The sequence below is a fragment of the Candidatus Pseudomonas phytovorans genome (assembly GCA_029202525.1).
Taxonomy (GTDB): Bacteria; Pseudomonadota; Gammaproteobacteria; order Pseudomonadales; family Pseudomonadaceae; genus Aquipseudomonas; species Aquipseudomonas phytovorans.
The window spans coordinates 5,184,149-6,102,258 of sequence record CP119325.1 but is presented as its reverse complement, the minus strand read 5'-3'; the positions used below and the strand labels follow the sequence as shown (position 1 = coordinate 6,102,258).

The 918,110-nt window shown below is 62.4% G+C and carries 818 protein-coding genes, 21 tRNA genes, 3 rRNA genes, 4 pseudogenes and 2 riboswitches (2 of these 848 running past the window's edge); of the genes and pseudogenes, 499 read left to right on the top strand and 347 right to left on the bottom strand.

Features of this window, described 5'->3' with window-relative positions:
* The 6 genes from accC to P0Y58_26995 all read right to left on the bottom strand — a co-directional run.
* On the bottom strand, positions 1–1,107 hold the 5' portion of the coding sequence (gene accC, locus P0Y58_27020) for an acetyl-CoA carboxylase biotin carboxylase subunit (GenBank protein WEK30491.1). It extends 249 nt beyond the left edge of the window; the window shows 1,107 of its 1,356 coding nt (coding positions 1–1,107); the start codon lies at positions 1,105–1,107; the stop codon falls past the left edge of the window.
* Between the two features lie 17 nt (positions 1,108–1,124).
* Entirely contained in the window at positions 1,125–1,580 is a 456-nt protein-coding gene (gene accB / locus P0Y58_27015; GenBank protein WEK30490.1) for an acetyl-CoA carboxylase biotin carboxyl carrier protein, read from the bottom strand.
* Positions 1,581–1,679: 99 nt separating this feature from the next.
* Positions 1,680–2,135 carry a type II 3-dehydroquinate dehydratase gene (aroQ, locus tag P0Y58_27010; GenBank protein WEK30489.1) on the bottom strand — a complete coding sequence of 152 codons (456 nt, stop codon included), beginning with the start codon at positions 2,133–2,135 and terminating at the stop codon, positions 1,680–1,682.
* Between the two features lie 179 nt (positions 2,136–2,314).
* Positions 2,315–4,087, bottom strand: coding sequence for a protein-disulfide reductase DsbD (locus tag P0Y58_27005; GenBank protein ID WEK30488.1), 1,773 nt, complete (start codon positions 4,085–4,087; stop codon positions 2,315–2,317).
* Between the two features lie 163 nt (positions 4,088–4,250).
* Entirely contained in the window at positions 4,251–6,212 is a 1,962-nt protein-coding gene (locus P0Y58_27000; GenBank protein ID WEK30487.1) for a methyl-accepting chemotaxis protein, read from the bottom strand.
* 130 nt (positions 6,213–6,342) lie between these two features.
* On the bottom strand, positions 6,343–7,701 hold the full coding sequence (locus P0Y58_26995) for a diguanylate cyclase (protein WEK30486.1): 1,359 nt from the start codon (positions 7,699–7,701) through the stop codon (positions 6,343–6,345).
* Between the two features lie 248 nt (positions 7,702–7,949).
* On the opposite strand from P0Y58_26995, the gene P0Y58_26990 reads away from it, so the two are divergent.
* The 4 genes from P0Y58_26990 to speA all read left to right on the top strand — a co-directional run bounded on the left by P0Y58_26990 (position 7,950) and on the right by speA (position 12,220).
* Positions 7,950–9,017 (top strand): DUF2333 family protein, encoded by a 1,068-nt coding sequence (locus P0Y58_26990; GenBank protein ID WEK30485.1) that lies wholly within the window; start codon positions 7,950–7,952, stop codon positions 9,015–9,017.
* Positions 9,018–9,019: 2 nt separating this feature from the next.
* The gene (locus P0Y58_26985; GenBank protein ID WEK30484.1) at positions 9,020–9,556 is read left to right on the top strand and encodes an NUDIX hydrolase; all 537 of its coding nucleotides are present in this window, start codon (positions 9,020–9,022) and stop codon (positions 9,554–9,556) included.
* Positions 9,557–9,783: 227 nt separating this feature from the next.
* Positions 9,784–10,155 (top strand): translation initiation factor Sui1, encoded by a 372-nt coding sequence (locus P0Y58_26980; GenBank protein ID WEK30483.1) that lies wholly within the window; start codon positions 9,784–9,786, stop codon positions 10,153–10,155.
* Positions 10,156–10,306: 151 nt separating this feature from the next.
* Positions 10,307–12,220: an arginine decarboxylase gene (gene speA / locus P0Y58_26975; GenBank protein WEK30482.1), complete on the top strand. Its 1,914-nt coding sequence runs from the start codon at positions 10,307–10,309 to the stop codon at positions 12,218–12,220.
* Between the two features lie 57 nt (positions 12,221–12,277).
* On the opposite strand, the gene P0Y58_26970 is transcribed toward speA, so the two are convergent.
* A complete protein-coding gene (locus P0Y58_26970) occupies positions 12,278–13,615 on the bottom strand; it encodes an MATE family efflux transporter (GenBank protein WEK30481.1) in 1,338 nt (445 codons plus the stop codon).
* A 245-nt stretch (positions 13,616–13,860) separates the two neighbouring features.
* Between P0Y58_26970 and P0Y58_26965 the strand changes: the two genes are divergently transcribed.
* Complete coding sequence (locus tag P0Y58_26965; protein WEK30480.1) at positions 13,861–18,762, top strand: alpha-2-macroglobulin; 4,902 nt, start codon at positions 13,861–13,863, stop codon at positions 18,760–18,762.
* Between the two features lie 159 nt (positions 18,763–18,921).
* Here P0Y58_26965 and P0Y58_26960 read toward each other — a convergent pair whose 3' ends face one another.
* Complete coding sequence (locus P0Y58_26960; protein ID WEK30479.1) at positions 18,922–19,215, bottom strand: hypothetical protein; 294 nt, start codon at positions 19,213–19,215, stop codon at positions 18,922–18,924.
* Positions 19,216–19,292: 77 nt separating this feature from the next.
* Here P0Y58_26960 and pbpC point away from each other — a divergent pair, with 77 nt between their 5' ends.
* Both pbpC and P0Y58_26950 read left to right on the top strand, forming a co-directional pair.
* Positions 19,293–21,635 (top strand): peptidoglycan glycosyltransferase PbpC, encoded by a 2,343-nt coding sequence (gene pbpC / locus P0Y58_26955; protein ID WEK30478.1) that lies wholly within the window; start codon positions 19,293–19,295, stop codon positions 21,633–21,635.
* 92 nt (positions 21,636–21,727) lie between these two features.
* Positions 21,728–23,392 carry a POTRA domain-containing protein gene (locus tag P0Y58_26950; protein ID WEK30477.1) on the top strand — a complete coding sequence of 555 codons (1,665 nt, stop codon included), beginning with the start codon at positions 21,728–21,730 and terminating at the stop codon, positions 23,390–23,392.
* Between the two features lie 40 nt (positions 23,393–23,432).
* Here the strand turns inward: P0Y58_26950 and P0Y58_26945 are convergent, their stop codons facing one another.
* From P0Y58_26945 to P0Y58_26910, 8 genes are all read right to left on the bottom strand, one after another.
* A complete protein-coding gene (locus P0Y58_26945) occupies positions 23,433–24,206 on the bottom strand; it encodes a response regulator transcription factor (GenBank protein WEK30476.1) in 774 nt (257 codons plus the stop codon).
* A 119-nt stretch (positions 24,207–24,325) separates the two neighbouring features.
* Positions 24,326–24,796 (bottom strand): A24 family peptidase, encoded by a 471-nt coding sequence (locus P0Y58_26940; GenBank protein ID WEK30475.1) that lies wholly within the window; start codon positions 24,794–24,796, stop codon positions 24,326–24,328.
* 328 nt (positions 24,797–25,124) lie between these two features.
* Positions 25,125–25,694 carry a DUF4136 domain-containing protein gene (locus tag P0Y58_26935; protein ID WEK30474.1) on the bottom strand — a complete coding sequence of 190 codons (570 nt, stop codon included), beginning with the start codon at positions 25,692–25,694 and terminating at the stop codon, positions 25,125–25,127.
* A gap of 19 nt (positions 25,695–25,713) precedes the next feature.
* Positions 25,714–26,343, bottom strand: coding sequence for a DUF4136 domain-containing protein (locus tag P0Y58_26930; protein WEK30473.1), 630 nt, complete (start codon positions 26,341–26,343; stop codon positions 25,714–25,716).
* A 21-nt stretch (positions 26,344–26,364) separates the two neighbouring features.
* Positions 26,365–27,114 carry a methyltransferase domain-containing protein gene (locus P0Y58_26925; GenBank protein ID WEK30472.1) on the bottom strand — a complete coding sequence of 250 codons (750 nt, stop codon included), beginning with the start codon at positions 27,112–27,114 and terminating at the stop codon, positions 26,365–26,367.
* Positions 27,111–27,416 (bottom strand): MazG-like family protein, encoded by a 306-nt coding sequence (locus P0Y58_26920; protein ID WEK30471.1) that lies wholly within the window; start codon positions 27,414–27,416, stop codon positions 27,111–27,113. The genes P0Y58_26925 and P0Y58_26920 overlap by 4 nt, the downstream gene beginning before the upstream one ends.
* 64 nt (positions 27,417–27,480) lie before the next feature.
* Positions 27,481–28,332 carry a MaoC/PaaZ C-terminal domain-containing protein gene (locus P0Y58_26915; GenBank protein WEK30470.1) on the bottom strand — a complete coding sequence of 284 codons (852 nt, stop codon included), beginning with the start codon at positions 28,330–28,332 and terminating at the stop codon, positions 27,481–27,483.
* A 2-nt stretch (positions 28,333–28,334) separates the two neighbouring features.
* Positions 28,335–29,687, bottom strand: coding sequence for a 3-oxoacyl-ACP reductase (locus P0Y58_26910; GenBank protein WEK30469.1), 1,353 nt, complete (start codon positions 29,685–29,687; stop codon positions 28,335–28,337).
* Between the two features lie 119 nt (positions 29,688–29,806).
* Here P0Y58_26910 and P0Y58_26905 point away from each other — a divergent pair, with 119 nt between their 5' ends.
* Positions 29,807–31,084: an acetyl-CoA C-acetyltransferase gene (locus P0Y58_26905; protein WEK30468.1), complete on the top strand. Its 1,278-nt coding sequence runs from the start codon at positions 29,807–29,809 to the stop codon at positions 31,082–31,084.
* 83 nt (positions 31,085–31,167) lie between these two features.
* Positions 31,168–31,947 (top strand): helix-turn-helix transcriptional regulator, encoded by a 780-nt coding sequence (locus P0Y58_26900; protein WEK30467.1) that lies wholly within the window; start codon positions 31,168–31,170, stop codon positions 31,945–31,947.
* A gap of 157 nt (positions 31,948–32,104) precedes the next feature.
* Here P0Y58_26900 and P0Y58_26895 read toward each other — a convergent pair whose 3' ends face one another.
* From P0Y58_26895 to P0Y58_26880, 4 genes are all read right to left on the bottom strand, one after another.
* The gene (locus P0Y58_26895) at positions 32,105–34,048 is read right to left on the bottom strand and encodes a methyl-accepting chemotaxis protein (protein ID WEK30466.1); all 1,944 of its coding nucleotides are present in this window, start codon (positions 34,046–34,048) and stop codon (positions 32,105–32,107) included.
* A 166-nt stretch (positions 34,049–34,214) separates the two neighbouring features.
* On the bottom strand, positions 34,215–34,625 hold the full coding sequence (gene cueR / locus P0Y58_26890; GenBank protein WEK30465.1) for a Cu(I)-responsive transcriptional regulator: 411 nt from the start codon (positions 34,623–34,625) through the stop codon (positions 34,215–34,217).
* Entirely contained in the window at positions 34,622–37,021 is a 2,400-nt protein-coding gene (locus P0Y58_26885; protein ID WEK30464.1) for a heavy metal translocating P-type ATPase, read from the bottom strand. Before P0Y58_26885 ends, cueR begins: the two co-directional genes overlap by 4 nt.
* Before the next feature lie 52 nt (positions 37,022–37,073).
* Positions 37,074–37,460, bottom strand: coding sequence for a hypothetical protein (locus P0Y58_26880; protein WEK30463.1), 387 nt, complete (start codon positions 37,458–37,460; stop codon positions 37,074–37,076).
* Between the two features lie 145 nt (positions 37,461–37,605).
* Between P0Y58_26880 and P0Y58_26875 the strand changes: the two genes are divergently transcribed.
* Entirely contained in the window at positions 37,606–37,803 is a 198-nt protein-coding gene (locus P0Y58_26875) for a cation transporter (GenBank protein WEK30462.1), read from the top strand.
* Between the two features lie 218 nt (positions 37,804–38,021).
* Positions 38,022–39,203, top strand: coding sequence for a multidrug effflux MFS transporter (locus P0Y58_26870; GenBank protein WEK30461.1), 1,182 nt, complete (start codon positions 38,022–38,024; stop codon positions 39,201–39,203).
* On the opposite strand, the gene P0Y58_26865 is transcribed toward P0Y58_26870, so the two are convergent.
* Positions 39,154–39,351 (bottom strand): hypothetical protein, encoded by a 198-nt coding sequence (locus tag P0Y58_26865; GenBank protein WEK30460.1) that lies wholly within the window; start codon positions 39,349–39,351, stop codon positions 39,154–39,156. The genes P0Y58_26870 and P0Y58_26865 overlap by 50 nt on opposite strands.
* A gap of 488 nt (positions 39,352–39,839) precedes the next feature.
* On the opposite strand from P0Y58_26865, the gene P0Y58_26860 reads away from it, so the two are divergent.
* The gene (locus P0Y58_26860; GenBank protein WEK30459.1) at positions 39,840–40,553 is read left to right on the top strand and encodes a helix-turn-helix transcriptional regulator; all 714 of its coding nucleotides are present in this window, start codon (positions 39,840–39,842) and stop codon (positions 40,551–40,553) included.
* 19 nt (positions 40,554–40,572) lie between these two features.
* On the opposite strand, the gene P0Y58_26855 is transcribed toward P0Y58_26860, so the two are convergent.
* The 5 genes from P0Y58_26855 to P0Y58_26835 form a co-directional block, all read right to left on the bottom strand.
* Entirely contained in the window at positions 40,573–41,520 is a 948-nt protein-coding gene (locus P0Y58_26855; GenBank protein WEK30458.1) for an adenosine deaminase, read from the bottom strand.
* An 85-nt stretch (positions 41,521–41,605) separates the two neighbouring features.
* Positions 41,606–42,292 carry an SDR family oxidoreductase gene (locus P0Y58_26850; protein WEK30457.1) on the bottom strand — a complete coding sequence of 229 codons (687 nt, stop codon included), beginning with the start codon at positions 42,290–42,292 and terminating at the stop codon, positions 41,606–41,608.
* Positions 42,293–42,681: 389 nt separating this feature from the next.
* Positions 42,682–43,266 carry an IMPACT family protein gene (locus P0Y58_26845; GenBank protein WEK30456.1) on the bottom strand — a complete coding sequence of 195 codons (585 nt, stop codon included), beginning with the start codon at positions 43,264–43,266 and terminating at the stop codon, positions 42,682–42,684.
* Between the two features lie 9 nt (positions 43,267–43,275).
* On the bottom strand, positions 43,276–43,938 hold the full coding sequence (locus P0Y58_26840) for a TetR/AcrR family transcriptional regulator (GenBank protein ID WEK30455.1): 663 nt from the start codon (positions 43,936–43,938) through the stop codon (positions 43,276–43,278).
* 90 nt (positions 43,939–44,028) lie between these two features.
* Positions 44,029–44,949, bottom strand: a complete 921-nt coding sequence (locus P0Y58_26835; GenBank protein ID WEK33402.1) for a LysR family transcriptional regulator — start codon at positions 44,947–44,949, stop codon at positions 44,029–44,031.
* Positions 44,950–45,064: 115 nt separating this feature from the next.
* Between P0Y58_26835 and P0Y58_26830 the strand changes: the two genes are divergently transcribed.
* The 10 genes from P0Y58_26830 to P0Y58_26785 all read left to right on the top strand — a co-directional run bounded on the left by P0Y58_26830 (position 45,065) and on the right by P0Y58_26785 (position 57,444).
* Entirely contained in the window at positions 45,065–46,411 is a 1,347-nt protein-coding gene (locus P0Y58_26830) for an aspartate aminotransferase family protein (protein WEK30454.1), read from the top strand.
* 73 nt (positions 46,412–46,484) lie between these two features.
* Positions 46,485–47,978: a CoA-acylating methylmalonate-semialdehyde dehydrogenase gene (locus P0Y58_26825; GenBank protein WEK30453.1), complete on the top strand. Its 1,494-nt coding sequence runs from the start codon at positions 46,485–46,487 to the stop codon at positions 47,976–47,978.
* 561 nt (positions 47,979–48,539) lie between these two features.
* A 16S ribosomal RNA gene (locus P0Y58_26820) occupies positions 48,540–50,076 on the top strand.
* 79 nt (positions 50,077–50,155) lie between these two features.
* Positions 50,156–50,232 (top strand) — tRNA-Ile (locus P0Y58_26815).
* 6 nt (positions 50,233–50,238) lie between these two features.
* Positions 50,239–50,314: transfer RNA gene (locus tag P0Y58_26810), tRNA-Ala, on the top strand.
* A gap of 246 nt (positions 50,315–50,560) precedes the next feature.
* Positions 50,561–53,453 (top strand): 23S ribosomal RNA (locus tag P0Y58_26805).
* A 151-nt stretch (positions 53,454–53,604) separates the two neighbouring features.
* Positions 53,605–53,720, top strand: a 5S ribosomal RNA gene (gene rrf, locus P0Y58_26800).
* The 16S, 23S and 5S rRNA genes sit together here with 2 tRNA genes alongside, the layout of an rRNA operon.
* A gap of 161 nt (positions 53,721–53,881) precedes the next feature.
* Positions 53,882–54,541 carry a paraquat-inducible protein A gene (locus P0Y58_26795; protein ID WEK30452.1) on the top strand — a complete coding sequence of 220 codons (660 nt, stop codon included), beginning with the start codon at positions 53,882–53,884 and terminating at the stop codon, positions 54,539–54,541.
* On the top strand, positions 54,528–55,151 hold the full coding sequence (locus tag P0Y58_26790; GenBank protein WEK30451.1) for a paraquat-inducible protein A: 624 nt from the start codon (positions 54,528–54,530) through the stop codon (positions 55,149–55,151). Before P0Y58_26795 ends, P0Y58_26790 begins: the two co-directional genes overlap by 14 nt.
* The gene (locus tag P0Y58_26785; GenBank protein WEK30450.1) at positions 55,144–57,444 is read left to right on the top strand and encodes an MlaD family protein; all 2,301 of its coding nucleotides are present in this window, start codon (positions 55,144–55,146) and stop codon (positions 57,442–57,444) included. The genes P0Y58_26790 and P0Y58_26785 overlap by 8 nt, the downstream gene beginning before the upstream one ends.
* Positions 57,445–57,594: 150 nt before the next feature.
* Here the strand turns inward: P0Y58_26785 and rpsT are convergent, their stop codons facing one another.
* Positions 57,595–57,873 carry a 30S ribosomal protein S20 gene (rpsT, locus tag P0Y58_26780; protein ID WEK30449.1) on the bottom strand — a complete coding sequence of 93 codons (279 nt, stop codon included), beginning with the start codon at positions 57,871–57,873 and terminating at the stop codon, positions 57,595–57,597.
* Between the two features lie 250 nt (positions 57,874–58,123).
* Between rpsT and murJ the strand changes: the two genes are divergently transcribed.
* From murJ to ispH, 6 genes are all read left to right on the top strand, one after another.
* Positions 58,124–59,662: a murein biosynthesis integral membrane protein MurJ gene (gene murJ, locus P0Y58_26775; protein ID WEK30448.1), complete on the top strand. Its 1,539-nt coding sequence runs from the start codon at positions 58,124–58,126 to the stop codon at positions 59,660–59,662.
* A 118-nt stretch (positions 59,663–59,780) separates the two neighbouring features.
* On the top strand, positions 59,781–60,731 hold the full coding sequence (gene ribF, locus P0Y58_26770; GenBank protein WEK30447.1) for a bifunctional riboflavin kinase/FAD synthetase: 951 nt from the start codon (positions 59,781–59,783) through the stop codon (positions 60,729–60,731).
* Positions 60,728–63,559, top strand: coding sequence for an isoleucine--tRNA ligase (gene ileS / locus P0Y58_26765; protein WEK30446.1), 2,832 nt, complete (start codon positions 60,728–60,730; stop codon positions 63,557–63,559). Before ribF ends, ileS begins: the two co-directional genes overlap by 4 nt.
* Positions 63,552–64,067: a signal peptidase II gene (gene lspA, locus P0Y58_26760; GenBank protein WEK30445.1), complete on the top strand. Its 516-nt coding sequence runs from the start codon at positions 63,552–63,554 to the stop codon at positions 64,065–64,067. The genes ileS and lspA overlap by 8 nt, the downstream gene beginning before the upstream one ends.
* Complete coding sequence (gene fkpB, locus P0Y58_26755; protein ID WEK30444.1) at positions 64,060–64,497, top strand: FKBP-type peptidyl-prolyl cis-trans isomerase; 438 nt, start codon at positions 64,060–64,062, stop codon at positions 64,495–64,497. Before lspA ends, fkpB begins: the two co-directional genes overlap by 8 nt.
* Positions 64,498–64,511: 14 nt before the next feature.
* Entirely contained in the window at positions 64,512–65,459 is a 948-nt protein-coding gene (gene ispH, locus P0Y58_26750) for a 4-hydroxy-3-methylbut-2-enyl diphosphate reductase (protein ID WEK30443.1), read from the top strand.
* On the opposite strand, the gene P0Y58_26745 is transcribed toward ispH, so the two are convergent.
* Positions 65,460–65,954, bottom strand: coding sequence for a GspH/FimT family pseudopilin (locus tag P0Y58_26745; protein WEK30442.1), 495 nt, complete (start codon positions 65,952–65,954; stop codon positions 65,460–65,462). It abuts the gene before it with no gap.
* Positions 65,955–66,063: 109 nt separating this feature from the next.
* On the opposite strand from P0Y58_26745, the gene P0Y58_26740 reads away from it, so the two are divergent.
* From P0Y58_26740 to thiO, 5 genes are read left to right on the top strand one after another with little or no spacing between them, the layout of a single operon-like run.
* Positions 66,064–66,246 carry a prepilin-type N-terminal cleavage/methylation domain-containing protein gene (locus P0Y58_26740; protein ID WEK30441.1) on the top strand — a complete coding sequence of 61 codons (183 nt, stop codon included), beginning with the start codon at positions 66,064–66,066 and terminating at the stop codon, positions 66,244–66,246.
* Entirely contained in the window at positions 66,243–66,884 is a 642-nt protein-coding gene (locus tag P0Y58_26735) for a prepilin-type N-terminal cleavage/methylation domain-containing protein (GenBank protein WEK30440.1), read from the top strand. Before P0Y58_26740 ends, P0Y58_26735 begins: the two co-directional genes overlap by 4 nt.
* Positions 66,881–67,324, top strand: a complete 444-nt coding sequence (locus P0Y58_26730) for a hypothetical protein (GenBank protein ID WEK30439.1) — start codon at positions 66,881–66,883, stop codon at positions 67,322–67,324. Before P0Y58_26735 ends, P0Y58_26730 begins: the two co-directional genes overlap by 4 nt.
* A 1-nt stretch (position 67,325) precedes the next feature.
* Positions 67,326–67,715, top strand: coding sequence for a type IV pilin protein (locus tag P0Y58_26725; GenBank protein WEK30438.1), 390 nt, complete (start codon positions 67,326–67,328; stop codon positions 67,713–67,715).
* A 54-nt stretch (positions 67,716–67,769) separates the two neighbouring features.
* Complete coding sequence (gene thiO / locus P0Y58_26720; protein ID WEK30437.1) at positions 67,770–68,867, top strand: glycine oxidase ThiO; 1,098 nt, start codon at positions 67,770–67,772, stop codon at positions 68,865–68,867.
* 133 nt (positions 68,868–69,000) lie between these two features.
* Here the strand turns inward: thiO and P0Y58_26715 are convergent, their stop codons facing one another.
* From P0Y58_26715 to P0Y58_26670, 10 genes are all read right to left on the bottom strand, one after another.
* On the bottom strand, positions 69,001–70,410 hold the full coding sequence (locus tag P0Y58_26715) for an amidase (protein WEK30436.1): 1,410 nt from the start codon (positions 70,408–70,410) through the stop codon (positions 69,001–69,003).
* Between the two features lies 1 nt (position 70,411).
* Positions 70,412–71,659: a Zn-dependent hydrolase gene (locus P0Y58_26710; GenBank protein WEK33401.1), complete on the bottom strand. Its 1,248-nt coding sequence runs from the start codon at positions 71,657–71,659 to the stop codon at positions 70,412–70,414.
* Between the two features lie 183 nt (positions 71,660–71,842).
* On the bottom strand, positions 71,843–72,538 hold the full coding sequence (locus tag P0Y58_26705; GenBank protein ID WEK30435.1) for an ABC transporter ATP-binding protein: 696 nt from the start codon (positions 72,536–72,538) through the stop codon (positions 71,843–71,845).
* Positions 72,538–73,290 (bottom strand): ABC transporter ATP-binding protein, encoded by a 753-nt coding sequence (locus P0Y58_26700; protein ID WEK30434.1) that lies wholly within the window; start codon positions 73,288–73,290, stop codon positions 72,538–72,540. The genes P0Y58_26705 and P0Y58_26700 overlap by 1 nt, the downstream gene beginning before the upstream one ends.
* Positions 73,290–74,309 (bottom strand): branched-chain amino acid ABC transporter permease, encoded by a 1,020-nt coding sequence (locus P0Y58_26695; GenBank protein ID WEK30433.1) that lies wholly within the window; start codon positions 74,307–74,309, stop codon positions 73,290–73,292. The genes P0Y58_26700 and P0Y58_26695 overlap by 1 nt, the downstream gene beginning before the upstream one ends.
* A gap of 1 nt (position 74,310) precedes the next feature.
* Positions 74,311–75,171, bottom strand: coding sequence for a branched-chain amino acid ABC transporter permease (locus P0Y58_26690; GenBank protein ID WEK30432.1), 861 nt, complete (start codon positions 75,169–75,171; stop codon positions 74,311–74,313).
* A 65-nt stretch (positions 75,172–75,236) separates the two neighbouring features.
* Positions 75,237–76,439, bottom strand: coding sequence for an ABC transporter substrate-binding protein (locus P0Y58_26685; GenBank protein WEK30431.1), 1,203 nt, complete (start codon positions 76,437–76,439; stop codon positions 75,237–75,239).
* Positions 76,440–76,529: 90 nt separating this feature from the next.
* Entirely contained in the window at positions 76,530–77,294 is a 765-nt protein-coding gene (locus P0Y58_26680) for an FCD domain-containing protein (protein WEK30430.1), read from the bottom strand.
* A 288-nt stretch (positions 77,295–77,582) separates the two neighbouring features.
* A complete protein-coding gene (locus P0Y58_26675; protein ID WEK30429.1) occupies positions 77,583–77,813 on the bottom strand; it encodes a PP0621 family protein in 231 nt (76 codons plus the stop codon).
* Positions 77,814–77,907: 94 nt separating this feature from the next.
* Positions 77,908–78,927 carry an outer membrane protein assembly factor BamD gene (locus P0Y58_26670; GenBank protein WEK30428.1) on the bottom strand — a complete coding sequence of 340 codons (1,020 nt, stop codon included), beginning with the start codon at positions 78,925–78,927 and terminating at the stop codon, positions 77,908–77,910.
* A 147-nt stretch (positions 78,928–79,074) separates the two neighbouring features.
* Here P0Y58_26670 and rluD point away from each other — a divergent pair, with 147 nt between their 5' ends.
* From rluD to P0Y58_26630, 8 genes are all read left to right on the top strand, one after another.
* Positions 79,075–80,037, top strand: a complete 963-nt coding sequence (gene rluD, locus P0Y58_26665; protein ID WEK30427.1) for a 23S rRNA pseudouridine(1911/1915/1917) synthase RluD — start codon at positions 79,075–79,077, stop codon at positions 80,035–80,037.
* Positions 80,034–80,774 carry a peptidoglycan editing factor PgeF gene (pgeF, locus tag P0Y58_26660; GenBank protein WEK30426.1) on the top strand — a complete coding sequence of 247 codons (741 nt, stop codon included), beginning with the start codon at positions 80,034–80,036 and terminating at the stop codon, positions 80,772–80,774. Before rluD ends, pgeF begins: the two co-directional genes overlap by 4 nt.
* Before the next feature lie 249 nt (positions 80,775–81,023).
* Complete coding sequence (clpB, locus tag P0Y58_26655) at positions 81,024–83,588, top strand: ATP-dependent chaperone ClpB (GenBank protein WEK30425.1); 2,565 nt, start codon at positions 81,024–81,026, stop codon at positions 83,586–83,588.
* 372 nt (positions 83,589–83,960) lie between these two features.
* Positions 83,961–84,036: transfer RNA gene (locus tag P0Y58_26650), tRNA-Asn, on the top strand.
* A 3-nt stretch (positions 84,037–84,039) separates the two neighbouring features.
* Positions 84,040–84,116: transfer RNA gene (locus tag P0Y58_26645), tRNA-Pro, on the top strand.
* A 6-nt stretch (positions 84,117–84,122) separates the two neighbouring features.
* Positions 84,123–84,198, top strand: a tRNA-Lys gene (locus tag P0Y58_26640).
* A gap of 48 nt (positions 84,199–84,246) precedes the next feature.
* A tRNA-Pro gene (locus tag P0Y58_26635) sits at positions 84,247–84,323 on the top strand.
* Between the two features lie 5 nt (positions 84,324–84,328).
* Positions 84,329–84,404, top strand: a tRNA-Lys gene (locus P0Y58_26630).
* Between the two features lie 195 nt (positions 84,405–84,599).
* Here the strand turns inward: P0Y58_26630 and P0Y58_26625 are convergent.
* The 4 genes from P0Y58_26625 to P0Y58_26610 form a co-directional block, all read right to left on the bottom strand.
* The gene (locus tag P0Y58_26625) at positions 84,600–85,895 is read right to left on the bottom strand and encodes an NAD(P)/FAD-dependent oxidoreductase (GenBank protein ID WEK30424.1); all 1,296 of its coding nucleotides are present in this window, start codon (positions 85,893–85,895) and stop codon (positions 84,600–84,602) included.
* Positions 85,896–85,979: 84 nt separating this feature from the next.
* Positions 85,980–86,153, bottom strand: coding sequence for a DUF3094 domain-containing protein (locus P0Y58_26620; GenBank protein WEK30423.1), 174 nt, complete (start codon positions 86,151–86,153; stop codon positions 85,980–85,982).
* Between the two features lie 132 nt (positions 86,154–86,285).
* The gene (locus P0Y58_26615; GenBank protein ID WEK30422.1) at positions 86,286–86,915 is read right to left on the bottom strand and encodes a DUF1780 domain-containing protein; all 630 of its coding nucleotides are present in this window, start codon (positions 86,913–86,915) and stop codon (positions 86,286–86,288) included.
* 55 nt (positions 86,916–86,970) lie between these two features.
* A complete protein-coding gene (locus tag P0Y58_26610; protein ID WEK30421.1) occupies positions 86,971–87,402 on the bottom strand; it encodes a hypothetical protein in 432 nt (143 codons plus the stop codon).
* 109 nt (positions 87,403–87,511) lie between these two features.
* On the opposite strand from P0Y58_26610, the gene P0Y58_26605 reads away from it, so the two are divergent.
* Positions 87,512–88,195 carry an energy-coupling factor ABC transporter permease gene (locus tag P0Y58_26605; protein ID WEK30420.1) on the top strand — a complete coding sequence of 228 codons (684 nt, stop codon included), beginning with the start codon at positions 87,512–87,514 and terminating at the stop codon, positions 88,193–88,195.
* A gap of 74 nt (positions 88,196–88,269) precedes the next feature.
* On the opposite strand, the gene yacG is transcribed toward P0Y58_26605, so the two are convergent.
* Genes yacG through P0Y58_26585 form a run of 4 tightly spaced genes read right to left on the bottom strand, consistent with a single transcriptional unit; the run spans position 88,270 to position 91,167 of the window.
* Positions 88,270–88,470, bottom strand: coding sequence for a DNA gyrase inhibitor YacG (gene yacG / locus P0Y58_26600; protein WEK30419.1), 201 nt, complete (start codon positions 88,468–88,470; stop codon positions 88,270–88,272).
* Positions 88,467–89,090, bottom strand: coding sequence for a dephospho-CoA kinase (gene coaE, locus P0Y58_26595; protein WEK30418.1), 624 nt, complete (start codon positions 89,088–89,090; stop codon positions 88,467–88,469). Before coaE ends, yacG begins: the two co-directional genes overlap by 4 nt.
* A complete protein-coding gene (locus P0Y58_26590; protein ID WEK30417.1) occupies positions 89,090–89,956 on the bottom strand; it encodes an A24 family peptidase in 867 nt (288 codons plus the stop codon). The genes coaE and P0Y58_26590 overlap by 1 nt, the downstream gene beginning before the upstream one ends.
* A gap of 2 nt (positions 89,957–89,958) precedes the next feature.
* Positions 89,959–91,167: a type II secretion system F family protein gene (locus tag P0Y58_26585; GenBank protein WEK30416.1), complete on the bottom strand. Its 1,209-nt coding sequence runs from the start codon at positions 91,165–91,167 to the stop codon at positions 89,959–89,961.
* A 215-nt stretch (positions 91,168–91,382) separates the two neighbouring features.
* Here P0Y58_26585 and P0Y58_26580 point away from each other — a divergent pair, with 215 nt between their 5' ends.
* Entirely contained in the window at positions 91,383–91,793 is a 411-nt protein-coding gene (locus tag P0Y58_26580) for a pilin (GenBank protein ID WEK30415.1), read from the top strand.
* A gap of 71 nt (positions 91,794–91,864) precedes the next feature.
* Positions 91,865–91,940 (top strand) — tRNA-Thr (locus tag P0Y58_26575).
* A gap of 288 nt (positions 91,941–92,228) precedes the next feature.
* On the opposite strand, the gene P0Y58_26570 is transcribed toward P0Y58_26575, so the two are convergent.
* From P0Y58_26570 to P0Y58_26560, 3 genes are all read right to left on the bottom strand, one after another.
* A complete protein-coding gene (locus P0Y58_26570) occupies positions 92,229–92,468 on the bottom strand; it encodes a hypothetical protein (protein ID WEK30414.1) in 240 nt (79 codons plus the stop codon).
* A 46-nt stretch (positions 92,469–92,514) separates the two neighbouring features.
* Positions 92,515–92,775 (bottom strand): hypothetical protein, encoded by a 261-nt coding sequence (locus tag P0Y58_26565; GenBank protein WEK30413.1) that lies wholly within the window; start codon positions 92,773–92,775, stop codon positions 92,515–92,517.
* A gap of 268 nt (positions 92,776–93,043) precedes the next feature.
* Entirely contained in the window at positions 93,044–93,310 is a 267-nt protein-coding gene (locus tag P0Y58_26560; GenBank protein WEK30412.1) for a hypothetical protein, read from the bottom strand.
* Positions 93,311–93,610: 300 nt separating this feature from the next.
* On the opposite strand from P0Y58_26560, the gene P0Y58_26555 reads away from it, so the two are divergent.
* The 4 genes from P0Y58_26555 to P0Y58_26540 all read left to right on the top strand — a co-directional run bounded on the left by P0Y58_26555 (position 93,611) and on the right by P0Y58_26540 (position 96,076).
* Positions 93,611–94,435, top strand: a complete 825-nt coding sequence (locus P0Y58_26555; GenBank protein ID WEK30411.1) for a hypothetical protein — start codon at positions 93,611–93,613, stop codon at positions 94,433–94,435.
* Positions 94,436–94,694: 259 nt separating this feature from the next.
* Positions 94,695–94,937, top strand: a complete 243-nt coding sequence (locus P0Y58_26550; GenBank protein ID WEK30410.1) for a hypothetical protein — start codon at positions 94,695–94,697, stop codon at positions 94,935–94,937.
* 54 nt (positions 94,938–94,991) lie between these two features.
* A complete protein-coding gene (locus P0Y58_26545) occupies positions 94,992–95,375 on the top strand; it encodes a hypothetical protein (protein ID WEK30409.1) in 384 nt (127 codons plus the stop codon).
* A 473-nt stretch (positions 95,376–95,848) separates the two neighbouring features.
* Positions 95,849–96,076, top strand: a complete 228-nt coding sequence (locus P0Y58_26540) for a hypothetical protein (GenBank protein ID WEK30408.1) — start codon at positions 95,849–95,851, stop codon at positions 96,074–96,076.
* A gap of 504 nt (positions 96,077–96,580) precedes the next feature.
* Here P0Y58_26540 and P0Y58_26535 read toward each other — a convergent pair.
* The 4 genes from P0Y58_26535 to P0Y58_26520 all read right to left on the bottom strand — a co-directional run bounded on the left by P0Y58_26535 (position 96,581) and on the right by P0Y58_26520 (position 101,768).
* On the bottom strand, positions 96,581–99,025 hold the full coding sequence (locus P0Y58_26535; protein WEK30407.1) for a TonB-dependent siderophore receptor: 2,445 nt from the start codon (positions 99,023–99,025) through the stop codon (positions 96,581–96,583).
* 125 nt (positions 99,026–99,150) lie between these two features.
* A complete protein-coding gene (locus P0Y58_26530; GenBank protein ID WEK30406.1) occupies positions 99,151–100,107 on the bottom strand; it encodes a FecR domain-containing protein in 957 nt (318 codons plus the stop codon).
* Complete coding sequence (locus P0Y58_26525; GenBank protein ID WEK30405.1) at positions 100,104–100,610, bottom strand: sigma-70 family RNA polymerase sigma factor; 507 nt, start codon at positions 100,608–100,610, stop codon at positions 100,104–100,106. Before P0Y58_26525 ends, P0Y58_26530 begins: the two co-directional genes overlap by 4 nt.
* 81 nt (positions 100,611–100,691) lie before the next feature.
* The gene (locus tag P0Y58_26520) at positions 100,692–101,768 is read right to left on the bottom strand and encodes a WYL domain-containing protein (GenBank protein ID WEK30404.1); all 1,077 of its coding nucleotides are present in this window, start codon (positions 101,766–101,768) and stop codon (positions 100,692–100,694) included.
* Positions 101,769–101,897: 129 nt separating this feature from the next.
* Between P0Y58_26520 and P0Y58_26515 the strand changes: the two genes are divergently transcribed.
* The 9 genes from P0Y58_26515 to P0Y58_26475 all read left to right on the top strand — a co-directional run bounded on the left by P0Y58_26515 (position 101,898) and on the right by P0Y58_26475 (position 112,475).
* Positions 101,898–102,266: a hypothetical protein gene (locus P0Y58_26515; GenBank protein WEK30403.1), complete on the top strand. Its 369-nt coding sequence runs from the start codon at positions 101,898–101,900 to the stop codon at positions 102,264–102,266.
* Positions 102,267–102,313: 47 nt separating this feature from the next.
* A complete protein-coding gene (locus tag P0Y58_26510) occupies positions 102,314–102,862 on the top strand; it encodes a hypothetical protein (protein WEK30402.1) in 549 nt (182 codons plus the stop codon).
* Between the two features lie 144 nt (positions 102,863–103,006).
* Entirely contained in the window at positions 103,007–103,936 is a 930-nt protein-coding gene (locus tag P0Y58_26505; protein WEK30401.1) for a malate dehydrogenase, read from the top strand.
* Between the two features lie 423 nt (positions 103,937–104,359).
* On the top strand, positions 104,360–104,896 hold the full coding sequence (locus P0Y58_26500; protein ID WEK30400.1) for a sigma-70 family RNA polymerase sigma factor: 537 nt from the start codon (positions 104,360–104,362) through the stop codon (positions 104,894–104,896).
* Complete coding sequence (locus P0Y58_26495) at positions 104,893–105,858, top strand: FecR domain-containing protein (protein WEK30399.1); 966 nt, start codon at positions 104,893–104,895, stop codon at positions 105,856–105,858. The genes P0Y58_26500 and P0Y58_26495 overlap by 4 nt, the downstream gene beginning before the upstream one ends.
* Before the next feature lie 90 nt (positions 105,859–105,948).
* Complete coding sequence (locus tag P0Y58_26490) at positions 105,949–108,366, top strand: TonB-dependent siderophore receptor (GenBank protein ID WEK30398.1); 2,418 nt, start codon at positions 105,949–105,951, stop codon at positions 108,364–108,366.
* A gap of 152 nt (positions 108,367–108,518) precedes the next feature.
* The gene (locus P0Y58_26485; protein WEK30397.1) at positions 108,519–109,040 is read left to right on the top strand and encodes an RNA polymerase sigma factor; all 522 of its coding nucleotides are present in this window, start codon (positions 108,519–108,521) and stop codon (positions 109,038–109,040) included.
* Positions 109,037–109,960: a FecR domain-containing protein gene (locus P0Y58_26480; protein WEK30396.1), complete on the top strand. Its 924-nt coding sequence runs from the start codon at positions 109,037–109,039 to the stop codon at positions 109,958–109,960. The genes P0Y58_26485 and P0Y58_26480 overlap by 4 nt, the downstream gene beginning before the upstream one ends.
* Before the next feature lie 91 nt (positions 109,961–110,051).
* Positions 110,052–112,475, top strand: coding sequence for a TonB-dependent siderophore receptor (locus P0Y58_26475; protein WEK30395.1), 2,424 nt, complete (start codon positions 110,052–110,054; stop codon positions 112,473–112,475).
* A 69-nt stretch (positions 112,476–112,544) separates the two neighbouring features.
* Here P0Y58_26475 and P0Y58_26470 read toward each other — a convergent pair whose 3' ends face one another.
* Positions 112,545–113,366, bottom strand: a complete 822-nt coding sequence (locus tag P0Y58_26470; GenBank protein ID WEK30394.1) for an amino acid ABC transporter permease — start codon at positions 113,364–113,366, stop codon at positions 112,545–112,547.
* Positions 113,363–114,184 (bottom strand): ABC transporter substrate-binding protein, encoded by an 822-nt coding sequence (locus tag P0Y58_26465; protein ID WEK30393.1) that lies wholly within the window; start codon positions 114,182–114,184, stop codon positions 113,363–113,365. The genes P0Y58_26470 and P0Y58_26465 overlap by 4 nt, the downstream gene beginning before the upstream one ends.
* 118 nt (positions 114,185–114,302) lie before the next feature.
* Here P0Y58_26465 and P0Y58_26460 point away from each other — a divergent pair, with 118 nt between their 5' ends.
* From P0Y58_26460 to P0Y58_26425, 8 genes are all read left to right on the top strand, one after another.
* On the top strand, positions 114,303–115,187 hold the full coding sequence (locus tag P0Y58_26460) for a homocysteine S-methyltransferase family protein (protein ID WEK30392.1): 885 nt from the start codon (positions 114,303–114,305) through the stop codon (positions 115,185–115,187).
* A 169-nt stretch (positions 115,188–115,356) separates the two neighbouring features.
* A complete protein-coding gene (locus P0Y58_26455) occupies positions 115,357–116,628 on the top strand; it encodes a cystathionine gamma-synthase family protein (GenBank protein ID WEK30391.1) in 1,272 nt (423 codons plus the stop codon).
* A 200-nt stretch (positions 116,629–116,828) separates the two neighbouring features.
* Positions 116,829–118,211: an amino acid permease gene (locus tag P0Y58_26450; GenBank protein ID WEK30390.1), complete on the top strand. Its 1,383-nt coding sequence runs from the start codon at positions 116,829–116,831 to the stop codon at positions 118,209–118,211.
* 45 nt (positions 118,212–118,256) lie between these two features.
* A complete protein-coding gene (locus P0Y58_26445; GenBank protein ID WEK30389.1) occupies positions 118,257–119,141 on the top strand; it encodes a LysR substrate-binding domain-containing protein in 885 nt (294 codons plus the stop codon).
* A gap of 24 nt (positions 119,142–119,165) precedes the next feature.
* Positions 119,166–120,554: a threonine synthase gene (locus P0Y58_26440; GenBank protein WEK30388.1), complete on the top strand. Its 1,389-nt coding sequence runs from the start codon at positions 119,166–119,168 to the stop codon at positions 120,552–120,554.
* On the top strand, positions 120,551–120,988 hold the full coding sequence (locus P0Y58_26435) for an Lrp/AsnC family transcriptional regulator (protein ID WEK30387.1): 438 nt from the start codon (positions 120,551–120,553) through the stop codon (positions 120,986–120,988). The genes P0Y58_26440 and P0Y58_26435 overlap by 4 nt, the downstream gene beginning before the upstream one ends.
* Before the next feature lie 199 nt (positions 120,989–121,187).
* Positions 121,188–122,231, top strand: coding sequence for a homoserine dehydrogenase (locus P0Y58_26430; GenBank protein ID WEK30386.1), 1,044 nt, complete (start codon positions 121,188–121,190; stop codon positions 122,229–122,231).
* A gap of 12 nt (positions 122,232–122,243) precedes the next feature.
* Positions 122,244–123,662: an aldehyde dehydrogenase family protein gene (locus P0Y58_26425; protein ID WEK30385.1), complete on the top strand. Its 1,419-nt coding sequence runs from the start codon at positions 122,244–122,246 to the stop codon at positions 123,660–123,662.
* Between the two features lie 48 nt (positions 123,663–123,710).
* Here the strand turns inward: P0Y58_26425 and P0Y58_26420 are convergent, their stop codons facing one another.
* The 3 genes from P0Y58_26420 to P0Y58_26410 form a co-directional block, all read right to left on the bottom strand.
* The gene (locus tag P0Y58_26420) at positions 123,711–124,664 is read right to left on the bottom strand and encodes a bile acid:sodium symporter (protein ID WEK30384.1); all 954 of its coding nucleotides are present in this window, start codon (positions 124,662–124,664) and stop codon (positions 123,711–123,713) included.
* A 78-nt stretch (positions 124,665–124,742) separates the two neighbouring features.
* Positions 124,743–125,996: a serine hydroxymethyltransferase gene (locus P0Y58_26415; GenBank protein WEK30383.1), complete on the bottom strand. Its 1,254-nt coding sequence runs from the start codon at positions 125,994–125,996 to the stop codon at positions 124,743–124,745.
* A gap of 182 nt (positions 125,997–126,178) precedes the next feature.
* Positions 126,179–130,009, bottom strand: coding sequence for an EAL domain-containing protein (locus P0Y58_26410; GenBank protein ID WEK30382.1), 3,831 nt, complete (start codon positions 130,007–130,009; stop codon positions 126,179–126,181).
* 247 nt (positions 130,010–130,256) lie between these two features.
* Here P0Y58_26410 and P0Y58_26405 point away from each other — a divergent pair, with 247 nt between their 5' ends.
* From P0Y58_26405 to gdhA, 3 genes are all read left to right on the top strand, one after another.
* A complete protein-coding gene (locus tag P0Y58_26405) occupies positions 130,257–130,652 on the top strand; it encodes a hypothetical protein (GenBank protein ID WEK30381.1) in 396 nt (131 codons plus the stop codon).
* 304 nt (positions 130,653–130,956) lie between these two features.
* On the top strand, positions 130,957–132,624 hold the full coding sequence (ettA, locus tag P0Y58_26400) for an energy-dependent translational throttle protein EttA (GenBank protein WEK30380.1): 1,668 nt from the start codon (positions 130,957–130,959) through the stop codon (positions 132,622–132,624).
* A gap of 220 nt (positions 132,625–132,844) precedes the next feature.
* Complete coding sequence (gdhA, locus tag P0Y58_26395) at positions 132,845–134,185, top strand: NADP-specific glutamate dehydrogenase (protein WEK30379.1); 1,341 nt, start codon at positions 132,845–132,847, stop codon at positions 134,183–134,185.
* Positions 134,186–134,216: 31 nt separating this feature from the next.
* Here the strand turns inward: gdhA and P0Y58_26390 are convergent, their stop codons facing one another.
* The 4 genes from P0Y58_26390 to P0Y58_26375 all read right to left on the bottom strand — a co-directional run bounded on the left by P0Y58_26390 (position 134,217) and on the right by P0Y58_26375 (position 137,707).
* Positions 134,217–134,714 (bottom strand): GreA/GreB family elongation factor, encoded by a 498-nt coding sequence (locus P0Y58_26390; GenBank protein WEK30378.1) that lies wholly within the window; start codon positions 134,712–134,714, stop codon positions 134,217–134,219.
* A gap of 67 nt (positions 134,715–134,781) precedes the next feature.
* Positions 134,782–135,138 (bottom strand): hypothetical protein, encoded by a 357-nt coding sequence (locus P0Y58_26385; protein WEK30377.1) that lies wholly within the window; start codon positions 135,136–135,138, stop codon positions 134,782–134,784.
* A gap of 153 nt (positions 135,139–135,291) precedes the next feature.
* Positions 135,292–137,145: a DUF4105 domain-containing protein gene (locus P0Y58_26380; GenBank protein ID WEK30376.1), complete on the bottom strand. Its 1,854-nt coding sequence runs from the start codon at positions 137,143–137,145 to the stop codon at positions 135,292–135,294.
* 73 nt (positions 137,146–137,218) lie between these two features.
* Positions 137,219–137,707 (bottom strand): DUF3015 domain-containing protein, encoded by a 489-nt coding sequence (locus P0Y58_26375; protein WEK30375.1) that lies wholly within the window; start codon positions 137,705–137,707, stop codon positions 137,219–137,221.
* Between the two features lie 260 nt (positions 137,708–137,967).
* On the opposite strand from P0Y58_26375, the gene P0Y58_26370 reads away from it, so the two are divergent.
* The 5 genes from P0Y58_26370 (at position 137,968) to P0Y58_26350 (ending at position 142,631) form a co-directional block, all read left to right on the top strand.
* A complete protein-coding gene (locus tag P0Y58_26370; GenBank protein WEK30374.1) occupies positions 137,968–140,406 on the top strand; it encodes an AAA family ATPase in 2,439 nt (812 codons plus the stop codon).
* 161 nt (positions 140,407–140,567) lie between these two features.
* Positions 140,568–140,906, top strand: coding sequence for a hypothetical protein (locus P0Y58_26365; protein ID WEK30373.1), 339 nt, complete (start codon positions 140,568–140,570; stop codon positions 140,904–140,906).
* Positions 140,907–141,006: 100 nt separating this feature from the next.
* Positions 141,007–141,495 carry a TIGR00645 family protein gene (locus tag P0Y58_26360; GenBank protein ID WEK30372.1) on the top strand — a complete coding sequence of 163 codons (489 nt, stop codon included), beginning with the start codon at positions 141,007–141,009 and terminating at the stop codon, positions 141,493–141,495.
* A gap of 127 nt (positions 141,496–141,622) precedes the next feature.
* Positions 141,623–141,928, top strand: coding sequence for a DUF6482 family protein (locus P0Y58_26355; protein WEK30371.1), 306 nt, complete (start codon positions 141,623–141,625; stop codon positions 141,926–141,928).
* 85 nt (positions 141,929–142,013) lie between these two features.
* Positions 142,014–142,631, top strand: coding sequence for an FKBP-type peptidyl-prolyl cis-trans isomerase (locus tag P0Y58_26350; protein ID WEK30370.1), 618 nt, complete (start codon positions 142,014–142,016; stop codon positions 142,629–142,631).
* Positions 142,632–142,758: 127 nt separating this feature from the next.
* Here P0Y58_26350 and P0Y58_26345 read toward each other — a convergent pair whose 3' ends face one another.
* From P0Y58_26345 to P0Y58_26335, 3 genes are all read right to left on the bottom strand, one after another.
* Complete coding sequence (locus tag P0Y58_26345; protein WEK30369.1) at positions 142,759–143,004, bottom strand: hypothetical protein; 246 nt, start codon at positions 143,002–143,004, stop codon at positions 142,759–142,761.
* Between the two features lie 84 nt (positions 143,005–143,088).
* Positions 143,089–143,430 carry a zinc ribbon domain-containing protein YjdM gene (locus P0Y58_26340; GenBank protein ID WEK30368.1) on the bottom strand — a complete coding sequence of 114 codons (342 nt, stop codon included), beginning with the start codon at positions 143,428–143,430 and terminating at the stop codon, positions 143,089–143,091.
* 187 nt (positions 143,431–143,617) lie between these two features.
* Positions 143,618–144,586 carry a polyprenyl synthetase family protein gene (locus P0Y58_26335; protein ID WEK30367.1) on the bottom strand — a complete coding sequence of 323 codons (969 nt, stop codon included), beginning with the start codon at positions 144,584–144,586 and terminating at the stop codon, positions 143,618–143,620.
* 244 nt (positions 144,587–144,830) lie between these two features.
* Between P0Y58_26335 and rplU the strand changes: the two genes are divergently transcribed.
* From rplU to P0Y58_26310, 5 genes are all read left to right on the top strand, one after another.
* Positions 144,831–145,145 (top strand): 50S ribosomal protein L21, encoded by a 315-nt coding sequence (gene rplU / locus P0Y58_26330; GenBank protein ID WEK30366.1) that lies wholly within the window; start codon positions 144,831–144,833, stop codon positions 145,143–145,145.
* A gap of 38 nt (positions 145,146–145,183) precedes the next feature.
* Positions 145,184–145,441 carry a 50S ribosomal protein L27 gene (gene rpmA / locus P0Y58_26325; protein WEK30365.1) on the top strand — a complete coding sequence of 86 codons (258 nt, stop codon included), beginning with the start codon at positions 145,184–145,186 and terminating at the stop codon, positions 145,439–145,441.
* 188 nt (positions 145,442–145,629) lie between these two features.
* Complete coding sequence (gene cgtA, locus P0Y58_26320; protein WEK30364.1) at positions 145,630–146,856, top strand: Obg family GTPase CgtA; 1,227 nt, start codon at positions 145,630–145,632, stop codon at positions 146,854–146,856.
* A gap of 85 nt (positions 146,857–146,941) precedes the next feature.
* Positions 146,942–148,060, top strand: a complete 1,119-nt coding sequence (proB, locus tag P0Y58_26315) for a glutamate 5-kinase (protein ID WEK30363.1) — start codon at positions 146,942–146,944, stop codon at positions 148,058–148,060.
* Complete coding sequence (locus P0Y58_26310) at positions 148,057–148,518, top strand: CreA family protein (GenBank protein WEK30362.1); 462 nt, start codon at positions 148,057–148,059, stop codon at positions 148,516–148,518. The genes proB and P0Y58_26310 overlap by 4 nt, the downstream gene beginning before the upstream one ends.
* Positions 148,519–148,670: 152 nt before the next feature.
* Here the strand turns inward: P0Y58_26310 and mksF are convergent, their stop codons facing one another.
* The 3 genes from mksF to mksB are packed head-to-tail and all read right to left on the bottom strand — an operon-like array spanning position 148,671 to position 153,485.
* The gene (gene mksF / locus P0Y58_26305) at positions 148,671–151,502 is read right to left on the bottom strand and encodes an Mks condensin complex protein MksF (protein ID WEK30361.1); all 2,832 of its coding nucleotides are present in this window, start codon (positions 151,500–151,502) and stop codon (positions 148,671–148,673) included.
* Complete coding sequence (gene mksE / locus P0Y58_26300; protein ID WEK30360.1) at positions 151,499–152,206, bottom strand: Mks condensin complex protein MksE; 708 nt, start codon at positions 152,204–152,206, stop codon at positions 151,499–151,501. The genes mksF and mksE overlap by 4 nt, the downstream gene beginning before the upstream one ends.
* The gene (mksB, locus tag P0Y58_26295; GenBank protein ID WEK30359.1) at positions 152,196–153,485 is read right to left on the bottom strand and encodes an Mks condensin complex protein MksB; all 1,290 of its coding nucleotides are present in this window, start codon (positions 153,483–153,485) and stop codon (positions 152,196–152,198) included. Before mksB ends, mksE begins: the two co-directional genes overlap by 11 nt.
* Positions 153,486–153,786: 301 nt before the next feature.
* On the opposite strand from mksB, the gene P0Y58_26290 reads away from it, so the two are divergent.
* Together P0Y58_26290 and rimI are read left to right on the top strand one after the other, a co-directional pair.
* Positions 153,787–154,572, top strand: coding sequence for an energy transducer TonB (locus P0Y58_26290; GenBank protein WEK30358.1), 786 nt, complete (start codon positions 153,787–153,789; stop codon positions 154,570–154,572).
* A complete protein-coding gene (gene rimI, locus P0Y58_26285) occupies positions 154,569–155,024 on the top strand; it encodes a ribosomal protein S18-alanine N-acetyltransferase (GenBank protein WEK30357.1) in 456 nt (151 codons plus the stop codon). Before P0Y58_26290 ends, rimI begins: the two co-directional genes overlap by 4 nt.
* A gap of 35 nt (positions 155,025–155,059) precedes the next feature.
* On the opposite strand, the gene P0Y58_26280 is transcribed toward rimI, so the two are convergent.
* A complete protein-coding gene (locus P0Y58_26280; protein WEK30356.1) occupies positions 155,060–155,749 on the bottom strand; it encodes an NYN domain-containing protein in 690 nt (229 codons plus the stop codon).
* 281 nt (positions 155,750–156,030) lie between these two features.
* Between P0Y58_26280 and P0Y58_26275 the strand changes: the two genes are divergently transcribed.
* Positions 156,031–156,615: a D-Ala-D-Ala carboxypeptidase family metallohydrolase gene (locus tag P0Y58_26275; protein ID WEK30355.1), complete on the top strand. Its 585-nt coding sequence runs from the start codon at positions 156,031–156,033 to the stop codon at positions 156,613–156,615.
* Here the strand turns inward: P0Y58_26275 and P0Y58_26270 are convergent.
* Positions 156,555–157,472, bottom strand: a complete 918-nt coding sequence (locus tag P0Y58_26270; protein WEK30354.1) for a LysR substrate-binding domain-containing protein — start codon at positions 157,470–157,472, stop codon at positions 156,555–156,557. The genes P0Y58_26275 and P0Y58_26270 overlap by 61 nt on opposite strands.
* 246 nt (positions 157,473–157,718) lie before the next feature.
* Here P0Y58_26270 and P0Y58_26265 point away from each other — a divergent pair, with 246 nt between their 5' ends.
* The 4 genes from P0Y58_26265 to P0Y58_26250 all read left to right on the top strand — a co-directional run bounded on the left by P0Y58_26265 (position 157,719) and on the right by P0Y58_26250 (position 162,454).
* Positions 157,719–158,333 carry a LysE family transporter gene (locus P0Y58_26265; protein WEK30353.1) on the top strand — a complete coding sequence of 205 codons (615 nt, stop codon included), beginning with the start codon at positions 157,719–157,721 and terminating at the stop codon, positions 158,331–158,333.
* Positions 158,334–158,400: 67 nt separating this feature from the next.
* Positions 158,401–158,922: a sigma-70 family RNA polymerase sigma factor gene (locus P0Y58_26260; GenBank protein ID WEK30352.1), complete on the top strand. Its 522-nt coding sequence runs from the start codon at positions 158,401–158,403 to the stop codon at positions 158,920–158,922.
* The gene (locus tag P0Y58_26255; protein WEK30351.1) at positions 158,892–159,869 is read left to right on the top strand and encodes a FecR domain-containing protein; all 978 of its coding nucleotides are present in this window, start codon (positions 158,892–158,894) and stop codon (positions 159,867–159,869) included. The genes P0Y58_26260 and P0Y58_26255 overlap by 31 nt, the downstream gene beginning before the upstream one ends.
* Before the next feature lie 77 nt (positions 159,870–159,946).
* Complete coding sequence (locus tag P0Y58_26250) at positions 159,947–162,454, top strand: TonB-dependent siderophore receptor (GenBank protein ID WEK30350.1); 2,508 nt, start codon at positions 159,947–159,949, stop codon at positions 162,452–162,454.
* 104 nt (positions 162,455–162,558) lie between these two features.
* Here the strand turns inward: P0Y58_26250 and P0Y58_26245 are convergent.
* Together P0Y58_26245 and P0Y58_26240 are read right to left on the bottom strand one after the other, a co-directional pair.
* Positions 162,559–162,635 (bottom strand) — tRNA-Met (locus P0Y58_26245).
* 95 nt (positions 162,636–162,730) lie between these two features.
* Positions 162,731–163,654 carry a FecR domain-containing protein gene (locus tag P0Y58_26240; GenBank protein ID WEK33400.1) on the bottom strand — a complete coding sequence of 308 codons (924 nt, stop codon included), beginning with the start codon at positions 163,652–163,654 and terminating at the stop codon, positions 162,731–162,733.
* Positions 163,655–163,845: 191 nt separating this feature from the next.
* Between P0Y58_26240 and P0Y58_26235 the strand changes: the two genes are divergently transcribed.
* The 3 genes from P0Y58_26235 (at position 163,846) to P0Y58_26225 (ending at position 166,539) form a co-directional block, all read left to right on the top strand.
* A complete protein-coding gene (locus tag P0Y58_26235; GenBank protein WEK30349.1) occupies positions 163,846–165,060 on the top strand; it encodes an MFS transporter in 1,215 nt (404 codons plus the stop codon).
* A gap of 100 nt (positions 165,061–165,160) precedes the next feature.
* Positions 165,161–165,298: a hypothetical protein gene (locus P0Y58_26230; GenBank protein WEK30348.1), complete on the top strand. Its 138-nt coding sequence runs from the start codon at positions 165,161–165,163 to the stop codon at positions 165,296–165,298.
* Positions 165,299–165,381: 83 nt separating this feature from the next.
* A complete protein-coding gene (locus P0Y58_26225; protein WEK30347.1) occupies positions 165,382–166,539 on the top strand; it encodes an MFS transporter in 1,158 nt (385 codons plus the stop codon).
* An 8-nt stretch (positions 166,540–166,547) separates the two neighbouring features.
* Here the strand turns inward: P0Y58_26225 and P0Y58_26220 are convergent, their stop codons facing one another.
* Together P0Y58_26220 and P0Y58_26215 are read right to left on the bottom strand one after the other, a co-directional pair.
* The gene (locus tag P0Y58_26220; GenBank protein ID WEK30346.1) at positions 166,548–167,504 is read right to left on the bottom strand and encodes a FecR domain-containing protein; all 957 of its coding nucleotides are present in this window, start codon (positions 167,502–167,504) and stop codon (positions 166,548–166,550) included.
* Positions 167,491–168,006 carry a sigma-70 family RNA polymerase sigma factor gene (locus P0Y58_26215; protein WEK30345.1) on the bottom strand — a complete coding sequence of 172 codons (516 nt, stop codon included), beginning with the start codon at positions 168,004–168,006 and terminating at the stop codon, positions 167,491–167,493. Before P0Y58_26215 ends, P0Y58_26220 begins: the two co-directional genes overlap by 14 nt.
* Before the next feature lie 171 nt (positions 168,007–168,177).
* On the opposite strand from P0Y58_26215, the gene P0Y58_26210 reads away from it, so the two are divergent.
* The 3 genes from P0Y58_26210 (at position 168,178) to P0Y58_26200 (ending at position 172,527) form a co-directional block, all read left to right on the top strand.
* Complete coding sequence (locus P0Y58_26210; GenBank protein ID WEK30344.1) at positions 168,178–168,804, top strand: DNA-3-methyladenine glycosylase; 627 nt, start codon at positions 168,178–168,180, stop codon at positions 168,802–168,804.
* 202 nt (positions 168,805–169,006) lie between these two features.
* On the top strand, positions 169,007–170,059 hold the full coding sequence (ada, locus tag P0Y58_26205) for a bifunctional DNA-binding transcriptional regulator/O6-methylguanine-DNA methyltransferase Ada (protein WEK30343.1): 1,053 nt from the start codon (positions 169,007–169,009) through the stop codon (positions 170,057–170,059).
* 56 nt (positions 170,060–170,115) lie between these two features.
* Positions 170,116–172,527: a DUF3772 domain-containing protein gene (locus P0Y58_26200; protein ID WEK30342.1), complete on the top strand. Its 2,412-nt coding sequence runs from the start codon at positions 170,116–170,118 to the stop codon at positions 172,525–172,527.
* Between the two features lie 28 nt (positions 172,528–172,555).
* Here P0Y58_26200 and P0Y58_26195 read toward each other — a convergent pair whose 3' ends face one another.
* The 4 genes from P0Y58_26195 to P0Y58_26180 form a co-directional block, all read right to left on the bottom strand.
* A complete protein-coding gene (locus P0Y58_26195) occupies positions 172,556–173,773 on the bottom strand; it encodes a DUF3422 domain-containing protein (protein ID WEK30341.1) in 1,218 nt (405 codons plus the stop codon).
* A 217-nt stretch (positions 173,774–173,990) separates the two neighbouring features.
* Positions 173,991–175,421 (bottom strand): aldehyde dehydrogenase family protein, encoded by a 1,431-nt coding sequence (locus P0Y58_26190; GenBank protein WEK30340.1) that lies wholly within the window; start codon positions 175,419–175,421, stop codon positions 173,991–173,993.
* Between the two features lie 13 nt (positions 175,422–175,434).
* Positions 175,435–176,934 (bottom strand): cytosine permease, encoded by a 1,500-nt coding sequence (locus tag P0Y58_26185; protein WEK30339.1) that lies wholly within the window; start codon positions 176,932–176,934, stop codon positions 175,435–175,437.
* A 93-nt stretch (positions 176,935–177,027) separates the two neighbouring features.
* Positions 177,028–177,417, bottom strand: coding sequence for a nuclear transport factor 2 family protein (locus P0Y58_26180; GenBank protein WEK30338.1), 390 nt, complete (start codon positions 177,415–177,417; stop codon positions 177,028–177,030).
* A 300-nt stretch (positions 177,418–177,717) separates the two neighbouring features.
* Here P0Y58_26180 and P0Y58_26175 point away from each other — a divergent pair, with 300 nt between their 5' ends.
* The 3 genes from P0Y58_26175 (at position 177,718) to ppk2 (ending at position 180,498) form a co-directional block, all read left to right on the top strand.
* Complete coding sequence (locus P0Y58_26175) at positions 177,718–178,737, top strand: transporter (GenBank protein WEK30337.1); 1,020 nt, start codon at positions 177,718–177,720, stop codon at positions 178,735–178,737.
* Between the two features lie 215 nt (positions 178,738–178,952).
* Positions 178,953–179,573 carry an isochorismate family cysteine hydrolase YcaC gene (ycaC, locus tag P0Y58_26170; GenBank protein WEK30336.1) on the top strand — a complete coding sequence of 207 codons (621 nt, stop codon included), beginning with the start codon at positions 178,953–178,955 and terminating at the stop codon, positions 179,571–179,573.
* Between the two features lie 106 nt (positions 179,574–179,679).
* A complete protein-coding gene (gene ppk2 / locus P0Y58_26165; protein ID WEK30335.1) occupies positions 179,680–180,498 on the top strand; it encodes a polyphosphate kinase 2 in 819 nt (272 codons plus the stop codon).
* Positions 180,499–180,682: 184 nt separating this feature from the next.
* On the opposite strand, the gene ychF is transcribed toward ppk2, so the two are convergent.
* The 8 genes from ychF to P0Y58_26125 all read right to left on the bottom strand — a co-directional run bounded on the left by ychF (position 180,683) and on the right by P0Y58_26125 (position 187,476).
* On the bottom strand, positions 180,683–181,783 hold the full coding sequence (gene ychF / locus P0Y58_26160; protein ID WEK30334.1) for a redox-regulated ATPase YchF: 1,101 nt from the start codon (positions 181,781–181,783) through the stop codon (positions 180,683–180,685).
* Between the two features lie 24 nt (positions 181,784–181,807).
* A complete protein-coding gene (pth, locus tag P0Y58_26155; protein WEK30333.1) occupies positions 181,808–182,392 on the bottom strand; it encodes an aminoacyl-tRNA hydrolase in 585 nt (194 codons plus the stop codon).
* A gap of 79 nt (positions 182,393–182,471) precedes the next feature.
* Positions 182,472–183,065, bottom strand: coding sequence for a 50S ribosomal protein L25/general stress protein Ctc (locus tag P0Y58_26150; GenBank protein ID WEK30332.1), 594 nt, complete (start codon positions 183,063–183,065; stop codon positions 182,472–182,474).
* A gap of 118 nt (positions 183,066–183,183) precedes the next feature.
* Positions 183,184–184,125, bottom strand: a complete 942-nt coding sequence (locus tag P0Y58_26145; GenBank protein WEK30331.1) for a ribose-phosphate pyrophosphokinase — start codon at positions 184,123–184,125, stop codon at positions 183,184–183,186.
* A gap of 47 nt (positions 184,126–184,172) precedes the next feature.
* A tRNA-Gln gene (locus P0Y58_26140) sits at positions 184,173–184,247 on the bottom strand.
* A gap of 20 nt (positions 184,248–184,267) precedes the next feature.
* The gene (gene ispE / locus P0Y58_26135) at positions 184,268–185,128 is read right to left on the bottom strand and encodes a 4-(cytidine 5'-diphospho)-2-C-methyl-D-erythritol kinase (GenBank protein ID WEK30330.1); all 861 of its coding nucleotides are present in this window, start codon (positions 185,126–185,128) and stop codon (positions 184,268–184,270) included.
* 4 nt (positions 185,129–185,132) lie between these two features.
* Positions 185,133–185,750, bottom strand: coding sequence for a lipoprotein insertase outer membrane protein LolB (gene lolB, locus P0Y58_26130; protein ID WEK30329.1), 618 nt, complete (start codon positions 185,748–185,750; stop codon positions 185,133–185,135).
* 4 nt (positions 185,751–185,754) lie between these two features.
* Complete coding sequence (locus P0Y58_26125; GenBank protein ID WEK30328.1) at positions 185,755–187,476, bottom strand: tetratricopeptide repeat protein; 1,722 nt, start codon at positions 187,474–187,476, stop codon at positions 185,755–185,757.
* Between the two features lie 267 nt (positions 187,477–187,743).
* Here P0Y58_26125 and hemA point away from each other — a divergent pair, with 267 nt between their 5' ends.
* The 6 genes from hemA (at position 187,744) to P0Y58_26095 (ending at position 193,094) form a co-directional block, all read left to right on the top strand.
* Entirely contained in the window at positions 187,744–189,021 is a 1,278-nt protein-coding gene (hemA, locus tag P0Y58_26120; GenBank protein ID WEK30327.1) for a glutamyl-tRNA reductase, read from the top strand.
* The gene (gene prfA / locus P0Y58_26115; GenBank protein WEK30326.1) at positions 189,018–190,100 is read left to right on the top strand and encodes a peptide chain release factor 1; all 1,083 of its coding nucleotides are present in this window, start codon (positions 189,018–189,020) and stop codon (positions 190,098–190,100) included. The genes hemA and prfA overlap by 4 nt, the downstream gene beginning before the upstream one ends.
* A complete protein-coding gene (gene prmC, locus P0Y58_26110) occupies positions 190,100–190,930 on the top strand; it encodes a peptide chain release factor N(5)-glutamine methyltransferase (GenBank protein ID WEK30325.1) in 831 nt (276 codons plus the stop codon). Before prfA ends, prmC begins: the two co-directional genes overlap by 1 nt.
* Positions 190,924–191,679 (top strand): molybdopterin-synthase adenylyltransferase MoeB, encoded by a 756-nt coding sequence (locus P0Y58_26105; protein WEK30324.1) that lies wholly within the window; start codon positions 190,924–190,926, stop codon positions 191,677–191,679. Before prmC ends, P0Y58_26105 begins: the two co-directional genes overlap by 7 nt.
* A complete protein-coding gene (gene murI, locus P0Y58_26100; GenBank protein WEK30323.1) occupies positions 191,672–192,469 on the top strand; it encodes a glutamate racemase in 798 nt (265 codons plus the stop codon). Before P0Y58_26105 ends, murI begins: the two co-directional genes overlap by 8 nt.
* Positions 192,470–192,575: 106 nt before the next feature.
* On the top strand, positions 192,576–193,094 hold the full coding sequence (locus P0Y58_26095; protein ID WEK30322.1) for an acyloxyacyl hydrolase: 519 nt from the start codon (positions 192,576–192,578) through the stop codon (positions 193,092–193,094).
* A 63-nt stretch (positions 193,095–193,157) separates the two neighbouring features.
* On the opposite strand, the gene P0Y58_26090 is transcribed toward P0Y58_26095, so the two are convergent.
* The 5 genes from P0Y58_26090 to P0Y58_26070 all read right to left on the bottom strand — a co-directional run bounded on the left by P0Y58_26090 (position 193,158) and on the right by P0Y58_26070 (position 198,230).
* Positions 193,158–193,856 (bottom strand): SDR family NAD(P)-dependent oxidoreductase, encoded by a 699-nt coding sequence (locus P0Y58_26090; protein ID WEK30321.1) that lies wholly within the window; start codon positions 193,854–193,856, stop codon positions 193,158–193,160.
* Positions 193,853–195,295 carry a deoxyribodipyrimidine photo-lyase gene (gene phrB, locus P0Y58_26085; protein ID WEK30320.1) on the bottom strand — a complete coding sequence of 481 codons (1,443 nt, stop codon included), beginning with the start codon at positions 195,293–195,295 and terminating at the stop codon, positions 193,853–193,855. Before phrB ends, P0Y58_26090 begins: the two co-directional genes overlap by 4 nt.
* Complete coding sequence (locus P0Y58_26080; protein ID WEK30319.1) at positions 195,286–196,185, bottom strand: MerR family transcriptional regulator; 900 nt, start codon at positions 196,183–196,185, stop codon at positions 195,286–195,288. The genes phrB and P0Y58_26080 overlap by 10 nt, the downstream gene beginning before the upstream one ends.
* Positions 196,175–197,143, bottom strand: a complete 969-nt coding sequence (locus P0Y58_26075) for a DUF523 and DUF1722 domain-containing protein (GenBank protein WEK30318.1) — start codon at positions 197,141–197,143, stop codon at positions 196,175–196,177. The genes P0Y58_26080 and P0Y58_26075 overlap by 11 nt, the downstream gene beginning before the upstream one ends.
* 100 nt (positions 197,144–197,243) lie before the next feature.
* Positions 197,244–198,230 (bottom strand): NAD(P)/FAD-dependent oxidoreductase, encoded by a 987-nt coding sequence (locus tag P0Y58_26070; GenBank protein ID WEK30317.1) that lies wholly within the window; start codon positions 198,228–198,230, stop codon positions 197,244–197,246.
* Between the two features lie 187 nt (positions 198,231–198,417).
* On the opposite strand from P0Y58_26070, the gene P0Y58_26065 reads away from it, so the two are divergent.
* Entirely contained in the window at positions 198,418–199,323 is a 906-nt protein-coding gene (locus tag P0Y58_26065; GenBank protein ID WEK30316.1) for a TIGR01777 family oxidoreductase, read from the top strand.
* 13 nt (positions 199,324–199,336) lie between these two features.
* The gene (hemH, locus tag P0Y58_26060; protein ID WEK30315.1) at positions 199,337–200,353 is read left to right on the top strand and encodes a ferrochelatase; all 1,017 of its coding nucleotides are present in this window, start codon (positions 199,337–199,339) and stop codon (positions 200,351–200,353) included.
* A 131-nt stretch (positions 200,354–200,484) separates the two neighbouring features.
* Here hemH and P0Y58_26055 read toward each other — a convergent pair whose 3' ends face one another.
* Complete coding sequence (locus P0Y58_26055; GenBank protein ID WEK30314.1) at positions 200,485–201,759, bottom strand: uracil-xanthine permease family protein; 1,275 nt, start codon at positions 201,757–201,759, stop codon at positions 200,485–200,487.
* Positions 201,760–201,761: 2 nt separating this feature from the next.
* On the bottom strand, positions 201,762–202,400 hold the full coding sequence (upp, locus tag P0Y58_26050; GenBank protein WEK30313.1) for a uracil phosphoribosyltransferase: 639 nt from the start codon (positions 202,398–202,400) through the stop codon (positions 201,762–201,764).
* A 160-nt stretch (positions 202,401–202,560) separates the two neighbouring features.
* Between upp and P0Y58_26045 the strand changes: the two genes are divergently transcribed.
* From P0Y58_26045 to P0Y58_26030, 4 genes are all read left to right on the top strand, one after another.
* A complete protein-coding gene (locus P0Y58_26045; GenBank protein WEK30312.1) occupies positions 202,561–203,118 on the top strand; it encodes a hypoxanthine-guanine phosphoribosyltransferase in 558 nt (185 codons plus the stop codon).
* Between the two features lie 2 nt (positions 203,119–203,120).
* Positions 203,121–203,594, top strand: coding sequence for a WbuC family cupin fold metalloprotein (locus P0Y58_26040; protein ID WEK30311.1), 474 nt, complete (start codon positions 203,121–203,123; stop codon positions 203,592–203,594).
* A gap of 51 nt (positions 203,595–203,645) precedes the next feature.
* Positions 203,646–204,116, top strand: a complete 471-nt coding sequence (locus P0Y58_26035; protein WEK30310.1) for a hypothetical protein — start codon at positions 203,646–203,648, stop codon at positions 204,114–204,116.
* A 68-nt stretch (positions 204,117–204,184) separates the two neighbouring features.
* Positions 204,185–204,475 (top strand): PA4642 family protein, encoded by a 291-nt coding sequence (locus P0Y58_26030; protein WEK30309.1) that lies wholly within the window; start codon positions 204,185–204,187, stop codon positions 204,473–204,475.
* A 115-nt stretch (positions 204,476–204,590) separates the two neighbouring features.
* Here P0Y58_26030 and mqo read toward each other — a convergent pair whose 3' ends face one another.
* Positions 204,591–206,099 carry a malate dehydrogenase (quinone) gene (gene mqo / locus P0Y58_26025; GenBank protein WEK30308.1) on the bottom strand — a complete coding sequence of 503 codons (1,509 nt, stop codon included), beginning with the start codon at positions 206,097–206,099 and terminating at the stop codon, positions 204,591–204,593.
* Positions 206,100–206,699: 600 nt separating this feature from the next.
* Complete coding sequence (locus P0Y58_26020) at positions 206,700–206,933, bottom strand: hypothetical protein (GenBank protein ID WEK30307.1); 234 nt, start codon at positions 206,931–206,933, stop codon at positions 206,700–206,702.
* A 145-nt stretch (positions 206,934–207,078) separates the two neighbouring features.
* On the opposite strand from P0Y58_26020, the gene P0Y58_26015 reads away from it, so the two are divergent.
* Positions 207,079–207,663: a YajG family lipoprotein gene (locus P0Y58_26015; GenBank protein WEK30306.1), complete on the top strand. Its 585-nt coding sequence runs from the start codon at positions 207,079–207,081 to the stop codon at positions 207,661–207,663.
* A 111-nt stretch (positions 207,664–207,774) separates the two neighbouring features.
* On the opposite strand, the gene P0Y58_26010 is transcribed toward P0Y58_26015, so the two are convergent.
* The gene (locus tag P0Y58_26010; GenBank protein ID WEK30305.1) at positions 207,775–207,981 is read right to left on the bottom strand and encodes a hypothetical protein; all 207 of its coding nucleotides are present in this window, start codon (positions 207,979–207,981) and stop codon (positions 207,775–207,777) included.
* 159 nt (positions 207,982–208,140) lie between these two features.
* Between P0Y58_26010 and P0Y58_26005 the strand changes: the two genes are divergently transcribed.
* On the top strand, positions 208,141–208,401 hold the full coding sequence (locus tag P0Y58_26005) for a hypothetical protein (GenBank protein ID WEK30304.1): 261 nt from the start codon (positions 208,141–208,143) through the stop codon (positions 208,399–208,401).
* Positions 208,402–208,438: 37 nt separating this feature from the next.
* On the opposite strand, the gene P0Y58_26000 is transcribed toward P0Y58_26005, so the two are convergent.
* Positions 208,439–209,605 (bottom strand): 1-acyl-sn-glycerol-3-phosphate acyltransferase, encoded by a 1,167-nt coding sequence (locus P0Y58_26000; GenBank protein WEK30303.1) that lies wholly within the window; start codon positions 209,603–209,605, stop codon positions 208,439–208,441.
* Between the two features lie 125 nt (positions 209,606–209,730).
* On the opposite strand from P0Y58_26000, the gene P0Y58_25995 reads away from it, so the two are divergent.
* From P0Y58_25995 to P0Y58_25980, 4 genes are all read left to right on the top strand, one after another.
* A complete protein-coding gene (locus tag P0Y58_25995) occupies positions 209,731–209,913 on the top strand; it encodes a CPXCG motif-containing cysteine-rich protein (GenBank protein ID WEK30302.1) in 183 nt (60 codons plus the stop codon).
* Positions 209,913–210,173, top strand: coding sequence for a DUF2007 domain-containing protein (locus P0Y58_25990; GenBank protein ID WEK30301.1), 261 nt, complete (start codon positions 209,913–209,915; stop codon positions 210,171–210,173). Before P0Y58_25995 ends, P0Y58_25990 begins: the two co-directional genes overlap by 1 nt.
* Before the next feature lie 15 nt (positions 210,174–210,188).
* Positions 210,189–210,809 carry an SOS response-associated peptidase gene (locus P0Y58_25985; GenBank protein WEK30300.1) on the top strand — a complete coding sequence of 207 codons (621 nt, stop codon included), beginning with the start codon at positions 210,189–210,191 and terminating at the stop codon, positions 210,807–210,809.
* Between the two features lie 98 nt (positions 210,810–210,907).
* Complete coding sequence (locus P0Y58_25980; GenBank protein WEK30299.1) at positions 210,908–211,726, top strand: M48 family metallopeptidase; 819 nt, start codon at positions 210,908–210,910, stop codon at positions 211,724–211,726.
* Between the two features lie 36 nt (positions 211,727–211,762).
* Here the strand turns inward: P0Y58_25980 and P0Y58_25975 are convergent, their stop codons facing one another.
* The 3 genes from P0Y58_25975 to P0Y58_25965 form a co-directional block, all read right to left on the bottom strand.
* The gene (locus P0Y58_25975; GenBank protein ID WEK33399.1) at positions 211,763–212,344 is read right to left on the bottom strand and encodes a TMEM165/GDT1 family protein; all 582 of its coding nucleotides are present in this window, start codon (positions 212,342–212,344) and stop codon (positions 211,763–211,765) included.
* A 91-nt stretch (positions 212,345–212,435) separates the two neighbouring features.
* Positions 212,436–212,575, bottom strand: a riboswitch (yybP-ykoY riboswitch).
* Positions 212,576–212,614: 39 nt separating this feature from the next.
* Entirely contained in the window at positions 212,615–213,613 is a 999-nt protein-coding gene (locus P0Y58_25970) for a class I SAM-dependent methyltransferase (GenBank protein ID WEK30298.1), read from the bottom strand.
* 52 nt (positions 213,614–213,665) lie between these two features.
* Positions 213,666–214,631 carry a 2-hydroxyacid dehydrogenase gene (locus tag P0Y58_25965; GenBank protein ID WEK30297.1) on the bottom strand — a complete coding sequence of 322 codons (966 nt, stop codon included), beginning with the start codon at positions 214,629–214,631 and terminating at the stop codon, positions 213,666–213,668.
* 161 nt (positions 214,632–214,792) lie between these two features.
* Here P0Y58_25965 and P0Y58_25960 point away from each other — a divergent pair, with 161 nt between their 5' ends.
* The 10 genes from P0Y58_25960 (at position 214,793) to P0Y58_25915 (ending at position 227,898) form a co-directional block, all read left to right on the top strand.
* Positions 214,793–216,475: a fatty acid--CoA ligase gene (locus tag P0Y58_25960; protein ID WEK30296.1), complete on the top strand. Its 1,683-nt coding sequence runs from the start codon at positions 214,793–214,795 to the stop codon at positions 216,473–216,475.
* A 331-nt stretch (positions 216,476–216,806) separates the two neighbouring features.
* Positions 216,807–218,693, top strand: coding sequence for a DUF1302 domain-containing protein (locus P0Y58_25955; GenBank protein WEK30295.1), 1,887 nt, complete (start codon positions 216,807–216,809; stop codon positions 218,691–218,693).
* Positions 218,694–218,718: 25 nt separating this feature from the next.
* Positions 218,719–220,083, top strand: coding sequence for a DUF1329 domain-containing protein (locus P0Y58_25950; protein WEK30294.1), 1,365 nt, complete (start codon positions 218,719–218,721; stop codon positions 220,081–220,083).
* A 354-nt stretch (positions 220,084–220,437) separates the two neighbouring features.
* Positions 220,438–223,155, top strand: a complete 2,718-nt coding sequence (locus tag P0Y58_25945; protein WEK30293.1) for a LuxR C-terminal-related transcriptional regulator — start codon at positions 220,438–220,440, stop codon at positions 223,153–223,155.
* 159 nt (positions 223,156–223,314) lie between these two features.
* On the top strand, positions 223,315–224,922 hold the full coding sequence (locus P0Y58_25940) for a response regulator (protein WEK30292.1): 1,608 nt from the start codon (positions 223,315–223,317) through the stop codon (positions 224,920–224,922).
* Positions 224,919–225,611, top strand: coding sequence for a HAMP domain-containing sensor histidine kinase (locus P0Y58_25935; GenBank protein WEK30291.1), 693 nt, complete (start codon positions 224,919–224,921; stop codon positions 225,609–225,611). The genes P0Y58_25940 and P0Y58_25935 overlap by 4 nt, the downstream gene beginning before the upstream one ends.
* A 169-nt stretch (positions 225,612–225,780) precedes the next feature.
* Positions 225,781–226,059: an AbrB/MazE/SpoVT family DNA-binding domain-containing protein gene (locus P0Y58_25930; protein WEK30290.1), complete on the top strand. Its 279-nt coding sequence runs from the start codon at positions 225,781–225,783 to the stop codon at positions 226,057–226,059.
* Positions 226,056–226,403, top strand: a complete 348-nt coding sequence (locus P0Y58_25925) for a type II toxin-antitoxin system ChpB family toxin (GenBank protein ID WEK30289.1) — start codon at positions 226,056–226,058, stop codon at positions 226,401–226,403. The genes P0Y58_25930 and P0Y58_25925 overlap by 4 nt, the downstream gene beginning before the upstream one ends.
* 18 nt (positions 226,404–226,421) lie before the next feature.
* The gene (locus tag P0Y58_25920; protein ID WEK30288.1) at positions 226,422–227,066 is read left to right on the top strand and encodes an MBL fold metallo-hydrolase; all 645 of its coding nucleotides are present in this window, start codon (positions 226,422–226,424) and stop codon (positions 227,064–227,066) included.
* Between the two features lie 109 nt (positions 227,067–227,175).
* Positions 227,176–227,898, top strand: a complete 723-nt coding sequence (locus tag P0Y58_25915; protein ID WEK30287.1) for an OmpA family protein — start codon at positions 227,176–227,178, stop codon at positions 227,896–227,898.
* 131 nt (positions 227,899–228,029) lie between these two features.
* Here the strand turns inward: P0Y58_25915 and pta are convergent, their stop codons facing one another.
* On the bottom strand, positions 228,030–230,117 hold the full coding sequence (pta, locus tag P0Y58_25910; protein ID WEK30286.1) for a phosphate acetyltransferase: 2,088 nt from the start codon (positions 230,115–230,117) through the stop codon (positions 228,030–228,032).
* A 31-nt stretch (positions 230,118–230,148) separates the two neighbouring features.
* Entirely contained in the window at positions 230,149–230,451 is a 303-nt protein-coding gene (locus P0Y58_25905; GenBank protein ID WEK30285.1) for a DUF3565 domain-containing protein, read from the bottom strand.
* On the opposite strand from P0Y58_25905, the gene P0Y58_25900 reads away from it, so the two are divergent.
* Positions 230,450–230,935 (top strand): peptidylprolyl isomerase, encoded by a 486-nt coding sequence (locus P0Y58_25900; protein ID WEK30284.1) that lies wholly within the window; start codon positions 230,450–230,452, stop codon positions 230,933–230,935. The genes P0Y58_25905 and P0Y58_25900 overlap by 2 nt on opposite strands.
* A gap of 145 nt (positions 230,936–231,080) precedes the next feature.
* Positions 231,081–231,563: a glutathione peroxidase gene (locus P0Y58_25895; GenBank protein ID WEK30283.1), complete on the top strand. Its 483-nt coding sequence runs from the start codon at positions 231,081–231,083 to the stop codon at positions 231,561–231,563.
* A 153-nt stretch (positions 231,564–231,716) separates the two neighbouring features.
* On the opposite strand, the gene P0Y58_25890 is transcribed toward P0Y58_25895, so the two are convergent.
* Positions 231,717–232,913, bottom strand: coding sequence for a glycosyltransferase family 1 protein (locus P0Y58_25890; protein WEK30282.1), 1,197 nt, complete (start codon positions 232,911–232,913; stop codon positions 231,717–231,719).
* 178 nt (positions 232,914–233,091) lie between these two features.
* Between P0Y58_25890 and P0Y58_25885 the strand changes: the two genes are divergently transcribed.
* Entirely contained in the window at positions 233,092–234,408 is a 1,317-nt protein-coding gene (locus tag P0Y58_25885; GenBank protein ID WEK30281.1) for a PAS domain-containing methyl-accepting chemotaxis protein, read from the top strand.
* 38 nt (positions 234,409–234,446) lie between these two features.
* Here the strand turns inward: P0Y58_25885 and cysZ are convergent, their stop codons facing one another.
* Positions 234,447–235,175 (bottom strand): sulfate transporter CysZ, encoded by a 729-nt coding sequence (gene cysZ, locus P0Y58_25880; GenBank protein WEK30280.1) that lies wholly within the window; start codon positions 235,173–235,175, stop codon positions 234,447–234,449.
* Positions 235,176–235,506: 331 nt separating this feature from the next.
* Between cysZ and trxB the strand changes: the two genes are divergently transcribed.
* The gene (gene trxB / locus P0Y58_25875) at positions 235,507–236,469 is read left to right on the top strand and encodes a thioredoxin-disulfide reductase (protein WEK30279.1); all 963 of its coding nucleotides are present in this window, start codon (positions 235,507–235,509) and stop codon (positions 236,467–236,469) included.
* Between the two features lie 56 nt (positions 236,470–236,525).
* Here the strand turns inward: trxB and nadC are convergent, their stop codons facing one another.
* Positions 236,526–237,374 carry a carboxylating nicotinate-nucleotide diphosphorylase gene (gene nadC, locus P0Y58_25870; protein WEK30278.1) on the bottom strand — a complete coding sequence of 283 codons (849 nt, stop codon included), beginning with the start codon at positions 237,372–237,374 and terminating at the stop codon, positions 236,526–236,528.
* Between the two features lie 242 nt (positions 237,375–237,616).
* Here nadC and P0Y58_25865 point away from each other — a divergent pair, with 242 nt between their 5' ends.
* From P0Y58_25865 to ampE, 3 genes are all read left to right on the top strand, one after another.
* On the top strand, positions 237,617–239,773 hold the full coding sequence (locus tag P0Y58_25865; protein WEK30277.1) for a DUF1631 domain-containing protein: 2,157 nt from the start codon (positions 237,617–237,619) through the stop codon (positions 239,771–239,773).
* Between the two features lie 88 nt (positions 239,774–239,861).
* Positions 239,862–240,434, top strand: a complete 573-nt coding sequence (gene ampD / locus P0Y58_25860) for a 1,6-anhydro-N-acetylmuramyl-L-alanine amidase AmpD (protein ID WEK30276.1) — start codon at positions 239,862–239,864, stop codon at positions 240,432–240,434.
* Complete coding sequence (gene ampE, locus P0Y58_25855; GenBank protein WEK30275.1) at positions 240,431–241,261, top strand: regulatory signaling modulator protein AmpE; 831 nt, start codon at positions 240,431–240,433, stop codon at positions 241,259–241,261. The genes ampD and ampE overlap by 4 nt, the downstream gene beginning before the upstream one ends.
* A 128-nt stretch (positions 241,262–241,389) precedes the next feature.
* Here the strand turns inward: ampE and P0Y58_25850 are convergent, their stop codons facing one another.
* Together P0Y58_25850 and cra are read right to left on the bottom strand one after the other, a co-directional pair.
* Positions 241,390–242,166 (bottom strand): TatD family hydrolase, encoded by a 777-nt coding sequence (locus tag P0Y58_25850; protein ID WEK30274.1) that lies wholly within the window; start codon positions 242,164–242,166, stop codon positions 241,390–241,392.
* A 2-nt stretch (positions 242,167–242,168) separates the two neighbouring features.
* Positions 242,169–243,164 (bottom strand): catabolite repressor/activator, encoded by a 996-nt coding sequence (gene cra, locus P0Y58_25845; GenBank protein WEK30273.1) that lies wholly within the window; start codon positions 243,162–243,164, stop codon positions 242,169–242,171.
* Positions 243,165–243,448: 284 nt separating this feature from the next.
* Between cra and ptsP the strand changes: the two genes are divergently transcribed.
* The 3 genes from ptsP to P0Y58_25830 are packed head-to-tail and all read left to right on the top strand — an operon-like array spanning position 243,449 to position 248,985.
* Positions 243,449–246,301 carry a phosphoenolpyruvate--protein phosphotransferase gene (ptsP, locus tag P0Y58_25840; protein WEK30272.1) on the top strand — a complete coding sequence of 951 codons (2,853 nt, stop codon included), beginning with the start codon at positions 243,449–243,451 and terminating at the stop codon, positions 246,299–246,301.
* Positions 246,302–247,249: a 1-phosphofructokinase gene (pfkB, locus tag P0Y58_25835; protein ID WEK30271.1), complete on the top strand. Its 948-nt coding sequence runs from the start codon at positions 246,302–246,304 to the stop codon at positions 247,247–247,249.
* A complete protein-coding gene (locus P0Y58_25830; GenBank protein ID WEK30270.1) occupies positions 247,246–248,985 on the top strand; it encodes a PTS fructose-like transporter subunit IIB in 1,740 nt (579 codons plus the stop codon). The genes pfkB and P0Y58_25830 overlap by 4 nt, the downstream gene beginning before the upstream one ends.
* Positions 248,986–249,106: 121 nt before the next feature.
* On the opposite strand, the gene P0Y58_25825 is transcribed toward P0Y58_25830, so the two are convergent.
* Entirely contained in the window at positions 249,107–249,328 is a 222-nt protein-coding gene (locus P0Y58_25825; protein WEK30269.1) for a DUF3820 family protein, read from the bottom strand.
* 198 nt (positions 249,329–249,526) lie between these two features.
* Here P0Y58_25825 and P0Y58_25820 point away from each other — a divergent pair, with 198 nt between their 5' ends.
* Complete coding sequence (locus tag P0Y58_25820) at positions 249,527–250,003, top strand: PA2169 family four-helix-bundle protein (protein WEK30268.1); 477 nt, start codon at positions 249,527–249,529, stop codon at positions 250,001–250,003.
* Here the strand turns inward: P0Y58_25820 and P0Y58_25815 are convergent.
* The 15 genes from P0Y58_25815 to norR all read right to left on the bottom strand — a co-directional run bounded on the left by P0Y58_25815 (position 250,000) and on the right by norR (position 289,094).
* Positions 250,000–251,490, bottom strand: a complete 1,491-nt coding sequence (locus P0Y58_25815; GenBank protein ID WEK30267.1) for a sensor domain-containing diguanylate cyclase — start codon at positions 251,488–251,490, stop codon at positions 250,000–250,002. The two genes, P0Y58_25820 and P0Y58_25815, sit on opposite strands and share 4 nt — an antisense overlap.
* A 234-nt stretch (positions 251,491–251,724) precedes the next feature.
* Complete coding sequence (locus tag P0Y58_25810) at positions 251,725–253,059, bottom strand: OprD family porin (GenBank protein WEK30266.1); 1,335 nt, start codon at positions 253,057–253,059, stop codon at positions 251,725–251,727.
* A gap of 204 nt (positions 253,060–253,263) precedes the next feature.
* Complete coding sequence (locus tag P0Y58_25805) at positions 253,264–253,488, bottom strand: hypothetical protein (protein WEK30265.1); 225 nt, start codon at positions 253,486–253,488, stop codon at positions 253,264–253,266.
* A gap of 293 nt (positions 253,489–253,781) precedes the next feature.
* Complete coding sequence (locus tag P0Y58_25800; GenBank protein ID WEK30264.1) at positions 253,782–255,170, bottom strand: heavy metal sensor histidine kinase; 1,389 nt, start codon at positions 255,168–255,170, stop codon at positions 253,782–253,784.
* Entirely contained in the window at positions 255,145–255,819 is a 675-nt protein-coding gene (locus tag P0Y58_25795; GenBank protein WEK30263.1) for a heavy metal response regulator transcription factor, read from the bottom strand. Before P0Y58_25795 ends, P0Y58_25800 begins: the two co-directional genes overlap by 26 nt.
* A 9-nt stretch (positions 255,820–255,828) precedes the next feature.
* On the bottom strand, positions 255,829–258,921 hold the full coding sequence (locus P0Y58_25790) for a multidrug efflux RND transporter permease subunit (protein WEK30262.1): 3,093 nt from the start codon (positions 258,919–258,921) through the stop codon (positions 255,829–255,831).
* Positions 258,918–260,081: an efflux RND transporter periplasmic adaptor subunit gene (locus P0Y58_25785; GenBank protein ID WEK30261.1), complete on the bottom strand. Its 1,164-nt coding sequence runs from the start codon at positions 260,079–260,081 to the stop codon at positions 258,918–258,920. The genes P0Y58_25790 and P0Y58_25785 overlap by 4 nt, the downstream gene beginning before the upstream one ends.
* A gap of 436 nt (positions 260,082–260,517) precedes the next feature.
* The gene (locus tag P0Y58_25780; protein ID WEK30260.1) at positions 260,518–261,252 is read right to left on the bottom strand and encodes a YkgJ family cysteine cluster protein; all 735 of its coding nucleotides are present in this window, start codon (positions 261,250–261,252) and stop codon (positions 260,518–260,520) included.
* Positions 261,249–261,560: a hypothetical protein gene (locus P0Y58_25775; GenBank protein ID WEK30259.1), complete on the bottom strand. Its 312-nt coding sequence runs from the start codon at positions 261,558–261,560 to the stop codon at positions 261,249–261,251. Before P0Y58_25775 ends, P0Y58_25780 begins: the two co-directional genes overlap by 4 nt.
* An 88-nt stretch (positions 261,561–261,648) precedes the next feature.
* On the bottom strand, positions 261,649–262,548 hold the full coding sequence (locus tag P0Y58_25770; protein WEK30258.1) for a chemotaxis protein: 900 nt from the start codon (positions 262,546–262,548) through the stop codon (positions 261,649–261,651).
* 247 nt (positions 262,549–262,795) lie between these two features.
* Complete coding sequence (locus tag P0Y58_25765) at positions 262,796–263,980, bottom strand: HlyD family type I secretion periplasmic adaptor subunit (protein WEK30257.1); 1,185 nt, start codon at positions 263,978–263,980, stop codon at positions 262,796–262,798.
* Entirely contained in the window at positions 263,977–266,145 is a 2,169-nt protein-coding gene (locus P0Y58_25760; GenBank protein ID WEK30256.1) for a type I secretion system permease/ATPase, read from the bottom strand. The genes P0Y58_25765 and P0Y58_25760 overlap by 4 nt, the downstream gene beginning before the upstream one ends.
* The gene (locus tag P0Y58_25755) at positions 266,142–267,578 is read right to left on the bottom strand and encodes a TolC family outer membrane protein (GenBank protein ID WEK30255.1); all 1,437 of its coding nucleotides are present in this window, start codon (positions 267,576–267,578) and stop codon (positions 266,142–266,144) included. Before P0Y58_25755 ends, P0Y58_25760 begins: the two co-directional genes overlap by 4 nt.
* Positions 267,579–267,641: 63 nt before the next feature.
* Positions 267,642–287,348, bottom strand: coding sequence for an Ig-like domain-containing protein (locus tag P0Y58_25750; protein ID WEK30254.1), 19,707 nt, complete (start codon positions 287,346–287,348; stop codon positions 267,642–267,644).
* 189 nt (positions 287,349–287,537) lie between these two features.
* Entirely contained in the window at positions 287,538–289,094 is a 1,557-nt protein-coding gene (norR, locus tag P0Y58_25745) for a nitric oxide reductase transcriptional regulator NorR (protein ID WEK30253.1), read from the bottom strand.
* Between the two features lie 154 nt (positions 289,095–289,248).
* Here norR and hmpA point away from each other — a divergent pair, with 154 nt between their 5' ends.
* From hmpA to P0Y58_25680, 13 genes are all read left to right on the top strand, one after another.
* The gene (hmpA, locus tag P0Y58_25740; GenBank protein WEK30252.1) at positions 289,249–290,427 is read left to right on the top strand and encodes an NO-inducible flavohemoprotein; all 1,179 of its coding nucleotides are present in this window, start codon (positions 289,249–289,251) and stop codon (positions 290,425–290,427) included.
* Positions 290,428–290,847: 420 nt separating this feature from the next.
* Complete coding sequence (locus P0Y58_25735; protein ID WEK30251.1) at positions 290,848–291,354, top strand: disulfide bond formation protein B; 507 nt, start codon at positions 290,848–290,850, stop codon at positions 291,352–291,354.
* 559 nt (positions 291,355–291,913) lie between these two features.
* Positions 291,914–292,858, top strand: a complete 945-nt coding sequence (gene cyoA / locus P0Y58_25730) for a ubiquinol oxidase subunit II (GenBank protein ID WEK30250.1) — start codon at positions 291,914–291,916, stop codon at positions 292,856–292,858.
* Positions 292,859–292,861: 3 nt separating this feature from the next.
* Positions 292,862–294,880, top strand: a complete 2,019-nt coding sequence (gene cyoB / locus P0Y58_25725) for a cytochrome o ubiquinol oxidase subunit I (protein ID WEK30249.1) — start codon at positions 292,862–292,864, stop codon at positions 294,878–294,880.
* A gap of 3 nt (positions 294,881–294,883) precedes the next feature.
* Positions 294,884–295,507, top strand: coding sequence for a cytochrome o ubiquinol oxidase subunit III (gene cyoC, locus P0Y58_25720; GenBank protein WEK30248.1), 624 nt, complete (start codon positions 294,884–294,886; stop codon positions 295,505–295,507).
* On the top strand, positions 295,507–295,839 hold the full coding sequence (gene cyoD / locus P0Y58_25715) for a cytochrome o ubiquinol oxidase subunit IV (protein ID WEK30247.1): 333 nt from the start codon (positions 295,507–295,509) through the stop codon (positions 295,837–295,839). The genes cyoC and cyoD overlap by 1 nt, the downstream gene beginning before the upstream one ends.
* Before the next feature lie 11 nt (positions 295,840–295,850).
* Positions 295,851–296,738 (top strand): heme o synthase, encoded by an 888-nt coding sequence (gene cyoE, locus P0Y58_25710; protein ID WEK30246.1) that lies wholly within the window; start codon positions 295,851–295,853, stop codon positions 296,736–296,738.
* Positions 296,739–297,074: 336 nt separating this feature from the next.
* The gene (alaC, locus tag P0Y58_25705) at positions 297,075–298,283 is read left to right on the top strand and encodes an alanine transaminase (GenBank protein WEK30245.1); all 1,209 of its coding nucleotides are present in this window, start codon (positions 297,075–297,077) and stop codon (positions 298,281–298,283) included.
* Positions 298,284–298,397: 114 nt separating this feature from the next.
* Positions 298,398–299,525, top strand: coding sequence for a hypothetical protein (locus P0Y58_25700; GenBank protein WEK30244.1), 1,128 nt, complete (start codon positions 298,398–298,400; stop codon positions 299,523–299,525).
* 127 nt (positions 299,526–299,652) lie between these two features.
* Complete coding sequence (locus P0Y58_25695) at positions 299,653–300,036, top strand: YkgJ family cysteine cluster protein (protein ID WEK30243.1); 384 nt, start codon at positions 299,653–299,655, stop codon at positions 300,034–300,036.
* A gap of 194 nt (positions 300,037–300,230) precedes the next feature.
* Positions 300,231–300,794: a GNAT family N-acetyltransferase gene (locus P0Y58_25690; GenBank protein ID WEK30242.1), complete on the top strand. Its 564-nt coding sequence runs from the start codon at positions 300,231–300,233 to the stop codon at positions 300,792–300,794.
* Between the two features lie 85 nt (positions 300,795–300,879).
* Positions 300,880–301,419: a hypothetical protein gene (locus tag P0Y58_25685; protein WEK30241.1), complete on the top strand. Its 540-nt coding sequence runs from the start codon at positions 300,880–300,882 to the stop codon at positions 301,417–301,419.
* A 20-nt stretch (positions 301,420–301,439) separates the two neighbouring features.
* Positions 301,440–301,826 (top strand): lysozyme inhibitor LprI family protein, encoded by a 387-nt coding sequence (locus P0Y58_25680; GenBank protein WEK30240.1) that lies wholly within the window; start codon positions 301,440–301,442, stop codon positions 301,824–301,826.
* A 186-nt stretch (positions 301,827–302,012) separates the two neighbouring features.
* Here the strand turns inward: P0Y58_25680 and mnmH are convergent, their stop codons facing one another.
* On the bottom strand, positions 302,013–303,125 hold the full coding sequence (mnmH, locus tag P0Y58_25675) for a tRNA 2-selenouridine(34) synthase MnmH (protein ID WEK30239.1): 1,113 nt from the start codon (positions 303,123–303,125) through the stop codon (positions 302,013–302,015).
* Positions 303,125–304,159, bottom strand: coding sequence for a selenide, water dikinase SelD (gene selD, locus P0Y58_25670; protein WEK30238.1), 1,035 nt, complete (start codon positions 304,157–304,159; stop codon positions 303,125–303,127). The genes mnmH and selD overlap by 1 nt, the downstream gene beginning before the upstream one ends.
* A 126-nt stretch (positions 304,160–304,285) precedes the next feature.
* On the opposite strand from selD, the gene P0Y58_25665 reads away from it, so the two are divergent.
* From P0Y58_25665 to phnE, 4 genes are read left to right on the top strand one after another with little or no spacing between them, the layout of a single operon-like run.
* Positions 304,286–305,140: a putative selenate ABC transporter substrate-binding protein gene (locus P0Y58_25665; protein ID WEK30237.1), complete on the top strand. Its 855-nt coding sequence runs from the start codon at positions 304,286–304,288 to the stop codon at positions 305,138–305,140.
* Positions 305,137–305,946, top strand: a complete 810-nt coding sequence (locus P0Y58_25660) for an ATP-binding cassette domain-containing protein (protein ID WEK30236.1) — start codon at positions 305,137–305,139, stop codon at positions 305,944–305,946. Before P0Y58_25665 ends, P0Y58_25660 begins: the two co-directional genes overlap by 4 nt.
* Positions 305,940–306,767, top strand: coding sequence for an ABC transporter permease (locus P0Y58_25655; protein ID WEK30235.1), 828 nt, complete (start codon positions 305,940–305,942; stop codon positions 306,765–306,767). The genes P0Y58_25660 and P0Y58_25655 overlap by 7 nt, the downstream gene beginning before the upstream one ends.
* Positions 306,764–307,531, top strand: coding sequence for a phosphonate ABC transporter, permease protein PhnE (gene phnE, locus P0Y58_25650; protein ID WEK30234.1), 768 nt, complete (start codon positions 306,764–306,766; stop codon positions 307,529–307,531). Before P0Y58_25655 ends, phnE begins: the two co-directional genes overlap by 4 nt.
* Positions 307,532–307,567: 36 nt before the next feature.
* On the opposite strand, the gene P0Y58_25645 is transcribed toward phnE, so the two are convergent.
* Positions 307,568–308,461 (bottom strand): bestrophin family ion channel, encoded by an 894-nt coding sequence (locus P0Y58_25645; GenBank protein ID WEK30233.1) that lies wholly within the window; start codon positions 308,459–308,461, stop codon positions 307,568–307,570.
* A gap of 239 nt (positions 308,462–308,700) precedes the next feature.
* On the opposite strand from P0Y58_25645, the gene P0Y58_25640 reads away from it, so the two are divergent.
* Positions 308,701–308,997, top strand: a complete 297-nt coding sequence (locus P0Y58_25640) for a putative addiction module antidote protein (GenBank protein WEK30232.1) — start codon at positions 308,701–308,703, stop codon at positions 308,995–308,997.
* On the opposite strand, the gene P0Y58_25635 is transcribed toward P0Y58_25640, so the two are convergent.
* The 3 genes from P0Y58_25635 to P0Y58_25625 all read right to left on the bottom strand — a co-directional run bounded on the left by P0Y58_25635 (position 308,979) and on the right by P0Y58_25625 (position 310,796).
* On the bottom strand, positions 308,979–309,473 hold the full coding sequence (locus P0Y58_25635) for a GNAT family N-acetyltransferase (GenBank protein WEK30231.1): 495 nt from the start codon (positions 309,471–309,473) through the stop codon (positions 308,979–308,981). The genes P0Y58_25640 and P0Y58_25635 overlap by 19 nt on opposite strands.
* Positions 309,474–309,648: 175 nt before the next feature.
* The gene (locus P0Y58_25630) at positions 309,649–310,296 is read right to left on the bottom strand and encodes a serine protease (protein ID WEK33398.1); all 648 of its coding nucleotides are present in this window, start codon (positions 310,294–310,296) and stop codon (positions 309,649–309,651) included.
* 415 nt (positions 310,297–310,711) lie between these two features.
* Positions 310,712–310,796: transfer RNA gene (locus P0Y58_25625), tRNA-Leu, on the bottom strand.
* Between the two features lie 106 nt (positions 310,797–310,902).
* Here P0Y58_25625 and queA point away from each other — a divergent pair.
* The 6 genes from queA to P0Y58_25595 all read left to right on the top strand — a co-directional run bounded on the left by queA (position 310,903) and on the right by P0Y58_25595 (position 316,969).
* Positions 310,903–311,952, top strand: coding sequence for a tRNA preQ1(34) S-adenosylmethionine ribosyltransferase-isomerase QueA (queA, locus tag P0Y58_25620; GenBank protein ID WEK30230.1), 1,050 nt, complete (start codon positions 310,903–310,905; stop codon positions 311,950–311,952).
* A gap of 14 nt (positions 311,953–311,966) precedes the next feature.
* Positions 311,967–313,082 carry a tRNA guanosine(34) transglycosylase Tgt gene (gene tgt / locus P0Y58_25615; GenBank protein ID WEK33397.1) on the top strand — a complete coding sequence of 372 codons (1,116 nt, stop codon included), beginning with the start codon at positions 311,967–311,969 and terminating at the stop codon, positions 313,080–313,082.
* A gap of 42 nt (positions 313,083–313,124) precedes the next feature.
* Entirely contained in the window at positions 313,125–313,460 is a 336-nt protein-coding gene (gene yajC, locus P0Y58_25610) for a preprotein translocase subunit YajC (protein ID WEK30229.1), read from the top strand.
* 63 nt (positions 313,461–313,523) lie between these two features.
* Entirely contained in the window at positions 313,524–315,386 is a 1,863-nt protein-coding gene (gene secD / locus P0Y58_25605) for a protein translocase subunit SecD (GenBank protein ID WEK30228.1), read from the top strand.
* A gap of 10 nt (positions 315,387–315,396) precedes the next feature.
* Positions 315,397–316,305, top strand: a complete 909-nt coding sequence (gene secF / locus P0Y58_25600) for a protein translocase subunit SecF (GenBank protein ID WEK30227.1) — start codon at positions 315,397–315,399, stop codon at positions 316,303–316,305.
* 121 nt (positions 316,306–316,426) lie between these two features.
* Entirely contained in the window at positions 316,427–316,969 is a 543-nt protein-coding gene (locus P0Y58_25595) for a glycine zipper 2TM domain-containing protein (GenBank protein WEK30226.1), read from the top strand.
* Between the two features lie 184 nt (positions 316,970–317,153).
* Here the strand turns inward: P0Y58_25595 and suhB are convergent, their stop codons facing one another.
* Positions 317,154–317,972, bottom strand: coding sequence for an inositol-phosphate phosphatase (gene suhB / locus P0Y58_25590; protein WEK30225.1), 819 nt, complete (start codon positions 317,970–317,972; stop codon positions 317,154–317,156).
* Between the two features lie 151 nt (positions 317,973–318,123).
* Between suhB and trmJ the strand changes: the two genes are divergently transcribed.
* From trmJ to P0Y58_25485, 21 genes are all read left to right on the top strand, one after another.
* On the top strand, positions 318,124–318,879 hold the full coding sequence (gene trmJ / locus P0Y58_25585) for a tRNA (cytosine(32)/uridine(32)-2'-O)-methyltransferase TrmJ (GenBank protein WEK30224.1): 756 nt from the start codon (positions 318,124–318,126) through the stop codon (positions 318,877–318,879).
* A 3-nt stretch (positions 318,880–318,882) separates the two neighbouring features.
* A complete protein-coding gene (cysE, locus tag P0Y58_25580) occupies positions 318,883–319,668 on the top strand; it encodes a serine O-acetyltransferase (GenBank protein ID WEK30223.1) in 786 nt (261 codons plus the stop codon).
* A gap of 179 nt (positions 319,669–319,847) precedes the next feature.
* Positions 319,848–320,339 (top strand): Fe-S cluster assembly transcriptional regulator IscR, encoded by a 492-nt coding sequence (iscR, locus tag P0Y58_25575; GenBank protein ID WEK30222.1) that lies wholly within the window; start codon positions 319,848–319,850, stop codon positions 320,337–320,339.
* Positions 320,340–320,385: 46 nt separating this feature from the next.
* A complete protein-coding gene (locus P0Y58_25570) occupies positions 320,386–321,600 on the top strand; it encodes an IscS subfamily cysteine desulfurase (GenBank protein ID WEK30221.1) in 1,215 nt (404 codons plus the stop codon).
* A gap of 46 nt (positions 321,601–321,646) precedes the next feature.
* On the top strand, positions 321,647–322,033 hold the full coding sequence (gene iscU / locus P0Y58_25565) for a Fe-S cluster assembly scaffold IscU (GenBank protein WEK30220.1): 387 nt from the start codon (positions 321,647–321,649) through the stop codon (positions 322,031–322,033).
* A gap of 28 nt (positions 322,034–322,061) precedes the next feature.
* A complete protein-coding gene (gene iscA / locus P0Y58_25560; protein WEK30219.1) occupies positions 322,062–322,385 on the top strand; it encodes an iron-sulfur cluster assembly protein IscA in 324 nt (107 codons plus the stop codon).
* Between the two features lie 8 nt (positions 322,386–322,393).
* Positions 322,394–322,915, top strand: coding sequence for a co-chaperone HscB (hscB, locus tag P0Y58_25555; GenBank protein WEK30218.1), 522 nt, complete (start codon positions 322,394–322,396; stop codon positions 322,913–322,915).
* A gap of 42 nt (positions 322,916–322,957) precedes the next feature.
* Positions 322,958–324,820 carry a Fe-S protein assembly chaperone HscA gene (gene hscA / locus P0Y58_25550; GenBank protein WEK30217.1) on the top strand — a complete coding sequence of 621 codons (1,863 nt, stop codon included), beginning with the start codon at positions 322,958–322,960 and terminating at the stop codon, positions 324,818–324,820.
* A 3-nt stretch (positions 324,821–324,823) separates the two neighbouring features.
* On the top strand, positions 324,824–325,165 hold the full coding sequence (gene fdx, locus P0Y58_25545; GenBank protein ID WEK30216.1) for an ISC system 2Fe-2S type ferredoxin: 342 nt from the start codon (positions 324,824–324,826) through the stop codon (positions 325,163–325,165).
* 10 nt (positions 325,166–325,175) lie between these two features.
* Positions 325,176–325,376, top strand: a complete 201-nt coding sequence (gene iscX, locus P0Y58_25540) for a Fe-S cluster assembly protein IscX (protein ID WEK30215.1) — start codon at positions 325,176–325,178, stop codon at positions 325,374–325,376.
* An 89-nt stretch (positions 325,377–325,465) separates the two neighbouring features.
* On the top strand, positions 325,466–325,891 hold the full coding sequence (ndk, locus tag P0Y58_25535; protein WEK30214.1) for a nucleoside-diphosphate kinase: 426 nt from the start codon (positions 325,466–325,468) through the stop codon (positions 325,889–325,891).
* 28 nt (positions 325,892–325,919) lie between these two features.
* Positions 325,920–327,065 (top strand): 23S rRNA (adenine(2503)-C(2))-methyltransferase RlmN, encoded by a 1,146-nt coding sequence (gene rlmN, locus P0Y58_25530; protein ID WEK30213.1) that lies wholly within the window; start codon positions 325,920–325,922, stop codon positions 327,063–327,065.
* Between the two features lie 14 nt (positions 327,066–327,079).
* On the top strand, positions 327,080–327,841 hold the full coding sequence (gene pilW / locus P0Y58_25525) for a type IV pilus biogenesis/stability protein PilW (GenBank protein WEK30212.1): 762 nt from the start codon (positions 327,080–327,082) through the stop codon (positions 327,839–327,841).
* Positions 327,838–328,860: a DUF4115 domain-containing protein gene (locus tag P0Y58_25520; GenBank protein ID WEK30211.1), complete on the top strand. Its 1,023-nt coding sequence runs from the start codon at positions 327,838–327,840 to the stop codon at positions 328,858–328,860. Before pilW ends, P0Y58_25520 begins: the two co-directional genes overlap by 4 nt.
* 3 nt (positions 328,861–328,863) lie before the next feature.
* Positions 328,864–329,973, top strand: a complete 1,110-nt coding sequence (ispG, locus tag P0Y58_25515) for a flavodoxin-dependent (E)-4-hydroxy-3-methylbut-2-enyl-diphosphate synthase (GenBank protein WEK30210.1) — start codon at positions 328,864–328,866, stop codon at positions 329,971–329,973.
* 25 nt (positions 329,974–329,998) lie between these two features.
* Positions 329,999–331,288 carry a histidine--tRNA ligase gene (hisS, locus tag P0Y58_25510; protein WEK30209.1) on the top strand — a complete coding sequence of 430 codons (1,290 nt, stop codon included), beginning with the start codon at positions 329,999–330,001 and terminating at the stop codon, positions 331,286–331,288.
* A gap of 39 nt (positions 331,289–331,327) precedes the next feature.
* Positions 331,328–331,969 carry a tetratricopeptide repeat protein gene (locus P0Y58_25505; protein WEK30208.1) on the top strand — a complete coding sequence of 214 codons (642 nt, stop codon included), beginning with the start codon at positions 331,328–331,330 and terminating at the stop codon, positions 331,967–331,969.
* Complete coding sequence (bamB, locus tag P0Y58_25500) at positions 331,970–333,112, top strand: outer membrane protein assembly factor BamB (GenBank protein ID WEK30207.1); 1,143 nt, start codon at positions 331,970–331,972, stop codon at positions 333,110–333,112.
* A 116-nt stretch (positions 333,113–333,228) separates the two neighbouring features.
* On the top strand, positions 333,229–334,692 hold the full coding sequence (gene der / locus P0Y58_25495) for a ribosome biogenesis GTPase Der (GenBank protein ID WEK30206.1): 1,464 nt from the start codon (positions 333,229–333,231) through the stop codon (positions 334,690–334,692).
* 226 nt (positions 334,693–334,918) lie between these two features.
* Positions 334,919–336,067 (top strand): pyridoxal phosphate-dependent aminotransferase, encoded by a 1,149-nt coding sequence (locus P0Y58_25490; GenBank protein WEK30205.1) that lies wholly within the window; start codon positions 334,919–334,921, stop codon positions 336,065–336,067.
* Positions 336,055–336,846, top strand: a complete 792-nt coding sequence (locus P0Y58_25485) for an amidohydrolase (protein ID WEK30204.1) — start codon at positions 336,055–336,057, stop codon at positions 336,844–336,846. Before P0Y58_25490 ends, P0Y58_25485 begins: the two co-directional genes overlap by 13 nt.
* Positions 336,847–337,007: 161 nt before the next feature.
* On the opposite strand, the gene P0Y58_25480 is transcribed toward P0Y58_25485, so the two are convergent.
* Together P0Y58_25480 and P0Y58_25475 are read right to left on the bottom strand one after the other, a co-directional pair.
* Positions 337,008–339,563 (bottom strand): sulfite reductase flavoprotein subunit alpha, encoded by a 2,556-nt coding sequence (locus tag P0Y58_25480; GenBank protein WEK30203.1) that lies wholly within the window; start codon positions 339,561–339,563, stop codon positions 337,008–337,010.
* A gap of 102 nt (positions 339,564–339,665) precedes the next feature.
* Positions 339,666–341,957 carry a TonB-dependent siderophore receptor gene (locus tag P0Y58_25475; protein ID WEK30202.1) on the bottom strand — a complete coding sequence of 764 codons (2,292 nt, stop codon included), beginning with the start codon at positions 341,955–341,957 and terminating at the stop codon, positions 339,666–339,668.
* Positions 341,958–342,178: 221 nt separating this feature from the next.
* On the opposite strand from P0Y58_25475, the gene P0Y58_25470 reads away from it, so the two are divergent.
* The 3 genes from P0Y58_25470 to P0Y58_25460 all read left to right on the top strand — a co-directional run bounded on the left by P0Y58_25470 (position 342,179) and on the right by P0Y58_25460 (position 344,330).
* Entirely contained in the window at positions 342,179–342,859 is a 681-nt protein-coding gene (locus tag P0Y58_25470) for a Fe2+-dependent dioxygenase (GenBank protein ID WEK30201.1), read from the top strand.
* 3 nt (positions 342,860–342,862) lie between these two features.
* Positions 342,863–343,612, top strand: a complete 750-nt coding sequence (locus tag P0Y58_25465) for a tetratricopeptide repeat protein (GenBank protein ID WEK30200.1) — start codon at positions 342,863–342,865, stop codon at positions 343,610–343,612.
* Between the two features lie 154 nt (positions 343,613–343,766).
* Positions 343,767–344,330 carry a hypothetical protein gene (locus P0Y58_25460; GenBank protein ID WEK30199.1) on the top strand — a complete coding sequence of 188 codons (564 nt, stop codon included), beginning with the start codon at positions 343,767–343,769 and terminating at the stop codon, positions 344,328–344,330.
* Positions 344,331–344,357: 27 nt separating this feature from the next.
* Here P0Y58_25460 and P0Y58_25455 read toward each other — a convergent pair whose 3' ends face one another.
* On the bottom strand, positions 344,358–345,521 hold the full coding sequence (locus P0Y58_25455; GenBank protein ID WEK30198.1) for a type III PLP-dependent enzyme: 1,164 nt from the start codon (positions 345,519–345,521) through the stop codon (positions 344,358–344,360).
* 493 nt (positions 345,522–346,014) lie between these two features.
* On the opposite strand from P0Y58_25455, the gene P0Y58_25450 reads away from it, so the two are divergent.
* The 3 genes from P0Y58_25450 to P0Y58_25440 all read left to right on the top strand — a co-directional run bounded on the left by P0Y58_25450 (position 346,015) and on the right by P0Y58_25440 (position 350,032).
* Complete coding sequence (locus P0Y58_25450; GenBank protein ID WEK30197.1) at positions 346,015–346,512, top strand: sigma-70 family RNA polymerase sigma factor; 498 nt, start codon at positions 346,015–346,017, stop codon at positions 346,510–346,512.
* 20 nt (positions 346,513–346,532) lie between these two features.
* Positions 346,533–347,495, top strand: coding sequence for a FecR family protein (locus P0Y58_25445; protein ID WEK30196.1), 963 nt, complete (start codon positions 346,533–346,535; stop codon positions 347,493–347,495).
* A gap of 107 nt (positions 347,496–347,602) precedes the next feature.
* On the top strand, positions 347,603–350,032 hold the full coding sequence (locus tag P0Y58_25440; GenBank protein ID WEK30195.1) for a TonB-dependent siderophore receptor: 2,430 nt from the start codon (positions 347,603–347,605) through the stop codon (positions 350,030–350,032).
* Between the two features lie 140 nt (positions 350,033–350,172).
* Here P0Y58_25440 and P0Y58_25435 read toward each other — a convergent pair whose 3' ends face one another.
* The 4 genes from P0Y58_25435 to P0Y58_25420 are packed head-to-tail and all read right to left on the bottom strand — an operon-like array spanning position 350,173 to position 353,618.
* Positions 350,173–351,330: an ABC transporter ATP-binding protein gene (locus P0Y58_25435; protein ID WEK30194.1), complete on the bottom strand. Its 1,158-nt coding sequence runs from the start codon at positions 351,328–351,330 to the stop codon at positions 350,173–350,175.
* Positions 351,327–351,980, bottom strand: coding sequence for an ABC transporter permease (locus P0Y58_25430; GenBank protein WEK30193.1), 654 nt, complete (start codon positions 351,978–351,980; stop codon positions 351,327–351,329). The genes P0Y58_25435 and P0Y58_25430 overlap by 4 nt, the downstream gene beginning before the upstream one ends.
* A complete protein-coding gene (locus tag P0Y58_25425) occupies positions 351,977–352,891 on the bottom strand; it encodes a glycine betaine ABC transporter substrate-binding protein (protein ID WEK30192.1) in 915 nt (304 codons plus the stop codon). Before P0Y58_25425 ends, P0Y58_25430 begins: the two co-directional genes overlap by 4 nt.
* A gap of 13 nt (positions 352,892–352,904) precedes the next feature.
* A complete protein-coding gene (locus P0Y58_25420; protein ID WEK30191.1) occupies positions 352,905–353,618 on the bottom strand; it encodes an ABC transporter permease in 714 nt (237 codons plus the stop codon).
* Positions 353,619–354,015: 397 nt separating this feature from the next.
* Here P0Y58_25420 and P0Y58_25415 point away from each other — a divergent pair, with 397 nt between their 5' ends.
* Together P0Y58_25415 and P0Y58_25410 are read left to right on the top strand one after the other, a co-directional pair.
* Positions 354,016–354,222 (top strand): hypothetical protein, encoded by a 207-nt coding sequence (locus P0Y58_25415; protein ID WEK30190.1) that lies wholly within the window; start codon positions 354,016–354,018, stop codon positions 354,220–354,222.
* Positions 354,223–354,579: 357 nt separating this feature from the next.
* Positions 354,580–356,163, top strand: a complete 1,584-nt coding sequence (locus tag P0Y58_25410) for a peptide chain release factor 3 (protein WEK30189.1) — start codon at positions 354,580–354,582, stop codon at positions 356,161–356,163.
* A 130-nt stretch (positions 356,164–356,293) separates the two neighbouring features.
* Here P0Y58_25410 and P0Y58_25405 read toward each other — a convergent pair whose 3' ends face one another.
* From P0Y58_25405 to P0Y58_25390, 4 genes are all read right to left on the bottom strand, one after another.
* Positions 356,294–357,373 (bottom strand): polyamine ABC transporter substrate-binding protein, encoded by a 1,080-nt coding sequence (locus P0Y58_25405; GenBank protein ID WEK30188.1) that lies wholly within the window; start codon positions 357,371–357,373, stop codon positions 356,294–356,296.
* A 51-nt stretch (positions 357,374–357,424) separates the two neighbouring features.
* Complete coding sequence (locus tag P0Y58_25400) at positions 357,425–357,766, bottom strand: cupin domain-containing protein (protein WEK30187.1); 342 nt, start codon at positions 357,764–357,766, stop codon at positions 357,425–357,427.
* A 32-nt stretch (positions 357,767–357,798) separates the two neighbouring features.
* Positions 357,799–359,205 (bottom strand): FAD-binding oxidoreductase, encoded by a 1,407-nt coding sequence (locus tag P0Y58_25395; protein ID WEK30186.1) that lies wholly within the window; start codon positions 359,203–359,205, stop codon positions 357,799–357,801.
* 64 nt (positions 359,206–359,269) lie between these two features.
* Positions 359,270–360,070, bottom strand: a complete 801-nt coding sequence (locus tag P0Y58_25390) for a nuclear transport factor 2 family protein (GenBank protein WEK30185.1) — start codon at positions 360,068–360,070, stop codon at positions 359,270–359,272.
* 214 nt (positions 360,071–360,284) lie between these two features.
* Between P0Y58_25390 and P0Y58_25385 the strand changes: the two genes are divergently transcribed.
* A complete protein-coding gene (locus P0Y58_25385) occupies positions 360,285–361,184 on the top strand; it encodes a hypothetical protein (GenBank protein WEK30184.1) in 900 nt (299 codons plus the stop codon).
* Positions 361,185–361,317: 133 nt separating this feature from the next.
* On the opposite strand, the gene P0Y58_25380 is transcribed toward P0Y58_25385, so the two are convergent.
* The 9 genes from P0Y58_25380 to P0Y58_25340 all read right to left on the bottom strand — a co-directional run bounded on the left by P0Y58_25380 (position 361,318) and on the right by P0Y58_25340 (position 373,093).
* The gene (locus P0Y58_25380) at positions 361,318–362,286 is read right to left on the bottom strand and encodes an ABC transporter ATP-binding protein (protein ID WEK30183.1); all 969 of its coding nucleotides are present in this window, start codon (positions 362,284–362,286) and stop codon (positions 361,318–361,320) included.
* Positions 362,286–363,254 carry an ABC transporter ATP-binding protein gene (locus tag P0Y58_25375; protein WEK30182.1) on the bottom strand — a complete coding sequence of 323 codons (969 nt, stop codon included), beginning with the start codon at positions 363,252–363,254 and terminating at the stop codon, positions 362,286–362,288. Before P0Y58_25375 ends, P0Y58_25380 begins: the two co-directional genes overlap by 1 nt.
* Positions 363,255–363,264: 10 nt before the next feature.
* Positions 363,265–364,191, bottom strand: coding sequence for an ABC transporter permease subunit (locus P0Y58_25370; GenBank protein WEK30181.1), 927 nt, complete (start codon positions 364,189–364,191; stop codon positions 363,265–363,267).
* Positions 364,192–364,201: 10 nt separating this feature from the next.
* On the bottom strand, positions 364,202–365,212 hold the full coding sequence (locus tag P0Y58_25365) for an ABC transporter permease subunit (GenBank protein ID WEK30180.1): 1,011 nt from the start codon (positions 365,210–365,212) through the stop codon (positions 364,202–364,204).
* Positions 365,213–365,303: 91 nt separating this feature from the next.
* On the bottom strand, positions 365,304–366,914 hold the full coding sequence (locus P0Y58_25360; protein ID WEK30179.1) for an ABC transporter substrate-binding protein: 1,611 nt from the start codon (positions 366,912–366,914) through the stop codon (positions 365,304–365,306).
* 81 nt (positions 366,915–366,995) lie between these two features.
* Positions 366,996–368,375, bottom strand: a complete 1,380-nt coding sequence (locus P0Y58_25355; protein WEK30178.1) for an OprD family porin — start codon at positions 368,373–368,375, stop codon at positions 366,996–366,998.
* A gap of 244 nt (positions 368,376–368,619) precedes the next feature.
* Positions 368,620–370,212, bottom strand: a complete 1,593-nt coding sequence (locus P0Y58_25350; protein ID WEK30177.1) for an ABC transporter substrate-binding protein — start codon at positions 370,210–370,212, stop codon at positions 368,620–368,622.
* A 146-nt stretch (positions 370,213–370,358) separates the two neighbouring features.
* Positions 370,359–371,984, bottom strand: coding sequence for an ABC transporter substrate-binding protein (locus tag P0Y58_25345; GenBank protein ID WEK30176.1), 1,626 nt, complete (start codon positions 371,982–371,984; stop codon positions 370,359–370,361).
* A gap of 392 nt (positions 371,985–372,376) precedes the next feature.
* On the bottom strand, positions 372,377–373,093 hold the full coding sequence (locus P0Y58_25340) for an SIMPL domain-containing protein (GenBank protein WEK30175.1): 717 nt from the start codon (positions 373,091–373,093) through the stop codon (positions 372,377–372,379).
* Between the two features lie 200 nt (positions 373,094–373,293).
* Between P0Y58_25340 and P0Y58_25335 the strand changes: the two genes are divergently transcribed.
* From P0Y58_25335 to P0Y58_25320, 4 genes are all read left to right on the top strand, one after another.
* Complete coding sequence (locus tag P0Y58_25335; GenBank protein WEK30174.1) at positions 373,294–374,550, top strand: ATP-binding protein; 1,257 nt, start codon at positions 373,294–373,296, stop codon at positions 374,548–374,550.
* Entirely contained in the window at positions 374,550–375,110 is a 561-nt protein-coding gene (locus P0Y58_25330) for a response regulator transcription factor (protein ID WEK30173.1), read from the top strand. Before P0Y58_25335 ends, P0Y58_25330 begins: the two co-directional genes overlap by 1 nt.
* A gap of 221 nt (positions 375,111–375,331) precedes the next feature.
* Positions 375,332–376,273, top strand: coding sequence for an AEC family transporter (locus P0Y58_25325; protein ID WEK30172.1), 942 nt, complete (start codon positions 375,332–375,334; stop codon positions 376,271–376,273).
* Positions 376,274–376,327: 54 nt separating this feature from the next.
* Positions 376,328–377,683: an amino acid permease gene (locus P0Y58_25320; GenBank protein ID WEK30171.1), complete on the top strand. Its 1,356-nt coding sequence runs from the start codon at positions 376,328–376,330 to the stop codon at positions 377,681–377,683.
* 22 nt (positions 377,684–377,705) lie between these two features.
* On the opposite strand, the gene P0Y58_25315 is transcribed toward P0Y58_25320, so the two are convergent.
* The 5 genes from P0Y58_25315 to gatC form a co-directional block, all read right to left on the bottom strand.
* Entirely contained in the window at positions 377,706–378,749 is a 1,044-nt protein-coding gene (locus tag P0Y58_25315) for a calcium/sodium antiporter (protein WEK33396.1), read from the bottom strand.
* 60 nt (positions 378,750–378,809) lie between these two features.
* Positions 378,810–379,184: a septal ring lytic transglycosylase RlpA family protein gene (locus tag P0Y58_25310; protein WEK30170.1), complete on the bottom strand. Its 375-nt coding sequence runs from the start codon at positions 379,182–379,184 to the stop codon at positions 378,810–378,812.
* A gap of 153 nt (positions 379,185–379,337) precedes the next feature.
* A complete protein-coding gene (gene gatB / locus P0Y58_25305) occupies positions 379,338–380,783 on the bottom strand; it encodes an Asp-tRNA(Asn)/Glu-tRNA(Gln) amidotransferase subunit GatB (protein ID WEK30169.1) in 1,446 nt (481 codons plus the stop codon).
* 11 nt (positions 380,784–380,794) lie between these two features.
* Positions 380,795–382,246 (bottom strand): Asp-tRNA(Asn)/Glu-tRNA(Gln) amidotransferase subunit GatA, encoded by a 1,452-nt coding sequence (gene gatA / locus P0Y58_25300; protein WEK30168.1) that lies wholly within the window; start codon positions 382,244–382,246, stop codon positions 380,795–380,797.
* A gap of 15 nt (positions 382,247–382,261) precedes the next feature.
* Positions 382,262–382,549: an Asp-tRNA(Asn)/Glu-tRNA(Gln) amidotransferase subunit GatC gene (gatC, locus tag P0Y58_25295; GenBank protein ID WEK30167.1), complete on the bottom strand. Its 288-nt coding sequence runs from the start codon at positions 382,547–382,549 to the stop codon at positions 382,262–382,264.
* A 205-nt stretch (positions 382,550–382,754) separates the two neighbouring features.
* Here gatC and mreB point away from each other — a divergent pair, with 205 nt between their 5' ends.
* The 8 genes from mreB (at position 382,755) to tldD (ending at position 393,955) form a co-directional block, all read left to right on the top strand.
* A complete protein-coding gene (gene mreB, locus P0Y58_25290; GenBank protein WEK30166.1) occupies positions 382,755–383,792 on the top strand; it encodes a rod shape-determining protein MreB in 1,038 nt (345 codons plus the stop codon).
* 166 nt (positions 383,793–383,958) lie between these two features.
* Entirely contained in the window at positions 383,959–385,014 is a 1,056-nt protein-coding gene (gene mreC / locus P0Y58_25285; GenBank protein WEK33395.1) for a rod shape-determining protein MreC, read from the top strand.
* Complete coding sequence (gene mreD / locus P0Y58_25280) at positions 385,014–385,502, top strand: rod shape-determining protein MreD (GenBank protein WEK30165.1); 489 nt, start codon at positions 385,014–385,016, stop codon at positions 385,500–385,502. The genes mreC and mreD overlap by 1 nt, the downstream gene beginning before the upstream one ends.
* Before the next feature lie 33 nt (positions 385,503–385,535).
* Positions 385,536–386,234 (top strand): Maf family protein, encoded by a 699-nt coding sequence (locus P0Y58_25275; GenBank protein WEK30164.1) that lies wholly within the window; start codon positions 385,536–385,538, stop codon positions 386,232–386,234.
* Between the two features lie 57 nt (positions 386,235–386,291).
* Positions 386,292–387,749, top strand: a complete 1,458-nt coding sequence (rng, locus tag P0Y58_25270; protein ID WEK30163.1) for a ribonuclease G — start codon at positions 386,292–386,294, stop codon at positions 387,747–387,749.
* An 82-nt stretch (positions 387,750–387,831) separates the two neighbouring features.
* Entirely contained in the window at positions 387,832–391,653 is a 3,822-nt protein-coding gene (locus P0Y58_25265) for a YhdP family protein (GenBank protein ID WEK30162.1), read from the top strand.
* An 8-nt stretch (positions 391,654–391,661) separates the two neighbouring features.
* Positions 391,662–392,513, top strand: a complete 852-nt coding sequence (locus P0Y58_25260; GenBank protein ID WEK30161.1) for a carbon-nitrogen hydrolase family protein — start codon at positions 391,662–391,664, stop codon at positions 392,511–392,513.
* A 2-nt stretch (positions 392,514–392,515) separates the two neighbouring features.
* The gene (gene tldD, locus P0Y58_25255) at positions 392,516–393,955 is read left to right on the top strand and encodes a metalloprotease TldD (GenBank protein WEK30160.1); all 1,440 of its coding nucleotides are present in this window, start codon (positions 392,516–392,518) and stop codon (positions 393,953–393,955) included.
* A gap of 114 nt (positions 393,956–394,069) precedes the next feature.
* Here the strand turns inward: tldD and yjgA are convergent, their stop codons facing one another.
* Positions 394,070–394,588, bottom strand: a complete 519-nt coding sequence (gene yjgA, locus P0Y58_25250) for a ribosome biogenesis factor YjgA (protein WEK30159.1) — start codon at positions 394,586–394,588, stop codon at positions 394,070–394,072.
* A 108-nt stretch (positions 394,589–394,696) separates the two neighbouring features.
* On the opposite strand from yjgA, the gene pmbA reads away from it, so the two are divergent.
* From pmbA to P0Y58_25220, 6 genes are all read left to right on the top strand, one after another.
* Complete coding sequence (gene pmbA / locus P0Y58_25245) at positions 394,697–396,043, top strand: metalloprotease PmbA (protein WEK30158.1); 1,347 nt, start codon at positions 394,697–394,699, stop codon at positions 396,041–396,043.
* A 129-nt stretch (positions 396,044–396,172) separates the two neighbouring features.
* Positions 396,173–396,565, top strand: a complete 393-nt coding sequence (locus tag P0Y58_25240) for a FagA protein (GenBank protein WEK30157.1) — start codon at positions 396,173–396,175, stop codon at positions 396,563–396,565.
* Positions 396,558–397,934, top strand: coding sequence for a class II fumarate hydratase (locus tag P0Y58_25235; GenBank protein WEK30156.1), 1,377 nt, complete (start codon positions 396,558–396,560; stop codon positions 397,932–397,934). Before P0Y58_25240 ends, P0Y58_25235 begins: the two co-directional genes overlap by 8 nt.
* A gap of 28 nt (positions 397,935–397,962) precedes the next feature.
* Positions 397,963–398,424, top strand: coding sequence for a hypothetical protein (locus P0Y58_25230; GenBank protein WEK30155.1), 462 nt, complete (start codon positions 397,963–397,965; stop codon positions 398,422–398,424).
* 1 nt (position 398,425) lies between these two features.
* Positions 398,426–399,037 carry a superoxide dismutase gene (locus P0Y58_25225; protein ID WEK30154.1) on the top strand — a complete coding sequence of 204 codons (612 nt, stop codon included), beginning with the start codon at positions 398,426–398,428 and terminating at the stop codon, positions 399,035–399,037.
* An 11-nt stretch (positions 399,038–399,048) separates the two neighbouring features.
* Positions 399,049–399,942 carry a ZIP family metal transporter gene (locus P0Y58_25220; protein ID WEK30153.1) on the top strand — a complete coding sequence of 298 codons (894 nt, stop codon included), beginning with the start codon at positions 399,049–399,051 and terminating at the stop codon, positions 399,940–399,942.
* A gap of 25 nt (positions 399,943–399,967) precedes the next feature.
* Here the strand turns inward: P0Y58_25220 and P0Y58_25215 are convergent, their stop codons facing one another.
* The 11 genes from P0Y58_25215 to P0Y58_25165 all read right to left on the bottom strand — a co-directional run bounded on the left by P0Y58_25215 (position 399,968) and on the right by P0Y58_25165 (position 407,426).
* Positions 399,968–400,288: a helix-turn-helix transcriptional regulator gene (locus tag P0Y58_25215; protein WEK30152.1), complete on the bottom strand. Its 321-nt coding sequence runs from the start codon at positions 400,286–400,288 to the stop codon at positions 399,968–399,970.
* A gap of 126 nt (positions 400,289–400,414) precedes the next feature.
* Positions 400,415–400,687: an HPr family phosphocarrier protein gene (locus tag P0Y58_25210; protein WEK30151.1), complete on the bottom strand. Its 273-nt coding sequence runs from the start codon at positions 400,685–400,687 to the stop codon at positions 400,415–400,417.
* A gap of 19 nt (positions 400,688–400,706) precedes the next feature.
* The gene (rapZ, locus tag P0Y58_25205) at positions 400,707–401,561 is read right to left on the bottom strand and encodes an RNase adapter RapZ (GenBank protein ID WEK30150.1); all 855 of its coding nucleotides are present in this window, start codon (positions 401,559–401,561) and stop codon (positions 400,707–400,709) included.
* Between the two features lie 2 nt (positions 401,562–401,563).
* A complete protein-coding gene (gene ptsN, locus P0Y58_25200) occupies positions 401,564–402,028 on the bottom strand; it encodes a PTS IIA-like nitrogen regulatory protein PtsN (GenBank protein WEK30149.1) in 465 nt (154 codons plus the stop codon).
* Between the two features lie 12 nt (positions 402,029–402,040).
* A complete protein-coding gene (raiA, locus tag P0Y58_25195; protein ID WEK30148.1) occupies positions 402,041–402,349 on the bottom strand; it encodes a ribosome-associated translation inhibitor RaiA in 309 nt (102 codons plus the stop codon).
* Positions 402,350–402,428: 79 nt separating this feature from the next.
* Positions 402,429–403,922, bottom strand: a complete 1,494-nt coding sequence (locus P0Y58_25190) for an RNA polymerase factor sigma-54 (GenBank protein WEK30147.1) — start codon at positions 403,920–403,922, stop codon at positions 402,429–402,431.
* Positions 403,923–404,097: 175 nt separating this feature from the next.
* Positions 404,098–404,823 (bottom strand): LPS export ABC transporter ATP-binding protein, encoded by a 726-nt coding sequence (gene lptB, locus P0Y58_25185; protein WEK30146.1) that lies wholly within the window; start codon positions 404,821–404,823, stop codon positions 404,098–404,100.
* Entirely contained in the window at positions 404,824–405,348 is a 525-nt protein-coding gene (gene lptA, locus P0Y58_25180; protein WEK30145.1) for a lipopolysaccharide transport periplasmic protein LptA, read from the bottom strand.
* Positions 405,335–405,907, bottom strand: coding sequence for an LPS export ABC transporter periplasmic protein LptC (gene lptC, locus P0Y58_25175; protein ID WEK30144.1), 573 nt, complete (start codon positions 405,905–405,907; stop codon positions 405,335–405,337). Before lptC ends, lptA begins: the two co-directional genes overlap by 14 nt.
* Positions 405,908–405,915: 8 nt before the next feature.
* Positions 405,916–406,440: an HAD family hydrolase gene (locus P0Y58_25170; protein WEK30143.1), complete on the bottom strand. Its 525-nt coding sequence runs from the start codon at positions 406,438–406,440 to the stop codon at positions 405,916–405,918.
* Positions 406,441–406,451: 11 nt separating this feature from the next.
* Positions 406,452–407,426 (bottom strand): KpsF/GutQ family sugar-phosphate isomerase, encoded by a 975-nt coding sequence (locus P0Y58_25165; protein ID WEK30142.1) that lies wholly within the window; start codon positions 407,424–407,426, stop codon positions 406,452–406,454.
* Between the two features lie 248 nt (positions 407,427–407,674).
* On the opposite strand from P0Y58_25165, the gene P0Y58_25160 reads away from it, so the two are divergent.
* The 10 genes from P0Y58_25160 to hisC all read left to right on the top strand — a co-directional run bounded on the left by P0Y58_25160 (position 407,675) and on the right by hisC (position 415,596).
* Positions 407,675–408,484: an ATP-binding cassette domain-containing protein gene (locus P0Y58_25160; GenBank protein ID WEK30141.1), complete on the top strand. Its 810-nt coding sequence runs from the start codon at positions 407,675–407,677 to the stop codon at positions 408,482–408,484.
* Positions 408,484–409,281, top strand: a complete 798-nt coding sequence (gene mlaE, locus P0Y58_25155; protein WEK30140.1) for a lipid asymmetry maintenance ABC transporter permease subunit MlaE — start codon at positions 408,484–408,486, stop codon at positions 409,279–409,281. Before P0Y58_25160 ends, mlaE begins: the two co-directional genes overlap by 1 nt.
* A complete protein-coding gene (gene mlaD / locus P0Y58_25150; GenBank protein ID WEK30139.1) occupies positions 409,281–409,766 on the top strand; it encodes an outer membrane lipid asymmetry maintenance protein MlaD in 486 nt (161 codons plus the stop codon). The genes mlaE and mlaD overlap by 1 nt, the downstream gene beginning before the upstream one ends.
* Before the next feature lie 9 nt (positions 409,767–409,775).
* On the top strand, positions 409,776–410,423 hold the full coding sequence (locus tag P0Y58_25145) for an ABC transporter substrate-binding protein (GenBank protein ID WEK30138.1): 648 nt from the start codon (positions 409,776–409,778) through the stop codon (positions 410,421–410,423).
* Positions 410,420–410,722: an STAS domain-containing protein gene (locus P0Y58_25140; protein WEK30137.1), complete on the top strand. Its 303-nt coding sequence runs from the start codon at positions 410,420–410,422 to the stop codon at positions 410,720–410,722. Before P0Y58_25145 ends, P0Y58_25140 begins: the two co-directional genes overlap by 4 nt.
* A 117-nt stretch (positions 410,723–410,839) precedes the next feature.
* A complete protein-coding gene (locus tag P0Y58_25135) occupies positions 410,840–411,079 on the top strand; it encodes a BolA family transcriptional regulator (protein WEK30136.1) in 240 nt (79 codons plus the stop codon).
* A 23-nt stretch (positions 411,080–411,102) separates the two neighbouring features.
* Positions 411,103–412,368: a UDP-N-acetylglucosamine 1-carboxyvinyltransferase gene (gene murA / locus P0Y58_25130; protein WEK30135.1), complete on the top strand. Its 1,266-nt coding sequence runs from the start codon at positions 411,103–411,105 to the stop codon at positions 412,366–412,368.
* A 91-nt stretch (positions 412,369–412,459) separates the two neighbouring features.
* Positions 412,460–413,095, top strand: a complete 636-nt coding sequence (gene hisG / locus P0Y58_25125) for an ATP phosphoribosyltransferase (GenBank protein ID WEK30134.1) — start codon at positions 412,460–412,462, stop codon at positions 413,093–413,095.
* Positions 413,096–413,221: 126 nt separating this feature from the next.
* The gene (hisD, locus tag P0Y58_25120; protein WEK30133.1) at positions 413,222–414,547 is read left to right on the top strand and encodes a histidinol dehydrogenase; all 1,326 of its coding nucleotides are present in this window, start codon (positions 413,222–413,224) and stop codon (positions 414,545–414,547) included.
* 2 nt (positions 414,548–414,549) lie between these two features.
* Positions 414,550–415,596, top strand: coding sequence for a histidinol-phosphate transaminase (hisC, locus tag P0Y58_25115; GenBank protein WEK30132.1), 1,047 nt, complete (start codon positions 414,550–414,552; stop codon positions 415,594–415,596).
* Between the two features lie 39 nt (positions 415,597–415,635).
* Here hisC and P0Y58_25110 read toward each other — a convergent pair whose 3' ends face one another.
* The gene (locus tag P0Y58_25110) at positions 415,636–416,820 is read right to left on the bottom strand and encodes an alkaline phosphatase family protein (GenBank protein ID WEK30131.1); all 1,185 of its coding nucleotides are present in this window, start codon (positions 416,818–416,820) and stop codon (positions 415,636–415,638) included.
* 139 nt (positions 416,821–416,959) lie between these two features.
* On the opposite strand from P0Y58_25110, the gene P0Y58_25105 reads away from it, so the two are divergent.
* From P0Y58_25105 to P0Y58_25090, 4 genes are all read left to right on the top strand, one after another.
* Positions 416,960–417,610 carry a FadR/GntR family transcriptional regulator gene (locus tag P0Y58_25105; protein WEK30130.1) on the top strand — a complete coding sequence of 217 codons (651 nt, stop codon included), beginning with the start codon at positions 416,960–416,962 and terminating at the stop codon, positions 417,608–417,610.
* Positions 417,611–417,623: 13 nt separating this feature from the next.
* A complete protein-coding gene (locus P0Y58_25100; protein WEK30129.1) occupies positions 417,624–418,904 on the top strand; it encodes a CynX/NimT family MFS transporter in 1,281 nt (426 codons plus the stop codon).
* Between the two features lie 177 nt (positions 418,905–419,081).
* Positions 419,082–419,558, top strand: coding sequence for a nuclear transport factor 2 family protein (locus P0Y58_25095; protein WEK30128.1), 477 nt, complete (start codon positions 419,082–419,084; stop codon positions 419,556–419,558).
* On the top strand, positions 419,551–419,880 hold the full coding sequence (locus tag P0Y58_25090) for a GIY-YIG nuclease family protein (GenBank protein ID WEK30127.1): 330 nt from the start codon (positions 419,551–419,553) through the stop codon (positions 419,878–419,880). The genes P0Y58_25095 and P0Y58_25090 overlap by 8 nt, the downstream gene beginning before the upstream one ends.
* Here the strand turns inward: P0Y58_25090 and yejK are convergent.
* Positions 419,840–420,847 carry a nucleoid-associated protein YejK gene (gene yejK / locus P0Y58_25085; protein WEK30126.1) on the bottom strand — a complete coding sequence of 336 codons (1,008 nt, stop codon included), beginning with the start codon at positions 420,845–420,847 and terminating at the stop codon, positions 419,840–419,842. The genes P0Y58_25090 and yejK overlap by 41 nt on opposite strands.
* A gap of 370 nt (positions 420,848–421,217) precedes the next feature.
* Between yejK and P0Y58_25080 the strand changes: the two genes are divergently transcribed.
* Positions 421,218–421,499, top strand: a complete 282-nt coding sequence (locus P0Y58_25080) for an HU family DNA-binding protein (GenBank protein WEK30125.1) — start codon at positions 421,218–421,220, stop codon at positions 421,497–421,499.
* Between the two features lie 50 nt (positions 421,500–421,549).
* On the opposite strand, the gene rlmF is transcribed toward P0Y58_25080, so the two are convergent.
* The 5 genes from rlmF to P0Y58_25055 form a co-directional block, all read right to left on the bottom strand.
* Entirely contained in the window at positions 421,550–422,500 is a 951-nt protein-coding gene (gene rlmF / locus P0Y58_25075; protein ID WEK30124.1) for a 23S rRNA (adenine(1618)-N(6))-methyltransferase RlmF, read from the bottom strand.
* 117 nt (positions 422,501–422,617) lie between these two features.
* Entirely contained in the window at positions 422,618–425,464 is a 2,847-nt protein-coding gene (locus P0Y58_25070; GenBank protein ID WEK30123.1) for a valine--tRNA ligase, read from the bottom strand.
* Between the two features lie 210 nt (positions 425,465–425,674).
* The gene (locus P0Y58_25065; protein ID WEK30122.1) at positions 425,675–426,025 is read right to left on the bottom strand and encodes a DNA polymerase III subunit chi; all 351 of its coding nucleotides are present in this window, start codon (positions 426,023–426,025) and stop codon (positions 425,675–425,677) included.
* Between the two features lie 5 nt (positions 426,026–426,030).
* A complete protein-coding gene (locus P0Y58_25060; protein WEK30121.1) occupies positions 426,031–426,459 on the bottom strand; it encodes a DNA polymerase III subunit chi in 429 nt (142 codons plus the stop codon).
* A 50-nt stretch (positions 426,460–426,509) separates the two neighbouring features.
* Positions 426,510–428,003 (bottom strand): leucyl aminopeptidase, encoded by a 1,494-nt coding sequence (locus P0Y58_25055; GenBank protein WEK30120.1) that lies wholly within the window; start codon positions 428,001–428,003, stop codon positions 426,510–426,512.
* A 301-nt stretch (positions 428,004–428,304) separates the two neighbouring features.
* On the opposite strand from P0Y58_25055, the gene lptF reads away from it, so the two are divergent.
* Together lptF and lptG are read left to right on the top strand one after the other, a co-directional pair.
* Positions 428,305–429,420, top strand: coding sequence for an LPS export ABC transporter permease LptF (gene lptF / locus P0Y58_25050; protein ID WEK30119.1), 1,116 nt, complete (start codon positions 428,305–428,307; stop codon positions 429,418–429,420).
* Positions 429,413–430,474, top strand: coding sequence for an LPS export ABC transporter permease LptG (lptG, locus tag P0Y58_25045; protein ID WEK30118.1), 1,062 nt, complete (start codon positions 429,413–429,415; stop codon positions 430,472–430,474). Before lptF ends, lptG begins: the two co-directional genes overlap by 8 nt.
* Before the next feature lie 70 nt (positions 430,475–430,544).
* On the opposite strand, the gene P0Y58_25040 is transcribed toward lptG, so the two are convergent.
* The 6 genes from P0Y58_25040 to gcvH all read right to left on the bottom strand — a co-directional run bounded on the left by P0Y58_25040 (position 430,545) and on the right by gcvH (position 437,627).
* Positions 430,545–431,033 (bottom strand): RDD family protein, encoded by a 489-nt coding sequence (locus P0Y58_25040; protein ID WEK30117.1) that lies wholly within the window; start codon positions 431,031–431,033, stop codon positions 430,545–430,547.
* Positions 431,034–431,125: 92 nt separating this feature from the next.
* Positions 431,126–431,338, bottom strand: coding sequence for a cold-shock protein (locus P0Y58_25035; protein WEK30116.1), 213 nt, complete (start codon positions 431,336–431,338; stop codon positions 431,126–431,128).
* 359 nt (positions 431,339–431,697) lie between these two features.
* Complete coding sequence (gene gcvT, locus P0Y58_25030; protein WEK30115.1) at positions 431,698–432,819, bottom strand: glycine cleavage system aminomethyltransferase GcvT; 1,122 nt, start codon at positions 432,817–432,819, stop codon at positions 431,698–431,700.
* 27 nt (positions 432,820–432,846) lie between these two features.
* On the bottom strand, positions 432,847–434,223 hold the full coding sequence (locus P0Y58_25025) for an L-serine ammonia-lyase (GenBank protein ID WEK30114.1): 1,377 nt from the start codon (positions 434,221–434,223) through the stop codon (positions 432,847–432,849).
* Positions 434,224–434,376: 153 nt separating this feature from the next.
* Positions 434,377–437,232 (bottom strand): aminomethyl-transferring glycine dehydrogenase, encoded by a 2,856-nt coding sequence (gene gcvP, locus P0Y58_25020; GenBank protein WEK30113.1) that lies wholly within the window; start codon positions 437,230–437,232, stop codon positions 434,377–434,379.
* An 11-nt stretch (positions 437,233–437,243) separates the two neighbouring features.
* Positions 437,244–437,627 (bottom strand): glycine cleavage system protein GcvH, encoded by a 384-nt coding sequence (gene gcvH, locus P0Y58_25015; protein WEK30112.1) that lies wholly within the window; start codon positions 437,625–437,627, stop codon positions 437,244–437,246.
* 654 nt (positions 437,628–438,281) lie between these two features.
* Here gcvH and P0Y58_25010 point away from each other — a divergent pair.
* Positions 438,282–439,697 carry an FAD-binding oxidoreductase gene (locus P0Y58_25010; protein ID WEK30111.1) on the top strand — a complete coding sequence of 472 codons (1,416 nt, stop codon included), beginning with the start codon at positions 438,282–438,284 and terminating at the stop codon, positions 439,695–439,697.
* 78 nt (positions 439,698–439,775) lie between these two features.
* Positions 439,776–440,267, top strand: coding sequence for a RidA family protein (locus tag P0Y58_25005; GenBank protein ID WEK30110.1), 492 nt, complete (start codon positions 439,776–439,778; stop codon positions 440,265–440,267).
* Positions 440,268–440,329: 62 nt separating this feature from the next.
* Here the strand turns inward: P0Y58_25005 and gltS are convergent, their stop codons facing one another.
* From gltS to arcD (P0Y58_24970), 7 genes are all read right to left on the bottom strand, one after another.
* Positions 440,330–441,535, bottom strand: coding sequence for a sodium/glutamate symporter (gene gltS, locus P0Y58_25000; protein ID WEK30109.1), 1,206 nt, complete (start codon positions 441,533–441,535; stop codon positions 440,330–440,332).
* A gap of 166 nt (positions 441,536–441,701) precedes the next feature.
* Positions 441,702–443,210: a sigma-54-dependent transcriptional regulator gene (locus P0Y58_24995; protein ID WEK30108.1), complete on the bottom strand. Its 1,509-nt coding sequence runs from the start codon at positions 443,208–443,210 to the stop codon at positions 441,702–441,704.
* Between the two features lie 173 nt (positions 443,211–443,383).
* A complete protein-coding gene (locus P0Y58_24990; protein WEK30107.1) occupies positions 443,384–443,752 on the bottom strand; it encodes a DUF5064 family protein in 369 nt (122 codons plus the stop codon).
* A 56-nt stretch (positions 443,753–443,808) separates the two neighbouring features.
* Entirely contained in the window at positions 443,809–444,738 is a 930-nt protein-coding gene (gene arcC / locus P0Y58_24985) for a carbamate kinase (GenBank protein WEK30106.1), read from the bottom strand.
* A 180-nt stretch (positions 444,739–444,918) separates the two neighbouring features.
* Positions 444,919–445,929 (bottom strand): ornithine carbamoyltransferase, encoded by a 1,011-nt coding sequence (locus P0Y58_24980; GenBank protein ID WEK30105.1) that lies wholly within the window; start codon positions 445,927–445,929, stop codon positions 444,919–444,921.
* 69 nt (positions 445,930–445,998) lie between these two features.
* Entirely contained in the window at positions 445,999–447,261 is a 1,263-nt protein-coding gene (gene arcA / locus P0Y58_24975; protein ID WEK30104.1) for an arginine deiminase, read from the bottom strand.
* Positions 447,262–447,294: 33 nt separating this feature from the next.
* Positions 447,295–448,722 carry an arginine-ornithine antiporter gene (gene arcD / locus P0Y58_24970; GenBank protein ID WEK30103.1) on the bottom strand — a complete coding sequence of 476 codons (1,428 nt, stop codon included), beginning with the start codon at positions 448,720–448,722 and terminating at the stop codon, positions 447,295–447,297.
* 434 nt (positions 448,723–449,156) lie between these two features.
* Between arcD (P0Y58_24970) and arcD (P0Y58_24965) the strand changes: the two genes are divergently transcribed.
* A complete protein-coding gene (arcD, locus tag P0Y58_24965; GenBank protein WEK30102.1) occupies positions 449,157–450,584 on the top strand; it encodes an arginine-ornithine antiporter in 1,428 nt (475 codons plus the stop codon).
* On the opposite strand, the gene P0Y58_24960 is transcribed toward arcD (P0Y58_24965), so the two are convergent.
* The 6 genes from P0Y58_24960 to gap form a co-directional block, all read right to left on the bottom strand.
* Positions 450,564–450,977 carry a YbaN family protein gene (locus tag P0Y58_24960; protein ID WEK30101.1) on the bottom strand — a complete coding sequence of 138 codons (414 nt, stop codon included), beginning with the start codon at positions 450,975–450,977 and terminating at the stop codon, positions 450,564–450,566. The two genes, arcD (P0Y58_24965) and P0Y58_24960, sit on opposite strands and share 21 nt — an antisense overlap.
* Positions 450,978–451,031: 54 nt before the next feature.
* Positions 451,032–451,625, bottom strand: a complete 594-nt coding sequence (locus tag P0Y58_24955) for a biliverdin-producing heme oxygenase (protein WEK30100.1) — start codon at positions 451,623–451,625, stop codon at positions 451,032–451,034.
* A gap of 391 nt (positions 451,626–452,016) precedes the next feature.
* Positions 452,017–454,602: a TonB-dependent receptor gene (locus tag P0Y58_24950; protein ID WEK30099.1), complete on the bottom strand. Its 2,586-nt coding sequence runs from the start codon at positions 454,600–454,602 to the stop codon at positions 452,017–452,019.
* A gap of 125 nt (positions 454,603–454,727) precedes the next feature.
* A complete protein-coding gene (locus tag P0Y58_24945) occupies positions 454,728–455,690 on the bottom strand; it encodes a FecR domain-containing protein (GenBank protein ID WEK30098.1) in 963 nt (320 codons plus the stop codon).
* A gap of 87 nt (positions 455,691–455,777) precedes the next feature.
* A complete protein-coding gene (locus tag P0Y58_24940) occupies positions 455,778–456,290 on the bottom strand; it encodes a sigma-70 family RNA polymerase sigma factor (protein ID WEK30097.1) in 513 nt (170 codons plus the stop codon).
* A gap of 241 nt (positions 456,291–456,531) precedes the next feature.
* On the bottom strand, positions 456,532–457,533 hold the full coding sequence (gene gap, locus P0Y58_24935; GenBank protein ID WEK30096.1) for a type I glyceraldehyde-3-phosphate dehydrogenase: 1,002 nt from the start codon (positions 457,531–457,533) through the stop codon (positions 456,532–456,534).
* A gap of 264 nt (positions 457,534–457,797) precedes the next feature.
* Between gap and edd the strand changes: the two genes are divergently transcribed.
* The 10 genes from edd to P0Y58_24885 all read left to right on the top strand — a co-directional run bounded on the left by edd (position 457,798) and on the right by P0Y58_24885 (position 469,719).
* The gene (gene edd, locus P0Y58_24930) at positions 457,798–459,624 is read left to right on the top strand and encodes a phosphogluconate dehydratase (protein WEK30095.1); all 1,827 of its coding nucleotides are present in this window, start codon (positions 457,798–457,800) and stop codon (positions 459,622–459,624) included.
* Positions 459,621–460,583, top strand: coding sequence for a glucokinase (locus P0Y58_24925; protein WEK30094.1), 963 nt, complete (start codon positions 459,621–459,623; stop codon positions 460,581–460,583). The genes edd and P0Y58_24925 overlap by 4 nt, the downstream gene beginning before the upstream one ends.
* A gap of 86 nt (positions 460,584–460,669) precedes the next feature.
* Complete coding sequence (gene gltR / locus P0Y58_24920; protein WEK30093.1) at positions 460,670–461,395, top strand: two-component system response regulator GltR; 726 nt, start codon at positions 460,670–460,672, stop codon at positions 461,393–461,395.
* A complete protein-coding gene (locus P0Y58_24915) occupies positions 461,376–462,830 on the top strand; it encodes an ATP-binding protein (protein ID WEK30092.1) in 1,455 nt (484 codons plus the stop codon). The genes gltR and P0Y58_24915 overlap by 20 nt, the downstream gene beginning before the upstream one ends.
* A gap of 145 nt (positions 462,831–462,975) precedes the next feature.
* Entirely contained in the window at positions 462,976–464,262 is a 1,287-nt protein-coding gene (locus tag P0Y58_24910) for an ABC transporter substrate-binding protein (protein ID WEK30091.1), read from the top strand.
* Between the two features lie 195 nt (positions 464,263–464,457).
* On the top strand, positions 464,458–465,366 hold the full coding sequence (locus P0Y58_24905; protein ID WEK30090.1) for a sugar ABC transporter permease: 909 nt from the start codon (positions 464,458–464,460) through the stop codon (positions 465,364–465,366).
* Positions 465,359–466,204 (top strand): carbohydrate ABC transporter permease, encoded by an 846-nt coding sequence (locus P0Y58_24900; protein WEK30089.1) that lies wholly within the window; start codon positions 465,359–465,361, stop codon positions 466,202–466,204. Before P0Y58_24905 ends, P0Y58_24900 begins: the two co-directional genes overlap by 8 nt.
* Before the next feature lie 3 nt (positions 466,205–466,207).
* Positions 466,208–467,362: a sn-glycerol-3-phosphate ABC transporter ATP-binding protein UgpC gene (gene ugpC, locus P0Y58_24895; GenBank protein WEK30088.1), complete on the top strand. Its 1,155-nt coding sequence runs from the start codon at positions 466,208–466,210 to the stop codon at positions 467,360–467,362.
* A 41-nt stretch (positions 467,363–467,403) separates the two neighbouring features.
* Entirely contained in the window at positions 467,404–468,747 is a 1,344-nt protein-coding gene (locus P0Y58_24890; GenBank protein WEK30087.1) for a carbohydrate porin, read from the top strand.
* A 117-nt stretch (positions 468,748–468,864) separates the two neighbouring features.
* Positions 468,865–469,719 carry a D-hexose-6-phosphate mutarotase gene (locus P0Y58_24885; protein WEK30086.1) on the top strand — a complete coding sequence of 285 codons (855 nt, stop codon included), beginning with the start codon at positions 468,865–468,867 and terminating at the stop codon, positions 469,717–469,719.
* Here P0Y58_24885 and hexR read toward each other — a convergent pair.
* Complete coding sequence (hexR, locus tag P0Y58_24880; protein ID WEK33394.1) at positions 469,712–470,575, bottom strand: DNA-binding transcriptional regulator HexR; 864 nt, start codon at positions 470,573–470,575, stop codon at positions 469,712–469,714. The two genes, P0Y58_24885 and hexR, sit on opposite strands and share 8 nt — an antisense overlap.
* Before the next feature lie 211 nt (positions 470,576–470,786).
* Here hexR and zwf point away from each other — a divergent pair, with 211 nt between their 5' ends.
* The 4 genes from zwf (at position 470,787) to P0Y58_24860 (ending at position 474,657) form a co-directional block, all read left to right on the top strand.
* Positions 470,787–472,256, top strand: coding sequence for a glucose-6-phosphate dehydrogenase (gene zwf / locus P0Y58_24875; GenBank protein ID WEK30085.1), 1,470 nt, complete (start codon positions 470,787–470,789; stop codon positions 472,254–472,256).
* Positions 472,243–472,956: a 6-phosphogluconolactonase gene (gene pgl, locus P0Y58_24870; GenBank protein WEK30084.1), complete on the top strand. Its 714-nt coding sequence runs from the start codon at positions 472,243–472,245 to the stop codon at positions 472,954–472,956. The genes zwf and pgl overlap by 14 nt, the downstream gene beginning before the upstream one ends.
* 17 nt (positions 472,957–472,973) lie before the next feature.
* Complete coding sequence (locus P0Y58_24865; protein ID WEK30083.1) at positions 472,974–473,654, top strand: bifunctional 4-hydroxy-2-oxoglutarate aldolase/2-dehydro-3-deoxy-phosphogluconate aldolase; 681 nt, start codon at positions 472,974–472,976, stop codon at positions 473,652–473,654.
* A gap of 259 nt (positions 473,655–473,913) precedes the next feature.
* Positions 473,914–474,657, top strand: a complete 744-nt coding sequence (locus P0Y58_24860) for a monalysin family beta-barrel pore-forming toxin (protein WEK30082.1) — start codon at positions 473,914–473,916, stop codon at positions 474,655–474,657.
* Positions 474,658–474,712: 55 nt separating this feature from the next.
* Here P0Y58_24860 and leuA read toward each other — a convergent pair whose 3' ends face one another.
* The 3 genes from leuA to xseA all read right to left on the bottom strand — a co-directional run bounded on the left by leuA (position 474,713) and on the right by xseA (position 478,967).
* Complete coding sequence (leuA, locus tag P0Y58_24855) at positions 474,713–476,386, bottom strand: 2-isopropylmalate synthase (GenBank protein WEK30081.1); 1,674 nt, start codon at positions 476,384–476,386, stop codon at positions 474,713–474,715.
* Between the two features lie 370 nt (positions 476,387–476,756).
* Entirely contained in the window at positions 476,757–477,584 is an 828-nt protein-coding gene (locus P0Y58_24850) for a peptidoglycan DD-metalloendopeptidase family protein (protein WEK30080.1), read from the bottom strand.
* A 3-nt stretch (positions 477,585–477,587) separates the two neighbouring features.
* Positions 477,588–478,967: an exodeoxyribonuclease VII large subunit gene (xseA, locus tag P0Y58_24845; protein WEK30079.1), complete on the bottom strand. Its 1,380-nt coding sequence runs from the start codon at positions 478,965–478,967 to the stop codon at positions 477,588–477,590.
* Positions 478,968–479,106: 139 nt separating this feature from the next.
* Here xseA and P0Y58_24840 point away from each other — a divergent pair, with 139 nt between their 5' ends.
* The 6 genes from P0Y58_24840 to tadA all read left to right on the top strand — a co-directional run bounded on the left by P0Y58_24840 (position 479,107) and on the right by tadA (position 485,806).
* The gene (locus P0Y58_24840; GenBank protein ID WEK30078.1) at positions 479,107–479,862 is read left to right on the top strand and encodes a sulfite exporter TauE/SafE family protein; all 756 of its coding nucleotides are present in this window, start codon (positions 479,107–479,109) and stop codon (positions 479,860–479,862) included.
* Positions 479,863–479,909: 47 nt separating this feature from the next.
* Entirely contained in the window at positions 479,910–480,467 is a 558-nt protein-coding gene (locus P0Y58_24835) for a sugar ABC transporter ATPase (GenBank protein ID WEK30077.1), read from the top strand.
* Positions 480,468–480,553: 86 nt separating this feature from the next.
* Positions 480,554–482,023, top strand: coding sequence for an IMP dehydrogenase (guaB, locus tag P0Y58_24830; protein WEK30076.1), 1,470 nt, complete (start codon positions 480,554–480,556; stop codon positions 482,021–482,023).
* A 78-nt stretch (positions 482,024–482,101) separates the two neighbouring features.
* A complete protein-coding gene (guaA, locus tag P0Y58_24825) occupies positions 482,102–483,679 on the top strand; it encodes a glutamine-hydrolyzing GMP synthase (GenBank protein WEK30075.1) in 1,578 nt (525 codons plus the stop codon).
* Positions 483,680–483,944: 265 nt separating this feature from the next.
* On the top strand, positions 483,945–485,327 hold the full coding sequence (locus tag P0Y58_24820; protein ID WEK30074.1) for a multicopper oxidase family protein: 1,383 nt from the start codon (positions 483,945–483,947) through the stop codon (positions 485,325–485,327).
* Complete coding sequence (gene tadA / locus P0Y58_24815; GenBank protein ID WEK30073.1) at positions 485,327–485,806, top strand: tRNA adenosine(34) deaminase TadA; 480 nt, start codon at positions 485,327–485,329, stop codon at positions 485,804–485,806. The genes P0Y58_24820 and tadA overlap by 1 nt, the downstream gene beginning before the upstream one ends.
* Before the next feature lie 49 nt (positions 485,807–485,855).
* Here the strand turns inward: tadA and mltF are convergent, their stop codons facing one another.
* Complete coding sequence (gene mltF, locus P0Y58_24810) at positions 485,856–487,313, bottom strand: membrane-bound lytic murein transglycosylase MltF (protein ID WEK30072.1); 1,458 nt, start codon at positions 487,311–487,313, stop codon at positions 485,856–485,858.
* A 241-nt stretch (positions 487,314–487,554) separates the two neighbouring features.
* On the opposite strand from mltF, the gene purL reads away from it, so the two are divergent.
* Complete coding sequence (gene purL, locus P0Y58_24805; GenBank protein ID WEK30071.1) at positions 487,555–491,454, top strand: phosphoribosylformylglycinamidine synthase; 3,900 nt, start codon at positions 487,555–487,557, stop codon at positions 491,452–491,454.
* A 3-nt stretch (positions 491,455–491,457) separates the two neighbouring features.
* A complete protein-coding gene (locus P0Y58_24800; protein ID WEK30070.1) occupies positions 491,458–491,769 on the top strand; it encodes an NGG1p interacting factor NIF3 in 312 nt (103 codons plus the stop codon).
* A gap of 105 nt (positions 491,770–491,874) precedes the next feature.
* Here P0Y58_24800 and tatC read toward each other — a convergent pair whose 3' ends face one another.
* From tatC to tatA, 3 genes are read right to left on the bottom strand one after another with little or no spacing between them, the layout of a single operon-like run.
* Positions 491,875–492,636, bottom strand: coding sequence for a twin-arginine translocase subunit TatC (gene tatC / locus P0Y58_24795; GenBank protein WEK30069.1), 762 nt, complete (start codon positions 492,634–492,636; stop codon positions 491,875–491,877).
* The gene (tatB, locus tag P0Y58_24790; protein ID WEK30068.1) at positions 492,633–492,923 is read right to left on the bottom strand and encodes a Sec-independent protein translocase protein TatB; all 291 of its coding nucleotides are present in this window, start codon (positions 492,921–492,923) and stop codon (positions 492,633–492,635) included. Before tatB ends, tatC begins: the two co-directional genes overlap by 4 nt.
* Positions 492,923–493,156, bottom strand: coding sequence for a twin-arginine translocase TatA/TatE family subunit (gene tatA / locus P0Y58_24785; GenBank protein WEK30067.1), 234 nt, complete (start codon positions 493,154–493,156; stop codon positions 492,923–492,925). The genes tatB and tatA overlap by 1 nt, the downstream gene beginning before the upstream one ends.
* A 145-nt stretch (positions 493,157–493,301) precedes the next feature.
* On the opposite strand from tatA, the gene gspK reads away from it, so the two are divergent.
* Positions 493,302–494,267: a type II secretion system minor pseudopilin GspK gene (gene gspK / locus P0Y58_24780; GenBank protein WEK30066.1), complete on the top strand. Its 966-nt coding sequence runs from the start codon at positions 493,302–493,304 to the stop codon at positions 494,265–494,267.
* 147 nt (positions 494,268–494,414) lie between these two features.
* On the opposite strand, the gene P0Y58_24775 is transcribed toward gspK, so the two are convergent.
* Entirely contained in the window at positions 494,415–496,490 is a 2,076-nt protein-coding gene (locus P0Y58_24775) for a PhoX family phosphatase (protein WEK30065.1), read from the bottom strand.
* Positions 496,491–496,714: 224 nt separating this feature from the next.
* On the opposite strand from P0Y58_24775, the gene P0Y58_24770 reads away from it, so the two are divergent.
* From P0Y58_24770 to P0Y58_24715, 12 genes are all read left to right on the top strand, one after another.
* The gene (locus P0Y58_24770; GenBank protein WEK30064.1) at positions 496,715–498,355 is read left to right on the top strand and encodes a lipoprotein UxpA; all 1,641 of its coding nucleotides are present in this window, start codon (positions 496,715–496,717) and stop codon (positions 498,353–498,355) included.
* Positions 498,352–498,777, top strand: a complete 426-nt coding sequence (locus P0Y58_24765; GenBank protein ID WEK30063.1) for a pilus assembly protein PilZ — start codon at positions 498,352–498,354, stop codon at positions 498,775–498,777. Before P0Y58_24770 ends, P0Y58_24765 begins: the two co-directional genes overlap by 4 nt.
* A gap of 21 nt (positions 498,778–498,798) precedes the next feature.
* Positions 498,799–500,547, top strand: coding sequence for a type II secretion system secretin GspD (gspD, locus tag P0Y58_24760; GenBank protein WEK33393.1), 1,749 nt, complete (start codon positions 498,799–498,801; stop codon positions 500,545–500,547).
* Positions 500,547–501,995 (top strand): ATPase, T2SS/T4P/T4SS family, encoded by a 1,449-nt coding sequence (locus P0Y58_24755; protein ID WEK33392.1) that lies wholly within the window; start codon positions 500,547–500,549, stop codon positions 501,993–501,995. Before gspD ends, P0Y58_24755 begins: the two co-directional genes overlap by 1 nt.
* A gap of 3 nt (positions 501,996–501,998) precedes the next feature.
* Positions 501,999–503,201 carry a type II secretion system inner membrane protein GspF gene (gspF, locus tag P0Y58_24750; GenBank protein WEK30062.1) on the top strand — a complete coding sequence of 401 codons (1,203 nt, stop codon included), beginning with the start codon at positions 501,999–502,001 and terminating at the stop codon, positions 503,199–503,201.
* A gap of 17 nt (positions 503,202–503,218) precedes the next feature.
* Positions 503,219–503,653 (top strand): type II secretion system major pseudopilin GspG, encoded by a 435-nt coding sequence (gene gspG, locus P0Y58_24745; GenBank protein WEK30061.1) that lies wholly within the window; start codon positions 503,219–503,221, stop codon positions 503,651–503,653.
* A gap of 2 nt (positions 503,654–503,655) precedes the next feature.
* Positions 503,656–504,093 (top strand): type II secretion system minor pseudopilin GspH, encoded by a 438-nt coding sequence (gspH, locus tag P0Y58_24740; protein WEK30060.1) that lies wholly within the window; start codon positions 503,656–503,658, stop codon positions 504,091–504,093.
* Entirely contained in the window at positions 504,090–504,458 is a 369-nt protein-coding gene (locus tag P0Y58_24735) for a type II secretion system protein GspI (GenBank protein WEK30059.1), read from the top strand. Before gspH ends, P0Y58_24735 begins: the two co-directional genes overlap by 4 nt.
* A gap of 166 nt (positions 504,459–504,624) precedes the next feature.
* A complete protein-coding gene (locus tag P0Y58_24730) occupies positions 504,625–505,215 on the top strand; it encodes a prepilin-type N-terminal cleavage/methylation domain-containing protein (protein ID WEK30058.1) in 591 nt (196 codons plus the stop codon).
* The gene (gene gspL / locus P0Y58_24725) at positions 505,212–506,288 is read left to right on the top strand and encodes a type II secretion system protein GspL (protein ID WEK30057.1); all 1,077 of its coding nucleotides are present in this window, start codon (positions 505,212–505,214) and stop codon (positions 506,286–506,288) included. The genes P0Y58_24730 and gspL overlap by 4 nt, the downstream gene beginning before the upstream one ends.
* Positions 506,285–506,671 carry a type II secretion system protein GspM gene (gspM, locus tag P0Y58_24720; GenBank protein ID WEK30056.1) on the top strand — a complete coding sequence of 129 codons (387 nt, stop codon included), beginning with the start codon at positions 506,285–506,287 and terminating at the stop codon, positions 506,669–506,671. The genes gspL and gspM overlap by 4 nt, the downstream gene beginning before the upstream one ends.
* On the top strand, positions 506,668–507,327 hold the full coding sequence (locus P0Y58_24715) for a general secretion pathway protein GspN (protein WEK30055.1): 660 nt from the start codon (positions 506,668–506,670) through the stop codon (positions 507,325–507,327). Before gspM ends, P0Y58_24715 begins: the two co-directional genes overlap by 4 nt.
* A 312-nt stretch (positions 507,328–507,639) precedes the next feature.
* On the opposite strand, the gene P0Y58_24710 is transcribed toward P0Y58_24715, so the two are convergent.
* Positions 507,640–508,194: a L,D-transpeptidase family protein gene (locus tag P0Y58_24710; protein ID WEK30054.1), complete on the bottom strand. Its 555-nt coding sequence runs from the start codon at positions 508,192–508,194 to the stop codon at positions 507,640–507,642.
* Positions 508,195–508,219: 25 nt separating this feature from the next.
* Positions 508,220–508,777, bottom strand: coding sequence for an NUDIX hydrolase (locus P0Y58_24705; protein ID WEK30053.1), 558 nt, complete (start codon positions 508,775–508,777; stop codon positions 508,220–508,222).
* Positions 508,778–508,900: 123 nt separating this feature from the next.
* Between P0Y58_24705 and P0Y58_24700 the strand changes: the two genes are divergently transcribed.
* From P0Y58_24700 to purT, 5 genes are all read left to right on the top strand, one after another.
* Positions 508,901–509,500 carry a CoA pyrophosphatase gene (locus P0Y58_24700; protein ID WEK30052.1) on the top strand — a complete coding sequence of 200 codons (600 nt, stop codon included), beginning with the start codon at positions 508,901–508,903 and terminating at the stop codon, positions 509,498–509,500.
* 44 nt (positions 509,501–509,544) lie between these two features.
* Complete coding sequence (locus P0Y58_24695; GenBank protein WEK30051.1) at positions 509,545–510,069, top strand: gamma carbonic anhydrase family protein; 525 nt, start codon at positions 509,545–509,547, stop codon at positions 510,067–510,069.
* Entirely contained in the window at positions 510,059–510,262 is a 204-nt protein-coding gene (locus P0Y58_24690) for a DUF1289 domain-containing protein (GenBank protein ID WEK30050.1), read from the top strand. The genes P0Y58_24695 and P0Y58_24690 overlap by 11 nt, the downstream gene beginning before the upstream one ends.
* Before the next feature lie 211 nt (positions 510,263–510,473).
* A complete protein-coding gene (locus P0Y58_24685) occupies positions 510,474–510,941 on the top strand; it encodes a VUT family protein (protein ID WEK30049.1) in 468 nt (155 codons plus the stop codon).
* Positions 510,942–511,017: 76 nt separating this feature from the next.
* Positions 511,018–512,199: a formate-dependent phosphoribosylglycinamide formyltransferase gene (gene purT, locus P0Y58_24680; protein ID WEK30048.1), complete on the top strand. Its 1,182-nt coding sequence runs from the start codon at positions 511,018–511,020 to the stop codon at positions 512,197–512,199.
* A 143-nt stretch (positions 512,200–512,342) separates the two neighbouring features.
* Here purT and P0Y58_24675 read toward each other — a convergent pair whose 3' ends face one another.
* From P0Y58_24675 to P0Y58_24665, 3 genes are all read right to left on the bottom strand, one after another.
* The gene (locus P0Y58_24675) at positions 512,343–513,644 is read right to left on the bottom strand and encodes an MFS transporter (GenBank protein WEK30047.1); all 1,302 of its coding nucleotides are present in this window, start codon (positions 513,642–513,644) and stop codon (positions 512,343–512,345) included.
* Between the two features lie 416 nt (positions 513,645–514,060).
* On the bottom strand, positions 514,061–515,266 hold the full coding sequence (locus P0Y58_24670) for a transporter associated domain-containing protein (protein WEK30046.1): 1,206 nt from the start codon (positions 515,264–515,266) through the stop codon (positions 514,061–514,063).
* Positions 515,267–515,275: 9 nt separating this feature from the next.
* Positions 515,276–516,085 carry an inner membrane protein YpjD gene (locus tag P0Y58_24665; protein ID WEK30045.1) on the bottom strand — a complete coding sequence of 270 codons (810 nt, stop codon included), beginning with the start codon at positions 516,083–516,085 and terminating at the stop codon, positions 515,276–515,278.
* A gap of 324 nt (positions 516,086–516,409) precedes the next feature.
* Here P0Y58_24665 and ffh point away from each other — a divergent pair, with 324 nt between their 5' ends.
* The 12 genes from ffh (at position 516,410) to P0Y58_24605 (ending at position 526,203) form a co-directional block, all read left to right on the top strand.
* Positions 516,410–517,786: a signal recognition particle protein gene (gene ffh / locus P0Y58_24660; GenBank protein WEK30044.1), complete on the top strand. Its 1,377-nt coding sequence runs from the start codon at positions 516,410–516,412 to the stop codon at positions 517,784–517,786.
* Between the two features lie 232 nt (positions 517,787–518,018).
* On the top strand, positions 518,019–518,270 hold the full coding sequence (gene rpsP / locus P0Y58_24655) for a 30S ribosomal protein S16 (GenBank protein WEK30043.1): 252 nt from the start codon (positions 518,019–518,021) through the stop codon (positions 518,268–518,270).
* A gap of 5 nt (positions 518,271–518,275) precedes the next feature.
* Positions 518,276–518,812 carry a ribosome maturation factor RimM gene (rimM, locus tag P0Y58_24650; GenBank protein WEK30042.1) on the top strand — a complete coding sequence of 179 codons (537 nt, stop codon included), beginning with the start codon at positions 518,276–518,278 and terminating at the stop codon, positions 518,810–518,812.
* A 3-nt stretch (positions 518,813–518,815) separates the two neighbouring features.
* Positions 518,816–519,568 carry a tRNA (guanosine(37)-N1)-methyltransferase TrmD gene (gene trmD, locus P0Y58_24645; protein ID WEK30041.1) on the top strand — a complete coding sequence of 251 codons (753 nt, stop codon included), beginning with the start codon at positions 518,816–518,818 and terminating at the stop codon, positions 519,566–519,568.
* A 43-nt stretch (positions 519,569–519,611) separates the two neighbouring features.
* Positions 519,612–519,962 (top strand): 50S ribosomal protein L19, encoded by a 351-nt coding sequence (gene rplS, locus P0Y58_24640; GenBank protein ID WEK30040.1) that lies wholly within the window; start codon positions 519,612–519,614, stop codon positions 519,960–519,962.
* Positions 519,963–520,057: 95 nt separating this feature from the next.
* On the top strand, positions 520,058–520,465 hold the full coding sequence (locus tag P0Y58_24635; GenBank protein ID WEK30039.1) for an acyl-CoA thioesterase: 408 nt from the start codon (positions 520,058–520,060) through the stop codon (positions 520,463–520,465).
* A 172-nt stretch (positions 520,466–520,637) separates the two neighbouring features.
* Complete coding sequence (gene xerD, locus P0Y58_24630; GenBank protein WEK30038.1) at positions 520,638–521,534, top strand: site-specific tyrosine recombinase XerD; 897 nt, start codon at positions 520,638–520,640, stop codon at positions 521,532–521,534.
* A 153-nt stretch (positions 521,535–521,687) separates the two neighbouring features.
* Positions 521,688–522,431: a thioredoxin fold domain-containing protein gene (locus P0Y58_24625; GenBank protein ID WEK30037.1), complete on the top strand. Its 744-nt coding sequence runs from the start codon at positions 521,688–521,690 to the stop codon at positions 522,429–522,431.
* 83 nt (positions 522,432–522,514) lie between these two features.
* A complete protein-coding gene (locus tag P0Y58_24620; protein ID WEK30036.1) occupies positions 522,515–523,819 on the top strand; it encodes a homoserine dehydrogenase in 1,305 nt (434 codons plus the stop codon).
* Positions 523,820–523,880: 61 nt separating this feature from the next.
* A complete protein-coding gene (gene thrC, locus P0Y58_24615; protein ID WEK30035.1) occupies positions 523,881–525,290 on the top strand; it encodes a threonine synthase in 1,410 nt (469 codons plus the stop codon).
* A gap of 132 nt (positions 525,291–525,422) precedes the next feature.
* Entirely contained in the window at positions 525,423–525,842 is a 420-nt protein-coding gene (locus tag P0Y58_24610; protein WEK30034.1) for a histidine kinase, read from the top strand.
* A gap of 79 nt (positions 525,843–525,921) precedes the next feature.
* Positions 525,922–526,203 (top strand): DUF3509 domain-containing protein, encoded by a 282-nt coding sequence (locus P0Y58_24605; GenBank protein ID WEK30033.1) that lies wholly within the window; start codon positions 525,922–525,924, stop codon positions 526,201–526,203.
* Positions 526,204–526,367: 164 nt separating this feature from the next.
* Here the strand turns inward: P0Y58_24605 and P0Y58_24600 are convergent, their stop codons facing one another.
* Entirely contained in the window at positions 526,368–527,243 is an 876-nt protein-coding gene (locus tag P0Y58_24600) for a TIGR02285 family protein (protein ID WEK30032.1), read from the bottom strand.
* 20 nt (positions 527,244–527,263) lie between these two features.
* A complete protein-coding gene (locus P0Y58_24595; protein WEK30031.1) occupies positions 527,264–528,463 on the bottom strand; it encodes a CaiB/BaiF CoA-transferase family protein in 1,200 nt (399 codons plus the stop codon).
* 131 nt (positions 528,464–528,594) lie between these two features.
* On the opposite strand from P0Y58_24595, the gene P0Y58_24590 reads away from it, so the two are divergent.
* From P0Y58_24590 to P0Y58_24580, 3 genes are all read left to right on the top strand, one after another.
* Positions 528,595–529,137, top strand: coding sequence for a YaeQ family protein (locus P0Y58_24590; protein WEK30030.1), 543 nt, complete (start codon positions 528,595–528,597; stop codon positions 529,135–529,137).
* A gap of 8 nt (positions 529,138–529,145) precedes the next feature.
* Positions 529,146–530,855, top strand: a complete 1,710-nt coding sequence (gene recJ, locus P0Y58_24585) for a single-stranded-DNA-specific exonuclease RecJ (protein ID WEK30029.1) — start codon at positions 529,146–529,148, stop codon at positions 530,853–530,855.
* A gap of 465 nt (positions 530,856–531,320) precedes the next feature.
* Positions 531,321–532,427 (top strand): NADH:flavin oxidoreductase/NADH oxidase, encoded by a 1,107-nt coding sequence (locus tag P0Y58_24580; GenBank protein WEK30028.1) that lies wholly within the window; start codon positions 531,321–531,323, stop codon positions 532,425–532,427.
* Between the two features lie 82 nt (positions 532,428–532,509).
* On the opposite strand, the gene P0Y58_24575 is transcribed toward P0Y58_24580, so the two are convergent.
* The 5 genes from P0Y58_24575 to P0Y58_24555 all read right to left on the bottom strand — a co-directional run bounded on the left by P0Y58_24575 (position 532,510) and on the right by P0Y58_24555 (position 537,993).
* Complete coding sequence (locus P0Y58_24575) at positions 532,510–533,934, bottom strand: gamma-aminobutyraldehyde dehydrogenase (protein WEK30027.1); 1,425 nt, start codon at positions 533,932–533,934, stop codon at positions 532,510–532,512.
* Between the two features lie 17 nt (positions 533,935–533,951).
* A complete protein-coding gene (locus P0Y58_24570) occupies positions 533,952–534,758 on the bottom strand; it encodes an ABC transporter permease (protein ID WEK30026.1) in 807 nt (268 codons plus the stop codon).
* Entirely contained in the window at positions 534,748–535,659 is a 912-nt protein-coding gene (locus P0Y58_24565; GenBank protein WEK30025.1) for an ABC transporter permease, read from the bottom strand. The genes P0Y58_24570 and P0Y58_24565 overlap by 11 nt, the downstream gene beginning before the upstream one ends.
* Position 535,660: 1 nt before the next feature.
* The gene (locus P0Y58_24560) at positions 535,661–536,692 is read right to left on the bottom strand and encodes an ABC transporter ATP-binding protein (GenBank protein WEK30024.1); all 1,032 of its coding nucleotides are present in this window, start codon (positions 536,690–536,692) and stop codon (positions 535,661–535,663) included.
* A gap of 149 nt (positions 536,693–536,841) precedes the next feature.
* Positions 536,842–537,993, bottom strand: coding sequence for an ABC transporter substrate-binding protein (locus P0Y58_24555; protein ID WEK30023.1), 1,152 nt, complete (start codon positions 537,991–537,993; stop codon positions 536,842–536,844).
* Between the two features lie 156 nt (positions 537,994–538,149).
* Here P0Y58_24555 and P0Y58_24550 point away from each other — a divergent pair, with 156 nt between their 5' ends.
* From P0Y58_24550 to P0Y58_24480, 15 genes are all read left to right on the top strand, one after another.
* Positions 538,150–538,830 (top strand): tellurite resistance TerB family protein, encoded by a 681-nt coding sequence (locus P0Y58_24550; GenBank protein WEK30022.1) that lies wholly within the window; start codon positions 538,150–538,152, stop codon positions 538,828–538,830.
* 428 nt (positions 538,831–539,258) lie between these two features.
* Complete coding sequence (locus P0Y58_24545) at positions 539,259–540,881, top strand: methyl-accepting chemotaxis protein (protein WEK30021.1); 1,623 nt, start codon at positions 539,259–539,261, stop codon at positions 540,879–540,881.
* Between the two features lie 5 nt (positions 540,882–540,886).
* The gene (locus tag P0Y58_24540; GenBank protein WEK30020.1) at positions 540,887–541,393 is read left to right on the top strand and encodes a chemotaxis protein CheW; all 507 of its coding nucleotides are present in this window, start codon (positions 540,887–540,889) and stop codon (positions 541,391–541,393) included.
* The gene (locus P0Y58_24535) at positions 541,390–542,664 is read left to right on the top strand and encodes a tetratricopeptide repeat protein (protein ID WEK30019.1); all 1,275 of its coding nucleotides are present in this window, start codon (positions 541,390–541,392) and stop codon (positions 542,662–542,664) included. The genes P0Y58_24540 and P0Y58_24535 overlap by 4 nt, the downstream gene beginning before the upstream one ends.
* Entirely contained in the window at positions 542,661–543,326 is a 666-nt protein-coding gene (locus P0Y58_24530) for a chemotaxis protein CheW (GenBank protein ID WEK30018.1), read from the top strand. Before P0Y58_24535 ends, P0Y58_24530 begins: the two co-directional genes overlap by 4 nt.
* The gene (locus tag P0Y58_24525) at positions 543,323–545,620 is read left to right on the top strand and encodes a hybrid sensor histidine kinase/response regulator (protein ID WEK30017.1); all 2,298 of its coding nucleotides are present in this window, start codon (positions 543,323–543,325) and stop codon (positions 545,618–545,620) included. Before P0Y58_24530 ends, P0Y58_24525 begins: the two co-directional genes overlap by 4 nt.
* A complete protein-coding gene (gene wspF / locus P0Y58_24520) occupies positions 545,617–546,630 on the top strand; it encodes a Wsp signal transduction system protein-glutamate methylesterase WspF (protein ID WEK30016.1) in 1,014 nt (337 codons plus the stop codon). The genes P0Y58_24525 and wspF overlap by 4 nt, the downstream gene beginning before the upstream one ends.
* 51 nt (positions 546,631–546,681) lie before the next feature.
* Complete coding sequence (wspR, locus tag P0Y58_24515) at positions 546,682–547,686, top strand: Wsp signal transduction system regulator diguanylate cyclase WspR (protein ID WEK30015.1); 1,005 nt, start codon at positions 546,682–546,684, stop codon at positions 547,684–547,686.
* A gap of 101 nt (positions 547,687–547,787) precedes the next feature.
* Positions 547,788–548,883 (top strand): peptide chain release factor 2 gene (gene prfB, locus P0Y58_24510; GenBank protein ID WEK30014.1). Its coding sequence is split into 2 segments (ribosomal slippage): positions 547,788–547,859 and positions 547,861–548,883, totalling 1,095 coding nucleotides; the frame shifts between segments, so codons are not numbered across the junction.
* 93 nt (positions 548,884–548,976) lie between these two features.
* Complete coding sequence (lysS, locus tag P0Y58_24505) at positions 548,977–550,479, top strand: lysine--tRNA ligase (protein WEK30013.1); 1,503 nt, start codon at positions 548,977–548,979, stop codon at positions 550,477–550,479.
* Between the two features lie 206 nt (positions 550,480–550,685).
* A complete protein-coding gene (locus P0Y58_24500; protein ID WEK30012.1) occupies positions 550,686–551,390 on the top strand; it encodes a TetR family transcriptional regulator in 705 nt (234 codons plus the stop codon).
* Between the two features lie 29 nt (positions 551,391–551,419).
* On the top strand, positions 551,420–551,968 hold the full coding sequence (locus P0Y58_24495; GenBank protein WEK30011.1) for a hypothetical protein: 549 nt from the start codon (positions 551,420–551,422) through the stop codon (positions 551,966–551,968).
* Positions 551,969–552,123: 155 nt separating this feature from the next.
* The gene (locus P0Y58_24490; protein WEK30010.1) at positions 552,124–553,401 is read left to right on the top strand and encodes a flavohemoglobin expression-modulating QEGLA motif protein; all 1,278 of its coding nucleotides are present in this window, start codon (positions 552,124–552,126) and stop codon (positions 553,399–553,401) included.
* The gene (locus P0Y58_24485) at positions 553,373–554,302 is read left to right on the top strand and encodes an alpha/beta hydrolase (protein ID WEK30009.1); all 930 of its coding nucleotides are present in this window, start codon (positions 553,373–553,375) and stop codon (positions 554,300–554,302) included. The genes P0Y58_24490 and P0Y58_24485 overlap by 29 nt, the downstream gene beginning before the upstream one ends.
* Positions 554,299–554,625, top strand: a complete 327-nt coding sequence (locus P0Y58_24480; GenBank protein ID WEK30008.1) for a hypothetical protein — start codon at positions 554,299–554,301, stop codon at positions 554,623–554,625. The genes P0Y58_24485 and P0Y58_24480 overlap by 4 nt, the downstream gene beginning before the upstream one ends.
* A gap of 144 nt (positions 554,626–554,769) precedes the next feature.
* Here the strand turns inward: P0Y58_24480 and P0Y58_24475 are convergent, their stop codons facing one another.
* The 5 genes from P0Y58_24475 to P0Y58_24455 all read right to left on the bottom strand — a co-directional run bounded on the left by P0Y58_24475 (position 554,770) and on the right by P0Y58_24455 (position 557,367).
* Positions 554,770–555,087: a type II toxin-antitoxin system mRNA interferase toxin, RelE/StbE family gene (locus P0Y58_24475; protein WEK30007.1), complete on the bottom strand. Its 318-nt coding sequence runs from the start codon at positions 555,085–555,087 to the stop codon at positions 554,770–554,772.
* Complete coding sequence (locus tag P0Y58_24470; GenBank protein ID WEK30006.1) at positions 555,041–555,325, bottom strand: type II toxin-antitoxin system Phd/YefM family antitoxin; 285 nt, start codon at positions 555,323–555,325, stop codon at positions 555,041–555,043. The genes P0Y58_24475 and P0Y58_24470 overlap by 47 nt, the downstream gene beginning before the upstream one ends.
* Before the next feature lie 165 nt (positions 555,326–555,490).
* Positions 555,491–556,282 (bottom strand): OmpA family protein, encoded by a 792-nt coding sequence (locus P0Y58_24465; protein ID WEK30005.1) that lies wholly within the window; start codon positions 556,280–556,282, stop codon positions 555,491–555,493.
* 50 nt (positions 556,283–556,332) lie between these two features.
* Entirely contained in the window at positions 556,333–556,746 is a 414-nt protein-coding gene (locus P0Y58_24460; protein WEK30004.1) for a DUF4398 domain-containing protein, read from the bottom strand.
* 276 nt (positions 556,747–557,022) lie between these two features.
* On the bottom strand, positions 557,023–557,367 hold the full coding sequence (locus tag P0Y58_24455; GenBank protein ID WEK30003.1) for a pilin assembly protein: 345 nt from the start codon (positions 557,365–557,367) through the stop codon (positions 557,023–557,025).
* 165 nt (positions 557,368–557,532) lie between these two features.
* Here P0Y58_24455 and ppc point away from each other — a divergent pair, with 165 nt between their 5' ends.
* The 7 genes from ppc (at position 557,533) to P0Y58_24420 (ending at position 564,873) form a co-directional block, all read left to right on the top strand.
* Positions 557,533–560,160 (top strand): phosphoenolpyruvate carboxylase, encoded by a 2,628-nt coding sequence (gene ppc / locus P0Y58_24450; GenBank protein WEK30002.1) that lies wholly within the window; start codon positions 557,533–557,535, stop codon positions 560,158–560,160.
* A 257-nt stretch (positions 560,161–560,417) separates the two neighbouring features.
* On the top strand, positions 560,418–561,068 hold the full coding sequence (gene adk / locus P0Y58_24445) for an adenylate kinase (protein ID WEK30001.1): 651 nt from the start codon (positions 560,418–560,420) through the stop codon (positions 561,066–561,068).
* Positions 561,069–561,355: 287 nt separating this feature from the next.
* Entirely contained in the window at positions 561,356–562,030 is a 675-nt protein-coding gene (gene tsaB / locus P0Y58_24440; protein WEK30000.1) for a tRNA (adenosine(37)-N6)-threonylcarbamoyltransferase complex dimerization subunit type 1 TsaB, read from the top strand.
* A gap of 131 nt (positions 562,031–562,161) precedes the next feature.
* Complete coding sequence (locus tag P0Y58_24435; GenBank protein ID WEK29999.1) at positions 562,162–562,452, top strand: hypothetical protein; 291 nt, start codon at positions 562,162–562,164, stop codon at positions 562,450–562,452.
* A 3-nt stretch (positions 562,453–562,455) separates the two neighbouring features.
* Complete coding sequence (locus tag P0Y58_24430; protein ID WEK29998.1) at positions 562,456–563,325, top strand: DUF72 domain-containing protein; 870 nt, start codon at positions 562,456–562,458, stop codon at positions 563,323–563,325.
* A gap of 28 nt (positions 563,326–563,353) precedes the next feature.
* Positions 563,354–564,184, top strand: a complete 831-nt coding sequence (locus tag P0Y58_24425; GenBank protein ID WEK29997.1) for an isocitrate lyase/phosphoenolpyruvate mutase family protein — start codon at positions 563,354–563,356, stop codon at positions 564,182–564,184.
* The gene (locus P0Y58_24420; GenBank protein WEK29996.1) at positions 564,184–564,873 is read left to right on the top strand and encodes an extensin family protein; all 690 of its coding nucleotides are present in this window, start codon (positions 564,184–564,186) and stop codon (positions 564,871–564,873) included. The genes P0Y58_24425 and P0Y58_24420 overlap by 1 nt, the downstream gene beginning before the upstream one ends.
* A gap of 2 nt (positions 564,874–564,875) precedes the next feature.
* Here P0Y58_24420 and P0Y58_24415 read toward each other — a convergent pair whose 3' ends face one another.
* A complete protein-coding gene (locus P0Y58_24415) occupies positions 564,876–565,496 on the bottom strand; it encodes an energy transducer TonB (protein WEK29995.1) in 621 nt (206 codons plus the stop codon).
* Positions 565,497–565,599: 103 nt separating this feature from the next.
* Between P0Y58_24415 and P0Y58_24410 the strand changes: the two genes are divergently transcribed.
* Positions 565,600–566,376 (top strand): class I SAM-dependent methyltransferase, encoded by a 777-nt coding sequence (locus P0Y58_24410; GenBank protein ID WEK29994.1) that lies wholly within the window; start codon positions 565,600–565,602, stop codon positions 566,374–566,376.
* A gap of 5 nt (positions 566,377–566,381) precedes the next feature.
* Here the strand turns inward: P0Y58_24410 and P0Y58_24405 are convergent, their stop codons facing one another.
* Both P0Y58_24405 and P0Y58_24400 read right to left on the bottom strand, forming a co-directional pair.
* Positions 566,382–567,320 (bottom strand): RHS repeat-associated core domain-containing protein, encoded by a 939-nt coding sequence (locus tag P0Y58_24405; protein ID WEK29993.1) that lies wholly within the window; start codon positions 567,318–567,320, stop codon positions 566,382–566,384.
* Positions 567,321–567,471: 151 nt separating this feature from the next.
* On the bottom strand, positions 567,472–568,113 hold the full coding sequence (locus P0Y58_24400) for a TetR/AcrR family transcriptional regulator (GenBank protein ID WEK29992.1): 642 nt from the start codon (positions 568,111–568,113) through the stop codon (positions 567,472–567,474).
* Positions 568,114–568,353: 240 nt separating this feature from the next.
* On the opposite strand from P0Y58_24400, the gene P0Y58_24395 reads away from it, so the two are divergent.
* From P0Y58_24395 to P0Y58_24345, 11 genes are all read left to right on the top strand, one after another.
* Positions 568,354–569,757 carry an LLM class flavin-dependent oxidoreductase gene (locus P0Y58_24395; GenBank protein WEK29991.1) on the top strand — a complete coding sequence of 468 codons (1,404 nt, stop codon included), beginning with the start codon at positions 568,354–568,356 and terminating at the stop codon, positions 569,755–569,757.
* A gap of 19 nt (positions 569,758–569,776) precedes the next feature.
* On the top strand, positions 569,777–570,739 hold the full coding sequence (locus tag P0Y58_24390) for an AMP-binding protein (protein ID WEK29990.1): 963 nt from the start codon (positions 569,777–569,779) through the stop codon (positions 570,737–570,739).
* A complete protein-coding gene (locus P0Y58_24385; GenBank protein WEK29989.1) occupies positions 570,736–571,503 on the top strand; it encodes an ABC transporter ATP-binding protein in 768 nt (255 codons plus the stop codon). Before P0Y58_24390 ends, P0Y58_24385 begins: the two co-directional genes overlap by 4 nt.
* Positions 571,503–572,384 (top strand): branched-chain amino acid ABC transporter permease, encoded by an 882-nt coding sequence (locus tag P0Y58_24380; protein WEK29988.1) that lies wholly within the window; start codon positions 571,503–571,505, stop codon positions 572,382–572,384. Before P0Y58_24385 ends, P0Y58_24380 begins: the two co-directional genes overlap by 1 nt.
* 4 nt (positions 572,385–572,388) lie before the next feature.
* Entirely contained in the window at positions 572,389–573,453 is a 1,065-nt protein-coding gene (locus P0Y58_24375; GenBank protein ID WEK29987.1) for a branched-chain amino acid ABC transporter permease, read from the top strand.
* A gap of 81 nt (positions 573,454–573,534) precedes the next feature.
* Positions 573,535–574,875 carry an ABC transporter substrate-binding protein gene (locus tag P0Y58_24370; protein WEK29986.1) on the top strand — a complete coding sequence of 447 codons (1,341 nt, stop codon included), beginning with the start codon at positions 573,535–573,537 and terminating at the stop codon, positions 574,873–574,875.
* A 29-nt stretch (positions 574,876–574,904) separates the two neighbouring features.
* Positions 574,905–576,254 carry an ABC transporter substrate-binding protein gene (locus P0Y58_24365; GenBank protein ID WEK29985.1) on the top strand — a complete coding sequence of 450 codons (1,350 nt, stop codon included), beginning with the start codon at positions 574,905–574,907 and terminating at the stop codon, positions 576,252–576,254.
* Positions 576,251–577,027, top strand: coding sequence for an ABC transporter ATP-binding protein (locus P0Y58_24360; GenBank protein ID WEK29984.1), 777 nt, complete (start codon positions 576,251–576,253; stop codon positions 577,025–577,027). The genes P0Y58_24365 and P0Y58_24360 overlap by 4 nt, the downstream gene beginning before the upstream one ends.
* A 295-nt stretch (positions 577,028–577,322) precedes the next feature.
* Positions 577,323–578,666 (top strand): OprD family porin, encoded by a 1,344-nt coding sequence (locus P0Y58_24355; protein ID WEK29983.1) that lies wholly within the window; start codon positions 577,323–577,325, stop codon positions 578,664–578,666.
* Positions 578,667–578,833: 167 nt separating this feature from the next.
* Positions 578,834–580,069 (top strand): SfnB family sulfur acquisition oxidoreductase, encoded by a 1,236-nt coding sequence (locus P0Y58_24350; protein ID WEK29982.1) that lies wholly within the window; start codon positions 578,834–578,836, stop codon positions 580,067–580,069.
* 10 nt (positions 580,070–580,079) lie between these two features.
* The gene (locus P0Y58_24345) at positions 580,080–580,457 is read left to right on the top strand and encodes a hypothetical protein (GenBank protein ID WEK29981.1); all 378 of its coding nucleotides are present in this window, start codon (positions 580,080–580,082) and stop codon (positions 580,455–580,457) included.
* Positions 580,458–580,600: 143 nt separating this feature from the next.
* On the opposite strand, the gene P0Y58_24340 is transcribed toward P0Y58_24345, so the two are convergent.
* On the bottom strand, positions 580,601–581,842 hold the full coding sequence (locus tag P0Y58_24340; GenBank protein WEK29980.1) for an acyl-CoA dehydrogenase family protein: 1,242 nt from the start codon (positions 581,840–581,842) through the stop codon (positions 580,601–580,603).
* A gap of 348 nt (positions 581,843–582,190) precedes the next feature.
* Between P0Y58_24340 and P0Y58_24335 the strand changes: the two genes are divergently transcribed.
* Positions 582,191–583,291: an efflux RND transporter periplasmic adaptor subunit gene (locus tag P0Y58_24335; GenBank protein ID WEK29979.1), complete on the top strand. Its 1,101-nt coding sequence runs from the start codon at positions 582,191–582,193 to the stop codon at positions 583,289–583,291.
* 6 nt (positions 583,292–583,297) lie between these two features.
* A complete protein-coding gene (locus tag P0Y58_24330; protein ID WEK29978.1) occupies positions 583,298–586,363 on the top strand; it encodes an efflux RND transporter permease subunit in 3,066 nt (1,021 codons plus the stop codon).
* Between the two features lie 138 nt (positions 586,364–586,501).
* On the opposite strand, the gene P0Y58_24325 is transcribed toward P0Y58_24330, so the two are convergent.
* The 3 genes from P0Y58_24325 to plsB all read right to left on the bottom strand — a co-directional run bounded on the left by P0Y58_24325 (position 586,502) and on the right by plsB (position 590,186).
* Positions 586,502–587,191 (bottom strand): DUF4197 domain-containing protein, encoded by a 690-nt coding sequence (locus P0Y58_24325; GenBank protein WEK29977.1) that lies wholly within the window; start codon positions 587,189–587,191, stop codon positions 586,502–586,504.
* 33 nt (positions 587,192–587,224) lie between these two features.
* Positions 587,225–587,623, bottom strand: a complete 399-nt coding sequence (locus tag P0Y58_24320) for a YbaY family lipoprotein (GenBank protein ID WEK29976.1) — start codon at positions 587,621–587,623, stop codon at positions 587,225–587,227.
* A 76-nt stretch (positions 587,624–587,699) separates the two neighbouring features.
* A complete protein-coding gene (gene plsB, locus P0Y58_24315) occupies positions 587,700–590,186 on the bottom strand; it encodes a glycerol-3-phosphate 1-O-acyltransferase PlsB (protein ID WEK29975.1) in 2,487 nt (828 codons plus the stop codon).
* Between the two features lie 232 nt (positions 590,187–590,418).
* Between plsB and P0Y58_24310 the strand changes: the two genes are divergently transcribed.
* Positions 590,419–590,628, top strand: coding sequence for a cold-shock protein (locus P0Y58_24310; protein WEK29974.1), 210 nt, complete (start codon positions 590,419–590,421; stop codon positions 590,626–590,628).
* Positions 590,629–590,692: 64 nt separating this feature from the next.
* Here P0Y58_24310 and P0Y58_24305 read toward each other — a convergent pair whose 3' ends face one another.
* The 4 genes from P0Y58_24305 to P0Y58_24290 all read right to left on the bottom strand — a co-directional run bounded on the left by P0Y58_24305 (position 590,693) and on the right by P0Y58_24290 (position 595,865).
* Positions 590,693–591,070 carry a hypothetical protein gene (locus P0Y58_24305; protein ID WEK29973.1) on the bottom strand — a complete coding sequence of 126 codons (378 nt, stop codon included), beginning with the start codon at positions 591,068–591,070 and terminating at the stop codon, positions 590,693–590,695.
* Between the two features lie 17 nt (positions 591,071–591,087).
* Positions 591,088–591,900 (bottom strand): methyltransferase domain-containing protein, encoded by an 813-nt coding sequence (locus P0Y58_24300; GenBank protein ID WEK29972.1) that lies wholly within the window; start codon positions 591,898–591,900, stop codon positions 591,088–591,090.
* Positions 591,900–593,051, bottom strand: a complete 1,152-nt coding sequence (gene dapE, locus P0Y58_24295) for a succinyl-diaminopimelate desuccinylase (protein ID WEK29971.1) — start codon at positions 593,049–593,051, stop codon at positions 591,900–591,902. The genes P0Y58_24300 and dapE overlap by 1 nt, the downstream gene beginning before the upstream one ends.
* 222 nt (positions 593,052–593,273) lie before the next feature.
* Positions 593,274–595,865, bottom strand: a complete 2,592-nt coding sequence (locus P0Y58_24290) for a glycosyltransferase (GenBank protein WEK29970.1) — start codon at positions 595,863–595,865, stop codon at positions 593,274–593,276.
* 119 nt (positions 595,866–595,984) lie between these two features.
* Here P0Y58_24290 and tcdA point away from each other — a divergent pair, with 119 nt between their 5' ends.
* Complete coding sequence (tcdA, locus tag P0Y58_24285) at positions 595,985–596,794, top strand: tRNA cyclic N6-threonylcarbamoyladenosine(37) synthase TcdA (GenBank protein WEK29969.1); 810 nt, start codon at positions 595,985–595,987, stop codon at positions 596,792–596,794.
* Between the two features lie 106 nt (positions 596,795–596,900).
* Here tcdA and P0Y58_24280 read toward each other — a convergent pair whose 3' ends face one another.
* From P0Y58_24280 to P0Y58_24265, 4 genes are all read right to left on the bottom strand, one after another.
* A complete protein-coding gene (locus P0Y58_24280; protein ID WEK29968.1) occupies positions 596,901–597,311 on the bottom strand; it encodes a SufE family protein in 411 nt (136 codons plus the stop codon).
* On the bottom strand, positions 597,308–598,513 hold the full coding sequence (locus P0Y58_24275) for a cysteine desulfurase (GenBank protein WEK29967.1): 1,206 nt from the start codon (positions 598,511–598,513) through the stop codon (positions 597,308–597,310). Before P0Y58_24275 ends, P0Y58_24280 begins: the two co-directional genes overlap by 4 nt.
* An 81-nt stretch (positions 598,514–598,594) precedes the next feature.
* Positions 598,595–599,629: a 2,3,4,5-tetrahydropyridine-2,6-dicarboxylate N-succinyltransferase gene (gene dapD, locus P0Y58_24270; GenBank protein ID WEK29966.1), complete on the bottom strand. Its 1,035-nt coding sequence runs from the start codon at positions 599,627–599,629 to the stop codon at positions 598,595–598,597.
* Between the two features lie 31 nt (positions 599,630–599,660).
* Positions 599,661–600,008: an ArsC family reductase gene (locus P0Y58_24265; protein WEK33391.1), complete on the bottom strand. Its 348-nt coding sequence runs from the start codon at positions 600,006–600,008 to the stop codon at positions 599,661–599,663.
* A gap of 562 nt (positions 600,009–600,570) precedes the next feature.
* On the opposite strand from P0Y58_24265, the gene P0Y58_24260 reads away from it, so the two are divergent.
* Positions 600,571–602,217: a Na+/H+ antiporter gene (locus tag P0Y58_24260; protein WEK29965.1), complete on the top strand. Its 1,647-nt coding sequence runs from the start codon at positions 600,571–600,573 to the stop codon at positions 602,215–602,217.
* Between the two features lie 43 nt (positions 602,218–602,260).
* Here the strand turns inward: P0Y58_24260 and dapC are convergent, their stop codons facing one another.
* From dapC to map (P0Y58_24245), 3 genes are read right to left on the bottom strand one after another with little or no spacing between them, the layout of a single operon-like run.
* Positions 602,261–603,457: a succinyldiaminopimelate transaminase gene (dapC, locus tag P0Y58_24255; protein ID WEK29964.1), complete on the bottom strand. Its 1,197-nt coding sequence runs from the start codon at positions 603,455–603,457 to the stop codon at positions 602,261–602,263.
* A gap of 30 nt (positions 603,458–603,487) precedes the next feature.
* Entirely contained in the window at positions 603,488–606,190 is a 2,703-nt protein-coding gene (locus tag P0Y58_24250; protein ID WEK29963.1) for a [protein-PII] uridylyltransferase, read from the bottom strand.
* A 42-nt stretch (positions 606,191–606,232) separates the two neighbouring features.
* Positions 606,233–607,015 carry a type I methionyl aminopeptidase gene (map, locus tag P0Y58_24245; protein ID WEK29962.1) on the bottom strand — a complete coding sequence of 261 codons (783 nt, stop codon included), beginning with the start codon at positions 607,013–607,015 and terminating at the stop codon, positions 606,233–606,235.
* 345 nt (positions 607,016–607,360) lie between these two features.
* Between map (P0Y58_24245) and rpsB the strand changes: the two genes are divergently transcribed.
* The 23 genes from rpsB (at position 607,361) to ispD (ending at position 633,469) form a co-directional block, all read left to right on the top strand.
* Complete coding sequence (gene rpsB, locus P0Y58_24240; GenBank protein WEK29961.1) at positions 607,361–608,098, top strand: 30S ribosomal protein S2; 738 nt, start codon at positions 607,361–607,363, stop codon at positions 608,096–608,098.
* 185 nt (positions 608,099–608,283) lie between these two features.
* Positions 608,284–609,147, top strand: a complete 864-nt coding sequence (gene tsf, locus P0Y58_24235) for a translation elongation factor Ts (GenBank protein WEK29960.1) — start codon at positions 608,284–608,286, stop codon at positions 609,145–609,147.
* Positions 609,148–609,324: 177 nt separating this feature from the next.
* The gene (pyrH, locus tag P0Y58_24230) at positions 609,325–610,068 is read left to right on the top strand and encodes a UMP kinase (protein ID WEK29959.1); all 744 of its coding nucleotides are present in this window, start codon (positions 609,325–609,327) and stop codon (positions 610,066–610,068) included.
* Positions 610,065–610,622, top strand: a complete 558-nt coding sequence (gene frr, locus P0Y58_24225) for a ribosome recycling factor (protein ID WEK29958.1) — start codon at positions 610,065–610,067, stop codon at positions 610,620–610,622. The genes pyrH and frr overlap by 4 nt, the downstream gene beginning before the upstream one ends.
* Positions 610,623–610,637: 15 nt before the next feature.
* Entirely contained in the window at positions 610,638–611,393 is a 756-nt protein-coding gene (gene uppS / locus P0Y58_24220; GenBank protein ID WEK29957.1) for a polyprenyl diphosphate synthase, read from the top strand.
* Positions 611,393–612,208 (top strand): phosphatidate cytidylyltransferase, encoded by an 816-nt coding sequence (locus P0Y58_24215; protein WEK29956.1) that lies wholly within the window; start codon positions 611,393–611,395, stop codon positions 612,206–612,208. Before uppS ends, P0Y58_24215 begins: the two co-directional genes overlap by 1 nt.
* Positions 612,205–613,395: a 1-deoxy-D-xylulose-5-phosphate reductoisomerase gene (gene ispC, locus P0Y58_24210; GenBank protein ID WEK29955.1), complete on the top strand. Its 1,191-nt coding sequence runs from the start codon at positions 612,205–612,207 to the stop codon at positions 613,393–613,395. Before P0Y58_24215 ends, ispC begins: the two co-directional genes overlap by 4 nt.
* 70 nt (positions 613,396–613,465) lie before the next feature.
* Positions 613,466–614,818 carry an RIP metalloprotease RseP gene (gene rseP, locus P0Y58_24205; protein WEK29954.1) on the top strand — a complete coding sequence of 451 codons (1,353 nt, stop codon included), beginning with the start codon at positions 613,466–613,468 and terminating at the stop codon, positions 614,816–614,818.
* Positions 614,819–614,891: 73 nt separating this feature from the next.
* On the top strand, positions 614,892–617,240 hold the full coding sequence (gene bamA, locus P0Y58_24200; GenBank protein ID WEK29953.1) for an outer membrane protein assembly factor BamA: 2,349 nt from the start codon (positions 614,892–614,894) through the stop codon (positions 617,238–617,240).
* 44 nt (positions 617,241–617,284) lie between these two features.
* A complete protein-coding gene (locus P0Y58_24195; protein ID WEK29952.1) occupies positions 617,285–617,788 on the top strand; it encodes an OmpH family outer membrane protein in 504 nt (167 codons plus the stop codon).
* Between the two features lies 1 nt (position 617,789).
* Positions 617,790–618,845, top strand: a complete 1,056-nt coding sequence (lpxD, locus tag P0Y58_24190) for a UDP-3-O-(3-hydroxymyristoyl)glucosamine N-acyltransferase (GenBank protein WEK29951.1) — start codon at positions 617,790–617,792, stop codon at positions 618,843–618,845.
* Between the two features lie 114 nt (positions 618,846–618,959).
* Positions 618,960–619,400 (top strand): 3-hydroxyacyl-ACP dehydratase FabZ, encoded by a 441-nt coding sequence (gene fabZ, locus P0Y58_24185; protein WEK29950.1) that lies wholly within the window; start codon positions 618,960–618,962, stop codon positions 619,398–619,400.
* Positions 619,397–620,173, top strand: a complete 777-nt coding sequence (gene lpxA / locus P0Y58_24180) for an acyl-ACP--UDP-N-acetylglucosamine O-acyltransferase (protein WEK29949.1) — start codon at positions 619,397–619,399, stop codon at positions 620,171–620,173. Before fabZ ends, lpxA begins: the two co-directional genes overlap by 4 nt.
* Before the next feature lies 1 nt (position 620,174).
* Positions 620,175–621,302 (top strand): lipid-A-disaccharide synthase, encoded by a 1,128-nt coding sequence (gene lpxB / locus P0Y58_24175; GenBank protein ID WEK29948.1) that lies wholly within the window; start codon positions 620,175–620,177, stop codon positions 621,300–621,302.
* Between the two features lies 1 nt (position 621,303).
* The gene (rnhB, locus tag P0Y58_24170; GenBank protein WEK29947.1) at positions 621,304–621,927 is read left to right on the top strand and encodes a ribonuclease HII; all 624 of its coding nucleotides are present in this window, start codon (positions 621,304–621,306) and stop codon (positions 621,925–621,927) included.
* A 185-nt stretch (positions 621,928–622,112) separates the two neighbouring features.
* Positions 622,113–625,637 carry a DNA polymerase III subunit alpha gene (gene dnaE / locus P0Y58_24165; protein ID WEK29946.1) on the top strand — a complete coding sequence of 1,175 codons (3,525 nt, stop codon included), beginning with the start codon at positions 622,113–622,115 and terminating at the stop codon, positions 625,635–625,637.
* A 107-nt stretch (positions 625,638–625,744) separates the two neighbouring features.
* On the top strand, positions 625,745–626,692 hold the full coding sequence (locus P0Y58_24160) for an acetyl-CoA carboxylase carboxyltransferase subunit alpha (protein ID WEK29945.1): 948 nt from the start codon (positions 625,745–625,747) through the stop codon (positions 626,690–626,692).
* A 149-nt stretch (positions 626,693–626,841) separates the two neighbouring features.
* Positions 626,842–628,125, top strand: a complete 1,284-nt coding sequence (gene tilS, locus P0Y58_24155) for a tRNA lysidine(34) synthetase TilS (GenBank protein ID WEK29944.1) — start codon at positions 626,842–626,844, stop codon at positions 628,123–628,125.
* A 269-nt stretch (positions 628,126–628,394) separates the two neighbouring features.
* Positions 628,395–630,023 (top strand): CTP synthase, encoded by a 1,629-nt coding sequence (locus P0Y58_24150; GenBank protein ID WEK29943.1) that lies wholly within the window; start codon positions 628,395–628,397, stop codon positions 630,021–630,023.
* 3 nt (positions 630,024–630,026) lie between these two features.
* On the top strand, positions 630,027–630,872 hold the full coding sequence (gene kdsA / locus P0Y58_24145; GenBank protein ID WEK29942.1) for a 3-deoxy-8-phosphooctulonate synthase: 846 nt from the start codon (positions 630,027–630,029) through the stop codon (positions 630,870–630,872).
* A 153-nt stretch (positions 630,873–631,025) separates the two neighbouring features.
* Positions 631,026–632,315 carry a phosphopyruvate hydratase gene (gene eno / locus P0Y58_24140; GenBank protein ID WEK29941.1) on the top strand — a complete coding sequence of 430 codons (1,290 nt, stop codon included), beginning with the start codon at positions 631,026–631,028 and terminating at the stop codon, positions 632,313–632,315.
* Between the two features lie 168 nt (positions 632,316–632,483).
* Positions 632,484–632,765, top strand: coding sequence for a cell division protein FtsB (gene ftsB, locus P0Y58_24135; protein ID WEK29940.1), 282 nt, complete (start codon positions 632,484–632,486; stop codon positions 632,763–632,765).
* Entirely contained in the window at positions 632,762–633,469 is a 708-nt protein-coding gene (gene ispD / locus P0Y58_24130) for a 2-C-methyl-D-erythritol 4-phosphate cytidylyltransferase (protein WEK29939.1), read from the top strand. The genes ftsB and ispD overlap by 4 nt, the downstream gene beginning before the upstream one ends.
* Before the next feature lie 258 nt (positions 633,470–633,727).
* Here the strand turns inward: ispD and P0Y58_24125 are convergent, their stop codons facing one another.
* Positions 633,728–634,624, bottom strand: coding sequence for a LysR substrate-binding domain-containing protein (locus tag P0Y58_24125; GenBank protein ID WEK29938.1), 897 nt, complete (start codon positions 634,622–634,624; stop codon positions 633,728–633,730).
* A 107-nt stretch (positions 634,625–634,731) separates the two neighbouring features.
* Here P0Y58_24125 and P0Y58_24120 point away from each other — a divergent pair, with 107 nt between their 5' ends.
* From P0Y58_24120 to rpoS, 8 genes are all read left to right on the top strand, one after another.
* Positions 634,732–635,844: an S-(hydroxymethyl)glutathione dehydrogenase/class III alcohol dehydrogenase gene (locus tag P0Y58_24120; GenBank protein WEK29937.1), complete on the top strand. Its 1,113-nt coding sequence runs from the start codon at positions 634,732–634,734 to the stop codon at positions 635,842–635,844.
* 8 nt (positions 635,845–635,852) lie between these two features.
* Positions 635,853–636,707 carry an S-formylglutathione hydrolase gene (gene fghA / locus P0Y58_24115; protein WEK29936.1) on the top strand — a complete coding sequence of 285 codons (855 nt, stop codon included), beginning with the start codon at positions 635,853–635,855 and terminating at the stop codon, positions 636,705–636,707.
* Positions 636,708–636,783: 76 nt separating this feature from the next.
* Positions 636,784–637,257: a 2-C-methyl-D-erythritol 2,4-cyclodiphosphate synthase gene (ispF, locus tag P0Y58_24110; protein WEK29935.1), complete on the top strand. Its 474-nt coding sequence runs from the start codon at positions 636,784–636,786 to the stop codon at positions 637,255–637,257.
* Complete coding sequence (gene truD, locus P0Y58_24105) at positions 637,254–638,312, top strand: tRNA pseudouridine(13) synthase TruD (protein ID WEK29934.1); 1,059 nt, start codon at positions 637,254–637,256, stop codon at positions 638,310–638,312. The genes ispF and truD overlap by 4 nt, the downstream gene beginning before the upstream one ends.
* Positions 638,300–639,049 carry a 5'/3'-nucleotidase SurE gene (gene surE / locus P0Y58_24100; GenBank protein ID WEK29933.1) on the top strand — a complete coding sequence of 250 codons (750 nt, stop codon included), beginning with the start codon at positions 638,300–638,302 and terminating at the stop codon, positions 639,047–639,049. The genes truD and surE overlap by 13 nt, the downstream gene beginning before the upstream one ends.
* A 35-nt stretch (positions 639,050–639,084) precedes the next feature.
* On the top strand, positions 639,085–639,723 hold the full coding sequence (locus P0Y58_24095) for a protein-L-isoaspartate(D-aspartate) O-methyltransferase (protein WEK33390.1): 639 nt from the start codon (positions 639,085–639,087) through the stop codon (positions 639,721–639,723).
* Between the two features lie 231 nt (positions 639,724–639,954).
* Positions 639,955–640,812, top strand: coding sequence for a peptidoglycan DD-metalloendopeptidase family protein (locus tag P0Y58_24090; GenBank protein ID WEK29932.1), 858 nt, complete (start codon positions 639,955–639,957; stop codon positions 640,810–640,812).
* Positions 640,813–640,920: 108 nt separating this feature from the next.
* A complete protein-coding gene (gene rpoS / locus P0Y58_24085; GenBank protein WEK29931.1) occupies positions 640,921–641,928 on the top strand; it encodes an RNA polymerase sigma factor RpoS in 1,008 nt (335 codons plus the stop codon).
* 614 nt (positions 641,929–642,542) lie between these two features.
* Here the strand turns inward: rpoS and P0Y58_24080 are convergent.
* Positions 642,543–642,866, bottom strand: coding sequence for a ferredoxin family protein (locus P0Y58_24080; protein ID WEK29930.1), 324 nt, complete (start codon positions 642,864–642,866; stop codon positions 642,543–642,545).
* 140 nt (positions 642,867–643,006) lie between these two features.
* A complete protein-coding gene (gene mutS / locus P0Y58_24075; protein WEK29929.1) occupies positions 643,007–645,580 on the bottom strand; it encodes a DNA mismatch repair protein MutS in 2,574 nt (857 codons plus the stop codon).
* Between the two features lie 187 nt (positions 645,581–645,767).
* On the opposite strand from mutS, the gene P0Y58_24070 reads away from it, so the two are divergent.
* The 4 genes from P0Y58_24070 to recX all read left to right on the top strand — a co-directional run bounded on the left by P0Y58_24070 (position 645,768) and on the right by recX (position 649,034).
* On the top strand, positions 645,768–646,835 hold the full coding sequence (locus tag P0Y58_24070) for a hypothetical protein (protein ID WEK29928.1): 1,068 nt from the start codon (positions 645,768–645,770) through the stop codon (positions 646,833–646,835).
* A gap of 54 nt (positions 646,836–646,889) precedes the next feature.
* Entirely contained in the window at positions 646,890–647,372 is a 483-nt protein-coding gene (locus P0Y58_24065; protein WEK29927.1) for a CinA family protein, read from the top strand.
* A gap of 103 nt (positions 647,373–647,475) precedes the next feature.
* Positions 647,476–648,543, top strand: coding sequence for a recombinase RecA (gene recA, locus P0Y58_24060; GenBank protein WEK29926.1), 1,068 nt, complete (start codon positions 647,476–647,478; stop codon positions 648,541–648,543).
* Between the two features lie 20 nt (positions 648,544–648,563).
* Entirely contained in the window at positions 648,564–649,034 is a 471-nt protein-coding gene (gene recX / locus P0Y58_24055) for a recombination regulator RecX (GenBank protein ID WEK29925.1), read from the top strand.
* Positions 649,035–649,250: 216 nt separating this feature from the next.
* On the opposite strand, the gene P0Y58_24050 is transcribed toward recX, so the two are convergent.
* Positions 649,251–650,369 (bottom strand): LOG family protein, encoded by a 1,119-nt coding sequence (locus P0Y58_24050; GenBank protein WEK29924.1) that lies wholly within the window; start codon positions 650,367–650,369, stop codon positions 649,251–649,253.
* A 160-nt stretch (positions 650,370–650,529) separates the two neighbouring features.
* Here P0Y58_24050 and P0Y58_24045 point away from each other — a divergent pair, with 160 nt between their 5' ends.
* Entirely contained in the window at positions 650,530–650,739 is a 210-nt protein-coding gene (locus P0Y58_24045) for a hypothetical protein (protein WEK29923.1), read from the top strand.
* A 15-nt stretch (positions 650,740–650,754) separates the two neighbouring features.
* Here the strand turns inward: P0Y58_24045 and P0Y58_24040 are convergent, their stop codons facing one another.
* On the bottom strand, positions 650,755–651,174 hold the full coding sequence (locus tag P0Y58_24040; GenBank protein ID WEK29922.1) for a quorum-sensing-regulated virulence factor family protein: 420 nt from the start codon (positions 651,172–651,174) through the stop codon (positions 650,755–650,757).
* A gap of 218 nt (positions 651,175–651,392) precedes the next feature.
* Here P0Y58_24040 and P0Y58_24035 point away from each other — a divergent pair, with 218 nt between their 5' ends.
* The 3 genes from P0Y58_24035 (at position 651,393) to P0Y58_24025 (ending at position 653,374) form a co-directional block, all read left to right on the top strand.
* Positions 651,393–652,103 (top strand): DTW domain-containing protein, encoded by a 711-nt coding sequence (locus P0Y58_24035; GenBank protein WEK29921.1) that lies wholly within the window; start codon positions 651,393–651,395, stop codon positions 652,101–652,103.
* Between the two features lie 181 nt (positions 652,104–652,284).
* On the top strand, positions 652,285–652,935 hold the full coding sequence (locus P0Y58_24030) for a response regulator transcription factor (GenBank protein ID WEK29920.1): 651 nt from the start codon (positions 652,285–652,287) through the stop codon (positions 652,933–652,935).
* A gap of 73 nt (positions 652,936–653,008) precedes the next feature.
* Entirely contained in the window at positions 653,009–653,374 is a 366-nt protein-coding gene (locus P0Y58_24025; GenBank protein WEK29919.1) for a diacylglycerol kinase, read from the top strand.
* Here P0Y58_24025 and finR read toward each other — a convergent pair.
* Complete coding sequence (gene finR, locus P0Y58_24020; GenBank protein ID WEK29918.1) at positions 653,371–654,297, bottom strand: LysR family transcriptional regulator FinR; 927 nt, start codon at positions 654,295–654,297, stop codon at positions 653,371–653,373. The genes P0Y58_24025 and finR overlap by 4 nt on opposite strands.
* Positions 654,298–654,416: 119 nt before the next feature.
* Between finR and fpr the strand changes: the two genes are divergently transcribed.
* Positions 654,417–655,196 (top strand): ferredoxin-NADP reductase, encoded by a 780-nt coding sequence (gene fpr / locus P0Y58_24015; protein ID WEK29917.1) that lies wholly within the window; start codon positions 654,417–654,419, stop codon positions 655,194–655,196.
* Positions 655,197–655,383: 187 nt separating this feature from the next.
* Here fpr and P0Y58_24010 read toward each other — a convergent pair whose 3' ends face one another.
* Together P0Y58_24010 and P0Y58_24005 are read right to left on the bottom strand one after the other, a co-directional pair.
* Positions 655,384–655,878 (bottom strand): SprT family zinc-dependent metalloprotease, encoded by a 495-nt coding sequence (locus P0Y58_24010; protein WEK29916.1) that lies wholly within the window; start codon positions 655,876–655,878, stop codon positions 655,384–655,386.
* Between the two features lie 131 nt (positions 655,879–656,009).
* Positions 656,010–656,609 carry a Yip1 family protein gene (locus P0Y58_24005; GenBank protein ID WEK29915.1) on the bottom strand — a complete coding sequence of 200 codons (600 nt, stop codon included), beginning with the start codon at positions 656,607–656,609 and terminating at the stop codon, positions 656,010–656,012.
* Positions 656,610–656,870: 261 nt separating this feature from the next.
* Between P0Y58_24005 and ttcA the strand changes: the two genes are divergently transcribed.
* Both ttcA and P0Y58_23995 read left to right on the top strand, forming a co-directional pair.
* Positions 656,871–657,695: a tRNA 2-thiocytidine(32) synthetase TtcA gene (gene ttcA / locus P0Y58_24000; GenBank protein ID WEK29914.1), complete on the top strand. Its 825-nt coding sequence runs from the start codon at positions 656,871–656,873 to the stop codon at positions 657,693–657,695.
* A gap of 4 nt (positions 657,696–657,699) precedes the next feature.
* Entirely contained in the window at positions 657,700–658,371 is a 672-nt protein-coding gene (locus tag P0Y58_23995; GenBank protein ID WEK29913.1) for a DNA-3-methyladenine glycosylase I, read from the top strand.
* Between the two features lie 123 nt (positions 658,372–658,494).
* Here P0Y58_23995 and P0Y58_23990 read toward each other — a convergent pair whose 3' ends face one another.
* From P0Y58_23990 to arsC, 3 genes are read right to left on the bottom strand one after another with little or no spacing between them, the layout of a single operon-like run.
* Entirely contained in the window at positions 658,495–658,908 is a 414-nt protein-coding gene (locus tag P0Y58_23990; protein ID WEK29912.1) for a DUF2069 domain-containing protein, read from the bottom strand.
* A complete protein-coding gene (gene wrbA, locus P0Y58_23985) occupies positions 658,901–659,506 on the bottom strand; it encodes an NAD(P)H:quinone oxidoreductase (protein ID WEK29911.1) in 606 nt (201 codons plus the stop codon). Before wrbA ends, P0Y58_23990 begins: the two co-directional genes overlap by 8 nt.
* Positions 659,503–659,856 carry an arsenate reductase (glutaredoxin) gene (gene arsC, locus P0Y58_23980; GenBank protein ID WEK29910.1) on the bottom strand — a complete coding sequence of 118 codons (354 nt, stop codon included), beginning with the start codon at positions 659,854–659,856 and terminating at the stop codon, positions 659,503–659,505. The genes wrbA and arsC overlap by 4 nt, the downstream gene beginning before the upstream one ends.
* A gap of 85 nt (positions 659,857–659,941) precedes the next feature.
* Here arsC and P0Y58_23975 point away from each other — a divergent pair, with 85 nt between their 5' ends.
* Positions 659,942–660,406, top strand: coding sequence for a TlpA disulfide reductase family protein (locus P0Y58_23975; GenBank protein ID WEK29909.1), 465 nt, complete (start codon positions 659,942–659,944; stop codon positions 660,404–660,406).
* Positions 660,407–660,569: 163 nt separating this feature from the next.
* Here the strand turns inward: P0Y58_23975 and P0Y58_23970 are convergent, their stop codons facing one another.
* From P0Y58_23970 to P0Y58_23955, 4 genes are read right to left on the bottom strand one after another with little or no spacing between them, the layout of a single operon-like run.
* Positions 660,570–660,974, bottom strand: a complete 405-nt coding sequence (locus tag P0Y58_23970; GenBank protein ID WEK29908.1) for an META domain-containing protein — start codon at positions 660,972–660,974, stop codon at positions 660,570–660,572.
* Positions 660,971–661,408, bottom strand: a complete 438-nt coding sequence (locus P0Y58_23965; protein ID WEK29907.1) for a hypothetical protein — start codon at positions 661,406–661,408, stop codon at positions 660,971–660,973. The genes P0Y58_23970 and P0Y58_23965 overlap by 4 nt, the downstream gene beginning before the upstream one ends.
* A gap of 31 nt (positions 661,409–661,439) precedes the next feature.
* Entirely contained in the window at positions 661,440–662,429 is a 990-nt protein-coding gene (locus P0Y58_23960; GenBank protein ID WEK29906.1) for a 2-hydroxyacid dehydrogenase, read from the bottom strand.
* 13 nt (positions 662,430–662,442) lie between these two features.
* Complete coding sequence (locus P0Y58_23955) at positions 662,443–665,226, bottom strand: response regulator (protein WEK29905.1); 2,784 nt, start codon at positions 665,224–665,226, stop codon at positions 662,443–662,445.
* Between the two features lie 193 nt (positions 665,227–665,419).
* On the opposite strand from P0Y58_23955, the gene P0Y58_23950 reads away from it, so the two are divergent.
* From P0Y58_23950 to P0Y58_23920, 7 genes are all read left to right on the top strand, one after another.
* Positions 665,420–666,139 carry a response regulator transcription factor gene (locus P0Y58_23950; protein WEK29904.1) on the top strand — a complete coding sequence of 240 codons (720 nt, stop codon included), beginning with the start codon at positions 665,420–665,422 and terminating at the stop codon, positions 666,137–666,139.
* A gap of 3 nt (positions 666,140–666,142) precedes the next feature.
* Positions 666,143–667,534 carry a sensor histidine kinase gene (locus P0Y58_23945; protein WEK29903.1) on the top strand — a complete coding sequence of 464 codons (1,392 nt, stop codon included), beginning with the start codon at positions 666,143–666,145 and terminating at the stop codon, positions 667,532–667,534.
* A gap of 161 nt (positions 667,535–667,695) precedes the next feature.
* Complete coding sequence (gene cysM / locus P0Y58_23940) at positions 667,696–668,595, top strand: cysteine synthase CysM (GenBank protein ID WEK29902.1); 900 nt, start codon at positions 667,696–667,698, stop codon at positions 668,593–668,595.
* Positions 668,596–669,954, top strand: coding sequence for a 23S rRNA (uracil(1939)-C(5))-methyltransferase RlmD (gene rlmD, locus P0Y58_23935; GenBank protein WEK29901.1), 1,359 nt, complete (start codon positions 668,596–668,598; stop codon positions 669,952–669,954).
* A 96-nt stretch (positions 669,955–670,050) separates the two neighbouring features.
* On the top strand, positions 670,051–672,291 hold the full coding sequence (gene relA, locus P0Y58_23930) for a GTP diphosphokinase (GenBank protein ID WEK29900.1): 2,241 nt from the start codon (positions 670,051–670,053) through the stop codon (positions 672,289–672,291).
* Between the two features lie 145 nt (positions 672,292–672,436).
* A complete protein-coding gene (gene mazG, locus P0Y58_23925; GenBank protein WEK29899.1) occupies positions 672,437–673,270 on the top strand; it encodes a nucleoside triphosphate pyrophosphohydrolase in 834 nt (277 codons plus the stop codon).
* A gap of 26 nt (positions 673,271–673,296) precedes the next feature.
* On the top strand, positions 673,297–673,836 hold the full coding sequence (locus tag P0Y58_23920) for a DUF2058 domain-containing protein (GenBank protein WEK29898.1): 540 nt from the start codon (positions 673,297–673,299) through the stop codon (positions 673,834–673,836).
* A gap of 45 nt (positions 673,837–673,881) precedes the next feature.
* On the opposite strand, the gene P0Y58_23915 is transcribed toward P0Y58_23920, so the two are convergent.
* The 4 genes from P0Y58_23915 to purM form a co-directional block, all read right to left on the bottom strand.
* A complete protein-coding gene (locus tag P0Y58_23915; protein WEK29897.1) occupies positions 673,882–674,064 on the bottom strand; it encodes a hypothetical protein in 183 nt (60 codons plus the stop codon).
* 232 nt (positions 674,065–674,296) lie between these two features.
* Complete coding sequence (locus P0Y58_23910; GenBank protein ID WEK29896.1) at positions 674,297–675,007, bottom strand: DUF3108 domain-containing protein; 711 nt, start codon at positions 675,005–675,007, stop codon at positions 674,297–674,299.
* Positions 675,008–675,015: 8 nt separating this feature from the next.
* The gene (purN, locus tag P0Y58_23905) at positions 675,016–675,669 is read right to left on the bottom strand and encodes a phosphoribosylglycinamide formyltransferase (GenBank protein ID WEK29895.1); all 654 of its coding nucleotides are present in this window, start codon (positions 675,667–675,669) and stop codon (positions 675,016–675,018) included.
* Positions 675,669–676,727 carry a phosphoribosylformylglycinamidine cyclo-ligase gene (gene purM / locus P0Y58_23900; protein WEK29894.1) on the bottom strand — a complete coding sequence of 353 codons (1,059 nt, stop codon included), beginning with the start codon at positions 676,725–676,727 and terminating at the stop codon, positions 675,669–675,671. The genes purN and purM overlap by 1 nt, the downstream gene beginning before the upstream one ends.
* A gap of 607 nt (positions 676,728–677,334) precedes the next feature.
* Here purM and P0Y58_23895 point away from each other — a divergent pair.
* The 5 genes from P0Y58_23895 (at position 677,335) to P0Y58_23875 (ending at position 681,788) form a co-directional block, all read left to right on the top strand.
* Complete coding sequence (locus tag P0Y58_23895; GenBank protein WEK29893.1) at positions 677,335–678,396, top strand: DUF2066 domain-containing protein; 1,062 nt, start codon at positions 677,335–677,337, stop codon at positions 678,394–678,396.
* Positions 678,397–678,408: 12 nt separating this feature from the next.
* Positions 678,409–679,482, top strand: coding sequence for an AI-2E family transporter (locus P0Y58_23890; protein WEK29892.1), 1,074 nt, complete (start codon positions 678,409–678,411; stop codon positions 679,480–679,482).
* Between the two features lie 144 nt (positions 679,483–679,626).
* Complete coding sequence (gene hda / locus P0Y58_23885) at positions 679,627–680,334, top strand: DnaA regulatory inactivator Hda (GenBank protein ID WEK29891.1); 708 nt, start codon at positions 679,627–679,629, stop codon at positions 680,332–680,334.
* A 127-nt stretch (positions 680,335–680,461) separates the two neighbouring features.
* Entirely contained in the window at positions 680,462–681,115 is a 654-nt protein-coding gene (locus P0Y58_23880; GenBank protein WEK29890.1) for an NlpC/P60 family protein, read from the top strand.
* A gap of 139 nt (positions 681,116–681,254) precedes the next feature.
* The gene (locus P0Y58_23875) at positions 681,255–681,788 is read left to right on the top strand and encodes a C40 family peptidase (GenBank protein ID WEK29889.1); all 534 of its coding nucleotides are present in this window, start codon (positions 681,255–681,257) and stop codon (positions 681,786–681,788) included.
* An 18-nt stretch (positions 681,789–681,806) separates the two neighbouring features.
* Here the strand turns inward: P0Y58_23875 and P0Y58_23870 are convergent, their stop codons facing one another.
* Positions 681,807–684,356: a hypothetical protein gene (locus P0Y58_23870; GenBank protein ID WEK29888.1), complete on the bottom strand. Its 2,550-nt coding sequence runs from the start codon at positions 684,354–684,356 to the stop codon at positions 681,807–681,809.
* Positions 684,357–684,472: 116 nt separating this feature from the next.
* On the bottom strand, positions 684,473–685,792 hold the full coding sequence (locus tag P0Y58_23865; protein ID WEK29887.1) for a sorbosone dehydrogenase family protein: 1,320 nt from the start codon (positions 685,790–685,792) through the stop codon (positions 684,473–684,475).
* A gap of 159 nt (positions 685,793–685,951) precedes the next feature.
* A riboswitch (cobalamin riboswitch) is annotated at positions 685,952–686,172 on the top strand.
* 119 nt (positions 686,173–686,291) lie between these two features.
* Between P0Y58_23865 and cobO the strand changes: the two genes are divergently transcribed.
* From cobO to P0Y58_23790, 15 genes are all read left to right on the top strand, one after another.
* Positions 686,292–686,903, top strand: a complete 612-nt coding sequence (cobO, locus tag P0Y58_23860) for a cob(I)yrinic acid a,c-diamide adenosyltransferase (GenBank protein WEK29886.1) — start codon at positions 686,292–686,294, stop codon at positions 686,901–686,903.
* Positions 686,900–688,195, top strand: a complete 1,296-nt coding sequence (locus P0Y58_23855; protein ID WEK29885.1) for a cobyrinate a,c-diamide synthase — start codon at positions 686,900–686,902, stop codon at positions 688,193–688,195. Before cobO ends, P0Y58_23855 begins: the two co-directional genes overlap by 4 nt.
* Positions 688,192–688,842, top strand: a complete 651-nt coding sequence (gene bluB, locus P0Y58_23850; protein WEK29884.1) for a 5,6-dimethylbenzimidazole synthase — start codon at positions 688,192–688,194, stop codon at positions 688,840–688,842. Before P0Y58_23855 ends, bluB begins: the two co-directional genes overlap by 4 nt.
* Complete coding sequence (gene cbiB, locus P0Y58_23845; protein ID WEK29883.1) at positions 688,839–689,747, top strand: adenosylcobinamide-phosphate synthase CbiB; 909 nt, start codon at positions 688,839–688,841, stop codon at positions 689,745–689,747. Before bluB ends, cbiB begins: the two co-directional genes overlap by 4 nt.
* Positions 689,740–690,732: a threonine-phosphate decarboxylase CobD gene (gene cobD / locus P0Y58_23840; protein ID WEK29882.1), complete on the top strand. Its 993-nt coding sequence runs from the start codon at positions 689,740–689,742 to the stop codon at positions 690,730–690,732. The genes cbiB and cobD overlap by 8 nt, the downstream gene beginning before the upstream one ends.
* The gene (locus P0Y58_23835) at positions 690,729–692,183 is read left to right on the top strand and encodes a cobyric acid synthase (protein ID WEK29881.1); all 1,455 of its coding nucleotides are present in this window, start codon (positions 690,729–690,731) and stop codon (positions 692,181–692,183) included. Before cobD ends, P0Y58_23835 begins: the two co-directional genes overlap by 4 nt.
* 1 nt (position 692,184) lies before the next feature.
* The gene (gene cobU, locus P0Y58_23830) at positions 692,185–692,706 is read left to right on the top strand and encodes a bifunctional adenosylcobinamide kinase/adenosylcobinamide-phosphate guanylyltransferase (protein ID WEK29880.1); all 522 of its coding nucleotides are present in this window, start codon (positions 692,185–692,187) and stop codon (positions 692,704–692,706) included.
* Complete coding sequence (cobT, locus tag P0Y58_23825) at positions 692,703–693,758, top strand: nicotinate-nucleotide--dimethylbenzimidazole phosphoribosyltransferase (protein WEK29879.1); 1,056 nt, start codon at positions 692,703–692,705, stop codon at positions 693,756–693,758. The genes cobU and cobT overlap by 4 nt, the downstream gene beginning before the upstream one ends.
* Entirely contained in the window at positions 693,755–694,321 is a 567-nt protein-coding gene (locus P0Y58_23820; protein ID WEK29878.1) for an alpha-ribazole phosphatase family protein, read from the top strand. The genes cobT and P0Y58_23820 overlap by 4 nt, the downstream gene beginning before the upstream one ends.
* A 1-nt stretch (position 694,322) precedes the next feature.
* A complete protein-coding gene (locus P0Y58_23815) occupies positions 694,323–695,045 on the top strand; it encodes an adenosylcobinamide-GDP ribazoletransferase (protein ID WEK29877.1) in 723 nt (240 codons plus the stop codon).
* A 91-nt stretch (positions 695,046–695,136) separates the two neighbouring features.
* A complete protein-coding gene (locus P0Y58_23810; protein WEK29876.1) occupies positions 695,137–695,541 on the top strand; it encodes a MarR family winged helix-turn-helix transcriptional regulator in 405 nt (134 codons plus the stop codon).
* A gap of 73 nt (positions 695,542–695,614) precedes the next feature.
* On the top strand, positions 695,615–696,808 hold the full coding sequence (locus tag P0Y58_23805) for an MFS transporter (protein ID WEK33389.1): 1,194 nt from the start codon (positions 695,615–695,617) through the stop codon (positions 696,806–696,808).
* Positions 696,805–696,927, top strand: a complete 123-nt coding sequence (locus P0Y58_23800; protein WEK29875.1) for a hypothetical protein — start codon at positions 696,805–696,807, stop codon at positions 696,925–696,927. Before P0Y58_23805 ends, P0Y58_23800 begins: the two co-directional genes overlap by 4 nt.
* Before the next feature lie 46 nt (positions 696,928–696,973).
* On the top strand, positions 696,974–697,525 hold the full coding sequence (locus P0Y58_23795) for a glutathione peroxidase (GenBank protein ID WEK29874.1): 552 nt from the start codon (positions 696,974–696,976) through the stop codon (positions 697,523–697,525).
* 249 nt (positions 697,526–697,774) lie between these two features.
* Positions 697,775–697,933 (top strand): hypothetical protein, encoded by a 159-nt coding sequence (locus P0Y58_23790; protein WEK29873.1) that lies wholly within the window; start codon positions 697,775–697,777, stop codon positions 697,931–697,933.
* A 1-nt stretch (position 697,934) separates the two neighbouring features.
* On the opposite strand, the gene P0Y58_23785 is transcribed toward P0Y58_23790, so the two are convergent.
* Positions 697,935–698,195, bottom strand: a complete 261-nt coding sequence (locus P0Y58_23785) for a DUF2798 domain-containing protein (protein WEK29872.1) — start codon at positions 698,193–698,195, stop codon at positions 697,935–697,937.
* 114 nt (positions 698,196–698,309) lie between these two features.
* Between P0Y58_23785 and P0Y58_23780 the strand changes: the two genes are divergently transcribed.
* Positions 698,310–699,239, top strand: a complete 930-nt coding sequence (locus tag P0Y58_23780) for a LysR family transcriptional regulator (GenBank protein ID WEK29871.1) — start codon at positions 698,310–698,312, stop codon at positions 699,237–699,239.
* A 41-nt stretch (positions 699,240–699,280) separates the two neighbouring features.
* Here the strand turns inward: P0Y58_23780 and P0Y58_23775 are convergent, their stop codons facing one another.
* From P0Y58_23775 to P0Y58_23765, 3 genes are all read right to left on the bottom strand, one after another.
* A complete protein-coding gene (locus tag P0Y58_23775) occupies positions 699,281–700,546 on the bottom strand; it encodes an outer membrane protein transport protein (GenBank protein ID WEK29870.1) in 1,266 nt (421 codons plus the stop codon).
* Between the two features lie 147 nt (positions 700,547–700,693).
* Positions 700,694–701,176, bottom strand: coding sequence for a hypothetical protein (locus P0Y58_23770; GenBank protein WEK29869.1), 483 nt, complete (start codon positions 701,174–701,176; stop codon positions 700,694–700,696).
* A gap of 249 nt (positions 701,177–701,425) precedes the next feature.
* The gene (locus tag P0Y58_23765; protein WEK29868.1) at positions 701,426–701,650 is read right to left on the bottom strand and encodes a hypothetical protein; all 225 of its coding nucleotides are present in this window, start codon (positions 701,648–701,650) and stop codon (positions 701,426–701,428) included.
* Positions 701,651–702,596: 946 nt separating this feature from the next.
* Between P0Y58_23765 and P0Y58_23760 the strand changes: the two genes are divergently transcribed.
* Positions 702,597–703,010: a sel1 repeat family protein gene (locus tag P0Y58_23760; protein WEK29867.1), complete on the top strand. Its 414-nt coding sequence runs from the start codon at positions 702,597–702,599 to the stop codon at positions 703,008–703,010.
* Positions 703,011–703,303: 293 nt separating this feature from the next.
* The gene (rmuC, locus tag P0Y58_23755) at positions 703,304–704,674 is read left to right on the top strand and encodes a DNA recombination protein RmuC (protein WEK33388.1); all 1,371 of its coding nucleotides are present in this window, start codon (positions 703,304–703,306) and stop codon (positions 704,672–704,674) included.
* On the opposite strand, the gene P0Y58_23750 is transcribed toward rmuC, so the two are convergent.
* The 3 genes from P0Y58_23750 to bglX form a co-directional block, all read right to left on the bottom strand.
* Entirely contained in the window at positions 704,646–708,125 is a 3,480-nt protein-coding gene (locus tag P0Y58_23750; GenBank protein WEK29866.1) for a PAS-domain containing protein, read from the bottom strand. The two genes, rmuC and P0Y58_23750, sit on opposite strands and share 29 nt — an antisense overlap.
* Before the next feature lie 114 nt (positions 708,126–708,239).
* Positions 708,240–709,418: an MFS transporter gene (locus P0Y58_23745; GenBank protein ID WEK33387.1), complete on the bottom strand. Its 1,179-nt coding sequence runs from the start codon at positions 709,416–709,418 to the stop codon at positions 708,240–708,242.
* Positions 709,419–709,544: 126 nt separating this feature from the next.
* Positions 709,545–711,839, bottom strand: a complete 2,295-nt coding sequence (gene bglX, locus P0Y58_23740) for a beta-glucosidase BglX (protein ID WEK29865.1) — start codon at positions 711,837–711,839, stop codon at positions 709,545–709,547.
* A 161-nt stretch (positions 711,840–712,000) separates the two neighbouring features.
* On the opposite strand from bglX, the gene P0Y58_23735 reads away from it, so the two are divergent.
* Positions 712,001–713,878, top strand: a complete 1,878-nt coding sequence (locus P0Y58_23735; protein WEK29864.1) for an MFS transporter — start codon at positions 712,001–712,003, stop codon at positions 713,876–713,878.
* A gap of 10 nt (positions 713,879–713,888) precedes the next feature.
* Here the strand turns inward: P0Y58_23735 and sugE are convergent, their stop codons facing one another.
* From sugE to rdgC, 3 genes are all read right to left on the bottom strand, one after another.
* Positions 713,889–714,206 (bottom strand): quaternary ammonium compound efflux SMR transporter SugE, encoded by a 318-nt coding sequence (gene sugE / locus P0Y58_23730; protein WEK29863.1) that lies wholly within the window; start codon positions 714,204–714,206, stop codon positions 713,889–713,891.
* Positions 714,207–714,435: 229 nt separating this feature from the next.
* Positions 714,436–715,401, bottom strand: coding sequence for a bile acid:sodium symporter family protein (locus tag P0Y58_23725; protein WEK29862.1), 966 nt, complete (start codon positions 715,399–715,401; stop codon positions 714,436–714,438).
* 187 nt (positions 715,402–715,588) lie between these two features.
* On the bottom strand, positions 715,589–716,509 hold the full coding sequence (gene rdgC / locus P0Y58_23720) for a recombination-associated protein RdgC (GenBank protein ID WEK29861.1): 921 nt from the start codon (positions 716,507–716,509) through the stop codon (positions 715,589–715,591).
* Between the two features lie 215 nt (positions 716,510–716,724).
* Between rdgC and P0Y58_23715 the strand changes: the two genes are divergently transcribed.
* The 4 genes from P0Y58_23715 to P0Y58_23700 all read left to right on the top strand — a co-directional run bounded on the left by P0Y58_23715 (position 716,725) and on the right by P0Y58_23700 (position 717,226).
* Positions 716,725–716,800 (top strand) — tRNA-Val (locus tag P0Y58_23715).
* A gap of 13 nt (positions 716,801–716,813) precedes the next feature.
* Positions 716,814–716,890: transfer RNA gene (locus P0Y58_23710), tRNA-Asp, on the top strand.
* Positions 716,891–717,060: 170 nt separating this feature from the next.
* Positions 717,061–717,136, top strand: a tRNA-Val gene (locus P0Y58_23705).
* A 13-nt stretch (positions 717,137–717,149) separates the two neighbouring features.
* Positions 717,150–717,226: transfer RNA gene (locus P0Y58_23700), tRNA-Asp, on the top strand.
* Between the two features lie 87 nt (positions 717,227–717,313).
* Here the strand turns inward: P0Y58_23700 and map (P0Y58_23695) are convergent.
* A complete protein-coding gene (gene map, locus P0Y58_23695; GenBank protein WEK29860.1) occupies positions 717,314–718,156 on the bottom strand; it encodes a type I methionyl aminopeptidase in 843 nt (280 codons plus the stop codon).
* A 266-nt stretch (positions 718,157–718,422) separates the two neighbouring features.
* On the opposite strand from map (P0Y58_23695), the gene P0Y58_23690 reads away from it, so the two are divergent.
* From P0Y58_23690 to P0Y58_23655, 8 genes are all read left to right on the top strand, one after another.
* Positions 718,423–722,439 carry a bifunctional nitrate reductase/sulfite reductase flavoprotein subunit alpha gene (locus P0Y58_23690; GenBank protein WEK29859.1) on the top strand — a complete coding sequence of 1,339 codons (4,017 nt, stop codon included), beginning with the start codon at positions 718,423–718,425 and terminating at the stop codon, positions 722,437–722,439.
* A gap of 304 nt (positions 722,440–722,743) precedes the next feature.
* On the top strand, positions 722,744–725,296 hold the full coding sequence (gene nirB, locus P0Y58_23685; GenBank protein WEK29858.1) for a nitrite reductase large subunit NirB: 2,553 nt from the start codon (positions 722,744–722,746) through the stop codon (positions 725,294–725,296).
* Positions 725,296–725,658: a nitrite reductase small subunit NirD gene (nirD, locus tag P0Y58_23680; GenBank protein WEK29857.1), complete on the top strand. Its 363-nt coding sequence runs from the start codon at positions 725,296–725,298 to the stop codon at positions 725,656–725,658. The genes nirB and nirD overlap by 1 nt, the downstream gene beginning before the upstream one ends.
* A gap of 166 nt (positions 725,659–725,824) precedes the next feature.
* Positions 725,825–726,757: a pca operon transcription factor PcaQ gene (pcaQ, locus tag P0Y58_23675; GenBank protein WEK29856.1), complete on the top strand. Its 933-nt coding sequence runs from the start codon at positions 725,825–725,827 to the stop codon at positions 726,755–726,757.
* A gap of 229 nt (positions 726,758–726,986) precedes the next feature.
* Positions 726,987–727,751 carry an FKBP-type peptidyl-prolyl cis-trans isomerase gene (locus tag P0Y58_23670; protein WEK29855.1) on the top strand — a complete coding sequence of 255 codons (765 nt, stop codon included), beginning with the start codon at positions 726,987–726,989 and terminating at the stop codon, positions 727,749–727,751.
* A gap of 288 nt (positions 727,752–728,039) precedes the next feature.
* Positions 728,040–728,480, top strand: coding sequence for a YkvA family protein (locus P0Y58_23665; protein ID WEK29854.1), 441 nt, complete (start codon positions 728,040–728,042; stop codon positions 728,478–728,480).
* A gap of 110 nt (positions 728,481–728,590) precedes the next feature.
* Positions 728,591–728,929 (top strand): helix-turn-helix transcriptional regulator, encoded by a 339-nt coding sequence (locus P0Y58_23660; GenBank protein ID WEK29853.1) that lies wholly within the window; start codon positions 728,591–728,593, stop codon positions 728,927–728,929.
* A complete protein-coding gene (locus tag P0Y58_23655) occupies positions 728,926–729,294 on the top strand; it encodes a hypothetical protein (GenBank protein WEK29852.1) in 369 nt (122 codons plus the stop codon). Before P0Y58_23660 ends, P0Y58_23655 begins: the two co-directional genes overlap by 4 nt.
* A 106-nt stretch (positions 729,295–729,400) precedes the next feature.
* On the opposite strand, the gene P0Y58_23650 is transcribed toward P0Y58_23655, so the two are convergent.
* Entirely contained in the window at positions 729,401–731,482 is a 2,082-nt protein-coding gene (locus P0Y58_23650) for a carboxy terminal-processing peptidase (GenBank protein WEK29851.1), read from the bottom strand.
* 140 nt (positions 731,483–731,622) lie between these two features.
* Here P0Y58_23650 and P0Y58_23645 point away from each other — a divergent pair, with 140 nt between their 5' ends.
* The gene (locus tag P0Y58_23645; GenBank protein WEK29850.1) at positions 731,623–732,585 is read left to right on the top strand and encodes an NAD(P)H-quinone oxidoreductase; all 963 of its coding nucleotides are present in this window, start codon (positions 731,623–731,625) and stop codon (positions 732,583–732,585) included.
* A 113-nt stretch (positions 732,586–732,698) separates the two neighbouring features.
* Here P0Y58_23645 and P0Y58_23640 read toward each other — a convergent pair whose 3' ends face one another.
* From P0Y58_23640 to P0Y58_23615, 6 genes are all read right to left on the bottom strand, one after another.
* Positions 732,699–733,352, bottom strand: coding sequence for an HAD-IB family hydrolase (locus P0Y58_23640; protein WEK29849.1), 654 nt, complete (start codon positions 733,350–733,352; stop codon positions 732,699–732,701).
* 14 nt (positions 733,353–733,366) lie between these two features.
* On the bottom strand, positions 733,367–734,356 hold the full coding sequence (locus P0Y58_23635; GenBank protein ID WEK29848.1) for an ABC transporter ATP-binding protein: 990 nt from the start codon (positions 734,354–734,356) through the stop codon (positions 733,367–733,369).
* Between the two features lies 1 nt (position 734,357).
* Positions 734,358–735,152, bottom strand: coding sequence for an ABC transporter permease (locus tag P0Y58_23630; GenBank protein ID WEK29847.1), 795 nt, complete (start codon positions 735,150–735,152; stop codon positions 734,358–734,360).
* The gene (locus tag P0Y58_23625) at positions 735,142–735,972 is read right to left on the bottom strand and encodes an ABC transporter permease subunit (protein ID WEK29846.1); all 831 of its coding nucleotides are present in this window, start codon (positions 735,970–735,972) and stop codon (positions 735,142–735,144) included. Before P0Y58_23625 ends, P0Y58_23630 begins: the two co-directional genes overlap by 11 nt.
* A complete protein-coding gene (locus P0Y58_23620; protein WEK29845.1) occupies positions 735,969–736,775 on the bottom strand; it encodes an alkaline phosphatase family protein in 807 nt (268 codons plus the stop codon). Before P0Y58_23620 ends, P0Y58_23625 begins: the two co-directional genes overlap by 4 nt.
* A 157-nt stretch (positions 736,776–736,932) precedes the next feature.
* Complete coding sequence (locus tag P0Y58_23615; GenBank protein WEK29844.1) at positions 736,933–737,991, bottom strand: extracellular solute-binding protein; 1,059 nt, start codon at positions 737,989–737,991, stop codon at positions 736,933–736,935.
* A gap of 294 nt (positions 737,992–738,285) precedes the next feature.
* Here P0Y58_23615 and P0Y58_23610 point away from each other — a divergent pair, with 294 nt between their 5' ends.
* Complete coding sequence (locus tag P0Y58_23610) at positions 738,286–738,999, top strand: UTRA domain-containing protein (protein WEK29843.1); 714 nt, start codon at positions 738,286–738,288, stop codon at positions 738,997–738,999.
* Positions 739,000–739,099: 100 nt separating this feature from the next.
* Here P0Y58_23610 and P0Y58_23605 read toward each other — a convergent pair whose 3' ends face one another.
* From P0Y58_23605 to minC, 7 genes are all read right to left on the bottom strand, one after another.
* Entirely contained in the window at positions 739,100–741,253 is a 2,154-nt protein-coding gene (locus P0Y58_23605; protein WEK29842.1) for a mechanosensitive ion channel family protein, read from the bottom strand.
* A gap of 44 nt (positions 741,254–741,297) precedes the next feature.
* On the bottom strand, positions 741,298–741,465 hold the full coding sequence (locus tag P0Y58_23600; protein ID WEK29841.1) for a hypothetical protein: 168 nt from the start codon (positions 741,463–741,465) through the stop codon (positions 741,298–741,300).
* A 198-nt stretch (positions 741,466–741,663) separates the two neighbouring features.
* Positions 741,664–742,953: a M18 family aminopeptidase gene (locus tag P0Y58_23595; protein ID WEK29840.1), complete on the bottom strand. Its 1,290-nt coding sequence runs from the start codon at positions 742,951–742,953 to the stop codon at positions 741,664–741,666.
* A 169-nt stretch (positions 742,954–743,122) separates the two neighbouring features.
* Entirely contained in the window at positions 743,123–743,758 is a 636-nt protein-coding gene (locus P0Y58_23590; GenBank protein WEK29839.1) for an RluA family pseudouridine synthase, read from the bottom strand.
* A 156-nt stretch (positions 743,759–743,914) separates the two neighbouring features.
* Positions 743,915–744,169 carry a cell division topological specificity factor MinE gene (gene minE / locus P0Y58_23585; protein WEK29838.1) on the bottom strand — a complete coding sequence of 85 codons (255 nt, stop codon included), beginning with the start codon at positions 744,167–744,169 and terminating at the stop codon, positions 743,915–743,917.
* 3 nt (positions 744,170–744,172) lie between these two features.
* Positions 744,173–744,985, bottom strand: a complete 813-nt coding sequence (gene minD / locus P0Y58_23580; protein WEK29837.1) for a septum site-determining protein MinD — start codon at positions 744,983–744,985, stop codon at positions 744,173–744,175.
* A 101-nt stretch (positions 744,986–745,086) separates the two neighbouring features.
* The gene (minC, locus tag P0Y58_23575) at positions 745,087–745,845 is read right to left on the bottom strand and encodes a septum site-determining protein MinC (GenBank protein WEK29836.1); all 759 of its coding nucleotides are present in this window, start codon (positions 745,843–745,845) and stop codon (positions 745,087–745,089) included.
* A 111-nt stretch (positions 745,846–745,956) separates the two neighbouring features.
* Here minC and P0Y58_23570 point away from each other — a divergent pair, with 111 nt between their 5' ends.
* Both P0Y58_23570 and P0Y58_23565 read left to right on the top strand, forming a co-directional pair.
* The gene (locus P0Y58_23570; GenBank protein ID WEK29835.1) at positions 745,957–746,892 is read left to right on the top strand and encodes a lipid A biosynthesis lauroyl acyltransferase; all 936 of its coding nucleotides are present in this window, start codon (positions 745,957–745,959) and stop codon (positions 746,890–746,892) included.
* Between the two features lie 146 nt (positions 746,893–747,038).
* Positions 747,039–748,187, top strand: coding sequence for a patatin-like phospholipase family protein (locus P0Y58_23565; protein WEK29834.1), 1,149 nt, complete (start codon positions 747,039–747,041; stop codon positions 748,185–748,187).
* A 115-nt stretch (positions 748,188–748,302) separates the two neighbouring features.
* Here P0Y58_23565 and P0Y58_23560 read toward each other — a convergent pair whose 3' ends face one another.
* Together P0Y58_23560 and P0Y58_23555 are read right to left on the bottom strand one after the other, a co-directional pair.
* On the bottom strand, positions 748,303–749,127 hold the full coding sequence (locus tag P0Y58_23560) for a VacJ family lipoprotein (GenBank protein ID WEK29833.1): 825 nt from the start codon (positions 749,125–749,127) through the stop codon (positions 748,303–748,305).
* Positions 749,120–750,418, bottom strand: a complete 1,299-nt coding sequence (locus tag P0Y58_23555) for a serine/threonine protein kinase (GenBank protein WEK29832.1) — start codon at positions 750,416–750,418, stop codon at positions 749,120–749,122. The genes P0Y58_23560 and P0Y58_23555 overlap by 8 nt, the downstream gene beginning before the upstream one ends.
* 190 nt (positions 750,419–750,608) lie before the next feature.
* On the opposite strand from P0Y58_23555, the gene P0Y58_23550 reads away from it, so the two are divergent.
* Positions 750,609–750,962 (top strand): hypothetical protein, encoded by a 354-nt coding sequence (locus P0Y58_23550; GenBank protein ID WEK29831.1) that lies wholly within the window; start codon positions 750,609–750,611, stop codon positions 750,960–750,962.
* A gap of 42 nt (positions 750,963–751,004) precedes the next feature.
* Here P0Y58_23550 and P0Y58_23545 read toward each other — a convergent pair whose 3' ends face one another.
* Positions 751,005–752,570 (bottom strand): beta (1-6) glucans synthase, encoded by a 1,566-nt coding sequence (locus P0Y58_23545; protein ID WEK29830.1) that lies wholly within the window; start codon positions 752,568–752,570, stop codon positions 751,005–751,007.
* Positions 752,571–752,767: 197 nt separating this feature from the next.
* Here P0Y58_23545 and P0Y58_23540 point away from each other — a divergent pair, with 197 nt between their 5' ends.
* The 9 genes from P0Y58_23540 to P0Y58_23500 all read left to right on the top strand — a co-directional run bounded on the left by P0Y58_23540 (position 752,768) and on the right by P0Y58_23500 (position 765,139).
* Entirely contained in the window at positions 752,768–753,628 is an 861-nt protein-coding gene (locus P0Y58_23540) for a glycine betaine ABC transporter substrate-binding protein (protein WEK29829.1), read from the top strand.
* 242 nt (positions 753,629–753,870) lie between these two features.
* On the top strand, positions 753,871–754,182 hold the full coding sequence (locus P0Y58_23535; protein WEK29828.1) for a DUF485 domain-containing protein: 312 nt from the start codon (positions 753,871–753,873) through the stop codon (positions 754,180–754,182).
* On the top strand, positions 754,179–755,843 hold the full coding sequence (locus P0Y58_23530) for a cation acetate symporter (protein ID WEK29827.1): 1,665 nt from the start codon (positions 754,179–754,181) through the stop codon (positions 755,841–755,843). The genes P0Y58_23535 and P0Y58_23530 overlap by 4 nt, the downstream gene beginning before the upstream one ends.
* Positions 755,844–756,064: 221 nt before the next feature.
* Positions 756,065–756,544: a CS1 type fimbrial major subunit gene (locus P0Y58_23525; GenBank protein ID WEK29826.1), complete on the top strand. Its 480-nt coding sequence runs from the start codon at positions 756,065–756,067 to the stop codon at positions 756,542–756,544.
* An 87-nt stretch (positions 756,545–756,631) separates the two neighbouring features.
* Positions 756,632–759,142, top strand: coding sequence for a CS1-pili formation C-terminal domain-containing protein (locus tag P0Y58_23520; GenBank protein ID WEK29825.1), 2,511 nt, complete (start codon positions 756,632–756,634; stop codon positions 759,140–759,142).
* A gap of 116 nt (positions 759,143–759,258) precedes the next feature.
* The gene (locus tag P0Y58_23515; GenBank protein WEK29824.1) at positions 759,259–759,993 is read left to right on the top strand and encodes a molecular chaperone; all 735 of its coding nucleotides are present in this window, start codon (positions 759,259–759,261) and stop codon (positions 759,991–759,993) included.
* The gene (locus P0Y58_23510; protein WEK29823.1) at positions 759,990–761,180 is read left to right on the top strand and encodes a hypothetical protein; all 1,191 of its coding nucleotides are present in this window, start codon (positions 759,990–759,992) and stop codon (positions 761,178–761,180) included. Before P0Y58_23515 ends, P0Y58_23510 begins: the two co-directional genes overlap by 4 nt.
* Positions 761,181–761,209: 29 nt before the next feature.
* Positions 761,210–761,836 carry a response regulator transcription factor gene (locus P0Y58_23505; protein ID WEK29822.1) on the top strand — a complete coding sequence of 209 codons (627 nt, stop codon included), beginning with the start codon at positions 761,210–761,212 and terminating at the stop codon, positions 761,834–761,836.
* A 9-nt stretch (positions 761,837–761,845) separates the two neighbouring features.
* On the top strand, positions 761,846–765,139 hold the full coding sequence (locus tag P0Y58_23500) for a transporter substrate-binding domain-containing protein (protein WEK29821.1): 3,294 nt from the start codon (positions 761,846–761,848) through the stop codon (positions 765,137–765,139).
* Here P0Y58_23500 and P0Y58_23495 read toward each other — a convergent pair.
* Complete coding sequence (locus P0Y58_23495) at positions 765,067–765,219, bottom strand: DUF3309 family protein (protein ID WEK29820.1); 153 nt, start codon at positions 765,217–765,219, stop codon at positions 765,067–765,069. The genes P0Y58_23500 and P0Y58_23495 overlap by 73 nt on opposite strands.
* Positions 765,220–765,447: 228 nt before the next feature.
* Here P0Y58_23495 and P0Y58_23490 point away from each other — a divergent pair, with 228 nt between their 5' ends.
* Together P0Y58_23490 and csrA are read left to right on the top strand one after the other, a co-directional pair.
* Positions 765,448–766,251 carry an SDR family oxidoreductase gene (locus tag P0Y58_23490; GenBank protein ID WEK29819.1) on the top strand — a complete coding sequence of 268 codons (804 nt, stop codon included), beginning with the start codon at positions 765,448–765,450 and terminating at the stop codon, positions 766,249–766,251.
* Positions 766,252–766,377: 126 nt separating this feature from the next.
* Positions 766,378–766,557 (top strand): carbon storage regulator CsrA, encoded by a 180-nt coding sequence (gene csrA / locus P0Y58_23485; GenBank protein ID WEK29818.1) that lies wholly within the window; start codon positions 766,378–766,380, stop codon positions 766,555–766,557.
* A 4-nt stretch (positions 766,558–766,561) separates the two neighbouring features.
* On the opposite strand, the gene P0Y58_23480 is transcribed toward csrA, so the two are convergent.
* The 5 genes from P0Y58_23480 to mnmC all read right to left on the bottom strand — a co-directional run bounded on the left by P0Y58_23480 (position 766,562) and on the right by mnmC (position 774,010).
* A complete protein-coding gene (locus tag P0Y58_23480; protein WEK29817.1) occupies positions 766,562–766,789 on the bottom strand; it encodes a YheU family protein in 228 nt (75 codons plus the stop codon).
* Between the two features lie 182 nt (positions 766,790–766,971).
* On the bottom strand, positions 766,972–768,156 hold the full coding sequence (locus P0Y58_23475) for an osmoprotectant NAGGN system M42 family peptidase (GenBank protein ID WEK29816.1): 1,185 nt from the start codon (positions 768,154–768,156) through the stop codon (positions 766,972–766,974).
* Between the two features lie 125 nt (positions 768,157–768,281).
* Positions 768,282–770,027 carry an N-acetylglutaminylglutamine synthetase gene (gene ngg, locus P0Y58_23470; protein WEK29815.1) on the bottom strand — a complete coding sequence of 582 codons (1,746 nt, stop codon included), beginning with the start codon at positions 770,025–770,027 and terminating at the stop codon, positions 768,282–768,284.
* A gap of 3 nt (positions 770,028–770,030) precedes the next feature.
* On the bottom strand, positions 770,031–771,818 hold the full coding sequence (locus tag P0Y58_23465) for an N-acetylglutaminylglutamine amidotransferase (GenBank protein WEK29814.1): 1,788 nt from the start codon (positions 771,816–771,818) through the stop codon (positions 770,031–770,033).
* Positions 771,819–772,045: 227 nt separating this feature from the next.
* Positions 772,046–774,010, bottom strand: a complete 1,965-nt coding sequence (gene mnmC / locus P0Y58_23460) for a bifunctional tRNA (5-methylaminomethyl-2-thiouridine)(34)-methyltransferase MnmD/FAD-dependent 5-carboxymethylaminomethyl-2-thiouridine(34) oxidoreductase MnmC (GenBank protein ID WEK29813.1) — start codon at positions 774,008–774,010, stop codon at positions 772,046–772,048.
* Between the two features lie 136 nt (positions 774,011–774,146).
* Here mnmC and pap point away from each other — a divergent pair, with 136 nt between their 5' ends.
* Together pap and P0Y58_23450 are read left to right on the top strand one after the other, a co-directional pair.
* Entirely contained in the window at positions 774,147–775,640 is a 1,494-nt protein-coding gene (pap, locus tag P0Y58_23455; GenBank protein ID WEK29812.1) for a polyphosphate:AMP phosphotransferase, read from the top strand.
* 191 nt (positions 775,641–775,831) lie between these two features.
* Complete coding sequence (locus P0Y58_23450) at positions 775,832–776,794, top strand: DMT family transporter (protein ID WEK29811.1); 963 nt, start codon at positions 775,832–775,834, stop codon at positions 776,792–776,794.
* Between the two features lie 123 nt (positions 776,795–776,917).
* Here P0Y58_23450 and P0Y58_23445 read toward each other — a convergent pair whose 3' ends face one another.
* Entirely contained in the window at positions 776,918–778,312 is a 1,395-nt protein-coding gene (locus P0Y58_23445; protein WEK29810.1) for a class II fumarate hydratase, read from the bottom strand.
* Positions 778,313–778,466: 154 nt separating this feature from the next.
* Here P0Y58_23445 and P0Y58_23440 point away from each other — a divergent pair, with 154 nt between their 5' ends.
* From P0Y58_23440 to P0Y58_23410, 7 genes are all read left to right on the top strand, one after another.
* On the top strand, positions 778,467–778,991 hold the full coding sequence (locus tag P0Y58_23440; GenBank protein ID WEK29809.1) for a DUF2059 domain-containing protein: 525 nt from the start codon (positions 778,467–778,469) through the stop codon (positions 778,989–778,991).
* 10 nt (positions 778,992–779,001) lie between these two features.
* The gene (locus tag P0Y58_23435; GenBank protein ID WEK29808.1) at positions 779,002–779,298 is read left to right on the top strand and encodes a BolA family transcriptional regulator; all 297 of its coding nucleotides are present in this window, start codon (positions 779,002–779,004) and stop codon (positions 779,296–779,298) included.
* Between the two features lie 109 nt (positions 779,299–779,407).
* Entirely contained in the window at positions 779,408–780,340 is a 933-nt protein-coding gene (locus P0Y58_23430; protein WEK29807.1) for a rhodanese-related sulfurtransferase, read from the top strand.
* Between the two features lie 3 nt (positions 780,341–780,343).
* A complete protein-coding gene (locus P0Y58_23425; protein WEK29806.1) occupies positions 780,344–780,976 on the top strand; it encodes a DsbA family protein in 633 nt (210 codons plus the stop codon).
* Positions 780,969–782,801 carry an ABC transporter ATP-binding protein gene (locus P0Y58_23420; protein WEK29805.1) on the top strand — a complete coding sequence of 611 codons (1,833 nt, stop codon included), beginning with the start codon at positions 780,969–780,971 and terminating at the stop codon, positions 782,799–782,801. Before P0Y58_23425 ends, P0Y58_23420 begins: the two co-directional genes overlap by 8 nt.
* 124 nt (positions 782,802–782,925) lie before the next feature.
* Positions 782,926–785,382 (top strand): EAL domain-containing protein, encoded by a 2,457-nt coding sequence (locus tag P0Y58_23415; protein ID WEK29804.1) that lies wholly within the window; start codon positions 782,926–782,928, stop codon positions 785,380–785,382.
* A gap of 30 nt (positions 785,383–785,412) precedes the next feature.
* A complete protein-coding gene (locus P0Y58_23410; protein ID WEK29803.1) occupies positions 785,413–786,198 on the top strand; it encodes an iron-containing redox enzyme family protein in 786 nt (261 codons plus the stop codon).
* Between the two features lie 39 nt (positions 786,199–786,237).
* Here the strand turns inward: P0Y58_23410 and P0Y58_23405 are convergent, their stop codons facing one another.
* The 3 genes from P0Y58_23405 to ubiG form a co-directional block, all read right to left on the bottom strand.
* Positions 786,238–786,978 carry a YciK family oxidoreductase gene (locus P0Y58_23405; protein ID WEK29802.1) on the bottom strand — a complete coding sequence of 247 codons (741 nt, stop codon included), beginning with the start codon at positions 786,976–786,978 and terminating at the stop codon, positions 786,238–786,240.
* A gap of 146 nt (positions 786,979–787,124) precedes the next feature.
* A complete protein-coding gene (gene mupP, locus P0Y58_23400; GenBank protein ID WEK29801.1) occupies positions 787,125–787,796 on the bottom strand; it encodes an N-acetylmuramic acid 6-phosphate phosphatase MupP in 672 nt (223 codons plus the stop codon).
* A 2-nt stretch (positions 787,797–787,798) separates the two neighbouring features.
* On the bottom strand, positions 787,799–788,497 hold the full coding sequence (gene ubiG, locus P0Y58_23395) for a bifunctional 2-polyprenyl-6-hydroxyphenol methylase/3-demethylubiquinol 3-O-methyltransferase UbiG (protein ID WEK29800.1): 699 nt from the start codon (positions 788,495–788,497) through the stop codon (positions 787,799–787,801).
* 110 nt (positions 788,498–788,607) lie between these two features.
* On the opposite strand from ubiG, the gene mtnA reads away from it, so the two are divergent.
* The 29 genes and pseudogenes from mtnA (at position 788,608) to rfbA (ending at position 822,239) form a co-directional block, all read left to right on the top strand.
* Positions 788,608–789,684: an S-methyl-5-thioribose-1-phosphate isomerase gene (mtnA, locus tag P0Y58_23390; protein ID WEK29799.1), complete on the top strand. Its 1,077-nt coding sequence runs from the start codon at positions 788,608–788,610 to the stop codon at positions 789,682–789,684.
* Between the two features lie 368 nt (positions 789,685–790,052).
* A complete protein-coding gene (gene gyrA, locus P0Y58_23385) occupies positions 790,053–792,818 on the top strand; it encodes a DNA gyrase subunit A (protein ID WEK29798.1) in 2,766 nt (921 codons plus the stop codon).
* Positions 792,819–793,073: 255 nt separating this feature from the next.
* Positions 793,074–794,159: a 3-phosphoserine/phosphohydroxythreonine transaminase gene (serC, locus tag P0Y58_23380; protein WEK29797.1), complete on the top strand. Its 1,086-nt coding sequence runs from the start codon at positions 793,074–793,076 to the stop codon at positions 794,157–794,159.
* Positions 794,159–795,253 carry a prephenate dehydratase gene (gene pheA, locus P0Y58_23375; protein ID WEK29796.1) on the top strand — a complete coding sequence of 365 codons (1,095 nt, stop codon included), beginning with the start codon at positions 794,159–794,161 and terminating at the stop codon, positions 795,251–795,253. The genes serC and pheA overlap by 1 nt, the downstream gene beginning before the upstream one ends.
* Before the next feature lie 193 nt (positions 795,254–795,446).
* Entirely contained in the window at positions 795,447–797,654 is a 2,208-nt protein-coding gene (locus P0Y58_23370; protein ID WEK33386.1) for a bifunctional prephenate dehydrogenase/3-phosphoshikimate 1-carboxyvinyltransferase, read from the top strand.
* Positions 797,651–798,337 (top strand): (d)CMP kinase, encoded by a 687-nt coding sequence (gene cmk, locus P0Y58_23365; protein ID WEK29795.1) that lies wholly within the window; start codon positions 797,651–797,653, stop codon positions 798,335–798,337. The genes P0Y58_23370 and cmk overlap by 4 nt, the downstream gene beginning before the upstream one ends.
* Before the next feature lie 124 nt (positions 798,338–798,461).
* A complete protein-coding gene (gene rpsA, locus P0Y58_23360) occupies positions 798,462–800,138 on the top strand; it encodes a 30S ribosomal protein S1 (protein WEK29794.1) in 1,677 nt (558 codons plus the stop codon).
* A gap of 86 nt (positions 800,139–800,224) precedes the next feature.
* Positions 800,225–801,289, top strand: coding sequence for an acyltransferase (locus P0Y58_23355; GenBank protein WEK29793.1), 1,065 nt, complete (start codon positions 800,225–800,227; stop codon positions 801,287–801,289).
* Between the two features lie 256 nt (positions 801,290–801,545).
* Positions 801,546–801,842, top strand: a complete 297-nt coding sequence (ihfB, locus tag P0Y58_23350; GenBank protein WEK29792.1) for an integration host factor subunit beta — start codon at positions 801,546–801,548, stop codon at positions 801,840–801,842.
* Between the two features lie 19 nt (positions 801,843–801,861).
* On the top strand, positions 801,862–802,125 hold the full coding sequence (locus P0Y58_23345) for a lipopolysaccharide assembly protein LapA domain-containing protein (protein ID WEK29791.1): 264 nt from the start codon (positions 801,862–801,864) through the stop codon (positions 802,123–802,125).
* A 102-nt stretch (positions 802,126–802,227) separates the two neighbouring features.
* A complete protein-coding gene (locus P0Y58_23340) occupies positions 802,228–803,661 on the top strand; it encodes an MBL fold metallo-hydrolase (GenBank protein ID WEK29790.1) in 1,434 nt (477 codons plus the stop codon).
* Positions 803,662–803,898: 237 nt separating this feature from the next.
* Complete coding sequence (locus tag P0Y58_23335; protein WEK29789.1) at positions 803,899–804,960, top strand: Wzz/FepE/Etk N-terminal domain-containing protein; 1,062 nt, start codon at positions 803,899–803,901, stop codon at positions 804,958–804,960.
* Positions 804,961–805,036: 76 nt separating this feature from the next.
* Positions 805,037–805,576 (top strand): annotated as a pseudogene (gene rfbC, locus P0Y58_23330) (dTDP-4-dehydrorhamnose 3,5-epimerase).
* A gap of 51 nt (positions 805,577–805,627) precedes the next feature.
* Positions 805,628–806,011, top strand: a complete 384-nt coding sequence (locus P0Y58_23325) for an FdtA/QdtA family cupin domain-containing protein (GenBank protein WEK33385.1) — start codon at positions 805,628–805,630, stop codon at positions 806,009–806,011.
* Positions 806,004–806,471, top strand: coding sequence for an acyltransferase (locus tag P0Y58_23320; GenBank protein ID WEK29788.1), 468 nt, complete (start codon positions 806,004–806,006; stop codon positions 806,469–806,471). The genes P0Y58_23325 and P0Y58_23320 overlap by 8 nt, the downstream gene beginning before the upstream one ends.
* On the top strand, positions 806,464–807,576 hold the full coding sequence (locus P0Y58_23315) for a DegT/DnrJ/EryC1/StrS family aminotransferase (GenBank protein ID WEK29787.1): 1,113 nt from the start codon (positions 806,464–806,466) through the stop codon (positions 807,574–807,576). Before P0Y58_23320 ends, P0Y58_23315 begins: the two co-directional genes overlap by 8 nt.
* 3 nt (positions 807,577–807,579) lie before the next feature.
* Positions 807,580–808,851 carry an O-antigen translocase gene (locus P0Y58_23310; protein ID WEK29786.1) on the top strand — a complete coding sequence of 424 codons (1,272 nt, stop codon included), beginning with the start codon at positions 807,580–807,582 and terminating at the stop codon, positions 808,849–808,851.
* 3 nt (positions 808,852–808,854) lie between these two features.
* Positions 808,855–810,291: a hypothetical protein gene (locus tag P0Y58_23305; protein ID WEK29785.1), complete on the top strand. Its 1,437-nt coding sequence runs from the start codon at positions 808,855–808,857 to the stop codon at positions 810,289–810,291.
* 2 nt (positions 810,292–810,293) lie between these two features.
* Positions 810,294–811,559 carry a hypothetical protein gene (locus P0Y58_23300; GenBank protein WEK29784.1) on the top strand — a complete coding sequence of 422 codons (1,266 nt, stop codon included), beginning with the start codon at positions 810,294–810,296 and terminating at the stop codon, positions 811,557–811,559.
* Positions 811,519–812,367, top strand: coding sequence for a hypothetical protein (locus tag P0Y58_23295; protein ID WEK29783.1), 849 nt, complete (start codon positions 811,519–811,521; stop codon positions 812,365–812,367). The genes P0Y58_23300 and P0Y58_23295 overlap by 41 nt, the downstream gene beginning before the upstream one ends.
* The gene (locus tag P0Y58_23290; GenBank protein WEK29782.1) at positions 812,364–813,071 is read left to right on the top strand and encodes an acyltransferase; all 708 of its coding nucleotides are present in this window, start codon (positions 812,364–812,366) and stop codon (positions 813,069–813,071) included. The genes P0Y58_23295 and P0Y58_23290 overlap by 4 nt, the downstream gene beginning before the upstream one ends.
* Entirely contained in the window at positions 813,068–814,159 is a 1,092-nt protein-coding gene (locus P0Y58_23285; GenBank protein ID WEK29781.1) for a glycosyltransferase family 4 protein, read from the top strand. Before P0Y58_23290 ends, P0Y58_23285 begins: the two co-directional genes overlap by 4 nt.
* A complete protein-coding gene (locus P0Y58_23280; protein ID WEK29780.1) occupies positions 814,149–815,249 on the top strand; it encodes a DUF1972 domain-containing protein in 1,101 nt (366 codons plus the stop codon). Before P0Y58_23285 ends, P0Y58_23280 begins: the two co-directional genes overlap by 11 nt.
* Positions 815,249–816,220, top strand: coding sequence for an SDR family oxidoreductase (locus P0Y58_23275; protein ID WEK29779.1), 972 nt, complete (start codon positions 815,249–815,251; stop codon positions 816,218–816,220). Before P0Y58_23280 ends, P0Y58_23275 begins: the two co-directional genes overlap by 1 nt.
* The gene (locus P0Y58_23270) at positions 816,217–817,230 is read left to right on the top strand and encodes a glycosyltransferase family 4 protein (GenBank protein ID WEK29778.1); all 1,014 of its coding nucleotides are present in this window, start codon (positions 816,217–816,219) and stop codon (positions 817,228–817,230) included. Before P0Y58_23275 ends, P0Y58_23270 begins: the two co-directional genes overlap by 4 nt.
* A 58-nt stretch (positions 817,231–817,288) precedes the next feature.
* Positions 817,289–819,286: a nucleoside-diphosphate sugar epimerase/dehydratase gene (locus P0Y58_23265; GenBank protein WEK29777.1), complete on the top strand. Its 1,998-nt coding sequence runs from the start codon at positions 817,289–817,291 to the stop codon at positions 819,284–819,286.
* A gap of 102 nt (positions 819,287–819,388) precedes the next feature.
* Positions 819,389–820,459 carry a dTDP-glucose 4,6-dehydratase gene (gene rfbB, locus P0Y58_23260; protein ID WEK29776.1) on the top strand — a complete coding sequence of 357 codons (1,071 nt, stop codon included), beginning with the start codon at positions 819,389–819,391 and terminating at the stop codon, positions 820,457–820,459.
* On the top strand, positions 820,456–821,352 hold the full coding sequence (rfbD, locus tag P0Y58_23255; GenBank protein WEK29775.1) for a dTDP-4-dehydrorhamnose reductase: 897 nt from the start codon (positions 820,456–820,458) through the stop codon (positions 821,350–821,352). Before rfbB ends, rfbD begins: the two co-directional genes overlap by 4 nt.
* Positions 821,353–821,357: 5 nt before the next feature.
* A complete protein-coding gene (gene rfbA, locus P0Y58_23250; GenBank protein ID WEK33384.1) occupies positions 821,358–822,239 on the top strand; it encodes a glucose-1-phosphate thymidylyltransferase RfbA in 882 nt (293 codons plus the stop codon).
* Between the two features lie 202 nt (positions 822,240–822,441).
* On the opposite strand, the gene P0Y58_23245 is transcribed toward rfbA, so the two are convergent.
* Complete coding sequence (locus P0Y58_23245; protein ID WEK29774.1) at positions 822,442–823,533, bottom strand: DUF6270 domain-containing protein; 1,092 nt, start codon at positions 823,531–823,533, stop codon at positions 822,442–822,444.
* Between the two features lie 606 nt (positions 823,534–824,139).
* Here P0Y58_23245 and P0Y58_23240 point away from each other — a divergent pair.
* Positions 824,140–825,372, top strand: coding sequence for a hypothetical protein (locus P0Y58_23240; protein WEK29773.1), 1,233 nt, complete (start codon positions 824,140–824,142; stop codon positions 825,370–825,372).
* A gap of 223 nt (positions 825,373–825,595) precedes the next feature.
* Here P0Y58_23240 and P0Y58_23235 read toward each other — a convergent pair.
* The 10 genes and pseudogenes from P0Y58_23235 to wecB form a co-directional block, all read right to left on the bottom strand.
* Positions 825,596–825,754 (bottom strand): annotated as a pseudogene (locus tag P0Y58_23235) (antibiotic acetyltransferase).
* A 51-nt stretch (positions 825,755–825,805) separates the two neighbouring features.
* Positions 825,806–826,153 carry a hypothetical protein gene (locus P0Y58_23230; protein ID WEK29772.1) on the bottom strand — a complete coding sequence of 116 codons (348 nt, stop codon included), beginning with the start codon at positions 826,151–826,153 and terminating at the stop codon, positions 825,806–825,808.
* 64 nt (positions 826,154–826,217) lie between these two features.
* Positions 826,218–827,453: a glycosyltransferase family 4 protein gene (locus P0Y58_23225; protein ID WEK29771.1), complete on the bottom strand. Its 1,236-nt coding sequence runs from the start codon at positions 827,451–827,453 to the stop codon at positions 826,218–826,220.
* Entirely contained in the window at positions 827,426–828,646 is a 1,221-nt protein-coding gene (locus P0Y58_23220) for a glycosyltransferase family 4 protein (protein WEK29770.1), read from the bottom strand. The genes P0Y58_23225 and P0Y58_23220 overlap by 28 nt, the downstream gene beginning before the upstream one ends.
* The gene (locus P0Y58_23215) at positions 828,643–830,394 is read right to left on the bottom strand and encodes a hypothetical protein (GenBank protein WEK29769.1); all 1,752 of its coding nucleotides are present in this window, start codon (positions 830,392–830,394) and stop codon (positions 828,643–828,645) included. Before P0Y58_23215 ends, P0Y58_23220 begins: the two co-directional genes overlap by 4 nt.
* 57 nt (positions 830,395–830,451) lie before the next feature.
* The gene (locus P0Y58_23210) at positions 830,452–830,838 is read right to left on the bottom strand and encodes a hypothetical protein (protein WEK29768.1); all 387 of its coding nucleotides are present in this window, start codon (positions 830,836–830,838) and stop codon (positions 830,452–830,454) included.
* A gap of 16 nt (positions 830,839–830,854) precedes the next feature.
* Positions 830,855–833,065, bottom strand: coding sequence for a heparinase II/III family protein (locus P0Y58_23205; GenBank protein ID WEK29767.1), 2,211 nt, complete (start codon positions 833,063–833,065; stop codon positions 830,855–830,857).
* A 155-nt stretch (positions 833,066–833,220) separates the two neighbouring features.
* The gene (locus tag P0Y58_23200) at positions 833,221–839,676 is read right to left on the bottom strand and encodes a glycosyltransferase (GenBank protein WEK29766.1); all 6,456 of its coding nucleotides are present in this window, start codon (positions 839,674–839,676) and stop codon (positions 833,221–833,223) included.
* Between the two features lie 13 nt (positions 839,677–839,689).
* On the bottom strand, positions 839,690–840,952 hold the full coding sequence (wecC, locus tag P0Y58_23195) for a UDP-N-acetyl-D-mannosamine dehydrogenase (protein WEK29765.1): 1,263 nt from the start codon (positions 840,950–840,952) through the stop codon (positions 839,690–839,692).
* Complete coding sequence (wecB, locus tag P0Y58_23190; protein WEK29764.1) at positions 840,949–842,091, bottom strand: UDP-N-acetylglucosamine 2-epimerase (non-hydrolyzing); 1,143 nt, start codon at positions 842,089–842,091, stop codon at positions 840,949–840,951. Before wecB ends, wecC begins: the two co-directional genes overlap by 4 nt.
* Positions 842,092–842,776: 685 nt before the next feature.
* On the opposite strand from wecB, the gene P0Y58_23185 reads away from it, so the two are divergent.
* Complete coding sequence (locus P0Y58_23185; protein ID WEK29763.1) at positions 842,777–843,112, top strand: helix-hairpin-helix domain-containing protein; 336 nt, start codon at positions 842,777–842,779, stop codon at positions 843,110–843,112.
* A gap of 197 nt (positions 843,113–843,309) precedes the next feature.
* Here P0Y58_23185 and P0Y58_23180 read toward each other — a convergent pair whose 3' ends face one another.
* The gene (locus P0Y58_23180; GenBank protein ID WEK29762.1) at positions 843,310–843,477 is read right to left on the bottom strand and encodes a DUF2897 family protein; all 168 of its coding nucleotides are present in this window, start codon (positions 843,475–843,477) and stop codon (positions 843,310–843,312) included.
* A 181-nt stretch (positions 843,478–843,658) separates the two neighbouring features.
* Here P0Y58_23180 and pyrF point away from each other — a divergent pair, with 181 nt between their 5' ends.
* The gene (gene pyrF / locus P0Y58_23175; protein WEK29761.1) at positions 843,659–844,360 is read left to right on the top strand and encodes an orotidine-5'-phosphate decarboxylase; all 702 of its coding nucleotides are present in this window, start codon (positions 843,659–843,661) and stop codon (positions 844,358–844,360) included.
* 116 nt (positions 844,361–844,476) lie between these two features.
* Here the strand turns inward: pyrF and P0Y58_23170 are convergent, their stop codons facing one another.
* Together P0Y58_23170 and P0Y58_23165 are read right to left on the bottom strand one after the other, a co-directional pair.
* A complete protein-coding gene (locus P0Y58_23170) occupies positions 844,477–845,502 on the bottom strand; it encodes an acyltransferase family protein (protein WEK29760.1) in 1,026 nt (341 codons plus the stop codon).
* A 162-nt stretch (positions 845,503–845,664) separates the two neighbouring features.
* Entirely contained in the window at positions 845,665–846,666 is a 1,002-nt protein-coding gene (locus P0Y58_23165; protein WEK29759.1) for an NADP-dependent oxidoreductase, read from the bottom strand.
* A gap of 173 nt (positions 846,667–846,839) precedes the next feature.
* Here P0Y58_23165 and P0Y58_23160 point away from each other — a divergent pair, with 173 nt between their 5' ends.
* Together P0Y58_23160 and P0Y58_23155 are read left to right on the top strand one after the other, a co-directional pair.
* Positions 846,840–847,601 (top strand): SDR family oxidoreductase, encoded by a 762-nt coding sequence (locus tag P0Y58_23160; protein ID WEK29758.1) that lies wholly within the window; start codon positions 846,840–846,842, stop codon positions 847,599–847,601.
* 468 nt (positions 847,602–848,069) lie between these two features.
* Complete coding sequence (locus P0Y58_23155) at positions 848,070–850,010, top strand: methyl-accepting chemotaxis protein (GenBank protein WEK29757.1); 1,941 nt, start codon at positions 848,070–848,072, stop codon at positions 850,008–850,010.
* Positions 850,011–850,316: 306 nt separating this feature from the next.
* On the opposite strand, the gene P0Y58_23150 is transcribed toward P0Y58_23155, so the two are convergent.
* Complete coding sequence (locus P0Y58_23150) at positions 850,317–851,507, bottom strand: benzoate/H(+) symporter BenE family transporter (protein ID WEK29756.1); 1,191 nt, start codon at positions 851,505–851,507, stop codon at positions 850,317–850,319.
* A 145-nt stretch (positions 851,508–851,652) separates the two neighbouring features.
* On the opposite strand from P0Y58_23150, the gene P0Y58_23145 reads away from it, so the two are divergent.
* Positions 851,653–852,255: a glutathione S-transferase family protein gene (locus tag P0Y58_23145; protein ID WEK29755.1), complete on the top strand. Its 603-nt coding sequence runs from the start codon at positions 851,653–851,655 to the stop codon at positions 852,253–852,255.
* Between the two features lie 130 nt (positions 852,256–852,385).
* On the opposite strand, the gene P0Y58_23140 is transcribed toward P0Y58_23145, so the two are convergent.
* From P0Y58_23140 to P0Y58_23120, 5 genes are all read right to left on the bottom strand, one after another.
* Positions 852,386–852,757, bottom strand: a complete 372-nt coding sequence (locus P0Y58_23140) for a glutaredoxin (GenBank protein ID WEK29754.1) — start codon at positions 852,755–852,757, stop codon at positions 852,386–852,388.
* Positions 852,758–852,818: 61 nt separating this feature from the next.
* Positions 852,819–853,364: a GTP cyclohydrolase I FolE gene (gene folE / locus P0Y58_23135; protein WEK29753.1), complete on the bottom strand. Its 546-nt coding sequence runs from the start codon at positions 853,362–853,364 to the stop codon at positions 852,819–852,821.
* A 70-nt stretch (positions 853,365–853,434) separates the two neighbouring features.
* A complete protein-coding gene (locus P0Y58_23130) occupies positions 853,435–853,995 on the bottom strand; it encodes a Smr/MutS family protein (GenBank protein WEK29752.1) in 561 nt (186 codons plus the stop codon).
* Positions 853,996–854,169: 174 nt separating this feature from the next.
* The gene (locus tag P0Y58_23125; GenBank protein ID WEK29751.1) at positions 854,170–854,490 is read right to left on the bottom strand and encodes a hypothetical protein; all 321 of its coding nucleotides are present in this window, start codon (positions 854,488–854,490) and stop codon (positions 854,170–854,172) included.
* An 85-nt stretch (positions 854,491–854,575) separates the two neighbouring features.
* A complete protein-coding gene (locus tag P0Y58_23120; GenBank protein WEK29750.1) occupies positions 854,576–855,166 on the bottom strand; it encodes a cysteine hydrolase family protein in 591 nt (196 codons plus the stop codon).
* Positions 855,167–855,345: 179 nt separating this feature from the next.
* On the opposite strand from P0Y58_23120, the gene prmB reads away from it, so the two are divergent.
* Positions 855,346–856,254 (top strand): 50S ribosomal protein L3 N(5)-glutamine methyltransferase, encoded by a 909-nt coding sequence (gene prmB / locus P0Y58_23115; protein ID WEK29749.1) that lies wholly within the window; start codon positions 855,346–855,348, stop codon positions 856,252–856,254.
* A 109-nt stretch (positions 856,255–856,363) separates the two neighbouring features.
* Here prmB and P0Y58_23110 read toward each other — a convergent pair whose 3' ends face one another.
* Together P0Y58_23110 and P0Y58_23105 are read right to left on the bottom strand one after the other, a co-directional pair.
* Positions 856,364–857,146 (bottom strand): hypothetical protein, encoded by a 783-nt coding sequence (locus P0Y58_23110; protein ID WEK29748.1) that lies wholly within the window; start codon positions 857,144–857,146, stop codon positions 856,364–856,366.
* A gap of 64 nt (positions 857,147–857,210) precedes the next feature.
* Positions 857,211–858,173 carry an alpha/beta fold hydrolase gene (locus P0Y58_23105; protein WEK33383.1) on the bottom strand — a complete coding sequence of 321 codons (963 nt, stop codon included), beginning with the start codon at positions 858,171–858,173 and terminating at the stop codon, positions 857,211–857,213.
* 236 nt (positions 858,174–858,409) lie between these two features.
* Between P0Y58_23105 and aroC the strand changes: the two genes are divergently transcribed.
* The 3 genes from aroC (at position 858,410) to P0Y58_23090 (ending at position 861,323) form a co-directional block, all read left to right on the top strand.
* A complete protein-coding gene (gene aroC / locus P0Y58_23100) occupies positions 858,410–859,501 on the top strand; it encodes a chorismate synthase (protein ID WEK29747.1) in 1,092 nt (363 codons plus the stop codon).
* A 131-nt stretch (positions 859,502–859,632) separates the two neighbouring features.
* A complete protein-coding gene (locus P0Y58_23095) occupies positions 859,633–860,787 on the top strand; it encodes an MFS transporter (GenBank protein ID WEK29746.1) in 1,155 nt (384 codons plus the stop codon).
* A complete protein-coding gene (locus P0Y58_23090) occupies positions 860,787–861,323 on the top strand; it encodes an oxidase (protein WEK29745.1) in 537 nt (178 codons plus the stop codon). The genes P0Y58_23095 and P0Y58_23090 overlap by 1 nt, the downstream gene beginning before the upstream one ends.
* A 106-nt stretch (positions 861,324–861,429) precedes the next feature.
* Here the strand turns inward: P0Y58_23090 and P0Y58_23085 are convergent, their stop codons facing one another.
* The gene (locus P0Y58_23085) at positions 861,430–861,702 is read right to left on the bottom strand and encodes a DUF3509 domain-containing protein (GenBank protein WEK29744.1); all 273 of its coding nucleotides are present in this window, start codon (positions 861,700–861,702) and stop codon (positions 861,430–861,432) included.
* Positions 861,703–861,968: 266 nt separating this feature from the next.
* Here P0Y58_23085 and P0Y58_23080 point away from each other — a divergent pair, with 266 nt between their 5' ends.
* Together P0Y58_23080 and P0Y58_23075 are read left to right on the top strand one after the other, a co-directional pair.
* Complete coding sequence (locus P0Y58_23080; protein WEK29743.1) at positions 861,969–862,493, top strand: ankyrin repeat domain-containing protein; 525 nt, start codon at positions 861,969–861,971, stop codon at positions 862,491–862,493.
* 60 nt (positions 862,494–862,553) lie between these two features.
* Positions 862,554–863,084 (top strand): hypothetical protein, encoded by a 531-nt coding sequence (locus tag P0Y58_23075; protein ID WEK29742.1) that lies wholly within the window; start codon positions 862,554–862,556, stop codon positions 863,082–863,084.
* A gap of 124 nt (positions 863,085–863,208) precedes the next feature.
* Here the strand turns inward: P0Y58_23075 and P0Y58_23070 are convergent, their stop codons facing one another.
* Complete coding sequence (locus P0Y58_23070) at positions 863,209–864,147, bottom strand: ZIP family metal transporter (protein ID WEK29741.1); 939 nt, start codon at positions 864,145–864,147, stop codon at positions 863,209–863,211.
* 126 nt (positions 864,148–864,273) lie between these two features.
* Between P0Y58_23070 and P0Y58_23065 the strand changes: the two genes are divergently transcribed.
* From P0Y58_23065 to P0Y58_23050, 4 genes are all read left to right on the top strand, one after another.
* Positions 864,274–864,465, top strand: a complete 192-nt coding sequence (locus tag P0Y58_23065) for a PLD nuclease N-terminal domain-containing protein (GenBank protein WEK29740.1) — start codon at positions 864,274–864,276, stop codon at positions 864,463–864,465.
* A 240-nt stretch (positions 864,466–864,705) separates the two neighbouring features.
* Positions 864,706–866,763 (top strand): LTA synthase family protein, encoded by a 2,058-nt coding sequence (locus P0Y58_23060; protein WEK29739.1) that lies wholly within the window; start codon positions 864,706–864,708, stop codon positions 866,761–866,763.
* 121 nt (positions 866,764–866,884) lie between these two features.
* A complete protein-coding gene (locus tag P0Y58_23055; protein WEK29738.1) occupies positions 866,885–867,121 on the top strand; it encodes a hypothetical protein in 237 nt (78 codons plus the stop codon).
* 180 nt (positions 867,122–867,301) lie between these two features.
* Positions 867,302–867,634: a ribonuclease E inhibitor RraB gene (locus tag P0Y58_23050; GenBank protein WEK29737.1), complete on the top strand. Its 333-nt coding sequence runs from the start codon at positions 867,302–867,304 to the stop codon at positions 867,632–867,634.
* A 68-nt stretch (positions 867,635–867,702) separates the two neighbouring features.
* Here the strand turns inward: P0Y58_23050 and P0Y58_23045 are convergent, their stop codons facing one another.
* Positions 867,703–868,503: a cytochrome c gene (locus P0Y58_23045; GenBank protein WEK29736.1), complete on the bottom strand. Its 801-nt coding sequence runs from the start codon at positions 868,501–868,503 to the stop codon at positions 867,703–867,705.
* Positions 868,504–869,031: 528 nt separating this feature from the next.
* On the opposite strand from P0Y58_23045, the gene P0Y58_23040 reads away from it, so the two are divergent.
* Positions 869,032–869,745: an amidotransferase gene (locus tag P0Y58_23040; protein WEK29735.1), complete on the top strand. Its 714-nt coding sequence runs from the start codon at positions 869,032–869,034 to the stop codon at positions 869,743–869,745.
* Between the two features lie 160 nt (positions 869,746–869,905).
* On the opposite strand, the gene P0Y58_23035 is transcribed toward P0Y58_23040, so the two are convergent.
* From P0Y58_23035 to P0Y58_23025, 3 genes are all read right to left on the bottom strand, one after another.
* The gene (locus P0Y58_23035) at positions 869,906–870,877 is read right to left on the bottom strand and encodes a magnesium and cobalt transport protein CorA (GenBank protein WEK29734.1); all 972 of its coding nucleotides are present in this window, start codon (positions 870,875–870,877) and stop codon (positions 869,906–869,908) included.
* 69 nt (positions 870,878–870,946) lie between these two features.
* The gene (locus tag P0Y58_23030; protein WEK29733.1) at positions 870,947–871,660 is read right to left on the bottom strand and encodes a lysophospholipid acyltransferase family protein; all 714 of its coding nucleotides are present in this window, start codon (positions 871,658–871,660) and stop codon (positions 870,947–870,949) included.
* A 56-nt stretch (positions 871,661–871,716) separates the two neighbouring features.
* Entirely contained in the window at positions 871,717–872,406 is a 690-nt protein-coding gene (locus P0Y58_23025) for a crotonase/enoyl-CoA hydratase family protein (GenBank protein ID WEK29732.1), read from the bottom strand.
* A gap of 198 nt (positions 872,407–872,604) precedes the next feature.
* Here P0Y58_23025 and P0Y58_23020 point away from each other — a divergent pair.
* Positions 872,605–872,694, top strand: a tRNA-Ser gene (locus tag P0Y58_23020).
* Positions 872,695–872,895: 201 nt separating this feature from the next.
* Here the strand turns inward: P0Y58_23020 and P0Y58_23015 are convergent.
* The 3 genes from P0Y58_23015 to P0Y58_23005 form a co-directional block, all read right to left on the bottom strand.
* A complete protein-coding gene (locus tag P0Y58_23015; GenBank protein ID WEK29731.1) occupies positions 872,896–875,028 on the bottom strand; it encodes a TonB-dependent siderophore receptor in 2,133 nt (710 codons plus the stop codon).
* Between the two features lie 91 nt (positions 875,029–875,119).
* Positions 875,120–875,500, bottom strand: coding sequence for a hypothetical protein (locus P0Y58_23010; protein ID WEK29730.1), 381 nt, complete (start codon positions 875,498–875,500; stop codon positions 875,120–875,122).
* 100 nt (positions 875,501–875,600) lie between these two features.
* The gene (locus P0Y58_23005) at positions 875,601–876,785 is read right to left on the bottom strand and encodes an MFS transporter (GenBank protein ID WEK29729.1); all 1,185 of its coding nucleotides are present in this window, start codon (positions 876,783–876,785) and stop codon (positions 875,601–875,603) included.
* A gap of 106 nt (positions 876,786–876,891) precedes the next feature.
* On the opposite strand from P0Y58_23005, the gene P0Y58_23000 reads away from it, so the two are divergent.
* On the top strand, positions 876,892–877,776 hold the full coding sequence (locus tag P0Y58_23000; protein WEK29728.1) for a LysR family transcriptional regulator: 885 nt from the start codon (positions 876,892–876,894) through the stop codon (positions 877,774–877,776).
* Positions 877,777–877,899: 123 nt separating this feature from the next.
* Here P0Y58_23000 and P0Y58_22995 read toward each other — a convergent pair whose 3' ends face one another.
* Positions 877,900–878,649: a 3-oxoacyl-ACP reductase FabG gene (locus P0Y58_22995; GenBank protein ID WEK29727.1), complete on the bottom strand. Its 750-nt coding sequence runs from the start codon at positions 878,647–878,649 to the stop codon at positions 877,900–877,902.
* A gap of 118 nt (positions 878,650–878,767) precedes the next feature.
* Between P0Y58_22995 and P0Y58_22990 the strand changes: the two genes are divergently transcribed.
* Positions 878,768–879,706, top strand: a complete 939-nt coding sequence (locus P0Y58_22990) for a LysR family transcriptional regulator (GenBank protein ID WEK29726.1) — start codon at positions 878,768–878,770, stop codon at positions 879,704–879,706.
* A gap of 115 nt (positions 879,707–879,821) precedes the next feature.
* Here the strand turns inward: P0Y58_22990 and P0Y58_22985 are convergent, their stop codons facing one another.
* A complete protein-coding gene (locus P0Y58_22985; protein WEK29725.1) occupies positions 879,822–880,292 on the bottom strand; it encodes a transcription elongation factor GreAB in 471 nt (156 codons plus the stop codon).
* Between the two features lie 2 nt (positions 880,293–880,294).
* The gene (locus P0Y58_22980) at positions 880,295–880,693 is read right to left on the bottom strand and encodes a hypothetical protein (GenBank protein WEK29724.1); all 399 of its coding nucleotides are present in this window, start codon (positions 880,691–880,693) and stop codon (positions 880,295–880,297) included.
* 131 nt (positions 880,694–880,824) lie between these two features.
* On the opposite strand from P0Y58_22980, the gene earP reads away from it, so the two are divergent.
* Both earP and P0Y58_22970 read left to right on the top strand, forming a co-directional pair.
* The gene (earP, locus tag P0Y58_22975) at positions 880,825–881,958 is read left to right on the top strand and encodes an elongation factor P maturation arginine rhamnosyltransferase EarP (GenBank protein WEK29723.1); all 1,134 of its coding nucleotides are present in this window, start codon (positions 880,825–880,827) and stop codon (positions 881,956–881,958) included.
* Positions 881,959–882,006: 48 nt separating this feature from the next.
* Complete coding sequence (locus P0Y58_22970; protein ID WEK29722.1) at positions 882,007–882,579, top strand: elongation factor P; 573 nt, start codon at positions 882,007–882,009, stop codon at positions 882,577–882,579.
* Positions 882,580–882,636: 57 nt separating this feature from the next.
* On the opposite strand, the gene P0Y58_22965 is transcribed toward P0Y58_22970, so the two are convergent.
* The 3 genes from P0Y58_22965 to P0Y58_22955 form a co-directional block, all read right to left on the bottom strand.
* On the bottom strand, positions 882,637–883,065 hold the full coding sequence (locus P0Y58_22965) for an organic hydroperoxide resistance protein (GenBank protein ID WEK29721.1): 429 nt from the start codon (positions 883,063–883,065) through the stop codon (positions 882,637–882,639).
* Between the two features lie 140 nt (positions 883,066–883,205).
* Entirely contained in the window at positions 883,206–883,661 is a 456-nt protein-coding gene (locus P0Y58_22960) for a MarR family transcriptional regulator (protein WEK29720.1), read from the bottom strand.
* A gap of 58 nt (positions 883,662–883,719) precedes the next feature.
* Positions 883,720–884,673, bottom strand: a complete 954-nt coding sequence (locus P0Y58_22955) for a LysR family transcriptional regulator (GenBank protein WEK29719.1) — start codon at positions 884,671–884,673, stop codon at positions 883,720–883,722.
* 113 nt (positions 884,674–884,786) lie between these two features.
* On the opposite strand from P0Y58_22955, the gene P0Y58_22950 reads away from it, so the two are divergent.
* Positions 884,787–885,536 (top strand): sulfite exporter TauE/SafE family protein, encoded by a 750-nt coding sequence (locus P0Y58_22950; GenBank protein ID WEK33382.1) that lies wholly within the window; start codon positions 884,787–884,789, stop codon positions 885,534–885,536.
* A gap of 1 nt (position 885,537) precedes the next feature.
* Here the strand turns inward: P0Y58_22950 and P0Y58_22945 are convergent, their stop codons facing one another.
* Positions 885,538–886,389 carry a LysR family transcriptional regulator gene (locus P0Y58_22945; GenBank protein WEK29718.1) on the bottom strand — a complete coding sequence of 284 codons (852 nt, stop codon included), beginning with the start codon at positions 886,387–886,389 and terminating at the stop codon, positions 885,538–885,540.
* A gap of 97 nt (positions 886,390–886,486) precedes the next feature.
* Between P0Y58_22945 and P0Y58_22940 the strand changes: the two genes are divergently transcribed.
* Positions 886,487–886,705, top strand: coding sequence for a DUF1127 domain-containing protein (locus tag P0Y58_22940; protein ID WEK29717.1), 219 nt, complete (start codon positions 886,487–886,489; stop codon positions 886,703–886,705).
* A gap of 54 nt (positions 886,706–886,759) precedes the next feature.
* On the opposite strand, the gene P0Y58_22935 is transcribed toward P0Y58_22940, so the two are convergent.
* Positions 886,760–888,106, bottom strand: a complete 1,347-nt coding sequence (locus P0Y58_22935; GenBank protein ID WEK29716.1) for a 3-deoxy-7-phosphoheptulonate synthase class II — start codon at positions 888,104–888,106, stop codon at positions 886,760–886,762.
* Between the two features lie 116 nt (positions 888,107–888,222).
* Here P0Y58_22935 and P0Y58_22930 point away from each other — a divergent pair, with 116 nt between their 5' ends.
* Both P0Y58_22930 and P0Y58_22925 read left to right on the top strand, forming a co-directional pair.
* Positions 888,223–888,978, top strand: coding sequence for a spermidine synthase (locus P0Y58_22930; protein ID WEK29715.1), 756 nt, complete (start codon positions 888,223–888,225; stop codon positions 888,976–888,978).
* Between the two features lie 441 nt (positions 888,979–889,419).
* A pseudogene (locus P0Y58_22925) lies at positions 889,420–891,136 on the top strand (DEAD/DEAH box helicase).
* Positions 891,137–891,287: 151 nt separating this feature from the next.
* On the opposite strand, the gene P0Y58_22920 reads toward P0Y58_22925, so the two are convergent.
* On the bottom strand, positions 891,288–892,055 hold the full coding sequence (locus tag P0Y58_22920; GenBank protein ID WEK29714.1) for a class III extradiol ring-cleavage dioxygenase: 768 nt from the start codon (positions 892,053–892,055) through the stop codon (positions 891,288–891,290).
* 110 nt (positions 892,056–892,165) lie between these two features.
* Between P0Y58_22920 and P0Y58_22915 the strand changes: the two genes are divergently transcribed.
* Positions 892,166–892,816 (top strand): thiopurine S-methyltransferase, encoded by a 651-nt coding sequence (locus P0Y58_22915; protein WEK29713.1) that lies wholly within the window; start codon positions 892,166–892,168, stop codon positions 892,814–892,816.
* Between the two features lie 59 nt (positions 892,817–892,875).
* Here P0Y58_22915 and htpX read toward each other — a convergent pair whose 3' ends face one another.
* Both htpX and P0Y58_22905 read right to left on the bottom strand, forming a co-directional pair.
* On the bottom strand, positions 892,876–893,763 hold the full coding sequence (htpX, locus tag P0Y58_22910; protein ID WEK29712.1) for a protease HtpX: 888 nt from the start codon (positions 893,761–893,763) through the stop codon (positions 892,876–892,878).
* A gap of 477 nt (positions 893,764–894,240) precedes the next feature.
* Positions 894,241–895,452 carry a pyridoxal phosphate-dependent aminotransferase gene (locus P0Y58_22905; GenBank protein ID WEK29711.1) on the bottom strand — a complete coding sequence of 404 codons (1,212 nt, stop codon included), beginning with the start codon at positions 895,450–895,452 and terminating at the stop codon, positions 894,241–894,243.
* 166 nt (positions 895,453–895,618) lie between these two features.
* Between P0Y58_22905 and msrB the strand changes: the two genes are divergently transcribed.
* Both msrB and P0Y58_22895 read left to right on the top strand, forming a co-directional pair.
* Complete coding sequence (gene msrB, locus P0Y58_22900) at positions 895,619–896,014, top strand: peptide-methionine (R)-S-oxide reductase MsrB (GenBank protein ID WEK29710.1); 396 nt, start codon at positions 895,619–895,621, stop codon at positions 896,012–896,014.
* 13 nt (positions 896,015–896,027) lie between these two features.
* Positions 896,028–896,516 carry a glutathione peroxidase gene (locus tag P0Y58_22895; GenBank protein ID WEK29709.1) on the top strand — a complete coding sequence of 163 codons (489 nt, stop codon included), beginning with the start codon at positions 896,028–896,030 and terminating at the stop codon, positions 896,514–896,516.
* Here P0Y58_22895 and P0Y58_22890 read toward each other — a convergent pair.
* A complete protein-coding gene (locus tag P0Y58_22890) occupies positions 896,506–898,863 on the bottom strand; it encodes a response regulator (GenBank protein WEK29708.1) in 2,358 nt (785 codons plus the stop codon). The two genes, P0Y58_22895 and P0Y58_22890, sit on opposite strands and share 11 nt — an antisense overlap.
* Before the next feature lie 203 nt (positions 898,864–899,066).
* On the opposite strand from P0Y58_22890, the gene P0Y58_22885 reads away from it, so the two are divergent.
* Complete coding sequence (locus tag P0Y58_22885) at positions 899,067–899,954, top strand: ATP-binding protein (protein ID WEK29707.1); 888 nt, start codon at positions 899,067–899,069, stop codon at positions 899,952–899,954.
* On the top strand, positions 899,955–900,437 hold the full coding sequence (locus P0Y58_22880; GenBank protein ID WEK29706.1) for a GAF domain-containing protein: 483 nt from the start codon (positions 899,955–899,957) through the stop codon (positions 900,435–900,437).
* Between the two features lie 137 nt (positions 900,438–900,574).
* Here the strand turns inward: P0Y58_22880 and P0Y58_22875 are convergent, their stop codons facing one another.
* Positions 900,575–901,342: a hypothetical protein gene (locus P0Y58_22875; protein ID WEK29705.1), complete on the bottom strand. Its 768-nt coding sequence runs from the start codon at positions 901,340–901,342 to the stop codon at positions 900,575–900,577.
* A 266-nt stretch (positions 901,343–901,608) separates the two neighbouring features.
* Between P0Y58_22875 and P0Y58_22870 the strand changes: the two genes are divergently transcribed.
* The 5 genes from P0Y58_22870 (at position 901,609) to P0Y58_22850 (ending at position 902,173) form a co-directional block, all read left to right on the top strand.
* Positions 901,609–901,684: transfer RNA gene (locus P0Y58_22870), tRNA-Glu, on the top strand.
* A 4-nt stretch (positions 901,685–901,688) separates the two neighbouring features.
* Positions 901,689–901,764: transfer RNA gene (locus P0Y58_22865), tRNA-Gly, on the top strand.
* Between the two features lie 92 nt (positions 901,765–901,856).
* A tRNA-Glu gene (locus P0Y58_22860) sits at positions 901,857–901,932 on the top strand.
* A gap of 3 nt (positions 901,933–901,935) precedes the next feature.
* Positions 901,936–902,011 (top strand) — tRNA-Gly (locus P0Y58_22855).
* An 86-nt stretch (positions 902,012–902,097) separates the two neighbouring features.
* A tRNA-Gly gene (locus P0Y58_22850) sits at positions 902,098–902,173 on the top strand.
* A gap of 91 nt (positions 902,174–902,264) precedes the next feature.
* Here the strand turns inward: P0Y58_22850 and P0Y58_22845 are convergent.
* Together P0Y58_22845 and P0Y58_22840 are read right to left on the bottom strand one after the other, a co-directional pair.
* Positions 902,265–903,350: a fimbrial protein gene (locus tag P0Y58_22845; protein ID WEK29704.1), complete on the bottom strand. Its 1,086-nt coding sequence runs from the start codon at positions 903,348–903,350 to the stop codon at positions 902,265–902,267.
* A gap of 13 nt (positions 903,351–903,363) precedes the next feature.
* Positions 903,364–905,457, bottom strand: a pseudogene (locus P0Y58_22840) (fimbrial biogenesis outer membrane usher protein).
* Between the two features lie 31 nt (positions 905,458–905,488).
* On the opposite strand from P0Y58_22840, the gene P0Y58_22835 reads away from it, so the two are divergent.
* Both P0Y58_22835 and P0Y58_22830 read left to right on the top strand, forming a co-directional pair.
* Positions 905,489–906,661: a hypothetical protein gene (locus tag P0Y58_22835; protein WEK29703.1), complete on the top strand. Its 1,173-nt coding sequence runs from the start codon at positions 905,489–905,491 to the stop codon at positions 906,659–906,661.
* Positions 906,662–906,721: 60 nt separating this feature from the next.
* On the top strand, positions 906,722–910,630 hold the full coding sequence (locus P0Y58_22830; protein WEK29702.1) for a sugar-binding protein: 3,909 nt from the start codon (positions 906,722–906,724) through the stop codon (positions 910,628–910,630).
* Positions 910,631–910,791: 161 nt separating this feature from the next.
* On the opposite strand, the gene P0Y58_22825 is transcribed toward P0Y58_22830, so the two are convergent.
* From P0Y58_22825 to P0Y58_22815, 3 genes are all read right to left on the bottom strand, one after another.
* Positions 910,792–911,340, bottom strand: a complete 549-nt coding sequence (locus tag P0Y58_22825; protein WEK29701.1) for a type 1 fimbrial protein — start codon at positions 911,338–911,340, stop codon at positions 910,792–910,794.
* A gap of 133 nt (positions 911,341–911,473) precedes the next feature.
* Positions 911,474–912,199, bottom strand: a complete 726-nt coding sequence (locus P0Y58_22820) for a molecular chaperone (GenBank protein WEK29700.1) — start codon at positions 912,197–912,199, stop codon at positions 911,474–911,476.
* 64 nt (positions 912,200–912,263) lie between these two features.
* Positions 912,264–912,824 (bottom strand): fimbrial protein, encoded by a 561-nt coding sequence (locus P0Y58_22815; GenBank protein ID WEK29699.1) that lies wholly within the window; start codon positions 912,822–912,824, stop codon positions 912,264–912,266.
* A 307-nt stretch (positions 912,825–913,131) separates the two neighbouring features.
* Between P0Y58_22815 and P0Y58_22810 the strand changes: the two genes are divergently transcribed.
* On the top strand, positions 913,132–914,640 hold the full coding sequence (locus P0Y58_22810; GenBank protein WEK29698.1) for a hypothetical protein: 1,509 nt from the start codon (positions 913,132–913,134) through the stop codon (positions 914,638–914,640).
* Positions 914,641–914,683: 43 nt separating this feature from the next.
* Here P0Y58_22810 and P0Y58_22805 read toward each other — a convergent pair whose 3' ends face one another.
* Together P0Y58_22805 and P0Y58_22800 are read right to left on the bottom strand one after the other, a co-directional pair.
* Complete coding sequence (locus P0Y58_22805; protein ID WEK29697.1) at positions 914,684–915,094, bottom strand: PA2817 family protein; 411 nt, start codon at positions 915,092–915,094, stop codon at positions 914,684–914,686.
* A 79-nt stretch (positions 915,095–915,173) separates the two neighbouring features.
* Positions 915,174–917,621, bottom strand: coding sequence for an acyl-CoA dehydrogenase (locus tag P0Y58_22800; GenBank protein WEK29696.1), 2,448 nt, complete (start codon positions 917,619–917,621; stop codon positions 915,174–915,176).
* A 282-nt stretch (positions 917,622–917,903) separates the two neighbouring features.
* On the opposite strand from P0Y58_22800, the gene P0Y58_22795 reads away from it, so the two are divergent.
* Positions 917,904–918,110 carry the start of a glutathione S-transferase gene (locus P0Y58_22795; protein ID WEK29695.1) on the top strand. Its footprint extends 417 nt past the window's final position, so 207 of the gene's 624 nt are visible here — the first part of the coding sequence; the start codon lies at positions 917,904–917,906; its stop codon lies off the right edge, out of view.

The window sequence follows — 918,110 nt, the reverse complement described above, 5'->3', positions numbered from 1 at the left end:
GCGCACGCCGTTGCCACCCGGGGCGTGGAAGTGCTTCACCTTGCCTGGGCTCGGGATGAACTTCTTCGGGTCTTCGGCGTTGATCCGGCACTCCAGCGAGTGACCACGGATCACCACGTCTTCCTGACGGTACGACAGCTTGTTGCCAGCGGCGATGCTGAGCATCTCCTTGACGATGTCGATGCCAGTGACCATTTCCGACACCGGATGCTCAACCTGTACGCGGGTGTTCATCTCGATGAAGTAGAAGCTGCCGTTTTCGTACAGGAACTCGAAGGTGCCTGCACCCCGGTAGCCGATTTCGATGCAGGCATCGACGCAACGCTTGAAGACTTGCTGACGGGCCTTCTCGTCGATGCCCGGGGCCGGCGCTTCTTCCAGCACCTTCTGGTGACGGCGCTGCAGCGAGCAGTCACGGTCGCCCAGGTGAATGGCATTGCCCTGGCCATCAGACAGTACCTGCACTTCCACGTGACGTGGGTTGGTCAGGAACTTCTCGAGGTACACCATCGGGTTGCCGAACGCAGCACCGGCTTCGGTACGGGTGAGCTTGGCCGAGGCGATCAGGTCCTCTTCCTTGTGCACCACGCGCATGCCGCGACCACCACCGCCACCGGCGGCCTTGATGATCACCGGGTAGCCGACGTCACGGGCAATCGCCAGCGCGACTTCTTCGTCTTCCGGCAGCGGGCCTTCACAGCCCGGTACGGTCGGTACGCCCGATTTGATCATTGCGGCCTTGGCCGAAACCTTGTCGCCCATCAGGCGAATGGTGTCAGCTTTAGGGCCGATGAAGGCAAAACCGGATTTTTCGACCTGCTCGGCAAAGTCGGCGTTTTCAGCCAGGAAGCCGTAGCCCGGGTGGATCGCGGTGGCGCCGGTTACTTCGGCGGCAGCGATGATTGCCGGGATATGCAGGTAGGAGTTCTTGGATGGCGCGGGGCCGATGCAGACCGACTCGTCTGCCAGGCCCAGGTGCATCAGTTCGCGGTCAGCCGTGGAGTGCACGGCGACGGTCTTGATGCCCAGCTCTTTGCAGGCACGCAGGATCCGCAGGGCAATTTCCCCGCGGTTGGCGATCAGGACTTTTTCGAGCTTCGCAGACATCGTGGGCTCTCCGCGATTCAAACGATGGTGAACAGCGGCTGGTCGAATTCAACCGGCTGGCCGTCTTCTACCAGGATGGCGTCGATCACACCGCCGAAATCAGATTCGATGTGGTTCATCATCTTCATGGCTTCGACGATGCACAGGGTGTCGCCTTTTTTCACCGACTGGCCAACTTCAGCGAAGTTTGGCGAGGTTGGCGATGGCTTGCGGTAGAAGGTACCGACCATCGGCGAGCGAACCACGGTGCCTTTCAAGGCCGGGGCAGCTGGAGCAGCTTCGGCGACAGGCGCGGCAGCAACCGGAGCAGCTACTGGAGCAGCCATCGGGGCTGGTGCGTAGAACTGCTGGGCAGCTGGGGTCTTGCTGTTACGGCTGATACGGACCGACTCTTCGCCTTCCTTGATCTCCAGCTCGTCGATGCCAGACTCTTCCAGCAGCTCGATCAGTTTCTTGACTTTACGGATATCCATTAATCATCAACTCCCAAAGGTTCGGTCAGGGGGCGAAATACAAAAAAACGTATCGATACGTTTCTATCGAACCCTGGCCCACTGAGGCCAGGGTTTTCATCATTTGGGCTGTGCGTTGGCAGCCAGTTGTTCCAGTGCAGACTCCAGTGCCAGGCGGTAACCGCTGGCGCCCAGGCCGCAGATCACCCCTACGGCAACATCGGAAAAGTAGGAGTGGTGACGGAACGGTTCGCGTTTGTGCACGTTGGACAAATGCACTTCGATGAATGGGATGCTCACCGCAAGCAATGCGTCACGTAATGCGACGCTTGTGTGGGTGAAAGCAGCCGGATTGATCAGGATGAAGTCCACACCCTCGTTGCGTGCGGCGTGAATGCGGTCGATCAGTTCGTATTCGGCATTGCTCTGCAGGTATTGCAGATGGTGGCCTGCGGCGCGGGCACGTTGCTCCAGGTCCTGGTTGATCTGGGCCAGGGTCACGGCGCCGTAATGGCCAGGCTCGCGGGTACCGAGCAGGTTGAGGTTGGGGCCGTGGAGCACCAGTAGCGTTGCCATCTGCGGATTCCTTGGATTTGTAGGGCAATTCGACACAGCGCGGCGAGTGTGCCGTAAAGCGACGGCAAGTGTCCAGTTCCCGGCAATAGCCAGCACGATGTCCGAGATTCGCGCGAAGTATGTGACCAAATAATTAAATCTGGTCACCTATTTCAGGATTTTTCCCGGCACGCGGGAAGTTATAGACCGACTTTGCCACGCACGCGTGTCAGATTTTGCGCAAATTCACCGGCGTTTATCTCGCCAATCACCCGATCAGCGGTAATTTCGCCGCCGTTCGCTGCAAAAAACAGCAGGGCTGGCGGGCCGAACAGCTGGTAGCGGTCGAGCAGTTTGCGCTGCTCGGCATTGCTCTCGGTGATGTCGAACCGCAGCAGCTTGAAGCCGGCCAGCTGGGCCTGCACCTGCGGGGTGTTGAGCACGTCGTGCTCGATCACCTTGCAGCTGATGCACCAGTCGGCGTACCAGTCCAGCAGCACCGGCTGGCCGGCCGCCTTGGCCTGGTCCAGTGCGGCGTCCAGTGCCGTGGGGGTGGTGATGGTCTGCCAGGCATCGGCCTTTGCCGCCAGGCTGTTGCCGGTGGCCGCAACTGTTGCAACGGGCAGCGGGCGAAGCGGGTCGCCCTGGCCGCTGAGGGCGCCGTACCAGCAGGCCAGCGCGTACACCAGCAAGGCCAGGCCGAGCAGTTGCGCCAGGCGCTGGCGTGCGGTTTTGACCACCAACTCCAGCGCGCCGAGGAACAGCGCCACGCCAGCGGCGAGGAAACCCACCAGCAGCAAGGTTACAGGGCCCGGCAGCACGCGGCTGAGCAAGCCGATGGCCAGCCCCAGCAGCAGTACGCCGATGGCGTTTTTCACCGTGTTCATCCACGGGCCGCTTTTCGGCAGCCAGGCCGCGCCACCGGTGGCCACCAGCAACAAGGGTGCACCCATGCCCAGGCCCAGGGCGAACAGCTTGAGTGCGCCGCCCAAGGCATCGCCACTGGCACTGATATACAGCAGGGCGCCAGCCAGAGGGGCTGACACACAAGGCGAAACCAGCAGGCTGGAGAGCACACCCAGCACCGCCGCGCCTAGCAACGAGCCGCCCCGCGTATGGTTGGCGACGTTGTTCAGGCGGTTGCTCAGGGCCTGTGGCAGCTTCAGCTCGAACAGGCCGAACATGGCCAGGGCGAATACCACGAAGAACAGGGCGAAGGGCACCAGCACCCAGGCCGATTGCAGGCGCGCCTGCAGGTTCAGGCCAGCGCCGAACAGGCCCATCAGCGCGCCGAGCGCGGCGAAGCTGGCCGCCATCGGCAGCACGTACGCCAGCGACAGCGCCAGCCCGCGCAGGCCGCCAACCTGGCCGCGCAGCACGACGCCAGACAGGATCGGCAGCATCGGCAGTACGCACGGGGTGAAGGTCAGGCCGACCCCGGCAAGGAAGAACAACAGCAGCGATTTCCAGCTCCAGCCGTGTTCGGCAGTTGCCGGGGCGTTGGCATCGCCTTCGCCGTCGATACTCAGGCGTGCGGTTTCCGGTGGGTAGCACAGGCCTTTGTCGGCGCAGCCCTGGTAGCCCACCAGCAGGGTGAAGGCACGCGGGTCGGTGCGCGGCAGCTCGATGTCGAGCACGCCGTGGTACACCTCGACGTCGCCGAAAAATTCATCGTGCTTGGCCTCGCCCTTGGGGATGTTTGGCGTGCCCAGGGCGATGTCTGCCGGCTCGGTGTGGAACTGGAATCGATGGCGGTAGAGGTAGTAGCCCTCGGTGGCAACGAAACGCAATTTGAGGGTTTGTGCATCGGCCTGGACCAGGCTGAGCTTGAAGGCCTCGTGCACGGGCAGGAAGTCGGCATTGTTGGCCAGTGAAGCGGCGCCGAGGGTGGCGCTGGGGCGGTTGTCGAGCAGGCCTGTGGCGAAGGCAGGGCTGGCCAGCAGCAGGAACAGCAGGAAAAACAGGCGGCGCATGGCGGACTCGCGAGGTGGAACGTGCCGGGCATGATAGCGGAGTTGGTGGGGGGTTGGGCCAGCAGTGCTTGCCATGACATCTTTATTGCCTAGGAGATCGAGCGCCGCCCGCGCGGCGCTCGATCTTCCAGGCGCTGAACCTGTCATGGCGAACACCTGCGGATCAAACCCTGAATGCCCGCACCGCCCGGTTCAGCTCATCGCCCAGGCTCAGCAACTGCTCCCCTTGCTCACGCCCCTCGCCAATGCGCTGCAGGTTGTCTTCGCCCAGCTCGTGAATCCGCTCACTGTGGTCACGAATTTCACTCACCGCGCCACTCTGCTGCGCGGTGACATCGGCAATGCGCACCGCTGTGTCGGAAATGGTCCGTATGGCAAAGACAATCTCATCCAGCGCCCCATCTGCCGCCTGGGCCTGGTTGGCCGTGGCCTCGGCATGCTCAAGCTGCGCACGCATCCCCGCCACCGAACCTTTCGCCGCTTGCTGCAGGCGGTCGATCAGTGCCTGGATCTCGCCGGTAGCCCCCGTGGTGCGCTGCGCCAGCGATCGCACTTCATCGGCCACCACGGCAAACCCCCGGCCCATCTCACCCGCACGGGCCGCTTCGATCGCGGCGTTCAGCGCCAGCAGGTTGGTCTGCTCGGCAATCGAGCGGATCACCGTCAACACGCCGCCAATGGTCGCCGACTCTTCCGCCAATTGCTCGATCATGCGGGCATTGCCTTGCACTTCATCGACCAGCTCGCGCAAGCCTGACAGGCTCTGGCCAATCACTGCCTGGCCTTGCTCCACTGCGCGCCCGGCGTTGCGGCTGGCATCGGCGGCGGCGCTGGCATCCCCCGCCACTTGCTGAATGGTCGCTTCCAGTTCGCCCAAGGCATCACGTATCTGCCCGGTGTCGCCCGCCTGGCGCTCGGCGCCGTCGTGCAGGGCGGCGCTCATGCCGGCCAGGGCGTTACTGCTGCCAGCTACCTGCTCGGCGTTGTGGCGGATGGTACCTACCAGCTCTACCAGGTACTGGCGCAGGCGGTTGAGCGATTCCTGGATATCGTGCAGTTCGCGGTTGGTCTTGCCCAGGGCGATGGCCTGGGCGAAGTCGCCCTCGGCCCAGCGCGACAGGGCCGGGGCCAGGCCGGTCAGGGTGCGTGCCAGGCGCCGTTGCAGGGTATCGATCAGCAGGGCGATCAGCAGGATCAGGGCGATCATCAGGCCCTGGATGATACGCACCTCGGCGGCAATTTTCGCATGCTGGCTACGTACTTCGGGCTCCAACGCTGCGATGGCTAGCTGCACGGCTTCCAGGCGTTGATTGGTGCTGGCGGCCAAGGCGGCGCGGCGTTCGATCTGTTCGCGGGTGCGTTGCAGTTCGGCCGGGTAGCGGCCGAGCAGGCTCTGCAATTCACGTTTCAGGCCCACGGCAATGTCTTCCTGCTGGGCGCTGGCCTGGGTTTCCAGGCCCATCATGGCGGCGAAGTCGTCGGCACCGGATTCGGCTGCACGGGTCACGCCCAGCAACGGCAGGCTGTCGATGGCTTGCGCCTGGGTGCGGATCAGTTGCAGTTCACGCTCTACTTCATCGGCCAGCTCCGGGCGGCCGCTGCTGACCAGCTTGTCCCGAGCCAGCGAAAGGCGGCTCAGGTGCACAGTGGCGTCGAGCAATGGCAACAGGTAGCCGTTGGCATCGGCGCTGCCGCTGTCACGGGCGTAGGCGGCCAGTTGTTCGAAGTTGGCCCCCAGTTCCCGCTCGGCCTGCAGCAGCAGGGCTTGCGGATCACCGGCCAGTTTACCGGCGGCCAGCAGCTCGTTGGCGGTGAAGGCCTGCAGGCTGTCGAGGCTGGGGCGCAGTTTGCCGGCCAGTTCGGTGGGCCACTCGGTCAGGGAGGCCTGCAGCTGCTGGTTGGCCTCCATGGCGGCGGCATGGCGCAGGGCATCGCCGCTGCCCAGGTAGGCCTGAATGTTACGTGCTGCCTGGTTCTGGAACTGCTGGGACAGGCCCAGGTAACGTTCCATCATCTGGTAGGGGCGCTCCAGGGCACGCTGCGACCACCACAGGGTGGCGCCCAGGGCGAGGCACACCGTCACCAGCAACAGGGTGTTGAAATTGGTCAGCCACTTCAGGCGCATAGCTGCGAACTTCCTGCGCAGGGGAGAGGCGGCTGAAGTTATTGCGATTTTGTGACGTGGTGATGACGACAGGGGCTTGGCGTCAGAAAAAAGTGGCACAGTGCCTGTATCGGTTTTGCCTGTGCCAGCCTTAAGGCTCTACGCGTACTACGCAGTTCCGCCCGGCATGCTTGGCCCGGTACAGCGCCTCGTCCGCCGCACTGGCCATGGTCAGTGCATCCAGCACCTCATCCAGTTGCACCACGCCGGCACTGAAGGTGCACTGCAAATCCCGTGGTTGTGCGGGGTAGAGGATCTCGGCAAAGCGCCGACGTATCTCGTCCAGCACCTTGTGTGCAGCGTCCAGCGCAGTATTGGGCATGACAATGGCGAACTCTTCACCGCCATAACGGCCAATGAAATCGGTCTTGCGCAAGCGCTGCTTGAGGAACAGCGCCAGGCTCTTGATCACACGGTCGCCCATGGGGTGGCCGTGGCGGTCGTTGATCTTCTTGAAATGGTCGATGTCGAGCATGGCAAAGCTCAACGGCTGCTGCTCGCGGCGGGCGCGGAAGCTGCAGTCTTCCAGCAGTTGCAGGATGTGGGTGTGGTTGTACAGCCCGGTCAGGCTGTCGCGCACCATGCGCGCCTTCAGGTGCCGGGCCCGGGCGGCACGGTTGCGCACGGTGGTGATCAGGTGGCGTGAGCGAAACGGCTTGGTCAGAAAATCATCACCCCCTTCGCTCATGGCATCCAGCTGCTTGTCCAGGTCGTCCTCGGCAGACAGGTAGATGATCGGCACGCTTACATAGCGGTCGCTGTGGCGGATCACTTTGGCCAGTTCCGGGCCGGTGCAGGCAGGCATGTACAGGTCGAGGATGATCAGGTCGGGCTGAAAGTCGGCAAGCTCGGCCATGGTGCGGATCGGGTCGGTCAGGCAACGGGTGACCATGCCGGCGCTGGCCAGCACGCGTTCGGTGTGCAGGGCCTGGGTGCGCGAGTCGTCGATGATCAGCACGCGCAGGGGGTCATGCGGGGTAGCGTTGGTCAGCAGTTCGACCTTTTCCAGCAGGCTGGAAGCCTCCAGGCTGCCGGTGAGAAAGTCCTGGCCACCGGCGCGCACCGCAGCAAGGCGGGTCGGGGTGTCGGCTTCGTGGTGGCTGAAGAACAGCAGCGGAATCGATTGCGCCAGCCCCTGCTGCACCTGGGCAGCCAACAGCAGGCCTTGGCCGGCACCGGTGAAGTCGACATCCATGATGATGGCCGAGGGCGGGTATTCGCTGATCGAGGCGAGAAACGCCGCAGCACCGGGCAGTGCTTGCACCACCAGGCCAAAGAACTCCAGTTGCTGGGCCAGGCGCTGGGCACGCTCATGATCCTGCAGCAGGATGTACACCGGCTTGCGCAGGGGTGGCAGCAGCAGCTGGTTGAGCGGGTCGTCCTTGCGCAGGCCGGTACGCGTCAGCTGTTGGGCGGGGCACTGCGGGCGCGGCTCGACTGCTTGGCTCATGTCCTGGCTACTTATAGGTTGGGATATGCAGGGGCAATGATGGCTCTATGCTAGCAGCTCTTTTCAAATACGTGACTGCCCTGTATCAACAAAGCCTGCAGAACGAATATTCAGTTACTGACTGATTGGTCGCTTATGCGTACGGTGGTGTCTGCTTTATAGTGCTGCCACGCGGGCTTGCCGTGGCACCCTGGCGCAGGCCTGTGGTCAAAGCCCCTGAACCGTCGTGACTGATTAAGGACAAAGCCATGCTGGACTGGAAAAACCGCGAGGCCAAAGCCGAGCCCCGTGAGCGTGTCGACGGCCGCGGCGCTGCCGCCCGTAGCTACCTTGGCGGCCTTTGGAGCCGTGCCCTGGGGACCCTGATCGGGTTGTACCTGCTGGTGTGCATCGGCCTGGGCTGGTACTGGAGCCAGGAGCCGGAGCTGTTCCCGGTGCAGCAGAATGCCCAGGCTGCCGCTGAGCGCGGTGGCCAGCAGATGGTGGTGGGCTACACCACCATCGAAACCCTCAAGACCGTGGCCGGCACCTTGCTGAACAAGCCAGGCGGCTACATCTCCAACGACCGCTTCCCGCCAGGCCTGTGGATGGACAACATGCCGAGCTGGGAATACGGCGTGCTGGTCCAGGTACGCGACCTGTCCCGCGCCTTGCGCAAGGACTTCGCGCGTTCGCAGTCGCAGTCCACTGAGGACGCCGACCTGGCCAAGGCCGAACCGCGCTTCAACTTCGACAACAAGAGCTGGATCTTGCCATCGAGCGAATCGGAGTTCGAAGAGGGCATCAAGTCGCTGAACCGCTACCAGACCCGCCTGGCAGCCGGCGACAAGGGCGCGATCTTCTATACCCGTGCCGACAACCTGAACAACTGGTTGGGTGACGTCGCCACGCGTCTCGGCTCGCTGTCGCAGCGCTTGTCGGCCAGCGTTGGCCGGGTCAAGCTCAACAGCACCCTGAAGACCGAGTCGGTGGTCGCCGGCCAGGCGCCGCAGCTGGACGAAGAGCTGGTCGAAACGCCATGGCTGCAGATCGACAACGTGTTCTACGAAGCCCGTGGCCAGGCCTGGGCGCTGTCGCACCTGCTGCGCGCCATCGAGGTGGACTTTGCCGATGTGCTGGCGAAGAAGAATGCCACCGTCAGCGTGCGCCAGATCATCCGTGAGCTGGAAGCCTCGCAAGAGCCGCTGTGGAGCCCGATGGTACTCAACGGCAGTGGCTTCGGCATGTGGGCCAACCACTCGCTGGTCATGGCCAACTACATTTCCCGGGCCAACGCCGCGGTGATCGACCTGCGTCAGCTGCTGTCGCAGGGTTGATAATGGCCATCAGCCCAAACGAGGCCGCCCACCGGGCGGCTTCCGACCGCGAACTGGTCAGCTGGGTGGACGAGGCCGACCAGGTGTTGGGGGCATTGCCCCGTGCCGAGTTGCGTGAGCGCGGCTTGATCGGCCGTTGCACATTCATTCTGCTGTTCAACAGTGCCGGTGAGTTGTGTGTGCATCGGCGGACCCTGAGCAAGGCGCTTTACCCAGGGTACTGGGATGTTGCAGCGGGGGGCATGGTGACGGCCGGCGAGGGGTATGCCGAATCGGCGGCGCGTGAACTGGCCGAGGAGCTGGGGATCGAAGGGGCTGAGTTACGCTTTCATGAGCGGTTCTATTTTGACCAGCCGAACAACCGGTTGTGGTGTGCGGTGTATTCGGCGGTGTCGGATGCGCCGCTGCGGTTGCAGCCAGAAGAGGTGATTGAGGCTCGGTTCATTGGTCTGGAGCAGGCTGAGCAGGAAAGTCTGAGCAAGCCTTACTGCCCGGACTCGTTGGCGGCATTGCAGCGCTACAAGGCTAGCCTGGGATGACGCTGGGGACCGCAAAGCGGTCCCAGTTCCCGGATAGTCGCAAAACATTCGCAAAATGCCGCAATCCTGTACTTAGCAACAGCCGGATTTATCGTTACACTGCGCGCCCTTTTCGGGCTGTCGCAAGATCTTGCGGCAGTAGCGCCGCCCCTGCCAGAGTGGGGCTTCGCGGTCGGCCTCAACCCCAAGGCACGACCAGTTTTTGTCCTCAGCACAGAGGAACAAAAGTGGCCAAGAAAGCTTCTTCCTTTTCCGCCCTTGGCGGTCTCGTTTACTCCACCGACGCCGGTCGGCACTGCCCCGACTGTGGCCAGCCGGCGGATGCCTGCATCTGCAAGCAGCAAATCATCCCCGAAGGCGACGGCATTGCCCGCGTGCGCCGTGAGAGCAAGGGCCGTGGCGGCAAGACTGTGACCACCGTCACCGGTGTGCCGCTGCCGCCCGACCAGCTCAAAGAGCTAGCGACCACGCTCAAGCGCCGCTGCGGTACCGGCGGTGCCCTGAAGGACGGGGTTATCGAGATCCAGGGCGACCATGTCGAGCTGTTGATCGGCGAGCTGAGCAAACAGGGTTTCAAGGCGAAAAAGTCCGGCGGCTGAGGCCACCGCGCGATTTTTTGCCCAGCGCTTTCTAAACTCGTTCCAGTGGTCAGGGTCTATGCCTGAGCACGGATGAATCGTCACTTTCAGCTTTTACACTCGTTCCGCTGCCTGCGGGGCAGTGTCTTCGACTTATCTATAGGGGACTTGAATGTCCGTACGACGCACACGCAAAGACGATGGTAGCCAATGGACCGTGGCCGACAGCCGCAGTGTTTATGGCATCCGCCATTGGGGCGCTGGTTATTTCGCCATCAATGAAGCCGGGCGCGTCGAAGTGCGCCCCAACGGCCCCGACAGCGCGCCGATCGACCTGTACGAACAGGTTGACGAACTGCGCCAGAGCGGCCTGTCGCTGCCCTTGCTGGTGCGCTTCCCCGACATTCTGCAGGACCGCGTACGCCAGCTGACCGGCGCGTTCGATGCCAACATCGCGCGCCTGGAGTACCAGAGCCAGTACACCGCGCTGTACCCGATCAAGGTCAACCAGCAGGAAGCGGTGGTGGAAAACATCATCGCCACGCAAAACGTTTCCATCGGCCTGGAGGCCGGCTCCAAACCCGAGCTGCTGGCAGTGCTGGCGCTGGCGCCGAAGGGCGGTACCATCGTCTGCAACGGCTACAAAGACCGTGAGTTCATTCGCCTGGCGCTGATGGGCCAGAAGCTTGGCCACAACGTGTTCATCGTCATCGAGAAAGAGTCGGAAGTGGCTCTGGTGATCGACGAGGCCGCCGAGCTCAAGGTGAAACCGCAGGTCGGCCTGCGCGTGCGTCTGTCGTCGCTGGCCTCCAGCAAGTGGGCCGATACCGGTGGCGAGAAGTCCAAGTTCGGGTTGTCTGCTGCCCAGTTGATCTCGGTGGTGCAGCGCTTCCGCGATGCCGGCCTGGATCAGGGCATCCGCCTGCTGCACTTCCACATGGGCTCGCAGATCGCCAACCTGGCCGACTACCAGCACGGTTTCAAAGAAGCCATCCGTTACTACGGCGAACTGCGTGCGCTGGGCCTGCCGGTCGACCATATCGACGTTGGCGGTGGCCTGGGCGTGGACTACGACGGCACCCACTCGCGCAATGCCAGCTCGATCAACTACGACATGGACGACTATGCCGGCGTGGTGGTGGGCATGCTCAAGGAGTTCTGCGACGCGCAGGGCCTGCCGCACCCGCACATCTTCTCCGAGAGTGGCCGCTCGCTGACCGCGCACCACGCCATGCTGGTGATCCAGGTCACCGACGTCGAGAAGCACAACGACGACGTACCGACCATCGAGAACAAGGAAGCCCTGCCCCAGACCGTACAGTGGCTGGCCGACCTGCTTGGCCCGACCGACATCGAGATGGTGACCGAGACCTACTGGCGCGCCACCCACTACATGGGTGACGTGGCCGCGCAGTACGCCGATGGCAAGATCAGCCTGAGCGAAAAGGCCTTGGCCGAACAGTGCTACTTTGCCGTGTGCCGCCGCCTGCACAACTCGCTGAAAGCCCGTCAGCGCTCGCACCGCCAGGTGCTAGACGAGCTGAACGACAAGCTGGCCGACAAGTACATCTGTAACTTCTCGGTGTTCCAGAGCCTGCCGGACACCTGGGCCATTGGCCAGGTGCTGCCGATCATTCCGCTGCACCGCCTGGACGAAGAGCCGCTGCGCCGCGCGGTACTGCAGGACCTGACCTGCGACTCCGACGGTAAGATCAACCAGTACGTCGACGAGCAGAGCATCGAGACCAGCATGCCGGTGCATGCGCTGAAGGACGGCGAGGACTACCTGCTGGGCGTGTTCCTGGTCGGTGCCTACCAGGAAATTCTGGGCGACATGCACAACCTGTTCGGTGACACCGACTCGGTGAACATCTACCAGAATGCCGATGGCAGCGTGTACCACGCCGGTATCGAGACCCACGACACCATCGAAGACATGCTGCGCTACGTGCACCTGTCGCCGGAGGAGTTGATGACCCACTACCGCGACAAGGTGGCCAGCGCCAAGATCACAGCGCGTGAGCGCACCCAGTACCTGGATGCCTTGCGCCTTGGGCTGACCCGGTCTTCGTACCTCTCGTCGTAATCGACGGGGCCGCTCCTGCAAAAGGCTTGGCAGCCTTGTGTGGGAGCGGCCCCCGCGTCACTGAAGCCAAAGCCCTTTTTGCTGCAACCGCCACCCCACCCACCCCAGCGTCACCGCCCGCAACCCCATGAACCCGAGAAACGCCAACCACAACCCATGGTTGCCGAGCCCGCTCATGCCCACCGCCACCGGAAGTGCAATCAGCACTGACACCAGCATCGCATTGCGCATCTCCCGCGCTCGCGTCGCACCGATGAACAACCCATCCAGCAAGTAGCTCCACACCGCAATCAACGGCAGCAACGCCAGGTACGGCAGATACGGGTAGGCCGCCGCTCGCACACTGTCGATGTCGGTCTGCAAGTCGATAAACAGATGCCCACCGAGCAGGAACAACCCGGCAAAACCCACGCTGGTGATCAGCGACCAGCCACAGGCCACCACCAGCGAGCGGCGCAGGGTTTCGCGGTCGCGGGCACCAATGGCGTGGCCGCACAGGGCCTCCACCGCATGCGCCAGTCCATCCAGCGCATAGGCTGTCAGCAGCAGGCCATTGAGCAGCAGGGCGTTGGCCGCCACAGTGGCTTCACCCAGGCGTGCGCCTTGCACGGTGATCAGCAGGAAGACCAATTGCAGCGCCAGGCTGCGCAGGAAAATATCGCGGTTAACCGCCAGCAGCGGCCGCCAGGCCTGCCAACGCTTGAGCGCAGCCCACACGACCTGCCCCGGGTAGACACGCAGGGCTGGGCGGGTGAGGGCCAGGCCTAGCAGGGCGGCACTCCATTCGGCAATCACCGACGCCCGTGCCGAACCCAGCACCCCCCAATCCAGTCCCAGGACGAACCACAGGTTCAATACGATGTTCAGCAGGTTGGTGGTCAGCAGGATCGCCAGTGGCGCCCGGGCGTTTTGTGTGCCGAGGAACCAGCCGACCAGCGCGTAACTGGCCAATGCCGCAGGCAGCCCGAGCAGGCGGGTATGGAAGAAGTCTTCGGTGGATTGCTGCAGAGCGGCACTGGGGTGCATCGCGTCCAGCGCCAGTTGGCTGAGCGGAATGGCCAGCAGGCCGATGAGCAAGGCGAAGCCAACTGCCAGCAGCAGTCCTTGCACCAGCACCTGGCGCAATGCCGCGCCATCGCCACGGCCGGCAGCCTGAGCGGCGAAGCCAGTGGAGCCCATGCGCAGAAAGCCCATCAGGCCGACCATGAAGGTGAACAGCGTGGCGCCCACGGCCACGGCACCCAACTGGTGGGCGTGGGGGAGGTGGCCGATGACCGTGCTGTCGACCAGGGCCACCAGGGGAACGGAGATATTGGACAGGATCATCGGCGCGGCCAGCGCCCAGACCTTGTGATGGGTGGGGCGGTGGCGCCAGTCGGTGGAGAGTTGGGACATTTGCATTCCATGGGACCCTGGGGCCGCTTCGCGCCCCTTCGCGGGCTTGCCCGCTCCCACAGGAGAATGTTGCTCTTTCGGCCGTCGCCGAACCTGTGGGAGCGGGCAAGCCCGCGAAGGGGCGCGAAGCGGCCCCTTTAACGAATGGCACAGTGTAACGGCCAGGCAACCAAATCGCGCGAACATGGTCTCAGCCAGCTATAGTTGCTGCCCTCAAGTACCCGCTGCCGAAGAGTTCCTACTCCATGTTCAACAAAGGATTGTTGCTGGCCTGCGCGCTGGCTTTGCTCAGTGCCTGTGACTCTTCCACGCCGGACAACCCGGCGCCGGCCGAGAAACCCGTGGCCACCGCGCCCGCCGAAGCCCCCGCGCCCAAGCGCGAAGACCCGACTGTGCTCGCCAAGCGCTACGAGGGCCGCGAGCTGACGGTGCTGGATGTTTCGGAGGTGCAACTCGATGGCGCGGCAACGCTGTCGATCAGCTTCTCGGCACCGCTGGATGCCAAGCAGGACTTCGCCACCAAGGTGCACCTGGTCGACACCGTAAAGGGTAAGCTCGACGGCGCCTGGGAACTCTCCGACAACCAGATGGAGCTGCGCCTGCGCCACCTGGAGCCGCAGCGCAAGCTGGTGCTGACCGTCGACAAAGGCCTGCTCGCGGTCAACGGCAAGCAACTGGACAGCGAGTCGATCACCCGCCTTGAAACCCGCGACATGCAGCCGACCATCGGCTTTGCCAGCCGCGGTTCGTTGCTGCCCACGCGCCTGGCCGAAGGCCTGCCGGTGATTGCCCTGAACGTCGACAAAGTCGATGTCGAATTCTTCCGCGTCAAGCCGGACATGCTCTCAAGCTTCCTGGCCAGCTGGGGGCGTAACAGCAGCTTGTACTATTACCAGTCCAAGGAAACGCTGGACATGGCCGAGCTGGTCTACAGTGGCCGCTTCGACCTCAACCCCGCCCGCAACACCCGCGAAACCGTGCTGCTGCCCATCGCCGGCATCAAGCCGCTGCAAGACCCGGGCGTGTACCTGGCGGTGATGCGCGCCTCAGGCACCTACGACTACTCGCAGCCTGCGACCCTGTTCACCCTCAGCGACATCGGTGTGTCGGCGCACCGTTACCGTGACCGCCTTGACGTGTTCGCGCAGGCGCTTGAAGGCGGCAAGGCGCTGAACGGCGTCAACCTCGAAATCCATGACGAGAAGGGCAAGCTGCTGGCCCAGGCCAGCACCGATGGCAAGGGCCACGCTCAGCTGCCGATCACGCCCAAGGCCGATACCCTGATCGCCACCCAAGGTGTGCACACCACCCTGCTGCGCCTGAACACCGCCGCCCTGGACCTGGCTGAATTCGACATCACCGGGCCCCAGGCCAACCCGCTGCAGTTTTTCATCTTCGGCCCGCGTGACCTGTACCGCCCGGGCGAAACCGTGTTGCTCAACGGGCTGCTGCGCGACCAGGACGGCAAGCCCGTCAAAGCCCAGCCGGTGAGCGTGGAAGTGCGTCGCCCGGATGAACAGGTGAGCCGCAAGTTCGTCTGGGAAGCCGATAGCAATGGCCTGTACCAGTACCAATTGCAGCTGGCCACCGAAGCCCCGACTGGCCGTTGGCAACTGCTGCTTGACCTGGGCGGCGGGCGCAAGCAGGTCTATGAATTCCTGGTTGAAGACTTCCTGCCCGAGCGCCTGGCGCTGGAGCTGAAGGGCAGCAGCACGCCGCTGTCGCCCGATGAGAATGCGCGCATCCAGGTCAATGGCCGTTACCTCTATGGCGCCCCGGCTGCCGGTAATCGTCTCAGTGGCCAGGCCTATGTGCGCCCCCTTCGCGAGGCGGTGCCTTCGCTGCCTGGCTACCAGTTCGGCTCGGTCACCGAAACCGAGTTGAACCAGGACCTGGAGCTGGACGAAGTTACCCTCGATCAGGCCGGCAAGGCGGTGGTCGACATCGAAAGCCGCTGGGCCGAAGCCCGCTCGCCGCTGCAACTGACCGTACAGGCTAGCCTGCAGGAATCCGGTGGCCGACCGATTACCCGGCGTCTGGAGCAACCGATCTGGCCAGCCGAGCGCCTGCCGGGCCTGCGTGGCCTGTTCGAGGGTGAGGAAACCGATAGCGATGGGCCGGTGGAATTCGAATTCCTGGTAGCCGACCGCGAGGGCACCAAGCTGGCGGCCAACGACCTCAAGGTGCGGTTGATTCGCGAGCGCCGCGACTACTACTGGAACTACTCGCAGAGCGACGGCTGGAGCTACGCCTACAACGAGAAATTCCTGACCCAGAGCGAAGAGACAATCAGCGTCAAGGCGGGCTCCACCGCCAAGCTGAGCTTCCAGGTTGAATGGGGCCCGTACCGCGTCGAGGTGGAAGACCCGCAAACCGGCCTGGTGTCCAGCGAGCGCTTCTGGGCTGGCTACCGCGCTCAGGACAACGCCGAAGGCGGTGCGGTGCGCCCGGACCAGGTCAAGCTGGCACTGGACAAACCTTCCTACGCCGACGGCGCCACGGCCAAGGTCACCGTTACCCCACCTGCCGCTGGCAGTGGCTACCTGATGATCGAGTCCAGCGATGGCCCGTTGTGGTGGCAGGAAATCGAGGTGCCCGCCGAGGGCAAGACCTTCGATGTGCAACTGGACAAAGCCTGGGCACGTCACGACCTGTACATCAGCGCCCTGGTGATCCGCCCGGGTGAGCGCAAGGCCAACGCCACGCCCAAGCGTTCAGTCGGCGTGCTGCACCTGCCGCTGGACCGCGCTGAGCGCAAGTTGGCGGTAAGCCTGCAGGCACCGGACAAGATGCGCCCGAAACAGCCGCTGACCGTGAAGGTGAAGGCCGCCAATGCGGATGGCAGCGTGCCCAAGCAGGTGCATGTGCTGTTGTCGGCAGTTGACGTGGGCATCCTCAACATCACCGATTTCAAAACCCCCGACCCGTTCGCCAGCCTGTTCGGGCGCAAGGCCTATGGTGCCGACCAACTGGACATCTACGGCCAGTTGATCGAAGCCGGGCAGGGCCGCCTGGCCAGCCTGGCGTTCGGTGGTGACGCGGCCATGGCCAAGGGTGGCAAACGCCCCAATACCACGGTCACCATCGTCGCCCAGCAGAGCCTGCCAGTGACCCTGGACGACAAGGGTGAGGGCCAGGCCACGGTCGATATCCCGGACTTCAACGGCGAGCTGCGGCTGATGGCCCAAGCCTGGACCGAAGAGCACTTCGGCATGGCCGAAGGTAAGACTGTGGTCGCCGCACCGCTGATTGCCGAGCTGTCGGCACCGCGTTTCCTGGCCGGCGGCGACCGCACCAGCCTGGCGCTGGACCTGGCCAACCTGTCGGGCCGCGCCCAGCAATTGAACGTTGAAATCACCACCGAAGGGCAGTTGAGCCTGGCGGCCAGCGCCGTGCAGAGCGTTGCCCTGGCTGAAGGCCAGCGCTCGACGCTGATGATCCCGGTGCAGGCCCAGGGTGGCCTGGGGCAGGGCAAGGTGAAGGTGCGTGTCACCGGCCTGGCGTTGCCGAACGAGCCAACCACCGCGTTCGAACGTGAGTGGACGCTGGGCGTGCGACCGGCCTACCCGGCAATGCTCAAGCATTACCGTGTGGCCTTGAAGGATCAGCCATGGACACTCCCTGAGGCAGACCTGGCCGCCTTCGAGCCCGCTGGCCTGGAGGCCAGCCTGGCCCTGTCGAGTCGGCCACCGTTGAACCTGGCCGAGCAGATCCGTGCGCTGGAGGCATACCCCTACGGTTGCCTGGAGCAGACCACCAGCGGTTTGTATCCGTCGCTGTACGCCGATGCCGACAGCCTCAAGCGCTTGGGCATCAAGGGCGAGCCGGCGGATGTGCGCAAGCGCAAGATCGAAATGGGTATCGAGCACCTGCTGGGCATGCAGCGCTACAACGGCAGCTTTGGCCTGTGGAGTTCGGACAGCGAAGAAGAATACTGGCTGACGGCTTACGTCACCGACTTCCTCCTGCGTGCCCGCGACCAAGGTTATGGCGTGCCGGCCGAAGCGCTGAAGAAGGCCAGCGAGCGCCTGTTGCGCTACCTGCAGGAGCGCAACCTGATCGAGGTCGACTACAGCGAAAACGCCGACCACACCCGCTTTGCCGTGCAGGCCTACGCGGCGTTGGTGCTGTCGCGCAGCCAGCAGGCGCCCTTGGGTGCGCTGCGTGGGCTGTTCGAGCGCCGTGCCGATGCCCGCTCCGGTTTGCCGTTGGTACAACTGGCAGTGGCGTTGGACAAGATGGGCGACAAGCCACGTGGCGAACAGGCCTTGCAGGCGGGCCTGGGCATCAGCCGCGGTAAAGGCTGGATGGCAGACTATGGCAGCGCCCTGCGTGACCAGGCGCTGATATTGGCGCTGCTGCAGGAGAGCAACCTGGCCAGCAGCCAGGTAGACCAGCGCCTTTTTGCCTTGTCGGATGAGCTGGCGGCCAACCGCTGGTTGTCGACTCAGGAGCGCAATGCGTTGTTCTTGGCCGGCCGTGGCTTGTTGGGTAAACCGGAAGCCAAGTGGCAGGCACGCCTGGACAGTGCTGGCGAGGTGCGCGAGTTCAACAATGCCGAGGCTGGCATGAAGCTGGAAGGTCCGCTACTGGCCTCGCCGCTGAGTGTGCAGAACGAAGGCAGCGAGACGCTGTACCAGCAACTGACCTTGTCGGGTTACCCACGCCAGGCACCTGCGGCCGGCGGTAACGGTATGCAGATTCGTCGTGAGTACCTGGGCATGAATGGCCAGCCGCTGGACCTGCACAACCTGCGCAGTGGCGACCTGGTGTTGGTGCACCTGGCGCTCAAGGCTGAAGACCGTGTGCCGGATGCGCTGGTAGTGGACCTGCTGCCGGCAGGCCTGGAACTGGAAAACCAGAACCTGGCCCAAAGCGCCGCCAGCCTGGACAACGCCAGCAGCGCAGTGAAGGAGTGGCGCGAATCGATGCAGAACGCCAGCGTGGTGCACCAGGAGTACCGTGATGACCGTTACGTTGCCGCGCTCAAACTCGACGGTTACGGCACCACGCACCTGTTGTACCTGGCACGGGCAGTGACCCCGGGCACCTACCGCGTGCCGCCGCCGCAGGTCGAGTCGATGTACCGGCCGAACCTGCAGGCAGTGGGTGATGGGCAAGGTGAAATGACCGTAAAAGCCCGCTAAAGCGGCGCGGTCTAATGTAGGAGCGGCCTTGTGTCGCGATCGGGCCGCGCAGCGGCCCCAGGTTTTCAGCTCCGCCGCTCGAATTGCTGGGGCCGCTGCGCGGCCCGATCGCGACACAAGGCCGCTCCTACAACAGACCGCGCAAAGCTGCTCCAGAATTCAGTGAATAACCCAGCTCATCACCCACAACCCCAGCACCAGCCAGATGATCCCGAGGATGATCGAGGCGCGCATGAACGCGCGGATTGCCGAGTACAGCAGCATCAGGCCGATAATCAAGGCCAGGATGCTGATCAGCGAGGTGTCCGTGCCCAGGGTGCGCGCCAGGCCGTCGATGAAATTGCCACCGGCATTGGCCAGCAGGTTGAACAGCCCGCTCAATGCGTCGACGATGAAGCGGATCACCGACCCCAGTGCCTGGCCCAGCCACTCGAAAAAACCTTCTACATGCATAGTTGCTTCCTGATGAACGAATTGGCGAGGTTGCCGTTTCCAAGCCTTTGGCCATCACCTGGCCAGGTCGGTTCCCGATGCCAAGCTTAGCGCGTGCGGGCCGGCTGTTGCGCGCCACGCTGATTGGCCTGCTGGTACTGTGCGGCTTGTTTTGGCTGGCCGACCGCCTGTGGCCGCTGCCGCTGCCGGGCGACGACCTGGCCAGGGTCGTGCTGGCCGAAGATGGCACGCCCTTGTGGCGCTTTGCCGATGCCGAGGGTGTGTGGCGCTACCCGGTCAGCCCGGACGAAGTGTCGCCGTTGTACCTGCAAGCCTTGCTGACCTACGAGGACCGCTGGTTCTACCGCCATCCCGGGGTCAACCCGTTGGCCCTGGCGCGCGCGGCCTGGCTGAACCTGCGGGGCGGGCGCGTGGTGTCGGGCGGCAGCACGCTGTCGATGCAGGTGGCACGGCTGCTAGACCCGCATGACCGCACCCTGGCTGGCAAACTGCGCCAGTTGTGGCGCACGGCGCAGCTGGAGTGGCACCTCTCCAAACGCGAGATCCTGCAAATCTATCTGAACCGCGCGCCCTTCGGCGGCACCTTGCAAGGCGTGGCTGCAGCCAGCTGGGCGTACCTGGGCAAGTCGCCCATGCACCTGACCCCGGCCGAGGCCGCGCTGCTGGCGGTGTTGCCCCAGGCACCCAGCCGGCTACGCCCGGATCGCCACCCGCAGCGTGCTCAGCGCGCACGCGACAAGGTGCTGCAGCGCCTGGCCGAATACCAGGTGTGGCCGGCACAGGAAATACGCGAGGCCGCCGAAGAGCCGCTGGTGCTGGCGCCACGCCAGGAGCCCGCCTTGGCGCCCTTGCTCGCCCGGCGCCTGAACAGCGCCGACAGCCCGCCACTGATCCGCACCACGCTCGATGCAGCGTTGCAGCGGCGCCTTGAAGACTTGCTGCTGGGTTGGCGCGCGCGGCTGCCAGAGCGCACCTCTGCCGCCATCCTCGTGGTCGAGGCGCAGACCATGGCGGTGCGTGCCTATCTGGGTTCGATCGAGCTGGCTGACGAGCGCCGCTTCGGGCATGTCGACATGGTGCGCTCGCTTCGCTCGCCCGGCTCCACCCTCAAGCCCTTCCTGTACGGCATGGCGCTGGACGATGGCCTGATCCATTCCGAATCGTTGTTGCAGGATGTGCCACGCCGTTATGGCGACTACCGCCCCGGCAACTTCTCCATGGGCTTCAGTGGGCCGGTGTCGGCCAGCGCGGCGCTGGCCCTGTCACTCAACCTGCCGGCAGTGCAGTTACTGGAGGCCTATGGCCCGAAACGCTTTGCCGCGCAACTGCGCATGGCGGGCATGCCGCTGGCATTGCCGCCCTTGGCCGAGCCCAACCTGTCGCTGATCCTGGGCGGTGCCGGCAGCCGCCTGGAAGACCTGGTGGGTGGCTACGCGGCGCTGGCGCGGGGTGGCAACAGTGCGCGGGTGCGCTTGCAGCCACAGGACCCGTTGCTGGAACGCCGGCTGCTGTCGCCGGGGGCGGCGTGGATCATCCGGCGCATCCTCAGCGGCCAGGCGCGCCCCGACCGGGACCCGCATGCCGAGCTGGTACAGCGCCCGCAACTGGCCTGGAAGACAGGCACCAGCTATGGCTTTCGCGATGCCTGGTCGATTGGCGTGGGCCCGCGTTACCTGATCGGCGTGTGGATCGGCCGCCCCGATGGCACCCCTGTGCCCGGGCAGTTCGGCCTGGCCTCGGCGGCGCCGTTGATGCTGCAGGTGCACGACCTGCTGAGCAACCGCGACAGCCAGCGCGGCATCAGCGTACCGGTTGAGCGGGTGCCGGCGAATGTCGGTGTGGCGGCGATCTGTTGGCCGCTGGGCCAACCGATGAGCAAACAGGACCCCAACTGCCGGCGCCAGCGTTTTGCCTGGACCCTGGACGGCACCACGCCACCGACGCTGCAAGCCGCCGATCAGCCGCTGGGCCTGGGCTTGCGCGAAAGCGTTTGGGTCAACGACCAAGGGCTGCGTGTAGATGGCAGTTGCCCAGGTGCCAAAGCCCGCGACATTGCCTTGTGGCCGGCCCCGTTGGAGCCTTGGCTACCCCGCGTCGAGCGGCGCGCGGCGCGGCTGCCGGCCATCGACCCGGCCTGCCCACCGCAGGTGCCGGCCAGCGCGCCGCCGCTGTCGATCGTCGGCGTGCGCCCGGGTGACAACCTGCGTCGACCGGCTACCAGCAGCGAACCGTTGCAGCTGTATGTGTCGGCCTTGGGCGGTGGCGGGCGGCGCTGGTGGTTCCTCAATGGCCAGCCATTGGGCGAAACCCAGGGGCAGGACAGCCTGCTGGTGCGCTTGCCGCAGGCCGGGCACGCCGAACTCAGCGCGCTGGATGAAAGCGGCGAGACGGCGCGGGTGGCGTTTCAGGTCAGCGAGTAGGTGTTCGACGCCAGCCCGGCCAGCACCTACGCTTGCAAGTGACGGGTGTGACCGGCTGGTGCCCCGCAACCCATGGGAACATGGAGCGCCCTATGCGTCCTCTGGCCGTGCCCCTGTTGTTGCTGCCTTGGGCGTTCGCGGCCCAGGCGGAGTCGTTGCCAGGGTTTCTCGACAGCCATGAGTACGAACGGCGCCTGCCCGACACTCACCTGCCGGTGGATACCTATCGGCCCCTCATCCCCAACCTGCGAATGCCCCGACCGGGCGCCGATAGCCCGGCCTGGGCGCCTGCGGATTTGCCAATGGTGTTGCACAAGGTGCGTTTCGAGGGCGGAACGGTGCTCCCCTTGAGCGACTTGCGCGAGCACTATCAGCCGCTGATCGGGCGCCACATCACGCTAGGCGAGTTGCAGCAGTACACCGAGCGCCTGACCAGGCGCTACCGGCAGGAGGGTTACCTGCTTTCCTATGCTTACCTGCCACCCCAGGATGTGGCCGATGGCCGGGTCAATGTGGTGCTGGTCGAAGGCTACATTCGGGATTATCGCGTGGAGGGCGATATCGGCCCGGCCAGTGACTATCTGCAGCAATTGCTGGTGCAGCTGAAAGCCGAGCGCCCGTTGACCCGGGAAACACTGGAGCGTTACCTGGGGCTCGCCAACCGCCTTCCGGGTGTTTCGATAGAGGCTGATTTGGCCGAGACGCAAAACGCTGACGGAGCAACCCGCTTGACGGTGCATGCGCGGCGCAAACCCTTCAGCGCCGCGGTTACCGTGGCGGATTCCAATCGCGACGATGTGCAGGCGCTGCTGACGGCAACCAGCAATGCCCAGACTCGTTTTGCCGAACAGTTCAAGGCCAGCCTGCTGGTGCCTGCGGGGGATGACCAGGTGCATTACCAGCGGCTGGACTACAGCCAATACCTGGACGCTGCGGGCAGCCAACTGCTGGTGTCGGCTTCGCGCTACCGCAGTGATCCGGGCACGCGTATTCGCCTGGACGATGGCCGTGACATTACCCGCGAGCGCGACAGTGAACGTTATGCGGTGGGCCTTCGCCAGCCAGTGGTTGTCAGGCCGAACGAATGGATGGCCGTGCAGGGGCATTTGTATGCGGTCAGCGAGCATATCGAAGACCAACCAGGCGGGCAGGCTTCACTACGCGATTATGACACCTCCGTGCGTGCGCTTTCCTTCGAGGGAGACTGGCGCAAGGTGGAAGGCAGCCGCCTGCGTATTGTCAGTGCCGGGGTCTATCAGGGGCTGGATTACCTGGGTGCACGCAGCGACGCCGACTACGACATGGACTTTCTGCGGTTCAGGTTGTCGGGGCTGCAAAGTAACCCGCTGTCAGCGCGTTTGCAGGGCGTAGTGTCGGGCGCGCTGTACTGGAGTGATGACCGGCTACCCGACAGCGAACGGGCGGGTTTTGGCGGGCAGAGCTTTGGGCGTGGCTATCCGCGAGACCAAGCGGATGGGGACAAGGGCTGGGGTGTGGCTTACGAGCTGAACTACAGCATGCGAGGCTACGGGCTGGCGCTGGTGCAGCCCTATGCTGCAGTGGATATGGCGCAGGCCTGGCATAACCGGGGGCCGGTGGACGATGCCCATCTGGCTTCGGCGGCACTGGGTGTACGGTTGGGGGATGGGCGTTTCTTCAACGTTGCGCTGGAGCTGGCGAAGCCTTTGGCGGATGTGGCTTTGGATAGCCTGGACCGTGGCGCCCGGCTGACCCTGAGTTTGGGTTTTCAACTGTAGGGGGCTGCGAAGCAGCCCCCGGCAATCTCGAAGCCACCCCTCAATGGGTAGTAAACCTCAGGTGCACCGGCGATGAGCTGGGCGTCAGCGCCAGTGCCAGCTGGGTGCGGTTGTGCATGTGGGTCAGGCGCAGCACCTGCGATACATACAACTTGACGGTGTTTTCGGTGATGCCCAGTTCACAGGCGATCTGGTAATTGGTCTTGCCCTTGCTCACCAGCCGCGCCACTTCCATTTGGCGTGGCGACAGCTTCTCGAAGGCCGCCGGCAGCTCGCTTTCGCTCTCTTCCACATCGCTTGCACGCCGGTGGGTCCCTTGGCCACGGGCTTTTTCCAGGTCCTGGTACAGCTCGTCCACCGAGTCGGCCAGCTCCTGTAAACGCTGGTTCAACCCGCCCAGGTCACGGAAGTTGCGCTGGCGCTCTTGCAGGGCCTGTTCCTGGCGGCGCACACCCTCCAGCAGTTCATCGAGGTTCATGGGCTTCTGGTAATAGTCTGCAAACCCTTCGCGCAGGGCCCGGATTACGTCCTGCTTATCGGCACGCCCGGTCAGCATGATGGCTTCGAACATACGTTTCCCGCCAATTTCCTTGAGCGCGCGGACCAGCTCGATGCCATCACGCTCAGGCATGTGCAGGTCGCAGATGATCAAGCCAATGGCCTCGTCGGCCAGGTAGCGCTGGATGGCCTCGTCGGTGGAATGGGCTGGCAGGCAGTGGTAGCCCTGGCCTTCGAGAAACTCACACAACTGTTCGACGATGACTGGTTGGTCATCGACCACCAATAGTTTCACTTCACTGAATGGTCTGGACACAAGCAACTCCCTGTTCGTATGCGGCCCTGCTCCCGGGCCAGACGCTCTGGCAGCTTAAAAATAGACGTACTTTGCGGATATGTACAAGTCATGTACAAGGTATGGGACCACTGGGGTGATTATTGGATCCATACCGCAGTTAGAAGAAAACCTGCTAACACATAGGGTACAAATGCCTGTTTGTCGCCCATTTCCTCGGTCAGCGCCTGCAATCGTTTCTTTACCTTGGGGTTGAGCAGGGTCCACAGGCGTCGCCGCGTGAGCAGCCAGACCACCACGCTGACACCGGCGCCAATGAACGTGCCGAGCACGTATTGCGGGCTGGTGGCCAGCGCCAGGGCGCCCATCAGCTTGACGTCGTCGGCACCGAAGCGGCCGAGCATGTAGCCGGGCAGGGTCAGCAGCATGACGATGGCCAGCGCCCATCCGGCATCGCTGGCATCGGCGCCGATCCAGCTGTGTCCGGTGGCGAACAGCCAGAGCAGGGCGCCGGCAGCGACGCCCAGGGTCAGCAGGTTGGATATCTGGCGTTGACGCACATCCTGTTCGGAGCACAAGGCAAGCCACAGCAGGAGAACAATGCTTTGCATTGGCAGGTCGCCTTTCCCAAATGTTGAACACATCTACCCGGTCAGTCAGGTTTCCTTAAGTGAAGATAGACGGGAACCGGCGGACGAGTGGTCGGGAAGGGGAAAAAGGCGTGGTCGAAATGGATTTTGTCGTTCCTGACACCCTTCAGTACAGATCTGCTGTGGGAGCAACTGTCTTGCGCAAAATTTAAAAAGCGTGCGCGATCCCTGTGGGAGCGGGCGTGCCCGCGAACACCGGCGCAGCCGGTGCCATGCACCGCGTTGGATTCTTCGCGGGCACGGCCGCTCCCACAGGGACCGCGGCACTGATGGAAAACCGCTTTAAAATTTACTTCTTGCTACCCGGCGGATAGTTGGCCAGCACCTTGGTCACGGTGTTTTGAATGGCGCTGTTGCGTTCCTCCGGGCTTGGCGGGTAGTTGTTCATGATCTGTTCGGCGCTGCCGCGCCACACCAGCTTGCCGTCACGCCCGTCGAACATGTCGACCTGAATGGTGGCGACCTTGTAGTCGACACTGCGGGTTTCGTTGTACATCGGGCCACCCCAGTAACCGCCCCAGTAACCACCCCAGCCACCGCCGTAGTTGGTGGTGATCTGTTGCTGGCGCTGCTCGACAATCAGGTATGCGCGCACGCCCAGGTCAGGCCGTGTGCCGGCCTGGGCAGGGCGTAGGCCGCGCTGGTCGAGCTGGTCCGCGACGGCTTGGCGGATGCGTTGTTCGGTGAGGTCGCTTTTGATGCGCGGGTCGTCCGGGCGGTACTGCAGGCCCGGCTCCTGCCACGCCCAGCTGCGATAGGCGGCAAAATCGCGGCTGGCATCGAAATCCTGCTGAACGTTATTGCTGGAGCAGGCGGCGAGCAATAACGCGAATGACAGTAGAACGAGACGGCGCAACATGATGATTCTCCGTTAAACGTTAACTGGGAGGATAGCCGCTCAGCGCCTTGTGCACAGAATCGCGCAGGGCGCTTTCGCGTTCACGCGGCGAGTCCTTGTCGCTGCCGCTTTCGGCGCTGGCGCTCCACACCGGCTGGCCGCTGCGGGCGTCGAACAGGTCGATGCGCACCACCATCACCTCCACCTCATAGGTGCGCACGATGGGCACGCTGGCATAGCCCCCGTACCCATTACGATAGCCGCCATAGCCAACACCACCGTAGGGGCCGTAGTAAGGGTCGTAGGTGTCGTAGTCACGCACCTGACGCAAGCGTTTTTCCAGGCGCATGTCGGCGCTGACCAGCAAATCGCCGGAAGCCCCTCGGGCAGGGCGCAGGCCATGCTGGTCGAGTGCGCCACTGACGGCATCGGCCAGTTGCGCCGGGTCGGCACTGGCCGAGCCGCTGGGCAGTTGGCCGTTGCGCCAGCTCCAGCTGCGGTAGCGCCCGTAATCCCGGGCCGGCGCCGGGTAGGCACTGGCGTCGAAGGTGGTCGCCGCCTGGGCAGGGGCCGGGGGCAGCGGGCGGCTGCTGGCCACATACGGGTTGCTGCCCTGGCAGGCAGCCAAGGCAAGCGGCAGCAGGGCCAGGCACAACAGACGGTACGGCATGTATTCCTCCCGGCGGGCGGGTTAACGGGGCCGGCAGACCCAGTGCAGATAGCGGCCAAGCCCGGCGAAGCCGGGGTGGCGGCGGTAGGCCAGTTCCATTTCCAGCAGGTCGAGCAGCTCGGCCTTGCCCTGGAACTCTTTGGGCATGTAATCGTGGAACACCCGCACGCCGCTCTCGCTTTCAACCTGCCACATAGGATCAAGTTGCGCCTTGAGCTCGCGTGGATCAAGCGGTTTCTGTGGGGTCAAACTCTGCTTTTCACCTTCTAGCCGGTTGCTGCGCAACTTGCGGAAGTGGCCTTTCAGAAGGTTGCGATAGACCAGCGCGTCGCGGTTGTAGAAAGCCAGTGACAGCCACCCGGAAGGGGCCGTGAGTTGGTGCAGCACGGGCAGGATGCTTTCGGGTTCTGCCAGCCATTCGAGCACGGCATGGCATAGCACCAGGTCATAGGGCTCGGTCAGCTGGCCGAGCAGGTCTTGCCAGGGCGCCTGGATGAACGTGGCGGTCTGGCCTGCCTCGGCAAAGCGCGCGCGGGCGCCGTCGAGCATGGGCGCGGCGGGTTCGGCCAGGGTCAGGTGATGGCCACGCTGGGCCAGCCACAAGGCCATGTGGCCCAAACCGGCGCCGATGTCGAGGATGCGCAGCGGGCGATCGGGCAGCGCCTCGGCCAGGTCGGCCTGCAGCACGGCCAGGCGGATTGCGCCCTTGGCGCCGCCGTAGATCTTCTCGGCAAAGCGGGTGGCCAGTTCATCGAAGTGACGGTCGTTCATCGGGCGAAGCGCCTCTCGCTGTCGGCCAGCTTGGCCCGTACCACCTGGTCCATGTCCAGGCCCAGCTCGCTGCACAGCAGCAACAGGTAGAGCACCACATCACCGACTTCCTGGCCGGCGTGGGCCAGTTTGTCGGCAGGCAGCTGGCGCGATTGGTCTTCGCTCAGCCACTGGAAGATTTCCACCAGCTCGGCCATTTCGACGCTGGCGGCCATGGCCAGGTTTTTCGGGCTGTGGAAGCCGCGCCAGTCGTTGTTGTCGCGGATCTGGTGCAGGCGTTGGGTGAGTTCTTGCAGGTTCATCGGGGGTCTCCTAATGCTGCATAGCTTCTGCCCAGGCCCGATGCAAAGCAAGCGTATACCGCTGCTACACGGGAGCCCAACGACCGACCATATGCAGCACCCCCCCATGCCCATCCAGTCGCAACGCACCTTCGGGCCCTGTATCACTGGCACTGAGTACCACCTCCGACGGCAATCGCACCGGCTTGCGGAACTCCACCTCGAAGGCATAGCCGCTGTGTGGCAAGTGCCCACGCAGCGCCGCCAGGGCCATGGCCTTGCTCCACATGCCGTGGGCAATGGCTGTGGGGAAGCCGAACAGCCGCGCACTGGCGGCACTGAGGTGGATAGGGTTGTAGTCCCCGCACACCTTGGCATAACGCCGGCCGATATCGCTGTCGGCGTACCAGCGGGTGGCCTCGGGCAATGGTTCCGGTTCAGCGTCGGCAGGCTCGCCTGCTTCGCTCTCCAGCTTCAGGCCGCGCACCAGCATGCGGCTGGTTTCGCGCCAGAGCAGGCCAATGCCGTCTTCTGCCTCGGTAACCAGGTCTAAGGTACCGCCTTTGGCATGCGGCTGCAGGTTGTGTGCGTACACCGCAAAGCGTAACCCTTCGATACCGCCAAGCGGGCGCAGCACCTCGATGCGGTTGTACAAGTGCACCAGGCCTAAAAGGGGAAAAGGGAAGCCTGGGGCGGTCATCAACTGCAACTGCAGCGTGAATGCCATGACGTGGGGGTAAGTGCCCGGCAGGCGGCCATCTTCGGTGAAATGGCAAAGCCGTCGATAGGCTGCCAGGTTGCCCGCCTGAACCGGGATGAAGCAGCGCAGGCCATCATCTGGCAAGCGGTCGCCGCTGATCGTGCGCTTGCTGGCTGCACGCAGGTACAGGCTTGCGCGGGTAGCCGGGCTTTGCAGGTCGTGCCAGTGTCGGCTCATGTTCAGGCTCCCATCAAGGCCTGGCCGCACACGCGCAGCACCTGGCCGTTGACTGCCCCGGAGCCAGGCTGGCTGAGCCAGGCGATGGCCTCGGCAACGTCCTGCGGGCGGCCGCCCTGGCCCAGCGAGCTCAAGCGCCGCCCGGCTTCGCGCAGGCCCATGGGCATGGCTGCGGTCATGTGGGTTTCGATGAAACCGGGGGCTACAGCGTTGATACTGCCGCCGTGCTCGGCGAGCCGGGGCGCCCAGGCTTGGGCCAGGCCGATCAGCCCGGCTTTGCTCGCGGCATAGTTGGCCTGCCCGCGGTTGCCGGCGATGCCACTGACCGAGGCCAGCAGGGTAATGCGCGCGTTTTCGCCCAGTGCGCCGTTGTCATACAGCGCCTGGGTCAGTAGTTGCGGTGCCTTGAGGTTGACCGCCATGACCGCGTCCCAGTATTCGGGGGTCATGTTGGCCAAGGTCTTGTCGCGGGTGATGCCGGCGTTGTGCACCACGATGTCGATGCCGTCGGGCAGGGCCGCGAGCAGTTGCGTTGCCGCGTCGCTGGCGCAAATATCCAGTGGCAGGGCCTTGCCTCCCAGGCGTGCAGCGAGGGCGTCGAGGTCCTGGCTGGCCTGCGGCACATCGAGCAGCAGCACATCGGCGCCGTCCCGCGCCAGGGTTTCGGCAATGGCGGCGCCGATGCCGCGTGCCGCACCTGTGACCAAGGCGCGGCGGCCACCCAGCGGGCGGGTCCAGTCGCTCACCTGGCTGGTGCAGGCTTCAAGGCGCAGTCCCTGGCCGGAAATGAAGGCACTCTTGGGCGAGAGAAAGAAGCGCAAGGCGCCTTCCAGCTGATCTTCGGCGCCGGGCGCGACATATAGCAGCTGGGCGGTCGCACCATTGCGCAGCTCCTTGGCCAGTGAGCGGGTGAAGCCTTCGAGGGCCCGTTGGGCAACGCTGGCCAACGGGTTGTCGAGGCTTTCTGGTGCGCGCCCCAGCACCACGACGTGGGCGCACGGGGCCAGGCTACGCAGCAGTGGCTGGAAAAATTCGCGCAACTGCTTCAGCGCATCGCTGTCGGACAGATGACTGGCATCGAATACCACCGCTTTGATTTTCGGCCCCAGGCCGGCCACCCAGGCTTCGGCCTGCAGGTTGTCGGCGTTGAAGCTGTAAAGCGCGTCGGTCAGGCGCGGGGCGATGGCTTCGACCTGACCTGCCAGTGGCCCACCACCCAGTACCAGGGCCCCTTCCACCGGGCGCAGGCGGCCGGCCTGCCAGCGCTCCAGCGGCGCCGGGCTTGGCAGGCCGAGGGCATCCACGAGGCGGCGGCCGAGGTTGGAGTTGGCAAAACCGAGGTAGCGATCGCTCATGAGTGGGTCTCCGCAAAAGGCAAGCTTGAAAGTGTGGACCAACTTTGTGGCAAGGTCGTTCGAATGCGGTAAAAACACCTAGGCTGTACCGTTCAAATTGTTTCAGGAGGAACAAGCACATGCGTTCACTTCGCCGGGTCGCGATCCTGGGCAGCAACCGAATTCCCTTTGCCCGTTCCAATGGCAGTTATGCCACGGCCAGTAACCAGGCGATGCTCACCGTCGCCCTTGAAGGCTTGATCGAGCGATATCGCCTGCATGGGTTGCGGTTGGGGGAGGTGGTGGCTGGTGCTGTGCTCAAGCATTCCCGGGACATGAACCTGACCCGTGAGTGTGTGTTGGGTTCGCGCCTGTCGCCGCAGACCCCGGCGTATGACATCCAGCAAGCCTGCGGCACCGGGCTTGAGGCTGCGCTGCTGGTGGCCAACAAGATTGCCCTGGGGCAGATCGACTGCGGTATTGCCGGCGGGGTGGATACCACTTCCGATGCACCGATTGCCGTCAACGAAGGCCTGCGCCACATCCTGCTGCAGGCCAATCGAGGCAAAAGCCTGGGCGAGCGGCTCAAGCCGTTCCTCAAGCTGCGGCCTCACCACCTTAAACCCGAACTGCCACGCAATGGCGAACCCCGCACGGGGTTGTCGATGGGCGAGCATTGCGAGCGCATGGCCCAGGCCTGGCGCATTGGTCGCGCAGAGCAGGACGAGCTGGCGCTGCTCAGCCACCAGAAGCTGGCCGCCGCGTATGCCGAGGGTTGGCACGATGACCTGCTGACGCCGTTTCTGTCGCTGACACGGGATAACAACCTGCGCCCGGACCTGACCCTTGAGCAGTTGGCCAGGCTAAAGCCCGCTTTCGACCGCAGTGGCCAAGGCACGCTGACGGCGGGTAATTCCACGCCGCTGACTGACGGGGCTTCGGTGGTATTGCTGGGTACTGAGCAATGGGCTGCGCAGCAGGGGCTTCAGGTGCTGGCTTACCTGGTCGATGGCGAAACCGCTGCCGTGGATTTCGTCACGGGTAGGGAAGGGCTGTTGATGGCGCCGGTGTATGCCGTGCCACGCTTGCTGGCGCGTAATGGCCTGACCCTTCAGGACTTCGACTACTACGAGATTCACGAAGCGTTTGCCGCCCAGGTGCTGTGCACGCTCAAAGCCTGGGAAGATGCCGACTATTGCCGCGAGCGGTTGGGGCTGGAGGCGCCGCTCGGGGCAATTGACCGCAGCAAGCTCAACGTCAAAGGCAGCTCGCTGGCGGCCGGGCACCCGTTTGCGGCTACCGGCGGGCGGATATTGGCCAACCTGGCGAAGCTGCTGGCCACGGCGGGGAAGGGGCGTGGGCTGATTTCGATCTGCGCGGCTGGGGGGCAAGGGGTGACTGTAATCGTTGAACGATAACGCCGCACCCACACCGGACCTGCGCCTGACTTGAACATAAGTCAGCTGTTAGGCTTGTCTGCTCAGAACTACAAGAAACCGCCATGCCGATCATCGGACATCCCCGCGCCATTCCGGCGCTGGACCACTTGCCCAGGCCCCTCTATGCCCGCGCCGAAAGCCTCGGGGCCGGCTCGTGGACCACCCGCCACCAGCACGACTGGGTGCAGTTTTCCTACGCCATCAGCGGTGTGCTTGGCGTGTACACGCGCGACGGCAGTTACTTTGCTCCGCCCCAGTGGGGTGTGTGGATCCCTGCCGATGCCGAGCACGAAGTGGTCACCTCGATGCGGGCCGAAATGCGCAGCCTGTATGTGCGCCGCGACGCCTGCCCGTGGGCGCCGACGCAATGCCGGGTGCTGGAAGTGACGCCACTGGCGCGTGAGCTGATCAAGCAGTTCTGCCTGTTGCCGGCGGATTACCCGGAGGGCGACAGCGCCGAGGCGCGCCTGGTGGCCGTGCTGCTCGACCAGTTGCGCACCTTGCCCGAAGTCGGCTTTTCGCTGCCGCTCCCACGCCACCCAGGGTTGCTGGCGCTGTGCAACGGTTTGATCGCCGCACCGGACCAACCACAGACTTTGCAGCAGTGGGCGCGGGAACTGGGGTGTTCGGAGAAGACGCTGATGCGGTTGTTCCAGCGCGAGACGGGGTTGAGCTTTCGTAACTGGCGACAGCGCATGCGATTGCTGTCGTCACTGGCGTTGCTGGAAGCTGGGGAGAATGTGACAGAAGCGGCGTTGGGGTGTGGGTATGACTCAACTTCCGCCTACATTGCGGCGTTCAAGCAGTTGTTTGGGGCTACTCCGGGGGAGCTGAAGTTTTAGTGGTGGGTTGCCTGTTCCGGCCTCTTCGCGGCGGTTCGACGCCTCGATGAATCCGCTCCCACAGGTACAGCGCAATTTTCAAGGGCAGCGCTGCACCTGTGGGAGCGGGTTCATCGAGGCGTCGAACCGCCGCGAAGAGGCCGGGACAGGCAGCACATCAGGTACGGAACCTGCGCACCAGCGAATCCAGTTCATTGGACAGCCCGGCCAGGCTCTCGGAGTCCTGGCGCGCCGCCTGGGCCAGCTCGGCCACCAGCTGCGCATCCCCATGAATCTGGCTGATGTGCCGGTTGATGTCCTCGGCAACCTGGTGCTGTTCCTCGGCCGCTGTGGCGATCTGGGTGTTCATGTCGCGGATCACATCCACCGACTCACGGATTTGCCCGAAGCTGTCGCGGGCCAGGCCGATACGGCTCACCGACTGCTGCGACACTTCCAGGCTGGCATGCATTTGCTCGGCCACTTCGGCCGTGCGGCTGGCGAGGTTGCCCAGCAGGCCGTCGATTTCGGCAGTGGAGTCGGCGGTGCGCTTGGCCAGGGCTCGCACTTCGTCGGCGACCACGGCAAAGCCACGGCCCTGCTCACCGGCTCGCGCTGCTTCGATGGCCGCGTTCAGGGCCAGCAGGTTGGTCTGTTCGGCAATCGAACGGATGGTGCCGAGGATTGACTGAATGGCGTTGCTGTCACGCTCCAGCTGCTGGATCGACTGTGCCGATTGTTCGATTTCCTGGCTCAGGCGGTCGACGCTTTGCACGGCGGCATCAATCTGCTGCTGGCCTTCGCGGGCTTGCTGCTGGCCGCTGTCGGCCGACTGCGCCGCCTGGCTGCAGGAGCGGGCCACTTCGTTGGCGGTGGCGACCATTTCGTGGAAGGCGGTAGAAACCATGTCCACTGCTTCGCGCTGGCGGCCTGCCGCCTCGGCCATGTCGCCGGAAACCCGGGTCGAGCTGCTGGAGGTGCTGAGGATCTTGCCGGCCGCGGCGCCGATGTGCTGGATCAGGCTGCGAATGGCGCCGAGGAACTGGTTGAACCAGCTGGCCAGTTGCGCGGTTTCGTCGCGGCCACGGACTTCCAGGTTGCGGGTCAGGTCTCCCTCGCCCTGGGCAATGTCTTCCAGGCCGCTGGTGACGCTGTTGATCGGGCGCACGATCAGCTTGGCGAAGGCTGCACCGACCACGGCGAACAACGCGGCCAGCACCGCAGCGATGACGCCGATCAACCAAGTCAGGCGGGTGGTGTTCTGCATCACTTCGCTTTGCTCGATCAGGCCGATGAAGGTCCAGCCCAGTTGCTCGTCGGGGTAGACGTTGGCCATGTAGCGCACGCCATTGAGCTCGACCTCGACCAGGCCTTTGCCGGCCTTGGCCAGCGCGGCATAGCCGTCGCCAAAACTGGCCAGCTGCTTGAAGTTGTGTGCGGCGTCGCGCGGGTCGACCATGACGTTACCGTTGCTTTCAACCAGCATCAGGTAGCCGCTTTCACCCAGCTTGATCTGTTTGACGATCTCGGTCAGGCCTTTGAGCGACACATCGATGTTGACCACGCCACCAGGGTTGCCCAGCTGGTTGGCCACGGCCCGCACGGTGCTGACCAGCACCGCGTCATCGGCGGCCCAGTAGTAGGCGCCGGTACGCACGGTCTTGCCCGGGTTGGCCATGGCCAGTTGGTACCAGGGGCGGGTGCGTGGGTCGTAATTGACGAACTTCTGCCCGGCCGGCCAGCCGGTGTAGCCGCCGTCGTTCACCCCGTACGACAGGTAGGCATAGGCGGGATGCGAGTTGGCCAGGCGGGTCATGAAATCGAGCAACTGGTTGGCCTGCTCGCCCAGTTCGTAGGACGGTGCGGCGCTCATGTACTTGTTCAGCTCGCTGCCCGTGGCGGCGACCATTGGCTGCGAAGCCATGTACTCGACGTTCTGGTTGATACCTTGGAAGAAGATGTTCATCGCGTTGCTGACCTGGCGGATTTCCCGGCTGCTGCCGTCAAGGAATCCGTCGCGGGCTTCGCCACGCAGGTTGAGGACCACCAGGGTGGCCACGAGGACGATGGGCAAGCCGGCGATGACCGCGAATGCCCAGGTCAGTTTCTGTTTGATGCTCATCGACGCTCCCGGAATTTATTGTTGTCGACACACGAGGCAGGTAGCAGTGCATCGGCAGCGTCCGGGATTTATGTAGGAAAACGCCTGTATTTATTGGACAAAGTCGCAGCTGGTGACTATTCGGTCGCGTTTGGACGCTTTTGGCATACCAAACGCTGGTGACCGATCAGTGACAGCAGCTGTTGGCTGCACCGTTGGCCAGGTCCTTGAGGATCGGGCAGTCCGGGCGGTCGTCCCCCTGGCAATGCGAAACCAGTTCGCCAAGTGTATCGCGCAGGCTTACCAGCTCTTCGATACGCCGGTTCAGCTCATCGATGTGCTGCATGGCCAGCGCCTTCACATCGGCGCTGGCGCGCTGGCGGTCCTGCCACAGGGTCAGCAGCTTGCCGACCTCTTCCAGGGAAAAGCCCAGGTCGCGCGAGCGCTTGATGAACGCCAGGCTGTGCAAGTCTTCGTCCCGGTACAGGCGGTAGCCGCTGTCGCTGCGCATGGCCGGCTTGAGCAGGCCGATGGATTCGTAATAACGGATCATCTTGGTGCTAAGCCCGCTGCGGCGGGCGGCCTGGCCGATGTTCATGGCGCCTCCTTGTTGATGCTGGTGGGTTTCCACGCCTTGAGCCACAGCGCGTTGCTGACCACACTGACGCTGGACAGGGCCATGGCGGCGCCGGCCAGTACCGGGTTGAGGTAGCCCAGCGCGGCCAGCGGTATGCCGATCAGGTTATAGATGAACGCCCAGAACAGGTTCTGGCGGATCTTGGCGTAAGTCTTGCGGCTGATCTCCAGGGCGGCTGGCACCAGGCGCGGGTCGCCTCGCATCAGGGTGATGCCGGCAGCCTGCATGGCTACGTCGGTACCGCCACCCATGGCAATGCCGATATCGGCGGCCGCCAGGGCCGGAGCGTCGTTGATGCCATCGCCGACCATGGCGACCACGCCGTTTTGCTTGAGCGCGGCCACGGTGGCCGCTTTGTCGGCAGGCAGCACTTCGGCATACACATCGTCGATGCCCAGGGCGTCGGCCACCACTTTGGCGCTGCCGCGGTTGTCGCCGGTCAGCAAGTGGCTGCTGATGTGCTGAGCGTGCAGGGTGTTGATAGCCTGCGCGGCGCCGGGTTTGAGGCTATCGCCAAAGGCGAACAGGCCCAGCACACGCGGTTGCGTGCCACGTTCGATCAGCCATGACAGGGTGCGCCCCTCGGCTTCCCAGGCCTGCGCCTTGGCGGCAAGGTCACCGGGCTGCAATGCGCTTTCGTCGAGCAGGCGGCGGTTACCCAGCGCCAGCTCGCGGCCCTCCACGCGCCCGGCAATGCCACGCCCGGTCAACGACTGGCTGTCGGCAACGCTGGGCACGTCCAACCCCTGTTCGGCGCAGGCGTCCAGCACCGCCTTGGCCAGTGGGTGCTCGCTGCCACGCTGCAGGGCGCCGGCCAGGCGGTGCAGGTCGGCGCTGCTGGCTGCTTGCGCCTGGCTGTGGACTACCCGCGGGCTGCCAGAAGTAAGGGTGCCGGTCTTGTCGAAGACCACGCGGTTGACCGCATGCGCACGCTCCAGGGCCTCGGCGTCCTTGATCAGGATGCCGTGACGTGCGGCGACCCCGGTGCCGGCCATGATTGCCGCAGGCGTTGCCAGGCCGAGGGCGCAGGGGCAGGCGATGACCAGCACCGCGACGGCGTTGATCAACGCGGTTTCCAGCGGCGCGCCGGCCAGCCACCAGCCGATCAGGGTAATCAGGGCCAGTACCAGCACGGCCGGGACGAATACCTGGCTGACCCGGTCGACCAGCTTCTGGATCGGCGCCTTGGCTGCCTGGGCGTCTTCGACCAGGCGAATGATACGGGCCAGCACGGTTTCGGTACCCAGCGCCTGGGTGCGCACCAGCAACCGGCCTTCGCCATTGATGGCACCACCGGTGACGCTGTCGCCGGGTTGCTTGGGCACCGGCAGGCTCTCGCCGCTGATCAGGGCCTCATCGGCATGGCTGCTGCCGTCTTCGACCACACCATCGACCGGGAAGCGCTCGCCGGGTTTGACCAGCACCAGGTTGCCCAGGCTCAGTTCGGCGATGGCCACATCCTGCTCCTGGCCGTCGACCACACGCACGGCGCGTTCCGGGCGCAGTGCCTCAAGGGCACGAATGGCGCTGGCGGTCTGGCGCTTGGCACGGCTTTCCAGGTACTTGCCCAGTAACACCAGGGCAATCACCACGGCCGAGGCTTCAAAGTACAGGTGTGGGGCCATGCCGGCGGGGGCTTGCGCCCACTGGTACAGGCTCAAGCCGTAGCCAGCACTGGTGCCCAGGGCCACAAGCAGGTCCATGTTGCCGGCACCGGCGCGTACGGCCTTCCAGGCGGCTATGTAAAAGCGGGCACCGAGAATGAACTGTACGGGCGTGGCCAGCAGGAACTGCGCCCATGCAGGCAACATCCAGTGCAGGCCAAACGGCTGCACCAGCATTGGCAGTACCAGCGGCAGGGCCAACAGCAAGGCTGCGCCGACCGCCAGGCGCTCATTGCGCAGGCGGCGCTGGGCAGCGCTTTGGTCGTCCTTGGCCGTTTGCGGCTGGCTGGCGCTGTAGCCGGCCTTGTGCACGGCGTCGATCAGCAGGTTGTCGTCGAGGGCCGCCAGCACCTCAAGGTGTGCGCGTTCGCTGGCGAGGTTGACGCTGACCTGCTCGACCCCGGGCAGCTTGCCCAAGGCACGCTCTACGCGGCCGACGCAACTGGCGCAGGTCATGCCGCCAATCTGTAGTTCGACGCTACGGGTGGGCACGCCGTAGCCGGCTTCGCGCACAGCGTCGACCAGGGCGGGCAGGCTGTTGGCCGGGGCCTGGACCCGGGCCTGTTCGGTGGCGAGGTTGACGCTGACCTGTTCAGCGCCGGTGACCTTGCGCAGGGCGCGCTCGACCCGGCCGGCACAGCTGGCGCAGGTCATGCCGGAGATCGGCAGGTCATAAGTGGTGGATGCGGGCATGGCTCTCCTCCTTGGACAGGCCTCCAGCATCAACCTTGCCATGCAGGTAAGGTCAATAGCCCAGGCCGGCTCGCTTCAACTCCAGCCCATATTGCCCCATCGCGATGCGGTATTTGTTGATCTGGCCCGTCTGCAGGTTCAAACGTGTGCTGCGTTGGTCTTCGATGCCCGGCGCGCAGCCTGGCATCTGCCCTGGCAGCAGGCGCAGGCGCACATCCACCGGGCCGGGTGGCAGGTTGAACGAGGTGGATTGCTCCTGAAACACACGCCCGGAAAGCTGATCGTTGAGGTAGACGCCGATTTCGCAGTTGGTGGCCACTTCCAGGCGCTCGCGGGAAATGATCAGCACGCTATAGTCCGAATTGCCCTCGGCGCTGGCCGGTGGCACCGCAGCCAGCGCGCTCAACAGCCCTACGACGCCCAATGCTGCCCTGAACATGAAGAATCTCCTGCTTGCCTGATCGTCAAACGCGAAGCTTGGCCGACGCGGGCGCAGATTTCCACCCCATGTGTTGCTGGCGGCGCTTGACCTTGCCCCGATGGCAAGCTTGAGACTCGTTGAAAACCTGAAGGAGGCAACCCCTATGCAAGTGTTCAATGTACAAGGCATGACCTGCGGCCATTGCGTGAAAGCCGTGACCCGGGCGGTGCAGGAGCAGGATGCTGCGGCCAAGGTCGAGATCGACCTGGCGGCCAAACAGGTGCGGGTGCAGAGCGAACTGGGGCAGGAGCAGATCCTTACCGCCATCCGCGATGAAGGTTATCAGGCCGAACTGGCCTGAAGACTTACCTGTGGGAGCGGGCGTGCCCGCGAACACCGGCATAGCCGGTGCCATCCACCGCGTTGCCTGATTCGCGGGCACGCCCGCTCCCACAGGGAACACGCCAGTTTTGGAGTTTTGAGCGAGACCAAGACCCAGGTTTGTTGCAAATGTTTTCATACCGATAGTGTCCACAGCAGGTAGAATCACTGACTTGCTTAGCCTGCTATGGATTCCTGATGAACCTGCGAATGGTGCTCATCCTGGGCGCACTCAGTGCGTTCGGGCCCTTGGCGATCGACTTCTACCTGCCCGCCTTCCCGGCCATGGCGCAGGCGTTCGCCACCGATGAAAAACACATCCAGGCCACCTTGGCCGCCTACTTCCTCGGCCTGTCCATCGGCCAGTTGGCCTATGGCCCGGTAGCCGACCGCTTTGGCCGGCGCCTACCGCTGATGTTCGGTGTGACCCTGTTTACCCTGGCGTCGCTGGCCTGTGCGTATGCCCCCAACCTCGATGCCTTGGTGCTGGCGCGCTTTGTCCAGGCACTGGGCGGTTGTGCCGGCATGGTGCTGTCGCGGGCCATCGTCAGCGACAAGTGCGACCCGGTGGCTTCAGCCAAGGTGTTTTCGCAACTGATGCTGGTCATGGGCCTGGCGCCGATTCTGGCACCGATGCTGGGCGGGGTGCTGGTGAATGTGGCGGGCTGGCAGTCGATCTTCCTGGTCTTGAGCCTGTTCAGTGCCGGCTGCCTGCTGGCGGTCAGCCTTGGCCTGCCGGAAAGCCTGCCTGCGCACATGCCGCGTCAGCCGCTGTCTGGTGCTTTGCGCCAGTACCTGCGCTTGCTCGCTGACCGTGTGTTCCTTGGCCATGCCTTGACCGGCGGTATCGCCATTGCCGGCATGTTTGCCTACATCGCCGGTTCGCCTTTCGTGTTCATCAAGCTCTATGACGTGCCGCCCGAACACTACGGTTGGCTTTTCGGCACCAATGCCGCCGGCTTTATCCTGGTGGCGCAGGTGAATGCGCGTTTGTTGGCCAAGCGTGGGCCGGCGTTCTTGCTGGCACGCGGGGTGTGGGTGTACCTGGCTGCAGGCTTGGTGCTGTCGGGCGTGGCAGCATTGCAGCCGACACAGTTGTGGCCGCTGCTGGTACCGCTGTTCATCTGCATCGCCAGCCTGGGCTGCATCATCCCCAACGCCTCTGCATGTGCCATGAGCGGGCAGGGTGCAAGGGCCGGCAGCGCCTCGGCACTGATGGGCTGCCTGCAGTTCAGCGTCGCCGCAGGGGCGGCGGCACTGGTCGGCCTGCTGCATGATGGCAGTGCGGTACCGATGGCGATGGTGATCAGCTTGTGCGGTGCATTGGCGGTCAGTGTCGCGCTGTTGACCCAACGCTTGCAGGCCAAGCGTCCCGCATAAGCGGGTGAGGTGCCTGCAGGCGGGTCTCCAGCGTGGCGACAAAGGCCCGCGCCTCGGCCTCGCTACGGAAACTGACCACGTGTTGATCGAGCTGGACCTGCCAAGGGCAGGCAGGGTTTCGGCTCGATGCACTGACGACAATTTTCATCGCGGCATACCTCCAGAAGGGGGGAGCCGCTCAAGTGTAGCGCTGCCCCTGGTGCCTGCCACAGCCTGTATCAGTGTTCTGACTGACGGTCGACAGGCGCATTTCTCTCGCGCTTCTCCCTGCGTTGGGCGCAATGCCCGTAAACCGGCAGAACCTTCGCTTCGTTTCGCGCTATTTGTGGAAAATGGTTGTGGGCCGTATCTGAAATTGCAGCACGTCTTTTTTCATCAAGATATTTCTGTGCCGCTGTAGGCGTATATCGAAGCTTTGGCTGATCGGGTTCCGGGCAGTTTGCCGAGGCCGCTTAACTGGTTGCCAAGGGTAGGTATACCCACTGGTTTTCCGACGCAGGTACTCGGCGCGTGCTCGCCTGAACGGCGTTTTCTGCGGCTTATACTGGCGAATCAGGCCAGTGACAGCGAGAGGTACTTCCCTGCCAGGGTTGGCCATCGCATCCACACAGTGAACTTGCAGGGAGTTACAGGGACATGAACGCAGCCAGCAGTATCAGCCAGATTGCCAGCCTGATGGCCGACCCCAAGCGCAGTGCCATGTTGTGGGCATTGATCGATGGCACACCCCGGCTTGCGAATGAGCTCGCGATAATGACTGGCCTGACGTCGTCGTCGGCTTGCGCGCACCTTTCCTTGCTGTCGTCGGCCGGTTTGCTCAGGCATGAAGCTCGGGGCCGTAAGCGCTATTTCCGCTTGGCAACACCGCAGGTGGGGGCCGCGGTGGAGGCGCTTGCCAGTGTTCAGCTGGAGAGCGCCAGGGGGGAGCGGGCGAAGGCGCCGGTATCACGGCTGCCCATGTCGATGCGCCGGGCACGCCGTTGTGGCGATCACCTGGGTGGAGAGCTGGCCAGTGAGCTGTATCACCGCCTGGTGGTGGCTGGCTGGCTGGAAGGCAGCGGTCGACAGTTGGTGGTAACTGACGAGGGGCGTGCGCAGTTGGCGTCGGTCGGGGTCTATATCGATGCCCTGGCGCCACACCAGCAGCGTGGTTGTGTGATCTGCCGTTGCACCGAGTGGAACGACCAGGCCCCGCACCTGGGCGGTGTTCTGGGCCAGGCCTTGTTCAGGCTGTTCCTGCAATCTGGCTGGATGCGAGAGGCCGAGGACACGCGGGCGTTGCATATCTCGGCGCTGGGTATCCAGCAGATCAATCGCATAGCCCGCGTGGAGACGCTGCAGGTCGGTTGAGCGCTACGCCGTCGCTCAGTCAGACCAGCCGGGCGTCCAGGCTGTTCTGTGCGAGGCGACGGGCCTGGTCTTCGGTCATGCCCAGATGGGTGTGCAGGGCGTGGAAGTTTTCGGTCACGTAGCCGCCGAAGTAGGCCGGGTCGTCCGAGTTGACCGTGACCTTCACGCCGCGTTCGAGCATGTCCAGAATGTTGTGCTGGCTCATGTGATCGAACACGCAAAGCTTGGTGTTGGACAGCGGGCACACCGTGAGCGGAATCTGCTCATCGATGATGCGTTGCATCAGGCGCTCGTCTTCGATGGCGCGTACGCCGTGGTCGATACGCTTGATTTGCAGCAGGTCCAGCGCTTCCCAGATGTACTCGGGCGGGCCTTCTTCGCCGGCATGAGCGACGGCAACAAAGCCTTCGCTGCGGGCGCGGTCGAACACACGCTGGAACTTGCTCGGCGGGTGGCCCATTTCCGAGCTGTCCAGGCCAACGGCGATGAATGCCTCGCGGAACGGCAGGGCTTGGTCGAGGGTTTTTTGCGCTTCCTCTTCACTGAGGTGGCGCAGGAAGCTGAGGATCAGGCCGCTACTGATGCCCAGTTGCTTGCGGCCATCCTTCAGCGCCTGGTCGATGCCATTGAGCACCACTTCGAAGGGGATGCCGCGGTCGGTGTGAGTTTGCGGGTCGAAGAACGGTTCGGTGTGGATCACATTCTGGGCTTTGCATCGTTGCAGGTAGGCCCAGGTCAGGTCGTAAAAGTCCTGCTCGGTACGCAGCACATCCGCGCCCTGATAATACAGGTCGAGAAACTCCTGCAGGTTGTTGAAAGCATAGGCACCGCGCAAGGTCTCCACATCGGCCCAAGGCAGGGCGATCTTGTTGCGCTCGGCCAGGGCGAACAGCAGCTCGGGCTCCAGCGAGCCTTCCAGGTGCAGGTGCAGTTCGGCCTTTGGCAGGGCGTTCAACCAGTCATACATAGTGGTTCATCTCAATCAGGTACGGTTGCCGCCATTCTACAGGGGCCGGCCGGGCAATGCGCCCGGCCGGCTGCGACCTGGTGAATCACCAGATCAAGGGTTCGCCCTTGTAGTTGATAAAGCGCAGGCCGCCGTTGCCGCTTTGGGCCTTGATCTGTTCGATCATGCCGCGGGTGCTGGTGAGCACGTCGATTTCAGCGTTTTCGCCACCCATGTCGGTTTTCACCCAGCCGGGGTGCATGGCCAGCACGCACAGGTCCGGGCGCTGCTGCTCGACAACAAAGCTGTTGATCATCGAGTTCAGTGCAGCCTTGCTGGCTTTGTAAAGGCAGACTTCACCGCCGTCGGGAATGGTCACACTGCCCAGGATCGAGCTCATGAACGCCAGCACGCCGCTGTTTTCGCGTACTTGGCTGACCAAGCGACGGGCCACGCGAATCGGCGCCACGGCATTGGTCATGAACAGGTCGCCGATGTCGTTGTTCTGCACCGTCTCCAGGTCTTGCGGCAGCGGACCCATAACGCCGGCGTTGACGAACACCAGGTCGAACACCTGGCCGTGCAGGCGTTGCTTCAGGCCATCGAGCTGGGCGGTGTCGTTCATTTCCAGTTGCTCGATGTGCACGCCGGGGACGTCCGCCAGCGCGCCTGGTTGCTGCGGGTTGCGCACGGTGGCGGTGATGTTCCAGCCGTCTTCGTGCAGGCGTTGTACCAGGCCCAGGCCAAGCCCGCGCGAGGCGCCGATGATGAGGGCGGTTTTTGAATTAGCCATAGGAACATTCCTTTATCGATGTAGGAAAAAGGAATTGAGCATAGTGCAACTGTGAGTCGCAAAGCAGCCCAGGCACTCTCAAGGCTTACCCGCCGACTGGCTAAAAAACGATCAGTAGGGCCACGCCCTTGCGTGGCCGGGCGCTTCGCCCGTTAGCGCACGGCTTATCCACAGGCTGGTCCACAGTTATTGTGTGCAAGCCTACGGCGAGGCAGTCAGACCCGCCTGGACGCTTGTTGGGGATAACTCGCGAGCTTTCAGCAGTTTGCGGCTGTCATCAAACAGTGATCAAAATATGATCAAAGCTCTGTGAGCCTTGAAAACAGTAGCGTGCAAGCGACTGCCCCAAGGTTATCCACAGGCGGGCCCACAGTTGTTGTGGGCAATGTTCAGCGCGCTTCGAGCATAATGCGCCCGCGGCTCAGATCGGCCAGTTGCTGCTGCAGAGGCGCCAGGTGGGCGTCACCGAGCGCAATCAACAGGTCCACGCCATTGGCGGTGAACTGTTCATCCAGTACCAGGCCGTCAACCTCCGCCAGGCGCAGCTTCACCAGTGCCAGTTCGCTGAAACTGCAACTGCAGGCGAATTCGCTGCGGTGCACCAGCAGCCGCTTGGGCGCCTGTTGCAGGCACTTGTTGGCGCCGCCCCCATAGGCCCTGGCCAGGCCACCGGTACCCAGCTGGATGCCGCCGTACCAGCGGATCACCAGCACCACGACCTGGTCGCAGTCCTGCGCTTCGATGGCGGCCAGGATCGGCCGGCCTGCGGTGCCACCGGGTTCGCCGTCATCGTTGCTACGGTACTGCGCGCCGAGTTTCCAGGCCCAGCAGTTGTGGGTGGCGGCCAGGTCGCTGTGGCGCTCGATGAAACTCATCGCTTCGGCGGCACTGCTGATCGGCCCGGCGAGAGTGATGAAGCGGCTTTTGCGGATGTCCTCGCGATATTCGCAGAGGTCGAGCAGGGTAGAAGGCATAAATGACGGTTACACAGCCGGCTTGATGCCGCAGCCCTTCAAAATGATGTGGATAAGGTTATTGCTCGCGTCTTCCATGTCCTGCTTGGTCAAGCGGCTGCGGCCGGTGACCTGGCAGATCTGGGTGGCGAAGTCGGCGTAATGCTGGGTGCTGCCCCAGAGCAGGAAAATCAGGTGCACCGGGTCGACCGGGTCCATCTTGCCGGCTTCGATCCAGGCCTGGAACACGGCAGCCCGGCCACGAAACCACTCGCGGTAGTCGGCACTGAAGTACTCGGTCAGGCAGGTGCCGCCGCTGATCACTTCCATGGCGAAAATCCGCGAGGCCTGTGGGTTGCGGCGCGAGAACTCCATCTTTGTGCGGATGTACTGGCTCAGGGCTTCACCCGGGTCGTCCTCGACGCTCAAGGCGTTGAAGGTGCTGTCCCACAACTCGATGATGTTGCTGAGCACGGCAATGTACAGGCCCAGCTTGTTGGTGAAGTAGTAATGCAGGTTGGCCTTGGGCAACTGCGCCTTGAGGGCAATGGTGTTCATGCTGGTGCCCTTGAAACCATGGCGGGCGAACTCGTCCTCGGCGGCCTGGATAATGGCCTGTTCGTTTTTCTGGCGGATGCGGCCCGCGGGCTTGCCCGAGGTGGAGAGGCGGTGCGCAGGGACTTCTAGGGTCATGGACGATTCCGTACGGGTCAGTGGCTGCGGCTGTCGGACAAGATTACCTGCCTGCGCCGAACTGACAAGCATTTGCGGCAAGGACTGGCATCAACGTGTCGCAGCCAGGCTGTCGAGGAAGCTTTCCAGCACCAGATTCGGTCGCCGGCCCTTGCGCGTGACCCAGCTCAGGCTCAGGTCATAGAAGCGCTGTTGCGGCTTGAGGGCGCGCAAGCGGCCTTGCTGCACCCAGAACGTGGCGTAGTGGTCGGGCAGGTAGCCGATGTAGCGCCCGGTGAGGATGAGAAACGCCATGCCTTCGCGGTCCGAAGCACTGGCCGTGCAGTTCAGCGCCTGGTAATGGGCCTGGATGTCGGCGGGCAGGCGGAAGGTGGGGGTAATGGCTTCCTGGCTGTTGAGGCGTTCGTCGTCGATCTGCTGGTCATCGGCATAGAACAGTGGATGGCCAACCGCGCAGTACAGTAGCGAGCGTTCGCTGTACAACGGCTGATATTCAAGGCCCGACAGCGGGCTGGTCTGGGGTACCACGCCGACATGCAGGCTGCCGTCGAGCACACCGTGCTCCACCTGGCTGGGGGCGACCATGCGGATCTGGATACGCACATCGGGCCCGCGGTCCTTCAGTTCGGCCAAGGCATGGGTGATGCGCATGTGCGGCAGGGTTACCAGATTGTCGGTCAGGCCAATGTTCAATTCGCCACGCAAGTGCTGGTGCAGGCCGTTCACCTCGGTGCGGAAGCTTTCCAGGGCGCTGAGCAGTTGCAGTGCCGAATGGTAGACCTCACGGCCTTCCTCGGTCAGCGAGAAACCGGCGCGTCCTCGTTGGCAAAGGCGCAGGCCGAGGCGCTGCTCAAGGTCGTTCATTTGCTGGCTGATGGCCGAGCGGCCGATGCCCAGCACGTTCTCGGCGGCCGAGAAGCCACCGCACTCGACGACGCTGCGGTAGATTTTCAGCAGGCGGATGTCGAAATCGCTGACTTGGGCGAGTGGATCGGGGCGTCGGCTCATCAGTTTAGTCACGGCCTGTCTGAAGATTAGAAATGTTGGCTTTTTCAGACTTTATCGCCGTGCCAATTTAGCTGCAACAAGATCCATCGCTGCCTAATCGTCTTCCGAGGAACCGCCGATGAACATGCCCGAAACCGCTACCGCCGGTATCGCCAGCCAGCTCAAGCTGGATGCCCACTGGATGCCTTACACCGCCAACCGTAACTTCCACCGCGACCCACGGTTGATCGTGGCGGCCGAAGGCAACTACCTGGTCGATGACCAGGGGCGCAAGATTTTCGACGCGCTGTCTGGCCTGTGGACCTGTGGCGCCGGGCACACCCGCAAGGAAATCACCGACGCGGTGACCCGCCAGCTGGGCACCCTGGACTACTCCCCGGCGTTCCAGTTCGGCCACCCGCTGTCCTTCCAGTTGGCGGAAAAGATTGCGGATCTGGTGCCTGGCGATCTGAACCACGTCTTCTACACCAACTCCGGGTCCGAGTGCGCCGATACCGCGCTGAAAATGGTGCGTGCCTACTGGCGCCTGAAAGGCCAGGCGACCAAGACCAAGATGATCGGCCGTGCCCGTGGCTACCATGGCGTGAACATCGCCGGTACCAGCCTGGGTGGCGTCAACGGTAACCGCAAGATGTTCGGCCAGTTGCTGGATGTCGACCACCTGCCTCACACCGTGCTGCCGGTGAACGCCTTCTCCAAGGGCATGCCGGAGGAGGGCGGTATTGCCCTCGCTGACGAAATGCTCAAGCTGATCGAGCTGCACGATGCCTCCAACATCGCTGCGGTGATCGTCGAGCCGCTGGCGGGTTCGGCCGGTGTACTGCCGCCGCCGAAGGGTTACCTGAAGCGCCTGCGTGAAATCTGCACCCAGCACAACATCCTGCTGATCTTCGACGAAGTCATCACCGGCTTCGGGCGCATGGGCGCGATGACCGGCGCTGAAGCCTTTGGCGTTACCCCGGACCTGATGTGCATTGCCAAGCAGGTAACCAACGGCGCCATTCCAATGGGCGCGGTGATTGCCAGCAGCGAGATCTACCAGACCTTCATGAACCAGCCGACGCCGGAATACGCTGTGGAGTTCCCGCACGGCTACACGTACTCGGCCCACCCTGTTGCCTGTGCCGCCGGTATCGCCGCGCTGGACTTGCTGCAGAAAGAAAACCTGGTGCAGTCTGCCGCCGAACTGGCGCCGCACTTCGAGAAGCTGCTGCACGGCGTGAAGGGCACCAAGAACGTCGTCGATATCCGTAACTACGGCCTGGCAGGCGCCATCCAGATCGCCGCCCGTGACGGTGATGCCATCGTCCGCCCGTACGAAGTGGCGATGAAACTGTGGAAGGCAGGCTTCTATGTACGCTTCGGCGGCGACACTCTGCAGTTCGGCCCAACGTTCAACACTACGCCGCAGGAGCTGGACCGCCTGTTCGACGCAGTCGGCGAAAACCTGAACCTGATCGACTGATCTTTCCGATTTTGATACCAGGTGCGTGCACGTATCGCGCGCCTGGCTCTTCCTTCTTTATCTGGAGTTTTGCATGAGCATTGTTCAGCACCTGATCCATGGCGAGCTGGTTTCCAAAGGTGAGCGCACCGCCGATGTCTTCAATCCGTCCACTGGCCAGGCGGTACGCAAGGTCGAGCTGGCCAGTCGGGCTACCGTGCAGGAAGCGATCGACTCCGCCAAGGCGGCCTTCCCGGCCTGGCGCAACACCCCGCCGGCCAAGCGCGCCCAGGTGATGTTCCGCTTCAAGCAACTGCTGGAGCAGAACGAAGCCAAGATCTCGCAGATGATCAGCGAAGAGCATGGCAAGACCGTTGAAGACGCGGCCGGCGAACTGAAGCGCGGCATCGAGAACGTCGAGTTCGCCTGCGCAGCGCCAGAAGTGCTGAAGGGCGAGTACAGCCGTAACGTAGGCCCGAACATTGATGCCTGGTCCGACTTCCAGCCATTGGGCGTTGTTGCCGGTATCACTCCGTTCAACTTCCCGGCCATGGTGCCGCTGTGGATGTACCCGCTGGCCATCGCCTGCGGCAACGCTTTCATCCTCAAACCTTCCGAGCGTGACCCGAGCTCGACCCTTTACATTGCCCAGCTGCTGCTGGAAGCCGGCCTGCCGAAGGGCATCCTGAACGTAGTGCACGGTGACAAGGAAGCGGTGGATGCGCTGATCGAAGCGCCAGAAGTCAAAGCGCTGAGCTTCGTCGGTTCAACGCCGATCGCCGAGTACATCTATGCCGAAGGCACCAAGCGCGGCAAGCGCGTGCAAGCCCTGGGTGGCGCGAAGAACCACGCGGTGCTGATGCCCGATGCCGACCTGGACAACGCCGTCAGCGCGCTGATGGGCGCGGCCTATGGTTCGTGCGGCGAGCGTTGCATGGCGATTTCGGTGGCGGTATGCGTGGGCGACCAGGTTGCCGATGCATTGATTGCCAAGCTGGAACCGCAGATCAAGGCACTGAAGATTGGTGCCGGCACCTCGTGCGGCCTGGACATGGGCCCGCTGGTGACCGCCGCTGCGCGTGACAAGGTAGTGGGCTATATAGATGACGGTGTGGCTTCGGGTGCCAGGTTGGTGGTGGACGGCCGTGGGTTCCGGGTAGCCGGCAATGAAGATGGCTACTTCGTGGGCGGCACGCTGTTCGACAAAGTGACCCCCGAGATGCGTATCTATAAAGAAGAGATCTTTGGGCCGGTCCTGTGCATTGTGCGGGTGAATAGCCTGGAACAGGCCATGCAACTGATCAACGATCACGAATATGGCAACGGTACCTGCATTTTCACCCGTGACGGTGAAGCGGCGCGCCTGTTCTGTGACGAGATCGAAGTGGGCATGGTGGGTGTGAACGTGCCGCTGCCGGTACCGGTGGCTTACCACAGCTTTGGCGGCTGGAAGCGTTCGCTGTTTGGTGACCTGCATGCCTATGGGCCGGACGGGGTGCGCTTCTATACCCGTCGCAAGGCAATTACCCAGCGCTGGCCGCAGCGGGCTAGCCATGAAGCGTCGCAGTTTGCATTCCCTAGCCTCTAAAGGCAGGTAGCTAAAGCGGGGAGGCCGATAGGCCTCCCCGCTTTGTTTTTCAGCGATATTGAAGTTTGTTGAAATTAAAGGTTGACGGGGTTTCGAATCCCCTTATAATGCGCCCCACTTCCAGCGACAACGGAACGACAAACTCCTTGAGATTCAATGAGTTAGACGATTCGAAAGGCGCTGTAAGGGCTTCGATCGAAAGATCGGCAGCGGTGATAAAGGCAGTTGACAGCGGATTTAAACGCTGTATTATTCGCCTCCCGCTACGAGAGATCGCAGCGAGCCAAGTGTTTGAAGTTGAACGAGATTCTCGCAAAAAACTTCAAAATAAACGCTTGACAGGCTCTGAGGAAAGCGTAGAATGCGCGCCTCGGTTGAGACGAAAAGCTCTTAACCAAACGCTCTTTAACAAATTGAATCAAGCAATTCGTGTGGGTGCTTGTGAGTATGGACTGATAGTCAAAAAGATTATCAGCATCACAAGTGACCATGCGAGAAATCACATAGTCATTTGAGATTGCTGAGCCAAGTTTAGGGTTTCTTAAAAACCCAAGCAGTATTGAACTGAAGAGTTTGATCATGGCTCAGATTGAACGCTGGCGGCAGGCCTAACACATGCAAGTCGAGCGGATGAGAAGAGCTTGCTCTTCGATTCAGCGGCGGACGGGTGAGTAATGCCTAGGAATCTGCCTGATAGTGGGGGACAACGTTTCGAAAGGAACGCTAATACCGCATACGTCCTACGGGAGAAAGCAGGGGACCTTCGGGCCTTGCGCTATCAGATGAGCCTAGGTCGGATTAGCTAGTTGGTGAGGTAATGGCTCACCAAGGCGACGATCCGTAACTGGTCTGAGAGGATGATCAGTCACACTGGAACTGAGACACGGTCCAGACTCCTACGGGAGGCAGCAGTGGGGAATATTGGACAATGGGCGAAAGCCTGATCCAGCCATGCCGCGTGTGTGAAGAAGGTCTTCGGATTGTAAAGCACTTTAAGTTGGGAGGAAGGGCATTAACCTAATACGTTAGTGTTTTGACGTTACCGACAGAATAAGCACCGGCTAACTCTGTGCCAGCAGCCGCGGTAATACAGAGGGTGCAAGCGTTAATCGGAATTACTGGGCGTAAAGCGCGCGTAGGTGGTTTGTTAAGTTGAATGTGAAAGCCCCGGGCTCAACCTGGGAACTGCATCCAAAACTGGCAAGCTAGAGTACGGTAGAGGGTGGTGGAATTTCCTGTGTAGCGGTGAAATGCGTAGATATAGGAAGGAACACCAGTGGCGAAGGCGACCACCTGGACTGATACTGACACTGAGGTGCGAAAGCGTGGGGAGCAAACAGGATTAGATACCCTGGTAGTCCACGCCGTAAACGATGTCAACTAGCCGTTGGAATCCTTGAGATTTTAGTGGCGCAGCTAACGCATTAAGTTGACCGCCTGGGGAGTACGGCCGCAAGGTTAAAACTCAAATGAATTGACGGGGGCCCGCACAAGCGGTGGAGCATGTGGTTTAATTCGAAGCAACGCGAAGAACCTTACCAGGCCTTGACATGCAGAGAACTTTCCAGAGATGGATTGGTGCCTTCGGGAACTCTGACACAGGTGCTGCATGGCTGTCGTCAGCTCGTGTCGTGAGATGTTGGGTTAAGTCCCGTAACGAGCGCAACCCTTGTCCTTAGTTACCAGCACGTTATGGTGGGCACTCTAAGGAGACTGCCGGTGACAAACCGGAGGAAGGTGGGGATGACGTCAAGTCATCATGGCCCTTACGGCCTGGGCTACACACGTGCTACAATGGTCGGTACAGAGGGTTGCCAAGCCGCGAGGTGGAGCTAATCTCACAAAACCGATCGTAGTCCGGATCGCAGTCTGCAACTCGACTGCGTGAAGTCGGAATCGCTAGTAATCGCGAATCAGAATGTCGCGGTGAATACGTTCCCGGGCCTTGTACACACCGCCCGTCACACCATGGGAGTGGGTTGCACCAGAAGTAGCTAGTCTAACCTTCGGGAGGACGGTTACCACGGTGTGATTCATGACTGGGGTGAAGTCGTAACAAGGTAGCCGTAGGGGAACCTGCGGCTGGATCACCTCCTTAATCGACGACATCAGCCTGCTGATGAGCACCCACACGAATTGCTTGATTCAAGAAGTTGAAGACGATCAAGACCCTATATAGGTCTGTAGCTCAGTTGGTTAGAGCGCACCCCTGATAAGGGTGAGGTCGGCAGTTCAAATCTGCCCAGACCTACCAATATGCGGGGCCATAGCTCAGCTGGGAGAGCGCCTGCCTTGCACGCAGGAGGTCAGCGGTTCGATCCCGCTTGGCTCCACCACTTTCTGCGGTAACACGTTTAGCTTGATCAAACTCAGAAATGAGCATTCGCTTCGAATGTTGATTTCTGACTTTTGTCAGATCGTTCTTTAAAAATTCGGATATGTGATAGAAATAGACTGACATGCACTTTCACTGGTGTGTGATCAGGCTAAGGTAAAATTTGTGAGTTCTGCTCGAAAGAGCAACGTGCGAATTTTCGGCGAATGTCGTCTTCACAGTATAACCAGATTGCTTGGGGTTATATGGTCAAGTGAAGAAGCGCATACGGTGGATGCCTTGGCAGTCAGAGGCGATGAAAGACGTGGTAGCCTGCGATAAGCTTTGGGGAGTCGGCAAACAGACTGTGATCCAGAGATCTCTGAATGGGGGAACCCAGCCAGCATAAGCTGGTTATCTTGTACTGAATACATAGGTGCAAGAGGCGAACCAGGGGAACTGAAACATCTAAGTACCCTGAGGAAAAGAAATCAACCGAGATTCCCTTAGTAGTGGCGAGCGAACGGGGACCAGCCCTTAAGTTGGTTTGAGATTAGTGGAAGGCTCTGGAAAGTGCCGCCATAGTGGGTGATAGCCCCGTACACGAAAATCTCTTGTCAATGAAATCGAGTAGGACGGAGCACGAGAAACTTTGTCTGAATATGGGGGGACCATCCTCCAAGGCTAAATACTACTGACTGACCGATAGTGAACTAGTACCGTGAGGGAAAGGCGAAAAGAACCCCGGAGAGGGGAGTGAAATAGATCCTGAAACCGTATGCGTACAAGCAGTGGGAGCCTACTTTGTTAGGTGACTGCGTACCTTTTGTATAATGGGTCAGCGACTTATATTCAGTGGCGAGCTTAACCGAATAGGGGAGGCGTAGCGAAAGCGAGTGTTAATAGCGCGTTTAGTCGCTGGGTATAGACCCGAAACCGGGCGATCTATCCATGGGCAGGTTGAAGGTTGGGTAACACTAACTGGAGGACCGAACCGACTACCGTTGAAAAGTTAGCGGATGACCTGTGGATCGGAGTGAAAGGCTAATCAAGCTCGGAGATAGCTGGTTCTCCTCGAAAGCTATTTAGGTAGCGCCTCATGTATCACTGTAGGGGGTAGAGCACTGTTTCGGCTAGGGGGTCATCCCGACTTACCAAACCGATGCAAACTCCGAATACCTACAAGTGCCGAGCATGGGAGACACACGGCGGGTGCTAACGTCCGTCGTGAAAAGGGAAACAACCCAGACCGTCAGCTAAGGTCCCAAAGTCATGGTTAAGTGGGAAACGATGTGGGAAGGCTTAGACAGCTAGGAGGTTGGCTTAGAAGCAGCCACCCTTTAAAGAAAGCGTAATAGCTCACTAGTCGAGTCGGCCTGCGCGGAAGATGTAACGGGGCTCAAACCATGCACCGAAGCTACGGGTATCATCTTATGATGATGCGGTAGAGGAGCGTTCTGTAAGCCTGTGAAGGTGAGTTGAGAAGCTTGCTGGAGGTATCAGAAGTGCGAATGCTGACATGAGTAACGACAATGGGAGTGAAAAACTCCCACGCCGAAAGACCAAGGTTTCCTGCGCAACGTTAATCGACGCAGGGTTAGTCGGTCCCTAAGGCGAGGCTGAAAAGCGTAGTCGATGGAAAACAGGTTAATATTCCTGTACTTCCAGTTATTGCGATGGAGGGACGGAGAAGGTTAGGCCAGCCTGGCGTTGGTTGTCCAGGTTTAAGGTGGTAGGCTGGAATCTTAGGCAAATCCGGGATTTCAAGGCCGAGAGCTGATGACGAGTTGCCATTAGGCGACGAAGTGGTTGATACCATGCTTCCAAGAAAAGCTCCTAAGCTTCAGATAACTGGGAACCGTACCCCAAACCGACACAGGTGGTTAGGTAGAGAATACCAAGGCGCTTGAGAGAACTCGGGTGAAGGAACTAGGCAAAATGGCACCGTAACTTCGGGAGAAGGTGCGCCGGCGAAGGTGAAGGACTTGCTCCGTAAGCTTATGCCGGTCGAAGATACCAGGCCGCTGCGACTGTTTATTAAAAACACAGCACTCTGCAAACACGAAAGTGGACGTATAGGGTGTGACGCCTGCCCGGTGCCGGAAGGTTAATTGATGGGGTTAGCGCAAGCGAAGCTCTTGATCGAAGCCCCGGTAAACGGCGGCCGTAACTATAACGGTCCTAAGGTAGCGAAATTCCTTGTCGGGTAAGTTCCGACCTGCACGAATGGCGTAACGATGGCGGCGCTGTCTCCACCCGAGACTCAGTGAAATTGAAATCGCTGTGAAGATGCAGTGTATCCGCGGCTAGACGGAAAGACCCCGTGAACCTTTACTATAGCTTTGCACTGGACTTTGAATTTGCTTGTGTAGGATAGGTGGGAGGCTTTGAAGTGGGGACGCCAGTTCTCATGGAGCCATCCTTGAAATACCACCCTGGCAACTTTGAGGTTCTAACTCAGGTCCGTTATCCGGATCGAGGACAGTGTATGGTGGGTAGTTTGACTGGGGCGGTCTCCTCCCAAAGAGTAACGGAGGAGTACGAAGGTGCGCTCAGACCGGTCGGAAATCGGTCGTAGAGTATAAAGGCAAAAGCGCGCTTGACTGCGAGACACACACGTCGAGCAGGTACGAAAGTAGGTCTTAGTGATCCGGTGGTTCTGTATGGAAGGGCCATCGCTCAACGGATAAAAGGTACTCCGGGGATAACAGGCTGATACCGCCCAAGAGTTCATATCGACGGCGGTGTTTGGCACCTCGATGTCGGCTCATCACATCCTGGGGCTGAAGCCGGTCCCAAGGGTATGGCTGTTCGCCATTTAAAGTGGTACGCGAGCTGGGTTTAGAACGTCGTGAGACAGTTCGGTCCCTATCTGCCGTGGACGTTTGAGATTTGAGAGGGGCTGCTCCTAGTACGAGAGGACCGGAGTGGACGAACCTCTGGTGTTCCGGTTGTCACGCCAGTGGCATTGCCGGGTAGCTATGTTCGGAAGAGATAACCGCTGAAAGCATCTAAGCGGGAAACTTGCCTCAAGATGAGATCTCACTGGGATCTAGAATCCCCTGAAGGGCCGTCGAAGACTACGACGTTGATAGGTTGGGTGTGTAAGCGCTGTGAGGCGTTGAGCTAACCAATACTAATTGCCCGTGAGGCTTGACCATATAACACCCAAGCAATTTGTGCAGGCCTCTGAACAAGAAGCGCCAAATTGTGGTGGTGAAGACGAAAGAACCGAAAGTTCGAACGTACCCACAAATATCACATATCCGGATTCGCTGGGCTGTCCATCTGGACATTCTGGCTACAGAATTTCTTGACGACCATAGAGCATTGGAACCACCTGATCCCATCCCGAACTCAGTAGTGAAACGATGCATCGCCGATGGTAGTGTGGGGTTTCCCCATGTGAGAGTAGGTCATCGTCAAGATTCATTTCGCAAAACCCCTATCTGCGCATGCAGGTAGGGGTTTTGTCTTTGCGCGCCCGCTCCCACAGCGGAGGCTCCCGGAAGTTTCCGTGGCATTGTCGCCTCCCACAATCCGAGCCAGAACACTAGAATAGCCCCACGCACCTATTCAGAAGCGCTATATGCCCAACTCTGTCGAACCCGAAGCCCTGGCCCATTTGCCGTTGGACGAGCTTGTCGCCTGTCACGAATGCGACTTGCTGCTGCGCAAGCCGGTGCTCAAGCACGATGAAAAAGCCCAATGCCCACGCTGCGGCTACGAGCTCTATGCCCACCGGCACAATGTGGTTAACCGCAGCCTGGCCTTGGTACTGACCGCGCTGTTGTTGTTTGTACCTGCCAATTTTCTGCCGATCATGCAGCTGCACCTGCTTGGCCAGACTTCGGACGATACTGTCTGGAGCGGGGTACTGGGCCTGTACAATTCGCAGATGCGAGGTGTGGCGGTAGTCGTGTTCCTGTGCAGCATGGCTATACCCTTGGCAAAACTGCTCTGCCAGCTGGCGGTCTTGCTGAGTATTCGCTTCAACGTGGGGCGTAGCTTCGGCCTGCTGTTCTACCGCATCTATCACCACTTACGTGACTGGGGCATGCTCGAGGTCTATTTCATGGGGGTGCTGGTGGCCATCGTCAAACTGGTGGATCTGGCCGACCTGACCGTGGGCCTTGGGTTGTTCTGCTTCATCAGCCTTTTGTTGATCCAGGTATGGCTTGAAGTGGTGATGTCACCGCACCAGATCTGGAGTGCGCTATCGGGGGAGGATCTGCATGCGGGCGATTGATGCTGGCATTGTTGTCTGCAATGAATGTCACGAGTTGAACCGGCAGGATCCAGGCGGCACCTCACAAAACTGCACCCGTTGTGGCGCCATCGTGCATGCTCGCCGGCCCAACAGCATCGTGCGTACCTGGGCGCTGCTGATTGCTGCGTCGATCCTGTACATCCCGGCCAACCTGCTGCCGATCATGACCGTGAGCACACTCGGCCAAGGTAGCCCCGATACGATCATGTCTGGCGTCATCACCCTGCTCAAGCACGGCATGGTGCCCATTGCCGCCGTGGTGTTCATTGCCAGTATTCTGGTGCCCACGTTCAAGTTGGTGGGCATTGGCTTGCTGCTGTATTCCGTTCAGCGTCACCAGCCGCTTTCGGCGCGGCAACGGATATTGATGTACCGCTTCATCGAATTCATTGGGCGCTGGTCCATGCTTGATATCTTCGTCATCGCCATCCTGGTGGCGGTGGTGAATTTCGGCCGAATAGCCAGTGTCGAAGCCAATCTGGGCGCTGTCGCCTTCGCAACTGTGGTGATCCTTACAATGCTTGCCGCTTTAACTTTCGATCCCCGACTGATTTGGGATAACACGGAGTCGGATGACGACCATGAGTGACCTGCCAACGGCTAAAACCCGCCCAGCCTCGAACTGGTCGGCCATCTGGATCTTGCCCCTGATCGCCCTGATGATCGGTGGCTGGCTCGCGTGGCAGGCCTACAGCGCGGCCGGCGTGGAAATTGAAGTCCGCTTCGAGTCGGGTGAAGGCATCGTCGCCAACAAGACCGAAGTCATCTACAAGGGCATGCCGGTAGGCAAAGTGAAGAGCCTGGTGCTCGACGCCGAGGGCGATAAGCAAGGGGTGATCGCCACCATCGAAATGAACAAGGCCGCCGAGCCTCACCTGACCAAGGGCACGCGCTTCTGGCTGGTGAAGCCGAGTGTCAGCCTGGCGGGTATTACCGGCCTTGAAACCCTGGTGTCGGGTAACTATATCGCCGTCAGCCCTGGGGAAGGGGAGCGCACCAAGCGCTTCACCGCGTTGAAGGTGGCGCCACCGCTCTCGGATTCGGAGCCTGGCCTGCATTTGACCCTCAAGGCCGACAGGCTAGGTTCGCTCAACCGTGACAGCCCGATCTTCTACAAGCAGATCCAGGTTGGTCGGGTGAAAAGCTATCGCCTGTCCGAGGACCAGAGCACTGTCGAGATCAAGGTTTTCATCGAGCCGGCCTACGCCAGCCTGGTGCGCAAGCACACGCGTTTCTGGAACGCCAGCGGCGTCAGCATCGATGCTTCGCTGTCAGGTGTGAAAGTGCGCAGCGAGTCGCTGTCGAGCATCGTGGCCGGTGGTATCGCCTTCGCCACGCCGGAATACCGCAAGGACAGCCCGCCCACAGATCCGAGCTTGCCGTTTCGCCTGTATGAAGACTTCGACGCTGCCCAGGCTGGTATCCGGGTGAAGGTGAAGCTGAGCGACTACGAGGGCCTGCAGGCAGGCCGTACGCCGGTCATGTACAAGGGCATCCAGGTAGGCTCGCTGAAAACCCTGAAGATGGATGACAACCTGGCCAGTGCATCGGCCGAGCTGACCCTGGATCCGCTGACTGAGGACTATCTGGTCGAGGGCACGCAGTTCTGGGTGGTCAAACCGTCCATTTCACTGGCAGGTATCACCGGCCTGGAAGCGTTGGTCAAAGGCAACTACATCGCCATTCGCCCGGGTGAGAAGGGCGAGCGGCCCGAGCGTGAGTTCGAGGCCCGGGCCAAGGCGCCGCCGCTTGACCTCAAGGCCCCGGGCCTGCACATGGTTTTGTTTGCCGATACCCTGGGTTCGCTGGAAATCGGCAGCCCGGTCATGTACCGCCAGGTCAAGGTGGGTAGCGTGCAGAGCTACCAGTTTGCCCGTAACAGCAACCGCATCCTGATCGGTGTGCATATCGAGAAGGAATACGAGAAGCTGGTCAACGGTTCATCACGCTTCTGGAACGTCAGTGGCATTACCCTGACGGGCGGCCTGTCGGGCATCAAGATCAAGAGTGAGTCGCTGCAAACGCTGATGGCTGGCGGTATTGCCTTCGACACGCCACGGCCTGATGTGGCGCTGAAACGCCACATTCCGCGCTTCCGCTTGCATGACAGCCAGGAAGCGGTCAACCGCGCAGGTACGTTGATCACCGTCCGAGTAGAGCGTGCAGATGGCCTCAAGCCAGGCACGGCGATCCGCTTCCGTGGCCTGGATGTGGGCAGTATCGAAAGCGTCGACCTGACCGATGACTTGCAGGCTGTGCTGCTGCGGGCGCGCATCACCGAGGCGGCAGACCGCATTGCCCGCGCCGGTACGCAGTTCTGGGTGGTCAAGCCAGCCTTGGGCCTGGTGCGCACCGAGAACCTCGACACCCTGATTGGCGGGCAGTACCTGGAGGTGCAGCCGGCAGCCAAGGACCGTGGCCCGCAGCGCGACTTCACCGCCTTGGCCGATGCCCCGCAGGTGGCAGGGCCGGAGGTTGGCTTGCCATTGACGCTCAGTGCCCCGCGCCGCGGTTCGATAAAGCCGGGTGTGCCGGTGACTTACCGTGAGGTGGCGGTCGGCAAGGTGACAGGCTTCGAGTTGGGTCAGAGCGCTGACCGCGTGTTGATCCATATCCTCATCGAGCCGCGCTATGCGGCCTTGGTGCGCAGTGGCAGCCGCTTCTGGAACAGCAGTGGCTTCGGCTTCGACTGGGGGCTGTTCAAGGGGGCTACGGTGCGTACCGAGTCGGTGGAGACCCTGATCGATGGCGGTATCGCTTTTGCTACGCCGGACGGCGAGCAGATGGGCAACCCGGCACGGCCGCAGCAGACCTTTGCCCTGTTCGACAAGGCCGAGGATGAATGGCTGCAGTGGGCGCCGAAGATCCAGATCGCCAGGTAGGATGTCTGCAGGAGCGGGTTGACCCGCTCCTGCAGGTGTCAATTGATATGAATTGTGTCAATTAATCATAAATATTGGATCGAACGATTCCAATAAATTGCAGACAACAAAAAACCGACCCTAGGGTCGGTTTTTCGAATAGCGCGTCGCTTAGGCAGCTGCAGCTTCTTTCAGCGCCTTGATGTGGCCATTCAGACGGCCTTTGTGACGAGCAGCTTTGTTCTTGTGGATGATACCCTTGTCGGCCATACGGTCGATTACAGGTACAGCCAGAACGTAAGCAGCTTGTGCTTTTTCAGCGTCTTTTGCGTCAATGGCTTTAACTACATTCTTGATGTAGGTGCGGACCATGGAACGCAGGCTGGCGTTGTGGCTGCGACGCTTCTCAGCCTGTTTTGCACGTTTCTTGGCGGAAGGTGTGTTGGCCACCGTCGAGCTCCTCGAAAGACTTTAGGTAAATAGCAAACAAAATAGGCCGCGAATCATGCCGATCAGTAGACCGGTTGTCAAGGCCACCTGCAAGGTTCCGCCGAGCGGTGCGCCAACAAGAGGGAAAGATTCCTTTCTGCTGCGCGACCTGTACACTCGGGAATTTTTGGCTCCCCTGCGAAGGCGCGGGAGTATCGCACATTCGGACGCTGTCTGGCAGCGTCCTCTGCCCTTGGCGTGAATCTTTTCGATGAACCTGCTCAAATCCCTGGCTGCAGTAAGCTCGATCACCATGATTTCCCGGGTGCTGGGCTTCGTGCGTGACACCATCCTGGCTCGCATCTTTGGTGCCGGCGTTGCCACCGACGCCTTCTTCATTGCGTTCAAACTGCCCAACCTGCTGCGGCGCATTTTCGCCGAGGGTGCGTTTTCCCAGGCGTTTGTTCCGATTCTGGCTGAATACAAGACCCAGCAGGGTGAAGAGGCGACCCGTACCTTCATCGCTTATGTCAGCGGCCTGTTGACCCTGGTGCTTGCCGTGGTGACTGCCATCGGGATCCTGGCGGCGCCGTGGGTGGTGTGGGCAACGGCCCCGGGTTTTGTCGACAACGCGGAAAAGTACGAGCTCACCACTGCCCTGTTGCGGGTGACCTTTCCTTATATATTGCTGATCTCGCTGTCGTCCCTGGCCGGTGCGATCCTCAATACCTGGAACCGTTTCTCGGTACCGGCCTTCACGCCGACCCTGCTGAACGTGGCGATGATCGCCTTCGCCGTGTTGCTGACGCCGTACTTCAACCCGCCAATCATGGCCCTGGCCTGGGGCGTGCTGGCAGGTGGCCTGGCGCAGTTGCTGTACCAACTGCCAGCGTTGAAGAAAATCGGCATGCTTGTGCTACCGCGTCTGAATCTCAAGGACGCGGGGGTGTGGCGGGTACTCAAGCAGATGCTGCCGGCGATTCTCGGTGTGTCGGTGAGCCAGATTTCGCTGATCATCAACACCATCTTTGCCTCCTTCCTGGTGGCCGGCTCGGTGTCGTGGATGTACTACGCCGACCGCCTTATGGAGTTGCCCTCGGGCGTGCTGGGCGTGGCGCTGGGCACCATCCTGCTACCAACCTTGGCCAAGACCTACGCCAACAAGGACCGCGAGGAGTACTCGCGGATCCTCGACTGGGGCCTGCGCCTGTGCTTCCTGCTGGTATTGCCGTGCACCCTGGCGTTGGCCATTCTTGCCGAGCCGCTGACCGTTGCGCTCTTTCAATATGGCAAGTTCAGTGCGTTTGATGCGGCCATGACCCAGCGGGCGCTGATGGCCTATTCCGTAGGCTTGTTGGCGATCATTCTGGTCAAGGTGCTGGCACCCGGCTTCTATGCGCAGCAGAATATCCGTACGCCGGTGAAGATCGCGATTTTCACCCTGGCCTGTACCCAGCTGTTCAACCTTGCCCTGGTCGGCCCGCTTGCGCATGCCGGCCTGGCATTGGCGATCAGCCTCGGCGCCTGCCTGAATGCCGGCTTGCTGTTCTGGAAGCTGCGCAGCCAGCAGTTGTTCGAGCCGCAGCCAGGCTGGACAATGTTCCTGCTCAAGCTTGTCTTGGCAGTGGTACTGATGTCGGCCGTGCTGTTGGCGGGCATGCACTATATGCCGGCCTGGGAGCAGGGCGTCATGCTTGAGCGCTTCCTGCGGCTTGGCGCACTGATCCTGGCAGGCGTCGTGACATATTTCGGCTGCCTGTACCTGTGCGGCTTCCGGCCCCGGCACTTCGCCCGCAAGGCCCTGCACTGAGGCTTCGGGCGGGTCAGGCGTCGGTTTTTCGCATTCCACGCCGCCCTTGGGCGCTGCTGCCTGTCACCGGCGCCCGGGTGTGGTTATAATCGGCCACTTTATGAGCAAGAAGCGCGTTATGCAGCTGGTTCGAGGTCTTCACAACCTGCGCCCCGAGCACCGGGGCTGTGTCGCCACCATTGGCAACTTCGACGGGGTTCACCGCGGCCACCAGGCAATCCTGGCGCGCCTGCGCGAGCGCGGCCAGGCCTTGGGCCTGCCGACGTGCGTGGTGATCTTCGAACCGCAGCCACGCGAGTACTTCGCCCCCGAGACTGCGCCTGCGCGCCTGGCCCGCCTGCGCGACAAGGTCGAGCTGCTGGCTGCCGAGGGCATCGACCGGGTGTTGTGCCTGGCGTTCAATCAGCGCCTGAGCAAGCTCAGCGCCGATGCCTTCGTCGAGGCCATCCTGGTCGACGGCCTGGGCGTGCGCCACCTTGAAGTGGGCGATGACTTCCGCTTTGGCTGCGACCGCGCTGGCGACTTTGCCTTCCTGGTCGAGGCCGGCAAGCAGTATGGCTTCACTGTCGAGGCCGCCAACACGGTGATCCAGGACGGCTTGCGGGTCAGCAGCACAGAAGTGCGCAAGGCCCTGTCCGAAGGTGACTTCGAGCTGGCCGAGCATCTGCTGGGCCGCCCGTACAGCATCACTGGCCGCGTGCTGCATGGCCAGAAGCTGGCCCGCCAGCTGGGTACACCTACCGCCAACATCCAGCTCAAGCGCCGCCGCGTGCCGCTGTCCGGGGTTTACCTGGCCAGCATCGAGATCGACGGCAAGGCCTGGCCGGGTGTGGGCAATATAGGCGTGCGCCCCACCGTTGCCGGTGATGGGCGCCCGCACCTGGAGATTCATCTTCTGGATTTTGCCGGCGATCTGTATGGCCGGCGCCTGACGGTGGAATTCCACCACAAGCTGCGTGAAGAGCAGCGATTCGCCTCCCTGGAGGCGCTGAAGTCGGCGATCGATGCGGATATCGCCGCCGCACGTGCACATTGGCACGCTCAACCGCTAACCAAGAGCCTGAAATGACCGACTACAAAGCCACGCTTAACCTTCCGGACACCGCCTTCCCCATGAAGGCCGGCCTGCCTCAGCGCGAACCGCAGATCCTGCAGCGCTGGGACAGCATTGGCCTGTACCAGAAGCTGCGCGAAATTGGCAAGGATCGTCCCAAGTTCGTCCTGCACGACGGCCCGCCCTATGCCAACGGCAAGATTCACATCGGTCATGCGCTGAACAAGATTCTCAAGGACATGATCGTCCGTTCCAAGACCCTGTCCGGCTTCGACGCGCCGTATGTGCCGGGCTGGGATTGTCATGGCCTGCCGATCGAACACAAGGTCGAGGTTACCCACGGCAAGCACCTGTCGGCCGACCGTACCCGCGAGCTGTGCCGCGAATACGCCGCCGAGCAGATCGAAGGGCAGAAGACCGAGTTCATCCGCCTGGGCGTGCTGGGTGAGTGGGACAACCCGTACAAGACCATGAACTTCGCCAACGAGGCCGGTGAAATCCGCGCCCTGGCCGAGATGGTCAAGCAAGGCTTCGTGTTCAAGGGCCTCAAGCCTGTGAACTGGTGCTTCGATTGCGGTTCGGCCCTGGCTGAAGCGGAAGTCGAGTACGCCGACAAGAAGTCGCAGACCATCGATGTGGCCTTCCCGGTTGCCGACGAGGCCAAGCTGGCCGCAGCCTTCGGCCTGGATGCGCTGGCCAAACCGGCCGCCATCGTGATCTGGACAACCACCGCGTGGACCATCCCGGCCAACCAGGCGCTGAACATCCACCCCGAATTCAAGTACGCCCTGGTCGATACCGGTGAGCGTCTGCTGGTGCTGGCTGAAGAGCTGGTTGAGGCCTGCCTCAAGCGCTGGAACCTGGAAGGCTCGGTGATCGCCACCGCCCAGGGTTCGGCCCTGGAGCTGATCAACTTCCGCCACCCGTTCTACGACCGCCTGTCGCCGGTATACCTGGCCGACTACGTCGAACTCGGTGCCGGTACCGGTGTGGTTCACTCCGCCCCAGCCTACGGTGAAGACGACTTCGTCACGTGCAAACGCTACGGCATGGTCAACGACGACATCCTCACCCCGGTGCAGAGCAACGGCGTGTATGTCGAGTCGCTGGAGTTCTTCGGCGGCCAGTTCATCTGGAAGGCCAACCCGGCCATCGTCGAGAAGCTGAGCGAAGTCGGTGCGCTGATGCACACCGAAACCATCAGCCACAGCTACATGCACTGCTGGCGCCACAAGACCCCGCTCATCTACCGCGCTACCGCGCAGTGGTTCGTGGGTATGGACAAGCAGCCAAGCACTGGCGAGCCGCTGCGTGAGCGCGCTCTCAAAGCCATCGAAGAGACCAAGTTCGTGCCAGCCTGGGGCCAGGCGCGCCTGCATTCGATGATCGCCAACCGCCCTGACTGGTGCATCTCGCGTCAGCGTAACTGGGGTGTGCCGATCCCGTTCTTCCTGAACAAGCAGACTGGCGAGCTGCACCCCCGTACCGTCGAGCTGATGGAAGCGGTGGCCAAGCGCGTCGAACAAGAAGGTATCGAGGCCTGGTTCAAGCTGGATGCCGTCGAACTGCTGGGTGATGAAGCGGGCCAGTACGACAAGATTACCGACACCCTGGACGTGTGGTTCGACTCTGGCACCACCCACTGGCATGTGCTGCGCGGCTCGCACGACATCGGCCACGCCACCGGCCCGGTCGCCGACCTGTACCTGGAAGGCTCTGACCAGCACCGCGGCTGGTTCCACTCGTCGCTGCTCACCGGTTGCGCCATCGACAACCACGCGCCGTACCGCGAGCTGCTGACCCACGGCTTCACCGTGGACGAAAACGGCCGCAAGATGTCCAAGTCGCTGGGTAACACCATCGAGCCGGAAAAGGTCAACAACACCCTGGGTGCCGACATCCTGCGTCTGTGGGTTTCGGCCACTGACTATTCCGGTGAAATGGCGGTTTCCGAGCAGATCCTGCAGCGTAGCGCCGACGCCTACCGGCGTATCCGCAATACCGCGCGCTTCCTGCTGTCCAACCTGTCCGGCTTCGACCCGGCCCGCGACCTGCTGGCCCCGGAAGACATGCTGGCACTGGACCGCTGGGCCGTGGACCGTACCCTGCTGCTGCAACGCGAGCTGGAAGAGCACTACAGCGAGTACCGCTTCTGGAACGTCTACTCCAAGGTGCACAACTTCTGCGTGCAGGAGCTGGGCGGCTTCTACCTCGACATCATCAAGGACCGCCAGTACACCACCGGCGCCAACAGTGTCGCCCGCCGTTCCTGCCAGACCGCGCTGTACCACATCAGCGAAGCGCTGGTGCGCTGGATCGCACCGATCCTGGCGTTCACCGCTGACGAAATCTGGCAGTACCTGCCGGGCGAGCGCAACGAGTCGGTGATGCTGAACGGCTGGTATCAGGGCCTGAGCGAGCTGCCGGAAGGCACCGAGCTGGACCGCGCCTACTGGGACCGCGTGATGGCCGTGAAGGCATCGGTCAACAAAGAGCTGGAAAACCAGCGTACCGCCAAGGTCATCGGCGGCAACCTGCAGGCCGAAGTCACCCTGTACGCCGACGAAGGCCTGAGCGCCGACCTGGGCAAGCTGGGCGATGAGCTGCGCTTCGTGCTGATCACCTCGGCCGCCAGCGTGGTGCCGTTCGTACAGGCGCCGGCTGACGCCGTGGCCACCGAAGTCGAAGGCCTCAAGCTGAAAGTGGTCAAGTCCGGCCACGCCAAGTGCGGCCGTTGCTGGCACTTCCGCGCAGACGTTGGCAGCCACCCGGAGCACCCGGAAATCTGCAACCGTTGCGTCGACAACCTGACCGGCTCGGGCGAGGTGCGTCACTATGCCTAACCCGGCAGTGGGGCGCTTCGGGCGCCTTGCATGGCTTTGGCTGAGCTTGCTGGTACTGGTCCTCGACCAGGCCACCAAGCTGTATTTCAACAACGCCCTGACCATGTACCAGCAGATTGTGGTCATTCCTGACTACTTCAGCTGGACCCTGGCCTACAACACCGGCGCCGCGTTCAGCTTCCTTGCGGATGGCGCTGGCTGGCAGCGCTGGCTGTTCGCCCTGATCGCCGTGGTGGTCAGTGCCGTGCTGGTGGTGTGGCTCAAGCGCCTGGGGCGCAACGAGACCTGGCTGGCCGTGGCGCTGGCACTGGTGCTGGGTGGAGCGATTGGCAACCTGTACGATCGCATCGTGCTGGGCCATGTGGTCGACTTCATCCTGGTGCACTGGCAGAACCGCCATTACTTCCCGGCCTTCAACGTGGCCGATAGCGCCATCACCGTTGGTGCGGTGATGCTGGCGCTGGATATGTTCAAGAGCAAGAAGTCCGAGGATCCGGTCCATGACTGACACCCGTATCGGCCAGAACACCGAAGTCACCCTGCACTTCGCGCTGCACCTGGAAAACGGCGACACCGTCGACAGCACGTTCGACAAGGCCCCGGCCACCTTCAAGGTGGGCGATGGCAACTTGTTGCCGGGTTTCGAAAGTGCGCTGTTCGGCTTCAAGGCCGGTGACAAGCGCACTGTGGTAGTGGCCCCGGAGAACGCCTTCGGCCAGCCCAACCCGCAAAACGTACAAGTCATGCCGCGGTCCAACTTCGAGGGCATGGAGCTGTCCGACGGCCTGCTGATCATCTTCAACGATGCCGCCAACACCGAGCTGCCAGGTGTGGTCAAAGCGTTCGATGACGACCAGGTGACCATCGACTTCAATCACCCACTGGCTGGCAAGACCCTGACCTTCGAGGTGGAGATCCTCGAGGTGAAGGCCCTGTAAGCCTGGAGCCGAGCATGCAAATCAAACTCGCCAACCCTCGCGGCTTCTGCGCGGGGGTCGACCGGGCGATCGAGATCGTCAACCGTGCGCTGGAAGTCTTCGGCCCGCCGATCTATGTGCGCCACGAAGTGGTGCACAACAAGTTCGTGGTGGAAGACCTGCGCAACCGTGGCGCCATCTTCGTCGAAGAGCTGGACCAGGTGCCGGACGATGTCATCGTCATCTTCAGTGCCCACGGCGTTTCCCAGGCCGTGCGCCAGGAAGCCGCTGGCCGTGGCCTGAAAGTGTTCGACGCCACCTGCCCGCTGGTGACCAAGGTGCACATCGAGGTGGCCAAGTACAGCCGCGACGGCCGTGAGTGCATCCTCATCGGCCACGAAGGGCACCCGGAAGTCGAAGGCACCATGGGCCAGTACGACGCCAGCAATGGAGGCGCCATCTACCTCGTCGAAGACGAAGAAGACGTAGCCAAGATGCAGGTGCGCGACCCGGACCACCTGGCCTTCGTCACCCAGACCACGCTGTCGATGGATGACACAAGCCGCGTCATCGACGCCCTGCGTGCGCGCTTCCCGAACATCGGTGGCCCGCGCAAGGACGACATCTGCTACGCCACCCAGAACCGCCAGGACGCCGTCAAGCAACTGGCCGGTGAGTGCGACGTGGTGTTGGTGGTTGGCAGCCCGAACAGCTCCAACTCCAACCGCCTGCGCGAACTGGCCGAGCGCATGGGCACCCCGGCGTACCTGATCGACGGTGCCGAGGACCTGCAACAGGGCTGGTTTGAACAGTCGGCGCGGATTGGCATCACCGCTGGCGCTTCGGCCCCCGAAGTACTGGTGCGTGGCGTGATCGAGCAGCTCAAGGCCTGGGGCGCCACTGGCGCTGAAGAGCTGGATGGGCGTGAAGAGAACATCACCTTCTCGATGCCCAAAGAGCTGCGGGTTCGCTCGCTGATCTGATCAGAGGCCTGCGCACAGCGACTGGTTGTCCGGTTCGCCTGTGCGCAGGCTGATTCTCCCGCTACTGGCCATCACCACCCGATGCAGGCTGGTAGCAGCGGTTCTCTCACAAAGTTCCAGCCGCCCAAACAGCATTCCGTTGTACCTGCCAAGCGGCACCCCCAATGCACTGAACTTAACTTGATCGCCTGTATTGGCCATGATCCTCATCGGCTTTGAGAGGCGTTGCTCGCGCAGCACCTGCTGATTGTGCTCCAGCAGCACACGCCATCCTTTCCCCCAATCACTGTCCAACGGCTGCACCAGCACGTTCTGGCCCTGCAACAGTGCATGGCTACGCGCACTGCGCAGCGCCTGCGCCAGGTCACGGGCTGCTGCTGCCCTGTGCAGGTCGTCGCTCATCCTGGCGTAGGCCGGCACGCCGAGCTGTGTCAGCAAGACCGCCACGGCCAAGGCCGACAACATTTGTATCAGTGTTACGCCGCGTTGCTTCACCGTGCATTCCTCCCTGGAAGTGCTTGGCTATAGCTTCACGTTGGCTGGCCAGACGGTCTAGTCGGCCACATTCAAGGCAATTGCGGGAAAAGTCGCAGGAGGTGCAAGGATGCACGCGAGGCAACGGGGCATGACGCTGCTGGAGGTTTTATTGGCTGTAGTGGTTGTGGCTGCGGGTATGTTTGCAGCGGCGGGGCTGCAACTACAGGCATTGCAGGCCACGGACAGTGCCCGCCGCGATGGGCAGGCGGCAATGGCGGCGCACAGCGAGCATGAGCGGAGGCGGCGATGAGGCGCTGCCAGGGTGGGTTCGGCTTGCTCGAGATGGTGATGGCGCTGACCATTGGGTTGATGCTGCTGGCGGCGGCCGGTCAGCTTTTTGCTTCGGCACACCAGACCTGGCGCCTGCAAAGTACGGCAGTGCGCATGCAGGATGAGGCGCGGCTTGCACTGCTGCGCATGGCGCAGGATATCCGCATGGCGGGGATGTTTGGTTGCCTGCAGATAAAACCTGGCGACTTCGAGGACCCGGCCGCGCGGCAAGCTTTCGCCCGCCCCCTGGAGATTGAGGCCACTACCCTCAGCCTGGTTGTGTCGGAGTTGCCCGGACAGGCTGGCAAGAGTGACTGGGTTTTGCAGACGGACTGCATCGAAAAAGTGCGCGTGGATGAAAAGCCAGTAGAGGGTTACCCGCTAACGTTCCCCATTAGCCAGTACGTCTATCAGTTCCATGACAATAAGCTGAGATTCAAGCGAAAAGGCAACTTCCAACCGCTGGTCGAGAATGTGCGAGAGGCGCGCTTCGAACGTGTGCAAACGCCGCAGGGCGAGAGGGTAGACATCACCCTGACGTTGTACGAGCCCACGCTCAAACTCGAACAGCGCCATGAGCTAAGTGTGGCGCTGCGCAACCCGGTGCCGCGGCCATGAAGTGTCAACGCGGTGTCGTGCTGCTGTCGGCATTGGTACTGAGCCTGCTGCTCGGTTTGCTGGCGACCTCAGCCCTGAGCAATGCGTTGATGGAAACACGAATGACCGGCTACATGCGCGATGGTCTGCTGGCGCTCGAAGAAGCTGAGGCTGCGTTGCAAGCAGGGGAGAGCGAGCTCAAGCGTGCAACTCCTGATCTGTGTACCGCGTGCATGCCACCTGCCCGGTCGCACGATCTGGCAGGGCAGTGGCAGGGCACGCAAGATGGCTATTTCCACCTGCAGAATCTTGGCCCGAGCAAGCGCGCCCAGGCCACCCTGTTCCGGGTAACCGCTGTCAGCAAGCAAACCCAGTCACGGCATGTACTGGAAGCCGTCTACGCCGTGGCCGACGGTACAACCCGGCGCGTTAGCTGGCGACAAATACTGAGAGGAGACTGACATGCAGCAAGGCTTGAGCCTGATCGAGTTGTTGATTGTGCTGGCTGTGACCGGCATTCTGGCAGCCATTGCCTACCCCAGTTACAGCGACCAGCTTCGGCGAGCCGCACGCAGCGAAGTGGTTGGCCTGCTGCATGATGCCGCACTGCGCCTGGAGCGACACCGCGTGCGCACCGGCCAATACGCCGAGGGCGACCCGGCCTTGCCCGACGGTACCCGCTATTACAGCCTGCAGGCCCTACGCGACAGCGACACCTTCACGCTGCGCGCCCGGCGGCTGCCACATGGGCTGATGGCACAGGACCGCTGTGGCGATTTCCAGCTCGACCAGGCCGGCGTGCAGCGCAATCCGGGTGCCTTTGGTGGCAGCGAGCATTGCTGGGGAAGCTGAAGGTTGAATGATGCCCGGTGCATCGCGGTTTTACTTCAGGTGTTGGATCGACAGATGAGCAAGCAAGTAGTGGTGATCGGTGGCGGGGTGATTGGCCTGCTGACGGCGTTCAACCTGGCGGCGAAGGTCGGGCAGGTGGTGGTGTGTGACCAGAGCGAGGTCGGCCGTGAGTCGTCGTGGGCCGGTGGTGGCATTGTTTCGCCGCTCTACCCGTGGCGCTACAGCCCGGCGGTGACCGCCCTGGCGCACTGGTCGCAGGATTTTTATCCACAGCTGGGCGAGCGCTTGTCCGCCAGCACCGGCGTCGACCCCGAAGTGCACACCACGGGCCTGTACTGGCTTGACCTGGATGACGAAGCCGAGGCGCTGGCCTGGGCCGAGCGTGAGCAGCGGCCACTGAGTGCCGTGGATATCTCGGCGGCCTACGACGCGGTGCCGGTGCTGGGTGCGGGCTTCAAGCGGGCCATCTACATGGCCGGCGTGGCCAATGTGCGCAACCCGCGCCTGGTGAAGTCGCTGAAGGCGGCGCTGCTGGCATTGCCAAACGTGAGCTTGCGCGAACACTGCCAGATCACCGGCTTCGTTCAGCAGGGCGGGCGGGTGACCGGTGTACAGATGGACGATGGCGTGCTGGCGGCGGATGAGGTGGTGCTCAGTGCGGGGGCCTGGAGTGGCGACCTGCTGAAAACCCTTGGTCTTGAGCTGCCGGTTGAGCCGGTCAAGGGCCAGATGATCCTGTTCAAGTGTGCTGAAGACTTTTTGCCGAGCATGGTCCTGGCCAAGGGGCGCTATGCCATCCCGCGCCGTGATGGGCACATTCTGGTGGGCAGTACGCTGGAGCATGCCGGCTATGACAAGACCCCGACCCTTGACGCGCTGGAAAGCCTGAAGGCGTCTGCGGTCGAGTTGCTGCCTGAGCTCGAAGGGGCCACGGTGGTGGCGCATTGGGCCGGGCTGCGGCCTGGGTCGCCGGAGGGCATCCCATACATCGGGCGGGTGCCTGGGCATGAAGGGCTTTGGTTGAACTGCGGGCACTACCGCAACGGTTTGGTGCTGGCGCCAGCTTCGTGCCAGCTGTTTACTGATTTGCTGACCGGGGCCGAGCCAATCATCGACCCGGCGCCCTATGCCCCAGTTGGGCGTTTGGGCTGAGAATGCCGGGGCCGCTGTGCGGCCCAATCGCCGGCAAGCCAGCTCCCACAGGTACAGCACAGGTCCTGAGGCTGTAGGTGCCCTTGTGGGAGCTGGCTTGCCGGCGATGAGGCCGGTGAAGCCAGTAGAGATATCAGCCGATAATCGGCGCCTGTAAATGCCGACTCGGATAATGCTGCTCATACACCTTGCACACCCGCAGCACCTGCTGATCGGCAAAGCGCCCGGCCACCACTTGCAGCCCCACCGGTAACCCTTCGCGGGTAAACCCGCATGGCACCGAAGCTGCCGGCTGCTGGGTGAGATTGAAGGGGTAACTGAACGGCGTCCATTCCATCCACTGTGCCATCCCGGACTCAGGCGGCACATTGTGGCCCGCCTCGAACGCCACCAACGGCATCATCGGGGACAGCAGCACGTCATAGCGCTGATGGAAGGCATTCATCTTCGCGATCAGATCCGCCCGTGCCTCCAGCGCCTGGGTGTATTCGCTCAGGCTGATCTGTGCGCCCTGCTCCGCAATCCAGCGCAACCCCGGGTCGAGCACTGCCCGCTGTTCACTGCTGAGTGCACTGGCCAGCCGCGCCGCGCCGGCAAACCACAGGGTATTGAAGGTTTCCAGCGGGTCGCCGAAGCCGGGGTCGACTTCCTCAACCTGAGCGCCCAGCCGTGCCAGGCGCTGCACTGCCTGGGCCACCAGCGCCTGGACCTGCGGGTCGACCTGCACGTAACCGAAGTTGGCGCTGTAGGCGATCCGCAGGCCGCTCAGGTCTGGCTCCTGGCCCAGCCACGGCGCTTGCCGTGGCGCGCCGGCCAGGCCGTCTCGTGCGTCGGGCCGGGCAACACAGTCAAGCATCAGCACCGAGTCGTCCACGGTGCGCGTCATCGGCCCCAGGTGCGACAACACCGTCATGGCGCTGGCTGGCCATTGCGGCACGTAGCCGAAGGTCGGCTTTATGCCGAAGGTGCCGGTAAACGCGCACGGAATGCGAATCGAGCCACCCGCATCGCTGCCCTGGTGCAGCACGCCCAGGTTCAGTGCTGCGGCTGCTGCGGCGCCACCCGACGAGCCGCCGGCGGTCAGACGGGTATCCCAGGGGTTGCGGGTAATGCCATACAGCGGGTTGTCGGTCACCCCTTTCCAGCCGAACTCCGGCGTGGTGGTCTTGCCCACCAGCACCGCGCCGGCTTCGCGCATGAAGGCGCTAAAGGGCGCATCGATGTCCCAAGGGCCTGCACCCGAAGTGGTGCGCGAACCTTTGCGTGTGGGCATGCCGCGGGTCAGGGTCAGGTCCTTGATCGAGGCGGGTACGCCATCCAGCCGACCACAGGGCTCGCCACGCTGCCAGCGCTGTTCGCTGGCGCGGGCGGCGGCGCGGGCACCTTCGCCGTCGACATGGCAGTAGGCATTCACCGCCGGGTTGTGCAGGTCGATGCGCGCCAAGACATCGTCTACCACTTCTACCGGTGACAATTGGCGCTGCTGGTAGAGGTCGAGCAGTTCGACGGCAGTGAACTCGCCAATTGCGGTTTTCAGGGGCATCTCAACGGGCTCCCGGGTTGGCGGCCTGGACCAGGGCGCGCAGCAGCACGTCGCAGCCATCTGCCAGGTCCTGTGGCGCTGCATTTTCGATTTCGTTGTGGCTGATGCCACCCTCGCACGGCACGAATATCATCCCGGCCGGGCCCAGTTCGGCAAGGAAGATAGCGTCGTGGCCGGCGCCGCTGACAATGTCCATGTGGCTCAGGCCCAGTTCGCTCGCGCCCTGACGCACGGCGTCCACGCACTGCTCGGCAAAATACAGGGGTGGGAAGTCGGCAGTCGGTGTCAGCTCAAAACTCAGCCCGTGCTTTATCGTGCTGGCCTCGATGGCTGCGCGCACTTCGCTGACCATGGCGGCGAGGTGCCCGGGGTCGAGGTGGCGCAGGTCGATGGTCATGTGTACCTGGCCGGGGATGACGTTGCGCGAGCCCGGGTGCAGCGCCAGGCAGCCGACCGTGCCGCAAGCGTGCGGCTGGTGGGCGTGGGCCACGCGGTTGATGGCTACCACTACCTCGGCCGCGCCAACCAGGGCGTCTTTGCGCAGGTGCATCGGAGTAGGGCCGGCGTGCGCCTCGACACCGGTCAGCACCAGGTCGAACCATTTCTGCCCAAGGCAGCCTTGCACCACGCCGATGGTGGTGCGTTGGTCCTCCAGTACCGGGCCCTGCTCGATATGCGCTTCAAAGTAGGCACCCACCGTATGCCCGGTGGGGACGCGTGGGCCGGCGTAACCGATGCGCTGCAACTCTGTGCCTACCGACAGGCCTTGGTCGTCGACCTTTTCCAGCGTTTCCTGCAGGCCGAACTTACCGGCGAACACGCCCGATCCCATCATGCAGGGGGGGAAGCGCGAGCCTTCTTCGTTGGTCCACACCACCACTTCCAGCGGGGCCTCTGTGGTCAGCTTGAGGTCGTTGAGGGTGCGGATCACCTCCAGGCCGGCCATGACGCCGTAACAGCCATCGAACTTGCCACCGGTGGGTTGGGTGTCGATGTGGCTGCCGGTCATTACCGGTGGCAGGGCAGGGTTGCGGCCGGGGCGGCGGGCGAAGATGTTGCCGATGGCGTCGATGCTGACTGTGCAGCCGGCTTCTTCGCACCAGCGCACAAACAGGTCGCGGGCCTGGCGGTCGAGGTCGGTCAGGGCCAGGCGGCATACGCCGCCCTTGGCGGTGGCACCGAGCCGGGCCAAGTCCATCAGTGATTGCCACAGGCGTTCGCGGCTGACCAGTGAGCCTTGGCCGAGCATGTGCTGCGATGGATCGATGCGGGTGTTCATGGTTCATCTCTCCTGAAATTACTGGGTTGCTTGTGCCGGCCTTTTCGCGGGCTTGCCCGCTCCCACAGGTACTGCGCAGCCCTGCGGGAAGTGTTGCCCCTGTGGGAGCGGGCGAGCCCGCGAAGAGGCCGGCACAGGTAAACAAGGTCGCTATCAGGCGCTAAGGGCCAGGTAACGGTTCTTGATGCTCGGGTCCTCACGGAACTGCGCCGCGCTGCCCTGATAGGCAACCCGACCCTGCTCCAGCACGTAATGGCGGTCAGCAAGGGCATCGCAGACCATCAGGTTCTGCTCCACCAGCAAGATCGACAGCCCTTCCTCCTTGATCCGCCGCAAAATCTTCACCAGTTCATCCACAATGACCGGTGCCAGGCCTTCGGTGGGTTCGTCGAGAATCAACAGCTTGGGGTCATTGAGCAGCGCGCGGGCGATGGCCAGCATCTGCTGCTCGCCGCCGGACAACGCGAAGCCACCGTTGCTGCGCCTTTCCTGAAGCCGTGGAAACATGGCGTACACATCCCGCAGCTGCCAGCGGCTGCCCTTGCGCAGGGCAATCTTCAGGTTCTCCTCCACGCTGAGCTGGCGGAAGATGCCGCGGTGCTCCGGCACCAAGGCAATGCCCAGCCGGGCGATATCGAAAATTTCGCGGCCGACCAGCTGCTGGCCGTTGAAGCTGATTTGCCCCTGGCGAGGGCGGACGATGCCGAGGATGCTGCGCAGGGTGGTGGTCTTGCCGGCACCGTTGCGTCCCAGCAGGGTCACCAGCTCGCCGCTTTCAACCTTGAGAGACACACCTTCGAGCACGTGGCTTTTGTCGTAGTAGGAGTGGATCGAGTCGATGTTGAGCATCAGGCGGCCTCTCCAAGGTAGGCGGTGCGCACCCGCTCGTCGTTACGCACCTGGTCCGGGGTGCCCTCGACCAGGATCTGGCCGTGGCTCATGACGGTGATGCGCTGGCTGATCGACATGACGATGCTCATGTTGTGCTCGATCAGCAGCACGGTGTGGTCGCGGCCCAGGTCGCTGATCAAGTCAGTCATCACCGGGATATCGTCGATGCCCATACCCGAGGTGGGCTCGTCGAGCATCAACAAGGTGGGTTGCGCACATATCGACATGCCCACCTCCAGCACCCGTTGCTGGCCGTGCGACAGCTCGCCAGCCAGGGTGTCGGCACGGGGGGTGAGCTTGAGGCGCTCCAGTACCTGGTCGGCGGTGTTCCAGTGGCTGCGCTTGTGCTCCACGCTGCGCCAGAAGTTCAGCGCGCCAAGGCCATCGCGGCCCTGGGCGGCCAGGCGCAGGTTCTCGCGCACCGACAGGTTCTGGAACAGGCTGGTCAGCTGAAACGACCGCGCCATGCCCAGCGCCACTCGCCCGTGTGAAGGTTTGCGAATGATGTCCTTGCCGTTGAACAGGATCTTGCCGCCAGTGGCCTGGCGCTCGCCGGTCAGGCAGTGGAACAGGCTGGTCTTGCCGGCACCATTCGGGCCGATGACCGTGTGGATGGTGCCGGCGCGTACTTTCAGGTCCACACCTGCAACCGCCTTGAACGGCCCGTAGGCCAGTTCCAGCTGGCGGGTTTCCAGGAGGTAGTCGCTCATCACAGGGTCTCCTTGGTCTTGGCCTGGGGTTTGTCGTTGGTATTGCGCATTGCCAGCAGGCGCTTGCCCAGGTCAGCCAGGCCGCCCCACAGGCCACCACGCATGAACACCACCACCAGGATCAGAATCACCCCCAGCAGCATCAGCCAGCGCGGCCACAGCTCAGACAGCACATCGCCGAGCATCACGATGGCACCGGCCCCCAGCAGCGAGCCGAACAGCGAGCCAGTACCGCCGACAATGGTCATGATCAGGATGTTTTCACTCATCATCAGGTCGATGTTCGACAGCGGCGCGAAGTGCAGCAGCATGGCGTACAGCGCCCCGGCGATACCGGTGATGGCCCCCGACAGCATGAACACCAGGATCTTGAAGTGACGGGTGTCGTAGCCGATGGCGGCAGCGCGGGTTTCGTTTTCACGGATGGCCAACAGCGTGCTGCCGAAAGGCGAACGGATCACCCGCAGGGCACCGGCGAAAATCACCAGGAACAGCACGGCGACGAACACGTAGAAATGCCGCGGGTCTGCCAGGTCGACCAGTACATGCCCGGCAATTTCGATATTGGGCCGGGGCACGTCGAGCAGGCCGTTGTCACCGCCGGTCCAGCCGCTGAGCGTGTAAGCCAGAAAGTAGGCCATCTGGCTGAAGGCCAAGGTCAGCATCACGAAGTAGATGCCCTTGCGGCGAATGGCCAGGGCGCCCACCAATAGCGCCAGAACCGCGCCGAAGGCTGCCGCACCGACCAGGGCACCGAACACCCCCCACTGCAGATGGATCATCAACAGCGCAGCGCCATAGGCACCCGCACCGAAGAAGATCCCTTGGCCGAACGACAACAGGCCGGTGTAGCCGAGCAGCAGGTTGCAGGCCAGCGCGGCCAGGGCAAAGATCAGGATCTCGGTGGCCAGGGTGGCCGACGGCAGTACCAGCGGCAGCGCCACCAGGCTGGCGACAACCAGCAACAGCAGGGCAGGGGCGCGGCCCTTGGCAACGGGCAATGGGTTTTTATCGCTCATCTCAAGCTCTCCCGAACAGGCCATAGGGGCGGACCAGGATCACCGCAGCCATGGCGCCGTAGATCATCAGGCTGGCGCCTTGCGGCCAGAGGCTGGTCATCATGCTTTGCACCACACCCACCAGAAGCCCGCCGACCAGCGCGCCGCCGAACGAGCCCATGCCGCCGATCACCACCACCACGAAAGCGATGCCGAGAATTTCCGGGCCGACGAAGGGCTGAGCGCCCCGCAGCGGCGCAAACAGCACACCCGCCACGCCCGCCAGGCCAACGCCCAGGGCAAACGTGAGCGAGAACAGGCGGAAGATATTGGTGCCCAGCAGCGATACGGTTTCGGTGCTCTCGCTGCCGGCCCGCACCAGGGCGCCGAAGCGGGTGCGCTCCAGCAACAGCCACAGGCCAAGGCCGATCAACGCGGCGAAACCGATCAGGAACAGGCGGTAGTAGGGGTAGATAAAGTCACCAAGAATCAGCACCCCGCGCAGCTCAGGCGGTACGGCGATGCTCTTGCCCACCGGCCCCCAGATCAGCACTGAGGCTTCCTGAATGATCAGCGCGATGCCGAGGGTGACCAGAATCTGGAAGGTGTGCGGCAGGTGGTAGATGCGCTTGATCAACAGGCGCTCTACCACCCACGCCAGCGCGGCCACCACCAGGGGTGCGATCAGCAGTGCCAGCCAGAAGTTACCGGTGATGGCCACGGCGGTGTAGCACAGGTAGGCGCCCAGCAAAAAGAACGCGCCGTGGGCAAAATTGACGAAGTTGAGCAGGCCGAAAATGATCGTCAGGCCCACGGCGATGAGGAAGTAGATCATCCCCAGGCCCAGGCCGTTGAGCAGTTGGAACAGGTACAAATCGAGCATGAGCGTGCCCTCGACAGCGCGCGGGGCGGCTGCCTGTACGAGTGTGTGTGACTAACGCCGCGGCTTCAGGCCAGGGCGCAACCGGTGTGGTCGACCTCGACGAACGAGCGGCCCGAGCTGATGACTTCGGCCAGGTCGTCCTCGTCGCGCATCTGCCCTTGGGGCTTGCCGCGCAGCAGGTAGTAGTCCTTGAGCACCTGGTGGTCGCCCGGGCGGATCACCTCTTCGCCGGTCGGGCCCTGAAAGCGCATGCCCTGCAACGCCGCAGAAACGGCGGCGCCATCAAGGCTGCCGGCCTTGACGATGGCCTCAAGCATGACCTTGGTGCTGATGTAGTCGGCGGCCAGCGGGTAGTTGGGGTTGATGCCGTAGGCTTTGCGGGTGGCTGCAACGAGTTGCTTGTTCAGCGGGGTATCGACCTGGTGCCAGTACTGCGCGCCCAGGTACACGCCTTCGAGCACGTCACTGCCCAGCTCCTGGAACTGGTCGAGGCCGGCTGACCATACCATCAGCACTTTCATACGGTCCTTGATGCCGAAGTTGACCGCCTGGCGCAGGGCGTTGGAGGCCTGGCTGCCGAAGTTGAGCAGCACCAGCACGTCAGGTTTGGCGGCGATGGCGTTGGTCAGGTAGCCGGAAAACTCCTGCTCCTGCAGCGAGTGGTAGCTGTTGCCGATGTGTTCCACGCCCAGCTCGGCGAACACCTTGCGCGCGTTGTCCAGCAGGGCATCGCCGAACACATATTGCGGGGTAATGGTGTACCAGCGCTTGGCCTGGGGCAGTTGGCGGATCATCGGCACCAGCGTTTCGCGGATGGCGCCGTAAGTGGGCACCGACCAGCGGAAGGTTGAGGCGTTGCAGTCCTTGCCGGTGATTTCGTCAGCGCCGACCGGGGTCATGAACACGCCACCGGCCTTGTGGATTTCCTTCGACACCGCCAGTGCCGAGGACGACAAAGTGCAGCCCTGGAAGAAGCGTGCGCCATCCTGGCCGATGGCTTCCTGCACCTTGCGCACAGCCTTGCCGGCGTTGCCTTCGGTGTCGATGACTTTGTACTTGAGCGGCTGGCCGAGCAACTGTGGGTACTCGGCAATGGCCAGGCGCGAGCCCATGTCGGCGTACTTGCCATAGCTGGCGAAGGCACCCGACATGGACTTGAGGCCATAGAAGGTCAACGGTTGGTCGGCGAATGCCCGGTGCGCCCCCAAGGGGAGGCTACCTAAGGCACCCAGGGCAAGGCCTGCCTTGAGCAGGGTACGTCTTTGCATGAGTAACTCCTTGGTTGTGGTTATTAGGCAGGAGTGGCAATGACAAAGCGGGTACGGCAGGGCCTGTGTGCAGGCCTCTTTCCAGGCGTATCAGTGGTGGTGGTCGAACTCCAGCAGGAAGTTGCGGGCAACCTCGCCTTCCAGCGCGGTCATGTGGTGCTCGGCGTCGCACATGTGTTCGTGCATCAGGCGGCGCACAGAGGGTTCGTCGCTGGCGCGCAAGGCAGTCAGCAATTGCTTGTGATACTCGATGTTGGCGGCCGCGAATTGCTGGCGCTTGGGCAGGTAGGCCTTTTTCAGCACCACCAGATCGCGCAACAGGTCGTTGAGGAAAACCGCCATGAAACGCAGCAACGGGTTGCTGCAACGGTCGGCCAGCAAGGTGTGGAACTCCAACTCGGCCAGGCGTTGCTCACGTTGGCCTTCTTCGCTGTCTTCCGGCGCGCTGCAGAAGTCGATGTTGGCCTGCAGCGCGGCGTAGTCGGCCTCGCTCAACTTGCCCATCACCGACACGGCCAGCTCTACCTCGATGACTTTGCGCAGTTGGTACACCTGCTCGCCATCAAGGTGCTGGAAGTGCAGGTAGTTGCGCAGGGCGCGGCTGGCCGGCTCGGTGCCTACTTCGTTGAGGTATGCACCGCCGGTCGGGCCGGTACGGGTGCTGACCAGGCCTTCGACCTCCAGCGCCTTGAGCGCTTCGCGAGCGGTGCCCTTGGAGCATTCGAAGTGCTCCATCAGTTCACGCTCGGTGGGCAGGCGGTCGCCCGGGTGCAGCGCTTCGGTGACGATCGAGCGCTTGACCGATTCGACGATCACATCCGACAGCTTCTGCCGCTTGCGTTTGGGTTTGAGCATTTCGCTATTTTTCATATTTATGCGGATAAATAGGATTTAGCGAGTTTTGGTGGGGTGGGTCAATGCTTGCGGTGCGGGAGGGGTCGTATTTGGTGTGAAAGGGTCGGGGAGGGATAAGTAGGCGGGTACATCTGTGGGAGCAGCTGTCTTAGTCAAAAATCTTCAAGCTCGCGCAATCTCTGTGGGAGCGGGCGCGCCCGCGAACACCGGCAAAGCCGGTGCCATCCACTGCGTTGCCTGTTTCGCGGGCGCGCCCGCTCCCACAGAGACCGTGTCGCTCTTACAAGTTCAGTTTTGGCGGCCCGGGCCTTGCTGCAAATGTGCCTGGCTGCAATACCACTCATTACCCTGCTGCAGCGCCCGGTCGTTGGGCAGGTGCACGCCGCAATGGGCGCAGCGCACCATCTGCAGTGGCGCATCCAGTTTCGCCTCGGGGTGCGACTGTTGGCTGACTTTGAACTTGCGCCACAGCCAGAACGCGGCGGCGATCAGGGCGATCCAGAAAAGTAGGCGAACCATGGTGTCCAGCTTGTCGGTTGAAGAAGCTGACAGTCTAGGACGCGGCCAATAAAAAAGGGAGGCCCAAGGCCTCCCTTTCATTTGGCATCGTAGATCAGTCGAACATGCCAAAGGTCATGTAGCTGAACCAGGAGCGATCTTTTTCGGCTTCTTTAGGGCCTTCCGGAACGATCGGATCGCCATTTTCGTCTTTCGGCAGCAGCTCTTGCGGCATCTCGTCACGCGCGTCCTGGAACTGCTTGACCACGTCCTGGTTGGCGCGGGTTTCGCCCGGCGGCAGCGGGGTCTCGGTTTCGATCAGGCCCAGCGTGGCCTTGGACAGCCAGCCACGCCCGTCAGACTCGGTCTGCTTGGGCTGGAACTCACCGTCGGCCAGGCTCGGGTGGTCCGGGTAGTTGAGCTTGAGGGTTTCCAGGCTGCTGGCGGCCAGTTCGTCCAGGTGCATCTTCTGGTACGACTCGACCATCACCGCCAGGCCGTCGCTGACCGATGGGGTTTCCTGGAAGTTTTCTACCACGTAGCGGCCACGGTTGGCGGCGGCGACATAAGCCTGGCGGCTCAGGTAGTAGTCGGCCACGTGAATTTCATACGAGGCCAGCAGGTTGCGCAGGTAGATCATGCGCTGCTTGGCGTCGGGCGAATAGCGGCTGGTAGGGAAGCGGCTGGTCAGCTGGGCGAACTCGTTGTACGAGTCGCGGGCAGCGCCCGGGTCACGCTTGGTCATGTCCAGCGGCAGGAAGCGCGCCAGCAGGCCGCGGTCCTGGTCGAACGAGGTCAGGCCTTTGAGGTAGTAGGCGTAGTCGACGTTCGGGTGCTGCGGGTGCAGGCGGATGAAGCGCTCGGCGGCCGACTTGGCAGCTTCGGGCTCGGAGTTCTTGTAGTTGGCGTAGATCAGCTCGAGCTGAGCCTGGTCGGCATAGCGGCCGAACGGGTAGCGCGATTCCAGGGCCTTGAGCTTGTTCACGGCGCTGGTGTAGCTGGAGTTGTCCAGGTCAGCTTGCGCCTGCTGGTACAGCTCGGCTTCGCTGAGGTTCTCGTCAATGACCTCTTTATTGGAGGAACAGGCCGCGGTAAGCCCGAGGATGGCGATCAGCAGCAGGTGTTTCACTTGCATGGCGGCTTGCGTCCCTTTGACGGCCGCTGTCTTGGGCGGTGCCGTCCTGTTATGATGAGCGCCCCGGCCAACCCCGGGACAAAAGAAGTCGTATTTAACCACAAGCTCGCAGCCGAAACCAAAGGCTGTGCGCCCGCCGAATCGAGCATGTCCGAGATCATTCAACTTAGCGCAGAGGTACCGTCCGATCTGGGCGGTCAACGCCTCGACCAGGTCGCCGCCCAATTGTTCGCTGAGTACTCGCGTTCGCGGCTTACTACGTGGATCAAAGAGGGCCGCCTGACGGTCGATGGCGCCGTTGTGCGCCCTCGAGACACCGTCTATGGTGGCTCGCTGCTAGCACTGCAGGCCGAACAAGAGGCCCAGGGCGAGTGGATCGCAGAAGATATCGCACTGGATATCGTCTACGAAGACGACCACATCATGGTGATCAACAAGCCTGCCGGGCTGGTTGTGCACCCGGCCGCCGGTCATGCCAGCGGTACGCTGCTCAATGCGTTGCTGCACCACGTGCCAGACATCGTCAACGTACCGCGCGCCGGTATCGTTCATCGTCTGGATAAAGACACCACCGGCCTTATGGTGGTGGCCAAGACCCTGCAAGCGCAGACCAGGCTGGTCGAGCAGATGCAAAGCCGCAAGGTCAGCCGCATCTATGAGTGCATCGTGATTGGCGTTGTGACCGCCGGTGGCAAGATCGACGCACCGATCGGCCGCCACGGTGGCATGCGTCAACGCATGGCGGTGACCGACGGCGGCAAGCCCGCAGTCAGCCACTACCGCGTCTTGAAACGCTTCCGCTCGCACACTCACGTGCGGGTAAAGCTTGAGACCGGGCGTACTCACCAGATCCGCGTGCACATGGCCCATGTCGGCTTCCCGCTGGTCGGCGACCAGACCTACGGCGGGCGCTTCCGCATTCCGCCGGCTGCCAGCCCAACCATGGTCGAAGCGGTCAAGACCTTCCCGCGTCAGGCGCTGCATGCGCGTTTCCTGGCGCTGGCCCACCCGATCACCGGTGAGATCATGAAGTGGGAGTCGCCTTTGCCGGATGACTTCCTCTGGTTGCTTTCGCTGCTAAACGAAGACCGCGAGAGCTTTATCGGATGAGTGGCCTGACGCAGTCGCTGCTATTTCCCGACTGGCCTGCCCCGGCCTCGGTTCGCGCCTGTGTCACCACCCGTCAGGGCGGCGTCAGCCTGCCGCCCTACGCAACCTTCAACCTTGGCGACCACGTAGCGGATGACCCTGCTGCCGTTGCCGAGAACCGCCGTCGCCTGAGCGACGCGTTCGCCATCCAGCCGGCCTGGCTCAAGCAGGTGCATGGGCTGGAAGTAGCGGATGCCGACCCGGGCGTGGTAGCCGAGGCCGACGCCAGCTGGACCGACCAGCCTGGCATTGCCTGTACCGTGATGACTGCCGATTGCCTGCCTGTGCTGTTCTGTGACCGGGCCGGTACTCGCGTGGCGGCGGCGCATGCCGGCTGGCGCGGGCTGGCTGGCGGTGTGCTGGAAGCCACGCTGGACCGCCTGGCGCTGGCGCCGGAAGAGGTGCTGGTGTGGCTGGGGCCGGCCATTGGTCCGCAGGCGTTCGAGGTTGGGCTGGAAGTGCGTGATGCCTTTACTGCTGTGCACCCTGAAGCGGCGCGGGCTTTTGTTGACGGCGAACGGCCGGGCAAACTGATGGCTGACATCTATGAGCTGGCGCGTATTCGCCTGGCTGCCCGTGGGGTGACCGCTGTTTATGGCGGTGGCTTGTGCACGGTCAGCGATGAGCGGTTCTTCTCCTATCGCCGTACCCCGCAGGGTGGGCGGTTTGCTTCCCTGGTCTGGCTGGACCCTCGCTAGCCTGTACCGGCCTCTTCGCGGGCTCGCCCGCTCCCACAGGGAATTCGCAACCTTCGAAGCCGGTGGTGTACCTGTGGGAGCAGGCATGCCCGCGAATGGTCCCCCGCTAATCCAACAGGTTGACCTCGGTCAACCCCGCTACGCTTGAATCTTCCAGAATCAGCCTTATCTATAAGGCATCTCAGGCAGGTTTCCTCATAAACAGGCGCTGTCCATCGCTCCGACCTGCCCTTTAAAGGAAGGTACACCATGCGAATAGACCGTTTGACCAGCAAGCTGCAACTAGCAATATCCGATGCTCAATCCCTGGCCGTTGGCATGGACCACCCCGCCATCGAGCCCGTGCACCTGGTACAGGCACTGCTCGAACAGCAGGGCGGTTCGATCAAGCCGCTGCTGATGCAGGTTGGCTTCGACATTAACAGCCTGCGCCAGGCGCTGGTGAAAGAACTCGACCAGTTGCCAAAAATCCAGAACCCTACCGGCGACGTGAACATGTCGCAGGACTTGGCGCGCCTGCTTAACCAGGCCGACCGCCTGGCCCAGCAGAAGGGCGACCAGTTCATTTCCAGCGAACTGGTGGTGCTGGCCGCCATGGACGAGAACAGCAAGCTCGGCAAGTTGTTGCTGAGCCAGGGCGTGACCAAGAAGGCCCTGGAGAACGCCATCAACAACCTGCGCGGCGGTGCGGCAGTGAATGACGCCAACGCCGAAGAGTCGCGCCAGGCGCTGGACAAGTACACCGTCGACCTGACCAAGCGTGCCGAAGAAGGCAAGCTGGACCCGGTGATCGGCCGTGACGACGAAATCCGCCGTACCGTCCAGGTGCTGCAACGCCGTACCAAGAACAACCCCGTGCTGATCGGTGAGCCTGGCGTGGGTAAAACCGCCATCGCCGAAGGCCTGGCCCAGCGCATCATCAATGGTGAAGTGCCTGACGGCCTCAAGGGCAAACGCCTGCTGGCGCTGGACATGGGGGCGCTGATTGCCGGTGCCAAGTACCGTGGCGAGTTTGAAGAACGCCTCAAATCGCTGCTGAACGAGCTGTCCAAGCAGGAAGGCCAGATCATCCTGTTCATTGATGAGCTGCACACCATGGTCGGCGCCGGTAAAGGCGAGGGCGCCATGGACGCCGGCAACATGCTCAAACCGGCCTTGGCCCGTGGCGAGCTGCACTGCGTAGGCGCCACCACGCTGAACGAGTACCGCCAGTACATCGAGAAGGACGCCGCCCTGGAGCGCCGCTTCCAGAAGGTGCTGGTGGAAGAGCCGAGCGAGGAAGACACCATCGCCATCCTGCGTGGCCTGAAAGAGCGTTATGAAGTGCACCACAAGGTGGCCATCACCGACGGTGCCATTATCGCAGCGGCCAAGCTCAGCCACCGCTACATCACCGACCGTCAGCTGCCGGACAAGGCGATTGATCTGATCGACGAAGCGGCCAGCCGCATCCGCATGGAGATCGACTCCAAGCCGGAAGTGCTCGACCGCCTTGATCGCCGCCTGATCCAGCTGAAGGTGGAATCGCAGGCGCTGAAGAAAGAAGAAGACGACGCGGCAAAAAAACGCCTGGAGAAGCTGACCGAGGAAATCGAGCGGCTGGAGCGTGAATATTCCGACCTGGAAGAAATCTGGGCCGCAGAGAAAGCTGAAGTGCAGGGTTCGGCGCAGATCCAGCAAAAGATCGAGCAAGCCCGCCAGGAGCTGGAAAGCGCCCGTCGCAAGGGCGACCTGAGCCGCATGGCCGAGCTGCAGTACGGGGTGATCCCCGACCTGGAGCGCAGCCTGCAGATGGTTGACCAGCACGGCAAGACCGAGAACCAGTTGCTGCGCAACAAGGTGACCGAGGAAGAAATTGCCGAGGTGGTGTCGAAGTGGACCGGTATACCGGTGTCCAAGATGCTTGAAGGCGAGCGCGAGAAGCTGCTGAAAATGGAAGCGTTGCTGCACCAGCGCGTAATAGGCCAGAACGAAGCGGTAACCGCAGTGGCCAACGCGGTGCGCCGCTCGCGTGCCGGGCTTTCCGACCCGAGCCGGCCAAGTGGTTCGTTCCTGTTCCTTGGCCCTACCGGTGTGGGCAAGACCGAGCTGTGCAAGGCGCTGGCCGAGTTCCTGTTCGATACCGAAGAGGCGATGGTGCGCATCGACATGTCCGAGTTCATGGAGAAACACTCCGTGGCTCGCCTGATCGGTGCACCACCAGGGTATGTAGGGTATGAAGAAGGCGGTTACCTGACCGAGGCCGTACGGCGCAAGCCATACTCGGTGGTGCTGCTGGACGAGGTGGAAAAAGCCCACCCGGATGTGTTCAACGTGCTGCTGCAGGTGCTGGAAGACGGCCGCCTGACTGACAGCCACGGGCGCACCGTGGACTTCCGCAACACCGTGATCGTGATGACCTCCAACCTGGGCTCGGCGCAGATCCAGGAACTGGTAGGCGACCGCGAGGCGCAGCGTGCGGCGGTAATGGATGCAGTGGGTGCGCACTTCCGTCCGGAGTTCATCAACCGCATCGACGAAGTGGTGGTGTTCGAGCCACTGGGCCGTGAGCAGATTGCCGGTATTGCCGAAATCCAGCTGGGCCGCCTGCGCAGCCGTCTGCAGGAGCGCGAACTGTCGCTGAGCCTGAGCCCGGAGGCGTTGGACAAGCTGATTGCCGTGGGTTACGACCCGGTGTACGGCGCACGGCCGCTGAAACGGGCGATTCAGCGCTGGATCGAAAACCCGCTGGCGCAGCTGATCCTGGCAGGGCAGTTTGTGCCGGGTACGGCGATCGATGCCAAGGTGGACGGCGACGAGATCGTCTTTGCCTGATTGGCTTCACCATGAGCCCCGCATTTGCGGGGCTTTTTTTTGCGCGGTTGCCGGCACAGCCCAGCAAATCCGGGGCTTCCCGCCCTTGGTGGATAACCTGCTGAAAATTTTGAAATTTTTGCTTGCATGAAAATTCGAGTGACCCTAATATACGCCGCGTTGTCAGCCACTAAGCGAATCACCAGCAACAACGGTGACCGCAAAACAACTTACAAATCAGTAAGTTGAATGAAAAAAAGAGGTTGACAAGCAAAACGAAGAATGTAGAATAGCCGGCCTCAGCAGCGACAAAGCGAAAGCAGCGAAGCTAAAGAGTCCGAAGCGAACACAGTCTTCGGAGTAGTAAATCGGAAAGTAGTACCGAAGTTCAGTTCCGCGATAGCTCAGTCGGTAGAGCAAATGACTGTTAATCATTGGGTCCCTGGTTCGAGTCCAGGTCGCGGAGCCATCTCGGGGTGTAGCGCAGTCCGGTAGCGCGCCTGCTTTGGGAGCAGGATGTCAGGAGTTCGAATCCCCTCACCCCGACCATTTTCCGGGTCGTTAGCTCAGTTGGTAGAGCAGTTGGCTTTTAACCAATTGGTCGTAGGTTCGAATCCTACACGACCCACCATGTAGAGAAGGGCATCTCCAGTTGAGATGCCCTTTTTTTTGAAAGACCCGGGGTGTAGCGCAGTCCGGTAGCGCGCCTGCTTTGGGAGCAGGATGTCAGGAGTTCGAATCCCCTCACCCCGACCATTTTTGGGTCGTTAGCTCAGTTGGTAGAGCAGTTGGCTTTTAACCAATTGGTCGTAGGTTCGAATCCTACACGACCCACCATGAACAAAGGGCATCTCGCATGAGATGCCCTTTTTCTTTTGCCTTGGGAAAGATGGCCCAGGTTTCTCGCATTAGGCTACCCACAATACCCTGTGGGAGCGGGCAAGCCCGCGAAGAAGGCCACGCAGTGCCTGGCACGGGCTTCGCCCGTGTTCGCGGGCACGCCCGCTCCCACAGGTGAAGCCTTCTTGCCTGTCAGTGCAACTTCAGGCGTGGCTCAGTACCCCGGCCAATCTTGCTACCCAGCATCATCAACGCCGTGCGGAAGAAGCCGTAAAGCGCCATCTGGTGCATACGGTACAGCGACACATAAAACATCCGCGCGAGCCAGCCTTCCAGCTTCACGCTGCCCATCAGGTTACCCATCAGGTTGCCCACCGCCGAGAAGCGCGACAGTGACACCAGCGAGCCGTAGTCCTTGTATTCATAAGTCGGCAACGGCTTGTTCTCCAGCCGCGCCTTCAGGCTCTGTGCCAGCATCGAAGCCTGCTGGTGCGCCGCCTGGGCGCGTGGCGGCACGTTGCGGTCGCTGCCGGGTTGAGGGCACGCGGCGCAGTCGCCGAAGGCGAAGATGTTGTCATCGCGGGTAGTTTGCAGGGTAGGGCGCACGACCAGCTGGTTGATGCGGTTGGTTTCCAGGCCATCGATGTCCTTCAGGAAGCCCGGCGCACGGATACCGGCTGCCCACACCTTCAGGCTGGCCTGGATCACTTCGCCGTCCTTGGTTTTCAGGCCATCTTCGGTCACTTCACTGACGGCGGCGTTGGTCAGCACCTTCACGCCAAGTTTTTCCAAGGTCTTGTGCACCGGTACGCTGATGCGCTCCGGCAGCGCCGGCAGCACGCGCGGGCCTGCCTCGATGATGGTGATGTGCATGTCCTTGGGCTGGATGCGGTCCAGGCCATAGGCCGCCAGTTCGTGTGCGGCGTGGTGCAGTTCGGCCGCCAGTTCCACACCGGTGGCACCGGCACCGACAATGGCTACGCTGATCTGCTCGCTGGCCACGTCGCCGGCGTGGGCGCGCAGGTAGTGGTTGAGCAGCTGCTGGTGGAACCGCTCGGCCTGCTTGCGGGTATCCAGGAACAGGCAATGCTGCGCCGCGCCCAGGGTGCCGAAGTCGTTGGTATTGGAACCCACGGCAATGACCAGGGTGTCGTAGCCCAACGTACGCGCAGGCAGCAGCTCGCGGCCCTCGTCATCAAGGGTGGCGGCCAGTTGAATCCGCTTGCCCTCACGGTCCAGGCCGCTCATGCGCCCCAGTTGGAAGTTGAAGTGGTTCCACTTGGCCTGGGCCACGTAGTTCAGTTCGTCTTCCGAGGAGTTCAGCGAGCCGGCGGCCACTTCGTGCAGCAGTGGCTTCCAGATGTGCGTGAGGTTGGCGTCGACCAGGGTGATCTCGGCTTGCTTGCGCTTGCCCAGGCCTTTACCCAGGCGGGTCGCCAGTTCCAGGCCGCCGGCGCCGCCGCCGACAATCACGATGCGATGAGTCATGGGGATATCTCATAAGGTTTACGGAATTCCTGGCCCTGGGGGCCGGCCGCAAACTGCACGAGGAGAGGGCGAGCGCGAAGCAGCTCATAGCACCAGTCCACTCAGCAGGCGGCTGATGAGACCCAACCCGATGGTCACGGCCAACACCAGTACAAGGAGCAGCCACGGCCGGAAGGGCCTGCGCTCTACTTGGTGCTGGGGGGCTCGCAAATACTCATCGACACGACGCTGATCTTCCGGATTCAGGCGGCTGGTCATGGTGGGCCTCGTCAGGTAGACGTTAGAGACTGCGCAAACGCCACAGCGTTCGGGCAAGCGCTTGAAACAAATGATAATGCTTTCTATCTCTGGCGCCGAGTGTACGCCATCGCAAACATTCGGTGCAGTGGATCAAAGACTGATGCCCACATCGAAGACGATGCTGCGGCCCAGGTTGCCGCGTAAAAAGTCTGGCGCGTCGGGGTGGGCGAACAGCACCCGGGCAAATGTCGGCCCCACCAGCGACAACGAGCGCCAGCCCTGGCGCAGGTATTCAGTGGGCGGCGGGAAGTGGGTGTTGAGGTCGAGCACTTCGCGCTTGAGGCTGGCGAAGGCGATGATGTCCAGCTCGTTGAGCTCAAGCCCGCGTTCCCGGTAGTTGTGCGCCTTCTTGCGCAAGGTCGGCGCCAGGCGCCCCAGCAGCTCGGTGGCACTGATGCGCCGTGGGCGCGCTTCGCGGCGCACCAGTTGCGCCAGGGAAAACGCACTGCGCCGGCGCTGCAGTTCTTCGCGCCACTCATCGTTCAGCCTGCGGCCTTCGTCGAGCACAAAAAACACCTCGAAGGCCGCGTCGCGGAACAGAACATCTGGCGGTTCTTGCCCGGCCGGGGTGAAGTCTTCGCTGCGGTAGGGGATGTTCAACCCCTGCAACAGTCGCTGGCACACCCACCGCTCCCGTTCCCACTTGCGGGCGTTGGAGAGAAAGGCATTGGCTTGTTCGGCCTGGATGGTAAGCAGGCGCAGGTAGTCTGAGTCATCCATGCAGACAAGCTTAGCCGCTAATCGATGACGGTAAGATGCTGTTTAAGCGCGGGAATCAGCCCAGTACTGGCCACTGCTGCACCAGCCCGACCAGGTGCACCAGGCCGAAGCCCAGGCAGATCAGCGAACTGACCACGATAAAACGCTGCGAACGCCCGGTGCCCGCGAGCAATCTGGGCCCTAACAGGCCGCGCGCCAGGTACACCAAGGTGATCAGGCACATGGCCGGCAGCAGCAGTGGCAACCGCCCGATTGCCCCCGCCGCCGACAGCGCGTAGGCCGACCAGCTCAGCAACACGCAGGCAATGGCGGCGGTGATCAAGCCCGGGTACCAGCGGCCTTTTTCAGCAGCCACGGCCATGCCTTCGCCGGCCCCGAACAACCGGTACCAGCGCGCCCCGACGGCGATAATAGCCAGGTGCAATACGCCGATGATGGCGTTGAGGGCTGCTGCCAGCAGCAGGGTGGGGTTGATTCCTTCCGGCATGACCAATGCTTCCTGCATCGAATGAGGGCGCCAGCCTACCGCAGCCGAAAGAAATGGAGAATGGGTGTAGACTCGATTTATCCACAGGGCAGCAAGGGATATTGTTCAGGTGATCAGCGCGCAGGTATTGTCCGGCACCACACTTACCTTGGGCTGGCTGGGTTTTGTGCCGTTGCTGATCTGGGCGGTCAGCCGGGTTCGCTGGCTAGAACTGTTCACCGACCGGCGCCGCCAGCATTTGCTGTTTGGCACAGTGTTCTGCCTGTTTGCGCTGTGGCTGGTAAGGCGCGATTTTGATACCGGGGTGTCGTACCACTTTATCGGCATGACGGCGGTCACCCTCTTGCTGGACTGGCCGCTGGCGGTGTTGGGTGGGTTCATGGCCCAGATCGGCTTGCTGGCGCTGGGGCGCCAGGACCTGGCGGCGCTCGGGGTGAATGGCTTGTTGCTGGTGGGTTTGCCGGTGCTGATTACCGAGGTGTGCGCGATAGCGGTCGAGCGCGCCCAGCCGCGAAACCTGTTCGTTTATATCTTCTGTTCGGGTTTTTTTCCTGCCGCGCTGACAGTGCTGATTTGCGTGCCCGCGGCGTTGGGCTTGTTGTGGCTGGACGGGCGTTTCGCCCTGCCGGAGTGGCTCAGCGACTTTGTGGGTTACCTGTGGCTGATGATGTTCCCCGAAGCGTTCATCAACGGCATGGTGATCAGTGCGCTGGTGGTGTTTTACCCTGAGTGGCTGGAAACCTTCAACCGCACGCGGTATTTGCAGGCGCCGTGGAAGGGGGATGAGCGCTGATTCTTTGGTGGCTGTGCCAGCCTCTTCGCGGGTGAACCCGCGAAAGGGCCGGTACAGCCACCTCAACCATCAGCTCAATGCCGCGGTTCTAGGTCCCCCGAATACAGCTCATCCTCAGACTCTTGCGCCCCAGGAATCTTGTGATCCTCGGCCGCCCAGGCCCCCAGGTCGATCAGCTTGCAGCGGTCCGAACAAAATGGCCGGAACGCGCTTTTCTCGTTCCATTCCACAGGTGCGCCACAGGTCGGACAGTCGACGGTTAATGGCTGGCTCATGGCTGGCCTCCTTTCAAAGTCAGGTAAAAGTGGTGCAGGCGGTCAATCTGCTCATGCAGTGCGGCCAGGTCGCCGTCATTGACCACCACGTCATCGGCATGGCGCAGGCGATCTTCACGGGCCAGTTGGGCCTGCAGAATAGCCTGCACCTGCTCGGCACTGGTGTTGTCTCGCGCCAGGGTACGCGCCACTTGCAGCTCTTGCGGCGCATCGATTACCAGCACCCGTTGGGTCTTATGGTATTGCCCCGACTCGATCAGCAGCGGCGACACATACACCGCATACGGCGACTGCGCCTTGGCCAGGTAGCTGAAAATCTCTTGCCCGATCAGCGGGTGCAGCAGTTGCTCCAGCCATTTTCGCTGTGTTGGGTCCGCAAAGATCAGCTGGCGCAGGGCCGCGCGATCAAGCTGGCCGTCAGCCTGCAGCACACCCGGGCCGAAGCGCTCGACAATGCTGGCCAGGGCCGGGCGCCCAGGTTCGACAACCCAGCGCGCTGCCTGGTCGGCATCGACCAAGTGCACGCCAAGCTCGACGAAACGCTCGGCAGCGGCGCTCTTGCCGCTTCCAATGCCGCCGGTCAGGCCGAGAATCCAGGGGGTAAAGGCTGCAGTGGCCATCAGTATCCAAGCAGTTGCATGTAGGAGGCGTATATTTCATCACCCCAGAGCACAGCAATCCACCCCGCAATTGCCAGATAAGGGCCAAACGGCATGGCCGTGCCCATGGCAGCCCGGCGCAAGCGCAGCAAAAACAGGCCAACCAGCGCCCCCACCACAGATGACAGCAGCAGCGTCAACGGCAGCACCTGCCAGCCACCCCAGGCCCCGATCAGCGCCATCAGCTTGAAATCGCCGTAGCCCATGCCTTCCTTGCCGGTCACCAGCTTGAACACCCAGTACACCGACCACAGGCTGAGGTACCCGGCCACTGCGCCCCACAGCGCATCGCTTAGCGGCGCATAGACACCAAAGGCATTGACGATCAGGCCTAGCCAAAGCATCGGCAGCACCAGCACATCCGGCAACAATTGGTGCTCGGCATCAATCAGGCTCAGGGCCAGCAGGCACCAGGTCAGCGGCAATGCCAGCAACGCCTCGGCCGAAGCGCCAAAGCGCCAGGCCACCACCAGTGACAGCAGCGCGCTGGCTACTTCAACCAGCGGATAGCGCGGACTGATACGGGCTTTGCAGGATGAACAACGCCCGCGCAACGCCAGGTAACTGATGACTGGAATATTCTCCCACGCGCGAATCTGATGCGCGCAATGCGGGCAGCGCGATGCCGGCAGGCACAGGTCGAACCGTTCGTGTTGCGCGACCGGCAGCCCCAGCACCTCTTGGGCTTCACGCTGCCATTGCCGATCCAGCATGATCGGCAGGCGATACACCAGCACGTTGAGAAAACTGCCCACCAGCAGGCCGAGCACGCAGGCCAGGGTGAGGAAGTACGCCGGCTGCTCAGCCAGCAAAGTCCATAGAGTCATGTTCAGATCAAGCTACCCAACTGGAAGATCGGCAAGTACATCGCCACCACCAGGCCGCCCACCAGCAGGCCCAGGATCAGCACGATGGCCGGCTCCAGCAGGCTGGTCAACTGGTCCAGCGCCTGGCTGACCTGTTCCTCGTAATGGCTGGCGGCTTTCTCCAGCATCTGGTCCAGCGTGCCGCTGGACTCACCGATGGCCGTCAGTTGCACCAGCAACGGCGGAAACAGCGGCTCGCCCGCCATCGCCTGGTTCAACCCTTGCCCATTGGCCATGCCCTGGCGCAGCCGCAACACCGCCTGCTCATGCAGATCGCCCCCGGTCACCTTGGCCACCGTACCCAGCGCATCCAGCAACGGCACTCCAGCGCCGTACGACGTTGCCAGGCTGCGCGCAAACCGCGCCATCGCTGCCTGCCCCAACAACCTGCCGAACACCGGCAGGCCCAGCACCCGCCAAGATATCCACAGGCGCGCTGGCGCGTGCTGCCGGTAAAGCTGGCGCACGGCAAAACCCAGCACCACGCCCATCACCAGCAACAGCGGGGCAAACCGGCTCAGCCCTGTGGACAAGTCGATCACCCATTGGGTAAATGCCGGTAATTGCGCGCCCAAGCCCGAGAACATGCTTTCGAATTTCGGGATCACCTCCAGCAACAAGATCGCCGACACCCCCAGCCCGGTCAGCAAGAGCAGCAGCGGGTAGACCATCGCCTTGCGCACCTTCTTGTGCAGCACCCGGCGTTGTTCCAGCATGCCCGCCAGATGCTCCAGCTGCCGGTCGAGCGTGCCAGACTGCTCACCCACCCGCACCAGGTTGCAGTACAGCCCATCGAACCACCCCGGATGGCGCTGCAACGCATCCGCCAGCCCAAGGCCCGAGGCCACATCCTGTTTCAATCTATCCAGCATCGCCGCCTGCGCCGCATCGCAACCACTGCGCCCCATCACCTCGAACGCCTGCAACAGCGGCACCCCGGCCTTGAGCAGCGTCGCCAACTGCCGGCTGAACCCCGCCGGGTCCGCCTTCGCCCGCCGCTTCGGCAAGCTGAACGTCGGCCCGCTGGCCGGCCGTAAACTGGCCACGTTGATGCCCTGGCGAATCAGCCCGGCGCGCACATACGCCGGGCTGCGCCCGGAAGCCTGGCCGCTGACCGGCGCGCCATTGGCGTCGGTGCCGTGCCAGCTGTAGAGCAGGGGAGGTGTGTTCATGCAAAGGTCCTTTTATTGCCCTGCGACAAGCCTGGAAACAGCTTGCCGCGTCCATGCCAGGGCGCGCGTCCATGATGCTCACTAGAGTAGTTCAGCGAAGATGACGCCCAAGCGGGCAGGGGTGACAAAAGGTGTCTGTTCAGGCCTACTGCGCCGCTGTCGCGTGGGGCGGAACCGACCTCAACGCGTAAGTGAATTCAAAAGGAACTACGTTCATGAAAGGGCAACGCGGTATCACCCTGATCGAACTGATGATCGTCATCGCGATCATCGGCATTCTGACGACCATCGCCTTACCGATGTACACCAACCACCAGTCAAGGGCCAAGGCTGCGGCCGGGTTGCTGGAAATCAGCGCGCTGAAGACGGCGATGGATATGCGGTTGAATGACGGGAAAGATGTGGCGGGCGTGGCCGAACTGGGTGGCCAGCCGGCGACAGCGAACTGCGCGATTACCGCTAGCGGCAAGGCGGCGGATGGCAGCGGCAGCATTGTGTGCACGCTGGTGGATGCGCCGGCCAATGCGCTGGGCAAGGCATTGACGCTGACGCGCTCGGCTACCGGGTGGGCGTGTACGACCGACATCGAGGAAGACCTGGCGCCGAAAGGGTGCAAGGGGGCTTGAGGGTAGGGCAATAAACCAGCGGAAACAGGGGTTTGCGTTGCGGGTGTGAGCAGTGGTACGTTGCGCTACACGCCGGTGTAGCTCAGTCGGTAGAGCAGCGCACTCGTAACGCGAAGGTCGCAGGTTCGATTCCTGTCTCCGGCACCAGTTCAGCAAGATTGATGTAGCTTTGGTTGCATACTGCCCTCCCTAAAAATGCCCGCAGCGTGCGGGCATTTTTGTTGCTGTTTCATTTGCGGCTGCGCCACCCATCCAATCTCTTTGATTACAGGGTGTTTTTCAGAAAATTTAGAGATGGTGCGTTTGCCGATTAGAGATAATTTTTACATGGCCACGTTTTCTCATCACGATCTCCGGCTGCTGAGTCCGGGTAATCAACTAAAACGCCTGGTGTAAACACCAAGCGTTTTCCTGCAGGGTGCAGCCTGCCTGGTTTCAGCTATTTTTCTGGTGAGAGAGTGCTTTTTTCGCCTGATCGGCGCACTTCTTGAAGTCGCCGTCGGCGTGTGCCTGCTTGGCCTGCTGGTGTTCGTGGTGCCCGGTGCCGGTGAAGTCCGCTGCCTGGGCCGACTTCAGCTTGTCCAGCGCCGCCTCGCATTCGTGATGGTCATCCTTGGCGAGCGCGAAGCCCGGCAGCAGCATAGAGCAGCAGGCGAGCATGATGATTTTTTTCATGCAAGTTCCCTCTTGTCGAAGACCTGTCGGGCGGACGGCTGATTCTTCAAAGGTGCTTCTTGGCCTCTTTGTCGAGGTGCTTGTCTTCCTTGTGGCGCTCCTTGTCCAGGTGTTTGGCGCCTTTGTCGATCTCCTTGTCGTCATGCTTGATGCCTTTATCGACTTCTTTGGCATCGTGGTCTACGCCTTTATCCACTTCGCGTACGTCATGCCGTACACCGTCAGCGATGTCCCCTTCAGCATGCACTGCTGGCAAGGTCAGTAGTGTGGTGAGCGCGAAGGCGCCGGCTACCCATAGCTTCCTCATGGTCGATCTCCCTGATGTTCAAATAGAGTGGGCTTGTCGCGTTTAATACTCTAGTTGAAGATCAAGGGATCGCATGACTGGATTGCGTTCCTCGAATTAAGGACGATGGTGTCCACGTATTTTGATCTGACCCCGAAATGGTGGACAACATCGCCCTTAATCCGGGAATTCTGAAGGTGTGTTCAGCAGACGCTTACAGTGCTCAGGCGGGACCATGCTGCCGACATGTACCCAACACCCTGTGAGCGGGTTGCCAGCGATGAGGCCATCAGCGCTGCCGGCTCTCCTGGCCGCCGAGCAACTGGCGGACCCGCGCAGCCAGGTGCTCACAACCCGAAGGGATCAGCACGCAGATCCCCAGGTAATGCTGCAGGTGCAAGGTGATGATCTGTGTTTCGACCTGCAGGTCCCAGTAGCGCTCATCCAGCCCGTCCAGGCGCTGCGTCCAGCGCCCGCCCAGCCCGGTTTCCAGGGTGCACGCCAATTGCTCGAAAAGGCGCTGGTCGGCGTCGGTCGATACTTCGATTTCCAGCATTGATCCCTCGCGGTGCCGGCTGTCAGATGCACCGCGAGCCTAGCACACGGCCCCTCCCCGATTTTTCAGGCGTTGCTGGAACTAGCGAGGCAATTGTCCGTCTAGGGAAAGGGCTGCGTTGTCTGCCCGCAACGACGGCTCGGCGCACTGCCATTGAGCTCCATCCAAAGAGCTGGAATGATCGGGCGCTGCCTCGCAGTGGATACCAGTGGCAGCAAACGGCACAAGCGTTGCTGCGCTGAAACGCTGCGCTCGGCTTCACCTTGAAAAGCCAGGGAAGATTCGACTTGAACGAATGGAATGACCATCACTGTGAATACTGACAAACCGCTGTACCTCAAAGCCAGCAGCGCTGTGCTGGCCAGCCTGTGCGGGCTGGTGTTGCTCTATCCAGGCGTCTCGTCTGCCCAGGGGCAGCCGGACAAGCAAAACCCCTTCAGCATCATCTGCGAAAAAGAAAATAACTGTACCTACCAGATCAAGGGGGCTCGGCCCGGCACGACCAGCTGGGTGTACGAACTGGCCGGGCTCAAGCTGGCCATCCCTGATGATTTCGTGCCCGAGTTCGTGTCGGGGCCCGCGCCGGCGCCGGGGGGAAGGGTGTTTGCTGTGTGGTTCCCGGACTTCACCCCGGCAACGTCTGAGCAAAGGAAGCAGGGCCTTCTGAGTGATGATCAGAAAGGGCGTGATATCGTCCTCTTCGAGTTCTACCAGAACGATCCGAACGTTCGCCCGGTCCGTGTCGAAGAGCTCGAGCAAGACATGGTCAGCCGCAGAAGCGCCCCGCAGCCGGTATCCGCCATCCCCTCCCTGCAGGAGTATGCAGTACCCGGCAAACCGAGCTTTTTTCGCTCGACGGATCTGGGCATCCGCTACCCCGATGGCCTGCCGGTGTACTTTGGGTGCCTGGGTGACCCGATTGCATTCGGCTACGACCCGGTCGTGAACGCGAAAAACAAAAAATGCATCATGCAGATGACCTGGCCTAACGGTTTCATATTGAAGCTGCACTTTGACCAGAGCCAGCTCCCGCAGTGGCGAACCATCCTCGAGAAAGGCACCGAGTACTTTAAAACCCTTGAGGCGAATCATCGCCTGCCTTCGGGCACACTTGCGCTGGACTGACGCGGTGATGGCCGCCGTCGGGCTTCTGCGTAGCGGGTCAACGGCAAGCCGTTAAGCAGGCATCGCGGTGGATGGCACGGGCTTCGCCCGTGTTCGCGGGCTCGCCCGCTCCCACAGGGATGGCGATGGCTTTCAAAGTTGCGCAAGGCAGGTGCTCCGACACCGATCGTATCGACCTCAAGCCTTGTGCATTACCTCTGGGATGGGGTACCCAGAGGCGGACGAATTTACCCGCCCCATTTATGAAAAGGAAATCACCATGTCCAGTCACCACTGGAATGACTGGGCCGACGGAGTGGCGATAGTCCTTCAGGCAATCGTTTATATCCCGCTGCTCTACATCATCCTGATGCCATGGCTTTGCCTGGCGCTGGTCAAGCTCGGAAGGGTTCCATTCTTCCCAGGCTTCTTCCAGGCAATGGCCTCGACTGGGTGGCTGGTTGCTTCTGGGCTAATGGGCCTGGTAGTAGTGTTTGTTGTGGTTCGTGGCTTGGTCCGCTGATTTACCTGCAGGCAGCTGAACTCCATATCCATCTAACATCGAGGAAACACCGCTATGGAAAGCACATTCGCCCAAGTCAAAGACCGGCTGCACAATCGTCGTTTCGCAGTCGCCAACAATTCCCAGGGCCTGTCGGGCACTGGCACGGTTTTCTATTACCAGGTCGAAGGTGTTGCTATCACCAGCACTTACCAAGGCGGCCGGATTCGCACCGGTCACCAGGTGGGCCGAGTCACGGGGCCCGATACCATCGAGCTGCTTTACCACTGCATCACTAACGACGGCGAAATGCTTGCCGGTTGGTCACGTGGCAGGGTAGGGGTCGATGATGCAGGGCGTACCACGCTGCATTTCGTATGGGGTTGGTTGTCGGGGGCTGAGGGTGGTGGGGAGTCCAGCTACGTCGAAGTCCAAGAGACGGGCGCTCTGGCCGATTAGATACTTGGCGATGCTGATACCAGATCGTGTCGGCTGACTTTTCCTACGATATCCAGCGGCCATTCGCATAGACCCGAACCTTGCATTGGAGCCCCCGCAGCGATACCGTACTCCAGTCGCGGCCACTTCCGCGACCGGGTTTGGCGACCCGAACGAAAAGGCGCATCGGCGCCCCCGACCACGATTGCAGGCGCTTTTTTTGCGTTTGCAGTTTCGTGTAATGGCGGCTGTGCGTGGGAGACCTTCGGGTCTGCCGAGTTCCTTTTCCTCGGTTCGCCAACCTGCGTACAGCTGCCACCCTAACCGTTTGGCGACGGTCAGTGTGGTGCTTCAATCGAAAAGGACCGCATGCATGTCTATCGTAAGTCAACGCAGGATCCTCGCATCCGTTCTCCTCCGTCGTTCCTCGACGGTCCCCAGCTATTCCTCCCCCAGCAAACCCCGCTTCGCCTCCGTCCAGTCGGAGGTGCGCCATGACTGACCAAGAACGCCTGTCCACCCTCCAAAGCTACGCCTGGACCCTCGAACTGCTCGGCGAGGCCTTGGTCCAGCATGACGAAATGCTGGAATGTGAACACAACCCTCGACTGAGTTTTCGCAACACGGCCGGTATCCATCAGGCGATCCGGATCATCAGCCGGTTGGCCAGTGAGCAGTGTGGGAAGGTGATGGAGCGAAGCGGGCAGGAATTGGAAAGTTAAGGCAGATGTTTCTGATTTAGGCCAAGTGTCACCCATGCTGCATGTCGTTAGCTGACTGCCTCCTCGATATGGGCTGGGGTTTTGGGGCTGCTGCGCAGCCCATCGCAGGCAAGCCAGCTCCTACAGGGATCGCATCAGGGCTGCCAGGTGCACGCCACAGCATCTTCAGCGCGTGTGAGATCGAGCGCCGCCCGCGCGGCGCATCGCGAGCTGGCGCTCGCTCCCACGCTTGTTTCGGGCCAGTCATGCCTGTGACAGGTGCGCGCGACCGCCTTGTTGGTACGACGCGATATCGCGCCATGCACCAAAGCGTTCGCGCGCAAACGCGACAGGAATAATTGGCCCGAAACAAGCGTGGGAGCGAGCGCCAGCTCGCGATGCGCCGCGCGGGCGGCGCTCGATCTCACACGCGCTGAAGATGCTGTGGCGTGCACCTGGGAACCGCCCCACAAGCCCTAAGGGCCTGGAAAAACTGCGCCGCGATTTTCCAGGCCGGCGCTAGCCTCAGAAGTCCCAGCGAGTAGTAACCATCACGTTCCGTGGCTCGCCGTAGATGGCCGAGTTATAGAACCCAACGTTGGTGTAGTAGTACTTGTCGAAGATGTTGTTCAGGTTGACCGTAGCCGACAGGTTCGGGGTGATCTGGTAGCGGGTCATCAGGTCCACCACCCAGTAGGAGTCCTGGACAACGTCCTCGTTTCTTCCCTTGGGGCTGTTCCAGATTTGCTGCCAGGCTTTGTTCTGCCAACGCGCACCGCCGCCGATGGAGACCTTGTCCAGGTCGCCGGTGAGCTTGTAGATGGTGTAGAAGCTCAGCTGGTCTTCGGGCTCAAAGGTGGACAGCTTCACGTCGTTGCCGTCGCGCACCACCTTGTGGGTGTAGCCGCCCTGCACCTGCCAACCCGGGGCCAGCTCGCCGGACACTTCCAGCTCGTAGCCCTTGGTGGTGGCCTTGCTGCCCTTGAACGCATAGTTGGGCGGGGTAGGGGTCTGGTTGTTGAAGGCGTCGTCGGGCACCGAGCGGTTGCTTTCCTTGACCTCGAAGTAGGCCAGGCTGGCGTTCAGGCGGCCCTCGAAAAACTCACCCTTGATGCCGACTTCGTAGTTCTCGCCTTCATCCGGCTCGATCAGCTTGTTGTCGCGGTCGCGGTTGTAGTTTTCCTGGGGCATGAACACGTCGGTGTAGCTGGCGTAGACCGAGAAGTTTTCGTTCAGGTCGTAGATGGCGCCGGCATAGGGAATGAAGCGCCCGGACTCGGTGTAGGTCGGGGTCAGGCCGGTCAGGCTGTAGTTGACCACCCGGCCGCCCAGCAGCACTTTCAGGTCGTCGGTGACGTTCAGGCGGGTGGTGAGGTACACGCCGGTCTGGCGGATGACGTCGTCGGTGTACTGCGACACCGGCCCCCAGTCGGGCTTGGGCAGGTTGCCGTGCCAGTTGTTGTAGTCGACGCGGTTCGGTACCGAGAAGGTTTCGTCCCAGTAACCCTTGCCCTTCCAGTGGGCGTTGCTGATCGAGCCGCCCAGCACCAGGTCGTGCTCACGGCCCAGCATGCTGAACGGGCCGCTCACGTACAGGTCGGCCGAGTCGCTGGTGGTGTCGCCCTTGTAGCGTTGCGCATTGATCTCGGCACTGCCGTCAGTCTGCGGCTGGTCGAACTGAATGGCGCCCATCTGCGCGTCGTAGCCGTTGTATTTGTGGTCCAGTTGCAGCTTGGTCACCCAGCCGTCGCCCAGGTCGTGTTCCAGGGTGGCGAACACGGTGCGGGTGTACTGCTGCCAACTGCTCCAGTCGGTCGAGTTGCTGAACGAGCGCTTGGCGTCGTTGCGCTCGCCCTTGGAATTGAGCAGCGGGAAGCTGCCGGACCAGGTGGAACCCTTGGGGTCGTTGTCCTGGTAGTCGGCGCCCACGGTCAGCAAGGTGTCGGGTGACAGGTCGAACTCCAGGATGCCGTAGAACACCGAGTTCTGGCTGGAGTAGCGGTCGATGAACGAGTGCTTGTCCTGATAGGCGGCCACGGCCCGGCCGCGGACGTTGCCGGTTTCGGTCAGCGGGCCGCTGACGTCCAGTTCGCTGCGGTAGTTGTCCCAGGAGCCCGCACCCAGGGTGACGTGGCCGTGGAAGTCGGCTGTAGGCTTTTTGCGCACCAGGTTGATGGTGCCGCCCAGCGAGCCGGCGCCGCTGAGCAGGCCGGATGCGCCCTTGAGCACTTCGATGCGGTCGTAGATTGCCATGTCGCTCAGGGTGTTGCCCGCCGAGTAGGCGACGTTGCGCACGGCGGAGGGAATGCCGTCGTACTGGAAGTTGTTGATCGAGAAACCGCGGGAATAGTAGTTGGTGCGGTCGGTGTCGTAGGACGACACGGTGATGCCCGGCGTGTGGCGCATTACGGCGTCGACACTGTTCAGCGCAAAGTCATCCATGTGCTGGCGGGTGACCACGCTGATCGATTGCGGGGTTTCCCTGGGTTTCAGTACCAGGCGGGTGGCCGTGGCGATGGTGCCAGGCGTGTAAGAGCCAGTGCCTTCGGTGACGGTACCCAGCTGGTTGCTGGTGATGTTGGTTGCACTCAACTCCAGGGCACCACCGCTATCAGCAGCGGCCTGCAGCGTATAGTTGCCACCGCTGTTGCGTGCCTGAAGGCCGGTACCGGACAGTAGCAGGGTCAGGCCATCTTCAACGGCGTAGCTGCCGTTGAGCCCATTGCTATGCTTGCCGGCGGTAAGCTGGGCATCGGCAGAAAGCAGGATGCCGGCCTCGCTCGCGAAGCGGTTCATCGCCTGATCCAGGCCGCCAGCCGGGATGGCGTAATTGCGCGATTGCTCGCTGGCGCCAGCCGGTGTTGCGGGCAGCGCAAGCAGCAGCGGGCCGCTGCACAACAAGCTGGCAAACAGGGCGTGACGAACCGCAAGGCTCAATCGAAAACGGGAGGGTGTAGGCAGATACGGCATTCTGAATGTTCCTCTTGAGAATGCTTCTTGGTTGAATTCAAGAGGTATCCCGAACGAGTCGGCAAAACCGACAATAGGCAGCAGCATTTTTTTTCATCCAGCGCGGCTGGTGCGTGTAACGATTGTTACGCGGGGCTGATGGTGGCCCAGAAGCGAGTCAGCCGGTGCACTTTTACCGGCAGCGACTGTTCGAGTGCCCTAAGCACGCGGTCGGTGTCTGCCAGTGGGAAAACGCCTGTTAGCGGCAGGGCGGCGATGGCCGGGTCGCAGCGCAGCATGCCAGGGCGATGGCGTGCCAGTTGTGCGACGAACTGCCCTAAAGGCATGCGCTCGGCGATCAGCCGGCCATCGTGCCAGGCAATGGCGTTGAGGTTTGCCGGGGCGATGTCACCGAACCGGGTGGCAGAGAACAAGCAGCCTTGCCCGGCTTGCAGGCGTGCGGCGCGGGCCTGCAGCGGGCGCAGTTCCAGTTCGCCCTCGAACAGATCGACCTGAATGCCATCGTCACGTTCATACACGCAAAAGCGCGTGCCCAGCGCCTGGATTTCCCCGGCTGCGGTGTCCACGATCAAAGGGCGTTGCGCGGGGTCATGGCCGCTGTCGAGCAGCAACTCCCCAGCCAGCAGGCGAATGCGCCGCTCGCTGGCGCTGAACAGGATATCCACCGCGCTGGCGCTGTTCAGGCTAAGCCGGCTGCCATCGGCCAACGTGCGCTGCAGGCGTTCGCCGGTGCCGCTGCGCAGGTCTGCCATGGCTTCGCGCCAGGGCAGTTGCGATTGCGCAAGATAGCTGCCGCCGCCTGCCAACAGCAGCGCGCCGAGCAGTTTGAGCGTTTGGCGGCGGCGCGCATCGGGTTGCTCACGTAGCACGGCCAGCGCGGTATCCGCCGGCACACCGCTCAGGGTACTTTGCAAGCGCTCCAGGCGTTGCCACGCACGGTCATGTTCCGGGTCCGCAGTGCGCCATTCGGCAAAGCGGCGCAGTTGTTCGTTGTCCAGTTCTCCGCTCCACTGCAGCATCAGCCAATGGCTGGCCTGCTCGACGATGGCGGCGGCGATGGGCGTTTCGCTGGTGGTTTTCATTCGGCGTACAGCACCTGATAGCAGGCGGTGATGGCACGCAGCATGTACTTTTGCACCGAGCTGACGCTGACTTCAAGGCGTTCAGCGATCTCGGTATAGGTCAGCCCTTCGAACTGCGATAGCAAGAACGCTTCGCGCACCTTCGCCGGCATGCTGTCGAGCATGGCGTCGATCTGCATCAGGGTTTCAATCACGATGGCGCGGGTTTCCAGTGACGGGCTTTCAGGCTCGGGCAGGGCGGCGAGGCTCTCCAGATAAGCCTGTTTGATACGTTGGCGGCGCCACTGGTCTATGACCAGGTTGCGGGCGATCTGGGCCAGGAACCGGCGCCCATCGTTCTGCTCTGGCAGGCGCCGTGTTATCAGCAGGCGCAGGAAAGTGTCCTGGGCAATGTCCGCCGCCCGCTCACGGTCACCCAGGCGCAGACGCAGCCAGCCTTGCAACCAGCCATGGTGGTCGCGATAAAGGCTATCGAGAGGTTGCAACGGGGCGTCAGGGGGCACTTTCCTTTTCCCATGAATTAGATGTAGATAGGAATCAGTTGCAATTGTAGGGCGAGGAAGGTGCTTTTGGAACCGTGTTGTTCACTGTTCGTACGTCTTTAACGCGAGGGCGAGCATTTCATGGATGTGTGCCCTCAGGGCAAGAGGCTCCAGCACCTCGATATCGGCAGCATTGGCCATCAGAAACAACCGTAGCCCCTGGGTATCGCGAACCTTGCAGGTCAGCAGCCATTTGTCGCCTTCCTGCAGCAGCTTCTGGTTTTTATCCAGCGGGTTTTCAGAAAGCCGGTTGTACAGGTTCTGGCTAAGCCGAAGGCGTGTTTTTTGCGCAGCGGAGTGGATGGTCACCAGGTCTTTCTGGGCTTCGTCCGCGTGAATATCGTAACCCTCCGGGTCATCGATAATCCGCTTGCCCGGCTCTACCTTGGTAATTCGGTGCAGCATCAGCGCGCACAGTCTATTGGGCCCGTTGCTGCTGTACTTGCCGCGCGGCACTGCGGGGTCCGGTGCTTTACCCAGCCACTGCTCTTCGGCGACATAGGCAGAAAGGTAAATATTGGAGTCCTGATGGGACAAGCCCAGTGGTTTGAGCTGGTACACACACTCCACATCGTCGGCATTGCGCGGGCGATACCAGACTTCCAAAGGTTCGTTCTGGAGGATAGCCGTCTGTAGGCGCTTGAGGTGCTGGGCTCTGTACTTGCCCGGTTGTAGCTGGGTAAACCGCGTTCCCGAAGTAATACGTTTACTGAAGTTCAGCTTGCGCACAGAGCCGTCCTGCATCACCCGTTCTGCATAGTCGCGCAGGCCTTTCAACTCCTCTGTGGCGGACTGCAGGCCGAAGCGCTCGGCGTGCTGGAAAATCGCCGAGAGTGACATGGCATCAGCAGGTGAAAGTACAAGCGAATGGCTGCGGCCCACCGCAGACCACAGCAACTTTCGTTTGTCTTCCGGGTCCGTTTGCGACTGAGCGTAGTCCAGCTCCTCCAGCACCTTCAAATCCCTGATGGTGGTTTTGTCGTGGTGGTCGTCCGCGTCATCCCCATGGCGGCGAACCCAGCCAACCAGCAGCGCGTGCACGGCTGCGGTGGAAACAGGCTCACCCGCTGCATGAAGAATTTGGCGCAAGTAGTCACGGCGATGGGCACGATTGATCATTTTTTGAATCCGGACAGAAAGTGTCCCTATTGGAGTTCAAGATGTTCCTCGCTGGCAAGGCAACGACCTTGATCACGGTATTCCCGCTCCCTGCATCGAGGGTGCAGCACAGAAAAAGAGGGCATTGCGATGAGCGACATCGAGAAGGTGAAAGCACTGGTTGTTCAACACGCTGCCGACGGCATCAGTGCATCTGAACTGTTCCTGCGGCTAATGCCAGAGGGCGCCCATCTGGCGGGAATTGAAATTCAGATGATGCTCTTCGCACTGCAGGAAGAGGGCCGTCTTTACGGTGAGGAGTTAGAGGGCCAATGGTGGTACACGAGCATCGATCAGAACGGTGCTGCCTGCGCAGCGCTGGAATACAGCCCGCAATTTGCAGAACACATCATTGCTGCGTCTTGCGGGGCGTTTCAAGAGATCGACGCAGACAGTTTGATCAAAGAGCTTGATGAAATGATCGCTCAAGCGAGACGGGGTCAAACCGATACCCAGTAAGCGCCTGTCACCGGGCAACTGTCAGCGAACCAAGGAATGTAAACACTATGCTAAGCACTGATGTGACGTCTGCCATTATCAACGCCAAGCCTGGCATCCAGAAATACCTCGCCCTGATGGAGCAGGTGGAAACGGTGGACGTCTCGACCGACGCATTGTTTCAGCGCCTGTACAACGGGTTCTATCGCGTCCAGCGGCGTGAGCGGTCCTGGTATGGCGCCTACTACCAGTTGATGCAGCAGTTGAAAGGGTCGCAGCCTACGTTTGCCGACGTGCTCGATCATATGTACCAAGCCACTGGGCGTTACGAACCGTCGTTCTCCAGCAAGCTGGTTGCGACGTTGAACCCGGGCAAACCGGTCTGGGATATTCACGTGCTGCGCAACATCAACCAGAAGGCGCCGGCCTACTATTCGCGTAAAAAAATAGAAGACGCCAAGGGCTGCTACGCAAAAATGGAAGACTGGTACCAGGCCTTCCTCGCGTCCAGCGAGGGCGCCTGCTGGATTGAACAGTTCAACCAACTGACCCCAGAGCACAACAAACTGACCGACCTGAAAAAAGTGGATTTCATTCTCTGGCAGATGCGCGGTTAATGGACCGCTGATCCCCGGGCAAGGCAGCCCAGCCCCATTCAGCTGCCAGCCATCGGTCTTTGAGTGGCCTTTCGCCTTGGCGGGTAATACTTCTCTGTATACGCAGGCGTGTTCCTGGTGGCGCGCGCCGCTGGGAGGTGTCTGGTGAACAAACTGACAATCGTGGGTGCTGGCCTGGTCGGCGAGGCAGCGGCGCAGATCATCGCCCGGGGCGAGTTGTGCCGTGAGCTGGTGCTGATGGATGTGCAGGGTGAGCTGGCGCAGGGCAAGGCGCTGGATGTGTGGCAGGCCGCAGTGGAGTCCGGCTCTGATACCCGGGTTTACGGCGGGGCCAAGGCCGAAATGCTGGACGGCTCCGAGCTGGTGGTGATTACAGCGGGTGTGCCGCGCAAACCCGGTCAGTCGCGTCAGGATGTGCTGAGTACCAACCTGCCCATCCTCGACGGGATCATGGCCGATATCAGGCAGCACGCCCCCTCGGCGACGGTGCTGGTGGTGTCCAACCCGGTGGATGTGCTGACCTATCGGGCCTGGAGCGTGAGCGGGCTGGGGCGCGACAAGGTGTTCGGGCAGGCGGGGGTGCTGGATACCGCCCGCATGAAGTGTTTCATTGCCGAGCAAACCGGGTTTTCTGCCCGGGATATCACGGCGCTGGTGCTGGGCGGGCATGGCGACAGCATGGTGCCGCTGATGCGCTACTGCCAGATCGGCTCCGTGCCGTTGTCCCACTTCTTGTCCGATGAGCAGATCGGGCAGATTGTCGAGCGTACGCGCAAAGGTGGCGGCGAAATTCTGGGCTTGAAGAAGATGGGCAGTGCCTGTGATGCACCGGGCGTGGCGATTGCGCAGATGGTGGATGCCATTGCCAATGGACGTAACCGCATTTTGCCGGCGGTGGCGATTTTGCAGGGTGAATACGGTCGAGAAGACATCGCCATGGGCGTGCCTTGTGTACTGGCAGAGCAGGGGCTGACGCGGGTCATCGAGTTGCCGCTGGATGCGAATGAGCAGGCGATGTTTGACCACTCTGCGGATCAGGTGGCGCGGGATATTGCCGAGATGAAGGCGTTGTGAGCCAGGGCGTATGGTTAGTTCCAGTCAGTTAAGCAATGTGCGTCTGATAGGTGCTTGGCATAGCATCTTCAGTGCCTGAGAGATCGAGCGCCGCCCGCGCGGCGCTTCGCGGGGCAAGCCCGCTCCCACATTTGTTTCGGGCCAGTCTGTCCTGTGCCTACAGCGCGCGCCCTTTGGCGTTCACCTCGATATCGAGCCATGCGCCAAGGGGCCGAGTGCCTAGGCCACAGAAATAACTGGCCCGAAACAGATGTGGGAGCGGGCTTGCCCCGCGAAGCGCCGCGCGGGCGGCGCTCGATCTCTCAGGCAATACAAATGCCCCGGTGAACCCATGCCGGCCAGCGTTAACCCCCCCCCAATTGCCCGGCGCCATTCATCCAAGCTACCATTGCTAATAATTCCTATTAGCATAGTGGCGCCCCCATGAATGCCCCTCCCGGCACCCCAGCCCCTGGTTTCGAACTGGAAGAACTCTACCGTTCCCACCACGGATGGATCCGGCAGTGGCTGCAGCGCAAGCTCGGCAACGCGCACGATGCGGCAGAGCTGGCGCAGGATGTGTTCGTGCGGCTGCTGACCAAACCCAAGGCCTTCAATGACCACGAGCATGCCCGCGCGTACCTGGGGCGTATGTCGCGCAATGCGTGTGTGGATTTCTGGCGACGGCGACGGGTAGAGCAGGCGTATCTGGAAGTGCTGGCCACCCAGCCCGAGCAACTGGCCCCTTCGCTGGAGCATCAGGCGGTCATTCTCGAAACACTGGAACAACTGCAGGCCATGTTCGAACGCATGCCCAAGCGGGTGGCGGAGGCGTTTTCCATGGCGCAGTTGCAAGGCATGAAACAACGCGAAATCGCCGAGCAGCTGGGTGTGAGCGAGCGCAGCGTGAACAGTTACCTGGCTCAGGCGATGTACCAGTGCCTGCTGCTCGAAGCCGAACTGGACGATTCGCTGACATGAGCCGGGTACCACTCGACCATGCCGTGCTGCAAGCGGCGGCGGGATGGTTCGCGCGGCTGCATGCGGCGCAGAACGACACCGCAACCCAAGCGCAATGGCATGCCTGGCTGAACGAGGATGCGCGGCATCGCCTGGCCTGGTCCTACGTAGAAAACATCAACCAGCGCTTCGGCAACCTCGACGGCCAGGCAGAGCAGGCGCGGCAGGTGTTCGACAGCGTTCGCGGTGGCCAGCAGTCGCGCCGGGCCGTGCTGGGCAGCTTTTGCGTGGCGGGTGCCGCAGGGCTGTTGGGGTGGGGCGGCTGGCAGCGCGGTTGGGTGGACTCGCCACGGGCCTGGTTTGCCACTTACCGCACAGGCCTGGATGAGGTGCGCCCGCTCACCTTGGCCGATGGCAGCCGCTTATGGCTGAACGGTGGGACGGCGCTGGATGTGCAGTTCGATGAAGGCCTACGGCAATTGCGCCTGTATCGCGGGGAAATCCTGATTGAAACCGGCACAGACCCTCGGCCTTTTGCAGTCGTGACGCGGGCCGGGCGCATGCAACCGCTTGGTACACGCTTCAGTGTTCGGGAGCAGGGGCTGGCAACTACCTTGAGTGTGTTTGAAGGCGCTGTGCAGGCAACCTGTTCCGGCAGTGGCGTGCAAACCACGCTGGGCGCGGGGCAAATGATGGTGTTCGACGCACAACAGGCGAGCGCGTCAACTACCGCACAAGCGCTGCGCCAGGACTGGAGCCGCGGTGTGCTGGTGGCGGAAGACATGCCATTGGGCCAAGTCATCGACGTGCTGCGCGACTACCGCCACGGTCACCTGGGCATGGACCCTGCGCTGGGCAACTTGCGTGCGGTGGGTACTTTCCCGTTGCTGGAAACGGACCGCACCTTGGCCATGCTTGAGCGTGCGTTACCCATTCGGGTGGTGCGCACCTTGCCTTGGTGGGTCTCTATCGAGGCCCGTTGAAAATTTTTCAAAATTCTTTTTCCGGTTTTGCGACGCTCATGCGCTTGGTGGGATGACGCTACTTCATCCTGCTTACGGAAGGACCCCTTCATGCTGCTTCGCGACACTGCTTTCTCGCGCCGTCACCCGCTGGCCCTGGCCATCCTTCTTGCCCTTGGTAGCCACGCTGCCACCGCCCAGGCCGACGCCCGCGGCGCCGCGGTGCACAGTGGAGTGTTCGACATCCCGGCCGGGCCGCTAGCACGGCAACTGAACCTGCTGGCCAGCCAGGCCGGGCTGTTGATCGGCGGTGATGCCACGCTCACGGCCAACAAGCAGAGCCAGGCAGTTAACGCCACCAGTGTGGAGCAGGCACTGACGCAGATGCTGGCTGGCAGTGGTGTGGCGGCAGTGCGCACGGGCGAGCGGGAATTCCAGCTGGTGCGTCAGGCTGAGGGCGCAGCCGGTTCCGTCACCCTGGGCAGCACGACCATTTCCGGGCAAGGCCTGGGGGATGTGACGGAGGGTACTGGTACCTATACGACGGGCCGCGCATCCACGGCCACCAAGTTGCCGATGTCACTGCGTGAAACGCCGCAGTCGGTCACCGTGGTCACCCGCCAACGCATGGATGACCAGAACCTGCAAAAACTCGAAGACATCGCTACGTATACCCCAGGCCTGACCTTGCGCAAGACTGGCGGCGAACGCCCCGAGTTCTACTCCCGTGGTGCGGCGATCGACAACATCATGATCGACGGCCTGCCCGTGGCCTACGACAGCGATACCCTCGGCACCTCGACGCTGGCCATGTACGACCACGTGGAAGTGGTACGTGGCGCCTCGGGGTTGATGGTCGGCGCAGGCAACCCATCTGGCACGCTCAACCTGGTGCGCAAGCGCCCGACTCTGGCGCCACAATTGTCCCTGACCGGTAGCGCAGGGCGTTGGGACGACTATAGAGGGGAAGTCGACGCCAGTGGCAAACTCAACGACAGCGGCAGCCTGCGCGGCCGCTTTGTTGGCGCCTACCAGGACCGAAACAGTTTTGTCGACGCCTATGGCAACACGCGGCAGTTGTTCTATGGCATTACCGAGTACGACCTGGACCCTGCCACTACCCTTACGCTGGGTGCCTGGTACAACCGCGAAGACAACCCGGGTGCGGACTGGAACGGCCTGCCTACCCGCCCCGACGGCAGCTTTTTTGACTTGCCGCGTTCGGCACGCACGGCGCCCGAGTGGACCTACTGGAACAAGAAAAACCGCAGCGTGTTCGCCGAGGCGGAACACCGCTTCGACAATGACTGGAAACTGCGCCTGAACACCACCTGGTTGCGCGGCGACATGGACATGCTCGGCGGCAGCGTATACACCGACGAGAACAGCGCTTATCACCTTAATATTGGCCGCTACACCTACCAGCATACCCAGAAGAGCGTCGACACTTATGCCTCTGGCCCATTCAGCCTGTTTGGCGCCACCCACGAGCTGGTTGTCGGCGCCAGTTGGCGTCGTGACGAGACCAACGATGGCCCAGGCGGCCCGGGCATTGGTTCGGACGTAATCATCGACCCGCAGCAGTTCGACCCAAAGGCTTACCCCAAGCCGGCCATTGATAACAATTGGTCACGTGACGGGCATGAGGAACAATCGAGTACCTACGCCACGGTGCGTTTCAACCTGCGCGACGATCTGCGGCTGATCCTGGGCGGGCGGCTGGACTGGTACGAGTACGCGCAGCTTACCCATTCTGGTGAATACAGCTTCGGTGACGATTACAAGGCTACCCGGGAATTCACCCCCTATGCCGGCGTGATCTACGACTTGAACGATACCTACTCGGTGTACGCCAGTTGGACCCGCATCTTCAAACCCCAGGCAGCGCAAGGTGCCAGCGGCAGCTTGTTGGACCCGGTCACCGGCACCAATTATGAAGCCGGTATCAAAGGTGAATACTTCGGTGGCGCGCTCAATGCCAGCGCAGCGGTGTTCCAGCTGGTGCAGGAAAACCTGGCCAAGTCATTGCCGTCGGCCCTGTGTTCTCCAGGCGTCAGCGCCTGCTATGAGGCCAGTGGCGAGGTGCGCACACGTGGCGTGGAACTGGAGCTGGGCGGTGAGCTCGCGCCGGGCTGGCAGATGTCGGCTGGCTATACCTATGCGGGTGCGGAATACACCAAGTCCACCGGCTCGGCAGAGAAGGGCGAGCGGTTCGACAGCGATACACCTTATAACCTGCTCAAGGTCTTCACCACCTATCGCCTGCCGGGTGAGCTGGAGCGCTGGACAGTCGGTGGTGGCTGGCGCACCCAAAGCAGTGCATACACAAGCTTTGGGGTGAAGCAGGGCGGCTACAGCGTCAGCGACTTGATGGTCGCCTACAGGCCGTCCGCACAGTGGCAGGTGCAGGCCAACCTGAACAACGCCTTCGACAAACGTTATTACCAGAACATCAGCAACAGCTGGGGCGCCAACAGCTTTGGCGACCCGCGCAACCTGATGTTGACGGTGCGCTATAGCCCTGAGTAGTAAGAGGAGCGGGCGATCATCCGGCGAAGTTTCCCAATTATGTCCAAGCTTGCCGGGCATTTGAGGCGCAAACGACTGATCCATTACTTGCGATCAATTCTCAACAACGCTAGCATCGCCCGCTCCACCCCAACCCCAGCACGCGCCAGCCCATGTCCGACGAGCAGGAAGCCCGCAGCCTGTCGCTGCTCTACCAACGTCACCGCAACGAATTGCTGGCCTTTCTCACCCGCAAGGTGCGCTGCCGCGAAACCGCCCGTGACTTGTTGCAGGATGCCTTCGTGCGCCTGCTGCACAGCGAGCACGGCCAGGTCGGCAACCTGCGCGCGTTCCTCTACCGTATTGCCACCAACCTGAGCATCGACCACGCCCGCCGTACCCAGGTGCGCGGGGTGAACGACGAGCAGGCGCTGGACCAGTTGCTGACCGAGGCCACGCCCGAGCGTAGCGCGGTGGCGGGCAACACGCTGGCCCATCTGGAGCGCCTGATCGACGGCCTGCCATCGCCCACCCGCGAGGTGTTTCTGCTGGCCCGGGTAGAGCAAATGGGCTACAAGGACATCGCCAAGCAGCTTGGCATCAATGAGCGCGCCGTCGAACGGCACTTGAACAAAGCCCTCAGCCACTGCGCCGCCGCCGCCCTGGATGCACGCATCAAGACCGAATCGCCATGACCGCCTCTCCCGACCACGACCCCATCGCGCACCAGCAGGCCCTGGACTGGTTCACCCGGCTGCGCGCCGAAAATCTTGGCACTGACGAGTGGGCGGCCTTCGAGGCCTGGCGGCTGCAACCACAAAACGCGCGGGCCTATGCCGAAGTGGAGCAGTTGTGGCAAACCCTCGAATTGCCCGCGCGCCGGGTACGCAAGGCCGACCGTGGCAAAGCAAAGCGCTGGCCGCGTTATGCCGCTGCTGCCTGCCTGCTACTGGCAGCTGGTGCGGCCTGGCTGTCGGTGCCGGTTTTGCAGGGGCTGGGCAGCGATTACGCGACGGTGGCAGGCGAACGTCGGGAGGTGCTGCTGAACGATGGCTCCCGCTTGTGGCTGGACAGCGCCAGCAGCGTGGATGTGGATGTGCAGGGCGCCACGCGCACCGTGCGGTTGCTTCAGGGGCGGGTGTTTGCAGAGGTGGTGCACGACGGCCGGCCATTCGTGGTGCACGTCGACGAGGCCAAGGTCGAGGTGCTGGGCACACGCTTTTCGGTCAGCCGCGAAGCGCAAGGGGATGAGGTGCTGTTGCTCAGTGGCCGGGTTCAGGTCAGCACGCCGGCGCACCGGCAATTGCTTGCCCCGGGGCAGCGGCTGTTGGTGCATGGCGAGCAGGTGGAAGCCCCGGAACCGGTAGACGCCGAGCGCCTGCTGGCCTGGCGTACCGGGCAGTTGCGGGTGCGTGAGGTGCCGCTGCAGCAGGTGCTGCAACAGCTGGCCGGTTACCAGGGCAAGCGCCTGGTGTTGTTGAACGAGCAAGCCGGGCAGCGGCGGGTAAGCGGCAGCTTCAACCTGGACAACGCCGACAGCGCCCTAGATGCGTTGGTCAGCAGCCAACAGCTGCAAGCACATGATCTGTTGGGGCACTGGCTGATCATTCGATAATTTTTTGCCCTCGCGCGGGGATTGGGATTTCTGCTGCGTCACACCCCACACATAAGAAATATTTGCATTCGCATTTTTCCGGGGAGTACACATGCAGCACCCACGCGATTTCGTTTTCAAACGCCGCCCGCTGGCCAGCGCCATGCTGGCGGCCAGTCTGTTTTCAGCGCTGCCTTCGCTGCCATTGCAGGCGGCCGAGGCGGGTGGTGCGCAGGCGCAGAGCCAGCGCTTCGACTTCAACATTCCGGCCCAGCCGCTGGCCGATGCGCTCGATGCCTTCAGCGCGCAGAGTGGCTACCAGGTGATCTACAACACCCGCGAGGTCGGCGGCCAGTCGTCCTCGGCCGTGCAGGGCCAGTTCAGCGCCGGCGATGCCATCCGCACTTTGGTAGCCGGCAGCAATGCGCACCTGAGCCAACCAAATGCCAGCAGCTTTGTCATCACCCTGCCCGTGAGCGTGGGCAACAGTGTGCAGCTGGACACCTTGAGCATTTCCGGCAAGGCGCCGGGCTCGACCACCGAAGGCACCGGGCTCTACAGCACCTATTCCTCCAGCAGTTCCACGCGCCTTAACCTGACGCCGAAAGAAACCCCGCAGTCGCTGACGGTAATGACCCGCCAGCGCCTGGATGACCAGAAGCTCACCACCCTCAACGAGGTGCTGGAGCAGACGCCGGGCATCACCGCATCGCATACCAGCATCGGTGCCGAGAACAACACTTACTGGTCGCGTGGCTTTCAGATCAACAACTTCGAAGTCGACGGCGTGCCGACCTCATCGCGCATCGACAACTCCACCCAGTACACCGCCATGTATGACCGGGTCGAGATCGTGCGCGGTGCCACCGGGCTGATCAGCGGCACCGGTACGCCTTCGGCGACCATCAACCTTATCCGCAAGCGGCCCACCTTCGCGCCGCAGGTCAGCGTCACTGCCGAGGCCGGTAGCTGGGACCGCTATGGCGTTGGCTTCGACGCCTCGGGGCCATTGACCGAATCAGGCAATGTGCGTGGGCGCCTGGTGGTGGACTACAAAGACCAGAAGTACTGGGTCGACCGCATGTCGTCGGATGCAGCGCTGGTCTATGGCATTACCGAGTTCGACCTAACCGAAGCCACCTTGCTCACCCTGGGCTTCAGCTACGCCAACACCCACACCAACTCGCCGCTGCGGGCGGGCTTTCCGGTGTATTTCAGCAACGGCCAGAAAACTGACTTTCCGCGCTCGACCAACAGTTCCCCGGATTGGGCCTATTACGATCGCAAGGTGACCAACCTGTTTGGCTCCATCGAGCACACGTTCGACAATGGCTGGAGTGCCAAGGTCGAGCTCAGCCATACGCAGAACTCCTTCGACCAGCTGACCAACTACCTGAACGGCGACATCGACCAGCAGACCGGCGCTGGCGCCTACATGTACCCCAACCGCTGGAGCGGCACACCGCGCCAGGACACGCTCGACGCCTATGTCACCGGCCCGTTCAGCCTGTTTGGCCGCGAGCATGAGCTGATCGTCGGCACCACGCTGTCGCGCTACCGCGAGCACACCCCGGAGCGGGGCGGCTGGTACGGGCCATGGACCGGCTATGACGGTACCATCGACAACTTTTTCAGATGGGATGGCAGCGGCCCGCGGCCCGATACCACCCCGGTGGGCAAAAGCCTGATCGACGAAAACCAGTACGCGGCGTACCTGACTACGCGTTTTCATATCACCGACAACACCCACCTGATCCTCGGCAGCCGGGTTACCGACTGGAAGCGCGAAAACGAGAACATCAGCTACAGCGGCGGCAGCACCAAGGACAGCCAGAACCGGCACGGCATCTTCTTGCCCTACGCCGGCCTGGTCTACGACCTGAACGACACCTGGTCGCTTTACGGCAGCTACACCAAAATCTTCAACCCACAGCAATACGGCATGAAGGACATCAACAACAAGGCGCTCGACCCGCAGGAGGGCGTGGGCTACGAAGTGGGGGTGAAGGGCAGCTTCAACGACGACAAGCTCAACGCCAGCCTGGCATTGTTCAAGATCGAGCAGGACAACCTGGCCGTGTACCTGCGTGACCCGGATATCTACACCCTCGAACAGGGCACCACCACCGAAGGTGTCGAACTGTCGCTGGATGGCGAGTTGGCCGAAGGCTGGCAGGCCATGGCCGGTTATGCCTACAGCGTCAGCACCGACGAGGACGATCAACGCATCGTGACCAATATTCCGCGTCACAGCGTGAAGACCTTCACCACCTACCGCCTGCCGGGCGCGCTCAACCAGGTGACCGTGGGCGGCGGGGTAAACTGGCAGAGCAAGTATGGCCAGGACTTGCACACCTTCACCCAAGGCAGTTTCGCGGTGGTCAACCTGATGACCCGCTATGACGTAACCCGCGACCTCAGCGTCAAGCTCAACCTCAACAACGTGTTCGACAAGAAGTATTACGGCTATGCCGACAGTTGGGTGGTGTATGGCGAGCCGCGCAACTTCATGACCAGCATGGAGTATCGTTTCTGATTGGCAGTGGTGAGTCTGGGGCGAGCGCGTCATGCGTGCGCCCCGTCGCAAATTAAAAAACCTTGGCTTCTAGCGCTGATAAGCCTTGCCGAAGTGCCGTTCCAGCCGTGCTTGAATCAGCTCCAGCAGAATCGACAGCACCCAGTAAATCACTGCTGCTGTCGTCAGCATCTCCAGGTAGCGGTAGCTGGAGCGGCCGTAGGATTGCGCAAGGAACATCACCTCCCACACCCCCATTACCGAAATCAGCGAGGAGTCCTTGAGCATTGAAATGAACTGATTGGCCGTGGGGGGGATGATCACCCGCATGGCCTGGGGCAGGATGACGTGGCAGAAGATCTGCGGCGTGCGCATGCCCAAGGCCAGGGCCGCTTCACGTTGACCGCGAGCGACCCCGAGGATACCGGCACGGAAGATCTCGCTCAGGTAGGCCCCATAGTTCAGCGACAACGCAATGATCCCGGCGCTGATGGCGCCCGGTACCAGGCCCACCTGCGGCAGCCCCAGGTAGATCAGCAGAATCTGGATCAGCAGCGGTGTGCCACGGAAGAACGACGTGTAGAAGCTGGCCACACCCACCAGCACCGCGCTGTTCGACAACCGCGCCAGTGCAGCGGCAAAGCCCAGCAGCACGGATACCACCATCGAGCACAGGCACAGGAACAGCGTCAGCGCGGCGCCTTGCAGAAAGCCGTTGGGCCCCAGCTTGAAACCGGCGAGGTTGGGAAACTTCTCCAGAATGATGGCGAACTTCAGATCAAAGCTGAGGAAGAAGGCGACAAACAGCCCGAACAGCGCCAGCCAGGTCAGCAGTAACCGGGTGCGAAAGCCGAAAAGTTCTGTACCCGCAGGTTTGGCCACGGGCTTGGGTGATGGGGGAAAAGTGCTCATTTGCTGATGTCGGCGCCAATCCATTTCTGCGACAGCTTGGCCAGCGTGCCATCAGCCTTCAGCTCGGCAAACACCTGGCGCACCTTGGCATCCCACTCGGGGTCGCCCTTTTCGATGGCTACCGCGTTGGGCTCTTCATACAGCGGGGCGCCGGCCAGCTTGAAGCGCTTGTCCTGCTGCAGGCGCGGCTGCGTGGTCACCAGGTTGGTAATGATGGCGTCCAGGCGCACACCGGCGCCCAGGCCCAAGTCCTGGAAGGCAACGTTCTCGGTGTCGTAAGGCGCAGCCTGCACGAAGTCGAACGGGTAGTCGATCTTCTGGTCTTCCTTGCCTTCGATGACCAGATTCTTGTTCAGGTAGCTCTCGTAGCTCGATGCGCTGATCGAACCCACCTTGCGGCCTTCCAGGTCCTTGGCGCCATGAATGCGCTCATCTGCGGCATTGACCACGATCACGGCAGGCGATGCGTAGTACTCCACGGGGAAGTCGAACACTTCAGCGCGGGCCTTGCTCGGGGTCATCGAGCAGATGCAGATGTCATAGCGGCCGCTCCAGCGGCCAGCGGCGATCACGTCCCAGGACGGCGTTTCCAGGCGCAGCTTGACGCCGAGCTTGTCTGCCACAGCCTTGGCCACATCCACGTCATAACCGTCGAGCTGGTTCTGGTCGTTGAGGAAAGAAAACGGCGGGTAGCTTTCCATCAGCACGTTGACCAGTTCCTTGCGCGATTCAACCCGCTCCAGCGTGGCGCCAGCAAAGGCCTGGGAAGCAGTGGCGAGCAGCACAAGGCCCGCACCGAGCACGGTAGAAAATCGCATGTACATACCTGATATGTTGGGCAAAGGAGTGATAGGGTATTTAATAGTTATAAACGTTCACGAACTAATGAATTTTATTCATAAGAACCTGCAGAGTAGTTATATGAAAGAGCGAGCGATGGTCATTCTTGACGGCGGCATGGGCCGTGAACTGCAGCGCAGTGGGGCGCCCTTCCGGCAGCCGGAATGGTCGGCGCTGGCGCTGAGCGAGGCGCCGGAGGCGGTGGTTGGCGTGCACGCAGCGTTTATCGCGGCCGGGGCACAGGTCATCACCAGCAACAGTTACGCGGTGGTGCCGTTCCACATCGGCGAGGAGCGCTTTGCCAAGGAAGGGCAGCAACTGGCCACTATCGCCGGCCAGCTCGCGCGGCATGCCGCCGATACCGGCGCCCACCCGGTGTTGGTAGCGGGTTCGCTGCCGCCGCTGTTCGGCTCCTATCGCCCGGACCTGTTCCAGCCCGAGCGTGTTGCTCACGTGCTGTCACCCCTGCTGCGGGGCCTGGCTCCCCATGTCGACCTGTGGCTGGCCGAAACCCAGAGCTCGGTAGCCGAGGTGCGTGCCATCCACGCCCACTTGCCGGCAGATGGCAAGCCGTTCTGGGTCTCGTTCACCTTGCAGGACGAAGACATCGACGAAGTTCCGCGCCTGCGCTCCGGCGAGCCGGTGGCCGAGGCCATCGCAGCCGTGGTTGGCCTGGGTGCTGCCGTAGTGCTGTTCAACTGCAGCCAGCCCGAAGTCATTGGCGCAGCGGTCGATGTGGCGCGCTCGGTAATCGAGCAACACAACGCCGACATCGCGATCGGTGCCTATGCCAATGCCTTCCCGCCGCAGCCGAAGGAAGCCACCGCCAACGACGGCCTGGATGAGCTGCGCGAAGACCTGGACCCGCCGGGCTACCTGGCATGGGCCCAGGACTGGCGCAAGCGCGGTGCCAGCATGATCGGTGGCTGCTGTGGTATCGGCCCGGAGCACATCGCCGAGCTGAAGCGTCACTTGCCGTAAAGCCCGAAGGTGGCTGGGCGGCTGTTGCAAGCGCCCGGCCGCCAGCCATTAAAAAAAACGCCACTCAGACCCGGATTCCATCGTTTTTCAGGTTCCCGCCGTGTCCCTATAGTCCGCTGAAGGCCGATCCTGAATCGGTGTACACAACTCAGCCGTGCGGGAACCGGATATGAACAACAACGAGAAAATCGAGGGCAATGCAGCGGCCGGTGTCGGTACGCGAGTGGTGTGGAGCGGGGAGCAGGTACAGCACCCATACAATGCCACCCAGACCCCGATCGTGGTCAGCGCCGCCTACGGCTACAACGATATCGACGTGTGGTATGACGTGGCCCAGGGCAAATTGCCGGGCTACATCTACAGCCGTATGAGCAACCCCACGGTTGCCACCCTGGAGTCGAAGCTGTGCGAGCTGGAGCAGGCCGAGTCGGCAGTGGCGTTCAGCAGCGGCATGGCGGCCATCAGTGCGGTGCTGCATACCTTCCTTTCCAGCGGTAAGCGCGTGGTGTCGACCCGCGACAGCTACGGCGGCACCAACAAGATTTTTGAAGAGTTCCTGCCGCGTATGGGTGTTCAGGTGTGCCTGTGCGATACCCTCGATACCGAGGCGCTGGAGCGCGAAATCGCGGCTGGCTGTGACCTGCTGTACCTCGAAACCCCTACCAACCCCACCTTGAAAGTGCTGGATATCCAGCGCTTGGGCGCTGCTGCCCGGCAAGTGGGGGCTGTGGTGGTGGCCGACAACACGTTCGCCACCCCGCTGAATCAGAACCCGCTGGCCCTGGGCGTGGATGTGGTGGTGCACAGCGCCACCAAGTTCCTGTCCGGTCACGGTGACGTGTTGGGCGGGGTGGTGTGCGGCGCAGAGCCGTTGATGGCACAGGTACGTCACTACCGCGAGATCAACGGTGCTGCGCTGGACCCGTTTTCCGCCTACCTGATCATCCGCGGCATCAAGACCCTGGCGGTACGGCTGCGTCAGCAGCAGGCCAGTGCACAGGTGTTGGCGCAGTACCTGAGCAGCGAACCCCTGGTCGAGGCAGTCAACTACCCCGGCTTGCCTCAGCACCCGGGCCATGCGATTGCCAAGGCGCAGATGCGCGGCTTCGGCGCCATTGTCAGCTTCGTGCTCAAGGGCGGCATGCCCACTGTGGCGCAGTTGCTGCCGCGCCTGAAGTACGCCCACCGGGCGGGCAACCTGGGCGCGGTAGAGACTATCTATGGCCCGGCGCGTACCACCAGCCATGTGGAAAACACCCTCGAAGAACGGCTGGCCCTGGGGATCAGCGAAGGGTTGGTGCGCATTTCGGTGGGCATCGAGGACACCGAGGACTTGCTGGCAGACCTGGCACAGGCGTGTGCAGCGGTGCGCCAGGAGTTGGCCGCAGCAAAGGACTTGCACGGTGACGTGTATGCCAGCCTGGGCCAGGTACAGGCCTGATGCTGGCGCGTAGCACTCACCCGGTGCGGTGAGTGCCACTTCATGAAGTCGAACAAAAACAATATGCAAGGCAATTCGCTTCGCTCTGCCAAGACGGGGTCGTTGCGACGTCCTTGCCCGCCAACTTTCATGAGTAACCCACAATGTCCGTGCAGACAACCACAACTGGAAATCCCCCGGCGCATACCTTCAAGCAAGACATGCAAACCCGCCATATCGTCATGCTGGCACTGGGCGGTGTGATTGGTACCGGCCTGTTTCTCACGTCGGGCTACACCGTTAACCAAGCCGGCCCGTTGGGCGCGGTAATCGCTTACATCCTCGGCGCAATCATGGTTTACCTGGTGATGATGTGCTTGGGCGAACTGGCGGTACACATGCCGGAAGTCGGCTCGTTCAGCAGTTATGCCACACGCTACATCGGCCCGGGCACCGGTTACATGGTGGCCTGGATGTACTGGCTGACCTGGACGGTGGCCATCGGCTCCGAATTCACCGCCGCGGGTATCCTGATGGTGCGCTGGTTCCCCGACACACCGGTATGGATGTGGAGTGCGCTGTTTGGCGCAACGGTGTTCATCAGCAATATCATTTCGGTGCGATCGTTCGCCGAAACCGAATTCTGGTTGTCCTTGGTCAAGGTATTGGCCGTCATCGCCTTTCTGGTGGTGGGCGGTGGGGCCATTCTGGGTGGCTTCGAGATCCAGCAGGCGCACAGTGCAGGGCTGGGCAACTTCACCCGTGAAGGGTTGTTCCCCACCGGTTTCTGGTCAATTGCCATGACCCTGCTGGCAGTGGCCTTTGCCTTCTCCGGTACCGAGCTGATCGGCATCGCCGCTGGCGAAACCAAAGACCCGGAAAAGAACGTCCCCAAGGCTATTCGTACCACTGTGCTGCGCCTGGCGCTGTTCTTCATCGGCACCATCTTTGTATTGGCCACCTTGCTGCCGCGTGAACAGGCCGGGGTTATCGAAAGCCCGTTTGTGATGGTCTTTGCGATGATTGGTATCCCGTACGCGGCCGACATCATGAACTTCGTCATCATCACCGCGCTGCTGTCTGCTGCAAACTCTGGCCTCTACGCCGCTTCGCGCATGCTCTGGACCCTCAGCGACCAAGGCAACATGCCCCGCCGTTACGCCACGCTGTCGCGCCGCGGCACACCCGTCAATGCGATTGTGCTGAGCATGGCTGGCGGGATGGCTTCGCTGTTGAGCGGTGTGTTTGCCCCCGACACCATCTACCTGGCGCTGGTGTCCATTTCAGGTTTGGCAGTGGTGGTGGTGTGGATCAGCATTGCCGCCAGCCAGATTGCATTCCGCCGTCATTACATTGCCAGCGGCGGCAAGCTCGAGGACCTCAAGTTTCGGGTGCGTGGCTACCCGTTCGTACCCTTGGGGGCCATTTTAGGCTGCGTACTGGCCTGCGTTGGCATTGCCTTCGACCCTGCCCAGCGGGTTGCCTTGTACTTCGGTTTGCCCTTCATTGCCTGGTGCTACCTGGCCTATTGGCTGACGTGCAAGTACCGCAGCCGCCGTACAGGCGCGCTGGAAAGCGTCGCCCCAAGTTCCGAGGCCGCCTGAGCAGGTAATACTAGGCCACCGGAACCTAGCCACGAGAAGCCGCCGATGACCCAGAAAACCCTGCCCCCCCTGAATTGGCTGAGAGCCTTCGAAGTGTCGGCGCGTTACTTGAACTTCACCCATGCCGCAGAAGAACTGCACCTTACCCAGGGGGCTGTGAGCCAGCAGATTCGTCACCTGGAAAGCCAGTTGGGGGTCGCGCTGTTCAAGCGTCTGCCTCGGGGGCTGGGGCTGACCGAAGAAGGGCAGTCCTACCTGCCGGTGGTGCAGGACGCGATAAGCCGCCTGGCCGTAGGCACCAACGAGATCTTCGGGCAACGCCAGCGTCGGCCCCTGAAGGTGCGTGGCAGCCTGTCGTTCCTGCACTTCTGGCTAGCCCCTCGGCTGGCCGATTTCCGGCGTTCGCACTCGCAGGTGGACATCCGCTACATCAGCAACCTGTGGGTCAAGGAGTTGGATGCCGAGGATGATCTGGAAATCCGCTGGGGCAGCGGGCAGTGGGCCGGTGTAGAGGCGCAGCGCCTGACTCGCGACGTGCTGGTGCCGGTGTGCGCCCCCGCGCTGCTGGTCGACTGCCCGCTGCACGACCCCCGCGACCTGGCCCGCGTGCCGTTGTTGCATGTGCTGGGCTACGAGGAGGGCTGGGGCTACTGGCTGGAGCGGGTAGGCGCCGATCAGGTCGATTCTTCCAGCGGCCTGCAGTTCGATACGTTGGTGTCGACCATGCGCATGGCAGAACTGGGGCTGGGTGTGGCGCTGGCGCGCTCCTCGCTGGTAGAGGACCTGCTGCAGGAAGGGCGGCTGGTCGCTCCGTTTGCCCAGCGCATCGAGGCAAGCGAGTCGTTCTACCTGGTACGCGGCCTGGGTGAAGCGTTGTCACCGGATGCCCAGGCGTTCAGCCATTGGCTGGTGGCCATGGCGCATCGTTAACTTACGTAGCTATCTGGAGCACCGATGCAGTACACATCCACGCGCGGCAACGAGACACGAGTCGATTTTCGCACGGCGTTGCTTTCCGGCCTGGCCGACGATGGCGGGCTTTACGTACCGACTTCGGTGCCAGTGTTCAGCCCGCAGGAAATTGCCAGCTGGTCGTGGTTGCCTTTCGACGAACTGGCCTGGCGGGTAATGGCACCGTTTGTCGGCGATACTCTCGACGAACCTACTCTCAGAGCACTGGTTAGCGACAGCTATCGCGGGTTCCGCCATCGAGGCATTGCGCCGTTGCAGCAGCTTGGCCATAACGAATGGATCTTGCAGCTGTTCCATGGGCCCACCCGGTCCTCCAAAGACTTTGCCGCGCAGTTGCAGGCGCGCCTTGTGCGGCACTTTTTAGGGGCTGAATGCGAACAGGTCATTCTGGTCGGCGCCAGCAACGGCGATACCGCGGTTGCGGCCATCGAAGCGTTGCGCCATTGCCCTGCGGCAGGCTTGCTGGCGCTGTACCCCAACGCGGGCACGCCCGCCGACCGCGCAGCAGTGATGCGCAGTGCCGTGTCCGACAGCGTGAGCTGCGTGGCCGTGAATGGCAGCTTTGACGACTGCCAGTCGCTGGTGTCGGCGCTGCTGCGTGACTGGCCATGCCCCGGGCTGATTCCGGTCAGCTTCAACTCGACCAACTGGGTCGGCGTGCTGGCGCAGATCGTGTTCTATTTCCATGCTGCGCTACAGCTGGGTGGAGGGGTACGGCCGGTAGGTTTCAGCATCCCCACGGCCAGTTTTGCCGAGATTTATGCAGGGTTCATTGCCCAGAAAATGGGCCTGCCGATCAACCAGATCATCGTTTCCACCAACCGCAACGATGCCCTTCACCGCTTCATCCACTGCAACCGCTACAGCCGTGGCGCTACCAGCCAGACGTTGTCGCCGGTCATGGATTTTTCGCTGTTCTCCAACCTGGAGCGCTTCGTCTGGGAGCTGTACGAGCGCGATGGGGGGGCGACGCGGGCGCTGATGCAGCACTTCGAGGCATGTGGCGAACTGAGCATCGGCAACCGCCAGTGGTTGCATGCGCGCATGCTGTTCGACTCCTATGCCGTGGACGATGCCCTGATTCGCGAAGAAATTGTCACGCTGTTCCACGAAACCGGCAGCGCAGTAGACCCTCATGCCGCGACAGGGGTGTTTGCCGGGCGCCTGCACCGTCGCAACATCGGCGCACCCATCGTCACGCTGGGGCAGTTCGCCCCCGAAAAGTCCGCTGGGCTTCTGGCGGAGCTGGGGGCCTGGCACGGTGAGGTGCCGGCAAGCGTGGTGGATGCAGCAGGTGACGGGTCGCTGCTGGAGCCCGAGAACCTGGCAGGGGTTCATGAGTTGCTGGCCCGGTTGCAGGCCGGGCGATGAAGCGCATCCTCGACCCCCTGGACGAGCGCATTCTCGCCGAGCTCACCGCCAACGCGCGTATCGCCCACGCCGAGCTGGGGTTGAAGGTGAACCTGTCGCGCAATGCGGTACGCCAGCGCATCGAGCGCCTGGAGCGTGATGGGGCCATTCAGGGCTATACCCTGCGCATCGGAGAGGGGCGACGGCCCGCGTCGCTGATCAACGCGGTGATCTTTGTCTACCGCTATGACCGCATGCGCGGTGAGGCGGTGCTGGATGCGCTGCGCCAGATCCCCGAGGTGATCCACTGCGAAGTGCTCAGTGGCGAGTTCGACCTGATGCTGCGCGTCGAGGCCTCAAGCCCGGAGCGGGTGCATCATGTGTGGAAGGAAATCGCCGCCATGCCCGGGGTGGAGAACACAGTGACTTCGTTCGTGTTGGCCGCAGTGGTCTGAACCGCTTCTTTGCACCGGCTACCATCACGCCGCCCGGGTTTGCGCCCTGGCGGCGTTTTGCGTTTTTGCCCTGGCGCAGGCATGCGCTTTCTACTGGCCAGTTTGGCCAATAAATACAGCGGATTGCCATATTCAACTGGCATCGCACGGTGCTTACGCTTGTCCTCATCGACCCACCGCCTGGAAAGGACAGCAAACCATGACCGAATACAAAATTGCACTCGTTGGCTTTGGTGGCGTGAACCGCGCCCTGGCCCAACTGATCGCCGAACGCAACGCACGCTGGCAGCAAGAACTGGGCTTTGGCCTGAAGATCGTAGGCGTCACCGACCTGTTCCTGGGGTCGGTGATCGACCGCGACGGCCTGGATGCCGCCGTGCTGGCCGCACTGCCGGCCCAGAAGGGCGCGCTGGCGCAAATCCCTCAAGGTTCGGCTGAGGCGTTCAATGAATCGGTGATCAAGCAGTCGGGCGCCGACATCATCGCCGAGGCCACATTCACCAACCCCAAAGACGGTGAGCCGGCGGCTACCTTCTGCCGTTGGGCGCTGGAAGCTGGCAAGCATGTGGTCACTACCAACAAGGGGCCGATTGCCTTGCATGCCGAGGCGCTCAAGGCCTTGGCCAAGGCAAACAATGTGTCGTTCGAATACGAAGGCGCCGTGATGAGCGGCACCCCGGTGCTGCGCATGGCCCGCCAGACGCTGGCGGGTGCGGGCCTGGTGGGCTTCGAGGGCATTCTCAACGGTACCTCGAACTATGTACTCACGCGCATGGAAGAGGGGCTTGGTTTTGACGAAGCAGTGGCCCAGGCACAAGCGCTTGGTTTTGCCGAGGCTGACCCGACCGCCGATGTGGAAGGCCATGACGTGCGCCTGAAGGTGGTGATCCTTGCCAACGAATTGCTCGGTGCCTGCCTGCAGGTGGGTGACGTTGCCTGCAGCGGTATCAGTGCCATCGACAGCGCGGCTATCCAGCGGGCACAGGCAGCGGGCGAGCGCTGGAAACTGATCGGCAGCGCCAGCCGTGAACAAGATGGTTCGGTGCGCGCCAGCGTTCAAGCGAAGTTGTTGCCTGGCCATCACCCCCTGGCGGGTATTTCCGGCGCCACCAATGCACTGGCGTTCGACACCGAGTTGCTGGGGGCTGTAACCGTGTCCGGCCCGGGGGCGGGGCGTATCGAAACGGCTTTTGCCCTGCTGTCGGACATCGTCGCCATTCACACGGCCGGTCATTGGGCCTGAGGAGCAACGTTCATGAGCCTGACTTCGGTATCGCGGGTACTTGTGCAGCAACCCGACTTGATCGATGTGTACAACCCCTTCGACGGCAGCCTGGTTGGCAGCGTCGACAACCTCGGGGCAGAGGCGGTGCCCGCCTTGCTCGCCCGTGCCCGTCAGGGTGTGCGTGAAAGCGCGGCGCTGCCCCGGCACCGCCGGGCCCGTATTCTGGAACACGCCGCCCAGCTCATTGAGCGGGATGCGGCAGACTTTGCCGGCCTGATTGTCGATGAAGCGGGCAAGACCCTGCGCCAGGCCGAAAAGGAGGTCAAACGCTGCATCAACACGCTCAAGCTGTCTGCAGAAGAGGCGCGACGCAACGCCGGTGAAGTGGTGCCTTTTGATGCCTACGAAGGCTCCGAGTCGCGCCAGGGCTGGTTCACCCGCGAGCCACTGGGATTGATTCTGGCCATTACCCCGTACAACGACCCGCTTAATCTGGTCGCGCACAAGCTGGGGCCAGCGCTTGCAGGGGGCAACGCGGTGATTCTGAAACCTTCGGAGCTGGCCCCACTTTCTGCCCTGAAACTGGTGCAGTACCTGATTGAAGCAGGGCTGCCGGAGGCAGTCGTCACGGTAGCCACAGGGGGCGCCGAGCTGGGCAAAGCACTGGTGGCCGTGCGTGAAGTGCGCATGGTTTCCTTTACAGGCGGCTTCGCGACAGGTGAACAGATTGCGCAGGGGGCCGGCCTGAAAAAGCTTGCCATGGACCTGGGCGGCAATGCCCCGGTGTTGGTGCTCAAGGATTGTGACTTTGAAGCCACCGTCGAGTCGTGCGTGTCGGGCGCGTTCTGGGCAGCCGGGCAGAACTGCATTGGCACCCAGCGCATCCTCATAGATGCCTCGATCTATGAGGCGTTCCGTGCACGCTTCGTGGCATTGACCCAGGCGATGGTATGGGGCGATCCGGGCCGACGCGAAACCGACATGGGGCCGATGATCACCGAAGCGGCGGCACGGCAGATCGAAGAACGCGTCAACCAGGCGCTGCAAGGCGGTGCCCGCCTGCTCTGCGGCCACCAGCGGCAAGGCGCGGTGTATGCGCCAACAGTGCTGGAAAGCGTTGATCAGGCCAGCCGGCTGTGGCTTGAAGAGGCCTTTGCACCGGTGGTGATACTGGCGCCCTTCGAGGCTATCGAGCAGGCGATAGCACTGGCCAACGCCCCGGAGTACAGCTTGCATGCCGGTGTGTTCACCCGTGACCTGTCGTTGGCGTTAAGCCTGGCCCGGCGGATCGAGGCTGGTGGTGTAATGATCAACGATTCCTCTGACTACCGCTTCGATGCCATGCCATTTGGTGGCGCCAAGTATGGAAGCCTTGGGCGTGAGGGGGTGCGGTTCGCCTACGAGGACATGACCCAACCCAAAGTCGTCTGCCTTAACCAGATGGGTTGAGGGGAGGCAACCGGTCCGGGCCTGCTTCGCTTTGACGGGTACCACGGGTCAACGCACAAACCGTGGTATTGCCCGTACGTAGATCAGTTCGCTCACCAGCTCTACCAAGGTTTGCGTGATCACGGCTGCCGCCGCCAACCCGCGTATTTCCTCAGGCAGCGCCAGTGCCAGCGGCAGTACTACCAGTGAGTTTCGCGTGGCGGCGCTGAAGGTCACCGAGCGTGCCTCGGTGGCCGGCAGGCGCAGCAGCCGCGCCGAGATGAACCCCAGCGCTGGCGCCAGCAGCATGAAGCCGATGTACACCGGAATCACCGGCAGCAAACGGTCGAAATCACGCAGCACCACTGCAATCTGCGAAGCAATCACCACCACCAGCACCAAGGCCATCGCAGGCACCGGCAGCCATGCCCAGGCATCGTTCCAGGCCGAAACTGCACGCGAGCGCCGGGCGCCTGCGCTGGTGAGTACGGCGAGTGCCATCGGCAACACGATCAGCAACACGAAGGCTTCCACGAACGGCGTGATGGAGATGGCCACATCGTTGTTGTCACCGAGCATCAGCGCCAGATAGATCGGCAGCATTACCAGCTGCAGCAACAGCAGCACGGGGGTTGCTGCAAGTGTCAGGCGCGCGTCGCCTTTGCCGAGGTGGGTAAACACCACCACGTAATCGATGCAAGGCGTAAGCAGCACCAGCAAGGCACCGACGAGAATCGCCGGGTGCTCCACCAACCCACGGGTGATGGCCCAGACCAGCACTGGCACGAGAATGAAGTTGGCCAGTAGCAGGGCGCTGACGAAGCGGCGGTTACCCAAGCCTTGGCGCAGGTCCAGGAAAGGGATTTGCAGAAACATCGCATACATCAGTACGGCGATGGCGGGGGTGACCAACGCTTCAAGTTGGCGCGCAGTGCCGCTGGCCAGCAGGCCGAAGGCAACGGCGGCGAGTACTGCGGCGAAATAGAGGGGAATCTGGCGGGTTTCCAGCTGTTCTCTGGTCAAGGTGCATCCTGCGCGTTAGGGGCTTTCAATAAAAAGCCCGGCGCTAGGCCGGGCTTTTTCACTTCAGGCAGTCGCCAATCAGTTGCCGTACACCGGCAGCTTCTTGCAGATGGCCTTGACCTTCTCACGCACGGCGTCGATCACCGCTTCGTTGTTCAGGTCAGCCAGGATGTCGCAGATCCAGCCGGCCAGCTCTTTGCACTCAGCTTCTTTGAAACCACGGGTGGTGACGGCTGGGGTGCCGAAACGCAGGCCCGAGGTGACGAACGGGGAACGTGGGTCGTTCGGTACCGAGTTCTTGTTGACGGTGATGAAGGCTTTGCCCAAGGCGGCGTCAGCGTCCTTACCGGAGATTTCCTGCTTGATCAGCGACAGCAGGAACAGGTGGTTCTGGGTGCCACCGGACACCACGTCGAAGCCACGCTCGATGAACACGCTGGCCATGGCCTGGGCGTTTTTCACGACTTGCTGCTGGTAGGTCTTGAACTCAGGCTGCAGGGCTTCTTTGAAGCAGATGGCCTTGGCAGCGATGACGTGCTCCAGCGGGCCGCCCTGGGCGCCTGGGAACACAGCCGAGTTCAGCTTCTTCTCGATGTCGGCGTTGGCACGGGCCAGGATCAGGCCGCCACGTGGACCGCGCAGGGTCTTGTGGGTGGTGGTGGTGACAACGTCGGCGAACGGAACAGGGTTCGGGTACACGCCAGCGGCAACCAGGCCGGCAACGTGGGCCATGTCGACGAACAGGTAGGCACCGACTTTGTCGGCGATTTCGCGGAAGCGGGCGAAGTCCAGCACCTGCGAGTAGGCCGAGAAGCCGGCAACGATCATTTTTGGCTTGTGCTCGACAGCCAGGCGCTCGACTTCGTCGTAGTCGATCAGGCCGTTGCCGTCGATGCCGTACTGGATGGCGTTGTACAGCTTGCCCGACGAGCTCACCGAAGCACCGTGGGTCAGGTGGCCACCGTGGGCCAGGCTCATGCCCAGGATGGTGTCACCGGCCGACAGCAGGGCCAGGTAGACAGCGGCGTTGGCCTGGGAGCCGGCGTGCGGCTGGACGTTGGCGTAATCGGCGCCGAACAGTTCCTTGGCACGGTCGATGGCCAGTTGCTCGACGATGTCGACGTACTCGCAACCACCGTAGTAACGCTTGCCTGGGTAGCCTTCGGCGTACTTGTTGGTCAGGACCGAGCCCTGAGCGTCCATGACTGCCGGGCTGGTGTAGTTTTCCGAAGCGATCAGCTCGATATGCTCTTCCTGGCGCAGGGCTTCTTGCTGCATGGCTTCGAAGAGCTCGGCGTCGTACTTGGCAATGGTCAAATCACGGCTGAACATGGCGGTCCTCAAGGATCGGGGTAGTTTGGGGGGGCATTCTAACCGATTGATTCGCGGCTGGCATATGAAGTGGCATCAAGTCGCGGACCAATGGGGCTCATGTTGCATCCCGCGCCGTGTCTGGGCTGGGCGGGCATTCGAGTTGACTTTTAAGTCCGGTTTTTGGGCCGGTGCATGCAGCATCAATGGAACATGAACAATGTCTCGTTGGCGAACTGCGCCTCGAACTGATGCGCTGGCATCGGCCGGCCGAACAGGTAGCCCTGCACTTCGTCGCAGCCATGCTCGCGCAAAAACTCCAGCTGCTCGTGGGTTTCCACGCCCTCGGCGATTACCGCCAGGTTGAGGCTGTGGGCCATGGCAATGATTGCCCGGGCAATCTGCGCGTCCTGCTCGCCTTCGGGCAGGCCATCAACGAAGGTGCGGTCGATCTTCAGCACGTCGATAGGGAACTGCTTGAGGTAGTTGAGCGATGAGTAGCCGGTGCCGAAGTCGTCCACCGCAATGCTCAGGCCGAGGTTTTTCAGGCTGGCAAGAATCTGTAGCGCCTCGCTCACTTCGCGCATCAGGATACTTTCGGTCAGCTCCAGCTCCAGGCACGCCGGTGGCAGGCCGCTTTCTTCAAGAATGTTGGCAATCCGCGTGCCCAACTGGCCGTCGGAGAACTGCCGCGCCGAAATGTTCACCGACACCTTCGGCACCCGCACCTTGGCCTTGTGCCAAGCCTTGAGCTGGCGGCTGGCCTCGCGCAGCACCCAGTCGCCCACGTCTACCACCAGGCCCAGTTCCTCGATCACCGGGATGAAGTCGCCCGGCGGCACCAGGCCACGGGTCGGGTGGCGCCAGCGCAGCAGCGCTTCGGCGCCGGTCAGGCGCTTGCCGTCGCCGCTGAACTGCGGCTGGTAGTAGAGGATGAACTCGTTCTGCTCCATGGCGTGGCGCAGGTCGCTTTCCAGCTCCAGGCGCTCCAGGGCGCTGGCGTTCATTTCGGCCTGGTAGAACTGGAAGTTGTTCTTGCCGCGTTCCTTGGCGTGGTACATGGCGGTGTCGGCGTTTTTCATCAGCTGGCTCAGTTCGCTGCCATCTTGCGGGCTGAGGGCAATGCCGATGCTGGCCGTGACGAAGAACTCGCGGTTTTCCAGCACGAACGGCCGCACCAGGCTGCCGAGGATGTTCTCGGCCACGTGGATGGCGCGGTTGAGCGCCAGTTCGCGGCTGGGGCGCGGTTGCAGCAACAAGGTGAACTCGTCGCCGCCCATGCGCGCCACGGTGTCGTCGTCATCCACGCAGGCCAGCAGGCGCAGGGCCATGTCCTTGAGCATGCGGTCGCCGGCGGCATGGCCGAGGGAATCGTTGATCGGCTTGAAACGGTCGAGGTCGAGGAACATCAGCACCACCCAGGCCTTTTGCCGTTCGGCCTGCTGCAGGGCGTTGTACAAGCGGTCCTGGAACAGGGTGCGGTTGGGCAGGTGGGTGAGGGCGTCGTAGTAGGCCAGGCGGTGGATGCGCTGTTCGCTGGCTTTGCGCTCGCTGATATCGGTGAAGAAGCACACGTAGCTGGCCAGGTCGCCTTCGTCGTCCAGCACCGCGGTAATGCCGACCCAGGCGGGGTAGTGGTCGCCGTCACGGCGCTTGAGCCACACCTCGCCCTCCCAGCTGCCGCGCTGGTACAGTTGCTTGACCACATAGCGCAGGTGGCCTTCCTGCTGTTCGTCCACGGTGAGCATGCCCGGCAATTGGTCGAGCACTTCACTGACGGCATAACCACTGACGCGGCTGAACGCCTCGTTGGCCTGAACGATGTAGCCGGCCGGGTCGGTGATGAGAATGGCTGAAGTGGAATGCTCGAATACCGTCGCGGCCATGCGCAGGTCTTTTTCGGCACGGCGCTGCTGGCTGATGTCACGGCCCACCCCAAGCACGCCTTCAAAGCGCTGGTCATCGTCCCACACCAGCACCAGGCGCAGTTCGATGGGGATCTTGCGGCCATCGCCGCGCAGGCAGTCGAACACGAACAGCTGCGTCGGCAACTGGCTGCGCAGCTGGGCCAGTTGAACCGGGTCGTCCATCGCCTTGCTGACGCGCTCCATCAGGCTGTAGATGCCGGTGAGCTGGGCCGGGTTGGCGATGATCGACTGCCAGCCGTTGGCGAAAATCCAGTCAGCCTGATAGCCCAGCACGCTCTGCACCGAAGGGCTGACGTAGTTGAGTTTGAGCAGGCTGTCGGTGGAGAAGATCACGTCGCTGATGCTTTCGGCCAGCATGCGGTAGCGCTGTTCGCTGTCACGCAGCGACTGGCTGGCCTCGATCTGCACGGTCACGTCCTTACCCACGCCGATGATGCGCGTTACCAAGCCTTCAGCGTCACGGGTCAACACCTGCTCGCGAATCTCATAGCAGCGCCAGCCGCCATCACGGTGGCGGAAGCGCAACTGGCAGTGCAGCGGTTGGTCATGGCCGTTGTCGCGCTGTTGCTGGCGCAGGGCCTGATAGTGCGCGGCGTCTTCGGGGTGCAGCAGCAGTTCCCAGAAGCGGTCGCCCATCTGTGCAAGCTCGGTGCGGTCGTAACCCAGGGTCTGGCCAAGATGGCGATTGCTGAAGATCATCCGCTGGCTGAGCACGTCCTGCACGTACAGCTGGTCGGGGACTGTGCGCACCACATCCGACCAGAAGCTTTCGCGCTCCAGCAGCGACAGTTCCACCTGCTTGCGGCTGGTGATGTCGCTGATGCTGAGAATGACTGCCTGATAGTCGCGGCGCTGTTGCGGCAGGCGTGCCATCAGCCACAGGTGCAGCTCGCCGCCCAGCGGCGCCGGCAGGCGTACTTCAAGCTCCAGCAGCGGGCGTTGTTCGATCAGCGCGTCGATCAGTTGCATGCCGATGCTGTCGCGGCCATCGCCAGTGCCGTCGATCAGCCGTTGCCAGGCACCTTCGTGGCACTCGATATTCAGCAACTGGCGAGCGACCTGGTTGACCTCGGTGATTTTCAGCTCCAGCAGCAGCGAGCGGCGCAGGTTCGGGTCCAGGGCCAGGCTGTGCTTGAGCGCGGCGCGGTTGCGCAGGTGATAGCGGTCGAGCTGGCCGGGCAGGCTGGACAGGTCGAGCACACACAAGGCCACGCCGGTGCCTTCGAAAATTTCCTGGTAGCGCCGGCGGTCTTCCTGCAGCGCGCGCTGGCGGCGGCGCATGTTGATCAGGGCCAGCACCGGCAGCAGGGCGCAGAACAGCACCAGCAGGCATTTTCCGATCAGCGCAGGCAGCAGTTTCTGCTGGGTCAGTTGGGCATCGAACAGGCCGCGCAGCTGCCAGGTGCTGTTGTCGATAAAGGCCAGCATCACGCTCTGTAGCGGCTCGCTGCTGGTGTCGGTCGGCGCGTGGCGCTGCAATACCTCGCCGCTGCGGCTGTTTTCCAGCAACCACAGGGGGTGGCCGGCGCCATCGAGGTGTACGGTAAGGGTGCGGTAGTAGTCGGGCGACAGGCGCAGCAGCCAGTAGCCACGGTCCTGCTCAGGGGACTGACGCAGCAGCAGGTAGAGGGTGCGGTTGTCGGCTGAATTGGTGAAGAAGTAGGGGCGGCCCTGGTTCAGCGTGAGCAACTCGTCAAGCAACTGGCGGTCGGGGCTGCCGGCCAGGCTGTCGGTGCGCAGTTGCCCTGCGCTGTCCAGCCAGGCCACGCTTTGCAGGGCAGGCAGGCGCTGGCGCAGGGTATCGACCAGGCTCGGCAGGGCGGCGGGCGTCGGCGGATTGACGTAGGGCTGCACCACATTGACTGCCTGCTGCGCCTTGAACGCCATGTTCAGGCTCAGGTGGTCGGCCAGCTCCGCAGTGGCGTCCAGGCTTTGTTTGCGCAGGTCGGCCTGGGTGTGGTTGAACTGGGCGAAAAGCTGCCACAGCAGCAGGCCCAGCAGGATCAGGGCCAGCATCGCCAACGCACCCTTGACCGACCCGCGCAGGGTGCTGGCAGGTGCCTGTGGCGCGGTCCGCAATGACGACGAATGAGTAAGGTTGGTCAAGCGTTGATCCTGCGATTGGGCTGGCGATGGCAGGGAAGGATCATGCACGGTGTGTGCCGGTGTCTGGTTGGCGCACCACGGTGGCGCACTATAAGGCCGGACACCCGAAACCGGCTAGCATGCCTAGAATTATGGCAAAGTGCCAGCCGTGTTGGCCATGGTGCCGGTCCGGTGGTTCGGCAAGCCCCTGCGACCTGTGCGAGAATAACCCCCGCTTTACATGACAACGCATCGGAGATGTTCGGTTTTGGTTACTCACTTTTCCTCCAATGGCCTCGATTCCGCCTGTGGGCGCAGCAGTCAGACCCTTGTCAGCACTGCCGTGACCGAGGACGTATCCTGCAAGACCTGCCAGCGCTCGCTGGTAAAACCTGACGCTGCCGCCAGCGCCAAGGGCAAGGCCCCATCGCTGGCTGAGCTGCGCAAGACCGCCAAGGCGGCAGCAGCGCCAACGCCAGTAGAGGCTACGGCCAAGGTGGTCAGCACTGCGCCTGCGGCTGTCAAACCGGCCAATAATGTGGCCGAGCAGCAACCCGCCCGTAGCGGTGGCTTTAGCGTGAAGTCTTCCTGGGCTGCGCGCCTGGCCGAGCAGGGCGACCGTTGCCGGTTGCCGCGGGGCAAGGGCAAGCAGCGTAAAGTCTGATCCACTTTCGGCTGCTGTGCCGGCCTCTTCGCGGGGCAAGCCCGCTCCCACAGGGATCTTTGATTGCTTCGGCCCTGTGGTGAACCTGTGGGAGCGGGCTTGTCCCGCGAAGAGGCCGGCAGAGGCAGCAAATTCCTCCCAGAGATCACACCGATCCCTGCCCACCATCGACCCCTCCTATGCAACGCCGCGCGTTGGCGTAGAATGGTCGTCTTTGTTCAATGACTTCCAAACACACATCCCCTGGCCATGCTGCCCGGGCGATCGTCGATGTCTTTACCTATCTGAATTAGAGGGCTTGGTTTTGGCTCAATACGTCTACACCATGCATCGGCTGAGCAAGGTCGTGCCGCCGAAGCGGGAAATTCTCAAGAACATTTCCCTGTCGTTCTTCCCGGGTGCCAAGATTGGCGTGCTCGGCCTGAACGGTGCCGGTAAATCGACCCTGCTGCGGATCATGGCGGGCGTCGACAAGGAATTCGACGGCGAAGCCCGTCCGATGCCCGACATCAACGTTGGTTACCTGCCACAGGAACCCCAACTGGACCCGACCAAGACCGTGCGCGAAGTGGTCGAGGAAGCGGTCAGCGTGATCAAGGACGCCCAGGCACGCCTGGACGAGGTCTACGCCGCCTACGCCGACCCGGATGCCGACTTCGACAAGCTGGCCGCCGAGCAGGCCAAGCTGGAAGCCATCCTGCAGGCCGCCGATGGCCACAACCTGGAGCGCCAGCTGGACGTCGCCGCCGATGCCCTGCGCCTGCCGGCCTGGGACGCAAAAATCGAGCACCTGTCTGGTGGTGAGAAGCGCCGTGTGGCCCTGTGCCGCCTGCTGCTGTCGGCCCCCGACATGCTGCTGCTCGACGAACCGACCAACCACCTGGATGCCGATTCGGTGGCGTGGCTTGAGCGCTTCCTGCACGACTTCCCGGGCACCGTGGTAGCCATTACCCACGACCGTTACTTCCTCGACAACGTCGCTGGCTGGATCCTGGAACTGGACCGCGGCGCCGGCATCCCGTACGAAGGCAACTACTCGGGCTGGCTGGAAGCCAAGTCGGATCGCCTGGCGCAGGAATCCAAGCAGCAGAGCGCTCACGAAAAGGCCATGAAAGAGGAACTGGAGTGGGTGCGTAAAGGCGCCAAGGCTCGCCAGTCCAAATCCAAGGCCCGTCTGCAACGCTTCGAAGAAATGCAGTCGCAGGAATTCCAGAAGCGCAGCGAAACCAACGAGATCTACATCCCGGCTGGCCCGCGCTTGGGCGACAAGGTCATCGAGTTCAAGAACGTCTCCAAAGGCTACGGCGACCGCGTGCTGATCGACAACCTGTCGTTCGCCATGCCTAAAGGCGCCATCGTCGGTGTGATCGGTGGTAACGGTGCCGGTAAGTCGACCCTGTTCCGCATGCTGATGGGCAAGGAACAACCGGACTCGGGCAGCATCGAAGTCGGTGAAACCGTGCAGCTGGCCTGTGTGGACCAGAGCCGCGAGGACCTGGACGGCGGCAAGACCGTGTTCCAGCAGGTTTCCGACGGCTCCGACATGATCAAGATCGGCAGCTACGAGATCCCGTCGCGCACCTACGTTGGCCGCTTCAACTTCAAGGGTGGCGACCAGCAGAAGTTCGTCAAGGACCTGTCCGGTGGTGAGCGTGGCCGCCTGCACCTGGCCCTGACCCTGAAGGAGGGCGGTAACGTCCTGCTGCTCGACGAACCGTCCAACGACCTCGACGTCGAAACCCTGCGTTCGCTGGAAGAAGCCCTGCTGGACTTCCCGGGCGCCGCGATTGTGATTTCCCACGACCGTTGGTTCCTGGACCGTGTGGCCACTCACATCCTGGCGTACGAAGACGACTCGAACGTGATGTTCTTCGAAGGTAACTACACCGAGTACGAAGCCGACCGCAAGAAGCGCCTTGGCGATGCTGCTGCCCAGCCGCACCGTGTACGGCACAAGAAGCTGGCCCAGTAAGCCGGTTTTTTGATGCACAAGAATGGGGCCTTCAAGGGCCCCATTTTTGTGCCTGGCCTACACCTGAAGACACCGTTTCTGGCGCCTATTTTGTATACATTTATATAAACGCACCAAATAATTTCAAAAAAACGACATTTCGCCCTATTCCAGTGCGATTGCTTCTTGGTACATTCGAAAAAAAACCAATAAGTCCAATCCCTTTGGTGAGATGTCTACCATGATCGAATCTGTCGACAATTTCCTTGCGCGCCTGCAGCAGCGTGACCCCGGCCAGCCGGAGTTCCACCAGGCGGTGGAAGAGGTACTGCGCACCCTCTGGCCGTTCCTCGAAGCCAACCCTCACTACCTGCAATCCGGCATTCTCGAGCGCATCGTCGAGCCCGAGCGCGCGGTGCTGTTCCGCGTGTCGTGGGTGGATGACCAAGGCAAGGTCCAGGTCAACCGGGGCTACCGCATCCAGATGAACAGCGCCATCGGCCCGTACAAGGGCGGCCTGCGCTTCCACCCGTCGGTGACCCTGAGCGTGCTCAAGTTCCTGGCCTTCGAGCAGACCTTCAAGAACTCCCTCACCTCGTTGCCCATGGGCGGCGGCAAGGGCGGCTCGGACTTCGACCCGAAAGGCAAGAGCGACGCCGAAGTGATGCGCTTCTGCCAGGCGTTCATGAGCGAGCTGTACCGCCACATTGGCGCTGACTGCGACGTACCGGCCGGTGACATCGGTGTGGGTGCCCGCGAAATCGGCTTCATGTTTGGCCAGTACAAGCGCCTGGCCAACCAGTTCACATCGGTACTGACCGGTAAAGGCATGACTTACGGCGGCAGCCTGATTCGCCCAGAGGCCACCGGCTATGGCTGTGTGTACTTTGCCGAGGAAATGCTCAAGCGCCAGGACAAACGTATCGACGGCCGCCGCGTAGCGGTTTCCGGGTCGGGCAACGTGGCCCAGTATGCGGCGCGCAAAGTGATGGACCTGGGCGGCAAGGTAATTTCGCTGTCCGATTCCGAAGGCACCCTGTACGCCGAAGCCGGCCTGACCGACGCCCAGTGGGACGCGGTCATGGAACTGAAGAACGTCAAGCGTGGCCGCCTCAGCGAACTGGCCGCTCAGTTTGGCCTGGAGTTCCGCAAGGGCCAGACGCCGTGGAGCCTGCCGTGCGACATCGCCCTGCCGTGCGCCACGCAGAACGAACTGGGCGCCGAAGATGCCCGCACCCTGCTGCGCAATGGCTGCATTTGCGTGGCCGAAGGCGCCAACATGCCGACCACCCTGGAAGCTGTGGATATCTTCCTGGACGCCGGCATTCTGTATGCCCCGGGCAAAGCCTCCAACGCCGGTGGCGTGGCCGTGTCGGGCCTGGAGATGTCGCAGAACGCCATGCGTCTGTTGTGGACTGCCGGTGAAGTGGACAGCAAGCTGCACAACATCATGCAGTCGATTCACCATGCTTGCGTGCACTACGGTGAAGAGGCCGATGGCCGTATCAACTACGTCAAAGGTGCGAACATCGCCGGCTTCGTGAAAGTGGCTGATGCGATGCTGGCTCAGGGCGTGGTCTGATCCGAAGCCTTTGGGGCCGCACAGCGGCCCCTTAGGACTCAGCTTCGATATCGATAATCTCGATCACCTGATCCCCCACCGGCCGCCGCCAAACCACTTCATCCCCAGGTCCCGCGCCCAGCAAGGCCTGCCCCAACGGCGACCCCCAGTTGATCAGCCCTCGCCCAGCATCTGCTTCATCCTCACCTACCAGCTGTACCACCTGCTCCTGGTCCTGGGCATCCACAAACCGCACCCGGCTACCAATCTGCACCTTGTTCCGCGAGGTCACCGCCGGTACCACCTGGGCACTCTGCACCCGCGCGCTGAAGTAACGCAGGTCCCGTTCGGTATCGGCCAGCCGTTGCTTGTCGCCACGTTCGCCCTGCGCCTGCAATTCGCTGCGCAAGGCATTCAGGTCGGCCACGCGTGCCTGCAGTTGGCGCAGGCCGTTGGCGGTGACGTAATTGGGTTGGTCGCTGACGCGTCTCTCTACAGGCTGGTCGGCCTGGGCGGCAGCCTGGTCTTCGTTGACGAATGCTCGGCTCATGCAGGGCCTCCTTGTGCAGGAGACCATCATGGCAGGCCACCGGTTTCAAGGGATGTCCGTTTGCGACTCAGTTATGGCGATAAGCCTTGGCGGCACCGCGGTCCTTTTCCTGTTCCCACTCGCGGTCGCGCTGGTCCCAGAAGCGCTCGTGGTATTCACGCTGCTCCTCACTGTTCTGCATGGCATGGCACTGGCGGAAGCCATCGTCCCAGCCGGTCTCGTACTGGCGCTCGTGCAGGTAGCGCGGCACGTTTTTGCTGAAGCCGCCCACCATCAACCCGGCCGCCTGGCGGCCACTGCTGCAGCCGTCCTGGAAACCATCGGCATAGGCGGGGGGATAGCCGTGATTGAGCATCTGCTCGTGGGTGGTTTCGCAACCTGACAGCAACAACGCAATGCACACGCCGAACCAGTACCGCGACATAACCACCAGACCCTCTCGTTGATAGTGGAGAGTCTAGGTGGCGATTTGTCGGGGACCTGTCAAAACAGTGTCAAAGAGTCGGTTGGGTCACACTGCGTTGCTGGCCACACTGGCCCATTCGCGGGCACGCCCGCGAAAGGCCGCAAAGCGGCCTCAGTAGTGATACCACTTCAGCTCCAGCATCACCTCGTTCTGCGCCGTGGCCAGGTGGCTGAACTCGCGCGAAGCACTCAAGCGCAACCCCAGGTTCTGGCTGATTTCCCACTGCTGGTTCAGGCTCACACTGCGCCGCACTTCGCCATTGGTGAAGTAGTCGCCTTTGGCCTCCAGCGTCATGTTGCCCAAGCCGTTGCGCCACAGCACGCCGCCATTGAACCCCGCCGCCGGGGCGATGAACTGGGCGAAGTCGTTGTGATGCTCGACCCGCACCGTGCCCAGGGCAAACCCCAGCAGCCCGTCGGCCAGTTGCCAGGTGCCACCGGCGCCGCCGTTCACGTGGCTTACCAGCACCTCGTCATCATGCTTGCCCGGCACCCGCTCCAGGCCGCCGGCCACTTGCCACGACCAGGGTTTGAGCAGCTCGTTACGGGGTGTCAGCGAGCGAATGGTGGCCAGGTCCAGGCGCTGAACCTGCCAGTCGTTGCCTTCGTATTGGCGGACCTTGAGCTGCAGGATCTCGATCTGCGCACCCAGCGGGAAGCCGTAGGCATTGTCGTTCAGGTCGTGGTAGGCCATGCGCAGGCCGTACTCGGCGTAAGCACGGTCTTCACGGGTGCCTGCGCCGAGCTGCCAGGTGCGCGAGTCGTGGCCGTCTTCGGGCAGGCCGGGGCGCTCGATCTGCAAGGGGGGCGGGGGGTTGCTGTTGATCGCCCGCAGCAGCTCGAAGCTGCGTTTCGCTTGCCCGGGGTCGCGTTCCTGGCCATTGGCCCGGTAGCGCTCCAGGCGGTACGCGGCGTCCTGCACCAACGCCTGGCGTTCACGGGGCAGGGCCTTGAATTCGGGGCTCTGCAACTGTGCAGTGTTGGCACTCATGGCCAGCACCTGCTGCTTTTCGGCGTGGTCGAGTGGCTCTGCCCGGGCCAGCAACTCACGTTCACGGGAGGGGCGGTAGGTCTCGCTGGCGACCATGCCGGACTGCTTCACGGCCTTCACCGTATCGGTCGGGATGGCGGTCAGCGGGAACTGCGAGGTCAGGTCCAGGCTCGGCCGGGCCACCTGCAGCAATTCCAGCAGCCGGTACGAGCAGTTTTCGTCGAAGAAAAAGTAGTCGAACTGGATCTGCTTCAGTTCCCACACATGCTCGACCATGCGCCCGGTTTCTTCGGGGGTGAGGTCCAGCTGGTATTCCCACAGGTCGCGGTTTTCCAGGCTGCGGTATTCGGACAGCTTTTCCTGGTAGGGCATCATCGCGAACAGCCCGGGGTAACCGCCCATCAGGCCCTTCCAGGCGTACAGGATGCTGTTGTCGCTGCCTTCGATGTAGGCGCCGAAGTTGATCGCGTAGCTCAGCAGCGTGGTGTCGTCGTTGCGGGTGCTGGACTGGTCGATGCGCAGCAGGGTGTGGCCGAACATCGACGACGGGCTGTTCAGGTAGGCCGCCGGGAAGATCAGCGCGGCGCTGTGCGGGTCGATCGATGCGTACCAGGTCTTGAATTCCTGGCAGTCCGGTTGCGGCAAACCTTTCAGGTCGAGCTGTTCGCGCAGCCAGCGGGTACGCGCGGGGAACACGCATTGGGCGTGCTTGTCGCCGAGGCTGGCCGGGGCATACAGCGCTTCGACCGTGGCTTGCAGCTCTTGGTCGGGGTGATGCGCACCGTCCTTGGCAAGGAAGAAGGCGTCATCGTCCACATAGCTACGCCAGCCGCCGAGCTTGGCGGTTTCGTAGTGACCAATGGCGAGCCAGTAAGGGGTATTGGCCAGTTGCTGGAGGCGGCCTTGGTCCAGCACGGGCGCAGCATGAACAGGGGCGCAAGCAAACAGCGCCAGGCAAGCGAGGCGTTTGAGCATATCGGGCAACTACTTCTAAACGATGCCGAAAAAGGCGAAACCCGCCCCGGGGGTGGGGCGGGAGCAGCTGCGCTTAGGCCTCGGTAGCGTACTTGGCCAGGCGTGGGTCGCTCTTCAGAACGGCCAGGGTGTTGCTGTGGACAGCTTCAGCAGTGACGTCTGCGCTGGTGAAGATCTGGTTGAAGTGCTGGTGGGCGACCGACTCGAAGTAGCCACGGTCTTCCGGGGCCACACCGAGGACCACGGCATAGGTGGTCAGTGCTTCGCCCTGGCCCATGGCCATGTCTTCGGAAAGCTCGTTCATCATGCCGTTCATGGCAAACCAGGACTTGCCGCCGTAGGTCAGCGAAGCCTTGGTGGAGCAGCCGTTGGTGCCAGAGGTCATGCCGAAGGTGGCGTTGCCGGAGGTGCCGTTGGTGGTAGAAGCCAGGAAGTGTGCCGGAGTGCCGCGCTGGCCTTCGAACAGCATGTTGCCCCAACCGCAGTTCGGGCCGCCAGGCGCTTCGGCCATGGCGTTGAGCGAGACCACGGTGAACAGAGTACCCAGAAGAATCCGTTTCATAGCATTTGTTCTCTTTGTCTTAACCAAGGGTCAGGGTTTCTGGCAACTCGGTTGCCAGGTCGGGAAAGCTTTTCACCCACCCGCGCAGCTTGGAGTTTAGGCACGATCTAAAGGTTGCGTTGTTGATTGCGAAAAATTTGCTGTTACATGACCTGCACTGGCTGCGACCTGGCGCGATATAAAGTCCCGTAGAGCCTTGCAAGGCGCGCTGAGGCAGCGCCAGAATGCTGCTCATCTGCCCGCCGAAGTAAGGAAACCCAATGCCCGATCCTGTCGCTGCGCGCCTGCGTCTCGCGCCTGAAGCCCTGACCCGGCGTTTCTCCCCCGAGCAGTTTGCCTTTACCAATACCGACGATCTGGAGCCGTTTCGCGGAGTCCTGGGCCAGGAGCGTGCTGTCGAGGCCCTGCAGTTCGGCGTGGCCATGCCACGCCCCGGTTACAACGTATACGTGATGGGCGAGCCCGGCACCGGGCGCTTCTCGTTCGTCAAGCGCTACCTCAAGGCCGAGGGCAAACGCCAGCACACCCCGGCCGACTGGGTCTACGTCAACCACTTCGACGACACCCGGGAGCCCCGTGCGTTGGAGCTGCCGTCTGGAAGCGCTGCTGAGTTCATCACCGACATGGGCGGGCTGATCGACAACCTGCTGTCGACCTTCCCGGCAGTGTTTGAGCACCCGTCGTACCAGCAGAAGAAAGGCGCCATCGACCGCGCCTTCAACCAGCGTTACGACCGCGCCCTGGATGTGATCGAGCGGGCCTCGCTGGAAAAGGACGTGGCGCTGTACCGCGATGCCAGTAACGTCGCCTTCACGCCGATGGCTGAGGGCAAGGCGCTGGACGAAGCCGAGTTCGCCCAGTTGCCGGAAGCGGTGCGCGAGCAGTTCCACGAAGACATTGCCTTGCTCGAGGAACAGCTGAACGAAGAGCTGGCCAGCCTGCCGCAATGGAAACGCGAGTCGAACAACCAGCTGCGCCAACTCAACGAAGAAACCATCACCTTGGCCTTGCAGCCGTTGCTGGCGCCGCTGTCGGAAAAGTACGCCGAGAACGCCGCGGTGTGCGCCTACCTGCAGTCGGTGCAGCTGAACCTGCTGCGCACGGTGGTCGAGCAGCTGGTCGACGACAGCAAGACTGACGCCGTCGCGCGCAAGCTGCTTGAAGAGCAGTACGCCCCAAGCCTGGTGGTCGGACACCATGTCGCCGGTGGTGCGCCGGTGGTGTTCGAGCCGCACCCGACTTACGACAACCTGTTCGGCCGTATCGAATACAGCACCGACCAGGGGGCGTTGTACACCTCCTACCGCCAGCTGCGCCCAGGCGCGTTGCACCGTGCCAACGGCGGCTTCCTGATCCTTGAAGCTGAGAAAATGCTGGGCGAACCGTTCGTATGGGATGCGCTCAAGCGTGCCTTGCAGTCGCGCAAGCTGAAGATGGAGTCACCGATCGGTGAGCTGGGCCGTGTTGCCGCCGTCAGCCTTCAGCCGCAGATGATTCCGCTCAACGTGAAGCTGGTGATTATCGGCTCGCGCCAGCTGTACTACGCACTGCAGGACCACGACTCGGACTTCCAGGAGATGTTCCGCGTGCTGGTGGACTTCGACGAAGACATGCCCATGGTCGACGAGAACCTGGAGCAGTTCGCCCAGTTGTTGCGTACGCGCACCAACGAGGAGGGCATGGCGCCGTTGACCAGTGACGCGGTAGCGCGCCTTGCCACCTACAGCGCCCGCCTGGCAGAGAACCAGTCACGCCTGTCGGCGCGTATCGGTGACCTGTTCCAGCTGGTCAGCGAGGCCGATTTCATCCGTCAGCTGGCCAGTGACGAAATGACCGACGCCGGGCACATCGAGCGTGCGCTCAAAGCCAAGGCCACCCGCACCGGGCGGGTTTCGCAGCGGGTGCTGGACGACATGCTGGCCGGCATCATCCTGATCGACACCGAGGGTGCGGCCATTGGCAAGTGCAATGGCCTGACGGTACTGGAGGTGGGCGACTCAGCGTTCGGGATGCCGGCGCGTATCTCTGCCACCGTGTACCCGGGTGGTAGCGGCATCGTCGACATCGAACGCGAGGTCAACCTTGGCCAGCCGATCCACTCCAAGGGTGTAATGATCCTCACCGGTTACCTGGGCAGCCGCTATGCCCAGGAGTTCCCGCTGGCGATTTCCGCGAGCATCGCCCTGGAGCAGTCCTATGGTTATGTGGACGGTGACAGCGCCTCGCTGGGCGAAGCCTGTACGTTGATCTCGGCCTTGTCGCGCACGCCGCTCAAGCAGTGCTTCGCCATCACAGGTTCCATCAACCAGTTTGGTGAAGTGCAGGCGGTAGGTGGGGTCAACGAGAAGATCGAGGGCTTCTTCCGCCTGTGTGAGGCCCGCGGGCTGACGGGTGAACAAGGCGTGATCATTCCCCGTGCCAACGTTGCCACGCTGATGCTTGATGAGCGTGTGCTGCAAGCGGTGGAAAATGGCCAGTTCCACGTCTATGCAGTCAGCCAGGCTGACGAGGCGTTGAGCTTGCTGGTAGGCGAAGAGGCCGGAGAAATTGGCGAAAATGGGCTGTTCACCGAGGGCAGCGTCAATGCCAGGGTGGTGGAACGCCTGCGGGAAATCGCCGAGATGATCAGCGAAGAAGACATCGAGAAGGCAGAAAAGGAACACCTGGAAGAGGTGATTGCTCAGGCCAAGCCGGCCTGAGTCAATAAACCGGCGCTGGCGGCGATGTGCTACCGTTCAGCGCCGGTTTTCCATCTTTCTGTACTGTTCTTCTATGCTGGAACTTAAGGACAGCATCAGCGTTCAGGATGGAAACAGCCTGTTGTTCAGGCTGAACAAGGCTTATTGGAGGGGACGCCGCCATGCGCAACCTCAGCCTCACACGCCAGTGCCTGGGCCTGGTGACCCGCATCGAATGCAGCATTCGCCCATTGGCCGGGGATAACGGCATGTGGACGTTGCTGTTTGCCGCCGGCATGGCCGGTGAGCAACCTTCCGCAATCAAGGCTCAGGGGCCTTTTCATGGGCCGATGGTGGCGGAGTCGGTGCTCAATGCCATTGTCGATAGCCTGACATTGCACGGGTACCAGGTGTCCGAAGACCCGCAGATCTGGTGCCTGCACCTGCAGGCGCAGCTGCGAAAGATCAATGGCGAGCGGTGTCGGAACCTGGGGGATTACCAGTTTCATCCTGAGACCTGAAAGATTGCCGGGGCCGCAAAGCGGCCCCGGGCTTTTGCTGTAACAGGTGGCTGGCTATACTCGCCGTCGTTTTTTAGTCACCTGATGAGTCCTGAACTTCATGGAACGTATTCTCGAAAACGCGATGTATGCCTCGCGCTGGCTGCTCGCACCCATCTACTTCGGCTTGTCCCTTGGCCTGCTGGCGCTGGCGCTGAAATTCTTCCAGGAAGTGGTTCACGTCCTGCCCAACGTGTTCGCCTTGAGCGAAGCCGACCTGATCCTGGTAATCCTGTCGCTGATCGACATGTCGCTGGTGGGCGGCCTGCTGGTGATGGTGATGATCTCCGGCTACGAGAACTTCGTCTCGCAACTGGATATCGACGACAGCAAGGAAAAGCTCAGCTGGCTGGGCAAGATGGACTCTTCGTCGCTGAAGATGAAGGTTGCTGCGTCGATTGTGGCGATTTCGTCCATCCACCTGCTGCGGGTGTTCATGGATGCCCAGAACATCTCCACTGACTACCTGATGTGGTATGTGATCATCCACATGACCTTTGTGGTCTCGGCGTTCTGCATGGGCTACCTGGACAAGCTGACCAAGCACTGAGTCCGGTTCTTGCCCGCTCCGCCCGTCTGTTGCAAAACGGACGGGCGGTGTCGTTTCTGGCTTGTGCTTTCGGCCGGCCTGTACAAAAAATGAGCTTTATGCGTGGTTCTCATTGCGAGGTACTTACATGAACCTGCAAGAGCTTAACGTTGAGGCCAGGGCTGGCCATGTCGACGAAGTGAACCTGATCGCCATCGAAGGCGGCGATTATCTTATTGAAGCCCGGCTCAAAGGCCGCGCCCACCCGCTGTCAGACATCCGTGGCGAGCGCTTGCGCGTGCACTCGGTGGAGGACGCCCGCAAGTTGCTGCAAACCATCCCCATGGTCTCGATGAACCTGGTGCACTGGTCGGTGCAAGACGAGATGTGCGGCATGGGTTCGCACCCGGAAGAAGACCTCAAGGTGCCGATCTCCCCGCGTTCGGCCTGGTAGCTGCTCGCAGCTTTCCAGTGTGCTAGGCTGCTCGCCCTTTTCATCAAGGGCGCGGCTTCACTGCGCCCTGCAGTGGAGCACGACAATGTCCGAACTCAATCTGTCTACCGACGAAACGCGCGTCAGCTACGGTATCGGCCGTCAGCTGGGCGGCCAGCTGCGCGACAACCCGCCACCGGGCGTTAGCCTGGAAGCCATCCTGGCCGGCCTGACCGATGCCTTCAACGGCGTCGACAGCCGCGTCAGCGAAGCCGACCTGTCGGCCAGCTTCAAGGTGATCCGCGACATCATGCAAGCCGAAGCTGCTGCCAAGGCCGAAGCCGCCGCAGGTGCTGGCCTGGAGTTCCTGGCAGAAAACGCCAAGCGCGAAGGCATCACCACCCTGGCTTCGGGCCTGCAGTTTGAAGTACTGACCGCCGGTGAAGGCGCCAAGCCTACCCGTGAAGACAACGTGCGTACGCACTATCACGGCACCCTGATCGACGGCACTGTGTTCGACAGCTCCTACGAGCGTGGCCAGCCGGCTGAGTTCCCGGTCGGTGGCGTGATTGCTGGCTGGACCGAAGCCCTGCAGCTGATGAATGCCGGCAGCAAATGGCGCCTGTACGTGCCGAGCGAGCTGGCTTACGGCGCCCAAGGCGTTGGCAGCATCCCGCCGCACAGCGTGCTGGTGTTCGACGTCGAGCTGCTCGACGTTCTGTAATACTGCCGGGGCCGCTTTGCGGCCCATTCGCCGGCAAGCCAGCTCCCACAGGGACCCCATAGCTTTCGAGCTTTGTGTTGTACTTGTGGGAGCTGGCATGCCGGCGAAGAGGCCGGCCCTGCTGGCCTCAATTCCAGCCTGTTCCCATCGGGCGCAATGCCCGCGCATAGCAGAACAGAAACAGGTTTCGCACCAGCTCCTTGAGCACTCCCGGTTCACTCGAATTCAGCCCGCTCATGTCCAGGTCGCCCTGGTCACGCAGTTCGTCGAGGGCTTCTTCTTCAAGCACCGCGCACACTTCGCCGGTTTCGCGATGAAGAATGCGCAGGTAGGGGTGAGGGCGGTCAAGCCAGGCGTCAATCAGATAAGTCATGGCTATTCTCCTTGGATACCAGTTCCAATGAGAATAATTCTTATTATCAAAATAGCAAGCGCCAGTTGGCAATTTTTTGTGTAATCAGACTTTGCGAACGAACTCGGACTTCAGTTTCATGGCGCCGATGCCATCGATCTTGCAGTCGATATCGTGGTCGCCATCGCACAGGCGGATGTTCTTGACCTTGGTGCCGACCTTGACCACCAGGGACGAACCTTTGACCTTGAGGTCCTTGATCACGGTGACGGTGTCGCCGTCCTGCAGGATGTTGCCGACCGAGTCTTTCTTCACTGCCTCGTCGCTGGCCGCTTCGGCGTCGCCACTGGTCGACCACTCGTGGGCGCATTCAGGGCAAATCAGCTGAGTGCCATCCTCATAGGTGTATTCGGAGGTGCATTTCGGGCAGGGTGGCAGAGTGCTCACTTCGGTTCCTCAAACAATCAGACAGGCGGTTGAAAGCCTGCATTGTAAGAGGTATTTCTGCAGAAGGGATTATGTCCGGACAAAAGCTTCGCGGGTAAACCCGCTCCCACAGGGATAGCGCAGGCTTCTGGGCCTATGTTGTACCTGTGGGAGCGGGTTTACCCGCGAATGAATGCGACTCGGTCTATCAGTGAGTCCGGGCTACAGCAAACTCGCTCAGCTCAACCAGTGCATCCCGGTACTCGCTGGCAGGCAGCACTTCCAGGCAGGCAATGGCACGCTTCACGTAATCACGCGCCAGCTCGGCGGTGTACTGCAGCGCGCCGGACTCTTCGACTGCCACGCGAATCTGCTCCAGGTCTTCCAGGCCACCCTTCTGGATTGCCTTACGTACCAGCGCAGCCTGCTCGGCAGTACCTTCGCGCATGGTGTAGATCAGCGGCAGGGTAGGCTTGCCTTCGGCCAGGTCGTCACCGACGTTCTTGCCCAGGGTCTGCGAGTCGCCCTTGTAGTCCAGCAGGTCGTCGACCAGCTGGAAGGCCACGCCCAGGTGGTCACCAAAGGTGCGCAGGGCTTCGCGCTGCACATCGGTGGCTTCGGCCAGTGCGGCGGCGCTGTGGGTCGAGGCCTCGAACAGCATCGCGGTCTTGCCGCGGATGACCTCCATGTAGATTTCCTCGGTGGTGCTGGCATCGCGTACCCGCGACAACTGCAGCACTTCACCCTCGGCAATCACGCGGGTGGCCTTGGACAGGATCTGCATGACCGGCATCGAGCCCAGTTCGACCATCATTTCGAACGAGCGCGAATAAAGGAAGTCGCCCACCAGCACACTCGGCGCGTTGCCCCACAGGGCATTGGCGGTGGAGCGGCCACGGCGCATGCCGGACATGTCGACCACGTCGTCGTGCAGCAGGGTGGCGGTGTGCAGGAATTCGATGGTGGCGGCCAGCAGACGCAGGTCGTCGCCTTCGCGGCCCAGGGCCTTGCCACACAGCAGTACCAGCAGGGGGCGCAGGCGCTTGCCACCGGCGGACGTGATATAGTCGCCGATCTTCGATACCAGCGGCACGCGCGAGGTCAGCTGCTTCTTGATGATCTCGTCGACGGCGCTGAAATCATCAGCCACCGCGCGGTAGAAGGTTTGGGGTTGCATCGGCTGCTCCAGTGAGGTTGCGCGGCATGCTAGGTCGCAGGTCCCGGTGTGTCAAGGCGCGGTGCCCGCAGGCCGGGGGCGGTACTTGCAAGCCAAACCGCGGTTGCGTACAATCGCGCACCCTAACTTCCTGGGCAGCACCTGCCTTACGCAATTGCGCTGGGCCGTTCCAGCCCTGTGCAGCCATGCCAGCCAATACTCATCATATAAAGCGCTGGGTGAGCAGGATTATCGGAGAAATACCATGTCTTACGCAGTAATCGTTACCGGCGGCAAGCAGTACAAAGTCGCCGAAGGTGAATTCCTCAAGATCGAAAAACTGGAAGTCGCCACTGGCGAATCCGTGACCTTCGATCGCGTTCTGCTGGTCGCCAACGGTGAAGAAGTCACCATCGGTGCTCCAGTTGTTGCTGGCGCTAAAGTAGTGGCCGAAGTCGTTTCGCAAGGCCGCCACGACAAGGTTCGCATCATCAAGTTCCGTCGTCGTAAGCACCACATGAAGCGTATGGGCCACCGCCAGTGGTTCACCGAGATCAAAATCACCGGCATCCAGGCTTAATCCCCTAGATCCCCTGAATTTATTTGGAGAATTGAACCATGGCTCACAAGAAGGCTGGTGGTAGTACTCGTAACGGTCGCGACTCAGAATCTAAACGCCTTGGCGTGAAGATGTATGGCGGCCAGGTTATCAAACCAGGCAACATCATCGTCCGTCAGCGCGGCACCGAATTCCACGCTGGCTACGGCGTTGGCATGGGCAAGGATCACACCTTGTTCGCCAAGATCGAAGGCGTGATCAAGTTCGAGAAGAAAGGCGAGTTCATGCGCCGTTACGTGAGCATCGTCGCCGCTTAATCGCGACGTCGCTCCAGAAGCCCCGTCATGCGACGGGGCTTTTTCGTTTGTGGTGAGCCTCTTGCAAAGCTGTTTGTCTGGGTTGCCGGCGTTGGTTTCTACGGTCGTACGGGGCCGCCGCGCTCATTTTTGCAAGAGCCTCATGTTTTTGAGTCATTCAACTCGTCTACTGGCGAGAGGCGGTTTTAATGAAGTTTGTTGACGAAGTATCGATTCGGGTCAAGGCCGGTGACGGCGGCAACGGTTGCATGAGCTTCCGTCGCGAGAAGTTCATCGAGAACGGCGGCCCTAACGGCGGTGATGGTGGTGACGGCGGCTCGGTGTACATGGTTGCCGACGAAAACCTGAACACCCTGGTCGACTACCGCTACACCCGTCACCACGAAGCCCAGCGCGGCTCCAATGGTGGCAGCACCGACTGCACCGGCAAGAAGGGTGAAGACCTGTTCCTGCGCGTGCCGGTCGGCACCACCGTGATCGATGCTTCCACCCAGGAAGTGATCGGTGACCTGGTCACCCCAGGCCAGAAGCTGATGGTCGCCCAAGGCGGCTGGCACGGCCTGGGCAACACCCGTTTCAAGTCCAGCACCAACCGTGCACCGCGCCAGACCACGCCAGGCAAGCTGGGTGACCAGCGCGACCTGAAGATGGAAATGAAGGTGTTGGCCGACGTTGGCCTGCTGGGCCTGCCGAACGCCGGCAAAAGTACCTTCATCCGCTCGGTCTCGGCCGCCAAGCCGAAAGTGGCCGACTACCCGTTCACCACCCTGGTGCCAAACCTGGGTGTGGTCAGCGTCGACCGCTGGAAGAGCTTCGTCATTGCCGACATCCCCGGCCTGATCGAAGGCGCTTCCGACGGTGCCGGCCTGGGTATCCGCTTCCTCAAGCACCTGGCGCGCACCCGTGTGCTGCTGCACCTTGTCGACATCGCGCCGCTGGACGAAAGCAGCCCGGCCGATGCTGCCGAAGTGATCGTCAACGAACTGACCCGCTTCAGCCCGTCGCTGGCCGAGCGTGAGCGTTGGCTTGTACTGAACAAGTCGGACATGGTCATGGACGACGAGCGCGATGAGCGTGTTCAGGAGGTGATTGATCGCCTGGAGTGGGAAGGCCCGGTCTACGTGATCTCGGCTATTTCCAAGCAGGGTACCGACAAGCTCAGCCACGACCTGATGCGCTACCTCGAAGACCGCGCTGACCGCCTGGCCAACGACCCAGCCTTCGCCGCAGAGCTGGCCGACCTCGACCAGCGCATCGAAGACGAAGCCCGTGCGCAGCTGCAGGCCCTGGACGACGCGCGTACCCTGCGCCGTACTGGCGTCAAGAGCGTGCACGACATCGGTGACGATGACGGTTGGGATGATGATTTCGAGGACGACGAAGACGGCCCGGAAATCATTTACGTGCGCGACTGACCGGTTGCAGTACACTAAACGCCGCTCTCTGGAGCGGCGTTTTTGTATCCACGGTATCTACAGATTCGACATAGGTTGGAAGAAGATGCGAAGCAAGGTGACGGGCGCCAAGCGCTGGGTCGTGAAGATTGGCAGTGCTCTGCTGACCGCCGATGGCAAGGGCCTCGACCGCGGTGCCATGGCCGTTTGGGTCGAGCAGATGGTCGCGCTGCGTGAGGCGGGCGTTGAGTTGGTACTGGTCTCCTCCGGGGCCGTGGCGGCCGGCATGAGCCAGCTGGGCTGGACCACGCGACCGAGCGCGATGAACGAGCTGCAGGCGGCTGCCGCGCTCGGCCAGATGCGCCTTGTGCAGGCCTGGGAGTCGAGCTTCGGCGAGCACGGCAAGCACACCGCGCAAATCCTGCTTACCCATGACGACCTGTCTGACCGCAAGCGTTACCTGAACGCCCGCAGCACCTTGCGCACCTTGGTCGACCTGGGCGTGGTGCCGGTGATCAACGAAAACGACACCGTGGTCACCGACGAAATCCGCTTCGGCGACAACGACACCCTGGCGGCGCTGGTGGCCAACCTGGTCGAGGCCGACCTGCTGGTAATCCTCACCGACCGCGATGGCATGTTCGACGCCGACCCGCGCAACAACCCCGAAGCCCAGCTGATCTACGAAGCCCGTGCCGACGACCCGACGCTGGATGCCGTGGCCGGCGGTACCGGTGGTGCCCTGGGCCGTGGCGGCATGCAGACCAAGTTGCGCGCTGCGCGCCTCGCCGCCCGTTCCGGTGCCCACACCATCATCATCGGTGGCCGTATCGAGCGTGTGCTGGACCGCCTCAAGGCGGGCGAGCGCCTGGGGACCTTGCTGTCGCCCGAGCGCGGCATGCTCGCAGCGCGCAAGCAGTGGCTGGCTGGCCACCTGCAGACCCGTGGCACCCTGGTGCTGGATGCCGGTGCCGTGCAGGCACTGCGCCAGGCCAACAAGAGCCTGTTGCCGGTGGGTGTGAAGACCGTGCAGGGCAGCTTCCGCCGTGGCGAAATGGTGGTGTGCGTTGGCCCGGACGGTGTTGAAGTGGCCCGCGGGCTGGCCAACTACAGCGCCCTGGAGGCGCAGAAAATCATGGGGCAGTCGTCTGATACCATCGAGTCGATTCTCGGTTACAGCGCTGAGCCTGAGCTGGTACACCGCGACAATCTGGTGCTGGTATGAAGCTGCTGAAGAGGGCGCTTGCCCTGGCGTTATTCGCGCTGCCGATGGTGGCCGGGGCTGAGGAAATCGGCCAGGTGTCCACCGTGTTCAAGTTCCTTGGGCCGAACGACCGCATCGTTGTAGAGGCGTTTGACGATCCCAAGGTAGAGGGTGTGACCTGCTACCTGTCACGCGCCAAGACGGGCGGCATGAAGGGTGGCCTGGGGTTGGCGGAAGACCGTGCAGAGGCGTCGATTGCCTGCCGCCAGGTCGGGCCGATCAACTTCAAGGGCGAGCTGAAGGATGGCGAGGAAGTGTTCAAGGAACGCACCTCGCTGGTGTTCAAGACCATGCAGGTGGTGAGGTTCCTCGACAAGAAGCGCAATACGCTGGTGTATCTGGTGTACAGCGACCGTATTGTCGAGGGCAGCCCGCAGAATGCGGTGACCGCGATTCCGATCTTGCCTTGGGCTCACTGATAGCCTGGTAGATCGCGGGGGAGGCCTTCGGCCTCCATTCGCGGGACAAGCCCGCTCCCACAGGTACTACACAGGCCTCAAGGTCTGCGAGGAGCCTGTGGGAGCGGGCTTGTCCCGCGAATGGGCCGCAAAGCGGCCCCAGTACACCGATATCAGGCTAACTCTTCAGCCTGATCCTCACGCACAACCGCCTTCACCTCATCCAGCCGGCTAATGAACTTCCAGTCCGCCTCGTCGATGTAGATGCCATTCGGCCCGCTGCCACCTTCCAGGTCGATCGCCACGTGCGCCGATACCTGTGGCTTCACACTCGCCAGAATCGGCACAAAGCCCAGCTGCAAGCTGGTTTCCAGCAACGCGGCCTGGTTGCGTTCGTCGATGTCCGCTGCTTCGTCCAGGTAATACGGCAGGCGGATGCGCCCGGCCAGGTCGCGGTCCATCAGGTGCAGCAACAAGTACATGTTGGTCAGCGCCTTGATGGTCATGGTGGTGCCGTTGGATGCCGCGCCGTCGATGTCGGCGTGGATGATCGGCTGGCCGTTTACCTTGGTGATCTCGAACGCGAGCTCGAACAGGTCTTTCAGGCCCAGCTGGTTGTGGTTGGCCGCCACCAGCCTTGCCAGGTACTCCTTGGCCTCTTCGTTCTTGTTGTCCTGCTCGGCGCTCTGGGTCAGGTCGAACACCGAAAGGGTTTCGCCTTCTTCGTACTGGCCGGCGCTGTGGATGATCTGGTCGATGTGTTTGAGCGCTTCCTTGTTCGGCGCCAGTACCACGCGGAAGCTCTCCAGGTTGGAGACCTGGCGCTTGTTGATCTCGCGGTTGAACAGGGCCAGCTGGTGTTCGAGGCTGTCGTAGTCGCTGCGGATGTTGCGCAGGGTCCGGGCGATGTCGGTGACTGCGGCGCGGCGTGCCTTGGCCAGGGTCAGGGCTTCTTCGGTACGGTGCGCATAGGCGTTCACCAGCAGTTGCAGGCGGCGCTCCATGTCGTCTTCGCTGTCGAACTTGGCCACGCCTTTCAGGCGCACCTGGGCGTACAGCGCCTCGATCTGGTTGTCTACCCGCTGCAGGCCCTGCCAGCTGTCCTGGTAGTCGTTGAGCAGGGGCAACAGGTTGTCCATCGAGTCGTCGATGGCTTCCATGAAGGGCGTGCCGTAGGGCAGGTCGGCCGGCAGCAGCTGGCGACGGCGCAGGGCGTCTTCCAGGGTGCGCTGTTTGGACTCGAGGTCGCCGATCTGGCGGCCGACCAGCTGCAGCTTGGCCGACAGCTGCTGGACGCGTTCGGTGAAAGCATCACTGGAGCGCTTGAGTTCGTCCTGGGCGGCTTCCAGTTGTGACAGCTGCTCCAGCTTCTCGGGCTCTTCGGCGGCCAGGGTTTCGCTGCGGCGGAAGTCTTCCAGCGCTTTTTGCGCGTCCAGCACTTGCTGGTATAGGGTTTCGGTCTGCGCCTTGGAGGCAGAGCGGTCGGCGGTCACAGCCTGCTGGGTCTTGAGCTGTTTCAGCTCTTTGTCCAGGCGCTCTTTCTGGTCGCGCAGGGCGGCGCGGTCTGCCAGGGCTTGTAGTGCAGGCGGGTCGATGTGGGTGAGGTCGATAGACAGGCCAGGGGCTTCGAAGCGCTCGCCCTTGAAGCCGTCGAGCACCGCTTCCAGCGATTTTACCCACAGGGCGCTGTCGTCCAGCTCGATGCCACGCTCGCCCAGCGGCAGGCTGAACAGTGCGCCGTTGAACAGGCGCATCAGGCGGTCGACGTCCTGTTGCGAGAACTCTTCGCGCAGGCGGGCATAGCTGTTGTTGTCAGCGTGGTCCAGTTGCTGCTTGACCTGCTTCAGGCGTTTTTCCAGGTCGCGTACGCGTTCGTCCAGGTCTTCGGCGCTGAACTGCCGTGACTGGGCCAGGGCGCCGGCCAGTTCGTCGTGGGCATCCTTGGCCGCCAGCAGTTGCTGCTCCAGTACCTTGACGTCATCAACCAGGGCAAAGCGGTGCTTGAGCACCGACAGCTCGCCCAGCCAGCGCTGGCTACCGGTGATTTCCCGCTCCAGGCGCATCAGCTCCTGGGTGCCACCGCGCTGGTCGTTCTGCAGGCGGTCTTGCTCGCCACGGTAGTGCTCGGACTGGATGACCAGCTCTTCCTTGCGCGCCATGGCGTATTCCTGCCAGGTGCCCAGCAGGGTATCGAGCACCGGCGAAATGCGGTGCAGCTTGCCGCGCAGGATGTCGCGCTGGGCTACGCCACCGGCCAGGGCTTCGACCAGCGGGCCGGCCGCGACCAGGGCGTTGTAGTCCTGCTCCATGCGGCGCACGTCGCGGAAGGCTTCCTCGCACGCGGCAATGTAGTCGACGCTGCCCGAACGCAGGCTGTGTTCGAAGGCGTCAAGAAACAGTTGCTTGAGCTTGGCCGCGGTGATTTCGCGCATGTGCAGCAGGTTGATGAACAGCGCGCGGAAGGTTTTCAGGCTTTGCTCGCTGGTGGAGCGCAGCGGGATCATGGTCAGGTCCAGCGGCACCGAGGTGTGGCCGCCAACCAGCAGGCGGCGCAGTTCGTCCGGCTTCAGCTCGTAGGCCTTGATGCCCAGCCGCTCCAGGTTGGTGAACAGCTCTTTCTGGCGCAGGCAGGTGTCGTTCTTCTGGTAGTGGGCCAGGTCCAGTTCGCCTTTGTAGGCGAAGAACTGGTGGCCGAAACCGCCACCCGGGCCGCGGCCGACCACGCCGATCACGTGCGGGCCGTGGGGCAGGCTCAGTTCGCAGAGAATGTACGAGGTGTCGCTGGCGAAGTAGAAGCGGCGCGACTGCTCAAGGCTGTACTTGCCGAAACTCATGTCCGACATGCGCGCCAGGATCGGGAACTGCAGGGCGTTGATCGACGCCGATTTACCCAGGTTGTTGGCACCGTATACCGACAGCGGGTGTTCCAGCGGGAACAGGCCAAGGCTGTAGCCGGCGGTGTTGAGCAATGCGAAGCGGCGGATGCCGTAGCGTTCCTGGCTCATGCGTCAATCTCCTGTTGCTCTTCGCGGATGGCCCGGGCCAGGGCGTCCTCTTCGCTTCCCTCGCCCTCGAAGGGCGTGAGGTCGAGCGGGTCGTCGGTGCGGTTGAGGTCTTCGGGGCTTTCTTCCTCGACCAGCACCGGGGTCGGCAGCGGCAGGACGCTGTGCAGGGTGGCGGCCAGGTCGCGGTCCTGCTGGACCGACAGGCACACATCGAGGAAACGGTGCATTGGCGGCAGGAAGCGGTAGATGCCGCCTTCTTCATGGGCGAAGCCGAGCTGGGTCATGCGGCGCAGGATTTTTTCTTCCAGCTCTTCCACGGTCTGCACTTCGGCCTGCAGGAACAGGTCGCGGTACTTGTCCAGCAGCGAGGGCAGTTCGTCGCGGCCGATGCTGCCGCCGTCAAGCACGGCCATCGGGTCACGGCCCTGGTCGGCCAGGTGCTCGACCAGAATGAAGGTGAACAGCGACAGGCGCTGCGCGGTCTTGTTGACTTGCGCTGCGGTCATGTCCGGCACGAAGTAATAGAAGCCGCGGGTGTCGCACACCAGCTCGAAGCCCAGGGCCTTGAACAGGGTGCGATACTGGTCCTGGAAGTTCGACAGCTGGGCGTACAGCTCGGGGTCGCGGCGGCTGACGTGGAAGCCTTTGAACAGCTCGCGGAAGATCGGTGCGAGCTGGGACAGTTCGGAGAGATCAAGATGCATTGGCTGGGCTCGCGTTGGATTCGGTAGGCGTGCTGGCGGCGGTTTCGCGGCTGGAAGTCAGGCCGAACGAGCGCAGGCTGACCAGGTGTTCCTGGGTGGTGTATTCGCGGCGGTCGAGGCGTTCGCGCTTGAAGCGCTTTTCCCGCGACAGGCGCGAGAACCAGTACAGCAGCTCGTCGGTAGCGCCATCGGGTTCCTGCTCCAGCAGCCAGACCATCAGGTCGGGCAGCGGCAACGCCTGTTCGCAGCGCTCAATCATTTCTTTGACTGTACGCGGTGCGCGCGGTGCTTCACCCCCTTGCGGCTTGTGCGCCTTGGGGAAGCGGGCGGGCTTGGGTTCGAATCGCGCCAGGGCGTACACATAGGCCTCGACCTGGCTGGCACTGCCGAGGAAGGTGCTTTGCGGGCGGGTGAACATCGGCATGGCCGCCTGCGGCACAGCGTCGATGCCCTTGCGCCGGATCACCGACAGGGCCAGCGCGGCGCCACGGGTCACGGCATTGTGCCGGCGGGCTTCTTCACGCAGCGGCAGCAGCAGTTCACGGGCGTGGCGCAGGGTCAGCTGGGCGCTGGTCTGCATTTCCAGAATGCGTGCGTGGGTGCGCAGCAGCATGTCGTCATCGACCAGGTGGCCAAGCCGTGCCTGTTCGCCCAGCAGCTTCAGCAGCACGGTCTCGACCTTGCGCACGCCTTGTTCGAAGGCGCCGTCGGCGTTCACCAGCTGGATCATCGGCTCGACGTATTCGTCCCAGGTGGCCAGTACTTCGGCGTAACGTTGGCGCAGCGGGATCTGGCGGTTGCTGGTCTTGGCCCGTTCGGCCACGGCTACCAGTGCCTGTTCGTCGTTATCGAGCTTTTTCAGCACATCGCGCACGCGCATGTCGAGCAAGCGCAGCTGGCGCGCCAGATCGTCGCTGTCGCGGTTGTCGAAGGCGTCCTGGATATGGCCGGCAAGGCGTTCCAGGTGGCGCAGGTAGGCTTCGATCTCCAGGCACAGGCCCAGCCGGTGTTCGCGGCGCAGGTACGCAAGGAAGTCGTGGATCTGCGCGTTGAGTTCGAAACGGTTCGGGCTCTTGGCCACCGGGACCAGGATGTCCAGGCGGATCCACACGTCGAGTAGCTGGGTGATGTCCTGCGGGGTGCTTTCGAGCTGCTGGCGGACCACATGCTGGCGCAACTCGACCAGGCTCAGGGTGCCCTGGTCGAAACGCTCGCACAGCGGCTCGATCAGGGCCCAGTGTTCAGCTAGGGCGCGCAGGACGCGCTTGGGTTCGATCATTGGCTTCGACTCGTTGCCAAGAAAAAGGGGGCGATTGTACTGCATCCGGGGGGGAGGTTTTCACCCCTTGGTCTGTAATGGCGGATAACCTTTGCTTCTGTATGGGATTCACTGGCCTCTTCGCGGGCACGCCCGCTCCCACAGGTACCGCACACACCTCAGGCTTTGTGCAGTACGTGTGGGAGCGGGCGTGCCCGCGAAGAGGCCGGAACTGGCAACAAAAAACGCCGACCAGTTGCGGCACTCGAATGCCAACAGCGTTAGAATGCGCAATTGCCTCCACCCCTCGGAACCCCGCACCTTGCTCACCGAACCCCGTCGCCGCGCCTTCCTTTCCGCCATGCAAGTGGTGCACTGGCTGCCGCGCGCCGAACTGCCGTTCGCCGCACCGTCGCGGCCCGAGTTGCTGTTACCGGTGGCACCGGTCGATGACATCGATTTCGAGGTCAAGCCGGCGCAGGCTACAAACGACGCGCCTGTTACGCCCCAGGCCCGCTCCGTTGAAAGGCCGAAAATCGAAATCCCGCGCCCGGGCAGTGCGCCCAAGCCAGCCGCCAAAACCGTCGAGGCCGAGGCGCAACCCGCACCACCACGCCCGGCCCCCGTGCCGCCGCCACGTTTCGCGCTGCAGTTGCTGCGTGCCGGCAGCTGCCTGCTGCTCGTGGAGCTTGCCACCGGCCAGCCGTTCCAGAGCCGCGACCCGTCCTACCTGCTGCTCAAGGACATGCTGCGCGCCGCCGGCCTGCCTGACGCCCCGCAGATCATCGGTGAGCCGGTGCGCTGGCCGTTGCTGGTGCGCGGCAACATGGACCAGGGCCCGGAAGCCGCGCGCGATTTCGTCCGGGGCTTTGTCCAGGCGCGCCTGGAAGATGCTCCGTGCACCTGCCTGTGGCTGATCGGCTTGCCGGCACTGCGCTTCGCCGCCAATTCCGATGCCGACGCCTGGTACCAAACCCTGAAGCTGGACGGCCTGGGCGACGCCTGGGCGCTGCCGGGCCTAGAACTGTTGATGGACGAGCCGCAGCGCAAGGCGGACGTCTGGAAAGCCATGCGCCAGCTGATGGCGCGCTGGAAGAGCGTTGAATGAGTGAATCGATCAGTTTCCGCCCGATGAACGAGGCGGATCTGGAAGCCGTACTGAAGATCGAATACGCCGCGTTCAGCCACCCCTGGACCCGCGGTATCTTTCAGGATGCGCTGAAGTCGTACGAAGTCTGGCTGATGTTCGATGGCCAGCAGCAAGTTGGCCATGGGGTGATCAACGTGATCATCGACGAGGCTCACCTGCTCAACATCACCGTCAAACCGGAAAACCAGGGCTGTGGGCTAGGCTTGCGCCTGCTTGAGCACCTGATGGCCCGCGCCTACCAGCTCAATGGCCGCGAGTGCTTCCTGGAAGTGCGCGCCAGCAACCAGTCGGCCTATCGTTTGTACGAGCGCTACGGTTTCAACGAAATCGGCCGCCGGCGCGACTATTATCCAGTTGCCGGGGGCCGTGAAGACGCACTGGTGATGGCCTGTACCTTGCTCGAAGACTGAACTTGCTGGTGCTGATTCATGAGGGGGCTTGCCCGTCACCAGTACGCTGGCTTCAAGGCCGGTCTTTTCCGGGTGGGGACCCGGTCGGGAAACTGATTGGCAGCAAGTTCGCTTTCGGTTACCACTTGACGCATCCAATGAGCGTTGTTTCTCAGCGATCCTGGCGGCGTTCTCTGCATGCCCTCGCGATGTGGAAGGATCACGCCTAGCCGCAGGTCTGGGAAGTCTTCCCGAATAGCTTTCAATGCGGGTGTCAGGTCGGTATCAGCAGAAACCAGGATCAGTTGCTGGATCCGCTCATCCGCCGGAAGCCGAACTTGTCGAGCGGCGAGCCGATACATGCTGATGGCGATGTGTACATCCGTTTCTTTTTCTTCCAGCTTCCAGATACCCACCTGGTCGAGCCTGGAGGGTGGTGTTTGCTTGTTCACGAAGCGAGGTGCATTGCGAGGTTCAAGTTGATGCCTACCGTAATGCACATCTACACCTTGCGCAATCAAGGCGCGCAGATAGGCGTCTTGGGCCTCTTTTGAGAGGTTTCCGCGGCTGGCAAGAGATGGCTTTACGCCCGAGGTGAAAAAACTGATGGCTTTCAGCTCGCAGTCGGGTTGCTCGACGCGGAGTATATGCTTCAGTAAGGCAGGTAGATCGAGCCACTTGTATCTCGTGCCTGCCACCAGGCCATAAAACACGTTGTAGCCGTCTACAAAGCAGGCTGTACGCAAGCGCTTCTTTCCCTGGAAACGAAAAGACCGGCGCTAGGCCGGTCTTTTCACCCCAACAGCCGACAAATCTAATCATCGCGTACGAGGCTGAGTAGTGATTGGGATTATGCCACCGTGGCTGAGTCAGTCAACGAGTAGCACGATCCGGCGAGCAGTTACTGAGCAATGATGGCTGATAATGGCCGTTCATAGGTGATCAATACTGCGTATTTGTATTTCTCGGCGTTGCCTGTGAAATGGCATGAAACATCAGTGTCGACCACGTTGGTAGGGGAGCTGATATGAGCAATGCAAGGAAGTGGGTGGTGATACTGAGTTTGATGCTGGGTAGTGTGGCCCACGCCGACCAACGCGACCTGTGGATGTTCGCCCAGTGGGCCGGTGACCATCAAACCCGTCCTTTCCGTGAAATGCTGGTGGACGCCCGTGTTTACGGGGTAGTGCCTATCCACCAACTGCTGCGTTCGGCCTCGGACTGGAAGCTGTGTCATGCCTCGCCCTTCGCCGTGCCGCCTGCCAGCAACTGGCCGGCTGTGCGCTCGACCCTTTCGCTGATCAAGCTGCTCGACGACCAAGGCATCCTGCGCCAGTTCGAGGTGGTTTCGGCTTACCGTGAGCCGCGCCTGAACACCTGCGCAGGCGGTGCTGCCAACAGTGCCCATACCCGCGCCTTCGCCGTCGATATCCTGCTGCCGGCCTGGGCCGACCCCAACCCGCTGTGCCGTTTCTGGCAGCAGCATGGCCAGGCGTGGAACATGGGCCTGGGGCGCTACCCGTCCGGGCGCATCCACCTGGATACCGCTGGCTATCGCACCTGGGGGGGCGATGGCAGCGCGGGGTCATCGTTCTGTAGCAAACCCAAGTGAGCCAGGCAGCGCTGGCATTCGCCCATTACCCACTCGGTGAAGCGCTGGCGCTTGCCGTTGTCGTTCAGGGGCTGTGGGCTAAGCAGGTGGTAGGCCGAGCCATCGCGCACAAAACCGAACGGCGCCTGCAATTGCCCGCTGTCGAGTTCGTCGCGCACCATCAGGGCTGAGGCCATGGCCAGGCCCAGGCCGGCGCTGGCAGCCTGGATCGACAGGTAGAAGTGTTCGTAGTCGCTGCGTTCGTTGTGCTGCGCCTGCTGGCCGCTGAGGCGCAGCCAGGTGGGCCAGGCGCCAGGGCGGGTGGTGCTGTGCAGCAGGCGCTGGCCGCTCAGTTGTGGGGAGGCGGTAGGGTGGCATACCGGGCCGATCCACTCGTCACAGATTTTCCGGTTGTAAAGCTGGTTGCCCCAGTGGAAGTCGTCGCGGCGGATTGCCAGGTCGACACCGCTGCGGGCGAAGTCCAGTGGCCCGCCGGCAGCCACCAGGTGTAACTGCAGGTCGGGGTGATCGGCATGAAAGCGGGGCAGGCGCGGGATTAGCCAGCGCATGGCGATGGTCGGCTCGCAGGACAGCACCAGCACATTGTCGCGGGCTTGCTGTTGCAAGCGCTGCACGGCGCCTTCGAGCTGTTCGAAAATCGCCTGGGTGGTGCCTTGCAGGGCACGGCCGGCAGGGGTGAGGAAGATGGCCCGGTTACGGCGCTCGAACAGTTCCACGCCAAGGCTTTCTTCAAGCAGGCGGATTTGACGACTGACCGCGCCATGGGTGACGTGCAAGTGCTCGGCGGCGCGCACAAAGCTCTCGGTCTGGGCGGCGATGTCGAAGTAGCGGAAGGCGTTGAGTGGCGGCAGTTTCATGACATCCTTTTTAACCTGTGCCGGCCTCTTCGCGGGCACGCCCGCTCCCACAGACAGTGCGCTTTTCTCAGGTTTGGTGAGGTCCCTGTGGGAGCGGGCGTGCCCGCGAAGAGGCCAGCAGAGGCGCTATACCTCTGTGAGAAAAACTATCAGATATGCCTCACTATAAATCGATTTTTCCCTATCCATAAGCGCTCGATAATCCCCAGGTCTGTGCATTTCCATCGCCTATCGAGAGCCATCAGCATGACCGAACTCATCGCCGTCGCCCTGTTCACCTTGCTCGCCGTCATCAGCCCAGGTGCCGACTTCGCCATGGTTACCCGCAGCAGTTATGCACAGGGCCGCAAGGCCGGGCTGGCCGCCGCGTTGGGTATCGCGTTGGGGGTGCAGGTGCACGTGCTGTACACGGTGCTGGGGATTGCCGTAATCATCAGCAAGAGCCCGGCGCTGTTCCTCTCAATGAAAGTGTTGGGTGCGGGTTACCTGATCTACCTGGGCTACAAGTCATTGACCAACACCCGGCGCATTAGCCTTGAAGGGATTGGCCCGTCCACTGCCGGCCTGCTGCAAGCCCTGCGTACCGGTTTTCTGACCAATGCCCTCAACCCCAAGACCATGCTGTTTGTCATCAGCGCGTTCACCCAGGTGGTGCAGCCGGGTAGCCCGCTGGGGCTGGACTTCGCCTACGGCGCGTTCATGTCCCTTGCCCATTGGGCGTGGTTCAGCCTGGTGGCGGTGTTTTTCTCCAGCACTGCGTTGCGCAAGGCGATGATCGACCGGCAAGCGCTGGTGGACCGAGCCATTGGGCTGGCGCTGATCGGCCTTGGTCTGGCAGTGGCGGTGACCGGAATACGTTGAAGGGGCGATTGCATGTTGGGGTGGTGGCCATTTAGAATAGAATCATTCCCATTTGCGAAGCCTCGCGATGAAACCTACCCCAACCGCCGCCGCCGACAGTCTGGATGCCTTGTACAAGGGCTATCACAGTTGGTTGCTGGTGTGGTTGCGTCAGCGCCTGAACTGCCCTCAGCATGCGGCCGACATGGCCCAGGATACCTTTGTCCGTTTGCTCACTGCCGGCAGTTATGTTGCCCCCCGTGAGCCACGGGCTCTGCTGGCAACTGTGGCGCGGCGCCTGCTGATCGACCGTGGCCGTCGGCACAAGCTGGAGCAGGCCTATCGGGAGGCGTTGGCACTGCATGCAGAGCAAATGGAGCAAGCGCCTTCACCCGAGCAGATTCACGCTGCAATACAAGCGCTGGAACAGATCGACCGGGCCCTGTCGCGCATGCAACCGCGAGTACGCCAGGCGTTTGTGCTACGCCATCTTGAAGGCCTGAGCCATAGCGAAATCGCCGAGCGCCTGCAGGTGTCCACCAAGAGTGTGCAAGGTTACCTGGTGCAGGCGCTTCTGGCATGCCACGCGGCAGCAGAGGCCTGCCTGTGAGCCCGGAAATTCTTCACGAAGCTGCCGAATGGCTGGTGCGCCTGGACGATCAGCCCAGCGGCCGCGACCGTGAGGCCTTCCGCGTCTGGTTGGCTCTGGACAGCGAACACCTCGAAGCCTTCCAGCGCATGCAGGAAACCCTTGCCCCCTTGCAGGTGCTAAAGCAGGCGCCAGCGCGCAGTGCACTGCTGGCGTTCAAGCAGCAGCGGCGTTCGGCCCAGGGCCTGAAAGCGCTCGCTTTGGCCGCAGTGCTGGCCTTGCCGCTAGGGCTGTTCGTGCAGCAGGGGCCGGGTTACTTGTTGGCCGACATCCGTACCGGCAGCGGTGAATGGGCTACGCGGCAGCTGCCGGATGGCAGCCTGCTCAGGCTGGAAGGCGGCTCTGCCGTGAATCTGGACTTCGATGGCCGCACGCGCACGGTGCATCTGCTGCGCGGGGAAATCCTGGTGGATGTGGCCAAAGATGCCACGCGCCCATTCAAGGTGGTGACCGAGCATGGCAGCGTGCGGGCGCTGGGTACGCGTTTTGTGGTGGAGCAGCTGGGCGACGGCTCGCGCCTGGCGATGATCGAGTCCAGTACCGAGGTCGATAGCCATGGCCAGCGCCGGGTGGTAACGGCAGGTCACCAACTGCATTTCGATGCCAGCGGGCCGGGCGAAGAGCAAGCCATCGACGGCAGGGGGGTGGAGCAGGCTTGGGCGCAGCGCCAGTTGGTAGTGCGTGAGCGCCCGCTGATCGAAGTGCTTGAGCAATTGAGCCGCAACCATCCGGGCTATCTGCTGTTCGATCGCAAAGCCTTGGCAAACATCCGCGTGACCGCGGTATTGCCAGCCGACGACAGCGAGCGCGCATTGCGCCTGCTGGCGCGCAGCCTTGCGCTGGAAATCGACCACTACACGCCCTGGATCACGCGGGTGCGCTCCCTGTCGGCGCCCGAAACCAGATAAAAAATATTCCCACCTGCTTCCAGTTCTCGATTTCCGTGCGTCCTTGTCGTAAGCCAACATAACGGAGTATCGGGAACATGCTTTCGAACTTGCGCGCGCGCATCCCTTTCACGCCTCGCAATGCGCTGGCATTGGGTATTCACCTGGGGCTGGGCAGCCTGCCACTGCTGCTGGCTCCGGTTGCGGTCGCCCAGCAGCAGGTGCAACGCTATGACATCCCGGCGGGCACGTTGGGTGATGTACTCAGCAGCTTTGCCCGTCAGGCCGGCGTGGCGATTTCGTTCGATGCCAGCCAGGTAGATGGGCGGCGAAGCGCGGGGGTGCAGGGTAGCTACGGCGTGCAGGAAGGGTTTGCCGTGCTGCTAGGCGGGCAGGCGCTGCAAGCGCAGGGGAGTGCCGATGGTTTTGTACTGGTCAACGTGCCAGCCAATGAGCAGGCGCTGGAGTTAGGGGCGACCACCATCAACAGCCAGATGCCGGGCAGCATTACCGAAGGCAGCGGCTCCTACACCACCGGTATCAGCAACGCCGCCACCAAGCTCAACCTGAGCCTGCGCGAGACGCCGCAGTCAGTCAGCGTAATGACCCGCCAGCGGATGGAGGATCAGAACTTGCGTAGCATCGGACAGGTGCTCGAACAAACGCCCGGGATCAATGTGCAGAGCCCGGGCAGTGATCGCCTGTACGTGTTCTCCCGGGGGCTGGCGATCGACAACTACCAGTACGACGGCATGCCCACCACCACGTTCGCGTTCAGCCAGGCGCTGCCCCAGGCGCTTTCGGACATGGCCATCTACGACCGGGTCGAAGTGGTGCGGGGCGCTACCGGTTTGTTGACGGGGGCGGGCGACCCGTCCGGCACGGTAAACCTTGTGCGCAAGAAGCCCACGGAGCATTTCCAGGGCTACATCAGTGGCGGGCTCGGTTCATGGGACCTGTACCGCACCGAAGTGGATGTTTCCGGCCCACTGACCGACAACGGTGCGGTGCGCGGTCGTGCGGTGGCGGCGTACCAGCAGGGCAACAGCTTCACCGACCACCTGCAGCAGCAAAAAACCATCGTGTATGGCGTCAGCGAGATGGACTTGTCCCCGGATACCCTGTTCACCCTGGGCGTGGAGTATCTGGACAGCGACCCGCGTGGTTTTTCCACCACAGGCCTTCCGGCGGTGGCCACCGATGGCTCGGGGCGCGGTTTCCAATACCGTATGCCGCGCTCATACAACGGTGCCAGCCGCGATAGCAGCAACCATCAAGAGTCGGTCAATACATTCGCCTCGCTTGAGCATCGCCTGGGCGAGGGCTGGGCACTCAAGCTCTCTGCCAATTACCTGTATGGCACTCGCGACTACGATTCGGTGATTGTTGGCACCACCACTGGCGTGGTCAACCCGGCTACAGGTGAGGGTTTGCGTTATACCGCCACCAAGGGTGACAACACCCAGAAGCAGCGCGGTATCGATGTGATGCTCAGTGGCCCGTTCCAGTTGCTGGGGCGTGAGCACGAGCTGCTGATGGGCTTCAATTACCAGAGCTATGAGAACCGTCGTAACGGCTTTGGCAACCTGCTGGCCAATGGCAGCAGCAACAATGGTGTCAGCGGCGTGCCGGTGAACATCTGGGCCTGGGACAACCACGGCCCGACGCCGTCCTATAACTTCAACCGTGAAGACGATGACATCGATCAGCGCCAGACCGGGGCTTACCTGGCGACGCGTCTCAAACCGACGGATGACCTGTCGGTGATCCTGGGTGCGCGGGTCAGCAATTACCAGTACGACGCCCTGTTCCATTATCACGTTGCCAGCCTGCAGCCTTACGACACCGACGACTCAGTCAAGGTCACCGGTGAAGTGACACCTTATGCTGGCGTGGTCTACGACCTGAACGACGTGCACTCGGTCTATGCCAGCTACACCAGCATCTTCAAGCCGCAGCCCTATCGAAATCAGGCAGGCAAGCTGCTTGAGCCGCGCGAAGGGGACAACTACGAGATCGGCCTGAAGAGCGAATACTTCGGCGGCCGCCTGAATACCGCTGTCGCGGTGTACGAGGTCAAGCTGGACAACGATGCCGTGGCCGATGGCACCGTGGCGGGCAGTGATGGGCTGATCACGGCCTATCGCGCGGAAAAGACCACCACCCGTGGTATCGACATGGAGGTGAGCGGAGAACTGGCGACGGGCTGGAACCTGGCAGCCAGTTATACCCACTCCAGGGTCAAGGACAACGACGGCGAGCGGGTCAAGACCACTATCCCTATGGACATGTTCAAGCTCTGGACTACGTATCAGCTGACGGGTGAACTGGAGCGGCTGACCGTAGGCGGTGGTGTGAACTGGCAGAGCGGCATGCATTTTACCGCGACTCCCTGGCAGGTCAGTAACCCGGTGAAGATCAAGCAGGGGGACTATGCCACTGCTGGCCTGATGGCCCGCTACCAGTTCACTCGGCAGTGGTCGGCGACCGTGACCGTGAACAACCTGTTCGATGAAAAGTACTTCAGCTCGTTCGACGACAACTTCAACAGTGCCTCTTATGGCGAGCCGCGTAACTTCATGCTGAGTTCCAAGCTGGAATTCTGAAGTCCTGGGTTTCACTCGGTCCTTGTGGGGGCTGAGTGAAACGTCTGAGGTTTTTCGCAGGCAAAGAAAAAGGGCTTACCTTGCGGTAAGCCCTTCGTCTTGTTTGGTGGCTACACAGGGACTTGAACCCCGGACCCCAGCATTATGAATGCTATGCTCTAACCAACTGAGCTATGTAGCCAATGGCGCGCATTATTCTCTTGAACGGACCCTCTGTCAACACTCATTTCAAAAAAAATTTGCACGCTTTCAAAAACTTAGCCGCCGGGCGTGGTTTCAGCGCACCACAAGCCAGTGCCCGAGTACGCCCTGAAGCTGCAGATGCTGGGCCGCCGCCAGGGATTGCAGGCTTTCGCCAGGCTGGTCGAGGTTGAAATCACCGCTGACGCGCCGATGAGCCATTTGTTCGTCCATCATCCACACCCGCTGCCCCTGGTAGCCGGCAAGGCGCTGCAGCACCTGCCCCAATGGCATGTCGGTGGCTTTCAGGCGGCCGTTGCGCCAGCTGTCGGCGGTTTTCAGGTCAGCCTTCTGTACCGGGTCGATGCGTGTGTCATCGAAGGTGACCCGCTCACCGGCCGAGACCATACGCTGCTCGCCACCTTGGGTGACCATGGCCTTGCCACTGAGTACCACGAGTTCATCATGATCGGCATGGCGAGCTACCTGCAGGCGGGTGCCGAAGACCTGGATACGTGCGCTGCCGACGTCCACTTCCATGGCCCGCCCGTCGAGCACGACTTCCAGGTACACCTGGCCCTGCACCAGGTGCAACTGGCGAGTGCGGCCGCGCAGGTCGACGTTCATTGCGCTGGCGCTGTCCAGGTTCAGGGTCGTGCCATCCGCCAAGCGTGTGCTGCGGCGTTCCCCCACGTCGGTGTGCAACTCGCTGGCCAGGCGCTGCATCAGCGGCCAGTACAGGAAGGCTGCGGCGGCCAACCCGAACAGAAACACCAGCGCCAACCATTTGCCCAGGTGGCTGCGGCGCACCGTTACATGCCGCGGGCGGGGGCGGGCGGGCGGTGGTTGCAGCTGTTGCCAGAACGTCTCCAGCTCGGCGTAGGCGTGGGCGTTCTCTGTTACCTGGCACCAGGCTGCAAATGCCTGGCGCTGGGATTCATCGCAACCGGGCTGGCGCATCAGCGAAAACCACTCCAGCGCTTCTTGCTGTGGGTCGGGCTGCAGCTGCTTGGCGGGCATCGGGCTCATGGGGTCAGTCTGCTCACGATAGGGGCCGTTTCGCCCAACGATGACAGGGATATAGGCAGAGGATGCTAATTATATTGAGAACCATTTTCAAGTACGTTGCGACAGAGGGATAAAAAAGGTAGCTATGTATCTATTTGTTTCTTGATAATCGGATCCCAAACTGCGGACGGAGATTCAGGCACATGGCCACCAGTAGCGCCTCCACGGCGTCCACCAGCGCAGCGGCGAGCCAAGCGACGCCGCTGGTAATGCGTATCATCGGTTTCTGCGCCCTGGCGCACCTGATCAACGACCTGATCCAGTCGGTGCTACCGGCGATCTACCCGATGCTCAAGGCCAATTACGACCTGAGCTTTGCCCAGATCGGCCTGATTACCCTGACGTTCCAGATCACTGCTTCGCTGCTGCAACCCTGGGTCGGCTTTTTTACTGACCGCCGACCAACGCCAAACCTGTTGCCGATGGGCACCTTGTGCACGTTGGTGGGCATCGTGATGCTGGCCTTCGTCGGCAGCTTCCCGATGATTCTGCTGGCCTCGGCGCTGGTAGGGATTGGCTCGTCGACGTTCCACCCGGAAACCTCGCGTATTGCGCGCCTGGCTTCTGGCGGGCGCTTCGGCCTGGCCCAGTCGACCTTCCAGGTTGGCGGCAACACCGGCTCCGCATTGGGCCCGCTGCTGGCCGCAGCCATCGTCATTCCGTTCGGCCAGACCCACGTGGCCTGGTTCGGCCTGGCCGCACTGTTCTTCCTCGGTGTAACCCTGATGCTGCGCGGCTGGTACAAGGAACACCTGACTCAGGCCAAGGCGCGCAAGGCGGTGCAGGCCACCCATGGCATTTCCCGCAATCGGGTGATTGCGGCGCTGATCGTGCTGGGCCTGCTGGTGTTCTCCAAGTACTTCTACATGGCCAGCTTCACCAGCTACTTCACCTTCTACCTGATCGAGAAGTTCGATGTGTCGGTGGCCAGTTCGCAGTTGCACCTGTTCCTGTTCCTGGGCGCGGTGGCGGCGGGCACGTTCTTTGGCGGCCCGATCGGTGACCGCATCGGGCGTAAAGCCGTGATCTGGTTCTCGATCCTGGGTGTCACGCCATTCACCTTGGCGCTGCCGTATGCCGACCTGTTCTGGACCAGCGTGCTGAGCGTGGTGATCGGTTTTATCCTGGCTTCGGCGTTTTCCGCCATCGTGGTGTATGCCCAAGAGCTGGTGCCGGGTAGCGTGGGCATGATCGCCGGGATCTTCTTCGGGCTGATGTTCGGCTTTGGCGGCATTGGTGCGGCGCTGCTGGGGTATGTGGCCGACCTGCGCGGTATCGAGTATGTGTATGGGCTGTGCTCGTTCCTGCCGCTGTTCGGGTTGTTGGCGGTGTTCTTGCCGAGTACCGGTAAGCGCTGATAAAGCCGGGGCTGCCTTGCAGCCCCGACAATTGACGACCTGATCACCGTTGGCCTAGAGTGCCGCCTCTTTTTCAACCACCCACAAAGTAGCCAACGCAATGCGCCGTACCCAGTCCCTGCCCAATGCCCGCCAGCCTGCCCTCCAGGCCATGCGTCGTGCCTGGCCGAGCGACACGGTGCTCAAGCGTCGCCGCAGCGTGCTGTTCGCCTTCACCTTTTCACCACACCTCGCCTGAACTGATCTGCGCTTTTGCGTCGCTCGCCGCCCCGGCGTGCGCGCCTGTGTCTGCACGTCTTTTCGGTTTGCAAGGAGTGGTACATGAACATGCGTTTGCTGGCGGGCTTGTTGTTCGCCGTTTCGGTCGTGGGCTTCAGCCTGGGGGCCAGCCTGCCGCTGGTGTCGTTGCGGCTGCATGAAGCCGGGGCCAGTACCCTGGAAATCGGCATTATCTCGGCCATCCCCGCTGCGGGCATGATGCTTTCGGCATTTCTGGTCGATGCCTGCTGCCGCCACCTCACCCGGCGCACCATCTATCTGCTGAGTTTTAGCCTTTGCACGGTCAGCATCGCACTGCTCGAATCGGCTTTCGGCTCGTTGTGGTTGCTGGCGCTGCTGCGCCTGGGGCTGGGGCTGGGTATGGGCATCGCCATCATCCTCGGCGAGTCGTGGGTCAACGAGCTGTGCCCTGAGCATAACCGCGGCAAGATCATGGCCCTCTATGCCACCAGCTTTACCGGCTTCCAGGTGCTGGGCCCGGCCATGCTCGCGGTGCTGGGCGCGAACAGCCCGTGGATCACCGGTGTGGTCACTGCGTGCTATGGCCTGGCGTTGCTGTGCATCGTGCTGACTGTACCCAATGACCATGTCGAGCATGAAGAGGGCGACAAGAGCTTTGGCCTGGCCGGGTTCTTCCGCGTGGCACCGGCGTTGTGCGTGGCGGTGCTGTTCTTCTCGTTCTTCGATGCGGTGGTGCTGTCGCTGTTGCCGGTGTACGCCACCAGCCATGGCTTTGCCGTGGGTGTGGCGGCGTTGATGGTGACCATGGTGTTTGCCGGCGACATGCTGTTCCAGCTGCCGCTGGGCTGGTTGGCCGACCGGGTCGAGCGTACCGGGCTGCACCTGGTCTGCGGGCTGGTGGCGATGTCGATTGGCATCGGCCTGCCGTGGCTGCTGAACATGACCTGGCTGCTGTGGCCGCTGCTGGTGGTACTGGGAGCGGTTGCCGGGGGCATCTATACCCTGGCGCTGGTGCTGATCGGGCAACGTTTCAAAGGCCAGGACCTGGTCACTGCCAATGCCAGCGTGGGTTTGCTGTGGGGGGTGGGTAGCCTGATCGGGCCGCTGGTCAGTGGCGCGGCGATGGATGTGGCCCCGCATGGCTTGCCCATGGCGCTGGCGCTGATGGCTGGCTTGTTCGTATGTTTTGCCCGGCAGTCGTACCGACGCGCGGGCCGGCTGCGCTCCGTGGCGCAGTGATGTACTTTTCAGGCTGCGTCGATGCTCACCCAATAGCGCGTTCTGTAGTCGACACGCACCGGCAAGCTGCGGGTGAGCAACTGCAGAATCTGACCGGTGTCGGCCAACTGGTAGGTGCCTGACACCTTCAGGTTCGCCACCTCAGGCGCGCAACGCAACAGGCCCGGGCGGTAGCGGGCGAGCTCTGCGGCAAACTCGGCCAGTGGCATCTGCTGCACGCTGAGCACGCCGTCGGTCCAGCCCCAGGGGTCGCTGTGCAGCGTTACCGCCTGGATACTGCCGTTGGCACCCACCTGCAAGGTTTCGCCCGGCTGCACTTGCCGGGGTGAGGCTGAAGTGGGGAACAGGGTAACTTCACCACGGCGCACCGCCAGCAGCAGGCCCTGGTCGTTTTCGCGCAGCAGCAGTTGGCCGTTGAGGGTAGCCAGGGATCCGACGCGGGTGTCGATGTGGAACGGGCGGGTATCATTGGGGTTACTGTCCAGGCTGACTTCGCCACGTACCAGTTCCAGCTGGCGTTGCTCGGCGCTGTAATGCAGGTCGATGGCGCTGGCAGTGTTGAGCTGGACATGGCTGCCATCGCTGACTTGCCACTGGCGCCGCTCACCCGTGGCGGTGCTGCTGTCGGCCAGCAGTTCTGGCAGGCCCAACGGTTCGCGCGCGGCCCAGCCGAGGCTGCCGCCTACGGCCAACACCGCCAGTAGCTTGAGGTGGTCACGGCGGCTGCTGCGCTGTCGCTGGCTGCCGTCCAGGGTACGCCGGCTCAGGTCTTTGGGCAGCCCGGCCAGTTCGTCGCCAAGGTGGCTGACCCGTTGCCAGGCCAGCGGGTTATGCGGGTGACTGGCCAGCCAGTGCTGGAATTGCTGCTCGGTACGCGGGCTGGGGCGGTCGAAGCGCAGCTTCACCAGCCAGTCGATGGCCTGGTCGACCTGCGCCTGCGCTGGCGCGCTGTCATGCATCGGCATAGCGTAACCGGTAGCAGGCGCCCAAGGCTTTGGCCAAATCGCGCTCGATGGTGGCCCGGGACACTTCCAGCTGTTGGGCAATCTGCACGATGCTCAAACCGTCCAGTTGCGCCAGCAGAAATGCCTGGCGAACACGCGGCTTCAGCTGGTGCAGGGCACGGTCGAGGCGGTCCAGGGCATCGAGAATGACCAGCCGGTGCTCTTCGCTGGGGACCTCGGCTTCGGGCAGGTGGGCCAGGCTTTGCTGGTAGGCGTTTTCCAGTGCGCGACGGCGAAACTGGTCGATCATCAAGCCCCGGGCGATGCTGCTGAGGTAGGCGCGGGGCTCTTTCAGCGGCGACACCTGACGGGCCCGCAACAGCCGCACGAAGGTATCCTGGGCCAGGTCGGCGGCATGCTCGCTGCAACCTACCCGGTTGCGCAACCAACCGCGAAGCCAGCTATGGTGGGCCTGGTAGAGCAGAGCGACCTCGGTCGGCTTGAGCGTGTCGGTGATCTGCATCGTAGCGAAGGCTCGGTCCTGTGAACTGTGCGATTGTGAATAGTTCTCAATTCTATGCGGGGAGAGCGGCGCAGGGCAATGGTATGCCAGGAATTCGCTGCGCAAGAACCGGCGTTTAGCCGATGAACGGTTGGGCTAAGCTCGACCTGCATTTAATCTGTTGGAGGCGCCATGATTCTGGCCGACCTTTCGCCCCAAGCCTACTGCGAGGCCACTGAGTACCTGGCAGCACTCGACCCGGACTGGTCGCGGCACATCGCTGCAACCGGGCCTTGCCTGCACCAGGCCACGCCGGGGCGTGAGCCCTACGAGGCGTTGGTACGTGCCATTGCCTACCAGCAGCTGCATGCCCGTGCTGCTGAAGCGATCCTTGGCCGGTTACTGGCGTTGTTCCCGCAGGTTGCGTTCCCGACGCCTCAGCAGCTGTTGGCCACCAGCCCGGAAACCCTGCGCGCCTGTGGGTTCTCGGCAAGCAAGATGACCACGGTGCAAGGCATTGCCCAAGCCCGGCTGGAGGGCCTGGTGCCGACGCGGGAAGAGGCATTGGCCATGGCTGACGAAGCACTGATCGAACGCTTGGTGGCCTTGCGCGGGGTAGGGCGATGGACGGTGGAGATGCTGCTGATCTATAGCCTGGAGCGTTCGGACATTCTGCCAGTCGACGATTTTGGCGTGCGCGAGGGGTATCGGCGGCTCAAGGGGCTGGAGAAGGCGCCGACCCCGGCGCAGATGCGCTCCCTGGGCGGCGGCTGGCGGCCGTTTCGAACCGTGGCGGCCTGGTACCTGTGGCGGGCCTGAGGCTTTTGCATCGCCTGTGCTGGCCTCTTCGCGGGCATGCCCGCTCCCACAGGTCCTCTGCAGGGCTCGAGCTTTGTGCGGTCCCTGTGGGAGCGGGTCCCACATGGCCTGCACGATGCTTGAACCCTGCAGAGGACTTGTGGGAGCGGGTTTACCCGCGAAGAGGCCGGTACAGGCGACAACTTAACTGGATGCTAAACCCATGACTCCGTACCTCACCCCCGACCAACGCTGGCAAGCTGTCGAGTCCCGCGACGCCACGGCCTCAGGCCACTTCGTCTACGCCGTACGCACCACTGGCGTCTACTGCCACCCCAGCTGCAAGTCACGCCTGGCCAAGCGCACAAACGTCGAGTTCTACGACACCCCCGCTGCTGCCGAAGCCGCGGGCTACCGTGCCTGTAAACGTTGTATCAGCAAGGCCAGCACCACCCGCCACAGCCAACTGGTCACCCGCGCCTGCCGCCTGATCGAAACCAGCGATCCTGCGCCCAGCCTCGACCAGCTCAGCGCGCAACTGGCCGTCAGCCCCTTCCACCTGCACCGGCTGTTCAAGGCCGAAACCGGGGTCACCCCCAAGGCTTACGCCACCGCCTTCCGTGCCCGGCGCCTGCGTGAACACCTGGAAGATGGCCAGCGCTCCGTCACCGACGCCATCTACGACGCTGGCTACAACTCCAACAGCCGCTTTTACGAAAGCGCCGACCAGCGCCTGGGCATGCGCCCCCGGCAGTACCGTGCAGGCGGCGCAGGTGCCACCATCCACTTCGCCCTCGGCCAGTGTTCGCTGGGCGCGATCCTGGTGGCCCAGAGCGAGAAGGGCATCTGCGCGATTTTGCTGGGCGACGACCCCGAGGGCCTGTTGCACGACCTGCAGGACCAGTTCCCCAAGGCCCGCCTGATCGGTGGTAACAGCGCGTACGAACAGTTGGTTGCCGAAGTGGTGGGCTTTGTCGAGGCCCCGGCGCTGGGCCTGGCGTTGCCGCTGGATGTTCAAGGTACGGCGTTTCAGGAGCGGGTGTGGCAGGCGCTGCGCGAGGTGCCGGCAGGCAGCCGGGTCAGCTACACCGACATTGCCGAGCGCATCGGTGCGCCCAAAGCCGTGCGCGCGGTGGCCATGGCCTGTGCAGCCAACCACATCGCCGTGGCCATTCCCTGCCATCGGGTGGTGCGCCGGGACGGCGACATCAGTGGTTACCGTTGGGGAGTCGAGCGCAAACAGCAACTGCTCAAGCGAGAGACGGCACTCTCCTGATTGCCAGAAGCCGCGTAGAATCCCCCGCCAAATCGAGTTGTAAAGAGGAAACATCGATGAGGCGTGTCAGCCTTGCCCGTTATTGCCCAGGCCTGATGGTTCTGCTGGCCCTGATGCTGGCCATTGCCAGCCCGGCCTGGTCGGCCCCGACCACGGCATTGTCCAACCTGGCAGCTGCCGAAGCGCCGGCGCTGGATGAAAACGCCAGCATTGAACAACTGAGTGACCGGCTGGACCTGATCCGCCAGGGCGTCACCAGCGAGGCCAACGACGACCTGCTGTCGCAGTTACGCCTGGCCGCGATGCAGGTTCAGCGCCAGGCGGATGCATTGAGTGCACAGCGCACCGCCGACGTAGGCAAGCTCGACGACAAGCTGAAGGTCATCGGCCCGGTCCAGCCGGAAGAAGCCGCCACCCTGACCCAGCAGCGCAAAGCCCTGGAGGCCGAGAAAAAGGCGCTGGTGGCCCAGCAGGACCAGGCCACCAAGCTGACCCAGTCGGCCCGAGACCTGTCCACGCAAATCGTCAACCTGCGCCGCAGCCAGTTCAACTCGCAAATCACCAGCCGCGCGGCTTCGCCACTGACCCCGGCGTTCTGGCAAAGCATCATCCGCCCCACCCAGGACGACGTGGCGCGCCTGCGTGACCTGCGCGGCGAAGCTACCGATGCCATCGGCAGTGCCTTCAGCGCCGAGAACCGCTGGCTGTTCATCACCAGCCTGGTGGCGGCGATTCTGGTCTGGACCTTGGTGCGGCGCGTGCTCGAGCGGTTGCTGGCCAGTGCCATGGTCGGCTGGTTGCCCGAGGGCCGCCTGCGCCGCAGCGCCTTGGCCTTGGGCGTCAGCCTGGCAACCCTGGGCACCATTGCCGGTTCTGTATCGCTGCTGCGCTGGGGGCTGGAGAGCAGTGCAGAGCTGGGCTCCGATATCGCCAGCCTCACCAACCACATTCTCACCCTGGTCGTATTCAGCGCCTTCATTACCGGCCTTGGCCGCGCGATGCTGATGCTGCAGCGCCCATCCTGGCGGCTGCCGGCGATCCATGACGAAGTCGCCAGCGCGTTGGGCTGGTTCCCCAAAGTGCTGGCATTGGCGCTGATGGGCATGATGACCATGGAGCGCATCAACAGCGTGATCGGCGCCAGCCTGGCGCTGACCGTGGCAGTCAATGGCCTGACTGCGTTGGTGGTGGCGTTGATCTTCGCCGGTGCGCTGCTGCGTTACCGCCGTACCCTGCGTAAGCATGAGCTGGAACGCCCCACCGGCCTTGCCGGGTTGATTCCGTTCGTGATGGTCATATGGCTGGCGCTGATCTTACTGGCGCTGCTGACCGGCTACCTGACACTGGCCTACTTCCTTACGGCCAAGCTGCTGTGGGTCAGCCTGGTGGTCACCTGTGCCTACCTGTTGACCACCTTCTTCGGCGACCTGTGCGAAACCCTGCTGTCGCCACGCCAGCCCGGCGGCCTGGCGCTGGCCTCGACCCTGGGCCTGGCGCCACGCCACCAGGCTCAGGCCAGTACCATCCTGGCCGGTATCGGCCGCACCGTGGTGCTGTTCCTGGCACTGTTGCTGGCGCTGATGCCGTCGGGCACCAGCCCTAGCGAACTGCTGCTGAGCCTGGGCGATTGGGATGGGACCGGTGGCAAGCTGCTTGGCAACCTGAACATCGTGCCGCAGGACATCCTGCTGGCGCTGGGGATTTTCTTCGGTGGCTTGTTCGCCATTCGCGTGGTCAAGCGCTGGCTGAGCGATCGTTTGCTGCCGGAAACCGACATGGACGCCGGCATGCGGGCCTCGCTGGTGACGCTGGTGGGTTACCTGGGCTTCCTGTTCCTGGCCATGCTGGTGATGTCGACCCTGCGCATCAACCTTACCAGCCTGACCTGGGTGGTCAGTGCCCTGTCGGTAGGTATCGGTTTTGGCTTGCAGCAGATCGTGCAGAACTTCATCTCTGGCCTGATTCTGCTTACCGAGCGCCCGGTGAAGGTGGGCGACTGGGTCAGTCTGGCGGGCGTGGAGGGTGATATCCGTCGCATCAATGTGCGCGCCACCGAGATCCAGATGTCTGACCGCTCGACGGTGATCGTGCCCAATTCGCAGTTCATTTCGCAGAACGTGCGTAACGTGACCATGGGCAATGCGCTGGGTGTGGTCGGCATTACCCTGACCCTGCCGCTGGAGACCGATGCCAACCGGGTACGCGAGCTGTTGTTGGCGGCGTACCACGAGCATGAGGCGATTCTGGATGCGCCAGCGACTTCGGTATCGTTCAAGGACCTGACTGCCAGTGGCATGGTGATTGGCGTCAGTGGTTACGTGGCGGGGCCGCGGCAGGTATCGGGCACCCGCAGCGACCTGCTGTTTACCATTCTTGGGCGCCTGCGTGATGAGGGTATTCCCCTGTCCTCGCCGCAGAGCATGGTGCTGGTGCAAGAGGGCACGCGGCCGGCTGACGAGGCGGTGTAAAGCCTGGGGGGCGCAACGCGCCCCCCATTCAATGCTGCTTGGCCTGCTTGATCCGCAGCAGAATCACCAACAACACCAGCAGCACTGGCGGCGCCATGGCCATCAGTCCATCCCGCGCCGTCAGCCCCAACCCCAGCACATTCAGCCCGCCATACAGCAGCTTGAACAAATTCAGCAGGTAGTAGGTGATGGCAATGATCGATAGCCCCTCTACTGCCCGCTGGATCTTCACCTGGGCATCGGCCCGGGCATTGAGGCTGCGCAGGATTTCGGCGTTCTGTTCTTCCATCTCCACCTGAACCCGCGCCTGCAACAGGTCGCCCAGGTTCGCCACGTTCTTCGCCAATTGCTCAAGCCGCTGCTCGGTAGCCGCGCAATAGCGCACAGTCGGCTTGAACCGACGTTCGATGAACACCCCCAGGCGCTGGCAGTCGCCCACATGGCTCTCCCGCAGCTCGCCCAGGCGTTCGAACACCAGTTGCGCATAGGCTTGTGTGGCGCCGAAGCGGTGGCGGGTTTTTACCGTGTGGCTGACCACTTGGCGTGACAAGTGGGCAATGGCCTCCAGCAGCCTTTTGGAGTCATGGCCGTCGACCCCGGCACTGCGCTCCGAGAGGCTGACCAGCGTCTTGTCGAAGGCATCCAGTTCCTGGCTCAAGGCCTTGGCCGTGGTCAGGGTCAGCGAGGCCATCATGCGGTACGTCTCGATCTCCAGCAGGCGGCGGATCATGCGGCCCTGGCGATAGGCATTGAGCCGGCGGTTGATAAACAGGAAACGGCTGGTGCCATCTTCGGTCAGGCGGAAGTCGCTCCACACCACTGCATCGCCACCGCCAACGCAGGAGCCACACGGGTCCTTGAAGCCGTAATGCGCCAGGTTCAGGTCCTGTTCGTCACGTACCAGCACCTGCACGGCATTGATTACCTGCGCCGCTTGCGGGGCAATCGCCTCGGCCAGCACAGGCGGCAGGGTTTGCCATCCAGTGTCGCTGGCAGCGCAGGGCACCACCAGTGTCAGGGTAAAGAACTCGGTGTGCCGTTCCCACTTGAACGGGTGGCCGTCCAGGCGGGTGATGCCTTGGGCCGCTGCACTGTCCAGAGCATCCGGGCAGCAGCGTTGCAGCAGTGCAGCGCACGCGGCATCACCGCCGAGCAGGGCCAGGTGGAAGACATGCGCCGGGCCGTCGAAGTACAGCGACGGGCGGGCGTGCAGTTCGTTGTGCAAGGCGGTGCGTTGAGGATGCATGGGCGGTCCGGCCTGGTGTTGTGATTATGGGGGTACCAGGGAGTGGGACTTTGCGGGGGAAGGAGAAAGTCACGCGGGGCGGAGTTTTGTTCTACCTGTACCGGCCTCTTCGCGGGCACGCCCGCTCCCACAGGTACGTCGCTGTCCTTGAAGATTGCGCCTTACCTGTGGGAGCGGGCGTGCCCGCGAATGGGCCGCGACGCGGCCCCTTGCGATATCAGCCGAGGCACCGGGTAACATGCTTGACCGATTGGTAGGCCGACAACCCCCAAGGCCCCAGCTCGCGGCCGATCCCGCTGCCTTTGGTACCGCCCCACGAGGTTTCGACGAACACCGCCTGTATCGAGTTGATCCACACATGGCCAACCTCCAGTGCGTCGGCGACGCGCTCGGCGCGCTCCAGGTCGGCAGAGCACACGGTTGCAACCAGCCCGAAGCGGCTGTCGTTGGCCTCGGCAATCGCCTGTTCTTCACTGGCAAACCGGCGTGCGCACAGCACTGGGCCAAAGATTTCCTCGGTCCACAGGCGGCTGTGTTTCGGCACATCGGTATACAGCGTCGGGCTGACGAACCAGCCGTCACGGTCGAGCGCCTTGCCACCGGCCAGGCACTGCAAACCTTCTTCACGTGCGGTGGCAAAGTAGCTGGCCACCTTCAGCCACTGCGCCTGGCTGGTCAGCGGGCCCATGTCGACCTCTTCGGTCAACGGGTTGCCCACCCGCAGGTTTTCCAGCGCCGCCTGCAAGCGTGGCAGCAGCGCATCGGCAATACCGTCCTGTACCAGCAGCCGCGAAGTGGCCGAGCACATCTGCCCGGCGTTCCAGCTGATGCCGGCGACAATCCACTCTACTGCCTGATCGACATCGCAATCGTCAAACACCACAATCGCCGACTTGCCACCCAGCTCCAGCGTCACCGGCCGGCACTGTGCCGACGCGCTGCGCATTACCTGGCTGCCGACGCTGTTGCTGCCGGTGAACGACAGTTTGTCCAGGCCGTTGTGACTGCTCAGCGCGGCACCGGTCTCGGCCTTGCCGTTGACGATGTTCAGCACGCCTGCTGGCAGGCCCAGGATGTCGGCGATCTGGCCGTAGGCCTGCTCGATCAGCGGGGTGACCTCTGACGGCTTGAGTACCACAGTGCAGCCGGCCGCCAAGGCTGGGGCGAGTTTCCAGGCGCTGGTCACCAGCGGGAAGTTCCACGGTACGATCAGGCCGACCACACCTACCGGCTCCAGGCGGGTACGTGCGGTAAAACCTGGGGCGGCCAGCGGCACATCGCGATTCTTCGTAGGCAACTGGTCTGCCAGCTCGGCGTAGTAGCCGAAGGTGGCGATGGCGTCGTCCAGGTCGATCTCGGCTTCGTGACGTGGCTTGCCGTTATTGCGCATCTGCAAGGTGATCAGCGCTTCACGGCGTTGCCCGAGCTGTTCGGCAAAACCACGCAGGAAGGCGGCACGCTCGCTGGCGCTGGTGCTTTTCCAGGCGGGCAGGGCGCTGCGCGCTGCGGCTACGGCCTGGTCGACCTGGGCCACGCTGGCAGCCATCAGTTCGGCAAACGGTTGCCCGATAGCAGGGTCGCTGACGCTGATGCAGTCGCTGCCTTGGCCTTCGACCCAGCGGCCGGCGATGTAGTGGGAATTGGTCATGGTCGGTTTCCAGTCAGGCCATTTCGGCAGAGGTTACAGGCGTGTGCGCGGTGCTTTTGCAACGCACCCAACGCGGGCCGCGAGGGCCATACACGCCAGCAGGTTCAGGGAACAGGTTGAGCAGCAGCAGGTACAGCACGCCCGCCAGCCCCAGGGTGACCGGCAGGCTCAGGTCGATGCCGCCAGCCAGGTCACCGAGCGGGCCGACGAACTGCCCCGGCAGGTTGACGAAGCACAGGCCCACTGCCGCGCTGGGCAGCCATGCCCCCATGCCGCGCCAGTTCCAGCCATGCAGGAACCAGTAGTGGCCACCACGCTGGCCGCGGGTGAATACCTGCAGGTCATCGGCGTGGTAGAAGCCGCGGCGGGTAATCAGGCCGAGGATCATGATCACCATCCACGGACTGGTGCAGGTGATGATGAGTACCGCAAAGGTCGAAACGCTCTGCACCAGGTTGAAGGTGAAGCGGCCAACGAAGATGAAGCCGATCGCCAGCACGCCGATCAGCAGCGTGGCGCCTGCGCGGCTGAGCAGGCGCGGGAACACGCTGGACATGTCCAGGCCGGTGCCATACAGCGCAGTGGTGCCGGTAGACATGCCGCCGATCACCGCAATCAGGCACACCGGCAGGAAGAACCAGCTTGGCGCCACCGCCAGCAGGCCACCCACGTAGTTGTTTGCGGCGATGTAGTCCGGTGCCTGGGTCGCCACCAACGTGGCGGTGCACAGGCCGAACAGGAACGGAATCAGCGTTGCGCCCTGGGCCGCAACCACCGCCAGCATGATGCGCGCCTTGGGTGTTTCACGCGGGATATAGCGCGACCAGTCGCCCAGGAAGGCGCCGAACGACACCGGGTTGCTCATGGCCAGGATTGCTGCGCCGACGAACGCCGCCCAGAAGCCCGCCTGGCCGTGGTTGACGCTACCGGCGTAGCCGGCGTCGAACGGCCCGGCAAAGGCAGCGATGCCCAGCAGGAACAGCAGGCTCGAAGCCCACACGGCAATCTTGTTGACCCACAGCATGAAGCGGAAGCCGAAGATGCACACCACCAATACCAGCACCGCGAACAGCCCGTAGGCCAGGCCCAGGGTGAGGTCGGTTTCCGGCAGGCCGGCCAGGCGTTTGGCGCCGCCGATCAGGGCATCACCTGAGCTCCACACCGACAGCGAAAAGAACGCCACCGCCGTGAGCAGCGACAGGAACGAGCCGACGATACGCCCATGCACGCCAAAGTGAGCGCCCGACGAAACGGCGTTGTTGGTGCCATTGAGTGCACCGAACAAGCCCATCGGCGCAAGAATCAGCGCGCCGACGCCAACGCCGAGCAGAATGGCCCACACGCCCGCCTGGAACGACAGCCCGAACAGCACGGGGAAGCTGCCCAGCACAGCGGTGGCGAAGGTATTGGCACCGCCGAAGATCAGGCGGAACAGGTCCAGCGGGGAGGCGTCGCGTTGATCGGCGGGGATCTGTTCGACGCCGTTGGTCTCGATACCGGTCGAGTGGCTCATGGTGATGCTCCAGCGCGGTTGTTGTAGCCTGCGCAGGGCGCGGGCCTTCTTGTGGGTGCGATGGCAGGGCGGCAGGGCCGCGTAAAAAGGTAATCAGGCCGGCGAAACGACCGACAGGTGCTCGTGGCAGGCCAGCCACTGCTCACCCTGGCGGCGGAAGACGATGGTCTCGCGCTCGTTCAACTGGTGTTCTTCACCGGCGATGCGGATATGTGTGGCCACATCGTGCATGAAGATCGCCACGTCACCTTGCAGGCTTACCTGGGCATTGCCCGACTCGCAGGCGAGCACGGCAAAGCCCTCGGCCTGCCACTGGGCCCAGAGGTCTTCGTAGGCACGGCGCGACAGCAGCGGTTGCGGCACGGTGTGGAAAAGGAAGGTGGCGTCTTCGCTGAAGCAGGCGAAGTAGCGGGCGGTGTCGTTGCTGGCAAAGGCGGCAACGAGGTCGGCGGCGGCTTGCCGTACCTGGAGTGTCTGGTCCACGGGAGTGGCCTCACGGTTTTTGTGATTATGGTGAAGCGATTCTGGTGGCGGTTGGCGAGGGAACAAATCGCTGAAGGCAAATAATCAGTTCAGGAATTTGTGAAGTGATGCTCACGCTTCCTTTACCCTCGCGCGATCTGTGGTTCAAGGTGTGTTGATCGAAGTCGAAGAGAGCGACCAAGTAACCGACTAAGTAACCGACCAAGTAGGGAGCCTCTGCCGAGAAATTTGCTGTCATCTGACTGCAACGAATATTCAGCAACATTTCTGCCATCTCCCCGTGCCTCATTGCGAGTTCGAATGGGCCATCCCGCGCTGCACCTGCCACAGGATCACGACCTGTTCGGCCTGCTCTACGCTTTCGCCTTTCGCCCCGGCCAGCCCGGGCGCGAGATCGACTCGGCGCAATTGCTGCACAAGCTCGGCCAGCCGCTGGAGCCCGGCGAGTTCCTGTGGGTGCACCTGAACCTGGCCCATGCCGCTTGCGAACGCTGGTTGCGCACCCACCTGCAGTTGCCCGACGCCTTCTTTGAAACCCTGCGGGAGGGCTCCCGCTCGACCCGCATCGAGCACGCTGACTCGGCACTGCTGGCAGTGGTCAACGACGTGGTATTCAACTTTGGCCTGGTGTCGTCGGACATTTCCACGCTGTGGGCCTGTGCCAGCAGCCAGTTGCTGGTAAGCGCGCGATTACAGCCGTTGCACTCGGTGGACAAGCTGCGCTCGTCGGTCAAGCATGGTGAGCGCTTTCATTCGTCCATCGAACTGCTGGTCCACCTGCTGCGCGACCAGGGCGATGTACTGACCCAGATCGTGCGTGAAACCACCACCAGCGTCGACCGCATCGAAGACCAATTATTATCCCAGCGCCTCAGCGACAACCGTGCCGAACTGGGCAGCATGCGAAGGGTGCTGGTGCGCTTGCAGCGCCTGCTGGCACTGGAACCGGGGGCCTTGCTGCGCCTGCTCAACCGGCCGCCCGAGTGGTTGCAGGAACAGGACATACGCCAATTGCGCGCGGCCACCGAGGAATTCACTCTGGTCATCAGCGACCTCACCGCCCTGGGCGAGCGGATCAAGCTGCTGCAGGAAGAAATCGCCGCCAAGGTCAACGAACAGACCAACCGCACCCTGTTCACCCTCACCGTGGTCACCGTGCTGGCGCTGCCCATCAACATCATCGCCGGCTTCTTCGGCATGAACGTCGGCGGCGTGCCCCTGTCGGAAAACCCCCATGGCTTCTGGGTGCTGGTGGCACTGGTGGCGACTTTCACGGTGCTGGTGGGGCGCTGGGCATTTCGCAAACGGCGAGAGTACTGACGTCATTCCTGTGATGGCTGTACTGGCCTCATCGCCGGCAAGCCAGCTCCCACAGGTACTGCGCAAGCCTTTGGCCTGTGGTGAACCTGTGGGAGCTGGCTTGCCGGCGATGAGGCCAGTACAGCCAACTACAACCAAACCGACTGGCGGTCCCGTGCGCCTCACATCCTTGCCTACGCTGATACTCCCAACCCGCTGAAGCAAGGAGATCCACCGTGACCTTCCAATACAAGCGTCTGGACAAGAACAACGCCGCCGTGTTGCTGGTCGACCACCAGACCGGCCTGCTCTCGCTGGTAAGGGATATCGACCCCGACCGCTTCAAGAACAACGTGCTGGCCCTGGCCGACCTGGCCAAATACTTCAAGCTGCCGACCATCCTCACTACCAGCTTCGAGACCGGCCCTAACGGCCCGCTGGTGCCGGAGCTGAAAGAACAGTTCCCTGACGCCCCCTACATTGCACGCCCCGGCAACATCAACGCCTGGGACAACGAAGACTTTGTCAAAGCAGTAAAAGCCACCGGCAAGAAGCAGCTGCTGATCGCTGGCGTTGTCACTGAAGTGTGCGTGGCCTTCCCGGCGCTGTCTGCGCTGGAGGAGGGCTTTGAGGTGTTCGTCGTCACCGACGCCTCCGGCACCTTCAACGAACTGACCCGTGATTCGGCCTGGCGGCGCATGGAGGCGGCCGGGGCGCAACTGATGACCTGGTTCGGCGTGGCCTGCGAGCTGCACCGTGACTGGCGCAACGACATTGAAGGGCTGGGGACGCTGTTCTCCAACCATATCCCGGACTACCGCAACCTGATGACCAGTTACAGCAAGCTGGCCAAATAGCGCTTTGCGGGGGCTGCAACGGCAACCCCCGCATCAACCTGCAGGCGCAGCGGCAAACTGTCATGAATCGACCATACTGACTCTTCATTCGCCTCGGGAGAGTGTCATGTCGAAGCCGTCCAGGAAGAAACCCACCCAGGAACAGCCAGAAAAACTGGGCGGCAAGGCCTACGATAAAGCCCTCAAGCACCTGCATGTGGAACTGGTGAAATTGCAGGAGTGGGTGGTAGCTAAAGGCCTTAAGGTCTGTATCGTTTTCGAAGGCCGCGATGGCGCCGGCAAGGGCGGCACCATCAAGGCCATTACCGAGCGCGTCAGCCCGCGGGTGTTTCGCGTGGTGGCGCTGCCGGCACCGACAGAGCGGGAAAAAACCCAGATGTACCTGCAGCGCTATCTGGGGCATTTACCCGCAGCGGGCGAGGTGGTGATCTTCGATCGCAGTTGGTACAACCGGGCGGGGGTGGAGCGGGTAATGGGCTTTTGCTCCGGTGAACTCGTCGACAAGTTCCTCACCGGAGTACCGGTGTTCGAAAAGGTGATGGTCGAGTCGGGCATCATCCTCATCAAGTACTGGCTTGAGGTCAGCGCCGAAGAGCAGACTCACCGCCTGCAGGATCGCATCAACGATGGCCGCAAGCTGTGGAAGCTTTCGCCCATGGACCTCAAGTCGTACACCCGCTGGGATGACTACACCCAGGCGCGCGACGACATGTTCGCCGCGTCGGATACCGCCTGGGCACCGTGGTTCATGGCCCACTCCAACGATAAGCGCCGCGCCCGCCTGAACATCATCAGCCATCTGCTCAGCCGTATTCCGTACAAGGACATCACCCGCGACCAGGTGGTGAAGCTGCCCAAGCGCGGCAAGATCGGCAAGTACAAGGCCGTGGCCTACCCGTTCAAGGTTGTCGAAGCACGTTTCTGACTGTTGGGGGGCGGCGGCGCAGTCCCACCGTTACCTTAATATCTGTGCTGAGAACCGGGGCTGTGTTGCATGCCTTCGCGACACAACGCCGCTACAGCTCGGATGCATGCCTTGAAAGTGGTGAAAAAACAAAACCCCTTGAGGCGAGCGCTTCAAGGGGTTTGTGGTTACAGCAGGCTACCGCTTAGACGTTGAAGCGGAAGTGCATCACGTCGCCATCTTTGACGATGTAATCCTTGCCTTCCAGGCGCCATTTACCGGCTTCCTTGGCACCGCTTTCACCCTTGAACTGGATGAAGTCGTCATAGGCCACCACTTCAGCACGGATGAAGCCTTTTTCGAAGTCGGTGTGGATAACCCCGGCCGCTTGCGGTGCGGTGGCACCGACGCGAACGGTCCAGGCACGTACTTCCTGCACGCCAGCGGTGAAGTAGGTTTGCAGGTGCAGCAGCTCGTAACCGGCGCGGATCACGCGGTTCAGGCCAGGCTCTTCCAGGCCCAGGGCCTCAAGGAACATGTCCTTCTCTTCACCGTCGTCCAGCTCGGCGATTTCTGCTTCGATCTTGTTGCACACCGGCACCACGACCGCGCCTTCTTCCTCGGCGATGGCCTTGACCACGTCCAGGTGCGGGTTGTTTTCGAAGCCGTCTTCGGCCACGTTGGCGATGTACATCACCGGCTTGCTGGTCAGCAGATGGAAGCCACGGATGACGGCTTTTTCGTCGTCAGCCATGTTCTTCATCAGGCTGCGCGCAGGCTTGCCTTCGGTGAAGTGCGGGATCAGTTTTTCGAGGATGGCCTTCTGCGCCAGGGCTTCCTTGTCGCCGCCCTTGGCGTTGCGGGTCACTTTCTGCAGTTGCTTTTCGCAGCTGTCGAGGTCGGCGAAGATCAGTTCGAGGTCGATGATCTCGATGTCACGCTTGGGGTCGACGCTGTTGGAAACGTGGATCACGTTCTCGTCTTCGAAGCAGCGCACCACGTGGGCAATGGCGTCGGTCTCGCGGATGTTGGCGAGGAACTTGTTGCCCAGGCCTTCGCCTTTCGAGGCGCCAGCCACCAGGCCGGCGATGTCGACGAATTCCATCGTGGTCGGCAGGATGCGGTTTGGCTTGACGATTTCAGCCAGCGCAGCCAAACGGGCATCGGGCATCGGCACGATGCCGCTGTTCGGCTCGATGGTGCAGAAAGGGAAGTTCTCCGCCGCGATACCAGACTTGGTAAGGGCGTTGAACAGGGTGGACTTGCCGACGTTGGGCAGGCCGACGATGCCGCAGTTGAAACCCATGGGTATTCCCCTCTCTAAAGGAAATCAGGCCTTCTGGCTGTGCAGCTCGCGCATTGCCTTGGCAAAGTCGCCGGCAAGCACGTCCGGCAGCACGCCGAGGGCAAAATCGATGCTGGCGTCGAGCTTCTCCTGCTCGGCGCGCGGCGCGCGGCCCAGGACGAAGTTGGAGACCAGTTTGGCGTCGCCCGGGTGGCCAATGCCAAGCCGCAGGCGGTGGAAGTCGTTCTGGTTGCCGAGCTGCGCGATGATGTCGCGCAGGCCGTTGTGCCCACCATGGCCGCCGCCGCGCTTGAGCTTGGCAACGCCCGGAGGCAGGTCGAGTTCGTCGTGCGCCACCAGGATCGCTTCCGGCTTGATGCGGAAGAAATTGGCCAAGGCCGCGACGGACTGGCCGCTACGGTTCATGTAGGTGGTGGGGATCAACAAACGAACGTCGTTGCCCTGATGGCTGAATTTAGCCGTCAGGCCGAAATACTTTTTGTCAGCGGCGAGCGAAACACGCTGTGCGCTGGCAATGCGTTCAACGAAAAGAGCCCCTGCGTTATGCCGGGTCTGTTCGTATTCGGGGCCGGGGTTACCCAGGCCAACGATCAACTGGATGGCGGTCACGTCAGGGGCTCTTCCTTGGAGTTGGTGGGTCACAGTGCGCGCGGCACTGTAACCCGATCAACGCCGGCGTGCGAGTGGATTACTCGGCAGCGCCTTCTGCTTCTGGAGCAACGCGTGGAGCGTGAACGTTGGCAACAGCTTTGTCATCACCGTGGGCCAGAGCTACGAACTCTACGCCTTTCGGAGCTTTCAGGTCCGACAGGTGGATGATGGTGCCGACTTCGGCGTTGGCCAGGTCAACTTCGATGAACTCAGGCAGGTCTTTGGCTTCGCAGGAAACTTCGATCTCGGCAACAACGTGGGAGATCTCGCCGCCTTTCTTGACCGGTGCTTCTTCGTTGATGAAGTGCACTGGAACAACAGCGGTCAGTTTCTGGCCAGCAACGACGCGAACGAAGTCGGCGTGCATGATGAACTGCTTGGCTGGGTGACGCTGCATGGCCTTGATGATGACGTTCTGCTTAACACCGTCAACATTCAGTTCGATAACGTGGCTGAAGGCAGCTTCGTTTTCGAACAGCTTGGTGATTTCCTTGGCCAGGATGGTCAGGGATTGAGCTTCTTTGTCACCACCGTAGACAACGGCAGGGATGCTCAGCGCATGACGCAGGCGGCGGCTCGCACCTTTCCCCAGGTCAGTACGCGCTTGGGCGTTCAGGATAAAATCAGTCATTTTGTTTCTCCAAAATAGCCCCCCGAGGGCGTTTGCGACCAGCGCCAACGGGGATGGCAAAAAAGCCCCGCCCCAACACGTGTTGGGGCGGGGCGCTTCACATCAACACGCGTTCCGCTTAGCGGAACATCGCGCTGATCGATTCTTCATTGCTGATGCGGCGCACCGCTTCAGCGACAACCGGTGCGATATCCAGCTGGCGGATACGGCTACAGGCTTGAGCAGCGGCGGACAGCGGAACGGTGTTGGTCACCACCAGCTCGTCCAGAACCGACTTCTCGATGTTCTCGATCGCGCGGCCCGACAGGACAGGGTGCGTGCAATAGGCGTAAACCTTGGCAGCGCCGTGCTCTTTCAGGGCTTTGGCCGCGTGGCACAGGGTGCCGGCGGTGTCGACCATGTCGTCTACCAGGATGCAGGTGCGCCCTTCGACGTCGCCGATGATGTGCATAACCTCGGAGTGGTTAGCCTTTTCGCGGCGTTTGTCGATGATACCCAGATCGACACCCAGGGACTTGGCAACGGCACGTGCGCGCACGACACCACCAATGTCCGGGGAGACGATCATCAGGTTCTCGAAACGCTGGTCTTCGATGTCGTCAACCAGTACGGGCGAGCCGTAGATGTTGTCGACGGGGATATCGAAGAAGCCTTGGATCTGGTCAGCGTGCAGGTCGACGGTGAGAACACGGTCGATACCCACGACAGTGAGCATGTCAGCGACAACTTTGGCGCTGATGGCTACACGTGCCGAACGCGGACGGCGGTCCTGGCGGGCATATCCGAAGTAAGGAATCACGGCGGTGATTCGGGATGCTGAGGAGCGGCGGAAGGCGTCGGCCATCACTACCAGTTCCATCAGGTTATCGTTGGTCGGGGCACAAGTCGGCTGAATAATGAAGACGTCTTTACCGCGGACATTTTCATTGATCTCAGTACTGATCTCGCCGTCGGAGAATTTACCGACAGAGACGTCACCGAGAGGGATATGCAGCTGACGTACGACACGCCGAGCCAGATCGGGGTTAGCGTTCCCCGTAAAGACCATCATCTTGGACACGCGCAGTACCTGAAGGCTGAGGGTATACCTGGATGAGTATAGGAAAATGGCAGGGGCGGCTGGATTCGAACCAACGCATGGCAGGATCAAAACCTGCTGCCTTACCGCTTGGCGACGCCCCTGTATCTGTTGCTGCGAACGCTTATGCGCTCGACTTCTTGACCAGACTTTGCAGCTTGCGATGCAACATCGAAATATTGCTTCCTTTCGCCACAAACCCTGTTTGGGTCGCTGAAAGAAGGGCCAGAACTTTATCAGCTTCGGCTTTGCTTGGGAAGGCCCCAAACACACAACTTCCAGTGCCGGTTAGTCGAGCCTCAGTGAATTTATCCAGTGAATTCAACGCATTGCGAACTTCCGGGTAATTCTGCTCTACCACCGGTTGGCAGTCATTTCGACTGTTTCCCTTGGGAACGGGGCGCATCTTAAGGGGGAGTGAATCACGTGTCAACTGCGGATGTGAAAAAATTTCTACTGTGCTGACAGACACTTGCGGCACCAGCACGACATACCAAGGCTCTTCGGGGTCGACCGGGGTCAGCTTTTCGCCCACCCCTTGGGCGAACGCCGCATGGCCGCGCACGAACACCGGGACGTCCGCGCCCAGGCTCAGGCCCAGTGCGGCCAGGCGGTCTTCGTCCCAGTCCAGTTGCCACAGGTGGGCGAGGGCCAGCAGGGTAGTGGCGGCATCCGAGCTGCCACCGCCGATACCGCCACCCATGGGCAGCACCTTGGTCAGCCAGATGTCGGCGCCCAACGGGCTGCCGGACTGTTCCTGCAACTTGCGCGCGGCCCGCACGATCAGGTTGCTGTCATGCGGTACCGCCTCGATCTCGGTGTGCAGGCGGATCACGCCATCGTCACGTACGGCGAAACGCAGTTCGTCGCCATGGTCGAGGAACTGGAATACGGTTTCCAGCTCGTGATAGCCATCCGCGCGGCGGCCAATGATATGCAGCCACAGGTTGAGCTTGGCCGGGGCGGGCAGGGTAAGCGTGTGCATGAAATCAGTGCCCCAGCTGGCGTGGCTGCCAGTCCTTGACCACCAGGGTCACGTCCAGATCCTTGCCGTGCAGTTTCAGGCGTTCGGGCAACCAGTAGCCATTCTGCTCGGTGTAGCTCAGGTACTGCACTTGCCAGCCGTCCTGTTCGAGGCTGGCCAGGCGGCTGTCGCCGTCCAGGGTCAGCTTGCTCTTGCTGTCGGGGGCGGGCAGGCCACGGACCCACCAGACCAGGTGCGACACCGGCAGTTTCCAGCCAAGCTGCTCTTCTAGCAGGGCTTCCGGGCTGGCGGCCTCGAAGCGGCCCTGGTTGGCGACTTCCAGCACCACGCCGCCGGGGCGGCCGGTGAGGCGTGCGGCGCCGCGGCCGAGCGGGCCTGCCAGGCGAATGTCGTAGTAGTCCTGGCGCTGCAGCCAGAACAGCGTGCCACTGCCGGAGTCGCGCGGGGCGCGGATGCCGACTTTGCCGTTGATCTGCCAGCCATCAAGGCTGCTCAACTGCGCTTTATGGGCCCGCCACTGTTGCGGGTCGCCGTGACCTTGCAGGGCCTCGCGGCTGCCGAAGCCGGTACAGCCGGCCAGCAGGGCGATCAGGGTAAAGGTAATGCAATGGCGCAGGAACATGGCGTTAAAGGGTCTCGGATCCGGTCAGGCGCAGGATGGTCTTGCGCAGGATGGGGCTGTCGGCCTGGGCTTCGAAGCCCTTGGCCCATACCTGGCGGGCTTCGCGGCGCTTGCCGTTGGCCCACAGCACTTCGCCCAGGTGGGCGGCCACTTCGTGATCGGGGAAGTTGGCAAAGGCCTGGCGCAGGTAGGTTTCAGCCTCGTCGAGGTTGCCCAGGCGATAGTTGACCCACCCCAGGCTGTCGAGTACCGCCGGGTCGTCCGGCGTCAGCTGGTGGGCCTTGTCGATCAGCGCCTTGGCTTCGCTGTAGCGGGTGGTGCGGTCGGCCAGGGTGTAGCCCAGGGCGTTCAGCGCCATGGCATTTTCCGGTTCGCGGGCGATGATGGCGCGCAGGTCCTTTTCCAGCTGCACAAGATCGTCACGCTTTTCAGCCAGCATCGCGCGGGTGTACAGCAGGTTGAGGTCGTCCGGGTAACGCTGGATGGCTTGCTGCAGGACCTGGCTGGCCTGGGCGTCCTTGTTGTTGTTGCTGTAGCTTTCCGATTCGATCAGGAACAGCTGGATGGCGTAGTCCGGCTGGGCTTCGCGGGCCTCGGCGAGCAGGCGCGAGGCCTCGGTGCCGCGGCCGTTGGCAATCAGGATGTCGGCCTGGCGCAACTGCGCCGGCAGGTAGTCGGGGCCTGGGCCGACCAGGGCGTACTCGCGCAACGCGCCAGCGGGGTCGTGGCGTTCCTCGCGGATGCGGCCCAGGTTCAGGTGTGCTGCGTCGACATTGCTGTCGCGCTCGATCAGCTCCTGCAGGTAGCCTTCGGCCTCATCCCAGTCCTTGTTCTCCAGGCACACAAGGGCCAGTGAGTAACGCAGTTCGTCATCGTCGGGGTATTGCTGGACCAGGCTGAGGAACTCGCCTTTGGCATCGGCGATTTTGTCCTGTTCGACCAGGGTGCGGGCGTAAGTCAGGCGCAGGCGTTTGTCATCCGGGTTGTCGCGGATGGCGCCGCGCAGCAGTGGCAGTGCCTCGGGGCCGCGGTCCAGGGCCTGCAGCAAACGGGCGCGCAGCAGGATCGGGGCAATTTCGCCGTTTTGAGTCGGGTGCGATTCCAGCAGCTCCAGCGCCTCTTCGGCCTTGCCGTCCTGGTTCAGCAGAAGGGCTTTGCCGAACACCAGCTGGCCGTTGTCCGGGTACTTCACCAGCAGGCGTTCGAAGCTTTGCAGCAGGCCGTCGCGGGTGCTCTGGTCGGTTTCGGCGGCAGACAGGGCGAGGAAGTCGAAGTGGGTGTCGCCTTGGCCCTGCAGCACCTTTTCCATATAGGCCATGGAGTCGTCATAGCGGCCGGCGCGGGCCAGCTGGATGGCGGCGGCGCGCTGGGCGTCGAGGTTTTGCGGGTCGTTGCGGGCCCAGACCAGCGCGTTGTCCAGCGCCGGTTCGTCGGCGCCGAGGTATTCGGCAATACGGTAGGCGCGCTCGGAAACCGCCGGGTCCTGGGTTTTGGCTGCCTGGTCGGTGTAGTTGGCCAGGGCGATGTCGAAGCGGTTGCGCTGGCCGGCCAGCTCCGCGACCAGCAGGCTATACAGCGTGTCCTGTTTGAACGAGCCATACACCACGGGCTTCTCTGCCTCGCCCTTGCCGGCTTCGGCGACGGGAGGCTCGGCCTTTTGCGGGGCCAGGCTCTGGCAGCCCTGGAGCAGGGCGAAGGCAAGCAGCAATGCGTATGGTTTGTTCATAGAAGGCTTTTGGGGGACTCACCGGCGGTCGGAGCATGATGACACAAGCGCGGGGGCAAACCCACCTGTGCTGATTCTGGTTAACTGCGACCTTTGAGGGGGTGGAGGGTTCCGTAACGGAGGCGGTGCTGGGTGTCCGCCACAACATCGTTGTCGCCTGTGAAATCGGCATACCCTACTGCTATCACGACAATAGCGAACGGTGGTTGTTCTAAAACCTGCGAAAGAGGACAATTATCGGCTTCCCGTCACAACCAGCGACCTTGCATGGCCTTTCTTGCACTTGGTATCAACCATAAGACTGCCTCGGTAGACGTACGCGAGCGCGTGGCGTTTACCCCAGAGCAGCTGGTAGACGCCCTGCAACAGCTCTGCCGACTGACTTCCAGCCGCGAGGCGGCGATCCTGTCGACCTGCAACCGCAGCGAGCTCTATATAGAGCAGGACCACCTGTCTGCCGACGCCGTGCTGCAATGGCTGGCCGACTATCACCGCCTCAGCCTGGACGAGCTGCGCGCCAGTGCCTATGTGCATGAAGAGCACGATGCCGTGAAGCACATGATGCGCGTGGCTTCGGGGCTGGACTCCCTGGTGCTGGGCGAGCCGCAGATTCTTGGCCAGATGAAGTCCGCCTACGCCGTTGCGCGCGAGGCCGGCACCGTCGGCCCGTTGCTTGGGCGCCTGTTCCAGGCCACCTTCAGCGCTGCCAAGCAGGTGCGCACCGACACCGCCATCGGTGAAAACCCGGTCTCGGTGGCGTTTGCCGCGGTCAGCCTGGCCAAGCAGATCTTCAGCGACCTTGCCCGAAGCCAGGCCTTGTTGATCGGTGCCGGCGAAACCATCACCCTGGTCGCCCGCCACCTGCATGAGCAGGGCGTGCGTCGTATCGTCGTGGCCAACCGCACCCTGGAGCGGGCCAGCATCCTGGCCGAGCAGTTCGGCGCGCATGCCGTACTGCTGGCCGACATCCCCCAAGAGCTGGCCAACAGCGACATCGTCATCAGCTCCACCGCCAGCCAGCTGCCGATCCTGGGCAAGGGCGCGGTCGAGAGTGCGCTGAAACAGCGCCGGCACAAGCCGATCTTCATGGTCGACATTGCCGTGCCGCGCGACATCGAACCTGAAGTCGGCGAGCTGGACGACGTCTACCTGTACACGGTCGATGACCTGCACGACGTGGTGGCAGAAAACCTCAAGAGCCGCCAGGGCGCAGCCCAGGCGGCCGAAGAACTGGTGTCGGTGGGCGCCGAAGACTTCATGCTGCGCCTGCGTGAACTGGCTGCGGTGGACGTGCTCAAGGCCTATCGCCAACAAAGCGAGCGCCTGCGCGACGAAGAACTGCAAAAGGCCCAGCGCCTGCTGGCCAACGGCGGCAACCCCGAAGAGGTAATGGCCCAATTGGCCCGGGGGCTGACCAACAAACTCCTGCATGCGCCCAGCGTGCAGTTGAAAAAGCTCTCGGCCGAGGGCCGCCTTGATGCGCTGGCCATGGCCCAGGAACTCTTTGCCCTCAACGAGGGCTCCACGGACAAATCCCCGCAATGAAAGCGTCGCTGCTGAATAAACTGGATATTCTCCAGGACCGTTTCGAAGAGCTCACCGCCCTGCTCGGTGATGCCGAGGTCATTTCCGACCAGACGCGCTTTCGCGCGTATTCCCGTGAATACTCCGAGGTCGAGCCGGTCTACGCTGCTTATAAAGAGTGGTGCAAAGTCCAGGGCGACCTTGAAGGTGCCCAGGCGCTGCTCAAGGACAGCGATCCGGACCTGCGCGAAATGGCCGTGGAAGAAGTGCGTGAAGCCAAGGAACAGTTGCTGACGCTGGAGGCGAAGCTGCAACGCATGCTGCTGCCCAAAGACCCCAACGATGGCCGCAACGTGTTCCTCGAAATCCGCGCCGGCACCGGTGGCGACGAGGCGGCGATCTTCTCCGGCGATTTGTTCCGCATGTATTCGCGCTATGCCGAAAAACGCGGCTGGCGCCTGGAGATCCTGTCCGAGAACGAAGGCGAGCACGGCGGCTACAAGGAAATCATCGCCCGTGTCGAGGGTGAGCACGTCTACGGCAAGCTCAAGTTCGAATCTGGCGCTCACCGTGTCCAGCGCGTGCCCGAAACCGAATCCCAAGGCCGTGTGCACACCTCCGCGTGTACGGTGGCGGTGCTGCCCGAGCCGGATGAACAGGCAGCCATCGAAATCAACCCGGCCGACCTGCGCGTAGACACCTATCGTGCATCCGGTGCAGGCGGCCAGCACGTCAACAAGACCGACTCTGCAATCCGCATCACTCACTTGCCCACCGGTATCGTGGTGGAGTGCCAGGAAGAGCGTTCGCAGCACAAGAACCGTGCCCGTGCCATGTCCTGGCTGTCGGCCAAGCTGAACGACATGCAGACCAGCGCCGCGCAGAACGCGATTGCCAGCGAGCGCAAGCTGCTGGTGGGCTCCGGAGACCGTTCCGAGCGCATCCGCACCTACAATTATCCACAGGGCCGTGTGACCGATCACCGTATCAACCTGACCTTGTACTCGCTGGATGACATCCTCAGCGGTGGCGTGGACGCAGTGATCGAACCGCTACTGGCCGAATACCAGGCCGATCAACTGGCTGCCCTGGGGGACTGATGACTATCATCGCCAGCTTGTTGCGCAACGCGCAGCTGCCCGAATCGCCCACCGAGCGGCTGGATGCCGAATTGCTGCTGGCGGCGGCCATCGGCAAGTCGCGCAGCTACCTGCACACATGGCCCGAGCGGATCGTCAGCAGCGAAGATGCCGAGACCTACGCCGGTTACCTGCAGCGCCGCCGTGGCGGTGAGCCGGTCGCCTACATTCTCGGGCAGCAGGGTTTCTGGAAGATCGACCTGGAAGTGGCGCCGCATACCCTGATCCCGCGGCCGGATACCGAACTACTGGTCGAGACCGCCCTCGAACTGCAAGCCGCCTCGCCAGCCAAGGTCCTCGACCTGGGCACCGGTACCGGTGCGATTGCCCTGGCCCTGGCCAGCGATCGCCCGGCCTGGCAGGTCACAGCGGTTGACCGGGTGGAAGAGGCCGCTGCCCTGGCCGAGCGTAACCGCCAGCGCCTGGGCCTGGCCAACGCCCAGGTCCGGGTAAGCCACTGGTTCGACAGCCTGGCCGGCGAGCGTTTTGACTTGATCGTCAGCAACCCGCCCTACATCGCCGCCGCAGACCCGCATCTGGTAGCGGGTGACGTGCGCTTTGAGCCCAGCAGTGCGCTGGTGGCCGGCGCCGATGGCCTGGACGATTTGCGCGTGATCGCCGCCCAAGCCCCTGCGCACCTGTTGCCGGGTGGCTGGCTGTTGCTGGAGCATGGTTACGACCAGGCAGCGGCGGTACGTGCATTGCTGACTGAGCAGGGCTTTGACGAGGTCGCCAGCCGAACGGATCTGGGCGGCCATGAACGCATTACCCTGGGGCGCCTGCCATGCTGAGTGATGAGGAATTGCTGCGTTACAGCCGGCAGGTATTGCTGGCCCAGATCGATATCGACGGCCAACTGCGGCTCAAGCAGAGCAAGGCTCTGATCGTCGGCCTCGGCGGCCTGGGCTCTCCGGTCGCACTGTACCTGGCTGCGGCCGGGGTAGGTGAACTGCACCTCGCCGACTTCGACACCGTCGACCTGACCAACCTGCAACGCCAGGTGATTCACGACAGTGCCAGCGTCGGCATGAGCAAGGTCGATTCGGCCTTGCAGCGCTTGCACGCGATCAACCCGGAGATCGACCTGGTTGCCCATCGCCAGGCCCTGGATGAAGACACGTTGGCCGCTGCTGTGGCGGCGGTCGACCTTGTGCTGGACTGCTCCGACAATTTTGCTACCCGTGAAGCGGTCAACGCTGCCTGTGTGGCGGCTGGCAAACCGCTGGTGAGCGGCGCGGCGATCCGCCTGGAAGGGCAGTTGTCGGTGTTCGACCCTCGGCGCGACTACAGCCCCTGCTACCACTGTTTGTATGGGCATGGCAGTGAAGATGAACTGACCTGCAGCGAAGCTGGGGTTATCGGGCCGCTGGTGGGCCTGGTGGGCAGCCTGCAAGCGCTGGAGGCGATGAAGCTGCTGGCCGGGTTCGGCGAGCCGCTGGTCGGCCGTCTGTTGTTGATCGATGCTCTTGGCACCCGTATCCGCGAGCTGCGCGTCAAGCGCGACCCGGCTTGCGCAGTCTGCGGCAAGCGCGATGGCTGAGCGTTCGGCGCCGGTCGGCGTGATGGACTCGGGGGTCGGCGGTTTGTCGGTGCTCGCCGAGATCCAGCGCTTGCTGCCCAACGAGACGCTGCTGTATGTGGCCGACTGCGGCCACGTGCCTTATGGTGAGAAGTCGCCGGACTACATCCGTGAACGCTGCCGGCGCATCGCCGCGTTCTTCCAGGAGCAAGGGGCCAAGGCCATGGTCCTGGCGTGCAATACCGCCACGGTGGCGGCGGTGGCCGACTTGCGCGAGTTGTACCCGACCTGGCCGCTGGTGGGCATGGAGCCTGCCGTGAAGCCCGCAGCGGCGGCGACCCGCTCGGGCGTGGTCGGTGTGCTGGCCACTACCGGGACCCTGCAGAGCGCCAAGTTCGCCGCCTTGCTCGACCGCTTTGCCAACGACGTGCAGGTCATCACTCAGCCTTGCCCGGGGCTGGTCGAACTGATCGAGACTGGCGACCTCGCCAGCCTGGCGCTGCGCCAGATGTTGCTTGGCTATGTGCAGCCGTTGCTGGCCGCCGGCTGCGACACGCTGATCCTCGGTTGCACTCATTACCCCTTCTTGCGCCCGTTACTGGCCGACCTGGTACCAGCGGATGTGGCGATCATCGACACGGGCGCGGCCGTGGCGCGTCAGTTGCAGCGGCTGCTGGGTGCCAATGACCTGCTGGCCGAAGGCCCGGCCGGCGAGGCCCGTTTCTGGACCAGCGCTGCCCCACAAACCCTGAGAAAAATCCTACCTGTGCTGTGGCATGAGTCCGGCGATGTGCAAAGCTTCGCGTTGTGAAAAAAACGTGAAATACAGCTGAACTATCGTTCCACTTCTGCTTTCTACCGCTTCGCCTGGCATGAGGCGGACACTAATAACAGCATCAGGAAGAAGGATGTTTCTCATGAAGAAACTGCTCGGCTTGGCGGCGGCTGCCGCCTTTACCTTGGGGCAAGCGATGTCGGCGCAGGCTGCCGACGTTTCGTTTTCAGTGGGGCAGACCGGTGACTCGACGATGGTGTATCGGCTGGGGCTGCAATCGAACTGGGACGTGAGCTGGTGGCAGACCAGCGTCGGTCGGCTGACCGGCTACTGGGATGGGGCCTACACCTATTGGGATGGCGACAAGACGGCCAGCAACCATAGCCTGTCTTTTGCGCCGGTATTCGTCTATGAATTTGCCGGGCAGTCGGTAAAGCCCTACATCGAAGCGGGAATCGGTGTGGCGGCATTCTCCAGCACCGAGCTGGAAAGCAACGAACTCGGCTCGGCGTTTCAGTTTGAGGACCGCATCGGCTTTGGCTTGCGCTTCGCCGGCGGGCATGAGATCGGGGTACGGGCGATTCACTATTCCAACGCCGGCATCAAGCAGCCAAATGATGGCGTGGAGAGCTATAGCCTGCATTACCGCATGGCGCTCTGATCTCACCTGCACCGACTTCCTCGCGCCAAACCTGGGCGAAGAAGTCAGTACAGCTCTCAAATCTTAGCGCGCCAAGGGCCACAGGCCGCTAAGGTCCAAGGTTTCCAGTACCAGCTCTGGTTCACCCTGGGGCCAACGCTGCAGCAACGTTTGTGCCGCACTCTGCGGTGTCCATTCCTCAGGTATCGCCAGCGTGGACGTCAACGGCGTCTTCGGCGATTGCGGCGCCACCACTGTCAGTTCAACCCCTTGGGCCTTCAGTGCCTTGCGTTGCTCGCGCATCCACTGTGGCGTGTTGTTCCAGCCTGCCGTCACCTGCGTCGGTGCGTACAGCTGCAACGCTGAATAGCGATTGAAAACCGCCATCACCTGAGGCGAATCTCCCTTCTCCAGCAAGGGCAATGCATGGGCCAGGCAATGCTCTGCGGCCAGCTGGTTGCTGGTGACGATGGCCTCGATCAGCTCGCTGTCGGGTACATCATCAGCCAGGTAGTCACTGGTGCCCGCATTGATGATCAGACCATCCAGCGAGCACCAGGCATGGCATATTTGCTGGCAGGCAGCCGCTGCCTGTTGTTCGTCATGCAGCTGCCAAGGCAAGCGCAACAGTTGGCTGCCATAGCGCGTGCTCAAGGCATCGAGCCCTTCATCATCCCTACCACTTGTTGCGACGCGATGCCCCTGTTCCAGCATCCGTTCCACCAAAGCCAAGCCAAGTCCATTGCTTGCGCCTGTAACCCAAAACCTGCGTGAGTTAATCAAGACGTTGCCCCCTGATGCTGCTGGCGCGGCAGGCTTTTGAAAGCTTCCAATGCACGCAAGCGACTACTACTGAGTTCTACTATTGGACTTTGATACAAACTATTAGCAAAAAGATCCGCTGATTTCATCGGTTGATGGATGGTTTTTTCATCGAGCCCCTCCAGTTCAGGTAACCATTGGCGAATGAAGCGCCCTTGCGGGTCAAAGCGCTGCGACTGCGAAATCGGGTTGAATATACGGAAATACGGCACGGCGTCGGTGCCGGTGGACGCGCTCCACTGCCAGCCGCCATTGTTGGCGGCCAGGTCGCCGTCTATCAGGTGGCGCATGAAGTGCCGCTCGCCCTTGCGCCAGTCGATCAGCAGGTTCTTGCTGAGAAACATGGCCACGACCATGCGCAGGCGGTTATGCATCCACCCGGTGTGCAGCAACTGGCGCATGGCGGCGTCGATAATCGGGAAGCCCGTGCGGCCCTGCTCCCAGGCTTCGAGGTCGGCCGGTGCATCGCGCCAGGGCAGGGCTTCGGTGTGCGCGCGAAAGGCGCGGTGGCGCGAGACTCGTGGATAACCGCTCAGGATGTGTTTGTAGAATTCCCGCCACAGCAGTTCGTTGATCCAGGTCTGCACGCCTGCACTGCCACTGTCGAACTCGCCGCGGTTGCTGGCCAGGGCACCGTGCAGGCACTGGCGGGGCGAGATCACGCCAGCGGCGAGGTAGGCAGAAAGCTGACTGGTGCCGGGCTTGGCTGGCAGGTCACGCAGTAGCTGGTAGTCATCGATGGTTTCGTCCAGAAAGCGGGACAGCCGCCCCTGCGCCTCGGCTTCCCCTGCTGGCCAATATTCACGCAAGGCCTGCGCGGGTGTTTCAAAGCCGTCCACCTGCTGCGGGATCGGGTCACTGTGGATCTGCAGCGGTGCCTGAGGCTTAACCCGGTGGGCCAAGGCAGGCAGGCTACGGTGCAAGTGTTCCAGGCAGTTTTTCTTGAACTGGCTGAACACCTGGAAGTAGTCACCACTGCGGGTGAGGATGGTGCCTGGGCGGAAAAGCAGTTGGTCGAGGTGGCTGCAAGCCTGGATGGACGCCTTTTCCAGCAGGGTGCGGGCGGCATCGTCGCGCTGCTGTTCGTTGATGCCGTACTCTTCGTTCCAGTGCACGCTTTGCACCTGGTGTTGGCGGCATACGTCGAGCACTGCCTGGGGGGCCTGGTCCCAAGTGTCGACGGTACGGATCAGCAGGGGGATATTCAGGCTTTCCAGCGACTGGCGCAGGTCGCGCAGGTTGCGCAGCCAGAAATCGACTTTGCAGGCGGCGTCATCATGGGCCTGCCATTGTCCGGGGCTGACCAGCCATAGCGCGATGGTCGGGCCGCGCTCCGTAGCGGCGCTGAGTGCGGTGTTGTCATTGATGCGCAGGTCGCTGCGCAGCCAGGTCAGGTGCATGGGGCATTCATCTCTACAGGCGGGCGGTCATGGGCTTGAAGCAAGCGCAATGCCGCCTGCGGGGTTTCGAACAGGGCGAGGTTGGGTAGCTTGAGGCCATGCAGCTGCGCTTCATGCAACACCAGCGTCGGGCCGCCGGCCAAGGTTGTCATGGGCAGGTTGTGCAGGGTGCGTTGCAGTGCTTTGGCATCGATGCGTGGGCCCAGGTGCAGGAGCACGGCGCGAGGGTTGAGCGTGGTGATGGCGCGTTGCAGGTGCGGACCGGCAACCGGGTGCTCAAGCACCTCGACCGGAAAGCCGTTGCTGGTGAAGAGCCAGGCGCATAGCCACAAGCCGGGGCTGAAGGCACGTTCACTGTCTTCCACCAGCAACACCGCAGGGCCCTGCAGCAACTGGTTGTCATGGTAGACGCGGGCACCAAGCTTGCTGCGAAGCCAACTGTGGAAAAACGCCTGTTCCAGCTGTGCATTGAAGTAGTTGCGCCAGCGCAGGTCGAGGAGGTCGAGCAGCGGCAGCAGCAGTTGTTCGCACAGGGTAACGGCCGGGTACAGGGCCATGGCCTGGTTGAGCTGCTGGTCAAGGGCGCGCTGTGACAGGTTGGCAATGGCCTCGATCAGTTGAAATTGCCGGGCCTGCCAGTCGCTTTTGGGCGGCGTGCTGGAAGGTTTGTCGAGCAGCTCGCGAACCTGGCCGACCGATGCCCCACGCTGCAACCAGCCAAGAATTGCCTCGACCCGCTCAACCTGTTCCAGCGGGTACAGGCGATGCCCTTTGGCGGTTCGCTGGGGCTTGAGCAGGCCGTATCGGCGTTCCCAGGCGCGCAGGGTGACCGGGTTGACGCCGGTGCGGCGGGCCAGTTCGCCGATGGGCAGCAATTGCTCAGACCGCATTGCGCAAACCCAGGCTCTCGGGGTGCGGCTGCAGGTAGGCTTGCTGCTGCAGGTAGGGGTCGGGGTGCTTGCGCAAATGGTGCTTGAGCAGGGTCAGCGGCACCACCAGCGGCACAACGCCTTGCTGGTACTGACTGATGATTGTCTGCAACTCGGCTTTGTCCTGTTGGGTCAGGCTGTCCTTGAAATAGCCGCTGAGGTGCTGCAACACATTGCAGTGAGTGCCGCGGTTGGCACAGCGGCTCAAGGCCTGCATCAGCTGACTGAAATAGCGTGGGCCGATGCTGTGAGGGTCGTCATCCTTGCTCATGCTGCCGAGCAGGCGGCCCAAGGTGCGGTAGGCCTGGGGATTGGTGGCCATCACCAGGTATTTGTAACGCGAGTGAAAACGTACCAGGGCCCCACGGCTAAGGCCTTCGGCCAGCAGGCGCTGCCAATCGGCGTAGGCGTACACGCGGGTGATGAAGTTCTCGCGCAATACCGGGTCATGCAGGCGACCCTCTTCTTCGACTGGCAGGTCGGGGCGTTGCGCGCAGAAGGCCTGGGCATACACGCCGCGCCCACCCTGAAAGGCCGGGTGGCCGTTGTCCTGGTACACCTTGACCCGCTCCAGGCCACAGGAGGGGGATTTTTGCATGAAGATATAGCCACAGATGGTGTCGAGTTCGGCGGCCATCTGCTCGCCATAGCTGCGTAGCGGGCCGGTCAGGTCCATGTCAGGGTTACGGGTGCCGAGCACTTCCGGTCGTTCGGGATTGCCGACCAGGCGGATAGGGTCACGCGGTACGCCCAGGCCGATGGCAACTTCCGGGCACACCGGCAGCCATTCGAAATGGGCATCCAGTTGCGTGCGGCACAGGTCTGAGGCTTTGTGGCCGCCGTTGTAACGCACGCTGTGCCCGGTCAGGCAGGCGCTGATGGCGATACGCGGCTTGCTGTGGGCTGATGGGTCGTGCATGGCTGCCTCCGGTAAACCTGTACGAAGCAAATATCTTGTACAAGTTTATTCCAGCACAGCCCGGAAGTTATGCAAACTAGAATTTGTGTATAGCGCTACATCACTCCAAGTGTTCCAGCAGTCGTCGCGCTGCTTCCTGGCCGCTGAGCCAGGCGCCTTCTACCCGCCCGGACAGGCACCAGTCGCCGCAGGCGTACAAGCCTTGATCAGCGTCGGCCAGTGCGCCCCACTCATGATTGCTGCCTGGGCGCGCATAGAGCCAGCGGTGGGCCAGGGCGAAGGTGGGTGCCGGCACCACGCAACCGACCAGCTCGGCGAATTCGCCCCACAGCTGTTCGATCACTTCTTCCTTGGACAGGTCGATGTGCTGCCGGCTCCAGTCAGAGGTGGCGTGCAACACCCAGGTATCGAGTTGCTCGTCGCGGCCGGGCTTGCTGCGGTTTCGAGCCAGCCAGTCAAGCGCGTTGTCCTGCACGAAACAGCCTTGCATCGGGGTGTCCAGCGGTGCCTGGAAGCCTAGGGCGACAGCCCACACAGGCTCCATTTGCACGCCCGCAGCCACGGCGGCCAGTTTCGGTGTGGAGGCCAGAAGCGGCGTGGCCTGGGGGGCTGGCACGGCGATCACCACGCGGCTGTAGGGGCCATGGCTGCAGCCTTCGGTGTCTTGCAGGTGCCAGTACTGCTTGCCGCGGAATACCTCGGCGATGCGGCAGCCGAAGTTTACTGTCACATCCTTGAGCAGGCCGCGGGTGATGGCGCTCATGCGTGGCACGCCTACCCAGCGCGTCTGCTCGTCAGGGGAGGGGGTGAGCTCGCCATCGCGGTAGTTGTACAGCTGGGGCTTCCACTGCTCGGCCCAGCCAGCGGTTACCCACTCTTGCACCTGCTCGACGAAGCGCCGGTCCCGTGCAGTGAAGTACTGGGCGCCGAGGTCCAGCGCACCGGCCTCGCTGCGTTTGCTGGCCATGCGCCCGCCACTGCCGTGGCCTTTATCGAACAGATGCACGGATTGCCCGGCCTTTTGCAAGGCCTGGGCCGCTGACAAGCCGGCGATACCGGCCCCGATGATGGCAATAGGTACTGTCATGATGGCCTCTTCAAACCTTGCTGTGAGCAGACTACGCTGTCAGGCAAACCTGTACAATCCAGAAAATCTGTATAAGGTTATTCCGCTTTGACGGGCAGGTTGGCCTATGTTTATCCGAGAGCGTCGGGTCAAAAAAGTGCCTTGATGTTAAAAATAGACCACCGCTGCATTCTGCGAGGACACAGCCATGCATATATTGCTGACAGGTGGCACCGGATTGATTGGCAAACACCTGTGCAAGTACTGGCTTGGCCAGGGGCACCGGCTCACAGTCTGGAGTCGGCGACCTGAACAGGTGGCGAAAATTTGTGGCACTGGCGTACGTGGCATCGCCCGTCTGGAGCAACTGGAGGCGGACGATCACCTTGATGCGGTGGTTAACCTGGCCGGTGCGCCGATTGCCGATCGCCCTTGGACGGCCGCTCGGCGCAACCTGCTGTGGGCCAGCCGGGTCACCCTGACCGAGCAGTTGCTGACCTGGTTGGGCACTCGCGAGCAACGCCCCAACGTGCTGATCTCCGGCTCTGCGGTGGGCTGGTACGGTGACGGTGGCGAACGCGAACTGACCGAGGCTTCGCCACCGGTGCGCGAAGATTTTGCCAGCCAGCTGTGCATTGCCTGGGAAGAGACGGCCCAGCGCTCCCAGGCACAAGGTATCCGTGTGGTGCTGGTGCGCACCGGGCTGGTGCTGGCCAGCGATGGCGGCTTTTTGTCGCGCCTGCGGGTGCCCTTCAAGCTGGGGCTGGGCGGGCCTTTGGGCGATGGGCGGCAGTGGATGCCGTGGGTCCATATAGACGACCAGGTCGCCCTGATTGATTTTCTCTTGCAGCACAAGGATGCCAGCGGTCCTTATAATGCCTGCGCCCCGGAGCCGGTGCGTAATCGCGAGTTCGCCACGCGCCTGGGCCGGGCCTTGCACCGGCCGGCGCTGCTGCCGGTGCCGGGATTGTTGCTCAAGGCTGGCCTGGGCGAGATGTCGACCTTGCTGCTGGGCGGCCAGCGGGCACGGCCGGTACGCTTGCTGGCGGCTGGCTTTACCTTCCGCTTCAACGATCTGCAATCGGCCCTGGACAACCTGTCCAGCCGCCTCTGACATAGGACGCTGCATGACCGATCACGCCCTGCTGCTGGTCAACCTGGGTTCCCCGGCCTCCACCTCGGTGGCTGATGTGCGCCGCTACCTCAACCAGTTCCTCATGGACCCGTATGTGATCGACCTGCCATGGCCGGTGCGGCGCCTGCTGGTGTCGCTGATTCTGGTCAAGCGCCCGGAGCAGTCGGCGCATGCCTATGGCTCGATCTGGTGGGAGGAGGGTTCACCGCTGGTGGTGCTGACCCGTCGTCTGCAGGCCGCAATGGTCGAGCACTGGCCCCATGGCCCGGTGGAGATTGCCATGCGCTATGGTCAGCCAGCCTTGCCCGACGTGCTGGAGCGCTTGGCGGCGCAAGGTGTGCGCAAGGTGACCTTGGCACCGCTTTATCCACAGTTCGCCGACAGCACGGTGACCACGGTGATCGAGCTGGCCAAACAGACGGTCAGCGAGCGCCAGTTGCCGCTGCAGATGCGCGTGCTGCAGCCGTTTTACGAGCACCCGGACTATATCGAGGCACTGGTTGCCAGCGCCCGGCCGTACCTGGAGCAGGAGCATGACCATGTGCTGCTGAGCTTCCACGGCCTGCCAGAGCGACATCTGAAGAAGCTGTTTCCCAAGGGCACCAGGCACGACCTGCGGGCTGCCGATTGTTGCAATGGCGCATCGGCCGAAGTGCGTGAGGTTTGTTACCGCGGGCAATGCCTGGCCACGGCCAAGGCGTTTGCGCAACGAATGGGCATACCGGAGGGTAAGTGGTCGGTATCGTTCCAGTCGCGGCTGGGCAAGGACAAATGGATCGAGCCTTATACCGAGGCGCGGTTGGACGAGCTAGGCAAGGCAGGGGTGAAGAAGCTGCTGGTGATGTGCCCGGCGTTTGTGGCGGATTGCATCGAGACGCTGGAAGAGATCGGCATGCGCGGCAGCGAGCAGTTTATCGAGGCGGGCGGGCGGGAGCTGGTGCTGGTGCCGTGCCTGAATGATCACCCGGAGTGGGTGAGGGTGCTGGCCGGGATGTGTGAAAAGGCCTGATTTTTCATGTTGCCTGTACCGGCCTCTTCGCGGGTGAACCCGCTCCCACAGATATAGCGTTAACCTGGGGAAGCGGGAAACCTGTGGGAGCGGATTTACCCGCGAAGAGGCCAGATCAGGCTAACGCCGGATCAAGGCAACTGATCATCCAGCTTCTTGTGCTTCCAGCCATCGTTGCCCGGCAGGATCAGGTTCAGGGCAATCGCCACGATGGCGCACAGGGCAATACCCTTGAGGCCCCAGTCATCCGGGCCGTCACCGCTGCCGATCAGCACGCCGCCGATACCGAACACCAACGTTACCGAGACGATCACCAGGTTGCGTGCCTCGGAAAGGTCGATCTTGTGGCGGATCATGGTATTCATGCCCACCGCCGCAATCGAACCGAACAGCAGGCACAAAATGCCGCCCATCACGGGTACCGGGATGCTCTGCAGCAGCGCGCCGAACTTGCCGATGAATGCCAGGGTGATGGCGAACACTGCCGCCCAGGTCATGATCTTCGGGTTGTAGTTCTTGGTCAGCATCACCGCGCCAGTCACTTCGGCGTAGGTGGTGTTGGGCGGGCCGCCAAACAGGCCAGCGGCAGTGGTGGCCAGGCCGTCACCCAGCAAGGTGCGGTGCAGACCAGGCTTTTTCAGGTAGTCACGGCCGGTCACGCTACCGACTGCAATCACCCCGCCGATGTGCTCGATCGCCGGCGCCAGGGCGACCGGGACGATGAACAGAATGGCCTGCCAGTTGAACGCTGGCGCGGTGAAGTTGGGGATCTCCAGCCAAGGTGCAGCGGCGATCTTGGCGGTGTCGACCACCCCGAAGGCGAATGCCATGGCAAAGCCCACCAGCACGCCGGAGAGGATCGGTACCAGACGGAAGATCCCTTTGCCGAACACCGCGACGATCAAGGTCGTCAGCAGCGCTGGCATGGAGATCAGCATGGCGGTCTTGTAGGGCATCAGCGCCGCGCCGTCCCCACCTTTGCCCATCGCCATGTTGGCAGCAATCGGTGCCATGGCCAGGCCGATGGAAATGATCACCGGGCCGATCACCACAGGCGGCAGCATGCGGTCGATGAAGCCGGTGCCTTTGATTTTCACCATCAGGCCCATGAAGGTGTACACGAAACCTGCGGCCATCACGCCGCCCATGGTCTCGGCCAGGCCGAACTGGCCCTTGGCAAGGATGATCGGTGTAATGAAGGCAAAGCTGGAGGCCAGGAAAACCGGTACCTGGCGGCCGGTAACCAGCTGGAACAGCAGCGTGCCGATGCCGGCGGTGAACAGCGCGACGTTCGGGTCGAGGCCGGTGATCAGTGGCATCAGCACCAACGCGCCGAATGCCACGAAGAGCATCTGCGCGCCCGAAACGACCTGGCGCCAGAGCGGGTCGTTGAAGCCGTCCTGCATGGTCAGGCGTCCTTTTGCTTGGTGCCGAAAATTTTGTCACCGGCATCGCCCAGGCCCGGCACGATGTAGCCGTGTTCGTTCAGGCGCTGGTCGATCGAGGCGGTGTAGATCTGCACGTCCGGGTGGGCTTTCTCCACCGCTGCGATGCCTTCTGGCGCGGCGACCAGCACCATGGCGCGGATCTCTTTGCAGCCAGCCTTTTTCAGCAGGTCGATGGTGGCGACCATCGAAGCGCCGGTGGCCAGCATTGGGTCGATGATCAAGGCCAGGCGCTGGTTGATGTCCGGTGCGAGCTTTTCCAGGTAGGTATGGGCTTCGAGGGTTTCCTCGTTGCGGGCAACGCCCACGGCGCTGACCTTGGCACCCGGGATCAGGCTGAGCACGCCGTCGAGCATGCCGATGCCGGCGCGCAGGATCGGGACTACGGTAATCTTCTTGCCGGCGATTTTTTCAACTTGCACCTTGCCACACCAGCCGTCGATCTCGTAGGTTTCGAGTGGCAGGTCCTGGGTGGCCTCATAGGTCAGGAGCGCGCCGACTTCCTGGGCGAGTTCGCGAAAATTCTTGGTGCTGATATCAGCACGGCGCATGAGGCCGAGCTTGTGGCGGATCAGCGGGTGGCGGATCTCACGAGTGGGCATAGGGGGGCTCCGAAAGGCGGGCAAAAAAACCGCGCTAGATTAATCTATTCAGCCTGTGCTGTCGTCTGGTCATTCTGGACGTTAGTCCATAAATGCTTGATCTGGGACGAGCGGATGCGTACCTTTGCCCGCTTTTCCAAAATGCCCCCCGGAGCGCGCCATGTCCGCCGATCTCGAGCACATCCGCCAAGTCATGCGTGAAGCTGACTGCCTGTACACCGAAGCTGAGGTCGAAGCGGCCATCGCCAAAGTCGGCGAGCAGATCTGCAAAGACCTGCACGATAAAAACCCCGTCGTCTTCTGCGTGATGAACGGTGGCCTGATCTTCTCCGGCAAGCTGCTGACCCACCTGCAGTTCCCGCTGGAAGCCTCGTACCTGCACGCCACCCGCTACCGCAACCAGACCAGCGGCGGTGAGCTGTTCTGGAAGGCCAAGCCGGAAGTGTCGTTCATCGACCGTGATGTGCTGATCGTCGACGACATCCTCGACGAAGGCCACACCCTCAGCGCCATCATCGAATTCTGCAAACATGCCGGCGCGCGTTCGGTGCACACCGCCGTCCTGATCGACAAGGACCACGACCGCAAGGCCAGCCCGGACCTCAAGGCCAACTACGTGGGCCTGCCGTGTATCGACCGCTACATCTTCGGTTATGGCATGGACTACAAAGGCTACTGGCGCAATGCCAACGGCATTTTCGCCGTCAAGGGGCTGTGACCATGCGCCAGCCAGCGTTCATCGACCAGTCGCTGTTCGCCGGGCTGGCCGAAAAGGCTGCCGCCAATCCGCGTGGGCGGCAGCATCACAACTTCCATGAGATGGAAGAGCCTTGCCACCGCATGGCAGTGGGGCTGCAGCCAACCACCTACATTCCGCCGCACCGCCACTTGAGCGACGACAAGGCCGAAGCGCTGATCGTGCTGAAGGGCCGCCTGGGGCTGCTGATTTTCGATGAGCAGGGCGTGGTGACCGACAAGCGGGTGTTGCAGGCGGGCGGAGACTGCCTGGGTGTGGACCTGGCGCCCGGTACCTACCATGGCTTGGTAGTGCTGGAACCGGACAGCATCTTGTTCGAGTGCAAGGCCGGGCCATACCGGCCTGTGGGAGAGGGCGAGCATGCGCACTGGGCGCCGCGCGAGGGTGAGGTGGGCGTAGCCGAGTACCAGGCCTGGATGCTCGCGCAGTTCGATTGATAGAGCCTGCACACGGCATGCTAGAGTGCTCCTTCATACAAGGAGCCTCACATGCGTGCGATTCTTCCCCTCCTGCTGGCAGTCAGCCTGCCACTCGCCGCCGCACCCCTGCACAGCCAGTTTCTGCCGCCAGACGACCAGTCCCTGCGCCAGGAAGCGCCGACCGGCCAGCAACTGCTGCAAGTGACCGACTACTCGGTGGTGGTGGGGGCCCAGCGCCAGTCCGACCAACAGCCGATCCCGATCACCTCGTCGCTGCAGGTGCGCCTGAAGGGCAAGCCGTTGAGCAAGGGCGCGACCATCGCCCAGGTGCTGTTGACCTTCGACGGGGAAGCGGCCAAGAGCCTGAAGAAACCCGTGTATGACGAGAAAAGCCGCACCTTGAGCCTGAATTACCCGGTCAGTGACTACCGGGTAATCATGGACCTGCTGCGTAACGAGACCCTGTACGTGCAGTTTCTCACTTATGCCAACGGCCATATCTGGGCCGACCTGCACACCGGTACTGTACGTACGCGTTGAGGCACGCAGCCTGCGAGGGGTAAACTGCCGGCCTTCGAAATCCCGTGATGGTCCAGTTGGAGTCGGCAATGCGTAAAGACAAGAAACAGATAATCGGCGACGAAATCAGCGACGACTACATCAAGTCGTACCTCCTGTTCGAGCCAGCCGATAGCGTGACCTCGCCGTCTCTGCACAAGCTGGTCAAGGCCTACCGTGGCCTGCGCGTCGACGACTTCGAGCGCTTTGTCGGCTTCTTCGTCGAAGCGGGCCTGGACCTGGATGGCAAGGACGAACACGGCCAGACCTTCGTCGAGCAGATCGCCGACCAGCGCAATGCCCCCGAGTACATCGAGATTATCGACAACGCCCGTGGCTGATCTTCAACCTGTGCCGGCCCTTTCGCGGGCAAGCCCGCGAAGAGGCCGGCACAGGCTGATAGAAATCCAGGCATAAAAAAACGCCCCGAGGGGCGTTTTTTCGTTACCGGCCGGTTCAGGCGTAATGCTTGGCCGCCGGGCTGTTTTCTGCAAGATCCAGCGCCACGTCGTTGTCGGCACTGATCTTCTGGTACAGGGCAGCATCGGTCGCCAAGGTCTTCTCGCGTGCCGGGAAGATTTCCTTGAGCTTGGCAGCCCAGGCACCTTTGGCCTGCTCGGGGAAGCAGCGTTCAATCAGTTCCAGCATGATCGAAACGGTCACCGACGCGCCCGGCGAGGCGCCGAGCAGTGCAGCCAGGCTGCCGTCCTGGGCCGAGACCAGCTCGGTACCGAACTGCAGTACACCGCCTTTTTTCGGGTCTTTCTTGATGATCTGCACGCGCTGACCAGCCACTTCCAGGCGCCAGTCTTCGGCCTTGGCCTGCGGGTAGAAGCGACGCAGGGCTTCCAGACGCTGCTCCATCGACTGCATCACTTCGCTGACCAGGTACTTGGTCAGGTCCATGTTGTCACGGGCCACGGCCAGCATCGGGCCGATGTTGCCCATGCGCACCGACAGCGGCAGGTCCATCAGCGAACCGTGCTTGAGGAACTTGGTGGTGAAACCGGCGTATGGGCCGAACAGCAGCGAAGTCTTGCCGTCCACAACGCGGGTGTCCAGGTGCGGTACCGACATCGGCGGGGCACCCACGGCAGCCTGGCTGTAGACCTTGGCCTGGTGCTGCTTGACGATTTCCGGGTTGTCGCAACGCAGCCACTGGCCGCTGACCGGGAAGCCGCCGAAGCCTTTGCTTTCCGGGATGCCAGACACCTGCAGCAGGGGCAGTGCTGCGCCGCCAGCGCCGAGGAACACGAAACGGGCGTCCACATCACGGCTGCTGCCGCTGTTGACGTCCTTGATGCTCACGGTCCAGCCGCTGCCATTACGACGCAGGCCGACAACCTTCTTGCTGTACTTCACCTGCGCGTCTGGTGAGTCGCCCAGCAGTTTGAGCAGCTTGTTGGTCAGCGCGCCGAAGTTGACGTCGGTGCCTTTGGCTACACGGGTAGCTGCAATGTGCTGATCGGCCGGGCGGCCTGGCATCATCAGCGGCATCCAGTCGTTCATCACGGCCTTGTCTTCGGTGTATTCCATCTCGCTGAAGGCGTGATGCTGCTTGAGCATCTCGAAGCGCTTCTTGAGGAAGGAAACACCCTTCTCACCTTCGACGTAGCTCAGGTGTGGGACAGGGTTGATGAAAGCACGCGCCGAGCCGAAGTTGCCCTTCTTGCTCAGGTAGGCCCAGAACTGGCGCGAAACCTCGAACTGGGTGTTGATGTGCACGGCCTTCTTGATGTCGATGCTGCCATCGGCGGCCTGAGGCGTGTAGTTAAGCTCGCACAGGCCAGCGTGGCCGGTGCCTGCGTTGTTCCAGGGGTTGGAGCTTTCCGCGGCTCCGGAGTCCATCGCCTCGACGACCTCAAGCTTCAGGGTCGGGTCAAGCTCCTTGAGCAGTACGGCCAGGGTGGCACTCATGATGCCCGCGCCTACCAGTACTACATCAACCGATTCGTTCTGCGCCATTTAACGCGTCTCCACAATCTACAGCTACCTAATTGACAGCATAGGACCTGGGGTAGCCAGGGTCGCCATGTCCGACTTTTCGCAGTTCTTGCAACTTCCGCGGACACCGCCAATCAGTCTTCGGGTTCAGCTATTGAACGCCGTTTGCCACGGGTGCGGCAATTCGACTTATGGTCAAGGTGTCGTGCGTGCGTTATGGAACGGTTCAGACACTCATACGGGATGAGCGTATTTGCCGCCTGTTCAGGGCTGTTCGGGACACATCTGCCGCTTTTGCACATGCCAGACTGTTCATTTGCTCGCCACACTCTTGTGAAGTTGTGAAAACCGTTTTTTCACGCTCTTTTGGAGACGTGAACCTCAAAAGGGGACTGCGCGATGGCAACCCGCAGGTTCATGCAGTGTGAAGGGCCGGAAAAGCAGGCACGACAGCCGATGCAAGACCTGAGTGGAAGGCTCTCTGTGGGCTAGGCGATGGAGTTGCCGGGGTCAATCGGCGAATGCGGGGCCCGATCAGGAGACGTCCTTATAATCGGGGGGAGATTATAGCGATGTCGCGGGCAGAAATGTCGCCATTCGTGGATTTTATTGCAGCGTTTTTCAGGCTGCGAGGATGCGCTGGTGCCAGCGGCGGCTTGCGCGGGCGCAAACCCGGGCATCGGCGGGCAGCTCGCGGCCCAGCCAGGCCAACTGTATTTCACCGACCTGCACCCAGCCGCTGCCGCTTGGTACCTGGCTGCATTGCTTGAAGGCCAGGCATTTGCCTTGGGCATCAAGGCGGGCGTAGGCGTTGTGGCGCGGGCGTTGGAAGAGCAGAGTCCAGAGCGAGGCCATGGCGGTGAGTCCTTTGCGTTAGGGCTTGGCGCAAGGATAAGGGCATGGCCATGAAACGATTGTGACAAGCGGGGCGGGCCGATGACTGGTCTGTGCCTGGCTAGGTATACTGTGCGCCTTTGCCGCATTTTCTGGAGAAACGCGCATGTTGCAACGTCTGTTGTTCGGTTTGATTGCCGTGGCCAGCCTCAGCCTGGTCGGTTGTGCCCACAGCCCGCAACAACTCAACCCGCAGCCCACGCTCAAGGCCCAGTTGGCCCCGGTAGGCCACGGCCAGCCGGTCGTGGTGCGAGTGGTTGACGGTCGCCCTTCGCCGTCGCTGGGCACCCGTGGTGGCATGTACCCCGAAACCAGCACCATCAGCGTCAGCGGTAACGACGTGGTGCCGAAGCTGCAGGCCCAGGCCGAAGCTGCTGTGCGCCTGCTGGGTTTCACCCCATCGCCGAACGCCTCTAATGCACCACAGCTGACCGTGACCCTGGCCGAGCTGAAGTATCAGTCGCCCAAAGACAACCTGTACGTGACCGAGGCCACCATCGGTGCCACCTTCCGTGCCGATGTGCGCAATGGCGGCCGCAGCTACAGCGGCCGTTACGGTGCTTCGCTGGACCAGCGCTTCGGCATGGCGCCGAACCAGGATACCAACACCCAGTTGGTGGGTGATGTGCTGAGCGATGCCCTGACCCGCCTGTTCAAGGACCCGACCATCGGGCAGGTGCTGGGGCAGTAAGCTTCAGGCTGTATGAAAAAAACCCGCCGCCTGTGTGACAGGCAGCGGGTTTTTTGTTGCCTGTGCGGGCCTCTTCGCGGCTAAAGCCGCTCCCACAGGGACCGCACAGGTTCAGGCAGCTTCTATGTGGAAATCCAGCAAGCTGAAGCCGGTCCCGGCATCCACCTCTGGCAAATCCTCATGCACATGCCCGCCCAGCGCACAGTACACCAGCCACTGGCGGTCCTGCACATTGATGGCAAAACCATCGATCAACGCCTGTTGTTCATCGCTCTGTGCAACGAGGTAGAGGCGGTCCTGGTTTTCGGCATGCAGCATGAACAAGCTCCGGGTCATGAATGGCCGACAGGGTGGCCTGTTCAGATGACGAGCGAATGACAGATGAAATTTAATGACACTTTGTCGCCCATGTCGGGCGCTGGAGAAGGACTTGGGTAGAATGCGGGCCTTTGCCGCTGCTCACACCGAGGTTGCGTGATGTCCTTGCAAGTGCTCTGGGGGTTCCTGGCCGCCCATCCTACCAAGCTGATCAACCTGCTGGCACTGCTGCTGACCTGCCCTGGCGGGCTGCTGCTGCACAGTGCGCGGCGGCGCGCGGCTGAGACCCGTGAATACATGGCTGTGGAGGAGGGGGTGGTGGACGCGTTTGACCTGCGGGTGCCCAAGTACTTCTACATTCTTGGCTTTGCATGCCTGGCGATGGCGCTGCTGTTGTCCTGGTTCAGTACCTGGGTTTGAGAACCACTGGGGCTGCTAAGCAGCCCCCTACAATCTGTCAGGCTACAGGTGCCTGCTGCTTGACCTGGTACTGGTTACGCACTGGCGTCGCATACTGCAACACCAGGTAAGGCCGCTGCTCTTCAGGGCAGGCATCCAGGCGGCGCTGCCATTCTTCCCTGGCCTTGGCCAGTTCGTCTGCCGGGAATACGTTCTCGGCACTCGGCACCTGCAGGGCCTCATCCTTGCTGTCCCACATCGCATACGCTAGGTAATGCACCGGGAACAGCCGGTAGCTACCCAGGATCTGTCGGTCGATCTCAACAGCCAGCTGCTTGGTGTCCTCGTGGTACGCGGTCACCGGCGGGGTGAAGTTGATGTGCACCCGCCCCTTGTAGCCGGTAATGCCCTTGGCGATGCTGTTGTCATCTTCGCCGGGCGCCTTCTTGTAGGTACCGGTGGTGGCGCGGATGTACAGCTCGCGGGCCTTGGCCTGGTCGCACGGGTCGTATTCGTAGCTGATCGACACCGGTGTCAGGTTCAGGCTCTGGATCACCGCACCGAACGGCTCGTCCTTGCGGCTCATGTGGAACATCTTGAGGATCGCAGAGTCGGTGCGGTCATCACCGTCCTTGGCCCGTCCTTCGGCCTGGGCGATCCAGATCGACGTGACATCGTTGCGGATCGAGTGGCTGATATAGGCCGAAAGCAGCTGGTAAGCGGCCAGCTTCTCGCGGCGCCCGCTGATCGAGCGGTGCACGATGAAACTCTTGTTCAGGCGCATCATGTCGCTGACAAAGGGCTTTTGCAGCAGGTTGTCACCAATGGCGATGCGTGGCGTCGGCAAGCCTGCGTGGTACACCGCGTAGTTGACGAAGGCCGGGTCCATGACGATGTCACGATGGTTGGCCAGGAACAGGTAGGCGGTGCCGGCCTTGAGCTGTTCCACACCCGAATACGTAACGCCGTCGGTGGCGCGGTCGATGGTCTGGTCGACGTAGTACTCGACTTTATCCTGCAAGGTCGAAACGCAGCTGACACCAGCAAATTCCTTGCGCAGGCGGCGGGCAATCAGCGGCTTGAGCAACCAGCCAAAAGCACCGGCCGCACGCGGGAAGCGGAAGTGGGTGAGGATATCGAGGAATGCCGGGTCGCTGAGCAGGCGTGCCAGAACGGCAGGGACCTCAGCATCGTCGTACGGTCGGATGGCATCGAATTCGCCCATCATGCTCTCTTGTTGGAAACGGCTAGGGTAATAAGGTAGGGGCGGGGTCCGAAAAACGGCTCGGACACACACAAGCCCTGTAAACAGACCGGCAATTATACGCATAAGTCACCCCGGAGGCCGCGATGCTGGAAACTGCGAACTATGATTGCCCGTATTGTGGCGAGGAAGTCGAAACCACGGTGGACCTGTCTGGTGGCGATCAGGAGTACATCGAGGACTGTCAGGTGTGCTGCAAGCCTATCCGCTTCGTGCTGCAGGTTCATGGCGAGGAGTGGATGCTGGATGTCTTCGGTGAGAATGACTGATGCGACGGATCTACGAACCTGAAAACCTGCTCGAAGCCGAAATGCTGGTCGGTATGCTGGCCAGTGAAGGCATCAGCGTGCAACTGGTAGGCCGTGATTTGATGGGGGGTGTGGGCGAACTACCCCTGCAAGGCCTGCTCGGGCTTGCGGTAGCAGATGAGCAGGCCGAGTACGCACGGCAGCTGATCGATGCGTACAATGATGCCCAGCCAATGGTTGGCGACGAACCGGAGAGCTTCCCCGGTACTTTGATCTGCTAGGTTCTGAATTCGCCCATGTGTGGACGTTATGCCCTGTTTCGCTGGCCCCAGGTGCTTGCCAGCCTGCCTGGCTTCCCCGAAGGCCAGCCGGCCCAATGGAACATTTCGCCCGGGGCTTCGGTGCTGATCCAGCGCCAGCTCGACGGCCAGCAGCAATTGGCCAAGGCGCGCTGGGGGCTTACCCCGGCCTGGCTCACAGACATGTCTCGCACCCCAGCCCACGCCCGTGCCGAAACCTTGGCCGAGCAGCCGATGTTTCGCGATGCATTTCGCCAGCGTCGCTGCCTGATGCCGGCCAACGGCTTTTACGAGTGGCGTGGCAGCGTGCGTAAACGCCCTTACTGGTTGACCCCCGGCGAGGGCTCGTCGCTGTACTTTGCGGCCGTGTGGGAGGCCTACCCGGTGCAGGACCAGGTGTGGCTCAGCTGTGCGGTGGTGACCCAGGCAGCCATGAACCAGCGTCGGCCGTTGATACTGGACGAGGCCGGGCAGGCGGCCTGGCTTGACCTGGATACGCCGGTTACCCGCTTGCACGAGTTGCTGGCCAGCCCGCCTGCAACGTTGCGGGAGCGGGCCCTGGCCAATTTCGTCAATGACCCGAAACTCGATGCGCCGGAGTGCCTGACCCCGGCTTGAAGCTTTGCCTGTACCGGCAAAGAAAATCTTCCCTACGGCTATAGCGGGCACAGGCGACTCGGCCTAGGATACGGCGCATGTAAAAAGGGAGTGTTTTCATGCGTAAGTCTTTTGTCGTCAGCCTGTTGAGTGCTGGCATCCTGCTGGCCGGCTGCCAGGCGGTGAACACCACCAGCGGCGGCGCTGTCGGCGTACAGCGCCAGCAATACATGTTCAGCATGCTCTCGACCGATGAGGTCAACCAGATGTACGCCCAGTCGTACCAGCAGACCCTGGGTGAGGCATCGAGCAAAGGTGTGCTCGACAAGTCCAGTGCTGATGCCAAGCGTGTGCAAGTCATCGCCAACCGCCTGATCGCCCAGGCGCCCAAGTTCCGCCCGGATGCCGCGCAATGGAACTGGGAAGTCAACGTGATCAAGAGCGACGAGCTGAACGCCAACTGCGGCCCGGGCGGCAAGATCATCGTCTACACCGGGCTGATCGATCAGCTCAAGCTCACCGATGCGGAAATTGCCGCTGTGGTGGGGCATGAGATTGCTCACGCCCTGCGAGAGCACAGCCGTGAGGCGATGTCCAAGGCTTATGGCGTGCAAATGGCCCGTCAGGGTGCCGGTGCCCTCTTGGGCCTGGGCGAGGGCAGCATGGCCATGGCCGATGCCGTGGTGAACTACTCCATGACCCTGCCCAACAGCCGTGCCAACGAGAACGAAGCCGACCTGATTGGCCTGGAGTTGTCGGCGCGCGCCGGGTATGACCCGAATGCCGCGATCACTTTGTGGAACAAGATGAGCAAGGCTTCTGAAGGCGCGCCGCCTGAGTTCATGAGTACTCACCCGGCGTCCGAAAGCCGCATTGCTTCGTTGCAGGCAGCCATTCCGAAGGTGATGCCGTTGTATCAGGCAGCTGCCAAGCAGTAGATCTGCAAGGGGCTGCCAAGCAGCCCCCTTCAGCAGTTACCCAACCCAGCCACTGGCCTTCATCGCCGTGTAAACGGCCACGATCGCCAGCACGATGAAGGCTGTGGCCGCCAGGCGGCGGATCAGCGTCAATGGCAGCTTGTCTGCTGCAAAGTTACCCGCCAATACCACCGGCACGTTGGCAATCAGCATGCCCAGGGTGGTGCCGATGATGACCATGATCAGGTGCGGATACTGCGCCGCCAGCATCACGGTGGCGACCTGGGTCTTGTCACCGATTTCGGCCAGGAAGAACGCGATCAGCGTAGTCAGGAAAGGACCGAAGCGGCGCGCCGGGTTCTCGTCGTCGTCCATCTTGTCGGGTACGAGGGTCCACAGTGCAGTGGCGGTGAAGCTCGCGGCGAGGATCCAGTGCAATGCCGAGTTGCTGAAGAAACTACCGAACCAGGCACCCACGGCACCGGCTGCGGCATGGTTGGCCAGGGTGGCGGCTACGATACCGGCAATGATCGGCCATGGCTTGCGGAAGCGGGCAGCGAGAATGAGCGCAAGCAGTTGCGTCTTGTCGCCGATTTCGGCGAGGGCAACGATGGCGGTGGGGACCAACAGAGATTCCAGCATCAGGATTCCTACGGGGGCGGGTCGACACGGCTATGACACGTACAGCCTCCCCGCCCCGGGTAAGGTGTGCGTGTCATAGGTCTTGTCAAACCCTGGATCCGTCTGTGCGGATCTGCCCATGCAGGCTGGCATGGTGGGTCGCACGCGCCATGGTCTGTTGACCAAGTATGTTGACGCGTACCGGGCGAGCAGTGCGCTCGCGGGAGACTACTCCCCTAGGACGGTGCGGATTCTGCCTAGGCAAAACGCTTTCGGCAAGCGCTGTTTTTATCGGCGTGTTGCGTAATAAATCCGGAAGCCGTCGGCCTCGTCGCGGATTTCGCAGTTGCCCAGCGCCCCTTCGATCAACGGCCGATAACGCAGGAAGCTGTTCGCTACCAAGCGTATTTCGCCGCCTTTTCGAAGATGAACGGCTGATTTTTGCAGCATGGTTTCCGATGCCAGGTAGTGGGTGTGCACGCCGGTATGGAAAGGAGGGTTGCTCAGGATTACGCTCAAATCCTTGGGTGCTGCGTCAATCCCGTCGCCGATGACCACCTCGCCTTCAAGGCCGTTTGCGGCCAGCGTCAGCCGACTGGCCGCCGCAGCAAAGGCGTCCACATCCAGCAACGTTACCTGGCTTTGTGGATAGCGACGTTTGACTGTGGCACCCAGTACCCCGGCGCCACAGCCGAAGTCCAGCACATGCCCGCTGGGCAGGCCGTCGAGGTGCTTGAGCAGCAGGGCGGTACCGCGGTCGAGGCGCCCGTGGCTGAAAACGCCAGGCAGGCTGACCACTTGCAGCGGGCCGTCTTCCAGGGCCAGCTCGAAGCGTTCGGCCAGGCTTTCCAGCGGCTTGGCTTCGGGTGCCTGCTCGACGGTGACTTGCCACAGCTGGCAGTGACGGGCGCTGTCGAGTTTGCGCGGTTTGCCAAAGGCCTGCAGCTGTTTGGCCGCGCCTTCGATGCCGCCACGCTTTTCGCCGACCAGATACAGCTCACGGCCGCCCAGGCGCGACGCCAGGGCATTGAGCAGATAGGCCGCCAGCTCGCGGGACTTGGGCAAGAACAGTACGGCGCTGTCGAAGGCCACCTCAGGCGGCTCGACTCCATAATGGCTGCGACCGGCAAAGCGGCTGTCGAGCATGGCGTGATCGCCCGCATGCCACGTCCAGGCCTGGGCCTGCGGCAATTGGCCGAGCAGGCCATCGGCGGGGGCGCCGGCGATCAGCAGCGGCCCCTGGAACAGCTCTGCCTGGCGGAGCAACACTTCACTGCGCGGGTCCATGGACGACGCCTCCTGAAAAAGTGGCGCAGTGTAGCAGAGGCGGGCGCCCCGCTCAGCTGACCACGCGGCGTGGCTGACCGGCGAAGAAGGCCTGGGCGTTCTCGCTCAGCTGGCCGACGATACGTTGACGCGACTCCACTGCCCCCCAGGCGCTGTGCGGGGTGATGATCAGCCGCGGGATGCCGGTTTCGAGCAACGGATTGCCGTTCACCGGCGGCTCCACGCTCAGCACGTCGGTGGCGGCGCCGCCCAAGTGGCCACTGCGCAGGGCATCGGCCAGTGCCTGCTCGTCGATCAGGCCGCCACGGGCGGTGTTCACCACGAACGCACCGGGCTTGAGCAGGGCCAGTTCGCGGGCACCGAGCATGTGCCGGGTGTGCTCGTTCAGCGGGCAGTGCAGGGTCAGGGCATCGACTTGTGGCAGCAGTTCGGCCAGCGGCAGGCGGTCGGCGCGTTCCGGGCGGCCGGGAATCTGCCCGCTCAGTACGCGCATGCCGAAGGCTTCGGCCAGCCGCGCTACCGCGCCGCCCAGTTCGCCGTGGCCAAGCATGCCGAGGGTTTTGCCTTCCAGCTCGACGATGGGGAAATCCAGCAGGCAGAACTGGCTGGCCTTGGCCCACTGGCCGTCGGCCACCGCCTGGTTGTAGTCGCACAGACGAGTGGCCAGGGCCAACAGCAGGGCGAGTGTGTGCTGCGCGACGGACGGCGTACCGTAGCCCTGGCAGTTGCACACGGTGATGCCCTGGGCGCGTGCTGCTGTCAGGTCGACATTGTTGGTGCCGGTGGCGGCCACCAGAATCAGCTTGAGCTGTGGGTTGGCAGCCAGGGTTGCGGCGTCGAGCATGACCTTGTTGCTGACCACCGCAACGGCGCCCTGAAGGCGCTGGCTTACCTGGTCTGGGCGGGTTGCATCGAACAGCTCGAACTCATCGAACTGGCTGCGTAGCGGGGAAAGGTCGAGGTCACCAAGGTCGAGGGAGTGGTGATCGAGAAACACGGCGCGACGCGGGCTGGGCATCAGTAAGGCTCCATTGGCAGGGCTGGGGTGATCCATCACCCGGACAATGCCACTCATACCCTGCGCAGCCAAATCATTCCTTCGGCTGATTTAGCCGTCACATTCGCGAACTACAGTAGTTCTCAGACTTTTCCGGCCCGCTTTTCAGAAAAGGGATACCCATGCTGCAGACCCGCATCATCAAGCCCGCCGAGGGCGCCTACGACTACCCGCTGCTGATCAAACGCCTGCTGATGTCCGGCAGCCGCTATGAAAAGACCCGCGAAATCGTCTACCGCGACCAGCTGCGCCTGACCTACCCACAGCTCAACGAGCGCATTGCGCGCCTGGCCAATGTGCTGACCGAGGCCGGGGTTAAAGCCGGTGACACGGTGGCGGTAATGGACTGGGACAGCCACCGCTACCTGGAGTGCATGTTCGCCATCCCGATGATCGGCGCCGTGGTGCACACCATCAACGTGCGCCTGTCGCCCGAGCAGATCCTCTACACCATGAACCATGCCGAAGACCGCGTGGTGCTGGTCAACAGCGATTTCGTCGGCCTCTACCAGGCCATTGCCGGGCAACTGACCACCGTTGAAAAGACCCTGCTGCTGACCGATGGCCCGGACAAGACAGCCGAGTTGCCCGGCCTGGTGGGCGAGTACGAGCAACTGCTTGCAGCTGCCAGCCCGCGCTACGATTTCCCGGACTTCGATGAAAACTCGGTGGCCACCACCTTTTACACCACTGGCACCACCGGTAACCCCAAGGGCGTGTACTTCACCCACCGGCAACTGGTCCTGCACACACTGGCCGAAGCGTCTGTCACCGGCAGCATCGACAGCGTGCGCCTGCTGGGCAGCAACGATGTGTACATGCCCATCACCCCGATGTTCCACGTACATGCCTGGGGTATTCCCTACGCCGCCACCATGCTTGGCATGAAGCAGGTATACCCGGGGCGCTACGAGCCGGACATGCTGGTCAAGCTGTGGCGTGAAGAGAAGGTCACGTTCTCCCACTGCGTGCCGACCATCCTGCAGATGCTGCTCAACTGCCCGACCGCGCAAGGGCAGGACTTTGGCGGCTGGAAGATCATCATCGGCGGCAGCTCGCTGAACCGTTCGCTGTACCAGGCTGCCCTGGCGCGTGGCATCCAGCTGACCGCAGCGTATGGCATGTCCGAAACCTGCCCGCTGATCTCCGCCGCGCACCTCAACGACGAGCTGCAGGCCGGCAGCGAGGATGAGCGCGTCACCTACCGCATCAAGGCCGGCGTGCCGGTGCCGCTGGTCGAAGCGGCCATTGTCGATGGCGACGGCAATTTCCTGCCTGCCGATGGCGAAACGCAGGGCGAGCTGGTGCTGCGTGCGCCGTGGCTGACCATGGGTTACTTCAAGGAGCCGGAAAAGAGCGAGGAGCTGTGGCAGGGTGGCTGGCTGCACACCGGTGACGTAGCCACCCTCGACAACATGGGTTACATCGACATCCGTGACCGCATCAAGGACGTGATCAAGACCGGCGGTGAGTGGATTTCCTCGCTCGACCTGGAAGACCTGGTCAGCCGCCACCCGGCCGTGCGCGAAGTGGCGGTGGTGGGCGTGGCCGACCCACAATGGGGCGAGCGCCCGTTTGCATTGCTGGTGGTGCGCGAAGGCCATGCCATCGACGCCAAGGCATTGAAGGACCACCTCAAGCCGTTTGTCGAGCAGGGGCACATCAACAAATGGGCGATTCCTGGCCAGATCGCTGTTGTTACTGAAATTCCCAAGACCAGTGTCGGCAAGCTCGACAAGAAACGCATCCGCCAGGACATCGTGCAGTGGCAGGCCAGCAACAGCGCGTTCCTGTCCACGCTGTAACCACCGTGCGGGTCGCGAACGTCAGAACGCGACCCGCACGCTAGAGGCCTCGGCGCCTTGCCAAATGGCAGAAATGCGCCATCCTTGAGCTCTGCCAGCCCGCAACCGGGACAACACTGCAGCGAGTTGGCGGCATGGAGCGCAAATCACACTTTAGAGGGATCAAGCGCCTGTGCCTTGCTGGCTATAGTCGGGGCCAGGGGATTTTCAGGAATGGGGGAGGGCGATACGCGCAAGCCGTGTCGTCGCAGGTGCAAACCTGCAAACCGGTCGCTCGGCCGTTCTTGAAAGGACTCACTGCCATAACAATAAAGTACATGGAGTAGCGTCGATGAAATCTGCAAACCTGTTCTGGCGCCGGGCCAAGTTGCCCCTGGCCGTCAGCCTTGCTTCCACGCTCGCAAGTCCTGCTTTCGCTGTCAGTTTCAACATTGGTGAAATCGAAGGCCAGTTCGACTCGTCGCTCTCCATCGGTGCCAGCTGGTCGACGGCCAACCCCAACAAGAACCTGATCGGGGTGAACAACGGCGGCAAGGGCCTGTCGCAGACCTCTGACGATGGCCACCTGAACTTCAAGAAGGGCGAAACGTTCTCCAAGATCTTCAAGGGTATCCATGACCTGGAGCTCAAGTACGGTGATACCGGTGTGTTCGTGCGCGGCAAGTACTGGTACGACTTCGAGCTGAAGGACGAAAGCCGACCATTCAAGGACATCAGCGACTCCAACCGCAAGGAAGGCGCCAAGTCTTCGGGCGCCGAGCTGCTCGACGCTTTCGTCTACCACAACTATTCGATTGGCGACATGCCAGGCTCGGTGCGCCTGGGCAAGCAGGTTGTCAGCTGGGGTGAGAGTACCTTCATCGGCGGCGGCATCAACTCGATCAACCCGATAGATGTTTCCGCGTTCCGCCGCCCTGGGGCCGAGGTCAAGGAAGGCCTGATCCCGGTCAACATGTTCTATATCTCGCAAAGCCTGACCGACAACCTGTCGGCCGAGGCCTTCTACCAGATCGAATGGGACCAGACCGTCGTCGACAACTGCGGCACGTTCTTCTCGCAGCCAGACATCATTGCCGACGGCTGTACCGATAACCTGCGTGTGCTCAACAGCAGCCGTACCGTGCCGGGCGCGGCCCAGCAGTTCCTCGCCTCCCGGGGTGTCAACATCAACGAGGAAGGGGTGATGGTGCGCCGGGGCGCCGACCGTGATGCCCGCGACAGCGGCCAGTTCGGCGTGGCGTTGCGGTATATGTTCGATCCGCTGGACACCGAGTTCGGTGCCTACTTCATGAACTACCACAGCCGCGCGCCGATCTTCAGCGCCACCGGCGCTCCACCGTCGGTGTTCGCCGGCCTTAGCGCGCTGCCTGCGCAGTTGCGCGCGTTGGCACCGCTGATTGTGGCGGGTAACTCCGAGTACTTCGTCGAGTACCCCGAGGACATCCGCCTGTACGGCCTGAGTTTCTCCACCACGCTGCCTACGGGTACGGCCTGGAGTGGTGAAGTCAGCTATCGCCCCAATGCCCCCGTGCAACTGAATACCACCGACATCCTGTTTGCGGGTGTGCGTCCGATTGGTGGCGCACTGACCAACGCTTCGCTATTGACCGGTACTCCCGGCCAAGACCTGCACGGCTATCGCCGCAAGGAAATCACTCAGTTCCAGACCACTCTGACGCACTTCTTCGACCAGGTAATGGGCGCCAGCCGCATGACTGTGGTCGGTGAAGTTGGGGTCACCCACGTTGGCGGCCTGGAAAACGCACGCGAGACCCGTTATGGCCGTGACCCGGTCTTCGGGCCTGGCCCGCTGCCTGCCACTGGCGGTGCCGATACCTGCCAGGCACTCAATGCCAGCACCATCGCCGGCGCAGGTGCCGGGGCATCTACCACCAACCTGAATCGCAAATGCGAGAACGACGGCTATACCACCAGCACCTCCTGGGGCTACCGCGCCCGGGTCATCTGGGACTACAACGACGTCTTCGCCGGGGTCAACCTCAAGCCCAGCGTAGCCTGGTCGCATGACGTTTCCGGCTACTCGCCTGGCCCTGGTGCCAACTTCGAGGAAGGCCGCAAGGCAGTCAGCCTGGGCCTGGACGCCGAGTACCAGAACACCTACACGGCGAGCCTGTCGTACACCAACTTCTTCGACGGCAAGTACAGCACCGTGGATGACCGTGACTTCGTCGCGCTCAGCTTCGGCGTGAACTTCTAAGCACACAGATCCAGGACGACACGACATGAACAAGACCAAAAGTCTGCTGCAAGCCGGTGTACTGGGCCTGTCCCTGCTAGCGACCAGCGTCATGGCTGCGGTATCCGCCGACGAGGCGGCCAAGCTGGGCAGCACCCTGACCCCGATGGGGGCCGAAAAGGCCGGCAACGCCGATGGCTCGATCGGCCCGTGGGAGCCGCTGTCGAAGACCGCAGGCAGCGTCGACGGCAAGGGCTTCCTGGCCGACCCGTATGGCAGTGAAAAGCCGCTGTTTACCATCACTGCGCAAAACGCCGAGCAATACAAGGACAAGCTTTCGCCGGGCCAGCTGGCCATGTTCAAGCGCTACCCGGATACTTTCCGGATCCCGGTATTCAAGACCCATCGCGGCTCTACGGTCCCCGCCGATGTATTCGCCGCCATCAAGGAAAACGCCACCAAGACCACGCTGGTGGAGGGCGGCAACGGGCTGAACAACTTCCGCACTGCGGTGCCGTTCCCGATCCCTAAAACGGGCCTGGAAGTGATCTGGAACCACATTACCCGCTACCGCGGCGGCAGCGTCAGCCGCCTGGTGATCCAGGCCACGCCGCAGCAAAACGGCTCGTTCGTCCCCGTGAGTTTCTCCGACCAGTTCGTCTTCCGCGACAAGATGAAGGATTACGACCCGAACAACCCGGGGAACATCCTGTTCTACTTCAAGCAGGAAGTGACCGCGCCGGCCCGCCTGGCCGGTACAGTGCTGCTGGTGCACGAAACCCTCGACCAGGTGAAGGAACCGCGCAATGCCTGGATCTACAACGCCGGCCAGCGTCGCGTACGCAAGGCACCACAAGTGTCGTACGACGGCCCTGGTACCGCTGCAGACGGCCTGCGCACATCGGACAACCTGGATATGTTCAACGGTGCGCCAGACCGTTATGACTGGAAGCTGGAAGGCAAGAAGGAGCTGTACATCGCCTCCAACGCCTTCAAGCTGGATGACCCCAAGCTGAAGTACACCGACATCATCAAGGCCGGGCACATCAACCAGGACCTGTCCCGTTACGAGTTGCGCCGCGTCTGGCACGTGGTCGCAACCCTTAAGCCGAGTCAACGGCACATCTACGCCAAACGTGACTTCTACATCGACGAGGACACCTGGCAGGCCGCAGTGATCGACCAGTACGACGGCCGTAACCAGCTGTGGCGCGTTTCCGAAGCCCACTCCCAGCCGTATTACAACAAAGAGGTGCCTTGGTACACCCTGGAAACCATCTACGACCTGCAGTCGGGCCGTTACCTGGCCCTGGGCATGAAAAACGAAGAGAAGCGCGCCTACGACTTCGGCTTCAGTGCCAGCAAGGCGGACTTCCAGCCTGCGGCGTTGCGCCAGGCAGGTGTTCGCTGATCTGAAAACCTTTTACTCCGTGTGATCCCCAGAACGCCCCGGCCTGCCCGGGGCGTTTCTATTTTCTGTTCCGGCCCCTTCGCGGGCGCGCCCGCTCCCACAGGTACAGCACCGGCCTTGAAAGCAGTGCAGTCCCTGTGGGAGCGGGCGTGCCCGCGAAGAGGCCAGGACAGGCGATAAATCTGCTGAATACCCACCCAAACCCCCGCCCCAGCGCTTGTCCATCAGCCATGTTGCTTTTTGTCGCAGTCTTTTCCGGGGCAATTGCGCCCATCATCTTCAAATGCGCTGCGTTACCGGCTAGTCTCGCAAGCATCCATCCCGCCGTAGTCCTCCACCCAGAACGAGCCGGCCATGACAGATCTGTCCCGTACGCATGGATTCGCGAGTCAGGCCCTTGGCCTGCTGGACGGGCGTTTCTTCCGGCCGCCGCAGCCCGACGGCCATGTACCACGTATGCGTCTGTGTCAGCGCTTGCACGCCGGGCTGGGTGGCCGGCTATTGCTGGTGAATGCCCCGGCGGGTTTCGGCAAAAGCTCTCTGGCCATCGAGTTTTGTGAAGCGCTGCCCGAGCACTGGCGTAGCCTGTGGCTGGGCTTGAGCCAACGTGATGCCGACCCTGGCCGCTTTCTTGAACGCCTGCTCGAAGGCCTGCAGCAGTACTGCCCGGCACTGGGCGGGCAGGCCATGGGCTTGCTGAAAATGCGCCAGCGTCACCAGCCGTTCGCCTTCGAAGAGTGGATCGACGGGTTGCTCGACGAACTGGCGCTGTACTTGCAAACCGATACCCCTGTGCTGCTGGTCCTGGACGACTATCACCTGGCCCAAGGGCCGGTGCTCGACCGTTGCCTGCAGTTTTTCCTCAACCACCTGCCTGCCGGCCTGGTGTTACTTGTGACCAGTCGCCAGCGCCCGGACTGGCACCTGGCGCGTTTGCGGCTATCGCGCCAGCTTGTCGAACTTAACGAGCAGGATTTGCGCCTCACCGCCGAAGAGTCGCTGGCGGTGATCGGCCGGCAGCCAGCGGGCCTGCGCGGCCAGGCACTGGACAATCTGATCCAGCGCAGCGACGGTTGGGTGGCCGGTTTGCGCTTCTGGCAACTGGCAGCCAGCGAGTCGACGGACGAACAAGCACTGCCCCAGGCCTTGCATGGCGGCGAAGGCCTGATCCGCGACTACCTGCTTGAAGAAGTCATCGACATGCTACCTGCCGACGTCCAGGCATTCTTGTACGACACGGCCTGCCAGGAGCGCTTCTGCGCCGCCTTGTGCGATGCCTTGCGTGGCCGACACGACAGCGCCGCAGTGCTGGGCTTCCTGCAGGCGCATCAGGTGTTTCTGGTGCCTCTGGACGAGCATGGCCACTGGTTCCGCTACCATCACCTGTTCTCCGATCTGCTGCGCAGCCGTCAGGCCAGCGAACCACTGGCCGGTCTGCAGCTGCGTGCCTGTCGCTGGTTTGAAAGCCAGGGCCTGCTGGACGAAGCGGTGGAGCAGGCGCTGCGTGCCGGCCACCTTGATGTCGCCGCCGACCTGGTGCAGAGCCTGTCCGAGGAGCAACTGCTGGCTGAACAGAACGTCGGCATGTTGCTGCGCTGGAAGATGGACCTGCCCGACAGCCTGTTGATCAGCACGCCACGGTTGATCGTGTTGTACAGCTGGGCGTTGGGCCTGGCGTGCCAGCTGGACGCGGCCGAGGAACTGGCTGGCTACCTCAGCCGCTTTCTGCCTGCGCCCTCGGCGACCGCGCAAAAGTCGATGCTGGCCCAGTGGCTGGCGCTGAGTGGGGTCATTGCCCGTGGCCGTGGCGACCGCGAACGCACCCTGGCCTATTGCGGTGAAGCGCTGCAGAGCCTGCCGAGCAAGCGCTATGGCCAACGCCTGGTGTGTTTGTCGACGCTGTCCAACCTGGCCATTGCCGATGGCGACTTCTGGCGCGCCCGCGGTTGGAACCGGGAGGCGCTGGAGCTGGCCCAGCGGGTCGGTAACCCGTTGTTCGAGGCGCTGGCCCACTACGACCGGGCGCGGGTGCTGCATGCGCGTGGCGAGGTGCTGCGCGCGCTGGACGAAGTGCGCCAAGGGCTTCAGCGCCTGCAAGGCCTTTCGGCGCAGCGGCTGTATGCCGTGCGTGCGCGCCTGACACTTTACGAAGGTTACCTGCTGGTCTCGCGCCTCCAGCCAGCCCAGGGGCGTTCGCGTTTGCGAGCGGGGTTGGGCGAGGCGCGGGCATGCAGGGATATCAGTGTGCTTATCGGCCATTGCGTCATTGCGACCCTCGATGGCCGGGAAGGGCACTTTGCCGAGGCTTTCGCAGAATTGGCCGAGGCCGAACGGCTGATGCATATCTGGGACGTGCCCCCGGTCTACTACCTGGCCATGATTACCCTGGTCAAATGCGAACTTTGGCTGGCTCAGGGGCGTACCGACCTGGCCGAGTCCTGGTTGCTGCGTTTGGGGCAGACCTACGGTGGCGAGCAGCCAGCGGCAGCACCGGAGTTTCACCCGTTGCTGCCGTTGCACATTGCGTTGCAACAGGCGCTGCTCGAACGCATCCAGTTACGTGGCGACGATGCCATGCAACGCCTGGCAAGGCTGGTCGAGCGTGGCCAGGCCAGCGGCGGCATGATGCTCACCGTCAGCGCCTTGTGCCAATGGCTCTCCCTGCTGCTGGACCAGGGCAGTGAGGGGCAGGCTGCGCAGTTGCTGCCAAGCCTACTGGCATCAGCGCATGGCGGCGTGCTGCAACCGTTCCAGCCGCTGCTGGAAAAACACCCGCAATGGCTGCATGAGCACCTGCAGGCAGGTGCCGCCTGCCCGGTTCAAGCCGAACTGCTCAAGCGCCTGCCGCAGCTTCCAAGCGCTACCACAGGCACCGGTGAAGCCCTGAGCGGCCGTGAACTGGCCGTGCTCGAACTCATCGCCCAGGGCTGTTCCAACCAGCAGATCAGCGAGCAGCTGTTCATTTCCCTGCACACCGTGAAAACCCACGCCAGCCACATCAACAGCAAGCTGGGGGTGGAGCGGCGCACCCAGGCGGTGGCCAAGGCCAAATCCCTGGGGGTACTGGCGTGATACTGGCCCTGCAGGTCATTGCCCGCTAAAGTGATGGCCTCAGGCCATGGATTGTGGCCGGCAATGCTCTACCCTCATCTTTCCCGACCAGCTGCCGATACAGCGATCGGTGGCATCGCCTCGCGCGATCTTTCAATCATTCCAAGGCAGGTCGTGTTGATGCTGCAGTACGGGCAAAAAAGCTTTCTGATCGTCGATGACTTTACCGACTTTCGCACGTCGACCCGTTCCATGCTGCGCGAGTTGGGCGTGCGCGACGTGGACACCGCCGACAGCGGCGAGCAAGCGCTGCGCATGTGTGCGCAGAAGCGCTATGACTTCATCCTGCAGGACTTCCACCTGGGTGACGGCAAGAAGAACGGCCAGCAGGTGCTCGAAGACCTGATCATCGACAAGCACATCAGCCATGAGTGCGTGTTCATCATGGTCACGGCCGAGAGCAGCCAGGCCATTGTCCTTAGCGCCCTCGAGCACGAACCCGATGCCTACCTGACCAAGCCGTTCAACCGCGTTGGCCTGGCCCAGCGCGTCGAGAAGCTTTTCCAGCGCAAGACGCTGCTCAAGCCGATCCTGCAGGCGCTGGACCGCAATCGCCCGGCAGAAGTGTTGGCTGCCTGTGCCGAGCTGTGCAAGAAGGACCCGCGCCTGGCACCGCTGTGCCTGCGTTATCGGGCCGATGCACTGCGCAACCTCAACCGCTTCGAGGAACTGGAGAAGTTCCTCAAAGCGATCCTGGCCAGCCGCCCGCAGCCTTGGGTGTACGCCGCGTTGGGCGCCCTGATGCACAAGCGCGGCCAGAATGCCCAGGCCCAAGGGGTGTACGAGCAGGCGCTCAAGGCGTTCCCGATCATGCCCGGCCTGTACGATGGCATGGCCGAAGTGCTGGTGGCGCAGGGCGATACCAAACGGGCGCAAAACCTGCTTGAAGAAGCCGTGCGCCTGTCGCCGCTGTCGGTGCGTCGGCAGTCCACGCTGGGCAAGCTGGCGCTGGAAAACGAAGACTTCGAGAGCGCGTCGAAAGCGTTCCGCCATGCAGTGAACCAGGGGCAGAGCTCACGCTACAAGGATGCCGAAAACAACCTTGGCCTGGTGCAGGCGCTGATGAGCAAGAACGCAGGCTTTGGCCTGGACGCCCGGACCCGCGTCGAGATCAACACCACGCTCAGCGAAGTGGCCAAGGAAAACCCCGAGGACCAAGGCTTGCAGGTGCGTGCGCGGATGATGAAGGCTGCCAGCCTGCAGCAGGCGGGCGACCCGGAAACGGCTGCCAAACTGACCGAACAGGCCATCCAGCGGCTGGATAAGATGAACCAATTCTTCTCGGTCGATTCAGCCCTTACCGTTGCCGCGCAGTTGCAGGCAATGGGGCAGGAAGCCGCCGCCCTCGGTGTGCTGAAGGGCTGTGTGGAAAGTTATGGCGATGACCCCAAGGTCATGGAGAAAGTCGGCAAGCTGACGGACGACCCCAGCGTGCTCAACGCCATTACCGAAGCGGTCACCCTCAATCGCCAGGGTGTGCGCAGTTACCAGGGAGGGCAGCTTGGCGAGGCGTTGCAAATGTTCCGCAAGGCGCTGGGTATGCAGCCGAAGAACATCAGCATCGCCCTTAACACCGCCCAGGCGCTGCTGCGCATTGGCGGTGAAAACCCTCAGCCCGCGATCATGCAGGAATGCCAGGACGCCTTGACCAGCGTGGCCGGTATCCCTGCCAGCGACAATCGCTATGACCGTTACCGCAAACTGCACATCCGAGTGTTCGGCGCATGAATCAAGACAATCAGGGGCTGGATTTTTCCACGGTGATCGCCTCCACCGTGCACGACCTCAAAAGCTCTTTGTCAGCGCTGATCCAGTCCCACAGCCAGTGGGTAGAGCGCTTGCCCGAAGAGCTGCGCGGTGGTGCCGAACAGGGAATCATGGAGCACGAGTTTCGCCACCTCAACGGCATGTTGGTGCAACTGCTTGGGCTGTACAAACTGGGTATCAACCAGTTGCCGGTGTGCCCGGACTACCACGAACTGGACGATTTCATCGAAGCCCAGCTGGCGGCGCACCAGGAAGTGCTCAAGCACAACGACATCCTCGCCACCTGGCGGGTCGACACCGACAACCCGCTGGGTTTTTTCGACCGCGAACTGGTGGCCTCGGTGATCGCCAACGTCATCACCAACGCCACCCGCTTCGCCGGGCACGCCTTGCTGATCACCATCGAAGAGGCCGACAACCAGCTGGCCATCTGTGTAAACGATGACGGGCCGGGTTATCCAAAGCACATGCTCGAACGCCAGGAACAGTACATCCAGGGCATCGACTCGACCAGCGGCAGTACCGGCCTTGGGCTGTACTTTGCGGCGCGGATCGCGGCACTGCATGAAAGCGGCGGGGTGCGCGGGCGGATCGAGATCTCCAATGGCGGGGCGCTTGGGGGCGGGTTGTTCAGGTTGTTCCTGCCTTGATAACTGGCTGAGTTTGCGTTTCGTGTTTTTGCAGATGGAAGGTGGCTTCCCAAGGTGATGTAGGGGATTTCCTTCTTGAGGTTGCGGGGCTTTTGTCCGGTCCGGACAGATGACAATGTAGATACGACGTATCTACATTTCGCTTGCAATCGCTTGGAGGGTTTCTACTATGTATCTACCTTGGGAGATACTCATGCAGATCAAGATTCAGCAGTGGGGCAACAGCGCCGCCATCCGCTTGCCGGCCGCAGTGCTCAAACAGATGCGCCTCGGTGTCGGCTCCACCCTGAGCCTGGACACAGCGGGAGAGACGATGGTGCTCAAGCCCGTCCGATCGAAACCCAAATACACCCTTGAGGAATTGATGGCCCAGTGCGACCTGAGCGCACCGGAGCCAGAGGACATGGCCGACTGGAATGCGATGCGCCCAGTAGGACGTGAAGTGTGAAACGGGTGAAATTCGCCAGGGGCGATATTGTTCGCGTCAACCTCGACCCCACAGTGGGGCGAGAACAACAGGGTGATGGGCGACCCGCACTGGTACTCACCCCGGCGGCGTTCAATGCGTCAGGCCTGGCAGTGATCGTCCCGATCACCCAAGGTGGTGATTTTGCGAGGCATGCGGGTTTCGCAGTGACGCTCAGCGGCGCGGGCACGCAGACTCAGGGGGTGATGCTCTGCAACCAAGTACGCACAGTCGACCTTGAAGCACGCTTTGCCAAGCGCGTAGAGTCGGTGCCCGAAGTCGTCATCCTAGATGCACTGGCCCGTGTGCAAACCTTATTCGATTAACCGGTTCCCGTATTTACCATGCAGAATCCATCGTCAGCGCTCATCCGCGAAACCTTCCCCGTAGGCCCCCTGCAGTGCAACTGCACGCTGATCGGCGACCCGCTGACCAAAAAAGCCATGGTCGTTGACCCGGGCGGTGATCCGGAAAAGATACTGGCGCGCCTGCAGGCCCTCGGCCTGACGTTGGTCAGCATCATCCACACCCACGCGCACTTCGATCACTTCCTGGCTTCGGGCAAGCTCAAGGAGCTGACCGGCGCCACCTTGCACCTGCACAAGGACGACCAGGTACTGTGGGACAACCTGGAAATGCAGTGCCAGATGTTCGGCGTTCCCTACACCCCGGTGCCGGCACCCGATCGCTGGTTGGGCGATGACGAAGAACTGGCCTGTGGCTGTGGCGTAGCCTTGCATACGCCCGGCCATACCCCGGGTTCGATGAGCTTCTGGTTCGCCGACGCCAAGCTGCTGATCGCCGGTGACACCCTGTTCCGCCGTGGCATTGGCCGCACCGACCTGTGGGGTGGTGATCAGCGGGCAATCGTGCGTTCCATCAAGGAGCGGCTGTACCGGCTGGACGAAGAGGCCATTGTGGTGACCGGCCACGGGCCTGATACCCGCCTGGGCGACGAGATGCGTGAAAACCCCTTCGTCCGTGCCTGACGGCACATGAAGGCACTTTCATTGAATTTTTCGTTGCCGATGCAATCCAAGGCTGGCATAGATCCTTGTGTGATCTGCCGCATTTATGAATTTCAGTAGGAGCTTGTCCATGTTCACCATGCGTCGTCTGATTATCGTCGCAACTGCCGCGGCCCTGATGACTGGCTGTGCCAGCCAGAACCCTTATGACAACCAGGGTCAGGCGCAGGGCTCCACGGGGATGAGCAAGACCGCCAAGTACGGCGGCCTGGGTGCACTGGCGGGCGCCATCGCCGGTGCTGCCATCGACCACAACAACCGTGGCAAGGGTGCACTGATCGGCGCCGCTGCGGTGGGTGCTGCTGCTGCGGGTTATGGCTACTACGCCGACAAGCAAGAGGCCGAACTACGCGCCCAGATGGCCAACACCGGCGTGGAAGTACAGCGTCAGGGCGACCAGATCAAGCTGATCATGCCGGGCAACATCACCTTCGCCACCGACTCGGCCAACATCGCCCCAAGCTTCTACTCGCCGCTGAACAACCTGGCTGGGTCGTTCAAGCAGTTCAACCAGAACACGATCGAAGTGGTCGGCTTCACCGACAGCACTGGCAGCCGCCAGCACAACATGGACCTGTCCCAGCGCCGTGCGCAGGCGGTCAGCACCTACCTGACCTCGCAGGGTGTGGATGCCTCGCGTATTTCGGTACGTGGCATGGGCCCGGACCAGCCGATCGCCAGCAACGCCGACGCCAATGGCCGTGCACAGAACCGCCGGGTGGAAGTGAACCTGAAGCCGATTCCGGGCCAGCAGTATGACCAGCAGCAAGGCCAGGTTCAGCAGTATCCCTGATTGACCCCCGGGGCCGCTTTGCGGCCCTTAGCGAGCTCGCCCGCTCCCACAGGATGCGCCTTCGGGGCAGAAGTCCGCTATCCCTGTGGGAGCGGGCAAGCTCGCGAAGGGCTGCAAAGCAGCCCCTGCTTCTAGCGCACCACGCTCGCCTGAATGGCGGTCAGTGCAATGGTATGCACGATATCATCCACCTGTGCCCCGCGCGGCAGGTCGTTCACCGGCTTGCGCAACCCCTGCAGCATCGGCCCCAGGCTGACCCCGTCGGCACTGCGTTGCACCGCCTTGTGCGTGGTGTTCCCGGTATTCAGGTCAGGGAACACGAACACCGTGGCACGCCCGGCCACCGGGCTATCCGGCGCCAGCTCCCGTGCAATTGCCGGGTTGGCCGCCGCGTCATACTGCAACGGCCCATCGATCAACAGCTGCTGCGCTGCACCCTGCGCCAGGCGTGTCGCTTCGCGCACTTTCCCCACTTCTTCATCACTGGCCGAATCGCTTGAATAGCTGATCATCGCCACCCGTGGCGCGATGCCGAAGGCTTGCGCAGATTCAGCACTCTGCCGGGCGATCTCCGCCAGTTCGGAAGCGCTCGGGTGAGGGTTCATCACGCAGTCGCCGTACACCAGCACCTGCTCGGGGAACAGCATGAAGAACACCGACGACACCAGGCTGGAGCCCGGCGCGGTCTTGATCAGTTGCAGGGCCGGGCGGATGGTGTTGGCGGTGGAATGCACTAGGCCCGACACCAGGCCATCCACTTCGTCCAAGGCCAGCATCATGGTGGCGATCACCACCGGGTCTTCCAGTTGCTGCTCGGCCATCGGAGCGTTGAGGTTCTTGCTTTTGCGCAGCGCGACCATCGGCTCCACGTAGCGCCCGCGAATCAGCTCGGGGTCGAGGATTTCCAGGCCAGGTGGCAGGCTGATGCCTTGGGCGCGGGCCACGGCCTCGACATCCTCGGGCTTGGCCAGCAATACGCAGCGGGCAATGCCGCGCGCCTGGCAGATGGCGGCAGCCTGCACCAGCAGTGGCTCGGCACCTTCTGGCAGGACGATGCGCTTGTTGGCCTGCTGCGCCCGCTGGATCAGCTGGTAGCGGAACACAGCGGGTGACAGGCGCATTTCACGCGGGGTGCCGCAACGTTGGTGCAGCCAGGCCGCATCCAGGTGGCTGGCGACGAAGTCGGTGATGAACTCGGCGCGTTCACGGTCGTCGATCGGGATTTCGCGGTTCAGCGAGTTAAGCTGGTTGGCGGTGTCGTACGAGCCGGTGCTGACCGACAGGATCGGCAGGCCTGCCTGCAGCGCGCCCCGGCACAGGCCGAGGATGCGCGCGTCGGGCTTGCTGTCGCTGGTCAGCAGCAGGCCGGCCAGCGGCACGCCATTGATTGCTGCCAGGCTGACGGCAAGGATGATGTCGTCGCGATCGCCCGGGGTGACCACCAGGGTACCCGAGGTCAGCAGCGGCACCGTATTGGCCACGGTGCGTGCACAGATGATGATCTTGCTCATGCGCCGCTGCTCGTAGTCGCCGGCATTGAGCACCTGGGCGCCGAGCAGTTCGGCCACGTCGCGGGTGCGTGGGGCGTTCAGCTCGGGCTGGTACGGAATGCAACCCAGCAGGCGGAAGTCGTTGCCGCGTAGCAGGGGTGAGTGCTCGCGCAGGCGAGTGGCGAAGTCCGCCATGCTTTCTTCGGTGCGCACCTTGTTGAGGATTACCCCAAGCACCTTCGGATCGCGTGGGCCGCCGTACATCTGGGCCTGCAGTTCGACCCGTCCGGACAATTCGCTGAGCACTTCGTTTTCCGGGGCCGACACCAGAATCACCTCGGCATCCAGGCTTTTGGCCAGGTGCAGGTTGACCCGCGCCGCGTAGCTGGCGTGGCGCGTGGGCACCATGCCCTCGACCACCACCACGTCATTGCCGACGCAGGCTTGCTGGTAGAGGCGGATGATTGCTTCAAGCAGCTCGTCCAGCTGGCCGTCGCCGAGCATGCGCTCGACCTGGGCCAGGCTCAGTGGCACGGGTGGCTTGATGCCGTGGGTACGCGCCACCAGTTCGGTCGAGCGCTCGGGGCCGGTGTCACCCGGGTGGGGCTGGGCAATCGGCTTGAAAAAACCGACCTTCAGGCCGGCGCGCTCCAGAGTGCGCACCAGGCCCAGGCTGATGGACGTCAGGCCGACACCGAAGTCGGTCGGCGCGATGAAAAATGTCTGCATGCGTGCTTCTCGAAATAAGCGGTGCAAGAAATTAACGGCCAAGGGTAGCGCTATCGACCCCTTGTGCGCACCAGCCGCAAGCAAAAGGCTGGCCGATGCGCTGCGCACGTTGTGCCGGGTCCAGCACCCAGGGCCGTGACTGCCATGGCGGTTGGTGGCGCAGGTGCTGGGTATGGCCGCAGGACAGTTCGGCCACCCAGTGGCCTTCTTCGTCCTGATGGAAGCCGGTGATCCGACTGATGGGCCGTTGCTTGTCCGCAGTGCGTTCGCAATCGGACGATGGCTTGGTTACACTTGTCCGCTCTACATACTTTTGCAAAAGGTCTTGCCCCATGCTGATCGCCGCCAACAAGGCTGTCTCCATCGACTATACCCTGACCAACGACGCCGGGGAGACCATCGACAGCTCCGCCGGTGGCGCGCCGCTGGTCTACCTGCACGGTGCCGGCAACATCATCCCGGGCCTGGAAAAAGCCCTGGAAGGCAAACAGGCCGGTGACGAGCTGAACGTTTCCATCGAGCCGGAAGACGCCTACGGCGAATACCTGGCCGAGCTGGTAAGCACCCTGAACCGCAGCATGTTCGAAGGCGTGGACGAGCTGGAAGTGGGTATGCAGTTCCACGCTTCGGCACCGGACGGCCAGATGCAGATCGTCACCATCCGCGACCTCGACGGCGACGACGTCACCGTTGACGGCAACCACCCACTGGCTGGCCAGCGCCTGACCTTCCAGGTCAAGGTTGTTGAGGTGCGTGACGCCAGCGAAGAAGAAATCGCTCACCGTCACATCCACGGTGAAGGTGGCCATCACCACTGATTTTCTGCGCTAAGCTCAGAAAGTCGCCAGGCGCTCGGGCAAGCCGATTTGCCTTCCTACGGGAGGTGGACGGTTTGGACGAGCGCCTTTTTAGTGGGCGCAATTCGCCTGCGCGGCAACCGGGAACCTGAGAGGGGATTTCATCATGAGTGCATTTCACGACCTGAAACTGGACGCGCTGAACGGCGGGGAACTGCCCCTTGCACCGTTCAAGGGCCAAGTGGTGCTGGTGGTCAACGTTGCCTCCAAATGTGGTCTCACGCCGCAATACAAGGCCCTGGAAAACCTCTACCAGGTTTACAAGGACAAGGGCTTCAACGTGCTTGGCCTGCCGTGTAACCAGTTTGCCGGGCAGGAGCCGGGCAGCGAAAAGGAAATCCAGGACTTCTGCAGCCTGAACTACGGAGTGAGTTTCCCGCTGGGGGGCAAGCTGGAAGTCAACGGGCCGCAGCGTCATTCACTGTATCGCCTGCTGGCGGGTGAGGGGGCTGAGTTCCCTGGCGACATCAGCTGGAACTTCGAAAAGTTTCTGGTGGGCAAGGATGGGCGTGTGCTGGCGCGCTTCTCACCGCGCACGGCACCGGATGATCCGGCAGTGGTGCAGGCCATCGAGAAAGCGTTGGCCTGAAGTTTCTGTGGGAGCAACTGCCTGGCGCAAAATTTAAAAAGCGTGCGCGATCCCTGTGGGAGCGGGCGTGCCCGCGAACACCGGCGCAGCCGGTGCCATGCACCGCGTTGGATTCTTCGCGGGCGCGCCCGCTCCCACAGGGGCACGTAACCTTCAGATTCGAGTTTTGAGTGCGATGCTGCCAGCATTTGCAGGTGAAGCAACAACCTGGTTCCGGGCGGCCCCCAAATACCCCTCAAACTCCTCGACGATCGCCGGCCAACCCTGACGACTGGCGTGTTGTCGTGCATTAAGGCGCACCCGGCGCAACGTTTCCTCTTCTTCCAGCAGCCAGCAAGCCGCATCGACAAACGCGGCCTGGTCCCCCGGCATGGCCAGCGCACCACTATGGCCGTGGCGAATATGCTGCGCTGCGGCTGCCTCGTCATAAGCCACCACCGCCAACCCCGAGGCCATGGCTTCGAGCACCACATTGCCGAAGGTTTCGGTCAGGCTCGGGAACAGGAACAGGTCACCGCTGGCGTAGTGCTCGGCCAGCACCTCGCCGCGCTGGGCGCCGCAGAACATGGCATCCGGCATTTGCTGTTGGAGCGCGGCACGCTGCGGCCCGTCACCCACCACGACAAGTCGCAGGCGCTTCTGTGGATAAGTCTTCTGCAACGCCGCAAGACAAGGCTGCAGCAAGCCAAGGTTCTTTTCTGCAGCCAGTCGCCCCACCTGCAGCACGGCGATATCGTCTGGGCCTAGCCCCCAGCTGTCGCGCAACGCCTGGCTGCGGCGGGACGGGTTGAACAGGCAGGCATCGACACCCCGGGCCAGCAACTCCAGGCGCTCGAAACCACGGCGTTCAAGTTCCAGGCGCTGGCTGACACTGGGCACCAGGGTAATTGCTGTGCGGCGATGGAACCAGCGCAGGTAGTGGGTGAGCAGGCGTGCCAGCAAACCCAGTCCGTACTGGCCGGAATATTGCGGGAAGTTGGTATGGAAACCGCTGACCACCGCAATGCCCAGGCGCCTGGCCGCGCGCAGGGCGCTGAGCCCCAGCGGCCCTTCGGTGGCGATGTACAACACATCCGGGCGTTGCCGCCGCCACCGGCGCAACAACTTGTGCATCGACACCTCGCCCCACTGCAAACCTGGGTAGCCGGGCAAGCCCCAGCCACGGCACAGCATCAGGTGTGGGTCGTTGTGCACTGGCGCTTCGCCGGCCTGACGCGGGCGTACTACCTCGACCTCATGGCCGCGCTGACGCAGCCCTTCGCCGAGGCGGCCAAGGGTGTTGGCCACGCCGTTGATTTCGGGTGGGAAAGTTTCGCTGACCAAGGTAATGCGTAGGGCGGCTGTATTCATGACAAAAAGTTTCCGCCTGCCGGGTTGCGCCAATGTGACTGCAATGTGACGTACAGATGACGCCTGACCGCTGACGCTGTTGCCTTTATGAATATTTCGTTGCGCGGTGCTCAAGAAGGTGCAACCGGCAGCCGATGAAGATGCATTCGACTAGGCGATGCGCGCCAGGAGTGCGGTGATGTTCAACAGCAAGCTCAAGCAAGAAATCCGGCAGCTGCGCGAAGACCTGATGTCTGTAGAACAGGTCAAGAGTAGTCTCGATAACGAGATGCTGGTACTTCAGCTCGACCCACAGGGACGGATCGAGATGGTCAACGGCAACTTCGAGAGCGAAATGCTCTACCGTGCCGATCAATTGCTTGGACGCAGCATCGAGGACATCGTCCCTGCCCATGTGAAGTCGCTGGATTTCTACCAACGCATGAAAAGCGCGATCAGCCGTGGCGAGCACCTGAACGGCGCCTTCCGCCTGCTGCGTGGCAACGGCCAGGAAGCCTGGCTGCGGTCGATCCTGCAACCTGTGAAGAACAGCGAGGGGCGCATCAAGTACTTCACGCTGCACTCCAGCGACCTGACCCGCACCATCGAGACGTCTCGTGAGCACGAAAGCCTGATCAAGGCGCTGATGCGCTCTACCGCGGTCATCGAGTTTGCCCTCGACGGCACCATCCTCACCGCCAACGAGCGGTTCCTGGCCAGCGTGGGTTACCGCCTGGAGCAGATTCGCGGCAAGCATCACCGCATGTTCTGCGAGCCGGAGGAGGCCAACTCGGCCGGCTACCAGGCGTTCTGGGAAAAACTGCGCCGTGGCGAGTATATTGCCGAACGCTTCAAGCGCATTGATGCCCATGGCCGGGTCATCTGGCTGGAGGCCTCTTACAATCCGCTTTTCGACGCTCACGACGTACTCTACAAAGTGGTCAAGTTCGCCACCGTGATTACCGACCAGGTCAACCAGGAGCAGGCGGTGGCCGAGGCAGCCGATGTTGCCTACAACACTTCGCTGGGTACCGATGTCAGCGCCCAGAAGGCCACCGATGTGGTCACCCAGACCGTTAGCGTGATGCGCGGCCTGGAAGCCTCGATGCAGGAGGCGGCCGAGGGCATCCAGGCGCTGGATACACAGTCGCGGGTGATCGGCTCGATCATCAAGACCATCAGCGACATTGCCGGGCAGACCAACTTGCTGGCGCTCAACGCCGCCATCGAGGCAGCGCGTGCGGGCGAGCAGGGGCGGGGTTTTGCCGTGGTTGCCGACGAAGTGCGCCAACTGGCCTCGCGCACCAGCACCGCCACCGAGGAAATCGCCCGGGTAGTGAAGCAGAACGAGCACTTGGCGCAGGCGGCGGTGGAGATCATCGATACCAGCAAGCGCCAGGCGGAGCAGGGACTGGCGCTGGCCGACGAGACGGGCAACGTGATTGTCGAGATCCAGGACGGGGCCAAGCGGGTGGTGGATGTGGTGGGGCAGTTTTCCAGCCGGCTGGGGCAGTGAAGCCCCAGCCAAGTCTGGTCTGCTTTATTGTGGGAGCGTCAGCTACGCTCCCGCACCCAGAACAACGTGGCCCCGGCCACGGCAGCCGGCATCATCAGCACGTTCACCCCTGGAATCATCAACGCCAGGTAAGTAATCCCGCCAAAGCCCAGCGACTGCCAGCGCTTCTGGCGCAGCCAGGCGAGCATGTCCTGCCAGCTCATCTTGTTGTTGTCGGCCGGGTAGTCGATGTACTGGATGGCCATCATCCATACCCCGAACATCAGCCACAGTGGCGCGGCGACTACGTTGACCACCGGGATGAACGACAGGATGAACAGGCCGATGGCCCGTGGCAGGAAGTAGCCCAGCTTGCGCATCTCGCGGCTGAAGGTGCGTGGCACCATGGCTGCCAGCTCACCCCAGCTGAACGCCGGGAAAGTATCTTCGCCTCGTACCACCACCTCGACCTTTTCCGCCAGGAAGCCATTGAACGGCGCGGCGATGATGTTGGCCACCAGGGTGAAGGTGAAGAACACCATCAGCACCAGCAAGGCAACGAACAGCGGCCAGAGGATGTAGCTGAGGAAGCTCAGCCAGTCAGGCAGCGTCGGCATCAGGGCGTCGAGCCACAGGCCGAACTGGTGGCCGGCGAAGTAGACCATGCCGCCGAACAGCAGCAGGTTGACCGCCAGCGGCAGTAGCACGAACAAGCGCAAGTTGGGGCTCAACACCAGTTTCAGGCCTTCGCGCAGGTATTGGGGGCCGGAGAGGACAGGGGCTTGCATCGGGAGACTCCGCAGAGAAGGAAAACGCGCTGACCTTACCGAGTTTGCCGCGCCGACGAAAGGCGGCTGATCGGCGGGAAACGGGCTGTAACAAAAGCGCCGGGGCCTGGCCTATCGATGAAATCAATGAATAGACGGTGCCTATGAGGTGGATTGTCTAAGGATATTTCCTTAATCTTTGCGACCTCGCTACAGTGCGCTCAACTTTTCGCTTTTCGGGCCTGCGCGTTGTAGCCTTCCCCAAGTGCTGCGTGGGTCCGTTTTAATTTTTCAGCTGGCGCAGCCGGTACAACGATGCCGGCCCGTGCGGCCGGCTCGACAGGAGTTCGACATGTCTGAAGTACGTCATTCGCGCGTCATCATTCTGGGTTCCGGCCCTGCCGGTTACAGCGCTGCGGTCTACGCTGCCCGCGCCAACCTCAAGCCGCTGCTGATAACCGGCATGCAGGCGGGCGGCCAGCTGACCACCACTACCGAAGTCGACAACTGGCCGGGCGACCCCCACGGCCTGACCGGCCCGGCCCTGATGCAGCGTATGCAGGAACACGCCGAGCGTTTCGAGACCGAGATCGTCTTCGACCATATCAACGCCGTCGACCTGGCCAACAAGCCGTTTACCCTGCAGGGTGACAGCGGCAAATACACCTGCGACGCACTGATCATCGCTACCGGTGCCAGCGCCCGTTACCTGGGCCTGCCGTCTGAAGAAGCCTTCATGGGTAAAGGCGTTTCGGCCTGCGCTACCTGCGACGGTTTCTTCTACCGCAACAAGCCTGTTGCTGTGGTTGGCGGCGGCAACACTGCCGTGGAAGAGGCGCTGTACCTGGCCAACATCGCCAGCAAGGTAACCCTGGTGCACCGTCGCGAGACCTTCCGCGCCGAGAAGATCCTGGTCGACAAGCTGAATGCCCGTGTGGCCGAAGGCAAGATCGAGCTCAAGCTCAATGCCACCCTGGATGAAGTGTTGGGTGACAACATGGGCGTGACCGGTGCGCGCTTGAAGAACAACGACGGCAGCAGCGACGAAATCAAGGTCGACGGTGTATTCATCGCCATTGGCCACACCCCGAACACTTCGCTGTTCGAAGGCCAGCTGACCCTGAAAGACGGCTACCTGGTAGTTGCTGGCGGCCGTGAAGGCAATGCCACTGCCACCAACGTCGAAGGCGTGTTCGCTGCGGGTGACGTGGCGGACCACGTTTACCGTCAGGCCATTACCTCGGCCGGCGCCGGTTGCATGGCGGCCCTGGACGTAGAGCGTTATCTGGACGGGCTGGCCAACGCCTCGTTCTGATCAGCGCATCAAAAAAAACCGGCTGAAAGGCCGGTTTTTTATTGCCTGCGGTCAGCTCACAAGCTCAAGCGCATCGACAGGTCCACTGCTTTCACATCCTTGGTCATGGCACCAATCGAAATGTAGTCCACGCCGGTCTCGGCAATGACCCGCAAGGTCGTTTCGTTCACCCCGCCACTTGCCTCCAGCTTGGCCCTGCCGGCGGTAATACGCACCGCTTCGCGCATTTCATCCATGTTCAGCTCGTCGAGCATGATGATGTCCGCGCCGGCTGCCAGCGCCTCGCGCAATTCATCCAGGCTCTCCACCTCGATTTCCACCGGCTTGCCCGGGGCAATGCGGTGCGCCGCTGCCACGGCCTCGGCCACACCCCCGCTGGCAGCGATGTGGTTTTCCTTGATCAGGAAGGCGTCGTACAGGCCGATGCGGTGGTTGTCGCAGCCGCCACAGGTCACCGCGTACTTTTGCGCCAGGCGCAGGCCGGGCAGGGTTTTGCGGGTGTCCAGCAGGCGTACCTGGGTGCCCTCCACCAAGTCGGCCAGAAAGCGCGCACGGGTGGCGACCCCCGACAGCATCTGCAAGAAGTTCAGCGCGCTGCGCTCACCGCTTAGCAGCGAGCGGGCCGGGCCTTCCAGGTGAAACAGCGGCTGGTTGGCCGTGGCGTGATCACCGTCGGCCACTTGCCAATGCACGGCCACGCGCGGGTCGAGTTGGCGGAATACGGCATCAACCCAGGCAGTGCCGGCAACCACGCAGTCTTCGCGGGTGATGATGGTCGCCTTGGCCAGGCGCTCGGCCGGTATCAGCTGCGCGGTGATATCGCCACTGCCGATGTCCTCCAACAGTGCGCGGCGCACGTTGGCTTCGATTTCAGCGGTCAGGTCGGCGAGGCGTAGGTTCGGCATGGTCGGCTCCACAAGCTAGATGCCGGCGATTATAGGGCAGGGGGCCGGTGTGTACAGCCGCCCCGGCGATGACCTTTGGTCGGTATTCGTGAGCAAGGGCTGCAAAAGAGGGTCATTACCCCGTCCATGAATCGGCGCTGGCAGCTGTGCGATTTTTTACCGATAATGGCGACCAGTATTTGGCGTCATAGCTTTGACGATTTTAAGCCCCTTCGGGCATGACACCCTGCAAGGAGTCCAGGATGCAAAAAGAAGGCAAGGTGGTGCCCCTGGCGGCAGCCATCGATCGAAGAGGGGGGACCCCTCTGCCTTGCCTTCCGGTATTGCTCCTGCAAGTGCGCGACAAGGCTGCGCTGCAATTGCGCCAGGGCTTGCAGGCGCTGTTCGACAATGCCGACGACACCTTGTTCGAGATGGCCGACAAGGCCGCTGACCGTTGCGACCGCAACCTGTATTTCGAGGCCATGCGCGATCTGCGCCTGAAGCGCAAAAGTATCGAACGCGGCTTCCTTGATACCTTCTACGGCGCCTATGCGCGCATCGGCCAGGTCGACCTGCTGGCGCATCTGGCAGAACCTGGCACCCTGCGCAGCAAGGTGCAACTGGAGCGGGCTGCGGCCATTGAAGGCATGGTTGCGCGGGTGCTCTCACGCGATGGCATTGCCCTGCAGCAACTGGGCCTGCGTTTACAGGCCTTGCTCGACCGCCCCGTGCATGAGCAGCGCAACCCGCTGGGCCCTGCCGCGTTGTGCGGTTACTTCCTGGAGGCGGGCCGCAACCTGGGCGTGGGCCTCAGGGTCAAGCTGGTCCTGCTCAAGCTGTTCGAGCGCTATGTCTTGCGCGATGCCGATGTCATTTATGCGGAGGCCAACCAGTTGCTGGCCGTAGCCGGTGTGCTGCCCGAGTTGCAACCGGCCCCGCGCCGTCGCGGCGAGGACCGGCGCATGAGGGGAGGGCGAGGGCAGGCGAGCCAAGGTCAGGAAGTGGGTGCGGACGCGGCAGGGCAGGCGTTCCTTGCCTCGCTGCAAACCTTGCTGGCGCCGGCACGTGGGCAGTTCGCACCGCGATTGCAGGCGGTGGCTGCCGCACAGTCGATCAGCACCGCAGACCTTGTTCGGCTGCTTTCGCATTTGCAGCACTACGTACCCGCTACCGGTGAGGCTGATGATTTCGAGCTCGGCCAGCAGCTCGAACAACTGCTGCTGCGGGTGAGCGTGCGCAGTGGCACACGCCGGCGTATCGCCGTGGCCGATGAGGATGTGATCAACCTCGTCGGACTGCTGTTCGCCTGTATTCAAGGCGATGACAACCTGCCGGCCAGCCTGCGTGCGCTGATCGCGCGGCTGCATATCCCGCTGCTCAAGGTGGCCCTGCTGGACAAGGGGCTGTTCAGCCGGGCAAGTCACCCGGCACGTCGGCTACTCAACGAAATCGCGGGTGCAGCCATTGGCTGGGAGTGCGGCGGTGAAGGCCTGCGCGACAGCCTGCACATGCGGGTAGAGCGCATGGTCCAGCGCTTGATCAATGATTTTTCCGACGATGTTGGCCTGTTTGCTGAACTGCTCGACGAGTTCCTTGCGTTCAGCCAAGAGGAGCGGCGGCGCAACGAATTGCTTGAGCAACGCACGCGCGACGCCGAGGAAGGCCGCGCCCGTGCCCTGCAGGCCCGGCACCAGGTGCAGCGGGTGCTCAACCAGCGCCTGCGTGGCCGGGTATTGCCAGTGGTGGTGGTGCAAATGCTGGTACAGGCCTGGAGCCAGGTGCTGTTGCTGGCCTGGCTCAAGCAAGGTGAGGCCTCCCGGGCGTGGCGGGATGCCCTGCGCACGCTCGACACGCTATTGGCCACCATTACCCCCGGGCATGAGCCGCAAACCCTTCTGCAGCAGGTACCGGGCCTGCTCAAGGCGCTGCGCGAAGGCTTGGCCAGTGTGGCCCTGAACTCGGCGGCAACCCGTGAGTTCTTCCTGCAACTGGAGCAACTGCACCTGCGTGCCTGCGCAGGCGCTGAGCTATCGGTTGGCCATGATCAACCCTTGGCCGAAGTGCGGGTGGACGAAGACATCGTGCTGGCGATTGCCGAAGAACCGTCCTGCACGCCCCTGCATGTTGCCGATGCCCAGGCAGCGGCGTTGCGGCAGGTGCAGCGCTTACGCATTGGGACCTGGATTGAAGTCACGGATGACGACGAGCCGTTGCGTTGCAAACTGGTGGCGCACATCGACAGCAGCGACAGGCTGGTGTTTGCCAACCGCACCGGCCTGAAGGTGCGAGAGTGGAGCGGTGGCGGCCTGGCCCAGGCCCTGCACCGCGGGGACGTGCGGGTGCTGGATGACGGGTTGTTATTCGAGCGGGCGCTGGAGGCGGTGCTCGACGGGCTACGCCAGCCACAGGTGCAGTAGGCCGCAACATTACAATCATTCACATGCAAACGGCGCTGGCGGCAGGGCATACTGTGGTTCTGTTCAAGGCGCTTTCAGGATTTGCCCCATGCAATTGGACCGTGCCACTGGCTGGTTCCACGGAATCGGAATCACCCGCTGCCCCTCGCCGAACTTCAATGCCCGCCCTGAAGGCGAATCGGTTTCCCTGCTGGTGATCCACAACATCAGCCTGCCGCCGGCCTGCTTTGGTACCGGCAAGGTGCAGCAGTTCTTCCAGAACCGCCTGGACCCCAACGAACACCCTTATTTCGCCAGCATCAGCCACCTGACGGTGTCGGCGCATCTGTTCGTCGAGCGTGACGGGGCGGTGACCCAGTTCGTTTCGCTGCTCGAACGCGCCTGGCACGCGGGTGTGTCGAGCTTCGACGGGCGTGAAGGCTGCAACGATTTTTCCATCGGTATCGAGCTGGAAGGCACCGACGACTTGCCCTACACCGATGCTCAGTACGGCGCGCTGGAGCAGCTTACCCGGCACATTCGTAGCGCCTGGCCGGCTATCGACCTGGGCCGCATCCGGGGCCACAGCGACATTGCCCCGCAACGCAAGACCGACCCCGGCCCGTCGTTCGATTGGCCGCGCTACCGTGAAGCGTTGTTGCACAACGAGGACAAGGCATGAGTTTTCTGGTGTTGTTGCTGGCGCTGTGGGTCGAGAAGTTTTCGGCCCTGCGCCACCAAGTGCAGCGTGACGGGTTCTTCCTGGGCGAACTGGTCCGCCTGGAACGCAGCGGCAAGGTACACCCCTGGTGGACCCTGGCTATTCTGGTATTGGCACCGGTAGCGCTGTTGGTGTTGCTGCTGCATGTGCTGGAGCCGGTGGCGTATGGGCTGTTGGCATTGCCGGTGCACTTGCTGGTGCTGGTTTACAGCCTGGGCCGTGGCGATGCCAAGGCGTCGCTGGGCCCGTTCCGGGATGCCTGGCGGCGTGGTGATGACCAGGCCGCGCTGCATGTGGCCGAGCGAGACCTGGGGCTGGTTGCCGATGAGCCGCACAGCCTGTTGGTGCGGGTACAGGGCAATTTGCTGTGGCAGGTGTATCAGGGCTTTTTCGCGGTGATCTTCTGGTACTTCGTGCTGGGCCCGGGTGCGGCGCTGGCCTATCGCCTGCTGGCACTGTGCGGCGAGCACAGCCAGCAGGCGGCGCTTAAGGCGCGGGCCGAACAGCTGCGGCACATCATGGACTGGCTGCCGGTTCGCTTGATTGCGTTGAGCTTTGCCCTGGTGGGCAACTTCCTTGCAGTGACCCGGATGATGCTGCACGAGGTGCTCAACTGGCACATCAGCGCTGCGCACCTGGTGGCCAGGGTAGGGCGCATTGCCGACGACATTCCCGAGGAAGAAGACAGCCAGCGCGGGCTCGGGCGGCTGGACAGCCTGTGGGAGCTGCTGCTGCGCTGTGCGGTGCTTTGGTATGCCGGGTTTGCGCTTTGGACCGTGCTGGTCTGAAGCCATTCATTGGCCTCTTCGCGGGCTTGCCCGCTCCCACAGGTACTGTACCGGCCTCAGCTTTTGCGCGGTCCCTGTGGGAGCGGGCGAGCCCGCGAAGAGGCCCTTGCAGGCAACTGCAGTCTTAACTACCAGCCAAACAACTCGCAAGCATTGCGGCTACTGGCCTCCGCCAGCACCCCAACCTCCACCCCCATCACCTGCGCCAGCGCCCCGGCGATCTCCGGCAGATGCTCCGGGCTGTTCCTCATCCCCGGGTACATCACCGGCGCCATGTCCGGCGCATCGGTCTCCAGCACCACACTCTCCAGCGGCAGCCGCGCCAGAGTCTTGCGCAGCCGCAGCGCCTGCGGCCAGGTGCCGGCGCCGCCCAGCCCAAGCCGAAACCCCAGCTTGATGTACTCACGCGCTTCCTCATAACTGCCGGCAAACGCATGGATCACGCCCGCCCTCGCCGGTTTGTAGCGTTTGAGCGTGGCAATTACCTGGGCATGGCTGCGGCGCACGTGCAACAGCGCGGGAAGGTCGAAGTCGCAGGCCATTTGCAGCTGCGCTTCAAACAGGTCCTGTTGGCGTGCTTTGTCCAGGTCTTCGAGGTAGTAGTCCAGGCCAAACTCACCCACGGCGCAGAGCCGTGGGTCGCCGTGCAGGCGCTGCAGCCATTCGCGCAGTTGCACCAGGTGCTCCGGGCGATGCTGGTCGAGGTAGACCGGGTGCAGGCCGAGCGCTGCGCACAGGCGCTGATCGGCGCAGGCCAGGTCCCACACCCGCTGGAAATTCGCCTGGTACACCCCCAGCACCACCATCTGTTCCACCCCGCGTGCCGCCGCGTTGGCCAGCAGGTGCGGGCGGTCGGCGTCGAAGTCGGGGAAGTCCAGGTGGGTGTGGGTGTCGATCAGGCGCATGTTCAGGCCGCCGTGATGCGCTGCTTGAAGGTGCGCCCGACGGCATGCACGCCAGGTTCGTAGCGTTTTTCTTCGATCGCGGCCAGCGCCAGTTCCAGTGCGGTGGCGGCAATCAGCCCATGCTGCTGGGCCATGGCATTGACCGGCAGCGGCAAGAAGTCGAGCAACTGGTTGTCGCCAAAGGTGCCCAGCTGCAGCTGGCGCGAGTCGGCAGGGCGCGCCTGCAGTGTGTCGAACACCCCTTGCAGCAGCACGTACGAGGTAGTCACCAGGGCATCCGGCAGGCCGCCTTGGTCATTGATAAGCTGTTGCATCAGGCGCTGGCCGCACTCACGGCTGAACGCTTCGCCCTGGTAGCGGCGGACTTCACCGGCATAGCCTTGCAGGGCTTCGTCGAACCCGCCGGCACGTGCCTGGCTGACCGAGAGCTCGGGGCGTGCGCCAATCAGCGCAATGCTGCGTGGGGCTGCGCTGAGCAGGCTGGCGGCCAGTTGGCGGCTGGCATCGCGGTCATCACTGATCACCGAGCAGAAGTGCGCAGGGTCCAGGCGGCGGTCGATGGCGATCACCGGCAGGCCTTTGTCCTGCAAGTCGCGGTAGCTGTCGTCTTCTGGTGGCAGGCAGCTGGCGACGAACAGGGCATCACAACGGCGCGCGCGGAACAGCTGCTGCAACTGGCGCTCGCTGTCGGGCTGGTCGTCGCTGCTGGCGATCAGCAACTGGTAGCCACGGGCGCGGGCGCCTTGCTCCAGCTGCTTGGCGATACGGGCGTAGCTGGGGTTCTCCAGATCCGGGAGAATGAAGCCCAGCGTGCGGGTGTGTCGGCTGCGCAGGCCAGCGGCCTGGGGGTTGGGAGTGAAGCCGTGGGCTTCGACCACCGCGCGCACCCGTTCTACAGTGCTGTTACTGATGCGCTGCTGTTCAGCCTTGCCGTTGATGACGTAGCTGGCCGTGGTCACGGACACACCGGCCAGGCGGGCGATATCGCTGAGTTTCACCGAATTTTCCTTGTTATTTCCGGGGCTGGCTGTGAGGCCGGACCGGGTATTTTGACCCGGCACTGGCGCCATGCGCAGACGACCATTGTCGCAATTGTCCGACAGGATGGGGCTTTTTACCGGGCAGATTATCGAGTAACGTGGCCGCCTGGTCAGATTAAACGTTTCAGCTGCCGAATATTCTGCCTCGGCTGCCATCTGTGCAAGGCTGTTGAACTGGCCCTCATGTGAATTTCACAACAATACTCCAGTACCCGGCCGGGCACTGCAAAAGGAGACAGGTCATGCTCGAACTCGCCAAGGAGCAGATAGCCATGGGCCAGACGGCCGCCGACAAGGCCGAGGCATTGCGCCTGCTGGCAGACCGGCTGGTTGCGGATGGCCTTGTCGCGCAGGGGTACCTGCAGGGGCTGCAGGACCGTGAGGCGCAAGGCTCCACCTTCCTTGGCCAGGGCATCGCCATCCCCCATGGCACGCCGCAAACCCGTGAGCTGGTGTATGCCACTGGCGTGCGCCTGCTGCAGTTTCCCGAGGGTGTGGACTGGGGCGATGGACAAATGGTCTACCTGGCCATCGGCATTGCCGCCCGTTCCGACGAACACCTGCGCTTGTTGCAACTACTGACCCGCGCATTGGGCGAGACCGACCTGGCCGAAGCGCTGCGCCGGGCGAGTTCCGCCGAAGCGCTGCTCAAGCTGCTGCAAGGCGCGCCGCAGGCGCTGGCGCTGGATGCACAACTGGTCGGCCTGAACCTGCCGGCTGAAGATTTCGACGAACTGGCCTGGCGCGGTGCCCGCCTGTTGCAGCGCGCCGACTGCGTCGACAGCGGTTTTGCCGCTGTGCTGCAGCAGGCCGAGCCGCTGCCGCTGGGCGAGGGCCTGTGGTGGCTGCACAGCGAGCGCCAGGTGCGCCAACCGGGCCTGGCATTTATTACCCCACAGCAGCCCCTGCGTTACCGCGACCAACCGCTCAATGGCCTGTTCTGCCTGGCCAGCCTTGGCGCTGCTCACCAGGCCCTGCTTGAGCGCCTGTGCGAAGTGCTGATCGAAGGCCGCGGGCAGGTGCTTTATCAGGCCACCAGCAGCCGTGCGGTGCTGGAAGTGCTGGGCGGCGAGGCGCCAGCAGACTGGCCCAGCGCGCGCATCGTGCTGGCCAACCCGCATGGTCTGCATGCCCGCCCGGCCAAGGTACTGGCACAACTGGCCAAAGGCTTTGAGGGAGAAATCCGTGTGCGCATGGTCGACAGCGCGCAGCCGGCGGTGTCGGTGAAAAGCCTGAGCAAGCTGCTCAGCCTCGGCGCCCGCCGTGGCCAGGTGCTGGAACTGGTGGCCGAGCCAGGTATCGCCGCCGATGCCCTGCCGGTGCTGCTGGCCGCTATCGAACAAGGCCTGGGTGAGGAAGTGGACCCGTTGCCGCAGAGCGCTGCGCCCCTCGCCCCAGCACTGGTCGAAGTGCAACAACCCCCCGAGGCCGGCAGCCGTGTCCAGGGTGTGGGCGCCGCCCCCGGTATTGCCAGTGGCCCGGCACACGTCTGTGTCGAGCGTGAGTTCGACTACCCCCTGCGGGGCGAGTCGTGCGCTCAGGAGCGGCAAAAACTGCGCGAAGCCGTGGCCGCCGTGAACGGCGAATTGCAGGCTTTGGTCCAGCGCAGTGACAAGGCCATTGGCGAGATTTTCGTCACTCACCAGGAAATGCTCGCAGACCCTGCCCTGACCGACGATGTCGAGCAGCGCCTGGCTCAGGGCGAAAGCGCTGCGGCCGCGTGGATGGCGGTGATCGAAGCGGCCGCCCGCCAGCAGGAGTCGCTGCACGATACCTTGCTCGCCGAGCGCGCTGCCGACCTGCGCGACATTGGCCGGCGCGTGCTGGCGCAGTTGTGTGGGGTGCAGGCGCAGGTTGAGCCTGAGCAACCTTATGTGCTGGTGATGACTGAGGTGGGCCCGTCTGATGTTGCCCGGCTGGACCCTGCCCGGGTCGCTGGCATTGTTACCGCCCAAGGTGGCGCTACGGCCCACAGCGCCATTGTCGCGCGTGCCCTGGGCATCCCGGCGGTGGTCGGCGCGGGCGCGTCGATACTGTTGCTGGAAAATGGCACCCCGCTGCTGCTCGATGGCCAGCGCGGTCTGGTCAGCGTTGCGCCGCCGGCAGATGAACTGCAACGGGCGCTGGCCGAGCGCGACGAGCGCGAGCAACGCCTGCAGGCAGCCTGGGCCACGCGCTTTGAGCCCGCGGTCACCCGCGATGGCCACGCCGTCGAAGTGTTCGCCAACATCGGCGAGAGCACCGGCATCGCCAAGGTGGTGGAGCAGGGCGCCGAAGGCGTGGGCCTGCTGCGCACCGAGCTTATTTTCATGGCTCACCCCCAGGCACCGGATGTGGCCACTCAGGAAGCCGAATACCGCCGTGTGCTCGATGGCCTCGGCGGGCGCCCACTGGTGGTGCGTACCCTCGATGTCGGCGGCGACAAACCGTTGCCGTACTGGCCAATCGCTAAAGAGGAAAACCCCTTCCTGGGCGTGCGGGGGGTTCGCCTGACCTTGCAGCGCCCGCAGGTGATGGAAGACCAGCTGCGCGCGTTGCTGCGGGCCGCCGCCCAGCGCCCGCTGCGTATCATGTTCCCGATGGTTGGCCAGGTGCACGAATGGCGCGAGGCGCGGGCCATGGTCGAGCGCCTGCGTGTAGAAATTCCGGTGGCCGACCTGCAACTGGGCATCATGGTCGAGGTGCCTTCGGCGGCCCTGCTTGCCGCGCAACTGGCCCGGGAGGTGGACTTCTTCAGTATCGGTACCAACGACCTGACCCAATACACCCTGGCCATCGACCGTGGCCACCCCAGCCTGTCGGCCCAGGCCGACGGCCTGCATCCGGCGGTATTAAGCCTGATCGACATGACCGTGCGCGCCGCCCATGCCCATGGCAAGTGGGTCGGCGTGTGCGGCGAGCTGGCCGCCGACCCGCAGGCGGTGCCTGTGCTGCTGGGGCTGGACGTGGACGAACTTAGCGTGTCTGCGCGCAGCATCGCCGAAGTCAAGGCCCTGGTTCGCCAGGCCGATCATCAGACGGCCCGCGCCCTGGCGCAACAGGCCCTGCAACAAGACAGCGCAGCGGCGGTTCGCGCGCTGGTGGAGCGTTACTGAATGGCCAAGATCCTCACCCTCACCCTGAACCCGGCGCTGGATATCACCATCGGCCTCGATACCTTGCGCCCGGGGCAGGTCAACCGCAGCCAGGCACAACAGAGCCACGCGGCGGGCAAAGGGCTGAACGTTGCCCAGGTACTGGCCGACCTGGGGCACAGCGTGACCGTCGGCGGTTTCCTTGGGTGCGATAACCTGCAGCCGTTCGAGGCGCTGATCGAATGGCGCGGTTTTACTGACTGCTTTGTTCGCGTGCCTGGCGAAACCCGCAGCAACATCAAGCTGGTGGAAGCCGATGGCCGTGTGACCGACATCAATGGCCAAGGCCCGGAGGTCGACGAGGCGGCACGCAATGCCTTGCTGCACCGCCTGGCGCAGGTTGCCCCGGGCCACGATGCAGTGGTGGTGGCAGGCAGCCTGCCGCGCGGGGTCAGCGCCGACTGGTTCCGCCAGTTGCTTGACCAGTTGAAAGCCCTGGGCCTCAAGGTGGCGCTGGACAGCAGCGGCGAAGCCTTGCGCGCCGGCTTGCTAAGCGCGCCCTGGCTGGTCAAACCCAATACCGAAGAGCTTGGCGAGGTGCTTGGCCAGGCTGTGGATAACCCGGCCCGGCAACGTGCTGCGGCCGAGCAGTTGCTGGCCAGCGGCGTTGAACACGTGGTCGTGTCTGCGGGCGAGCAGGGCGTCAGTTGGTTCGCCCGTGACCTGGCCCTGCATGCCTGCCCGCCCACGGTGCGGGTCGCCAGCACTGTGGGGGCGGGGGATTCGCTGGTGGCCGGCATGGTCCATGGCCTGCTGCAGGGCGAGCCCGCTGCTCAGACGTTGACCCGCGCCACGGCGATTGCCGCCCAAGCCGTCACCCAGATTGGCTTTGGCATCCGTGACCGCGAACAGCTGGCACGCCTGCAAGCCGCCGTGCAACTGACAGAACAACAAGAGGGTTGCCGATGAACATTGCCATTGTTACCGCCTGCCCCAACGGCCAGGTGTCGAGTGTACTGAGCGCGCGCTTGCTGTCTGCCGCTGCCCAGCGGCGCGGCTGGAGCACCAGTGTCGAAGTGCAGGACGCCGGGCACCCCGAGCGGCAACTGAGCGCCGCACAGATCGCCGAGGCCGACTGGGTGCTGGTGGTCAGCACCGGCCCGGTGGACCTGGCCCGCTTCGTTGGCAAGCGCGTGTACCAAAGCACGCCCGCCCAGGCCTTGGCTGACCGCGAAGGTTTCCTCGATGAGGCAGCAGCCAACGCTCAACCGCTGGTAGCTGCAGCAAGCGCGCCTGCCGAGGTTGGCAGCACTGGCACACGCATCGTTGCGGTCACTGCCTGCCCGACGGGCGTCGCGCATACGTTCATGGCGGCGGAGGCCCTGCAGCAAGCTGCACAACAGATGGGCTATCAGCTCACGGTGGAAACCCAAGGCTCGGTCGGTGCACGCAACCCCTTGTCTGCCGAGGCCATCGCTGAAGCGGACGTGGTGCTGCTGGCGGCAGACATCGAAGTGCCGACCGCGCGGTTTGCCGGCAAGCGCATCTACCGTTGCGGCACCGGCATTGCCCTCAAGCAGGCACGCGCTACCCTGGACAAGGCCTTGGCGGAAGCCAAAGTGGAAAACAGCGCCGATGCCGCAGCGGCCGCTACAACAGCGAAGGGTGAAAAGACGGGTGTGTACAAGCACCTGCTCACCGGCGTGTCGTTCATGCTGCCCATGGTTGTGGCTGGGGGCCTACTGATTGCCCTGTCGTTCGTGTTCGGCATCGAGGCCTACAAACAGCCGGGCACGCTGCCGGCAGCCCTGATGCAGATTGGCGGGGAGGCCGCATTCAAGCTGATGGTGCCGCTACTGGCGGGCTACATCGCCTGGTCCATCGCCGACCGCCCAGGGCTCGCGCCGGGCATGATCGGTGGCTTACTGGCCAGCACCTTGGGGGCCGGCTTCATCGGTGGCATCGTCGCCGGCTTCATTGCTGGTTACAGCGCCAAAGCCATTGCCCGCTGGGCGCGTTTGCCCAGTAGCCTTGAAGCGCTCAAGCCGATCCTGATCATTCCGCTGCTGGCCAGCCTGGTCACGGGCCTGGTGATGATCTACGTGGTCGGCCAGCCGGTGGCAGCCATGCTCGAAGGCCTCACGCACTTCCTCGACAGCATGGGCACCACCAATGCCATTCTGCTGGGGCTTTTGCTGGGTGGCATGATGTGTGTCGACCTGGGTGGGCCGATCAACAAGGCCGCCTATGCCTTCTCGGTGGGGCTGCTGGCGTCGTCGAGCTACGCACCGATGGCGGCGACCATGGCGGCCGGCATGGTGCCGCCCATTGGCTTGGGCATCGCCACCTTCCTGGCCCGGCGCAAGTTCGCCCAAAGCGAGCGCGAGGCGGGCAAGGCGGCCTTGGCATTGGGGCTTTGCTTCATTTCCGAGGGGGCGATCCCGTTTGCCGCAAAGGACCCTCTGCGGGTCATCCCGGCCAGTATCGCCGGTGGCGCGTTGACCGGGGCGTTGTCGATGTACTTCGGCTGCAAGCTGATGGCGCCGCATGGGGGGTTGTTTGTGTTGCTGATCCCCAATGCGATCAACCATGCGCTGCTGTATTTGCTGGCGATCGTGGCAGGTAGCTTGCTGACGGCAGTGGTGTATGCCGTGATCAAGAAGAGCGAGCAGGTTGAGCTGGCGGTAGCGCCGGTGAAAGGCTAGAGGGATCTGTAGGCATTACTGGCCTCTTCGCGGGCACGCCCGCTCCCACAGGTACTGCATGATCTTGGCGTTTGCAGTGCTCCGGTGGGAGCGGGCATGCCCGCGAAGAGGCCGGAACAGGTCAACGCCCATGTTTCTTGCGCAACGGCACCAAAAGGTCTGCCAGCCCGTTGTGGTCCACCTCATGCATCAACGCCAATAACCCACCCAGCTCCCCCGCAGGGAAGCCTCTGCGGGCAAACCATGCCAGGTAATCCCCGGGCAGGTCGGCAATGATCCGGCCTTGGTATTTGCCAAACGGCATGGTGCGAGTCACTAGCAGTTCGAGCATTTCCGGTTTCATCGGCGCACCTGGCAATGGAAAGCGCCGACCATACTGCAATCTGCACGAAGGCCCAAGCGGCAATCATGCAGAACGCCTTCATCAGCCTGTTTTCAAGTTACTTTAAGTTATTGATTTATATTGATTTATTTTTCTTGGAAAGACTGGCACGAACTCTGCTCCCTTACAGATGACTATCACCTGCCAAGGAGTTCGACCATGAGCAACCCCAACAAAGACGTGATTGACGTGCTCAACGACCTGATCGAGTACAGCAAAGATGGCGAGAAGGGCTTCAAAACCTCGGCCGAAGACGTGAAAAATCCCGAGCTCAAAGCCTTCTTCGTCCAGCGCGCCGGTGAGTGCGCCAACGCTGCTGGCGAACTGCAAAGCGAAGTGCGCCGTTTGGGCGGCGACCCGGAAACTTCCACCAGCATCAGCGGTGATTTGCATCGCGGCTGGGTCAACCTGAAGTCGATGGTCACCGGCAAGGATGAAGAAGCAGTGCTCAACGAAGTTGAGCGCGGCGAGGACCACGCCCTCAAGGCCTATAAGGAGGCCCGCGAGAAGCTGGTGAAACTGGGCCGCAGTGCCAGTGACATGACCTACAGCCTGGTGGAAAAACAGCTGCAAGGCGTGCAGCGCAACCACGACCAGGTCAAAGCCCTGCGTAACGCCGCCCGCGCCCGTTCCTAGGCGTCAGGCCCCTCTACCCGGTTGCGGCCATTGGCCTTGGCCCGGTAGAGCGCTTCGTCCGCAGCCCCCAGCACACTGCTCAGGTCGTGCTGGGTGCCGGACAGGCCGATACCGATGCTCACCGTAACCGCGTGGGCGTCCTCGGCAAACGGGGCCAGCGCTTCGACGCTGGCGCGGATGCGCTCCGCCAGTAGCCGCGCGCCGGCGAGATCCGTTTCCGGCAGCACCACCTGAAACTCCTCCCCACCGTAACGCGCAGCCAGGTCGGCTGGCCGGCGGATACACGCCTCGATAGTCTTGGCCACTTCGCGCAGGGCATGGTCGCCACCGGCATGGCCATGACGCTGGTTGAACGCCTTGAAATGGTCCACATCCACCATCAGCACTGCCAGCGGCTTGCGGTTGCGTTGCGCACGCGCCCACTCCTGGCGCAGCACCTGGTCCAGGCGGCGGCGGTTGGCCAGGCCGGTCAGGCTGTCGGTGGCGGCCAACGTCGCCAGCCCTTGTTCGGCCTCCTGGCGGCGGCGCAATTCGCGGCCCAGCAGCAGGGTCAGCCAGAGAATACCCACGCACAAAACGCCCGTGGCGCCGCTGACCAGAATCGCGGTGCGGCGCCAAGACTGGAACACCTCGTCGGCCGAGTGCACCACCAGCACGATCAAAGGCAACTCGGCCACCCGGGCAAACGTGTAGATGCGAGGGCTGCCGTCGGTGCCGGACCGGGCGGTGAAGTTGCCGCTTTTCTCACTGAGGATGCGTTTGAAATTCGGCCGCTCGGCGTAGTTGGTGCCGATCAGCGGGTCTTGCGGGCGCGAGGGCTGGCGGGCGAGCAACTGCCCGTCGGTGTTGAACAGGTTGATGCTGCTGTCGTCGCCGATGTCCAGCCGCTGGAAAAGCTCACTGAAGTACGACAGGCGCAGTGCGCCTGCTGCCAGCCCGGCAAACTCGCCATCGGGGCCGGAGATCCGCCGGCTAAAGCTGATACACCAGTCCAGGCCGCCAAGCCTGGCCTTGAACGGTGGGCCTACCAGCAAGCCCAGGTTGGCGTTGCGCTGGTGTGCCTTGAACACCCCGGTTTCGCCGAAGTTGGCCTTGCGCGGCACACTGCTGGTGGAGTCGCCCACCACATTGCCTTGCTTGTCCAGCCACAACACGTCACCGCGCTTGCGATCGACGAAGGCTTCATTGAACAGCAGGCGTTGGCGCAGCGGGCCGGGTATTTCCGGCAGCTCCTTACGCCCCACGGCCCAGATCAGGCCCTGAAGGGACTGATCGTAAAGTTCGGCGTTACGCAGGATGTCGCTTTCGATCAGCTGGACGATGTTGTTGGACGAGCGAATGGCCGACAGCTCGACGCTGTCACGTTCACGCGCCAGCAGGAAGCTGACGATGGCCACGATGGCGAGCACGGCAAGGCAGCTGCCCAGGTTGAGGGTCAGCTCGGGGTGCGACCTGAGAAATGCGAAACGCGGTAATCGGGTGGGCATGCTCGCTACTGCGTGGGCAGGGCCATTCGCGGCGGCGACATTCTAGGGAAGCAGAGATTGTCGGACAAGATTTGTCCGACGGAATCACGCTTTACCCTATTCGGGATTCACATCGTACTCTGTGGGAGCGGGCATGCCCGCGAAGCAGGCGACTCGGTGGATGGCACCGGCTTTGCCGGTGTTCGCGGGACAAGCCCGCTCCCACAGGTTAGGTGTCTAGCTCACGATCCTGGATTAGAACACGTTCAGCGGATAATCCACGATCACGCGCACTTCATCGTTGTCGCTGTTGCTGTCAATCGACGCATAACCCTGGCTGCCACGGTGGGTGGCATAGCGCACCAGTACCGACAGGTCCTTGAGGTCACCCTCTTGGAACACGTACTTCACGTCCAGGTCGCGTTCCCAGTGCATGGCATTCTTGCCATCTTCACGGTAGTAGTCGTAGTGGCTGGTGTCCTGGCTGGCTTTGGTCAGGTCGGCCTCACCGCGCGAGTATGACAGCGAGGTGGTCAGGCCAGGCACGCCAACACCGGCGAAGTCATAGTCGTACTGCAACTTCCACGAGCGCTCGTTCGGCGCGTTGAAGTCCGAGTACATGCGCGAGTTGTCCAGGTACACGCTGTCGCCCAGGTTGATGTAGTCGAATGGCGTGTTGCCATTGACCCGCTGGTAGGCGGCGGTGACGCTGTGGTAACCGCCGTTGACGGTGAAGTGCACGCTGTAGGTGTTGTTGTCGATCTTGCCCAGCAGGGCCTGGCCGGTGTCTTGGGTGTGGTAGAAGTGCACGCCCGGGTTCAGGCTGACCAGGTCGTTGACCACGTAGGTGTAGTCGAAGTCCGCGTAGTACTGGTTCCAGATGTCCTTCAGCTCGGCGGCGTAAAGGTTGCTGGTGATGTTCTCGGTACCGCTCCACGACGCGCCGGCCCAGTTCAGGTGCTTGCTCTTGTCGTGCTCGTCCAGCGAGCCGTAGTAGGTGTCGATGCGGCGGTGGCCGCTCTGGTTGTACGGGTGGGTGAAGCTTACCTGGCCGCCTTCGAGCAGCAGGCCGTCGATGCTGGTGTTGGTCAGGCTCACACCACGGAAGGTCTGCGGCAGCATGCGCGTTTCGCCGCCAGCGATTACCGGGTTGGTGAGGAACAGGTCACCGGCTTTCAGTTCGGTGTCGAACGCCTTGAGCTTGATCGCAGCACCGGCAGTGGAGAACGAATGCGGGGCAGCGCCCAGCTCGCCGTCGTCCTTGATGTGCTCGGGCAGGATGCTGGTGCCGGCATGGCCGCCACCGCCGTCGAGCTTCAGGCCCAGCATGGCGTGGGCATCGAGGCCAAAGCCGACTGTGCCCGGGGTGTAGCCCGATTCGAAGCGCGCCACCGCGCCCTGGCCCCACTCGCGGGTGTCGCGCACGCCGGCGTTGTGGTTGTCGCGGTTGAAGTAGGCATTACGGAAATGCAGGTTGAAGGACGAACCTTCGATGAAGCCATCAGCCTTGTCTTCATCTGCCTGGGCGGCGAAGGGGATCGTTGCAGTCAACGCAATGAACAGCGGGGTAAAACGGAACGCGGAAGGCACCGGTACTAGCTCCTTTGGTCTGACGGTGGGGCAGTTTTTATTTTTGAATGTGCGTCTTTTTATAGGTAGACGTTACAGCTTGGCTGAGAGTTAAAGCACATAAAAAAAGCCGCTGATCGGCAGCGGCTTTAAAAGGCTAACATATCGGCACCGGTGGTGCCCATGGCGTAGCCAAGGGAAATCGGGAGCAGCAACAGCGCTAGATCAGCTGTCGGCATTGGCATCGACAGAAATTTTGGAAGCTGTCTGTTTTGCGTCTTTGGCGGCGTCCACCTTGTTTGCAGCTACTGCGTCGCGGGACTCTTGATGGACGGCGGCGAGCTCGGCATTACGGGCGACGAAAGACGGGGATTCTTCGGCCATGGCCAGGGGCGACAACAACAGGGACGACAGGACGAAAACGCTGGCAATACCCATACTGTTGGACATTTGAAACTACCTTCTTGCTGTGCAAGTGCTAATGAGGACGGGGTAAAGTTAGCCCTTTCAATGCACTTGAAACAGAGCGAAGCGCGATAAGCACTGTTGCGAAAAAGGTAATGATCCCTGCAAAAGCAATAGTACTTTCGGCGCAAACCACCGCGCTAGAGCCGCTGCACGATTTCTGTGGGAGCGGGCGAGCCCGCGAAGCAGGCAACGCGGTGGATGGCACGGGCTGCGCCCGTGTTCGCGGCGGTTCGACGCATCGACTTGCCCGCTCCCACAGGGACCGCGTTCGACAGTCAGGTATGGATCGGCAGCTGGATACCAAAGGTATTGAATCCAGCCCCACTGCGCACAAACACCTCCCCGCCATGCATCAACGCAATCGCCTTGACGATCGCCAACCCCAACCCATGGTTGCCACCACCGCTGTTGCTGCGCGCCGCATCCACCCGGTAGAACCGTTCGAACAGCAACGGCAGGTGCTCATCATCAATCGCCGGCCCCGGGTTGCTCACGGCGATGCTGACCTGCTCCGGCCCGGCATCGATCTGCACGCGGATCACCTGATTGGGCGCGGTGTGCTGCACGGCATTGTTCAGCAGGTTGATCAGCGCCCGGCGCAACTGGGCCTTTTCGATGGGCGCCTGGGCGTCGCCGGTCACGCTCACACTGACCTGCGCGTCTTCGAGGATGTAGTCCAGGTAATCGAGGGTGGTTGCCACTTCTTCGGCCAGCGAGGCCTGGGTCAGGGCGGTAGCCTTGCTGCCTTGGTCGGCGCTGGCCAGGAACAGCATGTCGTTGATGATGCTGCGCAGGCGCTCCAGCTCTTCCAGGTTCGATTGCAGCACTTCGAAGTAGTGCTCGGCACTGCGGCCGCGGGTCAGTGCCACCTGGGTCTGGCCGATCAGGTTGGTCAGCGGCGAGCGCAGTTCGTGGGCGACATCGGCATTGAAGGCTTCCAGCCGTGAGTAGGCCTGGCTGACCCGGTCGAGGGCGGCGTTGAAGGCACCCGCGAACTGCGCCAGTTCCGGCGCCAGGGCGTGGGTTTGCAAACGCCCGTCCAGGCGTGGCGGGGCCAGGGCCTGGGCTTCGTTGGACAGCGCCAGGAGCGGGCGCAGGCCAATGCGGGCCACCCAGTAGCCCAGTATTGAAGCCAGCAGCACGCCAAGTACCGCCAGCCCGACAATTGCCACCAGCAGGCTGTGCTGGGCCTGCCAGAACGTTTCGGTGTCGATGCCGATCAGAAAGCGCAGCGGTGGGCGCTCGCCCAGCTCAGGCAGCTCGCTGACCAGCACCTTGTACGGGTAGGGCCGCTCGGGCAGGCGCAGGTCGCGCATGCCCTGCGGGCCCTCGGCGAAGGCCCGTACCAGCTCGCTGGGGTGGCCGTATTCGTAGGCCGGGTTGCTGCTGACCACCCAGAAGCGGATGCGCTTGTCTTCTTCGCTGAGCAGATTGAGCTTGTTGTTGATCTTGGCCCAGTGCTCCTGCGTGCCGAAGCGGTTGAGTGTGGATTCGAGCACGCTGAAGCGCGCATCCAGCTCTGCTTGTGGCAGCAGGTCGAGGCTGCGGTCGACCTGGCGGTACAGTGCCGAACCGATCAGCAGGAATACACCCAGCGCAACCAGGATGAACAGCGCCGACAGGCGCAGGGCGATGGAGTTACCCCGCACGGTTTTCCAGGACATAGCCCATGCCTCGGATGGTGTGCAGCAGTTTGTTGTCGAAAGGCCCGTCGAGCTTGGCGCGCAGGCGCTTGATCGCGACCTCCACGACGTTGGCATCGCTGTCGAAGTTGATGTCCCAGACCAGCTCGGCAATCGCCGTCTTCGACAGGATTTCGCCCTGTCGGCGGGCCAGCACGCTGAGCAGCGAGAACTCTTTGGCGGTCAGTTCCAGGCGTTGGCCCGCCCGCGTGGCTTTGCGCGCCATCAGGTCGATCCACAGATCGGCTACCTGCACCTGCAACGGTTCATGGCTGCTGCTGCGCCGGGTCAGGGCCTGCAGGCGTGCGACCAGTTCAAGAAACGAAAACGGCTTGCCCAGGTAGTCGTCGGCGCCCTCGCGCAGGCCGTGGATGCGGTCTTCGACCCGTTCGCGGGCGGTGAGCATGATCACCGGGGTCTGCTTGCGCGCGCGCAGGGCGCGCAGCACGCCGTAACCGTCCAGGCCGGGCAGCATCACATCCAGCACGATCACTGCGTAGTCGCCTTCCAGCGCCAGGTGCAGGCCATCGATGCCGTCGCGCGCAAGGTCGACGGTAAAGCCTTGTTCCGTGAGGCCGCGATGCAGGTAGTCGGCGGTTTTTTCTTCGTCTTCGATGATCAGCACACGCATGGTCTTGTCCTAGCTGGCACTTGGCGCTGCCGCACGGGCAGCCTGGCGGCGGTGGAACAGACGCTCCAGGGCCAAGTATATGACCGGGGTGGTAAACAGCGTCAGCGCCTGGCTCACCAGCAGGCCGCCAACCACCGCGATGCCCAGTGGCTGGCGCAGCTCGGCGCCGGTGCCAAAGCCGAACATCAGCGGCACTGCGCCGAGCAGCGCGGCCAGGGTAGTCATGATGATCGGGCGGAAGCGCACCAGGCAGGCCTGGCGTATCGCCTGCTCGGGCGTCATGCCGTGATGGCGCTGGGCCTCGAGAGCGAAGTCGATAAGCAAGATGCCATTCTTCTTGACGATGCCGATCAGCAGCACCACGCCGATCAATCCCATGATGCTGAAATCCTGCCCGCTGGCCCACAGCAGGATAATGGCGCCCAGGCCCGCAGAGGGCAGGGTGGAGATAATGGTCAGCGGGTGGACGAAACTCTCGTAGAGCACGCCGAGGATGATGTACACCGCCACCAGCGCGGCAAGGATCAAGTAGGGCTGGCTCGACAGCGAGCTCTGGAACGCCTGGGCGGCGCCCTGGAAATTGCCGGTGATCGAGTCGGGCATGCCCAGCTCGCGCTGCGCACGCTCCAGGATCTGCACCGCATCGCCCAAGGCCACGCCGGGCGCCAGGTTGAACGACAGGTTGGCGGCCGGGAACAGGCCGTCGTGGCTTATCGACAGCGGGCCGGTGCTTGGCGCGGCGACATGCGCCAGGGCCGACAGCGGCACCATCTCGTTGGTCAGTGGCGAGCGCAGGTAGAAGAAATTGAGGCTTTCAGCCTTGCCACGTTGTTGTGCGTCCAGTTCGAGGATGACCTTGTACTGGTTGGTCTCGGTCTGGAATTCGCTGATCTGGCGCTGGCCGAAGGCATCGTACAAGGCCTGGTCGACGTCGGTGGTGGTCAGGCCGAAACGCGCTGCGGCTTGGCGGTCGATATCGATGCGGGTGACGCTGGCGCCCAGTTGCAGGTCGTTGGACAGGTCGCGCAGCGCCGGGTTTTCCCGCAGGCGGTCGGTCAGGCGCTGGGTCCACAGGTTGAGCGCGACCCCGTCGTTGCTCTTGAGCACGTACTGGTACTGGGTGCGTGACGGGCCGGAGCTGAGGTTGATGTCCTGGCCGGCGCGCATGTACAGGACGATGCCCGGCACCTGGGCGAGTTTCGGGCGGATCCGGTCGATCCATTCGCTGGCCGAGACATCGCGCTCGCCGCGGGGCTTGAGCGAGATCCAGAACCGGCCGTTGGCGATGGTCTGGTTGCTGCCGGTCACCCCCACCGAGTGCGAATAGGCGCGCACTGCCGGGTCGTCACCGATGATCTTCGCCAGCGCCAGGTGCTTCTCGATCATCGACGGATAGGACACATCCGCCGCTGCCTCGGTGGTGCCGAGGATGAAGCCGGTGTCCTGCAGCGGGAAGAAGCCTTTGGGGATACCCACGTAACCGGCCACGGCCAGCGCCAGGGTGATGCCGAACACCCCCAGGGTGATCCGCCGGTGGGCCAGCGCGCGGTCCAGGCCTTTTTCGTACCAACCCAGCAGGCGCTGGCCGAAACCGCCCTGGTGGTCGCCGGGTGGGCGGCGCATGAACAGCGCCGAAAGGGTAGGGGCCAAGGTCAGCGATACCACGACCGAAATCAGGATGGTCGCCGTGGCGGTCAGGGCGAACTCCTTGAACAGCCGGCCCACCACACCGCCCATGAACAGCAGCGGAATGAAGGCGGCGATCAGCGAGAAACTGATCGACACCACGGTGAAGCCGATCTCGCCGGCGCCTTTGAGCGCTGCAGTGCGGCTATCGTCGCCGGCTTCCAGATGGCGATGGATGTTCTCCACCACGACGATCGCGTCATCCACCACGAAACCGACGGCAATGACGATGGCCACCAGGGTCAGGTTGTTGAGGCTGAAACCGAACACGTACATGAGCGCGCACGTGGCGATCAGCGAGACGCCGAGCACGCTGGAAACAATGAAGGTGGCCGACCACTGACGCAGGAACAGCGCCATTACCCCGATCACCAGCGCCACCGCGATCATGAGGGTCAGCTCGACCTCGTGCAGCGAGCTGCGGATGGTCTGGGTGCGGTCTTGCAGCACCGACACTTCGACTGAGGCCGGCAGCATTTCCTGCAAGCGCGGCAAGGCGTCGAGCACCCGGTCCACGGTGTCGACGATATTGGCGCCGGGCTGTCGGAAGATCACCAGGTTCAGCCCCGGCTGATTGCCCGACCAGGCCCTTACATACGCGTTCTCGGCACCGTTGATCACCCTGGCTACGTCTTTCAGGTGCACCGGGGCGCCATTGCGATAGCTGACGATCAGTTGGGCATAGTCTTCGGGGTGAAATAGCTGGTCGTTGGCGGCGATGGTCGACACGCTGTGCTCGCCGTACAACGCGCCTTTGGCCAGGTTCAGGCTGGTCTGCTGGATGGCCAGGCGCACGTCGGCCAGGGTCAGGCCGATGGCCGCGAGTTTCTCGGGTTGTGCCTGTACCCGTATGGCCGGGCGCAGTTGGCCGGTGATGTTGATCAGGCCGACCCCGTCGATCTGGCTGAGCTGGCGGGCCAAGAGGGTTTCGGCGTAGTCGCTGAGCTCGTTGCCGGGCATTTGTGCAGAGCTGACGGTGAGGATTACCACCGGGCTGTCGGCCGGGTTGACCTTGCGCCACGTGGGCGGGCTGGGCAGGTCCTGGGGCAAGCGGGCGGTGGCGGTGTTGATCGCCGCCTGCACTTCCTGGGCGGCCGTGTCGATGTTCTTGTCGAGGGTGAACTGCAGAATCAGCGTGGTCGAGCCCAGCGCACTGCTGCTGGTCATCTGGGTCATGCCGGGGATGGCGCTGAATTGCACTTCCAGCGGCGTGGCCACCGACGAGGCCATGGTTTCCGGGCTGGCCCCGGGCAGCTGGGCGGTGACCTGGATGGTCGGGAAGTCGGCCTCGGGCAGCGGCGCCACGGGCAGCCGCGGGAAGGCGATGGCACCCAGCAGCACCAGGGCGAAGGTCAGCAGCAGGGTGGCGATGGGGTGATCGATGCACCAGGCCGAGACGCCATTGCGGGTGTTCATGGCTGGCTCCTGCGGTCGGCCATTTCGGCAGGCGCCGGGGCATCAGGGGTGATCTCGACCCTGGAGCCGGGTTTGAGGCGCGACTGGCCATCGAGCACCAGCTGGTCCCCGGCCTTGACCCCGGCGACGATGTTCAGCGTGCTGTCCTGGTACAGCACCTTGACCGGCACGCTGGTGACCTTGTCGCCGTCGACGCGATAGACGAAGTGGCCATCGATGCTGCGTTGCACCACGGGCGGCGGTACCACCAGGGCGTCTTCGTCCATCGCCGTGCGCAACCGTACGGTGACCAGTTGCCCCGGCCACAGCAGGCCGTCCTTGTTGTCGAACTCGGCCTTGACCCGCACCGTGCCGGTGTTGGCCGAAATCTGGTTGTCGATCAGCGCAAGGTGGCCTGCGCCCAGCAGGTTGCGCTCGCCATCGGCATCCATGTAGGCCTCGACCAGCGCTGGGGTTTGCGCCTTCAGCAGGCCTTGCAGGGTCGGCAGCATCTGTTGCGGCAGCGAAAACTCCACGGCAATCGGGTCGATCTGGGTAACGCTGAACAGGCCTTGGGTGTCGCTGGTGCGTACCAGGTTGCCGGGGTCGATATTGCGGATGCCGACGCGCCCGGTCACCGGTGAACGTATCTGTGTGTAGGACAGTTGCACCTCGGCATTGGCGATGGCCGCCTGGTTGCCCTTGACCGTGGCCTGCAGCTGGTTGACCAGCGCCTGTTGCTGGTCAAGGGTTTGCTTCGATACACCGTCATCACTGCTGAGCAGGCGGTAGCGCTTGAGGTCGACGCCGGCCACCTGGATCTGTGCCTGGCTCTGGCCGAGCTGTGCGCGGGCCTGGTCGAGGCTGGCGCGGATGCTACGGTCGTCAAGGGTGGCGAGCAGGTCGCCTTCCTTGACCCATTGGCCTTCCTTGACCAACACCTGAGTGAGTATCCCCTCGACTTGTGGCCGCACCTCGACGCTGTGCAACGACAACACCGAGCCGATGGCGCTGGCATAACGCGGCACATCCTGCTGGGCAACGCTGACCACGCGTACCGGTACGGCGGTTTGCGCGCGGGCGGCTGGTGCGGCTTGGCGCTGGCTGTACCAGATGCCTGCTGCCACCAGGACCAGAAGCGCCAGGGCGGCGAGGATGACAGAGCGGGACGGACGTCGCATCGGTGCGGGCACCTTGGCCAGAGGGGAGAGGGAACGGTTGTCTGTACTTCATCTTATAGCCCCCGAACCGGGTCGGCAGCGTGACCGCTGGCTGACAGCGCTGTCAGTTTCGGGTGTATGGCTTGGGTTTTTCAGCGCCTGTGAGATCGAGCGCCGCCCGCGCGGCGCTTCGCGGGGCAAGCCCGCTCCCACATTTGTTGCAACGTGCCGAACCTGATAGGCCATGGTTGTCAGCCCTTTTGGCCTGACTCTATCTCTTGGCTGGCGCTGCTGCCGCTCCACCTGTCTTGAGGCATGCACCAAAGCGGGCAACGCCTGTCCCACAGGCATGGCCACGTTGCAACAAATGTGGGAGCGGGCTTGCCCCGCGAAGCGCCGCGCGGGCGGCGCTCGATCTCACAGGCGCCCAACCTCTCAAGGCAAGCCCATGCTTCACCTAAAACCCGATAAAGGCGTAGTACAGCGGGGTCTCGTTGGTAGTGCGCAATCCATGCCCCTGCAAGCTCGCCACCAGCGCCTCATTTTCCACATGCAAGGTCCATTGCCCCCCGTCATCCCCCTGCACCTGCGCTAGCGCCGTGGCAAACGCGCCCATATCCGGCAAGTAAGCAGTAAACCCGTTGCCCTTGAGCGCACTGGTTGTCATGCCCAGCGCCTGACACACCGCCACCTTGGCAGCAATGTCATCGCGGTCAGCCTGACGCGAGGCCTGTACCAGCGCCTCCAGCCCGGCATCGGCCAATTGCGTGCCGACAATCAGCTCCGGCCCCTGCTGCCAGGCTTCAGGCGGGCAGTCTTTACTGTCCGGCCGCAGCGGAATATGCGGGTTGATTTCCACCGGGTAGATGCGGCACACCAGCGGGCGCTGGTCGTAGATGGTGCACAGGTCATTGTCGTCGAGGTTGCGGCAGCGCCCGGGGTTGAACGCGGCAAAGGTCACCGACACTCGAGCCTCGCCGTCGCCGCAGCGCACTGGATGCGAGCGGCGCAGCACATGCTCGCGCTGCTCAGCCGGCATGCCAGGGCCATCGGTCACAAAGGCTTCGATCAGTACGATCACCTGGCCCGCGCCATCGGCCCAGCGGCGAGCTTCGTCCAGGGTCAGGGGCACATGGTGCCCGGTGCAGCACTTGCCGCAGCCGGTACAGCCGAATCGCAGGCTGTCGGTCACTTGGCTTCCGGGCTCCACTCGCTGACGAAGGCACGCTGGTGCTGGCGGTCGTACAGGCACAGCTCGGTGCCGGTGCGTTGCTGCATGTGCTTCTGCGGGTAGACGCCTTCGACCAGCAGGGCGCTCATGCCGACCTGGTCATCGAATTCGGCGGGCTTGCCACGGGCGTGGGCATCTTTGAACTGGCTGGCGGCCAGGCAGGCCTTGAGCATCTGTTGGCGCTGCTCGTTCCAGGCCTGGCTGCTGGAGGCCTGGGCGACGCCGCTGAAGAGGGCGCAGGTGATCAGGATAGAGCTGAAAAACTTCATACGCGATTCCGGCAAGTTGCTTGCGAGGGGCGCGAATTATGCCCGACTCATCCCCGGCGGCAAGCCGGGGAGTTTGTCGCTTAATATATCAGTGCTCGGCAAACACCACGGTGCGTGCGGCCACCACCAGACAATCGGTCAGCTCTGGCGAGGAGAACTTGGTGAGGATGGCATTGGCCCCGGCCTGGGTTGCCTTCTCGCTGCTCATGGCGCTGTCCAGCGAGGTGTGCAGCAGCACGTACAGGTGCTGGAAATCGGGGGTTTCGCGCAAGGTGCGGGTGAAGGCGTAGCCGTCCATCTCGCTCATTTCGATGTCGGAAACGATGATGTTGATCGCCTGCGCGGTGCCTTGCAGCTCCAGCAACACGTTGATGGCATCTTTGGCGCTGCGCGCGGTATGGCACTCGATACCCAGATTGCGCAAGGTGTGCACCGACTGCTGCAAGGCCACCTGGCTATCGTCCACCACCAGGATATTGGCGGCAGCGAGCAGGCTGGCGTCTTCTTCGCTCAAGGCACCGTGCGGCGGCTCGGCCAGCGGTGGGGCGATGGAATGGATGACTTTTTCGATGTCCAAAACCTGCACCAGCGTGTTGTCGACCCGGGTCACGCCGGTGATGAACGAGCGGTTGCCCGACGCAAAGGGTGGCGGTTTGATGTCGGTGCTCAGGCAATGCACGATGCGACTGACCGCCTGCACATGCAGACCCTGGCGCGAGCGGCTGATCTCGGTGACGATCAGGCAACCGCCCCGTGGGTCGGCCAGTGGCTGCTCGCCAATGGCGCGGGACAGGTCGATGACCGACAGCGAATGGCCGCGCAGGGTCGCCACGCCTTTCACGTTGGGGTGCGATTCCGGCAGCTTGGTCAGCGGCGGGCAGGGGATGATTTCGCTGACCTTGAGCAGGTTGATTGCCATCAACTTGCCGCTGCGCAGGGTGAACAGCAGCAGGGACAGCGAGTCCGCGCGGGCATTTTGCGTGGCCATGGTGACCTTCGTGGGGAACAGGGGATAACCGGTTATCGGCCTGTTCGGGCTGGGCTTTAGGCCGCGAGTGCTGTCACCGATCGAGAAGACTGCGCAGCCCCCTGTAGGAGCGGCCTTGTGTCGCGAAAGGGCTGCAAAGCAGCCCCGGGGGTTTCAGCACAGACACACACATTGACGGGGCTGCTTTGCAGCCCTTTCGCGACACAAGGCCGCTCCTACAGGGGCCAGCGTTTGCCAGAAATGCGGGTCAGCGTTCGCGCAGGGCCTCCTTGGCCCGGTTCAGCGGCTTGATCAGGTAATCGAGGATGGTCTTCTCCCCGGTGCGGATATCCACCGTGGCAATCATCCCCGGCACGATCGCAAAATGCTTGCCGGCCTTGTTCTGCAAACTGTCCTGTTCGGTACGGATGAACACCCGGTAGTAGTAGATTTCCGGTTTCACTTCATCTTGCAGCGTATCCGGCGAAATCCCCACCACCTTGCCCTCCAACCCGCCATACACCGAGTAGTCGTAGGCACTGATCTTGACCTTGGCAGCCTGGTCCGGGTGGATGAAGGCGATGTCCCGTGGGGCGATGCGGGTTTCGATCAGCAGGCGTTCGTCCATCGGCACGATCTTCATCACTTGGCCACCAGGCTGCACCACGCCGCCCAGGGTATTGACCTCGATGTCTTTGACGATGCCACGCACCGGCGAGCGCAGGGTCAGGCGGGTAAGCGAATCGCTGCGCCCGCGCACCACTTCCGACAGGCTGTCGGCTTCAGCGCTGGCCTTGGCCAGTTCTTCCCGGGCACGCACCAGGTAATCGGAGCGGGCTTCGTTGGCCTTGAGCTCCAGCTCCGAACGCTGGCGGTTCAGGCGGATCACTTCGACCCGGCTGGAGGCGCCCATCTTGGCCAGGTTCTCGGTAATCTTCAGCTCGCTGCGCACCAGTTGCAGCGAGTCCTGAATACCCGCCAGGGTCTGCTCCAGGCCGCGACGGCGGGTCTGGTACAAGGCGGTTTCGGCGTCAATCAGGTCGGGTGAGTCGCGCAGGCTGTCCGGGAAGACCAGCGGCTTGCCGGTCACCTCTGCCTGCAAGCGGGCCTGGCTGGCCTTGGCAGCGCGGTACTTGGCGTCGCTCTCGCCGACACTGGAGGCAGTCTTGGTCGGGTCGAGCTGGGCCAGCACCTGGCCGCGTTCGACCAGGTCGCCTTCGGCCACGCTCATCTGCGCGACGATGCCCCCCTCGAACGACTGGATGACCTGTTCGCGCGAACTGGGGATCACCTTGCCGGTGCCGGTGGACACTTCGGTCACCTCGAACCAGGCCGCCCATGCCAGGAACGCCGCCAGCATCAGCGCACAAATAGTGATGATGCGGCCGGCGCGGAACACCGCCTGGTCGTCCTGCCCATCCAGGTAAGAGGCCGGGAGTTCATGGTTGCTCATGCCTGGGCTCCTTGCAGTTTGGCCAGCGCGGCATCGCGGCTGTCATCGATGACGATGCGCCCGCCGTCCAGCACCAGGATGCGGTCGACCCGTTGCAACACGCTCAGGCGGTGAGTGGCGATCACCAGGGTGCGGCCTTGGCAGAAGCGTTCGAGGTTATCCAGCAGCTTGCGCTCGGTCATGTCGTCCAGCGATGCGGTCGGCTCGTCCAGCAGCAGTACTTGCGGCTGGCGTACCAGCAGGCGCGACAGCACCAAGGCCTGGCGCTGGCCGCCAGACAAGCCCAGGCCGCCCTCCAGGATCAGGTGGTCCATGCCCTTGGGCAGGCGGCGGACGAAGTCCAGCGCGCCAGTAGCAGCCAGTGCAGCCACCAGTTCCTGGTCACTGGCCTGGCCGGCGCCGAGGGTGAGGTTTTCCCGCAGGGTTCCGTGGAACAACCGCGAGTACTGCGCCAGCAGGCCGACGTCACGGCGCAGGTCCGCCGGGTCGAGGTGGGCCATGGCGATGCCGTCCAGGCTGACTTCGCCCTGCACCAGGTCCATGGCCCCACCAAGGGCTTGCAGCAGGGTCGATTTACCGGCGCCGTTGCGCCCGAGTACGGCAATGCGCTCGCCCGGTTGAATGTCCAGCTGGCCGATGTTCAACACTGGCGGGGATTCTTCGCTGTAGCGGAAGTTGGCCTGGCGCAGGCGGTATTCGCCGCGAATCGCCGGCAAGTGCACGCGGGCTTCTCCCTCCGGGTGATCCACCGCCGACTGCATGAGTTTGTCCAGGCCTTGCAGGGCCACCTTGGCCTGCTGCCAGCGGGTCAGCACGTGGGTCAGCTGAGCCAGCGGCGCCATCATCCGCGACGACAGCATCGACGCCGCCACCAGGCTACCAGTGGTGAGGTCGCCGGCGATGACCATGGGCGCACCGATCACGATGACGACGGCAAACACCGCGCCCTGCACGTTCTGCGTCCAGGTCACCAGGCCATTGGTGAGGGTGCGCAGGCGCAGGTTGGTGTGGGCGCAGGCCGCGTTGTACTGGTTCCATTGCCGCTCGAAGCGGGCTTCGGCCTGCAGTGCCTTGATCTCGTCCAGGCCCTGGATGCTTTCCACCAGCATGGCGTTGCGCAGCGCCGATTCGCGCATCGATGCATTGGCCAGCCGCGCCAGGCGCCGCTGCGCCAGCAGCCCGGGCAACACCATGGCCAGTAGCGCAACCAGTGGGATGAACACCAGCACGCCGCCAATCAGCCAGAATACGAACAGGAACAGCAGGAAGAACGGCAGGTCGGCCAGCGCCGTGGCGGTACTGGAGGTGATCAGGTCGCGGATCGACTCCAGTTCGCGCAGTTGCGAGATGAACGAGCCTGTGGATTTCGGCCGCACCGAGTTACGCAGGCGCAGGGCATGGCCGTAGACCAGGTCGCTGACCCGCAAGTCGGCACGCTTGCCAAGCAGGTCAGTCACCTTCAGCCGTAGCAGGCGCATGCTGAAGTCGAACACCAGCGCCAGCACCACGCCCCCGAACAGCACGTACAGGGTGGGCAGCGATTCGGCCGGGATCACCCGGTCGTATACCTGCATGGAAAACAGTACACCGGCCAGTGCCAGCACGTTGGCCACCAAGGAGGCGACCATCACCTGGCCATACGGGCGCAGGTCGCGCAGTACGATGCGGGCGAACCAGTGGCGGTCGTAGGGCGCGGTGTAGTCGTCGGTACGCACATCACGCAGCGGCCGTGCCGGGCGCAGCAGGGCGACGCGGTTGATACGGCCCTTCAGGCTGTCGCGGGGCAGGCGAGAGGTCAGGCCCTGGTCACCGGCGAACACTACCGCCAGGTCGTCTTCCTCGGTCACCGACTCGACCACTGCCAGCTGGCCGTCGTCCAGCTCCAGCACCAGCGGCGTGCGCCATTGCTTGAGGCCCTTGGCGTCGAAGCGCACGAAGCGCAGGGCCAGGCCAGCCTGGCGAGCCATGTGCCGCAGGATTTCGTCCAGCGGGCGGGCATCTTCGACGGCAGCCAGGCGAATGCGCTGGGGTGACACGTCCAGGCGGTAGTGGTGGGCCACCTGCAGCATCACCTCAAGCCACGGGCCGAGGTCTGGCCGATGCACTGCAGCCGGCTCTGGCGCCTTGGCTTGTTCGGGCAGGGTCACATTGATGGAATCAGTCATGGCTGGATCTCCACACCTTGCAGGTTGCGCCCCTCAAGGCCAAAGGCCGTGCGCAGGGCGCCGGTGTTGTACAGGCAGTCGACATCCAGGCGCAGCAGGTCGGAGCGGGTGCCGGCAAGTTCGAAACGTGACTGGTAGATCTCGCCCTCGGCGTTGAGCAGGTCTAGCAACGGCCGGGTGCCCAGGTCGAGGTACTGGCGGCCATAGAGCATGCGGGCTTCCTGAATGCTCACCTGACGCGCCTCCAGCGAGGTCAGGCGACGGCCCAAGCCGGAGGTTTGCGCCATGGCCTCGGCCAGGCCGCGACGGGCTTGCAGGCGTGCGGCGTCTTCGGCGGAATCGGCGGCAGTCAGCGCGTGGCCAGCAGCGCGGCTGCGGGCGCTGATGGCGCCGCCCTGGTAGATGGGCACTTCGACGTTCAGGTAGATGCCCGCCTGAGTGCGGTCCATGCGTGAGTTGTCGCGGTTGTAGTCGTTGTCCAGGTAGTGGTTGACCTGGGGTTGCAACGACAGGGTCGGGTAGGCTTCGGCCTTGGCCTGAGCCAGTTCGGCCTGGCCCTGGGCGCGCTGGGCCAGTGCCATCAGCACGGCGGGCAGGCGGTCGTCGCCCTGCGCAGGGCGTTTGCAGGCCTGGTTCAGTGCAGGTGGTGATTCTTCGGCCAGTGCCGGCGGTGTCACCCGCCCCATCAGCGCTGCCAGTGTCGAGCGCCAGCGTTCGTACTGCGCCTGGTATTCCTCCAGCGTGGCGCGAGCGCTTTCTACGCGCGACTCGGCCTGTACCAGGTCGGAGCGGGTGCTGGCGCCCATGTCGCTGCGCTGGCGGGCCATGCCGGCAATGTCGCCAACGCCGCGGACCTGGTCGCGGGCGATGACCATCAGTTGCTCGTAGCGACGGGTTTCGATCCAGGCATAGGCGGTGTCGCGGGCCAAGTCATCCACCACCAGCAAGATATTGGCCTGGGCGCGGGCGGCGGCGGCCTGCGCGGCGCTGACGGCGCTATCGACTTTGCCAAAGTCGTAGAGCATCTGTTTCAGCGAGAGGTTGAGCGCCTGGCTGTTGCGGTCGCCGCCGTAACCGGTGTCATAACCGGTGCGGATACCGCCGGAAATCTGCGGGTAGTAGCCGGCACGGGCGACGTTGATGCCTTCGCCCTGTTTGTACAGGTTGCCGATGGCCTCGGCGATGCTGGGGTGCCATTGCGCTGCCTGCAGCACCGCATCGGTCAGCCCGAGGCGCTCGCCACTGGCCACCGGGGCCATGCCGGTCGGTGGGCGGGCGGGCACCGCTTCGGGCGCATCGCGTAATAGCGATGGCCCGATCTGGCGCAGTTGTGGGTCGATGTCATCGGCTGCCTGGGCAACCGGTTGGAAGTTGAGGGCCAGGAACCCGAAGGCTCCCAGCAACAGCGGTGACAGCGGACTGCTTCGCTTCACATAGTTCCCTTACTGCTGGTCGTCCCTGCCGCCGGGCGTGTGCCCGGCGGGATTGCGGCGGCCTCAGACAACGTGGATACCGTTCTGCACCCACAGGTGGTGGCTTGGATCCTCCTGGGCCGTGTATTGGTTATAGTCGATCCCGTCGGCAGTCTGGTTGCCAACCAGGGTCCAGTTGTCTGTCATGTGAACCGTGTCTTTGTCGTCCCCCTTGATGATCAGTGTGTCGGTGCCGGTTTCGGTGATGGCCACCACGTCCGCCAGGTTGAGGGTCAGCGCCACCGAACTGGTGTCGTTGAGGTCGATGATTTCGATGTCATGCACGCGCCCGGCCAGGTTGCCCAGGTCGATGCTGGCATCGCCGCCGCCCCACAAAAGGGTGTCGGTGCCGGTGCCGCCGTCGACGCTGGCGAAGTTCTGGTCGACGATCACCAGGGTATCGTCACCCGCGCCACCTTCCAGGGTGATGTGCCCGCCCTGGCTGCCCACCAGGTGGTCGTTGCCGTCGGTGCCGGCGATTACGTCGCTGGCGGCCGCCACGCTGGCCAGTGCTACTGCTTCGTCACCGCTGTCAGCCACCAGCGAAGAGAAGGTGGTAAGGCCGGCAGCGTTGTCCAGGTTGATGGTCAGCGTTGCCGTGTCGGTGGTGCCGTTGGGGTGGGTCAGTTCGTAGGTGAAGGTGTCGTGCTGGCCGACCGCAGTCGAGGTCAGCCCTGAGTTGAGTGTGTACGTGTAGCTGCCGTCCGCGTGCACCAGCAAGGTGCCGTAGGTGCCGGCCACGCTCACCCCGTTGTAGCCCGGGATGGTGTAGGTGTTGGCCGCCGTCAGCACGCTCAGCACGGTCAGTGCCGAGCCGACGTTGTCGTCAGTCAGCAGGTTGCCGGTCGCCGCCGTCGCGCCACTGACCACGAACTCGGTCAGGTGCGTGGTGGTGGCGTTGACGCTGGTGGTGATTGAGCTGCCAAGGCCGATGCCGCTCGCGGTGACGCGCACGTGGTAGGTGCCGGCCCCCTGGTTCTGGAAGGTATAGGCCGAACCGCCACCCAGCAGGCTGATCAGCGAGCCGCCGTTTACCGTCTGTACCAGCACGTATTGGCCGGTGGTGGTGTTGAGTTTGAGCAGCTCGAGGGTGGTGCCATTGAGCAGGCCCAGCAGGTTGGCGGAGTTGAGCACCACTTGCAGGTTGGCCGTGGTGTCGGCGGCAACGGTGGTGGTGTAGGTGGCCTGCCGGGTACCGATTACCGGCAGGGTCAGGGTGCCCAACGTGGCGCTGTTGGTGTCCACGCGGTTGGCCAGGGTCAGGTGACTGAAGCCGACATCGTTGACCGCGTCGACCACCGTGGCCGGCGCCGCGTAGTTGCTGTTGCTCCAGATCTCCGTGGCTTGTGGGCTGTCGATGCGCACGTACAGGTTGGCGGCATCGGACAGGCCGTTCGGATGCACCAGCTGGTAGCTGAACACATCGACCTTGCCGACGCTGGCCGGGCTGCCGTTCGGGGTGTAGGTGTAGCTGCCGTCACCATGGATCACCAAGGTGCCGTACAGGCCCTGCACCGTGGTTGCTGTGCCAGCGGCAACGTAGCTGCCATTCTTCAGCACTTGCAGCACGGCGGCGCTGTCCGGGCCGCGGGCATCCACGGCGCCATCGGTGCCCACATCGGTGATGACGTTGCCGGAGGTGGCGGTGCCTGTGCCTGTGAACTGGGTCAGGCTGGTGGCGGTGATGTCCAGCGTGGTGGTGACCTGGGTCACCAGGCCAATGCCGCCACTGCCCACGGTCAGGCGGTAGTCGCCTGCTTGCAGGCTGCCGATATCGACCTGCAGCCCGATCGGCAGCACGATCAGGTCGAGCAGGCCCTGGGTGTTACCGGTGGCGAGGGTGACCCACGCGCCGGTGGCGTCTTTTACCTGGAGGGTGAACGTGGCGTTGTTGAGCAGCGCCAGCACGCTGTTGGTAGTCAGCGTCAGGGTCGGGTCAACCGTGGTGCCGGCCGCCACTGTCCAGGTGTAGGTCTTGGTAAAGCCCGACAAAAGTGTGCTGAAGCTGTCGGTGTAGGTCTTGGTGGCGCTGACTGGCACCAGGTTGACGGTGGCAGTCGCCAGGTTGTCGCTGGCGATGACCGGGGCGTTGGCATCCACATCCGGTGCGGTGATGTTGACGTTGCCAGAGACATTACCGCGCGGGTCGCTGACGGTGATCGACAGTATCTGGCCGTTGTCCTGCGCCGGGCTCAGGGTCACCGTGAAGCCGCCATCCGGCCGCACGGTCGCGGTTTGCAGCACGGTGCCGTTGGCACTGCGCACGGTCACCGTGGCACCCACTTCGCCGGTACCGGTAAGGGTGGCACCGTCGGCACTGATCAGCAGGTTGCCGGCAGCCGCTGGCGGGGTCAGGTCCGGCGCGGTGAGCGCAGTGCCGGTCGAGGTGCCCCCTGCGTCGGTGAGGGTCACGCTCAAAGCTTGGTTATCGATCTGCGCGGCTGCCAGGCTGACCACGAACTGGCCGTTGCTGCCGACCGTGGCGGTACCGAGCAAGGTACCGGCGCTGTTGCGCACGTTGACGGTACTGCCGACCTGGCCAGAGCCGCTGACCGAGGTGCCATTGGCGTTGATGGTGGCCAACGGCGCGACTGGCGGTGTGGTGTCCGGCGCGTTCAGGTTGACGCTGCTTGACAGGTTGCCGGTAGGGTCGGACTGGCGCACGACCAGCTGTTGCCCGTCGTTCTGTGGTGTGTTCAGCGTGATGCTGAACGTACCGTCAGCCTGCACCACACCTGTACCGACCTGGCCGTTCGGGCCTTGCACGGTGACGGTGGCGCCTGCCTCGCCGTTGCCGCCAAGTACGGTGCCGGTGCCGTTGATGGTTACATTGGTTGGTGCGGCCGGTGGCTGAACATCGACGGCGATGACGCTGGTAGTGCCGGAAAGATTGCCAGCGGCGTCGGTCTGGCTGACGCCCAGCACCTGGCCATTGAGCTGCGCGGCGTTGAGGTTGACGGTGAACACGCCACCGCCATTTACCACCGCCGTGCCGAGCACGTTGTTGCTGGCATCGCGCACGGTCACTGTGGCGCCGGCCTCCCCCGTACCGGTCAGCACCAGGCCGTTGGTCGACCAGCTTGTCACCACCGGGTTGGCCGGTGGGGTGATGTCTGCGGCCTGCACGAAGGTGGGTTGCGATTCGCCACCCAGCACCGCCAGTGCCGTCACCGAGAGGGATTGGCCATTAAGTTGTGGCGTGTTCAACGTCAGGGTGAAGTCGCCATTGAGGTTGGACGCGCCGCTACCGATCAGGTTGCCATTGGCATCGTAGACGCGGATGCTCGCCCCGGTGGGGGCTTTACCCGCCAGCGTCAAACCGTCGCTTGCCAGCGTGACGTTGGTCGGTGGTACAGGTGGCGGTAACAGCGGGGTGATGTAGCTTGCAATCGCCGAGGTGTTGACCCCGTCGGACTGGGTCACAGACAGGATAGCCAGCGAGCCGACACTGGGCACCAAGCTGACCTGGAAGTTGCCGGCTGCGTCCACCACAGCCGTACCCAGCACCGTTGCGCCAACGCTGACGGTGACCGTCGCATTCGCTTCCCCTTTACCGGTCAGCACGTTGAAGCTGTTGTTGATGCTGAGGTTGGTGACTATGGCAGGCGGCGAAGTGTCATTGGTCTGGTATGCGGCGGGCAGCGAAGCATTGCCGGCAGCGTCCGTGGACACCACGCTCAGCAGTTGGCCGTTGTTCTGTGCCGGATTGACCGGCACGGTGAACTGGCCGTCTTCGCCCACTACCACCGTGCCCAGCACATTGTTGTTCGGGCCACGCACGGTGATGATGCTGCCGGCCTCGGCAGTACCGGTCATCGAGGTACCCAGCAGGTTGAGCAACAGGTTGCTCGGTTGTACCGGTGGCGTCAGGTCGGGTGCGGTCACGAACAGCGGCGCGGAAGGGTTGCCAGTGGCGTCCTGGGCAATGATGGTCAGTTCTTGGCCATTGATTTGCGCAGTGGCCAGGTCGATGACGAACGTGCCGTCCGGGTCCACGGTCACCTGGCCGAGCAGGTCACCCTGGTTATTGATGATGGTGACCCGTGTTCCGGGCTCGGCGGTACCCACGAATTGGGTGCCGCTGCTATTGATGTCACCGATGACGCCGGCCGGTGGGGTGATGTCCACCGCCGTGACGGCACTGATCGTCGACACGTTGCTGAAGCTGTCGGTCAGGGTTACCTGCAACACCTGGCCGTTGAGCTGTGCGCCGTTGAGTGCGATCGAGAACGTGCCGTTCGGGCCAACCGTAACGTTGAGGGCGCCGATTTCGACGATGCCGACGAACACGCGCACGGTAGCGCCCGGCTCGCCCACCCCGGTCAGCACGTCACCGGCTGCATTGAGCCGCAGCTCGGTAGCAGGCGCAGGCGGTGTATGGTCCGGCGCCCGCACGTCGACCGGCGCGCTGATGTTGCCGGGTGGGTCGGCCTGCTGCACCGACAGCAATTCATCATTGATCTGCGGGGTCGAAAGCGCGACCCGGAAGCTGCCGTCGGCAAGCACCGTGCCGGTACCCAGCACGAGCCCGGCCGCGTTGCTCACCGTTACCGTTGCACCGGCTTCGCCAAGGCCGGTAACTACACTGCCGTCGGTGTTGACCGCTACTGCGGTGAGCTGTGCGGGTGGGGTGAAGTCCGGCGTCAGCAGGGTGGCCACCGCCGACACGTTGCCGGTGCCATCCGCCTGGGTAAAGCTGAGCAGCTCGCCATTGCCCAGTGCCGGGCTCAGGGTAAGGGTGAAGTGGCCACTGGCGTCGACGAAAGCGCTGCCGATTACTGCGCCGCCTGGGCCTGTCACCACCACCTCGGCACCGGCTTCGCCGCGGCCGGTGATGGTGATGCCATCGCTGGAAATCGCCAGTTGCGTTGGCGCTGCCGGTGGCGTGGTATCGGCGGCGGTGATTGCACTGGAATCCGACTGGTTGCCAGCGGCATCGGTCAATACCACATGCACTTGCTGGCCGTTGGTCTGCGGCGGGTTGAGGGCGACCTGGAAGGTGCCGTCGGCGCGCACCGTTGCGTTGCCCAATACACTGCCGTCAACCGCCAGCACTTTCACGGCGGCGCCGGCTTCACCGCTGCCGTTGAGCAGGCTGCCACCCCCGGCAAATGCCAGGTTGACGGCGGCGTCCGGTGCGATACGGTCTGGCGCGGTCAGGCTGACGCTGTTGGACTCGTTGCCGGCCGCATCCCACTGCACGGCACCGAGCCGCTCGCCGTTGAGTTGCGCGCTGCTCAGGTTGGCGCTGAAGTTGCCGTTGGCATCCACCACGGCGGTGCCCAGGTCGATACCGCCTTCACCGCTTACGGTAACGGTGGCGCCGGGTTCGCCGCGGCCGCTGAGTACCAGGCCGTCGTTGGACAGCACCAGGTTGGTCAGCGGTAGCGGTGCGGTGGTGTCCGGTGCCAGCAGGGTGGCCGGCAGCGAGACTGCGCCGTCGCTGCCGGTGGCGCTGACGTGCAGCACTTCACCGTTGGCTTGGGCACTGCCGAGGTTGACGGTGAAGGTGCCGTCGTTGGCTACCGGGCTGCTGCCCAGCAATACGCCATTGGGGCCAAACACCTTGACCGTGCTGCCCACCGCTGCCGTGCCGGTAACCGACAGGCCGTCAGCGGCCAGGACCAGGTTGTCGGGTGTTGCCGGTGCCAGAAGGCCCGGCGCGGTGACGTTTTGCGCAGGGGAGAGGTTCTGCGCGGCATCCGCCTGAACCACGCTGAGGCTTTCGCCTGTGATCGCGGCCGGCGACAGGGCCACGCTGAAGTGGCCGTCGGCGCCGACCGTAGCGGTGCCCAGCACGGTATTGTCGGGTGCCCGCACGGTGACGGTTGCGCCTGCTTCGCCATTGCCGGTCAGGGTGGCGCCACTGGCGGAGACCGCCAGGTTGGTCACGGCGGCTGGCGGCGTGGTATCGGCTGCGGTGTAAGGCGCGGCCGGCGATACGTTGCCCGCTGCATCGGTGGCCGTTACCTGCAAGGTCTGGCCATTGGTCTGGGCGCTGTTCAGGGTGACCTGGAAGGTGCCGTTGCTGGTGGCTACCGCCGTGCCCAGCACGTTGCCGCTGGCATCGCGCACGGTCACGGTGCTGCCGGCTTCGGCGTTACCGGTCAGTTGCAGGCCGGTGCCTGCCAGGGCCAGCGCGGTCGGTGCGGCGGGCGGCGTGAAGTCTGGCGCGGTGACCGCTACAGCGGTGGAGGTGTTGTTGCCCGCGTCGGTCTGGGTCACGCTCAGGTGCTGGGCGTTGAGCTGGGCACTGGTGAGCGTGAGGGTGAAGCTGCCATTGGCCGCTACCAGGCCGGTGCCGATGATGGTGCCGTCGGCACCCCGCACGGTGACGCTGGCGCCGGCTTCGCCGAGGCCGGTCAGGGTCAGGCCGTTGTTGTTCAGCACCACGTTGGTCAGCGGTGCTGGAGGGGTCAGGTCCGGGGTTTGCACGTTGACCGCTGGCGACGTATTGCCAGCAGCATCCACTTGCGTCACGCCGATCGCCTGGCCGGTGGCTTGCGGGGTATCGAAGGTCACCGTGAAGCGACCGTCGGCGCCCACCGTGGCAGTGCCCAGCACGGTACCGGCGGCGTTGCGCACCTGCACGGTAGCCCCCACTTCGCCGCTGCCGGACAGCTGTCGGCCATCCTGGCTCAATGCCGGGTTGGTGATGGCAGCGGGTGGCGTGCGGTCTGGCGTGGCCAGGCTGGCCGGGCCGGACACGTTGCCCGCAGCATCGCTGAGGGTGACCTGCAGCGGGCTGCCGCTGGTCTGCGCGTTGGGCAGGGTGATCTGGAACTGGCCGCTCTGGTTGACGGTGCCGGTGGCCAGGATGGCGCCGCTGGCATCGCGTACGGTGACGCTGGCGCCGGCTTCGCCCTGGCCGCTGAGCACGGTGGCCGCGCCGTTGAGGCTGAGGTTGCTGGCCGCCAGCGGTGCCTGCAGGTCGGGTGCCTGCACGCTGGCCGCCAGCGACACGTTACCGGCAGCGTCGGCCTGGGTGATGACCAGGTTCTGGCCGTTGGCCACAGGTGGTGTGAGGCTGAGGCTGTACAAGCCATTGCTGCCCACGAGGGCGGTACCGAGTACGGTGCCTTGGGCATCGGTAACGCGCACGGTTGCCCCCACTTCGCCCTGGCCGGTCAGCGTGCTGCCGGTACGGTCGATGGTTGCGGTCGGTGCATTCGGCGCCGTGGTGTCGTTGGCCACCAAGGTGGTCGGTATCGAGGGCTGGCCATCGACGGTGGCGCGGGCGCTGACTTGCAGGATCTGGGCGTTGAGCTGTGCATTAAGGAAGAACACGCGGAAGGTGCCATCGCTACCGACCGTGGCGGTACCCAGGGTGGTGCCGCCGGAAGTCACGGTGATCAGCGAGCCGATGGTGCCTTGGCCAGTCAGCAGGAAGCCGTCGGCACTGATCGCAAGCGACGTTGGCGTTTCGACTTCGTTGCCGGTCGGGCCTGCCACGGGTGTTTCGGTGGAGTCATTGCCCGCCGGGTCGGTGACCACCACGGTGCCGCTGCCGCCAGCGGCAAATGGCGGATCGACCGGCACTACGAATGTGCCGTCCGGGCCTGTGGTGCCGCTGCCGACAGGGTTGCCGTCGGCGTCACGCACGACCACGGTACTGCCCGGTTCTGCGGTGCCGCCTACGGTGCCGCCATCCGGGCTTACCGTCACACCGGTGGCCGGTAGCGGATCAGTGGTGTCAGGTGCAGTAGTCGTCACCGGCGCCGAATCGTTACCGGCTGCGTCGGTCACCACCACCGTCACGGTTTCGCCGTTGGTCTGCGGGTTGGTCAGTGGCACGCTGAAGCTGCCGTCCGGGTTGACCGGCACGGTGACCTCGTTGCCCGTGCTGTCGGTGACAGTAACAGTGCTGGCGCCTGGTGCATTGCCGGTGACGGTGGTGCCGTCGTCGCTGACTGTTACCCCGGTTGGCAGTGCTGGCGGGGTAATGTCTGGCGCGGTGATCGGGGTAATGTCAGAGACGTTGCCCGCGGTATCGGTCAGCGTCACATCAAGGTTCTGCCCATCAAGCTGCGCAGGTGCCAGCGGTACTGTGAAGTTGCCACCAGCCGGTACCACGACGCTGCCGAGCAGGTCGCCGGCGGCGTTGCGAACCTCGACGGTGCTGCCTGCCTCGCCGGTGCCCTGGATGGCGCTGCCGCCCGGGGTAATCGTGAGGCCGGCCGGCGCGGTTGGCGCGGTGCTGTCATCGGCGGTATAGCTGGTCGATGGCGAGGCATTACCACCGCCATCGATCAGGACCACCGACAGCGTTTCGCCGTTGGTCTGCGCAGGTGCGATCGACACGCTGAAGCTGCCGTCTTCTTCCACCAGCGCGGAACCCAGCAGGTCACCGTTGCCATTGCGTACTTCCACGGTACTGCCGGGTTCGCCCTGACCGGTAAGCGTGGTCCCGGCAGGGTCCAGGCCTATGCCCAGCGCTGGCAGCGGTGCCTCAAGGTCGGGTGCAGTCACGATGTCGGCAGGGGAAGGGTTGCCGGCGCTGTCCGCCTGGCTGACGGTCAGCGTCTGGCCGTTCACCTGTGCGGGGTTGATGGCCACGCTGAAGCTGCCATCGGGTTGCACGGTGGCGGTGCCTACTACCGCGCCGGCCGTGCCAGTCACGGTCACCTGCGCACCGGGTTCACCGGTACCAGTAAGGGTTTTGCCGTCGCCCGAAAGGGTGAGGCCGCCGGGGATGGCCGGTGCCTCGCTGTCAGGTGCAGGCAGGTCTACGGCCGCCGACAGGTTGCCGGTCGTGTCGCGCTGTTCCACGGTCAGCGCCTGGCCATTGGTTTGTGGCGGGTCGAGGGTGATTTCGAACCCGCCGGTTACGCCGACCACGGCGCTGCCCAGCACAGTACCGTCTGGCCCGCGCACGGTGACGGTGGCACCTGGTTCGCCGATGCCGGTCACGGTGGTGCCGGTTTCGTCGATGGCCGGGGTGGTAACCACTTGCGGTGGCGTGGTGTCTGGTGCGGTAAAGCTCACCGGGCCTGCGCTGTTACCAAGGCTGTCGGTGGCGTCCACGGTCAGGCTTTCGCCGTTGCGTTGCGCTGCGTTAAGGGTGACATCGAAGCGGCCGTCCGCGCCCACTGTGGCGGTGCCCAGCACATTGCCGTCAGCATCGCGCACGGTGATGGTCGAGCCGCTCTGGCCTTGGCCGGTCAGGTGAATGCCAGCGGTATCAATGGCCAGCCCCGAAGGTTGCAGCGGGCCGTCCAGGTCGGGGGCGATGATGGTGGCGGTCGAGGTATTGCCTGCGCCGTCGCGCAGCACTACGTCCAGTTCCTGGCCGTCGGTTTGCGGTGGTACCAGCTGCACGCTGATGACACCGTCGAGGCCCACCTGGGCGTTGCCCAGCACATTGCCCTGGGCATCAATGACCTGCACCGTGGTGCCAGGCTCGCCGCGCCCGGTCAGGGTGCTGCCATCGTTGCTCAATTGCAGTTCGGTCGCCTCGTTGGGCGGGGTGATGTCCGGTGCGTTGACCTGGGTCGGCAGCGAGCTGTTGCCATCGGCATCGATAGCCACCACGTCCAGTGTTTCACCGTTTGCCTGAACAGGCGTAAGGCCGATGGTGAAGCTGCCGTCCGGCCCGGCTTGCACGCTGCCCACCACGGTCCCTTGGGCATCGCGTACCTCCACCAGCGAACCGGCAGGAGCGGTACCGCTGACAGAGCTGCCATCGCCGGCGACCACCACGCCAGTCGGGCTTTCTGGTACCGGTACGTTCGGCACGATCACGCCCAGGCCTACCGAAGGGTTACCAGCGGCATCGGTCTGTACCAGCACGATGGTTTCGCCTGCCACCAGCGGGGTGTCGAGTTCGACCACGAAGGTGCCATTGGGCGCGACGGTGCCGGTACCGATGACGGTGCCATTGGCATCACGCACCTCAACGCTGGCACCTGCTTCGCCCCGGCCAGAAACTGCCAGGCCGCCGGCACCGGCTACCACGTTGGTGATGACACCGGGTGGGGTGATATCCGGTGTCGCGTAGCTGAGTGGCACCGACGTGTTGCCCGCCGTATCGGTAGCGGTGACGGACACGGTTTCGCCGTTGGCCTGGGGTATGTCGAGGGTGAGGGTAAAGCTGCCATCGGGCCCTGCAATGACGCTGCCAATCAGGTTGCCCCCAGCATCGCGCACCTCTACCCGCGCGCCAGGTTCGGCGCTGCCGGTCAGGGTTTCGCCGTCGGCCAGGGTCAGGCCAGTGGGTTGCGGCGGCGCTACCTGGTCTGGTGTGGTCAGCGGGCTTGGGGTCGACACGTTGCCTGCGGCATCGGTCAGGGTCACCTGCAGAGACGAACCATCAACTACCGGGGTCGGCAGTTGTACGTTGAAGCTGCCGTCCGGCTGCACAGTGCCGCTGATCAGCAACTCGCCTTGGTCGTTGCGTACTTCGACAGTGGCACCCACTTCGCCGCGGCCGGAAACGGTACGCCCGTCAAGGCTGATCACCAGGTTGGTGGCCGGCTCTGGCGGTGTAGTGTCACCGCCGTTGTCGATGATCGGTGCGGTGACGGTACCGGCTGTGGACGCATTGCCCGCAGTATCGGTAGCCGTTACCTGCAGTTGCTCGCCGGCCACTTGTGGCGGGGTGAGGCCGATGCTGAACGTACCTGTGTCACCCACCAGCACACTGCCCAGCACGGTGGTGCCATCGGCGGCCAGCACACGCACGGTGCTACCTGCCTCGGCGCGGCCAGTGACCACGGTACCGGTCGGGTTGACCGCCAGGTCGCTTGGGGCCACTGGCGCGGTGATGTCCGGCGCACTGACTTGCACTGGCAGCGATGAGGTGCCGTTGTTGTCGATGGCCACCACATCCAGCAGTTCGCCGTTGGCCTGGGCCGGGTTGAGCACCACGGTGAAGGTTCCCTCGGCACCGACCACGATGCTACCGACCAGCGCGCCGTTGGCGTCATGCACCTCGACGCGGCTGCCCACCGGGGCAGCACCGCTGATGCTGGTTCCGTCCTCGGCCACTACCAGGTCGCTTGGGCTGGCAGGCGTGGTCACCAGCGGCACATCATATTCCAGGGCGGTGGAGGCGTTGCCGCTGGCATCGGTCTGCACCAGGCTCAGGCGTTCGCCCGGCTGCGCAGCCGGGTCGATGTCGAGCAGGAAGGTGCCGTTTGCAGTCACCGTGCCGGTGCCGATCAGCGTGCCGTTGGCGTCACGTACTTCGACGGTGGCGCCAGCTTCGCCGCGCCCGCTCAGGGTCAGGCCACCGGCACCCACCACAATGCTACTCACCACGGCCGGTGGGGTGGTGTCCGGTGCATCGAACTGCAGAGGGGTAGAGGTGTTGCCGGCGGCATCTACCAGGCGGATGTCGAGGGCCTCACCATTGGCCTGTGCAGGGGCCAGGGTAACGCTGAAGCTGCCGTTCGGGTTGACCACGCCGGTACCGATCACGTTGCCGGAGGCATCGCGTACTTGCACCGTCGCGCCTGCCTCGCCGCTGCCGGTCAGGGTTACACCGTCAGCCAGATCCAGGCCAGTCGGCTGAGCAGGGGCTTGCAGGTCTGGGGTGGTCACCGTGCCAGGCGCGGAGGCATTGCCGGCGGCATCGGTCAGCACCACTTGCAGGGTGCTGCCATCGTTTACCGGTGGGGTCAGGGTGATCTGGAAAGTGCCATCCGGGTTGACCGTGCCATTGGCGAGTACGTTGCCTTGGCCATCGCGCACCTGCACGCTGGCACCCGCTTCACCGCGGCCGTTCAGTTGGCCACCGGCCAGCCCTATTACCAGGTTGGTCGGGGCTTGCGGTGGCGTGGTATCGACACCGTCTATATCCGGGGCAGTAACGCTACCGGCGGTGGAGGCATTACCCGCAGCGTCGGTGGCGGTGACTTGCAGCACTTCTCCGTCAACCTGTGCCGGGCTAAGGGTGATGCTGAAGCTGCCCGTGGCGCCCACTATCGCCGTACCCAGCACGGTGGTGCCATCGGCAGCCAGCACACGCACGGTGCTGCCCGCTTCGGCACGGCCGGTGACGATGGTGCCGTTGGCATTGATCGCCAGTTCGCTCGGTGCGGCCGGGGCAGTGATATCCGGCGCACTGATCTGCACCGGCAGGGACGATGCCCCGGTGCCGTCGATGGCCACCACATCCAGCAGCTCGCCGTTGGCCTGGGCCGGGTTGAGGATGACAGTGAAGGTGCCTCCGGCACCCACCACCACGCTGCCGACCAGCGTGCCATTGGCATCGTGCACTTCAACACGGCTGCCGGCCGGGGCAGACCCCGTGATGCTGGTGCCATTTGCGGCGACCACCAGGTCGCTTGGGCTGGCGGGGGCAGGGGTCAGCGGTACTTCATACTGCAAGGCTTCGGATGCATTGCCGCTTGGGTCGGTTTGTACCAGGCTCAGTGCGGCGCCCGGTTGGGCTGCCGGGTCGAGGTTGACCACGAAGGTGCCGTTGGCGCCGACCGTGGCGGTGCCGATGACAGTACCGCCTGCATCACGTACTTCAACAGTGGCACCGGCTTCGCCGCGACCGCTGAGCACCAGGCCACCGGTACCGACCACGATATTGCTGACCGCCGCAGGCGGGGTGGTGTCCGGTGCATCGAACTGCAGCGGCGCAGAGCTGTTGCCAGCAGTATCTACCAACCGCACGTCCAGCGCCTCGCCATTGGCCTGAGCCGGGAACAGGGTGACGCTGAAGGTGCCGTCCGGGTTGACCAGGCCGGTGCCAATCACGTTGCCGGCGCTATTACGCACTTGCACCGTGGCGCCGGGCTCGCCGCGACCGGTGAAGGTGACGCCATCGACCAGGGCCAGGTCGGTCGGCTGCGCAGGCGCTTGCAGATCCGGCGAAGCGACTGTGCCGGGTTGCGAGACGTTGCCAGCGGCGTCGGTGAGGGTGACTTGCAGCGTGCTGCCGTCGTTCACGGCAGGGGACAAGGTGAGGATGAAGCTACCATCCGGGCCGACAGTGCCGGTTGCCAGCACAGTGCCTGCGCCATCGCGAACCTGCACGGTAGTGCCGGCCTCGCCACGCCCGCTCAACTGGCTGCCGGCCAGGCCGATTACCAGGTTAGTCGGAGCTTGCGGTGGCGTGGTATCGACACCGTCTATATCCGGAGCAGTAACGCTACCGGCGGTGGAGGCATTACCCGCAGCGTCGGTGGCGGTGACTTGCAGTACTTCGCCGTCGACCTGTGCCGGATTGAGGGTGATGCTGAAGCTGCCGGTGGCGCCAACGACCACGCTACCCAGCACGGTGGTGCCATCGGCGGCCAGCACGCGTACGGTGCTGCCCGGCTCGGCGCGGCCGGTGACTACCGTACCGTCAGCGTTGACGGCCAGTTCGCTCGGGGCGGCAGGTGCGGTGATGTCCGGCGCGGTGACCTGTGCTGGCAGGGACGATATGCCAGCATCATCGATGGCGACCACGTCCAGCAGTTCACCATTGGCCTGGATCGGGTCGAGGGTGACGGTGAAGCTGCCATCCGGGCCAGCTATCACACTGCCGATCAGTGCACCATTGGCATCATGGACTTCCACGCGGGTGCCGGCAGGCGCGGTGCCGCTGATACTGGTGCCGTCTTCGGCGAACACCAGGTCGCTCGGGCTGGCCGGGGCAGTGGTTACCGGCACTTCGAACTGCAGCGCCTCGGAGGCATTGCCGCTCGGGTCGGTCTGCACCAGATTCAGTTGCTCACCCGGCTGCACTGGCGGGTCGAGACTGATGAGGAAAGTGCCGTTGACGCCGACCACACCAGTACCGATTACGGCACCGTTGGCATCGCGGACTTCAACGGTGGCGCCTGCTTCGCCGCGACCACTCAGGGCCAGGCCGCCGTTGCCGACCACGATGTTGCTGACCGCCGCAGGCGGGGTAATGTCGGGTGCATCGAATTGCAGCGGCGCAGAAGTATTGCCGGCCGCGTCCACCAGGCGCACGTCCAGGGCTTCGCCATTGGCCTGGGCGGGCGCAAGGGTAATGCTGAACAGGCCATCGGCACCGACGGTGCCGGTGCCGATGAGGGTGCCGGCGGCGTCACGTACTTGCACGGTAGCACCGGGCTCGCCGCGACCGCTGAAGGTCACCCCCTCAGCCAAGGCCAACTCGGTGGGCTGGGCAGGGGCCTGCAGGTCCGGCGAGGTGACCGAGCCGGGTGGCGAAACGTTGCCGGCGGCATCGGTCAGTGTCACCAGCAGGGAACTGCCGTCGGTAACGGCAGGGACCAGGGTAACCGCGAAGCTGCCATCGGCGCCGACGGTGCCGGTGGCCAGCACAGTGCCGGCCGCATCGCGTACCTGCACGGTGGTGCCAGGCTCGCCGCGCCCGCTCAGTTGGCTACCGGCCAGGCCGATTGCCAGGTCAGTCGGGGCTGCCGGTGGCGTGGTATCGACACCGTCGATGTCCGGTGCGGTAACCGCGCTGGTGGGTGATGTGTTGCCGGCGGCATCAGTTGCCGTGGCTTGCAGCGTTTCACCGTCGACTTGTGGCGGTGTGAGGTTGATGCTGAACACGCCGGTGGCACCCACCACGGCAGTGCCCAGTTCGGTGCCGTCGGCGGCAACGATACGCACGGTGCTACCCGGTTCGGCGCGGCCAGTGACGACGCTACCGTCCGGGCTGACGGCCAGGTCGGTCGGGGCGGCAGGGGCGGTGATGTCTGGCGCGGTGATCTGCGCAGGCAGTGAGGACACGCCACCGTCATCGATGGCGACGACATCCAGCAGTTCGCCGTTGGCCTGGGCGGGGTTCAGTTCGATGGTGAAGGTGCCATCAGCATTGGCGATGGCACTGCCGATCAGGGCGCCGTTGGCATCGTGAACTTCCACGCGGGTGCCGGCTGGTGCGCTACCGGTGAGGGTGGTGCCATCGGCATCGATGGCCAGGTTGCTCGGGCTGACCGGGGCAGTGGTCAGCGGAACGTCGTATTCCAATGCAACGGAGGCGTTGCCGCTTGGGTCGGTCTGTACCAGGCTCAGGTGCTCACCCGGCTGTGCAGCTGGACTGAGATCGATCAGGAAGGTGCCGTTGACGCCGACCACAGCGGTGCCGATCACGGTGCCGTTGGCATCACGCACTTCAACGGTGGCACCCGGTTCACCGCGCCCGCTCAGGACCAGGCCTCCGGCACCTACGACGATATTGCTCACAGCAGCAGGTGGTGTGATATCCGGGGCATCGAATTGCAGCGGTGCAGAGGTGTTGCCAGCAGCGTCAACCAGGCGCACATCCAGCGCTTCGCCGTTGGCCTGTGCGGGCGCAAGGGTAATGCTGAACAGGCCATCGGCACCGACGATGCCAGTGCCGATCAGGGTGCCAGCGGCATTGCGTACTTGCACAGCGGTACCTGGCTCGCCGCGACCTGTGAAGGTCACACCGTCGGCCAAGGCCAGTTCGGTCGGTTGAGCAGGCGACAGCAGGTCGGCCGAGGTGACCGAGCCCGGTGGGGAAACGTTGCCTGCAGCATCGGTCAGGGTGACTTGCAGAGTGCTGCCATCGATCACGGCAGGGCTCAGCGCAATAACGAAGTTGCCATCCGGACCGACGGTACCGGTCGCCAGCAGGTTACCTGCTGCGTCACGCACCTGTACGGTAGTCCCGGCTTCGCCGCGCCCGCTCAGTTGGCTGCCGGCCAGGCCGATCACCAGGTTGGTCGGCGCTTCAGGCGGCGTGGTATCGCCGCCGTCGATGTCCGGTGCGGTGACCGAGCTGGCAGTGGAGGTGTTGCCAGCGGCATCGGTGGCAGTGGCTTGCAGCACTTCACCATCGACCTGTGGCGGCGCAAGGTCGATGCTGAATACGCCGGTCGGGCCGACCACGGCAGTGCCCAGTTCGGTGCCATCGGCGGCAACGATACGCACGGTGCTGCCGGGTTCGGCACGGCCGGTGAGCACCGTGCCGTTAGCGCTTATAGTCAGCTCGGTCGGTGCCGCAGGGGCGGTGATGTCTGGCGCGGTGATCTGCGCAGGCAGTGAGGACACGCCACCGTCATCGATGGCGACGACATCCAGCAGTTCGCCGTTGGCCTGGGCGGGGCTCAGTTCGATGGTGAACGTGCCATCGGCACTGGCGATGGCGCTGCCGATCAGCGTGCCGTTGGCGTCATGCACCTCCACGCGAGTACCGGCAGGGGCGGAGCCGGTCAGCGTGGTGCCATCGGCATCGATGGCCAGGTTGCTTGGGCTGACCGGGGTAGTGGTCAGCGGAACGTCGTATTCCAATGCAACGGAGGCGTTGCCGCTTGGGTCGGTCTGTACCAGGCTCAGGTGCTCACCCGGCTGTGCAGCTGGACTGAGATCGATCAGGAAGGTGCCGTTGACGCCGACCACAGCGGTGCCGATCACGGTGCCGTTGGCATCACGCACTTCAACGGTGGCACCCGGTTCACCGCGCCCGCTCAGGACCAGGCCTCCGGCACCTACGACGATATTGCTCACAGCAGCAGGTGGTGTGATATCCGGGGCATCGAATTGCAGCGGTGCAGAGGTGTTGCCAGCAGCGTCAACCAGGCGCACATCCAGCGCTTCGCCGTTGGCCTGTGCGGGCGCAAGGGTAATGCTGAACAGGCCATCGGCACCGACGATGCCAGTGCCGATCAGGGTGCCAGCGGCATTGCGTACTTGCACAGCGGTACCTGGCTCGCCGCGACCTGTGAAGGTCACACCGTCGGCCAAGGCCAGTTCGGTCGGTTGAGCAGGCGACAGCAGGTCGGCCGAGGTGACCGAGCCCGGTGGGGAAACGTTGCCTGCAGCATCGGTCAGGGTGACTTGCAGAGTGCTGCCATCGATCACGGCGGGGCTCAACGCAATAACGAAGTTGCCGTCCGCACCGACGGTACCGGTCGCCAGCAGGTTACCTGCTGCGTCACGCACCTGTACGGTAGTCCCGGCTTCGCCGCGCCCGCTCAGTTGGCTGCCGGCCAAGCCGATCACCAGATTGGTCGGCGCTTCAGGCGGCGTGGTATCGCCGCCGTCGATGTCCGGTGCGGTGACCGAGCTGGCAGTGGAGGTGTTGCCAGCGGCATCGGTGGCAGTGGCTTGCAGCACTTCACCATCGACCTGTGGCGGCGCAAGGTCGATGCTGAATACGCCGGTCGGGCCGACCACGGCAGTGCCCAGTTCGGTGCCATCGGCGGCAACGATACGCACGGTGCTGCCGGGTTCGGCACGGCCGGTGAGCACCGTGCCGTTAGCGCTTATAGTCAGCTCGGTCGGTGCCGCAGGGGCGGTGATGTCTGGCGCGGTGATCTGCGCAGGCAGTGAGGACACGCCACCGTCATCGATGGCGACGACATCCAGCAGTTCGCCGTTGGCCTGGGCGGGGCTCAGTTCGATGGTGAACGTGCCATCGGCACTGGCGATGGCGCTGCCGATCAGCGTGCCGTTGGCGTCATGCACCTCCACGCGAGTACCGGCAGGGGCGGAGCCGGTCAGCGTGGTGCCATCGGCATCGATGGCCAGGTTGCTCGGGCTGACCGGTGCAGTGGTCAGCGGTACGTCGTATTCAAGGGCAACGGAGGCGTTGCCGCTTGGGTCGGTCTGCACCAAGCTCAGGTGTTCACCTGGCTGCGCCGCTGGACTGAGGTCGATGAGGAAGGTGCCGTTGACGCCGACCACAGCGGTGCCGATCACAGTGCCGTTGGCATCACGCACCTCGACAGTGGCACCCGGTTCGCCACGCCCGCTCAGGACCAGCCCGCCGGCACCTACGACGATATTGCTCACAGCAGCAGGTGGTGTGATATCCGGGGCATCGAATTGCAGCGGTGCGGAGGTGTTGCCGGCTGCGTCCACCAGGCGCACATCCAAGGCTTCGCCATTCGCCTGAGCGGGCGCAAGGGTAATGCTGAACAGCCCGTCGGCACCGACTACACCTGTGCCAACTACAGTACCGGCTGCATCACGTACTTGCACGGTCGCGCCCGGTTCGCCGCGACCGGTGAAGGTCACGCCATCGGCCAAGGCCAGGTCGGTCGGTTGTGCTGGCGGCAGCAGGTCGGCCGAAGTGACCGAACCTGGCTGCGAGACGTTGCCGGCGGCGTCGGTCAGGGTCACTTGCAGGGTACTGCCGTCATTCACGGCAGGGGCCAGGGCAATGGTGAACAGGCCATCTGCGCCGACGGTGCCGGTGGCGATGATGTTGCCGGCGGCGTCACGCACCTGCACGGTGGTGCCGGCTTCGCCACGGCCACTGAGCTGGCTGCCGGCCAGGCCGATCACCAGGTCGATTGGTGCATCTGGTGGTGTGGTGTCGCCGCCGTCGATATCCGGAGCAGTGACCGAGCTGGCCACGGACGTGTTGCCAGCGGCATCGGACGCGGTAGCCTGCAGCACTTCGCCGTCGACTTGTGGCGGGCTGAGGGTGATGCTGAACACACCGGTGGCACCGACTACGGCAGAGCCCAGTTCGGTGCCATCGGCGCCGACAATGCGCACGGTGCTGCCCGGTTCGGCGCGGCCGGTGAGCACGGTGCCGTCAGCGCTGACGGCCAGTTCGGTCGGCGCGGCAGGGGCGGTGATGTCCGGGGCGGTGAATTCCAGTGGGATCGAGCTGTTGCCAGCGGCATCCACCTGGCGGATATCCAGCGCTTCGCCGTTGGCCTGGGCTGGCGACAGGGCGAGGCTGAACAGGCCATCGGCGCCAACGGTGCCGGTGCCAATGATGTTGCCCGCTGCATCGCGCACCTGCACGGTGGCACCCGGCTCGCCGCGACCGGTGAGGGTTATTCCGTTGGCCAGGGCCAGGTCGGTCGGCTGGTCGGGGGCGGTGGTGTCAGGGGTGTCGACGTCTGGTGCGTTGATGCCGGCCGCCGGCGATGTGTTGCCGGCCGCGTCGGTGGCGCTGATTTCCAGGGCCTGGCCATCGGTTTGGGGCGGTTGCAGGGTGATGCTGAACAGACCGTCTGCGCCGGCTACCGCAGTGCCTAGTACTACGCCGTCGGCGCCGCGCACGGTAACGGTCGAGCCAGCTTCGGCGCGACCGGTAAGGGTGGTGCCCTGGGCATCGATGGCCAGTTCGGTCGGAGCCAGTGGTGCAGTTACGTCCGGGGCGGTGACGGTGCCGGGCGCCGAGACGTTGCCGGCGCCATCGGTCAGGGTGACTTGCAGATTCTCGCTGTTGACCTGCGGCGGGTTCAGCGCCACGTTGAAGCTGCCATCGGCGGCCACGGTGCCGCTGCCGATGATGTTGCCGGCGGCGTCACGGATGTTCACCGTGGTGCCCGCTTCGCCACGGCCGGTCAGGCGCAGGCCGTCCGGCGATACCAGCAGGTCGATGGGCGTTGCCGGTGCGGTGGTGTCCGGGTCGGAACCGCCACTGCTGCCGCCACCGCCGTTGTCAGCCGCTGCTGCCGCACCGCCGACACCCAGCAGGCTGAGCCCGGCAATCGCCCAGGTTGGCATGGCGCTACCGGCGGTTCCGATACCCGCGACCAGTTCGTCCAGCGAGGTCACATCTTCGAAGGTGAAGCCGGTGAAGGCCGTTGCATCGTATTGGGCGTGCCAGAGGGTGCCGTCTTCGCCGACGAAGACGATGTCGCTGCCAACCCCAGCCTGGTCCACGGCGAAGAAGTTGCCGATGGTGACTTTTTCACCCGACTTCAGGGTGACGATCAGGTCCTGCCCGCGTTGGGTAACCGTGGCCACCTGGTCGGGGGCTACCGGCATCTGCACGACGCCTGGCCCTTTGAGGTTGATATTGCCCCAGGCGGTCTGAGAGGCGACTTCGGATTGCTTGTCGGCGATGACGATGTTGTCCATGGATGCTCCCTGCTGGTAACCGGATCCCCCGGCCCGAATCTTCGAGCCACAACTGTCGTAACAGAGCCCTTTCAGGGGTTTTACGCACAGCCTCGACCAGGCAGTCGAGAAATGGGTGGTTAGGGAGATATAGCAGCCATGGGAGAAGCAACCAGAGGCTTTCTGGGTTAATCCTTTTGTAGGTGAACCTCAGCGAAGCCCCAGCCGGCGGGCCAATCGGCTCAGATTTGCGCGGTCCAGGCCCAGCTCTCGCGCCGCTGCCGCCCAGTTGTCCTGGTGCCGTTTCAGGCAGGCTTCGATCACTTGGCGCTGGTAGATTTCGACCGCCTCGCGCAGGCCGCCTTCAGGCAATGCTGCTATCAGGAGCGGGGCTGCCGGGGAGGGCAGGGGGACCGGTGCCGGGGAGGTAGTGCGCAGGTCCAGGTCGATGGCTCCGAGCGTGAGGATGCGTGGCCGATCCGGGTGTTGGCCGAGTGCCTTGAGCGCCGAGCGGCCGATCAGGTGTTCCAGTTCGCGCACATTGCCTGGCCAGTCGTAAGCCAGTAGCGCAGCCTGGGCTTCGTGGCTCATGCGCAGGCTGTTCAGGCCCAGGCGGGAACGGTTCTGTTCGAGGAAGTAGCCAGCCAATAGCAGCACATCTCGACCACGTTCGCGCAAAGGCGGCACGTGCAACGGGTACACGCTCAGGCGATGATAGAAGTCGGCGCGGAAGTTGCCATTGCGCACTTCTGCTGCCAGGTCACGGTTGGTGGCGGCGATCAGGCGCACGTCCACGCGGTGCTCGCGGTCCGAGCCAAGCCGTTGCAGTTGGCCACTTTGCAGCACACGCAGCAGCTTGGCCTGCACGGTCAGCGGCAGTTCGCCCACTTCGTCGAGGAACAGCGTGCCGCCGTTGGCCAGTTCGAACTTGCCCCGGCGCTCGCCGTGCGCGCCGGTAAACGCACCGCGTACATGGCCGAACAGTTCGCTTTCCACCAGAGTGTCGGGCAGGGCGGCGCAGTTGAGGCTGACCAGCGGTTTATCGGCGCGGCTGCTGGCTTGGTGCAGGGCTTGGGCCACCAGTTCCTTGCCGACCCCCGTTTCGCCCGTGATCAGTACGGTCAGGTCGCTGCCGCCGACCAGGCGGATTTCTTCCACCAGGCGCTTGTGCGCGGGGCTTTGGCCAATCAGCTCTTTATCCTGGCCGCTGGCCTGGCGGTAGATCTCGGCGCGGTGGTGTTCGTCTTCAGCGCGCAGGGCCAGGTGCTCGATCCGCTCGGCCACGGTAACGGTGGCGGCGGCCAGGCTGGCGAAGGCCTGTAGCGCATCCAGTTCCAGGCTCTGGAACTGCCCTGGGGTGAGGGCGTCGAGGGTGACCAACCCCCAAGGGCGCTCATCGACCATCAATGGGCAACCCATGCAGTCGTGCACTTCAAGGTCGGCATCCGGCGCGTTGACCAGGCCATCGTAGGGGTCGGGCAGTTCGGAGTCGCTGGCGAAACGGGTGGGTTCCGGTCGGCTGAGCAGGACCTGGAAGCGCGGGTGTTCACTGACTCGAAAGCGCCGGCCAAGGGTGTCGGGGCTCAGGCCATCCACGGCCAGCGGCACCAGCCATTCACCATCCAGACGCAGCAGCGCGGCGGCATCGCATGGCAACAGGCCGCGCATGGCCTGCAGCAGGCGGCGGTAGCGCTCCTGGTCGGGCAAATCTCGTGACAGGTCACTGACCAGGGGCAGAAGGGCAGTAAGCAGCGGCTTTGCGGTCATATTGACTCCTGTAGGTCAATATGACTATACGCTGAGGTGTGTCTTTTTGACATGATCGGCTTCAACCCCCTGATTTTACTGGCGATAAAAGTTGGCACGATTGGTGAAATACCCAGGGCAGTCATTTGAAGCCACAGGCTCAGGAGTTGTCGCAATGCTCAATGCCGAACAACGTGTAATCATCAAGGCCACTGTACCCCTGCTGGAAAGCGGCGGCGAAGCGCTGACCACCCACTTCTACAAGATGATGCTCAGCGAGTACCCCGAGGTACGCCCGCTGTTCAACCAGGCCCACCAGGCCAGTGGCGACCAGCCCCGTGCCTTGGCCAACGGCGTGCTGATGTATGCCCGCCACATCGATCAGCTGGAGCAGTTGGGCGGCCTGGTCGGGCAAATCATCAACAAGCACGTTGCCCTGCAGATTCTGCCGGAGCATTACCCGATCGTCGGCAGCTGCCTGCTGCGCGCCATCGAGGAAGTGCTGGGCAAGGAAATCGCCACCCCTGAGGTGATCGACGCCTGGGCCGCGGCCTATGGCCAGCTGGCCGACATCCTGATTGGTGCAGAAGAAAACCTCTATAGAGAGAAGGAAGAGGCTGAGGGTGGCTGGCGCGGTACACGCGAATTCCGCCTGGTACGTCGCGAGCAGGAAAGCAGCGAGATCGTCTCGTTCTACTTTGCGCCGGTAGATGGCAAGCCGGTGCTCAAGGCCGAGCCAGGCCAGTACATCGGCCTGAAGCTGGAGATCGACGGTGCCGAACAGCGCCGCAATTACTCCCTTTCGGCACTGTGCGATGGCAAAGAGTACCGCATCAGCGTCAAGCGCGAGGCGGGCGGCAAGGTTTCCAGTTACCTGCACGATGAGCTGGTGGTGGGCGAAACCCTGCAACTGTTCCCGCCTGCGGGTGATTTCACCTTGGCTGCAAGCGACAAGCCGCTGGTACTGATCAGTGGGGGCGTGGGTATTACGCCGACACTGGCGATGTTGCAGGCGGCGCTGCAAACCCGGCGTGAGGTGCATTTCATTCACTGTGCGCGTAACGGTGCGGTCCATGCCTTCCGTGACTGGGTCGATGGCCTGGCGGCGCGTCATCCGCAGCTCAAGCGTTTCTACTGCTATGCCGAGGCGCAGGGTGGCGCCGAGGCTGATGCCGTCGGCCTGCTGAGTGAGGACCTGCTGGGCGAGTGGCTGCCGCAGGGGCGTGATGTGGATGCCTACTTCCTGGGGCCCAAGGCTTTCATGGTGGCGGTGAAGCGCCAGTTGAAAAGCCTGGGTGTGCCAGAGCAGCAGAGCCGCTACGAGTTCTTCGGGCCAGCGGCTGCTTTGGAGTGATGTAGCGTCTGTACTGGCCTCTTCGCGGGCTCGCCCGCTCCCACAGGGATAGCGTCACCCTCACAGGCAGCGCAAGTCCTGTGGGAGCGGGCGAGCCCGCGAAGAGGCCGGCACAGGCTTACATGATTACTTCCTGCTTATATATAAAGGAAAGATGAAACCGGGCGCTGCGCTTTCATCTTTAATCCTCCTTTAATCGCGGTATCCTTCACTCCCGGGTGTCGAGGGGCTTGCCCCTGCGCGGCACCCGGGCAGCCTTTTTTTGCCACCTTGCGTTGAACCGACGTTCTTGCGGCCGGTCTCAGCCACACCGGATAGCCCTGCGCAGTGCTATCACGCCGCTTCCTCGACACGCCCAGCGTGTAGACTTGCGCCCAGGCAGGCGGACCACGCTGCCACTCTCCATCGAAGGAACCGGCAATGAACGAACAAACCTCGCGCCTGAATCGGGAACGGCGCTTTCTGGTGCTGTTGGGCCTGATCTGCCTCTCGCTGATCGGCGGCGCCCTCTATATGCAAGTGGTACTGGGCGAAGCACCATGCCCGCTGTGCATCCTGCAGCGTTACGCGCTGCTGTTCATTGCCGTATTTGCCTTCATCGCCGCAGCGATGCCCGGGCGCCGTAGCCTGACCTTCTTCGAGGCCATGGTGGTGCTTAGCGCAATTGGCGGAATCATTGCGGCTGGCAACCATGTGTATATACTCGCCAACCCCATGGTCAGCTGTGGCATCGACACCCTCCAGCCGATCGTGGACGACCTGCCGCTGGCCAAGCTCTGGCCGCTGGCGTTCCAGGTCGATGGCTTCTGCAGTACGCCGTACCCGCCGCTCCTCGGTTTGTCGCTGGCGCAATGGGCGCTCGTGGCATTCGTGCTGACCGCCATCCTGGTGCCGTTCGGCATCTACCGCAACCGACGCCAGGCTTAGACAAAGGTCCTGAATTGCATGTGGTCTTTTACACCGCATGAGAAGAGGGAAATGTCGCGCACCGCTTGATCCAGATCAACCACAAAGCCTTGCAGTATGCGGCTTTGAGGTCTACCAGACGGGGTGCGACAAACTGTCGCGAAGTTGAATAATCGGGCTGCATTGTTACGCATTCTGTAAAAGACTGTTGCTCAATAAGTCATAGTCAAGGGTTGGCGACCTCACTACAATCGCCCCCAATTTCCGTTCGGCACTGCTTGCGAGTCGCAGGATTGAAGGAAGCCCCAGCGCTCCTTTTTGCTGACTTCGTCAAGTTTCGCCCAACGGCGATACCGGGCGGACACCCCTCCGCGTTTTCCCGCACCAAATGGACTTGGTCTGAAGTACAGGCCTGTTGCCTACGAAACCATAAGCACCGCTGACACGTTTGAAGCCAAGGTCCTGCAGTCGGACCCCAGGCGGGAGCGAGTACGGGCGCAAAATGCCTCACTTGGCAGGACGAAGTGTTGGCTACCAAAACACAAATTGCATTGAAGCAAGCTGATCTAGAGGTCGTGAGATGAGTAAAAAGCGTTACCCCAGACTGTTTGGCATATTGCCCGTTTTAGGCATGCTTTTACTCAGTGGGTGCAACTGGACCCTGCTCGACCCGAAGGGCCAGGTCGGCATTGAGCAAAAGAACCTGATCCTGATCGCAACCGGCCTCATGCTGCTGGTGGTGATTCCCGTCATCATCATGACCTTGGCGTTCGCCTGGAAGTACCGTGCTTCCAACAAGGCAGCCACCTACACCCCTGACTGGTCGCACTCGACCAAGATCGAGGCTGCGGTGTGGATCATCCCGATCCTGATCATCATCGCCCTGGGTTATGTCACCTACAAGTCCACCCACAAGCTGGACCCATACCGTCCGCTGGATTCGGACGTGAAGCCGATTCAGATCGACGTGGTCGCACTGGACTGGAAGTGGCTGTTCATCTACCCGGAGCAGGGCATCGCTACGGTCAACAAGATCAACTTCCCGGCTAACACCCCGATCAACTTCCGCGTCACCTCCGACGCCGTGATGAACTCGTTCTTCATCCCGGGCCTGGGTGGCCAGATCTACGCCATGGCCGGCATGACCACCAAACTGCACCTGATCGCCAACGAGAACGGTGTGTTTGACGGTATCAGCGCCAACTACAGCGGTGCTGGTTTCACCGGCATGAAATTCAAGGCTACTGCCACTTCCCAGGCCGACTTCGATGCATGGGTCGCCGAGGTCAAGCAGTCGCCACTGAAGCTGGACAAGGCCGAGTATGAAGCTCTGGTCAAGCCTAGCGAATACGTCCCAGTCGCGCTGTACAGCGAGGCGCCAGCGGAGCTGTTCCAGACCATCGTCGACAAGTACGAAGGCATGAACCGCGGCAAGCCGGTCCACGAAGAAGCAGGCAGCAAAGATCTGGCCACTACCAAGGGTGTGGAAACGAGTATGCAACCAGCTGCCGGTGCAGAGGAGTAAGAGATGTTCGGTAAACTAAGCCTGGAGGCGATACCCTATCACGAGCCGATAGTCATGGTGACGCTTGCCATGATCGCGCTCGGCGGTATCGCTGTCGTCGGTCTTATCACCTATTTCCGCAAGTGGACCTACTTGTGGAGCGAGTGGCTGACTACTGTCGACCACAAAAAGATCGGCGTGATGTACATCATCGTCGCGATGGTCATGTTGCTGCGCGGCTTTGCCGACGCCATCATGATGCGTACCCAGCTGGCTGCCGCTACCGGTGGCTCCGAAGGCTACCTGCCGCCTGAACACTATGACCAGATCTTCACCGCTCACGGTGTGATCATGATCATCTTCATGGCGATGCCGTTCTTCACCGGCCTGATGAACCTTGCGGTTCCTCTGCAGATCGGTGCACGTGACGTTGCCTTCCCGTTCCTGAACTCCCTGAGCTTCTACCTGCTGCTGGCAGGCGTGCTGCTGGTCAACATCTCGCTGGGCGTTGGTGAATTCGCCAAGACCGGCTGGGTTGCCTATCCGCCGCTCGCGGGCATTCAGTACAGCCCTGGGGTGGGTGTCGACTACTACATCTGGGCGCTACAGCTATCCGGACTGGGTACGACGCTTACCGGTGTGAACTTCCTCGTCACCGTGATGAAGATGCGCGCACCTGGCATGAAGCTGATGGACATGCCGATCTTCACCTGGACCTGCACCTGGGCCAACGTTCTGATCGTTGCTTCGTTCCCGATCCTGACTGCCGCACTCGCGCTGCTGACTGTTGACCGTTATCTGGACTTCCACATTTTCACCAACGAGCTTGGTGGGAACCCGATGATGTACGTCAACCTGTTCTGGGCGTGGGGTCACCCTGAGGTTTACATTCTGATTCTGCCGGCCTTCGGCGTGTTCTCGGAAGTGACCTCGACGTTCTCTGGCAAACGCCTGTTCGGCCACCATTCGATGATCTACGCATCGGGTGCGATCGCCATCCTCGGCTTTGCGGTATGGCTGCACCACTTCTTCACCATGGGTGCCGGCGCCAGCGTCAACACCTTCTTCGGCCTGGCGACGATGCTGATCTCCATCCCGACCGGTGTGAAGCTGTTCAACTGGCTGTTCACCATGTACCAAGGCCGTGTGCGCTTCACCGCACCGATGCTCTGGACCCTGGGCTTCATGGTCACCTTCTCCATCGGTGGCATGACCGGCGTACTGCTGGCCGTTCCAGGTGCTGACTTCGTTCTGCACAACAGCCTGTTCGTAATTGCGCACTTCCACAACGTGATCATCGGTGGCGCGGTATTCGGCTACATCGCCGGTTTCGCCTTCTGGTTCCCGAAAGCCTTCGGTTTCACCCTGAACGAGAAGTGGGGCAAAGCTGCCTTCTGGTTCTGGATCTCGGGCTTCTACGTTGCGTTCATGCCGCTGTACGCCCTGGGCTTCATGGGCATGACCCGTCGTCTGAACCACTCCGACAACCCACTGTGGGAACCCTACCTGTGGGTAGCGGTAGCCGGCGCCGTGCTGATCCTGTTCGGTATCGCTTGCCAGCTGATCCAGATCTTCGTTTCGGTTCGCGACCGCAAAGACAACATGGACGTCACTGGCGACCCATGGGGCGGCCGTACCATCGAGTGGTCCACTTCGTCGCCACCACCGTTCTACAACTTCGCTCACATGCCTGAGAAAGTTGGCCTGGACGCCTGGCACGAAGCCAAGGAAGCCGGCGTTGCGTACAAGGTTCCGGCCAAGTACGAAGCGATCCACATGCCGAGCAACACCTCCACCGGTCTGTTCATGGGTCTGTTCCTGACCGTGTTCGGCTTCGCCTTCATCTGGCACATCTGGTGGCTGGTGGGCGCGAGCCTGTTGGCAACCATCGCAGTCTTCGTTCGCCACGCTGCACGTGACGACCAGGGCTTCATGGTTCCGGCCGAAGAAGTGGCGCGCATCGAAGGCGAGCGCATGAAAGCGCTGGCCCAAGCAGGTGTTCTGCCTGCCGGCGCACGTGTCGAATCGTTTGAGCGGGTGTAATCAATGTCCAGTCAAGTAATCCACGGTGCAGCTCATGGTCATGACCATGGGCATGACGATCACCACCACGACTCGGGCCAGATGACCGTACTCGGTTTCTGGCTGTACCTGATGACCGACTGCATCCTGTTTGCGTCGCTCTTCGCTACCTACGCGGTGCTGTCCGGCAGTTTTGCCGGCGGCCCGTCGGGTCATGACATCTTCCAGCTCGATTTCGTAGCTGTTGAAACGCTGTTCCTGCTGCTGTCCTCGATCACCTTCGGCTTCGCCATGCTGAAGATGTTCGACGGCAAGAAAGCGGGCGTGCTGGGCTGGTTGGCTGTGACCTTCCTGTTCGGTGCCGGCTTCATCGCGATGGAAATCTATGAATTCCATCACCTGATCAGCGAGGGCTTCGGCCCGCAGCGCAGTGGCTTCCTGTCGGCGTTCTTCGCCCTGGTAGGTACCCACGGCCTGCACGTGACTGCCGGTCTGATCTGGATGGCAATCATGATGTACCAGATCAACAAGCACGGCATCACGCCGACCGCCAAGACCCGCATGAGCTGCCTGAGCCTGTTCTGGCACTTCCTGGACGTGGTCTGGATCTGCGTATTCACCGTCGTTTACCTGCTGGGGGTTCTGTAATGGCTAACGCACACGACACTCATCACGAAGGTAATCACGGTAGCGTCAAGTCGTACATGATCGGCTTTGTACTGTCGATCATCCTGACCGCGATCCCGTTTGCCCTGGCAATGACTGCCAGCTTGCCGAAGAACCTGACCGTTCTGATCATTGTTGCCATGGCCGTGATCCAGGTAGTTGTTCACCTGGTGTACTTCCTGCACATGGACCGCTCGAAAGAGCAACGCAACAACGTGTCGACGTTCCTGTTCACCGTCATGGTAATTGCACTGCTGGTCGGCCTGTCGCTGTGGATCATGTTCAACATCCACGTCGAAATGATGGCCAAGTGAGGTAAGACTGCATGTCCGTTAAGCACTTTATCCAAATCACCAAACCGGGGATCATTTTCGGTAACGTGCTTTCCGTGGCAGGCGGTTTCTTCCTTGCCTCGAAGGGCCATGTGGATTTCGCCCTGTTCCTGGCGGTGGTGATCGGTACTTCGCTGGTGGTTGCGTCCGGATGCGTGTTCAACAATTGCATCGACCGTGACATCGACCACAAGATGGAGCGCACCAAGAACCGCGTCATGGTGCAGGGCGGCATGTCGCTGCCCCTCGCGCTGATCTACGCCACCCTGCTCGGGGTGGCGGGTTTCAGCCTGCTGTATGTCCAGGCCAACCCGCTGTCGGCGTTCTGCGCCCTGATTGGCTTCGTCGTCTACGTCGGTTTCTACAGCCTGTGGCTGAAGCGTAAATCGGTGCACGGCACCTTGGTCGGCAGCCTGTCCGGTGCCATGCCTCCGGTGATCGGCTACTGCGCCGTCAGCAACAGCTTCGACCTGGCTGCTGTGACCCTGCTGGTAATGTTCAGCCTGTGGCAGATGCCGCACAGCTTTGCCATTGCCATCTTCCGCTTCAAGGATTACAGCGCTGCCAACATCCCGGTCCTGCCGGTGGCGCGCGGCATCCTCGCGGCGAAGAAGCAGATCGTGCTGTACGTGCTGGCTTTCGTGCTCGCCACCTTGATGCTGACCCTCGGCGGTTACGCCGGCCTCGGCTACCTGGCCGTGGCAGCTGCCATGGGCCTGTACTGGCTGTACATGGCCTGGGGTGGCTACAAGGCTGAAGACGACAGCAAGTGGGCGCGCAAGGTGTTCGGCTTCTCCATCCTCACCGTTACCGCCCTGAGCGTGATGATGGGTGTGGACAGCCAGACGGCTGCGGACGTGCTGATGACCTACGCACGCTGAAACTGCTGCCTGCTTCATGAAAACCCCGGCCATTGTGCCGGGGTTTTTTTATGGGTGTTTTCCTGTGCCGGCCTCTTCGCGGGCTTGCCCGCTCCCACAGGTACAGCGCAAGTCTCAGGGCCTGTGGAGGACCCTGTGGGAGCGGGCGAGCCCGCGAAGAGGCCAGTACAAGGAACATAAATCTCAGATTTCCAAAAAATACATCTGAAAAAATATAATAAAACAGGAAATTGTCCTTTACAGGCATCCTGTTTCGGCACTATCTTCTGCCTCAGGCCGCCACATCGGCCAGCGTCGCTCGGACGGTTCCGGGCGCTTACGTCCTCAGAGGTAACCATGGCCAACCCAGGTTCGCCGCGCCGCTTTGCGCGCATCGATCGTCTCCCCCCTTACGTCTTCAACATCACTGCCGAGCTCAAGATGGCTGCCCGCCGCCGTGGCGAGGACATCATTGACCTGAGCATGGGCAACCCCGACGGTGCCACTCCGCCGCACATTGTCGAGAAGCTGGTGCAGGTCGCCCAGCGTGAAGACACCCACGGCTATTCCACCTCGCGCGGCATCCCGCGCCTGCGCCGGGCCATTTCCAACTGGTACAAGGAACGCTACGAGGTCGACATCGACCCGGAAAGCGAAGCCATCGTCACCATCGGCTCCAAAGAAGGCCTGGCACATCTGATGCTGGCCACGCTCGACCAGGGCGACACGGTGCTGGTGCCCAACCCCAGCTATCCGATCCATATCTACGGTGCGGTCATCGCCGGTGCCCAGGTGCGTTCGGTGCCGCTGGTGCCGGGTGTGGACTTCTTCAACGAGCTTGAACGGGCTATCCGCGAGTCGATCCCCAAGCCGAAGATGATGATCCTCGGCTTCCCGTCCAACCCTACCGCCCAGTGCGTTGAACTAGACTTCTTCGAGCGCGTGGTAGCCCTGGCCAAGCAGTACGACGTGCTGGTGGTGCATGACCTGGCCTACGCCGACATCGTCTACGACGGCTGGAAAGCCCCGTCGATCATGCAAGTGCCTGGCGCCAAGGACATTGCGGTGGAGTTCTTCACCCTGTCCAAGAGCTACAACATGGCGGGCTGGCGAATCGGCTTCATGGTCGGTAACCCCGAACTGGTCAATGCCCTGGCGCGGATCAAGAGCTACCACGACTACGGTACGTTCACGCCGCTGCAGGTTGCGGCCATTGCTGCGCTGGAAGGCGACCAGCAGTGCGTGCGCGATATTGCCGAGCAGTACCGCCAGCGTCGCAACCTGCTGGTGAAGGGGCTGCATGAACTGGGCTGGATGGTCGAGAACCCCAAGGCGTCGATGTACGTGTGGGCAAAAATCCCTGACCAGTATGCGCACATGGGCTCGCTGGAGTTTTCCAAGAAACTGCTGGCCGAGGCCAAGGTTTGCGTGTCGCCAGGGATCGGTTTCGGCGAATATGGTGATGATCATGTACGCTTTGCCCTGATCGAGAACCAGGACCGCATTCGCCAGGCCATTCGCGGCATCCGCCAGATGTTCCGGGCTGACGGCCTGGCTCGCAATTAAGCCTGTTGGGGCTGCAAAGCAGCCCCGACGGACTCAGAGGCGACATTTCCGCCTGCATTCCCCCGATCTGCCGACCTACCTTCAGCACTCATTTCTCACCAAACGAGATCCACCATGAGTGTCTTCACCGCCTATTTCTGCGGCACCGGCTCCCACCGCTTCGACGATGCCAACCCCAATTTCTGGAATGGCGAACTGGTCTCGACCCTGGCCAGCAATGACCAGGGCCGCGAGTTTGCCCACTGGATAGCTGTCGATGGCCCCGGTAGCGGCAACCTGCAAGACGACAACCTGTTCGTCGAACCCGGCGGCTACTTCAACTGGACCGGTCAGTTGTTCGGCCGCGGCTGGGAAGAAAACATCAACCATGTGCTGCAGGTGATCAAAGGCGAAAGCAGCTGGCAACGCACCGAGTTGAGCGAAGCAGAATATCAACGGCTGAAAGAGGCTGGCGTACCCATTCCGGATGCATCCTCCGCTGCTTCCTGGTTCTGGCGTACCTACAACTACGGTGAGCGCCACCCCACCCCACAGGAGTTGCAAGAGCGCATCATCAGCATGTTCCGCAAGCCGCGTCTGCCCACCCAGGTCAACCTGATCGGTTGGAGCAGGGGAGGCATCAGTTGCCACATGCTGGCCAATGCCATGGCGCAAGACCCGGTATTACGGGGGATACCGGTGAACATATTTGCCATCGACCCGGTGCCAGGGGTAGGCAATGTGCAAACCGAACGTGTGACATTGTCTGATAACGTCAAGGAATACGTCGGCTTCTACTCGCGGGACGAGCGTTCAAAAGGTTTTGCCTGTGTGATCCCTTCAGTCGCAAAAAATACGCGGATATGCGTCTACCCGATGCCTGGCCGGCATGCCACCTTGGTGGGGAATGCCTCGGCCGATGGTGCAGGCGACGGCAAGGTGTTGGTTGAGCCGGGGCTGATCGTTCGCCATTTTGCCGAAGTGTGCCTTACACGTTGGGGCGTAAAACTGGACAAGCGCCTGACCTTGGGCGACAGCCAATTGATGAAGTATCACCAGCTCATGGCGGGTGCTGACAAGCAATACCAGGCCATGCGCAGTGAGTCCTACACCTTGTTGACCGAAGGTGAACAGCACGACCGACTGGTGCACTGTGGTGAAGACCGCACTCAATTCAGCAAGGTCCAGGGTAGCGACTATGACCCGAGCGCAGGCCTTGCCCTTCAGCGTTGGGATGCTGCGACTTACAAGGCCATTTGCTGACAGCAACGGGCGGCCGGATCAGCGGCAACTATTTTTGCGTTACCCCTCTATCCAGCCGCCCCCGCTTGGATTAAAAATGGCGCCGCGGGCTCAGCCCCGATAACAACAACCTTCCCTCCGTGGCCTCATGTCCGACTATAACCCTTGCCTTGACTGCGGCGCCTGCTGCGGGTTCTTCCGTGTGTCCTTCTTCTGGGGCGAATGCCAGTCTGCCGGGGGCGTTGTGCCGGACGATCTGGTGGTACAGATCAATCCTACCCGTGTTGCAATGATCGGCACCGACGCCAAGCCCTGCCGCTGTGTCAGCCTGGACGGCGAGATTGGTAAAGAGGTGGCTTGTACCATTTATGCCAACCGTTCCAGCCCGTGCCGCGAGTTCGATGCGTCGTGGGAGGGTGGGGTGCACAACCCCAGCTGTGATGATGCGCGGGCCGCATATGGCCTGCCACCGCTGACCCCGCCTGGGGCCAACGAGCCGCATTGGCCGGATGATGGGGCGGAGGTGGCCTGAGCCATTTCTGCTCGCCTGCACTGGCCCTTTCGCGGGTGAACCCGCTCCCACAGTGATCCCACAATCTTCAAACTGGTGCGTTCCCTGTGGGAGCGGCCTTGTGTCGCGATGGGCTGCAAAGCAGCCCCGGGATGCCGGAACCTTGCACTTGACGTTAAACTGTCATCTCCCCAGCAATGGACAGGAGATCCGGTGTGACCCCACCCCGCAGTTTCCCAAGTGACCTCTGCCTAGACAGCCCGCGCCTGCAATTGCGCCCCATGCGCCATGCCGATGCCGCGCAGTGGCTGGCGATCATGGCCGATCCCGAGGTCATGCGTTATTGGCACCATGCCCCATGGCAAAACCTGGCCGAAGCCGAAAGCGCCCTGGCCGCCGACCGCGAAGCCTATGCCAACGGCGACCAGCTCAAGCTCGGCATGTATCGCCGCGACAACGGCGAGCTGATCGGCATGGTCCAGCTGTTCAACATCGACGACATTTCGCGCCGCGGTGAAATTGGCTACTGCCTGGCCAGCGCCGTGCAGGGCCGGGGCTACATGGACGAAGCGCTGACCTGCTTCATCGACTACCTCGCCCACACCCTGCACATGCGTCGCCTGGAAGGCGAAATCGACCCGCGCAACCAAGGCTCGGCACGCACCCTGGAGCGCCAGGGCTTTGTGCTCGAAGGCACGCTGCGGGCGCGTTGGTGCGTGGCGGGTGAATTGTCTGACTCGGGTATTTACGGTTTGCTGCTGGAGCCACCGGTGGCCTGATGCCCCAACGCCCGTGCGTGAATCTGGAAGCGGGGCAACGGCTGAGTTAAGGTCACAGGCTGTCCTTCTTCTCCAGGTATGTCCCTTGCCCGTTTTTTACCTGAGCATCAGCCTGCTGCTGTATCTGCTCGCCCTGTTCTTCGATGGCGCGCTGATGAGCGGCGAACGCCACATGCCAGCCCTGCAGATGCTGCTGTACGGGCCATGGGGCATGCCCTTCGGCTTGTACCAATGGTTTGCCAACCCGCTGCTGGCCCTGGCCATCCTTGCCCATCGGCGGTTCCGACGGTTGGCGCTGGTGGCCGGGCTGGCTGCGGTTTACCTGGCCGCCAGCAGTTTTGGCATCGACCGCTTGCCGGATAACCGCAGCTACGGCTTTAACGACCTCACCGGTTTTGGCGCCGGTTTCTACCTGTGGTTGCTGGCGATGGTAGTGTTCTGCCTGGGGCAGGCATGGCATTGCTGGAAGGCGCGCAGCACCGACGACATGCCGGGCTGGAACTGGCTTGATGTGGTGTTGATCGCGGCGCTGGGCGTGACGTTGTATGCGGCGACGCAGATGCCATCGTTGCGCTTCGAACCGGGCAAGGTGCTGATGCCGCCTGAGCAACCGCAGTCGTTTTGATACCCGCAAGGAGGGTTTGCATGATCAAGCATTGCCTGACAGGCCTGGCACTGGCCTGCGTTCTGCCCTTGGCCGTGGCGGACGATTACACAGCCGCTTATGGGCAGTGCATGGACAAGGCCTCCAGTACGGTGGCCATGAGCGAATGCATCGGAGCCGAGACGCAGGTGCAGGACCAGCGCTTGAACCGGGTGTACAAGCAACTGATGGGTAAGCTGGATGCCGGGCAACAGAAGAGCCTGCGCGATGTGCAGCGCAAGTGGCTGGCCTACCGCGATGGCAATTGCCAGTTTCATGTGCAGGCCAGCGGCGGGACCATGGCGCAGCTGGAGGGTGGGTCGTGCATGATGGACATGACCCGCGACCGCGCGGCAGAGCTGGAAAGGGTGCTCAGCCCGGGGCAGTGAGTTGGGTAAATCCATTGACACAGGAATTGCGCAGGCTCAAGGATCACGCTGTCCATGTGGGAGCGGGCGTGCCCGCGAACACCGGCTACGCCGGTGCCATCCACCTCGCTGGATTCTTCGCGGGCATGCCCGCTCCCACAGGTTCTGTACAGGTTTCAGGTTCAGGAAATACCTGTAGGAGCTGGTTTACTTGCGCGGTTCCCGCAGCGCCCGGGCCTTGAGGTATTCGCGCACTTCCACGGCATCTCCGGCAAACTCGATGCGTTCGGCTTTGGCGTCGCGCTGGTAGGCATACATCGGGTCGTAATACTCGTTCAGCAAGCCTACTATCCAGCCCCGGTGCAAGTCCACCGCGCCGCTGCGCTGCTGCTCTTGCAGGGCTTCGAGCAGAACCGCTGACAACCGCTGATAACGCTCGCCGCCCAAGCGCTTGTAGATGTTGGCCATGCTCTGCAGCATGCGCTCGGCAAACAACCGGCGGCCGTCTTCCTCGCCATGCACGGCGACAAACTCGGCACTCAGGTTGACCACGTAGTCGCGCAAAATACGCTCCACGCGGTTGGCGAAACTGTCCTCCAGCCACACCAGCGGGTACTGCTGCATGCCCTGGTACAACTCCAGCGGCACCGTGCAGCTGCCGACAATGCGGCCTTCATCCTCCAGCACGAACTGCCCGATCCCTCGGGCACGCTTCTTCAGCACATCGATGGCCAGCTGGTTTTCGAAATCGATCTGAGCCGGTTGCGCTGTGGCGCGTTTGCCGAAGCTGGAGCCGCGATGGTTGGCATGGCCTTCCAAATCCAGCACATTTTCAAGCTGGTGTAGCACATCGGTCTTGCCGGTACCGGTCAGTCCACCGACCAGCACGAAATCACATTGCTGTACCGCCTGCTGGGTCGTCTCCAGCAGGAAGGTGCGCATGGCCTTGTAGCCGCCTTTGACGCGCGGGTACTGAATGCCCGCTTCATCACGCAGCCAGCCCTGCACGATCTGCGAACGCAGCCCGCCCCGAAAGCAATACAGATAGCCTTGCGGGTGGACCTGGGTGAATGCCACCCAGGCGTCCATTCGTGCCCGCTTGCTGGCGCCGCTGACCAGCTGATGGCCAAGGGCGATGGCAGCTGCCTGGCCTTGCTGTTTGAAGCAAGTGCCGACCTTCTGCCGTTCCTGGTCGTTCATCAGCGGCAGGTTGACCACGCCAGGGAAGGCACCCTTGGCGAATTCGACGGGCGCTCGCATGTCCATCATCGGCACATCGTCGAGGAACAGCTGGCGCAAATCGGTGCAGTCGGGGCGCATCAGTTCACCTCGACCGCGTGGCTCTGTCGTTCGACCAACTTGCCAATCGGCGCCAGCTGAAGGCCCAGTTCGGCCGCCACGGCAAGGAACTCGGCTTCGCCCTCCGGGGCAACGGCTACCAGCAGGCCGCCGCTGGTCTGCGGGTCACACAGCAGGTGTTTCTGGTCGTTGTCGAGGGCGCCGATCTTGTGCCCGTAGCTGTCGTAGTTACGCAGGGTTCCACCGGGAATGCAGCCCTCGGCCAGGTAGTGGTCGACACTGGGCAGCCGGGGCACTGCAGCGAAGTCCAGGAGCGCGGTAAGGCCGCTGCCTTCGGCCAGCTCAACCAGGTGCCCGAGCAAGCCGAAGCCGGTGACGTCGGTCATTGCCTTGACCCCGTCGAGCTTGCCAAAGCGGCTGCCGGGGGTATTGAGGGTGCACATCCAGTCGCGGGCCAGGCCCTGGTCCTGCGCGCGCAGCTTCGTTTGTTTCTCGGCGGTGGTGAGGATGCCGATGCCCAGTGGCTTGGTCAGGTACAGCCGGCAGCCTGCAGTGGCGGTGTCGTTGCGCTTGAGGTGGCGCTTGCTGACCACGCCGGTCACGGCCAAGCCGAAGATCGGCTCCGGGGCGTCGATGGAATGGCCACCGGCCAGCGGGATCCCGGCTTCGGCGCACACGGCGCGGCCGCCACGGATCACTTCACGGGCCACTTCCGGTGGTAGCACGTTGACTGGCCAGCCCAGGATGGCGATGGCCATCAGCGGGTCGCCACCCATGGCGTAGATGTCGCTGATAGCGTTGGTGGCGGCGATACGGCCGAAGTCGTATGGGTCATCGACGATGGGCATGAAAAAGTCAGTGGTTGAGACCACCCCGCGCTCATCGTCCAGCGCATACACGGCTGCGTCGTCGCGCGATGCGTTGCCGACCCACAGTTTCGGGTCCAGGGCCTGGGCGCCGCTTTCGGCCAGGATCACATCCAGCACCTTGGGAGAGATCTTGCAGCCACAGCCGGCACCATGGCTGTACTGGGTCAGGCGAATCGGCTCGCTCATACGCACCTCGGCAGGTCAGATTGTTGCGCGAGTTTAGCAAAGCTGGCCATCGGGCCTTTGCCTCTTATACTTGCCGGTGCTGGCATAAATGTTGGCCATCCCCCGCTATTGAACCGGAGAACACTCATGTTCAAACGCCACCTGGCGCTCGCCGCCGGCCTCGTGCTGTCCTGCTGTGCCATTGCCGTTCAGGCTGCTGAAACCCTGCGGGTCAGCGCCATCCCCGACGAAGCGCCTACCGAACTGCAGCGCAAGTTCAAGCCGTTGGGCGAGTACCTGGCCAAGCAGTTGGGCATGGAGGTGAAGTTCGTACCGGTGGCTGATTACCCGGCGGTGGTCGAGTCGCTGGCTGCCGACCGCCTTGACCTGGCCTGGCTGGGTGGTTTCACCTTTGTCCAGGTACACCTGAAGGATCCTGCGGCTACGCCGCTGGTGCAGCGTGAGCAGGACGCGCAGTTCACCTCCAAGTTCATCACTGCCAACCCCGACGTGAAGAGCCTGGCCGACCTCAAAGGCAAGTCGTTTGCCTTCGGCTCCGTCTCGTCCACGTCGGGCAGCCTGATGCCGCGTTACTTCATGCTCAAGCAGGACAACATCAAGCCTGAGGAGTACTTCAGCCGCGTGGCCTACTCTGGCGCCCATGACGCCACCGTGGCCTGGGTGCAGGCCGGCAAGGTCGACGGTGGCGTGCTCAACGCCAGCGTGTGGCAGAAGCTGGTGGACGCCGGCAAGGTCGATACCAGCAAGGTGAAGGTATTCGCCACCACTCCGACCTACTTCGACTACAACTGGACCGTGCGCGGCAACATGAACCCTGTGTTGAAAGAGAAGATCAAGAAAGCCTTCCTTGACCTCGACCCGGCCAACCCCGAGCACAAGGCGATCCTTGACCTGCAGGCCGCCAGCCGCTTCATCGAGACCAAGCCTGAGAACTATGTGGGCACCGAGCAGGCTGCGCGCGAGGCTGGCCTGCTCAAGTGACCGCAGCCATTGTGGCTATCCATTTGCACGGTGTGAGCCTGCGCCATGGTCAGGTACGCGCGCTTGATGCGGTCAGCCTGCGTATCGAGCAGGGGGAGCGCGTTGCCATCATCGGGCCGTCAGGGGCGGGCAAGTCCAGCTTGCTGCACCTGATGGCCACGGCCATTCAGCCCGGCAGCGGGTACCTGGAGCTGCTGGGCGAGCAGCCCTGGGTGTTGTCTGCCGGGGCACGTCAGCGCTTGCGGGCGCGGGTCGGCTTGGTGCACCAGGCGCCGCCCTTGCCGCCACGCCAGCGGGTGGTGACGGCGGTACTGGCCGGGCGTCTGGGGCAGTGGGGAGTGCTGCGTGGCTTGCTCAACCTGCTGCACCCCATCGATGTGCCGGGGGCGCGCCGGGTTTTGGCCGAGCTCGGCCTGGCCGACAAGTTGTTCGTGCAGTGCGGGCAATTGTCCGGTGGCCAGTTGCAGCGGGTGGGCATCGCCCGGGTGCTGTATCAGCGGCCGCAGGTGCTACTGACCGACGAGCCAGTGTCGGCCATGGACCCGGTGCTGGCTGACCACAGCCTGGCCTTGCTCAACCGCTATGCCCAGGCCAACGGCGTCACGCTGGTGGCGAGCCTGCATGCCGTAGACCTGGCGCTGGCGCATTTCCCACGGGTAATCGGTATCCGCGAGGGGCAGGTAGTGTTTGACTGCCCGGCCGATGCGGTCACCGAGGCCATGCTGGATGCACTGTACGCGAACGAACAACTGACTTCGCCGCCGACCCAGGGGTCGACCCTGACTGTGCAGATTCCGCGATGCTGAATGCAGAAGCCCGCGACCCGGCCCTGCTGCCGCGGTTGTTGTTGACCTTGCTGGCAGCGGCCGTGCTGTGGCCTGGCATTCAGTTGAGCGAGCTGAACCCATGGGTGCTGCTGCAGGCTGAGAACCGGCAGCAGATCGCCATTTTCACCAGCGCCTTCTGGCCACCGGCACACGATGCGGACTTTCTCGCGTTGCTGTACGAAGCCACTCTGCAGACCCTGGCCGTGGCCACCGCAGGCATGGCGTTGGCATTGCTGCTGGCAGTTCCGGCAGGCCTGCTGGCCAGCCGCGCTTTGTCGTTGCGTGCCGCCTCCCGTGGGGGGCGTGCGGGGGTGCGGTCACGGCTGCTGCGCCTGCCGGTGCGCGGGCTGCTTATATTTTTGCGCAGCGTGCCGGAGATCGTCTGGGCGTTGCTGTTCGTGCGCGCTGTGGGGCTGGGGCCGACGGCAGGCGTGCTGGCGATCGCGATTACCTACAGCGGCATGCTCGGCAAGGTGTACGCCGAGATCTTCGAGTCGGTCGACCAGCGCCCCGCCCATGCCTTGCTGCAGGCGGGCAGTGGCCGGCTGGCGGCGTTTCTCTACGGCATCTTGCCCAATGCCGCATCCGAAGTGGTGTCCTACACCGTGTACCGCTGGGAGTGTGCGGTGCGGGCTTCGGTGGTGATGGGCTTTGTCGGTGCTGGCGGGCTGGGGCAGCAGATCGACCTGTCGATGCGCATGTTCGCCGGTGCCGAGGTGGCGAGCATGTTGCTGACGTTCCTGGTACTGGTGATGCTGGCCGACCTGCTTAGCCGCCTGCTGCGCGGGAGGTTGGCGTGAAACGGGTGATCAATCTCTTGCTGCTGGGTGCTATCGCGGTGGCGGTAGTGGCCTCGTTCGCTTACCTGGAGATGGACCTTAAGGCGTTGGTGGGCAATGGCGGGCTTGGGCAGATGAGCGAGTATGCCGAGCGTTTCCTACACCCGGACCTGACTGCCGGGCACCTGAAGGCAGTGTGGCGTGGGGCGCTGGAAACCCTGGCCATGTCCGGCCTGGGCACCTTGCTGGCGATGGTACTGGGGATGTTGCTGGCACTGCCGGCGGCGGGGCGTTTCGGCTGGCCGTTGCAGGCTGTATCGCGGTTGTTGCTGAATGCGCTGCGGGCCATCCCTGAACTGGTGTGGGCGGCGCTGACGGTGCTGGCGGCCGGCCTTGGGCCGAATGCCGGCACCTTGGCTTTGGCGTTGCATACGGCTGGGGTGCTTGGGCGGCTGTTTGCCGAGGCGCTGGAGAATGCGCCCCCGGAGCCGGCGACGGCGATCCGCTTGCAGGGTGGCAGCCAAGTGGCGGCTTTCTGTTTCGGGACCTTGCCCAACCTGTGGCCGCAATTATTGGCCTACAGTTTGTACCGCTGGGAGAACAACATTCGTATGGCCAGCGTGCTGGGGTTTGTCGGGGCAGGCGGCTTGGGGCAGATGCTGTACACCACCTTGAGCCTGTTCCAGGAGGCCCAGGCCAGCACGGTGATCATTGGCATGCTGGTGCTGGTGTTGCTGGTGGATGTGTTGAGTGATGTGTTGCGCCAGCGTTATGTGCGGGCCTGACAAATACCCGGGGCTGCAGAGCAGCCCCAAACGCTCTCAGGCGTCTACAACCTCGGCACATTGCGCCTCCCGCTGCATCGAATCCAGGTTCCGCTCGATGGTCTCACAAATGGTGTCCATCTGGATCTGGTGCTCACTGAACCTGAACGGGCTCTGCAGATCCGTCCCGATTCGCTCGATGGCCAGCAACATGAATCCCACCACCGTGGAAGCCAGTGGCGTAAACCAGCCCAGCGACTCCACCAGCCCCACCGGCACGATCAGGCAGAACAGGGTGATGAACAGCCGTGGGAAATACACATAGGGGTAGGGCAACGGCGTGTTGGCGATCCGCTCCATGCCACCCTGGGCATTGGACAAGTCCACCAGCGTCGACTCCAGCCGTGCCAGGCGGATGCTGTCCAGCCGCCCAGCCTGGTATTCCCGGGCCAGCAAGGCTGCCGAACCGCCCAGAATGTCATTGGCAAAATTGTTCGAGCGGTTGCGCCGCTCGAACTCTGCCGGTGGAATGAACGCCATCAACTCGTCTGGGCACGCTTCACCCTTCAGGTGCGCCGCCAGGCAGTTCACATAGGCGATATGCCGGCGCAGCAACGTGGCCTTGATCGGGTTCAAGCCATCATCCGGGTCGTCGATCAGCGTCAGCGTTTGCCGCGCAAAGCTGCGCGATCCGTTCACCAACGCGCCCCACAACGTGCGCGCCTCCCACCAGCGGTTGTAGGCGCTGCTGTTGCGAAAACTCACCAGCACCACTAGCGCCGAGCCCAGCAAGGTCAACGGGATCAGCGGCAAAGTGAACTTGCTGTTGAAGAACAGCATGAAGTCGATGGTGACCAGCACATCCCAGATCAGCAGCCAGAACAGCGACCAGCCGATGTAGCCGATGGTTTTCACGACCAGGCGGTACTTGCGGGCGATCAGATCTTTCACGCGGGGTACCTCGAAACGTGGGGGATGCAGGATCGGACGTCGAGGGTCGTAGAAGGTTCGTGTGGCGAATGTTGCAAGGGATTTTGTAGCTGTAGCGAAGGGAAAGGTCTGACGATTTTATGAGATATACCTGAATTCCTCTAAAGGGCGCACAGGTTGATTCTGCTGCTGGTCGGTGGCGACAAGTCCACACAGTCGGTCGACATTCTCAAAGCCAGAAAGCTGCTGAAGGAGATGAAATGAACGAAAAACTGATTCCATTTGATATGGCCGCCTTGTTGGGCAGTGATGAGGCGATCAGTGAGTACCTTAGCCAGGTGCTGGCAGATGGCAACACTGAGGAAATCATTCGAGCACTTGGCCATATTGCTCGCGCACGAGGCATGACACACATTGCTGCGCAGAGCGGACTGGGCAGAGAAAGCCTCTACAAGGCCCTAAGCCCAGGTGCAAAGCCTCGCTTCGATACCGTGCTGAAAGTCATTCGAGCCCTGGGTGTAGACCTTCTGGTTCAGCCTCATGCCGTGGCCCGTTGAATGAGCACCTGCTTCATCTGCACCAGCGCCACTCGTGTGCCATCCCACGCCTGTCGCTCTTCGATGCCGAACGGCACAAAACCCAACTGTGGATAAAGCAGCAAGCCTGCGGTGTTGTGATTGAAACAGGACACCCACACTTCACGGGCGGCGTATTGCTTGCGGGCAAGCGCGATCATGGCGGTTACCAGGTAGCGCGCTACGCCATGGCTGCGCGCGGTAGGGGCCACGACTACATTGCCCAAGGCGCAAACGCAGCCGTGTTCGGCTTTGTAGAAGTTGGCAAAGGCCAGAACATTACCGTTGCCTTCCACCACCGTGGAGCCGCTGCGTTGGGCGATGGCGTCGTTCAGTTGGGCGGGGGTGAGGGGGTAGGTGGCCTTGGGGAACATGTAGAACAATTCGTCCGGGCCCTGCGCAAAACTGCAGATGGCTGGGATGTCGTCGGGATGGACGGGGCGGTGGGTCAGGTGCATGGCAGGTCCTTCTTGCGCTGGCTGCTAGGGCCTCTTCGCGGGCACGCCTGCTCCCACAGGTACAACTCAGGTGTTGGATACTGTGAGCCCTGTGGGAGCGGGCGTGCCCGCGAAGAGGCCATCAGCCTTGCATCATAAGCCGCTTTGCATCGGCAAATGTGCCCAGGCACTGAACTCAAGGCTTGGCCACCACCGCTACATAGCCTTTGACCGAAGCCGGTGCCTGCGGCTTGGCCTTATGCCCCAGCATGTATTGATAACGCCGCCATTCCTTGTCGATCTCGTTGAACGACATGAACACGCTGATGCGCTCCTTGCCGACCAGGTCCGGACGCCTGCCGGCGTCGATCTCGCTGGTGGGGATGATGGCGACGTTGATGCCCACCACCTGGCCGTCATCGGCAAACACCGGCCCGCCCGACATGCCCTTGGTGATAGGGCCGTCGTGCACCGAGTAGAAGACGCTGCCCGGCGTACCTTCAAGCCTTACCAGCGACGGCAGGGCATGGCCCTTGCCTTGCATCGGCATCATGAAGCTGTTGAAACCCACCGCCGTCACGGCCTCCCCAGGCACGTACTGGCGCCAGAGCGGCACGTTGTCGGCTTTGTGCTCGAAGAACACCACGTCACCGAGGCCCTCGTGGACCACGTTGCGCAGGAAGGGGGTGTGTTTGGCGGTTACTGCGTAATCCTCGTTCCACTGGATGGCACTGGCCATCAGCAACATCGGCAGCGGGGCACCGGAGGTCACCACGAAAGCCTGGCTGTAGACGGGGTCTGAAACGTACGACGTTGGCACTCCATTGCACCCACCGAGCAGCATCATTGCTGCCATACAGGGCGCTATTGTTTTCATGGGTCACACTGGGCGTGGTGGGAAGGGGGCGCAACTATGGCTAAGTGCCATTATGCTGGCAATACTTTCGGCATATATCCGATGAATGACAGCTTAAGTGTTAGTCGTGCGTGCGACCAATAGAATGCAGGTATGGCTGCAGGGCTTGGAGTCATTGGGGCGGCGTCAAACTGGCGGGAGCTGGGAGCGGGCGCGCCCGCGCGCACCGGCGTAGCCGGTGCCAACTACCGCGTTGGATTATTCGCGGGCTCGCCCGCTCCCACGGAGATCGCGTCGCGCCCCGAAAGTCGGCTCAGGGCTGTAGCTCTGGCAGCTATGACGCTCGATTTGAGAAATCGCAGACGAAAAAAAACCGACCATAAGGTCGGTTTTTTCCGGATCTTGGTGCCCCGAGGGAGACTCGAACTCCCACTCCTTTCGAAAACGGATTTTGAATCCGCCGCGTCTACCAATTCCGCCATCAGGGCAGTGGCGCGCAGTATAGAGAGGTGCCGCTGGTCGGTCAATCGGCTTTCATGGTCAATTTTCACACATTGGGCTAAACTTCCCGGCCCTGCCGAACCGAACATCATCATGCGCGTCGCCGATTTTTCCTTCGAACTCCCCGATTCCCTGATCGCCCGCCACCCGTTGGCCGAGCGCCATGGCAGCCGTCTGCTGGTGCTCGATGGGCCGACCGGCGCGCTGGCGCACCGGCAATTCCCCGATCTGTTGGACTACCTGCGCCCCGGCGACCTGATGGTGTTCAACAACACCCGGGTGATCCCGGCACGGTTGTTTGGCCAGAAAGCCTCCGGCGGCAAGCTGGAAGTGCTGGTCGAGCGCGTGCTCGACAGCCACCGGGTGCTCGCCCATGTGCGTGCCAGCAAGGCGCCGAAAGTTGGCGCGGTCATCCTCATTGATGGCGGTGGCGAGGCCGAAATGGTCGCGCGCCATGACACGCTGTTCGAGCTGCGCTTCACCGAAGAGGTGCTGCCACTGCTCGACCGCGTCGGCCACATGCCGCTGCCACCCTACATCGACCGCCCCGACGAGGGCGCCGACCGCGAGCGCTACCAGACCGTGTACGCCCAGCGCGCCGGTGCAGTTGCCGCGCCCACGGCGGGCCTGCACTTCGACGAAGCGCTGCTGGAGCAGATCGCCGCCAAAGGCGTGGAGCGGGCCTTCGTTACTCTGCACGTGGGCGCTGGCACCTTCCAGCCAGTGCGGGTCGACAAGATCGAAGACCACCACATGCACAAGGAATGGCTCGAAGTGGGCCAGGATGTGGTCGATGCCATCGAGGCCTGTCGCGCGCGTGGTGGCCGGGTGATCGCGGTCGGCACCACCAGCGTGCGTTCGCTGGAGAGTGCGGCGCGCGATGGTGTGCTCAAGGCGTTCAGTGGCGACACCGACATCTTCATCTTCCCGGGCCGGCCGTTCCATGTGGTCGATGCCCTGGTCACCAACTTCCACCTGCCGGAGTCCACGCTGCTGATGCTGGTCTCGGCGTTCGCCGGTTACCCCGAGACCATGGCTGCCTACGCGGCGGCGGTCGAAAACGGGTACCGCTTCTTCAGTTACGGTGATGCCATGTTCATCACCCGCAATCCGGCGCCACGCGGCCCCGAGGATCAAGCATGAGTCGCACCTGTCGAATGTCCTTCGAACTGCTGGCCACCGACGGCAAGGCCCGTCGTGGTCGCATCACCTTCCCACGTGGCACGGTGGAAACCCCGGCGTTCATGCCGGTGGGTACCTATGGCACGGTCAAGGGCATGCTGCCACGCGATATCGAGGCCATTGGCGCCGAGATGATCCTGGGCAACACCTTCCATCTGTGGCTGCGCCCGGGCACCGAGGTGATCAAGAAGCACAACGGCCTGCATGATTTCATGCAGTGGAAAGGCCCGATCCTCACCGACTCCGGTGGTTTCCAGGTGTTCAGCCTGGGCGCCATGCGCAAGATCAAGGAAGAGGGCGTGACCTTCGCCTCGCCAGTCGATGGCTCGAAGGTCTTCATGGGCCCTGAAGAGTCGATGCAGGTACAGCGCGACCTGGGCTCGGACGTGGTGATGATCTTCGACGAGTGCACCCCGTACCCGGCCGAGCACGACGTGGCACGTACTTCCATGGAACTGTCGCTGCGCTGGGCCCAGCGCTCGAAGAACGCCCATGCCGACAACACGGCGGCGCTGTTCGGCATCGTTCAGGGCGGTATGTACCAGGACCTGCGCATGCGTTCGCTGGAAGGCCTGGAAAACATCGGCTTCGACGGCCTGGCGATCGGTGGCCTGTCGGTGGGCGAACCCAAGCACGAAATGATCAAGGTGCTGGATTACCTGCCGGGCATGATGCCTGCTGACAAACCTCGTTACCTTATGGGGGTAGGCAAACCGGAAGATCTCGTTGAGGGTGTGCGCCGCGGCGTCGACATGTTCGACTGCGTGATGCCTACGCGTAACGCGCGTAACGGCCATCTGTTCGTCGATACAGGGGTGATCAAGATCCGCAATGCGTTCCATCGCCACGATGAATCGCCGCTGGATCCGACCTGTGACTGCTACACCTGCACCAACTTCTCCCGCGCCTATCTCCATCATCTGGACAAGTGCGGCGAAATGTTGAGCAGCATGCTGAATACCATCCACAACTTGCGCCATTACCAGCGCTTGATGGCCGGTTTACGCGAGGCTATTCAACAGGGTAAATTGGCCGCCTTTGTCGACGCCTTCTACGCCAAGCGCGGGCTTCCCGTACCGCCTTTGGACTGATTGTCCGCATCTATTATTAGAAAATTACATTAGGAGTGCCCAATGAGCTTCTTCATCCCCGCCGCATACGCGGACGCTGCAGCACCTGCCGCTGGCCCAGCCGGTACCGGCTTCGAGTGGATTTTCCTGGTCGGTTTCCTGGTCATCTTCTACCTGATGATCTGGCGCCCACAGGCCAAGCGCGCCAAAGAGCAGAAGAACCTGCTCGGCAACTTGCAGAAAGGTGACGAAGTTGTCACCAACGGCGGCATCGCCGGCAAGATCGTCAAGGTTTCCGATGATTTCGTGGTGCTGGAAGTTTCCGACACTGTCGAGCTGAAGTTCCAGAAGGGCGCCATCGCGGCCACCCTGCCAAAAGGTACGCTCAAGGCTATCTGAGTTACCGGTTTTATTTTCCAGTCGGGGCGCGCAAAGCGCCCCGCGTCTTGAACGGGCGGCGTGATGCTGAACAAATACCCTCTGTGGAAATATGCACTGATCGTGCTGGTACTGGTGGTCGGTTTCATTTATTCCGCTCCCAACCTTTACCCGGATGACCCGGCGGTACAGATCAGCGGTGCCAGCTCGGCGCTGCAGGTTAACCAGGCCGACCTCGATCGCGTCAGCAAGGCGCTGGTCGATGCCAAGATCACCGTCAAGGGCGCGAGCCTGGGTGAGAAGGGCAGCGGGCTGATCCGCCTGACCAACCAGGAAGACCAGCTGCCAGCCAAGGATGTGGTGCGCAAGGCACTGGGCGATGATTACGTCGTGGCCCTGAACCTGGCCCAGACGACTCCGCAATGGCTGCGTAACCTGGGTGCAAGCCCGATGAAGCTGGGCCTGGACCTGTCCGGTGGTGTGCACTTCCTGCTGGAAGTGGACATGGACAAGGCCATGACGGCCCGCATGAAAGTCTATGAGGGCGAGGTCAAGACCTTGCTGCGCAAAGAGCGCGTCCGCTACCGCAGCCTGCCTCAGCAGGATGGCGGCATCATGCTGGGCTTCGCTGACGATGCAATCCGCGAACAGGCACGTGCCCTGATCCGCAAGAATTTCAATGATTTCGACCTGACCGCCACCGAGCGCAACGACCTCGCCGTGCTGCGTCTGGCGCTGACTCAGGCAAAAGTTGCCGAGATCCGCGAATACTCGATCAAGCAGAACCTCACCACTGTCCGCAACCGTGTCAACGAGCTGGGCGTGGCTGAACCACTGGTACAGCGCCAGGGCGCCAACCGTATCGTGGTCGAGCTGCCAGGCGTGCAGGACACTGCAGAAGCCAAGCGTATCCTCGGTAAAACCGCCAACCTGGAGTTCCGCTTCGGTGCCGAGCCGGGTGCGTCCAAGGCCACTACCGAAGTGTTCGAGTTCCGCGAAGGCGGCCGCTCTGCTCCGGTCGAGCGTGGCCTGATCATCACCGGTGACCAGGTTACCGACGCCCAGGCCAGCTTTGACGAGCACGGCCGCCCACAAGTGAACATCCGCCTGGATGGCCACGGTGGCGAGCTGATGAGCCGCGCAACGCGCAGCAACGTCGGCCGCAGCATGGCGGTGATCTTCATCGAGCAGAAGCCGGTCACCCGCTATGTGAAGCAGACCGTCGACGGCGTCGAGAAGGACGTTGCCGTACAAAGCTTCGTGGAAGAGAAGAAAATCATCAGCCTGGCGACCATCCAGTCGCCGCTGGGCAGCCAGTTCCGCATCACCGGCCTGAACGGCCAGGGCGAATCGTCCGAGCTGGCCCTGCTGCTGCGTGCCGGTGGTCTGGCCGCGCCGATGTACTTCGCTGAAGAACGTACCATTGGCCCAAGCCTGGGTGCCGACAACATTACCAAGGGTATTGATGCGTCGCTGTGGGGCATGCTGTTCGTCTCGCTGTTCATCATTGCCATCTACCGCGGCTTCGGCGTGATTGCCACCATCGCCCTGGCGGGCAACATGGTGCTGCTGCTGGCGTTGATGTCGCTGCTGGGCGCCACCCTGACGCTGCCGGGTATTGCCGGTATCGTGTTGACCATGGGTATGGCGGTAGACGCCAACGTGCTGATCTTCTCGCGTATCCGCGAAGAGCTGAAAGCCGGCATGTCGGTACAGCGCGCCATCCACGAAGGCTTCAACCGCGCCTATACCGCGATCATCGACGCCAACCTGACCAGCCTGCTGGTCGGCGGCATCCTGTTCGCTATGGGTACCGGCCCGGTCAAGGGCTTTGCGGTCACCATGTCCCTCGGGATTTTCACCTCGATGTTCACCGCCATCATGGTAACTCGCGCAATGGTCAACCTGACCTGTGGCGGGCGTGACATCAAGAAGCTGTGGGTTTGAGGGAGCTGCGATGAAAACCATCAACTTCATGGGCGTGCGCAATGTCGCGTTCGCCATCACCGTGCTCCTCACCGTGCTGGCGCTGTTCAGCTGGTGGCAGAAGGGCCTGAACTTTGGCCTGGACTTCACCGGGGGTACGCTGATCGAGCTGACCTACGAGCGCCCGGCCGACCTCAAGGCGGTACGTGCCGAGCTGGTCGAGTCTGGTTTCCACGATGCCGTGGTGCAGAGCTTTGGTGCTACTACCGACTTGCTGGTGCGTATGCCGGGCGATGACCCGCAACTGGGCAACAAGGTCGCTGCAGCGCTGCAGAAGCTCGGTGGCGACAACCCGGCTGTGGTCAAGCGTGTCGAGTTCGTTGGCCCGCAGGTCGGTGAAGAGCTGCGCGACCAAGGTGGCATGGGCATGCTGCTGGCGTTGGGCGGCATCCTTATCTACCTGGCCTTCCGCTTCCAGTGGAAGTTCGCTGTGGGTGCGATCATTTCGCTGATCCACGACGTGGTGGTCACCCTGGGTATCCTGTCGTTCTTCCAGATTACCTTCGACCTTACGGTGCTGGCGGCAGTACTGGCGATCATTGGTTACTCGCTGAACGACACCATCGTCGTGTTCGACCGGGTGCGTGAGAACTTCCGCGTCATGCGCAAGGCCTCGCTGATCGAGAACATCAACGTTTCGACCACTCAGACCCTGCTGCGTACCATCGCCACCTCGGTTTCGACCTTGTTGGCCATTGCTGCGCTGCTGTTCTTCGGTGGCGACAACCTGTTCGGCTTCTCGCTGGCCCTGTTCATCGGCGTCATGGCCGGTACCTACTCGTCGATCTACATCGCCAACGTGGTACTGATCTGGCTGAACCTGAACAGCGAAGACCTGATTCCGCCGGTCAAGGCTGAAGGTGTGGACGAGCGCCCGTAAGGCCAGTCTCTACGCCGTTGGGCGAGCAAAAAGGCGCGAGTGTTGAACTCGCGCCTTTTTTTTTGCTCCAAGGCTGGGAGAAGCGCGGGTTGATACCCGCTGGTACGATCAGGAGGTTCACGTGAATAAATCAATGCTGGTGGGTGCGGTGCTGGGTGCTGTCGGTGTAACTGCCGGAGGTGCTGTGGCGACCTACAGCTTGGTAAACAAAGGCCCCGAAGTCGCCCAGGTGACTGACGTGCAGCCGATCAAGCAGCAGGTGAAAACCCCGCGTGAAGTGTGCAAGGACGTAGCTGTGACGCGCCAGGCGCCGGTCAAGGACCAGCACCAGATCGCCGGTACCGTGGTCGGTGCCCTGGCGGGCGGCTTGCTGGGTAACCAGATTGGTGGCGGTACTGGCAAGAAGATCGCCACCGTGGCCGGTGCGGTCGGTGGTGGCTATGCCGGTAACAAGGTGCAGGAAGGCATGCAGCAGCGTGACACCTACACCACCACGCAAACCCGTTGTAATACAGTCCATGACATCAGCGAGAAGGTGGTGGGTTACAACGTGACCTATTCCATTGGCGACCAGGTCGGTAAGGTCAAGATGGATCGCGAGCCGGGCTCGACCATTCCGCTGGACAAGAATGGCAAGTTGATCCTGAGCGAAGCAGCCCAGTGATTGATGTTGCCTGAGCAGGCCTCTTCGCGGGCTTGCCCGCTCCCACAGGTACAGCACTGCCCCTGAGGTTGGTGCTATCCCTGTGGGAGCGGGCGAGCCCGCGAAGGGGCCGGTACAGGCAATGCAAAACCATCAGGCAAAAAAAGCACCCCGAGGGGTGCTTTTGCGTTCAGGCAATCCGCGCTTAGCGCTTCATGCTTTCTGGCAGGTGCGGCTGGATAGCAGTCAGCACGGCCTTGAAGCACTTGATGTTGCCTGCAACGATGTGGCCCTTCTCGAGGAAGTCGTGGCCACCGTTGAAGTCGCTCACCAGGCCGCCGGCTTCCTGGATCAGCAGCACGCCGGCTGCCATGTCCCACTCGGACAGGCCCGACTCCCAGAAGGCGTCGAAGCGGCCAGCGGCCACGTAGGCCAGGTCCAGGCTGGCGGAGCCGGCGCGGCGGATGCCTGCGGTCTGGCCGGTCAGGGCGCGGAACATCCCCAGGTAGTTGTCCATGTCGGCCATCTGGCCATCACGGAACGGGAAGCCGGTACCCAGCAGGGCGCCTTCCAGGCTGGTGCGCGAGCTGACGCGCAGGCGGCGGCCATTGAGCTGGGCGCCACGGCCACGGCTGGCGGTGAATTCTTCCTGGCGTACCGGGTCGAGTACCACGGCGTGCTCAAGGCGGCCACGGTATTTGCAGGCAATGCTGACTGCGAAATGGGGGATGCCGCGCAGGAAGTTGGTGGTGCCGTCCAGTGGATCGATGACCCACAGGTAGTCTTTGCCTTCTTCGCCGGTGCCCGCGTGCATGCCCGTCTCTTCACCCTGAATGGAGTGGTTCGGGTAGGCCTTGCGCAGGGCGTCGACGATTTTTTGTTCGGCAGCGCGATCAACTTCGGAAACGTAGTCCTTGGCCTCTTTCTCATCGACCTTGATGGTATCCAAGCGTTCGATGGAGCGGAAAATCAGTTCACTGGCGCTGCGAGCGGCGCGCAGGGCGATATTCAGCATAGGCTGCATGGGCGGGTCACCTGGAGATGTTAAAGAGGAAAGCCGGCCATTCTAGCAGAAAACTTTGAAGGCAGAAGTGTCACATTTGCTTTCATGGCGTTACGCCTGTCGGTTCTGTAAGATCGAAAGCCCTGATTACTGCCTTTGTGAGCACAACACCTTGCTGCAAAATATTCGTGTTGTTCTGGTCAATACCAGCCACCCCGGCAACATCGGCGGCGCTGCGCGTGCCATGAAAAACATGGGCTTGTCGCGCCTGGTGCTGGTGCAGCCGAAAGAATTCCCCGCCCAGGAGGCCAGTGCCCGCGCCTCAGGTGCCGACGATGTGCTGGATAACGCCCAGGTGGTCGACAGCCTTGAGCAGGCGCTGGTCGGCTGTAACCTGGTGATGGGTACCAGCGCCCGCGAGCGCAGTATTCCCTGGCCATTGATCGGCCCGCGCGAGTGCGGCGCCAAGGCGGTAGAGCATGCCAAGGGTGGCGAAGAGATCGCCCTGGTGTTCGGGCGCGAACACGCCGGCCTGACCAACGAAGAACTGCAGCGATGTCACTTCCACGTGCACATTCCCTCCAACCCCGACTTCAGTTCGCTGAACCTGGCTGCCGCTGTGCAGGTGCTCTCTTACGAGGTGCGCATGGCCTCGCTGGCCGCCGGTGAAGCGCCCGCTAAAGTCGAGAAGGTTGACGCCAACGAGCTGGCGACCATGGACGAAATGGAGCTGTTTTATGACCACCTCGAGAAAACTCTGGTGGGCATCGGCTTCCTTGACCCCGCAAAGCCCAAGCACCTGATGCCGCGCCTGCGCCGGCTGTATGGGCGTAGCGCGGTCGAGCGTACGGAATTGAGCATTTTGCGCGGCATCCTTACCGAGACCCAGAAAGTGGTCCGGGGCGAGCCGCATAAACGGAAGGACTGACAGATGTTCGAACGCCTGCGTGAAGATATTCAAAGCGTATTCCACCGTGACCCGGCTGCGCGCAATGCCTTCGAGGTGCTCACCTGCTACCCGGGCATGCATGCCATCTGGCTGCACCGCCTGGGCAATGCCTTGTGGAAGCGTGATTTCAAGTGGCTGGCCCGCCTGGTGTCCAACTTCGGTCGCTGGATGACCGGTATCGAGATCCACCCCGGTGCCACCATTGGCCGACGCTTCTTTATTGACCACGGCATGGGCATCGTCATCGGCGAAACCGCCGAGATCGGCGATGACGTCACCCTTTACCAGGGTGTGACCCTGGGCGGCACCAGCTGGAATAAAGGCAAGCGCCATCCCACCCTGGAAAACGGCGTGGTGGTGGGGGCGGGCGCCAAGGTGCTGGGCCCGTTCACTGTCGGCGCCGGGGCCAAGATCGGCTCCAATGCGGTGGTGACCAAGGCCGTACCGGCCGGCGCCACGGCTGTGGGTATCCCGGGGCGGATCATCGTCAAGAGCGAGGACACCGAAGTCGAGGCCAAGCGCAAGGCCATGGCCGAGAAGATCGGCTTCGATGCCTATGGCGTCAGCGGCGACATGCCCGACCCGGTAGCCCGTGCAATCGGCCAGATGCTCGACCACTTGCAGGCGGTCGACGAGCGGCTGGAGGGTATGTGTGGTGCCCTGACCAAGATGGGTAGCGACTACTGCGCCAAAGAGCTGCCGGCCCTTCCGGAAGACGACTTTACCGAGGTTACCCAGGCGGCCCAGCGCGACACTCAGTCGCATTGATTGCGCCGCGCTGAAATCATAGTGACATACGGGGCGTGTGCGCACGCCCCTCGTCTGCTACAATCGCGCCCGCCTCCCGGATGCAAACCCGACTAAAGCACTAGGTCTAATAGTTGACTTAAATGCTCGGGAATCGCATACTCGCACACATCCCGAAACTCCCGTGGTACCCAATAGCCATGCGACTGACTACCAAAGGCCGATACGCCGTGACTGCCATGCTCGACCTGGCGTTGCACGCGCAGCATGGGCCGGTGTCTCTGGCCGATATTTCCGAGCGCCAGGGCATTTCCCTCTCTTATCTGGAACAGCTGTTCGCCAAGCTGCGCCGCAGCAGCCTGGTTTCCAGCGTGCGTGGTCCAGGTGGCGGCTACCAGCTGTCGCGGGGCATGGAAACCATCCAGGTAGCCCAGGTCATCGACGCGGTCAACGAGTCGGTCGATGCCACCCGTTGCCAGGGCCTTGGGGACTGCCATGCCGGTGATACCTGCCTGACCCACCACCTGTGGTGCGACCTCAGTCAGCAGATCCATGAATTCCTCAGTGGCATCAGCCTGGCCGACCTTGTCATGCGCCGCGAGGTGCAGGAAGTCGCTCAGCGCCAGGACCTGCGTCGTGTTGCAGGCCGAACCGCCCAGCTGGACAAGATTGAGACGTCAGCCGTCGATTGATCCCCCTGGGACGACGAGCGACGCCACCGCCTGATAGGAGAGACAAATGAAGTTGCCGATCTACCTCGATTACTCCGCGACCACCCCGGTCGACCCACGCGTAGCCCAGAAGATGGCCGACTGCCTGCTGGTTGACGGGAACTTCGGTAACCCGGCCTCGCGCTCCCACGTCTTTGGCTGGAAGGCTGAAGAAGCGGTCGAGAACGGTCGCCGCCAGGTGGCCGAGCTGATCAACGCCGATCCGCGCGAAATCGTCTGGACCAGTGGTGCCACCGAGTCCGACAACCTTGCACTGAAAGGTGTCGCGCACTTCTATCAGACCAAGGGCAAGCACATCATCACCTCCAAGATCGAGCACAAGGCGGTCCTGGATACCGCTCGCCAGCTGGAGCGTGAAGGTTTTGAAGTCACCTACCTGGAACCGGGCGAAGACGGCATCGTCACCCCGGCCATGGTAGAAGCGGTGCTGCGCGACGACACCATCCTGGTCTCGCTGATGCACGTGAACAACGAAGTCGGCTCGATCAACGACATCGCCGCCATCGGTGAACTGACCCGTTCGCGCGGCGTACTGTTCCACGTCGACGCCGCCCAGTCGGCCGGCAAGGTCGAAATCGACCTGCAAAAGCTGAAAGTCGACCTGATGTCGTTCTCTGCGCACAAGGTCTACGGCCCTAAAGGCATCGGCGCGCTGTACGTCAGCCGCAAGCCGCGCGTGCGCCTGGAAGCCATGGTTCACGGTGGTGGTCACGAGCGCGGCATGCGTTCGGGCACCCTGCCAACCCACCAGATCGTCGGCATGGGCGAAGCGTTCGCCATTGCCAAGCAGGAAATGGCCGCAGAAAACGTGCGCATCAAGGCCCTGAGCGACCGCTTCTTCAAGCAGGTCTCGGACCTTGAAGAGCTTTACGTCAACGGCAGCCAGACTGCCCGCGTGCCACATAACCTGAACCTGAGCTTCAACTACGTCGAAGGCGAATCGCTGCTGATGTCGCTGAAGGACATTGCCGTATCGTCCGGTTCGGCGTGCACCTCCGCTTCGCTCGAGCCGTCGTATGTACTGCGTGCTCTGGGCCGTAACGACGAACTGGCACACAGCTCGATCCGCTTCTCCTTCGGCCGCTTCACCAGCGAAGAAGAAGTCGACTACGCCGCGCAGGAAGTCTGCAAGGCAGTCAACAAACTGCGCGAACTGTCCCCGCTGTGGGACATGTACAAAGACGGCGTCGACATCTCCAAGATCGAGTGGGCCGCCCACTAAGCAGTCGCCGGCAAGAGCGGCTCCCTGATGAGGAAGGAATTGCACCATGGCATACAGTGAAAAGGTCATCGACCACTACGAAAACCCACGCAACGTCGGCAAGATGAATGCCGAGGATCCGGATGTCGGTACCGGCATGGTCGGCGCCCCAGCGTGCGGCGACGTGATGCGTCTGCAGATCAAGGTCAACGAGCAGGGCGTTATTGAAGACGCCAAGTTCAAGACCTACGGCTGCGGTTCGGCCATCGCTTCCAGCTCCCTCGCCACCGAGTGGATGAAGGGCAAGACCCTGGACGAAGCCGAAACCATCAAGAACACCCAGCTGGCCGAAGAACTGGCGTTGCCGCCGGTCAAGATCCACTGCTCGGTACTCGCCGAAGATGCCATCAAGGCAGCTGTACGCGATTACAAACAGAAGAAAGGCTTGATCTAAGTCGCCTGTTGCGAGGTAAGGAGTCCTGATGGCTATCAGCATGACAGAAGCCGCCGCCAACCACATTCGCCGCTCCCTCGACGGGCGCGGCAAGGGTGAAGGCATTCGCCTGGGCGTGCGCACCACCGGTTGCTCGGGCCTGGCCTACGTGCTGGAGTTCGTCGACGAAATGGCGGACGAAGACACCGTGTTCGAGAACCATGGCGTGAAGGTGATCATCGATCCCAAGAGCCTGGTCTACCTCGACGGCACCGAGCTGGATTTCGTCAAGGAAGGGTTGAACGAAGGCTTCAAGTTCAACAACCCCAACGTGCGCGGTGAATGTGGCTGCGGCGAAAGCTTCAACGTTTGAGGCTGGCTGTGGGTACTCCTTGTCATTACGCATTGTTTGACCTCCAGCCAAGCTTCCGCCTGGATCTCGACAAGCTGGCCACTCGCTATCGCGAGCTGGCCCGCGAAGTCCATCCCGACCGCTTTGCCGACGCTTCCGAGCGCGAGCAGCGCGTAGCGCTGGAAAAGTCCGCAGCCCTCAACGACGCCTACCAGACGCTGCGCAGTGCGCCGCGTCGTGCCCGCTATTTGCTGGCCATCAGCGGCCATGAAGTGCCTCAGGAAGTCACGGTCCACGACCCGGAATTCCTGTTGCAGCAGATGGAGTTGCGTGAAGAGCTAGAAGAGCTGCAGGACGAAGCCGACCTTGACGGTGTCGGTGTGTTCAAAAAGCGCCTCAAGGCCGCCCAGGACACGCTGAACGAGGACTTTGCCGCCTGCTGGGATGCCCCAGGCGAGCGCGAAAAGGCCGAGCGCCTGATGCGCCGTATGCAGTTCCTCGACAAGCTCGCCCAAGAAGTGCGCCAACTGGAAGAGCGCCTCGACGATTAACCCGGTGCTGCCCGTGATGGCACCTAAGGTATTCAGATAAGCATGGCCCTACTGCAGATTGCCGAACCCGGTCAAACCCCTCAGCCGCATCAGCGCCGCCTGGCGGTGGGGATCGACCTGGGTACCACCAACTCTCTGGTCGCTGCACTGCGCAGCGGTCGTAGCGAGCCCCTGCCTGATGCGCAGGGTAACGTCATTCTGCCGTCCGCGGTGCGCTACCTCGAAGGGCGCATCGAAGTGGGGCAGGCTGCACGTGATGCTGCTTCCAGCGACCCGCTGAACACTGTGCTGTCGGTCAAACGCCTGATGGGGCGCGGCCTGGCCGACGTCAAGCAACTGGGCGAGCAGCTGCCTTACCGCTTTGTTGGCGGTGAGTCGCACATGCCGTTCATCGACACCGTGCAGGGGCCGAAAAGCCCGGTGGAAGTGTCCGCCGATATCCTAAAGGTGCTGCGCGAACGCGCCGAAGCGACCCTGGGTGGCGAGCTGGTAGGCGCGGTGATCACAGTGCCGGCCTATTTCGACGACGCCCAGCGCCAAGCCACCAAGGACGCTGCGCGCCTGGCCGGTCTGAACGTGCTGCGCCTGCTCAACGAACCGACCGCCGCCGCCGTTGCCTATGGCCTGGACCAGAACGCCGAAGGCGTGGTGGCCATCTATGACCTGGGCGGCGGTACCTTCGATATTTCCATCCTGCGCCTGACCGCCGGTGTATTCGAAGTGCTGGCTACCGGTGGCGATACCGCCCTGGGTGGTGACGATTTCGACCACGCCATTGCCAGCTGGATCATCGAACAGGCTGGCCTGTCGTCCGATCTGGACCCGGCCACCCAGCGTGCGTTGCTGCAAACTGCCTGCGCCGCCAAGGAAGCCCTGACCGACGCCGACGTGGTCAGCGTCAGCCATGGCAGCTGGCAGGGCGACCTGAGCCGCACCGCCTTTGAGGCGATGATCGAGCCGTTGGTTGCCCGCAGCCTCAAAGCCTGCCGCCGCGCCGTGCGCGACAGTGGTGTCGAGCTCGAAGAAGTCAGTGCTGTCGTCATGGTCGGTGGTTCGACCCGTGTGCCGCGTGTGCGCGAAGCGGTGGGTGCGCTGTTCGGTCGCGCCCCGATGACCTCGATCGACCCCGACCAGGTCGTCGCCATTGGCGCCGCCATTCAGGCCGACACCCTGGCCGGTAACCGCCGCGAAGGTGGCGAACTGCTGCTGCTTGATGTCATTCCACTGTCGCTTGGTCTTGAGACCATGGGCGGGCTGATGGAAAAGGTGATCCCGCGCAACACCACCATTCCGGTGGCACGTGCCCAGGAGTTCACGACTTATAAAGATGGCCAGTCGGCCATGATGATCCACGTCCTGCAAGGCGAGCGCGAGCTGATCAGCGACTGCCGCTCGCTGGCACGTTTCGAGCTGCGCGGTATCCCGGCGATGGTTGCCGGTGCTGCGAAAATCCGCGTCACCTTTCAGGTGGATGCCGACGGCCTGCTCAGCGTTGCTGCCCGCGAACTGGGTTCGGGCGTGGAAGCCAGCATTCAGGTCAAGCCGTCCTACGGCCTGACCGACGGCGAAATCGCCCGTATGCTCAAGGACTCCTTCGAACACGCAGGTTCCGACAAGCAGGCCCGCCAGTTGCGCGAGCACCAGGTGGACGGCGAGCGCCTGCTCGAAGCGGTACAAGGCGCCCTGGACGCCGACGGAGAGCGCCTGCTCAGCAGTGACGAGCGCGATGCCATTGCATTCCAGATGCAGGAACTACGTGATTTGCTCGCCGGCACCGATGGCCCAGCCATCGAGCAACAGACCAAGCGTCTGTCGCAGGTGACCGACGCATTTGCCGCCCGTCGCCTTGATTCGACGGTCAAAGCCGCACTGGCCGGGCGCAACCTGAATGAGATCGAGGAGTAACCGATGCCGCTGGTGACATTCCTGCCGCACGAGAAGTTTTGCCCCGAGGGGCTGACCGTGGAGGTGCCGACCGGGACCAACATCCTGGAACTGGCCCACGATCATCACATCGAGATGGAAAGCGCCTGCGGCGGCGTCAAGGCCTGTACCACGTGCCACTGCATCGTGCGCAAAGGTTTCGACTCGCTTGAAGAAGCCGACGAGCTGGAAGAGGACATGCTGGACAAAGCCTGGGGCCTGGAAGCGCAGTCGCGCCTGGGTTGCCAGGTGGTTGTCGCTGACGAAGACATCGTCATCGAGATCCCCAAGTATTCGCTCAACCACGCCGCCGAAGCGCCGCACTGAGGTTAGCCGCATGAGTCTGAAATGGATTGATGTACTTGAGATCGCCATCCAGCTTGCAGAAAGCAAGCCGGACGTTGATCCTAAATATGTGAATTTCGTCGATCTGCACCGCTGGGTGCTGGCATTGCCAGAATTTAGCGACGATCCGTCACGCGGCGGTGAGAAAGTGCTCGAGGCCATCCAGGCGGCCTGGATTGACGAAGCCGACTAAGCGTCACGCTGCAGGTTAGGCAATCCCCTGGAACCCGCGTATAATTCGCGGGTTTAATTTTTCGTAACACTCAAATTCTGGAGTTTTCCATGGCTGTTCAACGTACTTTCTCGATCATCAAGCCTGACGCCGTTGCCAAAAACGTGATCGGCAAGATCACCACTCGCTTCGAAGACGCCGGCCTGAAAATCGTTGCCTCGAAAATCAAGCAACTGTCCAAAGCCGAAGCCGAAGGCTTCTACGCTGAGCACAGCGCTCGCGGCTTCTTCGGTGACCTGGTTGCCTTCATGACTTCCGGCCCGGTCGTTGTTCAGGTTCTGGAAGGCGAAAACGCCATCGCTCTGAACCGTGAGCTGATGGGCGCTACCAACCCTAAAGAAGCTGCTGCCGGCACCATCCGTGCTGACTTCGCCGAGTCGATTGACGCCAACGCCGTTCACGGTTCGGACTCCGAAGCTGCTGCTGCTCGCGAAATCGCTTACTTCTTCGCTGCTACCGAGGTAACCACTCGCTAAGCGAAAGCTTACGGGTGAGGGTGAATCCATGACGACATCTACTGGCAAAATCAACCTGTTGGGTCTGACCCAGCCGGAAATGGAACAATTCTTCGACTCGATCGGGGAAAAACGCTTCCGTGCCGGCCAGGTGATGAAATGGATTCACCATTTTGGCGTGTCCGACTTTGCGGACATGACCAACGTAGGCAAGGTCTTGCGCGAAAAGCTCGAGGCCGTTGCCGAGATTCGACCACCAGAAGTGGTCAGTGAAGACATTTCCGCCGATGGCACCCGCAAGTGGGTGATTCGCGTTGCCTCCGGCAGCTGCGTCGAGACGGTCTACATCCCCACCGACGATCGCGGCACCCTGTGCGTATCGTCGCAAGCCGGCTGTGCCCTGGATTGCAGCTTCTGCTCCACCGGCAAGCAAGGCTTCAACAGCAACCTCACCGCCGCCGAAGTCATTGGCCAGGTGTGGCTTGCCAACAAATCTTTCGGGACCGTTCCTGCCAAAGTCGACCGCGCAATTACCAACGTGGTCATGATGGGCATGGGCGAGCCTTTGCTGAACTTCGACAACGTCATCGCCGCCATGAAAATCATGATGGATGACCTGGGCTATGGCATTTCCAAGCGTCGCGTCACCCTGTCCACCTCGGGCGTGGTGCCGATGATCGACGAACTGGCCAAGCACATCGACGTGTCGCTGGCCCTGTCGCTGCACGCTCCAAACGACGAACTGCGCAACAAGCTGGTACCGATCAACAAGAAGTACCCGCTGAAAGTGCTGCTGGAATCGTGCATGGGCTACATGTCCACCCTGGGTGGCAAGCGGGTGCTCACCGTCGAGTACACCCTGCTCAAGGACGTCAATGACCAGCCTGAGCATGCCAAGCAGATGATCGAGTTGCTGCGCGACGTACCGTGCAAGATCAACCTGATCCCGTTCAACCCGTTCCCGCACTCGGGCTACGAGCGGCCAAGCAACAACGCCATTCGTCGATTCCAGGACCTGCTGCACCACGGTGGTTTCAACGTGACCACCCGCACCACCCGTGGCGAGGACATCGATGCTGCCTGTGGCCAGCTGGTGGGCCAGGTCAACGACCGTACCCGCCGCAGTGAGCGTTACATCGCAGTTCGCCAGCTTTCTGCGGACGTCGAGCTGCAAGACAGCGCCGCCAGCCACTGACCGGGACCTTGCCCATGAGCCTGCGCGCCGCGCTGTCGATCCTTGCGCTTTCGCTGCTGGCAGGCTGCGTGTCGGGCGGCGCGAGCGACCCGCTCGCCAGCCGCCAGGGCAGGGCGGATGCAGGGCGGGCATATGTTCAGCTTGGCCTGGGTTATTTGCAACAGGGTTTGACCGAGCAGGCCAAGGCGCCGCTGGGCAAGGCGCTGGCCATAGACAGCACCGATGCTAACGCGCACGCCGCCCTGGCGCTGGTGTTTCAAGCCGAGGCCGAGCCGGCACTGGCCGAGACCCACTTTCGCAAAGCCCTGCAGGTCAGCCGCGGCGACACGCGAATTCGCAACAACTACGGCAGTTTCCTTTATGCTCAGGGGCGATTTGCCGAGGCCGAACAGATGTTTCGCCTGGCCAGTGGCGATACCCTGTATCCTGAGCGCTCACGCGTGTACGAGAACCTCGGCCTGACCGCCCTGAAGCTTGAACGCCGCGATCAGGCGCACGCGTATCTGCTGAAAGCGTTGCAACTCAACCAGCGGCAACCGAAAGCGTTGCTGGAAATGGCTGAGTTGTCCTACGAAAACAGGCATTATGTGCCGGCCCGGGACTACTACGATCGTTTCAGCCAATTGAGCGACCACGATGCCCGTAGTCTGCTGCTGGGCAGCCGCCTTGCCAGGGTGTTCGACGAGCAGGGCACACTGGCCGAGCTGGGCCAGCAATTACAACGACTTTATCCCGGTACGCCGGAATATCAGCAATACCTGTCGGAGCAACGATGAACGCCGCGCATCCCGAAGTAGCAGTAGCGCCTGGCCAGAACCCCGGTGAGCTTTTGCGCCTGGCCCGTGAGAAACGGGACTGGTCTCAAGCCGAGGTGGCCCGCAAGCTCAACCTTACTGTCAGTTCGTTGAACCATGTGGAAACCGGCGCCTTCGACAAGCTGCCCGGTCATACCTTCGCCCGTGGCTATATTCGCGCCTATGCCAAATTGATGGACCTTGACCAGGCCACCCTGGTAGAGGCCTTTGACCGTTACACCGGTACCCACGCCAAAGGCAGCGATGTGCACTCGCTGGGCCGTATCGAAGAACCGGTACGCCTGTCGCACAATATCCTGCGCGGCGTCAGCCTGCTGTTGCTGGTGGCTGTGGTCGGCGGAGGCTTCGTCTGGTGGCAGGACCAGGGCAGCCTGCGTGGCAAGGACCTGGCCAAGATGGCCCTTGAGCACGTCGAAGTCGAAAGTGCCGATGGCACCACCCAGATTCACCCGCTTGACGAGCCTGAAGATCAGGCTGTTACCGCTGGCCAGCAGCCTGAAAGCGCGCCGCTGGCACTGGAACAGGGCACTGCCGAGCAGCCTGCCGCTGCCGCCGAACAGGCGCCGGCAAACCCGGCGCCGACGGCTGCTGCAGCACCCGTCCAGCAGGTGCCTGCGCAACCTGCAGCCAGCGTAGCGCCTGCTCCGGTAGCACCGGCTACTCCTGCGCCGGCCGCCGTTGCGCCTGTAACGCCCGCAGCCGCGGTGGCCGCCACTGAGCCAGCCGCAGTACCGGCAGGCAGTGCCAAGGTCGCGATCCAGTTCACCGCCGATTGCTGGACCCAGGTGTCCGATGGCAACGGCAAGGTGCTGTTCAGCGCTGTCAAGCGCAAGGGGGACAACCTCGAACTGACCGGCAAGCCGCCGTTCGCGGTGCGCCTGGGCTTTGCCCGGGGAGCCCAGGTCAGCTACAACGGCCAGGCCGTCGACGTTGCCCCGTTCACCAGTGGCGAGACTGCTCGCCTGAAGTTGGGACAGTAAGTCATGCACGGCGAATCTCCGATCAAACGTCGCGAATCCCGCAAAATCTGGGTTGGCAATGTGCCGGTGGGTGGTGATGCGCCCATCGCGGTGCAGAGCATGACCAACACCGACACCAACGATGTGGCCGCCACCGTGGGGCAGATCCAGCGGCTGGTCGATGCCGGCGTGGACATCGTGCGTGTTTCGGTGCCAGACATGGACGCCGCCGAAGCGTTTGGCAAGATCAAGCAACTGGTCAGTGTGCCGCTGGTCGCCGACATCCACTTCGACTACAAGATCGCCCTGCGCGTGGCCGAACTGGGCGTTGATTGCCTGCGCATCAACCCGGGCAACATCGGCCGTGAAGACCGTGTACGCGCTGTGGTCGATGCCGCTCGTGACCGCGGTATCCCGATCCGTATCGGCGTTAACGCCGGTTCGCTGGAAAAAGACCTGCAGAAAAAGTACGGCGAGCCGACCCCGGCCGCGCTGGTGGAGTCTGCCCTGCGCCACGTCGAGCACCTCGACCGCCTGAACTTCCAGGACTTCAAGGTCAGCGTCAAAGCCTCCGACGTGTTCATGGCCGTCGAAGCCTACCGCCTGCTGGCCAGGCAGATCGTGCAGCCACTGCACCTGGGCATCACCGAAGCCGGTGGCCTGCGTTCGGGCACGGTGAAATCCGCCGTCGGCCTAGGTATGCTGCTGGCCGAAGGCATTGGCGATACTATCCGTATCTCGCTGGCGGCCGACCCTGTCGAAGAAGTGAAAGTCGGCTACGACATCCTCAAGTCGCTGCACCTGCGTTCGCGTGGCATCAACTTCATCGCCTGCCCGAGTTGCTCGCGGCAGAACTTCGATGTGGTCAAGACTATGAACGAGCTGGAAGGGCGCCTGGAAGACCTGCTGGTGCCGCTGGATGTAGCGGTGATCGGTTGTGTGGTCAACGGCCCCGGCGAAGCCAAGGAAGCCCATGTGGGCCTCACCGGCGGCACGCCGAACCTGATCTACATCGACGGCAAGCCGGCGCAGAAGCTGACCAATGACAACCTGGTCGATGAGCTGGAAAGGCTCATCCGCCAAAAAGCGGCCGAAAAGGTCGAGGCCGACGCGGCGCTGATCGCCCGTGGCTGACACACAGAATTCGTAAGGACTTTTCGTGAGCAAATCGCTGCAAGCCATCCGTGGCATGAACGACATCCTGCCAGAACAGTCGCCCCTGTGGCGCTACTTCGAAGGCACCGTGGCCGGCCTGCTGGACACCTACGGGTACAGCCAGATCCGCACGCCGATCGTCGAGTTCACCGAGCTGTTCAAGCGCTCGATCGGTGAAGTGACCGATATCGTCGAAAAAGAGATGTACACCTTCGAGGACCGCAACGGCGATTCGCTGACCCTGCGCCCCGAAGGCACCGCCGCATGCGTGCGCGCCGTGCTGGAACATGGCATCACCGGCAACGGCCAGGTGCAGAAACTGTGGTACATCGGCCAGATGTTCCGCCACGAGCGCCCGCAAAAAGGCCGCTACCGCCAGTTCCACCAGATTGGCGTGGAAGTGTTCAACCTGGACGGGCCGGACATCGATGCCGAGCTGATCATGCTGACCTGGCGCCTGTGGGGCCTGCTGGGCATTCAGGACGCGGTCAAGCTGGAGCTCAACAGCCTGGGTACCAGCGAAGCCCGCGCGCGCTACCGTGACGCGCTGGTCGAGTTCCTCTCGGCGCGCCTGGAGCAACTGGACGAAGACAGCCAGCGCCGCCTGAAGAGCAACCCGCTGCGCATCCTCGACAGCAAGGACCAGAACACCCAGGCGGTGCTGGTCGGTGCGCCGAAGCTGGAAGACTACCTGGACGAAGAGTCGCGCGTGCACTTCGAGGGCCTCAAGGCCCGCCTGGACGCCGCTGGCATTCCGTTCGTGATCAACACCAAGCTGGTGCGTGGCCTGGACTACTACAGCAAGACTGTGTTCGAGTGGGTGACCGACAAGCTGGGTGCCCAAGGCACCGTATGCGCCGGCGGCCGCTACGATGGCCTGGTCGAGCAGATGGGCGGCAAGCCGACCCCGGGCGTTGGCTTCGCCATGGGTATCGAGCGCCTGATCCTGCTGCTGGAAACCCTCGGCAAGGTGCCGGAGGCCATCAACCGCCAGATCGACGTTTACCTGTGCGCCTTTGGTGAGCAGGCAGAGCTGGCAGGCCTGCGCCTGTCCGAAGGCCTGCGTGACCGCCTGCCGGGCCTGCGCCTGGCAGTCAACGCTGGCGGCGGTAGCTTCAAGAGCCAGTTCAAGAAAGCCGACAAGAGCGGCGCACTGTTCGCGCTGATCCTCGGTGACGACGAACTGGCCAAGCAGGAAATCGGCTTGAAGCCCCTGCGTGGTCAGGGCGAACAACAGAACATTGCCTGGGATGCTCTTGCAGAGCACCTGGAAACCGCGATCGCGCAGGCGTAACGCGGTTCAACAAGCGAATAGGCGAAAAGGAGTATTGGGGTGTCGAGTACCGATGATGATGACCTGGCAGGGGTCAAGGACTGGTGGAACCGTAACGGCAAGCCGCTGCTGACCGGCGCATTGCTGGCGGGCGTGGTGGTGTTGGGCTGGAATACCTGGCACAAGTACCAGAACAACCAGTCGCAAGGTGCCTCGCAGCTGTATCAGGCCTTGCTTGAGACCAGCCTGACGCCGACTGGCCAGCCAGACGCCACCAAGGTTGCAGAGCTGGCCGGCAAGCTCAAGAGCGAGTTCGGCGGTACCGCCTATGCCCAGTACGGCAGCCTGTTCGTGGCCAAGGTCGCGGTCGAGAGCGGCAAGCTCGACGACGCTGCTGCCGAGCTCAAAGGTGTGCTGGACAAGCCGGCCGACGTGACCCTGGGCGAGATTTCGCGCCAGCGTCTGGCTCGCGTGCTGGCAGCCCAGAACAAGGCCGAGGATGCCCTCAAGCTGCTCGACGGCGACGCCGACAAAGCGTTCCTGGCCAGCCGTGAAGAGTTGAAGGGCGACCTGCTGGTGCAGCTGGGCCGCGCCGACGACGCGCACAGCGCTTACGAAAAAGCCAAGGCTGCGCTGTCTGATGAAGCGGCGGTCGGTGGCCTGCAATTGAAGCTGGATGACCTGGCTAAAGGGGACGCGTAAGTGATCGGTTGGAAACATGCAGCAGTGCTGACCCTGGCCGTACTGGCCGCTGGTTGCAGCAGCAACAGCAAGAAGGAACTGCCCCCGGCCGAGCTGACCAAGTTCACCGAGGAAGTGGTGCTGAAGAAGCAGTGGAGCCGTTCGATCGGTGACGGCCAGGGTGAAACCTACAACACCCTGGTACCGGCTATCGAGAACGACCGTATCTATGCGTCCGACGTCAACGGCGAAGTCTTCGCCCTTGATCGCATCACCGGCGACGTGGTGTGGAAGAAGGACCTGGAGCTGCAGGTTTCCGGCGCTGTTGGCGTGGGCTACGGCCTGGTCATGCTCGGCACCCTCAAGGGTGAAGTCATCGCCCTGGATTCCAGCACCGGTGAAGAGCGTTGGCGCTCGCGCGTGACCAGTGAAGTGCTGGCCCCGCCTGCCAACAACGGTGACGTGGTGGTAGTGCAGACCCAGGACGATCGCCTGATCGGCCTGGATGCCGCCACTGGCGACCGCCGCTGGATCTACGAAAATACCCCGGCCGTACTGACCCTGCGTGGCACCGGTGCGCCGATTGCTACCAACCGTCTGGCCGTTGCTGGCCTGTCCACCGGCAAGGTGGTTGCGGTAGACATCAACAACGGTGTGCCGGTGTGGGAAAGCCGCGTGGCTATCCCTAAGGGCCGCTCCGAACTGGACCGCGTAGTTGATATCGACGGCGGCTTGCTGCTGTCTGGTGGTACCCTGTACGTCAGCACCTACCAGGGCCGTGTTGCGGGCCTGGACCTGGAAAGCGGCCGCGAGCTGTGGCAGCGTGATGCCTCCAGCTACGTGGGTGTCGCCCAGGGCTTTGGTAACGTCTATGTCAGCGAAGCCTCTGGCACTGTCGAAGGTGTCGACGAGCGTTCGTCCAGCGCCTTGTGGAGCAATGACAGCATGGCTCGCCGCCAGCTGACTGCGCCGGAAGTGTTCTCCAGCTATGTGGCTGTGGGCGACTTTGAGGGTTACCTGCACCTGCTGAGCCAGGTGGACGGCCGCTTCGTCGGCCGTGAGCGTATCGACAGCGATGGCCTGCGCGCCCGCCCACTTGTGGTCGGCGACACCATTTATGTCTTCGGCAACAGCGGCAAGCTCGAGGCACTGACCATCCGCTGAAGCTATGCTTGAAGCCTTGGCGGGTTTCAAGCCGCGGCGTAGGACACGCCGCCCAAACTCCGGCCGCTGCCTTGCAGCGGCCTTTGCATTTTCAAGAATTCGAGAGTGGAGAGCCGATGGTTCCCGTAATTGCCCTGGTGGGCCGCCCGAACGTCGGCAAATCCACCATGTTCAACCGCCTGACCAAAACCCGCGATGCCATCGTGGGTGACCTGTCGGGCCTGACCCGTGACCGCCAGTATGGTGATGCCAGCTGGCAGGGTCGTTCCTTCATCCTGATCGACACCGGCGGTATTACCGGTGACGAAGTGGGCATGGACGAGAAAATGGCCGAGCAGTCGCTCATGGCCATTGAAGAAGCCGACTATGTGCTGTTCCTGGTCGACGCCCGCGCCGGCATGACCGCCGCTGACCAGATGATTGCCGAGCACCTGCGCAAGCGCAACAAGTCGGCGATTCTGGTTGCCAACAAGATCGACAACATCGACCCTGATGTGGCGCGTGCCGAGTTCTCGCCGATGGGTATGGGCAACGCCATTCCAGTGGCGGGCTCCCAAGGCCGTGGTATAAACGCCCTGATGGAAGCTGTGCTTGGCCACGTGCCGCGCGATGCCGAGGAAGAAGCCCTCGACCAGGACGTCGCCGAAGGCGAGGAAGCCGCACGCATTCCTGGCCCAAGCGAGAAAGATGGCATCAAGATCGCCATCATCGGCCGCCCGAACGTGGGCAAGTCGACCCTGGTCAACCGCATGCTCGGCGAAGAGCGTGTGGTGGTCTACGACGAACCAGGCACCACCCGCGACAGCATCTACATCCCGTTCGAGCGTGATGGTGACAAGTACACCTTCATCGACACCGCCGGGGTGCGCAAGCGCGGCAAGATCCACGAGGAAGTCGAGAAGTTCTCGGTGGTCAAGACGCTGCAGGCGATCAAGGACGCCAACGTCGTCATTTTCGTCATGGATGCCCGTGAAGGGGTGGTCGACCATGACCTGAACCTGCTGGGCTTTGCCCTTGAAGCCGGCCGCGCCATTGTCATCGCACTGAACAAGTGGGACGGCATGGAGTCGGGTGAGCGCGCCTACGTGAAGACCGAGCTGGAGCGCCGGCTGTTCTTCGTCGACTTTGCCGACATCCACTTCATCTCGGCCTTGCATGGCACCGGCGTGGGCAACCTGTACAAGTCAGTGCAGGCTGCGTTCACCTCGGCTGTGACCCGCTGGCCAACCAGCCGCCTGACTCAAATCCTTGAAGATGCGGTGAGCGAGCACCAGCCGCCGCTGGTCAACGGCCGCCGCATCAAGCTGCGCTATGCCCACCTTGGTGGTGCCAACCCGCCGCTGATCGTGATCCACGGCAACCAGACCGACAGCATTCCCAAGTCGTACTCGCGTTACCTGGAAAACACCTACCGCCGCGTGCTGAAGCTGGTCGGTACGCCGATCCGTATCGAGTACAAGGGCGGTGAGAACCCGTACGAGGGCAAGAAGAACACCCTCACCGACCGCCAGGTCAACAAGAAGCGCCGCTTGATGTCGCACCACAAGAAGGCCGAGAAGAAGCGCCGCGACAAGCGCTGATACCGCGTCTGCCGCTTCGCGGCTGAAGCCGCTCCCACAGCCACTGCACTGTCCTCAAGCATTGTGCGATCCCTGTGGGAGCGGGTTCATCGAGGCGTCGAACCGCCGCGAAGCGGCCCTTTGATCCAAAGCAATCATCCTATTGTTTCAACCTTTTTCCTGACTGCTCGATCCGCTATGCTCGGGTTCCACCCCGTGCCGGATACACCCCAGGAAAGAGGGCTCCATGATCCGCAGCAAACTGCCGAATGTCGGCACGACCATCTTCACCACCATGTCCCAGCTCGCCGTGCAGACCGGCGCGCTCAACCTGTCCCAGGGTTTCCCTGACTTCAACGGCCCGCAGGCCCTGCTCGATGCAGTGGGCCGACATGTGGCTGCCGGGCATAACCAGTATTCGCCGATGACCGGCCTGCCGGCCTTGCGTCAGCAGGTAGCGGCCAAGGTCCAGCGGTTGTACGGGGCCGAGGTGGATGCCGACCAGGAAGTGACCATCACCCCCGGTGCCACCGAGGCAATTTTCTGCGCCATTCAGGCGGTGATCCATGCCGGCGACGAGGTAATCGTATTCGACCCTTGTTACGACAGCTACGAGCCGTCCGTGGAGCTGGCTGGCGGCCGCTGCGTGCATGTGCAACTGAGCGACGGCAATTTCCGTATCGACTGGCAGAAGTTCAGCGATGCCCTGAGCCCGCGCACGCGTATGGTCATCCTCAATTCGCCGCACAACCCCAGCGGCGCGCTGATCACCCGCGACGACCTTGACCAACTGGCCCGTCTGATCGCCGACCGCGATATCTACCTGGTCAGCGATGAAGTGTATGAGCACCTGGTCTACGACGGCGTAAGCCACGCCAGCGTGCTGGCCCACGAGCAGTTGTACGCGCGCGCCTTCGTGGTCAGCTCGTTTGGCAAGACCTACCACGTCACTGGCTGGAAGACCGGCTACGTGATTGCGCCCCCGGCGTTGAGCGCAGAGCTGCGCAAGGTGCACCAGTACGTCAACTTCTGTGGCGTGACACCGCTGCAGTGCGCCCTGGCCGATTTCATGGCCGAGCACCCCGAGCACATCGATGAGCTGCCGGCGTTCTACCAGGCCAAGCGCGACCTGTTCTGCGGCTTGCTGGAAGGCTCACGGTTCGAATTTACCCGCACGGCGGGCACCTATTTCCAGCTGGTGGACTACTCGCAGATTCGCCCGGACTTGAACGATGTCGACATGTCGCTATGGCTCACCCGCGAGCACGGCGTGGCGACCATCCCGGTATCGGTGTTCTACCAGCAACCCATCCCCGAGCAACGCCTGGTGCGCCTGTGCTTTGCCAAACGTGAGGAGACGCTGCGTCAGGCAGCGGAACGACTATGCGCGATCTGAGCACACTGCCCAACCTGAAAGTCGCTCTGGTGCAAACCACCTTGGCCTGGCATGACCGCGAGGCCAACTACGCGCACTTTGAAGTGCTGCTGGAGCAAGTGGGGGAGGCGGACCTGGTGATCCTCCCAGAGATGTTCACCACCGGTTTTTCGATGCAGTCCGAAAGCCTGGCCGAGCCGGAAAACGGCCCGACCTACAAGTGGCTGAAGGCACAGGCGAAGAAGTACAACTCGGTGATTACCGGCAGCGTGATCATCGAGGCCGCCGATGGCAGCCACCGCAACCGCCTGCTGTGGGCGCGGCCAGACGGCGAAATCCTGCACTACGACAAGCGCCACCTGTTCCGCATGGCCGGCGAGCACAAGCACTACACCCCCGGTGAACGCCAGGTGCAGTTCGAGCTCAAGGGCTGGCGGATTCGCCCGCTGATCTGCTACGACCTGCGCTTCCCGGTGTGGAGCCGTGACAGTCAGGATACCGACCTGCTGCTGTACACCGCCAACTGGCCGGCTGCGCGCCGCCAGCACTGGAACCGCCTGCTGCCGGCGCGGGGGATCGAAAACCTGTGCTATGTGGCGGCGGTGAACCGGGTGGGCACGGATGGCAAGGGCTTTGCCTATTCAGGCGACAGCCAGGTGCTGGACTTCCAGGGCGAGAGCCTGCTCAGTGCCGGTGAAGCGGACGGGGTGTTTACCGTGGTGTTGAGCGCGGCAGAGCTGGCGGCCTACCGCACCAAGTTCCCGGCCAACCTGGATGCCGATACCTTCGAGCTGCACTAGGACAAAATCGGGCCTTTATTGGCCCCCTGTAGGAGCGGCCTTGTGTCGCGAAAGGGCCGCGAAGCGGCCCCAGGATTTCGGCAGTGTTGCATAAATTGCTGGGGCCGCTTTGCGGCCCTTTCGCGACACAAGGCCGCTCCTACAATAAGCGGTGAAGCAAGCTAGTACACATCCCGCCGATACCGCCCATCCTCGATCAGTTGCTGCACAGCGGCTTCACCCAGCATACCGTTGAGCGCTGCATCCACCCCGGCTGCCATCCCTTGCAGGCTGCCGCACACATACACACAGGCGCCATCCGCAACCCAGTGCTTGAACTCATCAGCCTGTTGCAGCAACACATCCTGCACATACACCTTCTCGGCCTGGTCCCGCGAAAACGCCAGGTCCAGACGTGCCAGGTCGCCGCGATCCAGCCAGCTTTGCAGCTCGTCGCCACACAGCAGGTCATGCGCCCGATTACGCTCGCCAAACAGCAGCCAGTTACGCTGTTCGCCAGCATTCACCCGCGCCCGGATCAGGCTGCGCAAGCCAGCCAGGCCCGTGCCGTTACCGATCAGGATCATCGGTGCCGCCGTCTCCGGCAGATGGAAGCCGCTGTTGCGGCGCAGGCGCAGGCTAAGCGTGCCGTTCAATGGCAGGTATTCGGTGAGCCAGCCGGAGCCCAGGCCCAGGTTGCCGTCGGTATGGCGCTCCTGGCGCACGATCAGCTCCAGCACGCCATCGCTGGCGATCGAGGCGATGGAGTACTCGCGGCTGCCGATCGGCACCAGCGCATCCACCAGCGCTTGCGGCTGCAAACCGATCAGGTGATCGCGACGGCTTGGCAACTGGCGACCGGCCAAGGCTTGGGCGAGTGTTTCGCCAAGGCCATTGACCTCTACCTTGGCCCCGGCATCCAGCGCCATGCCATTGAGAAATGCGTCAACGCGTGGCTGCCCATTGAGCGGCAGGATCTCTACCAGGTCCCCAGCCTCCCAGCTGGCAGGCTCTTGCGGTTGCAAGCCCAGCAGGTACACCGGCTGACCTTGGCTGCCCGGGTTCAAAAGCTCGCGGTGCACCAGCGACCAGTTGCCAAAGCTTGGCGGCTGCCATGCGGCCACCGGTTGGGCACCTGTCAATTGCGCCAGTTCCTGCTGCCACTGCTGCAGGGCGGCCTGGTCGGCATTGTCCACTTCCACCGGGCTGAATGCACTGCTCGCACCGCGTTCACCCAGCCACGCCTGCAGGCGGCGGGCGAAGCCGCAGAAGTGCGGGTACTGGCGATCACCGAGCGCGAGCAGGGCATAGTTGAGGTTATTCAGCGCCCACGGCTGGCCGAGCACCTTGCGCTCGAAGGCGCGGGCACTGTCGGGTGCTTCGCCGTCGCCGAAGGTACTGACCACGAACAACGCACGGCGGGCCTGACGCAAGTCGTCTTCACGCAGTTCGGCCAGTGCCCGTACCTGCACCGGCAGGCCGGCCGCCTGCAACTGGCCGGCACTTTGCCAGGCCAGTTGTTCGGCAAAGCCGCTTTGGCTGGCGAAACCGATCAGCCAGCTGTCGCCGCTGCCGTTACTGCTGGCGACGTTGCCACGGGCTGCACGCACCTGGCGCTTCTTGCGGCGGCGGTCGAGGTAAAGCAGCCAGCCAGTGACGAAGAACAGCGGCATGGTCAGGCTGGCGATGGTGACAATGATGCGCCCCGGCAGGCCGAAGTATTCGCCGACGTGCAGGGCGTAGACGCTCTGCAGCAGCTGGGCCTTGAAGGACTTGTCAGTGTAGCGGTCATGCTTTTTCACCTGGCCGGTGGCCGGGTCCAGCAACAGGGTGTTGAAGGCGCGGGGGTGGTCGGCGTTGTCCAGCAGGTAGAACAGGTTGGCCGGCTGGCCGCCAACCGGTGGCAGGCGCAGGTTGTACATGGCCAGGCCTGGGCCGGCAGCGTCCTTGAGGTTGGCCCAGATCGCATCGTAGTCGACCACCAGCGGCGGGGCGTTCTTGTCGACTTTCTGCGGCCCGTGGCGGCCACCGCCTTCGCCGCGCTTTTGTTGCTGGCCGGCGGCTGGTGCATCGGCCAATAGCTTGTTCAGGCCCTCGCGGTACCACTCATAGGACCAGAACAGCCCGGTCAGGGCGAACAGAAGATAGAACAGCAGGCACCAGGTGCCCGCCACGGCGTGCAGGTCCCAATTGAAGGCGCGGCCTTTCTTGGCCCAGTCGAAGGTCAGCCAGGTGCGCCAGTCCAGCGCCTTGCGCGGCCAGCGCAGGTACAGGCCGGACAGGCAGAAGAACACGAGCATCAGGGTACAGGCACCGGTGATCTGCCGGCCGGTGTCGCCCATGGCCAGGAAACGGTGCAGGGTGAGCATGAGGTTGAAGAAGTCTTGCCCGGCGACTTCGCCCTTGAGTTCACCGGTGTACGGGTCGGCATAACGCAGCGTGCCACGGCGCTCGCCGGGTGCTGGCATGAAGAAGATGCGTGCGGCGTTGCCTTCACGCACGTCCACCCACAGCATCGACACCTTGTCGTGTTGCTGGGCTTCTACGCGCTGGACCAGTTCGGCTGGGGGCAGCACACCTTCGGCGCGCACTTCTACCTTGAGCACATCGGCATTGAACACGCGCAGCAGTTCTTCCTGGAACGAATACAGGGCCCCGGTAATGCCCATCAAGGCCAGCACCAGGCCAGCGGTGATGCCAAAGAACCAGTGCAATTGGAACAGCGTCTTCTTCACCACGTCTCTCACCTTGTATTGCTGCCGCTTACCTGCGCAGCTGCATTATGCCTTGATACGCAAAAGCCCCGCTCATGGGAATGAACGGGGCTCTGGGGTGTTGCTTTAGAAGTGGACGCTGGTGGTCAACAGTGCAGTCCGCCCGGCCGCCTGGTTGGCGAAGTGGGTGGAGAATGCCTTGTCGTAGTACACCTCGTTGGTCAGGTTTTGCACGTTCAGCTGCAGGTCGACGTTCTTGGTCAGCTTGTAGGCGGCCATGGCGTCGTAGCGTACGTAACTGTCGACCATGGTGGTGTTGGCCACGCTGCCGTAGACATCATCCACATAGAACGCGCCGCCACCGATGGTGAACTTCGGCGTGACCTGGTAAGTGGTCCACAGGCTGGCGCTGTTGTTCGGCGTGTTAGGCAGCTGGTTGCCGTCGTTGGCCTTGCCCAGCGGGCCGCCGTCGATCTGGCGAGCCTGCATGTAGGTGTAGCCGGCAAACACTTGCCACTTGTCGGTGATCTTGCCGCTGGCCGACAGCTCGATACCTTGAACGCGGGTTTCGCCGACGTTTTCGTAGGTGGTGGTGTCCACCTGGACGCGGGCGTTTTCCTTCTCGGTGCGGAACAGCGCAGCGGTCAGCGACAGGCGCTGGTCGAGCAGGTCCCACTTGGTACCGATTTCGTAGTTGGTGGTTTCCTCTGGCTCCATGTCGCTGGCCAACAGGTTGCCGTTACGGTCGGTCGAGCCACCCAGCGGGTTACCTTCGGTACCTTCGCCGAGCATCGCGCCTGGTGGCGTTGCGGAGGTGGCGTAGGAGACGTAGATGCTGCCGTTTTCTGCCGGTTTCCACACCAGGCCCAACTGGCCGGTCACGAACTCGCTGACATCCTTGCCTTTGGCAGTGGTGGTGCCTGCGGCGTTGAAGGTCTTGTAGTCGGTGTCGAAGTGGTCGTAGCGCAGGCCCATGTTGACCAGCCACTCGGGGGTCAGCTCCAGGGTGTCGAACACATAGATCGCACGGGTCTTGCTGTTGGTGGTGGTGCCAGCGTAGTTGCGCGAGATGGCGCCGTTCCACGGATCATCCGGGTTCGGGTTGCTCAGCGAGGTGCAGTTGTAGCCGCTGGTAGCGCCGATCATGCCCGGGGTGCAGTTGGTATTGGCTGCGCCGCCAGGCACGGTATCGGTGTCGACGGTGTAGGACGAACGGTCGCTTTCTTCGCGGCTCAGTTCGATACCGGTGGAGAAGCTGTTTTTCATACCACCAACGTAGAACTCGCCGAACAGGTCGGTCTGATTGGTGGTGGTGGCGGTGTTGCCCACACGGCTGTTGGCACGGCGCCAGACGCTGCCGTTGTTGACGTTGCCCTTGCTGTCGTCAGGCTGGGTCAGGATGTAGTCCTGCATGCTGTTGCCGTGACGCAGGGTGTTCTTGATGGTCAGCGCGTCGGTCAGGTCGTGCTCAATGGCGAAGGTGGCGATGTCCACACGGGTCTTGCGGAAGTCGCGACCGGTCAGGCCGTAGAAGTTGTCGCTGTCGCCGCCGTCGTTCGGCTTGCTCGGGTGCGCCGAGGTGCGTCCGCCACTGCCGTTGGTCGGGATTGTGTACGGGATGCCCGAATCTGGCAGGTCGTCGCTTTCCAGGTGGTAGTAGTCGAGGTTGACGCGGGTCGGTGTGCCCAGGCCGAAGGCCAGCGACGGGGCGATACCCCAACGGTCGTAGTTGACCTTGTCGCGGCCGGCGACGTTGCTTTCGTGGGTCATCAGGTTCAGGCGGCCGGCAACGGTATCGCTGAACTGGTAGTTGCCATCGAAGGTGTAGCGTTGGGTCTGGTCACTGCCCCAGGTCCAGGCGCCGTCCAGCGAGTTGCCCAGGTGCGCACGCTTGCTCACCAGGTTGATGGTACCGCCAGCAGCGCCACGGCCACCGATGGCCGAGTTAGGGCCCTTGGCCACTTCCACCGACTCGATGGCGAAGATTTCGCGGGTTTGCGCGCCAGTGTCACGCACGCCGTCCAGATAAGTATCGCCTTGGGCGTCGAAGCCGCGAATGAACGGGCGGTCGCCTTGCGGGTTGCCGCCTTCGCCGGCACCAAAGGTGATGCCAGGTACAGTGCGCAGGGCGTCCTGCAGGGTCAGGGCGTTGGTGTCCTTGATCACTTGCTGCGGGATCACGGTGACCGAGCGCGGGGTGTCCACCAGCGGCGCGGTGTACTTCTGCGAGGCGGCCTTCTCGACCTTGTAATCGGTGCTGGCCTGTTCAGCCTTGCCATTGACGCTGGTTGCGTCGAGCGTGATGGCGCTATTGGCGGCCGGGTCGGCGGCATATACCGACGAAGCGCTGAGGGCAACGCCGATGGCGGTAACGATCAGGCGTGGTGAACTCACTGCAGATGGTACGTACTGGCGCATTGCTTAGGACCTTCCCCAAGGTGTTGAGGCGCCGGATACTAATGTAAGCAATTGTGACTAACAATTGAGATTCGTTACCATTCGTGAAGAATTTACATTCTTTACAATTTCCCTTTACAGTTTTTTCACGCTGAAACGTCTAAAGCGGCGAACGGGGCTTGTGAAGCGCAAAAGGGAATCAATATCATTGCGCCTTTACATTTCCTGACGGTGCTGCTGCCATGCTGCTTCACATCCCCGGCCTGTTCGACGCCGATGAACTGGCCCGTATTCGCGAGGCGCTGGAGCAGGCCGACTGGGCCGATGGCAAGGTGACTGCCGGTTACCAGTCGGCCAAGGCCAAACACAACCTGCAGTTGCCGGAAGGGCACGCTTTGGCCAAGGAAATTGGCACTGCGCTGATCGACCGCCTGTGGAAAACCCCGCGCTTCATGTCCGCGGCCCTGCCGCACAAGGTGTTTCCGCCTTTGATCAACTGCTACCGCGAGGGCGGCAATTTCGGCTTTCACATCGATAACGCCCTGCGCCAGCCCAAAGGCAGCCCGGAGCGGGTGCGTACCGACCTGTCGTCAACGCTGTTCCTTAGCGACCCGGACAGTTACGACGGCGGTGAGCTGGTGATTCAGGACACCTATGGTGTGCAGCAGATCAAGCTGGCTGCCGGTGATCTGGTGCTGTACCCCGGTACCAGCCTGCACAAGGTCAACCCGGTGACCCGAGGCCAGCGTTACGCCGCGTTCTTCTGGACCCAGAGCCTGGTGCGCGAGGACAGCCAGCGTGCGCTGCTGTTCGAGATGGACAATGCCATCCAGCAACTGACTGCCGATGTACCGGAGCACCCTTCATTGCTGCAGCTGACCGGCACCTACCACAACCTGCTACGCCGTTGGGCCGAGGTCTGAGCCGTGTCTTACCTGTTGCGACGTGAGGAAGTGGTGGATGTGGCCGGCTTGCAGGCCATGCTTGAAGAAAGCCCCGGCAAGGCCGCCCAGGCAATTCTGGCAGCGGCGGGGCAGGGCGCGGTCGAGGCGCAGTTGCTGCTGGGGCAGATCCTGCTGGATGGGCGCGGTATCCAGGAAGATGCCACCGTGGCCCGGCGTTGGTTCGGCATTGCCGCACAAGGTGGCAGTGCCATGGCGCACAACATGCTTGGGCGTTGCCTGGAGCATGGCTGGGGTGGTGAGGCGAGCCTGCCGCAGGCCGCTGTGCACTATGCCCGTGCAGCCGACGCCGGACTGGACTGGGGCCTTTACAACCTGGGCAACCTGCTGGCCACCGGGCGCGGGGTGCCGGCCAACCAGACGCAGGCACTGCTGTGCTACGAAAAGGCTGCGCAACTGGGGCATGCCAAGTCGATGAACCTGTACGGGCGCTACCTGGAACAGGGCATAGCCACGGCGCCTAGCCCGGCGCGGGCGGTGCGCTGGTATCGGCGCTCGGCCGAGGCGGGGGACTTTCGCGGCATGTTCAGCCTGGCGCTGGTGCTGTTCGAGCGTGGGCAGGTGGCGGAGGCTGCGCCTTGGCTGGAGCGGGCGCGGGTTGAGGGCAACATGAACTTCCTGCGCGCTGCCTTGGTGACCTTGCAAGGTGCGGGGCCGCTGTTCATGGCCTTTGCCGGTCGGTATGCCGAGGAGATCGAGCGCCGCGAAGCCTGAGGTTGGCTGCATTGGCCCCGCCGGCAAGCCAGCTTATGGTCGATGGGGCCAGTAGAGGGCCACGGGGAAGGAGTTGTAACTGCGATCATGGTTGCGCCACGTTTACTTTCCGCCTGTCGGCAACATCAGCCGTCGAGAGCGTGAGGAAACGTTTATGAAAAACCTGATCAAAGACGAAGCACAGGTGCGCTTGTGGTTGACTCGAGAGGGCCACATTTACCCGATCTGTATCAACGACAGCGGGTTCATGCAGGTTGTCGAAAACGATGTAGCAGGTGAGATTTTCACCCTCATTGCCTGGGAGCATCCTGCAATCGGCGGGGATCTTGCGTATGAGATACACACCGAGTCGGGTAAGCAGATAACCGGTGCGGGTGGCAATGCCCTGCAAGAGGCAAGCGAACTGATGCCATGGCCAGTACCTGCGTTCCGTATCGTCAATCAGAACGTCAGCTTCGAACATCCGCGGTTGTACGGCATCCGGTTGCAAACGCTGGATTCGCGTTTTGTCTCGGCTAACGACCGAGTAGGCACCACTTCCAGGGTGAAAAGGAGTGCCAGCTCATGGTCTGACTTGTTCTCCATTTCGCCCTACAAGACAGTTACCCGATACCACTCCGAGCCTGGGCTGCAACTCCGTATGCTGGAAACCGAAGAAGCGCAGCCCGGTGATTTCCTGCTGGAGTGGATCGACACATCCGCTGTGGGCGAGCCATGAAAAAAGGGGCTTTCGCCCCTTTTCTGTTTACAGGTAGTAGGCCTTCAGCGGCGGGAAGCCGTTGAACTCCACTGCGCTGTAGCTGGTGGTGTAGGCACCGGTCGACAACCAGTACAGGCGGTCACCGATGGCCAGGTTCAGGGGCAGGCCGTACTTGTAGTTTTCGTACATGATGTCGGCGCTGTCGCAGGTCGGGCCAGCGATGACAACCTCTTCGGTTTCGCCTTTCTTCTCGGTCCAGATCGGGAACTTGATGGCTTCGTCCATGGTTTCGATCAGGCCGGAGAACTTGCCCACGTCGGTGTAGATCCAGCGCTCGACAGCAGTGCGCGACTTGCGCGCCACCAGCACCACTTCGCTGACCAGGATACCGGCGTTGGCAATCAGCGAACGGCCTGGCTCCAGGATGATTTCCGGCAGGTCGTCGCCGAAATCTTCCTTCAGGAAGCGAATGATCTCTTCGGCGTAGGTTTCCAGGCTGTTGGTACGGGTGATGTAGTTGGCCGGGAAGCCGCCACCCATGTTGATCAGCTTCAGTTCAATGCCGTCTTCTTCTTTCAGGCGCTCGAAGATCACTTTGACCTTGGCGATGGCGGCATCCCACACGCTGATGTCGCGCTGCTGCGAGCCCACGTGGAAAGAAATGCCGTAAGGCACCAGGCCCAGGTCGCGGGCAAGGATCAGCAGGTCCATGGCCATGTCGGTCTGGCAGCCGAATTTACGCGACAGCGGCCAGTCGGCAGTGGTCGAGCCTTCGGTCAGGATACGGACATACACTTTCGAGCCCGGCGCGGCCTTGGCGATGTTGCGCAGGTCGGCTTCCGAGTCGGTAGAGAACAGGCGCACGCCTTTCTCGTAGAAGTAGCGGATGTCCTTGGACTTCTTGATGGTGTTGCCGTAGCTGATACGGTCGGCGCTGACGCCGCGGTCGAGCACCTTGTCCAGCTCGTAGATCGAGGCGATGTCGAAGCTCGAACCTTTCTCTTTTAGCAGGTCGATGATTTCAACGGCCGGGTTGGCCTTGACGGCGTAGTAGACCTTGGCGAATTCGAAACCGGCGCGCAGGTCGTCATAGGCCTGGCTGATCATCTGGGTGTCGATGACCACGAACGGGGTTTCTTGCTTGTCGGCGAACGCCTTCATTTTCTGGAAGGTGTCACGCGCGAAATAATCTTCGACCTGGATCGACATGCTCAGGGACTCCATGGGCAAACTGAAAAAATAAGTGGCTGCAAACTGAACGTCCTCCGTATCCCCACTTTGGTTCGCCTACTCAGTACTTGAGCCGGATGGATCGTTTCCAGCATGGACGTTCGGCGCGCACTTTAGGGCGTGAAGAATGCAGAATCAACAGGCAATCCGGGCGTGATCGACGCGGATCGACGATCTGCCATTGAATAACCGACTCGTGTGACGCCCTGATGTTCCCCATGATGTTTCAGGCGTAAAAAATTGTGGAATGGACCGTGTTGGGGCCTTCGCGGGTAAACCCGCTCCTACAGGGTTTTCGCGCTCTCTGTGCGAGCGGGGTTACCCGCGAAGGGGCCAGAGGTGTTCATATTTATGGCCACATTTTCCTGGTACTCACGTACAGGAAATTCCGCATAAAATTTTTGTTACCGACTGGCGGATTTGCTGGTTTTGATGAGAAACATTACTATTCGCACCCTTATCCGCCTCCCTGATGACCCCGACCGTGTCCGGACACAAAGGCTTCCTCGACCATTACCATGAGCTGATCGGCACCTGGACGCGCAAACTGCGCAGTCGTCAGCAGGCCGAGGACCTCACCCACGATGCCTTTGTCCGGGTACTGGAAAACCCGCGCGACGAGGTCGAGCAGCCGCGCGCCTACCTGCACCAGACCGCACGCAACATTGCCGTGGACGGCTTTCGCCGCGAAGACCGCCGCCAGGCCCTGGCGCTGGAAGCCTTCGACGAGGGCACAACCGGCAGTGGTGACCCGGAAGCCTACGTGCATGCGCTGGAGTTGGCCGACAGCGTCGAGCGGGCGCTGGCCGAGTTGCCGCTCAACTGCCGGCAGGTGTTCATCTGGCAGAAGCTCGAAGGGCTGACCCAGGCCGAGATCGCCGAGCGCATGGGGTTGAGCAAGAACATGGTCGAAAAGTATATGATCCGCACGCTGCGGCACTTGCGTGAGCACCTGGATGTGTCGGCATGATGAGTCAGGAGACCTTTTCGATGAAACAGCACGGTAGCGACACCGTCCGCGAGCAGGCGGCCGCATGGTTTGCCCGCGTGCAGGATGCGCCGCGCGATGCCGGGCTGCAGAAACAGTTGCGGGCCTGGTTGGCGAGTGACGAGCGGCATCGGGACGAGTACGAACACCTCAGCCGCGTATGGCAGGCCGCCGATTTCATCCCACGCCAGCGCCTTGAAGCGTTGTGCCAGCCGGACCCGGTGCAGCAGTTGCCACGTCGGCGTTTCGTACATCAGGCCCTGGCTGCCACTGTCGCGGTAGTGGCGTTGGGCTTGGGCTGGGGCGGCTGGCACTACCAGCAACTGAATCACCAGGCGGGCTTGCAGACGGCCTTCAATGAACGCCGCCAGGTCGAACTCCCAGATGGCTCGCACCTCGAACTCAATGGCAGCACACAGCTGCAGGTCGATTTCAGCGCCGGCCAGCGGCATATCCGCCTCAATGCCGGCGAGGTGATGTTCAGCGTCGCCCACGACAGTGACAGGCCGTTTGTGGTCGACACCGCCCAAGGCCGTGTGACGGTAACCGGTACCCGCTTTGACGTACGCCTGGACCCGGCCAGCACCCGGGTGGCGGTGGAACAGGGCTCGGTGCGTGTGCAGGGCAAGGGTGACGCGCTGGCGCAGCTCACGGCCGGCCAGGGCACGCATATAGACGCACAAGGCAGGGTGACCGCCCCCTATGCAGTCAATACCGCCGCCGTGACTGCCTGGCGCCAGGGCAAGCTGGTGTTTGACAACGCCACCCTCGCCGAGGTGGTGGCCGAAGCCTCGCGCTACCGTAGCCAACCCTTGCGCGTAGCCCCAGGCAAAGTCGCCCAGATGCGCCTTTCGAGCACCTTCAGCACCGAAGACACCGACGCACTGTTACGGGCCTTGCCGAGCATCCTGCCGGTGGCCATCAAGGCCCATGAAGACGGCTCGCGCGAAATAATCGCGAAATAGATTCAGGTTTTTTTTCGCTCGTTCGTCTTCCTCGCCAGCTGCAACTGCCAAGCATTTCCATTTGCACGCGGTTGGCGTTTATTCCGCACTCAGGAAGTCTCGACGACGTGAACAACAACAAGTCTTTCCCACGCTTTCGCGCCCTGGCGCTGGCCATGGCGGTCGGTGCCGTGGCCATCAACAGCCAGGCCGCACAGGCCGGCAACTCCATCCAGATCCAGGCTCAACCGCTGGCTTCGGCGCTGAACCAGCTGGGTCAGCAGACCAACCTGCAGCTGTTTTTCAGCCCCGAACTGGTGGCTGGCAAACAGGCCCCGGCGGTGTCTGGCAACCTGGCGCCGGTGCAAGCGTTGCAACAGTTGTTGCAAGGCAGTGGGCTGACCTTCGAGATGTCCCAGGACACCGTCGTGGTAAAGCCGCTGCCGACTACCGTTGACCTGGGCAACGGTAGCCTGGAGCTGGCGCCCACCGATATCAAGGTGGTCGGCGACTGGTTGGGCGACGCGCAGCAGAGCGTGGTGCAGAACCACCCCGGCGCGCGCACCGTGGTGCGCCGCGAGGCGATGGTGGAGAAGGGCGCGATGAACGTGCGCGATGTACTGCGCGGCATCCCGGGTGTGCAGGTGCAGGACTCCAACGGCACCGGCGGCAGTGACCTGTCGTTGAACGTGGGCGTGCGCGGCCTGACCTCGCGCCTGTCGCCGCGCTCCACCGTATTGATCGACGGTATTCCGGCTGCCTTCGCGCCGTATGGCCAGCCACAGTTATCGATGGCGCCGATTTCCTCGGGCAACCTCGACAGCATCGACGTGGTGCGAGGGGCCGGCTCGGTGCGCTATGGCCCGCAGAACGTGGGTGGGGTGATCAACTTCGTCACCCGGGCGATTCCGGAGAAGGCGTCGGCGGAACTGTCCACCACTTTGGAAACCTCCCAGCACGGCGGCTGGAAACACACCGAGTCGGCCTTCGTTGGCGGTACGGCGGATAACGGCATGGGCGTGGCGCTGTTGTACACCGGTGTCAACGGCAACGGTTACCGTGAAAGCAACAATGGCAACGACATCGACGACGTCATCCTCAAGACCCACTGGGCACCTACCGACGTTGATGAGTTCTGGCTCAACTTCCATTACTACGATGGCCGCGCCGACATGCCCGGCGGCCTGACCCAGGCCCAGTACGACAGCAACCCGTATCAGTCTGTGCGCGACTACGACTACTTTTCTGGTCGGCGCAAGGACGTTTCGTTCAAGTGGCAGCGTCAGCTCGACGATGCCACCCAGTTCGAAGTGCTGACTTACTACACCGACAGCTTCCGCGGCAGCGCCATTGCCGCGCGCGACATGAAGACCCTGTCGTCGTACCCGCGCAACTACCACACCTTCGCCATCGAGCCACGGGTGTCACGCATCTTCTTTGCCGGCCCCACTACTCAGGAAGTCAGCGTGGGTTACCGCTACCTGAAGGAAGCGATGCGTGAACAGTCGACCCGCCTGGCGCTGATCGACAACGTGCCGACCGTGACCCCGACCTCTGACGGCCACGTGTTCCAGGACCGCAGCGGCGGTACCGAGGCCAGCGCCTACTATATTGACGACAAGATTGATGTGGGCAACTGGACCATCACACCGGGCATCCGCTTCGAGCACATCAATACCGACTGGCGCGACCGCCCGGTGCTGGATGCCAACAACCGCCCGGTGGTGGAGAAAAAGCGCAGCATCAGTAGTAACGAGCCGTTGCCGGCGCTGAGCGTGATGTACCACATCTCCGATGCGTGGAAAGTGTTCGCCAACTACGAAACATCGTTCGGCAGCCTGCAGTATTTCCAGCTGGGCCAGGGCGGTATCGGCAACAGCACGGCCAATGGCCTGGAGCCGGAAAAAGCCAAGACCTACGAAATCGGCACGCGCTATGACGATGGCGGCTTCGCCGGTGAGCTGACCGCGTTCTACATCGACTTTGATGATGAACTGCAGTACATCAGCAACGATGTGGGCTGGACCAACCTCGGAGCGACCAAGCACCAAGGTATCGAGGCTTCGGTGCGCTATGACCTGGTCGGGCTGGACCCGCGTCTGGAGGGGCTGTCGGTGAGTGGTGGCTACACCTTCACCCGAGCAACGTATGAAGGTGAGATTCCGGGCTTCAAGGGCCGTGACTTACCGTTCTATTCACGTCAGGTGGCCACGGCCGGTGTGCGTTACGCAGTCAACCGCTGGACCTGGAACCTGGACGCCTATGCCCAGTCCAAGCAGCGCGCACCGGGGACCGGGATCAATGCTGATGGCAGCTTCAATGGCGATTACATCACCGACCCGAGTGCGGATGGGCAGTATGGTGATATTCCGGGTTACGTGACCTGGCATGCCCGTGGCGGGTATGAGTTCGGGCCAGAGATGTCCAACCTGAAGTTGGCGGCGGGGGTGAAGAACCTGTTCGACAAACAGTACTTCACCCGTTCCAGCGACAACAATTCCGGCTTGTATGTCGGTGAGCCGCGGACGTTTTATGTGCAGGCCAGCGTAGGGTTCTGATCCGGGATCGCAGGGGCCGCTTTGCGCCCCATTCGCGGGACAAGCCCGCTCCCACAGGTACAGCGCAAGTCTTGAGATTGACGCTGTACCTGTGGGAGCGGGCTTGTCCCGCGAATGGGGCGCAAAGCGCCCCCAGCTTTCTAGGAAACCACCGCCTCTGCCGGCGAGACGATGCTGGTCTTGGCCCCGCGAGACCGCCCCGAACTCAGGTAAGCGGCAATCGACTCCTGTGTCACCTCGCCCAAAAACACCTGCTCGGCATCCAGCACCGGCAACCAAGCGCGGTTGAACTCGTACATGCGCGACAGCAGGATGCGCAAATGCTCATCATGCGAGGCCGTGGCATTGAACGGCCGCAGGAAGTCGCCACAGGTACCTTGCTGGCGGTGCATGTCACGCCGGCGCACATAACCCAGTGCCTTGTTCTGTGCATCGGTCACCACCACGTAGCGGCGGTCGTGCTCATCCAGCAACTCCAGGGCATCGCTCACGGACGTTTCCGGGCTTACCGACGGGGCGTTGTCCGCCGCATCCTCGGCACGCACCAGCAACAGGCGCTTGAGCGTGCTGTCCTGGCCAACGAAGTTGCTGACGAAATCATCCACCGGGTGCGCCAGCAGTGTGTCCGGATGGTCCAGCTGCAAGAGTTTACCGGCACGGAAGATGGCAATCTTGTCGCCCAGCTTGATCGCCTCGTCGATGTCGTGGCTGACCATGATCACGGTCTTGTTCAGCGCCCGCTGCATCTCGAAGAACTCGTTCTGGATCATTTCGCGGTTGATCGGGTCGACCGCGCCGAACGGCTCGTCCATCAACAGTACCGGCGCTTCTGCCGCCAGCGCGCGGATCACGCCGATGCGCTGTTGCTGGCCGCCCGACAGTTCGCGCGGGTAGCGCTGCAGGTATTGCTTGGGTTCGAGCTTGATCATGTGCATCAGCTCGCGGGCACGTTCGTGGCACTTTTGCTTGTCCCAGCCGAGCAGGCGCGGGACCACGGTGATGTTCTCTTCGATGGTCATGTTGGGGAACAGGCCGATCTGCTGGATCACATAACCGATATGGCGGCGCAGGGTCACTTCGTCCAGCCCCGTGGTGTCTTCGCCATTGATGAACACCTGGCCCGAGGTCGGCGTGATCAGGCGGTTGATCATTTTCAGCGTGGTGCTTTTGCCGCAGCCCGAGGGGCCGAGGAACACGCAGATTTCCCCTTCGTTGACGGTGAGGCTTACCGCGTCGACGGCTTTGACGTCCTTGCCGTTGACGTTGAAGGTTTTGCTGAGGTTCTTCAGTTCGATCATGGGCGCAGTCCTTCTGGAGTCAGGGCACGTTGCAGGGTTTGCAGGAGCAGGTCGGCGATGATGGCCAGCAGGCTGACCAGCACGGCGCCGACCAGCAGCATCGACATGTCGCTGCGGCTGATGGAGGTGAGAATGAGTACGCCCAGGCCACCGGCGCCGATAGTGGCGGCAATGGTCATGACGCCGATGTTCATCACCACTGCAGTGCGCACGCCGGCGAGGATCACCGGCACCGCGATAGGCAGCTCGACCATGCGCAGGCGCTGGCCGAAGGTCATGCCAATGCCGCGCGCGGCTTCACGGATGCCGGGCTCGACGTTGGTCAGCGCCAGGTAGGTGTTGCGCATGATCGGCAGCAGCGAGTACAGGAACACTGCCGTGATCGCGGGGAGTGGTCCCAGGCCTTGACCGAACTTCGAGTAGAAAGGCAGCAGCAGGCCGAACAGGGCGATCGAGGGGATGGTCAGCAGCACCGTTGCGCTGGCCTGCAGCGGGCCGGCGAGGGTCGGGAAACGGGTCATCAGGATGCCCAGCGGCACGCCAACCAGGATGGCCAGGCTAACGGCAATGCCCACCAGCATGATGTGCTGCCAGGTCAGTTGCAGCACCTGGGCCCAGTCCAGGTGGTTGAAGGTATCGATCAGGCTCATGGCTGGCCCTCGCTGTTCAGTGGGTGCTCACGCAGGAAGGCGGCGGCCACGGCGGTCGGGTTCTGGTGTTCGACGTCGACCTTGGCGTTGAGCTGGCGCATGGTGTCGTCATCCAGCTGCTCGGCCAGTGGCTTGAGCAGGCCGGCGAGCTGCGGGTTGGCGTCGAGCACCGCTTTACGCACCACGGGCGCTGCGGTGTAGTCGGGGAAGTAGTGCTTGTCGTCTTCCAGCAGCTTGAGGTTGAACGCACTCAGGCGGCCGTCGGTGGTGTACACCAGCCCGGCGAATACCTGGTTGTTGCGCATGGCGGTGTACACCAGGCCACCGTCCATCTGGCGGATGTTATGCCGGTCCAGAGGCAAGCCGTACATTTCGCGCAGCCCGACCAGGCCGTCGGGGCGGTTGGCGAACTCGGTGTCCAGTGCCACCAGGTGGTTGCGCCGGCTTTCGTCACGCAGTACCTGGTTGAGGTCGCTGATGGTGTTGACTTGCGGGTAGGCCTCGGCCACCTGCTTGGGCAGCCCCAGCGCGTAGGTATTGCTGAACTTCGACGGGGTCAGCCAGACCAGGTCCTTTTTTGCATCCAGCGCCTTCACCCGGGCGAAGGTGGCTTCGGCGCTGGGCATGCGCTCGTCGATATGGTTGTACGACACCAGCGACACGCCGGTGTATTCCCACATCAGGTCGAGCTGGCCGGTTTCCTGGGCCTGGCGCGCAATGTTGCTGCCAAGGCCGGTGGTGACACGCACGTCGAAGCCGTTGGCGCGCAGGTATTGCGCTGTGATTTCGGCGAGCACGGTCTGTTCGGTGAACACCCGCGCACCAATGCGGACCAGCGGTTTTTCCACTGCCTGGGCAAATCCTGCGAACAGCAGGGCCGCGCCCAGCAGCAAGGCGATTCTCTTGTTCATACGTTCCCTATTCTTAGTGGGCCAGGCCACGTTCCAGCCAGCGCTTGCTGGAGAAACTCACCGCCGCGTCCAGCACCAGTGCCAGCAGCGCGGTGCAGGCGGCACCCAGCAGCAGCTGTGGCTGGTTGTTCAGGGCGATGCCGGGGAAGATCAGGCTGCCCAGGCTGTTGGCACCGATCAGAAACGCCAGCGGCGCGGTGCCTACGTTCAATGCCAGGGCCACGCGTACACCACCGACGATGATCGGTACGGCGTTGGGCAGTTCCACCTGCCAGAGTTGCTGGCGCGGGGTCATGCCGATGCCGGTGGCGGCTTCCTTGAGCGAGGCGGGGACGTTTTTCAGGCCTTCGTAGGTGTTGCGCACGATGGGCAGGAGAGAGGCGAGGAACAGCGCGAAGATCGCAGGCCCGGCGCCGATGCCCAGGATACTGAGCGCGATGGCCAGGACGGCCAGGGGAGGGATGGTGTTGCCAACGTTGAAGAACTGCATGAAGCGCTCGGCTTTGTCGACCCGGTGCGGTCGACTGAGCGCAATGCCAGCCGGGATGCCCACGGCCAACGCCGACGCCATCGAAGCCAGCACCAGAACCAGGTGCGCTTGCAGGTAGAACCCAAGATCGTCGCGATAACGCGCGATCGTGTCGATGCCGATCCAGTGGATCAGCAGGGCCAGGATGACGAGCACGGTGGCGCATCCCAACAGCCCTTTACCGTAGCGTTTAGCCACAGGCGGACTCCTTGTGTTGTCGGCGAGCACACTTCTTTTTTGCCGGCCAGTCCTGGCGGCGGTTGGTGTGTTCGCGAGTAGCAGCGAGATGCAAGCCGAAGGCTGCGATCAGGCCATGAGCCGAACCCCGTCGGGCCCGAAAATGCTGATGAAACCAGTCCCCAACCGAAGCGGGTTGCAGGGGAGTGGACGTCTCCGTGGGCGTAAAGGTTCCCATCTGAGGCGGCATTTGGCCAGCGTTAATCACTGGGGCTGCGGATTTTTCACACGAAAATTAAGCGCGAATCCTACTTCATGGCGTTGAATTACCTGCTATCGCGACGTCTGTCGCAAGTTCAGGATTTGGATGGAAATTTTTCATATTGAGGAGATGGGTATGGGTAATCAGGAGACTCAAATGGATGAAGCGATTCTTGGTGAGCTTCGAAGGCAGCTGGGCATTGAGGGTGATTCAGTAAACGAGGGAAAGCTGGAAGACATGCCCTTGTCGAAGTTGCGCAGACACCTTGAGGTACTGGGGGCGAATCTTGAATTGATAGTGCACCTTCCTGGGGACGTGAAGATCACATTGCGGGGCTTGGATGAATTGAGTAATGGCATCTGAGTGTGGGGCGGTCGATCTTCATGGGTGTTGAGATCGAGCGCCGCCCGCGCGGCGCATCGCGAGCTACGCTCGCTCCTACGTTTGTTTCGGGCCAATTTATCCTGTGGGTTTTGCGCGAACGCATTGGCGCACGGCACGATATCGCGACGTACGAACAGGGCGGTCGCGCGCGCCTGTCACAGGCGTTACTGGCCAAAAACAAACGTAGGAGCGAGCGCAGCTCGCGATGCGCCGCGCGGGCGGCGCTTGATCTCGCAGGCGACAAACGGCTACCGACATGCACCTTGGATTTTGGTCCCCGCCCAATTTCAGGTATGATATCGCCCCTTTTTGAATCCCCCAGTCAGGCGATTTCCCATGACCAACCAGGCCGCCGAAGTCGCGAAGCGCCGCACTTTCGCAATCATTTCCCACCCCGACGCCGGTAAGACCACCATCACCGAGAAGCTGCTGCTGATGGGCAAGGCCATTGCCGTCGCCGGTACCGTGAAGTCGCGCAAGTCCGACCGCCACGCCACCTCCGACTGGATGGAAATGGAGAAGCAGCGCGGCATCTCCATCACCACCTCGGTGATGCAGTTCCCGTATCGCGAGCACATGATCAACCTGCTCGACACCCCCGGCCACGAAGACTTCTCGGAAGACACCTACCGCACCCTGACCGCGGTTGACTCGGCGCTGATGGTGCTCGATGGCGGTAAAGGTGTAGAGCCACGTACCATCGCCCTGATGGACGTGTGCCGCTTGCGCGATACGCCAATCGTCAGCTTCATCAACAAACTCGACCGTGACATTCGCGACCCGATCGAATTGCTCGACGAGATCGAGGCGGTGCTGAAGATCAAGGCTGCGCCGATCACCTGGCCGATTGGTTGCTACCGTGATTTCAAGGGTGTGTACCACCTGCAAGGCGACTACATCATCGTCTACACCCCGGGCCACGGCCATGAGCGTACCGAGGTGAAGATCATCGAAAAGCTCGACTCCGATGAAGCTCGCGCGCACCTGGGTGACGAATACGATCGCTTCCTCGAACAGCTTGAGCTGGTACAGGGTGCATGCCATGAGTTCGATCAGGACGAATTCATCAATGGCCAACTGACCCCGGTGTTCTTCGGTACTGCACTGGGCAACTTCGGTGTCGACCATGTGCTCGATGCCGTTGTCGACTGGGCACCGCGCCCGCTGGCCCGTGTCGCCCACGAGCGCACCGTTGAGCCGGTGGAAGACAAGTTCACAGGCTTCGTGTTCAAGATTCAGGCGAACATGGACCCGAAACACCGCGACCGCATCGCCTTCATGCGTATCTGCTCGGGCAAGTACGAAAAGGGCATGAAGATGCGCCACGTGCGTACCGGCAAGGACGTGCGCATCGGTGACGCACTGACTTTCTTCTCCTCCGAGCGTGAGCAGCTGGAAGAGGCCTTTGCCGGCGACATCATTGGCCTGCACAACCACGGCACCATCCAGATTGGCGACACCTTCACCGAGGGTGAGGCGCTGGGCTTCACGGGTATCCCGCACTTCGCCCCGGAGCTGTTCCGCCGCGTGCGCCTGAAGGACCCGCTCAAGTCCAAGCAGCTGCGCCAGGGCCTGCAGCAGTTGGCCGAAGAGGGCGCGACCCAGGTCTTCTTCCCCGAGCGCAGCAACGACATCATCCTCGGTGCGGTCGGTGTGCTGCAGTTCGATGTGGTCGCCAGCCGCCTGAAGGAAGAGTACAAGGTCGAATGCGCCTACGAACCGATCACCGTGTGGTCGGCGCGCTGGATCAGCTGTGATGACAAGAAGAAGCTCGAAGAATTCCAGACCAAGGCCATGGAGAACCTGGCCATCGACGGTGGTGGGCACCTGACTTACCTGGCGCCGACCCGGGTCAACCTGGCGCTGATGGAAGAGCGCTGGCCAGACGTCAAGTTCCGCGCTACCCGCGAGCACCACTGATTGCAGAATTGGGGCTGCTTGCAGCCCTTCGCGGGCACGCCCGCTCCCACAGGTACTGCACAGCTTTCAAGAGCAGTGAGTAACCTGTGGGAGCGGGCGTGCCCGCGAAGGGCCGCAAAGCGGCCCCATTTCAGTTTCCTGCTTTGATACTGGTCCAGATCCGGGTACGAATGCGGTCGATCTTCGCCGGCATTGCTTCCAGGGCATACAACTTGCCCATCATGTCTTCGCTCGGGTAAATCATCGTATTGCCCTTCATTGCCGAGTCTACCAGCCCGTCCGCCTTGAGGTTGCCGTTGGCGTACTGCACATGGTTGCTGATGTTGGCCATCACTTCCGGCTGCAGCAGGTAATTCATGTAGGCGTAGCCGGCTTTCTCGTCCGGCGCATCGGCCGGCATGGCGACCATGTCGAACCACATCGGCGCGCCTTCCTTGGGTATTGAATAGCCTACCTTTACCCCGTTCTTCGCCTCTTCGGCACGGTTCTTCGCCTGCAACACATCCCCCGAGAAGCCCACCACCACGCAGATATCGCCGTTAGCCAAGTCGCCGGTGTACTTCGATGAATGGAAGTAGCTGATATACGGCCGCACCTGCATCAGCAGTGCCTTGGCCTTTTCGTAGTCCGCCGGGTTCTGGCTGTGGTGCGGCAAGCCAAGGTAGTGCAGGGCAATCGGCAGCAGCTCGGGGCCGTTATCCAGCACCGCGACGCCGCAGCTTTTCAGCTTGCTCATGTATTCGGGCTTGAAGATCAGATCCCATGAGTCCACCGGTGCGTTGTCGCCAAGCACGGCCTTGACCTTGTCGATGTTATAGCCGATTCCGGTACTGCCCCACAGGTACGGGAAGCCGTACTGGTTGCCCGGGTCGTTCACCTCCAGCGCCTTCAGCAGCACCGGGTTGAGGTTGTGCCAGTTGGGCAGTTGCGACTTGTCCAGACGCTTCAGGGCCTTGCCCTGGATCTGCCGGGCCATGAAGTGGTTGGAGGGGAACACCACATCGTACCCGGAGTTGCCGGTCATCAGCTTGCCGTCGAGGGTCTCGTTGCTGTCGTACACGTCGTAGGTGGGCACGATGCCGCTGGTTTGCTGGAAGTTTTTCAGCGTGTCGGGGGCGACGTAGCTGGACCAGTTGTAGATCTTCACCGTTTCGGCGGCGCCGGCCACGCTGGCGGCCAGCATCAGGGGGGCGAGGAGAAGCGTGCGCATGTCGGGTTACCTTGCTTTGTCTGTTGTTATCGAAGGCAGGCGATCAGCGGATCAGAAGATAAGTACGTAGGTCTTGCGCACGGTCTCCTGGATATCCCAGGTGCCGGTGCTGTTGGCCGGTAGCATCAGTGCGTCTCCGGCTTCTATGACCAGGGGCTCGCCACCGTCGGGGGTGAAAGTGCAGCGGCCCTTGATGAAATGGCAGAACTCCTGCTGCACGATCTGCCGCCGCCAGCGCCCGGGGGTGCACTCCCAGATGCCGGTTTCGACGCCATCGCTGCGTTCCACGCAGGTGACCGAAGTCACCGCTACGGGTTCGCCGAGCGGCACTGCTACCGGGTTGGAGCTATCAAGTACGGCGCTTTCGGTGTTCTTGAACTGGGTAATGCTCATGACCGGTGGGTCCTGTGTCTGGGAAAGGGAAGTCAGTGCATGAAGCCTTCCATGAAGTCCGCAAGGTTGCTGGCCAAGCGCCGTCTCCAGGGCGCGCTGGCGGGGTTGGCGAGGGTCCGGTCCTCTTGGATAAAGCTTTGGATGATTGCGTTGTAGCCCAGCCAGCGGCAGGGCTCGGGTGGCCAGCTGGCCAGGCTGGAAACCGGGCGGTTGTCGAGTACCCAGGGCTGTGCGGTCAATTCGTTTTGCTGGTTGAGGATTAGCGCGGCCAGGGTGCGCCCGCCCAGGTTGGTGGCGCCGACCCCTTCACCGCCGTAACCACCGGCCAAGGCGATGCCGCGCTGGCGGTCGCAGAGCATGTGCGGGCGAAAGCGCCGCGCCATGCCCAGGTTGCCACCCCAGGAGTGGGTGATGCGCACGTGTTTGAGCTGCGGGAACAGTTCACTGAACAGGTAGCGGCGCAGCTCGATTTCGTGCTCGTCGAGGTTGAAGTTTTCCCGCAGGCGGCCACCGAAGCGGTAACCACCGCGTGCGCCGAAGACCAGGCGGTTGTCGGCGGTACGCTGGCCATAGGTGACCTGGCGGCTGCTCTCGCTGAAGGCCTGGCCCTGGCTGAGGCCGATTTGCTCCCAGGTCGATTCCGGCAGCGGCTCGGTGGCCACCAGCAAGCTCTGTACTGGCAGCTGGTGCTTGCCCAGTGGCGGCAGGCTGGCAGCGTAGCCTTCAACGGCGGGCACCATCCACTGGCAGCGTATCCGCGCCAACGGGGTACGTACTTCGCCGGGTTGCCAGTCGATTGCCGGGGTGTTCTCGTAGATTGGCACGCCCAGCGCTTCCACCGCCCGCGCCAAGCCGCGCACCAGTTTGGCCGGCTGGATGGTCGCGGTGTGCGGGCTGTAGATGGCACCAAATGCATTACTGACCCGCAGCTGGTTTTCCAGTTGCTCGGGGCGCAGCCAGCGATAGTCGTCTTCGGTCATGCCTTGGCGATACAAGTCGTCAAGGTAGGCGCGCAGGCTGCGCTCCTGCTCTGGGTAGCGCGCGGCGCAGTACAGCACGCCGCCCTTGCGGTAATCGCAGTCGATGCCTTCGCGTTGCAGCACGCCGTGCACTTCATCGGGAATGCCGTGCAGCAGGTCGATGCTGCTGCGCCGCTGTTGTGGCGACAGGGTGGCGAGCAGGCGGTCCTCACCCAGCAGGTTGCCCATCAGCCAGCCGCCATTGCGCCCTGAAGCGCCGAAGCCGGCGATGTTGGCGTCGATCACCGCGATGTTCAATTGCGGCGCCTGGCGCTTGAGGTAGTAGGCGGTCCACAAACCGGTGTAGCCGGCGCCGATGATGCACACATCCACGTCCAGGTCTTCACGCAGGGCCGGGCGGGCGCACAGCGGCTCGTCGAGCTGGTCCATCCACAGGCTTAGCGTGCGTAGGGGTTGCATCGGGTTCGGCTCCACATCGGTCAAGGTCTGTGGGCGATCCTAGTGCTGCCTGCCTGCGGCTGTCTTACGTGCGTGCACGCAGAGAAATTTGCTTGAGGTAGGCCTTGGGCGTAAGCCCGGTGTGCTCGCGGAAGCACTTGTAGAACGCCGATAGCGAGTTGAAGCCCGCACTGAATGCCAGCTCATCGATTGTCGCCTCGACGCTGTCGTCGTCGAGGCTGGCCATCAGGTGTTGCAGGCGGGCCTGGTTGACGTAGCGGTAGAAGCTTTGCCCCAGCACCTGGTTAAGCAGGTAGGAGATCTGGTTGCGGCTGTAGCCGCTGGCGTCGGCCACCTGCTGCAGGTCCAGTTCCGGGTCCAGGTAAGGGCGCTGGCGCTGGAAATAGTGCTCCAGGTCCTGGGCCATGGTCGACAGCTGGCGCGGCGACAGGCCCAGGCGACTGGTGGCCGGGCGCGGGCCGCTGCTGACCAGGACATTGCCGTTCTGGCGAACCAGCGTGGCGTATTCGTTGACCCGCCAGATCAGGCCGTCTTTGACGGTGATTGCTTCGCTGGACTGAAACGCCACCAGGCCGTCACCACCCTGGACCGTGACCTGGTACTGGATGAACGCGGTGTTGCCATCGACGCGGATGCGGTCGCTGTGGACGATATCTTCGCCTGCTTCATGGGGCAGGCAGGCGCGCACGTAGTCGCGCAGTTCCTGGTAGCCAAGCACGCGGTTCTGGAAGAAGTCGTGGTACTGGATGTCGGGGTGGTAAAGCGCCATGACGCCGTCGAGGTCGCGGTGCTTCCAGCACAGGTGGTAACGCAGCACCGCGTCGGCGGTGAGTGGGGTCTGGGCGAAGCCGTCGGGAAGTGTCATGGCCGGATCATGCCTCGCCCGTGTGAAGGTCACAATATTGCAGAACACCTGATGCAGGAGCGCCATTCGCGCTTTTTGCACGATTATCAAGTTTCCGCCTTGGCTAACTACCTGATTTTCATATAAGTAATTTTTTGTAATGAATGGCACAGCGCCTGCAACGGTAACTGCGCGAATGGACTTCTCGCTAACAACATACATAGGCGCACATATCATGATCTCCTCTGCCGACTCCTCTGTTTTCGATACTCAAGGCCGCTCAGGTGTTTCCTGGGCGGCCATCTTTGCGGGTGCTGCCGCTGCGGCCGCGCTATCGCTGATATTGGTGGTGCTGGGTGCGGGATTGGGCTTTGCCGCCACCTCACCTTGGGCCAACGAGGGTGCAAGCGCGAAAACGTTGGCTGTTTCCACCATCATCTGGCTGTTGCTGACGCAGATTATCGCTTCTGGCCTGGGCGGCTATATCGCTGGCAGGCTGCGGGTGAAGTGGGCGAACTTGCATGGCGATGAAGTGTATTTCCGCGACACCGCCCATGGCTTTCTGTCCTGGTCAGTCGCGACATTGGTAGCCGCCATGCTGGTACTGGGTACGGCAGGCAACCTGGTAGGGGCAGGCGCTGGCGCGGCGACCCAGGTGGTTGGCATGACGGCTGCTGCCGGTGGCGCGGCCGCCGCCAGTGCTGACAAGAATTCGATGGGGTACTTCGTCGACAGCCTGTTCCGTGGCGACGGTCCTGCACCGGTGAGCGAAGACGCTGCCAATGGGGTTGCAGCCCGCATTCTGGCCAAGGGCCTGGCAGGTGACGGTGCGCTTGCGCCTGAAGACCGTACCTATCTTGCGCAGTTGGTGGCGCAACGTACTCGCCTGACCCAGCCCGAGGCAGAGGCCCGCGTCGACCAGGTAATGGCCCAGGTACAACAGCTCAAGCTGCAGGCCAAGCAAGCTGCTGACACTGCCGCCAAGGTTGCTGCATGGACCGCGTTGTGGACCTTCGTAGCACTACTGTGCGGTGCCTTCTTTGCCAGCCTTGCCGCGCTTTATGGTGGCCGCCGTCGTGATCAGGTGCAGTGGCTGGAAGGCGAATATGTTGCTCATCGCACCATTCAACGTTAAGCAAGGAGAACCGACATGCGCTCGATACTGCTCTGGATGCTTGGGGTACCTATCCCGGTGATTATCCTGATTGCGATTTTCATGCACTGAACGAGGGGGCCGCTTTGCGGCCCTTTCGCCGGCAATCTAAAGGCTAAAGAAATTGCTCGGCATAGTGGCAAGCCACCTGCCGAGTACTCACCTGCCGCAACGCCGGCACCTCTTTCGCACAGCGCTCGCTCGCATGTGGGCAGCGCTTGTGAAACGCACAGCCGTCCGGCGGGCTCAGCGGGTTGGGCAGCTCCCCGACAATGCGGATCTTCGGCTTCAGCGGGTCCGGGTGAATGGCTGGCGTTGCCGACAGCAGTGCCTGGGTATACGGATGCAGCGGCTTGTCGTAGATATCCGCTTTAGGCCCCATTTCCACCGGGCGCCCGAGGTACATCACCAGTACGTGATCGGCCACATGCCGCACCACCGCCAGGTTGTGCGAGATGAACACGTAGGCGGTGTTGAACTCCTTCTGCAAGTCCATGAACAGGTTCAGGACCTGGGCCTGGATCGACACGTCCAGCGCCGAGGTCGGTTCGTCCGCCACCAGCACCTTGGGCTGCAGCATCATCGCCCGGGCCAGGGCGATACGCTGGCGCTGGCCACCGGAGAACATGTGCGGGTAGCGCTGGTAGTGCTCGGGGCGCAGGCCCACCTGCTCCATCATCTTCTGCACTTTCTCGCGCCGCTCGGCCTTGCTCAGCGAGGTGTTGATCAACAGGGGTTCGGCCAGTTGGTCGCCAATCTTCTGCCGTGGATTGAGCGAAGCGTAGGGGCTCTGGAACACCATCTGTACGTCGCGGCGCAGTTGCTTGCGCTCCGCCTTGCTGGCGCCCTTCACCTCGGTGCCGGCGATTTGCAGTGAGCCGGACGAAGGCTCTTCGATCAGGGTCAGGGCGCGGGCCAGGGTCGATTTGCCGCAGCCAGACTCGCCGACCACCGCCAGGGTCTTGCCGGCTTCCAGTTCAAACGACACGCCATTCAGTGCGCGGACCAGGGCATGGCCTTTGAACAGCCCGCGGGAGACTTCGTAATGCCGGGTCAAATCCCGGGCAGTTAGAACGACGGCCATCACGCCACCTCCTGGTTCAGCGGGTAGAAGCAACGCACAAGGCTGTGGGCTTGGGGGTCGAGGGGCGGGCGCTGGCGCCGGCAGTTGTCCTGCACGTACGGGCAGCGCGGTGACAGCAGGCAGCCGAGCGGGCGGTCGTAGCGGCCGGGAACGATACCCGGCAGGGTGGCAAGGCGTTCGGCGCCGATGCTGTGCTCGGGGATCGCCGCCAGCAATGCCTCGCTGTAAGGGTGGGCGGGTACGTCGAACAGGTCCGGCACCTGGCCCACCTCGACAGCTTCGCCTGCGTACATGACGCACACCCGCTTGGCCGTTTCGGCGACCACGGCGAGGTCGTGGGTGATCAGGATGAGCGCCATGTTGCGCTCCTTCTGCAGGTTGACCAGCAGCTCCATGATCTGCGCCTGGATGGTCACGTCCAGCGCAGTGGTCGGTTCGTCGGCGATCAGCAGCATGGGCTCGCCGGCGATCGCCATGGCAATTGCCACACGCTGGCTCATCCCGCCAGACAGCTGGTGCGGGTAGGCATCCAGGCGGCTTTCAGCGGCCGGAATTTCCACTTTCTTCAACAGTTCCAAGGCACGCTGACGCGCCGCCTTGCCCCTCAGGCCCAGGTGCTGGCGCAGCACTTCCTCGATCTGGTAGCCCACGGTATAGCTTGGGTTGAGCGCGGTCATCGGGTCCTGGAAGACCATGGCGATGTCCTTGCCCACCACCTTGCGCCGCTGGCGGGCGCTGAGCTTGAGCATGTCGGTACCGTCGAAGCTGAGGGCGTCGGCGGTGATGCGCCCGGGGGCGTCGATCAGGCCCATCAAGGCCATCATGGTCACGGATTTGCCCGAGCCCGACTCGCCGACAATGGCCAGGATCTCGCCGGCCTCCACCGCCAGGTCCAGGCCGTCGACCACGGGTACCGCAGTGGCGTCGCCGAAGCGCACGTTGAGGTTTTTGATCTGCAACAGTGACATGGCGTTCTCCTCAGGCGGCGTTCTTGAGTTTCGGGTCCAGCGCATCGCGCAGGCCGTCGCCCATCAGGTTGATTGCCAGCACACTGAGCAGAATGGTCAGGCCGGGCAGGCTCACCACCCACCAGGCGCGCTCGATGTAGTCACGGGCAGATGCCAGCATGGTGCCCCACTCGGGGGTAGGTGGCTGCACGCCGAGGCCGAGGAAGCCCAGGGCTGCTGCGTCGAGGATTGCCGAGGAAAAGCTGAGGGTAGCCTGCACGATCAGTGGCGCCATGCAGTTGGGCAGCACAGTGACGAACATCAGCCTTGGCAGCCCGGCACCGGCCAGGCGTGCGGCGGTGACGTAGTCGCGGTTCAGCTCGACCATCACCGCTGCACGGGTCAGGCGCACGTAGGACGGCAAAGACACAATGGCGATAGCGATCACCGTATTGATCAGGCCAGGGCCAAGAATGGCGACGATGGCCACGGCCAGCAGCAGCGACGGCAGGGCCAGCATCACGTCCATCAGGCGCATGATCGAAGGGCCGAGCAACTGCGGGAAAAAGCCCGCCAGCAGGCCCAGCAGGATGCCCGGGATCAGCGATATCACCACCGAAGCCAGGCCGATCAGCAGCGACAACCGCGCGCCCTGGATCAACCGTGAAAGCAGGTCGCGGCCAAGTTCATCGGTACCCAGGATGAACTGCCAGGTGCCGCCGTCCAGCCAGACGGGCGGGGTCAGCAGGAAGTCGCGGTATTGCTCGCTGGGGTCATGCGGGGCGACCCACGGCGCGAACAGTGCACAGAACACCACCACACACATGAAGGCCAGGCCCATTACCGCGCCCTTGTTGCGCGCGAAGGCCTGCCAGAATTCCTTGTAGGGCGAGGGGTAGAGCAGGCTCTGGTCCACCGGGCTGGCCGGCGATACGGATTTTGCAATCGGGCTAGTCATGGCTTGGGCCTCAGCGCTGATGACGGATGCGTGGGTTGGCCAGGCCGTAGAGGATATCCACGACGAAGTTGACCAGAATCACCAGGCAGGCGATCAACAGGATGCCGTTCTGGACCACGGGGTAGTCACGGGCACCGATGGCTTCGATCAGCCATTTGCCGATGCCCGGCCAGGAAAAGATGGTTTCGGTCAGCACTGCGCCCGCCAGCAAGGTGCCGACCTGCAGGCCGAACACGGTCAGTACCGGGATCAGGGCGTTGCGCAAGCCGTGCACGAACACCACACGAGCAGGCGACAGGCCTTTTGCGCGTGCGGTGCGGATATAGTCTTCGCGCAGCACTTCGAGCATTGACGAGCGGGTCATGCGGGCGATCACTGCCAGCGGGATGGTGCCGAGCACGATGGACGGTAAAATCAGGTGCATCACCGCGTCCTTGAACGCGCCTTCTTCGTCGCTGAGCAGGGTGTCGATTAGCATGAAGCCGGTTTTCGGCTCGATGTCGTAAAGCAGGTCGATGCGCCCGGACACTGGGGTCCAGCCCAGGCTCACCGAGAAGAACATGATCAGGATGAGGCCCCACCAGAAGATCGGCATGGAATAGCCGGCCAGCGATATGCCCATGACCCCGTGGTCGAACAGCGAGCCGCGCTTGAGCGCAGCGATCACCCCGGCCAGCAGGCCGACGATGCCGGCGAACAGCAGGGCAGCGAAGGCCAGTTCGAGGGTGGCCGGGAACAGGGTGAGGAATTCGGTCCAGACGCTTTCGCGGGTACGCAGCGACTCGCCCAGATCGCCCTGGGCCAGCTTGCCGACGTAATCCAGGTACTGAGCCGGCAGTGGTTTGTTCAGGCCAAGACGCTCCATGGCCTGGGCATGCATTTCGGGGTCGACCCTGCGCTCGCCCATCATCACTTCCACCGGGTCGCCGGGGATCAGGCGTATGAGCGCGAAGGTCAGCAAAGTGATGCCGAAAAAGGTCGGTATCAGCAGGCCAAGGCGCCGGGCAATAAAGCTCAACATTGTCAGGGTTACCTCATCAGGCCGCGCGGCAACCAGCACGCTACGGCAGTGCCGCCGGGCCCCGTTTGGGTGGCCGGCGGTCGTTGTTGTTCTACTTCACCTTGGTGGTGGCGAAGTTGTTTTTGGTCAGAGGGCTGATCACGTAGCCCTCCACGTTGTCACGCATGGCCGTGAACACCTTGGGGTGGGCCATGCTGATCCAGGGTTGGTCGTCATCGTACACCTTCAATGCCTCGCTATAGAGCCTTGCGCGTTCCTCGTTGTCGACCACTTCGCGGGCGCGGCTGATCAGTTCCTGGAATTTCGAGTTGCACCAGCGGGCGTAGTTCTCGCCGTTCTTTGCCGCCTCGCAGCTGAGTAGCGGGCCGAGGAAGTTGTCTGGGTCGCCGTTGTCGCCAGCCCAGCCGGTGGATACCAGGTCGGCCTCGCCATTTTTGGCGCGGCGCAGCATTTCCGCCCACTCCATCACCCGGATATCCAGCTTCAGGCCGATCTGTTTCAGGTCGGCCTGCAGCATCTCGGCTGACAGGCGCGGGTTCGGGTTGGTCATGCCGCCGCCGTTGCGGGTAAACAGCGTGATCACTGTGCCCTCCGGTACGCCAGCCTCTTTGAGCAGGGCGCGTGCCTTGTCGAGGTCGCGTGGGGGGTTCTGGTTACTGGTGTTGTACCCGATCATGGTCGGTGGATAGGGGTTCACGCCGACTAGCGCATTGCCCTTTCCAAATAGCTGGTCAACGTGGGCCTGACGATCGAAGGCCATGTTGATGGCTTTACGCACACGCACATCGTTGAGGTACTTGTGCTCGGTATTCATGGCGATGTAGCCGGTGACCAGCGCTTCGGTCTCTGCCACCTTGAGCTTGGGGTCGGCCTTTATCGACGGCACGTCTTCCGGTTTGGGGTAAATCGCGATCTGGCATTCGTTGGCGCGCAGCTTCTGCAGGCGCACGTTGCTGTCGGTGGCGATGGCGAAAATCAGAGCATCGGCGGGTGGCTTGCCGCGGAAGTAGTCCGGGTTTGGTTTGAAGCGCACCTGGGCGTCTTTGTTGTAGCGCTGGAAGATGAACGGGCCAGTGCCGATCGGCTTGCTGTTCAGCTCGGCGGTCTTGCCGGCCTTGAGCAACTGGTCGCCGTATTCGGCGGAGTAGATCGAAGTGAAATTCATGGCCATGTCGCGCAGGAAAGGCGCTTCAGGGCGGGTGAGGGTGATCACCACGGTGTGGTCGTCGGTCTTGTTCACGGACTTGAGCAAGCTTTTGAAGTTCATGCTCTCAAAATACGGGTAGCCGACGCTGGTCTTGTCATGCCATGGGTGCGCAGGGTCGAGCTGGCGTCGCAGGCTCCACAGCACATCATCGGCGTTGAATTCGCGGGTGGGCGTGAAGTAGTCGGTGCTGTGGAATTTAACCCCCTGGCGCAGGTGGAAGGTGTAGGTCAGGCCGTCGGCTGAAATGTCCCAGCGTTCGGCCAGAGCCGGTTCGATATCGGTCGTGCCGGGCTTGAAGTCGACCAGGCGGTTGAACAGCGTTTCTGCGGCGGCATCGAAGGTGACCCCGGTGGTGTACTGAACAACGTCGAACCCTTCCGGGCTGGCTTCGGTGCACACCACCAGCGGCTTGGCCGCCAGCTGCGTGGCGCTGCCCAGCACCAGCGCGGCCAGCGCCAGGCGTAATGGTAGCGAGTTGATGAAAGCTTTCTGCATGGGTTAAAGACTCCCTGCTTTTGCATTGATTCCAGCGTAGCCGCCACGGCCCGCTAGGAAAGGGGACCGTGGCGCCAGCGGTCAAAGAATGTTGAATGGAATGGTGGTTACCACGCGGAACTCATCCAGGCTGCCATCACCCTGCGCCTTGCTGGCGCGGTGAGTGGTGTAGGTGGCGCGGATGCTGGTGTCTTTCAGCGGCCCGCTCTGCACGGCGTAGCTGGTGCCGATGCCCCACTCGTAGTGGGTTTCGCCGTTCAGGCCCTTCACGTCGTAGGCGGTGCCACGGTAGTGGGTGCCGTCGATGCCCCAGCCGCGGGCGTTGTACAGGTTGAACTTCAGGCCCGGCACGCCGTAGGGCGCCATGTTCAGCACGTAGGAGATCTTCAGCGATTTTTCGTTGGGGCCGTTGAAGTCCGACAGCAGCGAGTTGGCCAGGTAGATGCCGTTGGTTTCGTGCAGGTAGTCGAAGTACTCGTTGCCGTTGACCTGCTGCCAGGAGGCACCGAGGGTGTGGGCCTGGTGGGTCAGGTCGAGCGACAGGCTGTAAGTGTCGTTGTCGATCTTGCCCATCTTCTGGCTGCCGGCGTCGACGGTCTTGTAGTAGTTCAGGCCTGTGCTCAGGCTGAGCACTGCGTTGTCGCCGAGTACGTGGTTGGCGCCGAAGTAGTACTGGTTCCAGAAGTCGTCGACCTTGGTGGCGTACAGGCTGGTGTTGAGGCTCTTGAACGGCTGGTAGTTGATGCCGGCTGTGCTGGCACGGTCGGTTTCCACGCCGGTGGCGCTGTATTCGCTGCGGAACTTGCTGAGGCTTTGTTCGGTGCGCGGCGAGACACGGTCGAAGGTGCCCAGGTCGAAGCTGAGGTTGTCGAATTCGGCGCTGTGCAGGAATGCGCCCTGGAAGCTGGATGGGAGGGCGCGGTTGCCGATGTAGGCGATCATTGGCGTGTCCACCGACTGACGGCCCAGGGTAAGGGTGGTGTTGGACACGCGCGCCTTGATGTTGCCCAGGCCCAGTTTGCTCCACTGGCCGATGGGGTCGCCATCGCTGTGGGTCAAGGTGCGGTTGTTGGGACCGGCGACAGCCTGGCGGCTTTGTTGCAGAGCGATGGCATTGTAGGCAGCGGCTTCGACTGCGATGCCAACAGTGCCCTGGGTGAAACCGGAGCTGTAGTTGAGTATGGTGCCCTGCAGCCAGTTTTCCCGGCTGTGGGTGGGTTGGCGGGTGCCGTCGCTCTTGTAGTAGCGCCACAGCGGAGCACGTGCAGCGCGCTCTCGGGCGTACCAGTTGCGGGTGGTGCCGGACAGGCTCTGGCCGTCGATGAAGCCGCTGGCTTGCGCTTGCTCGCTACTGCCTTTGAGGGTGATGGGCACGAAGTCCTGGCTTTGGGTGTTGGCCTGGGCGACGGTGGAAAAGGCACTGATGGATAAGGCCAGTGCGGTCAGGGTGAATACTCTCAAGGTTGAAGCTCCCATTTTTTTCTAGTTATTGCCGGCCTTGTGGGCCGGATGGTTGTTGCGGTGTTGCCAGGGTTGCCGCGGGATCTCCGGGCAAAATTGGGGGCGTTGTGTTGGCTGTGCCGGCCTCTTCGCGGGCTCGCCCGCTCCCACAGGTAGGGCGCAAGTTGCGATCCTGTAGTGATCCTGTGGGAGCGGGGAAGTCGGGGCGCCGAACCGCCGCGAAGAGGCCGGTACTGGCTAACGCTTAATCAACACTCACACCGGAAAAATCATTGCGCCCAAACGGGCTCACTTTGAACCCGGAAACCTTGACGCTAAGCGGCTGGTTCACCGTGGAATGCGCAACCGGGGTAATCGGCACCTGCTGTTTGAGCCGCTGCTGGGCCTGCTGGTACAGGGCGCTGCGTTGCGTGCGGTCGGTCACCTGTTTGGCCTGCTTGACCAGGCTGTCGTACTGCGGGTCGCACCACAGCGAGTAGTTGTTGCTGCCGATGGCATCGCAGCTATAGAGAGTGCCCAGCCAGTTGTCCGGGTCGCCGTTGTCACCGGTCCAGCCAATCAGGGCAATGTCGTGCTCGCCGCTTTTCATGCGCTTGATGTATTCGCCCCATTCGTAGCTGACGATGCGCACCTTCAAGCCCAGCTTGTTCCAGTCGGCCTGGAGCATTTCGGCCATCAGCTTGGCGTTGGGGTTGTAGGGGCGTTGCACCGGCATGGCCCAGAGGGTGATTTCGGTGCCAGGCTTGACGCCGGCCCCCTGCAGCAACTGTTTGGCCTTTTCCGGGGCGTAGGGTGCGTCCTTGAGGCTTTCGTCATAGGACCACTGGGTCGGTGGCATGGCGTTGACCGCCAATTGGCCGGAGTCTTGATACACCGCCTGGATGATGGCTTTTTTGTTCACCGCCATGTCCATTGCCTGGCGCACCTCCAGGCGGTCGAACGGCGGATGCTGGGTGTTGTAGGCGATGTAGCCGAGGTTGAAGCCTGGCTGCTGCAGTACCTGCAGCTTGCTGTCGGCCTTCAGTGCCGGCAGGTCGGCCGGGCGTGGGTGCAGGGTGACCTGGCACTCGTTGCGGCGCAGCTTCTGGATACGCACCGAGGGGTCGATATTGATTGAAAACACCAGGTTGTCGAGCTTCACCTGGTCCGGTGCCCAATAATCCTTGTTGCCCTTGTAGCGGATCTGCGAATCCTTCTGATAACGCTGGAACACGAACGCCCCGGTACCGATCGGCTGCTGGTTGATGTCGCTGGGGCGACCGCTGGCCAGCAGTTTTTCGGCGTACTCGGCAGACAGAATCGAGGCGAAACTCATGGCCAGGTTCTGGATGAACGCGGCGTCGACCGTGTTGAGGGTGAATACCACGGTGAGCGGGTCGACCTTTTCGACCTGGGCAATGTTCTTGTCCAGGCCCATGCTGACGAAGTAGGGGAACTCGGTGGGGTACGCCCGGCGGAACGGGTGGCTTTTGTCGAGCATACGGTTGAAGGTGAACAGCACGTCGTCGGCGTTGAAATCGCGGCTTGGGCTGAAGGCCTTGTTGCTGTGGAACTTCACCCCTTCACGCAGGTGGAAGGTGTAGCGCAATCCATCGTCGGACACTTCCCAGCGGGTAGCCAGGGCAGGGTGCACGGCAGTGCCACCGCGCTCGAACTCGACCAGGCGGTTGTAGATCGGTTCGGCGGCGTCGTTGTCGGTGGCGCTGGTGTACTGTGCGGTGTCAAAACCCGCAGGGCTGCCCTCGGAGCAGAACACCAGGTTGTTGGCCAGCAGGATCGGGGATTGGCTTATCAGACCCAGGGCCAGCAGGGTCGAAAGGCAAGTAGCGTGGCGCATGGCAAATCCTTTTTCATCTGTTTGCACCGCCTCGGGGTACGAATGGCGGCAACAGTTCGCCGACCCCGCAGCGGATGGCCGCAGGACGACATGAAGAGGTGGAGAGTGTGAAGGGCACCCGCCGTTTGACGGGTGCCGGGGTTACTCTATTTGTCCACGCTGACGCCGTAGAAGGCGTTCAGCGCAAACGGGCTGATCTTGAAGTCCTTCACCTTGGCGCTCATGGGCTGGTACACGGTGGAGTGGGCGATCGGGGTGATCGGTACCTGCTCCTTGAGGATGTGCTGCGCCTTTTGGTACAGCTCGGTGCGTTTGGCCTGGTCGGAGGTGGCTTTTGCCTGCTGGATCAGGTCGTCGTAGGGTTTGTAGCACCACTTGGAGAAGTTGTTGCCGTCGACAGCATCGCAGCCGTAGAGGGTGCCCAGCCAGTTGTCCGGGTCACCATTGTCACCGCTCCAGCCGATCAGCATGGCGCCCTGTTCGCCGGCTTTGGAGCGTTTGATGTACTCGCCCCATTCATAGCTGACGATCTTCGCCTTGATGCCGATCTTGGCCCAGTCGGATTGCAACATTTCGGCCATCAGCTTGGCATTGGGGTTGTACGGGCGTTGCACGGGCATGGCCCACAGGGTGATCTCGGTGCCTTCCTTGATACCTGCTTCCTTCAGCAGTTGCTTGGCTTTCTCGGGGTCGAACGGTGCGTCCTTGATGCTGTCGTCGTAGGACCACTGGGTCGGCGGCATGCCGTTGACTGCCAGCTGGCCGGCACCTTGGTAGACCGACTTGATGATCTGCTTCTTGTCCACGGCCATGTCCAGCGCCTGGCGGACTTTCAGCTGGGCCATCGGGTTGGGTTCGTTGCTGCCCTTGATCTTGTCCATCACGTTATAGGCGATGTAGCCGAGGTTGAAGCCGGCCTGGTGTGGCATCTGCAAGTTCTTGTCGGCCTTTAGCGGCTCGATGTCGGCCGGGCGCGGGAACAAGGTGACCTGGCACTCGTTCTTCTTCAGTCTTTGCATGCGCACCGAGGCATCGGTGGTGATGGCGAAGATCAGGTTGTCGATCTTCACGTCTTCGGGCTTCCAGTAGTCCTTGTTGCCCTTGAAGCGGATCTGCGCGTCCTTCTCGTACTTGCTGAACACGAACGGGCCGGTGCCGATCGGCTTCTGGTTGATGTCGGTGGCCTTGCCGTTTTTGAGCAGTTGGTCGGCGTATTCGGCGGACTGGATAGAGGCGAAGCTCATGGCCAGGTTCTGGATGAACGCGGCGTCGACCTCGTTGAGGGTGAACCTGACCGTGTGCTCGTCGACCTTCTCCACCTTGGCGATGTTCTTGTCCATGCCCATGTCGGTGAAGTACGGGAACTCGGTGGGGGAGGCCTTGCGGAACGGGTGGTCCTTGTCGAGCATGCGGTTGAAGGTGAACAGCACGTCGTCGGCGTTGAACAGGCGGCTGGGCTTGAAGTAGTCGGTGGTGTGGAACTTCACCCCTTCACGCAGGTGGAAGGTGTAGGCCTTGCCGTCGTCGGATACCTCCCATTTGGTCGCCAGGCCCGGGATCACTGCGGTACCGCCGCGTTCGAACTGGGTCAGGCGGTTGAACACGGTCTCGGCCGAGGCGTCGAAGTCGGTCCCGGTGGTGTACTGCCCCGGGTCGAAACCTGCCGGGCTGCCTTCGGAGCAAAACACCAGGCTGGACGCGGCCAGGGCCGTCGGTGCGCCGGTGAGCAAACCTGCGCCAAGCAGGAACGGAATGACTGCGTGTTTGAGCATGGTGGCCTCATTGTTGTCATTTTTTGGATGAGGTGGCCTCGTGAGCCGACCTGAAGATACTTATGCAGGGGGTGTTCCCAATGCAACAGGGAGAAGGATAGTTGGCGCCGGAAAAGTGGTACGACCGTACATGGATGTCGCATCAGTATAACTTTCGGCGAAGTTAAACGTTTGCGCAGGCAAAATGATGGCATTTTGCGGGATATTTCGAGGCGGGAGTAAATGTAGGAGGCACCTTTATGGTGCGTAGGAAAGGTCTGAAAACGCTAATTTTGCGGGTGGGTATGGTCCCTGTGGGAGCGGGCGTGCCCGCGAACACGGGCGAAGCCCGTGCCATCAATCGGGTAGGCTTTTTCGCGGGCATGCCCGCCCCCACAGGTACGTCGTAACTGTTACGGCATCTGCACTTCGATCAGGCCATCGGCATTCATGCTGACTTCACTGGTACCCGCCTCGATATCCGGCGCTGGCGCTGCTTCATCAGCCCCCATCGCTTTCATCGCCATCGGTGCACTGCGCAGGTACGGGCGTGGGTAGCCGCTGCTGTTGAGGTTCAGGCTGACCACTTTGTAGCCCTTGCCACCCAGCGCCTCGGTCGCCAGCTGCGCACGGGCCTTGAAGGCATCAACTGCATCCTTGAGCAGAGCATCCTCGCTGGACTTGCGCGTGGCCGGGGCGATGGAGAAGTCCATGCCGCCCATTTTCAGCTCTTGCAGCAGGTCGGCAGTGAGCTGGGACAAGGCCGGGAAGTCGGCGCTTTCAAGGCGCAGCTCGGCGCGCTCGCGCCAGCCGGTGATCTTCTGGCCCTTGCTGTCATACACCGGGTAGCTGTTGCGGCTGCCCTGGCTTATCTTCACGTCCTTGACCTCGCGCGACTGCTGCACGGCCTTGTTCATGGTTTCGGTGATCTGCTTGGCGAGCTTGCCCGGGTCGGTGTTCTGCGCTTCGCTGTACAGGGTCACGACCATCAGGTCGCGCGCCACTTCCTTGCTCACTTCAGCGCGCAGCGATACCTGGTTGTAACGTGGCTCATCGGCGGCCAGCGCCGGCAGGCTGGCGAGCAAGCCGCAAGACATGAGCAGGGCGGCGCCGTGACGTGGGATTAGCATGTGGTACTCCTTGGCAATAAAAGGCGTGGCTCTGGTCATCCATGCCACGCATGGCCGATCAGACCGGGAACAGTGTAGTGGGTTCAAAAGTGCCATCATTAACCTGTGACAAAGTGTGGCGCTTTGCCGCATCGCTGCAGCAGGGTGCCCGGCTTCGGTATACTCCAGCCGATTTTCTGGAGCACTCATCAGGAGAGCTCATGCTCGCTGCCGTACAACCGTTGTCCGCTACCCGCCAGAACCTCTGGCGCCTGACCGTTATTCGGGTCCTGGTCCTGGCTGCCCAGGCCGGCTCGGTGGGTGTTGCCTACTGGACCGAGCTACTGCCATTGCCATGGTTGTCGCTGGCCGGCACCTTGGCCCTGTCCTCGTTGCTGTGCGCCTTCACGGCGCTGCGCTTGCGCCTGTCGGTGCCGGTCACCGAAATGGAGTATGCCCTGCAGCTGGCCTGTGACCTGCTGATTCACAGTGCCTTGCTGTATTACTCCGGCGGGTCGACCAACCCGTTCGTGTCGTATTACCTGGTACCGTTGGCGATTGCCGCGGTAACCCTGCCGTGGCTGTACTCGCTGATTCTTTCGGGCATCGCCCTGACTGCGTACAGCATGCTGCTGGTGCAGTTCTACCCGCTTGAAGGCCTGCCGATGGCGCGGGACAAGATGCAGGTCTACGGCATGTGGCTGAGCATTGCCCTGGCTGCTGCGGTGATTACCTTCTTTGCTGCGCGCATGGCCGAAGAGCTGCGCCGGCAGGAGCAGTTACGGTCTGAACGGCGCGAAGAAAGCCTGCGCGACGAGCAACTGCTGGCCGTGGCCACCCAGGCTGCCGGTGCCGCCCATGAGCTGGGAACGCCGCTGGCGACCATGAGCGTGCTGATCAACGAAATGCGCCAGGACCACACCGACCCGCTGCTGCAGGAAGACCTGCAGATCCTCCAGGACCAGGTAAAGCTGTGCAAAGAAACCTTGCAGCAGTTGGTGCGCGCCGCCGAAGCCAATCGCCGCCTGGCTATCGTTGAGCAGGACGTGACCGCCTGGCTGGACGAGGCGCTGAACCGTTGGCACCTGATGCGCCCGGAAGCCAGCTACCGCTTCCAGCGCCTGCGTGATGGCAAAGTACCGCGTCTGACGCCTCCGCCTGATCTGACCCAGGCACTGCTGAACCTGTTGAACAATGCCGCAGATGCTTGCCCCGATGACCTGGAAGTCCGCCTGGACTGGGACGCCCAGGACATCGTCATCAGCATTCGCGACCATGGCCCTGGCGTGCCACCGGCCATTGCCGAAGCCATCGGCAAGCCCTTTATTACCACCAAAGGCAAAGGCTTCGGCCTGGGCCTGTTCTTGAGCAAGGCCAGCGTGACCCGTGCGGGCGGTTCGGTAAAACTCTATAGTCATGAACAGGGTGGCACCCTGACCGAATTGCGCCTGCCCTATGGCAAGCGAGGAGATGAATGATGAGCGAAGAAAACCAGGTCGAAAGCGAAGAGCTGCCGCACCTGCTGCTGGTGGATGATGACGCCACCTTCACCCGGGTCATGGCCCGGGCCATGAGCCGTCGCGGTTTCCGCGTGAGCACTGCCAGTTCTGCCGAGGAAGGCTTGATCCTGGCCCAGCAGGACCTGCCGGACTACGCCACGCTGGACCTGAAGATGGACGGTGACTCCGGCCTTGTGCTGCTGCCCAAGCTGCTGGAGCTGGACCCGGAAATGCGCGTGGTGATCCTGACCGGTTACTCGAGCATTGCCACTGCGGTGGAGGCGGTCAAGCGCGGTGCCTGCAATTACCTGTGCAAGCCGGCCGACGCCGATGACGTGCTGGCAGCGTTGCTGTCGGAGCATACCGACCTGGATACCCTGGTGCCGGAAAACCCGATGTCGGTCGACCGCCTGCAGTGGGAACACATCCAGCGCGTGCTGAACGAGCATGAGGGCAACATTTCGGCCACCGCGCGGGCGCTGGGCATGCACCGCCGGACCTTGCAGCGCAAACTGCAGAAGCGCCCGGTCCGTCGCTGATTCTATGTTGGCTTCTTCGCGGGCACGCCCGCTCCCACAAATACCGCGCCGCCCTTGAGAGCAGTGCCGTACCTGTGGGAGCGGGCGTGCCCGCGAAGAGGCCAGTACTGGCAGTGCAGAATCTGAAAGACATGTGCTTTTATCACGCGCGATCCCCGCAAATCCCGGCTGTTGGCGTATCATTGGCCGCCTGACGGCAACCCCTCCAGGATCGCTAGCGCATGCTCGCCCTTCTTATCCAGACGCTGAACATCACGGCACCTGTCTTCGCCATGTTGTTCATGGGCGTGCTGCTCAAACGCATCCACCTGATCGACGACAACTTCAACCGCGTCGCCTCGCAGTTGGTGTTCAATGTCTGCATGCCTGCGCTGCTGTTCCTCGGTATCTACCACGCCGACCTGGCAGCAGCGGTAAAGCCTGGAGTCATCCTCTACTTCATCGCCGCCACACTGGTTGGCTTTGCCGTCGCCTGGGGTATGGCCATCTGGCGCAGCCCGCTAGCGGAGCGGGGCATTTATACCCAAGGCGCGTTCCGCGGCAACAACGGCGTGATCGGCCTGGCCTTGGCCGCCAGTCTGTACGGGGACTATGGTATTTCCCTGGGGGCAGTGCTCGCCGGCCTGGTCATCCTCATGTACAACTCGCTGTCGGCAGTGGTACTTGCGGTGTACAGCCCGGACCTCAAGTCCGACCCCTGGAGCATCTGCAAGAGCATCTTCAGCAACCCGCTGATCATCAGCGTGCTGGTGGCTACCCCCATGGCTTACGGTCAGGTGCCGCTACCCAACTGGCTGCTGACTTCGGGTGATTACCTCGCCCAGATGACCCTGCCGTTGGCGTTGATGTGCATTGGCGGGACCCTGTCGTTGGCGGCATTGCGCGACAGCGGCAGGCTGGCCATCGACGCCAGCCTGGTGAAGATGGTCTGGCTACCGCTGGTGGGCACCTTGGGCGCCTGGCTATGCGGTTTTCGCGGGGCCGAACTGGGCATCCTGTTCCTGTACATCGGCAGCCCCACCGCTGCGGCCAGCTACGTGATGGCACGTGCGGCCAACGGCAACCATGAACTGGCGGCGTCGATCATCGTCATTACGACGTTAATGGCGGCAATCACCACCAATATCGGCATTTTCATCTTGCAGTGGGGCGGATGGATCTAGATCCTTGACTGCAAACAACACAAAAAACAGCCTCACTGAGCTAAAGGACACTTCATGCAAGACCAGAGCACGCCCGAGCTGCAGCGCGGGCTGAAGAATCGCCATATCCAGCTGATCGCGCTGGGCGGGGCCATTGGTACCGGCTTGTTCCTGGGTATCGCCCAGACCATCCAGCTGGCCGGCCCCTCCGTGTTGCTGGGGTATGCCATCGCTGGCCTGATGGCCTTCCTGATAATGCGCCAGCTGGGTGAAATGGTTGTCGAAGAGCCGGTGGCCGGCAGCTTCAGCCATTTTGCCCACCAATACTGGAGCGAGTTTGCCGGCTTCGTGTCGGGCTGGAACTACTGGGTGGTCTATGTGCTGGTTGGCATGGCCGAACTGACCGCGGTGGGTATCTACGTGCAGTACTGGTGGCCGGATTTCCCCACCTGGGCGACGGCGGCGATCTTTTTCGTGGTAATCAACCTGATCAACCTGACCCAGGTGAAGGTCTATGGCGAAATGGAATTCTGGTTCGCCCTGATCAAGGTGGTTGCCATTGTCAGCATGATCGGTTTCGGCGCCTGGTTGCTGACCAGCGGCCATGGCGGCCCGGATGCCAGCGTAGCCAACCTGTGGCAGTACGGCGGCTTCTTCCCTAACGGTGTCAGCGGCCTGGTGATGGCGATGGCGGTGATCATGTTCTCGTTCGGTGGCCTGGAGCTGGTGGGTATCACCGCTGCCGAGGCCGACAACCCGCGTCAGAGCATCCCCAAGGCCACCAACCAGGTGGTGTACCGCATCCTGATCTTCTACATCGGTGCCCTGGCGGTACTGCTGTCGCTGTACCCGTGGCAGAAGGTCGTGCAGGGCGGCAGCCCGTTCGTGATGATTTTCCACGAGCTGGACAGCGACCTGGTGGCGACCATTCTCAATATCGTGGTGCTGACGGCTGCGCTGTCGGTTTACAACAGCTGCGTATACGCCAACAGCCGCATGCTGTTTGGCCTGGCCAGCCAGGGCGACGCACCGCGCCAGTTGCTGAAAGTGAGCCGCAGCGGTGTGCCGCTGACTGCGCTGGGCGTTTCGGCCTTCGCTACCGGCTTGTGCGTAGTGATCAACTACCTGATGCCGGGTGAAGCCTTTGGTTTGCTGATGGCCCTGGCGGTGTCGGCGTTGGTGATCAACTGGGCGAGCATCAGCATTACCCACCTGAAGTTCCGCAAGGCCAAGCTGGCGGCCGGAATCACCCCGTTCTACAAGAGCCTGGGGCACCCGCTGACCAACTACCTGTGCCTGGCGTTCATCGTGCTGATTCTGGTGGTGATGTACCTGACCCCGCCGATTCGTATCTCGGTGATGCTGATCCCGGCATGGATTGCCGTGCTGTGGGTGGCCTTCAAACTGAAGAAGGCCCGCCAGGCCAAGTAGTAAAGCAGGCCCGGCCTCTTGTCTAGTGCTGCCGCCGCCAAGCGCGCGCGGTGGTGTACAGCAACACCATCGCGAGCACCGGCAGCACGTAGAACAGCATCAAACGTTCCAGGCGGCCTGCCAGCGGCATGCCCATGGTAAACGCCGCTACGTGCAGCCCGTAGGCCAGGTACAGGCAAAGGAACACCACGCCTTCGGCCCGGGTGATCCGGTAACCGGAATAAAACACCGGCAGGCTCAGCACGGCAACGCCGAGCATCACTGGCAAGTCAAATGACAGCGCATTGGGTGAGATCGACAGCGGCTCGGGGGTGACCAGTGCGGTCAGGCCGAGCACGGCCAGCAAGTTGAACAGGTTGCTGCCGATCACCGTGCCCACGGCGATCTCCCTTTCGCCACGCAGGGCGGCGATCAGGGCGGCAGCCAGTTCCGGCAGGGAAGTGCAGATGGCGACGACCGTCAGGCCGATGATGCGCTCGGACAGGCCCAGGTCGGTGGCCACCTCGACGGCAGCCTCCAGTAGCAGGTGGCCGCCCAGGCTCAGCAGGCCAAGGCCGGCCAGCACTTGCAGCAGCGTGCCCGACCAGAAACGCCTGGCGCTGGACTTGGTCGTATCCGGCGCAGGGTAGGTGCGTGCGTAGTGGCGCGACTGGTGCCAGAGCATTGCCAGGTAGCCGGCCAGGCCAAGCAGCAGCAGCCCACCTTCTACCCGGCCCAGATGGCCGTTGGCGGAGAGGGCGTAGACCAGGCCGCTGGCGACGATCATCAGCGGAATGTCCAGGCGCACCAGCTGGCGCGATACGCGCAGGGGAATGATCAGTGCGGCCAGGCCGAGAATGACCAGTACGTTGAAAATGTTGCTACCGATCACGCTGCCCACTGCCACATCCGGCGCGCCCTGGTAGGCGGCCTGCAGGCTCACGGTCAGTTGTGGCGCGGTACTGCCGAAGGCCACCAGGCTCAGGCCGATGATCAGCGGGCGAACATGAAGGCGCTGTGCCAGGCGCAGCGCTGCGCGCACCAGCAATTCGGCGCCGCCGACCAGCAGCAGCAGGGCAATGCCCAGTTGCAGCAGGCTGAAGGTGGGAAGGGTGGCCAGGTCGAAAATGGTCGGACTCCTGTCGCGTCAGTCGCTAAGCCCTTGTACTCGCACGCGCGCCGTTCCGCTACGGAGCATGCCGATTTTTTCTGCAGCAGCGCGAGACAGGTCGATCAGGCGGCCGCGGGTGTGCGGGCCACGGTCGTTGATGCGTACCACAACACTGCGCTGGTTGGCCGTATTGGTGACCAGTACGCGGGTGCCGAACGGCAGGCTGCGGTGGGCGGCGGTGAGGCCATGCTGGTTGAAAGGTTCGCCGCTGGCAGTGCGTTTGCCGTGGTGGCGTGAGCCGTAGTAAGAGGCGGTGCCCGTCTGGTCATAACCACGCGGGTCGATGTCGTGGCTGGCGCAGCCGGCCAGGAAGGAAAACAGGGCCAGGGTGCCGAGGGATCGTTTTAGCAAGTTCTTGCTCCGATGCTGCAGTTGGGGCCGCTGTGCGGCCCATCGCAGGCAAGCCAGCTCCCACAGGTACAGCGCTGCCCTTATGAGCGATGCTGTACCTGTGGGAGCTGGCTTGCCTGCGATCGAGGGCAGAGCCCTCGCCGCTTTTTCAGCTCACCCTTCGAGCTTGGCCTTGAGCAATTGGTTCACCTGCCCAGGGTTGGCCTTGCCTTTGGAAGCCTTCATCGCCTGGCCCACGAAGAAGCCGAACATCTTGCCGCGCTTGGCCTCATCGGCCGCGCGGTACTGTTCGACCTGCTCGGCGTTGGCTGCCAGCATTTCGTCGAGCATCTTGTCGATCGCACCGGTGTCGGTGACCTGCTTGAGGCCTTTGCTCTCGATGATGCTGTCGGCATCGCCTTCACCGGCAGCCATGGCCTCGAACACGGTCTTGGCGATCTTGCCGCTGATGGTGTTATCGCTGATGCGCAACAGCATGCCACCCAGGTGTGCGGCGCTGACCGGGGCCTGGTCGATCTCGACGCCCAGCTTGTTCAGCAAGCTGCCCAGCTCGACCATGACCCAGTTGGCCGCCAGCTTGGCGTCGCCACCGATTTTTACCACTTCTTCGAAGTAGTCCGCCTGTTCGCGGCTGGATGCCAGCACGTTGGCGTCGTAGGCCGACAGGCCATACTGGCTCTGGAAGCGTTCGACTTTCTGTGGCGGCAGTTCCGGCAGGCCGGCGCGGAGGGTTGCGAGGAAGCTGTCCTCGATCACCACCGGCAGCAGGTCCGGGTCGGGGAAGTAACGGTAGTCGTTGGCTTCCTCTTTGCTGCGCATGGAACGGGTTTCGTCCTTGTTCGGATCGTACAATCGGGTTTCCTGTATCACCCTGCCACCGTCTTCGATCAAGTCGATCTGGCGCTGGATTTCGCTGTTGATCGCGCGCTCGATGAAGCGGAACGAGTTGACGTTCTTGATCTCGCAGCGGGTACCGAACTCGACCTGGCCTTTCGGGCGGATCGACACGTTGCAGTCGCAACGTAGCGAGCCTTCGGCCATGTTGCCATCGCAGATGCCCAGGTAGCGCACCAGCGCGTGGACCGCCTTGACGTAGGCCACGGCTTCCTTGGCGCTGCGCATGTCGGGCTCGGAAACGATTTCCAGCAGCGGGGTGCCGGCACGGTTCAGGTCGATACCGGTGGAACCGCTGAAGTCTTCGTGCAGGCTCTTGCCGGCATCTTCTTCCAGGTGCGCGCGGGTTACCCCGATGCGCTTGATGGTGCCGTCTTCCAGGGCGATATCCAGGTGACCCTTGCCGACGATCGGCAGGTCCATCTGGCTGATCTGGTAACCCTTGGGCAGGTCCGGGTAGAAGTAGTTCTTGCGCGCGAACACGTTGCGCTTGCCGATTTCGGCATCGATGGCCAGGCCGAACATGCACGCCATGCGCACGGCTTCCTGGTTCAGCACCGGCAGTACGCCGGGCATGCCCAGGTCAACCAGGCTGGCCTGGGTGTTCGGCTCTGAGCCGAAGGTGGTGGCGCTGCCGGAGAAGATCTTCGACTGGGTGGCGAGCTGAGTGTGGATTTCCAGCCCGATCACAACTTCCCATTGCATGTGTGAACTCCTCAGAAGCCGTTGGGGGCACGGGTGTGCCAGTCGGTCACTTGCTGGTAGCGGTGCGCGACGTTGAGCAGGCGGCCTTCCTGGAAATACGGCGCCAGCAGTTGCACGCCGACCGGCAGGCCGTCGACGAAGCCGGCCGGCATCGACAGGCCCGGCAGGCCCGCCAGGTTGGCGGTGATGGTGTAGACGTCTTCCAGGTAGGCGGCGACCGGGTCGCTGCTCTTGGCGCCAAGCTTCCAGGCCGGGTTTGGCGTGGTTGGGCCGAGGATCAGGTCGACGTCGTTGAACGCAGCCATGAAGTCGTTCTTGATCAGGCGGCGGATCTGCTGCGCCTTGACGTAGTAGGCGTCGTAGTACCCAGCCGACAGAGCGTAGGTGCCGACCATGATGCGGCGCTGCACTTCAACGCCGAAGCCTTCGCCACGCGAACGCTTGTACAGGTCGGTGAGGTCTTTCGGCGCATCGCAGCGGTAGCCGAAGCGCACGCCGTCGAAGCGCGACAGGTTGGAAGAGGCTTCAGCCGGGGCGATCACGTAGTAGGCCGGGATGGCGTGCTGCATGTTCGGCAGGCTGATTTCCTTGACCACGGCACCGAGCTTTTCCAGCTCTTTGACGCTGGCCTGGACCAGGTCGGCGATGCGTGGGTCGAGGCCGGCACCGAAGTACTCCTTCGGCAGGCCGATGCGAAGGCCCTGCAGCGAACCATTGAGGTTGGCGCTGTAGTCCGGCACCGGCTCTTCGATGCTGGTGGAGTCCTTGGCGTCGAAACCGGCCATGCCTTGCAGCAGCAGGGCGCAGTCTTCGGCAGTGCGGGCCAGCGGGCCGCCCTGGTCGAGACTGGAGGCGTAGGCAATCATGCCCCAGCGCGAAACACGACCGTACGTCGGTTTGAGGCCGGTGAGGTTGGTCAGTGCCGCCGGCTGGCGGATCGAGCCGCCGGTGTCGGTGCCGGTGGTGGCCGGCAGCAGGCGCGCAGCCACAGCGGCAGCCGAGCCGCCGGACGAACCGCCCGGGACGTGCTCGAGGTTCCATGGGTTCTTCACCGCGCCGTAGTGGCTGGATTCGTTGGCCGAACCCATGGCGAACTCGTCCATGTTGGTCTTGCCCAGGGTGACCATGCCAGCTTCAGCCAGCTTGGCGACCACGGTGGCGTCGTACGGTGCCTTGAAGTTGTCGAGCATCTTCGAGCCGCAGCTGGTGCGTACGCCGTTGGTGCAGAACAGGTCCTTGTGGGCGATGGGGGCACCCAGCAGCGCGCCGGTTTCGCCGGCGGCGCGACGGGCGTCGGCGGCACGCGCCTGGCCCAGGGCCAGGTCTTCGGTGACGCTGATGAAGCTGTTGAGTTGCGGGTCGAGCTGCTTGATACGCGCCAGCAGGGCGCCGGTCAGCTCTTCGGAGGAAAACGACTTGTCGGCGAGTCCGCGGGCGATCTCGGCCAGGGTCAATTGATGCATGGCAGGCTCTATCCCTTACTCGATGACTTTGGGAACCAGGTACAGACCGCTTTCGGTCGACGGCGCGATTGCCTGGTAGGCGTCGCGCTGGTTGCTTTCGGTGACCTGGTCGGGTCGCAGGCGCTGGCTGGCCTCCAGCGGGTGGGCCAGGGGCTCGATGCCAGTGGTATCGACCGCTTGCATCTGGTCGACCAGCCCGAGGATGCTGTTCAGGGCATCGGTAATGCGTGGCAGTTCGCCATCATTCAGCCCCAGACGGGCCAGATGGGCGATCTTTTCCACGTCGCAGCGTTCAAGCGCCATGGGGATCTCCAAGGGAAACAAAGAACGGAATTTGAGTCCGTGATGAGGAACATGTCAGCTTTCTGGCGGTCCAACGGCCGCGATCATCGGCTGGCATGCTCGGAAAAACAGCCAATTTAACATATTGGCTCCTTGCCCAAAATCCCTGCCATTGTTAGAGTTTGCCGCACTTTTTTACCCACGCTTTCCCCAGGGTCACTTTCCCATGTTCAAGAAACTGCGTGGCATGTTTTCCAGCGATCTTTCCATCGACCTGGGTACTGCCAACACCCTTATTTACGTGCGTGAGCGCGGTATCGTCCTGAATGAGCCCTCGGTTGTTGCCATCCGTACCCATGGCAATCAGAAAAGCGTCGTCGCCGTCGGTACCGAAGCCAAACGTATGCTGGGCCGTACGCCTGGCAACATTGCTGCCATTCGTCCGATGAAGGACGGCGTCATCGCCGACTTCAGCGTTTGCGAAAAAATGTTGCAATATTTTATCAACAAGGTTCACGAGAACAGCTTCCTGCAGCCAAGCCCGCGCGTGCTGATCTGCGTGCCGTGCAAGTCGACCCAGGTAGAGCGCCGCGCCATTCGCGAGTCGGCCCTGGGTGCCGGTGCCCGTGAAGTGTTCCTGATCGAAGAACCGATGGCTGCTGCCATCGGTGCCGGCTTGCCGGTTGAAGAGGCCCGCGGTTCGATGGTCGTCGATATCGGTGGTGGTACCACTGAAATCGCGCTGATCTCCCTGAACGGCGTGGTCTATGCCGAATCCGTCCGCGTTGGCGGCGACCGCTTCGACGAAGCCATCGTCACCTACGTGCGCCGCAACTATGGCAGCCTGATCGGCGAGTCCACCGCCGAGCGCATCAAGCAGGAAATCGGTACCGCCTACCCGGGCGGCGAAGTACGCGAAGTCGATGTACGTGGCCGCAACCTGGCCGAGGGCGTACCGCGTGCCTTCACCCTGAACTCCAACGAAGTGCTTGAAGCGCTGCAGGAATCGCTGGCGACCATCGTTCAGGCCGTGAAAAGCGCCCTGGAGCAATCGCCACCTGAACTGGCTTCGGATATCGCCGAGCGTGGCCTGGTGCTGACCGGTGGTGGTGCGCTGCTGCGTGACCTCGACAAGCTGCTGGCCCAGGAAACCGGCCTGCCGGTAATCGTCGCCGAGGACCCGCTGACCTGTGTCGCCCGTGGCGGCGGTCGCGCCCTGGAGATGATGGACAAGCACGCGATGGACCTGCTCTCCAGCGAGTGATTCCACTCGCTGTTCACGAGCGCCCGGTTTACAGGCAGTACGCACAGTGCTACCTGTATGTGCTGGGCTGGCGCCCGTTCAGGGCGCCGTATCCGTCAATCCGCAACCAGGCTGGTGCGTTGTCCCATGTCCAATGACCTCCTGAGTCGTCCACGAGGAACGGCCCATTAAACCGCTTTTCTCCAAGGGCCCTTCGCTGGGCGTTCGCCTGCTCGTTCTGGTGGTAATGTCGGTCGCGTTGATGGTTGTCGACGCGCGCTTCGACGTGCTCAAACCCGTGCGCAGCCAGATGGGCCTGGTGCTGATGGAGTCGTACTGGATCACCGACCTGCCGCAGCGTGCCTGGCAAGGTGTGGCCGGCCAGTTCGGCAGCCGCACCGAATTGATCGCCGAAAACGAAAAGCTCAAGACCGAAGGTCTGCTGTTGCAGGGGCGCCTGCAAAAACTGGCGGCCCTGACCGAGCAGAACGTCCGGCTGCGTGAATTGCTCAATTCTTCGGCGCTGGTCAACGAAAAGGTCGAAGTGGCCGAGCTGATCGGTGTCGACCCCAACCCGTTTACCCACCGCATCCTGATCAACAAGGGCGAGCGCGACGGTGTGTTCCTTGGCCAGCCGGTGCTCGATGCGCGGGGCCTTATGGGTCAGGTGGTCGAGCTGATGCCCTACACCTCGCGGGTGCTGCTGCTGACCGATACCACCCATAGCATTCCGGTGCAGGTCAACCGCAACGGCCTGCGCGCCATCGCCAGCGGCACCGGCAACCCGGAGCGCCTTGAACTGCGCCATGTGGCCGATACCGCCGATGTGAAGGAGGGCGACCTGCTGGTCAGCTCCGGCATGGGCCAGCGGTTCCCGGCCGGTTACCCGGTGGCCACGGTCAACGAGGTGATCCACGATTCCGGGCAGCCGTTCGCCATCGTGCGCGCCATCCCCACCGCCGCGCTCAATCGCAGCCGTTACATGCTGCTGGTATTCAGCGACCGGCGTACCCCGGAGCAGCGCGCCACCGACGCCGCCATCGCCCAGGAAGAGGCTGACCGCAAGGGCACCTCGGGCCCTGTGCAGCCGGCGAGTCCAGGCGAGCAGGGCACACCTGCCAGCAATACGCCTGTGGCGCCAGCCACATCCGCAGCGCCGGCCGCCCAGCCTGCAGCCCCGGCAGCTACTCCTGCCACGCCTGCCGCAGCGCCTGCCGCACCCGCTCAAACCCGGAGACAATGATGGCTGCTTCACGCCGCAACAACGGCTGGGTCATCTGGCTGACTTTCGCCATCGGCCTGCTGCTCAGCGTCTCGCCCATGCCGCAGTTCATGGAAGTGTTCCGGCCCATGTGGCTGGCGTTGCTGGTGTCGTTCTGGACCCTGGCGGTGCCGGGCAAGGTCGGCATGACCACGGCGTTCGTGCTGGGCCTGGCTGAGGATGTGCTGTATGGCACCCTGCTTGGGCAGAACGCGTTGATCCTTACGCTCATCACCTTCCTGGTGCTGTCGTTGCAGCAGCGTTTGCGCATGTTCCCCATGTGGCAGCAAAGCCTCGTCATCCTGGTGATCTTCGGCATCGCCCAGCTCATCCAGCTGTGGCTCAGCGCGCTGACCGGCAACCGCCTGCCTACCCTGGCGCTGGTCTGGTCGGCAGTCATCAGTGCCTTGCTCTGGCCGTGGATCAGTTTCGCCCTGCGCGACCTGCGCCGACGCTTGCGCATCAACTGACGGCGACGCCGCAACTGACAGGGAGATGTCTGCATGAACCCGCTGTACCTGGCCTCTGGCTCGCCCCGCCGTCGTGAACTGTTGACCCAGATCGGTGTGCCGTTCAGTGTCGTCAGCGCCCCCATCGATGAAACCCCGTTGCCCGACGAAAGCGCCCAGGCCTACGTCGAACGCCTGGCCCGGGCCAAGGCTGCCGCTGGCCTGGCCAACCTGAGAGATCTGGTGCAGGGCCTTCGCGGGCACGCCCGCTCCCACAGGGACGGCGCTGTACCTGTGGGAGCGGGCGTGCCCGCGAAGGCCCCAAAGGGGCCCGCTGTTGTGCTGGGGGCAGACACTGCCGTGGTGCTCGATGGGCGTATCCTCGGTAAACCGGAAAACCGCGATCATGCCCTGGCCATGCTGGCTGACCTGTCGGGTCGTGAGCATCAGGTACTGACCGCCGTGGCCCTCGATGACGGCCTGGGCGTGCGCAGCTTGTGCGTTACCAGCAACGTGCGCTTTCGGGTCATCAGCACCGATGAAGCACAACGCTACTGGGCCAGCGGCGAGCCTGTGGACAAGGCCGGTGGCTACGCCATCCAGGGCCTGGGCGCAGTGTTCGTCACCGGCCTCTCAGGCAGTTATTCGGCCGTGGTAGGCCTGCCCCTCAGTGAGACTGCCGAGTTGCTAGGCACGTTCGGTATCGCCTGTTGGCAATCGCCCGTGCATGCGCCAGAGGTAACAAAGCCGTAGTAGCCAGCACGGCATACGCCATCCATCATTACAAAAGACCTTTGACGAGAGCCGGCCATGAGTGAAGAGATCCTGATCAACATCACCCCGATGGAGTCACGTGTGGCGGTGGTGGAAAACGGGGTACTGCAGGAAGTGCACGTCGAGCGCACCCAGCGCCGTGGCATCGTCGGCAATATCTACAAGGGCAAGGTGGTGCGTGTCCTGCCGGGCATGCAGGCGGCCTTCGTCGACATCGGCCTGGAGCGTGCTGCGTTCATCCATGCGTCGGAAATTTCCCAGCGTGAAGGCTCGGCAGTCGAGACCATCACGGCATTGGTGCACGAAGGCCAGGCCCTTGTGGTGCAGGTGACCAAGGATCCGATCGGCAGCAAAGGTGCACGCCTGACCACCCAGCTGTCGATCCCGTCGCGCTACCTGGTGTATATGCCGCGCAGCAGCCATGTCGGCATTTCGCTGAAGATCGAAGACGAAGCCGAGCGTGACCGCCTCAAACAGGTGGTCAGCAACTGCATGGACAGCGAAAACATCAAGGATGCCGGTGGCTTCATCCTGCGCACCGCCGCTGAAGGCGCACGTGCTGAAGAGATCTTGCAGGATATCCGTTACCTGCGCCGCCTGTGGGAGCAGATTGGCTCCCAGATCAAAACCTGTGGCGCGCCCATGGTCATCTACGAGGATCTGGGCCTGGCCCTGCGTACCCTGCGTGACCTGGTCAATCCGAAAATCGAGAAAATCCGCATCGACTCGCGTGAAACCTTCCAGAAGACCACGCAGTTCGTCGGTGAATTGATGCCGGAGATCGCTGACCGCCTCGAACATTACCCGGGCGAACGACCCATTTTTGACCTGTACGGTGTCGAAGACGAAATCCAGCGCGCCCTGGAGCGCAAGGTGCCGCTGAAGTCCGGTGGCTACCTGGTGGTCGACCCGGCCGAAGCGATGACCACCATTGACGTGAACACCGGTGCATTCGTCGGCCATCGCAACCTTGAAGAGACCATCTTCAAGACCAACCTGGAGGCCGCCACGGCCATCGCCCGGCAACTGCGCCTGCGCAATATCGGCGGCATCATCATCATCGACTTCATCGACATGGAAGATGAAGAGCACCAGCGCCAGGTGCTGCGCACCCTGGAAAAACAGCTGGAACGGGATCACGCAAAAACCAACATCATCGGCATCACCGAACTGGGCCTGGTGCAGATGACCCGCAAGCGCACCCGTGAAAGCCTGGAGCAGGTGTTGTGCGAGCCGTGCCTGGGCTGCCAGGGCCGTGGCAAGCTGAAAACCCCCGAGACCATCTGTTACGAAATCTTCCGCGAGATCCTGCGCGAAGCCCGTGCCTATCAGGCCGAGGGCTACCGTGTGCTGGCCAACCAGAAGGTGGTCGACCGTCTGCTGGATGAGGAGTCCGGTAACGTGGCAGAACTGGAGGCCTTTATCGGTCGAACCATTCGCTTCCAGGTCGAGTCGATGTATTCGCAGGAACAATACGACGTGGTGCTGCTCTGAGGTCTTCTCGAACGCGCCACTGGATGGTCGTGCTGGCAAAACCGCCACTACCGGCCATCATGGATAAACGACTTGGAGGGCCATGGCCATGGGACGTCTGACTCGCGTTCTTGTCGCCTTGACCCGCTGGGGGCTGGGCGTTTGCGCCCTGCTGGCGGTATTGGTGGCGCTGTATGTCAGCCTCGGCCGCGAGTTGGTGCCGCTGGTGGCCGAGTACCGCGCCGATGTGGAGCGCAAGGCAGAGCAGGCGCTGGGCTTGCCGGTGCATGTCGGGGCCCTTGAAGGGCGCTGGAGCGGGCTGGCACCGGTGCTGCGGGTACGTGACCTGCAACTTGGTGAAGGTGCAACGGCGCTACGGCTGGACGACGTCAGGGTGGTTCCCGATCTCTGGGCCAGCCTCCGTACCCGCGAAGTGCGCCTGGCGCGTATCCAGTTGGGCGGCCTGCAACTGATCCTGCGCGAGAACGAGCAGGGTGCCTGGCACCTTGAAGGCTTGCCAAAGCAGGACGATGCGCCACTTGACCCTGCCGAACTGTTGCAGCGCCTGGGTCAGCTGGGCCGCATCGATGTGTTCGACAGCCAGGTCACTTTGCACCCGTGGCAGCGTGACCCGCTTACCCTGACGTATGTCCGCGCTGGCCTGCAGGCAGGCGCTTCGCGCCAAGCGGTGGAGCTGAGTGCGACCCTGCCCGATGGCCAGCCACTGGCGCTGAACCTGCGTAGCCGTGCGTCGGCGCAGGCCTGGCGAGATGGCCAGGTTGATGCCTATCTGAGCCTGCCGCAAAGTGACTGGGCGCGATGGTTGCCGCCACGCGTGCTGGGCCAGTGGCATGCCGACGTGCTGCGAGCAGGCGGTGAGTTCTGGGTCGATTGGCGCGAAGGGCAATTGCAGCAGGCTGTGGTGCGGCTCAACGCACCTGAGCTGCAGGGCAACTATGTGGGGCGCAAGGCCGCGACACTGAACAACCTGGCCTTGGGTGCCTGGTTCCAGCGACGGGGCCAAGGCTTTGATGTGGTGGTCGACTCGCTGGCCATGGACATCGGCAAGACCCGCTGGGAATCGCACCTGCAGCTGCAGCAGCGCCCCGGCGAAAATGCTGCCGATGAAAGCTGGAAGGTGCAGGCCGACCGGCTCAACCTTACCCCCCTGACCCCGTTGATCGATGCCCTGGCACCGCTGCCTGACAATGTCATGGCCGTGGTCGATGGCTTGAAGGTAACCGGCGCGTTGCGCAATGTACGGTTGGAGGCTCGGCCCAAGGCCGAGGGTGACCAGCGCCTGCAGTTCGAAGCCAACCTGGAAAAGGTCGGTTTCGATGCATACCACAGTGCCCCGGCTGCCGGTAACGTCAGCGGCAGCATCAGCGGTGACCTGGGTCATGGAGAGCTGCGCCTGGATACCGATGCGTTCATGCTGCATCTGTACCCGATCTTTGCCAAACCCTGGCACTACCAGAAAGCCAACGCGCGCCTGACCTGGGCGCTGGACAAGGAAGGCTTCACCCTCATTGCCCCTTACCTCAAGGTGCTGGGCGAGGAGGGCAGGATTGCCGGTGATTTCCTTATTCGCCTGTTGTTCGAGGAAGGCCGCGAGGACTACATGGACCTGCGTGTCGGCCTGACCGAGGGCGATGGCCGGTACACCGCCAAGTACCTGCCCGAGGTGCTCAGCCCGGCTCTCGACGAATGGCTGCGCAGCGCCATCGTCAAAGGCACAGTGGATGAGGGCTACTTCCAGTATCAGGGCTCGCTGAACCATGGCGCCGCGCCCGAGGCACGCAGCATCAGCCTGTTTTTCAAGGTGCGGGACGCGGCCCTGGACTTCCAGCCTGGCTGGCCGCAGGTGCAGCACGTGGATGGTGATGTGTTGATCGAGGACAGCGGCGTGCGCATCAAGGCGCAGCGTGGCGTGTTGCTCGACACCAAGGTCAGCGACGTAAGCGTAGACATCCCGCATGTCGAGGGTGACCAGCACAGCCGACTTTACCTGGATGGCGATTTCGATGGCAGCCTGGGCGATGGCCTGAAAATACTCAAGGAAGCGCCGATCGGCACGGGCGAGATCTTCGCCGGGTGGGAGGGCGAAGGGCCGTTGAAGGGCAAGGTCAAGCTCGACATCCCGCTGGCCCACGGAGAGCGACCGAAAGTACGGGTAGACTTCACCACCCGCGATGCGCGCCTGAAAGTGGCCCCGCCGAGCCTGGAGTTGAGCCGTTTGAAGGGTGATTTCAGCTTCGACTTTGACAAGGGCCTGAGTGGCAAAGACATCAGCCTGCAGGCATTCGGCAAGCCGGTGACGGCGCAAATTACCGCCGAAGGCCAGCCGGGGCAGATGCAGACGCGCATCGACGCCAATGGTCAGGCATCGCTCAAGGCACTGACCGACTGGCTGCAGTTCAAGCAGGCTTTGCCAGCGTCTGGCGACTTGCCTTACCAGTTGCAGCTCAGCCTGGGTAGCCGGGAAAACCGGCTGAGCGTCAACTCGACCCTCAAGGGCCTGGCCATTGACCTGCCGGCGCCGTTCGGCAAAGCAGCTGCAGACAGCCGTGACAGCCGTTTCAGCATGAACCTGCAGGGCCAGGAGCGGCGTTTCGATGCCGCGTATACCGACCTTGCACGCTTTGCCTACGCTGCACCGGCTGACAAGCTGACCCAGGGCCGTGGTGAATTGCTGTTGGGCGCCGGTGACGCCCAACCGCCCGCTGGCCAGGGCTTGCGGGTGCGCGGGCGCCTGGCGTCGCTGGACCTGGCACCCTGGCAGGAACAGGCGGCCCGCCTTGCTGGCGACGACCCGGGAGGCAGCGCGCGACAGAACCTGCAAAGCGTCGACCTGAGCATTGGTCAGCTGAAAGCCTTCGGCATGGACCTGAACCAGGCCGTGGTACGCATGGCCCGTGGTGGCGCGGCCTGGGACCTGCGGCTGGACAGCAAGGAAGTGATTGGCAACGCCCGAGTGCCGGATGCCAAAGGTGCGCCCATGGTCGTGCGTATGCAGACCCTGCGGCTACCGGCAGCCGACCCTGCCCAGGCTCAGGCTGAAGATGGCCCGGACCCGTTGGCCTCGTTCGATCCGCGCAAGGTACCTGCGCTGGACCTGAACATCGACAAGCTCTACCGCGGCGACGACCTGTTTGGCAGTGCGGCGATCAAATTGCGACCGACAGCGCGTGGTGTGACCGCCAGCGATATCGACCTCGACTTCAAAGGGCTGCGCATTGACGGCGGTGGTGGCTGGGAGGGCGTGCCGGGCAGCACCAGTAGTTGGTACAAGGGGCGCCTGGACGGCAAGAACCTGGCAGATGTGCTCAAAGCCTGGGGCTTTGCCCCGACCGTGACCAGTCGTGACTTCCGCCTGGATGTGGACGGCCGTTGGCCAGGTTCGCCCGCAGCGGTAGGCTTGAAGCGTTTTTCTGGCAGCATGGACGCGGCGCTGCGCACCGGCCAGTTCGTCGAAGTTGAAGGCAGCGCTCAGGCGCTGCGCGTGTTCGGCCTGCTCAACTTCAACTCCATTGGCCGGCGCCTGCGGCTGGACTTCTCCGACCTGTTCGACAAGGGCCTGGCCTATGACCGGGTCAAAGGCTTGCTGGTGGCCAGCGATGGCGTGTACGTGACCCGTGAGCCGATCACCATGACCGGCCCTTCGAGCAGTTTCGAGCTGGAAGGCACCCTGGACATGGTGCGCGACCGGGTCGATGCCAACCTGCAGGTGAGCCTGCCCGTGACCAACAACCTGCCACTGGCCGCGCTGATTGTCGGCGCCCCGGCTATCGGCGGCGCACTTTTCCTGGTCGACCGCTTGATCGGTGACCGCGTGTCGCGCTTTGCCAGCGTGCACTACCGTGTCGAAGGGCCGTGGAAAGAGCCTAGAATCACATTTGTGAAACCTTTCGAGAAATCCCGCTAGGAGTACCCATGAAGGCAGCGGTAATCCAGATGGTCAGCCAAGACGATGTGCTGGCCAACCTGCAGCGTGCCGGTGCCCTGTTGCAGCAGGCCGCGCTCGGTGGGGCACGACTGGCGGTGCTGCCAGAAAACTTCGCCGCCATGGGCCGCAAGGATGCCGCAGCCATCGGCCGCGCAGAAGCGTTGGGCGAAGGGCCGATCCTTCCATGGTTGAAACGCACCGCCCGCGACCTCAAGTTATGGATTGTCGCCGGTACTTTGCCTCTGCCTCCGGTTGGCCGGCCCGAGGCCAAGGCCCATGCCTGCTCGCTGCTGATCGACGAAAACGGCGAGGTGGCGGCACGCTATGACAAGCTGCATCTGTTCGACGTGGACGTTGCCGACAACCGCGGTCGCTACCGTGAGTCGGACGATTACGCCCATGGCGCCCAAGTGGTGGTGGCTGACACGCCGGTTGGGCGGCTGGGGCTTAGCGTGTGCTACGACTTGCGCTTCCCTGAGCTGTACAGCGAATTGCGCGCGGCTGGCGCGGAACTGATCACGGCGCCAGCGGCCTTTACTGCCGTGACAGGCGCGGCGCATTGGGAGGTGCTGGTACGCGCCCGCGCGATCGAAACCCAGTGTTACCTGCTGGCTGCGGCGCAGGGCGGCACGCACCCAGGCCCTCGGGAAACCCACGGCCATGCGGCGATCGTCGACCCTTGGGGGCGCATCGTCGCAGAACAGGCGCAAGGCGAAGCGGTACTGCTTGCCGAGCGCGACATTGATGAACAAGCGTCCATCCGGGCGCGCATGCCGGTGGTATCGCACCGGCGCTTTTTCTCGCAGGGCGCGTTGCGGCCTGCGCACACCTCGGAGTGACTATGAGCCAGATGTTATCCACCGTCAGCGAGCAGCTCCTGGCCCCAGGCGGCTTGACCCTGGACAGCCTGCAGAGCGTGCTGGGTGAGTTGGCCGGCCCCGGCATCGACGCCGCCGACCTGTATTTCCAGGGGCAGATCTCGGAAACCTGGGCGCTGGAAGACGGTATCGTCAAAGAAGGTAGCTTCAACCTGGACCAGGGCGTGGGCGTCCGTGCCCAGTCTGGTGAAAAGACCGGTTTCGCCTACAGCAATGCGATCAACCTTGAGGCATTGACCTCGGCGGCGCGCGCCGCCCGTTCGATTTCCCGCGCCGGGCAGAACGGCACGGTCCAGGCCTTCCGCAGCCAGGAAGTGACCGCTCTGTACGCCGCAGACAACCCGCTGGATGTACTGAGCCGCGCCGAAAAGGTTGAGCTGCTCAAGCGTGTCGATGTCGCCACCCGCGCCCTGGATCCGCGCATCCAGCAGGTCAGCGTGAGCATGGCCGGGGTCTGGGAGCGCATCCTGATCGCTGCGGCCGATGGCAGCCTGGCCGCCGACGTGCGCCCGCTGGTGCGCTTCAACGTCAGCGTCATCGTCGAGCAGAACGGCCGTCGCGAGCGCGGCGGCCAGGGCGGTGGCGGGCGTACTGACTACCGCTTCTTCACCGAGAAACGGGTGATGGGTTATGCCCGCGAGGCCTTGCGCCAGGCGCTGGTAAACCTGGAGGCGATCCCGGCACCTGCCGGCACTTTGCCGGTGGTACTGGGCTCCGGCTGGTCGGGCGTGCTGTTGCACGAGGCGGTTGGCCATGGCCTGGAAGGTGATTTCAACCGCAAGGGCAGTTCGGCGTTCAGCGGCCGTATTGGCGAGAAAGTGGCATCGAGCCTGTGCACCATCGTTGACGATGGCACGCTCGAAGGCCGCCGTGGCTCGCTGAGTGTGGATGACGAAGGCACCCCGACCGAATGCACCACGCTGATCGAGAACGGTGTGCTCAAAGGCTACATGCAGGACAAGCTCAACGCCCGCCTGATGGGCATGGCGGTAACCGGTAACGGCCGCCGTGAATCCTACGCGCACCTGCCGATGCCGCGCATGACCAACACCTACATGCGTGCAGGCGAAAGCGACCCGCAGGAAATCATCGCGTCTGTGAAAAAGGGTATCTACTGCGCCAGCCTGGGCGGTGGCCAGGTGGACATTACCAGCGGCAAGTTCGTGTTCTCGACCAGTGAGGCCTACCTGATCGAAGACGGCAAGATTACTGCTCCGGTCAAAGGGGCGACCCTGATCGGTAACGGTCCGGAGGCGATGAGCCGGGTGTCGATGGTCGGCAACGACCTGGCGCTGGATAGCGGGGTAGGGACGTGCGGCAAGGACGGGCAGTCGGTGCCGGTGGGCGTAGGGCAGCCTACCTTGAAGCTGGATGCGATTACCGTGGGCGGTACCGGAGCGTAATGGTCACGGGGACCAATGTGGGAGCGGGCGTGCCCGCGAAGCAGGCGACGCGGTGCATGGCACCGGCTTCGCCGGTGTTCGCGGGCACGCCCGCTCCCACAGGGGCCCGGTTTATCAGCGCAAGCCGCGCTGCATCTCGTCGAGGTCGCGGATGTACTTGAACACCTTGCGCATGGCGGCCGGCGGCTTGTTCCGCGCCTTCTCGTGTTGCGCGTGGCGGATCAGCGAGCGCATTTGCTGGCGATCAGTATCGGGGTACTCCTTGACGAAGCGCTCAAGGTCTTCGTCGTTACCGTCGATCAACCGGTCGCGCCAGCGCTCCAGGCCGTGGAAGCGCTCGTTGTACTGGCGGGTCGAGCTGTCCATCTGCTCAAGCAAGGCATGGATGGCATCCAGGTCCTGCACGCGCATGAGCTTGCCGACAAACGACATGTGGCGTTTGCGGGCGCCGTGAGCGGTGTGCTTGCTGGCTTCGGCCAGGGCTTTGCGCAGCTCGTCGGTCAACGGCAGGCGTGCAAGGGTATCGGCTTTGAGTGTGGTAAGGCGCTCGCCGAGTTCGACCAGTTCATGCAGTTCGCGCTTGATCTGGGTTTTGCTTTTTTCGCCGTCGAAGGCGTCGTTTGAATCAACCATGGTGGCAGTCCGCTAGAAATCGCCGCCATGATAACCAGTCGGGGGCCGCTTGTCCGGCCCGGTCGTAGAATGACCCTCGCCGAACGCAGAATTTGAGTGGAGAGAACCATGAGTGCAGTCCAGAGCGTAGGTCCGAAAGACCTGCCAGCATTGCAGGAGCAGGTCGAGCAGATTATTGCCGAGGCGAAGCGCCAAGGGGCCAGTGCCTGCGAAGTGGCGGTGTCGCTGGAGCAGGGCCTGTCCACCACGGTACGCCAGCGTGAGGTCGAAACGGTCGAGTTCAACCGCGACCAGGGCTTTGGTATCACCCTGTACGTTGGCCAGCGCAAAGGTTCGGCCAGCACCTCGGCCAGTGGCCCGGACGCGATCCGCGAAACCGTCGCTGCAGCCCTGGCGATCGCCAAACACACCTCCGAGGACGAATGTTCCGGGCTGGCCGACGCCGCGTTGATGGCCCGGGAAATCCCGGATCTGGACCTCTACCACGACTGGGCTATCGAACCCGAAAAGGCCATCGAGATGGCCCTGGCCTGCGAGGCGGCGGCGTTTGACGCCGATCCGCGCATCCTCAATGCCGACGGCACCACACTCAATACCCACCAAGGCTGCCGCGTGTATGGCAACAGCCATGGCTTCATCGGGAGTTACGCTTCGACCCGGCACAGCCTGAGCTGCGTGATGATCGCTGAAGGCGATGGGCAGATGCAGCGTGACTACTGGTACGACGTGAACCGCCAGGGCGACCTGCTGGCTGACCCGCGCAGCATCGGTGTGCGCGCTGCCCAGCGCGCAGCCAGCCGCCTGGGCGCGCGTCCCGTACCTACCTGCGAGGTGCCAGTGCTGTTTTCTGCCGAACTGGCCGGCGGCCTGTTCGGCAGCTTCCTCTCGGCCATTTCCGGCGGCAATCTTTACCGCAAGTCGTCGTTCCTTGAAGGGACCATTGGCCAGCGTCTGTTCCCGTCCTGGTTGACTCTCGACGAGCGCCCGCACATTCCGCGCGCGTTGGGCAGCGCCGCGTTCGACGGTGATGGCCTGGCCACCTATGCCAAGCCGTTCGTCGACAAAGGCGAGTTGGTGTCGTACCTGCTGGGCACCTATTCCGGGCGTAAGCTGGGATTGCCAAGCACGGCCAACTCTGGCGGTGTGCACAACCTGTTCGTCACTCACGGTGTCGAAGACCAGGCAGCACTGATCCGCCGAATGGGCCGCGGGCTGCTGGTCACCGAGTTGATGGGGCATGGCCTGAACATGGTGACGGGTGATTACTCCCGTGGTGCAGCCGGCTTCTGGGTCGAAAATGGCGAAATCCAGCATGCCGTGCAGGAAGTGACCATTGCCGGCAATATGAAGGATATGTTCCAGCAAATAGTTGCGATTGGTAGCGATCTTGAGACCCGCAGCAACATTCATACAGGGTCGGTGCTGATCGAACGGATGACGGTCGCCGGCAGCTAAAAATTTTCATGAAATACAAGACCCGGCCCCGCGCCGGGTTTTTTCTTTCATCACTCCCCACTTGAAGTGATTCTATTTATCACTTAATAATGAATATCATTATCCAGCAACTCCGGCGATGATGTTCACATGAAACCCGTCCTCCGCGAACTGCCCTACCTGGAAAACTGGCGCTGGCTCAGCCGGCGCATCCGCTGTGCGCTCGAACCCGACGAGCCGCGCCTGATCGAGCATTACCTGGCCGAAGGCCGCTATCTGGTGTGCTGCACCGAGACCTCGTCATGGACGGTGGCACTGACCTCTTTCCGCCTGCTGCTGGATACCGCCTGCGACCGCATGCTGCCCTGGCACTGGCGCTGCCTGTGCCTGGATCAGGCATGGCGCCCGCTGCTGGACCTGCGCAACCTCGACCGCCAAGAGCAGAACCAGCGTTGGCAGCCCTACGCCCTGCAGTTGGCCAATTGCCGTCTGCTGCCGTCGATTTCTCCCGATGAACTGATGCAAGGATTTGATGATGAGTGATACCCGTATCGAGCGTGACAGCATGGGTGAACTGCAGGTGCCGGCTCAGGCCCTGTACGGTGCCCAGACCCAGCGCGCGGTCGACAATTTCCCGGTCAGCGGCCTGCGCATGCCGGCCCAGTTCATTCGTGCCTTGTTGCTGGCCAAAGCTGCCGCCGCCAAAGCCAACGTCGAGCTGGAGCAACTGTCTGCGGCGCAGGGCCAGGCCATCGTCAAGGCTGTCGAGCAACTGCTGGCGGAAGACTTCATCCAGCACTTCCCGGTGGATGTGTTCCAGACCGGCTCCGGCACCAGTTCGAACATGAACGCCAACGAGGTGATTGCCACCCTGGCCAGCCGCGTGCTGGGTGACGCGGTCAACGCCAACGACCACGTCAACTGTGGGCAGAGCAGCAACGACATCATCCCCACCACCATTCATGTCAGCGCTGCGCTGGCCCTGCATGAGCAACTGCTGCCAGCGCTGGGCCACCTGGTACAGGTAATCGAGACCAAATCGGCGCAAGTGCATCAGTATGTAAAAACTGGCCGCACCCACTTGATGGACGCCATGCCGGTACGCATGAGTCAGGTGCTGGATGGCTGGGCGGCGCAGATCAACGCTGCCAAAGGACACATCGAAGCTACCCTGCCCAGCTTGCAGGCGCTGGCCCAAGGCGGCACTGCCGTGGGTACCGGCATCAACGCCCACCCTCAGTTCGCAGCCGGTTTCGCCCGACAGCTCAGCGGCCTGACCCAGGTCGAGTTCACCCCTGGGCAGAACCTGTTCGCCCTGATCGGCTCGCAAGACACCGCTGTGGCGCTGTCTGGCCAGCTAAAGACCACTGCCGTGGCACTGATGAAAATCGCCAACGACCTGCGCTGGATGAACTCCGGCCCACTGGCCGGCCTGGGCGAAATCGAGCTGGAGGGCTTGCAACCGGGCTCTTCGATCATGCCAGGCAAGGTCAACCCGGTGATCCCGGAGGCCACTGCCATGGTTGCCGCCCAGGTGATTGGTAACGACGCGACCATCGCTATTGCTGGGCAGTCTGGCAACTTCGAGTTGAACGTGATGCTGCCGGTGATCGCCCGCAACCTGCTGGAGAGCATCGAGCTGATGGCCAACGTCAGCCGCTTGCTGGCCGACAAGGCCATCGCCAGCTTCAAGGTCAACGAGGGCAAGCTCAAGGAAGCCCTGGCGCGCAACCCGATCCTGGTCACTGCGCTGAATCCGATCATCGGTTACCTCAAGGCCGCCGAAATCGCCAAGACCGCCTACAAGCAGGGCCGCCCGGTCATCGATGTGGCGCTGGAACATACCGATCTGTCGCGTGACCAGCTGGAAGCGCTGCTGGACCCGGAAAAACTCACCGCCGGCGGTATCTGACCCTGCGTCACCGCCCAGGAGACAAGCCATGCAGCACTGGAAACGCACAACGGAAACCGCCAACCGCCTGTTTGAACAAGGCGAGCTGGTAGACGCCCGGGAACATTACCTGCAAGCACTGGCGCTGGCCCAGGTGCTGTTCGAGCGCTGGCATGACGTCGACGAAGCGGTGGCCGTCTTTGTGATCGCCCACCACAACCTGGCCGACCTGCACCTGCGCCTGAACCAGCCGCACGAGAGCGCCGACTACCTGTGTGCCGCTCACCAGCGGCTGCTGCAGGCCAGCCAGGAGGCGCGCTTGCCCCAGGCGCTGCGTGACGCAGCCCTGCGCCACAGTGGGCGAACCTACACCGAACTGCTGAGTTTCATCGCCGAGTACGGTCAGTACCCACGTACCGAGCGCCTGCTCAACCGCCACAACGCCGGGGCCAGCGACCTCGCTGCCCAGCCGGACGTGGCGCCCAGTACCCATGCCTACGGAATTCACTGACATGCCGCATACCTTGCCTGCTTTGCCTTACGCCTACAATGCGCTGGAACCGCACATCGATACCCAGACCATGGAGATCCACCACAGCAAGCACCATCAGACCTACGTAAACGGCCTCAATGCTGCCGTTGAAGGCACCGAGTGGGCCGAGTGGCCTGTGGAAAAGCTGGTCGGTGCGGTCAAGCAACTGCCAGAAAACCTGCGTGGCGCGGTGACCAACCATGGCGGCGGTCACGCCAACCACAGCCTGTTCTGGACTGTAATGTCGCCTGAGGGCGGTGGTGAGCCTCAGGGCCAGCTGGCGCAGGCCATCTCGTCGCAACTGGGCGGTTTCGACGCTTTCAAGGACGCCTTCACCAAAGCGGCACTGACCCGCTTCGGCAGCGGCTGGGCCTGGCTCAGCGTGACGCCGCAGAAAACCCTGGTAGTGGAAAGCAGCGGTAACCAGGACAGCCCGCTGATGCACGGCAACACGCCGATCCTCGGCCTGGACGTGTGGGAGCATGCCTACTATCTGAAGTACCAGAACCGTCGTCCGGAATACATCGGTGCTTTCTACAACGTCATTGACTGGGCGGAAGTGGAACGTCGTTACGTTGAAGCCCTGAAGTGAGTCGGACCGGTATGCGCTCTGAAGTGATGTCTGTCAGCAGTGTGCGCCTGTTTCGTCTGGCGCTTGGGACTTTGCTTTTGCTGGCGGGCACCGCGCTGTTGGTAGCGCGTGGCCTTGCCTGGCTGGAACTGGAGCCACGCATGTTGCGCGCCCTGGAGGGCGGCGCATTGTGCGCACTGGGGACGGCGCTGGGGGCGGTACCGGTACTGGTCATTCGTAACATGCCGGTGGCACTGGCCGACACACTGCTGGGCTTCGGCGCCGGGGTGATGCTGGCAGCCACCGCGTTTTCCCTGATCATTCCAGGCCTGGACGCCGCCCAGTCCATCGGTTTCAGCGCTTGGGGCGCGGGTGGCCTGATCAGCTCTGGCTTGCTGTTCGGGGCGCTGTGCCTGTTTCTGGTTGACCTCAAGGTGTCTGGCGCGTCGCCTGAAGCGTTGGTCGGCACCGACAACCAGCCGGTGATCGCTGCGCGTATCTGGCTGTTTGTGATTGCCATCATTGCGCACAACATTCCCGAAGGCATGGCTATTGGTGTGTCGGCCGGTGGCGGTATGGCTGACGCCGACAGCCTGGCCATGGGCATTGCGCTACAGGATGTGCCTGAGGGGCTGGTGATTGCGCTGGTCCTGGCCGGCGCAGGCATGTCGCGCTTCAATGCCTTCCTTATTGGCGCTGCGTCGGGCTTGGTCGAGCCGGTGGCTGCAGTGATCTGTGCCTGGCTGGTGAACATCGCCGAACTGCTACTGCCGCTGGGCCTCGCCTGCGCGGCGGGGGCGATGTTGTTGGTAGTGACCCAGGAGATCATCCCGGAATCACGCAGTAACGGCCATCATCGCTTGGCCAGCCTGGGGCTGTGTATCGGCTTCTGTCTGATGATGGTGATGGATACTGCGATGTCCTGAGCAAGCTGGCACGTGTGGGGGCGCTTCAGGTAAAGATGACTTCCACACGTCCTTCGCGGCGAGCCGGGGGGGCAGCCTTGACAACGATCTGTACATCACGACCGAGCCGCGCCAGGCAATCGATCATCTTGGTTTCGCTAATCCCGCGAAACTTGCCTCGCATCATCTCGGAAACCTTGGGCTGGGGTAACCCAAGCACTGCAGCGGCCTGAACCTGGGTGAGATGACGAGCCTTGATGATGCTGCAGATCTTGCAGGCAAGCTGAGCTTTCACCAGCATTTCATTGGCGTCGGCAGTGGTGAGGTCGGCATAGACATTGCCGCTGCCAGCTTCGATCTCAGTCATTTGTTTCTCCTCTTGAATGCGCCTGCGCCAGCTTCAGGCGTGACCTGCTATACCTGTATAGGTATAAAGGCAACTGCGCTTTATTGCATCCTGAGAATTGGGAGGAAATGTTGCAGGGGAGGGGACTTACTCGCCTTCGTCGAAGAAGTTGTTGATCAGCTCGACCAGCGCATCCATGGCGTCATTGTCCTGCTCGCCTTCAGTATGCAGGTGCACCTGGGTGCCTTTGCCGGCTGCCAGCATCATCACTGCCATGATGCTCTTGCCATCCACCAGTTTGTCGGGCGCGCGGCCAACCCGTACCTGGCAGGGGAAGCGGCCCGCCACGCCGACGAACTTGGCTGCCGCCCGGGCATGCAGACCCAGCTTGTTGATAATGGTAATTTCGCGGGCGGGCATCGTGGGGCGGATCCTTGGGCTAGAGGTCGCGGTGGCGGACCTGGACGTTTTTCAGGGATTGCTGCAGCTGTTGGCCAAGGCGTTCGGTGATGTACACAGAGCGGTGGTGGCCGCCAGTGCAGCCGATGGCAATGGTGACGTAGGCGCGGTTACTGGCGGCGAAGCGGGGCAACCACTTGAGCAGGTAGCTGGAGATGTCGTTGTACATGTCTTCGACATCCGGTTGTGCGGCCAGGTAGTCGACTACCGGTTGGTCGAGACCGGAGTGCTCGCGCAGCTCGGGCTTCCAATACGGGTTGGGAAGGCAGCGCACATCGAACACCAGGTCGGCGTCGACCGGCATGCCACGCTTGAAGCCGAACGACTCGACCAGAAACGCGGTACCGGGCTCGGGTTGGTTGAGCAGGCGCAGCTTGATCGAATCACGCAGCTGATACAGGTTCAGGTTGGTGGTGTCGATCTTCAGGTCGGCCAGGTCGGCGATCGGGCCCAAAAGCTCGTTCTCGACGCGGATCGCTTCTGCCAGCGAGCGGTTGGCATTGGTCAGTGGGTGGCGCCGGCGGGTTTCCGAGAAGCGCTTGAGCAGCATGTCTTCGTCGGCATCCAGGAACAATACATCGCACTGGATGTTCCGCGCGCGGGCTTCTTCGAGCAATTCGGGGAAGCGCGTGAGGTGGCTGGGCAGGTTGCGCGCATCGATCGACACGGCAACCTTGGGTTGCAGCAGTTCGGTGTTGATCAGCGCTTCTTCCGCCAACTGCGGCAGCAGCCCGGCGGGCAGGTTGTCAATGCAGTAGAAACCGTTGTCTTCCAGGACATCGAGGGCGGTGCTCTTGCCGGAGCCGGACCGGCCGCTGACAATGATCAGGCGCATGTTCAGTGCTCGTTCTGTACGTCCAGGACAACCTGGAACAGGGCCTCGTTACTGCTGGCGGCACGCAGGCGATCACGAACCTCCTTGCGATCGAGCATGCTGGCAATCTGGCGCAGCAGTTCCAAGTGGGCATCGGTGGCGGCTTCGGGCACCAGCAGGACGAAGAGCAGGTCCACGGGCGCGCCATCGATGGCGTCGTAATCGATAGGAGCTTCCAAGTGCAGCAGGGCGCTGACCGGTGCGGAACAGCCTTCAAGCCGGCAGTGCGGGATGGCGATGCCATTGCCGAAACCGGTCGAGCCGAGTTTTTCCCGAGCGACCAGCTTTTCGAAGACGTCTTGCATCTCCAGTTCTGGCACTTGCTCGGCGATGACGGTGGCGACCTTTTCCAGGGCGCGCTTCTTACTGCCGCCCGGCACGTTCACGAGGGAACGGCCGGGGGTCAGGATGGTTTCAAGTCGGATCATGGATGAGGGGGATCAGCGGGCAGCTGCACCTTGCAGCAGACTTTGCTGTTTTTCCTTGTGTTTTTTCAGTTGGCGGTCGAGCTTGTCGGCCAAGGCGTCTATTGCTGCATACATATCTTGATCTTCGGCATTGGCAACCACTTCACCGCCAGGAATCTGCAGGGTCGCTTCGACCTTCTGCTGCAGCTTCTCGACTTTCATGATGACCTGCACGTTGGTGATCTTGTCGAAGTGACTGGCTACGCGTTTGAGCTTCTGCTCTACATAATCGCGCAGCGGAGGGGTGACTTCTACATGCTGTCCACTGATATTGACTTGCATACAGCTTCTCCTTTATTGCCCGTGCATAAAGAGGCAGGTCTTGCACCTGCCCCACAAACGCTGTGGCTCATCTCAGGGGCTACATCAGTCGCTTGCGCTCGCTCGACGGTGCAATGCCGAGGGACTCGCGGTACTTGGCGACGGTGCGACGGGCTACCTGGATGCCTTGTGCCTCCAGTAAACCAGCGATCTTGCTGTCACTCAATGGCTTTTTCTGATTTTCCGCCGCAACCAGTTTCTTGATGATCGCGCGAATCGCCGTGGACGAGCATTCTCCGCCTTCGGAGGTGCTGACGTGGCTGGAGAAAAAGTATTTCAGTTCGTAGATGCCACGCGGTGTGTGCATGTATTTCTGCGTGGTGACCCGTGAAATGGTCGACTCGTGCATGCCCACCGCTTCGGCGATGTCATGCAGTACCAGCGGCTTCATCGCTTCGTCGCCGTGGTCGAGGAAACCGCGCTGGTGCTCGACGATCTGCGTGGCAACCTTCATCAGGGTTTCGTTGCGGCTTTGCAGGCTCTTGATGAACCAGCGCGCTTCCTGCAGCTGGTTGCGCATGAAGGTGTTGTCGGCGCTGGTGTCGGCGCGGCGCACGAAGCCTGCGTATTGCGGGTTCACCCGTAGGCGCGGGATGGCTTCCTGGTTCAGCTCCACCAGCCAACGGTCGGTGTCTTTGCGCACGATGACATCGGGCACCACGTACTCGGGCTCGCTGGACTCGATCTGTGAGCCAGGGCGCGGGTTGAGGCTTTGAACCAGTTCGATGACCTGGCGAAGCTCGTCTTCCTTGATTTTCATGCGCCGCATCAGCTGGCTGTAGTCACGGCTGCCGAGCAGGTCGATGAAATCGGTGACCAGGCGCTTGGCTTCAGTCATCCACGGGGTATTGGCAGGTAGCTGACGCAGTTGCAGCAGCAGGCACTCGCCCAGGTTGCGGGCACCGACCCCGGCTGGTTCGAACTGCTGAATGCGGTGCAGTACCGCTTCGACCTCGTCCAGTTCAATATCCAGCTCCGGGTCGAAACCGGCGCAGATTTCCTCCAGGGTGTCTTCCAGGTAGCCCTGGCCGTTGATGCTGTCGATGAGGGTAACGGCAATCAGGCGGTCGGTGTCGGACATCGGCGCCAGGTTCAGTTGCCACAGCAGGTGACTCTGCAGGCTTTCGCCGGCCGATGTGCGCGTGGTGAAGTCCCACTCGTCGTCATCGTTGCTGGGCAGGCTGCTGGCGCTGGTCTGGTAGATGTCTTCCCAGGCGGTATCGACCGGAAGCTCGTTGGGGATGCGCTCGCTCCACTCACCGTCTTCCAGGCTGTCGGCACCGGCGGTGCTTTCCTGGAAGCTATTGTCCTGGGCTTCGGCGGCCGGCTTGCTCTCGGCGTTGTCCGCCATCGGGTCGCTGTTGTCGAAGTCCTCGCCGTCTTCCTGACGTTCGAGCATCGGGTTCGACTCCAGCGCTTCCTGGATTTCCTGTTGGAGGTCCAGGGTAGAAAGCTGGAGCAGGCGGATGGCCTGTTGCAACTGCGGTGTCATCGTCAGTTGCTGGCCCATTTTTAGGACGAGCGATGGTTTCATGGCTGGGGCTTAATACCTTGTTCGCCGGCGCGCATGCGCCATCCACTACACGACGGCGCCGGAGCGCCAGATCAAGCAAGTTTTATGCCTTAAATTGTAGCGTTTGCCTAGAGCACCGTAACAACTTTCCCCGCGGTTTAGCGGCAATTTGCCAGTGCTCCAGGCACGTGCCGGGTCAGAGTCGGAACTCGTGGCCCAGGTAAACCTCTTTGACCAGTTCGTTGGCCAGGATGGTTTCAGCGTCGCCTTCGGCGATCAGTCGGCCATCATTGACGATATAGGCGGTTTCGCAGATATCCAGGGTCTCTCGCACGTTGTGGTCGGTAATCAGTACACCGATACCCTTGGCCTTGAGGTGGTGGATGATCTGCTTGATGTCACCGACCGAGATCGGGTCGACACCGGCGAAGGGTTCGTCCAGCAGGATGAACTTGGGTGCGGTCGCCAGGGCGCGGGCAATCTCGACGCGACGGCGCTCACCGCCGGACAGGCTCATGCCGAGGTTGTCGCGAATGTGGCTGATGTGGAACTCCTGCAGCAGGCTTTCCAGTTCTTTGCGACGGCCTTCACGGTCGAGGTCCTTGCGGGTCTCGAGGATGGCCATGATGTTGTCGGCCACCGACAGCTTGCGGAAGATCGAGGCTTCCTGCGGCAGATAGCCGATGCCAGCACGGGCGCGGCCGTGCATGGGCTGGTGGCTGACATCGAGGTTGTCGATGAGCACGCGTCCCTGCTCGGCCTGGACCAGCCCGACAATCATGTAGAAGCAGGTGGTCTTGCCGGCGCCGTTGGGGCCTAGCAGGCCGACGATCTGGCCACTGTCGATCGACAGACTGACATCGCGTACGACCTGCCGCCCCTTGTAGCTCTTGGCCAGATGCTGGGCTTTGAGGGTTGCCATTTACTCGGCCTTCTTCTTGGGCTGGATCACCATGTCGATACGCTGACGCGGTGTAGTCACGTTGCCACCACGACCGGCGGTCGCCACCTGGGTCTGGGTGTTGTAGACGATTTTCTCGCCTTCGGTGGTGTTGCCTTCGTTCTCGACCTTGGCGCGGTCAGTGAGAATCACCAGGTCCTTCAGCGCCTGATACTGGATGGTCACGCCCCAGCCTTTCATCTTGTCTGGCTTGGCGGTGCTCTGCTGCTGCTCGAAGTAGGCCAGGTTGCCCACCGAGGTCACCACATCGATGTCGCCGGAAGCGGAACGGGTGATGGTCACGGTGTTGCCTTTGATCATCATCGAGCCCTGGGTAATGACCACGTCGCCGGTGTAGGTGGCTACGCCTTGCTTGTCATCCAGGTGGGCCTGGTCGGCCTGGATGCGGATCGGCTGATCACGGTCATTCGGCAGTGCGAAGGCGCTCGCGCTTCCCAGTGCTGCGCTCAGGCTGAGCAAAAGGGGGAGGGTTTTAACGAGCCTCATACTGTCCTCTTACGTTAGAGAGCAGGTCCATCCTGCTTTCTTTCAAATACGCTTTCATTCCTTTGCCCGTAGTTGTGCCACCGGCGCCGTCGATTCTAACGGCTTGCTCGGTCTGCGCATATTGCTTCTGCGGGAACACGGTCATGCGTGAGCTGGTAATGATGGTTTCACGCTGCTTTTCGTCGATGCGTGCAATCCGTACCTTGTCGATCAGTTCGACCTCGGTGCCGTCCGGGTTGACCTCGGCGCGGGTGCTCTGCACGTGCCACGGGTATTCGGTGCCGCGGTACATGTGCAGGTCCGGCGTGGTCAGCAACGTGATTTCGCTGGCCTTGAGGTGCTCGACCTTGTCGGCGGTCATTTCGTACTGCAGCTTGCCATCGGGCAGAAACTGCACGCTGTGGGCGTTGATCGCATAGTAGTCGATGGCGCTTTCGTCGACCTGGGCCACCGGCTTGTCGAGGAAGCTTTCCGGGCTGACATTCCAGTAGCCTACCGCCGCCAACAGGGCGGCGATCACTGCTAGCAGCGCAATATTGCGGGCTTTCTTGCTGAACATGGGCAGCCTTACAGGTAGTTGGCGTTGGCAGCGTCCAGGGTGCCCTGGGCCTGCATGATCAGTTCGCAGAATTCACGGGCTGCGCCTTCGCCGCCGCGTGCCTGGGTCACGCCGTGGGCGTGCTGGCGAACAAACGGTGCGGCGTTGGCCACGGCCATGCCCAATGCTACCCGGCGAATGACCGGCAAATCGGGCAGGTCGTCGCCCAGGTAGGCCACTTGATCATAGCTTAGGCCCAGTTCGGCGAGCAGGCCGTCAAGCACGACCAATTTGTCCTCACGGCCCTGGTACAGGTGCGGGATGCCGAGGTTTTTCGCCCGGCGCTCGACCACAGGGGTTTTGCGCCCGCTGATGATCGCGGTGGTCACGCCCGAGGCCATGAGCATCTTGATGCCCTGGCCATCGAGGGTATTGAAGGTCTTGAACTCGCTGCCGTCCTCGAGGAAATACAGGCGCCCGTCGGTGAGCACGCCGTCCACGTCGAACACTGCCAGCTTGATGGCTTTGCCGCGTTGCATGAGGTCCTGGTTCATTCCATCGCTCCTTACATTACACCGGCGCGCAGCAGGTCGTGCATGTTCAGGGCACCGGTCGGGCGGTCCTCGCGGTCCACCACCACCAGTGCGCCGATCTTGTGGTCTTCCATGATCTTCAGGGCTTCGGCCGCGAGCATTTCGGCGCGGGCCGTTTTGCCGTGCACGGTCATGACTTCGTCGATCAGGGTAGTGTGTACGTCGATGTTGCGGTCCAGGCTGCGGCGCAGGTCGCCGTCGGTGAAGATCCCGGCCAGCGTGCCGTCGGCTTCGACGATCACGGTCATGCCCAGACCTTTGCGGGACATTTCAAGCAGCGCTTCCTTGAGCAAGGTGCCGCGGGCTACCTGAGGCAGCTCGTCGCCGCTGTGCATCACGTTCTCGACCTTGAGCAACAGGCGGCGACCCAGAGCACCGCCTGGGTGCGAGAAGGCGAAGTCTTCGGCGGTGAAACCGCGGGCTTCAAGCAGGGCAATGGCCAGGCAGTCGCCCAGCACCAGCGAGGCCGTGGTGGAGGAGGTGGGTGCCAGGTTCAGCGGGCAGGCCTCTTGCTCGACACGGGCGTCGAGGTTGACCTCGGCGGCCTGGGCCAGGGGCGAGTCCGGGTTGCCGGTCAGGCTGACCAGCTTGATGCCCAGGCGCTTGATCAGCGGCAGCAGGGTGACGATTTCGGCTGTGCTGCCGGAATTGGAAAGGGCAAGGATGACATCATCGCGGGTGATCATGCCCATGTCGCCATGGCTGGCTTCAGCCGGGTGCACGAAAAATGCCGGCGTACCGGTGCTGGCCAGAGTCGCGGCGATCTTGTTGCCTATGTGCCCGGACTTGCCCATGCCGACCACGACCACCCGGCCCTTGCTGGCCAGGATCAGTTCGCAGGCTTTGACAAAATTGTCGTCAATGCGCGCCAGCAGGGCCTCTACGGCCTCGAGTTCCAGGCGTAGGGTGCGTTGGGCGGATTGGATCAGCTCGCTGGATTGGCTCATGTCGAGAAAGCAATGCCTGATGAAAAGGCCGCGATTATACGCGCAATGACGAAAACCCTCACCCCTTCGATTGCTGTAGCGAATGTCATCAAAGCCTGTCACGGGGCTGAACGACTGCTTGCCTGGCCTTGGGGCGGCGCCTTCAGCGGTGCTATAGTTCGCCGCTATTCGGCCTGCCAGGGGCGCTTGTGCCTTCCTGATGGAGGCTGGCGTCCACTAGGACGAGGCTGCACTAGCAAGGAGTCCAGATGAGTGTGGATAGCGCCTACGCGGTCGAGTTGAAGGGGGTTTCCTTCAAACGCGGTTCGCGCAGCATTTTCAGCAACGTCGACATTCGCATCCCGCGCGGCAAGGTCACCGGCATCATGGGGCCATCGGGTTGCGGCAAGACCACGTTGCTCCGCCTGATGGGCGCGCAGTTGCGCCCCTCCAGCGGTGAAGTATGGGTTGCCGGCCAGAACCTGCCGACGCTGTCGCGCAGCGACCTGTTCGACGCCCGCAAGCAGATGGGGGTGCTGTTCCAGAGCGGCGCGTTGTTCACCGACCTCGATGTGTTCGAGAACGTTGCGTTTCCGCTGCGCGTGCACACCCAGCTGTCGGACGAAATGATCCGCGACATCGTGCTGATGAAGCTGCAGGCCGTGGGCCTGCGCGGTGCCATCGACCTGATGCCTGACGAGTTGTCCGGGGGCATGAAGCGCCGTGTGGCGCTGGCCCGGGCAATTGCCCTGGACCCGCAGATCCTCATGTACGACGAACCGTTCGTCGGCCAGGACCCTATTGCCATGGGCGTACTGGTGCGCCTGATACGGCTGCTCAATGATGCCTTGGGCATCACCAGCATCGTCGTCTCCCACGACCTGGCCGAAACTGCCAGCATCGCCGATTACATCTACGTGGTAGGTGACGGCCAGGTGCTGGGGCAGGGCACGCCCGACGAGCTGATGGGCTCGGACAACCCACGGATTCGCCAGTTCATGAAGGGCGACCCGGACGGCCCGGTACCCTTCCACTTTCCTGCGCCTGACTACCGCGCCGACCTGCTGGGGGCGCGTTGATGCGCAGAAAATCCTTACTCGAACGTGTCCGCCTGCTGGGCCGTTCGGCAATCGACGTGCTGGCGGTACTGGGTCGTTCCTGCCTGTTCCTGTTCCATGCGCTGGTCGGCCGTGGCGGTATCGGCGGGGGCTTCCAGTTGCTGATCAGGCAGCTGTATTCGGTAGGCGTGCTGTCGTTGGCGATCGTTGCGGTGTCCGGTGTGTTCATTGGCATGGTCCTGGCGCTGCAGGGCTATAGCATCCTGGCCAAGTACGGCTCGGAGCAGGCAGTGGGGCAAATGGTTGCCCTGACCCTGCTGCGCGAGCTCGGCCCGGTGGTGACGGCGTTGCTGTTTGCCGGCCGTGCAGGTTCGGCGCTCACCGCCGAGATCGGCAACATGAAGTCCACCGAGCAGCTGTCGAGCCTGGAAATGATCGGCGTCGACCCGCTCAAGTACATCGTGGCGCCGCGCCTGTGGGCCGGTTTCATCTCGTTGCCGCTGCTGGCGCTGATCTTCAGCGTAGTCGGCATCTGGGGTGGCTCGTGGGTGGCCGTGGACTGGCTGGGCGTCTACGAGGGCTCGTTCTGGGCCAACATGCAGAACAGTGTTTCTTTCACTGACGACGTGCTCAACGGGTTGCTCAAGAGCCTGGTGTTCGCCTTCGTCACAACCTGGATCGCCGTATTCCAGGGGTACGACTGTGAGCCCACCTCAGAAGGGATCAGCCGTGCCACCACCAAGACCGTGGTCTATGCCTCGTTGGCAGTGCTGGGTCTGGACTTTATTCTGACCGCCTTGATGTTTGGAGATTTCTGATGCAAAACCGCACCCTGGAAATCGGTGTCGGCCTGTTCCTCCTGGCCGGGATCCTGGCGCTGCTGCTGCTGGCCCTGCGTGTCAGCGGGCTGTCGGCCAGCCCGAGCACCGACACCTATAAAGTTTATGCCTACTTCGACAATATTGCCGGTTTGACGGTCAGAGCTAAAGTGACCATGGCCGGTGTGACCATCGGCAAGGTCACCGCCATCGATCTGGACCGTGATTCCTACACGGGGCGGGTGACGCTGCAGCTGGACAAAACGGTGGACAACCTGCCGACCGACTCCACTGCCTCGATCCTGACCGCCGGTTTGCTTGGCGAGAAGTACATCGGCATCAGCGTGGGCGGTGAGGACGAAGTGCTCAAGGATGGCGCGACCATTCACGACACCCAGTCGGCCCTGGTGCTGGAAGATCTGATTGGCAAGTTCCTGCTCAACTCCGTTGGCAAGGAACCGAAAGAAGCGCAACCGGCTAATTAAGGAGTTTCCATGATTTCGATCCTGCGACGTGGCCTGCTGGTATTGCTGGCGGCCTTTCCCCTGCTGAGCGTGGCTGCGCAGTCGCCCCACGACGTGGTGCAGAGCACCACCACCGAGCTGCTGGGTGAGCTCAAGGCCAACAAGGAGCAGTACAAGTCCAACCCACAAGCTTTCTACGACACCCTTGACCGGATCCTCGCGCCGGTGGTCGATGCCGACGGTATTTCCAGGAGCATCATGACCGTCAAATACTCGCGCAAGGCCACGCCCGACCAGATGCAGCGCTTCCAGGACAACTTCAAGCGGAGCCTGTTCCAGTTCTACGGTAACGCGCTGCTGGAGTACAACAACCAGGGCATCGTCGTCGACCCGGCCAAGGCCGATGACGGCAAGCGCGCCAGCGTAGGCATGAAGGTCACCGGCAGCAACGGTGCCGTGTACCCGGTGCAGTACACCCTGGAAAACATCGGCGGCGAGTGGAAGGTGCGTAACGTCATCGTCAACGGCATCAACATTGGCAAACTGTTCCGTGACCAGTTCGCCGATGCCATGCAGCGTAACGGCAACGACCTGGACAAGACCATCGACGGCTGGGCCGGCGAAGTGGCCAAGGCCAAACAGGCTGCCGACAGCTCGCCAGAGAAGACTGTCAAATGAGTGAGGCTGCTGTAAGCATGGCCGAGCCGGGTGTACTGCGCCTGGCCGGTGTGCTGGACTACCGCAGTGGCCCGGCCCTGCGCAAGCAAGGCAAGGCGCTGATCGACGGTTCGCGTGAGCCACGCCTGGTACTTGATTGCTCGGCTGTCGAGAAGTCGTCGAGTGTCGGCCTGTCGCTGTTGCTGGCGTACATTCGTGACGGCCAGGCCACCGGCAAGGCGTGCGAGGTGCGTGGCATGCCCGACGACATGCGCGAAATTGCCGAGGTCTATGACCTGGATGAAGTGCTGGCGACCTGATGGCCCGGCACCGATAATGGCCCCTCGGTCAGCGAAGCCCTCGTTGGGCTTCGCAGGCGAGGGGCTTTTTTGTATGATGGCCGACCCGTGCGCATCGGGCGCCGATTGAGGTTGAGCATGCAGGCCGTAGAAGTTAAAAGCTTCCTTGAAGAGAAAGTGCCCGGTTCCCGGGTTGAAGTTGAAGGCGAAGGCTGCAACTTCCAGTTGAACGTGATCAGCGACGAGTTGGCTGGCCTGAGCCCGGTCAAACGCCAGCAGGCGATCTATGCTCACCTGAACCCGTGGATCGCCAATGGCAGCATCCATGCGGTAACCATGAAATTTTTCAGCAGCGCAGCCTGGGCTGAGCGCACCTGAGCCAACTTGGCGGCGAGATTCCAATGGACAAACTGATTATTACTGGCGGCCCTCGTCTTGACGGCGAGATCCGCATTTCGGGCGCGAAAAACGCAGCCCTGCCGATTCTGGCGGCGACCCTGCTGGCCGATGGCCCGGTCACCGTGGGCAACCTGCCGCACCTGCACGACATCACCACCATGATCGAGCTGTTCGGCCGCATGGGCATCGAGCCTGTGATCGACGAAAAGCTGTCGGTAGAGATCGATCCACGCACCATCAAGACCCTGGTCGCGCCTTACGAGCTGGTGAAAACCATGCGCGCCTCGATCCTGGTACTGGGCCCGATGGTCGCCCGTTTCGGCGAAGCCGAAGTGGCCCTGCCTGGCGGTTGCGCCATTGGCTCGCGCCCGGTAGACCTGCACATCCGCGGCCTTGAAGCCATGGGCGCGAAGATCGAAGTGGAAGGCGGCTACATCAAGGCCAAGGCACCTGAAGGTGGCCTGCGCGGCGCGCACTTCTTCTTCGACACCGTCAGCGTGACCGGTACCGAGAACATCATGATGGCCGCTGCCTTGGCCAAGGGCCGCAGCGTGCTGCAGAACGCCGCGCGTGAGCCTGAAGTGGTCGACCTGGCCAACTTCATCAACGCCATGGGCGGCAAGGTCCAGGGCGCTGGCACCGACACCATCACCATCGATGGTGTCGAGCGCCTTGACTCGGCTACCTACCGCGTGATGCCGGACCGTATCGAGACCGGTACTTACCTGGTTGCCGCCGCCGTGACCGGTGGCCGCGTCAAGGTCAAGGACACCGACCCGACCATCCTTGAAGCCGTACTGGAAAAACTCAAGGAAGCAGGCGCCGACATCAACACCGGCGAGGACTGGATCGAGCTGGACATGCACGGCAAGCGGCCAAAGGCCGTCAACCTGCGTACCGCTCCGTACCCGGCGTTCCCGACCGACATGCAGGCGCAGTTCATTTCGCTGAACGCCATTGCCGAAGGCACGGGTGCGGTGATCGAGACCATCTTCGAAAACCGCTTCATGCACGTTTACGAAATGCACCGCATGGGCGCGCAGATCCAGGTCGAAGGCAACACGGCCATCGTCACTGGCGTCAAGTCGCTCAAAGGCGCCCCGGTCATGGCCACCGACCTGCGTGCGTCCGCCAGCCTGGTGCTGTCGGCGCTGGTTGCCGAAGGCGATACCCTGATCGATCGCATCTACCACATCGACCGTGGTTACGAGTGCATCGAAGAGAAACTGCAGATGCTTGGCGCGAAAATCCGCCGCGTACCGGGCTAGTCGCCCGCTGGTGCAAGGACGCACCATTCGAATTGAATGCGGCCAGGTCGATGACCTGGCCGGCAGCAGCCGCTTAAGGACCGACGTTCCAATGTTGACCATCGCGCTTTCAAAAGGCCGTATTCTCGACGATACCTTGCCACTGCTGGCCGAGGCCGGCATTGTGCCGACCGAGAACCCGGACAAGAGCCGCAAACTGATCATCCCCACCACGCAGGACGATGTACGCCTGCTGATCGTGCGTGCCACCGACGTGCCGACCTATGTCGAGCATGGTGCCGCCGACCTGGGTGTGGCTGGCAAAGACGTGCTGATGGAGTACGGCGGCCAGGGCATGTACGAACCCCTGGACCTGCAGATTGCCCAGTGCAAGCTGATGACTGCCGGCGTGGTCGGCGCACCCGAGCCCAAGGGCCGTCTGCGCGTGGCCACCAAGTTCGTCAACGTAGCCAAGCGCTATTACGCCGAACAGGGCCGTCAGGTCGACATCATCAAGCTGTATGGTTCGATGGAGCTGGCACCGCTGATCAACCTCGCCGACAAGATCATCGACGTGGTCGACACCGGCAATACCCTGCGTGCCAATGGCCTGGAGCCCCAGGACATGATCGCCACGATCAGCTCGCGCCTGGTGGTCAACAAGGCCTCCATGAAAATGCAGCATGCACGCATCCAGAGTCTGATCGACACGCTGCGCCAAGCGGTCGAGTCTCGACACCGCGGTTGATTCCTGTGCGCGACCTTCGCTGTCGCGCCCGTCTATCCGCGTCATAGCCATTTTTCTTGGGTGCCCGCGCGGATGGACTGGTAGCTTAGGGCGCCTGAGCATTCGCTAATAATCGAGGCCCTCGCCATGACCGTGTCCACTGCAATTGCCCGTCTCAACGCTGCTGATCCGGATTTCGCCCGACATCTGGATCATCTGCTGAGCTGGGAAAGTGTGTCCGATGACGCGGTCAACCAGCGCGTGCTCGACATCATCAAGGGCGTGCGTGAGCGCGGCGATGCGGCGTTGGTCGAATTCACCCAGCGTTTTGACGGTGTTGATGCCAAGTCGATGGAGGACCTGATCCTCAATCGCGAGCGCCTGGAACTGGCCCTGACCCGCATCACTCCGGCCCAGCGTGAAGCCCTGGAAAAGGCCGCCAACCGTGTGCGTATCTACCACGAACGGCAGAAACAGGATTCCTGGCAGTACACCGAAGCCGACGGCACCGTGCTCGGCCAGAAAGTCACCCCGTTGGACCGTGCTGGCCTGTATGTACCGGGCGGCAAGGCGTCGTACCCATCGTCGGTGCTGATGAACGCCATCCCGGCCAAGGTTGCCGGCGTGGCTGAAGTGGTGATGGTGGTACCGACCCCGCGTGGCGAGGTCAACGAACTGGTGCTGGCTGCTGCCTGCATCGCCGGTGTCGACCGCGTGTTCACCGTCGGTGGTGCCCAGGCTGTCGCGGCGCTGGCCTACGGTACCGAAAGCGTACCGCAGGTGGACAAGATCGTCGGGCCGGGCAACATCTACGTGGCCACTGCCAAACGCCACGTGTTCGGCCAGGTGGGCATCGATATGATCGCCGGTCCGTCGGAAATCCTCGTGGTATGCGACGGCCAGACCGACCCGGACTGGATCGCCATGGACCTGTTCTCCCAAGCCGAGCACGACGAAGACGCGCAGGCCATCCTGGTCAGCCCGGATGCTGCCTTCCTCGACCGGGTTGCCGCCAGCATCGACAAGCTGATGCCGACCATGGAGCGTGCGGAGATCATCGAGAAGTCGATCAATGGCCGTGGCGCACTGATCCAGGTGCGGGACATGCAGCAGGCCATGGAAGTGGCCAACCGCATCGCCCCTGAGCACCTGGAGCTGTCGGTGGCCGACCCGCAAGCCTGGCTGCCGCACATTCGCCACGCGGGTGCGATCTTCATGGGCCGCCACACCAGCGAAGCGCTGGGTGATTACTGCGCCGGCCCCAACCACGTGCTGCCTACCTCCGGCACCGCGCGTTTTTCCTCGCCGCTGGGGGTGTATGACTTCCAGAAGCGTTCGTCGATCATCTTCTGCTCCGAGCAGGGCGCGTCCGAGCTTGGCCGCACCGCTTCGGTCCTGGCCCGTGGCGAGTCGCTGACTGCCCACGCCCGCAGCGCTGAATACCGTATCCTGACCCAAGAGAAGGGGAACTGAGCATGAGTCGATTCTGGAGCCCCTTCGTCAAGGACCTGGTGCCTTACGTGCCGGGCGAGCAACCCAAGCTGGCTCGCCTGGTCAAGCTCAACACCAACGAAAACCCCTATGGCCCGTCGCCCAAGGCGCTGGAGGCCATGCGCGGCGAGCTGAACGACAACCTGCGCCTGTACCCGGACCCGAACGGCGACCGGCTGAAGCAGGCGGTTGCCGAGTATTACGGCGTAACCCCGGCGCAAGTATTCGTCGGCAATGGCTCGGACGAAGTGCTGGCGCACATCTTCCACGGCCTGTTCCAGCACGGCGCGCCGCTGCTGTTCCCGGATGTCAGCTACAGCTTCTACCCGGTGTACTGCGGCCTGTACGGTATCCCCTTCGAACAGGTGGCGCTGGACGAGCAGTTCCAGATCCGCACCGAGGACTACAACAAGCCCAACGCCGGCATCATCTTCCCCAACCCCAACGCGCCAACGGGCTGCCTGATGCCGCTGCAGGCGGTGGAGCAGTTGCTGCAGGCCAACCGAGACTCGGTGGTGGTGGTCGATGAGGCCTACATCGACTTCGGTGGCGAAACAGCCATCAGCCTGGTGGACCGCTACGACAATTTGCTGGTTACCCAGACCCTGTCGAAGTCGCGCTCCCTGGCTGGTTTGCGGGTTGGCCTGGCGGTAGGGCACCCGGACCTGATCGAGGCGTTGGAGCGGATCAAGAACAGCTTCAACTCCTACCCGCTGGACCGAGCGGCGATCGTCGGCGCGGCGGTGGCATTCGAAGACCGCGAGTACTTCGAGCAAACCTGCCGCAAGGTGATCGACAGCCGCGAGGTATTGGTCGGGCAGCTCGAAGCCAAGGGTTTCGAAGTACTGCCGTCGGCGGCCAACTTCATCTTCGCCCGCCACCCGCAGCAGGATGCCGCAGCGCTGGCGGCTCACCTGCGCGAGCAGGGGGTGATCGTGCGCCACTTCAAGCAGGCGCGTATTGCGCAGTTCCTGCGTATCACCATCGGCACGCCCGAGATGAACCAGGCGCTGCTGGATGCGTTGAACTGAAGCATTGCCGGGCGCGGTTCTTCTAGGAGCGCGCCCGGCTCAATAGCTGCTCTCTTCAATGACAAACGCCTTGGCCGCCGGCCGGTTGCGCACCGCTGCCGGTGTGCCATCAAGCACCAGCGCATAGTCATTTTGCTGCCCCATCCCCTCCGGATCAGTCCATTTGCCGTCTTTGGCCGCAACTTGGGCAACTACATGCCCGTTCTTGATAATGGTCAGGTAGCCGTTGGCATTGCTGTTCCAGCGCAACCGCCCTTTAGTTTCATCGGCCCGCGCCTTGCGCACGCCGGCATCGCCCAGCAATGGCGTGCCGTCCAATAGCCATTCCGGTTGTAGCTTGAGGCCCATGTGGCGTAGCACCGTGGGCGCTACCGAGGTCTGTGCGGGTAGCCCGTACAGGTTGTTGGGCCCTGGCATTTCCACAGGAATGCTCAAATCGGTCAGTTCCTGATTCAGCGGCTTGTTGCTGGCGATGAAGATGCTCTTTTCCTGCTCCGAAGCGCTGCCATGGCCTTTGCCCCAATAGTCCCGGCCGTGGTCCGTGCTGACAATTACCAGCCAGTCTTCCTTTGGAAACATGCGACGTCGCTGATCTACCCTGTCCAGCAACCGCCCGATCTCGCTGTCGGCCTTGCGCAAGGCCTGCTGATAGTCGTCGCCGTAACCCTTGTCATGGCCGACCTGGTCAGGTTCATCCAGTTGAATGAAGGTGAAGTCAGCGGGCGTGTTTTGCAGAACCTGCAACGTTCGTTCGATCACCTGTTCATCCGACAAACCGCTTTCGCGTATGTCGGCGCCATGGGCGTCCTCCAGCAGAAATGCCGTGTTGATGGGGGACCAGTTGACGATGCTGGAGAGGTAGGCATTGGGGAAGGCCAGGCGTAGCCGCTTGAACAGGCTCGGAAACGCCGGGTTCAGCCGTTGCGAGTCGGCGTCCGAGTCAACGCCATGCTTGTAGCTCCACACGCCGGTCAGCAAGGTGGCCCAGCCGGGACCGCTCAAGGTGGGTTGCTCGCTGGCTTTACCATTGATCCCCCCAGCGTAGGCCTTGCCGTAGTAAAGCCGTTGTTTCAGGTTGATGGCGTCGCCCAGCTGCAGGTATTGCTCCAGCTGTACACCGTCGAGCCCGATGAACAAGGCTTTGGGGCGGCTCGGGCTCTGGGCCGGATCGCAACCCGGCAGCATGGCCAGAAATAGCAGTAACAGCAGGCTCGCCAGTCGCATGTAGGTACGTCCTTGAAAGTACGCCACGAGCGTTGCAACAAAGGGTTTTGTCCACAACTGGCAGAAATGTCAGGTGGTTTGCGGCGTTGCCCTGCATCCAGTAAGCTGTGCAAATTCATCGGATGATTGGTTCAGTGAGATGAGTACCGAGTTGACCAAGCGTTCCCTTGTCGAACTGGCGGTGGAGCGCATGCGCGAGCGCATCGTGCTGGGCGACTGGCAAGTCGGCCAGCGTTTACCGACCGAGCCCGAGCTTGCACTGCAGCTGGGGATCAGCCGCAACACCGTGCGCGAGGCCATGCGTGTGCTGGCGTTCAGTGGCCTGGTGGAAATTCGCCAGGGCGACGGCAGCTACCTGCGCACGGCTCAGGACCCATTGCAGGCAGTGCAAGCAATGTCCCGCTGCACCGCTGAGCAGGCCCGTGAAACCCGCCACATCCTCGAAGCCGAGGCCATCGGCCTGGCGGCGTTGCGCCGGACGGATACCGACCTGCAAGCGCTGCGTGATGCATTGGCCGGCAGCGCCGGGCACTTTCACGGTGATGTCGATGCCTATGTGGCGTGTGACCTGGTCTTTCACCAGCGGCTGGTCGATGCCGCGCACAACCCGGCATTAAGCGAGCTGTACCGGTACTTTTCCGGTGTGGTGGCTGCCGCTCTGCAGCACAACATGGCAACCGTGCCCCGTTGCCAGGCCACGTTCGATCTGCATGGGCAGATCCTCGACGCCATCGAGCAACGTGATGCGGAGCGGGCCAAGCGCCTGAGCCGTACCCTCATCGAATCCTGACCCCGAGAAGGCCATGGCTGAATCCATCACCCGTAATACTCCGCCGAACAAGCGGGACCTCGATGAACTGCTGATCGACGCTGAAGCTGACGACGAGCAGGTTCAGCAACAGCCTGTGGTGTTGCGCCGGCCCTGGCTGTTGCTGCTGGGCCTGGTGCTGGTGGCATTGAACCTGCGCCCGGCTTTGTCGAGCATGGCGCCGGTGCTGGGGCAGGTAGCCGAAGGCCTGGGGCTGAGTGCCTCGCAGGCTGGCTTGCTGACCACCTTGCCGGTGCTCTGCCTGGGCCTGTTCGCGCCGCTGGCGCCACTGCTGGCGCGGCGCTTTGGCAGCGAGCGGGTGATCCTGGGTATCCTCGTCACCCTGGCGCTGGGCATCGTGGTGCGAAGCAGCTTTGGGGCCGTCGGGGTGTTCTTTGGCAGCCTGATGGCGGGGGCCAGCATCGGTATCATCGGCGTGCTGTTGCCGGGTATCGTCAAGCGCGACTTCCCGCAGCATGCGGGCACGCTGACCGGTGTGTACACCATGGCGTTGTGCCTGGGCGCAGCGATGGCTGCAGGTGCCACCGTACCTTTGGCCAGGCATTTCGACGACAGCTGGGCACTGGGGCTGGGCTTCTGGATGTTGCCAGCCGTACTGGCCATGCTTGTATGGCTGCCGCAGGCCCGGCAGGGGCATGGCCTGCACAAGGTGGCCTACCGCGTGCGTGGCCTGTGGCGTGACCCGCTGGCCTGGCAGGTGACCCTGTACATGGGCCTGCAGTCATCGCTGGCTTACATCGTGTTCGGATGGTTACCATCGATCCTGATCGGCCGCGGCCTGAGCCCGACCGAGGCGGGCCTGGTGTTGTCGGGGTCGGTGATCGTGCAACTGGTCAGCTCGCTCAGTGCGCCCTGGCTGGCCACCCGTGGCAAGGACCAGCGTTTCGCGATCGTGCTGGTCATGCTGATTACCCTGGCTGGCCTGTTCGGCTGCCTGTATGCGCCGGTGTCGGGGCTGTGGGGATGGGCCGTGGTGCTGGGCCTGGGGCAGGGCGGGACCTTTGCCCTGGCGCTGACCTTGATCGTGTTGCGCTCGAAGGATGCCCATGTGGCGGCAAACCTGTCGAGCATGGCCCAGGGGGTGGGTTACACCCTGGCGTCGATGGGGCCGTTTGCAGTAGGGCTGGTACATGACATGACCGGAGGCTGGGCGGCGGTGGGATGGATTTTTGCCGTGCTGGGGATTGGCGCCATTGTTTTCGGGCTGGGCGCCGGGCGGGCGTTGCATGTGCAGGTGACCAGCGAGAAGGTCTGAGGCATATGTTGGCAGTACTGGCCTCTTCGCGGGCATGCCCGCTCCCACAGGAATTCCATAACTTTGAAAATTCGTGGTGCCCTGTGGGAGCGGGCGTGCCCGTGAAAGGGTCGGTACTGGCATAAGCATTCGAGGCAGATTATCGTGCTGCTTTCGACCCCAGGACGGACCTGCCCCATGAGCGACGCCAACCGAGACCTGATCACCCGCTTCTATCAGGCCTTCCAGCGCCTGGACGCCGAGGCCATGGTGGCCTGCTACAGCGACGATATCGTTTTCAGCGACCCGGTTTTCGGCACCCTGCGCGGCAAGGATGCGGGCGACATGTGGCGTATGCTCACTACCCGCGCCAAGAACTTTACCCTGACCTTCGACAGCGTCCGCGCCGACGAGCGTGGCGGCGGCGCGCACTGGGTGGCTACCTACCTGTTCAGCCAGACCGGCCGTATTGTGGTCAACGATATCCAGGCCCGCTTTGTGATTCGCGACGGGCTGATCTGCCAGCACGACGACACCTTCGACCTGTGGCGCTGGTCGCGGCAGGCGTTGGGTGCGCCAGGCGTACTGCTCGGCTGGTCGCCGCTGGTGCAGAACAAGGTGCGCTCGCAGGCATTCAAGGGCTTGCGCGCATTCCAGCAGGCCCAGGGTGAGTGATGTTGTCGAAGCGGTTGTTGGCAAACCCTGGTATGTCTACCTGGTAAGGGCTGCGAATGGCTCGTTGTACTGCGGCATCAGTGATGATCCGCAGCGGCGCTTCGTTGCACATCAGAAAGGGCAGGGGGCCCGTTACTTCAAGACCAGCCCGGCCCAGGCGCTGGTGTATGTGGAGCAGTGGCCGGATAAGGGTGAGGCGTTGCGCCAGGAACGCTTGGTCAAGCGGCTGCGCAAGTCGGCAAAGGAGGCGTTGGTGGCCTCCTTCAGCGACCTTGGGGGTATCAGTCCTTGCGCCGCTTCAGTTGGTCCACCAGGGTTGTAGGCAGGCCCTTGATGATCAATGTTCCCGCCTCTTCGTCATATTCGACCTTGTCACCTAGCAGATGCGCCTCGAAGCTGATCGACAGCCCCTCGGCACGCCCGGTGAAGCGGCGGAACTGGTTGAGGGTGCGCTTGTCTGCGGGGATTTCCGGCGACAGGCCGTAATCCTTGTTGCGGATATGGTCGTAAAACGCCTTGGGCCGGTCTTCGTCAATCAGGCTGGACAGTTCTTCCAGCGTTACCGGCTCGCCCATTTTGGTCTGGCTGGTGGCGTACTCGACCAGGGTCTGGGTCTTTTCGCGGGCGGACTCTTCCGGCAGGTCTTCGCTCTCGACGAAGTCGCTGAAAGCCTTGAGCAGGGTGCGGGTTTCGCCTGGGCCGTCGACGCCTTCCTGGCAGCCGATGAAGTCGCGGAAATAGTCCGAGACCTTTTTGCCGTTCTTGCCCTTGATGAACGAAATGTACTGTTTCGAACTCTTGTTGTTCTTCCATTCCGACAGGTTGATGCGCGCTGCCAGGTGCAGTTGGCCAAGGTCGAGGTGGCGCGAAGGGGTCACATCAAGCTCGGCGTTTACTGCCACGCCTTCGCTGTGGTGCAGCAGGGCAATCGCCAGGTATTCGGTCATGCCTTGCTGGTAGTGGGCAAACAGCGTGTGGCCGCCGGTAGACAGGTTGGACTCTTCCATCAGTTTTTGCAGGTGCTCCACCGCAACGCGGCTGAAGGCGGTAAAGTCCTTTTCCTCGTCGAGGTACTGCTTCAGCCAGCCACTCAGCGGATAGGCCCCGGACTCACCGTGGAAAAACCCCCAGGCCTTGCCTTGCTTGGCGTTGTAACTGTCGTTGAGATCGGCCAGCAGGTTTTCGATGGCGTCCGAAGCGGCCAGTTCAGCGTCGCGGGCATGCAATACAGCAGGGCTGCCATCGGGCTTTTTGTCGATCAGGTGAACGATGCAATGACGGATTGGCATGGGATTCTCGGCGAGCTGCAAAAGTCGTCAAGTTTACCCTAGACACAAGGTGGTGCAGTGGCCGTATGTTGGCAGATATGTCGGTTGTTCGTTTTTTGTTCAGTTTTGTGCGTTTTAGGCTAAAACCCCCGAAAAACCTGCATTAAATCCAAGTGCGCAGCGGATATTTATCCATTCCTGTGGTAGTTTTGCGCGGTCTTGTGCCCCTCGTGTGGCGCATTGCTGGCAGCGTGCTGTCGTCGTGTCGAACCAAACGCCGATTTACGTATCTACATACGCGATTGGCGCGGCCCTCCACTGAAAGGGGCTGGCCCGATAACGTCGTCGTTCGCTGCATAACCATCGAATTTGATAGGGAAGGAACATCACCATGGCATTGACCAAAGACCAACTGATTGCCGACATCGCCGAATCGATCGCCGCGCCAAAAGCCACCGCCAAGAACGCTTTGGAGCAACTGGGCCAGATCGTTGCCGACCAACTGGAAAACGGCGCTGAAATCACCCTGCCAGGCATCGGCAAGCTGAAAGTCTCCGAGCGTCCTGCCCGTACCGGCCGCAACCCTTCGACTGGCGCTGCCATCGAAATCGCTGCCAAGAAAGTCGTCAAGTTCGTGCCAGCCAAAGTGCTGACCGATGCCATCAACAAGTAATTGTTGAAGCGTTGACGAAACCGCGCCCGGCTTGCCCGGGCGCGGTTTTTTCATGCCTGTGATTTATCCCGGGTGTACCAGGCCTGGCGCGCGGCATCGTCGTGGAAGCTCCAGGCGACCATGCGGCTTTGCTTCTGCCCCTGGCCCATTTCGACAATGCGTACAGCCTTGGTGCCGGCCTTCTTCAGCGCGGCCTCGATCCCTGGCAGGTTGCTGGCCTTGGACACCAGGCTGGTGAACCACAGCACCTGCTTGGCGTACTGCACGCTTTCGCCGACCAGTTGGGTGACAAAGCGGATTTCGCCCCCCTCGCAACACAATTCATTGTTCTGGCCACCGAAGTTCAGCACCGGCAGCTTGCGCTTGGGGTCCTGCTTGCCGAGGTTCTTCCATTTGCGCTGGCTGCCACGGGTGGCTTCGTCGCGTGAGGCATGGAAGGGCGGGTTGCACAGGGTCAGGTCGAAGCGTTCGTCATCCTGCAGCAGGCCGCTGAGGATATGTGCACGGTTGGCCTGCTGGCGCAGGGTGATGGCCTTGCCCAGGCCATTGGCCTGGACGATGGCCTTGGCGGAGGCCAGGGCTACCGGGTCGATGTCCGAGCCGATAAAGCGCCAGCGGTAGTCGCTGTGGCCCAGTAGCGGGTAAATGCAGTTGGCGCCCACGCCGATGTCGAGTGCACGTACCTGCGCGCCTTTGGGTGCTTCGCCGGCGTTGTCGGCGGCCAGCAGGTCGGCGGCTACGTGGATGTAGTCAGCGCGGCCGGGGATCGGCGGGCACAGGTAGTCGGCCGGGATGTCCCAGTGCTGGATGCCGTACTGGGCTTTGAGCAAGGCACGGTTGAACACCCGCACGGCTTCGGGGTTGGCGAAGTCGATACTGGGTTTGCCGTGAGGGTTGGTGATGGTGAAACGGGCCAGGTCAGGGTGGGCCTTGATCAGGCTGGGGAAGTCGTAACGGCCCTGGTGGCGGTTGCGCGGGTGCAGGGTGGGTTTTTCGGTCATGATTGGGTCCTGAAAAGCATCGCCGGCAAGCCAGCTCCCACAGGGATGGCGCTTTCCTGTGGGAGCTGGCTTGCCGGCGATGGGCTGCGAAGCAGCCCGCTATGGCTTCACTTTTGGTTACAGCGCTGCAATCCGCGCATGCTGCTCGGTGAAGTTGGCCAGGGCCTGTTCGGACTCGGCCAGCTTGGCGCGTTCCTTCTCGATCACTGCAGGCGGCGCCTTGTCGACGAAGGCGGCGTTGGACAGCTTGCCCCCCACGCGCGCCACTTCGCCTTGCAGGCGCTGGATTTCCTTGTTCAGGCGCGCCAGTTCGGCATCCTTGTCGATCAGGCCAGCCATAGGCACCAGCACTTGCAGATCACCGACCAGGGCAGTGGCCGACAGCGGTGCTTCGTCGGCGTCGCTCAGCACGGTGAACGATTCGACCTTGGCCAGCTTCTTCAGCAGTGCTTCGTTTTCCTGCAAGCGGCGCTGGTCGTCGGCGTTGGCGTTTTTCAGGAACAGCGGCAGCGGCTTGCCCGGGCCGATGTTCATTTCGGCGCGAATGTTGCGCAGGCCGACCATCAGCTCCTTCAGCCACTCGATGTCACCCTCGGCAGCGGCATCGATGCGTGCTTCATTGGCCACCGGCCACGGCTGCAGCATGATGGTCTTGCCTTCGACGCCGGCCAGCGGCGCGATGCGCTGCCAGATTTCTTCGGTAATGAACGGCATGAACGGGTGCGCCAGGCGCAGTGCTACTTCCAGTACACGCACCAGGGTGCGGCGGGTGCCGCGGGCGCGCTCGACCGGGGCGTTTTCGTCCCACAGTACCGGCTTGGACAGCTCCAGGTACCAGTCGCAGTACTGGTTCCAGATGAACTCGTACAGTGCCTGGCTGGCCAGGTCGAAGCGGAACTGCTCCAGCTGGCGGGTCACTTCGGCTTCGGTGCGCTGCAGCTGCGAGATGATCCAGCGGTCAGCCAGCGACAGCTCGTAGGCTTCGCCGTTCTGGCCGCAGTCCTCGCCCTTGTCCAGCACGTAGCGGGCGGCGTTCCAGATCTTGTTGCAGAAGTTGCGGTAGCCTTCGACGCGGCCCATGTCGAACTTGATGTCGCGGCCCGTGGAAGCCAGCGAGCAGAAGGTGAAGCGCAGGGCGTCGGTGCCGTAGCTGGCGATACCTTCGGGGAACTCGGCCTTGGTCTGCTTGGCGATCTTGTCGGCAAGCTTGGGCTGCATCAAGCCGCTGGTGCGCTTTTCCAGCAGGGCGTCGAGGGTAATGCCGTCGACGATGTCCAGCGGGTCCAGCACGTTGCCCTTGGATTTGGACATCTTCTGGCCCTGGCCGTCACGCACCAGGCCGTGCACGTACACGGTCTTGAACGGTACCTGCGGGGTGCCGTCTTCGTTCTTGATCAGGTGCATGGTCAGCATGATCATGCGCGCAACCCAGAAGAAGATGATGTCGAAGCCGGTCACCAGCACATCGGTGGAGTGGAACTTCTTGAGGAACTCGGTCTGTTCCGGCCAGCCCAAGGTGGAGAAGGTCCACAGGCCCGAGCTGAACCAGGTGTCGAGTACGTCGTCGTCCTGGCGCAGGACCACGTCAGCGCCCAGGTTGTGCTTGGCACGCACTTCGGCTTCGTCGCGGCCAACGTAGACCTGGCCGGCCTCGTCGTACCACGCCGGAATACGGTGGCCCCACCACAGCTGGCGGCTGATGCACCAGTCCTGGATGTCACGCATCCAGGAGAAGTACATGTTCTCGTACTGCTTGGGCACGAACTGGATACGGCCATCTTCCACGGCAGCGATGGCAGGCTCTGCCAGCGGCTTGGTGGAGACGTACCACTGGTCGGTCAGCCATGGCTCGATGACGGTGCCCGAACGGTCGCCTTTCGGCACTTTCAGGGCGTGGTCGTCGATGCTTACCAGCAGGCCCTGGGCATCCAGGTCAGCGACGATCTGCTTGCGCGCAACGAAGCGGTCAAGGTTGGCGTACTGGGCCGGCAGGGTGGTATCGACCTGCTCGTTGACGCTGCCGTCGAGGTTGAAGGCCTGGGCGCTGGCCAGCACGAAGGCGTTCTTGTCGAAGATGTTCAGCAGCGGCAGGTTGTGGCGCTTGCCGACTTCATAGTCGTTGAAATCGTGGGCCGGGGTAATCTTCACGCAGCCGGTACCGAACGCCGGGTCGCAGTAGTCGTCGGCGATGATCGGGATGCGGCGGCCAACCAGCGGCAGTTCGACGAACTTGCCGATCAGTGCCTGGTAGCGCTCGTCGGTCGGGTTGACCGCAACGGCCGCGTCACCCAGCAAGGTTTCCGGACGGGTGGTGGCAACGACCAGGTAGTCCAGGCCTTCGGCAGTCTTGGCGCCGTCGGCCAGCGGGTAGCGCAGGTTCCACAGGTGGCCCTTCTCGTCGTGGTTTTCCACTTCGAGGTCGGAAATGGCCGTGTGCAGCTTGGTGTCCCAGTTGACCAGGCGCTTGCCACGGTAGATCAGGCCGTCTTCATGCAGGCGCACGAACGCTTCCTTGACCGCGTCGGACAGGCCGTCGTCCATGGTGAAGCGCTCGCGGCTCCAGTCTACCGACGAGCCCAGGCGGCGGATCTGGCGGCTGATGTTGCCACCGGACTGGTCCTTCCATTCCCAGATTTTCTCCAGGAATTTTTCGCGGCCCAGGTCATGGCGGTTCTGGCCCTTGGCTTCAAGCTGGCGCTCGACCAGCATCTGCGTGGCGATACCGGCGTGGTCGGTACCTGGTTGCCACAGGGTGTCGCGGCCTTGCATGCGGCGGAAACGGATCAGGGCATCCATGATCGCGTTGTTGAACCCGTGGCCCATGTGCAGGCTGCCGGTCACGTTCGGCGGCGGGATCATGATGGTGTAGGACTCGCCTGCACCTTGTGGGGCGAAATAGTTCTCGGACTCCCAAGTGTTGTACCAGGAAGTTTCGATGGCGTGCGGCTGGTAGGTCTTATCCATGCGCGGCGGGACCCTGTGCATTTATTCGGGAAAGCCGGGAAGTATAACCAAGGTGGGGGCCGCAGGCGACAAGCTGCTGCTATCTGGCAGGGCAGGCTTGGCCTCTTCGCGGGTAAACCCGCTCCCACAGGGACCCCACAGGTCTTGAGGCTTGCGCGGTCATTGTGGGAGCGGGTTTACCCGCGAAGCAGGCACCGCCGGATTTCGGCCTTATTCGGAGCGCTTGATCAACCGCTCGATCCGCGCATCCAGCCGGCGTTTGATCTCGTTCTCGATATGCGGGGTAAAGTCGTTGATCACGTCCTGCATGATCATCTGCGCCGCTGCGCGCAGCTCGCTTTCCAGGTGCAGCAGGGTGTCCTGGCGGCGGGCTTGCGGGTCCGCATCGGGCTCGGCATCAGGTGCAGGGTTGCCGGCAGGTTCTTCCAGCAGCAGGGGGATCTGCTCCACCGTTTCGGTCAGCAGCGGCGGTTGCAGGTCGGCATCGCCCAGCAGCTCGCGTATCGACTCCAGGTCGTCGAGCAGATGGGCAGAATCAGGTCGGGCGGAAGGCTTGTCCATCGTCGTCAAAGTCGCTGTAAGCGGTGGTCTTGCAGAGCATAGCCCTGTTCACGGTAGAAACGGAATCGCTCACGGGCTGATTGGCGGATGCCAGGCTCCTCGACCACGATTTCGGCCACCCGCTCGAACTGCCCGACGAAGCCCGGCACGCCAGCCCCGAGGTTGATCAGCAGGTCGCGGTGCTCGCCGGCGTTGTCAGCCAGGCCCAGTGCCACGCCGGCATCGGCGTGCAGTTCGGCCAGGTCGTGGGGCACGAAGGCCTCGCCCTTGAAGCGCCACAGGCGCTGGTCCAGCTCGTCGCGTTGCTCGGCATCCTGGCAATGCAGATAGACCCGGTGGCCGAGGCGCCAGGCCTTTTCGCACAATTTGCAGGCGAAATCGAGCCGCGCCGACAGTGAGTCGGTAGGCAAGATGTAGAAGTCGACTTTGCTCATGATAGAAATCGCCGGCCGGTGGTGCGCAAGGCACCACCGGCCTCGGGGCGTCAGGCGCCAGCGCGGTCCAGCAGGTACTGGGTCAGCAGGGGCACCGGGCGGCCGGTGGCGCCCTTGTCCTTGCCACCACTGATCCAGGCGGTACCGGCGATGTCCATGTGCGCCCAGTTGTAGGCCTTGGCGAAGCGCGACAGGAAGCAGCCTGCGGTGATGGTGCCGGCCTTCGGCCCGCCGATGTTGCCCATGTCGGCGAACGGGCTGTCCAGTTGCTCCTGGTATTCATCGAACAGTGGCAACTGCCAGGCGCGGTCGTCGGCGCGCTTGCCGGCGTCGAGCAACTGGCCGACCAACTCGTCGTTGTTACCCATCAGGCCAGAGGTGTGGCTGCCCAGGGCGACGATGCAGGCGCCGGTCAGGGTGGCGATGTCGATCACCGCCTGCGGCTTGAAGCGTTCGGCGTAGGTCAGGGTGTCACACAGCACCAGGCGGCCTTCGGCGTCGGTGTTGAGGATTTCCACGGTCTGGCCGCTCATGGTGGTGACGATATCACCCGGGCGAGTGGCGCCGCCGCTCGGCATGTTCTCGGCGCAGGCCAGCAGACACACCAGGTTGATCGGCAGCTGCAGTTCGAGCACCGCGCGCAGGGTGCCAAATACGCTGGCAGCGCCGCACATGTCGTATTTCATTTCATCCATGCCGGCGCCAGGCTTGAGGCTGATGCCGCCGGTGTCGAAGGTGATGCCCTTGCCCACCAGCACGAACGGCTTCTCAGCTTTCTTGCCACCCTGGTAGTTGAGCACGATCAAGCGTGGCGGCTGGTCGCTGCCTTGGCCCACGGCATAGAACGCGCCCATGCCCAGGTCCTTGATCTTCTTTTCGTCCAGCACTTCCACCTTCAGGCCTTTGTGCGCCTTACCCAGTTCCTTGGCCTGTTCGGCGAGGAAGCTTGGATGGCACAGGTTAGGCGGCAGGTTGCCCAGGTCGCGGGTGAAAGCCATGCCGGTAGCAATGGCGCTGGCGTGCCTGACGGCGCGCTCTACCTCGGCCTGGCCGGCCTTGTCGGCCAGCAGGGTGACTTTTTTCAGGGCGCGTGGTTCGACCTTTTGGCTTTTGAAACGGTCGAACACGTACTCGCCGTCGAGCAGGGTTTCGGCCAGCAGGCGGTATTTGCCGTAGTGGGCGTCACGGTTGCTGACTGCGATATCGTCCAGGGCCAGTACTGCGTCGGTGCCATTCAGGCCCTTGAGCACGCCGGCGACGCTGGCAACCAGTTTGCGCCAGGTGCGGTCGCCCAGGGCTTCGTCCTTGCCGCTACCTACCAGCATTACGCGCTCGGCCTTCAGGCCCGGCAGGTTCTGCAGCAGCAGGGTCTGGCCTGGCTTGCCAGCCAGGTCACCGCGTTTGAGCACGGCGCTGATGGCACCTTCGCTGGCCAGGTCGACAGCCTTGGCGGCAGCGCCGAGCTTGCCCTTTTCACCTACCGCAATAACCAGGGTGGCGGTTTTTACGGATGCAGCAGCTACGCTTTTTACAACCAGTTCCATGTCAGGGTCCCCGAATGATCGATACGTATGGCGCTGTGTGTTCCAACGCTCTGGACGGGCCTGGCCGCGCAGTCGCGTGCCAGCGGAAAAGCTGCCAGTTTGAGCCTGCGGCAAGCGTGCTGACAACCCCGTTATGCACGTTCATGCGCGGCCAAGTGACAGGGGCGGTCAATCACAGGATAATGCGCGCACTTTACATGGAGGTTCGCCGTTGGCGAACCGGCATTGGTCTTGGCTGTACTAAGTCATTGTTTGGCGCCATTGCATGGCAGTCCGCCCTGACAACCCAGGAGTGTCTGGTTTGATCGTCTTTCGTTATCTGTCCCGCGAGGTCCTGGTGACCTTGAGCGCCGTCAGCGCTGTGCTGCTGGTGATCATCATGAGCGGGCGCTTCATCAAGTACCTGGCCCAGGCGGCCCAGGGCGTGCTCGACCCGGGCGTGCTGTTCCTGATCATGGGCTTCCGGCTGCCGGGGTTCCTGCAACTGATCCTGCCGCTGGGGCTGTTCCTCGGCATTCTCCTGGCTTACGGGCGCCTTTACCTGGAAAGCGAGATGACCGTGTTGTCCGCAACCGGTATGAGCCAGCAGCGCCTGTTGGGGTTGACCATGGCGCCGGCGGCGCTGGTTGCCGTGCTGGTGGCCTGGCTGAGCCTGAGCCTGGCACCACTGGGTGTGGCCCAGGTGCAGCAGATCATCGCCCAGCAGGACACGCTGACCGAGTTCGACACCTTGGTGCCGGGCCGCTTCCAGACCTTGCGCGATGGCTCCCGGGTAACCTACACCGAGCAGCTGTCGGATGACCGCGTCAACCTGGCCGGGGTGTTCATCTCCGAGAAGCGCTTCAATCAGGACAAGACCAAGGACCGCGCCCCGTCAGTATTGGTGGCTGAAAAAGGTCATCAGGAAATCCAGGCCGACGGCAACCGCTACCTGGTGCTGGAAAACGGCTACCGCTATGACGGCAACCCGGGCCAGGCCGACTACCGCGCGATCAAGTATGACACTTATGGTGTACTGCTGCCCAAGCCGGAAGTGGCCGAGGAAGTGACCGAACGCGAAGCCATCCCCACTTCCGAGCTGTTCGGCAAGAAGGGCCTGCGTGAGCGTGCCGAGCTGCAATGGCGGCTGTCGCTGCCGATCCTGGTGTTTATTGTCACCCTGCTGGCGGTGCCGCTGTCCCGCGCCAACCCGCGCCAGGGCCGCTTCCTCAAGCTGCTGCCGGCAATCCTCCTGTACATGGCCTACCTGACAATGCTGATTTCCGTACGCGGCGCCCTCGAGAAGGGCAAATTGCCGATTGGCCTGGGCATGTGGTGGGTCCACGGCTTGTTCCTGCTGATCGGGCTTGGCTTGATGTATTGGGAACCGATGCGCCTCAAGCGCGCCGCCCGTCGTGCGGAGGTGGCCCATGGGTAAGCTGGACCGCTACATCGGCCAGAGCGTGCTGCTGGCCATCCTGGCGGTGCTGGGCATCATCCTCGGCCTGGCCTCGCTGTTCGCCTTCATCGACGAGATGAGCGACCTCAGTGACACCTACACGGTGATGGAGGCCGGCAACTTCGTCTTGCTGACTGCACCTCGGCGGCTGTACGACATGCTGCCGATGGCCGCCCTGATCGGCTGCCTGATCGGCCTGGGCAGCCTGGCCAGCAGCAGCGAACTGACCATCATGCGTGCTGCCGGGGTTTCGATCGGCCGCATTGTCTGGGCGGTGATGAAGCCGATGCTGGTGCTGATGCTGGTCGGCCTGCTGATTGGCGAATACGTGGCACCGGTGACCGAGAACAAGGCCCAGGCCGACCGTTCCCTGGCCCAGGGCGGAGGTGAGGCGCAAAGCTCCAAGCGCGGCATGTGGCACCGCCAGGGTGAGGAGTACGTGCACATCAACGCCGTGCAGCCCAATGGCCTGCTGCTGGGTGTGACCCGTTACCGCTTCGATAGCGAGCGCAAGATTGTCACGTCGAGCTTCGCCCGCCGCGCGCAGTACCAGCAAGACCAATGGCTGCTCGCGGATGTGCGCACCACTTACTTCCGTGGCGATCACACCGAAGTGGTCAATACCCCGGAGGAGCGCTGGGACGTTTCGCTCACGCCGCAACTGCTCAACACCGTGATCCTGGCACCGGAATCGCTGTCCATCACCGGGCTGTGGGACTACATCCACTACCTGTCCGACCAGGGGTTGAACAACGCCCGTTACTGGCTGGCGTTCTGGAGCAAGGTGCTGCAGCCGATGGTGACTGCGGCGCTGGTGCTGATGGCGATTTCCTTCATCTTCGGCCCGCTGCGCTCGGTAACCCTTGGTCAGCGCGTGTTCACCGGCGTGCTGGTGGGTTTCGTGTTCCGTATCGCTCAGGATCTGCTGGGGCCTTCGAGCCAGGTGTTCGGCTTCCCGCCGCTGTTGGCGGTGGTGATCCCCGCGGGCATTTGTGCGCTAGCGGGTGTGTGGTTGTTGCGCCGGGCAGGTTAGTGGCCTGAGTTGCACAAAAAAGCCGACCTCAGGGTCGGCTTTTTCATGGGTGTGGGCCTGTGCTCTTGGACTATTTCTTCTGCTTCGGCACCCGCACCAGCTGGCTTTCCGAGTAGATGTCATGCCATCCACGCTTGCGCTTGTCGATCAGCGCCCAGAAAAAGCCCAGCCCCAGGCACAGCCACGAGGCAATCGACACCACGAAGCGCAATAGTGCCTGCCACAGGCTGATGGCGGTGCCGTCGGCGTTCTGCACCCGCACGCCCCACACCTGCATACCCAGCGTCTGCCCGCCGTGGGTCCAGAACTTGGCAAAGAAGCCGAACACGGCAAACAGTAGTACCGTGGACAGCAGCGGGTCGCCATCCAGTGCACCGGCTTCGGTCAGCTCGCGCATGCGCGCCTCGCCGATAAACGCCATCTGGATCAGCTTGTAGGCACCGGCGGTCACGATCAGCAACGCCGTGCACAACAGGAAGTCGTAAAACATTGCCGCCAAACGCCGGCCAAGGCCAACGGGGGGGAAATCACCCTGCGGGAGGAGGTGGGGCGTGGGCATTGCGGGGCAGCTCCAGATGGCAAAGGCCCATTTTATGGAATTGCACGCAAAAAAAAGCCCCTGCGCGTCAACGCAGGGGCTTTTTTTACGGATTATTCGGCGACTTGGACTTCGTCAGCCTGCTGGCCTTTTTGGCCTTGCACGGCAACGAAGGTCACTTTCTGGCCTTCTTTCAGGCTCTTGAAACCGTTACCTTGAATAGCGCGGAAGTGTACGAACAGATCCGGACCGCTTTCTGGAGTGATGAAACCGTAACCTTTTTCGTCGTTAAACCACTTGACGGTACCGCTCTGACGCTCAGCCATTGTCTTATTTCCTACGAAGCTTGAATTGTGATGACAGTTACTCTCGCACTTATCTGTAAGCGAAAGATTACTGGGCTGGGGTTGCAGGAAAGTAAGAGACGTCGAACGGGTTGTAGCGAACTTCGGCTACTGGCCCAGGTCACGAACTGTTGCGACCCATGCAAACACAGTGCAGTGACTCTACGCCAACTCCCGAGCGAAAAACAAGCCCTCGGTCGTATGGAAAAATAGCCGTTTGCCGATAACCGACCGGTTTGTCGGAAACGGCATGGCGCCTGGCCTGGCGCCATGCTCAAAAGTTATTGGGCAGGTTCGAAAACGAATATGGAACCCTGCCCGTAAACCTTCACAAAGGTGTTTCAACCACGGTAGTAACGTTGCGCCACGAAAGGCATTTTGCTGACTTTCAAGGCAACCTTCTTGCCACGGACTACGGCAAACAGTGCCGTGTCGATTGCGGCATGTTCACTATCGATATAACCCATTGCGACAGGTGCGCCGAGTGTCGGGCCAAAGCCGCCGCTGCACACTTTGCCTACCGGTTTATCGTTGGCATCGACAATATCCGCGCCCTCGCGTACTGGCGTGCGCTCTTGCGGCAACAGGCCGACACGTTTGCGTGCGACGCCGTCGCGCTGGTGAGCGAAGATCGCCTCGGCGCCCGGGAAGCCGGCAGCACGTGCACCGTCTGCGCGGCGCACCTTGGAAATCGCCCACAGCAGGCTGGCTTCGATCGGTGTGGTTTCGCTGTTCATGTCGTGGCCATACAGGCACAGGCCTGCTTCCAGGCGCAGCGAGTCGCGTGCCCCCAGGCCGATCGGCTGTACTTCCGGCTCGGCCAACAAGCGACGGGCCAGGGCTTCGGCAGCGTTGGCAGGTACCGAAATTTCATAGCCGTCTTCGCCGGTGTAGCCCGAGCGGCTGACGAAGCAGTCTTCACCCAGCAGTTTGACCGGTCGGAACTGCATGAATGTCATGCCGGCGACTTCCGGCGCCAGGCGCTCCAGCACCTTGACTGCCGCCGGGCCTTGCAGGGCGAGCAGGGCACGCTCCTCGAACAGCGGCTGCACATTGCAACGGTCGCCGATGTGCTTCTGCAGGTGGGCCAGGTCCTGGTTCTTGCAGCCCGCGTTGACCACCAGAAACAGGGTGTCGTCGCCCAGGTTGGCGACCATCAGGTCGTCGAGGATGCCACCTTGCTCATTGGTGAACATGGCATAGCGCTGCATACCCACCGGCAGGTCGATGATATCCACCGGCACCAGGCTTTCCAGGGCCTTGGCGGCTTCGGCGCCGCGCAGGATGATCTGGCCCATGTGCGAGACATCGAACAGGCCGGCCTGCTCGCGGGTGTGCAGGTGTTCCTTGAGCACGCCCAGCGGGTACTGCACCGGCATGTCGTAGCCGGCGAACGGCACCATGCGTGCACCCAGTTCCAGGTGCAGGGCGTGCAGTGGGGTCTTGAGCAGTGTTTCGGACATCGGTGACTCCTTGCTGTTGTTGTCGGGTCAACATTCGATGATGTTGACGGCCAGGCCGCCGCGGGCGGTCTCTTTGTATTTGCTTTTCATGTCGGCGCCGGTCTGGCGCATGGTACGGATGACCTTGTCGAGCGACACGAAGTGCTGCCCGTCGCCGCGCAATGCCATGCGCACCGCGTTGATGGCCTTCACCGAGCCCATGGCATTGCGCTCGATGCAGGGCACCTGGACCAGCCCGCCGATCGGGTCGCAGGTGAGGCCCAGGTTGTGTTCCATGCCGATTTCAGCGGCGTTTTCCACCTGCTGAACGCTACCGCCCATCACTTCGCATAGCGCCCCAGCGGCCATCGAGCAAGCCACGCCAACCTCGCCCTGGCAGCCCACTTCGGCGCCGGAGATGGAGGCGTTTTCCTTGTACAGGATGCCGATTGCCGCAGCGGTGAGCAGAAAACGCACCACCCCGTCCTCGCTGGCACCTGGCACGAAGCGCATGTAGTAGTGCAGCACCGCCGGGACGATGCCTGCCGCGCCGTTGGTGGGCGCAGTGACAACGCGCCCGCCGTAGGCGTTTTCTTCGTTCACCGCCAAGGCGTAGAGGTTGACCCAGTCGAGTACCGAAAGGGCATCGCGCAAGCTTGCCTCCGGGTGGCGACTCAGCTGGCGGTAAAGTGCCGGCGCCCTGCGCTTGACCTTCAGCCCACCCGGCAGGATGCCTTCGTGCTGGCAGCCAGCTTCGACGCAATCCTGCATCACCTGCCAGATGTGCAGTAGCCCGGCGCGGGTTTGTGCCTCCGGGCGCCAGGCAGCCTCGTTGGCCAGCATCACCTGGCTTACCGACAGGTTCTGCGCGGTGCAATGGCCAAGCAGTTGCTTGGCGGTCTTGAACGGGTAGGCCAGCACGGTGCTGTCCTCGACGATGCGGTCGTGGCCGGCGGCATCTTCGTCAACCACAAAACCACCGCCCACCGAGTAGTACTCGCGGCTGCGGATTTGCAGGCCGGCGTCGTCGAAGGCGCGGAAAATCATGCCGTTGGGGTGGTAGTCCAGCGGTTTGCGGATCATCGCCAGGTGCTGCTTTTCGATGAAGGCGATGCTGTGCTCCCCCAGCAGGTTGAGGCGACCGCTGTCGCGGATGGCCTGCAGGCGGGCGGGGATGCTGTCGGTGTCGACGGTGTCGGGGTGCTCGCCTTCAAAGCCCAGGAGCACGGCCTTGTCACTGCCGTGGCCCTTGCCAGTGGCACCCAGCGAGCCGTAGAGCTCGGCCTTGACGCTGGCGGTGCGGGGCAGCAGGCCGTCACGCCGTAGCCCTTCGGCAAAACGCGCAGCAGCGCGCATCGGGCCGACTGTGTGAGAGCTGGAGGGGCCGATGCCGATCTTGAACAGGTCGAAGACGCTCAGTGACATGGTGGACCTCCAGCCAGGAATATTGGGCGGATGGTGAACCCTGTGGGAGCGGGCATGCCCGCGAATGCGTCGGTGAAGCCACCATCGCATTCGCGGGCATGCCCGCTCCCACAGAGGTTCACACCTCAGGTCAGGTGGCGAGCCTTAGGGCTATCAGGCGTCCTGATAGCTCTCGATCGACGGGCAGGCGCACACCAGGTTGCGGTCGCCGAACACGTTGTCGACCCGGCCGACCGGCGGCCAGTATTTGCTTTCCACCAGGCTTGGCAGCGGGTAGACCGCCTGTTCGCGGCTGTAACCATGGGCCCATTCGCCAACCAGCTCGGCCGCCGTGTGTGGGGCGTTCTTCAGCGGGTTGTCCTCCTTGTCCACGCTACCGCTTTCGACCGCACGGATTTCTTCACGGATCTGGATCATCGCGTCGCAGAAGCGGTCCAGTTCTTCCTTGGCCTCGCTTTCGGTCGGTTCGATCATTAGCGTGCCGGCCACCGGGAAGGACATGGTCGGGGCGTGGAAACCGAAGTCGATCAGGCGCTTGGCCACGTCGTCGACGCTGATGCCGCTGGTGTCCTTCAGCGGGCGCAGATCGAGGATGCACTCGTGGGCCACCAGGCCATTGCCACCGGTATACAGAACAGGATAGTGCTCTTCCAGGCGGCGGGCGATGTAGTTGGCATTGAGGATCGCCATCTGCGAGGCACGCTTGAGGCCGGCACCGCCCATCATGCGGATGTACATCCAGGTGATCGGCAGGATGCTGGCGCTGCCGAATGGGGCGGCGCATACCGCACCTTCGGTGTTTTCCAGCTGCGCGTGGCCTGGCAGGAACGGCGCCAGGTGCGATTTTACGCCAATCGGGCCAACGCCCGGGCCGCCACCACCGTGCGGGATGCAGAAGGTTTTGTGCAGGTTCAGGTGGGACACGTCGCCGCCGAACTTGCCCGGGGCGCACAGGCCAACCATGGCGTTCATATTGGCGCCGTCGATGTACACCTGGCCACCGTTGTCGTGGATGATCGCGCAGATTTCGCCGATCGCTTCCTCGAACACGCCGTGGGTCGACGGGTAGGTGATCATGATTGCAGCCAGGCGCTCGCGGTGCTCGATGGCCTTGGCGCGCAGGTCCTCTACATCGACGTTACCGCGGGCGTCACAGGCGGTGACGACGACGCGCATGCCAGCCATGTGTGCGGTGGCCGGGTTGGTGCCGTGGGCCGAGGACGGGATCAGGCAGATGTCGCGGTGGCTTTCGCCACGGCTGCGGTGGTAGGCGCGGATGGCCAGCAGGCCTGCGTATTCGCCCTGGGAGCCGGCGTTGGGTTGCAGCGACACGGCGTCATAGCCGGTGGCGGCGCACAGCATGGCTTCCAGCTCGGTGGTCATCTGCAGATAGCCCTGGCTCTGCGCGGCCGGGGCGAACGGGTGCAGGTTGCCGAACTCGGCCCAGGTGACCGGGATCATCTCGCTGGCGGCGTTCAGCTTCATGGTGCAGGAACCCAGCGGGATCATGCTGCGGTCCAGCGCCAGGTCCTTGTCGGCCAGGCGGCGCAGGTAGCGCATCAGTTCGGTTTCGCTGTGGTAGCGGTTGAACACCGGGTGTTCGAGGATGGCCGACTGGCGCAGCAGGGCGGCAGGCAGCAGCGAACCTGTGCTTGCAGCCAGTGCGGCGAAGTCAGGTTGAGCCTGATCGCCCCCGAACAGTTGCCAAAGCGACTCGACGTCAGCCTGGCTGCTGGTTTCGTCCAGCGACAGGCCCACGTGGGCGGCGTCGATCTGGCGCAGGTTGATGCTCAGGGCGCGAGCCTTGTCATGCAGGCCGGCGGTGGCAGTGCCGGTAGCCAGGGTCAGGGTGTCGAAGGCGCTGTCGCCCACTACCTGTACGCCCAGCACCTTCAGGCCGGCGGCCAGGATCGCGGTCAGTGCATGGGTGCGCTCGGCAATGCGCTTGAGCCCTTGCGGGCCGTGGTAAACGGCGAACATGCTGGCGATGTTGGCCAGCAGCACCTGGGCGGTGCAGATGTTGCTGGTGGCCTTCTCGCGGCGGATGTGCTGCTCGCGGGTTTGCATGGCCAGGCGCAGGGCGGTTTTGCCGAAGCGGTCGATCGACACGCCGACCAGGCGGCCCGGCATGTCGCGCTTGAACGCGTCACGGGTGGCGAAGTAGGCCGCGTGCGGGCCACCGAAGCCCAGTGGTACGCCAAAACGCTGGGCGCTGCCGATGGCCACATCGGCGTCGAATTCGCCCGGTGGGGTCAGCAGGGTCAGGGCGAGCAGGTCGGCGGCCACGGCGACCAGGGCGTTGGCGGCGTGGAAGCGCTGCACCACGTCGCGGTAGTCGAACACGTCACCGTTGCTGGCCGGGTATTGCAGCAGGGCGCCGAAGAACGAGCTGACATCGCCCAGCTCGCGCTCGTCGCCGACCACCACCTCGATACCCAGCGGCTCGGCACGGGTGCGCAGTACGTCGAGGGTTTGCGGGTGGCAGTGCACGGAGGCGAAGAAGGCGTGGCTGGCCTTGTTCTTCGACAGGCGCTTGCAGAAGGTCATGGCCTCGGCCGCAGCAGTGGCTTCGTCGAGCAAGGAGGCGTTGGCGATCGGCAGGCCGGTCAGGTCGCTGATCAGGGTCTGGAAGTTCAGCAGCGCTTCCAGGCGGCCTTGGGAGATTTCTGGCTGGTACGGGGTGTAGGCGGTGTACCAGGCCGGGTTTTCCAGCAGGTTACGCAGGATCGGCGCCGGGGTGTGAGTGTTGTAGTAGCCCTGGCCGATGTAGCTTTTGAACAGCTGGTTCTTGCCGGCGATGGCCTTGAGCGCGGCGAGTGCGTCGGCCTCACTCTGGCCGTCGTGCGAGCCCAGCACGCTGGTGCCTTTGATGCTGTCGGGGATGACGGCGGCCGTCATGGCGTCCAGCGAGTCGAAGCCCAGGGCGGTAAGCATGGCCTGCTCGTCAGCGGCGCGCGGGCCGATGTGGCGGGCGATGAATTCGTTGGCGGTGCCGAGGTTGATGGTCATGGCGGAGTTCCTCAGGCGTCGTCGTTGGCTTTGATCAGGCGGTCGTAGGCGTCCTGGTCGAGCAGGGCGGTGACTTCGTTCATATCGGCGGGTTTGAAGCGGAAGAACCAGCCATCGCCCAGCGGGTCTTCGTTGACCAGTTCCGGGCTGTCTTCGAGCTGGGCATTGACCTCGACCACTTCACCGGTCAGCGGCATGTACACGCCGCTGGCGGCCTTCACCGACTCGACGGTAGACGCTTCGCTGCCTTTCTCATACTGCTGCAGCTCGGGCAGTTGCACGAAAACCACATCGCCCAAAGCGTTCTGGGCGAAGGCGGTGATGCCCACGGTGACGCTGCCGTCGGCTTCGACGCGCAGCCATTCGTGATCTTCAGTGAAACGCAACTCGCTCATGGGGATTCCTCGGGAAGCAGGGCGCTGGGCGCGGTGGTGCCGCGCTCTTGGGTTGGGAATCCATTAGCAAAAATGCGGCCAATCACAAAATATGCATATAAAACAGTGACTTATTGATTTTAGGTGGTCGCTCATTCATTTTTATGGAACGAAAACGCTACAGATGATCAGGAATGAAAAACCGTTTGGGGATCAAACCCTTGCGCAGGCGCTCTCGAATGGGTGTGTATTGTTTTCGGTACGGTGTATTCAAATCGATACATCGCTGTCCGCACGGGCCTGTCATTGGCCTCTCATAAAAATTGCCGAAGTTTGATTAGAAGTAATCGGGTGGCACCGGCGAATTGCAGTCAATAAATATAAGGTAACGAGCTTCTCATTGAGCGCATTGCGTCGCTGAAACTACTCCGACCTCGTGTTCCGAAGTAGCTTTCATCATGCGCCTACACGGTGTCGCTATATTAACTATTTATGTCCTCTGAGTGATAGTTTTCAAATGGCTGAACTAAGTATTTGTCCTCAGCGATTTTTCCGGTACGGGTGCGTCACCAAAATAGCCCCCCTTTAATTTTTAACTCTCAGCCTGACTGCCTGGCCGCAAAGTTGGTTCAGGGGGCTGTCGGCCAACACCAGATACCAGGAAAGGAAAGTGTCATGGGAATGACGAGGCGTAAGTTTTTGATCGGCGGCGGCGTCGTGGCTGCTGCAGCTGGCGCGGGGATTCTGACCCCCTTGCTGACCCGCGAAGGCAGGTTGATCCCGGGCAAACCGCGGTTTGGTTTTGTAGAAGGCACCGAGGGCGTGCTGCCCAAGCAGGCGGATGTAGTCGTCGTTGGCGCTGGTATTCTCGGGCTTATGACGGCGATTAACCTGGTCGAGCGTGGCCTCTCGGTAGTTGTGGTTGAAAAAGGTGAGATTGCCGGCGAACAGTCGTGCAGGTTCTATGGTCAGGTCATGACCTACAAGATGCCGGATGCGACATTCCAGTTGCACCATCTTGCCAAGCAACGTTGGCGTGAAATGAATGCCAAAGTGGGTGCAGATACCAGCTATCGCACACAAGGCCGGGTCGAAGTGCCTTTCGATGAAGAAGACCTGGAAGGCGTCAGAAAGTGGATCGATGTCAAAACCCGGGAAGCAGGTTCGGACATCCCCTTCAAGACACGCATCATTCAAGGCAATGAACTTGAGCAGCGGCTGCGCGGTGCATCATCGAAGTGGACGGTTGCAGGCTTCGAGGAAGACTCCGGCAGCCTGGACGCCGAACGCGCATCGTATGTCATGGCCGAGTATGCCAAGAAAATCGGCGTACGGATCTACACCCACTGCGCCGCAAGGGGCCTGGAAACCCAGGCCGGTGCGATCTCCGATGTGGTGACCGAGAAGGGTGCCATCAGGACAGCCCGCGTGATCGTGGCCGGCGGCGCATGGTCCAGGTTGTTCATGCAGAACCTGGGCGTCGATGTGCCTACCTTGCCTGCTTATCAGTCCCAGCAAATCATCAGTGCGGCACCGCGTGCACCCGGTGGCAACGTTGCATTGCCCGGCAATATCTACTTCCGTGAGCAGGCCGACGGTACCTACGCGACTTCGCCGCGCGTCGTGGTTGCCCCGGTGGTCAAAGAGTCGTTCATGTATGGCTATAAATACCTGCCACTGCTGGCGATTCCCGACTTCCCGGTGCATATCTCGCTGAACCGGCAATTGATCGACTCGTTCACTCAGCCAACCCACTGGAAGCTGGACGAGGTTTCGCCCTTCGAGAAAAACCGGCTGATGACGGCGGCCCCTGATATCCCAGAGCTGGATGCATCGCTGGAAAAACTCAAGGTCGAGTTCCCCGCCTTCAACGAGGCGAAGTTGATCGACCAATGGAGCGGTGCCATGGCCATCGCCCCGGATGAGAACCCGATTATTTCGCAGGTCAAGGAGTACCCTGGCCTGGTCATCAATACCGCGACCGGTTGGGGTATGACGGAAAGCCCGGTGTCGTCCGAGTTGTCGGCCGACCTGCTGCTTGGAAAGGCGCCCGTGCTGGACCCGACAGCCTTTAGCCTTTATCGATTCTAAGTGCTCATAGCGCAATGGAATGACCCGTGTGCGCCTCACCGATGCGTACACATGCTTGGTAATCTTCAGGAGAATATTATGAAAGTGGCTATCAAGACCCTGGCTGCATTGGCATTGGCCGGCGCCGGCAGCGTTCATGCACAAGATATCGTGCGCCACGGTGCTGGCAGTTTCCCGATCTCGTCGGCGGTAGAAGTGCCTGCAGGCAAGACGGTCGTTTACCTGAGCGGTTCCGTTCCGTCGGTTATCCATCCCGACGCCCCCAAGGAGTCACTGGCAGCCTATGGGGATACCAAAGCACAAACCATCAATGTGCTTGAAAACATTCAGCAGCAACTGAAAGAACTGGGTCTTGGCCTCACAGATGTGGTGAAGATGCAAGTCTTCCTGGTAGGCGGCCCAGAGAACGGCGGCAAGATGGATTTCGACGGCTTCATGGCCGGCTATACCCAGTTCTTCGGCCCTGCCGCCAAGCAGCCGGTTCTGCCTGCGCGCTCGGCGTTCCAGATTGCAGGCTTGGCACACCCGGCCTGGCGCGTTGAGATCGAAGTGACTGCGGTTCGTCCCTGAGAGAAAGTGCGCGCGTCCTGGGCCAGGCAGGCCCGGGACGTGCAGCATCTTGCCTGGCTGGCTTAACCCACTATAAACATGGGCAATGCCAGGTACAGTTTGATCACGATGACATTGATGATGTCGATGAAGAACGCCCCCACCATCGGCACCACCAGGAAGGCGATGTGCGAGGCGCCATAGCGCTGCGTCACCGCTTGCATGTTGGCTATCGCCGTCGGCGTCGCACCCAGGCCGAAGCCACAGTGCCCGGCAGCCAGCACTGCCGCATCATAGTTGCGGCCCATGACCCGGAACGTGACGAAAATCGCAAACAGTGCCATCACCAGCGTTTGCGCGGCCAACAACACAAAGAACGGTAAGGCCAGGGCTGCCAGGTCCCACAGCTTGAGCGACATCAAGGCAATCGCCAGGAACAGCGACAAACTGACATTGCCCAGTACCGAAACTTCCCGCTCGAAGACATGATAAAAACCGAATGCCGAGAGGCCGTTGCGCAGCAATACGCCGACGAACAACACACAGACGAATGTGGGCAGTTCAAATGCAGTGCCTTTAAGCACCGTGTTAAGCAACGAGCCTGCGAGCAGGCTGACGGCAATCAGCGCCAGGGTTTCGACGAAAGAAAACGATGTAATCAGGCGTTCTTTGTCTGGTTGCTCGAAACCCTTGGGCAGCTGTGGGCCTTGCTCTTCATGCTCAGGGGTTTGCACACGCTTGATCAGCAGCTTGGCGACCGGGCCGCCAATCAGGCCACCCAGCACCAGGCCGAAGGTGGCAGAGGCCATCGCCAACTCGGACGCCGAGGCAAGGCCAAATTTCTCGGTGAAGGTTGCCCCCCACGCAGCGCCCGTGCCGTGGCCGCCCGACAGGGAAATCGAGCCGGTCAGCAGGCCCATCAGCGGGTCGAGCCCTAATACCGTGGCCAGGCCGATACCCATGGCGTTCTGCACCAGTAGCATACCGGTCACCACCAGCAGGAACACAGCCACCACGCGCCCGCCTTTTTTCAGGCTGGCAAAGTCTGCGCTCAAACCGATGGTGGCGAAGAAGGCCAGCATCAAAGGGGTTTGCAGCGAAGTATCAAACTGCACATGCACATCGAAACTGCGCAACGCCAGCAGTGCCAAGGCTACCACCAGGCCGCCGGCAACCGGTTCCGGGATGTTGTAAGCGCGCAAGAAACCAATGCGTGCGACCAGGCCGCGCCCGAGCAACAGCACTAAAGAGGCGGCGACAAGTGTCCCGTAAAAATCGAGTTCAAACATCAGGTGCTCTCGTTATATCCAGTAGCGAACCACCCTCCGCTCTACGGCGGATAAGTGGGGTGACAGGTGGGATTACACTGTCGCCATTCTACGAGGCATATGTGGGAGAGTACCGTCCACTGGTGTAGGAAAAGCCTGAATAACAGCCGGGTTATTACAGCAACTATCAGGCTTTACCCGGTATTCCGTATTTGCGCAGCCGTTGGGCAATAGCGGTATGTGAAGTTTGCAAGCGGCCGGCCAGTTGCCGTGTCGAGGGGTAGCTGGCATACAGTCGCTGCAACAATTCGCGCTCGAAATCACCTACGGCCTGTTCCAGGCTGGCCACGTCACCATCTTGCCCGCGTGCCACCGAGGTGCCGGCGATGTCCAGGTCACCAATGTCCACAAGGTTGCCCTCGCAGATGGCCGCTGCGCGGAAAATCACGTTCTGAAGCTGGCGCACATTGCCTGGCCAAGGGTTGGCCAGGAGTGCCGAGTGGGTGGCGGGGGTCAGCCGGCAGGGTGGGCGCTGGATCTGCGTGCAGGCCTGCTGCATGAAGAAGTGCGCGAGCATCAGGATGTCCTGGCCACGGTCACGCACCGGCGGCACCTGCAGGTTGAGCACGTTGAGGCGGTAGAACAGGTCTTCACGGAAGGTACCTTCGGCGACCATGCGCTCCAGGTCGCGGTGGGTGGCGCTGATGATGCGTACATCCACCTTCACTTCGCGGTCGCCACCCACCCGGCGGAAGCTGCCATCGCTGAGAAAACGCAGCAACTTGGCCTGCAGGTACGGCGACATCTCGCCAATTTCATCGAGGAACACCGTGCCTTGGTTGGCCAGCTCCATCAGCCCGGGCTTACCGCCACGTTGCGCGCCGGTGAAGGCGCCGGGGGCGTAACCGAACAGTTCGCTTTCAGCCAGGCTTTCGGGCAGTGCGGCGCAGTTCAAGGCCAGGAACGGTGCCGCGTGGCGGCTACTGATGGCATGGCAGGCGCGTGCCACCAGTTCTTTGCCGGTGCCGGTTTCGCCATGCACCAGCAGCGGTGCATCAAGCGCCGCCACGCGCAATGCACGCGCTTTGAGGGTGCGGATGGCAGGTGAGTCGCCGAGCAAGGCATCGAAGCCTTCGGCGTGGTCGTGGTGCAGTGCCGACAGGCGCTCGCCCATGCGCGAGGGTGGGTAGAGTGTCAGCAGGCCACCGGCGTTGGTGATCGGCATGGCGTCCAGCAGCAGGCTCTGGCCGTTCAACTGCATTTCGCGCATGGGCAGGTGGAAGTTGTTGTCCAGCAGGGCTTGCAGCAGCGCAGGGTCGCCAAATAGCTCGCCCACCGAGCGCCCGGCGGATTCGCGGCCGCACAAGGCGATCAGTGCCGGGTTGGCCAGCAGCACCTGGCCTGCGCTGTCCACGGCCAGTACCGGGTCACTCATCGCCGCCAGCAGGGCATCGAGCTGCAGGTGGCGGCGCTGCCCGGGGAGGATGTCGACCACGTCCACCGATTGCACGCCGTGTACCTCGAACAGCGCGTCATGCAGTTCTTCGAGTACGGCGGGGCTGAGGGTGGGGGCGTCGATGTAGACGTTTGGCGGGACCATCTCCACGGCGTCCAGGTTGAGGTTGCGGGCACCGAGCAGGGCGAGGACTTCCTGGGTGATGCCGACGCGGTCGATAAAGCTGACGTGGATGCGCATGGGGGACGATGAAGTGGTGGCCGGGGAGGGCGGTAGTATGCCTCAACATCGCCGGGGCCGCTTTGCGCCCCATCGCGACGCAAGGCCGCCCCCACAGGTTCAGGGCAGATGCAGAATCTGTGGGAGCGGCCTTGTGCCGCGAATGGGCTGCAAAGCAGCCCCCTGAATCTGAATCACTCCAGATGCTCAGGCTTGATCGGGTCACCCGATTTCACATCAAGCTTTTCGCGAATGTCCGCAAACATGTAGTCATAGAGCTTGTGCGGGGAACTCAGGGTCTCGAATTTCTTCGGCGGCGCCAGATACGACTGCGCCTTGCGGGTCAGCAGCATGAGAAAGCTTGGCAACACCTGGTCCTTGGGGAGGAAGAACTTCTCTTCCACCAGCTTGCCTTCGATGCTGCCATGCATGTGGAACTGAATGCCTCTGCCTTCCTTGGGATCCGACACTGCTTCATATTCGATGTTCAGGTCGTAGCTGTGGTCTGCCGGGTTCAGCGCAGTGCGCTCGATGTGTACATGACCGGGGTGGTACTGGGCCATGGCTAGCTCCTTTGGAAGGTCGAAAATGGCGGGCACCGTAGGCCCGCCGACTGCATTCAACGGTAGCTGATCCCCGGCTTCGCGGTGGAAACCCGTGTGCCGGCGGTGCCTTTCACAATGTCTTCAATGTTCTCCAGCGAGCTGATCACCGCCACTTTGCCAGTGTTGCGGGCAAAGTCACTGGCGGCCTGCACCTTCGGCCCCATGGAGCCAGCGGCGAAGCCCAGCCGTTCGAGTTCGTCGGGGTGGGCCTGGGCAATGGCTTTTTGCGTCGGCTTGCCCCAGTCAATGTAGGCCGCATCGACGTCGGTGGCGATTATCAAAAGGTCGGCTTCCAACTGCTCTGCCAGCAAAGCCGAGCACAGGTCCTTGTCGATCACCGCTTCGATGCCTTTGAGCTTGCGGTTTTCATCGTACATGGTGGGGATGCCGCCACCGCCTGCGCAAATCACGATGCTTTTCTTTTCCAGCAGCCACTTGATCGGGCGGATTTCAAAGATGCGCTTGGGTTTCGGGCTGGCCACCACGCGGCGGTATTTGTCGCCGTCCGGCTTGACCACCCAGCCCTTTTCCTTGGCCAGGCGCTCGGCCTCTTCCTTGGCGTAGACCGGGCCGATGAACTTGGTCGGGTCCTTGAAGGCGGGGTCGTTGGCGTCTACTTCCACCTGGGTCAGCAGGGTAGCGAACGGCACCTCGAAGGCCAACAGGTTTCCCAGTTCCTGTTCGATCATGTAGCCGATCATGCCCTCGGTTTCGGCACCCAGCACGTCCAGCGGATAGGCCTCGTCGGGCTTGTAGGACAGGGCCTGAAGTGACAGCAGGCCAACTTGCGGGCCGTTGCCGTGGGCGATGACCAGTTCGTTGCCCGGGTGGATCTTGGCGATTTGCTCGGTAGCGGTACGGATATTGGCACGCTGGTTGTCAGCGGTCATGGGCTCGCCGCGACGCAGCAGGGCGTTGCCGCCCAATGCAACAACGATACGCATGGGGAATGTCCTTTAACAAAAGAGGAGAGTGCTGCTCTTGGGCGGGTATCACCACCCCTTGTGGGAGCGGGTTTACCCGCGAAGGCGTCAGCCCAGGTAAAGATGCTGGTGCTGCCGACGTATTCGCGGGTGAACCCGCTCCCACAGGGATCCGGGTTGCCCGGCCTGGCGAGTCAGCCCTTACAGATCAGCCAGGGTCGAAACCAGGATCGCCTTGATCGTGTGCATGCGGTTTTCCGCCTGCTCAAAGGCGATGCAGGCCGGCGACTCGAACACGTCGTCAGTCACTTCGATGCCGTTGGCAAGGTCCGGGTACTGCTCGGCGATCTGCTTGCCGACTTTGGTGTCGGAGTTGTGGAACGCCGGCAGGCAGTGCATGAACTTGGTCCGTGGGTTGCCGGTGGCTTTCATCAACTCCGCATTCACCTGGTAAGGCTTGAGCTGCTTGATGCGTTCGCCCCAGGCTTCGATCGGCTCGCCCATCGATACCCACACGTCGGTATGGACGAAGTCCACACCCTTGACCGCCGCTTTCGGGTCTTCGGTGAGGGTGATGCGTGCGCCGCTTTCCTCTGCGTATTTCTTGCAGCGCTCGACCAGGTCGTCGTGCGGCCACAGTGCCTTGGGCGCGGCGATGCGCACGTCCATGCCGAGCTTGGCGCCAATCAGCAGCAGCGAGTTGCCCATGTTGTTACGGGCGTCGCCCAGGTAGGCGTAGCTGATGTCGTGCAGCGGCTTGTCGCTGTTCTCGCGCATGGTCAGCACGTCAGCGATCATCTGGGTGGGGTGGTACTCATCGGTCAGGCCGTTGAACACCGGTACGCCGGCGAACTTGGCCAGCTCTTCGACGATTTCCTGCTTGAAGCCACGATACTCGATGGCGTCGTACATGCGCCCGAGCACGCGGGCGGTGTCTTTCATGCTCTCTTTGTGGCCGATCTGCGAAGAGTTGGGGTCGATGTAGGTAACGTTCGCGCCCTGGTCGTAGGCAGCCACTTCAAAAGCGCAGCGGGTACGGGTGGAAGTTTTTTCGAAGATCAGGGCAATGTTGTTGCCCTTCAGGTGCTGCTGCTCGGTACCGGTGTACTTGGCGCGCTTGAGGTCGCGGGACAGGTCCAGCAGGTAGCGCAGCTCGCGGGTGGTGTGGTGTTCCAGGCTGAGCAGATTGCGGTTGTGAATGTTGAACGCCATGATTGCTTCTCCTTGAGTTCGGTAGTGTCCCGGCCGGCGCTTTGTGGGCGCGGCCGGGTGCAATGGTCGTTAGTAGTCGATCGGGTCGCGCACAATCGGGCAGGTCATGCAGTGGCCGCCGCCCCGGCCCCGGCCCAGCTCGCCGGCGCTGATGGTGATGACTTCGATGCCGGCCTTGCGCAGCAGGGTGTTGGTGTAGGTGTTGCGGTCGTAGCCGATGACCACGCCCGGCTCGATGGCCACCACGTTGTTGCCGTCATCCCATTGTTCGCGCTCTGCGGCAAAGCTGTTGCCGCCGGTCTCGACCACGCGCAGCTTGTCTTTCTTGCCCAGCAACTGCTCGGATACCACCTCGAGGAACGAGGCATCCTGCGGCGCGATGTTCATGCCATAGGGCTTGCTGGAGTCCGGGGTGATGATGAATGGCTTGATCTCTTTCACCACCTCCGGGAATACCGTTACCAGGTCGCGGTCGCAGAAGCTGAACACGGTGTCCAGGTGCATCGCGGCGCGGGACTTCGGCAGGCCAGCGACGATGACTTTCTCGGCCGCGCCTTTGTCGAACAGGTTTTGAGCCAGTTGGCCGATGGCATGGCGGGAAGTGCGCTCACCCATGCCGATCAGCACGATGCCCTTGCCGACTGGCATCACGTCACCGCCTTCGAGGGTGGCGTTGCCGTGATCCTTGTCCGGGTCGCCATACCAGACCTGGAAGTCGGCACCGGTGAATTCCTTGTGGAACTTGTAAATGGCGGTGGTCAGCAGGGTTTCCTGGCGTCGCGCCGGCCAGTACATCGGGTTGAGCGTCACGCCACCGTAGATCCAGCAAGTGGTGTCGCGGGTGAACTGGGTGTTAGGCAGTGGCGGCAGAATGAAGCTGGAGTGGCCCAGGTACTTGTTGTACATCTTGATCACTTCGGCGCCTTCGCTTACTGGAAGGTCCTGGCCTGCCACGCCGCCAATCAGGAACTCCGCCAGATGGCGTGGTTCCAACCCTTCGAGCCAGCTACGCACCTCGTTGGTCAGGCCGACACCCACGGTGTCAGAGGTAATCTTGCGGTCAAGGATCCACTTGAGGGCTTCGGGTTGCTGCACGATGTCGGTCAGCAGGTTGTGCATTTCCAGCACATCCACGCCACGCTCGCGCATTTTGGTGACGAAGTCGAAATGGTCACGCTTGGCCTGGTCGACCCAGATAACATCGTCGAACAGCAGCTCGTCACAGTTGCTCGGCGTCAGGCGCTTGTGCGCCAGGCCCGGCGAGCAAACCATCACTTTGCGCAGTTTGCCGGCTTCGGAGTGGACACCGTACTTCTGTTTTTCAGCGGACATGGTTTCATTCCTCCAATTGAACGAAGACGTGGGTCAAAGGGTCAGGAAGCCGTCGTACAAGCCATAAGCTGCCACCAGGGCGCCGATGACCACGGCTGCGAAGATCAGTTTTTCCACGTTGGTGAAAACGGGTTGGCCTGTTTCACGCTTGGCCTTGGCGAACAGAATCACCCCAGGTGCGTAGAGCAGGGCCGAGAGCAGCAGGTATTTCACGCCGCCGGCATACAGCAGCCAGACGGCGTACAACAAGGCGATGCCACCGATGATCAGGTCTTTCTTGCGTTCGGCAAGGGCCTGTTCGTAGGTTTCGCCGCGCAGTGCCAGCAGGAAGGCGTAGCCCGCCGACCACAGGTAGGGCACCAGGATCATCGAGGTGGCGAGGTAGATCAGCGACAGGTAGGTACTGCTGGAGAACAGTGTGATCACCAGGAAGATCTGCACCATGGCATTGGTGAGCCACAGGGCGTTGGCCGGTACCTGATTGGGGTTTTCGCGGCGCAGGAACTCCGGCATGGTGTGGTCTTTGGCGGCCGCAAACATGATCTCGGCGCACAGCAGTACCCACGACAGCAGGGCACCCAGCAGCGAGATGATCAGGCCGACGCTGATCAGCACCGCGCCCCAATGGCCGACAACATGTTCCAGTACGGCAGCCATCGACGGGTTCTGCAGCTTGGCCAGTTCCGGTTGGGTCATGATGCCCAGCGACAGCACGTTGACCAGCACCAGGAACAGCAGCACGGTGACAAAGCCGATGACCGTGGCCTTGCCCACGTCAGAGCGTTTTTCCGCCCGGGACGAGAAGATGCTGGCGCCCTCGATACCGATGAACACCCACACGGTGACCAGCATCATGTTGCGCACCTGGTTCATCACGCTGCCCAGCTCCGGCGTACCCAAGGCCCAGATGTCGGCGGTGAAGATGTCGAGCCTGAAGGCGAACAGGCAGATCAGGGTGAACAGCACCAGCGGCACCACTTTGGCCACGGTGGTGACCAGGTTGATGAACGCCGCTTCCTTGATGCCGCGCAGCACCAGAAAGTGCACCGCCCACAACAGGATCGACGCGCCAATGATGGCGGCCGGCGTGTTGCCTTCACCGAAAATCGGGAAGAAGTAGCCCAAGGTGCTGAACAACAGCACGAAGTAACCGACGTTACCCAGCCAGGCACTGATCCAGTAGCCCCAGGCCGAAGAGAAGCCCATGTAGTCGCCGAAACCCGTCTTGGCGTACACATACACCCCGCCATCCAGGTCAGGCTTGCGGTTGGCCAGGGTCTGGAACACAAACGCCAGGGTCAGCATGCCGACCGCGGTGATACCCCAGCCGATCAGCACGGCGCCAACCCCTGCGCTGGCGGCCATGTTTTGCGGCAGCGAGAAGATCCCGCCGCCAATCATCGAACCGACGACAAGTGCAACTAGCGCGCCGAGTTTTAGTTTTCCGGATGCATCAGACATTTAACAACTCCTGCCAGGAGAAAGTTGACGTCAGCATAAATCTGACGCCTCTGCCGTAAGCTGACTTGTGTCAGTTTAAGGCGACGTGAAGGTAGGAAATTTCCTTCACGGTGCTCCTGGAGAGTGCCGACAGCTCAAGCTGCAGGCCTTGCGCGCTGGCACCTCCATGTCTTTCTAGAGCAAACGCTCTGTTCAGCCTGCGATGCTAGAAGCTAGCCGTTTTTGCCGCTTTCGCAAATTTTTCACAATAATTTCGAGTTTTAACGGGAACTTTTCCAGCGGCTGCACAGCTGCTAGCGTTATAAGGAATGGTGCATAGACAAAGCAGTTATGAGTGCTATAGCTTTAATGGCTTGTTCCATTATAAGTAGCAACGTTTATATGGCCCGCAGGGCTGTTTCAAAGTCATGACAGCGCGAAAAAATGGGGGATGCATGAGCGAACCGGGACAGAAGCTGCGCCTGGGCGCGCTGATCGCGCTGGTGGTCGGCTCGATGATTGGTGGCGGGATTTTTTCATTGCCGCAGAACATGGCGGCGCGCGCCGATGTAGGGGCGGTGCTGATCGGATGGTGCATCACCGCCGTCGGCATGTTGGCCTTGGCGTTTGTGTTCCAGACCCTGGCCAACCGCAAGCCGGAACTGGACTCGGGGGTGTACGCCTACGCCAAGGCAGGCTTTGGCGACTACATGGGCTTCTCTTCGGCCTGGGGCTACTGGATCAGTGCCTGGCTGGGCAATGTCGGTTACTTCGTGCTGCTGTTCAGCACCCTGGGTTTCTACTTTCCAGTGTTCGGCGAAGGCAACACGCCGATCGCCATCGGCTGTGCCTCGCTGCTGCTGTGGTCGGTGCATTTTCTGGTGCTGCGCGGCATCAAGGAGGCCGCGTTCATCAACCAGGTGACCACCGTGGCCAAGGTGGTACCGTTGCTGATGTTCGTGGTGATTGCGGCGTTTGCCTTTCGGGCCGATATCTTCACCCGTGACATCTGGGGCTTGAGCAACCCAAAATTCGGCAGCGTGCTGGAGCAGGTGCGCAACATGATGCTGGTGACCGTATTCGTGTTCATCGGCATCGAGGGCGCCAGCGTCTACTCGGGGCGCGCCGAGCGCCGTTCGGATGTGGGCAAGGCCACGGTCATCGGTTTTCTCGGTGTATTGGCGCTGCTGGTGCTGGTCAACGTGCTGTCGCTGGGGGTGATGACCCAGCCGGAACTGGCCGGGTTGCAGAACCCGTCGCTGGCCTCGGTGCTGGAGCATATCGTCGGCCCTTGGGGGGCCTTGTTGATCAGCCTTGGCCTGGCGGTCTCGCTGCTGGGGGCCTTGCTGTCGTGGGCGCTGCTGTGTGCCGAGATCCTGTTCGCCACGGCGCGAGACAAGACCATGCCGCGCTTTCTGGCCAAGGAAAACGCCAATCATGTGCCAGCCAATGCCTTGTGGCTGACCAACTGCATGATCCAGGGCTTTTTGCTGATTACGCTATTCTCGGCCGGTACCTACACCAGCCTGATCTACCTGGCCTCGTCGATGATCCTGGTGCCCTACCTGTGGTCGGCGGCGTATGCCGTGCTGCTGGCGGTACGTGCAGAAACCTATGCCGGGCAGCCGGGGTTGCGGCGCAAGGACGTGCTGGTGGCGCTGGTGGCGCTGCTGTATGCCGTGTGGCTGTTGTATGCCGGCGGGCTCAAGTACCTGCTGCTGTCAGCGCTGCTGTATGCCCCCGGAGTGATCCTGTTTGCCAGGGCCAAGCATGAGCAGGGCCAGGTGTTGTTCACCACTTGGGAAAAGCTGATTTTCGCTGCGGTGCTGGCGGGCGCGGGGCTGGCAGCCTACGGCCTGTACTCAGGGTTGTTGAGCTTGTGACGGGGCAGGGCAGGCATGCTCCGGGCGTGACCAGATCCACAGGTTGCCCAGGGTCATGCCGGCGATGGCCAGGAACACCGGCCAGTGGTGTTCCAGAAACGTCAGCATCAGGCCCGCGCACAGCAACATGCTGATGGTCGCGCTTACCTTGGCCCGGCGCTGGATCACCTTGCCATTGCGCCAGTTGTAAAGGATTGGCCCGAACAACCGGTGGTTTTCCAGCCAGGCAGACAGGCGCGGCGAGCTGCGGGTTGCAGCCCAGGCGGCCAGCAGGATGAATTCGGTGGTCGGCAAGCCGGGAATGACGATCGCGACCAAGCCCACCCCCAGGCTTACGTAAGCCAGGATTCCATACAACAGGCGGGCAATCTTCGAGCGGGCAGGTCGGGTCATGGTCTCACTGCAAAAAGCGTTTCGGCCACCGGTAGGGTGACCGGGTACGGCGTATCAGACCAGCGCGGCATCCGCAGCATAGGCATGTTTGAGCAGTTCGGTGAAACGCTCGAAGGCGGCAACTGCACCACGCTCGGCAGCGGCTTCCTCTTCAGCCGACAGCTCAAGGCCATCGAGGATGCGAGTGAACTGCTTCCAGCCCTCGGCACGGCCACCGGCCGGCTCGCCAAGGTGGCGGGCACCGAAGCTGTCGGACAGTTCCAGGGCCACGGCACGCTTGATCAGAAACGCAGCGCCCAGTTTGGAGCCTTCAGAGACGAAGATCCAGCCCATTGCCTCGCCCAGGCTTGGTTTGCCCACGGCACCTGGCACGGCAGCGGGTACTTCGGTGTCGAGGTCAGCGAGGTCCAGGCGTGCCTGATCGGCACGGCAGCGCTCGGCCAGGTCGGGGACGATGGCAATCAGCTGCGGGTCGTTGTACAGCGCTTGCAGTTCGGACTGGAACAGGTACTGGGCTACGACGAAGCGGGCGAAGCTTTCGCGGCTGTCGAACGGCTTGTGCGATTTGACCAGTGCATCCAGCTCGGCGTGCGGGGCGTGGGTGATCTGGTTCAGGCGCTGGGAGCGCAGGGCTGGGCGGTCGGTCATGGGGGCAGTCCTTGGAAAGAGGGGCGTCTAGATACAAGACGAAACAGCGGGGGCGGGACAGTAAAAAAACTGGGTTTTTCTTGAGAGTTGTAGCGCTTGCGAGATCGAGCGCCGCCCGCGCGGCGCTTCGCGGGGCAAGCCCGCTCCCACATTTGTTGCAACGTGGCCATGCCTGTGGGAGAGGCGTTGTCAGCCTTGGCGCATGTCTTGAGACGGGTGGGGTGGCAGCAGCGCCCGCCGAGAAATCAAGTCAAGCCAACAAGGCTGGCAACCATGGTCTGACAGGTGTGGCACGTTGCAACAAATGTGGGAGCGGGCTTGCCCCGCGAAGCGCCGCGCGGGCGGCGCTCGATCTCACAGGCACTACAACCCTCAAGTCCTACTACATGGATCAGATATCCCACACCACATTGATACCGAAGTTGCGCCCCGGCATGCTCAGGCGGTCGATGTTGGCGGGCTGAGTCACACCGGCTTCACCCTGGCCGTCGTAGCTGCGTACCGAATCCCACTGCCAGTACTTCTTGTCGGTGAGGTTGTACAGCCCGGCGTTGATGGTGACGTCGTCGGTGACTTTGTAGAAACCGGTCAGGTCCAGCACGCCATAACCCGGGGTGCGGAACTTGGAAGTCGAGCCATCGGGCGAGTAGAAGTTGCTGTCGTCGACACGGGTCTTGCGCTTGACCAAGGTCCAGCTCACCAGCCCACCGTAGTTCTGCTGCTCGTAACCCAGGCCGAACACGCCCTTCAGCGGGTTGACGCTGTTCAGCGGCTGGCCGGTGTCATCGTTGCGACCGTAGGTGTAGGCAATCGAACCCTGGGTGTACAGACCTTGCGGAGCACCAAAGTGGTCCAGGTTCAGGCGGCCTTTGACCTCGGCACCCTTGATGGTGGCGTGCTTGATGTTGTTGGCCTGGAAGGTCTGCTCCAGGTTGGCGCTTTGCACGGCGTCTTCGTCGATGAAGTCGCGGTACTTGTTGTAGTACACCGCCACGTCGAAATTGCCGGCGTCGAAGTTGCCACGCAGGCCGGTTTCGTAGCTTTTGCTTTTTTCAGGTTCCAGGCCCGGGTTGCCTTCTACACGGTAGCCTTGGTCAATGTTGACGAATTTCCCGTACATGGCCTTGGCCGTCGGGGTGCGGAAGCCTTCGGCGTACTGGCCGTACCAGGTGTAATTGTCGTTGAAGGCGTAGGTCAGGCCGAACTTGGGCGAGACGCGGTGCCACTTCTTGGCCGAATCGTCCTGGGACGAGGGCGCCGTGCCGGTGGACTCCAGGCCACGCAGGAAGGCGTCGGTGAACTTGGGTTCCATACGCGTGTAGTCGTAGCGCGCGCCTGGCATGAAGGTCCAGTTGTTCCAGCGGATCTCGTCCTGTGCGAACAGGCTGTAAGTGTTAACCGTCGGGTCCGGGAAGTCGCTGACCAACGCCTGCGAGTCGGTTGTGCTGACCTGGCCGATGGCCCGGCAAGCGCCGCCGACGGCCAGGCAGGTACCTGTGCCGCTGCGCGAGCCGGTCACTTTTTCATGCTTCAGGGTAGCGCCGTAGGTCAGCAGGTGATCGGTCTGGCCAATGCTGAATGCCTTGTCCAACTGTGCGTCGAACATCCATTGGCGGTCTTTGTAGGTCGTGTCGCGGGTACGCAGCACCGTGCGGCTGAAGGGGAAGTAGACTTCTTCGGTGTGCTGGTCAGTCTTGGCGATCTGGTAGTTGAGGCTCCACTTGATGTGGTCGGCGACCAGCGAATCCAGGCCAAATTCATGATTGATGCCGAAGCGCTCGCGGGACACGGTGTCTTCGCCGGTGCGGCTGCGGTACATGCCCAGGCCGGTACCGTTGGTGAACGGGCCGCCCACCGCGCTGAGGATGTTCTGGTCGCGGTCATCCTTGTAGCGCTCGTAGGTAAGACCCAGGCGCGCGTCGTCGGCGTAGTTCCAGCCGAGTTTGGCCAGCACGTTGGTGGTGCGCACATCCATCGGGTTGGCTTCGGTGCGCGACAGGCCGTCGCCGCTGTGGTTGCCGTGGGTCTCGGTCTCGTGGCCGTTGCGCTGGCTCAGGTGCAGCAGGCCGTCGAAATCGCCCTGGCGGCCGGCCACAGTAGCGGAGGTCAGCCAGCTTTCGTCAGCCGAGCTGTAGCCGGTCTTCAGCCGCGCACCCACATCTTTGCCGGGCTTGATGATGTCGTCCGGGTCAAGGGTGAAGTAGCTCACTGCGCCGCCAATGGCGTTGCTGCCGTACAGCACCGAGGCCGGGCCGCGGAGGATTTCCACGCGCTTGACGATTTCAGGGTCGACGTAGTTGCGTTGGGTCTGGGCGTAGGGGCCGTAGAAGAAGCTGTCCGGGATCGACACGCCGTCGACCTGGGTGAGGATTCGCTCGCCGTCGATACCCCGGATGTTGTAGCCGTTCAGGCCGCTGCGCTGGCCGGTACCGGCCACCGAAACACCCGGCTCGTAGCGCACCAGGTCCTGGATGTTGTTGACGTTTTGCCGGTCCAGTTGCTCGCGGGTCTGCACGCTGACGGTGCTCGGCACCTGGCTGACGTCCTGGGCGCTACGGGTCGCACTGACGGTCACCTGTTGCAGGGCGATCACGTTGCCGCCGGTCTGGCGCTCCAGGACCACGTTGCCGTTGCTGATCTTGCGGAAACTCAGCCCGGTACCCTGCAGCAGGCGCTTGAGGGCGGCATCTGGCGGCAGCGAGCCTTGTACACCCGGCGAAGCCACGCCGTCGGCCAGCTCGGCGCTGAAGCCGACCTGCCAGCCGGTGACCTGGCTGAAGGCATTGATCGCCGATACCAGCGGCTGCTGGCCGATGCTGAAGCGGTAGTCACCCATGCGTGGGCTGCTGGCCTGGGCCGGCTCGGCGGCCAGCGCCGGCAGGCTGCAGGCGCCGCTGGCAAGCAGGGCCAGCGTCAGCAGAGACAGTTGCCCTGTACGGCGTGGAAAGGTGGACGAGCGGGTAGGACCTGTGGACATCGAAAGCGCTCCCTGATGCGCGGGCTGTTATAGGTGATGACTGTTCTCGTTTTCAAACAAGAATCAGTTGCATTGGCTATAACGAGACGGGCGGGGCAGGGCGATCGCGTAAAAATAATTTCGGGTCAGTTCAGAATCACCAGCGCAGGGTACTCATGCAGCTGTGCCGAGGTGATGTGAGCCAGCGCGCGCAGGGTTTCCAGCGGCTGGTCGAGGCGGTAGTTGCCAGTGACTGCAACGTCTTCGAGCTGCGCATTGCGGTTGATGATCCAGCCTGGGTAGTAACGCCGCACCTCCGCCAGCACCTGGCTCAACGGGCAGTTTTCGAACACCAGGCGGCCGTCGACCCATGCCAGGTCTTTTTGCATGTCGGCGCGTTGGCGCTGGCCGAAGCCCTGCGGGCCGACGCTGATGCTGTCGCCGGCACTCAGGCGGATGCGCTGGTCGCGTGCCCCTTGCAGGTCGACATCGCCGCGTTGCACCCGCACCTGGGCCTCCCCGTCGAGGTAGCGCACGGCAAAGTCGGTATCGCGCACCTGTGCGCGCAACGGCCCGGCCTCTACCTCAAGCGGCAGCAGCGCGCCCTCGGGTATCTGGAAGTAGGCCTCACCCTGCAGCAGGCGGGCGACCTGGCGGCCGTCCCGGCGGTCGCTGGCAAATGCCGAGTTGGTGTTGAGCAGCACTTTTGCGCCGTCTTCCAGCTGCAGGCGCTGGCGCTCACCCACCACGGTCAGGTGGTCGGCCTGCAGGCGTGTGGGCAGGTTGCCGACGGTGAACAGCCCGACCAGCAGCACGGCGGCGGTGGCCATGGGCTTCCAGTGGCTGCGCAGGCGCCCGCGCCATGAGCGGCGTTGCTGCTGGTGCATCTGCGTGGCTGCATGTTGCAACGGCGTACCGTTCCACAGTGCTTCTGCCTCGACATAAGCCTCAGCGTTTTCCGGCGCGGCGCTCAGCCAGGCTTCGAAGGCCTGGGTGTCTTCGGTATCGGCACATTGCAGGCGAACCAGCCAGTCCAGCGCCTCGTCCATGGCACGAGCACGGGCGCAGGGCCCGGCAGGTGACGGGCGAGGGGCAGGGCTGTCGGTCACGGTGAATCCTTGAATGGTTTTTGCGAATGATCAAGGCTAAGGCGTGGTGTGGCAAGGGCTTTGCGTTAACGCTTGCCTGCGCCCGGCTCACTTGAGGCGTTCGGCAACACCTATGCAGATCGCCATGATCAGCTTCAGTTCCTTCTGCACCGTGCTGGGCGAAACACTCAGTTGTTCGGCGATTTCCAGGTAGGTGGCGCCATGCAGGCGGCTGAGGATGAAGATTCGCTGCTGGCGTTCGCTCAACTGGTTGAGGCTGACGCTCAGGTGCTTGAGCAACTGCTCGGCATGGGCGGCATCCTCGCTGCTGGTGGCGGGCGCGGCCACGCTGTGCAGCACTTCGTCGGGCACGTCGTCCACCAGCATGCGTGCCTGCACCCGGCGTGCCCGCAGGTGGTCCAGTGCCAGGTTGCGCGCGGTCTGGAACACGAAGGGCTCGATGTGCTCGATGGGCCGCTCGCCCAGGGCGCGGGACACCCGCAGGTAGGTTTCCTGCAGCAGGTCTTCGGCCGTGCTGTGGTTGCCGACCATGCGCTGCAAGGTCCGCAGCAGGGTGAGGCGCTGGACGAGGAAGACGGAGTTGAACCGGGACTGACTCACAGGGGGACCTGGCCGACGAAAGGTTAATGATAATGCTTATCATCCATGCCGAAGGTCAAGTGTGAAAATGTTAAGAAAAGGTAAAGATTGTACGTTGCAGGCGGTCAGCGTGCTTTTGTGGGAGCGGCCTTGCGTCGCGAAAGGGCTGCAAAGCAGCCCCAGAAATTTCTGTGCAAAAGCTGAAATCCGGGGCCGCTTTGCGGCCCTTTCGCGACGCAAGGCCGCTCCCACAAAGAGTGCGTCAGCTTGCCCGGCACAGCGCCAGACAGTTATCCAGCATCCGGTTACTGAACCCCCACTCGTTGTCATACCACGCCAGCACCTTGAGCATGCGCCCGTTGGCCCGGGTGTGGTTGGCATCGAAAATGGACGACAGCGGGTTGTGGTTGAAATCGCAGGAAACCAACGGTAAGGCGTTGTAGCCCAATACCCTGGAATGCTTGCTGGCTTCAAGGAACAACTGGTTGACCTGCTCGGCCGTGGCCTCGCGCTTGAGGTTGACGGTGAGGTCCACCAGCGACACGTTGATCACCGGCACCCTTACTGCCATGCCGGTCAGCTTGCCAGCCAGCTCCGGCAGCACCAGGCCAACGGCTTCGGCTGCGCCGGTCTTGCTCGGGATCATCGACTGGGTGGCCGAGCGCGCGCGGTACGGGTCGCTGTGGTACATGTCGGTCAGTACCTGGTCGTTGGTGTAGGCATGAATGGTGGTCATCAGGCCCTGCTCGATGCCGAACTCACGGTGCAGCACCTGGGCGATCGGCGCCAGGCAGTTGGTGGTACAGGAGGCGTTGGAAATGACCTGGTGCGAGGCCCGCAGAAGGTCATGGTTGACCCCGTACACCACAGTGGCATCGGCGCCCTTGGACGGCGCCGAGACAATCACCTTGCCCGCCCCGGCGGCCAGGTGCGCGGCAGCCTTGGCGCGGTCGGTGAACAGCCCTGTGCACTCGAACACCACGTCGATCGCCTCGGCTTTCCAGGGCAGTTCGGCCGGGTTGCGGATGGCACTGACTGCGATGCGGTCACCATTGACCGTCAGGCTTTCGTGGTCGGCCTCGACCGTGGCATCGAAGGTGCCGTGTACGCTGTCGTACTTCAGCAAGTGGGCATTCATGGCGCTGTCGCCCAGGTCGTTGATGGCGACGACCTGCAGGTCCTGGCGGTAGCCTTGGGTATACAGTGCGCGCAGGACGTTGCGCCCGATGCGGCCGAATCCATTGATGGCGATGCGTAGGGTCATGGCAGTACCTCTGGCAGTCCGAGTGAAACCTGTGGCAAAAAGGAGCTTCACTGAAACGGTTTTGTTGTTGGAATTACAAGATTATTCACTGGCCGATAGAAAACAAGCCTTTTTAGTGGCAGTATTTTGTTTAAACATACAACGAGTGGTTGGGCGACGTGCCTCCACCGATGCAGCAGGCTCCTTGCCTTGAGCCTAGGCCGCAATCGTTTGGAGGGGAAATGCCCGGTAAACCGCCCTTACAATTAGCCTGGAGTCCAGTACATGCATCCGCGCATCCTTGAGGTCACCCAGCGGCTGATCGAACGCAGCCGTGCCACCCGCGAACGCTACCTGCAGCTGATTCGCGGCGCGGCCAGTGAAGGCCCCATGCGTGCCAGCCTGCAGTGCGCCAACTTCGCTCATGGCGTGGCGGGTTGTGGCAGCGAGGACAAGCAGACGCTGCGCCTGATGAACGCAGCCAATGTGGCCATCGTCTCGGCTTATAACGACATGTTGTCTGCTCACCAGCCGTATCTGCACTTCCCTGAGCAGATCAAGCAGGCCCTGCGCGAGGTCGGTTCGGTCGGCCAGTTCGCCGGCGGCGTGCCGGCCATGTGCGACGGTGTAACCCAGGGCGAGCCGGGCATGGAACTGGCCATCGCCAGCCGCGAAGTGATTGCCATGTCCACCGCGGTAGCGCTGTCCCACAACATGTTCGATGCCGCGCTGATGCTGGGTATCTGTGACAAGATCGTCCCCGGCCTGATGATGGGCGCACTGCGTTTCGGCCATCTGCCGACTGTGTTCGTCCCGGGTGGGCCGATGGTGTCCGGTATCTCCAACAAGCAAAAGGCCGACGTGCGCCAGCGCTATGCCGAAGGCAAGGCCAGCCGCGAGGAACTGCTGGAGTCGGAGATGAACTCCTATCACAGCCCGGGTACCTGCACCTTCTACGGCACGGCCAATACCAACCAGCTGGTGATGGAAGTGATGGGCCTGCACCTGCCGGGCGCCTCGTTCGTCAACCCGTATACCCCGCTGCGCGACGCGCTCACCGCCGAGGCCGCGCAGCAGGTCACGCGCATGACCAAGGCCAGCGGCAGCTTCATGCCGCTGGGTGAAATTGTCGACGAGAAGGCACTGGTCAACTCCATCGTGGCTTTGCACGCCACCGGTGGCTCGACCAACCACACCTTGCACATTCCGGCGATTGCCCAGGCGGCAGGTATCCAGCTGACCTGGCAGGACATGGCCGACCTCTCCGAGGTGGTGCCGACCCTGTCGCACGTGTACCCCAACGGCAAGGCCGACATCAACCACTTCCAGGCCGCTGGCGGCATGGCCTTCCTTATCCGCGAGCTGCTCGATGCCGGGCTGCTGCACGAAGACGTCAACACCGTGGCCGGCCACGGCCTGCGCCGCTACACCCAGGAACCGTTCCTCGATAACGGCAAGCTGGTGTGGCGCGAAGGGCCGCAGCAGAGCCTGGACGAGAGCATTCTGCGGCCGGTGGCGCGGCCGTTTTCGGCTGAAGGCGGCCTGCGGGTGATGGAAGGCAACCTCGGCCGTGGTGTGATGAAAGTTTCTGCCGTCGCCCCCGAGCATCAGGTGGTCGAGGCCCCGGCGCGGGTGTTCCAGGACCAGCAGTCGCTGGCCGAGGCATTCAAGGCTGGCGAGCTGGAGTGCGACTTTGTCGCCGTGGTGCGCTTCCAGGGCCCGCGCTGCAACGGCATGCCAGAACTGCACAAGCTCACGCCGTTCCTCGGCGTGCTGCAAGACCGTGGTTACAAAGTGGCGCTGGTGACCGACGGGCGCATGTCGGGTGCCTCGGGCAAGATCCCGGCGGCTATCCACGTTTGCCCCGAAGCGTATGACGGCGGCCCGCTGGCGCGCGTGCGCGATGGTGATATCGTGCGGGTCGATGGCGCCGAAGGCACGCTGCGGGTGATGGTGTCGGCCGAAGAACTGGCCAGCCGCGACCTGCCGCCTGCCCCCCAAGGCAACGACCTGGGTTGTGGGCGCGAGCTGTTTGGCTTCATGCGCATGGCGTTCAGCCCGGCAGAGCAGGGCGCCAGTGCCTTTACCTCTGGCCTGGAGCACCTCAAATGAAAGACCTGCTGGTTGGCGACATCGGCGGCACCAATGCCCGTTTTGCGTTGTGGCGTGACAATCAGCTGCACGAGGTAAAAGTCTTCGCCACCGCAGACTACACCAGCCCGGAGCAGGCCATTGAGGCCTACCTGCAGGACCAGGGCATCGCCCGTGGCGGTCTGGCGGCGGTGTGCCTGGCGGTGGCCGGGCCGGTCGACGGTGATGAATTCCGCTTCACCAACAATCACTGGCGGCTGAGCCGTGCAGCGTTCTGCGAGACCTTGCAGGTCGAGCGACTAATTCTGATCAACGATTTTACCGCCATGGCGCTGGGCATGACCCGCCTGCGCGAAGGGGAGTTCCGCGAGGTGTGCCCCGGTCAGGCCGACCCTTCGCGGCCGGCGTTGGTGATCGGGCCAGGCACTGGCTTGGGCGTGGGTTCGCTGCTGCGCCTGGGTGAGCAGCACTGGCAGGCCTTGCCGGGGGAGGGTGGGCATGTCGACCTGCCGGTGGGCAATGCCCGCGAAGCGGCGATCCATCAGCAGATTCACGGCCAGATCGGCCATGTCAGCGCGGAGACCGTACTCAGTGGCGGCGGCCTGGTGCGCCTGTACCAGGCGATCTGCGCGCTGGACGGCGACACACCCAGGCACAAGACCCCGGCGCAGATCACCGATGCCGCGCTGGGCGGTGAGCCACGGGCGCTGGCGGTGGTCGAGCAGTTCTGTCGGTTCCTTGGGCGCGTGGCCGGTAACAATGTGCTGACCTTGGGCGCGCGGGGTGGGGTCTATATTGTCGGCGGGGTGATCCCGCGCTTTGCCGAGCTGTTCCTGCGCAGCGGGTTTGCCGCAAGCTTTGCCGACAAGGGTTGCATGAGCGGCTATTTTGCTGGCGTGCCAGTGTGGCTGGTGACGGCGGAGTTTTCCGGGTTGCTGGGTGCTGGTGTGGCCTTGCAGCAGGCGCTGGATCACAAGTAAGTGAAATGGGGGGCGCGCAGCGGCCCCCGAAGGTAACACCGGACAACAGGCAAAAAGACCTGTAACTGACAAGAGGAAGGACCACCTTGAGCACTGCCGGCAAATCGATCCTGATGGTCGACGACGACCAGGAAATCCGCGAACTGCTGCAAACCTACCTGAGCCGCTCCGGCTTTCAGGTGCATGCCGAAGCCGACGGCGCAGGCTTTCGCCGCGCCCTGGAAACCAGCCCCTGCGACCTGGTCATCCTCGACGTCATGCTGCCCGACGAAGACGGCTTCAGCCTGTGCCGCTGGGTACGCCAACACCCGCGCCAGGCACGGGTGCCGATCATCATGCTCACCGCCAGCTCCGACGAAGCCGACCGGGTCATCGGCCTGGAGCTGGGCGCCGACGATTACCTGGGCAAACCCTTCAGCCCGCGTGAGCTGCAAGCGCGGATCAAGGCCCTGCTGCGTCGCGCCGAGTTTGGCCAGGCGGCGCCGGGCAATGCGGTGCTGGCGTTCGACGACTGGCGCCTGGACACGGTCAGCCACCGGCTGTTCCACCGTGATGGCGAAGAGGTGGTGCTGTCGGGTGCCGACTTCGCCCTGCTCAAGCTGTTCCTCGACCACCCGCAGCAGATTCTTGACCGTGACACCATCGGCAACGCCACCCGCGGCCGCGAGCCGATGCCTCTGGACCGCATCGTCGACATGGGTGTCAGCCGCCTGCGTCAGCGCCTGCGCGACACCGACAAACCACCCCGGCTGATCCGCACCGTGCGCGGCAGTGGCTACCTGCTGGCTGCGCATGTCTGCAGTGCGCCCTGAGCGTCTTTGGCGCCTGCTGCCGCGTTCGCTGCTTGGGCGCATGTTGCTGCTGACCCTGTTGGTGGTACTGCTGGCGCAAGGCCTGTCGAGCATCATCTGGGTCGCCCAGTTGCGTGCCAGCCAGCTGCAGGGCCTGCGCGCCAGCGCCAGTAGCCTGGCCCATTCGATGAGTGCCAGCGTCAGTTACTTCCGCTCGTTGCCGGTGGCCTATCGGCCCATGGTGCTCGACCAGTTGCGCAGCATGGGCGGCACGCGCTTTTTCGTGTCGCTCAACGCCACGCCGCTGGACATGCAGGTACTGCCCGTCACACCGCGCAAGCAGGCAGTGATCGATGTGTTCCAGCAGGTGCTGCATGAGCGGCTGGGGTCGCAGATGGAAATTTCCGTAGAGTTTGTCAGCCCTGACGACCTGCGCATTTTCAACAGCGGCCTGAAACTCGACGAGCTGCCACGCTCCTGGGCGCATTACTCCCTGACCCTGGAGCCGCTCAACCCGCCGGTACTGGTAACGCAAATCCGCCTGGGCGAGGGCGAGTGGTTGTACATCGCCTCGCTGCTGCCCGAGCCTTACACCAGCCTTGAGGTCGAACGCCTGCCCCGGCAGCAGATCGGTTTCATCGTGCTCACCACCGCCTTGCTGCTGTTGTTCATCGGTTTACTGGTGCACTGGCAGAGCTGGCCGCTCAAGCGCCTGGCGCGGGCTGCGCGTGAGATGTCGCTGGGCGCCGATGTGGCGCCGGTGACTGAAGGGGGTGGTAGCGAAGTAGTCGAAGTCAGCCGGGCGTTCAACAGCATGCGTGAGCGCATCAGCCGCTACCTGACGGAACGCAGCCAGCTGTTCAGCGCCATCTCCCACGACCTGCGCACGCCGATCACCCGCCTGCGCCTGCGTGTCGAATTGCTGGAAGACGAACGCCTGCAGGCCAAGTTCAGCCAGGACCTGGACGAGCTGGAGTTGCTGGTCAAAGGCGCCTTGCAGTGCGTGAAGGACACCGATATCCACGAAAACATAGAGCCGGTCGACCTCAACCAGGTGCTGGAGATTCTGGCGGAGCCTTATCTGCGTGATGGCCGTATCAGCGTCGAAGGCCGGGCGCTGGCCCCTTACCCAGGCAAGCCGCTGGCGCTGCGGCGCTGTATCGGCAACCTGATCGACAACGCCATCAAATACGGCGAGCGTGCGCGGTTGCGCATCATCGACGGTGACAATGGCTTTGTGTTGCAGGTGGACGATCAGGGGCCGGGCGTACCGCAGCAGCAGCTGGAGCAGGTGTTCGAGCCGCACTTCCGCCTGGCCGGGCAGCAGCAGGGGTATGGGCTGGGGTTGGGGATTGCGCGCAACATCGCCCATAGCCATGGGGGTGAGGTGAGTTTATTGAACCTGCGTGAAGGCGGGTTGCGGGTGACCTTGTACCTGCCACGAGGCACGGACTGAATGCTTGTGCTGCCTGCACCGGCAATGTAACCAAACGATGACATTCACGCATCGCTTCGTTACCTGGCGGGGCGGGCACGCTGTTTAGACTCCATACAACGCAAGCGACCGACTTGCACGGCATAACAACAAGAAAGGTGCTTCGATGAATTCCACGCTCCGTCTCGCTGCCGCGATCTCTATTGCCTCATTACTCCCGCTGAGCGCTTTGGCTGCCGACTCCAAAGGCAGTGTCGAAGTGGTGCACTGGTGGACCTCCGGTGGTGAAAAGGCCGCGGTCGATGTGCTCAAGGCCCAGGTCGAAAAAGACGGCTTCACCTGGAAGGACGGCGCTGTCGCTGGCGGCGGCGGTGCAACGGCCATGACCGTGCTCAAGAGCCGCGCCGTAGCAGGTAACCCACCGGGAGTTGCGCAGATCAAGGGCCCGGATATTCAGGACTGGGCGGCCACCGGCCTGCTTGATAGCGATGTGCTCAAGGGCGTGGCCAAGGACGAAAAATGGGACGCGCTGCTTGCCAGGCAGGTTGCCGACACGGTGAAGTACGACGGTAATTATGTGGCCGTGCCGGTAAACATCCACCGCACCAACTGGCTGTGGATCAACCCCGAAGTGTTCAAAAAGGCGGGCATCGACAAGGCGCCTGCCACCCTCGACGAATTCTATGCCGCTGCCGACAAGCTCAAGGCCGCCGGCTTCATTCCGTTGGCCCATGGCGGTCAGCCGTGGCAGGACAGCACCGTGTTCGAAAGCGTAGTGCTGTCGGTGATGGGGGCTGAGGGCTACAAGAAGGCCATGGTCGACCTCGACAACGCGGCACTGACCGGCCCGGACATGGTCAAGGCATTGACCGAGCTGAAAAGGGTCGCCACCTACATGGACCCTGATGGCAAAGGCCAGGACTGGAACCTGGAAGCGGCCAAGGTCATCAATGGCAAAGCCGGCATGCAGATCATGGGCGACTGGGCCAAGAGCGAGTGGACCCTGGCGAAGAAAACCGCCGGCACGGACTACCAATGCGTGCCATTCCCCGGCACCGACAAGGCGTTCCTGTACAACATCGACTCGTTGGTGGTGTTCAAGCAGAACAACGCCGGGACATCTGCCGGTCAGCAGGACATTGCCCGCAAGGTGCTCGGCCAGGATTTCCAGAAGGTCTTCAGCACCAACAAGGGGTCCATCCCCGTGCGTAATGACATGCTCGCCGACATGGGCGCGTATGGCTTCGACGCTTGCGCCCAGAGGTCGGCCAATGACTTCCTGGCCGACGCGAAAAATGGCGGCCTGCAGCCCAGCATGGCGCACAACATGGCTACCACGCTGGCCGTGCAGGGTGCGTTCTTCGATGTGGTGACCAACTATATCAACGACCCCAAGGCCGACCCGGCTGATGCGGCGAAGAAGCTGGCGGCGGCGATCAAGGCTGCCCAGTAAGCAATTCTCAGGCTTGCGCGGCCTGACTGTGGGAGCGGCCTTGCGTCGCGATGGACTGCATAGCAGTCCCAAAACCAGGCAGCGCAGTCCTTTCAGAACAGCTTCGTTCACCAGGCCCCCGGGGCTGCTGCGCAGCCCTTTCGCGACACAAGGCCGCTCCCACAAAAGCGTGCGGCGGCGTCTTTGAGGTAAACCATGACCACAACCACCGCCCAACTGCGGGCCTCACCCCTGGACGCGCTTCAGCGCTGGCTGCCCAAACTGGTGCTGGCGCCGAGCATGTTCATCGTCCTGGTGGGCTTCTACGGCTATATCCTCTGGACCTTCGTGCTGTCCTTCACCACCTCGACCTTCTTGCCCACCTACAAGTGGGCCGGCCTTGCACAATACGCCCGGCTGTTCGACAACGACCGCTGGTGGGTGGCCAGCAAGAACCTGCTTCTGTTTGGCGGCCTGTTCATCGCCATCAGCCTGGCCATCGGCGTACTGCTGGCGGTGCTGCTGGACCAGCGCATCCGCCGCGAAGGCTTCATCCGCACTATTTACCTGTACCCCATGGCGCTGTCGATGATCGTTACCGGCACCGCCTGGAAGTGGCTGCTCAACCCCGGCATGGGCCTGGACAAATTGTTGCGCGACTGGGGCTGGGAGGGCTTTCGCCTGGATTGGCTGATCGACCCCGACCGTGTGGTGTATTGCCTGGTGATCGCTGCCGTGTGGCAGGCCTCGGGCTTCATCATGGCGATGTTCCTCGCCGGCCTGCGTGGTGTCGATCCGTCGATCATTCGCGCGGCGCAGATGGATGGCGCCAGCTTGCCGCGCATCTACTGGACGGTGGTGCTGCCCAGCCTGCGCCCGGTGTTCTTCAGTGCACTGATGATCCTTTCGCACATCGCCATCAAGAGCTTTGACCTGGTCGCGGCGATGACCGCCGGTGGCCCGGGCTACTCCTCCGACCTGCCAGCGATGTTCATGTATTCGTTCACCTTCAGCCGCGGGCAGATGGGCATGGGCTCTGCCAGCGCCATCCTCATGCTCGGGGCGATCCTGGCGATCCTCGTGCCTTACCTGTACTCGGAGCTGCGGAGCAAACGCCATGCATAGCCCTGTCGACAAACCGGCACTCAGCCCGAGCCGCATTGCCATCCACGCGGTGTTGCTGATCGCTGTGCTGCTGTACCTGGTGCCCTTGGTGGTGATGTTGCTCACCAGCTTCAAGACCCCCGAAGACATCAGCACCGGCAACCTGCTGAGCTGGCCAGCGGTGATTACCGGCATTGGCTGGGTCAAGGCCTGGGCCACGGTCAACGGTTACTTCTGGAACTCGATCATGATCACAGTCCCAGCGGTGCTGATCTCCACCACCGTTGGCGCGCTGAACGGCTATGTGCTGTCGATGTGGCGTTTCCGTGGCTCGCAGCTGTTCTTCGGCCTGCTGCTTTTCGGCTGCTTCCTGCCGTTCCAGACGGTGCTGCTGCCGGCCTCGTTCACTCTCGGCAAGCTGGGCCTGGCGAGCACCACAGGCGGCCTAGTGCTGGTGCATGTGGTGTATGGGCTGGCTTTTACCACGCTGTTTTTCCGCAATTTCTACGTGAGCATCCCCGATGCGCTGGTCAAGGCCGCGCGCCTGGACGGTGCCGGGTTCTTCACCATCTTCCGGCGCATCATTCTGCCGATGTCTACGCCGACCATCATGGTCTGCCTGATCTGGCAGTTCACTCAGATCTGGAACGATTTCCTGTTTGGCGTGGTGTTCTCCAGTGGTGATTCGCAACCGATCACCGTGGCCCTGAACAACCTGGTCAATACCAGCACCGGGGCCAAGGAATACAACGTCGACATGGCGGCAGCGATGATCGCCGGCCTGCCAACCCTGCTGGTCTATGTGGTGGCAGGCAAATATTTCGTCCGCGGGCTGACGGCTGGCGCGGTCAAGGGGTAAGTCATGGCAACGCTCGAACTTCGCAATGTGAACAAGACCTACGGCAGCGGCTTGCCGGATACCCTCAAGGACATTCAGCTGTCGATCAAGGATGGCGAGTTCCTGATCCTGGTCGGCCCCTCTGGCTGCGGCAAATCGACCTTGATGAACTGCATCGCCGGCCTGGAGCAGATCACCGGTGGTGCAATTCTTATCGACGAGCAGGACGTCAGTGGCATGAGCCCCAAGGACCGTGACATCGCCATGGTGTTCCAGTCCTACGCGCTGTACCCGACCATGAGCGTGCGCGAGAACATCGAGTTTGGCCTGAAGATCCGCAAGATGCCGCAGGCGGCCATCGACGAAGAGGTGGCGCGGGTGGCCAAGCTGCTGCAGATCGAACACCTGCTGGCGCGCAAGCCGGCCCAGCTGTCCGGTGGCCAGCAGCAACGGGTAGCCATGGGCCGGGCGCTGGCGCGGCGGCCGAAGATCTACCTGTTTGATGAGCCGCTGTCCAACCTCGATGCCAAGCTGCGGGTCGAGATGCGCACCGAAATGAAGCTGATGCACCAGCGCCTGAAGACTACCACCGTGTACGTCACCCATGACCAGATCGAGGCCATGACCCTGGGTGACAAGGTGGCGGTAATGAAAGACGGCATCATTCAGCAGTTCGGGACCCCGCAGCAGATCTACAACGACCCGGCCAACCAGTTTGTCGCCAGCTTCATCGGTTCGCCGCCGATGAATTTCATCCCGGTGCGCCTGAAGCAACAGGATGGTCGCTTGCTGGCGCTGCTCGACAGCGGGCAGGCGCGCTGCGAGCTGCCCTTGGGGTTGGCCGCTGGCGAACTGGATGGCCGCGAGATCATCCTCGGCATCCGCCCTGAACAGATCGCCTTGGGTGCAGTGGAGGGGAATGGCTTGCCGGGTATTCGCGCCGAGGTACAGGTCACCGAGCCCACCGGGCCGGACCTGCTGGTGTTTGTCACCCTTAACCAGACCAAAGTCTGCTGCCGCCTGGCGCCGGATGTGGCGTGCCGGGTCGGTGACAATCTGAATCTGCAATTCGACCCGGCCCGGGTGCTGCTGTTCGACGCCGACAGCGGTGAGCGCCTGCATCTGGGCAGCGCTGGCGCCGCGGTAAAGGACAACGTCGCTCACTTTAAAGGCCGTTGACTCGTCTACACCATCAATAAGAAAAAAGAGGACGCAAAGGGATGGAACAGCGCAAACGTATCAGGACATTGGGCTCGCTGGCATTGCTTGCCGTGGTCGGCAGCAGCGGCGCGCAGGCTGCCGAAGCCTTCTCCAGCGAGTCGAAATGGATGACCGGTGACTGGGGAGGGGCCCGCACCGAGTTGCTGGACAAGGGCTACGACTTCACCCTCGACTACGTCGGCGAGGTGGCGGGTAACCTGCACGGCGGTTACAACGACGACAAGACTGCACGCTACAGCGACCAGTTCGCCCTTGGCGCGCACCTGGATTTGCAGAAGATTTTTGGCTGGCACGATGCCGAATTCAAGCTGGCAATCACCGAGCGCAGCGGTCGCAACCTTTCCAACGACCGCATCAGCGATCCCCGCGCCGGGCAGTTCAGCTCGGTGCAGGAGGTGTGGGGCCGTGGCCAGACCTGGCGCCTGACCCAGATGTGGATCAAGCAGAAATACTTCGACGGTGCCCTGGACGTGAAATTCGGCCGCTTCGGCGAGGGCGAAGACTTCAACAGTTTCCCGTGCGACTTCCAGAACCTGGCCTTCTGCGGCTCGCAGGTGGGCAACTGGGTCGGTGGCATCTGGTACAACTGGCCGGTCAGCCAGTGGGCGCTGCGGGTGAAGTACAACATCACCCCGGAATTCTTCGTCCAGGTCGGTGCCTTCGAGCAGAACCCGTCCAACCTGGAAACCGGCAACGGCTTCAAGCTAAGCGGCAGCGGCACCAAGGGCGCGATCCTGCCGGTGGAGGCGGTCTGGTCACCCAAGGTCAACGGCCTGCCGGGCGAGTACCGCCTGGGCTACTACTACAGCACGGCCAAGGCCGACGATGTGTTCGATGACGTCAATGGCAACCCGCAGGCGTTGAGCGGCGGGGCCTTCAAGTCGCACTCCAGCAAGCACGGCTGGTGGGTGGTGGCGCAGCAGCAGGTCACCGCCCATGCGGGTGACGTCAACCGCGGCCTCAGCCTGTTCGCCAACTTCACCGTGCACGACAAGGCTACCAACGTGGTCGACAACTACCAGCAGGTGGGGCTGGTCTACAAGGGCGCCTTCGACGCCAGGCCCAAGGATGACATCGGCTTTGGTGTAGCGCGTATTCATGTGAATGACGACGTGAAGAAACGCGCCGAACTGCTCAACGCCCAGAGCGGCATCAGCGATTACGACAACCCAGGCTTCGTGCCGCTGCAGCGCACCGAGTACAACGCCGAGCTCTACTACGGCTTCCACGTCACCAACTGGCTGACCGTGCGGCCCAACCTGCAGTACATCAAGAGCCCGGGTGGGGTGGATGAAGTGGACAACGCGCTGGTCGCAGGTTTGAAGATTCAGTCGTCATTCTGAGGGCATTTGTTGTAAATTTACGCCAATCCCTTTTCGGCTCTCGGCACCCACTGGCCTGCAGTGGGTGTCGGGGATGGGCCGAGACAGCGCTATCTCAAACAAAAAGAGCTCTGAACCATGCCCGAACATCCGCTCCATCGCTTCTTTTCCTCGCAGCGGCCAAGGCCGACATTCGAGTGGGAGCGTTACCAGCAGCGCGATGTGCTGATCATCGATCACCCCCGTTGCCAGGCGGTATTCAGCCGCCAGGGCGCGCAGCTGCTGCACTTTCAGCCGGCAGGTGAGCGGCCTTGGCTGTGGTGCGCCGAGCAGTGGCCACAGGTTGGAGCGATCCGTGGCGGCGTGCCGGTGTGCTGGCCGTGGTATGGGCGCCACCCCAGCGAAGATTTGTGGCCGGCCCATGGTTGGGCGCGCCTGCTGGACTGGAAGCTGGTCGACAGCCGTGAAGACGAGGAGGGCGTAACCCTGAAGTGGCGCCTGGACTTGTGCGACTGGCAGGTTGACCTGCACGCAAGGCTCGGTAACCGCATGGAACTGAGCCTGAGCACCGAGCACCAAGACAGCGAACCTTGCCAACTGAGCCATGCACTGCTGGCGTACTGGCGCATCAGTAACGTGTCTGAGATAGCGCTGTCTGGGCTGGAGGATGTCGAAGGTTATGACCGCCTCAACCGCCAGGCCTGCCGTGAAGATGGCGCGCTGAAGCTCAACGGCGGATGTCAGAGGGTTTACCCGGGCACGCCGCGGGTGCAGCTACAGGATCCGGCCTGGCAGCGCGAGCTGTGCATCGATACCGGTGACAGCGACGACACCGTCGTCTGGCACCCCGGCAACCGACCACTGATGGGCGTGACCGGCCGTGAAACGCAGCGCTTCGTCTGCGTCGAGGCCGCCAGCGGCAGTGGCGAAGGCCTGAGCCTGGCACCGGGGCAGCGTGCCCATTTGCGCTTGCAGGCACACCGGCTCAGTTGAGTTCGTCGTCCTCGATCGGGTAGCGGCTGGCGTTCAGGCTTTCCTTGATCTTGCGCAGGTGCGGCTGGAAATCCACGCCACGGCGCAGGGTCATGCCGGTGGCCAGCACATCGAGCACGGTCAGCTGGATAATCCGTGAGGTCATCGGCATGTAGATGTCGGTGTCTTCCGGCAGTGGAATGTGCAGGCTCAGGCTGCAGGCATTGGCCAGCGGCGAGCCTGCTGCTGTCAGGCCCAGTACCGAGGCACCGTTTTCGCGTGCCACGCGTGCTACTTCGACCAGTTCGCGGGTGCGCCCGGTGTAGGAAATGATCACAAACAGGTCACCGGTGTGGGCCACCGAGGCCAGCATGCGTTGCATCAGCACGTCGGCGTGGGCCGATACGGCCAGGTTGAAGCGGAAGAACTTGTGCTGTGCATCCAGGGCCACCGGGGCCGAGGCGCCGAGGCCGAAGAAGTGGATCTGCCGGGCCTGGATCATCATGTCCACAGCGCGGCTGACTTGTTGCGAGTCAAGCTGTTGGCAGGCGCTGTCGAGCGAGGCGATGGCACTGGCGAAGATCTTCTGGGTGTAGGCTGCCGGGTCATCGTCGGCCTCCACCGCGCGGCTGACGTAGGCGGCGCCGCTGGCCAGGCTTTGCGCCAGTTGCAGCTTGAGTTCGGGGTAGCCGCTAACGCCAAACGAGCGGCAGAAGCGGTTGACGGTCGGTTCGCTGACTTTGGCCGCCTGGGCCAGCGCAGCAATGCTGAAGCGGGTGGCTTGTTGCGGGTTGAGCAGAATGACTTCGGCGACTTTGCGTTCGGCCTTGTTCAGCTCGTCGAGGCGTCCCTGGATCTGTTCCAGGAGGTTTCGCACGCGGTCCATGGGTGTGTCCTTGGGTCGGGAAGACAGCCGGCTGACGAAGCAGCAGGCTTTTTGCACGGTCGTCTATCGTACTGTCGGTGCGGGTGGCGCACCACTTGTCTGTCACATTCGTGTGTAATGTTATGGTTTTTACTACATTATCCCTTGAAAACCGTATGTGAAAGCGGTATTCCTAGACCAACTTTAGGAAAGAACCTACATCATGGCTGCTATCAGTGTCGAACCTTGCACTTTTGCCCTGTTTGGCGCCCTCGGTGACCTGGCATTGCGCAAGCTGTTTCCCGCGCTCTACCAGCTCGACCGGGCCAACCTGCTGCACCCCGACACACGCCTGCTGGCGCTGGCCCGCGAGGCGGGCAGTGCGCAGGAGCACCTGAACAGTATCGAAGGCCACCTGCGCCGGCATGTGCCCGAGGCCGATATCGAGCCCGCAGCATTGGGCCGCTTCCTCGCCCGGTTGAGCTACCAGCACCTGGACTTCCTGCAACCCGAGGGTTATCAGGCCCTGGCCGAGCAGTTGCCGGGTGAACTGCCGCTGATTGCGTATTTCGCCACGGCGGCAGCGGTGTACGGCGCCATCTGCGAAAACCTCGACAAGGCCGGGCTTGCCGCGCGTACCCGGGTGGTGCTGGAAAAACCAATCGGCCACGACCTGGAGTCGTCGCGTCGGGTCAACGATGCCGTGGCGCGGTTCTTCCCTGAAAACCGGGTTTACCGTATCGACCATTATCTGGGCAAAGAGACGGTGCAGAACCTGATTGCCCTGCGGTTCGCCAACAGCCTGTTTGAAACCCAGTGGAACCAGAATTCCATCTCCCATGTGGAGATTACCGTCGCCGAAAAGGTGGGTATCGAAGGCCGCTGGGGCTATTTCGACAAGGCCGGCCAGCTGCGCGACATGATCCAGAACCACCTGCTGCAGTTGCTGTGCCTGATCGCCATGGACCCGCCCAGCGAACTGTCGGCCGATGCCATCCGCGACGAAAAGGTGAAAGTGCTGAAGGCACTGGCACCGATCACAGGCGATGGTTTGAGCACCCGTGTGGTGCGTGGTCAGTACATTGCCGGCTACAGCGATGGCAAGCCGGTGCCAGGTTACCTGGAAGAAGACAACGCCAACGCCCAGAGCGACACGGAAACCTTCGTTGCCCTGCGCGCCGACATTCGCAACTGGCGCTGGTCGGGCGTGCCGTTCTACCTGCGCACTGGCAAACGCATGCCGCAGAAGCTGTCGCAGATCGTCATCCACTTCAAGGAAACGCCGCACTACATCTTCGCCCCGGAACAGCGTTTGCAAATCGGTAACAAGCTGATCATTCGCCTGCAACCGGATGAGGGCATTTCTTTACGGGTGATGACCAAGGAGCAGGGCCTGGACAAAGGCATGCAACTGCGCAGCGGCCCGTTGCAGCTTAATTTTTCCGACACCTGGCGCAGCACGCGGATTCCGGATGCCTACGAGCGCCTGTTGCTCGAAGTGATGCGTGGCAACCAGAACCTGTTCGTGCGCAAGGACGAAATCGAATATGCCTGGACGTGGTGCGACCAGTTGATCGCCGGCTGGCGTAATGCAGGCGATGCGCCCAAGCCTTACGCGGCGGGCTCCTGGGGGCCGATGAGCTCGATAGCATTGATCACACGTGATGGGAGGGCGTGGTATGGGGATATCTGAACTGAAATTGCCGGCAACCGTGAAGGTTCACGACCTGGCGGACGCCAAGACGCTGGCTGCAACCCTGGCCCATGACGTGGCCGAGCGCCTTCGTGCAGCTATTGCTGCCGAAGGCCAAGCCTGTTTGGTGCTATCCGGTGGCCGCAGCCCGGTGCCATTCCTTGAGAAACTGGCCAGCGAACACCTGGACTGGGCCAAAGTCACCGTCAGCCTGGCCGATGAGCGCTGGGTGCCGGTGGAGCACGCTGACAGCAACGCAGGCCTGTTGGCTCGCCACCTGCTCAAGGACGCGGCGGCCAAGGCCCGCTTTGTCGGCCTGTATCAGCAGGCAGAAAACCTCGATGCCGCTGCTGGCAAGGCCGACCAGGCGCTGCTCGCACTGCCGCCAATCGATGTGCTGGTACTGGGCATGGGTGACGATGGCCATACCGCTTCGCTGTTCCCCGCCAGCCCCAACCTGGAAGCGGGCCTGGACCCGGCAAGCCCGCGTCGCTGCTTGCCACTGCTGGCGCCGAGCGTGCCGCACCAGCGCCTGTCGATGACCCGTTCGCTGCTGGCCAGCGCCGCCTTCACAGCGCTGTCCGTGCAAGGGCCGGGCAAACTCGCTACCCTGCGCGCCGCGCTGGCTGGCAACGACCTTACTGAAATGCCGATTCGCGCTTTTCTTCACGACCCCCTGGACATCTACTGGTGCCCATGAGCCAAGGATCCACTGTCATGACCACCCTCGAACGCCCACAGCCAAAGCTCTCGATGGCCGACAAAGCCGCCCGGATAGACGCCATCTGCGAAAAGGCGCGCATCCTGCCGGTAATCACCATCGCCCGTGAGCAAGACATCCTGCCGCTGGCCGATGCCCTGGCCGCTGGCGGCATCCGTACCCTGGAAGTGACCCTGCGTTCGCAGCATGGGCTCAAAGCCATTCAGGTATTGCGTGAGCAGCGCCCGGAGTTGTGTGTAGGGGCCGGCACCGTACTTGATCGCAGCATGTTTGCCGCCGTCGAGGCTGCCGGTGCACAGTTCGTCGTTACCCCGGGCATTACCCAGGACATTCTCGAAGCGGGCGTGGCCAGTGAAATCCCGTTGCTGCCTGGTATCAGCACACCCTCCGAAATCATGATGGGCTATGCCTTGGGCTACCGCCGCTTCAAGCTGTTTCCGGCGGAGATCAGCGGCGGCGTGGCTGCGATCAAGGCCTTTGGCGGCCCGTTCGGCGACATTCGCTTTTGCCCAACCGGCGGCGTGAACCCGGCCAACGTGCGTAACTACATGGCGCTGGCCAATGTGATGTGCGTGGGCGGTACCTGGATGCTCGACAGCAGCTGGATCAAGAACGGCGACTGGGCGCGGATCGAGGCCTGCAGTGCGGAGGCGATGGCGCTGCTGGACGCCAACTGAAACTGTTGTGTGCTTTACGGCTTATGGGGCGCTTGGTCGGCGCCCCTTTTTTTGCGTTTTTTGTGCTGTCAGCGAGACACAAAAGTTCGGAATATTGGCCATGCCACCGATGCAAGAAGCCTTTCCCGATTATTGATGCAGGTGCCGACGAATACGATGGCGTGGCAATGATTAATGTCTGACGCGCTCCGTTTAGGCGTGCGCGCCTTTTCCCGGCAAACAGGAAAAGCCATCTAACCATTCCGCGTGAGGTTCCTGCATGAGTTTCATCGACCAAAGCATGATAAAAGCGATAGGCGATTTTCCCCACAAACGGGGTACTTACGAAATTGAAAAATATTTGTATGGACAGAATGGGAAGGTAAATCCCGGTTGTTGGATTTTTGGTGACACGGTGTACGGTGATTTGTATCTCGGTAACCAGAACTGGGGCACGTACTCGACACCCATTCTGGCGTATCTTGAATACTTGGGTATGGCGCGTGTTCCTGGCAGTGTGTCGCACACTGAAGAAGTTTCGACGATAGAAGGCTTCAGCAGGTCGTTCACCTCGTCACTGGAAACAGAAGTTGCGCTGGGTGTCGGATTTCTTGGCAGTGCAATCGGTGGAAAGTTGACAACCAGTTCAACCGAAGGTATTAGCAAATCCCATACGCGGTCCCAGAAAATTGAAATGGAAGGGCCGGGTATATTCAACTTTTATCAGATGCACATGGCCTATGCCCATTGTATTACCGGGGCTGGGATGTTCTCGGATAATTTCAAGTATTCACAGACAAAAACTTACGCTAAAGCAGGCAGGGATGACAGGCAAGACCTGTGCATTTTAACATCGGTTGCAACCAGTTCGATCATCACCGTAGCGGCTGAAAACTCGGTCGAGCCACTAGGGTGGTATGAAATTCAGGAGGCTGCCTTGATGAAGGGGCATAATTTCCCGAATAACAGTGGTCGGTGGATTTTCAACTATGGTGCTTACTATACGCCGGGTAATCGCTACTGAACCTTGAAACAAAAAAACCGCATCATGGATGCGGTTTTTTTATGGGGCGCAACGATCAGGCCGCTTTGGCTTCCTGCTGGCTCAGCGAGCGGTTCAGCGCGCTGAACAGTGCCTTGAAGCTGGCCGTGGTGATGTTTTCATCAATACCCACGCCATGCACCGGGCGGCCACCGGCTACGCGCAGTTCTATGTAGGCTGCGGCTTTGGCATTGGTGCCTGCACCAATGGCGTGCTCGTTGTAGTCCATGATTTCAACCGAGATCGGCAGGCCGGCCACCAGCGCTTCCAGGGCGCCATTGCCCTTGCCGCGCCAGTGCAGGGTGGTTTCGCCTTCACCGGCTACTTCCACTTCTACGGCGCTGTTGCCGTTTTCTTCCTGCAGGCGGTGGCTGACCAGGGCGTAAGGGGCGTTGGCCTGGAGGTATTCCTTGTGCAGCAGGCTGTAGATCTGCTGGGCGGTCATTTCCAGGCCCAGGCGGTCGGTTTCACCCTGTACCACCTGGCTGAACTCGATCTGCATGCGGCGTGGCAGGCTGATGCCGTATTCCTGCTCGAGCAGGTAGGTGATGCCACCTTTACCCGACTGGCTGTTGACGCGAATCACCGCCTCGTAGCTGCGGCCGATGTCGGCCGGGTCGATCGGCAGGTACGGCACTTCCCACCGTTCGCCTTCCTGCTGCTTGGCAAAGCCCTTGCGGATGGCGTCCTGGTGCGAGCCGGAGAACGCGGTGTGAACCAGGTCGCCCACATACGGGTGACGCGGGTGCACTGGCAGCTGGTTGCACTCTTCGACCACCTTGCGCACACCGTCGATGTCGGAGAAGTCCAGCAACGGGTCGATGCCTTGGGTGTAGAGGTTCAGTGCCAAGGTCACCAGGTCGACGTTACCGGTACGTTCGCCGTTGCCGAACAGGCAGCCTTCGGCGCGGTCGGCCCCGGCCATCAGGCCCAGCTCGGTGGCAGCGATACCGGTGCCACGGTCGTTGTGGCAGTGCAGGCTGATGAGCACGCTGTCGCGGCGGCTGACATTGCGGCAGAACCACTCGATCTGGTCGGCGTAGATGTTCGGCGTGGAGACTTCCACGGTGGCCGGCAGGTTGAGAATGATCTTGTGCTCAGGCGTCGGGTTCCACACCTCGATGACCGCGTCGCAGACTTCCTTGGCGAACTCCATTTCGGTAGCGCTGAAGGTTTCTGGCGAGTACTGGAAGGTCCAGTGGGTTTCTGGCTGCTGGGCAGCGTACTTGACGAACAGCTTGGCCGCGTTTACCGCGATGTCCTTCACGCCTTGCTTGTCCTGGTTGAAGACAATGCGGCGGAACGACGGGCTGGTGGCGTTGTACAGGTGGACGATGGCCTTCTTCGCACCGCGCAGCGACTCGAAAGTGCGGGCGATCAGGTCGTCGCGGGCCTGGGTGAGCACCTGGATGGTGGTGTCGTCCGGGATGTGGCCGTCTTCGATCAAGGTGCGCACGAAGTCGAAATCGGTCTGCGAGGCAGACGGGAACGAAGCTTCGATTTCCTTCACGCCTACCTGCACCAAGGTCTTCCAGAAACGCAGCTTCTTCTCGGAATCCATCGGCTCGATCAGCGACTGGTTGCCATCACGCAGGTCGGAGCTGCACCAGATGGGTGGCTCGGTGATGGTTTTCGACGGCCAGGTACGGTCAGGCAGGTCGATGGTCGGGAAAGCGCGGTACTTCTTCGATGGGTCTTTGAGCATGGTCATGGAAGCAATCCTTTTGTGTGCGGCCGAGATCGGGCCTGCCGAGCAGTAACGAGGTGAAGAGGCGAGGCGACGCGATTCAGCCTGGTAGTCGGGCGCTGACCAGGCAGAGGCTGCGATGTTGTCGGAGCAGGATGAGGGTGCTGAAGGTTTTCATGCCTTCAAACTTAACCAGTGGGGTTGGGGATGGCAAGCGTTCGGGAAAAATTGAGAGGAATGCTTAAAAAAAGCGATTAGGCGAGATTTTATGGCTTCATTGTGCTGAGTGCTTATTGATTTTTGCGCAGTATTTTTCCATAGCGCAACATAGTTGAAGTGATGTCGCCCGTGCTGGCCTCTTCGCGGGCATGCCCGCGAAGCAGGCGATGCGGTCTCAGGGCTGGAACGCGCCAATGAAGATCGCCGGGTCCACCCGCGCATCGTTCAGGCTGACGTTCCAGTGCATATGCGGCCCGGTAGCCCGCCCGGTCGAGCCCACGCGCCCGACCACCTCGCCACGGCGCAGTTGCTGCCCCACCTGCACATCGATCTTCGACATATGGCAGAACATGCTGATAAACCCCTGCCCATGGTCGACAAACACTGTGCGGCCATTGAAGAAGTAATCGCCCACCAGGATCACCTTGCCATTGGCCGGGGTCTTGATCGGCGTTCCTGCCGGCACCGCAAAGTCCAACCCTGCATGCGGGTTGCGTTCTTCGCCATTGAAGAAGCGGCGCACGCCAAACTTGCTCGACAGCGGCCCGTTGACCGGCTTGTCGAGGATCAGGTTGCTCGGCAGGCTCGGGCTGAAGCTGCGGTAGGCCTTGATCTGCTCGGCCAGCTCGCGGTCGATGCGTTTGAGGTCTGCCGGGTTCGGGTTGACCTGGCGAGTGTTCTTCAGGGTGATGCGCTGTTCGGGGTATTTCTTGTTCCCGACGCTGAAGGGCAGGGTGCGGCCGCCCTGGTTCAGCACCGCCGTGCCGGGCTTCTGGGTCAGTGGAATGCCGACAATGGCCAGCCAGTTGTCCTGTTCTTTCACCACCAGCACCTGCTTGCCGTCGAAACGGGCGCTAGGGGCGCTGGCGGCAGGGCCGAGGTCGACCACAGCCACGCCGCCAGGTACCGGCTTGTTCAGCGTGCGGGTGATATAGCTGGCCTGAGCGCCACCGGCGAGCAGCAGCAGGGAAAGGGCGAGCAGGGGCGCGAGCAAGCGGGGCATGTGTCAGTCCAGTAGTGAAAGCGTGACCGGGGTCAGGTGGTTGTCTTCGACCCGCACCTGCAGTTCGCCTTCGTTCAGGCGGGCGGTCAGGCGCTGGCCATTGCGGGTCTGTTCGGCGCTGCGGATGGCCTGGCCCTGGTCGTCCAGCAGGATGCTGTAGCCGCGGGCGAGGGTGGCCAGCGGGCTGACCACCTGCAGGGTTTGCAGTTGAGCCTGGAAGCGTTGGCGACGGTCTTTCAACGCTTCGCGCATGGCCCGTGGCAGGCGCTCGGCCAGGCTGTCCAGGCGCTGGCCCAGCAGTTTCAGGTTGCGCCCCGGGTGCTGAGCGGCCAGGCGGGTGTCCATGCGGGCCAGGCGCTCGCGGCGCTGGTTGAGGCTGAGCATGAAGGCACGGCGCAGGCGCATGTCCAGGTCGTCCAGGCGCTGGGCCTGCTGGCGCAGGCGCTCGCCTGGGTGGCGCAGGCGCCGGGTCAGTGAGTCCAGGCGAAGGCGGTCATGGGTCAGGCGATTCTGCATGCGCAGCAGCAGGCGCCGTTGCAGGCCGTCCAGTCGTTGCTGCAAACCGCTGTTGTCCGGGGCCAGCAACTCGGCGGCGGCAGACGGCGTGGGCGCGCGTACGTCGGCCACGAAGTCGCTGATCGACACATCGGTTTCATGGCCCACGGCGCTGACGATCGGGGTGACGCAGGCGGCCACGGCACGCGCCACGGCTTCTTCGTTGAAGCACCACAGGTCTTCCAGCGAACCGCCACCCCGGGCCAGGATCAGCGCATCGAAACCAAGGCTGTCAGCCAGGCGAATGGCGCGCACGATCTGCGCAATGGCTTCACGGCCCTGTACCGCCGTGGGGATCAGGTTCAGTTCCACCTGTGGGGCACGGCGGCCGAACACACTGATGATGTCGCGTATCACCGCGCCGGTAGGCGAGCTGATGATACCGACACGTTGCGGGTGGGCCGGTAGCGGCTTTTTGCGTTCCGTGCTGAACAGCCCCTCGGCACTGAGCTTTTCCTTCAGTGCCTCGAAGGCCAGGCGCAGTGCACCGTCGCCTGCCGGCTCGACGGTGTCGAGAATCAGCTGGTAGTCGCCACGCCCTTCAAACAGCGAAACCTTGCCACGCACCCGAACCGCCAGGCCATCGCGCAGGGCCTGGCGCACCCGCGTGGCGTTCTGCCGGAACAGCGCACAGCGTACCTGGGCGCCGCTGTCCTTGAGGGTGAAATACATGTGGCCAGACGCCGGGCGGGCGAGGTTGGAGATTTCACCTTCCACCCACACGCTGCGGAACACGTCTTCCAGCAGCACCCGCGCGCGGCCGTTGAGTTGGCTGACGGTAAGGACCTCGCGGTCCAGGCCGAGTCGTTCGAAGGGGTCTTTGATCATGGTGGGCATCATAAAGGACATCGCCCCCGGTTGTCTGTCCTGCCCTGTGGCCTCAATCCTCTATAACGACCTGCACCTGTTCGCCCCATGTCATTCCCAATACGATGCACTATCAAAGGACTGCTCAGGACACAGCACGATGCTCGCTCAATTGTCATTCTCCGGCCTTGACTGGCTGCCTATCCTGCTCGGTGTCGGGGTTGCCTACATCGTCTTCGGCATCGCCGGCTTCGGCACCGCGCTGGTTGCAGGCCCGGTACTGATCCACTTCATGCCACTGTCGCGGATCATCCCGCTGCTGGTGCTGCTCGACTTCGTCGCCGCCTTCGGCAACCTGCTGCCCTCGCGCCGTGATGTGGTGCGTGGCGAACTGCTGCGCCTGCTGCCCTTCATGGCCATAGGCTGCCTCCTGGGGGTGACATTTCTGCTTAACCTGAAATCCGACCTGCTGCTTTTGCTCATGGGCCTGTTCGTCACCGCCTACGCGGTCTACGGCCTGGCAGTGAAGGTGCGTCCCGCCAGGTTGTCCGGATTCTGGGCAGTACCGATGGGGACCATAGGAGGCCTGTTTGGCGCGCTGTTCGGCAGTGGCGGCTTCCTGTATGCGATCTATCTCAGTGCACGTCTGGAGGTGAAAGAGCAAGTACGCGCTACCCAAAGTGCCTTGATCAGTTGCAGCACCATCGTGCGCCTGTCGTTGTTTCTCATCGCCGGCGTATATGCCGACACCAGCCTGCTGTTGCTGGCCGCCTGTCTGCTGCCGGTGATGTTCGTCGGCCTCTGGCTGGGCCGCCGGCTTAGCATGAAGCTGTCCCGCGAAGCCTTTGTCCGCCTGGTCACCTGGCTGGTGCTGGCCAGTGGCCTGGCGTTGATTGGTCGCTACCTGAGCGCTTGAGCGGTAGAATTGCGTCATTACCGGCGTTTTTCAGGCTTGTCCCGTTCATGAACACCCAGAGCATCATCGTTCCCAAACTGTCCACGGTCCCTTCGCACGAAGCCCGCTCACGGGCCATCCTGCGCTGGCTGGTGCGCGAAAAGGTCATCGAAGAACAGCTGACCACCTGCGGCCGCACGGGCAACCGCATGGGCCATGCCCTGGCCGCCGGGGCGCGCAAAGTGGCCCTTCATCCGGAAAAGCTGCCCTTCGACCAGCCGGTGAACGGCCTGGAGGTGATGTTCAAACGCTGCATCTACACCCCCACCGAAGGTTTTCTCGAAGAAGCCGGCTGCCCGGAGTGCCGGCGCGAGGTGGGCGAGCCATTGTTCGAAAGCCTGGAAGAGTGGACGCCGGCAGTGAGCGACAACTTCACCTGCCCGCTGTGTGGCTTTGAAGATGACATAAATGGCTTCATTTACCTGCAGCCATGTGCCTTTTCCAATCTGGGGTTCATCTTCAACAACTGGGGCGAGGCCGGGTTTACCCAGGCCTTTCTCGACAGCTTTGCCGACTGGCTCGACCAGCCGGTGGTCGTGGTACAGGTAAAACTGCCACAAGGCTGACCGAAGGCCCTTATTTTGCATTGAGCGGCGCGCCGTGCATGAGTATAATGGCGCGCTTCCATTTTTCCCGCCCGGGAGCCCCCGCGATGCTGCGTATCAGCCAAGAAGCCCTGACCTTCGACGATATCCTCCTTGTACCTGGCTATTCCGAGGTACTGCCCAATGAAGTCAGTCTCAAGACCCGTTTGACCCGTGGCATCGAGCTGAACATTCCGCTGGTTTCCGCCGCCATGGATACCGTGACCGAAGCGCGTCTGGCCATTGCCATGGCCCAGGAAGGCGGCATCGGCATCATCCACAAGAACATGACCATCGAACAGCAGGCCGGCGAAGTGCGCAAGGTCAAGAAGTTCGAGGCTGGCGTGGTCAAAGACCCGATCACCATCGACGCCGACGCCACCGTGCGTGACCTGTTCGACCTCACCCGCCTGAACAACATCTCCGGTGTTCCGGTGCTGGCGAACGGCGACCTGGTCGGCATCGTCACCTCCCGTGATGTGCGCTTTGAAACCCGCCTGGATGCCAAAGTCCGCGACGTGATGACCCCCAAAGAGCGTTTGGTCACCGTCCGCGAAGGCGCCGACAAGAACGAAGTCCGCGAGCTGCTGCACAAGCACCGTCTGGAAAAAGTCCTGATCGTTGACGACAAGTTCAGCCTCAAGGGCATGATGACCGTCAAGGACATCGAAAAAGCCAAGGCCTACCCGCTGGCCAGCAAGGACGACCAGGGCCGCCTGCGCGTTGGCGCCGCAGTCGGCACCGGCAAGGACACCGGCGAGCGTGTTGCCGCCCTGGTTGCCGCTGGCGTTGACGTGGTTGTTGTCGACACCGCACACGGTCACTCCAAAGGCGTTATCGACCGCGTTCGCTGGGTAAAAGAAACCTACCCGCAAGTTCAGGTGATCGGCGGCAACATTGCCACTGGCGCTGCAGCCAAGGCGTTGGCCGATGCTGGCGCTGACGCCGTCAAGGTTGGTATCGGCCCAGGTTCGATTTGCACCACCCGTATCGTTGCCGGTGTCGGCGTGCCGCAAATCAGCGCCATCGCCAACGTTGCTGCCGCACTGGAAGGCACTGGCGTGCCGCTGATCGCCGACGGCGGTATCCGCTTCTCCGGTGACCTGTCCAAGGCCATCGTTGCCGGTGCTTCCTGCGTGATGATGGGTTCGATGTTCGCCGGTACCGAAGAGGCCCCGGGTGAAGTCGAGCTGTTCCAGGGCCGTTCCTACAAGGCCTACCGCGGCATGGGTTCGCTGGGTGCCATGGCACAGGCGCAAGGCTCGTCCGACCGTTACTTCCAGGACTCCTCGGCCGGCGCCGAGAAGCTTGTTCCTGAAGGTATCGAAGGCCGCGTACCTTACAAAGGTGCCCTGTCCGCGATCATCCACCAGCTGATGGGCGGCCTGCGTTCGTCCATGGGCTACACCGGCAGCGCAACCATCGAAGAGATGCGCACCAAGCCGGAGTTTGTTCGCATCACCGGTGCCGGCATGGCCGAGTCCCACGTGCATGACGTGCAAATCACCAAAGAAGCCCCTAACTACCGCGTAGGCTGAGGCTTCCAGCAATATAAGTATGCGGGGCTGTCACGACAGCCCCGCGTCGTTTCCGATTTCCACTGACGAGATTGAGTCATGGCCCTCGACATTCACGCTCACCGCATCCTGATCCTCGATTTCGGTTCCCAGTACACCCAGCTGATCGCCCGCCGCGTGCGCGAAATCGGTGTGTACTGCGAACTGCACCCATTCGACATGGACGATGAAGCGATCCGCGAATTCAACCCGCGCGGCATCATCCTCGCTGGCGGCCCCGAGTCGGTCCACGAAGCCAACAGCCCTCGCGCCCCGCAGGCCGTGTTCGACCTGAACGTGCCGGTGCTGGGCATCTGCTACGGCATGCAGACCATGGCCGAGCAGATGGGCGGCAAGGTTGAAGGTTCCGAACTGCGTGAGTTTGGTTATGCCCGCGTAGATGTGGTCGGCAAGAGCCGCCTGCTCGACGGCATCGAAGACCACGTTGACGATGACGGCGTACTGGGCCTGGACGTGTGGATGAGCCACGGCGACAAGGTCACCCAGATGCCGGGCAACTTCCACGTACTGGCCAGCACCCCAAGCTGCCCGATCGCCGGCATGTTCGACGATACCCGCGGCTACTACGGCGTGCAGTTCCACCCGGAAGTGACCCACACCAAGCAGGGCGGTCGCATCCTGTCCCGCTTCATCCAGGACATCTGTGGCTGCGAGGCGCTGTGGACTGCGTCCAACATCGTTGAAGACGCCATTGCCCAGGTACGCGCGCAAGTCGGTTCGGCCAACGTCCTGCTGGGCCTGTCCGGCGGCGTTGACAGCTCGGTGGTTGCCGCCCTGCTGCACCGCGCCATCGGCGACCAGTTGACCTGCGTATTCGTAGACAACGGCCTGCTGCGCCTGCACGAAGGCGACCAGGTGATGGCCATGTTCAAAGAGAACATGGGCGTCAAGGTGATCCGCGCCGACGCTGAAAAGCAGTTCCTCGACAACCTGGAAGGCGAAGCCGACCCGGAGAAGAAGCGCAAGATCATCGGGCGCACCTTCATCGACGTGTTCGATGCCCAAGCCAGCCAGCTGGACAACATCCAGTTCCTGGCCCAAGGCACCATCTACCCGGACGTGATCGAGTCAGCTGGCGCCAAGAGCGGCAAGGCCCACGTGATCAAGTCCCACCACAACGTCGGTGGCCTGCCGGAGGAAATGAACCTCAAGCTGGTCGAGCCGCTGCGTGAACTGTTCAAGGACGAAGTGCGCAAGATCGGCCTGGAACTCGGTCTACCGTACGACATGGTCTACCGCCACCCGTTCCCGGGCCCGGGCCTGGGCGTGCGCATTCTGGGTGAAGTGAAGAAGGAATACGCCGACATCCTGCGTCGTGCCGACCACATCTTCATCGAAGAACTGCGCAAGGCCGACTGGTACCACAAGACCAGCCAGGCCTTCGTGGTGTTCCAGCCGGTCAAGTCGGTTGGAGTTGTTGGCGACGGCCGTCGTTACGCCTGGGTCGTCGCCCTGCGTGCCGTCGAGACCGTGGACTTCATGACCGCGCGCTGGGCACACCTGCCATACGAGCTGCTGGAAACTGTCAGCGGCCGTATCATCAACGAAATCGAAGGCATCTCGCGCGTGACATACGACGTGTCGAGCAAGCCGCCGGCCACTATCGAGTGGGAATAAGTTGAGCCACAAGGGCGCCGCAGGGCGCCCTTGTTGTATCTGTTGCCTGGCCTGGCCCATTCGGGGGTAAACCCGCTCCCACAAGTACTGCGCAGGCCTCAAGAACTGCGCGGTCCCTGTGGGAGCGGGTACACCCGCGAAGAGGCCAGCCCAGGCAAAACAAGACTTCACTTAATCTTTCCCATTTGCAGGTGTATCGTATTCGCCCTTCATCGCCAGCCACTGCTGGCAGCTTGATTGCGCAGAACACGAGGTACCCGCACCGATGTCCTTCACCCGTCGACAAATGCTCAAAGGCCTCACCGGCCTGGTTGTGGTTGGCCTGGGCGCCGGTGGCGCGGCGCGCTACTGGCTGGGCAAGGTCGAAGATGACAATGCCGGGCATGATTACGAGCTGATCGCGGCGCCACTGGACGTCGAGCTGGTGCCGGGCTTCAAGACCGAGGCCTGGGCCTTCGGCCCCTCGGCGCCGGGCACCGAGTTGCGTGTGCGCCAGGGCACCTGGCTGCGGGTTCGCTTCATCAACCACCTGCCGGTGGAAACCACCATCCATTGGCACGGCATCCGCCTGCCGCTGGAAATGGACGGCGTGCCGTATGTATCGCAGCTGCCGGTCAAGCCAGGCGAGTACTTCGACTACAAGTTCCGCGTGCCGGACGCCGGCAGCTACTGGTACCACCCGCATGTCAGCAGCTCCGAGGAGCTGGGGCGCGGCCTGGTCGGCCCGCTGATCGTCGAAGAGCGTGAGCCGACCGGCTTCCAGCATGAGCGCACCCTGAGCCTGAAGAACTGGCACGTGGACGAGCAGGGCGCATGGCTGCCTTTCAGCATCCCGCGCGAGGCCGCGCGCAATGGCACCGCCGGGCGCCTGATCACCATCAATGGCCAGGCCGACTCGGTCACCGAATTGCCAGCCGGCCAGGTCGTGCGGGTACGCCTGCTGAACCTCGATAACACCTGGACTTACCGCATCAACCTCAAGGGCAACTGCGAGGCGAAAATCTATGCCCTCGACGGCAACCCGGTGACCCCGCGTCCATTGGAAGACGATTACTGGCTCGGCCCTGGCATGCGCATATGTCTGGCCATCCGAATTCCCGAGGCGGGCGAGGAGATCTCCCTGCGCGACGGTTTCGTGCGCCTGGGTACCCTGCGTTCGGTGGCCAGCAATAGCGCGCCGAGTGACTGGCCGCCAGCGCTGCCGGCCAACCCGATCGCCGAGCCGGACCTGGAGAATGCCGAAAAGCTCAACTTCAATTTCGAGTGGGCGGCCAGCGTCTCTGTCACCCCTGACACGGACAAACCGTCGAGCATGTGGCAGATCAACGGCCAGGCCTGGGACATCACCGACAAGACCTGCGCCGACCGCCCCATCGCCACGTTGAAAAAGGGCAAGAGCTACATCTTCGAGCTGAAGAACATGACCCAGTACCAGCACCCGATCCACCTGCACGGCATGAGTTTCAAGGTGATCGCCTCCAACCGCCACGACATCAAGGAGCCGTGGTTCACCGACACCTACCTGCTGGGCAAGAACGAGCGCGCCCAGGTAGCGCTGGTGGCGGATAACCCGGGTACCTGGATGTTCCATTGCCACGTCATCGACCACATGGAAACCGGCCTGATGGCCGCGATTGCGGTGGTCTGATGCGCCCGCAGATCATTGATCGCAGCCGCGATCAGGAATTCATGCGCCTGGCCCTGGGCCTGGCTGCCGAGGGCGCAGCACTGGGCGAAGTGCCGGTGGGCGCGGTGCTGGTGCAGCATGGGCAGGTGATCGGCCAGGGTTTCAACCGGCCGATCACCGACAGTGATCCGAGTGCGCATGCCGAAATGGTGGCCATCCGCGCAGCCGCTCAGTCCGCCAGCAACTATCGGCTGCCCGGAAGCACGCTGTATGTAACCCTGGAGCCGTGCAGCATGTGTGCGGGGCTGATCGTGCATTCGCGGGTGATGCGCGTGGTGTTTGGCGCGCTGGAGCCCAAGGCCGGAATCGTGCAGAGCCAGGGGCAGTTCTTCGGGCAGGGCTTCCTCAATCATCGGGTGATGGTGGAGGGCGGGGTGCTGGCTGAAGAGTGCGGGCAGATCCTGAGTGACTTCTTCAAGGCTCGCCGGGCCAAAGGTTAACCTGCAAGGGCCTCTTCGCGGGTTTACCCGCGAAGAGGCGCGTACAGGCTTACATCGGTGGTGACTGTTCAGCCGGCTTGGTCTTGTTCACCCCAGGCACATGCAGGTTGCCCTCGGCCACCTGGCCTTCAAGCTGCGGCTGGGTCACCCAGGTGAGGATGTCGTAGTAACGGCGGATGTTGGCCACGAAGTGCACCGGTTCGCCACCACGGGCATAGCCGTACTTGGTCTGGCGATACCACTGCTTCTGCGACAGCCGCGGCAGCATCTTCTTCACATCCAGCCATTTGTTCGGGTTGAGCTTCTCGCGCTTGGCCAGGGTGCGGGCATCCTCCAGGTGGCCACTGCCTACGTTGTAGGCCGCCAGGGCAAACCAGGTGCGATCCGGCTCCTGGATGCTGTCGTCGAGCTCGGCCTTGATCTTCATGAAGTACTTGGCGCCGCCCTGGATGCTCTGCTTCGGGTCCAGGCGGTTGGACACGCCCATGGCCTGGGCGGTGCGCTGGGTCAGCATCATCAGGCCGCGAACGCCGGTCTTGGAGGTAACCTCCGGCTGCCACATCGATTCCTGGTAGCCGATGGCGGCCAGCAGGCGCCAGTCCACCTGCTCGACCTTGGCGTAGCTCTTGAAGTGCTTCTCGTACTTGGGCAGGCGCTGCTGCAGGTGCTGGGCGAAGGTGTAGGCACCGACATAGCCCAGTACGTCGACATGGCCGTAATAACGGTCTTTCAGGCGCTGAAGGGTGCCGTTTTTCTGCGCCTTGTCGAGAAATTCGTTGATTTCGTTGAGCAGGCTGTTGTCTTCGCCCGCTGCCACTGCCCAGCGCTGGTCGCGGGTATCGCCCACGTCGAAGGCCACGCGCACATTGGGGAAGTACACCTGGTTCATCGCCAGCTCGTTGGAGTCGACCAGGGTCAGGTCGATCTGGCCTTCGTCGACCATGCGCAGCAGGTCGACCACTTCCACGGCATCCGACTCTTCATATTCCAGGCCAGGGTTCTGCTTTTTCAGCTCGGCCAGCAGGTCGGCATGGCTGCTGCCTTTGAGCACCATGATTTTCTTGCCGACCAGGCCCTTGGCGTTGGTCGGGCGAGTGCGGCCGTTGCGGTAGATGACCTGTGGGGTCACTTCCAGGTAGGGGTGCGAGAATTTCGCCTGGGCCGCGCGCCGTTCGCTGCTGACCAGGCCGGCTGCCGCCAGCACCGGGCCGGAGGGTTTGCCGAGGTCGTCGAACAGCTCATCGAGGTTGTCGGCAGTTTCGATCTCCAGCTTCACCCCGAGATCGTCGGCGAAATGCTTGACCAGCTCGTACTCGAAACCGGTTTCGCCGTTACGGTCCTGGAAATAGGTGGCCGGGCTGTTGCGGGTGATTACGCGCAGCACGCCATCCTCCTTCACGCGCTCGAGGGTGCTGGGTTTTTCAACGCAGGCACCGAGCAGCAGAAAGAGTCCGGTTGCAAAAAGCCATTTGGCGCAACGCTGGCGCAAAGCAGTGTGGGCGAACATAGGTTGCAGTATACGCAAAGGACCGGCCCAACCATATCTCGACAACGGTTAGCTTGTCTGGTAGCGCATTCTGTGCAATAGCGGCCTGCAGGGGAGCGTGCCAGATAAGGTGGAATTTTTTTGACTTGCAAGTCCGGTTCCACCGCCCGGCAGCCGTGGCGTAGAGCGGGTGCCGAAAGCCATCGAATTAGGCTAGAATGCACGGCCTCTAAGCACACCCCTTCCTGAGGCTGTCCCGACGATGTTGATCCTGCGCGGCGCTCCTGCCCTTTCTGCCTTTCGCCACGGTAAATTACTCGAGCAACTGAGCCAGAAAGTCCCCGCTGTTACTGGTTTGTATGCCGAATTCGCCCACTTCGCCGATGTCGACGGCGAGCTGACCGCCGACCAGCAGCAGGTGCTGGGCCGTCTGCTCAAGTACGGCCCGAGCGTGCCGGTACAGGAGCCGACTGGCCGACTGTTCCTGGTCGTACCGCGCCTGGGCACCATTTCGCCTTGGGCCAGCAAGGCCAGCGACATCGCCCACAACTGCGGCCTGCAGTCGATCCAGCGCCTGGAGCGCGGCATCGCCTACTACGTTGCCGGCACCCTGAGCGATGCTGACGCCGCCCTGATCGCCGCCGAACTGCATGACCGCATGACCCAGCGTGTGCTCGGCCAGCTGGAGCAGGCCGCTGACATGTTCAGCCACGCCCAGCCCAAGCCGATGACCTCGGTGGACATTCTGGCAGGTGGCCGTGATGCCCTGGCCAAGGCCAACATCGACTTGGGCCTGGCCCTGGCCGAAGACGAGATCGACTACCTGGTCGCTGCTTTCCAGGGGCTCAAACGCAACCCGAACGACATCGAACTGATGATGTTCGCCCAGGCCAACTCCGAGCACTGCCGCCACAAGATCTTCAACGCCAGTTGGGACATCGACGGCCAGGACCAGGAAAAAAGCCTGTTTGGCATGATCAAGAACACCTACCAGATGCACAGCGAAGGCGTGCTGTCTGCGTACAAGGACAACGCCTCGGTGATCGTCGGCAACGTTGCCGGCCGGTTCTTCCCGAACCCTGAAACCCGCCAGTACGGCGCGGTGCAGGAGCCGGTGCACATCCTGATGAAGGTGGAAACACACAACCACCCGACTGCCATCGCCCCGTTCTCCGGCGCTTCCACCGGCTCCGGTGGTGAAATCCGTGACGAAGGTGCAACTGGCCGTGGCGCCAAGCCCAAGGCCGGCCTGACCGGTTTCACCGTGTCCAACCTGCGCATCCCGGGCTTCGAACAGCCTTGGGAGCAGGCCTACGGCAAGCCTGAGCGTATCGTCGACGCCCTCGACATCATGATCGAAGGCCCGCTGGGTGGCGCTGCGTTCAACAACGAATTCGGTCGCCCGGCCCTGACCGGTTACTTCCGTACCTTCGAACAAGCCATCAACACCCCGCACGGTGAAGAAGTGCGCGGCTACCACAAGCCGATCATGCTTGCCGGTGGTATGGGCAACATCCGTGAAGACCACGTGCAGAAGGCCGAGATCACCGTCGGCGCCAAGCTGATCGTGCTCGGCGGCCCGGCCATGCTGATCGGCCTGGGCGGCGGCGCTGCTTCGTCGGTGGCGACCGGTGCCAGCTCGGCAGACCTGGACTTCGCCTCGGTACAGCGCGAAAACCCGGAAATGGAGCGCCGTTGCCAAGAGGTCATCGACCGCTGCTGGCAGCTGGGCGACGCCAACCCGATCGCCTTCATCCACGACGTTGGCGCGGGCGGCATCTCCAACGCCTTCCCGGAGCTGGTCAACGACGGTGGCCGTGGTGGCCGCTTCGAGCTGCGTAACGTGCCCAATGACGAGCCGGGCATGGCCCCGCACGAAATCTGGAGCAACGAATCGCAAGAGCGTTACGTGATGGCCGTCAGCGCCGTCGACTTCGAGCGTTTCAAGGCCATCTGCGAGCGCGAGCGTTGCCCGTTCGCCGTGGTCGGCGAAGCGACTGAAGAGCCACACCTGACCGTGACCGATAGCCACTTCGGCAACACCCCGGTGGACATGCCGCTCGATGTGCTGTTGGGCAAGCCGCCGCGCATGCACCGTTCGGTTACCCGTGAAGCCGAGCTGGGCGATGATTTCGACCCGAGCGAGCTGGACCTGGACAACGCCGTCCAGCGCGTACTGAACCACCCGGCCGTGGCCAGCAAAAGCTTCCTGATCACCATCGGCGACCGCACCATCACCGGCCTGGTTGCCCGTGACCAGATGGTTGGCCCGTGGCAGGTGCCGGTGGCCGACTGCGCCGTCACCGCCACCAGCTTCGACGTCTACACCGGTGAAGCCATGGCCATGGGCGAGCGCACCCCGCTGGCGCTGCTGGATGCCCCGGCGTCCGGCCGCATGGCGATCGGCGAAACCCTAACCAACCTGGCGGCCTCGCGCATCGAGAAGCTGTCCGACATCAAACTGTCGGCAAACTGGATGTCTGCTGCTGGCCACCCGGGTGAAGACGCCCGTCTGTACGACACCGTCAAGGCTGTCGGCATGGAGCTGTGCCCGGAACTGGGCATCACCATTCCGGTCGGCAAAGACTCGATGTCGATGAAGACCAAATGGAGCGATGAGGGCGGCGAGAAGAGCGTCACCTCGCCAATGTCGCTGATCATCACCGGCTTTGCCCCGGTCACCGACATTCGCAAGACCCTGACCCCTGAGCTGCGCATGGACAAGGGCGAAACCGACCTGATCCTGATCGACCTGGGCCGCGGCAAAAACCGCATGGGCGCCTCGATCCTGGCCCAGACCTACGGCAAGATCGCTGCCCAGGCACCGGACGTTGACGACGCCGAAGACCTGAAGGCCTTCTTCGCCGTAATCCAGGGCCTGAACGCCGATGGCCACCTGCTGGCTTACCACGACCGTTCTGATGGCGGCCTGCTGACCACCGTGGTGGAAATGGCCTTCGCCGGCCACTGCGGCCTCGACCTGCAACTCGACCCACTGACTGACAATCGCAAAGAAGTGCCGGCCATCCTCTTCAACGAAGAGCTGGGTGCTGTTATCCAGGTTCGCCAGGATGCCACCCCGGACGTACTGGCACAGTTCAGCGCCGCTGGCCTGGGCGAAGAGTGTGTTGCGGTAATCGGCAAGCCGGTCAACAACGCTGAAGTGTCCATCAGCCTGAACGGCGAAGTGCTGTTCGACGACGACCGTCGCATGCTGCAGCGCCAGTGGGCCGAGACCAGCTACCAGATCCAGCGCCTGCGCGACAACGCTGACTGCGCCGACCAGGAATTCGACCTGCTGCTTGAGGAAGACAATCCGGGCCTGTCGGTCAAGCTGGGCTTCGACGTCAACGACGACATCGCTGCACCCTACATCAAGAAGGGCGTGCGCCCACAAGTGGCCATCCTGCGCGAGCAGGGCGTGAACGGCCAGGTCGAAATGGCTGCTGCCTTCGACCGTGCCGGCTTCGCCGCCATCGACGTGCACATGAGCGACATCCTCGCTGGCCGTGTTGACTTCGAGGCCTTCAAGGGCCTGGTCGCCTGCGGCGGCTTCTCGTACGGCGACGTGCTGGGTGCCGGTGAAGGCTGGGCCAAGTCGGCGCTGTTCAACGCCCGTGCCCGTGACGCCTTCCAGGCCTTCTTCGAGCGTACCGACAGCTTCGCCCTGGGCGTGTGCAACGGTTGCCAGATGATGTCCAACCTGCACGAGCTGATCCCGGGCACCGAGTACTGGCCGCACTTCGTGCGTAACCGCTCGGAGCAGTTCGAGGCGCGGGTGGCCATGGTCGAGGTGCAGAAGTCCAACTCGATCTTCCTGCAGGGCATGGCCGGTTCGCGCATGCCGATCGCCATCGCCCACGGTGAAGGCCACGCAGAGTTCGCCAGCGAAGAAGCATTGCTGGAAGCCGATGTGTCCGGTTGCGTGGCCCTGCGCTACGTCGACAACCACGGCAAGGTCACCGAAGCCTACCCGGCCAACCCGAACGGCTCGCCGCGCGGTATCACCGGCCTGACCAGCCGCGACGGCCGTGTGACCATCATGATGCCGCACCCGGAGCGTATGTTCCGCGCCGTGCAGAACTCCTGGCGCCCGGATGAGTGGCAGGAAGATGCCGCGCTGATGCGTATGTTCCGCAACGCGCGGGTGTGGGTGAACTAAGGCGTGTACAAGCTCGCCTTCTTTGTCCCCGCCAGCCATGTCGAAGTGGTCAAGGCCGCTGTGTTCGCTGCTGGTGGCGGGCGCATCGGTGACTATGATCACTGCGCCTGGCAAACACTCGGCCAGGGCCAGTTCCGCCCGTTGGACGGCAGCCAGCCGTTCCTCGGGCAAGCGGGACAGGTTGAGGTGGTGGAGGAGTGGAAGGTGGAGCTGGTGGTGGCAGACGAGCTGATCGTTCAGACCGTCGTTGCGCTCAAGCACAGCCACCCGTACGAGACGCCAGCCTACGAAGTCTGGCGGCTCGCCGAGTTCTAGACCGCGTTAGGGCCATTCGCGGGACAAGCCCGCTCCCACAGGGATATCACCGGTCCGAAGCCTTGTGATATCCCTGTGGGAGCGGGCTTGTCCCGCGAAGAGGCCCTAAGATCCAGCCACAATGTCCTTATTCTGCTCAGGCTGCCGCAGCCAGGCACACGCCAGCAGCCCCACCTCGAACAGCACCCACATCGGCACCGCCAGCATCGTCTGCGAAAACACATCAGGCGGCGTCAGAATCATCCCCACCACAAAGCACCCCACGATCACGTAGGGCCTGCTGCGCCGCAACGTGGTCACATCGGCCAACCCCACCCAGACCACGATAAACGTCGCCACCGGGATCTCGAACGCTAACCCGAACGCCAAAAACAGCGCCAGGATAAAGTCCAGGTACTGGCTGATATCGGTCATCATCGCCACACCGTCCGGCGTCACGCTGGCAAAGAAGCCGAACATCATCGGGAACACCAGAAAGAACGCGAAGGCCATGCCGCCATAAAACAGTACGATGCTCGACACCAGCAGTGGCAGGGCAATACGCCTCTCACGGCGGTACAGTCCGGGTGCAAGAAAACCCCAGGCCTGGTGCAGCAGCAGCGGCATGGCCACGAACAGCGCGCACATCGCCGTCAGCTTGAACGGCGTGAGAAACGGCGAAGTGACGCTGGTGGCGATCATGCTCGCGCCTTCCGGCAAAAAGCGCCGCAGCGGCTCGGATATCAGCGTGTACAGTGTCTGGGCGAAAGGGAACAGGCCGGCGAACACCAGCGCCACCAGTGCCAGGCAACGCACCAGGCGTTTGCGCAGGTCACGCAGGTGTTCGGTCAGCGGCATGCTGCCCGCCGGGTCCATGGCAATACTCATGAGGCGTTTTCCTTGGGGGCGGCTACCGTGGCGGCATCATTGGCCGGCTCCGTGTTCAGGCTGATGCCTTGGCGGATTTCCTGTTCCAGGCGCTGCAACGGGGCGCTGTCGAGGTTGGGCAGCTCGATCTCGCGTTCTACCTGCGTACGCAAGGCGTGCATGGCCCGGCGCGCCTGGCCCAGGCCACGGCCGAGGGTGCGCGCCGCCACCGGCAGGCGCTCCGGGCCCAGCACCAGTAGCGCAACGACACCGACCAGCAGCAGCTCGCTGAAGCCTACCTCGAACATCAGGCCTGACGGTCCGCTTGAGGCTGCTGCGTGGCCTGGCCGGCCTGCGTGGCCTGTTGCTGAACCTGCGCCTGGCCGGGTGCGCTGGCATCAGCGTCGCCGCCCATGGACTTGCGAAAACCCTGGATCGCCTCGCCCACATCGCTACCCAGGCCCTTGAGGCGCTTGGTACCAAACAGCAAAAACACGATCAGCAGTACGATCACCAGTTGCCAGATTCCAATGCCACCCATTGCGACCACTCCTGTAAGGCCATGAAAAGGAAGGGCAATCCTGCCTCGTGTAGATGACGGGCACATGACGAACGGGCATTGCCATCTACCTGCAACACGCGGCGTGTTGACTGGCGTCTTTATTGCGCGAGCGAGGCACGCACGGATGGGTGGCAGGCAACAGCAGGGTGCGGCCCTGCTGATGGTGATGGTGGTGCTGGCAATGCTGGCGGCGGGCATGGCCTGGTTGGTGGAAGATGGCCGGCGCCAGGTGGATGAAGTGCGCCTGCTGCACCAGCGGGTGCAGGCGCGGGCCATGGAACAGGCTGGCCTGGCCTATGCCGGGCAGGCCCTGCGCGACCCGGCCTGGCGGCTTAGCCCGCTGTTCTGGCAGGCCTTGCGTGGGCAGCCGCTGAACTACGATTTTGGCGCCGGTAAGGCGCAACTGCGGGTGCACGACCAGCACACGTGCTTCAACGTCAATGCGCTGCTGGGTGCCGATGGCGAGCGTGCCGAGCGCCAGTTGCACTACCTGCTGGGCGACGACATGGCTGCTGAGCGGCTGACCGATGCGCTGGCCGACTGGCTCGATGCCGACAGCGACACCCGCCTGCAGGGCGCCGAAAGTGCCCAGTACCTGCGCCAGCAACCGCCGCGCCTGGCGGCCAACCAGCCGATGCTCGACACCAGCGAGCTGAACTTGCTGCTGGCGCCGGATGCTGCCCGCCAGGCTCGTTACCCGATGCTGTGTGCCTTGCCCCAGGTCACCGGCTGGCGGCTGAACGCCAATGCGCTGGGGTTGGAGCACTTGCCGCTGCTGGAGGCGCTGTACGAGGGGCGTTACCCGCGTTCGTTGCTCAGCCGCATCATCAGCGGCCGGCCGGCGTCGGGGTACGTGGATGCGGGTGCGCTGCGCCAGGCGTTGGGGGCGGTGGATGACGAAACGTTCGAGCGGCTGAGTGAAGGTTTGCTGCTTAACAGCGGGTACTTCTTGCTGCAGCTGTCGTTTGAGGAAGAGGGGCGGGTGATACGCAGCGAGTTCCAGGTGGAGGCGCTGGGCGTGGTGCAGTGGCATGCCCGGGTGCCGGCGCAGCAAGTGCGAGTGCGTAGCCGGGAGCCCATGGCCTGGTGAGGATTGAGATAGCCGGGGCTGCTCTGCAGCCCATTCGCAGGCAAGCCAGCTCCCACAGGAAACCACGGCATTCAGAGCCTGTGATATCCCTGTGGGAGCTGGCTTGCCTGCGAATGGGCCGCAAAGCGGCCCCCGTACACAGGTCGATCAGGCGGTGCCGATCTCTCCGCCATCAATCCGCTGAATCACCACAGTCGAAGCCCGCGGCCGAACCGTGGCCCCAGCCGGCGTAGCATCGGTCGCCTTGTCGGTATACGGCCAGTTCCCCGGGTGCTGAATGTTGACGAACAAGGTCTTGTTGTCCGGGGTAAAGGCAATCCCGGTCACCTCGCAATCATTCGGCCCAACGAAGAAGCGGCGCAGGTCCACCTGGTTCTGTGCGTTCACCGGCACCTGCTTGCCGGTCGCGTCTACCAGGTCGGTGGGGATTACTGCCAGCAGCTGGTCGTTGGTGTAATCGGTGAGGGTGCTCTCGCCGTTGTCGGTCTCGAACCACAACACGCCACGGCTATCGAAGCTCATGCCGTCGGGGCTGGCGAACTGGTTCAGTTCGGTCAGGCCGGAGCGGTTGATGTCGGCAGTACCGGCTGCGTTGGCACCGAACACGAAGATGTCCCAGGTAAAGCTCAGCTGGTCGTCGCTGTCGTGCCAGCGAATGATGTGGCCGTGGCGGTTCGGGCCGCGCGGGTTGGCCGCATCGACCTTTTCCGGGGTACGCGCGCTGTTGTTGGTCAGGGTCAGGTACACGTCGCCGTTCAGCGGGTTGACCGTGGTCCATTCCGGGCGGTCCATCGGCGTTGCGCCCACGGCATCGCCAGCCCCACGGGTGTTGAGGATGATACCCGGCAGGTCGCCGTACAGCGCGCCCAGGGTGCTGCCGCCCGTGGTCGCGGTGGCCACGTCCAGCAGCAGCCATACACCGCTGCCGTCGGCATTGAAGCGGGCGACGTACAGCTTGCCCTGGTCCAGGTACTTGGCGCCGGTGGCCAGGCGGTCGGCCGGGTTGGCGTCGGCGGCATCCCACACAGCGGTGGACACCCACTTGTACAGGTACTCGTTGTTCGAGTCGTCACCCATGTACCACACCAGCGGCTTGCCGGCGACGGGCAGGCCTGGGGCGCAACCTTCGTGGCGGAAGCGGCCCAGCGCGGTGCGCTTGGTGGCCAGGGTGCTGCTGTTGTACGGGTCGATCTCGACGATGTAGCCGTAGGTGCTGGCTTCGTTGCGGTAGTCGTCAGTGGCGCTGGCGCCTTTGACGGTAACGTCGAAGCGGGTGAATTCGTCGGCCACTTCGGTGCTGTCACCGGCGGCGGTTTCCCACTTGTACTGGCCGCTGGAGGTGCCCACGCCAATGCGGCGCTGGTCTTCGGGGCGGGTGCCCTTGTTGACGAAGATGCCTGGCCAGTTCTCTTCACAGGTCAGGTAGGTGCCCCACGGGGTGTAGCCGTTGCCACAGTTGTTGTTGGTGCCACGGCAGTGGGTGCCGGCGCTGGAGTATTTGGTCTTGACGTGGTCCGTGCCACGCAGCGGGCCGGTGATTTCCATGCGCGAGGCGGTGGTGAAGCGGCGGTTCAGCGGGTCGTTGTCGACCACCTGCCAGCGGCCGCTGACTTTCTGCAGGCGCACAACGCCAGCACCATGGGCGTTGATTTCCTTGCGCACTTCCTCGACCGGGCGCTTGCCGTTGACATCGGTGGTCGGGCCGGCCGGGTGCAGGGCGGCGGCGTCGATGTACTCGAAGTTGATCGCCAGCAGGCCGTCTTCCGAGCTGCCATTGATGGGGAAGAAGTGCATGCCGTCATGGTGCATGCCCATGGCGTTGGCCTGGTCGGTCGAGGTGTTGCTGCCGTCGGACTTCCACGGGTTGCCGTTGCTGTTCAGCGGCGTGCCCCACGGCGCCAGCACATAGGCGCTGTAGCCGGCGGCAACCACACAGGCGTCGGTGCGCGAGCCCGGGATGGACTGGAAGCCCAGCGCCAGTTTAGGCACTTCCGGCTCGGTGACAGGCGGCTCGGTCACCGGTGGCTCGGTGACCGGATCATCATGATCGGAACCACCCCCGTCGAAGCAGCCTGTCAGGCCGGTACCGGCAATCATGGCGATGGCGGCGCCCAGGCTGCCGCGCATCACGCTGCGGCGGCTCAGATAGGCGTCCATGACAGTGGCCATCGGCATATTGGCGCTGTGGTTCCGGTCCAGGTTGTCGCCGGTATCTCGACTCATCAGGGTGTCCTTATAATGGCTGAGTTAGAGGAACCCGCGACTTTAGTGGGGAAATATGATGATTGATTGGCAGAAATGTTAAGGGGTTTTTAAAACGACTCGCTCTTAGAAGAGCCTCTGACAGATCAATTTGGAATGGCTGTCGGATTTCTGCCATCAAACTGTAATGCCAACGCCGCAACATCCGGAGCCCTGAATGAACGTGGATAAGGATGGCGGGTTCGATGGCAAGCAGTGTGCACAGGCGCGAAGTAATGGGCTGGATGGGTGTCGGTGCCTTGGCACCGCTGCTCGGCGCCTGCTCCGCCTTCCCGGGGCAGCAGGGCGGCAATGCCCGGCTCGACCTGCTGTACGTGGCCGATACCCTCGATGCCCGGCAACCCGGCCAGGCCGTGGTACCCGCGACCCGCCTTGGGCCTGTCAGCCACCTTGGCCGCGCGCCGTGGATGACTGGCAGCAGCGCCAGCCTGGCCTACCCGCAACTGGCGCCGCTGCTGGATGCCAGCCAGGCAACAGTCGCCCAACTGGGCGGCTATGCGGTGCTGGCGGCACTGCTGGAGCAACTGCGCGGCGAGGCCGGGGCAGGCAACAGCCTGACCCTGGAGAATGGCCAAGGCTGGAACGGCAGTGGCCTGGCCTACCTGACCCAGGGCGAAAGCGGGGTGCAGGGCAGCCAACTGCTGGGCACAGAAGCGCGGGTCAGCAGTGACGAGCGTGTGCTGTGGCCACAACGCAGCACAGGGCTTTATCGCCAGGCGGGTGCAATTACCCTGGGCGCTGGCCTGGCGGACGGGCAGCGCCAGGCCCTGGGCCTGGACGCCTTGCACGTCTTCGAGCGCGGCGGCGCCCGAATTGCCGTGGTCGGCGTGACCGACCCCTACGCCCAGGACCAGAAAGCCTCTCTCAAACAGTGGTACCAGTCACTTCAGCCGGTGTTCGAGCAGGCCCGGCGCGAGGCCGACCTGGTGGTGGCCATGGCCGATGTCGGCACCGGCCCCGGCCTGTGGCTGGCTGAACGGGTGCCACAAATCGATGTGCTGTTGTGCGCCCGTGGCCAAGACCTGTGGCCGGCGCCCGTCGAAGTGACCCAGGCCAGTGGTCGCCGTGTACCGGTGCTGTTTGCCGGTTGTCGGGGCAGCGGTGCTTTCCGCCTGCGCTGCCAGCGCGTGGCTGGGTTGTGGCAGTTCGACGGGCGTTTCTTCCCGGCCTTTGAACAACAACTGGCGCCTGCCGCGCAGCTGCGTGTCGGGCCATTGCAGGCAGCGCTGCGCCAGCAACGTGCCGGCCACGCGGCGTGGCTCGATCAACCGCTGGCCCGCGCGCCACAGGCCTTGTGGCGCCGCGATACCCGTGGCGGCAGCTGGGACCGCCTGCTGCATCAAGCCTTGGCCGATGGCAGCGGCATGCCCGTGCTGTTGCCGGGCCTGCGTTATGACTACCCGCTGCCGGCAGGCGCGTCAATCACGCGCGAACACCTGATCAGCCTCACCGGTGGCTACCCGGCACCGGTGGTCGAAGCGCCAGCCCGGCAAGTGGAACAAGTGCTGGAAAACGCGGCAGAGCAACTGTTCGGCGACCCTCTACTGCTGGACAACAGCCAGGACCTGCCGCGCTGGCAGGGGCAGGCCTGGGGTGTCAGCTACAGCCCTCAAGGCAAGCGCATCTCTGGGCTGGAGCCGGTGCAGGGCCTGTGCCGCACCTTCGGCCTGCAGTTTGAAAGCCAGGCCGGCGAACCCTTGTGGCAGCGGGTCGAAGCCTGGCTCGCCCGCCAGCGTGGCGACTGGCAACTGGCGCCGCTGCAACTGCCCGAAGTGCGTTACGTACAGGGGCACCCGGGCTGGCACCCACGGCAGTTGGCCTCGTGACACTCGCCTCGCGCATTTTCACCGGTGCCGGTCTGACCCTGGCCGGCTGGCTGGCCGCCCAGTGTGTGCTGCAACTGAGCCGCCAGCCGCAACCGGCCATGGCGCCGACGGTCGCCGTCAGCCCGCTGCCCGGGTTGATGGTCGGCCACTGGCAAGTGCCCATCGACGACGGCGCCATCGTTATTACCCGCCTGCCATTGCACTACCTTGGCGGCCTCAGGGCGCAGCCGCTGTCCTCTAGTGTGGTGGTGCTGCGTTACGGCGAGCAGGTACGCACCCTGGCCCGTGGTCAACGCCTGGCACCGGGGATCGTGCTACAGGACATCGACACCGATGGCCTGATTTTCAACAACCAGGGGCGGCGTGAACGCCTGCCCTGGCCGCCACGCCCCGTCGTGACCGGCTTCAAGCGGCAAGGATGAACGATGCCTGTTAGATATTGCATGGCCGCCATGCTGAGCCTGGCCCTGGCCGTTGGCCTGCCTGAGGCCCGCGCCGAAGAACCGGTTTTCGATGAAAATGGCACGCCCATGTACGAGGTGAACTTCGTCGACACCGAGCTGGGCGAGTTCATCGACAGCGTGTCGCGCATCACCGGCACCACCTTCATCGTCGACCCCCGGGTCAAAGGCAAGGTCACCGTGCGCACCGTCGACCTGCACGACGCCGATGCCATCTACGACATTTTCCTGGCGCAGTTGCGCGCTCAGGGCTATGCCACCGTCGACCTGCCCAACGGCAGCGTGAAGATCGTCCCCGACCAGGCCGCGCGCCTGGAACCGGTGCCGGTGGAAGCCGGTGGGCAGCAGGGGGAGGGCAGCGACAGCGTGGCCACCCGCGTATTCAATGTGCGCAACGCCGCCAGCGAGCAGGTGCTGGGCATCCTCAAACCGTTGATCGACCCACGGGTCGGGGTGATCACCCCGTACCCGGCTGCGCACCAGCTGGTGGTCACCGACTGGCGCAGCAACCTCGACCGCATCGCCAGCCTGCTGCGCCAGCTCGACCGCCCGCAAGAGGCGCCGAGCAATGGCAGCACCCAGGTGATCTACCTGCGCCATGCCAATGCCGGTGAAGTGGTCAAGGTGTTACGCGGGCTCAGCCAGGAAGGTGCGGTGCCGGCTGAAGGGGCGGTTGAAGGTGAGGGCAAGGACAGGCCCGTGGTGGCTACCAGCGGTGGCCCGGGCATTCGCCTGGAATACGAAGAAGGCACCAACGCCGTGGTCATGGTCGGGCCCGACAGCGAGCTGGCCGCCTACCGCGCCATCGTCGAACAGCTGGACATCCGCCGTGCCCAGGTAGTGGTGGAGGCGATCATCGCCGAGGTATCCGACAGCAGCGCCCAGGAGCTGGGCGTGCAGTGGTTGTTCGCCGACGAAAAATTCGGAGCCGGCATCGTCAACTTCGGCAGCAACGGGGTGAACATCGCCAACATCGCCGGGGCTGCTGCCGGTGGCGACAACGAAGCGCTTGGCGACTTGTTGTCCGCAACGACCGGCGCCACGGCGGGCATTGGCCATTTCGGCGGCGGGTTCAACTTCGCCATGCTGGTCAATGCGCTAAAGGGCAAGAGCGGTTTCAACCTGCTGTCCACGCCAACCCTGCTGACTCTGGACAACGCCGAGGCGTCGATCCTGGTCGGCCAGGAAGTGCCCTTCGTCACCGGCTCGGTCACGCAAAACAACGCCAACCCGTACCAGACCATCGAGCGCAAAGAGGTCGGGGTGAAGTTGCGTATCAAGCCGCAGATCAACATCGACAACAGCGTACGCCTGGACATTGTCCAGGAAGTGTCGTCGATTGCCGAGTCCAGCGCCGCCAGCGACGTCATCACCAACAAGCGCGAGATCAAGACCAAGGTCATGGTCGAAGACAATGGCCTGGTCATTCTTGGCGGCCTGATCAGCGACGAGTTGAGCACCAGCAACCAGCGCGTGCCACTGCTCGGCGATATCCCTTACCTGGGCCGGCTCTTCCGTTCCGATGCCAGCAAAAACACCAAGCAGAACCTGATGGTGTTCATCCGCCCGCGCATCCTGCGCGACGGCCCGAGCCTGGCCGGGTTGAGCGAAGACAAATACCGCACCTTGCAGCAGACAACCCCGCTGCAACTGCCGGACCTTGCAGAGGGCACACCGCTGTTGCAGGTATTCCCCTCCAGCCGCGCGCGCCTCGAAGGCGGTGCCTGGTGATGCTGCCGTATCGCCTGGCACGGCAGAGCGGCGTGGCCATTGCCACGACTGAACAGGGCTGGCAGCTGTGGCTGCGGCCCGATGCCGACAGCGCCCAGTTGCAGGAGCTGCTGCGGGTACATGGCCAGCCCAGCCAGCTTGAGTACCTGGAACCTGCCGTGTTCGACGAGCGTCTCGGCCAGCTGTACCAGGCGGTTGATGGCGCCACTGAAGCGCTGATTGAAGGCATCGGCGATCAGGTCGACCTGGACAGCCTGATGAGCGAGATGCCGCAGATCGAAGACCTGCTGGAAAGCGATGACGAAGCCCCGGTAATCCGACTGATCAACGGCCTGTTCGGCCAGGCCCTGCGCCTGCGCGCCTCGGACATCCACATCGAAACATTCGAGCAAAGCCTGGTGGTGCGCCTGCGGGTCGATGGTCACCTGCGCGAAGTGCTGCGCCCGCCGCGTGCGCTGTCGGCCATGCTGGTGTCGCGGATCAAGGTCATGGCGCGCCTGGATATCGCCGAGAAGCGCCAGCCCCAGGACGGGCGCATTACCCTGCGCGCGGCAGGGCGCGAGGTGGATGTGCGGGTTTCCACCTTGCCCGGTATCCATGGCGAGCGCGTGGTCATGCGTGTGCTCGACAAACAGGCCAGCTTGCTTGCACTGGGCAACCTGGGCATGCCGCCTGCGGTGTTGCAGGGGCTGCGCAGTTGCCTGGCGCGGCCCAACGGTATCGTGCTGTCCACCGGCCCGACCGGTTCGGGCAAAACCACCACCCTGTACGCCAGCCTCAACAGCCTCAACGATGGCAGCCGCAACATCCTTACCGTCGAGGACCCGGTGGAGTACGCCATCGCCGGCATCGGCCAGACCGCCATCAACCCGCGTGCGGGGCTGACCTTCGCCAGCGGCCTGCGCGCGATCCTGCGCCAGGACCCGGACGTGATCATGCTCGGTGAAATCCGTGACCAGGAAACCGCGCAGATCGCCGTGCAGGCCAGCCTGACCGGGCACTTGGTGCTGTCCACTTTGCACACCAACAGTGCCGTGGGTGCGGTGACCCGCCTGCGCGACATGGGCATCGAACCGTTCCTGATCGCCTCGTGCCTGCGCGGTGTGCTGGCCCAGCGCCTGGTACGGCGCTTGTGCAGTTGCGCCGTGGCGCAGCCGTTGCAAGCTGCCGAGCGTGACCTGTGGCCGGAACTGGCGGCGCTGGGCAGCAGCTACCACGCGGTGGGCTGCGAGCAGTGCCAGGGCAGCGGCTATGTCGGGCGCCTGGGCCTGTACGAATTCATCGAACTGGATACCGGGCTGATCGGCTTGCTGTATGACGGCGCCAGTGAACTGGCCATGCAGGACTACCTGGCCGGGCGCCGGCAGAGCCTGGTGGCGATGGCCAGCGACTGCCTGGCCCGTGGCGAGACCAGCCTGGCCGAAGTGCTGCGCGTGGTGCAGGGCTAAGCCATGCCGACCTATCGCTACCTGGCCGTCGACCTCACCGGCAAGACCCGCAAGGCCAGCCTGCAAGCTGACAGCGAACGCCATGCGCGCCAGCTGCTACGCGAGCAGGGCCTGTTTGCCCGCCAGTTGCAGCGCCAGGACACCGGTAACCGGCAACCCCGGCGCCAGCGCCTGAGCCGCGCCCAGCTGTGTGAGCTGACCCGTCAGCTGGCTACGCTGACCGGGGCTGGCATCCCCTTGGTCGATGCCCTGGCCACCCTTGAACGCCAACTGCGCCAGCCTGCCCTGCACAGTGTGCTGGTGGCCCTGCGCGGCTCGCTCGCCGAAGGCCTGGGCCTGGCCCGCAGCCTGGCGCGCCAGGGGGCGCCATTCACAGGCTTGTACTGCGCGCTGGTCGAGGCCGGCGAACGTTCCGGGCGCCTGGCACAGGTCCTTACGCGGCTGGCCGATCACCTTGAGCAGGTACAACGGCAACAACACAAGGCCCGTACCGCGCTGATCTATCCCACCGTATTGATGGGCGTATCGCTTGCCGTGGTCATCGGCCTGATGACCTTTGTCGTGCCCAAGCTCACCGAGCAGTTTGCCCACGCCGGGCAGAGCCTGCCGCTGATAACCGCGTTGCTGATCGGCCTGAGTCAGGGGCTGGTGCAGGCCGGGCCCTGGTTGCTGGGGCTGGTATTGATGCTTGGCGTGATCGGCAGCTGGTTGCTGCGCAAGCCGCACTGGTGCCTGCGCCGCGACCAGTTGCTGCTGCGCTTGCCGCGGATCGGCGGCCTGCTGCAGGTGCTGGAAAGCGCACGCCTGGCACGCAGCCTGGCGATTCTCAGCGGCAGTGGTGTAGCCCTGCTCGAAGCCTTGCAAGTGGCCACCGAAACCGTCGGCAACCGGCGCATCCGCCTGGCCATGGAGCAGGTGCGCCAGCAAGTGCAGGGCGGCACCAGCCTGCACCGTGCGCTGGATGGCAGCCAGCAATTCCCGCCGCTGCTGGTGAACATGGTCGGCAGCGGCGAGGCCAGCGGCACCCTGGCCGACATGCTCGAGCGCGTGGCCGACGACCAGGAACGCGGCTTTGCCCGCCAGGTGGATACCGCCATGGCGTTGTTCGAACCCCTGATGATCCTGGTGATGGGCGCCGTGGTGCTGTTCATCGTGCTGGCGGTGCTGCTGCCGATCATGCAACTCAACCAGGGCCTGCAACTGTGAATACAAGGAGTACTGCCATGCAGCATCGACGTAACCGTCAGCACGGTTTCACCCTCATGGAAATCATGGTGGTGATCTTCATCATCGGGCTGCTGATCGCCGTGGTCGCGCCCAGCGTGCTGGGCAACCAGGACAAGGCCATGAAGCAGAAGGTGATGGCCGACCTGGCCACCCTGGAGCAGGCACTGGATATGTACCGGTTGGACAACCTGCGCTTTCCCAGCAGCGAACAGGGCCTGGCCGCACTGGTGAAAAAGCCCAGCCAGGAACCGCTGCCACGAGCCTGGCGCAGTGACGGCTATGTGCGTCGCCTGCCGGAAGACCCGTGGGGCACCCCGTACCAGTACCGCATGCCCGGTGAGCATGGCCGGGTTGATGTGTACTCGCTGGGTGCCGATGGCCAGCCGGGCGGCGAAGGTCAGGATGCCGACCTGGGTAACTGGGCGCTTTAACGGTGCGCCGTCAGCGGGGCTTCAGCCTGATCGAGTTGCTGGTGGTGCTGGCCATCGCCGGCCTGATGACCGGCCTGGCGGTGGCCGGGCTTGGCAGCAGCCAGGCCGGTGTCGATCAGGCGCTGCAACGCCTGGCCAGCGAAACAAGGGCCCAGGCGGCGCTGGCCCGGCATGCCGGGCAACTGCGTGGGCTGCGCTGGAATGGCCAACGCCCGGAGTTCGTGCGGCGAGAGGGGAATGTCTGGGTGGTCGAAGCGGTCGGGCCTGGCGACTGGCCCAAGGGCCTGCACCCGGACTGGCCCGCCAACCCTCAGCCGCAGTTGCTGTTCACCCCGCATGGCTGGGCGCAGCCGGGCAGCGTGCGCTGGCGCTGGGCCGATGGCAGCCAGCAATGGGCCTGGGGCCGCGACGGCCGCTTGCAGGTGGCGGTTGCGCCATGAAGCACCGTCAGCGTGGCTTCACCTTGCTGGAGGTAACCGTGGCCCTGGCCATCGCCGCCGTGCTGGCGGTGATCACCAGCCAGGTCCTGCGCCAGCGCCTGGCTGTGCAGCACAACCTGCAACAACACCGCCTTGGTCTGCTGTGTGCCCGTGAACTGCAAACACGCTTCGCCGTCGAGCAATTCTGGCCTGCGGCCAATCAGGTGAACGGTGAATTGAGCCAGGGTGGTCAGTTGTGCCATTGGCAATTGCAACTGCGCCGTACTGGCGTGCGCGACCTGCGCCGTGGCGAACTGCAAATGTTCGCCGACCGCGACCAGTGGGTGCCACTGGGGCAGTACACCGTGTTTCTGGAGCGCCCATGACTGACAGAAATCGTGAGGCTTGCACGATACCTGTGGGAGCGGGCATGCCGATGCGTCGAACCGCCGCGAATCAGACGACTCGGTGGATGGCACCGGCTATGCCGGTGTTCGCGGGCGCGCCCGCTCCCACAGGGGGCAGTGTCTCCAGCAGCAGAGAGTACGGCCCATGAAAAACCGCCAGGCAGGCCTGACCCTGATCGAACTGATGGTCGCCCTGGCCCTGACTGTCTTGCTCGGCATCATGCTCGCTGCGTTGGTCAATGGCTGGCTGAAAGTGCGTGAGCGCCTGCAGGTGAGCACTCAGGAAACCTCCGTGCTGGACTTCTGCCTGGCCCTTGAGCGGCGTTTCGACAGCCCGGTGCTGCGCCGCGTCTACGATCAGCGCCTGCCCTTGGCCAGCCGCTGGCTGGACTGGCAACCGGCAAGCAACCAATTGCAGTGGGTGGCCAGCACCGGCCTGCCGGAAGCCGAAGGGGGCTCGCGCCTGCAGCGTCAGCGTTTGCGCTTCGAGGCCCGTGAGCAGCGCCTGCTGCTTGAAAGCTCGGCCGACCTGTACGCCGCCGTTGCACCGCGCTGGGTGCAGCGTGAGCGGCTCGACCGGGTCGGCGCCATGAATATTCTTTACTACCAGGGCGGCCGCTGGCTGGCCTGGCCTTCTGACCAGCCTGCGCACCCCGGCCGTGGCGTGCGCCTGGAACTGCAGCGTGATGGAGCACCCTATGTCTGCACCTTCGCCCTCCCGTGGGGGCGCTCATGAAAACTGAATGGCGACGGCGTGCATCGGCCCAACCGTGGTTGTTACTGCGCCCGGGTGTGGTCTGGCACTGGGCGCTGGTGGAGGGCGGCATCGTGCAAAGCCAGGGGCAGGGTGAACCACCGGCCAACCTGCAAGGCCGGGTTGCCCTGATTCTGCCGGCCGAAGCCTGCAGCGTCTTCCACGTGCCCGCGCCACCCGGGCTCAAACGTGAGGAGTGGCCATTGTTGCTCGAAGACCACTTGCTACAGCCAGCAGACGAGGTGACCTGCGCCTGCCTGGCCCGTCAGCCCGGGCACCTTCGCTTGCTGGTGGTGGCGCGTCAGCAACTGGACGACTGGCGCGGGCAGTGTGCCGCGTGGGGATGGCAGGTAGAGCGCTGCTGGGCGGAGTTGCAGTTGCTGCCACGCCCTGACGCCGGCACCGCCTGGCAATGGCAGCGCACGCCTGGCATGTCCTTGTACAAAGGGCTGACCGAGGACGAACAGGAGCATTGGCTGGCGTGGCCGCAAGCACTCGGTGAGGCGCCGCAGCAACCGTGGGCACACCTGCAAAGCGTGCCGCTGAGTGGCGACTGGCCAGGCACGCTGGCGCCGCTCGACGCGATGCCCGGCTTGTTCGAGCCCACACGCAAGGCGCTTTCGTTGCCCGTCGTTTCACGCCCGCAGCAACGACTGCTGGCAGCCTGCCTGGTCCTGGCGGCTGTCTGGGGCGGGCTGTGGTTGAGCCAGCAATGGCGCCAGGCGCAACTCTGGCGCGCCCAGGTCATTGCCGTGACGGGCGAGCAGGCCAGTCCACGGCACGCCGCGCAGGCGCTCAAACGCCTGCGCGAAAGCGTGCTTCAACAGCAAGTACGCACCCGTCAGCTCGAAGATCTGCAGGCAGCATTGCAGGGCTGGCTGCATGATCACCCCGGTTTGCGCCTGCAAGCGGTGCGCTTCGATGGCCAGCGCTGGCACCTGCGGCTCGAGGGCGACGGTGCTGCGCCACCTTGGCAAGACATGGCCAACGCTGCCGGTGCTGCCGTACAGGTGCAAGACGGCGAAGTGGTCTTCGACTTGGGAGCCGCCGTATGACCCGGGACTGGATGCAGCGTCACCGGCTGACGTTCGCCTGGCTGCTGATTATTGGGTTGCTGACCTTTCTGGCCCTGCGCGAGGGCTTGGCGCAATGGCGCGAGCTCAGCCAGTGGCGGGGGCTGGCAGAACAAGCCGCCAGCCTGCAGGGCGGCCAGGGCTTGAGCCTGGAGCGTCTGAAGCAGTCGGCCGAGGCACGGCAGGTCGCACTGGCCGAGGTCGATGCGCAAGGCAAGGCCTGGCAACTGCGTGGCCAGGTGGCCGATGAGCGGGTGCTGCAAGGCTGGTTGCAGTCCTTGCAAGAAGAAGGCGTAACGCTGTTGCAATGGGGGCTGGAGCAGGACGGCAAGGCGTTGCGCTTCGACCTGATGGTGCAGCCATGAGCCGTAAAGGTGTGGCGTGGGTGCTGCTGGTTTTTGGCCTGACCTTGCTGGTTGAGCTCCCCGCCGCCTGGGTGGCTCGCGTGGCCGGTCTGCCAGTGCGTGATGCCACTGGCAGCGTGTGGCAGGGGCAAGCACAACAGTTGGGGCCAGTGGGGCCACTGCGCTGGTCGGTGCAGCCTTTGCGCTTGCAGGCGACGGCGCAGGTGGGCTTCCAGGGGCAGGCCTGGCAGTTGCGCGCCGAGGGCTGGCCGTGGAAGTGGAAGCTGGAGGCAAAGCCGATGGTTGCCCAGGCCACGCTGGTCACGGATTACCGCCTGGCTGGGCTGTGGCAGGGCGCGGTACGCATACAGGGAGCGGGGCGGCAGTGCCTGGGCAGTGAAGGCCGGGTAACGGTCAACGACCTGGCGTTCAGCGCGCCGTGGTCACTGGGCCTGGGGGAAGGCTGGCTGGAAATCGACTGCCGCAGTGGCTGGCGCCTGCGTGGCCAACTGGCGCAGCAGGGGCAGCATCAGCTGTCTGTGGATGCCGACCTGCCAGGACGGCAGGCCAAGGTGGTGTTCGAGCTGCAACCGGAGGCGGCGTTGACGCCCTTGTTGCGGGGCGCACAGTGGTTGGGGCCGCAGGCGTTGGTAGGGCAGAAGGAGCTGCGGTGGTAGTGTTTGCCGTGGCCCTTTCAGCGCCTGTGCGATCGAGCGCCGCCCGCGCGGCGCTTCGCGGGGCAAGCCCGCTCCCACATTTGTTGCAACGTGGCCATGCCTGTGGGAGAGGCGCTGTCAGCCTTGGTGGATGTCTTGAGACGTGTGGGGCGGCAGCAGCGACAGTCGGGAAATCAAGTCGGTCCCACAACGCTGGCAACCATGGCCTGACAGGCGTGGCACGTTGCAACAAATGTGGGAGCGGGCTTGCCCCGCGAAGCGCCGCGCGGGCGGCGCTCGATCTCACAGGCGCCATCACCGTCACGCCTTACGCTAGGGCCGAATCTCGATCAGCGTGCCATCGCGCACCAATTCCCACACTTCCTGCATGTCGCGGTTACGCATGGCAATGCACCCGTCGGTCCAGTCCAGGGTATGGAAGTACCACTCCGGGTACTCGTCGTTGAGCGGTGTGCCATGAATCATGATCATGCTGCCGGCACTCACCCCTTCGCGGGTGGCGCGGGCGGCGTCGCTGATGTTCGGGTAGTTGATGTGCATGGCCAGGTTGAAGCGGTCGCTCTGCTTGCGCCAGTCCAGCCAGTACAAACCCTCAGGGGTTTTCTTGTCGCCTTCACGTTCCTTGGCGCCCTTGGGCTGCTTGCCCAGGGAAATGCGGTAGGTTTTCAGCGGCTCGCCACGGCTGATCAGTTGCAGGCGGCGCTCGGACTTGATCACCAGCACCTTGTCGATCAGCGGTTGCATCGCCTGCTGCGAAGGCGACGGCGTTTGCGCTACCGGCACGGGCTTGCGGATGATGGTCTCGGTGAAGGCCGCCTGGGACACCGAGGTAACGCAAAGGCAGAAAAGGGCAAGCAACCAACGCATGTAACGGTATCCCTGAAGGCTTCTTCTAAGTAGAGGTCGAGGTCGAGACGTTCATCGGCGGCAGGTACTCATGGCCTATGGGGTAGTGCTGCCCGATGCGGTCGCGATAGTAGCATTCTAGTGTGCGTGTGACGGTGCGAAAAGCCAGCTCGCCCCACGGTATCTCATGTTGCTCGAACAACCGCACCTCAAGGCTTTCAACACCCACGGCAAAGTCCAGGTCCGCAAGTTCGGCGCGGAAGAACACATGCACCTGGTCGATGTGCGGCAAATCGAACAGCTGGTAAAGGCTCATCGGCCCGACCCGGGCGCAGGCCTCCTCGACAGTTTCGCGACGGGCGGCCTGGTCGAGGGTTTCGCCGTTTTCCATGAAGCCGGCGGGCAGGGTCCAGAAGCCGCGGCGTGGCTCGATGGCACGCCGGCACAGCAGCACCTGGCTGCCCCAGGTCGGCAGCACGCCCGCAACGATGTTTGGGTTCTGGTAATGGATGGTCTGGCAAGACTCGCAGACAAACCGCAGGCGGCTATCGCCTTCGGGAATCCGCTGAGTGACCGGCTGGCCACACGCGCTGCAGAATTTCATGTGAGGTTCCTTTTGTTCAAGGCTATCTTGGCGCGCCGGCAGGGCCGCCGCAAGCGCAGGGGCTTGGGTGCTTCGCGGCTTTGGTGCATCATGCAAGGCAGGCCTTGGATACGAGCGTGCGCAATGCTGGACGAGCTACTTCGCCGAATGAGCAACCACCAACCCGCATCACTGGAAACCGACCGGCGGTTCCCTGAAGCGGCGGTCCTTTTGCCCATTACCCGCAGCGAAGCGCCCGAACTGGTTCTGACCTTACGTGCCCAGGGCCTGTCTACCCATGGTGGCGAAGTGGCCTTTCCCGGTGGCCGACGCGACCCGGAAGACCCGGACCTGGTGTTCACCGCCCTGCGCGAAGCCGAAGAAGAAATCGGCCTGCCACCTGGGCTGGTGGAAGTAGTAGGCCCGCTCAGCCCGCTGATTTCGCTGCATGGCCTTAAAGTGACGCCATTCGTCGGGCTTATTCCCGACTTCGTCGAATACCGCGCCAACGATGCCGAAATCGCGGCAGTATTCACCGTGCCGCTGGAATTCTTCCGCCAGGACCCGCGTGATCATACCCACCGTATCGATTATCAGGGGCGCAGTTGGTACGTGCCCAGCTACCGCTATGGCGAATACAAGATCTGGGGGTTGTCGGCGATCATGATCGTCGAACTGGTCAACGTGCTGTTTGATGCCGGCATCAGCTTGCACCAGCCCCCTGAGCGTTACATCGAAATCTGAGCGGGGCCCACCCCGCCGTTTGCGTTCCAGCCTGAGGAGCATGCATGAAATACCGCCTGGGCGACCTGCGGGTCGAAAACCACCCCACCAGTTGGGCCGCACCCAATGCCACGCTGATCGGCAACGTACGCCTGCAGGCCAATGCCAGCGTGTGGTTTGGCGCAGTGTTGCGCGGCGATAACGAGCTGATCGATATCGGCGAAGGCAGCAACGTGCAGGATGGCACGGTGATGCACACCGACATGGGCTCACCACTGACCTTGGGCAAGGGCGTGACCGTTGGCCACAACGCCATGCTGCATGGGTGCACGGTGGGCGACTACAGCCTGGTGGGTATCAATGCGGTGATCCTCAACGGCGCACGCATTGGCAAGCACTGCATCATCGGCGCCAATGCGCTGATCGCCGAGGGCAAGGAAATCCCCGACGGCTCGCTGGTAATGGGCTCACCCGGCAAGGTAGTGCGTGAACTGACCGAGCAGCAGAAGCGCATGCTTGAAGCCAGTGCTGCACATTACGTGCACAATGCCCAGCGTTATGCCCAGGAGCTGGTGGTTGATGATGAGTAATGTCGTAGAGCGGCCGGTGGCCTCGCCGTGTGTGAGCATCTGCGCGCTGGACGAGCAGGATATCTGCACGGGCTGCCAGCGCACCGTGGCGGAGATTGGTCGCTGGGGGCGGATGGACAATGACGAGCGCCGCGCGGTGCTCAAGCTTTGCCATGAAAGGGCAGTAGAAGCCGGCCTCATTCTGCAGGCCTGACACGAATCCTGTGGGAGCGGGCGTGCCCGCGAAGCTGCCACCGCGGTATATGGCACCGGCTTCGCCGGTGTTCGCGGGCTCGCCCGCTCCCACAGGTACGGTGTCAGCCTTCAGGGCTACACAACAACCGTGGGCGCGGCGGGTCGCAGCCGCGCTTTACCCGCGAACAACCCAACGGTAACCTGTACGGCTTGCCCACAGACTACCCGCCATGTTCTATCTGATTGCCTATATAAGCAGCGTAGTGCTGATCAACTACGCCTTTTCCAGTGCCCCGCATCTGGACATCATCTGGTCCGCCTGGGGTGGCCTGGTGTTCATCCTGCGCGACATGGTGCAGACCCGCTTCGGCCACGGTGCCCTGGTCGCCATGCTGGTGGCGTTGGTGCTGTCCTATGTCACCTCGGAGCCGGCCATCGCCCTGGCCAGCGCCACCGCGTTCTTCATTTCCGAGCTGATCGACTGGCTGGTGTTCAGCATCACCCGCCGGCCGCTGCGCGACCGGCTGTGGCTCAGCTCGGCGCTGAGCATCCCGGTGGATACCTTCATCTTTTTCGGCATGATCGGCGCCCTGACCCCGGCGGTGATCGGCACCGCCATGGCGTCGAAGTTCGCCGGTGTCACTGCCGTGTGGCTGGCCATGGCATTTCGCGCCCGACGGGCTGCCGTCGCCGGTTGATGGTGTAGAATAGTGGTCCTTTTTCAGCGGGCGGCGCACAGCCTGGCGCGGCCCCGGACGCCTTCGAGGACCTGAAATGACCCGTATCGGAACCCCCTTGTCGCCCACCGCGACCCGTGTACTGCTGTGCGGCTGTGGCGAGTTGGGCAAGGAAGTGGTGATCGAGCTGCAGCGCCTGGGCGTCGAAGTGATCGCCGTCGACCGCTACGCCAATGCCCCGGCCATGCAGGTGGCGCATCGCAGCCACGTGGTCAACATGCTCGATGGCGTTGCCCTGCGCGCGGTGATCGAGGCCGAGAAGCCGCACTATATCGTCCCGGAAATCGAAGCCATCGCCACCGCCACCCTGGTCGAGCTGGAAAACGAAGGTTTCAACGTGGTGCCGACAGCCCGCGCCACGCAGCTGACCATGAACCGTGAAGGTATCCGCCGCCTGGCTGCTGAAGAGCTGGACTTGCCGACCTCGCCGTACCACTTTGCCGACACCTATGAAGACTACGCCAAGGCCGTGGCCGATGTCGGTTACCCATGCGTGGTCAAGCCGGTGATGAGTTCGTCGGGCAAAGGCCAGAGCCTGCTGCGCAGCGACGCCGACCTGCAGAAGTCGTGGGACTACGCCCAGGAAGGCGGCCGCGCCGGCAAGGGCCGGGTGATCGTCGAGGGCTTCATCGATTTCGAATACGAAATCACCCTGCTGACCGTGCGCCACGTCGGCGGCACCACCTTCCTGGAGCCGGTTGGCCACCGCCAGGAGAAGGGCGACTATCAGGAGTCGTGGCAGCCGCAGGCCATGAGCCCGAAAGCGCTGGCCGAGTCGCAGCGCGTGGCCAAGGCAGTCACCGATGCCCTTGGCGGTCGCGGCCTGTTTGGCGTGGAGTTGTTCGTGAAGGGCGACCAAGTGTGGTTCAGCGAAGTGTCGCCGCGCCCGCATGATACTGGCCTGGTCACCTTGATTTCCCAGGACCTGTCGCAGTTCGCCCTGCATGCCCGCGCCATTCTCGGCCTGCCGATTCCGGTGGTACGTCAGTTTGGCCCGTCGGCGTCGGCGGTGATCTTGCCGGAAGGCCAGTCGCAGCAGACCAGCTTCGCCAACCTTGGCGCGGCACTGAGCGAGCCGGATACTGCCATCCGCCTGTTCGGCAAGCCGGAAATCAATGGCACACGCCGTATGGGCGTGTGCCTGGCGCGTGATGAGTCGGTTGAAGCGGCGCGGGCCAAGGCTACCCGCGCTTCGCAGGCGGTCAAGGTCGAGTTCTGATCCGAGACCGTACGGGGCCGCGTTGCGGCCCATTCGCGGGACAAGCCCGCTCCCACAGATAAATCACCATGCCTGAGGCCTGTGATAATCCTGTGGGAGCGGGCTTGTCCCGCGAATGGGCTGCAAAGCAGCCCCCTGTTCACTCAAAGTGCGGTATTGCGGGTTTCTTTCAGGCACAGCACAGCAATCAGGCTGATCACCGCCGCCGCCGACACATATCCCCCCACCCAGCTCAACCCGCCCATGCTCACCAGCTTCTGGGCAAAGAACGGTGCCGCCGAGGCCCCGACAATCCCGCCCAGGTTGTACGCCGCCGAAGCCCCGGTATAACGCACGTGCGTCGGGAACAGTTCAGGCAGCAGTGCCCCCATCGGCGCAAAGGTCACACCCATCAGGAACAACTCGATAGCCAGGAACAGCGCCACGCCAGTGGTCGAGCCCGAAGTCAGCAGCGGTTCCATGGTAAAGCCCGAAGCCACCGCCAGCACACCGCCGACGATCAGCACTGGCTTGCGCCCGTAGCGGTCGCTGAGCCAGGCCGACAGCGGTGTGGCCAAGGCCATGAACACCACCGCGAAGCACAGCAGGCCAAGGAACGTCTCGCGGCTGTAGCCCAGTGTGGTCACGCCGTAGCTCAGCGAGAACACGGTTGAGATGTAGAACAGCGCATAGCACACCACCATCGCCGCGGCGCCCAGCAAGGTTGGCCGCCAGTGGCTGGCGAACAGTTCCACCACCGGCATTTTCACGCGCTCCTGGCGGGCAACGGCCTTGGCGAACACTGGGCTTTCTTCAAGCTTCAGGCGCACATAAAGGCCCACCAGCACCAGCGCCGCGCTGAGCAGGAACGGAATACGCCAGCCCCATTCGCGGAACTGCTCGTCGCTCAAGGTAAGGGCCAGGGTCAGGAACAGGCCGTTGGCAGCCAGGAACCCAATCGAAGGGCCCAGTTGCGGGAACATGCCGAACCAGGCGCGCTTGCCTTCCGGGGCGTTCTCGGTAGCCAGCAACGCTGCGCCACCCCATTCACCACCCAGGCCCAGGCCTTGGCCAAAGCGCAGCAGGCAAAGGATGATCGGCGCCCAGACGCCAATGCTCTCATAGCCCGGCAAAACGCCGATGGCCGTGGTGGAAACACCCATTAGCAGCAGCGAGGCCACCAGGGTCGACTTGCGGCCGATGCGGTCGCCAAAGTGGCCGAACAACGCCGAACCCAGTGGGCGAGCGAGGAAGGCGATGCCGAAGGTGAGGAAGGCCGCCAGCATTTGCGCGGTACCCGACCCGGACGGAAAGAACACCGGGCCAATCACCAGGGCAGCGGCGGTGGCGTAGACGTAGAAATCATAGAACTCGATGGCGGTGCCGATGAAGCTGGCAGTGGCTACCCGCGCAGGCGAGTTGACCGGTGCGGCAGGCGCTTCGGCATAGGTGCTGCTGGTTGTCATTAAGTAGGTCCCTAACAGTCTGGTCCAGCTCCATGGGCATGGCCCGCGACGGCGTGCTGAGCAAAGGGCAGGCACGGTTGAGCGGACGCCGGAGCGTTTTGTTGTTGTGTGCGCCCGACTGACGATAGCCCAAGGGGGGTAGGGGCGGGGCGGGCACTGTTCGGGGTGTTGAAGCAGGACCGCAGGGCGTGTCAGTGGAGCGGACTGGCCGTGGAACGCCGGGTGCGGGTAGCAGGCGTGGCGGCGGGGCTGGGTAAGCGTGACCCGAGTATAGCTAAGCTCTATACGAAAAGCCTTGATACTTGTTCATGCTGCGTTGAAAGCAGCCTCGGAATGCTCATGTACTCCAGTACACTCCGCTTCCTCGGCTGTTTTCGCCTTGCCTGACCTGCGTCTCAAGGCTTTTCGTACAGAGCTTATCGGGTCACGGTCCACACCAGTACCTTGCTGGCACAATTGTCCTCCGTTTCGAGGATTTCCAGGCGATAGCGGCCGATCTTCAGGCAAACGGCGCTTTCCGGGATGCTTTCCAGCGCTTCGGTCACCAACCCGTTGAGGGTTTTTGGCCCGCCGTCGCAGGGCAGGTGCCAGCCCAGGCTACGGTTGATTTCGCGCAGCGAAGCGTTGCCGTCGATGACAAAGGTGCCATCGGGCTGCGGGTGTACGTGGGGGTTTTCCAGGCTCTGTTCGTCCTCGAACTCGCCAACGATCTCTTCGAGGATATCTTCCAGGGTGACGATGCCCTGCACCTCGCCGTACTCGTCCACCACCACACCCAGCCGGCGCTGTTGCTTGTGGAAGTTCAGCAACTGCATTTGCAGGGGGGTGCTTTCCGGGACGAAATAGGGTTCGTAGCAGGCGCCGTGCAGTGCTTCCAGCGTCAGCTCGGCCTTGGGTAGCAGGTGGCTGATCAGCTTGGTGTTGAGGATTGCTTCAACCTGGTTGATGTCGTTGTGGTAGACCGGCAGGCGCGTGTGGCGGCTGACGATCAACTGCTCGATGATGCGTTCGATCGGCTCGTCGAGGTTGATGCCGTCCACTTCGTTGCGCGGGACCAGGATGTCGTTGACCGTGACCTTGTCCAGCGACTGCAGGCCGTCGAGCAGGCCGTGGCGGGCGGTTTCGTGCTCCTCGTCTTCGTCAAAGTCGTCGGCTTCCTGCGGGTGCAGGGCGACGGCCGTGGGCTGCACGCGGAACGGGCGCAGCAGCAGCTTGGCAAAACCGTCCAGCAGGCAGGCCGGCGGCTGCAGCAGGGCAAGGGGCACTTTCAGCAGGCTTGTACCGAGACTGACGCAAGCTTGCGGGTTACGCCGGGCCAAGCGCCGTGGCAGGTACTCGGCAAACACCAGCAAGGTGAAGGTGGCGGCCAGCCCTGCGAGCCAAAAGCCGTGTTCGCCGCTATGGCGCTGGCCCACCAGGCAGGCCAGCCCCAGTACCAGCAGCTTGCCCAGGCTGGCACACAGCACCAGGGCCTGTGCCGGGAGCACGGGGTTGCCGTCCTCGTGAGCGCGCAGCGTGCCATTGAGCTGCAGGCGGGCGGCATCCACCGTGGTAAACAGCGCCGACCACAGCAGCGCCAGTGCCAGGGTGCCGAATAACGGTGCGTACGGCAGTGTGTCCATGAGCGGCCGTCAGATATGCAGGATGAATTCGCGAACCAGCTTGCTGCCGAAATAGGCCAGCATCAGCAGGCAGAAACCGGCCAGCGTCCAGCGTATGGCCTTGTGGCCGCGCCAGCCCAGGCGGGTGCGGCCCCACAGCAGCACGCTGAACACCACCCAGGCGATACAGGCCAGCAAGGTCTTGTGTACCAGGTGCTGGGCAAACAGGTTGTCGAGGAACAGCCAGCCAGAGATCAGCGACAGCGACAACAGGCACCAGCCGGCCCAGAGGAAGCCGAACAGCAGGCTTTCCATGGTTTGCAGGGGCGGGAAGTTACGGATCAGCCCGGACGGGTGCTTGTTCTTCAGCTGGCGGTCTTGCAACAGCAACAGCAGCGACTGGAACACCGCGATGGTGAACAGCCCGTACGCCAGGATCGACAGCAGGATATGCGCGAGGATGCCCGGCTCTTCGTTGATCAGCGGTACGGTGCCAGGCGGCGCGAACTGCGCCAGCAGCGCGGTGACCGCACCCAGCGGGAAGAGCAGCACCAGCAGGTTTTCTACCGGTATGCGCAGGCTGGCCAGCAGGGTCAGGGTGATCACGGCCACGGCGATCAGGCTGGCGGCGCTGAAGAAGTCCAGGCTCAGGCCCAGCGGGGTGATCAGCTGGAAGTACAGCGCGCCGGCCTGGGCGAGCACCGCCACGGCACCCAGCAGAACAAGCAGGCGCTTGTCGGACTTGCGGCCCTGGGCCAGGTGCGAGCCCTGGTAGATGGCCGCAGCTATATATAGGCCGGCAGCGATCAGGTTGGGGATGAGGCTGGGAGAGGAGACCATAAGTCCTGGTTGGCGAGCCTTAAAGAGACGGAGTTTGGCATAGATTCCGCTGATCAAGGAAGACTGAAGGCTTGTGTCAGGGCATTCGCGGGCACGCCCGCTCCCACAGGTGCATCACAGGTCCGGAGCAGGGTGAAGATCCTGTGGGAGCGGGCGTGCCCGCGAAGAGGCCGGCACAGCCACCGAATATCCCCCAGGCCACCACCAAGGTGTGCGCCGCCGCCGCACTTCGCTATAATCGCCGCCTTGCTGTGCCCGGCGGGTGTGTATTTCCCCCAGGGTGCCTGACAAACCTCGGCTTTTACTGGGCCTGAAAGGATCACCATGTTCGAAAACCTGACCGACCGCCTGTCACAGACGCTGCGCCATGTCACCGGCAAGGCCAAGCTGACCGAAGACAATATCAAGGACACGCTGCGCGAAGTGCGCATGGCCCTGCTTGAGGCCGACGTTGCCCTGCCGGTGGTCAAGGATTTCGTCAACAGCGTCAAGGAACGTGCGGTCGGCACCGAAGTGTCGCGCAGCCTGACCCCGGGCCAGGCGTTCGTGAAGATCGTCCAGGCCGAGCTGGAAAGCCTGATGGGCGCGGCCAACGAAGACCTCGCGCTGAATGCTGCGCCGCCTGCCGTGGTGCTGATGGCCGGCCTGCAAGGCGCCGGTAAGACCACCACCGCCGGCAAGCTGGCGCGCTTCCTTAAAGAGCGCAAGAAAAAGAGCGTGATGGTGGTGTCTGCCGACGTCTACCGTCCGGCGGCGATCAAACAGCTGGAAACCCTGGCCAACGACATCGGCGTCACCTTCTTCCCGTCCGACATCAGCCAGAAACCGGTGGCCATTGCCGAAGCGGCCATTCGCGAAGCCAAGCTGAAGTTCATCGATGTGGTGATCGTCGACACCGCCGGTCGTCTGCACATCGACACCGACATGATGGACGAGATCAAAGCGCTGCACGCTGCGGTCAAGCCGATCGAAACCCTGTTCGTGGTCGACGCCATGACCGGCCAGGACGCCGCCAACACCGCCAAGGCCTTTGGCGAGGCCCTGCCGCTGACCGGCGTGGTGCTGACCAAGGTTGACGGTGATGCCCGTGGCGGTGCTGCGCTGTCGGTGCGTGCCATCACCGGCAAACCGATCAAGTTCATCGGTATGGGTGAGAAGACCGAGGCCCTTGAGCCGTTCCACCCCGACCGCGTCGCTTCGCGCATCCTCGGCATGGGTGACGTGCTCAGCCTGATCGAGCAGGCCGAGCAGACCATCGACAAGGCCAAGGCCGACAAGCTGGCCAAGAAGCTGAAGAAGGGCAAGGGCTTCGACCTTGAAGACTTCCGCGACCAGCTGCAGCAAATGAAGAACATGGGCGGCCTGGGCGGCCTGATGGACAAGCTGCCGAGCATCGGCGGGGTCAACCTGTCGCAGATGGGCAACGCTCAGGGTGCGGCCGAGAAGCAGTTCAAGCAGATGGAAGCGATCATCAATTCCATGACCCCGGCCGAGCGCCGCGACCCTGACCTGATCAGCGGTTCGCGCAAGCGCCGTATCGCCCTGGGTTCCGGTACCCAGGTGCAGGACATCGGCCGGTTGATCAAGCAGCACAAGCAAATGCAGAAGATGATGAAGAAATTCTCTGCCAAAGGCGGCATGGCCAAGATGATGCGCGGCCTTGGCGGCATGATGCCCGGCGGCGGCATGCCCAAGCTGTAAACAGACTCAGGTCAGTGGCGGCAACCTCGCCGCTGACCGGAACCCGCTTCGGCGGGAACACCGCCGCCTCTATGAGGCGGCTTAATAGCAGATCAGCAGGCTGGCCTTTTTATCTGAAATAAAAAGGCATTTGCAAATGTCCGTATATTCCTTGAGAATATGCGGCCTTTCGGGCACCCGTGTGCCCGCTGTGCCTCATGATTTGCAGCACCGACTACAGGAACGATGTTCAATGCTTACCATTCGTCTTGCCCGTGGCGGCTCCAAAAAGCGCCCGTTTTACCAACTGACCGTAACCGACTCGCGTAACCCGCGTGACGGCTCCCACATCGAACAGGTTGGCTTCTTCAACCCGGTCGCCCGTGGTCAGGAAGTTCGTCTGTCCGTTAAACAAGACCGTGTTGCTCACTGGCTGAGCATCGGTGCACAGCCGTCTGAGCGTGTTGCTCAGCTGCTGAAGGAAGCTGCCAAGGCTGCTGCCTGAATAGTATGAACGCGACGCCAGAAAAGGCTGACGACCTCATCGTCGTTGGCAAGATTTTTTCGGTTCACGGCGTTCGCGGCGAGGTGAAGGTGTATTCCTTTACCGATCCGGTTGAAAACCTGTTGGATTATCCACGCTGGACGCTTCGGCATGAAGGCAAGGTAAAGCAGGTCGAGCTGGTCAGCGGTCGTGGCTCCCCAAAGGGCCTGGTCGTGAAGCTGAAAGGCCTCGAGGATCGTGATGAAGCCCGTCTTCTGAGCGGTTACGAAATCTGCATTGCGCGGAGCCTTTTGCCCAACCTGGCAGCAGATGAGTACTACTGGTACCAGTTGCAGGGCCTGAAGGTCATCAACCAGGACGAACAACTGTTCGGCAAGGTCGATCACCTGTTGGAGACCGGTGCGAACGATGTAATGGTGGTCAAGCCCTGCGCAGGCAGCCTGGATGATCGCGAGCGTCTGTTGCCCTATACGGCGCAATGCGTGCTCAACATCGACCTGGAAGCAGGCGTGATGCGGGTTGAATGGGACGCGGACTTCTAAACGATGGGTAACCTTCGCGTAGACGTCATCACGTTGTTCCCCGAGATGTTCTCGGCCATCACGGAGTACGGCATTACCAGCCGCGCGGTGAAACAGGGGTTGCTTCAGGTAACTTGCTGGAACCCGCGGGACTACACCACAGATCGTCACCATACGGTAGATGATCGGCCGTTTGGCGGTGGTCCGGGGATGGTGATGAAAATCAAGCCTCTGGAAGATGCGCTGGCCAGTGCCAGGCAAGCGACCGGAGCAACGGCAAAGGTAATCTACCTTTCGCCACAAGGCCGCAAGCTGGATCAGCAAGCGGTCAAAGGCTTGGCCGAACAGGAATCTTTGATCCTGATCGCCGGCCGTTATGAAGGCATTGACGAGCGTTTTATTGATGCTTATGTCGATGAAGAGTGGTCGATTGGCGACTATGTGCTTTCCGGTGGTGAGCTACCGGCCATGGTACTGATCGATGCGGTTACACGGCTGCTGCCCGGAGCTTTAGGGCATGTAGGCTCGGCGGAGGAAGATTCCTTCACCGATGGCTTGCTGGATTGCCCGCACTACACCCGACCTGAGGTGTATGCGGATCAGCGTGTTCCCGACGTGTTGCTAAGTGGCAACCATGCACATATCCGGCGATGGCGGATGAAGCAGTCCCTTGGTAGGACCTTCGAACGACGCGCCGATCTTCTGGAAAGTCGCTCACTTTCTGGAGAAGAGAAAAAGCTGCTCGAGGAATACCTCCGCGAGCGGAACGATAGTTAACGTATCGATGGTGGATCACGTTTGTCCACCTTAGGAGCACAGCATGACTAACAAAATCATCCAGCAGCTCGAAGCAGAGCAGATGAGCAAGGAAATCCCTACCTTCGCACCAGGCGACACCGTTGTCGTACAGGTTAAAGTGAAGGAAGGTGAGCGTTCCCGTCTGCAGGCGTTCGAAGGCGTTGTTATCGCCAAGCGTAACCGCGGTCTGAACAGCGCCTTCACCGTGCGCAAGATCTCGAGCGGCGTTGGTGTTGAGCGTACCTTCCAGACCTACAGCCCGCAAATCGACAGCCTGGCCGTGAAACGTCGTGGTGACGTGCGTAAAGCCAAGCTGTACTACCTGCGCGACCTGTCCGGCAAAGCCGCTCGCATCAAGGAAAAACTGTCCTGAGTACAGTTTGCCCGGTGGCCCAGGCCGCCTAGCGAGAAAAAAGCAGCCTTCGGGCTGCTTTTTTGCGTTTTGAACCTTCCAAAGGTGTGATTGCCATGACTACCCGAGACCAGGAAATCCAGCGCCGTACCGAGCTGTCGGTGACCCGCGTGACCAAGGCGGTATTCCCCAATACCACCAACCACCACAACACCCTGTTTGGCGGCACTGCCCTGGCCTGGATGGACGAAGTGTCGTTTATCGCCGCCACGCGCTTCTGCCGCCTGTCGCTGGTGACCGTGTCCACCGACCGCATCGACTTCAAGCACCCGATCCCGGCGGGTTCGATCGTCGAGCTGGTGGGTTCGGTGGTCAAGGTCGGCAACACCAGCTTGCAGGTACAGGTGGATGTGTTTGTCGAGAACATGTACCTGGACGGCCGTGAGCGGGCGATTCATGGGGTGTTCAGCTTTGTCGCCATCGACGAGGACAAGCGCCCGGTGCCCGTGTTGCCCCAGGCTTGATGTTTCCTGCGCTGGCCTCTTCGCGGGCACGCCCGCTCCCACAGGTACTGCACAGCATTCAGATTCTGTGGAGAACCCTGTGGGAGCGGGCGTGCCCGCGAAAGGGCCGGTACAGACAACCTGTGAGCTGCTGTGAAACACTAGCCCCACCTACAACACCCAGCAGCCCAGAATGCCCGCCCTAGACCACCCCCTGATCGACCAGTTCCTCGACGCCCTGTGGCTGGAAAAAGGCCTGTCCGACAACACCCGCGTGTCCTATCGCAGCGACCTGGCTTTGTTCAACGGTTGGCTGCAGGAGCACTCGGTCAGCCTGCCCGACGCCGGCCGCGATCTGATCCTCGACCACCTCGCCTGGCGCCTCGATCAAGGCTACAAGCCACGTTCCACGGCACGCTTTCTGTCGGGCCTGCGCGGTTTTTTCCGCTACCTGCTGCGGGAAAAGCTGGTGGCGATCGACCCGACCCTGCAAGTCGACATGCCGCAACTGGGTAAGCCACTGCCCAAGTCGCTGTCCGAAGCCGACGTCGAAGCCTTGCTGCAAGCCCCGGACCTGGGTGAAGCCATCGGCCAGCGCGACCGCGCCATGCTCGAAGTACTATACGCCTGTGGCCTGCGTGTAACCGAGCTGGTCAGCCTGACCCTTGACCAGGTCAACCTGCGCCAGGGTGTGGTGCGGGTAATGGGCAAAGGCAGCAAGGAGCGCCTGGTGCCCATGGGGGAAGAAGCGGTTGTGTGGCTGGAGCGCTACCAGCGCGATGGCCGTGCCGAACTGCTCAATGGCCGCCCCAGCGACGTGCTGTTCCCCAGTCAGCGCGGCGAGCAGATGACCCGCCAGACCTTCTGGCACCGCATCAAGCACTATGCGCGCGTTGCCGGCATCGACAAAGCGCTGTCGCCGCACACCTTGCGCCATGCCTTCGCTACCCACCTGCTCAACCACGGCGCCGACCTGCGCGTGGTGCAGATGCTGCTTGGCCACAGCGACCTGTCGACCACCCAGATCTACACCCACGTTGCCAAGGCCCGCCTGCAGCAGTTGCACGCACAGCACCACCCGCGTGGATGAATGTTTTTCATGTTCCGCCGACTGGTCCTTGCCAGCCCCTTCACCAGGGGTGCGATGTGGTAGGCTTGGGCGGTTTGCACCAAGGGCCGCACGGCCACCGCGTATTTTTCGCAGGTGGCGCCCCCCGGCCCCTGTCCGCCTTCAGGAGTTCCCATGCGCGTGACCCAGTTTTTCGCCGCCGCCGCGTTGGCGTTGGCCAGTACTTTTGCCGTTGCTGCGGCAACCGACAGCAATGCCGGTGCCGAGCAGGCCATCCGTAAATCGTTGCAAAACCTTGAGCTGGACGTGCCCGTCGAAAGCGTGGCCAGCAGCCCGCTGAACGGCCTGTATGAAGTCAAGCTGCAGGGCGGCCGCGTGCTGTACGCCAGCGCCGACGGCCAGTTCGTGATGCAGGGCTACCTGTTCCAGATCCAGGACGGCAAGCCGGTCAACCTCACCGAAAAAACCGAGCGCCAAGGCGTCGCCAAGCTCATCAACGGCATTCCAGCCGCCGAGATGGTGGTTTATCCTGCCAAGGGCGAGACCAAGTCGCACATCACCGTGTTCACCGACACCACCTGCCCGTACTGCCACAAGCTGCACGCCGAAGTGCCCGAACTGAACCGCCGCGGTATCGAAGTGCGCTATGTCGCCTTCCCGCGCCAGGGGCTCGGCTCGCCGGGTGACCAGCAGTTGCAGGCGGTGTGGTGCTCCAGCGATCGCCGTGGGGCGATGGACAAGATGGTCGAAGGTGAAGAGATCAAGGCCGCCAAGTGCGCCAACCCGGTCGGCAAGCAGTTCCAGCTGGGCCAGTCGATCGGCGTCAATGGCACGCCGGCCATCGTGCTTGAAAGCGGCCAGGTGATTCCGGGCTACCAGCCGGCACCGCAGGTCGCCAAGCTGGCACTTGCCAAGTAATCCAATTCAGTACGCCGTCGTCATGGGGTGACGGCATGTTTCACGGTCGGCGAAGGTGTCGGCCGTTCAATGGGGAGTTCACAGTGAAACCGGTCAAAGTAGGCATCTGTGGGTTGGGGACCGTCGGTGGCGGAACCTTCAATGTACTTCAGCGCAACGCCGAGGAGATTGCCCGTCGTGCCGGGCGCGGTATTGAAGTGGCACAGATCGCCATGCGCTCGCAGAACCCGAACTGCCAGATTACCGGTACCCCCATTACCGCTGACGTGTTCGAAGTTGCGAGCAACCCGGAGATCGATATTGTCATCGAGCTGATCGGTGGCTACACCATCGCCCGCGACCTGGTGCTCAAGGCCATCGAAAACGGCAAGCACGTGGTCACCGCCAACAAGGCGCTGATTGCCGTGCACGGTAACGAAATCTTTGCCAAGGCCCGCGAGAAGGGCGTGATCGTCGCCTTCGAAGCGGCCGTGGCGGGTGGCATCCCGGTGATCAAGGCCATCCGCGAAGGCCTGTCGGCCAACCGCATCAACTGGCTGGCCGGCATCATCAACGGCACCGGCAACTTCATCCTCACCGAAATGCGTGAGAAGGGCCGTGCCTTCCCGGACGTGCTCGCCGAAGCCCAGGCGCTGGGCTACGCCGAAGCCGACCCGACCTTCGACGTCGAGGGCATCGACGCCGCGCACAAGCTGACCATCCTGGCTTCGATCGCTTTCGGCATTCCGCTGCAGTTCGACAAGGCCTACACCGAAGGCATCACCCAGCTGACCACTGCTGACGTGAACTATGCCGAGGCCCTGGGCTACCGCATCAAGCACCTGGGCGTGGCGCGTCGCACCGCTGAAGGCATCGAGTTGCGGGTGCACCCGACGCTGATCCCGGCCGACCGCCTGATCGCCAACGTCAACGGTGTGATGAACGCCGTGATGGTCAACGGTGACGCCGCCGGTTCCACCCTGTACTACGGCGCGGGTGCCGGCATGGAGCCTACCGCTTCGTCGGTGGTTGGCGACCTGGTCGACGTGGTCCGTGCGATGACTTCCGACCCGGAAAACCGCGTGCCGCACCTGGCCTTCCAGCCAGACTCGCTGTCGGCCCACCCGATCTTGCCGATCGAAGCCTGCGAAAGCGCCTATTACCTGCGCATCCAGGCCAAGGATCACCCGGGCGTACTGGCCCAGGTGGCCAGCATCCTGTCGGAGCGTGGCATCAACATCGAGTCGATCATGCAGAAGGAAGCCGAGGAACAGGACGGCCTGGTGCCGATGATTCTCCTGACCCATGGCGTGGTCGAGCAGAGCATCAACGACGCCATCGTCGCCCTGGAAGCCCTGCAGGACGTGATTGGCAAGGTTGTGCGTATCCGCGTCGAGCAGCTCAACTAACAAAATTTGTGCCGTCGGGCCGCCAGCGCGGCCCCGGCCTCAGCATCGAAGGTTTGCACCCATGCGCTATATCAGTACCCGCGGCCAGGCACCGGCCCTGAATTTCGAAGACGTGCTGCTGGCTGGCCTGGCCAGCGACGGCGGCCTGTACGTGCCGGAAAACCTGCCACGTTTCACCCAGGAAGAAATCGCCTCGTGGGCTGGCCTGCCTTATCACGAGCTGGCCTTCCGTGTGATGCGCCCGTTTGTTGACGGCAGCATCGCCGACGCCGACTTCAAGAAGATCCTTGAAGAAACCTATGGCGAGTTCGCCCACGCGGCGGTCGCTCCGCTGCGCCAGCTGAACAGCAATGAATGGGTGCTGGAGCTGTTCCACGGCCCGACCCTGGCGTTCAAGGACTTTGCCCTGCAACTGCTCGGCCGCCTGCTCGATCACGTACTGGCCAAGCGCAACGAGCGCGTGGTGATTGTCGGCGCCACCAGTGGTGACACCGGTTCCGCCGCCATCGAAGGCTGCCGTCGCTGCGACAACGTCGACATCTTCATCCTGCACCCGCACCAGCGTGTGTCGGAAGTGCAGCGCCGCCAGATGACCACCATTTTCGGTGACAACATCCACAACATCGCCATCGAAGGCAACTTCGACGACTGCCAGGAGATGGTCAAGGCCAGCTTCGCCGACCAGTCGTTCCTCAAGGGCACCCGCCTGGTAGCCGTCAACTCGATCAACTGGGCGCGGATCATGGCCCAGATCGTTTACTACTTCCACGCAGCCCTGCAGCTGGGTGGGCCGGCGCGCTCGGTGGCGTTCTCGGTACCGACCGGCAACTTCGGCGACATCTTCGCCGGTTACCTGGCGCGCAACATGGGCTTGCCGATCAGCCAGCTGATCGTTGCCACCAACCGTAACGACATCCTGCACCGGTTCATGAGCGGCAACCAGTACGTCAAGGACACCCTGCACGCGACCCTGTCGCCGTCGATGGACATCATGGTCTCGTCCAACTTCGAGCGCCTGCTGTTCGACCTGCATGGCCGCAACGGTGGCGCGATTGCCGAGCTGATGGCCAACTTCAAGCAAGGTGGCGGCTTCAGCGTCGATCAAGACCGCTGGACCGAAGCGCGCAAGCTGTTCGACTCGCTGGCAGTAAGCGACGAGCAGACCTGCGAGACTATTGCCGAAGTCTTCGCTGCCACCGGTGAAGTGCTCGACCCGCACACCGCGATCGGCGTCAAGGCCGCCCGCGAGTGCCGCCGTAGCCTGGACACGCCGATGGTGGTGCTGGGGACTGCGCACCCGGTCAAGTTCCCGGAAGCGGTGGAAAAGGCAGGTGTAGGCAAGGCGCTCGAACTGCCGGCGCACCTCAGCGACCTGTTCAGCCGTGAAGAGCGTTGCACGGTGCTGGCCAATGACCTGAAAGCTGTTCAAGGCTTTGTCAGCCAGCACGGTAACCGCGGCAAGCCGCTGTAAGGATTGCTATGGCCTGGGGCTGCAACGCGGCCCCAAGGTCTCGGGAATTTTCCGCAACATTTTCAGAAACATCCTATTCAGGCAGCCCTGCGCAAGGCCTAGATTTGCCGATCCTCCCACCAGGAGCGGCTCATGTACCAGACCTCCGTGCTGATCCACCAGGCTCGCCCATCGCACCAGATCCTCCTGCATCAAGCCCTCAACGCGCAGGGCATCTTCGACGTGCGCATCAGTGCAGACAGCACTGAGCTCGATGCCCTCCACAGTGTTGAGCGTCGCCCTGACTTGCTGATCCTCGACCACGCCATGCCCACTCGGGCCGGCCTTGCCTTACTCGCCCGGCAGCCCAGGGCCCGGGCCCTGTTGTTTGTTGGCCAGGCCACTCCCAAACGCCACAACCTCGCTCACGAGGCGAGAAAGAAAGGCCTGTGGGTGCTCGCCGAGTTGCCCTGGCCACTGTCGATGCCCCGCCTGCAGCATGTCCTGCACGCATTGCAGGTGCGAGCGGGCCCGCGTATTCAAACTGTCATGTCAGCCCCGCATGCTCACTGAACCAGGCGCGGTGTGACGAACTTTCCGCTGCGCTTGCTGGTCAGTTCCTTTATATCCCACCACGCAGCGAGTGACCCGGATGGAAAGAATCTGCAGCCTGCTCAACGATGCCCTGACCCCTTATCAGACCCACCTCGGCATCGCCGATGCCAGCGGTAATCGCCAACTGACCGTTCATGATCGCCTCGCCGGGGTTACCTTGCGGCGCATGGTCAGCGAGCGCCAGTTGCAAGAGCAACGCCTGTTGATCGACTTGGTGGATGGCTTGCACCGTGACCTGCAGATAGCCGAGGGACGTTTGCAGCCCTGTGTGATCGCGGCATTGCAACAGCGCCAGCAACCGCAGGGAACCTTTGCCTGATTGGCCTATCAGACACAGTAAGGCAGCCAGCCAGTGCTTTGCTCCGGTGCTGGCAAGGCTGCCACGGGAAGCCCCCAAAGGGCTTTCGCTTGGCCCCGGGCGTCCTCCCCAGCGTTCCGGGGTTTCTTTTTTCCGAGTGCTGCAAAGGCCCGCGTATGCCGCAGCTATTGCGCTTCGAAGAAGCGCTTGCTCTCTTCCAGGTAATCTTCCCGCAGCGCCGGGTCCAGCCACCGCGCGTACAACCCGGGTAGCACCTCCCGGCGCAGCGCCGGCAGCAACTGGTCAATATGCGCCACCGCAGCGCGCCCCAGCTCGCTGTCCGAACACCCCACGTGCAGAAACTGATAACGCTCCACCCCCTGTACAGGATGAAATTGGTAGTTAGCCAGTGACTCGCCTTGCTGCTGGATCAGGTAGCGCACTTCAGGCCAGTATCCGAGCACCATGCGCAAGCGCCCCAGTTGCTGCATCTGCAGCAGGTTGGCAGTGGCGTCGTTGCCGTAGTGGCGGCTTAGCGAAGTGGCGGGCAACTGGCTGAGGATGGCATCGATCTGCGTGCCGTAGCTGCGCTCGGCGACAATCCCCAGCTTCAGCGGGGTCTGGCTCAGCAGGCCATGCAGGTCCACCTCCTGGCCGTCAAGGTAGGGCGCCACCAACGCCTGGTTTTCCTTGCGCAGCACCAGGCCGCCGCTGAGCACGCCCAGCGATGGCATGGAAAACCGTACATATTCGGCGCGTTGTGGGGTCCACAGCAGGGTTGGGTCGCAGGTGAAACTGTTGCGGTCTTGCAGCATCTGGATGCCGCGGGCGCGGTTGACTCGCACGATGCTGTGGTCGTACTCGGGCATTTGCTCGATCAGCAGGGGCAACAGCTGGTCGATCACCCCTTGGCCTTTTTCAGGGCCTTCGAAAATAGTGAACGGCGGCAGTTCACGCAACAGCCAGAAGAGATGTTCTTTGGCGCTGGCAGGCTGCAGCAGCAATGCGGGCAATAGCCCGCACAGCAGGGCCAAATGGCGTAGGCCGCGGGCCGCGCGCATGAATCCGGGCAGCGCCAGGGTCAGACCGTGCCTGCTGCGCGCAGGCTGGCAATGGCCGCCGCGTCGTAGCCCAGGTTGCCAAGCAGTGCCTCGGTATGTTCGCCCAGGGCCGGGCCGACCCATTCGGTGGAGCCTGGTGTATCTGACAGCTTGGGCACGATGCCGGGCATTTTGAAGGGCTTGCCGTCCGGCAGCTTGGCCTGCAAGAACATCTCCCGCGCCAGGTACTGCGGGTCACTGAACATGTCCTCGGCGGAATAGATACGGCTGGCCGGTACCTCGGCCGTGGTCAGCACCTGCATCAGTTGCTCCAGCGGCAGGCTGTTGGCCCAGCGGTCAATTACCCCGTACAGCTCGTCGCGGCGCAGGTCGCGGCCATCGTTGCTGGCCAGGGCCGGGTCATCGGCCAGGTCGGCGCGGCCGATGGCCTGCATGAAGCGCTTGAAGATTGCATCGCCGTTGGCACCGATCTGCACGTGCTTGCCGTCGGCGCTGGTGTGGATCGAGGAGGGCGTGATGCCGGGCATGATGTTGCCGGTCCGCTCGCGGATAAAACCGAACACATCGAACTCCGGGACCATGCTTTCCATCATGGCGAAGATCGCTTCGTACAGCGCCACGTCCACCACTTGGCCCTGGCCGCCATTGACTTCTCGGTGGCGCAGCGCCATCAGCGCGCCGATTACCCCCCATAAGGCGGCAATCGAGTCACCGATGGAAATGCCGGTGCGCACCGGTGGGCGGTCGTCAAAGCCGGTGATGTAGCGCAGGCCGCCCATCGACTCGCCCACCGCGCCGAAGCCCGGCTGGTCTTTCATGGGCCCGGTCTGGCCAAAGCCCGACAGGCGCACCATGACCAGGCGCGGGTTCAGCGCATGCAGCACGTCCCAGCCCAGGCCGAGTTTTTCCAGTACGCCCGGGCGGAAGTTTTCGATCAGGATGTCGGCCTCGGCCAGCAGGCGCTTGAGAATCTCGCGGCCCTCGGGGTGCTTGAGGTTGAGGGTGAGCGATTGCTTGTTGCGGGCCTGCACGAACCACCACAGCGACGTGCCCTCGTACAGCTTGCGCCACTTGCGCAGCGGGTCGCCACCGTCGGGCGACTCGACCTTTACCACCTGCGCGCCAAATTCGGCACAGATGCGCGAGGCGAACGGCCCGGCGATCAGGGTGCCGAGTTCGACAACTTTGAGGCCGGCGAGGGGTTTGCTGGGCGTCGACATGGGGCATCCGTGGCAATTGGGCAGAGCCGTGGTTTTATCACACGTCGGTTTCGCCGGGTACTGCTGCGGCGCATGGAAGGTGCGGATGGGTTAGACTGTGCCACTTTTCTTTTGCACGAAGCCCCTCGACCATGGCCCAGCCTTCCACCACCTACAAGTTCGAATTGAACCTGACCGACCTTGATCGCAACGTCTACGAAAGCGTCAAGCAGACCATTGCTCGCCACCCTTCGGAAACCGAAGAGCGTATGGCGGTTCGTCTGTTGGCGTATGCGCTCTGGTACAACGAGAACTTGTCGTTTGGTCGCGGTCTGTCGGATGTCGATGAGCCGGCGCTGTGGGAAAAGAGCCTGGATGATCGCGTATTGCACTGGATCGAAGTGGGCCAGCCAGACGCCGACCGCCTGACCTGGTGCTCGCGCCGCACCGAGCGCACCAGCCTGCTGGCCTATGGCAGCCTGCGTGTGTGGGAAGGCAAAGTGGTGCCTGCAGTCAAGGGCCTGAAAAACCTCAACATTGCTGCTGTGCCGCAAGAAGTGCTGGAAACCCTGGCCACCGACATGCCGCGTAGCATCAAGTGGGACGTGATGATCAGTGAAGGCACGGTGTTCGTGACGGATGACCGTGGCCAGCACGAAGTGCAGCTGCAGTGGCTGCTCGGTGAGCGTGGCTGAAGCAACCCATGCGTATCGAACCCCGCCCCCTGCCGCCGACCCTGCCATTTCTGGGTAACCTGCCACCCTTGCTGACCCGTTTGTACGCCGCGCGCGGCGTGCAAAGCGAAGCCGAGCTGGACAAAAGCCTGGCGCGGCTGCTGCCGTACCAGCAGCTCAAGGGCATCGAGGCCGGCGTCGACCTGCTGGTCGAGGCGCTGGACCAGCGCCAGCGCATCCTCATCGTGGGCGACTTCGATGCTGATGGTGCCACCGCCAGTACCGTCGGGGTATTGGGCCTGCGCCTGATGGGTGCGGCCCATGTCGATTACCTGGTGCCCAACCGCTTCGAATACGGCTACGGCCTGACCCCGGAAATCGTCGAGGTGGCGCTGCAGCGTCAGCCACAACTGCTGATTACCGTGGACAACGGCATTTCCAGTGTCGACGGCGTGGCCGCCGCCAAGGCTGCCGGGCTTAAGGTGCTGGTTACCGACCACCATCTGCCGGGCGCAGAGTTGCCCGATGCCGACGCCATCATCAACCCCAACCAGCCGGGCTGTACGTTCCCGAGCAAGTCGCTGGCCGGGGTCGGGGTGATCTTCTACGTGCTGATGGCCCTGCGCGCACGCCTGCGCAGCCTGGGGCGCTACGAGACGCAAGCACAGCCGAACATCGGCGAACTGCTCGACCTGGTTGCGCTGGGGAGCGTCGCTGACGTGGTGCCGCTGGACGCCAACAACCGCATCCTGGTGCACCAGGGGCTTGAGCGCATTCGCGCCGGTCGTGCCCGCCCGGGGCTGAAGGCCATCCTCGAAGTGGCCCGCCGTGATCACCGGCGCATCACCTCGACTGACCTCGGGTTCATCCTCGGCCCACGGTTGAACGCCGCCGGGCGCCTGGACGACATGAGCCTGGGCATCGAATGCCTGCTGTGCGAAGACGCAGTGCTGGCCCAGGATATGGCCCAGCAGCTGGACGACCTGAACCAGGACCGCAAGACCATCGAGCAGGGCATGCAGCGCGAAGCCCTGGCCCAGCTCAAGGACCTGCCTGTCGAGTCGATGCCTTATGGCCTTTGCCTGTTCGATGCCGACTGGCACCAGGGTGTAATCGGTATTCTGGCTTCGCGCCTCAAAGAACGTTATCACCGACCAACCATCGCCTTCGCCGATGCAGGCGAGGGCATGCTCAAAGGTTCGGCGCGCTCGGTACCCGGCTTCCACATCCGCGATGCACTGGATGCTGTGGCAGCACGCCACCCGCAGCTGATCAGCAAGTTTGGCGGCCACGCCATGGCGGCAGGGTTATCGTTGCCTGAGGGTAATTTCCCGGCTTTTGCCGAGGCCTTTGACGAAGAAGTGCGGCGCCAGTTGTGCGAAGACGACCTGACCGGCCGTTTGCAGTCCGATGGCAGCCTGGCGGTAGAAGAGTTTCATCTTGACCTGGCCAAGGCGCTGCGCAATGCCGGGCCGTGGGGGCAGCACTTCCCTGAACCGCTGTTTCATGGCGTGTTTCAGCTGGTGGAGCAGCGCGTGGTGGGCGAGCGGCACCTGAAGGTGGTGCTCAAGAGCGAATGTGGCTCGGTGCGGCTGGATGGCATTGCCTTCGGCGTTGATCGCGAAGTGTGGCCGAATCCGACTGTGCGCTGGGTGGAGTTGGCGTACAAGCTGGATGTGAACGAGTTTCGGGGTAATGAGAGTGTGCAGTTGATGATTGCTCACATGGAGCCGCGCTGAGCCCAACGCGGGGTTCGCCTTGATTTTTGTAGCGTGGCGGAAATCGAGCGCCGCCCGCGCGGCGCTTCGCGGGGCAAGCCCGCTCCCACATTTGTTGCAACGTGCCGAACCTGTCAGGCCATGTTTGCCCGCCTTGGCGCATGGCTTGCGGCAAGCGGGGCGGCTTCAATGCCCACCTTGAAATCCAGTCATGTCAACAAGGCTGACAACCATGGCCTTACAGGCATGGCCACGTTGCAACAAATGTGGGAGCGGGCTTGCCCCGCGAAGCGCCGCGCGGGCGGCGCTCGATCTGATAGGCGACATCACTCTCAAGACGATCACCCCGCACCCCACCCCAAAATCCCATGGAACCTTCCCCCCACCCATTCTGGTCTAGTCTGAAGTTATGACCGGACCTGGGCCAGGGACGTGCAATTGAGTGTCCGGGCCGGATCACCATTGGAGTCCTTGGGAGGTGCCCTCATGAGCCTGCTGCTCGAGCCTTACACCCTGCGTCAGTTGACCCTGCCCAACCGCATCGCTGTTTCGCCGATGTGCCAGTATTCCGCTATCGATGGCCTGGCCAACGACTGGCACCTTGTCCATCTGGGCAGCCGCGCTGTCGGTGGCGCGGGTTTGGTGATCACTGAAGCCGTGGCCGTTACCGCCGATGGCCGCATTACCGCCGAAGACCTCGGCCTGTGGGACGACGCGCAGATTGCCCCGCTGCAACGCATCACCCGCTTCATCACCGCCCAAGGAGCTGTGCCAGGCATCCAGCTGGCCCACGCCGGGCGCAAGGCCAGCACCTATCGCCCGTGGCTGGGCAAGCAAGGCAGCGTCAAACCGGAGGAGGGCGGCTGGCAGCCAGTAGGCCCGTCGAAGATCGCTTTCGACCCGCAACACACACCGCCACACGAGCTGACGCAGGACGAGATCCAGGACGTGATTGCGGCTTTCGTTGCCTCGACCCAACGTGCCTTGCAGGCCGGTTTCAAGGTGGTCGAAATCCACGCCGCCCATGGCTACCTGCTACACCAGTTCCTTTCGCCGCTGAGTAACCAGCGCCGTGACGAATACGGCAGTTGCTTTGAAAACCGCATTCGCCTGACCCTGCAGGTGGTCGAGGCAGTGCGCGAGGTCTGGCCAGCTGAGCTGCCGCTGTTGGTACGGGTATCGGCAACCGACTGGGTGGAAGATGGCTGGAACCCGGATGAAACCGTCGAACTGGCCCGGCGACTGCGCGGCCTGGGTGTCGACCTGATCGACGTCTCTTCCGGTGGCACCTCGGTCAACGCCGAGATCCCTACCGGCCCGGGCTATCAGACCCGCTTCGCCGAGCGCGTGCGCAAAGAGTCGGAAATAGCCACCGGCACCGTGGGCATGATTACCGAACCCGCCCAGGCGGAGCACATCCTGCGCACCGGCCAGGCCGACCTCATTTTCCTCGCCCGCGAGCTGCTGCGCGACCCGTACTGGCCGCTGCATGCCGACGACGACCTGGGCGGCAACAAGGCCACCTGGCCAGCGCAATACCAGCGCGCCACCAGCCGGGCCAACCCGATTCATGAGTCCGATTTGCGAGATTGATCCGAACCTTGCGCGATCCCTGTAGGAGCGGCCTTGTGTCGCGAAAGGGCCGCTCCTACAAACACCGTACAGGCGCTTCAGGCTAGTGCTTGATCATCACATGCCGCACACAGGTGTAATCCTCCAGCCCATACATCGACATATCCTTCCCGTACCCCGAATGCTTCTGCCCGCCGTGGGGCATTTCGCTGACCAGCATGAAGTGGGTGTTCACCCAGGTGCAGCCATACTGCAAGCGCGCCGCCAGGCGGTGGGCGCGGCCGGTGTCGCGGGTCCAGACCGATGAGGCGAGGCCGTAGTTGGAGTCGTTGGCCCATTCCAGCGCCTGTGCTTCGTCGTTGAAGCGGGTGACCGACACCACCGGGCCGAACACTTCGTTGCGCACGATTTCATCGTCCTGCAGGGCATCGGCCAGCACGGTTGGCTCGAAGAAGAACCCGTCGCCCTCAATCGCCTTGCCGCCAGTCACCAGCCGGATGTGCGGTTGGGCGATGGCCCGCTGCACCAGCCCGGCGACCTTGTCGCGATGCTGGGCACTGATCAGCGGCCCCAACTCGGTGTCTTCGGCCTCCTGCAAGCCAGCTTTGAGACTGGCGACGGCTTCGCCCAGGCGTTCGACAAAGCGCTCGTAGATGCCGTCTTGCACGTACAGGCGGCAGGCGGCGGTGCAGTCCTGGCCGGCGTTGTAGAAGCCGAAGGTGCGGATGCCGTCGATGACGGCGTCGATATCGGCGTCGTCGAACACCAGCACAGGCGCTTTGCCACCCAGTTCCATGTGCATGCGTTTCACGCTGTCAGCGGTGGCGCTGATGATGTGCGCACCCGTAGGGATCGAGCCCGTAAGGGACACCATGCGCACCTTGGGGTGGGTGACCAGCGGGTTGCCGACGGTCTGGCCGCGGCCAAAGAGAATGTTCAGTACGCCCGGCGGCAGCAGGTCCTGGGCCAGCTCACCCAGGCGCAAGGCGGTCAGCGGGGTCATTTCAGACGGCTTGATCACCACCGTGTTGCCGGCTGCCAGGGCAGGGGCGATCTTCCAGGCCAGCATCATCAACGGGTAGTTCCACGGAGCGATGGAGGCCACTACACCCAGCGGGTCACGGCGGATCATCGAGGTGTGGCCCGGCAGGTATTCGCCGGCCGCCGAGCCGCCCAGGCAGCGCGCCGCACCGGCAAAGTAGCGGAATACGTCGGCAATCGCCGGGATCTCATCGTTCAGCGCGGCGCTCAGCGGCTTGCCGCAGTTTTGCGATTCCAGCCGGGCCAGTTCATCACCATGGGTTTCAATGGCATCGGCCAGCGCCAGCAAGGTTTGCGAGCGCTCCTTGGGGCTGGTTTGTGACCAGCTGTCGAAGGCCTGGTCGGCGGCGCGCACGGCGCTGTCCACCTGGGCCTCGGTGGCTTCGTTGATCTGCGCCAGGGCCGTTCCCAGCGCCGGGTTGAGTACGGTCCAGACCGGGCCTTGGCCAGCGACCAGTTGGCCATTGATCAGCATCTGCGTTTGCATCGTGGGCTCCTCAAGGGTCATTTGCCACTGCCCGCGACGCTTTCGCCGCCACGGGTCAGGTAATAGGCGCCAAGGATCGGCAGCATGGTCACCAGCATCACCAGCATGGCGACCACGTTGGTCACCGGCACATCGCGCGGGCGGCTGAGCTGGTTGAGCAACCAGATCGGCAGGGTGCGCTCGTGGCCGGCGGTGAAGGTGGTGACGATGATTTCATCGAACGACAAGGCAAATGCCAGCATGCCGCCGGCCAGCAATGCCGAGCCGAGGTTGGGCAGGATGATGTAGCGGAAGGTTTGCCAGCCATCGGCGCCCAGGTCCATTGACGCTTCGATCAGGCTTTGCGAGGTGCGCCGCAGGCGGGCGATGACGTTGTTGTAGACGATCACTACGCAAAAGGTGGCATGGCCGACCACGATGGTGAATACCCCGGGCTCTATACCCAAAACCTTGAACGCCGATAGCAGGGCGATGCCGGTGATGATGCCGGGCAGGGCGATGGGCAGGATCAGCATCAGCGAAATACTCTCCTTGCCGAAGAAGTTGCGCCGATACAGCGCGGCCGAGGCCAGCGTGCCGAGCACCAGGGCAATCAGCGTGGCCAGGCAGGCGACCTGCAGCGACAGCTTGATCGCCTCCAGCACGTCGGGCCGGGCGAAGGCCACGCCAATCCACTTCAGGGTGAAGCCCTTGGGTGGAAAGCTGAATGCCGCGTCTTCGGTGTTGAAGGCGTACAGGAAGATGATCAGTATCGGGAAATGCAGGAACACCAGCCCGCCCCACGCCGCCAGGCGTAGCCCTGTAGACGCTTTTTCAGAGTGCATCGAAGGCCCCCAGGCGCTTGACGATGGACAGGTACACCGCAATCAGCACGATGGGGACCAGGGTGAACGCGGCGGCCATCGGCATGTTGCCGATCGCTCCTTGCTGGGCATAGACCATGCTGCCGATGAAGTAGCCGGGCGGGCCGACCAGCTGCGGCACGATGAAATCACCCAGGGTGAGCGAGAAGGTGAAGATCGAGCCGGCGGCGATGCCCGGGATCGACAGCGGCAAGATCACCTGCACAAAGGTTTGCCCAGGCCGTGCGCCAAGGTCCGCCGAGGCTTGCAGCAGCGACGGCGGCAGGCGCTCCAGTGCGGCCTGGATCGGCAGGATCATGAACGGCAGCCAGATGTACACAAACACCATGAAGCGCCCCAGGTGGGAGGTCGACAGCGTGCTGCCGCCCACACCCGGTACCGTCAACACCAGCTGTAGCAGGCCGTCCAGATGCAACTGCTGGACGAACCACTGGGCTACGCCGCCCTTTGCCAGCAGCAGGGTCCAGGCATAGGTCTTGACGATGTAGCTGGCCCACATCGGCATCATCACCGCAATGTAGAAAAACGCCTTGGTCTTGCCGCTGGTGTAGCGCGCCATGTAATAGGCAATGGGGAAGGCCAGTACAGCGCTGGCCAGCGACACTGCCACCGCCATGCCCAGGGTGCGCAGGATGATGTCGAAGTTCGACGGGTTGAACAGCGCGGCGAAGTTGCCCAGGGTCAGGTCCGGGGTCACCGCCATGGTGAAGTCGTCGAAGGTATAGAAGCCCTGCCACAGCAGGTTCAGCAACGAGCCCAGGTAGATGGCGCCGAACCACGTCAGCGGGGGTATCAGCAGCAAAGCCAGATACAGGTTGGGGCGCCGGTACAGCAGGTTGGACAGGCTGCGCAGTGTGCTCATGTCAGCGGGCCTCGGTTTCCTGCAGTAACGTCATGGCCTCGCGCGGCCAGTGTGCCTGCACCCGCTGCCCGGGCTGCCAGGCGTGGGCCTGCGCTTGCCAACGGTCGTTGGCCTGGCTGACCGCCAACAGCTGGCCGCTGTCCAGTTGCAGCTCGAAGCGGGTGGCACTGCCTTGGTACTGCACATCGCGCAACAGGCCGCTTACCTGCACTTCGTGGCTGGTGACCACCAGGTCGCCCAAGCGGATGTGCTCTGGGCGGATGGAGAAGGGCGCCGGGCTGCCGTTGAGCTGCATGGCCAGCTCGCCACGCACCACGTTGGACGTGCCGACGAATTCGGCAACGAAGGTGGTCGCGGGCTTCATGTACAGATTGCGCGGGGTGTCGACCTGTTCGATACGGCCGCGGTTGAACACTGCGACACGGTCGGACATCGACAGGGCTTCGGTCTGGTCGTGGGTGACGAAAATGAAGGTGATACCCAGCTGGCGTTGCAGCTTTTTCAGCTCGCCCTGCATCTGTTCGCGCAACTTCAGGTCCAGCGCGCCCAGCGGTTCATCCAGCAGCAGTACCCGCGGCCGGTTGACCAGCGCACGGGCCAGGGCGACACGCTGGCGCTGGCCACCCGACAGTTGCGCCGGCTTGCGCGCGCCATAACCTGCCAGGGCCACCATGGCCAGGGCTTCTTCGGCGCGGCTGTAGCGTTCGGCCTTGGCCACGCCTTTTACCTTCAGGCCGTAGGCGATGTTGTCCAGCACGTTCATGTGCGGGAACAGCGCGTAGTCCTGGAACACGGTGTTGACGTCGCGCTGGTAGGGCGGCACGCCAGCGGCCTCCACCCCATGGATGCGGATCGAACCGCTGGTGGGTTGCTCGAAGCCTGCGATCAGGCGCAGGCAGGTGGTTTTGCCCGAGCCGGAAGGGCCGAGCATGGAGAAGAACTCGCCATCGATGATGTCGATGCTGACCTGGTCGACGGCCTTGACCTCGCCGAAGGTGCGGGAAACCTGGGTGAACTGGACGGCTAGGGGCATGCGTGGGCTCCAGGAATCAGTGTTTTCCTGCGCTGGCCCCTTCGCGGGCTCGCCCGCTCCCACAGGTTGATCACCGCCTGTGAGGGTGGCGCTTCACCTGTGGGAGCGGGCGAGCCCGCGAAGAGGCCAGCACAGGTATTCAGGCAACCTCAGCGCCCACCCATGATCGCAATGTAGTCCTGGGTCCAGCGGCTATACGGCACAAACTTGCCACCCTGGGCCTGCGGCGTTTTCCAGAAGGCAATCTTGTCGAAGTTGTCGAAGCCGTTGGTCTTGCACCCCTCGGCGCCCAGCAGTTCGCTGCCGGTGCACGCCGCCGGCACCGCCGGCAACGAGCCGAACCACGCCGCCACGTCACCTTGCACCTTCGGCTGCAGCGACCAGTCCATCCACTTGTAGGCGCAGTTGGGGTGCTTGGCCTCACTGTGCAGCATGGTGGTGTCGGCCCAACCGGTCGCGCCTTCCTTGGGAATGGTCGAGGCCACTGGCTGGTTCTCGGCCTTCAGGCCATTGACCATGTAGCCCCAGGAACTGGAGGCCACCACGCCTTCATTCTTCACGTCGCTCATCTGCACCGTGGCGTCGTGCCAGTAACGGTGTATCAGCGGCTGCTGCTGGCGCAGCAGTTCCAGCACGGCCTTGTATTGCTCCTCGTTCAGCTCGTAAGGGTCTTTGATGCCCAGCTCGGGCTTGGCCGACTTCAGGTACAGCGCTGCGTCGGCGATGTAGATCGGCCCGTCGTAGGCCTGCACGCGGCCTTTGTTCGGCTTGCCGTCGGGCAGGTTCTGCGGCTCGAACACCACACCCCAGCTGGTCGGGGCCTGCTTGAAGGTATTGGTGTTGTACAGCAGCACGTTCGGCCCCCACTGGTAAGGGGTGCCGTAGACCTGCTTGTCGACCACGTACCAGCCGCCGTTCTGCAGGCGCGGGTCGATGTTCTTCCAGTTGGGGATCAGCGCAGTGTTGATCGGCTGCACGCGCTTGCCCACGATCAGCCGCAGCGAGGCATCACCCGAGGCCGTGACCAGGTCATAACCGCCCTTGGTCATCAGGCTGACCATCTCGTCCGAGGTGGCGGCCGTCTTCACACTGACCTTGCAGCCGGTTTCCTTCTCGAAGCCGGTCACCCAGTCGTAGGCCTTGTCGCTTTCACCGCGCTCGATGTAGCCAGGCCAGGCGACGATATCCAGGCGCCCCTCGCCAGCCCCCACGGCCTTGGGCGGTTCGGCAGCCTGCAGGCTGGCGCTGGCCAGCATGGCACCGGTCATGGCGCCGAGCAATGCGGTCTTGTGCACTGACATGGTGTTCCCTCTTCTTGGAGATTTTGGTCGCGGCAGTGGTCGAGTCTAGTTGGCTTTTTGCCAGCCAATGCAACATCCGGAAGCAAATGCGTACATGGCTTGTGGTCGGGCAGGCCTTACTCTGGCGATTGAATCTTCTTACGTGGAGACACACGAATGAACACCCGCGGCTTGCTCGATCAACTCCTCAAATCCGGCCAGCAAATGCTCGAAAAACAGGGGGGTGGCAACAAGTCCGGCAGCGCTGCCGGTGGGCTTGGCGGGCTGTTGTCCGGTGCCGGTGGTGGCCTGTTGGGTGGGGGCGCTCTGGGCCTGTTGCTGGGTAGCAAGAAGGCCCGAAAGTACGGCGGCAAGGCATTGACCTACGGTGGCCTGGCTGCGCTGGGTGTGCTGGCCTATAAAGCCTACGGCAACTGGCAGGCCAATCAACGGACTAACACTGGCGAACCTCAAACCGTCGATCGCCTGCCGCCTGCCCAGGTTGAGCAGCACAGCCAGGCGGTGCTGCGGGCGTTGGTGGCGGCGGCCAAGTCCGATGGCCATATCGATGAGCGCGAGCGGGCGCTGATCGAAGGCGAGTTCACCCGCCTGGACAGCGACCGCGAACTGCAGCACTGGCTGCATGCCGAGCTGAACAAACCGCTGGACCCGGCCGAAGTCGCCCGTGCCGCGCAAACGCCGGAAATGGCCGCCGAGATGTACCTGGCCAGTGTGATGATGGTTGACCAGGAAAACTTCATGGAGCGTGCCTACCTCGACGAACTGGCCCGCCAACTGCGCCTGGACCCGGGCTTGCGCCAAGAGCTGGAAAGCCAGGTGCGGTTGGCGGTAGCGTAGCAACTGCGCTTGCCATGGCATTTTCTGCGCCTGTGAGATCGAGCGCCGCCCGCGCGGCGCTTCGCGGGGCAAGCCCGCTCCCACATTTGTTGCAACGTGGCCATGCCTGTGGAAGCGGCGTTGCCCGCTGTGGTGAATGTCTCAAGACAGGCGGGGCGGCGGATGCGCCAGTCGAGAAACCCAGTCAGGGCAACAAGGCTGGCAACCATGGCCTGACAGGTTCGGCACGTTGCAACAAGTGTGGGAGCGGGCTTGCCCCGCGAAGCGCCGCGCGGGCGGCGCTCGATCTTACAAACGCTGAAAATGCCATGGCCTGCACTTGGCGGCCATTGCTCCCAACTCCCACATAATCACCCGCATAAGCGTAAGGCCTCTGGGCTATACTTCAGCGATTTTTCCCGCTCGTTGTGAATTCCTGAGGGCTGAATGTGAAAAACTGGACCTTGCGCCAACGGATCCTGGCAAGTTTCGCCGTGATCATCGCCATCATGCTGCTGATGATCGTGGCCGCCTACTCGCGGTTGGTGACCATCGAAACCGCCGAAGAGGCGGTGGGGACCGACAGCATTCCCGGGGTCTACTACAGCTCGATGATCCGCAGCGCGTGGGTCGACAGTTACGTCACCAGTCAGCAACTGGTGGGCCTGTCCAATCACCGCGAAATCACCTCGGCTGACATGGAGCTGTTCAAAAGCTTCGAAGACCGACTGAAACAGCACATGGCCAGCTACCAGGCCACCATTCAGGGAAAAGACGACCAGACTCGCTTCGACAGCTTTGTGCAGCAGGAGCAGGCCTACATGAAGATCGTCGGCCAGGTGCTGGATACCTACCGCCAGCACGATTACGCCGAAGCCGAACGGCTGATTATCGAAGTGTTGACCCCTGCCTGGGTTGACGGGCGCAAGCACCTGAACGAAGTCATCGAGAACAACCGGGCTTCAGCCGACGCGGCCACCAACGAAATCGTCAGCGCTGTGAATACGGCCAAGGGCAGCATGGTGGTTTCGCTGTTACTGGCCATCGTTGCAGCCGGGATCTGCGGCCTGCTGCTACTGCGCGCCATCACCGCGCCTGTGCAGCGCATCGTCCATGCCCTCGACAAGCTGCGCTCGGGCGACCTGAGCATGCGCCTGAACCTGGACCGCAAGGACGAGTTCGGCGCCATCGAAAGCGGCTTCAACGAAATGGCCGAGGCAATTGCCACCCTCGTAGCCCAGGCCCAGCGTTCGTCTGTGCAGGTAACCACCTCGGTGACGGAAATCGCCGCCACGTCCAAGCAGCAGCAGGCCACTGCTACCGAAACGGCGGCCACCACCACGGAAATCGGTGCCACCTCGCGGGAAATCGCCGCCACCTCGCGTGATCTGGTGCGTACCATGACTGAAGTTACCTCCGCCGCTGATCAGGCTTCCAGCCTGGCCGGCTCCGGCCAGCAGGGGCTGGCGCGCATGGAAGAGACCATGCACCAGGTGATGGGCGCTGCCGACCTGGTCAACGCCAAGCTCGGCATCCTCAACGAAAAGGCCAGCAACATCACCCAGATGGTGGTGACGATCGTCAAGGTTGCCGACCAGACAAACCTGCTGTCGCTCAACGCCGCCATCGAAGCGGAAAAGGCCGGCGAGTACGGCCGTGGCTTTGCTGTGGTGGCCACTGAAGTGCGCCGCTTGGCCGACCAGACCGCGGTGGCCACCTACGACATCGAGCAGATGGTGCGCGAGATCCAGTCGGCGGTGTCGGCCGGGGTCATGGGCATGGACAAGTTCTCCGAAGAAGTGCGCCGAGGCATGTTCGAAGTGCAACAGGTGGGCGAGCAGCTTAGCCAGATCATTCACCAGGTGCAGGCCTTGGCGCCGCGCGTGCTGATGGTCAATGAAGGCATGCAGGCCCAGGCCACCGGTGCCGAGCAGATCAACCAGGCGCTGGCCCAGCTCAGCGATGCCAGTACCCAAACCGTCGAGTCGTTGCGCCAGGCCAGTTTTGCCATCGATGAGCTGAGCCAGGTGGCCGCGGGCCTGCGTGGCGGCGTGTCGCGCTTCAAAGTCTGACGGCGATGAACGACTTGCACCCCCGCGCCGCCTCCGCGCACAACGTCAAGGGCGCCTTGTACCTGCAGTTTCGCCTCAGGGAGCAGCGCTTTGCCCTGAGCGTGCACGAGGTGATCGAGGTGCTGCCGCGCCAGCCGCTCAAACCGATTGCCCAGGCACCGGCCTGGGTTGCGGGCATCCTCGCTCATCGTGGCCAACTGGTCCCGGTGATCGACCTGGCCGCGCTGAGTTTTGGCCAGCCGGCGGCGCACCGCACCAGTACCCGCCTGGTGCTGGTGCATTATCGCGGCAGCCTGCAGCTTGGCCTGATCCTGGAGCAGGCCACCGAGACCCTGCGTTGCAACCCCGACGAGTTCCAGCCCTATGGCGTGGGCAGCGGCGAAGCCCCGTATCTAGGCCCGGTACGCCAGGATGCCCAGGGTCTGTTGCAGCGCATCGAAGTCAACGACCTGCTGCCTGATGCCGTGCACCACCTGCTGTACACGGATGAGCCGACAGGGATGCCGACATGAACGAGCAGCGTTTCTTCCGTTTCCTGCGCGAACGTATTGGCCTGGACGTTGAGTCTGTGGGCGCGCCCATGGTCGAACGCGCGCTGCGCCAGCGTTGCGTGGCCGTGGGCGCCATCGACCTGGACGATTACTGGCTGCGCCTGCAGCAGTCCAACGATGAGCAACAGGCCTTGATCGAGGCCGTGATCGTGCCGGAAACCTGGTTCTTCCGTTACCCCGAATCCTTTACCGCCCTGGCCAGCCTGGCGCACAAACGCCTGGCTGAACTGGCCGGGGCGCGCCCACTGCGATTGCTCAGCCTGCCATGTTCGACCGGTGAGGAACCCTATTCGCTGGCCATGGCGCTGCTCGACGTCGGGATTGCGCCGGCGGCATTCCTGGTTGATGGCATGGACATCAGCCCCAGTTCGGTGGCCAAGGCCGGGCAGGCCCTGTATGGCCGCAATGCTTTCCGTGGCAGCGAACTGGGCTTTCGCGAGCGCTTCTTCGATGTTGTCGACGAAGGCCACCGGCTGCACGAGCGGGTACGCCAGCAAGTCGGTTTGCAGGTAGGCAATGTGCTCGACCCCGCGCTGGCCAGCCGTGATGGCCTGTATGACTTCGTGTTTTGTCGCAATCTGCTGATCTATTTCGACGTGGCGACCCAGCAGCGGGTGTTCGAAGTGCTCAAGCGCCTGCTGCACCCGCAGGGTGTGTTGTTTATCGGCCCGGCGGAAGGCAGCTTGTTGGCACGCCTGGGCATGCGCCCTTTGGGGATCGCCCAGTCGTTTGCCTATGTGCGTCATGAGGGCGCCAGCGCTCCGGTGGCCGTTTCACCGACCCAACCGGCCAGGCGTACGTTGCCGACGCAGGTCGCGCCGAGCTACTCGCTGCCAGCCGTGCCCTTGCCGCGCCCAGTGAGTGTGCTGCCGACGGCGGCCAAGGCCGCGCCGCCTCGCGAGACCAAGCACGAAGGAACCGCCGAACTGTTGGCCAGCATTGCCCGGCTGGCCAATGCCGGCGCCAGTGAGCAGGCCCGTGCTGAGTGCCAGCGCTACCTGGGCCAGTACGCACCGTCTGCGCAGGTCTACTACTGGCTGGGGTTGCTCAGTGACACCGAAGGCGATGCGCAGCAAGCGCTAACCCACTATCGCAAAGCCCTGTACCTGGAGCCGCAGCACCCCGAAGCGCTGGTGCATCTGGCGGCCTTGCTGGCGTCCCAGGGTGACCTGGCCGGGGCCCGGCGCCTGCAGGAGCGGGCGGCGCGGGTTGGCCGGGAGCCTGAACGATGAACGGTGAATCCGCGATGCAACTGTTGGCCGAGGATGACGCGCACATCGACGACTGCTGGAACCGGATTGGTGTGCACGGCGACAAGCAATGCCCGCTGCTGGAGCGGCATGTTCACTGCCGCAATTGCGAGGTGTATGCCACTGCTGCCACACGGTTGCTTGACCGCTACGCGCTGATGCAGGAGCACCAGGCGGCGACGTCGCAGCCGGTCGAGGAAAACACCGGCCGCTCCATGCTGCTGTTCCGCCTGGGCGAAGAGTGGCTGGCGCTGGCCACCGCCAGCCTGGCCGAAATTGCCCCGTTGCAGGCTGTGCATTCGCTGCCGCACCAGCGCTCGCGGCTGTTGCTGGGGGTTGCCAATGTGCGCGGTGCGCTGGTGCCGTGCCTGTCACTGGCCGACTTGCTGGGGGTTCAGGCCGACACGACCGACCAACGTAGCGGTCGGGCGATGCCACGCATGCTGATTCTGGCCGCCGAAGGTGGGCCGGTAGTGATGGCCGTTGAGGAAATCGACGGTATTCACCGCCTTGACCCGCTGCTGCTGGGCAGCGGCCAGGATGCCACACGCTTCACCGCCGCCGTCTTGCAATGGCGCGGGCGCAGCGTGCGGGTGCTGGACGATCAACACTTACTGTCTGCCGTGCAGCGGAGCCTGTCATGACCCCAGAGCAAATGCGCGACGCATCGTTGCTCGAACTGTTCAGCCTGGAGGCCGAGGCGCAGACCCAGGTGCTCAGCGCTGGCCTGATGGCACTGGAGCGCAACCCTACCCAGGCTGACCAGCTAGAGGCCTGCATGCGCGCGGCCCACTCGCTGAAGGGCGCGGCGCGGATCGTTGGCGTGGATGCCGGCGTCAGCGTCGCCCACGTCATGGAAGACTGCCTGGTAGCGGCGCAGGAAGGCCGCTTGCGCCTGAGTGCCGAGCACATCGACGCGCTGTTGCAAGGCACCGACCTGCTGATGCGTATCGCCACACCCGGCGACGGCGAGGCGCAGGCGACCCTGCCGGTATTCCTGGCGCAAATGGCCAGCCTGCTCGACCCTGGGGCTGTGGCCATGCCTGCCGTGCCGCCACCCGTGCCAGTGCTGCCAGACCTGCCGCTGGCACCCTTGCCAGCCGAGCCTGCGGCGTTGCCAGTGGAAACCCTGGAACCGGACTCCGAACCGGCCCCGCGGCGCAAGGTCGGCAAACGCGGCGGTGAAGGTGCCGAGCGGGTACTGCGGGTCACTGCCGACCGCCTCAACAGCCTGCTCGACCTGTCCAGCAAGTCGCTGGTGGAAACCCAGCGGCTCAAACCCTACCTGGCCACCTTGCAGCGCCTCAAGCGCATGCATGGCCAGGGCATGCAGGCGCTCGACGGCCTGCGCATGCAGCTGGAAGACACCGGCCAGGGCAGCGAGGTGCTGGAAGCCCTGACCCAAACCCAGCGCCTACTGGCGGAAACCCAGCAGATCCTGCAGCAGCAGGCCGCCGACCTGGACGAATTCGGCTGGCAGGCCAGCCAGCGGGCCCAACTGCTGTACGACACCGCCCTGGCCTGCCGAATGCGCCCGTTCGCCGATGTGCTGACCGGCCAGAGCCGCATGGTGCGTGACCTTGGCCGCTCGCTGGGCAAACCGGTACAGCTGGCGGTGGACGGAGAAAAAACCCAGGTCGACCGCGATGTACTGGAAAAGCTCGAAGCGCCGCTGACACACCTGCTGCGCAACGCGGTTGACCACGGCATCGAGCTGCCGGAGCGTCGCCTGCTGGCGGGCAAGCCAGAGGAAGGTGTGATCCGCCTGCGCGCTTCGCACCAGGCCGGCATGCTCAGCCTGGAGCTGATCGACGATGGCGCCGGCATCGACCTGGAGCGCTTGCGCAGCAGCATCGTCGAGCGTGCCCTGTCGCCTGCCGACACGGTGGCTCGCATGAGCGAAGCTGAACTGCTGACGTTCCTGTTCCTGCCCGGCTTCAGCCTGCGCGACAAGGTTACCGAGGTGTCGGGGCGCGGTGTCGGTCTGGATGCCGTGCAGCACATGATTCGTGAACTGCGGGGTTCGATCGAACTGACCCAGGTGGCGGGGCAGGGCTGCCGCTTTCACCTGCAGGTGCCGCTGACCCTGTCGGTGGTGCGCAGCTTGGTGATCGAGGTGGGTGGTGAGGCCTATGCCTTCCCGCTTGCCCACATCGAACGCACCCTGGAAGTGACCACCGAGCAGATCGTGCAGATCGAAGGCCGCCAGCATTTCTGGCACGAAGGCCGGCTTATCGGCCTGGTGGCGGCCAGCCAGTTGCTCAATCGCCCTGCCGGGCAAAGCGAAGAAGCCAACCTGCGGGTAGTGGTGATTCGTGAACGCGAGCAACTGTATGGCGTGGCCGTGGAGCGGCTGGTAGGTGAGCGGGTACTGGTGGTGATGCCACTCGACCCACGGCTGGGCAAGGTGCAGGACATTTCTTCCGGCGCCTTGCTCGATGACGGCTCGGTGGTACTTATCGTCGATGTCGAAGACCTGCTGCGTTCGGTAGAAAAACTGCTCAGCACCGGCAGCCTGGAGCGCGTCGAACGGGGAACCAGCAGCGCCCGTGGCGTGCCGCGCAAGCGTGTCCTGGTGGTCGACGACTCGCTGACCGTGCGCGAGCTGCAACGCAAGCTGCTGGGCAACCGCGGCTACGAGGTGGCGGTGGCGGTAGATGGCATGGACGGCTGGAACGCCTTGCGCAGCGAAGACTTCGACCTGCTGATCACCGACATCGACATGCCGCGCATGGACGGTATAGAACTGGTCACCTTGGTGCGCCGCGACCAGCGCCTGCAATCCCTTCCCGTGATGGTGGTTTCCTACAAAGACCGTGAGGAAGACCGACGGCGTGGCCTGGATGCTGGCGCCGACTACTATTTGGCGAAAGCCAGTTTCCACGATGATGCGTTGCTGGAAGCTGTAGTCGAGCTGATCGGAGGTGCTCAAGGATGAAGATCGCCATCGTCAATGACATGCCCATGGCCGTCGAGGCGCTGCGCCGGGCGGTCGCCTTCGAGCCCGCGCACCAGGTGGTGTGGGTGGCCAGCAACGGCGCCGACGCGGTGCAGCGTTGCACCGAGCAACTGCCGGACCTGATCCTGATGGACCTGATCATGCCGGTGATGGACGGCGTGGAGGCCACCCGGCGGATCATGGCCGAAACCCCGTGTGCCATCGTCATCGTCACGGTTGACCGCAAGCAGAATGTGCACCGGGTGTTCGAGGCCATGGGCCATGGCGCCCTCGACGTGGTCGACACCCCGGCGCTGGGCGCGGGCGATGCCCGCGAAGCGGCGGCACCGCTGCTGCGCAAAATCCTCAATATCGGCTGGCTGGTCGGCCAGCAGCGCACCCCGGCTGCAAGGCCGGTGGCTGCGCCGTTGCGCGAGTCTTCGCAGCGTCCCGGGTTGGTGGCGATCGGCTCGTCTGCAGGTGGGCCCGCGGCGCTTGAAGTGCTGCTCAAGGGCTTGCCGAAGGCGTTCCCGGCGGCCATCGTGCTGGTCCAGCATGTGGATCAGGTGTTTGCCGCAGGCATGGCCGAATGGCTCAGCAGCGCTGCCGGCTTGCCGGTGCGGCTGGCTCAGGAAGGCGAGCCACCGCAGCCAGGGCAGGTATTGCTGGCAGGCACCAACCACCATATCCGGCTCCTGAAAAACGGCCAACTGGCCTACACTGCCGAACCTGTCAACGAAATCTACCGCCCCTCCATTGATGTGTTTTTCGAGAGCGTGGCGCGGTACTGGACCGGCGATGCAGTGGGCGTGTTGCTTACCGGCATGGGCCGCGACGGTGCCCAAGGCCTCAAACTGATGCGCCAGCAGGGCTTCCTGACCATTGCGCAAGACCAGGCCAGCAGCGCCGTCTACGGAATGCCCAAAGCTGCTGCGGCGATTGAAGCCGCAGTGGAGATCCGCCCGCTGGAACGAATAGCCGGGCGCTTGACGGAAATTTTCGCAAAATGACGAAGTGTATTGAATCACGCCGCCAGGCCGGCAGTGATCGGGTGAACAGGTATGAATGAATTACCGATCGAAGGTTTTGCCACCACCAACGAAAACTCGGCGATGGTGCTGCTGGTCGACGACCAGGCCATGATCGGCGAGGCGGTGCGGCGCGGTCTGGCCAATGAAGACAACATCGACTTCCACTTCTGTGCCGACCCGCACCAGGCGGTGGCCCAGGCCATGCGCATCAAGCCCACGGTCATCCTCCAGGACCTGATCATGCCCGGCCTGGACGGCCTGACGCTGGTGCGCGAGTACCGCAACAACCCTGCCACCCAGGACATCCCGATCATCGTCCTGTCGACCAAGGAAGATCCGCTGGTAAAGAGCGCGGCATTTGCCGCCGGGGCCAACGACTATCTGGTCAAGCTGCCGGACACCATCGAACTGGTAGCACGCATTCGCTACCACTCGCGCTCGTACCTCACCCTGTTGCAACGCGACGAGGCCTACCGCGCCCTGCGCGTCAGCCAGCAGCAGTTGCTCGATTCCAACCTGATGCTGCAGCGGCTGATGAACTCCGATGGCCTCACCGGGCTGTCCAACCGCCGCCACTTCGACGAATACCTGGAGCTGGAATGGCGCCGGGCCATGCGCGAGCAACAGCAGTTGTCGCTGCTGATGGTCGACGTGGACTACTTCAAGGCCTACAACGACAGCTTCGGCCACCTGGCCGGCGACGAGGCCTTGCGCCAGGTGGCCGAGGCGATCCGTGGCTCGTGCTCGCGGCCGACCGACCTGCCGGCCCGCTATGGCGGTGAGGAGTTTGCCCTGGTGCTGCCCAATACCTCGCCAGGCGGGGCGCGCCTGGTGGCCGAGAAGCTGCGCCAGACCGTGCTGGGCCTGGGCATCCCGCATACCGCGCCGGCGGCCGATGCGCGCCTGACCGTGAGCATTGGCCTGGCCACCCAGACCCCGGCCGTCGGCAGCCACTGCCGGCAGTTGATCTCGGCGGCGGACAAAGGCCTTTACCAGGCCAAGAACAGCGGGCGCAACCAGGTCGGCATCGCCTGACGAGAGGTGCGCGAATGTGACCGCCCGGCGGGTCTGCCGCCGGGCAGCGGACTCGGTTATACTCCCGGGCTTTTCACCGAATTCGCACGAGTAGCCAGCCCATGGAAATCCAACCGATCCTGAACACCATCAAGGACCTCACCGAGCGTTCCCAGTCCATTCGGGGGTATCTTTGACTACGATCACAAGCATGACCGCCTGATCGAAGTTAACCGCGAGCTGGAAGACCCTAACGTCTGGAACAAGCCTGAGTACGCCCAGGCCTTGGGCCGCGAGCGTGCCATGCTGTTGCAGGTCGTCGAGACCCTGGACAAGATGGCCAACGGCCTGGCCGACTGCAAGGACCTGCTCGACATGGCCGTCGAGGAAGATGACGAAGGCGCCGTCAGCGACGTCGAGACCGAGCTGCAGGGCCTGGAAGAAGCCCTGGCCAAGCTTGAGTTCCGTCGCATGTTCAGCGGCGAGATGGACCCGAACAACGCCTACCTGGACATCCAGGCCGGCTCTGGCGGTACCGAGGCGCAGGACTGGGCCAACATCCTGCTGCGCATGTACCTGCGCTGGGCCGACAAGCGTGGCTTCGACGCCACCATCATCGAGCTGTCCGAAGGTGAAGTCGCCGGTATCAAGGGTGCTACCGTGCACATCAAGGGCGAGTACGCCTTTGGCTGGCTGCGCACCGAGATCGGCGTGCACCGCCTGGTGCGCAAGAGCCCGTTCGACTCCGGCGCCCGTCGCCACACCTCGTTCTCGGCGGTATTCGTGTCGCCCGAGATCGACGACAAGGTCGAGATCGATATCAACCCGTCCGACCTGCGCATCGACACCTACCGCTCCTCCGGTGCCGGTGGTCAGCACGTGAACACCACCGACTCTGCGGTGCGTATCACCCACGTACCGACCAACACCGTGGTGGCCTGCCAGAACGAACGTTCCCAGCACGCCAACAAAGACACCGCCATGAAAATGCTGCGGGCCAAGTTGTACGAGCTGGAAATGCAGAAGCGCAACGCCGCCTCGCAGGCGCTGGAAGACAGCAAGTCGGACATCGGCTGGGGCCACCAGATCCGCTCCTACGTGCTGGATGACTCGCGCATCAAGGACCTGCGTACCGGCGTCGAACGCAGCGATTGCGGCAAGGTCCTGGACGGGGACATCGACCAGTACCTGGAAGCGAGCCTCAAGCAGGGGCTGTAAGCCGTACACCACTGCCGCGATACCAGGCCACTTGCCGGTATCGCGTGCCCTGCCCGAAAAGGGCAACGAATACCTGATGGAAAGAATGACGACATGAGCGACCTCAAGACCGAATCGCAAGACCTGCAACAGGAAGAAAACACCCTGATCGCCCTGCGCAAGGAAAAACTTGCCGCCGAGCGTGCCAAGGGCAATGCCTTCCCCAACGACTTCCGTCGCGACAGCTACTGCAACGACCTGCAGAAACAGTACGCGGACAAGACCAAGGAAGAGCTGGAAGCAGCCGCGATCCCGGTCAAGGTTGCCGGCCGTATCATGCTCAACCGTGGCTCGTTCATGGTGATCCAGGACATGACCGGTCGCATTCAGGTCTACGTCAACCGCAAGACCCTGCCGGAAGAAACTCTGGCCGCCGTCAAGACTTGGGACCTGGGCGACATCATCAGCGCCGAAGGCACCTTGGCCCGTTCCGGCAAGGGCGACCTTTACGTCGAGATGACCAACGTGCGCCTGCTGACCAAGTCGCTGCGTCCGCTGCCCGACAAGCATCACGGCCTGACCGACACCGAGCAGCGCTACCGCCAGCGTTATGTCGACCTGATGGTCAACGAAGAAACCCGCCACACCTTCCGGGTGCGCTCGCAGGTTATCTCGCACATCCGCAAGTTCCTCATTGATCGTGACTTCCTTGAAGTCGAAACGCCGATGCTGCAGACCATCCCGGGCGGCGCGGCGGCAAAACCGTTCGAAACCCACCACAATGCGCTGGACATGGCCATGTTCCTGCGTATTGCGCCGGAGCTGTACCTCAAGCGGCTTGTTGTTGGTGGGTTTGAGAAAGTGTTCGAGATCAACCGCAACTTCCGTAACGAAGGTGTCTCGACCCGTCACAACCCTGAATTCACCATGCTCGAGTTCTACCAGGCTTACGCCGACTACAACGACAACATGGACCTCACCGAAGAACTGTTCCGCGAGCTGGCGCAACTGGTGCTGGGCAGCACCGATGTGCCGTATGGCGACAAGGTATTCCACTTCGGTGAGCCGTTCGTGCGCCTGTCGGTGTTCGACTCGATCCTCAAGTACAACCCTGAGCTGACCGCAGCCGACCTGCAAGACGTCGACCGCGCCCGCGACATCGCCAAAAAGGCCGGTGCCAAGGTGCTGGGCCACGAAGGCCTGGGCAAGCTGCAGGTGATGATTTTCGAGGAGTTGGTCGAGCACAAGCTGGAGCAGCCGCACTTCATTACCGAGTACCCGTTCGAAGTTTCGCCGCTGGCCCGTCGCAACGACGACAACCCGGCTGTTACCGACCGCTTCGAGCTGTTCATCGGTGGCCGCGAAATCGCCAACGCCTACTCCGAGCTCAACGATGCCGAAGACCAGGCCGAGCGCTTCCTGGCCCAGGTGGCCGAGAAGGATGCCGGTGACGACGAAGCCATGCACTACGACGCCGACTTCGTCCGTGCGCTGGAGTACGGCATGCCGCCAACCGCCGGTGAAGGCATCGGCATCGACCGCCTGGTGATGCTGCTGACCAACTCGCCGTCGATTCGCGACGTGATCCTGTTCCCGCACATGCGCCCACAGGCCTGAGTGCAGTGAAAAAGCCGCCTTTCGAGGCGGCTTTTTCTTGCCTGAAGCTTTATGTTGTCTGTACCGGCCTCTTCGCGGGTAAACCCGCTCCCACAGGTACTGCACAGATCCTGAGTACAGTGGGATCCCTGTGGGAGCGGGTTTACCCGCGAAGAGGCCGGCACTGTCGAAACACTGTCCATGAGGTATGCCCCGTGACACCCGCCATGCCTGACCAAGGCGCCGCCGGCATCGCCACCGCCGTCGCCGAAAGCGTGCAATACCAAGGCCGCAAGACTGCCCGCCAAGGCAGCGAACAGCGCCGTCAGCTGATTCTCGACGCCGCCATGCGCATCGTTGTGCGTGATGGTGTGCGCGGTGTGCGCCACCGCGCCGTGGCCGCCGAAGCCGCTGTGCCATTGTCGGCCACCACCTACTACTTCAAGGACATCGAGGACCTGCTCACCGATACCTTCGCTCAGTACGTCGAGCGCAGCGCCGCCTACATGGCCAAGCTGTGGGCCAACACCGAAGTGGTATTGCGCCAGATGCTGGCCCAGGGCGACGGCAGCCCGCAGGCTCGGGCTCGGCTGGCTGACGAAGTGGCGCGCATGACCGCCGACTACGTTCAGCGGCAACTGCTGAACCGCCGCGACTTCCTGATGGCCGAACAGGCCTTTCGCCAGGAGGCGCTGCTGTGCCCGCGCCTGGCTGAGCTGGTACGTGCCCACGAGCAGATCCTGCTGCACGGCACCCGGCAGTTGCTGCAGGTGGTGGGGTCGCGGCAACCGGAACAGGACGCGCAGATGTTGACGGCGATTATCGAGCAGATGGAATATCAGGGCCTGCTCAAGGATGCGAACGCGCAAGCCGATGGGCAGATGCTCGCTATGCTTACCCGATACCTGCAGCTGGTGCTGGCATCGGCCTGAGCCGAGACCGATTTTTCAAGGAGAACCTGATGAAAGCCTGGCGTGTGGTGTTGTTGACTCTGTCATTCCTGCTGCTGGGCGGTTGTCTGGTGACCTTCCACGAGCCCTTGCCCGGCAACCAGGCGGCGCCCAAGGCCCTGCTCGGCAAGTGGAGCAGCAAGGACGCCTGGGGCGAGCCGTTGAAGCTGAGCATCAGCCGCAGCGGCAGCGATGCCTACAAGGCGGTGGCCACGGCCAAGGGCAAGGCCCCTGAGGAATACGTGTTCACCGTGTCGCGCCACGGCAACCGCTGGTACCTGTCGGCTGGCGTGCCCAAGCGCCTGGGTGGCAACTTCCTGATCGGTGGTTTCGACATCGTCGATGGCAAGGAACTGGTGCTCTACAACCTGGATGTCGAGCAGGTGCAGCAAGCGGTGGACAAGAAGGAACTGACCGGGCGCAGCACCGAGGTGCCTGAGGACAACGGCGACGGTGTGCTGATCGACAGCCCGTCGGCGCGGGTGCTGGCCTACCTCGACGACCCGGCCAACTCGGACCTGTTCGTCGAGGTGGCGCGGTTTCAGCGGCCTGGTAAGTAGTCACCTGTCCTGGCCTCTTCGCGGGACAAGCCCGCTCCCACAGGTATTGCACCTGGCTTGAAACCATTGGGGTCCTTGTGGGAGCGGGCTTGTCCCGCGAAGAGGCCGGCACTGGCAAAGCAAGGCTTGTATCTTGTTCTAGAAAGGAGTCCCCAGTGGACGATTACCAGCAAACCATCCGCGTCCTGTCTGACCGCATCGTCGCGGCGCAGACCCCGATCCGGGTTCTGGACGCGGTGAAGTGGGACGACAATATCCGCCAGGGCTTCCTCAAGGCCAAGGGCAAGGAGCCGCCGGCTGTCGACCGCGCCTATTACCAGTCGCGCCCGCTGTCGTTCGACTCCAGTGCGGTGAAGGCCGAGTTCCAGGGCATCGAGCGCGACATCATTCGCCAGCTCGGCCAGTTCAACCCGGTCGGGCAGATCATGAAGCGCATGTGCCGCGAATACCGCATGGTGGTGCGCATGCTCGAAGCGCGTGGCACCGAGGACTTCGGCCTGATCTCGCAGGAACTGTATGGTGCAGCCTCGGATGCCTTCCACGCCGGTGATCCGACTCTGGCCGACCTCGGCATGATGTTCTCCGACTACCTGAACAACATCGACGGCCGTGGCGACCTCAAGGACGAACCAAAGAATCTGACTGCCAAAGAGGCCGTGGACATTCTCCAGCGCCGGCTGAACAAGGTGTTCGGCGAGGCGGAGGAAACCATTCGCGTATTCGAGTCTGACGGCATCGTCGCCGATGCTGCGGCCGGTGCCGACTACATCAAGGTGCGCGCCGACGCCATGTTCAACGCCCGCGACGTGCGCGCCCTGGAGGTGCACGAAGGGCTGGTGCACGTCGGCACCACACTGAACGGCCAGAACCAGCCGATCTGCACCTTCCTGGCCAAGGGCCCGCCCTCGTCGACGGTGACCCAGGAGGGCCTGGCCATCCTCATGGAAGTAATCGCCTTCGCCTCGTACCCCAGCCGCCTGCGCAAGCTCACCAACCGCACCCGCGCCATCCACATGGTCGAGGAGGGCGCCGATTTCTTGCAGGTGTTCGATTTTTTTCGTGAGCAAGGCTTCGAGATGGCGCAGAGCTACAGCAATGCCAGCCGGGTATTCCGTGGCTCGGTGCCCAATGGCCTGCCATTCACCAAGGACTTGTCCTACCTCAAGGGCTTCATCATGGTTTACAACTACATTCAGTTGGCCGTGAAGAAGGGCAAGCTCGAACAGATTCCGTTGCTGTTCTGCGGCAAGACAACCCTGGAAGACATGCGCACCCTGCGCCAGTTGGTCGAGGAGGGTTTGGTCGAACCGCCCAAGTACCTGCCCGAACAGTTCCGCGACCTGAACGCCCTGTCGGCCTGGATGTGCTTCTCCAACTTCCTCAACCATCTGAGCCTGGATCGCATTGAAGCCGATTACGCGAACATTCTCTGAGTGCTGCCGCCTGCTGGCCCTGGGCTTGGTCCTGCTCAGCCTGGGCGGCTGCAGCAGCTTGCTGTTCTACCCCGAGCGTGGGCAGGCCTTTACCCCTGAGCGGGCGAAGCTGGAATACCGGGATGTCACCCTGACCACAGCTGACGGCATCCGCCTGCACGGCTGGTGGCTGCCGGCCAAGGCCAAGGCCGGGGTCGAGGTCAAGGGCACGGTGCTGCACCTGCACGGCAACGGCGGCAACCTGCCCGGGCACCTGGGCGGCAGCTACTGGCTGCCGGAGCAGGGCTACCAGGTGTTGATGATCGATTACCGTGGCTATGGCCTGTCCCAGGGCACGCCGAGCCTGCCGGAGGTATACCAGGACATTGCGGCGGCCATGGCCTGGCTGGACCAGGCGCCTGAGGCCAAGAGCAAGCCACTGGTGCTGCTGGGGCAAAGCCTTGGCGGCGCGATGGCCATCCACTACCTGGCGGCCCACCCCGAACAGCGCCAGCGCTTCAGTGCCTTGGTGTTCGACGGCGTGCCAGCCAGTTACCGTTCAGTCGGGCGCTTTGCCCTCAGCACCTCGTGGATGACCTGGCCGCTGCAGGTGCCGCTGTCGTGGCTGGTGCCGGACGGCGACAGTGCGATCCGTTCGGTCGAGCAGCTCAGTAGCCCGCCCAAGCTTTTTTTCCACAGCATCGACGACAACCTGGTGCCGCTGGAAAACGGCATCCGCCTGTACCAGCACGCACCACCACCGCGGGTGCTGCAACTGACCCGTGGCGGTCACGTGCAGACCTTTGCCGACCCCACGTGGCGCCAGGTGATGCTGCGTTTCCTTGACGACCCTGGCCATTTCAACGGCCTGCGGCGCCTGGCCGAAGTGCCCAATTACCCTGACGAGAAGAACAAGCAATGAGTGAAGAACGCAACGCCATCCCGCTGATCCTGACCGGCGTCGGCAGCATCATCGTGACGGTGGGGGCCTTGTGGTACTACGGTTACCTGCATTTCGCCAAGCCCGAGGATGCCCTGTTGTTGCAGGACTTCACCATGCTCAAGACCATCCCGGGCGAGGACTACAAAGTTTCGCTCGACCCTGCGCCGCAAGTGGCCCAGTGCGTCGATGGCGTGCTGGTGCTGTTCGACACTGAGCAGAAAGGCCTGACCGGCGTGCTGGTGGACAACCGCAAGCGTGCGGTGCGCTGCATGGGCGAGGAAACCCCACAGCAGGTGCAGTGAGTCGGCATCTTCATAACCTGCTCCGGCCTCTTCGCGGGCTCGCCCGCTCCCACAGGTGTAGCGCTTGGTTCGAAACTGGCACCGTCCCTGTGGGAGCGGGCGTGCCCGCGAAGAGGCCGGCACAGGCCCTGAAAATCTGAAAGGCTATTCCAGTCGCGAACGGGCAGAGTCATAAACATCGCTTCGTTCTCGCTTGCCCACGGCAATGACAATCACCACTACACGCTGATCAACAACCCGATAAACCAGTCGATAGCCCGCTGATCTCAGCTTGATTTTGTAACAGTCCGCCATACCAGAGAGTCTGTCTTTCTCGACTCTGGGCTCAGCCAGTCTTTCCTTCAGCTTTCTTGCAAACTGAATTTGCAGCTCACCATCCAGTTTTCGAAATTCCTTCCTCGCCCGCACATCGAACTCAAGGTCGTAACTTCTTGCTTCCTTCGGCTTCGGCGATGAGCTCATCAATATCCACTCTCACAGTGGGCCCATCGCGTCGCTGACGGACAAGCTCAGCCAGTTGCATGTCGTCGATCAATTCCATCATCGCTTCATAGCGTTCTGGCGGAACCGCATAGAACGCCGGTTCGTTGCGATTGAGGATGACCACGGTTTCACCGGCAGCTTCGCGGATAGTGCCCATAGGGTCTTTCTTCAGGTCTGTGATGGATGCTGCCAGATCGGCAAGAACCGGATAGGTCATAGTTGTATCAACCGATGTGTGTGATTAGCGGTGACGAAAGTGTAGTGCCTCAAAGAGTGCTTTTAAAGGTGCTTTTTTGTTGTCGCGCATGAAAAACCCCGCCATGAAGGCGGGGTTCAGGGTTCAGGGTTCAGGGTTCAGGGTTCAGGGTTCAGCTAGCCAGCCTTACTGCTGCACCTGGCTCACTGCACGCGGTGCCACCGGCTGGTTGTCGTTGGAGATGGTGACCTCCACCCGACGGTTTTGCGCACGTCCCGAGTTGCTGCCGTTGTCGGCTACCGGGTACTCCTTGCCATAACCTTGCGAAACGATGCGCGCCGGGTCGACGCCGGCACGCACCAGCGCCATGCGCACGGCGCCAGCGCGGCGCTCGGACAGGCTCTGGTTGTAGTTGGCCGAGCCGACGCTGTCGGTGTAGCCCTCGACAATCACCTTGCGCTCCGGGTTTTCCTGAAGGAACTGGGCCAGCTTGGTGACGTTCGGGTAGGCATTGCTCTTGAGCTCGGCTTTGTTGAAGTCGAACAGCACATCGCCAAAGGTCACCAGCGTACCGCGGTCGGTCTGCTTGGCATTAAGGCTGTCCTGCAGCTTGGCGATCTGGGCGTCGCGGGCATCCAGCTTGGCCTGTGCGCGTTGGGCCGAGGCGTTTTTCAGTTCGCCTTCGGCGGTGCGCAGGGCAATGGTCTGCTTGGCCACTTCAACGCGCTGGTTGGTCAGGTAGGCCAGTTGGTCGACCTGCTTCTGGTCTTCACGGTCCATGAAGGCCTTGTCGGCTTTGTTCAGCCAGTCCTGGGCGTCCTTGGTCTCCAGCGCCGCGACTTTGCTCGATTGCGGGTCGCTCTGCAGCGCGGAGAAGTTGGTGCGGGCCGCTTCCAGGTTGGCGTTAGGGTCGTGCGAGCAAGCAGCAAGACCAACGCTGAGGGCCAGCAGGGCGGGAATCATGACGTAGTTGCGCATAGTGTTCATCCTTTGATCGTGTGCGAAGGCTAAGGTTGGCGGGGCAGGGCTCATTGAGCGCTGCGCAGGCCTTCCTCACGTACGTCCTGGACGCCTTGGCGGGCATCCTGCACAGCCTTCTGGGCCTTGGCTGCCTGGGCCTTGCGTTCGGCGAGGCGTGCGTCCCATTCGGCCTGTTGGGCCAGGCGCTTGGCGTCGTCGTACTTTTTGTCATGCATGGCAATCTCGGCCTGCTTGAACTTGTCCTGTGCCGCTTTCATTTCCACGGCAGCAAACTCGGTGCCGCCAGCGCTGACGGCAGAGTTCACGGCGGACTGGGTAACGGCATACTGCTCGGTAGGCGGGTTGCCCGCGCAGCCGGCCAGGACCAGGCTACTGCCCAGCGCCAGCGCGGCCAGCTTGAACCCGCGCACATGAGTGGATGACAGTTTGCTGGTGCGGGTATTCATGGTGGTCAGTTCCATTGGATCACTCCTGATTACGACGATGTCCGTAGCAGTCCATCGCTTATTCCCTGACAAAACCGCGCGCTTCAGCTGAACGGTGCACGAGGGCAGGTGTGCAGGGTTTTAGCGTGATGGCTATTGGCTCCGACTCGAACGTTTTTCGAATAGTTCAGAAAAAAGTGCGGGACACGGGCAAGTATTTCTGACTGATCGGTCAGCGCGATTTAGCTGGAACTTTCGCTGATTGGAGCGGTATTCCGGGCCTTGGCCAGGCCCGGAACGGGGGGCGGGTATCTAGTTTTCGCTGTCGTTGCCGGTGGTGCTCAGGCTGTGCAGATGCTGCCGCGAGAGGGACAGAAAGCGCGGCGTAGAGCCAACATCCTCGTACAGAGGGTCGCCTTCTTCATCGGTGGCGATGACCCGGTGGCCCTGCACATAGGGGAAGCTTGCTTCCAGTTCTTCAAGGGCGGCGGCGACCAGCTCGCCGAGCAGTTCCTCGGCGGTGCGCTTGGGGTACATGTCGATCAGTGCGGCCAGGCGCGCCTCGGACTCCAGGTCCAGATGCAATACATGGCCCGTGCGGCTGAGGGGGCCGGCGGCATTCTGATCCCAGTGCTGGGCGAGTTCACGGATTTTCATGATGACCTCTGGTTACGCCTGCTAAGGCTGCATTGCATCGGAGTGCTGTGCTTTCACTTTAGTTTGGTTTGGCCGGTCACGGCTTGCCATTGCCGCACAGCTGGGGGCACTCTTCGGCAGAGTTGTGTACAGGAGTGCGCCAGAGCCGCGCCAAAGAGAGGGCCAATGACCGATATCGATGTGCGTTTGCGTGAAGATGTCCATGTGTTGGGTGAGTTGCTCGGCGAAACCATTCGCCAGCAGCACGGTGATGCGTTCTTGCAGAAAATCGAGGACATCCGCCACAGCGCCAAGGCCGACCGCCGCGGCCCTGGCGAGCAACTGTCCTCGACACTGGCCGACCTTGCCGAGGAAGACTTGCTGCCCGTGGCCAGGGCCTTCAACCAGTTCCTCAACCTGGCCAACATGGCCGAGCAGTACCAGTTGATCCGCCGCCGCGACGCCGGCCAGCCCGAACCCTTCGAGGCCTGTGTGCTGCCCGAGCTACTGGCGCGCCTGAAGCAGGCCGGGCACCGCAACGATGCCCTGGCCCGGCAGCTGGCCAAGCTGGATATCCAGCTGGTGCTCACCGCGCACCCCACCGAGGTGGCCCGCCGCACCTTGATCCAGAAGTACGACGCCATCGCCGGCCAACTGGCAGCCCAGGATCACCGCGACCTGACCCCGGACGAGCGCCAGCAGGTGCGTCAGCGCCTGCGTCGGTTGATTGCCGAGGCCTGGCATACCGAAGAAATCCGCCGCACCCGGCCAACCCCGGTAGACGAAGCCAAGTGGGGCTTCGCGGTGATCGAGCATTCGCTGTGGCACGCCATCCCCAGCCACCTGCGCAAGGTCGACAAGGCCCTGCTGGACGCCACCGGCCTGCGCTTGCCGCTGGAAGCCGCGCCAATCCGCTTTGCCTCGTGGATGGGCGGTGACCGTGATGGCAACCCCAATGTGACTGCCGCCGTCACTCGCGAAGTGCTGTTGCTGGCGCGCTGGATGGCCGCGGACCTGTTCCTGCGTGACATCGATGCACTGGCGGCCGAGTTGTCCATGCAGCAGGCCAACGATGCTGTGCGCGAACGGGTCGGCGAAAGTGCCGAACCCTACCGCGCCGTCCTCAAGCAATTGCGCGACCGCCTGCGGGCAACCCGTGCCTGGGCGCATTCGGCCTTGACCAGCAGCCAACCGGCCAGTGCCGAAGTGCTGGTGGATAACCGCGACCTTATCGCGCCGCTGGAGCTGTGCTACCAGTCGCTGCACGAATGCGGCATGGGCGTGATCGCCGAAGGCCCGCTGCTCGACTGCCTGCGCCGGGCGGTCACCTTCGGCCTGTTCCTCGGGCGCCTGGACGTGCGCCAGGACGCCGCCCGCCACCGTGACGCGCTGACCGAAATCACCGACTACCTCGGCCTGGGTCGCTATGCCGATTGGGACGAAGAGCGCCGCATCGAATTCCTTCAGGCCGAGCTGAAAAACCGCCGCCCGCTTTTGCCCGCGCACTTCAGGCCGCAGGCAGACACCGCCGAGGTGCTGGCAACCTGCCGGGAAGTTGCCGCCGCGCCGGCTGCTTCGCTGGGCTCCTACGTCATTTCCATGGCCGGTGCCGCTTCGGATGTGCTGGCGGTGCAATTGCTGCTCAAGGAAGCCGGGCTGACCCGCCCCATGCGTGTGGTACCCCTGTTCGAAACCCTGGCCGACCTGGACAACGCCGGCCCGGTCATGCAACGCCTGCTCGGCTTGCCGGGCTATCGCGCCGGGCTGCGCGGCCCGCAGGAAGTGATGATCGGCTACTCCGACTCGGCCAAGGACGCCGGCACCACGGCGGCGGCCTGGGCGCAGTACCGGGCCCAGGAAAACCTGGTGCGCATCTGCGCCGAGCACCAGGTCGAACTGCTGCTGTTCCACGGCCGCGGCGGTACGGTAGGCCGCGGTGGCGGCCCGGCCCACGCGGCGATTCTGTCGCAACCGCCGGGGTCGGTGGCGGGTCGTTTCCGTACGACCGAGCAGGGCGAAATGATTCGTTTCAAATTCGGTTTGCCGGGCATCGCCGAGCAAAACCTCAACCTGTACCTGGCCGCTGTGCTCGAAGCGACGCTGTTGCCACCACCACCTCCGCAGCCGGCCTGGCGCGAGGTGATGGACCAGTTGGCTGCCGATGGCGTCAAGGCCTACCGCAGCGTGGTGCGCGACAACCCCGATTTTGTCGAATACTTCCGCCAGTCGACGCCAGAGCAGGAACTGGGGCGCCTGCCACTGGGCAGCCGCCCGGCCAAGCGCCGCGCAGGGGGGATTGAAAGCCTTCGGGCCATCCCGTGGATCTTCGGCTGGACCCAGACCCGGTTGATGCTGCCGGCCTGGCTGGGCTGGGAAACTGCGCTGAGCAACGCCCTGGCCCGTGGCCAAGGTGAGCTGCTGGCGCAGATGCGCGAGCAATGGCCGTTCTTCCGCACCCGCATCGACATGCTGGAAATGGTCCTGGCCAAGGCCGATGCGCAAATTGCCGAGGCCTACGACGAACGTCTGGTGCAACCGCACTTGCTTCCTTTAGGTGCGCACCTGCGCGACCTATTGTCGCAGTCTTGCCAAGTGGTGCTGGGCTTGACCGGCCAGCCGGTGCTACTGGCGCACAGCCCGGAGACGCTGGAATTCATCAGCCTGCGCAACACCTACCTGGACCCGCTGCACCGCCTGCAGGCCGAGTTGCTGGCCCGCTCGCGCAGCCGCGAAGCCGCTCTGGACAGCCCGTTGGAGCAGGCCTTGCTGGTGACCGTGGCGGGTATTGCCGCCGGGTTGCGCAATACCGGCTAAAGGTGTGCCCAGGCCCGTCAGGGTGAGTGGCGTGCCGGGCATGCACGGGTAAGGGGAGGGTGGTTGCGCCGGGCGCAACCACTTGCCCGGTCGCCCACAAGTGGCGCATTCCTGCAACTTTGGGACGCTTGTATGGCTGCCGGGCGCTGTGTATCTTGAGCAGCCTTCTGACCGATTTATGGTCATACCCGATTTTCCGGACTTGGCCCTGTTTGCCGAATCCATTGAATTTCATAAAAAAATTTGAGGAGCACGAGATGCGCGTAATTCTGCTGGGAGCTCCCGGGGCCGGTAAAGGTACTCAGGCAAAGTTCATCACCGAAAAGTTCGGTATTCCACAAATCTCCACCGGTGACATGCTGCGTGCCGCCGTCAAGGCCGGCACCCCGCTGGGCCTGGAACTGAAGAAAGTCATGGATGCCGGCCAGCTGGTTTCCGACGACCTGATCATCAGCCTGGTCAAGGAGCGCATCGCCCAGCCTGATTGCGCCAACGGCTGCCTGTTCGACGGCTTCCCACGCACCATCCCGCAGGCCGAAGCCATGGTCGCTGCCGGTGTCGACATCGACGCTGTGGTCGAAATTGCCGTGGACGACGAAGAAATCGTCGGCCGCATGGCTGGCCGTCGCGTGCACCTGGCTTCGGGCCGCACTTACCACATTCAGTACAACCCGCCGAAAGTGGAAGGCAAGGACGACGTGACTGGCGAAGACCTGATCCAGCGCGACGATGACAAGGAAGAAACCGTCCGTCATCGCCTGTCGGTCTACCACACCCAGACCAAGCCGCTGGTGGACTTCTACCAGAAGCTGTCGGCTGCCAATGCCGGCAAGCCGAAGTACAGCCACATCGAAGGTGTCGGTTCGGTCGACGCCATCACTGCCAAGGTCCTGGCAGCCTTGAGCTGATCAGCGCCTGACGCACATCGACAACGGCCCGCTTGCGGGCCGTTGTTGTTTCTGAAACGCACCTTGGCTGCCTTGACACGTTCCCTGTGGGAGCGGGCGTGCCCGCGAAGAACCCAACGCGGTGGCTGGCACCGGCTGCGCCGGTGTTCGCGGGCGCGCCCGCTCCCACAAGGAAGTCGTCAGCCCGCCAGGTCATGATCCATGCCCACACAGCGCCCCTTCGGGACACAACGCCGTCGCTGCTCTATACTGCCGCTCTTTTCCCTCTGCACCTGGATACCCGTTCGATGACCACCCTGCTGGCCCTGGATACCGCCACCGAAGCCTGTTCCGTCGCGCTGCTGCATGACGGCAAGGTAACCAGCCATTACGAGGTGATCCCGCGTCAGCACGCGCAAAAACTGCTGCCGATGATCAAGCAGTTGCTGGCCGAATCCGGCGTCGCGCTGAATGCACTGGATGCCATCGCCTTCGGCCGTGGCCCGGGCGCATTCACCGGCGTGCGTATCGCCATCGGCGTGGTCCAGGGCCTGGCCTTCGCGCTGGAGCGCCCGGTGCTGCCGGTGTCCAACCTGGCCGCACTGGCCCAGGGTGCCTTGCGCGAGCACGGCGTGCAGCAGGTGGCCGCGGCCATTGATGCGCGCATGGATGAAGTGTACTGGGGCTGCTACCAGGCCACAGCGGGCGAAATGCGCCTGGTCGGCCGCGAAGCGGTGTTGCCGCCCGAGCAGGTAGCGCTGCCAGCAGACAGCAATGGCGAGTGGTTCGGTGCCGGTACCGGATGGGGCTATGCCGAGCGGCTGGCGGTTCAGGTGGCGGCCAGCAACCCCGGCGCCTTGCCCAATGCGCTGGATGTCCTTAGCCTGGCCACTTTCGCCTGGGCGCGTGGCGAGGCAATCGTCGCCGAGCAGGCACAACCGGTTTATCTGCGCGATAATGTAGCTACGCCCAAAAAGAGCTGAGTGCTGTTCGTCGGTTATCGCCGATCACGCTAAAACCTTTTATGCGATCTGTGGTCCAGTTATCACTCAAGCATTAGCGACGGAACCCTGATGCTGTTAAATTGCCATCATTGATCCCGAGTGCTCATGCCATGCGTATCGACGGTTTCTCATCGCAGTCCTACCCGGTCAAGCGCACCCCGCGCAAGGCAGCGGTGCGTGACGAGGCCATCGACGACGCCGAAGTCATCGAAGAGGCCGAAGCGGCCCCGCAGGAAGCCACCGCCCGCCGTCGCAGCGGTGGCCTGCCAGCCCGCCCGCAGGATATGGTCTTCCCCCGCGCCCGTGACCGCCGTACCGCCACCGCATTGGCCAGCTACCTGAGCACCGCCGGTTTCACCGACTGGGACATGGAAGTACTGGGGCTCGACCTGTACATTTAGTGGATGAGTTCATCACCACTGCCTTATTTTCTCGGTTGCCCGTCATGGAGCGAAAACGCCTGGCGCGAGTACCTGTATCCCAGCGACGCTAACAGCAATGAAATGCTTGGCCTCTACAGCCAGGTGTTCAACGCCGTCGAGGGCAACACCACCTTTTACGCTCGCCCCGCCCTTGGCACCATTGCCCGCTGGGCGCAGGTGATGCCCGACCACTTCCGCTTCACCGCGAAGTTTCCCCGGGACATCAGCCATGAGGGTGATTTGCGTGAACAGCTTGAGCCTGCCTTCGACTTTACCCGGCTGATGGCCCCGCTGGGCAAGCGGGTATCGCCTTACTGGCTGCAGTTGCCGGCCCGGTTCGGCCCTGCACGCCTGGGCGAGCTTTGTCATTTCCTCGACGAGATAGCCGTGCCGGTGGCCGTGGAAGTGCGCAACCCGGCGTTCTTCGCAAAGGGTGAAGAGGAGCGGCTGCTCAACCGCGTGCTACTTGAACGCGGCGTGGAGCGCATCTGCCTCGACCCACGTGCGCTGTTCAGTTGCACGTCGCGCGACGCCGCTGTGCTGCACGCGCAGTCGAAGAAGCCTAAGGTGCCACCACGCCCTGCGGCTTTCAGCCAGCACCCACAAGTGCGTTTTATCGGCCATCCGGAACTGGCAGCCAACGAGACGTTTCTCACCCCGTGGGTGGACAAGGTAGCCAGCTGGATCGAGGAGGGCCGCAGCCCCTATATTTTCCTGCACACTTCGGACAACCGCCTGGCCGCAGCGCTGGCTCAACATTTTCATCAGCGGCTGATGCAGCGGCTGCCGGGCCTTGCCGCGCTGGCGGAATTGCCACGCGCCCCCGAGGTCGAACAACTGGGGCTACTCTGACCTTTCCTGAACTGCCGGAGGTTGAACCATGGATGTGCAAACCCTGCGAGCCGAAGCCTTCAAGGCCCTGCACGAGCGCGACAGTGCGTTCGTCATTCCCAACCCGTGGGATGCCGGGTCCGCCAAGCTGCTGGCCAGCCTGGGCTTCGAGGCGCTGGCGACCACCAGCGCCGGGCTGGCTTTCAGCCTGGGCCGCCCGGACGCCGAAGGCGCCCTGAGCCTGGACGATACCCTTGATAATGCTGGCGAGATCGTCGATGCCACGGCCTTGCCGGTGGCTGCGGACCTTGAAAACGGCTTTGGCGACCTGCCTGAGGACTGTGCCAAGACCATTTTGCGTGCTGCCGAGGCGGGTCTGGTAGGCGGCTCTATCGAAGATGCCAGTGGCCGCAGTGACTCACCCATCTATGACTTCGGGCTGGCGGTAGAGCGTGTTCGGGCCGCGGTACAGGCTGCCCGTAGCCTGCCGTTCCCGTTCACCCTGTGTGCCCGGGCCGAAAACCTGTTGCACGGGCGCATGGACCTGGATGACACCATCAAGCGCCTGCAAGCCTATGCCGAGGCCGGCGCCGATGTGCTTTACGCCCCCGGGCTGCGCACCGTCGAGGAAGTCCGTGCGGTGGTGCAGGCCGTCGCACCGCGGCCTGTGAATGTACTGATGGGCATGGCGGGTGTGCCGTTGAGCGTGAACCAGTTGCAGGACTTGGGCGTGCGGCGCATCAGCGTCGGTTCGTCGCTGGCCCGCGCGGCACTCGGGGCCTTGCACCGGGCCGCGCTGGAAATTCGCGATGAGGGCACGTTCGGCTACGGTGAACAGGCACTGCCGTTCGCCCAGCTCAACGACCTGTTCCGCCGCTGATGCGGGCAGTGCTGGCGCTGCTGGCCGGGCTGCTGTTACTGGCCGGCCTGGCCTGGCACTTCGGCTGGCGCCTTCCCGCAGTATGGAACCCTTGGGCGCCGCTTGATGTGCGCCAACCGCCCAATCTGCTGACTTCCTACAAACTGTCGCGCCTGCGCAATGACCCGGCGCTGTGCCGTCAGGCACTGGAAACCAGCCAGCTGCGCTACCGGGCGCAGGCCGACAGCCCGGCCTCGGTTAACTGCCCGTTGCAAAACGTATGGCGCATCGAGGGCGGCCAGGCGCGGCTCAGCAGCAGCTTTTTAGCCAGTTGCCCGCTGGCGGTGGCCTACGCACTGTTCGAAAACCATGGCTTGCAGCCGGTGGCGCAGCGGGTGCTGGGCCAATCGGTGACGCAGGTCGATCATTTGGGCAGCTTTGCCTGTCGCAATGTCTACCACCGCAAGCAGGGCCGCCTGAGCCAGCACGCGACGGCCAATGCGCTGGACATCAGCGGCTTTCGCCTGCAGGACGGTCAGCGCATCGTTCTGGCGCGTGACTGGCAGGCCGGTGGGCAGAAGGCAGAATTCCTGCGCCAGGTGCAGCAGGCGGCCTGCAAAAGCTTCAGCACGGTTTTGGGGCCGGACTACAACACAGCCCATCACAACCACTTTCATCTGGACATGGGCCGCTGGCAGGTCTGCCGTTAGCTTCAGGCGTGAACGCGCACGTTGTTCAGCACCACCGGGCGTGCCCAGTGGATGTCGAATTCCAGGTCGTTCTGCTGCTTGGCCAAGGTGGCGTCATCAAACGGCTCCGGGGCCGGGTCCAGCAGATTGCGCTCAAGCTCGGCAATGGGCAGGAACAACGACCGCGGGGCAGGGCCCGGGCCGGGCTCGGCAATCGGCTCACCCTGGCTCATCACCACCGGGCGCATCCAGCTGTTGCTGGTGTCGAGCTGGCGCTGCTGCTCGATCAGATCGATGGCACTGAACGGCTCAGGTGCAGGTGGCAGCAGGTTGGCTTCAAGTTCTGCCTTGGGCAGAAACAGCGGCTCGGGCGGTGCCACCTCGGTGTCGAGCACCGGGCAGCTGCGCTGGGCGTCGATCAGGGCCAGCGCACGGGCGCCGCCGATGGGCTCGCCGCTGTCCTGGTCGTACTGCACGAACGACTGGCTGACGCTGTCTACGGGCTCTTCCTGTTGCTCGGCCATGGCCCGGGCAAAGAAATCCTGCCACAGGTGGCTGACGCCCCCGAGTGCCTGGATATTGTGCTGACTGTAGTTGCCGACAGGCGACAAATAGGTCAAGCCGATGGGAAGAGTATCTGACATGGCAGTCGCGCGCGTTGTGCTCTGGCAGAATAGCGGGATATTGCCTGTATCGGCCGAGATGGCCGATACCTTAATGGCTGGGTTCAATTTCTAGGTGTGAATGATGGAAGAGCAGGGCACAGGTATCCGGGTCGAGGCGTTGTCGGCGGAATTCGAGGCGCAGGCTGCTGAGTGGGCCGAGCGCCTGGCGCTGCCGTTGCAGGACGACGCTGCCGAGTTTGCCGTGCAGGTGGGTGTCGATGGCCTGCAGATCCAGCAACTGGGCCCGCAGGCACCGGGGCCGGTGCGGGTGGACTTCGTTGACGGCCAGGCCTCGCACCGGCGCCAGTTTGGCGGTGGCAACGGGCAGATGATCGCCAAGGCCGTGGGCATTGCCCAAGGCGTGCGGCCGCAGGTGCTGGATGCCACTGCGGGGCTGGGCAAAGACGCGTTTGTGCTGGCCAGCCTGGGCTGCCAGATGACCCTGATCGAGCGCCAGCCGCTGATTGCAGCGTTGCTGGAGGATGGCCTGGCGCGCGCGCGGTCGGATGATGAGGTGGGCCCTATTGTCGGGCGCATGCGCCTGCTGACCGGCAACGCCATCGAGCGCATGCGCAGTTGGGAAGGCGAGGCACCTCAGGTGATATACCTCGACCCGATGTTCCCGCACCGCGACAAGAGCGCGCTGGTGAAAAAGGAAATGCGCGTGTTCCGGCCTTTGGTGGGGGACGACCTGGATGCCCCGGCCCTGCTCGAAGCGGCCCTTGCGCTGGCCAGCCACCGGGTGGTGGTGAAGCGCCCGCGCAAGGCGCCGATCATTGACGGGCCCAAGCCCAGCCATAGCCTGGAGGGCAAGTCGAGCCGGTATGACATTTACCCGAAGAAGGCTTTAAAGCCGTGACCGGGCTAGTCTAAGCCCAAGTCAAAGTTCAAACCTGAATTCAGGGCCTCAGTAGCTGAATCGTCCCGTATTAACAGGAGTCTGGCCAGTAGACCGTCTAAGTCTGCTTCTATCTGTCTGGACTCTTGCGAGGCACGCGGACTCTGGGGCTGCGTGTGGGGGGCTTGGTTTGAGGAAGGAATAAAAATTCCATGTGAGCGCTGTATCTCTCTAAGATTTTCTTCCGGGTAGGTGAAACGGCCGGTTTGGGGATTTTCTGTTAGCTGCAGATATTCTGTGTACTCATTGTTGTACTTGTATCGGTTTTCTAAGACACCTTGTCCCCATGCGGACATTCCGGATACTTTGGTCTTCATTAGCTTGTCTGTCCGGTTGTTTCTTTTTATAAGCGACTTGCCCAACGCCTTGTATTCGTTGGCTGAAAATGATGGATCCGCGAATTTCAATCGGGGAGCCAGCACATCATAGGAGTATTTACGCGTTAACCTTTTTATGAAACTCCTGCCGCTCGGGTCGGTTCGGTTGATGGGGTCATTACCGCAGTAGGCATAGGCATTAAGCCCGCCTTGGCCAAACGGTGATAAACGGTCCGCACTGAAAAAGCGCATCAATTCCGCATTGTACAGGCGATGGCCGTTACCCAGCAGGTAACCGATGGCTGAGGGTAGCCAGGTTTGCCCGGTAAATCGGGACAGTATCTGGTGAGCGGCCGGTGAACTGTCATCACCATAAGGGCTGTAGGCAATGTCCGTCTGGCTTCCGGTATGGGCAGTAACTGTTGACGCTTGGGCATCGGTGGCCAAAAACTGTGTTTGCGTGGTTTGGCTGTTCGTTTCGCACAGGTTCTGGTTATTCGCGCTGACAACTGTGTAATGAGCACTGCTTGTGTGCACTGTCGAAAGTTTACGGCCCTTGTAAAAGAGTTTGAGTGTTTGCGTGGACATAGGGGTCCGCTCATGTGGGAGGGGTACATGAGAGTCTGTCAGGAGGATGCCAGATCAGGTACTGGCAAAAATGTCAGGTAGTGCGCCGGTTGGGCGCACAGTTACTGGTAGACGCGCTCCTACAATGTGACCCGAATGCCAAAAGATGCGTTCAGGGTTGGTACGCTCGCAAGAATACCCCCACCACCTCGCGCACATGCGCCTCGGCTTCATCCCCCTCCAGCGGCCCCGCGCAGCCCAGCAGCAAGCGGTAATCCGGCGCGCCTTTGACCAGGCAGAAAAAGTGCTCCGCCGCCCGCAGCGGGTTGTCGATACGCAGCAGCCCACGCTCATCCGCCCCACGTAGCAGCACTTCCATCCCGGCCAGCACACGCTTGGGCCCGGCTTCGTAGAAGTACTCGCCAAAGCTCGGGTCCAGGCTGCCCTGGGCCATGATCAGGCGGCTGAGCTTGACCGCTTCGTCACTGCTGATCAGCGCCTGGAAACCACGGGCAATGGTCAGCAGCACCTCTTCCACCGGTGCCCCGTCGGGGTACTCAAACAGCAGGTCAGGCAGCTGTATTTGGCAGGTGGCCATGACCGCCGAACAGAACAGGGTCTGCTTGTCGGTGAAGTGGCTGTACACGGTGAGTTTTGAAACACCTGCCGCCGCAGCGACCGCATCCATGCTGGTGTTGGCGTAACCAAGGCTGAGGAACAGCGCCTTGGCCGCTTCAAGAATCGCCTCACGCTTGGCCAGGTCCTTTGGCCGGCCTGGGCCGATGGGTGCGTCGTTGGGCATTGTGGTCTGCAATCTGGTTCAAGAATCACCATCTTAACGGGTCAGGCGCGATCCGGCTAAAACCAGGTCACATTGCCTACTGTCTGCCAGCAGACAGTTGATCGACAGTGATGTCGTCGTTCAGGCATCAGCGCTGTTGTTGTATTCGAATAACTTACTGATTAATAACGATTAATTTGTTGGCATGAATCGTGTTGATAGAGCTTCAAGGGTACCTGAAAGGGTGCCGAGCCTATCGAACAGGAGTCCCCCATGCCACGTGAAATTCGTTTGAATGCCTTCGAGATGAACTGTGTCGGCCACCAGTCACCCGGCCTGTGGCGGCACCCCAAGGACCGCGCCTGGCAGTACAAGGACCTGGACTACTGGACTGACCTGGCCAAGCTGCTGGAGCGCGGCAAGTTCGACGGCATCTTCATCGCTGACGTGATCGGCATTTACGATGTGCTGGGCGGCAATGGCGACGCGGCTATACGCCAGGCGGCGCAGGTGCCGGTCAACGACCCACTGGCACTGATCACACCCATGGCGCTGGTCACCGAGCACCTCGGCTTCGGCCTCACGGCCTCGCTCACCTTCGAGCACCCGTACCCGTTCGCCCGCCGCCTGTCGACCCTGGACCACCTGACCAAGGGCCGTATCGGCTGGAATATTGTCACCTCCTACCTCGACAGCGGTGCGCGTAACCTGGGGCAAAAGGCGCTGAGCGACCATGACGCCCGCTACGACTACGCCGACGAGTACCTGGAGGTGCTGTACAAGCTGTTCGAGGGCAGCTGGGAAGACGGCGCGGTGGTGCGCGACCGCGAAACCGGGCTGTTCACCGACCCGCGCAAAGTCCATGAGATCCGCCACCAGGGCAAGCACTTTCAGGTCCCGGGTATTCACCTGTGCGAACCGTCGCCGCAGCGCACGCCGGTGTTGTACCAGGCCGGTGCATCCAGCCGTGGCAAGGACTTCGCCGCCGGGCATGCCGAATGCGTATTCGTCGCCGCGCCCTCCAAGGTCATCCTGAAAAAGACCGTGGCCGACATTCGTCGCCGCGCCGCCGAGGCCGGGCGCGACCCGCGCAAAGTACTGATCTTCAATATGCAGACGGTGATCGTGGACGAAACCGATGCCAAGGCCCACGCCAAGTGGCAGGACCTGAAAAGCTACGCCAGTTACGAAGGCGCCCTGGCGCTGATCTCCGGCTGGACCGGCATCGACTTCAGCAAGTACCAGCCCGACCAGGTGCTGGAGCATATCCACACCAATGCCATCCAGTCGGCTGTAGAGGCGTTTTCCACCGCCGACCCGAACAAGCGCTGGACCGTGCAGGAGCTGGCCGACTGGGTCGGCATCGGCGGCTTTGGCCCGCTTATCGTTGGCAGTGCGCAAAGCGTGGCGGACGAGTTGCAGGCCTGGGTTGAAGAAACCGATGTCGACGGCTTCAACCTCACCTATGCACTGGCCCACGAAACCTTCCGCGATGTGGTCGAGTTGCTGGTGCCCGAGCTGCAGCAACGCGGCGCCTACAAGACCGAATACCGCCCCGGCACCCTGCGCGAAAAGCTGTTTGGCGACGGCCCGCGGCTGCCGGCCAGCCACCCGGCTGCCGGTTATCGCGACCTCAGCCGCCAGCCGGCCCCGGCCAGCATCACCGAGCCGGCTTGAGCCGCCAGGGAGCCACGCGATGAATGTGCATGAATTTACCCCGCCTCAGGCCGATGCCGTGGCCGACACCCACCTGCAGGCCGTGCAACGCTGGGCCAGGGAGCGGCCAACCCGGATTGCCCTGCGCCACCGGCGCCTGGGTGTGTGGAAGGCCTGGCGCTGGATCGACGTACAACGTGAGGTCGAGCGCCTGGCCGATGGCTTGAGCCAGCAGGGCTTCGTGGCCGGCTCGCGGCTTGCCTTGAGCGGTGCCTATGAGCCCAGCCTGGTGTTGCTGGCGCTGGCTGCGCGACGGCTGCATGGGCACACCTTGCTGATCCCCGCAAACAGCCGTGGCGAGGAATTGCAACGCCAGCTGCGCCTGGCCCGCCCAGGCTTCGCCTTCGTCCAGCGCCGTGAGCAGGTGGCGCAGTGGCTGCAAAGTGGTTTGCATGAGCAGTGGCCATTGCAGCTGTTCTCGCCACAGGCCGACGCCGCGCTCAGCGGCCAGTGGCAGGTTCAGCCGCTGTCGCGGTTGTTTGTCGGCGAGGTACCGGCCACGCAGCGCCAGGGTTGGGCACAGGTTGCCCGGGACGAGGTGCTCTGGGTCGATGAAGGCAGCGAATGGCGCGAAGGCCTGCCGCACCTGCTGGACCGCTGGCTGGCGCAGGGTGAAGGCCTGGCGTTTCCGGAAACGGTCGAATCGGCCAGCCGCGACCGCCGCGCAATCGCCCCGACCGCGTTGCTGCTGTCTGCCGAACGGGTACAGGCCCTTGCCGAGGAGATCGAAGCGCGTTTGCCAGCGCCGGGCAGCTGGCCACGACGGCTGTGCGACTGGGTACAGCAAGACCCCGAGCGCGGCCTGCGTCGCTGGCTGAAAGCACGGGTGCGGCACTTGCTCGGCTTCCAGCGCCTGCAGCGCATCGACGTGCCCAGCGCCCCTGTCTCATCGGGCAACGCAAGGCCGGCATGGCTGCGTGATTACCTGGAGCGTGCGGCATGAGTGCCTTGCTGGAGGTACGCAACGTGTCGCTGTCGTTCAAGGGCGTGAAGGCGATTTCCGACTTGTCGTTCAGCGTTCGACGCGGGGAGATCTGTGCGCTGATCGGGCCCAATGGCGCAGGTAAAAGCTCGCTGCTGAACATTCTCAACGGGGTCTATCGCGCCGATGCCGGCCAACTGTTCTTCGCCGAGCAGCAGCTGCACCGCCCGCACCCGCTGACCGCCGCGCGGCTGGGTATTGGCCGCACATTCCAGAACAACGCGCTGTTCAAGAAAATGAGCGTGCTCGACAACCTGCTGACCGGGCTGTCGCGCTTTCAGCGCAGTTTCTTCATCGAACAGGCGCTGGGCCTGCCACGTGCCCGCCGTGAGGCGCGAGTATTCGCCGAACGCGCCGAGCAGGTGCTGGCGTTTCTCGAACTGCAGGCCTGGCGCGATGTTGCGGTGGGCAGCCTGCCTTACGGTCTGCAGAAGCGCGTTGAACTGGGCCGGGCGCTGATTGCCCAGCCGACGCTGCTGTTGCTGGACGAGCCCATGGCCGGGATGAACGCCGAAGAAAAGCAGGAAATGAGTCGTTTCATTGCCGATATCAACCGCGACCTCGGCACCACGGTGATCCTGATCGAGCACGACATCCAGGTGGTGATGGGCCTGTCCAGCCACGTGGTGGTGCTGGACTACGGGCGCAAGGTGGGTGACGGCTCGCCGGCAGAAGTCCAGGCCAATCCCGATGTGATCGCCGCGTATCTGGGGGCAGCGCACTGATGAACTTCTTTCTCGAAACCCTGATTGGCGGCTTGCTCGCCGGCACCATGTATTCGCTGGTGGCGATCGGCTTCGTGCTGATCTACAAGGCCAGCGGCGTGTTCAACTTTGCCCAGGGTGCCATGCTGCTGTTTGCCGCGCTGACCTTTGTCAGCCTGCACCAGCAGGGCATCCCGTTTGCCCTGGCGCTGGCGATTACCGTGGTGGTGATGATTGTCGGCGCGCTGCTGATCGAACGGCTGGTGCTGCGGCCACTGGTCAACCGCTCACAGATCACCTTGTTCATGGCCACGCTGGGCCTGTCGTTCATCATCGAAGGGCTCGCCCAGGGGCTGATGGGTGCGCAGGTACGCGCGCTGGATCTGGGCATCGAAGACGTGCCGCTGTTCGTTGGCGACATCATGATCAGCCAGTTCGACCTGGTGGCGGCGGGTGTTTCTGCTGTGCTGGTGACGGCGCTGGCCCTGCTGTTCAACCGTACCCGCATTGGCCTGGCCCTGCGAGCTGTCGCTGACGATACCCGCGCGGCGTTGTCGTTGGGTATCAACCTCAACCGCATCTGGCAGATCGTCTGGGCTGTAGCGGGCGTGGTCGGGCTTGTGGCCGGGCTGCTGTGGGGCGCGCGCCAAGGTGTGCAGTTTTCGCTGTCGCTGGTGGTGCTCAAGGCGTTGCCGGTGTTGATCATCGGCGGCTTCACCTCGATTGGCGGGGCGATTGTCGGCGGCCTGATCGTTGGCGCTGCAGAGAACCTGGCCGAGGCCTACATCGGGCCCTTGATCGGCGGTGGCATCACCCCTTGGTTCGCCTATTTCCTGGCGCTGATCTTCCTCTACATCCGCCCTGCCGGCCTGTTCGGCGACCGGGCCATCGAACGGGTATGACCGCATGACCACAACTGCCGCGCGCCTGACGGCGCGTTTCGACGATGCACCGCTGACCTTGGTGGCCCGCCACCGCCCGCTGGGCCTGGCGCTTTTGCTGCTGGTGGCTTTTGTCATATTGCCCTGGCTGGGCAACGACTATTGGCTGAACGCAATCCTGATCCCGTTTCTGGTGCTGTCGCTGGCCGGCCTTGGCCTGAACTTGCTGACCGGCTACACCGGGCAGACTTCGGTGGGGGCGGCGGGCTTCATGGCGGTAGGCGCCTTTGCCACCTATGGCCTGCTGCTGCGCGTGCCAGGGCTGCCGTTGCCGCTGGCGTTGCTGGGCGGTGGCCTGATTGCCGGGTTGGTGGGGTTGCTGTTCGGCCTGCCCAGTTCGCGCATCAAGGGCTTCTATCTGATGGTGACCACCTTGGCCGCGCAGTTTTTTCTGGAATGGGTGTTCGCCAAATTTCCATGGTTTTACAACTACGCATCGTCCGGCACCATCAGCGCCCCGCGCCTGGAGCTGTTCGGCCACAGCCTGGCCACGCCGGTGGGCCGCTACCTGCTGACCCTCAGCTGTGTGGTAGTGCTGACCTGGGTAGCGCTGAACCTGGTGCGTAGCCAGGTCGGCCGCAACTGGATGGCGATCCGCGACATGGACACTGCCGCCGCCGTTATCGGCATCCAGGTGGAGCGCTACAAGCGCCTGGCCTTTGCCGTCAGCGCGTTCTACCTGGGCATCGCCGGCGCGCTGTGGGCCTTCGCCTACCTGGGCACGGCCAGCGCCGGTAGCTTCGACATCAACCGTTCGTTCCAGATCCTGTTCATCATCATTATCGGCGGCATGGGCAGCATTGCCGGCAACTTCATTGGCGCGGCGTTCATCAGCTTTACGCCGATCCTGCTCAGCCATGCCGGGCAGTGGTTGTTCAACGGCCATGTCGATGCCGGGCAATTGCAGAACCTGCAGAAGATCCTGTTCGGCAGCCTGATCATCTGGTTCCTGATCAAGGAACCCGAGGGCCTGGTGCGCCTGCTGGGCAACCTGCGTGAACGCATTCGCGTGTGGCCATTGCGCTTCTGACGCCGGCCCCACACACCTCAAGGCACCTTGACCCGGCCGCGGGAAAGGAGGTTTCCAACACTTCATCCAAAAGTACCGACCATGCGTAAAACCTTGCATCGCCACCTGCTCGCCAGCCTTTTCATGCTGGGCGCGCACACCCTGTTGCCGGCCGCTGCTACGGCCGCCGACAACCAGCAATTCGTGCCCATGGCCACCTACCGGGTTGGCGCCTATGCCTCCAGCGGTATTCCGTGGTGGGCCGGTGAAATCGACTACTTCCGCTACATCAACGAGGTGGAGGGCGGCATCAACGGCGTCAAGCTCACCTGGCAGGAATGCGAGACCGAATGGAACGTCGACCGTATCGTCGAGTGCTACGAGCGCTACAAGAACGGCCAGGACGGGGCGCCCACGGCGTTCTTCTTCACCCACAGCACGCCGGGCTCCTACGCCTTGATGGAGAAGGGCGCGGCCGACCGCATTCCGCTGATCGACGGTGCCGGGGGGCGTACCGAGTCCACCGATGGCAGCGTGTTCCCCTATGCGTTCCCGCTGTTGCTGAACTACTACGGCCAGGCCTCGGTGGGCATCAACTACATTGCTCAGCGCGAGGGTGGTTTCGACAAGCTCAAGGGCAAGAAGATCGTCACCGTGTACCACGACTCGGCCTATGGCCGCGAAACCCAGGCGCCGATGCAACTGCTGGCGCAGAAGTACGGTTTCGAGAACATCCAGATCCCGGTGGCCGACCCGGGTAACGAACAGTCGGCGCAATGGCGCCAGGTGCGCCAGCTGAAGCCGGACTGGGTGTTCCTGCGCACCTGGGGTGTATCGACCCCGGTCGGCATCAAGACGGCAGTGCGTTTCGGTATCCCGGTCGACCACATCATCGGTGATGTCTGGGCCGGCTCCGAGGCCGACGTGATCCCGGCTGGCAGCGCGGCCAAGGGCTATCAGGCGTTGGCGCCATTCCCGGGCGGCAGCGACTTTGCCATCCACCAGCGCCTGCGCGAGCACATTCTTGATACCGGCAAGAGCGACCTCAAGGACCAAAGCTACTTCGGCAAGGTGTACTACAACATCGGCCTGATCAACGCCGCCATTGCCGTCGAGGCGCTGCGCACGGCCCAGGGCAAATTCGGCAACCGCCCGCTTAACGGAGAAGAGGCGCGCTGGGGCTTCGAACACCTGAACATCGATGCGGCGCGGCTCAAGGCCATCGGTTTTGAAGGCCTGCTGCCGCCACTGAAACTGTCGTGCTCCGACCACGAAGGTGGCGGCGCGGCGCGGGTGCAGCAGTGGGACGGTGACAAATGGGTACTGGTGACCGACTGGGTGCAGGCCGACCGGGCCACCTTGCGTCCGTTGATCGAGGCCAAGTCGGCCGCCTACGCCAAGGAAAAGGGCATTACGCCGCGCGATTGCGCCCGCGAGCAGTGAACACTCAACGACAGATCAGGGAAACCACCATGTACGCACCTTTCAAACGCTACGGCGCCGCCCTCGGCCTGGCACTGGGCCTTGCCTCGGCATGGCTGCCGGTGGCCCAGGCGGCCAGCAACGAGCAGTTCTTCCCGTTGGCCACCTACCGGGTTGGCGCCTATGCCTCCAGCGGCATCCCGGTATGGGCCGGGATGATCGACTACCTGCGCTACATCAACGAGGTCGAAGGCGGCATCAATGGCGTCAAGCTGGTATGGCAGGAGTGCGAAACCGAATGGACAGCCGAGAAGGGTATCGAGTGTTACGAGCGCTTCAAGAACGGCCTGAACGGCGCGCCGGTGGCCTTGTACCAGCCCAACGGCGCGCCGGCTGCCTACGCCCTGGCGGAAAAGGCCGAAGCCGACAAGATCCCGCTGATCACCCTGGGCTACGGCCGTACCGAAGCCACCGATGGCCGGGTGTTTCCCTACAACTTCCCGGTGATGCTGACCTTCTACAGCGAGGCCTCGGCGTTCATCAACTACGTGGCCGAGCGTGAGGGCGGGCTGGACAAGCTCAAGGGCAAGAAGATCGCCACCGTTTACCATGACTCCGCCTATGGCCGCGAAACCCAGGGGCCGATGGCGTTGCTGGCGCAGAAATACGGCTTCGAGAATATCCAGATTCCGGTGGCTGACCCAGGCAACGAGCAGGCCGGGCAATGGCGCCAGGTGCGCCAGCAGAAACCGGACTGGGTGTTCTTGCGCACCTGGGGCGTATCCACGCCGGTAGCGATCAAGACGGCGGCCCGTTTCGGCTTCCCGGTGGACCGCATCGTCGGCGACATCTGGGCCAGTTCCAACGAAGACGTGCTGCCGGCGGGCGATGCCGGCAAGGGTTATCTGGCATTGACGCCCTATCCCGGTGGCGCCGATTTCGACATTCACCAGCGCATCCGCAAGTACATCGTCGACACCGGTAAAAGCGACCTCAAGGACCCGAAAAGCTTTGGCAGCGTGTACTACAACTCCGGCCTGGTGAACGCGGCCATCGCCGTCGAGGCGATCCGCGCCGGGCAGAAGAAGTTCGGCAACCGCCCGCTCAACGGCGAGGAAGGGCGCTGGGGCCTGGAGCACTTGAACCTGGGGGACGCCCGCCTGAAGGAAATCGGCTTTCTCGGCCTGATGCAGCCGCTGAAGCTGTCGTGCAGTGACCACGAAGGCGGTGGTGCGGCCAAGGTGCAGCAATGGGATGGCCAGAAGTGGACACTGGTGACCGACTGGGTACAGGCCGACCGCGCCACCCTACGCCCGCTGATCGATGCCAAGGCGGGTGACTATGCCCGCGAGAAAGGCGTTACCGCCCGCGAATGCGCCAAAGACGAGGCCGCCCCATGACCCACGCCCCGCTTGCTGCCGAGCGCGCCACGGAGTTGCTGGGCGTGCAGGATATCGAAGTGATCTACGACGGCGCGATTTTGGCCGTGGCCGGGGTTTCCCTGCGGGTCGGGCAGGGCGACATCGTCGCCTTGCTGGGCGCCAACGGGGCTGGCAAAAGCACCACGCTCAAGGCCATTTCCGGGTTGTTGCAAGCCGACCGTGCGCGGGTCAGCCGTGGGCAGATCCGCTTTCAGGGCCAGGACACGGCGGGTATCGCGGCCAACCGGCTGGCAACCCAGGGCATTGTGCATGTGCTGGAGGGGCGGCACGTGTTCGCCCACCTCACCATCGAGGAAAACCTGCGCACCGGGGGCTTTTTGCGCAAGCCGGCGCGGCGCGAGCTGGAGCAGGCGCTGGAGCGCATCTATGCCTGGTTCCCGCGGCTGAAGACCAAGCGCAAGACCCAGGCCGGGCTGACCTCGGGTGGCGAACAGCAGATGCTGGCGATCGGCCGCGCGCTGATGACCCAGCCGCGGCTGGTGCTGCTGGACGAGCCCTCGATGGGGCTGGCGCCGATCATTGTCGAGGAAATCTTCGACATCGTGGCTCAGCTCAATGCCAAGGAAGGCATGAGTTTTCTGATCGCCGAGCAGAACATCAACGTTGCCCTGCGCCATGCCGATTACGCCTACATCCTGGAGAACGGCCGGGTGGCGGGCGAGGGCGCAGCTGCCGAGTTGGCAGCGCGCGAAGACCTGCGGCACTTCTACCTGGGGGGCAAGGCTGGCTGAGTCCAAAACACTCGAAGCTGGCGCGTTCTCTGTGGGAGCGGGCATGCCCGCGAACACGGGCGTAGCCCGTGCCATGAACCGTGTTGCCATCTTCGCGGGCAAGCCCGCTCCCACAGGGGCTTCGCTGGATTTTCGTTGGGTGTTCTCAGCACAACAGCAACTGAACAATCTGCCCGTGGAGTAATTGTTCTGTACGTTGACATATTGGTTAAGTTATTGATTTTAAGGATATTTTTTCATGGCACGGTTATTGGAGTAGCAGGACGCCCCCATTACCCCATAAGGACGTTCTGCCATGCGCTCGCGCAACTACCCACCCGTCACCTTGGCCCTGGCCATCGGCCTGACCACACCGGCATTTGCCGAAGACAAGGGCTTCATCGACGGCACCCAACTGCAAATCATCAACCGCAACTACTTCTTCAGCCAGGACTACCGCAACGGCGACTTCACCCGCAACCCAAATACCGGTGAGCGCCAGAGCCAGCACCGCGAATGGGGTCACGGCATCATCGCCAACCTGCAATCGGGTTTCACTCCGGGTACCGTTGGCCTGGGCCTCGACCTGCAAGGGCTGGTCGGCCTGAAGCTCGACGGCGGCAACGGCACCGTGGGCAACGGCGTGGGCGTGCCGGGGATTGTCTCGCGCTCGGGCAGCAACTTCGATGGCGAGCCCAAGGACGCCTACGGCAAGGTGGGTGTGGCACTGAAAGCCCGTTTGGGCGATACCGAACTGCGCTACGGCGACGTCAGCCCGACCAGCCCGGTGCTGCACGCCAGTGACATTCGCCTGCTGCCGCAGACCCTGCGCGGCTTCATGTTCAACGACCACTCGCTGCAAGGCCTGACCCTGCAGGGCGGCAAGCTGGAATCCAGCAGTGACCGCAACGCCAGCAACCACCGTGGTGACCTTGGCACCGTGTACGCCGGGCGGCTGAAGGGCGCCAATGATGTGGTGTACCTGGGCGGCGACTACCGTTTCAACGACCAGCTGAACCTGCGCCTGCATGCCAGCCGGCTGGATGATGTGTGGAACCAGCAGTTCTTCAACATCGACTACGTGCAGCCGCTGGGCGACAACCTGGCCCTGAAGACCGGCCTGGATTACTACCGCACCCGCGACAGCGGCCAGGCGCTGGCCGGCAAGATCGACAACGATTCATGGAGTGTGCATGCCGGCATCAACGCAGGCGGGCATGGCTTCAAGCTGTCGTATACGCGCATCGACGGCGATACGCCGTTCGACTACGTGTGGAACACCTACGACATCCAGTTGGACGCGGCATCGCAGGTGTCGGACTTCAACAACCCCAACGAACGGGCCTGGGAAGCGCGCTACGACTACAACTTCGCGGTGCTCGGCCTGCCTGGGTTGTCGCTCACCGCCCGTTATGTGCGTGGTAGCGATATCGACGGTACCCGCGCAGGTGGCGCCTACAGCTATTACAACGGCATCGAAGACGGTCGCCACTGGGAGCGCAACCTGTGGGTGCGCTACGTGGTGCAGGGCGGGCCGGCCAAAAATCTGTCGTTCAACGTGATGCAGGCCACCCACCGGGTGGGCGGGGGCCATACCGCCGAGGCCAACGTCGACGAGTTGAGGGTGATTGTCGAGTACCCGCTGGACATCAACCTTTGAGTGGCCCCGGCAAACTGTTCGCCGGGCAACAGCCAATCTGCAGTTTGTCGGTCCCGGGGCTTTCCGGGTTATGACTATTTTTCCCAACTATCTGAATTTAAACGATTAATTCAGTTGGCACAGGTTCTGCTCAGCCACTGTGGAACCTGTTACGCATGGAGCAGCACATGACGACCTATTCACCCGCTTCCAGCCTGCCCCCGCAGGCCCGTTCGGCGCCGCGCCGCGTCGCTCATGTCATCCGCAGCGATGCCGAGGCCATCGAGGTCGCCCAGCGTCTGGCCGAGGACTTTGCCAAGGAGGCGGCCCTGCGCGACCGTGAGCGGCGCTTGCCGTGGGATGAACTCGATCGCTTTTCCGACAGTGGCTTGTGGGCGATCACCGTGCCCAAGGAATACGGCGGCGCGGGCGTTTCCTACGCCACCCTCAGCGAAGTGATCGCGACCATCTCGGCGGCCGACTCGTCCCTCGGCCAATTGCCGCAAAACCATTTTGGCGTGCTTAGCAACCTGCGCCTGACCGGCAGCGAAACACAGAAACGCGACTACTTCGCCAAGGTGCTTCAGGGCTACCGCTTCGGCAATGCCTTTTCAGAATCGCGCGGCCAGTACGTGACCACCTTCCAGACGCAAATCCGCTTCAACGGCGACAGCGCCGTGATCGAGGGCGAAAAGGCTTACTGCACCGGGGCCTTGTTCGCCCATATCGTCCCCGTTGCCGGCGTGGATGAACAAGGGCGACCGCATATCGCCTTTGTGCCTCGTGACGCTGCGGGCCTGACCGTGATCGATAGCTGGGATGGCTTCGGCCAGCGCATTACCGCCAGTGGCCAGGTACGCCTTGAAGGTGTGCAGGTACCGGCCGCTGATGTGATCCCGGCCTGGAAGGCCTACGACCAGCCCACTGCCGATGGCCCGATCTCGCAGATCATCCAGGCCGCGGTAGACACCGGTATTGCCCGTGGCGCTTTCGCCGCCGCCTTGCAGGTGGCCCGCCAGGCGCGGCCCTGGGCCGACAGCGGCTTGCAGCATGGCTGGCAGGACCCGCTGAGCCAGGCGGTGATTGGCGAACTGGGCTGGCGCCTGCAAGCGGCCGAAGCCATTCTGCACCGCGCGGCGCTCGCGGTGGACCTGGCTGTCGTCCAGCCTGACGAGGAACACGTGGCGCATGCCTCGGTGGTGGTTGGCCAGGCCAAGGTGCTGTCCACGGCCATTTCGCTGGAGGCATCCAGCCGCCTGCTGGAGCTGGGCGGTACGCGCAGTGTTTCGGCCAGCCAGGGGCTGGACCGTTTCTGGCGCAATGCCCGTACCCACACCCTGCATGACCCGGTGCGCTGGAAGTATCACCTGGTCGGCAACCAGTTGCTCAATGGCATCAAGCCACAACGTCACGCCTGGAACTGAGGAAGTACACATGTCCAATATCCATTCCCACGGCCAGGGTGACCTGGCACATGCCCGCCAGGTCGAAGCGGCGCTGCTTGAATACTTGCGTGGCCACAGTGCTCGTCAGGAAACTTTGGTGATTGCCGCCGTGGGTGAGGTGCGCATCGCCATTGATGCCGCCGATGCATTGCTGGAACGTGCGGATGACTCGCAGGCGTCGGCGATTGCTTTTCGGTTAGCGGCTGCCGAGGGGGCCAGGTTGGCCGGGCAGGCGTATTTCGAGCTGGCCGGACGAAGCCTGGCGCGCCCTGAGGTGAGCGGTGGCGAACCTGTGCTGGCGACCCAGCGGCGGTTGTTGGGGGATCACTACCTCAATGGCGCGGCGTTGGCCGACGGCTTGGGCTAGCCGCTGATATTGCCGGGGCCGCTTTGCGGCCCATCGCAGGCAAGCCAGCTCCTACAGGGACCTCGCATATCTTAGGCTTTGCGCGGTCCCTGTAGGAGCTGGCTTGCCTGCGATGGGCTGCAAAGCAGCCCCAATGCGGTTACTCAGGATTGCTTGGCACCCCCACCAATCTGCCATACATACGGCGGCTCTTTACCATTCACGTGCCAGTCGCCAATGATCCGCTCTTTGTAGATCACCGGGTTGTGCGAAGCCGCTGTACGGGCGTTGCGCCAGTGGCGGTCGAGCTGGCGGCTGGTGCTTGTGGTGGAGGCACCCAGGGCGTTGAACAGGTCGCTGGTGGCGCGCAGCACCAGGTCGATGGCCGCCACCTGGGCTTGGGCCGACTCCAGTTCGGCAAGCACATTGGCCTGTTGTTCAGCGGCCGGGTCATTGGCAAAACGTGCCAGGTACGCCTGCTGGCTGGCCTCGGCAGCCCGCAACGTCGCAGCTTCTGCGGCATACACCTGGCCCGAGGCCTTGCCGATCACTTGCAGTACCTGTGGGTCCTGGCTGACGGCTGCGCCGTTGCCATGGCTGAACACCCGGGTGCGCTTGCTGGTTTCGTGGCTGAAGTCGCGCACGGCAGCACGCCCGGAACCAGTGATCACGGCCAGCAAAACCAATTGGTAGAAGGCGGTCTGGTATTTGAAACGGGTGCCAAAGTCGATGATGTTCTCTTCCTCGACCACCGCATTTTCGAACACCGAGGTACCGCTGCCGGTGGTGCGCTGGCCAAAGCCATCCCAATCATCGCTCTGGCGGATGCCGGGCTGGCGGGTGCGAATGGCCGCGATCACGTCGGCGCCGGTGTCATCGCGACGGGCGAACAGGTCGATCCAGTCGGAGAACAGGCTGCCGGTGCTGTAGTACTTGGTGCCGTTGACTACCCACTGCTCACCTTGGCGTGAAACGCGGGTGATGACATCGCCGATCTTCACCGCGCCGATCTCTGTCCAGGCGCAGCCCACCAGGTCGCCCGCGACAAAGCGTTGGAACCAGACATCCTGTGGCGCGCCGGCATGGGCGTTGAGGCGGTCTTCGACGAAGGCGAAGTGGCCGCGCAAGGCCTGGGGCACATTGGAGTCGGCTGCCGCCAGTTCGATCAGCAGCTGGAACAACTGCGGCAAGGAGGCGCCGCCACCGCCGTGTTCAACCGGTACGCGCACAGCGCCAAAGCCGGCCTCTTTCAGCCACTGGATGGGTTCATGGGGCAGGGTGCGGCTGCGCTCGCGCGCCACGCTGCTGTCGGCAATGCGGGTGAAGATGGGTCGAAATCGCGCGGCGAGCGTGGCGTAGTCGGTGCCGTTGACGGGGGCGGGCAGGTGTTGTTCGAGGGCAGTCATCGGGATACTCCAGGTACATGAAGAAGGGGTATGTACCGGTGATTGCACAGGCCGTGCCGGGCGCTGAAAGGCCACACAAATCGGAGCCTGCGGCGACTTTCGATGCGTCGAGGCTGTGGTGGGCGGTGCAAGTTGTTGATCGGGTGTAGGGTGGGCAACAGTTTCTGATGGCGTTTGGGCTGACAGGTGTCTGTCGGGAGGTTTGCGGCGCTCGATCTCACAGGCGCTGAAAATGTCACGACAACCACCCACAAAAACTACCCCCCACACACTTCCCGCCACCGCTGGCCTGATTTAATATACCCGGCAGTACAAATATTCGAAGTGCACTCCGCGAAAGGATTCATCATGTTGCGCCATGCCTTGTCCATCGCTCTGCCCGCCGTTGCCGCGTTGTTACTGACGGCATGCGGTCAGGAAGCCACCCCGCCTGCCGCGCCGCGCCCGGCGCTGGTGGTGCAGCCGCAGCCGGCCGAAGCCGCTGCCGACAGTTACCCCGGTGAAGTGCGTGCGCGCTTGGAGCCGGAACTGGCTTTCCGCATTGGCGGCAAGGTCAGCAAGCGCCTGGTGGAGGAGGGGCAGCGGGTCAAGGTCGACCAGCCGCTGGCCGAACTGGACCCACAGGACGTGCGCCTGCAACTTGAAGCCAACCGCGCCCAGATGGCGGCTGCCGAAGCCAACCTCGCGCTGGTGCGCGCCGAGCGTGATCGCTACCAGAAGCTGCTGGACCGGCAGATGGTCAGCCACTCCCAGTTCGACAATGCCGAAAACCTCTACCGCGCCGGCCTTGCCCGCCTGAAACAGGCCAAGGCCGAGTTCGATGTGGCTGGCAACCAGGCTGAATATGCCGTGCTGCGCGCGCCGCAGGCCGGGGTGGTGGCCAAGCGTCAGGTCGAAGTGGGCCAGGTGGTTGCCGCCGGGCAAACCGTGTTCACCCTGGCCGCCGATGGCGAACGGGAAGTGCTCATCGGCCTGCCGGAGCAGCAGTTCGCCCGCTTTGCCGTGGGCCAAGCGGTCAGCGTCGAGCTTTGGTCGCACCCGCAAGCGCGCTTCGAGGGGCGCATCCGCGAGTTGTCGCCAGCCGCCGACCCACGCTCGCGCACCTTCGCCGCGCGCATCGCCTTTACCTCCACCGCCACGCCGGCAGAGCTGGGCCAGAGTGCCCGGGTGTTCATCGCCCATGAGGGGCTGATCCCGTTGGCGGTGCCGCTGTCTGCGGTGACTGCTGAAAACGGCCAGGCCTATGTGTGGCGGGTCAACAAGGACAGCCGCCTGGAGCGGGCTGTGGTGCGCCTGGGGGCGTACGGCAGCGACAGTGTGCCCGTGCTCGAAGGCCTTGCACCCGGCGACTGGGTGGTCGCCGCCGGTGGCCATGTACTGCGTGAGGGCCAGGAGGTACGCCCTGTGGACCGCAGCAACCGTGTAGTGAAGCTGACGGCCAAGGAGTAAGTCCCGATGGGTTTCAACCTTTCTGCCTGGGCGCTGCGCAACCGCCAGATCGTCCTGTTCCTGATGATCCTGCTGGCGGCCATTGGCGCCATGTCCTACACCAAGCTCGGCCAGAGCGAGGACCCGCCATTCACCTTCAAGGCCATGGTCATTCGTACCCTGTGGCCGGGCGCCAGCGCCGAAGAAGTGTCGCGTCAGGTCACCGAAAGCATCGAGAAGAAGCTGATGGAAACCGGCGAGTACGAGAAGATTGTCTCGTTCTCTCGCCCCGGTGAATCGCAGGTCACCTTCATGGCCCGCGACTCGCTGCATTCCAAGGACATACCCGAGCTGTGGTACCAGATCCGCAAGAAGGTCGCGGACATCCGCCACACCTTGCCACCGGAAATCCAGGGCCCGTTCTTCAATGACGAGTTCGGCACCACGTTCGGCAATATCTACGCGCTGACCGGTGAGGGCTTTGACTACGCGGTGCTCAAGGACTACGCCGACCGCATCCAGATCCAGCTGCAGCGGGTGAAGGATGTGGGCAAGGTCGAACTGGTCGGCCTGCAGGACGAGAAAATCTGGATCGAGCTGTCCAACCTCAAGTTGGCCACCCTAGGCGTACCGCTAGAGGCTGTGCAGAAGGCGCTGCAAGAGCAGAACGCGGTGAGCACCGCCGGCTTCTTCGAGACGCCCAGCGAGCGCCTGCAGCTGCGGGTGAGCGGGCGCTTCGACAGCGTCGAGCAGATCCGTCAGTTCCCTATTCGCGTGGGTGACCGCACCTTTCGGATCGGCGATGTCGCTGAGGTGCACCGTGGCTTCAACGACCCACCCGCCCCGCGCATGCGCTTCATGGGTGAAGATGCCATTGGCCTGGCCGTGTCGATGAAGGACGGCGGCGACATTCTGGTACTGGGCAAGGCCCTGGAAGGCGAGTTCGAGCGGGTGGCGCGCAACCTGCCGGCCGGCATGGAGCTGCGCAAGGTCTCGGACCAGCCTGCGGCGGTCAAGGCCGGTGTTGGCGAATTCGTGCAGGTGCTGGTCGAGGCGTTGGTCATCGTGCTGCTGGTGAGCTTCTTCTCGCTGGGCCTGCGCACCGGCCTGGTGGTGGCGCTGGCCATCCCGCTGGTGCTGGCCATGACCTTCGCTGCCATGCATTACTTTGGCATCGGCCTGCACAAGATTTCCCTGGGAGCCCTGGTGCTGGCGCTGGGCCTGCTGGTGGACGACGCGATCATTGCTGTGGAAATGATGGCGATCAAGATGGAGCAGGGCTACGACCGGCTCAAGGCGGCCAGTTATGCCTGGACCAGCACGGCGTTCCCGATGCTTACCGGTACCCTGATCACGGCCGCAGGCTTCCTGCCGATTGCCACGGCGGCCTCCAGCACGGGTGAGTACACGCGCTCGATCTTCCAGGTGGTGACCATCGCCTTGCTGACCTCGTGGGTGGCGGCCGTGGTGTTCGTGCCTTATCTGGGCGAGCGCCTGTTGCCAGACCTGGCCAAGCTGCACGCTGCGCGCCATGGCAAGGATGGCCAGGCGCCAGACCCTTACGCCACGCCGTTCTACCAGCGCGTGCGGCGGGTGGTGGAGTGGTGCGTGCGGCGGCGCAAGACGGTGATCCTGCTGACCATCGCCGCCTTTGTCGGCAGTATCCTGTTGTTCCGTTTCGTGCCCCAGCAGTTCTTCCCGGCTTCCGGGCGCCCGGAGCTGATGGTCGACCTGAAGCTGGCGGAAGGCGCCTCGCTGGCCAACACCGCCGAGCGGGTCAAGCAGCTGGAGGCTCTGCTCAAGCAGCAGGATGGTATCGACAACTACGTGGCCTACGTGGGTACCGGTTCGCCGCGCTTCTACCTGCCGCTGGACCAGCAACTGCCGGCCGCCAGCTTTGCCCAGTTCGTGGTGCTGGCCAAGTCGATGGAGGACCGCGAGCGCTTGCGCAGCTGGCTGATCAACACGGTAGACCAGCAATTCCCCGACCTGCGTGCCCGGGTTACGCGCCTGGAAAACGGCCCGCCTGTGGGTTACCCGGTGCAGTTCCGGGTCACCGGCGAGCACATCGAGAAGGCCCGTGCGTTGGCCCGTGAAGTGGCCGACAAGGTGCGCGAGAACCCACATGTGGTGAACGTGCACCTGGACTGGGAAGAGCCAAGCAAGGCCGTGTTCCTCGAAATCGACCAGGACCGCGCCCGTGCCCTGGGCGTAAGTACCGCGCACTTGTCCAGCTTCCTGCAAAGCTCGCTGACTGGCACCACGGTCAGCCAGTACCGCGAGGACAACGAGCTGATCGAGATCCTGCTGCGCGGCACCCAACAGGAACGCGGCGAGCTGGCTAACCTCGGCAGCCTGGCACTGCCCACCGACAACGGCCAGAGTGTGGCGCTGTCGCAGGTGGCGACGCTGGAATACGGCTTCGAGGAAGGCATCATCTGGCACCGCAACCGCCTGCCGACGGTGACCGTGCGCGCCGATATCTACGACAAGGAGCAACCGGCCACGCTGGTGAAACAGATCGAACCGACGCTGCAGGAGATACGCGCCAAGCTGCCGGATGGCTACCTGCTGGAAGTGGGCGGTACGGTTGAAGACTCCGAGCGTGGGCAGAATTCGGTGAACGCTGGCATGCCGCTGTTCGTGGTGGTGGTTTTGAGCCTGCTGATGATCCAGCTGCGCAGCTTTTCGCGCACGGTGATGGTGTTCCTTACCGCGCCGCTTGGGCTGATTGGCGTGACCCTGTTCCTGCTGGTGTTCCGCCAGCCGTTCGGTTTTGTCGCCATGCTGGGCACCATTGCCCTGGCGGGCATGATCATGCGCAACTCGGTGATTCTGGTGGACCAGATCGAGCAGGACATCGCGGCGGGCATGGAGCGTTGGCAGGCGATCATCGAAGCAACCGTGCGGCGCTTCCGGCCGATCGTGCTGACCGCGCTGGCGGCGGTGCTGGCGATGATCCCGTTGTCACGCAGCGTGTTCTACGGGCCGATGGCAGTGGCGATCATGGGGGGGTTGATCGTGGCCACGGCGTTGACCCTGTTGTTCCTGCCGGCGTTGTATGCGGCGTGGTTCAGGGTGAAGAAAACCTGACGACCGCAGGGGAGGGCTTTGCCCTCCATTCGCGGGGCAAGCCCGCTCCCACAGGGATGCCACAGTGTTCCGGATGGTGGAAAATCTGTGGGAGCGGGCTTGTCCCGCGAATGGGCTGCAACGCAGCCCCCAGGGCCATCAGAGGGCGCCGAAAACCTTCTTGGCCAGGCTGGTAGCCGCCGCAGCCGGGTTCTCGCGAATGTTCTGCTCTTGCTTGCCAATCATCTCGAACAGGCCATCCAGCGCCTTCTCGGTCACATAGTTCTCGATGCTGGCGCTTTTGGCGTCGACCACGCCCAATGCCACCGCTTGCCCGGCAAAATTGTTGTATTGCTGGGCCAGGCCAACCTTGTCGGTCGCCTGCTTGACGATCGGCAGGAACTTGGCGCGGATCTGCTCGCGGCTGCTCTTGTTCAGGTACTGGGTGGCCGAGTCGTCACCGCCGCTGAGGATGCCTTTGGCATCGGTCACGCTCATGTTCTTCACGGCATCGACCAGAATCGCCTGGGCCTGCGGCACGGCAGCTTCGGCTGCCTTGTTCATGCTGGCTTCAAGGGCATCGACCTGTTCACCTTTGCCGAACATCTTCATCGCCTTGGCGGCTTTGCCCAGGTTGCCCGGCAACTCGATGCGCACATCGGGGTTGTTGCTGAAGCCACCTGGGGTGCTCAACTGCTTGACGGCGAGCTGCGCGCCTTGGGTCAGGGTATCTTTCAGGCCGCCAGTGGCGTCTTTCTGGCTAAGGTCGCCCAGCGACAGGGCCAGGGCGCTGGCCGACAGCAGCAGGCCGGCGCACAGGGTGGTGAAACGCAGGGAAGTGCGGATCATGAAGCTTTCCTTATGAACATATAAATACGGGTATCAGCGAACCTGGTCGACCTTGATCCGAACAGATTTCGGGTCACTGCCGTCGAGCATGACACCATGGTGTTCGGTATTGATGAACAGCAGCTTGCCATCCAGCTCGATGCGCGCACTCACCGCATAGCGGTGGCCGGGTTTGACCTGGGCTGGGTCGTAACTGAGGTGGAACGGCAGCGGAACGTTGCCTTTGACCGGGCCGGCCTGGCGGGCCAGGGTTACGGCAGGGGCGTCCATCAGCGACACATCCTGCAGCTCCACGCTCAAGGTCGCGGCAGGCGGCAGGGCAATACGCTGCAGGTAGAAGACTTCACCGTCCAGGCTGGCCTGGGTGGATGGGGTTTGGCTGGAACAGGCTGCGAGCAGGGATGCGCAACACAGCATAAAGAGCTTTTTCATGGAATCTCCGGGGTCCTTGGCGCTGGCTTGTGGCCAACCCCAAGGACTTTAGCGGATTTTTCCGGCGGATGAAGCGTTAGATGGTCGAAGTTTCCAGGCCATCGTCACGGTGTAGCGCCACCTGGCGAATCGACAGGCGCAGCTCGGCCGACAGCACACGCTTGGCCACGCCTTCGGCCAGCTCGCCAAGCCTGTCGTGATAGCCCAGCTTGCCTTGCGCATCGGCGTACAGCACGCCTTGCTGGAGCAGGGTCTGGATAAAGTGGCGGAACAGCGTCTTGTCGAAGAACTCCGGCGCATTCAGGCCATGCAGGATCGACAGGCGCTGGGCCATCATCACGCACAAATCCTCCAGCGCTTCGGCACTCAAGCTGTTCTGCCCGCTGTTGAGCAGCAGCGAGGTGGCCATGTAGAAACGCTGCAGGGTCTGGGTGATGGTGCGTGCGAGCAGTGTCAGCAACACGAACTGCCGCGAGCTGGGCGCCGGGCGCACGTACAGGTCGTTTTCCTGACGCAGCAGGCCTTGCTCGACCAGCGCGGCCAGCCAGTGGTCGATCACCTCGTCCAGTTGCTCTGGCGTCCAGCGCAAGAATAGTTCGGCCTGCAGGTACGGGTACAACGCATGCACATACTGGCCCAGCAGTTCCCGGCTCATGCGCGCGCTGCTGAGGAAGAAGCTGGCCAGCAGCGCCGGCAGGGCGAAGATGTGCAGTACGTTGTTGCGGTAGTAGGTCATCAGGACCGCATTGCCTTCATCCAGGTAGAGGATGCGGCCCAGGGCGTCCTTCTGTTCGGCCACCAGGTTCATGCTGCGCACGTGTTCGATCAGTGCCTGGCCGTCACCGTCGGGCAGGGTGGTGTGCGGCGAGTAGGGCACCTGGCGCAACAGGGCCAGGTACAGGTCGAGCACGCGGGTCAGGGCGCGTTCGTCCAGGGCTAGGCGGCTGGTGGACAGCAGCGCCAGGGCTACCAGGTTGACCGGGTTGATGGCGGCCGCCTCGTTGAGGTGACGGGCCACGGTTTCGCCCAGGCGGGTGGTGGCGGCGTTGAGCCAGGCTGGGCGGTATTGCGGGCCGTGATCCTGTTCACGCCAGCCGGGCTGTTGCTGGTCGAGGAAACCGGCGAGGCGGATCGGTTCGCCGAAGTTGACGTAGACCTGGCCAAAGCGCTGCTTGAGCGCACCAAACACCTTGAAGATGTCGAACACCGACTCTTTCTTTTTACTGGCCCCGCGCAATTCACCCAGGTAGGTTCGGCCTTCAAGCACGCGCTCGTAGCCAATGTACACCGGCACGAACACGACCGGCGTGCGCGACGAGCGCAGGAAGCTGCGCAGGGTAATGGCCAGCATCCCGGTACGTGGCTGCAGCATGCGCCCGGTCCGCGAGCGGCCACCTTCGACGAAGTACTCGACCGGGAAGCCTTTGGTATAGAGAGTATGCAGGTACTCGTTGAACACTGCGGTGTACAGCGGGTTGCCTTTGAACGTGCGGCGCATGAAGAAGGCGCCGCCACGGCGCAGCAGGTTCCCCACCACCGGCATGTTGAGGTTGATGCCTGCAGCCACGTGCGGCGGGGTGAGGCCGTTGCGGAACAACAGGTACGACAGCAGCAGGTAGTCGATGTGGCTGCGGTGGCACGGCACGTAGATCACTTCGTGGCCGGGGGCGATGCCCTGCACCTGCTCGATGTTGTTGACCTTGATGCCGTCGTAGATCTTGTTCCAGAACCAGCTGAGCACCACTTCGAGGAAGCGGATGACGGTGTAGGTGTAGTCCGAAGCGATCTCGTTGCCGTAGCGCAGCGCCTGGGCTTCGGCCTTGGCCAGCGGCAGATTCTCACGCTGGGCCTCGTCAGCGATGGCCTGGCGTACCAGTGGCGCGTGGACCAAGCCCTTGACCAGGTTGCGCCGGTGCGAGATGTCCGGGCCGATGACGGCAGTCTTGAGGTTGCGAAAGTGCACGCGCATCAGGCGCTGGGCCATGCGCACGGTGCGCTCGTGGCCCTTGTTGTGCTGGACCAGTTCCCGCAGGTGGATAGGCGCAGAGAACTGCACCCGGGTCTTGCGCCCCAGAATCAGCACGGTCAGCAGCCGGCGCAGGCGCCCGGTAACGGCCCAGCTGTCGGCAAACAGCAGCTTCCATGGGCTGGACTCACTGGCCGGGGTCTGGCCCCAGAACACGCTGACCGGAATGATCTGCGCATCTTCCTCGGCATGCTGGGTGACGGCGGCGACCAGGCGCTCAAGCGTGGGCGGGGCGCCGCGTTTGTCCTGCCGGCCAAGCCAGTCCGGGTCGGGGGTCAGGTAGAAGAACCCGGCCGGTTCCTGCAGTTGGCCGACCGCCACCGGCAGCACAGGGCGCGGCAGCCCCGCCTTGGTGCACTCGTGGTCGAGCACCGCCAGGTCGGTGAGCGCAGGCGAGGGCAGTGCATAGAACACCGGCCGGCTGCGGTCCAGGTTGAGGGACATGGAAGACTGGTTGATGGTCTCGGAGCGCACCCACAGGTACAACAGGCGACGCAAGGCGCCGAAGATCAGGCGGCGCAGGGGGGAACGGGTCATGGGGTGTGTGCCCTGGGTGTGATGTTCAGGTGAGTATCCAGCTAACTTAGTCTGCCGTATCGGCGTAAGTTCAGCAAAAATCGGCCAACTGCGGGGCCGTCATCAATTTTTTTTGTTCTGTGTCATATACTCGGCCTGCCACTTGCAGGATATTCGGCAAGCGGCGTTGGCACGGGGCCGTAAGCTCATGCCTGCAAGGCGATCTTCACAATAAAAATCCGGAGTAGTTCAGATGTCGTCTCGTGAGACTGGGAATGTAAAGTGGTTCAACGATGCCAAGGGTTATGGCTTCATTCAGCGCGAAGGTGGTGCGGATGTGTTCGTCCACTATCGGGCGATCCGCGGTGAGGGGCATCGTACCCTGGTCGAAGGGCAGCGGGTGGAATACGCCTGCGTGCAGGGCCAGAAAGGCCTGCAAGCCGAAGACGTAGTGGGCCTCTGAGCCTTTTGCGGTAGGCCTCAAGCTGCAAGTTGACCGTGTAACTTGCAGCCTGAAGCAACCTGTTTCAGCTGGTACGCCAGGTGATTTCCTCTTCACCGTCGGCACTGATGCGGACCCAGCGGTCGGCATCTTCTTCCCCGTCTTCCTCGACCCAGCCACCCGGTGCGCAGCGCACTTCCACGCCCAGTGTGGCAAATGCGGCGCGGGCGCAGGCGACATCATCGGCCCATGGCGTCTGGTCGCTTTCAAGGTACAGGCTGTTCCATTTCCCTACAGCCTTGGGTAACCAGGTGACCGGAATGTTACCGGCCTTGCATTTGAACGTCTGGCCTTTCTGCTGCCATTCGCTGCAAGGGCCGATTGCCTGGGCGAGCCACTCGGCAATCTGCTTGTGGTCGACGTCGGCGTCCTTCAGGTAAATCTCGATATCAGGTTGGCGCATAAGGGCTCCGGGTGTGCTCAGTCTTGGCGCACGAAATAGTCATAACGCATGGAAACCGTGACCTCGAACGGCTCGGGCTGGTCGATCACCCGGGCGCGTTTTTCGGCGCTGGCACGCCAGCCGTGCGGGGTCATCGCGAGCAAGTCGGCGCGTGCCTTGGGCTCGGCCAGGCTCAGGCGGAACTCAAGGGTTTCGCTGTGGGCGTGGGCCATGCCTTCGGGGACGAGGGCCAAGTGCTTGTCGTCGGCGTAAGGGCGCACTTCATCGTAGAGCACTTCGCGCAGTTCCATCAGGTGGCCGCTGGTCGGGCCGACCCGCATCAGGCCGCCGCCAGGGCTGAGCAGGCGCCTGGCCTCGGCCCAGTCCAGCGGGCTGAACACGCTGGCGATGAACTGGCAACTGGCGTCGGCCAGCGGCACGCGAGCCATGCTCGCGACCATCCAGGTAACCTGTGGCGCGCGGCGGCAGGCACGCTTGACCGCCTCGCGGGAGATGTCCAGGGCGTAACCGTCTGCGCCCGGCAGGGCCTGGGCGAGCAGCGCGGTGTAGTACCCCTCGCCGCAGCCGATGTCCAGCCAGGCGCCGGGCTGGCGCTCGGCGGCAAGCTCGGCCAGGCGGTGGGCCACCGGGGCGTAGTGGCCAGCGTCGAGGAAGTCGCGGCGGGCCTCGACCATGGCCTGGTTGTCACCCGGGTCGCGGCTGTTCTTGTGCTGCACCGGCAGCAGGTTCAGGTAACCCTGGCGGGCGCGGTCGAAGCGGTGACCGGCCGGGCACACCACACTGTTGTCGAGCCGGCTCAGCGGCGCCTGGCAAAGAGGGCAGGCGAGCATCAGGCGAGCAACCGAACCAGGGTCTGGTAGTAGATTTCAGTCAGCAGGTCGAGGTCGCTGGCCAGGATCCGCTCGTCTACCTGGTGAATGGTGGCATTGACCGGGCCCAGTTCGACCACCTGGGTACCCATGGTGGCGATGAAGCGGCCATCGGAGGTGCCGCCGCTGGTGGACGGCTGGGTGTCGCGGCCGGTGACGCCCTTGATGCTGTGTGCCACGGCGTCGAGCAGTTCACCGGGTTCGGTGAGGAACGGCAAGCCCGACAGCGCCCAGTCGATCGACCAGTCCAGTTGATGCTTGTCGAGAATTGCCGACACCCGCGCCTGCAGGCCTTCCACTGTCGACTCGGTGGAGAAGCGGAAGTTGAACAGCGCTGTCAGGTCGCCCGGTACCACGTTGGTGGCGCCGGTGCCGGAATTGAGGTTGGAGATCTGGAAGCTGGTCGGCGGGAAGAACGCGTTGCCTTCGTCCCAGTGCTCGGCTGCCAGTTCTGCCAGGGCCGGGGCCGCCAGGTGGATCGGGTTACGTGCCAGGTGCGGGTAGGCCACGTGGCCCTGCTTGCCGCGCACGGTCAGCTTGGCACCCAGTGAGCCACGGCGGCCGTTCTTGACCACGTCGCCCAGCAGGGTGGTGCTGGACGGTTCGCCGACAATGCACCAGTCCAGGCGTTCGTTGCGTGCTTTCAGGCGCTCGACCACGGCCTTGGTGCCGTGGTGGGCCGGGCCTTCCTCGTCGCTGGTGATCAGGAAGGCGACCTTGCCGCGGTGGTTCGGGTAGTCGTGCACGAAGCGCTCGCTGGCTATCACCATGGACGCCAGGCTGCCTTTCATGTCGGCGGCGCCACGGCCGCAGAGCATGCCGTCAGCGTCGATCAGCGCTTCGAACGGTTCATGTTGCCATTGCTGCACAGGGCCGGTGGGCACTACGTCGGTGTGGCCGGCGAAGCACAGTACCGGGCCGTCCTGGTTGCCGTGAGTCGCCCAGAAATTGTCGACGTCCTCGATGCGCATTGGTTCGAGCTCGAAGCCCACGGCGCCCAGGCGCTTCATCATCTGCGCCTGGCAATCGGCGTCGACGGGGGTGACCGAGGGGCGACGGATCAGGTCGCAGGCCAGTTGAAGGGTAGGCGAGAGCTCGGCATGGGCCGTCATGGGGGACTCCGGGGCAAGGCAAGGCGGGGAAATCTGAGGGGCGTTATCTTATATCAAACCGGTGGGCCAATGGGGTAATGCCAGCCAGTTAAGCGACTGGGGCCGCTTTGCGGCCCTTCGCGGGCTTGCCCGCCCCCACAGAAATTGCGCATGCCCGCACTCAACGCGAAACCTGTGGGAGCGGGCAAGCCCGCGAAGGGCTGCAAAGCAGCCCCGGCAATCTCAAGCCTGTTGCGGCTCGGCAGCCTTCTCCACTGGCTTGGGCAGCGAGGACAGTAGGGCCATCACCAGCGCCGCCACGTACGGCAGCGACTGCACCAGCAGCATCGCCACCCAGAAGCGCATGTCCGAACTCGGCAGCCCCTGCACCAGGTAGATGCCCAGCGCCGCGCCCCACAACAGCAACATGATGAACAGCTCTTCGCGCGCTTCGGAAAGTGCCACCAGCAGCCCATGGCTGTCGGCATTCTTTGGTGTGCGGAAAAACGGCATGCTGCTGGTGAAAAAGCCATACAGCACCGCCTTGGCGATGGTATGCGACAGTGCGAGCCCGGCCAGCGCTGCGGCGAAGGCGTCCTTCAGGTTCACGCCTACTGCACGGCGGTACAGGAAGATGATCTTGCCCACCTTGAAGAAGAACAGCGCCAGCGGCGGGATGGCGAAGATCATCAGCGGTGGGTCGACACGGTGCGGCACGATGATCATCGCCGCCGACCACAGCAGTGCGCCGATGGTGAAGAAGATGTTCATGCCGTCGGCGACCCACGGCAGCCAGCCGGCCAGGAAGTGATAGCGCTGGCCACGGGTCAGCTCGCTGCCCTTGCCGCGCAACAATGCGCTGGCGTGGTGCTTGATGATTTGAATGGCGCCGTAGGCCCAGCGGAAACGCTGCTTCTTGAAGTCGATGAAGGTGTCGGGCATCAGGCCCTTGCCATAGCTGTTATGGGCGTAGGCGGCCGACAGGCCCTTCTCGAACACGCGCAGGCCCAGTTCGGCATCTTCGCAGATGCACCATTCTGCCCAGCCCAGTTCTTCCAGTACCGTGCGCCGGGTCATGGTCATGGTGCCGTGCTGGATGATGGCGTCACGGTCGTTGCGCGTGACCATGCCGATGTGGAAGAAGCCCTTGTACTCGCTGTAGCACAGTTTCTTGAAGGCGCTTTCGTGCTGGTCGCGGTAGTCCTGGGGCGACTGCACTACGGCAATTTTCGGGTCGGCGAAGTGCGGCACCATGTGCTTGAGCCAGTTGCGGTCGACGCAGTAGTCCGAGTCGATTACCGCGATCACCTCGGCGTCCTTGGCGGTGTGCGGGAGCAGGTAGTTCAGCGCGCCGCCCTTGAAGCCGGCCAGTGGCGCGACGTGGAAGAACTTGAAGCGCTCGCCGAGCTTCTCGCAGTGAGCCTTCAGCGGCTCCCACACGGCCGGGTCCTTGGTGTTGTTGTCGATCACCAGCACTTCGTAGTCGGGGTAGTCCAGCGCCGTCAGGGCGTCGAGGGTCTGTTTCACCATCTCGGGCGGCTCGTTGTAGCACGGCACATGCACCGAGACTTTGGGCCGGTAGGCACTGTCGGCCTGCACCGGCAGGAACTCGCGTCGGCGCTTGTGTATCCAGACTGCTTCGGCCAGTTCATGGGCCTCGGTCAGCAGCACGATGAATACGCCCAGCGCGCCAAGGGCGAGCAGCACGCCCACGGTCAGGCTGAACCAGGTGCTGTATTGCTGGCTGTAGTCGTAGGCAATCCACACCAGCACCGACCCGCACAGGAAGGTGATGAACGTGAGGAACGTGCGGCCGCGCTGGCGCAGGGCCGAGCCGTCGATGAACAGCACCATCAGGGCGATCATCGCCAGCACCACCGAGGCCACCGCCAGGGCGCGCCATTGCGGGATCGCCACCACCGGGCCGTCGAAGTTGAACTTTTGCTGGCGCTCGGCGTTGTACACGCCCCAGTAGGCGCCTACCGAGCCTTCGTCGCTGGCTTTCCACGGCTGGTCATAGGCTTCGATGACAAAGTAGTTGTAGCCGCGGCGGTTGAGGGTGTTGACCAAGGTGCGCAGGTAAATGGCCTGATCGGCCTGGCTGGCATCGGCACCACCGCGCATGCGGCCATTGCTTGGCCAGCCGACCTCTGACAGCAGCAGGGGTTTGCGCGGGAACAGGTGCTTCAGCTCACGGGCGCGGTCGAGCACGAACTCGACCGAATCCTTCATCTTCACAAACTCCCAGTAGGGCAGGATGTGCGCGGCAATCAGGTCGACGTGCTTGGCAATCTCGGGGTTTTCCTTCCAGATGTGCCACTGCTCGCTGGTGGTCACCGGTACCTTGACAGCGGCGCGGACCCGGTCCAGGTACTTGATCAGGTTTTCCGGGGTGACTTCTTCACGGAACAGCGCCTCGTTGCCGACTACCACCCGCACCACGCTGCGCGAGGTGTTGGCCAACTGGATGGCCGTGGCGATTTCGCGCTCGTTGCGTTCCAGGTCCGGGCTGATCCAGATCCCCAGCGTCACCCGCAGGCCAAACTCCTCGGCCAGGCGAGGGATGTCGGCCTGGGTGCCCTCCACGGTGTAGATGCGGATGCTGTCGGTCAGTTTGCTCAACTGTTCCAGGTCCTGGCGCATCTCGTCGTCAGTGGGGTACTGGCCTTTCTGCGGGCTTTCACCCAGGCGGAACGGCGAATACGAGAAGCCAGAGATCTGCTCTGGCCAGGCGGGGGCGGAAACCGGGCGGTTGATCAGTGCCCAGAACCCGGTGAACAGCGCGGCGATGGCCAGCACCACAACCAGGTTCAGGCCGAATTTACGTGAAGACATTGTCGTCCATTTGTGTCGAAGTGATAGGACATTAAAGCAGGGTTGGTAGTCTCTTTCCTAACGATGCAGGCCATGGGCCCGCTGGCATATAATGCGCGCCGGTTTTTTGGGGTATGAACATGAGCACAGAAGATCCACGCTTCGCCGGTGTTGCCCGGCTGTATGGCGACCAGGGGTTGCAGCGCCTGGGCCAGGCCCACGTGGGCGTGGTCGGCATTGGCGGGGTAGGCTCGTGGGCGGCCGAAGCGCTGGCCCGCAGCGGCGTGGGCGAAATCAGTCTGTTTGACCTGGACGACGTCTGTGTCAGCAACACCAACCGCCAGGCCCATGCCCTGGAAGGCCAGGTGGGGCGGCCCAAGGTCGAGGTCATGGCCGAGCGCTTGCGGGCGATCAACCCGGCGTGCACGGTGCATGCGGTGGCCGACTTCGTCACCCGTGAAACCATGGCCGAGCACATCCACGAGCACCTGGACTGTGTGATCGACTGCATTGACAGCGTCATGGCCAAGGCGGCTTTGATTGCCTGGTGCCGGCGGCGCAAGATCGCCATCGTTACCACGGGTGGCGCGGGTGGGCAGATCGATCCGACACAGATCCAGATCGCCGACCTGAACAAGACCTTCAATGATCCGCTGGCCTCGCGGGTGCGCTCCACCTTGCGCCGCGACTACAACTTCTCGCGCAACGTCAGCCGCAACTATGGCGTGCCGTGCGTGTTTTCAAGCGAGCAGCTGCGTTACCCCAAGGGTGATGGCAGTGTCTGCCTGCAGAAGAGCTTCGTTGGCGAGGGTGTGCGGCTGGACTGCTCGGGTGGCTTTGGCGCGGTGATGATGGTGACCGCGACCTTTGGCATGGTGGCGGCGAGCAAGGCGATCGAGAAGCTGGTCGCCGGGGCGCGACGGCCGTCGGAGCGTGCCAAACCTGAGTAAGGGGCCATTGTGGGAGCGGGCTTGCCCCGCGAAGCAGGCAGCGCGATGCATGGCACCGGCTGCGCCGGTGTTCGCGGGACAAGCCCGCTCCCACAGAGTCACTGCTTTAGCGGCTGTGACTCAGCTCCGCCATCCGCTGCAACACAGCATGCAGCCCATTGCTGCGCGACGGCGAAAGCTGGCGCTCAAGCCCCAGTTGGGTGAACCACTCTCGCAGATCCAGCCCGGCCAGCTCATCACTGGCCAGCCCCTGCACCCGCACCAGCAACAACGCCAGCAGCCCGCGCAACAAACGGGCATCGCTGCTGGCCTTGAACTGCCACAGCCCCTCGACCTGCTCGGCCACCAGCCAGACCAGGCTCTCGCAGCCGTGCACCCGGTTCACCTCAGTCTTTTCAGCGTCATCCAGCGACGCCAGGCGGTCGCCCCACTGCATCAACAGCCGCGCCCGCTGCTCCCAGCCTTTACCCTGTTGAAAAGCATCCAGCGCCTGAAGCGCCTGTTCCGGCAGGCTCATCGCAACAACTCCAGGCCTTGATCCAGTGCGTCGAAGAAGCGCTGCAAGTCATCGCTGTCGTTGTACAGGCCCAACGACACGCGGATTGCACCCTCCAGTCCCAGCCCTTTCAGTAACGGCATGGCGCAATGATGCCCCGCGCGCACGGCAATGCCCTGTTCGGTGAGCAGGTGCGCAATATCAGCGTTGTGCACGCCCTCGATGACGAAGCTGGCCAGCGCCGTGTGTGGGGCCCCCAGTATCCGCACGCCCTCACGGTCGGCCAGGCCGCGCAGCAGGTGTTGGTGCAGGCTGGTTTCGTGGGCTTCGACAGCCTGGGTGTCGAGGCTGGCCAGATAATCCAGAGTTGCGCCCAGGCCGATCACGCTGGCGATTGGCGGCGTGCCCGCCTCGAACCCCAACGGTGCCGGGCGGAAGCTGGCGCTCTGGTACTCGGCCAACTGCACCATCTCGCCGCCGTATTGCCAGTGCCGCAGCAGTCCCAGGGCCTGGCTGCGGCCATAGAGCACACCGACACCGTCCGGGCCGTACAGCTTGTGGCTGGAGAACACATAGAAGTCGCAACCCAGTTGCTGCACATCATGGCGACCATGCACCACACCCTGGGCACCGTCGACCACCGTCAACGCGCCCTGGGCGCGGGCATGGGAAAGCAGGGCCGGCAGCGGCTGCCAGGTGCCCAGCACGTTGGACAGCTGGCTGACCGCCAGCACCCGGGTGCGTGGGCCTATCAGCTGGAGTGCCTGGTTCAGATCGATGCGGCCATGGGCATCCAGCGGCAGCACCACCAGGCGCAGGTTGCGTCGGTGTGCCAGCTGTTGCCATGGCAGCAGGTTGGCATGGTGCTCCAGGGCGCTGATGGCGATTTCGTCACCAGCCTCGAAGCGGTGCTCCAGGCCGTAGGCCAGCAGGTTCAGCGCCGAGGTGGCTCCGTGGGTGAACACGATCTGCCGTGAGTCTGCGGCATTCAACCAGGCAGCGACCTTGTCGCGGCTGGTTTCGAAGGCCTGGGTTGCCAGGGCCCCGGGCAGATGCTGGGCACGGTGCACGTTGGCCGCGCCATGGCCGTAGTAATGGCTTAGGGCATCGATCAGGGCTTGCGGCTTTTGGGTAGTGGCGGCGCTGTCCAGGTAGGTCTGGTGCTGCCGTTGCAGGGCGGCGATGGCGGGGAAGTCGGCACGCCAGGGGGAGGGCTGGAACATGTTCACGGGGCCTGGAATGAAAATCGGGTCTGGCGTGCTAACGCCAGACCCGATCTTAACACTTCAAACCTGCAAAGGTTCTCAGTTGTGGGCGTGCAACGCCTCGTTCAGCTCGATGGCCGACTTGTGGGTCTTGCACTCCACTGCGCCGTTCAGCGAGTTGCGGCGGAACAGCAGGTCGGTCTGGCCGGCCAGGTCGCGGGCCTTGACCACTTTGACCAGCTCGTTGTTCTCGTCCAGCAGGTTCACCTTGGTGCCTGCGGTGATGTACAGGCCGGCTTCAACGGTGTTGCGGTCGCCCAGCGGGATGCCGATACCGGCGTTGGCGCCGATCAGGCAGCCTTCGCCCACCTTGATGACGATGTTGCCGCCACCGGACAGGGTGCCCATGGTCGAGCAACCGCCGCCCAGGTCCGAGCCCTTGCCGACGAACACGCCAGCGGACACACGGCCTTCGATCATGCCCGGGCCTTCGGTGCCAGCGTTAAAGTTGACGAAGCCTTCGTGCATGATGGTGGTGCCTTCGCCAATGTAGGCGCCCAGGCGCACACGGGCGGTGTCGGCGATGCGTACGCCGGCCGGGACCACGTAGTCGGTCATTTTCGGGAACTTGTCCACCGAGAACACTTCCAGCAGCTCGCCTTTCAGGCGCGCTTCCAGTTGCAGCTCGGCCAGTTCGGCCAGGTCCACTGCGCCACGGTTGGTCCAGGCCACGTTCGGCAGCAGCGGGAAGATGCCGGCCAGGCTCACGCCGTGCGGCTTGACCAGGCGGTGCGACAGCAGGTGCAGCTTGAGGTAGGCCTCTGGGGTGGAGCTCAGGGCAGCGTCTTCGGCCAGCAGGGTGGCGACCAGCGGCTTGTGGCTCTCGGCCAGGCGGGTCAGCAGGGCGGCCTGGGCAGCATCCACGCCTTTCAGGGCTTCGGCCAGCTGTGCGGCCTGGCCGTTGCTGAAGGCGATGGCCTGGTTGCCACCTTCATAACCGAGAACAGGGGCTACGGCGGCGACCAGCTCGGCGCTCGGGTTGAGCAGTGGTTGTGCGTAGAACACTTCCAGCCAGGCGCCCTGGCGGTTCTGGGAGCCGACACCGAAGGCCAGGCTGAACAGGGTATTGGACATGTGATTACCTCGTGCGAAATAGGGTAGGGGCTCAGGCCAGGGCAGCGGCGTACAGGTCGGGCTTGAAGCCGACCAGGGTGCGCGCGCCAAGGTCCAGCACCGGACGTTTGATCATCGACGGCTGGGCCAGCATCAGCTCGACGGCCTTGGCCTGGTCGAGGTCTGCCTTGCTGGCGTCGTCCAGCTTGCGGAAGGTGGTGCCGGCACGGTTGAGGATGACTTCCCAGCCGTGTTCGTCGCACCAGCGGTTCAGGCTGTCACGGTCGATGCCTTGGGTTTTGTAATCGTGGAATTCGTAGGCGATGGCTTTGTCTTCGAGCCAGGTACGCGCCTTTTTCATGGTGTCACAGGCTTTGATGCCGTAGAGCGTGTAGGTCATTGTGTGCATTGGGGATACAGGTTGCCCCAATTTCTCCGTTTTTCGATTTCAGTCGCGCGATTATGCGGGAACGAAAGAGTGAGCGCCACGGGTGTGCTTGCCTTGAGTCTTGCACCGCCTGTGAGATCGAGCGCCGCCCGCGCGGCGCTTCGCGGGGCAAGCCCGCTCCCACATCTGTTTCGGGCCAATCTGTCCTGTGCCCGCAGCGCGCGGCCCCTTTTAGCGTCCATTTCGATATCGTGTGGGGCAAACAAGGGCGCGCGCGCCAATGGTGCAGGCAATACTGGCCCGAAACAGATGTGGGAGCGGGCTTGCCCCGCGAAGCGCCGCGCGGGCGGCGCTCGATCTCCGACACACTGCAAACCTCCAGGCATGCACCCTTGGACAATACGAGGTCCATCCTGCCTCAGCCCCAAAACGAAGTATCATCATGTTACACATTCCCCCGTCACCTGCGACTATCGTGCAGCGGCCCCGGTTCGCCCATCCCCGCTAACATATTGTTTCAATGGCGATGTTTCGCCTTGCTATCGTTTCTGGTTCACAAAGGAAGCCTTACCGGATGCAGTCCGCCTACACCGTCCTCATCCTGCTGACGCTGGTCAGCCTGTCGAAGCTGGTCGGCCGCATGATTCCGCTGCCCTTGCCGCTGGTGCAGATCGCTGCCGGTGCCTTGCTGGCCTTGCCAACACTGGGCCTGCATGTGGCCCTGGACCCCGAGTTGTTCCTGTTCCTGTTTTTGCCGCCGTTGCTGTTTGCCGACGGCTGGCGCATCCCCAAGCGTGAGTTGTGGCGCATTCGCGGACCCGTGGTAGCGCTGGCTGTCGGGTTGGTGCTGTTCACCGTGGTCGGGGCCGGCTACTTCATTCACTGGCTGCTGCCGAGTATCCCGCTGCCGGTGGCCTTCGCCCTGGCGGCGGTGCTGTCGCCAACCGACGCTGTGGCGGTTTCTGCCATCGCCCAGGACCGCCTGCCCACCCCGCTGATGCACATGTTGCAGGGTGAGGCGCTGATGAACGATGCATCGGGCCTGGTGACGTTCAAGTTCGCCCTGGCGGCGGCGATCACCGGGGTGTTCTCGCTGACCGATGCAAGCTTCAGTTTCGTTCTGGTAGCGCTTGGCGGCCTGGCGGTGGGTGTGGGCCTCAGCTGGCTGGTAGGTCGCCTGCGCACCTGGATGATCGCCCGTGGCTGGGACGACCCCGCCACCCACGTGGTGTTCATGTTGTTGCTGCCGTTCGCCGCCTACGTGTTGGCCGAACGCCTGGGCGTGTCGGGCATTCTTTCGGCAGTGGCGGCTGGCATGATGCAGAGCTGGCTCGACCTGCTACCCCGCCAGACCAGTACCCGCCTGCTCAACCGCAGCGTCTGGTCTTTGCTGGAGTTCGCCTTCAATGGCCTGATCTTCCTGCTGCTCGGCCTGCAATTGCCGGACATCATCAAGGCGGTGGTCAGCCACGAAGCCACCGTGTGGCCGACCCTGGCCTACCGTTGCCTGGACGTGGTGGCGATCTTTGCTGCGCTGATCCTGTTGCGGTTCATCTGGGTGCAGAGCATCTGGCGCGCCATCGGCGTGGTGCGCCGCTGGCGCGGCAAACCGGCGCTGGTGCTGATGCCTACAGCGCGCTCCTGCTGGTTGCTGACCTTGGGCGGTGTGCGCGGTGCGGTAACCCTGGCGGGTGTGATGTCGGTGCCGTTGCTGATGGGCGCGGGCAAGGCTTTCCCTGAGCGCGACTTGCTGATCTTCATTGCCGCCGGGGTAATCCTGCTGTCGTTGATCAGCGCCTGCATTGCGCTGCCGATATTGCTGCGTGGCGTGACCAAAAGCCCGGACGAGCGCTTGCACCAGGAAGTGCAGGAAGCCTGGCGGCGTACGGCCGAGGCGGCGATCCATGCCCTTGAAGCGGAGGAAGTGATCGACGCCAATGCCCCGCAGGATGCTGCGCAGGCGACCTTGGCGACCGAGTTGAAGGCGCGGTTGATGGCGGAGTATCGGGATGAGCTGAACAGCTACAACGACAGTGCCGAGGCCAAGGCGCTGGCCGAACAGATGGACTTGCTGGAACGGCGCTTGCGCTTGCGTGCGCTAAGGGCGCAGCGGCTGGAACTGTACAACCTGCATCGCCAGCATCTGGTCGGGGATGAGGTGGTACGGCAAGTACTGGGTGAGCTGGATATGAGTGAGGCCAACCTGGGGCAGGTCAGATAGACCGGTTTCAGACCATTCGCGGGCATGCCCGCGAATGGGGTTATCAACGACTTTGCAGGAAGGCGCGAATCCGCTCTGCCGCCTCGATGCACTCGGCCAGCGGTGCAACCAGCGCCATGCGCACGCGCCCGGCGCCCGGGTTCACGCCATCGACCTCACGCGACAGGTAAGAGCCTGGCACTACCGTCACATGCTGGGCTTCGAACAGGTCACGGGTGAACACGGCATCGTCGCCCGGCACCTTGGCCCACAGGTAGAAGCTGCCATCCGGGCGTTGCACGTCCAGCACCGGTTGCAGGATGTCCAGCACGGCATCGTACTTGGCGCGGTACTGGTCGCGGTTCTCGCGCACATGCGCCTCGTCCTGCCAGGCAGCGATGCTGGCCAGCTGGGTTTGCACCGGCATGGCACAGCCGTGGTAGGTGCGGTACAGCAGGAACGGCTTGATGATCTCGGCATCGCCGGCCACGAAGCCCGAGCGCAGGCCCGGCAGGTTGGAGCGCTTGGACAGGCTGTGGAATACCACGCAACGCTTGAAGTCACTACGGCCCAGCTCGGCGCACGCGCTCAGCAGGCCCGGTGGTGGCGCGTCTTCGTCAAAGTACAGCTCGCTGTAGCACTCGTCGGCGGCGATCACGAAGTCGTGTTCGTCAGCCAGGGCAATCAGCTTTTTCAGGGTGTCCATCGGCACCAGTGCGCCGGTGGGGTTGCCTGGTGAGCACAGGAACAGGATCTGGCAACGCTTCCAAACTTCTGCCGGCACGGCGTCGAAGTCGGGGTTGAAACCGTTGTTTTCCAGGCATGGCAGGTAGTGCGGGGTAGCCCCGGCCAGCAGCGCTGCGCCTTCGTAGATCTGGTAGAACGGGTTGGGGCTGACCACCAGGCCGTCATCGGCGCGGTTGACCACGGCCTGGGTGAAGGCGAACAGCGCTTCACGGGTGCCGTTGACCGGCAGGATGTGGCGGTCGGCGTCCAGCCAGCCGGCTGGCACGCCAAAGCGGCGCTCGCACCACTGGCCGATGGCCTGACGCAGGGCAGGCAGGCCGAGGGTGCTGGGGTATACCGCCAGCTTGTCGAGGTTGTCGGCCATGGCCTGGGCGACGAACGCCGGCGATGCGTGCTTCGGCTCACCGATCGACAGGGCGATGGCGCGTTTGTCCGCAGCAGGCTTCACAGTGCCCAGCAGGGCGCGGAGCTTTTCGAACGGGTAGGGCTGAAGCTGGGTCAGGGCGTTGTTCATCGGCGCTAAGTCTCGTCAATCGTCTAATCGTTAAAAGGTCACGCGGGTCGGGCTGGTGTCGCTACCTTGGCCGGCCTGCAACTGCTGGACGATGGCCTCCTGCAGGCGGCTGCACAGCTGCGGGTCGGACAGCGGCTGGTTGTCGGCATCGGTAATGAAGAACACGTCTTCCACCCGCTCGCCGAGCGTGGCGATCTTGGCGTTCTGCAGCGACAGGTCGAACTCCAGGAAGATGCGCCCCAACCGGGCCAACAGGCCTGGGCGGTCGGGTGCGGTGATCTCCAGGATGGTCACTGGCCGCTGGGCATCGTTGAGGATGGTGACCTGCGGCGGGAAGTCGAAGTGCTTGAGCTGGCGCGGTACCCGGCGCTGGATGATGGTCGGGTAGTCCTCGGGGTTGCGCAGCGCTTCGGTCAGGCCGTCTCGAATCTGCCTGACCCGCTGCGGGTTGTCGCCGATCGAGCCGCCGTCGTTGTCCAGCACGATGTAGGTGTCGAGGGTGAACTGACTGCTCGAGGTGATGATCCGCGCGTCATGAATGTTCAGGTTCAGCTGCGACATGGCGGCCACCGTCACGGCGAAGAAGTCATGCTGGTCGGGGGCGTAGATGAAAATCTGCGTGCCGCCTTCGAACTCGCGCTGGGTGGTTTCCTTGATCAGCACCAGCGGCCCGCCATCGGCCGGTTGTTGCAGGATCGCATCGGTGTGCCAGGCCACGTCGGCGGCGTTGTGCTTGAGGAAGTAGTCGTCGCCCAGTTGCGACCACAGCTGCTCGACGTCGTCCGGGTCGGTACCCTCGCGGACCAGTATGTCCAGCGCCGCAGACTGGGTCTGGCGAATCTGCTCTTCGCGGTCCAGCGGGTTTTCCAGGCCGCGGCGCAGGGCGCGCTTGGTCTCGCTGTAAAGCTGGCGCAGCAGGCTGGCCCGCCACGAGTTCCACAGGCTGGGGTTGGTGGCGTTGATGTCGGCCACGGTCAGCACATACAGGTAATCCAGGCGCGTCTCGTCGCCCACGTGCAGGGCAAAGTCGTTGATCACCTGCGGGTCGGACAAGTCCTTGCGCTGGGCAGTGGTCGACATCACCAGGTGATTCTGCACCAGCCAGACAATCAGCCGGCTGTCCCATGCCGGCAGCTGGTGGCGCTCGCAGAACTTCTGCGCATCCACCGCGCCCAGCTCGGAATGGTCGCCCTGCCGGCCCTTGCCGATGTCGTGGTAAAGGCCGGCCAGGTAGATCAGCTCGGGCTTGGGCAGGCGCCCCATCAGCTTGCTGGCCAGCGGGAATTTCTCGGACACCGGCGTGTACTGCAGCTTGCGCAGGTGCTTGATGAGGTTGAGGGTATGCGCATCGACCGTGTAGATGTGGAACAGGTCGTGCTGCATCTGCCCGACGATCAGGCCGAACTCCGGCAGGTAGCGGCCAAGGATGCCGTAGCGGTTCATCCGCCGCAGGTTGCGGTGGATGCCGATTTCGCACTTGAACAGCTCGATGAACAGGCTGGTGTTGCGGATATCGGTGCGGAAGGTGTCGTCGATCAGGTGCCGGTGTTCACGCAGCAGGCGCACTGTATCGGCGCGCACGCCCTTGATTTCGGGGTGCTGGGCCATCAGCACGAAGATTTCCAGCATGGCGAACGGTGTGCGTTTGAACACGTTCGGGTTGGCGGCTTCGATGTAGCCGTCATGCAGGCGGAAGCGCGCATTCAGCGGCTGGGTGGTGCCGCTGTCTTCGTCGGCGAGGATGACCTCTTCGAAGTGCTGGATGATCAGGTCGCACAGCTGGCTGATGCTCATCACCACCCGGTAGTACTGCTGCATGAACTGCTCGATCGCCCGCTTGGGGTTATCGTCGCTGTAGCCCAGCAGCGCGGCGAGGCTGCGCTGGTGGTCGAACAGCAGGCGGTCTTCGGAGCGACCGGCCAGCATGTGCAGGGCGTAGCGCACACGCCACAGAAAATCCTGGGACGAGGCCAGCAGTTCGTTCTCGCTTTCCAGCAGGAAACCTTCGCCGGCCAGTGCGTGCAGGTTCAGCGTGCCGTACTGGCGGCGGGCCACCCAGAGCACTGTCTGGATGTCGCGCAGGCCACCGGGCGAGCCCTTGACGTTAGGTTCAAGGTTGTACTCGGTGTCGTTGTACTTGTGGTGGCGGGCCTTGAGTTCAGCCCGCTTGGCCAGGAAGAAGTCTTTGCTCGGCCACATGTGCGCGGTGCTGGTCACCTCCAGCATGCGCTGGCGCAGGGCCTCGGGGCCGGCAATGGTGCGGCTTTCCATCAGGTTGGTAATCACCGTCAAGTCAGCACGGGCCTGTTCGGCACATTCGTCGACGGTGCGCACGCTCTGGCCCACTTCCAGGCCGATGTCCCACAGCAGGGTGAGAAAGCGCTCGATGGCGTCGCGGTACTGCTCATGCTCGGCGGCACCGAGCAAAATCAGCAGGTCGATGTCTGAATGCGGGTGCAGCTCACCGCGCCCGTAGCCACCCACCGCGACCAGGGCGATGCCGGTCTGGCCGCCCCAGTCGAACTGGTTCCACGCCTGTTGCAGGATATTGTCGACGAGCCAGGCGCGCGCTTCGATCAGCGGGCGGATATCGCCGCCACTGCGAAAACGCCTGTCGAGCACTTCGCCGGCCTGGCGGATGGCTTTCTTGAAGGCGGCGATAGGGCTCGCCTTGAGGGCCAGTTCCGCCTGGAACTGGCCACGGTCGAACAGCTCGGGGTCCACCTGGGGCATCGCGTCACGTTCCTGTCGTGGGGGTGGCCTGTCGGAGTACGGTCAGGCCGAGGTGCGCGGGATGGTGTCGTCCTTGCGCAGGGTGAAGATCTCGTAGCCGGTCGCGGTCACCACCAGGGTGTGTTCCCACTGAGCCGAGAGCTTGCGGTCCTTGGTGATGGCGGTCCAGCCGTCGCCCAGCACCTTGGTGTCGGCCTTGCCCTGGTTGATCATCGGCTCGATGGTGAAGGTCATGCCTTCTTTCAGTTCCATGCCGGTGCCGGCGCGGCCGTAGTGCAGGATCTGCGGCTCTTCGTGGAACACCTTGCCGATGCCATGACCGCAGAACTCGCGTACCACCGAGAAGCCGTTCTTTTCCGCGTGCTTCTGGATCACTTCGCCGATGTCGCCCAGGCGGCAGCCTGGTTTGACCAGCTCGATGGCCTTGTACAGGCACTCCTGGGTAACCTTGGACAGGCGCTCGGCCCACACCGGCACGTTACCGACGTGGAACATGCGGCTGGTATCGCCGTGGTAGCCATCCTTGATCACGGTGACGTCGATGTTCAGCGTGTCACCGTCCTTGAGCGGCTTGTCGTTGGGGATGCCGTGGCAGACCACATGGTTGATCGAGGTGCAGATCGACTTCGGGTAGCCCTTGTAGTTGAGCGGCGCCGGGATGGCTTGCTGGACGTTGACGATATAGTCGTGGCACAGGCGGTCGAGCGCTTCGGTGGTAACGCCGGGCTTGACGTGCTCCTCGATCATTTCCAGCACGTCGGCGGCCAGGCGGCCGGCGATGCGCATCTTCTCGATGTCTTCTGCGGTCTTGATGTTGACGGTCATTACAGGCTCTCTACGGCGCCGCACGCGGCGCGAACAAACGGGAAAGGCCGGATTCTAGCAGAGCAGGGCGGCATTCTGTCGGGATAAAGGCGGCCATGCTGCTGTCTACACGAGGCATTCTGGCCTGTTTGACGGGGCGCTGCAAAAACCGCTGACGGACGCGACTTCATCCGGGTTTCGTTCGCTCGCGGTCTGTGGTATAACATGCGCCGCTTTCGGGGACGACCCCGTCAGCCTAAACCCACACACGTGTCGACACGATGACCTGGGTGCCCCGGATTCTCGAATTTGCGGGTTGGTCATTGGGATGCGTGGAGGCCCAACCCGACTTATCAAGGAACTACCATGTCCCAAGTCAACATGCGCGATATGCTGAAGGCCGGTGTGCACTTCGGCCACCAGACCCGTTACTGGAACCCGAAAATGGGCAAGTACATTTTCGGCGCGCGTAACAAGATCCACATCATCAACCTGGAAAAAACCCTGCCAATGTTCAACGACGCTCTGGCGTTCGTAGAGCGTCTGGCTCAGGGCAAGAACAAGATCATGTTCGTCGGCACCAAGCGTTCCGCCGGCAAGATCGTAGCCGAGCAAGCTGCTCGCGCTGGTTCGCCATACGTTGACCATCGCTGGTTGGGCGGCATGCTGACCAACTACAAAACCATCCGTGCTTCGATCAAGCGTCTGCGCGACCTGGAAACCCAGGCCGAAGATGGCACCTTCGCCAAGCTGACCAAGAAAGAAGCCCTGATGCGTTCGCGCGATCTGGAAAAGCTGGACCGCAGCCTGGGTGGTATCAAGGACATGGGCGGTCTGCCTGATGCCCTGTTCGTGATCGACGTTGATCACGAGCGCATTGCCATCACCGAAGCCAACAAGCTGGGCATCCCGGTTATCGGCGTTGTCGATACCAACAGCAGCCCGGAAGGTGTTGACTACATCATCCCAGGCAACGATGACGCCATCCGCGCCATCGAGCTGTACATGACTTCGATGGCCGACGCCATCATCCGCGGCCGCAACAACGTTGCTGGCGGCACCGAAGTCTATGTTGAAGAAGCGGCTGCACCTGCTGCCGAGTAATAGGCGCTAGCGTCTACTTGGCACGCAAAAAGGGGGCTTTGCCCCCTTTTTGCCACCTTGAAATCCTGCTGTCAGCAAGTGCCCCGCATTATGGGCTGGCTGAGACAACAACAGCGGATTCGCAGAATTTAACGCCCGTGACGAGCGGGTGGAATGGTTGAAAAACTTTCCAAGAGGATTTTGAAATGGCAGAGATTACTGCAGCGCTGGTCAAAGAACTGCGCGAGCGTACCGGCGAAGGCATGATGGATTGCAAAAAGGCCCTGACCAAGGCCGGCGGCGACATCGAAAAAGCCATCGACGACATGCGTGCCTCCGGCGCCATCAAGGCTGCCAAAAAGGCTGGCAACGTTGCCGCTGAAGGCGCTATCGCGGTCAAGACCGACGGTAAATCGGCTGTCCTGCTGGAAGTGAACTCGCAGACCGACTTCCTGGCTCTGCAAGACGACTTCAAGAACTTCGTTGCCGAAAGCATCGAAGAAGCCTTCGCCCAGAAGCTGACCGAAGCTGCTCCGCTGATCGCTTCGCGTGAAGCTGCTCGTGAAGCCCTGGTTGCCAAGGTTGGCGAGAACGTCAACATCCGTCGCCTGGTGCGCGTTGAGGGTGACGTTGTCGGTGCTTACCTGCACGGTAACAAGATCGGTGCCGTTGTTGTCCTGAAAGGCGGTGACGTCGAGCTGGCCAAGAACATCGCCATGCACGTTGCAGCCTCGAACCCTGAGTTCCTGGATTCGTCGGAAATCTCCGCCGAGGCCATCGAGCGCGAGAAGGCCGTCTTCCTGCAGCTGAACGCTGACAAGATCGCTGGCAAGCCGGAAAACATCGTTGAGAACATGATCAACGGTCGTATCACCAAGTTCAAAGCCGAAGCTTCGCTGAAAGAGCAAGCCTTCGTCATGAACCCGGAAGTCAAAGTCGGCGAGCTGGCCAAGAAGGCCGGTGCTGAAATCGTTTCGTTCACCTACTTCAAAGTAGGCGAAGGCATCGAGAAGCCGGTCGACAACTTCGCTGAAGAAGTTGCTGCCCAGCTGGCTGCTGCCAAGCAGTAAGACAGCCCCGTCTGTCGCCCCAAAGAGGCTGCCCGCTCACGCGCGCAGCCTCTTTGTCAAAGCGGGAGCGGTTTACAAAGCCGTTACTCGCTGACGCAGTCGCTGCGTCACGTTAGAGTTACATGCAGGCTCAAGCAGCCCGCCAGAATTTTACAAACGCCGCAGGAGAGATTCGCAATGGCTCAGCAGGGCAGTGGTCATCAGGCTCGCTATAAACGCATTCTACTCAAACTTAGCGGCGAGGCCCTGATGGGCTCGGAAGAGTTCGGGATCGACCCCAAGGTGCTGGACCGCATGGCGCTGGAAGTCGGCCAGCTGGTCGGCATTGGTGTGCAGGTCGGCCTGGTGATTGGTGGTGGCAACCTGTTCCGTGGCGCGGCGCTCAGTGCAGCCGGCATGGACCGCGTCACCGGCGACCATATGGGTATGCTGGCCACCGTGATGAACGCCCTGGCCATGCGCGACGCGCTGGAGCGTGCCAACATCACCGCTATCGTCCAGTCGGCAATTTCCATGGTCGGCGTGACTGACCACTATGATCGCCGCAAGGCCATGCGCCACTTGAGCGCGAAAGAAGTCGTGATCTTCGCGGCAGGTACCGGTAATCCGTTCTTCACCACGGACTCCGCCGCGTGTCTGCGCGCTATCGAAATCGATGCCGACGTAGTATTGAAAGCAACCAAGGTCGATGGTGTATACACTGCAGACCCATTCAAAGACCCGCATGCCGAGAAGTTCGATCATCTGACCTACGATGAAGTGCTGGATCGCAAGCTGGGTGTAATGGACCTGACGGCAATCTGTCTGTGCCGCGACCACAAGATGCCGCTGCGCGTCTTCAATATGAACAAGCCCGGCGCCCTGCTGAATATCGTGCATGGCGGCGCGGAAGGAACCCTGATCGAGGAAGTTCAGAAATGATCAACGAAATCAAGAAAGACGCCCAGGAGCGTATGACCAAGTCGCTGGAGTCGCTTCATCACGCCTTCAGTCGTATCCGCACTGGTGTTGCCCATCCGAGCATCCTGGAAGGTGTCATGGTGCCGTACTACGGCGCCGACACGCCGATCAAGCAAGTGGCGAACATCACCGTGAAGGACTCGCGCACGCTTCAGGTCGTTGCCTTCGAGCGCAACATGCTGGGCGCGGTCGACAAGGCGATTGGCAGTGCCGGCCTGAACCTCAACCCGACCAACCTGGGTGAGATGCTGCTGATCACCATGCCTGCCCTGACCGAAGAAACCCGAAAGGGCTTCACCAAGCAGGCGCGGGACGCCGCCGAGGATGGCCGTATTGCGGTCCGTAACATCCGCCGCGACGCTTTGAGCCAGCTCAAGGATCTGGTCAAAGAGAAAGAGATCAGCGAAGACGAAGAGCGTCGTGCTGCGGATGATATCCAGAAGCTGACCGACAAGTTCGTGGCCGATATCGAAGTCGCTGTCAAAGCCAAGGAAAAGGACCTGATGGCCGTTTAAGGCCGGGGTTTTTTAATGGATAAGACCAAGCCAGCGGCGCCGTCCTCGGTGCCGCGTCATGTCGCGATCATCATGGATGGCAACAACCGCTGGGCGAAAAAGCGCCTGCTGCCCGGCGTTGCCGGGCATAAGGCGGGTGTCGATGCCGTTCGCGCGGTCATCGAAGTCTGCGCCAAGTCCGGGGTCGAGGTACTGACCCTGTTCGCGTTCTCCAGCGAAAACTGGCAGCGCCCCGCCGAAGAGGTCGGTGCGTTGATGGAGCTGTTCTTCTCGGCCCTGCGCCGCGAGGCCAAGCGCCTCAACGAGAACAACATCAGCTTGCGCATCATCGGTGACCGTTCGCGCTTCCATCCCGAGCTGCAAGCTGCCATGCGCGAGGCCGAGGCGCTGACCGCCGGCAGCAACCGCTTCATTCTGCAGATCGCGGCCAACTACGGTGGCCAGTGGGATATCGCTCAGGCCGCACAGCGGCTGGCGCGGGAAGTGCAGGCCGGGCACCTGCGCCCGGAAGACATCACCCCAGGGCTGCTGCAGACGTGCCTGGCAACCGGCGAGCTACCGCTGCCGGACCTGTGCATTCGCACCGGTGGCGAGCACCGCATCAGCAATTTCCTGTTGTGGCAGCTGGCGTACGCCGAGCTGTACTTCTCCGACCTGTACTGGCCGGACTTCAAACACGAGGCCATGCGCAATGCCCTGGCCGATTTCGCTTCGCGCCAGCGCCGCTTCGGTAAGACCAGCGAGCAGGTCGAGGCTGGAGCTCGTGCTTAATGCTTAAACAACGCATCATTACTGCGCTGATCCTGTTGCCGATCGCGCTGGGTGGCTTCTTCCTGCTCAACGGTGGGGATTTCGCCCTGTTCATCGGCTTTGTGGTGACCCTTGGCGCCTGGGAGTGGGCGCGCCTGGCCGGTCTGATGGCCCAGCCGCTGCGTATCGCCTATGCCGCGGTGGTCGCCGGCGCGCTGATGCTGCTGTACATCCTTCCGGAGTTGGCGCCCTGGGTGCTGGGTGCTGCGGTCATCTGGTGGGGGCTGGCTACCTGGCTGGTGCTTACCTACCCGCGTAGCAGCGAACTGTGGGCCAGTGCCGCCTGTCGGTTGCTGATCGGCCTGCTGGTATTGCTGCCGGCCTGGCAGGGGTTGGTGCTGCTCAAGCACTGGCCGCTGGGCAATTGGCTGATCCTGTCGGTCATGGTGCTGGTGTGGGCGGCCGATATTGGCGCTTACTTCTCTGGCAGGGCGTTCGGCAAGCGCAAGCTGGCCCCGCAGGTCAGCCCCGGCAAGAGCTGGGAAGGCGTCTATGGCGGCCTGGCGGTCAGCCTGGCAATTACCTTGGCGGTCGGCATCAGTCGCGACTGGGGTTTCGGTCAGATCCTGCTGGGCCTGCTGGGTGCTGCACTGCTGGTCATGTCCTCGGTGGTCGGTGACCTGACCGAGAGCATGTTCAAGCGCCGTTCCGGTATCAAGGACAGCAGTAACCTGCTGCCCGGCCATGGCGGCGTGCTCGATCGCATTGACAGCCTTACTGCGGCGATCCCGATTTTTGCCGTGTTGTTGTGGGCTGCTGAATGGGGTGTGATGTGAGTCGCCCGCAGCGTATTACCGTGCTCGGGGCCACCGGCTCCATCGGCCTGAGCACGCTGGATGTGATTGCGCGCCATCCCGATCGCTACCAGGTGTTCGCTCTCAGCGGTTATTCGCGTATCGACGAGTTGCTCGCCCTGTGCGTGCGCCATCGCCCGGCTTTTGCTGTAGTGCCGAGTGCCGAGGCGGCCGTGCGACTGCGCGAAAACCTGGCGACGGCCGGCTGCGCCACCGAGGTGCTGGAAGGCGAGGCCGGGCTTTGCCAGGTGGCTTCGGCTGCAGACGTGGATGCGGTGATGGCAGCGATTGTCGGCGCCGCTGGCCTGCGTCCTACCTTGGCGGCCGTCGAGGCGGGCAAGAAGGTGTTGCTAGCCAACAAGGAAGCCCTGGTCATGTCCGGTGCGCTGTTCATCGAGGCAGTGCGGCGCAGTGGCGCCGTGTTGTTGCCGATCGATAGCGAGCACAACGCAATCTTCCAGTGCATGCCCGGCGACTACGCTCGCGGCCTGAGTGCGGTGGGTGTGCGCCGGATACTGTTGACTGCGTCCGGTGGCCCGTTCCGCGAGACGCCGGTCGAGGCGCTGCTGAATGTGACGCCGGAGCAAGCCTGCGCGCATCCCAACTGGTCGATGGGGCGCAAGATTTCCGTGGATTCGGCCAGCATGATGAACAAGGGCCTTGAGCTGATCGAGGCCTGCTGGTTGTTCGATGCCGCACCGGCCAAGGTCGAGGTGGTGGTGCACCCACAAAGTGTTATTCATTCCCTGGTCGATTACGTGGACGGTTCGGTCCTGGCGCAGCTGGGTAACCCGGATATGCGCACGCCAATCGCCAATGCCCTGGCGTGGCCTGAGCGCATCGATTCCGGGGTAGCTCCGCTGGACCTGTTCGCCATCGCCCGTCTGGATTTCCAGGCGCCCGACGAACAACGCTTCCCTTGCCTGCGCCTGGCGCGGCAGGCTGCCGAAGCTGGCAATAGCGCCCCTGCTGTACTCAACGCGGCGAACGAGGTGGCGGTCGAGGCATTTCTTGAGCGGCGTATCCGCTTCCCGGAGATCGCGGGTATGATCGAACAGGTGCTCGATCAGGAGCCCGTTGTGCCGCTGCCGTCGCTGGACGCGGTGTTCGCCGCCGACCAGCGTGCCCGGGAGCTTTCCCGTGAGTGGCTGAGGCGTCACGGTCGCTGATGCAGGCCCGCCCAGGTTCGTGAGGGGGTTGGCATGATGCCGGCCCGCTGAACATCATTCGGAGATGGACATGACAGCGCTCTACATGATTATCGGCACCCTCGTGGCTTTGGGTGTGCTGGTCACCTTCCATGAATTCGGCCACTTCTGGGTGGCGCGCCGCTGCGGTGTCAAGGTGCTGCGCTTCTCGGTGGGCTTCGGCACGCCGCTGCTGCGCTGGCATGACCGCCAGGGCACCGAGTTTGTGGTTGCAGCGATTCCGCTGGGTGGCTACGTGAAGATGCTCGACGAGCGCGAGGGCGATGTACCGCCAGCGCTGGCGAACCAGTCGTTCAACCGCAAGTCTGTGCGCCAGCGTATCGCGATTGTCGCGGCGGGGCCGATTGCCAACTTCCTGCTGGCCATTTTGTTCTTCTGGGTGCTGGCGATGCTGGGTACCCAGCAGGTCCGCCCGGTGATCGGTACGGTCGATGCTGGTAGCCTGGCTGCATCGGCCGGGCTGGCCGCAGGTCAGGAAATTGTATCTATCGATGGCAAGCCGACCAATGGTTGGTCGGCGGTCAACCTGCAGCTTGTTCGCCGCCTGGGCGAAAGCGGCACCTTGCAGGTAGGCGTGCGCGACGAAGGCGCCACTGCCGAGCGCCAGCTGCAGGTCAAGCTGGACAGCTGGCTCAAGGGCGCTGACGAGCCGGACCCTATCCAGTCGTTGGGGTTGCACCCTTGGCGCCCGGCAATGGTGCCGGTACTGGCCGAGATTGATCCGAAGGGGCCGGCTGCCGCAGCGGGCCTCAGGACAGGCGACAAGCTGCTGAGTGTCGATGGCGTGGCCGTGACGGAATGGCAGCAGGTAGTCGACAGCGTGCGTGCCCGTCCGGATGCCAATGTGCTCGTGCGTGTGGAGCGCGACGGCGTTGCCCTGGATGTGTCAGTGACCCTGGCGCGCAAGGGTGAGGGTAAGGCTGCCGGCGGCTATCTGGGCGCCGGGGTGAAAGGTGGCGAATGGCCTGCCAGCATGCTCCGAGAAATCAGCTACGGCCCGCTGGAGGCGGTGGGTGAGGGCTTGTCACGCACCTGGAACATGAGCGTGCTGACCCTTGAATCGCTGAAGAAAATGCTGTTCGGGGAGCTCTCGGTAAAAAACTTGAGTGGACCGATAACCATTGCTAAAGTGGCGGGCGCTTCAGCCCAGTCCGGCGTGGGGGATTTTCTGAATTTCCTGGCCTACCTGAGCATAAGCCTGGGGGTTCTTAACTTGCTGCCCATCCCGGTACTGGATGGGGGGCATTTGCTGTTTTACCTGGTCGAGTGGGCGCGCGGTCGTCCGCTGTCAGATCGGGTGCAAGGTTGGGGGGTCCAGATCGGTATCAGTTTGGTCATAGGGGTGATGTTGCTCGCCCTGATCAACGATCTGGGTCGACTATAAAGCTTCGCTCAATTGCGAACCTGCCGCTTCTTCGCGGCAGGTTGTTTATTGCCAGTTGGAATAAAAGGACTTCATGAAACGTCTGCTGCTAACTGCGGTCATGTCCGCACTGATGATCGCTGAAGTTCACGCCGAGTCCTTCACCATCTCCGATATTCGCGTCAACGGCCTGCAGCGGGTTTCCGCCGGCAGTGTCTTCGGTGCCTTGCCGCTGAACGTCGGCGATCAGGCCGATGACCGCCGCCTGGTTGACTCGACCCGTTCCCTGTTCAAGACCGGGTTCTTCCAGGACATCCAGTTGAACCGCGATGGCAATGTGCTGATCATCAACGTGGTCGAGCGCCCGTCGGTGTCGAGCATCGAGATCGAAGGCAACAAGGCGATCAGCACCGAAGACCTGATGAAAGGCCTGAAACAATCGGGCCTGGCCGAAGGCGAGATCTTCCAGCGTGCCACCCTCGAAGGTGTGCGTAACGAGCTGCAGCGCCAGTACGTGGCCCAGGGCCGCTACTCGGCCGAGGTCGACGCCGAAGTGGTGCCGCAGCCGCGCAACCGTGTGGCGCTGAAGATCAAGATCAACGAAGGCACCGTGGCTGCCATCCAGCACATCAACATCGTTGGCAACAACGTGTTCGATGATGACACCCTGGGCCAGCTGTTCGAGCTGAAGACCACCAACTGGCTGTCGTTCTTCAAGAACGACGACAAGTACGCCCGCGAAAAACTGTCCGGTGACCTGGAACGCCTGCGCTCCTACTACCTGGACCGCGGCTACATCAACATGGACATCGCTTCCACTCAGGTGTCCATCACGCCAGACAAGAAACACGTTTACATCACCGTCAACATCAACGAAGGCGAAAAGTACACCGTTCGCGACGTGAAGCTGTCCGGTGACCTGAAAGTGCCGGAAGACCAGGTCAAGTCGCTGCTGCTGGTGCAGTCGGGCCAGGTGTTCTCGCGCAAGGTGATGACCACCACGTCCGAGCTGATCACCCGCCGCCTGGGTAACGAAGGCTACACATTCGCCAACGTCAACGGCGTGCCACAGCCGAACGATCAGGACCACACGGTCGACATCATGTTCGTGGTCGACCCGGGCAAGCGTGCCTACGTCAACCGCATCAACTACCGCGGCAACACCAAGACCGAAGACGAAGTGCTGCGCCGCGAAATGCGCCAGATGGAAGGCGGCTGGGCGTCGACCTACCTGATCGACCAGTCCAAGACCCGTCTGGAGCGCCTGGGCTTCTTCAAGGAAGTCAACGTCGAGACTCCGCCAGTGCCAGGCACTGACGACCAGGTTGACGTCAACTACAGCGTCGAAGAGCAAGCCTCCGGTTCGATCACCGCCAGCGTCGGTTTCGCCCAGAGCGCCGGCCTGATCCTTGGCGGTTCGATCAGCCAGAGCAACTTCCTCGGTACCGGTAACAAGGTATCGGTTGGCCTGACCCGTTCGGAATACCAGACCCGCTATAACTTCGGCTTCGTTGACCCCTACTTCACTGCCGATGGCGTGAGCCTGGGTTACAACGCCTTCTACCGCAGCACCGACTACGACGACCTCGACGTCGACGTGGCCAGCTATGCGGTGGACAGCTTCGGCGCCGGCGTCAGCCTGGGTTACCCGATCAGCGAAACCTCGCGCCTGACCTACGGCCTGAGCGTTCAGCAGGACAAGATCAAGACCGGTAAGTACACCGTTGACGAGATCTTTGATTTCCTCGAACAGGAAGGCGACAACTTCCTGAACTTCAAGGCCTCGATCGGCTGGTCCGAGTCGACTCTGAACAAAGGCGTGCTGGCCACCCGTGGTCACTCGCAAAGCCTGACCCTGGAATCCACCATTCCGGGCAGCGACCTGTCGTTCTTCAAACTCGACTACCGTGGTCAGCTGTTCCAGCCGATCAGCAATGACTACACCCTGCGTCTGCACACCGAGCTGGGCTATGGTGATGGTTACGGCAGCACCTCCGGCCTGCCGTTCTACGAGAACTACTTCGCGGGTGGCTTCAACTCCGTGCGTGGTTTCAAGGACAGCAGCCTGGGCCCACGCAGCACGCCTAGTAACGGGACACGCGAAGGTACCATCGCTGACCCGGACCAGGATCCGTTGCCGTTCGGCGGTAACGTGCTGGTGCAAGGCGGTGTCGAATTGCTGTTCCCGCTGCCGTTCGTCAAGGACCAGCGTTCGCTGCGCACTTCCGTATTCTGGGACGTGGGTAACGTGTTCGATACCAATTGCGGCAGCAAGCCTGACTGCGCGAAGGTCGGCTTCTCGGACATGGCCAGCTCGGTCGGCCTGGGCGTAACCTGGATCACCGCGCTGGGCCCGTTGAGCTTCAGCCTGGCGATGCCAATCAAGAAACCGGACGACGCCGATACCCAGGTGTTCCAATTCTCTCTGGGCCAGACCTTCTAAGGTCGGCCCCTGCTTAATGACAACGGTTTATCCAGGAGTGCATCGTGCGTAAATTGGCTCAACTGGCCGTAGTGGCCGCGGCGCTGGTCGCCACCCCGGCATTCGCCGAAATGAAGGTTGCCGTGCTGAACTATCAGATGGCCTTGCTCGAATCGGATGCCGCCAAGCGATACGCGGTTGATGCCGAGAAGAAGTTCGGCCCGCAGCTGACCAAGCTGAAAAGCCTGGAAAGCAGCGCCAAGGGCATCCAGGACCGCCTGATCAAGGGCGGCGACAAAATGCAGCAGCAGGAGCGTGAGCGCCTGGAGCTCGAGTTCAAGCAAAAGGCCCGTGACTTCCAGTTCCAGTCCAAGGAACTGAACGAAGCCAAAGCCGTTGCTGACCGCGACATGCTCAAGCAACTGAAGCCGAAGCTGGATGGCGCTGTCGAAGAAGTCATCAAGAAGGGCGGTTTCGACCTGGTCCTCGAGCGTGGTGCGGTCATCGATGTCAAACCTCAGTACGACATCACCCGCCAGGTCATCGAGCGCATGAACCAAGCCCGTTGATATGAGTGTGACCATGACGCTAGGCCAGCTGGCCGAGGCCCTCGGTGCCACCCTCAAGGGGCCCGAGGCGTTGCAGATTACCGGGCTGGCCACCTTGCAGGAGGCGGGCCCCGGTCAATTGAGCTTCCTCGCCAACCCGCAGTACCGCAAGTACCTGGATAACTGCCAGGCGGCTGCGGTACTGCTCAAGGCTGCAGATGCCGAAAGCTTCGCCGGCAATGCCCTGATCGTGGCCGACCCGTACCAGGCGTATGCGCGTATTTCCCACCTGTTCGACCCCAAACCCAAGGCTGTGGCGGGAGTCCATCCCAGCGCCGTGGTGGCTGAGGGTGCGCAGGTGGACGCCAGCGCCAGCATCGGGCCGTTCGCGGTCATCGAAAGCGGTGCACGCATCGGGGCTGACGTCAGCATCGGCGCACATTGCTTCATCGGTGCGCGTTGTGTTGTAGGTGAAGGTGGCTGGCTGGCGCCGCGGGTTACGTTGTATCACGACGTCACCATCGGCAAACGTGTGGTTATCCAGTCGGGCGCCGTAATCGGCGGTGAAGGCTTCGGCTTTGCCAACGAGAAGGGCATCTGGCGCAAGATCGCCCAGATTGGCGGCGTCACCATTGGTGATGACGTTGAAATCGGCGTCAATACTGCCGTTGACCGTGGCGCGCTGTCCGACACGCGGATCGGCGACGGGGTCAAGCTCGACAACCAGATCCAGATCGCCCACAACGTGCATATCGGTGACCACACGGCGATGGCCGCTTGCGTGGGCATCTCTGGCAGTACCCGCATCGGCAAGCATTGCATGCTGGCCGGCGGCGTGGGCCTGGTGGGGCACATTGATATCTGCGACAACGTATTTGTTTCCGGAATGACCATGGTAACCCGTTCGATCACCGAACCCGGGTCCTATTCATCCGGCACAGCCATGCAGCCGTTGGCTGACTGGCGCAAAAGCGCCGCGCGTATTCGCCAGCTCGATGACATGGCCAAGCGCCTGCAGCAGCTGGAAAAACGCGTCGATACCGTGACCTCAGGTGGCCTGCCGACATCAGAAGGCTGATACCATTCCCTGAGCAAGAGTGAACAGTCGCTAGCTGGCTCCTCTTTGGATTGCTAAAGGAGCGTGTGGTCAGCACCTGCGCTCCCTATTCTTATTACAGGCTTCCCCCCCGAAATGATGGACATCAACGAGATTCGCGAATACCTGCCTCACCGTTACCCGTTCCTGCTGGTGGACCGGGTGACGGATCTGGACTTCGAGGCCCAGAGCATTCGTGCCTACAAGAATGTCAGCATCAACGAGCCGTTCTTCAACGGCCATTTCCCGGCGCACCCGATCATGCCGGGCGTCTTGATCATTGAAGCCATGGCCCAGGCGGCCGGCATCCTTGGTTTCAAGATGCTTGATGCCAAGCCGGCGGATGGCACCCTGTACTACTTCGTCGGCTCCGACAAGCTGCGTTTCCGTCAGCCGGTACTGCCGGGTGACCAGTTGGTGCTGGAAGCCAAGTTCCTCAGCCGCAAGAGCATGATCTGGAAGTTCGAGTGCCGCGCCCTGGTCGACGGCAAGCCTGTTTGCTCGGCACAGATCACATGCGCGGAACGCTCCCTATGAATTCGATTGATCCTCGGGCCATTATCGATCCTTCGGCCAAACTGGCCGATGGTGTCGAGGTCGGCCCTTGGTCGATCGTTGGCCCCGATGTGGAAATCGGGGAGGGGACCGTTATCGGCCCACATGTTGTGCTCAAAGGACCGACCCGCATCGGCAAGCACAACCGCATCTATCAGTTTTCCTCCATTGGCGAAGACACCCCGGACCTCAAGTACAAGGGTGAGCCGACGCGCCTGGTGATCGGCGATCACAATGTGTTCCGCGAGGGGGTGACCATCCACCGCGGCACCGTTCAGGACCGTGCGGAAACCACCGTGGGCGACCACAACCTGATCATGGCCTATGCCCACATCGGCCACGACAGCGTCATCGGCAACCACTGCATCCTGGTCAACAACACGGCCCTGGCCGGCCATGTGCACGTGGGCGACTGGGCGATCCTGTCCGGCTACACCCTGGTGCATCAGTACTGCCACATCGGTGCCCACGCGTTTTCCGGCATGGGCACGGCCATCGGCAAGGATGTCCCGGCCTTTGTCACCGTGTTCGGCAGCCCGGCCGAAGCCCGCAGCATGAACTTTGAAGGCATGCGCCGCCGCGGTTTCAGCGACGAGGTGATCCACGTCCTGCGCCGGTGCTACAAGATTGTCTACCGTCAGGGCCTGACCGTCGAAGACGCGCTCAAGGAGCTGGCCGAAATGGCCGCAAAACACCCTGAGGTCGAACTGTTCCGCCAGTCGATCGTGAACTCCGCCCGCGGCATCACCCGCTGACATGGCCCCGCTTTGCGTAGCCTTGGTCGCAGGTGAGGCCAGCGGCGATATTCTCGGTTCAGGCTTGATGCGTGCCCTCAAGGCGCGTCACCCCGACGTGCGTTTCATTGGTGTTGGCGGCCCTTTGATGGAAGCCGAAGGCCTGCAATCGTACTTCCCCATGGAGCGCCTGGCGGTCATGGGCCTGGTCGAAGTGCTGGGGCGCCTGCGCGAGCTGCTCAAACGCCGCAAGCTGCTTATCCAGACGCTGATCGACGAAAAGCCGGATGTCTTCATCGGCATCGACGCCCCTGACTTCACCCTCAATATCGAACTGAAACTGCGTCAGGTCGGGATCAAGACCGTGCATTACGTCAGCCCGTCGGTCTGGGCCTGGCGGCAGAAGCGCGTGCTGAAGATTCGCGAAGGCTGCGACCTGATGCTGACGCTGTTGCCGTTCGAGGCGCGGTTCTATGAAGAGCAGGGCGTTCCGGTACGCTTTGTCGGTCACCCGCTGGCCGACACCATACCGCTTGAGGCTGATCGCCCGGCGGCGCGTGCTGCGCTGGGCCTGGGCGAGGGGCCGGTGGTTGCATTGATGCCGGGTAGCCGCGGCGGCGAAGTAGGGCGCCTGGGTGCGTTGTTCCTCGACGCCGCCGATCGCCTGCTGCAGCAGGTGCCGGGCGTGCGCTTCGTGCTGCCCTGTGCCAACGCCGCACGGCGTGCCCAGGTCGAACAGATGCTTGAGGGGCGCCAGCTGCCACTGACCCTGCTTGACGGCCAGTCACATGAGGCCCTGGCGGCCTGTGATGCGGTGTTGATCGCCTCGGGCACAGCCACGCTTGAAGCGCTGCTGTACAAGCGGCCTATGGTGGTGGCTTACCGCCTTGCGCCCTTGACCTACTGGATACTCAAACGCCTGGTCAAGAGCCCATACGTGTCCTTGCCGAACCTGCTGGCCCAGCGCGAACTGGTGCCTGAACTGTTGCAGGATGCCGCTACCAGTGAAGCGTTGGCCAACACCCTTGCGCCGCTGGTGCGCGACGGCAGCCAGCAGACCGAACGTTTCGACGAAATTCACCGCACCCTGCGCCGTGACGCCTCCAACCAGGCGGCTGAGGCGGTACTGGCCTTGCTCAAGGACCGCTGACATGCAAACTGGACTGGACTTCAACCTGGTCGAAGACCTGGTCGCCGGCGTCGACGAAGTGGGCCGTGGCCCGCTGTGTGGCGCCGTGGTAACGGCAGCGGTGATCCTCGACCCGGCGCGGCCGATCCTTGGCCTGAACGACTCGAAGAAACTCACCGAAGCCAAGCGCGAGGCGTTGTTCGACGAGATCTGCGAAAAGGCCTTGAGCTTCTGCATCGCCCGCGCCGAGGTCGACGAAATCGACCGCCTGAATATCCTGCAGGCCACCATGCTGGCGATGCAGCGTGCGGTAGAAGGCCTGCATATTACGCCCAAGCTTGCCCTGATCGACGGCAACCGCTGCCCGAAGCTGGCCGTGCCGGCGGCGCCGGTGGTCAAAGGTGATAGCCAGGTGCCGGCGATTGCGGCGGCGTCGATTCTGGCCAAGGTCACTCGTGATCGGGAGATGGGCGCGTTCGAGCATATCTACCCGGGGTATGGCATCGGCGGGCACAAGGGTTATCCGACGCCGGTGCACCTTGAGGCGCTTGCTCGCCTGGGGCCTACGCCCATTCATCGGCGCTCCTTTGCCCCGGTGCGGGCGGCCTGGGAAGCACGCGAAGGCGTCACCGATTCCCTGATCTGACCCCGGGGGCCGCGTTGCGGCCCTTCGCGGGCACGCCCGCTCCCACAGGAATCATCGGTCTGCGCAGCGGTGCGGTACCTGTGGGAGCGGGCATGCCCGCGAAGGGCTGCAAAGCAGCCCCAAAAAAAGCCCCTAGTTACGCTACAATCCCGCCCTTGTCGTTCGCCACTGCTACAGGATCTTCCATGTCGGTTCCCTTCGTTCACCTGCGCGTCCACTCCGAATTCTCGCTGGTCGACGGCCTGGTGCGGATCAAGCCGCTGGCCAAGACGCTGGCCGGGATGAACATGCCGGCGGTGGCGATCACCGACCAGAGCAACATGTGCTCGCTGGTGAAGTTCTACAAGACCGCCATGGGCGCCGGCATCAAGCCGATCTGCGGCGCCGACCTGTGGCTGGCCGGTGCCGATCCGGAAGCGCCATTGTCGCGCATCTGCTTCCTGGTCATGGACCCCAAGGGTTACCGCAACCTCACCGAGTTGATCTCGCGCGGCTGGACCGAAGGCCAGCGCAACGGCCTGGTCATCCTCCAGCGTGAATGGATCGCCCCCGCCAGCGAGGGCCTGATTGCCCTGTCCGCAGGCAAGGAAGGCGACATCGGCATGGCCCTGCTGTCTGGTCGGGATGATGAAGCCGAGGCGCTGCTGCAAGACTGGATGGGCATGTTCCCTGAACGCTTCTACGTTGAAGTGCAGCGTACAAACCGTGCCCGTGACGAAGAATATGTGCACGCCGTCGTTGCCCTGGCTGACAAGTTTGGCGCGCCGCTGGTGGCCACCAACGACGTGCGTTTCATCAAGCAGGCAGACTTCGACGCCCACGAAACCCGCGTGTGCATCGGTGAAGGCTGGACCCTCGACGACCCCCGCCGCCCGCGTGGCTACAGTGACCAGCAGTACCTGAAATCGGCCGAGGAAATGGCCGAGCTGTTCAGCGACCTGCCTGAGGCCATCGCCAACACCGTCGAGATTGCCAAGCGCTGCAACATTCAGGTGCAGTTGGGCAAACACTTCCTGCCTGACTTCCCTACGCCCAATGGCATGGGCATCGACGACTACCTGCGCCATGTGTCCCACGAAGGCCTGGAAGAGCGCCTGGCGGTACTGTGGCCGAAAGAGACCACGCCCGATTACGAAGAGAAGCGCCAGGTGTACCTGGACCGCCTGAAGTTCGAGCTGGATATCATCATCCAGATGGGCTTCCCCGGTTACTTCCTGATCGTTATGGACTTCATCAAGTGGGCCAAGAACAACGACGTACCGGTTGGTCCGGGCCGGGGTTCGGGTGCCGGCTCGCTGGTGGCGTACGTGCTGAAGATCACCGACCTCGACCCGCTGGCCTACGACCTGCTGTTCGAGCGCTTCCTCAACCCTGAACGTGTTTCCATGCCCGACTTCGACGTCGACTTCTGCATGGACGGCCGTGACCGGGTCATCGACTATGTGGCCGAGGCCTACGGGCGCAATGCGGTCAGCCAGATCATCACCTTCGGCACCATGGCTGCCAAGGCGGTGGTGCGTGACGTGGCGCGGGTGCAGGGTAAGTCCTACGGCCTGGCCGACCGCCTGTCGAAGATGATCCCGTTCGAAGTGGGCATGACCCTGGAGAAGGCCTACGAGCAGGAAGAGATCCTGCGCGACTTCCTCAAGGGCGATGAGGACGGCCGTGAAATCTGGGACATGGCCCTGAAGCTTGAGGGTGTGTGCCGGGGTACCGGCAAGCACGCCGGTGGTGTGGTTATTGCGCCGACCAAGCTCACCGATTTCTCACCCGTCGCCTGTGACGAAGAGGGCGGCGGCCTGGTAACCCAGTTCGACAAGGACGACGTCGAGGCCGCCGGCCTGGTCAAGTTCGACTTCCTCGGCCTGCGTACCCTGACCATCATCAAGTGGGCGATGGAGATCATCAACCGCGAGCAGGCCAAGAAGAACCTGCCCGATCTGAACATCGACTTCATCCCGCTGGATGACCGCAAGACCTACGAGCTGTTGCAGAAGGCCGAAACCACCGCGGTGTTCCAGCTTGAATCGCGCGGCATGAAAGAGCTGATCAAGAAGCTCAAGCCCGACTGCCTGGAAGACCTTATCGCACTGGTGGCACTGTTCCGCCCGGGCCCGCTGCAGTCGGGCATGGTGGACGACTTCATCAACCGCAAGCACGGCCGCGCCGAGCTGGCCTACCCGCACTCCGACTACCAGTACGAAGGCCTCAAGCCGGTATTGGCGCCGACCTACGGCATCATCCTGTACCAGGAACAGGTGATGCAGATTGCCCAGGTCATGGCGGGCTATACCCTTGGCGGTGCAGACATGCTGCGCCGTGCGATGGGTAAGAAAAAGCCCGAGGAAATGGCCAAGCAGCGCGGTGGTTTCATCGAAGGCTGTGTGGCCAACAATATCGAAGCCGATCTGGCGGGTAACATCTTCGACCTGGTAGAGAAGTTTGCGGGTTACGGCTTCAACAAGTCCCACTCCGCCGCCTATGGCCTGGTGTCGTACCAGACGGCCTGGCTGAAAACCCACTTCCCGGCGCCGTTCATGGCTGCCGTGTTGTCGGCGGACATGCACAACACCGATAAGGTGGTGGTGCTGGTCGAAGAGGTGCGCAGCATGAAGCTGCGCCTCGACGCGCCGGATGTGAACTTCTCCGACTTCAAGTTCACCGTCAACAACGACGGCCGTATCGTCTACGGCCTGGGCGCCATCAAGGGCGTCGGTGAAGGCCCGGTAGAAGCGATCGTCGAAGCGCGTGCCCAAGGTGGCCCGTTCAAGGACCTGTTCGACTTCTGTGACCGCATCGACCTCAAGCGGGTCAACAAGCGCACCCTGGATGCGCTGGTGCGCAGTGGTGCACTGGACCGCCTGGGGCCGCACTTCCATGACGAGATCAAGGCCTACCAGGCCAACATCGACATCAACCGTGCCACCTTGCTCTCGGCGCTGGCTGAAGCCATCAAGGCTGCCGAGCAGGCGGCGCACACCGCTGACAGTGGCCACGTCGACCTGTTTGGCAGCATGTTCGACGAGGTGGAAGTCGACGTCTATGCCAACCACCGCAAGGTGCGCGAGCTAACCCTCAAGGAGCGCCTGAAGGGCGAGAAGGACACCCTGGGCCTGTACCTCACCGGCCACCCGATCGACGAGTACGAGACCGAGATCCGCCGCTTCGCCCGCCAGCGCATCATCGACCTCAAGCCGTCGCGCGAGACTCAGACCATCGCCGGCATGATCATTGCGCTGCGGGTAATGAAAAACAAAAAGGGCGACAAGATGGGCTTCGTCACCCTGGATGACCGTTCCGGGCGCATCGAGGCTTCCCTGTTTGCCGACTCCTACATGGCGGCGCAGTCCTTGCTGCAGGCTGATGCCATGGTGGTTGTCGAAGGCGAGGTCAGCAACGACGACTTCTCTGGTGGCCTGCGCTTGCGGGTGAAGCAAGTGATGACCATGGAAGACGCGCGCACCAAGCTGGCCGAGAGCCTGCGCCTGAAGGTGGCACACGAGGCGCTGAAGGGCGACCGCCTGAAGTGGCTGGGCGAGCTGATCACCCGCCATCGCGGTGCTTGCCCGATCACTCTGGAGTACACCGGTAGCGACGCCAAGGCCATGCTGCAGTTCGGCGAGCAGTGGTCGATCGACCCGGCCGACGGGCTGATTCAGGCGCTGCGTGACCAGTTCGGGCGTGAGAACGTCTTCCTGCAATACCGTTGAACCGACAAAACATTTAATCTCGACCTGAATGCGCCTGATCCCTTAAGGTAGGGCGCCAAACGGATCAACCGGCCGGCCGCCTGGCCGTAGACCCAAGACGGATGACTATGAACCCGAATTTTCTCGATTTCGAACAGCCGATTGCCGACCTGCAAGCCAAGATCGAAGGCCTGCGCCTGGTAGGCAACGACAACTCGCTGAACATCAGCGATGAAATTTCCCGTCTGCAAGACAAGAGCAACACCCTGACCGAAAGCATCTTCGGCAACCTGACCAGCTGGCAGATCGCGCGCCTGGCACGTCACCCGCGTCGTCCTTACACCCTGGACTACCTGGAACACATCTTCACCGAGTTCGAAGAGCTGCACGGCGACCGCCATTTCTCCGACGACGCTGCCATCGTGGGCGGTACCGCGCGCCTGGATGGCAAGGCGGTCATGGTCATTGGCCACCAGAAGGGCCGTGAAGTGCGCGAGAAGGTACGCCGCAACTTCGGCATGCCGCGCCCTGAAGGCTACCGCAAGGCGTGCCGCCTGATGGAAATGGCCGAGCGCTTCAAGATGCCGATCCTGACCTTCATCGACACCCCGGGCGCCTACCCGGGCATCGACGCCGAAGAGCGCAACCAGAGCGAGGCAATCGCCTGGAACCTGCGTGTGATGGCGCGCCTGAAAACCCCGATCATCGCCACCGTGATCGGTGAGGGTGGTTCCGGCGGTGCACTGGCCATCGGCGTGTGCGACCAGCTGAACATGCTGCAGTACTCCACCTATTCGGTGATCTCGCCGGAAGGTTGCGCGTCGATCCTGTGGAAGACTGCCGACAAGGCCGCTGATGCAGCCGAGGCAATGGGCATCACTGCCGAGCGCCTGAAGAGCCTGAACATCGTCGACAAGGTCATCCAGGAGCCGCTGGGCGGCGCCCATCGTGACCCGGTGAAAGTGTCGGAAAGCATCCGTGCCGACCTGATTCAGCAGCTGGACATGCTCGGCAAGTTCGATAACGACGCGCTGCTGGCTCGCCGTTACGAGCGCCTGATGAGCTACGGCCTCTGATAGGCCGCCGGGGCCGCTCTGCGGCCCATTCGCGGGGCAAGCCCGCTCCCACAAGGATCAGCGTCAACGCGGACAATGTGGGAGCGGGCTTGCCCCGCGAATGGGTCGCAGAGCGGCCCCCGGCAATTTCAAGCCTAGGGAGGTAGCCAATGATCAACCTCACCCCCTGGCTCAACGCCCCCACCTGGTACGTCGCCTTCTCCGGCGGCCTCGACTCCACCGTCCTCCTGCACCTGCTGGCCGACTACGCCCGCAAACACGCCTCACCCCCTCTGCGCGCCATCCACATCCATCACGGCCTGCAAACCGCCGCCGATGCCTGGCCCACCCACTGCCAAGCCATCTGCGACAACCTCGGCATCGAACTCCAGGTCATCCACGTCCAGGTCGCCCCCGGCGCAAGCCTCGAACAGGCCGCCCGCGACGCCCGCTATGGCGCGTTCAAAAAAGCCCTGGGCCCCGGAGACGTCCTGTTCACTGGCCAGCATCGCGACGATCAGGCCGAAACCTTGCTGTACCGCCTGTTACGCGGCGCTGGCCTGCGTGGCCTGGCAGCGATGCCGGGGCAACGGGCGTTAGGGCAGGGCACTCTGGTCAGGCCGTTACTGGAGTGCGCCCGGCAGCAATTACAGGACTATGCCCAGGCCCAAGGGCTGGCATGGATCGAAGACCCGTCAAATACCGACACGCAATTTGCCCGCAATTACCTGCGCGGCGAAGTGTTCCCGCGCTTGCAGCAGCGTTGGCCACAGGCCAGCCAGAACCTCGCCCGCGCCGCTGGGCACCTGGGTGAGGCCCTGGGCCTGCTGGACGAACTGGCCCAGGACGACTTGGCGCTTGCGCAAGCGGGGGCGCCTGTCGCCTGGGCGGGGCTTGATTCCCTCGACCTGGCTACCCTGATGGCATTATCCCCGGCGCGTCAGCGCAATGCCCTGCAGTACTGGCTGAGCAAGCGCACCCGCTTACCCGACAGCCGGCACTGGGCAGGCTGGGCGGGCCTGCGCGATGCCGCCGCCGATACCCAGCCGCTCTGGCGGCATGCCGATGGCCAGTTGGTGCGTAGCCATGGGCGCATCTGCTGGTTGAGTGGCGACTGGCTGCAGCAGCCTGCTGGCGATCTGGCCTGGGATGATCCTGATGCGCCCTTGGTGCTACCGCGTAACGGCAGTGTGCGGCTTGTTGGCGCAGCACCGCTGGCGGGCTTGCGCATTGCCTACCGTCAGGGCGGGGAAGTGCTGGATGTTCCCGGGCGTGGCAAGCGCGACCTCAAGCGCCTGCTCAATGAACGGCAAGTCCCGCACTTCGTGCGCCCGAGGCTGCCGCTGCTGTATGGCGGCGAGCGCCTGCTGGCCGTGGCCAACCTGCCCGAACTGGGGCAGGCGGATTGCCAGCTTCACTGGCAGCCTCCGACGAACGCGCAAGGTTTGAGCTGAAGGGTACATTCCGGTAGACTACCCTCCCTTCTTGATACAACTTCTGTGCGTTCCTCGGAAACACAGCGGTTGCCGATTACCAAGCAGTTTTTTGCTGAGCTGATTCTGGAAATGACGAGCGAGCTCCATGCCGGGGATACCCCTGGTCTGTACAGACGCGGCAGTTTTTCGAGATGCACTGTGATTGACGCAGGTGATCGGGGGCTTCGGCCTTCCTTCGCTTTCTCCGGCGGCGCTGGCCGCCTTAACGCAGACTTCTAGGGTTTTTCATGACGCGCTACATATTCGTCACGGGCGGTGTTGTTTCTTCATTGGGGAAAGGCATTGCCTCGGCTTCCCTGGCGGCCATCCTGGAAGCGCGGGGCCTGAAGGTCACCATGCTCAAGCTGGATCCGTACATCAACGTCGATCCGGGCACCATGAGCCCGTTCCAGCACGGTGAAGTGTTCGTCACCCACGATGGCGCCGAGACTGACCTCGACCTGGGCCACTACGAGCGGTTCATCCGCACCACGATGACCCAGAACAACAACTTCACCACTGGCCGTGTATACGAGCACGTGTTGCGCAAGGAGCGCCGTGGTGACTACCTGGGCGCGACAATCCAGGTCATCCCGCACATCACCGACGAAATCAAGCGCCGCATCATCAAGGGTGCTGGCGACGCTGACGTGGCGATGGTCGAAATTGGTGGCACGGTAGGTGACATCGAGTCGCAACCGTTCCTTGAGGCCATTCGCCAGCTGCGTTTCGAAGTGGGTGCCAAGCGCGCCATGCTGATGCACCTGACGCTGGTGCCTTACATCGCCACCGCAGGCGAGACCAAGACCAAGCCGACTCAGCACTCGGTCAAGGAACTGCGCTCCATCGGTTTGCAGCCTGATGTACTGGTGTGCCGCTCCGATCACCCGATCGACAGCTCTTCGCGCCGCAAGATTGCCCAGTTCACCAACGTTGAAGAACGTGCCGTGATCGCGCTGGAAGACGCCGATACCATCTACAAGATCCCGGGCATCCTGCATTCGCAAGGCCTGGATGATTTTGTCGTCGAGCGCTTCGGCCTGCAGTGCGACACTGCTGACCTGTCCGAATGGGACGCCGTGGTCGATGCCAAGCTCAACCCTGAGCAGGAAGTGACCATCGCCATGGTCGGCAAGTACATGGAGCTGCTGGATGCCTACAAGTCGCTGATCGAAGCGATGAGCCATGCCGGCATCAGCAACCGTACCAAGGTCAACCTGCGCTACATCGACTCTGAAGATATCGAGAACCAGGGCACCAGCCTGCTCGAAGGCGCTGACGCCATTCTGGTACCGGGCGGTTTCGGCCTGCGTGGTGTGGAAGGCAAGATCACCGCGGTGCAGTACGCCCGTGAGAACAAGGTACCGTACCTGGGCATCTGCCTGGGCATGCAGGTTGCCGTGATCGAGTTCGCCCGTAACGTGATGGGCTGGAAAGACGCCAACTCCACCGAGTTCGACCGCAACAGCGGCCACCCGGTGGTCGGCCTGATCACCGAGTGGGCTGATGCCACCGGTGCCGTCGAGACCCGTACCGAGGCTTCCGACCTGGGTGGCACAATGCGCCTGGGCGCACAGGACTGCCAGCTGGCTGCCGGTTCCAAGGTGCACGACTGCTATAACAAGGACGTGATCACCGAGCGTCACCGTCACCGCTACGAAGTGAACAACAACCTGCTGCCGCAACTGGTCGACGCTGGCCTGGTGGTTTCCGGCCGTTCCGAAGACGGCGCGCTGGTTGAAGTGGTCGAGTCCAAGGACCACCCATGGTTCGTCGCCTGCCAGTTCCACCCGGAATTCACCTCGACTCCGCGTGACGGCCACCCGCTGTTCAGCGGCTTCGTCAAGGCAGCCCTGGCTCAGAAGAACAAGGCCTGATCAATGACCCAGAAGATCATTCGCGTCGGTAACATCGAGATCGCCAACGACAAGCCGTTCGTCCTGTTCGGCGGCATGAACGTTCTGGAGTCCCGTGACCTGGCAATGAAGGTCTGCGAAGAGTACGTACGGGTGACCGAGAAGCTCGGTATCCCGTACGTGTTCAAGGCCAGCTTCGACAAGGCCAACCGTTCGTCGGTAACGTCTTACCGTGGCCCGGGCATGGAAGAAGGGCTGAAGATCTTCGAAGAGATCAAGCGCACCTTCAACGTGCCGGTGATCACCGACGTGCACGAGCCTGACCAGGCCGAGCCCGTCGCCAAGGTGTGCGACATCATCCAGCTGCCGGCCTTCCTGTCTCGGCAGACCGACCTGGTGGTGGCCATGGCCAAGACCAATGCGGTCATCAACATCAAGAAGGCCCAGTTCCTCGCACCTCAGGAAATGAAACACATCCTGGCCAAGTGCGAAGAGGCCGGTAATGACCAGTTGATCCTCTGCGAGCGTGGTTCTAGCTTCGGCTACAACAACCTGGTGGTGGACATGCTCGGCTTCGGCATCATGAAGCAGTTCGAATATCCGGTGTTCTTCGACGTGACCCACGCCCTGCAGATGCCGGGTGGTCGCAGCGATTCCGCCGGTGGCCGCCGTGCCCAGGTCACCGACCTGGCGAAGGCCGGGATGAGCCAGGGTTTGGCTGGCCTGTTCCTCGAAGCTCACCCCGATCCGGACAACGCCAAATGCGATGGTCCATGCGCTCTGCGCCTGGACAAACTGGAGCCGTTTCTGGCCCAGCTCAAGCAACTGGACGATCTGGTGAAAAGTTTTCCGACGGTAGAAACCGCGTAAAGCTCATTTCTCGGGTAAAGTACCGCCCGATCCTCCCCTGACCAGCCGGTCAGGGGCTCCCTTCACCCGGCCTGCCCAACGCAAATTCGCCCGGTGAACGGCAAGAATTTTCTAAGCTGCTTTGTTTTCGTCAATTCTGGAGTGCTTACAACAATGGCAAAAATCGTCGACATCAAAGGTCGTGAAGTTCTCGATTCGCGTGGCAACCCCACCGTGGAAGCCGATGTACTGCTCGACAACGGCATCATCGGCAGCGCTTGCGCGCCGTCCGGTGCTTCCACCGGCTCGCGCGAAGCGCTGGAGCTGCGTGATGGCGACAAGAGCCGTTACATGGGCAAGGGCGTGCTGAAAGCCGTCGGCAACATCAACGGCCCGATCCGTGAGCTGCTGCTGGGTAAGGACCCTTCCGACCAGAAGGCCCTGGACCACGCCATGATCAACCTGGACGGTACCGAGAACAAGGCCAAGCTGGGCGCCAACGCCATCCTGGCCGTCTCTCTGGCTGCTGCCAAGGCCGCCGCCCAGGACCAGGACCTGCCGCTGTACGCGCACATCGCCAACCTGAACGGCACCCCGGGCCAGTACTCGATGCCGGTCCCGATGATGAACATCATCAACGGTGGCGAGCACGCCGACAACAACGTCGACATCCAGGAGTTCATGGTTCAGCCGGTTGGCGCCAAGACCTTCTCCGACGGCCTGCGCATGGGCACCGAAATCTTCCATCACCTCAAAGCCGTGCTCAAGGCCCGTGGCCTGAACACCGCCGTGGGTGACGAAGGTGGCTTCGCGCCTAACCTGGCTTCCAACGAAGACGCCCTGAGCGCCATCGCCGAAGCCGTTGCAAATGCCGGCTACAAGTTGGGCACCGACGTGACTCTGGCCCTGGACTGTGCTGCTTCGGAGTTCTACGAAGACGGCAAGTACAACCTGTCTGGCGAAGGCAAGTCGTTTGACGCAGAAGGCTTCGCCGACTACCTGAAAGGCCTGACCGAGCGCTTCCCGATCATCTCGATCGAAGACGGCCTGGACGAGTCCGACTGGGCTGGCTGGAAAATCCTCACCGACAAGATCGGCGAAAAGGTACAGCTGGTTGGCGACGACCTGTTCGTGACCAACACCAAGATCTTGAAGGAAGGCATCGAGAAGGGCATCGGTAACTCGATCCTGATCAAGTTCAACCAGATCGGCTCGCTGACCGAAACCCTGGAAGCCATCCAGATGGCCAAGGCTGCCGGCTACACCGCAGTGATCTCGCACCGTTCCGGTGAAACCGAAGATTCGACCATCGCCGACCTGGCCGTGGGTACCGCTGCCGGTCAGATCAAGACTGGTTCGCTGTGCCGTTCCGACCGCGTTTCCAAGTACAACCAACTGCTGCGCATCGAAGAGCAACTGGGTGCCAAAGCGGTTTACCGTGGTCGTACCGAGTTTCGCGGCTAAGCAAGAGATGGTAAAAAGACAGCAGCCGGAGCTGTAGGAACGTTCGTACTGAACTTTACTGCGTTCCAACGGGTTTCTGTCTACGAAGCCTGGCCTCGGCCAGGCTTTGTGCTATTCGAGACCCCGAAATGCATAGTGTGCGGCGGTCTTTTTAACCTGGATACCTAGATGCGCAGTCCTTATTGGTTGTTCCTCGTCCTGCTCCTGCTGCTGGGTGGCCTGCAGTACCGCCTGTGGGTGGGTAACGGCAGCCTGGCGCAAGTGACCGAGCTGAAGCAGCAGATCGCCGAGCAGCATGCCGAGAACGAGCGCTTGCTTGAGCGTAACCGTGTGCTCGATGCCGAAGTGCTGGAGCTGAAAAAAGGCATGGAGACCGTTGAAGAACGCGCTCGCCATGAATTGGGGATGGTCAAAGAGGGCGAAACCCTCTTCCAGTTGCCACAGAAATGATCGATACCTTACCGGCCTTCTGGGCCGTGATTCCTGCTGCGGGCGTTGGTGCCCGCATGGCTGCCGACCGCCCCAAGCAATACCTGGAGCTGGCCGGGCAGACCCTGCTCGAGCACAGCCTCGACTGTTTTCTTGGCCACCCGGCGCTCAACGGCGTGGTGGTCAGCATCGCCGAAGATGACCCGTACTGGCCGGCCCTGCGTTGCGCAAGCGACTCGCGCATACAGCGCGCGGCGGGTGGGCGTGAGCGGGCCGACTCGGTGCTCAACGCTTTACTGTTGTTGCATGCCCAGGGGGCCTCGGACAACGACTGGGTGCTGGTGCACGATGCCGCGCGGCCGAACCTTGCACGCACCGATCTGGACAAGTTGTTGTCGGAGCTGGCAGACGACCCGGTGGGTGGCCTGCTGGCGGTGCCGGCGCGCGACACCCTCAAGCGTGCCGACAGCAATGGTCGGGTGAGTGCTACTGTAGATCGCAGCACAATCTGGCAGGCGTATACACCGCAGATGTTCCGCCTTGGGGCGTTGCACCGGGCACTGGCCGAGTGCCTGGTGTCGGATGTGGTGGTGACCGATGAGGCTTCTGCCATCGAGTGGTCCGGCCAGGCGCCGCGGCTGGTGGAAGGGCGCAGTGACAACATCAAGGTGACCCGGCCGGAAGACCTGGAATGGTTGCGCCAGCGCTGGGCCGGGCGGCGCTGAAGGTTCAGACCGGTGTTGGCTTCTTCGCGGGCATGCCCGCTCCCACAGGTAATGCGCATACCTTCAGGCTGGCGCCGTACCTGTGGGAGCGGGCGAGCCCGCGAAGAGGCCGGTACAGTCAACATATCCCTTCAGCCGAAACGATATTCCGGCAACCCCGCGAACCCTCCCACAGGTAATGCGCATACCTTCAGGCTGGCGCCGTACCTGTGGGAGCGGGCGAGCCCGCGAAGAGGCCGGTACAGGCAACATATCCCTTCAGCCGAAACGATACTCCGGCAACCCCGCCAACCCTTCCTTCAGGTAATCCACCAGGCGCCGCACCTTCGGCGACAAATGCCGCTGCTGCGGATAAAGCGCCCACACCGCCGTGTTCGGCGGCTGGTGCGCTTCCAGCAAAGACACCAGCGCACCACTGTTCAGGTGCTCCAGCACGTAATAATCCGGCAACTGGCACAACCCTATCCCTTGCAGCGCCGCGTCCAGCACTGCCTGCCCGCTGTTGCAGCGCCAGTTGCCCTGAATCCGCTGGCTGATCTCGCGGCCGTCCTGCTGCAGTGCCCACAAGTCCGAACTGCCCACCAGGCAATTGTGCCGTGCCAGTTCCGACAGGCTGTGTGGCCGGCCATACCGTTCCAGGTAGGCAGGTGACGCGCACAGGTACATGCGTCGCGGCGCCAGGCGCGCGGCCACCAGCCGGGAGTCGGCCAGCCGGCCCAGGCGGATAGCCAGGTCCATGCCTTCATGCAGCAGGTCGAGGGTGTGGTTGCTGAGTTCTACGTCCACCCGCAGCTGCGGGTAAAGCGCCATGAACCGTGTCACCAGTGGCACGATGAAGCGCTCGCCGTAGGCGACCGCGCAGGTCATGCGCAGCAACCCTTTCGGTTCGCTGGCCAGATCGCCCATGGCGCGCAGGGCTTCCTCGCGGCCGTCCTGCAGGCGCTGGCAATGCTGCAGAAAGGTCTGCCCGGCCTCACTCAGGGTTACCCGGCGGGTGCTGCGGTACAGCAGGCGCGTCTGCAGGCGCTCTTCCAGCCGGGCGATCTGGCGGCTGATGTGCGACGAAGAAACCCCCAGGCGTTCGGCGGCTGCCGTGAACTGGCCGGATTCGGCCACGGCGACGAATTCGTCGATACCTTCCCAGCGGCTGGTCATGGATTATCCCTGTGGGGCAATAATGTTTTGTCTTTGGCCGGATTATTCATCAAAAACAGGTGAATTACACTGTGAGACTGAATCGACCCTCTGTCTGGAGACCTTTGATGATCAAGTCCCGTGCTGCTGTAGCCTTCGAAGCCAAGAAACCCCTGGAAATCGTCGAGGTCGACGTGGCCATGCCCAAGGCCGGCGAAGTGCTGCTGCGCGTGGTCGCCAGTGGTGTCTGCCACACCGACGCCTACACCCTGTCGGGCGCCGACCCGGAAGGCATCTTCCCGTCGATCCTCGGCCACGAAGGCGGGGCAATCGTCGAAGCGGTAGGCGAGGGCGTGACTTCGGTTGCCGTGGGCGATCACGTGATCCCGCTGTACACCCCGGAATGCGGCAAGTGCAAATTCTGCCTGTCGGGCAAGACCAACCTGTGCCAGGCCATTCGCGCTACCCAAGGCAAGGGCCTGATGCCAGACGGCACCACGCGCTTCTCCTACAAGGGCCAGCAGCTGTTCCATTACATGGGTACCTCGACCTTCTCCGAGTACACCGTGCTGCCGGAAATTTCCGTGGCCAAGATCCAGAAAGAAGCACCACTGGAAAAGGTCTGCCTGCTGGGCTGTGGCGTCACCACGGGTATTGGCGCGGTACTCAACACCGCCAAGGTCAAGCCGGGTGACACCGTGGCCATCTTCGGCCTGGGTGGCATCGGCCTGTCGGCGGTGATCGGTGCGGTCAAGGCCAAGGCCTCGCGTATCATCGCCATCGACATCAACCCGGCCAAGTTCGAGATCGCCCGCCAGCTGGGTGCCACCGACTGCATCAACCCGAAAGACTACGATCGCCCGATCCAGGAAGTGATCGTCGACCTCACCGACGGCGGCGTGGACTTCTCCTTCGAGTGCATTGGTAACGTGCAACTGATGCGTGCTGCGCTGGAATGCTGCCACAAGGGTTGGGGCGAGTCGGTCATCATCGGCGTAGCCGGTGCCGGCCAGGAAATCGCCACCCGTCCGTTCCAGCTGGTTACCGGCCGCGTCTGGCGTGGCTCGGCGTTTGGCGGCGTGCGTGGCCGTACCGAGCTGCCAAGCTACGTGGAAATGGCCGAAAAAGGTGAGATCCCGCTGGATACCTTCATCACCCATACCATGGGCCTGGAGGACATCAACAAAGCCTTTGACCTGATGCATGAAGGCAAGAGCATCCGCAGCGTGATCCACTTCTGAGGTAAGCCATGAGCCTGGATAACATCTCCTGCCAGAAGAGCTTCGGCGGCTGGCACAAGCGTTACCGGCATCACTCCAAGGTGCTGGGTTGCGACATGGTGTTCGCCGTGTACCTGCCACCGCAGGCCGAGCAGGGCGAGAAGCTGCCGGTGCTGTACTGGCTGAGCGGCCTCACCTGCACCGACGAGAACTTCATGCAGAAGGCCGGCGCCCAGCGCATGGCTGCGGAGCTTGGGTTGATCATCGTTGCCCCCGACACCAGCCCGCGTGGCGAGCAGGTTCCGGGCGACCCGGACGGTGCCTGGGACTTCGGGCTGGGGGCGGGCTTCTACCTCAACGCCACCCAGCAACCCTGGGCCCAGCATTACCGCATGCACGACTACGTGGTGGAGGAGTTGCCGGCGCTGATCGAGGCGCACTTCCCGGCGTCGGGCGAGCGCAGCATCAGTGGCCACTCCATGGGTGGGCATGGCGCGTTGGTGTGCGCTTTGCGCAACCCGGGGCGCTACCGTTCGGTATCGGCGTTCTCGCCGATCAGCAACCCGATGGATTGCCCGTGGGGCGAGAAGGCCTTCAGCCGCTACCTGGGTGACGACCGCGCGCGTTGGCGCGAGTGGGATGCCAGCGTGCTGCTGGCTGAAACGCCTGCCGGCGAATGCCCGCCGTTGCTGGTGGACCAGGGCGACCGTGACGACTTCCTTGAAAAGCAGCTCAAGCCTGAAGCGCTGGAGCAGGCGGCACGCAAAGGGGGGCATGCAATGACCCTGCGTCTGCAGCCGGGCTATGACCATAGCTACTACTTCATTGCCAGCTTCATCGAAGAGCACCTGCGCCATCATGCGGTGGCACTGCGGCGGGTGTAACAGCCTGGTCCAAAAGCCGCCAAACCCGCTGCAAAGCAGGTAGAATCACGCCCTGACTCATTCAGGGCGTTTTTCTATGCGTATTGGCCACGGCTACGATGTGCACCGTTTCTGCGACGGTGATTTCATTACCCTGGGCGGGGTGCGTATCCCCCACAAATACGGCCTGCTGGCCCATTCTGACGGCGACGTGCTGCTGCACGCCCTGAGCGATGCCTTGCTGGGCGCCGCGGCACTGGGCGACATCGGCAAGCACTTCCCCGACACCGACCCACAGTTCAAGGGTGCCGACAGCCGTGTGCTGCTGCGCCATGTGGTCGGTATCGTCAAGGCCAAGGGCTGGAAGGTCGGCAATGTCGACGCCACCATCGTCGCCCAGGCGCCGAAGATGGCCCCGCACATCGACACCATGCGCCAGCTGATCGCCGAGGACCTGCAGGTCGAACTCGACCAGGTCAACGTCAAGGCTACCACTACCGAAAAACTGGGCTTCTGTGGCCGTGAGGAGGGGATTGCCGTGCATTCGGTCGCCCTGCTGCTGCCAGCATGACCGAACTGGAACTGCTGGGCCCGCGTGCATCGGGCGAACCCTTGGGCACCGCCGTCCTGAAGGCGGTGGCTGAAGACTTCCAGGTCGACGAAGTGCTGGACATTCCGCTGTCCGGCCAGGGAGAGCACCTGTGGCTGTGGGTCGAAAAGCGTGACCTGAACACCGAAGAGGCCGCCCGCCGCCTGGCGCGCGCCGCAGGTGTGCCGGTGCGCTCGATCAGCTACGCTGGCCTCAAGGACCGCCAGGCCTTGACTCGCCAGTGGTTCAGCCTGCATCTGCCGGGCAAAGCCGACCCGGACCTGTCGCGCGCTGAAGATGCCAGCCTGCGCGTGCTCAAGCAGGTGCGCCACCAGCGCAAGCTGCAGCGTGGCGCGCATTCGGCCAACGGCTTCACCCTGCGCCTGACGGCCCTGGCGGCTGATCACCAGGCCGTGGATGCGCGCCTGGCACAACTCAAGCAGCACGGTGTGCCCAACTATTTCGGCAGTCAGCGCTTCGGCCACGCCGGCGGCAACGTCCATGACGCCCTCGACTGGGCCGCGCGCAAGGCGTTGCCCGAGCAGCGCAACGTGCGTTCGCGGCTGCTTTCGGCCGGGCGCAGCTACCTGTTCAACCAGGTGCTGGCTGCACGTGTCGCCGAAGGTAGCTGGGAGCAGGCCCAGGTCGGCGACCTGTTGGCGTTTACTGACAAGCGCAGCTTCTTCCCTGCCGGCGAGGCGGAATGCGCCGACCCGCGCCTGGCAATTCTCGACCTGCACCCGACAGGCCCGATGTGGGGCGAGGGAGGTTCGCCTGCCAGCGGCGACACCGCGCAGCTGGAAAATGCTGTCGGTGCGCAGCAGCCGGCACTTTGCCAGTGGTTGGCCCAGGCGGGCATGGATCACGAACGGCGTATTTTGCGGCTCCCTATTGGCGGCCTGACATGGCATTATCCCGAGCCTGATATCCTGCAACTGGAATTCGTCCTGCCGGCCGGATGCTTCGCCACCGTGGTGGTGCGCGAGGTCGTGGATCTGGTGTCGGCAGGGCAGACGGACAGCCCATGCGTATTCTGATTTCGAACGACGACGGTGTCACCGCACCCGGTATCGCCGCGCTGCATGCTGCGCTGGCGGACTACGCCGAGTGTGCGGTGATCGCCCCGGATCAAGACAAGAGCGGCGCCGGCAGTTCGCTGACGCTGGACCGGCCGCTGCACCCGCAGACCTTGGCCAACGGTTTCATCAGCCTCAATGGCACGCCGACCGACTGCGTGCACCTGGGGCTCAACGGGCTGTTGCCGCACACGCCGGACATGGTCGTATCGGGGATCAACCTCGGTGCCAACCTGGGCGACGACGTGTTGTATTCAGGCACCGTCGCAGCCGCGCTGGAAGGCCGCTTCCTCGGTGGCACGTCGCTGGCGTTTTCGCTGGTGTCGCGGCTGCCGGACAACCTGCCGACGGCGGCCTACATCGCCCGTCGCCTGGTCGAGGCACAGTCGCGTCTGGAGTTGCCGCCACGCACCGTACTCAACGTCAACATCCCCAACCTGCCGCTGGAGCACATCCGTGGCATCCAGCTTACCCGCCTCGGTCACCGGGCGCGGGCGGCGGCGCCGACCAAGGTGGTCAACCCGCGCGGCAAGGAAGGCTACTGGATCGCAGTGGCCGGCGATGCCGAGGACGGCGGCCCGGGTACTGACTTCCACGCCGTGATGCAAGGTTACGTGTCGATAACCCCTTTGCAGCTCGACCGCACCTTCAATGATGCCTTCGAGCAGCTCGACGGTTGGCTGGAGGGCCTGCTCTGATGCGCGAGGACGATATGCTGCGGCGTGGCATCGGCATGACCTCCCAGCGTACCCGGGAGCGGCTGATCCAGCGCCTGTGCGAAGAGGGTGTGTCGAACACCAAGGTGCTCGACGTAATTCGTCGTACCCCGCGCCACCTGTTCGTCGACGAGGCACTGGCGCATCGTGCCTACGAAGACACCGCGCTGCCGATCGGCCACAACCAGACCATCTCCCAGCCATTCATGGTTGCCCACATGAGTGAGCTGCTGCTTGAGGCCGGTCCGCTGGACAAGGTGCTGGAGATCGGCACTGGCTCGGGATACCAGACGGCGATCCTGGCCCAGCTGGTGGAGCGGGTATTCTCGGTGGAGCGTATCAAGGTGCTGCAGGACCGGGCCAAAGAGCGCCTGGTGGAGCTTAACCTGCGCAACGTGGTGTTCCGCTGGGGCGATGGTTGCGAAGGCTGGCCGGCGCTGGCGCCGTACAACGGCATCATCGTCACGGCGGTGGCGCCGGAAGTGCCCCAGGCACTGCTTGACCAGCTGGCACCCGGTGGCCGCATGGTGATCCCGGTGGGGCCGGCCGGCGAAGCCCAGCAACTGATGCTGATCGTGCGCGAGGAGCATGGTTTCTCACGCCGTGTGCTGGGCGCCGTGCGCTTCGTACCGTTGCTCAATGGTCCGCTGGCCTGAGCGCTGCAGCGGGCTGGGCGCTGCCGGTGTGAGCCGGCCGGTATTTTTGCGCCGTTGGCGAATTCTTGCAGCTTCGCCCTGTCTATCTGGCGGAGCGAAGCGCTAGCGCACAGCGCGGCTTTGCAACAGCCTTTTGCATCAGCCTGCCAATACCGGCCGGCTTGGTTATAATTGCAATAATATTGCATTTCTTGTCTTCATATAGATTTCGGCACCATGAGGGGAGCGCGGGTGGGTCACACAGTCATTCGGCAGCGCAAGGACGGGTCGGGTTTCAAGCTTCTGGTGATTGCACTGGCCATGGGCACGCTACTGGTGGGTTGCTCGAGCACCAGCAGTACCAGCGCGCGGGTGGTCGACCGCAACAACACCGTGCCCAAGCGCCCGGCGGTCACGTCCGGGCAGTACGTCGTCAAGCCTGGTGACACACTGTTCTCCATCGCCTTCCGCTATGGCTGGGACTACAAGGAACTGGCCGCACGCAATGGCATCCCGGCGCCTTATACCATCCGCCCGGGCCAGGCGATTCGTTTCAGCAGTGGTTCAAGCAGCAGTACCACGGTCGTGTCCAGCCCGTCCTCGTCGAGCCGCACCACGGTCACGCGGCGGCCTGTGGGGAGCACGCCCACGTCGCCTTCCAGCACCAGCAAACCGGCCACGCCGGTCTCTTCCACCAGCGCGCCGGTGGTTGCCACCGTGCCCGCTGCGGAGCGCGCGGTAGGCGGCTGGACCTGGCCTGCCAACGGCGTGCTGATTGGAAAATTTGCTTCAAACGGTAGTTTGAATAAAGGCATTGATATCGCCGGTGATTTGGGACAGCCTGTTTTTGCTGCGTCTGATGGTGCGGTGGTTTACGCCGGGAGTGGTTTGAGGGGCTACGGCGAGCTGATCATCATCAAACACAGCGATACCTATGTCAGTGCCTACGGTCATAACCGCAGGCTGTTGGTTCGGGAGGGGCAGCAGGTCAAGGCAGGGCAGTCGATTGCTGAAATGGGGTCTACGGGCACTGATCGGGTGAAGCTGCATTTCGAGATTCGCCGCCAGGGCAAACCCGTCGATCCACTCCAGTTCCTGCCACGCCGTTGATCGTTGTACCCGGCCTGTTCCTCTGATGTAGAGGGGACAGGCTCCAGCGCTGCCAGGGATACAGGTGCCGCTCGAGTCTGAGTTCGAACTCAGCAAAGGACTATAACAATGGCTCTCAGTAAAGAAGTGCCGGAGTTTGACATCGACGATGACGTCCTCCTGATGGAGACGGGTATCGTTTTGGAAACGGATGTGGTGTCAGACGAACCTGCTGTATCTTCGGTTCGGACGAGGGCCAAGTCGGGCTCTTCGCTCAAGCAACACAAGTATATCGATTACACCCGGGCGCTCGATGCCACCCAGTTGTACCTCAACGAGATCGGCTTCTCGCCGCTGCTCTCGCCGGAAGAGGAAGTGCACTTTGCGCGCCTGTCGCAAAAGGGCGATCCCGCCGGCCGCAAGCGCATGATCGAAAGTAACCTGCGCCTTGTTGTAAAAATTGCCCGTCGTTACGTGAACCGCGGCCTGTCGCTGCTCGACCTGATCGAGGAGGGCAATCTGGGGCTGATCCGTGCGGTCGAGAAGTTCGACCCGGAGCGTGGTTTCCGTTTTTCGACCTATGCGACCTGGTGGATTCGCCAGACCATCGAACGGGCGATCATGAACCAGACCCGCACCATCCGCCTGCCGATCCACGTGGTCAAGGAACTGAACGTCTACCTGCGCGCCGCTCGCGAGCTGACCCAGAAACTCGACCACGAACCCTCGCCAGAAGAAATCGCCACGCTGCTGGAAAAACCCGTCGCCGAGGTCAAGCGCATGCTGGGCTTGAACGAGCGGGTGTCTTCGGTGGATGTGTCGCTTGGCCCGGATTCGGATAAGACCCTGCTCGACACCCTGACCGATGACCGCCCGACCGACCCCTGCGAGCTGCTGCAGGATGACGACCTGTCGCAGAGCATCGACCAGTGGCTGGGCGAGCTGACCGACAAGCAGCGGGAAGTGGTGGTGCGTCGCTTTGGCCTGCGTGGGCATGAAAGCAGCACCCTCGAAGATGTTGGCCTGGAGATTGGCCTGACCCGGGAGCGGGTGCGGCAGATCCAGGTGGAGGGCCTTAAGCGTCTGCGCGAGATCCTTGAGAAGAACGGCTTGTCGAGCGAGTCGTTGTTCCAGTAGCGAACGCCTGTCACACAAAACGCCCCGATAACCTCGGGGCGTTTTTGTGTCTGGCGTAAAGTGCTGTTCCATTCGAGATTGCCGGGGGCGCTGCGCGCCCCGATCGCGACACAAGGCCGCTCCTACAGAGGACCGCGCTTATCTGCCTGATCGCGTCACCGTGTAGGAGCGGCCTTGTGTCGCGAAAGGGCTGCAAAGCAGCCCAACGGTGTAAGGCGCCACCTCGGTAACATTGCGTGTAAGCCTTTTCTTACTTGTTTTGTAAGCTATCTATGTATGTCGCAGTAAATCATTGTCGTTTCCAGCCTGTGTTTTTTTACAACCCATTGAAAAGCATGGTTTATTCGGCTTTGTGGAAATGTGTCCCCTGCAATACCTTGTTAGGTATCGCGCTTGCCCGCCCGGCTGAACCCGCTAGTATTCGAACTGTGCACACGGACATGCACAGGCTTTCAGGATGAAGGCCAAGGACGTCGCAAGAAGCGATTTCATCAGGATGATGTTTGGGACAAGCAGGGACTACGGAAAAAATGTGGGCGGGTCAAACCGCCCCTTTTTTTTGCCCGCAGAAAACAAAAAAGGCCCCGAGGGGCCTTTTTCGTGTCCGGGCGCTATCAGCGCTCCAGATCTGCAATCTTGCCAGTAGTGCCGTCCCACTCTTTCGCGTCCGGCAAGGCGTCCTTACGCTCGGTGATATTGGGCCAGACTTCCGCCAGTTCGGCGTTCAGCTCAATGAAGTTTTCCATCCCGGCAGGGATTTCGTCTTCCGAGAAGATGGCTTGCGCCGGGCATTCCGGTTCGCACAGTGCACAGTCAATGCACTCGTCCGGGTGGATGACCAGGAAGTTCGGGCCTTCGTAGAAGCAGTCCACCGGACAGACTTCCACGCAGTCGGTGTATTTGCATTTGATGCAGTTGTCGGTGACGACGAAGGTCATTTCTAGTTCTCTCCTCAGGCGACGGCGGCGGCCCTTCCTCTCAGGGCCGCGCGGTTTACAGGTATGTGGCTGCAGGCCAGGCTAATAACCTGCAGCACCAGCAAACCGCGGCGGATTCTACCAGCTTGTAGTGGGCGCCGTTATAACAGGTTCTTTAGTTGATATAGCATTTCGATAGCTTGGCGCGGGGTCATGTCGTCCAGTTGCAGCTTGCCCAGCTTCTCGATGGCCGGGTGTGGCAGGCTGGCGAACAGATCGCTCTGGTGCGGCACTTGTGGCACATCCTTGCCCTTTTCGGCCGGGACGGGTTCATGCGGCAGGCTGGTGGTTTCCAGGCGCGCCAGGTGTTCGCGAGCACGCTGGATCACCACCCCTGGCACGCCGGCCAGTTGTGCCACGGCCAGGCCGTAGCTCTGGCTGGCAGGGCCAGGCAGCACATGGTGCAGGAACACGATGCGTTCGTTGTGCTCGGTGGCATTGAGGTGCACGTTGGCCACCAGCGGCTCGGTTTCCGGCAGCACGGTGAGCTCGAAGTAGTGGGTCGCGAACAGCGTGTAGGCGCGCAGCTGGGCCAGGCGCTCGGCGGCGGCCCACGCCAGCGACAGGCCGTCGAAGGTACTGGTGCCGCGGCCCACTTCGTCCATCAGCACCAGGCTACGGTCGGTCGCGTTGTGCAGGATGTTGGCGGTTTCGCTCATCTCGACCATGAAGGTCGAGCGCCCGCCGGCCAGGTCGTCACTGGAGCCGATGCGGGTGAAGATACGGTCGACCAGCGACAGCTCACAGCTGGCCGCCGGCACGAAGCTGCCGATGTGCGCCAGCAGCACGATCAGGGCGGTCTGGCGCATGTAGGTGGACTTACCGCCCATGTTCGGGCCGGTGATGATCAGCATGCGCGTGCTGTTGTCCAGGCCCAGGTCGTTGGCCACGAACGGCGTGGTCAGTACCTGTTCCACTACCGGATGGCGGCCTTGTTCGATGCGCAGGCACGGCTCGTCGACGAAGCGCGGGCAGTTCAGGTCAAGGTTCAGCGCCCGTTCGGCCAGGTTGCTGAGCACGTCCAGCTCGGCCAGCGCGGCGGCGCTGTCCTGCAGCGGCGCCAGGTGGCTGATCAGGGTTTCCAGCAGGGCGTCGTAGAGCATCTTCTCGCGGGCCAGGGCGCGGCTCTTGGCCGACAGCGCCTTGTCCTCGAACACTTTCAGCTCGGGGGTGATGAAGCGCTCGGCGCCCTTGAGGGTCTGGCGGCGGATGTAGTCGCCCGGCGCCTGCTCGGCCTGCTTGGTGGGCAGCTCGATGAAGTAGCCGTGCACGCGGTTGTAGCCGACCTTGAGGTTGGCAAGGCCGGTGCGGGCTTTTTCTCGGGCTTCCAGGTCAATCAGGAACTGGCCGGCGTTTTCGCTGATCGCCAGCAGCTCGTCCAGTTCGTTGTCATAACCGGTCTTGAGCACGCCGCCGTCGCGGATCACCGCCGGCGGGTTGTCGATGATCGCCCGTTCCAGCACGCTGGCCAGCTCCGGGTAGGTGCCGGTAATGGCTGCCAGGCGGGCAAGGTGCGGCGCCTCCAGCTCGGTCATGGCGTTTTGCAGTTCGGGCAAGGCGCCCAATGCATCGCGCAGCCGCGCCAGGTCGCGTGGGCGGGCATTGCGCAGGCCGATTCGGGCGAGGATCCGCTCGATGTCGCCAATTTCTTTCAGCTGCGGTTGCAGCTTTTCGAAGCGGTAGCTGTCGAGCAGGCAGCGGATAGAGTCCTGGCGTGCTTGCAACACCTTGAGGTCGCGTAGCGGGCGGTTCAGCCAACGGCTCAGCAGGCGGCTGGCCATGGCGGTCTGGCAGCGGTCGACCACCGATTGCAGGGTGTTGTCACGCCCACCCGCCAGGTTGACGTCCAGCTCCAGGTTGCGACGGCTGGCGCCGTCGAGGATGACCGTGTCGTCCAGGCGCTCATGGCGCAGGCTGCGCAGGTGCGGCAGGGCGGTGCGCTGGGTTTCCTTGGCGTAGGTCAGCAGGCAGCCAGCTGCGCCGATCGCCAGTGTCAGCTTGTCGCAGCCAAAGCCCTTGAGGTCCTTGGTCGCGAACTGCTGGCACAGGGCTTTGCGTGCCGAATCGCGGTCGAAATCCCACGGCGCACGGCGGCGGGCGCCGGGGCGTTTTTCGGCAGGCAGGTCGCGCGGCCAGTCGTCAGGGATCAACAGCTCGACCGGGTTGAGGCGCTCAAGCTCGGCCAGCAGGTTCTCCCAGCCTTTTATTTCCTGCACGCTGAAATTGCCGCTGGTGATGTCCAGCACGGCCAGGCCGAACAGGCGTTCGTCACCGAGCAGCGCGGCAATCAGGTTGTCGCGACGCTCGTCCAGCAATGCCTCGTCGCTGACCGTACCAGGGGTGATGATGCGCACCACCTGGCGCTCCACCGGGCCCTTGCTGGTGGCCGGGTCGCCGATCTGTTCGCAGATCACCACCGATTCGCCCAGCTTGACCAGCTTGGCCAGGTAGCCTTCCAGCGAATGGAACGGAATCCCGCACATGGGGATGGACTGGCCGGCTGACTGGCCGCGCGCGGTCAGGGTGATGTCCAGCAGTTTCGCGGCCTTCTTCGCATCTTCGTAGAAGATTTCGTAGAAGTCGCCCATGCGGTAGAACATCAACTGGTCCGGGTGCTGGTTCTTCAGCTTCCAGTACTGTTGCATCATGGGGGTATGTGCGGAGAGATCTGACATTCAGGGCCTTACAGCGGGTGATCTGGTTGGCGATGGTAAACCCGCAATGGTACAGGCTTTTTTGTTGCGGTGCAGGCGCAGGCTTTGGGGCATTTGCGCGCAGCCTGGCGGGCAATGGTGGAGCTGCGCCGCGTTACCCTCTAGAATGCGCGGCCCTCGACGAACGCCTGTAGCCGTGACCTGCACGATGAATGTGTCCAGCCCTGTCCCTCATGTAAAGCAACAGCTGATCTACCTCCTGTATGGCGAGCGCCGGATCTATCAGCTGGAGGCCAAGCTCAGCATCCTTACCGCCGTGGCGCGCTGCAAGCCGGCGGAGCTGCCGGTGATCCGCATACTGACCGACCAACCGCAGGCCTTTGCCGGCTGGCCGGTGGAAGTGATCACCCTGGATGAGCAGACCCTGCAGGCCTGGACCGGTGACGGCGGCTACACCCACCGGCGCAAGGCCTGCGCCATTGCCCAGGCTGGGCAGTGGGCGGACAAGACCGTGTTCATCGATACCGATACGGTGTTCCTGCAATCGCCGCTGAAGTTGTTCAGCCAGGTCGATGCCGGGCAGTTCCTGGTGGACGAAGTTGAAGCGAGCTGGGCCGAGGCTTCGCGCAGCAGCGACTACCTTCGCTTCAGCGCAGGGCTCGCCGAGGCTGGAAATACGCCTACCGACGACTTGCGGCTGTGCAATAGCGGTGTCATGGGTTTCACCCGCTGCAACGTCGGCATTGCCGAGCGCGCCATCCCGCGCATCGATGCCTGGACACCCTATACCGGTGACTTGCACACCATTGAACAGATTGCCTTTTCCTTCGAGTTGCATGGCGCGCAGGTGAATGAAGCGCGTGGCGTGATCAGCCATTACTTCGCGATGAAGCAGTACGTGCATGCCATCCTGGAAATTTTTTTCGCCAGACACGGCGAAGGCTTCCATCCTCAGATGCCAAGCCTGGCCCTCAAGGTGCCGGCCCATCGCCCTGTACCTTCGTGGCTGGCGCGGTTGTCGGTGAAGTGGAGCCTGAAACGTGTGCCTCGGGAACTGCGTGGCATCGGCCGCAAGTTGCTGTACGGCAGTGTGATGAGCAGCGACGACTACCAGCGTGCCTGCAAGGTGATCTGGTGGCGCTCGGCGATTGACGACATGCGCAAGCACGGTGGTTTCGACTGGACCCAGGAATGGCCAGCAGGGCTGCCGCGCCTGGGGCGGCGTGACGAGCGTGCGTTCAGTGAAATTGCCAGGGACAGCCTGAAGGTTTCCTGAGCCAGGTGGCGCGACAGGGTGATAGGGTAGAGGGCAGCCTTTCAGGAGCCCGACATGGACCCGACCACCACGCTAGCCACCCGCCTGGGTGAACACCTGCGCCGTTTCAATGCCCAGGTGACCACCGCCGAATCCTGTACTGGCGGTGGCATTGCCGAAGCCATCACCCGTATACCCGGCAGCTCGGCCTGGTTCGAGGCCGGCTACGTGACCTATTCCAACGCCCAGAAAACCCGCCTGCTGGGCGTGCCCGAGGCTTTGTTCGGCCAAGTGGGCGCGGTCAGCCAGGAAGTGGTCGAAGCCATGGTGCGAGGGGCCCAGGCCGCCAGTGGTGCGCGCTTTGCCGTGGCCGTCAGCGGTGTGGCCGGGCCGGATGGCGGTTCGCCAGCCAAACCGGTAGGCACCGTGTGGCTGGCCTGGGCCGATGGCAACCGGGTGTTCAGTGAGCGCCGGCAGTTCGACGGTGACCGCGAAGCCGTGCGCCGACAGACGGTGAGCGCCGCGTTAGACGGCTTGTTACAGCTTGGTGCCGAGTAAATCGACGACAGGGGTTTGCGCGGGCGCCTGCCTGTGGAATAATACTGGCTACTTATACAGGTATTCCGGCCGTCAGGGCCAAGTCGAACACGTGAGGATTTCAATGGACGACAACAAGAAGCGCGCCTTGGCTGCGGCCCTGGGTCAGATCGAACGCCAATTCGGTAAAGGCGCGGTCATGCGCATGGGTGATCAGGAGCGCCAAGGCATTCCTGCGATCTCCACCGGTTCCCTGGGCCTGGATATCGCCCTGGGCATTGGCGGTCTGCCAAAAGGTCGTATCGTCGAGATCTACGGCCCGGAGTCGTCGGGTAAAACCACGCTGACCCTGTCGGTCATCGCTGAGGCCCAGAAAAGCGGCGCTACCTGCGCCTTCGTCGATGCCGAACATGCCCTCGACCCTGAGTACGCCGGCAAGCTGGGCGTCAATGTTGATGAACTGCTGGTTTCGCAGCCGGACACCGGTGAGCAAGCCCTGGAAATCACCGACATGCTGGTACGTTCCAACGCCGTTGACGTGATCATTGTCGACTCCGTGGCTGCGCTGGTTCCAAAGGCCGAGATCGAAGGCGAGATGGGCGACATGCACGTGGGCCTGCAGGCTCGCCTGATGTCTCAGGCGCTGCGCAAGATCACCGGTAACATCAAGAACGCCAACTGCCTGGTTATCTTCATCAACCAGATCCGTATGAAGATCGGCGTGATGTTCGGTAGCCCGGAAACCACCACCGGTGGTAACGCCCTGAAGTTCTACGCCTCGGTGCGCCTGGACATTCGCCGCACCGGTGCGGTCAAGGAAGGCGACGAAGTTGTGGGTAGCGAAACCCGCGTAAAAGTCGTCAAGAACAAGGTATCGCCTCCATTCCGTCAGGCCGAGTTCCAGATTCTTTACGGCAAGGGTATCTACCGCAACGGCGAAATCATCGACCTGGGTGTTTCCCAAGGCTTGGTGGAAAAGTCCGGCGCCTGGTATGCCTACAAGGGCAACAAGATCGGTCAGGGCAAAGCCAACGCGGCCAAATACCTGGCAGAGAACCCGGCTATTGGTGAAGAGATCGAGAAGCAGATTCGCGAGAAGCTGTTGAAAGCTGGCGCAGCCGCCGAAGCCGGCAAGGCTGCCGCGGCTGAGGCCAGTGCCGATGACGTGGCTGACGCCGAAGCCGGTTATTGATCGCACGGTAGATAGCCAACATGTCCGCCGTACTCGACACCCCCGTCGCCATTCGGCGGACAGCCATGGACCTGCTCGCGCGACGTGAGCACGGTCGCGTCGAGCTGACGCGCAAGTTGCGCCAGCGCGGCGCTGCGGATGAGCTGATCGAGCCTGAGCTCGACCGGCTCGCTGAAGAAGGGCTGCTTTGCGAAGCCCGCTACCTCGAAAGCTTTATCCGCTACCGTTCCAGTGCTGGCTATGGCCCTTCGCGTATTCGCGAGGAGCTGGGCCAGCGTGGTCTGGTGCGTGCTGACATCGAGCAGGCATTGCGCGAGAGCGAGGTGGATTGGCGCGAGCGCATGCGTGACGTGTGGCAGCGCAAGTTTGCCGGGCAGCGCCCGCAAGACCCGCGCAGCCGTGCCCAGCAAACCCGGTTTCTGGCTTACCGGGGTTTCCCCATGGACATGATCGGCCGCCTGCTCAGTGGGCGTGACCTGGACGATTACTGACCGCCAGATCTGCAGTGCTACGCGACCGCCTATGGTCAGACTCCGACCTGAAATCTAAAAGCTGATGCAATCCTTGTGGGAGCGGGCGAGCCCGCGAACACCGGCAACGCCGGTGCCATCCACCGCGCTGGATTCTTCGCGGGCACGCCCGCTCCCACAGGTACAGTGCAGGTCTGCAGCACTTGCTGTACTTGTGGTAACCAATCTCAAGCGGCGTCAACTGACCTTTAGCGCCTCCCTGGCCCGCTGGGTGGTATGCATCGGCTGCGGTTTGGCCCAGTTCTCCGGCAGGTTGATGAAATCCACCAATTCGCGCAAACGGCCCTGATCGCGGCCATTGAAGGCGAATGACAGCCGGGTCAGGTGGCTGTAATTGCCCACTTCATGCTCGGCACTGCTATCCGCTTGCTGGTGATACTTGCCACTCAGGCGCAAGTCGGCAAAGCCTTCCTGGATATCAAACAGCGCTGCTTCACTGAGGGGGTGGTGCATACGGATCACGAACTGGTTTTTCAGCCAGCGGCTGGAGTGGTAGTTGCTGTAGAACTGGTTGATTTCTTCCACGGCTTCATCGGCACTGTGCACCAGGCGCACCAGCTTTAGGTCGCTTGGCAGGATGTAGCGGTTTTCTTCCAGCTGACGGCTGATAAAGTCCAGGCAGTCACGCCAGAAACTGCCGCCGGGCGAGTCCAGAAGTACCACGGGCACTAGCGGGCTCTTGCCGGTCTGGATCAGCGTCAGTACCTCCAGTGCCTCATCGAGGGTACCGAAGCCACCGGGGCACAGCACCAGGCCATCGGCCTCTTTGACGAAGAACAGCTTGCGGATGAAGAAAAAATGGAAGGGCAGCAGCTTGTCGGTGCCGCCCACGGTCGGGTTGGCGTGCTGCTCGAAGGGCAGGGTGATGTTGAACCCCAGGCTGTGGTCGCTGCCTGCGCCTTCGTGGGCGGCGGCCATGATGCCACCGCCGGCACCGGTGATGACCATCAAGTCGGAGCGCGCCAGGGTGGCGCCCAGCTCGCGGGCCAGGGCGTACATCGGGTGCTCCAGGGGCGTGCGCGCCGAGCCGAACACGGTCACCTTGCGCCGGCCCTTGTAGCGCTGCAGTGTGCGGAACGATTGGTCCAGCTCGCGCAGGGCCTGAAGGGTGATCTTGGCGCTCCAGCGGTCGCTGTCGTCATGCGCCATGCGCAGGATGGTCAGCATCATGTCGCGGTACAGCGGCAGGTTGGGGCTGTTGGGGGCCACCAGTTGCAGTTGTGCGTCGATGTTGCTCAGGTCGATATTGTTGTCGCGGAAGTGGCTGAACAGCAGTTCATTCGCTTGGTAAGGCATGCAACGTCTCCTTCTGCACCAATACCTCTGACCTCAATCTAGACCCTCGCGCCCGATCGTGCCGGGCTGATTGGCTCAGCCGCCCGTCGGTATGTGGCCGCCGCAAGCCGAGGTTTGGTTAACTGGGTAAGAGAAACGTATCGATGCAGGAGGTGGCGGTATGCGTCGCTTGATCATCGAGGTGGACCGGCAGCTCTACCAGCAGCTGGAGAATGCGGCTCAGGTGCACCACTTGAGCCTTGAAGACGAGTGCTGCCGCAGGTTGGCAGGGCTGGAGTGCCAGTCGCGCTACTTGCAGGCGTTACTGGCCGAGATGCGCGCGGATGCCGCCGAAGGGCGCTGGCGCGCCCGCGAAGACGAGAAGGTCTAGCTTGAAGGGCTCGTGTTACTTCTTCTTGTTGCCGGCCACGCAGCTGGCGCTGTCGAAAGCCTGGTCCATGATCGGCTGGTTGGTCTTGTATACCGTGAAGCGGTAGACCATGACCGCGCCCTTGGACATCAGGTTGCGGAAGCCGCTGTTGCGGCAGACGCTGTCACCCAGCTGGCTGCGTACCTGCTGGGGGTTGGCCTGCATGCGCTCGGCGTGGCTCTGGCGTACGCTCAGGTGGTTGACCAGTGCCTTGCCTTCTACCGTGTAGCCTTGGTCGAGAATGTCCTCGTTGATGGCGCGTGGGGTACCGACGCTGCTTTCTTTGGCAACCTTCTGCAGGGTCGTGCTCAGGTCGTAATCCTGCTTGGAGGCTGCCTGGGCTGCCAAGGGCAAAGCGAGTAGCAGGCTCAGGGCGGGGACGATAAGGCGCAGCATGAATCTCTCCTGGTTCGATGACTGGCGCTTTGACATGCGCGGGTCGACGGTGTTCCGTGAAAGTCGCGCGGGCGCAAAGTGCGGGCACGGTAAGCGTCGATTATAAGGGGCACCTTGCCAGCTGCACAGTAAATGCCCCCTGTTCTGCTAAACTGGCCGACTTGTTTTTTCCGAGTCATCCTTGTGCCCATTTCCTACCTGTCCAGAGGCCTGCCGGCATGAGCCATGCGGTAGCGCGCCTGCGCGCCGAACGCCTGGCCCGCAGCATCAAACCTTTCATCGCCCGCGGCTCGCGTGCCGAGCGCTGCCCGGATTGCCGGGTCATCGCCACCCATTGCCTGTGCGCCTGGAAGCCTCGTGTGCAGGCCGAGTCCGGCGTGTGCCTGCTGATGCATGACACCGAGCCGTTGAAGCCCACCAACACCGGCTGGCTGATTGCCGACCTGATCGAAGACACCTCGGCCTTTGGCTGGCTGCGCACCTCGGTCGACGAACGCTTGCTGGCCTTGCTGGACGACCCGCACTGGCAGCCCTACATCGTCTTCCCTGGCGAGTTCGTGGCCGAGCAGCGGGTGGTCAGCGAGGTGGCGCGCGAGCCGGGCAAGCGCCCGCTGTTCATCCTGCTGGATGCCACCTGGACCGAAGCCCGCAAGATGTTCCGTAAAAGCCCGTACCTTGACCGCTTCCCGGTGTTGAGCCTGCAAGCCGAGCAGATGTCGCGCTACCGCCTGCGCCGCTCCAAACGCGACGATCATTTCTGCACGGCAGAAGTCGCAGCCATGTGCCTGGACCTGGCCGGCGACAGCCAGGCCTCGCAGGCGCTGGATGCCTACCTGGACGTGTTCAGCCTGCATTACCTGAGCGGCAAGCGGCGCCTGCCGCTGGATGATCAGGACGACACCCACCAGCGTTTGCATACCTTCCTATAGTCCAAGGGGCACAACCCCTGCTTTGGTTCATAATGACGGGGTTGGCAGCCAGGGTGGGCGAGACGGCAAGGCGAATGGCTTGACCACCCTTGACCGTGCTCGGCATCCTTGGCGCCGATTCCCCGCCGGGCGCTTCTCCTACCCCCCTGAGCGCCTGGCACAGAACAGGATCCTTAGATCGATGGCCACTTACGAAATCCTGATTGCCGATGACCACCCGCTGTTCCGTGGCGCCCTGCGCCAGGCCGTTACCCTCGGCCTGGGCCCCGATGTGCGCCTGGTCGAAGTCGCGAGCATTGCCGAGCTGGAAACCCGCCTGAGCGAAAAAGCCGACTGGGATCTGGTGCTGCTGGACCTGAACATGCCGGGTGCCTACGGTTTTTCCGGGCTGGTGCTGCTGCGCGGGCAATACCCGCAGATCCCTGTGGTGATGGTGTCGGCGCAGGAAGAGGCCGCCGTGGTGGTCAAGTCCCGCGAGTTTGGCGCCAGTGGCTTCATTCCCAAGTCCAGCACCCTGGAAGTGATCCAGGATGCCGTGCGCAAGGTACTTGATGGCGAAGTCTGGTGGCCGCCGCAGGCTTTTGAAAAGGTCGACGTCTCGGCCGAGGCCAAGGCCGCCAGTGAAGGCCTGGCCAGCCTCACGCCGCAGCAGTTCCGCGTGCTGACCATGGTGTGCGAAGGGTTGCTGAACAAGCAGATTGCATATGAACTGAGCGTCTCCGAGGCCACCATCAAGGCCCACGTCACCGCAATATTCCGCAAGCTGGGCGTGCGTACCCGCACCCAGGCCGCGCTGCTGCTGCAACAACTTGAATCGGTTGCCAGCAACTGACTGCGCGTGGCTTCACGCTTTTTTGACCCGTGCCGGTCTAGTCTGCTGGCCTTTCTGCTGTGAAGTGACTCACATGACATCGCCATTCAAGGGCCAGACCGGCCTGAAACGCATCTTCAACGCCGCCGGCTACTCGCTGGACGGCCTGCGCGCCGCCTTCAAGGGTGAGGCCGCATTCCGCCAGCTGGTGCTGCTCAACGTGCTGCTGATCCCGATCGCCTTCTGGCTGCCGGTCAGCCGTGCAGAGCGGGCGATCATGATCGCGGTGTGCCTGTTGGGGCTGATCGTCGAGCTGTTCAATTCGGCGGTAGAGGCGGCCATCGACCGCATCTCGCTGGAGCGCCACCCACTGTCGAAAAACGCCAAGGACATGGGCAGCGCCGCGCAACTGGTGGCACTGACCATGGTGGCGCTGGTGTGGGGCGTGATCCTGCTTTAAGCGATCGGCGGGAGCACGATTTCATCACTGCGGGTATAGCCCGCAGTGAAGTTTCGGCACAGTTCCAGAAACTCGCGCATGGCCGAGGTCTGGTATTTCTGTTTGTGCCAGATGAAGTAGAACTGGCGCATCAGGTCCAGCTCCGGCGTTTCTACCGGTACCAGGCTGCCCCGGCGGAAGGCGTCACGCAGGGCCAGGCGCGAAATGCAGCCAATCCCCAGGCCTGACTCCACTGCGCGCTTGATTGCTTCGGTGTGCTCAAGCTCCAGGCGGATGCTGAGGTTGGCGCGGTGATGGCGCATGGCCTGGTCAAAGGTCAGGCGCGTCCCCGAGCCTTGCTCGCGCAAGATCCACGCCTCTTGTGACAGGCTTTCGATATCGGCACGGCCCGGCTTGGCCAGCGGATGCTGCGGCGCGCAGAACACCACCAGTTCGTCCTCCACCCACGGCTGCACTTCCAGGTCTGGATGGTTGCAATCGCCTTCGATCAGACCCAGATCAATTTCGTAGTGCGCGACCTGTTGCACGATATGCACAGTGTTCTGTACATGCAGCTTCACCTGGCTTTCCGGGTGGGTCTGCATGAAGCTGCCGATCAGCAGGGTGGCCAGGTAGTTACCGATGGTCAGTGTGGCGCCGACCGCCAGCGAGCCGAATCCGGACTTGCCGTTGAGCAGGTCTTCGATTTCCTTGGCCTGGTCGAGCAGGGCTACCGCCTGTGGCAGCAGTTGATGCCCCAAGGCGTTGAGGGCCAGGCGCTTGCCGGCACGGTCGAACAACTGGCAGCTCGATTGCCGCTCCAGTTCGGTGATGGAAGTGCTGGCGGCCGACTGCGACAACGCCAGCACGCTAGCGGCCCGAGAGACGCTTTGATGCTGGGCGACGGCGACGAAGACCTGCAGTTGACGAAGTGTGAATCGCATATCTATATAACCGATAACACATATCTTGATAATCCAGTTAACAGATATTGTCGCTGCCCCTAAACTATCGCGCAACTGCGCGTTTTGCGCGCGCTGCGTTTTTTTCAGGAGCCCCATCGATGAGCAACATGAACCACGAACGTGTCCTCAGTGTGCACCACTGGAACGACACCCTGTTCAGCTTCAAGTGCACCCGCGACCCGGGGCTGCGCTTCGAGAACGGTCAGTTCGTGATGATCGGCCTGCAGCAGGAAGGCGGCCGCCCGCTCATGCGTGCCTATTCCATCGCGTCGCCGAACTGGGAAGAGCACCTGGAGTTCTTCAGCATCAAGGTGCCGGACGGCCCGCTGACCTCGCAGCTGCAGCACCTGAAGGAAGGCGATGAGATCATCATCAGCAAGAAGCCTACCGGTACCCTGGTGCTCGACGACCTGAACCCGGGCAAGCACCTCTACCTGCTGAGCACCGGCACTGGCCTGGCGCCGTTCATGAGCGTCATCCAGGACCCGGAAACCTACGAGCGCTTCGAGAAAGTGATCCTGGTGCACGGCGTGCGTTACGTGAACGAAGTGGCCTACCGCGAGTTCATCACCGAGCACCTGCCGCAGAACGAGTTCTTCGGTGAGTCGGTTCGCGACAAGCTGATCTACTACCCGACCGTGACCCGCGAGCCGTTCGAGAATCAGGGCCGCCTGACCGACCTGATGCGCAGTGGCAAACTGTTCAGCGACATTGGCCTGCCACCGATCAACCCGCAGGACGACCGTGCGATGATCTGCGGCAGCCCGAGCATGCTCGACGAGACCAGCGAAGTGCTGGACAGCTTCGGCCTGAAAGTCTCCGCCCGCATGCGCGAGCCGGGTGACTACCTGATCGAGCGTGCCTTCGTCGAGAAGTAAGGCGCAGGCAGGTACAAGAAGGCGACCCTCGGGTCGCCTTTCTTCTGTCTGAAAGTTTTGTACAGGCTGCACCGGCCCTTTCGCGGGGCAAGCCCGCTCCCACAGGGATATCACTGGGCCCAAGCCAATGCTATCCCTGTGGGAGCGGGCTTGCCCCGCGAAGAGGGCTGCACAGGTAGTACACAACCTATTCGACGCGCGTCTCACCGCTGTACACCAATATCCCCCTGCACCGTTTGCACAGGTACCGCCGCCCCTGGCGGACAAGCTTGTGCCGCTGTGCGGTAAACGGGAAGTCGCCTTGCGGGCATGGGCAGCGGTAGATATAGCGAGTTACCACGCGCCGTTGCACTTCATAGTTGTGGCAGCGGTTGGGCGGCAGTTCGTACACCCCGCGCATGATCAGTTGCCACTCTTCGCCGTGGGCCTGGATGCGGTCACCAAACAACTGGTGGGCCACCAGGTGCGCCACTTCGTGGGCGACGGTCTGGCGCAGGAAGTCTTCCTGGTTTTCCCGGTAAAGCTGCAGGTTGAAGCGCAGCAGGTTCTCGTGCAGATGAGCGACGCCGGCTTTTTGCCCGCGCAGCTTGAAGCTCACTTCCGGGCGCGAGAAGGGGCGTTTGAAAAAGGTTTCGGCTTGCTGGTAACAGGTTTCGACGCGTTGCTTGAGCAGCTCGGGCATGGCGGGGTGGTTCTCCTGACCGGGCATTATGCCGCAAGCGCGGATGGGCTGCCGAGCCACCGGTCAGCGTACAGCCAGAGGCCGCCTTGCGGCGGCCCCTGGTTGATGCCCCAGTGTTGGTTGAGTCTGTTCTAGTTGGTGTAGACGGGCCCCACGCCCAGTCCCCAGATGATCACCGTGGCGGCCATGATCGCCACCAGTACCACAAGGCCCACCGCCAGCACGGAGCTGGAGAACAGGAAGCCTTCGTCGGACGGTATGTTCATGAACGTCGGCAGGCCGACATACAGCAGGTACACCGTGTAGCAGATCGCCGCAGTGCCGATCAGCATGCCCAGCCACAGGTGCGGATACAGTGCCGCCAGGCCGCCGATGAACAACGGTGTGGCGGTGTAGGTGGCAAAGGCGATGCACTGCGCCATGGATGGGTTGGCATCGTAGGTGCGGGCCATCCAGTGGATGAACGCGCCCATGACTGCCACGCCGCCGAGCATGGCCAGGTACGACATGATGCTCATCCAGATGGCGCTTTCCATGGTCAGCATCACCGCTGGCCGGTCCCCGATCACCCAGCCGACCTGGGTAGTGCCAATGAATGCGGAAATGGCAGGGATCGCCGCCAGGATCAAAGTGTGCGTCAGGTACATGTGGCTGATGGTTTCTTCTTCGCCACGAATCTCCCGCCATTCCTGGTCGGGGTGGGTAAACAGCCCAACAACGTGATGAATCATGCCGTCACTCCTCTCAATGTTGCCAGACGCCCCCCAGATGGAGCGCAAGCGGCCCGAGGCCCGAACACCGAAGCAAGCGGTAATGTGGCCTTATGTCGCAGTATAGGAAGCCGTTACCGGCATAAACCGTGCTTTTTAGAGCAAATTGCGCTGTCGGCCGCACTGTTGATTACATTGAAGTCTTTATCGGAATGCCTACAGAAGCGCCGCGTTTGTGCGTAAAATAGCCGGCTTTTGTCACACCTCGCGGATCCAAGCGCTATGGGCACCCTCTCGGTCAACCAGAACAAACTGCAAAAACGCCTGCGTCGTCTCGCCGGCGAAGCCATCACCGACTTCAACATGATCGAGGATGGCGACAAGGTCATGGTCTGCCTGTCTGGCGGCAAGGACAGCTACACCATGCTCGACGTTCTGTTGCACCTGCAGAAGGTGGCACCGATCAAGTTCGAGATCGTTGCGGTGAACATGGACCAGAAGCAGCCGGGCTTCCCTGAGCACGTGCTGCCGGCCTACCTCAAAGCGCTGGGCGTCGAGTACCACATCGTCGAGAAAGACACCTACTCGGTGGTCAAGGAGCTGGTGCCCGAGGGCAAGACCACGTGTTCGCTGTGCTCGCGCCTGCGCCGTGGCACTCTGTACACCTTCGCCGACGAGATTGGCGCAACCAAGATGGCGCTGGGGCACCACCGCGACGACATCGTCGAAACCTTCTTCCTCAACATGTTCTTCAACGGCGCGCTCAAAGGCATGCCGCCCAAGCTGCGCGCCGACGACGGCCGCAACGTGGTGATCCGCCCGCTGGCCTACTGCAGCGAGAAGGACATCCAGGCCTACTCGGACATGAGGGAATTCCCGATCATCCCGTGCAACCTGTGCGGCTCGCAGGAAAACCTGCAACGCCAGGTGGTCAAGGACATGCTGGTGGAGTGGGAGCGCAAGCACCCGGGCCGTACCGAGAGTATCTTCCGTGCCCTGCAGAACGTGGCGCCGTCGCAACTGGCCGACCGCAACCTGTTCGACTTCACCAGCCTGAAGATCGACGAGACTGCCACCCCGCGCTTCCTCGACGTGGTGAACATCTGAACCCATGCGTGATTACCAGTGGCTGCATGAGTACTGCCTGAACCGCTTTGGCTCGGCCCAGGCGCTGGAGGCTTTTCTGCCGCAGCCGCGCACGCCGGCTCAGTTGCGCGACATCAGCGATGACCGCTACCTGTCGACCCTGGCCCTGCGCGTGTTCCGCGCCGGGCTCAAGCACAGCCTGGTGGATGCCAAGTGGCCGGTGTTCGAGCAGGTTTTCTTCGGCTTCGATCCGGAGAAGGTCGTGCTGATGGGCGCCGAGCACCTGGAGCGGCTGATGCAGGACGAGCGCATCATCCGCCACCTGGGCAAGCTCAAGAGCGTGCCGCGCAATGCGCAGATGGTGCTGGATATCGCCAAGGCGCATGGCAGTTTTGGCGCGTTCATCGCCGATTGGCCAGTGACCGATATCGTGGGTTTGTGGAAGTACCTGGCCAAGCATGGCAACCAGCTGGGTGGGTTGTCGGCACCGAGGTTCCTGCGGATGGTTGGCAAGGACACGTTTATCCCTACCGATGACATGGCGGCAGCGCTGATTGCACAGAAGGTGATAGACAAGCAACCGACCAGCCAGCGGGATCTGGCCTTGGTGCAGCAGGCGTTCAATCAGTGGCATGAAGAAAGTGGGCGGCCGCTGTGCCAGTTATCAGTGATGCTCGCGCATACCGTCAACCATTGAGATTTGCGTCGCCCCCTTCGCGGGACAAGCCCGCTCCCACAGGTATTGCACTCTCTTGAAGGTGATGAAGATCTTGTGGGAGCGGGCTTGCCCCGCGAATGGGCTGCAAGGCAGCCCTCGAATTCAGCTGCCTTCGCCTGCCATACGCCGCTCATGCTGGAACTTCCAGCGCACATACAGCAGCCCGGCAATGAACAGCCCCAGGCTCACCAGCACTTCAACCCAGCCAAACACCGCCCGCGCCGGGTCGAACGCGGCCAGCACGCCCTTGATGAAGTAGATATTCACCACGAAACACGCCCAGGCATGTGCCCGGGCGCTGCCCTTGAGCATGCCTGGCAACAACAGCAGCAACGGCACCAGCTCGATCGCCAGAATCACCCCGACCCGCGCCCCATGCAGGTTGGCGAACCACAGGTTGTTGACCACCAGCAGGGCGATCAGGCCAAAGAAAAACGCCAGGCTCAACGCCCGCGTCAGGCGCAGGCGAGGTGCCAGCCACTCCAGCGGCGGCAACACCTTGGGCTTTTTAGCCACGCGCGGCCTCCAGGGCCTTGGCCGTGGTCGCCAGGCGTTGGCCCAGAGCGCGGCACAGGGCGATTTCGTGCTGATCGAGCTCACGCTTGCCGTCGGCCCCCGCGTGGTGGCTGGCGCCGTAAGGAGTGCCGCCGCCACGGGTTTCCAGCAATGCCGACTCGCTGTACGGCAGGCCCATCACCAGCATGCCGTGGTGCATCAATGGCAGCATCATCGACAGCAGGGTGGTTTCCTGGCCACCGTGCAGGCTGGCGGTAGAGGTGAACACGCCCGCCGGCTTGCCGACCAGTTCTCCGCCCAGCCACAGGCTGCTGGTGCCATCCAGGAAGTATTTCAGCGGCGCCGCCATGTTGCCGAAGCGGGTCGGGCTGCCCAGCACCAGGCCAGCGCAGTGGCGCAGGTCGTCCAGGGTGGCGTATAGCGCACCACTGGCCGGGATGTCCGCAGCCACGGCTTCACATTCGGTCGAGATCGCGGGCACCGTGCGCAGGCGCGCCTCCATGCCGGCCAGTTCGATGCCGCGGGCGATGTGCCGGGCCATTTCGCTGGTCGAGCCATGGCGGCTGTAGTACAGCACCAGGACGTAGGGCGCACTCACGGCAGGATCTCCAGCACTTTTTCGGGTGGGCGACCTACCACGGCCTTGTCACCGGCGACCAGAATCGGCCGCTCGATCAGCTTGGGGTGCAGGGCCATGGCCTCGATCAGTTGCGCGTCGGTCAGTGCCGGGTCGGCCAGGTTCAGCGTTTTGTATTCGTCTTCGCCGGTGCGCAGCAATTGGCGCGGGGCGATGCCCAGCTTGTCGAGCAGGGCCTTGAGGGTGGCGGCGTCGGGCGGAGTTTCCAGATAGCGCACGATGGTTGGCGCCAGGCCACGGGCTTCGAGCAGTTCCAGCGCGCCGCGGGATTTCGAGCAGCGCGGGTTATGATAGAGCGTCAGGTCAGTCATGTCGGGTCGCATCCAGCTGGGTGTGGCGGCTATTCTAACCGCAGCGACTGACCCATTTGCTTTAAAACTCGAGAAGGATTGACCCATGGCAAGGCGTCTGGCAGCAGTACTGGCCATCACCGCGAGCCTGTTGCTCGGTGGTTGCGGTGCCGATTATGGCGTGGACCAACACGGTAATACGGTTAAGGCCGAACAGATCGAAGGGCACTGGCTGGTGCTCAACTATTGGGCCGAATGGTGCGGGCCGTGCCGTACCGAAATTCCGGAACTGAACACAGCGGCCAAACAGTGGGCGGCCGACGGCATCAAGGTGGTGGGGGTGAACTTCGATGGCTTGCAGGGACAGGACCTGAAGCAGGCCTCTGAGACCCTGGGCATCGGTTTTACCGTGCTGGCCCAGGACCCGGCCGAGCGCTATGACTTGCCGCGTAGCGAGGCGCTGCCGGTAACGTACATCATCGATGACAAGGGCAAGGTGCGCGAGCAACTGTTGGGTGAGCAGACCCTGGAAGGGCTGCAGGCCAAGATCAAGGCCCTGAAAGGCGCCTGATGTAATCAAGGCTGCCCCGCTCTTTTGTGGGAGCGGCCTTGTGTCGCGAAAGGGCCGCGTAGCGGCCCCAGGTATCAGCTTCGCCGCGAAAATTGCCGGGGCTGCTGCGCAGCCCTTTCGCGACACAAGGCCGCTCCCACAATAGACCCGGCACCGATATCGATCAGCCTTCCTCAGGCCAGAAGCGCAATGGCTTGCCCTCGGCCGGCCAGAAGCGCATCTGCTCCACCGGCGACACATCCCAGCGCTGCACCGTTTCCAGCGCCTGCAAGAAGCGTTTTTCCTGTTCCATCAAAGCCGGCGCGCACAGCTTGCGGGTCTTGCCGACCTTGCCGAAGCTCAGGTGCTCGCCCTCAAGCGTATACGGCGCAAACCAGTGGTTGCAGCCGCCATTGCCATAGGCGCGGCCATCGCTGGCCAGGGTCAGGGTCAGGTGGCTGTAGTCGATCAGTGGGCGTTCGCCAATCCACTCCAGCACGTAGCTGCGTTCCTGCTGCAGCTTAGAGGGTTCTGCGGCACAGCCGAGCAGGCCGGTGGCAATCAGCACGCCGGTCAGCAGATTCTTCACTCGGCGCTCTCCTGGCAACGCGGGCACAGGTGTTTTTCGCCACGGCTGGCCCAACCCAGTTCGGCAATGCGTGCATTGGCGGCTGGCTGGCGGGCTTTCTTGCCCAGCTTGGCGTCTACGGCAAACTCGAATTCCAGCACGGCGTCGCAGCTGTCGCACTCGGCCTGCCAGGTGAGGATTTCCAGTTCGTTGAACACCGGGCCGCTGGCCACGGCGACCCATTGGCCGCGCGGGTTGATCAGGTGGCGCACGCTGTCCACGGTCAGGCGCATGGACAAATCCTTGCTGCCCTTGAGGGTCACCAGCAGGGTGTCGCCTTTATGCATCGAGCCGCCGTTGCCGGTGACCTGATAGCGGCCCGGCACCAGTGCACGGCACTCGATCAGGGTGTGTTGCGGGTTGAAAAGGGTGTAGCGGAAATCGTGCTCGACCATGGGTCCTCCAGAAATGCCGCGTATCCTAGCACTAACCCATGACCAGATTCTGTGGATTGCCTGCCGCCCAGCGGTTGATGTTGTCCAGCGTGGTCGCAGCAATGGCGTCCAGCGCCTCGCGGGTGAGGAAGGCCTGGTGGGCGGTGATGATCACGTTGGGGAAGGTCAGCAGGCGGGCCAGTACATCGTCCTGCAGTGGCAGGTCAGAGCGGTCTTCGAAGAACAGCTGGGCTTCTTCTTCATAGACGTCCAGGCCCAGGTAGCCAAGCTGGCCGCTTTTCAATGCGTCGATCAGTGCCGGGGTGTCGACCAGGGCGCCACGGCCAGTGTTGATCAGCATGGCGCCAGGCTGCAGTTGGGCAAGGCTTTGTGCATTGATCAGGTGCCGGGTGTGCTCGGTCAGTGGGCAGTGCAGGCTGATGATACGGGCTTCGCGCAATACCTCGGGCAAGGTCAGGTAGCGCGCGCCGAGGGCCAACAGTTCCGGGTTGGGGTAGGGGTCGTAGGCCAGCAGTTGGCAGCCGAAGCCGGCCATGATGCGGGCGAAGGCGACGCCGATCTGACCGGTGCCGACCACGCCGACGGTTTTGCCGTGCAGGTCAAAACCGGTCAGCCCATGCAGGGTGAAGTCGCCTTCGCGAGTGCGGTTGTAGGCCCGGTGCAGGCGCCGGTTGAGCGCCAGGATCAACGCCACGGCGTGCTCGGCCACGGCATGTGGCGAATAGGCCGGTACGCGCACCACGGCGAGGCCCAGGCGTTGGGCCGCAGCCAGGTCGACGTGGTTGTAGCCGGCCGAACGCAGGGCGATCAGGCGGGTGCCACCTTCGGCCAGGCGCTGCAGCACCGGGGCGTCGAGTTCGTCATTGATGAAAGCGCACACCACCTCATAGCCGTCGGCCAGGGCCGCCGTGTCGAGGTTCAGGCGGGCGGGCTGGAAATGCAGCGCCAGCGCGCTGCCGCTGGCGGCCTGGGTGAAGCTTTCCTGGTCGTAATGCTGGCTGCTGAACAACAGGGCGCGCATGGTGAGGCTCCTCTTACAAGTGCTGTGTAGGCCACAGCAACGGCCATGCACTGAGCCTGGCCTGCGCTGCCAGCCGGCTGATGGCGCCGTCCAGCTCATCCAGCGCTTGCTGCGCCTGTGGGTGGTCCTGCTTGAGCAAGGTTTCGCTGCGCTGGCAGGCGGCGCGCAGTTGTGGCACGCCACAGTAGCGCGAAGCACCGTTCAGGCGATGTACCTGTTCTATCAGGGCGTTGCGGTCGCCCGCCTCACGGGCGGCGCGTATGGCATCGCGGTCGGTATCCAGCGAGGACAGCAGCATGCTCAGCATGTCCGCCGCCAGGTCCGCCTTGCCTGCCGCCAGGCGCAGGCCTTCTTCGGCATCGAGCACCCTCAGGTCATCACTGCTGGCCAGTTGCTCGGCCTGTGCCTGCTGCGGCACGCCAAGGCTCAAGCCGGTCCACTTCATCACCACCTGGGCCAGTTGCCGCTCGCTGATCGGCTTGGTCAGGTAGTCGTCCATGCCGGCGTGCAGCAATGCACGCTTTTCGTTGGCCATGGCATGGGCGGTGAGGGCGACAATCGGCAGCGGGTTGCCACTTTGGGTGTTTTCCCAAAGGCGGATCTGCTCGGTGCAGGCGCGGCCATCCATGCCGGGCATCTGCACGTCCATCAGCACCAGATCGAAAGGTTCGTTCTGCACGGCCTGTACCGCTGCATAGCCGTTGTCGACGGCCAGCACCTCGGCGCCCAGGTCTTCGAGCAGGGTCTGTACCAGCAGCAGGTTGGCGGCATTGTCGTCGACGCAGAGGATCTTCGCTTGGCGCTGGCCGTTGACAGTGTGCGCCTCGCCCTGCGGGCGGCGCGGTTGCACCAGCTCCATCAGCAGGCGGCGCAGTTTGCGGGTGCAGGTGGGCTTGGACAGTAACTGGCCATGGCCGTTGGGCAGGTAGGGGTGGTAAAGCGCCTGCTCGGTGGTGGGGCACAGCACCACGCACTGGCAGTGGTAGCGTTCGAGTTGCTGGTGGTAGTGGCCCAGTTGCTCGGGCGACAGGTTACCCAGGTTGGCCCCCAGCACTGAGAACTCGAATGGCAGGCCGGCCTGGCTGGCGGCCTCTACTGCTTGCAGCAACTGGTCGTAGGAGGCGAACAGGCTGACGCTGAGGCCGCAGTCTTCCAGTTGGTGCTCCAGGGCCTGGCGCGCCAGTTCGTGGCCATCGACGATGGCTGCGCGGCGGCCCAGCAGCGGCTGCAGCGGCTGTTCCTCGATATCGTCGTGGGCTTTGGGCAGGTTGAGGCTGATCCAGAACTGCGACCCTTCGCCCGGGGTGCTGTCGACACCGATTTCGCCCCCCATCTGCTCAATCAGGCGCTTGGAAATCACCAGCCCCAGCCCTGTGCCACCGGGTTGGCGGGCCAGCGAGTTGTCGGCCTGGCTGAAGGCCTGGAACAACATGCGCACTTCCTGCGGCGACAGGCCGATACCGGTGTCCTGCACGCTGATGCGCAGCTGTGCACTGTCTTCGTGCTCGTCTTCAAGCATGGCGCGCACGACGATGGTGCCTTCGCGGGTGAACTTGATGGCGTTGCTGATCAGGTTGGTAAGGATTTGCTTGAGCCGCAGCGGGTCCCCGACCAGCGAAGAAGGGGTGTCGCGGTAGATCAGGCTGAGCAATTCCAGCTGCTTGGCGTGGGCGGCCGGGGCGAGGATGGTCAGGGTGTCCTGGATCAGGTCGCGCAGGTTGAACGGGATGCTGTCGAGCACCAGCTTGCCCGCTTCGATCTTGGAGAAGTCGAGGATCTCGTTGATGATCCCCAGCAGGTTGTCGGCGGACTTCTCGATGGTGTTCAGGTAATCCAGCTGGCGTGGCGTCAGCTCGCTTTTCTGTAGCAGATGGGTAAAGCCGAGAATGCCGTTGAGCGGGGTACGGATTTCGTGGCTCATGTTGGCCAGAAACTCCGACTTGATACGGCTGGCCTCAAGGGCCTCCTTGCGCGCCATGTCCAGCTCGATGTTCTGGATTTCGATGGTTTCCAGGTTCTGGCGCACGTCTTCGGTGGCCTGGTCGATGCTGTGCTGCAGTTCTTCGTGGGCGTTTTGCAGGGTTTCGGCCATACGGTTGATGCCGCGTGCCAACTCGTCCAGCTCATGGCTGCCCATGGTCGGCAGGCGTTCTTCGAGGTGGCCGTCCTTGAGCTGGTTGACCGCGTGTTTGATGCGTTCGATGGGGTCGTTGATGGTGCGGCTCATGCGCAGCGCCAGCAGGCCGCTGAGTACCAGGCAGGCGAGGATCAACAACAGGCTGGTGAACAGGTTGCGGTAGCCGCGCAGCAGCGTGCCGTCGTGCGACAGCTCGATCTCGACCCAGCCTAACAGGCGCTCGGCTTCAGCCGGCACGGCATCGGTGGCGAGGTCGCGGTGGTGGCCGAAAACGGGCATCAGGTAGCGGGTGGCATCATTGCCGCTGCGTTGCAGCAATTGCGTGCCGGTACCGCCGCTGGGCGGCTGGTTGAGCATGCTCGGGCCGGCGTGGGCCAGGCGCGTGCGGTCCGGGGCCAGGAAGGCGACCGCGCGTACATCGGCCTGCTCCAGGGTTTGCGCGGCGATACGCTCCAGCTGTGCGGGCGCCAGCCGCGCCATGGCGGGTGCAGCCAATGGCGCCAGCTGCTCGGCGATCATCTTGCCGCGTTGCAGCAACTGGGTGCGCAGCTCGTTCTGTTGCAGCCAGGTAAAGTAACTGCCCAGCACCAGGGCCATCAGGCCGGCCGGCAGCAGGGCCAGCAGCAGTACCCGGCTGCGGATTCCCAAACGATCGAGCACGCTCGCCTCCTGTCAGGTGCCTGGACGCCGTCAAGCGATGACGGCCAAGCCGGGAAGTTACTCCGCCTGCCGCGCTATTGCACCTCTTTAGTCGCTGTTTTGCACCATTGCCGGGGCATTGGTCGCAGGGCAGTTGCCTGGCAGGTGGTGGATGCTCAATAATTGCGCAATTGAGAATGCATGGCAGTTGCCAATGAATCCTGTAGCTATTTACAACTCCAATATCCTCGCCATCGAGGACGACCCGGTCCTGGGTGCCTATCTGCACGAAGAGCTGCAACGCGGCGGCTTCCAGGTAACCTGGTGCCGAAATGGTCTGGAGGGGCTGGAAACGGCGGGCCGCCAGGTGTTCGATGTGGTGCTCATGGACATCCTGCTGCCCGGCTTGAACGGCCTGGATGCCCTGGCCCAGTTGCGCAAACGCAGTGCGACGCCGGTGATCCTGATGTCGGCGCTGGGTGCTGAGGCCGACCGCATCAGCGGCTTCCAGCGCGGAGCCGACGATTACCTGCCCAAGCCGTTCAGCATGGCCGAGCTGCAGGTGCGCATCGAGGCTATTCTGCGCCGGGTAGCACTGGAACGCCGTCACCAAGTCCCACTGGAGCATGCTGCCTGCGGCGAGCTGCAGTTCGATGAGGGGTTGTGCGATGTACGCCTGAATGGCCACCTGGCAGGCCTGACCCCCAGCGAATACCGGCTGCTCGACATCCTCAACCGCAATTTCGATGATGTCCAGAGCAAGCCGTTCCTCTATCAACAGGTGTTGCAGCGTGGCTATTCCCGGCATGACCGCAGCCTGGACATGCACGTCAGCCAGATCCGCCGCAAGCTCAAGGGCATCGACTATCACGAACGGCAGATCCGTACCGTATGGGGCAAGGGTTACGTGCTCAGCGCCAGCGAGGCCGAGTGAGCCATGCTTGACCGTCATTCATTGTTCTGGAAACTGGCCATCCTGCTGGTGGGCTTCTGCCTGCTGATGATCGGCCTCAGTTATACCTGGGGCCGGCACATGGAAATCCAGAACGCCTTCCTCTCTGAGCCGGCCCGGCAGGCGTTGCGAGGCTACGCCGGCGAGGCTGAACAGGCCTGGCGCAGCGGTGGGCGGGCAGGGCTGGACCAGTGGGTGAGGGCGATGCACCAGCGCGAACGGGGCTGGGTTGGCGTGCTCGACATCAGCCTGCGGCCGCTCGACAGTGCCACCCTCGACCCGCAGATCATGCAGCGGCTGACGCGCCTGCGCGGTGTCGACTGGCCGATGAGCCGGCGCAGCGTCGATCAACCGTGGGTACGCATACCGTTCCCGGGGGCGCCGGAGCAGGGCATGCTGGTGATCGAGCTGCCCAAGCGCTTCAACCCGGACCAGTACCGCCTGCTGTGGCGTATCGTCACCAACGGCATCATCCCCGGCCTGTTCACCTTGCTGCTGTGCGTGGGCCTGTACCGCATGCTGATCGTGCCCTTGAACCAGTTGCGCGAACAAGCCAATGCCTGGCGGGCCGACCAGCTGTCGGCGCGCCTGGATTCGCGCACTATCGCTCGGCATGACGAGCTGGGTGAGCTGGCCCGCGCCTTCGACCAGATGGCCGAGCGGCTGCAGGGTACGGTGGCCATGCAGCAGCAGTTATTGCGCGACCTGTCCCACGAAATGCGCACGCCATTGAGCCGGTTGCGGGTGGCCTGCGACGGCGAAACCGACCTTCAACGCCTTCGCGAACGGCTTACCCGTGAAGTGGACTGCATGCAGCAGTTGGTGGAAGACACCCTGCAACTGGCCTGGCAGGACGCCGAGCGTACGCCGATGAACCTGGAACCCATTGAAGTCCACGCGCTTTGGGAGCTGCTGGCCGAGAATGCCAGCTACGAGAGCGGCTGGTCGCCTGCGCGCCTGCGCTGCGAGGTGCCGGCCGACTGCTGGGTGCAGGGCAACCTCAACCACTTGGCCCAGGCGCTGGAAAACATGTTGCGCAATGCCATTCGTCACTCACCAGCCGAGGGCGTGGTGCGGTTGGGTGGGCAGCGCGAAGGTAATTATTGGTGGCTGTGGCTGGAAGATGAAGGCGGCGGCGTGGCTGAAAAAGACCTGGAACGGATCTTCGCGCCGTTCTCGCGGCTGGACGGTTCGCGGCCGGGGGATGGTGGTTTTGGCCTGGGGTTGAGCATTGCCCGCAGTGCCATTCAGCGCCAGGGCGGGACCTTGTGGGCGCAAAATGGCAAGCATGGCCTGCGGCTGTGGATGCGATTGCCGTTACATGCGCCGGCCCCTTCGCGGGCATGCCCGCTCCCACAGGTACAGCATTCATCTTGAGCGCAATGCGATCGCTGTGGGAGCGGGCGTGCCCGCGAAGAAGGCAGCACCGATCACAGCGTTATAGCTTGTAGCTATATGCACTACAGATTGCGTGATATGGCCGCGAGGGGTTTGCCGGTATGATAGGCGCCCCTGCCGTCCGGATTGTGAAATACGCCATGACCTTGCAGTACCCAACCATCGCCGATTGCGTCGGCAATACGCCCCTGGTTCGCCTGCAGCGCATTGCTGGTGAAACCAGCAACACCCTCCTGCTCAAGCTCGAAGGTAACAATCCTGCCGGCTCGGTAAAGGACCGCCCGGCGCTGTCGATGATCACCCGCGCCGAACTGCGCGGCCAGATCAAGCCCGGCGACACCTTGATCGAAGCCACTTCCGGCAACACCGGCATTGCCTTGGCAATGGCGGCGGCGATCAAGGGCTACAAGATGATCCTGATCATGCCCGACAACTCTACCGCCGAGCGCAAGGCCGCCATGACCGCCTATGGTGCCGAGCTGATTCTGGTGACCAAGGAGGAGGGCATGGAAGGCGCCCGCGACCTGGCCGAGAAGCTGCAGGCCGAAGGCCGCGGCCTGGTGCTCGACCAGTTCGCCAACGGCGACAATCCGATCGCTCACTACAACAGCACCGGCCCTGAAATCTGGCAGCAGACCCAGGGCAACATTACCCATTTCGTCAGCTCCATGGGTACCACCGGCACCATCATGGGCTGCTCGCAGTACCTCAAGGAGCAGAACCCGGCGGTACAGATCATCGGCCTGCAACCGATGGAAGGCTCGGCCATTCCGGGCATTCGCCGCTGGCCCGAGGAATACCTGCCGAAAATCTTCGACGCCACCCGCGTCGACCGCGTGGTCGACATGTCGCAGCAGGAAGCCGAAGACACCACCCGCCGCCTTGCCCGTGAAGAGGGCATTTTCTGTGGCGTGTCTTCCGGTGGTGCGGTTGCAGCCATGTTGCGCCTCTCCCGAGAGGTGGAAAATGCCGTAATGGTCGCGATCATCTGCGACCGCGGCGACCGTTACCTGTCCACCGGCCTGTTTGATCCGAGCTAAATGTCCAAGAAAAAAAGCAACAGCGGCCTGCGCTTTCAGCCGGCCGGCGGCAACCGCACTCCCCAGATCCCCGTGGGCAAAAAGCAGCGCCTGGAAATCGAGCGGCTGGCCGGTGACGGCCGTGGCATCGCCTTCCTCGACGGGCGCACCTGGTTCGTCAGTGGTGCTCTGGCCGGTGAGGCCGTGGAGGCGCGGGTGCTCAACGCCCGTGGCAAAGTGGTCGAAGCCCGCCTGGAGCGGCTGCTGCAGGCCAGTCCCGAGCGCCGCGAGGCACCCTGCCGCCACTACGCGCGCTGCGGTGGCTGCAACCTGCAGCACCTGCCGCACGAAGCGCAGCTGGCGCTCAAGCAACGTACCCTGGCAGAGCAATTGCAGCGGGTGGCCGGCGTACAGCCCGAGGAATGGGCCGCACCCCTGAGCGGGCCGGAATTCGGCTACCGGCGCCGGGCCCGCGTGGCCGTGCGCTGGGACGTCAAGGCGCGTCAGCTGGAAGTGGGCTTCCGTGCCGAAGCCAGCCAGGACATCATTGCCATCGACGACTGCGCGGTGCTGGTACAGCCCTTGCAGTCGATTCTGCGCCACTTGCCGACGGTGCTGCGCTCGTTGAGCAAACCGCTGGCGCTGGGCCACGTGGAATTGTTCAGTGGCACCGCCGAGGCGGTGTTGGTGCGCCATGTTGCTCCGCTGCCCGCAGAAGACCTGGCAAAACTGCAGGCGTTCTGCGAACAGGCCAACGCCCAGTTGTGGCTGCAGGGTGAAGGTGAGCCGGCGCCCGTGGACCCGACCGCGCAATTGGGCTTTGCCCTGGCGCCCTGGGAGCTGGAGCTAGCCTGGCGCCCAGGTGACTTCGTGCAGGTGAATGCCCAGGTCAACACGGCGATGATCGAGCAGGCCCTGGCCTGGCTGGCACCGCAAGCTGACGAACGGGTGCTGGACCTGTTCTGCGGCCTGGGCAACTTCGCCTTGCCGCTTGCCGGAAAGGCGCGTGAGGTCGTGGCAGTGGAAGGTGTGCAGGCCATGGTCGATCGGGCTGCGGCCAATGCCCGGAACAACAATGTGCATAACGCACGGTTTTTTCAGGCCGATTTATCGCAGCCTTTGGCAGGCACCGGATGGGCCGCCGAAGGCTTTTCTGCGGTACTCTTGGATCCACCGCGCGACGGTGCTTTTGAGGTGGTGCAAGGCATCGCACGCCTCCAGGCCAGGCGGCTGGTCTACGTATCGTGCAACCCGGCCACACTGGCGCGAGACGCGCAGGTGCTGGTCGGCCAGGGGTACCGGTTAAAAAGGGCCGGGATTCTCGACATGTTTCCTCAAACGGCACATGTCGAGGCCATGGCGTTATTCGAAGCGGGCTAGCAGACTGGCCCCTTGGTGCGGCTTTCAGGGAATGGCGGCCGCACGGTGATCGCCAGCGCACCCGCGTGGTGCGCTGTATGGAAAGGTAAAACAAAGATGGTACAGGTGAGAGTGCACCAGCCGGTCAACACCGACGGCAGTATCAATCTCGAAGGATGGCTGGACCATGTGGTAAGCGTCGATTCGGCACTGGATCGCGCAGCGCTTAAAGAAGCCTGTGAGTTTACCCATGAGATCGAGAAAAAGGGCAACCCGGCCAAGCATTCCTGGGCGGACGGTACGTCCAGCTTCCAGGCGGGCCTGGAAATTGCCGAAATCCTGGCAGACCTCAAGCTTGACCAGGATTCCCTGGTGGCAGCGGTCATCTACCGTTCGGTACGCGAAGGCAAGGTGACCCTGGCCGAGGTCAGCCAGCGGTTCGGCCCGGTGGTGTCCAAGCTGATCGACGGTGTATTGCGCATGGCCGCCATCAGCGCCAGCCTCAGCCCGCGCCAATCGTTGGTGCTGGGCTCGCAGGCGCAGGTCGAGAACCTGCGCAAGATGCTCGTGGCCATGGTCGACGATGTGCGTGTGGCACTGATCAAGCTGGCCGAGCGTACCTGCGCAATCCGTGCGGTAAAGGCCGCCGACGACGAAAAACGCCTGCGTGTCGCGCGTGAGGTGTTCGACATCTATGCGCCGCTGGCGCACCGCCTGGGTATTGGCCACATCAAGTGGGAGCTGGAAGACCTGTCCTTCCGCTACCTTGAACCCGACCAGTACAAGCAGATCGCCAAGCTGCTGCACGAGCGCCGGCTGGACCGCGAACGCTTCATCAGCGACGTGATGAACCAGCTGCAGAATGAGCTGCTGGCCACTGGCGTGAATGCCGACATCAGCGGCCGGGCGAAACATATTTATTCGATCTGGCGCAAGATGCAGCGCAAAGGCCTGGAATTCAGCCAGATCTACGACGTGCGTGCAGTACGCGTGCTGGTACCGGAAATTCGCGACTGCTACACCGCGCTGGGTATCGTGCACACGCTGTGGCGGCACATTCCCAAAGAGTTCGACGACTACATCGCCAACCCCAAGGAAAACGGCTACCGCTCGCTGCACACCGCAGTCATCGGCCCCGAGGGCAAGGTGCTGGAGGTGCAGATCCGCACCCACGGCATGCACGAAGAAGCCGAGCTGGGAGTTTGCGCCCACTGGCGCTACAAGGGCACCGACGTCAAGCCCAGCTCCAACCATTACGAAGAGAAGATCTCCTGGCTGCGCCAGGTGCTGGAATGGCACGAAGAGCTGGGCGACATCGGTGGCCTGGTCGAGCAGTTGCGGGTCGACATCGAGCCGGACCGGGTCTACGTGTTCACCCCTGACGGCCACGCCATCGACTTGCCCAAGGGGGCGACGCCGCTGGACTTCGCCTACCGGGTGCACACCGAGATCGGCCACAACTGCCGGGGCGCCAAGATCAACGGCCGTATCGTGCCGCTGAACTACAGCCTGCAGACCGGTGAGCAGGTGGAGATCATCACCAGCAAGCACGGCAACCCCAGCCGTGACTGGTTGAACTCCAACCTGGGCTACGTCACCACCTCGCGGGCGCGGGCCAAGATCGTGCACTGGTTCAAGCTGCAGGCGCGTGACCAGAACGTCGCCGCCGGCAAGACCTTGCTTGAGCGCGAGCTAAGCCGCCTGGGCTTGCCGCAGGTGGACTTCGAGCGCCTGGCCGAGAAGACCAACGTCAAGACCGCCGAGGACATGTTTGCCTCGCTCGGCGCGGGCGACCTGCGCCTGGCCCACCTGGTCAACGCCGCCCAGCAGTTGCTGGAGCCCGAGCGCATCGAGCAGATCGAGCTGGTGCCGCGCAAGCCTACCGGGCAGCGTACCGGCAAGCGGGGTGACATCCAGATTCAGGGGGTCGGCAACCTGCTGACGCAGATGGCCGGCTGCTGCCAGCCGCTGCCGGGCGATGCCATTGTCGGTTACATCACCCAGGGCCGCGGCGTGAGCATTCACCGTCAGGACTGTGCCTCGGTGCTGCAGCTGGCGGGCAAAGAGCCAGAGCGCATGATCCAGGTGAGTTGGGGGCCGATCCCGGTGCAGACCTACCCGGTCGACATCGTCATTCGTGCCTACGACCGCCCGGGCCTGCTGCGCGACGTATCGCAGGTGCTGCTGAACGAGAAAATCAACGTGCTGGCGGTGAACACCCGCTCGAACAAGGAAGACAACACGGCGCTGATGTCGCTGACCATCGAGATCCCGGGCCTGGACGCGCTGGGGCGTCTGCTGGGGCGGATCTCGCAGTTGCCGAACATCATCGAGACGCGGCGTAATCGCACCCCTTGAAAACCTGGATTGGGGCCGCTGTGCGGCCCATCGCCGGCAAGCCAGCTCCCACAGGTATTACACAGGGTTTGAAGCCTGCGCAGTACCTGTGGGAGCTGGCTTGCCGGCGATCGGGGGCAAAGCCCCCGCGGAGGATTAGCTGCCCATGACCTACACCCTCGAAGACCTGCTACACCTCATGGCCCGCCTGCGCGACCCGCAGCATGGCTGCCCGTGGGACCTGAAGCAGAACTACGCGAGCATCGTCCCGCACACCATCGAAGAAGCCTATGAAGTCGCCGACACCATCGAGCGCGGCGATTTCGAGCACCTGCAAGGCGAGTTGGGCGACTTGTTGTTCCAGGTGGTCTATTACAGCCAGCTGGCCCGCGAGGAGGGGCGCTTCGAGTTCGATGGCGTGGTCGACAGCATCACCCGCAAACTCATCCGTCGCCACCCGCACGTATTCCCCACCGGCGAGCTGTACGCACCCGTGGACACCCCCAGCCTGAGCGAAGCCCAGGTGAAGTCGCGCTGGGAAGAAATCAAGGCCGAAGAGCGCGCGGAAAAAAGCCAGCCCGAACAGCTGTCGCTGCTCGACGATGTGCCGTCAGCCTTGCCGGCCCTGTCGCGGGCAGCCAAACTGCAGAAGCGTGCGGCCACGGTCGGTTTCGACTGGCCAGCAGCATTGCCTGTGCTGGACAAGGTGCGCGAAGAGCTTGACGAAGTACTGCAGGCCATGGCCGACGGTGATGCCGATGCGCTCGAAGATGAGGTTGGCGACCTGCTGTTCGCCGCCGTCAATCTGGCCCGCCACCTCAAGCAAGACCCGGAAAACGCCCTGCGCCGTGCCAACCGAAAGTTCGAGCGACGTTTCCGTTTTATCGAACAGGCGTTGCGCGACAGTGGCCGCCCTATTGAAACGTGTAACCTTGACGAACTGGACGCCCTTTGGGGTGAAGCCAAACGTCAGGAAAAGAACCTGCCCAGCTGCGGCTGAGCTGTTGCATAAGTGAGTGAACATTCATGAGCCTTTCCCTTCGCGACCAATTGCTCAAAGCCGGTCTGGTCAACCAGAAACAGGTCTCGCAGACCAACAAAGCTGAAAAGAAACAGAAGCGCATGGAGCACAAAGGCCAGGTCGATGTCGACGACAGCCAACAGCGCATCGCCAAGGAAGCCATGGCCGAAAAGGTCAAGCGCGACCAGGAGCTGAACCGCCAGCAGCAGGAAAAGGCTGAGCAGAAGGCCCGTGCCGCCCAGATCAAGCAGCTGATCGAAGCCACGCGTCTGCCCAAGTTGAACACTGAAGATTATTACAACTTCGTCGATGACAAGAAGGTCAAGCGCATTGCCGTCAACGCTCTGATGCGGACCCGGTTGAGTAACGGTGCACTGGCCGTTGTGGCCCATGGCGGCGGCTATGAGGTCATTCCTCGTGAGGCGGCGGTGAAGATCCAGGAGCGCGACCCTGGCCGTATCCTGCTGCTCAACACTCATGTCGAGGAAGCGGACGAGGACGACCCGTACGCGGCTTACAAGATCCCGGACGACCTCATGTGGTAAATACGAAAAACCCCGCCTCGGCGGGGTTTTTCATTTGAAGAGTGCTCACTGCGTGGTGCGCTGGTTTTCCAGGTCTTCCAGCTCTACGCGGTACTGGTGCGCTTCGTGTTCATTGTGGAACATGCCGACCAGTTGGCCTTGTTGGTGCACGTCCCAGATCCGCACGCCAGCGGCCAGGCCTTCGTGGGACATTCTCGATTCGTCGCGTTCGGTTACTTGGACTGTCATCGGTAAACTCCACTTCTTCAGTTGGCTGCGACAGTGTGTCGCACACCTTCTTTATAGAGTTTGTTAGCAGACTAAGTAAATAAAACGGGCATGAAACAAGTTTCATGAACAGTCTTCGGTCCTGCTGGCCTGGCTTTTTGTAGGAGCCGCGCAGTCCAGGGATGAACGCATCGTCCGGGCACAAAAAAGCCCCGCACTGGGCGGGGCTTCGGGTGCAGCAGGCAATGCTGGATCAGTTGCCTTTCACCGGCTTGCCATCGACCGTGCCATCCTGCAGCACGATCACGTACTCCTTGCCATCAGTCTCGACCTGGCGCAGTTGCACCAGCAGGTAGTCCCAGTTCTTGGCGAACCACAGCTCGGTGATGCGTTTGCTCTGGCTTGGGTCGCGCACGCGCTCCACCTTCACTGCGTCGACCTGGCCGGTCTTGGTAGCGACCTTTTCAGTACCCAGCACGCGGAAGTCGTAGGTGTCGATCTCGTCACCGTCAACTACCTGGTAGGTCATGCTTTTCTTGCCGGCGGCCACGTCATGCTGCAGGGCCAGCTGGTAGGACGACTTGTCCAGCACGCCGCGGTTCAGCGGCAGGCTCACAGCGTCGCCACGGTCGCTGCCGGTGACCTTCTTGCCGGTCCAGTCGAAGTTCAGGTCGACCTTCTTGGCCTTGCCCAGGCCGCCGCGCTCGAAGTGGTACTTCTGCGGCAGCAGGGTGTCGTTTTCCAGGCGCAGGGTACTTTGCTCGGTCAGGCTGGCGATCATCATGGAAGCCTTGAAATTAAGGTCCCAGGTACCGTTGGCATTCTTGACCAGGCTGCGTTCGGCGGTACCACTCATGGGCAGCTGCTTCCAGTCGGCGGTGTAGCTGGCCGAGAAAGGCTTGAGATCAGCTGCCTGAAGGGGCAGGGCGAGCACGGCGAGAGCCAAGAGCAGGGCGCGACGCATAAATTCTCCTAGGATCGAATCAAGTGACCGCTGGCCGCCAGTGGCAGGCCATCCAGTAATGCACCCTGTTCGCCAAGGCGCAAGCGCCCTTCAGCGAACCAGCGCACCGCCAGCGGGTAGATCAGGTGTTCCTGGTGGTGGACCCGCTGGGCCAGGCTTTCGACGGTGTCGTCAGACGCCACCGGTACCACAGCCTGTACGACCAGTGGGCCGCCATCGAGTTCCTCAGTCACGAAGTGTACGCTGCAGCCATGCTCGGCGTCGCCTGCCTCCAGCGCCCGGCGATGGGTATGCAGGCCCTTGTACCTGGGCAGCAACGACGGGTGGATGTTGAGCAGGCGGCCCTGATAGTGGCGCACGAAACCGCCACTGAGGATGCGCATGAAACCGGCCAGCACCACCAGGTCCGGGGCAAAACCGTCGATGCGCGCTACCAGCGCGGCATCGAAGGCTTCACGGCCGTCGAACTGGGTGTGGTCAAGCACGACGCTGTCGATGCCGGCTGCCGCCGCGCGTTGCAGGCCGTAGGCATCGGCGCGGTTGGAAACCACCGCACGGATGCGCACCGGGCTGTCCTGGCCTTGGCAGTTGTCGATCAGGGCTTGCAGGTTGCTGCCGGAGCCCGACAGCAGTACCACTACATTGCAGGTCTTGCCTGGCATCAGTGTGCCTTGAGGTTCTGCAGTTCTACCTGGGCGGCGCCTTCGGCGGCTTCGGCGATGTGGCCGATGACCCATGGCTGCTCACCGGCGGCGCGCAGTTCGTTCAGGGCGGCTTCGACCTGATCCTGGGCGACACAGATGACCATGCCCACGCCGCAGTTCAGCACGCGGTGCATTTCATGCTCGTCGACGTTGCCTTTTTCCTGCAGGAAGTCGAACACCACCGGGCGCTGCCAGCTGGCTACGTCAACCACGGCCTGGGCGTTTTTCGGCAGAACGCGCGGGATGTTGTCCAGCAGGCCGCCACCGGTGATGTGGGCCATGGCCTTGACCGCACCGGTGTTCTTGATCAGCTGCAGCAGCGGCTTGACGTAGATGCGGGTAGGCGCCATCAGCAGGTCGGTCAGCGGCTTGCCGTCCAGCTGGGTGTTCTCGATGTCGGTGGCGGACACTTCGAGAATCTTGCGGATCAGCGAGTAGCCGTTGGAGTGCGGGCCCGAGGACGGCAGGGCGATCAGCGCGTCGCCAGTGGCAACCTTGGAGCCGTCGATGATCTCGGCCTTTTCCACCACGCCGACGCAGAAGCCAGCCAGGTCGTAGTCTTCGCCTTCGTACATGCCAGGCATTTCGGCGGTTTCACCACCGACCAGCGAGCAGCCGGCCAGTTCGCAACCGGCGCCAATGCCGGTGACCACGGTGGCGGCCACGTCAACGTTCAGTTTGCCGGTGGCGTAATAATCGAGGAAGAACAGTGGCTCGGCGCCGCAGACCACCAGGTCGTTCACGCACATGGCGACCAGGTCCTGGCCGATGCTGTCGTGCTTGTTCAGGTTCAGCGCCAGGCGCAGCTTGGTGCCGACGCCGTCGGTGCCGGAGACCAGCACTGGCTGCTTGTAGCCGGCCGGGATCTCGCAGAGGGCGCCAAAGCCGCCCAGGCCACCCATGACTTCAGGGCGTGCGGTGCGTTTTGCCACGCCCTTGATGCGTTCGACCAGTGCTTCGCCGGCGTCGATGTCTACACCGGCGTCCTTGTAGCTCAGGGAGGGTTGCTTGCTCATTGATCCAGGCCTTTAGGAGGGAGGGATTCTTAAAAACGACCATGACGGCCAAGACCGGCGGGTAAGCGGCGGCTGCCTGAAACGTCAGTGGTCTGTGAAGGCGCGCGATTTTATCAGGGTTGCCGGGCAGCGGCCATCCTCAGGCCGACGGGCAGGGCATGAAAATGGGTAAATAGGTGGGGAGTTCGCCTTGAGAGGTTCAGGGCCTGGGAGATCGAGCGCCGCCCGCGCGGCGCTTCGCGGGGCAAGCCCGCTCCCACATTCGTTGCAACGTGCCGAACCTGCCAGGCCATGGTTGCCTGCCTTGGTGCATGTCTTGAGGCAGGTGGGGCGGCAATAATGCACACCTCGAAATCCAGTCATGCCAACAAGGCTGATAACCATGGCCTCACAGGCATGGCCACGTTGCAGCAAATGTGGGAGCGGGCTTGCCCCGCGAAGCGCCGCGCGGGCGGCGCTCGATCTCCCAGGCGCTGAACCTCTCAAGGCAGACACCTGTCAGACCCCACGCATATCTCCAACAACCAATCTTTCACTCCTCGCGACTGGTTACCTTGCGCCCCCGTGTATAAGGTATAGGCATTGCGGTAAATGGACAGGATCTCCCATGCGCATCATCAACATTCTTGCAGCCGGTTGCCTGGCCCTGATAGCGGCGACTGCCCAGGCTGAAAATGTCTCCGGCCTTTACCAGGTGCGCGAACCGGTCACAGGGCAGGGCGCCGAAGCCCGCGCTGCTGCCACCGCCAAAGCCCTCGACACGCTGGTGCTGCGCCTGACCGGCGACCCAAAGGCAGTGCAGAACCCGGCGCTGGCCGAGTTGCGCAAGGACCCGCAGCAAATCATCAACCAGGTTGGCAGCGAAGCCGGCCCGCCCGAGTCGGTGCTGGTTGAGTTCGACCCGGGCAGTACCGAGCGCGCCCTGCGCAAGGCGGGCCTCGCATTGTGGGGCAGCAATCGGCCCTCGATTCTCGGCTGGTGGCTGAATGACAGCGTCGATGGCAGCAGCCTGGTCGGTGACGGCCAGGCCAGCGCCCAGCCTCTGCGTCGTGCCGCACAGCACCGAGGCCTGCCGCTGCGCCTGCCGCTGGCCGACCTGCAGGAGCAACTGGTGGCCAATGCCAAGCAGATCGAAGGCGGCGACCCGGCACCGCTGCGTGAGGCCTCCGAGCGTTACGGCGCCGACGCCTTGCTGGCGGTACATGCCCAGGAAGCCGACGGCAAGTGGCAGGGCAAGTGGCAGCTGTGGCTGGGTGACCAGCGTGAGCAAGGCACTGCCGAAGGGGCCGACCCGGCCGCTTTGGCCGACGCAGTGATGTTGGCGGTAAGCAGTCGCCTGGCGCCGCGTTATGTCGCCCGCCCGGGCGCCAGCAGCCAGATGCAGGTGCAAGTGCAGGGCATGAACCTGCAGCGCTATGCCGAACTTGCCCGTGTGCTTGAGCCCTACGGCCCGCGTCTCAAGATGGCTGAAGGCACCACCCTGACCTATGGCGTGACGGGCAACCGCGAGCAACTGCGTGCCCAGCTTGGCCTGGCCAAGTTGCAGGAACTGCCGGTGGAACAGGCGCCTGCCGTGCCTGTTACGCCTGCACCGGCCCCCGGCCAGGATCCGGCCGTAGCGCCGCAACCCGCCCCCAAGCCGTTCGACGGCCTGCGTTTTCGTTGGTAAGGAGCACTGAGATTGTCTGACACGCGTCGCTGGATCTGGCTGGGCGCTGCACTGCTCGTCGCGGTGCTTTTGTACAGCTTGCACAACATTCTCACGCCGTTCCTGATCGGCATCCTGCTGGCCTACCTGGCAGACCCGATGGTCGACTGGCTGGAGCGCCGGGGGTTGTCGCGTACCTGGGGGGTAGTGGTGGTGTTCGGCCTCTTCACTCTGCTGGTCATGGCCCTGCTGCTGGTGCTGGTGCCAATGCTGGCCAAGCAGTTGGTGCGGCTCTACGAGCTGGCACCGCAGATGCTTGACTGGTTGCAGCACGTGGCGCTGCCGTGGGTGCAGCATCGATTGGGCCTGGCCGATGGCTTCTGGAAGTTCGACAAGATAAAGGCGGCCATCAGCGAACACATGGGCCAGACCACCGACATCGTCGGGGTGGTGTTGTCGCAGGCCACGGCCTCGAGCCTGGCGCTGATGGGGTGGCTGGCCAACATGGTGTTGATCCCGGTTGTGGGGTTCTACCTGTTACGTGACTGGGACCTGATGATGGCCAAGCTGCGCAGCTTGCTGCCACGCCAGCATGAACCTCAGGTGGTAGGCCTGGCAGGCGAATGCCATGAGGTGCTGGGGGCTTTCGTGCGCGGGCAACTGATGGTGATGGTGGCCTTGGGCTTCATCTATTCGGCCGGGCTTATGCTGGTAGGGCTGGAGCTGGGCCTGTTGATAGGCATGCTCGCGGGCCTTGCGGCCATCGTCCCGTATATGGGCTTCATCATCGGCATTGGTGCGGCGCTTGTAGCCGGCCTGTTCCAGTTCGGCGGCGACCTGTACCCGATGCTGGGTATCGTTGCGGTGTTCATGGTCGGGCAGGCGCTGGAAGGCATGGTGCTGACCCCGCTGCTGGTGGGCGACCGCATCGGCCTGCACCCGGTTGCGGTGATCTTTGCCATCCTCGCCGGTGGTGAACTGTTTGGCTTCACCGGGGTGTTGTTGGCGCTGCCTGTGGCGGCGGTGATCATGGTACTGCTGCGGCATATGCATGACTTGTACAAGGAGTCGGACATGTATGCCGGGGATATCGACCCTGAGCTGTAATCCGGCGAGCTGCCCCAAAGTGGCGCAACCTGTTGATTTTGCTTGTGCTATCCATTGCCGTGATTGTGCGCCTCGCGTTGCGGGTATAGACTTTGCAGATTGTTCACCAAAGGCCCCCTGCGGTCCTGCTGACCGCCCGCGAGCATGAAACCACCGATCCAGTTGCCCCTGGGTGTGCGCCTGCGCGATGACGCCACCTTCATCAACTACTATCCGGGCGCCAATGCTGCGGCATTGGGCTACGTCGAGCGGCTATGCGAAGCCGACGCCGGCTGGACCGAGAGCCTTATCTACCTGTGGGGCAAGCAGGGTGTTGGCCGCAGTCACCTGCTGCAGGCTGCCACCCACCGTTTCCAGCAACGCGGCGAGCCCGCCGTCTACCTGCCACTGGCACAGTTGCTGGAGCGGGGCGTCGATCTGCTCGACTACCTGGCCCAGTACGAACTGGTGTGCATCGACGACCTGCACGTCATCGCCGGCAAGGCCGACTGGGAAGAGGCCATGTTCCACCTGTTCAACCGCCTGCGCGACAGCGGCCGGCGCCTGTTGCTGGCAGCCTCGGCATCGCCCCGCGAGCTGCCGATCAAACTGCCCGACCTCAAGTCGCGGTTGACCCTGGCCCTGGTGTTCCAGATGCGTGGCCTGTCTGACGAAGACAAACTCAGGGCGCTGCAACTGCGTGCTTCGCGCCGCGGCCTGCACCTTACCGACGAAGTGGGCCACTTCATCCTTACACGCGGTACGCGCAGCATGAGTGCGCTGTTCGACTTGCTCGAACGCCTCGACCAAGCCTCGCTGCAGGCACAACGCAAGCTCACCATCCCGTTCCTCAAGGAAACCCTCGGCTGGTAACCCCCTGAAAACGCTGGGCCAGAGCGGCTAAACAAAAAAGTCACATCTTTTTCGATAAAATTTGCAAATGGCCATGATAGAGGGCATAGTTTCCCCCTTCTAAAGGATTACAGACACGGTCGTGCCCATGCTAAAGCGCTTCGCACCCCTCGTGCCACTCGCACTCGTGACCCTGCTTTTTGGCTGCGCGGCCCAAGGCCCGGCTTCCCAGTCAGCTCAGCAGCTGCAGGATCACACCCCGATCGCCGCAGAGTCGGCCATCAAGGCCAAAGCCTCGTCCTCGTCGGTATTCGGCGAACCGGAAGAGCTGGCCACTGAAGACGACCTGGCGGCTTTCTCCAGCAACAGCAAGCCTTACCAGCTGCCTGTCCTGGCGGACAGTATTCTTGAGCGCGGCATGGCCTTGATCGGCACCCGCTACCGCTTCGGTGGTACCTCGGAAAAGTCCGGTTTTGACTGCAGTGGTTTCATCGGCTACCTGTTCCGCGAAGAAGCGGGCATGACCCTGCCACGCTCCACGCGTGAAATGATCAACGTCGATGCCCCGAAAGTGGCGCGCAACAAGCTCAAGCCTGGTGACCTGCTGTTCTTCAGCACCAATGGCCGCGGCCGTGTGAGCCATGCCGGCATCTACCTGGGTGACAACCAGTTCATTCACTCCAGCAGCCGCCGCAGCGGTGGCGTGCGCATCGATAGCCTCGGTGACCGCTACTGGAGCAAGACCTTTATCGAAGCCAAGCGTGCCTTGGCCATGGCGCCGACCAACATCGCGCGCAACTGATAGCTAAATGCTATATCCTGCCGCGGCGGCGATGCTTTGAAAAAAGCTCGCCGCCGTGCGCATTTACAGAAAGCGTCTAATCTAAATTCTCAACTCTTTTCGGCTGCGGCGCAGCGGTCTCAGACAGGATGTTCTGGCCATGATAAAGATGGCGCGCTTCGCATTTCTCTCCCTGGCGGCCTTGCTGGCTGCCTGCTCCAGCCGTGCGCCTGCGCCGGCCCCTGTGGTACAGCCGCAGGTCACTTACAGTCAGGCAAGCCCGTCACCGGTTGCCGATGACGTGCTGATCCGCGCCATTGGTCTGGTCGGTACGCCTTATCGCTGGGGCGGCAATACTCCGGACTCGGGCTTCGACTGCAGTGGCCTGATCAAGTACGTGTACCGTGATGCTGCCGGCATCAGCCTGCCGCGCTCGACGCGCGAGATGATCGTCATGCGTGCGCCGACAGTGGATGCCAGATCGCTGCAGTCGGGTGACCTTGTGTTCTTCGCCACCAGTGGCGGTTCGCAGGTCAGCCATGCGGGTATCTATGTGGGGGAGGGGCGTTTCGTACATGCCCCTTCCACAGGCGGCACCGTGCGCCTGGACTACCTGTCCAACAGCTACTGGGCCAAGGCCTACCTGCAGGCCAAGCGGGTGATCCCGCAAGGGCATCTGGCACAGAACCCTTAAGCCAACAGATTGCGTTGATCAAGTAGCGGGAAAGAACCGGTCAACCAGCACCGGTTCTTTTACCAGCGCCAGATAGGCTTCCCGGTCGAATGGCGCTCCCGTGCGCAGGTCATACACAGGCCCTGCGGGTTTGCCGATCTCGCTCAAGCGCACTTTCACGAAGTGATAGTCAACACCGCGGACTTCGCTCAGTTGCTCTATGCGGAAGTAATGGCCCGGGGTAAACAGGGTTTCCGCTTCTTCGGCAGCGCCTGACAGCGTGCTGATGGGCGTACCGCTGTAATACTGCTTGGCGGGTAGCTCAAATACCACAGAGCTGTCATCGAATAACCCATTGTGTCCCTCAGGGGAAATATGGTCAGTGTCGGCGGCGAATCGGCGAACGATGTAGGGGTTTTCGGTGAATGAGGTAAAGTCAGTGTTTACCAATGTGTCCCCGGCTTTCAGGCGACCGCTGCGAAAATGCGCGCCGCTTGTACCTCTTGTTCCGTGACCACCACGATAGATTGGAACCTCGTTATCTCGCGGCAAGGACTCCAGGTCGTCGGCAAGTTTGTTGATAAAGTCGGTATCATCGCTGTAACCACTGGATGGCTTCCCTTCTCGCAGTGGTCGATTGATCTGGGTGTCTTCCTCGCTGTAGGTGCGGATCAGGTGGTTGTAATATTCGCCACCCTGCTCATAGGTGTAGTGGGTTGTCTGGCCGATCTTCACACAGTCGTATTGTTCGGTGTCTGAATCGGCGATGGCGTCTGGATCAAGAGAGGGCACGAACGTGTCGTCGAGCAGTTTCTTGTTGCGCTCTTCTGCCTGGTCGGACATGGCCTCGCTGCGCGTCTCGTCGGTACGCATGTACTCATCCCAAAACTGCGATTGCTCTTCGGGAATGGCAGCGACGCCGCCTGGTGGGCTGCCTCCGGCCAGCCGGGGAGGTTGCAACAGCTCCCATTCACCTTGTGCGTTCTGGCGAACCGGGTTCAGTTCAGCAAAGGCAAACGGGTTGTCGGGTGGAACGATCAGCCAATGTCCGAGCTCATGGCTGTAGCGCACCCTGTAGGGTAGGTCATCGATCTCGATCCAGCACCCGCCATCCTCGGTAATACGGATGCCCCGCAACACGCCGCTGCCTTCGGGTTCATTGACCAGCACCCGATTGCCCTCAAGGCCACTCAACGGCTCCAGCGCTCGCTCAACGGGCTGCCATTGACCCACAGAGGCATCCAGCTCATGCAGCGGTGCACGATAAGCCAGCGAGGCAAAACTGGAGCCGAAGGCGACATCGACCATGTTCAAGGCTGCAAACAGACTGTGCAGCATTGCTGCCCGCAAGGCGGCCTTGCGGGCCTGACTGGAGCGGGCGTGCGCCGCAGTGTCGACATCGAGCGCGACCCTGGCGACCGTTGCGCCAACCAGCGCCAGGGATACCGGCCAGCCCAGCGGAGTGAACCCTGCAAACACCTTGACGAATGCAGCCAGGTACCCGCTCCACATGGCTTTGCGCAAGGCGCTGTTGTCGAGCAGTAAACCGGCATTTTCGCTCATCTCATGCTGCGCCAGTTCAGCCATGTGCAGGAACAGATCCTGGCCCACCGGGGTGCGCGAGGTTTCCATGCGTTGAAGTGCGGCGTGACTGGACGTGCTATGCGCGATGGCCAGCAACACCTGTGCAATGGCATCGCTCTGACATTGCTCCTGGATGCCGGATAACGCGCCAGCGGTGTGCAGCGAGCGCAACGCTGGGTCCTGTAACTCCCCCTGCAGCCATTGGGCCATCGCGTTGTGCGATGCGAAGCCACGCAGCGGCTGCTCTGCCCAAGGTATGTACAAAAGTACCCGCTCGCCTTGCTCGCGCAGGTTGTAGAAGCACGGCTTGCTGCCCGGAGCGAGCCGGTAAGCGCTGGCGCCGCGCATGCAGGCGTGTTTGCCCTGCGACAAAGCCTCCACAGTCAATCGCGCCGACGACGCGCCCAGTAGTGAAACCTTCAACCAGTCAAGGTCATCCGCTCTGATATGCCCGGCTGCAGCGGCACGGGTGCCTTGGCCAAGCAGGTTGACCTTGGCCAGCAGCCGAAAGCTCTCCCCCTGCTCACGCCAGAACTGTTCGACTTCGCTGTGATAGAGCGTGGCAAAGTCCAGCGACCACAAATCCTGCTGCACTTGGCGGCCGAGCATCGGTAGCTCGTTGCTTTCGTCGTAGTACCGCGCACTGCGCCCTTGCCGGTAGAAACCACCATAGAGATCAAGCTCGTCCCCGGCTTCTTGAAAATGCAGGTCGAACCGTCTGGCGATCAGCTCGGTGAGCCGCATGGATTTCAAGGGCGGGCCATTGTGCTGCCATCCGGTGAAACTGCGCGGGCTGGAACTGGCGCTGTCGAACTGGTGCCACCACACGTAGCGAGGCTCGATTGGCCGAGAGCAATGCTTGCGCAATATCAGCTTGGCTTGGCGTTGCAAGGATGCGCCGAGGTCAGGGTAAGCGCGCAGGAAGTCGTCCATCATCTTGGCCAGCGGTCTGCCAGCCTCGAGTGCCTGCAAGTTCTGCTGGAGGTGTTGCTCGAGCTCGTTCATCAGCGTCTCGCGATAGGGAATGAACGAACATTGTTGTCTCGCCGGTACACGCTTAGCGGTACATGCTTGTCACCATCACGCCTTTGACTGTGCCCATTGCGGCCCTCTGAGCCCTGCTACTCGGGAGCCTTGCTCACACGCCAGACTGTGTTGCCTACGTCGTCAGCAATCAGCACGCCATCGCGGCCGTCAGTGATTACCCCGACGGGTCGCCCCATGGCATTACCGCGCTCATCGAGAAATCCGGTGAGCAAGTCGACAGGTTTGCCCACCGGCTTGCCCGACGCACCGAACGGTACGAAGATGACTTTGTAGCCACTGTGCGGCTTGCGGTTCCATGAGCCGTGCTGGCCTACCAAAGCACCTTGAGTGAACGGCGGTGGAAGCACGCCGGGTTCGGTGAACGCCAGGCCCAGTGATGCGGTATGCGGGCCCACCGCATAGTCCGGCACCAACGCTTTGGCGACTTGTTGCGGGTCTTGCGGCTTTACCCGCGCATCCACGTGCTGGCCGTAGTAGCTATAGGGCCAGCCATAGAAACCACCGTCTTTGACTGAGGTGATGTAATCCGGCACCAGGTCGCTGCCAATTTCGTCGCGCTCATTGACCGCAGTCCACAGGGCGCCGGTACCTGGCTCCCAAGCCAACCCGTTTGGGTTGCGCAAACCAGTGGCGAACAGCCGGTGCTGGCCGCTGGCCGGGTCCACTTCCCAGATCGCTGCACGCCCTTGTTCCTTGTCCAGGCCATTTTCACCCACATTGCTATTGGACCCGACCGTGACGTAAAGCTTCTTGCCATCGGGGCTTGCGACCACGTTTTTGGTCCAGTGATGGTTAAGCGGCCCGCCCGGCAGATCGATAACCACGCGCCCTTTGTCGTTGATCTGCATGCTGCCCGGCTCATAGCGGAAACGCAGCAGCTTATCGGTGTCGGCAACGTATAGGTCGTTGCCCACCAGCGCCATGCCGAAAGGTGAGTTGAGGCCTTCGATGAAAGGCGTGCGTATTTCTGCAACCCCATCATGGTCGGCGTCACGCAGCAGGGTAATCCGGTTGGCGCTGGGTACTTGTGCGCCGGCGCGTTTCATCGCCTTTTTCATTACCCAGCCACGAATACCCTTGCCATCCTCGGGCTTGGCCGGTGCGTTTGTTTCGGCCACCAGAACGTCGCCGTTGGGCAGTAGGTATAGCCAGCGAGGGTGATCCAGGCCCTTGGCAAATGCAGCCACCTGGATACCTGCGGCTGGCTGCGGTTTGCCACCCTCCGGCCAGCCAATTGCAGGGGCAATGTTGACGGTGGGAATCAGCGTACTGTCGGGGGGCGGTAAACGCGGGTCGGGGCCGCTGCCATCCATGACCGCCAGGTGGGCAGTGTCGCCGCAACCCGCCAGGCATGCACCCAGCCAAAAAGATAAGACGATGCCTGTGCGGTTCATCTGTGCCGGCCTCTCGTGGTGGTTCCTGATTATTCAGAAACCGCAGAACCGACATAGGTTCAGTTACGGCCATGCACATATTCCCGCCTGAGTGCGTGGCGGGCTCCTGTTCGGCAGCAAAGGGGCAGCGTCGATTGACGCTCCGGGTGCAACCCTCTAACCTTCGCGCGTGTTTCAGGTGCCCTGCCAGCCCCGACTGGGCAGGGTGAAACTGGGAAGCCGGTGGGCGCCAGCATGGCGCGATTCCGGCGCTGCCCCCGCAACGGTAGGTGAGTTAGGGCCGCGCAAGGCCACTGGGTGCCAGCACCCGGGAAGGCGCGCAGGCTGGGGCCAAGGCCCGCTCACAAGCCCGGAGACCGGCCTGAAACAGTCAACGGCATCACGGAGGGTGATGCGCGGTGCACCGTGGCGCCCTGCCATGGCCCCTGCGCGTTCTCCGTCTGCCTGCCTATTACCTGTCGCCACGCGTTGCCGTGGCGCCAGCCAGCGGAGAACCCTGATGAGCGAAGCCACCGAACGCGACGAACGCCACCTGGCGCGCATGCAGCGCAAGAAGGCGGTCATCGACGAACGCATCGCCAACTCCCCCAACGAATGTGGCCTGCTGCTGGTGCTGACCGGCAATGGCAAGGGCAAGAGCAGCTCGGCCTTCGGCATGCTGGCACGCGCCCTGGGCCATGGCATGCAGTGCGGTGTAGTGCAGTTCATCAAAGGCCGCAACAGCACCGGCGAGGAGCTCTTCTTCCGCCGCTTCCCCGAGCAGGTGCGTTACCACGTGATGGGCGAGGGCTTTACCTGGGAAACCCAGGACCGCCAGCGCGATATCGCGGCCGCCGAAGCCGCCTGGGCGGTGTCGCGCCAGTTGCTGCAAGACCCGAGTGTGCAGTTTGTGGTGCTGGATGAACTGAATATCGCCCTCAAGCACGGCTACCTCGACCTGGACCAGGTGCTGTCCGACATCCAGGCTCGCCCGCCCATGCAGCACGTGATCGTCACCGGCCGTGCTGCCAAGCCTGAGATGATCGAACTGGCCGATACCGTGACCGAGATGGGCGTGCTCAAACACGCCTTCCAGGCCGGTATCCGCGCGCAGAAGGGCGTGGAACTGTGAGTCAATCGCGCCACTGCCCCGCCGTGTTGATCGCGGCACCGGCCTCTGGCCAGGGCAAGACCACCGTCACTGCTGCTCTGGCCCGCCTGCACCGCAACCTCGGGCGCAAAGTGCGGGTGTTCAAGTGTGGGCCCGACTTTCTTGACCCGATGATTCTCGAGCGGGCCAGCGGCGCGCCGGTTTACCAGCTGGACTTGTGGATGATCGGTGCCGAGGAAAGCCGCCGCCTGCTGTGGGAAGCCGCCGGCGAGGCTGACCTGATCCTGATCGAAGGGGTGATGGGGCTGTTCGACGGCACCCCGTCCAGCGCCGACCTGGCGCGCCATTTCGGCGTGCCGGTGCTGGCGGTGATCGACGGCACGGCCATGGCCCAGACCTTCGGCGCCCTGGCCCTGGGCCTGGCGCGTTACCAGGCCGACCTGCCGTTCGCCGGCGTATTGGCCAATCGGGTGGGCAGCCTGCGCCATGCGCAATTGCTCGAAGGCAGCCTGACCGAAGGCCTGCGCTGGTATGGCGGCTTGTCCCGCGAGCGCGGCATCGAGTTGCCCAGTCGTCATCTTGGGCTGGTCCAGGCCAGTGAGCTGAACGACCTGGATGCCCGGCTTGACGCCGCAGCCGAGGCGCTTGGCGCCAGCTGCGATGCCGCCATGCCACCGCCAGTGACCTTTACCGGCCCCGAGCCGCAGGCGCGTGCTGCCTCGCTGGACGGTGTACGTATTGGTGTGGCGCGGGACGAAGCGTTCGCGTTCACCTATGGCGCCAACCTTGAGCTGCTGCGCAGCCTTGGGGCGCAGCTGGAATTCTTCTCGCCGCTGCATGACCGTGAACTGCCGGCGGTGGACAGCCTGTACCTCCCGGGTGGCTATCCCGAACTGCATCACCACGCTCTGGCCGCCAATGCGCCAATGAGCGAGGCAATTCGTGCTCATCATGCTCAGGGCAAACCGTTGCTGGCGGAGTGTGGCGGCATGCTGTACCTGCTCGATGCCCTGACCGACGTGGCCGGCGAGCGTGCCGAACTGCTCGGCCTGCTGCCGGGCGAGGCGACCATGCAGAAACGCCTGGCGGCCCTGGCCTTGCAAGCGGTGGAACTGCCGGAAGGCACCCTGCGCGGTCACACCTATCACCACTCGCTGACCAGCACCGCGCTGGAGCCGATCGCCCGTGGCCTCAGCCCCAACGGCGGGCGGGGCAACGAAGCGGTGTATCGTCTGGGTCGGTTGACCGCCTCTTACGTGCACTTCTACTTCCCCTCCAACCCGGATGCGGCGGCGGCGCTGTTGCGACCATGAACGAACACGCTTACAGCGACGCCGAGCGCGCCGCGATTTACCGGGCCATCGGTGAGCGCCGTGACATGCGCCATTTCGCCGGGGGCCAGGTGGCGCCAGAGCTGCTGGCGCGCCTGCTGGCTGCCGCACACCAGGCACCCAGCGTCGGCCTGATGCAGCCCTGGCGTTTCATCCGCATCACCCAGCGTGACTTGCGCACCCGCATCCAGGCCTTGGTAGAGGCGGAGCGGCTGCGCACTGCCGAGGCATTGGGCGAGCGAGCGGATGACTTCATGAAGCTGAAGGTAGAAGGCATCAACGACTGTGCCGAGCTGCTGGTAGCGGCGTTGATGGACAACCGCGAGCCGCACATCTTCGGCCGTCGCACCCTGCCGGAGATGGACCTGGCCTCGCTGGCCTGCGCCATCCAGAACCTGTGGCTGGCAGCCCGTGGCGAAGGGCTGGGCATGGGCTGGGTGTCGCTGTTCGACCCCTTGGCGCTGGCGGCACTGCTGGGCATGCCTGAAGGGGCCAAACCGGTGGCGGTGCTGTGCCTGGGGCCGGTGACCGAATTTTACCCGGCGCCCATGCTGGTGCTGGAAAACTGGGCCGAAGAACGGCCCTTGAGTGACATGCTGTACGAAAACCAATGGGGAGAGCGCCAATGAGCGTGGCCTTGCTGACCATGGCCGGGGTGGCGCTGGATGCCTTGCTGGGCGAACCGCAGCGGCGCCACCCGCTGGTGGCCTTCGGCAATATGGCCGGTAACCTGGAGCGCCGCCTGAATGCAGGTGGACGCGGCTGGCGCAGCCACGGCGTGAGTGCCTGGTTTCTGGCGGTGGTGCCGCTGACCCTGGTGGCGCTGATCCTGTCCTGGCTGCCTTACATCGGCTGGCTGGTGGATGTGCTGGCGCTGTACTGCGCCCTGGGCTTGCGCAGCTTGGGTGAACATGTGCTGCCGGTGGCCAACGCCTTGCGCCAGGGTGACTTGCAAGAAGCGCGGCGCCGTGTCGGCTACCTGGTCAGCCGCGAAACCCGCGAGCTGGACGAGCCCGCCGTGGCCCGGGCGGCCACCGAGTCGGTGCTGGAAAATGGCAGTGACGCAGTGTTCGCCGCGCTGTTCTGGTTTGTGCTGGCCGGCGCGCCGGGTGTGGTGCTGTATCGCCTGAGCAACACCCTGGATGCCATGTGGGGGTATCGCAACGAGCGCTTCGAGCGCTTCGGCTGGTGTGCGGCGCGTATTGATGACGTGCTCAACTATATTCCCGCAAGGCTGGTGGCGCTGACCTACGCACTGCTGGGCAAAACCCGCCTGGCCCTGGCGTGCTGGCGCAAGCAGGGCCCGCTGTGGGACAGCCCCAACGCCGGGCCCGTAATGGCCGCCGGTGCCGGTGCACTCGGGGTCGAGCTGGGCGGCCCGGCTGTTTACCACGGCGAGCTGCATGAGCGGCCACGCCTGGGTGACGGGCCGATGGCTGACGCCGATGCCATCGAACGTGGCTGGAGCCTGGTGCAGCGCGGCGTGTGGCTGTGGCTGTTGTTGATCTGCCTGGGGGCTTACATCAATGCTTGAACACGGTGGCCGCCTGCTGCGTGCAGTGCAGCAATACAGTATCCCTCGCGAGCAGTGGCTCGACCTGTCCAGCGGCATTGCGCCCTGGCCATTCCCGATCCCGCCGATACCTACAGATGCCTGGGCTCGCCTGCCGGAAACTGACGACGGCCTTGAGGCGGCGGCACGCACCTATTACGGCGCCCACCAGCTGCTGCCGGTGGCCGGCTCTCAAGCGGCAATCCAGGCTTTGCCGCTGCTGCGTGCGGCCGGGCGGATAGGGGTGCTGTCGCCGTGCTATGCCGAGCACCCGTATGCCTGGCAAAGGGCGGGGCATCAACTGGTTGAGCTGGCCGAGGCGCAGGTCGATGCCACGCTCGACAGCCTCGACGTGCTGGTGCTGGTCAACCCCAACAACCCGACCGGGCAGCGCGTGCCGCGCGAGCGCCTGCTGGGCTGGCATGCACGCCTGGCTGCCCGCGGTGGCTGGCTGGTGGTCGACGAAGCGTTCATGGACAACTCCCCGGCGGATGGCGTGGTCGATTGCGCCGAGCGCCCGGGGTTGATCGTGCTACGTTCGTTCGGCAAATTCTTTGGGCTGGCCGGGGTACGCCTGGGCTTCGTCGCCGCCGAGCGCAGCCTGTTGTTGCGCCTGGCCGAGCTGCTTGGCCCGTGGACGGTCAACGGCCCAACCCGGGTGCTGGCCCAGGCCAGCCTGGCCGACAAGCCCGCCCAGCGCGTGCAGATCGAACGTTGCGCTGCCGCCAGCCAACGGTTGGCAACAGTGCTGTCCAGCACGGGCCTTGCACCCAGCGGTGGCTGTGATCTGTTCCAGTACGTGCGCAGCGAGCGCGCCGCGCAGTTGCATGGCTTTCTTGCCCGTCGCGGCATCCTGGTGCGCTTGTTCGAGCACCCACCGGCCGTGCGCCTTGGGCTGCCCGAATGCGCAGGGGACGAACAGCGCCTGGCCCAGGCCCTGGCGGACTACCAAAAGGAATCGGCATGACCACCCTCATGGTGCAAGGCACCACCTCCGACGCCGGCAAAAGCACGCTGGTGACTGCCCTGTGCCGCTGGCTGCTGCGCCAAGGCGTTGGCGTGGTGCCGTTCAAACCACAGAACATGGCGCTGAACAGCGCAGTGACTGCCGACGGCGGTGAAATTGGCCGCGCCCAGGCGGTTCAGGCGCAGGCTTGCCGGCTGCCACCCCACACCGATATGAACCCCGTGTTGCTGAAACCCAACAGCGATACCGGCGCCCAGGTGATCATCCACGGGCGTGCGGTCACCAGCATGAACGCGGTGGCTTACCACGATTACAAAGCCATCGCCATGCAGGCGGTGCTGGCTTCGCACCAGCGCCTGAGTGCCGCGTACCCGGTGGTCATGGTCGAGGGCGCGGGCTCGCCGGCAGAGATCAACTTGCGCGCCGGCGACATCGCCAACATGGGCTTTGCCGAGGCGGTGGACTGCCCGGTGATCCTGGTTGCCGACATCAACCGCGGCGGCGTGTTCGCCCACCTGGTGGGCACGCTGGAATTGCTGTCGCCCAGTGAACAGGCGCGGGTCAAAGGCTTTGTCATCAACCGCTTCCGTGGCGATATCGCCTTGTTGCAGCCGGGGCTGGACTGGCTGGAGCAACGTACCGGCAAGCCGGTGCTGGGCGTGCTGCCTTACGTCACCGACCTGCACCTTGAGGCCGAAGACGGCATCGATGTGCGCCAAGGCGCCAAAAGCGAGCGCGTGCTCAAGGTGATCGTCCCGGTATTGCCGCGCATCAGTAACCACACCGACTTCGACCCGTTGCGCCTGCACCCGCAGGTGGACCTGCAGTTCATTGGCCCTGGCCAGCCGATCCCGGCTGCCGACCTGATCATCCTGCCAGGCTCCAAAAGCGTGCGCGGTGACCTGGCACAGCTGCGCGAGCGCGGTTGGGACAAGGCCATCGAGCGGCACCTGCGCTACGGTGGCAAGTTGATCGGGATCTGCGGTGGCCTGCAGATGCTTGGCCGCGAAGTGCATGACCCGCTGGGCCTTGAAGGGGCTGCCGGTTCAAGCCCGGGGCTTGGCCTGCTCGATTACGCCACGGTGCTCGAAGCCGAGAAGCAACTGCGCAACGTTGCCGGGGCATTGAACCTTGAAGCGGTACCGGTTGCCGGCTATGAAATTCACGCTGGCGTCACCACCGGCCCTGCCCTGGAGCAGCCCGCCGTGCAGCTTGCCGATGGCCGCTGTGATGGCGCGGTCAGTGCCGATGGCCAGATTCTTGCCACCTACCTGCACGGCCTGTTCGAAGGCAGCCAGTCGTGTGCTGCGCTGCTGCGCTGGGCTGGCCTGGAGGATGTGCAGAGCATCGATTACGAAGCCTTGCGCGAACGCGACATCGAGCGCCTGGCCGACCTGGTGGAAAAACACCTGGACACCGCGCACCTGCGCCAACTGTGTGGGGTGGCCTGACATGCACAGCCTGATCCTCGGTGGCGCCCGCTCCGGCAAGAGCCGCCTGGCCGAACAACTGGCCAGCGCCAGTGGCCAGCCCGTGACCTACATCGCCACCAGCCAGCCGCTGGATGGTGAAATGAACGAACGCGTGTCGCTGCACCGCCAGCGCCGTCCCGCTGACTGGGGGCTGATCGAAGAACCGCTGGCCCTGGCCGCAGTACTGCGCGCCGAAGCGGCCGAAGGGCGTTGCTTGCTGGTGGACTGCCTGACGTTGTGGCTGACCAACCTGCTGATGCTCGAAGACGACCAACGCCTGGCCGAGGAGCGTGACGCCCTGCTGGCCTGCCTGGAGCAGTTGCCTGGCACCCTCATTCTGGTCAGCAACGAAACCGGCCTGGGCGTGGTGCCCATGGGCGAACTGACCCGCCGCTATGTCGATTTGGCCGGCTGGCTGCACCAGGCCGTGGCCGAACGCTGCCAGCGCGTGGTGCTGACTGTGGCCGGCCTGCCCTTAATGCTCAAAGGACCTGCACTATGACTCAAGCCTGGTGGCGTGACGCCTGCCAACCCCTCGATATCGCTGCCATGGACCAGGCCCGCGCCCGTCAGCAACAGCTGACCAAACCTGCCGGTTCACTCGGCCAGCTGGAAGGCCTGGCCATTCAGCTGGCGGGCCTGCAAGGGCGTGAGCGGCCAACCCTGGACCAGGTTGCCATCAGCATTTTTGCCGGTGACCACGGTGTGGTCGAAGAAGGTATCTCGGCCTACCCCCAGGCGGTGACCGGGCAGATGCTGCGCAACTTCGTCGGCGGTGGTGCGGCTATCAGCGTGTTGGCGGGCGAGCTGAAGGCCAGCCTTGAGGTGGTCGATCTGGGCACCATCGACTCTCATCTGGAACTGCCTGGTGTGCGCCATCTGCGCCTGGGTGCCGGCACGGCCAACTTCGCCCGTCAGCCAGCGATGACCGAGGCGCAGTCGCAAGCTGCCTTGCAGGCAGGCCGTGACAGTGCATTGCGCGCCGCCGAACAGGGCGCGCAGCTGTTCATCGGCGGCGAGATGGGTATTGGCAACACCACGGCCGCCGCTGCCTTGGCCAGCGTCCTCTTGGGCTGCCCGCCTGCTGAGTTGAGCGGCCCGGGCACCGGCCTGGACAACGCGGGTGTGCAGCACAAGGCCGAGGTCATCGAGCGGGCGCTGAGCCTGCACGGCCTGCAGGCCGCAGACCCATTGCAGGCACTGGGTTGTGTTGGCGGCTTTGAGATCGCTGCCTTGGCCGGCGCCTACATCGGCTGCGCACAGGCAGGGGTCGCAGTGCTGGTGGACGGCTTCATTTGCAGTGTTGCCGCCCTGGCGGCGGTGCGCCTCAATCCGCAGTGCCGGGCATGGTTGCTGTTTGCCCATCAAGGCGCGGAGCCTGGGCACAAGGCTTTGCTGGAGGCATTGCAGGCAGAGCCGCTATTGGCGCTGGGCCTGCGCCTGGGTGAGGGCAGTGGCGCTGCGCTGGCCGTGCCGCTGTTGCGCCTGGCCTGTGCGCTGCACGGGCAGATGGCGACCTTTGCCGAAGCCGCTGTGGCGGACCGCCCGGCATGATCCTCGACCTGCTGCGCCACGGCGAAACAGAACAGGGCGGCCTGCGCGGCAGCCTCGATGATGCCCTCACTGACAAGGGCTGGGCGCAGATGCGCAGCGCCGTGGCCGAAGCCGGCCCGTGGCAGGTGCTGATCAGTTCGCCGTTGCAGCGTTGTGCGCGGTTTGCCGACGAACTGGGTGGGCGGCTTGGTTTGCCCGTGCAGCGTGAAGCAGGTTTGCAAGAGCTGCATTTCGGCGACTGGGAAGGCCGTAGCGCGGCGCAGATCATGGAAGACCAGGCGGATGCACTGGGGCGCTTCTGGGCGGACCCCTACGGCTACACCCCGCCCAATGGCGAACCGGTGCAGGCATTTGCCGAGCGGGTGCTGACCGCTGTCGAGGGTTTGAGCCGCCAGCATGCCGGCAAGCGGGTGCTGCTGGTCACCCATGGCGGTGTGATGCGATTGTTGCTGGCCCGGGCACGTGGCTTGCCGAAGGAGCAGCTCTTGCAGGTTGAAGTCGGGCATGGGGCGCTGGTGCGGCTGGTGATGGGGGACGACGGTCAACTGGCCGAGGATCACTGAAATGTTACCGTTCTGGATTGCCTTGCAGTTTCTCAGCAGCTTGCCGGTGAGCCTGCCGGGCATGCCGGCACCGCGCGAGCTGGGGCGTTCGCTGCTGTTCTACCCGCTGGTCGGGCTGTTGTTCGGGTTGCTGCTGTGGCTGGCCAGCGCCCTGCTGCAAGGTACGCCGGCGCCGTTGCATGCTGCTTTGCTGCTGACGTTGTGGGTAGTGCTCAGTGGCGCCTTGCACCTGGATGGCCTGGCCGACAGCGCTGATGCGTGGCTAGGCGGCTTCGGTGATCGGGAGCGTACCCTGCAGATCATGAAAGACCCGCGTAGCGGGCCGATTGCCGTTGTCACTCTGGTGCTGGTGCTGCTGCTCAAGTTCTGTGCCCTGTGGGTACTGGTAGAGCAGGGCATCGGCGTGCAGTTGCTGTTGGCTCCCCTGATCGGGCGGGCGGCCATGTTGGGCCTGTTCCTCTGTACACCTTATGTGCGGCCCGGCGGGTTGGGCCAAGCTCTAGCCGAGCATTTGCCCCGGCGCACAGCCGGTTGGGTGCTGCTGGGCAGTGCGTTTTTCTGTCTGGTCTTGGGTGGATGGGGCGTGGCGCTGGCGCTGGCGGTGTTTGCCTGGTTGCGGCATCTGATGTGCCGGCGCCTTGGTGGGACCACCGGTGATACCGCTGGTGCGTTGCTGGAGTTGCTGGAACTAAGCGTCGTGCTTGGATTGGCGCTTGGCCTTTGATGTCAGTCCAAATCCCAAAGCATGCGCGCATTCTGTGGCGCAGCCGTGAAACCTCTTGCAACACTCATGACGCGGGTATATACACGTATCCATGCTGACCAGTGAATGCATCTGCACCCATTTGCGTCGTGCCGCCCGTGGGGTGAGCCGGCATTACGACGAAGCCCTTGCCGGCTTCGGGGTCAATGTCGCGCAGTTTTCCCTGCTAAGGCACCTGCAACGGCTCGACCGCCCCAGTATCACCACCCTGGCCGAGGCCATGGGCCTGGAGCGCAGTACCTTGGGCCGCAACCTGCGGGTGCTGGAGGCCCAAGGGCTGGTGGTACTGGCCGATGGCAACGACCAGCGCAACCGCGTGGTGCTGTTGACCGAGGCCGGTACAAAACTGCTGCGTGCGGCGCATCCGGCCTGGGAACAAGCGCAGGTTGAGCTGGTGGAGCGATTGGGTGAAGGGCAGCGCGATGAGCTGGTGCGTTTGCTGGGCCAGCTGGCCTGAATTGATACGACTATAAGCGGGTATATACCCGCAAAAACCTTGCGATGTGCTGGAGATAACGACAATGACTTCGGTGTGGCGAACCAGCGGGTGGGTATTGGTGGGGGCGGCTTTGATCCTTGCGCTGTCCTTGGGTGTGCGGCACGGCTTTGGCCTGTTTCTGGCACCGATGAGCGCCGATTTTGGCTGGGGGCGTGAGGTGTTCGCCTTTGCCATTGCCTTGCAGAACCTGATCTGGGGGCTGGCGCAACCGTTCGCCGGTGCCTTGGCCGACCGTATGGGGGCGGCACGGGTGGTGATCATTGGCGGCATTCTTTACGCCGTCGGCTTGATCTTCATGGGCATGGCAGACTCTGCCTGGTCGTTGTCGCTCAGTGCCGGCTTGCTGATCGGCATCGGCCTGTCCGGCACGTCGTTTTCGGTCATCCTCGGTGTGGTCGGGCGTGCGGTGCCGGCAGAGAAGCGCAGCATGGCCATGGGCATTGCCAGCGCCGCCGGTTCGTTTGGCCAGTTCGCCATGCTGCCGGGCACCCTTGGCCTGATCCAGTGGCTGGGTTGGTCGGCCGCGTTGCTGGTGCTGGGGCTGATGGTGGCGTTTATCGTGCCCTTCGTCGGCCTACTGCGCGACCGCCCGCTGCCCAGTCATGGCGCCGACCAGACCTTGGGGCAGGCACTGCGCGAGGCGTGTTCGCATTCCGGTTTCTGGTTGCTGGCACTGGGCTTTTTCGTGTGTGGTTTCCAGGTAGTGTTCATTGGCGTGCATCTGCCGGCCTATCTGGTTGACCAGCACCTGGCTGCGAGCACCGGTACCACGGTGCTGGCGTTGGTCGGCCTGTTCAATATCGTGGGCACTTTCACGGCTGGCTGGCTGGGTGGTCGCATGTCCAAGCCGCGCCTGCTGACCGGGTTGTACCTGCTGCGTGCGGTGGTGATCGTGCTGTTCATCTGGGCGCCGGTGAGCGAGTTCAGCGCCTACCTGTTCGGCATCGCCATGGGCCTGTTGTGGTTGTCCACGGTGCCGCTGACCAATGGCACCGTGGCTACGCTGTTCGGGGTGCGTAACCTGTCGATGCTCGGCGGTATCGTTTTCCTGTTCCACCAGTTGGGTGCCTTCCTGGGTGGCTGGTTGGGCGGGGTGGTCTATGACCGCACCGGCAGCTACGACCTGGTCTGGCAGATTTCCATCCTGCTCAGCCTGTTGGCTGCCGCGCTGAACTGGCCGGTGCGCGAACGCCCGGTCGCCCGCCTGCAGGCCCAGGCCGCATGAACCGCTACCTGACTCGCGGGTTGCTGGCCCTTGGCGCGCTGGTGCTGCTGGCGCTGGCGTGGTGGGGCTGGCACAAGGGCGGGATGGCGTTGATGCAACTGGGCATGGGTGTTTGTTAGGCGCTACCCTGCAAGCTCAAGGATTGCCTGCTAGGAGAAACGAATCATGCGTGCTCATTGGTTGACAGTGCCGTTGTTGGCCGTGCTTGCCAGCACATCGAGCTGGGCTGCTGATTGCCCGGCGTTGTTGCAGGGTAGCTTGCCGGAATTGCGTGGCAAGGGGCAGGTCGACCTGTGCCAGCGCTTTGCCGGGAAGCCGTTGGTGGTGGTCAATACGGCCAGTTATTGTGGTTTTGCTCCGCAGTTCGAGGGGCTTGAGTCGACGTACAAGGAGTATCACGGGCAAGGCCTGGAGATGCTTGGTGTGCCGTCTAATGATTTCAAGCAGGAAGATGCTGACAGTGCGCAGACTGCCAAGGTTTGCTATGCCAACTATGGCGTTACCTTCACCATGACCAAGACGCAGGCGGTGCGGGGCAAGGATGCGATACCGCTGTTCGCTGAGCTGGCTAGCCAGAGCAGTGCGCCCAAGTGGAATTTCTACAAGTATGTTGTGGATCGTAAGGGCAAGGTGATTGGTAATTTCTCCAGCCTGACGAAGCCGGATGATCCGGAGTTTCGTGCGGCCATTGAGAAGGCTATCGCCTCGCACCAGTGAACCGTTTGAAAAGCTTAAGCTTGGGTTTTGATGTAGCGAAAGCTCTCATTTGCGGTGGTGACGCTTACTCACCTTTTCGCCCTTACGGCGAGTCACTTTTTGGCAAACGCCCCAAAAAGTAACCAAAAAAGGCTGCGCTCCCGTCATCCGGCCCCTACGCTGCGCTCCGGGGTTCCCTCACTCCGGCCTTGCTCCCGGGAGGACCGCGCTGCAGGCCCCATCCTGGGGCCCAGCGCTTGACGGGCATCCATGCCCGTCACCTCCCTCCGCAAGACCTGCGTTCAGCCTCCTGAAGTCGCGAAGATCAAGATCAAGATCAAGATCAAGATCAAGATCAAGATCAAGATCAAGATCAAGATCAAGATCAAGATCAAGATCAACGGCAACGGTGGGGCTGTGGTGGGCTAATTCACTTTGCGTGTACGGTAATGGCCACCAACCTGACCACCACCGGCCTCACCATCAACACACACACGAAGGCCACTGGCATCGCCAGTTGATAGGCCTTCAGCACGTTGCTCAGGTACTCCGGGGTCACCCCTGCATTCGCCGCCGTGATCACGAAGCACATCAATAGCGCCATGATCGACGACATGAAAAAAGCAAAAACGTAAGGCGTGGCACCTGGGTGCAATTTTCTTCGGCTGCGCGACTGGGACAGGTTGCTCATGCGAACTCCTGAAAGTTGAGTGGAGGCGCAGGTTAGCAACCCAGTCTGTCGCAGCTGTAGACCCGGCATACTGAGTTCTTTATAAAGAGATTCTTACGAATCCAGAGCTCTACCATGGACTTGCTCAACGCCATCCGCAGCTTCATCAAGGTGGTCGAGGCCGGCAGCATCGCCGCCGGCGCCCGTAACCTGGGCCTTAGCCCGGCAGCGGTCAGCCAGAACCTGGCACGGCTGGAGGGCCACCTGCAGGTGCGCCTGCTCAGTCGTACCACCCGCAGCATGGCGCTGACGCCGGCAGGTACTCAGTATTACGAGCGCGTCCGGCATATCGAGCGTGACCTGGCTCTGGCCGAGCAAGCCGTCACTACGCCAGACAGTGAACCGCAGGGGCGGCTTTGCATTGCCTCCACATCCGCTTTTGGCCGCCACGTGCTGGCGCCACTCATACCCGCTTTCAGCGCCCGCTACCCACTGCTTTCGATAGAGTTGGTAACGACTGATCGCCGGGTTAACCACGCCCGTGAAGACGTCGACGTGAGCTTGCGCATCGCCCCGCAACTGGAAGACCAGCTGTTGGCCCGGCACATCGCCCGTATCCCGTTTGTTTGCTGTGCCTCGCCCGGGTACTTGCACAGCGCGGGGTTGCCGGCCTCGCCCGAGGCATTGCGCGATCACCGTTGTCTGGTGTTCCGCTACCCGGTGGATGGGCGGTTTCTGCGCTGGGGGTTTATGCGCGATGGGCTGCGCTTTGAGGCGGAGTTCGGCAGCGTGTTGATCAGCGACGACATTGACGCGCTGACCCAGATGGCGCTGCACGATGGCGGCATCACTCGCCTGGCCGAGTTCATTGTGCGACCGCACCTGGCTAGCGGTGCGCTGGTGCCGTTGTTCGAGTACAGCGACAGTGGCCAGGCCTATGCCCAGACCGAACCGATGGATATCTACCTGTGCCTGGCCGACCGTTTCGCCATGACCGCGAAAGTGCGTGTGTTCATGGAGTATCTACGGGAATGCCTGGGGGAAAGTTGGCAGGTACAAGTATGAAAAAACCGCCACGAGGGCGGTTTTTCGGGGGTACGTACGAATCAGAAACGGTAGGTGAGGGATGCACCGATACCGTGAGCGCTGTTCTCGTACTTGGCCTGGTAGCTGCCTTTGGTTGCGCTGACCTGATTGACCTTGGTGTCCTCTTCCCACAGGTAGGAGTAGGCCACGTCGATGGTCATGTCGTCGCTCGGGCTCCAGCCGGCACCCAGGCTGAACACCTTGCGGTCGCCAGTCGGGATGCGTGGCGAACGGTCGTGGTTGTTGGTCGGCGATTGGTCGACGGTGAAGCCGGTGCGCAGCACCCACTCCTTGTTGACCTTGTACGACGCGCCAATGGCGTGCGCCCAGGTGTCGTGCCAGTTCTGGTCTTCCTTGATGGTTTCGAACGCAGAACCTACCAGCGGCCCGGGTACATCGTTCTGTACGGTGATGTCTTTCAGGCGGCTCCAGCGCGTCCAGGTGCTACCTGCGTACAAGGTCCACTGATCGTCAAGCTCATGAGTGACCGAGAAGTCGACCGACTCTGGGGTCTTGATCTTCAGGGTGGCGTCGAACTTGTTGCCGTTGAACGGCCCGATCAGCGGGGTGCTGACACGAGTCTTGCCCTCAAGCTTGTAGTCGACCATCGAGTGGTAGGTCAGGCCGAGGCGGGTGCTGTCGGTGGCCTGAACCAGGATACCGATGTTGTAACCCACGGCGGTATCGTCGCCCTTGATCTTCACTTCGCCGTCGTTGCGGCCCGGGGTGAACGGGTTGATCAGGCTTGAGCCCAGTTCGCCCTTGATGCGGTTGATGGTCGGGCCGAAACCGATCGAGACTTTGTCGTTGAATGCGTAGCTGACAGTAGGCTGGAAGGTCACCACTTCAACGTGGCTCTTCTTGCCCCAGTAGCGTGCAGCGTCATCGCTGCCGTAGTCGGTCACCAGGCCGAACGGTACGTAGACACCGAAGCCGACGCTCCAGTGGTCGTCGATCGGCTTGACGTAGTAACCCATGGGTACGCCAACCAAAGGCACCATGTCACCATCGGTTTCCCCCCCGAGGTTGCTGCCCCGGCCCGAGATGTCGGACTTGGCGATGACGGCGGCGCCGCCCACGGTAACTTGTTCGCGTTTGAGGCGGGACATGCCGGCCGGGTTGCCAAACACGGTGCTGGCATCTTCGGCAGAAGAAGAACGTCCCGCGAAACCTGTCCCCATGCTACTGATGCTTTGCTCGTTGAGCGCGAAGCCCGCAGCGAGCAGTTGGCTTGATGCCAGCGCGACAGTGACGGCGAGGGAGGTTTTGAGCATTACTTTTTTCATTATTAGAAAACTCCTTGGGATCTCCGGGGCGAAAAGCTACCAACAAATCACGCGCCGCGCCATAGCCTCAATCGCAGGAGTTAGAGCGGTTTTGTAGGACAATCCGACCAAAATTCCCTTTTTTCCGGTTTTGTTGTAGGACGCGTCTTAAGATGCCTGTGGCAATTTCTGATCTATGCAGGTATGCCAGGCTTGGGTGAAGTCGCGAAGGCGACCTTGCGGGTTGAAAATCTGTCGCCAGATCCGCGCCAGTGCCAATAAATCGTCAGCAGCAGGCAGGAGGGTTGCCTGCTCTTCGACCAGCATCCAGGCAATGGCGGTGGAATAGCGCAGGTTAACGGTGAGCTCCAGATGAGGACCACCGAGGAAGGCGTGTTGACTGGCAAGGCCGCGTACAAGGCTGGCCAGGTCCGGGTCGCGGGCCAGGTAATCGTCCCAGAGCGCCTGGTGACGGTGTTCACCGATGCGGTAAAGGCCATGCCCCCGACGGTCGTGCAAAGCCGACCCGAGTGCCGATTGGCTGGCGGCGATACCCAGCAATAAAGCTTCCGCGCTGGCACAGTGGCGGTTCAGGTAAACCAGAGTGGGGCGGATCACATACTGACACAATTCATTCGCCGCAATACCCATGATGCCCTCGAGCAATTAAGGGCCGGACGGGCGCTGGAGCTTGGCAGCTAGTGAATGATCAGGCCCGCCGGAAGCGGTAAGCACCGCTCGAGTTGAAGTGTAGTGTGATAATCGTGGTGTAAAGAGCTGTTTTTAAATCGATTGCTGCCTGACGTACCGGGCTATATGCCCGGAGGCAATTACGCCAAGAACGTTCAGGCAGGCTTGCGATGGCATGATTCAGCGCTTGAATGCTGCGGTATTCGCCACTCACGCAACGAGTGATTGGCGGGTCCGGGCGATGACCGCCTGCAGCGGCTCATTGCGGCTGTACTGTTCAGGGTACAGGCGCTCGGTGTGGCAGGCGACGCCGTGTTCGTCTACCAGGGTGAAGCTGAAGCTGCCCTTGCGTGGGGCAACGATAAGGCACTTCAACGGCGAGAAGGCCTGGGAAAGGGTGCCAATGGCAGCCTGAATCTGATGATGAGTTTGCATATTGTTGGAGGTTCCTGCTTTAAACACGGGGGATATGATCCGTGCATGATAGAAACGTTCCAGTGACGCCTTTATTAAGGGACGAACGAACCTGACTGGAACAGGGCAGCCAGAGGGAGCGCAATCAAAAGTGGGCGCTTGGGCTGACTGGTAGGTACTTCGGAAGGCAGGCAGCACGTCGGGGCCAAGGTTCTAGGCCGTCGGGTGGAATCCTGATCAATCTGTCGCGTGATTCGCGCTTGAGCAGCCTGGGGCTGGCGAGTGAATCATCGAAGGGGCCGGTCCTGCTTTCAGCAGCGCACGCTTGGGAAGCGTAGGTCTGCAAGGACGTTATGGCCTGAATTGACTTTCAGCTTGGTACTAACGAGGCGCACCTTACCGGAAATTCCGGTGCTTGGCAAGCGCTACGTTTGTTCAGGCTAGCCGCGCAGTATGGCGCGTATTTTCACCGCTGTGAAGAGGGGCAAACGGCGCGTATCCAGGCCGATGTGCCCGTTTCGTGCACTCAAATGAAGGATCGTGGTGCACTTGTTCACATTCGGGGCAGCGGGTGTAACAGGCTTGCAACACGCCGTAACAGTCTCGCCAATGACTTGACTAGGCGGTTAAGTCAATGAAAAAAAACACTATTTTTAGCTGGTGAAAAAAACGTCAGTTTGAGACGAAGCCCCAATTCACGGGGCTTTGCGGGGTGTGCGAGGGGGTTGTCCACCGAGTTATCCACAGGAACTGTGGATTGTCCCGGGCGCTTGCTCTAGAACGGGCGTGCCAGCAGTGCATTGAACTGTCCGACAATCGATATGCCCCGACAGACCGGTTGGTCATCCACACGAAAACGTCAAGAAAAGATCATTGAAATTTTTTGCAATTCTCCAGAAATCGACAGGTCAGGGCAGAAAAAAAAGAGTAGAGTGGCGCGCCTTTCGAGTTGCCAAACCTGTTGCTCATGAAGTTTCGCGGTAAATCCCTCGCCAGCCCTGCGGCACCGACGCCTCCTGCCAAACGCTTTTCCTTGAAAGTTGCCTTGTGGCTGCTCGACAGCCCGCGCCTGGGCGACAAACCCCAGGTCAAGCACCTGGCCGGGCGGCTGTTGAAGCAGCCGGCGCGTCAGGGCGTGGTGGTGGCACAGAGCCGCTTGGGGCAGATGCTGTGCCGCGATTGCGGCAATGCCCGTGACCGGCGTATTGGCCATGAGCTGCTGCGTCAGGCCGCCCGCGCCGGGGATCGTCGGGCACAGCTGGAGTACGCGCGGTTGTGCCAGCAGAACGAGCCGGAGCAGGCGCGCTACTGGCTGGAGCTGGCAGCGGGGCAGGGCTCGCAGGAAGCGCGGCGGCTGTTGCTGCAGTGGTTTCCTGGCTGAGCCTGGTGGCCTGTGCGGGCCTCTTCGCGGGCGCGCCCGCTCCCACAGGTATTGCGCTTAACCCGGAAAACGCACGATTCCTGTGGGAGCGGGCGTGCCCGCGAAGAGGCCCGCACAGGCAACACACCTGCCAGGCTGATAAGCTGCGCAGCATTCATTCGGGATCGTTCGGGGTAAGCATGGCAGTGGATCTGGCCAGTATTCTGCTGGGCTTGGTGGCAGGTGCTTTACCCTGTCTTTTTTGGGTCATGCAGGTGCAGCGCCGCCAAGGCGCACGGCAAGGCGAGCAGGCCTTGCTCGAAGAGCGCCTCAACGCAGCCCAACTGGCCCTGGCCGGCTTGCAGGCGCAGCTGGAAGCCAACCGCGACGAAGTGAGCGACCTCAGCGAAGCCAACGCCGTCAAGCAGGCCCAATTGGCCGCGCAAGGTCGTGAGCTGGAGCTACTGCAGATCGACCGCGACAACGCCCGTGATGCTGCCCACGCCTGGAGCCTGGAGCGGGCCAACCGTGAAGCCGAGCTGCGCCGTCTGGAGGCGCAGGCCGCGCGCCTGGAGGCCGAGCTGCGTGAGCAGCAAGAAAGCCATCAGCAGCGCCTGGAAGACCTGCAGGAGGCCCGCGACACCCTGCGTGCCCAGTTCGCCGACATGGCCACCAAAATCTTCGACGAGCGCGAGCAACGCTTCGCCCAGACCAGCCAGCAGCACTTGGGCCAGTTGCTTGACCCGCTCAAGGAACGCATTCAGTCCTTTGAAAAGCGTGTGGAAGAAAGCTACCAGCAGGAAGCCCGTGAACGCTTTTCCCTGGGCAAAGAGCTTGAGCGCCTTCAGCAACTCAACCTGCGCCTGTCCGATGAAGCCACCAACCTGACCCAAGCCCTTAAAGGCCAGAAAACCCAAGGCAACTGGGGCGAGCTGATCCTTGAACGGGTGCTGGAACACGCAGGCCTTGAAAAAGGCCGCGAATACCAGACCCAGGTCAGCCTCAAAAGTGCTGACGGCGAGCGTTTCCAGCCCGATGTGCTGATCATGCTGCCCGGCGACAAACAAGTGGTGGTGGATGCCAAGGTCAGCCTTACCGCGTACCAGCAGTTTGTCTCCAGCAACGACGAGGCTGCGCTCAAGCAGCACGTGCAGTCGCTGCGCAGCCACGTCAAAGGCTTGTCGAGCAAGGACTACAACCGCCTCGAAGGCCTGCACAGCCTGGATTTCGTGCTGCTGTTCGTGCCCATCGAAGCGGCCTTCTCTGCAGCCTTGCAGGCCGAGCCGAACCTGTTCCAGGAGGCTTTCGACCGGCAGATCGTGATCGTCAGCCCGACCACCTTGCTGGCTACGTTGCGCGTGATCGACAGCCTGTGGAAGCAGGAGCGCCAGGGGCAGAACGCCCGGGAAATTGCCGAGCGCGCCGGCTGGCTGTACGACAAGTTCGTGCTGTTCATCCAGGACCTTGACGAGTTGGGCAGCCGCCTGCAGCAGGTGGACAAGGCCTATGCAGCTGCCCGTAACAAGTTGTGCGAAGGGCGCGGCAACCTGGTCAGCCGCAGCGAACAGCTCAAGCTGCTGGGCGCCCGCGCCAGCAAGAGCCTGCCGGCTGACTTGCTGGAACGGGCGCTGTCCGATGAAGTGCCGGACGCCGCGGTTACTGAACCTGGCTCAGATGGCGATTGAGCAGCGCGCGCAAGGCTGCAGGCTTGACCGGTTTGGCCAGGTAATCCAGGCCTGACGCATGCACCATGGCGATGGTTTCCTTGCTGCCGTCGGCGCTGATCACCACGCCTGGCACCGGCTCACCCAGGCGCGCACGTAGCCAGCCCATCAGCCCGGTGCCGGTTTCGCCGTCATCCAGGTGGTAGTCCACCAATGCCAGGTGCGGGCGCATGCCCTTGGCCAGCAGGGCTTCGCATTCGGCCTGGTTGCGCGCGGTCCATACCTGGCAGCCCCAGCGGCTGAGCAGGCTGTTCATGCCAATCAGGATGCTGTCTTCGTTGTCCACGCACAGCACTTGCAGCCCGGCCAGTGGCTGGCCGCCCTGTTGCTCTGCAGGTGCGCTTGGCGCAGGCGCGGGCTGGCGGGCAATCGGCACGCTGACGCGGAACACCGTGCCTTTGCCCGGCCACGAGCGCACTTGCAGCGTGTGCCCCAGCACCCGGCACAGGCCGTCGGCAATCGCCAGGCCCAGGCCCAGGCCTTTTTCAGCGCGTGTCTGGTGGCTGTCCAGGCGCTTGAACTCCTGGAAGATCACTTGCAGCTTGTCGTCGGCGATGCCCGGGCCACGGTCCCACACCTCCAGCCACAGATGCTCGCCATGGCGGCGTGCGCCCAGCAGGATCGGGCTCTTGCCGTAGCGCAGGGCATTGGTGAGGAAGTTCTGCAGTACCCGGCGTAGCAGCTTCATGTCGCTGTCCACCCGCAGGCGGCTGCCACGCAGGCGGAACTCCAGGTTTTTCTCGGCCGCCAGTACCTTGAACTCGGCCCCCAGCGTGTCGAACAGTTCGTTGAGCGCGAAGGGCTTGGCGTCTGGGGTGATCTTGCCGTTTTCCAGGCGCGAGATGTCCAGCAGGTCGCTGATCAGCTCTTCGGCTGAGCGCAGCGAGCTGTCCATGTGTTGTACCAACTGCTGCGCTTCGTCGTTCATGCCCTCGGCCTGCTGCGACAGTGCGGCGGAGAACAGCCGAGCGGCGTTCAGTGGTTGCATCAGGTCGTGGCTTACCGCAGCCAGGAAGCGGGTCTTGGACTTGCTTACCGCTTCAGCCTGGCTCTTGGCTTCGGACAGTGCCTGGTTCAGTTGCGACAGTTCGTGGGTGCGCTCTGCCACCCGTTGCTCCAGGCCTTCGTTGGCATCGCGCAGGGCCTGCTCGGCCTCGCGAAACGGGGTGATGTCGGTGAAGCTCATGACGAAACCGCCACCCGGCATCGGGTTGCCGATCAGCTCGATCACCCGGCCATTGGGGAACAACCGCTCTGAAGAATGTGCGCGGCCTTGGCGCATCCAGTGCAGGCGCCGCGCCACATGCACCTGCGCTTCGCCCGGGCCGCACAGGCCACGCTCGGCGTTGTAGCGGATGATGTCGGCAATCGGCCGGCCCACGCTGATCAGCCCGTCGGGGTAGTTGAACAGCTCCAGGTAGCGACGGTTCCAGGCCACCAGGTGCAGGTTCTGGTCGACCACGCTGATGCCCTGGTTGATGTTCTCGATGGCGCCTTGCAGCAGCGCTCGGTTGAACTGCAGCACCTCGCTGGCTTCGTCGGCGATGCGTACCACGTCTTCCAGTTGCATGTCGCGGCCTTCGATGGCGGCCTTGACCACGGCGCGGGTCGACGAGGTGCCGAGCACCCCGGCCAGCAGGCGTTCGGTGTGCTCGATCCAGTCGCCGTCGGCGTTCTGGTTGGGATTGAAGCCCTTGCCCTGGCGGTAGGCGAAGCGGATGAAGCTTTGCCGGGCGCGTTCCTCGCCGACGAAACGCGAGGCCAGGGTCAGCAGGTCGTCGATCTGCACCGCCAGCAGCGGCTTGCTGCTGGGGCGGGCGCTGGTTTGCTGGCCGATGAAGCGGCCGGCCTGCCAGTGTTCGGAAACCCGTGTACGCGACAGCACCGAAACCCAGGCGAACAGGGTGAAGTTGCCCGCCAGCGACAGCACTACCCCTTGGGTCAGCGGGCTGATCGGCAGGCCCAGCGGGTTGCCGTGCAGCCACGCCAGGCCCGGGAACAGCTGCAGCGACCAGCCCAGGCTATGCGCGGCAATTGGCAGGACCAAGGTGTAGAACCACAGGAAGATACCTGCCGCCAGGCCGGCGAACACGCCGCGGCGGTTGGCCTGCTTCCAGTACAGCGCGCCGAGCATGGCCGGGGTGAGCTGGGTCACGGCGGCAAAGGCGATCTGGCCGATGGTCGCCAGGCTGGCGGTGGAGCCCAGCAGGCGGTAGCTGACGTAGGCCAGCAGCAGGATCACCACAATGGTTACCCGGCGCACCGAGAGCATCCAGTGGCGGAACGCCTCGAACGGCCGTTCGGCGTTGTTGCGGCGCAGCAGCCAGGGCAGCAGCATGTCGTTGGAGACCATGGTCGACAGCGCCACAGCCTCGACGATGACCATACCGGTGGCGGCTGAAGCGCCGCCAATGAACGCCAGCAGGGCCAGGCTCGGGTGCGCCTCGGCCAGTGGCAGGCTGATGACGAACGAGTCCGAGATCACCGTGCCCGGCAGCAGCATCTGCCCCGCCAGGGCAATCGGCACCACGAACAGCGCGGCCAGCGCCAGGTACATCGGAAACACCCAGCGCGCCAGGCGCATGTCCTGGGGTTCGATGTTCTCCACCACGGTGACGTGGAACTGCCGTGGCAGGCAGATGATCGCCATCATCGCGACGGCGGTTTGCACCACCATCGACGGCCAGTTGATGGTCTCTTGCCAATAGTCCTGCAAGTGGATCGACTGGCGCGCCTGGCTGAACAGGTCGTCGAAACCGTCATACAGGTTGAAGACGACGAAAATGCCCACGGCCAGGAAGGCCAGCAACTTGATCAGCGATTCGAAGGCAATGGCCAGGACCATGCCACGGTGGTGTTCGGTCACGTCCAGGCTGCGGGTGCCGAACACGATGGCGAACAGTGCCAGCACCAGTGACACCACCAGCGCGGTGTCCTGCACGCGGGTGCCTGTGGCATCCGCATTGGCCCCGATCAGCAGGTTGACGCCCAGCACGATGCCTTTGAGCTGCAGGGCAATGTACGGCAACACGCCGACCAGGCAGATCAGCGCCACCACCACCGCCAGGGTTTGCGACTTGCCGTAGCGTGCGGCGATGAAGTCGGCGATCGAGGTGATGTTCTGCTGCTTGCTGATCAGCACCATCTTCTGCAGCACCCACGGCGCGAACACCATCAGCAGCACCGGGCCCAGGTAGATCGGCAGGAATGCCCAAAGCTGTTCGGCGGCCTGGCCGACCGCACCGAAGAAGGTCCAGCTGGTGCAGTAAACGGCCAGCGACAGGCTGTACACCCAGGCACGCAGCTTCGGCGGCAACGGCGTGCTGCGGCGGTCGCCATAGAAGGCGATGGCGAACATGACGGCCATATAGGCCAGGGCGACCACGGCGATCAGCCCGCTGGACAACGACATGAAAACTCCGAAGCAAAAAAGATAACGCGGTCCCGATCAATCAGTCTGGCACGCAGGTGCCGTTACGTCAGCGCAGACGATGGTCGCAGTGGCAGGTGGTCGCAGGGTTCACCCTCAACCTCTGCGGGTACCCAATCCATAGAACACCCCTGCCAGTATCACCGACAACACCAGCAGGTAGAAGATAACCCCCGGCCACAGATGCACCAGGACAAACCCCACCATCACCGGCCCCAGCGCCGCCCCCAGGTTGGACAGGTTCTGCGCGCCGTAATACACCCCGCGCAAGTGCTCGGGCGCGATCAGGTCGATGAACATGTATTCGGCCGGGATCACGATGATCTCACCCAGAGTGAACACCAGCATCGCCAGGCACCACACCAGCACCGAGTCTGCCAGCGAAAAGCCCAGCAGCCCCGCGATAAAAAGAGCCATGCCGGCCAGCAGCCAGGGCATCAGGCGCTGGCGGCTGATACGCCGGCCAATCAGGTACTGCAGGGCAATCACCGTCACTGCGTTGGTGGTCACCAGGTAGCCAACCAGCCGCGCTGCCTCTGCCGGGCTGGTGGTCACCACCAGGTACTGCGACAAGTAGGCGGTGAACTGGCCGAACACGACTGCGCTCAGTACTCCGCCCAAGGTAAAGCACACCAGCCTGCGGTCACGTGCGAGCCCCAGCGCCACCTGAGCGAAATCGGCCGCAGGTTTTTCCAGCGTGCCGGCCTGCAGCCCGCGGTCGCCAAACCACCAGTAAACCAGGCACATGCCCAGGCCAAGCACTGCGGAGGCGATGAACGGCATGTGGTCATTCAGCTCCAGCATGGCCACGCCCAGCAACGGGCCGGTTCCATAGCCGACATTGCTGAGGGTGTACTTGATGGCAAACACCTCGGCCCGCTCTTCCACCGGCAGCAAAGCGCAGAAGCCTGCCTTGGCGGCGATGTCTACGACTGCAAGGGCCAGGTTGATCAACACCAGGCACAAAAAGAACAACAGCGCCGAGTCGCTGGCGACCGCGCCGACGAAGGCCAGGGCGAACAGCAGGGTACTGGCGCTGACCAGCGTGTGGCTGCGCAAGGTATCGACCAGGTGGCCGCCGTACAGGCTCAGCAGCGAGGCGATGATCAGCGCGCCACCGATCAGCAGGCCGATCTGGCTGATCGGCAGCTGAAAGTTGTCGGCCAGGTACACCACCAGATAGGGCAGGGTGAGGGCGCGGGCGACAGTCAGTGTGAAGGTGGTCAGCAGTAGCAGGCGTACGGTGTGAGGGTAGCGTTTCAGGGCGGCGAGCATTGCCACGTCCTTGTTGTTCTTGTAGCCAGGCTCAAGCATAAGCAATATCCAGATGCTTGCGCGATGCCTGTGAGATCCAGCGCTGGGCAAAGGGTTGGGCGAACTCCTACGGTTTGGCCGATGGGCTCAGGGCATCAGCTCAAAACTGGCCGTCTGCACGGCTTGCGAGTCCAGGCCGACCATCACGTCGAACCAACCGGGTTCTGTGACCCAGCGCAATTCGCGGTCAACGAAGCTGAGCGCGGAAGGGGGCAAATGAAGGGTCACTTCCTGTGTTTGTCCGGGGGCGAGGTAAAGCTTCTTGAAACCTTTTAATTCCTTCACGGGCCGGCTTACCGAGGCGCTACGGTCGCGAATGTACAGTTGCACGACCGTTTCCCCGGCGCGCAAACCTTCGTTGCGTACAGTCACCTGCACTTGCAAGCTTTGCCCCTGCAACAACCGGGCGCTCGACAACCGCGGCGCAGAAACACTGAAGTGCGTATAGCTCAAGCCGTAGCCGAAGGGGTAAAGCGGCGTATCGTCGATGTCGTAGTACCGTGAGCGGTAGGCAACCGGCTTTAGCGGGTCGAACGGCCGCCCTGTGTTGAGATGGTTGTAGTAGAGCGGGATCTGGCCGACGCTGCGCGCAAAGGTGACTGGTAGCTTGCCGGACGGGTTGTACTCGCCATAAAGCACATCGGCGATGGCATTGCCGCCTTCGCTGCCGCTGAACCAGGTCTCCAGCACGGCATCGGCCCATTGGCTTTCCTCGCTGATCGTCAGTGGCCGGCCATTCATCAGCACCAGTACCAGGGGCTTGCCGGTCGCCTTCAGGCTGCGCAGCAGGGCGCGTTGCTGTTCTGGCAGGTTCAGCTCGGTTCTGCTGGCGCCCTCGTGAGACATGCCGCGCGCTTCGCCCAGCGCCACTACCACGACATCCGCCTGACGCGCGGCGGCAACTGCTTCGGCGAGCATGCTTTCGGCTCGGCGTGGGTCAAAGTTGACCTGCTTGTCCCCAAGCAGAGCAAATGCCTGCGGGTTGTCGCTGATGTTTGCACCCTTTGCATAGAGCAGGCGTGCGTTGACGGCTTGGCCACTCTGCAGCCCTTGGCGCAGCGTCACTGCTTGCTCAGGTTTGCCATTGCCGTGCCAACTGCCAAGGATGTCCACGGCATTGTCAGCCAGCGGGCCGATAAGGGCGATGGTTGCATGCCGGCTCAGCGGGAGTGTCTGCTGATGGTTTTTCAGCAGTACCAGCGAGCGACGTGCCATGTCACGGGCCTGGGCACGGTGCAGGCGTTGATCCTCGTTGTCGGAGGTAGCCCTCAGGCGGCGATAGGGGTCGTCGAAAAGGCCTAGATCGTACTTGGTAGCCAGCACCTGCCGTACGGCGTTGTCGAGTTCCCGCTCCGTCACCTGCCCTTGCATGACCAGGCGTTGAAGGTCGCGGGCAAAGTAGCGGTCGCTCATGCTCAACTGCGTACCGGCTTTCAACGCGGCCTGCGCTGCTTGCTTGCCGTCCTCGGCTATACCGTGGGTAATCAGCTCCTCGACGGCGCCGTGGTCACTGATGACCAGGCCTTTGAACTGCCACTGCTGGCGCAGTATGTCGTGCAGCAGCCAGCCGTTGGCGGTTGCGGGAACACCGTTGAGGCTTGTTAGCGCCGTCATGACCGCACCCGCCCCGGCATCCACGGCGGCCTTGAAGGGCGGTAGGTAGTCCTGGACAAGGCGCGGTCCGCTCATGTCAGTGGTGTTGTAGTCACGGCCGCCTTCGACTGCGCCATAACCGGCAAAATGCTTGGCACAGGCCATCAGGCTGTCGCTTGCACCCAAGGTTGGCCCCTGCAGCGCATGTATCACGGTCTTGGCGAACTGCGACACAAGGTACGTGTCCTCGCCATAACCTTCCGAGATCCTGCCCCAACGAGGATCTCGGCTGATATCCAGCATGGGGGCAAAAGTCATGTCCAGGCCGGCGTCGGTGGCTTCAACCGCGGCTGCCCGCGCGCTTTTGCCGACAGCCTGCAAGTCCCAACTGGAGGCTTGGCCCAGGTTGATGGGGAATATTGTCCGTTGGCCGTGTACGACATCTCCTGCAAAAAACAGCGGGATGTGCAGGCGGCTACGCTGAGTCGCTGCATCCTGCAGCTCACGCAAGCTTGCCCTACTGGCACCGGGGGCTGTGAACATTGCACCGACCTGGCCATTTGCAAGGGTGTCGAGCATTGCCTGGGGGTTTGGCCCCGCGCCCGCATACTCCATGCGCAGTTGACCGATCTTTTCTTGCAGGGTCATCTGCGTCAGCAGCCGGTCGACAAACCCGTCCCTGGCAGCTTGCCCGCCGGTGGCAGCAGCGTTGCAGGCCATCAGCAACAGTGCCAGGGCTGCTGTGCACCACGCTGCGGTCATCTTCAGGCGGGCAGGTCGTTTTTCCATTCCATTGATTCGCGGTTGCTCAAACGCACAGAGTGGCGTCTGGACGAGGCCGCTCGCTACTGGTAGTTCTGTCAGTTGACCAAGACGATGTGGCTTTGTATGGCCCGCGCGCATTCTAATCAGGCAACTGCCATCCGTGGCTGAACCCAGGAACAAGGACGATGAGTCACTCCTCGCAATTCACCTTGCTCGGCAAGCGGCGCTTCCTGCCGTTTTTCATCACCCAGTCGCTGGGTGCCTTCAACGACAACCTGTTCAAGCAGTCGCTGATCCTGGCAATCCTGTTCAAGCTCAGCCTGGGCGACGGTGACCGGTCGATCTGGGTCAACCTGTGCGCCTTGCTGTTCATCCTGCCGTTCTTTCTGTTTTCGGCGCTGGGTGGGCAGTTTGGCGAGAAGTTCGCCAAGGACGCGTTGATCCGTGTGATCAAGCTGGCCGAAATCGCCATCATGGCGGTCGGCGCGCTTGGCTTCATCACCGACCACCTGGCATTGATGCTGGTCGCACTGTTCGGCATGGGTACCCATTCGGCGCTGTTCGGCCCGGTGAAGTACTCGATCCTGCCGCAGGCCTTGCGCGAGGAAGAACTGGTTGGCGGAAACGGGCTGGTGGAAACTGGCACTTTTCTCGCCATCCTCGCCGGCACCATCGGTGCCGGGGTGATGATGTCCGCCGACAGCTATGCCACGGTGGTGGCCGGTGGCATCGTCGGCACTGCGGTGCTTGGCTACCTGGCCAGCCGCTGGATCCCACGGGCTGCTGCCGCCGCACCCCACATGCCGCTGGACTGGAACATCTTCAAGCAGTCGTGGGCGATCCTGCGCATGGGGCTGGGGCAGCCGCCCGCCGTGTCGCGCTCGATCGTGGGCAACTCGTGGTTCTGGTTCGTCGGTGCCATCTACCTCACGCAGATCCCGGCTTACGCCAAGGACTGGCTGCACGGTGACGGCACGGTCGTTACCTTGGTTTTGACACTGTTCTCGGTGGGCATCGCCCTTGGCTCGCTGCTGTGCGAGCGCCTGAGCGGCCGCAAGGTGGAGATCGGCCTGGTGCCGTTCGGCTCGTTCGGCCTGACCCTGTTCGGCCTGCTGTGGTGGTGGCACTCCGGCGACGTGCCGGCGGCAGCTGCGCCGCACGACTGGCTGGCGCTGCTGGGCATGGGCCAGGCCTGGTGGATCCTGCTGTCGATTGTCGGTCTGGGCGTGTTCGGTGGTTTTTATATCGTGCCGCTGTATGCGCTGATCCAGGCGCGCACGGCCGAAGACCAGCGCGCCCGGGTGATCGCTGCCAACAACATCCTCAATGCCTTGTTCATGGTGGTGTCAGCGGTACTCACCATTATTCTGCTGGGCCTGGCCGAGTTGAGCATCCCGCAGTTGTTCCTGGTGGTGTCGCTGCTGAATATCGCGGTCAACGCCTACATCTTCAGGATCGTGCCCGAGTTCACCATGCGCTTCCTGATCTGGCTGCTCAGCCATTCGATGTACCGCGTGCAGCATCGCGACCTGGAACGCATCCCCGACCAGGGCGCGGCGCTTCTGGTGTGCAACCACGTGTCGTTCGTCGATGCACTGCTGCTGGGCGGGGCAATCCGCCGGCCGATCCGTTTTGTCATGTACTACAAGATCTACAACCTGCCAGTGCTCAACTTCGTGTTCCGCACCGCAGGCGCCATCCCGATTGCCGGGCGCAACGAAGACCTGGCCACTTACGAGCGGGCTTTTTCACGGATTGCCAAGTACCTGGCCGATGGCGAGCTGGTGTGCATCTTCCCGGAAGGCAAGCTGACCGGTGATGGCGAAATCGATGTGTTCAAGGGCGGGGTCAACCGCATCCTCGAAGAAACCCCGGTGCCGGTGATTCCGCTGGCCTTGCAGGGTTTGTGGGGCAGCTTCTTCAGCCGTGACCCGGCCAAGGGCTTCTTCAAGCGTTTGTGGTCGCGTGTGACGATCGTGGCGGGCGCCGCCATCCCGGTGGAGGCAGCGCAGCCTGAGCTGTTGCGCGAGCAGGTCAGCCGCCTGCGCGGTGACCTGCGCTAGCGGGGAGGGGTCAGCTGGCGCTGACTTTCAGGCCGATAAGGCCGCAGATGATCAGCGCCACACTGACCAGCCGCACCAGGGCCATGGACTCACCGAACAGGATGATGCCGGCGATGACGGTGCCGACTGCGCCAACACCGGTCCAGATGGCATAGGCGGTGCCCAGCGGCAGTTCTTTCATGGCCAGGCCCAACAGGCCCAGGCTGATGACCATGGCGCCGACCGTGAGAACGGTGGGAACCGGTTTGCTGAAGCCGTCGGTGTATTTCAGGCCTACGGCCCAGCCGACCTCGAACAGGCCGGCGAAGAACAGGATGATCCAGGACATAGGTGTGTCTCCATCGTTTGAATGATGGGGCCGTCCCCTGAGTGGTCACGCGGTGCGTCGTGAGGTCGTCCTCACAGTGGGCAATATAGTGCACACCCGCAGGTTTCAGGGCAAGCCTGTACCGGCCCTTTCGCGGGCGCGCCCGCTCCCACAGGGATCGCACAATATTCAGGCCTATGCAGATCCTGTGGGAGCGGGCGTGCCCGCGAAGAGGCCCGCACAGTCATCATCAATGCCTGGCGGGCTCCACTTCTTCAGCTTCCACCCCAGGCTCTTCCATCCGCCGGAACCATGTCGACAACAGCGCCCCGGAAATATTGTGCCAAACACTGAACAAGGCACTCGGCACTGCCGCCAGCGGCGAAAAGTGCGCGGCCGCCAACGCCGCCCCCAGCCCGGAGTTCTGCATGCCCACCTCCAGTGCCAGCGACTTGCGCTGGGCCAGCGGCAGCTTGCACAGTTTGCCGGTCAGGTACCCCAGCAAATAGCCGAAGCTGTTGTGCAGCATCACCACCGCCATGATCAGCAACCCCGACTCGGCGATTTTCGCCTGGCTGGCCGCCACCACCGCGCACACGATCATCACGATGCTCACCACCGACACCAGCGGCAACACCTGCACTGCCGCCTGCACCCGGGCACCCAGCAAGCGCTGGGCCAGCACACCAAGTACGATCGGCAGCATCACCAGCTGCAGGATCGACCAGAACATGTCCATGAAGGATACCGGCAACCAGGCCGATGCCAGGAACCAGATCAGCGCCGGAGTCAGAAGCGGGGCGAGCAGGGTAGTCACAGCGGCGATTGCCACTGCCAGTGCCAGGTCGCCCTTGGACAGCCACACCATCACATTCGACGCCGTTCCGCTCGGGCAGCAACCGACCAGGATCACGCCCACGGCAATTTCCGGCGGCAGATGGAACAGCTGGCACAGCAGCCAGGCCATGCCCGGCATGATCACGAAGTGCGCGACCACCCCCAGCATCACCCGCCAAGGCTGGCGGGCGAGGGCGGCGAAGTCGTCGAGCTTGAGGGTAAGGCCCATGCCGAACATCACCAGCCCCAGCAGCGGCACGATGGCGACTTTGAGGGCGATGAACCATTGCGGTTGCAGGAAGGCCAGTACGGCGAACACCAGCACCCACAAGGCGAAGGTGTTGCCGACGAAGCGGCTGAGGGCGGCGAGGGCACGCATGGGAAAATTCCTTTTCTTTTTATAGCTGTGTGATTTTTACTGGCCTCTTCGCGGGACAAGCCCGCTCCCACAGGTACGTCACAATGCCTGAGGGCTGTGCTGTACCTGTGGGAGCGGGCTTGTCCCGCGAAGAGGCCGGTACTGGCTGAAGTTGAGCATCAAGCCAGCACCTATCGTTCAAATTACATCAGACCCCTTGCGGAATCTCCTCCCCACCCAGCGCCTCGAACAGCACCGGCAGGAATTCGGCAAAGGTCATCATCATCAACTGGAAGCTGGCATCGAACTGCTGCGCCGCCTCATCACCACCATCCTGTTCAGCCTGCTCCTGCAGCAGCTCTTCGAACTTCAGGCGCTTGATCACCATCTTGTCGTCCAGAATGAACGACAACTTGTCCTGCCAGGCCAGGGCCAGCTGGGTGATCACCTTGCCAGTGCTCAGGTGCAGCTGGATTTCCTCGCCAGTCAGGTCCTGGCGCTTGCAACGCACGATGCCGCCGTCTTCGGCGGTGTCGCGCAGTTCGCACTCGTCCAGCACATAGAAACCTTCAGCGGCCTGCTGCGACTTGACCCAGTCGGTCATGGTCGCAACCGGGGCAATTTTCACGGTGGCCGGGCGCACCGGCAGCGAGCCCATCACTTCACGCAGGGTCGACAGCAGGTCTTCGGCACGCTTGGCGCTGGCCGAGTTGACCAGGATCACGCCCAGGCGCGGGGCAATGGCGGCGAAGATCATCGAGCGGCGGATGAACGCACGCGGCAGGAAGGCCTGGATGATCTCGTCCTTGATCTGGTCGCGTTCCTTTTTATAGACCTTGCGCATCTGCTCGGTCTCGATCTCTTCGACCTTTTCCTTGACCGCGTCGTTGACCACGCTACTGGGGAGGATGCGTTCTTCCTTGCGTGCAGCAATCAGCAGGTATTCGCCGCTGACATGCACCAGGGGAGCGTCTTCGCCTTTGCCGAACGGCGCGACGAAGCCATAGGTGGTCAGCTCCTGGCTGGCGCAGGGGCGGGCCGGCTTGCTGGCCAGGGCGGCTTCCAGCGCTTCAGCCTCGAACGGGACATCCTGGGTCAGGCGGTAGGTCAGCAGGTTCTTGAACCACATGAGGGGTAACTCTCCTTAATGCATAAGGCGGGCATTATTCTCCGAGCGGTGCTCTCAGGCCAACCCTGTCAGAGGGCCAGCAGTGGCTTATGCATAAAAGAAACACCCGGTAACGCTAGGTCTTTGAAAGGCATGAGGTTTTTTTTGAAAAAAGTTTAAAAAGTGCTTGCCAGGGTGCGGGGCCGTCCGTAGAATGCGCGCCACACCGAGACGAAGGGTGATTAGCTCAGCCGGGAGAGCATCTGCCTTACAAGCAGAGGGTCGGCGGTTCGATCCCGTCATCACCCACCACTCGATGTATAGCGCAGCGGTAGTTCAGTCGGTTAGAATACCGGCCTGTCACGCCGGGGGTCGCGGGTTCGAGTCCCGTCCGCTGCGCCATATTCCACTTCCAGGGCCCACTGAACACCCGGAAGTAACAGAGAAAGCGACCTTAGGGTCGCTTTTTTTGTGCCTGAATTCTGGTGTTTGAACGAAGTTTGAAAAAACTTCGATAAGTGCTTGCCAGAGCGCAGAGTCGCCCGTAGAATGCGCGCCACACCGAGAGACATGGGTGATTAGCTCAGCCGGGAGAGCATCTGCCTTACAAGCAGAGGGTCGGCGGTTCGATCCCGTCATCACCCACCACTCGATGTATAGCGCAGCGGTAGTTCAGTCGGTTAGAATACCGGCCTGTCACGCCGGGGGTCGCGGGTTCGAGTCCCGTCCGCTGCGCCATATTCCACTTCCAGGGCCCACTGAACACCCGGAAGTAACAAAGAAAGCGACCCTAGGGTCGCTTTTTTTGTGCCTGAAATTTCAGTTTCAGCGCTCTTCTTCCCGCAACGTCAGCACCTCGAACCCATCCTCTGTCACCGCCACGGTATGCTCCCACTGCGCAGACAGGCTGTGGTCGCGGGTAATCACCGTCCAGCCATCCTTCAACGTGCGTGTGCCGCGCCCACCCTGGTTGATCATCGGCTCGATGGTGAACACCATGCCCGGCTTCAGCTTCATGCCCATGCCGCGCTGGCCAATGTGCAGCACTTCAGGCCCTTCATGCATCTGCTGGCCGATACCATGCCCGCAATATTCGCGCACCACGCTGTAGCCCGCCGCCTCGGCATGGGCTTGTACGGCATGGCCGATATCACCCAGTGTGGCCCCGGGGCGCACCTGTTCGATACCTTTCCATAGCGCGTCGTAGGTGGTGTCGACCAACCGCTGGGCTTCATCGCTGATCTTGCCGATGCAATACATCTTCGACGAGTCGGCAATATAGCCGCCCTGTTCCAGGGTGATGTCTACGTTGATGATCGAGCCGTCCTTCAATACCTCATCGGCTTTGGGTATGCCATGGCACACCACGTGGTCCACTGAGGTATTGAGCGAGTAAGGGAAGCCGTACTGGCCCTTGCTCGCTGGCCGCGCCTTGAGCGTATTGACGATGAATGCATCGGCACGGTCGTTGATCTGCATGGTGGTCACGCCGGGGCGGATGAAACTGTCGAGGTCGGCAAACACCTGGGCCAGCAGCTGGCCGGCGCGGCGCATCAGGTCGAGTTGGGCGGGGGTCTTGAGAATCACCTGGGACATAAGGGGAGTGCAGTTGCTCATGCTGGAATTTGCCCCAGCATAGCGCCATGGGGCGTGAGGTTGCCACCGCATGGTGCGTAGTCCGCGCTGGCCTCTTCGCGGGCACGCCCACTCCCACAGGATCACCACAGGCATGAAGACTGTGCGGTACCTGTGGGAGCGGGCGTGCCCGCGAAAGGGCCGGTACAGCTGGCCCATAAATTGCTGATTCATAAACATCCTGGGCTATCAACGTCGACAGCCCACCACACTTCACGACAAAGGCGCCGTGTTGCCCCGCTTGCTTCAGCAAGCCGGGGCAGCCGGCGCCTTTTTGCGTTTCCCACAGGAGCCCGCCCATGGCCAACAGCGAAGTACGCAGCGTCTGCCCCTACTGCGGCGTCGGCTGCGGCATCGTCATGAGCGTTGCCGATGGCAGGGTGGTCAAGGTCAGCGGCGACAAGCAGCACCCCAGCAACTTCGGCCGGCTGTGCACCAAAGGCCTCACCGCGCATGTGCCGCTGACGGCCGCCGGCCGCCTCGAAGACGCCTATGTGCGCCAGCAGCGCAACCAGCAGCCGGCGCGCAGCGGCATGGACCAGGCTATCGCGGACGCCGGCAAACGCCTGCGCGGCATTATCGACCAGCACGGCCCCGACGCCGTGGCGCTGTATGTGTCCGGGCAGATGTCGCTGGAGGCTCAGTACCTCGCCAACAAGTTGGCCAAAGGCTTTATCCGCACCCGCCACATCGAGTCCAACTCGCGCCTGTGCATGGCCAGTGCCGGCAGCGGCTACAAACTATCACTGGGTGCTGACGGGCCACCTGGCAGCTACCAGGACTTCGAGCACGCCGACGTATTCCTGGTGATCGGCGCCAACATGGCCGATTGCCACCCGATCCTGTTCCTGCGCCTGCTCGACCGGCTCAAGGCCGGCGCCAGGCTGATCGTCGTCGACCCCCGGCGCAGCGCCACCGCCGACAAGGCCGACCTGTTCTTGCGGGTGCGCCCAGGCAGTGACATGGCCTTGCTCAACGGCCTGTTGCACCTGCTACACCGTAACGGCCACACCAACAGCGATTTCATCGCCCGCCACACCGAAGGCTGGAACGAACTGCCAGCCTTCCTCGATGACTACAGCCCCGAGCGCGTGGCCGCCATCACCGGGCTGGCCGAGGCCGACATCATCAAGGCTGCCGACTGGATCGGCAGCGCCAGCAACTGGATGAGCTGCTGGACCATGGGCCTGAACCAGAGTATCCACGGTACCTGGCACAGCAACGCCATCTGCAACCTGCACCTGGCCACGGGCGCCATCTGCCGCCCCGGTAGCGGCCCGTTCTCGCTGACCGGCCAGCCCAATGCCATGGGCGGCCGTGAGATGGGCTACATGGGGCCCGGCCTGCCAGGCCAGCGCTCGGCACTGGTGGAGGGCGACCGCGCGTTTGTCGAACAGCAGTGGCAACTGGCACCCGGCAGCCTGCGCAGTGAAGGTGGCGAGGGTACGGTGGCGCTTTTCGAGCAGATGAAAGCGGGTGAAGTGAAAGCGTGCTGGATCATCTGCAGCAACCCGGTGGCCAGCGTCGCCAACCGCCAGCAGGTGATCGATGGCCTGCGCCAGGCCGAGTTGGTGATTACCCAGGATGCCTTCCTCGACACCGAAACCAACCGCTATGCCGACATCTTGCTACCGGCCGCGCTGTGGGCCGAAGGCGAGGGCGTGATGATCAACAGCGAACGCAACCTCACCCTGATGCCGCGTGCGGTCGAGCCGCCAGGGCAGAGCCTGCCCGACTGGCAGATCATCGCCCGGGTGGCCTGCGCCATGGGCTACGTCGAAGCCTTCGACTACCCCGATGCCGAAGCGGTGTATGAGGAAATCCGCCGCTTCCATAACCCCGTAACCGGCTATGACCTGCGCGGCATCGGTTACGCCGAGCTGCGCCAGCAACCGCACCAGTGGCCTTGTGCGCCAGGCCGTGACAGCGACCGCAGCCCATTGCGTTACCTGAACGACGGCAGCAGCCAGGCGCTGTTGCACGATGCCCAGGGCGATCGCCCAGCCTTGGCCTTCCCTACCGCCAGCGGCAAGGCCCGGTTCTTCGCCCGGCCCTGGTTGCCGGCACCAGAGTTGCCGGATGACGACTACCCCATGGTGCTGAACACCGGCCGCGTGCAGCACCAGTGGCACACCCTGACCAAGACCGGCAAGGTGCCGGCGCTGAACAAGCTGGAGCCCGGCCCCTTTGTCGAAGTCCACCCAGACGACGCCGCACGGCTGGGCATCGCTGAAAAAGACCAGGTGGCCATCCGCTCGCGGCGCGGTCAGGCCGTGCTGCCGGTGCGAATCAGCGACCGGGTCATGCCAGGCAACTGCTTCGCGCCGTTCCACTGGAACGACCTGGCCGGCGAGCAACTGGCAATCAATGCCGTCACCTGCGATGCCGTCGACCCGCTGTCGCTGCAGCCCGCTTTCAAACACTGCGCCGTGGCCTTGAAAAGGGTCGCAGGCGAGCGTATCGACGCCCTCGACCTGAACGCCGCCATTCCGGAGCCCGCCCGCATGCCCACTGCCACCCTGTCCCGTCTGCTTGGCCTGGACACCCTGCCAGCCCCGGTGCTGGCAGAAGAAGAGCGCCATTATCTGCAAGGCTTTGTGCTGGGCCTGGACCAGGCCCGTGCCGAGGGCGTGCCTAGCCTGCCCGCCAGTGCACCACTGGCAGCCAACCGCCGGCTGTTTATCGACGGTTTGCTAGCGGGGCTGTTCGCCCAGCCAGCGGCACTGCCTGTTGTGGCGTTGGCGGCGCCACAGCACCAGGTGCTGTGGGCCTCGCAGACCGGTAACGGCGAGCTGCTGGCCGAGCGCTGTGCCGAACACCTGCGCGGTGCCGGCCTCGACGTGCAGCTCAGTTGCATGGAGGCGGTCCGCCCAGGCCAGCTAAAGGGCGCTGCCAGCATGGTGTTGATCGCCAGCACCTTTGGTGATGGCGATGCGCCCGACAGTGCAGCGGCGTTCTGGCAGGCCTTGCAGGGCGAGGAGGGCGCCTGCTGCGCCGAGCTGCCCTATGCGGTGCTGGCTTTGGGCGACTCCAGTTACGACCAGTTCTGCGGCTTTGGCCGCAAGCTCGACCAGCGCCTGGCCGACCTGGGGGGGCGGCGCCTGCTGCAACGGGTGGACTGCGAGCCAGACTTTGACGAAGCGTTCGCTGGCTGGCTCGCAGCATTGCTGCCTTCGCTGGGCAGTGCCGCCGCGCCACAACCGGCCAGTGAACCTGCCCCCATGGCGGCCTACAGCAAACAGCAACCCTGGGCCGCCACCCTGCTGGAAAACCACCTGCTCAACGCCGCCGGTGCCAGCAAGGAAACCCGGCAGCTGGTGTTCGACCTGAGCGGTAGCGGCTTGAGCTATACCGCCGGTGATGCGCTGGGCGTGTGGCCGCGCAATTGCCCGGCACTGGTCGACGAACTGCTGGCGTTGATGCAGCTCGATGGCCAGGCCATGGTCGAGCTGAAGGGCCAGCCTGCCATGCCGCTGGCTGAAGCCCTGCAAGCGCACCTGGAGATCGCCAAGGTCACCCCGCAGCAACTGCAGGCCTTTGCTGACAGCACCCCGGACCTGCAGCGTCTGCTGCAGCCCGAGTGCAAGGCCGAACTGCAGGACTGGCTGTGGGGCCGGCAGTTGGTCGATGTGCTACGCGCCATTCCCAAACAGCTGACGCTGGCCAGCTGGCTGGACCTGCTCAAGCCTTTGCAGCCGCGCCTGTACTCGATCAGCTCCAGCCCGTTGGCGCATCCGGGCCAGGTTCACCTGACCGTCTCCACCGTGCGTTACGGCGAGCGCAAGGGCGTGTGCTCGGCCTTCCTCGCCGACCGCGCGCAAGCGTTGAAGGTGGCAATCTTCCCGCAGGTGTCGAAGCACTTCCGGTTGCCTGAAGACGACAGCGTGCCAGTGATCATGGTCGGCCCCGGCACCGGCATTGCGCCGTTCAGGGCGTTTCTCGAAGAGCGGGAGGCGCGGGGGGCGAAAGGGGATAACTGGCTGTTCTTCGGCGAGCAGTGCGCCGCTACCGACTTCTATTACCGGGAGCAGTTGCAGGCCTGGCAGGCAAGCGGCCACCTACGGCTGGATACCGCGTTTTCCCGCGACCAGGCCGAGAAGATCTATGTACAGCAGCGCATGCGTGAGCAGGGCGCGCAGCTGTGGCAGTGGCTGGAGGCGGGCGCGTATTTCTATGTGTGTGGGGATGCGCAGCGCATGGCCAAGGATGTGGATGCGGCGTTGCGTGAAATCATTGCCGAGCATGGCGGTGGGGATGCCGATGCCTATGTCGAGATGATGAACAAAGCCAAGCGGTACCGGCGTGATGTGTATTGATGTGCTCCACGATGGGGAGCGCTGCACTTGGAAAGTGCATCGGCTCTACCGGCCTCTTCGCGGGGCAAGCCCGCTCCCACAGGTTTGATATGTCGCAAATGTAGTGAAACCCCTGTGGGAGCGGGCTTGCCCCGCGAAGAGGCCCTCACAGGAATCAGATTTGGCACAGTCCCTGCTTTATTCCCGTTACAACAAAGCCCACTGATCAACGGCGATCAACCCGGGCCCCCTACCGTGATGAATACAGGCAAAGGCGCCTGGAGCTTCGGCTCCAGGCGCTTTTTTTTTGATCGAGGATCGGCTTATGAAGGCAACAGCGAGCAGCGGGCAACGAGAGCGACTGGTCATCGTCGGCAACGGCATGGTCGGCCACCATTGCGTCGAGCAACTGGTCAGCCGCGACGTCCTGCAGCGCTTCGAGGTACGGGTGTTCGGCGAAGAGCGCCAACGCGCCTACGACCGCGTGCACCTGTCCGAATACTTCGGCGGCAGCTGTGCCGAAACGCTGGCCCTGTGCGAGCACGATTTCTACAACGCCAACGGCGTGCACTTGCACCTCGGTGAGGCCGTGCTGGAAATCGACCGCGAGCGCTGCGAAGTGATCACCGCCGAGGGGCGTTACGGCTACGACCAACTGGTGCTGGCCACCGGCTCGTACCCTTTCGTGCCGCCGATCGAAGGCTCCAGCGGCAATGCCCGGCTGGTCTACCGCACCCTCGACGACCTCGACGGCATTCGCGCTGCCGCAGCCGATGCCCGCCGTGGCGTGGTGGTCGGTGGTGGCCTGCTCGGCCTGGAGGCGGCCAACGCCCTCAAGTCGCTAGGCCTGGAAGCGCATGTGGTGGAGTTCGCCCCACGGTTGATGCCGGTGCAGCTGGACGGCGAGGGCGGTGCCGCGCTCAAGGCACAGATTGAAGCGCTCGGCGTGGGCGTGCACCTGTCGCGCGCCACCCAGTCGATCAGCGCCGGTGAAACCTGCCGCTACCGCATGAACTTCGACGGTGGCGAGCACCTGGAAACCGACCTGATCGTGTTCTCCGCCGGTATTCGCCCGCAAGATGCCCTGGGCCGTGGATGTGGCCTGGACATCGCCGCCCGCGGTGGCGTGGTGATCGACAACCACTGCCGCACGAGCGACCCGCGCATTTTCGCCATCGGCGAGTGCGCGTCATGGAACGGCAGCGTGTTCGGCCTGGTCGCCCCGGGCTACAGCATGGCGCGCAACCTGGCGGCGTTGCTGATGGGGGAAGCGGCGGTAGCGTTCACCGGCGCCGACATGTCGACCAAGCTCAAGTTGCTGGGCGTGGATGTCGGCTCGATCGGCGACGCCCATGGCGCCACCCCGGGTTCACGCAGCTACCGCTTCATCGACGAAGCCAACAGCGCCTACCGCCGGCTGGTGGTGGATGCCAGCGGCAAGTACGTGCTGGGCGCGGTGCTGGTCGGCGATAACAGCTATTACGACACCCTGCTGCAGTACGCCCAGAACGGTATCGCCCTGCCAGCCGACCCGGCCGCGCTGATACTGCCGCAAGGCGGCGGTGCGCCGGCCCTGGGCGCCGACGCGCTGCCTGACAGCGCCACCATCTGCTCGTGCCACAACGTCAGCAAGGGCGCGGTGTGCGCCGCCATCGACAGCGGCTGCAGCGACCTTGCGGCGGTCAAGGGGTGCACCAAGGCCGCCAGCGGCTGCGGTGGTTGCGCAGCGTTGCTCAAGCAGGTGTTCGAGCACGAACTTACCGCTCGTGGCGTAGCGGTGGACAAAAGCCTGTGCGAGCACTTCGCCTACACCCGCCAGGAACTGTACGGGCTGGTGCGGGTAGAAGGCATCCGCACCTACAGCGAGCTGCTCGAACGCCATGGCAAGGGCCACGTTGGCTGTGACATCTGCAAGCCGGCGGTGGGCAACATCCTCGCTTCGTGCTGGAACCAGCCGATCATGGACCCGGCGCTGGTGCCGCTGCAGGACACCAACGACACTTTCATGGCCAACATGCAGAAAAACGGCACCTACTCGGTGGTGCCGCGTATTCCGGGGGGGGAAATCACCCCCGACAAGCTTATCGTCATCGGCCAGGTAGCGAAGAAGTACGACCTGTACACCAAAATCACCGGCGGCCAGCGCATCGACCTGTTCGGTGCCCAGTTGCACGAATTGCCGCTGATATGGGGCGAGTTGATCGAGGCCGGCTTCGAAACCGGCCACGCCTACGGCAAGTCGACCCGCACGGTGAAATCGTGCGTGGGCAGCACCTGGTGCCGTTACGGCGTGCAGGACAGTGTCGCCATGGCCCTGCGCCTGGAGGACCGCTACAAGGGCCTGCGCAGCCCGCACAAGCTCAAGTTTGCGGTATCGGGCTGCACCCGTGAATGCGCCGAAGCGCAGAGCAAGGACATTGGCGTGATCGCCACCGACAAGGGCTGGAACCTGTACGTGTGTGGCAACGGCGGCATGCGCCCACGGCATGCCGAACTGTTCGCCACCGACCTGGACGACGAAACCCTGGTACGCCTGATCGACCGTGTGTTGATGTTCTATATCCGCACGGCCGACAAGCTGCAGCGCACCTCGGTGTGGCGCGAAAACCTGGAAGGCGGGCTGGACTACCTGAAACAGGTGATCCTCGACGACAGCCTGGGCCTGGCCAGCGAGCTGGAGGCGCAAATGCAGCATGTGGTCGACCAGTACGAATGCGAATGGGCCAACGCCCTCAACGACCCGGAAAAGCTCAAGCGCTTCCGCACCTTCGTCAATGATCGGCGTGCCGACCCGGACGTGCACTTTGTGCGCGAACGCGAACAACGCCGGCCTGCTGCACCGCTGCACCTGATCCCTACTGTCGAGGAGGCTGTCTGATGAACCTGTCCAATGCTGCTGTGAAAACCCGCGAGAACTGGCAGGCGGTGTGCCAGGCGCAAGACCTGGTAGCCGATTCCGGCGTCGTGGTGTGGCTCGACGGGGCCCAGGTGGCGTTGTTCTACCTGCCGGGGCAGGCCCAGCCGCTGTATGCGGTAGACAACCGCGACCCGCGCTCCGGCGCCAACATCATAGGTCGCGGACTGGTGGGCAGTGTGCAGGGCGAGCTGGTGGTGGCGGCGCCGTTGTACAAGCAGCATTTCAGCCTGGCGAGCGGGGAGTGCCTGGAAGATGCCGGGCAGCGTTTGCGGGTGTGGCCGGTGCGGTTGAATGGGGAAGCAGTAGAGTTGGCGGTGGCCTGACATTCATCTGCTGGCTGCACTGGCCCTTTCGCGGGCACGCCCGCTCCCACAGGTACTGCACAGTTCTCCAGGCCTGTGCAGTACCTGTGGGAGCGGGCGTGCCCGCGAAAGGGCCAGTGCAGGCGATCTACATAACCGAGCCTGACAATGCGGTAAGCTTGGGGCCATGAACCTCGACACCCGTATCAAATACCGCCACCTGCTGTGCTTCCTGGAGATCGCCCGGCAGGGCAGCCTGGCCAGGGCTGCCGACGTGCTCGCCATCAGCCAGCCGGCCCTCTCCAAAACCCTCAAGGAGCTCGAAGACCTGCTGCAAGCGCGCCTGTTCGTGCGCAGCCGGCAGGGCGTCGAGCTGACCCCGGCCGGGGCGCGTTTCATGCGTTATGCCGGGCCCAGCGTGCAGGCCCTGCGCGATGGCGTCAGCAGCTTGCGCGGCGAAGCACAGGCGCCGTCGCAGGTGCGTATTGGCGTGCTGTCGACGGTCGAGGGCCTGCTCATGCCCGAGGTGCTGTGCCGCATGCACCAGCGCCACGAAGCGTTGGTCATCAGTGTGGCCACCGGGGTCAGCGCGCAACTGCTCGGCCAGTTACGGCTGGGCGAACTGGAGCTGGTGGTAGGGCGCATGACCGACAGCCCGCAGATCCAGGGCCTGTCGTTCGAGCATTTGTACAGCGAGTCGATGAGCCTGGTGGTGCGCCCGGGCCACCCGTTGCTGGCCGCCACGCCCGTCGAGCGAGCCCAGGTGGGCCGTTACCCGTTGGTGTTGCCACCGGCAGGCACCACCATCCGCCAGCATGCCGACAGCCTGTTCGTGCAGTGCGGCATCCAGATGCCGGCACAGCGCCTGGAAACCCTGTCGCTGGCCTTGAGCCGGCGCTACGTGCTGGGCAGCGATGGGCTGTGGGTGGCGCCGCGCGACGCGGTGCTGCTCGACCTGCGCCGTGGCGAGCTGGTCGAACTCGACCTGGGCGTGCGCGAACCGGGCGGCTCGGTTGGCATCTGCCGCAATGCAGCCCTGGCGCAGAGCCTGCCGGCGCAGTGGCTGTGCGAGGTGCTGCGCGAGGTGGCAGGGGAGTACCGCGAGGGCAATTACCCCTGAGTGCAGGCTGCTCAGAATCCAGCGAAATAAATGCCCGGTAAAACCGGGCAAAAACAGCACAACCGGTCAATACTGGCCAGTGGCTGCAAACGCCTGGATGAATAAGCGTTTAAGTACTGAACTTCCTTACTGAAACCCGCTCCTATGCCGGTAGCCATTGGTCATGGCCGCCTGCTAAGCTCGCGGCTTTACCCTGATTGCCCTTATGGCGCATGAACAAGGAAATAGCATGAAACAGCATCGTTTGGCGGCTGCGGTTGCCCTGGTAGGCCTGGTACTGGCTGGCTGTGATCAACAAGCCAGCAGCCCCGAGCTGAAGACTCCGGCACAGAAAGCCTCCTACGGTATCGGCCTGAACATGGGCAAGAGCCTGGCTCAGGAAGGCATGGAAGACCTTGATTCGAAATCGGTCGCCCTCGGCATCGAAGACGCCGTTGGCAAGAAAGAACAACGCATCAAGGACGAAGAGCTGGTAGAAGCCTTCACCGCGCTGCAGAAGCGCGCCGAAGAGCGCCTGGCCAAGGCCAGCGAAGAAGCCGCCTCTGCCGGCAAGAAGTTCCTCGAAGAAAACGCCAAGAAGCCAGGCGTGGTCACAACCGCCTCGGGCCTGCAGTACGAAGTGGTGAAGAAGGCCGACGGTCCGCAGCCCAAGCCTACCGATGTGGTTACCGTCCACTACGAAGGCAAGCTGACTGATGGCAAGGTGTTCGACAGCTCTGTCGAGCGTGGCAGCCCGATCGACCTGCCGGTCAGCGGTGTGATCCCGGGTTGGGTCGAAGGCCTGCAACTGATGCACGTTGGCGAGAAGTACAAGCTGTTCATTCCAGCTGAACTGGCCTACGGTGCACAAAGCCCAAGCCCGCTGATCCCGGCCAACTCGGTACTGGTGTTCGACCTGGAACTGATCGCCATCAAGGACCCGGCCCAACTGCAAGGCGCCGAGCCGCAAGCCGAGGCTCCAGCTGAAGCACCGGCTGAAGCGCCTGCCAAGTAACACTGGCTGGCACTTGCAAAACGCCCCGTCCTGACGGGGCGTTTTCGTTTGTGGCGATTGGACGAACCTGCAACAACTGATACTGTCCGAGGAAATGCAGTTTGCAGATGTAAGATGTTTCTGACGCAAATCGTTTGCGGCCAGGTACCCATGGCTTGAAACGGCTGTGTAAAAAACGCCCGATCTGACTGTGGCCCTTGCCTGGCAGGCACCTGGGGTCAGAAACGCGACCCTGTTCACAAGGTTATCCACAATAAATGTGGATAACCTGTTCCGTCTGGAGGCTCCATGAGCGCACCCTGGAATTTTGCCCGTTTCCTGCCCTTGGCCGAGCGCCTGCTCAGCCGTGGCCGGCTGCCGGCCCTGCTGTTCGCAGTGGCCCGCAAAGGCCCGCGCATCGGCCAGCTGCGCGACGATGTGAAATTGCTGCAGTCGCTGTGCTTGGCATGGTGGCGCGGCGAGTACCGTGCCATCAGCCCCAAGGCGTTGGTCACCATCGTGGCCGGCCTGCTGTACTTCGTCAGCCCTATCGATGCCATCCCCGACTGGTTGCTGGGCGTGGGTTTTCTCGATGACATCGCAGTGCTGGGCTGGGTGCTGAAGACCGTGGCCGATGAATTGGCGCGCTTCAAGGCCTGGCGCGACAGCCAGGCGCCCGAGCGGCTGCGCGTGGTCGAGCGCTTGCCGGCCACCCCGCAAGCGCTGCGCCTGGAGCGCAATACCCCGTGAAAACAGCCTGAACTGCACACAACCGGACAGACCCCGGAGTTGGTAATATAATTGGCATAAGGGTTATGCCTACGGATTACATGCTGTAATCCATTTTTAAGGGGTTTGTAATGGGTATTCAGGTCATCAGCCGGGACGGTCAGCCCGAGTACGCCGTCGTTCCCTGGGAGCAGTACCAGGCACTGCTCAAGTCGGCCGGGCAGGCGCCTGCCGAGGCCACTGTCAGAGAAGCGCCAGCTTCAGTTGCCGAGGCGCCATTGCCGGCCTTCAGCGAAGTGGCGCAAATTCGCCAGGCCAAGGGCATCGCCCCAGAGCTACTGGCGCGCAATGTCGGGGTGAGCCCGGCGTATCTGGGCATGATCGAATCGGGCGAGCGCCAGCCGGATGCTGCCATCCGCCGCGCCTTGGCCTGGCACCTGGGGGTGGCTGGCTGGAGCGAGCCATCATGAGCCAAGTCAGGATCAGCCGTCAGCACTGGGATAACCTGCTGGGCGAGCTTGACCTGGCCCGTCGTCAACGTCACTTGCTGACCTACCGAGCGCTGATCGAGCGTTTGCAACTGCCCAGCCCGGCCATGCAAACACTGACTGCCGCGCTGGAGTATCTGGCGGTGCTGGATGCCCGTGCCGAGCAGCCGCTGCGCAGCTCGCTGGTGATCAGCCAGGGCGCCAGCCGTTTGCCGCGTACCGGCTTCTTTGAATGTGTCGAACGGCTGGGGCGCTTTGCCGGGCCGGTCGATGGCATGGAGGCGGCTTCATGGCATGCCTCCGAGGTGGTTCGGGTGTTCGAGTACAGCTATCCCGAAACAGCCTGATGCCATTGCCAGAAACCATAGAATCTCCCACAGATGAAAAGGCCGGGCGTTTGCACACCCGGCCCCTCTGTTCGATGACACTCCACATCAATCTGCCATCACGGCCCTACTTCTTGGCCACCTTGGTGCTGGCACTGAGGTAGTCGATCAGGATACGACCGGTTTCCGACAGGTAAGCGTCGTCTTCCGGCTTGGTGTTTTCATCCTCTACCGGCAGCGCGTCCTCGTCCTCTTTCTTCAGCTCTTTGAGTGGCTCTTCACCCTTGGCTTTGCGGCGGACGTTTTCCAGCGCCAACTGCTTGGCTTCGATATCGTCGTGGCGAGCACGGCGATCCTGCTCGTTGAGGCTGACGGTTTTTTCGGTCATCAGCTTTTGCGTCAGGGCAAGGCGGTCGCGAATGTAGGTGAACTCGGCATCCTTGTCGCTGCGCGCTTCATGCTGTGCCTTGAGCTGGGCCAGGTACGGCTTGAACGGGTCGGCCGCAGGCTTCACTACCGGGCGGATGGTGTCCCATGGCATGGCTTCGGGCAGGGCGCTCTCGCCGATTTCCTTGGTGTCGATGATCGACGGGTAGTCGATGTCCGGCAGCACGCCCTGATGCTGGGTGCTCTGCCCGGACACACGGTAGAACTTGGCCAGAGTCAGCTTCAGCTCGCCATGGTTGAGCGGCTGGATGGTCTGCACCGTGCCTTTGCCGAAGGTCTGGCCACCGATGATCAGCGCGCGGTGGTAGTCCTGCATGGCGCCGGCGAAAATCTCCGATGCCGAGGCAGACAGGCGGTTGACCAGCAGCGCCAGTGGGCCTTTGTAGAAGGCACCCGGGTTTTCGTCTTCAAGCACGTCGACGCGGCCGTCACTGTTGCGCACCAGTACGGTCGGGCCTTTTTCGATGAACAGGCTGGTCAGTTCGGTGGCTTCCTGCAGCGAGCCGCCGCCGTTGTTGCGCAGGTCGATGACCACGCCGTCGACTTTCTCTTTTTGCAGTTCGGTGAGCAGTTTCTTCACGTCACGCGTGGTGCTCTTGTACTCCGGGTCACCGGCGCGGTACGCCTTGAAGTCGAGGTAGAAGGCCGGGATCTCGATAATGCCCAGCTTGTAATCACGCCCGTCCTGCTTGAGCTTGAGTACCGACTTTTTCGCCGCCTGCTCTTCAAGTTTCACCGCTTCACGGGTGATCGACACGATCTTGCTGGTCTGGTCGCTCGGCGCATTGCTGGCCGGGATGACTTCCAGGCGCACCACCGAGCCTTTCGGGCCACGGATCAGCTTGACCACTTCGTCCAGCCGCCAGCCGACCACGTCGACCATTTCCTTGTTGCCCTGGGCCACGCCGATGATCTTGTCGGCCGGGGCTACCTGCTTGGTCTTGGCGGCAGGGCCTGCCGGCACCAGGCGCACGATCTTGACCTGGTCGTTGTCGCTTTGCAGTACCGCGCCGATGCCTTCGAGCGACAGGCTCATGTTGATGTCGAAGTTTTCCGCGTTGTCTGGCGACAGGTAGTTGGTGTGCGGATCGTAGGACTGGGCAAAGGTGTTGATGTAGGCCTGGAAGATATCCTCGGCACGGGTCTGGTCCAGGCGCGCCAGCTGGTTCTTGTAGCGCTTGGTCAGGGTTTCCTGGATTTGCTTGGGTTCTTTACCGGCGATCTTCTGGCGCAGCACTTCATCCTTGACGCGTTTGCGCCACAGGTCATCGAGCTCGGCCTGGTTCTTCAGCCACGGGGCGTCCTTGCGGTCGATCAGCAAGGTTTCCTTGGTGGTGAAGTCGATCTTGTCCACGCCTTTGTTCAGCTCGGCCAGGGCGAAGTCCAGGCGTTGCTTGACGCGGTCCAGATAGCGTTTGTAAATGGTGAAGCCCGGGTCCAGGTTACCGCTCTTGAGGAAATCGTCGAATTGCGTTTTCCATTTGTCGAATTCGGCAATGTCGGCAGCGGTGAAGTAGCTGCGCGCCGGGTCCAGCAGCTTGATGTAGCTGTCGTAGATGATGACCGAGCGGGCATCGTCCAGCGGCGGCTTGCTGTAGTGGTGGCGCTTGAGCAATTCCACCACGTTGAGGCTGGCGACGATTTCGTCACGGTCCGGCTGCAGGCCGTCCCACTTGTTGGCGGCCGCTGCATTGCCGCCGAGCGCGAGGCTGCCCAGGCCGATCATTACAGCGAGGGCGGTGCTTGGGAGGAAATGCTTCATGCTGATTCGACGTGGAGGCAATTGATCACGCATAGTAGGCCGTCTTTTCCGTTGCCGGTTCCATGGAACCGGGCAAATACTGCAAAAAGCCTGGGGTGTGCGTTCCCCAGGCCCAGTCATGATTCAACTATGGAGGCACTGTGAAGGCATTGCAAGGCGTTGACGGACATGTGGAGTGGGTCGAGGCCGAACGCCCGGCCTGTGACGCGGGCCAAGTGCGCATTCGCGTGGCTGCTGCGGGCCTGAACCGCGCCGATCTGCTGCAGATGAAAGGTTTGTACCCGCCACCGCCAGGCGCCAGCCCGTACATGGGCCTTGAATGCGCTGGTGTGGTCGAAGAAGTGGGCGCCGGTGCCGACTGGCGCGTGGGCGACCGGGTGTGCGCATTGCTGGCCAGCGGCGCCATGGCTGAGGAAGTGGTGGTCGATGCCCGTCACGTGCTGCCAGTGCCTGAGGGCCTGAGCCTGCACGAAGCAGCCGCGTTGCCGGAGGTGTATGCCACTGCCTGGTTGAACATCTTCCAGCTGGGTGGCGTGAAGGCCGGTGAGAAGGTGCTGGTGCACGCTGGCGCCAGTGGCGTGGGTTCAGCCGCCATTCAGCTGTGCAAGGCATTCGGCAGCCCGGTGTGGGTCAGCGTAGGTTCGGCGGATCGCCTGGCCTATTGCGAAGCGCTGGGCGCTGCGGGTGGAGTGGTACGTAACGAGAACCTGGAGGCGCTGGAAGGTTTCGGGCCGTTCGACGTGATTCTCGACCCGGTGGGCGCCAGCTACGGCGAGCTCAACCTCAAGCTGCTGGCCCGTGACGGGCGTTGGGTGATCATCGGCCTGATGGGCGGGCGCAAGTTTGAACTGGACCTGGCCCAGGTACTGGGCAAGCGCCTGGAGATTACCGGCTCCACGCTGCGCAACCGTGATGACGGCTTCAAGGCCGAGTTGCTGCGCGAGTTGCTACAGCAAGTGTGGCCGCTGTTTGGCGAAGGGCGCTTGTCGCCGCAGCTGGTCGATACCTACCCGGTGGAGTTTGCCCAGGCGGCGTATGCCGAGCTTGAGACCAATCAGGTGTCGGGCAAGCTGGTGATGGTGATTGACCCAAGCCTGGTTTAAGCAGGCCCGGCCCTTTCGCGGGCACGCCCGCTCCCACAGGGACCGCACAGTTTTCGAGCTGGTGGAGATCCCTGTGGGAGCGGGCGTGCCCGCGAAGAGCCCCACACAGATTTTCAGGACCAGCTCAGAATCGGCCAGCCATTGGTCTCGGCATGCTCACGCAACACCGCATCCGGGTTCACCACGTGCGGGTGATCCACCTTCAGCAACAACGGCAAGTCGTTCCTCGAATCGGAATAGAAACTCGCCCCCTCCAGATTCTCCTGCTCCTGATCCAGCCATTCCAGCAACCGGGTGATCTTGCCCTCGCGGTAAGTCAACACCCCATGGGTCTTGCCGGTATACACCCCGTTCACCGCCTCCAGCTCGATCGCCAGGTACTCATCCACCCCCAGCCGCGCGGCAATCGGCCCGACCAGGTGCGTGCCTGACGCGGAAATGATCAGAATACGGTCCCCACGCTTGCGGTGCTCGGCAATGCAGCGGCATGCGTCGCCGTAGATGATCGGTTCGATCACATCCTCGACCCAAGGCTCTACCAGATGCTCGACCTCCTCCAGGGTGCGCCCGGCCATTGGCTCCAGGCTGAAGGCCATGTAGTCCTCCATCTGCAGGTGGCCCTTGCCGTAGGCTTCCATCAGTTCATGGTCGCGGCGCAGGAAGTCCTTGCCGTCGACCCAGCCCAGCCGGGCCATCTGCTCGCTCCATAGCGACGCACAGTCCCCGTGGATCAGGGTTTCGTCCAGATCGAAAATTGCCAGTGCCATCGTGTTGAATCTCCTTAAGCCACTTCCCGCAGCGCCGTGGGGTCGATGGACAAGCTTACCCGTTTCCCGTCCGCGTGCAGGTCGGCCGGTGAGCGGTTGAGCACGTCGACCACCAACTCCACCTCGCGCACGTTTACGCGGTAGCGAATCACATTGCCCAGCAGGCTGTGGCTGCGTACTTCTGCGTCCAGTTCGCCATTGGCGCCCAAGGTGATCGACTCAGGGCGGATCGCCAGGCGGCTGGTGACCGGGCGTTGCAGCAGGCGGCTGGCGCTGTCGGCGTCCAGCAGGTTGTAGTTGCCGATAAAGCCGGCGGCAAACAGGTCCACAGGCGCTGTATAGAGGGTTTCGGCATCGCCGCTCTGCACGATCTTGCCCTGGTTCATCAGGAAGATGCGGTCTGACATGGTCAACGCTTCTTCCTGATCGTGGGTGACAAAAATGGTGGTCAGCCCCAGCTCACGCTGGATCGCCCGAATCTGCTCGCGCAGGTGTTTGCGAATACGCGCATCCAGGGCTGACAGCGGCTCGTCGAGCAGCAGCAGGCGTGGGCGGGTAACCAGCGAGCGGGCCAAGGCCACGCGCTGGCACTGGCCGCCAGATAACTGGTGCGGGTAGCGCCCGGCGAAGCTGCCCAGCTCTACCAGCTCCAGCACCTCACGCACCCGCACCTGGCTCTCGTCGGCCTTGACCTTCTGCATGCGCAGGCCAAACGCCACGTTCTGCTCCACGGTCATGTTGGGGAACAGCGCATAGCTCTGGAACACCATGCCAATGCCACGCTTTTGCGGGCTGACCGGCACAATGTCCTGGCCGTCGAGCAGGATCTGCCCGCTGTCCACCGGGGTCAGCCCGGCGATGCAGCGCAGCAGGGTGGACTTGCCGCAACCGGACGGGCCTAGCAGGGTAACGAACTCGCCGCGTTCGATATGGCAGTCGATGTTCTCGAACACCGGGCTGCCGGCGTAGCTTTTTTGCAGTTTCTGTACGCTGACGAAGCTCATGTCAGGTCTTGTCCTTGTTCAGGCGGTTGGCGACCCAGGTCAGTACCAGCACGAAAGCGAAGTACGAGATCACCAGTGCGCTGTTGAAGTGGCCGCTGCTGTTGCGCATGTTGTTCAGGTAGACCTGCAGGGTCTCGTAGCGGGTGCCGACCAGCAGGTTGGCGAACACGAATTCGCCGAACAGGAACGAAAACGACAGCAGCAACGCCACCATCAGGCCCTTGCGCAGGTTCGGCAGCACCACCAGCAGTGCCGCCTGCCAGGTGCTGGCGCCGAGCAGTTGGGCGGCGTCCATCAGGTCGCGCAGGTTGATGGCCTGCAGGTTGTTGGTAATGGCCCGGTACATGAACGGCAGGGCGACGGTGAAGTAGCAGCCAATCAGGATCCACGGGGTGCCGACCATGGCCATCGGCCCGCTGCCATACAACTGCAGCAGCCCCACCGACGACACCACCGGCGGCACCGCGAACGGCAGCAGGATCAGGATGTTCATCAGCGCATCGAGCCTCGGGAAGTGGTAGTGCACCACGAACAGCAGCGGCAGGATCAGCACCACCGACAGCAACAGTGCACCCATGCACACCAGCAGTGATTGGCCGAAGGCCGCCAGGAAGCGCGGCTCGCTCCACAATGCCACGTACCATTTCAGGGTCAGGCCGCTGGGTAGCAGGCTTGCCGACCAGCTGGTAGCCAGCGAATACAGCAGGGTGCCGGCCAGTGGCAGCAGCAGGATCAGGAACAGCAGGTAGACCACGGCGCGGTGGTACCAGCCGCCGGAACGGGTGTCAGCGCGCATGGTAGCTCCGTTTCAGTAGCCATTGGTGCACCACCGTGACCAGCGTCATCAGCCCCACCAGCACCATCGCCAGGGCGCTGGCCAGGTTGGGATCGAGGCTGATGTCGCCGGCCACCAGGCCAGCGATGCGGATCGGCAGTACGTTGAAGTTGCCGGTGGTCAATGCGTACACGGTGGCATAGGCACCGAGGGCGTTGGCCAGCAGGATGACGAAGGTGCCGAGCAGGGCCGGAGTCAGCACCGGCAGGCCGATGTGCCGCCAGAATTGCCAGTGGCTGGCGCCCAGCAGTGCGGCCGACTCGCGCCAGTCTTCACGCAGGGCGTCGAAGGCGGGGTAGAGCAGCAACACACCCAGTGGGATCTGAAAGTAGGTGTACACCAGGATCAGCCCGCTCTTGGAGTAGATGCTGAAGTCTTCCAGCAGGCCGATCTGCTTGAGCAGCAGGGTCAGCGCGCCGTTGAAACCGAGCAGGATGATGAAGGCGAAGGCCAGCGGCACCCCGGCAAAGTTGCTGGTCATGTTGGCAAAGGCGCTGACGAAGTCGCGCAGCCTTGAATCGACCTGGCGCAGTGAATAGGCACCGAGGGTGGCGATGATGATGCCGAACAGGCTCGACCAGAAGCTGATCTCCAGGCTGCGTTGCAGCGCCTGCAGGTAGAACTTCGAGCTGAAGACCTTGCTGAAATTTTCGATGCCCCAGCCGGCTTCGGATTGCACGCTGTTGATTGCTACCCAGGCCAGCGGGGCGATCTGGAAGATGACGAAGAACACGGCAAACGGCAGCAGGCAGAGCAGGGCCAGGTAGCGGCCACGGTTCACTTGAGCAACTCCCGGCACACCGTTTTGTCGTGGGCTGCGCCCAGCAGTTCGCAAATGGTGCCGCACAGCTCGGTCTGCAGCGGCTTGGCGGCGGGGTCCAGGCTGAAGGCCTCGCCAAAGACGAACAGCGGCACTTCGCGCTCTTCGGCCAGCAGGCCGTTGTGCGAGCGGTCATTGTTCATGCCGTGGTCGGCGGTGACCAGTACCTGATAGCCCTCTTCGAGCCAACGCGGCAGGTAGTCGGCCAGCAAGATGTCGACACTGCGCGCGGCGTTGCGGTACTGGCTGCTGTCCAGGCCGTGGCGGTGGCCGACATCGTCGATGCTCATCGGGTGCACCAGCAGAAAGTTTGGGGCGTGGCGGCGGCGCAGGTATTCACCATCGGCCAGCAGGTGCGAGTCGGGGTAACGGTCGTCCCAGTAGAACAGCCCGTGCTGGATCGGCAGCTTCGGCGCGTGGGTGTGGCGGTCGCGCTGCGGGTCGAAGGGTGAGCGGTTGTACAGCTCGCTCATCCAGTGATAGGCCGCTGCTGCGGTGCCCAGGTTGGCCTCGCGGGCGTAGTGGAACACGCTGCGCTGGTTGGACAGGCGGTTGACGTTGTTGTGCACGATACCGCTGTCGATCGGCGGCACGCCGGTGAGGATACATTCGTACAGCGGCCGTGACAGCGACGGCAGCTCGCATTCCACGCGGTACAGCGCGGCGCGGTCGGCCTCGACGTAGGCGTGCAGGTGGCCCATTGCGTGGTGGGCGACCTGGTAGTTCAGGCCGTCTAGCAGGACCAGGATGACGTTGTGGCTCATTCAATACTCCGCAAAGGAACCGGGGAGGGCTTCGCCCTCCTTTCGCGACACAAGGCCGCTCCCACAGGAACAGCGAAAACCTCTGGGGCGACGCTGGCCCTGTGGGAGCGGCCTTGCGTCGCGATGGGCTGCGCAGCAGCCCCGGGATGGCCCTGCCTTACTCCATCTCGATGATCACCTGCTCCTGCCACTTCCGCGGCAGTTCCTTCGAGGTTTTCTCCCAGGCATCTGCATCATTGATCGGCTTCACGTTCTTGTACTGATCATTGGGCAGTAGCTTGGCCTTCACGTCTTCAGGAAGCGTCAAGTGCTCAGCCCGGATCGGCCGGGCATGCCCCTTGGCCAGGTTGATCTGCCCGGCGTCGCTGAAGATGTACTCACGGGTCAACTTGGCCGCGTTGGGATGCTTGGCGTACTTGTTGATCACAGTGGTATAGCCGGAAATCACCGAGCCATCCGATGGGATCAGCACTTCAAAACGCTTGGGGTCGATCTGCTCACGGTAGCTCAGGCCGTTGAAGTCCCACACCACGCCCACTTCCACCTCACCCTTTTCGATGGTCTGAATGGTCGGGTTGGCCAGCGACAGGCGCTTCTGCTGGGCCAGCTTGGTGAACAGCTGCAGGCCCGGCTCGATGTTGCTCTCGTCGCCCTTGTAGGCAATCGCTGCAGCCAGCACACCGTTGGCCGCCTGGGCAGCGGTGCCGACATCGCCGATGGCGACCTTGTACTTGCCTTTTTCCAGGTCATGCCAGGAGGTAGGGCGTTCGCCTTCCTTGACCAGATCCTTGTTGATGATAAAGGCAATGGTGCCGGTATAGGCCAGCGCCCAGTGGCCGTCCTTGTCCTTGGCCCACGTCGGTACCTGGTCCCAGGTGCTTGGCTTGTACGGCTGGCTCACGCCCTTGGTCACCGCAATCGGGCCGAAGGCGGCGCCCACGTCACCGATGTCGGCGCTGGCGTTGTCCTTCTCGGCTTCGAACTTGGCGATTTCCTGGGCCGAGCTCATGTCGGTGTCGCTGTGCTTGAGGCCGTACTTGCTGGCCAGGTCTTCCCAGGTGCCTTTCCAGTTGGCCCAGGCATCGGGCATGCCCACGCTGTTGACGGTGCCTTCCTTGCGGGCGGCATCTTCCAGGGCCTTGAGGTCCGCGGCCATGGCCGAAGTACAGAACGCGATGGCCGAACCGAGCAGTGACGCCATGAACAACTTTTTCATCCGTAGCTCCTTGGGTGGGTGCCTTTTACCGATCGTTGTTATGTGTGAAGCCGTTGCCTGGAACCTTTGGTCTAGGTCAGCAAACCTTGAGCCAAGGTAGGCCGCTTGCGTGACAATTTGATGTAGGCGCAAGCCCGAACCTACAGCGTAGACTACATGCCAACCCCGGTTTTGCTGGCTTTGCCAGCGCCAGACCGCGTCTTGTCACCGGATGTTCATCAGCCCTGCCTAGGCTTGCACTATTCTCCATAAGCCCTGTCATGGGGCTGGACTAGTCCAGATAGGTAACCTTTGATGCAGCCGATGCCACCGCGTGCGGTAACAGCCATCTGCCATGCCCTGCAGGAGCAGATCGAGCACGGCCTGCTGGCGCCGGGCGGCAAGCTGCCGGCCGAACGCAAGCTTAGTGAGGTGTTCGACACCACGCGCATCACCCTGCGCGAGGCGCTGGCGCAGCTGGAGGCCCAAGGCTTGATCTATCGCGAAGAGCGGCGCGGCTGGTTCGTCGCGCTCGAGCGACTGACCTACGACCTGATCGAGCGCAGTCACTTTCATGCCATGGTGCGCGACCAGGGGCGTGTGGCCAGCACCGAGCTGTTGTCGGCACGGCTGCAGCCGGCCTCGGCGGCCATCTGTGCGCGCCTGCAGTTACCTGCGTTGTCCAGTGTGGTGCTGATCTGCCGGTTACGACGGATTGACGGGCGGGCTGTGCTGTATGCCGAGCACTACCTCAACCCTCGGTACTTTCCGGGTATTCTCGAACAGGACCTGGCGCAGTCGCTGACCGAAATTTATGAGCGGGTTTATGGCATCCGGTATGGGCAGGTGTGCTTCGAGATCTTGCCTACGGCGTTGCCGGTTGAGGCGGCGGGGGCGTTGAAGGTGTCGGTGGGCAGCCCGGGGTTGCACATTACTCGGGTCAATAGCGACCAACATGGCCATCTGATTGACTGCGACTTGGAATACTGGCGGCATGATGCAATCCGCATTCGTGCCCAGGCGGGATGAGGTGTTGGCCTCTTCGCGGGCTTGCCCGCTCCCACAGGTACTGCACAGGCCTTGAACACTGTGATGATCCTGTGGGAGCGGGCAAGCCCGCGAAGAGGTCCTAACTGGAAGAACCGGTTTCCGCCATTGCCCCACCGCCGGCAGTCACCACCTGCACCGACAACCGCGGCGTTGCCAGGTCCAGCCCGGCCTCATCCATTTGCCGCTTCAAGGCCAGGTTGAAGGCCCGCGACACTTCCCACTGTTTGATCGGCGCAGTCTTGAACCGTGCCCGCAAGATCGCCGAGCCCGACTCGAAGCTCTCGACCCCCTGCAACTCCAGCGGCGACCAGATATTGCGGCGCATCAGCGGGTCGTTGCGCAGCTTCTGGCCCACTTCGCGAACCAGCGAGATGGCGTTGTCGATGTTCATGTTGTGCGGGATCGCCACCCGGAAGATGGCGTAGCCGAACTCCCGCGAGTAGTTCTTGATGCTCTTGATCTCGCTGAACGGGATGGTGTGCACGATGCCATCGATGTCCCGCAGGCGTACGGTACGGATGGTCAGGCCCTCGACCGTACCAAGGTGCCCGCCGACATCCACGTAGTCGTCGATGGCCAGCGAATCTTCGATGATGATGAACAACCCGGTGATCAGGTCGGCCACCAGCGATTGCGCGCCAAAACCGATGGCCAGGCCGATCACACCGGCACCGGCCAGCAGCGGGGTGACGTTCATGCCCATGTTGGCCAGCGCGACAATCACCGCAATGATGAAGATGACCACAAACAGCACGTTGCGGATCAACGGCATCATGGTTTGTGCGCGGGCGTTGGCCAGGCCCCGGCGCGAACGCACCAGCGCGTGGTGCACGGCGGTGTCGGCCAGGATCCACACCAGCCAGGCAACGATCAGCGTGCCGGCCAGCCCCAGCAGGCGCAGGCTCACTTCGTGGCCGTCGCCCTCGGCGAAGCTGATCATCGACAGCCCCCATACCCGCAGGCCCAGCTCGATGAACACCAGCCAGATGAACAGATGCACCAGCAGGTAGCCAAAGTTGCGCAGGCGTTCGGCATACACCGCCTGGCGCTTGCTGGCGCGTTTGGGGTTGGCCGCGTGCCGGCGCACCAGGCCGTTGAGCACCATGCACACCACTACCAGCACCGTGCACATCAGTGACTGGCGCAGGGCGGTGCTGGTGTCGCCGGCCGAGACGAAGGTGGCGAACAGCGAGATGACCACCAGGATCAGCGCCGGGATGAACCAGAAGCTGCCGAGAATTTCGATGGTGTCGCTGAGGGTTCGCCGTGTCAGGCGCCGCGCCAGTGGCTGGTTGCGGATCAGGTGGGCGATCGGGCGGCGAAAGCGCAGGATGAACAGCCCGGTGCACAACGCGGCGATGACGTTGGCCAGGGTCGCGAGGGCGTGGGCCAGGTGGGTCCCCAGTGCGACCAGCATGCGCGGATCGCTCATGGCCTCGCCAAACGCTGCGAAGCTGCCGATCAGCCACAGCGGGCGGAATGCCTGGTGCCTAAGGATATGCAGGGCACGGTGGCGGTGCGGGCCGTCGAGCAGCGAGAAGGCGATCACGCAGATGGCCGAGAAGCAGGTGCCGACCACCAGGGCGTAGGCCAGCACCATGGCCAACGATTTACCCAGCGACGGCGGCAGCACAAAGCTCAGGTACACGGTGAACACCAGCGCCACCAGCCACGGGCCGAGCTTGCGCAGGGCAAAGCGGACCAGGTCCCAGGTACGCGGGTGCTGGGGCAGTTCTTCGCTCAGGCCAAAGCGCAGGCGTATGCGGTGGCCGACCCAGTTGAAGGCATAGGCCAGCACGCTCCACACGGCAATCACGGCGGCAAAGCCGAACAGGATCGCCGGCCACTGGTGCACCGGCACCATCAGTTCGGTGAGTTCAGCCTGGGCTTGTTCGATTTCCGCCGCCCAGCGGTGGAACGGGCTGGCATCGCCGCTGAACTGTTTTTCGAAGTCATGCAGGGCGCCGCCGATCAGGCCGAGCACACCCTGTTCCACGCTGGGCTGCGATTGCCGGGTGGCGTCGCGCAGCTTTTTAAGGTCGGCCAGCAGCTTGGCCCGCTGCTGGTCGTTTTCCAGGTTCTTGATCACTTCGTCCAGCGACTTGCCCAGCGGCTCGGTGGCCTCCGGTTGCGCGGGCGCACTGCCGCCCAGCAGGCTGGGCAGGCCCGCAGCCTGCACTGGTGTGATGAATAGCAACAGCAGCAGGAACAGGTAACGCAGGAGGGCAGGCACTGGCAAATCTACCTCAGGTCAAACGATTGACCGAGTGTAGAGGTTTATGTCGGCAGTTTCTCAAGGATCTTCCAGCAGGTAAGGCCAAAGATGCCCAAGGTGCCGATCCACATCATCAGCACACCGATATTGCGCTCGCGCATGCTGAAACCGATGGTCAGCAGCATCAGGAACAGGAACACCGGCACGAACAGGGACAGAAACGGGGACATGGACAGCAATCCTTTTGCAGTGGGGCCATGTAACAAGCATAGCGCTTGGCAAGCGAAGCGGGATTGACCTTGAGCAGGTGCAAGCAGGCCCGGCCTCTTCGCGGGCTTGCCCGCTCCCACAGGTACTGCGCAGCGTTTGATCGCGGTGCGGTCCCTGTGGGAGCGGGCGAGCCCGCGAAGAGGCCGGGCCTGCCTACATCAAGGCAACTCGCGGCTACGGTAGAAGGCGGTCAACACCTTCACCAGATGCGCCAGGTCATGGCTGCCGCACAGTTCACGAATGGAATGCATGGCAAAGGTCGGCAATCCTATATCCACCGTGCGCACGCCCAGGTGGCTGGCCGCAATCGGCCCGATGGTCGAGCCACAGCCCATGTCGCTGCGCACCACAAAGCTTTGCACCGGCACCTCTTGGGCCATGCACAGGTGGCGGAAGAAGCCGGCGGTTTCGCTGTTGGTGGCGTAGCGCTGGTTGTTGTTCACCTTGATCACCGGCCCGGCGTTCAGCTTGGGCCCGTGGTTGCCGTCGTGCTTGTCGGCGTAGTTGGGGTGCACGCCGTGGGCGTTGTCGGCCGACACCATCAGCGAGCGCTGGATGGTGCGCACGTAGGCGTCGCCATCAGGCAGCAGGCGCTGCAGGGTCTGCTCCAGCATCGGGCCGTCGGCGCCGCAGGCCGAGCTGCTGCCGACTTCTTCGTGGTCGTTGCACACCAGTACGCAGGTCTCGTCGCTGTCGGCGGCCAGCAGCGCCTGCAGGCCGGCGTAGCACGACAGCAGATTGTCCAGACGGGCACCGGCAATGAAGTCGCCGTTCAGGCCGATCAAGGCAGCGTCCTGGGTGTCGTAGAAACTCAGTTCGTAGTCCAGCACCACATCGGCGATCAGCTCGTGCTCGCGCGCCAGTTGCTCGGTGAGCAGGGCGCGGAAATCGATGCGCTCGTCACCGGCCACCTGGGCGAGGATCGGCGGCAGTTCGTTCTGCGGGTTGATCGCCCAGCCTTCGTTGGCGGTACGGTTCAGGTGGATCGCCAGGTTGGGGATGACCGCGATGGGCAGCTTGAAATCGATCAGCTGGCTTTCAACCTTGCCGTCACGGCGGTAGGTGACGCGGCCGGCCAGCGACAGGTCGCGGTCGAACCACGGCGCCAGCAGGGCACCGCCATACACTTCCACACCCAGTTGCAAAAAGCCCAGGCGCTGCAGCTCGGGCTGCGGCTTCACGCGCAGGCACGGGCTATCGGTGTGGGCACCGACCATGCGGATACCGTTCAGTAACGGTGCCTGCTTGCCTAGTTTGATGGCGATGATCGACGAATCGTTACGGGTGACGTAGTAGCGGCCGCCAGGCACCGTGGCCCAGCTGTCGCGCTCGTCCAGGCGCTGGTAGCCGGCAGCTTCCAGGCGCTGGGCCAGGCTGGCGGTGGCGTGGAAAGGCGTGGGGGAGGCCTTGAGGAAGTCGATAAGGCCAGTATTCAGTGCGTCGCGCATAGCTCACTCCAGACAGCAGTGGCGCGAGTTTAACGCAGAATGTCGACAATTTGTGTCTGCCTCTTCGCGGGCTCGCCCGCTCCCACAGGTACTCCACAGGTTTTGAATGTGGTGATATCCCTGTGGGAGCGGGCAAGCCCGCGAAGAGGCCGGTACAGGCCATGCAAATTCAGAAAGGTGCAGGGCACTCGAACTTCAACCGCTCGCCGGACACCGGGTGGGTGAAGCTCAGCATCGCAGCATGCAGGCAAAGCCGCTCATGGGCCGCCAACGCTTCAGGGTTGGCATACAGCCGATCCCCGAGCAGAGGGTGACCGATCGACAACATATGCACCCGCAGCTGGTGCGAGCGCCCGGTAATCGGCGTCAGCTCTACCCGGCAGTAATCACCGCAGCGCTCGATGATGCGCCAGAAGGTCAGGGCATGCTTGCCCTGCTCGTGGTCCACCACGTGCCGTGGTTTGGTTGGCGGGTCGTAGCGCAGCGGCAGGTCGATGCTGCCGCTGTCCAGCGCCGGCTGGCCCCAGCACAGTGCGGTGTAGGCCTTTTCGGTCTCGCGGTCGTGGAACTGGCGTGACAGCTCGCGGTGGCTGTCGGCATCGCGGGCCAGCAGGATGATGCCCGAGGTTTCCCAGTCCAGGCGGTGCACGATCAGTGCGTCGGGGTAGCCGTTTTCCTGCAGGCGGGTGATCAGGCAGTCCTTGTTGTCCTCGGCGCGGCCGGGTACCGACAGCAGCAGGGTCGGTTTGTTGATCACCAGGATGGCGGCGTCTTCGAAGAGGATCTGGACATTCGACAGCGGCATTGCAGTATCTCTGTGATAGCGGGGAAAACCATTGGGGCCGCGTCGCGACCCATCGCCGGCAAGCCAGCTCCCACAGGTAAAGCGCGGACCCTGTGGGAGCTGGCTTGCCGGCGATGGGCTGCAACGCAGCCCCAATGATCCAGACAGGTCGCGGTATCAGCGATCCGGCAGGGTAATGTTCAGCTCCAGAATCGAGCAGCTGCCCTGGTTTTCCAGCTCGATATGCACGTCATCGTTGCCGATGTTCACATACTTGCGGATCACTTCCAGCAGTTCTTTCTGCAGCGCCGGCAAGTAATCCGGTTCGCTGCGTTGGCCGCGCTCATGCGCCACGATGATCTGTAGACGCTCTTTCGCTACCGACGCGCTGGTCTGTTTCTGTCTGCCACGAAAGAAGTCAAAAAGGTTCATGGTTTACTTGCCTCCAAACAGTCGCGCGAAGAATCCTTGCTTCGGCACTTCGATGAACCGCAGGGGCTTGTCTTTGCCCAGCAGGCGGTCGACGGTATCGCTGTAAGCCTGGCCAGCATCGCTCTGGTCGTCGAGGATGACCGGGATGCCTTGGTTAGAGGCTTTGAGTACTGCCTGGGATTCCGGGATGACACCCACCAGTTCGACCGAGAGGATTTCCTTGACGTCTTCAACGCCAAGCATTTCGCCTTTTTCGACGCGCTCCGGGTGGTAACGGGTAATCAGCAGGTGTTCCTTGATCGGATCATCGCCTTGCTCTGCGCGGCGCGACTTGCTGGACAGAAGGCCGATCATGCGGTCAGAGTCACGCACCGACGAGACTTCCGGGTTGGTCACGACGATGGCCTCGTCAGCGAAGTACATCGCCAGGTGAGCACCTTTTTCGATACCGGCAGGCGAGTCGCAGACCACAAAATCGAACTGCTCCTTCAGCTCCATCAGCACCTTCTCGACGCCTTCCTTGGTCAGCGCGTCCTTGTCCCGGGTCTGGCTGGCGGCCAGCACGAACAGGTTTTCGAGGCGCTTGTCCTTGATCAGGGCCTGCTGCAGGTTGGCTTCGCCGTTGACCACGTTGACGAAGTCGTACACCACGCGGCGTTCGCAGCCCATGATCAGGTCGAGGTTACGCAGGCCCACGTCGAAGTCGACGATGACGGTCTTGTGGCCGCGCAGTGCAAGGCCGGTACCAATGGCGGCGCTGGTGGTGGTCTTGCCCACACCCCCCTTGCCGGAAGTAACCACGAGAATCTTGGACAAGGTGTTTCACCCCTAAAATAATCGGGACGCTAGTCCCTGCAAAAATGCAAAAAAAACGGCAACGGTAAAAAAGTTGCTCTAAAAATGCTTGCAAGTATCCGTCAAAGACGGGTGATGTTCAACACATCGCCAGACAGGCTGACTTGCACGCAGGTGCCCCAAAGGGGGTCGCGGCGCAGGTCTTCGCAAACCTTGTACTGGCCGGCAATAGAGACCATTTCGGCAGTCATTTGCTGGCAGAAGATACGCGCCTTGGTATTGCCTTTGATGCCGGCCAGGGCCCGGCCGCGCATGGCGCCGTACACATGGATGTTGCCATCGGCGAGAAGTTCCGCACCCGGGCTGACCGAGGCAGTCACGATCAAGTCACCGCCCTGAGCATAGATCTGTTGGCCGCCGCGCACTGTGTTGGTGATGATGCGTGTCGGGCGCACCTCTGGCTCGGGGGCTGGCGGTGGGGCCGGGGCGGGTTCGGGCTTCTTCACCTCAGGCTCGGGCTCCAGCGGCCGTTCGCGGGCGCCGGACGGCGGCAGCACCGGCAGGTCGATGGCGATGGCGGCGGCGATATCCTCGATGCGGTTGGCGCGGATGGCCAGGGTGCGCAGGCCATGGTGGCGGCAGATACGCATCAAGCCGGGCAGGTCGATTGCGCCTTCGCCAGCCGGCAGCTTGTCCAGTGCCAGCACCAGGGGCGTGTTGCTGAAGAAGTTCGGTGCCTGGGCAACTTTGGCCGCCAGTTGGCGGTCGAGGGCTTCAAGGTCATTGCGCGCCAGTTCCAGCACTGTAATGGCAAGCATGCTGCCCTTGAGCTGGAACACAGAGGCGGTATCGGGTGTGTGGTTTGGGCTCATGGTCTGCATAGACGGCTTGTTGCGAAAAAAGTGCCCTGAGTTATAACGAGAACACCGGTTGCCCGCAACATACGCTGATCCGTTGTAGAATGCGCAGCCTTTGTCTTTCCGGAAGCTTCAATGGAACGCCCGCGTTTTCGTCCCTATTTCCTTCACCCAAAGTTCTGGGGCCTGTGGCTGGGCCTGGGCCTGCTGTGGCTGGTGGTCCAGTTGCCGTACCGGGTTCTGTTGAAAGCCGGTGCTGCGTTGGGCGCCGTGATGTATTGCTTTGCCGGCGAACGTCGGCGCATTGCCGCACGCAACCTTGAACTGTGCTTCCCGGAGCTGTCGGTCGACGAACGGCGGCGTTTGCTCAAGGCCAACTTTGCCTCCACCGGTATCGCCTTCTTCGAAATGGCCATGAGCTGGTGGTGGCCCAAGGCCAGGCTGGCGCGCCTGGCCCATATCGAGGGGCTGGAGCACCTGCAGGCCGCCCAGCAGGCGGGGAAGGGCGCCATTCTCATGGCCGTGCACTTCACTACCCTGGAAATCGGCGCCGCCCTGCTGGGCCAGCAGCACACCATCGACGGCATGTACCGCGAGCATGGCAATGCGCTGTTCGACTTCATCCAGCGCAGCGGCCGCGAGCGGCATAACCTCGACTCGCTGGCGGTGGAGCGCGAGGACGTGCGCGGCATGCTCAAGCTGCTGCGTTCGGGCCGGGCGATCTGGTACGCACCGGACCAGGATTACGGCGCCAAGCAGAGCATTTTCGTGCCGCTGTTCGGCATCCCGGCTGCGACGGTAACTGCCACTACCAAGTTCGCCCGGCTGGGCAAGGCGCAGGTTATTCCGTTCACCCAGAAGCGCCTGGAGGACGGCAGCGGCTATCGTCTGGTCATCCACCCGCCGCTGGCGGACTTCCCCGGTGAAAGCGAAGAGGCCGACTGCCTGCGCATCAACCAGTGGGTTGAAAGTGTGTTGCGCGAGTGCCCCGAGCAGTACCTGTGGGCGCACCGCCGGTTCAAGTCGCGGCCCGAGGGTGCGCCGCGGCTGTACGACAAGAAAAAGCGCTGAATCTTGTGCTGTGAGTGCGGGCCTCTTCGCGGGGCAAGCCCGCTCCCACAGGTTTTCTACACTGCCTGAGGTGCCGAGATGCCTGTGGGAGCGGGCTTGCCCCGCGAAGAGGCCGGTACTGACAAAGTGAATCCAGGAAGGAAGCGATGGCCCCATCCCCGGTAACCGGTCTTATCCTTTCTGGCGGCGGCGCCCGCGCCGCCTATCAGGTCGGCGTGCTGGCCGGCATCGCCGAGCTGCTGCCCGCCGGCGCACACAATCCGTTCCCGGTCATTGTCGGCACCTCTGCAGGCGCCATCAACGCCGTAACCCTGGCCAGCGGCGCCACCCACTTCAATGATGCCGTGCAGCGGCTTACCGCCTTCTGGCAGAATTTTCGCAGCCACCTGGTCATGCGCAGTGACTGGCCCGGCGTCATCCGCCAGGCCAGCCGCTTCGTCGGCCACAGCCTGCTCGGGCTGGGCGGCCAGGCGCCGGTGGCGCTGCTGGACAGCAGCCCGTTGCGCAGCCTGCTGCAGGCACACCTGAACCTGGATGGCATCGGCCATTCCATCGCTGCCGAGCAGTTGCGCGCAGTGGCAGTCACCGCCTTCGGCTACGAGTCCGGCCAGGCGGTCACCTTCTACCAGGGGCGCGGCACTATCGACGCCTGGTTGCGCCACCGCCGCATCGGCGTGCCCACGCCGTTGACCATCGACCACCTGCTGGCCAGCGCGGCCATTCCGCTGCTGTTTGCCCCGGTGCAGTTGGGCGACGAATTTTACGGTGACGGCGCGGTGCGCCAGTCGGCGCCGATCAGCCCGGCCTTGCACCTGGGCGCCAGTCGGGTGCTGGTAGTCGGGGTCAGCGGCAACCCGCAGCGGCCGGCACCGCCGTTGCCCACCCAGCGCGTGTTCAGCGGGCAGCAACCGAGCCTGGCGCAGATCGGTGGGCATATGCTCAACAGCACGTTCATCGACAGCCTGGAAGACGACATTGAACTGCTGCAGCGGCTGAACCACCTGAGCCGGCTGCTGCCGGCGCACCTGGATGCCCGGCGCCTGGGGCTGGCGCCGATCGAGGTGCTGGTGGTGGCTCCCAGCCAGCCGTTGGACGAGATCGCTGCCCGCCACCGGCGCGAGTTGCCGGCGGCGTTGCGCCTGTTCCTGCGTGGGCCGGGGGCGACGCGCACCAGTGGGGCGGGGGTGCTGAGCTATTTGCTGTTCGAGGCCAGCTATTGCAGTGAGCTGATCGAACTGGGGCGGCGCGATGCCCTGGCCAAGAAGCGCGAGCTGTGCCAGTTCCTGGGGATCTGATGTTGCCTGTACCGGCCTCTTCGCGGGCTTGCCCGCTCCCACAGGTACCGCACAACCATCAGGAATTGTGCAATACCTGTGGGAGCGGGCAAGCCCGCGAAGAGGCCAAGCCTGCTTACTCGGCTATCTGCAACTTGCGCGCCTGGGTATACACATAGCGCACCTTCTCGTACTCGAACGGCGAGTTCAGCTGGCCGTAGCGGAAGTTGGTGGTATAGCGCTTGTCCACCACACGTAGGGCGAAGATTTCCGGGTGGTCGGTGCTGGCCTCAGCCACGTTCAGGTAGTTGATCGCCTGCTCGCCCGCATAGTCCACCACCAGCCCGGTGGTGTCGCGCAGGTTCGATGGCCCCAGCACCGGCAGCATCAGGTACGGCCCCTCCGGAACGCCATAGAAGCCCAAGGTCTGGCCGAAGTCTTCGCTCTGACGCGGCAGGCCCATGCTGGTCGCCGGGTCCCATAGCCCACCTACACCAATCAGGGTGTTGAACATCAGCCGTGCGGTGATCTCCGCCGAGCGCTTGGCCTTGAGCTGCAACACGCTGTTGAACAGGTTCGGCACATCACCGATGTTGTTGAAGAAGTTGCTGACACCGGTGCGCACAAAGCGCGGAGTGACGTACTGGTAACCGCTGACCAGCGGCAGCAGCACCCATTGGTCCAACCGGTAGTTGAAGTGATAGACGCGCCGGTTGATCGACTCCAGCGGGTCGTACACGTTCAGCGCTTCCAGGGTTGAACGCTCGAACTCGCGCTGGTCCAGGCCCGGGTTGAATTTCAGCTCGCGCAGCGGGTCGAGAAAGCCGTCTGTTTCGGGCGCCAGCGGTGCGGCAGTCACTTGCGGGTCGGCCTCGATCACGCTGGCCCGTGGGGCGGTTTCGGCTGCCAGAGTGTGGCCGGCAGCAAGCAGGGCGGTGGCGAAGAGGAGTTTGTTAACCACGGAAGAACTCCAGCATGGCGTCGCTGTTGACGCGGTAATTGAGGTTGCCGCAATGGCCGCCATGGGGGTAAAGGGTCAGCCGCTCACCAAACACCTTGCGCAGGAAACCGATATCGCCAGGGCCGAGGATGACGTCGTCGGCGTTGTGCATCACGGCAATCTTGTCGCTGCTGTGCAGGTAGTCGGCCAGGGCATACAGGCTGACCTGATTGGTCAGTTGCAAAATGCTGTTGCCACCGGTGCGGGCGCGCCACATCGGGATCACCTGCTCGGTCATGTAGCAGTCGAAGTCGCACTGCAGGGCGCGCTTGAAGAATGGCGTGAGGCTGCTGCTCTCGGTGATCGGAAACTTCGGTGGAATGATCAGGCCACGGCGGTTGATCAGGTCGGAAGTAAAGGCGATGTCTGCCGCCGAAAAGCGGAACGAGGTGCCGATCAGCATGGCCATCTGCTCGTTGGACAGGTGCTGCTTCGACTGCTGGAAGTCGTACAGCAGTGCTTCGTTGAGGTCGATGTAGCCCTTGTCCTGGAAGTAACGGGTCAGTTTGGTCAGCATCAGTTCATAGAACGTGGTGCTGCGGTCGATGCCCTTGACCTGGGTTTGCACCAGCTTGTCGAGGTTGTTGATCGAGGTGTACAGGTTGACCGGCGGGTTCAGCAGCAGCACGCGCTTGAAGTTGAAGCTGCGGCGGGTTTCGTCCAGGTGGCTGACAAAGGCGGCGTCGAGCGCACCCAGGCTGTAGCCGGTGAGGTAGAACTCGCTGATCGGCAGGCGCGGGTGCTGGGCGCGCACGGCCTGCATCACCCGGTACATGTCTTCGGCGTCTTCCTGGCTGACGCCGGGGGTGGCGAAGCGTGAGGCGGCGCTCATGAAGTCGTAGCTGGTAGGCGACGACAGTTGCACCACGTGGAAGCCGGCTTGGTAGAACAGCTTCTTCAGGTATTCGTTGATGCTGCTGGTGTACGGTGCGCCGGTGCCCGCGATGATGAAGATCAGCGGCGCTTCGTGGTCTTGGCGGGCCAGGCGGTACTTGAGTTTTTTAACCGCCCAGAAGTTGTCGGGCAGGGTGAACTCGCGCTCCGGGCGCAAGTTGAGGCTGTAGTCCGACTGGGTGATTTCGTCGTCGCTGGGCAGGGTCGGGCGCTGGTCCGGCGGCGTGGTCGCGATGGTTGCCTCGAACGGGTTGGTCAAGGGGTAGCCGTAGCTGGCAGCGTCGATATCCCGCGCTGAAGCGGCCACCGCCATAAGCAGGCTACCGAGCAGGGCAGCGAGGCGCAAAGATCGAAGCATGTAATCCCCCAAAAGAACGCAAGGTCGAGCAGTGTGCAGGCTAGGACCACATCCAGCTGGGCAAAGTTGCCTGGCGTGGTGGCCTTTGGTGTGCTTGTTATCTGCAACATAGCTGCAGGGTTGTGATTTTGCCTTACAACCAGGCATAAGCGATCATGGATGCTTTCGATTACCGCTATTGGAGAACAGGATGTCTCGTTCGCTACCGGCTGCGCTACTGGTGCTTTGTATCGGGCTGTGGCTCGCGGCCAGTTATGGCGTGCGCTATGGGCTGATGGAAGATGGCCAGTGGGTAGGGCTGTGCACGGTACCGGCCGCGTACTGGCAGTGTGAGGTGCGGTCGTTGCTTGGATTGGGCATTCACCACCAGGTGATGGCCTGGAGCGGGTTGGGCCTGGCGCTGTTGGCGCAGGTCGTTGCCGGCCGCGCTGGCGGGTGGCTGGCGGTGCTGGCCCTGGTGTTCGCGGTGCCAGCGCTGGTGTTGTACACCGCCAGTATTGCCGTGTTTGCGCTGGTGCTGGCGGGGCTGCGGTTGGTCAGGTGACCATGGCGAGTCTGACAGGGGCCGCGCAGCGGCCCCGGGATATCAAACCTTGCACAGCCGCAAGCTCCGCCACAAGGCTGCGGTCATCAGCACACTCACCACCGCCCAACCCCAGGCCTGCTGGTTCTCCAGCCCCTCCACAAACAATTGCGGCGCCACCCCAGCACCGACAATGAACGCCAGCAACGCCACTTCCGCCCGCCGCGCCTGCACCGGCCACAGCACATACACCAGCGCCGGCAACGCCAGCGCCGCGCTGGGGAAGCTGCGGTAACGTGGGTCGAACACCATCGCCAGCATGCTCACCGCCGCAGCGAAGCCCGCCGCCAACAACAGCCAACCCGCCCGCGCCTGCAGCCAGGCGAACAAGCGCTCACGCCAGCCGGCCCGCTGTGCCAAAGCCAGCAGCGCATGGGCCAGCACCAGCAGGTTCAGCCCGGCCAGCGCAACGGCCCACAGCCATTCCCCGGCAAAGCGTGCATGGGTACGCATCAGCTCGCCCCACAACCCCAGGCAACCGGCGCCGAACGCCGCCAGCAGCGGCAGCAGCAAGGCCGCCTTCGGTGTAGCGGGACGCCCGGCCATCATCAGCATGAGCACCATCAGTACGGCGCTGGCCAGCAACCATTGGGGCCAATAATGCAGGTTGCTCACCGGCCCTTCGAGCACGCCCTTGTCCTGCCGGTCGGCGTCGTACAGCCCCCAGTAACCCCCCACTGCGCCTTCGTTGGCGCGCTTCCACGGCTGGTCGAATGCTTCGATCAGGTTGTAATGCCAGCCGTTGCTCTCGGCCATGGCCACAAAGCCACGAATGAAGCGCGCCTCGTTGACCCGGCTGGGCACGGCAATCTCGCGCTGGCGGCCTTCGCTGGGCCAGCCGGTTTCGCCAATCAGGATGTCCTTGGGCGCAAAGCGCGTGCCGAATACCCGGCGTACATCGGCCACATGGGCCAGGGCTTCGTCGATGCCGCGCGGGTCGTCTTCCCAGTACGGCAGCAGGTGGATGGTCAGGAAATCCACCGCCGGGGCAATCTGCGGGTGCTGCAACCAGAACTCCCACACATCTGCGTAGGTCACCGGCACCTTCACCTGGCTTTTTACCCGGGCGATCAGCTTGGCCAGGTGCGCGCCGGTGACTTCCTTGCGCAGCAACGTCTCGTTGCCCACGATCACCGCGCTGACCACATCGGGGTTGGCGTTGGCGGTGGCGATCAACAGGTCGATTTCCTTGTCGGTGTCGGCCGGGTGAGCGTTCACCCAGGCGCCCAGCATCACTTTCAGCCCATGCTTGCGGGCCAACGCCGGGATTGCCTCAAGGCCGGTCATGGAATAGGTGCGGATGCACTGGAAACGCTCAGCCAGCAAGGCAAGGTCGGCGTCCATGCGTGCCGGGCGCAGGCGAAACGGCTGGTCGTAGGGCGACTGATCCTTGTCGAACGGCGTGTAGGACGCGCATTGCAACTTGTGCGTCGAGCTGGCCGCATCGGGCAGGTGCACCGGCTTGCCAAGCCCGTACCAGAGCCCGGCGAGCCCGATCAGAGCCAACAGGCAGGCAAGCAGGTACAGCGGCAACAGCAGGCGGGCAGAACTGGGCATCGGGCGGTCCATCGTCAGGCGCAAAAGGGTAGATAGTAGCCCGGCGCCAAAGCTTTGGCATGCAAGGATCGCGCAGGTCGGCGTAGGCCGATGGCGCTAATGGCACAGTGCTGTCGCATATGGGGCCTGTACAGGTCGCAGACGGATCAGGTCGACCTCTGTCGCAGGCAGATGATGCAATCTCCAAGACCTGACGAGGGGATGCTTTGATGGCAACTTTGAAAAAAATGCGACGTTTCCTGGGGGTGGGCACCGCCCTGGTACTGGGGATGAGCGCTGCACAGGCAATGGCTAAAGAAGTCAGCATCGGTTACGTGGATGGTTGGGCCGACAGCGTCGCGACCACCAACGTGGCCGCCGAAGTGATCAAGCAAAAGCTCGGCTACGACGTGAAGTTGCAGGCCGTGGCTGCGGGGATCATGTGGCAGGGCGTTGCCACCGGCAAGCTCGATGCGATCCTCTCGGCATGGTTGCCGGTTACCCATGGTGAATATTGGGCCAAGAACAAAGACAAGGTGGTCGACTACGGGGCCAACTTCAAAGACGCAAAAATCGGCCTGATCGTGCCTGAGTACGTCAAGGCCAACAGCATTGCCGACCTCAAGACCGACACCAGCTTCAAGCAGAAAATCGTAGGTATCGACGCCGGCTCCGGCGTGATGATCAAGACCGACCAGGCCATCAAGGACTACGACCTGACCGGCTACAAGCTGCAAGCCAGCTCTGGCGCAGGCATGATTGCCGAGCTTACCCGTGCCTATGACAAGCAGCAGTCGGTTGCAGTGACGGGCTGGGTACCCCACTGGATGTTTGCCAAGTGGAAGCTCAAGTTCCTTGAAGACCCCAAAGGCGTCTACGGCGCAGCTGAAACCGTAAACAGCATCGGCAGCAAGCAACTGGACAAGAAAGCCCCTGAAGTGGCCGAGTTCCTGAAGAAGTTCCAGTGGCAGTCCAAGGATGAAATTGGCGAAGTCATGTTGGCGATTCAGGACGGTGCCAAGCCTGAAGCCGCGGCCAAGGACTGGGTGGCCAAGCACCCGGATCGTGTGAAGGAGTGGACTGGTAAGTGATCGCTCGTTAGGGCCAGTTTTGCTTCTTCGCGGGCTTGCCCGCTCCCACAGTGAAATCACTGCCTTCAGGCCTTGTGATGTACCTGTGGGAGCGGGCATGCCCGCGAAAGGGCCGGCACTTTGTTACGCAATCGGTAAAACACCGTTGCATCTAAGACTAAGGTCGTCTGGTTGGCGTCCAGCGGCAGCATAAAGTAAGGGTGTGGGTACCATCCCCTACCTGTGCTGCTAGGACAAAAACAATGAACGACAGCATTTACCTCTCGATACAAAACAGCCCCCGCTTCAAGGAGCTGGTCACCAAACGCGAACGGTTCGCCTGGATTCTTTCGGCGATCATGCTCGGCCTGTACTGCGCCTTCATCCTCCTGATCGCCTACGGTCCTCATTTGCTGGGCGCCAAGCTCAGCCCTGAGTCGTCGATTACCTGGGGCATTCCCCTGGGCGTCGGCCTGATCCTTTCGGCATTCGTCCTGACCGCCATCTACGTACGCCGAGCCAACGGCGAATTCGATGAGCTGAACAAGGCCATCCTGAAGGAGGCGCAACAATGATTCGCCACGCCAAAGCTTTGGCCGTACTGGCCTGCGGTGCCTTCGCACCCGCCGTGTGGGCCGCCGATGCCCTGACCGGCGAGGTGCAGAAACAGCCGCTGAACGTCGCCGCGATCGCCATGTTCGTGGCCTTCGTCGCCTTCACCCTTGGCATTACCTACTGGGCCTCCAAACGCAACAAGTCCGCTGCGGACTATTACGCCGCCGGCGGTAAGATCACCGGTTTCCAGAACGGCCTGGCGATTGCCGGCGACTACATGTCGGCCGCCTCTTTCCTGGGCATCTCCGCCCTGGTGTTCACCTCGGGTTACGACGGCCTGATCTACTCCATCGGCTTTTTGGTCGGCTGGCCGATCATCCTGTTCCTGATCGCCGAACGCCTGCGCAACCTGGGCAAATACACCTTCGCCGACGTGGCCTCGTACCGCCTCGGGCAAAAGGAAATCCGCACCCTGTCGGCCTCCGGTTCGCTGGTGGTGGTGGCCTTCTACCTGATTGCGCAGATGGTCGGCGCCGGCAAGTTGATCGAGCTGCTGTTCGGCCTGGACTACCACGTGGCGGTGATCCTGGTAGGTATCCTGATGTGCCTGTACGTGCTGTTCGGCGGCATGCTGGCCACTACCTGGGTACAGATCATCAAGGCTGTGTTGTTGCTGTCGGGTGCCAGCTTCATGGCACTGATGGTAATGAAACACGTGAACTTCGACTTCAACACCCTGTTCTCCGAAGCGATCAAGGTGCACGCCAAGGGTGAAGCGATCATGAGCCCGGGCGGCCTGGTAAAAGACCCGATCTCGGCGTTCTCCCTGGGCCTGGCGCTGATGTTCGGTACCGCCGGCCTGCCGCACATCCTGATGCGCTTCTTCACCGTCAGTGACGCCAAGGAAGCACGCAAGAGCGTGCTGTACGCCACCGGCTTCATCGGCTACTTCTACATCCTCACCTTCATCATCGGCTTTGGCGCCATCCTGCTGGTCAGCACCAACCCGGACTTCAAGGATGCCGCAGGCGCCTTGCTGGGCGGCAACAACATGGCGGCGGTGCACCTGGCCGACGCCGTGGGTGGCAGCGTGTTCCTCGGCTTTATCTCGGCAGTGGCCTTCGCCACCATCCTGGCGGTGGTTGCCGGCCTGACCCTGGCCGGTGCCTCGGCGGTGTCCCACGACCTGTACGCCAGCGTATGGCGCAAGGGCAAGGCCAACGACAAGGACGAGATCCGCGTGTCGAAGATCACCACCGTCGCCCTGGGTGTGCTGGCGATCGGCCTGGGCATCCTGTTCGAGAAGCAGAACATCGCCTTCATGGTCGGCCTGGCGTTCTCCATTGCGGCCAGCTGTAACTTCCCGGTGCTGCTGCTTTCGATGTACTGGAAGAAGCTGACCACCCGCGGCGCCATGATCGGCGGCTGGCTGGGCCTGGTGAGTGCGGTGACGCTGATGATCCTTGGCCCGACCATCTGGGTGCAGATCCTCGGCCATGAGAAGCCAATCTACCCGTACGAGTACCCGGCGCTGTTCTCGATGGCCATCGCCTTCGTCAGCATCTGGTTCTTCTCGATCACCGACAAGTCCAAGGCGGCTGACGACGAGCGTGCGAAATTCTTCCCGCAGTTCGTGCGGTCGCAGACTGGCCTGGGTGCCAGCGGGGCGGTTTCTCACTGATGCTGTAGCGGTTAAACCCTGAAACGCACAACGCCCCGCTTGCCGGGGCGTTGTGCGTTTCAGGGTTTGGCAGCAAATAATGGCAAAATGAATTTGCTTGGGAAATTTCCTAAATCCGCTCGGAACGGTCCTAATCATTCCGCGACAGCGTTCACGAATAATCGCCTCCACTGATCGGGCAGTCGCCCGTCAGCCCGAGATTCCTCAAGGAGATTTGATTCGTGAAACGTATGTTCCTCGCCCTCCCGCTGGCCCTGTTGTTCGCCGGCGCTGCCCACGCCATCGACCCGATCGAAAAACAAGTGCAGGTAACGGCCCAGGTACCGACCGATGCGTTCTTCGTTGAGCCGGTAGGCGGCAACTGGATGAACGACCCTCAGGAGTTGGGCTGGAACCCCAATCAGGCCAGGCTCGACCCGATCCGCAAAGAACTGCAAGTCAAAAGCACTGTCGGCCCTATCACCGCCTACCTGGTATCGCCTGCCGTGATTGCCAACGGCTCCAACAACATCGGCCTGGATGTCAAGGTTGGCGACACCGTATTGCAAACCACCCCAGCCGAAGTGGTCAGCGCCGCCCAGGCAGCACCGGGTGCGATCATTGGCTTTGAAGTCGCAGCACAACCGGCGCCTGCCGCAGGCTATGAGCCAGGCAACTACCAGGGCCTGGTCAGCATGATCTTCGAAACGGCCGCGCCCTGATCCACCCCCTCCGTTCATCCGTTGTTGCCTGTCCCTGCCCTCGGCACCTGTCGCGGGGCGGGCAGGTATTGCCTGCAAGCGACACTCATGACCTCACACATTCCGTTTCGCGCGTTGTACCGCGGCCTTCCAGTCGCAGCCTGCCTGGTCGCTGCAGCGGCCACCGGCCAGGCTGCGCCCATGGCGCTCGGTGGCATCGACGGCCTGCCGCGAGAGTTCGAGGCGCACTTCTATGAAGTACCGTTGGCCGTCAGGGTGGACCTGGACGGCCGCTATCTGGGTGATGCGATGGTGGTGCTCAGTCGTGATCAGCGCGTGCAACTGCTGGAATTCACCGAAACCCTCGACAGCCGTGAACCAGAAACCCTCAGGCGGCGGTGGCGCGAGCGCCTGGCCGATGGCCGGCCACTGGGCGATTGTCAGGTGGATTGCCCCGATGGCTTGCGCGCGTTGCATTACAGCCTGGTCAACTCGCAGCTGTCACTGCTCACCGACCAGGCCGAAGTGTCGGCTGCAAACCAGCGTTTCCACAGGCTTCCGGAGCAAGGCAGCTACGGCCTGTTGCTGCGCAACCAACTCAACCTGGTCAATGACGGCCGGGCCACCAGCGGCCGCTATGCGTTGCAAGGGCAGGGCAGCCTGGGCAACTGGACGACTCTGGCCGATGGCCAGCTCGACCGAGGCAGCGATAGCCAGCAAGGCACGCGCTACCGGGTTGACCAGTTGTATGGCGAACGTCTTGTACAAGACCACTTCTACCGCCTGGGCTATTTCACCCCCAGTGCCCAAGGCCTGACCCGCCAGCCACGGCTGATGGGCACCAGCCCCGATACCACGCTTGGCCTGATGTTTGGCAGCAGCGACAGCCTGGCGATCGACAATGGCGCGCCCAGCGCGACGCCCATCTACGTCACCCCCAACCGCCCCGCCGTGGCGGAGATTTACCGCAACGGTGTACTGATCAATAGCCAGCCGGTGCAGCCGGGCCTGCAGACGCTGGACAGCAAAGTGCTGCCCGGTGGCATCTATGAAGTGGAAATCCGCCTGGTCGAGGACGGCCAGGTCACTTCGCGCAGCCAGGCGTTCATCTACAAACCCAGCAACTGGCGCAGTACCGATGCACCGTGGCGCTACAACCTGTACCTGGGCCGACAGAGCAGTGTGTTGAGCAACTGGCAACATGACGCCGATGACAGCCTGGCCGCGGGCGTGCTTGCCAACTATTTGCTACACCCGCGGGCTATCGTCGGCCTCTCGGCGCAGCGCATCGACGAGACCCTGCAATACGGAACGTCGCTGGACTGGGATGTACGCGATCGCTTCAAACTGTACGGCAACCTGTTCCGCGCCGAGGGCTACGGCAATGGCTATGACCTGCAACTGATCCATGCCGGTGAAAGCAGCTCGTTGGTGGCCAGCCAGAGCAGCACCTGGCTGGCCCGCCCGGAGTCGTTGCGCGACGCCGATCAGCCGACCCACTGGCAGGCCCGGCAAACGCAGACGTCACTGTCGTACAACCATCGCCTCGACCCGCGAAATACCGCCAGCGTGCGGGTGTCGCACAGCAGCGGGGCCAGTGCGGGTACGGGTGTAGACCTGGGCTGGTCGTACTTCGGCCAGTTAATGGGTTCGCAGGCCAACTGGCGCCTGTCGCTGTTCGACCGGCCCGGCAACGTGGGCACCGGCGAGGCCCGCAGCCGCGGCGTCAACCTGAGCCTCAGCATGAGCCTGGGCGGCACGGGGGGGCGGCGCCTGTCGGCCAGCGTCGGCAGCCGTACCGCGCGCGATGGCGGGCGTGACCTCAACGCCGCGCTGGCCTACCAGCAGGACGTCGACCTCGGCCCGCTGCGCAGCGTCGGCCTGACCGCCAGCGCCGACCGCTATGGCGCCGGCCTGGGGGGCGACACGCAATTCGAGAGCCAGCAGTTGCATGGCGACGCCTACTTCCAGCGCTCCTCGTACAACGGTGAGTTCAGCGGCGGGCTCAACCTGGAAAGCATGCTGGCGGTTGGCGCCGGCAAGGCAGCGGTGAGCGGCCAGTACCTGCCGCACCAGGCCGGGCTGATCGTCGACGTGGAAAGCGACATCGAAGGCCTGGTGTTGCGCGCTGACGACCGCCACGGCGGTACTGCCAATTTACGCCCTGGGCGCAACGTGGTGCCGGTAGCTGCGTACAAAGCGGGCCACGTGCAGTTCGACCTTGAAGGTGCGGACGCCACCGCCGCAGTGATCCAGCCCTCCAGCGTGGACTACCACCTTAACCGGGGCGGCATTGCCTATCGGCAACTGAGGGTATTGCGCACTTTGACGGTGATCGGCCGCCTGCTCGACAGCCATGGCCAGCCGCTGCGCGGAGCCCAGGTGATCAACCACGCCAGCCGCAGTGTCAGCGAAGCCGATGGCTTCTTCGCGGTAGAAATGAGCGAGTCGACACCCACCCTGGAAATTCGCCAGCAAGGGCAGGCCGTATGCCTGCTGACACTGGACCTGGCGCAGCTGAAACGTGAAGACGATGTGCTGTTGGCCGGCGACCAGCGTTGCACGCCGGCAAGCCTGGCTAGGGCCGCCGCCGCGGGTGGCGAGCGCGGCGAGAGCTAGACCTTGATCAGACACAGAGCTGCCCTACCGTCGCTTCAGACGCGTCCTACAACTCCTGCGAGGGCAGCCGTTTTACGGTATGCCCATCGCTGCACTTACCCAAGGAGCCTTCACCCGTGAATATCCATCGCCTGATTGCCCTGGCGCTGCTGGTAGCGCCACTGGCCACCCACGCAGCCCCCGAGCTCAACGTCGGCGCGCTCTATGATTACCTTGACGGCGGCAAGAGCACCTTGCTTAAACGGGTGCGCAACGGCGGCGATACAACGGCCTTCGTCAAGGTCAGTGTCGCCGAACTGGTCTACGACAACGATGGCAATGCCCGTGAGGTCGACACCGACGGCCTGCCGCTGGAGCAACGCGGCCTGGTGGCCAGCCCGGCGCGGCTGATCGTGCCGGCCCAGGGCATGCAGGCGGTGCGCCTGGTGTACCGCGGAGCGCGAGACCAGGAGCGCTACTTCCGCCTGCGCTTCGTGCCGGTACTGCCGGAGTTGGGCGACGGCTTTGCGGTAGATGCCGAGGAGGCCGAGGACTATCGCGAGCACCTCAAGGCCGGGGTCAACTTGCTGGCGGGCTACGGGTCCTTACTGTTCGTACGGCCTGCCGAGACCCGTTTCCACACGCCCGTACAGCGTCAGGGCGGGTTGCTTAGCGTCACCAACGAGGGCAATGCCACCGTGGTGCTCGACCATTTCCGCCAGTGCCGTACAGCGGGCGAGGCGTGCGAGCCCGCCACCAAGCACCATCTGTTGCCCGGGCGCAACAAGCAGTTCGCCGGGGATGCCGAGCGCGTGCATCAGTTCGAGCTGCTGGAAGGCGAGCGCCGCAGCACCATGGTGGTGGAACGATGAGCACCTTCAACCGGTTGCTGCACGGTTTGGTCGGCGGCGCATTGCTGCTGGTCGCCAATGCTGCCACTGCGCTGGAGGTCACCCTCTCCGCGCAGTATCTGGGCGGTGGCAGCGGGCGGTTCGACAACACCACACCCCCCGGTGGCTTGTGCCAGTATTGGCCAGGTACCTGCCGTGGGCGCACCACGGTGGCGTTGCCCATCACCTATGACAAGATGGCGAACAAAGCCGCGAGCGACCCGCGTGACGCGTTCTATCTCAGCTTGCCCTCCCGGCGTGACGTGGATATCTACCACGATGCCACCGGCGAATCCCGGCGTGTCAGGTTTGACTGGACTGCCATCAGCCAGGTCGTGCGGACGGCAACCGAGCTGCCCACTCATCCACTTTTCCAGACTACGGTCAATGGCGGTTGCACAAGCGTGGGTGCCTTGAACCAGTACAGGCCCCCCCAGGTAATCTACCTGTACGACGTCCGCCAGCCGGCTGCGCCTGCCCCCTGTTGGGCTTCTGCAACAGAGAACGGGCGGGCGGTGCTCGCCAGCGTGGTGGATACCAGCGCTGCCTATTCAATCGACGTTACACCGCCTTTTCGCATGCCCAGTGGCCTGTGGCGTGGCAGCGTGACTTACAGCATCGGGCCCGGAGGCGATTTCGACTTCGGTAATGACGTGACCGCACTCAGTGGCAACACCCTTACGGTGAACTTCGAGCTCACCGTGCAACATGCGTTCATCTTCGAATTTCCGCCGGGGTCGGAACGGGCGGTTCTGGAGCCACCGAAGGGCTGGCAAACCTGGTTGAGTGGCGGCAAGCCACCCCAGCGGCTCTACCGCGACTTGCCGTTCCGTGTCTGGTCCAGCGGCCCGTTCAAGGTCTACAGGTTGTGCGAGCATTATGCTGCTGCCGGGCGCTGTGCTATCCGCAACGCCCAGAATGATGAGGTACCGGTTGCAGTTGCGCTTAGCCTGCCGGCCGGCATCGAGTACCAAGGCGCACAGGTGCAACGCTTGCCATTGCCCAGTGGTCGGCAGGCCGCGCTGCAATTCGACGCGGCCATGGCAACCCTGAACCGCCCGGGCCAGTTGCATTTCGAGGTTGAGCGCGGCGATGTCCAGGCCATGCTCAAGCACCCTGGCAGCACCTATGCCGGCCAGGTCACCGTTATTTTCGACGCTGAGCTTTAGGGCGTCACCCTGGCGCGCGAGGTTAACCGATGTACAAAGTGCTGGTGGTAGACGACCACCCGTTCATCCGCGCCACCGTGTGCATGCTGCTGCGCAAGGAACGGTTCGAGGTGGTCGGCCAGACCGACAATGGCATCGATGCAGTGCGCCTGGCGCGTGAGCTGAGCCCGGACCTGGTAGTCCTCGACATCGCCATGCCCGGGCTTGATGGCCTTGAGGTGATCGCCCGGTTCAAAGGTATGGCGTGCCCGCCCAAGGTGTTGGTGCTGACTTCGCAGTTGCCCGAGGCTTATTCGCTGCGCTGCATGCAGGCGGGCGCGGTGGGTTTCGTGGCCAAGACCGACGAGCTGGACGAGCTGGGCAAGGCAGTGCGTGCAGCGCTTTCTGGCTATACCTATTTCCCCGAAGTGGCACTGAGCTCGGTGCACAAGCAGGACCTCAGGTACTCGGACGCGCAATGCATCGCCTCACTGACCGACCGCGAGCTGATGGTCTTGCAGCAGCTGGCCCGTGGGCTGAGCAACAAGGCGATCGGTGAGGCCATGTTGTTGAGCAACAAGACCATCAGCACTTACAAAGCCCGGCTCATGGAAAAACTGCGGGTCAACTCGTTGATCGACCTGGCGGACTTTGCCCGTCGCAATGCGCTCATCTAGCCGCTCCCCGTGCCGACTCGCGCCCTGCTGTTGTGGCTGCTGTATTGCCTGAACCCGCTAACCGCCCTTGGCGCGCCGCAGCTCTACAGCCGTGGCGTGGAAGCGCTGCCTGCGCTGGCGCTGGCACCTGCCGACCTGCAGTGGCGGCTGGAAAAGCGCCACCTCGACCTGGGCGTGATTGCCCGCGACAATCCGCCCTTCGACATGCTCGGCACCGGCCATGCCTACGAAGGCATCAGCGCCGAATATGCCCGTTTGCTGGCCGAGACGCTGGGGCTGGAAGCACGCCTGCAGGTGTTTGACACCTACAGCGCTGCTTTCGCGGCCTTGCGCGGGGGCACTGTCGACCTGGTCAGCGCGGTCACTGCGCATCATGCGCAAGATGCGAATTTACACCTGTCCAGCCCCTACATCCTTGACCAGCCATTGCTGCTGGCCAGCGAGCGGGGCGTCAGTGGTGCTGGCGAAAGCCTCCGGCTGCTGGCGGTCGAGGGCGATCGGCCGTTGGCAGTGCTTCAGCAGGCTTACCCCAACGCACAGATCCAGCTCCACCCATCTGCGCTGAGTGCCTTGGCGGCGTTGCAGCTCGGCGAGGCCGAGCTTTTTCTCGGCAGTGAGTCGGGCAGCCGCTACTGGTTGGGCCGTGGGCAACTGTCAGGTATCGAAGCGGTCGACCAACCCGCGTTACCTCCCCGGGCTCTGGGCTTTGCCCTGCGCGACAAGCATGGCCCACTGCCCAGGCTGGTCGATGCCGTGCTGCAAGGCCTCACCGAACAGCAGCATGCCCGCATACGCGAATACTGGCGCCCGCAGCCTGCCACCCCGGGCAAGCCCGGGCGGGTTGACCTGACCGAGGCTCAGCAGCGCTGGCTGGCGGATAACCGCGTGGTAAAGGTATTGCTCGGCGAGCAGCAGTTACCGTTGAGCTATCACGATGAGCATGGCCAGTTGCGCGGCTTGAGCCTGGACTTGCTACAGCGCATCAGCCGCCTCACCGGCTTGCACTTCGACGTGCAGGCGGGCAGTGACGTATCGCGCATGATCGAGCAGGTGCGCCTGGGCCAGGCTGACCTGATTGCCGGGCTGTCCTACAGCCCGGCACACGCCCGCCAACTGCGTTTCAGCCGCAGTTACCTGAGCTCGCCGTTGGTCCTGGTAACGCGCAACGAGGCGACAGCGCCCAGCAGCCTGGCGCAACTCGACAGGCGGCGGCTGGCTTTGGTGCGAGGCAGCGCGCAGGCGCAGAGGCTGGCCAACAGCTACCCAGGGATCCGCCAGCGGCTCGTGCCCGGGCCTTTGGCGGCGCTGCAGGCGCTGGACCAAGGCCAGGTACGTGGCGCCGTGCTTGCACAAGACCAGGCGCGCTCGCTGATGGCGCGGTACTTCCCCGGCAGGCTGCGTATCACTGCCAGCCTGCCGCTGCCGCCGGTGCACTTCGCCTTTGCCGGTAGCCCTGCCGATGAAGCGCTGCTGGGGATTCTCGAAAAAGCCTTGCTCGCGCTGCCGCCGGCTGAAATGGAAGCCATGGTCCGGCGTTGGCGTAACCCGATGATCGTGGGCGACGGGTTCTGGCGTCGTTATGGCGGGCGCATGCTGGCAGTCTTTGCCCTGGCATGCAGCCTGCTGTTGCTGGCCTTGCTGTGGGTTCGCTACCTGCGCCGGATGCAGGTGCAACTGCGGCGGGCCAAACGTGACGCGGACGCGGCCAACCAGGCCAAAACCCAGTTTCTTGCAGCCATGAGCCATGAAATCCGCACACCGTTGCATGCCCTGCTGGGTATGCTGGAGCTTGCCCGACGCAAAGCCGGGCAGGGCGAGCTGGACCACCTGGCCATTGAAGTGGCGGCCGATGCCGCCATGGGGCTGCAAGAACTGATAGGGGATGTGCTCGACATCACACGTATCGAAACCGGCCAGTTGCAGTTGGCACCGGTGCCAGTGAGCCTGCGCGAGCAGGTGGCGCGGGTAGTCCAGTTGTTTGAACAGCAGGCACGCGGCAAGGGGCTTGCCCTGAACGTGGTGTGCAAAGGCGCTGTGAACAGCTGGGTCATGCTTGACCCGGTGCGTTTCAAACAGGTGCTGGCCAACCTGGTCAGCAATGCGATCAAATTTACCGAGCAGGGCGAGGTGTTGGTGAGCCTGAGCATGCAGGCTGCTGCCGGCCGGGCAAGCGTGCTGCTTGAAGTTGCAGACACCGGTATAGGCATTGCCCAGTCCGAGCTGGCAAGCCTTGGACAACCTTTCCGCCAGGCCAGTAATCAGCGCCAGTCACCGCGTAGCAGTACAGGGCTAGGGCTTGGCATCAGCCGCAGTTTGTGTGAAATGCTCGGCGGGCAGTTGCGCTTGCACAGCATATTGGGCCAAGGCACGCGAATTGAAATCCGCCTCGACCTGATGCTGGCGGCTGCCCCGGTGCCGGCTGCCCCGTTGCTGCCCCAGGGTAATCCAGCCAGGCTGGCTGGCCTGCGCGTGCTGGTCGTCGATGACTACCCCGCCAACCGTTTGTTGCTGGCGCACCAGTTGGAGTTTCTTGGCCATCAGGTTCAGGTCGCCGAGGATGGTGATCAGGCCCTGCGCCTGTGGTTGCAGCACCCGTTCGATGTGGTCATCAGCGATTGCAACATGCCCAGGCTTGGCGGTTTTGCACTGGCCCGGGCCATGCGCGAGCACGAGCGGCGCAGGGGCCAGCCACGTTGCCGGGTGGTGGGGCTCACCGCCAGCGCCCTGCAGGAGGAACGCCGCCGGGCCAAAGCGGCGGGTATGGACCATTGCCTGTTCAAACCGCTGGACCTGAACACCCTTGAGCAGACATTGCTTGCCTGTCAGGCAACCGTCAATCGTGCCGGTCAGGGTCCACCCATTGTCGATCTGGCACATCTGCACAAACTGGTCTGTGGCGACCAGGCGGTAGTGGTAGCCCTGATGGCCGACCTCGCCAAAAGCAACAGGGAGGATCTGGCACAGCTCGGCGCTTCTTTGGCACAACCACCGGTGCTTGCAGAGCTGGCCCACCGAGTAAAAGGCGCAGCGCGCATTGTGCCGGGGCACGCCTTGATAGCGTTGTGTGAAAGGCTTGAGACGCTGTGCGGGCAACATCCGCCGAACCCTTTGCAGGTGCGCCGGGCTGCCCTTGCGCTGAAGGAGGCGATGCTGCGCCTGGATTGCTGGCTTGCCAGCTACCTCGCGCAGCACGCGAACTTGCATGGAGCCCCGCCGCCAGGCGGGGTTGCTCATATCATGCCTAACAGCAGCAGCACCAGCAGGATGACCAGCACTACGCCAACAATGCCGGACGGGCCGTAGCCCCAACTGCGCGAGTGTGGGAAGACCGGTAAGCCACCGATCAGCAGCAGGATCAGGATGATGATGAGGATCGTGGTCATGGTGGAGTCCTTGCATGGTTTATGGGCAAGGGCCTCGGACTGCAGGCCTCTTGCTAGATCGGACCGGCGCCGCTTGCGAAAGATTCCATTTGAGTGTTGCTGCAACTGGCCGCTTCGCAGGCTGACCACACAGTCATGCCCACCCATTCACTAACCTGATGCACCCTGCCGTTACCCAGGCCCTTGTTTAGACTGCTTTCACTCCACATCACAACAGGGCCTGCCACCATGCAAAACCGCATCATGATCACCGGCGCCGGATCCGGCCTGGGCCGCGAGATCGCCCTGCGCTGGGCGCGTGAAGGCTGGCGCCTGGCGCTGGCTGACGTCAACGAAGCCGGCCTGCGTGAAACCCTGGACCTGGCCCGCGCGGCCGGCGGCGAGGCCTTCACCCAGCGCTGCGACGTGCGCGATTACAGCCAGCTTACCGCCTTGGCCCAGGCCTGCACCGAGCAGTTCGGTGGCATCGACGTGATCGTCAACAACGCAGGCGTTGCCTCGGGCGGGTTCTTCGCCGAGTTGTCGCTGGAGGACTGGGACTGGCAGCTGGCGGTCAACCTGATGGGCGTGGTCAAGGGCTGCAAGGCGTTCCTGCCGCTGCTGGAACGCAGCAAGGGGCGGATCATCAACGTGGCCTCGATGGCCGCGCTGATGCAGGGCCCTGGCATGAGCAACTACAACGTGGCCAAGGCCGGTGTACTGGCCCTGTCGGAAAGCCTGCTGGTGGAGTTGCGCCAGCTAAAGGTGGCGGTGCACGTGGTGTGCCCGTCGTTCTTCCAGACCAACCTGCTGGACTCGTTCCGCGGGCCTAACCCCGCCATGAAGGTGCAGGTGGGCAAGCTACTGGAGGGTTCGCCGATTAGTGCGTCGGACATTGCCGACTACATCCATCAGCAGGTCGCCGCTGGCGAGTTCCTGATTCTGCCCCACGAAGCCGGGCGCCAGGCGTGGGCATTGAAGCAGCAAGCCCCCCAGCGGCTGTACGACGAAATGGCCGAAATGGCGGTGAAAATGCGCGCCAAAGCCCAGTAGAGATGAATGGTCTGTAGGAGAAGTTACCGGAAAATGTAGGGCAATTCTGATTTGCTGCGGAACTATTGAGTAGGTAAATGGCTACGAGGCACGCTCCGCTTTTCCCTTTCATTGAAGGAGCGGAACATGCTGGTAATAGGACGCGAAGTAGGGGAGATCATCGTGATAGGCGATGACATCCGGATCATGGTGGTGCAGACCAGGGACGGCGTGGTGCGCTTTGGAGTAGATGCACCGCGGGAAGTGCCGGTGCATCGGGCAGAGGTGTACAAGCGCATCAAGGAGGCCAAGCAAAACAAGGCCTGAGCGGCTAGTCGAGCAACTCCCTGGGCACATCATGCCTGGCCAGCAACTGGCACTGCTGGCTTTCCGGGTCGAACAGGATGAACGCCTGGCCCTTGGCCAATGCCTGGCGCACCCGCAGCACGCGGGTTTCCAGCGGGGTATCGTCGCCGTTGTCGGTGCCGTCACGGGTGACGAAATCTTCGATCAGGCGGGTCAGGGTTTCGGCTTGCAGTTGGTCGTAGGGGATCAGCATGGTGGGCGGTGTCTAGGGTATTGGTGTAGGCATGCTACGCGAAACCTTGGGGATTTTGGGGCCGCGCTGCGGCCCATCGCAGGCAAGACAGTTCCTACAGGGACCGCGCGAAGCTCAGGCTTGTGGTGCCCCTGTAGGAGCTGGCTTGCCTGCGATGGGCTGCAAAGCAGCCCCCTGCGCCCTCAAGCCTTATTGCCAACCAGACTGTCCACCGCCGGCACCCGCGTGTCGCTTTCCATTTGCGCATCATGCTCCAGTTGATGGCTAAAGCGTTCCAGCGACGCATTGGCCGGCTGCGAGTCGCTGGCGAACACGGGTGGGCTCAACAGATACGCCGACAGCAACCGGCTCAACGCGGCAAGGCTGTCGATATGCGTGCGTTCGTAGCCATGGGTGGCATCACAGCCAAACGCCACCAGCGCGGTACGTATATCGTGCCCCGCCGTCACCGCCGAATGGGCATCGCTGAAGTAGTAGCGGAACAGGTCGCGCCGCACCGGCAAGTCGTGGTCACCGGCCAGTTTCAGCAGGTGCCTGGACAGGTGGTAGTCGTACGGCCCTGACGAGTCCTGCATGGCCACGCTCACCGCATGCTCGCTGGAAGCCTGCCCGGGGGCCACCGGGGCGATGTCGATGCCGACGAACTCGCTGACATCCCAGGGCAGGGCGCCGGCAGCGCCCGAGCCGGTCTCTTCGGTGATGGTGAACAACGGGTGGCAGTCGATCAATGGCTGGCGGCCACTTTCTACCACGGCCTTCAATGCGGCGAGCAGTGCCGCTACGCCGGCCTTGTCGTCCAGGTGACGGGCGCTGATGTGGCCGCTTTCGGTGAACTCGGGCAGTGGGTCGAAGGCGACGAAGTCGCCAATGCTCACGCCCAATGCCTCGCAGTCGGCGCGAGTAGCGCAGTAGGCGTCCAGGCGCAGTTCCACGTGGTCCCAGCTGACCGGCATCTGGTCGATGGCGGTGTTGAAAGCGTGCCCGCTGGCCATCAACGGCAACACGCTGCCACGTACTACACCGGTGTCGGTGAACACACTGACCCGGCTGCCCTCGGCAAAGCGGCTGGACCAGCAGCCGACCGGCGCCAGCGCCAGGCGGCCGTTGTCCTGCAACTGGCGCACGCTGGCGCCGATGGTGTCGAGGTGGGCGGACACGGCGCGGTCGGGGGAAGTTTGCCGGCCCTTGAGGGTGGCGCGGATGGTACCGCGACGGGTCAGCTCGAAGGGGATGCCCAGTTCGTCGAGGCGTTCGGCCACGTAGCGCACGATGGTGTCGGTGAAACCGGTGGGGCTGGGGATGGCGAGCATCTCCAGCAGCACGCGTTTGAGGTAGTCGAGATTGGGTTCTGGGAGTCGTTCGGACATGAGTACTCCTTGAAAATTGTGTTGGTTTCTTCGCGGGCATGCCCGCTCCCACAGGTAATGCACAAGTCTCAGGCCCTGTGGCGGACCTGTGGGAGCGGGCGTGCCCGCGAAGAGGCCATCAGCTGTTACGCCAAAGGCCGGCTATGCGGAAACAGCAGGTCGATAAACCGCTCGGCCGTGGGCTGCGGTTCATGGTTGGCCAGGCCGGCACGTTCGTTGGCTTCGATGATCACGTATTCCGGCTGCCCGGCATCGCGCACCATAAAGTCCAGCCCCACCACCGGAATCTCCAGCGCCCGTGCAGCGCGCACGGCAGCGTCGGCCAGCACCGGGTGCAGGCGTTCGGTCACATCTTCAAGGGTGCCACCGGTGTGCAGGTTGGCGGTGCGCCGCACGGCCAAGCGTTGGCCGGCAGACAATACATCGTCATAGCCAAAGCCTGCCGCGCGCAGGGTGCGCTCGGTTTCGTCGTCCAGCGGGATACGGCTTTCGCCACCCGTGGCGGCCTGGCGCCGACGGCTCTGGGCTTCGATCAACTGGCGGATGCTGTGTTTGCCGTCGCCCAGCACCTGCGCCGGGTGGCGGATGGCAGCGGCCACTACTTCGTAGCCGATCACCACAATGCGCAGGTCAAACCCGGCATGGAAGCTTTCCAGCAGCACGCGGCTGTCGAACTGACGAGCATGTGTCACGGCCTGGGTGATGTCGTCGATGCAGGTCAGGTTCACTGCCACGCCCTGGCCTTGCTCGCCATCCACCGGTTTGACCACAACCGCGCCGTGCTCGTCGAGAAATGCCAGGTTGTCGTCCGCATTGCCGGCCAACTGTTGCGCAGGCACTTGCAGCCCGGCGTTGTGCAGGACCTGCCGGGTCAAGCGTTTGTCCTGGCACAAGGTCATGGTGACGGCACTGGTCAGGTCGCTGAGCGACTCACGGCAACGAATTCGACGCCCGCCCAGGCTGAGGGTGAACAAGCCGCTGGCGGCGTCGTCCACCTGCACGTCGATACCCCGGCGTAGCGCTTCGTCGACGATGATGCGGGCATAGGGGTTGAGGTCGGCTTGCGGCCCTGGCCCGAGAAATAGCGGCTCGTTGATGCCGTTCTTGCGCTTGACCGCAAAGGTGGGCAGGTTGCGAAAACCCAGCTTCTGGTAAAGGCGCTTGGCCTGGCGGTTGTCATGCAGCACTGACAGGTCCAGGTAGGCCAGGCCACGGCTCATGAAGTGTTCGATCAGATGGCGCACCAGCACCTCGCCCACGCCGGGGCGGGTGCAATGCGGGTCCACCGCCAGGCACCACAGGCTGCTGCCGTGTTCCGGGTCGTTGAAGGCCTTGGCATGGTTCAGGCCCATGACGCTGCCGATCACCGCGCCGCTGTCTTCATCTTCGGCCAGCCAGTACACCGGGCCGCCCAGGTGCCTGGGGGTGAGCAGGTCGGGGTCGACCGGCAGCATGCTGCGTGCCTGGTACAGGGTGTTGATGGCCTGCCAGTCAGCCGGGTTTTGCGCCCGGCGCACACGGAAGCCACGGAACACCCGCTGCGCCGGGCGGTAGTCGGTAAACCACAGGCGCAGGGTGTCGGACGGGTCCAGAAACAGTTGCTGCGGCGCTTGGGCCAACACTTGCTGGGGCGCCGCCACATACAGGGCAATGTCGCGCTCGCCGGGGCGTTCGCTCAGCAATTGCTCGGCCAAGGCGACCGGGTCTGGGTAGGTATGGCCGATCAGCAATCGGCCCCAGCCACAGTGCACGGCACGCGGCTGGTCATGGGGCTGGCTGCCGTCGCCGGCCAGGCGCGCCTGCAGGCGCTCGTAGGACGGCGGCTGCCCGCGCAGCAGGCGCTGACCGTAGGCGATTTCATGGGCTTTCATCGGTCAGATTCCTTGTTCGCTCAGCCACAGGTTCAGCGCTGCCAGCTGCCACAGCTTGGAACCGCGCAGCGGGGTGAGCTGGCCGTGCGGGTTGCTCAGCAGGCGGTCGAGCATGGCCGGGTTGAACAGCCCCCGGTCCTGGCTGGGGTCGGTCAGCAGCTCACGCACCCAGCCCAGGGTGGCACCATCCAGGTGCTTCAGCCCCGGCACCGGGAAGTAGCCTTTCTTGCGGTCGATCACCTCATGCGGGATTACCCGCCGCGCCGCCTGCTTGAGTACCTGCTTGCCGCCGTCGGGCAGTTTGAAGCGCGCCGGAATACGCGCAGACAGCTCCACCAGGCGGTAGTCGAGGAACGGTGTGCGCGCTTCCAGGCCCCAGGCCATGGTCATGTTGTCCACCCGCTTGACCGGGTCGTCCACCAGCATCACTGTGCTGTCCAGGCGCAGGGCCTTGTCCACGGCGTCGCGGGCGCCAGGGCGGGCGAAGTGCTCGCGCACGTAATCGCCAGCGGCGTCGGTTTCCAGCAGCCAGGGTGCCTGCACGGTTTCGCGGTACTCGCCGTGGCTGCGGTCGAAGAACGCATCGCGGTAAGCCGCAAAGGCGTCTTCGGCGCCGTCCACCTGCGGGTACCAGTGGTAGCCGGCGAACAGTTCGTCAGCGCCTTGGCCGCTTTGCACGCCCTTGCAGTGCTTGGCCACTTCCCGCGACAGCAGGTAGAAGGCAATGCAGTCGTGGCTGACCATCGGCTCGCTCATCGCGCGGAATGCGGCTGGCAACTGGTCGATGATCTCGTGTTCGGCAATGCGCAGCTGGTGGTGACGGGTGCCGTAGTGTTTGGCGATCAGGTCGGAGTACTGGAACTCGTCGCCACGCTCGCCACCGGCATCCTCGAAGCCGATGGAGAACGTCGACAGGTCGTCTACACCTGCTTCGCGCAGCAACCCGACCAGCAGGCTGGAGTCGACACCCCCGGACAGCAGCACGCCAACGTCGACGGCGGCACGTTGGCGAATGGCCACGGCGTCGCGGGTGGCGTCGAGCACGCGGGTGGTCCAGCCTTCCAGGTCCAGCTCACGCTCATCCGGGTTGGCGCCGTATTTCAGCTGCCACCAGGTCTGGCGTTCTACCTCGCCATGGCGGTCGACGCGCATCCAGGTGCCGGGTTCCAGCTTTTGCACGTTGGCCAGCAGGGTACGCGGCGCGGGTACCACAGCGTGGAAGTTCAGGTAATGGTTGAGCGCCACCGGGTCGAGCATCGGGTCGATGTCGCCACCCTTGAGCAGCGCTGGCAGGGTCGAGGCAAAACGCAGGCGCTCGCCGTTGCGCGACAGGTACAGCGGCTTGACGCCCAGGCGGTCGCGGGCCAGGAACAGGCGCTGGTTGTCGCGCTCCCAGATGGCCAGGGCGAACATGCCGTTGAGCTTGGGCAGCAAGGCCGCGCCCCAGGCGTGGTAGCCCTTGAGCAACACCTCGGTGTCGCCGTCGGACCAGAAGCTGTAGCCCAGGTCCTGCAATTCCTGGCGCAGTTCGGGGAAGTTGTAGATGGCACCGTTGAAAGCCAGTGACAGGCCCAGGGTGTTGTCGACCATCGGCTGCGCCGAGCCGTCGGACAAGTCCATGATTTTCAGGCGCCGGTGGCCAAGGGCAATCGGGCCTTGGCTATGGAAGCCCCACGCATCCGGGCCACGAGGTGCCAGGTGATGCGTGATGCGCTCTACCGCAGCCAGGTCGGCTGGGCGAGGGGCTTGGTCGATGGGGGTGAAACGTAACTCTCCTGCTAATCCGCACATAAGTCCTTACCGGTTTTTCCGTTGGGGAGGTGATGCCCCGGATTAGGGCACCTTAAGGAACTGACCTATGTGCTTTGTGAGAGTTTTAGAACAATCTGTTATATGGGGCTGCTGTGCAGCCCTTCGCGGGCACGCCCGCTCCCACAGGTTTTTCGCCAGCCCCTGGCATTGCGTGATCCCTGTGGGAGCGGGCGTGCCCGCGAAGGGCCGCATAGCGGCCCCATTCCTTATTTGCCTCGGATCAACTTGCGCAGGGCAAACCGGTTCGGATGACAAGCCTCCGCCACCGCCCGCGGCAACGGCAGCGGTTCCCCACACACCCAGGCCGCCATCAGCTCGCCACTCAACGGCGCCGTGATCAACCCGCGCGACCCATGCCCGCTGTTCACATACAACCCATCCAGCCAAGGGCAAGCCACATCCGGCACCTGCCGCGCATCCCGGCCCAGTACCGCATAAGCCTCGGCAAACGCCTGCCCATCAGCCAGCGGCCCCACGATCGGCAGGTAATCCGGGCTGGTGCATCGAAACGCCGCACGCCCCTGCAACTGCTCAGGGGCCAACTCGGCTGTGCCCAACCGCTGGGCCAGATCGACGGAAATCTCGTCAAGCAACGCCAGGTTGCCCTGGTGCTCGGCCACTGTCGGGGCCAGGTCTTCGCTGTGGAAATCAAAGCTCGCGCCCAGGGTATGTTCGTCGCCGCGCGGCGGTGCCACATAGCCCTCGGCGCACACCACTGTGCGCAGTGCCCGGCTGGCGGTAGTGGCCGGCAAGCGGGTGATTTGCCCACGGATGCGCTTGAGCGGCAACTGCGCGCAAGGCTCAAAGCGCCGCACCTCGGCGGCACCGGCCAGAATGACCACCGGCGCGCCGGCCAGCAGGCGCTCGCCAGCCCAGGCTTGCCATTGGTCATCGACCTTGCGCAGCTCGATGACTTCCTGGTGTGTGAGCAGGCGAATACCCGGGTGCTGCAACTGCTGCTGGCACAGTGCAGGCGGGTGCACCCAGCCACCTTCGGGGTAGTACAAACCGCCCGCCGGCAAGGCCACCCCAGCGATGGCTTCGGCCTCGGCACGCCCCAATGAGTGCAGCAAATCGTGGTCGAAAGCGGCGGCCAGCTTGCTCTGGCGCTCGGCTTCCTTGCTGTCGAAGGCGAGTTGCAGCACGCCGCAGGCATCCCAGTCCTGGCCACGCTGCAAGCGTTCAAGCTGGCGCCGCGTGTAGCCGAACCCGGCCAGGATCATCTGCGAAAGCGCAGTGCCATGGGCAGACAGCTTGAGGTACAGCACCCCTTGCGGGTTGCCTGAAGCTTCCTGTGCCGGGGCTTCGTGGCGCTCCAGCACGGTCACCTGCCAGCCGCGCCGGGCCAGGCTGGCGGCGGTTGTGCTACCGGCGAGCCCGGCACCAATCACCAACGCCTCGCGTGGCCCCTGTGCAACGGCCGGGCGTGCGTACCAAGGCGCGCCGGGGGCGGGCAGGGGGCCGACGTAGGCGCCGCTCATCACCTCCCACTTCTTGCCAATGCCCGGCACCCTTTTCATGGCGAAGCCAGCGTCGACGAGGCTGCGGCGTACCCAACCGGTGGTCGTGAAGGTGCCCAGGACCGTACCCGGGTGCGACAACCGGGCCAGCTGCGCGAACAGCTCGGGTGTCCACATGTCGGGGTTCTTGGCCGGGGCAAAGCCATCGAGGAACCACACATCAATCTGCGCATCGAGTTGCGGCAGTTGCTCAAGCACATCACCGATCAGCAGGGTGAGGGTGACCCGGCCATCGGCGAAGGTGAACTGCTGGAAGCCCGGGTGCACTGCCACATATTGCGCCAACAGGGGTTCTGTATAGGCGGCAAGTTCAGGCCACAGGCGCACGGCGCGGGCCATGTCGGCGTGGTCGAGGGGGTATTTTTCGACACTGACGAAGTGCAGGCGTGCATCAGCGTGCCCCTGCTGGTCAAACAGCTGCCAGGCGCAGAAAAAATTCATGCCGGTGCCAAAACCTGTTTCGCCGATCACCATGCAGGTGTGCGGCGCCAGGTTGGCAAAGCGCTCGGCCAGGCGCGTCTGGCCGAGGAACACGTGTTTGGTTTCTTCGATGCCTTCGTTGACCGCGAAATAGACGTCGTCATATTGCCGCGAGTGGGGGCGGCCCTGGTCGTCCCAGTCGATCTGGGCATGCTGGAGAAGGGTGGACATGGTTGGCTCGGTTTCAGCAGATGGGCGGGATTTTATGTCATCCGCACTACCTGTGGGGGCGAGTTCACGCGTGACGGGTCAATACAGGCATAAATGAAATCCGCTAGTCTTGGTTATCCATTGAAGGAGCCAGTGCATGTTCGAATCCGCCGAAATCGGCCACAGCATCGACAAGGAGGCTTACGACGCCGAGGTACCCGCTTTACGCGAGGCCCTGCTCGAAGCCCAGTACGAACTCAAGCAGCAGGCGCGCTTCCCGGTGATCGTGCTGATCAACGGCGTCGAAGGTGCCGGCAAGGGCGAGACGGTCAAGCTGCTCAACGAGTGGATGGACCCGCGCATGATCGATGTGCTCACCTTCGATCAGCAGACCGACGAAGAGCTGGCCCGCCCGCCTGCCTGGCGATACTGGCGGGCTTTGCCCCCCAAGGGGCGGATGGGCGTGTTCTTTGGCAACTGGTACAGCCAGATGCTGCAGGGGCGGGTGCACGGGGTGTTCAAGGATGCCGTGCTCGACCAGGCCATCACCGGTGCCGAGCGCCTGGAGCAGATGCTGTGCGATGAAGGCGCGCTGATCATCAAGTTCTGGTTCCACCTGTCCAAGAAGCAGATGAAGGCAAGGTTGAAATCGCTCAAGGACGACCCGCTGCACAGCTGGAAGATCAGCCCGCTGGACTGGCAGCAGTCGCAAACCTACGACCGATTTGTGCGCTTTGGCGAGCGCGTGCTGCGCCGCACCAGCCGCGACTATGCGCCGTGGCATATCGTTGAAGGGGTAGACCCGAATTATCGCAGCCTGGCGGTGGGGCGCATCCTGCTGGAAAGCCTGCAGGCAGCGCTGGCCCACAACCCCAAAGGCAAGCATCAGGGTAACGTCGCCCCGCTGGGGCGAGCGATCGACCAGCGCAGCCTGCTCGGCGCCCTGGACATGACCCTGCGTCTGGACAAGCACGACTATCAGGAACAACTGGTTACCGAACAGGCCCGCCTGGCCGGCCTGCTGCGCGACAAACGCATGCGCCGGCACGCCCTGGTGGCGGTGTTTGAAGGCAACGATGCTGCCGGCAAGGGCAGTGCCATCCGCCGTGTGGCGGCGGCGCTGGACCCGCGCCAGTACCGCATCGTGCCGATTGCCGCGCCCACCGAAGAAGAGCGCGCGCAGCCCTACCTGTGGCGGTTCTGGCGGCATATTCCGGCACGCGGCAAGTTCACCATCTTCGACCGCTCCTGGTATGGCCGGGTGCTGGTGGAGCGGGTGGAAGGATTTTGCAGCCCGGCCGACTGGATGCGTGCCTACAGCGAGATCAACGACTTTGAAGAGCAGTTGGTGAATGCCGGGGTAGTGGTGGTGAAGTTCTGGCTGGCGATCGACCAGCAGACCCAACTGCAGCGCTTTCAGGAGCGTGAGCAGATCCCGTTCAAGCGTTACAAGATCACCGAGGACGACTGGCGCAACCGCGACAAGTGGGACGACTATGCCCAGGCGGTGGGTGACATGGTCGACCGCACCAGCAGCGAGATTGCGCCATGGACGCTGGTGGAGGCCAACGACAAGCGCTGGGCGCGGGTGAAGGTGCTGCGCACTATCAACCAGGCGCTCGAGGCGGCGTTTGCCAAGCACAAGAAGTAGCCAGGATTGATGTTGCCTGGTCGGGCCCTTTCGCGGGCGCGCCCGCGAAGAGGCCACTACAGGCAACCCACTCGCCAAGCCATGCCACAAATGAATGACCTGATGAATTCTTTTCTCGGCATTCTCCACCGTCATCACCCTCCAAGCCCGTAGAATTCAATCACCCCACCACGGGCTTGAACGAGGACTTTATGCACACCACTTCCGGCCGCTGGAGCTATGGCCTGTTCCTGGCACTTCTGACGGCGCTGCTCTGGGGCATCTTGCCGATCAAGCTCAAGCAGGTATTGCAGGTGGTCGACCCGATCACCGTCACCTGGTACCGCCTGCTGGTCTCCGGTGGCCTGCTGTTCGCCTGGCTGGCAGCCAAACGGCGCTTGCCGTCCTTCGGCAAACTGACGCCCAAGGGCAAAGGCCTGCTGGCGGTGGCGGTGCTTGGCCTGATGGGCAACTACGTGCTGTACCTGATCGGCCTCAAGCTGCTCAGCCCCGGCACTGCGCAGTTGGTGGTGCAGATCGGCCCGGTGCTGTTGCTGGTGGCCAGCGTGTTCGTGTTCCGCGAGCGCTTCAGCCTGGGGCAGGGCGTGGGCCTGCTAATTCTGCTGGCGGGTTTTGGCCTGTTCTTCAACCAGCGCCTCGAAGAACTGCTGACCTCACTGGGCACCTACACCACCGGCGTGCTGACCATTCTGCTGGCCACCAGCATCTGGGTGTTCTACGCCCTCAGCCAGAAGCAGTTGCTGACGGTGTGGCATTCACAGCAGGTGATGATGGTGATCTATCTCAGCTGCGCGGCGTTGCTCACGCCTTGGGTACATCCACTGGAGGTGTTGCAACTGACCCCGGCGCAGGGCTGGCTGCTGCTGGCCTGCTGCCTGAACACCCTGGTGGCTTATGGTGCGTTTGCCGAGGCGCTGGCGCACTGGGAGGCGTCGCGGGTGAGTGCCACCCTGGCGCTGACCCCATTGGTGACCTTTGTCGCGGTGGCACTGGCGGCATTGGTGTGGCCTGAGTATGTGCATGCCGAAGACATCAATGCCCTGGGCTACGCGGGGGCAGTGACTGTGGTATTCGGCTCGGCGCTGGTGGCGCTGGGACCATCGCTGGTGGCCGGTTGGCGTGCCCGCAAAGCGCGGCTGGCCCAGGTTCACTGATCGCCTGTACCGGCCTCTTCGCGGTTGAACCCGCTCCCACAGGATCACCACAGGGCTGAATGATGTGATATCCCTGTGGGAGCGGGTTCACCCGCGAAGAGGCCAGCACCGGCTATAGATGACTTAGCCCTTGCCACCCGGTGCCAGCATGTTCTCCGGCCGCACCCACTGGTCAAACTGCTCATTGGTCAAATACTTTAACTCCAGCGCCGCTTCGCGCAAGGTCTTGCCCTCGCTGTAAGCCTTCTTGGCTATCTCCGCCGCCTTGTCATAACCGATATGCGGGTTCAACGCCGTCACCAGCATCAACCCGCGCTCCAGGTGTGCAGCCATCTGTTCGGTATCCGGCTCGATGCCCGCCACGCAATGCAGCTGGAAGTTGCGACAGCCATCGGCCAGCAGTTCGATCGACTGCAACAGGTTGTGGATGATCACCGGCTTGAACACGTTCAGCTGCAAATGTCCCTGGCTGGCGGCAAAACCGATGGCTGCATCGTTGCCCAGCACCTGGCAGGCCAGCATCGACAACGCCTCGCACTGGGTCGGGTTGACCTTGCCCGGCATGATCGAGCTGCCCGGTTCGTTGGCCGGCAGGCGCACCTCGGCCAACCCGGCGCGTGGGCCGGAGCCCAGCAGGCGCAGGTCGTTGGCGATTTTCATCAGCGCCACGGCCAGGGTCTTCAGGGCGCCCGCCAGGCTGGTCAGCGGTTCGTGGCCCGCAAGGGCGGCGAACTTGTTGGGTGCGGTGACAAACGGCAGGCCGGACTCCGCCGCAAGCTCGGCGGCGATGGCTTCGGCGAACCCGTGTGGTGCATTAAGCCCGGTCCCCACGGCGGTGCCGCCCTGGGCCAGTTCGCACACCGCCGGCAGGGTGGCGCGGATCGCGCGTTGGGCGTAGTCAAGTTGTGCCACGTAAGCCGACACTTCCTGGCCAAAGGTGATTGGCGTGGCGTCCATCATGTGGGTGCGGCCGGTCTTCACCAGCTTGTGGTGGCGCGCCGACAGCTCGGCCAGCCCCGACGACAGCTCGGCAATGGCCGGCAGCAGCTGTTCGTGCACCGCCTGTGCAGCCGCAATGTGCATTGCAGTGGGGAAACAGTCGTTGGAGCTTTGCGAGCGGTTGACGTGGTCGTTGGGGTGTACTGGCGCTTTGCCGCCGCGGCCTTTGCCGGCCAGTTCGTTGGCGCGCCCGGCGATCACCTCGTTGACGTTCATGTTGCTTTGCGTGCCGCTGCCGGTCTGCCAGACGACCAACGGGAACTGGTCGTCGTGCTGGCCACCCAGCACTTCGTCGGCGGCTTGTTCGATCAGCCGAGCGATGTCGGCCGGCAGGTCGCCATTGCGGTCGTTGACGCGTGCCGCGGCCTTCTTGATCAGCGCCAGGGCGTGCAGCACCGCAAGGGGCATGCGTTCCTTGCCAATGGCGAAGTTGATCAGCGAACGCTGGGTTTGCGCACCCCAGTAAGCGCCATCAGGAACTTCGACCGGGCCCAGGCTGTCTGTCTCGATACGGCTCATTCTGTACTCACTCCTGTGTAGTTCGAAATCGCAGTTTAGGCCCTGATTCGACCGAGCGGTTCCGTCGCTCGTCGTGCCACTTGAGCACATCGCCACCACGGCGCAGAATGCTCTACTCTGAGGTACCCGCCTCCCTCTCCTTGAAGGAAATGCAATGACCCGTCTCCGTGTCCTTTGTGCCGCCGTTGCCCTGGCTTGCGCCAGCGGCCAGGTACTCGCTGCCACCGCCAGCCACAACGCTGCTGCCGAGAAATTCCTGACCCTGGCCAACGCCGACAAGCTGGGCACTCCGGTGTACATGCAAGTGCAGCAGATGTTCGCGCAGCGCTTCGCCCAGACCAAGGCCCCGGCCGCCAAGCAGCCGGTGCTGGCAAGCTACCAGGCCAAGGCCAACGCCGCGCTGGACAGCGCCATCGGCTGGAACAAGCTGAAGCCGAAGATGGTCGACCTGTACACCCAGACCTTCACCGAGCAAGAGCTGAAAGACCTGGTCAAGTTCTACGAATCGCCGCTGGGCAAGAAAGTGCTGCGTGAAATGCCCAAGGTTACCCAGCAGTCGGCCCAGCTGACCCAGCAGAGCCTGGAGCCAGCGGTGCCGGTGGTGAACAAGCTGCTGGAAGACATGACCAAGGAACTGGACCCTAACGCTGGCAAGGCCGCCGTCCCTGCCAAGAAGTGAGCACGCCGCAATGACCATGCAACAGCGCATTGAACAACAGCTGGGCGCCCTGGCGCCGCAGCACCTGCAGGTGCTCGACGAAAGTCACATGCACAGTCGTGGTCAGGAGACCCACTACAAGGCAGTGATCGTCAGCGAGCAGTTTGCCGGGTTGAACAGCGTCAAGCGCCACCAGAAGGTTTACGCCACCATGGGTGAGCTGATGGGCGAGATTCATGCCCTGGCGATTCATACCTATACCGCCGAAGAATGGGCCAAGGTCGGTGTGGCACCGGCTTCGCCAGTGTGCGCGGGCGGCGGGCACTGAAACCTTTCTGACGTTCTGGTAGAATTCGCAACGCGCCGCTTGTCGGCGCGTTTTTATTTGTCAATCCGGTCCGCCCCTTACGAGGGCAACCACCTGGAGAACCTGCTTCATGTCCCAACCCATCGTCGTCGCGGCGCTGTACAAGTTCGTCACCCTGCAAGACTACGTCGAGCTGCGCGAGCCGCTGCTCAAGGCCATGCTCGACAATGACGTCAAAGGCACCCTGCTGCTGGCCCACGAAGGCATCAACGGCACCGTGTCGGCCACCCGCGAAGGCATCGACGGCCTGCTGGCCTGGCTGCGCAACGACCCGCGCCTGGTCGATGTCGACCATAAAGAGTCGTACTGTGACGAGCAGCCGTTCTACCGCACCAAGGTCAAGCTGAAAAAAGAGATCGTCACCCTCGGCGTGCCGGGCGTGGACCCGAACCAGGCGGTCGGCACCTATGTCGAGCCCAAGGACTGGAACGCGCTGATCAGCGACCCGGAAGTGCTGCTGATCGACACCCGCAACGACTATGAAGTGGCCATCGGCACTTTCAAGGGCGCGATGGACCCGAAAACCGAAACCTTCCGTGAGTTCCCGGAGTACATCAAGGCCAACTTCGACCCGAGCAAGCACAAGAAAGTGGCCATGTTCTGCACCGGCGGCATTCGTTGTGAAAAAGCCTCCAGCTACATGCTCGGTGAAGGCTTCGAGGCGGTCTATCATCTTAAGGGTGGCGTGCTGAAGTACTTCGAAGAAGTGCCTCAGGAAGAAAGCCTGTGGGACGGCGACTGCTTCGTCTTCGACAACCGCGTCACGGTGCGCCATGACCTGAGCGAAGGCGAGTACGACCAGTGCCACGCCTGCCGCCACCCGATCAATGCAGAGGAGCGCGCGTCCGAGCACTACTCGCCAGGTGTCAGCTGCCCACACTGCTGGGACACCCTGAGCGAGAAGACCCGGCGCAGCGCCATCGACCGGCAGAAGCAGATCGAGCTGGCCAAGGCCCGCAACCTGCCGCACCCGATCGGTTTCAACTACAAAGCCGAGGCTTGATGCATGTCTGCACGCCTGATCTATGTGATGGACCCGATGTGCTCCTGGTGCTGGGGTTTCGCGCCGGTAGCCGCCGCCCTGATCGCCCAGGCGCGTGAGGCGGGCGTTGCCACCCGTGTGGTGCCGGGCGGGCTGCGCACCGGCGGCAGCGCTCTGGACAGCTCTACCCGCAAGTACATCCTCGAACACTGGGAAGCGGTGGCCGAAGCTACCGGCCAGCCGTTTCGTTTTGACGGGGCCATGCCTGACGGCTTCGTCTACGACACCGAACCGGCCTGCCGCGCCCTGGTCACTGCCCGCGAGCTGGACGCCGAGCGCGTCTGGCCGCTGCTGGCGCTGATCCAGCGTTCGTTCTACGAGCAGGGCGTGGACGTGACCACGGCACCCCAGCTGGTCGAGCTGGCTTCACAGTGCGGTTTCGACCGCGCGGTGTTTGCCGAAACCTTCGCACGTGCCGATACCCGCGCCGCCACCGCTGCCGATTTCAGTTGGGCACAGGGCCTGGGTATCGCCGGTTTCCCGACCCTGCTGGCCGAGCGCAATGGCCAACTGGCCCTGCTGACCAACGGCTACCAGCCGCTGGAGCGCCTGCAACCCTTGCTCGGCCGCTGGCTGCAGCAGGCCGCCTGTGCTTGATGTGCCTGGGTCACCCGACCCGGTGCCGGGCAAGCCTCACACTGCGGGCGATCGACTGAGCTGGGCGGAAATCCGCCGCCTGGCCCTGCATCACAAGAAAAACCTCTGGTCCGCCAACCTCATCGCCGTGCTGGCGGCCTGCTGCAGCGTGCCTATCCCGTTGCTGTTGCCGCTGCTGGTGGATGAAGTGCTGCTTGGCCATGGCGATGCTGCGCTCAAGTGGATGAACCAGCTGCTGCCCGCCAACTGGCAAGTGGCAGCCGGCTATATCGGGCTGATGCTGGCGCTTACTTTGTGCCTGCGTGTGGCCGCCTTGGCCTTCAACGTGGTGCAGGCCAAGCTGTTCGCCGGTTTGGCCAAGGATATCGTCTACCGCCTGCGCATCCGCCTGATCGAGCGGCTCAAGCGCATATCGCTGAAGGAATACGAAAGCCTGGGCAGTGGCACGGTAACCACCCACCTGGTGACCGACCTGGACACTCTCGACAAGTTCGTTGGCGAAACCCTCAGCCGCTTCCTGGTGGCCATGCTGACCCTGACCGGCACAGCGGCGATCCTGATCTGGATGCATTGGCAACTGGCCTTGCTGATCTTGCTGTTCAACCCGCTGGTGATCTACTTCACCGTGCAGTTGGGCAAACGCGTCAAACACCTGAAAAAGCTTGAGAACGACAGCACCGCGCGTTTCACCCAGGCGCTGACGGAAACCCTCGATGCCATCCAGGAAATCCGTGCCAGCAACCGCCAGGGCTACTTCCTTGGCCGCTTGGGCCTGCGCGCCCGCGAAGTGCGTGACTATGCCGTGGATTCGCAGTGGAAGAGCGATGCCAGTGGCCGTGCCAGTGGCTTGCTGTTCCAGTTCGGCATCGATATCTTCCGCGCCGCTGCCATGCTGACCGTGCTGTTCTCCGACCTGTCGATCGGCCAGATGCTGGCCGTGTTCAGCTACCTGTGGTTCATGATCGGCCCGGTGGAGCAGCTGCTCAACCTGCAATATGCCTACTACGCTGCCGGCGGTGCGCTGAGCCGCCTGAACGAGCTGCTGGCGCGCGATGACGAGCCGCAGTACCCGGCTGCCAGCGACCCGTTCGCCGGCCGCGAGACGGTGGGTATCGAAGTGCGCGACTTGCGCTTTGCCTACGCCGACGAGCCGGTGCTGGAAAACCTTGACCTGTCCATTGCCCCGGGCGAAAAGGTGGCGATTGTCGGCGCCAGTGGCGGTGGCAAGAGCACGCTGGTGCAACTGCTGCTGGGCCTTTACAGCGCCCAGGCCGGGACCATTCGCTTTGGTGGTGCCAGCCTGCAGGAAGTCGGCCTGGAAACCCTGCGCGAAAACGTCGCGGTGGTGTTGCAGCACCCGTCGCTGTTCAACGATACCGTGCGCGCCAACCTGACCATGGGCCGCGACAGCAGCGACGACGCGTGCTGGCAGGCGCTGCGCATCGCCCAGCTGGATGCCACCATCGCAGCCTTGCCGCAGGGCCTGGACAGTGTGGTAGGGCGTTCCGGCGTGCGCTTGTCTGGCGGGCAGCGCCAGCGCCTGGCTATTGCCCGCATGGTGCTGGCCGAGCCGAAGGTGGTGATCCTCGACGAGGCGACCTCCGCCCTGGACGCCGCCACCGAGTACAACCTGCACCAGGCCCTGGCGCGCTTCCTCAGTGGCCGCACCACGCTGATCATCGCCCACCGCCTGTCGGCGGTTAAGCAGGCCGACCGGGTGTTGGTGTTCGACGGTGGGCATGTGGCCGAAGATGGCGACCACCAGCAGCTGATTGCCGAAGGCGGGTTGTACGCCAAGCTGTATGGGCACCTGCAACAAAGCTGATCTTTTCGCTGCCCAAATTCCCCGATCCCTTGTCATAAAAATCCCCTCCACAACGATGGCATATGGCCTACGCTGTGCTTGTCTGGGTCGATTTGCGCCTTATCTGCTCTGTGACAGGGATTCCATGAAGGGACATCGCACACTCGAAGCGCCGAAGCTGCTGGGTATCACCTGGCCTTTCATCGCCGTCGTGGTATTCCAGGTGGCGCTGGGCAGCCTCAGCCTTTATACGCTCTCGGCCGTGCGCGCCTATGTCGCGGGCGAAAGCCTATGGTCCAAGGCGCAGAAAGATGCCATCTACTACCTCACCCTATACGCCGAAACCAATGACGAACGCACCTACCAGCGTTATCGCCAGGCCATAACCGTTCCCCAGGGCGACCAGCGGGTACGTGAAGTGCTGGACAAGCCCAACCCTGACCTGGACGCCGCCCGTCAGGCCGTGCTGCAGGGTGGCAACCACCCCGACGATGTTGCAGGGATCATCTGGTTCTACCGCAACTTTCGCAGCATCAGTTACATGCAGACGGCCATCGACTACTGGAGCATTGGTGACGACTACCTGGCCAAGCTGAATGTGCTGGCTGATGAAATGCGCCAGCGTTTCAACGCGGGTTCGGTCGATGCGCAAACGGTCAGTGGCTGGAAGGCCCGCATCGTCGCCATCAACGAAGGGGTCACGCCTGCTGCCAAAGCGTTCAGCGATGCCTTGGGTGAAGGCTCGCGCATGCTGCTGCGGGTGCTGCTGATCACCAACCTGCTGACAGCGATGTTCCTCATTGCTATCGCCTGGCGCCGCTCCAGCAAGCTGCTGGCCCAGCGTCAGGCCTTTGCCAGCGCCCTGCAGGAAGAAAAAGAGCGGGCACAGACCACCTTGCAGGCCATTGGCGATGCGGTCATTACCACCGACGTGGATGGCTGCATCGGCTACATGAACCCCGCCGCCGAGCTACTGACCCACTGGCAGTCTGGCCAGGCCCAAGGCCTGCCGCTGTCGGCACTGTTCAGCCTGGTGGACGAACAGGCCGAGGAAGACGGCCGTAGCCTGGTTGAACAGGTGCTTGGCGGCAGCCTCAAGGGTGGTGCCGAGCATGCCCGCCTGATCCAGCGCCTGGACGGCAGCACCGTGTCGGTCAACCTGGTGGGTTCGCCGATCGTCAGTGACGGCCAGCTCAGCGGCATCGTGCTGGTGCTGCATGACATGACCCAGGAGCGGCAGTACATTGCCAACCTGTCCTGGCAGGCCACCCATGACGCCCTGACCGGTCTCGCCAACCGCCGTGAGTTCGAATACCGCCTGGAACAGGCGCTGAACGGCCTGGCGCGCCAGGCCGGGCGGCATTCGCTGATGTTCCTTGACCTTGACCAGTTCAAGCTGGTGAACGACACCTGCGGGCATGCCGCTGGCGACGAATTGCTGCGGCACATCTGCGCCGTGCTGCAATCCGGCCTGCGCGAAGGTGACACGCTGGCCCGGCTGGGTGGCGACGAGTTTGGCGTGTTGTTGGAAAGCTGCCCGCCTGACCAGGCCGAGCGCATTGCCGAGCAACTGCGCCAGATGGTGCAAAGCCTGCACTTTGTGTGGAAGGGGCGGCCGTTTGTCACCACGGTCAGTGTCGGCCTGGTGCACATGGCCCAAGCCCCCGGCACCCTGGAAACTTCGCTGCGCGCCGCCGACATGGCCTGCTACATGGCCAAGGAGAAGGGGCGCAACCGCGTGCAGGTGTACCACGCCGACGACAGCGAACTGTCCATGCGTTTTGGCGAAATGGCCTGGATCCAGCGTTTGCACGTGGCCCTGGAAGAAAACCGCTTCTGCCTGTACGCACAGGAAATAGCCCCGCTGAAAACCTTCGAAGGCCCGGGCCATATCGAAATCCTGCTGCGCCTGTACGACGAAGGCGGCCGCACCATCCTGCCCAGCAGCTTCATCCCGGCGGCCGAGCGCTACGGCCTGATGACTGCGCTGGACCGTTGGGTGGTGCGCAATGTATTCCAGGTAATCCGCCAGTGCCTGGACGAAGGGCGTGAAGGGCCGCTGTCGATCTGCGCCATCAACCTGTCGGGGTCGAGCATTGGCGATGACAAGTTCCTCGATTACCTGCAGCGGTTGTTTGTCGAATACGCCATACCGCCACGGATGATCTGTTTCGAAATCACCGAAACCAGCGCCATCGCCAACCTGGGCAGCGCCATCCGCTTCATCAACGAGTTGAAGGGGCTGGGTTGCCGCTTCTCGCTCGACGACTTCTGCGCCGGCATGTCGTCGTTCGCCTACCTCAAGCATTTGCCCGTGGATTACTTGAAGATCGACGGCAGTTTCGTCAAGGACATGCTCGACGACCCGATCAACCGGGCCATGGTCGAGGTCATCAATCACATCGGCCATGTCATGGGCAAGCGCACCATCGCCGAGTTTGTCGAAACACCCTTGATCGAGCAGGCCCTGCAGGAAATCGGCGTGGATTACGCCCAGGGCTACCTGATCGAACGCCCCCAGGTGTTTACCTGTGACAGTCTGCAGCGCCAACGGATCGCCGCCCGGCCTCTGTTGCAGCGGGCGCCTGGCACGTTTCGCTAGCGATAAATCACAAGGATCAAGGAGCTGAAAGTGATTGATGCATTCGTTCGTATCGGGCCTTTGATGGACCCCGCCAGCTATCCCCAATGGGCCCAGCAGTTGATTGATGACTGCCGTGAGAGCAAGCGCCGGGTAGTGGAGCATGAGTTCTACGGGCGCCTGCGCGACGGCCAGCTCAAGCAATCGACCATTCGTCAGTACCTTATCGGTGGCTGGCCGGTGGTTGAGCAATTCTCGCTGTACATGGCCCATAACCTGACCAAGACCCGCTATGGCCGCCATCAGGGCGAAGACATGGCGCGGCGCTGGCTGATGCGCAACATCCGTGTCGAGCTCAACCATGCCGACTACTGGGTGAACTGGTGTCAGGCCCATGGTGTGCACCTGCATGAAATGCAGGCCCAGGAAGTGCCGCCCGAGCTGAACGGCCTGAACGACTGGTGCTGGCGGGTGTGCGCCACCGAGAACCTGGCCATTTCCATGGCGGCGACCAACTACGCCATCGAGGGTGCAACCGGGGAGTGGTCGGCGGTGGTGTGCTCGACCGACACCTACGCCCAGGGGTTTCCTGAGGAAGGGCGTAAACGGGCGATGAAGTGGCTGAAAATGCATGCCCAGTATGACGATGCGCACCCGTGGGAGGCGCTGGAGATCATCTGCACCCTGGCCGGCGAGAACCCGAGCCTGGGCTTGCGTACCGAGCTGCGCAGGGCGATTTGCAAGAGTTACGACTGCATGTACCTGTTTCTGGAACGGTGCATGCAGCTGGAAGGGCGTCAGCAAGGCCGCTTGCGCCCGGCGTTGGCAGCGGGGTAAGGCCTTGGGGCTGCAAAGCAGCCCCGGCATTCTCAAGCCTTACTGGGCGTTGAGCGCCTGTCCGTTTACCGCCTTGCTGTCCGGCCCCATCAGGTACACATACACCGGCATGATCTCCTCCGGCAATGGGTTGGCCTGCGGGTTTTCGCTAGGGTAAGCCTGGGCCCGCATCGCCGTACGTGTTGCGCCCGGGTTGATGCTGTTGGAGCGCACCGGCGCCACGCCTTCCAGCTCGTCAGCCAGGGTCTGCATCAGGCCCTCGGTGGCGAACTTGGACACGCCATAGGCGCCCCAGTAGGCCCGGCCCTTGCGCCCGACGCTGCTGCTGGTGAACACCACAGAAGCGTCTTCCGAGAGCTTTAGCAGTGGCAACAGTGTGCTGGTGAGCATGAAGGTGGCATCAACGTTGACGTGCATCACGCGCATGAAGTTGTCGCCCGACAACTGTTCCAGCGGCGTGCGCGGGCCAATGATCGAGGCGTTGTTCAGCAGGCCGTCCAGGCGGCCGAACTGGTCTTCGATCATCACGGCCAACTCGTCGTACTGGTGGGGCAGGGCCGTTTCCAGGTTGAACGGGATGACCACCGGTTGCGGGTGCCCGGCGGCTTCGATCTGGTCGTAGACCTCGTTCAGGTTGGCTTCGGTCTTGCCCAGCAGCAGTACGGTGGCGCCCAGCGCAGCGTAAGCCTTGGCGGCAGCGGCACCAATGCCGCGGCCGGCGCCGGTAACCAGGATGACCCGGCCTTGCAGCAGGTCGGGGCGGGCGGTGTAGTCGAACATCAGATTTTTCCCTTGTTCATTGGGTAGCGCCTAACCCTGTGGGAGCGGGCGCGCCCGCGAACACCGGCAAAGCCGGTGCCATCCACCGCAGTGCCTGCTTCGCGGGCATGCCCGCTCCCACAGTGTCAGTCGTCAGCCGTTACAACTCAGCAGCCACACAGCGCGCTGTCGATAACCTTGCGCAGTTCCAGCGGGTGGTCCACCACCACGTCGGCGCCCCAGTTGTTGGGGTTGTCCTCTGGGTGAATATAGCCGTAGCGCACGGCTGCCGTACGGGTGCCGGCGTCGCGGCCAGACTCGATGTCGCGCAGGTCGTCGCCGACGAACAGCACGCTGGCCGGGTCCAGGTTCAGGGTTTTGCAGGCCAGGATCAGCGGCTCGGGGTCAGGCTTGCTGTTCTTCACGTGGTCCGGGCAGATCAGCAGTGCCGAGCGCTCGGCCAGGCCCAGCTGCTGCATGATCGGCTCGGCGAAGCGCACCGGCTTGTTGGTGACCACGCCCCACAGCAGGTTGCCTTTCTCGATGTCGGCCAGCAGCTCGGCCATGCCGTCGTACAGCTTGCTGTGCACCGCGCAGTCGCGCTGGTAGCGCTCAAGAAACTCCAGGCGCAGGGCCTCGAAGCCTTCGGCGTCCGGGTCCATGGCGAAGGTGGCGGCGACCATGGCGCGTGCGCCACCGGAAATCACGTCACGGATACGCTGGTCGTCGATGGCCGGCAGGCCGCGTTCGGCGAGCATGGCCTGGCAGATGGCGATGAAGTCCGGCGCCGTGTCGAGCAAGGTGCCGTCCATGTCGAAGAGTACTGCTCGCAAACGCATGCTTATTCCTCGCGCAGGGTCTGGATCATGTAGTTGACGTCGACGTCGCTGTTGAGCTTGTAGTGCTTGGTCAGCGGGTTGTAGGTGAGGCCGATGATGTCCTTCACCTGCAGGCCGGCGTCGCGGCTCCAGGCACCGAGCTCGGACGGGCGGATGAACTTCTTGAAGTCATGGGTGCCGCGCGGCAGCATCTTCAGGATGTACTCGGCGCCGACGATGGCCAGCATGTAGGCCTTCGGGTTGCGGTTGATGGTGGAGAAGAACACCTGGCCGCCCGGCTTGACCATACGGAAGCAGGCGCGAATCACCGAAGACGGGTCGGGCACGTGTTCGAGCATTTCCAGGCAGGTGACCACGTCGAACTGTTCAGGCATCTCTTCGGCCAGGGCTTCGGCGGTGATCTGCCGGTATTCCACCTCAACGCCAGATTCCAGCTGGTGCAGCCGGGCCACGGCAAGCGGTGCCTCGCCCATGTCGATACCGGTTACCGTGGCGCCGCGCAGGGCCATGGCTTCGCTGAGGATGCCGCCGCCGCAGCCTACGTCCAGCACTTTCTTGCCGGCCAGGCTGGCCCGCTCGTCGATCCAGTTGACGCGCAGCGGGTTGATTTCGTGCAGCGGCTTGAACTCGCTTTCGCGGTCCCACCAACGGTGGGCCAGCGCTTCGAACTTGGCGATTTCGGCGCGGTCGACGTTGCTCATTGAACAGTCCTCTGAAACTTCGCAAAATTGCGCCGGAGTATACCCGAGCGCTCGGCCCCCAGGGTCGCTATAATCGCCGGCTTTTGACATGCGAACGACGGGGAGAGGCGATGCGCGAGCGACTTTTGGCGGCGGAGAAGGTGACCGGGATCCGCTGGCAGGGCGGCATCTTGCACCTGCTCGACCAGCGCCTGCTGCCGTCGGAAGAACGCTGGCTGGCCTGCGACAATGTTGCGCAGGTAGCGGCGGCAATCCGCGATATGGCAGTGCGTGGCGCCTCGGCCATTGGCATTGCCGCGGCCTACGGCCTGGTGCTGGCCGTGGAGGAGCGGCTGGCCGAGGGTGGCGACTGGGAAATGGACCTTGAAGAAGACTTCCTCACCCTTGCCGAAGCGCGCCCCACCGCGGCCAACCTGTTCTGGGCGCTGAACCGCATGCGCGAGCGCCTGCTGCGCCTGCGCCCGGAAGAAGACGTGCTGGCAGCGCTGGAGGCCGAGGCGCTGGCCATTCACGAAAGTGACCGTGAAGCCAACCTGACCATGGCCCAGCAGGGCATCGAACTGATCCGTCGCCATCAGGGCAATGCCCAGACCCTGCTTACCTACGGCAACGCCGGCGCCCTGGCCAGCGGCGGCTTTGGCACTGCCCTGGGGGTGATCCGGGCCGGCTACCTGGAGGGTATGGTCGAGCGGGTGTACGCCGGTGAGACCCGTCCCTGGCTGCAGGGCTCGCGCCTGACTGGCTGGGAACTGGCCAACGAAGGTATCCCGGTAACCCTGTGCGCCGACTCGGCGCTGGCACACCTGATGAAGACCAAGGGCATTACCTGGGTGGTGGTGGGGGCGGACTGCATCGCTGCCAATGGCGATGTGGCCAGCAAGATCGGCACCTACCAGCTGGCGGTCAGTGCCATGCACCATGGTGTGCGTTTCATGGTGGTGGCGCCGAGCACCAGCATCGACCTGAACCTGGCCACGGGCGAGGATATCCCGCTGGAAGAGCGTGATGCCGATGAGTGGCTGGACTTTGGCGGGGCCCGGGTGGCACCGGGGGTCGAGGTGTTCAACCCGGTGTTCGACGTGACCCCGGCCGACCTGATCGATGTGATCGTGACCGAGCGTGGCATCGTGGAGCGGCCGGATACTGCCAAGCTGGCTCAACTCATCTGCCGCAAGCGCCTGCATTGATTATGTGCTGCCTGTACCGGCCTCTTCGCGGGACAAGCCCGCTCCCACAGGGATATCACAGACCCTAAGGGCAGTGATGGACCTGTGGGAGCGGGCTTGTCCCGCGAAGAGGCCGGTACAGGCAATAAAAAATCAAGATTCAAACCGGTCCGAGACCACCTGCCACATCTCCCCACCGCCCCCGCCTTTGTGATAACATCCGGCAGTTTCCAAGACCGCCCATCACGGCGGCCTTCATTGCGCAAGTCCATGGCACAACTCATTGATTTGTCGTAAGTCGTCGCACCCCTATGCGCTGCGGCGGCGAGCTTCGTTCGGCCCTTGATGGAGCTGCGAAGTTTCACCCGAAAAAAGGAATCAGGCTTCTCATGGGCGAACTGGCCAAAGAAATCCTCCCGGTCAATATCGAAGACGAACTGAGACAGTCTTACCTCGACTACGCGATGAGCGTGATTGTCGGGCGAGCGCTGCCCGATGCGCGTGACGGCTTGAAGCCCGTGCATCGTCGCGTTCTCTATGCGATGAGCGAGCTGGGTAACGACTGGAACAAGCCGTACAAGAAATCCGCCCGTGTGGTCGGTGACGTAATCGGTAAGTACCACCCGCACGGCGATACTGCGGTCTACGACACCATCGTGCGTATGGCCCAGCCGTTCTCGCTGCGCTATCTGCTGGTCGACGGCCAGGGCAACTTCGGTTCGGTCGACGGCGACAACGCCGCGGCCATGCGATACACCGAAGTGCGCATGACCAAGCTGGCGCACGAGCTGCTGGCCGACCTGCACAAAGAAACCGTCGACTGGGTGCCCAACTACGACGGCACCGAGCAGATCCCGGCGGTCATGCCGACCCGTATTCCCAACCTGCTGGTCAACGGTTCCAGCGGTATTGCCGTGGGCATGGCGACCAACATCCCGCCGCACAACCTCGGTGAAGTCATCGACGGCTGCCTGGCGCTGATCGACAACCCGGAAATCACCATCGATGAACTGATGCAGTTCATCCCGGGCCCCGACTTCCCGACTGCCGGCATCATCAACGGCCGTCAGGGCATCATCGAAGCCTATCGCACCGGCCGTGGCCGCATCTACATGCGCGCCCGCTCCGCAATCGAAGACATCGACAAGGTCGGCGGCCGTCAGCAGATCATCATCACCGAGCTGCCGTACCAGCTGAACAAGGCGCGTTTGATCGAGAAGATCGCCGAGCTGGTAAAAGAGAAGAAGATCGAAGGCATCACCGAGCTGCGTGACGAGTCCGACAAGGACGGCATGCGCATCGTCATCGAGCTGCGTCGCGGCGAGGTGCCGGAGGTGGTGCTCAACAACCTCTACCAGCAAACCCAGCTGCAGAGCGTGTTTGGCATCAACGTGGTCGCCCTGATCGATGGCCGTCCGCGCCTGCTCAACCTCAAGGACCTGCTCGAGGCGTTCGTCCGTCACCGCCGTGAAGTGGTGACCCGCCGTACCGTGTTCGAGCTGCGCAAGGCCCGCGAGCGTGGCCACATCCTTGAAGGCCAGGCGGTTGCGCTGTCCAACATCGACCCGGTCATCGCCCTGATCAAGGCTTCGCCGACCCCGTCCGAGGCCAAGGAAGCTCTGGTTTCCATGCCGTGGGAATCCAGTGCCGTGCAGGTCATGGTCGAGCGCGCCGGCGCCGACTCCTGCCGCCCTGAAGACCTGCCGGAGCAGTATGGCCTGCACGACGGCAAGTATTTCCTGTCGCCGGAACAGGCCCAGGCCATTCTCGACCTGCGCCTGCACCGCCTGACCGGCCTGGAGCACGAGAAGCTGCTGGCCGAGTACCAGGAAATCCTTGAGCAGATCGGCGAACTGATCCGCATCCTCAGCAGCGCCGAGCGCCTGATGGAAGTGATCCGCGAAGAGCTGGAAGCCATTCGTGCCGAATACGGTGATGTGCGCCGTACCGAAATCCTCAATGCCAGCCACGACCTCAACTACGGCGATATGATCCCGGAAGAAGAGCGCGTGGTGACCATTTCCCACGGTGGTTATGCCAAGACCCAGCCATTGTCCGCTTACCAGGCCCAGCGCCGTGGCGGCAAAGGCAAGTCGGCGACCGGCGTGAAGGACGAGGACTACATCGAGCACCTGTTGGTTGCCAACAGCCATGCCACCCTGTTGCTGTTCTCCAGCAAGGGCAAGGTGTACTGGAAGAAAACCTACGAAATCCCTGAAGCGTCCCGCGCTGCCCGTGGTCGCCCGCTGGTCAACCTGCTGCCGCTGGAGGAGGGTGAGCGCATCACCGCCATGCTGCAGGTCGACCTCGAAGCGCTGCAGCAGAACGCCGACCTCGACGAAGAGCTGGAAGACGCTGATGACACCGTGCTCGAGGGTGAGCTGGTAGAGGCCGAAGAAGTCGACGAAGAAGACGGCGACACCGCAGAGTGGGTGGCAGAGCCTACTGGCGCTTACATCTTCATGGCTACTGCTTCCGGTACCGTCAAGAAGACCCCGCTGGTGCAGTTCGCCCGCCCGCGCACCAACGGCCTGATCGCCCTGAAGCTGAAGGAAGGTGACACCTTGATTGCGGCCGCCATCACTGACGGCGCCAAAGAAGTCATGATGTTCTCCGACGCCGGCAAGGTCATCCGCTTCGCCGAGAGCGTGGTGCGTGAAATGGGCCGTACCGCCCGTGGCGTGCGTGGCATGAAGCTGGGCAAAGGTCAGCAGATCATCTCGATGCTGATTCCGGAGTCCGGCGCACAGATCCTCACCGCCTCCGAGCGTGGCTTCGGCAAGCGCACCCCGCTGTCCAAGTTCCCGCGTCGCGGCCGTGGTGGCCAGGGCGTTATTGCCATGGGCACCAAAGGGCGCAACGGCCTGCTGATCGGCGCTATCCAGGTGCAGGAAGGCGAGGAGATCATGCTGATTTCCGACCAGGGTACGCTGGTGCGCACCCGGGTTGGCGAGGTGTCCAGCCTGAGCCGTAACACCCAGGGTGTTACGCTGATCAAGCTGGCGGCTGACGAGACACTGGTGGGCCTGGAGCGTATCCAGGAGCCGTCCGAGGACGAACTCGATGATGTGATCGAGACGGACGAGGAGGGCGTCGAGGCTGAAGCGCCAGACAACGATGAAGCTGCTGGAGCCGAAGAGGCCCCGCAGGAGTAAGCAAGTGTAAAACCCGAACGGGGCGACCAAGGTCGCCCCGTTTGACCGATTAGACCTGGCCTTTGGGGCCGCTGCGCGCCCCATCGCCGGCAAGCCAGCTCCCACAGGTAAAGCGCCAGCTTTGGCTTTGCGCGATCCCTGTGGGAGCTGGCTTGCCGGCGATGGCCTGCAAAGCAGGCCTATGGCAGGCGATACAGTTTCAAGCTGGTCGGCACCGGATCACGAATTTGTACATTTGGCAGAGCGAGAGTGGATGTGAGCAAACGAGCCTTTAACTTCTGCGCAGGCCCTGCCGCGCTTCCTGATGCTGTGTTGCAGCGCGCCCAGGCAGAGATGCTGGACTGGCGCGGCAAGGGCTTGTCGGTGATGGAGATGAGCCATCGCAGCGACGACTACGTGGCCATCGCCGAAAAGGCCGAGCAGGACCTGCGTGACCTGCTGTCCGTCCCCTCCAACTACAAAGTGCTGTTCCTGCAGGGCGGCGCCAGCCAGCAATTCGCCGAAATTCCGCTGAACCTGCTGCCGGAAAGCGGCACCGCCGACTACATCGAAACCGGCATCTGGTCGAAAAAGGCCATCGAAGAAGCGCGCCGCTTCGGCAACATCAACGTCGCCGCCAGTGCCAAGCCTTACGACTACCTGAATATTCCAGGCCAGAACGACTGGAGCCTGACCAAGAACGCTGCCTACGTGCACTATGCGTCCAACGAGACCATTGGTGGCCTGCAGTTTGACTGGGTGCCGCAGACTGGCGATGTGCCGCTGGTGGTCGACATGTCCTCCGACATCCTCTCGCGCCCCATCGACGTGTCGCAGTTCGGCCTGATCTACGCTGGCGCGCAGAAGAACATCGGCCCCAGCGGCCTGGTGGTGGTCATTGTGCGTGAAGACCTGCTGGGCCGCGCCCGCAGCAGCTGCCCGACCATGCTCGACTACAAGGTTTCGGCTGACAACGGCTCGATGTACAACACCCCGGCCACCTACTCGTGGTACCTCTCGGGCCTGGTCTTCGAGTGGCTGAAAGAGCACGGTGGCGTTGACGCCATGGAGCAGCGCAACCGCGCCAAGAAAGAACGCCTGTACGGCTTCATCGACAGCAGCGACTTCTACTCCAACCCGATCAGCGTCAACGCCCGTTCGTGGATGAACGTGCCGTTCCGCCTGGCTGACGAGCGCCTGGACAAGGCCTTCCTCGCCGGCGCCGATGCCCGGGGCCTGCTCAACCTCAAGGGCCACCGCTCGGTAGGTGGCATGCGCGCCTCCATCTACAACGCCCTGGGCCTTGACGCTGTGGAAGCCCTGGTTGGCTACATGGCCGAATTCGAGAAGGAGCACGGCTGATGTCCGAACAGGAACTCAAGGCGCTGCGCGTACGCATCGACAGCCTCGACGAGAAGATTCTCGAGCTGATCAGCGACCGCGCCCGTTGCGCCGAAGAAGTGGCCCGGGTCAAGACGGCGGCGCTGAAAGAAGGCGAGAAGCCGGTGTTCTACCGCCCCGAGCGTGAGGCCGCAGTGCTCAAGCGCGTGATGGAGCGCAACAAGGGGCCGCTGGGCAACGAAGAGATGGCGCGTTTGTTCCGCGAAATCATGTCGTCCTGCCTGGCCCTGGAGCAGCCGCTGAAAATCGCCTACCTCGGCCCTGAGGGTACCTTCACCCAGGCGGCGGCCATGAAGCACTTCGGCCACGCGGTGATCAGCCGGCCGATGGCGGCCATCGACGAAGTGTTCCGCGAAGTGGCGGCCGGCGCCGTCAACTTTGGCGTGGTGCCGGTGGAAAACTCCACCGAAGGTGCGGTAAGCCACACTCTGGACAGCTTCCTTGAACACGACATGGTGATTTGCGGCGAAGTCGAGTTGCGCATTCACCACCACCTGCTGGTGGGCGAGAGCACCAAGACCGACAGCATCACGCGCATCTACTCCCACGCCCAGTCGCTGGCCCAGTGCCGCAAGTGGCTGGACGCGCACTACCCGAACGTGGAGCGCGTGGCGGTTTCGAGCAATGCCGAGGCGGCCAAGCGGGTCAAGGGCGAGTGGAACTCGGCGGCGATCGCCGGCGACATGGCGGCCAACCTGTACGGTTTGACCCGCCTGGCCGAGAAGATCGAAGACCGCCCGGACAACGCCACGCGTTTTTTGATGATCGGCAGCCAGGAAGTGCCGCCGACCGGCGACGACAAGACTTCGATCATCGTTTCGATGAGCAACAAGCCGGGTGCCTTGCACGAGCTGCTGGTGCCGTTCCACCAGAACGGCATCGACCTGACCCGCATCGAGACCCGTCCGTCGCGCAGTGGCAAGTGGACCTACGTGTTCTTCATCGACTTCGTTGGCCACCACCGCGACCCGCTGATCAAGGCCGTGCTGGAGCAGATCAGCCAGGAGGCCGTGGCGCTGAAAGTGCTGGGCTCTTATCCGAAGGCGGTACTTTGATCTGAGATGGTTGGGGCCGCTTCGCGCCCCATCGCGACACAAGGCCGCTCCCACAGGAGTACGCAATCCCTTGTGGGAGCGGCTTTGTGTCGCGATGGGCTGCAAAGCAGCCCCAATGGCCCTTGCAGGCTAAATAGATTTCTGAACAGGGTTCACACCAGTGGTAAAAGCAGCAAAAACCAAACCCGCGCCAATCATCAACCGCCTGGTCGTGGTCGGCCTCGGCCTGATCGGTGGCTCGTTCGCCAAGGGCCTGCGTGAAAGCGGCCTGTGCCGCGAAGTGGTCGGTGTCGATCTGGACGCCCCCTCGCGCAAGCAGGCCGTTGCCCTGGGCGTGGTCGACCGCTGTGAAGAAGACCTCGCCCTCGCGTGCGTCGGTGCCGATGTCATCCAGCTGGCCGTGCCCATCCTGGCCATGGAAAAAGTGCTGGCCCGCCTGGCTCAGCTCGACCTGGGCAATGCGATCATCACCGACGTCGGCAGCGCCAAAGGCAACGTCGTCCGTGAAGCGCGTTCGGTCTTCGGTCAGCGCCTGCCACGCTTCGTTCCCGGCCACCCCATTGCCGGCTCCGAACAGAGTGGCGTAGAGGCCTCCAATGCCACCCTGTTCCGTCGACACAAAGTGATCCTCACGCCGCTGGCTGAAACCGACCCTGCCGCGCTGGCCCTGGTCGACCGCCTGTGGCGGGCGCTGGATGCCGACGTAGAGCATATGTCGGTCGAGCGCCATGACGAAGTGCTGGCAGCTACCAGCCACTTGCCGCACCTGCTGGCCTTTGGTTTGGTCGATTCGCTGGCCAAGCGCAATGAAAACCTCGAGATCTTCCGGTACGCTGCGGGAGGCTTCCGCGATTTCACAAGAATCGCCGGCAGCGACCCGACCATGTGGCACGACATCTTTCTCGCCAACCGCGACGCTGTCCTGCGCACACTCGATACATATCGCAGCGATCTCGACGCCTTGCGCGACGCGATCGCTGAAGGGGACGGGCACCAGCTGCTGGGTGTATTCACCCGCGCACGGGTTGCCCGCGAGCATTTCAGTAAAATCCTGGCCCGCCGGGCCTATGTGGACGCTATGAACGCCAACGATCTGATTTTCCTGGCCCAACCGGGTGGCCGCCTGAACGGGCGAATCCGTGTACCGGGCGACAAGTCGATTTCCCACCGCTCGATCATGCTCGGCTCGCTGGCCGAAGGCACCACCGAGGTCGAAGGCTTCCTTGAGGGTGAAGACGCGCTGGCGACCCTGCAGGCATTCCGCGACATGGGTGTGGTCATCGAAGGCCCCAACCACGGCCGCGTGACCATTCACGGTGTTGGCCTGCACGGCCTCAAGCCGCCGCCCGGGCCACTGTACGTGGGCAACTCGGGTACCTCGATGCGCTTGCTGTCGGGCCTGCTGGCCGGCCAGTCGTTCGACGTGACCATGACGGGTGACGCTTCGCTGTCCAAGCGCCCGATGAACCGTGTGGCCAACCCGCTGCGCGAAATGGGCGCAGTGGTCGAGACCGGCCCGGAAGGCCGCCCGCCGCTGACCATCCGCGGTGGCCACAAGCTCAAGGGCCTGACCTACACGCTGCCGATGGCCAGCGCCCAGGTCAAATCCTGCCTGCTGCTGGCTGGCCTGTACGCCGAAGGCAAGACCACTGTTACCGAGCCGGCGCCTACCCGTGACCACACCGAGCGCATGCTGCGCGGCTTTGGCTATGCGGTCGAGTCGAACGGCCCGGTAGCTTCACTGCAGTCCGGCGGCAAGCTGACCGCTACCCGCATCGAAGTGCCGGCCGACATTTCCTCGGCAGCATTCTTCCTGGTGGCAGCCTCCATCGCCGAAGGTTCCGAGCTGGTGCTTGAGCACGTTGGCATCAACCCGACCCGTACCGGTGTCATTGACATCCTGCGCCTGATGGGCGGCGACATCACCCTGGAAAACCAGCGTGAAGTCGGCGGCGAGCCAGTGGCTGACCTGCGCGTGCGTGGTGCCAGGCTGAAGGGTATCGACATCCCCGAAGAGCTGGTACCACTGGCGATCGACGAATTCCCGGTGCTGTTCGTGGCCGCTGCCTGCGCCGAAGGGCGTACCGTGCTGCGTGGCGCCGAAGAGTTGCGGGTGAAAGAGTCTGATCGTATCCAGGTGATGGCTGACGGCCTGATCACATTGGGCATCAAGTGCGAACCGACTCCGGACGGCATCATCATCGACGGCGGCCAGCTGGGCGGTGGCGAAGTGCATGGCCACGGCGACCACCGTATTGCCATGGCTTTCAGCGTGGCCTCGCTGCGCGCCAGCGCGCCGATCCGCATCCATGACTGCGCCAACGTCGCCACCTCGTTCCCCAACTTCCTGGCGCTGTGCGCCGAAGTGGGCATCCGCGTGGCGGAAGAGGGCAAGTCGTGAATTCGCAGGCGCCGGTCATCACCATCGACGGGCCAAGCGGCTCGGGCAAGGGCACGGTCGCCGGCCTGCTGGCCCGCGAGCTGGGCTGGAAGCTGCTGGACTCGGGTGCGCTGTACCGTTTGCTGGCGTTCAACGCCAGCAACCACGGCGTCGACCTCACCAACGAAGAGCTGCTGACCAAGCTTGCCGCCCATCTGGACGTGCAGTTCATCGCCGCCGAGCCCGGTAAGCTGCAACAGATCATCCTGGAGGGTGAGGACGTCAGCAACGTCATCCGCACCGAAACCGTCGGCGCCGGCGCTTCGATGGTGGCCTCGCTGCCGGCCGTGCGTGACGCGCTGCTGGTGCGTCAGCGCGAGTTTCGCGAGGCGCCGGGCCTGATCGCAGACGGTCGCGACATGGGTACTGTGGTGTTCCCGGACGCGCCGTTGAAGGTGTTTCTCACCGCCAGCGCCGACGAACGCGCACGCCGCCGCTACCTGCAGTTGAAGGGCAAAGGCGAAGATGTTAGTCTGTCGAGTCTGCTGGATGAGATTCGTGCGCGTGATGAGCGCGACACCCAACGTGCGGTGGCCCCGCTGAAGCCAGCGGCCGATGCCATTCAGTTGGACTCTACCGAGTTGTCCATCGAGCAGGTGTTGCAACGTATCAGAAGCGAGATCGCATCACGCGACCTGGCCTGATAATCAGGAAAGCATGCAGGTGCACCAGTCAACGTCCTGCCGGCTTTCCTTTACTTAAAACAAACCCACATTGTCTGGAATGTGGCGATGGGCGTCTGTTTCGCCCGAATCTACAGGAATTAAAATGAGCGAAAGCTTTGCAGAACTCTTTGAAGAAAGCCTGAAAACCCTCAATCTTCAGCCGGGTGCGATCATCACCGGTATCGTTGTCGACATCGACGGCGACTGGGTTACCGTACACGCTGGCCTGAAGTCCGAGGGCGTCATCCCGCTCGAGCAGTTCTACAACGAAGCTGGCGAGCTGACCATCAAGGTCGGTGACGAAGTTCACGTTGCGCTGGACGCGGTCGAAGACGGCTTTGGCGAAACCAAACTGTCCCGTGAAAAAGCCAAGCGCGCCGAGTGCTGGATTGTTCTGGAAGCAGCTTTCGCCGCCGAAGAAGTGGTCAAGGGCGTTATCAACGGTAAGGTTAAAGGCGGCTTCACTGTCGACGTTAACGGCATCCGTGCGTTCCTGCCGGGCTCCCTGGTTGATGTCCGCCCTGTGCGCGACACCACCCACCTGGAAGGCAAAGAGCTGGAATTCAAGGTCATCAAGCTGGACCAGAAGCGCAACAACGTTGTTGTTTCGCGTCGCAGCGTGCTGGAAGCCGAGAACTCCGCCGAGCGCGAAGCCCTGCTGGAAACCCTGCAGGAAGGCCAGCAAGTCAAAGGTATCGTCAAGAACCTCACCGACTACGGCGCATTCGTGGACCTGGGCGGTATCGACGGCCTGCTGCACATCACCGACATGGCCTGGAAGCGCATCAAGCACCCTTCGGAAATCGTTAACGTTGGCGACGAAGTCGACGTACGCGTTCTGAAGTTCGACCGCGAGCGCAACCGCGTTTCGCTGGGTCTGAAGCAGATGGGCGAAGATCCGTGGGTAGCTATCACTGCCCGTTACCCAGAAGGTACCCGCGTACAAGCGCGCGTTACCAACCTGACCGACTACGGCTGCTTCGCTGAGCTGGAAGAAGGCGTTGAAGGTCTGGTACACGTTTCCGAAATGGACTGGACCAACAAGAACATCCACCCGTCGAAAGTCGTTCAGGTTGGCGACGAAGTGGAAGTCATGGTTCTGGACATCGACGAAGAGCGTCGTCGTATCTCCCTGGGCATCAAGCAGTGCAAGTCCAACCCATGGGAAGACTTCTCCGGCCAGTTCAACAAGGGTGACAAGATCACCGGTACCATCAAGTCGATCACCGACTTCGGTATCTTCATCGGCCTGGACGGCGGCATCGACGGCCTGGTTCACCTGTCCGACATCTCCTGGAACGAAACCGGCGAAGAAGCCGTACGTCGTTTCAAGAAGGGCGACGAGCTGGAAACCGTCATCCTGTCGGTCGACCCAGAGCGCGAGCGCATCTCCCTGGGCATCAAGCAGCTGGAAGACGATCCGTTCTCCAACTTCGTTGCTGTCAATGACAAGGGCGCTATCGTCAAGGGCATCGTGAAAGAAGTTGACGCCAAAGGCGCCATCGTCACCCTGGCCGACGACATCGAAGCCACTCTGAAAGCTTCCGAAATCAGCCGTGACCGCGTTGAAGACGCGCGTAACGTCCTGAAGGAAGGCGACGAGATCGAAGCCAAGATCATCAGCGTTGACCGTAAGTCGCGCGTGATCAGCCTGTCGATCAAATCGAAAGACGACGCTGAAGAGCGTGAAGCTATCCAGAGCCTGAAACAGGCTCCAGAAGCTGCTGCCGACACCACCATGGCTGCGCTGCTGCGCGAAGCAATGGCCAAGCAGAACTGAGTTCTGTTTGATCGGTAAAAAGGGCGACCCTCGGGTCGCCCTTTTTTTGTGTCGAAAATGCCTCTAGTTCGGGGAGTGGGTTGGTAATGTTGATGTTTGGCGACGTAATGAAGGGTCGCGGGCGTGATAACAATTTCCTGATTATCAGGTTGCTGGCGGCGACCGCTGTGGTGGTCGGGCATTCTTTTGCGCTCTCCTATCTGGAGTGCCTGAGCTGCACTGACCCTGGCATGCAGCTGGGTATGCCAGTGCCGGTCCACAGCCTGGGGGTGGAGGTGTTCTTCATGGTCAGTGGTTTCTTGATCGCTGCCAGTGGTGAGCGCAACAGCATCAGAGAGTTCTACCTGGCGCGTGGGCTCAGGATCCTGCCTGGCCTGCTGGTGTGTTTGTTCCTTATGGCCTTTGTGCTGGGGCCCGTGGTCACCTCGCTGCCGCTTGCTGACTACTTCTCGGAAGGCCAGGTATACAAGTATTTCTACAGCCCGCTGCTGATTTTCAACAATGCCCAGTTCGTGTTGCCAGGGGTTACATTTACTCCGCGCTTCCAGGGAGTTTCAGTCAACGGCAGCTTGTGGACCATACCGTTGGAAATGCGCATGTACCTTGTGCTTGGAGCGTTGGTGCTAGTGGCACGCTTTTGCCGGTGGCCGACGGCAGTGCTGACGCTAGCGGCACTCCTGGTTGCGTTGGGGTTGCATAGACTGCATCCGGCTTATGCGGAGTACCCATTCAAGCTGGTAGTGTGTTTCCTGGCGGGTTCTGCGTTCTATTCGTGCCGGGCGATCATTCCGCATGCGGGCTGGCTGTTGCTTGCCTGTTTCTCGTTGTTCTTGTTAAGCAAGGGTGGGCGCTTTGAGGTGTTTGCCTTTGCCATCCTGACGATTTACGCAACCTTGTATTTTGCCTATTGCCCGCAGTTGAAGCTGCCTTCGATGGTGCAGGACTACTCGTACGGAATTTATCTCTATGCCTTTCCGATTCAGCAGGTGTTGGCCGGCGCTATGCCATGGGCCGGGCCCTACTGGTTGATGTTGGCGGCCGTGCCGGCGTCCTGGTTGGCGGGGTATGTGTCGTGGGAGTTGGTGGAGAAGCCTGCGCTAGCGGTGCGCAAGCGTTTTTCGCGGGCCGGCCCCCGGCAGCAGTTGGCTTGAACGCTAGTCCCGATGTTCAGGGCAGTGGCGAACAAATGGCCGGGGCCGCTTGGCAGCACTGTCTCGACACAAGGCTACTGCCGCAGGTTCTGAGTATGCTTTGGGGGTGCTGCTGGACCTGCTGACTAGACCATTCTTGTAAAACTTCAATCTTGAATTTTTTTATTAAGTCAAGAACCACCCTGTTCAAATTCTTCCGGGCGTGCTACAAACTGGTTAAGCAATGATCTAGCTGCTTGATAACGAAGGGAAAAACATGACGAAGTCGGAGCTGATCGAACGTATTGTCACCCATCAAGGGCTGCTCTCGTCCAAGGACGTAGAGCTGGCCATCAAGACTATGCTTGAGCAGATGTCGCAATGCCTGGCTACCGGAGATCGCATCGAGATTCGCGGTTTTGGCAGCTTCTCGCTGCACTATCGCGCCCCGCGCGTCGGCCGTAACCCGAAGACAGGGCAGTCTGTCAGCCTGGAAGGCAAGTTTGTGCCGCACTTCAAGCCCGGCAAAGAGTTGCGCGACCGGGTCAACGAAGAAGACGAGGCTGAAGCCTGATCATTCAAGGAGCATTCTGATGCGTAACCTCAAGCGCGCCCTGGCGGCGGTGTTCGTGCTGCTGTTGGCGGCTGTGGTGCTGTTCTTCGTGCTCGAGAACCAGCAAGCCGTGTCGTTGGTCCTGTTTGGCTGGGCCGCGCCGGAAATGCCGGTTGCTGTGTTGGTGCTGGCCGCCTTGGTCATCGGCCTTGCCGTCGGGCCGTTGCTGGGTGCCTACGGCGTGCAGCGCAGCAAGCGTAAGATCAGGGAGTCTGCCCGTCAGGCGGCGCTGAGCAGTAACTGAGGAAACTTCCTACACCCTCTTCGGAATGCCTCACCTATGCAGGCACCGGCCGTCATGGAGTAATAGCCCACTTCATTTTCGGCCCCGGCGAGTGTGCGCAGCATGGAATATCCCAGCCTTTCCCATCACGGCGGTACCCGCGGCGTCACCGGGTCTTGCCACCAGTTGCACCTGGGTCCGTCCACCAGTGTGCTGGTCGACTGTGGTCTGGAGCAGGGGGGCGAGGCATCGCCAGGCGCAGAAGCTGCATCGCTCGGCTTTGACGTGACGGGCATCCAGGCCCTGGTCGTCACCCATGTGCACCTCGATCACGTTGGCCGCATCCCTGCGCTGCTGGCGGCAGGCTTTCGCGGCCCCATCCTGTGTAGCGAACCCTCTGCACGGCTGCTGCCGCTGGTGCTGGAGGATGCCTACAAGCTGAGCATCAGCAGCGACCCTGCGCAGGTGGCGCGGTATATCGACTTCATTCGCGAGCTTATCGTGCCGCTGCCTTTCGAGCAGTGGCACGCGGTGGTCGATCGTCCTGGCCTGATTTGCCGTATCCGCCTGCAGCGAGCCGGGCATCTGCTGGGTTCGGCTTATGTCGAGTGCGACATGCAGCATGAGCAGACCAATACACGCTACGTGTTCTCTGGCGACCTCGGGGCGTGTGGCAACCCATTACTGCGCCCTGTGCAGCCCCCGGAACGGGCTGATGTGCTTGTACTGGAAAGCACTTATGGCGACAGACTGCATACGCATGCAGGCGACCGCAGGCAGCGTCTGGAAGATGCCATTGATCGCGCGCTGGCTGACAAGGGCACCATTCTCATCCCGGCCTTCAGCCTGGGCCGCACCCAGGAATTGCTGTACGAGCTTGAAGACATACTTCATCGCAAGGCTTTGCTGGGGATCGCTGGTCCCGGCCCCGGTGGCGACCCGATCGACTGGTCTCAGTTGCCCATCATCCTCGACTCACCCCTGGCTCAGCGCATCACCAGTGTGTATCGAGAGCTGCACGACTACTGGAATGCCGAGGCCAGGGCGCGCCTTGCAGAGGGGCGCGACCCGCTCGGCTTCAGCCAGCTGATAAGCGTGGATACCCATGCCCGGCACCAGCAAGTGGTCAACTACCTCAAGAGCACTGGCCGTCCGGCGATTGTGATTGCCGGCAATGGCATGTGCTCGGGTGGGCGCATTGTCAATTATCTCAAAGCGATGCTGGGGGATACGCGGCATGAGGTGATGTTTGTGGGGTATCAGGCCAAGGGCACGCCGGGGGCGGTGATACAGGCCAGTGAGGGGGCGGAAGGGTTTGTGCAGGTTGATCTGGATGGGCGGATATATGAGGTGCGCGCAAAGATCGTAACCTTGCCCGGGTATTCTGGTCATGCGGATCAGGAGGGGTTGATAAGCTTCGCACTGGAGGGAAAGAAAGCGGCGCGGAGCATTTTGCTGGTCCATGGAGAGGCCCAGGCCAAGGCTGTCTTGGCCGAGGCGCTACGAAATCGCAGTGCACGGGATGGCAAGGAGGCTGCCGTCACGGTTGCCCTATAGCGAAAGCGCAGGCCGTCGGCTCGCTGGTTTGGAGTGGAACTTTGTAGGCGATATCTTCCTCTTAGGTCGGATTAGTGCTAAAGCTGTGAGCCGTTTCGTGCGGCCTGCAGTACAATGGCGAACTGCCGCTACGCTGAGATTTAGCAGTCCCGATGGATAGGGACTACTGCAGCGAGGGCTTGGCCTGATTAGCACAAGAATCATGCAAGTGATCGGATCTAAGGAAAACCAGAATAAATGCGAAATGAACGTAGCCGTGAAGTCGGAAATGACGATTTTGATGTCCTCGAGCTCTGGCATGTGCTGTGGAGTCGCAAGCTGCTTATCGTCTCTTGCGTTATTCTAGTTACTGCCATAGCGTTTATTTATACATCGCTAAAAACACCGTTGTACGAAGCCAAGTCATTTATCCTTCCGCCGACCAAGAATGACCTTGCACAACTGAATTACGGGCGCACCGAAGCCAGTGGCCTGGAGGTGTTCAAACCCAAGGATGTATACGAAATTTATCTGCGTTCACTGCAGTCTGAATCATTACGGCGCCAGTTTTTCCGCGGGGTTTATCTGCCTAATTTGCCGGAGGCCGTTCGCCAAGGCTCCCAAGATGCACTTTATGACCAGTTTGGCAAGGTGTTGACGGTTGGGCCAGTCGCGGGAGGCGATGCAGAGCGTATTGTGATCAGGGCGTTGAGTGACGATCCGAGCACCAGTGCGAAGTGGGTAACCCGGTTTTCAGAAATGGCCAGCGATCGTGCAAAAAAGACCTTGGTCGAGGATGCCGATACGGAAGTCAAGGTACTGGTAAAGAACTTGGAGCAACAGGTCCGCAGTGCGAGGGATGCAGCGCACAAGCAGCGTGAAGATCAGATCGCTCGCCTGGAAGAGGCGCTGAAAGTTGCCAAAGCCGTGAACCTGAGCAAGCCCCCGATCATTGCCAGCGGTCTGAACACTGAGGTGTCAGGCGGCATGCAGGGCGCATTGACTTATATGCGAGGTAGTCAAGCCCTTGAAGCGGAGCTGGCCAACCTTCGTGCGCGCCAGTCCGACGATCCCTTTGTGGCTGAATTGCGAGAGGTTCAGGAAAAGCTCGACTTCTATCGCAACCTGCAGGTGAACGCTGCTGTGATCGAAGTGTTTCAACAGGATGGCGCCATCGAGGTGCCTGATAGCCCAGTCCGCCTTCGCAAGCTGTTGATTATTCTGGGTGGGGCGTTTGTGGGACTAACGCTCGGTGTGCTGCTGGCTTCATTGTCCCATTTGGTTTCTGCAGAAAGGTCGCGCCGGTTGGCTCGCGATTGAGCCCCCCTGCGGTCGCTGTGCATGCTCTAGTGAATGTTGAACCGTTGGTTATGATTTTTAACAAGAGGCTGGTTGTGTGAAGCTCATAGAAACAAATATCCCGGATGTTGTCGTTTTTGAACCCACTGTTTTCGAGGACGACAGGGGGTGGTTCTATGAGTCTTACAGCGAGCCGAAATTCCATGCGTTGCTTAGTGTCCAAGGGATAACCCTCCCGCCTTCTTTCGTTCAAGAGAACTGCTCGCTGTCTAAAAAAGGAGTGATGCGGGGGCTGCACTATCAACTTTATCCTTTTGCCCAAGGTAAATTGGTGAGCGTGGTCCAGGGTGCCGTATTCGATGTGGCTGTGGATATTCGTGAGGGCTCCCCTACCTTCGGGCAGTGGGTGGGCATGGAGCTATCTGCGGTCAACCGCAAGATGATGTGGGTCCCTGAGGGCTTCGCCCACGGATTCATCGCACTGGAAGATGATACTGTTTTCCAGTATCGCACCACGAATGTGTACTCAAGGGAGCATGAGCGGAGCATTGCCTGGAACGACCCAGACCTGGCGATCAATTGGCCGCACGTGGATGGGCTATTAGTCAGCGATAAGGATGCAGTAGCTCCTGCGCTTGGCGAAGCGGATCTACCGCCGTTGATTCTGAAGGGGCAGGCAGAAGCACTGGTGCTTCCGATCATCGGTGATGATCGCGGTAGCCTTATCAGCATCGAGAAAGCGCTGAACATTCCTTTCGCCATCCGCCGCGTCTATTACATTTTTGGTACCAAGGCAGGTGTCAGCCGTGGCTTCCATGCACACCGGGACTTGCAGCAATTGATCGTCTGCTTGTCCGGTAGTTGTCGTATGACGCTGGATGATGGTGGTGGCCGGGTAGACCATTTGCTTGATGCTCCGCAGAAAGCCCTGCTCATCAAGAACATGGTCTGGCGAGAAATGCATGACTTCAGCGACGACTGTGTTCTGATGGTCATCGCCAGCGAGACCTACGACGAGCGCGATTATATTCGCGGTTATGACGACTTCAAGAGGTTGGTCGCACGTGCCTAGTATTCATGCGTTGGCGGATGTCCAAACCGATGTTATCGGGGAGAAAACCAGAATCTGGCAATACGCCGTCATCCTCAAGGGGGCGCAAATTGGCAGCAATTGCAATATTTGCGCTCATACCCTGATCGAGGGAGGTGTGGTGCTGGGAGATAATGTCACTGTAAAAAGTGGTGTGTTTCTCTGGGAAGGGCTTGTGATCGAGGACAATGTTTTCATTGGCCCAAATGCTACTTTCACCAACGACAGGGTACCGCGCTCCAAGTGCTACCCCGAAGCGTACGAAGTCACGGTGCTGAAAGAAGGCTGCAGCATCGGTGCCAATGCGACATTGCTCCCGGGCGTCACGATTGGGCGACACGCCATGGTGGGTGCTGGTGCCGTCGTGACCAAGGATGTACCTGACTACTGTGTGGTTGTGGGTAATCCTGCAAAAATAATAAGGGAGCTAGAGCATGGTTGATTTCCTGAATCTCAAGGCCGTTAACAGACAATACCGCGAAGAATTGCTGCAGGCGTGTGCCGATGTCATCGACTCTGGTTGGTACATCGGTGGTAACGCACTGGCGCGTTTTGAAAGCAACTTTGCCGCCTATTGCGGTACTGCGCAGTGCATTGGTGTGGCAAACGGCCTCGATGCACTGACGCTGACCTTGACCGCATGGAAGCAACTTGGGCGAGTCAAGCAGGGAGATGAAGTGATCGTCCCTGCCAATACCTACATTGCTAGCATTTTGGCAATTACTGCCAGTGGGCTGGAGCCTGTCTTCATCGAGCCGGATGCAGCAACGTTCAATATCGACGCATCCCTCATTCGCCGTGCGATCACCGACAAGACGCGTGTCATTTTGCCTGTGCATTTGTATGGGCAGATTGCTGACATGAAGGCTATCAATGCGATTGCCAGCGAGTACGGATTGCTGGTGCTCGAAGACTCGGCCCAGGCGCATGGAGCTTCCATTGATGGCAAGCGGGCGGGGAGTTGGGGAGATGCCTCAGGTTTCAGCTTCTACCCAGGCAAGAATCTGGGGGCGCTGGGAGATGCGGGGGCCATCACCACCTCGGACCCCGAATTGGCAGAAGTGCTGAGAGCCCTCAGAAACTACGGTTCCCACGAGAAGTACAAGAATTTGTACGTAGGTGTGAACAGCCGGCTGGATGAAATCCAGGCGGCAATGCTGGATGTGAAACTCAAGCATCTTGACGAAGAGATAGCCAGGCGACGGCATATCGCCGCGTGCTACCGTGCAGGTATTCACAATGAATATATTGCACAGCCGCAAGCAGAATCTGCCGAAGAGCATGTCTGGCATCTTTATGTTGCCCGCACCGCTTACAGGAGTGAGCTGCAGCAACACCTGCGGGAGCAGGGCGTGCAGACGCTGGTTCACTACCCGATCCCGCCACACAAGCAACAGGCCTATAGCCAGTACCATGGGTTGAGCTTGCCGATTACTGAACGCATTCATGACGAGGTTCTCAGCCTGCCTGTAGACCCTACCATGAGCGACGCGGATATCCAGACCGTCATCGATGCCTGCAACATTTTTGCTGTATCCGGGCATTAATTCATGACGTTGATCAAGACCAGTCTGCTGAATGCTATTGCTGTTTTTGTAAAGATGGCGACTTTGCTGGGGCTTAACAAAGTGCTGGCACTTTATGTAGGGCCAGCGGGGTACGCGGCGATCGGACAATTGCAAAATGCCGTGACCATGTTCACCACACTGGCCAGCGGTGCTGTCAGCACAGGTGTTACCAAGTACACGGCGGAATTTGCTGAACAGCCGGCTGAGCAACACAAGATCTGGCGTACCGCCGGCACGCTGTCACTGCTGGTTTCAGCGGTTCTGGCCGTGCTGATCGTGGTTTTGCAGGCACCTTTGGCAGGCTGGTTTTTCAATGACGAAACACTCGCACCTGTGCTGGTGTGGTTTGCCTGTACCTTGGTGTTTTTTGCGTTCAATTCACTGCTGCTCGGCATCCTGAACGGCAAGAAGGATGTGCGGCGGTACGTACTCGCCAACATTTTCGGCAGCCTGATATCGCTGGTGGTGACGTGCGCCCTGACGATCAAGCTGGGCTTATACGGTGCGTTGGTTTCGCTGGCGGTCTACCAGTCGTTGAGTTTTGTGGCCACGCTGGTTATCTGCATGCGAACCCAATGGTTTCGCATCACTGACTTCATCGGGGCACTGGACAAGCAATCGTTGTCCAGGCTTGGCAAATTTGCTCTGATGGCTGTAGTGACAGCATGCTCGCTACCCGTTTGCCATGTCTTCATTCGTGACTACCTGGGCACGGAATTCGGATGGGATCATGCAGGCTACTGGGAGGCCATGTGGCGTCTGAGCACGGCCTATCTGATGCTGATCACCACGACACTGGCAGTCTATTATCTGCCAAGGCTTTCCGAACTCTCCGATGCAGGTGAATTGCGTCGGGAAATCATACAAGGGTACAAGCTGATCCTGCCTCTGACCGTTGCCGCAGGCCTGGTCATCTACCTGCTCAGGGATTTCATCATCCACATGCTGTTCTCGGAGTCTTTCCTGCCCATGCGTGAACTGTTCGCATGGCAGATGGTCGGAGACAGCTTGAAGGTAGTGAGTTGGTTGATGGCCTACCTGATGCTGGGCAAGGCGCTTACTCGGTTGTATCTGGTGACCGAGATTCTTTCGACCCTTTCACTGTATGCATTGACGGTTTATTTAACGCAGTTGTGGGGTTATGAGAAGGTAACCCTTGCCTACGCGACTAACTACCTGCTGTACGCAATAGTCATGTATTTTGCAGTGTTCCGTCGTTTGCAGATCATTGTTGGTAGTACGGCGCGGAGCTAAGTAATGATGAAGGACGTCATCGAACAATTACATGGACGCATCCTTGGCGCCGAGCCAGGCCAGGCCCTGGAGCAGGCACGGCTATATGGGGCGTTGTTGTGGGCGGTGGATCTGGGCATTTACGAGGCGGCAGCGCTGGAGCGCCACTTGGTCGCCCAATGCGTCGGTCTGGTCACGGTGCCGGTCGCCAGCGGCACATCGCGGGGCTGCCTGCATGTGGTCAGCGAACCCTACATGCAAGGCGGGCACACCCGCCTGATGGAGCGCTTGGCGCACATGCACGAGGGGCCCGTGGACCTGCTGGTGGCACGCAGCGCCAAACCCCAGGTAATTGAACGCCTGAATGGCTATTTCGCCCATATCGAAGTGGCGCGCGGCGATGATCCTTGCACCCGCTTGCAGTCCATCGTCGACACTCTTTCCCAGTACGACAAGGTGGTTCTGCACATCCACCCGGACGACATCATAACCACCGTTGCCTGTGGCGTGCTGAAGCAGCAGCGTGGTGCCGCAGTGACGGTGTATTTCGTCAACCACGCCGACCATGTATTCAGTTTCGGCGCTTCAGTGGCGGATGTGTATTTCGAGATCAGCGCGTACGGGCACCACCTCGACAAGAAAAAGCACCTCACCTGCCAAAAGAGCTTCCTGGCGATCCCGATCGAAACCAGCGGCGCAAAAGTGCCAGATGCTGCGCCCACGCATGAGCGGATCAAAGTGTTCAGCGCAGCCTCGGCGGCCAAGTACAAGCCCCATGGCGGCCTGGACATGCGCCCGTCGATCACGGCGATACTCGACAGATTCCCGAACGCCGAGTGCTGGATCATTGGTGCCAACCCGCTGACCAACACGTGGTGGTGGGCAGTGAAGCTGCGATACCCCACGCGCTTTTTCATCCGCCGTCACCTGCCGTACAAGGATTATCTGGCCTTTGCGGAAAAAGCCGACTTTTACCTGGACAGCTACCCTATACCCGGTGGCACGGCGTTCGCTGAGCAACTGCTCAAGGGCCGGCGCTGTGTAGGGTTGGTTGCACCCATTCAGGGTTATTCACCCGCTGATAGCCTGAAGGTAGCCGGTGTCGATCAGCTGCTTGCCAGCATCGACCAACCTCAACCCATTGCGCCGGTGGTCGAAGCGGTGCAACAGGTGAACTCGGTAGAAGCCGTAAAAGCGCGCTACCTGGCCTGCATCGAGCGGGGCGAGTACAGCGAAAACCAGCTGGCAGCCATGCTGCCGTGGTCGGGCAACCTCGATTTCATGAAACCGACAGGTAAGGTCACTAGCATGATCCCTGCGGATGTCTTTGACGCCTTGTGCCGGATGGACACAAAACTGGCGTTGCGAGTGCTGCTTTCTTACGCCTGGGTGCCGCGTCTCAAGATCCTGATCAAGGTCACGCTGTTGCGGCTGGCCAAGTTTGCCAAAGCGCGAGGGTAAGTGTGATCAAGGTCTTTATCGGCGTGTTGTTCTGCCTGCTGTTCTTAAGCGACTTTGCCGTGCTGACGCTCGGGCTGGGCAGCGCCTTTGCCGGTTGGCGCGAAATGATCAGCCTGTTGGTGATCATGTGGCTGTTGCTGAGGGCTTTGGCCAGCGTTACGGCGCGTGGCATGGTCAACCTCGAAGTGGGGAGATCGTTGCTGATCGTGCTGTTCTTCGCCTTCCTGTACCTGCTGTTCGGTGACCTGAGCGCGGGGTCGGTGCGCATGTTCCGCGCGTTGGCCGTGCCCGTGTTTGTCGGCATGGCAGTGGCTATCTGGGCACAGGCGGTGTCGACCGAGAAGAAGCTGCGAGATGTGTACTGGTCGGTGCTGGCCATGAGCGTGCTCACTGGCCTGTATGCGTTGTACCAATACCTGACCATCGCCTCGGCGGAGCAGTTCTGGTACTGGCCGCTACTTGCTGCGAAAGGCTACGAGCTGCAACCCTACAATTCGATGCGTGACGGGTTGCCGCGGATTTCCGGCTTCTTTACCGGCACCCTCGAGTTTTCCGCAGTCATCCTCAACAGCGCCGCCATGACGCTGGCCGTGTTGCTCAGCGGGCGCAATTGGTCGCTCACCCGCCGCCTTCTGCTGAGTGCTGCGTTTGTGCTGCTATGCGGGTTGATTGCGATCGGTTCGGTGCGCACGGCCATGATCGGCCTGGTGTGCATCTGCGCGATGCTGGTGGTGGCCAGGGTCCTGCGGACGGCGTGGCTGATTTCGCTGTTGGGCTACCTGCAGTTTGTGGGCTTGACCGTGGCGATCTTCGTCTACCTGTCGATGGGCTACACCCAGGACTTGTCTGCACTGGACCGTGAGCGCCAGTGGTTGCACATGTACGAGGTGCTGAACGCGCACCCCATGGGCTATGGCTTTGGCTCGGTGGGCCCGGGCCAGCCGTACTGGTTCGATTCATTCTGGCTAAACCTGCTGGCCACCTGCGGATGGGTTGGCGCGCTGATCATGGCCGGGTTGATTCTCTGGTACCACAAACTGGTGACGATCATCGTCCGGGACAGGCCCCATGCCAGTGCATGGAAAAACGGTTTGGGCAATTTCGTGATTGCCAGTTACCCGTTCTTCTTGAGCTCGTTCTTTTTCCAGTCTTATACAAACAGTGTGGTCCTTTACATTTTTGCGATCGTGGTGATGGTGATCCTTGGTGAAAACAGAAGAACAAAAGTTGAGCTTGGCAGTCCTGATCGTTCTGTATCGGAAAGCTAGCCAGGACTCGATTGCCCTGCAGTCACTGCTCGCGCAAAAGGCATTGCTGGAGGCTGAGGGCATCGACCTGCAGCTGTACGTCTGGAACAACTCTCCCGGCGTGGCACAGCCATGCCCAGGCGTGCGCTGGTACGAAGCGCATAACCAGCGGCTGTCGGTCATCTATAACCAAGTGGCCGCAGAAGCGTTTGCCGGCGGGATCGAGCTGTTCATGATTTCGGACGACGACACCAACTATTCGAACATACGCCTGTCCAGCTGCCTGGCGCAGATTGGCCAGGTGCGCGCTGCGCCTGGTGGCGACCAGGTGGGGGTGTTCATGCCCCGGCTGGTCAGCCATGGGCAACTGGTCAGCCCCGGGCAGCGTTGGCTGTTCATGGGCCGCCTTACCCCCAATGTAGCCCCCGGGTTGGTGGACTCGAAAAACCTGCTGGGCATCAACAGCGGGCTCATCTTCACCCATGAGTGCTTCCAGCGCATGAAGCCGTTCTATGACGAGCGGCTGCGTTTCTATGCCACCGACACCGACTTTTTCATTCGCTACGAGGATTATTTCCCCAAGGCCTGCGTACTGGATGTCGAGATTGCCCACGACCTGTCCGAGCACAGCGCCGATACCCCCGAACGCGCCTTGTTCCGCTTTGAAGAAATGATCCACGGCCTGCGCATCAGCTTCCAGTCCCACAGCCTGGTGCAGCGCGCCCTGCTTGACCTCTACCTGGTCTACGCCGCCATTCGCAAGGCCGTGGCCTACCGCAGGCCGGCCTTCGTCAAGGCGTTGTTTACCCAAATGAGGGCCGTGAAATGATGCATGCCTTGCTCGAAAAACTGGTGCTGCTGATTAAAAAACGGCCAATGGTGATTGATCGACGGATCTCGTCCAGCTACCTGCTGGGCCTGATTGTGAGCAAGCTGCTGATGGCCTGCCGAGGCGTGATCCGCCTGCGCCGGCGGCGGCTGGCATTCGTCGGATCGGGGGTGACGCTGAAGGAAGTGAGCAAGATCGAGTACGGCCCCGGGCTAGTGATCGACCAGGGCTGCTTCGTCGATGCCTTGTCCAACGACGGTATCCGCTTCGGCACCGCCGTGTCGTTGAACAAAAACATCATCATCGAGTGCACCGGCAGCCTGGCCAATATCGGCAAGGGCCTGGTGATTGGTGACAACGTCGGCCTGGGCGCCGGTTGCTTCCTCGGCTGCGCCGGTGGCATCGAGATTGGCAGCGACACCATCATCGGCAACTTTGTCAGCTTCCACTCGGAGAACCACAACTTCGAGGACCCGCTGCAGCCCATCCGCCTGCAGGGGGTTACCCGCCAAGGCATCAAGGTTGGCCGCAACTGCTGGATCGGCGCCAAGGTGACCGTGCTTGACGGTGCGGTGATCGAAGATGGCTGCATTTTTGCCGCAGGGGCAGTGGTTGCGGCAGGCGTGTACCGCGAGAACTCGATTTATGGCGGTGTCCCGGCCAAGTTCATCAAGGCACGCGTGGCTGAAGAAGGGGTTGCATGAAAACGTTGCACTTTGTTCATCTGTTGAATGACTACAGCGGTAGCCCCCGGGTACTGAACCAGACCATCACCGCGCTGCAGCAAAGCGGCGCCGAATGCACCCTGCACGTGGGCAGCAGCGGCCATGGCGTGCTCGACGAGCTGCAGGTACGTACCTGCAAGTTTGCCTACAAGCGCTTCGACAACCGTTGGCTGACCTTGCTGGCCTACGCCGGCTCGCAGGTGGCGCTGTTCTTCAGCCTGCTACGCCGGGTACGGCCGGGGCAGGTTGTGCTGATCAACACCATGCTGCCATTTGGTGCCGCCCTGGCTGCCCGCCTGCGGGGAGCCAAGGTGGTTTACCACGTGCACGAAACTTCGATTCGGCCTGCAGTGTTGAAGGCGTTCCTGCGCCGGGTGATTGCCGGCTGTGCCAGCAAGGTGGTCTACGTTTCCAGGTACTTGCAGGCGCAGGAGGGCGTGGCCGGGGTGCCGGCGGTCACCGTCTACAACGGCCTGGCCGAAGGCTTTCAGCAACAGGCGATGGCCACGCCTTACCAGCACTTGCACGCTGGCCGCTTCAATGTGCTGATGCTGGCGTCGTTGAAAGGCTACAAAGGGGTGGACGAGTTTGTTGCCCTGGCCAGCGAAATGTCGGGCGACCCGCAGTTGAAGTTCACCCTGGTGCTCAACGCCAGCCCGCAGGAGGTAGACAGCTATTTTGCCGGCAAGGCGCTGCCGAAAAACCTCGTGCTCAGCCCGGCCAGCTCGGATGTGGCGAAGTTCTACCGCGAGGCTAGCCTGGTGCTGAACCTGTCCCATGTGGACGGTTGGGTCGAAACCTTCGGCCTGACCATTCTCGAAGCGATGGCCTTCGGCATTCCGACCATCGTGCCGCCGGTGGGTGGCCCGGTGGAGCTGGTCAGCGACGGGGTAGAGGGCTACCAGATCGATTCGAAGAACCACCAACAGCTGGTGCGCACGGTTGCGCGCCTGGCGCAGGACCCACAGGCGTGCCACGCACTCTCCGAGCGAGCGCGCATGAAAGCGAGTGAGTTTTCCACCGCCAACTTCCAGAAAAATATCGTGATGGTGTTTGATGACCTATAAAATTGCAGTGATTGGTACGGTCGGTTTACCCGCTCAATACGGTGGCTGGGAAACACTGACTGAACAATTGGTGCGTAACCTGCCGAGTGACTGCGAACTCACCGTGTATTGCAGCGCGCCGCATTACCCCGAGCGCCCGAAATTTTTCGAGCGTGCCCGCCTGGTTTACCTGAACCTCAAGGCCAACGGTGTGCAAAGCATTCCGTATGATGTGCTGAGCATGCTGCACGCCTATCGCAAGCACGACCTGATGCTGATTTTGGGGGTTTCTGGCTGCATCGCCCTGCCATTCATGCGCCTGCTGACGCGCAAACCGATCGTGGTGAACATCGACGGCTACGAATGGAAGCGCGCCAAGTGGTCCAACTTCGCCCGCTGGTTCCTGAAGTTGTCCGAAGCCGTGGCGGTGCGTTTTGCCCACGCGGTCATCACCGACAACAAGGTGCTGCAGGAGTACGTGACCGCCGAATACAACAAGCCCAGCGAGTTGATCGCCTACGGCGGCGACCAGGCGCGCGCCGGTGAGCCGAGCGAACAAGCCCGCCATGCCTACCCGTTCCTCAATGCGCCCTATGCCTTCACCGTTTGCCGTATCGAGCCGGAGAACAACATCCATGTCATTCTCGAGGCCTTTGCCGGGTCGGGCATGCCATTGGCGATCATCGGCAACTGGAACCACAGCGAATACGGCGTGCAGTTGCGCAAGCAATACGACGGGGTGAGCAACATCCACCTGCTGGACCCGATCTACGACGTCGAGCAACTGAGCCCGCTGCGCAGCAATGCCACGGTGTACCTGCATGGCCACAGCGCCGGCGGTACCAACCCGTCGCTGGTCGAAGCCATGTGGCTGGGCTTGCCAGTGGTGGCCTTCGATGTGTCGTTCAACCGCGCCACTACCGAAGACCAGGCCTTGTACTTTGCCGACAGCACCTCGCTGCGCAACCATGTACAGGCGCTGATGGGTGATGCTGATGCGCGAGCGCAACTGTCAACGCGCCTGCATGAAATTGCCAACCGCCGTTACCGCTGGTCGGTGGTGGCCGAGCAGTACCGCAGCGTATTCACCCGCCTGCTGGGGCGGCGCTGATGGCCGGGCAAGGCATCCTGGCCACGGGTGGCAGCGGCTTCGTCGGCAAGGTGCTGCTGCAGCGGCTTGCCAGCGACGCACGCTGGGCACCACGGGCGCTGGTGCGCAAACTGCCTGGGCAACGCGTGGCCGGTGTCGACTACCGGGTCTTTAGCGAGTTGACGGCGGTGGATGTAGCATCGGGCCATTTCGCCCAGGTAGACACCTTGATCCACCTGGCCTCGCGCGTACATGTGATGCAGGAAACCGCCGCTGACCCGCTGGCCGAGTTCCGTCGGGTGAACGTGGACGGCACCCTGAGCCTTGCCCGGGCTGCCGTCCAGGCTGGGGTGCGGCGTTTCATTTTTGTAAGTTCGGTTAAGGTCAACGGCGAGACCACTGATGGCCGCCCGCCGTTTACCGCCGACGAGGCGCCTGCGCCTTCCGACCCGTATGGCATTTCCAAGCGCGAAGCCGAAGACGGCCTGCGCCAACTGGCGGCTGAAACAGGGCTGGAAGTGGTGATTGTGCGCCCGGTGCTGGTGTATGGCCCAGGCGTGAAAGCCAACTTCCGCAGCATGATGAACTGGCTGAGCAAAGGCGTGCCGTTGCCATTCGGCGCCATTCACAACAAGCGCAGCCTGGTGGCGCTGGATAACCTGGTGGACCTGCTGCTGACCTGCATCGACCACCCGGCCGCCGCCAACCAGACCTTCATGGCCAGCGATGGCCACGACTTGTCCACCACGCAGCTGCTGCAAGGGCTGGGCAAGGCGCTGGGCAAACCGGCAAGGTTGCTGCCGGTGCCCGCGGCTTGGTTGAAAGGTGCGGCCACACTGGCCGGCAAGGGCGGCCTGGCCCAGCGCTTGTGTGGATCGCTGCAGGTAGACATCGGCAAGAACCGTGAACTGTTGGGCTGGCAGCCGCCACTGAATGTGGACCAGGCCTTGCGGACCACGGCAATCAACTTTTTGAAAGAGCAAGACAAATGACGGCATGGTGGCTTATCCCCTGGGTTGCAGGGGTATCCCTGCTGCTGACCGCAGCACTTCGGCGCTACGCCCTGAACAAGCAGATCATCGACGTGCCCAACGCGCGCAGCTCGCATACTGTGCCCACCCCACGCGGTGGCGGCGTGGCCATCGTGTTGAGTTTCCTGGCTTGCCTGCCGCTGCTGGGCATGACTGGTGCCATGCCGCTGGAGGCGCTGGTGGCCATTGGTGGGGCAGGGGCGCTGATCGCGGTCATCGGCTTCATGGACGACCATGGCCATATCGCCGCCCGTTGGCGCCTGCTTGGCCATTTCGCTGCTGCGGCGTGGCTGCTGTACTGGCTGGGTGGCCTGGCGCCGTTGCAGGTGTTCGGTTTTACCCTCGACCTGCAGTGGTTCGGCTTCATCCTGGCGGCGTTCTACACCGTATGGATGCTGAACCTCTATAACTTCATGGATGGCATCGACGGCATAGCCAGCGTCGAAGCGGTTACTGCCTGCCTGGGCATGGTGCTGCTGTCGGCCCTGGCCGGTGCCCCGCAGTTGATGGCGTTGCCGCTGTTACTGGCCGCAGCCACGCTGGGGTTTCTGTTCTGGAACTTCCCGCCGGCCAAGATCTTCATGGGCGATGCAGGCAGCGGCTTCCTTGGCATTGTGCTGGCGGGTTTTTCGCTGCAGGCTGCCTGGGCCTCGCCGCAGTTGTTCTGGTGCTGGCTGATTCTGCTGGGGGTGTTCGTGGTAGATGCCACGTTCACCCTGATCCGCCGCCTGCTGCGCGGTGACAAGGTGTACGAAGCACACCGCAGCCACGCCTACCAGTTTGCCTCGCGCCACTTTGGCAAACACCTGCCGGTGACCCTGGCAGTGATGGCAATCAACCTGTTCTGGCTACTGCCGGTAGCCCTGTGTGTAGTGTTGCTGGGCCTGGACGGCGTGTGGGGCGTGATCATCGCCTACCTGCCATTGGCATATCTGGCCGTGCGCTGGCGCGCCGGTGAGCTCGAACACTAGCTAAAGTGATAGGACGAAGACAGTAGACATGTCACTTTGGAAAGCCTTAAGAGGTTCTATGGATAAGCTGCGCTCAAGACTGCTTGGACTACCTCGACGCCACAAACGGCTGATTCAGGTAGCGACTGATGTGGTTCTGGTCTGGTTCGCGCTGTGGCTGGCGTTTGTCGTGCGCCTGGGTATCGACGACCTGGCCAACCCTGTCCGTGACCACACCTGGTTGTTCGTCACAGCGCCGATCATCTCGATCCCGCTGTTCATCCGCTTTGGGCTGTACCGGGCGGTAATGCGCTATTTCGGCAATGACGCGCTGATCGCCATCATCAAGGCCGTAACCCTTTCGGCGCTGATTCTGGGCTTCATCATCTACTGGGCCAGCAACCACCAGAACGTGGTACCACGCTCGATCACCTTCAACTACTGGTGGCTGAGCCTGATCATGGTCGGCGGCCTGCGCCTGGCCATGCGTCAGTACTTCCTCGGCGACTGGTTCGCCACCGCCGTGCAGCATGTGCCTTTTGCCAACCGCAACGACGGCCTGCCACGGGTTGCCATCTACGGCGCAGGCGCGGCCGGGAACCAACTGGTTGCCGCGCTGCGCATGGGCAAGGCCATGCGCCCGGTAGCGTTCATCGACGACGATCGCAGCATCACTGACCGGGTCATCGCCGGCCTGCAGGTGTACAAGCCAGAACAGCTGCAACGCATGATCGACGACACCGGCGCAGAAGAAATCCTGTTGGCACTGCCCTCGGTCAGCCGCAGCCGCCGCCGCGAAATCCTCAACCTGCTCGAAGGCTACCCGCTGCACGTACGCAGTGTGCCCGGGTTCATGGACCTGGCCAGCGGCCGGGTGAAAGTGGACGACATCCAGGAAGTGGACATCGCCGACCTGCTGGGCCGCGACGCGGTGCCTGCGCAAGGTGACCTGCTGCAGCACTGCATCATCGACCAGACCGTGATGGTGACCGGTGCCGGTGGCTCGATCGGCTCCGAACTGTGCCGCCAGATCCTGGGGCAAACACCGCGCACCCTGCTGTTGTTCGAGCACAGCGAATTCAACCTGTACACCATCGCCGGCGAGCTGGAGCAGCGTATCTTGCGCGAAGGCCTGGCCGTGCAGTTGATCCCCATCCTTGGCTCGGTGCGCGACCAGGCCAAGATGCTGGACGTGATGCGCGCCTGGCAGGTAGACACCGTCTACCACGCAGCCGCCTACAAGCATGTGCCTATCGTCGAGCACAACATTGCCGAAGGCCTGTCGAACAATGTGTTCGGCACCCTGTACACCGCCCAGGCGGCGCTGCAGGCAGGCGTGGCCAACTTCGTGCTGATTTCTACCGACAAGGCCGTACGCCCCACCAACGTGATGGGCAGCACCAAGCGCCTGGCCGAAATGGTGCTGCAGGCCCTTAGCAATGAGCTGGCGCCGGTGCTGATGGGCGACACCGGCAACGTGTCGCAGGTGAACAAGACCCGTTTCACCATGGTGCGCTTCGGCAACGTGTTGGGCTCTTCGGGCTCGGTCATTCCGCTGTTCCACAAACAGATCAAGCACGGCGGGCCGCTGACGGTGACCCACCCGAAAATCACCCGCTACTTCATGACCATCCCCGAGGCTGCGCAGTTGGTAATCCAGGCCGGCTCCATGGGGCAGGGCGGCGATGTGTTCGTGCTGGACATGGGCGAGCCGGTGAAGATCGTGGAACTGGCAGAAAAGATGATTCACCTGTCCGGCTTCAGCATCCGCTCCGAGCGCAATCCACTGGGCGACATTGCCATCAATTTCACTGGCCTGCGCCCGGGTGAGAAGCTTTATGAAGAACTGCTGATCGGCGACAACGTGATTGCCACGCGCCACCCCATGATCATGAGTGCCAACGAAGACTACCTGACCTGGGACGTGCTGAAGCAACGCCTGGACGCGCTGCGTGCAGCCACTGCGGTGGATGACTTTGCCACTGTACGCCAGTTGCTGCGCGACACCGTCAGCGGTTACGTGCCCGGTGGGGAAATTGTCGATTGGCTGTACCAGCGCCGGCGCCTGGATCCCTGAGCGCTGTACCTACGAACAGAACAGGCGTTGCCGGCAAAGCAGCGCCAACATGAACTTCAAACGTTGCGAAGTTTGAATGCAGGAATTGGGAAGAACTGAACGATGACTATTCTGGTAACTGGTGGTGCGGGTTTCATTGGCGCGAACTTCGTGCTGGACTGGCTGGCCGGTAGCGATGAGCCCGTGGTCAACCTAGACAAACTCACCTACGCAGGCAACCTGCAGACCCTGAGCAGCCTGCAGGGCGATAAACGCCACATCTTCGTGCACGGCGACATTGGCGACTCCGAACTGGTCGCTCGCCTGCTCAAGGAGCACCAGCCGCGGGCAATCGTCAATTTTGCTGCCGAGTCCCACGTCGACCGCTCGATCCACGGCCCGGAAGACTTCATCGAAACCAATATCGTCGGCACCTTCCGCCTGCTGGAAGCCGTGCGTGCCCATTGGGGTGGCCTGGATGAACAGGCCCGCCAGGCGTTCCGCTTCCTGCACGTATCCACCGACGAAGTGTACGGCTCGCTGGCAGCCGACGAACCGGCCTTCACCGAAACCCACCAGTACCAGCCCAACAGCCCGTACTCGGCCAGCAAGGCTGCCAGCGACCACCTGGTGCGCTCGTACCACCACACCTACGGCCTGCCGGTGCTGACCACCAACTGTTCGAACAACTACGGCCCGTACCATTTCCCGGAAAAGCTCATTCCGCTGATGATCGTCAACGCCCTGGCCGGCAAGCCGCTGCCGGTATACGGCGACGGCCAGCAGATTCGCGACTGGCTTTACGTGAAAGACCACTGCAGCGCCATCCGCCGCGTGCTGGAAGCCGGCGCCCTGGGCGAGGTGTACAACGTGGGTGGCTGGAACGAAAAGCCCAACCTGGAAATCGTCAACCGCGTCTGCGCGCTGCTGGACGAACTGCGCCCGCGCGACGACGGCAAGCTCTACGCCGAGCAGATCATCTACGTGACCGACCGCCCCGGCCATGACCGCCGCTACGCCATCGACGCCCGCAAGCTGGAGCGCGAGCTGGGCTGGAAACCGGCCGAAACCTTCGAAACCGGCATTCGCAAGACCGTGGCCTGGTACCTCGACAACCAGGAGTGGGTGCAGAACGTGCAGTCCGGCAGCTACCGCGACTGGGTAGAGAAAAACTACGCAGGGCGTTCGGCATGAAGATTCTGCTACTGGGCAAGGACGGCCAGGTAGGTTGGGAGCTGCAACGCAGCCTGGCCCCGCTGGGCGAGGTGCTGGCGCTGAATAGCCGCAGCCAGGCCCACTGCGGCGACCTGGCCAACCTGCCAGGCCTGGCCGAAACCGTGCGCGCCTACGCCCCTGATGTGATCGTCAACGCCGCCGCCTACACTGCCGTCGACAAGGCCGAAAGCGACCGCGAGCAAGCCTTCAAGGTGAACGCCGAAGCCGTTGGCGTGTTGGCCCGTGCCGCCGCCGATTGCGGCGCATTGCTGGTGCATTACTCCACCGACTACGTATTCCCGGGGCAGGGCACCCAGCCCTGGCGCGAAGACGACAGCGTCGGCCCGCTGAACACCTACGGCGAAAGCAAGCTGGCTGGCGAGCAAGCCATCCAGGCCAGCGGCTGCCAGCACCTGATCTTCCGCACCTGCTGGGTGTATGCCGCACGCGGCAACAACTTTGCCAAGACCATGCTGCGCCTTGCTGGCGAACGCGACAGTCTCGGCGTGATCGACGACCAGCACGGCGCCCCGACCGGTGCTGAGCTGATTGCCGACATCAGCGCCCACGCCATCACCGCCACCCGCGCTAACCCGGCCCTGGCCGGCGTCTACCACCTGGCGGCCGGCGGTGAAACCACCTGGTGCGGCTACGCCCGCTTCGTGCTCCAGCAGGCGGCGGCACAAGGTGTCGTGTTGAAAGCCCAGGCAGAACAGGTCAACCCGTTGACGACCGACGCCTACCCGACCCCGGCCAAGCGACCGGCCAATTCACGTCTTGATACCCACAAACTGCAGAAGGCTTTTGCCCTGACCCTGCCAGACTGGCGCCAGGGAGTGGCCCGCATGCTCACGGAAATACACGAGAAATGACCACCATGAACCGTAAAGGCATCATTCTGGCGGGCGGGTCGGGTACCCGCCTGCACCCTGCGACCCTGGCGATTTCCAAGCAGCTGCTGCCGGTGTACGACAAACCGATGATCTACTACCCGCTGACCACACTGATGCTGGCGGGCATTCAGGACATCCTGATCATCTCCACCCCGCAAGACACCCCGCGCTTCGAGCAGTTGCTGGGTGATGGTCACCAGTGGGGCATCAATATTACCTACGCCGTGCAGGCTTCTCCGGACGGCCTGGCACAAGCCTTCCTGATTGGTGAAGACTTCATCGGCAACGACCTGTCGGCGCTGGTGCTGGGCGACAACATCTATTACGGCCATGATTTCCAGCAGTTGCTGCGCAACGCCATGGACCGCGATGAAGGTGCCAGTGTGTTCGCCTACCACGTGCACGACCCCGAGCGTTATGGCGTGGTCGAGTTCGATGACAAGGGCAAGGCGATCAGCCTGGAAGAAAAGCCCGCCAAGCCAAAGTCCAGCTATGCCGTGACCGGTTTGTACTTCTACGACAAGGACGTGGTCGAGATTGCCAAGGGCATCAAGCCGTCCCCACGGGGCGAGTTGGAGATTACCGACCTGAACCGGGTGTACCTGGAGCAGAACCGACTGTCGGTGGAGATCATGGGGCGTGGGTATGCCTGGCTGGATACTGGGACGCATGACTCGTTGCTGGAGGCTAGCGGGTATATCGCGACCATTGAGCGGCGGCAGGGGTTGAAGGTGGCTTGCCCGGAAGAGGTGTCGTACAGGCAGGGGTGGATAGGGGCGGAGCAGCTGTTGAAGCTGGCTGAGCCCTTGGCGAAGAATGGGTATGGGCAGTATTTGAAGCGGTTGCTGGGGGATAGGGTTTATTAAGTCTGTCGACCTTATCTTGACTTTTTAGTGTGACATAAATCCAGCATGGCGGGACATCGAAGTATGTATTCCGCTAATGCTGAGCTGGAGTTTACGCTTGCTCTGGTAGCTCGTACACATGTCGTAACTCCGAAGCTGATATTGCAATTAACTGACGTGACACACTTAATATGTGTCACGTTTTTTTTTGGCTGAAGGGATCTCAGTAACTGCTGTTCTGTAAGCCATCAAGAAGCTTTACGGTACATTTAGTAGACATCTGATCCTCTAGGATGTCTTTATAGAAAGCGACTATTTCAAGATTTGAAGTGTTGTCTGGAACCTCGAATCTTGCATTCGGGGACGCATCGTACCAGCGAACTGTGTGGCGTGCACCGTTCACAACCAAATAAAATGCAAAGCATCCTGATTCGTGAATTGATCCGTCCTTGACAAGGGAGCAGTGTGCGAAAATTTCATCATTTGTTCTGTAGGCGGCAACATTGAGCTTCACGCCAGAAGAAACCAGTGGAGAATGAGGGCCTGCTGGGCGCTGTTCGCTTGTTTCACTGGGGGCGACAGTCTTAGTGATGATTTGTGCGAGTGCTTCTCTGTAATAGTTGCTGCAGTAATGAAATGCGGAAGGTCCCCAGCGGTGATGCTCGTCAGCAGTCATAATAGATGGGCTGAAGTCGAGAAACTGATCCTCTCGCAATATGCTTCGCAAAGCCTCATACATCCAGCTCAGTTCTTGGTTGGCTTTGTCAATGAATGGGCGTGCTACCGGGAAAGGGGTGTCCGTTTTTACTTCGAATTTGGATGACCAGAAAACTTTGTTGACGATGACTTGATCAAGCTTATTTATTTCTTTAAGAAAGCCGAAAAACTTCTGCATCCCTTGAAGCCAAAGCTCACGGCGCTCAGGGGTGCTCTGTTTAATGGTTGTGTAGCCGGTTACGCTTTCGTCAGTTAAAAGAGAACTTTCAGCTAACTCGTTAGAGTTGGTGATTAGCTGTCCAGAAGGCAAGGATATGAGGTCAAATCGTTCGTCGATAAGGTCGATCAAGATGACGTCAGCGTTGCAGAATTTATCCTTGGCAGATAAAATTTCCTTTGAAAAATCACATGCGACCATGCGTCGGCGAAATGCTGAAGGGATGCGGCTCAACGCATCATCGTTCTCAAACGGCTCACTGTATAATGACGCCATAGATGAACGTGCATAGTAATCGGTTAGCTTAAAATCCCGGCTTTCTTCTAAGTTAAAGATGTCTCGGGATACACAGCTACCATATATTAGTAAGTTCTTGATCACTATTTATTAAGCCTTCTTAAGTGAGTCTTTGTGCCGGATGTCTCGCCTCGGCAGGCTCACAAATTACGTTAAGGTAAAGCATTCGACATACAGTTTAAATGTCGCATAGTTCATTTTGATTCTTGCTTCCTGCGCTTATCTCCTGAATCACTCGCCTTGACGACTGGTTGATACCGATTGTTTAGGCTGTCCTTCAAATGCCCTCATCAGCATGTGATGTGTTGTGAAAAAGCTAGGTGGAATGACAAATTTATTACCATTTTTTTTAGGTGATATCAAGTTTTTTTCGACGTAGGGTGAGTTGAATCTCATGTTTCTTCGCTGTGCTCACACTCTCTCCGGCTTGATGGCGGGCTAGGCACGGCGTAGTGCATTCTTAGTTGTGCCGAAGGGAGGTGTTTGGACTGAAATGGATTGGGTTTGATATGGTTATATTGGAAGTGAGGAATTGATGCTGCCAAGCGACTCTGTTTGAATATAGAGTGCCCATCGAAGGGGAGGCGGCTAAGCTCAGTGCTTCCTGCAGTGTATAATTCAGGTCTAATAGTCATGGAAATTTCTAAAGGGAATGAGATATGATACTGTTTTTTATACCGAGGACCGTTAATGGAAGCCGTTCTGAGTGCCGCAGAGGAACTTATAGCCAAAGGCGAAGCGGATTTGTCACCTGCAGGGAAGCCATTCTGCGATCAGCTTACAGCTGAACAGTGGCGTGTGGTCCGAGGGAAGAAATTAACAGATGCTGAACTTCAGAAAGTTGAAGAACTGTCCAAGCATCTGCATTTTGCGGATAAGCCCCACAGTCGACAGCGTCTTTATGAACTAGCAAAAATTGCAAAGCTTGATAGCAGGCTCAGTTCCGGATCTGATGTCGACGAGCTTATTGCTGAGCTGGAGTTGGATGTAAGGAATGGATTTAACATCCCGTCTGCTTACGCAATGCTGGGCGCATCTCATGTCGCAGCGGGGCGTTATGATCTAGGGGTTTACTATTTTAATAAAGCAAATAGTATCGTAGGTCGTAATAATTGCATAACCGCATTCATGAGTTTGTCTCGGGCTTTGCCAGCCCTTGCTGCTTTTGAGCAGCCTTCTTATAAAGGTGGCGAGACTTCATTGAAGTTTTTGAGTGAGGTTCGCACTTTTGTCGGAGGCCCGGTTGCGGTGGTAGCAGGGAATGCTCTGTACATTAATCGGTTTTTGGAAAATTATGCCAGATCGATTGCCGAAAAGGGATCTGGGTTATTTGGTGGTATCCATGTTCACTGGGTGAAGGAAAAATCTGAGGGACTTGACTTTATCGACGCTACCCTAGCTAAGTCGAAAAATTTTTTCTCTGAATTGAATGTGACCTATGAAGAGATTGATGAGGTACTGGATAAAAAATCATATTTTGCGCAATCGAGATTCCTTATTGCCAGGCGCCTGAGTGAACACTATCGGCTGCCATTGTTGATTACTGATTTGGATTTCCAGTTAACCCAAGACCCATCGAGTGCGATCAACAAGCTGAGCTTTATTGATGTCAGTTTCCTTCAACACAAGAATAAAAGTGCTCAGTGGGCATTTCCTTGGTTGCGTAGCATGGCTGGCAGTGTGTGGGTTAACAATACTGAAGCAGCTAGAGAGTTCTTCAAATTAATGGAGCTCGGTTTTTCTGCTTGCTACAACGCCCACTGGTTTAACTGGGGTGTGGATCAAAACTTGTTGACGTCTGTTCTTGAATACACGCGCACTAAGTCGCAATTGAATTTTGCTTCATTTGCAGAAGTTGCGGGGCCTCACTTGTTTAACGTTCCTATGGAGTTGAAGGCCGGCGTAAAAAGTCAAATAGTCTGAGATCGGACGGCAGGCCTTCACTCTATCGCCTGCCGCATCTAAGTTACACGAAATCTTTAGGTGTGATTTTTTTGGATTATACTGCTGTACAGTGCCTTCAGATATTTTTTGCCTGAGCTGCGAAACGAAGATGTCAGGGTTCTCCAGATCGAAACCACCAAAGTCCAGAAACTTGTATTTCCACCACTGAATTTTTTGTAGCGCATAACAGGGCTGTGGATTCGAATCTCATTTTTATGAACTTGGCCGGATTTCCACCGACTATAGTATAAGGCTCCACGTCTTTGACAATGTGGGAGCTTCCCGCGACCACCGCCCCATCTCCAATTGTCACACTGCCTGGAGTCGTAATGCCCTCACCGCTCCAAACACCATTGCCAATTGGTATTCCGTACTTACCTGTACTCAGATAAGGCGTAGGAGCAAAGTTCTTTTATTCGTCGAGTTTTGAGTGAATTTGAAAACTCTCAGTGAAAGGTGAAGATGAATCTCGTTCATGAGGGTGGCGAGGTCCTAATGCCCGAGTGGCCGTTGAAACAGAGCAGTAGCGCCCTATTGAGACAGATGCTGGTATAGAAGAAAGCCAATAACTAAAGTTTTCGGCAGAATATAGGTTGTCGTGAACGGTCAAACGACAGTAAGGCTCAAGCGCGACATTCAAGGGGAAGCTGATTTCATTGCTCAACACCGCTGTTGGTGTGGCAGTCGCAGGCTTACGCGAAATCCCAATTTTGTGCTGGGCAAGAGCAGTAATAATCGGAATGGCTGCGTGCTTGGTCACTTGAATTCGCTCTTCGTGTTGTTTTTTTGTGAGTAGTGTGCTTTGTGTTTTGTTTCATGTGGGTTTAAAATAATGTATTTGTTTTGCTTTTTGAAGATTTAATTATATCTTGTGCCATTTTTTTCTTGATTGTGCTGCGTGAAAATTCAGCGACAAATTCTAATCTAGATGTGTTATGGAGTTTTAGTCCTTTTAACGCAGTGATCGCGCTTTCTGCGTCGCAAGGAGAAAATAGCGCGACGTTTTTTATGCGCTTTTTAGCGAATCGATTTGCATAGCCAGACAAGCCGCCCCATATAGGTTTGTTAGTTGCAGCGTATTCAAATAATTTTGAGGGTAGCACACGTCGAAAAGCTTTCTGATCGTTGAGGTGTAAGAAAAGAACATCAGCCTCTTGGTATACCCGTAACAACTGGTCCCTTTTCATAGGTGTGGATATTCTTACGTTGCTGATGCCCGCATCCTCTAATGCCCGCATCAGAGTTGAGAGCGCGCTACCTGCTCCAATTAAATGAAACTCAGCTCTGTCACCCAATCGTTGAGCCAGCTGAGGTATTATTCGGTGCAGACCTTGGCCTGCGCCGATATTTCCGGCATATACAATCTTCAATCTACTCGGGCTCGACTCTGGTAGCGATACCAACTGGGTAGAAGGGTTTTTGATGAATAGTTCATCAACACCGTTTGTGTAGAATGCGAAAGATCTGCCTGGGTAGCGAGTTGCGAAATATGGTAGAAAGCCCGGTGAGATGAGATTTACTCGTACGGCGGTGTTTATTGTCCAACGCTCCAGTGGAGAAAAAATGGACGCTGCTAATCGGCCCCATCGAGTTGGCAACAAATCACGAACAGTGTCCACAAAGATATCGCGGATATCCAGGTAGAGAGCACAACGGCTGCGCTTTGAGATCAATGCTCCTAGCGAAGCCGTCATCAAACGGGAAGAGGTTGAAAAGACTAAGTCGTAGCGCTTGCCGTAGGTCAGCTTTAGAGTATTGATAGCAAAACACGCAAAAGCCCAGGTTTGGTCTTTAATACCGCTGCGGTGTGCTGGAATTTGAATACGACGAATTGTCAGATTTTCAGAGCGCTCTACGCTGACCGCGTTTGCCGTAAACGAATGATAGCGATTTGGTTGCGTGGTTATGATTTCAATTTCTACGTGGGGGCCGAGCTCTTCGCGCAAAGCTTTGACCAGAGCGCCAGCTCTGAACGAGCCTGCCGATAAGTCCGGTGGGAAGTAGAAGCTTAGTAACAGGATTTTTGAGATCATTACTTGGTCTGCGCTCTGACGACGCATTCATACAGTTGGACCAAGCGTGCCTCCTGTTCCTCCCAGTTCAACCGGTGAGCGGTTATCCGCGCATTACTGGCAAACTTGGACCGCAGTGCGGAATCTGACACGAGTTCATTTAGAGCGGCGGCTAATGCCACCGGATCACTGTGGGGGATAAGCAAGCCTACCTCATTTCGCTGTACAATTTTCCGTATCTCAGGAAAGTTTGTAGCTACTACCGGCAAACCAGCTGTCAGGTACTCGAATAGCTTGTTCGAGTCAGTGGTGTAGTGGTTTAGGCAAGTGTTTTCAATAGGCTGAACGCCAATGTCTGCTGACGCTGTATAGCTCGGTAAGTCTGCAAGGCTGACCGTAGGTATGAAATAAATACGGTCCTGTAAGCCGCTGTCCCTACTCAATTGAATCAGCGCCTGAGTCAGGCGCCCGCCGCCAATAAACACAAAATAGGCATTCGGAACCAGCGATGCAGCTTGAATGAGCTTTTCCAGACCGCGGCCTTGCTGCAATCCACCTTGGTAGAGAATTATCGGCCAGGGTTGGTCAAGGTCGAGCTCGTCGCGGATGCGATTTGTTGCCTCAGAAGCAATAAAGCGTGGGCGGTTTTGTAAAACAGTAGGGCGTTTGACTTGATAGGCGCGAGCGAAAAACTTAGCCCTTGCGTCGGTAGTGGTTATAGTTCCGTCCGCTTTAGGCATCAGCCATTTTTCAATAAGTGCTACTAGACGGCGGAAGCTGTTGTAGCCCTCGCGACTGGTGCTAATTTCATGTGCATCATAAACCAAGTGTGACTTGCCGAGTTTCGCGGCCAGCCATGCTGTAGGCAATGTATTTACATCATGAGCGTGCACTACGTCCGCTTTATAGCGAAGCATCTGTACCATTAAGCAAAGGTGGGTCCAGGCTCTCGTGATGATTCGAAGAACCTGGTGCTTCACGCTTATTTTACGTTTGTGGTTGCTTGGCCCTTCAGTGGAAGCTTTATTACGCACTGACTTGCGCCATTTCCAGAAAGGGCTCCGTGCTATGCGAATGACTTCAATTCCATCAGCTAGACGCTCATTGGCTTTCGTTACCCCTGGTGTATGCAAGGCAAAAACACACACTTGATAACCCGAACGCTGAAGTGTTTCTGCTTCTTTAAGAACACGTGCGTCGTTGAGGAATTCATTCCACACAACCATGGCTATACGCTTCATTGGATCACCGCAAGAGAGTCGGTCTCAATCGACGTTATTAGTGCCGTAATTTCCGGGAGTAACTCTGATGCGGACAGGTAGTGCTGTCTCGATAGGAGTTGATCAAGATTGAAGCAAAGCGCAGCAAGCATAAAATGTTCTTCACTCATCTGTTGCATGTCATCGCGATTTTGCTGCAAGTCCGCCATTAATGAAGGTAGGTTTGCTGACAGATTTTTGACCGGGAGTGAAGCACCTATAGGCTCTAAGCTCCAGTTACCCCAATAACTTATGCTCAATTCACCCGTATCAGAAATTAGTATTTGGTCTTTACCGATTTGGCTGTTACTAATAAAGAGCGGGGTGCTACGGAGTGCTTCCCGAATTTGGTGTTTTAACTTGAGAAACTTCTTGAATTCATGCGCCTGCTCGTTGCCGTCTAACGCTGTGCCAAAACCATTGAGAGTCGTGTCATTCAGGCGGTCCCACAGCAGCGGGCGAGAGCGAGAGTATTTCTGAATCAAGCTCTGCGGCGGAGCGAAGCGCATTAGGATTTTTGCAGAGGCAGCTTGATGAATCCCCGTTTGTACTGGCGGAATTTTATTAAGCGATTGCACAGAAAAAATATGGCAATGGAACCCATCAAGGAGCGTGGCCTGAATAAGGCTAGCTGTCGGAATACCATCGAGGTTCGGCTCCGTTAGGAGAGTCGCTTCATTAATTGCCAAGGTGGTTCTATTAGTATTGAAAACTTTAACAAGGAACATGTGTTTGTCCCCTGAGTCTGTTTCGCTTGTTACCTCAACTGCAAAAACATCATGAATTCCTGTCTGGTGCCACTTGGTCTCATGCTTTGCATACCGAGTTTCAGTCGCTTCCTGAAGCAGTTCGTCTATCCACTGATTTACACTGTCGTTGGTAAATAGGCTCCAAAATTTTTCTGGTTTGCCACGGGCCTCGCTGGGTAGCTTATGGTCATTGAAAAACAATGCCGATATCTGCAGGTGTTGATTTTTGAGGGAGGTTAAATCTTGTATAAGCAGTGTCGCACGCTGCATGATTTGGCGGGTCAGGAGAATGCCAATGATTGCTGGTAGTAACTTTGGGGGTGTGTCAGAGAGTAGGTCGTAAGCGAGATAAGAGAATGCTGCGAAAAAACCAATTGAGCCAAGAGGGTTAATTGATTCGGGATTGCTATCATTGCTGGAAATTTTGCCACTCTTTTTAATTTGTTTTTTTAGTTTTGTGGCAATACCCCAGCATACCCAGAATGCGATTGTGGCAATAGTAAGCTCCAGGTAAATGTACCCGAGAGCCGCAATGGTCAGACTAAGAAATACAATGGCAGCCAGGCTACGTGTAAACCTTAAATAGGCTTTGCTCGCGACTTCATTCTGGCCGTCGAATAGAATCATTTTTCGACTGTTAAGGATGAGCTGTTCACTGCCGAGTTTTGTTAGTTTTTTGATAAGTGCTTCAGATAGCACGTAAAGTAAATAAAAAAGGACTGCTGTGCTGCACAGTAAAAGAAAGAGGTCTTTTCGCTCGAATTCTTTGAGGTAGTTAGGGAAATAAGATGGGATATTTGGCGACCCGATTAGGATGATCGCTTTGAGTGGTAGAAACGATGCTGCCAGAAGACTGATCTGAGCAGCTAAAGTCAAAAGTATAATGGTGAGAGTGAGCCCCGGGATTATGCGAGTTATTTTGTTGGCAACGGAATACATCCAGCGGCCAGCGTTGAAATTCACAGCTTTAATTTCGCTCATAATAACTTGCCTTGCTTCAGGTTTTTTGGCCTGAGTTAATCTTCGGGGCGTTCGTGTTTAGTTCAACTGCCAGGAAATAACTGCCTGACTCGCCGGGCCTTCCTTAGGTTGCATCTGCTTGAAGTTGGCAACGATGAGTGCTGCGTTCGGTTTCTTGTAATAAACCTGAATCAGGGACTCGTTTTGGGTTCTAACGTTCGGTTTGTAGCCGTTTGTTTCGAAGTTTTTGGTAAAGTCCTGATACGTGGTATTCAGATCTGTTGAGGTTTCGAAAAAGTGTAGCTGACGATCTTGATCATCCTTGGTGGCTGTGTAGCTTTTGGTTGTTGTTACGTTGTTGAAGGTGATTTGTTTACCTTCCTTCAGATCTACTTTAGCTACGTTTGGCGCATCACAAGCAGTCAAGAAGAGAGCAAGAATCGAATACAGGGCAATCTTTTTCATGTTTAATCCGTAATTTTCAGTTGTGGTGAGCAGTAATGGTAAATTGCGCTTTTGCAGCGTTCTTCATTTCGAATGCAACCATCGACGTGTCAATTTGTTGCATGAATCCAACGCCGCTGATGCCTTTCACAAGTTGATCATCGTTCCAGCCTGTGACGATTGTGCAGGGGCAGTTCGAAGCGATGGTGATTCGATAACTGGACGCAGGGTGACGAATCTCTACGCCTTCTTCGGTTTTGATTACCTGAGTGCCGTCACCGCAGTGGAACAGGCTGAACATAGGCTTGTCTTTCAGCGTTGCATTGATCTCATCGCTGATCTCGAGCTGCAGCCGGTCGAGGTAACCGGTGATGCCACGTTTGATGAGTGTGTCTTCAAACGCGTCATGCGAGCCATTCAGGCTAAAGCCATTTTCAACCACTTCCCCGGACAATTGGGCGTGGCCAGGTTCGATGCTGTAAGGCACATCGGCGATAACCGGGTTGTTGTGCGAGTAGGCTCCCCTCAGGAAGTTCTGGACAGGCTTGAGATACTCGTGCGAGTAGAAGCTCGGATCGATGAGCCACTCGATACCATCCATGAACAGCGTGAAGGACAAGTTGTCCTGGTGCTTGTGGGTCTTGCACAGCGACGTTGCAAACATGGTCAGCATGTACGCAGTTTGCGCGTGATTACCCTTGATGATGGCGTAGCCGGCCGTTGGCAGGATCGTTGCCGATGGTTCAGGGTAATTCTTGCTGTTGCGTACCGTTTCCAGATCCGGATTGGCGCGGCGGAAGGTGTCGCCCTGGGCTGGAGAGCGGTTGTCCGGGTAGCGCAGGAAGTCCGAGAACTTCAGCAGTTCTTCGGCAACCGTCGGAATGGTCGTGACATGCGAACTCTGCTGGGCCAGTTCACCGGCGAAAGCGATCAGCCGCTGTACACCCTGGTGGTAGCCAATTGAGTTTTCAACGAACACGGCATAGCCGTTGTCGCGAACGATCAGCGTATCCAGCTGGTCGGTCAGGCGTGACAGTGCCAGCGCTTGCCAACGCTCGGCGCACGGGAAGTCGGGCATGGCCAGGCTGGTCGCCAGCAATGCCATGTCCTGGAACCATGCATGGTTGTGGTAGCGCGACGCCTGGTGGGAGGCGTAGAACATTTCCGATGCCAGCAACTGGGCATGTTTGAAGATGGCCGAACGCAGACGAACCATAAAGCGGTGTTCGAACTGCTGCCGAACTCCAATATCCCAGATCAGCAAGAATGCCAACAGCCGCTCAGCGGTACCGTGGTCATACCAGGCAAATTTTCGGTCTTCATCAGCATTAAAATAGCTGCGTTCCAGCCAGTTACTGATGAACTCCCGAGCGGGGAAGAGGGGCGCTACGCTCCCCTCATGCCGTGCATGCAGCATCAAGATGATTGCGGGATGCAGCGAATGCCACGAGAAGCGGTAGGTGCCAACCTCATCCAGCGCGTCTGGTAGCGTATGTTGCCAATCCCAATCCAGACCGATGTTTCCGTAGAGCGGGCAGACGCCTTTCTGCAGATAGTCATTAGCCTGCGTCGGCACATCCTTGAAGCACTTCTCCATGTAGGCATATAGCGAATCGCAAAGCGCCTCGGAAAGAGGCTCTCTTGCAAAACCTTCTGTCAGCCACGCAGTTGGCGCTTCGTTTTCATGCCAGCAGGTCAGGCGCTCGAGCTCCAGCGCGGAGCCTTCAGCCTTTGGCTGCCCTTTGAAATAGAGCTTGATTTCTTCAATGTCGCAGGCCGCTGGAGTTTCCCAGTCATTCTGAATGCCGAATGCCAGATCATTGTGGCCGATGGTGAAATCAACCCATTGTCCACGTGCGGCATTCACGATCTTCACATGGCGGTAGCTACCTTCGAAGGTGTAGCCAACCCCGATGTAGTTCAGTTTCTCCCAATCGGAAAGACGGAAACGCAGGTGCAGGCCGTTGCCGCGAAAACTGCGTGGCAGCTTGAAGCGAACCTGGTAGACGCTGGCATTACCGTTGAAGGTAAATACCGGGTTGTCGTTTTCCATCGCAGCACGCGCGTTGCCACTGAAGCCCTGAAGGGGCAGTGGCTCATCGGTTTCGCTGCCGCGGTTGCAGAACGACCTGTAATCGAGAATGTCCCGGTCGGAGAGAAAGTCCAACGCCGGCTTGTCAACCAAGGATACCGGCGTGGCCTCGATTTCGTCTTCTTTGAAGAAGCGATCGCGGATTATCTTGAGCATGTCTTCGTAAATATTCTAAATAAGTGAAAAGGCTCAGCCTCAATGGTGCTGGCGGCGCTCAAAAGCTTGTCGATGGATGATCCATGAACCGCTGCGGCAGGCTTGCTGCCGCGCGGTCAAAGGTCCTGGCCGTTAATTCGGCTGTAGGGTCATCCTTATCGAATCAGCTCGATTTCACGGGTAATGATTGAATGCTTGGCGGTCTGTTTTTCAACACGCACACGCGCAGCAGCGGATATCTTGCGGAACAGTTCCGGTGACTCGATCACTCGCGCGATGCCGTCAGCCATTCCCTGGGCGTCATCGCCGGCGGCAAGAATCCCACACTCGTCATCGACAAACTCCGGGATCGCTGTAACAGCGTTTGTCACAGCGATAAGGCCGGAAGCCATTGCCTCGTCTCGGGATACCCCTTGGGCGTCCATACGTGTAGGGCAGAGGAACAGGCCGTACTGTTTGTGCAGCGCAGCAATCTCTTGATGCTTGAGGAAGCCGCGTTCAATCGTTACGTTGCTGAATTTGCGCAACGGGGCGAGGGTGTCTTCGAACAGCACGCCATCACCGATCATGCGGAACTCAAGGTCCTTGAAGTACGGCTTCTGCGCCAGCAGCTCGATCGCCCGGACACTGAGGTCGTTAGCGTACTTGGCTGATGCATAAGGGCGGATGGACAGCAGTTTCAGACGCTGTTCTTCCGGCTTTTCCTGGTACGAAAAGGTTTCCGTATCAATCGGGTTGTGGATGATCTCGTAGCGGTCTTCCGGAATGCGGAAGCCTACATCTTCCATCACTTCTTCGGCGAAGTAGCGCGATACGAAGACCAGCTTCAGGTTGGCTGGCATGTTGCTCAACGTCTCGCGCCAGAACGCCATGCGCTTTTCGCTCTCGACTTTCGCCACTGCCAGCTGGCTTTCATCCGAGTAGTTGTACTCGCGACGCCACCAAGGCTGTACTTCTGCACCGTGCACCCAGACTACTACCTTGACCATGTGAGTGAAGCGCTTAAGCACTTCCCACATTTCCGGGTCCAGGAAGTGCACCAGCACGCTCTTGTACTGGCCGCTTTCCAGCATCTTGGTCAGGGTGGTCTGGCAGCCGGTGACCACGTCCACGTTCTGGAACTCGTGATAGCTGACAGCCTCGTTCTTGCGCAGGCGGAAGATGTCGACATTCAGGTTCTGTTCCTGATAGGCCATCACTCGGCTGTGAACAAAGCCGTTGCGATACAAGTCGGCATAAGCAGGGTAGTGGTTGGTAACCACCAGATGCTTCGAGCGGCCCAGCATCTCCGAAGGTTGCAGGTCGCGGTGGCCCAGCACCAGCGCCTTGATCTCGGTATTGCCAGCTGCGTAGGCACGCAGGCCGAAGCGCACGAAGGCGGCTTCAGGCGGTACCTCGGAGGTTTGGTTGCGGTTGGCGTGTTGCATCACGTGGCTGATCCGCTGCTTTTCAGCATCGAGGAACAGCACCACCAGTTGCAGGTTCAGGCCAGGCGTGCAGTCGAGGTACAGCTTCAACTGTCGGTCTTCGAGGTTCAGCTGATCCAGGCCGACTTCCTTGAGGGCGTACACATACTCATGCTTGCCATCTGCCAGCGTGGAACTGATGCGCCAGTTGTCTACATCCACTGCCAAGTTAAGGGACTTGCTGTGCTTGGCGCCGAACATGTCGGCCAGCTCGCGTCCCGTGATCTCCGGTGAGTCGTGGCTGTCTTCCAGTGGTGCAATGGCCTGGGCACGCGCTTGAAGCTGGTCGATGGTCATGCCGAGGTTCAGCTCAAGGTCGTCCACCTTGGCGCTGATAGCTTCGTGTTGTGCGGCGCCGTTCTCGCAATAGTTGAACGGATCGATCGCCAGGCCCTGATCGTGGGTGTACTGCAGCGATGGCAGGCTCTTCAACCAGCTGCGCAGCGGCTGGCCGGCAACGATTTCGGTGGCCACCAGAGAGCGACGTGCGCTCAGCGAATGAGCCGGGCGATACGCCAGCTCATTCGACTGCAGCTGCGCGTCTTGCCCATTGCCGGTGAAGTGGGCTGATTTACCAATAACCTGCGCCTGGCTGTAGCGGGTAGCCAGTGCGAGGTCCAGCAGGTAGTTAGGGCCGTAGTAGTCACCCGGTACAAATCCGGCAACCCAAGGCGTATTACCCACGAGTTCGCCAAGGCTGGATTTTTTCAGTTGGGCAGGTTTGAGCACCAGAATGCGTGGATCGTCGCTGACGATGCTGCTCTGGTAAGCATCAGTGATAATCACCATGCGGACCTGGCTGTAGGTCTGGCGGTCGAGGTGGGCGCGCAGCATGTCGAACTGCTGACGATCCTGCGCTTCGGCAACGACCACGATTTCCGGCAGGCGCTGAGCCTTGACGGTGCCAGTGACTTTGCTCAGCACGTATTCCAGACGCTGGGTGTAAGTGTGCTCTTGCATGACTTTACGCAGTGCGGCGAGCTTCAGCTTGTCACTGTTGAGCGGGTCTTCGGCCAGCAACTGCAGGCGGCGCAGCATTTCTTCGCCGTTGTCGGTGGTGACCACCAGGTCGCCGAACAGCAGGCGCACACCGCGGGAGAAGTTGCTGACGGTAATGGTGTTGCAACCCAGCAGTTCGAATACGCGACGGGCGAACATCGATTGCGATTGCTTGATCGAGTTCAGGTTGATCGCGTAGCGGTAGCCCTTGTACGCCGTGTCGATTTTTTCGAAGGGCAGGGTGCCCACGATGTACGGCTGGTATTCCTCGGGGAACTGGTAGTTCGCGTCGTTCTTGCCGAAGTTGCGGTCGAAGATTTCCAGCGGGCGGAATTTCGGCAGTTCGCACACGAAGTTGCCCAGGTCGCGGGTACGCTCCGGGTAGCGGGCATAGTATGCGCCGGCGAAGCAGAAGGCGTCCTTGCGCTCGTACAACTCGATCGGGTTGTGCAGCGCTGGCTGGCAAGCGAACGGTAGCAGGTAGACGCGTTCGTGGCCGAGTGCACCTTTGTAGCGGTGAATGCAGTCGATGTCGGTGGTGAACACGTGATCGAACTGCTTGGCAGTGGTCAGGAAGGTCTCGAAGTGAACCGGGTCTTCCTTGTTCCAGAATACGGTTGGCACCTTGTTCTGGCGGCACCAGTTCAGGATGTCTTGCAACTCCTGGCTGTTGTGGCCAACCTTACTGCCCCACAGTTCATCCTTGCCGCGCCAGGCGGATTCGATGAACAGCAGTTCGGGGCGGAAGCCCTCCAGTTCAGCTTTCCAGTTGGCGGGTGTGAGCTGCATCAGGTCACATTCGTAACGATACGAGCCGAAGGTGAACTCATCCATCACGCACGCCATTCTCAGGCGGCTTACCGGTTGGTCGGCTTGGCGCAGCAGGGTAGAGCGGCTCTGTTCACTGGTAGGCAGAGCTTCTGGCAGCTTAAGGTAGTTCTCATCCTGCACGACTGGTGCGGGAGGCAGCAGAGCCTTCATCGGCTCATTGGTGATGCGCTTTTGTTCATTTTGCTGGCGTTGCAGGTTGGCTTTGCGATACAGGCGCAGCAGGCGTACAGGCAGCCTGACCAAACCACCCAGCGAGTTAGCACTGTTTTTGATCTGGTAGCCCAGCTGATAGGTCATGCTGGTGCGCGTCTTGACCAGACGTTGTTCCGCCAGATGGCGCTGCGTATTCGCACGCTCCAGATTGGCATTAAGCTCGTCGATCTTGCGCTGCTGCGCTGCGCTGCGATCCAGCAACTGATTGAGGTTGGCCTTGAGCTGAGGGATCTGCTCAGTGCTGACGGTGCGGTATTTTAAATTCGCCGCACCTAAGCCTGCTTTCGAGGAGTTGAGTTCGTTCTCCAGCTGCATGCGCAGGCCTTGCCACTGTTCATTGGTGGCTGCCAGGCTGGCTTCTGCAGCCTGGCGGCTAGCGGTTTCGAGCATCAGCTGTTCGACCAGTGCGTCCTTGGCCTGATTGAGCGAGGCGATCGCCTCAGCTTGTCCTGCCTGCGCTTCATGCGCTTGGGCGTTGGCCTGGGTCAGTGCATGCACTTGCTCTTCAAAGCCGTTCCGCAGTTCCACCAGGGTATGGATAGTGTTTGCTTGGGCAGCATGCTCGCGCTCGCCACGTGCTTGGGTTTCGCTCACTTCCAGCAACTGGTTTTCCAGCTCAGACTGGCGGTTTTGCAGAGCAGTTACTGTTTCCGTCTGGGCCGCGTACGCCTGCTTCATCGCTTGGCGCTGATTACCCAGGTCGGCTTCCAGTTCAGCTTGACGTGCTTTCAACAGGGCAATGGTTTCGGCCTGTGCAGCGTCGGCCCGCTGGGTTTGGGCCTGCAATTCGTTCATATACTCCAACTCGCTTTCAAGTTCGGCTTCCAGTTCCGCTTGGCGCTTGTGTAGCGTGGCGATGCATTCGTCTTTCTCGGCAATGTCCCGACTGCTCTCGGTTTGCAGGATGCTCAATGCCTGTTTCTGATTCTCCAGCGCGTTCTCCATCGTCGTTTGGAGTTCGCGCAGGCTTGCAATTGTGTCGAGGTAATCCGTATTCACCTCGAGCGTCTTGTCTCGCGACTCGACGGTCTCAGCAATCTGCGTATCCAGCTCGTTGATACTGGATTGCAGTGCTGAGATGGTTTCGAGGCGGATTGCATCGGCCTGCTCGGCTTGTTCGCGTAGTGCAATCATTGCCTGTGTGAGGCCTTCCAGTTCAGCTTCCAAAGCTGACTGGTGCGCGCGCAGGGTGGTGATGGTTTCTACGTGGTCTGTATTAACTTGGTCTGCTTGAGTCTGCTGTTCAGTCTGGCGCTCAAGTGCGGCTTGCAGCTCCGCCTGTTGTGCTTGCAGGGTTGTAATGGTGCGTTCATGCGCGGCGTTTGCCTGATCCGCTATGGATTGGTTTTCGGCTGACGCCTGCTGCTGGTTTTCCAGTGCAGCTTGAAGGGCTGCCTGCTGGGCGCGCAGCGCCGTGATGGTGTCTACATGGCCTGCGTTTATTTGCTCAGCCTGTGACTGAAGATCAGCTGCCGCTTGCCGCTGGTTCTCCAGCTTGGCTTGCAGAGCGGCTTGCTGCGCACGCAGCGTAGTGATTGTCTCTACGTGGCCATCGTTGATCTGCTGGGCCTGGGCAAGCTGCTCAGTCAATGTTTCAAGCTGGCTTTCCAGCTCGTTACGCTGTTTTTCAATGCCGGTTACAGCTTCATTCAGTGCAGTGTTGTCAGACTGGCCTTTGACTTGAAGCGCGGTCATCTCCCGAAGCTGGCTTTCCAGCGCGTCGTGTTGAGCCTGTAGCGCTGCAATCCTGGCCGTTTCGCTGGCTGCCAGCTCTTCAGCAACTGCACGTTGCTGGTCGGTCGTCAGCAATTGCTCTTCGAGGACGAGCAAGGATTGTTGCAGAGCGTCCAGCTCTTGAGCCCGTTGGCCTTGAGCTTCTTCAAGCGCTGCAATCTGCTGTTGCAGTTGCGCATACTGTTCGGCAGTGACGAGGCATTTTTCATCAGCCTCAACCAGTTGCAGCTTGAGCGAATCCAACGCGTCATTCAGTTCATGAATATTGCGAGCACTAGCTTCAAGGGCCTCTCGATTAGCTTGCTCGGTAGCGGCGATATGCGCATCGCGATCTTGAAGCTGGCGAGTCAGGGCCTCGGCTTTCTGGGCTTCGGGTTTCAGCAGGGAAAGCTGTTCAGTGGCCAGGCGGTACTTTCTGTTGGCGTCATCCAGGCGCTCCTTGATCTCCTCAAGTTCTTGCACCCGCTTTGCCTTGGCGTCGAGTATTTCGCGGTTGGCCTGCTGCAGCGTCGCAATATCTGCATCGCGCGTTTGCAGTTGCTTTGCCAGCGCATCGGTTTTTTGTGCTTCTGGCTTGAGCTGGGCAATCTGCTCGGTAGCACTCCGATACTTCTTGTTGGCGTCTGCCAAGCGAGCGCCGATCGAACCGAGGTTCTCGCGCAGGGTACGCTCAATCGACTCAAACGCCTTTTCCAGCTCCCGCACACGCTCAACAGTCAGCGAGTCGATGGTCCCCGGCTTATGCGCCTCGTTCTTGACCGCCACAATGCCCAGCCACTTGCCCAGCATCTTCACTTCGACGATCTGCAAGTACTCGGCCAGCAGCCGGAACGGTTCCATCAGGTAGAACGTATGCTTGTGGTCAATAAAATCATTGACCCCGAACGGTACGGTGATCACCAGCCGGCCGCCCTGCTTGAGCAGTTCATTGGCCTTTTCCACGAACAGCTCCGGACGTACCAGGTGTTCGAGCACTTCGCTGATGACAACGGTGTCCGGTTCAACCTCGAGCGTATCCAGCGCGAGGAAGTCTGAATTGATGTACGTGACGTTCTGCTGGATGTGGGCAGGTTCGGCAGACAGGTAACCCTTGGCCTCTTCAATGGCCTGCGGGCTGGTGTCCACGCCGGTAACCTGGCAACCCTCACGCGCCAGCAGCAGGGGCACGATGCCCTGCGAGCAGCCAACATCCAGAATCCGGCGCCCTTTGACCTGGGCGCAGATCCAGTGGATGCGGGCCTGCGTCTCCCGCATGAACTGATCCCCCAGCTTGCCGTAATAGGCTTCCATCACGCGGTCATGAATATCGGCCAAAGGTGAAGGCAGCTCTGTGTTCACGGTAGGTTTCTCAAGCGTGGGGTTGTTCATGCGGTTTGGTCCATCAGCCCTGGGTTACGCCAGCGGCGTCGATCACGAAGGCAGCATCGCGTACGTTGAAGGTTTCGCGGAACTCGCGGTGCTTCACCAGCAGTACGTGAATGTCGGCGCTGTCCTGGGCGTAGATGAAGTCCACGTGCTCGTGGCGCGCCAGGCGCTGTGGCAGGGCTTCGATGTTCGGCTCGACCAGTTGCAGGGTGGCTTCCAGCTCGTTGCCCAGGCGCTCGGCAATGCTCAGGGCCGGGCTTTCGCGCAGGTCGTCGATGTCGGCCTTGAAGGCCAGGCCGTAGCAGGCGATTTTCACTTGGTGGGCCGACTTGCCTGGGTTCTTGATCAGGAAGTTGGCCAGGGCCATCTTGACCTTGTCGATCACCCACTCAGGCTTGCTGTCGTTGACCACACGGGCGGTGCGGATCAGGCGGGCCTGCTCTGGGGTCTGGCTGACGATGAACCATGGATCGACGGCGATGCAGTGGCCGCCTACACCCGGGCCTGGCTGCAGAATGTTCACGCGCGGGTGGTGGTTGGCCAGGCGAATCAGCTCCCACACGTCGATGTCCAGCTTGTCGCAGATGATCGACAGCTCGTTGGCGAAGGCAATGTTCACGTCGCGGAAGCTGTTTTCGGTCAGCTTGCACATTTCGGCAGTACGGGCGTTGGTGATGATGCACTCGCCTTCAACGAAGGTGCGGTACAGGCGTACGGCCGCTTCCGAGCACTTCTTGGTCATGCCGCCGATGATGCGATCGTTTTCCACCAGCTCGCGCAGCACGTGGCCTGGCAGTACGCGCTCAGGGCAGTGGGCGATACGGACGTCGGAGTCTTCACCGTGGGTCTGCGGGAAGCTCAGGTCTGGGCGGGCTTGTGCCAGCCAGAACGCCATCTGCTCGGTAGCGCCAACCGGGGAGGTGGATTCCAGGATGACCAGGTCACCCTTTTTCAGCACCGGCGCGATGGCCTTGCTGGCGGACTCGATGTAGCTCAGGTCCGGCTGGTGATCGTCCATGAACGGGGTCGGCACGGCGATCAGGAAGGCATCAGCCGCTTCCGGCACGGTGGAGGCGCGCAGGTAGCCTTCGGTCACGGCAGCGTGTACCACCATGTCCAGCTCAGGCTCGACGATGTGGATTTCGCCACGGTTGATGGTGTCGACCGCGTGCTGGTTAACATCGATACCGATCACTTGCTTCTTGCGGGCGGCGAAAACGGCGGCGGTTGGCAGGCCGATATAGCCCAGGCCTACGACGGAAATCTTGTTGAAGCTCATGCTGCATCCTTGGAGTTGGAAAATGCGGAGAGTGCGTCGAGGATTCGCGCGCACGCTTTTCCATCGCCGTAGGGGTTGTGGGCGACGCTCATCTCGCGGTAGGTCGCTTCGTCGGTGAGCAGTTTTGCCAGGTTTTCGGTGATCGATGCCACGTCGGTGCCGACCAGCTTGACGGTACCGGCGGCCACGGCTTCCGGGCGCTCGGTGGTGTCACGCATGACCAGTACCGGCTTGCCCAGGGCAGGCGCTTCTTCCTGAATGCCGCCGGAGTCGGTCAGGATCAGGTATGAGCGGGTCATCAGGTAAACGAACGGTAGGTAATCCAGCGGTTCGATCAGGTGAATGTTGTTGACGTCGGCCAGCAGGCGGTTCACCGGTTCACGCACGTTCGGGTTGAGGTGTACCGGGTAGACGATGTCCACGTCAGGGAATTGACGCGCGGTTTGCACCAAGGCCTGGCAGATGCGCTCGAAGCCGTCACCGAAGTTTTCGCGGCGGTGGCCGGTTACCAGCACCATGCGGCGCTCCGGGTTCAGGAAGCTGAACTGGGCTTCGAACTGGTTTTTCAAGGCCGGGCTTTCCAGCTTGCGGACGACTTCCAGCAGCGCATCGATCACCGTGTTGCCGGTGGTGTAGATGGTCGCGGCGTCAGTGCCTTCACGCAGCAGGTTGTCCTGCGAGGTGGAGGTTGGCGCGAAGTGCAGGGCGGCCAGGGCGCCGGTCAGGCGGCGGTTGCCTTCTTCCGGCCACGGCGAGTACAGGTTGCCGGTGCGCAGGCCTGCTTCCACGTGGGCGATCGGAATCTGCTGATAGTAGGCGGCCAGGCTGGTGGCCAGGGTTGTTGCGGTGTCGCCGTGCACCAGCACCACGTCGGGCTTGAACTCGGCCAGCACAGGTTTCAGACCCTGCAGGATGGCAGTGGTCACGTCGGTCAGGTCCTGGCCGGGCTTCATGATGTTCAAGTCGTAGTCGGGCGTGATCTCGAACAGCTCCAGTACCTGGTCAAGCATCTGGCGGTGCTGGCCAGTGACGCAGACGCGCGACTCGAAGCGGTCGTCCTGGGCGAGGTTGAGGGCCAAAGGCGCCATTTTGATGGCTTCTGGGCGGGTGCCAAATACGGTGAGGGTCTTGAGGGACACGGCGACGGTCTTCTGTATGAGAGTGAAGGCGGTTGGAACTGGCGCTAACGGTGAGGATCTCGGGTGTTGCTCAGGTCGGCCGGGGGTGGCCTGCAGGCTCGGCACGATGGAAATCGGGCAGGGCCAGTGGGGGAGGTGAAAAAAAATTCATTCTGCTCGGATCCTTCAAGCGAAGCGGCTGTCCTAAGTCCGCAAATTTATCATTTCGTCATCAATATGACATCCCGTCTGGCACGTTTTTTTCCCCTGATAGTAGGAAATCGCCTACAATTATCGATTAATTGGATCCTATTTTTGTTGGAACAATCAATAAAAACGATTGTTTGATGTTATTCAGACATCATGCCAACGAAGTCAATATCACTAAGGTATACGACGAACGGGTGGGGGCCTTGTCCGGCAAGGCTTGTAGGAAAAACAACATCATTTGGTCTGAATGAAACCCAGGTTAAACGGGAATTTACCTGGCGGCGATTTGCTATCGCTTTTTTTTCATGAAGTTATCTTGAAACATGGCGGAACGCCATCATTTTTGTGTGGCCAAAGTTGCTTTTTTTACTGTTGGATTCGGTAACGATTAAACCGGCCGGGTAGTTGTTTGCGAAATGGCAGAACCGCTAGGGTTTGTTGCGCGGCCGAAGGAAAACGGTTGCTGGAAAACGACCAACCCAAGGAGTGTTCACCCATGCGTAACAACGTTCTGTCGTACCTGCTGCTGCCTCTGTTCGCCAGCCTGTCTTTCTCCCTTAGCGCGGCACCTGCCAGCGCCACGGCAGTGCCCGAGCCGGTGCCTGTAGTGGCCCAGGCGCAGGCGCAGCAGGCGCCACGGCTGGACCTGAACAAGACGGATGCGCTGACCCTGCAAAAGGAGCTGAACGGGATAGGGAAGGCCAAGGCCGAGGCCATCGTGGCCTACCGCGAGGCCAATGGGCCGTTTGCTTCGGTAGATGAGTTGCTGGAGATCAAGGGTATCGGGAACGCGTTGCTGGAGCGCAACCGGGACAAGGTGATGGTGGAGTAAGCGAGGTAGCATAAGGCCGCGGCTGCAGGGACCGCTTTCACTGTCGAAGGGGCGGTTTATGTGGCGGCGGCTTTATGTATAAAGAGTAAAAGTAGGGGAGGTAAAAAAACCTGTAAAACAATGGGTTAACACCAGTTTTTTGTAAGCGTCAAAAAGCCGCCTGAAAAATTGGCGTTTATACCTTTTGCTTAAACCTTTTAGCGGTCTTGCGCATCCTTGGCATCCGCCTCGGCATTGCGTTCATGCACCTTGCGCAGTTGCTCGTCGGTCAGTGGCAGTTTTTTTGCCGTATCACGCAGCATCATCAGCCCACCGACGATGGAGCCAAGGGCTATGATGAGGATCAGCCAGGCATACCAGGGCATTGTCGTTCTCCTTGTGCGGGTGGGGGCAGTGCTTGTATGAAATTTGAGCAGTAACCCATTCTGTTGGTTCAATTATAGAAGCCAGCCGCCGCTGGGCCAATTCCGTGCCCCTCGGGCCCCAAAGCTGGCGTCACTTCATTTATACTGCGCGCCGTTTTCGACTTGCCAAGAGACCCTGCCCATGTCCGCCTGCCAGACGCCCCTGATCGTCGCCCTGGATTTCCCTACCCGTGAGGCCGCCCTGAAGCTGGCTGACCAGCTAGACCCTGCGCTGTGCCGGGTGAAGGTTGGCAAGGAGCTGTTCACCAGCAGCGCTGCGGGCATCGTCGAAACCCTGTGCGACAAGGGCTTCGAAGTGTTCCTGGACCTCAAGTTCCACGACATCCCCAACACCACGGCCATGGCAGTAAAAGCTGCTGCCGAGATGGGTGTGTGGATGGTGAACGTGCATTGCTCCGGTGGCCTGCGCATGATGGCCGCCTGCCGTGAAGAGCTGGCCAAGCGCAGCGGCCCGCAGCCATTGCTGATTGGCGTGACCGTGCTGACCAGCATGGAGCGCGAAGACCTGGCCGGCATCGGCCTGGATGTCGACCCGCAAGAGCAGGTGCTGCGCCTGGCAGCGCTGGCGCAGAAGGCGGGCATGGACGGTTTGGTGTGCTCGGCGCTGGAGGCCACGGCGTTGAAGGCAGCGCACCCGTCGCTGCAACTGGTGACCCCGGGTATTCGCCCGGCGGGCAGTGCGCAGGACGACCAGCGCCGTATCCTCACCCCGCGCCAGGCACTGGATGCCGGTTCGGACTACCTGGTGATCGGCCGGCCGATCAGCCAGGCCGCAGACCCGGCGCAGGCGCTGGCTGCGGTGGTGGCGGAGATTCGTGGGTAACTAGCCCAGCGATAGTGAAAAAGGCCAGCACCACCGTGCTGGCCTTTTTATTTCCGCCTGCTTGGCACAGCAGAGTGCAACATTTGGAGCTTACAGGATGGCCTTTGGAGTCGCAGTCAGATCACGGCGCGCACAGGCTTCAACAGCCTGACCAGGTAGATCGGTATCAATGTCAGTAGAAACACAGCCAGCGCCAGCGACGGTATCAACCACACCAGCGAGTGGCCCTCGATCAGCGGGCCATAGAAGACACTGGCCCTGTTCATGATGAACACGTGTAGGCAGTACAGGCCCAACGTGCAACCAGACAGCTCGGCCAGCAGCTTGCTGTGCCGTACCAGTCGTCCACCCAGCGCAAGCAGCAGGCGGAAGGCGCAGATGGCAGCAAGTACCACCAAGGGAGAAACGTAGGAATAGAAAACCTGGCTGGGTTCGCCTTGTTGCATGGACATAGTGTGCGTGGCGGCTGCGGTCAGGGCGCCGGTAAGGGCGAAGCCGCCAAGGTTTGCCCATATGTTGCCCGGGCCGTGCAGCCTTATCTGTTCGTAAATATAAGCCCCCAGGAACGCATAACCCGCAAACCCCATGAAGGCAAACAACTCATAGGTGTGGACCATGTTGGCCAGTGCAGGGTTGAACTGTGCGGCGGTAGGCAGCAGACAGCTGATTACCAGCCACACCCCCAGAAACACTCGCTTTTCTTGCAGCCCGCTGTGTTGGTAGACCTTGGCCATGAACGGCATGAATAGGTAGATGCCGATGATGGCGTACAGGTACCAGAGGTGGTAATAGACGGGGCCTTGAAGGATGGCCACTGTTGCTTGCCACAAGCTGCCATGCCCGGCGCCCATGGAGGCGCGCCACAGCGCATAGAACGCAGACCAGAACAGCAGCGGCGGCAGTATGCGCAAGAAGCGCTTCTGGTAGAACGTGACGGCACTCTCGGTTCGGTTCAACAACAGGGCGCCGGACAGCATCAGGAACAGAGGGACGCAAGACCTGACCAAGGAGTTGTAGATGTTGGAGGACATCCAGTTGTCATCCAGTTGCATCGCCCCGGCTGATGCGATGTGAAGGAGTACCACCATGAAGCAGGCGGCGATCCTGCAAAAGTCAAGTCCGGCATTCAAGCGTTGCTGCATCGGTTGCCCACCTTGTCGCTACCTTGCGTAATAGGTGTTTGTCGATGCCTGAATGTACGGTGAGAGGGTAAAACTGCAAGCGGCGAAAGCGCCAAAATAAAGGCTGCCGCCCGATTTCAAGGCTTGCGCCGCCCATCAGGGGACGGCGCAGACGTACAGGGGTCAGACCTTCAACACCAACTTGCCAAAGTTCTCCCCACTGAACAGCTTCAGCAGTGTCTCAGGGAACGTCTCCAGCCCCTCCACCACATCCTCCTTGCTCTTCACCTGCCCACTGGCCAGCCACCCGGCAATCTCCAGCGCGGCCTTGCCGTAGTCCTTGGCATGGTCCATCACCACAAACCCTTCCATGCGCGCACGGTTCACCAGCAGCGCCAGGTAGTTGGCCGGGCCTTTCACCGCTTCCTTGTTGTTGTACTGGCTGATCGCGCCGCAAATCACTATGCGCGCCTTGAAGTTGATACGGGTCAGCACGGCATCAAGGATGTCGCCGCCGACGTTGTCGAAGTACACATCCACGCCTTTGGGGCATTCGCGCTTCAGGCCGGCCAGCACGTCTTCGGCCTTGTAGTCGATCACCCCGTCAAAGCCCAGTTCATCCTTCAGGTACTGGCACTTCTCGGCGCCGCCGGCAATGCCGACCACGCGGCAGCCTTTGACCTTGGCAATCTGCCCGACAATGCTGCCCACCGCACCGGCCGCGCCGGAGATGACCACGGTTTCGCCGGCCTTCGGCTGGCCGACCTCCAGCAGGGCGAAGTAGGCGGTCATGCCGGTCATGCCCAGCGCCGACAGGTAGCGGGGCAGGGGCGCCAGGTCGGGGTCGATCTTGTGCAGGCCCTGGGCCTCGCCGGTGAAGTAGTCCTGTACGCCAAGGGCGCCGCTGACATGGTCGCCCTTCTTGAAGTCAGAGTGATTGGAGGCAACCACTTCGCCCACGCCCAGCGCGCGCATCACCTGGCCCAGGGCAACGGGTGGGATGTAGGACTTGCCTTCGTTCATCCAGCCGCGCATGGCCGGGTCCAGCGACAGGTACAGGTTGCGCACCAGCACCTGGCCTTCGCCGGGTTGTTCGGCGGGCACGCTTTCGAAGGTGAAGTCATCACGGCGCACGGCGCCGACCGGGCGTTTGGCGAGCAGGAAGCGGCGATTGGTCTGGGTCATGACGGGTCCTTGTAGGCAGTGGAAGATGACAGGCGTTCAATCTACCTTGTTGATGTAGGCAGGTCCTTAACATCACTGACAAGCATGGTAGCCCAACCGTCGGTGTGATGATGCTGCCTGGCCAGGCGGTGGCTGACTATGCTCTGAACCCACTACCCCTTCAGGAGCACGCAATGAGCATGACTTTTTCCGGCCAGGTAGCGCTGGTCACCGGCGGTGCTGCCGGCATAGGCCGGGCAACGGCCCTGGCGTTCGCCCGTGAGGGCCTGAAAGTGGTAGTGGCCGACCTCGATCCGCTTGGCGGTGAGGCCACCGTGGCGCTGATCCGCGCGGCGGGCGGCGAAGCGCTGTTCATTGCCTGCGACGTAAGCCGCGACGCCGATGTACGCCAGTTGCATGAGCGCCTGATCGCCGCGTACGGCCGGCTGGACTACGCCTACAACAACGCTGGCATCGAGATAGAGCAACACCGCCTGGCCGAAGGCAGCGAGGCAGAATTCGACGCGATCATGGGTGTGAACGTGAAGGGCGTGTGGCTGTGCATGAAGTACCAGTTGCCCTTGTTATTGGCCCAAGGCGGTGGGGTGATCGTCAATACCGCTTCGGTGGCGGGGCTGGGGGCGGCGCCGAAGATGAGTATCTACAGCGCCTCCAAGCACGCGGTGATCGGGCTGACCAAGTCGGCGGCCATCGAATACGCCAAGAAGGGCATCCGCGTGAATGCCGTGTGCCCGGCGGTGATCGACACTGACATGTTCCGCCGCGCCTATGAGGCTGACCCGCGCAAGGCCGAGTTCGCCGCCGCCATGCACCCGGTGGGGCGCATTGGCAAGGTCGAGGAAATTGCCAGCGCGGTGTTGTACCTGTGCAGCGATGGTGCGGCGTTTACCACCGGGCATTGCCTGACAGTGGATGGTGGGGCTACTGCGATCTGAAAGTGGTCGCGTCAGGGCTTGCAGGTGATCGCCTTTGCATTTTCAGCGTTTATAAGATCGAGCGCCGCCCGCGCGGCGCATCGCGAGCTGCGCTCGCTCCCACGTTGTTTCGGGCCAATTATTTCTGGGGGATTTGCGCGCGAACGCCTTGGTGCATGACGCGATATTGCGTTGTACAAACAAGGCGGTCGCGCGCGCCTGTCACAGGCGTTACTGGCCCGAAATAAACGTGGGAGCGAGCGCAGCTCGCGATGCGCCGCGCGGGCGGCGCTCGATCTACCAGGCGTTGCAAGTACGGCGACAAGCACCTGTCATCTCTTCCCGACACACAGCACGACCTCTACCAACCTGATAACGACACGCTCATAGCTATTTGACACTATTCTGACGCCAAGCCCTTGTTCATCGGCGGGCAACGTTGCCACCCTTGGCCTTCGGCATAACCTCGCACGCAGAAGGGGAATGGGCATGGGCGCGAGCAATCACAGTGTGCTGGCCAACCTGGGCATGGCCCGCAAACTCGGCCTGGGCTTTGCCCTGGTGCTGCTGTTGACCTTGGCGGTGGCGGCCATCGGCATCGCTGCACTGCACAGTGTTGGCCAGCGCTTCGACAGTTTGCGCCAGCTGGCGCAGTTCAATACCGACCTGCTGCGCTTGCGCCAGCACGAGCAGGCGTTTGCCCTGCGCTCCGACATGCAGCAGGCCGAGGCCTTGAACAGCGGCTTACAGGGGTTGGTCGAGCGCGCCCGTGCGCTGCCGGCGCTGGCGGCAGTCGAAGCCGATCTGACGGCCTACGGCAAGGCATTCGAGGCATTCGTGGCAGTGGTGCAGGCGAAGGAGCTGGCGCTGGACACGGCCAGTTGGTCGGTGTCCAGTGTGGCCAACAACCTCGACGTGATCCAGGCTGGCTTGGCTGACGACGGTGTTTACACCCTCAAGCAGTCCCAGGGCCAACAGGGCAGCGAGTTCCTTGAGCAGGCTGCGCAGGTGGCACAGGTATCGCGCCTGATGCTGCAGGCCATGGACGAAGCGCGGGTACGCCTGGAACAAAGCCGCAAGGGCGAGGAGGGTGTAAGCCAGGAACGCATCGCCCAAACGGTCGAGGCCGCCAGCCTGGTCAGCCAGCTGCAGACCGCGGTGGGCGATGCCGGTTACCAGAGTGTACTCGGTGAAGTGGCGGGGCACATTGGCAGCTTCTCGGAAAAACTCAACGAATACACCGACCAGCTGACCCGCGAGCAGGGGCTGAAGGCGCAGTTGCAGGCCAGCGCCGAGCAGGTGACGGGCCGGGTCGACCAGGCATACCTCGGCGAAGAGCAGGCCCTGCAAGGCGAACTGCAGCGCAACGCTGTGGCCATTGCCCTTGCCACTGGCCTGGCGCTGCTGGTGGGCGCACTGGCCGCCTGGCTGATCACGCGCGCCGTGGTCGGCCCGCTCAGGCACGTGATTGCCCGCGCCCGGCGCATTGCCGCTGGCGAGCTGGGCTTTGACGCCCAGACGCCGCGTGGTGACGAGGTGGGCCAGTTGATGCAGGCCATGCAACAGATGGCGGCGGGCCTTTCGGGCATTGTCAGTGGCTTGCAGCAAGGCATCGAACAACTGGCTGGCAATGCCCAGGCGCTATCGGCAGTCACCGAGCAGACCAACCGTGAGGTGGGCAGCCAGAAGGAGGAAACCGAGCAGGTGGCCACTGCCATGCAGCAGATGACGGCCACCGTGCACGATGTGGCGCGCAATGCCGAGGAAGCGGCGCAGGCAGCCCAGGCTGCGGACGATAAGGTCGAGTCGGGGCAACAGGTGGTGCGTCAGAGTATGCAGCGCATCGAGCAGTTGGCGGCGGCGGCGGAAACGGCCAGCGCTGGTATCGACAGCCTGAGTGCCGAAATCCACACCATCGGTGGCGTGCTGGAAGTGATCAAGAGTGTGGCCGAGCAGACCAATCTGCTGGCGCTGAACGCCGCCATCGAGGCCGCTCGCGCTGGCGAGCAGGGGCGTGGTTTTGCCGTGGTGGCCGACGAGGTGCGTGCTTTGGCCCGGCGTACCCGGCAGTCTACCGAGCAGATCGAAGCACTGGTTGCCAGCCTGCGCGGCAACGCCCAGCAGTCGGTGGCGCAGATTCGTGGTAGTACCGAACTGGTACGCTTGGCGGTGGCTGATACGCTGCAGACCGAGAGCGCACTGGGCAGCATTGCGGCTGCGGTTTCATTGATCCAGCAGATGAACCAGCAGATTGCCGCAGCGGCTGAGCAACAGAGCTCGGTGGCGGAAGAGATCAGTCGCAGTGTCACGCAGATTCGCGGCAGCGCGGATCAGGCGGCGCTGGCGATGCAGGACAATGCCCGGTCCAGTGTGGAGCTGGCGCGGTTGGGCACTGACCTGAAGGGGATGGTGGGGCATTTCAGGCTTTAGATGCCTGGCTCGGATTTTTCGTTGGGTTTGAGATCGAGCGCCGCCCGCGCGGCGCATCGCGGGGCAAGCCCGCTCCCACATTTGTTGCAACGTGCCGACCCTGTAACGCCATGGTTGGCTGCCTTGGTACATGTCTTGAGACAGGTGGAGCGGCTTCAATGCCCGCCTCGAAATCCAGTCATGCCAACAAGGCTGATAACCATGGCCTCACAGACATGGCCACGTTGCAACAAATGTGGGAGCGGGCTTGCCCCGCGAAGCGCCGCGCGGGCGGCGCTCGATCTCAGCGGCAACACCGACCTGCCGTCATACCCTGCGCGGGTTAAGAATCAACAAGGCCAACACCCCCGCCACAATCCCCCAGAACGCCGAACCAATCGAGAACAAGGTCAGCCCCGAAGCCGTCACCATAAAGGTGATCACCGCCGCCTCTCGCTCACGCGCTTCGCTCATGGCCACGGTCAGCCCGTTCATGATCGAGCCAAACAGCGCCAATGCGGCAATCGACAGCACCAGCTCTTTCGGCAACGCTGCAAACAGTGCCGCCAAGGTCGCCCCGAATACCCCGGCAATGCCGTAGAAAATCCCGCACCACACCGCGGCGGTGTAGCGTTTGCTCGGGTCTTCATGGGCGTGCGGCCCGGTGCAGATCGCTGCGCTGATCGCCGCCAGGTTGACCCCGTGCGAACCGAATGGCGCCAGCAGCAGCGAAGCAAAGCCGGTGGCCGAAATCAGCGGTGAGGCCGGCACCTGGTAACCGTCGGCACGCAGCACGGCCACCCCGGGCATGTTCTGCGAAGTCATCGCCACCACAAACAGCGGAATACCAATGCTGATGGTGGCTGCCAGCGAGAAGCTCGGTGTGGTCCACACCGGTTTGGCCACTTCAAGATGGAAGCCGCTGAAGTCCAGCAGGCCCAGCGCGCCAGACAATGCCGTGCCCACCAGCAGCGCGGCCAGCACGCAGTAACGTGGCGACAGCCGCTTGACCAGCAGGTAGCTGAAGAACATACCCAGCACCAGCAAGGTGCGATGCTGCGCCGCGACGAAAATTTCGCTACCGATCTTGAACAGGATGCCCGCCAGCAGTGCCGAGGCCAGCGATGCCGGGATGCGCTTGACCAGGCGCTCGAAGCTGCCAGTAAGGCCGCAGATGAGCACCAGCGCGGCACAGGTGATGTAGGCACCAATCGCCTCGCCGTAGCTCACCCCGCCCAGGCTTGTGATCAGCAAGGCCGCGCCTGGGGTGGACCAGGCGATGGTGATCGGGGTGCGGTAGCGCAGTGACAGGCCGATGCTGCACACCGCCATGCCGATCGACAGCGCCCAGATCCATGACGAGATCTGCGCGTTGGTCAGCCCGGCCGCCTGGCCGGCCTGGAACATCAGCACCAGCGAACTGGTGTAGCCGGTGAGCATGGCGATGAAGCCGGCAACCACCGCCGATGGAGAAGTATCTGCCAGGGGCCGCAGGCGTGCGGAAGTGGCATCGGTCATGAACAAAGTCCTTGTAAAGGTGTAAGCAGTTTTTTCAGACTACAGCGAGCAAGATTGATCCTTGCCATACAGCGGCCATTGCTTTTAGCCGTACAGTCGCCAACTATTGGGCGCAAATGCGAAACTGCTTGGAAAGGGAGGGGCGATGTACAAGGTCTATGGCGATTACCAGTCGGGCAACTGCTACAAGGTCAAGCTGATGCTGAGCCTGTTGGGCCAGCCGTGCGAATGGCACCCGGTGGACATCCTCAAGGGCGAGACTGAAACGCCTGAGTTCCTGGCGATGAACCCCAACGGCAAGGTGCCGGTGCTGGCGCTGGAAGACGGCAGCTATCTGTGGGAGTCCAATGCGATTCTCAATTTCCTGGCCGATGGCAGCGAGTTCCTGCCCAGCGAGCCACGCCTGCGTACCCAGGTATTGCAATGGCAGTTTTTCGAGCAGTACAGCCATGAGCCGTACATTGCCGTGGCCCGCTTCATCCAGTTCTACCTGGGGCTGCCGGACGAGCGCCTGGAGGAGTACCGCAAGCTGCACAAGGGCGGCTACAAGGCGTTGAAGGTGATGGAGCGGCAGCTGCAGATGACGCCGTACCTGGTGGGTGAGCAGTATTCGATTGCCGATGTGGCATTGTATGCCTACACCCATGTGGCGCAGCAGGGCGGGTTCGACCTGGCGGATTACCCGGCAGTGCGGGCCTGGCTGGAGCGCGTCAGCAGCCACCCGCGGCATGTGCCGATGGTGGGCTGAAAGGTGCTCTGAACGCTTGCGCAATCCCTGTGGGAGCGGGCGTGCCCGCGAACACCGGCAGCGCCGGTGCCATCCACCGCGTCGCCTGCTTCGCGGGCTTGCCCGCTCCCACAGGGATCGGCGGCGCTACTCAGATTTTGGCAAACCGCTCATCCAGGTAAGCAATGATGGCCTTGGACTCATACATCCAGGTCACCTTGCCAGCCTCTTCAATGCGCAGGCACGGCACTTTCACCCGGCCGCCACCTTCCTGCAGGGCCTGGCGATGCACGGGGTCGTTCTTCGCATCGCGCAGCGCCACTGGCACATTCAGGCGGTGCAACGTGCGGCGGGTCTTGACGCAAAACGGGCAGGCATGGAACTGGTAGAGCGCCAGGCCCTTGGCCGCTTGCTCGACGCGGGCCTGGGCAGCGGCGTCGCGCTTGCGCTTGGCCGGGCGGCTGATCCAGTCAGCGAACACGATGAGCTGGCCGAGGCCAACCCGCAGGGCTTTGACGATCATGGGGCAACTCCTGAAATGCAAAAGCCGACCCGGCGGGGGTCGGCTTGGGGTCAGCAGCCAATCACTTGATCAGGCTGAGGAACTCGCTGCGGGTGGAGGCGTTTTCGCGGAATTCACCCAGCATCACCGAGGTGACCATGGTCGAGTTCTGCTTCTCGACACCGCGCATCATCATGCACATGTGCTTGGCCTCGACCACAACGGCCACGCCGGCGGCACCGGTTACCTGCTGCACGGCTTCGGCGATCTGCCGGCTGAGGTTTTCCTGGATCTGCAGGCGACGGGCATACATGTCGACGATGCGCGCTACCTTCGACAGGCCCAGTACCTTGCCCTTGGGCAGGTAGGCAACGTGCGCCTTGCCGATGAACGGCAGCATGTGGTGTTCGCACATCGAATACAGCTCGATGTCCCGGACCAGCACCATTTCGCTGTTGTCAGAGCTGAACAACGCGTTGTTGGTGACTTCTTCCAGGGTTTGCTCATAACCGCGGCAAAGGTACTTCATCGCCTTTGCAGCCCGCTTGGGCGTGTCGAGCAGGCCCTCACGGGAGACGTCCTCGCCAATCTGGCTAAGGATCTCGGTGTAGTTCTGTTCCAGGGACATGGATCTACCTGTGGGAAAAAATCGCAAAAACGAAGGTTACGGCGGTGAGGGCGGCGCTGCAAGCGCGGCGTTACTCGTCGCGGCCTTCGAGCATGGTTCGCTTGAGCATCACATACACCGCGCCAGTGCCACCGTGGCGGGCGCTGCACGAGGCAAAACCGAGCACCTGCGGGTGCTGGCGCAGCCAGGTGTTGACGTGGCTCTTGATCATCGGGCGCTTGCCGTCCAGGCGTGCGGCCTTGCCGTGGGTAACCCGCACGCAGCGCACTTCCAGTTTTGTGGCTTCGGCGATGAAGTCCCACAGGGTTTCGCGGGCCTTTTCCACGGTCATGCCGTGCAGGTCGAGGCTGCCCTCGAACGGGATCTGCCCCAGCTTAAGCTTGCGCAGCTGGCCTTCCTGCACGCCGTCGCGGCGCCACATCAGCTCGTCTTCGGCGCCAACGTCAATGACGAACTGGTCGGACATGCCGTCGATCACCAGGGCCTTGTCACTGCGCACGGTCGCCGCCTGGCGCAGGCCGGCCAGCTTCTGGCGGTCGGCCTTGGGCTTGCCGACTTCGGCGCGGTCGTGGCGTATTTGCTTTACGCCACGCACTTCGGCCTTGAACAGGGAAAAATCGTCGTCTTGCATGCTGCCTCCACGTGGGCGGCGTAGTTTACGCGACTGTGGGGCGGTGTGCAGCCTGTGCCGGCCTCTTCGCGGGCGCGCCCGCTCCCACAGGTACCCTGCTGCTCTCAGGCCCTTTGATATCCCTGTGGGAGCGGGCGTGCCCGCGAAAGGGCCAGTGCAGGCGATACAACACTATCAGTCGTGCTTCTTCATCAGGTGCGGCGACAGGTTCAGCTCGCGCCCGCGGCGCAGGCGAATACGGCTGCGACGCCAGAAGCGCACGCCCAGCCACAGTAGCAACAGGCCAGCGCCGGTGAGGATGCTGGACAACGGTTTGTTGGTATTGAGTTCTTGCAGGGCAGGGTAGTTGCCCAGCAGGCCAGCGACGCCGGCCATGGCCAGCAGCACGCCCAAGGTGGCCAGCAGCGCCGACAGGCCGGCCGCCAGGCGGGCGCCCCAGTTACGCGGCTGGCGCGTGCGCAGGCGCTTGGCGTCGAAACTGCCTTTAAGCTTCATTCCGCTCTCCTCTGTGGATATCCGGAATTCGACCTGCTGCCGCCCATCGGGTTCCGCCCGTCTGCCGGGCGGTAGTACCCGCCCCTCAGATCAGGCTGGCGGTGGGGGCGACGCAAGCGAAGTTGTCGGCCATCACGGCCATTTCGCACTGGTGAATCTGCGCGGCCGGGATGACGCTATCCTTGAAGGCCAGGTCGCGGGTTGCCGAGGCGTCTTCCACCAGTGTGCACCGGTAACCATAGTCCTTGGCGCGGCGCACGGTGGTGCTGACGCTGGAATGGCTCATGAAACCGCAGACAATCAGGTCAAGATGGCCTAGCGCCTGCAACGTTTCGTGCAGCTGGGTGTTCTTGAATGCGTTGGGCATGCGCTTTTCAATGACGGTTTCACCTTCCAGCGGCTCCAGCCCCGGAATGAACTGGCCGGCAGGGCCCTGTGGATCGAAGCGGCCACCGACAGTGCCGAGGTGGCGTACATGGATGATCGGACGGCCGCTTTTGCGGGCCGCGTCGAGCAACCTGGCGATGTTGGCCACGGCCTCGTCCATGCCCGACAACTGCAGGGGCCCACTGAGGTACTCCTTTTGCGCATCGATGATGATCAGGCTGGCGTGGCTCAGCTTGGCCGGCGGGTAGTCGCGGCCAGTGAGGCGGAACATCGTGGTTGGAACGGACATCAAGGGCTCCTTGGAAGGGCTTTTGTATACCTATTGTCCCCTGCCTTGACGCCAATGGGAATGGTTGACAACGCAAGCGGCATGGTTACTGGCCTGTGGCTAGCCTTTGGGTACGGCAAACGAACAAATGTGCGGGTGGGGCTGTTAGACTTTTGTCCGGTCTGAATTAGGAGTACTCCGTGATCACATCCCGTCTGCGCACGCTGCGCGACTACATCCGCTGGGCGGTCAGCCGCTTCCACGAGCATGATCTGTTCTTCGGCCACGGTGCCGACAACGCCTGGGACGAGGCCCGCCTGCTGGTGCTGGGTGCCGTGCACCTGCCGTGGGAAGTGGCTGACAGCTACCTGGACTGCATGCTTGAGGATGACGAGCGGGTACGTCTGCAGCATTTGCTCAAGCGCCGTATCGAAGAACGGGTGCCGGCCGCCTACCTGTTGGGCGAAGCGTGGTTCTGCGGCATGGCGTTCATCGTCGACGAGCGTGTGCTGGTGCCGCGCTCGCCCATTGGCCAGCTGATCGAAAAACGCTTCGAGCCGTGGCTGGCGAGCGAGCCGGCGCGCATTCTGGACCTGTGCACAGGTTCGGGCTGCATCGGTATCGTCGCGGCCGACGTGTTCCCCGAGGCCGAAGTGGTGCTGGCCGACCTGTCGTTCGAGGCCCTTGAAGTGGCCAACCAGAACATCGAGCGCCATGGCCTGGACGAGCGCGTGTACACCGTGCAAGGCGACGGTTTTGGCGGTTTGCCGGGGCAGCGTTTCGACCTGATCCTGTCCAACCCGCCGTACGTTGATGCCGAAGACTTCGACGACATGCCGGCCGAATATCACCACGAGCCCGAACTGGGCCTGGCCTGCGGCAACGACGGCCTGGACCTGGTGCGGCGCATGCTGGCCGAAGCGGCAGACCACCTGACCGACAAGGGCTTGCTGATTGTTGAAGTGGGCAACAGCCAGGTGCATGTCGAGGCGCTGTACCCTGAGGTGGACTTTGCCTGGCTGGAGTTCGAGCGGGGTGGGCATGGGGTGTTCATGCTGACGGCTGAGCAGTGCCGCCAGCACCAGGAACTGTTCAAAGCCCGGGTCTGACTCAGGGTCCTCTTCGCGGGCTTGCCCGCTCCCACAGGTACTTCACTGTCCTCAGGTCCAGTGATATTCCTGTGGGAGCGGGCAAGCCCGCGAAGCAGGCGACGCGGTGTCAGCGGGTGGCAATCCAGATCAACAACCCCGCCTGAAACACCGCAAACGCCACCAGGCAGGTAATGGTAAAGCGCAGCCCGCTGTCTTCACGGTGGTACTTGGCCACCCGCTCATCGCGCTCGCGCAGTTGCGCTTCCTTCTCCTGCAACTGCTGGTCTGCCTGCTGCAGCAGGTTGGCGGCATCCAGAATCTCCACCCGCTGCAGGCGCTCGTTGCTCCAGGCGGCCTTGAGCTGGCTCACCGTCATGTCCACGGTACGGCCCTTCAGGTGCTGGCCGTCCTCGTACACCACTTCAATACCTACCCCGCGCAAGCAGTGGTCACGGCGCAGGCGTGAGTCCTCGCTCAGGGCATCCTTGCTCGGCAGCGCCATGCCTTCCACCTGATAGTGCGGCCACTTGCGCTGTAGCCACTGCGCGGCCTGGGCGAGCATGAAGCGGCCGATGCCACGGTTCACCGGCTCCAGTTGCAGGCCATGTTCACTGCCAATGCTCACCAGGTGCTCGGCATGGTCGACGCGGATATCCAGTCGGTTTTGCTCTTTGTGCACCTTTTGCCCGGGCAGCTGGATTTCCATGCGCAGCAGGCTGTGGGCCTTGTCGTGGCGCTCGGCATAGCCGAACTGCACAAAACGCAGCGGCCGTGCGCCGGTGCTGCGGTCGGTGGGCAGCGCGGCCAGGCGCAGTAGCTGGAAGTGTTCGGTGGCAAGCTCGGCCCACGGCAGGGCAGGGCTTGGCTGGGGTTCTTCGGCCGGCTCTACGGCGGCGGGGGCGATGGTCATCGGGCTTGTCCTCGGCTATGCCTGCTGTATCGGCAGGCTTGCCACGGACCTGAGCCCGTTTCCCTTACGCCGAGGGCAAATGCTGGATGAACGTCACAATTCGCTCACCCAGTTCGCGCGCCAGTGGCAGCTCGGGGTTGAGGTAGCTGTCGCGCTGCTGGCTCATGCCCTTGGGGCTGATGCGCAGCATGTGGTTCATGCCGTCGATCAGCACCAGTTGCGCATCCGGCTTGGCGGCCTTCAGCCGTTCGGCGTCGGCCACGTCCACCTGCACGTCGTTGCGCCCCTGCACGATCAACGCGGGCATGGGCAGGCGGGCAAAGGCGGCTGCCGGGTTCTGCTGGAACAGCGAAATCAGGTAGGGCTGCACGCTGGGGCGGAACACCTGGCGCAGCGGCGCCGGCACTTCCAGGCTGGTTTGCCCGGCCTGCAGGCGGTCGAGCAGGGCACTGCCACCGGCCAGTTGCTTCGGCTGCAGGCGCTGGGCCAATTGTTCGCGCAGCACGTCGGCCAGCGGCCGCCCGCTGCCGGCCAGGGTGATCACCGCGCTGGCACCGGCCTGTTCGGCGGCCAGGCTGGCGATCAGCGCGCCTTCGCTATGGCCGATCAGGATCAGCGGTCCGAAGCGAGGGTCGGCCTTGAGCTTGTGGCTCCAGGCGACCACATCGGCCACGTAGCGCTCCACGCTGAGGTCGCGCTCATCGGGCGTGGCCGGCTGGCTGGCAGCCACTCCGCGCTTGTCGTAGCGCACGCTGGCGATGTGCTCGTTGGCCAGCAGCAGGGCCAGGCGCTTGAGGTTGTCCACCCGGCCCGACGCGGGGTTGTTGCCGTCGCGGTCGGTGGGGCCGGAGCCGGCGATGATCAGCACCACCGGCGGCGGGGTGGCCTGTTGCGGCAATAGCAGGCTGCCGTGCAGCACGCCAAGGCCTGTGTCCAGGTCGATCGGGCGTTGCAGCACAGTGGGGGCGGCGGCCTGGGCCAGGCCGGTGCACAGCAGGAAGAGGAAGGCGACGAGGCGCGACATCAGGCGGTACTACATGGGGAGATAGTGGTTTGACCCAATGTTTGTGGGAAGGTTCTCGGGGTGTGCTTGGCAGGTTTGGCCCTTTCGCGGGCTTGCCCGCTCCCACAGGATTACCACAGGCTCGAATACCGTGGGTTACCTGTGGGAGCGGGCAAGCCCGCGAAAGGGCCAGCACAGGCGATCAAAGCATCTGTATACTGCCGCTTTCGTCCATTTCAGGCAGAACTCGCGGAGCGTCCATGTCCGGCAATACCTACGGCAAGCTGTTCACTGTCACCACCGCTGGCGAAAGCCATGGCCCGGCGTTGGTCGCCATTGTCGATGGATGCCCACCGGGCCTGGAAATTTCCCTGGCCGACCTGCAGCACGACCTTGACCGGCGCAAGCCCGGCACCAGCCGGCACACCACCCAGCGCCAGGAAGCCGACGAGGTGGAAATCCTCTCCGGCGTGTTCGAAGGCCGTACCACCGGCTGCTCGATCGGCCTGCTGATCCGCAACACCGACCAGAAGTCCAAGGACTACTCGGCCATCAAGGACCTGTTCCGCCCGGCCCACGCCGACTACACCTACCACCACAAGTACGGTATCCGCGACTACCGCGGCGGTGGCCGCAGCTCGGCCCGCGAAACCGCCATGCGCGTAGCTGCCGGTGCCATCGCCAAGAAGTACCTGGCCAGCCAGGGCATCACAGTGCGCGGCTACATGAGCCAGTTGGGCCCGATCGAAATCCCGTTCAAGACCTGGGAATCGGTGGAACAGAACGCCTTCTTCAGCCCCGACCCAAGCAAGGTGCCGGAGCTGGAGGCCTACATGGACCAGCTGCGCCGTGACCAAGACTCGGTAGGTGCCAAGATCACCGTGGTCGCCGAAGGCGTCATGCCCGGCCTGGGCGAGCCGATCTTCGACCGCCTGGACGCCGAACTGGCCCACGCGCTGATGAGCATCAACGCGGTCAAGGGCGTGGAAATCGGCGCCGGCTTTGCCAGTGTCGCCCAGCGCGGCACCGAGCACCGTGACGAGCTGACCCCGGAAGGCTTCCTCAGCAACAACGCTGGCGGCATCCTGGGCGGTATTTCCTCGGGCCAGCCGATCGTTGCCCACCTGGCACTGAAGCCGACTTCCAGCATCACTACCCCGGGCCGTTCGATCGACATCGACGGCAACCCGGTGGACGTCATCACCAAAGGCCGCCACGACCCGTGCGTGGGCATCCGCGCCACGCCGATCGCCGAGGCGATGATGGCCATTGCGCTGATGGACCACCTGCTGCGCCACCGCGCGCAGAATGCAGATGTGAAAGTGAATACCCCGGTGCTGCGCCAGCTCTGATCTGCCTGCACTGGCCTCTTCGCGGGCACGCCCGCTCCCACAGGTTCATCATGGCTTTCAGAATCTGTGGGGTCCCTGTGGGAGCGGGCGTGCCCGCGAAGAGGCCAGCACAGTCCCCACAAGGCCACCTCATGCAACCCATCCCCTACTGGCGCCTGTCCAGCTTCTACCTGTTCTACTTCGCCCTGCTAGGCTCCACCGCCCCCTTCCTGGCGCTGTACTTCGACCACCTTGGCTTCTCCCCGGCACGCATCGGCGAGCTGGTGGCGATCCCCATGCTGATGCGCTGCATCGCCCCCAACCTGTGGGGCTGGCTGGGCGACCGTACCGGCCAGCGCCTGCTGATCGTGCGCCTGGGGGCATTGTGCACCCTGGCCACCTTCTCGCTGATCTTCTTCGGTAAAAGCTACGCCTGGCTGGCGCTGGTGATGGCCCTGCATGCGTTCTTCTGGCATGCGGTACTGCCGCAGTTCGAGGTCATCACCCTGGCCCACCTGCACGGGCAAACCTCGCGCTACAGCCAAGTGCGCCTGTGGGGCTCGATCGGCTTCATCCTGACGGTGGTTGGTCTGGGCCGGCTGTTTGAATGGCTAAGCCTCGATATCTACCCGGTGGCTCTGGTCACGATCATGGCCGGCATCGTCGCCGCCAGCCTGTGGGTGCCAAACGCCCAGCCGGTGGAGCAGGGCGAGCGCAGCGGCGCGGGCGGCTTTTTGCAGCAGTTGCGTGCCCCCGGGGTGATTGCCTTCTATGCCTGTGTGGCGCTGATGCAACTCAGCCACGGGCCGTACTACACCTTCCTCACCCTGCACCTGGAACACCTGGGCTACAGCCGCGGTGCCATCGGCCTGTTATGGGCGCTGGGAGTAGTGGCTGAAGTGCTGATGTTCATGGTCATGAGCCGCCTGTTCGCGCGCTTCAGTGTGCAGCGTGTGTTGCTGGTCAGCTTCCTGCTGGCGGCGCTGCGCTGGCTGATGCTGGGCAACCTGGCCCAGGAACCGGCCGTGTTGATCGTTGCCCAGTTGCTCCACGCGGCCACCTTTGGCTGCTTCCACGCTGCCAGCATCGCGTTCGTGCAGGCCAGTTTCGGCGCCCGCCAGCAGGGCCAGGGCCAGGCGTTGTACGCGGCGCTGTCAGGTACCGGCGGTGCGCTGGGGGCATTGTATTCGGGCTACAGCTGGAAACTGCTGGGCCCCACCTTCACCTTTGGTATGGCCAGTGCCGCAGCCTTGGCCGCAGCCGTTATCATTGCCCTTTGTTCGCAACCGACCAGGACCCGCCCCTGATGAGCATTCTCAGCGTTTTTCACCCCGCCAGCCCGGCGCTGCCGAACAAGGTGCTGACCCACCACGACGATATCACCGCCACCCTGGCCGAGCAGGGCGTGCGTTTTGTGCACACCGACACAGGCCTGCGTGTACGCCCGGGCACGTCCGAGGACGAGGTGTTGGAGACGTGCCGTGAATACCTGGACCAGCTGATGACGGCACACGGCAGCAAGGCGTTCGTGTTGTTGAACCGTGACGGTGAAGACCCGGCGCAGGCCGATGTGCGCGATGAGCATGTGCATGATGCCGACGAGGTGTTTACCGTGGTCAGCGGGCGTGCTCAGGTTGGGCTGCGTGTGGGGGACTGGGTGTATTCGGTGTTGTGCGAGAAAGGCGACCAGTTGGTGGTGCCTGCGGGGATACGGCGTTGGGTTGAGCTGGGCGATACGCCGTTTTGCCTGGCGTTGCGTTTGTACGGCAACGAGCAGGGCGTGCAGGCGCGGTTTACCGGGGATGTGAGTGGACGGGCGTTTTTGGGGATCGACGAGTTGTAATGCCTGTGCCGGCCTCTTCGCGGGCATGCCCGCTCCCACAGAGAGCGGCGCACAACCTGTGGGAGCGGGCGCGCCCGCGAAGAGGCCAGATCAGGTAATACAAAACTCAGCGATAGGTCGGCAGGGCAAACCGCTGTTGGCTCTGCAGCATGGTAATCACCGGCAATTCACTGGCTTGTTCAGCCAGGTCACGGCGGATGGCACTGATCGCCCAGGACAGCTGCTCGGCATTGTGCAGTTGCACATAGGTCAGCACGCGGCGGGTGACCTTGTTGTCAGCGGCACGCAGGGTCAACAGGACGCCGCCATCAGGGCGCGCCTGGGTGGTCACTTGATAGGCCGAAAATACCGAAACGAACTTTTGCTGGATGAGGTCCATATCAACTCCTGGCTGTTATGTGGCAGACATGAGTTGATGATTGCAGCGACCGTGCCAGAACTAGATTCGAAGAAAAAACCAGTAAATACAGCCGTTTAGGATGATGATCCAACGGTGCGGCCGTGCAGGTTGCATGGTCGTGCATTTTGCACAGTGCATTTTGCACGGGTCAGGCTTTGGCTATCGACCCCATAGAATCTGAACCTTTGACCGCAATGGCATGCCTGACAAAAACTTGGGCAATCATTTATGCCAGGAGGTTCCCGATGTCCAGCCAGACCGCGCCCGCCACCATGACCGACGAAGAAACCGCTGCATTCGCCGAGCAGGTGTTCGAACGTGCCCGCCAGGGTGATGCCGAAATGCTTGAGCGCTTGCTCGCCAGTGGCCTGCCGGCCAACCTGCGCAACCACAAGGGCGATACCCTGCTGATGCTGGCCAGCTACCACGGCCACCACGACGCAGTGCGGGTACTGCTGGCGCAGGGCGCCGACCCGCTGATCGCCAACGACAACGGGCAGTTGCCCATTGCCGGTGCCGCATTCAAGGGGGATCTGCCGATGATCCGCCTGCTGCTGGAGCACGGCGTGCCAGTGGACGCCGCTGCGCAGGACGGGCGCACCGCTTTGATGCTGGCGGCCATGTTCAACCGCTGCGAAATGCTCGACTACCTGTTGGCCCAGGGCGCCGACCCGGCGCGCCAGGATGCCCGCGGCGCCACTGCGCTGATGGCGGCGCAAACCATGGGTGCGGTGGACACTGCCGCACGCCTGCAAACGCTGGCCGGCTAACCGCAAGGGGGCATTTGCGGCTATCCTTGGCGACTTTTCACCCGTCGCAGGCCCCTTTTCATGAAAACTCAGTTGCTCGAATTCATCAGCCTCATCGGCGCCGGCTGCATGCGCGAGGAAGACATCGAGCGCGTCGCCGACGAGGCCGCACAGGCCTACGCCGACCCGGCCGCGTTCCTGGCCGCCAACCCCGACATCAACTACGACGACAGCTTCCCCATGCCGCTGGGCGAATGGGTGGTGCTCGGCAGCCTGCCGGACACCGTGGTGTTCCAGGCCGACAGCTATCAGGACCTGTTCCAGCAGATCAGCGACTCGTTCGACAGCAGCGTCCCGTTCACCCTCAAGCCCAAGCAACTGGCCCGCACCGAGCCACTGACCGCGCTCAACCGCATTCAGGTGCAGATGGGTGCTTTGAACAAAGAGGCCGGTGGTTATGTGCTGCTGAACTTCAGCCAGTTGCTGGATGACGAGTTGCAGGTGGTGATGGTCGGCCAGAACGACCTGGCGCGTGTGCTGGAGCTGGGGGCTGAGGTGGGCATCAAAGTCGAGCCGGCGCTTGAGGCTTTGAAAGTCGCTGTACACGTTTGATTTCAGTGTTTGCTTCTTCGCGGGCATGCCCGCTCCCACAGGTGCTCCACCGCCTTCAGGCCCTGTGATATCCCTGTGGGAGCGGGCGAGCCCGCGAAGAGGCCGGCTCAGGAAACATCTATCGTCAGCCCAGCGCTGTATCGAGGAACATCATCACCGCAAACCCGCCCATCAACACCAAGGTCGCTGCAGTCTGGTGCCCGTTGCGGTGGGTTTCCGGTATCACCTCGTGGCTCACCACAAAAATCATCGCCCCCGCCGCCAGCCCCATGCTGATCGGGTAGGCGAGGGCAAACCCGGTCGATATCCCTAGCCCGATCACCGCCCCCAGCGGTTCCATCAACCCCGACCCGATCGCCACCAGCGCAGCTTTCAGGCTGGACAACCCGGTGGCGCGCAAGGCCAGCGCCACGGCCAGCCCCTCGGGGATGTCCTGAATGGCGATGGCACTGGTCAGTGGCAGGCCGATGTTCATGTCGCCATTGGCGAAGCTCACGCCGATTGCCATGCCTTCAGGCAGGTTGTGCAGGGTAATTGCCAGCACGAACAGCCACACCCGGCTGATCCGCTCGGCCTCGGGGCCGCACGGGCCGGTGCTTTCGTGCTCATGCGGGGTGAAACGGTCCAGGCCCAGCATCAACAGCACGCCCAGGCCCATGCCCAGTACCACGGTAAAGGCCGCCGCGGGGCCGTTGCCGGTGATCTCACGGGCGGCGTCCAGGCCCGGCAGAATCAGCGAAAACGAACTGGCGGCCAGCATCATGCCGGCGGCAAAACCAAGCATCACGTCCTGGGTGCGGGCGCTGACATCACGTAGCACCACCGCCAACACTGCACCCAGCGCAGTGGCGCCAAACCCGGCCAGCCCGCCCAGCATGGCCAGGTGCAGGTTGTCGGCGTGGTCGCCGTTCACCGCGTTCCACAGGCTGGCGCCCAGCAGCACGACCACCGCCAGCAGGCTCAGCCCCAGGCCGGCGCTGAGCCAGGGGGTGTTGGCGACCTGCTGGCGCCAGGCCTGCAGCAGGGAGGGTGGGGCGACGCTCTGAGTGTGGGCGGGTGGCATGCAAACCTCGAATCAATGAATACAGGCAGTCTACTCAGGGACCGGCGCCAGCGGCCAAGGATTCCCTTCTATTGGCGCGATAGCTGGCTATGCTGTGCAGCAAAGCCTTTGGACAGGAGTTTTGGCATGGGGTCTACGTTCAACAGCCTGGTCGGGCTGATCATCCTGGCGCTGGATATCTGGGCCATCCTCAATGTGATCAAGAGTGGCAGCGAAGTGGGTGCCAAGGTGTTGTGGATACTGCTGATCGCCTTGCTGCCGGTAGTGGGGCTGGTGATCTGGGCGATTGCCGGGCCGCGGGGGAATGTGCGGATTTGATTGCCTGTACCGGCCTCTTCGCGGGCACGCCCGCTCCCACAGGGATATCAGCGAACCTGAGGGCAGTGATGACCCTGTGGGAGCGGGCGTGCCCGCGAAGAGGCCGGAGCAGACAAAAGCCGCAACATCCCAGTGACAAAATTTTCACATTGGTTTAAACAGAATCCGCTCCCGCACAATGCTGCGTTGGTCTAGCGCCACCGCCTCTCCGCAAACCGCAATCCTAGGACCTTCCCATTCATGGCTAACACGGACGCCTTGAAGCAACAGGGCGCGCGAACGTCGTTTTCGCCGACCCTGAAATCCCACCTGGCCTACACGCTGCTCAGCGGCCTGGTGATCATGCTGATGCTCAGCCTGGTGCGCCTGGCGCTGCTGGTCTACAACAGCGACATGATCGGCGATACCCCGTATACGACGGTTGCCGAAGGCTTCCTCAACGGCTTGCGCTTCGACCTGCGGGTAGTGGTGTACCTCAGCATTCCGCTGCTGCTGGCCATCCTCAGCCCCTGGGCCATGGCCCGGCGTGGCGTGTTCCGCTTCTGGCTGACCCTCACCTCAAGCGTGGTGATGTTCCTCGGCCTGATGGAAATGGACTTCTACCGCGAGTTCCACCAGCGCCTCAACGGCCTGGTGTTCCAGTACATCAAGGAAGACCCGAAAACCGTCATGAGCATGCTCTGGTACGGTTTCCCGGTGGTGCGCTACCTGTTGGCCTGGGCCTTCGGCACCTGGCTGTTGAGCTTGCTGTTCAAAGGTATCGACCGCGCGACCCGTGGCGATGGCCTGCACCGCGTTGCCCCGTGGTACAACCGCCTGGCGGTGTTCATGGTGATTCTGCTGGTGGCCGTGGTCGCCGCCCGTGGCACCCTGCGCCAAGGCCCGCCAATGCGCTGGGGTGATGCCTTCACCACCGACTCCAACTTCGTCAACCAGCTGGGCCTGAACGGCACCTTGACCCTGATCGACGCTGCCAAGAGCCGCTTCGGTGAAGACCGCGCCAACATCTGGAAGCCGGTACTGGAGCAGAACGTGGCCACGCAAACCGTGCGCGAACAGCTGCTGACCGCCCACGACACCCTGGTCGATGCCGACGAGGCTGCCATCCGCCGCGACTTCGTGCCGCCGGCCGAGCGCACCCTGCCGATCAAGAACGTGGTGGTGATCCTGATGGAGAGCTTCGCCGGCCACTCGGTGGGCGCGCTGGGCAGCCCCAACAACATCACCCCGTACTTCGACAAGCTGGCCAAAGAAGGCCTGCTGTTCGACCGCTTCTTCTCCAACGGCACCCATACCCACCAGGGCATGTTCGCCACCATGGCCTGCTTCCCCAACCTGCCAGGTTTCGAATACCTGATGCAGACCCCGGAAGGCGGCCACAAACTGTCTGGCCTGCCGGCACTGCTCAGCGCCCGCGATTATGACGATGTGTACGTCTACAACGGCGATTTTGCCTGGGACAACCAGTCCGGGTTCTTCGGCAACCAGGGCATGACCACCTTCATCGGCCGTAACGACTTCGTCAACCCGGTGTTCTCCGACCCGACCTGGGGCGTGTCCGACCAGGACATGTTCGACCGCGGCAACGAGGAACTGGCCAAGCACGACGGCAAAAAGCCGATCTACGCGCTGCTGCAGACCCTTTCCAACCACACCCCGTATGCGCTGCCCACAGACCTGCCGGTCGAGAAGGTCACCGGCCAGGGTCGCCTGGACGAGCACCTGACCGCCATGCGCTATTCAGACTGGGCGCTGGGCCAGTTCTTCGAGAAGGCCCGTAAAGAGCCGTACTTCAAGGAAACCCTGTTTGTCATCGTCGGCGACCATGGCTTTGGCAACCACCAGCAAGTGACCGAACTGGACCTGGGCCGTTTCAACGTACCGCTGCTGCTGATTGCCCCGGGCATTCAGGAGAAGTTCGGTGCGGTGAACCACACCGTGGGCACCCAGGTCGACATCGTGCCGACCATCATGGGCCGCCTGGGCGGCGAGACTCGCCACCAGTGCTGGGGCCGCGACCTGCTCAACCTGCCTGAGGGTGACCAGGGCGTGGGCATGATCAAGCCGTCGGGCAGCGAGCAGATCGTCGGCCTGGTGCAGGGCGACCGCATCCTGATCGAGTCCAAGGACATGACCCCGCGCATGTACCGCTACCAGCTGGGCAGCGAGTTCAAGGCTGAACTGATCGAAAGCCCGGACCAGCCCCAAATGCTCAAGAAACTCGAGGCGTATATCCAGACGGCGACCAAGAGCCTGCTGGATAACACGGCTGGCGTAGTGCACGGCACACCGAAGTAAGGCTGTAACAGGGGCCGCTCTGCGGCCCCTTCGCAGGTATGGACTGAACATTTCCCCCGCCCAAAGGTCAGTTATTCTGGCATCACACACCCGGTGTTCGTTGACTTTGAGGGTTCGTTCAATGAAAGAGTGGGAAGTCATTTTTGCCGACCAGAAAGGCGAACCGTCCTCGTTGCTGTTGCATGCCGAGCATTGCCCCAGCGAGGAAGACGCCGCGCGGGCCATCCGTTCGCACCTGTTCCCGGTGATGGACGAGCTGGATCTCAACGACTTTCAAGGCCGCACCATTTCCCCCACGGCACGCTGGCTCAAGGAGCAGAACGGCGTGACCATCAACAGCATCCACGAAGCGCCCTGATCCACACGTTTGCGTGGTGCCTTTGCAGGCACTACGCTTGTGGAAGGTGCCTGCCTATTCTGCGGGTTGGCACTGTTTCAATTCGCGTCTTGCATCAGCTCGAACTGCCCGGCCATTGATTGCCGGCAGGTGCGTAGTGCACGGAAAGTCTATCCATTGCTTTATTCAGGAGGACGTTTCATGAGCAGCCAGAACGACGACATCAGCAGCAACGTCCTGCGCCAGATGAAAGCAGGCGGTTTCGACTTCACCCAAATCCACCCGATCGAGTTCTATGCCGTATTCCCCGACGAAGTAGGGGCTCGTCGCGCCGCCGGGCAGTTTCGCGGTGAATCGATCAATGCCCAGGTCAAGGAAATGGGCGACGGTGCCTGGCACCTGGAACTGAGCAAGGTCATGTATGCCACCTATGGCGGGATTGGCGACTTCGAAGAGGCCTTTGAGCAGTTGGTGTCACCGTATGGTGGCGAGGTAGAAGGGTGGGGGGTCAAGCACGAACGGCCCGTAGCCTGAACGTATTGTGTGAGCCTCTTCGCGGGCCGGTGACAGCGCGCCTGCCCGCGAAGAAGCACACGCTGCTCTCAAGGCCTGCGCCCGGCCATATGCCCCAGATAGGCCAGTAACGCATCCAGCTCCCGCTCACTCAACACATTCTCCGCAAACCCCGGCATCTTCGCCTGCGGCCACTTTCTCAGGCTCTGCGGGTCGCGAATCAGCTTGCGCAGAAACGCCGGCTGAAAGTACTCGGTCGGGTTATGCGGCACATTCAAATCCGGCCCCAATTGCGCATCTCCCGCGCCATTGAGCCGGTGGCACGCCAGGCAGTTCTGCTGGAACAAGGCAAAACCTTCGCGCACCGGGCTATCGGCCGGTAACCTGGGGTCGGGCAGCAGCGCCGGAAAGCGCTGTTCCACCGCAGCCAGTTTGCGAATGCTGGAAATCTGGAACGGCCACTGCTCCGGGCGGATGCCGCTGGCCTCGGGTGCAGTCCACACCAGGTAGAACGGCCCGGCGCTTGGTTTTCCCTGGCCCAAAGGTGGCCAGGGCTTGCCAGGGTCTTCAACAGCCAACCATGCGCGCGCAGGCCCCTGCTGTAGCAGCGGCGCCGCTGGCATCTCGGCCGCAAAACCGTCCAGCGCCACCGCTTGCAGGTGGTCGCTGGCGCTCACGCCTTCCAGCAGTGTGGCCAATGGCACCGCGCGATAGCGCATGGGGCGTTTGTAGGACACGTCCTGCTCAATGGTGATTTCCCGGGCCTGCGGGTGGCCGAGCAGTTCAGCGCTGCTCCACTGGCGCGCATTGGCACCAAGTTCCAGGTGCAGCTGCGCCGCCGACAGCGGCAGGCTCAGGAGCAACGCTAACAGTGCAAGGCAGTGGCGCATGGGTAATCTCCGACCATCAAGGCCGGCAGGTTACCTGTGCGCTGCCCGTTGGCGCCACCGCCACTGTCAGCCGAACAAACGTGTCAGGTTCGGCAAGATCAACAGCAATGTCGTGGCGAAGAGAATGAGCCCAGCTTGGCGAAGTTTCGATTGTCTGAACATGGCGGACCGCCTTCTTGTTGTTATTCCTGAATACCCGTTGGCTTCCTTGTCGCGCTTCGGGTCGATCACAGTGGCACCGCGTGGCGCCTGACTTGCCTGCCTCTTGAACGTGGATATACAACCAACAGTAGGGTGTGTGTCATCCATGTTTGAGAACCCTTTGTTCTAATCACTTGATTCGGTGATTTCCATTGGCTATGAGGCCATGTGCCATCCGGCTGGCATGCTCTGACTAGACAGTGGCGCAAGTGCCAGGCGGGTGCCGACGAAATGTGACCGTTCGTCAGTGCAGCCTACTTGCTTGTACGTGCCTTTCGCGTCAGTCTTTACAGCAGATCCCCACCCATGTCGTTCAGGACTACCCCTATGTCGTTACGCATCTGCATCCTTGAAACCGATGTCCTGCGACCGGAGTTGACGGCGCAGTACCAGGGCTACGGCAGGATGTTCGAGCAGCTCTTTTCGCGTCAGCCGATCGCCGCCGAATTTCGTGTCTACAACGTGATGCACGGCGACTACCCCGCCGACAATGAAGTGTTCGATGCCTACCTGGTGACGGGCAGCAAGGCCGACTCGTTCGGCACCGATGCCTGGATCCAGACGCTCAAGGCCTATTTGCTGAAGCTGTACGAGCGTGGCGAGAAGCTGTTGGGTGTGTGTTTTGGCCATCAGTTGCTGGCGTTGACCCTGGGTGGCAAGGCCGAGCGGGCCGACAAGGGCTGGGGCGTGGGTATCCATCGCTACTCGCTGGCGGCCCATGCGCCGTGGATGGACCCGGAGGTATCGGAGCTGACCTTGCTGATCAGCCACCAGGACCAGGTGACCGAATTGCCGGAGGGCGCCACGGTCATTGCTTCAAGTGACTTCTGCCCGAATGCGGCGTACCACATTCGTGACCAGGTGCTGTGCTTCCAGGGCCACCCGGAGTTCGTGCACGACTACTCCCGCGCGCTGCTCGATGCCCGCCAGGAGTATCTGGGGGATGAGGTGTACCACAAGGCCGTGGCCAGCCTGGCCAGCGAGCACCAGGGCGACCTGGTGGGGAAATGGATGATGCGCTTTATCCAGCAGCCGGCGTAGGCGCGGCTACCTACCCTGTGGGAGCGGGCATGCCCGCGAAGAACCCAGCTCGGTGGATGGCACCGGCTTCGCCGGTGTTCGCGGGCACGCCCGCTCCCACAGTGATCGCGCAAGCTCTTGGCTTTTGAACAAGACAGTTGCTCCTACGGCCCCGGCATCCTCAAAGCCAACCCGACTTCTTGAAGCTGGCAAACAACCCCGTACACCCCGCCACAATCACCCCAAGCACCCCAAAATAGCCATATTGCCAAGCAAGCTCCGGCATGTTCTGAAAGTTCATTCCGTAAATCCCGGCAATCGCCGTGGGAAACGCCAGGATCGCCGCCCAGGCCGCGAACTTGCGCTGCACGATGCTCTGCCTTGACGACTCCAGCAGCATGCCGATCTCGATGGTCTGGCTGGCGATGTCGCGGATGCCGGCCAGGTCTTCCATCTGTCGCGTCACGTGGATCTGCACATCACGGAAATACGGGCGCATGTTCTTGTCGATGAACGGGAAGCTCAGGCGCTGCAGTTCCTCGCTCACTTCCACCATCGGCGCCACGTAGCGTCGCAGGCGCAGGATGTCGCGGCGCAGGCTGTGCAGGCGGCGGATGTCATCTTCGTGCAACGAACCGCCCAGCACGCTTTGCTCCAGCTCTTCGATCTCACCATGTATGGCCTCGCTGACCGGCTGGTAGTTCTCGGTGACGAAGTCGAGCAGGGCGTACAGCACAAAGTCTTCACCGTGCTCCAGCAGCAGAGGCCGCGCCTCGCAGCGCTGGCGCACCAGGGCGTAGGACTTGGAGTGGCCGTTGCGGCAGGTGATGATGTAGCCGTTGCCGGCGAAGATGTGCGTTTCGATAAACTCCAGCTTGCCCTCGTGGCGCACCGGCGAGTAGGTGACGATGAACAGCGCATCACCGAAGGTTTCAAGCTTGGGCCGGCTATGCTTTTCCAAGGCGTCTTCGATGGCCAGTTCGTGCAGGTTGAACTGGCATTGCAGGTTGGCCAGCTCCTCGGCGTTGGGCTCTTCCAGGCCGATCCACACAAAGTGCCCCGGCTTGCGCGCCCACTCGCTGCCTTCGTCGATGCTGATGTTGGTGACCTTTCTGCCGGCGCTGTACACCGCCGATGCCACGACTCGCCCCATGGTTGCCCGCTTATTCCGGTTGAACACGGGGTACAGCTTGGGCTGTACCCGGCCCAAGAGCAACCCGCTTCAGGCCAGTTCGTGTTCCATGCGGTCGATGCACTGCTGCATCTGCACCCGGCACTGCTCGATCAGCGCCGGGATGTCCTGCTGGGTCATGCCGGCCGTGGCAATCGGGGGCAGCGAGCGCACCACTACCTTGCGCGGGCGCCAACTGTTCAGGTTCATGCGCCTGGCGTAGCGGCTGACGCACACCGGCACAATCGGCACACCCGCCTCGATGGCCATGTGAAACGCGCCTTTCTTGAAGGGCAGCAAGTGTTCGCCAGGGTTACGCGTGCCTTCGGGGAACACCCACATCGAGTTGTCGTCTTGCAGCACGCGGGTGGTTTCCTGCAGCGCCTTGCGTGCCTGGTAGCTGTTCTTGCGGTCGATCAGCACGTTGCCGCCCAGCCAGAACAACTGGCCGAACAGCGGCACCCAACCCAGGCTCTTTTTGCCGATGGCCACGGTGCGTCGTGGCACCGCTTGGCCTATCACGAACAGGTCGTAGTTGGATTGGTGGTTGGCGATGATCACGCAACCGGGCGGCTGGTCCCATAGCGGGCCGACCTCGGCCTTGACCTTGATGCGCATCAGCCAGGTGGCCGGCCGGCTGTAGAGGTGGGCGAATACCCGGCTGTTGTCGGGGTTGAAGGGGCGGCACAGGCCAATGACCAGGCCCACGACGCCCACTACAAGGAAATGCAGCGCCAGCAAGAGCATGCGCAAAGAGTAAAGCATGGTACGGCTCACACCAGACAGTCGCCGGGGAGTGTACGGATGTGCACCGGGCGCGGCTAGCCCATATGGTGCTGGTCCAGCTCGATCGCCTTGTCCAGCGCCTCCAGCAACCCTTTGCGCACCTTCAGCTTGGTGTTCTTGTGCGCCAGCATGTTCAGCTTCTTCAACTCACGGGCCACCGTCAGCGCTGTTTCCTGCAACTGCTCGGCCGGCACCACCTTGTCGAGGAAGCCGGCATCCACCGCGGCCTGCGGGTCGAATACCTCGGCATTGATCACTGAGCGGTGGAAGGCCGAGCGGCGCAGGCGGTCGCGGGCCAGTTCGATGCCTGCGTGGTGCATGGTCATGCCGATCTGTACTTCATTCAGGCACACCTTGTACGGCCCCTCGACGCCAATGCGGTAGTCGGCCGACAGCAGCAGGAAGGCGCCCTTGGCCACGGCATTGCCTGGGCAGGCGACTACCACCGGGAACGGGTGCGACAGCAGGCGACGGGCGAGGGTGGAGCCGGCAGTGACCAGGCTGATGGCCTCTTTCGGGCCGCTGGTCATTACCTTGAGGTCGTAACCGCCTGACAGGATGCCCGGCTGGCCGGTGATGATCACCACTGCACGCTCTTCGACCGCACGGTCGAGCGCGGTGTTGAAGGCGGTGATGACGTCCGGCGAGATGGCGTTGACCTTGCCGTTGTTCAGGGTCAGGGTGGCGATGCCGTCTTCGGCGTGGTAGGTAATCAGCTCGCTCATGGCAGAGTCCTTTTGTTGGCGTGGCGACGACGTTACCCAGCGCCAGAGGCCAGGTAAAGCAGCAAGGCTGACTGGTCGGTCAGCGTTCACCGTGTCTCAAATGCAAATACATGAAAAATTTGAAAAAAGTGCTTGCCAAAGGGAGTGGCTTTCACTAAATTAGCGCACCTCGACGGGCCGCAAGGCTTGAAGAGAAACGGTGAAGTGTCCGAGTGGTCGAAGGAGCACGCCTGGAAAGTGTGTATACGAGAAATCGTATCAAGGGTTCAAATCCCTTCTTCACCGCCACATTCTACGAAGAGCCCCCGCGCTGAAAAGCACGGGGGCTTTTTGTTTTCAGGGCCTTTGGGGGCGGACAATTCTCAACGGTCGGTGTTACACCCGTTTGTGGGAGCGGGCTTGTCCCGCGAAGCAGGCGACGCGGTGTATGGCACCGGCTTTGCCGGTGTTCGCGGGGCAAGCCCGCTCCCACAGGTTCCCGCAATACGCCTAGAAGTTTACCGAAGCCGACAGCCGAGCCGTGCGCGGCGCGCCCTGGAACAGGTAGTTATCCCCCAGATAATCCCCCACATCGCGCCAGTAGCGCTTGTCTAACACGTTGTCCACCGTCAGCCGCAGCACCGTGTCGTACCCGCCGATGCGCGTCCGATACCGGCTCCCCACATCGAACACGGTATACCCGCCAACCTCCACGTTCCCCGCCTGGCTCGCATACTTGCTGGCGCTGTACCGCGCCCCGCCCAGCAGTGCCAGGCCCGGCACCGGCAGGTTGTACTCCGCGTGCAATGCGGCGCGGAACCTGGGCACGTTGATCGCCTGGTGGCCTTCATAATCATCAGTACCGCTGTTTTGTACTCGCGCTCGAATGGCCGCAGCACTGGCTTGCACTTGCAGCTTCGAGGTCACCCAGCCGCTGGCGCCCAGTTCCAGGCCGGTGTTCTTCTGTTGGCCTTGCTGCACGTAGGTAAAGTTGCCGGACCCGTCCGGGCGCGCGTACTGGTAGGCCTGGCGGATCTGGAACAGCGCAGCGCTGAAACTCAGGCCTTGCCAGTCGTGCTTGAGGCCCAGCTCCAGCTGGTGGGAGGTGGTAGGTGCCAGGATCTCAGCGGCATTGCTGGCAAACCAAGGCGCCGTACCGCCGGCAGAAAGGCCCTTGGAGTAGCTGGCGTAAATGGTGGTATTCGGCTGCGGCTTGTAGATAAGCGCGGCATTGGGCAGCAACTCGTATTGACGGGTATGGCGCCCGGCAACACCGGTTTCGTCCCAGGTCTTTTCATCCAGGCGCACTGCACGGGCGCCCAGCACGGTCTGCCATTGCTCGTTGAAGCTGATGCGGTCGTTGACGAACAGGCCGTACTGACGGCTGTCCAGCCGGCGTTCGCTGGCGCCTACGGGTTTGTCGGACGGGTCGAAGGCAGGGGCGCCGGTGTAGATGTTGCCGGTACCCAGCCACTCGTTGTAGTAAGGGCGCTGATCCAGCGTGCGCCGCTGCGCACTGGTGCCTACGGTCAGCTCATGCCCCACCCCCAGCGCACCGAAGTGCCCGTTGAGCATGGCTTGTGCCTCATCGGTACGGCGGGTGTCGTCGGGGCTGCGGTAGTCGTAGATGTCGTAGTCGCCATTGCTGCCAAAGAACGCGCCTTCGCTCGACCCCCAGGCAAACGCGCTGTAATCGTCGATCACCACCTTGCTGCGCGAGGCGCTCAAAGTGCCGGTCCATGCCTCGTTGAAGCGGTACTCGAAGCGCCCGCCCAGGTTCAGCGAGTCGTTTTGTACAGGCTTTGCCCAGTGCTGATAGGCCAGGCGGTCGTCCGGGTCGATACCGTGGGGCACTTCGCTGCCGCCCAACAATTGGTAACCCGGCACCGAGCGCTGTTCGCGGTGCTGGTATTCGGCGTCCAGCTGCAGGGTGGCATTCGGGCTGATCTGCCAGTCGAAGGCCAGCGAGGCGAAGTCGCGCTTGCCATCTGCGTGGTCGACATAGGAACGGATGTCTTCATGGGCCAGGTTGGCGCGCAGGCCAAACTGTTTTTCACTGCCGAACCAGCCACCCAGGTCGGTGGCCAGGTAGCGTTCGCCTTGTTCGTTGGTCGACACCGTGACGCTGCGCACGTCTTCGGCGCGCTTGGTCACGTAGTTGACCAGGCCGCCCGGCTCCGACACGCCGCTTTGCAAGCCGGAAAGGCCCTTGAGCAACTCGACTTGCTGCTTGTTCTCCAGGGCCACGTTCTGCTCGCCGGCGATGGTCTGGCCGTTGATGCGGTAGCTGCTGGCGGCATTCAGCTCGAAGCCCCGCACGTTGAAGTTTTCGTAGTAGCCGATGGGGGCATAACTTTCGCCAACCGAGGCATCGCTTTGCAGCACTTCGCTGAGCTTGCGTACCTGGCGGTCTTCCAGCAGTTGCTGGCTGAACACGCTGATCGAGGCGGGGGTGTCGAGCAACGGCGCGGGCTGGAAACCGCCCACCGCTGCCTGGCGTACCTGGTAGCCGTCATCGGCATAGGTGTCGGACACCTGCAGCGGGGCCAGCACTACGCTGTCTTCGGCGAGTACGTTGGAGCAATGCAGGGCCAGGCCCAGGCTGAGCAGGCTCAGGGGCAGGCGAGGGTGATGCGGGGGCATGCGGTGAGGCTCCTGGATACGGCACGGGCCATGAAAAAGGCGGCATCTTAGCAGCCGCCTTCAGCATAAAACGATCCAGGCTTCGCGATATTCAGCCCTGATTGGCCGGCCGCTTGTGCTGCCGCCAGCCGTCATCGATCTTCGACCACGTTTTGCCGTCGGTAATGGCCATGAGCTTGCGCCCATCCTTGAAGGTGACCAGGAAGGTGGCTTCTTCCTCTTTGCCGCCTAGCCACAGCCCGGCCAGCAAACCCACCGGCCCGGCCACCAACGCGCCTGCCACGCCCCAGCCCAGGGCGCTGCCCAGGCTGCGGCTGGGTTCCAGGCTGGCCAGCCTGAGGTCGCTGATGCGTGTAAGGGAAATGCGCTCGCCGGGGGAGGGGCTGCGCGGGGTCTTGAGTGTGAGCGATCCATTGCGATACTCGCCTTCACCTTGCAAGAAATCGCCGGATTGCACCGTGAGTCTTGTCATAAAGTCGTCCTGTCAGGAAAGGGCATTGACCAGCGCCTAATGAGCGCTGCCCGGCCAGGCAAGTCAACGGCAATACGACGGAGGGTAGTGCGGTGCGATGTCACCCCCTGGCGGCTAAAGCCACCTTGCGATTGGCAATCCCCCAGACCAGCAACGCGAGCCCGCCAATCACCAACCCCGCCACCACAATGCCCATCCAGCCGTGGTATTGGAACAATTGCGTGCCCAGCAACGACCCCAGCGCCCCGCCAATGAAGTAGCAAGTGATATACCCGGCGTTCAGCCGCGTGCGTGCTTCAGGGCGCAGGGCGATTACCGCGTTCTGGTTGCTCACATGGACGAGTTGCACCGCAAGGTCCAGCATCAGCACGCCCAGCAGCAGGGCCAGCAACGACTGCTCGGCAAAACCCAGCGGCACCCACGACAGCAGCAACACCACCAGGCCTACGGTGGTGGCCAGCGAGCCCTTGCCGCGGTCGGCCAGGCGCCCGGCCCAGTTGGCCGACAGCGCACCGGCGGCACCGGCCAGGCCGAACAGGCCGATTACCGCATCCGAGTAATGGTAAGGGCCCTTGGTCAGCAGGAATGCCAGGGGCGTCCAGAACAGGGCGAACAGGCTGAACGACAGCAGGCCGAGCAGCGAGCGCAGGCGCAGCACCGGCTCTTCAAGAAACAGGCGGAACACCGAGCCGATCAGTGCCGGGTACTTCAACCCGGCATGGGTGTGGTGCTGTGGCAGGCTGCGGTACAGCGCCAGGGCAGTGACCGCCATCAGCACAGCGGCCAGTACGTAGATGCTGCGCCAGCCGCCCAGCTCGGCCATGAAACCGGCAGCCGTCCGTGCCAGCAGAATGCCCAGCAGCAGGCCGCTCATCAGCGTGCCGACCGCGCGCCCACGCTGATGCGGCTCGCTGAGGGTCGCGGCCATGGGCACGAGGATCTGCGCCACTACCGAGAACAGCCCGGTCAGCGCGGTGCCGAGGATCAGCCAGGGCAGGCTTGGCGCACAGGCACTGATGACCAGGCCCAGGGTGGCAATGGCAGTCATCACGGTGATCAGCCGGCGCTGCTCGAACAGGTCACCCAGCGGCGCGAGCAGTAGAAGGCCGGCGCCATAACTGAGTTGTGCGGCGATGACGATGCTGCCGGCGCTGGCAGTGCTCAGGCCGAACTGCTGGGCGATGCTGTGCAGCAGCGGTTGGGCGTAGTAGTTGCTGGCCACGGCCAGGCCGGTGGCCGTGGCCATCAGCAGGATCATGGCGCGGCTGAGAGTGGGGGCGTTCATGCGGTTCTCGTGGTGGGCAGTAGTCAGTGGGGGAATTATCAAGAAGTGTCTGGCATGACACCAATGTATAGTTTTCAACTTATCCATCTTGAAAGCAGATAGATCGATGAACCTCAAGCAGCTCGAATACGCCCTCGCCGTGGCCGATACCGGCAGTTTTACCCGTGCGGCCGAGCGTTGCCATGTGGTGCAGTCGGCACTTAGCCACCAGGTGGCGCGGCTGGAGGCGCAGCTGGGCGTAAGCCTGTTCGAGCGCAGTTCGCGGCGGGTGCGCCTGACGCCTGCCGGCGAGGCCTTTGTGCTCAGCGCCCGGCCGGCGGTGGAAGCGGCCCGGCGCATTGCCGATGACGTGGCAGCCGCCTGCGGGCAGGTGCGTGGGCGGCTGGCGATTGGCGAAATCAGCTCGCTCACGGCGCTGGACCTGGTCGACCTGTTGGCGGTGTTCCACGGTCGATTCCCGGATGTGGATGTGCGCTGGATCACCGCCAAGAGCGAGTTGCTGATCGCTGATGTGGTCGAGCGGCGCCTCGACGTTGGCTTCATCGGCCTGTGGCAGGGCGAGGTGGTGCAGGGCGTGCAGCATCGCTTGCTGGCCAGGGAGGAGCTGGTGGCGTTGTTGCCGGTTGATCATCGGCTGGCTGGCCGCGGGCAGCTGGCGCTGGCCGACCTGGCAAATGAGGTGCTGGTTGATTTCCCCGAAGGTACGGGGGCGCGCCGGCAGACGGATGAGGCGTTCCAGGCAGCAGGTTTGCAGCATCGGGTGCAGTTCGAGATCGGGCATGTGCGCTTGGTAGAGAAGTTCGTGCAGCGGGGCATGGCGGTTGGCCTGGTGCCGGAACGGGTGGCCCTGGGCATCGACGGTGTGGCGGTGGCGCGGGTGGTGGATGCGCCCGTGCGGCACCTGTATGCGGTGTGGTCGGCCAGCCCTACGCCGGCTGCCCGGGCTTTTCTGGAGGTCATGGAACAGAGCCTGGAACCTGAAAAGGCTTGAGCCTGTGCCGGCCTCTTCGCGGGCACGCCCGCTCCCACAGGTACAGCACCCAGCCTGAGTAGGGTGCAGTACCTGTGGGAGCGGGCGTGCCCGCGAAGAGGCCGGTACAGGCAACCCATCAATTCAAGCTGCAAACCCACCATCAATCGTCAAACTGGCCCCGGTGATGTACCCCGCCTCGGGCCCCGCCAGGTAGGCCACAAAGCTGGCAATCTCGTCCGCCTCGCCATACCGCCCGATCGCCATCATGGGTATCAGGCTCTCGGCAAACTCGCCACTGGCGGGGTTCATGTCAGTGTCTACCGGCCCCGGCTGAACATTGTTCACGGTAATGCCCTGTGGCCCCAGGTCGCGCGCCATGCCACGGGTCAGGCCAACCAGCGCCGACTTGCTCATGGCATAAGGCGCACCACCGGCAAACGGCATGCGCTCGGCGTTGGTGCTGCCGATATTGATGATGCGCCCGCCCTGGCCCATGTAGCGCGCTGCGGCCTGGCTGGCGACAAACACGCTGCGTACGTTCACCGCCAACATGCGATCAAAGTCGGCCAGGTCGAATTCGGTCACCGGTGCCACCGCCAGCACGCCGGCGTTATTGACCAGGATATCCAGCCTGCCGAAGGCCTTCACGGCGTCATCCACCGCCAGTTGCACGGCGGCTGCATCGGCGCTGTCGGCCCGCACTGCCAGGGCTTTGCCACCGTTCTCGGTAATTTCGCGGGCCAGTGCTTCGGCTGGGCCGGCGGAACTGACATAGGTGAAGGCCACCTGCGCACCTTCGCGGGCCAGGCGGCGCACGATGGCGGCCCCTATGCCGCGGGAACCGCCCTGAACCAGGGCCACTTTGCCTTCGAGTGACAGTTGCTTGGACATGCTGATCTCCTGCTGGAAGCCAGGCCGAAATGCCTTGGATGGGCGAAGTATCGGCGCTTGATTACCTGCTGATAAGATGGCAATCACTATCAGCAGAGTAAACCTTGGGTTGTGAATCATGGCGGTGGAATCGTTCAACGCGTTGGAGTGCTTCATCCGCAGTGCCGAGGTCGGCAGCTTTGCCGAGGCTGCCAGGCGCCTGAGCATTACCCCCGCCGCCGTGGGCAAGCATGTGGCTCAGCTGGAGGCGCGCCTGGGCGTGCGGTTGTTCCAGCGTAGTACCCGCAAGCTGACCCTGACGGAGGCGGGGCAGCGTTTTCTTGGCGAGGTCAGCGACAGCTTTCGCACCATCCAGTACGCCGTGGCCAACCTGGCCAGCGCCGAAGGCCAGCCGGCCGGGTTGTTGCGGGTGAGCATGGGTACGGTGTTCGGGCGTTTGTATGTGTTGCCCTTGTTGAGCGAGTTTTTGCGCCGCTACCCGGCCATTATCCCGGATTGGCATTTCGACAACCGCCAGGTCGACCTGATCGGCCAGGGCTTCGATGCAGCGATTGGCGGTGGTTTCGATCTGCCGCCGGGGGTGGTGGCGCGCAAGCTGACCCCGGCACACCGGGTGCTGGTGGCAGCGCCCGCCTATCTGGCGCGCCATGCTCCGATCGAAGACCCACAGGTGCTGCAACGGCACGACGGCATCCTCATCCGCTCACCGCAGACCGGGCGGGTGCGCTCGTGGCCGTTGGTCAGCCGCTGGCAGGCGCAGCAGCCCATGCAACTGCGCCAGGCCATGACCATGAGCGATTCGGACGCGGCGTGTGCGGTGGCCGAGCAGGGGCTGGGAGTTGCCCTGGTGAGCCTGCCGTTTGCCGTGCCTTATCTACAGGCTGGGCGGCTGCAGCGGGTACTGCCGGACTGGTATGTGGATGACGGTCATATCAGCCTGTACTTCGCCCAGCACAAGCTGATGCCGGGCAAGACCCGGGCGTTTATCGATTTTGTGGTGGAGCAGTTTGCCGAGCAGGGGTTGGCGGGGCGTTTTGATGCCTTGCAAGCCCTTTAGAGCGTTGTTGCCTGTGCCGGCCCATTCGCGGGCACGCCCGCTCCCACAGGAATATCACAGGGTTGAAGATTGTGGGGTCCCCTGTGGGAGCGGGCGTGCCCGCGAAGAGGCCCGCTCAGGCAACCTCAACAATGAACAACACCTGCGCCCCCAGGCTCACTTCATCATCCACCCGCTTGCCCAGCAATAGCTGCCCCAGCGGCGAGCGTGGGGTAATCACGGTCACCAACTCGTCCCCCTCGCCAATCTTCAAACCTGCTGCTTCCGGCCCGAGGAACAGCCGGCGCTGGCCGCCGTCTTCATCCTCCAGGCTCACCAGATTGCTGATCTGCACCCCGCGCACCGGGTCGTAGTCGCGCAGCAGCAGCTGTTGGTAGATCAACAGCGCCTGGCGGATCTCGGCACTGCGGCGGGCCTGGCCGGTGGCCAGGTATGAGGCTTCCAGGCCCAGCGTGTCGTACTTGTTTTCGGCGACGTTTTCTTTGGCGGTAGCCGCCTCATAGGCCGTTTGTGCTGCACGGGTCAGCACCTCAAGGTCATGCGCGAGGGTGGCGACGATCTGCGCCAGCAGGCGGGTCTTTTCCATGGTCAGTAGCAGTACTCCAGCACATTGGCCTGGCTTTTGTCGGTGGGTGCGGTTCGGTTCTGCTGTAGCCAGAACTGGCACTTTGGGCTGTTGAGGTTGCGCGGGTTGCCTTGGGCGGCCTCGGCGGCCTGCTGCAGTTCCTGCTTGTGCAGGATGTCCTTGTAGCGGTCGAACATTTCGGCCTGGGCATCCTTTGCGGTAGCTGCTGCAGACGAAGGCGCGGGCTGGTAGACGCTGGGGGGCAGGGCCTGTACCAGCGGCTGTACCTGCTGCGGCCACAACAACACTGCCAGCCAGGCGCTCGCTACAATGGCTACGGCACCCAGCCACAGGCCCAGGGCAACGCACACGATCAACGGCAACGGCTTGAGGGTGATTTTCAGTTCACGTTGGCGGGGCATGGCACGCCTCCTGGCAGGGTCGGTCAGGGTGCATTGTCGCATGCGTGCGGGTATTTTTCCGCGCAGGTGCTTTTGTCGGCGACACTTTATGCGCAGAATTCGCGGTTTTTGCACCCGCACGGGAGGGGCGCATGAAAGCCACCTGGGACATCTTCTGCAGCGTCGTCGACAACTACGGCGATATCGGCGTGACCTGGCGCCTGGCCCGGCAACTGGTGGCTGAGCATGGCTTGGCGGTACGCCTGTGGGTGGATGACCTCAACGCCTTCACGCCCATGTGCCCCGGTGCCGATGCCAGCGCCGTGCAGCAATGGCAGCACGGAGTGGATGTGCGCCAGTGGCCAGCGGCCTGGTTGCCGGTGGCGCCGGCCGAGGTGGTGATCGGTGCATTCGCCTGCCAATTGCCTGCGGCGTATATCGAGGCCATGCGTGCCCGCCCGACGCCGCCGCTTTGGCTGAACCTTGAATACCTCAGCGCCGAGGACTGGGTGGAGGGCTGCCACGGTTTGCCGTCGCCGCAGCCCAACGGCCTGCGCAAAGTGTTTTTCTTTCCGGGCTTCACCGAGAAAACCGGCGGCCTGCTGCGCGAGGGTTCGTTGTTGGCTCGGCGTGACGCATTCCAACAATCGGCCGAGGCGCGCCATGTGTTTCTGCAAGGGCTTGGTGTAACGCTTGAGCAGGGGGCATTGCTGATCTCGCTGTTCGCCTACGAAAACCCGCAATTGGCCAGTTGGCTCGATGCCCTGGCCGCAGGCGCGCAACCGTGCCACCTGCTGGTGCCGCAAGGGCGCATTGTCGCTGGGTTGAGCCAGTGGCTTGGCGTGGCAGCACTGCCAGTGGGCAGTGTGCACAAGCGAGAGGCGCTGACCGTGCAGGTGCTGCCCTTTGTGAGCCAGGACGATTTCGACCGGCTGTTGTGGAGTTGCGATTTCAACGCGGTACGTGGCGAAGATTCGTTCGTGCGCGCACAGTGGGCCGGGCAGCCGATGCTGTGGCACATCTATGTGCAGGACGAAAACGCCCACTGGGAAAAACTCGAAGCGTTTCTCGCGCAATATCGACGCGGGCTGTCAGGCGATGCCGACGCCGCCTTGCTTGGCCTCTGGCGCGCCTGGAACATGGATTTCGACATGGGCCAGGCGTGGCAGGCAGCCCGTCAGCATTGGCCTGAACTGCAGCAGCATGCCCGGCTTTGGGCCGCGCGGCAGGCCGCTCAGCCGGACCTTGCCATGACGCTGGTACAGTTTTACCGAAATTCGCTATGATATGCGGCCTCGATTTTTATAAATCCATCCAGATTCGGATACTTCGTAATGAAAACTGGTAAAGAACTGAAACCCGGCACCGTGCTGCGCATCGACAACGACCCGTGGCTGGTTCAGAAAGCTGAGTTCACCAAATCGGGCCGTAACAGCGCGATCATGAAAACCAAGCTGAAGAACCTGCTGACCGGCTACAAGACCGAAACCGTATACGGTGCGGACGACAAGCTGGACGACGTGATCCTGGATCGCAAAGAAGCGACCCTGTCGTTCATCAGCGGTGACACGTACACCTTCATGGACACCACCGACTACACCATGTACGAGCTGAACGCCGAAGACATCGAGGCCGTTCTGCCGTTCATCGAAGAAGGTATGGAAGATATCTGCGAAGCCGTGTTCTTCGAAGATCGTCTGGTGTCGGTAGAGCTGCCGACCACCATCGTGCGTAAGGTTGCCTACACCGAAGGTTCGGCTCGTGGCGACACTTCGGGCAAAGTCATGAAGCCTGCCAAGCTGGCAAACGGTACTGAACTCAGCGTTGCTGACTTCATCGAAATCGACGACCTGATCGAGATCGATACCCGCGATGGCGGTTCGTACAAAGGCCGTGCCAAGAAGTAATTCTTCTTGCATGTGCACAAAAAACCCGGCCTCGGCCGGGTTTTTTGTGCCTGCGACTTAAACCGTCACATGCAGGCGCACATCCACGTTCCCACGGGTGGCGTTGGAGTAGGGGCAGACCTTGTGGGCTTTCTCCACCAGCTCTTCGGCATCAGCCTGGGCCAGGCCCGGCAGGTTGATGTGCAGGTCGATGTCCAGGCCGAAACCGCCCGGGATATGGCCGATGCCCACCTTGGCGGTGATCGAGGCGTCTGCCGGCAGGGCTTTCTTCTCTTGCCCGGCGACGAACTTCAGGGCGCCGATGAAACAGGCCGAGTAACCGGCGGCAAACATTTGCTCGGGGTTGGTGCCGTCACCGCCTGCGCCCCCTAGTTCCTTTGGCGTACTCAGGCTGACCACCAGCTTGCCGTCGCTGGATCTGGATTTGCCGTCGCGCCCACCGGTGGAGGTAGCTTCTGCGGTGTACAGCGCAGTGACCTTTTGCATCTTGAGCCTCGCTAATGTGCTGTGCGCTCCCGGTTGAAGGCGGGCGCTGGTTGGTGTGGGATTTAAATTAGCGCGCAATTAGTTAGCGCGCAAGATAAATCATCACCGCTCATCCGAACGGCCATCGCACAGCATAGCTGTCAGAGGTTTTTCTGCAGGCTTTCGCGCAGGTTCAGCAGCTCGGCCTGCAGGTGCTGCAGCTGTTCCAGGCTGCGGCCGCTGGCCTTGAGGATGCATTGCGGCACCTCTTTGGCTTGCTGTTGCAGGGCGCGGCCTTTGTCGGTGAGCTGCACCATGACCACCCGTTCGTCCTCGCGGCTACGGTTGCGCTGCAGCAGGCCCTCGCTTTCCAGGCGCTTGAGCAGTGGGGTGAGTGAGCCCGGGTCGGTCAGCAGGTGCTGGCTGATTTCGCCCACGGTAAGGCCGTCGCGCTCCCACAGCACGAGCATGGCCAAGTACTGCGGGTAGGTCAGGCCCAGCGCTTGCAACAGCGGTTTGTAGACTTTGGTCATCAGCAACGAGGTGGAGTGCAGGGCGAAGCAGACCTGGTTGTCCAGCAGCAGCTCGTCACAGGAGGCTTGGGTGTCGGCGTTCATGCAGGTCCTTGAAAGTAATCTAGGGGAAATTCTGGCACGCTGATCGTTAGTGCGCGCATCACTCGCGCAGTTCACTGCGCAAGGCCAGGTCCCAGGGTGGAATCGGGCTGAAGCGGCTCTTGAGAAATTCGAGCAGCAAACGGCTGCGAGAGTTCGTTTCATGTTCCAGGCGCAGTGCATAAATGCCGCTGGTCTCTGCTTTGGGCAGGCCGCCGTCGCAAAACAGCGGAATCAGCTCGCCACGCAGCAGGTATTCGCTGATCAGCCAGGTGGGTAAGTGGGCAACACCCAAGCCGGCGAGGGCGCCGAACAGCAAGGTTTCGGCATTGTTGGCGGCCATGCGCATGCGGGCAGGGCGGTACAGGCGGGTTTGCCCGGCCACGTTGAAGCGCCAGGCGAACGGCGGTGCCAGGCCGTCCCAGTCCAGGCCGTCGTGCCCGGGCAGTTCGCTGGGGCAGCTGGGCATGCCGCGGCTGGCCAGGTAGGCGGGGCTGGCGCAAGCGATGCGCACCATGTAGGCCAGCGGCGTGGCCACTAGCCGGGTATCGGCCAAGGGGCCAGCGCGCAGCACCAGGTCGACCTCGCCCAGGTGGCTGCCATGCAAGTCGACGAAGCTGTCGATCAGGCGCAGTTGCACATCCAGGCCTGGGTAGGCCACCAGGAAATCGGCGATGGCCGGGGCCAGGTGACGGCGGCCGAACGCAGCAGGGGCGTCGATGCGGATCAGGCCTTCGGGGGCGTTGCTCAGCGATACCGCCTCGGCCCGGGCCAGGCGCAGCTCCTCGATAATGCGCCTGGCCCGTTCGGCAAAGGCATTGCCTGAGGGCGTGGCGCGCACCGCGTGGGTACTGCGGGTGAACAGGCGGCTGCCGACGGCGAGTTCCAGGTTGTCGATGCGCCGGGCCACGGCGGACGGGGTCAGCGGATGACGGCGGGCGGCGGCGGAAAAACTGCCGGTCTCCAGCACATCGAGGAACAGGCTCAACTGATCGGTGAGGGTATCGGGGCTCATGGCTGCCTTGCTTTTGCGAAAAACGCATAGCCATTGTGCGCTGCTGTGCGTTTCCCTGCCAGCCTGCAATCGTTAGCATGCTCGCATTATGCAAACAGGCGGATGAGGCCCTGATGATCGAGTGGATGTTGTATATCGCGCTGGGCGCTGCCCTGGGCACCATGGGGGGCTTGTTCGGCATTGGCGGCGGGCTGATCGCGATTCCTGCGCTGGGCGTGCTGTTTGGCCTGGACCAGCAGTTGGCGCAGGGTACGGCGCTGGTGATGGTGGTGCCTAACGTGCTGCTGGCGTTATGGCGTTATCACCAGCGCAACCGCATCGAGCTGCGCCATGCCCTGCCGCTGTCGGCGTGCAGCTTCCTGTTCGCCTGGCTGGGGTCGGTCTGGGCCGTAGGGCTGGATGCGCAATCCATGCGCCTGGGCTTTGTCGGTTTTCTGGTGGCACTGGCGGTGTGGAACGTGGCGCGGATGTTCATGAAGGTGTCGCCGCCCAGTGCCGAGCTGCGTTATGCCTGGCCATGGCTGGGCGTGCTGGGCAGTTTTGCCGGCACCATGGGTGGCTTGTTCGGCGTGGGTGGGGCGGTGGTCGCCACGCCGATCCTGACCAGCGTGTTCGGCACTACCCAGGTGGTGGCGCAGGGGCTGTCGCTGGCGTTGGCCGCACCGAGTACCTTGGTGACGCTGGTGACGTATGGGGTGCACCACAGTGTTGATTGGGGGGTGGGGATTCCGTTGGCTGTCGGTGGGCTGCTTAGTATCAGCTGGGGGGTGAAGCTGGCCCATGCATTGCCGGAGAAAGTATTGCGGGCGATGTTCTGTGTATTCCTGGTGGTGTGTGCGGTGATGCTCGGGTTTGAGCTTTAAGCTACTTGAAGCCTTCGATGATGTAGCCGGCCATGCAGTCGGTAATCGGCGAAGGGTTCTGGGTACTGCGCACCAGCATCACATTGGCCACCGGCAACTGCGGTAGCCCGTCGCTTTCACCCAGAATGCGGATATTCCCGCCAATCAGGCTTTGCAGCTGCGCCGTCACCGCCAGCCCCGCGGTGACAATGGCAAAGATCGCCGCCAGGCTTGGGCTGGTATAGGCAATGCGGTAGTCGATGCCCTGTGCCTCCAGCGCGTTGCAGGTCCAGGCCCGGCAAAAACAGTCGGTATTGAAAAGCGCCACTGGCATTGGCCGCTGTTCTTGCGGGCAAAAACCTTCGGCGGCGGCCCACACCAGGCGCTCCTGGCGCAACAACTGGCCAATCTCGTTACCTGGCTCACGAGTGACAATGGTCAGGTCCAGGTCCTGGCGCAGCATCAGCTGTTTGGACGAATCGCAATGCACCTCTACCTGTACCAGCGGGTAGGCTTGGGCAAAACTCGACAGAATGGTCGGCAGAAAGCGCATGGCGTAGTCGTCGGGTGTACCGATGCGCACCAGCCCGACCATGTGCGGCATGCGCAGGGTGTTGAACACCTCGCCATGCAGCTTGAGGATGCGCCGGGCATAGCCCAGCAACACCTGGCCTTCGGCGGTCAGGCGTACCTGGCGGCCGTCGCGCTCGAACAGCTGGCGCTGCAGGATGTCCTCTTCCAGGCGTTTCATCTGCATGCTCACCGCCGACTGGGTGCGGTTGACCACTTCGCCGGCGCGGGTGAAGCCGCCTTGCTCGGCAATGGCGACGAAGGTACGCAGCACGTCCGCATCGAGGCTCTGGTACTGGGACATTGCATCAATCTCCGAGATGCATGGCATCAGAAACATTCGTTGGATTGATCTTAGGCGCAGCGCGAGACTGAGGCCATCCAACACGGAGGGCTTCACGATGAAAGGTCATGTCAGCACCATCCAGCAACCTGCCTTTTCCCTGAACCACCTGTGGCATGTGGTTCTGCAGAGGCTGGCACGCTGGCTGCAGCTTTACCGCCAGCGTCAGGAACTGGCCCGCCTTAGTGATGCGACTCTGCACGACCTGGGGTTGAGCCGGGCGGATATCCAGCAAGAGGCCGAGCGGCCTTTCTGGGATGATCCATTGCGTAAATAGGCTGAGTTTGTAGGTGGGCTTACCGGCCTATTCGCGGGCACGCCCGCGAATGCTTTAGCGCCGCACTTGTTTGAGGGTTTCGGCAATCAAAAACGCCAGTTCCAGCGACTGATCAGCATTCATCCGTGGATCACAGTGCGTGTGATAACGATCCGACAACGCATCCTCGGTAATCGGCCGCGCTCCGCCAATGCATTCGGTAACGTTCTGCCCGGTCATCTCGATATGAATGCCACCGGCATGGCTGCCTTCGGCCTGGTGCACCTGGAAGAACTGCTTCACCTCATCGAGAATCTGCGCAAAATCGCGGGTCTTGTAGCCGCTGCTGGCCTTGATGGTGTTGGCGTGCATCGGGTCCGAGCTCCACAGCACCTTGCGCCCCTCGCATTCGACGGTGCGGATCAGCCCCGGCAGGTGCTCGCCTACCTTGCTGGCGCCCATGCGTACGATCAGGTTCAGGCGCCCCGGGTCGTTAGCCGGGTTGAGGGTGTCGATCAGGCGGATCAGCTCTTCAGGGTTCATGCTCGGGCCGACCTTGACCCCGATCGGGTTGTGCACGCCGCGCAAGAACTCCACATGGGCGCCGTCCAGCTGGCGGGTGCGGTCGCCGATCCACAGCATGTGCGCCGAGCAGTCGTAATAGTCACCGGTCAGGCTGTCTTGGCGCACGAAGGCTTCTTCATAGTTCAGCAGCAGCGCTTCGTGGGCCGTGAAGAAGCTGGTTTCGCGAAGTTGCGGGGCGCTGTCCAGGCCGCAGGCACGCATGAATGCCAAGGTTTCGTCGATGCGGTTGGCCAGTTGGTGGTACTTGTCGGCCAGCGCCGAGTTGGCGATGAAGTCCAGGTTCCACTTGTGCACCTGATGCAGGTCGGCAAAGCCGCCCTGGGCGAAGGCGCGCAGCAGGTTGAGGCTGGCGGTGGACTGGTGATAGGCCTGCAGCAGGCGCTCCGGGTCGGGGATGCGGCTTTTGGCGTCGAAGCCGATGCCGTTGACGATGTCGCCGCGGTAGGCGGGCAGGGTGATGTCGCCAATGGTTTCATCGCCAGCGGAACGCGGCTTGGCAAACTGCCCGGCCATGCGGCCCACCTTGACCACCGGGCAGCCGGCGGCAAAGGTCATGACAATGGCCATCTGCAGCAGCACCTTGAAGGTGTCGCGGATTTTTGCCGCCGAGAACTCGGCGAAGCTCTCGGCGCAATCGCCCCCTTGCAGCAGGAAGGCGCGGCCTTCGGTGACCTCGGCAAACTGCCTGCGCAACTCGCGCGCCTCGCCTGCGAACACCAGTGGCGGGTAGCTGGCCAGGGTTTGCTCGACCTTCAGCAGGTGCGCGGCATCGGGGTAGGTCGGTTGCTGCTGGATCGGCAGGGCGCGCCAGCTGTCAGGGCTCCACGGATGGTTCATTTCGGGCTCGGTCTTGTAGGTTATAGGCTATAGGTCATGGTAACAGTTGGCGCCGCGCTTGTTGCATCAAGGGTGTTGGCGGACAATGCGCGTTTTTGCGCGGGTGGGTGGTGAGCATGACGGCGGAACGGGAAGAGCGGCTGCTGGCACGGGTAGAGGACGCCTTTGGCGTTATCAGCGTGTACGAGGTGGACGACTACCGCTTTCTGGAATTTGGCGATGCCATCGAGCAGAGCTGCGTGTTCACCGCCGACCCCAGCTGGCTGGAGTACGACTACACCCGGGCCATGCTGGTCGGGGCGCTGTGCCATGAACAGCCGGAGAGCGCGCTGTTTCTCGGCCTGGGTGCCGGCACGCTGACCCAGGCCTGCATGAAATTTTTGCCGCTGGAAGACATCGAGGCCATCGAGCTGCGCCCGGACGTACCGCGTTTGGCCATGGAGCACCTTGGCCTGGATGACGACCCCCGGTTGTACGTGCGCATCGGTGATGCGCTGGAGCTGCTGCCCACTGCAGAAAAAACCGACCTGTTGTTCGTCGACCTTTACACCGACCACGGGCCGGGCGTAGGGCACCTGGCGTGGAACTTCCTGGCGAACTGCCAGCAACAGCTGAACCCGGGCGGCTGGCTGGTGATCAACCAATGGGCCACCGACGACGGCAAGCCGCTGGGCGCGGCATTGCTGCGCGGGCTGTATCACCGTCATTACTGGGAGCTGCCGGTGAAAGAAGGCAATGTGATCTTGCTGGTGCCGGCTGACCTGGAGCAGGGGCTGGACCTGGAGGGGCTAAGGGCCCGGGCCACGGCGCTGGCGCCGCAGCTGGGCTACAGCCTTGAAGGGCTGATCCGCGAGATTCGGCCGGCTACTTGAACATCGTGGTGAGGCAGCTGGCCCTATCGCCGGCAAGCCAGCTCCCACAGGGATCTCTTCAGTTTTGAGATCAATGTAATCCAGCAGGTTTGCATTGGCCCTCAATCCAGTGGGTTCTCTGTGGGAGCTGGCTTGCCGGCGATAGGGCCGGTACTGGCAATACCCAATTATCGTTTCAGCTCCCGGTAATTGATGGCCCGATACTGGCGCTGGGGGGGAGAAAATATTCCTCACATACCCTCGCAATTTCAGATATAGTACGCGCCGGTCTTTTAGCGGACCTCAAAATCAGGTGGTGCAAATCCTCCGAGTCCAGCTTCGGCTGCACGTCCGCTAGGCGGACCTTCCCAAGTTTTCTTTTTCAATCGTTTTCGCAAATCCCCGCCGACAAAGCTGCCTGGGTGACCTTCCGGTCTTTCAAGGCATGTGCAGCTTTGCAGCATGGGTCTTTGCGGATGCACTTAGAGGCAGACCCATGACCCAGGAAACCGGCGGCTTCGCCGCTCTCGATCTTAATCCGAACATTGTTGCTGCTGTTGTGGCTACCGGCTACGAAGAGCCGTCCGCCATTCAGCAACAATCGATCCCGATCATCCTCGCCGGTCACGACATGATCGGCCAGGCGCAGACTGGCACCGGTAAAACCGCTGCCTTCGCCCTGCCGATCCTCAACAAGATCGATGTGAGCAAGCGCGAACCGCAAGCCCTGATCCTGGCGCCAACCCGTGAGTTGGCGCTGCAAGTTGCTACCGCTTTCGAAACCTACGCCAAGCAGATGCCAGGCGTAAACGTGGTTGCCGTATACGGTGGCGCCCCAATGGGCCCACAGCTGCGCGCTATCCGTAACGGCGCGCAAATCGTCGTGGCCACCCCGGGCCGTCTGTGCGACCACCTGCGTCGTGACGAAAAAGTCCTGTCGACCGTACAGTACCTGGTACTGGACGAAGCCGACGAGATGCTGAAGCTGGGCTTCATGGATGACCTCGAAGTGATCTTCGACGCAATCCCGGCTACCCGTCAGACCGTGCTGTTCTCCGCTACCCTGCCGTCGTCGATCCGTTCGATCGCCGAGCGTCACCTGCGTGAACCCAAGCACGTCAAGATCCAGACCAAGACCCAGACCGTTACCGCGATCGACCAGGCCCACCTGATGGTCCATGCCGACCAGAAGATCCCGGCTGTGCTGCGTCTGCTGGAAGTCGAAGAGTTCGACGCGCTGATCGCCTTCGTGCGTACCAAGCAAGCCACCCTGGACCTGGCCGCCGCGCTGGAAGCCAAAGGTTACAAGGCTGCCGCGCTGAACGGTGACATCGCCCAGAACCAGCGTGAGCGCGTGATCGACTCGCTCAAGGATGGCCGCCTGGACATCGTCGTCGCCACCGACGTCGCTGCCCGTGGTCTGGACGTACCGCGCATCACTCACGTGTTCAACGTTGACATGCCGTACGACCCGGAGTCCTACGTACACCGTATCGGCCGTACTGGCCGTGCTGGTCGCGAAGGCCGTGCACTGCTGCTGGTCACCCCGCGTGAGCGCCGCATGCTGCAGGTGATCGAGCGTGTTACCGGTCAAAAGGTAGCCGAAGCCCGTCTGCCGAATGCTCAGGCCGTGCTGGATGCCCGCATCAAGAAACTGACCTCGAGCCTGGCGCCGCTGGTAGCCGAAGCAGAAGCCACTCACGGTGACCTGTTCGACCGCCTGACCACCGACCTGGGTTGCAGCGCGCGTGCTCTGGCCTCGGCCTTGCTGCGCAAAGCCACCAATGGCCAGGCGCTGGACCTGGCTGCGGTAGAGCGTGAGCAGCCGCTGGTGCCGGGCGTTGGTGCCCCGCGTGGCGAGCGTACCGAGCGTGCTGAGCGTGGCGAGCGCCCAGACCGTGGTGACCGCGAGCGCCGTGCGCCGCTGCCACTGGCCGAAGGCCGTGTACGTTGCCGTACCGCCCTGGGTGCCCGTGACGGTATCGCTGCCAAGAACCTGCTGGGTGCGATCCTCAACGAGGGTGGCCTGGCGCGTGACGCCATCGGCCGTATCCAGGTGCGCGACAGCTTCAGCCTGGTCGAGCTGCCGGAAGACGGCCTCGAGAAGCTGCTGTCCAAGCTCAAGGACACCCGCGTGGCTGGCAAGCAGCTGAAGCTGCGTCGCTACCGCGAGGATTGATCCTGGCGCAATAAAAAATCCCCGGCCTTGGCTGGGGATTTTTTTTGCCTGTACCGGCCCTTTCGCGGGCTTGCCCGCTCCCACAGGTACCCCACAGATTTCAATGCCTGTGTAGGACCTGTGGGAGCGGGCAAGCCCGCGAAAGGGCCCTTCAGTCGAACCGATAAATGTCCATCCCCAGCGCCCCCAAGGTAAAGCCTTGGTGCACCACCCCAAACTTGCCCCCGGCCCCCGTTGCAAAGAACAACGGCAGCAGATGCTCATCACTGGGATGGTTACGCACCGCGAACGGCGCCTGCTGCCGGTAATCCAGCAACGCCGCCTGATCATCCGCCCGTAGCCGCTCCACCACCCAATCCCTGAACGCCAGCGCCCATGGCTCGATCACCTCCGGCCCGGCATGCCAGTCCAGCTCGCCCAGGTTGTGGGTAATACTTCCCGAACCGATCAGCAGCACACCCTCAGCGCGCAACCCCGCCAATGCCTGACCCACCTTCACCTGCAACGCCGGCCCCATGTGGCTGGGCAGTGAAACCTGCACCACCGCAATGCTCGCATCCGGATACATCAGCGACAACGGTACCCAAGCGCCGTGGTCGAACGGCCGCTGGGCGTCCAGCCGGGCTGGCAGCCCGGAAGCCTTCAACAACTCGCTGACCTGGCCTGCCAGGGAAGGCTCGCCCGGCGCCGGGTACTGCACCGCGTACAAAGCCGGTGGGAAACCGTAGAAGTCGTGCCAGGTCTCTGGCTGTGCGTTGCTGGTCACCAGCAGTTCACGGCTTTCCCAGTGCGCCGACACCACCACGATCGCCTTTGGGCGTGGCAGGCTGTTGGCCAGCCCGGCCAACGCTGGCCCGCTGGCACCGGGGTGCAGGGCGAGCATGGGGGAACCATGGGAGATGAACAGGCTAGGCAGCATGACAAGGTCCTGAAGGTTAAGATGCACTCATCTTCGATCAGAAACTGATCGATATCCATCGCAAGTTTTACGCGTTTTCTATCGGTTTACTCGATAAACAAGGAGCAACCATGGAGCCAGCGTTCTGGCACAAGCGGTGGGCCGACAATCAGATCGGTTTTCACCAGGGGCAGGTCAATCCATATCTACAGGCGCACTGGCCGGCACTGGGGCTGGCGCCGGGCAGCCGCGTGCTGGTGCCGCTGTGCGGCAAAAGCCTGGACTTGGTCTGGCTGGCAGGGCAGGGGTATCGCGTATTGGGTGTGGAGCTGTCGCGCCAGGCAGTGGAGAGCTTTTTCCGCGAACATGGGCTTGAGGCCGAAGTTTCGCAGCGGGGGGCTTTCGAGGTTTGGCGCGGTGGCGAGGTCGAGCTGTGGTGCGGCGATTTCTTTGCTTTGCGGGCAGAAGATATTGGCGACTGCGCGGGGCTTTATGACCGGGCGGCGCTGATTGCGCTTCCTGGGCCGATGCGTGCGGGTTATATGCAGCTGCTGTCGGCTTTGCTGCCTGCGAGGTGCCGGGGGCTGCTGGTGACTCTGGATTATGACCAGTCACTGCTGGCCGGGCCGCCGTTTTCGGTAGGGGATGAAGAGGTGAGAAAGGGGTTGGCGGGTTGGCAGCTCGATGAGCTGGAGGCAGTGGAGATGATTCAGGACAGCCCCAAGTTTGTGCAAGCCGGAGCTTCCAGCTTGGTGGAGCGGGTGTATCAGGTTAGCCGTTGACAGGGTACGGGAATACGAAAAAGGGCGACCGAAGTCGCCCTTTTTACTTGCTGGTCGGATCAACCGCGGCGGCGCAGGGCCTCGATGCGGTCTTCCAGCGGAGGGTGGCTCATCAGCAGCCCGGCCAGGCCGTGCTTGAGGCCGCCATTGATGCCGAAGGCCTTCATGGTGTCTGGCATGTGCACCGGCAGGCCTTGCTCTACACGCAGGCGCTGCAGGGCGCCGATCATGGCCGAGGTGCCGGCCAGTTGCGCTCCGGCTTCGTCGGCGCGGTATTCGCGGCGGCGCGAGAACCACATCACGATCATGCTGGCCAGGATGCCCAGAATCAGCTCGGCCACAATGGTTGCCACGTAGTAGGCAATGCCCTGGCCCTCTTCGTTCTTGAAGATGACCTTGTCGACGAAGTTGCCGATGATGCGTGCGAAGAACATCACGAAGGTGTTCACTACGCCCTGCACCAGCGCCAGGGTGACCATGTCGCCGTTGGCCACGTGACCGATTTCGTGGGCCAGCACCGCGCGCACTTCATCGGGCGAGAAACGCTCCAGCAGGCCTTGGGAAACTGCTACCAAGGCGTCGTTGCGGTTCCAGCCGGTGGCGAAGGCGTTGGCCTCGTACGCCGGGAAGATACCCACTTCGGGCATTTTGATGCCGGCTTCACGGGACAGCTCTTCGACCGTTTGCAACAGCCACTGCTCATGGCGGGTGCGTGGCTGGCTGATGATCTGGGTGCCGGTGGTCATCTTCGCCATCCACTTGGAGATGAACAGCGATACGAGGGAGCCGGCAAAACCGAACACGGCGCAGAACACCAGCAGGCTGCTGAGGTTCAGGTCGACCCCGTTGGCGGCCATGAACCCGTTGAAACCGAACAGGCTCAGGGTAATGCTTGCAACCAGCACCACCGCAAGGTTGGTGGCCACAAACAACAGAATGCGCATCATGGTTGTTACGTTCTCCTGACGGATGAATTGTCGCTTACTGCGGGGTATATAAGGGGCCTGTCGCGTCGATTCAATCGGGCGACTATTTCAAACTGTGTACGGCGGAGTATGGCAGAGGATGGCGCGGGGGCTGTGGGATAGAGCGTTGCAGGATGTAAGAAACAGCGTATGCCTTTAGATTTTTGGCGGCATTGAGATCGAGCGCCGCCCGCGCGGCGCTTCGCGGGGCAAGCCCGCTCCCACATTTGTTGCAACGTGGCCATGTCTGTGAGGCCATGGTTATCCGCTTTGTCGGCATGACTGAATTTCGAGGTGGGCATTAATGCCGCCTCACCTGTCTCAATACATGCACCAAGGCGGGCAAACATGGCCTCGCAAGTTCGGCACGTTGCAACAAATGTGGGAGCGGGCTTGCCCCGCGAAGCGCCGCGCGGGCGGCGCTCGATCTCCGCGCCACCACAAAAACGCCGTCGAACCCTACTGCGAATAACCCTTCAGGAAATTACCAATCCGCCCAATCGCCGCTTCCAGGTCATCCACCCGCGGCAAGGTCACCACGCGGAAGTGGTCCGGCCACGGCCAGTTGAACGCCGTACCCTGAACAATCAGCAGCTTTTCCGACAGCAGCAGATCGAGGGCGAATTTCTCGTCGTTGAGGATCGGGCACACCTTCGGGTCAATCCGCGGGAATGCATACAGCGCACCCATCGGCTTCACGCAGCTGACGCCCGGGATATCGTTGAGCAGCTCGTAGGTGCGGTTGCGCTGCTCCAGCAGGCGGCCTGGCGGCAGTACCAGGTCGTTGATGCTCTGGTAGCCGCCCAGCGCGGTCTGGATGGCATGCTGCGCCGGCACGTTGGCACACAGGCGCATGTTGGCCAGCATGTCGATGCCTTCGATGTAGCTCAGCGCGTGGTGCTTGGGCCCGGAGATGATCAGCCAGCCGGAACGGAAGCCCGCCACCCGGTACGACTTGGACAGGCCGTTGAAGGTCAGGCACAGCAGGTCGGGTGCCAGCGAGGCGGTGCTGATGTGCACGGCTTCGTCGTACAGGATCTTGTCGTAGATCTCATCGGAGAACACCACCAGGTTGTGCTGGCGGGCCAGTTCCAGCATGCCCAGCAGCAGCTCTTTGGAGTACACCGCGCCGGTCGGGTTGTTCGGGTTGATGATCACCAGGGCCTTGGTGTTCGGGGTGATCTTGGCCTTGATGTCTTCAAGGTCAGGGAACCAGTCGGCCTGCTCGTCGCACAGGTAGTGCACCGGTTTGCCGCCGGCCAGGCTCACGGCAGCGGTCCACAGCGGGTAATCGGGCGCCGGGATCAGCACTTCGTCGCCGTTGTTCAGCAGCGCCTGCATCGACATCACGATCAGCTCGGACACGCCGTTGCCAAGGTAGATGTCCTCGATGGTGACGCCTTCGATTTCCTTTTGCTGGCAATACTGCATCACCGCCTTGCGTGCGCTGAACAGGCCTTTGGAGTCGCTGTAGCCCTGTGCGGTGGGCAGGTTGCGGATCACATCCTGGAGGATTTCATCGGGCGCCTCGAAGCCAAACGGCGCCGGATTGCCGATGTTCAGCTTGAGGATGCGGTGGCCTTCCTCTTCCAGGCGCTTGGCGTGCTTGAGCACTGGGCCGCGAATGTCGTAGCAGACATTGGCGAGCTTGTTCGATTTGCTGAACTGCATGATGGGATCCCGATTGAGAAAACGCGCAACCCACGCCGAAAGGTTTGAAACGGCAGGAAGCGGGTGCCAGACTGAACGCCTGGCACACGAAGCCAACTAATATACGTGCCACCCGCGCCCCGGAAAAGACGGTGTGGGGTGAAATTCAGCCTGCCGAGGTCCCTACATGAAGAAGATCGAAAAAACCCTGGATGAATGGCGGTCGATGCTCGACCCCGAGCAGTACCAGGTATGCCGCCTCAAGGGCACCGAGCGGCCGTTCAGCGGCAAGTACAACAGCGAGCGCCGTGACGGCATCTACCACTGCATCTGCTGTAACCTGGCGCTGTTTGACGCACAGACCAAGTTCGATTCCGGCTGCGGCTGGCCAAGTTTCTACGCGCCGATCGAAGACAGCGCGATGATCGAGATCCGTGACACCACCCATGGCATGATCCGCACCGAGGTCACCTGTGCCCGTTGCGACGCGCACCTGGGCCACGTGTTCCCGGATGGCCCGCCACCGACCGGCCTGCGCTACTGCATCAACTCGGTGTGCATCGACTTGCGCCCGCGCGACTGACCGGAGCCCGAACATGGCTGGATTGATGCTGGACATCCCCTGCGTGACCCTGGGCGGCGAGCACAAGAAGCTCGGCGACTTCCCGGGCAAGGCGTTGCTGGTGGTCAATACCGCCAGCCAGTGCGGCTTTACCCCGCAGTACAAGGGCCTGGAGCAGCTGTGGCAGGCCTACCATGAGCGTGGCCTGGTGGTGCTGGGCTTCCCGTGCAACCAGTTCGGCAAGCAGGAACCGGGCGATGCGCGGGAGATTGCACAGTTTTGCGAGCGCAACTTTGGCGTGAGCTTTCCGCTGTTTCGCAAGGTCGACGTCAACGGCCCGGGCGCCCACCCGCTGTTCGTCGAGCTCAAACAGCGCGCACCGGGCATTCTGGGCAGCCAGAAAATCAAGTGGAACTTCACCAAGTTCCTGGTAGACCCGGCCAGCGGCCAGGTGACGCGTTATGCCCCTACCACCAAGCCGCAGGCCCTTGAAGCAGACATCGAGCGGCTGCTCAGCCGTTGAGCGGCACCCAGTGGTCGACCAGCGCCAGTAGCTCTTCGCGGCGAAACGGCTTGGCTAGGTAGTCGTTCATGCCCGCTGCCCGGCAGCGTTCGCGCTCTTCGGGCATGGCGTTGGCGGTGAGGGCGACGATTGGCAGGTCCGGCCAGCGGCCGCTCTGGCGGATGCGCCGGCTGGCTTCGTAGCCGTCCATCACTGGCATGTTGCAGTCCATCAACACCAGATCGAAGTCATCTTGTTCCAGCAACTCCAGGGCCTCGGCGCCCTGGGTGGCCAGTTGAACCTGGCAGCCGAGCTTGGCCAGCATGCCCTTGGCCACCAGCTGGTTCACCGGGTTGTCTTCCACCAGCAGAATCCGCGCACGGCCTGCCTCCACTTGAATGGCAGGGCTGGCCAGCGGGTGTTCGGGATCAAAACCTTGCAGGGTTCGGCGCAGTGTCTGGTACAGGGCGTTGCGCGCCAGCGGCCGGGCCAGTTGATGGAGCGGGGCGAGGGCGGCCGACTGCTCGCTGGGCAGGAAGTTACCGTAGGCGGTCACCAGCAAGATCGGTGTTTTCAGCGCCGCGCGCAGTGGGAACAGGTGGTCCACGTCGTCGGTGATCAGCAGGTCCATTGCAGTGGCGTCCAGTGTTGCGCTGCTGTCATGCCGCTGGTACGCCAGGCCCCATGCGGGCAGCAGGCTCTGTAACAGTTCGTTGAGCCCGCTGCCTGCTGCGCTCAGGGCAGCCACGCGCCCGTGCAGCGGCACGGGCGCAATGGCTTCGGTGTGCATGACCAGCGGCAGCTCGGCGCTGAAGCAGCTGCCAAAGCCGGCTTCGGAGCGAATGTGCAGATGGCCTTGCATGGCCTTGCACAGGTTGCGCGTCAGCGCCAGGCCAAGGCCGGTGCCGCCGTACTGGCGGGTAATGCCGGCGCCGGCTTGGGTGAACGGCTGGAAGATGCGCGCCTGGGCTTCTTCGGGGATACCGATGCCGGTGTCTCGCACCTCCAGGCGCACGCCGCCGACGATGCTTACCAGGCGTACATCGACACGGCCGAAGCGGGTGAACTTCAGCGCGTTGGACAGCAGGTTGCTGACGATCTGCCGTACCCGCGTGGGGTCACCGAGCACACTGCTGGGGAAGTTGCCAGCAATCAGGCAGGTCAGCTCCACGCTTTGCGCGGTGTTCTGCGACAGCAGGTTGGCGGTGTCTTCAACCATCGAGCCCATGTCGAACGCAATGCGTTCCAGCTCCAGCTGACCGGCATCGAACTTGGACAGGTCGAGGATATCGTTCAGTAATTCCACAAGCACTTTGCCCGAGTCGTGGGCAATTGCCAGTTGCTGGCGCTGCTCGCTGGGCAGCGGGCTGTCCAGCGCCAGGGCGATCATGCCGAGCATGCCGTTGAGCGGGGTGCGGATTTCGTGGCTCATGTTGGCCAGGAAGGCCGCACGCGCATGGGCCATGTCCAGCGCGCGGCGCCGGGCCTCCTCCAGTTCCTGGTTGGACAGGCTCAGGCTGCTGTTGCTGGCCTTCAGCTCGTTGGTGCGTGCCGAGACAATGTCTTCCAGTTCATTCAGGTATTGAGTAAGGCGGTTTTCCGCGGTGCGCCGCTGTTCGATCTCGGTGGCCATGCTGACGAACTGCTGGTTGGCGACCTTTACCAGCACGCCAATTTCGTCATGCTCGTGCCCATGTGGGCACTCCAGGCGGGTTTGCCGGGGCTTGCGCGGGTCGCTGCCGCTGAGGGCGCCGATTACCGTCACCAGCGGCTTGGTCAGCATCATGTAGAACAGCGCCAGCAGAATGCCGGTCAGTACCAGGCTGCGGGCAAAGCCATTGAGCAGGGTGATGCCGGCGCGGTCAAGGAAGCGGCTGCCGAAGGCGTAGGTGTCGACGTCCAGGTACAGGGTGCCGAGGTATTCTTCGGGCATGTGGGTCAGGTACAGGCGTTCCTTGAGCTGGCGCTGCTCACCGAACAGAAAGTCGCTGAGCGGGCGGTAGCGGTCCTGCAGCCGTGGGCGCTCGACATCGGCCAGCACGGTATCGTTGTTGTCGATCAGCCGCGCGCGGATGATCGCCGGCGATTGCAGCAGGCCGCGGGTCAGTTCCAGCGCCAGTTCCGAGTCGATGTTGTAGGCGATGCGCGAGGCCGGGTTGTGGCTGATTTGCAGCAAGGCGCGCACTTCACGGTTGATGGACGCGTCTTCGCTGGCATAATCGATGCCGATCTGGATGAGACTGAGCAATGTTCCCAGGATGAAGCCGACCAGGACTGTCAACCGGGCTTGCTTGTAGGACAGGCGATTGGTGAACTTGATATCCATGAGTCCCGAGCCGGTTTCACGTTCCTTGCGCTGCGCAAGCATAGCCGATCAACCCCGGCTACTGGTGGGTCTGTCTGTTCATTTCAGTTGATCGCCAAGCGGGGGCCGCTTTGCGCCCCTTCGCGGGCATGCCCGCTCCCACAGGTACAGCGTAGCCCCCGGCTGAACGCAATCCCTGTGGGAGCGGGCGCGCCCGCGAAGGGGCGCGCAGCGGCCCCAAAAAACTGAAATTTGTAGGAGTCGTCATGGACGCTCGCTTGATTGCTTTTCTCGACCGTGCCGAATCGGTACTGGCGCGCCTGGACCCTCTGTTGCCGGCGGTACGCCCAGACATCGACTGGGGCACCACCTTGGCCGCCCGCTGGCAGCGCGATGGCCGCAGCGGTTACTTGCTGCCGCTGGAAGTCAGCCTGGACATCCGCCTCAGCGACCTGATCGGTGTCGACCAGCAGCGTGACCAGCTGGGCCGCAATACCCACCAGTTCATCAACGGCCTGCCGGCCAACCACGCCCTGCTGTGGGGCTCACGCGGCACTGGCAAGTCGTCGCTGGTGCGTGCCTTGCTGGCGGAGCATGCCAGTGCCGGCCTGCGCCTGATCGAAATTGAGCGCGACCACCTGGCCGACTTGCCGCGCGTGGTCGAGCAGCTGCAGAAGCTGCCGCAACGCTTCATCCTGTTCTGCGACGACCTGTCGTTCGAAGCCGGGGAGGGCGACTACCGGGTGCTCAAGAGCGTGCTGGACGGTTCGCTGGAGCAGGCGCCGGACAACGTGCTGCTGTACGCCACCTCCAACCGTCGCCACCTGGTGCCGGAGAAAGAGAGCGACAACGAGAACTGGAAACGCGTGGACGGCGAGCTGCACCCTAGCGAAGCGGTAGAAGACAAGATCGCCTTGTCTGACCGCTTCGGCCTTTGGCTGTCGTTCTACCCGTTCACCCAGGACCACTTCCTGAATGTTGTCGAGCACTGGATCGGCCAGCTGGCACGCCCTGCGGGCCTGGCCTGGCAGCGTACAGAAGAACTCGACATCCTCGCCGTGCGCTGGGCCACCGGCCGCGGCAACCGTAATGGCCGTTGTGCCTATCAGTTCGCCCGCTACTGGGTCGGGCTGCAATTGCTGGAGCAAAAGTAAATGATCGACCTTAATGCCAGTGGCGCCGGACTCGACGGCTACAACCTGCTGGCAGCGCAAGTGCAGGCGCTGTTTGCCGACGAGCGTGACTTCATCGCCAATGCCGCGCAGTTTTCGGCGTTTCTGTATAGCCAGGTGGAGGACCTGAACTGGGCGGGGTTCTACCTCAACCGCAACGAACAGCTGGTGCTGGGCCCGTTCCAGGGCCAGGTGGCGTGCGTGCGCATTCCGTTCGGCAAGGGCGTGTGCGGGGCAGCGGCGGCAACGCGGCAGACCCAGCGGGTGGAGGACGTGCATGCGTTCCCGGGGCACATTGCCTGTGACAGTGCGTCCAACAGCGAGCTGGTGATCCCGCTGGTGAAGGAGGGCAGGCTGATTGGTGTGCTGGACCTGGATAGCCCGAAGGTCGGGCGGTTCAGCGAGGCGGACCAGGTGGGGCTGGAGCGGTTGGCGGCGGTCTTTCTGGAGCTGACTGACTGCTGATTGTTGTATTGCCTTCACTGGCCCTATCGCCGGCAAGCCAGCTCCCACAGATATTGCACAGGATTTCAGGTCTGTGGAGAACCTGTGGGAGCTGGCTTGCCGGCGATAGGGCCATCAAATCCACAACAAATTCCGGATCAGTCGTACATCACCTTCTTCTTCCAGGTCTCTTCCTCATCGGTCTTGAGCCCGTCGGTCAATTCGTTGTGCTCATCTTCCGCTGGCTCCATCTGGTCCAGCACCTGGGCGTTGGCCCGGGCCAGCAGCTTCTCCAGATACGTCAGCTGCTCTTCATACACTTTAGGCTCCGGCTGCTTGCGCAGGTACTGCACGCCCCGCTCGAACGCCAGGCGTGCCTGGCCCGGCTGGTTCTTCTGCAGGGCCTGCTGGCCGAGGTTGTTGAAGAACTCGATATGCAGCAACACCAGGATGTGGCGGATTTCCTTGACCCAGTGCTTGGCCTCGGCAGCAGGCAGGAAGCCTTCCTGGGCTGCGCGGGTGACCTGGTTGTGCATGGCTTCCAGCAAGAAGCGCACGTCCTTGGCCTTGACCTCGGTATGGATCGGGTTGGGCGGATTGTTCACCGGTAGCTTGTCGCCCAGGGCAATCAGCCCCTCCAGCTCGGCGATGCGTGCCTTGAGTTCGGCATTGTGCTTGTCCACCGCCAACTGGCGTTGATTAAGGTTCAGCTCCAGGCGGGTCAGCAACAGCTTGAGGGCCGGGGTCATGAACTGGCCGGGGAAGGTCTCGGTGATTTCGCCACAGCGGCGCAGGCGGTCGGCCAGCTCGATCCTCGTCCGGACGCGTTCGATCTTGCCGTTCTCGACCACATTGTTGAGGTAGCCGATAACGATCAGCAACGCGATGCCCGCCACGATAAGCAGGGTGATCAGAAGTGGTGTCACCGTTAATGCCTCATTGAAGAAGAATTACACCCATGAGTGTAGTGAGTTCGCCTGGGGACGAACAGCGGCACAGGATTGCTTCTTTCCATATCGGCACCCCGGCCCGCATCTGCACCCCAAGCGACCCGGAAGTCATTGATTTAAATAAATTTCTATAAAGGGGTTGACGCATGTTCGAAGCATCCATAGAATGCGCGCCACTTGCAGCGTAAAGCACACAGCGAAACGCGGCAGGGAGTGAAAGCAGGCAGTAATGCCAGCAGCGTGTCCCCTTCGTCTAGTGGCCTAGGACACCGCCCTTTCACGGCGGTAACAGGGGTTCGAGTCCCCTAGGGGACGCCATATTGCGGGAATAGCTCAGTTGGTAGAGCACGACCTTGCCAAGGTCGGGGTCGCGAGTTCGAGTCTCGTTTCCCGCTCCAAATTCTCCGGCAGCGCTTAACGGCGGGGCAGGAAATAGAAATCCAGTCTGGATCGTGAGGTTCAGGTGCTGGTGCACTGAAAAGTGTTGTGTGTCCCCTTCGTCTAGTGGCCTAGGACACCGCCCTTTCACGGCGGTAACAGGGGTTCGAGTCCCCTAGGGGACGCCATTTGCGGGAATAGCTCAGTTGGTAGAGCACGACCTTGCCAAGGTCGGGGTCGCGAGTTCGAGTCTCGTTTCCCGCTCCAGTTTAAATACTGTGGCGTTCGCACGGTGCAGTGGTGGTGAGGGTCTTCAAGGCGCTTCACGCCGATTAGCGGTAAAGCTTAAAATTGCGGGAATAGCTCAGTTGGTAGAGCACGACCTTGCCAAGGTCGGGGTCGCGAGTTCGAGTCTCGTTTCCCGCTCCAAACATGTAACGCAAAAAGGAACCCTCGGGTTCCTTTTTGCGTTTTTGTCGTAGTGCGGCGTTAAAAGCCCGGGCTTTCACCCGGGCTGTGTTCAGCGGTATTCGATGGTGAAGTTCAACGCACCCTTGGCCTCACCTGGAGTCACCGCAGGTGCGGTCTGGTAATAGCGGGCGCGTAGGTCAAACCGCATGGTGCCGGGGGTAACGGCAGCCATGTCGATGAACTCCTCCAGCTTCACCGGGGTATTGTCGCTGCGCAATACCTGGATGCCGATACCACTGGCAGATGATTCGGTGGTCGTCAGGCTGAACAGGCCAAGGTCACGGTCGATCGGCGCCGAACCGTCCGCGGCATCCAGGCGCATGAACGCACGGGCAACACTGCCCGCCGGGTCGTCCTCGCAATCGCTGAGGGTGATGAAGAAATCGACAGGGTTGGTTGTGCTGCCTTGTCCCGTGAACTCGGCGATATCGTGCTGGCCAAGCTGCACAGGGTTGGCGCTGACCGCATCGGCCTTGAGCGTGCACTGTGCCTGCATCACCTGGCCGCTCAGGGTCAGCCGAAGGGCGTCGCCCACATCGCTGATGTTTGCCCTGGCTACTTCCTGGCTGAACAGCTGTGGTCCCGCGGGAATTTTATCGGTCTTGATCAGCGCTATGTAGCCGAGGCGCTGGATGTTCGAGGTCAGGTTATTGGGGGCCATTCGCTCGTTTTGTTCGGCCACAAAGGGTAGGGCGCCGACGCCATCAAGTGCTTTGAAGTGGTTGTTGGCTGTGCCGTTCAGGAAACTGGAAAATTCCACATACAGGCCCACCCCGGGGATGCTGGTCTGCAGTACCTTCCCGTCGACATTGCGACCATCTACGGGCGGAAATGGACCACGGGCCAGGGCCAATGGCGTAGTCACGTTGGCAGTCAGTGTCCTGAGGCCGTCGCTGTCGCAGACCAACCGGGCCCCATCGGTCCCGGTCATGATCTGTAAGCCCCAAGAGGCAATCTTGCTACCGATGGGGGCATCCCTGGCCACCCATGCAGCGGCGCCGAGGTTGTGGTTGAACTGCATCGGCCCAGGGGTCGATTCCCATTTACACTCGTCAGCTGCCTGTACAGCGCCGGCCATCGACAACATGCCCAGGATCGCAGCGATGCTCAGGTTCAAGGATAGTTTGCTAGGCATTACGTGCTTCCTGTCAGGGTGTTGTGCAGCGCAGGGTTTGCATGCGATAGCCCTGGTCTTCCTGCATGGTCGAAGGGTTGATCGGCAACTGGCACTGTTGCCGGGCTTGCTCACCCCAGCTTGCCACCAGGGTCTGCGGGTGTGTGTCGGTAGCGACCAGTGCCTGGCCGGCCTGTCCCACTATCGCCAGATGTTCGCCTTGCTGAGAGCTGACGCGGGTACCGAAGGGTAAAGGGCTGCCGTCTGCGTGTTGCAACGTCAGGACCAAGCGGCTGACCTGGCGTGCCTTGAAGGCGGCCATTACCACTGCGCCGCGGCGCGGCACTACCTGAGTTGCACCGTTTTCCAGCTCTGTTTCCGGTCCCAGCTCGTCTGTTTGCAGCGCAACCTGGTTAATCCGGTAGGGGCGCATGTGGGGGGCCAGCAGGTATCCGCTGCCATCGGTCTTGGCGCCAGGCGCGTTGTCCACGCCAACGCCGGCAACGTCGGGCACATGTACCAGGGCATTGGTGTCGCTCAGGTAAGACCCGAGTACGATGCCGCCAGCGTGGGCCAGCACCGCCCCGCTGGCGTTTATAGACACGTTGCGGTAATTGCTGCCCTCGGTATAGCCGCCACCCAGGTTGACCTTTGGCGTCTGGTAGCCTGCCGAAATGGCTGCCGAGGTCTGCTTTTCTTCATCGCGGGCCAGCGAGGCCAGGTAGCTCAGGCGGTTGTCTTTGGAGCCACCACTGAGGCTGGCGCGTTCACTGAACCGGCCATTGCTTTCCTGGACATCGAAGCTGGCACTGGCGGATGAGCCCAGATCCAGCGGAATGGTGACGCCCAGGCCGACGATACGGTCGTTGCGCCCGTCGTTGTCCAGCGACTGTGAGGCATACAGGTTGAAGCTGACCCGGCGATATTGCGTATTGAACTGAAACTGGTACTGGCGCCGCTGCAGGCTGGTATTCCAGTAATCATCCTGGGAAAAGGTCAGGCTCAGCGAGTTGCTGCCGAAGTTCTGGTAGATCGAGCTCTCCAGACGGCTGCGGCGATTGCCCCGATAACTGCTGGAGTTGTTGCGCTGCTGAACGGCCTCCTCGAATTCGCGATAGCCTTCGGTGGAGTAGCGGTAGCCGGCAAAACGCAGGCTGGTGCCGGTCTGGAATGATTTGCCGTAACGCATGGAGTAACTTTGCCCTTGAACCTGGCCCTGTTCGCCAAGGTCTGTACGTGCCTGGGTGGCGTCGAGCGACACTGCGCCCAGCTCGCCGAAATCCCTGGCGGCACCCAGGGTGGCGGCATTGTAGTACTCGCTGCCCAGTAAACCGCCGTAAAGGGTGGTGCTCCAGGCGCCGCCGCGCGCTAGCGTGGCTTGCCACAGGGCAGGGTCGTCCAGGTCATCCGCGCCGTCGTAGCGGCCTGCGGCGATGTTGTAGCGCCAAACCCCTTCACGCAGCAGGTTGCTCAGCGTGGAGTATGGCTGGATGAACCGGCGCACCTGGCCATCGGCTTCGGTCAGGACCACCTCCAGGTCGCCGCTGCTGCCGCCCACACCCAGGTCGTTGATCTCATAAGGGCCGGGCGCCACATAGGTGGAGTAGATCGGGTAGCCATTTTGCAGCACCTCCAGCTTGGCCCGTGTTTGCGCCACGCCACGGATCACCGGGGCATAGTTCTGCATCACATCGGGCAGCATGTCCATGTCGGTGGCCAGTTGCACGCCCTTGAACGGCACGCTGCGAAACACATCACCGTTGGTGAAGGTTTCGCCGACGGTTGCCGTGCCCCATTTGCCTGGCAGGTCATGCTGGGCATAGGTGTTGATGTGGGTCCAGCTGCGTTCCTGCTGGCCGTCGTCGCGCCAGCTCTGGCTGCTGCGCAGGCGCCAGCCGGCAATGTTCAGCCCGCTGTTCAGGTACAGGTCCTGGCTGCTGCGGGTAGGGCCAGCATTGCCGCTGTAGTGTTGCGCCGAGGCTTGGTAGTTGACGAAGGCGGCGGTGATGCCGGCGTCCCAGCGCTCGGGGGCGACACTGCCGGCGACGTCACGGCGCAGGGCGATTTGCGGAATGGACAGCGCCAGTTGCAGCTTGCCGGCGTCCAGCTCGTATGCAGCATCGGGTACAGGTACCTATAGTCCGAACGAGGAGTCGACAGTGCCCGTCTGCGTGATCATCGCCGATGACGGTGACGAACGCACTGGCTATGCCATGGTGGAGTTCGTCCCGAGCCACGGTGTCGCCGTGGCGCACAAGCAAGGCTGGACCGAACTGGCCACGTTCGAGTTGGTGGTAATCGGCCATGACACCTGTTATGCCAATGGCTGGCAGCAGATTGAAGTTGAAGTGCGGGTGGAACCACAAGATGTCGGTGGGAATGGCGTTCCGGTTTCGGATGTAGAACTGGCCACGTTGCAGCTGATGGTGATGGGCTCGGACAATACGCTCCCATTCCTGCAGACGGACGAGCAGGGTATCAGCAAAGAGTCCGGGCTGCGCTGGGCTGTCAGCCGCTCCGCAAACGATGTCGATCCCCCGGCCACAGGTGATACTGCGGTGGCGGCATCGCTGCCGGTGCTGGGCGATAATGAAAGGCGAGTTCGCTTCTTCATCCACTCTCGAGAAGCAACTACGCTGGAAATCTATGCGGGTATTCAGAATGGCGATAGCCATCAGTGGGTGTATTCAAAAGAAAAGCCCACCGGCAAGGTCAAAGTGACGGCCAGGCCGGCGCTGAACTTTACCAGGGAGCAGTACGGGTTTGAGCGTGTACGACTCGAGGGTGAAAGTGACAAGTCACCTATCGCCGGCGATGACTTTATCTATGTCGATAATACGATGGACTACTGGCGCCTGAAACATGTTGTGGCGGGTGGGGTTGTGCGCAAGTTTATCAGTGCCTACCTACCGCCAGGTGCAAACAAGAGCCTGCTACGCTGGGCGTCGGAACAGGTGGAGGATCACTATTGCAGTTATACCGGCCTGCAATTCATTCCGCTTAAGGCATCGGAGTCCGAACATCAGAGACTGTTCATGGATGGGCTGCGTTATCGAATAGCCAAGCAGCGCAGCCACGTGTTGCCTGAACTCAATCAGACGCTAGGCGCGAAGGATGGCGAACTGATGATCAGCTTGCGTCGTACTGACGCCATCCAGTACTGGAATGATCGCGCGACCGGTGAGCCCTACTACAGCCACCTCAGAGTGCCCATCATAATCGAGCTAATTGATCAGCAGGGTCATCAGCATACGTTGCATTTCGATTTTGGCGTACCCGAGGACGAAGATGTAGAAGCGCAAGCACGTGATTGCCTGATCCTTACCCCCTGATGATATCAGCCCTCCCTTACGGAGGGCTTTTAATAAATTTATTCAAACCTGGAGGCCGCCATGGCTAGCCAAAATATACTGCACTCCAATGCATTCAATTTTCAGAGTTTTATCCAGAATAGTGTGGATCCCCGCACCGGGCAATATACGCTGGGCATCGCGTTGCCGGCCTTGGTCGGCAATGATCTGGCCGGCCCACAACTACCGTTGCGCCTGCGCTTCAATCCCATGAATGATGAAGATTCCGGCTTTGGCAAGGGCTGGAGCTTGTCCCTTACCCAGTATCTGCCCGGTACCCACATGCTGACATTGCACACTGGGGAAGTGTTCAAGGTGACCGGTAGCGGTGCGCAGCCGGAAATTCGAGAAAAGAAGCTCGATACGTTCCACTTTCATGATGACACCGTGCAGGGCAGTGATCGTTACCGCGTTGTGCACAAGTCTGGTTTGGTAGAAGTGCTGACCAGGCAAACCGGCAGTTATCCGGTTTACCTGGTGACCGAGGTCTATTCGCCATCCGGCCATAAAGTTTCGCTTGGCTACGGCCCAAGCACAGGCAATCTGGAGAGCATCAGCTACCGTGACAGTGATGACGTGCATTGCAAGCTGCTGGCACTGACCTACGCAACGGGTGGAGTGAACATTGACGTGCACCCCGATGCTGACCCAGGCCGGCCGGCTCGTGCTCGTTATACGCTGGAACTGTCCAACCGTGAACTGCACAAGGTCACCCTGTCGACCGCAGAGCTTGCCAACTGGCGCATTACCTACGCCTCGATAAAGGGCCTGACCTGCGTGACGAAACTGTATTCGCCATCCGGGGCGATGGAAACCATCGCTTATGAAGACGATGGCCATGTATTACCTGTCAACGGCGAGCGTGTGGCCATACCGCGGGTCACTACCCACACGCTGTATCCAGGTGCCGGGCAAAAGCCCGTCAAGACTACCTATACCTATCTTTATGTGGACCCAGAGACCAAGCAGTCCTTGGCCCACAATTTTGTCGGTTACAACAGTGGCATCACTTGGAGCAATGACGGCGAAGACAATCTGTTCAGGGCCCTATCCAGCTACAAGTACGCTTCGACCACGCACATCTGGGGCCTTGACCAAAAAGGTGAAGAGGTTGAGTTGCGCACTGTGGAGCAGGTGTACAACCGTTTTCACTTGATGGAGGCTGAAATTACTCGGCAGGCCGGGCACGTTCAGAGCGCGTTCACCGAGTACCATGGCGACGTAGCCGCACCGTGGGATGACCAACCGGATAATTTCCAGTTGCCCAAGGTTTCTACCCGGAAATGGGAACTGCTTGATGAGCCGGGAAAATCCCGTAGCGAAGAGACCACTACCGTATACAACACCCTGGGTAACCTCATCGAAGAAATCCAGCCAAACGGGCAGCGCGTCGTCAATGAATACTACGCAGCCGAAGGTGAGGTGGGCTGCCCACCCGACCCGGAGCTGTTCGAGCGCTCGCTCAAGTACAGTACCGTGATCCCGGCACCGCAGGGTAATGCACCAGCCCCTGAGTTAAGGACTGGCTACCGCTATCGGTCGCTCGCGACAGTGGGCGGCGAGGCTGAGACCTGGTTGGTGCAAGCGCAGATTTCACTGTGCGAGGTGATCGACGATCTCGAGCAGCCGCCTCTGCAGGTCACCCTCATCGAGCCCGTGGATGACGTAGCTGACTTGCTGCGCCATGGTCGCCCGCTGAAGCAGACCTTGGACATGAACGGTTACGTGACCACGCAAAGCTTCAGTTACGAGAAAGAGATGGTCGATGTAAAAGCGGTGGTTGACAGGGAAGTGGAGGGCGGCGAGAAAGAGGTTGTGGTCAGGACGGTGAAGGTCGGCAAGCAGGAGCAGGCTGTCCAGGAACCTGCGTTGGTGACCACGCAAACGATCACTGGCTATGACAATGGCCTCAGCGATGATGACACTGGCTTGCCCCGGAATACGGTCAAGGTCGTTACGCTCAAGCATTCGATCACGATTGGCGAGCCTCTGCTCAACCGTGACGACAACGATGTCGAGATTGCCTATACCTATGATTCGCTGAACCGTACGACCAGTGAGACAGTGTCGCCCAACCAGCCTGACTATACGGCCTCACGATTCTACGAGTACTACCTGGTAGGCAGTGAGGGCCAGCAGGCGTCGCAGACCTCCACCGATGTCAAGGGCGTCAGTACCACTGCTTTGGTCGATGGCCTGAGTCGTGTGGTGAGCGAGCTGCGCCATGATGCCGACGCCGGAGATAGCGGCACGCGCAGGTCATTCCGGCTGCGCTATGAGGCGAGCTACGATGAGCTCGGCCAGTTGTTGGAACAAACCGATTATGACTGGTTGGCCGACCAGCAAATGCCGCTGATAACCCAGTACCGCTACGACAATTGGGGCCAACGCTGCTGTGAGATCGGCCCGGACGGCGTGGCGCATTACGAGCAGACCGACCCGATCGGTACGTCTGAGTCGAGCAACTTGCCCATTCAGACGAGCTGGAGCGAGTCTGTGGATGGCAAGCTCACTCAAGGCAAGACAGTGACTTACCTGAACTTGTTCGAGCAACCGGACGTTGTGCAGCGTTTTGATCGCGATGATAAGGTGCTGAGTAAACATCAGTACTTCTTTGATGGCCTTGGTCGCACTGTTCAGGAAATCGATGCACGTAACGCCGAGACCAGAAACGCCTACGATGCTTTCGATCGCCTGGTGGATCACACACTGGCTGATAAAAAAAGCGTTGTGCATCGTGACTATGCACCACATAGCAGCGCAGACCTGCCGGTGAAGATAGCGGTGAATGGCGTGGTTCTGGGCGAGCAAGCGTTCGATGGGTTGGACCGCATGACCGCGTCCATCACAGGCGGCCGCAAACGTGTGATGTTCTACAAGGCCGGCCAGAACAAATCGTGGAAGGTGCGCACGCCAGCCAACAGGGAGATTGAGTACGACTACACGTTGCAGCTGACCGATCAACCTGAGCTTCGCCGCGTGCTGCCCCTGCCAGGGCAGACCCAAAAGGCTGCGGTCGAAGAGTACAGGTACGACCACAAGAACGCGCGCCTTACCTATTGTGGTGAGCCGGGCCAGGAACTGACCCGTGATTACTTCAGCACAGGCGAGCTCAAGCTGGAGACCCGAACGGTCGGCAGCGAATCCTGGAACATGACCTACGGTGCCAGCTTGCAGGGCCGTGCACTGACCTATGAAGACGTGCTCGGGCAGACGCAACATTATAAGTACGATACGGCGGGACGCCTGGAGAAAACCTGGTTGGGCGGGTTATCGACCACGTTCGGTTATGACGATCTTGGAAATCTCGGATTCTACAAGACCTGCGATGGCATCGAGGGAGAGGATGAGGCGTCGTGCGAGCGCTGGCTTCTTACCGAGCTTGAGTATGATGACCTCGGCAGGGAGAAACTGCGCCGCTTCACCTTCCCGGACAGTGTCCAGGAACTCTCTCAGGAATACAGTGCGCTGGACCAGCTCACGCTGCGCATTCTGACTGAGAACGGTGAGGAGTTGCGTGAGGAGAAGTACAGCTACGACCTGCGCGGTCGGCTTGAAGGTTACACCTGCAAAGGGCCTCAAGCACCGCAGGACCCCTGTGGTAAAACCATTCGCGAGCAGCAGTTCCTGTTTGACAGCATCGACAATATTACCTGGGTGTACACTGCGTTCGACGGCGCTGGGGGCAAGCCGGACAATAACGAGGCCACCTACCTGTTCGAAAACGAAGCTGACCCTGCGCAGTTGACTGGTATAGAAAACACCCATGCAGACTATCCGCTACCGGTAACGCTCAGGTATGACCCGGACGGCAACATGACTACCGACGAGCAGGGCAGGACGCTCGACTACGACCCATTGGGGCGACTGCAGAGCGTCGAACTGCTGGACGGTACGGTCGCAGGATACGGCTATGACTCATTGGACCGCCTGGCCAGTCAGGACAGTTGAAACGTTTACGGGCATTAAGAGGGCGCTTGCGCCCTCCTCTAGAACTGCTAGCCAGGGCCGCCCAGCGGCCCTTTTTGTTTTCCGCCCTAATCGGCGCTAATGAAAAAATGCTCCGAATCTTGCGAAACGGAGCATTCCCTGAAGCGTCAATGCAGCAGCGTTTATGGAATATCCACATTGAAGCCGATATCGGTATTGGCGTAGCCAGCGGTAACACTGGCAGACGTGGCCTTGTACGCGGCAGAGAACAGCATATCGGTGGGCTGGGTCTCATGCAGCGGGTAAGACCGGGACGGCACGGTGGGACTTATCGGGGTGCCCAGGTCATCCTTGATTATCAATGCCAGGCCCGTACTGCCACCGGGCGCCAGGGCGTACAGCGTACCTGCGGCACCTGCGCCGCCGTATTTGCCGGTGAAGGTTACGGTGGCGCTGGCACCGGGTATGAGTATGCAGCCGGCACCTGGGGTGAGGCGCAAACCGAAAGCCCGATTGGCCGCCTCGTCATCGGGTTGCTTGAACTGGGCAGCATTCACGTTGCCCATGAGTATTCGACTGACGACCTGACCGGTTGACGGGTCGAAGATCTCGATCGCGCAGGTGCCAGAATTGACGTTGCCAACGAAGTGAACCGAGCCGGTGGCGACCGTCGCGGCAAATGTGCTGGCGCTGGTCATGCCCAGTCCCAGTGCAAGAAGAATGTTTCTCATAAGCTGCTCCATGATCGTTCAGTCATGCAGGACGCCGATGTCACTCATGCCGAATGCTGGTGGCAACAACGCGAATCGGGCCCTATGCGGCCCGATCAGGTGTTGACTGTGCAACCAGCACCGCGGACCGTATTCAAGGGCGAAGTGACAGTGGCGTTTGCACCACGGGGGTGGCCACGCCGTAATCATTGATGGTGGTATAGGTCAGCTGCAGCCCGTTGGCCGACCTGAGCTGTTTCAGGTCGTAGGCCTGCTGTGCGAACGGCGTTGCCATGGCCTTGGCCTGGAGAGCTTCGGTCCTGCCGGCAGCAGTGACTTCCAGGCGGCCAAATGTGTAGTAATAGGGTGTCGGGTTATCCACCACCAATTGCACCCGCCCTGCATTTTGGCGCACAGACCACTGCAGCTCGCCAGCCCTGTCGGCAGGGCCCCCCTTGAGTTCACTAGGGCGGTAGAAGAGCTTGAGGCGGGTGCGCAACGCAATGTTGAGCACGTTCGCTTGCTCGGGGTTCGCCTCCGGTATTTCCTGCAAATTCAGGTAAAATAACGTTTCCCGGTCTTTGGGCAGCGTGTTTGGCAAGCGGCTGATCTGCACCATCTGTTGTTTGCCCGGGTCCAGCCGGAACAGCCCGGGTGAGGTGGCCAGCGGCACCGCTGTATCGGTATCGTCCTTGCTGGTGTTGATCCAGGTTTGCACCGCGTAGTGACGCGGGCTCGGGTTGGCGATAACCACGGAGGTGCTGCGCTTGTCGCTGTCGAACACGATGCGCGTGGTGCTGACGGTCAACGCGGCCTGTACGGATGACACGGTGGCTGCCAGGCAGGCACCCAAGGCAAGGCGGCGCAGGTGATTTTTCATCTGGCATTACCTATAGAAGGAAGGCAAGCGTTCGGGCGCAGGGTGTGCGCCCGAAGAGCGTCGCTCAAGGAACATCGACGACGAACTGCATGCTGGTATTGGCTGCGCCGGCGGTTACGACCCTGTCTGTCGACTTATAGGCAACGCTGAAGAGCATGGTGGTCGGGTTGGCGGCATCCAGCGGATAGGCCTTCGAGGTGGCGCCATGGGCGATCGGGGTGCCCGTGTCATCCTTGAGGACCAGGGCCAGGTTCTGTGCGCCGCCAGCTTCCAGGGCAAACAGGGTGCCGCCGTTGCCAGCACCACCAAAGGCGCCACTGAAGCTCACGCTGGCTGCGTCGCCAGGGTTGACGGTGCAACCATTACCTGGGGTGATGCGCATGCCAAAGGCGCGTGATGCGGCTTCATCGCCGCTAGCGTTGAACAGCGAAGCGTCGACATTACCCATGAGTACCCGATTGCCGCTCTCCGGGTTGCCGGTGACCGGGTCGATGATCTCGATCGGGCAGGTGCCCGAGTCAATTCTGCCATAGAAATGGATCGCGCCTGTGCCGACGGTTGCGGCTAATGTATTGGCGCTGGCGAGACCCAGTGCGAGACCTAGGGCGATAAGATTTTTTTTCATGACATCTCCAGATATTTACAGGCAAAGTATTTGCCTGATCAATGCTGCCGATTAACTGAAGGGGTGGCAGCGCCAGCAGATTAGAGCTGGTAGTCAGGCAGGTATGTAGGAAAAGTCTTAATCTTGCCTGATTTCGCTTGATGCTGGCGGTGTTCGCAGGCTTTGGTCAACTGTCAGTTCTGTCAGTTGCGAGTTGGTGATATGCCTGCTTTCATCGGCTACTCACAGCCAATCCTGCGGTACAACGGGTTAATGTTTCCGCGGCGGTTTGGCTGCTCCGTAGATTGCCGGTATGCAGGAAGACAGTATGAATACTGAAGGCGTTTCTGAAAGCAATACATCAATGGTCGCAAGTGCTTGGAGTACCCTCTCGCCGTTAAATGCACTTTGGGGAGCGCTTCGCGGCTCGTTGGAGTTCGTGGTTGTGACCACGCCGATCATGGAAAATTATTGGGAAAGCCATGTTACGCGTTTCGGAAAAGCGGAGCTTGTTCGCACAGGAGTCAGGTATACCGAGATATACTTGTCCCAAGGGGATGAGGCTGTCATACGCTTGCGGCGGCTGGGTGGAAGCGGGGCGAAACAAGTTGTCGCAGTTGGTGCGCCATCCCCGTTTGGCGACAGGTTGAGAGTGAGTGTAGATACTGATGCGAGCTGGCTAAAATACGATGCGACTGCCGATGGTGAACTCAGCATGCAATGGACGGGTGGGGCCTCTTATGCGTTCTATAGTCCAGCATCTTCAAGAACGCCTGCAGTAGTTCCTGATAAATTTGTCGCGCACTACGACCAGCTGAAGAAAGTGGCAATCACCCGGGTCCCTCCACCACAGACGGAGCTTCCGCAGCAAATTTACATCAATGTGGTCGTTCAAGAGGTTGAAGGCTGGCCGATAGTGTTTATTATCAAGACGCAACTTTCGATGAGCGCTCAGTCATCCGTGGCATCTCTTCAGGGCTGCACCTACACGCCGCAGACTAATGAGGTCCTCTCTGCAATTCCTGCGTCCGAGTTCTTCTCCGACTCGGCCGACGGCAAAGCACCTGCGGACTTGCAATGGCTTTCGGACCTGCTCGTCCCGCCTGGCTCGCTAACAGTGACGCAGGAAAAGAAGAGCGCAGGCAGCTGGCTGATCCAGTACGGACAGCGCAGTAGGGCCTTGGTTGGCGCCACGCAGGAAAGTGCTGTATCCGCTGCTTATCAGCTAACACCCGTTGCGCGAATTCTTGCAGCTGGGGGTAGTAAAGAGCTTGTCGAGTTCACGGGCACGCCTTTGCCGAATCCGACATGGGCCTTGAAAGGCGACGAGCGAGGTCAGCTTGAGAAAGAAAACAACAGGTATTTCTACGTGCCGCCCCTGTCGCCGCAACCGTCAGCCAAGTTCAATGATTCTGCCGACATGCTGATTTCACCCGCCTACAGGTCCGCTGTCGACGGGCTGCCTGTGGCAACAGATATCGTAGAGGCTACTGGAGCATCAGGCTCCGCTTCATCGGTATTCGTCACAACCTTCGTACCGCCAACGCACTTCATCAGATTTGCCAGGCACACCACGGGATTACAGCTTAGCTTGTGCTGGTTTACCAGGAACGGTGAGACCCAGGTGCCGGCTGCAAGCGTGAAGTGGCATAGACTGGCCGGTAATGGGGCGATTTCCGCTGAGGGCATTTTCACCCCTGCTTCATCCAGCCCTAGCCCAGTCACAGTCTTGATGGCGGAGGATGAACGAGACCAAACCGAATGGCGATATGGGGTGATCATCGTTCCCATGCCGATGTTTGATACCGTAGGCCTGCTAAGCCTGCTCGAGGACTGAGCACGCTGGCCTTTCACTTGCATTGCCCGAAGCCGGTGCGGGGTCAGTTTCTGTTGCGTTGATGTGCCTCACCGAGTTGCTGTTTTTCTTGGTTCCAGTCGAAAGATTCGCCCTGTTTTTCGGCATCGTAGCGGCGTTCTTCCAGTTGCTGATAGAGGTCGAGCTCTTCATCGGGCATATAGTGCAAGCAGTCGCCGCCAAAGAACCACAACAGGTCACGTGGCACCAGATGAGCAATCTGCGGGTAGCGCTGGATCACCTGGCACAACAGGTCCTGTCCCAGGTACTGGCTTTCCAGCGGGTCCTGCGGCAGCAGGGTCAACAGTTCGTCGAAGCGCTCCAGGAACAGGGCGTGGCTTTCCTCCGGTACCTGCTCGGCGTCACCCAGGGCCACCAGGATGGTGCGCAGGTGGTTCAGCAGTTGCAGGTGGTATTGCAGGTGGGGGGTGGCCATGGGGATGGTCCTCGAGGTGGATGAAACGGGCGCGGAGTATACGTCGGTAGGGAGGGGGCCGCAAAACGGCCCCCTTGATTCAGCGTACTTTGCCGTGCTCGGGCAGCAATTGCGCTTTGTTGAAGGCGTCCACATCAATCACGGTTCTGCGGGCTTTTTCGGCCTCGTGCAGCTTTAGACCTTCATCTGGCTGAAGCACACCGCTCTGCACGGCTGCATCAATTGCCGACTGCCCAGGTGTCGGCTGTACCTTGCCGCCTTTGATCGCCTGATGCAGCGCCTTGTGCAAGGGGGCTGCCTCCTCCAGCAGGTCACAGGCGCGTTGCAGTGCCGCCACTGGATCGCCCTCGGTTTGTGGCCTGAAGCAACCGGCAAGCAACTCCTCCAGCGCCGGATCGCCTTTGTTACGCCCGATCAGCGCCGCTACCTCGGCGTCCAGTTCATCACTGGGCCCGGTATGACGACGGCCGAAGGGGAACACCAGCACGCGCAGGGCGCAGCCGACAAAGCGGTTGGGGAAATTGTCCAGCAGCCGGTCGAGGGCTTTTTCCGCCTGGCCCAGGCTTTCTTCCATGGCCCAGCGCAGCAGAGGCTGCATGTGCTTCGGTGAGCCGAGGTCGTGGTAGCGCTTGAGTGCGGCGCTGGACAGGTACAGGTAGCTCAGGACGTCGCCCAGCCGCGCGCTCAGGCGTTCGCGACGTTTGAGCGCGCCGCCCAGTAGCATCATCGACAGGTCGGCCAGCAGAGCAAAGGCAGAGGCCTGGCGGTTGAGGGCGCGGAAGTAGCCTTGGCTCAAGGCATCACCCGGCACATTCTCCAGTCGGCCCAGCCCAAGGTTGAACACCAGTGTACTTGCCGCGTTACCGGCAGCGAACATGATGTGCTTCATCAGCAGGTCGTCGAATTCCTTCAGCGCCTGGTCGCGGTCTTCACGGCCAGCCAAGGCCATTTCCTTGAGCACGAATGGGTGGCAGCGGATGGCACCTTGGCCGAAGATCATCAGGTTGCGCGAGAGGATGTTGGCGCCTTCGACGGTGATGAAGATCGGCGCCCCTTGCCAGTTACGGCCCAGGTAGTTGTTCGGGCCCATGATGATGCCCTTGCCACCGTGCACGTCCATGGCATGCTGGATGCATTCGCGGCCACGCTCGGTAAGGTGGTACTTGAGAATCGCCGACAGTACCGAGGGTTTCTCGCCCAGGTCCACGGCCTTGGCGGTCAAGAGGCGGGCGCTGTCCATCAGCCAGGCATTGCCGCCGATGCGTGCCAGCGATTCCTGGATGCCTTCGAAGGCTGCCAGCGGCACGTTGAATTGTTCGCGGATGTTGGCGTACTGGCCGGTGACCAGGCTGGTGTATTTGGCGGCCCCTGTCCCTACGGCGGGCAGGGAGATCGAGCGGCCCACCGACAGGCAGTTCATCAGCATCATCCAGCCTTTGCCGAGCATGGCCTGGCCGCCTATCAGGAAGTCCAGGGGGACGAATACGTCCTTGCCACTGTTGGGGCCGTTCATGAAGGCAGCGCCCAGCGGCAGATGGCGCTTGCCGATGTCCACGCCGGGCGTGTCTGTGGGGATCAATGCCAGGCTGATGCCCAGCTCTTCCTCTTCACCCAGCAGGTGGTCAGGGTCGTATGCCTTGAACGCCAGGCCCAGCAGGGTGGCGACCGGGCCGAGGGTGATGTAGCGCTTTTCCCAGTTCAGGCGCAGGCCGATGACTTCTTCGCCATTCCATTGGCCTTTGCAAATGATGCCGGTGTCAGGCATGGCACCCGCGTCAGATCCGGCCAGCGGGCCGGTGAGGGCGAAGCAGGGGATTTCCTCGCCACGGGCGAGGCGTGGCAGGTAGTGGTTGCGTTGTTCGTCGGTGCCGTAATGCAGCAGTAATTCTGCCGGGCCGAGGGAGTTCGGCACCATCACGGTAGACGCCAGGTCGCCGCTGCGGGTGGCCAGTTTCATCGCCACCTGGGAGTGGGCATAGGCGGAGAAACCTTTACCGCCATAGTCCTTGGGGATGATCAGGGCAAAAAAACCGTTCGACTTGATATGCGCCCAGGCTTCGGGCGGCAGGTCGAGGTCCTGGCCGATCTGCCAGTCGCTGACCATCGCGCAGAGCGCTTCGGTGGGGCCGTCGATGAACGCCTGTTCTTCTTCGGTCAGTTTCGGTGCCGGGTAATCGAGCAGCACGCGCCAGTCAGGGCGGCCGCTGAACAGTTCGCCGTCCCACCACACGGTGCCAGCGTCGATGGCCTCCCGCTCGGTCTGCGACATGGGCGGCAAGGTACGCTGGAACCAGTCGAAGACTGGGGCGGAGAACACCTTGCGGCGCCAGTCCGGCAGCGCAACCAGGGCGGTTTTCAGCGCCAGCACGACCCAGATCAGTGCCAGCAGCCAGCCGGGGGCGCTGCTGAAAATGCTCATCAGCAGTACGTAGGCCGCCATGATGCCGAGAATCTGCAAGGGCGCCAGGCGCCGGTGCGTGAGGTAAGCCGCGCCGATCACCAGCACTATCAACCACAACAGCAACATAATCGGTCCTCCTTGGAACCAAGGGCTTGAGCCGTCCCGGATAGCTTAGACGCAACGCTGTGAACGGCAGGGTCAGAACAGTGACAGGGTGTGGCGGTGGGAGTTTCAGTGCATTGTTTTCCTGTGCCGGCCTCTTCGCGGGCGCGCCCGCTCCCACAGGATCACCACAGATTCTGGAAATGTGGTGATCCTGTGGGAGCGGGCGCGCCCGCGAAGAGGCCAGTACAGGCGATAAAACTCTGGAGTAGACTGTGCAACCTCCGCATTCATAAGGACGTTGCCATGCTGAAGATCTGGGGCCGCAAGAATTCGAGCAATGTGCGCAAGGCGCTGTGGGTCGCCCACGAGCTGGGCCTGGACTTCGAATCGATCGACGCCGGTGGCGCCTTCGGCGTGGTCAACGAGCCGCACTACCGCGCCCGCAACCCCAATGGCTTGGTACCGATGCTTGAAGACGGAGACCTGACCCTGTGGGAATCCAACACCATC

Coding starts and splice junctions, on each gene's coding strand:
- P0Y58_25475 (WEK30202.1), bottom strand. CDS start 341,957: ATGCGCCAGTACGTACCATCTGCAGTGAGTTCACCACGCCTGATCGTT.
- P0Y58_22965 (WEK29721.1), bottom strand. CDS start 883,065: ATGCAAAAGGTCACTGCGCTGTACACCGCAGAAGCTACCTCCACCGGT.
- mreB (WEK30166.1), top strand. CDS start 382,755: ATGTTCAAGAAACTGCGTGGCATGTTTTCCAGCGATCTTTCCATCGAC.
- dapE (WEK29971.1), bottom strand. CDS start 593,051: ATGACGGCCCATGCCGAGCTCTCGCCTACCCTTCAACTGGCCTGCGAC.
- P0Y58_25335 (WEK30174.1), top strand. CDS start 373,294: ATGCTCGCTGCCGTACAACCGTTGTCCGCTACCCGCCAGAACCTCTGG.
- P0Y58_26125 (WEK30328.1), bottom strand. CDS start 187,476: ATGAACAAACCATACGCATTGCTGCTTGCCTTCGCCCTGCTCCAGGGC.
- P0Y58_26930 (WEK30473.1), bottom strand. CDS start 26,343: ATGCCGTACCGTCTGTTGTGCCTGGCCCTGCTGCCGCTTGCCTTGGCT.
- P0Y58_25995 (WEK30302.1), top strand. CDS start 209,731: ATGCTGGAAACTGCGAACTATGATTGCCCGTATTGTGGCGAGGAAGTC.
- P0Y58_24340 (WEK29980.1), bottom strand. CDS start 581,842: ATGACTGCCCTCGAACAACACCTGCCCGCCCCCGTCAACGGCACCGAC.
- pgl (WEK30084.1), top strand. CDS start 472,243: ATGGGGATATCTGAACTGAAATTGCCGGCAACCGTGAAGGTTCACGAC.
- P0Y58_23215 (WEK29769.1), bottom strand. CDS start 830,394: ATGAGCGAAATTAAAGCTGTGAATTTCAACGCTGGCCGCTGGATGTAT.
- clpB (WEK30425.1), top strand. CDS start 81,024: ATGCGAATAGACCGTTTGACCAGCAAGCTGCAACTAGCAATATCCGAT.
- P0Y58_24865 (WEK30083.1), top strand. CDS start 472,974: ATGACCACCCTCGAACGCCCACAGCCAAAGCTCTCGATGGCCGACAAA.
- rimM (WEK30042.1), top strand. CDS start 518,276: ATGAACGCGACGCCAGAAAAGGCTGACGACCTCATCGTCGTTGGCAAG.
- P0Y58_26545 (WEK30409.1), top strand. CDS start 94,992: ATGGAAAGCACATTCGCCCAAGTCAAAGACCGGCTGCACAATCGTCGT.
- suhB (WEK30225.1), bottom strand. CDS start 317,972: ATGCAGCCTATGCTGAATATCGCCCTGCGCGCCGCTCGCAGCGCCAGT.
- mutS (WEK29929.1), bottom strand. CDS start 645,580: ATGTCAGATCTCTCCGCACATACCCCCATGATGCAACAGTACTGGAAG.
- P0Y58_26495 (WEK30399.1), top strand. CDS start 104,893: ATGAGCCGGGTACCACTCGACCATGCCGTGCTGCAAGCGGCGGCGGGA.
- mnmC (WEK29813.1), bottom strand. CDS start 774,010: ATGTCCACCCTTCTCCAGCATGCCCAGATCGACTGGGACGACCAGGGC.
- P0Y58_26385 (WEK30377.1), bottom strand. CDS start 135,138: ATGTCGCGGTACTGGTTCGGCGTGTGCATTGCGTTGTTGCTGTCAGGT.
- P0Y58_24215 (WEK29956.1), top strand. CDS start 611,393: ATGCTTAAACAACGCATCATTACTGCGCTGATCCTGTTGCCGATCGCG.
- P0Y58_24150 (WEK29943.1), top strand. CDS start 628,395: ATGACGCGCTACATATTCGTCACGGGCGGTGTTGTTTCTTCATTGGGG.
- P0Y58_25950 (WEK30294.1), top strand. CDS start 218,719: ATGAACAAGACCAAAAGTCTGCTGCAAGCCGGTGTACTGGGCCTGTCC.
- mksF (WEK30361.1), bottom strand. CDS start 151,502: ATGAGCCAGGAACGCTACGGCATCCGCCGCTTCGCATTGCTCAACACC.
- P0Y58_23025 (WEK29732.1), bottom strand. CDS start 872,406: ATGAGCGAGCTGATTACCTACCACGCCGAAGACGGCATCGCCACCCTG.
- thiO (WEK30437.1), top strand. CDS start 67,770: ATGAGCAAGCAAGTAGTGGTGATCGGTGGCGGGGTGATTGGCCTGCTG.
- dapC (WEK29964.1), bottom strand. CDS start 603,457: ATGAACAACGCCCTGACCCAGCTTCAGCCCTACCCGTTCGAAAAGCTC.
- P0Y58_25160 (WEK30141.1), top strand. CDS start 407,675: ATGAGTGTGGATAGCGCCTACGCGGTCGAGTTGAAGGGGGTTTCCTTC.
- P0Y58_23995 (WEK29913.1), top strand. CDS start 657,700: ATGCGTGATTACCAGTGGCTGCATGAGTACTGCCTGAACCGCTTTGGC.
- P0Y58_23340 (WEK29790.1), top strand. CDS start 802,228: ATGGAATATCCCAGCCTTTCCCATCACGGCGGTACCCGCGGCGTCACC.
- P0Y58_23185 (WEK29763.1), top strand. CDS start 842,777: ATGCGTAACAACGTTCTGTCGTACCTGCTGCTGCCTCTGTTCGCCAGC.
- arsC (WEK29910.1), bottom strand. CDS start 659,856: ATGACTGACCTGACGCTCTATCATAACCCGCGCTGCTCGAAATCCCGC.
- coaE (WEK30418.1), bottom strand. CDS start 89,090: ATGGCCACTGCAGCCTTTACCCCCTGGATTCTCGGCCTGACCGGCGGC.
- hisG (WEK30134.1), top strand. CDS start 412,460: ATGTTGACCATCGCGCTTTCAAAAGGCCGTATTCTCGACGATACCTTG.
- murJ (WEK30448.1), top strand. CDS start 58,124: ATGAACCTGCTCAAATCCCTGGCTGCAGTAAGCTCGATCACCATGATT.
- map (WEK29860.1), bottom strand. CDS start 718,156: ATGCGGTGGCAACCTCACGCCCCATGGCGCTATGCTGGGGCAAATTCC.
- P0Y58_25435 (WEK30194.1), bottom strand. CDS start 351,330: ATGATCGAACTGAAGAACCTCAGCAAAACCTTCAACGTCAACGGCAAG.
- P0Y58_24425 (WEK29997.1), top strand. CDS start 563,354: ATGGATGTGCAAACCCTGCGAGCCGAAGCCTTCAAGGCCCTGCACGAG.
- P0Y58_26270 (WEK30354.1), bottom strand. CDS start 157,472: ATGAAACTGCCGCCACTCAACGCCTTCCGCTACTTCGACATCGCCGCC.
- lptG (WEK30118.1), top strand. CDS start 429,413: ATGGGTAAGCTGGACCGCTACATCGGCCAGAGCGTGCTGCTGGCCATC.
- P0Y58_26790 (WEK30451.1), top strand. CDS start 54,528: ATGCGGGCGATTGATGCTGGCATTGTTGTCTGCAATGAATGTCACGAG.
- P0Y58_25275 (WEK30164.1), top strand. CDS start 385,536: ATGAACCCGCTGTACCTGGCCTCTGGCTCGCCCCGCCGTCGTGAACTG.
- P0Y58_23070 (WEK29741.1), bottom strand. CDS start 864,147: ATGCCACCCGCCCACACTCAGAGCGTCGCCCCACCCTCCCTGCTGCAG.
- nirD (WEK29857.1), top strand. CDS start 725,296: ATGAACCTGTCCAATGCTGCTGTGAAAACCCGCGAGAACTGGCAGGCG.
- gyrA (WEK29798.1), top strand. CDS start 790,053: ATGGGCGAACTGGCCAAAGAAATCCTCCCGGTCAATATCGAAGACGAA.
- cgtA (WEK30364.1), top strand. CDS start 145,630: ATGAAGTTTGTTGACGAAGTATCGATTCGGGTCAAGGCCGGTGACGGC.
- gatB (WEK30169.1), bottom strand. CDS start 380,783: ATGCAATGGGAAGTTGTGATCGGGCTGGAAATCCACACTCAGCTCGCC.
- gap (WEK30096.1), bottom strand. CDS start 457,533: ATGACCCTACGCATCGCCATCAATGGATTCGGCCGCATCGGGCGCAAC.
- rplS (WEK30040.1), top strand. CDS start 519,612: ATGACTAACAAAATCATCCAGCAGCTCGAAGCAGAGCAGATGAGCAAG.
- P0Y58_23290 (WEK29782.1), top strand. CDS start 812,364: ATGATGCATGCCTTGCTCGAAAAACTGGTGCTGCTGATTAAAAAACGG.
- P0Y58_26220 (WEK30346.1), bottom strand. CDS start 167,504: ATGCCGATGCATGACAGCGCGCCAGCGCAGGCGCAGGTCGACCAGGCC.
- P0Y58_26255 (WEK30351.1), top strand. CDS start 158,892: ATGCCACGCGGCAGCAGAGGCCTGCCTGTGAGCCCGGAAATTCTTCAC.
- P0Y58_24670 (WEK30046.1), bottom strand. CDS start 515,266: ATGGACACACTGCCGTACGCACCGTTATTCGGCACCCTGGCACTGGCG.
- hscA (WEK30217.1), top strand. CDS start 322,958: ATGGCCCTACTGCAGATTGCCGAACCCGGTCAAACCCCTCAGCCGCAT.
- P0Y58_24420 (WEK29996.1), top strand. CDS start 564,184: ATGCGGGCAGTGCTGGCGCTGCTGGCCGGGCTGCTGTTACTGGCCGGC.
- P0Y58_26190 (WEK30340.1), bottom strand. CDS start 175,421: ATGACCAATTCCCACTACATCGCCGGCCGCTGGGTCGAAGGCCAAGGC.
- P0Y58_24610 (WEK30034.1), top strand. CDS start 525,423: ATGTACCAGACCTCCGTGCTGATCCACCAGGCTCGCCCATCGCACCAG.
- P0Y58_23745 (WEK33387.1), bottom strand. CDS start 709,418: ATGCTCGCCGCCCTGAAACGCTACCCTCACACCGTACGCCTGCTACTG.
- gspL (WEK30057.1), top strand. CDS start 505,212: ATGAAAACTGAATGGCGACGGCGTGCATCGGCCCAACCGTGGTTGTTA.
- nirB (WEK29858.1), top strand. CDS start 722,744: ATGAAGGCAACAGCGAGCAGCGGGCAACGAGAGCGACTGGTCATCGTC.
- P0Y58_24480 (WEK30008.1), top strand. CDS start 554,299: ATGAGTGAAGAACGCAACGCCATCCCGCTGATCCTGACCGGCGTCGGC.
- ttcA (WEK29914.1), top strand. CDS start 656,871: ATGGGCACCCTCTCGGTCAACCAGAACAAACTGCAAAAACGCCTGCGT.
- P0Y58_25040 (WEK30117.1), bottom strand. CDS start 431,033: ATGCCCACGCCCCACCTCCTCCCGCAGGGTGATTTCCCCCCCGTTGGC.
- P0Y58_25035 (WEK30116.1), bottom strand. CDS start 431,338: ATGGCTGAGCGTCAGAGCGGTACCGTCAAGTGGTTTAACGACGAAAAA.
- P0Y58_22950 (WEK33382.1), top strand. CDS start 884,787: ATGATCGAGTGGATGTTGTATATCGCGCTGGGCGCTGCCCTGGGCACC.
- P0Y58_26195 (WEK30341.1), bottom strand. CDS start 173,773: ATGCATCCTCAACGCACCGCCTTGCACAACGAACTGCACGCCCGCCCG.
- P0Y58_26470 (WEK30394.1), bottom strand. CDS start 113,366: ATGAGCACTTTTCCCCCATCACCCAAGCCCGTGGCCAAACCTGCGGGT.
- P0Y58_25655 (WEK30235.1), top strand. CDS start 305,940: ATGCTGAATGCAGAAGCCCGCGACCCGGCCCTGCTGCCGCGGTTGTTG.
- mlaD (WEK30139.1), top strand. CDS start 409,281: ATGCAAAACCGCACCCTGGAAATCGGTGTCGGCCTGTTCCTCCTGGCC.
- P0Y58_25065 (WEK30122.1), bottom strand. CDS start 426,025: ATGGACAAGCCTTCCGCCCGACCTGATTCTGCCCATCTGCTCGACGAC.
- P0Y58_23270 (WEK29778.1), top strand. CDS start 816,217: ATGACGGCATGGTGGCTTATCCCCTGGGTTGCAGGGGTATCCCTGCTG.
- P0Y58_24560 (WEK30024.1), bottom strand. CDS start 536,692: ATGCCCCTAGCCGTCCAGTTCACCCAGGTTTCCCGCACCTTCGGCGAG.
- P0Y58_26825 (WEK30453.1), top strand. CDS start 46,485: ATGAGCATTGTTCAGCACCTGATCCATGGCGAGCTGGTTTCCAAAGGT.
- P0Y58_23440 (WEK29809.1), top strand. CDS start 778,467: ATGACCCGTCTCCGTGTCCTTTGTGCCGCCGTTGCCCTGGCTTGCGCC.
- P0Y58_26030 (WEK30309.1), top strand. CDS start 204,185: ATGCGTAAAGACAAGAAACAGATAATCGGCGACGAAATCAGCGACGAC.
- P0Y58_25235 (WEK30156.1), top strand. CDS start 396,558: ATGAGTGATACCCGTATCGAGCGTGACAGCATGGGTGAACTGCAGGTG.
- P0Y58_23590 (WEK29839.1), bottom strand. CDS start 743,758: ATGCCGCTGTCGAATGTCCAGATCCTCTTCGAAGACGCCGCCATCCTG.
- gspF (WEK30062.1), top strand. CDS start 501,999: ATGCCGACCTATCGCTACCTGGCCGTCGACCTCACCGGCAAGACCCGC.
- P0Y58_23155 (WEK29757.1), top strand. CDS start 848,070: ATGGGCGCGAGCAATCACAGTGTGCTGGCCAACCTGGGCATGGCCCGC.
- P0Y58_26075 (WEK30318.1), bottom strand. CDS start 197,143: ATGCACGACCCATCAGCCCACAGCAAGCCGCGTATCGCCATCAGCGCC.
- lptB (WEK30146.1), bottom strand. CDS start 404,823: ATGGCAACCCTCAAAGCCCAGCATCTGGCCAAGAGCTACAAGGGGCGG.
- P0Y58_24280 (WEK29968.1), bottom strand. CDS start 597,311: ATGAGCCTGCCGGAACAGGCGCTTCAGGCGCTGGATGCTTTTCAACAG.
- norR (WEK30253.1), bottom strand. CDS start 289,094: ATGACCGCAAAGCCGCTGCTTACTGCCCTTCTGCCCCTGGTCAGTGAC.
- P0Y58_26455 (WEK30391.1), top strand. CDS start 115,357: ATGAACAACAACGAGAAAATCGAGGGCAATGCAGCGGCCGGTGTCGGT.
- gatA (WEK30168.1), bottom strand. CDS start 382,246: ATGCATCAATTGACCCTGGCCGAGATCGCCCGCGGACTCGCCGACAAG.
- P0Y58_25400 (WEK30187.1), bottom strand. CDS start 357,766: ATGAGCATTACCCAGTTCAAGAACACCGAAAGCGCCGTACTTGATAGC.
- P0Y58_23095 (WEK29746.1), top strand. CDS start 859,633: ATGCAACCCATCCCCTACTGGCGCCTGTCCAGCTTCTACCTGTTCTAC.
- ptsN (WEK30149.1), bottom strand. CDS start 402,028: ATGATCCGACTTGAAACCATCCTGACCCCCGGCCGTTCCCTCGTGAAC.
- P0Y58_23130 (WEK29752.1), bottom strand. CDS start 853,995: ATGCAAGACGACGATTTTTCCCTGTTCAAGGCCGAAGTGCGTGGCGTA.
- P0Y58_26555 (WEK30411.1), top strand. CDS start 93,611: ATGACCATCACTGTGAATACTGACAAACCGCTGTACCTCAAAGCCAGC.
- arcD (WEK30102.1), top strand. CDS start 449,157: ATGAGCGAACCGGGACAGAAGCTGCGCCTGGGCGCGCTGATCGCGCTG.
- P0Y58_23815 (WEK29877.1), top strand. CDS start 694,323: ATGTTACCGTTCTGGATTGCCTTGCAGTTTCTCAGCAGCTTGCCGGTG.
- P0Y58_25695 (WEK30243.1), top strand. CDS start 299,653: ATGTCCGACTATAACCCTTGCCTTGACTGCGGCGCCTGCTGCGGGTTC.
- P0Y58_26430 (WEK30386.1), top strand. CDS start 121,188: ATGACCGAATACAAAATTGCACTCGTTGGCTTTGGTGGCGTGAACCGC.
- P0Y58_22980 (WEK29724.1), bottom strand. CDS start 880,693: ATGCCCCGCCAACGTGAACTGAAAATCACCCTCAAGCCGTTGCCGTTG.
- P0Y58_24900 (WEK30089.1), top strand. CDS start 465,359: ATGCATAGCCCTGTCGACAAACCGGCACTCAGCCCGAGCCGCATTGCC.
- P0Y58_26560 (WEK30412.1), bottom strand. CDS start 93,310: ATGCTGGAAATCGAAGTATCGACCGACGCCGACCAGCGCCTTTTCGAG.
- P0Y58_25895 (WEK30283.1), top strand. CDS start 231,081: ATGAGTGCATTTCACGACCTGAAACTGGACGCGCTGAACGGCGGGGAA.
- sugE (WEK29863.1), bottom strand. CDS start 714,206: ATGTCCTGGATCATCCTGTTCTTCGCCGGCCTGTTCGAGGTCGGCTGG.
- P0Y58_25450 (WEK30197.1), top strand. CDS start 346,015: ATGACCCCGACCGTGTCCGGACACAAAGGCTTCCTCGACCATTACCAT.
- P0Y58_26530 (WEK30406.1), bottom strand. CDS start 100,107: ATGAAAACCACCAGCGAAACGCCCATCGCCGCCGCCATCGTCGAGCAG.
- selD (WEK30238.1), bottom strand. CDS start 304,159: ATGAGCGAGCCGATTCGCCTGACCCAGTACAGCCATGGTGCCGGCTGT.
- xerD (WEK30038.1), top strand. CDS start 520,638: ATGCCCGCCCTAGACCACCCCCTGATCGACCAGTTCCTCGACGCCCTG.
- P0Y58_25955 (WEK30295.1), top strand. CDS start 216,807: ATGAAATCTGCAAACCTGTTCTGGCGCCGGGCCAAGTTGCCCCTGGCC.
- P0Y58_24835 (WEK30077.1), top strand. CDS start 479,910: ATGAACACCCAGAGCATCATCGTTCCCAAACTGTCCACGGTCCCTTCG.
- P0Y58_23630 (WEK29847.1), bottom strand. CDS start 735,152: ATGCGCGCTGACACCCGTTCCGGCGGCTGGTACCACCGCGCCGTGGTC.
- P0Y58_26740 (WEK30441.1), top strand. CDS start 66,064: ATGCACGCGAGGCAACGGGGCATGACGCTGCTGGAGGTTTTATTGGCT.
- P0Y58_22880 (WEK29706.1), top strand. CDS start 899,955: ATGATCGACCTTAATGCCAGTGGCGCCGGACTCGACGGCTACAACCTG.
- P0Y58_26520 (WEK30404.1), bottom strand. CDS start 101,768: ATGATCAATCGTGCCCATCGCCGTGACTACTTGCGCCAAATTCTTCAT.
- P0Y58_26055 (WEK30314.1), bottom strand. CDS start 201,759: ATGCAGGACGGCTTCAACGACCCGCTCTGGCGCCAGGTCGTTTCGGGC.
- P0Y58_23265 (WEK29777.1), top strand. CDS start 817,289: ATGGATAAGCTGCGCTCAAGACTGCTTGGACTACCTCGACGCCACAAA.
- P0Y58_23875 (WEK29889.1), top strand. CDS start 681,255: ATGATAAAGATGGCGCGCTTCGCATTTCTCTCCCTGGCGGCCTTGCTG.
- hisC (WEK30132.1), top strand. CDS start 414,550: ATGAGTCGATTCTGGAGCCCCTTCGTCAAGGACCTGGTGCCTTACGTG.
- P0Y58_25340 (WEK30175.1), bottom strand. CDS start 373,093: ATGCTAATCCCACGTCACGGCGCCGCCCTGCTCATGTCTTGCGGCTTG.
- P0Y58_25680 (WEK30240.1), top strand. CDS start 301,440: ATGATCAAGCATTGCCTGACAGGCCTGGCACTGGCCTGCGTTCTGCCC.
- P0Y58_26855 (WEK30458.1), bottom strand. CDS start 41,520: ATGTATGACTGGTTGAACGCCCTGCCAAAGGCCGAACTGCACCTGCAC.
- P0Y58_22990 (WEK29726.1), top strand. CDS start 878,768: ATGGCGGTGGAATCGTTCAACGCGTTGGAGTGCTTCATCCGCAGTGCC.
- P0Y58_23200 (WEK29766.1), bottom strand. CDS start 839,676: ATGAACAACCCCACGCTTGAGAAACCTACCGTGAACACAGAGCTGCCT.
- recJ (WEK30029.1), top strand. CDS start 529,146: ATGCGTATCGAACCCCGCCCCCTGCCGCCGACCCTGCCATTTCTGGGT.
- P0Y58_26500 (WEK30400.1), top strand. CDS start 104,360: ATGAATGCCCCTCCCGGCACCCCAGCCCCTGGTTTCGAACTGGAAGAA.
- P0Y58_24365 (WEK29985.1), top strand. CDS start 574,905: ATGTACGCACCTTTCAAACGCTACGGCGCCGCCCTCGGCCTGGCACTG.
- P0Y58_25145 (WEK30138.1), top strand. CDS start 409,776: ATGATTTCGATCCTGCGACGTGGCCTGCTGGTATTGCTGGCGGCCTTT.
- P0Y58_24675 (WEK30047.1), bottom strand. CDS start 513,644: ATGACAACCAGCAGCACCTATGCCGAAGCGCCTGCCGCACCGGTCAAC.
- P0Y58_23170 (WEK29760.1), bottom strand. CDS start 845,502: ATGCAGCAACGCTTGAATGCCGGACTTGACTTTTGCAGGATCGCCGCC.
- P0Y58_26880 (WEK30463.1), bottom strand. CDS start 37,460: ATGTTCAGGGCAGCATTGGGCGTCGTAGGGCTGTTGAGCGCGCTGGCT.
- P0Y58_25980 (WEK30299.1), top strand. CDS start 210,908: ATGCGTAAGTCTTTTGTCGTCAGCCTGTTGAGTGCTGGCATCCTGCTG.
- cysE (WEK30223.1), top strand. CDS start 318,883: ATGTTCGAACGCCTGCGTGAAGATATTCAAAGCGTATTCCACCGTGAC.
- P0Y58_22985 (WEK29725.1), bottom strand. CDS start 880,292: ATGGAAAAGACCCGCCTGCTGGCGCAGATCGTCGCCACCCTCGCGCAT.
- P0Y58_22915 (WEK29713.1), top strand. CDS start 892,166: ATGGAGCCAGCGTTCTGGCACAAGCGGTGGGCCGACAATCAGATCGGT.
- trxB (WEK30279.1), top strand. CDS start 235,507: ATGTCTGAAGTACGTCATTCGCGCGTCATCATTCTGGGTTCCGGCCCT.
- csrA (WEK29818.1), top strand. CDS start 766,378: ATGCTGGTAATAGGACGCGAAGTAGGGGAGATCATCGTGATAGGCGAT.
- P0Y58_22920 (WEK29714.1), bottom strand. CDS start 892,055: ATGCTGCCTAGCCTGTTCATCTCCCATGGTTCCCCCATGCTCGCCCTG.
- ugpC (WEK30088.1), top strand. CDS start 466,208: ATGGCAACGCTCGAACTTCGCAATGTGAACAAGACCTACGGCAGCGGC.
- ppk2 (WEK30335.1), top strand. CDS start 179,680: ATGTCGAAGCCGTCCAGGAAGAAACCCACCCAGGAACAGCCAGAAAAA.
- P0Y58_23220 (WEK29770.1), bottom strand. CDS start 828,646: ATGAAGCGTATAGCCATGGTTGTGTGGAATGAATTCCTCAACGACGCA.
- P0Y58_24555 (WEK30023.1), bottom strand. CDS start 537,993: ATGTCAGTGCACAAGACCGCATTGCTCGGCGCCATGACCGGTGCCATG.
- P0Y58_24860 (WEK30082.1), top strand. CDS start 473,914: ATGAGTTTCATCGACCAAAGCATGATAAAAGCGATAGGCGATTTTCCC.
- P0Y58_25455 (WEK30198.1), bottom strand. CDS start 345,521: ATGTCGATCCAGGTCGAAGATTATTTCGCGCGTGACACCTTCCAGAAA.
- P0Y58_24350 (WEK29982.1), top strand. CDS start 578,834: ATGACGACCTATTCACCCGCTTCCAGCCTGCCCCCGCAGGCCCGTTCG.
- P0Y58_24035 (WEK29921.1), top strand. CDS start 651,393: ATGAGCCATGCGGTAGCGCGCCTGCGCGCCGAACGCCTGGCCCGCAGC.
- P0Y58_25460 (WEK30199.1), top strand. CDS start 343,767: ATGAAAAACCTGATCAAAGACGAAGCACAGGTGCGCTTGTGGTTGACT.
- P0Y58_24850 (WEK30080.1), bottom strand. CDS start 477,584: ATGCCCCGCTTGCTCGCGCCCCTGCTCGCCCTTTCCCTGCTGCTGCTC.
- P0Y58_25570 (WEK30221.1), top strand. CDS start 320,386: ATGAAGTTGCCGATCTACCTCGATTACTCCGCGACCACCCCGGTCGAC.
- P0Y58_24890 (WEK30087.1), top strand. CDS start 467,404: ATGGAACAGCGCAAACGTATCAGGACATTGGGCTCGCTGGCATTGCTT.
- frr (WEK29958.1), top strand. CDS start 610,065: ATGATCAACGAAATCAAGAAAGACGCCCAGGAGCGTATGACCAAGTCG.
- tatA (WEK30067.1), bottom strand. CDS start 493,156: ATGGGTGGCATTGGAATCTGGCAACTGGTGATCGTACTGCTGATCGTG.
- iscR (WEK30222.1), top strand. CDS start 319,848: ATGCGACTGACTACCAAAGGCCGATACGCCGTGACTGCCATGCTCGAC.
- P0Y58_23550 (WEK29831.1), top strand. CDS start 750,609: ATGTCTCGTTCGCTACCGGCTGCGCTACTGGTGCTTTGTATCGGGCTG.
- P0Y58_24040 (WEK29922.1), bottom strand. CDS start 651,174: ATGCTGCGCCTTATCGTCCCCGCCCTGAGCCTGCTACTCGCTTTGCCC.
- P0Y58_23430 (WEK29807.1), top strand. CDS start 779,408: ATGTCCCAACCCATCGTCGTCGCGGCGCTGTACAAGTTCGTCACCCTG.
- P0Y58_25935 (WEK30291.1), top strand. CDS start 224,919: ATGAATCAAGACAATCAGGGGCTGGATTTTTCCACGGTGATCGCCTCC.
- P0Y58_24715 (WEK30055.1), top strand. CDS start 506,668: ATGAGCCGTAAAGGTGTGGCGTGGGTGCTGCTGGTTTTTGGCCTGACC.
- cyoB (WEK30249.1), top strand. CDS start 292,862: ATGTTCGGTAAACTAAGCCTGGAGGCGATACCCTATCACGAGCCGATA.
- P0Y58_25080 (WEK30125.1), top strand. CDS start 421,218: ATGGCATTGACCAAAGACCAACTGATTGCCGACATCGCCGAATCGATC.
- rnhB (WEK29947.1), top strand. CDS start 621,304: ATGCAAACTGGACTGGACTTCAACCTGGTCGAAGACCTGGTCGCCGGC.
- ubiG (WEK29800.1), bottom strand. CDS start 788,497: ATGAGCAACGTCGACCGCGCCGAAATCGCCAAGTTCGAAGCGCTGGCC.
- P0Y58_23725 (WEK29862.1), bottom strand. CDS start 715,401: ATGCGTGCCCTCGCCGCCCTCAGCCGCTTCGTCGGCAACACCTTCGCC.
- bluB (WEK29884.1), top strand. CDS start 688,192: ATGAACGAACACGCTTACAGCGACGCCGAGCGCGCCGCGATTTACCGG.
- P0Y58_23405 (WEK29802.1), bottom strand. CDS start 786,978: ATGTTCGACTACACCGCCCGCCCCGACCTGCTGCAAGGCCGGGTCATC.
- lpxB (WEK29948.1), top strand. CDS start 620,175: ATGGCCCCGCTTTGCGTAGCCTTGGTCGCAGGTGAGGCCAGCGGCGAT.
- P0Y58_26840 (WEK30455.1), bottom strand. CDS start 43,938: ATGACCCTAGAAGTCCCTGCGCACCGCCTCTCCACCTCGGGCAAGCCC.
- purN (WEK29895.1), bottom strand. CDS start 675,669: ATGCCAGGCAAGACCTGCAATGTAGTGGTACTGCTGTCGGGCTCCGGC.
- P0Y58_25635 (WEK30231.1), bottom strand. CDS start 309,473: ATGCACCTGACCCACCGCCCCGTCCATCCCGACGACATCCCAGCCATC.
- P0Y58_26465 (WEK30393.1), bottom strand. CDS start 114,184: ATGCGATTTTCTACCGTGCTCGGTGCGGGCCTTGTGCTGCTCGCCACT.
- mlaE (WEK30140.1), top strand. CDS start 408,484: ATGCGCAGAAAATCCTTACTCGAACGTGTCCGCCTGCTGGGCCGTTCG.
- P0Y58_25885 (WEK30281.1), top strand. CDS start 233,092: ATGTTCAACAGCAAGCTCAAGCAAGAAATCCGGCAGCTGCGCGAAGAC.
- dapD (WEK29966.1), bottom strand. CDS start 599,629: ATGTCCAATACCCTGTTCAGCCTGGCCTTCGGTGTCGGCTCCCAGAAC.
- P0Y58_25095 (WEK30128.1), top strand. CDS start 419,082: ATGAGCGACGCCAACCGAGACCTGATCACCCGCTTCTATCAGGCCTTC.
- ptsP (WEK30272.1), top strand. CDS start 243,449: ATGCTCGAACTCGCCAAGGAGCAGATAGCCATGGGCCAGACGGCCGCC.
- P0Y58_23005 (WEK29729.1), bottom strand. CDS start 876,785: ATGAACGCCCCCACTCTCAGCCGCGCCATGATCCTGCTGATGGCCACG.
- P0Y58_24575 (WEK30027.1), bottom strand. CDS start 533,934: ATGCAAACGCAGATGCTGATCAATGGCCAACTGGTCGCTGGCCAAGGC.
- P0Y58_23750 (WEK29866.1), bottom strand. CDS start 708,125: ATGTCGTTGTCCAGCGGGCTGATCGCCGTGGTCGCCCTGGCCTATATG.
- P0Y58_25330 (WEK30173.1), top strand. CDS start 374,550: ATGAGCGAAGAAAACCAGGTCGAAAGCGAAGAGCTGCCGCACCTGCTG.
- P0Y58_25965 (WEK30297.1), bottom strand. CDS start 214,631: ATGCCCAGCCCGCGTCGCGCCGTGTTTCTCGATCACCACTCCCTCGAC.
- P0Y58_24755 (WEK33392.1), top strand. CDS start 500,547: ATGCTGCCGTATCGCCTGGCACGGCAGAGCGGCGTGGCCATTGCCACG.
- P0Y58_25230 (WEK30155.1), top strand. CDS start 397,963: ATGCAGCACTGGAAACGCACAACGGAAACCGCCAACCGCCTGTTTGAA.
- P0Y58_23145 (WEK29755.1), top strand. CDS start 851,653: ATGTACAAGGTCTATGGCGATTACCAGTCGGGCAACTGCTACAAGGTC.
- P0Y58_24995 (WEK30108.1), bottom strand. CDS start 443,210: ATGCGCATCCACGTCAGCTTTATCGACCGCGTCGGCATCACCCAGGAA.
- arcA (WEK30104.1), bottom strand. CDS start 447,261: ATGTCCGCTGAAAAACAGAAGTACGGTGTCCACTCCGAAGCCGGCAAA.
- rpsP (WEK30043.1), top strand. CDS start 518,019: ATGCTTACCATTCGTCTTGCCCGTGGCGGCTCCAAAAAGCGCCCGTTT.
- P0Y58_23660 (WEK29853.1), top strand. CDS start 728,591: ATGGGTATTCAGGTCATCAGCCGGGACGGTCAGCCCGAGTACGCCGTC.
- guaB (WEK30076.1), top strand. CDS start 480,554: ATGCTGCGTATCAGCCAAGAAGCCCTGACCTTCGACGATATCCTCCTT.
- P0Y58_23770 (WEK29869.1), bottom strand. CDS start 701,176: ATGGGTATTGCGGCGAATGAATTGTGTCAGTATGTGATCCGCCCCACT.
- P0Y58_26010 (WEK30305.1), bottom strand. CDS start 207,981: ATGCTGCATGCCGAAAACCAGGACCGCCTCTACCTCGTTGCACAGAGC.
- trmD (WEK30041.1), top strand. CDS start 518,816: ATGGGTAACCTTCGCGTAGACGTCATCACGTTGTTCCCCGAGATGTTC.
- ppc (WEK30002.1), top strand. CDS start 557,533: ATGACCGATATCGATGTGCGTTTGCGTGAAGATGTCCATGTGTTGGGT.
- P0Y58_26200 (WEK30342.1), top strand. CDS start 170,116: ATGAGGCGTGTCAGCCTTGCCCGTTATTGCCCAGGCCTGATGGTTCTG.
- P0Y58_25930 (WEK30290.1), top strand. CDS start 225,781: ATGTATCTACCTTGGGAGATACTCATGCAGATCAAGATTCAGCAGTGG.
- P0Y58_24460 (WEK30004.1), bottom strand. CDS start 556,746: ATGGAACTGACCACCATGAATACCCGCACCAGCAAACTGTCATCCACT.
- P0Y58_26310 (WEK30362.1), top strand. CDS start 148,057: ATGAAGCTGCTGAAGAGGGCGCTTGCCCTGGCGTTATTCGCGCTGCCG.
- iscX (WEK30215.1), top strand. CDS start 325,176: ATGAGTCTGAAATGGATTGATGTACTTGAGATCGCCATCCAGCTTGCA.
- P0Y58_23315 (WEK29787.1), top strand. CDS start 806,464: ATGGTTGATTTCCTGAATCTCAAGGCCGTTAACAGACAATACCGCGAA.
- P0Y58_22825 (WEK29701.1), bottom strand. CDS start 911,340: ATGAGAAACATTCTTCTTGCACTGGGACTGGGCATGACCAGCGCCAGC.
- P0Y58_27000 (WEK30487.1), bottom strand. CDS start 6,212: ATGCGCCTGAAGTGGCTGACCAATTTCAACACCCTGTTGCTGGTGACG.
- P0Y58_25830 (WEK30270.1), top strand. CDS start 247,246: ATGAACATTGCCATTGTTACCGCCTGCCCCAACGGCCAGGTGTCGAGT.
- P0Y58_23555 (WEK29832.1), bottom strand. CDS start 750,418: ATGCTTCGATCTTTGCGCCTCGCTGCCCTGCTCGGTAGCCTGCTTATG.
- P0Y58_24005 (WEK29915.1), bottom strand. CDS start 656,609: ATGATTCATCACGTTGTTGGGCTGTTTACCCACCCCGACCAGGAATGG.
- P0Y58_25070 (WEK30123.1), bottom strand. CDS start 425,464: ATGGATAAGACCTACCAGCCGCACGCCATCGAAACTTCCTGGTACAAC.
- P0Y58_26865 (WEK30460.1), bottom strand. CDS start 39,351: ATGAAAATTGTCGTCAGTGCATCGAGCCGAAACCCTGCCTGCCCTTGG.
- P0Y58_24095 (WEK33390.1), top strand. CDS start 639,085: ATGACCTCCCAGCGTACCCGGGAGCGGCTGATCCAGCGCCTGTGCGAA.
- gspM (WEK30056.1), top strand. CDS start 506,285: ATGACCCGGGACTGGATGCAGCGTCACCGGCTGACGTTCGCCTGGCTG.
- P0Y58_26370 (WEK30374.1), top strand. CDS start 137,968: ATGCCCGATCCTGTCGCTGCGCGCCTGCGTCTCGCGCCTGAAGCCCTG.
- rlmN (WEK30213.1), top strand. CDS start 325,920: ATGACGACATCTACTGGCAAAATCAACCTGTTGGGTCTGACCCAGCCG.
- P0Y58_25815 (WEK30267.1), bottom strand. CDS start 251,490: ATGCCCACCCGATTACCGCGTTTCGCATTTCTCAGGTCGCACCCCGAG.
- P0Y58_26970 (WEK30481.1), bottom strand. CDS start 13,615: ATGTCCCAACTCTCCACCGACTGGCGCCACCGCCCCACCCATCACAAG.
- P0Y58_26960 (WEK30479.1), bottom strand. CDS start 19,215: ATGCATGTAGAAGGTTTTTTCGAGTGGCTGGGCCAGGCACTGGGGTCG.
- P0Y58_25395 (WEK30186.1), bottom strand. CDS start 359,205: ATGCAACCCCTACGCACGCTAAGCCTGTGGATGGACCAGCTCGACGAG.
- P0Y58_23475 (WEK29816.1), bottom strand. CDS start 768,156: ATGTCCGAACGACTCCCAGAACCCAATCTCGACTACCTCAAACGCGTG.
- dnaE (WEK29946.1), top strand. CDS start 622,113: ATGTCGGTTCCCTTCGTTCACCTGCGCGTCCACTCCGAATTCTCGCTG.
- pmbA (WEK30158.1), top strand. CDS start 394,697: ATGAGTGCAGTCCAGAGCGTAGGTCCGAAAGACCTGCCAGCATTGCAG.
- P0Y58_22885 (WEK29707.1), top strand. CDS start 899,067: ATGGACGCTCGCTTGATTGCTTTTCTCGACCGTGCCGAATCGGTACTG.
- P0Y58_24275 (WEK29967.1), bottom strand. CDS start 598,513: ATGTTCCAGCCCTCCCCCTGGCGTGCCGACTTCCCCGCCATCGCCGCC.
- rseP (WEK29954.1), top strand. CDS start 613,466: ATGACAGCGCTCTACATGATTATCGGCACCCTCGTGGCTTTGGGTGTG.
- guaA (WEK30075.1), top strand. CDS start 482,102: ATGGCCCTCGACATTCACGCTCACCGCATCCTGATCCTCGATTTCGGT.
- P0Y58_24375 (WEK29987.1), top strand. CDS start 572,389: ATGACCACAACTGCCGCGCGCCTGACGGCGCGTTTCGACGATGCACCG.
- P0Y58_24690 (WEK30050.1), top strand. CDS start 510,059: ATGATGAGTAATGTCGTAGAGCGGCCGGTGGCCTCGCCGTGTGTGAGC.
- P0Y58_24250 (WEK29963.1), bottom strand. CDS start 606,190: ATGCCCCAGGTGGACCCCGAGCTGTTCGACCGTGGCCAGTTCCAGGCG.
- P0Y58_23275 (WEK29779.1), top strand. CDS start 815,249: ATGGCCGGGCAAGGCATCCTGGCCACGGGTGGCAGCGGCTTCGTCGGC.
- P0Y58_26365 (WEK30373.1), top strand. CDS start 140,568: ATGCGCAACCTCAGCCTCACACGCCAGTGCCTGGGCCTGGTGACCCGC.
- hemH (WEK30315.1), top strand. CDS start 199,337: ATGACCGATCACGCCCTGCTGCTGGTCAACCTGGGTTCCCCGGCCTCC.
- rimI (WEK30357.1), top strand. CDS start 154,569: ATGAGTGAATCGATCAGTTTCCGCCCGATGAACGAGGCGGATCTGGAA.
- P0Y58_26920 (WEK30471.1), bottom strand. CDS start 27,416: ATGAACCTGCAAGAACTCACCCAACGCCTGCACCAGATCCGCGACAAC.
- wspF (WEK30016.1), top strand. CDS start 545,617: ATGAAGATCGCCATCGTCAATGACATGCCCATGGCCGTCGAGGCGCTG.
- P0Y58_25260 (WEK30161.1), top strand. CDS start 391,662: ATGAAGGCAGCGGTAATCCAGATGGTCAGCCAAGACGATGTGCTGGCC.
- P0Y58_25970 (WEK30298.1), bottom strand. CDS start 213,613: ATGGACCCGCGCAGTGAAGTGTTGCTCCGCCAGGCAGAGCTGTTCCAG.
- P0Y58_23065 (WEK29740.1), top strand. CDS start 864,274: ATGGGGTCTACGTTCAACAGCCTGGTCGGGCTGATCATCCTGGCGCTG.
- arcD (WEK30103.1), bottom strand. CDS start 448,722: ATGTCTGATGCATCCGGAAAACTAAAACTCGGCGCGCTAGTTGCACTT.
- P0Y58_23920 (WEK29898.1), top strand. CDS start 673,297: ATGAGCCTTTCCCTTCGCGACCAATTGCTCAAAGCCGGTCTGGTCAAC.
- P0Y58_25795 (WEK30263.1), bottom strand. CDS start 255,819: ATGCGTGTGCTGATCATCGAAGACGAAGAAAAAACCGCCGACTACCTG.
- P0Y58_25425 (WEK30192.1), bottom strand. CDS start 352,891: ATGAACAAGAGAATCGCCTTGCTGCTGGGCGCGGCCCTGCTGTTCGCA.
- mqo (WEK30308.1), bottom strand. CDS start 206,099: ATGGCGCAGAACGAATCGGTTGATGTAGTACTGGTAGGCGCGGGCATC.
- lspA (WEK30445.1), top strand. CDS start 63,552: ATGCCTAACCCGGCAGTGGGGCGCTTCGGGCGCCTTGCATGGCTTTGG.
- P0Y58_24535 (WEK30019.1), top strand. CDS start 541,390: ATGAACGAGCAGCGTTTCTTCCGTTTCCTGCGCGAACGTATTGGCCTG.
- P0Y58_25320 (WEK30171.1), top strand. CDS start 376,328: ATGCAAGACCAGAGCACGCCCGAGCTGCAGCGCGGGCTGAAGAATCGC.
- P0Y58_23120 (WEK29750.1), bottom strand. CDS start 855,166: ATGTCCGTTCCAACCACGATGTTCCGCCTCACTGGCCGCGACTACCCG.
- P0Y58_26895 (WEK30466.1), bottom strand. CDS start 34,048: ATGAGCATCAAACAGAAACTGACCTGGGCATTCGCGGTCATCGCCGGC.
- P0Y58_25110 (WEK30131.1), bottom strand. CDS start 416,820: ATGCGACTGGCGAGCCTGCTGTTACTGCTATTTCTGGCCATGCTGCCG.
- P0Y58_26615 (WEK30422.1), bottom strand. CDS start 86,915: ATGGATGACTCAGACTACCTGCGCCTGCTTACCATCCAGGCCGAACAA.
- P0Y58_24125 (WEK29938.1), bottom strand. CDS start 634,624: ATGACCAGCCGCTGGGAAGGTATCGACGAATTCGTCGCCGTGGCCGAA.
- purT (WEK30048.1), top strand. CDS start 511,018: ATGACCCGTATCGGAACCCCCTTGTCGCCCACCGCGACCCGTGTACTG.
- P0Y58_26260 (WEK30352.1), top strand. CDS start 158,401: ATGAAACCTACCCCAACCGCCGCCGCCGACAGTCTGGATGCCTTGTAC.
- P0Y58_26080 (WEK30319.1), bottom strand. CDS start 196,185: ATGCGGTCTGAGCAATTGCTGCCCATCGGCGAACTGGCCCGCCGCACC.
- P0Y58_26345 (WEK30369.1), bottom strand. CDS start 143,004: ATGACTTATCTGATTGACGCCTGGCTTGACCGCCCTCACCCCTACCTG.
- P0Y58_23895 (WEK29893.1), top strand. CDS start 677,335: ATGCGCATCATCAACATTCTTGCAGCCGGTTGCCTGGCCCTGATAGCG.
- P0Y58_25215 (WEK30152.1), bottom strand. CDS start 400,288: ATGACTGAGATCGAAGCTGGCAGCGGCAATGTCTATGCCGACCTCACC.
- P0Y58_25055 (WEK30120.1), bottom strand. CDS start 428,003: ATGGAACTGGTTGTAAAAAGCGTAGCTGCTGCATCCGTAAAAACCGCC.
- P0Y58_23650 (WEK29851.1), bottom strand. CDS start 731,482: ATGAAGCATTTCCTCCCAAGCACCGCCCTCGCTGTAATGATCGGCCTG.
- P0Y58_26490 (WEK30398.1), top strand. CDS start 105,949: ATGCTGCTTCGCGACACTGCTTTCTCGCGCCGTCACCCGCTGGCCCTG.
- tgt (WEK33397.1), top strand. CDS start 311,967: ATGTCCTTCGAACTGCTGGCCACCGACGGCAAGGCCCGTCGTGGTCGC.
- P0Y58_25225 (WEK30154.1), top strand. CDS start 398,426: ATGCCGCATACCTTGCCTGCTTTGCCTTACGCCTACAATGCGCTGGAA.
- P0Y58_22845 (WEK29704.1), bottom strand. CDS start 903,350: ATGCCTAGCAAACTATCCTTGAACCTGAGCATCGCTGCGATCCTGGGC.
- ileS (WEK30446.1), top strand. CDS start 60,728: ATGACCGACTACAAAGCCACGCTTAACCTTCCGGACACCGCCTTCCCC.
- P0Y58_23045 (WEK29736.1), bottom strand. CDS start 868,503: ATGCGCCACTGCCTTGCACTGTTAGCGTTGCTCCTGAGCCTGCCGCTG.
- accB (WEK30490.1), bottom strand. CDS start 1,580: ATGGATATCCGTAAAGTCAAGAAACTGATCGAGCTGCTGGAAGAGTCT.
- P0Y58_27005 (WEK30488.1), bottom strand. CDS start 4,087: ATGCGCCGCCTGTTTTTCCTGCTGTTCCTGCTGCTGGCCAGCCCTGCC.
- P0Y58_23780 (WEK29871.1), top strand. CDS start 698,310: ATGGACTTGCTCAACGCCATCCGCAGCTTCATCAAGGTGGTCGAGGCC.
- P0Y58_23080 (WEK29743.1), top strand. CDS start 861,969: ATGTCCAGCCAGACCGCGCCCGCCACCATGACCGACGAAGAAACCGCT.
- P0Y58_24395 (WEK29991.1), top strand. CDS start 568,354: ATGCCACGTGAAATTCGTTTGAATGCCTTCGAGATGAACTGTGTCGGC.
- fabZ (WEK29950.1), top strand. CDS start 618,960: ATGATGGACATCAACGAGATTCGCGAATACCTGCCTCACCGTTACCCG.
- P0Y58_24635 (WEK30039.1), top strand. CDS start 520,058: ATGACTACCCGAGACCAGGAAATCCAGCGCCGTACCGAGCTGTCGGTG.
- arcC (WEK30106.1), bottom strand. CDS start 444,738: ATGCGTATCGTTGTTGCATTGGGCGGCAACGCCCTGCTGCGTCGCGGC.
- P0Y58_24455 (WEK30003.1), bottom strand. CDS start 557,367: ATGAAAATCCGTGAACTCGCCCAGCACTGGGATCAGAATGCCGCCGGC.
- mksB (WEK30359.1), bottom strand. CDS start 153,485: ATGATCGAACCCAAGCGCGTCCTGCGCGCCCTAGCTGAACACTGGGCC.
- P0Y58_26725 (WEK30438.1), top strand. CDS start 67,326: ATGCAGCAAGGCTTGAGCCTGATCGAGTTGTTGATTGTGCTGGCTGTG.
- P0Y58_25945 (WEK30293.1), top strand. CDS start 220,438: ATGACAGATCTGTCCCGTACGCATGGATTCGCGAGTCAGGCCCTTGGC.
- P0Y58_23335 (WEK29789.1), top strand. CDS start 803,899: ATGCGAAATGAACGTAGCCGTGAAGTCGGAAATGACGATTTTGATGTC.
- P0Y58_26580 (WEK30415.1), top strand. CDS start 91,383: ATGAAAGGGCAACGCGGTATCACCCTGATCGAACTGATGATCGTCATC.
- rfbA (WEK33384.1), top strand. CDS start 821,358: ATGAACCGTAAAGGCATCATTCTGGCGGGCGGGTCGGGTACCCGCCTG.
- rlmD (WEK29901.1), top strand. CDS start 668,596: ATGTCCAAGAAAAAAAGCAACAGCGGCCTGCGCTTTCAGCCGGCCGGC.
- P0Y58_25915 (WEK30287.1), top strand. CDS start 227,176: ATGTTCACCATGCGTCGTCTGATTATCGTCGCAACTGCCGCGGCCCTG.
- P0Y58_26715 (WEK30436.1), bottom strand. CDS start 70,410: ATGCCCCTGAAAACCGCAATTGGCGAGTTCACTGCCGTCGAACTGCTC.
- P0Y58_23090 (WEK29745.1), top strand. CDS start 860,787: ATGAGCATTCTCAGCGTTTTTCACCCCGCCAGCCCGGCGCTGCCGAAC.
- P0Y58_24300 (WEK29972.1), bottom strand. CDS start 591,900: ATGCTCGCCTGCCCTCTTTGCCAGGCGCCGCTGAGCCGGCTCGACAAC.
- surE (WEK29933.1), top strand. CDS start 638,300: ATGCGTATTCTGATTTCGAACGACGACGGTGTCACCGCACCCGGTATC.
- P0Y58_25105 (WEK30130.1), top strand. CDS start 416,960: ATGAGTACCGAGTTGACCAAGCGTTCCCTTGTCGAACTGGCGGTGGAG.
- tldD (WEK30160.1), top strand. CDS start 392,516: ATGAGCCAGATGTTATCCACCGTCAGCGAGCAGCTCCTGGCCCCAGGC.
- P0Y58_23205 (WEK29767.1), bottom strand. CDS start 833,065: ATGCTCAAGATAATCCGCGATCGCTTCTTCAAAGAAGACGAAATCGAG.
- P0Y58_24305 (WEK29973.1), bottom strand. CDS start 591,070: ATGCGCCAACCTGATATCGAGATTTACCTGAAGGACGCCGACGTCGAC.
- ngg (WEK29815.1), bottom strand. CDS start 770,027: ATGAAAGCCCATGAAATCGCCTACGGTCAGCGCCTGCTGCGCGGGCAG.
- P0Y58_26610 (WEK30421.1), bottom strand. CDS start 87,402: ATGCCGGAAGGAATCAACCCCACCCTGCTGCTGGCAGCAGCCCTCAAC.
- P0Y58_23180 (WEK29762.1), bottom strand. CDS start 843,477: ATGCCCTGGTATGCCTGGCTGATCCTCATCATAGCCCTTGGCTCCATC.
- ffh (WEK30044.1), top strand. CDS start 516,410: ATGTTCGAAAACCTGACCGACCGCCTGTCACAGACGCTGCGCCATGTC.
- mtnA (WEK29799.1), top strand. CDS start 788,608: ATGCGCGAGCGACTTTTGGCGGCGGAGAAGGTGACCGGGATCCGCTGG.
- P0Y58_24025 (WEK29919.1), top strand. CDS start 653,009: ATGACATCGCCATTCAAGGGCCAGACCGGCCTGAAACGCATCTTCAAC.
- speA (WEK30482.1), top strand. CDS start 10,307: ATGTCCGTACGACGCACACGCAAAGACGATGGTAGCCAATGGACCGTG.
- P0Y58_24990 (WEK30107.1), bottom strand. CDS start 443,752: ATGGCCCAGTACCACCCCGGTCATGTACACATCGAGCGCACTGCGCTG.
- P0Y58_26460 (WEK30392.1), top strand. CDS start 114,303: ATGGTCATTCTTGACGGCGGCATGGGCCGTGAACTGCAGCGCAGTGGG.
- ispH (WEK30443.1), top strand. CDS start 64,512: ATGCAAATCAAACTCGCCAACCCTCGCGGCTTCTGCGCGGGGGTCGAC.
- P0Y58_26515 (WEK30403.1), top strand. CDS start 101,898: ATGAGCGACATCGAGAAGGTGAAAGCACTGGTTGTTCAACACGCTGCC.
- fdx (WEK30216.1), top strand. CDS start 324,824: ATGCCGCTGGTGACATTCCTGCCGCACGAGAAGTTTTGCCCCGAGGGG.
- P0Y58_23305 (WEK29785.1), top strand. CDS start 808,855: ATGATGAAGGACGTCATCGAACAATTACATGGACGCATCCTTGGCGCC.
- P0Y58_23110 (WEK29748.1), bottom strand. CDS start 857,146: ATGACCATCGCCCCCGCCGCCGTAGAGCCGGCCGAAGAACCCCAGCCA.
- P0Y58_23615 (WEK29844.1), bottom strand. CDS start 737,991: ATGAAAAAGTTGTTCATGGCGTCACTGCTCGGTTCGGCCATCGCGTTC.
- P0Y58_23655 (WEK29852.1), top strand. CDS start 728,926: ATGAGCCAAGTCAGGATCAGCCGTCAGCACTGGGATAACCTGCTGGGC.
- P0Y58_23445 (WEK29810.1), bottom strand. CDS start 778,312: ATGAGCCGTATCGAGACAGACAGCCTGGGCCCGGTCGAAGTTCCTGAT.
- P0Y58_23085 (WEK29744.1), bottom strand. CDS start 861,702: ATGGACCTCATCCAGCAAAAGTTCGTTTCGGTATTTTCGGCCTATCAA.
- P0Y58_24385 (WEK29989.1), top strand. CDS start 570,736: ATGAGTGCCTTGCTGGAGGTACGCAACGTGTCGCTGTCGTTCAAGGGC.
- P0Y58_24330 (WEK29978.1), top strand. CDS start 583,298: ATGGGTTTCAACCTTTCTGCCTGGGCGCTGCGCAACCGCCAGATCGTC.
- P0Y58_26565 (WEK30413.1), bottom strand. CDS start 92,775: ATGAGGAAGCTATGGGTAGCCGGCGCCTTCGCGCTCACCACACTACTG.
- P0Y58_24390 (WEK29990.1), top strand. CDS start 569,777: ATGAATGTGCATGAATTTACCCCGCCTCAGGCCGATGCCGTGGCCGAC.
- P0Y58_25380 (WEK30183.1), bottom strand. CDS start 362,286: ATGGCCGTCGTTCTAACTGCCCGGGATTTGACCCGGCATTACGAAGTC.
- pyrF (WEK29761.1), top strand. CDS start 843,659: ATGTCCGCCTGCCAGACGCCCCTGATCGTCGCCCTGGATTTCCCTACC.
- plsB (WEK29975.1), bottom strand. CDS start 590,186: ATGACCCGTTCCCCCCTGCGCCGCCTGATCTTCGGCGCCTTGCGTCGC.
- P0Y58_25805 (WEK30265.1), bottom strand. CDS start 253,488: ATGTCCAACAGTATGGGTATTGCCAGCGTTTTCGTCCTGTCGTCCCTG.
- P0Y58_23595 (WEK29840.1), bottom strand. CDS start 742,953: ATGCGCGACGCACTGAATACTGGCCTTATCGACTTCCTCAAGGCCTCC.
- P0Y58_23870 (WEK29888.1), bottom strand. CDS start 684,356: ATGAACGAGCTCGAGCAACACCTCCAGCAGAACTTGCAGGCACTCGAG.
- P0Y58_23060 (WEK29739.1), top strand. CDS start 864,706: ATGGCTAACACGGACGCCTTGAAGCAACAGGGCGCGCGAACGTCGTTT.
- P0Y58_26995 (WEK30486.1), bottom strand. CDS start 7,701: ATGAGCCAAGCAGTCGAGCCGCGCCCGCAGTGCCCCGCCCAACAGCTG.
- P0Y58_25630 (WEK33398.1), bottom strand. CDS start 310,296: ATGCTGCTCGGTGGGTGCAATGGAGTGCCAACGTCGTACGTTTCAGAC.
- P0Y58_25350 (WEK30177.1), bottom strand. CDS start 370,212: ATGCGCCACGCTACTTGCCTTTCGACCCTGCTGGCCCTGGGTCTGATA.
- P0Y58_23285 (WEK29781.1), top strand. CDS start 813,068: ATGAAAACGTTGCACTTTGTTCATCTGTTGAATGACTACAGCGGTAGC.
- P0Y58_24775 (WEK30065.1), bottom strand. CDS start 496,490: ATGAGTCGAGATACCGGCGACAACCTGGACCGGAACCACAGCGCCAAT.
- wspR (WEK30015.1), top strand. CDS start 546,682: ATGAATGAATTACCGATCGAAGGTTTTGCCACCACCAACGAAAACTCG.
- cysZ (WEK30280.1), bottom strand. CDS start 235,175: ATGCAAGCCCCTGTCCTCTCCGGCCCCCAATACCTGCGCGAAGGCCTG.
- P0Y58_25405 (WEK30188.1), bottom strand. CDS start 357,373: ATGCGCACGCTTCTCCTCGCCCCCCTGATGCTGGCCGCCAGCGTGGCC.
- P0Y58_24265 (WEK33391.1), bottom strand. CDS start 600,008: ATGACCTACACGCTCTACGGCATCAAAGCCTGTGACACCATGAAAAAG.
- P0Y58_23345 (WEK29791.1), top strand. CDS start 801,862: ATGCGTAACCTCAAGCGCGCCCTGGCGGCGGTGTTCGTGCTGCTGTTG.
- P0Y58_24550 (WEK30022.1), top strand. CDS start 538,150: ATGAACACCCGCGGCTTGCTCGATCAACTCCTCAAATCCGGCCAGCAA.
- P0Y58_26795 (WEK30452.1), top strand. CDS start 53,882: ATGCCCAACTCTGTCGAACCCGAAGCCCTGGCCCATTTGCCGTTGGAC.
- P0Y58_25390 (WEK30185.1), bottom strand. CDS start 360,070: ATGACACTTCCCGACGGCTTCGCCCAGACCCCACTCACCGCCGACGCG.
- P0Y58_23835 (WEK29881.1), top strand. CDS start 690,729: ATGACCACCCTCATGGTGCAAGGCACCACCTCCGACGCCGGCAAAAGC.
- P0Y58_24570 (WEK30026.1), bottom strand. CDS start 534,758: ATGCACTCTGAAAAAGCGTCTACAGGGCTACGCCTGGCGGCGTGGGGC.
- edd (WEK30095.1), top strand. CDS start 457,798: ATGCATCCGCGCATCCTTGAGGTCACCCAGCGGCTGATCGAACGCAGC.
- P0Y58_26700 (WEK30434.1), bottom strand. CDS start 73,290: ATGAGCGACTACCTCCTGGAAACCCGCCAGCTGGAACTGGCCTACGGG.
- pta (WEK30286.1), bottom strand. CDS start 230,117: ATGCAGACATTTTTCATCGCGCCGACCGACTTCGGTGTCGGCCTGACG.
- P0Y58_26965 (WEK30480.1), top strand. CDS start 13,861: ATGTTCAACAAAGGATTGTTGCTGGCCTGCGCGCTGGCTTTGCTCAGT.
- P0Y58_23765 (WEK29868.1), bottom strand. CDS start 701,650: ATGCAAACTCATCATCAGATTCAGGCTGCCATTGGCACCCTTTCCCAG.
- P0Y58_23505 (WEK29822.1), top strand. CDS start 761,210: ATGTACAAAGTGCTGGTGGTAGACGACCACCCGTTCATCCGCGCCACC.
- P0Y58_26215 (WEK30345.1), bottom strand. CDS start 168,006: ATGCAGATCACCGACACGCTCAAGCCGACCGAGGTCGCTCTGCTCTAC.
- cyoC (WEK30248.1), top strand. CDS start 294,884: ATGTCCAGTCAAGTAATCCACGGTGCAGCTCATGGTCATGACCATGGG.
- secD (WEK30228.1), top strand. CDS start 313,524: ATGCTGAACAAATACCCTCTGTGGAAATATGCACTGATCGTGCTGGTA.
- mnmH (WEK30239.1), bottom strand. CDS start 303,125: ATGCGCCCCGACTGCACCGATTTGCGCCAGCTGTTCCTCGACGATGTG.
- P0Y58_23910 (WEK29896.1), bottom strand. CDS start 675,007: ATGCGTCGCGCCCTGCTCTTGGCTCTCGCCGTGCTCGCCCTGCCCCTT.
- P0Y58_26695 (WEK30433.1), bottom strand. CDS start 74,309: ATGAGCGATAAAAACCCATTGCCCGTTGCCAAGGGCCGCGCCCCTGCC.
- P0Y58_26915 (WEK30470.1), bottom strand. CDS start 28,332: ATGAGCCGACACTGGCACGACCTGCAAAGCCCGGCTACCCGCGCAAGC.
- P0Y58_23620 (WEK29845.1), bottom strand. CDS start 736,775: ATGAGCCACAACGTCATCCTGGTCCTGCTAGACGGCCTGAACTACCAG.
- P0Y58_24700 (WEK30052.1), top strand. CDS start 508,901: ATGCTGGACGAGCTACTTCGCCGAATGAGCAACCACCAACCCGCATCA.
- P0Y58_25325 (WEK30172.1), top strand. CDS start 375,332: ATGCTCGCCCTTCTTATCCAGACGCTGAACATCACGGCACCTGTCTTC.
- purM (WEK29894.1), bottom strand. CDS start 676,727: ATGAGCAAGCAACCCTCCCTGAGCTACAAGGACGCCGGTGTAGACATC.
- proB (WEK30363.1), top strand. CDS start 146,942: ATGCGAAGCAAGGTGACGGGCGCCAAGCGCTGGGTCGTGAAGATTGGC.
- P0Y58_25220 (WEK30153.1), top strand. CDS start 399,049: ATGCGCTCTGAAGTGATGTCTGTCAGCAGTGTGCGCCTGTTTCGTCTG.
- P0Y58_26985 (WEK30484.1), top strand. CDS start 9,020: ATGGCCATCAGCCCAAACGAGGCCGCCCACCGGGCGGCTTCCGACCGC.
- P0Y58_26045 (WEK30312.1), top strand. CDS start 202,561: ATGTCCGCCGATCTCGAGCACATCCGCCAAGTCATGCGTGAAGCTGAC.
- pyrH (WEK29959.1), top strand. CDS start 609,325: ATGGCTCAGCAGGGCAGTGGTCATCAGGCTCGCTATAAACGCATTCTA.
- finR (WEK29918.1), bottom strand. CDS start 654,297: ATGCGATTCACACTTCGTCAACTGCAGGTCTTCGTCGCCGTCGCCCAG.
- P0Y58_26070 (WEK30317.1), bottom strand. CDS start 198,230: ATGACAGTACCTATTGCCATCATCGGGGCCGGTATCGCCGGCTTGTCA.
- kdsA (WEK29942.1), top strand. CDS start 630,027: ATGACCCAGAAGATCATTCGCGTCGGTAACATCGAGATCGCCAACGAC.
- rpoS (WEK29931.1), top strand. CDS start 640,921: ATGGCTCTCAGTAAAGAAGTGCCGGAGTTTGACATCGACGATGACGTC.
- P0Y58_26480 (WEK30396.1), top strand. CDS start 109,037: ATGACCGCCTCTCCCGACCACGACCCCATCGCGCACCAGCAGGCCCTG.
- P0Y58_26450 (WEK30390.1), top strand. CDS start 116,829: ATGCAAACCCGCCATATCGTCATGCTGGCACTGGGCGGTGTGATTGGT.
- P0Y58_23665 (WEK29854.1), top strand. CDS start 728,040: ATGAGCGCACCCTGGAATTTTGCCCGTTTCCTGCCCTTGGCCGAGCGC.
- htpX (WEK29712.1), bottom strand. CDS start 893,763: ATGATGCGCATTCTGTTGTTTGTGGCCACCAACCTTGCGGTGGTGCTG.
- P0Y58_23785 (WEK29872.1), bottom strand. CDS start 698,195: ATGAGCAACCTGTCCCAGTCGCGCAGCCGAAGAAAATTGCACCCAGGT.
- cueR (WEK30465.1), bottom strand. CDS start 34,625: ATGAACATCGGCCAGGCCGCCCGCCGCAGCGGGCTTAGCACCAAGATG.
- P0Y58_25365 (WEK30180.1), bottom strand. CDS start 365,212: ATGTTGAGCTTTATTGCCCGGCGCCTTGGCCTGCTGATACCGACCTTT.
- P0Y58_23165 (WEK29759.1), bottom strand. CDS start 846,666: ATGACCCAGACCAATCGCCGCTTCCTGCTCGCCAAACGCCCGGTCGGC.
- P0Y58_24320 (WEK29976.1), bottom strand. CDS start 587,623: ATGAAAAAGCTCTTTATGCTGTGTTGCGCATCCCTGCTCGCAGCCTGT.
- P0Y58_23540 (WEK29829.1), top strand. CDS start 752,768: ATGGCAACTTTGAAAAAAATGCGACGTTTCCTGGGGGTGGGCACCGCC.
- P0Y58_23425 (WEK29806.1), top strand. CDS start 780,344: ATGTCTGCACGCCTGATCTATGTGATGGACCCGATGTGCTCCTGGTGC.
- P0Y58_24595 (WEK30031.1), bottom strand. CDS start 528,463: ATGTCGACGCCCAGCAAACCCCTCGCCGGCCTCAAAGTTGTCGAACTC.
- P0Y58_25385 (WEK30184.1), top strand. CDS start 360,285: ATGATCTCCTCTGCCGACTCCTCTGTTTTCGATACTCAAGGCCGCTCA.
- aroQ (WEK30489.1), bottom strand. CDS start 2,135: ATGGCAACGCTACTGGTGCTCCACGGCCCCAACCTCAACCTGCTCGGT.
- purL (WEK30071.1), top strand. CDS start 487,555: ATGTTGATCCTGCGCGGCGCTCCTGCCCTTTCTGCCTTTCGCCACGGT.
- P0Y58_25890 (WEK30282.1), bottom strand. CDS start 232,913: ATGAATACAGCCGCCCTACGCATTACCTTGGTCAGCGAAACTTTCCCA.
- P0Y58_25640 (WEK30232.1), top strand. CDS start 308,701: ATGAACGAAAAACTGATTCCATTTGATATGGCCGCCTTGTTGGGCAGT.
- tilS (WEK29944.1), top strand. CDS start 626,842: ATGATCAACCTCACCCCCTGGCTCAACGCCCCCACCTGGTACGTCGCC.
- P0Y58_25170 (WEK30143.1), bottom strand. CDS start 406,440: ATGAACCAGGACCTCATGCAACGCGGCAAAGCCATCAAGCTGGCAGTG.
- ndk (WEK30214.1), top strand. CDS start 325,466: ATGGCTGTTCAACGTACTTTCTCGATCATCAAGCCTGACGCCGTTGCC.
- P0Y58_23950 (WEK29904.1), top strand. CDS start 665,420: ATGAATCCTGTAGCTATTTACAACTCCAATATCCTCGCCATCGAGGAC.
- minE (WEK29838.1), bottom strand. CDS start 744,169: ATGAACCTTTTTGACTTCTTTCGTGGCAGACAGAAACAGACCAGCGCG.
- hda (WEK29891.1), top strand. CDS start 679,627: ATGAAACCACCGATCCAGTTGCCCCTGGGTGTGCGCCTGCGCGATGAC.
- gcvT (WEK30115.1), bottom strand. CDS start 432,819: ATGTCCGAAACACTGCTCAAGACCCCACTGCACGCCCTGCACCTGGAA.
- P0Y58_23670 (WEK29855.1), top strand. CDS start 726,987: ATGAAACAGCATCGTTTGGCGGCTGCGGTTGCCCTGGTAGGCCTGGTA.
- P0Y58_22890 (WEK29708.1), bottom strand. CDS start 898,863: ATGCTTGCGCAGCGCAAGGAACGTGAAACCGGCTCGGGACTCATGGAT.
- P0Y58_22930 (WEK29715.1), top strand. CDS start 888,223: ATGACGGCGGAACGGGAAGAGCGGCTGCTGGCACGGGTAGAGGACGCC.
- adk (WEK30001.1), top strand. CDS start 560,418: ATGCGCGTAATTCTGCTGGGAGCTCCCGGGGCCGGTAAAGGTACTCAG.
- P0Y58_23495 (WEK29820.1), bottom strand. CDS start 765,219: ATGACCACGATCCTCATCATCATCCTGATCCTGCTGCTGATCGGTGGC.
- iscA (WEK30219.1), top strand. CDS start 322,062: ATGGCTATCAGCATGACAGAAGCCGCCGCCAACCACATTCGCCGCTCC.
- pap (WEK29812.1), top strand. CDS start 774,147: ATGTTCGAATCCGCCGAAATCGGCCACAGCATCGACAAGGAGGCTTAC.
- P0Y58_26670 (WEK30428.1), bottom strand. CDS start 78,927: ATGCAAGTGAAACACCTGCTGCTGATCGCCATCCTCGGGCTTACCGCG.
- P0Y58_24260 (WEK29965.1), top strand. CDS start 600,571: ATGCAGTCCGCCTACACCGTCCTCATCCTGCTGACGCTGGTCAGCCTG.
- cyoA (WEK30250.1), top strand. CDS start 291,914: ATGAGTAAAAAGCGTTACCCCAGACTGTTTGGCATATTGCCCGTTTTA.
- alaC (WEK30245.1), top strand. CDS start 297,075: ATGGCCAACCCAGGTTCGCCGCGCCGCTTTGCGCGCATCGATCGTCTC.
- P0Y58_26005 (WEK30304.1), top strand. CDS start 208,141: ATGTCCTTGCAAGTGCTCTGGGGGTTCCTGGCCGCCCATCCTACCAAG.
- P0Y58_26910 (WEK30469.1), bottom strand. CDS start 29,687: ATGAGCGATCGCTACCTCGGTTTTGCCAACTCCAACCTCGGCCGCCGC.
- P0Y58_25240 (WEK30157.1), top strand. CDS start 396,173: ATGAAACCCGTCCTCCGCGAACTGCCCTACCTGGAAAACTGGCGCTGG.
- P0Y58_23610 (WEK29843.1), top strand. CDS start 738,286: ATGCAGCCGATGCCACCGCGTGCGGTAACAGCCATCTGCCATGCCCTG.
- recA (WEK29926.1), top strand. CDS start 647,476: ATGGACGACAACAAGAAGCGCGCCTTGGCTGCGGCCCTGGGTCAGATC.
- P0Y58_26485 (WEK30397.1), top strand. CDS start 108,519: ATGTCCGACGAGCAGGAAGCCCGCAGCCTGTCGCTGCTCTACCAACGT.
- lptC (WEK30144.1), bottom strand. CDS start 405,907: ATGTTCAGCAAGAAAGCCCGCAATATTGCGCTGCTAGCAGTGATCGCC.
- P0Y58_26870 (WEK30461.1), top strand. CDS start 38,022: ATGAACCTGCGAATGGTGCTCATCCTGGGCGCACTCAGTGCGTTCGGG.
- P0Y58_22905 (WEK29711.1), bottom strand. CDS start 895,452: ATGCAGTTCAGCAAATCGAACAAGCTCGCCAATGTCTGCTACGACATT.
- P0Y58_23535 (WEK29828.1), top strand. CDS start 753,871: ATGAACGACAGCATTTACCTCTCGATACAAAACAGCCCCCGCTTCAAG.
- P0Y58_25820 (WEK30268.1), top strand. CDS start 249,527: ATGAGCAACCCCAACAAAGACGTGATTGACGTGCTCAACGACCTGATC.
- P0Y58_26590 (WEK30417.1), bottom strand. CDS start 89,956: ATGACTCTATGGACTTTGCTGGCTGAGCAGCCGGCGTACTTCCTCACC.
- prfA (WEK30326.1), top strand. CDS start 189,018: ATGAAAGCGTCGCTGCTGAATAAACTGGATATTCTCCAGGACCGTTTC.
- P0Y58_26435 (WEK30387.1), top strand. CDS start 120,551: ATGAAGCGCATCCTCGACCCCCTGGACGAGCGCATTCTCGCCGAGCTC.
- P0Y58_23635 (WEK29848.1), bottom strand. CDS start 734,356: ATGAGCTTCGTCAGCGTACAGAAACTGCAAAAAAGCTACGCCGGCAGC.
- rplU (WEK30366.1), top strand. CDS start 144,831: ATGTCTTACGCAGTAATCGTTACCGGCGGCAAGCAGTACAAAGTCGCC.
- P0Y58_26240 (WEK33400.1), bottom strand. CDS start 163,654: ATGCCCGCCAAGCAGCTGCAGCCCGACCCACAGCAAGAAGCGCTGGAG.
- P0Y58_26210 (WEK30344.1), top strand. CDS start 168,178: ATGATTCTGGCCGACCTTTCGCCCCAAGCCTACTGCGAGGCCACTGAG.
- tsf (WEK29960.1), top strand. CDS start 608,284: ATGGCAGAGATTACTGCAGCGCTGGTCAAAGAACTGCGCGAGCGTACC.
- pfkB (WEK30271.1), top strand. CDS start 246,302: ATGGCCAAGATCCTCACCCTCACCCTGAACCCGGCGCTGGATATCACC.
- P0Y58_26705 (WEK30435.1), bottom strand. CDS start 72,538: ATGCTCAACATCGACTCGATCCACTCCTACTACGACAAAAGCCACGTG.
- P0Y58_26950 (WEK30477.1), top strand. CDS start 21,728: ATGCGTCCTCTGGCCGTGCCCCTGTTGTTGCTGCCTTGGGCGTTCGCG.
- P0Y58_26335 (WEK30367.1), bottom strand. CDS start 144,586: ATGCAACCCCAAACCTTCTACCGCGCGGTGGCTGATGATTTCAGCGCC.
- lptA (WEK30145.1), bottom strand. CDS start 405,348: ATGAGGCTCGTTAAAACCCTCCCCCTTTTGCTCAGCCTGAGCGCAGCA.
- P0Y58_23035 (WEK29734.1), bottom strand. CDS start 870,877: ATGGGGCGAGTCGTGGCATCGGCGGTGTACAGCGCCGGCAGAAAGGTC.
- P0Y58_23480 (WEK29817.1), bottom strand. CDS start 766,789: ATGCTGATCCCCTACGACCAACTGCAAGCCGAAACCCTGACCCGCCTG.
- P0Y58_25375 (WEK30182.1), bottom strand. CDS start 363,254: ATGTCACTGTTGCAGATCAAAAACCTCAACGTGCGCTTCGGCGACGCC.
- P0Y58_23000 (WEK29728.1), top strand. CDS start 876,892: ATGAACCTCAAGCAGCTCGAATACGCCCTCGCCGTGGCCGATACCGGC.
- P0Y58_23600 (WEK29841.1), bottom strand. CDS start 741,465: ATGTCCCCGTTTCTGTCCCTGTTCGTGCCGGTGTTCCTGTTCCTGATG.
- P0Y58_22810 (WEK29698.1), top strand. CDS start 913,132: ATGAATACTGAAGGCGTTTCTGAAAGCAATACATCAATGGTCGCAAGT.
- P0Y58_26860 (WEK30459.1), top strand. CDS start 39,840: ATGAACGCAGCCAGCAGTATCAGCCAGATTGCCAGCCTGATGGCCGAC.
- P0Y58_25190 (WEK30147.1), bottom strand. CDS start 403,922: ATGAAACCATCGCTCGTCCTAAAAATGGGCCAGCAACTGACGATGACA.
- P0Y58_25445 (WEK30196.1), top strand. CDS start 346,533: ATGAAACAGCACGGTAGCGACACCGTCCGCGAGCAGGCGGCCGCATGG.
- bamA (WEK29953.1), top strand. CDS start 614,892: ATGAAACGTCTGCTGCTAACTGCGGTCATGTCCGCACTGATGATCGCT.
- gspD (WEK33393.1), top strand. CDS start 498,799: ATGGCCGCCATGCTGAGCCTGGCCCTGGCCGTTGGCCTGCCTGAGGCC.
- P0Y58_24360 (WEK29984.1), top strand. CDS start 576,251: ATGACCCACGCCCCGCTTGCTGCCGAGCGCGCCACGGAGTTGCTGGGC.
- P0Y58_24335 (WEK29979.1), top strand. CDS start 582,191: ATGTTGCGCCATGCCTTGTCCATCGCTCTGCCCGCCGTTGCCGCGTTG.
- P0Y58_25265 (WEK30162.1), top strand. CDS start 387,832: ATGGCCATGGGACGTCTGACTCGCGTTCTTGTCGCCTTGACCCGCTGG.
- P0Y58_24405 (WEK29993.1), bottom strand. CDS start 567,320: ATGTCCACGCAAACACTCAAACTCTTTTACAAGGGCCGTAAACTTTCG.
- hemA (WEK30327.1), top strand. CDS start 187,744: ATGGCCTTTCTTGCACTTGGTATCAACCATAAGACTGCCTCGGTAGAC.
- P0Y58_24325 (WEK29977.1), bottom strand. CDS start 587,191: ATGATCCGCACTTCCCTGCGTTTCACCACCCTGTGCGCCGGCCTGCTG.
- truD (WEK29934.1), top strand. CDS start 637,254: ATGACCGAACTGGAACTGCTGGGCCCGCGTGCATCGGGCGAACCCTTG.
- P0Y58_24840 (WEK30078.1), top strand. CDS start 479,107: ATGCTCGCTCAATTGTCATTCTCCGGCCTTGACTGGCTGCCTATCCTG.
- P0Y58_26375 (WEK30375.1), bottom strand. CDS start 137,707: ATGAAACGGATTCTTCTGGGTACTCTGTTCACCGTGGTCTCGCTCAAC.
- P0Y58_23510 (WEK29823.1), top strand. CDS start 759,990: ATGAGCACCTTCAACCGGTTGCTGCACGGTTTGGTCGGCGGCGCATTG.
- rpmA (WEK30365.1), top strand. CDS start 145,184: ATGGCTCACAAGAAGGCTGGTGGTAGTACTCGTAACGGTCGCGACTCA.
- P0Y58_23355 (WEK29793.1), top strand. CDS start 800,225: ATGTTGATGTTTGGCGACGTAATGAAGGGTCGCGGGCGTGATAACAAT.
- P0Y58_26095 (WEK30322.1), top strand. CDS start 192,576: ATGAAGAAACTGCTCGGCTTGGCGGCGGCTGCCGCCTTTACCTTGGGG.
- rfbB (WEK29776.1), top strand. CDS start 819,389: ATGACTATTCTGGTAACTGGTGGTGCGGGTTTCATTGGCGCGAACTTC.
- ihfB (WEK29792.1), top strand. CDS start 801,546: ATGACGAAGTCGGAGCTGATCGAACGTATTGTCACCCATCAAGGGCTG.
- P0Y58_23915 (WEK29897.1), bottom strand. CDS start 674,064: ATGACAGTCCAAGTAACCGAACGCGACGAATCGAGAATGTCCCACGAA.
- P0Y58_25790 (WEK30262.1), bottom strand. CDS start 258,921: ATGAACACCCGCAATGGCGTCTCGGCCTGGTGCATCGATCACCCCATC.
- P0Y58_26425 (WEK30385.1), top strand. CDS start 122,244: ATGAGCCTGACTTCGGTATCGCGGGTACTTGTGCAGCAACCCGACTTG.
- queA (WEK30230.1), top strand. CDS start 310,903: ATGCGCGTCGCCGATTTTTCCTTCGAACTCCCCGATTCCCTGATCGCC.
- P0Y58_22895 (WEK29709.1), top strand. CDS start 896,028: ATGGCTGGATTGATGCTGGACATCCCCTGCGTGACCCTGGGCGGCGAG.
- tatB (WEK30068.1), bottom strand. CDS start 492,923: ATGTTCGAGGTAGGCTTCAGCGAGCTGCTGCTGGTCGGTGTCGTTGCG.
- P0Y58_24530 (WEK30018.1), top strand. CDS start 542,661: ATGAACGGTGAATCCGCGATGCAACTGTTGGCCGAGGATGACGCGCAC.
- P0Y58_24960 (WEK30101.1), bottom strand. CDS start 450,977: ATGACCCGACCTGCCCGCTCGAAGATTGCCCGCCTGTTGTATGGAATC.
- P0Y58_23310 (WEK29786.1), top strand. CDS start 807,580: ATGACGTTGATCAAGACCAGTCTGCTGAATGCTATTGCTGTTTTTGTA.
- P0Y58_25430 (WEK30193.1), bottom strand. CDS start 351,980: ATGAGCCTGATCGATACCTTCAACCACCTGGACTGGGCCCAGGTGCTG.
- P0Y58_25760 (WEK30256.1), bottom strand. CDS start 266,145: ATGACTGATTCCATCAATGTGACCCTGCCCGAACAAGCCAAGGCGCCA.
- P0Y58_22805 (WEK29697.1), bottom strand. CDS start 915,094: ATGGCCACCCCCCACCTGCAATACCACCTGCAACTGCTGAACCACCTG.
- P0Y58_23775 (WEK29870.1), bottom strand. CDS start 700,546: ATGAAAAAAGTAATGCTCAAAACCTCCCTCGCCGTCACTGTCGCGCTG.
- ribF (WEK30447.1), top strand. CDS start 59,781: ATGCAGCTGGTTCGAGGTCTTCACAACCTGCGCCCCGAGCACCGGGGC.
- P0Y58_23690 (WEK29859.1), top strand. CDS start 718,423: ATGGCCAACAGCGAAGTACGCAGCGTCTGCCCCTACTGCGGCGTCGGC.
- P0Y58_25370 (WEK30181.1), bottom strand. CDS start 364,191: ATGACTAGCCCGATTGCAAAATCCGTATCGCCGGCCAGCCCGGTGGAC.
- raiA (WEK30148.1), bottom strand. CDS start 402,349: ATGCAAGTCAATATCAGTGGACAGCATGTAGAAGTCACCCCTCCGCTG.
- wecC (WEK29765.1), bottom strand. CDS start 840,952: ATGAGCTTCAACAAGATTTCCGTCGTAGGCCTGGGCTATATCGGCCTG.
- rapZ (WEK30150.1), bottom strand. CDS start 401,561: ATGCGCCTGATCATTGTCAGCGGCCGGTCCGGCTCCGGCAAGAGCACC.
- P0Y58_23960 (WEK29906.1), bottom strand. CDS start 662,429: ATGCGCGCCCTGTTGTTCAGCAGCCAGCATTACGACCAGGAAAGCTTC.
- xseA (WEK30079.1), bottom strand. CDS start 478,967: ATGATCAAAGACCCCTTCGAACGACTCGGCCTGGACCGCGAGGTCCTT.
- P0Y58_24120 (WEK29937.1), top strand. CDS start 634,732: ATGATCAAGTCCCGTGCTGCTGTAGCCTTCGAAGCCAAGAAACCCCTG.
- P0Y58_23820 (WEK29878.1), top strand. CDS start 693,755: ATGATCCTCGACCTGCTGCGCCACGGCGAAACAGAACAGGGCGGCCTG.
- ispF (WEK29935.1), top strand. CDS start 636,784: ATGCGTATTGGCCACGGCTACGATGTGCACCGTTTCTGCGACGGTGAT.
- P0Y58_26935 (WEK30474.1), bottom strand. CDS start 25,694: ATGTTGCGCCGTCTCGTTCTACTGTCATTCGCGTTATTGCTCGCCGCC.
- P0Y58_26390 (WEK30378.1), bottom strand. CDS start 134,714: ATGAGCCGAGCATTCGTCAACGAAGACCAGGCTGCCGCCCAGGCCGAC.
- P0Y58_25025 (WEK30114.1), bottom strand. CDS start 434,223: ATGTCACTGAGCGTCTTCGACCTGTTCAAGATCGGCATCGGCCCCTCC.
- P0Y58_22800 (WEK29696.1), bottom strand. CDS start 917,621: ATGTTGCTGTTGTGGTTGATAGTGCTGGTGATCGGCGCGGCTTACCTC.
- P0Y58_24540 (WEK30020.1), top strand. CDS start 540,887: ATGAACGACTTGCACCCCCGCGCCGCCTCCGCGCACAACGTCAAGGGC.
- P0Y58_23975 (WEK29909.1), top strand. CDS start 659,942: ATGGCAAGGCGTCTGGCAGCAGTACTGGCCATCACCGCGAGCCTGTTG.
- P0Y58_24915 (WEK30092.1), top strand. CDS start 461,376: ATGTCTGCAGTGCGCCCTGAGCGTCTTTGGCGCCTGCTGCCGCGTTCG.
- P0Y58_26445 (WEK30389.1), top strand. CDS start 118,257: ATGACCCAGAAAACCCTGCCCCCCCTGAATTGGCTGAGAGCCTTCGAA.
- P0Y58_26265 (WEK30353.1), top strand. CDS start 157,719: ATGACCGAACTCATCGCCGTCGCCCTGTTCACCTTGCTCGCCGTCATC.
- minC (WEK29836.1), bottom strand. CDS start 745,845: ATGCAGACCATGAGCCCAAACCACACACCCGATACCGCCTCTGTGTTC.
- P0Y58_26905 (WEK30468.1), top strand. CDS start 29,807: ATGCGTTCACTTCGCCGGGTCGCGATCCTGGGCAGCAACCGAATTCCC.
- P0Y58_26065 (WEK30316.1), top strand. CDS start 198,418: ATGCATATATTGCTGACAGGTGGCACCGGATTGATTGGCAAACACCTG.
- tcdA (WEK29969.1), top strand. CDS start 595,985: ATGAGCACAGAAGATCCACGCTTCGCCGGTGTTGCCCGGCTGTATGGC.
- gspK (WEK30066.1), top strand. CDS start 493,302: ATGGGTGGCAGGCAACAGCAGGGTGCGGCCCTGCTGATGGTGATGGTG.
- P0Y58_25960 (WEK30296.1), top strand. CDS start 214,793: ATGCTGCAGACCCGCATCATCAAGCCCGCCGAGGGCGCCTACGACTAC.
- P0Y58_26225 (WEK30347.1), top strand. CDS start 165,382: ATGAACATGCGTTTGCTGGCGGGCTTGTTGTTCGCCGTTTCGGTCGTG.
- cyoE (WEK30246.1), top strand. CDS start 295,851: ATGTCCGTTAAGCACTTTATCCAAATCACCAAACCGGGGATCATTTTC.
- P0Y58_22815 (WEK29699.1), bottom strand. CDS start 912,824: ATGAAAAAAAATCTTATCGCCCTAGGTCTCGCACTGGGTCTCGCCAGC.
- P0Y58_23140 (WEK29754.1), bottom strand. CDS start 852,757: ATGATCGTCAAAGCCCTGCGGGTTGGCCTCGGCCAGCTCATCGTGTTC.
- P0Y58_25825 (WEK30269.1), bottom strand. CDS start 249,328: ATGAAACCGGAAATGCTCGAACTGCTAGTGACTCGCACCATGCCGTTT.
- P0Y58_26675 (WEK30429.1), bottom strand. CDS start 77,813: ATGGTTCGCCTACTTTTCTGGATCGCCCTGATCGCCGCCGCGTTCTGG.
- P0Y58_23030 (WEK29733.1), bottom strand. CDS start 871,660: ATGCTTTACTCTTTGCGCATGCTCTTGCTGGCGCTGCATTTCCTTGTA.
- P0Y58_26105 (WEK30324.1), top strand. CDS start 190,924: ATGCTGAGTGATGAGGAATTGCTGCGTTACAGCCGGCAGGTATTGCTG.
- P0Y58_25765 (WEK30257.1), bottom strand. CDS start 263,980: ATGAGCAACCATGAACTCCCGGCCTCTTACCTGGATGGGCAGGACGAC.
- P0Y58_24470 (WEK30006.1), bottom strand. CDS start 555,325: ATGACCTATCCGGTTCTTGCCGATCTGGCAGCATCCATCACAGACCTG.
- P0Y58_26830 (WEK30454.1), top strand. CDS start 45,065: ATGAACATGCCCGAAACCGCTACCGCCGGTATCGCCAGCCAGCTCAAG.
- P0Y58_23160 (WEK29758.1), top strand. CDS start 846,840: ATGAGCATGACTTTTTCCGGCCAGGTAGCGCTGGTCACCGGCGGTGCT.
- P0Y58_25485 (WEK30204.1), top strand. CDS start 336,055: ATGCGCGATCTGAGCACACTGCCCAACCTGAAAGTCGCTCTGGTGCAA.
- earP (WEK29723.1), top strand. CDS start 880,825: ATGAAAGCCACCTGGGACATCTTCTGCAGCGTCGTCGACAACTACGGC.
- P0Y58_24910 (WEK30091.1), top strand. CDS start 462,976: ATGAATTCCACGCTCCGTCTCGCTGCCGCGATCTCTATTGCCTCATTA.
- cbiB (WEK29883.1), top strand. CDS start 688,839: ATGAGCGTGGCCTTGCTGACCATGGCCGGGGTGGCGCTGGATGCCTTG.
- P0Y58_26360 (WEK30372.1), top strand. CDS start 141,007: ATGGAACGTATTCTCGAAAACGCGATGTATGCCTCGCGCTGGCTGCTC.
- P0Y58_24370 (WEK29986.1), top strand. CDS start 573,535: ATGCGTAAAACCTTGCATCGCCACCTGCTCGCCAGCCTTTTCATGCTG.
- prmC (WEK30325.1), top strand. CDS start 190,100: ATGACTATCATCGCCAGCTTGTTGCGCAACGCGCAGCTGCCCGAATCG.
- P0Y58_24605 (WEK30033.1), top strand. CDS start 525,922: ATGGAAAGAATCTGCAGCCTGCTCAACGATGCCCTGACCCCTTATCAG.
- P0Y58_26735 (WEK30440.1), top strand. CDS start 66,243: ATGAGGCGCTGCCAGGGTGGGTTCGGCTTGCTCGAGATGGTGATGGCG.
- P0Y58_24705 (WEK30053.1), bottom strand. CDS start 508,777: ATGAAATTCTGCAGCGCGTGTGGCCAGCCGGTCACTCAGCGGATTCCC.
- tatC (WEK30069.1), bottom strand. CDS start 492,636: ATGAGTATTGCCATGGACCCGGCGGGCAGCATGCCGCTGACCGAACAC.
- P0Y58_26925 (WEK30472.1), bottom strand. CDS start 27,114: ATGAACGACCGTCACTTCGATGAACTGGCCACCCGCTTTGCCGAGAAG.
- murA (WEK30135.1), top strand. CDS start 411,103: ATGGACAAACTGATTATTACTGGCGGCCCTCGTCTTGACGGCGAGATC.
- cyoD (WEK30247.1), top strand. CDS start 295,507: ATGGCTAACGCACACGACACTCATCACGAAGGTAATCACGGTAGCGTC.
- pheA (WEK29796.1), top strand. CDS start 794,159: ATGTCCGAACAGGAACTCAAGGCGCTGCGCGTACGCATCGACAGCCTC.
- P0Y58_24685 (WEK30049.1), top strand. CDS start 510,474: ATGTTCTATCTGATTGCCTATATAAGCAGCGTAGTGCTGATCAACTAC.
- P0Y58_26380 (WEK30376.1), bottom strand. CDS start 137,145: ATGCTCAAACGCCTCGCTTGCCTGGCGCTGTTTGCTTGCGCCCCTGTT.
- P0Y58_26440 (WEK30388.1), top strand. CDS start 119,166: ATGCAGTACACATCCACGCGCGGCAACGAGACACGAGTCGATTTTCGC.
- lolB (WEK30329.1), bottom strand. CDS start 185,750: ATGTTCCTGCGCCATTGCATTACCTTTACCCTGATCGCCCTGCTGGCC.
- P0Y58_23570 (WEK29835.1), top strand. CDS start 745,957: ATGGAACGCCCGCGTTTTCGTCCCTATTTCCTTCACCCAAAGTTCTGG.
- ampE (WEK30275.1), top strand. CDS start 240,431: ATGAGTTTTCTGGTGTTGTTGCTGGCGCTGTGGGTCGAGAAGTTTTCG.
- bglX (WEK29865.1), bottom strand. CDS start 711,839: ATGGAAAAACGACCTGCCCGCCTGAAGATGACCGCAGCGTGGTGCACA.
- rng (WEK30163.1), top strand. CDS start 386,292: ATGAGTGAAGAGATCCTGATCAACATCACCCCGATGGAGTCACGTGTG.
- P0Y58_26510 (WEK30402.1), top strand. CDS start 102,314: ATGCTAAGCACTGATGTGACGTCTGCCATTATCAACGCCAAGCCTGGC.
- lpxA (WEK29949.1), top strand. CDS start 619,397: ATGAATTCGATTGATCCTCGGGCCATTATCGATCCTTCGGCCAAACTG.
- cobT (WEK29879.1), top strand. CDS start 692,703: ATGACTCAAGCCTGGTGGCGTGACGCCTGCCAACCCCTCGATATCGCT.
- ispD (WEK29939.1), top strand. CDS start 632,762: ATGATCGATACCTTACCGGCCTTCTGGGCCGTGATTCCTGCTGCGGGC.
- hisD (WEK30133.1), top strand. CDS start 413,222: ATGACCGTGTCCACTGCAATTGCCCGTCTCAACGCTGCTGATCCGGAT.
- P0Y58_23865 (WEK29887.1), bottom strand. CDS start 685,792: ATGAACCGCACAGGCATCGTCTTATCTTTTTGGCTGGGTGCATGCCTG.
- P0Y58_25735 (WEK30251.1), top strand. CDS start 290,848: ATGAACGAACAAACCTCGCGCCTGAATCGGGAACGGCGCTTTCTGGTG.
- P0Y58_23450 (WEK29811.1), top strand. CDS start 775,832: ATGCACACCACTTCCGGCCGCTGGAGCTATGGCCTGTTCCTGGCACTT.
- ispG (WEK30210.1), top strand. CDS start 328,864: ATGCACGGCGAATCTCCGATCAAACGTCGCGAATCCCGCAAAATCTGG.
- P0Y58_24625 (WEK30037.1), top strand. CDS start 521,688: ATGCGCGTGACCCAGTTTTTCGCCGCCGCCGCGTTGGCGTTGGCCAGT.
- gcvH (WEK30112.1), bottom strand. CDS start 437,627: ATGAGCGAGTTGCGTTTCACTGAAGATCACGAATGGCTGCGCGTCGAA.
- P0Y58_26875 (WEK30462.1), top strand. CDS start 37,606: ATGCAAGTGTTCAATGTACAAGGCATGACCTGCGGCCATTGCGTGAAA.
- yacG (WEK30419.1), bottom strand. CDS start 88,470: ATGAGCCAGCCATTAACCGTCGACTGTCCGACCTGTGGCGCACCTGTG.
- P0Y58_25010 (WEK30111.1), top strand. CDS start 438,282: ATGGGAATGACGAGGCGTAAGTTTTTGATCGGCGGCGGCGTCGTGGCT.
- tadA (WEK30073.1), top strand. CDS start 485,327: ATGCGCCCGCAGATCATTGATCGCAGCCGCGATCAGGAATTCATGCGC.
- P0Y58_26000 (WEK30303.1), bottom strand. CDS start 209,605: ATGGGCGAATTCGATGCCATCCGACCGTACGACGATGCTGAGGTCCCT.
- rluD (WEK30427.1), top strand. CDS start 79,075: ATGTCCGAGATCATTCAACTTAGCGCAGAGGTACCGTCCGATCTGGGC.
- P0Y58_25800 (WEK30264.1), bottom strand. CDS start 255,170: ATGTCCTGGAAAACCGTGCGGGGTAACTCCATCGCCCTGCGCCTGTCG.
- P0Y58_23810 (WEK29876.1), top strand. CDS start 695,137: ATGCTGACCAGTGAATGCATCTGCACCCATTTGCGTCGTGCCGCCCGT.
- P0Y58_26040 (WEK30311.1), top strand. CDS start 203,121: ATGCGCCAGCCAGCGTTCATCGACCAGTCGCTGTTCGCCGGGCTGGCC.
- P0Y58_25665 (WEK30237.1), top strand. CDS start 304,286: ATGTTCAAACGCCACCTGGCGCTCGCCGCCGGCCTCGTGCTGTCCTGC.
- P0Y58_26850 (WEK30457.1), bottom strand. CDS start 42,292: ATGGCTAATTCAAAAACCGCCCTCATCATCGGCGCCTCGCGCGGGCTT.
- P0Y58_25140 (WEK30137.1), top strand. CDS start 410,420: ATGAGTGAGGCTGCTGTAAGCATGGCCGAGCCGGGTGTACTGCGCCTG.
- P0Y58_24160 (WEK29945.1), top strand. CDS start 625,745: ATGAACCCGAATTTTCTCGATTTCGAACAGCCGATTGCCGACCTGCAA.
- P0Y58_26540 (WEK30408.1), top strand. CDS start 95,849: ATGACTGACCAAGAACGCCTGTCCACCCTCCAAAGCTACGCCTGGACC.
- P0Y58_22995 (WEK29727.1), bottom strand. CDS start 878,649: ATGTCCAAGCAACTGTCACTCGAAGGCAAAGTGGCCCTGGTTCAGGGC.
- P0Y58_24070 (WEK29928.1), top strand. CDS start 645,768: ATGAATGTGTCCAGCCCTGTCCCTCATGTAAAGCAACAGCTGATCTAC.
- mltF (WEK30072.1), bottom strand. CDS start 487,313: ATGTTCGCCCACACTGCTTTGCGCCAGCGTTGCGCCAAATGGCTTTTT.
- P0Y58_23965 (WEK29907.1), bottom strand. CDS start 661,408: ATGGTCGAGCACGATTTCCGCTACACCCTTTTCAACCCGCAACACACC.
- P0Y58_26585 (WEK30416.1), bottom strand. CDS start 91,167: ATGAACACACCTCCCCTGCTCTACAGCTGGCACGGCACCGACGCCAAT.
- P0Y58_24695 (WEK30051.1), top strand. CDS start 509,545: ATGAAATACCGCCTGGGCGACCTGCGGGTCGAAAACCACCCCACCAGT.
- P0Y58_25905 (WEK30285.1), bottom strand. CDS start 230,451: ATGGGGCAAGACCTTTTGCAAAAGTATGTAGAGCGGACAAGTGTAACC.
- P0Y58_25415 (WEK30190.1), top strand. CDS start 354,016: ATGGATGAAGCGATTCTTGGTGAGCTTCGAAGGCAGCTGGGCATTGAG.
- P0Y58_24355 (WEK29983.1), top strand. CDS start 577,323: ATGCGCTCGCGCAACTACCCACCCGTCACCTTGGCCCTGGCCATCGGC.
- gcvP (WEK30113.1), bottom strand. CDS start 437,232: ATGACCATCAACCTCGGCACCGCCAACGAATTCATCGCCCGCCACATC.
- P0Y58_25775 (WEK30259.1), bottom strand. CDS start 261,560: ATGAAGTTTTTCAGCTCTATCCTGATCACCTGCGCCCTCTTCAGCGGC.
- P0Y58_23075 (WEK29742.1), top strand. CDS start 862,554: ATGAAAACTCAGTTGCTCGAATTCATCAGCCTCATCGGCGCCGGCTGC.
- P0Y58_23520 (WEK29825.1), top strand. CDS start 756,632: ATGACCTCACACATTCCGTTTCGCGCGTTGTACCGCGGCCTTCCAGTC.
- P0Y58_26625 (WEK30424.1), bottom strand. CDS start 85,895: ATGACTCATCGCATCGTGATTGTCGGCGGCGGCGCCGGCGGCCTGGAA.
- P0Y58_25100 (WEK30129.1), top strand. CDS start 417,624: ATGGCTGAATCCATCACCCGTAATACTCCGCCGAACAAGCGGGACCTC.
- P0Y58_24495 (WEK30011.1), top strand. CDS start 551,420: ATGAAAGCCTGGCGTGTGGTGTTGTTGACTCTGTCATTCCTGCTGCTG.
- P0Y58_24525 (WEK30017.1), top strand. CDS start 543,323: ATGACCCCAGAGCAAATGCGCGACGCATCGTTGCTCGAACTGTTCAGC.
- P0Y58_25985 (WEK30300.1), top strand. CDS start 210,189: ATGTGTGGACGTTATGCCCTGTTTCGCTGGCCCCAGGTGCTTGCCAGC.
- P0Y58_24955 (WEK30100.1), bottom strand. CDS start 451,625: ATGACCGACCGCCCAGCCCTGCGCTCCCAGCGCCTGAACCAGATCACC.
- P0Y58_24345 (WEK29981.1), top strand. CDS start 580,080: ATGTCCAATATCCATTCCCACGGCCAGGGTGACCTGGCACATGCCCGC.
- P0Y58_24430 (WEK29998.1), top strand. CDS start 562,456: ATGAGTTCATCACCACTGCCTTATTTTCTCGGTTGCCCGTCATGGAGC.
- P0Y58_26550 (WEK30410.1), top strand. CDS start 94,695: ATGTCCAGTCACCACTGGAATGACTGGGCCGACGGAGTGGCGATAGTC.
- P0Y58_23490 (WEK29819.1), top strand. CDS start 765,448: ATGCAAAACCGCATCATGATCACCGGCGCCGGATCCGGCCTGGGCCGC.
- P0Y58_26150 (WEK30332.1), bottom strand. CDS start 183,065: ATGACTGATTTTATCCTGAACGCCCAAGCGCGTACTGACCTGGGGAAA.
- rpsB (WEK29961.1), top strand. CDS start 607,361: ATGTCCCAAGTCAACATGCGCGATATGCTGAAGGCCGGTGTGCACTTC.
- gspG (WEK30061.1), top strand. CDS start 503,219: ATGCAGCATCGACGTAACCGTCAGCACGGTTTCACCCTCATGGAAATC.
- P0Y58_24500 (WEK30012.1), top strand. CDS start 550,686: ATGCCTGACCAAGGCGCCGCCGGCATCGCCACCGCCGTCGCCGAAAGC.
- map (WEK29962.1), bottom strand. CDS start 607,015: ATGACCGTCAACATCAAGACCGCAGAAGACATCGAGAAGATGCGCATC.
- P0Y58_25345 (WEK30176.1), bottom strand. CDS start 371,984: ATGCTCAAACACGCAGTCATTCCGTTCCTGCTTGGCGCAGGTTTGCTC.
- P0Y58_23735 (WEK29864.1), top strand. CDS start 712,001: ATGAGTCACTCCTCGCAATTCACCTTGCTCGGCAAGCGGCGCTTCCTG.
- P0Y58_24820 (WEK30074.1), top strand. CDS start 483,945: ATGTCCTTCACCCGTCGACAAATGCTCAAAGGCCTCACCGGCCTGGTT.
- pcaQ (WEK29856.1), top strand. CDS start 725,825: ATGAACCTCGACACCCGTATCAAATACCGCCACCTGCTGTGCTTCCTG.
- rlmF (WEK30124.1), bottom strand. CDS start 422,500: ATGACCGAAAAACCCACCCTGCACCCGCGCAACCGCCACCAGGGCCGT.
- rpsA (WEK29794.1), top strand. CDS start 798,462: ATGAGCGAAAGCTTTGCAGAACTCTTTGAAGAAAGCCTGAAAACCCTC.
- P0Y58_23225 (WEK29771.1), bottom strand. CDS start 827,453: ATGCGTCGTCAGAGCGCAGACCAAGTAATGATCTCAAAAATCCTGTTA.
- P0Y58_24080 (WEK29930.1), bottom strand. CDS start 642,866: ATGACCTTCGTCGTCACCGACAACTGCATCAAATGCAAATACACCGAC.
- yajC (WEK30229.1), top strand. CDS start 313,125: ATGAGCTTCTTCATCCCCGCCGCATACGCGGACGCTGCAGCACCTGCC.
- ispE (WEK30330.1), bottom strand. CDS start 185,128: ATGCACACGCTTACCCTGCCCGCCCCGGCCAAGCTCAACCTGTGGCTG.
- P0Y58_26355 (WEK30371.1), top strand. CDS start 141,623: ATGAACCTGCAAGAGCTTAACGTTGAGGCCAGGGCTGGCCATGTCGAC.
- P0Y58_26275 (WEK30355.1), top strand. CDS start 156,031: ATGAGCAATGCAAGGAAGTGGGTGGTGATACTGAGTTTGATGCTGGGT.
- P0Y58_24710 (WEK30054.1), bottom strand. CDS start 508,194: ATGCGTTGGTTGCTTGCCCTTTTCTGCCTTTGCGTTACCTCGGTGTCC.
- P0Y58_25850 (WEK30274.1), bottom strand. CDS start 242,166: ATGCGCCTGATCGACACCCACACCCACCTGGACTTCCCCGACTTCGAC.
- P0Y58_26680 (WEK30430.1), bottom strand. CDS start 77,294: ATGCTCAAACCCAAACGCAAGCGGCAGAAGCTGTCGGATGTGATCGTC.
- P0Y58_23240 (WEK29773.1), top strand. CDS start 824,140: ATGGAAGCCGTTCTGAGTGCCGCAGAGGAACTTATAGCCAAAGGCGAA.
- P0Y58_25410 (WEK30189.1), top strand. CDS start 354,580: ATGACCAACCAGGCCGCCGAAGTCGCGAAGCGCCGCACTTTCGCAATC.
- fkpB (WEK30444.1), top strand. CDS start 64,060: ATGACTGACACCCGTATCGGCCAGAACACCGAAGTCACCCTGCACTTC.
- P0Y58_23795 (WEK29874.1), top strand. CDS start 696,974: ATGCGTGCTCATTGGTTGACAGTGCCGTTGTTGGCCGTGCTTGCCAGC.
- P0Y58_24770 (WEK30064.1), top strand. CDS start 496,715: ATGGCAAGCAGTGTGCACAGGCGCGAAGTAATGGGCTGGATGGGTGTC.
- cobD (WEK29882.1), top strand. CDS start 689,740: ATGCTTGAACACGGTGGCCGCCTGCTGCGTGCAGTGCAGCAATACAGT.
- fpr (WEK29917.1), top strand. CDS start 654,417: ATGAGCAACATGAACCACGAACGTGTCCTCAGTGTGCACCACTGGAAC.
- thrC (WEK30035.1), top strand. CDS start 523,881: ATGCGCTATATCAGTACCCGCGGCCAGGCACCGGCCCTGAATTTCGAA.
- P0Y58_26685 (WEK30431.1), bottom strand. CDS start 76,439: ATGCAAAGACGTACCCTGCTCAAGGCAGGCCTTGCCCTGGGTGCCTTA.
- P0Y58_24030 (WEK29920.1), top strand. CDS start 652,285: ATGGCCACTTACGAAATCCTGATTGCCGATGACCACCCGCTGTTCCGT.
- tsaB (WEK30000.1), top strand. CDS start 561,356: ATGACCACCCTGCTGGCCCTGGATACCGCCACCGAAGCCTGTTCCGTC.
- mksE (WEK30360.1), bottom strand. CDS start 152,206: ATGCATCTTGATCTCTCCGAACTGTCCCAGCTCGCACCGATCTTCCGC.
- P0Y58_26690 (WEK30432.1), bottom strand. CDS start 75,171: ATGCTCGATTTGTACCTGTTCCAACTGCTCAACGGCCTGGGCCTGGGG.
- P0Y58_25470 (WEK30201.1), top strand. CDS start 342,179: ATGCTGCTTCACATCCCCGGCCTGTTCGACGCCGATGAACTGGCCCGT.
- P0Y58_25940 (WEK30292.1), top strand. CDS start 223,315: ATGCTGCAGTACGGGCAAAAAAGCTTTCTGATCGTCGATGACTTTACC.
- phrB (WEK30320.1), bottom strand. CDS start 195,295: ATGCACCTGACCTGGCTGCGCAGCGACCTGCGCATCAATGACAACACC.
- P0Y58_24730 (WEK30058.1), top strand. CDS start 504,625: ATGAAAAACCGCCAGGCAGGCCTGACCCTGATCGAACTGATGGTCGCC.
- P0Y58_26350 (WEK30370.1), top strand. CDS start 142,014: ATGTCCGAACTCAATCTGTCTACCGACGAAACGCGCGTCAGCTACGGT.
- P0Y58_24410 (WEK29994.1), top strand. CDS start 565,600: ATGGAAGAGCAGGGCACAGGTATCCGGGTCGAGGCGTTGTCGGCGGAA.
- P0Y58_26990 (WEK30485.1), top strand. CDS start 7,950: ATGCTGGACTGGAAAAACCGCGAGGCCAAAGCCGAGCCCCGTGAGCGT.
- P0Y58_23945 (WEK29903.1), top strand. CDS start 666,143: ATGCTTGACCGTCATTCATTGTTCTGGAAACTGGCCATCCTGCTGGTG.
- P0Y58_22940 (WEK29717.1), top strand. CDS start 886,487: ATGAAAGGTCATGTCAGCACCATCCAGCAACCTGCCTTTTCCCTGAAC.
- P0Y58_23040 (WEK29735.1), top strand. CDS start 869,032: ATGTCGTTACGCATCTGCATCCTTGAAACCGATGTCCTGCGACCGGAG.
- P0Y58_26185 (WEK30339.1), bottom strand. CDS start 176,934: ATGAGCCACTCGACCGGTATCGAGACCAACGGCGTCGAACAGATCCCC.
- P0Y58_23125 (WEK29751.1), bottom strand. CDS start 854,490: ATGAAGCTTAAAGGCAGTTTCGACGCCAAGCGCCTGCGCACGCGCCAG.
- aroC (WEK29747.1), top strand. CDS start 858,410: ATGTCCGGCAATACCTACGGCAAGCTGTTCACTGTCACCACCGCTGGC.
- P0Y58_24580 (WEK30028.1), top strand. CDS start 531,321: ATGAGCCTGCTGCTCGAGCCTTACACCCTGCGTCAGTTGACCCTGCCC.
- pbpC (WEK30478.1), top strand. CDS start 19,293: ATGCCAAGCTTAGCGCGTGCGGGCCGGCTGTTGCGCGCCACGCTGATT.
- P0Y58_24380 (WEK29988.1), top strand. CDS start 571,503: ATGAACTTCTTTCTCGAAACCCTGATTGGCGGCTTGCTCGCCGGCACC.
- lysS (WEK30013.1), top strand. CDS start 548,977: ATGAGCGACCTCAAGACCGAATCGCAAGACCTGCAACAGGAAGAAAAC.
- iscU (WEK30220.1), top strand. CDS start 321,647: ATGGCATACAGTGAAAAGGTCATCGACCACTACGAAAACCCACGCAAC.
- cobU (WEK29880.1), top strand. CDS start 692,185: ATGCACAGCCTGATCCTCGGTGGCGCCCGCTCCGGCAAGAGCCGCCTG.
- P0Y58_26015 (WEK30306.1), top strand. CDS start 207,079: ATGTTGCAACGTCTGTTGTTCGGTTTGATTGCCGTGGCCAGCCTCAGC.
- P0Y58_24885 (WEK30086.1), top strand. CDS start 468,865: ATGCCCGAACATCCGCTCCATCGCTTCTTTTCCTCGCAGCGGCCAAGG.
- P0Y58_24050 (WEK29924.1), bottom strand. CDS start 650,369: ATGCCTTACCAAGCGAATGAACTGCTGTTCAGCCACTTCCGCGACAAC.
- P0Y58_26035 (WEK30310.1), top strand. CDS start 203,646: ATGCGTGCGATTCTTCCCCTCCTGCTGGCAGTCAGCCTGCCACTCGCC.
- P0Y58_24010 (WEK29916.1), bottom strand. CDS start 655,878: ATGCCCGAGCTGCTCAAGCAACGCGTCGAAACCTGTTACCAGCAAGCC.
- P0Y58_23435 (WEK29808.1), top strand. CDS start 779,002: ATGACCATGCAACAGCGCATTGAACAACAGCTGGGCGCCCTGGCGCCG.
- P0Y58_26175 (WEK30337.1), top strand. CDS start 177,718: ATGGGCCATCCCGCGCTGCACCTGCCACAGGATCACGACCTGTTCGGC.
- relA (WEK29900.1), top strand. CDS start 670,051: ATGGTACAGGTGAGAGTGCACCAGCCGGTCAACACCGACGGCAGTATC.
- pilW (WEK30212.1), top strand. CDS start 327,080: ATGAGCCTGCGCGCCGCGCTGTCGATCCTTGCGCTTTCGCTGCTGGCA.
- upp (WEK30313.1), bottom strand. CDS start 202,400: ATGCCCACTCGTGAGATCCGCCACCCGCTGATCCGCCACAAGCTCGGC.
- mupP (WEK29801.1), bottom strand. CDS start 787,796: ATGCGTTTGCGAGCAGTACTCTTCGACATGGACGGCACCTTGCTCGAC.
- P0Y58_25490 (WEK30205.1), top strand. CDS start 334,919: ATGATCCGCAGCAAACTGCCGAATGTCGGCACGACCATCTTCACCACC.
- P0Y58_25135 (WEK30136.1), top strand. CDS start 410,840: ATGCAGGCCGTAGAAGTTAAAAGCTTCCTTGAAGAGAAAGTGCCCGGT.
- P0Y58_26020 (WEK30307.1), bottom strand. CDS start 206,933: ATGGCCTCGCTCTGGACTCTGCTCTTCCAACGCCCGCGCCACAACGCC.
- P0Y58_22935 (WEK29716.1), bottom strand. CDS start 888,106: ATGAACCATCCGTGGAGCCCTGACAGCTGGCGCGCCCTGCCGATCCAG.
- P0Y58_25165 (WEK30142.1), bottom strand. CDS start 407,426: ATGAGCCAATCCAGCGAGCTGATCCAATCCGCCCAACGCACCCTACGC.
- P0Y58_23640 (WEK29849.1), bottom strand. CDS start 733,352: ATGGCACTGGCAATTTTCGATCTGGACGAAACCCTGATCCACGGGGAC.
- leuA (WEK30081.1), bottom strand. CDS start 476,386: ATGACCATGCTCAAAGACCCATCGAAGAAGTACCGCGCTTTCCCGACC.
- P0Y58_24925 (WEK30094.1), top strand. CDS start 459,621: ATGAAAGACCTGCTGGTTGGCGACATCGGCGGCACCAATGCCCGTTTT.
- P0Y58_25360 (WEK30179.1), bottom strand. CDS start 366,914: ATGCAGAAAGCTTTCATCAACTCGCTACCATTACGCCTGGCGCTGGCC.
- lpxD (WEK29951.1), top strand. CDS start 617,790: ATGAGTGTGACCATGACGCTAGGCCAGCTGGCCGAGGCCCTCGGTGCC.
- zwf (WEK30085.1), top strand. CDS start 470,787: ATGGCTGCTATCAGTGTCGAACCTTGCACTTTTGCCCTGTTTGGCGCC.
- P0Y58_22955 (WEK29719.1), bottom strand. CDS start 884,673: ATGAGCCCCGATACCCTCACCGATCAGTTGAGCCTGTTCCTCGATGTG.
- P0Y58_24310 (WEK29974.1), top strand. CDS start 590,419: ATGTCGTCTCGTGAGACTGGGAATGTAAAGTGGTTCAACGATGCCAAG.
- P0Y58_23150 (WEK29756.1), bottom strand. CDS start 851,507: ATGACCGATGCCACTTCCGCACGCCTGCGGCCCCTGGCAGATACTTCT.
- fghA (WEK29936.1), top strand. CDS start 635,853: ATGAGCCTGGATAACATCTCCTGCCAGAAGAGCTTCGGCGGCTGGCAC.
- ada (WEK30343.1), top strand. CDS start 169,007: ATGACTCCGTACCTCACCCCCGACCAACGCTGGCAAGCTGTCGAGTCC.
- P0Y58_23050 (WEK29737.1), top strand. CDS start 867,302: ATGAGCAGCCAGAACGACGACATCAGCAGCAACGTCCTGCGCCAGATG.
- P0Y58_22830 (WEK29702.1), top strand. CDS start 906,722: ATGGCTAGCCAAAATATACTGCACTCCAATGCATTCAATTTTCAGAGT.
- P0Y58_24475 (WEK30007.1), bottom strand. CDS start 555,087: ATGAGCTCATCGCCGAAGCCGAAGGAAGCAAGAAGTTACGACCTTGAG.
- P0Y58_23790 (WEK29873.1), top strand. CDS start 697,775: ATGCCCGTCACCTCCCTCCGCAAGACCTGCGTTCAGCCTCCTGAAGTC.
- P0Y58_23465 (WEK29814.1), bottom strand. CDS start 771,818: ATGTGCGGATTAGCAGGAGAGTTACGTTTCACCCCCATCGACCAAGCC.
- msrB (WEK29710.1), top strand. CDS start 895,619: ATGAAGAAGATCGAAAAAACCCTGGATGAATGGCGGTCGATGCTCGAC.
- P0Y58_26900 (WEK30467.1), top strand. CDS start 31,168: ATGCCGATCATCGGACATCCCCGCGCCATTCCGGCGCTGGACCACTTG.
- P0Y58_26415 (WEK30383.1), bottom strand. CDS start 125,996: ATGTTCAGCCGTGATTTGACCATTGCCAAGTACGACGCCGAGCTCTTC.
- rfbD (WEK29775.1), top strand. CDS start 820,456: ATGAAGATTCTGCTACTGGGCAAGGACGGCCAGGTAGGTTGGGAGCTG.
- P0Y58_26620 (WEK30423.1), bottom strand. CDS start 86,153: ATGACCAGCCGCCTGAATCCGGAAGATCAGCGTCGTGTCGATGAGTAT.
- gatC (WEK30167.1), bottom strand. CDS start 382,549: ATGGCGCTTGAACGCTGCGACGTGGAAAAGATCGCCCATCTGGCCCGT.
- P0Y58_25060 (WEK30121.1), bottom strand. CDS start 426,459: ATGAGCAAAGTCGACTTCTACATCTTGCCTACCGACTCACTGTCGGCG.
- P0Y58_23760 (WEK29867.1), top strand. CDS start 702,597: ATGAAGTTTCGCGGTAAATCCCTCGCCAGCCCTGCGGCACCGACGCCT.
- P0Y58_26785 (WEK30450.1), top strand. CDS start 55,144: ATGAGTGACCTGCCAACGGCTAAAACCCGCCCAGCCTCGAACTGGTCG.
- P0Y58_26535 (WEK30407.1), bottom strand. CDS start 99,025: ATGCCGTATCTGCCTACACCCTCCCGTTTTCGATTGAGCCTTGCGGTT.
- P0Y58_23880 (WEK29890.1), top strand. CDS start 680,462: ATGCTAAAGCGCTTCGCACCCCTCGTGCCACTCGCACTCGTGACCCTG.
- mreD (WEK30165.1), top strand. CDS start 385,014: ATGGCTGCTTCACGCCGCAACAACGGCTGGGTCATCTGGCTGACTTTC.
- secF (WEK30227.1), top strand. CDS start 315,397: ATGAAAACCATCAACTTCATGGGCGTGCGCAATGTCGCGTTCGCCATC.
- P0Y58_26235 (WEK30349.1), top strand. CDS start 163,846: ATGGCCACCAGTAGCGCCTCCACGGCGTCCACCAGCGCAGCGGCGAGC.
- mazG (WEK29899.1), top strand. CDS start 672,437: ATGACCTACACCCTCGAAGACCTGCTACACCTCATGGCCCGCCTGCGC.
- P0Y58_24980 (WEK30105.1), bottom strand. CDS start 445,929: ATGGCGTTCAACATTCACAACCGCAATCTGCTCAGCCTGGAACACCAC.
- P0Y58_26730 (WEK30439.1), top strand. CDS start 66,881: ATGAAGTGTCAACGCGGTGTCGTGCTGCTGTCGGCATTGGTACTGAGC.
- eno (WEK29941.1), top strand. CDS start 631,026: ATGGCAAAAATCGTCGACATCAAAGGTCGTGAAGTTCTCGATTCGCGT.
- P0Y58_22820 (WEK29700.1), bottom strand. CDS start 912,199: ATGAAAAATCACCTGCGCCGCCTTGCCTTGGGTGCCTGCCTGGCAGCC.
- P0Y58_24590 (WEK30030.1), top strand. CDS start 528,595: ATGGCCCAGCCTTCCACCACCTACAAGTTCGAATTGAACCTGACCGAC.
- P0Y58_26250 (WEK30350.1), top strand. CDS start 159,947: ATGCTTTCGAACTTGCGCGCGCGCATCCCTTTCACGCCTCGCAATGCG.
- P0Y58_23210 (WEK29768.1), bottom strand. CDS start 830,838: ATGAAAAAGATTGCCCTGTATTCGATTCTTGCTCTCTTCTTGACTGCT.
- P0Y58_26570 (WEK30414.1), bottom strand. CDS start 92,468: ATGAAAAAAATCATCATGCTCGCCTGCTGCTCTATGCTGCTGCCGGGC.
- recX (WEK29925.1), top strand. CDS start 648,564: ATGTCCGCCGTACTCGACACCCCCGTCGCCATTCGGCGGACAGCCATG.
- uppS (WEK29957.1), top strand. CDS start 610,638: ATGGATAAGACCAAGCCAGCGGCGCCGTCCTCGGTGCCGCGTCATGTC.
- P0Y58_23545 (WEK29830.1), bottom strand. CDS start 752,570: ATGGACCGCCCGATGCCCAGTTCTGCCCGCCTGCTGTTGCCGCTGTAC.
- P0Y58_24600 (WEK30032.1), bottom strand. CDS start 527,243: ATGCGCGCGGCCCGCGGCCTACGCCATTTGGCCCTGCTGTGCGGGCTA.
- P0Y58_24735 (WEK30059.1), top strand. CDS start 504,090: ATGAAGCACCGTCAGCGTGGCTTCACCTTGCTGGAGGTAACCGTGGCC.
- P0Y58_23565 (WEK29834.1), top strand. CDS start 747,039: ATGGCCCCATCCCCGGTAACCGGTCTTATCCTTTCTGGCGGCGGCGCC.
- P0Y58_26710 (WEK33401.1), bottom strand. CDS start 71,659: ATGCTCGGCCAAGGCTCACTGGTCAGCCGCGAACGCCTGTGGCAATCA.
- P0Y58_23010 (WEK29730.1), bottom strand. CDS start 875,500: ATGACAAGACTCACGGTGCAATCCGGCGATTTCTTGCAAGGTGAAGGC.
- murI (WEK30323.1), top strand. CDS start 191,672: ATGGCTGAGCGTTCGGCGCCGGTCGGCGTGATGGACTCGGGGGTCGGC.
- P0Y58_24465 (WEK30005.1), bottom strand. CDS start 556,282: ATGCGCAACTACGTCATGATTCCCGCCCTGCTGGCCCTCAGCGTTGGT.
- P0Y58_26230 (WEK30348.1), top strand. CDS start 165,161: ATGCGCCGTACCCAGTCCCTGCCCAATGCCCGCCAGCCTGCCCTCCAG.
- hmpA (WEK30252.1), top strand. CDS start 289,249: ATGCTCAATGCCGAACAACGTGTAATCATCAAGGCCACTGTACCCCTG.
- P0Y58_24950 (WEK30099.1), bottom strand. CDS start 454,602: ATGTCCACAGGTCCTACCCGCTCGTCCACCTTTCCACGCCGTACAGGG.
- P0Y58_25920 (WEK30288.1), top strand. CDS start 226,422: ATGCAGAATCCATCGTCAGCGCTCATCCGCGAAACCTTCCCCGTAGGC.
- pgeF (WEK30426.1), top strand. CDS start 80,034: ATGAGTGGCCTGACGCAGTCGCTGCTATTTCCCGACTGGCCTGCCCCG.
- yejK (WEK30126.1), bottom strand. CDS start 420,847: ATGCCAATCCGTCATTGCATCGTTCACCTGATCGACAAAAAGCCCGAT.
- der (WEK30206.1), top strand. CDS start 333,229: ATGGTTCCCGTAATTGCCCTGGTGGGCCGCCCGAACGTCGGCAAATCC.
- P0Y58_25005 (WEK30110.1), top strand. CDS start 439,776: ATGAAAGTGGCTATCAAGACCCTGGCTGCATTGGCATTGGCCGGCGCC.
- yjgA (WEK30159.1), bottom strand. CDS start 394,588: ATGGTTGATTCAAACGACGCCTTCGACGGCGAAAAAAGCAAAACCCAG.
- ampD (WEK30276.1), top strand. CDS start 239,862: ATGCAATTGGACCGTGCCACTGGCTGGTTCCACGGAATCGGAATCACC.
- P0Y58_25750 (WEK30254.1), bottom strand. CDS start 287,348: ATGGACAACATCGTCATCGCCGACAAGCAATCCGAAGTCGCCTCTCAG.
- cysM (WEK29902.1), top strand. CDS start 667,696: ATGACCTTGCAGTACCCAACCATCGCCGATTGCGTCGGCAATACGCCC.
- P0Y58_23530 (WEK29827.1), top strand. CDS start 754,179: ATGATTCGCCACGCCAAAGCTTTGGCCGTACTGGCCTGCGGTGCCTTC.
- P0Y58_26885 (WEK30464.1), bottom strand. CDS start 37,021: ATGCCCGCATCCACCACTTATGACCTGCCGATCTCCGGCATGACCTGC.
- P0Y58_24045 (WEK29923.1), top strand. CDS start 650,530: ATGCGTCGCTTGATCATCGAGGTGGACCGGCAGCTCTACCAGCAGCTG.
- P0Y58_22945 (WEK29718.1), bottom strand. CDS start 886,389: ATGTCCCAGTACCAGAGCCTCGATGCGGACGTGCTGCGTACCTTCGTC.
- nadC (WEK30278.1), bottom strand. CDS start 237,374: ATGCCGAACCTACGCCTCGCCGACCTGACCGCTGAAATCGAAGCCAAC.
- ftsB (WEK29940.1), top strand. CDS start 632,484: ATGCGCAGTCCTTATTGGTTGTTCCTCGTCCTGCTCCTGCTGCTGGGT.
- P0Y58_26475 (WEK30395.1), top strand. CDS start 110,052: ATGCAGCACCCACGCGATTTCGTTTTCAAACGCCGCCCGCTGGCCAGC.
- P0Y58_24665 (WEK30045.1), bottom strand. CDS start 516,085: ATGGTCTCCTCTCCCAGCCTCATCCCCAACCTGATCGCTGCCGGCCTA.
- P0Y58_23015 (WEK29731.1), bottom strand. CDS start 875,028: ATGCCCCCGCATCACCCTCGCCTGCCCCTGAGCCTGCTCAGCCTGGGC.
- rdgC (WEK29861.1), bottom strand. CDS start 716,509: ATGTGGTTCAAGAACCTGCTGACCTACCGCCTGACCCAGGATGTCCCG.
- P0Y58_24290 (WEK29970.1), bottom strand. CDS start 595,865: ATGTCTTCACGTAAATTCGGCCTGAACCTGGTTGTGGTGCTGGCCATC.
- P0Y58_24065 (WEK29927.1), top strand. CDS start 646,890: ATGGACCCGACCACCACGCTAGCCACCCGCCTGGGTGAACACCTGCGC.
- P0Y58_25770 (WEK30258.1), bottom strand. CDS start 262,548: ATGGCCACGCAAAATGCCCGCGCGGACTCGCTGTCCCTGCTGCTGTTC.
- P0Y58_25900 (WEK30284.1), top strand. CDS start 230,450: ATGCTGATCGCCGCCAACAAGGCTGTCTCCATCGACTATACCCTGACC.
- P0Y58_24415 (WEK29995.1), bottom strand. CDS start 565,496: ATGTCAGATACTCTTCCCATCGGCTTGACCTATTTGTCGCCTGTCGGC.
- P0Y58_23800 (WEK29875.1), top strand. CDS start 696,805: ATGAACCGCTACCTGACTCGCGGGTTGCTGGCCCTTGGCGCGCTGGTG.
- folE (WEK29753.1), bottom strand. CDS start 853,364: ATGTCCCTGGAACAGAACTACACCGAGATCCTTAGCCAGATTGGCGAG.
- gltS (WEK30109.1), bottom strand. CDS start 441,535: ATGTTTGAACTCGATTTTTACGGGACACTTGTCGCCGCCTCTTTAGTG.
- P0Y58_22960 (WEK29720.1), bottom strand. CDS start 883,661: ATGAACGCCGACACCCAAGCCTCCTGTGACGAGCTGCTGCTGGACAAC.
- P0Y58_25210 (WEK30151.1), bottom strand. CDS start 400,687: ATGCCCGCCCGCGAAATTACCATTATCAACAAGCTGGGTCTGCATGCC.
- P0Y58_24435 (WEK29999.1), top strand. CDS start 562,162: ATGCGTATCGACGGTTTCTCATCGCAGTCCTACCCGGTCAAGCGCACC.
- P0Y58_23055 (WEK29738.1), top strand. CDS start 866,885: ATGAAAGAGTGGGAAGTCATTTTTGCCGACCAGAAAGGCGAACCGTCC.
- P0Y58_25865 (WEK30277.1), top strand. CDS start 237,617: ATGCAAAAAGAAGGCAAGGTGGTGCCCCTGGCGGCAGCCATCGATCGA.
- P0Y58_25990 (WEK30301.1), top strand. CDS start 209,913: ATGCGACGGATCTACGAACCTGAAAACCTGCTCGAAGCCGAAATGCTG.
- P0Y58_25520 (WEK30211.1), top strand. CDS start 327,838: ATGAACGCCGCGCATCCCGAAGTAGCAGTAGCGCCTGGCCAGAACCCC.
- P0Y58_23415 (WEK29804.1), top strand. CDS start 782,926: ATGAAGGGACATCGCACACTCGAAGCGCCGAAGCTGCTGGGTATCACC.
- P0Y58_22970 (WEK29722.1), top strand. CDS start 882,007: ATGAAAACTGGTAAAGAACTGAAACCCGGCACCGTGCTGCGCATCGAC.
- cobO (WEK29886.1), top strand. CDS start 686,292: ATGAGCGAAGCCACCGAACGCGACGAACGCCACCTGGCGCGCATGCAG.
- P0Y58_26940 (WEK30475.1), bottom strand. CDS start 24,796: ATGCAAAGCATTGTTCTCCTGCTGTGGCTTGCCTTGTGCTCCGAACAG.
- P0Y58_25785 (WEK30261.1), bottom strand. CDS start 260,081: ATGCGACGTCCGTCCCGCTCTGTCATCCTCGCCGCCCTGGCGCTTCTG.
- gdhA (WEK30379.1), top strand. CDS start 132,845: ATGATCGAATCTGTCGACAATTTCCTTGCGCGCCTGCAGCAGCGTGAC.
- P0Y58_24565 (WEK30025.1), bottom strand. CDS start 535,659: ATGAGCACACTGCGCAGCCTGTCCAACCTGCTGTACCGGCGCCCCAAC.
- P0Y58_23280 (WEK29780.1), top strand. CDS start 814,149: ATGACCTATAAAATTGCAGTGATTGGTACGGTCGGTTTACCCGCTCAA.
- P0Y58_26845 (WEK30456.1), bottom strand. CDS start 43,266: ATGCCTTCTACCCTGCTCGACCTCTGCGAATATCGCGAGGACATCCGC.
- P0Y58_25700 (WEK30244.1), top strand. CDS start 298,398: ATGAGTGTCTTCACCGCCTATTTCTGCGGCACCGGCTCCCACCGCTTC.
- ychF (WEK30334.1), bottom strand. CDS start 181,783: ATGGGTTTCAACTGCGGCATCGTCGGCCTGCCCAACGTCGGCAAGTCC.
- P0Y58_24905 (WEK30090.1), top strand. CDS start 464,458: ATGACCACAACCACCGCCCAACTGCGGGCCTCACCCCTGGACGCGCTT.